This is a genomic window from Hymenobacter sp. BRD128, from assembly GCF_013256625.1.
Classification (GTDB): domain Bacteria; phylum Bacteroidota; class Bacteroidia; order Cytophagales; family Hymenobacteraceae; genus Hymenobacter.
The window spans coordinates 2,334,195-3,256,940 of the sequence record NZ_CP053908.1 but is presented as its reverse complement, the minus strand read 5'-3'; the positions used below and the strand labels follow the sequence as shown (position 1 = coordinate 3,256,940).

At 61.4% G+C, this 922,746-nt stretch carries 792 protein-coding genes, 10 tRNA genes, 3 rRNA genes, 11 pseudogenes and 2 riboswitches (2 of these 818 running past the window's edge); of the genes and pseudogenes, 374 read left to right on the top strand and 442 right to left on the bottom strand.

The features are described from left to right. The 6 genes from GKZ68_RS14390 to GKZ68_RS14365 form a co-directional block, all read left to right on the top strand. Positions 1-204, top strand: partial view of a glucosidase gene (locus GKZ68_RS14390; RefSeq protein WP_173115998.1) — the 3' portion only. It extends 2,430 nt beyond the left edge of the window; the window shows 204 of its 2,634 coding nt (coding positions 2,431-2,634); its start codon lies off the left edge, out of view; the stop codon is at positions 202-204. A gap of 96 nt (positions 205-300) precedes the next feature. Further along, positions 301-876, top strand: a complete 576-nt coding sequence (locus GKZ68_RS14385; protein ID WP_173115997.1) for an RNA polymerase sigma factor — start codon at positions 301-303, stop codon at positions 874-876. A gap of 123 nt (positions 877-999) precedes the next feature. Then, the gene (locus GKZ68_RS14380) at positions 1,000-1,797 is read left to right on the top strand and encodes a hypothetical protein (RefSeq protein WP_173115995.1); all 798 of its coding nucleotides are present in this window, start codon (positions 1,000-1,002) and stop codon (positions 1,795-1,797) included. Further along, positions 1,787-3,007, top strand: a complete 1,221-nt coding sequence (locus tag GKZ68_RS14375; protein ID WP_173115993.1) for a hypothetical protein — start codon at positions 1,787-1,789, stop codon at positions 3,005-3,007. The genes GKZ68_RS14380 and GKZ68_RS14375 overlap by 11 nt, the downstream gene beginning before the upstream one ends. A 144-nt stretch (positions 3,008-3,151) precedes the next feature. Continuing rightward, positions 3,152-3,589 carry a PPC domain-containing DNA-binding protein gene (locus GKZ68_RS14370; protein WP_173115991.1) on the top strand — a complete coding sequence of 146 codons (438 nt, stop codon included), beginning with the start codon at positions 3,152-3,154 and terminating at the stop codon, positions 3,587-3,589. Between the two features lie 44 nt (positions 3,590-3,633). Continuing rightward, positions 3,634-4,146, top strand: coding sequence for a PaaI family thioesterase (locus tag GKZ68_RS14365; RefSeq protein ID WP_173115989.1), 513 nt, complete (start codon positions 3,634-3,636; stop codon positions 4,144-4,146). A 63-nt stretch (positions 4,147-4,209) separates the two neighbouring features. On the opposite strand, the gene GKZ68_RS14360 is transcribed toward GKZ68_RS14365, so the two are convergent. Beyond that, on the bottom strand, positions 4,210-5,772 hold the full coding sequence (locus GKZ68_RS14360; protein WP_173115987.1) for a DNA integrity scanning protein DisA nucleotide-binding domain protein: 1,563 nt from the start codon (positions 5,770-5,772) through the stop codon (positions 4,210-4,212). A gap of 51 nt (positions 5,773-5,823) precedes the next feature. Continuing rightward, a complete protein-coding gene (locus tag GKZ68_RS14355; protein WP_173115985.1) occupies positions 5,824-6,678 on the bottom strand; it encodes an energy transducer TonB in 855 nt (284 codons plus the stop codon). 160 nt (positions 6,679-6,838) lie between these two features. Between GKZ68_RS14355 and GKZ68_RS14350 the strand changes: the two genes are divergently transcribed. The 5 genes from GKZ68_RS14350 to GKZ68_RS14330 all read left to right on the top strand — a co-directional run bounded on the left by GKZ68_RS14350 (position 6,839) and on the right by GKZ68_RS14330 (position 14,413). After that, on the top strand, positions 6,839-7,804 hold the full coding sequence (locus GKZ68_RS14350; RefSeq protein ID WP_173115983.1) for a bestrophin family protein: 966 nt from the start codon (positions 6,839-6,841) through the stop codon (positions 7,802-7,804). A gap of 180 nt (positions 7,805-7,984) precedes the next feature. Then, positions 7,985-8,677, top strand: a complete 693-nt coding sequence (locus GKZ68_RS14345) for an ABC transporter permease (protein WP_254244011.1) — start codon at positions 7,985-7,987, stop codon at positions 8,675-8,677. Positions 8,678-8,794: 117 nt separating this feature from the next. Then, the gene (locus GKZ68_RS14340; RefSeq protein WP_173115979.1) at positions 8,795-9,802 is read left to right on the top strand and encodes a hypothetical protein; all 1,008 of its coding nucleotides are present in this window, start codon (positions 8,795-8,797) and stop codon (positions 9,800-9,802) included. A 1,013-nt stretch (positions 9,803-10,815) separates the two neighbouring features. Then, positions 10,816-13,008, top strand: a complete 2,193-nt coding sequence (locus GKZ68_RS14335; RefSeq protein WP_173115977.1) for an FUSC family membrane protein — start codon at positions 10,816-10,818, stop codon at positions 13,006-13,008. A 109-nt stretch (positions 13,009-13,117) separates the two neighbouring features. Then, on the top strand, positions 13,118-14,413 hold the full coding sequence (locus tag GKZ68_RS14330; protein ID WP_173115975.1) for an MFS transporter: 1,296 nt from the start codon (positions 13,118-13,120) through the stop codon (positions 14,411-14,413). A 70-nt stretch (positions 14,414-14,483) separates the two neighbouring features. On the opposite strand, the gene GKZ68_RS14325 is transcribed toward GKZ68_RS14330, so the two are convergent. Continuing rightward, complete coding sequence (locus GKZ68_RS14325; protein ID WP_173115973.1) at positions 14,484-14,660, bottom strand: hypothetical protein; 177 nt, start codon at positions 14,658-14,660, stop codon at positions 14,484-14,486. Positions 14,661-14,815: 155 nt separating this feature from the next. Here GKZ68_RS14325 and GKZ68_RS14320 point away from each other — a divergent pair, with 155 nt between their 5' ends. The 10 genes from GKZ68_RS14320 to GKZ68_RS14275 all read left to right on the top strand — a co-directional run bounded on the left by GKZ68_RS14320 (position 14,816) and on the right by GKZ68_RS14275 (position 23,480). After that, positions 14,816-15,076, top strand: coding sequence for a hypothetical protein (locus GKZ68_RS14320; protein WP_173115971.1), 261 nt, complete (start codon positions 14,816-14,818; stop codon positions 15,074-15,076). A 30-nt stretch (positions 15,077-15,106) separates the two neighbouring features. Then, positions 15,107-15,850, top strand: coding sequence for a hypothetical protein (locus tag GKZ68_RS14315; protein WP_173115969.1), 744 nt, complete (start codon positions 15,107-15,109; stop codon positions 15,848-15,850). A 20-nt stretch (positions 15,851-15,870) separates the two neighbouring features. Continuing rightward, the gene (locus GKZ68_RS14310; RefSeq protein ID WP_173115967.1) at positions 15,871-16,575 is read left to right on the top strand and encodes an SHOCT domain-containing protein; all 705 of its coding nucleotides are present in this window, start codon (positions 15,871-15,873) and stop codon (positions 16,573-16,575) included. Positions 16,576-16,577: 2 nt separating this feature from the next. After that, positions 16,578-17,627 (top strand): DUF3089 domain-containing protein, encoded by a 1,050-nt coding sequence (locus GKZ68_RS14305; protein ID WP_173115965.1) that lies wholly within the window; start codon positions 16,578-16,580, stop codon positions 17,625-17,627. A 549-nt stretch (positions 17,628-18,176) separates the two neighbouring features. Further along, positions 18,177-18,617 carry a response regulator gene (locus GKZ68_RS14300; RefSeq protein WP_173115963.1) on the top strand — a complete coding sequence of 147 codons (441 nt, stop codon included), beginning with the start codon at positions 18,177-18,179 and terminating at the stop codon, positions 18,615-18,617. 76 nt (positions 18,618-18,693) lie between these two features. Continuing rightward, positions 18,694-20,178: a PAS domain-containing sensor histidine kinase gene (locus GKZ68_RS14295; RefSeq protein WP_173115961.1), complete on the top strand. Its 1,485-nt coding sequence runs from the start codon at positions 18,694-18,696 to the stop codon at positions 20,176-20,178. Beyond that, positions 20,165-20,581 (top strand): response regulator, encoded by a 417-nt coding sequence (locus tag GKZ68_RS14290; RefSeq protein WP_173115959.1) that lies wholly within the window; start codon positions 20,165-20,167, stop codon positions 20,579-20,581. Before GKZ68_RS14295 ends, GKZ68_RS14290 begins: the two co-directional genes overlap by 14 nt. 77 nt (positions 20,582-20,658) lie before the next feature. Further along, positions 20,659-21,657 carry a Brp/Blh family beta-carotene 15,15'-dioxygenase gene (locus tag GKZ68_RS14285; RefSeq protein ID WP_173115957.1) on the top strand — a complete coding sequence of 333 codons (999 nt, stop codon included), beginning with the start codon at positions 20,659-20,661 and terminating at the stop codon, positions 21,655-21,657. 168 nt (positions 21,658-21,825) lie between these two features. Further along, on the top strand, positions 21,826-22,704 hold the full coding sequence (locus GKZ68_RS14280; protein ID WP_173115955.1) for a BLUF domain-containing protein: 879 nt from the start codon (positions 21,826-21,828) through the stop codon (positions 22,702-22,704). Between the two features lie 149 nt (positions 22,705-22,853). Beyond that, entirely contained in the window at positions 22,854-23,480 is a 627-nt protein-coding gene (locus tag GKZ68_RS14275) for a DUF6624 domain-containing protein (RefSeq protein ID WP_173115953.1), read from the top strand. Positions 23,481-23,560: 80 nt separating this feature from the next. Here GKZ68_RS14275 and tsf read toward each other — a convergent pair whose 3' ends face one another. From tsf to recA, 9 genes are all read right to left on the bottom strand, one after another. Next, positions 23,561-24,397 carry a translation elongation factor Ts gene (gene tsf / locus GKZ68_RS14270; RefSeq protein WP_173115951.1) on the bottom strand — a complete coding sequence of 279 codons (837 nt, stop codon included), beginning with the start codon at positions 24,395-24,397 and terminating at the stop codon, positions 23,561-23,563. 183 nt (positions 24,398-24,580) lie between these two features. Beyond that, positions 24,581-25,354, bottom strand: coding sequence for a 30S ribosomal protein S2 (gene rpsB / locus GKZ68_RS14265; protein ID WP_173115949.1), 774 nt, complete (start codon positions 25,352-25,354; stop codon positions 24,581-24,583). Positions 25,355-25,375: 21 nt separating this feature from the next. Then, the gene (rpsI, locus tag GKZ68_RS14260; protein ID WP_173115932.1) at positions 25,376-25,762 is read right to left on the bottom strand and encodes a 30S ribosomal protein S9; all 387 of its coding nucleotides are present in this window, start codon (positions 25,760-25,762) and stop codon (positions 25,376-25,378) included. 46 nt (positions 25,763-25,808) lie between these two features. Then, positions 25,809-26,261 (bottom strand): 50S ribosomal protein L13, encoded by a 453-nt coding sequence (gene rplM / locus GKZ68_RS14255; protein ID WP_173115930.1) that lies wholly within the window; start codon positions 26,259-26,261, stop codon positions 25,809-25,811. A gap of 244 nt (positions 26,262-26,505) precedes the next feature. Beyond that, entirely contained in the window at positions 26,506-27,219 is a 714-nt protein-coding gene (locus tag GKZ68_RS14250) for an RluA family pseudouridine synthase (protein WP_173115928.1), read from the bottom strand. 50 nt (positions 27,220-27,269) lie between these two features. Further along, positions 27,270-28,349, bottom strand: a complete 1,080-nt coding sequence (locus GKZ68_RS14245) for a cell wall metabolism sensor histidine kinase WalK (protein ID WP_173115926.1) — start codon at positions 28,347-28,349, stop codon at positions 27,270-27,272. 137 nt (positions 28,350-28,486) lie between these two features. Then, on the bottom strand, positions 28,487-29,206 hold the full coding sequence (locus GKZ68_RS14240) for a response regulator transcription factor (RefSeq protein ID WP_173115924.1): 720 nt from the start codon (positions 29,204-29,206) through the stop codon (positions 28,487-28,489). Between the two features lie 96 nt (positions 29,207-29,302). After that, positions 29,303-30,112, bottom strand: coding sequence for a DUF3108 domain-containing protein (locus GKZ68_RS14235; protein WP_173115922.1), 810 nt, complete (start codon positions 30,110-30,112; stop codon positions 29,303-29,305). Positions 30,113-30,271: 159 nt separating this feature from the next. Beyond that, entirely contained in the window at positions 30,272-31,354 is a 1,083-nt protein-coding gene (gene recA, locus GKZ68_RS14230; protein ID WP_254244286.1) for a recombinase RecA, read from the bottom strand. A 341-nt stretch (positions 31,355-31,695) separates the two neighbouring features. Between recA and GKZ68_RS14225 the strand changes: the two genes are divergently transcribed. Next, positions 31,696-32,811 (top strand): hypothetical protein, encoded by a 1,116-nt coding sequence (locus GKZ68_RS14225; protein ID WP_173115918.1) that lies wholly within the window; start codon positions 31,696-31,698, stop codon positions 32,809-32,811. Positions 32,812-32,823: 12 nt separating this feature from the next. On the opposite strand, the gene GKZ68_RS14220 is transcribed toward GKZ68_RS14225, so the two are convergent. The 9 genes from GKZ68_RS14220 to guaB all read right to left on the bottom strand — a co-directional run bounded on the left by GKZ68_RS14220 (position 32,824) and on the right by guaB (position 44,071). Next, on the bottom strand, positions 32,824-33,387 hold the full coding sequence (locus GKZ68_RS14220) for a GNAT family N-acetyltransferase (RefSeq protein ID WP_173115916.1): 564 nt from the start codon (positions 33,385-33,387) through the stop codon (positions 32,824-32,826). Positions 33,388-33,709: 322 nt separating this feature from the next. After that, positions 33,710-34,126 (bottom strand): hypothetical protein, encoded by a 417-nt coding sequence (locus GKZ68_RS14215; RefSeq protein WP_173115914.1) that lies wholly within the window; start codon positions 34,124-34,126, stop codon positions 33,710-33,712. Positions 34,127-34,224: 98 nt separating this feature from the next. Further along, a complete protein-coding gene (locus tag GKZ68_RS14210) occupies positions 34,225-35,190 on the bottom strand; it encodes a MoxR family ATPase (RefSeq protein ID WP_173115912.1) in 966 nt (321 codons plus the stop codon). Positions 35,191-35,327: 137 nt separating this feature from the next. Further along, positions 35,328-36,719: a peptidylprolyl isomerase gene (locus GKZ68_RS14205; RefSeq protein WP_173115910.1), complete on the bottom strand. Its 1,392-nt coding sequence runs from the start codon at positions 36,717-36,719 to the stop codon at positions 35,328-35,330. Between the two features lie 99 nt (positions 36,720-36,818). After that, positions 36,819-39,200, bottom strand: coding sequence for a peptidylprolyl isomerase (locus GKZ68_RS14200; protein WP_173115908.1), 2,382 nt, complete (start codon positions 39,198-39,200; stop codon positions 36,819-36,821). A 210-nt stretch (positions 39,201-39,410) separates the two neighbouring features. Beyond that, the gene (locus GKZ68_RS14195) at positions 39,411-39,827 is read right to left on the bottom strand and encodes an ATP-binding protein (RefSeq protein WP_173115906.1); all 417 of its coding nucleotides are present in this window, start codon (positions 39,825-39,827) and stop codon (positions 39,411-39,413) included. A gap of 108 nt (positions 39,828-39,935) precedes the next feature. Then, positions 39,936-40,265, bottom strand: coding sequence for an STAS domain-containing protein (locus tag GKZ68_RS14190; RefSeq protein WP_173115904.1), 330 nt, complete (start codon positions 40,263-40,265; stop codon positions 39,936-39,938). Between the two features lie 21 nt (positions 40,266-40,286). Then, entirely contained in the window at positions 40,287-42,392 is a 2,106-nt protein-coding gene (locus tag GKZ68_RS14185) for a PP2C family protein-serine/threonine phosphatase (RefSeq protein WP_173115902.1), read from the bottom strand. Between the two features lie 200 nt (positions 42,393-42,592). After that, positions 42,593-44,071: an IMP dehydrogenase gene (guaB, locus tag GKZ68_RS14180; protein ID WP_173115900.1), complete on the bottom strand. Its 1,479-nt coding sequence runs from the start codon at positions 44,069-44,071 to the stop codon at positions 42,593-42,595. Positions 44,072-44,237: 166 nt separating this feature from the next. Between guaB and GKZ68_RS14175 the strand changes: the two genes are divergently transcribed. After that, the gene (locus tag GKZ68_RS14175) at positions 44,238-44,396 is read left to right on the top strand and encodes a hypothetical protein (protein WP_173115898.1); all 159 of its coding nucleotides are present in this window, start codon (positions 44,238-44,240) and stop codon (positions 44,394-44,396) included. Between the two features lie 355 nt (positions 44,397-44,751). On the opposite strand, the gene GKZ68_RS14170 is transcribed toward GKZ68_RS14175, so the two are convergent. The 5 genes from GKZ68_RS14170 to GKZ68_RS14150 all read right to left on the bottom strand — a co-directional run bounded on the left by GKZ68_RS14170 (position 44,752) and on the right by GKZ68_RS14150 (position 50,672). Next, positions 44,752-45,597, bottom strand: a complete 846-nt coding sequence (locus GKZ68_RS14170; RefSeq protein ID WP_173115895.1) for an FRG domain-containing protein — start codon at positions 45,595-45,597, stop codon at positions 44,752-44,754. Positions 45,598-45,702: 105 nt separating this feature from the next. Next, entirely contained in the window at positions 45,703-46,536 is an 834-nt protein-coding gene (locus GKZ68_RS14165; protein WP_173115893.1) for an oxidoreductase, read from the bottom strand. A gap of 301 nt (positions 46,537-46,837) precedes the next feature. Further along, positions 46,838-49,510, bottom strand: coding sequence for an ATP-dependent helicase HrpB (gene hrpB / locus GKZ68_RS14160; protein WP_254244010.1), 2,673 nt, complete (start codon positions 49,508-49,510; stop codon positions 46,838-46,840). A 9-nt stretch (positions 49,511-49,519) separates the two neighbouring features. Continuing rightward, positions 49,520-50,281, bottom strand: coding sequence for a YqjF family protein (locus GKZ68_RS14155; RefSeq protein ID WP_173115891.1), 762 nt, complete (start codon positions 50,279-50,281; stop codon positions 49,520-49,522). Positions 50,282-50,348: 67 nt separating this feature from the next. Further along, a complete protein-coding gene (locus GKZ68_RS14150) occupies positions 50,349-50,672 on the bottom strand; it encodes a rhodanese-like domain-containing protein (protein ID WP_173115889.1) in 324 nt (107 codons plus the stop codon). 53 nt (positions 50,673-50,725) lie between these two features. Here GKZ68_RS14150 and pnuC point away from each other — a divergent pair, with 53 nt between their 5' ends. Genes pnuC through GKZ68_RS14135 form a run of 3 tightly spaced genes read left to right on the top strand, consistent with a single transcriptional unit; the run spans position 50,726 to position 52,812 of the window. Then, a complete protein-coding gene (gene pnuC / locus GKZ68_RS14145) occupies positions 50,726-51,355 on the top strand; it encodes a nicotinamide riboside transporter PnuC (protein WP_173115887.1) in 630 nt (209 codons plus the stop codon). 9 nt (positions 51,356-51,364) lie between these two features. Beyond that, entirely contained in the window at positions 51,365-51,886 is a 522-nt protein-coding gene (locus GKZ68_RS14140) for an AAA family ATPase (protein WP_173115885.1), read from the top strand. Positions 51,887-51,924: 38 nt separating this feature from the next. Next, complete coding sequence (locus tag GKZ68_RS14135) at positions 51,925-52,812, top strand: aldose 1-epimerase family protein (protein WP_173115883.1); 888 nt, start codon at positions 51,925-51,927, stop codon at positions 52,810-52,812. Positions 52,813-52,818: 6 nt separating this feature from the next. On the opposite strand, the gene GKZ68_RS14130 is transcribed toward GKZ68_RS14135, so the two are convergent. Both GKZ68_RS14130 and GKZ68_RS14125 read right to left on the bottom strand, forming a co-directional pair. Then, positions 52,819-54,381 carry a DUF4139 domain-containing protein gene (locus GKZ68_RS14130; RefSeq protein WP_173115881.1) on the bottom strand — a complete coding sequence of 521 codons (1,563 nt, stop codon included), beginning with the start codon at positions 54,379-54,381 and terminating at the stop codon, positions 52,819-52,821. An 86-nt stretch (positions 54,382-54,467) separates the two neighbouring features. Beyond that, complete coding sequence (locus tag GKZ68_RS14125) at positions 54,468-54,698, bottom strand: hypothetical protein (protein WP_173115879.1); 231 nt, start codon at positions 54,696-54,698, stop codon at positions 54,468-54,470. A 164-nt stretch (positions 54,699-54,862) separates the two neighbouring features. Next, a riboswitch (TPP riboswitch) is annotated at positions 54,863-54,969 on the top strand. 57 nt (positions 54,970-55,026) lie between these two features. On the opposite strand from GKZ68_RS14125, the gene GKZ68_RS14120 reads away from it, so the two are divergent. From GKZ68_RS14120 to GKZ68_RS14100, 5 genes are all read left to right on the top strand, one after another. After that, complete coding sequence (locus GKZ68_RS14120) at positions 55,027-57,486, top strand: TonB-dependent receptor (RefSeq protein WP_173115877.1); 2,460 nt, start codon at positions 55,027-55,029, stop codon at positions 57,484-57,486. A gap of 133 nt (positions 57,487-57,619) precedes the next feature. After that, positions 57,620-58,387, top strand: coding sequence for a molybdate ABC transporter substrate-binding protein (modA, locus tag GKZ68_RS14115; protein WP_173115875.1), 768 nt, complete (start codon positions 57,620-57,622; stop codon positions 58,385-58,387). Between the two features lie 97 nt (positions 58,388-58,484). Next, positions 58,485-59,138: a molybdate ABC transporter permease subunit gene (gene modB / locus GKZ68_RS14110; RefSeq protein ID WP_173118439.1), complete on the top strand. Its 654-nt coding sequence runs from the start codon at positions 58,485-58,487 to the stop codon at positions 59,136-59,138. A gap of 7 nt (positions 59,139-59,145) precedes the next feature. Continuing rightward, complete coding sequence (locus GKZ68_RS14105) at positions 59,146-59,967, top strand: ATP-binding cassette domain-containing protein (RefSeq protein WP_173115873.1); 822 nt, start codon at positions 59,146-59,148, stop codon at positions 59,965-59,967. Between the two features lie 97 nt (positions 59,968-60,064). Continuing rightward, the gene (locus GKZ68_RS14100; protein ID WP_173115871.1) at positions 60,065-61,300 is read left to right on the top strand and encodes an acyl-CoA dehydrogenase family protein; all 1,236 of its coding nucleotides are present in this window, start codon (positions 60,065-60,067) and stop codon (positions 61,298-61,300) included. 31 nt (positions 61,301-61,331) lie between these two features. On the opposite strand, the gene GKZ68_RS14095 is transcribed toward GKZ68_RS14100, so the two are convergent. After that, positions 61,332-61,697: a hypothetical protein gene (locus GKZ68_RS14095; protein WP_173115869.1), complete on the bottom strand. Its 366-nt coding sequence runs from the start codon at positions 61,695-61,697 to the stop codon at positions 61,332-61,334. A 195-nt stretch (positions 61,698-61,892) separates the two neighbouring features. On the opposite strand from GKZ68_RS14095, the gene GKZ68_RS14090 reads away from it, so the two are divergent. From GKZ68_RS14090 to queG, 3 genes are all read left to right on the top strand, one after another. Beyond that, complete coding sequence (locus GKZ68_RS14090; protein ID WP_173115867.1) at positions 61,893-62,231, top strand: HIRAN domain-containing protein; 339 nt, start codon at positions 61,893-61,895, stop codon at positions 62,229-62,231. 106 nt (positions 62,232-62,337) lie between these two features. Further along, the gene (gene ruvB / locus GKZ68_RS14085; protein ID WP_173115865.1) at positions 62,338-63,390 is read left to right on the top strand and encodes a Holliday junction branch migration DNA helicase RuvB; all 1,053 of its coding nucleotides are present in this window, start codon (positions 62,338-62,340) and stop codon (positions 63,388-63,390) included. Positions 63,391-63,525: 135 nt separating this feature from the next. Then, positions 63,526-64,476: a tRNA epoxyqueuosine(34) reductase QueG gene (gene queG / locus GKZ68_RS14080; RefSeq protein ID WP_173115863.1), complete on the top strand. Its 951-nt coding sequence runs from the start codon at positions 63,526-63,528 to the stop codon at positions 64,474-64,476. On the opposite strand, the gene GKZ68_RS14075 is transcribed toward queG, so the two are convergent. The 3 genes from GKZ68_RS14075 to GKZ68_RS14065 all read right to left on the bottom strand — a co-directional run bounded on the left by GKZ68_RS14075 (position 64,473) and on the right by GKZ68_RS14065 (position 66,663). Next, positions 64,473-64,682: a hypothetical protein gene (locus tag GKZ68_RS14075; protein ID WP_173115861.1), complete on the bottom strand. Its 210-nt coding sequence runs from the start codon at positions 64,680-64,682 to the stop codon at positions 64,473-64,475. The two genes, queG and GKZ68_RS14075, sit on opposite strands and share 4 nt — an antisense overlap. Positions 64,683-64,900: 218 nt before the next feature. After that, a complete protein-coding gene (locus GKZ68_RS14070; RefSeq protein ID WP_173115859.1) occupies positions 64,901-65,842 on the bottom strand; it encodes a ferritin-like domain-containing protein in 942 nt (313 codons plus the stop codon). Positions 65,843-65,889: 47 nt separating this feature from the next. After that, positions 65,890-66,663 carry a ferritin-like domain-containing protein gene (locus tag GKZ68_RS14065; RefSeq protein WP_173115857.1) on the bottom strand — a complete coding sequence of 258 codons (774 nt, stop codon included), beginning with the start codon at positions 66,661-66,663 and terminating at the stop codon, positions 65,890-65,892. 631 nt (positions 66,664-67,294) lie between these two features. Between GKZ68_RS14065 and GKZ68_RS14060 the strand changes: the two genes are divergently transcribed. The 4 genes from GKZ68_RS14060 (at position 67,295) to GKZ68_RS21735 (ending at position 71,537) form a co-directional block, all read left to right on the top strand. Next, the gene (locus GKZ68_RS14060) at positions 67,295-68,770 is read left to right on the top strand and encodes a BatD family protein (protein ID WP_173115855.1); all 1,476 of its coding nucleotides are present in this window, start codon (positions 67,295-67,297) and stop codon (positions 68,768-68,770) included. 32 nt (positions 68,771-68,802) lie between these two features. Next, positions 68,803-69,882 (top strand): chorismate synthase, encoded by a 1,080-nt coding sequence (gene aroC / locus GKZ68_RS14055; protein WP_173115853.1) that lies wholly within the window; start codon positions 68,803-68,805, stop codon positions 69,880-69,882. A 107-nt stretch (positions 69,883-69,989) separates the two neighbouring features. After that, positions 69,990-70,592 carry a NifU family protein gene (locus GKZ68_RS14050; RefSeq protein WP_173115851.1) on the top strand — a complete coding sequence of 201 codons (603 nt, stop codon included), beginning with the start codon at positions 69,990-69,992 and terminating at the stop codon, positions 70,590-70,592. A 96-nt stretch (positions 70,593-70,688) separates the two neighbouring features. Further along, on the top strand, positions 70,689-71,537 hold the full coding sequence (locus GKZ68_RS21735) for a CPBP family intramembrane glutamic endopeptidase (RefSeq protein WP_217275257.1): 849 nt from the start codon (positions 70,689-70,691) through the stop codon (positions 71,535-71,537). 86 nt (positions 71,538-71,623) lie between these two features. Here the strand turns inward: GKZ68_RS21735 and GKZ68_RS14040 are convergent, their stop codons facing one another. The 8 genes from GKZ68_RS14040 to rdgB all read right to left on the bottom strand — a co-directional run bounded on the left by GKZ68_RS14040 (position 71,624) and on the right by rdgB (position 79,505). Further along, the gene (locus GKZ68_RS14040; protein WP_173115849.1) at positions 71,624-72,544 is read right to left on the bottom strand and encodes a DUF5777 family beta-barrel protein; all 921 of its coding nucleotides are present in this window, start codon (positions 72,542-72,544) and stop codon (positions 71,624-71,626) included. 21 nt (positions 72,545-72,565) lie between these two features. Next, positions 72,566-73,171 carry a YceI family protein gene (locus GKZ68_RS14035; RefSeq protein WP_173115847.1) on the bottom strand — a complete coding sequence of 202 codons (606 nt, stop codon included), beginning with the start codon at positions 73,169-73,171 and terminating at the stop codon, positions 72,566-72,568. Between the two features lie 50 nt (positions 73,172-73,221). Then, complete coding sequence (locus GKZ68_RS14030; RefSeq protein ID WP_173115845.1) at positions 73,222-73,650, bottom strand: hypothetical protein; 429 nt, start codon at positions 73,648-73,650, stop codon at positions 73,222-73,224. A gap of 399 nt (positions 73,651-74,049) precedes the next feature. Next, on the bottom strand, positions 74,050-77,067 hold the full coding sequence (gene secDF / locus GKZ68_RS14025) for a protein translocase subunit SecDF (RefSeq protein ID WP_173115843.1): 3,018 nt from the start codon (positions 77,065-77,067) through the stop codon (positions 74,050-74,052). 119 nt (positions 77,068-77,186) lie between these two features. Then, positions 77,187-77,567, bottom strand: a complete 381-nt coding sequence (locus tag GKZ68_RS14020) for a hypothetical protein (RefSeq protein WP_173115841.1) — start codon at positions 77,565-77,567, stop codon at positions 77,187-77,189. Between the two features lie 62 nt (positions 77,568-77,629). Beyond that, entirely contained in the window at positions 77,630-78,097 is a 468-nt protein-coding gene (locus GKZ68_RS14015; RefSeq protein WP_173115839.1) for a DUF4268 domain-containing protein, read from the bottom strand. Positions 78,098-78,207: 110 nt separating this feature from the next. Next, positions 78,208-78,834 carry a uridine kinase gene (locus GKZ68_RS14010; protein ID WP_173115837.1) on the bottom strand — a complete coding sequence of 209 codons (627 nt, stop codon included), beginning with the start codon at positions 78,832-78,834 and terminating at the stop codon, positions 78,208-78,210. A 56-nt stretch (positions 78,835-78,890) separates the two neighbouring features. Then, complete coding sequence (gene rdgB, locus GKZ68_RS14005; RefSeq protein ID WP_173115835.1) at positions 78,891-79,505, bottom strand: RdgB/HAM1 family non-canonical purine NTP pyrophosphatase; 615 nt, start codon at positions 79,503-79,505, stop codon at positions 78,891-78,893. A gap of 233 nt (positions 79,506-79,738) precedes the next feature. Between rdgB and GKZ68_RS14000 the strand changes: the two genes are divergently transcribed. The 7 genes from GKZ68_RS14000 to GKZ68_RS13970 all read left to right on the top strand — a co-directional run bounded on the left by GKZ68_RS14000 (position 79,739) and on the right by GKZ68_RS13970 (position 86,422). Next, positions 79,739-80,008, top strand: coding sequence for a type B 50S ribosomal protein L31 (locus tag GKZ68_RS14000; protein ID WP_173115833.1), 270 nt, complete (start codon positions 79,739-79,741; stop codon positions 80,006-80,008). 172 nt (positions 80,009-80,180) lie between these two features. Then, positions 80,181-81,386: a GlmU family protein gene (locus GKZ68_RS13995; protein ID WP_173115831.1), complete on the top strand. Its 1,206-nt coding sequence runs from the start codon at positions 80,181-80,183 to the stop codon at positions 81,384-81,386. Between the two features lie 331 nt (positions 81,387-81,717). Beyond that, positions 81,718-82,851, top strand: coding sequence for a DNA polymerase III subunit delta (locus GKZ68_RS13990; RefSeq protein ID WP_173115829.1), 1,134 nt, complete (start codon positions 81,718-81,720; stop codon positions 82,849-82,851). 54 nt (positions 82,852-82,905) lie between these two features. Beyond that, the gene (locus GKZ68_RS13985; RefSeq protein WP_173115827.1) at positions 82,906-83,847 is read left to right on the top strand and encodes a DUF2279 domain-containing protein; all 942 of its coding nucleotides are present in this window, start codon (positions 82,906-82,908) and stop codon (positions 83,845-83,847) included. Positions 83,848-83,868: 21 nt separating this feature from the next. Next, the gene (hemC, locus tag GKZ68_RS13980; RefSeq protein WP_173115825.1) at positions 83,869-84,810 is read left to right on the top strand and encodes a hydroxymethylbilane synthase; all 942 of its coding nucleotides are present in this window, start codon (positions 83,869-83,871) and stop codon (positions 84,808-84,810) included. 166 nt (positions 84,811-84,976) lie between these two features. Further along, positions 84,977-85,510: a peptidylprolyl isomerase gene (locus tag GKZ68_RS13975; protein ID WP_254244008.1), complete on the top strand. Its 534-nt coding sequence runs from the start codon at positions 84,977-84,979 to the stop codon at positions 85,508-85,510. A gap of 6 nt (positions 85,511-85,516) precedes the next feature. Beyond that, a complete protein-coding gene (locus tag GKZ68_RS13970; protein ID WP_173115822.1) occupies positions 85,517-86,422 on the top strand; it encodes an SDR family oxidoreductase in 906 nt (301 codons plus the stop codon). A gap of 724 nt (positions 86,423-87,146) precedes the next feature. Here GKZ68_RS13970 and GKZ68_RS13965 read toward each other — a convergent pair. From GKZ68_RS13965 to GKZ68_RS13950, 4 genes are all read right to left on the bottom strand, one after another. Then, positions 87,147-87,710, bottom strand: a complete 564-nt coding sequence (locus tag GKZ68_RS13965; protein WP_302052015.1) for an ABC transporter permease subunit — start codon at positions 87,708-87,710, stop codon at positions 87,147-87,149. A gap of 448 nt (positions 87,711-88,158) precedes the next feature. After that, positions 88,159-89,220 carry an ABC transporter permease gene (locus GKZ68_RS13960; RefSeq protein ID WP_173115818.1) on the bottom strand — a complete coding sequence of 354 codons (1,062 nt, stop codon included), beginning with the start codon at positions 89,218-89,220 and terminating at the stop codon, positions 88,159-88,161. A gap of 2 nt (positions 89,221-89,222) precedes the next feature. Further along, positions 89,223-90,935, bottom strand: coding sequence for an ABC transporter substrate-binding protein (locus GKZ68_RS13955; protein ID WP_173115816.1), 1,713 nt, complete (start codon positions 90,933-90,935; stop codon positions 89,223-89,225). 102 nt (positions 90,936-91,037) lie between these two features. Further along, entirely contained in the window at positions 91,038-91,304 is a 267-nt protein-coding gene (locus GKZ68_RS13950) for a hypothetical protein (RefSeq protein WP_173115813.1), read from the bottom strand. A gap of 746 nt (positions 91,305-92,050) precedes the next feature. Between GKZ68_RS13950 and GKZ68_RS13945 the strand changes: the two genes are divergently transcribed. Continuing rightward, the gene (locus tag GKZ68_RS13945) at positions 92,051-93,178 is read left to right on the top strand and encodes a hypothetical protein (protein ID WP_173115811.1); all 1,128 of its coding nucleotides are present in this window, start codon (positions 92,051-92,053) and stop codon (positions 93,176-93,178) included. A 2-nt stretch (positions 93,179-93,180) separates the two neighbouring features. Here GKZ68_RS13945 and GKZ68_RS13940 read toward each other — a convergent pair whose 3' ends face one another. The 4 genes from GKZ68_RS13940 to GKZ68_RS13925 all read right to left on the bottom strand — a co-directional run bounded on the left by GKZ68_RS13940 (position 93,181) and on the right by GKZ68_RS13925 (position 102,221). Then, a complete protein-coding gene (locus GKZ68_RS13940) occupies positions 93,181-93,822 on the bottom strand; it encodes a PKD domain-containing protein (RefSeq protein WP_173115809.1) in 642 nt (213 codons plus the stop codon). Between the two features lie 49 nt (positions 93,823-93,871). Beyond that, the gene (locus GKZ68_RS13935; protein WP_173115807.1) at positions 93,872-94,630 is read right to left on the bottom strand and encodes a LytTR family DNA-binding domain-containing protein; all 759 of its coding nucleotides are present in this window, start codon (positions 94,628-94,630) and stop codon (positions 93,872-93,874) included. 125 nt (positions 94,631-94,755) lie between these two features. Then, positions 94,756-98,166: a hybrid sensor histidine kinase/response regulator gene (locus GKZ68_RS13930; protein WP_173115805.1), complete on the bottom strand. Its 3,411-nt coding sequence runs from the start codon at positions 98,164-98,166 to the stop codon at positions 94,756-94,758. Between the two features lie 266 nt (positions 98,167-98,432). Continuing rightward, complete coding sequence (locus tag GKZ68_RS13925) at positions 98,433-102,221, bottom strand: PKD domain-containing protein (protein WP_173115803.1); 3,789 nt, start codon at positions 102,219-102,221, stop codon at positions 98,433-98,435. 277 nt (positions 102,222-102,498) lie between these two features. Here GKZ68_RS13925 and GKZ68_RS13920 point away from each other — a divergent pair, with 277 nt between their 5' ends. After that, the gene (locus tag GKZ68_RS13920; protein ID WP_173115801.1) at positions 102,499-102,921 is read left to right on the top strand and encodes a BrxA/BrxB family bacilliredoxin; all 423 of its coding nucleotides are present in this window, start codon (positions 102,499-102,501) and stop codon (positions 102,919-102,921) included. A gap of 88 nt (positions 102,922-103,009) precedes the next feature. Here the strand turns inward: GKZ68_RS13920 and GKZ68_RS13915 are convergent, their stop codons facing one another. Next, positions 103,010-103,990: a class I SAM-dependent methyltransferase gene (locus GKZ68_RS13915; protein WP_173115799.1), complete on the bottom strand. Its 981-nt coding sequence runs from the start codon at positions 103,988-103,990 to the stop codon at positions 103,010-103,012. A 92-nt stretch (positions 103,991-104,082) separates the two neighbouring features. After that, positions 104,083-106,293, bottom strand: coding sequence for a DNA helicase RecQ (recQ, locus tag GKZ68_RS13910; protein WP_173115797.1), 2,211 nt, complete (start codon positions 106,291-106,293; stop codon positions 104,083-104,085). 197 nt (positions 106,294-106,490) lie between these two features. Between recQ and GKZ68_RS13905 the strand changes: the two genes are divergently transcribed. Both GKZ68_RS13905 and GKZ68_RS13900 read left to right on the top strand, forming a co-directional pair. After that, positions 106,491-107,486 carry an SIS domain-containing protein gene (locus GKZ68_RS13905; RefSeq protein WP_254244285.1) on the top strand — a complete coding sequence of 332 codons (996 nt, stop codon included), beginning with the start codon at positions 106,491-106,493 and terminating at the stop codon, positions 107,484-107,486. Between the two features lie 123 nt (positions 107,487-107,609). After that, on the top strand, positions 107,610-108,698 hold the full coding sequence (locus tag GKZ68_RS13900; RefSeq protein WP_173115795.1) for a mannose-1-phosphate guanylyltransferase: 1,089 nt from the start codon (positions 107,610-107,612) through the stop codon (positions 108,696-108,698). Positions 108,699-108,770: 72 nt separating this feature from the next. On the opposite strand, the gene GKZ68_RS13895 is transcribed toward GKZ68_RS13900, so the two are convergent. The 3 genes from GKZ68_RS13895 to GKZ68_RS13885 all read right to left on the bottom strand — a co-directional run bounded on the left by GKZ68_RS13895 (position 108,771) and on the right by GKZ68_RS13885 (position 111,504). Continuing rightward, positions 108,771-109,112: a hypothetical protein gene (locus GKZ68_RS13895; RefSeq protein WP_173115793.1), complete on the bottom strand. Its 342-nt coding sequence runs from the start codon at positions 109,110-109,112 to the stop codon at positions 108,771-108,773. An 84-nt stretch (positions 109,113-109,196) separates the two neighbouring features. Then, positions 109,197-110,009 carry a 23S rRNA (guanosine(2251)-2'-O)-methyltransferase RlmB gene (gene rlmB, locus GKZ68_RS13890; RefSeq protein ID WP_254244007.1) on the bottom strand — a complete coding sequence of 271 codons (813 nt, stop codon included), beginning with the start codon at positions 110,007-110,009 and terminating at the stop codon, positions 109,197-109,199. 193 nt (positions 110,010-110,202) lie between these two features. Further along, the gene (locus GKZ68_RS13885) at positions 110,203-111,504 is read right to left on the bottom strand and encodes a GWxTD domain-containing protein (protein WP_173115791.1); all 1,302 of its coding nucleotides are present in this window, start codon (positions 111,502-111,504) and stop codon (positions 110,203-110,205) included. Between GKZ68_RS13885 and GKZ68_RS13880 the strand changes: the two genes are divergently transcribed. Continuing rightward, on the top strand, positions 111,503-111,799 hold the full coding sequence (locus GKZ68_RS13880) for a DUF4834 family protein (RefSeq protein ID WP_173115789.1): 297 nt from the start codon (positions 111,503-111,505) through the stop codon (positions 111,797-111,799). The two genes, GKZ68_RS13885 and GKZ68_RS13880, sit on opposite strands and share 2 nt — an antisense overlap. A gap of 4 nt (positions 111,800-111,803) precedes the next feature. Here the strand turns inward: GKZ68_RS13880 and GKZ68_RS13875 are convergent, their stop codons facing one another. The 3 genes from GKZ68_RS13875 to GKZ68_RS13865 form a co-directional block, all read right to left on the bottom strand. After that, complete coding sequence (locus GKZ68_RS13875) at positions 111,804-112,286, bottom strand: hypothetical protein (protein WP_173115787.1); 483 nt, start codon at positions 112,284-112,286, stop codon at positions 111,804-111,806. Between the two features lie 82 nt (positions 112,287-112,368). Further along, a complete protein-coding gene (locus tag GKZ68_RS13870) occupies positions 112,369-115,029 on the bottom strand; it encodes a DUF5686 and carboxypeptidase regulatory-like domain-containing protein (RefSeq protein ID WP_173115785.1) in 2,661 nt (886 codons plus the stop codon). 199 nt (positions 115,030-115,228) lie between these two features. Next, positions 115,229-116,083 carry a DMT family transporter gene (locus GKZ68_RS13865; protein WP_173115783.1) on the bottom strand — a complete coding sequence of 285 codons (855 nt, stop codon included), beginning with the start codon at positions 116,081-116,083 and terminating at the stop codon, positions 115,229-115,231. 138 nt (positions 116,084-116,221) lie between these two features. On the opposite strand from GKZ68_RS13865, the gene GKZ68_RS13860 reads away from it, so the two are divergent. Both GKZ68_RS13860 and GKZ68_RS13855 read left to right on the top strand, forming a co-directional pair. Next, the gene (locus tag GKZ68_RS13860) at positions 116,222-116,719 is read left to right on the top strand and encodes a regulatory protein RecX (RefSeq protein WP_173115781.1); all 498 of its coding nucleotides are present in this window, start codon (positions 116,222-116,224) and stop codon (positions 116,717-116,719) included. 67 nt (positions 116,720-116,786) lie between these two features. Then, positions 116,787-117,149, top strand: a complete 363-nt coding sequence (locus GKZ68_RS13855; protein WP_173115779.1) for a hypothetical protein — start codon at positions 116,787-116,789, stop codon at positions 117,147-117,149. 91 nt (positions 117,150-117,240) lie between these two features. Here the strand turns inward: GKZ68_RS13855 and GKZ68_RS13850 are convergent, their stop codons facing one another. Further along, the gene (locus tag GKZ68_RS13850; RefSeq protein ID WP_254244006.1) at positions 117,241-117,924 is read right to left on the bottom strand and encodes a DUF4230 domain-containing protein; all 684 of its coding nucleotides are present in this window, start codon (positions 117,922-117,924) and stop codon (positions 117,241-117,243) included. Between the two features lie 55 nt (positions 117,925-117,979). On the opposite strand from GKZ68_RS13850, the gene GKZ68_RS13845 reads away from it, so the two are divergent. After that, on the top strand, positions 117,980-119,209 hold the full coding sequence (locus GKZ68_RS13845) for a hypothetical protein (RefSeq protein WP_173115777.1): 1,230 nt from the start codon (positions 117,980-117,982) through the stop codon (positions 119,207-119,209). 4 nt (positions 119,210-119,213) lie between these two features. Here the strand turns inward: GKZ68_RS13845 and GKZ68_RS13840 are convergent, their stop codons facing one another. Both GKZ68_RS13840 and GKZ68_RS13835 read right to left on the bottom strand, forming a co-directional pair. Further along, entirely contained in the window at positions 119,214-120,116 is a 903-nt protein-coding gene (locus GKZ68_RS13840; protein WP_173115775.1) for a 1-aminocyclopropane-1-carboxylate deaminase/D-cysteine desulfhydrase, read from the bottom strand. Positions 120,117-120,237: 121 nt separating this feature from the next. Continuing rightward, positions 120,238-122,808, bottom strand: coding sequence for a YfhO family protein (locus tag GKZ68_RS13835; RefSeq protein ID WP_173115773.1), 2,571 nt, complete (start codon positions 122,806-122,808; stop codon positions 120,238-120,240). Between the two features lie 205 nt (positions 122,809-123,013). On the opposite strand from GKZ68_RS13835, the gene GKZ68_RS13830 reads away from it, so the two are divergent. The 4 genes from GKZ68_RS13830 to GKZ68_RS13815 all read left to right on the top strand — a co-directional run bounded on the left by GKZ68_RS13830 (position 123,014) and on the right by GKZ68_RS13815 (position 128,773). Then, complete coding sequence (locus GKZ68_RS13830) at positions 123,014-123,850, top strand: oxidoreductase (protein ID WP_173115771.1); 837 nt, start codon at positions 123,014-123,016, stop codon at positions 123,848-123,850. 45 nt (positions 123,851-123,895) lie between these two features. Beyond that, positions 123,896-126,487, top strand: coding sequence for a bifunctional UDP-N-acetylmuramoyl-tripeptide:D-alanyl-D-alanine ligase/alanine racemase (locus GKZ68_RS13825; protein ID WP_173115769.1), 2,592 nt, complete (start codon positions 123,896-123,898; stop codon positions 126,485-126,487). 137 nt (positions 126,488-126,624) lie between these two features. Next, positions 126,625-128,049, top strand: coding sequence for a S9 family peptidase (locus GKZ68_RS13820; protein ID WP_173115767.1), 1,425 nt, complete (start codon positions 126,625-126,627; stop codon positions 128,047-128,049). 70 nt (positions 128,050-128,119) lie between these two features. After that, on the top strand, positions 128,120-128,773 hold the full coding sequence (locus GKZ68_RS13815; protein ID WP_173115765.1) for an OmpA family protein: 654 nt from the start codon (positions 128,120-128,122) through the stop codon (positions 128,771-128,773). Positions 128,774-128,856: 83 nt separating this feature from the next. Here GKZ68_RS13815 and GKZ68_RS13810 read toward each other — a convergent pair whose 3' ends face one another. Both GKZ68_RS13810 and GKZ68_RS13805 read right to left on the bottom strand, forming a co-directional pair. Continuing rightward, the gene (locus GKZ68_RS13810) at positions 128,857-129,756 is read right to left on the bottom strand and encodes a carboxypeptidase-like regulatory domain-containing protein (protein ID WP_173115763.1); all 900 of its coding nucleotides are present in this window, start codon (positions 129,754-129,756) and stop codon (positions 128,857-128,859) included. 276 nt (positions 129,757-130,032) lie between these two features. Next, complete coding sequence (locus GKZ68_RS13805) at positions 130,033-130,863, bottom strand: carboxypeptidase-like regulatory domain-containing protein (protein ID WP_302051993.1); 831 nt, start codon at positions 130,861-130,863, stop codon at positions 130,033-130,035. Between the two features lie 315 nt (positions 130,864-131,178). On the opposite strand from GKZ68_RS13805, the gene GKZ68_RS13800 reads away from it, so the two are divergent. From GKZ68_RS13800 to GKZ68_RS13790, 3 genes are all read left to right on the top strand, one after another. After that, positions 131,179-131,460, top strand: a complete 282-nt coding sequence (locus tag GKZ68_RS13800; protein ID WP_254244005.1) for a FeoA family protein — start codon at positions 131,179-131,181, stop codon at positions 131,458-131,460. Between the two features lie 76 nt (positions 131,461-131,536). Then, positions 131,537-133,648 (top strand): ferrous iron transport protein B, encoded by a 2,112-nt coding sequence (gene feoB / locus GKZ68_RS13795; protein WP_254244284.1) that lies wholly within the window; start codon positions 131,537-131,539, stop codon positions 133,646-133,648. Between the two features lie 87 nt (positions 133,649-133,735). After that, on the top strand, positions 133,736-134,290 hold the full coding sequence (locus GKZ68_RS13790) for a hypothetical protein (RefSeq protein ID WP_173115759.1): 555 nt from the start codon (positions 133,736-133,738) through the stop codon (positions 134,288-134,290). On the opposite strand, the gene GKZ68_RS13785 is transcribed toward GKZ68_RS13790, so the two are convergent. The 4 genes from GKZ68_RS13785 to GKZ68_RS13770 all read right to left on the bottom strand — a co-directional run bounded on the left by GKZ68_RS13785 (position 134,287) and on the right by GKZ68_RS13770 (position 143,615). After that, entirely contained in the window at positions 134,287-135,756 is a 1,470-nt protein-coding gene (locus GKZ68_RS13785) for a RagB/SusD family nutrient uptake outer membrane protein (RefSeq protein WP_173115757.1), read from the bottom strand. The genes GKZ68_RS13790 and GKZ68_RS13785 overlap by 4 nt on opposite strands. Positions 135,757-135,777: 21 nt before the next feature. Then, positions 135,778-138,783 (bottom strand): TonB-dependent receptor, encoded by a 3,006-nt coding sequence (locus tag GKZ68_RS13780; RefSeq protein ID WP_254244004.1) that lies wholly within the window; start codon positions 138,781-138,783, stop codon positions 135,778-135,780. Positions 138,784-139,114: 331 nt separating this feature from the next. Continuing rightward, complete coding sequence (locus GKZ68_RS13775) at positions 139,115-140,491, bottom strand: RagB/SusD family nutrient uptake outer membrane protein (protein ID WP_173115753.1); 1,377 nt, start codon at positions 140,489-140,491, stop codon at positions 139,115-139,117. Positions 140,492-140,531: 40 nt separating this feature from the next. Next, a complete protein-coding gene (locus GKZ68_RS13770) occupies positions 140,532-143,615 on the bottom strand; it encodes a TonB-dependent receptor (protein WP_173115751.1) in 3,084 nt (1,027 codons plus the stop codon). A 297-nt stretch (positions 143,616-143,912) separates the two neighbouring features. Between GKZ68_RS13770 and GKZ68_RS22170 the strand changes: the two are divergent. From GKZ68_RS22170 to GKZ68_RS13730, 8 genes and pseudogenes are all read left to right on the top strand, one after another. Then, positions 143,913-144,437: pseudogene (locus GKZ68_RS22170) on the top strand (ribonuclease D); the annotation flags it as partial. Positions 144,438-144,574: 137 nt separating this feature from the next. Next, a complete protein-coding gene (locus GKZ68_RS13760) occupies positions 144,575-145,093 on the top strand; it encodes an HRDC domain-containing protein (RefSeq protein WP_367949164.1) in 519 nt (172 codons plus the stop codon). 31 nt (positions 145,094-145,124) lie between these two features. Then, positions 145,125-147,170: a carboxypeptidase-like regulatory domain-containing protein gene (locus GKZ68_RS13755; RefSeq protein ID WP_173115747.1), complete on the top strand. Its 2,046-nt coding sequence runs from the start codon at positions 145,125-145,127 to the stop codon at positions 147,168-147,170. 63 nt (positions 147,171-147,233) lie between these two features. Then, the gene (gene mltG, locus GKZ68_RS13750; protein ID WP_173115745.1) at positions 147,234-148,328 is read left to right on the top strand and encodes an endolytic transglycosylase MltG; all 1,095 of its coding nucleotides are present in this window, start codon (positions 147,234-147,236) and stop codon (positions 148,326-148,328) included. 94 nt (positions 148,329-148,422) lie between these two features. Beyond that, complete coding sequence (dtd, locus tag GKZ68_RS13745) at positions 148,423-148,872, top strand: D-aminoacyl-tRNA deacylase (RefSeq protein ID WP_173115743.1); 450 nt, start codon at positions 148,423-148,425, stop codon at positions 148,870-148,872. A gap of 12 nt (positions 148,873-148,884) precedes the next feature. Continuing rightward, entirely contained in the window at positions 148,885-149,241 is a 357-nt protein-coding gene (locus GKZ68_RS13740; RefSeq protein WP_173115741.1) for a nucleotide pyrophosphohydrolase, read from the top strand. After that, positions 149,238-150,401, top strand: coding sequence for an anhydro-N-acetylmuramic acid kinase (locus GKZ68_RS13735; RefSeq protein WP_173115739.1), 1,164 nt, complete (start codon positions 149,238-149,240; stop codon positions 150,399-150,401). The genes GKZ68_RS13740 and GKZ68_RS13735 overlap by 4 nt, the downstream gene beginning before the upstream one ends. Before the next feature lie 30 nt (positions 150,402-150,431). Beyond that, the gene (locus GKZ68_RS13730) at positions 150,432-151,232 is read left to right on the top strand and encodes a DUF2490 domain-containing protein (RefSeq protein ID WP_173115737.1); all 801 of its coding nucleotides are present in this window, start codon (positions 150,432-150,434) and stop codon (positions 151,230-151,232) included. Here GKZ68_RS13730 and GKZ68_RS13725 read toward each other — a convergent pair. The 4 genes from GKZ68_RS13725 to GKZ68_RS13710 form a co-directional block, all read right to left on the bottom strand. After that, complete coding sequence (locus GKZ68_RS13725) at positions 151,229-151,666, bottom strand: hypothetical protein (protein WP_173115736.1); 438 nt, start codon at positions 151,664-151,666, stop codon at positions 151,229-151,231. The two genes, GKZ68_RS13730 and GKZ68_RS13725, sit on opposite strands and share 4 nt — an antisense overlap. 126 nt (positions 151,667-151,792) lie before the next feature. Beyond that, positions 151,793-152,110 (bottom strand): septum formation initiator family protein, encoded by a 318-nt coding sequence (locus GKZ68_RS13720; RefSeq protein ID WP_173115734.1) that lies wholly within the window; start codon positions 152,108-152,110, stop codon positions 151,793-151,795. Positions 152,111-152,257: 147 nt separating this feature from the next. Then, entirely contained in the window at positions 152,258-153,529 is a 1,272-nt protein-coding gene (gene eno / locus GKZ68_RS13715; protein WP_173115732.1) for a phosphopyruvate hydratase, read from the bottom strand. Positions 153,530-153,676: 147 nt separating this feature from the next. Next, complete coding sequence (locus GKZ68_RS13710) at positions 153,677-154,738, bottom strand: glycosyltransferase family protein (RefSeq protein WP_173115730.1); 1,062 nt, start codon at positions 154,736-154,738, stop codon at positions 153,677-153,679. A gap of 281 nt (positions 154,739-155,019) precedes the next feature. Here GKZ68_RS13710 and GKZ68_RS13705 point away from each other — a divergent pair, with 281 nt between their 5' ends. Continuing rightward, the gene (locus tag GKZ68_RS13705) at positions 155,020-155,961 is read left to right on the top strand and encodes a hypothetical protein (protein ID WP_173115728.1); all 942 of its coding nucleotides are present in this window, start codon (positions 155,020-155,022) and stop codon (positions 155,959-155,961) included. Between the two features lie 68 nt (positions 155,962-156,029). Here the strand turns inward: GKZ68_RS13705 and GKZ68_RS13700 are convergent, their stop codons facing one another. The 5 genes from GKZ68_RS13700 to GKZ68_RS13680 form a co-directional block, all read right to left on the bottom strand. Next, positions 156,030-157,328 carry a pitrilysin family protein gene (locus GKZ68_RS13700; RefSeq protein ID WP_173115726.1) on the bottom strand — a complete coding sequence of 433 codons (1,299 nt, stop codon included), beginning with the start codon at positions 157,326-157,328 and terminating at the stop codon, positions 156,030-156,032. A gap of 160 nt (positions 157,329-157,488) precedes the next feature. Continuing rightward, complete coding sequence (porV, locus tag GKZ68_RS13695; protein ID WP_173115723.1) at positions 157,489-158,715, bottom strand: type IX secretion system outer membrane channel protein PorV; 1,227 nt, start codon at positions 158,713-158,715, stop codon at positions 157,489-157,491. 122 nt (positions 158,716-158,837) lie between these two features. Beyond that, positions 158,838-162,950: a type IX secretion system sortase PorU gene (gene porU / locus GKZ68_RS13690; protein ID WP_173115720.1), complete on the bottom strand. Its 4,113-nt coding sequence runs from the start codon at positions 162,948-162,950 to the stop codon at positions 158,838-158,840. 90 nt (positions 162,951-163,040) lie between these two features. Then, entirely contained in the window at positions 163,041-163,799 is a 759-nt protein-coding gene (locus tag GKZ68_RS13685; RefSeq protein ID WP_173115718.1) for a phosphatidylcholine/phosphatidylserine synthase, read from the bottom strand. Positions 163,800-163,930: 131 nt separating this feature from the next. Further along, positions 163,931-164,575 carry an MBL fold metallo-hydrolase gene (locus tag GKZ68_RS13680; RefSeq protein WP_173115716.1) on the bottom strand — a complete coding sequence of 215 codons (645 nt, stop codon included), beginning with the start codon at positions 164,573-164,575 and terminating at the stop codon, positions 163,931-163,933. 82 nt (positions 164,576-164,657) lie between these two features. Here GKZ68_RS13680 and GKZ68_RS13675 point away from each other — a divergent pair, with 82 nt between their 5' ends. The 10 genes from GKZ68_RS13675 (at position 164,658) to GKZ68_RS13630 (ending at position 174,287) form a co-directional block, all read left to right on the top strand. Then, the gene (locus tag GKZ68_RS13675) at positions 164,658-165,746 is read left to right on the top strand and encodes an FAD-binding oxidoreductase (RefSeq protein ID WP_173115714.1); all 1,089 of its coding nucleotides are present in this window, start codon (positions 164,658-164,660) and stop codon (positions 165,744-165,746) included. Positions 165,747-165,939: 193 nt separating this feature from the next. Beyond that, on the top strand, positions 165,940-167,973 hold the full coding sequence (locus tag GKZ68_RS13670) for a PD40 domain-containing protein (protein WP_173115712.1): 2,034 nt from the start codon (positions 165,940-165,942) through the stop codon (positions 167,971-167,973). A gap of 5 nt (positions 167,974-167,978) precedes the next feature. After that, positions 167,979-169,241: a hypothetical protein gene (locus tag GKZ68_RS13665; RefSeq protein WP_173115710.1), complete on the top strand. Its 1,263-nt coding sequence runs from the start codon at positions 167,979-167,981 to the stop codon at positions 169,239-169,241. Positions 169,242-169,338: 97 nt separating this feature from the next. Further along, complete coding sequence (locus tag GKZ68_RS13660; protein ID WP_367949163.1) at positions 169,339-170,016, top strand: heme exporter protein CcmB; 678 nt, start codon at positions 169,339-169,341, stop codon at positions 170,014-170,016. 26 nt (positions 170,017-170,042) lie between these two features. After that, the gene (locus tag GKZ68_RS13655; RefSeq protein ID WP_173115708.1) at positions 170,043-170,684 is read left to right on the top strand and encodes a methyltransferase domain-containing protein; all 642 of its coding nucleotides are present in this window, start codon (positions 170,043-170,045) and stop codon (positions 170,682-170,684) included. Positions 170,685-170,705: 21 nt separating this feature from the next. Further along, positions 170,706-171,383 (top strand): cytochrome c biogenesis protein CcsA, encoded by a 678-nt coding sequence (ccsA, locus tag GKZ68_RS13650; protein ID WP_173115706.1) that lies wholly within the window; start codon positions 170,706-170,708, stop codon positions 171,381-171,383. Then, positions 171,355-171,612 carry a CcmD family protein gene (locus GKZ68_RS13645; RefSeq protein ID WP_173115704.1) on the top strand — a complete coding sequence of 86 codons (258 nt, stop codon included), beginning with the start codon at positions 171,355-171,357 and terminating at the stop codon, positions 171,610-171,612. Before ccsA (GKZ68_RS13650) ends, GKZ68_RS13645 begins: the two co-directional genes overlap by 29 nt. Positions 171,613-171,653: 41 nt before the next feature. Continuing rightward, complete coding sequence (locus tag GKZ68_RS13640) at positions 171,654-172,100, top strand: cytochrome c maturation protein CcmE (RefSeq protein ID WP_173115702.1); 447 nt, start codon at positions 171,654-171,656, stop codon at positions 172,098-172,100. A gap of 116 nt (positions 172,101-172,216) precedes the next feature. Next, on the top strand, positions 172,217-173,299 hold the full coding sequence (locus GKZ68_RS13635) for a hypothetical protein (protein ID WP_173115700.1): 1,083 nt from the start codon (positions 172,217-172,219) through the stop codon (positions 173,297-173,299). A 220-nt stretch (positions 173,300-173,519) separates the two neighbouring features. After that, positions 173,520-174,287, top strand: coding sequence for a LytTR family DNA-binding domain-containing protein (locus GKZ68_RS13630; RefSeq protein ID WP_173115699.1), 768 nt, complete (start codon positions 173,520-173,522; stop codon positions 174,285-174,287). Between the two features lie 52 nt (positions 174,288-174,339). Here the strand turns inward: GKZ68_RS13630 and GKZ68_RS13625 are convergent, their stop codons facing one another. Beyond that, positions 174,340-177,087, bottom strand: coding sequence for an ATP-binding protein (locus GKZ68_RS13625; protein ID WP_173115697.1), 2,748 nt, complete (start codon positions 177,085-177,087; stop codon positions 174,340-174,342). 127 nt (positions 177,088-177,214) lie between these two features. On the opposite strand from GKZ68_RS13625, the gene ccsA (GKZ68_RS13620) reads away from it, so the two are divergent. Continuing rightward, complete coding sequence (gene ccsA / locus GKZ68_RS13620) at positions 177,215-179,806, top strand: cytochrome c biogenesis protein CcsA (protein WP_173115695.1); 2,592 nt, start codon at positions 177,215-177,217, stop codon at positions 179,804-179,806. Positions 179,807-179,900: 94 nt separating this feature from the next. Here the strand turns inward: ccsA (GKZ68_RS13620) and GKZ68_RS13615 are convergent, their stop codons facing one another. From GKZ68_RS13615 to GKZ68_RS13605, 3 genes are all read right to left on the bottom strand, one after another. Beyond that, positions 179,901-181,796 (bottom strand): T9SS type A sorting domain-containing protein, encoded by a 1,896-nt coding sequence (locus GKZ68_RS13615; protein WP_173115693.1) that lies wholly within the window; start codon positions 181,794-181,796, stop codon positions 179,901-179,903. Between the two features lie 269 nt (positions 181,797-182,065). After that, positions 182,066-183,184, bottom strand: a complete 1,119-nt coding sequence (locus GKZ68_RS13610; RefSeq protein WP_173115691.1) for a T9SS type A sorting domain-containing protein — start codon at positions 183,182-183,184, stop codon at positions 182,066-182,068. A gap of 35 nt (positions 183,185-183,219) precedes the next feature. Next, positions 183,220-184,824, bottom strand: coding sequence for a CARDB domain-containing protein (locus tag GKZ68_RS13605; protein ID WP_173115689.1), 1,605 nt, complete (start codon positions 184,822-184,824; stop codon positions 183,220-183,222). A gap of 225 nt (positions 184,825-185,049) precedes the next feature. On the opposite strand from GKZ68_RS13605, the gene GKZ68_RS13600 reads away from it, so the two are divergent. From GKZ68_RS13600 to GKZ68_RS13565, 8 genes are all read left to right on the top strand, one after another. After that, positions 185,050-185,862, top strand: a complete 813-nt coding sequence (locus tag GKZ68_RS13600; RefSeq protein WP_173115687.1) for a Rossmann-like and DUF2520 domain-containing protein — start codon at positions 185,050-185,052, stop codon at positions 185,860-185,862. Positions 185,863-185,986: 124 nt separating this feature from the next. Beyond that, positions 185,987-186,319 carry a 2Fe-2S iron-sulfur cluster-binding protein gene (locus GKZ68_RS13595; protein ID WP_173115685.1) on the top strand — a complete coding sequence of 111 codons (333 nt, stop codon included), beginning with the start codon at positions 185,987-185,989 and terminating at the stop codon, positions 186,317-186,319. Positions 186,320-186,344: 25 nt separating this feature from the next. Next, on the top strand, positions 186,345-186,581 hold the full coding sequence (iscX, locus tag GKZ68_RS13590) for a Fe-S cluster assembly protein IscX (RefSeq protein ID WP_173115683.1): 237 nt from the start codon (positions 186,345-186,347) through the stop codon (positions 186,579-186,581). A gap of 102 nt (positions 186,582-186,683) precedes the next feature. Next, positions 186,684-186,878, top strand: a complete 195-nt coding sequence (locus GKZ68_RS13585; protein WP_173115681.1) for a cold-shock protein — start codon at positions 186,684-186,686, stop codon at positions 186,876-186,878. 131 nt (positions 186,879-187,009) lie between these two features. Then, positions 187,010-187,945, top strand: coding sequence for a geranylgeranylglycerol-phosphate geranylgeranyltransferase (locus tag GKZ68_RS13580; protein ID WP_173115679.1), 936 nt, complete (start codon positions 187,010-187,012; stop codon positions 187,943-187,945). Between the two features lie 185 nt (positions 187,946-188,130). Continuing rightward, the gene (locus GKZ68_RS13575; protein ID WP_173115677.1) at positions 188,131-189,312 is read left to right on the top strand and encodes a BamA/TamA family outer membrane protein; all 1,182 of its coding nucleotides are present in this window, start codon (positions 188,131-188,133) and stop codon (positions 189,310-189,312) included. Positions 189,313-189,590: 278 nt separating this feature from the next. Continuing rightward, on the top strand, positions 189,591-190,568 hold the full coding sequence (locus GKZ68_RS13570) for a glycosyltransferase (protein WP_173115675.1): 978 nt from the start codon (positions 189,591-189,593) through the stop codon (positions 190,566-190,568). A 5-nt stretch (positions 190,569-190,573) separates the two neighbouring features. Continuing rightward, positions 190,574-190,828 carry a hypothetical protein gene (locus tag GKZ68_RS13565; RefSeq protein ID WP_173115673.1) on the top strand — a complete coding sequence of 85 codons (255 nt, stop codon included), beginning with the start codon at positions 190,574-190,576 and terminating at the stop codon, positions 190,826-190,828. A 3-nt stretch (positions 190,829-190,831) separates the two neighbouring features. Here GKZ68_RS13565 and GKZ68_RS13560 read toward each other — a convergent pair whose 3' ends face one another. The 3 genes from GKZ68_RS13560 to GKZ68_RS13550 are packed head-to-tail and all read right to left on the bottom strand — an operon-like array spanning position 190,832 to position 193,494. Continuing rightward, positions 190,832-191,428 (bottom strand): class I SAM-dependent methyltransferase, encoded by a 597-nt coding sequence (locus GKZ68_RS13560; RefSeq protein WP_173115671.1) that lies wholly within the window; start codon positions 191,426-191,428, stop codon positions 190,832-190,834. Further along, positions 191,425-192,174: a PIG-L deacetylase family protein gene (locus GKZ68_RS13555; protein WP_173115669.1), complete on the bottom strand. Its 750-nt coding sequence runs from the start codon at positions 192,172-192,174 to the stop codon at positions 191,425-191,427. The genes GKZ68_RS13560 and GKZ68_RS13555 overlap by 4 nt, the downstream gene beginning before the upstream one ends. A 27-nt stretch (positions 192,175-192,201) precedes the next feature. Next, positions 192,202-193,494: an acyl-CoA dehydrogenase family protein gene (locus GKZ68_RS13550; RefSeq protein WP_173115667.1), complete on the bottom strand. Its 1,293-nt coding sequence runs from the start codon at positions 193,492-193,494 to the stop codon at positions 192,202-192,204. Positions 193,495-193,720: 226 nt separating this feature from the next. Here GKZ68_RS13550 and purH point away from each other — a divergent pair, with 226 nt between their 5' ends. The 4 genes from purH (at position 193,721) to GKZ68_RS13530 (ending at position 198,056) form a co-directional block, all read left to right on the top strand. Then, positions 193,721-195,265, top strand: a complete 1,545-nt coding sequence (purH, locus tag GKZ68_RS13545) for a bifunctional phosphoribosylaminoimidazolecarboxamide formyltransferase/IMP cyclohydrolase (RefSeq protein ID WP_173115665.1) — start codon at positions 193,721-193,723, stop codon at positions 195,263-195,265. A gap of 107 nt (positions 195,266-195,372) precedes the next feature. Next, complete coding sequence (locus GKZ68_RS13540; RefSeq protein WP_173115663.1) at positions 195,373-196,398, top strand: rod shape-determining protein; 1,026 nt, start codon at positions 195,373-195,375, stop codon at positions 196,396-196,398. Between the two features lie 90 nt (positions 196,399-196,488). Beyond that, positions 196,489-197,532: a rod shape-determining protein MreC gene (mreC, locus tag GKZ68_RS13535; protein WP_173115661.1), complete on the top strand. Its 1,044-nt coding sequence runs from the start codon at positions 196,489-196,491 to the stop codon at positions 197,530-197,532. Beyond that, positions 197,529-198,056 (top strand): hypothetical protein, encoded by a 528-nt coding sequence (locus tag GKZ68_RS13530; RefSeq protein WP_254244002.1) that lies wholly within the window; start codon positions 197,529-197,531, stop codon positions 198,054-198,056. The genes mreC and GKZ68_RS13530 overlap by 4 nt, the downstream gene beginning before the upstream one ends. Here the strand turns inward: GKZ68_RS13530 and GKZ68_RS13525 are convergent. The 4 genes from GKZ68_RS13525 to GKZ68_RS13510 all read right to left on the bottom strand — a co-directional run bounded on the left by GKZ68_RS13525 (position 198,053) and on the right by GKZ68_RS13510 (position 199,957). Beyond that, complete coding sequence (locus GKZ68_RS13525; protein WP_173115659.1) at positions 198,053-198,481, bottom strand: arsenate reductase ArsC; 429 nt, start codon at positions 198,479-198,481, stop codon at positions 198,053-198,055. The two genes, GKZ68_RS13530 and GKZ68_RS13525, sit on opposite strands and share 4 nt — an antisense overlap. Before the next feature lie 93 nt (positions 198,482-198,574). Further along, entirely contained in the window at positions 198,575-199,084 is a 510-nt protein-coding gene (locus GKZ68_RS13520) for a GNAT family N-acetyltransferase (RefSeq protein WP_173115657.1), read from the bottom strand. Positions 199,085-199,123: 39 nt separating this feature from the next. Then, positions 199,124-199,582 carry a DUF6428 family protein gene (locus tag GKZ68_RS13515; RefSeq protein ID WP_173115655.1) on the bottom strand — a complete coding sequence of 153 codons (459 nt, stop codon included), beginning with the start codon at positions 199,580-199,582 and terminating at the stop codon, positions 199,124-199,126. Between the two features lie 24 nt (positions 199,583-199,606). Then, complete coding sequence (locus GKZ68_RS13510; protein WP_173115653.1) at positions 199,607-199,957, bottom strand: helix-turn-helix transcriptional regulator; 351 nt, start codon at positions 199,955-199,957, stop codon at positions 199,607-199,609. 231 nt (positions 199,958-200,188) lie between these two features. Between GKZ68_RS13510 and GKZ68_RS13505 the strand changes: the two genes are divergently transcribed. Continuing rightward, positions 200,189-206,362, top strand: coding sequence for an alpha-2-macroglobulin (locus GKZ68_RS13505; RefSeq protein WP_173115651.1), 6,174 nt, complete (start codon positions 200,189-200,191; stop codon positions 206,360-206,362). A 185-nt stretch (positions 206,363-206,547) separates the two neighbouring features. Continuing rightward, positions 206,548-207,237 carry a hypothetical protein gene (locus GKZ68_RS13500; protein ID WP_173115649.1) on the top strand — a complete coding sequence of 230 codons (690 nt, stop codon included), beginning with the start codon at positions 206,548-206,550 and terminating at the stop codon, positions 207,235-207,237. Positions 207,238-207,375: 138 nt separating this feature from the next. Here the strand turns inward: GKZ68_RS13500 and GKZ68_RS13495 are convergent, their stop codons facing one another. The 3 genes from GKZ68_RS13495 to GKZ68_RS13485 form a co-directional block, all read right to left on the bottom strand. After that, positions 207,376-207,699 carry a 2Fe-2S iron-sulfur cluster-binding protein gene (locus tag GKZ68_RS13495; RefSeq protein WP_173115647.1) on the bottom strand — a complete coding sequence of 108 codons (324 nt, stop codon included), beginning with the start codon at positions 207,697-207,699 and terminating at the stop codon, positions 207,376-207,378. Positions 207,700-207,784: 85 nt separating this feature from the next. Beyond that, positions 207,785-208,801 carry an NAD(P)/FAD-dependent oxidoreductase gene (locus GKZ68_RS13490; protein ID WP_173115645.1) on the bottom strand — a complete coding sequence of 339 codons (1,017 nt, stop codon included), beginning with the start codon at positions 208,799-208,801 and terminating at the stop codon, positions 207,785-207,787. Between the two features lie 344 nt (positions 208,802-209,145). Continuing rightward, positions 209,146-209,685, bottom strand: a complete 540-nt coding sequence (locus tag GKZ68_RS13485) for an RNA polymerase sigma factor (protein WP_173115643.1) — start codon at positions 209,683-209,685, stop codon at positions 209,146-209,148. Positions 209,686-210,096: 411 nt separating this feature from the next. Between GKZ68_RS13485 and GKZ68_RS13480 the strand changes: the two genes are divergently transcribed. The 4 genes from GKZ68_RS13480 to GKZ68_RS13465 all read left to right on the top strand — a co-directional run bounded on the left by GKZ68_RS13480 (position 210,097) and on the right by GKZ68_RS13465 (position 213,882). Next, a complete protein-coding gene (locus GKZ68_RS13480; RefSeq protein WP_173115641.1) occupies positions 210,097-210,978 on the top strand; it encodes an SDR family oxidoreductase in 882 nt (293 codons plus the stop codon). A 171-nt stretch (positions 210,979-211,149) separates the two neighbouring features. Further along, positions 211,150-211,827 carry a response regulator transcription factor gene (locus tag GKZ68_RS13475; protein ID WP_173115639.1) on the top strand — a complete coding sequence of 226 codons (678 nt, stop codon included), beginning with the start codon at positions 211,150-211,152 and terminating at the stop codon, positions 211,825-211,827. A 6-nt stretch (positions 211,828-211,833) separates the two neighbouring features. After that, complete coding sequence (locus GKZ68_RS22425; RefSeq protein WP_173115637.1) at positions 211,834-213,102, top strand: HAMP domain-containing sensor histidine kinase; 1,269 nt, start codon at positions 211,834-211,836, stop codon at positions 213,100-213,102. Between the two features lie 36 nt (positions 213,103-213,138). After that, on the top strand, positions 213,139-213,882 hold the full coding sequence (locus GKZ68_RS13465) for a phosphatase PAP2 family protein (protein WP_173115635.1): 744 nt from the start codon (positions 213,139-213,141) through the stop codon (positions 213,880-213,882). Between the two features lie 190 nt (positions 213,883-214,072). On the opposite strand, the gene GKZ68_RS13460 is transcribed toward GKZ68_RS13465, so the two are convergent. The 4 genes from GKZ68_RS13460 to GKZ68_RS13445 all read right to left on the bottom strand — a co-directional run bounded on the left by GKZ68_RS13460 (position 214,073) and on the right by GKZ68_RS13445 (position 220,243). Then, a complete protein-coding gene (locus GKZ68_RS13460) occupies positions 214,073-217,306 on the bottom strand; it encodes an efflux RND transporter permease subunit (RefSeq protein WP_173115633.1) in 3,234 nt (1,077 codons plus the stop codon). Beyond that, positions 217,303-218,217 carry an efflux RND transporter periplasmic adaptor subunit gene (locus GKZ68_RS13455; RefSeq protein WP_173115631.1) on the bottom strand — a complete coding sequence of 305 codons (915 nt, stop codon included), beginning with the start codon at positions 218,215-218,217 and terminating at the stop codon, positions 217,303-217,305. Before GKZ68_RS13455 ends, GKZ68_RS13460 begins: the two co-directional genes overlap by 4 nt. A 175-nt stretch (positions 218,218-218,392) precedes the next feature. Further along, a complete protein-coding gene (locus GKZ68_RS13450) occupies positions 218,393-219,730 on the bottom strand; it encodes a TolC family protein (RefSeq protein WP_173115629.1) in 1,338 nt (445 codons plus the stop codon). Between the two features lie 81 nt (positions 219,731-219,811). Further along, positions 219,812-220,243, bottom strand: a complete 432-nt coding sequence (locus tag GKZ68_RS13445; RefSeq protein ID WP_173115627.1) for a hypothetical protein — start codon at positions 220,241-220,243, stop codon at positions 219,812-219,814. A gap of 187 nt (positions 220,244-220,430) precedes the next feature. On the opposite strand from GKZ68_RS13445, the gene GKZ68_RS13440 reads away from it, so the two are divergent. Beyond that, positions 220,431-221,198 carry a hypothetical protein gene (locus GKZ68_RS13440; RefSeq protein ID WP_173115625.1) on the top strand — a complete coding sequence of 256 codons (768 nt, stop codon included), beginning with the start codon at positions 220,431-220,433 and terminating at the stop codon, positions 221,196-221,198. Between the two features lie 30 nt (positions 221,199-221,228). Further along, a complete protein-coding gene (locus tag GKZ68_RS13435) occupies positions 221,229-222,260 on the top strand; it encodes a YncE family protein (protein WP_173115623.1) in 1,032 nt (343 codons plus the stop codon). A 98-nt stretch (positions 222,261-222,358) separates the two neighbouring features. Here GKZ68_RS13435 and GKZ68_RS13430 read toward each other — a convergent pair whose 3' ends face one another. The 3 genes from GKZ68_RS13430 to GKZ68_RS13420 all read right to left on the bottom strand — a co-directional run bounded on the left by GKZ68_RS13430 (position 222,359) and on the right by GKZ68_RS13420 (position 224,323). Next, on the bottom strand, positions 222,359-222,616 hold the full coding sequence (locus GKZ68_RS13430) for a hypothetical protein (protein ID WP_173115621.1): 258 nt from the start codon (positions 222,614-222,616) through the stop codon (positions 222,359-222,361). Between the two features lie 798 nt (positions 222,617-223,414). Continuing rightward, positions 223,415-223,488: transfer RNA gene (locus GKZ68_RS13425), tRNA-Arg, on the bottom strand. A 127-nt stretch (positions 223,489-223,615) separates the two neighbouring features. Next, complete coding sequence (locus tag GKZ68_RS13420) at positions 223,616-224,323, bottom strand: TVP38/TMEM64 family protein (RefSeq protein ID WP_254244001.1); 708 nt, start codon at positions 224,321-224,323, stop codon at positions 223,616-223,618. A gap of 109 nt (positions 224,324-224,432) precedes the next feature. On the opposite strand from GKZ68_RS13420, the gene GKZ68_RS13415 reads away from it, so the two are divergent. The 4 genes from GKZ68_RS13415 to GKZ68_RS13400 all read left to right on the top strand — a co-directional run bounded on the left by GKZ68_RS13415 (position 224,433) and on the right by GKZ68_RS13400 (position 230,606). Continuing rightward, positions 224,433-225,572 (top strand): cystathionine gamma-synthase, encoded by a 1,140-nt coding sequence (locus tag GKZ68_RS13415; protein WP_173115617.1) that lies wholly within the window; start codon positions 224,433-224,435, stop codon positions 225,570-225,572. 210 nt (positions 225,573-225,782) lie between these two features. Beyond that, on the top strand, positions 225,783-226,397 hold the full coding sequence (locus tag GKZ68_RS13410) for a GDSL-type esterase/lipase family protein (RefSeq protein ID WP_173115615.1): 615 nt from the start codon (positions 225,783-225,785) through the stop codon (positions 226,395-226,397). 43 nt (positions 226,398-226,440) lie between these two features. After that, complete coding sequence (locus tag GKZ68_RS13405) at positions 226,441-227,430, top strand: MBL fold metallo-hydrolase (protein WP_173115613.1); 990 nt, start codon at positions 226,441-226,443, stop codon at positions 227,428-227,430. Positions 227,431-227,795: 365 nt separating this feature from the next. Next, the gene (locus GKZ68_RS13400; RefSeq protein WP_173115611.1) at positions 227,796-230,606 is read left to right on the top strand and encodes a TonB-dependent receptor; all 2,811 of its coding nucleotides are present in this window, start codon (positions 227,796-227,798) and stop codon (positions 230,604-230,606) included. 73 nt (positions 230,607-230,679) lie between these two features. Here the strand turns inward: GKZ68_RS13400 and GKZ68_RS13395 are convergent, their stop codons facing one another. Both GKZ68_RS13395 and GKZ68_RS13390 read right to left on the bottom strand, forming a co-directional pair. After that, a complete protein-coding gene (locus GKZ68_RS13395) occupies positions 230,680-232,113 on the bottom strand; it encodes a hypothetical protein (RefSeq protein WP_173115609.1) in 1,434 nt (477 codons plus the stop codon). Between the two features lie 88 nt (positions 232,114-232,201). Then, positions 232,202-233,203 (bottom strand): OmpA family protein, encoded by a 1,002-nt coding sequence (locus GKZ68_RS13390; protein ID WP_254244000.1) that lies wholly within the window; start codon positions 233,201-233,203, stop codon positions 232,202-232,204. Positions 233,204-233,457: 254 nt separating this feature from the next. Between GKZ68_RS13390 and accD the strand changes: the two genes are divergently transcribed. From accD to GKZ68_RS13345, 9 genes are all read left to right on the top strand, one after another. Then, on the top strand, positions 233,458-234,303 hold the full coding sequence (gene accD, locus GKZ68_RS13385) for an acetyl-CoA carboxylase, carboxyltransferase subunit beta (RefSeq protein ID WP_173115607.1): 846 nt from the start codon (positions 233,458-233,460) through the stop codon (positions 234,301-234,303). 109 nt (positions 234,304-234,412) lie between these two features. Next, positions 234,413-235,162 (top strand): OmpA family protein, encoded by a 750-nt coding sequence (locus GKZ68_RS13380; protein ID WP_173115605.1) that lies wholly within the window; start codon positions 234,413-234,415, stop codon positions 235,160-235,162. A gap of 187 nt (positions 235,163-235,349) precedes the next feature. Then, positions 235,350-235,580 (top strand): glycine zipper domain-containing protein, encoded by a 231-nt coding sequence (locus GKZ68_RS13375; RefSeq protein ID WP_173115603.1) that lies wholly within the window; start codon positions 235,350-235,352, stop codon positions 235,578-235,580. A gap of 316 nt (positions 235,581-235,896) precedes the next feature. Then, positions 235,897-236,610 carry an OmpA family protein gene (locus tag GKZ68_RS13370; RefSeq protein ID WP_254243999.1) on the top strand — a complete coding sequence of 238 codons (714 nt, stop codon included), beginning with the start codon at positions 235,897-235,899 and terminating at the stop codon, positions 236,608-236,610. A gap of 117 nt (positions 236,611-236,727) precedes the next feature. Beyond that, positions 236,728-237,501, top strand: coding sequence for an endonuclease III (gene nth / locus GKZ68_RS13365; RefSeq protein ID WP_254243998.1), 774 nt, complete (start codon positions 236,728-236,730; stop codon positions 237,499-237,501). A gap of 72 nt (positions 237,502-237,573) precedes the next feature. Then, positions 237,574-238,563: a radical SAM protein gene (locus tag GKZ68_RS13360; protein ID WP_173115601.1), complete on the top strand. Its 990-nt coding sequence runs from the start codon at positions 237,574-237,576 to the stop codon at positions 238,561-238,563. A gap of 49 nt (positions 238,564-238,612) precedes the next feature. Then, positions 238,613-239,122 (top strand): gamma carbonic anhydrase family protein, encoded by a 510-nt coding sequence (locus GKZ68_RS13355; RefSeq protein ID WP_173115599.1) that lies wholly within the window; start codon positions 238,613-238,615, stop codon positions 239,120-239,122. A gap of 149 nt (positions 239,123-239,271) precedes the next feature. Further along, positions 239,272-239,859 carry a TM2 domain-containing protein gene (locus GKZ68_RS13350; RefSeq protein ID WP_173115597.1) on the top strand — a complete coding sequence of 196 codons (588 nt, stop codon included), beginning with the start codon at positions 239,272-239,274 and terminating at the stop codon, positions 239,857-239,859. Between the two features lie 504 nt (positions 239,860-240,363). Continuing rightward, entirely contained in the window at positions 240,364-240,906 is a 543-nt protein-coding gene (locus tag GKZ68_RS13345) for a TM2 domain-containing protein (RefSeq protein WP_217275256.1), read from the top strand. Between the two features lie 13 nt (positions 240,907-240,919). Here GKZ68_RS13345 and GKZ68_RS22160 read toward each other — a convergent pair whose 3' ends face one another. Both GKZ68_RS22160 and GKZ68_RS13340 read right to left on the bottom strand, forming a co-directional pair. Beyond that, entirely contained in the window at positions 240,920-241,075 is a 156-nt protein-coding gene (locus tag GKZ68_RS22160) for a transporter associated domain-containing protein (RefSeq protein WP_254243997.1), read from the bottom strand. Then, a complete protein-coding gene (locus GKZ68_RS13340) occupies positions 241,006-242,247 on the bottom strand; it encodes a hemolysin family protein (protein ID WP_254243996.1) in 1,242 nt (413 codons plus the stop codon). Before GKZ68_RS13340 ends, GKZ68_RS22160 begins: the two co-directional genes overlap by 70 nt. A gap of 470 nt (positions 242,248-242,717) precedes the next feature. On the opposite strand from GKZ68_RS13340, the gene GKZ68_RS13335 reads away from it, so the two are divergent. After that, on the top strand, positions 242,718-243,203 hold the full coding sequence (locus tag GKZ68_RS13335; protein ID WP_173115593.1) for an Lrp/AsnC family transcriptional regulator: 486 nt from the start codon (positions 242,718-242,720) through the stop codon (positions 243,201-243,203). A gap of 45 nt (positions 243,204-243,248) precedes the next feature. Here GKZ68_RS13335 and GKZ68_RS13330 read toward each other — a convergent pair whose 3' ends face one another. The 5 genes from GKZ68_RS13330 to dnaE form a co-directional block, all read right to left on the bottom strand. Next, complete coding sequence (locus GKZ68_RS13330; RefSeq protein WP_173115591.1) at positions 243,249-243,746, bottom strand: hypothetical protein; 498 nt, start codon at positions 243,744-243,746, stop codon at positions 243,249-243,251. A gap of 63 nt (positions 243,747-243,809) precedes the next feature. Then, on the bottom strand, positions 243,810-245,726 hold the full coding sequence (locus GKZ68_RS13325) for an SPFH domain-containing protein (RefSeq protein WP_173115589.1): 1,917 nt from the start codon (positions 245,724-245,726) through the stop codon (positions 243,810-243,812). Positions 245,727-245,829: 103 nt separating this feature from the next. Further along, positions 245,830-246,255, bottom strand: a complete 426-nt coding sequence (locus GKZ68_RS22155) for a hypothetical protein (RefSeq protein WP_254243995.1) — start codon at positions 246,253-246,255, stop codon at positions 245,830-245,832. A gap of 350 nt (positions 246,256-246,605) precedes the next feature. Further along, entirely contained in the window at positions 246,606-246,935 is a 330-nt protein-coding gene (gene trxA / locus GKZ68_RS13315) for a thioredoxin (RefSeq protein ID WP_144849028.1), read from the bottom strand. A gap of 120 nt (positions 246,936-247,055) precedes the next feature. Further along, positions 247,056-250,772 carry a DNA polymerase III subunit alpha gene (gene dnaE / locus GKZ68_RS13310; protein ID WP_173115587.1) on the bottom strand — a complete coding sequence of 1,239 codons (3,717 nt, stop codon included), beginning with the start codon at positions 250,770-250,772 and terminating at the stop codon, positions 247,056-247,058. A 309-nt stretch (positions 250,773-251,081) separates the two neighbouring features. Here dnaE and GKZ68_RS13305 point away from each other — a divergent pair, with 309 nt between their 5' ends. Beyond that, positions 251,082-252,149, top strand: coding sequence for a fatty acid desaturase (locus GKZ68_RS13305; RefSeq protein WP_173115585.1), 1,068 nt, complete (start codon positions 251,082-251,084; stop codon positions 252,147-252,149). 102 nt (positions 252,150-252,251) lie between these two features. Here the strand turns inward: GKZ68_RS13305 and GKZ68_RS13300 are convergent, their stop codons facing one another. Next, positions 252,252-252,929: a phosphatase PAP2 family protein gene (locus tag GKZ68_RS13300; RefSeq protein ID WP_173115583.1), complete on the bottom strand. Its 678-nt coding sequence runs from the start codon at positions 252,927-252,929 to the stop codon at positions 252,252-252,254. Between the two features lie 124 nt (positions 252,930-253,053). Between GKZ68_RS13300 and GKZ68_RS13295 the strand changes: the two genes are divergently transcribed. After that, the gene (locus tag GKZ68_RS13295) at positions 253,054-254,343 is read left to right on the top strand and encodes an aminopeptidase P N-terminal domain-containing protein (RefSeq protein ID WP_173115581.1); all 1,290 of its coding nucleotides are present in this window, start codon (positions 253,054-253,056) and stop codon (positions 254,341-254,343) included. Between the two features lie 63 nt (positions 254,344-254,406). On the opposite strand, the gene GKZ68_RS13290 is transcribed toward GKZ68_RS13295, so the two are convergent. Both GKZ68_RS13290 and GKZ68_RS22150 read right to left on the bottom strand, forming a co-directional pair. Next, positions 254,407-254,973, bottom strand: a complete 567-nt coding sequence (locus GKZ68_RS13290; protein WP_254243994.1) for a class I SAM-dependent methyltransferase — start codon at positions 254,971-254,973, stop codon at positions 254,407-254,409. Next, positions 254,973-255,191, bottom strand: coding sequence for a hypothetical protein (locus GKZ68_RS22150; RefSeq protein WP_254243993.1), 219 nt, complete (start codon positions 255,189-255,191; stop codon positions 254,973-254,975). The genes GKZ68_RS13290 and GKZ68_RS22150 overlap by 1 nt, the downstream gene beginning before the upstream one ends. A gap of 199 nt (positions 255,192-255,390) precedes the next feature. Between GKZ68_RS22150 and GKZ68_RS13285 the strand changes: the two genes are divergently transcribed. Beyond that, positions 255,391-256,008 (top strand): hypothetical protein, encoded by a 618-nt coding sequence (locus GKZ68_RS13285; RefSeq protein WP_173115579.1) that lies wholly within the window; start codon positions 255,391-255,393, stop codon positions 256,006-256,008. Positions 256,009-256,092: 84 nt separating this feature from the next. Here the strand turns inward: GKZ68_RS13285 and priA are convergent, their stop codons facing one another. The 5 genes and pseudogenes from priA to rpsF all read right to left on the bottom strand — a co-directional run bounded on the left by priA (position 256,093) and on the right by rpsF (position 264,235). Further along, on the bottom strand, positions 256,093-258,639 hold the full coding sequence (gene priA, locus GKZ68_RS13280) for a primosomal protein N' (protein ID WP_254243992.1): 2,547 nt from the start codon (positions 258,637-258,639) through the stop codon (positions 256,093-256,095). A gap of 71 nt (positions 258,640-258,710) precedes the next feature. Then, entirely contained in the window at positions 258,711-263,027 is a 4,317-nt protein-coding gene (locus tag GKZ68_RS22725) for a GSCFA domain-containing protein (RefSeq protein WP_217275255.1), read from the bottom strand. Between the two features lie 77 nt (positions 263,028-263,104). Then, entirely contained in the window at positions 263,105-263,548 is a 444-nt protein-coding gene (gene rplI, locus GKZ68_RS13265) for a 50S ribosomal protein L9 (protein ID WP_173115576.1), read from the bottom strand. A gap of 9 nt (positions 263,549-263,557) precedes the next feature. Next, positions 263,558-263,833: a 30S ribosomal protein S18 gene (rpsR, locus tag GKZ68_RS13260; RefSeq protein WP_173115574.1), complete on the bottom strand. Its 276-nt coding sequence runs from the start codon at positions 263,831-263,833 to the stop codon at positions 263,558-263,560. 19 nt (positions 263,834-263,852) lie between these two features. Beyond that, positions 263,853-264,235: pseudogene (rpsF, locus tag GKZ68_RS13255) on the bottom strand (30S ribosomal protein S6). Positions 264,236-264,696: 461 nt separating this feature from the next. Between rpsF and GKZ68_RS13250 the strand changes: the two are divergent. From GKZ68_RS13250 to GKZ68_RS13160, 19 genes are all read left to right on the top strand, one after another. Then, positions 264,697-265,968 (top strand): cytochrome c3 family protein, encoded by a 1,272-nt coding sequence (locus GKZ68_RS13250; RefSeq protein ID WP_254243991.1) that lies wholly within the window; start codon positions 264,697-264,699, stop codon positions 265,966-265,968. Between the two features lie 113 nt (positions 265,969-266,081). Beyond that, positions 266,082-269,150, top strand: a complete 3,069-nt coding sequence (locus tag GKZ68_RS13245; RefSeq protein WP_173115570.1) for a TAT-variant-translocated molybdopterin oxidoreductase — start codon at positions 266,082-266,084, stop codon at positions 269,148-269,150. A 50-nt stretch (positions 269,151-269,200) separates the two neighbouring features. Next, positions 269,201-270,679, top strand: coding sequence for an NrfD/PsrC family molybdoenzyme membrane anchor subunit (gene nrfD, locus GKZ68_RS13240; RefSeq protein ID WP_173115568.1), 1,479 nt, complete (start codon positions 269,201-269,203; stop codon positions 270,677-270,679). Continuing rightward, entirely contained in the window at positions 270,672-271,268 is a 597-nt protein-coding gene (locus tag GKZ68_RS13235) for a DUF3341 domain-containing protein (protein WP_173115565.1), read from the top strand. Before nrfD ends, GKZ68_RS13235 begins: the two co-directional genes overlap by 8 nt. Beyond that, a complete protein-coding gene (locus tag GKZ68_RS13230) occupies positions 271,268-272,023 on the top strand; it encodes a cytochrome c (protein ID WP_254243990.1) in 756 nt (251 codons plus the stop codon). Before GKZ68_RS13235 ends, GKZ68_RS13230 begins: the two co-directional genes overlap by 1 nt. A 7-nt stretch (positions 272,024-272,030) precedes the next feature. Next, on the top strand, positions 272,031-273,338 hold the full coding sequence (locus tag GKZ68_RS13225; RefSeq protein WP_254243989.1) for a quinol:cytochrome C oxidoreductase: 1,308 nt from the start codon (positions 272,031-272,033) through the stop codon (positions 273,336-273,338). 90 nt (positions 273,339-273,428) lie between these two features. Further along, positions 273,429-274,526, top strand: a complete 1,098-nt coding sequence (locus tag GKZ68_RS13220; protein WP_173115562.1) for a cytochrome c oxidase subunit II — start codon at positions 273,429-273,431, stop codon at positions 274,524-274,526. A 32-nt stretch (positions 274,527-274,558) separates the two neighbouring features. Continuing rightward, a complete protein-coding gene (locus GKZ68_RS13215; RefSeq protein ID WP_173115560.1) occupies positions 274,559-276,424 on the top strand; it encodes a cbb3-type cytochrome c oxidase subunit I in 1,866 nt (621 codons plus the stop codon). A 181-nt stretch (positions 276,425-276,605) separates the two neighbouring features. Beyond that, the gene (locus GKZ68_RS13210) at positions 276,606-277,694 is read left to right on the top strand and encodes a heme A synthase (RefSeq protein ID WP_254243988.1); all 1,089 of its coding nucleotides are present in this window, start codon (positions 276,606-276,608) and stop codon (positions 277,692-277,694) included. 55 nt (positions 277,695-277,749) lie between these two features. After that, a complete protein-coding gene (gene cyoE, locus GKZ68_RS13205; RefSeq protein WP_173115556.1) occupies positions 277,750-278,601 on the top strand; it encodes a heme o synthase in 852 nt (283 codons plus the stop codon). A gap of 95 nt (positions 278,602-278,696) precedes the next feature. Then, complete coding sequence (locus GKZ68_RS13200) at positions 278,697-279,287, top strand: cytochrome c oxidase subunit 3 (protein WP_173115554.1); 591 nt, start codon at positions 278,697-278,699, stop codon at positions 279,285-279,287. Positions 279,288-279,331: 44 nt separating this feature from the next. Further along, positions 279,332-280,108: a cytochrome c oxidase subunit 3 gene (locus GKZ68_RS13195; RefSeq protein ID WP_173115552.1), complete on the top strand. Its 777-nt coding sequence runs from the start codon at positions 279,332-279,334 to the stop codon at positions 280,106-280,108. A gap of 74 nt (positions 280,109-280,182) precedes the next feature. Continuing rightward, positions 280,183-280,539 (top strand): cytochrome C oxidase subunit IV family protein, encoded by a 357-nt coding sequence (locus GKZ68_RS13190; protein WP_173115550.1) that lies wholly within the window; start codon positions 280,183-280,185, stop codon positions 280,537-280,539. Between the two features lie 8 nt (positions 280,540-280,547). Beyond that, positions 280,548-281,240: a hypothetical protein gene (locus GKZ68_RS13185; RefSeq protein ID WP_173115548.1), complete on the top strand. Its 693-nt coding sequence runs from the start codon at positions 280,548-280,550 to the stop codon at positions 281,238-281,240. After that, the gene (locus tag GKZ68_RS13180) at positions 281,224-281,805 is read left to right on the top strand and encodes a DUF420 domain-containing protein (protein ID WP_173115546.1); all 582 of its coding nucleotides are present in this window, start codon (positions 281,224-281,226) and stop codon (positions 281,803-281,805) included. The genes GKZ68_RS13185 and GKZ68_RS13180 overlap by 17 nt, the downstream gene beginning before the upstream one ends. Positions 281,806-281,840: 35 nt before the next feature. Continuing rightward, positions 281,841-282,086, top strand: coding sequence for a hypothetical protein (locus GKZ68_RS13175; protein WP_173115544.1), 246 nt, complete (start codon positions 281,841-281,843; stop codon positions 282,084-282,086). A 162-nt stretch (positions 282,087-282,248) separates the two neighbouring features. Further along, a complete protein-coding gene (locus GKZ68_RS13170) occupies positions 282,249-286,028 on the top strand; it encodes a HAMP domain-containing sensor histidine kinase (protein ID WP_173115542.1) in 3,780 nt (1,259 codons plus the stop codon). Positions 286,029-286,173: 145 nt separating this feature from the next. Next, positions 286,174-286,578 carry a hypothetical protein gene (locus GKZ68_RS13165; RefSeq protein ID WP_173115540.1) on the top strand — a complete coding sequence of 135 codons (405 nt, stop codon included), beginning with the start codon at positions 286,174-286,176 and terminating at the stop codon, positions 286,576-286,578. 145 nt (positions 286,579-286,723) lie between these two features. Next, positions 286,724-290,554, top strand: coding sequence for a hypothetical protein (locus GKZ68_RS13160; protein WP_173115538.1), 3,831 nt, complete (start codon positions 286,724-286,726; stop codon positions 290,552-290,554). 371 nt (positions 290,555-290,925) lie between these two features. Here GKZ68_RS13160 and GKZ68_RS13155 read toward each other — a convergent pair whose 3' ends face one another. The 9 genes from GKZ68_RS13155 to GKZ68_RS13115 form a co-directional block, all read right to left on the bottom strand. Next, positions 290,926-291,129 carry a hypothetical protein gene (locus GKZ68_RS13155; protein ID WP_173115536.1) on the bottom strand — a complete coding sequence of 68 codons (204 nt, stop codon included), beginning with the start codon at positions 291,127-291,129 and terminating at the stop codon, positions 290,926-290,928. A 402-nt stretch (positions 291,130-291,531) separates the two neighbouring features. Beyond that, positions 291,532-293,481, bottom strand: coding sequence for a beta-N-acetylhexosaminidase (locus GKZ68_RS13150; protein WP_173115534.1), 1,950 nt, complete (start codon positions 293,479-293,481; stop codon positions 291,532-291,534). Positions 293,482-293,549: 68 nt separating this feature from the next. Continuing rightward, positions 293,550-294,902, bottom strand: a complete 1,353-nt coding sequence (locus tag GKZ68_RS13145; RefSeq protein WP_173115532.1) for a DUF58 domain-containing protein — start codon at positions 294,900-294,902, stop codon at positions 293,550-293,552. A 78-nt stretch (positions 294,903-294,980) separates the two neighbouring features. Further along, positions 294,981-296,003 (bottom strand): MoxR family ATPase, encoded by a 1,023-nt coding sequence (locus GKZ68_RS13140; protein WP_173115530.1) that lies wholly within the window; start codon positions 296,001-296,003, stop codon positions 294,981-294,983. Positions 296,004-296,196: 193 nt separating this feature from the next. Then, positions 296,197-297,546, bottom strand: coding sequence for a DUF4350 domain-containing protein (locus tag GKZ68_RS13135; protein WP_173115528.1), 1,350 nt, complete (start codon positions 297,544-297,546; stop codon positions 296,197-296,199). Positions 297,547-297,561: 15 nt separating this feature from the next. Next, positions 297,562-298,641: a glycosyltransferase family 1 protein gene (locus GKZ68_RS13130; RefSeq protein WP_173115526.1), complete on the bottom strand. Its 1,080-nt coding sequence runs from the start codon at positions 298,639-298,641 to the stop codon at positions 297,562-297,564. Between the two features lie 8 nt (positions 298,642-298,649). Next, complete coding sequence (locus GKZ68_RS13125) at positions 298,650-299,423, bottom strand: DUF4129 domain-containing protein (RefSeq protein WP_173115525.1); 774 nt, start codon at positions 299,421-299,423, stop codon at positions 298,650-298,652. Then, positions 299,413-300,417, bottom strand: a complete 1,005-nt coding sequence (locus tag GKZ68_RS13120) for a hypothetical protein (protein WP_173115522.1) — start codon at positions 300,415-300,417, stop codon at positions 299,413-299,415. Before GKZ68_RS13120 ends, GKZ68_RS13125 begins: the two co-directional genes overlap by 11 nt. A gap of 40 nt (positions 300,418-300,457) precedes the next feature. Beyond that, the gene (locus tag GKZ68_RS13115) at positions 300,458-301,414 is read right to left on the bottom strand and encodes a stage II sporulation protein M (RefSeq protein WP_173115520.1); all 957 of its coding nucleotides are present in this window, start codon (positions 301,412-301,414) and stop codon (positions 300,458-300,460) included. Positions 301,415-301,519: 105 nt separating this feature from the next. Here GKZ68_RS13115 and GKZ68_RS13110 point away from each other — a divergent pair, with 105 nt between their 5' ends. Continuing rightward, positions 301,520-302,227, top strand: coding sequence for an RDD family protein (locus GKZ68_RS13110; RefSeq protein ID WP_173115518.1), 708 nt, complete (start codon positions 301,520-301,522; stop codon positions 302,225-302,227). Between the two features lie 222 nt (positions 302,228-302,449). On the opposite strand, the gene GKZ68_RS13105 is transcribed toward GKZ68_RS13110, so the two are convergent. From GKZ68_RS13105 to GKZ68_RS13010, 20 genes are all read right to left on the bottom strand, one after another. Beyond that, positions 302,450-304,009 carry a RagB/SusD family nutrient uptake outer membrane protein gene (locus GKZ68_RS13105; RefSeq protein WP_173115516.1) on the bottom strand — a complete coding sequence of 520 codons (1,560 nt, stop codon included), beginning with the start codon at positions 304,007-304,009 and terminating at the stop codon, positions 302,450-302,452. A gap of 13 nt (positions 304,010-304,022) precedes the next feature. Continuing rightward, a complete protein-coding gene (locus GKZ68_RS13100) occupies positions 304,023-307,241 on the bottom strand; it encodes a TonB-dependent receptor (RefSeq protein WP_173115514.1) in 3,219 nt (1,072 codons plus the stop codon). 316 nt (positions 307,242-307,557) lie between these two features. Then, positions 307,558-308,958, bottom strand: a complete 1,401-nt coding sequence (locus GKZ68_RS13095; RefSeq protein WP_173115512.1) for a HAMP domain-containing sensor histidine kinase — start codon at positions 308,956-308,958, stop codon at positions 307,558-307,560. 177 nt (positions 308,959-309,135) lie between these two features. Beyond that, complete coding sequence (locus GKZ68_RS13090; protein ID WP_173115510.1) at positions 309,136-309,822, bottom strand: response regulator transcription factor; 687 nt, start codon at positions 309,820-309,822, stop codon at positions 309,136-309,138. Between the two features lie 80 nt (positions 309,823-309,902). Then, on the bottom strand, positions 309,903-310,460 hold the full coding sequence (locus GKZ68_RS13085) for a hypothetical protein (RefSeq protein WP_173115508.1): 558 nt from the start codon (positions 310,458-310,460) through the stop codon (positions 309,903-309,905). Positions 310,461-310,465: 5 nt separating this feature from the next. Next, positions 310,466-310,744: a hypothetical protein gene (locus GKZ68_RS13080; RefSeq protein ID WP_173115506.1), complete on the bottom strand. Its 279-nt coding sequence runs from the start codon at positions 310,742-310,744 to the stop codon at positions 310,466-310,468. A gap of 213 nt (positions 310,745-310,957) precedes the next feature. Further along, positions 310,958-311,635 (bottom strand): energy transducer TonB, encoded by a 678-nt coding sequence (locus tag GKZ68_RS13075; protein ID WP_173115503.1) that lies wholly within the window; start codon positions 311,633-311,635, stop codon positions 310,958-310,960. 67 nt (positions 311,636-311,702) lie between these two features. Then, on the bottom strand, positions 311,703-313,250 hold the full coding sequence (locus tag GKZ68_RS13070) for a carbon-nitrogen hydrolase family protein (protein WP_254244281.1): 1,548 nt from the start codon (positions 313,248-313,250) through the stop codon (positions 311,703-311,705). 297 nt (positions 313,251-313,547) lie between these two features. Beyond that, positions 313,548-314,687, bottom strand: coding sequence for a T9SS type A sorting domain-containing protein (locus GKZ68_RS13065; RefSeq protein ID WP_173115499.1), 1,140 nt, complete (start codon positions 314,685-314,687; stop codon positions 313,548-313,550). A 78-nt stretch (positions 314,688-314,765) separates the two neighbouring features. Continuing rightward, the gene (locus GKZ68_RS13060) at positions 314,766-315,434 is read right to left on the bottom strand and encodes a 3-oxoacid CoA-transferase subunit B (protein WP_173115497.1); all 669 of its coding nucleotides are present in this window, start codon (positions 315,432-315,434) and stop codon (positions 314,766-314,768) included. 17 nt (positions 315,435-315,451) lie between these two features. Next, on the bottom strand, positions 315,452-316,771 hold the full coding sequence (locus tag GKZ68_RS13055; RefSeq protein WP_173115495.1) for a serine hydrolase: 1,320 nt from the start codon (positions 316,769-316,771) through the stop codon (positions 315,452-315,454). Between the two features lie 53 nt (positions 316,772-316,824). Continuing rightward, positions 316,825-317,520 carry a CoA transferase subunit A gene (locus tag GKZ68_RS13050; RefSeq protein ID WP_173115493.1) on the bottom strand — a complete coding sequence of 232 codons (696 nt, stop codon included), beginning with the start codon at positions 317,518-317,520 and terminating at the stop codon, positions 316,825-316,827. Next, positions 317,517-318,728 carry a carboxypeptidase-like regulatory domain-containing protein gene (locus tag GKZ68_RS13045; protein ID WP_173115491.1) on the bottom strand — a complete coding sequence of 404 codons (1,212 nt, stop codon included), beginning with the start codon at positions 318,726-318,728 and terminating at the stop codon, positions 317,517-317,519. The genes GKZ68_RS13050 and GKZ68_RS13045 overlap by 4 nt, the downstream gene beginning before the upstream one ends. A gap of 61 nt (positions 318,729-318,789) precedes the next feature. Continuing rightward, complete coding sequence (locus tag GKZ68_RS13040; protein ID WP_173115489.1) at positions 318,790-320,007, bottom strand: carboxypeptidase-like regulatory domain-containing protein; 1,218 nt, start codon at positions 320,005-320,007, stop codon at positions 318,790-318,792. A 64-nt stretch (positions 320,008-320,071) separates the two neighbouring features. After that, positions 320,072-321,022, bottom strand: a complete 951-nt coding sequence (locus tag GKZ68_RS13035; RefSeq protein ID WP_173115487.1) for a bifunctional riboflavin kinase/FAD synthetase — start codon at positions 321,020-321,022, stop codon at positions 320,072-320,074. Positions 321,023-321,052: 30 nt separating this feature from the next. Then, a complete protein-coding gene (truB, locus tag GKZ68_RS13030; RefSeq protein WP_173115484.1) occupies positions 321,053-321,898 on the bottom strand; it encodes a tRNA pseudouridine(55) synthase TruB in 846 nt (281 codons plus the stop codon). Next, positions 321,895-322,725, bottom strand: coding sequence for an undecaprenyl-diphosphate phosphatase (locus GKZ68_RS13025; protein WP_173115482.1), 831 nt, complete (start codon positions 322,723-322,725; stop codon positions 321,895-321,897). Before GKZ68_RS13025 ends, truB begins: the two co-directional genes overlap by 4 nt. A 67-nt stretch (positions 322,726-322,792) precedes the next feature. Then, complete coding sequence (locus tag GKZ68_RS21725; protein ID WP_217275254.1) at positions 322,793-323,164, bottom strand: DUF3098 domain-containing protein; 372 nt, start codon at positions 323,162-323,164, stop codon at positions 322,793-322,795. A gap of 6 nt (positions 323,165-323,170) precedes the next feature. Then, positions 323,171-324,055 (bottom strand): ABC transporter permease, encoded by an 885-nt coding sequence (locus GKZ68_RS13015; protein WP_173115480.1) that lies wholly within the window; start codon positions 324,053-324,055, stop codon positions 323,171-323,173. A gap of 160 nt (positions 324,056-324,215) precedes the next feature. After that, positions 324,216-328,823: a translocation/assembly module TamB domain-containing protein gene (locus GKZ68_RS13010; protein ID WP_173115478.1), complete on the bottom strand. Its 4,608-nt coding sequence runs from the start codon at positions 328,821-328,823 to the stop codon at positions 324,216-324,218. A gap of 232 nt (positions 328,824-329,055) precedes the next feature. Here GKZ68_RS13010 and tsaD point away from each other — a divergent pair, with 232 nt between their 5' ends. The 3 genes from tsaD (at position 329,056) to GKZ68_RS12995 (ending at position 331,518) form a co-directional block, all read left to right on the top strand. Then, the gene (gene tsaD, locus GKZ68_RS13005) at positions 329,056-330,057 is read left to right on the top strand and encodes a tRNA (adenosine(37)-N6)-threonylcarbamoyltransferase complex transferase subunit TsaD (RefSeq protein ID WP_173115476.1); all 1,002 of its coding nucleotides are present in this window, start codon (positions 329,056-329,058) and stop codon (positions 330,055-330,057) included. A gap of 79 nt (positions 330,058-330,136) precedes the next feature. After that, entirely contained in the window at positions 330,137-330,592 is a 456-nt protein-coding gene (gene smpB / locus GKZ68_RS13000; protein ID WP_173115474.1) for an SsrA-binding protein SmpB, read from the top strand. A 137-nt stretch (positions 330,593-330,729) separates the two neighbouring features. Then, on the top strand, positions 330,730-331,518 hold the full coding sequence (locus tag GKZ68_RS12995; protein ID WP_254243987.1) for a C40 family peptidase: 789 nt from the start codon (positions 330,730-330,732) through the stop codon (positions 331,516-331,518). A gap of 39 nt (positions 331,519-331,557) precedes the next feature. Here GKZ68_RS12995 and GKZ68_RS12990 read toward each other — a convergent pair whose 3' ends face one another. After that, complete coding sequence (locus tag GKZ68_RS12990) at positions 331,558-332,220, bottom strand: uracil-DNA glycosylase (RefSeq protein WP_173115470.1); 663 nt, start codon at positions 332,218-332,220, stop codon at positions 331,558-331,560. A 126-nt stretch (positions 332,221-332,346) separates the two neighbouring features. Here GKZ68_RS12990 and apaG point away from each other — a divergent pair, with 126 nt between their 5' ends. Genes apaG through GKZ68_RS12975 form a run of 3 tightly spaced genes read left to right on the top strand, consistent with a single transcriptional unit; the run spans position 332,347 to position 334,042 of the window. Then, positions 332,347-332,733 (top strand): Co2+/Mg2+ efflux protein ApaG, encoded by a 387-nt coding sequence (gene apaG / locus GKZ68_RS12985; RefSeq protein ID WP_173115468.1) that lies wholly within the window; start codon positions 332,347-332,349, stop codon positions 332,731-332,733. 8 nt (positions 332,734-332,741) lie between these two features. After that, the gene (locus tag GKZ68_RS12980; protein WP_173115466.1) at positions 332,742-333,527 is read left to right on the top strand and encodes an O-methyltransferase; all 786 of its coding nucleotides are present in this window, start codon (positions 332,742-332,744) and stop codon (positions 333,525-333,527) included. Between the two features lie 50 nt (positions 333,528-333,577). Next, positions 333,578-334,042: a hypothetical protein gene (locus GKZ68_RS12975; protein WP_173115464.1), complete on the top strand. Its 465-nt coding sequence runs from the start codon at positions 333,578-333,580 to the stop codon at positions 334,040-334,042. Between the two features lies 1 nt (position 334,043). On the opposite strand, the gene kdsA is transcribed toward GKZ68_RS12975, so the two are convergent. Next, a complete protein-coding gene (gene kdsA / locus GKZ68_RS12970; RefSeq protein ID WP_173115462.1) occupies positions 334,044-334,904 on the bottom strand; it encodes a 3-deoxy-8-phosphooctulonate synthase in 861 nt (286 codons plus the stop codon). A 101-nt stretch (positions 334,905-335,005) separates the two neighbouring features. Further along, positions 335,006-335,617 carry a methyltransferase domain-containing protein gene (locus GKZ68_RS12965; RefSeq protein WP_173115460.1) on the bottom strand — a complete coding sequence of 204 codons (612 nt, stop codon included), beginning with the start codon at positions 335,615-335,617 and terminating at the stop codon, positions 335,006-335,008. A gap of 125 nt (positions 335,618-335,742) precedes the next feature. Between GKZ68_RS12965 and GKZ68_RS12960 the strand changes: the two genes are divergently transcribed. From GKZ68_RS12960 to GKZ68_RS12950, 3 genes are all read left to right on the top strand, one after another. Continuing rightward, the gene (locus tag GKZ68_RS12960) at positions 335,743-336,696 is read left to right on the top strand and encodes a hypothetical protein (protein WP_173115458.1); all 954 of its coding nucleotides are present in this window, start codon (positions 335,743-335,745) and stop codon (positions 336,694-336,696) included. A 175-nt stretch (positions 336,697-336,871) separates the two neighbouring features. Further along, positions 336,872-337,294, top strand: coding sequence for a hypothetical protein (locus GKZ68_RS12955; RefSeq protein WP_173115456.1), 423 nt, complete (start codon positions 336,872-336,874; stop codon positions 337,292-337,294). Positions 337,295-337,361: 67 nt separating this feature from the next. Continuing rightward, on the top strand, positions 337,362-340,511 hold the full coding sequence (locus GKZ68_RS12950) for a glycoside hydrolase family 3 N-terminal domain-containing protein (protein WP_173115454.1): 3,150 nt from the start codon (positions 337,362-337,364) through the stop codon (positions 340,509-340,511). Positions 340,512-340,516: 5 nt separating this feature from the next. Here the strand turns inward: GKZ68_RS12950 and GKZ68_RS12945 are convergent, their stop codons facing one another. Then, positions 340,517-340,957, bottom strand: coding sequence for a hypothetical protein (locus tag GKZ68_RS12945; protein ID WP_173115452.1), 441 nt, complete (start codon positions 340,955-340,957; stop codon positions 340,517-340,519). Here GKZ68_RS12945 and GKZ68_RS12940 point away from each other — a divergent pair. After that, complete coding sequence (locus GKZ68_RS12940) at positions 340,956-342,740, top strand: 3-(methylthio)propionyl-CoA ligase (RefSeq protein WP_367949162.1); 1,785 nt, start codon at positions 340,956-340,958, stop codon at positions 342,738-342,740. The genes GKZ68_RS12945 and GKZ68_RS12940 overlap by 2 nt on opposite strands. Positions 342,741-342,873: 133 nt before the next feature. Here GKZ68_RS12940 and GKZ68_RS12935 read toward each other — a convergent pair whose 3' ends face one another. Further along, the gene (locus tag GKZ68_RS12935; protein WP_173115448.1) at positions 342,874-345,867 is read right to left on the bottom strand and encodes a DUF2723 domain-containing protein; all 2,994 of its coding nucleotides are present in this window, start codon (positions 345,865-345,867) and stop codon (positions 342,874-342,876) included. A gap of 279 nt (positions 345,868-346,146) precedes the next feature. Continuing rightward, a complete protein-coding gene (locus GKZ68_RS12930) occupies positions 346,147-346,665 on the bottom strand; it encodes a T9SS type A sorting domain-containing protein (protein ID WP_173115446.1) in 519 nt (172 codons plus the stop codon). Between the two features lie 1,100 nt (positions 346,666-347,765). Here GKZ68_RS12930 and GKZ68_RS12925 point away from each other — a divergent pair. The 4 genes from GKZ68_RS12925 to GKZ68_RS12910 all read left to right on the top strand — a co-directional run bounded on the left by GKZ68_RS12925 (position 347,766) and on the right by GKZ68_RS12910 (position 352,657). Beyond that, positions 347,766-348,542, top strand: coding sequence for a hypothetical protein (locus GKZ68_RS12925; protein WP_173115444.1), 777 nt, complete (start codon positions 347,766-347,768; stop codon positions 348,540-348,542). Between the two features lie 517 nt (positions 348,543-349,059). Next, positions 349,060-351,222, top strand: coding sequence for a hypothetical protein (locus GKZ68_RS12920; protein ID WP_173115442.1), 2,163 nt, complete (start codon positions 349,060-349,062; stop codon positions 351,220-351,222). After that, a complete protein-coding gene (locus GKZ68_RS12915) occupies positions 351,201-352,037 on the top strand; it encodes a hypothetical protein (protein WP_173115440.1) in 837 nt (278 codons plus the stop codon). Before GKZ68_RS12920 ends, GKZ68_RS12915 begins: the two co-directional genes overlap by 22 nt. Next, on the top strand, positions 351,998-352,657 hold the full coding sequence (locus GKZ68_RS12910) for a T9SS type A sorting domain-containing protein (protein WP_367949230.1): 660 nt from the start codon (positions 351,998-352,000) through the stop codon (positions 352,655-352,657). Before GKZ68_RS12915 ends, GKZ68_RS12910 begins: the two co-directional genes overlap by 40 nt. Before the next feature lie 76 nt (positions 352,658-352,733). On the opposite strand, the gene GKZ68_RS12905 is transcribed toward GKZ68_RS12910, so the two are convergent. The 13 genes from GKZ68_RS12905 to GKZ68_RS12845 all read right to left on the bottom strand — a co-directional run bounded on the left by GKZ68_RS12905 (position 352,734) and on the right by GKZ68_RS12845 (position 369,471). Then, on the bottom strand, positions 352,734-354,074 hold the full coding sequence (locus tag GKZ68_RS12905) for a lipopolysaccharide biosynthesis protein (RefSeq protein WP_173115436.1): 1,341 nt from the start codon (positions 354,072-354,074) through the stop codon (positions 352,734-352,736). Next, positions 354,071-354,589: a glycosyltransferase gene (locus tag GKZ68_RS22135; protein WP_254243985.1), complete on the bottom strand. Its 519-nt coding sequence runs from the start codon at positions 354,587-354,589 to the stop codon at positions 354,071-354,073. The genes GKZ68_RS12905 and GKZ68_RS22135 overlap by 4 nt, the downstream gene beginning before the upstream one ends. Before the next feature lie 803 nt (positions 354,590-355,392). Further along, positions 355,393-356,274, bottom strand: coding sequence for a beta-1,6-N-acetylglucosaminyltransferase (locus GKZ68_RS12895; protein WP_173115434.1), 882 nt, complete (start codon positions 356,272-356,274; stop codon positions 355,393-355,395). Between the two features lie 81 nt (positions 356,275-356,355). Beyond that, the gene (locus tag GKZ68_RS12890; protein ID WP_217275253.1) at positions 356,356-357,438 is read right to left on the bottom strand and encodes a glycosyltransferase family 2 protein; all 1,083 of its coding nucleotides are present in this window, start codon (positions 357,436-357,438) and stop codon (positions 356,356-356,358) included. Positions 357,439-357,714: 276 nt separating this feature from the next. Continuing rightward, on the bottom strand, positions 357,715-358,932 hold the full coding sequence (locus GKZ68_RS12885; protein WP_173115432.1) for a glycosyltransferase: 1,218 nt from the start codon (positions 358,930-358,932) through the stop codon (positions 357,715-357,717). 13 nt (positions 358,933-358,945) lie between these two features. Next, the gene (locus GKZ68_RS12880; RefSeq protein ID WP_173115429.1) at positions 358,946-359,839 is read right to left on the bottom strand and encodes a glycosyltransferase family 2 protein; all 894 of its coding nucleotides are present in this window, start codon (positions 359,837-359,839) and stop codon (positions 358,946-358,948) included. Then, a complete protein-coding gene (locus GKZ68_RS12875; protein ID WP_173115426.1) occupies positions 359,836-361,275 on the bottom strand; it encodes an O-antigen ligase family protein in 1,440 nt (479 codons plus the stop codon). Before GKZ68_RS12875 ends, GKZ68_RS12880 begins: the two co-directional genes overlap by 4 nt. A 190-nt stretch (positions 361,276-361,465) precedes the next feature. Next, positions 361,466-363,703 (bottom strand): Wzz/FepE/Etk N-terminal domain-containing protein, encoded by a 2,238-nt coding sequence (locus GKZ68_RS12870; protein WP_173115423.1) that lies wholly within the window; start codon positions 363,701-363,703, stop codon positions 361,466-361,468. After that, the gene (locus GKZ68_RS12865) at positions 363,700-364,500 is read right to left on the bottom strand and encodes a TolC family protein (protein WP_254244279.1); all 801 of its coding nucleotides are present in this window, start codon (positions 364,498-364,500) and stop codon (positions 363,700-363,702) included. Before GKZ68_RS12865 ends, GKZ68_RS12870 begins: the two co-directional genes overlap by 4 nt. Continuing rightward, positions 364,500-365,357, bottom strand: coding sequence for a sugar transferase (locus tag GKZ68_RS12860; RefSeq protein WP_173115417.1), 858 nt, complete (start codon positions 365,355-365,357; stop codon positions 364,500-364,502). Before GKZ68_RS12860 ends, GKZ68_RS12865 begins: the two co-directional genes overlap by 1 nt. 55 nt (positions 365,358-365,412) lie before the next feature. Then, positions 365,413-365,799, bottom strand: a complete 387-nt coding sequence (locus GKZ68_RS12855; protein ID WP_173115414.1) for a response regulator transcription factor — start codon at positions 365,797-365,799, stop codon at positions 365,413-365,415. Between the two features lie 543 nt (positions 365,800-366,342). After that, positions 366,343-368,337, bottom strand: coding sequence for a PAS domain-containing hybrid sensor histidine kinase/response regulator (locus tag GKZ68_RS12850; RefSeq protein WP_173115411.1), 1,995 nt, complete (start codon positions 368,335-368,337; stop codon positions 366,343-366,345). 231 nt (positions 368,338-368,568) lie between these two features. After that, on the bottom strand, positions 368,569-369,471 hold the full coding sequence (locus GKZ68_RS12845; RefSeq protein WP_173115409.1) for a DUF535 family protein: 903 nt from the start codon (positions 369,469-369,471) through the stop codon (positions 368,569-368,571). A 205-nt stretch (positions 369,472-369,676) separates the two neighbouring features. Here GKZ68_RS12845 and GKZ68_RS12840 point away from each other — a divergent pair, with 205 nt between their 5' ends. From GKZ68_RS12840 to GKZ68_RS12830, 3 genes are all read left to right on the top strand, one after another. Then, the gene (locus GKZ68_RS12840) at positions 369,677-370,585 is read left to right on the top strand and encodes a LysR family transcriptional regulator (protein ID WP_173115406.1); all 909 of its coding nucleotides are present in this window, start codon (positions 369,677-369,679) and stop codon (positions 370,583-370,585) included. A gap of 65 nt (positions 370,586-370,650) precedes the next feature. Then, entirely contained in the window at positions 370,651-371,856 is a 1,206-nt protein-coding gene (locus GKZ68_RS12835) for a threonine synthase (RefSeq protein WP_173115403.1), read from the top strand. Positions 371,857-371,967: 111 nt separating this feature from the next. After that, complete coding sequence (locus tag GKZ68_RS12830; RefSeq protein WP_173115400.1) at positions 371,968-373,854, top strand: polysaccharide deacetylase family protein; 1,887 nt, start codon at positions 371,968-371,970, stop codon at positions 373,852-373,854. 32 nt (positions 373,855-373,886) lie between these two features. Here the strand turns inward: GKZ68_RS12830 and GKZ68_RS12825 are convergent, their stop codons facing one another. From GKZ68_RS12825 to GKZ68_RS12795, 7 genes are all read right to left on the bottom strand, one after another. After that, a complete protein-coding gene (locus GKZ68_RS12825; RefSeq protein ID WP_173115397.1) occupies positions 373,887-375,101 on the bottom strand; it encodes a tetratricopeptide repeat protein in 1,215 nt (404 codons plus the stop codon). 189 nt (positions 375,102-375,290) lie between these two features. Next, positions 375,291-376,394 carry a tetratricopeptide repeat protein gene (locus GKZ68_RS12820; protein ID WP_173115394.1) on the bottom strand — a complete coding sequence of 368 codons (1,104 nt, stop codon included), beginning with the start codon at positions 376,392-376,394 and terminating at the stop codon, positions 375,291-375,293. Then, positions 376,394-377,755 carry a 26S protease regulatory subunit gene (locus tag GKZ68_RS12815; protein WP_173115391.1) on the bottom strand — a complete coding sequence of 454 codons (1,362 nt, stop codon included), beginning with the start codon at positions 377,753-377,755 and terminating at the stop codon, positions 376,394-376,396. The genes GKZ68_RS12820 and GKZ68_RS12815 overlap by 1 nt, the downstream gene beginning before the upstream one ends. 47 nt (positions 377,756-377,802) lie before the next feature. Beyond that, the gene (locus tag GKZ68_RS12810; RefSeq protein ID WP_173115388.1) at positions 377,803-378,078 is read right to left on the bottom strand and encodes a DUF167 domain-containing protein; all 276 of its coding nucleotides are present in this window, start codon (positions 378,076-378,078) and stop codon (positions 377,803-377,805) included. Beyond that, positions 378,075-378,827: an endonuclease III gene (gene nth / locus GKZ68_RS12805; RefSeq protein ID WP_173115385.1), complete on the bottom strand. Its 753-nt coding sequence runs from the start codon at positions 378,825-378,827 to the stop codon at positions 378,075-378,077. Before nth (GKZ68_RS12805) ends, GKZ68_RS12810 begins: the two co-directional genes overlap by 4 nt. Before the next feature lie 125 nt (positions 378,828-378,952). Next, positions 378,953-379,594, bottom strand: a complete 642-nt coding sequence (locus GKZ68_RS12800) for a hypothetical protein (RefSeq protein WP_173109585.1) — start codon at positions 379,592-379,594, stop codon at positions 378,953-378,955. Next, positions 379,567-379,944: a hypothetical protein gene (locus GKZ68_RS12795; protein WP_173115382.1), complete on the bottom strand. Its 378-nt coding sequence runs from the start codon at positions 379,942-379,944 to the stop codon at positions 379,567-379,569. Before GKZ68_RS12795 ends, GKZ68_RS12800 begins: the two co-directional genes overlap by 28 nt. A gap of 245 nt (positions 379,945-380,189) precedes the next feature. On the opposite strand from GKZ68_RS12795, the gene GKZ68_RS12790 reads away from it, so the two are divergent. After that, on the top strand, positions 380,190-381,020 hold the full coding sequence (locus GKZ68_RS12790) for an RNA methyltransferase (RefSeq protein WP_173115379.1): 831 nt from the start codon (positions 380,190-380,192) through the stop codon (positions 381,018-381,020). On the opposite strand, the gene GKZ68_RS12785 is transcribed toward GKZ68_RS12790, so the two are convergent. After that, positions 381,017-381,532 carry a hypothetical protein gene (locus tag GKZ68_RS12785; protein WP_173115376.1) on the bottom strand — a complete coding sequence of 172 codons (516 nt, stop codon included), beginning with the start codon at positions 381,530-381,532 and terminating at the stop codon, positions 381,017-381,019. The genes GKZ68_RS12790 and GKZ68_RS12785 overlap by 4 nt on opposite strands. 123 nt (positions 381,533-381,655) lie before the next feature. Next, a complete protein-coding gene (typA, locus tag GKZ68_RS12780; protein ID WP_173115373.1) occupies positions 381,656-383,467 on the bottom strand; it encodes a translational GTPase TypA in 1,812 nt (603 codons plus the stop codon). Between the two features lie 220 nt (positions 383,468-383,687). Here typA and msrB point away from each other — a divergent pair, with 220 nt between their 5' ends. Both msrB and GKZ68_RS12770 read left to right on the top strand, forming a co-directional pair. After that, a complete protein-coding gene (gene msrB / locus GKZ68_RS12775) occupies positions 383,688-384,257 on the top strand; it encodes a peptide-methionine (R)-S-oxide reductase MsrB (RefSeq protein ID WP_173115370.1) in 570 nt (189 codons plus the stop codon). Positions 384,258-384,329: 72 nt separating this feature from the next. After that, positions 384,330-384,689 (top strand): hypothetical protein, encoded by a 360-nt coding sequence (locus GKZ68_RS12770; protein WP_173115367.1) that lies wholly within the window; start codon positions 384,330-384,332, stop codon positions 384,687-384,689. An 81-nt stretch (positions 384,690-384,770) separates the two neighbouring features. Here the strand turns inward: GKZ68_RS12770 and GKZ68_RS12765 are convergent, their stop codons facing one another. Then, positions 384,771-385,451 carry a hypothetical protein gene (locus tag GKZ68_RS12765; RefSeq protein ID WP_173115364.1) on the bottom strand — a complete coding sequence of 227 codons (681 nt, stop codon included), beginning with the start codon at positions 385,449-385,451 and terminating at the stop codon, positions 384,771-384,773. Between the two features lie 244 nt (positions 385,452-385,695). On the opposite strand from GKZ68_RS12765, the gene metG reads away from it, so the two are divergent. Beyond that, positions 385,696-387,738, top strand: coding sequence for a methionine--tRNA ligase (gene metG, locus GKZ68_RS12760; protein ID WP_173115361.1), 2,043 nt, complete (start codon positions 385,696-385,698; stop codon positions 387,736-387,738). A 60-nt stretch (positions 387,739-387,798) separates the two neighbouring features. On the opposite strand, the gene pth is transcribed toward metG, so the two are convergent. From pth to GKZ68_RS12740, 4 genes are all read right to left on the bottom strand, one after another. Beyond that, the gene (gene pth, locus GKZ68_RS12755) at positions 387,799-388,365 is read right to left on the bottom strand and encodes an aminoacyl-tRNA hydrolase (protein ID WP_173115358.1); all 567 of its coding nucleotides are present in this window, start codon (positions 388,363-388,365) and stop codon (positions 387,799-387,801) included. 207 nt (positions 388,366-388,572) lie between these two features. Beyond that, on the bottom strand, positions 388,573-389,145 hold the full coding sequence (locus GKZ68_RS12750; protein WP_173115355.1) for a 50S ribosomal protein L25/general stress protein Ctc: 573 nt from the start codon (positions 389,143-389,145) through the stop codon (positions 388,573-388,575). Between the two features lie 91 nt (positions 389,146-389,236). Then, the gene (locus GKZ68_RS12745; protein ID WP_173115352.1) at positions 389,237-390,166 is read right to left on the bottom strand and encodes a ribose-phosphate pyrophosphokinase; all 930 of its coding nucleotides are present in this window, start codon (positions 390,164-390,166) and stop codon (positions 389,237-389,239) included. A gap of 153 nt (positions 390,167-390,319) precedes the next feature. After that, a tRNA-Gln gene (locus tag GKZ68_RS12740) sits at positions 390,320-390,392 on the bottom strand. A 232-nt stretch (positions 390,393-390,624) separates the two neighbouring features. On the opposite strand from GKZ68_RS12740, the gene atpD reads away from it, so the two are divergent. The 4 genes from atpD to GKZ68_RS12720 all read left to right on the top strand — a co-directional run bounded on the left by atpD (position 390,625) and on the right by GKZ68_RS12720 (position 394,947). After that, positions 390,625-392,127 (top strand): F0F1 ATP synthase subunit beta, encoded by a 1,503-nt coding sequence (atpD, locus tag GKZ68_RS12735; protein WP_173115349.1) that lies wholly within the window; start codon positions 390,625-390,627, stop codon positions 392,125-392,127. A gap of 114 nt (positions 392,128-392,241) precedes the next feature. Continuing rightward, positions 392,242-392,484, top strand: coding sequence for an ATP synthase F1 subunit epsilon (gene atpC / locus GKZ68_RS12730; RefSeq protein WP_173118407.1), 243 nt, complete (start codon positions 392,242-392,244; stop codon positions 392,482-392,484). A 150-nt stretch (positions 392,485-392,634) separates the two neighbouring features. Next, complete coding sequence (locus tag GKZ68_RS12725; protein ID WP_173115346.1) at positions 392,635-393,759, top strand: AI-2E family transporter; 1,125 nt, start codon at positions 392,635-392,637, stop codon at positions 393,757-393,759. 36 nt (positions 393,760-393,795) lie between these two features. Continuing rightward, entirely contained in the window at positions 393,796-394,947 is a 1,152-nt protein-coding gene (locus tag GKZ68_RS12720) for a PLP-dependent aspartate aminotransferase family protein (RefSeq protein WP_173115343.1), read from the top strand. 1 nt (position 394,948) lies between these two features. Here GKZ68_RS12720 and GKZ68_RS12715 read toward each other — a convergent pair whose 3' ends face one another. Beyond that, positions 394,949-395,548: a hypothetical protein gene (locus GKZ68_RS12715; protein WP_173115340.1), complete on the bottom strand. Its 600-nt coding sequence runs from the start codon at positions 395,546-395,548 to the stop codon at positions 394,949-394,951. Positions 395,549-395,780: 232 nt separating this feature from the next. Here GKZ68_RS12715 and GKZ68_RS12710 point away from each other — a divergent pair, with 232 nt between their 5' ends. Then, complete coding sequence (locus GKZ68_RS12710) at positions 395,781-397,106, top strand: leucine-rich repeat-containing protein kinase family protein (RefSeq protein WP_173115337.1); 1,326 nt, start codon at positions 395,781-395,783, stop codon at positions 397,104-397,106. Here the strand turns inward: GKZ68_RS12710 and GKZ68_RS12705 are convergent. Further along, positions 397,103-398,149 (bottom strand): two-component regulator propeller domain-containing protein, encoded by a 1,047-nt coding sequence (locus tag GKZ68_RS12705; protein WP_173115334.1) that lies wholly within the window; start codon positions 398,147-398,149, stop codon positions 397,103-397,105. The two genes, GKZ68_RS12710 and GKZ68_RS12705, sit on opposite strands and share 4 nt — an antisense overlap. Before the next feature lie 201 nt (positions 398,150-398,350). On the opposite strand from GKZ68_RS12705, the gene GKZ68_RS22420 reads away from it, so the two are divergent. Continuing rightward, on the top strand, positions 398,351-400,414 hold the full coding sequence (locus tag GKZ68_RS22420) for an alkaline phosphatase (protein WP_173115332.1): 2,064 nt from the start codon (positions 398,351-398,353) through the stop codon (positions 400,412-400,414). A 143-nt stretch (positions 400,415-400,557) separates the two neighbouring features. Here GKZ68_RS22420 and GKZ68_RS12695 read toward each other — a convergent pair. From GKZ68_RS12695 to GKZ68_RS12685, 3 genes and pseudogenes are all read right to left on the bottom strand, one after another. Then, a pseudogene (locus GKZ68_RS12695) lies at positions 400,558-401,642 on the bottom strand (DegT/DnrJ/EryC1/StrS family aminotransferase). Between the two features lie 211 nt (positions 401,643-401,853). After that, a complete protein-coding gene (locus GKZ68_RS12690) occupies positions 401,854-402,447 on the bottom strand; it encodes a NeuD/PglB/VioB family sugar acetyltransferase (protein WP_173115328.1) in 594 nt (197 codons plus the stop codon). Between the two features lie 136 nt (positions 402,448-402,583). Then, a complete protein-coding gene (locus GKZ68_RS12685) occupies positions 402,584-403,900 on the bottom strand; it encodes an ammonium transporter (protein ID WP_173115325.1) in 1,317 nt (438 codons plus the stop codon). A 257-nt stretch (positions 403,901-404,157) separates the two neighbouring features. Here GKZ68_RS12685 and GKZ68_RS12680 point away from each other — a divergent pair, with 257 nt between their 5' ends. Then, a complete protein-coding gene (locus tag GKZ68_RS12680) occupies positions 404,158-404,406 on the top strand; it encodes a hypothetical protein (RefSeq protein ID WP_173115322.1) in 249 nt (82 codons plus the stop codon). A gap of 68 nt (positions 404,407-404,474) precedes the next feature. On the opposite strand, the gene GKZ68_RS12675 is transcribed toward GKZ68_RS12680, so the two are convergent. Then, positions 404,475-404,750 carry a hypothetical protein gene (locus tag GKZ68_RS12675; RefSeq protein WP_173115319.1) on the bottom strand — a complete coding sequence of 92 codons (276 nt, stop codon included), beginning with the start codon at positions 404,748-404,750 and terminating at the stop codon, positions 404,475-404,477. Positions 404,751-404,879: 129 nt separating this feature from the next. Further along, entirely contained in the window at positions 404,880-406,127 is a 1,248-nt protein-coding gene (locus GKZ68_RS12670) for an S-adenosylmethionine:tRNA ribosyltransferase-isomerase (RefSeq protein ID WP_173115316.1), read from the bottom strand. Positions 406,128-406,191: 64 nt separating this feature from the next. Here GKZ68_RS12670 and GKZ68_RS12665 point away from each other — a divergent pair, with 64 nt between their 5' ends. Together GKZ68_RS12665 and GKZ68_RS12660 are read left to right on the top strand one after the other, a co-directional pair. Then, positions 406,192-408,264, top strand: coding sequence for a peptidylprolyl isomerase (locus GKZ68_RS12665; RefSeq protein ID WP_173115313.1), 2,073 nt, complete (start codon positions 406,192-406,194; stop codon positions 408,262-408,264). A gap of 77 nt (positions 408,265-408,341) precedes the next feature. Further along, a complete protein-coding gene (locus tag GKZ68_RS12660) occupies positions 408,342-409,130 on the top strand; it encodes a mechanosensitive ion channel family protein (protein ID WP_173115310.1) in 789 nt (262 codons plus the stop codon). 54 nt (positions 409,131-409,184) lie between these two features. Here the strand turns inward: GKZ68_RS12660 and rsmG are convergent, their stop codons facing one another. The 4 genes from rsmG to GKZ68_RS12640 all read right to left on the bottom strand — a co-directional run bounded on the left by rsmG (position 409,185) and on the right by GKZ68_RS12640 (position 411,721). After that, entirely contained in the window at positions 409,185-409,799 is a 615-nt protein-coding gene (rsmG, locus tag GKZ68_RS12655) for a 16S rRNA (guanine(527)-N(7))-methyltransferase RsmG (protein WP_173115307.1), read from the bottom strand. A 163-nt stretch (positions 409,800-409,962) separates the two neighbouring features. Further along, positions 409,963-410,586 (bottom strand): RNA polymerase sigma factor, encoded by a 624-nt coding sequence (locus tag GKZ68_RS12650; protein ID WP_151089436.1) that lies wholly within the window; start codon positions 410,584-410,586, stop codon positions 409,963-409,965. Next, positions 410,577-411,101 (bottom strand): hypothetical protein, encoded by a 525-nt coding sequence (locus GKZ68_RS12645; protein WP_173115304.1) that lies wholly within the window; start codon positions 411,099-411,101, stop codon positions 410,577-410,579. Before GKZ68_RS12645 ends, GKZ68_RS12650 begins: the two co-directional genes overlap by 10 nt. Next, the gene (locus GKZ68_RS12640) at positions 411,026-411,721 is read right to left on the bottom strand and encodes a glycosyltransferase (RefSeq protein ID WP_173115301.1); all 696 of its coding nucleotides are present in this window, start codon (positions 411,719-411,721) and stop codon (positions 411,026-411,028) included. Before GKZ68_RS12640 ends, GKZ68_RS12645 begins: the two co-directional genes overlap by 76 nt. An 84-nt stretch (positions 411,722-411,805) precedes the next feature. On the opposite strand from GKZ68_RS12640, the gene tgt reads away from it, so the two are divergent. The 4 genes from tgt to GKZ68_RS12620 all read left to right on the top strand — a co-directional run bounded on the left by tgt (position 411,806) and on the right by GKZ68_RS12620 (position 415,486). Next, a complete protein-coding gene (gene tgt, locus GKZ68_RS12635) occupies positions 411,806-412,936 on the top strand; it encodes a tRNA guanosine(34) transglycosylase Tgt (RefSeq protein ID WP_173115298.1) in 1,131 nt (376 codons plus the stop codon). Positions 412,937-413,029: 93 nt separating this feature from the next. Continuing rightward, positions 413,030-413,290 (top strand): GIY-YIG nuclease family protein, encoded by a 261-nt coding sequence (locus tag GKZ68_RS12630; protein WP_173115295.1) that lies wholly within the window; start codon positions 413,030-413,032, stop codon positions 413,288-413,290. Positions 413,291-413,401: 111 nt separating this feature from the next. Beyond that, positions 413,402-414,481, top strand: coding sequence for an LptF/LptG family permease (locus tag GKZ68_RS12625; RefSeq protein WP_173115292.1), 1,080 nt, complete (start codon positions 413,402-413,404; stop codon positions 414,479-414,481). Between the two features lie 75 nt (positions 414,482-414,556). Beyond that, a complete protein-coding gene (locus tag GKZ68_RS12620) occupies positions 414,557-415,486 on the top strand; it encodes a DMT family transporter (RefSeq protein ID WP_173115290.1) in 930 nt (309 codons plus the stop codon). Between the two features lie 32 nt (positions 415,487-415,518). Here GKZ68_RS12620 and ispE read toward each other — a convergent pair whose 3' ends face one another. Beyond that, positions 415,519-416,346 (bottom strand): 4-(cytidine 5'-diphospho)-2-C-methyl-D-erythritol kinase, encoded by an 828-nt coding sequence (gene ispE / locus GKZ68_RS12615; RefSeq protein WP_173115288.1) that lies wholly within the window; start codon positions 416,344-416,346, stop codon positions 415,519-415,521. A gap of 166 nt (positions 416,347-416,512) precedes the next feature. Here ispE and GKZ68_RS12610 point away from each other — a divergent pair, with 166 nt between their 5' ends. The 12 genes from GKZ68_RS12610 (at position 416,513) to GKZ68_RS12555 (ending at position 428,395) form a co-directional block, all read left to right on the top strand. Then, positions 416,513-417,148 (top strand): sugar transferase, encoded by a 636-nt coding sequence (locus tag GKZ68_RS12610; protein WP_173115285.1) that lies wholly within the window; start codon positions 416,513-416,515, stop codon positions 417,146-417,148. Between the two features lie 380 nt (positions 417,149-417,528). Then, the gene (locus GKZ68_RS12605; RefSeq protein WP_173115282.1) at positions 417,529-418,779 is read left to right on the top strand and encodes an efflux RND transporter periplasmic adaptor subunit; all 1,251 of its coding nucleotides are present in this window, start codon (positions 417,529-417,531) and stop codon (positions 418,777-418,779) included. Positions 418,780-418,781: 2 nt separating this feature from the next. Further along, entirely contained in the window at positions 418,782-420,248 is a 1,467-nt protein-coding gene (locus tag GKZ68_RS22415) for a TolC family protein (RefSeq protein ID WP_173115279.1), read from the top strand. 55 nt (positions 420,249-420,303) lie between these two features. Beyond that, positions 420,304-420,996 (top strand): ABC transporter ATP-binding protein, encoded by a 693-nt coding sequence (locus GKZ68_RS12595; RefSeq protein WP_173115276.1) that lies wholly within the window; start codon positions 420,304-420,306, stop codon positions 420,994-420,996. 12 nt (positions 420,997-421,008) lie between these two features. After that, positions 421,009-422,265 carry an ABC transporter permease gene (locus tag GKZ68_RS12590; protein ID WP_173115274.1) on the top strand — a complete coding sequence of 419 codons (1,257 nt, stop codon included), beginning with the start codon at positions 421,009-421,011 and terminating at the stop codon, positions 422,263-422,265. Beyond that, on the top strand, positions 422,262-423,446 hold the full coding sequence (locus GKZ68_RS12585) for an ABC transporter permease (RefSeq protein ID WP_173115272.1): 1,185 nt from the start codon (positions 422,262-422,264) through the stop codon (positions 423,444-423,446). Before GKZ68_RS12590 ends, GKZ68_RS12585 begins: the two co-directional genes overlap by 4 nt. Before the next feature lie 216 nt (positions 423,447-423,662). Beyond that, positions 423,663-424,361 carry a head GIN domain-containing protein gene (locus GKZ68_RS12580; protein WP_173115270.1) on the top strand — a complete coding sequence of 233 codons (699 nt, stop codon included), beginning with the start codon at positions 423,663-423,665 and terminating at the stop codon, positions 424,359-424,361. A gap of 93 nt (positions 424,362-424,454) precedes the next feature. Beyond that, positions 424,455-425,192 (top strand): head GIN domain-containing protein, encoded by a 738-nt coding sequence (locus GKZ68_RS12575; protein WP_173115268.1) that lies wholly within the window; start codon positions 424,455-424,457, stop codon positions 425,190-425,192. Between the two features lie 49 nt (positions 425,193-425,241). Beyond that, positions 425,242-426,615 carry a sigma-54 dependent transcriptional regulator gene (locus GKZ68_RS12570; protein ID WP_173115266.1) on the top strand — a complete coding sequence of 458 codons (1,374 nt, stop codon included), beginning with the start codon at positions 425,242-425,244 and terminating at the stop codon, positions 426,613-426,615. A 5-nt stretch (positions 426,616-426,620) separates the two neighbouring features. Beyond that, entirely contained in the window at positions 426,621-427,607 is a 987-nt protein-coding gene (locus tag GKZ68_RS12565; RefSeq protein WP_173115264.1) for a PAS domain-containing sensor histidine kinase, read from the top strand. After that, a complete protein-coding gene (locus tag GKZ68_RS12560) occupies positions 427,568-427,939 on the top strand; it encodes an ATP-binding protein (protein ID WP_173115262.1) in 372 nt (123 codons plus the stop codon). Before GKZ68_RS12565 ends, GKZ68_RS12560 begins: the two co-directional genes overlap by 40 nt. A gap of 45 nt (positions 427,940-427,984) precedes the next feature. Further along, complete coding sequence (locus GKZ68_RS12555; protein WP_173115259.1) at positions 427,985-428,395, top strand: hypothetical protein; 411 nt, start codon at positions 427,985-427,987, stop codon at positions 428,393-428,395. 6 nt (positions 428,396-428,401) lie between these two features. Here GKZ68_RS12555 and GKZ68_RS12550 read toward each other — a convergent pair whose 3' ends face one another. From GKZ68_RS12550 to GKZ68_RS12535, 4 genes are all read right to left on the bottom strand, one after another. Further along, complete coding sequence (locus tag GKZ68_RS12550) at positions 428,402-429,112, bottom strand: SAM-dependent methyltransferase (protein ID WP_173115256.1); 711 nt, start codon at positions 429,110-429,112, stop codon at positions 428,402-428,404. 33 nt (positions 429,113-429,145) lie between these two features. Continuing rightward, positions 429,146-430,078, bottom strand: coding sequence for a hypothetical protein (locus GKZ68_RS12545; RefSeq protein ID WP_173115253.1), 933 nt, complete (start codon positions 430,076-430,078; stop codon positions 429,146-429,148). Between the two features lie 8 nt (positions 430,079-430,086). Next, complete coding sequence (locus tag GKZ68_RS12540) at positions 430,087-430,884, bottom strand: alpha/beta fold hydrolase (protein ID WP_173115250.1); 798 nt, start codon at positions 430,882-430,884, stop codon at positions 430,087-430,089. Positions 430,885-431,023: 139 nt separating this feature from the next. Next, the gene (locus GKZ68_RS12535; protein ID WP_173115247.1) at positions 431,024-431,620 is read right to left on the bottom strand and encodes a hypothetical protein; all 597 of its coding nucleotides are present in this window, start codon (positions 431,618-431,620) and stop codon (positions 431,024-431,026) included. Positions 431,621-431,741: 121 nt separating this feature from the next. Here GKZ68_RS12535 and GKZ68_RS12530 point away from each other — a divergent pair, with 121 nt between their 5' ends. Then, positions 431,742-432,299 (top strand): DapH/DapD/GlmU-related protein, encoded by a 558-nt coding sequence (locus tag GKZ68_RS12530; RefSeq protein WP_173115244.1) that lies wholly within the window; start codon positions 431,742-431,744, stop codon positions 432,297-432,299. Then, positions 432,250-433,656, top strand: a complete 1,407-nt coding sequence (locus GKZ68_RS12525) for a hypothetical protein (RefSeq protein WP_173115241.1) — start codon at positions 432,250-432,252, stop codon at positions 433,654-433,656. The genes GKZ68_RS12530 and GKZ68_RS12525 overlap by 50 nt, the downstream gene beginning before the upstream one ends. 196 nt (positions 433,657-433,852) lie before the next feature. Here GKZ68_RS12525 and GKZ68_RS12520 read toward each other — a convergent pair whose 3' ends face one another. Next, positions 433,853-437,230 carry a TonB-dependent receptor gene (locus tag GKZ68_RS12520; RefSeq protein WP_173115239.1) on the bottom strand — a complete coding sequence of 1,126 codons (3,378 nt, stop codon included), beginning with the start codon at positions 437,228-437,230 and terminating at the stop codon, positions 433,853-433,855. Positions 437,231-437,559: 329 nt separating this feature from the next. Here GKZ68_RS12520 and GKZ68_RS12515 point away from each other — a divergent pair, with 329 nt between their 5' ends. Beyond that, a complete protein-coding gene (locus GKZ68_RS12515; protein ID WP_173115238.1) occupies positions 437,560-438,468 on the top strand; it encodes a YicC/YloC family endoribonuclease in 909 nt (302 codons plus the stop codon). A 323-nt stretch (positions 438,469-438,791) separates the two neighbouring features. Next, entirely contained in the window at positions 438,792-439,334 is a 543-nt protein-coding gene (locus GKZ68_RS12510; RefSeq protein ID WP_173115236.1) for a hypothetical protein, read from the top strand. A gap of 149 nt (positions 439,335-439,483) precedes the next feature. On the opposite strand, the gene GKZ68_RS12505 is transcribed toward GKZ68_RS12510, so the two are convergent. From GKZ68_RS12505 to GKZ68_RS12450, 12 genes are all read right to left on the bottom strand, one after another. Then, positions 439,484-441,190, bottom strand: coding sequence for a VanZ family protein (locus tag GKZ68_RS12505; protein ID WP_173115234.1), 1,707 nt, complete (start codon positions 441,188-441,190; stop codon positions 439,484-439,486). 157 nt (positions 441,191-441,347) lie between these two features. Next, positions 441,348-441,728 (bottom strand): glycine cleavage system protein GcvH, encoded by a 381-nt coding sequence (gene gcvH / locus GKZ68_RS12500; protein ID WP_173115232.1) that lies wholly within the window; start codon positions 441,726-441,728, stop codon positions 441,348-441,350. A gap of 80 nt (positions 441,729-441,808) precedes the next feature. Continuing rightward, entirely contained in the window at positions 441,809-446,776 is a 4,968-nt protein-coding gene (sprA, locus tag GKZ68_RS12495; RefSeq protein ID WP_254244277.1) for a cell surface protein SprA, read from the bottom strand. A 20-nt stretch (positions 446,777-446,796) separates the two neighbouring features. Next, positions 446,797-449,538 carry a cell surface protein SprA gene (gene sprA / locus GKZ68_RS12490; protein WP_173115230.1) on the bottom strand — a complete coding sequence of 914 codons (2,742 nt, stop codon included), beginning with the start codon at positions 449,536-449,538 and terminating at the stop codon, positions 446,797-446,799. 118 nt (positions 449,539-449,656) lie between these two features. Continuing rightward, positions 449,657-450,262 (bottom strand): Holliday junction branch migration protein RuvA, encoded by a 606-nt coding sequence (ruvA, locus tag GKZ68_RS12485; protein ID WP_173115228.1) that lies wholly within the window; start codon positions 450,260-450,262, stop codon positions 449,657-449,659. Positions 450,263-450,430: 168 nt separating this feature from the next. Further along, positions 450,431-452,701: an NADP-dependent malic enzyme gene (locus tag GKZ68_RS12480; protein WP_173115226.1), complete on the bottom strand. Its 2,271-nt coding sequence runs from the start codon at positions 452,699-452,701 to the stop codon at positions 450,431-450,433. A gap of 180 nt (positions 452,702-452,881) precedes the next feature. Further along, entirely contained in the window at positions 452,882-455,116 is a 2,235-nt protein-coding gene (locus GKZ68_RS12475) for a lytic transglycosylase domain-containing protein (protein ID WP_173115223.1), read from the bottom strand. Between the two features lie 117 nt (positions 455,117-455,233). Continuing rightward, entirely contained in the window at positions 455,234-456,670 is a 1,437-nt protein-coding gene (gene gatA, locus GKZ68_RS12470; protein WP_173115220.1) for an Asp-tRNA(Asn)/Glu-tRNA(Gln) amidotransferase subunit GatA, read from the bottom strand. A 3-nt stretch (positions 456,671-456,673) separates the two neighbouring features. Continuing rightward, positions 456,674-457,153: a twin-arginine translocase TatA/TatE family subunit gene (tatA, locus tag GKZ68_RS22720; RefSeq protein WP_173115217.1), complete on the bottom strand. Its 480-nt coding sequence runs from the start codon at positions 457,151-457,153 to the stop codon at positions 456,674-456,676. Positions 457,154-457,195: 42 nt separating this feature from the next. After that, the gene (locus tag GKZ68_RS22715) at positions 457,196-457,576 is read right to left on the bottom strand and encodes a twin-arginine translocase TatA/TatE family subunit (protein WP_173115214.1); all 381 of its coding nucleotides are present in this window, start codon (positions 457,574-457,576) and stop codon (positions 457,196-457,198) included. Positions 457,577-457,972: 396 nt separating this feature from the next. Next, positions 457,973-459,487, bottom strand: a complete 1,515-nt coding sequence (locus tag GKZ68_RS12455; RefSeq protein ID WP_173115211.1) for a polysaccharide biosynthesis C-terminal domain-containing protein — start codon at positions 459,485-459,487, stop codon at positions 457,973-457,975. A gap of 78 nt (positions 459,488-459,565) precedes the next feature. Beyond that, on the bottom strand, positions 459,566-460,360 hold the full coding sequence (locus tag GKZ68_RS12450; RefSeq protein ID WP_173115208.1) for an enoyl-CoA hydratase/isomerase family protein: 795 nt from the start codon (positions 460,358-460,360) through the stop codon (positions 459,566-459,568). Positions 460,361-460,599: 239 nt separating this feature from the next. Between GKZ68_RS12450 and mscL the strand changes: the two genes are divergently transcribed. Continuing rightward, positions 460,600-461,031, top strand: a complete 432-nt coding sequence (gene mscL / locus GKZ68_RS12445; RefSeq protein ID WP_173115205.1) for a large conductance mechanosensitive channel protein MscL — start codon at positions 460,600-460,602, stop codon at positions 461,029-461,031. A gap of 94 nt (positions 461,032-461,125) precedes the next feature. Next, positions 461,126-461,557, top strand: coding sequence for a hypothetical protein (locus GKZ68_RS12440; protein WP_173115202.1), 432 nt, complete (start codon positions 461,126-461,128; stop codon positions 461,555-461,557). Between the two features lie 227 nt (positions 461,558-461,784). Here GKZ68_RS12440 and infB read toward each other — a convergent pair whose 3' ends face one another. The 4 genes from infB to ggt form a co-directional block, all read right to left on the bottom strand. Beyond that, the gene (infB, locus tag GKZ68_RS12435) at positions 461,785-464,892 is read right to left on the bottom strand and encodes a translation initiation factor IF-2 (protein WP_173115199.1); all 3,108 of its coding nucleotides are present in this window, start codon (positions 464,890-464,892) and stop codon (positions 461,785-461,787) included. A 124-nt stretch (positions 464,893-465,016) separates the two neighbouring features. Then, positions 465,017-466,408, bottom strand: coding sequence for a transcription termination factor NusA (nusA, locus tag GKZ68_RS12430; protein ID WP_173115197.1), 1,392 nt, complete (start codon positions 466,406-466,408; stop codon positions 465,017-465,019). Between the two features lie 127 nt (positions 466,409-466,535). Further along, positions 466,536-467,009, bottom strand: coding sequence for a ribosome maturation factor RimP (rimP, locus tag GKZ68_RS12425; protein WP_173115194.1), 474 nt, complete (start codon positions 467,007-467,009; stop codon positions 466,536-466,538). Between the two features lie 384 nt (positions 467,010-467,393). Continuing rightward, positions 467,394-469,175 (bottom strand): gamma-glutamyltransferase, encoded by a 1,782-nt coding sequence (ggt, locus tag GKZ68_RS12420; RefSeq protein WP_173115191.1) that lies wholly within the window; start codon positions 469,173-469,175, stop codon positions 467,394-467,396. Positions 469,176-469,247: 72 nt separating this feature from the next. Here ggt and GKZ68_RS12415 point away from each other — a divergent pair, with 72 nt between their 5' ends. Both GKZ68_RS12415 and GKZ68_RS12410 read left to right on the top strand, forming a co-directional pair. Then, complete coding sequence (locus tag GKZ68_RS12415; protein ID WP_173115189.1) at positions 469,248-471,311, top strand: alpha amylase C-terminal domain-containing protein; 2,064 nt, start codon at positions 469,248-469,250, stop codon at positions 471,309-471,311. Between the two features lie 108 nt (positions 471,312-471,419). Beyond that, a complete protein-coding gene (locus GKZ68_RS12410) occupies positions 471,420-472,820 on the top strand; it encodes a chloride channel protein (protein ID WP_173115186.1) in 1,401 nt (466 codons plus the stop codon). A 21-nt stretch (positions 472,821-472,841) separates the two neighbouring features. Here GKZ68_RS12410 and GKZ68_RS12405 read toward each other — a convergent pair whose 3' ends face one another. Both GKZ68_RS12405 and GKZ68_RS12400 read right to left on the bottom strand, forming a co-directional pair. Then, positions 472,842-473,315: a YdeI/OmpD-associated family protein gene (locus GKZ68_RS12405; protein WP_173115184.1), complete on the bottom strand. Its 474-nt coding sequence runs from the start codon at positions 473,313-473,315 to the stop codon at positions 472,842-472,844. A gap of 11 nt (positions 473,316-473,326) precedes the next feature. After that, positions 473,327-474,772, bottom strand: coding sequence for a hypothetical protein (locus GKZ68_RS12400; protein ID WP_173115182.1), 1,446 nt, complete (start codon positions 474,770-474,772; stop codon positions 473,327-473,329). Between the two features lie 228 nt (positions 474,773-475,000). Between GKZ68_RS12400 and GKZ68_RS12395 the strand changes: the two genes are divergently transcribed. Then, positions 475,001-477,493 carry a glycoside hydrolase family 31 protein gene (locus GKZ68_RS12395; RefSeq protein ID WP_173115180.1) on the top strand — a complete coding sequence of 831 codons (2,493 nt, stop codon included), beginning with the start codon at positions 475,001-475,003 and terminating at the stop codon, positions 477,491-477,493. 77 nt (positions 477,494-477,570) lie between these two features. Here the strand turns inward: GKZ68_RS12395 and GKZ68_RS22100 are convergent, their stop codons facing one another. Continuing rightward, positions 477,571-478,098, bottom strand: a complete 528-nt coding sequence (locus GKZ68_RS22100) for a DUF6252 family protein (protein WP_254243983.1) — start codon at positions 478,096-478,098, stop codon at positions 477,571-477,573. A gap of 290 nt (positions 478,099-478,388) precedes the next feature. Here GKZ68_RS22100 and GKZ68_RS12390 point away from each other — a divergent pair, with 290 nt between their 5' ends. Together GKZ68_RS12390 and GKZ68_RS12385 are read left to right on the top strand one after the other, a co-directional pair. Next, positions 478,389-479,339: a cation diffusion facilitator family transporter gene (locus tag GKZ68_RS12390; protein WP_173115178.1), complete on the top strand. Its 951-nt coding sequence runs from the start codon at positions 478,389-478,391 to the stop codon at positions 479,337-479,339. A gap of 188 nt (positions 479,340-479,527) precedes the next feature. Then, the gene (locus GKZ68_RS12385; protein ID WP_173115175.1) at positions 479,528-480,760 is read left to right on the top strand and encodes an NADP-dependent isocitrate dehydrogenase; all 1,233 of its coding nucleotides are present in this window, start codon (positions 479,528-479,530) and stop codon (positions 480,758-480,760) included. Between the two features lie 103 nt (positions 480,761-480,863). On the opposite strand, the gene GKZ68_RS12380 is transcribed toward GKZ68_RS12385, so the two are convergent. The 3 genes and pseudogenes from GKZ68_RS12380 to GKZ68_RS12370 form a co-directional block, all read right to left on the bottom strand. Further along, a complete protein-coding gene (locus tag GKZ68_RS12380) occupies positions 480,864-481,619 on the bottom strand; it encodes a succinate dehydrogenase/fumarate reductase iron-sulfur subunit (protein WP_173118403.1) in 756 nt (251 codons plus the stop codon). A gap of 145 nt (positions 481,620-481,764) precedes the next feature. Next, a pseudogene (locus GKZ68_RS12375) lies at positions 481,765-483,698 on the bottom strand (fumarate reductase/succinate dehydrogenase flavoprotein subunit). Between the two features lie 18 nt (positions 483,699-483,716). Further along, on the bottom strand, positions 483,717-484,454 hold the full coding sequence (locus GKZ68_RS12370) for a succinate dehydrogenase cytochrome b subunit (RefSeq protein WP_173115172.1): 738 nt from the start codon (positions 484,452-484,454) through the stop codon (positions 483,717-483,719). Positions 484,455-484,811: 357 nt separating this feature from the next. On the opposite strand from GKZ68_RS12370, the gene GKZ68_RS12365 reads away from it, so the two are divergent. Then, entirely contained in the window at positions 484,812-487,562 is a 2,751-nt protein-coding gene (locus tag GKZ68_RS12365) for a gliding motility-associated C-terminal domain-containing protein (RefSeq protein WP_173115169.1), read from the top strand. Positions 487,563-487,668: 106 nt separating this feature from the next. Then, complete coding sequence (gene fabD / locus GKZ68_RS12360; RefSeq protein WP_302051991.1) at positions 487,669-488,583, top strand: ACP S-malonyltransferase; 915 nt, start codon at positions 487,669-487,671, stop codon at positions 488,581-488,583. 58 nt (positions 488,584-488,641) lie between these two features. Here fabD and folK read toward each other — a convergent pair whose 3' ends face one another. From folK to GKZ68_RS12345, 3 genes are all read right to left on the bottom strand, one after another. Beyond that, positions 488,642-489,121, bottom strand: a complete 480-nt coding sequence (folK, locus tag GKZ68_RS12355; protein ID WP_173115166.1) for a 2-amino-4-hydroxy-6-hydroxymethyldihydropteridine diphosphokinase — start codon at positions 489,119-489,121, stop codon at positions 488,642-488,644. Positions 489,122-489,435: 314 nt separating this feature from the next. Beyond that, positions 489,436-489,618: a hypothetical protein gene (locus GKZ68_RS12350; protein ID WP_173115163.1), complete on the bottom strand. Its 183-nt coding sequence runs from the start codon at positions 489,616-489,618 to the stop codon at positions 489,436-489,438. Positions 489,619-490,019: 401 nt separating this feature from the next. Further along, positions 490,020-490,901, bottom strand: coding sequence for an alpha/beta hydrolase (locus tag GKZ68_RS12345; protein WP_173115160.1), 882 nt, complete (start codon positions 490,899-490,901; stop codon positions 490,020-490,022). A gap of 48 nt (positions 490,902-490,949) precedes the next feature. Between GKZ68_RS12345 and GKZ68_RS12340 the strand changes: the two genes are divergently transcribed. Then, positions 490,950-491,939, top strand: a complete 990-nt coding sequence (locus tag GKZ68_RS12340; protein ID WP_173115157.1) for a polyprenyl synthetase family protein — start codon at positions 490,950-490,952, stop codon at positions 491,937-491,939. Between the two features lie 26 nt (positions 491,940-491,965). Here the strand turns inward: GKZ68_RS12340 and GKZ68_RS12335 are convergent, their stop codons facing one another. Continuing rightward, a complete protein-coding gene (locus GKZ68_RS12335) occupies positions 491,966-492,646 on the bottom strand; it encodes a peptidoglycan DD-metalloendopeptidase family protein (RefSeq protein WP_367949161.1) in 681 nt (226 codons plus the stop codon). A 112-nt stretch (positions 492,647-492,758) separates the two neighbouring features. Here GKZ68_RS12335 and GKZ68_RS12330 point away from each other — a divergent pair, with 112 nt between their 5' ends. The 3 genes from GKZ68_RS12330 (at position 492,759) to dut (ending at position 496,231) form a co-directional block, all read left to right on the top strand. Continuing rightward, entirely contained in the window at positions 492,759-493,856 is a 1,098-nt protein-coding gene (locus GKZ68_RS12330) for a ferredoxin--NADP reductase (protein ID WP_173115155.1), read from the top strand. Between the two features lie 93 nt (positions 493,857-493,949). Then, positions 493,950-495,698 carry a M3 family oligoendopeptidase gene (locus GKZ68_RS12325; protein WP_173115153.1) on the top strand — a complete coding sequence of 583 codons (1,749 nt, stop codon included), beginning with the start codon at positions 493,950-493,952 and terminating at the stop codon, positions 495,696-495,698. Between the two features lie 98 nt (positions 495,699-495,796). After that, positions 495,797-496,231 (top strand): dUTP diphosphatase, encoded by a 435-nt coding sequence (gene dut / locus GKZ68_RS12320; RefSeq protein WP_173118395.1) that lies wholly within the window; start codon positions 495,797-495,799, stop codon positions 496,229-496,231. Positions 496,232-496,256: 25 nt separating this feature from the next. Here the strand turns inward: dut and GKZ68_RS12315 are convergent, their stop codons facing one another. Continuing rightward, a complete protein-coding gene (locus GKZ68_RS12315; protein ID WP_302051990.1) occupies positions 496,257-496,943 on the bottom strand; it encodes an IS630 family transposase in 687 nt (228 codons plus the stop codon). Continuing rightward, positions 496,852-497,217: a helix-turn-helix domain-containing protein gene (locus GKZ68_RS12310; RefSeq protein WP_173110521.1), complete on the bottom strand. Its 366-nt coding sequence runs from the start codon at positions 497,215-497,217 to the stop codon at positions 496,852-496,854. The genes GKZ68_RS12315 and GKZ68_RS12310 overlap by 92 nt, the downstream gene beginning before the upstream one ends. Before the next feature lie 280 nt (positions 497,218-497,497). Here GKZ68_RS12310 and GKZ68_RS12305 point away from each other — a divergent pair, with 280 nt between their 5' ends. Next, a complete protein-coding gene (locus GKZ68_RS12305; RefSeq protein WP_173115151.1) occupies positions 497,498-498,304 on the top strand; it encodes a glycosyltransferase family 2 protein in 807 nt (268 codons plus the stop codon). A gap of 13 nt (positions 498,305-498,317) precedes the next feature. Here GKZ68_RS12305 and GKZ68_RS22095 read toward each other — a convergent pair whose 3' ends face one another. From GKZ68_RS22095 to GKZ68_RS12290, 4 genes and pseudogenes are all read right to left on the bottom strand, one after another. After that, positions 498,318-498,542 (bottom strand): hypothetical protein, encoded by a 225-nt coding sequence (locus tag GKZ68_RS22095; RefSeq protein WP_254243982.1) that lies wholly within the window; start codon positions 498,540-498,542, stop codon positions 498,318-498,320. Positions 498,543-498,544: 2 nt separating this feature from the next. Next, a pseudogene (locus GKZ68_RS22710) lies at positions 498,545-498,886 on the bottom strand (transposase); the annotation flags it as partial. Positions 498,887-498,911: 25 nt separating this feature from the next. Beyond that, positions 498,912-499,277: a helix-turn-helix domain-containing protein gene (locus tag GKZ68_RS12295; RefSeq protein WP_173110521.1), complete on the bottom strand. Its 366-nt coding sequence runs from the start codon at positions 499,275-499,277 to the stop codon at positions 498,912-498,914. A 329-nt stretch (positions 499,278-499,606) separates the two neighbouring features. Further along, the gene (locus tag GKZ68_RS12290; RefSeq protein WP_173115146.1) at positions 499,607-499,990 is read right to left on the bottom strand and encodes a hypothetical protein; all 384 of its coding nucleotides are present in this window, start codon (positions 499,988-499,990) and stop codon (positions 499,607-499,609) included. Between the two features lie 117 nt (positions 499,991-500,107). On the opposite strand from GKZ68_RS12290, the gene GKZ68_RS21720 reads away from it, so the two are divergent. The 5 genes from GKZ68_RS21720 (at position 500,108) to GKZ68_RS12270 (ending at position 505,055) form a co-directional block, all read left to right on the top strand. Beyond that, positions 500,108-500,569 (top strand): pyridoxal-phosphate dependent enzyme, encoded by a 462-nt coding sequence (locus tag GKZ68_RS21720; protein ID WP_217275252.1) that lies wholly within the window; start codon positions 500,108-500,110, stop codon positions 500,567-500,569. Between the two features lie 17 nt (positions 500,570-500,586). Then, positions 500,587-501,081, top strand: coding sequence for a pyridoxal-phosphate dependent enzyme (locus GKZ68_RS21715; protein WP_254243981.1), 495 nt, complete (start codon positions 500,587-500,589; stop codon positions 501,079-501,081). A gap of 132 nt (positions 501,082-501,213) precedes the next feature. After that, entirely contained in the window at positions 501,214-502,224 is a 1,011-nt protein-coding gene (locus GKZ68_RS12280; RefSeq protein WP_173115144.1) for a sugar nucleotidyltransferase, read from the top strand. A gap of 114 nt (positions 502,225-502,338) precedes the next feature. Continuing rightward, entirely contained in the window at positions 502,339-504,168 is a 1,830-nt protein-coding gene (locus GKZ68_RS12275; RefSeq protein WP_254243980.1) for a tetratricopeptide repeat protein, read from the top strand. Positions 504,169-504,260: 92 nt separating this feature from the next. Continuing rightward, on the top strand, positions 504,261-505,055 hold the full coding sequence (locus tag GKZ68_RS12270; RefSeq protein WP_173115138.1) for a DUF4292 domain-containing protein: 795 nt from the start codon (positions 504,261-504,263) through the stop codon (positions 505,053-505,055). A 303-nt stretch (positions 505,056-505,358) separates the two neighbouring features. Here the strand turns inward: GKZ68_RS12270 and GKZ68_RS12265 are convergent, their stop codons facing one another. From GKZ68_RS12265 to GKZ68_RS12255, 3 genes are all read right to left on the bottom strand, one after another. Beyond that, a complete protein-coding gene (locus GKZ68_RS12265) occupies positions 505,359-505,898 on the bottom strand; it encodes a DUF6252 family protein (RefSeq protein WP_173115134.1) in 540 nt (179 codons plus the stop codon). Positions 505,899-505,924: 26 nt separating this feature from the next. Continuing rightward, positions 505,925-506,464: a DUF6252 family protein gene (locus GKZ68_RS12260; protein ID WP_173115131.1), complete on the bottom strand. Its 540-nt coding sequence runs from the start codon at positions 506,462-506,464 to the stop codon at positions 505,925-505,927. 126 nt (positions 506,465-506,590) lie between these two features. Then, positions 506,591-507,139, bottom strand: a complete 549-nt coding sequence (locus GKZ68_RS12255; protein ID WP_173115128.1) for a DUF6252 family protein — start codon at positions 507,137-507,139, stop codon at positions 506,591-506,593. A gap of 316 nt (positions 507,140-507,455) precedes the next feature. Between GKZ68_RS12255 and GKZ68_RS12250 the strand changes: the two genes are divergently transcribed. Next, positions 507,456-508,946, top strand: coding sequence for a murein hydrolase activator EnvC (locus GKZ68_RS12250; RefSeq protein WP_254243979.1), 1,491 nt, complete (start codon positions 507,456-507,458; stop codon positions 508,944-508,946). A gap of 84 nt (positions 508,947-509,030) precedes the next feature. Further along, positions 509,031-509,507: a hypothetical protein gene (locus GKZ68_RS12245; protein ID WP_173115125.1), complete on the top strand. Its 477-nt coding sequence runs from the start codon at positions 509,031-509,033 to the stop codon at positions 509,505-509,507. A gap of 43 nt (positions 509,508-509,550) precedes the next feature. Here the strand turns inward: GKZ68_RS12245 and GKZ68_RS12240 are convergent, their stop codons facing one another. Both GKZ68_RS12240 and GKZ68_RS12235 read right to left on the bottom strand, forming a co-directional pair. Further along, entirely contained in the window at positions 509,551-509,985 is a 435-nt protein-coding gene (locus tag GKZ68_RS12240) for a nucleoside deaminase (protein WP_173115122.1), read from the bottom strand. A 172-nt stretch (positions 509,986-510,157) separates the two neighbouring features. After that, positions 510,158-513,850 carry a gliding motility-associated C-terminal domain-containing protein gene (locus GKZ68_RS12235; RefSeq protein ID WP_173115119.1) on the bottom strand — a complete coding sequence of 1,231 codons (3,693 nt, stop codon included), beginning with the start codon at positions 513,848-513,850 and terminating at the stop codon, positions 510,158-510,160. A 135-nt stretch (positions 513,851-513,985) separates the two neighbouring features. On the opposite strand from GKZ68_RS12235, the gene GKZ68_RS12230 reads away from it, so the two are divergent. From GKZ68_RS12230 to GKZ68_RS12220, 4 genes are all read left to right on the top strand, one after another. Continuing rightward, positions 513,986-515,116, top strand: a complete 1,131-nt coding sequence (locus GKZ68_RS12230) for an endonuclease/exonuclease/phosphatase family protein (protein WP_173115116.1) — start codon at positions 513,986-513,988, stop codon at positions 515,114-515,116. Positions 515,117-515,264: 148 nt separating this feature from the next. Then, positions 515,265-515,951, top strand: a complete 687-nt coding sequence (locus GKZ68_RS22705; RefSeq protein WP_367949160.1) for a hypothetical protein — start codon at positions 515,265-515,267, stop codon at positions 515,949-515,951. Then, the gene (locus GKZ68_RS22700) at positions 515,888-516,775 is read left to right on the top strand and encodes a DALR domain-containing protein (protein WP_367949159.1); all 888 of its coding nucleotides are present in this window, start codon (positions 515,888-515,890) and stop codon (positions 516,773-516,775) included. The genes GKZ68_RS22705 and GKZ68_RS22700 overlap by 64 nt, the downstream gene beginning before the upstream one ends. 136 nt (positions 516,776-516,911) lie before the next feature. Then, positions 516,912-517,934, top strand: coding sequence for a M28 family peptidase (locus GKZ68_RS12220; RefSeq protein WP_173115113.1), 1,023 nt, complete (start codon positions 516,912-516,914; stop codon positions 517,932-517,934). 41 nt (positions 517,935-517,975) lie between these two features. Here GKZ68_RS12220 and GKZ68_RS12215 read toward each other — a convergent pair whose 3' ends face one another. Then, positions 517,976-518,560, bottom strand: a complete 585-nt coding sequence (locus GKZ68_RS12215; protein WP_173115110.1) for a DinB family protein — start codon at positions 518,558-518,560, stop codon at positions 517,976-517,978. Between the two features lie 99 nt (positions 518,561-518,659). Between GKZ68_RS12215 and GKZ68_RS12210 the strand changes: the two genes are divergently transcribed. Next, positions 518,660-519,655 carry a hypothetical protein gene (locus GKZ68_RS12210; RefSeq protein WP_173115107.1) on the top strand — a complete coding sequence of 332 codons (996 nt, stop codon included), beginning with the start codon at positions 518,660-518,662 and terminating at the stop codon, positions 519,653-519,655. 128 nt (positions 519,656-519,783) lie between these two features. Here GKZ68_RS12210 and GKZ68_RS12205 read toward each other — a convergent pair whose 3' ends face one another. Beyond that, entirely contained in the window at positions 519,784-521,115 is a 1,332-nt protein-coding gene (locus GKZ68_RS12205; RefSeq protein ID WP_173115104.1) for a hypothetical protein, read from the bottom strand. Between the two features lie 182 nt (positions 521,116-521,297). Here GKZ68_RS12205 and GKZ68_RS12200 point away from each other — a divergent pair, with 182 nt between their 5' ends. Further along, positions 521,298-522,926 (top strand): amidase, encoded by a 1,629-nt coding sequence (locus GKZ68_RS12200; RefSeq protein ID WP_173115101.1) that lies wholly within the window; start codon positions 521,298-521,300, stop codon positions 522,924-522,926. Between the two features lie 133 nt (positions 522,927-523,059). On the opposite strand, the gene GKZ68_RS12195 is transcribed toward GKZ68_RS12200, so the two are convergent. Beyond that, positions 523,060-524,469, bottom strand: a complete 1,410-nt coding sequence (locus GKZ68_RS12195) for an FAD-binding oxidoreductase (protein ID WP_173115098.1) — start codon at positions 524,467-524,469, stop codon at positions 523,060-523,062. Positions 524,470-524,562: 93 nt separating this feature from the next. Here GKZ68_RS12195 and GKZ68_RS12190 point away from each other — a divergent pair, with 93 nt between their 5' ends. The 4 genes from GKZ68_RS12190 (at position 524,563) to GKZ68_RS12175 (ending at position 530,237) form a co-directional block, all read left to right on the top strand. Beyond that, positions 524,563-525,228, top strand: coding sequence for a C40 family peptidase (locus GKZ68_RS12190; protein ID WP_254243978.1), 666 nt, complete (start codon positions 524,563-524,565; stop codon positions 525,226-525,228). Positions 525,229-525,378: 150 nt separating this feature from the next. After that, complete coding sequence (locus GKZ68_RS12185; protein WP_173115095.1) at positions 525,379-528,894, top strand: TonB-dependent receptor; 3,516 nt, start codon at positions 525,379-525,381, stop codon at positions 528,892-528,894. A 693-nt stretch (positions 528,895-529,587) separates the two neighbouring features. Then, positions 529,588-529,661, top strand: a tRNA-Ala gene (locus tag GKZ68_RS12180). Positions 529,662-529,787: 126 nt separating this feature from the next. Beyond that, positions 529,788-530,237 carry a DUF4890 domain-containing protein gene (locus GKZ68_RS12175; protein WP_173115093.1) on the top strand — a complete coding sequence of 150 codons (450 nt, stop codon included), beginning with the start codon at positions 529,788-529,790 and terminating at the stop codon, positions 530,235-530,237. A gap of 22 nt (positions 530,238-530,259) precedes the next feature. Here GKZ68_RS12175 and GKZ68_RS12170 read toward each other — a convergent pair whose 3' ends face one another. Both GKZ68_RS12170 and GKZ68_RS12165 read right to left on the bottom strand, forming a co-directional pair. Continuing rightward, complete coding sequence (locus tag GKZ68_RS12170) at positions 530,260-530,673, bottom strand: EamA family transporter (RefSeq protein WP_173115091.1); 414 nt, start codon at positions 530,671-530,673, stop codon at positions 530,260-530,262. Positions 530,674-530,735: 62 nt separating this feature from the next. Next, on the bottom strand, positions 530,736-531,182 hold the full coding sequence (locus GKZ68_RS12165; protein ID WP_173115089.1) for a Fur family transcriptional regulator: 447 nt from the start codon (positions 531,180-531,182) through the stop codon (positions 530,736-530,738). A gap of 146 nt (positions 531,183-531,328) precedes the next feature. On the opposite strand from GKZ68_RS12165, the gene GKZ68_RS12160 reads away from it, so the two are divergent. The 3 genes from GKZ68_RS12160 (at position 531,329) to GKZ68_RS12150 (ending at position 533,905) form a co-directional block, all read left to right on the top strand. After that, a complete protein-coding gene (locus GKZ68_RS12160) occupies positions 531,329-532,351 on the top strand; it encodes a glycosyltransferase family 39 protein (protein WP_173115087.1) in 1,023 nt (340 codons plus the stop codon). A 337-nt stretch (positions 532,352-532,688) separates the two neighbouring features. Continuing rightward, positions 532,689-532,982 carry a hypothetical protein gene (locus GKZ68_RS12155; RefSeq protein WP_173115085.1) on the top strand — a complete coding sequence of 98 codons (294 nt, stop codon included), beginning with the start codon at positions 532,689-532,691 and terminating at the stop codon, positions 532,980-532,982. Next, positions 532,979-533,905, top strand: coding sequence for a lysylphosphatidylglycerol synthase transmembrane domain-containing protein (locus tag GKZ68_RS12150; protein ID WP_173115083.1), 927 nt, complete (start codon positions 532,979-532,981; stop codon positions 533,903-533,905). The genes GKZ68_RS12155 and GKZ68_RS12150 overlap by 4 nt, the downstream gene beginning before the upstream one ends. Here the strand turns inward: GKZ68_RS12150 and GKZ68_RS12145 are convergent. From GKZ68_RS12145 to GKZ68_RS12135, 3 genes are all read right to left on the bottom strand, one after another. Further along, positions 533,902-534,303, bottom strand: coding sequence for a hypothetical protein (locus tag GKZ68_RS12145; RefSeq protein ID WP_173115080.1), 402 nt, complete (start codon positions 534,301-534,303; stop codon positions 533,902-533,904). The two genes, GKZ68_RS12150 and GKZ68_RS12145, sit on opposite strands and share 4 nt — an antisense overlap. 83 nt (positions 534,304-534,386) lie before the next feature. Then, positions 534,387-535,187, bottom strand: coding sequence for a carbohydrate deacetylase (locus GKZ68_RS12140; protein WP_173115077.1), 801 nt, complete (start codon positions 535,185-535,187; stop codon positions 534,387-534,389). 55 nt (positions 535,188-535,242) lie between these two features. Then, positions 535,243-536,259 (bottom strand): glycosyltransferase family 2 protein, encoded by a 1,017-nt coding sequence (locus GKZ68_RS12135; RefSeq protein ID WP_173115074.1) that lies wholly within the window; start codon positions 536,257-536,259, stop codon positions 535,243-535,245. A 425-nt stretch (positions 536,260-536,684) separates the two neighbouring features. On the opposite strand from GKZ68_RS12135, the gene GKZ68_RS12130 reads away from it, so the two are divergent. The 9 genes from GKZ68_RS12130 to GKZ68_RS12090 all read left to right on the top strand — a co-directional run bounded on the left by GKZ68_RS12130 (position 536,685) and on the right by GKZ68_RS12090 (position 544,388). Then, positions 536,685-537,377, top strand: a complete 693-nt coding sequence (locus tag GKZ68_RS12130) for a carboxypeptidase-like regulatory domain-containing protein (protein WP_173115071.1) — start codon at positions 536,685-536,687, stop codon at positions 537,375-537,377. Positions 537,378-537,606: 229 nt separating this feature from the next. After that, a complete protein-coding gene (locus GKZ68_RS12125) occupies positions 537,607-538,029 on the top strand; it encodes a hypothetical protein (protein WP_173115068.1) in 423 nt (140 codons plus the stop codon). Positions 538,030-538,082: 53 nt separating this feature from the next. Next, the gene (locus GKZ68_RS12120) at positions 538,083-538,445 is read left to right on the top strand and encodes a hypothetical protein (protein ID WP_173115065.1); all 363 of its coding nucleotides are present in this window, start codon (positions 538,083-538,085) and stop codon (positions 538,443-538,445) included. 155 nt (positions 538,446-538,600) lie between these two features. After that, the gene (locus tag GKZ68_RS12115; protein ID WP_173115062.1) at positions 538,601-540,439 is read left to right on the top strand and encodes a penicillin-binding transpeptidase domain-containing protein; all 1,839 of its coding nucleotides are present in this window, start codon (positions 538,601-538,603) and stop codon (positions 540,437-540,439) included. A 22-nt stretch (positions 540,440-540,461) separates the two neighbouring features. Then, positions 540,462-540,758, top strand: coding sequence for a nucleotidyltransferase family protein (locus GKZ68_RS12110; protein WP_173115059.1), 297 nt, complete (start codon positions 540,462-540,464; stop codon positions 540,756-540,758). A gap of 10 nt (positions 540,759-540,768) precedes the next feature. Then, complete coding sequence (locus tag GKZ68_RS12105) at positions 540,769-541,137, top strand: DUF86 domain-containing protein (protein ID WP_173115056.1); 369 nt, start codon at positions 540,769-540,771, stop codon at positions 541,135-541,137. Between the two features lie 48 nt (positions 541,138-541,185). After that, positions 541,186-542,481: a rod shape-determining protein RodA gene (gene rodA / locus GKZ68_RS12100; protein WP_173115053.1), complete on the top strand. Its 1,296-nt coding sequence runs from the start codon at positions 541,186-541,188 to the stop codon at positions 542,479-542,481. Positions 542,482-542,511: 30 nt separating this feature from the next. After that, on the top strand, positions 542,512-542,847 hold the full coding sequence (locus GKZ68_RS12095; RefSeq protein WP_173115050.1) for a hypothetical protein: 336 nt from the start codon (positions 542,512-542,514) through the stop codon (positions 542,845-542,847). Between the two features lie 38 nt (positions 542,848-542,885). Beyond that, the gene (locus tag GKZ68_RS12090; protein WP_173115047.1) at positions 542,886-544,388 is read left to right on the top strand and encodes a hypothetical protein; all 1,503 of its coding nucleotides are present in this window, start codon (positions 542,886-542,888) and stop codon (positions 544,386-544,388) included. Positions 544,389-544,407: 19 nt separating this feature from the next. Here the strand turns inward: GKZ68_RS12090 and GKZ68_RS12085 are convergent, their stop codons facing one another. Further along, positions 544,408-545,463 (bottom strand): hypothetical protein, encoded by a 1,056-nt coding sequence (locus GKZ68_RS12085; protein WP_173115044.1) that lies wholly within the window; start codon positions 545,461-545,463, stop codon positions 544,408-544,410. After that, a complete protein-coding gene (locus tag GKZ68_RS12080) occupies positions 545,463-546,653 on the bottom strand; it encodes a hypothetical protein (RefSeq protein WP_173115041.1) in 1,191 nt (396 codons plus the stop codon). Before GKZ68_RS12080 ends, GKZ68_RS12085 begins: the two co-directional genes overlap by 1 nt. Before the next feature lie 49 nt (positions 546,654-546,702). On the opposite strand from GKZ68_RS12080, the gene GKZ68_RS12075 reads away from it, so the two are divergent. From GKZ68_RS12075 to recO, 5 genes are all read left to right on the top strand, one after another. Next, on the top strand, positions 546,703-546,978 hold the full coding sequence (locus tag GKZ68_RS12075; protein WP_173115038.1) for a 2Fe-2S iron-sulfur cluster-binding protein: 276 nt from the start codon (positions 546,703-546,705) through the stop codon (positions 546,976-546,978). A gap of 216 nt (positions 546,979-547,194) precedes the next feature. Further along, positions 547,195-547,485: a hypothetical protein gene (locus GKZ68_RS12070; protein ID WP_173115035.1), complete on the top strand. Its 291-nt coding sequence runs from the start codon at positions 547,195-547,197 to the stop codon at positions 547,483-547,485. Between the two features lie 108 nt (positions 547,486-547,593). Next, positions 547,594-548,223 carry a thymidine kinase gene (locus tag GKZ68_RS12065; RefSeq protein WP_173115031.1) on the top strand — a complete coding sequence of 210 codons (630 nt, stop codon included), beginning with the start codon at positions 547,594-547,596 and terminating at the stop codon, positions 548,221-548,223. 93 nt (positions 548,224-548,316) lie between these two features. Further along, positions 548,317-550,686, top strand: coding sequence for a two-component regulator propeller domain-containing protein (locus GKZ68_RS12060; RefSeq protein ID WP_173115029.1), 2,370 nt, complete (start codon positions 548,317-548,319; stop codon positions 550,684-550,686). 163 nt (positions 550,687-550,849) lie between these two features. Then, the gene (recO, locus tag GKZ68_RS12055) at positions 550,850-551,572 is read left to right on the top strand and encodes a DNA repair protein RecO (protein ID WP_173115026.1); all 723 of its coding nucleotides are present in this window, start codon (positions 550,850-550,852) and stop codon (positions 551,570-551,572) included. Between the two features lie 85 nt (positions 551,573-551,657). On the opposite strand, the gene GKZ68_RS12050 is transcribed toward recO, so the two are convergent. The 3 genes from GKZ68_RS12050 to GKZ68_RS12040 form a co-directional block, all read right to left on the bottom strand. Beyond that, positions 551,658-552,725 (bottom strand): FKBP-type peptidyl-prolyl cis-trans isomerase, encoded by a 1,068-nt coding sequence (locus tag GKZ68_RS12050; protein WP_173115023.1) that lies wholly within the window; start codon positions 552,723-552,725, stop codon positions 551,658-551,660. 75 nt (positions 552,726-552,800) lie between these two features. After that, positions 552,801-553,850: an FKBP-type peptidyl-prolyl cis-trans isomerase gene (locus GKZ68_RS12045; RefSeq protein WP_173115019.1), complete on the bottom strand. Its 1,050-nt coding sequence runs from the start codon at positions 553,848-553,850 to the stop codon at positions 552,801-552,803. A gap of 41 nt (positions 553,851-553,891) precedes the next feature. Continuing rightward, positions 553,892-554,947, bottom strand: coding sequence for a bifunctional oligoribonuclease/PAP phosphatase NrnA (locus GKZ68_RS12040; protein ID WP_173115016.1), 1,056 nt, complete (start codon positions 554,945-554,947; stop codon positions 553,892-553,894). Positions 554,948-555,174: 227 nt separating this feature from the next. On the opposite strand from GKZ68_RS12040, the gene GKZ68_RS12035 reads away from it, so the two are divergent. Beyond that, the gene (locus GKZ68_RS12035; RefSeq protein WP_173115013.1) at positions 555,175-555,582 is read left to right on the top strand and encodes a nucleoside-diphosphate kinase; all 408 of its coding nucleotides are present in this window, start codon (positions 555,175-555,177) and stop codon (positions 555,580-555,582) included. Positions 555,583-555,695: 113 nt separating this feature from the next. Here GKZ68_RS12035 and GKZ68_RS12030 read toward each other — a convergent pair whose 3' ends face one another. From GKZ68_RS12030 to GKZ68_RS12005, 6 genes are all read right to left on the bottom strand, one after another. After that, entirely contained in the window at positions 555,696-556,802 is a 1,107-nt protein-coding gene (locus GKZ68_RS12030; protein ID WP_173115010.1) for an AAA family ATPase, read from the bottom strand. 36 nt (positions 556,803-556,838) lie between these two features. Continuing rightward, entirely contained in the window at positions 556,839-558,113 is a 1,275-nt protein-coding gene (locus GKZ68_RS12025; RefSeq protein WP_173115007.1) for a nucleoside permease, read from the bottom strand. Positions 558,114-558,328: 215 nt separating this feature from the next. Continuing rightward, positions 558,329-558,934 (bottom strand): superoxide dismutase, encoded by a 606-nt coding sequence (locus tag GKZ68_RS12020; protein WP_217275251.1) that lies wholly within the window; start codon positions 558,932-558,934, stop codon positions 558,329-558,331. 99 nt (positions 558,935-559,033) lie between these two features. Next, complete coding sequence (locus GKZ68_RS12015; RefSeq protein ID WP_217275250.1) at positions 559,034-559,483, bottom strand: nucleoside deaminase; 450 nt, start codon at positions 559,481-559,483, stop codon at positions 559,034-559,036. A 3-nt stretch (positions 559,484-559,486) separates the two neighbouring features. Then, entirely contained in the window at positions 559,487-560,035 is a 549-nt protein-coding gene (locus tag GKZ68_RS12010) for a hypothetical protein (protein WP_173115004.1), read from the bottom strand. 183 nt (positions 560,036-560,218) lie between these two features. Next, positions 560,219-560,662: a T9SS type A sorting domain-containing protein gene (locus GKZ68_RS12005; RefSeq protein ID WP_173115001.1), complete on the bottom strand. Its 444-nt coding sequence runs from the start codon at positions 560,660-560,662 to the stop codon at positions 560,219-560,221. A gap of 168 nt (positions 560,663-560,830) precedes the next feature. On the opposite strand from GKZ68_RS12005, the gene aspS reads away from it, so the two are divergent. Continuing rightward, positions 560,831-562,594: an aspartate--tRNA ligase gene (gene aspS / locus GKZ68_RS12000; protein WP_173114998.1), complete on the top strand. Its 1,764-nt coding sequence runs from the start codon at positions 560,831-560,833 to the stop codon at positions 562,592-562,594. 437 nt (positions 562,595-563,031) lie between these two features. Here aspS and GKZ68_RS11995 read toward each other — a convergent pair whose 3' ends face one another. The 12 genes and pseudogenes from GKZ68_RS11995 to GKZ68_RS11940 form a co-directional block, all read right to left on the bottom strand. Next, positions 563,032-563,538 carry an NADH-quinone oxidoreductase subunit J gene (locus tag GKZ68_RS11995; protein WP_173114995.1) on the bottom strand — a complete coding sequence of 169 codons (507 nt, stop codon included), beginning with the start codon at positions 563,536-563,538 and terminating at the stop codon, positions 563,032-563,034. Positions 563,539-563,642: 104 nt separating this feature from the next. Then, positions 563,643-564,221, bottom strand: coding sequence for an NADH-quinone oxidoreductase subunit I (locus GKZ68_RS11990; RefSeq protein ID WP_173114992.1), 579 nt, complete (start codon positions 564,219-564,221; stop codon positions 563,643-563,645). Positions 564,222-564,226: 5 nt separating this feature from the next. Continuing rightward, positions 564,227-565,318 carry an NADH-quinone oxidoreductase subunit NuoH gene (nuoH, locus tag GKZ68_RS11985; RefSeq protein WP_173114989.1) on the bottom strand — a complete coding sequence of 364 codons (1,092 nt, stop codon included), beginning with the start codon at positions 565,316-565,318 and terminating at the stop codon, positions 564,227-564,229. Between the two features lie 18 nt (positions 565,319-565,336). After that, positions 565,337-566,362, bottom strand: a complete 1,026-nt coding sequence (locus GKZ68_RS11980; RefSeq protein WP_173114986.1) for a 2Fe-2S iron-sulfur cluster-binding protein — start codon at positions 566,360-566,362, stop codon at positions 565,337-565,339. Between the two features lie 132 nt (positions 566,363-566,494). Next, on the bottom strand, positions 566,495-567,832 hold the full coding sequence (gene nuoF / locus GKZ68_RS11975) for an NADH-quinone oxidoreductase subunit NuoF (protein WP_173114984.1): 1,338 nt from the start codon (positions 567,830-567,832) through the stop codon (positions 566,495-566,497). A 1-nt stretch (position 567,833) separates the two neighbouring features. Next, a complete protein-coding gene (locus GKZ68_RS11970) occupies positions 567,834-568,166 on the bottom strand; it encodes a hypothetical protein (protein ID WP_173114981.1) in 333 nt (110 codons plus the stop codon). A 12-nt stretch (positions 568,167-568,178) separates the two neighbouring features. Next, on the bottom strand, positions 568,179-568,751 hold the full coding sequence (gene nuoE, locus GKZ68_RS11965; protein WP_173114979.1) for an NAD(P)H-dependent oxidoreductase subunit E: 573 nt from the start codon (positions 568,749-568,751) through the stop codon (positions 568,179-568,181). Positions 568,752-568,774: 23 nt separating this feature from the next. Beyond that, complete coding sequence (nuoD, locus tag GKZ68_RS11960; RefSeq protein WP_173114977.1) at positions 568,775-570,037, bottom strand: NADH dehydrogenase (quinone) subunit D; 1,263 nt, start codon at positions 570,035-570,037, stop codon at positions 568,775-568,777. A 124-nt stretch (positions 570,038-570,161) separates the two neighbouring features. Continuing rightward, positions 570,162-570,731 (bottom strand): NADH-quinone oxidoreductase subunit C, encoded by a 570-nt coding sequence (locus GKZ68_RS11955; protein ID WP_173114975.1) that lies wholly within the window; start codon positions 570,729-570,731, stop codon positions 570,162-570,164. 23 nt (positions 570,732-570,754) lie between these two features. After that, entirely contained in the window at positions 570,755-571,282 is a 528-nt protein-coding gene (locus GKZ68_RS11950) for an NADH-quinone oxidoreductase subunit B (RefSeq protein WP_173118384.1), read from the bottom strand. 124 nt (positions 571,283-571,406) lie between these two features. Then, positions 571,407-571,784 (bottom strand): annotated as a pseudogene (locus GKZ68_RS11945) (NADH-quinone oxidoreductase subunit A); the annotation flags it as partial. Positions 571,785-571,880: 96 nt separating this feature from the next. Then, the gene (locus GKZ68_RS11940; protein WP_173114970.1) at positions 571,881-572,555 is read right to left on the bottom strand and encodes a DUF4136 domain-containing protein; all 675 of its coding nucleotides are present in this window, start codon (positions 572,553-572,555) and stop codon (positions 571,881-571,883) included. Positions 572,556-572,698: 143 nt separating this feature from the next. Between GKZ68_RS11940 and GKZ68_RS11935 the strand changes: the two genes are divergently transcribed. Continuing rightward, positions 572,699-573,307, top strand: coding sequence for a Uma2 family endonuclease (locus tag GKZ68_RS11935; RefSeq protein ID WP_173114967.1), 609 nt, complete (start codon positions 572,699-572,701; stop codon positions 573,305-573,307). Positions 573,308-573,309: 2 nt separating this feature from the next. On the opposite strand, the gene GKZ68_RS11930 is transcribed toward GKZ68_RS11935, so the two are convergent. Then, a complete protein-coding gene (locus GKZ68_RS11930) occupies positions 573,310-575,199 on the bottom strand; it encodes an ABC transporter ATP-binding protein (RefSeq protein ID WP_173114965.1) in 1,890 nt (629 codons plus the stop codon). Positions 575,200-575,323: 124 nt separating this feature from the next. Here GKZ68_RS11930 and GKZ68_RS11925 point away from each other — a divergent pair, with 124 nt between their 5' ends. From GKZ68_RS11925 to GKZ68_RS11905, 5 genes are all read left to right on the top strand, one after another. Then, positions 575,324-576,556 (top strand): MFS transporter, encoded by a 1,233-nt coding sequence (locus GKZ68_RS11925; RefSeq protein WP_173114962.1) that lies wholly within the window; start codon positions 575,324-575,326, stop codon positions 576,554-576,556. A 104-nt stretch (positions 576,557-576,660) separates the two neighbouring features. Further along, positions 576,661-578,721, top strand: coding sequence for a DUF3857 domain-containing protein (locus tag GKZ68_RS11920; RefSeq protein ID WP_173114960.1), 2,061 nt, complete (start codon positions 576,661-576,663; stop codon positions 578,719-578,721). 43 nt (positions 578,722-578,764) lie between these two features. Continuing rightward, the gene (locus GKZ68_RS11915; RefSeq protein ID WP_173114958.1) at positions 578,765-580,855 is read left to right on the top strand and encodes a DUF3857 domain-containing protein; all 2,091 of its coding nucleotides are present in this window, start codon (positions 578,765-578,767) and stop codon (positions 580,853-580,855) included. Between the two features lie 45 nt (positions 580,856-580,900). Continuing rightward, on the top strand, positions 580,901-581,890 hold the full coding sequence (locus GKZ68_RS11910) for a DUF3857 domain-containing protein (RefSeq protein WP_173114956.1): 990 nt from the start codon (positions 580,901-580,903) through the stop codon (positions 581,888-581,890). Between the two features lie 47 nt (positions 581,891-581,937). Next, positions 581,938-582,840 (top strand): hypothetical protein, encoded by a 903-nt coding sequence (locus GKZ68_RS11905; protein WP_173114954.1) that lies wholly within the window; start codon positions 581,938-581,940, stop codon positions 582,838-582,840. Positions 582,841-582,895: 55 nt separating this feature from the next. On the opposite strand, the gene GKZ68_RS11900 is transcribed toward GKZ68_RS11905, so the two are convergent. Both GKZ68_RS11900 and GKZ68_RS11895 read right to left on the bottom strand, forming a co-directional pair. After that, positions 582,896-584,968 carry a helix-hairpin-helix domain-containing protein gene (locus tag GKZ68_RS11900; RefSeq protein ID WP_254243977.1) on the bottom strand — a complete coding sequence of 691 codons (2,073 nt, stop codon included), beginning with the start codon at positions 584,966-584,968 and terminating at the stop codon, positions 582,896-582,898. Between the two features lie 95 nt (positions 584,969-585,063). Then, a complete protein-coding gene (locus tag GKZ68_RS11895; protein ID WP_173114950.1) occupies positions 585,064-585,918 on the bottom strand; it encodes a hypothetical protein in 855 nt (284 codons plus the stop codon). A 192-nt stretch (positions 585,919-586,110) separates the two neighbouring features. On the opposite strand from GKZ68_RS11895, the gene yidD reads away from it, so the two are divergent. Together yidD and GKZ68_RS11885 are read left to right on the top strand one after the other, a co-directional pair. Continuing rightward, positions 586,111-586,323 (top strand): membrane protein insertion efficiency factor YidD, encoded by a 213-nt coding sequence (gene yidD / locus GKZ68_RS11890; RefSeq protein ID WP_173114948.1) that lies wholly within the window; start codon positions 586,111-586,113, stop codon positions 586,321-586,323. Positions 586,324-586,385: 62 nt separating this feature from the next. After that, positions 586,386-587,306: a hypothetical protein gene (locus GKZ68_RS11885; RefSeq protein ID WP_173114945.1), complete on the top strand. Its 921-nt coding sequence runs from the start codon at positions 586,386-586,388 to the stop codon at positions 587,304-587,306. Positions 587,307-587,394: 88 nt separating this feature from the next. Here the strand turns inward: GKZ68_RS11885 and lgt are convergent, their stop codons facing one another. From lgt to GKZ68_RS11850, 7 genes are all read right to left on the bottom strand, one after another. After that, on the bottom strand, positions 587,395-588,402 hold the full coding sequence (gene lgt, locus GKZ68_RS11880; RefSeq protein WP_173114942.1) for a prolipoprotein diacylglyceryl transferase: 1,008 nt from the start codon (positions 588,400-588,402) through the stop codon (positions 587,395-587,397). Between the two features lie 92 nt (positions 588,403-588,494). Then, positions 588,495-588,785, bottom strand: a complete 291-nt coding sequence (locus GKZ68_RS11875; protein ID WP_173114939.1) for a hypothetical protein — start codon at positions 588,783-588,785, stop codon at positions 588,495-588,497. Next, the gene (locus GKZ68_RS11870; protein ID WP_173114936.1) at positions 588,778-589,410 is read right to left on the bottom strand and encodes an RNA polymerase sigma factor; all 633 of its coding nucleotides are present in this window, start codon (positions 589,408-589,410) and stop codon (positions 588,778-588,780) included. Before GKZ68_RS11870 ends, GKZ68_RS11875 begins: the two co-directional genes overlap by 8 nt. Before the next feature lie 153 nt (positions 589,411-589,563). Continuing rightward, a complete protein-coding gene (gene nadE, locus GKZ68_RS11865) occupies positions 589,564-591,477 on the bottom strand; it encodes an NAD(+) synthase (protein WP_173114933.1) in 1,914 nt (637 codons plus the stop codon). A 146-nt stretch (positions 591,478-591,623) separates the two neighbouring features. Then, entirely contained in the window at positions 591,624-592,358 is a 735-nt protein-coding gene (gene rnc / locus GKZ68_RS11860; protein ID WP_173114930.1) for a ribonuclease III, read from the bottom strand. A 164-nt stretch (positions 592,359-592,522) separates the two neighbouring features. Next, on the bottom strand, positions 592,523-593,779 hold the full coding sequence (gene fabF, locus GKZ68_RS11855; RefSeq protein ID WP_173114926.1) for a beta-ketoacyl-ACP synthase II: 1,257 nt from the start codon (positions 593,777-593,779) through the stop codon (positions 592,523-592,525). 146 nt (positions 593,780-593,925) lie between these two features. After that, positions 593,926-594,162 (bottom strand): acyl carrier protein, encoded by a 237-nt coding sequence (locus GKZ68_RS11850; RefSeq protein WP_068229068.1) that lies wholly within the window; start codon positions 594,160-594,162, stop codon positions 593,926-593,928. Between the two features lie 164 nt (positions 594,163-594,326). Between GKZ68_RS11850 and GKZ68_RS11845 the strand changes: the two genes are divergently transcribed. Further along, positions 594,327-594,755 carry an IPExxxVDY family protein gene (locus GKZ68_RS11845; RefSeq protein ID WP_173114923.1) on the top strand — a complete coding sequence of 143 codons (429 nt, stop codon included), beginning with the start codon at positions 594,327-594,329 and terminating at the stop codon, positions 594,753-594,755. A gap of 23 nt (positions 594,756-594,778) precedes the next feature. After that, the gene (pyk, locus tag GKZ68_RS11840; protein ID WP_173114920.1) at positions 594,779-596,221 is read left to right on the top strand and encodes a pyruvate kinase; all 1,443 of its coding nucleotides are present in this window, start codon (positions 594,779-594,781) and stop codon (positions 596,219-596,221) included. Positions 596,222-596,384: 163 nt separating this feature from the next. Here pyk and GKZ68_RS11835 read toward each other — a convergent pair whose 3' ends face one another. From GKZ68_RS11835 to rpsT, 3 genes are all read right to left on the bottom strand, one after another. Beyond that, on the bottom strand, positions 596,385-596,849 hold the full coding sequence (locus GKZ68_RS11835) for a hypothetical protein (RefSeq protein WP_173114917.1): 465 nt from the start codon (positions 596,847-596,849) through the stop codon (positions 596,385-596,387). Positions 596,850-597,013: 164 nt separating this feature from the next. Further along, positions 597,014-597,880 carry a hypothetical protein gene (locus GKZ68_RS11830; RefSeq protein WP_173114913.1) on the bottom strand — a complete coding sequence of 289 codons (867 nt, stop codon included), beginning with the start codon at positions 597,878-597,880 and terminating at the stop codon, positions 597,014-597,016. 165 nt (positions 597,881-598,045) lie between these two features. Then, positions 598,046-598,297, bottom strand: coding sequence for a 30S ribosomal protein S20 (gene rpsT, locus GKZ68_RS11825; protein WP_173114910.1), 252 nt, complete (start codon positions 598,295-598,297; stop codon positions 598,046-598,048). A 265-nt stretch (positions 598,298-598,562) separates the two neighbouring features. Here rpsT and GKZ68_RS11820 point away from each other — a divergent pair, with 265 nt between their 5' ends. Further along, complete coding sequence (locus GKZ68_RS11820) at positions 598,563-599,549, top strand: YheT family hydrolase (RefSeq protein WP_173114907.1); 987 nt, start codon at positions 598,563-598,565, stop codon at positions 599,547-599,549. Positions 599,550-599,627: 78 nt separating this feature from the next. On the opposite strand, the gene GKZ68_RS11815 is transcribed toward GKZ68_RS11820, so the two are convergent. Further along, positions 599,628-599,939 (bottom strand): cupin domain-containing protein, encoded by a 312-nt coding sequence (locus tag GKZ68_RS11815; RefSeq protein ID WP_173114904.1) that lies wholly within the window; start codon positions 599,937-599,939, stop codon positions 599,628-599,630. 228 nt (positions 599,940-600,167) lie between these two features. Between GKZ68_RS11815 and GKZ68_RS11810 the strand changes: the two genes are divergently transcribed. The 12 genes from GKZ68_RS11810 (at position 600,168) to GKZ68_RS11755 (ending at position 614,481) form a co-directional block, all read left to right on the top strand. Continuing rightward, on the top strand, positions 600,168-601,010 hold the full coding sequence (locus GKZ68_RS11810; RefSeq protein ID WP_254243976.1) for a serine O-acetyltransferase: 843 nt from the start codon (positions 600,168-600,170) through the stop codon (positions 601,008-601,010). A gap of 39 nt (positions 601,011-601,049) precedes the next feature. Continuing rightward, complete coding sequence (cysK, locus tag GKZ68_RS11805) at positions 601,050-601,976, top strand: cysteine synthase A (RefSeq protein WP_173114901.1); 927 nt, start codon at positions 601,050-601,052, stop codon at positions 601,974-601,976. A gap of 91 nt (positions 601,977-602,067) precedes the next feature. Further along, entirely contained in the window at positions 602,068-602,856 is a 789-nt protein-coding gene (locus GKZ68_RS11800; RefSeq protein WP_173114899.1) for a hypothetical protein, read from the top strand. Between the two features lie 130 nt (positions 602,857-602,986). Beyond that, on the top strand, positions 602,987-603,751 hold the full coding sequence (gene tpiA, locus GKZ68_RS11795) for a triose-phosphate isomerase (RefSeq protein ID WP_173114897.1): 765 nt from the start codon (positions 602,987-602,989) through the stop codon (positions 603,749-603,751). 107 nt (positions 603,752-603,858) lie between these two features. Next, complete coding sequence (locus GKZ68_RS11790) at positions 603,859-604,242, top strand: hypothetical protein (RefSeq protein WP_254243975.1); 384 nt, start codon at positions 603,859-603,861, stop codon at positions 604,240-604,242. A 96-nt stretch (positions 604,243-604,338) separates the two neighbouring features. Beyond that, entirely contained in the window at positions 604,339-605,169 is an 831-nt protein-coding gene (gene prmA / locus GKZ68_RS11785; RefSeq protein ID WP_173114894.1) for a 50S ribosomal protein L11 methyltransferase, read from the top strand. A 61-nt stretch (positions 605,170-605,230) separates the two neighbouring features. Further along, a complete protein-coding gene (locus GKZ68_RS11780) occupies positions 605,231-605,638 on the top strand; it encodes a hypothetical protein (RefSeq protein ID WP_173114891.1) in 408 nt (135 codons plus the stop codon). After that, positions 605,578-611,142: a hypothetical protein gene (locus GKZ68_RS11775; RefSeq protein ID WP_173114888.1), complete on the top strand. Its 5,565-nt coding sequence runs from the start codon at positions 605,578-605,580 to the stop codon at positions 611,140-611,142. The genes GKZ68_RS11780 and GKZ68_RS11775 overlap by 61 nt, the downstream gene beginning before the upstream one ends. 56 nt (positions 611,143-611,198) lie before the next feature. Beyond that, the gene (gene plsY / locus GKZ68_RS11770; RefSeq protein WP_173114885.1) at positions 611,199-611,837 is read left to right on the top strand and encodes a glycerol-3-phosphate 1-O-acyltransferase PlsY; all 639 of its coding nucleotides are present in this window, start codon (positions 611,199-611,201) and stop codon (positions 611,835-611,837) included. 6 nt (positions 611,838-611,843) lie between these two features. Beyond that, complete coding sequence (locus GKZ68_RS11765) at positions 611,844-612,119, top strand: hypothetical protein (protein WP_173114883.1); 276 nt, start codon at positions 611,844-611,846, stop codon at positions 612,117-612,119. Further along, entirely contained in the window at positions 612,119-612,673 is a 555-nt protein-coding gene (locus GKZ68_RS11760; RefSeq protein ID WP_173114880.1) for a GNAT family N-acetyltransferase, read from the top strand. Before GKZ68_RS11765 ends, GKZ68_RS11760 begins: the two co-directional genes overlap by 1 nt. Positions 612,674-613,110: 437 nt before the next feature. After that, positions 613,111-614,481, top strand: coding sequence for a dipeptidase (locus GKZ68_RS11755; RefSeq protein ID WP_173118378.1), 1,371 nt, complete (start codon positions 613,111-613,113; stop codon positions 614,479-614,481). A gap of 84 nt (positions 614,482-614,565) precedes the next feature. On the opposite strand, the gene GKZ68_RS11750 is transcribed toward GKZ68_RS11755, so the two are convergent. The 3 genes from GKZ68_RS11750 to GKZ68_RS11740 all read right to left on the bottom strand — a co-directional run bounded on the left by GKZ68_RS11750 (position 614,566) and on the right by GKZ68_RS11740 (position 616,759). Then, positions 614,566-615,186: a porin family protein gene (locus GKZ68_RS11750; RefSeq protein ID WP_173114877.1), complete on the bottom strand. Its 621-nt coding sequence runs from the start codon at positions 615,184-615,186 to the stop codon at positions 614,566-614,568. A 119-nt stretch (positions 615,187-615,305) separates the two neighbouring features. Then, positions 615,306-615,974, bottom strand: coding sequence for a porin family protein (locus GKZ68_RS11745; protein ID WP_173114874.1), 669 nt, complete (start codon positions 615,972-615,974; stop codon positions 615,306-615,308). A 77-nt stretch (positions 615,975-616,051) separates the two neighbouring features. Then, a complete protein-coding gene (locus GKZ68_RS11740) occupies positions 616,052-616,759 on the bottom strand; it encodes a porin family protein (protein ID WP_173114870.1) in 708 nt (235 codons plus the stop codon). 269 nt (positions 616,760-617,028) lie between these two features. Between GKZ68_RS11740 and GKZ68_RS11735 the strand changes: the two genes are divergently transcribed. Both GKZ68_RS11735 and GKZ68_RS11730 read left to right on the top strand, forming a co-directional pair. After that, on the top strand, positions 617,029-618,114 hold the full coding sequence (locus tag GKZ68_RS11735; protein ID WP_173114867.1) for an acyloxyacyl hydrolase: 1,086 nt from the start codon (positions 617,029-617,031) through the stop codon (positions 618,112-618,114). A gap of 25 nt (positions 618,115-618,139) precedes the next feature. Next, positions 618,140-618,337 (top strand): hypothetical protein, encoded by a 198-nt coding sequence (locus GKZ68_RS11730; protein ID WP_173114864.1) that lies wholly within the window; start codon positions 618,140-618,142, stop codon positions 618,335-618,337. A 116-nt stretch (positions 618,338-618,453) separates the two neighbouring features. On the opposite strand, the pseudogene GKZ68_RS11725 reads toward GKZ68_RS11730, so the two are convergent. The 7 genes and pseudogenes from GKZ68_RS11725 to GKZ68_RS11695 all read right to left on the bottom strand — a co-directional run bounded on the left by GKZ68_RS11725 (position 618,454) and on the right by GKZ68_RS11695 (position 626,498). Beyond that, positions 618,454-619,487, bottom strand: a pseudogene (locus GKZ68_RS11725) (quinone-dependent dihydroorotate dehydrogenase). Positions 619,488-619,524: 37 nt separating this feature from the next. Next, complete coding sequence (locus GKZ68_RS11720) at positions 619,525-621,063, bottom strand: YifB family Mg chelatase-like AAA ATPase (RefSeq protein ID WP_173114861.1); 1,539 nt, start codon at positions 621,061-621,063, stop codon at positions 619,525-619,527. 180 nt (positions 621,064-621,243) lie between these two features. Next, positions 621,244-621,822: a D-sedoheptulose 7-phosphate isomerase gene (gene lpcA / locus GKZ68_RS11715; RefSeq protein ID WP_173114858.1), complete on the bottom strand. Its 579-nt coding sequence runs from the start codon at positions 621,820-621,822 to the stop codon at positions 621,244-621,246. A 10-nt stretch (positions 621,823-621,832) separates the two neighbouring features. Beyond that, positions 621,833-622,237 (bottom strand): hypothetical protein, encoded by a 405-nt coding sequence (locus GKZ68_RS11710; protein ID WP_173114855.1) that lies wholly within the window; start codon positions 622,235-622,237, stop codon positions 621,833-621,835. Between the two features lie 69 nt (positions 622,238-622,306). Further along, positions 622,307-624,150 (bottom strand): annotated as a pseudogene (locus GKZ68_RS11705) (ABC transporter ATP-binding protein). A 20-nt stretch (positions 624,151-624,170) separates the two neighbouring features. Then, positions 624,171-624,518: a hypothetical protein gene (locus GKZ68_RS11700; protein ID WP_173114852.1), complete on the bottom strand. Its 348-nt coding sequence runs from the start codon at positions 624,516-624,518 to the stop codon at positions 624,171-624,173. Positions 624,519-624,521: 3 nt separating this feature from the next. After that, positions 624,522-626,498 carry a hypothetical protein gene (locus GKZ68_RS11695; RefSeq protein ID WP_254243974.1) on the bottom strand — a complete coding sequence of 659 codons (1,977 nt, stop codon included), beginning with the start codon at positions 626,496-626,498 and terminating at the stop codon, positions 624,522-624,524. Between the two features lie 116 nt (positions 626,499-626,614). Here GKZ68_RS11695 and GKZ68_RS11690 point away from each other — a divergent pair, with 116 nt between their 5' ends. The 4 genes from GKZ68_RS11690 to aqpZ all read left to right on the top strand — a co-directional run bounded on the left by GKZ68_RS11690 (position 626,615) and on the right by aqpZ (position 629,947). Then, the gene (locus GKZ68_RS11690; protein ID WP_254244276.1) at positions 626,615-627,556 is read left to right on the top strand and encodes a GNAT family N-acetyltransferase; all 942 of its coding nucleotides are present in this window, start codon (positions 626,615-626,617) and stop codon (positions 627,554-627,556) included. Continuing rightward, positions 627,541-628,245: a uracil phosphoribosyltransferase gene (upp, locus tag GKZ68_RS11685; RefSeq protein ID WP_173114846.1), complete on the top strand. Its 705-nt coding sequence runs from the start codon at positions 627,541-627,543 to the stop codon at positions 628,243-628,245. The genes GKZ68_RS11690 and upp overlap by 16 nt, the downstream gene beginning before the upstream one ends. A gap of 276 nt (positions 628,246-628,521) precedes the next feature. Further along, the gene (locus GKZ68_RS11680; RefSeq protein ID WP_173114843.1) at positions 628,522-628,953 is read left to right on the top strand and encodes a hypothetical protein; all 432 of its coding nucleotides are present in this window, start codon (positions 628,522-628,524) and stop codon (positions 628,951-628,953) included. A 142-nt stretch (positions 628,954-629,095) separates the two neighbouring features. After that, a complete protein-coding gene (gene aqpZ, locus GKZ68_RS11675) occupies positions 629,096-629,947 on the top strand; it encodes an aquaporin Z (RefSeq protein ID WP_173114841.1) in 852 nt (283 codons plus the stop codon). Between the two features lie 487 nt (positions 629,948-630,434). Here aqpZ and GKZ68_RS11670 read toward each other — a convergent pair whose 3' ends face one another. Then, positions 630,435-631,856 (bottom strand): DEAD/DEAH box helicase, encoded by a 1,422-nt coding sequence (locus tag GKZ68_RS11670; RefSeq protein ID WP_173114838.1) that lies wholly within the window; start codon positions 631,854-631,856, stop codon positions 630,435-630,437. 149 nt (positions 631,857-632,005) lie between these two features. Here GKZ68_RS11670 and GKZ68_RS11665 point away from each other — a divergent pair. The 4 genes from GKZ68_RS11665 to GKZ68_RS11650 all read left to right on the top strand — a co-directional run bounded on the left by GKZ68_RS11665 (position 632,006) and on the right by GKZ68_RS11650 (position 634,210). Further along, a tRNA-His gene (locus GKZ68_RS11665) sits at positions 632,006-632,079 on the top strand. 98 nt (positions 632,080-632,177) lie between these two features. Beyond that, a complete protein-coding gene (locus GKZ68_RS11660; RefSeq protein ID WP_173114835.1) occupies positions 632,178-633,107 on the top strand; it encodes a PfkB family carbohydrate kinase in 930 nt (309 codons plus the stop codon). A gap of 149 nt (positions 633,108-633,256) precedes the next feature. Further along, entirely contained in the window at positions 633,257-633,868 is a 612-nt protein-coding gene (locus GKZ68_RS11655) for a TlpA disulfide reductase family protein (RefSeq protein ID WP_173114832.1), read from the top strand. Between the two features lie 93 nt (positions 633,869-633,961). Then, a complete protein-coding gene (locus GKZ68_RS11650) occupies positions 633,962-634,210 on the top strand; it encodes a hypothetical protein (RefSeq protein ID WP_173114829.1) in 249 nt (82 codons plus the stop codon). An 872-nt stretch (positions 634,211-635,082) separates the two neighbouring features. Here GKZ68_RS11650 and GKZ68_RS11645 read toward each other — a convergent pair. Further along, positions 635,083-636,819 (bottom strand): M61 family metallopeptidase, encoded by a 1,737-nt coding sequence (locus GKZ68_RS11645; RefSeq protein WP_173114826.1) that lies wholly within the window; start codon positions 636,817-636,819, stop codon positions 635,083-635,085. A gap of 185 nt (positions 636,820-637,004) precedes the next feature. Here GKZ68_RS11645 and rpmH point away from each other — a divergent pair, with 185 nt between their 5' ends. The 4 genes from rpmH (at position 637,005) to GKZ68_RS22695 (ending at position 639,911) form a co-directional block, all read left to right on the top strand. Further along, positions 637,005-637,163, top strand: a complete 159-nt coding sequence (gene rpmH, locus GKZ68_RS11640; RefSeq protein ID WP_068337113.1) for a 50S ribosomal protein L34 — start codon at positions 637,005-637,007, stop codon at positions 637,161-637,163. A gap of 128 nt (positions 637,164-637,291) precedes the next feature. After that, on the top strand, positions 637,292-637,729 hold the full coding sequence (locus GKZ68_RS11635) for a ribonuclease P protein component (RefSeq protein ID WP_173114823.1): 438 nt from the start codon (positions 637,292-637,294) through the stop codon (positions 637,727-637,729). Positions 637,730-637,844: 115 nt separating this feature from the next. Continuing rightward, positions 637,845-639,539: a S41 family peptidase gene (locus GKZ68_RS11630; RefSeq protein ID WP_173114820.1), complete on the top strand. Its 1,695-nt coding sequence runs from the start codon at positions 637,845-637,847 to the stop codon at positions 639,537-639,539. 141 nt (positions 639,540-639,680) lie between these two features. Further along, positions 639,681-639,911, top strand: coding sequence for a DUF6678 family protein (locus GKZ68_RS22695; RefSeq protein ID WP_367949229.1), 231 nt, complete (start codon positions 639,681-639,683; stop codon positions 639,909-639,911). Between the two features lie 45 nt (positions 639,912-639,956). Here GKZ68_RS22695 and rfaD read toward each other — a convergent pair whose 3' ends face one another. Beyond that, positions 639,957-640,925: an ADP-glyceromanno-heptose 6-epimerase gene (gene rfaD / locus GKZ68_RS11625; protein ID WP_173114819.1), complete on the bottom strand. Its 969-nt coding sequence runs from the start codon at positions 640,923-640,925 to the stop codon at positions 639,957-639,959. A gap of 70 nt (positions 640,926-640,995) precedes the next feature. Here rfaD and GKZ68_RS11620 point away from each other — a divergent pair, with 70 nt between their 5' ends. From GKZ68_RS11620 to GKZ68_RS11575, 13 genes and pseudogenes are all read left to right on the top strand, one after another. Continuing rightward, positions 640,996-641,886, top strand: coding sequence for an ABC transporter substrate-binding protein (locus GKZ68_RS11620; protein WP_173114817.1), 891 nt, complete (start codon positions 640,996-640,998; stop codon positions 641,884-641,886). Next, positions 641,887-642,889, top strand: a pseudogene (locus GKZ68_RS22690) (FecCD family ABC transporter permease). 82 nt (positions 642,890-642,971) lie between these two features. After that, on the top strand, positions 642,972-643,385 hold the full coding sequence (locus tag GKZ68_RS11610; protein ID WP_173114815.1) for a 6-carboxytetrahydropterin synthase: 414 nt from the start codon (positions 642,972-642,974) through the stop codon (positions 643,383-643,385). A 107-nt stretch (positions 643,386-643,492) separates the two neighbouring features. Continuing rightward, positions 643,493-644,617 carry a lipid-A-disaccharide synthase gene (lpxB, locus tag GKZ68_RS11605; RefSeq protein ID WP_173114813.1) on the top strand — a complete coding sequence of 375 codons (1,125 nt, stop codon included), beginning with the start codon at positions 643,493-643,495 and terminating at the stop codon, positions 644,615-644,617. A gap of 105 nt (positions 644,618-644,722) precedes the next feature. Further along, positions 644,723-645,595: a formate dehydrogenase accessory sulfurtransferase FdhD gene (fdhD, locus tag GKZ68_RS11600; protein ID WP_173114811.1), complete on the top strand. Its 873-nt coding sequence runs from the start codon at positions 644,723-644,725 to the stop codon at positions 645,593-645,595. After that, the gene (locus GKZ68_RS11595) at positions 645,592-645,927 is read left to right on the top strand and encodes a hypothetical protein (protein WP_173114809.1); all 336 of its coding nucleotides are present in this window, start codon (positions 645,592-645,594) and stop codon (positions 645,925-645,927) included. The genes fdhD and GKZ68_RS11595 overlap by 4 nt, the downstream gene beginning before the upstream one ends. Positions 645,928-646,014: 87 nt before the next feature. After that, complete coding sequence (locus GKZ68_RS11590; protein WP_367949158.1) at positions 646,015-648,186, top strand: FdhF/YdeP family oxidoreductase; 2,172 nt, start codon at positions 646,015-646,017, stop codon at positions 648,184-648,186. Beyond that, positions 648,123-648,575: a molybdopterin dinucleotide binding domain-containing protein gene (locus GKZ68_RS22685; protein ID WP_367949157.1), complete on the top strand. Its 453-nt coding sequence runs from the start codon at positions 648,123-648,125 to the stop codon at positions 648,573-648,575. The genes GKZ68_RS11590 and GKZ68_RS22685 overlap by 64 nt, the downstream gene beginning before the upstream one ends. Positions 648,576-648,786: 211 nt before the next feature. Further along, complete coding sequence (locus GKZ68_RS11585; protein WP_217275249.1) at positions 648,787-650,205, top strand: OFA family MFS transporter; 1,419 nt, start codon at positions 648,787-648,789, stop codon at positions 650,203-650,205. Positions 650,206-650,238: 33 nt separating this feature from the next. Continuing rightward, the gene (locus GKZ68_RS21710) at positions 650,239-650,385 is read left to right on the top strand and encodes a hypothetical protein (protein WP_217275248.1); all 147 of its coding nucleotides are present in this window, start codon (positions 650,239-650,241) and stop codon (positions 650,383-650,385) included. A gap of 318 nt (positions 650,386-650,703) precedes the next feature. After that, the gene (locus GKZ68_RS21705) at positions 650,704-650,985 is read left to right on the top strand and encodes an SDR family NAD(P)-dependent oxidoreductase (RefSeq protein WP_217275247.1); all 282 of its coding nucleotides are present in this window, start codon (positions 650,704-650,706) and stop codon (positions 650,983-650,985) included. A gap of 19 nt (positions 650,986-651,004) precedes the next feature. Beyond that, positions 651,005-651,565 carry an SDR family NAD(P)-dependent oxidoreductase gene (locus GKZ68_RS11580; protein WP_217275246.1) on the top strand — a complete coding sequence of 187 codons (561 nt, stop codon included), beginning with the start codon at positions 651,005-651,007 and terminating at the stop codon, positions 651,563-651,565. Between the two features lie 79 nt (positions 651,566-651,644). Further along, positions 651,645-652,538, top strand: a complete 894-nt coding sequence (locus GKZ68_RS11575; protein WP_173114806.1) for an AraC family transcriptional regulator — start codon at positions 651,645-651,647, stop codon at positions 652,536-652,538. Positions 652,539-652,566: 28 nt separating this feature from the next. Here GKZ68_RS11575 and GKZ68_RS11570 read toward each other — a convergent pair whose 3' ends face one another. Continuing rightward, a complete protein-coding gene (locus GKZ68_RS11570) occupies positions 652,567-653,781 on the bottom strand; it encodes a molybdopterin molybdotransferase MoeA (RefSeq protein ID WP_173114804.1) in 1,215 nt (404 codons plus the stop codon). Between the two features lie 234 nt (positions 653,782-654,015). Here GKZ68_RS11570 and GKZ68_RS11565 point away from each other — a divergent pair, with 234 nt between their 5' ends. Then, positions 654,016-655,050: an NTP transferase domain-containing protein gene (locus GKZ68_RS11565; RefSeq protein ID WP_254243972.1), complete on the top strand. Its 1,035-nt coding sequence runs from the start codon at positions 654,016-654,018 to the stop codon at positions 655,048-655,050. Positions 655,051-655,256: 206 nt separating this feature from the next. Here GKZ68_RS11565 and clpX read toward each other — a convergent pair whose 3' ends face one another. The 4 genes from clpX to GKZ68_RS11545 form a co-directional block, all read right to left on the bottom strand. Continuing rightward, on the bottom strand, positions 655,257-656,480 hold the full coding sequence (gene clpX, locus GKZ68_RS11560) for an ATP-dependent Clp protease ATP-binding subunit ClpX (protein ID WP_173114802.1): 1,224 nt from the start codon (positions 656,478-656,480) through the stop codon (positions 655,257-655,259). 298 nt (positions 656,481-656,778) lie between these two features. Continuing rightward, complete coding sequence (locus tag GKZ68_RS11555; protein ID WP_173114800.1) at positions 656,779-657,486, bottom strand: ClpP family protease; 708 nt, start codon at positions 657,484-657,486, stop codon at positions 656,779-656,781. Positions 657,487-657,641: 155 nt separating this feature from the next. Next, positions 657,642-658,976 (bottom strand): trigger factor, encoded by a 1,335-nt coding sequence (gene tig / locus GKZ68_RS11550; RefSeq protein ID WP_173114798.1) that lies wholly within the window; start codon positions 658,974-658,976, stop codon positions 657,642-657,644. Positions 658,977-659,118: 142 nt separating this feature from the next. Then, positions 659,119-659,200, bottom strand: a tRNA-Leu gene (locus GKZ68_RS11545). Positions 659,201-659,331: 131 nt separating this feature from the next. On the opposite strand from GKZ68_RS11545, the gene GKZ68_RS11540 reads away from it, so the two are divergent. The 5 genes from GKZ68_RS11540 to GKZ68_RS11520 all read left to right on the top strand — a co-directional run bounded on the left by GKZ68_RS11540 (position 659,332) and on the right by GKZ68_RS11520 (position 664,185). After that, the gene (locus GKZ68_RS11540; RefSeq protein ID WP_173114796.1) at positions 659,332-661,536 is read left to right on the top strand and encodes a bifunctional (p)ppGpp synthetase/guanosine-3',5'-bis(diphosphate) 3'-pyrophosphohydrolase; all 2,205 of its coding nucleotides are present in this window, start codon (positions 659,332-659,334) and stop codon (positions 661,534-661,536) included. After that, complete coding sequence (locus GKZ68_RS11535; protein WP_173114794.1) at positions 661,536-661,865, top strand: CHY zinc finger protein; 330 nt, start codon at positions 661,536-661,538, stop codon at positions 661,863-661,865. Before GKZ68_RS11540 ends, GKZ68_RS11535 begins: the two co-directional genes overlap by 1 nt. A 225-nt stretch (positions 661,866-662,090) precedes the next feature. Beyond that, complete coding sequence (locus tag GKZ68_RS11530) at positions 662,091-662,537, top strand: Fur family transcriptional regulator (RefSeq protein WP_254244274.1); 447 nt, start codon at positions 662,091-662,093, stop codon at positions 662,535-662,537. Positions 662,538-662,542: 5 nt separating this feature from the next. Continuing rightward, positions 662,543-662,893 carry an STAS domain-containing protein gene (locus GKZ68_RS11525; protein ID WP_173114792.1) on the top strand — a complete coding sequence of 117 codons (351 nt, stop codon included), beginning with the start codon at positions 662,543-662,545 and terminating at the stop codon, positions 662,891-662,893. A gap of 23 nt (positions 662,894-662,916) precedes the next feature. Continuing rightward, entirely contained in the window at positions 662,917-664,185 is a 1,269-nt protein-coding gene (locus tag GKZ68_RS11520; protein WP_173114790.1) for an adenylosuccinate synthase, read from the top strand. On the opposite strand, the gene GKZ68_RS11515 is transcribed toward GKZ68_RS11520, so the two are convergent. Beyond that, positions 664,174-664,896 carry a YARHG domain-containing protein gene (locus GKZ68_RS11515; RefSeq protein WP_173114789.1) on the bottom strand — a complete coding sequence of 241 codons (723 nt, stop codon included), beginning with the start codon at positions 664,894-664,896 and terminating at the stop codon, positions 664,174-664,176. The genes GKZ68_RS11520 and GKZ68_RS11515 overlap by 12 nt on opposite strands. 685 nt (positions 664,897-665,581) lie before the next feature. Between GKZ68_RS11515 and GKZ68_RS11510 the strand changes: the two genes are divergently transcribed. The 5 genes from GKZ68_RS11510 (at position 665,582) to rrf (ending at position 670,716) form a co-directional block, all read left to right on the top strand. Then, positions 665,582-667,096 (top strand): 16S ribosomal RNA (locus tag GKZ68_RS11510). A 125-nt stretch (positions 667,097-667,221) separates the two neighbouring features. Further along, a tRNA-Ile gene (locus tag GKZ68_RS11505) sits at positions 667,222-667,295 on the top strand. A 37-nt stretch (positions 667,296-667,332) separates the two neighbouring features. Then, positions 667,333-667,406, top strand: a tRNA-Ala gene (locus GKZ68_RS11500). Between the two features lie 199 nt (positions 667,407-667,605). Then, positions 667,606-670,519: ribosomal RNA gene (locus tag GKZ68_RS11495) — 23S ribosomal RNA — on the top strand. Positions 670,520-670,604: 85 nt separating this feature from the next. Next, positions 670,605-670,716, top strand: a 5S ribosomal RNA gene (rrf, locus tag GKZ68_RS11490). Together the 16S, 23S and 5S rRNA genes with 2 tRNA genes alongside form the textbook arrangement of a ribosomal RNA operon. 421 nt (positions 670,717-671,137) lie before the next feature. Here rrf and GKZ68_RS11485 read toward each other — a convergent pair. The 11 genes from GKZ68_RS11485 to GKZ68_RS11435 form a co-directional block, all read right to left on the bottom strand. After that, positions 671,138-672,460, bottom strand: a complete 1,323-nt coding sequence (locus GKZ68_RS11485) for a TSUP family transporter (RefSeq protein ID WP_173114788.1) — start codon at positions 672,458-672,460, stop codon at positions 671,138-671,140. Between the two features lie 20 nt (positions 672,461-672,480). After that, a complete protein-coding gene (locus GKZ68_RS11480; RefSeq protein WP_173114787.1) occupies positions 672,481-674,196 on the bottom strand; it encodes an NADPH-dependent assimilatory sulfite reductase hemoprotein subunit in 1,716 nt (571 codons plus the stop codon). 20 nt (positions 674,197-674,216) lie between these two features. Further along, complete coding sequence (locus GKZ68_RS11475; protein ID WP_173114786.1) at positions 674,217-677,120, bottom strand: TonB-dependent receptor; 2,904 nt, start codon at positions 677,118-677,120, stop codon at positions 674,217-674,219. Positions 677,121-677,314: 194 nt separating this feature from the next. Next, the gene (locus GKZ68_RS11470; protein WP_173114785.1) at positions 677,315-679,135 is read right to left on the bottom strand and encodes an assimilatory sulfite reductase (NADPH) flavoprotein subunit; all 1,821 of its coding nucleotides are present in this window, start codon (positions 679,133-679,135) and stop codon (positions 677,315-677,317) included. A gap of 33 nt (positions 679,136-679,168) precedes the next feature. Further along, positions 679,169-680,464, bottom strand: coding sequence for a sulfate adenylyltransferase subunit 1 (locus tag GKZ68_RS11465; protein WP_173114784.1), 1,296 nt, complete (start codon positions 680,462-680,464; stop codon positions 679,169-679,171). A gap of 24 nt (positions 680,465-680,488) precedes the next feature. Next, entirely contained in the window at positions 680,489-681,385 is an 897-nt protein-coding gene (gene cysD / locus GKZ68_RS11460; protein WP_173114772.1) for a sulfate adenylyltransferase subunit CysD, read from the bottom strand. A 38-nt stretch (positions 681,386-681,423) separates the two neighbouring features. Further along, a complete protein-coding gene (locus tag GKZ68_RS11455) occupies positions 681,424-682,179 on the bottom strand; it encodes a phosphoadenylyl-sulfate reductase (protein WP_173114769.1) in 756 nt (251 codons plus the stop codon). 277 nt (positions 682,180-682,456) lie between these two features. After that, a riboswitch (SAM riboswitch) is annotated at positions 682,457-682,550 on the bottom strand. Between the two features lie 191 nt (positions 682,551-682,741). Continuing rightward, entirely contained in the window at positions 682,742-684,409 is a 1,668-nt protein-coding gene (gene pruA, locus GKZ68_RS11450; protein ID WP_173114766.1) for an L-glutamate gamma-semialdehyde dehydrogenase, read from the bottom strand. A gap of 59 nt (positions 684,410-684,468) precedes the next feature. Beyond that, the gene (locus GKZ68_RS11445) at positions 684,469-685,167 is read right to left on the bottom strand and encodes a YjjG family noncanonical pyrimidine nucleotidase (RefSeq protein ID WP_173114763.1); all 699 of its coding nucleotides are present in this window, start codon (positions 685,165-685,167) and stop codon (positions 684,469-684,471) included. Positions 685,168-685,182: 15 nt separating this feature from the next. Continuing rightward, on the bottom strand, positions 685,183-685,377 hold the full coding sequence (locus GKZ68_RS11440; protein ID WP_173114760.1) for a hypothetical protein: 195 nt from the start codon (positions 685,375-685,377) through the stop codon (positions 685,183-685,185). A 181-nt stretch (positions 685,378-685,558) separates the two neighbouring features. Next, positions 685,559-685,969 (bottom strand): metalloregulator ArsR/SmtB family transcription factor, encoded by a 411-nt coding sequence (locus tag GKZ68_RS11435; protein WP_173114756.1) that lies wholly within the window; start codon positions 685,967-685,969, stop codon positions 685,559-685,561. A 90-nt stretch (positions 685,970-686,059) separates the two neighbouring features. On the opposite strand from GKZ68_RS11435, the gene GKZ68_RS11430 reads away from it, so the two are divergent. Together GKZ68_RS11430 and GKZ68_RS11425 are read left to right on the top strand one after the other, a co-directional pair. Further along, positions 686,060-686,749 (top strand): carboxypeptidase-like regulatory domain-containing protein, encoded by a 690-nt coding sequence (locus GKZ68_RS11430; RefSeq protein WP_173114753.1) that lies wholly within the window; start codon positions 686,060-686,062, stop codon positions 686,747-686,749. 87 nt (positions 686,750-686,836) lie between these two features. Next, complete coding sequence (locus tag GKZ68_RS11425; RefSeq protein ID WP_173114751.1) at positions 686,837-688,237, top strand: NAD(P)/FAD-dependent oxidoreductase; 1,401 nt, start codon at positions 686,837-686,839, stop codon at positions 688,235-688,237. Between the two features lie 107 nt (positions 688,238-688,344). Here GKZ68_RS11425 and GKZ68_RS11420 read toward each other — a convergent pair whose 3' ends face one another. Together GKZ68_RS11420 and GKZ68_RS11415 are read right to left on the bottom strand one after the other, a co-directional pair. Continuing rightward, positions 688,345-689,769, bottom strand: a complete 1,425-nt coding sequence (locus GKZ68_RS11420; RefSeq protein ID WP_173114748.1) for an NADH-quinone oxidoreductase subunit N — start codon at positions 689,767-689,769, stop codon at positions 688,345-688,347. A gap of 126 nt (positions 689,770-689,895) precedes the next feature. Further along, positions 689,896-691,374 (bottom strand): NuoM family protein, encoded by a 1,479-nt coding sequence (locus GKZ68_RS11415; protein WP_173114745.1) that lies wholly within the window; start codon positions 691,372-691,374, stop codon positions 689,896-689,898. Between the two features lie 121 nt (positions 691,375-691,495). Here GKZ68_RS11415 and mnmH point away from each other — a divergent pair, with 121 nt between their 5' ends. From mnmH to GKZ68_RS11395, 5 genes are read left to right on the top strand one after another with little or no spacing between them, the layout of a single operon-like run. Then, positions 691,496-692,563 carry a tRNA 2-selenouridine(34) synthase MnmH gene (gene mnmH / locus GKZ68_RS11410; protein WP_173114742.1) on the top strand — a complete coding sequence of 356 codons (1,068 nt, stop codon included), beginning with the start codon at positions 691,496-691,498 and terminating at the stop codon, positions 692,561-692,563. After that, complete coding sequence (locus GKZ68_RS21700; protein WP_217275245.1) at positions 692,529-692,777, top strand: hypothetical protein; 249 nt, start codon at positions 692,529-692,531, stop codon at positions 692,775-692,777. The genes mnmH and GKZ68_RS21700 overlap by 35 nt, the downstream gene beginning before the upstream one ends. Positions 692,778-692,786: 9 nt before the next feature. Further along, positions 692,787-692,918 (top strand): hypothetical protein, encoded by a 132-nt coding sequence (locus tag GKZ68_RS22410; protein WP_302052023.1) that lies wholly within the window; start codon positions 692,787-692,789, stop codon positions 692,916-692,918. Between the two features lie 38 nt (positions 692,919-692,956). Next, complete coding sequence (selD, locus tag GKZ68_RS11400; RefSeq protein ID WP_173118370.1) at positions 692,957-693,994, top strand: selenide, water dikinase SelD; 1,038 nt, start codon at positions 692,957-692,959, stop codon at positions 693,992-693,994. Positions 693,995-693,996: 2 nt separating this feature from the next. After that, positions 693,997-694,860 (top strand): glutamate--tRNA ligase family protein, encoded by an 864-nt coding sequence (locus GKZ68_RS11395; protein ID WP_173114739.1) that lies wholly within the window; start codon positions 693,997-693,999, stop codon positions 694,858-694,860. Positions 694,861-694,879: 19 nt separating this feature from the next. On the opposite strand, the gene GKZ68_RS11390 is transcribed toward GKZ68_RS11395, so the two are convergent. Continuing rightward, positions 694,880-697,573: a M43 family zinc metalloprotease gene (locus GKZ68_RS11390; RefSeq protein ID WP_173114736.1), complete on the bottom strand. Its 2,694-nt coding sequence runs from the start codon at positions 697,571-697,573 to the stop codon at positions 694,880-694,882. Positions 697,574-697,698: 125 nt separating this feature from the next. Continuing rightward, a complete protein-coding gene (gene nfi / locus GKZ68_RS11385) occupies positions 697,699-698,388 on the bottom strand; it encodes a deoxyribonuclease V (RefSeq protein ID WP_173114734.1) in 690 nt (229 codons plus the stop codon). A 151-nt stretch (positions 698,389-698,539) separates the two neighbouring features. Between nfi and GKZ68_RS11380 the strand changes: the two genes are divergently transcribed. Further along, positions 698,540-699,112 (top strand): DUF1990 family protein, encoded by a 573-nt coding sequence (locus GKZ68_RS11380; RefSeq protein WP_173114732.1) that lies wholly within the window; start codon positions 698,540-698,542, stop codon positions 699,110-699,112. Between the two features lie 23 nt (positions 699,113-699,135). Here GKZ68_RS11380 and GKZ68_RS11375 read toward each other — a convergent pair whose 3' ends face one another. After that, on the bottom strand, positions 699,136-701,310 hold the full coding sequence (locus tag GKZ68_RS11375) for a DUF5060 domain-containing protein (protein ID WP_173114730.1): 2,175 nt from the start codon (positions 701,308-701,310) through the stop codon (positions 699,136-699,138). 271 nt (positions 701,311-701,581) lie between these two features. Here GKZ68_RS11375 and GKZ68_RS11370 point away from each other — a divergent pair, with 271 nt between their 5' ends. Together GKZ68_RS11370 and GKZ68_RS11365 are read left to right on the top strand one after the other, a co-directional pair. After that, entirely contained in the window at positions 701,582-702,274 is a 693-nt protein-coding gene (locus GKZ68_RS11370; protein WP_173114728.1) for a DUF1990 family protein, read from the top strand. Between the two features lie 90 nt (positions 702,275-702,364). Beyond that, complete coding sequence (locus GKZ68_RS11365) at positions 702,365-703,414, top strand: NAD(P)-dependent alcohol dehydrogenase (protein ID WP_173114726.1); 1,050 nt, start codon at positions 702,365-702,367, stop codon at positions 703,412-703,414. A 79-nt stretch (positions 703,415-703,493) separates the two neighbouring features. Here the strand turns inward: GKZ68_RS11365 and GKZ68_RS11360 are convergent, their stop codons facing one another. From GKZ68_RS11360 to GKZ68_RS11340, 5 genes are read right to left on the bottom strand one after another with little or no spacing between them, the layout of a single operon-like run. Next, positions 703,494-704,012: a hypothetical protein gene (locus tag GKZ68_RS11360; RefSeq protein ID WP_173114724.1), complete on the bottom strand. Its 519-nt coding sequence runs from the start codon at positions 704,010-704,012 to the stop codon at positions 703,494-703,496. 54 nt (positions 704,013-704,066) lie between these two features. Then, positions 704,067-704,444 carry a hypothetical protein gene (locus GKZ68_RS11355; protein WP_173114721.1) on the bottom strand — a complete coding sequence of 126 codons (378 nt, stop codon included), beginning with the start codon at positions 704,442-704,444 and terminating at the stop codon, positions 704,067-704,069. After that, positions 704,372-706,396 carry a M20/M25/M40 family metallo-hydrolase gene (locus GKZ68_RS11350; protein WP_173114718.1) on the bottom strand — a complete coding sequence of 675 codons (2,025 nt, stop codon included), beginning with the start codon at positions 706,394-706,396 and terminating at the stop codon, positions 704,372-704,374. The genes GKZ68_RS11355 and GKZ68_RS11350 overlap by 73 nt, the downstream gene beginning before the upstream one ends. Then, positions 706,354-707,277, bottom strand: coding sequence for a potassium channel family protein (locus tag GKZ68_RS11345; protein ID WP_217275244.1), 924 nt, complete (start codon positions 707,275-707,277; stop codon positions 706,354-706,356). The genes GKZ68_RS11350 and GKZ68_RS11345 overlap by 43 nt, the downstream gene beginning before the upstream one ends. Continuing rightward, complete coding sequence (locus tag GKZ68_RS11340) at positions 707,220-708,026, bottom strand: ribonuclease H-like domain-containing protein (protein WP_217275243.1); 807 nt, start codon at positions 708,024-708,026, stop codon at positions 707,220-707,222. The genes GKZ68_RS11345 and GKZ68_RS11340 overlap by 58 nt, the downstream gene beginning before the upstream one ends. A gap of 85 nt (positions 708,027-708,111) precedes the next feature. Between GKZ68_RS11340 and GKZ68_RS11335 the strand changes: the two genes are divergently transcribed. The 4 genes from GKZ68_RS11335 to GKZ68_RS11320 all read left to right on the top strand — a co-directional run bounded on the left by GKZ68_RS11335 (position 708,112) and on the right by GKZ68_RS11320 (position 714,961). Next, positions 708,112-709,410, top strand: coding sequence for an AraC family transcriptional regulator (locus tag GKZ68_RS11335; protein ID WP_173114715.1), 1,299 nt, complete (start codon positions 708,112-708,114; stop codon positions 709,408-709,410). A 248-nt stretch (positions 709,411-709,658) separates the two neighbouring features. Further along, positions 709,659-712,172: a TonB-dependent receptor gene (locus tag GKZ68_RS11330; RefSeq protein WP_173114712.1), complete on the top strand. Its 2,514-nt coding sequence runs from the start codon at positions 709,659-709,661 to the stop codon at positions 712,170-712,172. A 238-nt stretch (positions 712,173-712,410) separates the two neighbouring features. Beyond that, positions 712,411-713,640, top strand: a complete 1,230-nt coding sequence (locus GKZ68_RS11325) for an AraC family transcriptional regulator (protein WP_173114709.1) — start codon at positions 712,411-712,413, stop codon at positions 713,638-713,640. 124 nt (positions 713,641-713,764) lie between these two features. Next, positions 713,765-714,961, top strand: coding sequence for a PA14 domain-containing protein (locus GKZ68_RS11320; protein WP_173114707.1), 1,197 nt, complete (start codon positions 713,765-713,767; stop codon positions 714,959-714,961). A gap of 68 nt (positions 714,962-715,029) precedes the next feature. On the opposite strand, the gene GKZ68_RS11315 is transcribed toward GKZ68_RS11320, so the two are convergent. Continuing rightward, the gene (locus tag GKZ68_RS11315) at positions 715,030-717,654 is read right to left on the bottom strand and encodes an ATP-dependent Clp protease ATP-binding subunit (protein WP_173114704.1); all 2,625 of its coding nucleotides are present in this window, start codon (positions 717,652-717,654) and stop codon (positions 715,030-715,032) included. Between the two features lie 154 nt (positions 717,655-717,808). Further along, a complete protein-coding gene (locus GKZ68_RS11310) occupies positions 717,809-718,435 on the bottom strand; it encodes a WbqC family protein (protein ID WP_173114701.1) in 627 nt (208 codons plus the stop codon). A gap of 66 nt (positions 718,436-718,501) precedes the next feature. On the opposite strand from GKZ68_RS11310, the gene GKZ68_RS11305 reads away from it, so the two are divergent. The 3 genes from GKZ68_RS11305 to GKZ68_RS11295 all read left to right on the top strand — a co-directional run bounded on the left by GKZ68_RS11305 (position 718,502) and on the right by GKZ68_RS11295 (position 720,293). Beyond that, on the top strand, positions 718,502-719,035 hold the full coding sequence (locus GKZ68_RS11305; protein ID WP_173114698.1) for a hypothetical protein: 534 nt from the start codon (positions 718,502-718,504) through the stop codon (positions 719,033-719,035). 68 nt (positions 719,036-719,103) lie between these two features. After that, positions 719,104-719,376 carry a hypothetical protein gene (locus tag GKZ68_RS11300; protein ID WP_173114695.1) on the top strand — a complete coding sequence of 91 codons (273 nt, stop codon included), beginning with the start codon at positions 719,104-719,106 and terminating at the stop codon, positions 719,374-719,376. After that, entirely contained in the window at positions 719,373-720,293 is a 921-nt protein-coding gene (locus GKZ68_RS11295) for a lysophospholipid acyltransferase family protein (RefSeq protein ID WP_254243970.1), read from the top strand. The genes GKZ68_RS11300 and GKZ68_RS11295 overlap by 4 nt, the downstream gene beginning before the upstream one ends. Before the next feature lie 67 nt (positions 720,294-720,360). Here the strand turns inward: GKZ68_RS11295 and GKZ68_RS11290 are convergent, their stop codons facing one another. Further along, on the bottom strand, positions 720,361-720,993 hold the full coding sequence (locus GKZ68_RS11290; protein WP_173114692.1) for an L-threonylcarbamoyladenylate synthase: 633 nt from the start codon (positions 720,991-720,993) through the stop codon (positions 720,361-720,363). A gap of 201 nt (positions 720,994-721,194) precedes the next feature. Here GKZ68_RS11290 and mltG (GKZ68_RS11285) point away from each other — a divergent pair, with 201 nt between their 5' ends. The 7 genes from mltG (GKZ68_RS11285) to GKZ68_RS11255 all read left to right on the top strand — a co-directional run bounded on the left by mltG (GKZ68_RS11285) (position 721,195) and on the right by GKZ68_RS11255 (position 725,078). Continuing rightward, entirely contained in the window at positions 721,195-722,283 is a 1,089-nt protein-coding gene (gene mltG / locus GKZ68_RS11285; RefSeq protein WP_173114689.1) for an endolytic transglycosylase MltG, read from the top strand. Between the two features lie 13 nt (positions 722,284-722,296). After that, the gene (locus GKZ68_RS11280) at positions 722,297-722,620 is read left to right on the top strand and encodes a hypothetical protein (protein WP_173114686.1); all 324 of its coding nucleotides are present in this window, start codon (positions 722,297-722,299) and stop codon (positions 722,618-722,620) included. Positions 722,621-722,623: 3 nt separating this feature from the next. Then, the gene (locus GKZ68_RS11275; protein ID WP_173114683.1) at positions 722,624-723,112 is read left to right on the top strand and encodes a thioesterase family protein; all 489 of its coding nucleotides are present in this window, start codon (positions 722,624-722,626) and stop codon (positions 723,110-723,112) included. Between the two features lie 77 nt (positions 723,113-723,189). Then, complete coding sequence (locus GKZ68_RS11270; protein WP_173114681.1) at positions 723,190-724,149, top strand: YihY/virulence factor BrkB family protein; 960 nt, start codon at positions 723,190-723,192, stop codon at positions 724,147-724,149. Positions 724,150-724,270: 121 nt separating this feature from the next. Further along, positions 724,271-724,357, top strand: a tRNA-Ser gene (locus GKZ68_RS11265). Between the two features lie 76 nt (positions 724,358-724,433). Next, positions 724,434-724,518 (top strand) — tRNA-Ser (locus GKZ68_RS11260). 200 nt (positions 724,519-724,718) lie between these two features. Beyond that, the gene (locus GKZ68_RS11255; protein WP_173114678.1) at positions 724,719-725,078 is read left to right on the top strand and encodes a hypothetical protein; all 360 of its coding nucleotides are present in this window, start codon (positions 724,719-724,721) and stop codon (positions 725,076-725,078) included. Positions 725,079-725,131: 53 nt separating this feature from the next. On the opposite strand, the gene GKZ68_RS11250 is transcribed toward GKZ68_RS11255, so the two are convergent. Beyond that, positions 725,132-727,330 carry a S9 family peptidase gene (locus tag GKZ68_RS11250; RefSeq protein ID WP_254243969.1) on the bottom strand — a complete coding sequence of 733 codons (2,199 nt, stop codon included), beginning with the start codon at positions 727,328-727,330 and terminating at the stop codon, positions 725,132-725,134. Between the two features lie 226 nt (positions 727,331-727,556). On the opposite strand from GKZ68_RS11250, the gene GKZ68_RS11245 reads away from it, so the two are divergent. Then, positions 727,557-728,366, top strand: coding sequence for a hypothetical protein (locus GKZ68_RS11245; protein ID WP_254243968.1), 810 nt, complete (start codon positions 727,557-727,559; stop codon positions 728,364-728,366). 38 nt (positions 728,367-728,404) lie between these two features. Here the strand turns inward: GKZ68_RS11245 and trpS are convergent, their stop codons facing one another. The 6 genes from trpS to GKZ68_RS11215 all read right to left on the bottom strand — a co-directional run bounded on the left by trpS (position 728,405) and on the right by GKZ68_RS11215 (position 734,625). Next, complete coding sequence (gene trpS, locus GKZ68_RS11240) at positions 728,405-729,376, bottom strand: tryptophan--tRNA ligase (protein WP_173114675.1); 972 nt, start codon at positions 729,374-729,376, stop codon at positions 728,405-728,407. Between the two features lie 119 nt (positions 729,377-729,495). Next, a complete protein-coding gene (locus tag GKZ68_RS11235) occupies positions 729,496-730,245 on the bottom strand; it encodes a queuosine precursor transporter (RefSeq protein WP_173114672.1) in 750 nt (249 codons plus the stop codon). A gap of 2 nt (positions 730,246-730,247) precedes the next feature. Continuing rightward, positions 730,248-731,165 (bottom strand): ribonuclease Z, encoded by a 918-nt coding sequence (locus GKZ68_RS11230; RefSeq protein ID WP_173114669.1) that lies wholly within the window; start codon positions 731,163-731,165, stop codon positions 730,248-730,250. 160 nt (positions 731,166-731,325) lie between these two features. Further along, positions 731,326-731,700 carry an STAS domain-containing protein gene (locus tag GKZ68_RS11225; protein ID WP_151089188.1) on the bottom strand — a complete coding sequence of 125 codons (375 nt, stop codon included), beginning with the start codon at positions 731,698-731,700 and terminating at the stop codon, positions 731,326-731,328. A gap of 117 nt (positions 731,701-731,817) precedes the next feature. Further along, entirely contained in the window at positions 731,818-732,693 is an 876-nt protein-coding gene (locus GKZ68_RS11220; RefSeq protein ID WP_173114666.1) for a DUF4198 domain-containing protein, read from the bottom strand. Positions 732,694-732,786: 93 nt separating this feature from the next. Then, positions 732,787-734,625, bottom strand: coding sequence for a glycosyltransferase (locus GKZ68_RS11215; RefSeq protein ID WP_173114663.1), 1,839 nt, complete (start codon positions 734,623-734,625; stop codon positions 732,787-732,789). 148 nt (positions 734,626-734,773) lie between these two features. Between GKZ68_RS11215 and GKZ68_RS11210 the strand changes: the two genes are divergently transcribed. Then, entirely contained in the window at positions 734,774-735,403 is a 630-nt protein-coding gene (locus GKZ68_RS11210; RefSeq protein ID WP_173114660.1) for a nitroreductase family protein, read from the top strand. A gap of 106 nt (positions 735,404-735,509) precedes the next feature. Here GKZ68_RS11210 and GKZ68_RS11205 read toward each other — a convergent pair whose 3' ends face one another. Next, positions 735,510-737,426 carry an alpha-amylase family glycosyl hydrolase gene (locus tag GKZ68_RS11205; RefSeq protein ID WP_173114657.1) on the bottom strand — a complete coding sequence of 639 codons (1,917 nt, stop codon included), beginning with the start codon at positions 737,424-737,426 and terminating at the stop codon, positions 735,510-735,512. A gap of 221 nt (positions 737,427-737,647) precedes the next feature. Continuing rightward, the gene (locus GKZ68_RS11200; protein ID WP_173114654.1) at positions 737,648-739,273 is read right to left on the bottom strand and encodes a T9SS type A sorting domain-containing protein; all 1,626 of its coding nucleotides are present in this window, start codon (positions 739,271-739,273) and stop codon (positions 737,648-737,650) included. A gap of 261 nt (positions 739,274-739,534) precedes the next feature. Between GKZ68_RS11200 and GKZ68_RS11195 the strand changes: the two genes are divergently transcribed. The 4 genes from GKZ68_RS11195 to GKZ68_RS11180 all read left to right on the top strand — a co-directional run bounded on the left by GKZ68_RS11195 (position 739,535) and on the right by GKZ68_RS11180 (position 742,351). Beyond that, a complete protein-coding gene (locus GKZ68_RS11195; protein ID WP_173114651.1) occupies positions 739,535-739,948 on the top strand; it encodes a hypothetical protein in 414 nt (137 codons plus the stop codon). Positions 739,949-739,982: 34 nt separating this feature from the next. Continuing rightward, entirely contained in the window at positions 739,983-740,843 is an 861-nt protein-coding gene (locus GKZ68_RS11190) for an urease accessory protein UreD (RefSeq protein WP_173114648.1), read from the top strand. 142 nt (positions 740,844-740,985) lie between these two features. Then, positions 740,986-741,816 carry a phosphatase PAP2 family protein gene (locus GKZ68_RS11185; RefSeq protein ID WP_173114645.1) on the top strand — a complete coding sequence of 277 codons (831 nt, stop codon included), beginning with the start codon at positions 740,986-740,988 and terminating at the stop codon, positions 741,814-741,816. Between the two features lie 112 nt (positions 741,817-741,928). Continuing rightward, the gene (locus GKZ68_RS11180) at positions 741,929-742,351 is read left to right on the top strand and encodes a hypothetical protein (protein WP_173114642.1); all 423 of its coding nucleotides are present in this window, start codon (positions 741,929-741,931) and stop codon (positions 742,349-742,351) included. Between the two features lie 61 nt (positions 742,352-742,412). Here the strand turns inward: GKZ68_RS11180 and GKZ68_RS11175 are convergent, their stop codons facing one another. The 23 genes from GKZ68_RS11175 to GKZ68_RS11065 all read right to left on the bottom strand — a co-directional run bounded on the left by GKZ68_RS11175 (position 742,413) and on the right by GKZ68_RS11065 (position 766,748). Then, positions 742,413-743,882: a glutamate synthase subunit beta gene (locus GKZ68_RS11175; protein WP_173114639.1), complete on the bottom strand. Its 1,470-nt coding sequence runs from the start codon at positions 743,880-743,882 to the stop codon at positions 742,413-742,415. Between the two features lie 41 nt (positions 743,883-743,923). Further along, positions 743,924-748,429, bottom strand: a complete 4,506-nt coding sequence (gene gltB, locus GKZ68_RS11170) for a glutamate synthase large subunit (RefSeq protein ID WP_173114636.1) — start codon at positions 748,427-748,429, stop codon at positions 743,924-743,926. Positions 748,430-748,738: 309 nt separating this feature from the next. After that, positions 748,739-749,491 carry an urease accessory protein UreG gene (gene ureG / locus GKZ68_RS11165; RefSeq protein WP_173114633.1) on the bottom strand — a complete coding sequence of 251 codons (753 nt, stop codon included), beginning with the start codon at positions 749,489-749,491 and terminating at the stop codon, positions 748,739-748,741. A gap of 6 nt (positions 749,492-749,497) precedes the next feature. Continuing rightward, entirely contained in the window at positions 749,498-750,166 is a 669-nt protein-coding gene (locus GKZ68_RS11160) for an urease accessory protein UreF (protein ID WP_173114630.1), read from the bottom strand. A gap of 40 nt (positions 750,167-750,206) precedes the next feature. Continuing rightward, positions 750,207-751,928: an urease subunit alpha gene (ureC, locus tag GKZ68_RS11155; protein WP_173114627.1), complete on the bottom strand. Its 1,722-nt coding sequence runs from the start codon at positions 751,926-751,928 to the stop codon at positions 750,207-750,209. Between the two features lie 8 nt (positions 751,929-751,936). Continuing rightward, the gene (locus GKZ68_RS11150; RefSeq protein WP_173114624.1) at positions 751,937-752,455 is read right to left on the bottom strand and encodes a hypothetical protein; all 519 of its coding nucleotides are present in this window, start codon (positions 752,453-752,455) and stop codon (positions 751,937-751,939) included. A 306-nt stretch (positions 752,456-752,761) separates the two neighbouring features. Continuing rightward, positions 752,762-752,899: a hypothetical protein gene (locus tag GKZ68_RS11145; protein WP_217275242.1), complete on the bottom strand. Its 138-nt coding sequence runs from the start codon at positions 752,897-752,899 to the stop codon at positions 752,762-752,764. After that, the gene (locus GKZ68_RS11140) at positions 752,899-753,279 is read right to left on the bottom strand and encodes a helix-turn-helix transcriptional regulator (protein WP_173114621.1); all 381 of its coding nucleotides are present in this window, start codon (positions 753,277-753,279) and stop codon (positions 752,899-752,901) included. Before GKZ68_RS11140 ends, GKZ68_RS11145 begins: the two co-directional genes overlap by 1 nt. A 74-nt stretch (positions 753,280-753,353) precedes the next feature. After that, entirely contained in the window at positions 753,354-753,554 is a 201-nt protein-coding gene (locus tag GKZ68_RS22680) for a type II toxin-antitoxin system HicA family toxin (protein ID WP_173114618.1), read from the bottom strand. Then, positions 753,551-753,646, bottom strand: a complete 96-nt coding sequence (locus tag GKZ68_RS11130; protein WP_217275241.1) for a hypothetical protein — start codon at positions 753,644-753,646, stop codon at positions 753,551-753,553. The genes GKZ68_RS22680 and GKZ68_RS11130 overlap by 4 nt, the downstream gene beginning before the upstream one ends. Before the next feature lie 17 nt (positions 753,647-753,663). Then, positions 753,664-754,092, bottom strand: a complete 429-nt coding sequence (locus tag GKZ68_RS11125; RefSeq protein WP_173114615.1) for a hypothetical protein — start codon at positions 754,090-754,092, stop codon at positions 753,664-753,666. Between the two features lie 43 nt (positions 754,093-754,135). Then, a complete protein-coding gene (locus GKZ68_RS11120) occupies positions 754,136-754,840 on the bottom strand; it encodes an urease subunit beta (protein ID WP_173114612.1) in 705 nt (234 codons plus the stop codon). Positions 754,841-754,997: 157 nt separating this feature from the next. Continuing rightward, positions 754,998-755,597, bottom strand: coding sequence for a HupE/UreJ family protein (locus GKZ68_RS11115; protein ID WP_173114596.1), 600 nt, complete (start codon positions 755,595-755,597; stop codon positions 754,998-755,000). A 93-nt stretch (positions 755,598-755,690) separates the two neighbouring features. Next, the gene (locus GKZ68_RS11110; protein WP_173114593.1) at positions 755,691-756,179 is read right to left on the bottom strand and encodes a GNAT family N-acetyltransferase; all 489 of its coding nucleotides are present in this window, start codon (positions 756,177-756,179) and stop codon (positions 755,691-755,693) included. After that, the gene (locus GKZ68_RS11105) at positions 756,179-757,123 is read right to left on the bottom strand and encodes an acetylornithine carbamoyltransferase (protein ID WP_173114590.1); all 945 of its coding nucleotides are present in this window, start codon (positions 757,121-757,123) and stop codon (positions 756,179-756,181) included. Before GKZ68_RS11105 ends, GKZ68_RS11110 begins: the two co-directional genes overlap by 1 nt. 154 nt (positions 757,124-757,277) lie before the next feature. After that, the gene (carB, locus tag GKZ68_RS11100; RefSeq protein ID WP_173114587.1) at positions 757,278-760,505 is read right to left on the bottom strand and encodes a carbamoyl-phosphate synthase (glutamine-hydrolyzing) large subunit; all 3,228 of its coding nucleotides are present in this window, start codon (positions 760,503-760,505) and stop codon (positions 757,278-757,280) included. Between the two features lie 150 nt (positions 760,506-760,655). Then, the gene (locus GKZ68_RS11095) at positions 760,656-760,904 is read right to left on the bottom strand and encodes a hypothetical protein (protein ID WP_173114584.1); all 249 of its coding nucleotides are present in this window, start codon (positions 760,902-760,904) and stop codon (positions 760,656-760,658) included. A gap of 83 nt (positions 760,905-760,987) precedes the next feature. Beyond that, positions 760,988-762,076, bottom strand: coding sequence for a glutamine-hydrolyzing carbamoyl-phosphate synthase small subunit (gene carA, locus GKZ68_RS11090; protein ID WP_173114581.1), 1,089 nt, complete (start codon positions 762,074-762,076; stop codon positions 760,988-760,990). 167 nt (positions 762,077-762,243) lie between these two features. Further along, complete coding sequence (locus tag GKZ68_RS11085) at positions 762,244-763,407, bottom strand: aspartate aminotransferase family protein (RefSeq protein ID WP_173114578.1); 1,164 nt, start codon at positions 763,405-763,407, stop codon at positions 762,244-762,246. A gap of 77 nt (positions 763,408-763,484) precedes the next feature. Next, a complete protein-coding gene (locus tag GKZ68_RS11080) occupies positions 763,485-763,907 on the bottom strand; it encodes a GCN5 family acetyltransferase (RefSeq protein WP_173114575.1) in 423 nt (140 codons plus the stop codon). A gap of 87 nt (positions 763,908-763,994) precedes the next feature. After that, complete coding sequence (argC, locus tag GKZ68_RS11075) at positions 763,995-764,981, bottom strand: N-acetyl-gamma-glutamyl-phosphate reductase (RefSeq protein WP_173114572.1); 987 nt, start codon at positions 764,979-764,981, stop codon at positions 763,995-763,997. Continuing rightward, positions 764,965-766,161: an argininosuccinate synthase gene (gene argG / locus GKZ68_RS11070; protein WP_173114569.1), complete on the bottom strand. Its 1,197-nt coding sequence runs from the start codon at positions 766,159-766,161 to the stop codon at positions 764,965-764,967. The genes argC and argG overlap by 17 nt, the downstream gene beginning before the upstream one ends. Continuing rightward, positions 766,161-766,748: a GNAT family N-acetyltransferase gene (locus GKZ68_RS11065; RefSeq protein WP_217275240.1), complete on the bottom strand. Its 588-nt coding sequence runs from the start codon at positions 766,746-766,748 to the stop codon at positions 766,161-766,163. Before GKZ68_RS11065 ends, argG begins: the two co-directional genes overlap by 1 nt. Before the next feature lie 408 nt (positions 766,749-767,156). Here GKZ68_RS11065 and argB point away from each other — a divergent pair, with 408 nt between their 5' ends. From argB to GKZ68_RS11045, 4 genes are all read left to right on the top strand, one after another. Continuing rightward, complete coding sequence (argB, locus tag GKZ68_RS11060; RefSeq protein ID WP_173114555.1) at positions 767,157-767,942, top strand: acetylglutamate kinase; 786 nt, start codon at positions 767,157-767,159, stop codon at positions 767,940-767,942. Continuing rightward, positions 767,930-768,997, top strand: a complete 1,068-nt coding sequence (locus tag GKZ68_RS11055) for a M20 family metallo-hydrolase (RefSeq protein WP_173114552.1) — start codon at positions 767,930-767,932, stop codon at positions 768,995-768,997. Before argB ends, GKZ68_RS11055 begins: the two co-directional genes overlap by 13 nt. A gap of 68 nt (positions 768,998-769,065) precedes the next feature. Continuing rightward, complete coding sequence (gene argH, locus GKZ68_RS11050) at positions 769,066-770,382, top strand: argininosuccinate lyase (RefSeq protein ID WP_173114549.1); 1,317 nt, start codon at positions 769,066-769,068, stop codon at positions 770,380-770,382. Between the two features lie 74 nt (positions 770,383-770,456). Then, positions 770,457-773,900 carry a pyruvate carboxylase gene (locus GKZ68_RS11045; RefSeq protein ID WP_173114546.1) on the top strand — a complete coding sequence of 1,148 codons (3,444 nt, stop codon included), beginning with the start codon at positions 770,457-770,459 and terminating at the stop codon, positions 773,898-773,900. A 6-nt stretch (positions 773,901-773,906) separates the two neighbouring features. On the opposite strand, the gene GKZ68_RS11040 is transcribed toward GKZ68_RS11045, so the two are convergent. Next, positions 773,907-775,673 (bottom strand): PAS domain-containing protein, encoded by a 1,767-nt coding sequence (locus tag GKZ68_RS11040; RefSeq protein WP_173114543.1) that lies wholly within the window; start codon positions 775,671-775,673, stop codon positions 773,907-773,909. A gap of 512 nt (positions 775,674-776,185) precedes the next feature. Between GKZ68_RS11040 and GKZ68_RS11035 the strand changes: the two genes are divergently transcribed. Beyond that, positions 776,186-777,505 (top strand): M20/M25/M40 family metallo-hydrolase, encoded by a 1,320-nt coding sequence (locus GKZ68_RS11035; RefSeq protein ID WP_173114539.1) that lies wholly within the window; start codon positions 776,186-776,188, stop codon positions 777,503-777,505. A 38-nt stretch (positions 777,506-777,543) separates the two neighbouring features. On the opposite strand, the gene GKZ68_RS11030 is transcribed toward GKZ68_RS11035, so the two are convergent. The 4 genes from GKZ68_RS11030 to GKZ68_RS11015 all read right to left on the bottom strand — a co-directional run bounded on the left by GKZ68_RS11030 (position 777,544) and on the right by GKZ68_RS11015 (position 782,205). Then, positions 777,544-778,017, bottom strand: coding sequence for an META domain-containing protein (locus GKZ68_RS11030; protein ID WP_173114536.1), 474 nt, complete (start codon positions 778,015-778,017; stop codon positions 777,544-777,546). Positions 778,018-778,132: 115 nt separating this feature from the next. Further along, positions 778,133-778,990, bottom strand: a complete 858-nt coding sequence (locus tag GKZ68_RS11025; RefSeq protein ID WP_173114533.1) for a transporter — start codon at positions 778,988-778,990, stop codon at positions 778,133-778,135. A 130-nt stretch (positions 778,991-779,120) separates the two neighbouring features. Then, positions 779,121-781,613, bottom strand: coding sequence for a M1 family aminopeptidase (locus tag GKZ68_RS11020; protein ID WP_173114530.1), 2,493 nt, complete (start codon positions 781,611-781,613; stop codon positions 779,121-779,123). A gap of 142 nt (positions 781,614-781,755) precedes the next feature. Beyond that, on the bottom strand, positions 781,756-782,205 hold the full coding sequence (locus GKZ68_RS11015; protein WP_173114527.1) for a CHRD domain-containing protein: 450 nt from the start codon (positions 782,203-782,205) through the stop codon (positions 781,756-781,758). A 366-nt stretch (positions 782,206-782,571) separates the two neighbouring features. Between GKZ68_RS11015 and dnaK the strand changes: the two genes are divergently transcribed. The 3 genes from dnaK (at position 782,572) to GKZ68_RS11000 (ending at position 786,822) form a co-directional block, all read left to right on the top strand. Next, positions 782,572-784,509 (top strand): molecular chaperone DnaK, encoded by a 1,938-nt coding sequence (dnaK, locus tag GKZ68_RS11010; RefSeq protein WP_173114524.1) that lies wholly within the window; start codon positions 782,572-782,574, stop codon positions 784,507-784,509. A 91-nt stretch (positions 784,510-784,600) separates the two neighbouring features. Continuing rightward, positions 784,601-785,677, top strand: a complete 1,077-nt coding sequence (locus GKZ68_RS21695) for a hypothetical protein (RefSeq protein ID WP_217275239.1) — start codon at positions 784,601-784,603, stop codon at positions 785,675-785,677. Positions 785,678-786,144: 467 nt separating this feature from the next. Further along, on the top strand, positions 786,145-786,822 hold the full coding sequence (locus GKZ68_RS11000) for an LEA type 2 family protein (protein WP_173114521.1): 678 nt from the start codon (positions 786,145-786,147) through the stop codon (positions 786,820-786,822). Between the two features lie 157 nt (positions 786,823-786,979). Here the strand turns inward: GKZ68_RS11000 and GKZ68_RS10995 are convergent, their stop codons facing one another. Continuing rightward, positions 786,980-788,080, bottom strand: coding sequence for an endonuclease/exonuclease/phosphatase family protein (locus GKZ68_RS10995; protein ID WP_217275238.1), 1,101 nt, complete (start codon positions 788,078-788,080; stop codon positions 786,980-786,982). 125 nt (positions 788,081-788,205) lie between these two features. Between GKZ68_RS10995 and GKZ68_RS10990 the strand changes: the two genes are divergently transcribed. Continuing rightward, entirely contained in the window at positions 788,206-788,820 is a 615-nt protein-coding gene (locus tag GKZ68_RS10990) for a MarC family protein (RefSeq protein ID WP_173114518.1), read from the top strand. An 88-nt stretch (positions 788,821-788,908) separates the two neighbouring features. Here GKZ68_RS10990 and GKZ68_RS10985 read toward each other — a convergent pair whose 3' ends face one another. Next, the gene (locus GKZ68_RS10985) at positions 788,909-789,625 is read right to left on the bottom strand and encodes a 3-ketoacyl-ACP reductase (protein ID WP_173114515.1); all 717 of its coding nucleotides are present in this window, start codon (positions 789,623-789,625) and stop codon (positions 788,909-788,911) included. A 128-nt stretch (positions 789,626-789,753) separates the two neighbouring features. Here GKZ68_RS10985 and GKZ68_RS10980 point away from each other — a divergent pair, with 128 nt between their 5' ends. Continuing rightward, a complete protein-coding gene (locus tag GKZ68_RS10980) occupies positions 789,754-790,725 on the top strand; it encodes an NAD(P)H-quinone oxidoreductase (protein ID WP_173114512.1) in 972 nt (323 codons plus the stop codon). 20 nt (positions 790,726-790,745) lie between these two features. Here GKZ68_RS10980 and bcp read toward each other — a convergent pair whose 3' ends face one another. From bcp to GKZ68_RS10965, 3 genes are all read right to left on the bottom strand, one after another. Continuing rightward, the gene (gene bcp, locus GKZ68_RS10975) at positions 790,746-791,195 is read right to left on the bottom strand and encodes a thioredoxin-dependent thiol peroxidase (protein ID WP_173114509.1); all 450 of its coding nucleotides are present in this window, start codon (positions 791,193-791,195) and stop codon (positions 790,746-790,748) included. A gap of 84 nt (positions 791,196-791,279) precedes the next feature. After that, on the bottom strand, positions 791,280-793,325 hold the full coding sequence (locus tag GKZ68_RS10970; protein WP_173114506.1) for a M23 family metallopeptidase: 2,046 nt from the start codon (positions 793,323-793,325) through the stop codon (positions 791,280-791,282). 46 nt (positions 793,326-793,371) lie between these two features. Continuing rightward, positions 793,372-793,986, bottom strand: coding sequence for a fumarylacetoacetate hydrolase family protein (locus tag GKZ68_RS10965; RefSeq protein WP_173114502.1), 615 nt, complete (start codon positions 793,984-793,986; stop codon positions 793,372-793,374). A gap of 207 nt (positions 793,987-794,193) precedes the next feature. Here GKZ68_RS10965 and GKZ68_RS10960 point away from each other — a divergent pair, with 207 nt between their 5' ends. Beyond that, positions 794,194-794,988, top strand: a complete 795-nt coding sequence (locus GKZ68_RS10960; RefSeq protein WP_173114500.1) for a M48 family metallopeptidase — start codon at positions 794,194-794,196, stop codon at positions 794,986-794,988. A gap of 162 nt (positions 794,989-795,150) precedes the next feature. Further along, on the top strand, positions 795,151-795,768 hold the full coding sequence (locus GKZ68_RS10955) for a hypothetical protein (RefSeq protein ID WP_173114497.1): 618 nt from the start codon (positions 795,151-795,153) through the stop codon (positions 795,766-795,768). A gap of 168 nt (positions 795,769-795,936) precedes the next feature. Here the strand turns inward: GKZ68_RS10955 and nagA are convergent, their stop codons facing one another. The 3 genes from nagA to GKZ68_RS10940 form a co-directional block, all read right to left on the bottom strand. Further along, complete coding sequence (nagA, locus tag GKZ68_RS10950) at positions 795,937-797,058, bottom strand: N-acetylglucosamine-6-phosphate deacetylase (protein WP_173114494.1); 1,122 nt, start codon at positions 797,056-797,058, stop codon at positions 795,937-795,939. A 61-nt stretch (positions 797,059-797,119) separates the two neighbouring features. After that, a complete protein-coding gene (locus tag GKZ68_RS10945) occupies positions 797,120-797,863 on the bottom strand; it encodes a hypothetical protein (RefSeq protein ID WP_173114491.1) in 744 nt (247 codons plus the stop codon). A 75-nt stretch (positions 797,864-797,938) separates the two neighbouring features. Further along, the gene (locus GKZ68_RS10940; protein WP_173114488.1) at positions 797,939-799,303 is read right to left on the bottom strand and encodes a UDP-N-acetylmuramate--L-alanine ligase; all 1,365 of its coding nucleotides are present in this window, start codon (positions 799,301-799,303) and stop codon (positions 797,939-797,941) included. 301 nt (positions 799,304-799,604) lie between these two features. On the opposite strand from GKZ68_RS10940, the gene dnaB reads away from it, so the two are divergent. The 3 genes from dnaB to GKZ68_RS10925 all read left to right on the top strand — a co-directional run bounded on the left by dnaB (position 799,605) and on the right by GKZ68_RS10925 (position 803,156). Continuing rightward, positions 799,605-801,266, top strand: a complete 1,662-nt coding sequence (gene dnaB / locus GKZ68_RS10935; RefSeq protein ID WP_173114485.1) for a replicative DNA helicase — start codon at positions 799,605-799,607, stop codon at positions 801,264-801,266. Positions 801,267-801,416: 150 nt separating this feature from the next. Continuing rightward, the gene (locus GKZ68_RS10930) at positions 801,417-802,211 is read left to right on the top strand and encodes a TSUP family transporter (RefSeq protein WP_173114481.1); all 795 of its coding nucleotides are present in this window, start codon (positions 801,417-801,419) and stop codon (positions 802,209-802,211) included. A 57-nt stretch (positions 802,212-802,268) separates the two neighbouring features. Next, positions 802,269-803,156: an SDR family oxidoreductase gene (locus GKZ68_RS10925; protein WP_173114478.1), complete on the top strand. Its 888-nt coding sequence runs from the start codon at positions 802,269-802,271 to the stop codon at positions 803,154-803,156. A gap of 13 nt (positions 803,157-803,169) precedes the next feature. On the opposite strand, the gene GKZ68_RS10920 is transcribed toward GKZ68_RS10925, so the two are convergent. The 9 genes from GKZ68_RS10920 to GKZ68_RS10880 all read right to left on the bottom strand — a co-directional run bounded on the left by GKZ68_RS10920 (position 803,170) and on the right by GKZ68_RS10880 (position 813,842). Next, entirely contained in the window at positions 803,170-804,702 is a 1,533-nt protein-coding gene (locus tag GKZ68_RS10920; protein ID WP_173114475.1) for a carboxypeptidase regulatory-like domain-containing protein, read from the bottom strand. Between the two features lie 27 nt (positions 804,703-804,729). Then, positions 804,730-805,086, bottom strand: a complete 357-nt coding sequence (gene csgH / locus GKZ68_RS10915; protein ID WP_173114472.1) for a curli-like amyloid fiber formation chaperone CsgH — start codon at positions 805,084-805,086, stop codon at positions 804,730-804,732. Between the two features lie 153 nt (positions 805,087-805,239). Beyond that, complete coding sequence (locus tag GKZ68_RS10910; RefSeq protein WP_173114469.1) at positions 805,240-805,893, bottom strand: hypothetical protein; 654 nt, start codon at positions 805,891-805,893, stop codon at positions 805,240-805,242. A gap of 116 nt (positions 805,894-806,009) precedes the next feature. After that, the gene (locus tag GKZ68_RS10905) at positions 806,010-807,050 is read right to left on the bottom strand and encodes a hypothetical protein (protein WP_173114466.1); all 1,041 of its coding nucleotides are present in this window, start codon (positions 807,048-807,050) and stop codon (positions 806,010-806,012) included. A 388-nt stretch (positions 807,051-807,438) separates the two neighbouring features. Beyond that, entirely contained in the window at positions 807,439-808,650 is a 1,212-nt protein-coding gene (locus GKZ68_RS10900; protein WP_254243967.1) for a CsgG/HfaB family protein, read from the bottom strand. 95 nt (positions 808,651-808,745) lie between these two features. Continuing rightward, complete coding sequence (locus GKZ68_RS10895; RefSeq protein WP_173114463.1) at positions 808,746-809,165, bottom strand: curli production assembly/transport component CsgF; 420 nt, start codon at positions 809,163-809,165, stop codon at positions 808,746-808,748. A 60-nt stretch (positions 809,166-809,225) separates the two neighbouring features. Further along, positions 809,226-809,663, bottom strand: coding sequence for a CsgE family curli-type amyloid fiber assembly protein (locus GKZ68_RS10890; protein WP_173114460.1), 438 nt, complete (start codon positions 809,661-809,663; stop codon positions 809,226-809,228). Positions 809,664-810,049: 386 nt separating this feature from the next. Next, a complete protein-coding gene (locus GKZ68_RS10885) occupies positions 810,050-812,581 on the bottom strand; it encodes a TonB-dependent receptor (protein ID WP_173114457.1) in 2,532 nt (843 codons plus the stop codon). 205 nt (positions 812,582-812,786) lie between these two features. Next, positions 812,787-813,842: an LLM class flavin-dependent oxidoreductase gene (locus GKZ68_RS10880; protein WP_173114454.1), complete on the bottom strand. Its 1,056-nt coding sequence runs from the start codon at positions 813,840-813,842 to the stop codon at positions 812,787-812,789. Positions 813,843-813,942: 100 nt separating this feature from the next. Here GKZ68_RS10880 and GKZ68_RS10875 point away from each other — a divergent pair, with 100 nt between their 5' ends. Both GKZ68_RS10875 and GKZ68_RS10870 read left to right on the top strand, forming a co-directional pair. Continuing rightward, complete coding sequence (locus tag GKZ68_RS10875) at positions 813,943-814,653, top strand: dienelactone hydrolase family protein (protein ID WP_173114451.1); 711 nt, start codon at positions 813,943-813,945, stop codon at positions 814,651-814,653. A 123-nt stretch (positions 814,654-814,776) separates the two neighbouring features. After that, a complete protein-coding gene (locus tag GKZ68_RS10870) occupies positions 814,777-815,829 on the top strand; it encodes an SDR family oxidoreductase (protein ID WP_173114448.1) in 1,053 nt (350 codons plus the stop codon). A gap of 56 nt (positions 815,830-815,885) precedes the next feature. Here GKZ68_RS10870 and GKZ68_RS10865 read toward each other — a convergent pair whose 3' ends face one another. The 3 genes from GKZ68_RS10865 to GKZ68_RS10855 form a co-directional block, all read right to left on the bottom strand. Further along, a complete protein-coding gene (locus tag GKZ68_RS10865) occupies positions 815,886-817,235 on the bottom strand; it encodes a TolC family protein (protein ID WP_173114445.1) in 1,350 nt (449 codons plus the stop codon). Positions 817,236-817,368: 133 nt separating this feature from the next. Next, complete coding sequence (locus tag GKZ68_RS10860) at positions 817,369-820,476, bottom strand: efflux RND transporter permease subunit (RefSeq protein WP_173114442.1); 3,108 nt, start codon at positions 820,474-820,476, stop codon at positions 817,369-817,371. Positions 820,477-820,629: 153 nt separating this feature from the next. Beyond that, positions 820,630-821,721, bottom strand: a complete 1,092-nt coding sequence (locus tag GKZ68_RS10855) for an efflux RND transporter periplasmic adaptor subunit (RefSeq protein WP_173114439.1) — start codon at positions 821,719-821,721, stop codon at positions 820,630-820,632. 160 nt (positions 821,722-821,881) lie between these two features. Here GKZ68_RS10855 and GKZ68_RS10850 point away from each other — a divergent pair, with 160 nt between their 5' ends. Further along, positions 821,882-822,274, top strand: a complete 393-nt coding sequence (locus GKZ68_RS10850) for an MGMT family protein (protein ID WP_173114436.1) — start codon at positions 821,882-821,884, stop codon at positions 822,272-822,274. 80 nt (positions 822,275-822,354) lie between these two features. Here the strand turns inward: GKZ68_RS10850 and GKZ68_RS10845 are convergent, their stop codons facing one another. From GKZ68_RS10845 to GKZ68_RS10825, 5 genes are all read right to left on the bottom strand, one after another. Then, positions 822,355-822,840: a nuclear transport factor 2 family protein gene (locus GKZ68_RS10845; RefSeq protein ID WP_173114434.1), complete on the bottom strand. Its 486-nt coding sequence runs from the start codon at positions 822,838-822,840 to the stop codon at positions 822,355-822,357. Positions 822,841-822,952: 112 nt separating this feature from the next. Continuing rightward, a complete protein-coding gene (locus GKZ68_RS10840) occupies positions 822,953-824,992 on the bottom strand; it encodes a S9 family peptidase (protein WP_173114431.1) in 2,040 nt (679 codons plus the stop codon). 127 nt (positions 824,993-825,119) lie between these two features. Then, positions 825,120-826,112 carry a hypothetical protein gene (locus GKZ68_RS10835; protein WP_173114428.1) on the bottom strand — a complete coding sequence of 331 codons (993 nt, stop codon included), beginning with the start codon at positions 826,110-826,112 and terminating at the stop codon, positions 825,120-825,122. Positions 826,113-826,133: 21 nt separating this feature from the next. Next, positions 826,134-826,514 carry a hypothetical protein gene (locus tag GKZ68_RS10830; RefSeq protein WP_173114425.1) on the bottom strand — a complete coding sequence of 127 codons (381 nt, stop codon included), beginning with the start codon at positions 826,512-826,514 and terminating at the stop codon, positions 826,134-826,136. Positions 826,515-826,599: 85 nt separating this feature from the next. After that, positions 826,600-827,550, bottom strand: a complete 951-nt coding sequence (locus GKZ68_RS10825; RefSeq protein WP_173114422.1) for a zinc-dependent peptidase — start codon at positions 827,548-827,550, stop codon at positions 826,600-826,602. Between the two features lie 107 nt (positions 827,551-827,657). Here GKZ68_RS10825 and GKZ68_RS10820 point away from each other — a divergent pair, with 107 nt between their 5' ends. Beyond that, entirely contained in the window at positions 827,658-828,035 is a 378-nt protein-coding gene (locus GKZ68_RS10820; RefSeq protein WP_173114419.1) for a hypothetical protein, read from the top strand. A gap of 94 nt (positions 828,036-828,129) precedes the next feature. On the opposite strand, the gene GKZ68_RS10815 is transcribed toward GKZ68_RS10820, so the two are convergent. Together GKZ68_RS10815 and GKZ68_RS10810 are read right to left on the bottom strand one after the other, a co-directional pair. Next, positions 828,130-828,591 (bottom strand): hypothetical protein, encoded by a 462-nt coding sequence (locus tag GKZ68_RS10815; protein ID WP_173114416.1) that lies wholly within the window; start codon positions 828,589-828,591, stop codon positions 828,130-828,132. A gap of 272 nt (positions 828,592-828,863) precedes the next feature. Continuing rightward, on the bottom strand, positions 828,864-830,786 hold the full coding sequence (locus tag GKZ68_RS10810) for an ABC-F family ATP-binding cassette domain-containing protein (RefSeq protein ID WP_173114413.1): 1,923 nt from the start codon (positions 830,784-830,786) through the stop codon (positions 828,864-828,866). A 181-nt stretch (positions 830,787-830,967) separates the two neighbouring features. On the opposite strand from GKZ68_RS10810, the gene GKZ68_RS10805 reads away from it, so the two are divergent. Beyond that, the gene (locus GKZ68_RS10805; RefSeq protein WP_173114410.1) at positions 830,968-832,824 is read left to right on the top strand and encodes a serine hydrolase; all 1,857 of its coding nucleotides are present in this window, start codon (positions 830,968-830,970) and stop codon (positions 832,822-832,824) included. A gap of 101 nt (positions 832,825-832,925) precedes the next feature. Here GKZ68_RS10805 and GKZ68_RS10800 read toward each other — a convergent pair whose 3' ends face one another. Then, positions 832,926-834,167 carry a pyridoxal phosphate-dependent aminotransferase gene (locus GKZ68_RS10800; protein WP_173114407.1) on the bottom strand — a complete coding sequence of 414 codons (1,242 nt, stop codon included), beginning with the start codon at positions 834,165-834,167 and terminating at the stop codon, positions 832,926-832,928. A gap of 199 nt (positions 834,168-834,366) precedes the next feature. On the opposite strand from GKZ68_RS10800, the gene GKZ68_RS10795 reads away from it, so the two are divergent. Beyond that, positions 834,367-834,597: a hypothetical protein gene (locus tag GKZ68_RS10795; RefSeq protein ID WP_173114404.1), complete on the top strand. Its 231-nt coding sequence runs from the start codon at positions 834,367-834,369 to the stop codon at positions 834,595-834,597. A 72-nt stretch (positions 834,598-834,669) separates the two neighbouring features. Here GKZ68_RS10795 and GKZ68_RS10790 read toward each other — a convergent pair whose 3' ends face one another. The 7 genes from GKZ68_RS10790 to GKZ68_RS10760 form a co-directional block, all read right to left on the bottom strand. Further along, complete coding sequence (locus tag GKZ68_RS10790) at positions 834,670-834,915, bottom strand: hypothetical protein (RefSeq protein WP_173114401.1); 246 nt, start codon at positions 834,913-834,915, stop codon at positions 834,670-834,672. 50 nt (positions 834,916-834,965) lie between these two features. Further along, complete coding sequence (locus GKZ68_RS10785) at positions 834,966-836,288, bottom strand: PepSY-associated TM helix domain-containing protein (protein WP_173114398.1); 1,323 nt, start codon at positions 836,286-836,288, stop codon at positions 834,966-834,968. 99 nt (positions 836,289-836,387) lie between these two features. After that, positions 836,388-838,727: a TonB-dependent receptor gene (locus GKZ68_RS10780; protein ID WP_173114395.1), complete on the bottom strand. Its 2,340-nt coding sequence runs from the start codon at positions 838,725-838,727 to the stop codon at positions 836,388-836,390. Positions 838,728-838,843: 116 nt separating this feature from the next. Continuing rightward, positions 838,844-839,218, bottom strand: a complete 375-nt coding sequence (locus GKZ68_RS10775; protein WP_173114393.1) for a hypothetical protein — start codon at positions 839,216-839,218, stop codon at positions 838,844-838,846. Positions 839,219-839,383: 165 nt separating this feature from the next. Beyond that, positions 839,384-841,348 carry a glycosyltransferase family 2 protein gene (locus GKZ68_RS10770; protein ID WP_217275237.1) on the bottom strand — a complete coding sequence of 655 codons (1,965 nt, stop codon included), beginning with the start codon at positions 841,346-841,348 and terminating at the stop codon, positions 839,384-839,386. A 35-nt stretch (positions 841,349-841,383) separates the two neighbouring features. Beyond that, positions 841,384-841,998 carry a recombination mediator RecR gene (gene recR, locus GKZ68_RS10765; RefSeq protein ID WP_173114390.1) on the bottom strand — a complete coding sequence of 205 codons (615 nt, stop codon included), beginning with the start codon at positions 841,996-841,998 and terminating at the stop codon, positions 841,384-841,386. 10 nt (positions 841,999-842,008) lie between these two features. Further along, complete coding sequence (locus GKZ68_RS10760) at positions 842,009-842,299, bottom strand: ATP-dependent Clp protease adaptor ClpS (protein WP_173114387.1); 291 nt, start codon at positions 842,297-842,299, stop codon at positions 842,009-842,011. A gap of 168 nt (positions 842,300-842,467) precedes the next feature. Here GKZ68_RS10760 and GKZ68_RS10755 point away from each other — a divergent pair, with 168 nt between their 5' ends. The 3 genes from GKZ68_RS10755 to GKZ68_RS10745 all read left to right on the top strand — a co-directional run bounded on the left by GKZ68_RS10755 (position 842,468) and on the right by GKZ68_RS10745 (position 846,313). Further along, positions 842,468-843,025, top strand: coding sequence for a hypothetical protein (locus GKZ68_RS10755; RefSeq protein WP_173114384.1), 558 nt, complete (start codon positions 842,468-842,470; stop codon positions 843,023-843,025). A 5-nt stretch (positions 843,026-843,030) separates the two neighbouring features. After that, entirely contained in the window at positions 843,031-844,434 is a 1,404-nt protein-coding gene (locus tag GKZ68_RS10750) for a cytochrome P450 (protein ID WP_173114381.1), read from the top strand. A 202-nt stretch (positions 844,435-844,636) separates the two neighbouring features. Further along, positions 844,637-846,313 (top strand): Na+/H+ antiporter, encoded by a 1,677-nt coding sequence (locus tag GKZ68_RS10745; RefSeq protein ID WP_173114378.1) that lies wholly within the window; start codon positions 844,637-844,639, stop codon positions 846,311-846,313. Positions 846,314-846,316: 3 nt separating this feature from the next. Here GKZ68_RS10745 and GKZ68_RS10740 read toward each other — a convergent pair whose 3' ends face one another. The 16 genes and pseudogenes from GKZ68_RS10740 to kduD form a co-directional block, all read right to left on the bottom strand. Continuing rightward, a complete protein-coding gene (locus GKZ68_RS10740; RefSeq protein ID WP_173114375.1) occupies positions 846,317-846,670 on the bottom strand; it encodes a hypothetical protein in 354 nt (117 codons plus the stop codon). A 215-nt stretch (positions 846,671-846,885) separates the two neighbouring features. Then, on the bottom strand, positions 846,886-848,802 hold the full coding sequence (locus tag GKZ68_RS10735; protein WP_173114373.1) for an acetylxylan esterase: 1,917 nt from the start codon (positions 848,800-848,802) through the stop codon (positions 846,886-846,888). Positions 848,803-849,004: 202 nt separating this feature from the next. Beyond that, complete coding sequence (locus GKZ68_RS10730) at positions 849,005-850,549, bottom strand: aldehyde dehydrogenase family protein (RefSeq protein ID WP_173114370.1); 1,545 nt, start codon at positions 850,547-850,549, stop codon at positions 849,005-849,007. A gap of 251 nt (positions 850,550-850,800) precedes the next feature. Further along, positions 850,801-851,772, bottom strand: coding sequence for a class 1 fructose-1,6-bisphosphatase (locus GKZ68_RS10725; RefSeq protein WP_367949156.1), 972 nt, complete (start codon positions 851,770-851,772; stop codon positions 850,801-850,803). A 125-nt stretch (positions 851,773-851,897) separates the two neighbouring features. After that, positions 851,898-852,419 carry a nuclear transport factor 2 family protein gene (locus tag GKZ68_RS10720; RefSeq protein WP_254243966.1) on the bottom strand — a complete coding sequence of 174 codons (522 nt, stop codon included), beginning with the start codon at positions 852,417-852,419 and terminating at the stop codon, positions 851,898-851,900. Positions 852,420-852,428: 9 nt separating this feature from the next. Next, positions 852,429-853,805 (bottom strand): MFS transporter, encoded by a 1,377-nt coding sequence (locus tag GKZ68_RS10715; RefSeq protein WP_173114367.1) that lies wholly within the window; start codon positions 853,803-853,805, stop codon positions 852,429-852,431. Positions 853,806-853,886: 81 nt separating this feature from the next. Next, positions 853,887-854,540: a bifunctional 4-hydroxy-2-oxoglutarate aldolase/2-dehydro-3-deoxy-phosphogluconate aldolase gene (locus tag GKZ68_RS10710; RefSeq protein WP_173114364.1), complete on the bottom strand. Its 654-nt coding sequence runs from the start codon at positions 854,538-854,540 to the stop codon at positions 853,887-853,889. Between the two features lie 89 nt (positions 854,541-854,629). Continuing rightward, positions 854,630-855,643: a sugar kinase gene (locus GKZ68_RS10705; protein ID WP_173114361.1), complete on the bottom strand. Its 1,014-nt coding sequence runs from the start codon at positions 855,641-855,643 to the stop codon at positions 854,630-854,632. Positions 855,644-855,836: 193 nt separating this feature from the next. Further along, complete coding sequence (gene uxaC, locus GKZ68_RS10700) at positions 855,837-857,282, bottom strand: glucuronate isomerase (protein WP_173114358.1); 1,446 nt, start codon at positions 857,280-857,282, stop codon at positions 855,837-855,839. A gap of 151 nt (positions 857,283-857,433) precedes the next feature. Further along, positions 857,434-859,083, bottom strand: coding sequence for a UxaA family hydrolase (locus GKZ68_RS10695; RefSeq protein WP_173114355.1), 1,650 nt, complete (start codon positions 859,081-859,083; stop codon positions 857,434-857,436). An 84-nt stretch (positions 859,084-859,167) separates the two neighbouring features. Beyond that, positions 859,168-860,700, bottom strand: coding sequence for a tagaturonate reductase (locus tag GKZ68_RS10690; protein WP_173114352.1), 1,533 nt, complete (start codon positions 860,698-860,700; stop codon positions 859,168-859,170). Positions 860,701-860,738: 38 nt separating this feature from the next. Continuing rightward, a complete protein-coding gene (gene pelA, locus GKZ68_RS10685) occupies positions 860,739-861,824 on the bottom strand; it encodes a pectate lyase (protein ID WP_173114349.1) in 1,086 nt (361 codons plus the stop codon). Between the two features lie 69 nt (positions 861,825-861,893). Then, positions 861,894-863,738 (bottom strand): RagB/SusD family nutrient uptake outer membrane protein, encoded by a 1,845-nt coding sequence (locus tag GKZ68_RS10680; RefSeq protein ID WP_173114346.1) that lies wholly within the window; start codon positions 863,736-863,738, stop codon positions 861,894-861,896. Positions 863,739-863,844: 106 nt separating this feature from the next. Continuing rightward, positions 863,845-867,147, bottom strand: coding sequence for a TonB-dependent receptor (locus tag GKZ68_RS10675; protein ID WP_173114343.1), 3,303 nt, complete (start codon positions 867,145-867,147; stop codon positions 863,845-863,847). 51 nt (positions 867,148-867,198) lie between these two features. Next, positions 867,199-868,028, bottom strand: a pseudogene (gene kduI / locus GKZ68_RS10670) (5-dehydro-4-deoxy-D-glucuronate isomerase). A gap of 32 nt (positions 868,029-868,060) precedes the next feature. Continuing rightward, a complete protein-coding gene (kduD, locus tag GKZ68_RS10665; protein WP_173114340.1) occupies positions 868,061-868,828 on the bottom strand; it encodes a 2-dehydro-3-deoxy-D-gluconate 5-dehydrogenase KduD in 768 nt (255 codons plus the stop codon). Between the two features lie 281 nt (positions 868,829-869,109). Here kduD and GKZ68_RS10660 point away from each other — a divergent pair. Together GKZ68_RS10660 and GKZ68_RS10655 are read left to right on the top strand one after the other, a co-directional pair. Continuing rightward, positions 869,110-870,137, top strand: a pseudogene (locus GKZ68_RS10660) (LacI family DNA-binding transcriptional regulator). Positions 870,138-870,157: 20 nt separating this feature from the next. Further along, complete coding sequence (locus GKZ68_RS10655; protein WP_173114337.1) at positions 870,158-870,529, top strand: hypothetical protein; 372 nt, start codon at positions 870,158-870,160, stop codon at positions 870,527-870,529. 154 nt (positions 870,530-870,683) lie between these two features. On the opposite strand, the gene GKZ68_RS10650 is transcribed toward GKZ68_RS10655, so the two are convergent. From GKZ68_RS10650 to GKZ68_RS10630, 5 genes are all read right to left on the bottom strand, one after another. After that, on the bottom strand, positions 870,684-871,706 hold the full coding sequence (locus GKZ68_RS10650; RefSeq protein ID WP_254243963.1) for a pectinesterase family protein: 1,023 nt from the start codon (positions 871,704-871,706) through the stop codon (positions 870,684-870,686). Between the two features lie 153 nt (positions 871,707-871,859). After that, on the bottom strand, positions 871,860-872,810 hold the full coding sequence (locus tag GKZ68_RS10645) for a pectinesterase family protein (RefSeq protein WP_173114334.1): 951 nt from the start codon (positions 872,808-872,810) through the stop codon (positions 871,860-871,862). A 14-nt stretch (positions 872,811-872,824) separates the two neighbouring features. Further along, on the bottom strand, positions 872,825-873,688 hold the full coding sequence (locus tag GKZ68_RS10640) for a fumarylacetoacetate hydrolase family protein (protein WP_173114330.1): 864 nt from the start codon (positions 873,686-873,688) through the stop codon (positions 872,825-872,827). Between the two features lie 37 nt (positions 873,689-873,725). After that, positions 873,726-875,639, bottom strand: coding sequence for a glycoside hydrolase family 88 protein (locus GKZ68_RS10635; protein ID WP_173114327.1), 1,914 nt, complete (start codon positions 875,637-875,639; stop codon positions 873,726-873,728). A 148-nt stretch (positions 875,640-875,787) separates the two neighbouring features. Continuing rightward, a complete protein-coding gene (locus tag GKZ68_RS10630) occupies positions 875,788-877,482 on the bottom strand; it encodes a glycoside hydrolase family 28 protein (protein WP_173114324.1) in 1,695 nt (564 codons plus the stop codon). Between the two features lie 320 nt (positions 877,483-877,802). Between GKZ68_RS10630 and GKZ68_RS10625 the strand changes: the two genes are divergently transcribed. From GKZ68_RS10625 to can, 4 genes are all read left to right on the top strand, one after another. Further along, positions 877,803-878,630, top strand: a complete 828-nt coding sequence (locus tag GKZ68_RS10625) for a phosphatase PAP2 family protein (RefSeq protein WP_173114321.1) — start codon at positions 877,803-877,805, stop codon at positions 878,628-878,630. 163 nt (positions 878,631-878,793) lie between these two features. Beyond that, positions 878,794-879,471: a response regulator transcription factor gene (locus GKZ68_RS10620; RefSeq protein WP_173114318.1), complete on the top strand. Its 678-nt coding sequence runs from the start codon at positions 878,794-878,796 to the stop codon at positions 879,469-879,471. A 102-nt stretch (positions 879,472-879,573) separates the two neighbouring features. Further along, positions 879,574-880,866: a HAMP domain-containing sensor histidine kinase gene (locus GKZ68_RS10615; protein WP_173114315.1), complete on the top strand. Its 1,293-nt coding sequence runs from the start codon at positions 879,574-879,576 to the stop codon at positions 880,864-880,866. Positions 880,867-880,920: 54 nt separating this feature from the next. Beyond that, the gene (gene can / locus GKZ68_RS10610) at positions 880,921-881,598 is read left to right on the top strand and encodes a carbonate dehydratase (RefSeq protein WP_173114312.1); all 678 of its coding nucleotides are present in this window, start codon (positions 880,921-880,923) and stop codon (positions 881,596-881,598) included. A gap of 82 nt (positions 881,599-881,680) precedes the next feature. Here the strand turns inward: can and GKZ68_RS10605 are convergent, their stop codons facing one another. Further along, the gene (locus GKZ68_RS10605; protein ID WP_173114309.1) at positions 881,681-882,817 is read right to left on the bottom strand and encodes an acyltransferase; all 1,137 of its coding nucleotides are present in this window, start codon (positions 882,815-882,817) and stop codon (positions 881,681-881,683) included. 82 nt (positions 882,818-882,899) lie between these two features. Here GKZ68_RS10605 and GKZ68_RS10600 point away from each other — a divergent pair, with 82 nt between their 5' ends. The 8 genes from GKZ68_RS10600 to GKZ68_RS10565 all read left to right on the top strand — a co-directional run bounded on the left by GKZ68_RS10600 (position 882,900) and on the right by GKZ68_RS10565 (position 895,161). Further along, complete coding sequence (locus GKZ68_RS10600) at positions 882,900-883,811, top strand: DUF3078 domain-containing protein (RefSeq protein ID WP_173114306.1); 912 nt, start codon at positions 882,900-882,902, stop codon at positions 883,809-883,811. Between the two features lie 54 nt (positions 883,812-883,865). After that, positions 883,866-885,866, top strand: coding sequence for a TonB-dependent siderophore receptor (locus tag GKZ68_RS10595; RefSeq protein WP_173114303.1), 2,001 nt, complete (start codon positions 883,866-883,868; stop codon positions 885,864-885,866). Between the two features lie 161 nt (positions 885,867-886,027). Beyond that, complete coding sequence (locus tag GKZ68_RS10590; protein WP_173114300.1) at positions 886,028-886,945, top strand: EamA family transporter; 918 nt, start codon at positions 886,028-886,030, stop codon at positions 886,943-886,945. Positions 886,946-887,141: 196 nt separating this feature from the next. Continuing rightward, positions 887,142-887,570, top strand: a complete 429-nt coding sequence (locus tag GKZ68_RS10585; protein ID WP_173114297.1) for a hypothetical protein — start codon at positions 887,142-887,144, stop codon at positions 887,568-887,570. Positions 887,571-887,718: 148 nt separating this feature from the next. Then, the gene (locus tag GKZ68_RS10580; protein ID WP_173114295.1) at positions 887,719-890,289 is read left to right on the top strand and encodes a type IA DNA topoisomerase; all 2,571 of its coding nucleotides are present in this window, start codon (positions 887,719-887,721) and stop codon (positions 890,287-890,289) included. Positions 890,290-890,401: 112 nt separating this feature from the next. After that, positions 890,402-892,015, top strand: coding sequence for an L-tyrosine/L-tryptophan isonitrile synthase family protein (locus tag GKZ68_RS10575; RefSeq protein WP_173114293.1), 1,614 nt, complete (start codon positions 890,402-890,404; stop codon positions 892,013-892,015). A 96-nt stretch (positions 892,016-892,111) separates the two neighbouring features. Next, positions 892,112-893,866: a TauD/TfdA family dioxygenase gene (locus GKZ68_RS10570; RefSeq protein ID WP_173114291.1), complete on the top strand. Its 1,755-nt coding sequence runs from the start codon at positions 892,112-892,114 to the stop codon at positions 893,864-893,866. Between the two features lie 146 nt (positions 893,867-894,012). After that, positions 894,013-895,161, top strand: a complete 1,149-nt coding sequence (locus GKZ68_RS10565; protein ID WP_173114289.1) for an NAD(P)/FAD-dependent oxidoreductase — start codon at positions 894,013-894,015, stop codon at positions 895,159-895,161. 13 nt (positions 895,162-895,174) lie between these two features. Here the strand turns inward: GKZ68_RS10565 and GKZ68_RS10560 are convergent, their stop codons facing one another. The 5 genes from GKZ68_RS10560 to GKZ68_RS10545 all read right to left on the bottom strand — a co-directional run bounded on the left by GKZ68_RS10560 (position 895,175) and on the right by GKZ68_RS10545 (position 900,082). Continuing rightward, a complete protein-coding gene (locus tag GKZ68_RS10560) occupies positions 895,175-896,626 on the bottom strand; it encodes a toxin-antitoxin system YwqK family antitoxin (RefSeq protein ID WP_173114287.1) in 1,452 nt (483 codons plus the stop codon). Between the two features lie 138 nt (positions 896,627-896,764). Further along, the gene (locus tag GKZ68_RS10555; protein WP_173114285.1) at positions 896,765-897,946 is read right to left on the bottom strand and encodes an acetyl-CoA C-acyltransferase; all 1,182 of its coding nucleotides are present in this window, start codon (positions 897,944-897,946) and stop codon (positions 896,765-896,767) included. Between the two features lie 117 nt (positions 897,947-898,063). Further along, positions 898,064-898,192 carry a hypothetical protein gene (locus GKZ68_RS22405; protein ID WP_302051989.1) on the bottom strand — a complete coding sequence of 43 codons (129 nt, stop codon included), beginning with the start codon at positions 898,190-898,192 and terminating at the stop codon, positions 898,064-898,066. A gap of 178 nt (positions 898,193-898,370) precedes the next feature. After that, complete coding sequence (locus GKZ68_RS10550; protein ID WP_173114283.1) at positions 898,371-899,063, bottom strand: tetratricopeptide repeat protein; 693 nt, start codon at positions 899,061-899,063, stop codon at positions 898,371-898,373. Between the two features lie 20 nt (positions 899,064-899,083). Continuing rightward, complete coding sequence (locus tag GKZ68_RS10545; protein WP_173114281.1) at positions 899,084-900,082, bottom strand: VWA domain-containing protein; 999 nt, start codon at positions 900,080-900,082, stop codon at positions 899,084-899,086. A 189-nt stretch (positions 900,083-900,271) separates the two neighbouring features. Between GKZ68_RS10545 and GKZ68_RS10540 the strand changes: the two genes are divergently transcribed. The 6 genes from GKZ68_RS10540 (at position 900,272) to GKZ68_RS10515 (ending at position 904,037) form a co-directional block, all read left to right on the top strand. Continuing rightward, positions 900,272-900,359 (top strand) — tRNA-Ser (locus tag GKZ68_RS10540). Between the two features lie 364 nt (positions 900,360-900,723). After that, a complete protein-coding gene (locus tag GKZ68_RS22060; RefSeq protein WP_173114279.1) occupies positions 900,724-901,482 on the top strand; it encodes a CatB-related O-acetyltransferase in 759 nt (252 codons plus the stop codon). Between the two features lie 488 nt (positions 901,483-901,970). Continuing rightward, complete coding sequence (locus GKZ68_RS10530) at positions 901,971-902,933, top strand: hypothetical protein (RefSeq protein ID WP_173114277.1); 963 nt, start codon at positions 901,971-901,973, stop codon at positions 902,931-902,933. After that, positions 902,934-903,422 (top strand): hypothetical protein, encoded by a 489-nt coding sequence (locus GKZ68_RS10525; RefSeq protein ID WP_173114275.1) that lies wholly within the window; start codon positions 902,934-902,936, stop codon positions 903,420-903,422. It begins immediately after the preceding gene. A gap of 92 nt (positions 903,423-903,514) precedes the next feature. Beyond that, positions 903,515-903,733 (top strand): hypothetical protein, encoded by a 219-nt coding sequence (locus GKZ68_RS10520; protein ID WP_173114273.1) that lies wholly within the window; start codon positions 903,515-903,517, stop codon positions 903,731-903,733. Positions 903,734-903,788: 55 nt separating this feature from the next. Then, positions 903,789-904,037, top strand: a complete 249-nt coding sequence (locus GKZ68_RS10515) for a hypothetical protein (RefSeq protein ID WP_173114271.1) — start codon at positions 903,789-903,791, stop codon at positions 904,035-904,037. Between the two features lie 8 nt (positions 904,038-904,045). Here the strand turns inward: GKZ68_RS10515 and GKZ68_RS10510 are convergent, their stop codons facing one another. The 27 genes from GKZ68_RS10510 to GKZ68_RS10385 form a co-directional block, all read right to left on the bottom strand. Continuing rightward, a complete protein-coding gene (locus GKZ68_RS10510; protein WP_173114269.1) occupies positions 904,046-904,309 on the bottom strand; it encodes a hypothetical protein in 264 nt (87 codons plus the stop codon). Between the two features lie 221 nt (positions 904,310-904,530). Beyond that, positions 904,531-905,367 carry a hypothetical protein gene (locus tag GKZ68_RS10505; protein ID WP_173114267.1) on the bottom strand — a complete coding sequence of 279 codons (837 nt, stop codon included), beginning with the start codon at positions 905,365-905,367 and terminating at the stop codon, positions 904,531-904,533. Continuing rightward, on the bottom strand, positions 905,368-905,865 hold the full coding sequence (locus GKZ68_RS10500) for a hypothetical protein (RefSeq protein WP_173114265.1): 498 nt from the start codon (positions 905,863-905,865) through the stop codon (positions 905,368-905,370). Then, positions 905,858-906,685 (bottom strand): hypothetical protein, encoded by an 828-nt coding sequence (locus GKZ68_RS10495; RefSeq protein WP_173114263.1) that lies wholly within the window; start codon positions 906,683-906,685, stop codon positions 905,858-905,860. Before GKZ68_RS10495 ends, GKZ68_RS10500 begins: the two co-directional genes overlap by 8 nt. Beyond that, positions 906,686-907,090: a hypothetical protein gene (locus GKZ68_RS10490; protein WP_173114260.1), complete on the bottom strand. Its 405-nt coding sequence runs from the start codon at positions 907,088-907,090 to the stop codon at positions 906,686-906,688. Positions 907,091-907,105: 15 nt separating this feature from the next. Continuing rightward, on the bottom strand, positions 907,106-908,509 hold the full coding sequence (locus tag GKZ68_RS10485) for a hypothetical protein (RefSeq protein ID WP_173114257.1): 1,404 nt from the start codon (positions 908,507-908,509) through the stop codon (positions 907,106-907,108). 18 nt (positions 908,510-908,527) lie between these two features. Then, complete coding sequence (locus GKZ68_RS10480) at positions 908,528-909,139, bottom strand: hypothetical protein (RefSeq protein WP_173114254.1); 612 nt, start codon at positions 909,137-909,139, stop codon at positions 908,528-908,530. Beyond that, positions 909,091-909,621: a hypothetical protein gene (locus GKZ68_RS21685; protein WP_217275236.1), complete on the bottom strand. Its 531-nt coding sequence runs from the start codon at positions 909,619-909,621 to the stop codon at positions 909,091-909,093. The genes GKZ68_RS10480 and GKZ68_RS21685 overlap by 49 nt, the downstream gene beginning before the upstream one ends. Next, the gene (locus GKZ68_RS10470) at positions 909,622-909,921 is read right to left on the bottom strand and encodes a hypothetical protein (RefSeq protein WP_173114251.1); all 300 of its coding nucleotides are present in this window, start codon (positions 909,919-909,921) and stop codon (positions 909,622-909,624) included. Beyond that, positions 909,918-910,226, bottom strand: coding sequence for a hypothetical protein (locus GKZ68_RS10465; RefSeq protein ID WP_173114248.1), 309 nt, complete (start codon positions 910,224-910,226; stop codon positions 909,918-909,920). The genes GKZ68_RS10470 and GKZ68_RS10465 overlap by 4 nt, the downstream gene beginning before the upstream one ends. Position 910,227: 1 nt before the next feature. Next, positions 910,228-910,446 carry a hypothetical protein gene (locus GKZ68_RS10460; protein ID WP_173114245.1) on the bottom strand — a complete coding sequence of 73 codons (219 nt, stop codon included), beginning with the start codon at positions 910,444-910,446 and terminating at the stop codon, positions 910,228-910,230. A 2-nt stretch (positions 910,447-910,448) separates the two neighbouring features. Further along, positions 910,449-910,892 (bottom strand): hypothetical protein, encoded by a 444-nt coding sequence (locus GKZ68_RS10455; protein WP_173114242.1) that lies wholly within the window; start codon positions 910,890-910,892, stop codon positions 910,449-910,451. Beyond that, on the bottom strand, positions 910,892-911,920 hold the full coding sequence (locus GKZ68_RS10450; RefSeq protein WP_173114239.1) for a hypothetical protein: 1,029 nt from the start codon (positions 911,918-911,920) through the stop codon (positions 910,892-910,894). Before GKZ68_RS10450 ends, GKZ68_RS10455 begins: the two co-directional genes overlap by 1 nt. A gap of 45 nt (positions 911,921-911,965) precedes the next feature. Beyond that, the gene (locus GKZ68_RS10445) at positions 911,966-912,670 is read right to left on the bottom strand and encodes a DUF6046 domain-containing protein (RefSeq protein WP_173114235.1); all 705 of its coding nucleotides are present in this window, start codon (positions 912,668-912,670) and stop codon (positions 911,966-911,968) included. Between the two features lie 2 nt (positions 912,671-912,672). Beyond that, complete coding sequence (locus GKZ68_RS10440; protein WP_173114232.1) at positions 912,673-914,325, bottom strand: hypothetical protein; 1,653 nt, start codon at positions 914,323-914,325, stop codon at positions 912,673-912,675. Positions 914,326-914,372: 47 nt separating this feature from the next. Then, positions 914,373-914,495, bottom strand: coding sequence for a hypothetical protein (locus GKZ68_RS22400; RefSeq protein WP_302051988.1), 123 nt, complete (start codon positions 914,493-914,495; stop codon positions 914,373-914,375). Between the two features lie 74 nt (positions 914,496-914,569). Next, positions 914,570-914,893, bottom strand: a complete 324-nt coding sequence (locus GKZ68_RS10435) for a hypothetical protein (RefSeq protein ID WP_173114230.1) — start codon at positions 914,891-914,893, stop codon at positions 914,570-914,572. Between the two features lies 1 nt (position 914,894). Further along, positions 914,895-915,332, bottom strand: coding sequence for a hypothetical protein (locus GKZ68_RS10430; RefSeq protein ID WP_173114227.1), 438 nt, complete (start codon positions 915,330-915,332; stop codon positions 914,895-914,897). Between the two features lie 8 nt (positions 915,333-915,340). Continuing rightward, entirely contained in the window at positions 915,341-916,528 is a 1,188-nt protein-coding gene (locus tag GKZ68_RS10425) for a DUF2586 family protein (protein ID WP_173114224.1), read from the bottom strand. Between the two features lie 2 nt (positions 916,529-916,530). Further along, positions 916,531-916,776, bottom strand: coding sequence for a hypothetical protein (locus tag GKZ68_RS10420; RefSeq protein ID WP_173114221.1), 246 nt, complete (start codon positions 916,774-916,776; stop codon positions 916,531-916,533). Between the two features lie 2 nt (positions 916,777-916,778). Next, entirely contained in the window at positions 916,779-917,177 is a 399-nt protein-coding gene (locus GKZ68_RS10415; protein WP_173114218.1) for a hypothetical protein, read from the bottom strand. Beyond that, positions 917,101-917,457 carry a hypothetical protein gene (locus GKZ68_RS10410; RefSeq protein WP_173114215.1) on the bottom strand — a complete coding sequence of 119 codons (357 nt, stop codon included), beginning with the start codon at positions 917,455-917,457 and terminating at the stop codon, positions 917,101-917,103. Before GKZ68_RS10410 ends, GKZ68_RS10415 begins: the two co-directional genes overlap by 77 nt. Before the next feature lie 3 nt (positions 917,458-917,460). Next, the gene (locus GKZ68_RS10405) at positions 917,461-917,757 is read right to left on the bottom strand and encodes a hypothetical protein (RefSeq protein WP_173114213.1); all 297 of its coding nucleotides are present in this window, start codon (positions 917,755-917,757) and stop codon (positions 917,461-917,463) included. Between the two features lie 10 nt (positions 917,758-917,767). Further along, complete coding sequence (locus GKZ68_RS10400) at positions 917,768-918,235, bottom strand: M15 family metallopeptidase (protein ID WP_173114210.1); 468 nt, start codon at positions 918,233-918,235, stop codon at positions 917,768-917,770. 1 nt (position 918,236) lies between these two features. After that, positions 918,237-918,446 carry a hypothetical protein gene (locus GKZ68_RS10395; protein ID WP_173114207.1) on the bottom strand — a complete coding sequence of 70 codons (210 nt, stop codon included), beginning with the start codon at positions 918,444-918,446 and terminating at the stop codon, positions 918,237-918,239. A gap of 112 nt (positions 918,447-918,558) precedes the next feature. After that, positions 918,559-919,485 (bottom strand): hypothetical protein, encoded by a 927-nt coding sequence (locus GKZ68_RS10390; RefSeq protein WP_173114204.1) that lies wholly within the window; start codon positions 919,483-919,485, stop codon positions 918,559-918,561. A 28-nt stretch (positions 919,486-919,513) separates the two neighbouring features. Next, a complete protein-coding gene (locus tag GKZ68_RS10385) occupies positions 919,514-920,611 on the bottom strand; it encodes an ATP-dependent Clp protease proteolytic subunit (RefSeq protein WP_173114201.1) in 1,098 nt (365 codons plus the stop codon). Between the two features lie 162 nt (positions 920,612-920,773). Here GKZ68_RS10385 and GKZ68_RS10380 point away from each other — a divergent pair, with 162 nt between their 5' ends. Together GKZ68_RS10380 and GKZ68_RS10375 are read left to right on the top strand one after the other, a co-directional pair. Next, the gene (locus tag GKZ68_RS10380; protein WP_173114198.1) at positions 920,774-921,274 is read left to right on the top strand and encodes a hypothetical protein; all 501 of its coding nucleotides are present in this window, start codon (positions 920,774-920,776) and stop codon (positions 921,272-921,274) included. After that, positions 921,258-922,746: the 5' portion of a hypothetical protein gene (locus GKZ68_RS10375; RefSeq protein ID WP_173114195.1), read on the top strand. 29 nt of this gene lie beyond the right edge of the window; 1,489 of the gene's 1,518 nt are visible here — the first part of the coding sequence; its start codon is at positions 921,258-921,260; the stop codon falls past the right edge of the window. Before GKZ68_RS10380 ends, GKZ68_RS10375 begins: the two co-directional genes overlap by 17 nt.

The following is a 922,746-nucleotide window of genomic DNA, read 5'->3' as shown; positions in this document are numbered from 1 at the left end:
CTGCTGCTGAAAGACGAAAAGGGGCACCGCCCGGCCTTCGGCCCGGCTGGGCCGCTGCAAGACGACCCGCACTTTCGCGACTACCTGCTGTTTCACGAGTTCTTCCACGGCGATGATGGGCACGGCCTGGGGGCTAGCCACCAAACCGGCTGGACGGGCCTGGTGGTGCGGTTGCTGCAGCAGCGTGGTAAAGCAGAAGCTTAACGTGCCCCAGTGCAACCTAGCCGCCACGCGCATTGTCTGTTGGCTATAATCCGGACTGCCCCCGACATTTGCGCCCTACCCAAGCTGAGTTTGCCTATGGAAGCCGTTGCGTATATCGACATCAATGCCCCGCTGGTAGAGCGGTGCCGCGTAAATGACCGGCAGGCGCAGGCCGAATTATACCGCCGCTACTCGAAAGCCATGTTCAACGCCGCCCTGCGTATCACCGGCGACTATGCCGAGGCCGAGGACGTGTTGCAGGAGTCGTTCCTGAGCGCATTTCGGGAGCTGAGCGGCTACAAGGGCGACTCGTCGTTTGGGGCCTGGCTCAAGCGGATAGTAGTCAATAAAAGTATTAACTGCCTGCGGCAAAGAAGATTGCAGCTGGTGCCGCTCGAAGATTTTCACCACGATGCGGCCCCGGCCGAGGCTAGCCCACCCCACGCCCACGAAGACGCCGAGGAGCAGCAGTACCGCGCCGACGTGCTGCGCCGCTGCATCCAGGAGCTGCCCGACGGCTACCGCGTGGTACTGTCTTTGTACTTGCTCGAAGGGTATGACCACCTCGAAATAGCCGGCATTCTGGGCATTACGGAATCTACCTCCAAGTCGCAGTACAGCCGGGCGCGCACCCGTTTGCGCGAGTTGGCTATGGAGCGCGGACTGAGTTAGTTAGTTGATTACCGCTGCGAAAGTTCTGCTTTTTCCCACCCACATTACCGGCCATTGCGCCGGGGCACTCGTATTAGCCCCGCGTAATAGTCCTACTCCGCTGCCTTGCGGGACTTATTCATTATGGAACCTATTAATCGTCATTCACTAGAAAATTACGCGGAGCGGCACCGGGCCGACTTCGACCTGCACGAGCCCCGGCCCGAGATGTGGGCCGCCCTGGAAAAGCAACTGCACGGCGAGAGCCCAGCCGCTGCTGAAGTGCCGCACATGGCTATTGCTGCTACCTCCCTCACCCAGCCCGCTGCCCGGCTACCGCTGGCCCCGCCCGTGCTGCGCGTGCAAAAAAGCGAGCGCTGGCAGCGCTACGGCATTGCGGCGGCCCTGGTGGCGCTGCTGGTGGCTGCCGGCCTGGGCGAAGCCTGGAAAACGCAGCATCGCCCGGCCACAGTAGCACAAGCTGCTGACGCTGGCCAGAGCGCGGCCGATGCGGCGTTGTACCTCGGCCCCAGCCCCAGCGTGCTGCTGGCTGCCAGCCAGGGCAATGGCGACGTAGATGCCCGCCTCGACACGGCCGTGCACGGCATGGAGCGCTACTACGTTGCCCAGCTTACCGACCGCAAAACCCAGCTCAGCCAGCTAGCCCCCGACGCCACCGCCGAGTGGGCGCGCGAGCTGGTGGGCCTCGACTCCAGCTACCAGCAGCTGAAACGCGAGCTGCCACGCCACCCCCAGCCCGAAGTAGTGCTGACGGCTATGAACCGCAACCTGCAAATTCGCCTCGACATCCTGGACCGCCAGCTTGAGCTGCACGGTGGCGACCAGACCGCCCTGGCCGGCGCCGCGGGCAATAATGGCGAGTACGTGCTGGCCGATAGCCGCAGCATTGCCGATAATATCATCCGCCGCAATGGCAACTAACCCTGCCTGGCTGCTAGCGGCTGGGCTAGCCAGCCTGGCCTTGCCTGGGCTGGCGCAGACTGCGCCGGAGCCCGCGCCCGAGCGCGGGCAGATGAGCTACTACGTGGCGCCGGTGCCGGGTAGTGCCGGGCAGGACGGCCCCGCCGCTCAGCCTCAGCCGCACCCTAGCCAGGAAGAAACTACGCCGCCCATCGAGCAGCGGCGGCGCCTGAGCCGCAGCTTTCGGGTGGTTAAGGCGGGGCAGGCGTTTGCCCTCGATACGCGCTACGGCCACGTGCGCATCAGTGCCTGGGACAGGCCGGAAATGAAAGTCGAAGCTGAGCTTATTGCCCGTGCCGAAACCGCCGCCGGGGCTAGCCAGCTGCTCGATGGCCTGGGCGTGCAGTGGCTCGACTACGATGCCCGCACGGGTGGCGTGGCCGTAAGCTCGCAGTTTGGGCCGGCGTTGAAGGGCAAGTGCAGTGGTGGTGGCTGCCGCTACGAGGTGAATTACACCGTGTGGCTGCCGGCGTCCACGGCGCTGCGCCTCACCACTTCTTTTGCCGATGTGACGATGAATGGCGACTGGCAGGGGCCGGCGCAGCTCACCGTCAACTACGGCACGCTGCGCACTGGCCGCCTCAACGGGGCTGGCAACGTAGTGCACATTGCCAACGGCGATGCCACCCTACCCTACGTTCGGCAGGCTAGTCTGCAAGCCGACTACGCCCGCCTACGCCTCGATGCCGGCGCGCAGATTGAGCTGCAAACCAATTATTCTGACGTGGATATGGGCACCGTGCACGACCTCACGGTGCACAGCAAATACGGCGACGTGGCCCTGGGCACGGTGCGCACCCTGCGCGGCTCATCGGGCTACTCGCACTTTACCGTGGGCAAGCTTAGCGAGGGCCTCGACATGGCCGTGCGCTACTGCCCCGATTTTGAGGTGCGTGACATGGGAGCCAACTTCCGCCAGATAACCCTGGACGGCGGTTACAGTACCATCCGGCTGGGTTTTGCCGAAGCCACGCCTAGCTTTCGCTTCGACGTGAGCACCGAGCAGGGCCAGTTGCTAGTCGATAAAAAACAGGTGCGCGTGCTCTCGGAAGGCGGCAAGACGGATGGTATTGCCGACGTAATGGGCGTGTATGGCGGCCGGGTGCCCGCGCCCGGCGCCGGCAATGTCAATATTAAAGTGCGCTACGGCACGGTGCGTTTCAGCAAGTAGATTACCAGCATAAAGCACTAGTACGTCAGGCGGCGCTGCGTAGGCAAGCGCCGCCTGATGTTCTTTTGTGCAGTGCTAAACCCTGTTTTGCTTTTTCTGCTCGCGCGGCTGGCTAGCCCGGCGTGAGCCCAGTCGCTGGCGCCGATGGCTCTTTCTTCCCCGCTCACTGCCTATGCCCTGCGCCTCAAGCCCGGCGATGACCTGCACCAGCAGCTCACGGCCTTTGTGGCGGCGCATCACCTCGAAGCGGGCGCCGTGCTTACCTGCGTGGGCAGCCTCACCGACGTGCGCCTGCGGCTAGCCAACCAAGAGACTGCCACTCACTACCACGGGCACTTTGAGATAGTATCGCTCGTGGGCACACTCTCGGCCTCGGGCGGCGGGCACTTGCACCTGGCCGTGGCCGACAGTACCGGGCGCACCCTGGGCGGCCACCTGCTCGAAGGCTGCCGCGTGTACACCACCGCCGAAATTGTGCTGGGGGCGCTGCCCGCGCTGCGCTTCGGGCGCGAGATTGATATGACCTTCGGCTACCGCGAATTGGTGGTGCGCCCTGCGGCGGCTAATCCAAAAAAGCCCTAGCTTCGCCCAGGGCCAGCCGGTGTCAAGGCGGCCCGGCCACTACTATGTCCACTGCTGCCATTCCGGCGGCCGATTCGCCGGCCGCCGCCGCCGCTTTTCGCCGCCAAGTGCTGAAACCCGCCAAGCTGCGCCTCTTTCTGCTGCGCAAGCTGCCAATGGCCTGGCTGGCCGGCTTGCGCCTGCGCGCGCTCACGCCGGAGGCGGCCACCGTTACTATTCGTTACAAGTACCTTACCCAGAATCCGTTTCGCAGCATCTACTTCGCCTGCCTGAGCATGGCGGCCGAGCTGGCCAGCGGTATTCAGGCGCTGATGCAGGTGCAGCGCGACGGGCCGGTGTCGATGCTGGTGGTGGGACTCACGGCCGAGTTTAGCAAGAAGGCGGTGGGCACCATCGCTTTTACCTGCCCCGATGGCGCGGCCATTGCCCAGGCCGTGGCCGAAAGCCGCGCCACCGGCGAAGGCCGCACGGTGATATGCACCAGCACCGGCCGCGATGAAGCCGGCGACGTGGTCGCGGTATTTAAAATTACGTGGTCGTTTCGGGCGAAGCAGTAATAGTAAAATAAACCGAACGTCAGGCTGAGCTTGTCAAAGCCTGACGTTCGGTTTATTTTACTATTACTCCCGCGTTTCGGCTAGGTTCTCTTTGGTGAGTACATCCACCATGCCGTCTTCGCTCACTACCACCACGAGGCAGGGGTAGGGCGAGCTTTCAACGTAGCGCACGGCCGAGTTGAAGCGGGCGCCGCGGGTGCCGTTGCCGTGGCCGCTAGCCTTGCCATCGAGAATAACGCCGATGGAGTAGCAATAGCCATCGGGGTCGAGCAGCACGGCGCCGTCGATGCTGGTGATGAGCTGGGTAATGAGCGGCGTGAGCGGCACCGGCTCGATAAGCGTGCATTGTAGCTTGAGGCGGTCGGCCTCGGCCAGGGCTTCGGTGGTGATGACGAGCAGCGTACCCTTGGGCTGCTTGCTGGCTTCGAGCACCACGTCCCAGAGCAGGGCCACCTTATCGGTGCGGTGCAGGTCGAAGGTGCGCTTGAGGTCGCGCTTGAAGCGGGTGCGGTTGAGGCGCGGGCGCGGCAGGTTGGGCAGGCCGTAGCGCGAGCGCAGCAGCACCTGCCCGGCGTGGGCAAACTCCCAAGCGTAGTGCGTCACGAAGTGAATGTCGAACAGGTCTTCGCGGGCGGCATCGTAGTGGCCCGTCTGGCGGCCTAGCGCATACACTTTTTCGCCGTCGGCGAGCAGATGCACGTCGTGGCTGGTCATTTCGAGCAGCTTGCGCACGGCGCGGTAGTCGCTGAGCTCGGTGGGGCAGGTGAGGGCAAATACCTCCTCGATATTGGGGTGGCCGCGCGGCACCAGCAGCAGCCGGCCGATGCCCTCGGCGCCCTCATAGCGCAGGCTCGAAATGGTATTGAGCGTAGTAAAAAGCTGGGCTAGCGCCGGGTCGGTGCCCAGGGCCAGGGCGGGCGTGTCGAGCAGGCTCTGGCCGGCGGCGCGCAATAGCTCCTCCGTATCGCGCGGGCGGAAAAGAAAGCCCGCGCCGGGCGAGGGCTCATTCAAAGACTTATAGCACTCCTCGTTGAAGCGGTACATGGCCGCCGCCAGCAGCGAGTTGGCCACCGGCTTGCCGGTGGTGTAAAAGCGGTCGGGCTTGAGGGCCGGGTACGAGCGCAGCGGCTTGCGCTGCACCCGCAGCAGCGTAAATACCATGTAGCCGTTGATGCGCACCGGGTAGCCCACAAAATGCTGGGTGGTGGCGCCGGCGTCGAGCCGCTCCAGCACTTGCAGCAGCGCGGCCCGAATGCCCAGGTTTTCGAGGCGCTGCCGCACCTGCGCGGGGTTCATCCAGTCGGCCGACTTCGCCACGGGCGGCCCCAGGCCGGTAGCTTCCAGCACCAAGCCATCGGCCACTACTTCGGCAAAGGCGTCGCTGGGCAGCTCGCTTTCGGCCGGCTCCTGGCACACCAGCTGGGGGGCGGAGGGGTCGAGCGACAAGCAGAGCACCGACACCTGCGGGCGCAGGTCATCGTCGAGGGCATCAAACAGCGCCTGGGCAATGGCCTGGGCGCTCTCGCGGTAGCGGCCTTGGTGAGGCCAGATGAAGTGAGCGGGCAAAGCCGGCGTAGCCGGCCGGGTAAGGGCGTGGGTGGGCGTCATGGCGCAGAAAAGGGACATAGACCGAGAAAGCTGGGGCTAGCGCGGTTGCGTGCCGACGCGCACCCAGCCCTACAGTTGGAATATAACCGGCAAAGCCATCTTTTGCTTTATTGGTTTGCCCTGATAGAGCGCCGGCTCCCATTTGGGCGCGGCTTTGATGAGGCGCACTGCCTCTTCATCCAGCCCCGAGCCGTGCTTCTGCACCACGCGCACATCGGTGAGCGAGCCGTCGGGCTGCACCACGAACTCGACCGGCACCTTGGCTTGAATGCGGCGCTTGCGGGCCAGCGCCGGGTACTGCTGGTGCTCGGCTATCCAGGTAAAAAATGCCGCGTTGCCACCCACCGGCTGGGCCGATTTTTCGGGCCGTATGATGTTGGTGCCGCTCGCCGTGGTGCCTACTACCGAGGTGGTGCCCGGCGCGGCAGCCACCGCGCCGGGTGGTAGCGGCTGGCCGGGCTTGGTGCTGCCAGCGGCGGGTACCTCCACGGTTTCGCCCGAGCCCTGGGCCAGCACGAAGCTCACGGGCAGCGTTACGCGCTGGCGCACCAGCTGGCCGTGGTTGTGGGCGGGCGTCCACTTGGGGCCGGCTTTCACCACCCGAATGGCCTCGGCGTCGAGCAGCGGGGCTACCGGCTGCTTTACTTCGACCTCGCCCACGCTGCCGCTGCGCTCGACCACGAAGGTTACCAGCACGGTGCCTTCCTGCTTGGCCTGCATGGCGGCGGTGGGGTATTTCTGGTGGCTAGCCAGGTACTCGGCGTAGGCCTGGGGGCCGCCCTTGGGCACGGCGGGTTGCTCCACGGCGTCGTAAACGGTCTTGGGGTCGTCGGCTTTGTACTTGAGCTTGACGGGTTTCTGGGCCAGGGCCGGCGTGGCGGCGGCCAGGGCGAGCAGCAGGGCCGCAGGACGAAGAGTAAACATAAATTAAAGAGAAAGAGCCAGGCCAACAATCGCCCGCCACCGGGGGTAATGGGGCGGGCAGCGCGACAACGCGCCGCGCCGTATACCCAAGGCAAAGAACGCGCCGCCCGGCGGGACCCCAGCCTTTGGCTGCCGAAAATATGGCTTACTCGTTTTATCCATGTACGTTCGCAAAAATCTTCGCGCCAGTTTTGTGTGGCGCAATTACGGCTGGCGGCCGCTGCTCATCTTTGCCGGCTACGATGCCTTTATCTGCCTGCTCTACGGGCCGCTCGATATTCACTGGCTCGACATTCCGTGGCAGCCGGTGGCCATGCTCGGCACGGCGGTGGCCTTTTACATTGGTTTTAAAAGCAACGGCTCCTACGCCCGCTTCTGGGAGGGTCGGCAGCTGTGGGGCGCCATCGTAAACACCTCGCGCACCTGGACGCTGCGGGTGTTCGACTTCGTGCAGCCGCTGCCCGGCGAGCGGCTGCCCAGCCCCGTAGCCACCCACGAGCTGCACCGCCGCCTGCTCTACCGCCAGCTAGCCTGGTGCAACGCCCTGCGCCTGCACCTGCGCCGCCAAACGGCCGAGCGCTGGGAGGCCGAGGTGGCGCCCTTCCTCACCGACCCCGCCGACCGCGCCCTCAAAACCACGGCCAACCCACCTACCCACTTGCTGCGCCACCAAAGCAAGGAAATACTCGACCTGCACCAGAATGGCCTGCTCACCGAGTTTCGCCACGTGGCGCTGATGGATACTATCCAGGACCTGTTCAATGCACAGGGGGCCTGCGAGCGCATCAAAAACACGCCTTTCCCGCGCCAGTACGCCTATTTTAGCTACGTCTTCGTCTGGATTTTTGCCGCCATCCTGCCGCTGGGCCTCGTCGAGGAGTTTGACCACCGGCTAGCCCTAGGGCAGTTTCACGTGTGGCTCATGGTGCCGTTTGCGGCCACCGTCAGTTGGGTATTTAATACCATCGAGCTAGTGGGCCACAACAGCGAAAACCCCTTCGACAACCAGCCCAATGATGTGCCAATGGAAGCCATCTGCCGCAGCATCGAAATCGACCTGCGCGAGCTGCTCGGCGAAACCGACCTGCCCAAGCCCCTGCTGCCGGTCGAGGACGTGCTGTATTAAATCGGCCCCAGCGTTAAAGTATAGCGAGCGTTCAAACGTCGGGTAGGGCTAGCCCTACCCGACGTTCATTTTTGCCGCCCGGCCTGGGCCGTACCTTTGCGGCTCGTTAGTTATCTCTAGGTGATGTATAAATATCCTCGGCCAATATCTGCGTTTGGCCGCTTCGTGCTGTTGATGCAAATGATGGTAACCCGCCCCGAGCGCCGCCAGGTGCTCTGGCACCGCACCCTCGACGAGGCCGTCGAAATCGGTACCGACTCCGTTTTTATCGTGGGCCTGGTTTCGACCTTCATCGGCGCCGTAACCTGCGTGCAGATTGCCTACAACATGGTTAACCCGCTCATTCCGATGAGCACCGTGGGCTTTATGGTGCGCGAAATGACCATTCTGGAGCTGGCGCCCACCATTATTTCGGTGGTGCTGGCGGGCAAAGTGGGCTCGGCCATTGCGGGCGGCCTGGGTACCATGCGCATCACCGAGCAGATTTCGGCCATCGACGCGATGGGCATCAACTCGGCTTCCTATCTGGTGCTGCCGCGCATTCTGGCTTCGCTATTCGTGTTTCCGCTGCTCGTTATTCTGGCCATGAATTTGAGTATTCTGGGCGGCTACGTGGCCACGCAGCTTTCGGGCACCATGAGCGGCGCCGAGTACATTGAAGGCATTCGCTACGCCTTTAAGCCCTACACGGTGCTTTTCTCGCTGATAAAGTCGGTGGTGTTTGCCTTCCTGGTATCAGCCATTTCCTCCTACAAAGGCTACACGCTGAAGGGTGGCGCGCTGGAGGTGGGCAAGGCCAGCACGGCCGCCGTTACCAACTCCATCATCTCCATCTTACTGGCCGACTACGCGCTGGCCGCCATTCTGCTGTAGTAGTGCGCACAACCTATTCGCATGTGGGCGCAGATGCATTGGTTGTATTAAATTTTTCGCTCAAATACTGTCAAACGTTTTACTTTTGTCAGACCAATAACTCTTTAAAAAATAGATATGATAAATATATTAATACTTTCTTATGGAAATATATTGGAATATAATAGAGCAATTTTTATGATGCTCAGTTTCGAATGCTATTACTCAGGAAACAAGCAGAAGATAAGGTTTGTAATATTTACCGATAATGCAGATTTATTTAAATCTTATAATTTTGAATCAGATTTAGATATAATCCCTATATCTAAATCTGAAATAGTGCAACTGAAAGGCCCTGCCAATTTTATTCATATAGTCAAAATTGCCATAGTCGAGAAAACTTTTAATAAATATCCACAAGATTATTTGCTTTTTATCGATTCTGATACTTTTTTTATTCAAGACCCTATCAAACTATTTGAAGAAGCAGTAAAGGGAAAAATATTTATGCATGTGAAAGAATATTTATTGGAAGATGCTATTGAGCTTTATAGATATGTTTTTAATTCTGATAATTTACCTAAATCTTTTCTTAATTTAATTGAAAATAAATCATATATATTAGATAATAAAAATGTTAATTTCAATAGACATCATTATTCATGGAATTCAGGAGTTTTAGGGTTAACGCCTGAGATGGCTCGCATTATTCCTGATATATATAACATGGCAAATGATTTTTATCAATCAACTGAGTGGATACTTAGCGAACAGTTAGCATTTAGTTTAGCATTGCAAGTAACCGTAGAGCTAAATGAGTGTGGCCAATTCATCACTCATTATTATGAGCAAAAAGAATTTGTAGATGAATTTCTTGAAAAAAATTTAACTTCCGATATTAAAAAAATTAAAGGTCTTGATAGAAAAAAACAAATAAATAAACTTGTTCTCAACTTAAGAGCTGGCCTCAAAATAAATAAATTTCAAAAGGAATCCAGTTATTTTTTTTATAAAAAGCAGATTTGGAAAGGTATTTACTATGCTTCTCTATCATTTAGGGCTAAACCATTTGATATAAAATATAGTAAAGATATTTTATGGCACGCAAGAAAAATATTTAAAGAATGGATAGTGTCAAAAAAATAACTGTTAATACTATACATAATTTGTAAAGTATGACTGCTATACCTTTTGAGGCAGGACTATAAATTCGGAATGGGTTATTTAGTAATGCGTGAGCGACCTATACAATTCTTGGCCCTGATTAGCCTGTATGTGGCTGAGTCCAATGACTTGCTCACCAATTTTAGCTCGACTGCGGAACGTTACTATCGCTTCCATATCCTGGATGGCGCAGTACGGTAGTCTCTCTAGAAGAATCGCGCTAACGCCGTGCTGGTGCCATAGATACGAAACTGGTTTTTCTGTTAAACCATATCAAAAACAACTACTTGCAGCAGCACTAGGCGGTTAGCTTTAGCGTTTCGCAGCGCATAGTCATCAGCTTGCTGGGTACACTCAACCAAGTGCTAGCCTAACATCGGTCGGTATACCCGATTATGGTTTTTGCCTATGCTGGGGGGCGAGCGCGGCATTCTACGCAACGCCGACCGTGCCGAGCAAGTGAAAAAAATTGCATCGTCTGGAAAACATGGTCTTGTGCGATGACACCCAGTATGTACATTTTCTTCCGGCTATGGAAGCCGGATGCTTGCATAACAAAAAACTGGCTGACGAGTATGAGTTTGCCCTACAATCGCCGGTTGGTGGCATAATATGCCAGAATCTGGGTCTGCTAGGTCACGCGCCGAGCGGGATACTAGTGGATATGACCCATAAAAACCACTGAAGTGGAAGGTGACGTTCTCACAAGGGTTTTACAATTAGATGCTAAGTCCTTTACTCGTGGTCATGGAACACGCCCCAGCGGTAGTTAGCGCCTGCGCATGGTCACATATAAGTTCCGTCTACGAGGCGGGTGGGTGCTCGAAACAATAATGGCCGTGGCCTGCGGCCTACACAAACTGCGTGTTACCAGTCCGTACCGCAACTACTTTACTCATCCACTCAAGAACTTCTCCCATCAATCCAAATAAGGTTCAATCTTTGAGAGTGTTGAGCAAGCTGTAATTTAACTTATTGTGCATTTTTGGATTGCCATGCAGTTAAGTGTGTCGCGCCGCGACCTGTCGTATTTTTTCTTCAGCCAGCACTTTTCCGATGGGCTGCGCACCACGCTGGCCATTCTGCTGCCGGCAGTGGCGGGGGCGCAGTGGGGGCAGTTTGCGGCGGGCATCACCATCTCGACCGGCGCCGTGTGCCTGAGCGTGACCGACACGCCCGGCCCCCTGCAGCACCGGCGCAATGGCCTGCTGGCCGCCCTGGGTTTGGTGTTTGTGGGGGCGCTGCTGGTGGGCTGGCTAGCCCCCTACCGGCTGGCGCTGGGCGTGGTGCTGGTGGGCCTGAGCTTTGGGCTGACGATGCTGCTGGTGTGGGGCGCGCGGGCCGGCTCGGTGGGCTCGGCGGCGCTGCTGGGCATGGTGCTCACCCTGGCCCACCCGCCTGAGGGCTGGCAGGCCAATCTGCTGCACGCCGGTATGCTGGGGCTAGGGGGCGGCTGGTATTTGCTGCTGGCGCTGGTGCAAAGCCGGGTGCAACCCTACCGCTCGGCCCAGCAGGCGCTGGGCGAGTGCCTACACGCCGTAGCAGGTTTTCTGCATATAAAAGCTGCTTTTTATAATTCTTCAACCGACCTCGACGAAGACTACCGCCGCCTCGTGGCCCAGCAGGTAGTAGTGAATGAGAAGCAGGAAGCCGTGCGTGACCTCATCTTCCGCTCGCGCCAGATAGTGAGCGAAAGCACCAGCACCGGCCGCCGCCTGGTGCTCACCTTCACCGAAACGGTGGACCTCTACGAGCACATCACGGCGGGTTACTACGACTACGGGGCTCTGCGCGCGGCTTTTGGCGAAACGGGCATTCTGGCCGAAATCCAGGCATTCATCAACCGGCTGGCTACGGACCTCGACTACCTCGGCAGCGCCATCCTGGTGAACCGCGCCTACGGCAGCCCGCCGCCCGACCGCCTGGCCGAGCTTACTCAGCTGCAAGCCCGCATCAACGCCCTGCCCGCGCCCGACCCGGCCACCGGTCTGAGCACGCTGGTGCTCAAGAAAATCCTGGTAAACCTGCGCGACCTGCACCGGCGCGTGCGCAGCATCCGGCGCTATTTCGATGAGGACCAGGCCGCGCTAGCCCCCGACCCGCGCCGGGTGGCTAGCCACACCCAGTTCGTGGCCCGGCAGGAGCTGGAGTGGAGCGCCTTCGGCGAAAACCTGACGTTGAGCTCGTCGGTGTTTCGGCACGCCGTGCGCATGGCCGTAGCCTGCTCCGTGGCCTTCACGGTGGCCGAGCTGCTGTGGCACGGCCAGCACAACTACTGGATTTTGATGACGGTAACCTTCATGCTCAAGCCCGGCTTCAGCCTCACCCGCGAGCGCAACATTCAGCGCATCAGCGGCACGCTGGTGGGCGGCGTGCTGGGCTCGCTGGTGCTGTGGGCCGTGCCCGATGGCGACGTGCGCTTCGGGCTGCTGCTGGTGTTTATGGTTATTGCCTACTCGTTTCAGCGTACCAAATACCTCGTGACGGTAATTTTTCTCACGGCTTACCTGCTCATCATGTTCAGCTTTTTGGGGCTGAGCTACATCGGGGTGATTGAGGAGCGCCTCACCGATACGGCGCTGGGCTGCGCCATTGCCCTGGCCACGGCCTACCTGCTGTTTCCGCGCTGGGAAGGCGAGCAGCTGCCCGACCTGCTGGCCGCTACCCTGCGCGCCAACCTCGCTTACCTGCGCCAACTGGCCGACCGCCTGGCCGGCCGCGAAGTGTTGCCCACCACCTACCGCCTACTCCGCAAAGACGTGTACGTAGCCTCGGCTAACCTCGCGGCGGCCTTCCAGCGCATGCTTTCCGAGCCGCGCCGCACCCGCCGCCACCCCACCGAGGTGCACGAGTTTGTGGTGCTCAATCATATTCTGTCGGCTAATATCTCGGCCCTCACCACCACTTGGCAAGATGCGGCCACGCCCAACCCCGCCGTGCCGCCCGAGGCGCGCCGCGTACTCACCAGCGCCCAGGCTGCCCTCAGCAAAAGCCTGGCTAGGCTAGCCGCCGCGCCCGCGCCCGAAGTGGAAGCCGCCGCCCCCGCCACCGTGGCGCTGCTGCAGGAGGTGCGCGCCGATGCCCTGGCCGACACCGCTAGCCCCGACCGTACCCTGGCCGAGCAGTTGGCCTTTCTGCAAAAAGTGAGCAGTGACCTGAGCCGCGTGACCGAGGCGCTGGTAGCTTAAGCTCGACTGTAGCTAGCCAGCTGCTAGCCAGTACCTTTAGGCACTGCCTTTTCGCCCTGTTGGGCTTTCGCTCAGCCTACCCACCCACCCGCTTAACGTTTTGCCTCACTTGGTCCTCCGCGACAGCGCCCGGCTGCGCTACGTCACCTTTTTTTACCTGTATGTAATGCAGGGTATTCCGGCGGGCTTCGGCCTCACGGCAGTATACAACTACTTGATTGGTAGTGGGCTGTCGGCCCACGCGGTGGGCTCGTTTGCCGCCATCGTGGGCCTGCCCTGGACGTTCCAGTTCGTGTGGGGGCCGCTGATTGATAAGTACCAATACTCCATCATCGGGCACCGCAAGCAGTGGGTAGTGCTCACGCAGCTGGTGGCGGTGCTGGCTTCGCTTTCGCTGCTGCTGGTGCGCCAGCCGGTGGCCCAGCTGGGGCTGATGAGCGCCGTGTTCTTCATTCACAGCGTATTTGCCTCCATCCAGGATGCCAGCGTCGATGCCATTGCCATCTCGGTGGTGCCGGCCGCCGAGCGCGGGCGCGTGAATGCCTTTATGCGGGGCGGCTTTTTGCTGGGCTGGGCGGTGGGCGGCGCGGCGCTCTCGTGGGTGCTGCACCACGGCGGGTTTGGGCGGGCAGCGCTGGCGCAGTCGCTAGCCCTGCTGGGGCTCACGGTGCTCACGTTTTTTATCAAGCTCGAGCGCACCGACCGCCTGCTGCCGCGCTTCGGGCCGGGCCAGCGCCCGATAGTCGAGGGCCAAAGCGAAGCCGAAATTAACCCGCCGCTAGGGTGGCTGTTTGCCGAATTGTGGCGCAGCATGGTCGAAAAGCACAGCCTGCGGGCGTTTGGCATCATCTTCCTGGCGTACCTGGGCGGCTCGCTCTTTAATAATGCTTACACGTTTCACCTCATCCACTCACTGCACTGGGCCGATGCCGAAGTGTCGGCGCAGCAGGGGACGCTGGGCAGCGTTATCGCCTTCGGGGTGCTGCTCGGCGGCGGCATCATCGTCGACCGCCTGGGTGCGGCCCGGCTGCAATATTGGGTGATGGTGGGGCTGGCGGGCTTTCTACTGACTTTCGGCAGCCTGGGCGCATTCTGGTCGTTGAAAGCGGTTGGCTTTACCGGCCTGGTTGTCATGAACCTGGCCGACCCACTGCTCAGCGCCGCTGCCATGCCGCTGCTCATGGCCTTCTGCCGGCCGCGCATCGAGGGCTCGCAGTTCACTACGTACATGGCTTTGGTTAATCTCTGCACCGTCACGGCCAGCTACCTCAACGGCTGGCTGCTTGAGCTTACGTCGGCCCCTGTTATCGGCGTGGGGTGTGGGCTGCTGCTGCTCAGCCTGGTCGTGGCGCTGCGCCGCTCCCAGGCCCACCCAGCGCTAGCTCAGCAGCCCATAGTCGCCTAATTCGGTAAAAAAACGGCGGCCAAGGCCCGCTAGGGGGCTTGGCCGCCGGAGTGGTGGCTAGGGCAGGGGGCTATTTACGGCCCGAGCCGCCGGGCTTTTTGCCGCCGCCGTCCTGCTTGTTTACCGTGGCCCAGGCGCGGGCTTCGGCTTCCTTGTCGGAAACGCCTTTTTTCTCGTAGCCTTCTTCGATGTGCTCGGCCTGGCGCTTTTGCTTGTCGGTGTATTTCGACTTATCTCCCTGGGGCATGGCTGGAAAAGGAATAAGGATGAACAGAAAAACCCAGGCTAGCGGGGGCTAGCCTGGGTTTTTATACGAGGCTGGCCGGGTGGGTGTTAAAGCAGCGCTCGACGAGTCGGGTAGGGCCGGGGCGCTATCTTCGGCCGAATCTCCGCTAGCTGCCTATGCGCCACGTTGCCGATATCCCGCATTCCCAAGTTAAAATCACGCTGCTCGCCTGGAATGGCAAGTACCTGCTCAAGCTAGAGCAAGGCCCGCTCGAACAGACCTATAAGGTGGCCGAGCTGGACCTGACCGGCGTGGCCGCGCCCGACGTGGAAATCCGTCAGTTGCTCGACGATGAGTTTCTGGCCGCCGCCGTGGCGCGCTTCCAGCTCATGCGCGACGACCTGCGCGCCGCCTTCGCCCGCCACGACCTCCGCTAATTCTTCTCCCCACCTTTCCCTGCTTTCGCTATGCTCCGCCGACTTTGCCTGTTGTTGCTATTCACTGGACTACTCGCCACTGCTGCCCACGCCCAGGCCTACGAGCCGGGCCAGAACTACGTGGTGCGCCAGGGCCAGCTGCCCTACGCCGGGCGCACGCAGTATAGCGTGAATGTGGTGGTAGATGGCAACGAGGAAAAAACCCGCGAATACTTGCAGAAATTTATGAAGGAAACCTACCGCGTGCCGCTGAAAAGCGGCTTGGTGGATATGGTAACCAAGAAAAACGGCGTGCTCACGGCCAAGCAGGTAGCTGGCACCAATATTTCGAGCCGCGCCGTGGATGTGTACGCCGCCACCACGGCCCTCACCGACTCGACTACCGAGGTGGCGCTCTTCGGCGGCTTTGGCGAAAAAACGTTCTTCTCGCCCGACCTCAGCACCACCGAGTTTAAGCGCCTGCAAGCCATGCTGGAGCGCTACGCGCCCGCCGCCCGCATCAACGCCTTCCGCCAGCAGGTGCTCGATGCCGAGGCCCAGGTAGCGGCCATCGACAAGGAGAAGGAAAAAATAAACCGCAACATGGACAACACCCGCGCCAATACCGCCGCCAACCTGAAGCGTATAGAAGAGCTGTTGCGTCAAAACCAAGCCAATGCCCAAAGCCTGAGCCAGGACAGCGTCCGGCTCATCAGCAACGGCCAGCTGCGCGAAACGAAGGTGCAGGTGCTAGAGCGCCGCAAGACGCGCCTGGCGGGCGTCGTCGCCAAATAAATTCTGCCTTTTTTGTCGTCATGATTCCGTCCGACCCGCATTCGTCTCTCGCCGCCCTGCGCCAGCTCAAGGAAATGCTGGATGCGGGTACCATCACGCCCCAGGAGTTTGAAACGCTCAAGCGCCAGGTGGTTTTTGGTGCCGAGCCCGCGCTGCCCCTCACGCCACTCACCGAGAACCTAGCCGAAGCACCCGCCTACGAAGTGCCCGAAGCCCCGGCGCCCGTACCCGAAGCAACCAACGCAGCCTACGATACCAGCGCGCCCAACCCCGCCGAGCTGCCACCCCCGCCGCCCGCTACGCCCGACTGGCTGGCCGCCGCCGCCCCCAGCCTGCTCGCCCACGAAGAAGCCGACCTGCCGCCCCTCGAAGAGCGCCGCAACCCGCTCAACCTGGTATTTGCCATCGGTGGCCTGCTGGTTTTTCTGGGCGTAGTGGCTTACCTGATGATAGGCCGCCCCGCCCAGCCCAACGAGCACCTGACCAGCGGCACCCAAACCGCCGCCGACTCCGCCGCCACCGTGCCCGAAGTAGGCCCCCAGGCCGAGCAGCTTAGCCTGCCGCCCGCCCCTGCCCCCGATACCGTGCGCGTAGCGCCCCAGGAGCGACCGGCCCCCGCCCCGGCGAGCCAGTTCAAGGCCGATTCGGTGGCTGCGCCCGCACCTTCTTCTGCCCCCGCTACTACTACCACGTCAATCGATTCGGCCGTCATTAAGAAACCGTAGTTGTGCCACTAGGTATTACGCGTTGGCTAGGGCTGGCTAGCTGTCTGCTGCTCAGCAGCTGCTTAGCTATCATCAAGCCCATTCACCACTTCTCGGCGAAAAATGCGGGCCCGGCGCCCGACTACGCCGATAGTACCACCTGGGCCGCGCTGCCCGGCCACTACACCGCCGCCCAGCTACGCCCGCCGGGCCTTCCCCGGCCCGCGCCCACGCCCGCCGATACGGTGGCCGATGTATTCTACGTGCATCCTACCACCTACTTTTGGCGGCTAGGGTACTGGAATGCGCCGATGCGCCTCAAGCGTCTGCGCCGCTACACCGCCCGTACCTGCCTGCGCAACCAGGCCAGCCTGTTCTACGACGTGGGCCGACTCTACGCGCCGCGCTACCGCCAAGCCACGCTCTACAGCTTCTTCGCCCCCAAAGACCCTGGCAGCCAGCCCGCGCTCGACCTGGCCTACGCCGACGTAAAGGCGTCGTTCCAATACTACCTCGCGCACTACAACCACGGCCGGCCGTTCATTCTGGCTAGCCACAGCCAGGGCACTACCCACGCCCAGCGCCTATTGCACGAGCTGGTCGATGACAATCCGCAACTACGCAAGCAATTGATTGCCGCCTACTTAGTAGGTCGTAATGTAAAACCCAACGAATACCAGTACCTGCCCGCCTTGCGCGACTCGCTCCAAACCGGCGGCATCATCGGCTGGAACACCGCCACGCGCGGCACCGATTTCGCGCCCTACCACGGCCTGCTCGTCACCAACCCGCTCACCTGGACGCTCGACTCCGCTGCCGCGCCCGCTAGCCTCAACCGCGGCGGCGTGCCGCTCACTTTCAAGCGTATCGACGCGCACCTCACCGCAGCCCAGATTCACCGGGGCCTGCTCTGGGCCGATGGCCAGCACCCGCCCGGCTACCGCCACCTGCACGTTCCCGGCAAAAAGGACCTAAGTGCCTCTTACCACATCGTCGATTACAACCTCTTCTACCTCAACGTGCGCCAAAACGCGCGGGCTAGGGTGCGGGCATGGCAGCTAAACCCGCACTGAATACTAGCGAAAAAAGCGGCGCGCTCGCCGCCGCGCTCCGTCGCCCAAACGGACCAGAGAAATTGCCCAGACAGGGCCCGCACGACTGACTGCTAGCTCTGTAAATTAAGCTAGTCCCGGAAGCCAGCAGCAAGCAGGCCGCTCTGTAGTGCCGCTAGCCTAGGTCATGTAAAATATGTCAGGCCCGCTCAAACGGGAAAGGGAGCGCCACAACCCCGGTAACGAAAATCTGAGTCTGTAAAAGCGGGCTAGCTATTTCCTGTCTTGGCTAGGGGCGGGAAACCGTATCAGTAACTGTTCGTAAAACAATTTTTTGAGAATATAACTTATGTTTACCTTTATTGCCGGTATGGCATCATAGGTAATGCATTAATGGTATTTTTTCAAAAAAAATAAGTAATAAGGGGTAGTTAGTTAGGTGTCGTACACCGTTCTGCCATCTCCCGGCAGTGCGTAGGAGCGGGCCCCAAGAGCGACAGCCAAAGCTAGTGTTCGCTAACTATTAGCCCCTTACTCTGCCGCACGCCTCAGTTCATTATCGCACGCAAGATGTCACACCTAGCCTACATAATCGAAAATGACCACATCACGGCCATCGTCACCGAGCTGGTGCTGCAGAAAAACCTGCGGCGCGGCAAAGTGCGCCACTTTGTGAACGGCCAGGTGGCATACAACCAGCTACTAGCAGATGTGCAAGAAAATAAAAGCCTCCCGGACCTGATTTTGCTGGACCTGAACATGCCCGTCATGGATGGCTGGGAATTTCTGGATGCCTTTATCCAGCTGCCCATTGCCAAGCAGGTCTGCGTGTTTGTGTTAACTTCTTCCATTCATCCCCACGACCGCGAAAAAGCTAAGCATTACAACGTGGTGAAAGGCTTCTTCTCCAAGCCGCTGGATGGCGACAGCGTGGGGTGGATGCAGCAGTTTGTGCAGCTGGCGGGCGCGAGTACCAGAGCAAAGCGCCTGTATACCACCCAGCCGCAGTAAAACAGTCTTTTTTGGAGATTAAAACTAACTAGTTACTTAATAATTTGTGTCAACGCTACTTTCCTAACACCCTGACTTGGCCGCATCAATCGACTACAACCCAGTAGTTTATGATTTCCTGCAAAATTCGCTGACCGATGGCCTCTGGTACTGGAACCTGCTGCTGCCTACGGAGGGGTGGGTAAATGCTACCTTCTGGCAGACTCTGGGCTACGCCCCCGACCAGGTGCCGGCCGACCCCGCCGCCTGGCGGGGCTGCATCGACCCCGCCGAATTAACCACCGCCTGGCACAAGGCCGAGGCCTACGTGCAAGACCCCGCGCAGGGCTTCGACTTGGTGCTGCGCTGCACGCACCGCGAGGCCTCGCCCGTGTGGCTGCGCTGCCGGGGCATGGCGCTGCACGACGATAGTGGCCGGGCCACCTGGCTGGTCGTGGCCCTGTTCGACGTGACGAAGGAAAAGCAAAAAGAAGCTTACGTGGAAGAAGTAGCGACCCACTACAGCTCCATTCTCAGCAATCAGTCGGTCTACATTCTGAAAACCGACCCCCGCGGCAACTATACCTACGTCAACGACTTTTTCTACGAGCGCTTCGGCTGGGAAAACGACCTAATAGGCACGTCCTCGCTACTCAGCATTATTGAGGAAGACTGGCCGAAATGCCTGGAAGTGGTGACGCACTGTTTTCGGTCTCCGCACGTGCCGCACCAGGTGATTTTGCGCAAGCTCTACCACGATGGCTCCATCAAGTCTAATCACTGGGAGTTTAAAGGGGTGCTGGGGGAAGATGGGCAGCTAAAGGAAATCCTGTGCGTTGGCTACGACGTGACCTTGCTGCTGGAAAACCTGCACCGCGCGCAGCATCTGCTCGACGTGACCAGCCAGCAGAATCTGCGGCTCCAAAACTTTGCCTACATCATTTCGCACAACATCCGTTCTCACTCGGCCAATCTGACGTCGCTGGTGCAGCTGCTGGCCGAGGCTAAGGGCAAAGCACAGAAAACGATGTTTATGCAAATGCTGACTACCAGCACCGAGCAGCTGGCCGATACCATCGTTAACCTCAACGATATCGTCACGATTAATAACAACGTCAACAAGCCCAAGGCGTCGCGCGCGCTGAAAGGAGAGATTGACAAAACGCTGGAAGCGCTGAGCGTGCTCATTCGCCAGCATCACATTACGGTAGAGGTAGATGTGCCCCCCACGCTGACCGTGACGGTAGTGCCGGCGTACCTGGACAGTATTTTGCTGAACCTGATTAGCAACGCGATAAAATACCGCGCTACTACCCGGCCCGCCTATGTGCGGCTATGGGCGCAGGCCGAGCCGGGCAGTGTGGTGCTAACGGTGCAGGACAATGGCCTCGGCATCGACCTGGCTAAGTACCGCACCAAGCTCTTCGGTATGTACAAAACGTTTCACGACAACGAAGATGCGCGGGGCGTGGGCCTGTTCATCACCAAAAACCAGGTAGAAGCCATGCAGGGCACTATTCAGTTGGAGAGCGAGGTCGATGTCGGGACCACTTTCACCATCCAGTTCAATGAAGGCAACTAAGCTGGCCTACGTGGTCGAGGACGACCGCATCACGGCCACCATTACGAAGTTCATCCTTGAGAAGGACCTCCACTACCGCGCCGTTCAGACGTTTGGCAACGGGCAGCTGGCATTTGACCAGCTACGGGCCGCGCTGCAGGCGGGCGCTAGCATGCCCGACCTGATTTTGCTGGACCTGAATATGCCGCTTATGGATGGTTGGGAATTTCTGGATGCTTTCAGCACCCTGCCCCTGGTTCAGCCGGTGCGCGTGTTTATTCTCACTTCTTCCATTCAGCCTGAGGATATGGAAAAAGCTCGGCAGTACCAACCAGTAATCGGCTATTTTTCGAAGCCCCTGGGTAAGGAAAATGTGCAGCGTATGCAATCCTTACTTTGTCAGGCGGGCGACGAGCCGCGTTGAGCCAGCCGAACCCTGCTAGCGCTGGCTTTCTTACGGAAGGGTAGCCGGCTAGCGTATTCTATCATTTCACCCGTGTCATGCCTGCTTTGCCAGTCGCCAAGTCGTTTCCGCAGTATTTTTCTTACCTGGCCGTAGCAGGGGCTAGCGGGGTGGGCCTGGTTTTTCCCGGTGCTGCCCCAGCTATGTTGGGGCCGATACTACTGGTGGGCCTGGTAGTGTTGGGCCTGGCACACGGAGCTTGCGACCAGCTTGTGCTACCCGCAATAAGGCAAATCAACGGGGGCCAGCGGGTTTATTTAGTAAGATTTGTGCTGGGCTACCTAAGCTTGGCGGCAGTGGCCGGCCTTGGCTGGTGGTACTGGCCCGGTGCAGCAGTAAGTGCATTCTTCCTCCTTACTGTTTGGCACTGGGGCTCGGCCGATGCGCCGGCCCGGCCGGGCCAGCGGGCGCTGTGGCTGCTGCACAGCCTGTTGCGCGGAGCACTGCTGCTGGCTGTGCCAGCGCGGTGGTGGCCCGCCGAGATGCAGTACAGCGTCAATGGCCTGCTGGCATTTGCGGGGGCCGCTCCGCTCAGCCCCGCTTGGCTCGCGGGCATGGCGCATGGGCTTTGGCCCGTGGTAGGCATTGGGCACTTGGTATTGTGGGCCTGCTACGCAAAGCAGCAGGAAGCTCAGCGTTGCTATACCGATGCCTTCGAAGTGCTGTTGCTCAGTACCTTATTCATAACTGTGCCGCCTATGCTGAGCCTGGGCGTGTATTTTGTTTTCTGGCATAGCTTGCAGCACATTCTGCGCCTGAATCGGGTGTTCGGCTACGTGGCAGCGGGGCCACGCCGAACTTGGGCTGCCCTGGGTCAGGAGGTGGTCTTTTTTATTCGGCGTGCTTTCCCGTTACTGCTACTAAGCCTGGCCGTACCACTAGCATTATACCTGCTGCTTCCTACTAGGCTAGCCGCCCTCGATACGCTGCTGGGGATTGCCGTCGTCACGGCGGCCATCCTGACCTTGCCGCACGCGCTGCTGGTAAGCGTGGCCCTTGACGCGGGCAAGTGGCGCGCCGCAAAAAACAGACCCTAGCCGGGCCGGCAAAATGAATGACCCGATACTTTCCTACTTGAGTTTGGCCGGTACAGGCAAGGACTGCAAAGCAAGCAAATAAAGTAATCACCCAATTTTTGTTTTAAGCCGGCTGTCAGGGCTAGCCAGCGCTACTCACGGTTGAGGTAGCGATTAAGTATTAATCATATGCATCAACTTGACTTGAAACTGGTCTACGTGATTGAGGACAATCCCATCACTGCGGCCACTACTAAAGTGCTATTGGAAAAAGCCTTGCACGAGCCCGAGGTGCAGCTTTATACGAATGGCCAGCGAGCACTAAACCAATTGGTGCAAACGCTCGAGGCAAAGATGACCTTGCCCGACCTCGTCTTGCTGGACCTGAATATGCCCTTGATGGACGGCTGGGAATTTTTAGATGCTTTTGCCAGCTTGCCCCTGACCCACCCCGTATGCGTGCTGCTGCTGACTTCTTCGATTAATCCGGAGGACCGGGCAAAAGCTGCTCGCTACCAGTCTGTGGCTGGCTATTTCTCCAAACCACTCGATGCCAGAATTTTATCGAGAATTTTGCGCTTGCATTGGGAGGCCAACGGGCCGGGCCATCGGGCACCGATAGTGCCGGACAACCTACACTATCTGGTTTACCAAAGCTATGCCACTGTGCCATTCGGCGACTTGCAGCTGGCGAAACTGCTTACCCAATCCCGCGCTTTCAACGCTTCTAATGGCTTGACTGGACTGTTACTTTACAGCCACGGGAATATTGTGCAGGTATTGGAAGGAAGCAAAGCCAATGTGCACGCCGTTTTTTCGCGTATTGTGCAAGACCCTCGCCACACGCACATTATAAAGCTGGCCGATGGCGCGGCCCCTCACCGCTTATTCACGCAATGGTCGATGGGATTCCGAGCGATGAGCCCGGCCGATTTTCGGCATTTGACCGGGTATATCAATCCTGAGCAGGAAGACTACTTAGCGCGCAGCCCTGGCCTGCCAGATACCGAGCTGCACGTGCTGCTCACCAACTTCGTTGACGAGAACGACTTGTCCGAGGCACTATAGCCGCGAGCCGACTAAAGGAATCAAGCGCCTCAACTACCAGATTATCGATTGTCTCAACGTGCGCCAGAATGCCCAGGCTAGGGTGCGGGCGTGGCTGCAAAAAGACGCTCACAAATAAAATAACCTGCATACGCACTCGTTACTCCGACATGAAGTATGTATATGCGTGGCTACTAATAGCCAGTATTGCGCGCCCGGTGGTCAGTCAGGCCCAAGTGGTGCTGTATCCTAAACTGAGCAAAACGCTGGATAGCTTAGCTTATGTAGACCAATGGCCTATGCAGCAAATATTCCATCAGCTCCCCGACAGTGCTGGGCGGTCATTATATGATGTGGAGAAATCCAACTTTGCCCGCCACCAGCCGTTGCTAGAAAAAATTGTTAAGCAATATGGCTTCCCAGGATTTAAGCAGGTGGGTGAAAAGAGCGCTAATAATTTCTGGTTATTAGTGCAACACGCCGATGCTCATCCTGATTTTCAACGCCAGGTGCTGCAAATGATGTTGCTTGAGGTAAAACGCAAAAACGCCAGCCCAGTAAATTATGCCTACCTGACCGATAGAGTTGCTATCAATGCAAACCAACCGGAGGAGTACGGTACCCAAGTAGAGTACAAAGGATTAGGACTTGGCAAAGCAGTTCCAAAATCGCTACGAGACCCTAGGAACGTAGATAAGCGCCGGGCGGCAATTGGCATGGAGCCGTTAGAAAATTACCTGGATATGATGAGTAAAATGCATGAGGAAATGAATACGCCTCACCCTACCAATAATTAATAGCGAAATTAGTTAGATGAGAAAGCCCGCTGGCAATGCGCCAGCGGGCTTTCTCATCTAAAGCAAATACAAGCTAAAAGCTACGCGCCGATGGCTACGCGCTTGAAGTCCGATACCGTCATGCCTTTCGACTCTTTGTCGAGCAGCTGGGCGATTGTCAGCGAGTTGTCTTTTACAAATTCCTGGTTCAGGAGGGTGTTCTCCTTGTAGAACTTGTTCAGCTTGCCTTGGGCGATTTTCTCCAGCATCGCTTCGGGCTTGCCTTCGGCGCGCGCCTGCTCTTTGCCGATTTCGATTTCGCGCTCTACCGTAGCCGAGTCCACCCCGTCTTTGTCAACGGCCACGGGCTTCATAGCCACGATTTGCATCGCCACGTCACGGCCAATGGCCGCTACGTCGGCGCTGCCCACGTTCTTCAGGCCCACGAGTACGCCCTTCTTGTTATCCGAGTGAATATACGAAGCCACTTTCTCGGCGGTGAGGGTGGTATAGGTGAGGTCGAGCTTCTCGCCGATTTTGCCGGTCAGCTCCGTGATGTGCTCCTGCACGGTGCGGCCGTCGGCCTCTTTGGCAGCCAGCAGGTCTTCCTTAGTGCCCACGTTCGTTTTTACGGCCGTGTCTAGGATTTGCTGCACCAGCGTGCGGAAGTCAGCTACTTTAGCTACCGACTCGGTTTCGCAAGCCAGGGCCACCAGCTTGCCAGTGGTGCCGTCGGCGCTCACGTTTACCAGCACGAGGCCTTCCGACGTGGCGTTGTCAGCACGCTTGTCGGCGATTTTCTGACCCTGCTTACGCAGAATGTCGCGGGCGGCTTCGAAGTCGCCGTTAGCCTCGGTCAGGGCTTTTTTGCAATCCATCATGCCCGCGCCGGTCATGGTGCGGAGCTTGTTTACGTCTGCGGCGGTGATAGCGGCCATTGGGAGGGGAATTGTAGAGACGCATTCTTGCGTCTCGGCGTTGAACATTCAATTAACGAGTCGTTCCTACGGGAGGCGCAAGGATGCGTCTCTACAAACGACCAATTCAAAAATTGAAAAAGGGAACCGCCAAGCACTTGCCTCGACCGTTCCCTTTTTCGTCAAGCTTTAAAAGCGAGCGGCTTAGCCTTCGTTATCAGCTTCCGTCTTCTCCGCGATAGCTGCCTCATCGGCTTCTTTGCGGTCAGCGTCTTCTTTGTCAACTTTACGCTCCGACAGTCCGTCTTCGATAGCCTTGCCAATCACGTTCATAATGAGCTGGATAGACTTCGAGGCGTCGTCGTTGGCCGGGATGGGGAACTGCACCAGCTCGGGGTTCGAGTTGGTATCCACGATAGCGAAAACCGGGATGCCCAATTTCTGCGCTTCTTTCACGGCAATGTGCTCGCGCTTCACGTCTACCACAAACAGGGCAGCAGGCAGGCGGCTCAGGTCCGAGATACCACCCATTACGCGCTCCAGCTTCTCGCGCTCACGATTCATCATGAGTTTCTCGCGCTTGGCTAGGGCCGCAAAAGCGGTGTTTTCTTTCACCATCTTGTCGATGGTAGCCATCTTCTTCAGCGACTTGCGGATGGTGGCGAAGTTCGTCAGCATCCCGCCCAGCCAGCGGTCCGTCACGAAAGGCATCTTAAGGCGCTGCGCCTCCGTCTGCACAATCTCCTGGGCCTGCTTTTTGGTGGCGACGAACATGATTTTGCGGCCGCTCTTCGCGATGTTGCGAATAGCATTGGCAGCGTAATCGAGCGAAGCCAGCGTCTTGTTCAGGTCGATAATATGGATGCCGTTCTTCTCCATGAAGATGTACGGCGCCATTTTCGGGTCCCACTTGCGCGTAAGGTGGCCAAAGTGGGCACCCGCGTCAAGCAGCTCTTTATAGGTGGTGGACTGAGCCATAATACTACTACGGTTAAACGATTAGCGCTTAGAGAACTGGAACGAGCGACGAGCCTTGCGCTTGCCGAACTTCTTACGCTCCACCATGCGGGGGTCGCGCGTCATGAAGCCTTCCTTGCGAAGCGACGACTTGATTTCGGCGTTGTCGCTTACCAGGGCTTTCGAGATGGCGAGGCGAATGGCCTCAGCCTGGCCGGCGATGCCGCCGCCGCTCACGTTCACCTTGATGTCGTACTGGCCTACCTGCTCGAGGATGGCCAGCGGCTGGTTCACGATGTTCTCCAACAGTTCGTTGGCGAAGTAGGACTTCATGTCCCGGTTGTTGATAGTGATATTCCCTTGCCCGGCCTGCATGTAGATGCGGGCCACCGAGGTTTTTCTTCTACCAGAGGTGTTAGTAGCTGCCATTAGTGGTGGAAAAATTGCGGCCAAAATCGGCCGTAAAGACAATGATTTACAGGTTCTTCAGCTCGTATACTTTGGGCTGCTGCGCTTCGTGCGGATGCTCGGTGCCAGCGTATACGTAGAGGTTGCGGAACTGCTCGGCGCCCAGGCGGTTGCCTTGCAGCATGCCTTTTACGGCGTGCTCAATGGCTTTGCGCGAGTCGCGGTTCATCTGCTCGCGCAGAGTGCGCTGCTTCTGGCCGCCGGGATAGCCCGAGTGCGAGATGTACACTTTCTCAGTCATCTTCTTGCCCGTCACGCGCAGCTTGTCGGCGTTGATAACAATCACGTTATCACCGCAATCAGAGTTAGGAGTGAACGAAGGCTTGTGCTTGCCACGCAGTACGTTAGCAATTTGGCTGCACACGCGGCCCAGCGGGGCCACGCTGGCGTCGATGATAACCCAGGCTTTCTGGGCGTTGGCCTTGTTGACGTGGGTCGTCTTGAAGCTCAGGTGGTCCATGCGGATTTGGTAAAAATTACCGGCTAAACAATTGACAATAAACCCCAAGCCGGTCGGGCCTGGGGAAAAACGGACACAAAGGTACGGGTTTTCGAGCAGATAACCAAGTGCTATTACAGATGCTGACCGATTGAGTATAGTATCCAGCCAATCAAAGCCATAATTCCATAGATGAGCATCATCAGTGGAAAACTCCGAATTCTATCTTTCGAGTGCTGCCAAAACCCCATATATCAACTTAAGCTCAACGGTACTGCCGCAGCGTCTCGACCAGTACCCGAAAATCCTTCGGATAGGGCGCATCAATCTTGATGGCCTCGCCCGCCAGCCCCGTAAAACCAAGCTCCTTGGCGTGCAAGGCAAACCGTTTGATGAAGGGCTGCTCGGTTTCGCCCTCTTTCAGGTTGAATTTTTTCTTGAGCGAGGACAGGAAAAAGTCCTCACCGCCGTAGAGGTGGTCGCCCACAATGGGCGTTTCGACGTAGGCTAGGTGCAAACGAATCTGGTGCATGCGGCCGGTTACGGGCTCGCACTGCACGAGGGCGTGGCGGGCGTAGGTTTCAAGCAGCGTGAAGCGGGTTTCGGCAGGCTTGCCCTTGAAGGCTAGCCGGGCCTTGCCGCTCTTAGTGGTTTCGATATTGCGCTCGACCACAAACTTATCGAGCGGCGGCGCGCCCCAGGTCACGGCGTGGTACACCTTATTTACCTCCCGGTTTTCAAACTGCATCGAAATGTGCCGGTAGGCCTCGGGGTGCTTGGCCAGCACCAGCGCGCCGCTGGTATCGCGGTCGAGGCGGTGGCCTACCTGGGCATCGTCGGCGTACTCGCGGGCTAGCCGCAGCAGGCTGGGCGCCACGCCAATGCGCTCGTCGAGCGTGGAAAGAAACGGCGGCTTGTTGACGACAATATAATCGTCGTTCTCAAACAGAATGAGGTCTTGGAACTTAGGTGGCTTCATGCGAAGCACAAAGGTACGACTGCCACTAGCTTGGGCTCGGTGGGTCCGGGCTAGGCTAGTTGTTTTACCTCCTTGGGCCGGGGCAGCTTAAACTCCATCGTCGTGCCCTCATTCAGCACGCTCTTAATGTGAATAGTAGATTTATGCGCCTCCACAATGTGCTTGCTGATGGCTAGCCCCAGCCCCGAGCCGCCGGCCGAGCGCGAGCGGCTTTTATCGACGCGGTAGAAGCGCTCGAAGATGCGCGCCTGGTGCTCGGGCGCAATGCCGGCCCCATTGTCGCGCACAGCCACGCGCACCCCGTTGCGGCCAGGGGTGAGGGCTACTACCACATGGCCATTATGCTCACGGCCGTACTTTATCGCATTGTCAATTAAGTTGATAAGTACCTGGCGGATGCGATTTCGGTCGGCAATGACGGGCATTTCGCGCTCGGCCAAGTGCGGCGGAAACAACTCCATCGTGGTGCCGCGCCGCTGGGCCTGCTGCTCCAGCAGCTCAAACAACTCCTGCACCAGCGCTACCAAGTCGAAACGCTGGCGGCGCATGCGGATAACGCCTTTTTCGAGCTGCGAAATCGTGACTAGGTCCTGCACCAGGGTATCGAGCGCGTCGAGGCTGGCGGCGGCGCGCTGCAAAAACTTGCGGCGCATGGCCGGCTCCATGCCGGCTTCCCCATTGTCTTCTTCTTCGTCCAAAATAGTGTGCACGAAGCCCTGGGCGGCAAAGAGCGGCGTCTTCAGCTCGTGCGATACGTCGGCCAGAAACTCGCGGCGTAGCGCTTGTAGGCGCTTGAGCTCATCAAGCTCCTGCTGGCGGCGCTCGGCCATCTCCACTATCTCATCACCGATGCGCCGCAGCGGCTCGGGGCGGAATAAAAACTTGTTACTCAGGCGTTTAAATTCCTTGCGCTTGATGTGCTCCAGGCGCGAGTAGATGCCGTTTATTTCTCGGAAAATCAGCGCTTCAAACGATAAATAAACTAGCAGAAAACAGGCGGCTACCGTGATGCCGCCCGCCAGAAAAGCCTGGTGCGTGGGCAGCCGAGGCACCCAGTACGTGCAGGCAGTGAGCACCCCCGCCACCAGCAGCGCAATCAAAACGGCAATGGTGCGGGAAGAGAGGTTCATAGGGCGCTACGCTAGGGGTGATAAAAGTAAAATAGAACGTCATGCTGAGCTTGCCGAAGCATCTCTACCGCCTCGTTGAGTGAAGTGGTGGAAATGCTTCGGCAAGCTCAGCATGACGTTCAAACTATTGAGATGCGTCAGTCGGCGTTAAACTTATAACCCACACCCTTAATGGTTTGGATGTGGTGGTCGCCCACTTTTTCGCGTACCTTGCGCACGTGCACGTCCACGGTGCGGGCCAGCACGAATACGTCGTTGCCCCAGATATTTTGCAGCAGCTCGTCGCGGCTGAACACCTTGTGCGGTGCGGCGGCCAGGAAAGCCAGCAGCTCAAACTCTTTCTTGGGCAAGGTGATTTTGCGGCCATCCTGGTACACGGCGAAGGCCGTGCGGTCGATGCGCAGGCCGTTGATGTCGATGGCCTCCACGCCGGCGTGCGGGTCCTGGTCGCGCCGCACGATGGCGGCTAGCCGGCTCAGCAGCGCCCGGGGCTTGATGGGCTTGGAGAGGAAATCATCGGCGCCGGCCTCGAAGGCGGCTACTTCCGAAAACTCTTCGGCGCGGGCCGTGAGGAAGAGAATGTAAGTGTCTTTGAACTTGGGCTGCTCGCGCAGGGCGCGGCAGGTGGCAATGCCATCGAGGTGCGGCATCATCACGTCGAGCAGGATAATATCGGGGTTGAATTCCTGCGCTACGGCCAGGGCCTGGCGGCCATCGCCGGCCGAGGCGGTGAGGTAGCCTTCTTTCTTCAGGTTGAATTCGAGCAGCTCGACAATGTCGGGGTCGTCGTCAACTACTAAAATCTTGTAAGCACCGGCTTTGGCTGATGCTGACTTTGGACTGGTGGGAGTAGCCACGGCGTGAAAGCGAAAGGGGGAAGAACTTTCGCACCACAAAATTACCTAAGCTGAACGGGCGGCCATGTTACGTTTGTGTGACGCGCCCGCAGGGGGCTAGCGGGCCAGGTTGAGGCGGCTTCTCAGACCGTCGTACTTGTACATATCCACTTTTACCGAGCCCACAAACAGCTCGGCCTGGAAAAGCACCGGAATCTTGTTGCGGTCGTCGGAGAGGTATACCTTGATAGCGTCTTCGCCCCGAAAAATGCGGTTGGTCGGCATTTTGGGCACCAGCTTCAGCACGTGAATGGGGCCGGCTTTGGTTTCGACTACCTCACGGCCTTTGAAGGCAACTTCCAAATTGAACGTCGATTCGTCGAAGAAACCACCCACGCGAATAACATCGCCGGGCTTCATGCGCTCGTAATTGAGGGTGCGCAGGTAATAGAAGCCGCTCACGAGCTCCTGCACGTTATTGGGCACCTTGAAGGTATAGCGAATGGGCTCTTTGGTGTGGGTCTGGAGCACGTTCACGATGTCGTGCGTCTGGTCAAAATCCACTACTTCCTTTTTGCGATACGTGCCTTCCTCAATATCGCGCGAAGAGCGGAGCGGCAGCACGCTGGCCGTATCGATGTAGGAGCGCCACTGGTCGCGTACGTGCAGAAAGAAGTCGAACGAGCCGGTGGTGCGGCCGCTCACGGTGGCCCGGTAGCAGGGCCGGTCGGCCACGCGCTCCAGGTTGCCGGAGGTTTCGATAACGGCCTCGGCGGCGTTGAGCACGCCGTAGTGCACCTTATAGCGGATGGTTTCGCCGGCCTTGAAGCTGGGGTTGGGCCACACCCGCACCGGCTCGGCAGTGCCGCTAGGCTGCGTCCAGGCAATGCAAAGCAGGAGAAGCGGAACGAGTAGCCAGCGGCGCATACAAGCAGAAACGAGGTCGGAGTCGAAAGCGGATTTACAAACGAAGTGCCAGCCGACAAAAATACACTGGCCCGCGGGCCATTCGGTTAGCCGGCTACCACGCAAAAGCCCCGCTGCCGGGGCGGCAGCGGGGCTAGCGAAACTACAAGTTGCAGATGCTTACAGCGTATCGTCGCCGTCTTCGGGGCCGCTCATATCTACGGGGATAACAGCGTCGTCGCCCTTGGCCATGGTGCGGATTTTGGCTTCAATCTGGTCGGCCAGCTCGGGGTTGTCGAGCAGCAGGGTTTTTACGGCTTCGCGGCCCTGGCCGATTTTGTTGCCGTCGTAGCTGAACCACGAGCCCGACTTACCTATGATGCCCATGTCGACACCCAGGTCCACAATCTCCCCGACTTTCGAAATGCCCTGGCCGTAGATGATGTCAAACTCGACCACCTTGAAGGGCGGCGCCACCTTATTTTTCACCACCTTCACCTTGGTGCGGTTACCAGTCACGTTGTCTTTGTCCTCCTTAATCTGGCCGATACGGCGGATGTCGAGGCGCACCGAAGCGTAGAATTTCAGCGCGTTACCACCGGTCGTAGTTTCGGGCGAGCCGAACATCACGCCGATTTTCTCGCGCAGCTGGTTGATGAAGATGCAGAGGCAGTTGGTCTTGTTAATCGTGCCGGTGAGCTTGCGCAGGGCCTGGCTCATGAGGCGGGCGTGCAGGCCCACTTTCGAGTCGCCCATGTCGCCTTCGAGCTCGCCCTTCGGTACGAGGGCCGCTACCGAGTCAATCACGATGATATCAATAGCGCCCGAGCTGATGAGCTGGTCGGCAATCTCCAGAGCTTGTTCGCCGTTGTCGGGCTGGGCAATCAGCAGGTTATCCACATCGATGCCCAGCTTCTTGGCGTAGGTCGGGTCGAAGGCGTGCTCGGCGTCGATGAAGGCGGCAGTGCCACCGGCTTTCTGGGCCTCGGCAATGGCGTGCATCGTCAGGGTCGTCTTACCGCTCGATTCGGGGCCGTAAATCTCAATAACGCGGCCGCGGGGCAGGCCGCCGATGCCGAGGGCAATATCCAGCGAGAGCGAGCCCGTGCTAATGGCCGGAATATCGTTCACTTTCTGGTCCGAGAGCTTCATCACGGTACCTTTGCCGAAGGCTTTATCGAGCTTCTCCATCGTCAGCGCGAGGGCCTTGGCTTTCTCGGCGGCGGGGCTGGAGGGACCGGTTTTGTCAGCTTTATCGACCATTTCTGATTTTTCGGCTTTTTTGGTTGCTAAGGCCATGAAGGGGAGGGGGAGGAAACTAAAGGGTTGTAAATCTACGGTATTTTGGTTTACCGCACCAAGGCAGAAAAGCAGCGGGCTAGCCCGGCTACCGTTCTGTTTTGCGGCGGCCATTTGTAACGCAACGCACCCCGGTTTTGTGCCGGCAGAGGCGCAAATTTATGGGGAAATTTCTAAGAATTTTAGTTGGCGTTGGGGCTGTGTTGGTTATGGCTAGCCCGGCGCGGGCACAGCTGGACAACCGGGCGTTTACCTCGCCGGAGCCAGGACTGTCGCGCCAGCTTCATGTTGGGGCTACTAGAGAAGTGTCACAGCAGCAATTCGATTCTATTCGGGCTCTGCCCAAAATTCCAAGCAGCTATGAAATAGCTCATACTGCTGAAGCAGGCGACCTGCGCATCTCCCTCAATGCCTTCACTTTCTTCAAGGACAACGAGTATTTCAACGACATTGTCGAAGGCTATACTCTCTTCGGTACGCAGCTCAATCCACAGCTGGTCTATTATCCGACTAAAGAACTGCGCCTCGAAGGCGGCGTATTCCTCTGGAAAGATTTTGGCAACCCTACGCTGCGGCAGGTGCGGCCCACCTTCCGCGCCACCTGGACGCACGGGGCTAGCCAGTTCATTTTCGGCAATATAAAGGCGAATCTCAACCACGAGTACATCGAGCCGATGCTGGACTTTGAGCGCGTGATGCTAAAGCCGTTGGAGGAAGGCTTGCAGTACCGGCTCAACACCAAGCGGGTATTTCTGGATGCCTGGGTCGATTGGCTCAAGCAGGAATATCCGGGCGTCAATTACCAGGAGCAGATTGCAGGCGGCCTGAGCAGCAGCTTCCGCCTCACGCGCGACAACAGCCCGGTGCAGCTCTCCATTCCGTTTCAATTTACTGCCCGGCACCACGGCGGGCAGATTGACACGCTGCACATTCCGGTGCAGACGCTCTTTAACTACGCTAGCGGTGTGGTGGCGCGGCTGCCGCTGCGCGGGCCGGTATTTCAGGCCGTGCGGCTCAATGCCTACGGCCTGTCGTACAGCGACCACTCGGGGCTGTTTCTGTTGCCGTTTAGCAGCGGCAATGCCTTGTATCTCAATGGCACGCTCGAAACCCGCTACGTCGATGTGATGCTCAGCTACTGGCAGGGGCACCAGTTCTACGCGCCGTTTGGCGGCTCCTACTACCAGTCCATTGCCTCGCGCTACGGCACGCCCGGCTACACCGACGCCGACCGCCGCCTGCTGCTGGTGCGCCTGCTGCGCGACTTCCGCATCTCCGACGCGGCGGCCCTCACGGTGCGCGTCGAGCCGGTGTATGATTTCAACCGCAGCCTGCTCGACTTCTCATTTGGCATCTACCTCAATTTCCGGCAAGAGTGGCTGCTCGGCAACCTGGGTCGGCGCGTGCGGGTGGGGCAGTAAGCTAGCCAAAGGCTAGTCGCCCGCCGCCCAGTGGCGCACGAAGTGCAGGATGGGCGCTTGCGGCGGCCGGCTATCCCAGAAGCTGAGGCGCAGCCAGGCGGGCTGCTTGGCTTCTTCGAGTCCCTGGGGCGTAAAGCCCAGCGCCCGCGCCACGGCCTGGGCTTTTTTATTATCGGCGAAGCAGCGGATGAGGAGCCGCTGCGCCTCGACGGGCCGGCCGAAGCCGAAGCGGCACACGGCCGCCAGGGCCTCGCGGGCGTAGCCGTGGCCCTCGGCGCTGGCCGCCAGGTAGTAGCCGATTTCGGCCTGGCCATTGCGCTGGGGCATGAGGCAGATGTCGCCGATGTATGCGCCGGTTTCGCGCAGCCAGATGCCGAGCACGTAGAAGCGGCCGGTGCGCCAGTCGTCGGCAAAGGCGGCGAGCTGGGCAGGCGCACTGGCTAGGGTCGGCACGGCCCGCAGGCGGTCGGGAAAAGAGTATTGCAGGCGCGCGCGGCTGTGGTCGAGCAAGGTGAAAAACGCCTCGGCATCGGTCGGCTCATAAGGGCGTAGGAGCAGGCGGACGGTTGCGAGCACGGTGGAAAAGGCAATAGAGAGGCCGAAAAAGCGTCAAACAGGCAATAATCTTGCCCTAAACCGGCACGCAGACGAAGCAGCGCAATGCGTAGCGGATAGCTAATACAGCGGGTGAGCGCAAAGGTTGGGTGCCCGTCAGCGACGTCACGGCAAAAATCGCAGCAAGTGAGTGCGACAATCCGTGCGCCGGTAACCGGGGCAGACGGGACGGACTACAAACCCTGGTGAGCAGGCGCAAAAAGGCCACCCATTGGGTGGCCTCGGTCTGCTAGGGTAGCTAGGGAACCAACTAAGCTGCGGAAAAACCGTCTGAATCCGTGGTTTAGACGGCGTACTGCCGGGGGCTGCCCAGCGCCTGCTGGGTCCGCATCACGTTTACCTGCCGGGCGGCTTCGTTGAAGAATTCGAGGCGGCGAATGAGCATTTCCTTAGTGAATACGCGGCCCTCGGGCGTGCGCATCACCGAGGTTTTGTCGGCCAGCACGCGTTGCATAGCGGCCAGCGTCTGGTCCTCATGCTTCATAAACTGCTGCTGAAACTCGGCTAGCCGGGCCACGCCGGTAGCAGTGAGCGTGAAGTGCTCGCCGGCACCCTGGTTCAGCACTTCGCACAGCACGTAGACCTCAATAGGTAGGCTGGTTTCGAGGGACGTAGTACGCAGGTCGAGGCCAGCGGCCAGCGCATCGAGGATAATGCGCACGTTGCGCTCAAATTGCTGATAGTAAGCTTGGGCTTCCAACTTAGGTTGAGTTATAAGTTAAAAGTTAGGAGTTATAAGTTAAAACTGTACGAAGTTGATATTAAGCAACTCATCATTTCTAACTCATTCTGCATAACTCAAAGAAGGTCTTTCACAATCTGCTCCACCGTGGTGCCTTCGGCCTCGGCCTTGAAGTTGCGCACGATGCGGTGACGCAGGATGGGCAAAGCTACGGCGCGCACGTCTTCTATATCGGGCGAGTACTTGCCGCTGAGCAGGGCGTTGCATTTGGCAGCCACTATCAGGTACTGGCTAGCCCGCGGGCCGGCGCCCCATTCCAGCAATTGCTGGGCGCGCGGCGCGGTGCGCGCGGTGTTGGGGCGTGTCTTGTGCACGAGGCTCACGGCGTATTCCACCACGTTGTCGGCCACCGGCACGCGGCGCACCAGCGCTTGGTAGGCCTGAATATCGTCCGAGTGTAAAATCTTGTTCACCACCGGCTTGCGGTCAGAAGTCGTGTTCTTGACGATGTTCAGCTCTTCCTCGTAGCTCGGGTAGCCTAGCTGGATGTTGAACATAAAACGGTCGAGCTGGGCCTCGGGCAGCGGGTAGGTGCCTTCCTGCTCGATGGGGTTTTGGGTGGCCAGCACAAAAAACGGCCGCGCCAGCGGGTAACGCTGCCCGGCCACCGTCACGGCGTATTCCTGCATGCTTTCGAGCAGGGCAGCCTGGGTTTTGGGCGGCGTGCGGTTGATTTCGTCGGCCAGAATAATATTGGCGAAAATCGGCCCCTTCACAAACTGAAACTCGCGCTGCTGCGTCAGCGTCTCCGAGCCCACGATGTCGGAGGGCATCAAGTCGGGCGTAAACTGGATGCGGTTGAACGAGAGGTCGAGCGAGTCGGCAATGGTCTGGATGAGCAGCGTCTTGGCTAGCCCCGGCACGCCCACCAGTAGGCAGTGGCCCTGGGCAAACACGGCCGTGAGCACCAGCCGCACCACTTCTTCCTGCCCCACGATGACTTTGCCGATTTCCTGCCGCAGCTGCTGAAAGGCGCGGGCCAGCGAGTCGGCCGCCTCTTTATCGTTTTGAAATTGAGCCATTATACAATAGATAACACACTAAAGAACGTCATGCTGAGCTTGCCGAAGCAGCTTGCCCGCATCGTTGGAGTAGAAACCCTAGCGGCGCGAGCGAGCTGCTTCGGCAAGCTCAGCATGACGTTCTATTTTAAGGAGTTTTACTGCCCGTTGCTGGCTAGCACCTTGCACTGGGCATATTCCGGGGCTACTTCCAGGTACACAGTGTCGCGGTTTTTCTCGTACCAATCATCGAGCGCCTTGCTTTTCTTCTGGCTCAGCGCGGCCTGCGATATTTTCTGGTAGTCGTCGAGCAGGTTGGCCTGGTGGGGCGGCGTATTGCTCTTGAGGTAGAGAATGCGCATAGCTTCCTTGCCATCGTCGGTGCGGTAGGGCAGGGGCGGGGTAATGTGCCCCACCTTCATCGTATCGATGATGAAGAAGATGGCCGGGTCGAGCTTGTCGAGCGGCAGCCGCGAGCCGCCGTCCTGGCGGTTGGCGAGCAGGCCGCCGTTGGCCGCCGTCATCTTATCGGTGCTGAATTCCTTGGCCGCCTTCGAGAACGAAATGCTGTCCTTCAAAATCTGGCTGCGGATGCGGGTGAGCTTGGTAGCGGCCACGCTGGCGTCGGCCGTGCCCGTCACGGGCTTCAGCAAAATATGGCGCGTCGAGTATGAATCGCCTTTGCGCTCAATGAATTGAATAAGGTGAAAGCCAAACTGCGACTCAACCACCGGCGACAACTGGCCGGGCTCCAGCTTGCGCGAGGCGGCCTCGTATTCGGGCACCAGCTCGCCCTTTTTGAAGAAGCCCAGGTAGCCGCCCTGCGCCCCCGAGCCGGGGTCCTGCGAGTATTGTTTGGCCAGGGCCTCGAAGCTTTCGCCGGCCAGCACGCGGGCGCGCAGGTCGTTGAGCTGCGCAATGGCCGCCTGTTTGGCGGCGTCATTCACCTGGGCCGGAATCACAATCTGGCCCACTTCGACCTCGGTCGAGAAGTACGGAATACTGTCTTTGGGCACTCTGTCGAAGTATTCCTTCACTTCGCGCGGCGTGATGGCCACCTTGCCCGAAATCTGCTCCTGCATTTTCTGCTGCACCAGCTGGTCGTGTACCTGCGGGCGCAGGTCTTCTTTGAGCACGCGCACCGGCTTGTTGTACATTTCCTCCAGCTTCTTTTCCGAGCCCACCTGCTGCACGAAGTAATTCATGCGGCGGTCAAGCTCGCTGTTCACCTGCGCGTCGGTTACGGTTACCGAGTCCACTTCGGCGCGGGCTATCATCAGCTTGTTGAGCACCAAGCTCTGCACAATTTTGCAGCGCAGGTCGGGCGGCAGGGGCTTGCCCTGGGCGCGGGCGGCCTCCTGCGCCACGATGCCTTCAATTTCGGAGCGCAGAATAATCTGGTTGTCAACCTTTACGGCGATACCGTCGAGCAGCTGCTGGCCCACTGGCCGGCTGATGCCGAGCTGGGCGTGGCTAGCCTGCGGCAGCGCCAGCAAGGCCCCAAAAACGACGAGGGAAAGGGCGGATAAACGCCGGGCGATACGTTGCATAGAATAAAGAGGCTCGCGGCGGGCCAAAAGGTTGCCGCCGGTGCGGCGATAACGTTGAGTAGCGGGCAGAAAATTCGGCCACCCGTCGGATACAGGCACTTATTTAGTCACAAGCTTGCTCACCTCGTCCTCGTTGACCTTAACGGGGTACTGCTGGCGCAATTGCGCAATCCACTGTTTTTCGAGGTAGTTCTGGTAGTCGCTGGTAGCCTGGCCGCGGGCATCGCGCAGGGCCTTGGCGCCGGGCGCGAGGGTCTGTTTCACCAAGATAGCGTAGTAGCGGCCATCGCGCTGCACCTGGTAGGTGCCCGCGGGGCGGGTGAGGTAGTCGTCCATCACTTTGTTGTCGCCCTTCTGAAAAGTGCGCTGCTGAATCTGCACGGCCAGCGGGTTTTGCTGGTTCAGGCTAGCCTCCAGCGCGCTGGTCGAGTTGCTGAAAAATGCGATGCGGGTGTCGCCAGTAGCGGTGACAGCCGCGCTGGCGGGGCCAGCGCTCAGTCGGCGGCGCTCAATTTTACCGGTCTTGGCCAGGTAGTCGATAGCGGCCGTAGTGCGCTGGCGGGCCAGCGCCGCGCTTTCCCCCTTGCGAATATGGCCGGCCACCGTCACGGTGAGGGCCGTATCCTGGCTCAGGCGACGGGCTACGTCATCGAGCACCGCCGACCCACCACTGTTGGCGGGCGAGGCGGTGCCGGGCTTGAAGTGCACGAGCGCCGTGCCGGCTTTACCGGCCACCGGGTAGCGGCTAGCCCGTAGCTCGCGCTGGGCGCGGGCCAGCAGCTGCGGCGAGGCGGCCGAAATAACCGTACCCCGCGCCCGCTGCCCAAACTGGTAGTTGGCCTGGTTGGCCATAAAAAACTTGCGCAGGCCGGCCGTGTCCTCAATAGCCTTGCTCCATACTTTTTCATCCATGAGCTGGAAGAGCAGGATGCCATCGCGGTATTCCTGCACCAGCATGCGGTAATCTTCGTACTTGGTGGGCAGGCTAGCCTTCTCGAAATCGGTCAGGCTCTGGTCCACGTACTGGTCGTAGAGCTGCTGCATGGCAAACTGCGGCGTGGCCGTGGGGCGCGGGCGCTGGTTTTGCTGCACAAAAGCCAAGAAGTCTGCCACCGAGTAAGGCTTGCCACTGATAGTGAATAGCGGTAGTTTATCACCGCCCGCTTTCAGCGTTTTAGGCCCGCCGGTCTTGGTGCCGGTCGTGCGCATCGTGGCGGCCCCGCCAAACTTATAATGGCCCTTTACCAGCGCCGAATCGGCCTGGGCAAAAGCCAGCTGCTTGGCGGCCGGAATCTCTACGAACTGGTCTTCCTGGCGAATGCGCTTGAGGAAAGCCGCGCGGTTGAGCTCCGAGCGCGAGTCTTTGCCCACCTTGCTTTTTAGCGTGGGCTCCATCGTGGCGAAGGGCGGCAGCGGCTGCTTCTCAATCAGCTTAATAATGTGCCAGCCATAGGGCGTTTGCACCGGGGCCGAGATGTCGCCGGGCTTTTGCAGCTTAAACGCCACTTCCTCAAACGACGGAATCATGCGGCCGGTGCCGAAGGGTGGCAGCTCGCCGCCGTTGGGCGCCGAGCCGGCATCTTCCGAAAACTGGGCCACGAGCTTATTCCAGTTCTCGCCCTTGCGCAGGCGAGCGTAGAGCTCATCGATTTTCTTGTGCGCGGCCACCGAGTCGGCACGCGGCGCCTGGGGCGTCACGCGCACCATCAGGTGAGCTACCTTGATTTCGCCTTGTGCCGCGCGGCGGTCATTTACCTTAATAATATGGTAGCCGAAGCGCGTGCGAATGGGCTGACTCACCTGCCCCACCGGCGTGCGGTAGGCGGCCGTCTCAAACGGGTACACCATCTGCATGGCCGTGAAGTAGCCGAGTTTGCCGGCGTTTTCGCGGGCTGAAGGGTCTTCGCTGGTGGCGCGGGCTACGGTGCCAAAATCTTCGCCGCCCGTCACGCGCTGGCGCAGGGCCACTACTTTCTGGTAAGCGGCTAGGGTGTCGGCCGGGGCTGCATCGGGCGCCACGCGCACCAGGATGTGCGAGGCGTTTACCTCCTGGCCCATGCGGTCGTAGGCCTCGCGCACGAGCTGGTCGGTCACGCCCTTCTCGGTGAGGTAGGGCAGGGCCAGCTGCTGCTTGTAGCCGTCGAGCTCGCGCCGAAAGGCCTGAGTAGTATCGAGGCCGTGCTTTTCGGCATCGAGTACTTTCAGCCGAAAATTGGTATAGAGCGTGAGGTAGTCCGTCACGCTGGCGCGGGTGCCGTAGTCGGGCGCCGTGCTGTTGTTTTTCTTATAAACGTAGGCAAACTCGCGGGCCGAAACCGGGTAGGTACCGAGCGTTTCGATGGCGGGGCCGGCGGCTACCGGCGTGCCCAGCGCCAGGCTAGCGGGGGTAGTGGTGGCAGTAGTAGGCTTGCTGGTTTGGCAGGCGGCCAGCTGGAGCAGCGTGGCAGCAGCGGCACCAGCCAACGGAAGGCGGGAATGCATAGACGAAGAAAGGAATCGGCCTGATTAGCTAGGAAAGTCAACGCGCAACGCTTCAGGCACAATGCTGGTGCAATTTTACGAATAAAACCCCGGCTTGCGGCCGCCCGGCCAGGGCGGGCGGACGGGCTAGCCCAGCGGCCGGCTCCAAAAACAGCGGGCGGGCGGCCTTTCCTGCCGTCCGCCCGCTGCAACTGGTAGCGTAATAAAGCGCTAGATGAGTGTTTTGCTTAAGTGGCAAACGGTGTGCGAATTGCGCTCAAAAAACTCTACCTGGTCCATAATGCGCGACACCAGGGCCATGCCCATGCCGCCCTTGCGCCCCTGCTGAATGTAGGCCCGCAGGTCGGGATTAGGCACTTTGCCGGGGGGTAAAAAGAGCGTATTGCCGTGGTCCTCAATCTCAATGTCGAGGTGTTGGTCGGCCAGCACCAGCAGCAGGTCTAAGAATTGGGTAGCATCCTCGCCATTGGCGTGAATGATGAAATTGGCCACCACTTCATCCACTGCCAGCACCACCTGATTGACCAGCAAATCATTGCGCTTGGCACTTAGCAAAAAACCGCGCACGAAGTCGCGCACCTGCTGAAGGTTCTGGCGCGAGCAGCTAATGCGGATGCGGTCTTGCATGGATGGTAAAGTATAAATTATAGCTTATGAAGTATGAATTGGCCGGTGCAGGCAGGTTGAGGCTAGCTGGGCCACTTCGTAACTCATAGCTTATAATTCATAACTGAATTAGGCGGCTTGGGCTTCCTGCTCAGTCGGCACGATGGTCATGAGCGAGTCGAGGCCGAGAATTTCAAATACGTTAAAAACCTTTTCCTGCATATTGTAGAAAACTAATTTTACATTAGAATCCTGCAAGCGCTGCAAATGGGAAATGAATACGCCCAGGCCAGCCGAGGAAATGTAGCTAAGCTTCTGGCAATCGATGAGAACTTTCTTGTAATTGAGCAGCTCAGGCTTGTTGAGCTCGGTGTCGAGCACGACGGCCGAGGAGGCGTCTAGCTCGCCATCCAGGAAGAGCGTAAGGGTGGTATCGGCAGGTTGAGCGGTTACTTTCATAATAGGCCCCATACGGTGGGGCTAGCCTTGAGGTTGGGCAGCTTTGAACTTGATGACGAGCAGCGTCTGGTCGTCGTGCAGGGGCAGGCCCTTGCTAAACTCCTGCACGTCGTGGCGGATGTGGCGGTTGATTTCCTCGGCCGACTGGTAAAACGACTCGCCTAGCATGCGGGCCAGGCGCTCCTCGCCGTATTCATCGCCGCTGGCATTGCGGGCTTCCAGAATACCATCGGTGTAAACCACCATCACGTCGCCGGGATTATAATCCCAGAATTGATTTTTGACGTGCTTGCCGTAGTTGCCATCGCGCAGAATGCCCAGGCCCAGGCCCTCGCTGCGGAAATAGCTGACCTCTTCTTTAATAGAGTGGTAATACAGCGTATGGCAGTGGCCCGCCCGGGCAAAGCTAAAGCCCCCGGCCTCGTAGTCAATTAAGTAGAAGGCAGCAGTGATAAACGACGAGCGCTCGAGGCAGTGCGTCAGGGCCTCGTTGGCCTTCACCATAAAGCGGTGCGGGTCGGGGTAGCGGTCGCGGTCTTTCTTGGCTAGGGGGTTGGGCTGCATCAGGGCGTGAAAAATTCCCTTCATCTGGGCCGTGTGGAAGGCAGCCGTCACACCCTTGCCCGACACGTCGCCGATGAGCACGGCCAGCCGCTGGCCCGGCAGGTGCAGAAAGTCGTAGAAGTCGCCCCCAACTTCCTTGGCTGCCTGGGCGTAGGTGCTGATTTCAAACCAGTTATCGGTAGGCAGATGCTTCGGAATAAGGCTCTCCTGCACCAGCGCCGCGATGCGTAGCTCATCCTGCGCGCTCTGGCTGATGCGGGCCTCCTGGGCGAGCTGGAGGTTTTCGAGGCTCAGCACCGTTTGGGTGGTGAACGTGTGCAGGATGCTCAGGTCTTCGGGGTCGAAGCCAGCCTGTTCTTTCTTCAGTAGCACCAGCACGCCATAATCGTGCGTGGCGCTGCGTAGCGGCAGCACTGCCACCGAACCGTAGGGCTGGCTGAAGCCAGTGAGACGCTGGGAGCGGTTGAGGTCGTTATCAACGATTTCGGCCTGGGAAGTAGCTAGCAGGGCGGATACTTGGGGCTGCAGCGCCGCTAGGTCGGCCGGCGTCAGCTCGTGCAGCAGCGGCACGGGCGGCGGGCTAGCCAGGTCGGCCGACTGGTGATGGGTATCAAGCCAGGCCGTGTCGGCGTGAATAGTTTGCACGGCCGAAGTGAAGAGCGCCTGGTAAATTTCGGGGGCCGTCTGGCCACGCTGAATAATCTGGCTAAGCTGCTGCAAGCTCAGTATTTCGGCCCGCCGCTGCTCATACACATCGGCAATGGGTAGGTTGAATAAGGTGACAGCCAGGCCCGCCACAGCGTAGAAAACCGCGAAAAACGAAGTCAGCACCAGAAAGGCCTGCTGCGTAGGTGGGGCCAGCAGGACGGGGTCGGCCTGCGCCCCGCGCAGGTAAAACAAGAACAGCAGCAGAAAGCCCAGCACCCCTAGCTGCAACAAAATGGCCTGTATTTTCTGCCCCTGGCTCAAGTAAGCTACCCACCGCTGATGCCCGCTCAGATACACCCCAAACAACCCTAGACCGGTGATAACGGCCACGCGCAAAAAATCCGGCGTCTGCCACACAAACAGCTGAAATAGCAGGGCGGCCCCCAGTAGCAACTCAAAAGTCGTCCACTCGCGCTGGAGCCGGGGGCTACCGCGGAAGCTGACCAGTGAGCGCCAGACGTAAAGCGTTTGGGCCAGCAGGATGATAAACAGCGCCAGGCTGATAGTATAGGCCGCCGCCGCCGTGGCATTGCCCGGTAGCGGCAGCGTGCGCGCATCAGTCAGCTGCACAAACGTTTGGACGCTCACCAGCAGTGCCGTGAGCACGAACCCGCGCCAGAACAGGCGCCGTAGCACCGGCAAAAAACTGTGCCCCACCAACGGATTGGGTTGGAAGCGGGCGTAGAGAAAAACGCTGGCCGCAAAGCCGCCCTGCGCCAGCAAAAGCAGCCAGCGCGGCCAGTCGGCCGGCAGGCCCAGCACAGCGCGGCCCTGGCTAAGGGTGCCTAGCAGCAGCAGCAGCCAGCACCCGGCAGCTACTGCTATCAGCCACACCGAACGGCTAAATTTGGGCATAGAATAAACGGTAAAAATAAAGCGGAGCGGCTCGCGATACCTAACGCCCCAATTACCCGACCAGAAAAGACAAAGCGCAAAACTACGACGGAGCCTGGCAGGTCCGGTTAGGTGCGTAAACTTTAGCCATAAATGCTTGAAATACAAGCAAAAATGCTGGCACTGCGCAGCACGGAGCGAACGCCCTGCGCAGTGGCCGGCTAGCGGCTCGAATAGTTGGGCGCCTCGCGGGTAATCTGCACGTCGTGGGGGTGGCTTTCGCGCAGGCCGGCCCCGGTGATGCGCACAAACTGCGCGGCTTGTAAGGCGGCCAGGTTGGCCGCGCCCACGTAGCCCATGCCGGCGCGCAGGCCACCCGCCATCTGGTACAGCACCTCGCCCACGCCGCCCTTGAAGGGCACGCGGCCCACAATGCCTTCGGGCACGAGTTTCTTCACGTCGTCCTCGGCATCCTGAAAATAGCGGTCCTTCGAGCCGTCTTCCATCGCCTCGACCGAGCCCATGCCACGATAGCTCTTGTACTTGCGGCCTTCGTAAATAATGAGCTCGCCGGGCGCCTCTTCGGTGCCGGCCAGCAGCGAGCCGACCATGACGGCAGCCGCCCCACCGGCTAGGGCCTTCACGATATCACCCGAAAACTTGATGCCGCCATCGGCCACGATAGTAGCGCCGGTGCCCTCGACGCCGCGCGCGGCCTCCAGCACCGCCGACAGCTGCGGCACCCCAATACCGGCAATAATGCGCGTGGTGCAGATGGAGCCGGGGCCCACGCCCACTTTCACTACGTCGGCGCCGGCCTCGGCCAGGGCGCGGGCGCCGGCGGCGGTAGCCACGTTGCCAGCCATCACGGCCACACTGGGGTGCTCCTTTTTGATGAGGCGCACGGCATCGAGCACGCCCCGGCTGTGGCCGTGGGCCGTGTCGATGCTGATGAGGTCGACGCCGGCCTCCACAAGGGCGGCCACGCGCTGGAGCAGGTCGGCCGTAACGCCTACGGCGGCGCCCACGCGCAGGCGGCCCTGGCTGTCTTTGCTGGCCTGGGGCGAGCGGCGGCGCTTGCGAATGTCCTTGTAGGTCATCAGGCCGGTGAGGCGGCCGTCGGCATCCACCAGGGGCAGCTTGTCCACCTTGCGGTCTTGCAGCATGTCTTCGGCGGCGCGCTGGTCGATGCCGGCGGGGGCCGTCACGAGGCGGTCGAGCGGCACCATTACCGTGGTAACGGGCGCGGTAAAGTCCTTCTCAAAGCGCAGGTCGCGGCTCGTGAGGATGCCCACCAGGCGGTGGTCGGCCTCTACTACCGGAATGCCACCAATGTTGTGCTTGCGCATCAAGTTGCGGGCATCGGCCAGGCTAGCGGTGGGGGGCAGCGTAAATGGGTCCTGAATAAGCGCCGACTCCGAGCGCTTCACGCGGCGCACCTGCTCGGCTTGCTTGTGGATGCTCATGTTTTTGTGCACAATGCCGAGGCCGCCGGCCTGGGCCAGCGCAATGGCCATGTCGGCTTCCGTCACGGTATCCATAGCGGCCGATAGCAAGGGCAGGTGCAGCCGGATGCTGGGGGTGAGCTGGGTGCCGGGGTCGCAGTCGCGGGGGAGCACCTCCGAGTAAGCGGGCAGCAGCAGGACGTCGTCGTAGGTCAGGGCCTCGAAGGCGATTTTGGGGGTGGCGTGGTCGGCCATAGCAACAGGGGGTTTAACAGAAAACCTTATTGCCAGACAAATATACGACGCGTTTGCCCAGCAACGCCCGTATTTCATCGACCAAGGTATCAACTAGGCCAGCCGCCACCTCGTTCATACGAGTAAGAAGCTAAGCCCTTCTGCTCACCCTACCGACTTATTACTCATGTTTAAGAAATTCCTTTTCCGTGCCCTGCCGGTGCTGCTGCTCAGCTCGCTTGCCCTTAGCTCCTGCGTAATTCATGAGTACGACCGGGGCCGGGGCTACCGCGGCCACGACCACGACCACGGTCGGGGGCACTACGGCTATGGTTATGGTCGTTAGCCCGGCTGTTTGCTAAAAGATTGATAACCAGTTAATGGCTCGCCCGCGTGGGGCGAGCCTTTCGTAAAAACAAAAAGACTCGCCCCACGCGGGACGAGCCTTTCCAACAGGTTCCTTTTCCACAAGAAAACCAACTCGGTGCGCCGGCCGGGCCGGGGCGATACTAGCGGCTAAAGCGCGGAACGGGGTTCCGCTGGCCAGGCCTGCTGTGCAACGGTAGGCAGCAAAAAGCGAGCCGTTGCGCAACATTTACAATACAAAATTAACATTGACAGCCTGCAAGTCCCTTATAAAAATCGCTCAGTGCGTGACAATTCTCGCTGAATAGCGGTATCAGCCTATTAAACAGCTAAAATCAGCCGAGCAATTCAGCGTTTTCGCCCGTGGCCGGGCGGCCTTGGGCGGCCGAGTAGTGGCGGTGCAGCCAGCGGCTGAGGCCGCCTAGCCCGGGCATTAGAACGCGCTCGGTGATGTTGGCCTGGTCCAGTTTATCGCGCACTTCCCACTTGAGGCTAGCGGGCAGGCGAATGCGAAAGTACAATTCGGGGTGTTGCATGAGCCAGGTGTGCAGCATGGCCTCGGGCGTGCTCATGAGCGAAAACAGCGCGTACTGATGCACGATGCGCGCATCGAGCGAGGGCGGCTCCAGAAACAGCACAAAGGGCTCGGCCTGCAAGCCGGACAGCGTGGGCAGGCTCGGCAGGGTGGGGGCTAGCAGCTCGGTGGTGAACACATTGGAGCCTTCGCCGGCCAGCGCGTCGCGCAGGATGGGCGGCAAATGCTCGGCGGCCTTCACGTAGTTCAGGGCCCAAATAATGCCGTCCTGGTGGTAGGCCGTCAGGTCGTCGGTGGCAAAATGCAGGGCCACGTAGGGCGAGTACGTCCAGTCGAGCAGGCGCGTGGGCAGGCCATGGTGCTGGGCCAGGGCCAGCCAGTCCCACACGGTGGCGCTGGGCGGGGTAGTGGTATCGCGGGCATACTTACGGAAGTTGCGCAGCAGGTGGTGCTCCAAGAGGTGATAATTGCCCCCTAGCCGCTGTAAGCTGGTACTGAGCGTATAGCCAAAGCTGCGCATGCCCCGGTACACAAACGGTGAGCGGTAGCGCCCCAGCCGGGCATCCCAGGTTTCGCGAAACAGCAGGTCTTGCAAGTGCTGCCAGCTCTGGGCTTCAAAATCATTGGCGGCAGGCTTGGTTGGCATGGGGTGAAGATAAGCGCGCGGGTGGCTAGGGTTCTGCACAAAATAAAGCCCGTCGTACTACGCGGGGCGCAACACGACGGGCTTTATCGACAAATGTATGCCGGGCTATTCCGGGAAATCAGCCCCGTTGCCGATGTGGGCGTACTGCTCGATTTCGGCCTTGATGGTCGTAAACTTATCGAGCGCGCCCTTCACGGCGGCCTTGCCCAGCGGCAGGTGCACGGGCGGGTTTTCCATGCGCACGAGGTCAAACATGGCCTGGGCGGCGCGCTCGGGGTCGCCGGGCTGGTTGCCGCTGGCTTTCTGAATGTTGGCCAGGTTCTGGCCCGCCGTGGGGCGGTAGTCGGCAATGGCCGGCTCGGTATACGTGGCCGAGCGCCCGGCCCAGTCGGTGCGGAAGCCGCTGGGCTCCACATTGGTAACGTGAATGCCGAGCGGCCCTACCTGCGCGGCTAGGCTCTCGCCGATGCCTTCGAGGGCGAATTTGGAGCCGTTGTAGATGCCCACCCCCGGAAAAGCCCGCAGCCCGCCAATGCTCGTGATGTTGAGAATGTGGCCGCTCTTGCGCTCGCGCAGGTGCGGCAGCACGGCGCGCAGCACCCGCAATGGCCCAAACACGTTGATGTCGAACTGCCGCTGCACCTCTTCGTCGGGCACCTCCTCGATGGGGCCTAGCGAGCCGTAGCCGGCGTTATTCACCACCACGTCGAGGTGGCCGAGCCGGGCAATGGCGTCGGCCACGGCTTGCTTAACGGCCGCCTCATCGGCCACGTCGGCTACCAGCCCAAGGCCGTTGGCGCCCGCTTTTTGGGTAAACTCGTCGGCTTGGTCTGGCTGGCGAAAAGTGGCGGCTACCTTGTCGCCTTTGGCGAGGGCCAGCTCGGCCAGGTGCTTGCCAAAGCCGGTGCTGACGCCGGTAATAAACCAGTGTTTGGTCATGGGTAAATCAGAAATTAGGAGGAAAACAATGGGCCTAAGACGCCCAAACGGGCCCAATTGTTTGCGGCCAAAAGCGAAAGCGAAAATGCTGCGATTCTGGCTAGCACCTCTCGTTTAGAATGGCTAGCCCGCGCTGCTTGGCAGTAAGCACCCTTATCCACGCAAAACCGGTGGATGCAGTCGCGCACTGCTATTTTTTCGTGTAAATACCGCTCAGCACTGCCGAAACGCTCTTTATGTTTGTACTAGCACAACTTTTTTTGTGCCTACGCATGAACTTCTTGTACTGACAAAGCAGATTCTAGGACGCACCAAGGCGCTTCTTGGTGAGTTTAGTCGGAATGTGCTTCATTGGTTCATCGGGCCACGGGTGCTTCGGATAGCGGCCTTTTAAGTCCTTCCGCACCTCAAAATAACCTTTCTCCCAGAAGCTGCGCAGGTCGCGCGTGACTTGCGCCGGCCGGCCGCCGGGCGACAGCAGGTGCAGCAGCAGCGGCACCCGGCCGTCGGCCACGGTCGGCGTCTGGGTGAGGCCAAATAATTCCTGCAGCTTCACCGCCAGCACCGGCGCGGCGGGGTCGCTGTAGTCGAGGGTGATGAGCGAGCCGCTGGGCACTTCGAGGGCGGCGGGGGCTAGCCGGTCGAGCTCCTGGCGCTGGGCCCAGCCGCCGGGCAGGCGGGCCAGCAGGGGCTCCGTCAGGTCGAGGCGCTGCACCTGGTCGAGGCTTTTGAGGCCGTTCAGGTGCGGGCCCAGCCACCCGGGCAAGTCGGCCAGCAGCGTGTCGTCATCGAAGGCTGGCCAGGTTTCGGCACCCGCTTCGTCCACGTGCTGCCGCACAAACTCCAGCCGCTGCTGCAGCTGGCGGGCGCCAGCCGTCCAATTAAGCTTGGCCAGCCCCGCCTCCTGCAAATAAGCTAGCAGGGCTTGGGCTACCAGCTCGGCATTGGGTTGGCCGATAGTTTTTTCTTCCAGCAGCAACGCCCCCAGGCGGCGTACGCGGCGGCCCACTACGCGCTGGGCAGCGGGGTCGAAGCGCACTTCCTCCACGGTGGTGATTTGCTCGCCGAAGGCCGCTTCCAGCTCCTCCCGGTCGAGGGGGGCGGCCAGAGTGGCGCGGGGCGCAGTGGCCGTGCCCGCCAAGTAAGCCACCGCAAAAAACTCGGCCCGTGGGTCCACATCCTCCGTGCGCAGGCTCACGCGCTGGCCCGTGATGAGGCGCAGGCGGTCGGGCGCTTCGCGCTGGGCTAGCCGGTCGGGGTAGGCCAGCGCCGTAAGCAGGCCGATGGGCGCATTGGCCAGCGCGTAGCCCTGGCCGGTGGACGCGGCGGCTTTGGGCAGGCGGCTTTGCAGGTGGCGGGCCACGTCGCGCACGCGTTGGCGCGTGGCCTGATGCAGGGCTAGCCCGGCCAGCGGCGGCCGGCCACTAGCCAGGGCTTCGAGGCGCAGGCGCAGGTCGGGGGGCAGGGGGCGCGGGTCATTGGGCGTGGCCCAGCGCAGCAAGTCGCGCTCGGCCAGTAGGGCGGCCAGGGCGGCGGCGGCTGGGCCGTGGCCCAGCTCGGTGCCGCGCACCACGAGGTGGCCCAGGCGCGGCGGCAGGCCCAGCTTGGCCAGTTGGCGGCCGTGGGGCGTGGGGATTAATTTGGAAGCAGAAAGCAGGAGTGAGGAATTCTCCAGCGGCGATTCCTCATTCTTGTTTTCTGCTTCCAAATTAAAGCCGCCCGCCACCGCGCCCAGCCGCACCAGCAGCTCGCGCGCCTGGGCCACGGCGGCGGCGGGCGGCGCATCGAGCCAGCGCAGGCTAGCCGGGTCGTGAGCGCCCCAGAGAGCCAGCTCCAGCACAAGGCCGCTGAGGTCGGCGGTGTGAATTTCGGGCGGGCGGTGGGCGGGCAGCAGGTGGTGCTCGGCTTCGGTCCAGAGGCGGTAGCAGGTGCCGGGCGCGAGGCGGCCGGCGCGGCCCCGGCGCTGGTCGGCGGCGGCGCGGGCCACGGGCACGGTTTCGAGGGTGGTGAAGCCGGTGCGCGGCACAAAGCGCGGCACCCGCGCAAAGCCGCCGTCAACCACCACCCGCACGCCCTCGATGGTGAGGCTGGTTTCGGCAATGCTGGTGGCCAGAATCACCTTGCGCCGGCCGGCCGGGGCGGGGCGCAGGGCGTCGTCCTGGGCGTCGAGCGGCAGCTCGCCGTGCAGCAGGTGCAGGTCGGTGTCGGTGGGTAGGCTGTCGCCAAGCTTTCTGGCCACGCGCTGCAAGTCGGCCACGCCGGGCAGAAACACGAGCACGTCGCCTGTGTGCCTAGCCAGGGCTTCGCGCACCTGGCCGGGCACCAGCTCGGCCAGCCGCTCACTGGGCTTGTTGGGCAGGCTAGCCGCCCGGCGCGGGTCGAGGTAGTGCGTTTCGATGGGAAATAAAAAGCCGGCGCTGCTCACCACCGGCGCGGGCAGCCACTGCCCCAGCCGGTGGGCCTCCAGGGTGGCCGACATCAGCACAATGCGCAGCTCGGGCCGCAGCACGGCCTGGGCGTCGAGGGCCAGGGCTAGCCCCAGGTCGGCGTTGAGGCTGCGCTCGTGAAATTCGTCGAAGATGAGGCAAGCCACGTCTTCCAGCGCCGGGTCGTCTTGCAGCATCCGGGTCAGGATGCCTTCGGTAATAACCTCGATGCGCGTGCTGGCCGATACGTTGCTGTCGAGGCGCACGCGGTAGCCCACGGTGCGGCCCACGGGCTCGCCCAGCAGCTGGGCCAAGCGAGCGGCGGCGGCGCGGGCGGCCAGCTGGCGCGGTTCGAGCACCAGAATTTTCTGGCTAGCCGGGCGCCACGCGGCGCCTAGCAGCACCAGCGGCACGACGGTAGTTTTGCCGGCGCCGGGCGGCGCTTCGAGCACGGCGCGCGCATTGGCTGAAAGCGCCGCCAGCAGCTCGGGCAGGGCGGCTACAACGGGTAAATCGGGCAGGGACGGAAGGCGGAAGGCGGCGGACACCCGCCAAAATTACACCCGCTCTAGGCGCCACAGGTCCACACTTACCGGCCCGCCGGCGTGCAGCACGGGCTCGCCCACGGGCGTGGGCAGGCCGTGGCCTTCTACCAAATCGGAGTTATAACTCAATAGCTCGGCGGCGCGCAAGGGCCAGGCATGGTGCGCAATGCGGCCCCGATACAGCTTGTCGCCGCGCCCCGGCCCCATGCCCCCGGCCGCATACAGGCAGTAGCGCTCGGTGAGGAAAAACGCCAGGGAGTCGGGCTCGCTGGGCGGCAGCGTTTCGCCCAGCTGCCAGGTGGCGGCAAAGTGGCCCTCGGGCGCGCCGTTGTGCACGCGGTGGCCGATGTAGTGCAGGCGCGCGGGCGCGGGGCGTTCCAGCTTGAGGTGGGCCCGAAAATAAGGTAGGTGAAAGAACGTGCGCGCGGCCCACACTGCCAGCGGATTGCTGGCATCGAGCGAAAAAAACCACACGCCGGGCACGCCGTCGAGGTGCACGTAGGTACGCACATTCAGCTCCAAAAACTCGCGGGCGCCGGGCACGGGCGGCGTCACGCGGCTGCGCACATCCCACATCCGAAATGGCACTACCCCTAGCCAGGCCACGTCTTCGTGCGTATCGACTTGCAGGCGCGCCGGCAGCTGCGCCTGAATAAGCTCGGCTGGCACCGGCCAGTGCATAAACAGCAGGTCGCCCCACTCCTGATGCATCAGGGGCCGGCCGGCGGGGCGCTCGCGCAGGGCCAGGCGGCTGGCTAGGGTAGGGGATGGCATGGGAAAAGGAATAGAAAAACTGACAGGCGCTGCCCTGGCAAGCGCGCAAGAGCAACCAGAATTACACTCAGTACACGGGCACGCTAGGGTCCACTTGCAGGCTCCACGCGTCAATGCCGCCTCTCAAGTTAAGCAAATTTTCGCGCCCTAACCTGTGCTGCAAGTAGCCCAGCGCCTGCGCCGAGCGCACGCCGTGGTGGCAGATGAGCACTACCGGCCCCTCAGTACGGATTTCGGCGGCGCGGCGCGGAATTTCGCCCAGCGGAATGAGCACGCTGCCCGCGATGCGGCAGTAGTCAAACTCCATTTCCTCGCGCACGTCGATGAGCTGAATGTCTTCGCCGGCGGCGAGGCGGGCGTGCAGGGCGGCGGGGGTGAGGTCGGGCAGCATGACGCAAAAGTACCCTGGCGGGCTACCTTGCGCGGCTTTTCGGCCTTTGTTCTATGTTGCTTTTTTCCCTCGCTAGCCTGCCCGCCGACACCTGGGCCGCCGTGCGCGCCACCACGGCCCTCGAATGGGCGGCCGTGCTCACGGGCTTTGCCTGCGTGTGGCTGGCGGCCCGCGAGTCGCTGCTCAATTTTCCGGTGGCCATCTTCAGCTGCCTGCTCTACGTGGTCATTTATTACCGGCAGGGGCTGTATTCGGACAGCGGCTTGCAGGGAATTTTTATCGCCTTGAGCGCCTACGGCTGGTACGAGTGGCGCCACGGCGGCCGGGGCGATGCCGAGCTGCCCGTCACGCACGTCACGCCCGCCGAGTGGGGGCTGGCTGTTGCTTTTATCCTGGCCTACACGCTGGGCTCGGGCTACTACCTGGCCCACCACACCGATTCCTCGTTTCCGCACTGGGACAGCTTTACCACCGGCACGAGCATCGCCGCGCAGTTTTTGCTCATGCGCAAGCGCCTCGAAAACTGGTGGCTCTGGATTGTAGTCGATGCCATCTACGTGCCCATCTTGTGGGCTAAGCAGTTGTATCCTACCAGCTTGCTTTATTTTTTGTACCTGGGGCTAGCGGCCTACGGCTACTGGGAATGGCGGCGTGATATGCGGCGCCAGCCGGTAACGGCCTAAGGGATGGCTGTGCGCCGCATCTCCCTCACCGGCCCCGAATCGGCGGGCAAGAGCACGCTGGCCGCGCAGCTGGCGGCGCACTACGGCACCACCTTCGTGCCCGAATACGCCCGGCAGTACCTCGAAGCAAACGGCGCTAGCTACACCCTGGCCGACCTCGAAGCCATTGCCCGCGGCCAGCTCGCCGCCGAAGACGCGGCGGCTGGCCAGGCGGCCGGCCTGCTCTTTTGCGATACCGATTTGCTGGTCATTAAAATCTGGGCCGAAAATGCGTTTGGCACCTGTCCGGCCTGGGTGCTGGCCGAGCTGGCCAAGCCGCGCTACGCCCTCACCCTGCTGCTGGCCCCCGACCTGCCCTGGACGCCCGACCCGCTGCGCGAGCACCCCAACCCGGCGCAACGCTGGCATTTTTACAACTTGTACCGGCAGGAATTGCGGCAGCGCGGCTGGCCATTTGCCGAAATCGGTGGCCCGCCCGCCCAGCGGCTGGCGCAGGCCCTGGCAGCCACAGATGCGCGGCTAGCCGTTTAAGAACCGCTCAATGCTCACTACTCATCGCTCCCCGAAAAATGCCTACGCTCACCTCCGCCACCGCCCGCGTCGAAATTGCCGCCCACGGCGCCGAGCTCACGAGCTTCGTTGACCTAGCCAGCGGCCGCGAATACCTCTGGCCGGCCGACCCCGCGCAGTGGGCCCGCCACGCGCCGCTGCTGTTTCCGCTAGTGGGCAAGCTGCCCGACGATACGTACCTGCACGATGGCCGCGCCTACAAGCTGCCGCAGCACGGCTTCGCCCGCGACCAGGAGTTTCAGCTCATCGCGGAGGATGCCGCCAGCCTCACCTTCCAGCTGATGGCTAGCCCCGCCAGCCGGGCTATTTTTCCATTTGAGTTTGAGTTGCGGGTGCGCTACGAGCTGCGGGGCAGCGTGCTCACCGTGGGCTGGCACGTGCGCAACCCCGCCGCCGCGGGCCACGAGTTGCTGTTCAGCATCGGGGCGCACCCGGCGTTCAATTGCCCCCTGCGCCCGGAGGCGGGCGAGCAGTTCTCGGATTATGCTTTTCACTTCGACCACCCCGTAACCCTGGCGCGCCAACTCTTGCGCGGTGGCCTGCGCAGCGGCGAAACCGCCCCCGTGCTCACCAATGCGGCTACGCTGCCGCTCAGCTACGAGCTATTCAAGGACGATGCGCTCGTGTTCGAGCACTTCGACTTTACCCGCATTACCCTGCAAAAAACCGACCGCACCGGTCCTTTCGTGCGCATGCAGTTCAACGGCTTTCCCTACCTCGGGCTCTGGACCAAAAGCCCCGGCGCGGCCTTCGTGTGCATCGAGCCCTGGCAAGGCGTGGCTAGCCCCGTGGGCGCGCCGCAGGAGCTGCGCGATAAGGAAGGCATTCTGACCCTGGCGCCGAGCCAAATGTTTGACGCCAGCTATACCATCGAGATAGGCGCGTAGCCGGGGCTAGCGAAACTTCGGGTTGGAAATGCGCACGCGGTGGTTGATGATTTCTACCGCTTTATCCTTGGGATAATCGACCTGGAAGCTGAAGCGCAGCCGCTGGCTGGTGCCGGCGGGCAGCGTGAGCAGCCAGGTGAGCTTGCCGGTGCGCTCGTCTTGTTGGGCACCGCTGGCTTCGAGCACCTTCACGCTGATTTCCTTTTCTTCGGAGATGGGCACCTCGTCGAGCAGGCGCAGGCGCACGGTTTCGGCGTGGCGATTCAGCACGTTTAGCTCGTAGGTGAGGCGCACGCGGCGCTTGTCGCTGAGCGGCACGTTGCCGCTGAAGTCTTCGAGCTTGGCCCGGCCCACCACCAGCTGCGGGTCGTGGCCCAGCGCTACTTCGAGCGAGTCGTTGAAGGCGCGGTCTTCGAGGTCGGTGGTGCCCACGTACACGCCGTCGTGGTACACGTGGGCCTCATCGGGCAGTTGCAGGCCCTCCCAGCCGCTCACTTTGGTTTGCAGCACCACCTGCTCCGACACGCGGGGTACGGCCAGGTACTCGGGGTGGGCAGGCAGCGGCACGGCGGGCAACGTCAATTCGCGGCGGCGGCCGGGGGCTAGCGTCACGGGCTCGGGCACCTCGTAGCGCGAGCCCTGCGTGACGGCGGCGGGGCGGCCCTTGGCGGTGCCTTTCACCACAAATTCGTCGACCCGGCCCTCGCCGTTCTGACGGCCGCTGCCATAGTTTAGCTCCCAAGGCACCAGCTGCGGGCGCGATACATCGCCTACTTCGTAGCGCATCAGCACCACGGCTACCTGCTGCCAGGCCAGGCCCGTGCGGTTGGTAAGCTGCCCGTGCGTCACAAACCGCACCTCGCGGCCGCTGGCATTGGCCCGGATATCGAGCGAAGGCCGCCACGCACTACGGTTGTTCAGAAAATAGCGTAGCGTCAGCGGCATGGTGCCGGCACGGGCGGCCCGCACCACCAGCACCTGCCGGTCGCCGGCGCCGGTTTCGGAAGCCCGCGGCTGCAACAGTCCAATCTGGCTTCTGAGCGTGGTCAGGCGGCTTTCCAGGCGGTTGGTTTCCTGCTGAATGGCGGGCAGGCGGGTGCGCATCAGGGTGGCGCCCTTCTGCACCTCGGCGCTCCAGTTGGCCTGCGTGCCCGAGGGCAGCGTTTGGTTGGCCAGCAAAAAGGCTTTTTCCTGCTTCAGCCCTTCCAGCTCGCCTTCGGTAGCGCGCCGCTCCGTTTCGGCCTTGGCCAGGCTATCAACGGCGGTAGGGTTGAGGGGCGCGGCGGGGGCTAGCTGTTCGTCGTTGTCTTCTATCGAGAGCAACTCGGCGCCTTCGCCCAGCTGTACTTCCATGCCATCGGCATCGACGCGAGGCGATAAGCCACTCACCAGCAACCGGTTGAGGCCAGCGGCCAGCGTTACGGTGCCCCGGTGCTCTAGCGCCGTGCCGTTGAGGTAAACGATGACGTGCGTAAGGGGCGGCTTCACGGCCACGCGCGGCGTGGGTTGTGCAAAGACCGAAGCAATCGGCAGTAGTAGAACTACTAAAAGAGGGTAACGGAGGAGCATAGGCCTTGGCCGGCCACTAAGCGCCAGCGCGGCAAAGCTACTCGGCCAGGCCGGTCAGCAGCGGGGCTAGCTGCCCCTAAGCGTACTCACACTTCCACCGGCCGCCGGCGGTTGTAGTCGGGTTCCCAGTCATTGATGGGGCGCGAGATACCGGGCGGCAGGTCGATGTCGGGCAGGCCGGGGTCGTGGGGCTCGCCGCCGCCATCGTCGCCGCCCGAGGAAGGCGGGGGAGGGGGCGGCACGTGCCGGCGCTTCGGCATCACCAGAAAGAAGGTGAATACGGCCAGCAAAAACAGGGCGCAAAGAAGCTGGTGCATAACGAAAGGCCGATAGCGACTACACGAAAAAAGGTCCGAAGGCTGCCTACCCCCAACGCAAAGCGCCGGGCTGGCGTTGCGGGCTGCTGTGTTCTGCTAAGATAGCTGATAGCCAGCCAACCACACAAGTGCCCCCGGCCGCGCCGGGCCAGGGCGTATCTTTGCGGCCTGTTTAGGGGTGCTGGCCGGGAAAACCCGGGCTGGCTGAGATGACACCCATCGAACCTGAACCGGGTAATGCCGGCGCAGGGAACAAACAATCCGCGAACGATTTTGCCCGCCCGCCGACCCCTGGCGGGCGGGCGCGTGCTGCTTTTTTGTCGTTATTATGTTGAAAACTGTACTCCTCGCGGGCACGGCGCTGCTGGCGCTGGTGGCTGCCCCGGCGCGGGCGCAAGGCTCCGTGGCTGGCCAGCTCACCGATGCCGCTACCGGTGCCGCGCTGCCCGGTGCCACTGTGGTGCTCACCGACCGGCCCACCATCGGCACCGTCACTGATGCCAATGGGCGCTTTGTGCTGCCCGCCGTGCCGGCCGGCGCGCACACGCTGCAAGTGCGCTTTGTGGGCTTCGAATCTATTAGCCAGCTTTTGCAAGGCCAGCCCGAGGCCCAGCAACTGGCTCCGCTAGCCTTACGCACGGCCCGCAACCTCACGCCCGAGGCCGTAGTCACGGCTACCCGCGCCAATGAGCGCACCGCCACCACTTACCAAAACGTGAGCCGCGAGCAACTGCAAGCCCGCAACTTCGGCCAGGACTTGCCTTACCTGCTCGACCAGACCCCGAGCGTAGTCACGACTTCGGACGCGGGTACGGGGGTAGGCTACACGGCCCTGCGCATCCGGGGCACCGATGGCACCCGCATCAACGTGACGCTCAACGGCGTGCCGGTGAACGAGGCCGAAAGCCACGGCGTGTTCTTCGTCGATTTGCCCGACCTAGCCAGCTCCATTCAAAGCATTCAGGTGCAGCGCGGCGCCGGGCCCAGCACCAACGGCGCGGGTGCCTTCGGGGCTAGCTTGAACGTGGAAACGCTTGGCCTGCGGCCCAAGCCGTATGCCGAAATTAACAACTCGGCCGGCTCGTTTGGCACCTGGAAAACGACCGTGGCCGCCGGTACGGGCCTACTCAACAACTACTTCACGCTCGATGCCCGCGCCTCGCGGGTGCAGAGCGAGGGCTACATCGACCGGGGCTGGTCGCGGCTCAAGTCGCTGTATTTGGCGGGCACTTATTCGGATGAAAAGACGCTGCTGCGTGCGCTCGTCATCACGGGCTACGAAACCACTTACCAGGCGTGGTATGGGCTAGCGGATTCTTTATTAACCAAAAACCGCCGCTACAACGAGGCCGGTACCGACTACGGCCAGCACCTGCCGGCCTATAAAAATCAGACTGACAACTACCAGCAGGATTATTACCAATTCCTGATTTCGCGCCAGCTAGCCCCCAGCTTAAACTTGAGCGTGACGCCCTTCTGGACGCGTGGCGGCGGCTACTACGAGGAGTACAAGGCCAACCAGAATTTTGCAATGTATGGCATCAGTGGGCCGGTGTACCAGCCGCGCGCGGGCGGCGGCTTCGACACGCTCACGACCACCGACGTTATCCGGCGCCGCTGGCTCAAAACCGACCTCTACGGCGCCACCTACGCTTTGCAATTGCGACCCACGGCCGGGGGCTTCCTCACCGAAGCTACCCTGGGCGGGGCCGTGGTGGGCTACCGCGGCCAGCACTACGATGAGCTGACCTGGGCGCAGCGCGGCACCAATATTCCGGAAACCGGCACGCCCTACTACTCCGAGCCCAATGCCCATAAGCTCGACGTGAATACCTACCTGCGCGCCACCGTGGCGCTGAGCGAAAAGCTGGCCGCCTTCGGCGACGTGCAGTTTCGGCACGTGGCCTACGAGCTGTTTGCGCCCGACGGCAGCCCTGGCGGCGGCAAAAGTCAGCAGACTATCAACTTCAATTTCCTAAACCCCAAGGGTGGCCTCACCTACCAGGTGAAAGATGGGCTAGCGGCCTACGCCTCCTACGCGCTGGCCCAGCGCGAGCCCACCCGCACCGACTACACTGATACACCCGCCGCCCGCCGCCCCACGGCCGAAAAGCTGCACAATGTGGAAGTGGGCCTGCGCCGCACCACGGGCCCGTTTCAGTGGTCGGCCAACTACTACCTGATGCTGTACCGCGACCAGCTGGTGCTTTCGGGCCACCTCGACGACGTGGGCAACCCCATCCACACCAATGTGCGCGATTCCTACCGCACCGGCATCGAGCTGCAGGCCACCACGGTGCTCTGGAATAAGCTGACTATCAGCCCTACGGCCACCATCAGCCGCAATAAAATCAACAACTACACCGACTATCTCGCCGACTACGACAACGGCGGCGAGCGCGGCACCGAGTTCAAGCAAACTGATATTTCCTTCTCCCCCGCCCTCACCTTCGCCTATACTGTAGAATACGAGCTGCTGCCCGGTCTGCGGCTAGCCACGCTGGCCCGCTACGCCAGTCGCCAGTACCTCGACAACACGGCCACCGCCAGCCGCAGCATCCCGGCCTATTACGTGCAGGATGTGCGCGCCCGCTACCTCTGGCACCCCGCAAAGCTGGGCTTCCGCGAAATCGAGCTGGCCGCCGTGCTCAACAACGTGCTGGGCGCCACCTACGTGAACAACGGCTACACCTACGGCTACCTCAGCGGCGGGCGGGCGCAGTATTTCAGCTACTACTACCCGCAGGCCCGCCAGCATTTCCTGGCTTCAGTGAATTTGCGCTGGTAGAGGCGGCCTTGCCAACTCTGTAAAAGCCCGGTCGTAATTCGGCCGGGCTTTTCCGTGGGCAAAACCTTGCGCTAGGCAGGGCTGTATCTTTGGGTATATAACGGTGGCGTTTGCCTGCCGCTAGCCCTGTTACATGCTCCGTTTCCTTTTTGCGCTTTTGCTGCTGAGCAGCTGCCTGCCTGCGCGGGCGGGCGGGCTAGCCCCGGCCGGGCCCGCCCCCATCACCATCGCCGCGGCGGCCGACCTCAAGTACGTGCTCGATTCGCTGGTCACGATTTTCAACCGCCAGCACCCGCAAGGCAAAGTGACGGTGGTGTATGGCTCATCGGGCAAGTTCTACGAGCAGCTTAGCCACGATGCGCCGTTCGATATATTTTTCTCGGCCGACAGCGACTATCCGCAGCGCTTGCAGCAGATGGGCCGCACGGCCGGCGCGCCCGTGCCCTACGCCCTGGGCCGCCTCGTACTGTGGAGCAAGAAGCTGAACCCCAGCGCGAAAGGGTTGAATACGCTGCTCGACCCGCAGGTGAAGCGCGTGGCCATTGCCAACCCCGCCCACGCCCCCTACGGCCGCAAAGCCGAAGAAGTATTGCGCCACTACAAGCTCTACGACCAAGTAAAACCCAAGCTGGTGCTAGGCGAAAACATCGGCCAAACGGCCCAGTACGCTGTCACCGGCGCCGCCGACGTGGGCCTGCTTGCCTACTCGCTGGCCCTGAGCCCCGAGCTGCGCCGGGCCGGGCAATTTTATCTTATTCCGACCACCGCGCACACGCCCTTGCAGCAAAGCTACGTGGTGCTGAAACGCGCCAGCGGCAACGCTACGGCTAGCACTTTTGCCACGTTTATGGCTAGCCCGGTGGCTCGGCAGGCGCTGAAAAAATACGGGTTTGGGCTGTAAAACCGGCCATCAAAAAACGCCTGTCATGCTGAGCTTTGCTTACGAAGCATGACAGGTAAACCTTACTTATACGAATGCCCCCGACTACTGGCAAACCCTGCGCCTCACGCTAGCCCTGGCTGCCTGCACTACGGCGCTGCTGCTGCTGCTGGGCCTACCGCTGGCCTACGCCCTGGCTAGCTGGCGCGGCCGCCTCAAGCCGCTGGCCGAGGCGGTGGTGAGTCTGCCGCTGGTGCTGCCGCCCACCGTTATCGGGTTTTACCTGCTGGTGGCCTTCAGCGACAGCAGCGCGCTCGGCCGGTTTTTGATTGAGAAGCTGGGCGTGAGTTTAAATTTCACCTTTCCCGGTATTTTGCTAGGGTCGCTGGTGTATAGCCTGCCGTTTATGGTGCAGCCCTTGCAGGCGGGATTTGGGCAGGTGCCGCGCTCGCTGCGCGAGGCCGCCTACACGCTGGGCAAGTCGCGCCTCACCACCCTGTGGCGGGTGCTGCTGCCCAATATACGGCCGGCTCTATTGAATGGAATGGTGCTCACCTTTGCCCACACGCTGGGCGAATTCGGAGTGGTGCTGATGATAGGCGGCAGCCTGCCGGGCCGCACCCGCGTGGCCTCCATCGCCATCTACGACGAGGTGCAGAGCCTGCACTACGCCCAGGCCAATGCCTACGCCTTCACGCTGCTGGGCGTGGCATTCGTCATTCTGGTGGCGCTGTATTGGTTTACCAGGCGCAACGCGGCCCGCCTATCGTAAGAAGAACGTGCTAGATTTTCACCTTCGCAAAGCCCTGCTCACCGCCGCCGGCCCGCGCATCCTCGATGTGCGCCTGACTCTGGCGCCCGGCGAGCTGCTGGCCATCAGCGGCCCTAGCGGCGCGGGCAAAACCACGCTGCTGCGCCTGCTGGCCGGCCTCGACCGGCCCGACGGTGGCTTTATTCAGGCTGCCGGCCACACCTGGTATAGCCAGGAGCGCCGCCAGTGGCTACCGCCGCAGTGTCGCCCGCTGGGCTTTGTGTTTCAGGACTACGCGCTGTTTCCCAATATGACGGTGCGCGAAAACCTAGCCTTCGCCGCCGAGGGCCAGGCTGATAAGAAGCAGCTAGTCAACGAGCTTCTGGTAGCGCTGGAGCTGGCCGAGTTGGCCGAGCGCCGCCCGGCCGTGCTCTCGGGCGGGCAGCAGCAGCGCGTGGCCCTGGCCCGCGCGCTGGCCCGCCGCCCGCGCCTGCTTTTGCTCGACGAGCCGCTGGCTGCCCTCGACCTGCCCACGCGCCTGCGCTTGCAGCAAGTATTGGCTGAGGTGCACCGGCGGTTTGAGCTGACAACCATCCTAATCAGCCACGACCCGGCCGAGATAACCCGGCTAGCCAGCCGCGTGGTGGAGCTGGAACTAGGCCAGGTGCGCCGCCTGGGGCCGCCCGTGGCCCCGGCCGCGCCGGCTAGGGTGGTGGGCCGCGTGCTGGCGATGCTACCTGGCGGGCGGCTGCGCGTGCAGTTGCCGGGTGGCACGGAAGTAGAAGTGAACGGTACGGCTGGGGTAGGAGAGGAAATCGTGCTTACGGTCGATGTTGCGCCGACTTTGTAGGCCGCGCCTTGCACTACTCGCCGCCAGCTGGGGTTTATGAGCCAAACGCGGACTGCAAGTCCGCGCTACATTTGCCCAAACCTCATCCCGCCCCGCCATGTCTTCCATTGCCGACGTGCTCTCGCCCGAATCCAAAGCCCACACTGCTCAAAAAGGCAGCACCAATGCCAACGGCTTTACCGATTATTTTGACCTCGACGGCCTGCTCACCGAAGAAAATATCCTCGTGCGCCAGAGTATCCGCGATTTCGTCAAGAAGGAGATTTCGCCCAATATTGAGCAGTGGGCGCAGCAGGCGCATTTCCCATCGGAAATCGTGCGCAAGTTTGGCGACGTAGGTGCGTTTGGCCCCACCATTCCGCAGGAGTACGGCGGCGGCGGGCTCGACTACATCAGCTACGGCCTCATCATGCAGGAGATTGAGCGCGGCGATTCGGGCATGCGCTCGACGGCCTCGGTGCAGGGCTCGCTGGTGATGTTCCCCATCTACCAGTACGGCTCGGAGGCGCAGCGCCGCAAGTTCTTGCCCAAGCTGGCCAGCGGCGAGTGGCTAGGGTGCTTCGGCCTCACCGAGCCCGACCATGGCTCGAACCCCGGCGGCATGACCACTAATATCAAGGACGCCGGCGACCACTACATTTTGAACGGCGCCAAGCTCTGGATAAGCAACTCGCCGGAGTGTCAAGTGGCCGTAGTATGGGCCAAAAACGAGCAGGGCCGTATCAAGGGCGTCATCGTGGAGCGCGGCATGGAAGGCTTCACCACGCCCGAAATCCACAACAAATGGAGTCTGCGCGCCAGCATCACCGGCGAGCTGGTGTTTGATAACGTCAGGATTCCCAAGGAGAACATCCTGCCCAATGTGGAAGGCCTGAAGGGCCCACTGAGCTGTCTCGACTCGGCCCGCTTCGGCATTGCCTGGGGGGCCATCGGCGCGGCCATCGACTGCTACGAGTCGGCCCTGAAATACTCGCTCCAGCGCGAGCAGTTTGGCAAGCCCATCGCCAGCTTCCAGCTCCAGCAGAAGAAACTGGCCGAGATGATTACCGAAATCACTAAGGCCCAACTACTAGCCTGGCGCCTGGGCGTGCTCAAAAACGAAGGCCGCGCCACCAGCGCCCAAATATCGATGGCTAAGCGCAACTCAGTCGAGATGGCCCTGCACGTAGCCCGCGAGGCCCGCCAGATTCACGGCGGCATGGGCATCACGGGTGAGTACCCCATCATGCGCCACATGATGAACCTCGAATCGGTGGTCACCTACGAGGGCACGCACGACATTCACCTGCTCATTACCGGAGCCGATATTACGGGTATTCAAGCGTTTAAGTAAAGAATAAATTGCGGCCTGGCTAGGCCGCAATTTATTCTTTTTCCAGCAGATAAACAGTTTCGGTGATGGCGCCATTGCCCAATACAACCGGCGTGCTGGTCTTGAGGCGCCAGCCGGAAGCGCGCAGGTCATTAAGCGTCTTAAGCTCAGCGGTACTTAGCTGGTCGAGCGAACCGGATATTTTGTTAACAGTCCCTGTCTTGGTGTCCAGTTCCTGGGTTTGCGCCTGTCCGTCGGGCGAAATGGTGATAACTGTCCCTTTAGAGCTGAAGCCAGCGCCGCTGAAGCGACCGATAACCATCATGTAGCCACTGGCGTGCGGTGCTTTGGGGTAGAAAGCCCGTGCGCCGCCAGCCGTAAGAGCCGTCAGCAGGCTGAGGAGAAGGAGTTTTTTCATGTATGAATGAGGAAGGATAAGCTTAGGCAAGTTAAGCAGTCGCTTTGGTTTGCCGACCACCTCAACCAATGCAACGCGGAAGGCGGTAATTTGAACACCTAGCTAGTAAAGACCAAGCTCGTCGGGCTCAGCGGAGCAGGCTCTTTTACGGTACTGTTCTCGGTGGTTTGGCGGGATAGGGCGTAATTTGCCTGCATGAAGCCCGCTACGCCCCTCGTTTTGCTGGAATGCCTGGTTGCCGGCACTTCCCACCGCCCCGAACTACCCAAGCAGGAAAAGTCGCTCAAAGTCGGCCAGGCGCTGCGCCTGGAGCGCGAAGCCGACAGCAAGTACGACGACTGGGCCGTGAAAGTCCACTCGGGCCCCGCCGATGACACAGCCAGCATCTGGCTGGGCTACTTGCCTGAAACCCGCAATGAAACCGTGGCCCGCCTGCTCGATGCTGGCTACCCGCTCACCGCCCGGCTAGCCCACAAAGCCTGGGAAGACGACTGGCTGCACCTTGAAATTGAAGTGCTGCTGCCGCGCGAATAAAGTTAGGTTTGCGGTCGGCCAAGGGAGTTTTTTGCTAACTAATTTGGTTAGCTGATTACCCGTTTCCGACGGCCAGTTGACCACGAGCAATTAACAATTAGCAACCATGCGTGAAGCCTATCTAACCGGCGGCAATGAACATTTCGATGCCACCGAAAAAGACATCGACAAAGCCCTGCGCCCGCTGAGCTTCAGCGACTTCACGGGCCAGGATAAAATTCTCGAAAACCTCAAGGTGTTCGTAGCTGCCGCCAAGCAGCGCGGCGATGCCCTCGACCACGTGCTGTTGCACGGCCCTCCCGGCCTGGGCAAAACCACGCTCTCGCACATTATTGCTAATGAGCTGGGCGCGGGCATCAAGATGACTAGTGGACCGGTGCTCGATAAGCCCAGCGACCTCGCCGGCCTGCTCACTAACCTTGAGCCGCACGACGTACTTTTCATCGACGAGATTCACCGCCTCAATCCCGTGGTGGAAGAATACCTTTACTCGGCGATGGAGGACTACCGCATCGACATTATGCTCGATTCGGGCCCCAACGCCCGCTCGGTGCAGATTTCGCTCTCGCCCTTCACGCTCATTGGTGCCACCACGCGTTCGGGCATGCTCACAGCGCCGCTGCGGGCGCGCTTTGGCATCTCGGCCAGGCTGGAGTATTACGACTCTAAGCTGCTGACTACTATTGTGCAGCGCTCGGCCGATATCCTGCACACGCCCATTCACGAGGATGCGGCCTACGAGATTGCCCGCCGCTCGCGCGGCACACCCCGCATCGCCAACAACCTGCTGCGCCGCACCCGCGACTTTGCCCAAATCAAGGGCGACGGCACCATCACAGTGGAGATTGCGCAGTTTGCCCTGAATGCCCTCGACGTAGATGCCCGCGGCCTCGATGATATGGACAAGCGCATCCTCACCACCATCATCGACAAGTTTAAGGGCGGCCCGGTGGGTATCAGTACCATTGCCACGGCCTGCGGCGAGGAGGGCGAAACCATTGAGGAAGTGTATGAGCCTTTCCTCATTCAGGAAGGCTACATTAAGCGCACCGCTAGGGGCCGCGAAGCTACGGAGGCTGCCTATCAGCACTTGGGGCGTATGCTGCCCCAGCATCTGCGCGGCAACTCGGGAGACTTATTTGCCGAGATTACGGCGTGAGGTGCAGCACGGACTTTTAGCCTGCACACTGCTTAATCTACACGCGGACTAAAAGTCCGCGTTACACTCACACGGAACGCGCCGCCCCCAGCGGCGCTTTCTTTGTTTCTTTGGGATTCAATTGCCCGCTAGCCCATGTTACTGCACGCCGAATGGACCCCTTACGTTAAGCGCCGCGCCGCTGAATTGGGGTTTATGGCCTGCGGAATTTCGAAAGCCGAGTTTCTGGAAGAGGAAGCCCCGCGCCTCGAGAACTGGCTTAAGAAAGGGATGCACGGCCAGATGGCCTGGATGGAAAACCACTTCGACAAGCGCCTCGACCCGCGCCTGCTCGTGGATGGGGCCAAGTCGGTTATTTCGCTGCTGCTCAACTACTACCCGCCGGCCGAAGCGCAGCAGCCCGATGATACGCTTCAAATCAGCAAGTACGCCTACGGGCGCGACTACCACTTCGTCATTAAGGACAAGCTCAAAACCCTGCTGGCCGATATGCAGGCCAACATCGGTGAGGTGGGCGGGCGCTGCTTTGTCGATTCGGCGCCGGTGCTCGATAAGGCTTGGGCCAAGAAGGGTGGGCTAGGGTGGGTTGGCAAAAACAGCAACCTCATTACCCCCAGTGCGGGCTCATTCTACTTCATCGCCGAGCTGATTGTGGACGTGGAGCTGGATTACGACGGCGCCATCCGCGACTATTGCGGCACTTGTACCAAGTGCCTCGACGCCTGCCCCACGCAGGCCATCACCGAGCCCTACGTGGTCGATGGCAGCAAGTGCATCAGCTACTTTACCATCGAGCTGAAAGACCAGCTAATTCCGCAGAGCGTAGCTGGGCAGTTCGGTAACTGGGTATTTGGCTGCGACATCTGCCAGGATGTGTGCCCCTGGAATCGCTTTTCCAAGTCGACGCAGGAAGTGCAGTTTCAGCCTCATCCGGAATTGAAAAATCTGTCGGTCAGCGACTGGCAGGAAATTACCCACGAGGTTTTTCAGGCCTTGTTTAAACAGTCATCCCTCAAGCGCTCGGGCTACGAAGGGTTGAAGCGTAATATTAGGTTTGTAACCGGGCAAAACCAGCTAGGCAGTTAAGCAGCCAGGCGCGGCAGGGGGCTGTGCTGAATAAACACACGCTTCAATACCCGGCGGTAGAGGCGCGCAAATTGCTGGTAGCACCACGTTTTGAAGCCCAGCAAGTCGGCAGGCTGAATATGGTGCAGCGCCTTGCGCAACTCCTTCTCAAAGAGTTTTTTACTGAAGCTTACCTTCAGCAAAATCATTTTGATGTACTCTAACATAGCGGGTGGGAGGAATAGAATAGTAAACCAGCAGATTGGAAGCCTTATACGCAAAGCCAGGAAGTGCGGCTGCTCTGCGCAAGCAAGCAAACATTAAGTGGCAGGTTGCCAATCATTAAAAATTACTTTTTCATATTTTCCCCAAAATAAAGAGGGCGGCTCCGTGCGGAGCCGCCCTCTTTGCGGGTCGTGCAACAGCAGTACACGGCTTGGTATACCTAGCCGAAGTAGTTGCCGCTTACCGAGAACATGTTGGCAATTTTAGCTACCGTGCCTACATCTAAGCCTTCGTCGAAAGCCTCGGAGAAAGCCGAAGTTGGGAAGGAAGCAGCGGCCGTGATAGTCGAGCCCGACAGGGCTACGTTACCTTGGGTGATGTTAGCCTCCGAGTCGAACGTGATACCAGTCGGGGCATTCGTGTTGTTGCCGGCACCGTAGATAGCATCAGTAGCACCGGGAACGGCACCACCACCATCGGTACCCGAAATCCAGCTCTTAGGAGCAGCCGAATAAGGTGCTACAGCAATACCCTGTGAGGGAGCCGGCGTGCCAGAAGTAGCGAGCGAGCGGCGAATGGCGCGCAACTGCGAAGAGTGGCGAGCCTCTACCGAGTGAATGTTGAGCGCCGCCGTCAGCACCGTTTTATTAGACATTACAAGCGGTGCAGCACCTTTGTAGGCACGCACGCCGGTATCCTCAAACGACTGAGCCAATGCCAGGTACTGAGCTGCTACCGTAGGATTAAAGGCGCCTTTGGCGGTATAGTCAAAAGTAGCAGCTGTGGGGGCAGCAATAGCGTTGGAGCCAAGTACGCTTCGTAGAAAAGTAACGTGGTTAGCTTCGTCGGTAGCAATAAGGGCCAGCGAAGCAGTTACGTTGGTATTAAAGCCACCTACTACGGCCATGCGAGCTTGGTAGAAATAAGATTCGAGATACTCTAGCTTCAGGGCAAAGTTGAGCACATCGTTCACGCTAGCGCCGACCGGAGTTTGCGCATATGCTTTATTGAAGATAGCACCTACTGCTAGCGGCAGTGCGGCAGCCGTCAGCTTCTGGCCCAGTCCGCTCATATGCTTGAACACTGAGCGACGCGAATCGAGGCGGTCATATACCTCGGGGTCAACTTTCTCAATTTCGGAAATAATTTGAAAAAAATTCATGACAGGTGTCGAAGATTAAATTGGGAGATTAGCCAGTACGGGGTGGCTTATTTGATGCCGGAAACGTCCAGTTTCGAGCCGTCGGCCAGGAAGGTGTTAGCAGTAGCTACCACTTCGCTCGGCGACATAGAGCGTTCTAGGCTCGAGCCCGACGGCGAATTATTAGTTGCTACGCTGCTGTTGCTGGCACTTGAGATAGTAAGGATGTCGTTACCAACGAATGTGTTTTCCGAAACCAAGTCGCGGATAATAGCAGCGTGACGCGCCTCTACCGACACAATTTTACCGGCGATGTAGAGGTAGGTAGCCGAAGTAATGTACTGGCCAGCCCCGTTGTAGGCAGCAACCCCCAGGTCTTCGAACGCTTTAGCAGTGCCGAGCACCGAGGTGCGCGACGAAAAGTCGATGCTGCTGAAGTTAGGCGTCAGGGCCATAATTGGCGTAGCGCCGGCAGCCGTAATGGCCGCTTTAAAGAAGTCGCGGTGAATAACCTCGTGGTAGTACAGGTCGTCCAGAATCGCTTTTTCGGCAGCGGTAATAGTGCTGCCAGTGTAATAGCCACCGGTGCGTAGCTGCGTGTAAAATGCAGCCTCAAGCTGCTCCAGCGCATACGCATAGTTGAGTACCCCCACGTCGCCGCTACCCACGTTCACCATCCCAGGTGCCGAGTCGCTCTTGCTGCAACCAGCTAGTACCAAGGCAGTAGCACCGGCAGTAGCGCCAGCATACATGAAAAACGAGCGACGTTTGATGGGCGTATAAAGCGGCTGGTCTACTCGCGACTCTTGCTGGAGCAAATCAGAATTGTGGTTGGTTGACATAAAAGGGAGAAGGAAAAAATGTAATTGCTGGGGTTGGGGAGCTATACGGCGAAGGCTTGCATTCAGGTTGCTTAACTAGCGTTATTTTACCCAAATCTGTAAGAACAGGCTAGCCAACACGGTAAGCACCCCAGCTTTAAATGAGACCTGTGTGGCTAGCCTCACTGCATCAGCGCCACGCCCCATGTACGGCTGACAACGCTTTTTTGGATTTGGGCTTAAGTGCAATAATATAAAAAAATAGCAGCTACTTCTTGATTTTCTGATAGTTGTTCCAGGTAATTCCTTCCTCATAAGTAGTCTGGCCAGAGCCCATTGAGTGGTTGCAACAGGCGGCGGCGGTGCAAGCGCAAGCAGGCGGGCCAGGCAACTTACCGGCTCTCTGGGGTGGACATAAAAAAAGCCGGCCCATAGAGCCGGCTTTTTGTCAACATGGATAACTAGCTAAATAGATTAACAGACGCTGGCGCTATATCTCGAAAAAGTAATAAATAGCAACTGGCTAGCATTAAATGGATAATTATAGGGTAGTGTTGGCCGCTGTGGAGCGCCCTGGCTTTCGCAGCAGAAAAAACACCCTTCAGTTACGAACTTTGTTTATAAGCCGGATTTCGGCAGTAGATAAAAAATAGTGGCTTGGTGTCTTAACGTGCGTGTGTGGTGGCTGGCCGCCTGGCTGCTAATGGCCGGGAGCCTGCGCGCCCAGCCGGCTAGCCCGCCGCCCGCCAGCAGTGGGGTAAGCTTGGTGGCGCCCGCGCCGAGCGTGCCGCTGGCGGGGCCTTTCACGCTGGCGTTTCGGCTGCGCGGCGCAGTGCTGGCCAGCCACTCAGACTTCCCCGAAATCGAGGGTTTTCGCAAGGCGGCGGGGCTCACTACCACTACGACCACGCGCCTGCTGCCCAGCGGTCGGCGCAGCACCGAACTGACGGTGACGCAGCGCTACTTCCCATATACGGAAGGCGATTACGTGGTGCCGGCCTTCTCCCTCACCGTAAACGGGCAGGTGCTGCGCAGCGCGGGTAGTCGGGTGCATGTGGGGGCTGCCAACCCGCCGCTCGATGCCAGCGCTGCCCCGCCCGGTACGGGTGTGGGTTCGCTCGACCAGTTGCTGGGCAAGCCTAAGCCCAAGTACTTCTACGAGCCGCCCGATGCGGGCCAGCTAGCCCTCGAAGCCGACCATAGCCAGGTATACGTGGGCCAAGGCGTGCGCGTAAATCTGTATTTCTACCTCAAGCCGGCCGACCAGGCGCTGCTCAATTTTTACGATTTCACTAATCAGCTGACCGAGCTGCTGCGCCAGCTGCGCCAGCCCACTACCTGGGAAGTAGCCGCGCCCGACCCTTCGCCTTTGCCCGATACCGTGCGCCGGGCCGGCGGGCAGGTGTGGCTGCGCTTTCGGCTGGCGGGACGCACGTATTACCCGCTGACTAAGGAAGCGCTGCAGTTTCCGGCGCTACAATTGATACTTACCAAATTCAAGCTGCTAAAAAAGCCCGAGCCCGGCGACAACGAGCGCCTGGCTATCTATAAAACCTACACCGCGCCGGCCCTGCGCGTGGCCGTGCGGCCCCTGCCGCCACCCGGCGCGGCCCTGGTGGGCGAGTATACCCTGCACGAAGGCATCAGCGGCACGCGCTTTCGCACGGGTGAGGCGTTTACGTACACTTTTGGGGTAGAGGGGACTGGCAATGCAGCGGCCCTGGCGCCCCCGCCGCTGCGGCCCCACGCCGGGCTAGCCGTGTATGGCCCCGATGTGCGCGAAGAGCAGCTGCCCGACGGGCGCTTTCGCAAAAGTTTTCGCTACCGGCTGGTGGCCCAGCGGCCGGGCCTGCTGGCCTTCGACAGCCTGCTGGCACTGCCGTTTTTTAACCCCGTGGTGGCCCGCTACGACACGCTGCGGCCCGAGCTGCGCGTAGCGGTAAGCGGCGGGGCCGGCTCCCTGGCTACCGCCAGCCCCACCGACGACCCCTTCTACGACCAGGCCCTGGCCCGCGCCGATGCTCAGCTCCAGCCCCTGGATGTGTACCAGCAGGTAGGCCGCTACGCCGGCTGGCTGCTGGCTGCGCTGCTGGGCGTGGCCGTGGTGGGCTGGTGGCGGGCTCGCTAGGGGTACTACTTTTGGGGCTTAGTTAACTCAGTATGTCAAATAGTTTCGGAACGCTTTTTCGCATCACTACCTTCGGCGAGTCGCACGGGGTGGGCATTGGGGTGGTTATTGATGGCTGCCCGGCGGGGCTGGCCCTCAACCCGGCTGCCATTCAGCACGCGCTGGATAGGCGCCGGCCGGGCCAGTCGGCCCTCACCACGCCGCGTAAGGAGGCCGACCGCGTGCAGGTGCAGTCGGGCGTATTTGAGGGCCTGACTACGGGCACGCCCATCAGCCTCTTCATTCCGAATGCTGACCAGCGCTCCGACGATTACTCGCACATTGCCGGTGCCTACCGCCCTAGCCACGCCGACTATACCTACGACGCTAAGTACGGCCGCCGCGACCACCGCGGTGGTGGCCGCAGCTCGGCCCGCGAAACGGCCGCCCGTGTGGCCGCCGGCGCCGTGGCCGCCGCACTGCTGGCCCACTTTGGGGTCGAGGTAAAGGCCTACGTATCGGCCGTAGGTGAGGTAGAAGTCGGTAAAAGCTACGAGCAGCTTGACCTGGACCTTATCGACAGCAACCCCGTGCGCTGCCCCGACCCCGAGGCCGCCGCGCGCATGGAAGCTCGCATTCGCGAGGCGCAGGCCGCGCACGACACGGTGGGTGGTGTAGTTACGGGCGTGGCTACCGGCCTGCCGCCCGGCTTGGGCGAGCCGGTATTCGACAAGCTGCCCGCCGTGCTGGGCCACGCGCTGCTGAGCATTAATGCCGTGAAGGGCTTTGAGTTTGGCTCGGGCTTCGCGGGCACCAAGCTACCCGGCTCGCAGCACAACGATGAATTTTATACCGACGAGGCTGGCCGCGTGCGCACCCGCACCAACCACAGCGGCGGCAGCCAGGGTGGCATCAGCAATGGCCAGGATGTATACTTCCGGGTGGCATTTAAGCCGGTGGCTACGCTGCTGCAGCCCCAGCAAACTATTAACCAGGCCGGTGAGGCCGTGACCCTGGCTGGCCGCGGCCGCCACGATGCCTGCGTGCTGCCCCGTGCCGCGCCCATCGTGGAAGCCATGACCCAGCTCGTGCTGGCCGACCTGCTGCTGCGCGCCCGGGCTAGCCAGCTGTAGAACCTTGCGCCGATTTTCTTGTTATGGGTTCTAGTTTAGAATGAATCCAGAAAATGGGATTTGCCTTTCTCAAGAGGACTAGCTAGAAAATTTTAAAAATCAACGATATGTCTGCCGTTTCCATTTACGCCGAGGCGTCACCCAATCCTGAGAGCATGAAATTTGTGCTCAACTCTACCTTGCTGCCCGATGGCGTGAGCGTGGATTACCCGAACGTGGAGGCGGCCGTGAACTCGCCCATCGCGCAGGAACTGTTTGGCTTCGACTACGTGGGCCGCGTGTTCATCGCCCAAAACTTCGTGACCATCACCAAAACCCAGCCCGAGCTGGGCTGGACCAGCCTCATCCCCGAGCTGCGCCAGTTCATTAAGAGCTACGTCGAGGCCGGCGGCACACTCTTTACCGTGGACCCCGCCGCCGAGCAGAAAGCTGCCCAGGCCGCCAGCGCCGGCGACCCGACCCAGCAAGATGGCTTCACGAGCCAGAAAATCATCGACCTGCTCGATAACTACGTGCGCCCCGCCGTGGAGCAGGATGGTGGCAACATCACTTTCAAGAGCTATCACGACGGCATCGTGACCGTGAACCTGCAAGGCTCGTGCTCGGGCTGCCCATCGGCCACCGTCACGCTCAAGTCGGGCATCGAAAACCTGCTTAAGCGCATGGTTCCCGAGGTGAAAGAGGTAGTGGCCGAAGGCGTAACGGTATAATCACTCGTCAGCTCGTTTGGGAGCGTCCTGAAAAGCCCGCCCGTCTGGGCTAGCTTTTCGGGACGCTCCCTTTATGTTTGTGGTTTCCGACTGTATATGGAGCCTGAACTATTACTACCTGATGCTATTGAAGTTCTGCCGCCTGCCTACCCCACGCTGGGCGAAAGCTGGGGCGTACTTGGGTGGTTTCTGCTTATTTCTCTGGTAATAGGCGTGCCGTTGTATGGGCTCGCGCACTGGCTATTGCCGTTGCGGGTGCCAGTGTATAAACTCGGCACCGGGGCGGCGCTGAGCGTGGCGGTGCAGCTAGCGCTGCTCGGGTGGCTGCGGTGGCGGGTGAGTCCGGCGCGCTGGCCCGGTCTGCGCTGGAACAGGCGGGGGGCTAGCTGGCAGCTATACGCGCTGCTGGTAGTGCTGGTGCCTAGCCAGGCAGTCTTGCTATCGGCCCTGCACTGGCTGCCCCTACCCAACTGGACTGCCAAAACTTTTCAGGATATGGCCCACTATCCGGTGCTGAGCCTGTTTTTTGGCTGCTTGCTCGCGCCGGTGCTGGAGGAAATTCTTTTTCGGGGCCTCTTGCTGCGGGGGCTGCTGCGCAATTACTCGCCAGTTGTAGCCATCGGGCAGTCGGCTTTGCTATTCGGCGTCTTTCACCTCAACCCGGCCCAGAGCTTGTTTGCGCTTCTAATGGGACTGATGCTGGGCTGGCTTTATTACCGTACGCAGTCGCTGGCGCTGTGCATCGCGCTGCACGCGCTCAACAACCTGCTGTCATTCTCCAGCATGATGTACAATGGTACTGCCCTAAATGAAGCAGCCCAGCATCGCATTTTAAGCAGCAACAGCTTCCTGCTCACGCTTTTGGTGGCTGGGCTGCTGATGGGCGGCCTGCTTTGGTGGATAAATCGCATTACCTCACCCGCGCCCGCCGAATTGGCTGGCTGAATAAAGCTAGCCTGGCCAAACACTAAAGCGGCCGGCTACCCTCCCTAGGGATAGCCGGCCGCTTTAGTGTTTGGCCAGGCTAGCCGCTAGATTTTGCGGGCGCGCTGCTTCACCGTAAAGTTGCGGCTCACGTTGAAGCCGAAGCAGAGGTAGCCGTCGAAGAAATTGCCGGTGGTTTGGGTGATGAACTGCTGCTCAATCATACCCGTCGAATTGGTAACGTGCAACTGGAAAATGTGGCCGCCGGTTTCGATGTCGACCCCGAGCGCCACCGAGTTGCGGTAGTGGTCGGCGGTGTAGGAGGGCAGCAGGTAGTAGTATTCGGCATTGAGCGAGAAGCGCTTGGTGAGCTTGTAGCGCCCACCGGCCCCGATGGCGTACACGTCGTTTTTCTCGCCCTCATTTATCACCAGATTGCGGTGAATGAGCGTGGGCATGAGCTGGAGCGAGAGGTCGGTGCTGAACTTACGGGCAATCAGGGCCTGATACGTATAAGCCGTGCGCTTGCCCAGCGTATAGTCGATGCCGTTGTTCATGCGCTCGGTCATGATGGCCGCCGACGAAAACAGCGTGACCGACAGCGGGATGGCGTGCGCGCCGGTGGTTTGCTGAATGGCTTTGTATTTCAGAAAGCCATCAAACGTTTTGCCCAGCGACGAACGGCCCACGCCAGCCTCAAAGCGGTCGGTGAGGGCATACTCAAAGCCTAGCCGTAGCGTGGCGGCGTCGAGGCCAAAAAAGTTGTAAGCACCGCTGTTGAGCGCCCCGAAGCGGTGCGAAATCAAAAATACCATGGTGCCTTCGCCCGGCGTTTGCACGGTGTGGCCATTGATGAGGCGGGTTGCCTTAAAGGTCGCATCTACTATTTGGGTAGGGGCATCCTTTTTGGTTTCCTGCTCCAGCTGGCCCAGCAGGTCGCCCTGGGCGTGGGCGGCCGGCGCCGCCCAGGCGGCCACTAGCAAGGCGAGCAGCGCCGTGCGACAGAAAAGGGTAAGAAGTTTTTTCATAAATTAGTTAGCGACAAATTGTTAAGGCTGAGAAACGAGGGCCGGCGATACGGCATCGCAGGTGAGGTTGATGCGCACGCTCACCGACTTGGCAATGTGCTCGCGCACGAGCAGCGGGATGTCGATGGAAAAGTCGGCCGGCGCAATGTTGAAGTAGGCGAATACCACCAGCTGGCCATCGCGCAGCTGCAGGGTGCCCGTCACGAGGGCTTTATGCGTAACGCCATGGATGGTGAGGTTGCCTTCGGCCTCTACGGTTTGGGTGGCAGTGGGCAACTGCTTGAGCACCTGGGCCGCGTTGAGGAGCTGCCCCGTGAAGGTGGCCTTCGGAAATTTATCCGACTCCATATAGTTCTCGTTGAAGTGCTCCTGCATGAGGGTGCGCTTGAACTGAAACTCGTGGATGGGCACCGAAAAGGCAATCTGGCCCGTAGCCATATCAAACACGGCCGCCACCTTATCGTTGCGGGCCTCAATATCCTCCATGATGGAGGCCGAGAAAAACGAGATATGCCCACCCCGGGTCATGTACTTGCCCTGCGCCCAGGACCGGCCGGGGGCGGCCAGCCCCAGCAAGAAGGCTAGCAGCGCACTCACCCGTCCTGCTCGTAGTAGTAATTTATGCATAGGCCAAACCGGCAGGGGAGAAGTGGAAATGCCGCACGGGTGCGCCCGCATTAGTTGTTGGGCGCGCCCGCATCAACCCAGGCTTTGATAAGGGCGATTTGGCAGGCGTCGGGGCCATGCACCCCGTCGTAGGGCATGGGCTTAAAGCCGTTGTTGGTGTCCCCCAGCATATTACCTATCATCCAGCTCTGGCCGTTGTGGCCGTTGGCCGGTGTAGACCAATACTTCACCTCGTTGAAGTTTTCCATGTTGAACGTGCCCAGGGCTAGCGTCTGGTAGTGCTGCGTATCGTGGCAGCGATAGCATTCATCTTGCAGAATAGGCAGCACATTCGTTTTGTACGAAATCGCGGCTGGTAGCGAGGGGCATGCCGGTGCCGGGATGCCTTCGTGGGTGTAAGAGCAGGCGCCTAGCAGCACGAAACCAGACAACATAACCCCTAGCCCCCAACGGCTTGGTAGTAGCGTAGATACTTTCACAGAATGTAAAAAATTAGTAGCAAACAGAAGCGTTTTTAGAGCGTATAAAGTAACCGAATTCAGCTAATTAAGTAGCTGGTTGCCCATAACAGCTGAGTTAGCAGCGATGTTTAACCCGGCTAAGCGGCAGTTGTAGTTTAGTAGTTTACGGGGAAAGGCTTAGCTAGAAGGCAGTCAGCCTTTTTCGGTGCAGGCCCAACCTACGTTCACGGTCAAAACTAGGATTGAGCTGACCAAAAAATTAGTGATTTTCGTTGATTGCCGCTTTTCTCCATCCGAATGAGCCGCTAACCTATACGGGCTGGCCATTGAGCAGCCAAGCTGCCCTTCAGCAGCGAGCAATAAAAAAGCTCGGCCGCCAGGCCGGGCTTTTTTATGAAATCAGCAGGTGAGGCGCTGCTATACCGAGGCGGTGCTCAGCTTGGGCGCATCGCCGGGCAAGCCGGTTACGTCTTCGCCGGCAGCTTTGCGCTCGCGCTCTTCCTTCTTCCCGTAGGTGTCGAGGATAATGGGCGTGGCGATGAACAGCGACGAGTAAGTGCCGAAGATGATGCCGATAATCATGGCAAACGAGAACGAGCGGAGCGTTTCGCCGCCAAAAATATAGAGCACGAGCACTACCATGAATACCGTGGTGAAGGTAATCATAGTGCGCGAGAACGTCGAGTTCAGCGCCGGGTTCACTACCTGAGCGAAGGTCAGCTTGGGGTTTTCGCGCAGGTACTCGCGGATGCGGTCAAAAATTACCACCGTGTCATTCATGGAGAAGCCGATGATGGAAAGCACGGCCGCCACGAAAATCTGGTCCATCTCGTAGTTGGCCCCGAAGGCGCGGGCAATGGGGTAGGAGGCAATTACCAGCAGCGCATCGTGGAAGAGCGCGATAACGGCGGCCAGCGAGTACTGCCACTTTTCGAAGCGGAAAAGCACGTAGACGAAGATGCCGAGCAGCGTGAGGGCTAGCGACAGGAACGAGGTGCGCTTGATGTCGTCGGCAATGGTGGCGCCCACTTTCGAGGTCGATTTAATCATCGGCGCGTCGGCCGCGTACTTGGTCAGGCCCTGGTTGAGGGCGGTTTGCACTTGTTTGTCGGCAGTTTCGCTTTCGTCCTGGGCCAGGTAGCCGGTGGTGATGCGCAGGCGGTTGGGGTTGCCAAACTGCTTCACTTCGAGGCCGGTATTGTGGAAGGCCGGCTCGAGAGCAGTGCGCACGTCGCTCGCCACCATGGCTTTATTGAAATCGACTACGTAGGCGCGGCCACCTTCAAAATCGACACCCAGGTTGGGGCCGCTCTGCAGGTACATCAGCACGAAGCCCGTGACGATGATGATAGTCGAGAACGCGTAGGCAATTTTGCGCTTGCCCACGATGTCGAAGTTTACGTTCTTGAACAGGTTGCGCGAGAGAAAGGTCGAGAACGTGATGCTGCTCGTGTCTTTGCCCTTAATCAGCCACTCGATGATGAGGCGCGACACGTACACCGCCGACAGGAACGAGGTAAGTACCCCAATGCCGAGCGTCACGGCGAAGCTCTGCACCGGGCCCGTGCCGAAGAAGCCCAGGATAATGGCGATGAGCATGGTCGTCACGTTCGAGTCGAAGATGGCCGAGAAGGCGCGCGAGTAGCCCTTGTTCACGGCGTCGTGCAGGGCTAGCCCGTGGTCGAGCTCTTCGCGGATACGCTCGAAAATCAAGACGTTGGCATCAACCGAAGAAGCGATTACCAGAATCAGGCCCGCGATGCCGGGCAGGGTGAGGGCCGTGCCAAACTGGGCTAGTACGCCCAGAATCAGGAACATATTGAAAAGGAGGGCGGCGTCGGCCACGAGGCCGGCGCGGCCGTAGTACACCGCCATGAAGGCCATGATAATCAGCAGGCCCGCCAGCGATGAGTACAAGCCCTGATTGATGGCTTCCTTGCCCAGCGAGGGGCCCACTACGGCTTCTTCGACAATGCGGGTAGGGGCGGGCAGCTTACCGGCCTTCAGCACCTGCGCCAGGTCCTGGGCTTCGTCGATGGTGAAGTTGCCCGAGATGCTGGTGTTGCCACCCGAGATTTCGCTCTGCACTACGGGGTCCGAATACACCACGTCGTCGAGCACCACGGCCACCTGCTTGCCGATATTGGCGCCGGTCATTTTCTGCCACTTGCGGGCCCCACTCGGGTTCATGCTCATGCTCACCTCGGGGCGGCCGGTCTGGTCGTAGTCCTGGCGGGCATCGCTCACCACTTCGCCACCGATGGGGGCAGCAATGGCACCGGTGCGGTCTTTCTTCACGGCCACGAGGCGCAAAAACTGCTGGCCGTTGGCCTCAATCGGCTTGTTGAGGTAGAGCAGTGCCAGGTTGGGGGGCAGCACGCTGCGGGCTTCGTCCGAGCGCAGCACGCGGTTCATCTGGGCGGTATCGCGCAGGTTCACGCCCAGTGCGCCGGGCATGGTGAGCAGGCGGGCCAGCACGCCACCCTTTTGGGTAGCGGCCGAGTCGGTTTTGGCCTTGGCGGCCGGCGCCTTTTTGGCGAGCTGAGCGGCTAGCGACGTCGTGTCTTTCTTCGCGCTGGCTGTTTTTGCGCCAGCGGCGGCGCTGGTCGAGTCGGCCTTGTTTGCCTCCTTCGCTGGGGCGCTGGCCGAGGCCTTCTCCTTAGCCGTGAGTACCTGGTCGAGCTGGCCGAGGTAGGGCACTACCTCGTTCTGCGCCCATACTTCGTAAAATTCGAGCTTGGCCTGGCCTTGCAGCAGCTTGCGCACGCGGTCGGGGTTATCCACGCCGGGCAGCTCCACCTGAATGCGGCCGGTGCCCTTCACGCGCTGAATGTTGGGCTGGTTGACGCCAAACTTATCCACGCGCTTGCGCAGAATGTCGAACGAGCGGCCGATGGCGTCTTCCTCCTCCTTGTTAATAGCCGCCAGCACGCGGCTGTCGGTGCTGGTAAGGTCAATCTTCCGGTCTTTATTGACCGAGTTGGCAAAAATGCGGTTCAGCGGCACGCCGGGCGCAGTTTCCTGGTAGGCTTGGTAAAACAGCGTGGTGAAAGGCGTGCCCGAGTTGGTTTTCTGGCGCTGCTGGGCTAGCTCAATAGCTTTATTAAAGGCGGGGTCTTTCGAGTTGCCGGCCATCGCCCGCACGATTTCCACCGGTGATACTTCCAGCGTCACGTGCATGCCGCCTTTCAGGTCGAGGCCCAGGCCGAGCTCGCTCTGCTTCACATCGCGGTAGGTGTAGGAGCCGAATACGGGGGCGCGCCACACCGAATCGAGGTAGTGCTGGCGCTTAGCTTCGTTTAGCTGGCCGTTGTGCGTGGCGTAGGCCACGGCCTTGTCCTGCACCCCACGCGAGACGTAGGTGAAAAACAAGAAGTACGCGCACAACACCGACACAATGAGGGTGAGCGCGATAATTAATCCTTTGTAACGCATTGCGTTGAGTTATAAATTATGAGTTTAAAGTTATGAGCTGTCAGAATGAGCTATGAATCAGGCCGTGGGAAGGCATTAAGTGCAACCCGTGGCTTTTGACTCCTAGCTCCTGACCCTCATTAAGGCGCCTGCGGCGACAAAGCCGCTTCTAGCAGCCGCTGGCGGCACACTTGGGCCACAAACCCGGCTGGCGCCCCCACCGGGGCCCGGGCCACCGCCCGGCGCACCAGGCGCGGCAGCCAGGCAGCGGGCAGCGTAGCCGGCAGCCAGCCCAGCGCAAACGCGGGGGCCACGTAGCTACCCAGCGGCGAAGCTGCTTCCAACAGCACTTTATGCTTCACTACCGTGGCGCGGGGCGCCGTGCTCAGCTGCGTGGTAGCCGGGCTAGCCGGGCGCAACAAGCTCACTACCCGCCCGTTCAGGCCCAGCAACAGCAGCACGGGCAGGGCCACCAGGGCCACGCGTACTAGGTGCTTAAATTGGGAAAGTGAATAGCGCATACTTCGGGCAGGGCCACAAATATAACCCCGATAGCGAGTTAGACCCAAGTGCGGGCTAGCCGCTACCACTCGCGCAGCTCTTCGAAGGCGTACTGCGCGCCGCTCCAAAACGCATCGAGGGCAATGAGCCGGGGCTTAAAAAACGAAATCAGCGCCGGCCAGTCATCGCGGTTGAACAGGTTGGCGGGGGCTAGCTCCTTATAAATGCGGCTTAAAGGCTGGTGGTGCTCGTTCACGGCATCGGCTTCCCAGCTCCATTCCTCGCCCAGCGTTTCGTGCAGCAGGGTTTTGAGGGCTAGAAACTGCTCGAAGAACAGCTCGCGCACGCCCGCATCGGGTGGCGTGAGCTCGATACTGATGCGGGCGCGGCGGTTGTCGGCGTGCAGCTTGAAGGCGATGCCTTTCACGCCCGTCTTATAGTTTATCCAATTGGTGGCCAGGCCCTCGGCCGAGAGCACCGGGGCCATATACTGCCCAAAAGCAGTCCAGAACGCCTGGCGCAGCTGGGAAGCTTCAGCTTTGCTATACACAGTTGTCAGTCAAGGGGTTTTAGGCCCGGCGTAGCGATATTAATTACGTTGCAGAATGAGATACGGCTCAAGATGCAGAGGCCGCTACGGGAGGCTAGCCCTCGTCCGTCCTACAGTCCCTCCGCCACCTTGCCGCGCAGGTAGCCTATCAGCACGGCTAGCCCATTCTCGAAGTGGCGGTTGTTCGGAATAATAATATCCGCGTCAGCTTTAAAGGGTTGGATGTACTTCTCGTAGGTAGGCGCTACGTGGTTGGCGTAGCGATATAGTACATCTTGGACGTCGTAGCCGCGCTCATCGCGGTCGCGCACTATGCGGCGGTGCAGCTTCACGTGTTCCTGGGCATCGATGTACACTTTGAGGTCGAGCAGCCTGGCAATTTCCTCGAAGTAGAACACGAAAATGCCCTCCACTACCACAATGGGCGCGGGCCGAAATACCAGCTCGGCGGGCACCGCGTTGGAGTTATTAAAGATGTACTCCTTGCGGCGCACCTCGTGCCCGGCGCGCAGCTGGCGCACATCGGCGGCGTAGGCCAGCGAATCGATGCTGGAGGGCAGGTCGAAGTTTTCGACGCCCTGCTCATCGCGGTGCTGCTGGTCGCGGGGGTGGTAATAATTATCCTGCGAAATCAGACAGATGTCGCGTTCGGGAAAAGCGGCCAGCAGGCGGCGCAAAAACGTGGTTTTGCCCGATGCGCTGCCGCCCGTGATACCAACGAGGTAGGGATGCTGCATAACGGAGGGCAAAGGTAGGTTTTCTGAATTTGGAATGGAGAATCAGGCAGGAGGAATTATTCGGACGGCGATTCTTCCTGCCTAATTCCCAATTCTACATTCAAAAAGCCCAGTAGCTCCGCCACTGCCCGCGCCCGGTGGCTGAGCATATTTTTCTCGGCCAGGGTCATTTCGGCAAATGTGCGGCCGTCACCCTCGCTGGGCACGAACACTGGGTCGTAGCCAAAGCCGCCCCGCCCAATGGGCGCCGCCGCGATAACGCCCGCCACCTCGCCGCTAAACTCGTGCGCATCACTGGAGCTGCGTACCAGCGAGATAACGGTGCGAAAGCGCGCCTGGCGGTGGGGCTGGGTGGCTAGCTCGCGCAGCAGCTTGGCCACGTTGTCGGCGGCCTCGCGCTGGGGTCCCGCGTAGCGGGCCGAGTACACGCCGGGCGCGCCGCCCAGGGCGTCTACCTCCAGCCCGGTGTCGTCGGCAAAGCAGGCCACGCCATAGTGGTCCCACACGTACTGCGCCTTCTGGCGGGCGTTGCCCTCCAGCGTGGGCTGGGTTTCGGGCAGCTCCTCGCGGCAGCCAATGTCGGCTAGGCTTAGCAGCTGCACAGCAGCCGGTAGCAGCGGCCTGATTTCATCGAGCTTGTGGGCATTATTAGAGGCGAAGCACAGGCGCATGGCGGTAGGAGAAAGAATAAGAAGACGCTAGCCCAAAATTTTTGGCGAAATAACGGCGGGCGGGCGCTTCACCTTGGGCAGGTGCCCCACGCCCTTGCCCGCCAGGCTCAATAGGCCGGGTGGCTAGGCGGTATCTTGTCGCCGTAGGTTGATTTTATCCTAGCTAATGCGTACTTTTGCAGTCCCTTCCGCAAAACCGGCAGGGTTTAACAGGTAAATAGGCCCTCCCGTATATGAAAAAGGACACGCACCCCGAGTACCGTCAGGTAGTTTTTCAGGACACCTCGTCGGACTTTAAATTTATTACCCGCTCCACGATGACCTCGGCTGAGACCATTCAGTGGGAAGACGGCAACACCTACCCGGTGATTAAAATCGAAGTAAGCAGCGCTTCGCACCCCTTCTACACGGGCAAAAATATGTTCATCGACACGGCCGGCCGCGTGGAGAAATTCCGCAGCCGCTACGCCAACAAGGCGCAGAGCAGCGCAGGCAAAGAATAGTTTCTGGCTGCCGCTCCTGGCTTTCGGCTGGCCGCCGCCAGCTTTTCAAAGCTCCTTCCGATTACCTCGGGAGGAGCTTTTTTTTGCCGGCCTACCCGGCTGGCCACCGTAAATTTGTTTTTCCGCCACTGCTGGCTCTTTATTAAAAAGCCACCGCCAACCTTTTCCCACCATGCATCTTCTGCTGTTCGACGACCCGGCTATCCGGCCGCACCTGCTGCCGCTCACGTTCACGCGGCCGGTGGCGGCGCTGCGCTGCGGCATCCTCACCATCGCCGAAAAGTGGGAGCGCCGGCTAGCCCCCAGCTCGGTAGGCTACCTCACGCAGCCGTATTTGCAGGCCAAGTTTCCGGCCGGCCACGTGGCCGGCCCAGCACTGGTGGTAAACGGCGCGGCTTGTCCTGACGACCTGCTGGCCCGCCAGGTGCTGGCGCTGCGCCCCGGCCAGGGCCTTTATTGCGGCGAAACGCTGGTGGCTGCCCACCTGGCCGACGCCTCTAAGGTGGCCGAGCTCATCCAGGACGGCCTGGAAGTGCGCCAGGCGCTGGAAGATGTCTCCGTAATCGAGCGGCCCTGGCACCTGTTTCTGCGCAATGGCGCCGAGATTCGGCAGGATTTTAAGCTGCTCACGGCTGGGCGCACCTCGCAGCCGGTGGGCGACGCCCACACCCTGGTGTATGCGCCCGAAAATATCTTTATCGAAGAAGGCGTAAAAATTCGCGCCGCGATTCTGAACGCCGAGGCCGGCCCCATTTACCTGGGCAAAAATGCGGAAGTGCAGGAAGGCGCCATTCTGAAAGGTCCGCTAGCCCTGTGCGAAGGCGCGGTGGCCAACGCGGGTGTGCGGCTGCGCGGCGACAACACCATCGGGCCCTACTGCAAGGTGGGCGGGGAAATCGGCAACAGTATCCTACTGGGCTACAGCAACAAAGGCCACGATGGCTACCTCGGCAACTCGATTATTGGCGAGTGGTGCAACCTCGGGGCCGATACCAATACCTCGAACCTCAAGAACAACTACGCCCCGGTGAAAGTGTGGAGCCACGCCGCCAAGCGCTTTGTCGATACCGGCCAAACCTTCTGCGGCCTGCTCATGGGCGACCACGCCAAGGCCGGCATCAACACCATGTTCAACACCGGCACGGTGGTCGGCGTGGGGGCTAATGTCTTCGGTGCCGGCTTCCCGCGCACCTTCATCCCTAGCTTCAGCTGGGGCGGGGCGGCCGGTTTTGAGACCTTCAAACTCAACAAGTTTGCCGAGGTGGCCGAGCGTGTGATGGGCCGCCGCGGGCTAGCCTATGATGCCGTGGAACAAGGCATTATCGCGGAGGTTTTTAAGCAGACGGAAGAGGATAGAGTTTGGGATAAGGTTTCTTGATTACATTGCCTGCTATAATTGGATAAATCTGACTGGTATGAATCCGACGAAACCAAAATTGAATACCATGGGCTACCTACTAAGCGGAGTAGGGTTACTGGTAATATCTTTTTTGCCAATTATATCTTTGACTATGAGCGAGGTGCAGCCAGTGGCAAAGTTGATAATCGGCGTTTACTGGCTACTCGGAGGAGTTGGATTATGGTGGGCCGTTCACCACTTCACAGCAGTAGGCGAAAGGTTGGTAGCTGTAGTAGGAGTAGTTATTGGCTGGTATGTGTTGCTCCAATTACTTATGGTGTTAGAAGCAATGATTTTTAAGTTTTAAGTAGTGCTGTTCGCCGACATCCCCAACCAAACTACCCTCAAGCAGGTGCTGCGCCAGTCGGTGCAGCGCGGGCACGTGGCGCACGCCCAGCTGTTTCGCGGGGCCGAGGGTTCGGCGGCGCTGCCGCTAGCCCTCGCCTACGCCCAATACCTCAACTGTGAAAGCCGCACCGACGATGCCGCCGATAGTTGCGGTCACTGCCCGGCCTGCTTGAAAATCATCAAGCTGGCTCACCCTGACCTCAACTTTATTCTGCCCACTACTACCACCAAGGCGGTGCCCAAGGATGCCACCAGCGGCAAGTTTATGGCCGAGTGGCGCACCTTTCTGGCCGAAAGCCCTTACCAGGGCTTCAACGACTGGATGCAGCACATTGGGGCCGAAAACAAGCAGGGCAGTATCTCAAAGGAAGAGGCCGGGCAGCTGCTCAAGCTCGTGTCACTCAAGGCGTTTGAGGCGCGGTTTAAGCTCGTGATTATCTGGCTGCCCGAGCTGATGCACCCGGCTGCCGCCAATGCCGTGCTCAAGCTGCTGGAAGAGCCGCCGCCCGCCACGGTGTTTCTGCTGGTTAGCAACGAGCCCGAGCGGCTGCTGCCTACCATCATCAGCCGGGTGCAGCCGGTGGCAGTGCGCCCGTTCTCGGAAGATGATATAACTACTTATTTGACTGCGCACTACCACGTGCCTGAGGCGAAGGCCCGCCAGGTGGCGCAGCTGGCCGAGGGCAACCTGGGCGCGGCCATCGCCAGCCGCGAGCAAAGCGCCGACCACGACTACGCCGAGTTCTTTATCAAGTGGATGCGCAAGTGCTTTACCTTGAAAATGACCGAAGTGCTGGCCCTCGCCGACGAGTTCCAGAAGATGGGCCGCGAAAACCAGAAGGAGCAGCTCAGCTTTTCGCTAGGGTTGTTGCGCAAGGTGTTGCTCTTCGGCATCGACCCGCACATGGTGCCGCACCTGCCCAGCGGTGAGCAGCAATTCGTGCAAGGTTTCAGCAAGTTTGTGACTGCCCGCAACGCCGACCAGCTCAGCGAGGAGCTGAATACGGCGCACTACCACATCGAGCGCAACGCCAACCCACGCATGGTCTTCGTCGATGCTTCCCTGCGCCTGGGCCAGCAGCTGCGCCGCGCCTAGTAGCGCGCAGCGCCGGCGCTGCGCGCTACTGCTTTTCCTGACGACCTTTGCCCGATGCGCCACCGCCTGTATTCGTTTCTGCTTGCTGCCGGCCTGGGGCTAGGCCAGCCGGCGCGGGCGCAGGTAGGAGTGCCCGCCCCCGACCCTGGCACGAACACCGGCATCAATCAGGGCCGCTTTATCGGCGTGGTGGTGGGCACGGCGGCAGTTTACGCGCTGACTTCCTACTTCTTAGGCAAAACCTGGTATACCAAGCGCGTGCCGTTCCACGCCTTCAACGACAACGGCGAGTGGCTGCAAATGGACAAGGTGGGCCACGCCACCACCGCCTACGCCATCAGCCGGGGCGAGTACGAGCTGTTTCGCTGGAGCGGGGTCAATGAGCGGGCTTCGGTGCTCACCGGCGGCCTCATCGCGCTGCTGTATCAAACTACCATTGAGCTGTTTGACGGTCGCTCCGAGGGCTGGGGCTTTTCGAAGGGCGACATGGCCGCCAACCTCACCGGCATCGGGCTGTTTATGGGCCAGCAATACGGCTGGGGCGAGCAAAAAGTGAATTTGCGCTACGGCTGGCGCCAGAGCATCTACCCGCCTTATCGGCCCAATTTGCTAGGTCATACCGTTGGCAATCAGATGCTAAAGGACTACAACGGCCAGCAGTACTGGCTTTCGCTGAACCTGGCCTCGGTGCTGCCCGTGGGGCCGTCGTTTCCGCGCTGGCTAGCCCTCGACCTGGGCTACAGCGGCAGCGGCATGACCGGCGGCCACGCCAACCCGCCTTATTTCGACGCCAATGGTCAGGAGGTGAAATTCACCCGCTATCGCCAGTTTTATTTGTCGCCCGATGTCACGCTCGCCCGCCTGCCGGGCCTCAACGGCTCAAGCGCCCAGCCGCTGGTCAGTGCCGGGCAGTTTTTTAAGATTCCGGCCCCCTCGCTCGAATTTAATCGGTTGAATGGGCTGCGCTTCCACCCACTGCTATTGCCTAAAGACTAAGCGCTCAGCTACTAATTAGTTATGTCTGAATCTGTTATTCGCCTGGCCACCCGCGCCTCGCGCCTCGCCCTGTGGCAAACCGAGCACGTGGCTAGCCTGCTCAACCAAGCCGGCCTGGCCACTGAAATTGTGCCCATGCAAACCGTGGGCGACCAAGTGCTCGACCGTTCGCTGGCCAAAATCGGGGCCAAGGGCGTCTTCACCGAAGAACTGGAAGAAAGCCTGCGCCGGGGTGATACCCACCTGGCCGTGCACTCGGCCAAGGATGTGCAAAGCACTATTCCGCCCGACCTGGAGCTGCTGGCTTTTCTGGAGCGCGAGCAGGTCAACGACGTGGTTATCAGCTTTCAGGAAAATTTTGACATCGGCCGGGCCGGTATTCTGCTGGGTACCAGCAGCACCCGGCGCAAGGCGTTGCTGCGCCGTTTTTACCCCCTGGCCAGCACCGCCGAGGCGCGCGGCAACCTTCAAACCCGCGTGCGCAAGCTCGAAGAAGGTCAGTACGACGCCCTGGTGCTGGCCTACGCCGGCGTGCACCGCATGGGCTACGACCACCTTATCCGGCACGTGCTACCCGCCGAGCGCTTCGTGCCGCCCGTGGGCCAGGGCAGCATCGCCGTCGAATGCTCACGTTTTCTGGACAAAGCCTTGAAAGAGAAGGTAAAGCAAGCCCTCGACCACCCGGCTACCCACCGTTGCCTGCTGGCCGAGCGCGCCTTTTTGCGGACGATGGAAGGCGGGTGCAGCATCCCCTCGTTTGCCCTGGCTAGCCTCACCGAGGCCGGCGATATGCACCTGCACGGCGGCCTCATCAGCCTCAGCGGCGAGGAATACGTCGATTTCACTCAGACTGCCCCCGCCGCCCAGGCCGAGGGCCTGGGTATGGCCGTGGCCGAACACGTGCTGGGGCACGGAGGCGCGGCTATCCTGGCCAGCATTCGCGAGCACCGGGGCGAGCAGTAATGCTTTGGGGCGGCGACGTTATTTTTGCTACTCACAACTATTTCATCTTTTGCCTATGAATTGGCCTAGTCGCCTACGCTGCGCCGTGGCACTGGTACTTGGAGTAGCGCTAAGCCTCCCGTTGCTGGCTGCTAAACCACCGAAAAGTAGCAAAAAAGATGAGGTAGTGACTATCACTACCAGCCTGGGCGATATTCGGCTTATCTTGTTTGAAGACACGCCGTTGCACCGGACCAATTTTTTGAAAAAGGCGGCTAGCGGCTATTACAGCGGCACGACTTTTCACCGGGTTATTCCTAATTTTATGGTGCAGGGTGGCGACCCCAACTCCAAGGATGCTGACCCCACCAACGACGGCCAGGGGCCGGCGGGCGACCCTACTATCCCGGCCGAGCTGGCCGCCGGCCATCGGCACGACTACGGAGCCGTGGCCGCCGCCCGTCAGGCCGATTTTGTCAATCCGCAGCGGGCTAGCAACAGCAGTCAGTTTTATATTGTCGGCAGCCACCAGGGTACCCATTTTTTGGACGGGCAATATACCGTGTTCGGGCAGGTCATTCAAGGGCAAGAAGTTATTGATAAAATAGCCGCGTTACCCCGCGATAGCCGCGACCGGCCTCTCGCCGACCTCAAAATGAACATGCGCGTGGAGAAGCTCAAGAAAAAGAAAATCAGTGAGTTGTACGGATATAAATACTAGCGGCGCGTGAAAATTCTCCTTACCGGTTCCAACGGCTTGCTCGGCCAGAAGCTTGTGGCGCTGCTGCACCAAACTTCCGGCATAGAGCTAGTGGCCACGGCGCGCGGGGCCAACCGGCTGGCTACCAGCTATCCAACCCTGCACTTTGTGCCGCTCGACGTGACCGATGCTAGCAAGGTGCAGCAAGTGCTGGGGCAGCAGCGGCCCACCCACGTTATCCACACGGCAGCCATGACGCAGGTCGACGAGTGCGAGCTAAACCAGGCGGCCTGCTGGAGCCAGAACGTAACGGCAGTAGCGCACCTGGCTGCCGCATGCGCCCAGCTCGATGTGCACCTCACGCACCTCAGCACCGATTTCATTTTCAACGGCACCGAGGCGCTGCTGAGCGAGGAGGCGCTGCCTGACCCCATCAGCCACTACGGAGCTAGCAAGCTGGCTGCCGAGCAGGCGGTGCAGCGCACGGCCGGGCTGCGCTGGGCCATTGCCCGCACCGTACTCGTGTATGGCACTTCGCTAGTCGCCGGCCGCAGCAATCTGGTGCTTTGGGTATATGAGTCGCTGCGCAAAGGTCAAAAAATCAAGGTGGTAGATGACCAGTGGCGCACGCCCACCCTAGCCGAGGACTTAGCTCAGGGCTGCTGGCTGCTGGCCCGGCAATCGGCTCAAGGTATTTTTCACCTCAGCGGGCCCGAACTGCTCACGCCCTTCCAGATGGCCCAGCAGGTAGCCACTACCTTTGGGCTCGATGCGACATTACTAGAAAGGGTTGATGGTCAGATTTTTACCCAGCCGGCGCGTCGGCCGCTGCGCACCGGCTTTTGCATTGCTAAGGCCGAGCGAGAGCTAGGCTACCAGCCGCATTCTTTTGCCGATGGGCTAGCCCTGGTGCAGCGGCAGCTGGCCCTCTAGCAAGCCTGCTAAACAAAAAGGCCCGCTGGCATTGCCAGCGGGCTTTTTTTGCTATAAGCCTTCCGCTTCTAAAATACTTGGGGGACAATAAGTGGACGTTGATAAACGGACTAGTAGATAAGAAATGAAGTAGGGGTCAAACCAAATCGCGCTGCGTTAAAAATGATTGTTTGTGCTGCTATTTGTTATTTTTTGTGAACCGGGGTTAAAGCTGCTCGGGCCACTCGCCAATGAGTAGGCCACCAACTAATAGTGCTGTATGCTGGCGCAAAGCCATTTCGCCCAGGGCCCGGGGCACTATGCGGCCATCCAGCGTAGTAAAGTCGCGTTCGGCTGGAGCGACCAAATAATCGGGCGGCAGAGAGGTAAGACAGGCAAATCGCTGCCTAGTTGAAATGGTACTTTTCATGGTGGCTAGCAGAATAGCAGGGGTAGAATAGTGGACGGCGCGTACCTCTTTTAACGTAATTCTTGCACAAGATTACTGCCTCATTTGAACTGAAAAAAGGACACTTTCAGTGTTTTTGTGACATTGAAGTTTGGTAATTTATTCAATCAAAAAACTTAAAATTCACTTGGTAAAATGAAATTTTAAAAAATAATATTACAGATAATAAAATTAGTTTGCTGATTTTAAGTATTTTATGAAATTAGAACATGACACAATATTCAGTCATTATTTCAAATTTGTGACAAAATTGACCTGCTTTTGGGTAGCATAAGGCTAGTTATTGGGTTCTGCCGGGCTGGCATTCGCTACTTTTTGCAGCGCCAGCAGCGTAGCCAGTAGCGCTACGCTTGGTGCGGCAGCTGCCCACCAAGTGGCAGGGTCTTGGCGCACAGTAGCTAGCAAGCTGCCCCAGCTCACCACGTCGGGCCCCTGGCCGATACCGAGAAACGCCAGGGTACTTTCGAGGCCAATGAGCCCGGCCAGGCTAAGCGGAGCGTAGGCGAGCAGGGGGCGGCAGGCGTGAGGCAGGGCGTGGTGCCACCAGATGCGCCCCGCAGGCAGCCCGCTGGCGCGGGCAGCATCAATAAAGGGTTGGATACGCACGCGCAGCATTTGTCCCCGCACGAGGCGGGCGGTATCGGGCCAAGCCATGAGGGCCAGCACCCCGAGTAGCTGAATTTGCGTGAGCGGCGGCCCAGCTACCAGAGCTACCAGCAGAATGAGACGTGGAACAGCACCAAGCAGTGTAACCAACCCCAGCACTAAACTGTCTAGCGGCAAGGCAAACGTGCGCCACGGCTGCCACCGGGCTGGGTGGTGTGGTGGCAGCCAAACCATCAGCGAGAGCATCAGGGCAATGATAACCAAGCAGCAAAGTGCTCCGCTGCCAGGCAAGGCAAGCCACCACCACCCGGCCGCTAGCCCCCAGGCCGCCGCCGCTGTTGGCAGGCGTAGTTGGTGGTCACCCCAAAAGCCTGCCGCAGCCCCGGCAAGAGCGCCGGCCGCGGTAGCCAGCACTACCGCTGGTAAGCTCAGCAATAGTAGTCGCCTCGCCCCCGCCACTAAGCCAGCTAGTACATCGCGCCCTAGTGCGTCGGTGCCCAGGTAGTGCGCCGGGCTAGCCCCCCACTCGGGGGAGTGGCTATGTGCTGCAAATCGGGAGTGGCAGCAATGTAAGGTAGTGGTAGCCAAGGGGCCAGTAGCCCCGCCGCGACCAGCAACCCCAGCCAGGCCAAGGCGAGCCAGTAGTAAACCGGCTGCGAACGCGAAGGAAGCAGCGCGATTTTCATGCAGCAGGACGAAGGCGAGGGTCGAGCAAAAAATAGAGAATATCGGCCAGCACCAGGCCTAGCAGCCGGGCCGCCGCGGTTAGCAGCACGCCGGCCACCACCACAGGGTAGTCGTGCGCGGCGGCGGCTTCGGCCAGCAGGCGGCCGGTGCCCGGCAGCGCAAACAGCACTTCTACCACCACTACACCGGCGGCGAGCGCGGGCAGTAGGTCGGTAAGCGTAGTAAGCAAGGGCAGCAGGGCATTGGGCAACGCATGGTGCCACAGCAGCTGGTTTACTGCCAAGCCCTTGGCGCGGGCGGTGGTAGCGTAGCCGGCCCGGGCTTCGTGGCGCAGCAGTGCCACTAGCGGCAACGTCAGCTCGGGCAGTACCGCCAGCACCAAGCTGAGCACGGGCAGCACCGCGCGCGCCAGCCAGTAGCCGACCAATTGCCAACTCGTGCTATCGGCCGGCGCTTGGCCAGAAGCCGGTAAGGCATGGATAAAGTCAGGGTTGGCTAGTAGAAGCAACAACCCCAGCGACAGCAGGAACAAGGGAGTTACCTGCAAAGCACCCAGCAGCGCAAAGGTTGCCTGCCGCAGCACGCCGCCCGGTGCCCGCGCCAGGTATAAGGCCAGCGCCAGCGCCAGCCCCACGGCCAGCACCGCTGCGCCACCCGCCAGAGGCAGGCTATAAGCCAGGGCTTGGCGAACAGATACTAACACCGGCTGCCCATCGCGGTAAGAGTAGCCCCAGTTGCCGTGTAGCAATGCCGCCACCCAGGCATGGTATTGGTTGGCGGTGCCGTGCCATTGCCAGCGCACGGGCGGCCCAGGCGTGCGCGTAACGTAGAAAATGGGTAGCGCCAGCCCTAGCCGGTGGCGTAGGGCCCGGCGGCCCTCGTCCTGGCTTATGGCCGAATGGATACCAATTGCCGGATGATTCAGGTCGCCGGGTTCGGCCAGCATTTGCTGCTCGGGGCTACCCGGTAGCAGCCGACCGACAATAAAAACCAGCGAGGCAATAAACCAGGCCGCCGCCGCTGCGCGTCCCAACCGCGCTACCAGCCAGCGTAGCATAGCTAGCGGAGGCTAGCCGACGGCACCTCGGCTGCGGGCCAGGAAAGGGCCGCTACGGCGTAGCCCGGCTTCAGGCCAGAGGCCACTACGTGCTGGAGCTGGCGGCTGGCCGCCAGGCGATAAGGTAGAAAAAAGAGGGGCAGCATGGGCATTTCCTCTTGAAGTATTATCTGAAAGCGTCGTAGCATCCGCCGCTTGCGGAGCAGGTTGCCTTCGGTAGTAATGGCAAGGAGCAGGCGGTCGGTGTCGGGGCGCCCAAAGCCGGTAAGATTGCCCGCGCCAATGGCCTGGGAGTGCAGCATAGGCGCAAAGTTGAGGCCCAGCGGACTGCCTTTTATCAGGCGGATGTACAGGTCGAAGTCGCCCGCCTGCAAGCTACTGGTAGTGACCGAGCTTTCGGCCGGTAGCAGCGTGACCGGAATGCCTAGCTGCGCCGCGGCCGCTTGAAACTGCAACCCAACGGTAGCAAACGTGGCCTCTTCGGCACGGTAGCGCACGGCTACTGCTAGCGGTGCGGCCGAGCCCGGCTGACGCCAGTGGCCATCGGCCCCGCGCTGCCAGCCGGCTTGGCGCAATAAAGCGCTGGCCTGGGCCGGAGCATACGTTGGCAACGACAAGCTATCGTTATAAAATGGATTGGTAGGAGGCAGCAAGCCCACGGTGCGGGAGCCCTGGCCGAGCTGCGTAGCCAGGAGGAGCTGCACCGGGTCGAACAACCGGCTGAGGGCGCGGCGGGTACGCCGGTCGCCCAAAATAGGCCGCCGCGTATTAAAGCCCACCATCAGGATGTCATACGACGGTTTGGTATAAAACACGAATTCTCGCCGGGCGGCGGGCGACGCTTGCAGCTGCTGAAAAATTCGCGCTGGTACCTGTGGGTAAATATCAATATCGTGGCGCCGCAGGGCTAGCGCTGCCGCCGCATCATCGGGCAAAATCGAAAAAACTAGTTCCTGCGGACGGGCCAGCAGCACAAACGGGGCCGCCGGTAGCTTATCGGCCCACCAATGGGCCTTGCGCCGAAAGCGCAGCTCATGGTTTGTGTGCCAGGCAGCCAAGCGATAAGGGCCACAGCCGGGCAGGTTATTGGGCTGGCGCGCTAGGTTGGCTTGCTGATAGCGCCGCACCACAGCCGCTACGGCGGGGGCGGGCGGGCGGCTGGCCGGCCATTCCTGCAAGGTAGCTAGCGGCAGGCTGCGCAAAGTATGCGCCGGGTCAAGGGGTGCCTCAGGTAATATCGAAAAATCACCTGAGCTAGTGGTAATTTCGGTGCTCCGGCCGCGACATACCAGTGTAAAGCGGCGCGGATTGGCCGGGTCGATACGTACCTGACGAATAAAGCCATACTGTACCCGGCTGTTTTCATTGGGTAGCCCGGGGCACTGCATCAGCTTCAGCGTGAAGTCTACGTCGGTCGCCAGCACTGGGCGGCCATCGTCCCAGGTAGCAGCTTCCCGCAGCTGATATTCTAATAGCGTGAGTGAATCGCCTTGGTAGCGCACCCCTGGAAACGCTTGGGCTAGCGCCGGCGAGAAGGTATTGCGCTGGTAATCAATTTGCAAAAGGGCAAGATGCAGCAGATTGCTGGCATCGTAGGCATTTTGATTGGGCAAGGCCAGCGGGTCGAGGGTTTCGGGGTCGCGGGCCCAGCGGGCAGTAATAGGAGTAGAAGCTAGTTTTGCAGAAGGTGTCGAGCAGGCACTTGCCAACAGCACGAACAAGCTACCTAGCCAAAAATATCTCATTTAGTGACGACAGTACAGAATGTCGTCGGCAAGTTAGGCAGGCTTGATTTATGGTGCAGCGATTGGTCGGCCTTAGGCCACAACATCACTATTTCCCCAGCCCGTACCGCCTATGGCCGCAATATCGCCGTTGCCCCAGCCCGTACCGCCTATGGCCGCAATATCGCCGTTGCCCCAGCCCGTACCGCCTATGGCTACAATATCGCCGTTGCCCCAGCCCGTACCGCCTATGGCTACAATATCGCCGTTGCCCCAGCCCGTACCGCCTATGGCGACTTTAGCAGGCTGATTCGTGAAAGTGAAAACCTGAAATAATGCGATGGTGAGGAGCTGAAACATGATGAGCGTGAATTGTTAGAGTGAATTGTTGATACAAATCTCCTCCGTGTGTTCAACCCTCAAAAGGAAAGAGGCAGTCCGTCTGTGACAAGGATTAATTTTATATAAAAAAGGATTAATTTAAGATAAAAGTGAAAAATTAATTACTATAAGTGCCTGTGTGGCTTAGCCGAAAGCTTAGGGTTGCCTGAAAAAAACCGAAATGTGACATCTTATCGTAGTAAATTGCGCATACTACTCCAAGATGCAAAGCTTGAATAAATTCTCAGCGTTGGCAAGGATAACGTGCTTGTTTTTGAACGGAGGTTTTTTGCGTGCTTAGGTAGGGTAAAAGTGCCTTTAAACGTTTGTAAAGCATTTTTTTAATGAAGGAAATTGCAAATTTGGCGCGAATTGTGACATTGCGTCGGACGCGCCAGCGTTCCTTGCTTGACTTGGATGCTACCCGCCCCGGTAAGGAGGAACGCCTGATGCAGGAGATAATTAGTAATCCGGAAATTACGGCCCTGCAACTTACTAAATCGCTTTATGGCACAAACTCGGTGGGCAACCAGGCAGCTATGCGTCAGTTGCGCGCCCGGTTGCAAGATAAGTTGCTGAATCACTTATTCTTTCTCGACCATTCGGACCCGCGAATGATAGTATCGCGGCGCTATGAAGTAGAATGCCTCGATTTAGTGCACAAAGCCACTATTCTTCATTTAGAAGGCGAATATTCACTGAGTGAACGCTTGTTACGCCGCTGTATGCGTGTAGCTGCACAGAGTGATTTTACGGCTTACGAAGAACAAGCAGCTCAAAAGCTATTATCTATTTATGCCGAGCAGCACCAGCAGAGTAAATACGAGAAGTTAAGCCAAGAGCTTACTAAGTTGCGCGAAACGGTCGATTATGAACAAGCAGCCGAGCAACTATTTTTTGATGTGCAACTAGGCGTTGAAAAAGCAGTGGCTAATCGGCATAAGATTGCCACCAAGCTACCGGCTTACCTAGAGCGACTGGAGGAGTTATATCGGCTGGCGCCGACGTTTGGGACGTTTAATGCCTTATATCGGGTGCGGCTAGCCTACGCGGGGCTAGCCGGTCATTACCAAGATATTATCCGTGAAACGGAGCGGGCAACGGCGATGGTGGCGGCGGGCACGCTCAATGCCCGGCGCTTCGACCAGCGTTTTAATCACTTCATGAACGTGTATGCCCACCTGCGCGGGCGGCGGCCCCAGGAGGGCCTGAAGCTGGCCGAGGCTTTTGCCGAAACCATGCACCCTACTTCCAGCAACTGGTTTTATTTCTACGAGCATTACCTACTGCTAGCTCTGCACGCCGGCGAATACGAGTTGGCGCAGCGGCTGCTGCAAGTGGCTCACAAAAACCCGTCGTACAGCAAGCTGCGGCCCGCCGCCCTTGAGCGCTGGGAGCTACTGGAAGCCTATATCGAACTAGTGCTGCCCATTGAGCAGGTATCGCCAAAGCGCCGCAACCAACTGGCCGTGTTCGCGGCCCTCACGGTGCCCGAGTACAGCCGCGACAAACGGGGCTATAACGTGGCTATTCTGGTGTTTCAGCTAGTGCACTACTTGCAGCAGCGCTTACTAGAGCCAGTGCTGGTGCGACTAGAGCGCCTGCGCAAGTACCAGCAGCGCCACTTACGCGACCCAGCCACGCTGCGCAGCCGCACGTTTTTGCGGCTGCTGCTGCTGCTGCCCGAGGCCGACTTTGACCCCGCGCAGCTAGCGCAGCGCGGCAAAAGCCTGCTCAACACGCTGCGCCAGGCCTCACTGACACGTGACGCCGACTCGGAGGTGGAAATTATTCCCTACGAGGACTTGTGGGAGTTGATAATGAATATTCTGCGGCGCGGTACGCCCGAGTAGGGCTAGGGCTCAACTACCACTTCCTGGCTCACGCAGTTGCTGGCGGCGCAGGCACCGGGGCCATAGCCGCGTAGACTCATGCGCACGGCAAAGCGGCCGGCTTTACGGAAGCTGTGCTCGACGTGGCGGCCCTGCTGGGTGTAGCCATCGCGAAAATCCCAGACTACCACCACCGACTGGCACTCGGGCAGTACCGAGTCGAGCGCGTCGAAGGCGACGGGCTGGCTCACGCGCGCCTTGAGGCTAGGGCTCGCGCTGAAGTTGAGCACCGGCTTGCGGGTCAGGTCTACGTCGAAGGTGCGCTCGGCGCGGCGCACCTCGCCGGTGGCCGGCACGGCCACATCGAGCACTACTTTATAGTGGCCGCGCACTTTGTAGCAGTGCGTAACGGTGAGGCCGGTAAGGGTGGTCCCATCGCCCATATCCCAGCGGTATTCGAGAACGCCGGCACTGGGGTCTACCGAGCGGCTGGCGTCAAAATCGACGCATAGCTCGCCGGGCTGCACGGGGCCGCATTCGATAACGCCGCTAGGGTCATCGGGCGCAGTTTGGGCGTGGGCTGCCGCCGGCAGGGCGAGCGCCGCGGCCACGGCCAGGGTGCCCCGCAACCGGGCCGCTGGCGGGAAAACAGAAAAAAAGCGCACCAGGAAAAACAGATTAGCGTGAAAGAAGGGGCGGGTACTGCCGGGGAGCCTACAGCTTATTGAGGCGCTGAAGCAGGCCGCGCATGTACGTCTGGCCGATAGGAATGTACTTGTCTTTTAGCAACAAGGAATTATCTTCCAACGCCTGCACGTAGCCGATGTTTATAATAAACGAGCGGTGCACCCGCACGAAGCGCTGCGGCGGAAATTTTTCCTCAATGGCGCGCATCGTGCTGTACACGATAAGCTTGCTGCGGCTCGTGACAAGGTGCACGTAATCGCCGAGGGCCTCGACAAAAAACACGTCGGCAAAATCGACCCGCACAAGCCGGTTATCAACTTTTACGAACGTAAACTCAGCGCCGCCGGTGGGTAGCAGGTCGGCCTCGGCCGGCGCCGCACGCTGGGCGTTGATGGTTTCCAGTACCTTCTGAGCGGCTTGCAAAAAGCGCGGGTACGAGAGGGGTTTAAGCAGATAGTCGGCCACGGCAAACTCAAAAGCCTGCACCGCATACGACTGGCTGCTGGTAATCAGGACCACCTGCGGCGGGTCGGGCAGGGTGCGCAGCAGGTCGAGGCCCGACATTAGCGGCATTTCGACGTCGAGAAACAGCACATCAAAAGCTTGCGTGCGCAATAATTCGGCCGCCTCAATGGCGCTGCTGCACGCGGCTGATGCCTCCAGAAAAGGGGTGTTGCCGATGCAGGTCCGGACTATCTGTACCGACATCGGGTCGTCATCGACCACGAGGCAGCGGAGGGGAGTAGTGATAGTAACACTTGGTTCAGTAGTAGTGGAAATGGACATAACGTAACGTTAAAATTCAACTTGTTAGACTAAACAAATGTAACGATTGCGGACCAAAAAAATCGGCGTTTGCTGAAAATTACGCTAGCCAATAGCGGCTCGGATTGGGCGTTTAACATGTATGCTTACGCCCGGGCCTCTAGGTGAGGGTAAAGCTGCCCAAGCTGCTGCTGCACCGTCTGGAGCAGGGGCTCGCAGTAGGGGCAGCCAGGCAGGCGGGCACTGCGCTCCAGCTCGTCGAGCTGGGCGTGCAGGCCCGGCACGCCAAAGTAAGCTACTTGTCCCTTAAGCTTGTGCGCGGTGGCTGCCACGGCCGGCAGGTCGTGCGGGTAGGCGGCGGCCAGCACCTGCTCCAGTGCCGGGGCTTCGGTAAGAAAGGTATTGACAATCTGGCTAATAAAGCTCGCGTTGCCGCCCGAAAGCTCTTCTAGCTGCTGCCAGCTGGGATGCAGCGCGGGCGGCGCGCTGGGCGGGGGCGCCGAAGGTAGGTTGGCCTCACCCGAACTCGCCGCGGCCGCCAGCCGGCCAGTGAAGTGGGCTAGCCGGGCGTAGAGTGCGGCAGGCTCGAAGGGCTTGGCCAGGATATCGTTCATGCCGGCGGCCAGGGCCAGGCTGCGGTCTTCGGGCAGCACCGAGGCCGTGAGGCCAATAATGGGCAGCCGGGCCGCGTCGGGGCAGTGCTGGCGCAGGGTGCGGGCGGCGGCGTAGCCATCAAGCTCGGGCATCTGAATATCCATGAACACGGCGTCGAAGGGCTCGGCGGCCGTGAGCACGCGCTCCACAGCCAGGCGGCCATTCTCGGCAATAACGACGTGCACATTCCAGTTTTCCAATGTTTTGCGTGCCACTAGCTGGTTGAGCTGATTGTCTTCGGCCACGAGCACGCGCAGGGCCGGCTCGAAAGGGGGCAGCGGGCCGGCCACGGCCGTGAGGCGCGCCTGGCTAGCCTCGGCTACGGGGTAAGTCAGCTCGAAATAAAACTGCGAGCCTGCGCCTTCTTCGCTGCTGACCCCGAGCTGGCCGCCGTGTAGCTGCACGAGGTTGCGGGCAATGCTCAGGCCCAGGCCGGTGCCGCCAAACTCGCGGGTGGTGCTGGTATTGGCCTGTGAAAAATCCTCAAAAATGGCGGCCAGCTTATCGCTCGGAATGCCGATGCCGGTATCCTGCACCTCAAAGCGCAGGGCTACGTGGCCGGGCTCGGCGGCCGGGCCGGGGGCTAGCCCCACGCGCACCGCCACGCCGCCCTGGCGGGTAAATTTGAGCGCGTTGCTGACCAGGTTGACCAGCACTTGCTGCAAGCGCACGGGGTCGCCCACCACGGCCTCGGGCACGGCGTCGGCCACGGTCACGCGCAGGCTCAGGCCCTTGCTGTCGGCGGCGTAGCGGAACAGCGTACTCAGGCCACGCACGGCCTCGGGCAGGCGAAAGGCTACTTGCTCCAGGGTCAGCTTGCCAGCCTCCATCTTCGACGAGTCGAGGATGTCGTTGAGAATCACCAGCAGGTTTTGCGACGACGAGCCAATGGCCGTCAGGTACTCGCTCTGCTCGGTGGTAGTGGGCGTTTGCTGAAGCAGATTCGTGAGGCCGATAACCGCATTCATCGGGGTGCGGATTTCATGGCTCATATTGGCCAGAAACTGCGCCTTGGCGCGGCGCGAGGCTTCGGCCGCGTCGCGGGCCACGAGCAGCTCGGCGTTGATGTGCTCGATGTCGTGGTTTTTTTGGCGCAATTCGCTGGTGCGCTCGCGCACGGTGTTTTCCAGCTGTAGCTTCTGGCGGCGCAGCACGCCCTCGCGGGTGCGCACCACGGCCACCAGCGCCGCCGCCAGGGCTAGTAGTTCGAGCACCAAGGCTAGGGGCGTGCGCCACCACGGCGTGGCAATGGCAAAGGCGCGCGTGGCTACCGCGCTCCACGGGGCACCCGGCGCGGCGCGGCGCACCTGGGCTTCGAGCAGGTAGCGGCCCGCGCCGAGGCCGGCGAACTGGGCCTCGCCCACCGGGCTGGGATGGCTCCAGTCGTCGGCCAGCCCGCGCAGGCGGTAGCGGTACTGCAAGCCCGCCGCGCCGCCCGGCCCCAGGCTCACGCCTTGGAACGCGAAGCTGACCCGGTGCCGGCCGGCCGGCAGCGTGCCCAGCGCGCCGGGCCGGCTTTCGCCATCTACTTCAGCGCCCGTGCTAACGAGGCTGGGTGCGGGCAGCTGGCCGGGCCGCAGCCGGGCTAGCGCCGCTAGGTCGAGGCGCAGCTGGCCGCTACGGGTTGCCACCCAGGCCACGCCCGGCGCCAGGGCCACTACGGGCAGGGTGCCGCGCGCCAGTTGGTCATCGGGTGAGGTGAGGGGCGTGGCTACGCGGTGCGCGTCGAGCAGGCTCAGGCCCTGGGGGTGCACCAGCAGCAGCGCGCCGGCCAGCGGGGCCGGCAGGGGCAGCACGGCCGTGAGAAAGTCGTCGGGCAGGGTGCCGGTGGCTTTGCCCAAGTGCTGCCAGCGGCCACTGGCCGGCCGGAAATACAGCCCCTGGCCTTCGGTACCAACCCAGATGGTGCCGGCGGCATCTTCGGCCAGGGTGGTGGCGTCAAGGCCCACGGTATTGAGCTTGAGGTAGCTGAATCGGTGCTGCGTGGGCTCCCAGGTGGCTAGCCCGGTATTGTGAGCGCCGACCCACACGCGGCCGGTGTGGTCGGCCAGCAGGGCCGCGATACTATTGTGCAGCAAACCAGTAGCAGTAGTAAAATGCTGCGTGGCCGGTGCCGGGCTAGCGGCAGTCTTATCGGGCAGTAGGTACACGCCATCGGCGGCCGTGCCCACCCACAGGCCCGAGCCGGGCGCGTAGGCCAGCGCCGTCACGGCCGAGCCCAGGCTGCGGGGCAGGCCAGGTACCAGCTGGGCGGGCTGGCTTGGCCCAGGCACTTCGTAGACTCCGGCGGCAGTGGCCATCCAACAGCCGCCGCCCTGGCTGGCGGGGCGTACTATCCTAGCCAGCTCATTGCCCAGCGGGCCGCCGGGCTTGGGCCATAAGCTCAGGTAGCGGTCGGCGTGCAGCCACAGGCCCTGGCCGGCGGTGCCGAGCCAGGCGTGGCCTTCGCGGTCTTCGAGCAGGCAGGTGGGCACCACATCGGCGGGCAGCGCCAGGTGGTAGCGGCGCAGGTAGGCGCCGAGCCGGGCAGTATCGGGGGCCGGGGCGCCCCGGCCCCCGGGCGGCGGGCCGTTTTGCTGGCTAGCCGGCGCGGGCCGAAAAGGCTGATTAGGTGTTAGCCGCACCGAGCGGCCACCCTGCGCGTGGCTAGCCCAGAGGGCCCCGCTGGCGGGGTCTTGCCAGAGGCCGGTAACGAAGTTATCGGCTAGCCCGTCGTGGGTGGTGAGGGTCACGAAGCGGGTGCCGTCGTAGCGCACCAGGCCCTCGGCGGTGCCGAGCCAGAGGTAGCCCTGGCGGTCTTGCAGCAAGCAGTAGATAAATGGCTGGGCTAGCCCCTCGGCCGGCCCAAACTGCCGCACGTACGCCTGCGGTCGTGGCGCGGCGTGGCTCAGCCTGGTGAGCAAAAGCAACCCAAGCAGTAGCAGCCAGCCCCAGCGGCGCGGCCCGGAAAATAGATAAGAAAACACGCAGAAAAAAGAAGTGGCACGTGGGCCAATACTGACCTTGCCTGCAAGTTAGCGGTGGGCCGCAGCTAACTCGGCGCTAATCCGGACGACTGTGGCCAACTCCTCGCTAAAGCAGATTTTATTGCCTGTGAATAAGTAGCGCGCCACTTGGGTACCTTGGCAAAGGGCCGGGCGCACGTCGCCCGGCCCTTTGCCAAGGTACCCTATTCAAACACGATGCGGCGGGCCGCCGGGGTGCCGCCGGCCGGCGCGTAGAGCAGGTTGTAGAGGCCCGGAGCCAGGCCCAGCTGCAAGGTGCGCCCTACCGAAATGCCGGCCTGCTGCACCTGCTCCTGCCATACCACGCGGCCCAGGTTGTCGACCAGCCGCAAGCTCACTGCACCGGTGAAGGCCGGTAGCTGCACGTGCAGGCCGGCGCCGGCCGGGGTAGGATTGGGCCAGGCGTCGAGGCCCACGGTGGTAGTGGCAGCCCTGAGGGCCAATAGGTTAGCGCCCACCTGCACGTTGTCGATATAGAGCGCATTGCCAAAATTATTATACCCCACAAAGCGCACGACCACGCTACGGCCGGCGTAGGGCGAAAGGTCGAGGCGCTCCTGCCGCCAGTCGGCCGCCGACTTGGGGATGAACAGGTAGCCGCGGGTGGCCGCAGTGGGCAGCGTGGCTTTGCCCTTGGCATAGGGGCGGCCCAGCACGGTGCCGGTGCAGGCATCGGCCACCTGCACGATGAGCGAGTCGGCAGACATGGTGCCGGTGCTGCTATCGGTGAAAGTGGCGTAGGCCACGTCGAAAAGCAGCGTGGGCAGCGCAGTACTCGCCAGGTTGAGGGCCGGGGTGTACACGGCATCGCGCTCGCCGATGTGAGCGTCGAAGGCAAACGGCGCCCGCAATACGTGGCTGCGCACGCCCTGGCGGTTGATGGTGGTGTCGCGCACGGCCCAGGCGTATTTGCCGTCGGGGTTAACTAGTGTCCAGCCGGCCGGGAGGGCTAGCGAGGCGTCAAAATTCTCGGCAAAGGGGATGGTACGGCCCGTCGTTACTTCCACGGGCAGCGAGTAAGTAGTGCTGCCGTAGGCGTTGCTGACCACCAGCGTGGCCGAGTAGGTGCCGGCCGTGGCATACGTCACGTTGCCGGGGCTAGCCGCCGTGGCGCTGGCCGGCGCGCCACCCGGAAAGCTCCAGGCGTAGCTGGTCGGGCAATAGCTGGCCGTGCTGCTAAAAGCCACCACCCCGCCGGGGCACACGCTGGCGCGGCTGGCCGTGGGCGTGGCAACGGGCGCGCGGCCGTAGATAAATACTACCCCCGTATCGGTGCGGGCGGCGGTGCCGTTGGCATTGCGCACGCTCAGTGTCACGCCGTAGTGGCCGGGGGCGTTGTACACCACCGTGGGGTTACGCAGGGTCGAGGTGGCCGGCGTACCCCCCGGAAAGGTCCAGCTCCAGGCCGTGGGCCGCAAGGCCGAGGTGTCGCTGAAGGCTACCGTGAGGCCGGGGCAGCCCACCGGGGGCACGGCCGTGTATAGCGGGATGGGCACCGCCACGGTACTCGTCACGGCAATGTCGTCGAAGAGGCGGCCGCGCTGGCTAGCCACCGCAGCCGAGGTTAGCTGGCTGCCGCTGTACTGCTGAAAGCGCAGCCGCACGTCGTTGCCCAGCGCGAGGCCATTAGTGGCGGCAAACTGGCTCAGGTTTACCGATTTGGTTTGGTAGGTAATGGTGGCGTGGGTGCCCGTCAGGTCCACGAGGCGGTACCAGGTGGTGCCGCCATCTATGCTCAGGGCCACGCCGTCGGTGTTGCTGCGGGTGGTAAATTGCGCGGGCATGGCCTCGTCGGTTTCGCCGCTCAGCTTGCGCTCGCGGAAGGTGAGCTGAAGGCTAGCCCCGACCGTACCCGTGAGGTTCCACGTCACCTCATTCAAACTGACGCTGGCCGCCGAGCCGGTGTAGGGCGCATCGAGTTCCAGGTGGTAGCGGCCCGACGCCGGCCCGAGCGCCGTAGTCACCTGCACGCGGCCCGCGCCGCTGCTATTTACGAGCCAACTGGTGGGCAGAGCGCCTGTTTCGAGGTCCTGCACGGCGGGCGGCGCCTGGGCCACCACCGGCCCATAAATGGCCGTGAAGGCATCGAGCAGCCCCGGCCCGGTATACGGGTCGGTGGCCGATGCGCCAATGAGCCGCGCCGAGCCTACCAGCCGGCTATACACCTGAGCTGGCGTGAGGCTAGGCGCCGACTCGCGCAGCAGCGCGGCCACGGCCGCCGCCTGCGGCGCCGCCGCCGAGGTGCCGTAGAAGTTGGGGTAGCCATTGCCGTCGGTGTCGGAGCCGCTGTTTTCGGCCCCGAAAAAGGTGGTGTCATCGCCGTCAATCGAGGCGATGTCGGGCTTTTGGCGGTATTCCACGGCCGTCAGGGGCGTGCCGGTGGGACTGAAAAGAAAGGGCAGCGCGCCCCCTTTGGAGGTAAAATACTCGGCCGTGCGCTGGTTGGTGTAGGGCACGGCGGCCACGGCCTGGGCGCTGGCCGCCGCCGCGTGGCCCACGATGGTGGGGCTGCTGGTTTTCCACTCGGTGGCGCCGTAGCTGCCGTTGTCCACGTATTTCACGCGGGCCGGATTGGCCGTATTGGCCCGGCGCACAACCACGAAATCAAAAGTCGTAGTACCGCTGGTGGTCGTGTTGTTGGTGTAGTCCAGAATTTCGAGCGGCGTCTGGTTCGCCAGGTTGTTATCGTCGGAGCGGGCCACGGTGTCGGCCGCCACGCCGTTTTTCACCGCAATCAGGTACAGGTCGAGGTCGGTTTTTACGCCGCTGGCCGTGTAGTAGGGGTCCGACCATTCGAGGGTCGGAAAAAACTCCTTGCCGTTGGCCAGTACAATGCGCTGCGTCACGTCAGTAGTAGCGCCCGATACGTCGAAGTTGAGCCGCGCCGCGACCCTGGTGCCGATGGTGGCCTGCACAAACTGCGGCGCGTTGTTCTCGTAGCTCTGGTCGGCCTCGTTGCCCGCCGCCGAAAAGTACGTCACGTTCCGCTGCGCTACTACCTGGTTGATAGCCTGTGCGATAACCCCATCCTGGTAAAACGGCTCGCCAAAATACGCAATGTCATCGACCAGTATCTGGCAGTTGCCCTTGGCCGGGTCGGCCAGGGCCAGTACCTGCTGGGCAAAGTTACCCTCGCCCAAATACACGCTGCTGAAGGCTAGCCCCGCCCCCGGCGCCAGGTCGTAGATGAGCTGGCTCATGGCGCGGCCCTCGTCGGTGCCGCCCTGCTCGTCGTTGAGGTCTTGCAGCACCTGCACGCCGGCCGGCAGGTCGCCCGAGGCTACGTCGGCCGCCGCCCCGTCCAGCGAGTTAAACGAGTCGCTCATTACCCCAATGCGCACGCCTTTGCCCGAGAGCAGGCCGGGGCGGGTAGCGCGGGCGCGGGCCGCCTCCAGCGCGTAGTCGGCCTGGCTCGTTACGAGGCCGCCGCGCACCTGGGGCTTGCGCATGGGCAGCACCCCGAGCAGGCCCCGGCTCACCAGGCCCTCAATGCCGGGGCTGCCCGGCGCCAGCTGGCTCAGCGGCAGCATGCCCTCCACAAAGTGCAGGTCGGGATAAGCGGCCATTACCTGAAAGCCCCGGCTAGCCAGGCCCGGCAGCAGCGCATTCACATCCTGCGCCGTGATGCGCACCAGTACCGAGGAGGTTTCGGTGTTGAATTTCAACCTTGGAAAGCTGGCGCGCAAAGCCAAATGGGCGTCGGCCGCGGTACGACTGGCCGCGCCGGCCTGCTGGCGGTAGAGGCGCTGCAAATCACCGCCCAGGCGCGAGTGGCGGTCGGTGGGCTGGGCGGCCACGGCCGGCGGCATAGCAGCGGTGGGGCGGCCGGCAAGCTGGCGGGCCGTAGGTGGAGGGGGGCCACCGGCCTGCGCCCAGGCGGCGGGGTGCAGGCCGGTGGCGACCAGCCCCACTGCTGCTAGCCGCCCCAACCTAGTAAGAAGGGGTAATTTCATGAAAAACCGTAAAAAGGAGCCGTAGGAGAGGTGCTAACGCCAACGAGCGAAGGATGGAAATTAATTCGCCCCGGGGCCGGCTAGTTGGCCCGGCGTGGCCTCCGATAGCTCAGTGCAAGGGCTGAGTCGGCCAAGTAGCCGCTTCGGCCGACCGTTGCCGGGCTAGCCAGCCGTTAAACTTTTTGCCGGCCAGCCGGATTATAGCAGGCGGCGCCCGCCAGGCCGTAATTTTGTACGGGCCGGCACGGGTGCCGCGCACTTTTTATTTATTTTACTCATGGCTGTTTACCCCGAATATATGGTAGCCCCCATCCGCCAGGACCTGGTGGAGGCTGGCTTCGAGCAACTGATGTCGCCGCAGGAAGTAGACGCGGCCCTGGCCGATACCGAAGGCACCGTGCTGGTAGCCGTGAACTCGGTATGTGGCTGCGCCGCTGCTAAGGCCCGCCCGGCCCTCAAGCTGGCCCTGGCCAGTGCCGACAAGAAGCCCGCCAAGCTCGTGACCGTGTTTGCCGGCATGGAAACCGACGCCGTGGCCAAGATGCGTGAGCACCTGCTGCCCTACCCGCCCTCGTCGCCCTGCATCGGCCTCTTCAAAGATGGCGAGCTGGTGCACATGATTGAGCGCTACCACATCGAAGGCTCTGATTTGATGCGCATTGTGAATAACTTGCAAGGCGCCTTCGAGGAGTACTGCTAATGCCCGAGTGCTGGCTAGCCAGTGCAATACGCGGTGTATCGACCGGCCCGGCTACCTGGTAGCCGGGCCGGCTTGGTTTCACCCAAAATCAGCCGCGCTGGCACGGCTTCTGATACACCCCAAATAACAGGTCGCTAGGGTGCTGCGCCAGAAAAGCGTCTTCGGCGGCGAAGAGCATCTGTAATAGCTCCTGCGTAGTTGGGTCGTCGGCCAAGAAGTGGTGGGCAATGTCCTTGAGCACCAGCGCGAGTAGGTTGCCGCCCACCGCTTTTTCTTCCAGTACCGCAAACTGCCCGCGCACGGCCGGCAAAATGCGCTCGCTCTCCACCGCCTCCGATGGGTCGGCGAGCTGCATACGCAGGCGGCCCGGCCCGGTGATGCGCGTTTTGAGCTGGCCCGACTTGTAGCGGCGGCGGTGGCTAGCCGGCAACTGGGCCAGCGCTTGGTTGGCGGCGGCGAGCTGCGCGGCGGTCCATTGCAGGCGGTTGGGGCCCACGTAGTCGTTGAGGATGAGCAGGCCGCTCGGCCGCAGCGCCCGCCGCACGTGCGCCACCAACGCGGGCACCCGCCGAAAATGATGTAGCGCCGAATGAAACAGCACCGCATCATAAGCTTCCGTGGGCCACTGCTGCCGGTTCACGTCGCGCACGTCAAAGCGTAGGTTGTGCAGCCCCTCGGCCGCGGCGCGCGCGGCGGCGGCCCCTAGCAGCGCGGGCGTGATATCGACGCACTCGACCAGCCCAAACTCGGGGTGGCGCGCAAAGGCCAGCTCGTGGCTGCAACTGCCGCTGCCCAGCGAGCACAAGTGCAGGCCGGTGCGGCCACGCAGGTACTTGGCCACCACGTAGGGCTCGTAGGGCAGGGCCGGGTCGCCGGTGACTTTAGCGTTCCAGCGGGCGCGCACGGCCGGCACTATCCACCAGTTGGCGGTTTGCAGGCTAGGGTCGTCGAAGGTGCCCTGGGTGCGCGCTAAGCCGCTAGGGTTCAGCTTCGAAAGCAGAAAGCCCGCCCCGCGCTGCCGCAGTTTGGCCAGGGTTTCCACAAAGTCGTCGGCAGTAAGCAGCGGCATCAGCCGCAAAGCTAGCCTATGCCGAAACAAAAATGGGCTGCTCCAGCGAGCAGCCCATTTAATAAGCTTGAAGTCAGTATGCTGATGGGTAATTAGTTGGCTACTTCGCTCAGGAATTTGATGCGCATGAGCCGTACTTCCTCTTCGCTATAGTCATCCGGCCCCAGCTCATTCATCGCCACCGCAATGTTGTCGGTCTGGGCCGTCATGAAGTAGTCGTAAATCTCGTCCTGCTTGTCCTCATCCACCACATCCTGAATGTAATAGTCCAGATTGAGGCGGGTGCCGGAGTAGCAGATGTGCTCGATTTCCTCCACTAGCTCGGCCATCGAGATGCCCTGGCTGCGGGCAATGCCCGCCAGGTCCATCTTCTTGTCAATCTGCTGAATGATGTAAATCTTGAGCTTGGAGCGGTTCACTGTTGACTTGATAACCACGTCGGCGGCCGTTTCGATGTCGTTGTCTGCCACGTACTTCTTGATGGCGGCCACGAAGGGCGCGCCAAACTTCTGGGCCTTGCCCTGGCCCACGCCCGAAATGTGTGTGAGCTCGTGCAGGCTCTGTGGATAAGTGGTGGCCATTTCCTTCAGGCTAGGGTCCTGAAAGAGCACGTAGGGTGGCAGGTTTTTCTGCTTGGCCACTTGCTTGCGCATTTCTTTCAGTTGCACAAATAGCGCCTCGTCGTGGCCGGCGGCCTGCTGCACCTTCTCGCCGTCTTCCTCCTCCTGCTTCTCGGCCTCGAAATCGTGGTCCTTGGTGAGCGTAAACGAATGCGGGTTTTCGATAAAATCGATACCCTTCGGCGTGATGTGTACCAGGCCAATCGAATCGATATCTTTCTCCAACAACCCATTGAGCAGGCACTGGCGCAGCACCGACAGCCACAGCTGCATGTCGCCGCTCAGCTCCTTGCCCTGGCCATATACCGGCAGGCCGGTGTGGCCGTAGCTCTCAATGTGCGGGTTGCTGAGGCCGAGCAGCACCTGGGCCACGTGGTCGAGGCCGAAGCGCGCCTCGGTCTGCACCACCGCGCGCAGGGCTAGCCCCACGTGCGCGCGGCCCTCAAACTTTTCCTTCGGGTGGCGGCAGTTGTCGCAAAAGCCGCAGTCGGTATCCAGGTGCTCGCCGAAGTAGTGCAGCAGCTGGCGGCGGCGGCACACGGCGCTTTCCGAATAGTTGGTCATTTCCAGCAGCAGCTGCCGGGCGTTGTCGCGCTCGGTCACGGGCTTGTCCTTGCTGAACTTCTCGAGCTTCAGAATATCATCGTAGCTGTAGAACATCAGGCAGTTGCCTTCCAGACCATCGCGGCCGCCGCGGCCGGTTTCCTGGTAGTAGCCTTCGATACTCTTGGGCGCGTCGTAGTGAATCACGAAGCGCACGTCGGGCTTGTCGATGCCCATGCCGAAGGCGATGGTGGCCACAATCACGTCGCAGTCCTCGTTCAGAAACGCGTCCTGGTTGCTCATGCGGGTGTGCGGGTCGAGACCGGCGTGGTAGGGCAGGGCGCGCACGTCGTTCACGCGCAGTAGCTCGGCCACTTCCTCTACCTTCTTGCGGCTCAGGCAGTAAATAATGCCCGCCTTGCCCTTGTGCGACTGCACGTACTGAATGAGCTGCTTCTTGGTGTTGCGCTTGGCGCGCACCTCGTAGTAGAGATTGGTGCGATTAAAGCTGGTTTTGAACACATTCGCATCATCCATGTGCAGGTTTTTCTGGATGTCGAGCTGCACCTTGGGCGTGGCCGTGGCCGTGAGGGCGATGAGCGGAATGCGCCCCCCCAGGTTGTCGATAATGCCGCGAATCTTGCGGTATTCGGGCCGGAAGTCGTGGCCCCACTCCGAAATGCAGTGCGCCTCGTCGATGGCCACAAACGAGATAGCCGTTTTCTGCAAAAAGGCGATGGTATCCTCCTTGGTCAGGCTTTCAGGGGCCACGTACAGCAGCCGCACCTCGCCGGCCATCACGTCTTTCTTGACGCGATTCATCTCCGTCTTGGTCAGCGTCGAGTTGTACACCTGCGCATTAACGCCGAAGGCCGAGAGCTGGTCGACCTGGTTTTTCATGAGCGCGATGAGTGGCGAAATCACGATGGCCGTACCCGGCAGCACCAGAGCCGGCAACTGGTAGCACAGGCTTTTGCCCGCGCCCGTGGGCATAATCACGAACGTGTTGTTGCCCGCCAGTATGTTTTGAATAACAGCCTCTTGCGTGCCCCTGAACTGGCCAAAGCCAAAAACTTCCTTGAGCTTGGTTTTTAGCTCTGCATGGGCAACAACTGGTTCTTCAACGGCGGTTAGTGACATGGACTAGCAAGTAAGGCGAAGCGTAGAGCGTAAGGATATTAGCGAAGATAAGCAGCGAGTGCTATTTTTTGCGAAAAACTTCCTTCGACAAGTAACATTCGCATAAAGTTCCGGGCCACAAGTTATTTGTGCTGTCGTGTTTATTTCGCTAGCCTGCTTCGAGCGAGCGGACGGGCGTATTTTTGGCCGTGCAACCAATTTCTGCCTCCCCTGCCGCCGGGCCCGTTGATGTGCTGGCCGTGGCCCGCCAAGTGCTACTTACAGAGGCTGAAGCCCTGCGCGACGTAGCCCAGGCCGTGGGCGCCACCCCCGATTTTGCCCGGTGCGTGGCCGCCTTGCTGGCCCTGCGCGGCCGCGTGGTGGTAACGGGCGTGGGCAAAAGCGCTCACATTGCCGGCAAGCTGGTGGCTACACTCAATGGTACCGGCACGCCGGCCCTCTTTATGCACGCCGCCGACGCCATTCACGGCGACCTGGGTATGATTCAGGCCGAAGATTTTGTAATTGCCATCAGCAAAAGTGGCGACACGCCCGAGATAAAGGTGCTGGTGCCGCTGCTGCGCCGCAAGGGCGTGCCGCTGGCCGCTCTCGTCAGCAACGCCGACTCGTACCTGGCCCGGCAGGCCGATTACGTGCTGCACGCCCCGGTGCGCCGCGAGGCCTGCCCCCACGACCTGGCCCCTACCACCAGCACCACCGCCGCGCTAGCCCTCGGCGATGCCCTGGCCGTGTGCCTGCTCGAAAGCCGCCAGTTTTCGGCCCAGGACTTTGCCCGCCTGCACCCCGGCGGTACACTCGGCAAAAAGCTTTATCTCACCGTGGGCGACCTCAGCCGCCAAAACCAGCGCCCACAGGTGGGGCTAGCTGCGCCGCTGCGCGAGGTGCTGCTCGAAATATCGGGCAAGCGCCTGGGCGCCACCGCCGTACTCGACGAAATGGGGAAGCTAGCCGGTATTATTACCGACGGCGACCTGCGCCGCATGTTGGCGCGCGGCCACCTCAGCGAGCTCGACGCGCTCACGGCCCGCGATATTCTCACGCCGCAGCCCGCTACTATCGACATTGGCGAGTTTGCGGCCGAGGCGCTGGCCCGCATGCAGGCGCGCAACATTACGCAGCTGGTGGTGCTGGAGGGCGGCGAGTTTGCCGGTTTCATTCACCTGCACGACCTGCTGCGCGAGGGGCTGGTGTAGCCACTAAGCGCACCCAAACTGTCGGGGCGCTGAATTTGGTCGGTTTGAGCCGGCTTTGGGGCTAGCCGGGGCTAAGCAGGCAGCGCCTATCTTCGTCCCGACTCACTTCGCCCTCGCTTTCCTATGGAACATACCTATCTCGTCGTGATGGCGGGCGGCATCGGCAGCCGCTTCTGGCCCTTTAGCCGCACGCAGCACCCCAAGCAGTTTCACGATGTGCTGGGCGTGGGCCGGTCTATGCTGCAGCTCACCGTCGACCGCTTCCGGGGTATCTGCCCGCCCGAAAATGTGTTCGTCGTGACGAACCGCGACTACATCGAGCTCGTGCACGAGCACCTGCCCGAGCTGCCGATGAGCCAGATTCTGGGCGAGCCCATCGGGCGCAACACGGCGCCCTGCATCGCCTACGCCAGCTATTGCATCGCGCAGCGCGACCCCGAAGCTACCCTCATCGTGACGCCGGCCGACCACGCGGTGCTGCGCGAAGAGGAGTTTCGGCGGCTCATCCGCGAGGCCGTGGCGTCGGCCCGGCAGCACGACGTGCTCATTACGCTCGGTATTCAGCCCTCGCGCCCCGACACCGGCTACGGCTACATTCAGTACATGGATGAGCCGGCGCACCGTCTGCCCGACTCGGCACTCTACAAGGTGAAAACCTTCACCGAAAAGCCCAATAGCGACCTGGCCCGCATGTTTGTCGAAAGCGGCGATTTTCTCTGGAATGCCGGCCTGTTTGTGTGGCGCGCCAGCGCTATTATCGAGGCTTTTCACCAGTGCCTGAGCGACATAGCCGAAGTCTTCGACGAGGGGCAGCACCTGCTAGGCACGCCGCAGGAAGAGGCTTTTATCAACGAAGCATACTCGCGCTGCCGCAACATCAGCATCGACTTTGGGGTAATGGAGAAGGCTGATAACGTGTACGTATTGCCCGCCGATATCGGCTGGAGTGACCTCGGCACCTGGGACTCGCTGCACCAGGTGAGCCCGCACGACGCCCAGGGCAACGTTATCGACGGTGAAGTACTGCTCTACGATACCCGCGAGTGCCTCATCAAAACGCCCCACGAGCGCCTCGTGGTGGTACAGGGCCTCGACGGCTACATCGTGGCCGAGCACGACAACGTGCTGCTCATCTGCCAGCGCTCGGAAGAGCAGCGCGTGAAGGAGTTTGTGGCCGACGTGAAAGCTCGCAAGGGTTCGGGGTATAACTAGGCCGCTGATGAACAGACACAAAAAAGCCTGGCCGCTACGACCAGGCTTTTTTGTGTCTGTTTGATAACCATCTTATTTCAATTTGCTCAGAATCAAGTCGAGCTTGTCGTTCATGCCAGCCTGGCCCTGCTCCAGTCCAACCATACCAGATTTTAGCTCGGCTACGTCGCCTTTCAGCTCGGCCACGCCGCCTTTCAAGATTGCGACGTCGTCTTTCAGTTCGGCCACATCAGTTTTTATGATAACATGTTCACGTAGTAAGAAGGAAATATTATCGCTTTGCTGAATGGCAATGGTGGTAAGCTGGCCGACGGCGTTGGTCAGTTGCTTTAGCTGGGCCGTGTGGCGGTCCAGAATAGTCATTGCTTCGGAAAGAAGGGGCTCTAATTGGTCGAGGCGCTGGTCGGCAGTCATAGCAAAAGAATGGGTAAGACTCTTGAAATTCCAGATGAAGATTCAAAGGGGTTTTACCAAGAAAAGGTTGGCGGCCGGCGCGGGCTAACTGCGTCCCTTGGCCACTTCAAACAGCATGATGCCGGCGGCCACGCCCACGTTGAGGCTCTGAATCTGGCCGCTCATCGGGATGCGCAGGCGCTGGTCGCAGAGGCGCAGCAGCTCGGGCGCGATGCCGTCTTCCTCCGAGCCCATAACCACCGCGATGGGGCCGCTGAGGCTAGCCGGCGCGGAGTGGCCGAGGTCGGCGTCGGCCTTTTCGGTACAGGCAATGACGGTGAGGCCGCTGTTTTTTAGAAAAGTAATCGTCTGGCGCAGGTCGGGCTCGCGGCACACGGGCAGGATGTTGAGCGCGCCGGCCGAGGTTTTAACGGCGTCGCCGTTGATTTGGGCGGCGCCGCTGCTGGGCACTACCAGCGCCTGCACACCCAGGCACTCGGCCGTGCGGGCAATGGCGCCGAAGTTGCGCACGTCCGTCACGCGGTCGAGCACAAGCACGAAGGGCACCTTGCCTTCCTCAAACAAGCCAGCCAGCAGCGTATCGAGGGGCGCAAAGTCGATGGGCGACACGAAGGCTACGGCGCCCTGGTGGTTTTTGCGGGTCAGGTTTTCGAGCTTCTCGATGGGCACGTACGACACCGGCACGTTGGCCTGGCGGGCCAGGTCCGAGATGTCCTGCGTCATGGAGTTTTTGGTGCCGCGCAGCAGGAAAATCTTGTCCAACGTCCGGCCCGCGTTCAGCGCCTCCAAGATGGGGCGCAGGCCGAAGAGCATGTCGATGCTGCGGTCGGCCGCCGGGCGGGTGTTGTGCTGCTTGAAGGCGGGTGCGCCGCGCTCACCGCCCGGCTTGCGCGGCACCTGGCGGCCCTGCTCGTCGTAAAACGGGCGCTGCGGGCGGGCGCGGCTAGCCCCCTCGTTGCCGCCCGCGGGGCGGCGGTCGTCGCGGCCGGGCTCGCCCAGGCGCTCGCGCGACTGGCTGGCGCCGGTGCGGCGGTTATCGCTAGCCCCTCGCGGAAGCGGCGCGGTACGTAGTCGTCACTAAACCCGTCGTTTACCGGGCGGTCGTCGTTCTTCTCCATTGTTCTACGGCGGCATACCAGAGTAGCTCATACTCGGGCCGGCGCACCAGTTCGTAGTTATTAGGTGCTAAGGTACTAGGGCGCGGCCGGAAGGTGAAGGCCACGGCCTCGCCCTGGCGGCCGGCTTGGTCGTAGTGCCAGCGCTCTTCGCCGGTGGGCAGGCGGCGCACGCTCTGGGGTGGGCCGAGCACTACGTAGAGCAGGCCGCGGTCGGTGAGCCAACCGGCCTTGTGGCCGGTAAATACCTCATTGGCAGTAGTCACGCGCTGGTAGTAGCGCCGTATCATGTCGCGTCCGCGCATCTGGTCGCCGCCCGCCGCATCGAGCCAAAACCGGTCGATGGCCCGCTTGGGGTCGGGGGCTTTTAGCAGGGCCTGGCGCTCGGCAGTGGTAGTGAGATAGAGTAGCGGCGCGATAACTTCGGGCGCCGTGCTTTGGCCCGGAAAGCTGGCTGGCACCACCAGCAGCGGCAGCGTGCGCACCGGCTCGCCACCCGCGCCGCCTACTTTCAGCGCGTACAAGCCCTGCTCAGGGAGCCGCAGCAAATTGCCCGCCGCCACGGGCGCGGCCGACGAATCGAGCACTCCGAGCGTGCGCGGCGCCGCCACTTGGCTGCGCGGGTCGGTGAAGGGCGGCAGGGCCGGCGTACCGGTAGGGTAGCGCCGCCAACGCACTGGTTGGGTGAGCCCAAACGTGGCCACTGCTACGCTCTCGCCCGCATTTACATAAGGCCGGGCCAGCACCAGTCCCGCCGAGTCGAGCAGCACGAAGGGCCTAGCCAGCACCTCGGGCGTGAGGCGCAGCCAGGCGGTGGTGCTAGGGTCTTGGTCGGAACTAGGCGGCTGATTGGTGAGCGCAGGCTTATCGAGGCTGACCTGCAGCACCGCGCCGGGCGCGAGCTGGCTAGCCGCCACGGCGGCCGTAAGCACCTGCACCGGCGCGGTGGGGGTAGAGCCGGGGTAGGGGCGGGCCAGCCGCAGAACCTGCCACAGCGGCTGCTTGGCCTCGTAAGTGGCCCAGCCGGTGAGGCGCAGCCGCATCGGCGCGGAACCAGGCGCGGCTACCGGTTGGTTTATAAAGATGCGGAGGCTGTCGCCCTCGCGGCGCGTGGCGGGCAGCAGCCGGTCGGGCACCGGGCGGTAGAGGCCGGCAAAATCGGGCGTAGCCAGCAGGTGCGGCGCGGCGGCCGGGCTAGCCAGGCCCACCAGCCCAAGCGCCAGCCAAAACCAAGCTCCCCGCCCGTCGTAAATTGCCTTTCTTTTCGGATAACTCATGGGCTTCACGCTTTCGCTGCTGCTGTTTTTCGTGCTTGTACGGTTTGTGCTGCCCCGGGTGCTGCGGGCGGTGCTGGGGGGCTTTGTGCGGCAGCAGGTACACAAGGCGCAGCAGGGTGGTTTTTACCCGCCCAGCGGCTCTCCGGGCGGTGGGTATCAGGCGCCTCCTCAACCCGAGCCGACCGCTAAGCCCGGCCAGGTGCGCGTCGATTACGTGCCGCCCACAACCTCCGCGGGCGAGCGCAAGCCCGAATTTCGGGGCGGCGAGTATGTAGATTATGAAGAAGTGAAGTAGCTGCTCAGTAGCCTAGCGGCGGCATATAGGCGGCTTGGTCCAGCGCCCGGCGACGCTCCGAGTAAACGGTGCCATTATTGACGGAAAAGTCAGCGACGGCCTGCTTGTCAAGCGCGCCATTTTTGAGCAACTGGGCGCCATATATCTGGCGAGCTACGCTGAGCGAGCGGAACAGGCCCGGCATAGGGGTTTCGACAATTATGCGGGAAGCAGTAAAAACAAACTGCAAATAAGCTGTGCTGCCCGTTGGGTTGTTGGGACTAGCATTACCAGGGTCATTGAAACTCAAAAGCTTTACCACAAAGAGCCGCTCATTCTGCGGCGAATTGATGTAGTATTGGGTGCTGGTAAGCGCGCCGCCATCACCTTCGATGCGGGCGTAGGGTTGGCCGTCCACCGTCATCAGGTTCTTCTTAACGGCTATCTTTTGGGCATAGGCCCCGACTATGCAAAGGGTAAGTAGCAGCGTGCAGAATAGATTTTTCATGGTGAAAGAGGTTTGTATAAACCCACTTTCCCAAAAGCAATGCCATTTACGAAATCCACTAGAGGCGGGCTACGCAGTAGCTTTAAAAGCCTAGCCCCACCCGCAGCCCGGTGCCCGCGTGTTGGCCACTCTGCAGGCCGGTGTAAAAATCGACGCGCATCACCTTGAAAATGTGCTCAATGCCCGCCCCTAGCTCCAGGTAGTGGCCAATCTGGGCGGTGTGCAGGTAATTGAGCGAGAGTACTTCCTGCCACTTGAGGGCGCGCAGCAGCGGGATTTTGTTGAAAATAAACCCGTTGAAGTGGTGGTTGAAATGCCCTTCGAAATAGCTGGCGCGGGTGCTGTACTGGTAGTAATCGAGCAATTGAAACTCGTTGAAATTGGCCGCCAGCAGCGTGCGGTTGCCCGAAAAGTGGCGGTAGTCGGCGAACGTCAGCCCTTCCTGCTTGCCCGCGAAGCCGCCCACGATAGCCTGCACCATGGAAGTACCCGCTAGCCCCAGATTGAGCGTGTGGCGCACCGAGGCTTGCAGCAGCAGGTAGCGCACATCGGCGCCCAGCAGGTGCGGCACGGCCAGCCGGGCCTGCGCGCCCAGCGTCGGCCACTTTGAGCCCAGGTTGAACTTGCCATCGGGCCGGCTGATGTAGCGCTGGCCCGGCTTGTAGCTCAGGCTGAGGCCCAGCACGGCGGCGTTGCTGCGGCCGAAAGCGGTGGCGCTGCCGGGGGCCTCCTCGGCCACCGGCTCGTTGGGCGTGAAGGCGCGGCCCGGCACGTCGTGCCAAAGGTAATCGGCGGTGTTATAGAGTTCTACGCGCTGAAAATAGCTCGCCGCGCCGCGCACCGTGAGGCCATTAAGCGGCTCCCAGAGGTAGCTCAGCTCGGCGCCATCGCGGCGGTAAAGCTTGGCATAATTCTCATTAGCCAGCAGCGAATAGGCCGAGTTGATGAACGGCGTGAGCTGCGAGTTGCGGTCGAAGTTCTCGATGGTGCGGCCCGCAATGAGGCCGATTTGGCGCAGCTTCTGCGGGTCGAGCTGCCAGTTCATAGTCAGGCTGGGTTGCAGCTGCCGGTTCGAGAAGCCGTAGCGCAGGGTGGGCGTTAGGGTCAGGAAGCGGCGGTTGTCGGTGCGCTGGGTGTAGGTGGCTTGGGCGTTCAGCACGTAGCCCTCTACCGTGTTGTATTGCAGCTCGTTGAAAATGGGCGCCACCGTGAAGCTGCGCTTGGCAAAGGTGTTGCTGCGGGTATAGCCGGTAAGCAGCAGCTTGCCCGCGCTCAATTGATTGCGCTTGCGGTCGAGCGAGTCCTGGTAGGGGCGCGACTTGCGCACCACCTCGCTGCTATCTTTTTTGTGGTAGTCGATTTTCTCTTCCTCGGTGAGGGGCACCGGGCGCACCTGGTTCCAATAGGTGCTGTCGCGGTCGTTCACGCCATTTTCCACGCGCTCTACCTCGCCGCGCTTCAGCGAGGCTAGCGGGTCTTGGCGCAGCGAGTCGCGCCGGGCCTGCTGCACCTGGCGGCGCACCTGCCGGCCCAGGCCGCTGAGGTTGGGCTTTTCGCGCTTGATTTGCTGGGTCAGCTCCTTGGTCGTGACCGGGGCCACGGCCTGGGGGCCAGCGGCTTCGGGTTTGGGCGCCAGCTCGGCCGGCGGGCCGGGGTAGGTGGGCACCACGCGGCTGTAATCCGACAAAATACCCGTGGCGTAGCCCGAACCCTTGAAGCCGAACGCCGAAAAGCTGAACGTGGCCTGCTGCGACTGCACCACCCAGGCGTAGGGCACGCCGGGCGCGGGCGCATAAAGCTGCTCGATATGCAGCTCGTCGACGTAGTCGAGCTGAGCGTCTTTGGTCAGGCGCAGGTCTACCGAGTGCAGGCGCCACGACCCATCCACGACGTAGATAAAGCCCGAAAACGCCGGGTCGTTGCGGCGGCGGGGCGTGACGCGGATTTTGTGCACCGTTTCGCCGCCGCGCGTGCTGGAGCCCACCAATTCGTAGGTGTAAAACAAGCCCGCATTGGCCGCAATCGGCGATACGAAGCCCCGCCCGCCAAAGGGTGCCTTGATGAGGTTGTCGTAAAAATTGAGGCTAGCCCCGGCGCTGGCCTGGTCAAAGGGGATGCCGCGCGTGTTGCCGCTCACCCGCCCCGACAGCATGCGCTGCTTTATCACGTTGGGCTGCTGAAAGGAAATATCCGACAGGCTTTCCGCCAGGTAAAAGATACCCGGCTTGATGTCGGGCCCCACCTTAAAGAGGCCCAGCACCTTGCCCGGCGTATCGCTGAGCCGGGCCAGAATCTTGACGTAGAGCCGCGCCCGAAACGAGGCCACTTCGCGCCGGTAGTAGGGCCGCCACTGCTGCGCGTGCTGCACGATGGCGTAGGCCGGGTCGCGGTCCGAGCCGCGCACGGTCACTTCGTTCAGGCTGTAGGCCTCGGGGGCCAGCGCCACGTTGAGCACGAGTGTAGAGTCGCCGGCCGGCACGCGCACGGCTGCGGTGCGGGCGCTGTAGCCCACGTATTGAAAAACCAGCTGGTACGCACCGGCCGCAAGGCGCAGCTGGTACTGGCCCTGCTCGTTGGTGCCGGTGCTGATGGCCGCCCCGCGCACGGCCACGTTGGCGAAGGGCAGGCCCGCGCCGTCGGGGCCGCTGACTTTCCCCTTGATGAGGCCGGCGTGGGCTGTGCAGACCGTTAAGAGCCAGTAAATGACTGCGTATTGAAACGACTTGCGAGTAATAACCGGCATAAGTAAGCGTACTTCCAATGATAGGCAGCAAGATAGGCCGGCCGCTAGCTAGAAGCTCGGGCGGGCGAGAAGGTTGGCTGCCGGGCACGAAAACAGCTGCGCCGTCGCGGCCGGTAAAAAAAGTATGGTCATGCCAGGAGGAGCTTAGCATGACGCGCTACGTAACGAAATACTTGAAAAACGGGCCTGGCACACCCCGCTAGGCCCGTTTTGCCTGCCGGCTCGTATACCAGGCATTGAGCAGTACCCCTAGCAGAATAAGGCCAATGCCGGGATACACCGCAGGCTTGATATTATCGCCAAAAATGAAGTAGCCCAGTGCGGTAGCGTAGAGAAGGCCCAGGTAATCGAGGGCCGCTACGAAGTTGGCCTGCTTTTTTCGGAAAGCCTGCGTGACGCACCACAGGGCCACGTGCGTAAACACGCCGGCCAGGGCCAGCCAGGCCCAGTCGGTGCCGTGGGGCAGTTGCAGGTCAAATAGCATCCAGCCCGCCGCGATGGCCAGCGGCACCAGATTGAAGTAGAACACCGGCACCAGCGGCGCGACTTTATCACCTACCCGCCGCAGAAACACGCTGCTCAGGCCCGACGCTACCGCCGCGCCCACGCCAATCAGTACTCCGGCCGAGAGTAGGCCGGCCGTGCCCTTGGCCAGCAGTACGCCCGCCACCGCTAGCCCATAAAAAAGCCATTGCCAGGGCTTTAGCGGCTCGCCTACCAGCCCGATGGCGGCCACCGCCGTCACCACCGGCGCCAGGTAGCTGAGCGTGACGGCCCCGCCAATGGGTAGCGCCTTCAGGGCCAGAAAGCCGCCGATGATGGAGCCAGCGCCGAAGATGCCCCTGGCCCACAAATTACCGCGCGCCTCGGGTGGCCCCCACACCGGCGTGTGGGTGCGCCGCAGCTGAATGATGGTGAGGGTGAGCGAGATAAAGCAGCGGGCGAAAATGATTTCGGCGGTGGGCATGCCGTCGAGCTTCTTCACGGCCACGTTGACGACGGCCAGCAGCGCCGTGGAGGCCAGCATGAAGAGAATTCCGGGCGAAACGCGCATAGGGGCAAAAGCAGCGGCGCGCCCCTGGTGGCGGCACATTTGGCCACGGCCGGTGGTTGGGAAGTCGGGCGGCCCGGCTCTACAACGAGCCAGCGGCCGCTTCGTTCCCGTATTTTGCGGTGGCCCCACCTTTGCGCTATGTTTAAGAACCCCGACAAAGCTCCCAAAACCTACACGCCCGGCGAGGCGCTGCCCAAAATAGCCGCCTACTGCGCCTACCAGGAGCGCACCCAGCGCGAGGTGGAGGAAAAGCTCAAAAGCTACGGCCTCGACGAAGACGAAGCCGGCGAAATCATCATCCGCCTGAGCCGCGAAAAGCTGCTCGATGAGGAGCGCTACGCCCAGGCCTACGCTCGCGGCAAGCACCGCACCAACGGCTGGGGCCGCCGCCGCATCAAGCTCGAAATGAAGGCCAAAGGCCTGAGCGAGTATTGCATCAAGAGTGGCCTCAAGGAGCTCGACGGCGACGAATACTACGATAAGCTGAAGCAGCTACTAGGCCAGCGCGCCGCCCGCGAAAAGGAAACCCACCCCATGAAGCGCAAGATGAAGCTCATGGCCTACCTCACCCAAAAAGGTTACGAGTCGGACCTGATACAGGAGGCGCTGGGCGAGCTGGCCGATGAGGAAAGCTAGCCAGGCGGCAACTTCTGTTTGTCAACTACGTTAGTACTACCAAAAATAGCATCTAGCTTTTGACATCATGAAAATTGCAGTTGAGAAAGGCGAGGCCAAAGGTTTCCTGCCCGATGGCCGCCACACCGTTACCATCACCAGCATTGAGGAGGGTACCAGCGAGCACCAGAACGTGCCGTTTTTTGCCGCGCACATGGAAAGCGAGGACGGCTACGTGACCCAGCGTTTTTATAACTCGCCGGCCGGCCACCCCATTATTCTCTCGCTGTATTCGGCCGTGGGCATCAAACCCCAGGAGGGCAAAGACCTCGACACCAAGCAGCTGATTGGCAAGCACCTATCAGTGGAAGTGAGCGACCACAGCTATACCGACCCGGCCAGCGGCAACGAGCGCAGCATCCGGCAGGCCACGGGTTTCCGGGCGGCTTAATCAAGCTGTTCAGCAGCTTAGAAAGAAAAAAGCACCTCGTGCTGCACTAGTTGCAGCACGAGGTGCTTTTTTATTGGCTAATCGGCGGTGGCTACAGCTTGCGCCCCGGCCCCGGCGCCACCAGGCGCTGGCCAATAATAACGCGCCGCCCAGTGAGCGTGTGCAGCATGGGTGCCAGAATCTGCTGCGCATTGCGCTGGGTTTCGGCCAGGATGCCGCTTTGCAGCGCCGAGCGGCGCACCTGGGCCTCGGCGTAGCGATAGGCCTCATCGACGAGGCCGGCGTCGTCAAAAAAGCCGTTCTGGGTGCTGAATACGCGGCTTTCGTTGTGATTGACCTGGAAAGTACACAGCTCGGGGTCGGGTAAGGTGATGCGCACTACTGAGTCGCCCTCAAGCACTACGTCCTGGGGGCGGATTTTGCGCAAATCGAGGCAGCCCACGGCCTCGCCGCCCACGATAAGGGCCGCCTTGGCATCGGGTAAAAACGGGTATTTGGCCGAGCGCTTGTACTCCACTACGTCTTTGAAGCGGTAGCGCACCAGCTCCAGCTTGCCCAGGGCTTCGACTTGCGTGAGCACCGTGTTGTGCGTCACCGTCACCAGCGGCTCGCGGGCGGCCAGCGGGTTGAGGCTAGCCAGCGTAGCGCCGATTTTGCGCCACAAAAACACGCCCAGCGCCACGAGAATAAGCAACGGAACGAGGCGGCGAATAAGGCGAGGCAGCATAGCGGGCAGCAAGGGGCTAGCCAGCGCCAGCCAAATTGTGAGGTTCACCCAATAATACCCCAAACCCGGCCCTGAGGTTGGCAATACGTAGCTTTGGCAACCGATGCCCGCGCTTCCTGCTTTCGTTTCGTTACCGGTCCGCCGCCTTTGGCGCTACCACGGCTGGCTGCTGCCAGGGCTGTGGCTGCTGGTGCAGGCTGCTTATCTGCTAAAATACCACGGCCCGCACTACGCCAACGACAGCGCCCGCTACCTGGGCTACGCCGCCAACCTGGCCGAGCACGGCTACTACAAAATCGAGCCGGGCACGGCGCCCGCCACCTTTGCCAACAACGGCCTGGATAATTTTCAGTACGAGCACAACCAGCGCTATATCCTCTACCCGTGGTTTCAGAGCGTGTGGCTGCGGCTGCACGCCGGCTGGTGGGGCATTGTGCTGGGGCAGCTAGCTATTTCGGGGCTAGCGGCGCTGGCGCTCTACAGCGCTGTGCGGCGGCTGGCAGGCGGGCGGCGCGGCGCGGCGGCGCTGGCGGTGGGGCTGTTTGTGGGCTGGCCCGATGTGCAGCAGTTCAATTGCTATTTGCTTACTGAGTCGCTGTTTATCAGTCTGTCAGTGCTCTCGTTTTGGGCTTTGGTCAAAACGCGTGATGGCGGCTGGCTAGCCTGGGTAACGCTGATAAGTCTGCTACTACTCACGGCGCTGGTGCGGCCCAACGGCTTCGTGGTGGCGGGCGCAGTAGGGCTGGCGGGGCTAGCCACGCTCTATGCCCGAAGGCGCCGCGTATTTTGGCTGGCCGTGGGTGGCGCGGTGCTGGCTTCGCCGCTGGCCGTGTGGTGGCTCAATCATCAGCTGGTCAGCTTCTTTATCGTTGAAACCTACCTGCGCGGCGAGCTGATGTTTGCCACGCCGGTGTGGGCCGTGCACCCGAGCGCGCCGCTGGTGCTGCCGCCCGCCGGCATCGGCCAAATGTCGCGGGTACTTTACTTCGCCGCTCACAACCCTGGCTTTCTGGCCAAGCTGATGCTGGGCAAGCTGCTCGTCTTTTTCAGCAGCATTAAGCCCTATTACTCGCTGGGCCACAAGCTGCTGAGTGTGCTGGTGCTGTGGCCGCTCTACTACCTGGCGGTGCGCGGCACCCGGCTAGCCTCGGTGTGGCTGCCGGGCCGGGCGTTTCTGGCCGGCGTGCCGCTGCTGCAAGCCACCGTGGTTATGCTCACCGTCGATGACTACGACGTGCGCTTCCTGGCGCCGGTGCTGCCGTTCGTGTTTGCGCTGGCAGCCTTACAGTTATCAGCAGAACAGGAGGCCATTGCTAAAATTGTTAATCGCTAACTGCTCACTGCGAAAACCCCGCCCAGGCTTGCAGGCCGCCGGTGTGCACGGCCACTACGGTGCTGCCCGGCGCGAAATGCCCTTGCTCGATGAGGTCGAGCACGCCAAATAGCAGCTTGCCGGTATAAATCGGGTCGAGCAGCACGCCATAATCAGCCTCAAACTGCTGAATGAACGTCCGCAACTCGGCGGGCAGCTTGGCATAGCCGCCAAAGTGATAGTCGGTGTGCAACTCATAGCTAGCCCCGGCCGCGCCGGCGGTGGCTAACAGCGCCTCTACCTCAGTGCGCAGAAAATCAGCTCCTTTAAGCGCTGCTACGCCGATTGCGCGGGCCGGGTAGTCGGCCTCAGTCAGGCCCAGCACCAGGCCGGCCAGGGTGCCGCCGGTGCCGGCCGCTACGGCTATGGCGTCGAAGTCGGTGTGCAGGCGCAGCTCGCCGATGAGCTCGGCCACGCCGGGCAGGGCCAGCGCGTTGGTGCCGCCTTCGGGCAGCAGGTACACGGGGCCAAACTGCCGGCGCAGCGCGGCCAGAAAGGCGGGCTCGGCGCGCTGGCGGTAGGTGGCGCGGTCGAGGTAGTGCAGCGCCATGCCATCGGCCACGCAGCGGGCCAGGGTGGGGTTGAGGGGCAGGTGCTCCTCGCCGCGCACCAGGCCAATGGTTTCGAAGTGGTAGTGCCGGCCGGCGGCGGCCACGGCGGCCAGGTGGTTGGAATAGGCCCCGCCGAAGGTGAGCAGGCGGGTGTGGCCATCGGCCCAGGCCTGACGCAGATTATACTTGAGCTTGCGCGCCTTATTGCCGGGCAGGGCGGGGTTCACCAGGTCGTCGCGCCAGAGCAGCAGGCGCACGCCCCGCCGCTCGGCGCTCGGGTGAGGAATGGGTTGCAGCAAGTAGAAGTCGTCTGTCATTGCGGGCACAACGCCGTGAAGCACGGCTGTTCTGCCAGGCCTCCGCCAATATACTTCTGCAAAGAAAAGATAGGATGACGGGTTGCGCCCGCAATAACAGTTACAAGATTGGTAATCGCGGCTAGGCCACCTCGCCGGCCCGGCGACGACGCCGGCCAAACACGCCCGCCGCACCCACGGCCAGCAGCACGCCGATGCTCGAAAGCAGCGATACCGTGTTGCCAATCTTATATTCTTTGGGCTCAAACACGAACTTGATTTCGTGGCTGCCGGCCGGCACCTGCATGGCCCGTAGCACCCAGTCGGCGCGGAAGTGCGGCACCGGCTTACCGTCCAGAAAAGCCTGCCAGCCATCGGCATAGTACACTTCGGAGAACACGACTGTGCCCGGCTGGGCTGCCGAATAGCGGTAGGTGAGGGCGTCGGGCGCATAGCTGGTGAGGGCGATGGTGGCCGACGAGTCGGCGTACACGGCCGGCTTCACATCGGGAAATTTCTTGGTGTCCACCACGGCTACCTGCTTGGCGTTGAGCGTATTCAGCGCCGCCATTTCGGCGTCGGGGCTAGCCACGGCTTTCAGTTCGTGCACAAACCAGGCGTTGCCCAGCGCGCCGGGGTTGCGCTGTACCTGCTCGGTTTCGCCCTGCTTCTGGGGCGGCACTAGCACGTAGCGCGTGTTCAGCATGTTGAGCACGCCGGTATTATTCTGCGAAATCTGGCGCTCGATGAGGTCTTGGTAGCGGCGCAGCTTGGCGCCGTGGTAGCCGCCGATGCTCTTGTGGAAGTACGAAGTACGGGCTTCGTTAAAGGGGTTGCCCAGGTTGAGCACGCGGTAGCTCAGGTCTTTATCTTGCAAAATCTGCGTGTCGGCGGGTGTGGGCTGAAAGCTCTCGGCAATGGTTTCGGTCTGGAAATTCTTTTCGCCCAGGTAGCGCTTGTCCACCGTCCAGAGGTCGAGCAGCACCAGCGCGGCCACCGCCACGGCCGCAATGCGGGCGTCGATTTTGCCCTTCAAATAAAAATACAGCGCCGCCAGGGTGAGGCCCACAAAGAGCAGTCCGCGCCAGATGTCGTTGTGCAGCAGGTCGGCGCGGTCGGCGCGCAGGGCGCTCAGCAGCTGCGGCGTGAAGCCGCTTTGGGTCAAATTGGCATCCTGCGGCGAGGCGTAGTCAAAGCTGAGGCTAGCCACCCAGGTTAGCAGTAGAAAGCCCGCCGTAATGGCGCCCGCATAGAGCAATTGCTTGGTACGCGCCAGGTTATCAGCCGAATCGACGGCCACAGCTGGTGCGCCCGCTGCCGCGCGGGCCGCCTTGGCGAGGGCCGGGTGCAGCGGCTCGGTGGCCACCGGTGCGGGGCCGGTCGGCATTACTACCGCACGGGGCCGCAGGATGCGCGACAGGGCTAGCGCCGCCAGCAGCGGCATGGCTAGCTGGGCCATCACTAGCCCCATGCTCACGGCGCGGAAGCTGCGGTAGCCCGGCAAATAGTCGAAAATCAGGTTGTTAATCGTCTCGAAATTTTTGCCCCAGGCCAGGATAAACGACACCAGCGTGCCGGCTAGCAGCCAGTAGCGCGTGCGGGTATCCACCACAAACAGGCCTAGCACAAACAGGAAGCAGACCGTGACGCCCACGTACACCGGGCCGGCCACGTAGCTTTGGTCGCCCCAGTAGGTGGGCATGCTAGCCAAGTATTCTTCGGGTAAGCCGGCGGCGGCGATGTGCGAATCCTTGCCCAGCGGCATGGCACTGCTGCCGCCGTAGAAATTGGGCACCAGCAGGGTCATGGTTTCGCCGATGCCGTAGCTGTAGGCGAAGGCGTAGTCGCGGTCTTGCTGCCGGGCGCTGGGGGCCGCCTGGCCGGGCTGGGCCGGCAGGGCTTTCAGCTCGGAGGGCGAGCGATTGCTGTATTTGCTGTACTCGTAGGTGGTATAAAGGCGGCCGAAGCTCACGCCCACGGCCAGTAGCGCGCCCACCCCTAGCAGAATTACCCGGCTGAAAAAGTCGGGTAGCCGCCCGGCCCGGATGGCCGCCACCAGCTCGATAATCCCGTAAATCACCACCAGCAAGCCCAGATAGTAGGTAATCTGCGGGTGGTTGGCACGCACGTTCATGGTGAGGCCCAGCGTGAAGAGCGCGGCCCCCAGCCACTTATTCTGGCGCATGGCCAGCAGAAGGCCGCCCAGCACCAGCGGCGCGTAGGCCAGCGCCCACGACTTGGTATTGTGCCCGGCCGCCAGAATGGCGAGGTTGTAGCTCGAAAAGCCCAGCGCCACCGCGCCGGCCACCGCCACCAGGGGCCGCACGCCCAGCGCCACCAGCAGCACGTAGCCGCAGAGCAGGGCCACAAACAGATTGCTGACCACGCCGGGCAGGCCGAGCGCGATAAACTTTTGCACGTACACAAACAAGTCGCCGGGAAAGTGCACCGAGATGAGGTACGTCGGCATGCCCGAAAACATGGAGTTGGTCCACAGCGGCTCGTGGCCGTGCTCGGCGGCCCACTGCTGCGTCTCGTGCGCGCCGCCCTGAAACTGGGTGATGTCGTGCTGCGCCAGCGTCTGGTGCTCAAACACGATGGGTGCGAAGTAGGCCACGGCCAGCACCACGAAAAACAACATGGCCAGCACGTGCGGCCAGGCCCGCTGCCACAGCGGCGCGGGTGCAGGAGAAGAAGAAGCGGAAACGGCCATCGGGCGCTTAACTACGAGTAGGCAACTAAAGCCCGAAGGTAGCGCCGGGGCGGGGGATGCATAGAATGAAGTGCCTGTGCCTGGCTAGCACAGAATAGTTCGTGCCAGCCACAGACAATATTTTCCGCTTCATTTTCAACCCCGCTGGTAAAAACAATCGACCCGCGCTGCGTGTCTTGCTGCCTCATTCCACAAGACTAATCTCATGTCTGATACCCAAAAAACCTGGTTTATTACCGGGGCCTCGACCGGCCTTGGCGAGGCGCTGGCTAGCGTGCTGCTCGACAAGGGCGAGCGCGTGGTGGCCACCTTCCGGCAGTCGCCGCAGGTTGAAGAATTTACCCGGCGCAAGCCCGGCCAGAGCTTGGGCGTGCTGGTCGATGTGACCGACGCTGCCCAGATAACTGGCGCCGTGGCGCACGCTATTGCCGCCTTCGGCCACCTCGATGTGGTGGTGAACAACGCCGGCTACGGCTCGCTGGGCAGCATCGAGGAGATTACCGAAGCCGAAACTATTCGGCAGTTCAACGTGAACATAACGGGGCCTCTGCGCATCATTCGGGCGGTGCTGCCGCACCTGCGCGAGCGCCGGGCCGGCCACATTCTCAACGTAACCTCGGTGGGCGGCTTTATCGGCATGGCGCACGCGGGCATTTACAACGCCTCAAAGTTTGCGCTCGAAGGTATCGGCGAGAGCCTGGCCGCGCAGCTGAGGCCACTGGGCATCCACGTGACCAACGTGGAGCCGGGGCCGTTTCGCACCAAGTGGGCCGGCGAGTCGGCCACCTATACCGAGAATAAAATCGCCGACTACGCCGACACTGTGGGCGTGGGCCTCCAGGCTTCGCTGGGCCGCGACGGCAACCAGGCCGGCGACCCGGTGAAGGCTGCCGAAGCCATGTACCAGCTCGTGCGCCTGCCCAACCCGCCGGTGCATTTGCTGCTCGGCGGCTTCGCTTACCAGATGGTGCGCGACAAATTGCAGCGCCTACTAAAAGAAATCGACGACTTCGCCTACCTCGGCGAGCCAACCGATTTTTAGGCAGTGGCGCGAAGCGTCGTGCTACTGCCCGACCTTTGCCGGGCCATGCCCATCCGCTTTTCCGACCTGCCCGCCCTGCTCGGTGGCACCCTGCTGCAAGCCCCCGCCACCAACGATGCCTTGACCACGCTGCTGCTCGACAGCCGCCGCGTGGGCCTGGTAGAAGGCGCCGTATTCTTTGCCCTGCGCGGGCCTAACCACGACGGCCACCAGCACCTGGCCGCGCTGTACGCCAAGGGAGTGCGGTTATTCGTGGTGAGCCATCCGCCGGCTAGCCTGGTGCCGTTTGCCGGCGCGGGTTTCGTGCGGGTGGCCGATACGCTGGCCGCGCTGCAAGCGCTGGCCGCGCGCCACCGGGCGGCTTTTGCCGGGCCGGTGTGGGCCATCACGGGCTCCAATGGCAAGACTATTGTGAAGGAGTGGCTAGCCCAGCTGCTGGCCCCCGACGAAGATATTTGCCGCTCGCCTAAGAGCTACAACTCGCAGGTGGGCGTGCCGCTGAGCGTGTGGGAGCTGGCGCCCGGCCGGCACACGCTGGGCATCTTCGAGGCCGGTATTTCGGAGCGCGGCGAGATGCAAAGGCTAGCCAGCATTATCCGGCCCACGCACGGCATTTTTACTACGCTGGGCACGGCCCACGACGCGGGCTTTGCCTCAGCAGAAGAAAAGCTGACTGAAAAGCTGCGGCTATTCGAGCAGCCCGGCTTCGAACTACTCGTGTACTGCGCCGACCAGCCCCTGGTGCACGCGGCCGTGCGGACGCGTGGCCTACCTGCCCTGGCCTGGACGCGCCACAATGCCCCCGGTGCGGCCCTGCGCTTTCGCCTTAAGCCCACCACGGCGGGCACCACCACCGTGCGGGTGCGGCTGAGCGAAACGGCGGCCACCGCGCACTTTCCGGCCGAGCACCTGGCCTTGCGCGCCGCCGCGCGCTTCACGCTGCCCTTCGCCGACGAGCCCTCGGTCGAAAATGCCCTGCACTGCCTGGCCGTGCTGCTCTGGCGCCAGCTCGACCCCGCCCACGCCCTGGCCCCGGCCGAGATGCAGCGCCGGCTGCTGCGCCTGCACCCCGTGGCCATGCGCCTCGAAATGAAGGCCGGCCGCCACGGCTGCTACCTGCTCGACGATACCTACAACAACGACCTGGCTGGCCTCTCGCTAGCCCTCGATGCGCTGAGCCGGCAGGCCCGGCCCGGTGGCCGTACGCTCATTCTCAGCGACGTGCTCGAATCGGGCTTGGGTACTGCCGAGCTCTACGGCCGCGTGGCGGCGCTGGTGCAGGCCCACGGCGTGACGCGGCTCATCGGGGTGGGGGATGCGCTGAGTCATGAGTTTGAAGAAGTGAAGGATAGCCAACTCAAAATTCAGCATTCAAAATTCAAAACTCAGTTTTACCCCACCACCGAGGCGCTGCTAGCCGACTTGCGACCGGCTGATTTTCAGAACGAAACGATACTAATCAAGGGTGCCCGGCGCTTTGGCTTCGAGCGGGTGGTGGCGGCCTTGCAGCAGCCCCAGCACGGCACGGTGCTGGAAGTAAACCTCGACGCACTGACGCACAACCTCCAGTACTACCGCCAGCGCCTCAAGCCGGGCACTAAGCTCATGGTGATGGTGAAGGCCTTTGCCTACGGCAGCGGCTCGTATGAAGTGGCTAGCCTGCTCGAATTTCAGCGGGCCGACTATCTGGCCGTGGCCTACGCCGATGAAGGCCAGCAGCTGCGCGACAACGGTATCAGCCTGCCCATCATGGTGCTGAATCCTGGTCCTGACTCGTTTGACCAGCTGCGGCGCTATCGGCTGGAGCCGGAAATCTACTCTATCGAGCGCCTGCGCGACTACCTGCAAGCGGCCCGCGAAGCCAGCGCCGACGGCGCCGGCCCGCTGCCGTCGCTGCACCTCAAGCTCGACACCGGCATGCGCCGGCTAGGCTTCGCCGAAGAGGAATTGCCCGACTTGCTGGCGCTGCTGGCCGCCCACCGCGCCGCCCTGCCGGTAGCGGGCATCATGACGCACCTCGCCGCCGCCGACGACCCTAGCCACGACGATTTTACGCAGCAGCAGCTCGCCACCTTCCGGCGCATGGCCGCCGCCATCGAGCAGGTGCTGGGCTACCCGGCGCTCAAGCACGCGCTCAACTCGGCCGGCATCCGGCGTTTCCCGGAGGCGCAGCTCGACATGGTGCGGCTCGGTGTGGGGCTCTACGGCGTGGAGGCCGGCGCCGAGGAGGCGCATAATCTGCTGCCGGTGAGCACGTTGAAAACCACTATCTCCCAAATAAAAACCCTGCCCGCCGGCAGCACCGTGGGCTACGGCCGCCGGGGCGCCGCCACGGCTCACGAGCGCCGCGTGGCTACGCTGGCCATTGGCTACGCCGATGGCTACGACCGGCGCTTCTCCAACGGCCAGGGGCTGGTGCTGCTGCACGGCCGCCGCGCGCCGGTGGTAGGCTCGGTGTGCATGGATATGGTGATGGTGGACGTGACCAACGTGCCCGAGGCCCGGCCCGGCGACGTGGCCGTAGTATTTGGTGAAGGATTGAGTACGAGCGAATTGGCCCAGCGCATCGGCACCATCCCGTATGAGCTACTCACCAACGTGAGCGAGCGCGTGAAGCGGGTGTTCGTGAGCGAATAGTGAGCGTGCTTACGAATTGCTGAATAGATAGTTAGCTGCGGATTAGTTGGGCTGCGCGCTGGGCAAATGCGTAGCCGGTAATAAATTAGCGTTCGGAATTGTGCCAGCACCCGGCCCGCTAATTTATTCACGTGTAAATGACTGCTATTCGACTTAGGTTCTACTCGCTGCTAGCCCTGCTGCTCACGCTGGCGCTGCCCGGCCGCGCCACAGTCCCGCCGGCCCCCGACCCGCTCGACGGTCTCTGGAAAGGCCCTTTGAAGCTGCCCGGCGGCCAGCTCGATGTGACATTTCGCCTCGTCAAGCTCAGCAGCGGCGACTATTTCGCGACGCTCGACGTGCCGTTGCAGCGGGTTAATAATCTGGCCGTTACGGTAACGACTCACGCCGATACGGTAGTGTTCGTGTCGGCCGAAGCCAACTGCCGCTTCACCGGGCGCCTGCTGCCCGACGGCAAGCAGCTGCAAGGTGCCTGGCAGCAGCCGGGCTTTGAGGTGCCGCTTACGCTCACGCGCACCGTGCCGCAGCAGGCCGCCCGGCCCCGCCTTACGCCGCCCTACCGCGAAGAAAATGTGACGTTTAGCAATGCCAAGGCGGGCGTGCAGCTGGCGGGCACGCTCACCGTGCCCGCCGGGCCGGGGCCGTTTCCGGCCGTGGCTTTGCTCAGCGATGTGGGTGCCCAGGACCGCAACGGCACCGTGAATGACTTCGCGCCCATTGGCCGGCTGGCCGATTTTCTGACGCGGCGCGGCATCGCGGTGCTGCGCTTCGACGACCGCGGCACCGGGCAATCGGGCGGCGATGCCCAGGCTACCCTAGCCGACCAGCTCGGCGATGCCCAGGCCGCGCTGGCCTTCCTGCGCGCCCGCCCCGAAATCGTGGCTAAGCAAGTGGGCCTGGTGGGGCACGGTGAAGGCGGCAACGTGGCCCTGCTGGCGGCGGCCCAGCCCACCCCTCCGGCGTTTGTAGTGGGGCTAGCCCCCTACGGGCTGCCGGGCGGCGACATTGCCATGCAGCAGCAGGAAGCTACTTTGCGCAGCTTGCAGCTAGCCCCGGCCCAGCTCGACATCGTAATAAAGCGCCAGAAGGCGATAATCGACGCCATCCGGCAAACTATCAACCGTAGTCAGGCCCAGGCCATTGTGGCTAATATCTTGAAGCAGAATAACCCAGTGCTTGATAATGCTGCCGTGCAGGCCCGCGCCGCCGAAATGACTTCGCCGCCCTACCGCTATTTCCTGGGCTTTGACCCGGCCGAAAACCTGGCCAGCGTAACCTGCCCCGTGCTGCTGCTCTACGGCAGCGCCGACACGGTCATCAACCCCGACAACAACCTGAGCGCGCTGGTAAAAGGCCTGAAGGCCAATAAGTCGGTAACGGCGCGCAAGCTGCCGGGCGTCAACCACTTGTTTCAGCCGGCGCCCGACCAGTGGCCCATCGTAGGCGGGCAGCCGCAGCCCAACTTTTCGCCGGCCGCTGCCGAAGCGGTGCGCGCCTGGCTAGCCACCCAGGCGCCGCCGGCCCCGGCCCCGGCCGGCAGCCCGCCTACGTCGGCCCGCTAACATTCGGCTACCGGTCTGCGTACAGGAAGGGCGCTTTCTCCCCCGAAAGCGGCACCTTACCCCCTATTTCATGGCAAAATTCGCCTATTCCCTGCTGGCAGCCTCGGTGCTGCTGGCTAGCTGCAACGACTTGAAAAAGTCGGATGAAAAAACCACCCTCGGCGATGCTACTGCCGATACGGCCGTAGTTGCCCGCACCGGCAAAACGGTGAGCGACGTTGCCACTAATGCCGCCAACTCGGTCGATAGTGCTGCTAGCAAAGTAGGTAGTGCCGTGAGCAATACCTTCGACCTTACCAAGGCCAAGCTGGCCGACGTGAAGCTGCCCGAAGTGAACTTGAGTGGCGTAACCGTGCGTGGCAACGAGGATTACGAGGTATATGGCCTGGAAGAAAAGGTGCTTTTCGACACCAATAAGGCCACTATCAAGCCGAGTGCGGCCGAGGCACTCAAGCAAATCAGTGCCTCCATCAGCAAGCGCTATCCCGGCAAGGATGTGCGCGTGCTGGGCTTTGCCGACGCGCGTGGCGACAAAAGCTACAACCGCGCCCTGAGCCAGCAGCGCGCCGAGGCGGTGAAAAACTACCTCATCACCACTAATAAGCTGCCCGCCGACCACCTCAGCACCGAGGCTTTCGGCGAAAGCCAGCCGGCCGCCACTAATGCCACGGCCGCCGGCCGCCAGGAAAACCGCCGCGTCGAAATCGCCGTGCGCGTGCGCTAGCCCACTAGGCTACAGTCAATGTAAAAGGCCGGCCTCCCGTTGGGGAAGCCGGCCTTTTTAGCTTTTTGCCGAAACGATAGGTCTTATTTATAGGCGTCTACTTCGGCGCGCATCATGGCGTTGAAGTGCGAGCCGCCGTTGGCTAGGGTCACCAGGTTCCAGCCCCGGCCGATGGCGTAGCTCCAGGTGCGGCTGTCCTTAAACTCAAACGTGGGCCGCAGAATCTGGCCGTAGGGCGTGTAGTTATCCATAAAATTAGTAGTATAGAATTTATCGCCGCTCACAATCCACTCCATCGCCACGTAAAAGCCTTCCTCGGGCGCCACCAGGTTGTAGGGCGATAAATCGACCGTGAACCACTCGCCGCCGCGCGCCGCCGACACAATCACGCTCTCGGTGAGCATGTCTTCGTTGGGCGCATTATAGTTGCCGTTGGCCTTGTAAATGCGCACCCGGAACGGCTCGCGCGGGAAGCCATTCTCACCAATGAAAAACGACACCGTGCGAATGAGCCCAAGCTTTTTAGCCTTGTCGTTCTTGCACATGAAGGCGTACTGGCTGCCCGGCATGCCCTGAATCATGCCCGCCGCCGGCGAGTTGGAGTGCGCCCCGAGCAGCGTCGGCTTCACACCCTTTGTCTCGACCTGCACGTTGGCCAGCGCGATGGCCTGCTTGGGTAGCTGAATAATGATTTCCTCCATATTGGCGCCGCGCTTCACGAAGAGCGCCGTGCGCTTGTAGCCTAGCGCCATCACAATGACCGAGTCTTCGGTTACCTTGGTGGGCATGGCTAGCTGAAAGTAGCCGTACTCGTTGGTGAGGGCACCGGTCTGCTCTTCGCGCAGGTTGATAGAGGCAAACGGAATTGGGTCCTGGGTTTTTTCATCCACCACGCGGCCCGTAATGCGGCCTTCCTGCTGGGCCCACCCTAGCGCGGGCAGCAGGCTAGCGACCAGTAAAGAGAATAGTAAACGCTTAATCATACAGAAAAAGTAAAATGAATAAGAACGCGGCGTACAAATTTAATTAAGCCCGTTCGGTTGTCAGTGGGGTATAATAAAAATTTCTGAAAAATACGCCTTTTCAGCGCATAAGAGGCATTTTAAGGCGAAGCGGAGAGTGTATGATAATGGTATTTTTTTGATAAAGCTCTGTGCTGTGCCCAGTAATCCGCAAAGTCTCGCTCGCCGCGTCCTAAAACAAGCAGAGCCCAGCTAGCCGGGCTCTGCGTAAGAAAAAAGCTAATCTACTGGCAGCGCTTACTTAATCATGTCTACTTCGGCCTTAATCATGGCGTTGTAGTGCTGGCCGGCGGCGGTAGCCATCGTGAGCAGCGTCCAGCCCTTGGCGATGCTGTAGGTCCAGGTGCGGCTCTCCTTAAACTCGAACGTGGGGCGCATAATCTGGCCATAGGGCGTGTAGTTATCGTCCATGAAATTGGTGTTGAAAAACTTGTCGCCGCTCACAATCCACTCCATTGCCACGAAGAAGCCTTCCTCGGGCGCCACCACGTTGTAGGGCGTCAGGTCCACGGTGTACCACTGGCCGCCTTTGGGGGCCGATACTACCACGTTGTCGGTGAGGATGTCCGTATTGGGCGCATTGTAGTTGCCATCGGGCTTGTAAAGGCGCACCCGGAACGGCTCGCGCGGGAAGCCGTTCTCCCCAATATAAAACGACACTGAGCGGATATTACCCAGCCGCTTGTTCTTGTCGTTCTTCACAAAGAAAGCGTACTGCCCGCCCGGCTGGCCTTGCAGCAGGCCATCGCCGGGGTGGTTGGAGTTGGCGCCCAGTTCCAGGTTTTTCACCTTGCCGCCCTTCACGGTCACGTTGCTCAGCGCGATAGCACGCCGGTTCACTTCCAGTACCAAGTTGGCCAGCGGCTTGCCGCGCTGCACCGCAATGGCAAGGTGCTCGTAGCCCAGCGCCATCACGATAAGCGAGTCGGTTTCGTTTTTCAACGGCCCCGGCAGTTGAAATACCCCAAACTCATTGCTGAGGGCGCCCGTTTGCTCTTCTTTCAGGCTGAGGGACGTGAAAGGCAATGGTTCTTTCGTTGCCTTGTCAATGATTTTGCCGGCTAGCATCGACGCGGCTGGGGGAGTGGTCTGCGCGTGCGCGGCCCCACTAGCTACGCATAAGAATAATGCAAAATAAAATAAACGTTGGAACATTTGAGATGGGTTAAAGGACTGGCTAGTGCAAAAATAAGCGAAAGAGCTTATGGTTACCACATTTACAGATGAACAAAATTTCGGCTTACTAATCAGACCTTTCCAAATGGCCGGAATAGTGATTTTCGCCGCCTTTTGAGCGCAAAAAAATTAGGCTTACTTGGCCGCGCCAACCAAACGGCCGTATCTTTGTTTGAATTGAATCTAAATAACTCCAGCTCCTTACTCGTGGCTCTTTTCCGTCGCTCCGCTCCCGTGGCTGCCTCGCAGTCGGCCACTACCCGCCGCACCGCCAACGACCTGCGCCCTGGCGAGTCGGCCACCGTGTGCTGCCTCAAAGACCCCCAAATGGCGCTCAAACTCCTTGAGATGGGCTGCATTCCGGGCACGCAGGTACGGCTAGCCGGCCGTGCCCCCCTCGGCGACCCACTGATGCTGGTGCTCGGCGACGAGGAGTATACGCTGTCACTGCGCGTGAGCGAAGCCATTACTATTCAGCTAAAAGACTAACCCACAGCTCTATGGCGGGTGTTATTCAGGACGCGCGGCCCGTAGGGCCGCAACCCGGCACCGGGGCGCGGCGCCCCTGGCCGAGCGCCTGCCCCGCCTGGCCCTCATCGGCAACCCCAACTCGGGTAAGACCTCGCTCTTCAACCAGCTTACGGGCCTGAATCAGAAAGTCGGCAACTTTCCGGGCGTGACGGTAGACCGCAAAACCGGCATCGCCCAGCTAGGGGGCCAGCGCCGGGCCGAAGTGGTAGACCTGCCCGGCACCTACTCGCTCTACCCCAAAAGCCTCGACGAGCGCGTCATCGCCGACCTGCTTTATAATCCGCTCTCGCCCGACTACCCCGATTTTGTGGTAGTAACCGTGGATGCCAGTAACCTGCGCCGCAGCCTACTGCTGTTTTCGCAGTTGGCCGACCTGGGCTTGCCCGCCATCCTGGCCCTGAACATGACCGACGTGGCCGCCGAGCGCGGCATTCAGCTCGATGTAGTGGGGCTGGAGCGCGAGCTGGGGGTGCCGGTGGTGCCCATGAATGCCCGCAAGGGCGTAGGGCTGGCGGCGTTGCGCATCGTCATGGCCGACCGGCTAGCCGCCCGCCCGCCCGCCGGCCGCTTCTGGCAGCCTAGTGCGGAACTGCGGCCGCTGCTGGCGGCCATTCGCCAGCATTTCGACCTGCCCAACGACTACCTAGCGCTGCACTACGCGCACCAGTTTCGGCAGCTGCATTTTTTGAGTGAGGAAGATCGCACTTACTTAGCGCAACTTACTGAGCAGTACGCGTTTGACTCAACGGCCCAGCAAGCGGCCGAAACGGTGGGTCGCTACGCCAGTATCAACGAGCTGCTGCTGGAAGTAGTGACCGTGACGCGCACCGAGCGCCGCGAGCCGGCATCTAACCGCATTGATAAGGTGTTGACGCACCGGGTATTGGGCTATCTTATTTTCCTGGCTACCCTCTTTCTGCTGTTTCAAGCCATTTTTGCCTGGGCGCAATACCCAATGGACCTTATCGACCAAGGTATTGCGACGCTGAGTGCGGCCATTCAGGCGCGGTTTCACGGGCCGCTGGTGCGGCTGCTCACCGAGGGCGTCATTGCCGGGCTAGGGGGGGTGCTCATATTTATTCCGCAGATTGCCCTGCTCTTTGCCTTTTTGGCGGTGCTGGAAGAAACCGGCTACATGGCCCGGGTTACCTTCCTCATGGACAAGCTGATGCGGCCCTTCGGGCTGAGCGGCAAGAGCGTGGTGCCGCTCATCTCGGGGCTGGCATGCGCGGTGCCGGCCATTATGGGCGCGCGCACCATCGAGAGCTGGAAGGACCGCATGCTCACCATTTTTGTCACGCCGCTGATGTCTTGCTCGGCGCGCATCCCGGTATATACCGTGCTAGTAGCTCTGGTGGTGCCCGACGAAAGCTGGCTAGGCCTCTTCAACCTGCGCGGGCTGGTGCTCATGGGCCTCTACCTGCTGGGCCTAGTGTCGGCCCTGCTCTCGGCGCTGCTGCTCAAAACTGTGCTCAAGGCCCGCGAGCGCAGCTACTTCATCATGGAATTCCCGGTGTACCGCTGGCCGCGCTGGAAAAACGTGGGCCTGACTATCGTGGAGAAAGTCAAGGCTTTTGTGCTGCAGGCCGGCAAAGTAATTGTGGCCATTTCGGTGCTGCTGTGGGTGCTGGCCAGCTACGGCCCCGGCCAGCGCCAAGCGCAAGCCGCCGCGCAGGTGCAGCAGCAAGCTGCCGCCCAGCGCTGGCCCGCCGCCGAAACCGAGCGCCGCGTAGCTTCGGCCCGGCTCGAAACTTCCTACGCCGGCACTTTCGGCCACGTCATTGAGCCAGTTATCCGCCCACTGGGCTTCGACTGGAAAATCGGCATCGCGCTGCTCACGTCCTTCGCCGCCCGCGAGGTGTTTGTGGGCACCATGAGCACCATTTACAGCGTGGGCCAGGATGCTGACCTCGGCACCGTGCAGCAGAAGCTAGCCAGCGAAAAAGACGCGCAGGGCCGGCCGTTTTTTACGCCGGTGCGGGCGCTGTCGCTGCTCGTGTTCTACGTCTTTGCCATGCAGTGCATGAGCACGCTGGCCGTTACCTACCGCGAAACCAAAAGCTGGCGCTGGCCGCTGGGTCAGCTCGTGTACATGACCGGGCTAGCCTACCTGGCTTCGCTGTTTATCTGGCAGGTGTGGGGGTAGCTAGGAATAAAGAATGAGGAAGTTGGAATTTATAATTTCAGCAGAATCAATTCCTCATTACCTATTCCAAATTCTAAATTAACAAAAATGACGACCTACGAAACGCTGCTGCGCCTAGCCTTCCGTGCGCCCGCCGATGTGGCGCATTACCTCACACCAGCCACGCTCGGGGCCGCCGCCGGCTTCGAGCGGGCTAGCCAGACCGAGCAGCCGTTCCGCTTTGAGCAGTGGCGCCTGGGCGTGGCGGCTAGCCTGCTGCGCCTGTTGGCCGACCTCGGCGACCACGACGAAGCGCGCCGCGCGGCCGACGTGCTGCACCGCGCCCTCAACACGGCCAAGTCGCCGCAGGACATCGACAAGCAAATCGGTAAGGAAAACAAGCTTTTCGAGCAGATTTATACCAACCTCTACGTCAATGACGAAGGCGAGGCGCTGCTAGACTTTTTCGCCCGCACCCTCGATGCCGACGCCCCGACCTGCTGGCCCAGGTCGAAGACGAAGCCGTGGAGCTGGCGCGCGGGCTGGATTTTGAGCGTGCGGCCGATGACAACGGCGAGTAGCCGCGCCGAAAGACAGGTAAAAATGAAAAGACCCGCGCCACCGGCGCGGGTCTTTTTTGTTGGCGCAAGCCCGGCGGTCTAGTAGCTCGGGTTTTGCGTTAGGTTCGGGTTATTGTTGATTTCTTGGTACGGGATGGGCAGAATCTCCTTGGGGTCGTTGGCGTTGATGGCCGGAATGGCAGGCGAGCCGGGGTCGGTAGGGGTAGCCGGTACGGCGGGTTGAAACTCGCGCACATTCAAGTTATTGCGCTTGAGGTCGTAGAGGCGGAAACCCTCGAAAGCGAGTTCCAGCTGCCGCTCCAGCAGCACGTCGCTAAGGGTGGCGCTGGTCAGGGGCGTGGCGCCCGAGCGCTGCCGCACGCGGTTAAGGTCGGTTAGCCCCGAATTACCGGCTCGGATATCGCACTCAGACCGGATGAGGTACATCTCGGCCAGGCGAATGAGCGGAATATTCTGGCCGTAGGTACGCCACTTGGCTGTACGTAGCTGGTTGGGACGGTTGTTACCGTCGCTCAGGTAAATGAGCTTCTTGGTTTGCAGAATCGTGAGTGAGTCGGTGCCGCGCACGTCGGGGCCGGTGGGCGGGCCGTAGAGCGCCGCGAAGGACCCATTTACTTGCACATCGCTACGCCCATACAGAATACCCTGGTCGCCGGTGGGGCTGTAGCCTGCGAAGAACGTGGCCAGGCCGCTGTTGGCGGTGCCGGCGTTGTTCTGGTCGTTTTGCTGCACTTCAAACAGGCTTTCGGCGCTGTTGCGGTTGGCAAACACGGCGGCCAGTGTGCCGGCCAAGGCTGCGCCGCTGTTCGTAATGACGTCGTCGGCGGCGGCGCGGGCAGCGGTATAGTTGCCCTGCTGCAAGTACACGCGCGCCAGTAGCGCTTCGGCCGAGTACGACGAGGCGCGGGTCACATTAAGCGCGGGCAGCCCTTTCATAGCGGCCTGCAAATCACTGATGACCTGCGTGTATACCTGCTGCACGGTGGCGCGCGACAGCTTGACGTCGGCCTGCGCGATGGTGTTGTTAGCGGTCAGGTTGATGGGCACCCCGGGCTGCGTATTAGCGCCGCCGGCTTTGTACTGCTGGGCATAGAGGCGCACCAGTTCGAAGTACATGGCCGCCCGGATAAAGTGCATCTCGCCCCGAAACTGCTTGCGCTGGGCGCTGTCAGTTACCACGCTCAGGTTAGCCAGCACCAGGTTGGTCTGGTTGATGTTGGCATAGGCCTGCCGCCATATCTCTAAGGCGTTGGAAATCTGTGCATTTTGAATGTGATTGGCCAGCTGCGCGTAGTTCTGAAACGACCCGCGCCAGGTGATGTAGTTGTCGCTGGCCATCAGCTCGGGCACCAGAATGAGGTCGGTGCCGTAAAGGCTGGAATTGTCGAGTTGGGCGTAACAGCCCACCACGGCCGCGCCTACTTTCTGCGACGTGTTGAAGGCCGTGGAAAGGTCGATGCTTTGCTGGGGCTGAATATCGAGAGCGTCTTTGCAGCCCGCCAGGCCCAGGGTGAGTGCTAGGGCCGACTTAACGAAGATATTTTTCATATGAATGAACAGGACAACTGATTAAAAGCCTAGGTTAGCCCCAATGAGAAAGGTTCTGGGCAGCGGCGGCGTGTAGAAATCGTGGCCGAGCGCGATGTTGCCCGAGTTGCCGACACCCAAGCCAGTACCTAAACCAAAAGTGTTCACCTCGGGGTCGTAACCGGTGTATTTAGTGAAGGTGGCTAGGTTTTGGGCCGTGAGGTAGATGCGTACCGTTTGCAGGTAGCCGCGCTTCACAAGGTCGGCGGGCAGGGTGTAGCCTAGCGTCACGTTTTTCACGCGGAAGAACGAGCCGTCCTGCACGAAGCGCGACGAGTTGCCGATACCATTACCCGAGCCGAAGCTCGACTTGGGCACGTTGGTGATGTCGCCGGGCTTCTGCCAGCGGTTGAGCTGGTCGATGGTCTGGTTGTCGAGGTAGTTGTTGAAGCCCGTGGACTGGTACACGCCGGCCGCATTGTAGATGTCGTTGCCGTAGCTGAACTGTCCCAGCGCGCTTAAATCGAAGCCTTTGAAGCTAGCCGTGGTATTCACGCCGCCTGTAAACTTGGGGTTCGGGTTGCCCACTTTCATATCGGGGGCCGCGCCGTAGTCGTTGGTGGCCGTGCCATCGGCCTGGGTATAGAGCGCGTCGCCGTTGGTGGGGTCTACGCCGGCGTAGCGCTTGGTGTAGAACACGCCCAGCGGCTCGCCCTGCATTACGCGGCTGACGATGGCGCCGCCCGGAATAATGGGCGTGGCCAGCGAGGTAATCAGGTTGCGGTTGAACGACATGTTGCCGCCCACGCTCCACTTAAAGTCGCCATCCAGAATGCGCCCGTTCAGGGCAATTTCCAGGCCGCGGTTGCGCAGCGAGCCCACGTTCTGGGTGGCGTTGCTGAAGCCGGTGGCTAGCTGCAGCTGGCGGTTGAGCAATAGCTTGTCGGTTTGCTTCTGGTACACGTCTACCTCACCGGTGATACGGTTTTGCAGGAAGCCAAACTCTACGCCGATATCCGTCTGCTTGGTATTTTCCCAGGTCAGGGTCGGGTCGCCGAGGGCGCCGCCCACAAACGTGCCCGACTGGTCGGCGTAGGGCAGGGCCGACACAAGGCTGCGCGACGAGAAGTTGCCAATCTCGGCGTTGCCGGTGAGGCCGTAGCTGGCGCGCACCTTAAGGTAATTGATAACGGTATTGCCCTTCAAGAAGCTTTCCTCCGACAACAGGTAGCCGAGCGAGGCCGCGCCGAAGGTGCCGTAGCGGCGCTCGCTGCCAAAGCGCGACGAGCCGTCGATGCGGGCGCTGCCCCCAATAAGGTACTTGCCCTGGAAGGCGTAGTTGACGCGGGCAAAGTAGGATAGAATCGAGTAGCCGGTGCCCGACGAGCCCGAGCCGCCCGTTTTCACGGCCGCGCTGTTGATGCGCGTAAAGTCGCTGGTGGGAAAACCCCGGCCCTCGGCCGAAGTCACCTTGGTGTCGGAGCGCTGATATGACTCGCCGACCAACACATCGAAGTGGTGGTTTTCGGCGAAATCGCGCGCATAGGTGATGGTATTGTTGTTGGTGTAGTTAATTACCTGGGTCTGGGCATTGAAGGCATAGCCCGTGGCGGCCCCGGTTTGGGTGCCCGCGCTGCGCACCAAATCCTCGTTCAGGTTCAGGAAGTCACCCCCTGCCTCGGTGCGGATGGTCAGGCCCTTCATGGGCACAAAATTGAGGTAGGCCGAGCTAAACGAACGGTACGTGCCCGCGCGGTTCATGCCCAGCGCCTGGTCAATCAGGGCGTTGTAATAAATAGTTTGGGCATTGAGCTGGCCCGTGGTGGGGTCATATACTGGCTGGGTTGGCGCCAGTGCGTTGAGCTGCAAGGGGTTGGAGAAGTCGTTGTCGCCAGCCACGCGGTCGTTCACGGTGCGGGCCAGCGAGGTGTTGAGGCCCACCCGCAGGTTGTCGAAGATGCTGTGGTCAAGGTTCAGGCGCAGGCTCCCGCGCCGGAAACGGTTACCCACAATGATGCCCTTTTGGTCGTTGAAGGTGCCGCTCAGATAAAAGCGCGTTTTGGCGTCTCCCCCGCTCGCGCTAAAGTCATACTGCGACACGTTGGCCCCGCCACCAAAAAGCTTGTACTTGCCCTGGTTGCGGAAGGCTTGGTCGCTCCAATTAGTGTTGTAGGGCGAATTGTAATCCAGCCCAAAATAGTTGGCGAAGTCTTTTGGTAGGCTAGCCTGCGTCGAGTAGCCGGCATTGATGAGCGACTCGCCCAGCAGCTGGTTATACTGCGACGCATCCAGAAACTGCCGCTGGCGGGTGGGTGCGCTGATGCCGTAGTAGTAGCCGGCCGTCACCTTGGTCTGACCCTGCTTGCCCTTGCGCGTCGTAATGATAATCACGCCGTTAGAAGCCCGCGAGCCGTAGATGGCCGAGGCCGAGGCATCCTTCAGAATGCTGATGCTCTCGATGTCGTTGGGGTTGAGGTCGGCTAGGGGGTTCAGCGGCTCGGTGCTAGCCGACGACTGGTCCTGCGAGGTTACCGGGATGCCGTCAATCACGTACAGGGGCTGGTTGGAGGCCGATACCGATGAGGTGCCCCGCACCTGAATATTCAGGCCTTGGCCCAGCTTGCCGCTGCCCTGGTTGATAACCACGCCCGGCGTGCGGCCCTGAATCGACTGCTCGAACGACTGCACCGGCTGGTTCTGCACCACACTGCCCGAGAGCTGCGTCACTGAGCCCGTCACGTCGGCCTTGGCCTGCGAGCCGTAGCCCACCACCACGGCCTCGGCCAGGTCGGTGGCACTGGCGGCTAGGGTCACGTTGATGGTGCTGCGGCCTGCCACGGCAACCGTCTGGCTAGCATAGCCCACCGAGCTAATCACCAGGGTGGCACCCGGCCGGACCGACAAAGTAAAATTGCCGTCGGCGCCGCTGCTCACGCCGTTGGTAGTGCCGCGCTCTACGATGGTAGCACCGGGCACTGGGCTACCATCGGCGCCCACTACCCGGCCGGATACGGCCTGGGTTTGCGCGATTGCCGGCAGCGCAGCCATTACTAGCAAAGGAGTGAAAAGGTTTCTCATACAGGGAGTTGTAATTGTAAATTATACTGCTAAATGAGTGCGACCACGCTGCATAAAAAGGGAAGGGTGGCTAATCGTAAATAAAGCGCACGTTAGAAGAAGGCAATATGAATTTGTTCGGCCAATGTTATCAAATTGTGCGGATTGCTCAAGTAAAAGACAACCTTAACGCACTCAAACGCTTTGGAAGATAGAATTTTACGAATTTTACCTCAATTTTGAAAAAAAGTGCGGACGTTGTAAAACGAAAAGGCCCGCAACAAGTGTTGCGGGCCTTCCGGGTAGCAGATAATTAGGCTAGCTAGTAACCGGCGTTCTGAACGAGATTGGGGTTGGCGTTGATTTCGCGCAGCGGAATCGGGAAAATGAGCTTGGGCGAATTCCAAGCATAGGTTGTGTTGGTCAGCGGGTCAAAGGCCGACTCCTGGTTCCGCTTGAGGTCGCCGAGGCGGAAGCCTTCGAAAGCCAGTTCCAGCCGCCGCTCCTTTAGGATAGCATCCAGGGTGAGCGTAGTGAGCAGGGGTAGGCCAGCCCGGGTGCGGATGGTGTTGATGTCGGCGAGCGGGGTGGCGCCCACGGTGGTGCCCGCCCGGAAGTTAGCCTCGGCGCGCGTCAGGTACAGCTCGGCCAGGCGCATTAACTTGATGTTGCCGTACAGAACATCGTATTTGCGGGTGTAGGTAGCGGTGCTATTGGTTAAGAGCAGGCCCTGGCGGGTGTCACCAGGTTCAAATCGGGCTGCGAACTGCGGCAGGATGTTTACATCGGCCCGGCGCGTCACGGAATAGAACACGTTGAGCTGGTTGGTGCCGCTCTGCGACGAGAACTGGATGGCAAAAATATCTTCTGATGAATTACCCAGCGTTGAGCTCGCTGAAACAAAGTTGTCGGCGTAGTTGGCATTCAGCGCCGCCTTGTTCGAGGTTACCGCCGTGTTGATGGCGCGGTTGGCGGCGTTAGCGGCGTTGGCAAAGTCGCCTTGCTGTAAATACACCCGCGACAGCAAGCCGGCGGCGGCGGCCCGGTTGGCAAAAAAGCCATTGGTAAGGGGCAGCGAGGCTTCAGCCTTCGTAAGGTCGGTGAAAATCTGCGCGTATACTTCAGCCACCGTATTGCGGCTCACCTTGCTAGCCTCCGTCACGGTGGTAGTCGGGGTGAGCACCAGCGGTACGCCGGGGTTGCTGCTGGGCGTCCCATCGTTCCAGGCCTTGGCGTAGAGGCGCACCAGGTCGAAGTACACCAGCGCGCGAATGAATCGGGCCTCGCCCTCCACGCTGGCTTTTTTAGCCGAGGTGTCAAGCTTATCCAGGTTAGCCAGCACGTTATTGGTGCGGTTAATCACGTCGTAATCGTTTATCCAGATGCTAGATACGAAGACATTGGTGATGAGCAGCGACTTGCGCTGCGCCTGCTGCGGGTCGTTGAAGGTGCCCACGAAGGCCTCATCGCCGTTGTCGCCCAGCAGGTCCGACATCAATTGGATGTAGCCGCCGTAGCTGGAGCCGCTTTGCAGGCCCGTGTAGCAGCCAATGAGGGCCGCCTGCACATCGGTAGAAGTATTGAGCGCCGAGGCGGCGTCGATGGAGCTGGTGGGCGGCACGTTTAGCTTGCTGTTGCAGCCGGCTAGGCTGCCCGTGAGCAGGCTAGCGGCCAAAAGCCCAAGTACTATTTTTTTCATGATAGAATATCGTTAGAGAAGAAAGCAACGGCCGGTGGGCCTAGAAGCCCAGGTTGACGCCCACCGTATAGGTGCGGGGCTGCGGGGCGGTGTAGAAGTCGATGCCTTGGTTGATGTTGCTCTGGGTACGGTTACCGTTGCCGGTCACCAGGTTGCCGCCGCCGGTGAGGTAGTCGGCGCTTACTTCGGGGTCCCAGCCCGAATACTTCGTGAAAGTTAGCAGGTTGAGAGCCTGCACGAAGATGCGGGCCGACTGCAAGAAGCCCCGCTGGGCGATGGCGCTGGGCAGGTTGTAGCCCAGTAGCACGGTGCGCAGGCGGCCGTAGTCACCGTTGCGCACGAAGCGCGACGACAGGCCGGTACCGTTGCCGCTGAGGTAGCTGGCCTTGGGCACGTTGGTGATATCGCCGGGCTTCTGCCAACGGTTGAGCTGGTCGCGGGTTTGGTTGTCGGGGCCGTTGTTGAAGCCCACGGAGTAGAATTGCGCGCCGCCATCAAAAATCTGGTTGCCAAATACACCCACGATGGTCGCCGACAAGTCGAAGCCTTTAAAGGAGAAGCTGTTGGTAATACCGCCCGTCCAGGTAGGGTTGGGGTTGCCCACCGGTACGTAAGCTGCCGCGTTGATGTCGGCAGTGGTGCCCCGGTTCAGGGTGCCGTCGGCATTGGTGGTGTTCAGGTAGTAGAGGGCGTTGCCATTGGCAGGGTCTACGCCGGCGTATTCCGGACCGATAAACTCGCCCAGCGGCTGGCCTGCTTGCGCCCGGTTGAGGAAGTTGCCTAGGATATTGGGGCCGGCTAGGTCAAGAACTTTATTCTTGTTGAGGGCCGCGTTGAAGCTGGTTGTCCAGGTGAAAGCCCCGATGAGATTGCGCGTAGTCAGCACAAACTCCAGACCCTTATTCTCCATGCTGCCTACGTTGGCAAAGCGGCTGGTGAAGCCCGTAGTAGCGGGTACTGACTGCGACAAGGCTAGGCCCGTAGTACGCTTCAGGTAAATGTCCACCTCGCCGCTGATGCGGTTGTCGAGGAAGCCGTACTCAATGCCGCCATCGTACTGCGTGGTCGATTCCCACGACAGGTCGGGGTTAGCCAGCTGCGAAGGCCGCTGGCCCGAGGTGCCCACGTAGCCCGCGCCTACCGACGTAAACAGCGCCTGATACACCGAGTTGCCGATGTTCTGGTTGCCGGCCTTGCCAATGCTGGCCCGCAGCTTTAGGTTGCTCAGCACCGCATTGCCCTTCAGGAAACTCTCCTCCGACATCAGCCAGCCCACCGAAGCGGCCGGGAACACGCCGTAGCGCTTGTTGGGGCCAAAACGCGACGAGCCATCGACGCGGGCGCTGGCGCCCACCAGGTACTTGCCGGCGAAGGCGTAAGAGCCCCGGGCGAAATACGAAACCAGCGTATTCCCGGTGCTGTAAGACGTGCCCGCCGTGATTTGCGAAGCATTATCAATCGTTTTATACGCGTCGGAGGCAAATTGCGTACCCGTCACGCTGTTCCCTGTCAGGCGGCCTTCCTCGTAGCTCGTGCCGAGCGTCAGGTCGAGTGCATGCACGTCCGACAGCGTCTTTTTATACGATAAGTAGTTGTTAACTACTATTTTAGTGTTTGTAGTAGCCGCGTTAAACGTGTAGCCGTTGGTAGGGCCGCTGTTGCGGGAGGTGAGACGGCCTAGTATCTGATTTTCGGTCTGGTTGATAAAATCAGCTCCTAGCTCAGAGCGGAATATCAAATCCTGCGTCAGCTTAAACTGCGCGTAGACATTGCCCAGCACCCTGTAAGTAGTGGTAGCGTACGAGGCGCCCTGAATGCTGAGCAGCGGGTTGTAGTAGAACGGGAACGTGGTGTTGGGCACGCCGGTCGCCGGGTCGAGGGCGCCGCTGAGCAGACCCGTGCGCGGGTCGGTGAGCGGGGTAATCGGGGCCAGGGCCACGATTTGCATCGGCGAGCTAAAGGCGTTGTCGTTGGGCAGGCGGTTGTTGAGGCTGCGCGAAGCGGCCACGTTTACCCCAAACGAGAGCCGGTCGGTGGCCTGCTGGTCGATGTTGAAGCGCGTATTGATGCGCTGGTAGCGGTTGCCCACCAAAATGCCGTTCTGGTCGCTGTACTGGCCCGAGACGAAGAACTTGGTTTTGTCATTGCCGCCGCTAGCGTTCAGGTCGTACTGCGAAAACGGCGCCCGCTGAAAGGCCTGGCTCTGCCAGTCGGTATTATAAGTGAGCGGGTCGGCTTGGCCGGCCGCGTAGGTCGTGAGGCGCGTCGTGTTAGAAGCTGTCGAGCGGCCCGAGTTCACGAGCGCTTCCGTCAGCAGCGTCACGTACTCTTGGCTGTTCAAAAACTCGCGCTTGTGCGTGGGCTGGCTCAGGCCCGTCTGGTACCCAATCGTGAAGCGCGTAGCACCAGCCTTGCCACGCTTGGTGGTCACGATAACCACGCCATTGGTAGCGCGCGAGCCGTAGATGGCTGATGCCGACGCATCTTTGAGCACGCTAATACTCTCAATATCATTCGGGTTAATGTCGGCAATCGGGTTGGTCGAGGCCGAAGTTGAGGAGAGGTTGTCGGCCAGCACTGGAATGCCGTCTACCACATACAGCGGCTGGGCATCGCCGCTGATGCTCGACACGCCTCGCACACGCACCTGAATGCCCTGGCCCAGCTTGCCGCTGCTGCTTTGAATGAAAACCCCAGCAGCCTTGCCCTGGATGGACTGCTCAAACGACTGCACTGGCTGGTTACCCACTTCCTTACTAGAAAGCTGCACTATCGAGCCGGTAAGGTCAGCCTTGGTCTGGGTACCATAACCTACTACCACGGCCTCGCCCAAGTCGGTAGCACTAGCGGCCAGCGTCACATCGAGGGTGCGGCGGCCACCCACCGCCACTGTTTGGCTGGTATAGCCTACTGAGCTGATAATGAGTGTGGAGTTAGGCTGCACGTTCAGCGTAAAGTTGCCGTCGGCGCCGCTGCTCACGCCGTTGGTGGTGCCACGCTCTACTATCGTGGCGCCGGGCACCGGGGCCCCGTCTGAGCTTAACACTCGGCCGTTCACAGCCTGCGTTTGCGCGAGCGCAGGCAGGGACGCTACCACGAATAAAGGAGTAAGAATGTTCCTCATGAAGTAATGAGTAAAGAGTTAATAAAAAGAAGGCGTAGAGGAAAAAGAGCGGGCAGGACAAAATTGATAACTGCAAAATAAAGGGTAATTCATCAAAAATTTATAATGAAAAATCAAAAATGCCCTAAATAGATAAAGGGGGTTCTGATTTTTATTGAATTATTTTCTAGAGAAAGCATCTGAAATTTGTACGAGTTACTCTGAAAGCAGATTATTCTGATTTCACTGGTTAGGCAGGCCGTCAAATGATTTTTAAAATAAGGTTACCCACAGCTACCCCTACCTTTGCCGCCACGCATGAAGCCAACTATCCATTACCTTACCACGGCGGCCCAGGTGGCCGACGCGGCAGCCCACTTCACTACGCTGCCGCGTATTGGCATCGACCTGGAGTTTGACGACAACCGCTACCGCTACGGCCGCCACCTGGCCCTGATTCAAGTCTTTGACGGCCAAGAAGTTTACCTTATCGACCCGCTGCCCCTGGAGCCCGAAATGGCCGCCGGGCTCGAGCCCTTATTTGCCGTGCTGCGCAACCCGGCCGTGGCGAAGGTGTTCCACTCCTGCAAATCTGATATCCTGCTGCTCGACGAGCTATTTGGCGTCACCTGCCGCACCATTGTTGACACCAGCGTGCAGTTCACGCTGCTAGCCCTCGAAGACAATAATATCTCGCTAGGCCGCCTCATTCAGAGCGAGCTGGGGTTTGAGGTAGACAAAGGCGAGCAGAAATCGAACTGGCTGAAGCGTCCGCTCACCGAAGCCCAGAAAGAGTACGCCGCCAACGACGTGCTGTATCTCTTTGAGCTCACCGACCGCCTCACGGCCCGCTTGCAGGAGCAGGGCCGCGCCCAGTGGGCGGCTGAAGAAAACCACGCCCTCGAAGCCGTGCGCTATGGCCGTGGTGAGCTGCGCCCGCACCTGCGGCTAGCCGGCAAGTACCGCATCAGCCCCAGGAATTGCCTTTGTTTCGGGAGCTATACGCGCTGCGCGACCGCCTGGCGCGGCAGCTTGACCGGCCTAGCTACATGGTGCTCAGCAACGATAGGCTGGCCGAAATCACGCGCCAGCCCATCGCCTCGCACGGCGCGCTGCGCAATGCCGGCGGCCTGCATCCCGAGCTGAAGCGCGCGCCTTACGCCGACGAGCTGGTGGAGCTAGCCACCGCCGAGCTGGCCCCCGATGGCCCGCCGCCCGCCGACCAGCGCCGGCCGCAGCCCTTCCGCCGCCGCTTTGGCGGCCCCGTGGCGGCCCTGGCCGAAGCCCGCGAAACGCTGCTCACGACCCTCAAAAACCATCTGGCCGCCGACTACAGCCCCGTGCTGGCCAATACCGTGCTTAGCAACCGCCTCATCGGCGACGTGGTGGAGCAGGGCAGCCTGGCCGCCCTGCGCCCCTGGCAGCGCCAGCTGCTGGGCGAAACCGCCGGCCAGCACGGCCTAACCATCGCCGAACTGGAAGCACCGCTGCAAGGCTAGCCAGCCGACTGCACCTTCTATTTAGAACGTCATGCTGAGCTTGTCGAAGCATCTCTACCGCGCCGTTGAGGGTACTAACCCGATAAAAGTAGTAGAGATGCTTCGACAAGCTCAGCATGACGTTCTTTTTTTTATTGTCGCAGGCCTACTGTTACTGGCTTCGCCTTCGCTCGCCCAGGAAAGCCCGCTACTGCGCGGCCGCGTGCTCGATGCCGATACGCACCAGTCTATTCCGAATGCGCAAGTGGGCATCGGCGGCAACCGGCTAGGTACCAGCACTAATGCTGAGGGCCGCTTTGCCCTGCGAGTGCCCGCTGCTTACCGAAGCAGCGAGCTGGAAGTGGCGCTGCTGGGCTACCGGCCCTACCGCCACCCGCTGCCGCCGCTGCCAGGGCCGGAGCTGCTCATTGAGCTGAAAATCAGTCCGGCTAGCCTTAGCACAGTCACCGTTACGGCCTCGGCCGAAGGGATTATCCGGGAGGCGGTGGCGCGGATTCCGCTCAATTTTCCGGTGCGGCCCAGCCAGCTCACGGGCTTCTACCGCGAGTCGGACGATGAGGCCACTCGCCAGCGCTACGACTACCTGGTCGAGGGCCTGCTACGGGTGTATAAGCCTGGCTATCAGTACCCGCACGACCAAGGGCAAGTGCAGGTGCTGGAGTCGCGCCGGGGCGACCTGCGCCCGGCCCGGCCCGGCGCCCCGCTAGCCCCCATCAACTGGATAGCCGGTGCCTTCGTGCCGCACCGGTTTGATTTTGTGCACACCAGGGCCGAGTTTATTGATGCGGCACATTTCAAGGATTATCAGTACCGCCTCAGCCCGCAAACTACGTTTCAGGGGCGGGCGGTGTACGTCGTCACCTTCGGGCCCCGGCCGGGGGCCGACCGCGCCAATTTTGCGGGCGAGGTCTACATCGACGAGCGCAGCTACGCATTTTTGGGCGCCCGGTGGCACCGCACGCCGGCCGGCATCCGGCGCGAAAGAATGTTGGTATTTGAGGCCAGCGAGCGGGCCTATCGTGCCGATTATCAGCTGTATGCCGGACGTTATTATCTGAAAAGCATTTGGTACAACACCCTGGGTAAGCCGCTGGCCGGGCAGGTGCGCCACCACCTGGCCGAGTTCGTGACCACGGCCATCGACACGGCGCAGGCGCCGCTGCCTGGCTACCAGGCGCGCAGCCAGTACACCGATGTTTTTTTGAATAATCCTGCGCCTTACGACTCTACTTTCTGGCAGCACTACACCACCGTGCTGCCCCCGCAGGCGCTGCTCGACCAGACCCGCCAGCACCAGGCCGATACGCTTTTGCGGCGTCCGGCCCCGACCGCCGCACCCACCGCCCCGGTGGCCAAAAAGTGGAATTTACTAAAGCACCTGCGCTATTCTTACACCGGCGGGCTGCTGTCCGTTGCTGTGCCAACCACCGAGGCGCGCGTAGTGCTAGCCCCCGGCGGCTCGGTCTTTCGGGCCGATGGGCAGGCTAGTACCACTGCGCAAAGCCTGGCCGCCCACTATGCCTTTGGCGCGCAGCTCGACCTTACGCCCCAGCTGTCCGCCTACGCTACCACGCGCCATCTGCTGGGTCAGCTGCGCGGCGAGGGCTGGGAAGCTGGCCTGGGCTATGCCCGCAACCTTAACCCGCGCGGCCGGCCGCTGCGCGCCCGCGCCGGGCTAGCCTACCTGCGCCAAAGCGTGGGCCGCGAGCTGGGCACCTTCGCCAACCCCGATGCCAATCTGCGCCTGGCCGGCACGCCGCTCGCCGCCGACCAGCTCACGCTTTCCCTGCAAACCATCACCGACGCTATCCAGCCCCGGCTGGGGCTCGGCCTGGAGCTAAGCCACCACTGGGAAGCCGTGGCCGACCTCGGCTACCTGCTGCCGTTGCGCACCCGCCGCCAGCTGCTCATTGAAGAGAAAAAAGGCTTTTTCAGCTTCAACGAGCACGCCGCCGACCTCAACCTGCCGGCCACCGAGGCCTCAGTATTCGTGGCGAATCAGCCCGCCGCTGGTGGCCCCTGGCAGCTTGAACGCCTGCTGCTGAGCGTGGGGGTGCTATATCGGCTGGGGCAATAATGCTGGGTGGCAGCGTTAATTTTGGCAGATGCGCGGGCCGCCGACCCGCTTTTTGCCGACTGCATGACCGAACCTCAGCCCATGCCTCCTTCGCTGCCCGCTGCGCCGCGCCCGCGCCGGGCGGGGCTGGCGGTGGCCGCCGTGCTGCTGGGGCTGCTGGCTAGCGGGGCCGCGCTGGCCTGGCATTTTCTGTATCGGGCCAACGTGCCCGCTGCCGTCGATGGCCCGGCCTACCTCTACGTCCGGCGCGGCGTGGGGCTGACGGCCGTGCTCGACTCGCTGCGCCAGCCGGGCCTGCTGGCTAGGCCCCAGGATTTTGCCCGCGTGGCGCGCTGGCGCGGCTTCGGCACGGCGGCCCACCCGGTGCAGCCCGGCCGCTACACGCTGCCCGCTGGCCTGGGCAACCTCGACCTGCTGCACCTGCTCGAAAGCGGCCGGCAGGATACGCTGGCCTTCACCCTGAAGCCGTTTCATTACCTGCCGCAGCTGCCGCGCCAGGCCGGCTGCCAGCTGACTATTGACACAGTACAGCTGCATAAGCTACTGACGGATAATACTTACCTGCTGAGCCGCTACGGCCTTGACACGGCCACCGTGCGCACGTTGTTTATTCCGGGCACGCTGCGGCTATTCTGGCCTACGTCGGCACCACTATTTCTCGATTCGGTGGCGGCGCGGCACCGGCGCTTCTGGAATGCGCAGCGGCTGGCCCAGGCCGATTCCTTGCGGATGAGCCCCGTGCAGGTGGCCGTGCTGGCCAGCATCGTGCAGCGCGAAACGGCCCAGCCCACCGACCGGCCGCTCATCGCGGGTGTGTACCTCAACCGCCTGCGCCGGGGCCAGCCCCTGCAGGCCGACCCCACGCTGCTGTGGCCCCTGCACGGCCTGGGCACCCGCAAGCGCGTGCTCAACGTGGACAAGAAAGTCGATTCGCCCTACAATACCTATCGCCACAAGGGCCTGCCGCCCGGCCCCATCACCACGCCCTTCCCGCAGGCGCTCGATGCCGTGCTGCGCCCGGCGCACCACAACTTCGTGTTCTTCTGCGCCCGCCCCGATGGCAGCGGCTTCTCCGATTTCAGCGTAACCTTTGCCCAGCACAAGGCCTTTGCCCGCCGCTTTCAGCATCATTTGGATAGCTTAAAAATCAAACGCTAGGCCTTTGCTGTCCTTGCCGCGCTCCATCTCTGCTTTATGCGCAGAATGTTGCGCAAGGACAAACAATTGGCAATCAATAAATAAAAATCATCATATGCGCCTCGTTATTCAGCGCGTCCGCGAAGCCTCCGTCACGGTCGATAGCGCCATCACCGGTCAGATTGGTCCCGGCTTGCTGGTGCTGGCCGGCTGCGCGCCCACCGACGACGAAGCCGCCCTGGCCTGGCTGGCGCGCAAGCTGGTGGGCCTGCGCATCTTCAACGACGACAACGGCCAGATGAACCGCAGCGTGCGCGATGTAGGCGGCCAGGTACTGGTAGTGAGCCAGTTCACCTTGCTGGCCGATGCGCGCAAGGGCAACCGCCCCAGCTACATTGGGGCGGCGGCGCCGGCCGTGGCCGAACCCCTTTACGAGCGCTTTGTGGCCCTGGTGACCCAGGAGCTGGGCCAGCCGGTGCCCACCGGCATCTTCGGGGCCGATATGCAGGTGCGCCTGCTCAATGATGGCCCGGTAACGATTATTCTGGATTCGCCCACCCCCTGATTTGCTTCAAATATGACCCTAGCCCAGGCCCAGGCCACCGTCGATGAGTGGATAAAAACCACCGGCGTGCGCTATTTCAGCGAGCTGACCAACATGGCCATCCTCACCGAGGAAGTAGGCGAAGTGGCCCGCCTCATTGCCCGGCAATACGGCGAGCAGTCATTTAAGAAGTCGGACGAGGGCCGCGAGCTCGGTGACGAGTTGGCCGACGTGTTATTCGTGCTCATCTGCCTAGCCAACCAAACGGGCACCGACCTCACCGAGGCGCTGGCCCGCAACCTGGCTAAAAAAACTCAGCGCGATGCCACCCGCCACCGCGACAATCCCAAGCTAGCCAGCGGCGAAACACCGGCCCCCACCACTGTATGAACCCCCAGCTAGCCCGCCTGGCGGCCGTGGCCGCGCAGCCCAGCCGCCGCATCATCGGCCTCATGTCGGGCACCTCGCTCGATGGCCTCGATGTGGCGCTGTGCCACTGCACCGGCCACGGGGCTAGCCTGCAAGTAGTGCTGGAGCAGTTTGCTATGGTGCCTTACGAAGCTGATTTTCAGCAGCGGCTGCGGGCCATTAGCCAGCCCACGGTGCAGCTCGAAGACGTGGTTGTGCTGAATGCCGAAGTGGCCCGCCGCCATGCCGAACTGGTGCTTGCCTGTTTGGCACGATGGGGGCTAGCCCCCGCCGACGTAGATGTGCTGGCCAGCCACGGCCAAACCATCTGGCACGCGCCGCGCCACCAGCACGGCCGCGCCGATTTTGCCCACCACGCCACCCTGCAAATCGGCGACGGCGACCACTTGGCCCGGCTCACGGGCATTCTCACGCTCTCCGATTTTCGGCAAAAGCACGTGGCCGCGGGCTACGAAGGCGCGCCGCTAGCCCCATTTGCCGACGAGCTGCTGTTTCGAAAAGCCGGGGTTAATCGCCTGCTGCTCAACCTAGGGGGCATTGCCAACTTTACGCTGCTGCCCGCCGATGGCGGCCCCGCCCAGGCCACCGACACCGGCCCGGCCAACACGCTGCTCGACTACGTGGTGCGCCAGCACTACCCCGGCCAGCCCTACGATGCGGGCGGGCGGCGGGCGGCGCAGGGCCAGCCCCACGCCGGGCTGCTGGCCGCGCTGCGCAGCCACCCGTTTTTCAGGGAGCCTTTTCCTAAAACCACCGGGCCGGAGCTTTTCTCGCCTGCCTACCTGGCCGAAAATCAGCGCCAAACCAACACCGAAAGCCTCGCGGCCCCCGACCTGCTGGCCACGCTTGTCGAACTGACGGCCAGTGCGGTGGCCCAGGCGGTGCGCCACTACCTGGGGCCACCCTACGCGGCCGAACTATTGGTAAGCGGCGGCGGCGCTCACAATGCGACCCTGCTGGCCGCGCTGGCCCGCTACCTGCCCGCCAGCCGCCTGCTCAGCACTGCGGCGGCGGGCGTGCCACCCGATGCGAAGGAGGCCGTGCTGTTTGCCGTGCTGGCCAACGAAACGCTGGCCGGAAACTCGACTCTCGGCCTGGGCAAAATCTCGCTGCCCGGCTAAGCACCCGAAAAAAACGTAGGTGAAGAGAAAATGAATACTTCCCTGCGTTTTGTGTTGCCTGCGTCGCTGGCCTGGCTAGCCCTCGCCGCGCCCGCTGCCGCCCAAACCACCCGTCTGATTGACCATAATACGCTGGCGTGGTTTACTTATAGCGCTGACCACCAGGTGGCAGCCAAGTGGGCCGTGCACACCGAGGCGCAGTGGCGCCGCGTGCAGGCTGGCGGCCACCCGCAGCAATTGCTGTTGCGCCTGGGCGGCGTGTATGGCCTGGCTAAAGACGTGCAGCTGGGCGGTGGCTACACGTATTTCGTCACCTACCCCTATGGCCGCTATCCTACTGCCGAGCTGGGCCAGCCCACGCCCGAACACCGGGTATATGAAGACGTAACCTTCGGGGCCGATTACGCCCGGCTGCACCTGACGCATCGCCTGCGCCTAGAGCAGCGCTGGCTAGGCCTGCTCGACCCCGCCCGGCCCACCGAGGTAGCCAGCTGGCAGTACCAGAACCGCGCCCGCTACCAGCTGGCCGGCCAGGTGCCACTGCAAGGCGCCACCCTCGACGACCACGAGTGGTACGTAACGTTCTTCGACGAGCTGTTCATCAGCTTCGGGCCGAATGTGGGCCAGAATGTGTTCAACCAAAACCGGCTTTCGGGTGGGCTAGGGCACCAGTTCACCAAAAATTTTCAATTGGAGCTAAACTACTTGAATCAGTGGACCCAGCACGATACCCTGGACGAGGCCACCGGCCGGCCCGTATTCGAAAACAACAACGGCTTCCGGCTCAATGTGGCTTATAACCTGGACTTTACGAAAGCCCACGCCAACTAGCGCCGCCGCAGTCCAAAGCCCAGCACGGCCCGCGCCGTAGTGTCGCGAAACAGCACTTCGAGCAGCACCGGTGGCGGGCGCCGTGCCGAGTCGCCGGCAAAGGCAAAGCGGCAAAACCACTGGTTGGGCCGCCGGGCGCCACCTAGCCGCGTCCCGATTTGGTAGAGCTCGATGGCCGGCCCCCGCGCCTGGCCCTGCTGCCACAGCGGCCGGGCCGCCGCCTCAAAGGTCGGTAGTGGCACGGCCGCCCGCACCTCGGGGGCTAGCCGGCGGTAAGCGGCCGGGTAGTCGGCCCGTAGTATTTCCAGCAAAAAGCGCCGGGCTACCTGCGGCTGGGTGGGCGCCGCCGGCTGCGCACCCAGCAATAGCCCCAGCACCATTCCCCAGCCGGGCCACTGGCCTGGCGGCACAATACGAAATAATAGCCTGGGCATGGCCAAAAGTAGCGCAGCAAGGCCTGCTGCTTGCTGGCTAGGGTATGGGTAGTGCGCCATGCAAAACGCCCGCTATTGCAAAATAGCGGGCGTTGTTGGGTAGGGCAGGGGCAAGCCCGCGCGGGGCTAGTTCTCGGTTTCCTTAGGTACCAGCACGAATACGTCCTCGCCGGGGCGCTTCATGAGGTACTTTTCGCGGGCAAACTTTTCGAGCAGCGCCGGCGAGCTCAGGAGTTCGGCGCGGTCCTTTTTCACGCTCTCAATATTGGCTTCGTAATACTCTTTTTCGGCCCGCAGCTCGCGCCACTTGTGGTACATATCGTACTGCTTGCCCAGGTCGTTGGAGTCGAACACGGTCATCCACACCACAAAGCCGACGGCCGTGAGGAAGTAGAAATTGCGCAGCACGCGCAGCACGGGGCTAAGTAGGGCGGGGAGCTGCATCTTTCAACTAGGGTTATTAAATACAAAAGAACGTCCTGCTTACTACCGTCTGCAAAGTGAAGCAGCTCGGCCGGTTAGCAATTCTAACGGCGCTCCAGAGATGCTTCGCCAGGTTCAGCAGGACGTTCTTTTTCAACTCACCGCAAGCTACATTTTCTTGCCGGGAAAGTAAGCCGTTTCGCCCAGCTCTTCCTCGATGCGGAGCAGCTGGTTGTACTTGGCCATGCGGTCGGAGCGCGAAGCCGAGCCGGTTTTAATCTGGCCGGTGTTCAGGGCCACGGCCAGGTCGGCGATGGTCGAGTCTTCCGTTTCGCCCGAGCGGTGGCTCATGATGGACTTGTAGCTGTTGCGGCGGCCCAGGTTCACGGCGTCGATGGTTTCGGTGAGCGTGCCAATCTGGTTTACCTTGATGAGAATGGCGTTGGCAATGTGCTCATCAATACCGCGTTGCAGGCGTTCCACGTTGGTCACGAACAGGTCGTCGCCCACGAGCTGAATTTTTTTGCCTACCTGGTCGGTAATGCTCTTCCAGCCGGCCCAGTCATCCTCGGCCAGGCCGTCCTCGATGCTGATGATGGGGTATTTCTTGGTCCAGTCTACCCAGTAGCTCACCATTTGCTCGCTGGTTAGCTTGTCGCCGGTGCTTTTCTTGAAGTGATAGTGACCGTCCTCAAAAAACTCGGAAGCGGCGGGGTCGAGGGCAATCATTACCTGCTCGCCGGGCTTGTAGCCGGCCTGCTCGATGGCTTGCAGCACCAGTTGGATAGCCTCTTCATTGCTCTGAATATCAGGGGCAAAGCCGCCTTCGTCACCCACGTTGGTGCTCAGGCCTTTTTTCTTCAGCACGCCCTTGAGGGTGTGGAAGATGTCGGTGCCCCAGCGCAGCGCCTCCGAGAACGAGCTAGCGCCCACCGGCATCACCATAAATTCTTGGAAGTCAATCTTGTTGTCGGCGTGCGAGCCGCCGTTCAGGATGTTCATCATGGGTACGGGCAGCGTATTAGCGCCCACGCCGCCTACGTAGCGGTACAGCGGCTGGCCCAGCTCCTGCGCCGCCGCGCGGGCGGCGGCCAGGCTCACGCCCAGAATAGCGTTGGCGCCCAGGTTGCCCTTGTTGGCGGTGCCATCCAGCTCACGCATGATTTTGTCAATCAGCGACTGCTCATACACCGAGAAGCCCACCAGCTCTTCGGCAATCTTGGTGTTCACGTTTTCGACGGCTTTCAGCACGCCCTTGCCCTGGTAAACGGCCTTGTCGCCGTCGCGCAGCTCTACGGCTTCGTGCACGCCGGTGCTGGCGCCGCTCGGCACCGCCGCGCGGCCCACGGTGCCCGAATCGGTAGTTACGTCAACTTCAACGGTCGGATTGCCGCGCGAATCAAGAATCTGGCGGGCATGAATGGCTGCGATGTAGCTCATGTTGGGGTAAAGGAAGATGAGAGGTGCAAATGTAGCCGCAAGTAGCTTGGACTTTGCAGTCCGGGCCCGAGCGCAGCGAGCGTGTCGGACTGGATGACCCTAACGCAAAAGATTCGCTGCGCCCGCGCCCGGACTACAAAACCCGAGCTACACCTCGGCCAGCAGCTCGGCTAGCCTCGCAAACAGCACCTCGTTGCCAGCTTGCTGGTAGCTAGCCAGCGCCGCCTCAAATTGCGGCAGCCCGGCCAGAAAAGCCTGCACATTTTCCGGCGTAATGGCCTCAAAATGCCGGCCGTAGCCGCGCTTTTCAATCTCGGCCGCGTTCAGCCACTGCTCAAACTGGGCCGGAATAGGCACCGCGCACACTGGCTTGTGCAGGTACACTGCCTCCGAAATCAGCGAAAAGCCGCCGTTGGTGAGCACCGCCCGGCAGCCTGCCAGCTCGGCGATAAAGCCCGCCTCGGAGAAGGACCGCAGCAGCACGTTGCCGTGCGCCTCATCTTTATTGAAGCCGTAGACCCGGAATTCCTGTTCCGGCATTTGCTGCAAGATGTCAGTCAAATCGGCTTGCGTAGTGGCCGACTGGTACACCAGCACGTAGTCGCCCCTGGTAGGCTGGCTAGCCTGAATTTCGGGCCGGATAATACTGGGCACCAGCGTGGTGCGCTCGGCGTAGCGCGGGCGCAGCGGCAGCTCAAAAAATGTGGTAATGAGGTAGTGCCGGGCGCGCGGCAGCTTGGCTCGCACCAGGTAGCGGGCCAGGTCGTAGTGCTCGCGCTCGGCACTCGGTATAGTTACATCGAGGCGGGCGCGGCTGATAATCTGCATGTTATCAATGCTGATAACCGGCACCCGTAAGAACTTGGCAAAAAAGTAGCTGAATGACTCAAAATCGGAAATCACCACCTCGGGCCGGAAACCGTGCAGCAGCTGCCGGTATTGCCAGAAGTTGGTTTGCAGCGCCTCGGGCGCCGTGCGCAGCGTGAGGCCCAGCGTGCGCGACTTCGACACCGTGAGCTTTTTATAGGCCAGGTGAAAGCCTTTGATTTCGAGCACCCGACCCGGAAACGTCTTATCGAGCAAGGTAAAGGCCCGCGAGCTGCTCACCACGCGCACCTCGTGGCCCTGCGCCAAGAGCCAGGCAATGAGAACTTTGCTGCGCGTGGCGTGGCCGAGGCCCTCGCCCGGCACGCCGTAGAGAATGGTCATTTAAGGAAGAGTAGAAGTTAAGAATGAGGCGGGAAGAGCGGCAAGCTACTGCCGAAGCGCAGGCAGCGGCCGGCCCAGGCTAGCCACGCCCCGCGTAATAGTCCTGGCGCCATTGCTGGCAGCGAAAAAAATGCCTCCTGGTATACGCTAGCCAGTAGCTCGGCAGTTTAAAGCCCGGCCGGCCTGGCGGTGGCCGGCCAGGGCGCGGCGGCGGGGTTGGCCCGGTTTTCGTACAGCGCGGCGGTAGCTTCGGCCTCGCTCCCGTTTTTCTTGTTGCTTATATGCATACTTCTGCACCTACTTTTTGGTTGGGCCGGGCGGCAGCCCTGCTGGCTTTGGCGGCCACGGCCTGCACCGCGCCGCGCGGCATCACTACCTCGGGCAAGGTAACGCCGCAGGGCGAGTTTCGGCTAGCCTACAACCAGGGCTTCAACGTGGGCTCGGCTCCTTTAAGCAAGGCTGGCTCGGCCGTGAAAAGCGCGGCTAGCCAGCTCGGCGGCCGGGCTGCCAGCGGCGACACCGTGCGCTACTCGGGCTCGGTAAGCAGCTTGCAAACGGCGGCGCTGGCGTATTTGCTTGACCCCTTGCAAACCACCGCCGACTTCAGCATCCGCTACGGCGTGGTGCCGCGCCTCGACGTGGGCTACAAGTTTGCATTCGGCTCGCACGTGTTCGATACGCAGTACCAGCTGCTCGGCCCCACCGGCTCGGTCGAAAACCCCGAGCGCGGGGCGGCTGGTGGCACTACCTATGCCAGCATCGGGCTGCAATACGCCATCCAGCGGGCGTCGATACCCAACCTGCCGTTTTTGTCGGATGCCAACAACCTGCTGGGCCTCTCGGCCTCGCGCCACGACATTCTGATTCCGCTCACTATCAGCCAGTCGCTTGGGCCGGAGGAAAGCATCGGGGCCATCAGCTACGGCGCCGTATACGCGCACTCGTGGGTGAGCTATGGTTTTCAGCCCAGTAATCTTTATAACCGCGCTGGTACCGGCCGGCTGCCCACGCTCGAAAACCAGAGCCGCAATTTCTCGTCCTACGGCCTGTTTCTCAACCTCAAGCTGGGCTACAAATACGTGTACGTAGTGCCCGCCGTGAGTATCTACTATCAGAATTATGGCGACTACATGCTGCTCGACGGCAGCACTGCCTCGCTCTCGGGCGTCACGTTTATCCCGTCGCTGGGGGTGCAGTTCCGCATCCCCAACCTGTCGCGGTAGGGCATAGTGATTCAATGTTTGTCGTGGCGAGCGCCATGACAAAGCTATAATAAGCTCAAGGTCAGCGGCTAGGCAGGCTGCGGCACCGCGCCGCCCGCCACCACGGTCAGCATATCGGCGGGGCTTAGGTAAGTGCGGGCCAGCGCTTGCAGCTCTGCGGCGGTGGCGGCCTGGGTGCGGCGCACCAACTCGGCGTAGTAGTCGGGGCGCAGGCCGTGCAGCACCACGTAGCGGTAGCGGTCGGCCTGCTCAAACACGGTGGCAGTTTCGCCCAGCAGCTTGCCGATGGTAAAATTTTTCACGGTTTCGAGCTCATCGCTGCCCAGCGGCTCAGTTTGGAGGCGGGTCAGCTCGTAGGCGATTTCCTGGCGGGTGGCGTCGGCCTGCTCGCCGTTCACATCGGTGCCAATAACCAGCGAAGCCGCCTGCTCGCGAGCCACCACGCTGGCATGAATGCCGTAAGTAAAGCCCTTGTCTTCCCGGATGTTGCGCATCAGGCGCGAGCCGAAGTAGCCGCCCAGCACCTTCACCAGCAGCAGCAGTTCGGGCGTTTGGGCCTCGGTGAGGGCCGGCCAGCGCCGCCCCACCCGTAGCGAAGCCTGAATGCTGCCCTCGACCGGCACCGTAACCAGGCTAGCCGGCGCGGCGGCCGGGCTAGCGGCCGGAGCCCCCGCCACCGCTAGGCTAGCGGCGGCCGGTTGCCACGCGCCCAGCGCGGCGGCTACCTCGGCGGCGCTGGCAGCCACGTCGCCGCTCAGAAAAATCTCGGCGCCGGCCGGCGCGTAAGCCGTGGCGTGAAAGGCGCGCAGCTCGGCGGCCGTGAGTTGGTTGAACGAGGCGTCATCGAAGGGCCGGCCGTAGGCCGAGTTTTCGCCAAAAAGCTGGCGGTTCATTTCTTCGCTGGCCCGGAAGCTGGTTTTCTGGCGCTCCACGCGCATATTCTGGCCGATGCGCTGCTGCATCTGGCGCAGCTCGGTTTCGGGAAAGCTGGGGCTAGCCAGCACTTCCTGCACCAGCGGCAGCAGCGCGGGCAGGTGGCGGGCCAGGCAGTAGAGCGTGAAAGTGGCGCGGTCGGGGCCGGCCTCGCAGTCGAGCGAGGCGCCGTAAAAGGCCACCGTATCGGCAATTTCGCGGGCCGAGTGCGTGGCGGTACCCTCGGTAAGCATGCGGGCGGCTAGCTGCGCCAGGCCCGGCTGCGGCTCCTGGCGCTTGCCGGCGGGCAGCACCACTTGCAGGCGCAGCACGGGCTGGGCATGGTGGGCCAGTAGGTGCAGGCGGGCGCCGTTGGGCAGGTGGCTGACCGTGGGCGTGGGCAGCACAAGCTGGGTAAGCGGAAAAGTGGGCGGGGGCTGAAGGCGGTTGAGCACGGGCTAAGGAGAAAATAGCGGCTATTAAAACATAAAGAACGTCATGCTGAGCTGGCTGCAGCAGCTTTCTCGTGCCGCTAGGGTCACCCCCCAACGATGCGAGCAAGCTGCTACGGCCAGTTCAGCACGACGTTCTTGCTAAACGCTGCTGGCAGCGCTATTAATTCGGTAGCGTGCCCTGGGTGCCGCCGGCGCCCTTCTCGTCGAAGGCATCGGCTAGCTTGTTCAGGTTGAAGTGCAACGATACCCGGATGGTCTGGGCCAGCGGATTAGCCTGCGAGTTGGGCACCAGGTAGGTGCCATCTACGCCAAACACCGAGAGCTTGGCGCCCAGTCCAAAGCTCAGGTACTGACGGTCGCCGGTATGCGGGTTCTCGTAGAAGTAGCCCACGCGCGCCGCGATGGTATTATTGTACCAGTATTCGAGGCCACCGTGGAGGTTAATTTCCTGCAACTCACCTTTAAAGCCGCTCGGTGCATCGCTGAACGAGTTGAAAATACCCGACACAATGCCCTGCTGCTGGCGCTCCTTATTGGTTTGAGTCACTCGATTTACCTGCGTAATGTCTTGAGCATTATAAGGGTCCTCGTAGTAGGGCGAAGGCACGAGCAGCTTGGTCGCGTCGAAAACCAGCGTAATCTTATTGTAGGTGTCGATTTCGCGGGTCAGGGCCGTGCCCAGGCGTAGCTGGGTGGGCAGGAAGCTGGCGTTGGTAGGGTCGCCATACACCATCTTGTTGCCGATATTGGTGATGGCGGCGCCGAAGGCCAGGTTGTACACGCCCGTGCCGATGGTGGCGTCCTTGGTGTAGTATAAACCCAGGTCGGCGGCGAAAGAATTACCAGCCTGCGCGTCGTTGCCGGAGTAGTTGCCCACCAGGTTTGAGCGCACGTAGCGGGCCGAGATGCCCACGCCAAACGCCTCGCCCAGCTTCTGGCCATACGACACCGTAAAGGCATACTCCTTGGGGTTGAACGAGCCATTGGGCAGGTTGCTGCCGTCGCGGTAGTCAATCTGGCCCAGGCTGAAATACATCAGTGAAGCCCCGATGGCCCCGCGCTCGCCCACCTTGCCGTAGCCCGAGAGGTAGCTCAGGCTCATGTCGTCGGTTATCTGACGCAGCCAGGGCGAGTAAGAGGGCGAAACAGCGTATTTATAATCTACAAAGCCCAGCTTACCAGGGTTGTAGAAAGCTCCGTTGGCATCGGGCGAGGTAGCCACCCCGGCATCACCGAGCGCCGCGCCCCGGGCATCGGGGCTGAGCGTGAGAATGGGTACCGCCGTGGTAATGGTATGCGTTTGGGAGTTGGCTACCTGGGCTAGGGCAGCCGGGGCAGCTAGTGCTAGCAGGGCCGACGCTGCGCCTAGCGTACGAAGAAAGGTCATATGGTTTGGTAAAGAACTATTTATAAGAGAATTGGCACCCGGCGAAGGGTTGCAAAATGAAGAAAAAAGAATGCGCCGATGGGCATCAAAACAAAGCGAATAAGAGAACGGCCGCTTGCCGCTTAATTCAACAAAACTAGCTTCTCAAACTTGGTGGCGGCCTGGCCGTCGGGAGTGCGCACACTCACGCGGTACACGTACACGCCCCGCGCCAGCTGGTCGTTGTAGTCGTCGCGGCCATTCCAGGTCAGCGAAGGGTCTTGCAGCGTGCTAGGTACGTGGCTGGTGCTCACCGGGATTGTGGCGCGCAACGTTTTTACTAGGCGGCCCGCCACCGTAAAAATCTGCACCTGCACGTCGAGCTCCACGCCCGGCCGCGACTGGTCAAAATGAAACGTGGTGATGTTACTGAACGGATTAGGATAGTTCAGTACGTGGTCGAGGGCTAGCTGAGCCGATTGCTCCGCAATAAAGTCAATCGTTCCTTCCGCCGAATTATTGTAGGTGTCCCACGCTTTTAAGCGAATTGTGTGCGGGCCGGGCGCCAGGTCTTTGTAGAGGTAGCGCACGCGGCCCGACATAAAATTGTCAACGTCAGCCGTGTATGATTCATTTACGGTTACGACCTTGGTCGGGTCGTTGTCGAGCGTGGCCGTGATGTCGTGCCCGATGCCGGCGCTCGACGTATTAATGCCCGACTTGTCGGTGAGGTGGGCAATGAGCAGCGGGCTCAGCCCCGTGATGCCGCCCGACACGAACGTTTCGTCGGTCATAAAGAGCTGCACCACCGGCGGGGTAGTGTCGCTAGGGGCCCGGCGCGAGGCCCCGCCCACCAGGGCCGGCTGGTAGCCCTGGGCATCGACCTTGTTGACCATATCCTGGGCGTAGAGGCTGATTTTGCCCGCCCCCACATTATAGGCAATGTCCTTGGGCACCACAAACTTGACCGAGAAGCGACCCGCGCGCACCGTAGCCTGCCCGCCGTAAATAACGTTTTCCTGCGTCTGGACCGGCACTCTCGCCGAGCCCATGTCGCCGAGGGTCGTTACGGTCACGGGCTTGTCGAAAATCGTGATGTCGGCCGTGCCGCCGAAGGTGGTATTCAGCACGCCAGCGTTTTCGATGTGGCCGCTCAGCCGCACCTGGCCCAGCGCCTGGAGCGCCTGCAAGGTATCGGTGCTGGCCACGCCCGCCTGCACCCGGCGGCCGTTAATAGAGTCGAGCACCACGCGCTGGCTAGGGTAGGCGAGCCGCGTGGTAGGGTCGGCCAGCAGAGTATAGTTGCGGTTATTGATGTCGCCGCCCGGCGATTGGTTCTTGGCGGTGCTGGCCGCAAAGCCTAGGTAGGGCAGCGCGCCGGCCGCGTTGCGGGCCAGCACTTGGGTGTAGAAGTTGTTTACTACCTGAGTGTTGAAGGTAGAGTACACTACGCGCGTGGTCGTAAACAGGCCCACCGCGCCACCAGTGGCATTGTCGGTCAGCACCAGCTCGCCGGCCGAGGTTAGGTCGGGGTTATCATACGTGCTCAGGTCGCAGGTGCCGGTCACGAAGAATGTGAGCCGGTTCTGGTTGTGGAGCGCCAGCAGCGAGGCCCGGGTAATAAGCTGCTCATCAGCCAGATAATTTGGACTGCCGTGGCCGGTGTAGCCCACCATGAGCGAGCCCTGCTCGATGGACTCGTCGATGGCAGCCGTGGCGGCCGGCGAGCGCTGCCCGGCCGCCAGGCTCACCTGCGGAAACAAGTCGAGGTAGTCTTTACGCAGGTTGTAGGCCGGCTCGGCCTGCTTGATAGTGGGGGCGAAAATCGTTTCCGATTCTACGGCAAACTCGTTGGTTTTCTCCACGTCGGTGTCGTCGGCGGTGAGCGTGACGTAGTTGCGCCACTTGCCGAAGCTAGCCGGCGCGTCGTAGGCAATCAGTTTATCAACCACCTGCCGGGCCTGGCTGTCGTCGGTGCGCTGCCCCACGATGGTGCGCACCGGCAGGCGCCCAATGCCGATGTCGGTAGCCTCAAACGTGGCGTTGTAAGTTTCGAGCCATTCGCCCTCGCTGTCGTCGAGCAGGCCATAGTAATCCTCTGAGGAATAGCTGCTTTCGCCTTCGATATTGTTGCGCCCGGTATACTGCTGCACCGGCAAAAACGACTCGCGCGACTCGTAAGTAGGCACGAAGTTCTGGTTGGCCGCGTCGGGATTGTTGCTGGTCGTGAAGGGTCGGCGGCTAGCCCACCACGCGGGTTCCTGGGCGGCATCGTTGTAGGGCGACGCCTTGTAGTCATACGAGGCATCGCCGAAGAGCAGCAGGTAGTTGCGGCGGCTGGTGGGGTCGGGGTTGCGGTCGTACACCTGCTTCATCAGGTCGCGGATGGCCGTGCCATCCTGCCCGCCCGAGCTGAATTCGTTGTACACCTCCTGGGTCGTGGCCACGGCCACTTGCAGGCCGTTGTAGTCGCGGCGGTGCTGGGCCAGCCGCTCGGCCTGGGCCCGGAAGGGCGGGTAGGTCACAATCACCAAATCGAGCTTGCCGTCTTTGTTAAAAGCGTGCAGGTTCTGGTTGGCGATTTTGCCAAAAAGCCGGGGTGCGTCGAAGGTGCCGGTAGGCTGCACGGCCACAAACTCGCGTAGCGAGTCGGTGTAAGCCAAGAAGTTGCCGCTGGCATCGAGGGCTTGGCCTAGCGGGCGGCGTGGGTTAGTCACGTCCCATACTTGCGCGCCACTGGCGTTGGCTAGGGTGAAGGTGCCCACCGTGCCCGCCCCGCGCTGGTAGTTTAGAGAATTAAATTCGAGGTACGAGCCGCTGAGTCGCAGCTGGCGCTTCACCACCAGCTCCAGGTAGTCGAGATAGCCAGTGCCGGTGGGGTCGAAAGAAGAGAAGGCTAGCGTCACCTTCGGGTCGGTGAGGCCAGTCGGGGTAAGGGTAGTAAAAGTGCGAAAATCATTGACCGCCACCGAATTAAACGAGCCCGTGGGCAGGCCTGGCAGCGACTGCGTACCCAGCTGCACGCCGCTCAGCGATGCCGTAAAAGTACTGTTTTGCAGGGCCGTGCTGGCCACGGCCACGGTCAGGCGCAGGGTGTCGCCGGCTACCAGGTCGGTTAGCGCCGGGTAGCCATCGGCACTGAAAGTGAAGTCGCGCGAGGGGTTAGTACTGTTTGTAAACGACTCGCCCAGCCAGCGCCGGCCCGAGCGCAGCACGTTCACGAGGTCGTGCTCGTAGAAGCGACGGTCCAGAAACGTGGTAATGGCCGCGCCCGTGGCCGCCCGGCTAGGGGCCGCCGCCGTGGCAATGCGCCGCCCGTTGGCAGGGCCTACCCGCACGAAATAATAGGCTGTATCAGAAAAAAAATTGTTGAGGTGCTTAAAGCGCCCGCCTTCGCCCAGCAGCCCATACAGGCCCGGCTGCGCCAGGGCCGCCGCCCGCGCCGGCTGGCTGGCCCGCCAGGTGTGCGGCCCTTTGGCATAAAACAAGAAGTACTCGTTGGCGTCGAAAACTCCGTCGTTATTGCCCACGAAAAGGATAGTATTCTCCGCCAGGTCGTCGGGGCGCGGGGCCGAGTTGGCCTGGGGCAGCAGCCCCATCGCGTTGCCGTAGAGCTGAATGCGGCGTGGGTCGAGGCTAGCCACCGGTAAGCCTAGATTTTTGAGGGCCGTCTGGTCGAGCTTATACACGCCGCTGCGCGGCACGCCGATTTTATACCAGTCGCCGCTGCTCAGCACCGACGTATCGAGGTGGCCGCGGGCGGCGGTGCGGGCGGTGGCGGCCGGACTGGCCGCCGTTTGGTAGGCGTAGGTGAACGATAGCAGGCGCTCGGCCTGGCCGGTCTGCGGGTTGCGGCGCACCGGCTGCACGAGTACGTAGGAATAGGGCCGCCGCGCTTCGAGGCCGGTGCGCACCTGCACGGCCGGCGCGGCCGGCAAGACAATATTCCCCAGAAGCTTAACGTCGGCCGCCGGGAAGGCTTCGTACACGGCATCGCGCAGCTCGCCGCTGGCTACGGTGCCGGGCAGGCGCAGGGTGTAGGTGCCGATTACCTGGTTGGGGCCGTGGTAGGCGCCTTGGAAGCTGGGCACCCGGCGCGGCTCCGCATCGGGGTCGGCGGCGGGGTTGCGCAGGCTGGCGTAGGTAGTCCAACTGAGGGTTACGGGCACCGTTTGCGCGCTGCTGCCCTGGGCGCGGGCGGGCAGCACGAAGCTAGCCAGCACCCCCAGCAGCAGCATCGAGAAAAGGTTTCGCATAAATACAACCAGCTTAGGCCCGTGGGCACTACTCAAAAATACGCTGCCGCCCGCGCATTATTGCACCGGTAGCGTGCGCGGCGGCCCCGCTTATTGCGGCGCCGGGGGGCTGGGCTCCAGGCCCTCACGGCTGCGCACCCGGCCCGGCACCGACAGCAGCACATACAGCAGCACCGCCAGCGGAATTCCCGCCGCCCGCAGCGTGAGTACCAGCACCAGCGCTAGGGCCACAAAAATGAACCGCCGCCGGTTGCCTAGCCACTTCAGGTTCTTGAATTTGAGGGCGAAAAGGGGCAATTCGGCCACTAATAAGCTGGAAAGAAGGATTGTGAGACCTAGCAATAACCAGGGCCTCAGCATTATATTTTCTAATCCAAATTGGTCGTTAGCCAAAATAAGCGGCAATGATGCTACGACCAGCGTGCAGGCCGGTGTAGGCAGGCCAATAAAGGAAGTAGTCTGCCGGGTATCGTTATTAAACTTGGCTAAGCGTAGTGCGGAGAAGATAGTGATGATGAAGCCCAAACAAGGCGCGAGAACCCACAGGCTAGGCAGTACAAAATCCGATTCTTCAGGCCTAGGTGCGACGGCTTGGCTAAGTAATTTAAACATTATCGCTCCTGGCACCACCCCAAACGACACCATATCAGCCAGCGAGTCAAGGTCTTTGCCGATGGGTGAAGACACGCGCAACGCCCGCGCCAGCAGCCCGTCGAAAAAGTCGGCCACGGCGGCCACGCCCACCAGGTAGGCGCCCATCACCAGCTCGCCCCGGAAGATGAACGTGAGCGCAAGGCACCCGCACAGCAGGTTGAGGCAGGTAACGGCGTTGGGGATATGTCTTTTCAAGAGCGAGTCATGTCAAGATGAGCTTGCGAAGCATCTTATCACATTCGCAAGACTAGGATTACTGATTGCCGACGAGCGAAGCCGTGATAAGATGCTTCCTTCGTCAGCATGACCGGAGGTAGAGCTGGAGCTTATGTCAAAAACGGGTTGCCGCGCCGCTCGGCCCCAATAGTCGTGCTCGGGCCGTGGCCGGGGTACACCACCGTTTCATCGGGCAAGGTTAGCAGCTCGCTGGTAATGCTTTGAATGAGCGTGTTGTAGTCGCCCCCCGGCAGGTCAGTGCGGCCGATGCTGCCTTTGAAGAGCACATCGCCGCCCACTAGCTGGCCGCCCGCCGCATCGTAGAGCACCACGTGGCCCGGCGCGTGGCCGGGCGCGAAGCGCACCTGCAACTCGCTCTCGCCCAGCTCGACTACCTGGCCGGCGGCCAGCTCGCCGGTGGGCTCGGCCGGCTCGTAGGCCGAAAAGCCGTAGGGTCCGGCATAGGTAGCCACGGCGCGCAGCGTGGGCAGGTCGGCGGTGTGCAGCAAAAAGGGAATGCCGGGGTACTGCTTCAGCACGAAGGCATTGCCGAGCACGTGGTCGATGTGGGCGTGGGTGTTGAGCAAAAACTGCACGTCCAGCTTTTCCTGCTCGATGTAGGCGCGCAGCGTGTGCTGCTCGGCCGGCGAGTAGGCGCCCGGGTCCACGATGGCCGTGGCGCGGGTAGCCTCGTCAATGAGCAGATAGGTGTTTTCGCTGAACGCGTTGAAAGTAAAAGGAACAATCCGGAGCATGGCGGCAAAGGTATTAGCCCCGGCCCATCGGGGCCGGGCCTCACCCGCCGGCCAGGGCTAGCGGCGTACTTTGCTGCTGCGAATGACTGATTTTACCGACTACGATTACCTGCTCATTGGCCACGGCATTGCCGGGGCGGTGCTGGCCCGCGAGCTGCGCGGCCGGGGCCAGCGCGTGCTCGTCTACGACGAGCCGCGGCCCGACGCAGCCTCGCGCGTGGCCGCTGGCCTGATGAACCCCGTGGCCGGCAAACGCTTTGCCCTCACCTGGCGCGCCCACGAAACCCTGCCCACGGCCGTGGCTTATTACCAACAGCTTAACGAAGAATTGGGCGAAGAATTTTTTCTGGCTAGCCCCATTCTCAAGGTCTTCGGCTCGGCGCAGGAGCAGGCCCAGCTGCTAGCCCGCGCCGCCGAGGGCGACCCCTGGCAGGGCTTCGTAGAGAAAATTGAAACCGCGCCCATCGCGCGGCCCGGCCTGCTGGCCCCGCACGGCGGCGCGTGGCTGCGCGGCGGCGGCCACCTGCGGGTAGAAGCGCTGCTGGCGGCCCTGGCTAGCCGCGCCCGCGCCGAAGGCTGGCTGCGCGAAGAAACTTTTAACTGGCAGCTGCTCGTTGCCGACGGCACGGGCGCCACCTACGCGCCGGGCCGGTTGCGAGCGCGCCAGGTGGTGTGCTGCGCGGGCGCGGCGGCGCTGGCTAGCCCGTACTTCGGCTGGTTGCCGCTCACCCCCAACCAGGGCGCGGTGCTCGACGTAGCGGTGCCCGGCCTCAGCGCGGCGCAGGTTCTCAATCGGGGAGCCTACGTGGTGCCGGCCGTGGCCGAAGGGCAATTCAGGGTAGGCGCCACCTACCGCTGGCCGCCCTTTGCCGAAGCGCCTACCGACGACGACCGGCGCGAGCTGGCCGGGCGGCTGGCTAGCCTTACGCCTTTGCCTTTCGAGGTGCTGGGCGAGCGGCGCGGTGTGCGGCCCGCCGTGCGCGACCGCCGCCCGCTGCTGGGCCGCCACCCGGCGCTGCCCTGGCTCAGCCTCTTCGGGGGCTTTGGCTCGAAGGGCGTGAGCCTGGCCCCGCGCCTGGCTAGCCTGCTGGCCGACTACCTGGACGGTAGCGGCGAGCTGTGGCCCGATGTTACCTTAGCCCGCTACTACCCGCTTTTTGCGGCGCGCTAGGCCAGCCCGGACACCAGACCGGCCCCTGGCTGCGTTAAGAATAGAAACCCGCCGAATAACCCTTTTTGCGGGGTTTACTCGGTTTTGCTCCCGCCCTTTCTGCCATAATCTGACGCTATTTGCTGTGAATTTCTTCCAACTCTTTGGCCGGCGACCGGCTGGCTCTCTTCGGGATAAAAATTTAGCGCTGGCAGTGGGGCTACTCGGGGTGTTGGCGGCCGCGCCGGCCCGCGCCCAAACCGCGCAGGAGCCGTTTGGCCGGGTGCGCATTCAGTACAAAAAATTCCAGTGGGAGCAGTTTTCAACCCAGAATTTCAACGTCTACTTCTACGCCGGGGGTGAGGCCAGCGCGCGCCGCACGGCCCAGTACGCCGAGCAGGAATTGCAGCGCATTACGGCGCTGGTGGGATACTTCCCCTACAGCAAGACCACGCTCATGCTCTACAACTCGGTGGGCGACCTGCGGCAGAGCAACATCAACTTGCCCGTGGCCAATGCCGTGAGCGGCGGCGAGGCCCAGCTAGCCCGCCAAACCAAGGTCGAAGTAGCCTTCACCGGCCGCCAAACCGACTTTAAGCGCGACCTGAGCTACCAGATAACCCAGGTGCTGCTCAATGACATGATGTACGGCGGCTCGCTGCGCGAAGTGCTGCAAAGCAACTACTTGCTGCAGCTGCCCAGCTGGTTTGTGGACGGCGCCTCGGCCTACGCCGCTGAGGGCTGGAGCGTAGACATGGACGCCTATATGCGCGACATGGTGCGCGAGTACCCCACCGGCAACCGCACGGCGCCGTTCTTCCTGCGCAACCCGCGCCTGGCCGGCCACAGCATCTGGAACTACATTGCCGAGCGCTACGGCTACGGTACGGTGCAGAACGTGCTGAATCTCACGCGTATTACCCGCGATGTGGAGGTGGGCATCTCGTCGTCGCTGAATGTGCCGTTCAAGGTCTTTTTGCGCAATTGGGTAAGCTACTACCGCGACATCAATACCGGCGGCTCGCTGGCTAGCCTGGTGGTACCCACCGAGGCCAACCGCATCAGCACCCGCAATAAGCGCGGCCTCGACGTGTTTTCGCAGCCTGTGTTCAGCCCCGACGGCCAGCACCTGGCCTACGCCGTGAACGACCAGGGCCGCTACCGCGTGGTGGTGGCCAATCGCGACGGCTCGCACCGCCGTACCATTCTGCACGGCGGCTACCGCACCCCCGACCAGCAAATCGAAAACCGCCTGCCGGTGCTGGCCTGGCGCGGCAGCTCGCAGCTCGCCGTGGCCGAAATGCTGCACGGCCGCATGGTGCTGCGCCTGCACGAGGCCCTGAGCCTCGACCTGGCCGGCCGCCTCAGCCGCACGTTGCGCCTGCACCCGCCTACCACCATTTTCGCGCCCTACGACCAGGTGCTGGATATGAACTACTCGGCCGATGGCAAGGCCTTAGTATTCACGGCGGTGCAGAAGGGGCAGAACGATATTTACCTGCTGCGGGCCGGCAGCCGCCAGCCCGAGCGCCTCACCAACGACCTGTTCGACGACCAGCAGGCGGTGTTTTTGCCCAACGGCCAGGAAATCGCCTTCAGCTCGAACCGCTACCTCGACTCGACGGGCCGCGCCCGGCCCGCCACGTTCCCCAACGTGGTGAATAATTACGACATCTTCCTCTGCCACCTCGACGGGCGGCCCATTCCCATCGAGTCGCTTGTAAGTACCATCTCGAACGAAACCCGGCCCCGGCCGCTTTCCGACGACGAGCTGGTGTACCTGGGCGAGGAAAATGGTATACGGGGCCTGTTCCGCTACTCGCGCAAAACCGGCCAGCACCAGCCGGTGAGCAACTTCGCCAACAATATTCAGGATTTTGACCTGAGCCAGCCTTCGGGCGCGCTGGCCTTCATTCCGCAGGTGCAGGCCCGCGACCTGCTGTACCTGTACCCGCAGTTCCCGCTGCCGACCGACCTGACCGTGGGCAAAACCTCGCGCCAGCGCATCCTGGAAAACCGCTCGCAGCCCGCGCCTACCCCGGTGCGGCCCGCTGCCACGGCTCCTGCCGCGCCGGCTACGGCCACCGCCACTACTTCGGCTGCCGAGGGTGCGCCGGCCGCCGCAGGTGCTTCGCCCGCAGCAGCCACGCCGGCCGTTCCTACGCCGGCTAGCCCCACGGCCCGCGCCGCAGCAGCACGGCCCCGCTTAACCCGAACAACTATCAGTTTGAGGAAGATGAGGATGTGACGCCGGTGCGACCCCGCCGCAGCGCCCGCGCCACGCCGGCCACCTCGGCGGCCACGCGCGCCGTAACGCCCACCGTGGCCGGCCCCTACCGCTACGACACGCGCTTCATGGCCGACAACCTGGTGACGGGCGTGGCCATCGACCCGCTGCTGGGCTTCGGCTTCTCGCTCCAGGCCAATTTGTCGGATGCATTTGAGAATCAGCGATTTCAGGCTAGCGTATTTGCCCAGCTCGACCTGCGCACGAGCAATATCAACGTGTCATATACCAACGTGACGCGGCGCTTCGACTGGTCGGTGGCGTATCAGAAGCAGGCCTACTTCTTCGATGCCGGTGGGCTGGGCCAGCAGTTTCGCTACGGCCGCCACTCGCTGGCGCCCACCATCGCCTACCCGCTCACCCACAGCCTGAGCTTGCGCGGTGGCCCGCGCTACGACAACATTGCCCGCTCACTCACGGGCGTGGCCTCGACCGACTACGACCTAACCCGCAACTACGTGGGCTTCAATGCTGAGCTGGTGTTTGACAACTCGCGGGCTACCGGCGTCAACATGCTGCTGGGCACGCGCCTGAAAGCCGGTGTGCTGCAAATGAACGACGTAGCTACCAAGGGCAACAACTTCGGGAAGTTTTACATCGACCTGCGCCACTACCAGAAAATTCACCGCTCGCTGGTCTGGGCCAACCGCGTCAGCTACGGACAGTTTTTCGGGGCCGCCGAGGCTGGCGACAGCCCGCAGCAGGTGTTCCGCCTGGGCGGTATGGACAACTGGGCCAACCAGCAGTACTACGACCAGCGCCTGCTCACACCAGCTGGCCAGACTGTGCCCGACCCCACCAGCATCTTTTATCAGCAATTCGTGACCAACCTGCGCGGCTACGACTTGAGCCGGCAAACGGGTACGCGCTACGTGCTGCTGAATAGTGAGTTGCGATTCCCGATTGTGCAGTATTTCTCGAATAAGCCCATCTATTCGGGCTTCTTTCGCAACTTGCAGCTCGCGGGCTTTTTCGATGCCGGTACGGCCTACCGGGGCACCAACCCGTTTGGCGAAGACAACTCCAACTCCACGGTGAAATTTGGCGGCAACGGCAATCCCTTCTCGGGCACTGTTACCAGCTACACCAGCCCCCTGCTGATGGGCTACGGCGTGGGCATCCGCTCCACGGTGCTGGGCTTTTACACCAAGTTTGACCTGGCCTGGGCCCGCGAAAACTACGTGACTACCAAGCCTAAACCTTACTTCACGCTCGGCCACGATTTTTAGAAAAAGGGAGGAGTTAAAAGTTATGCGTGATGAGCTAGCGGTCAAGAATCACCAACTCATCACGCATAACTTTTAACTCCTACCTACCTTTGCGCCCGTGTCGCTGCCCGCTGAAATTTGGTTGTTGCTGCTGAAAGACCTGCGCCTGGAGTGGCGGCAGCGCAGCGCGCTAGGGGGCTTGCTGCTTTACGTGGGTGGCACGGTGTACGTGAGCTACCTCAGCTTCAGCTTTCGCGGGGGCGCGCCGCCGGCCCCGGCCTGGAACGCGCTGTTCTGGGTTATTCTGCTCTTTGCGGCGCTGGGCGCGGCCGGGCGCGGGCTGGCCCAGGAGTCGGCCGGCCTGCGGCTGTACTACTACACCGTGGCGCGGCCTGAGGCCGTGGTGCTAGCCAAGATTATCTATAATGCATTGTTGCTGTTGGCATTAGCCGCGCCGGGGCTGCTGCTCTACACGCTGCTGCTCGGCAACCCGGTGCAGGACTGGCCCACCTACGCGCTTAGCATCGGGCTGGGGGCGGTCAGTCTGGCCTCGTCGCTGACGCTGGTGGCGGGCATTGCGGCGCGGGCCGGGCAGGGTGGGGGTGGCACGCTGCTGGCGGTGCTGGGTTTGCCGGTGTTGGTGCCCGTGCTGCTGCTGCTGGTGAAGGTAAGCAAAAACGCCCTCGACGGCCTGCCCTGGGAGGCTAGCCAAAGCTCCATTATTACCCTGGTGGCCCTGAACTTTATCGTGGGCGCGGTGTCTTATCTGTTGTTTCCATTTCTGTGGCGCAGCTAAGGCCTGCCCGTTTTTACCGATACACTATGCTCGATTCCGCTAGCCCGTTGCAGTTGCCGCCGCAGGCGTTCGCCCGCCGCGACGAAGCGCCCGACGGGGAGTTTTACCGCGTCGAGCGCCTCGTGACGCATATCGACCCGGCGGCGGTGGCGGCCGTTACGCAGCTCTACCGGCAGTATTTTCCGGCCGGTGGTGTCATCCTCGATTTGATGAGCAGCTGGGTCAGCCACCTGCCCGCCGAGGTGCAGTATAGCCGCGTGGCCGCGCTCGGCATGAATGCCCGCGAGCTGGCCCACAACCCCCGCCTCACCGAGCCGGGCACCGTGCAGAATCTCAACGAGAACCCGCGCCTGCCCTACCACGATGCGGAGTTTGATGGCGCCGCCATCTGCGTGTCGGTGCAGTACCTCACGCAGCCGGTGGAGGTTTTTAAGGAGCTGGCTAGGGTGCTGCGGCCGGGCGCGCCGCTGGTGGTCACGTTCTCCAACCGCTGCTTTCCCGACAAAGCCGTGTATGCCTGGCAGGCCCTCGACGACGCCGGCCACGCCGGCCTGGTCAAGCATTATTTTGCCGCCGCCGGCTTCGGCCCCGCCGAAGTGTACGCCCACCGCCCCAAGTACGGCGACCCGCTCTACGGCGTAGTGGCGCGCGCGCCTGCCAATTTCTAACTCCTAATTCATAATTTAACTATGAAGTGGTGGAAATACCTGACCATCGGGCTGCTGCTCTACACCGCCGTGATGGGCCTGCTGGGCCACGTGCCGCGCCTGGCCATTCTCAACGAAACGGAGCGCAACCTCTACTTCCACGTGCCCATGTGGTTCGGGATGACCATCATCCTGCTAGCCTCGGTAGTCAACTCCATTCGCTACCTGCGTACCCCTAGCCCCCGCCTCGACATCCTGGCCCACGAGTCGGCCAAAACGGGCATCTTGCTCGGGGTCTTGGGGTTAATGACCGGCAGCTTGTGGGCGCGCTATACCTGGGGCACCTGGTGGACGACCGACGTGAAGCTCAACGGCGCGGCCGTAACCATGCTCATCTACCTGGCCTACCTGGTGCTGCGCGGCGCCGTGCAAGATGAGCAGCAGCGCGCGCGCCTCTCGGCCATCTACAATATTTTTGCGTTTGCGGCGGCCATTCCGCTGTTGTTCATTATGCCCCGGCTAGCCTCGGCCTCGCTGCACCCCGGCATGGGCGGCAACCCGGGCTTCTCGAAATATGACCTCGACAGCGCCATGCGGATGGTGTTTTACCCGGCCGTAATTGGCTGGACGCTGCTCGGCGTCTGGATTACGGAAGTGGCCTGCCGCTTTGCTTTTGTTCAAGAGAAAGTATATGAAAAACAAGACAAACAACTTGCTTAGTCGCGCCTTCGCCCTGCTTTTGCCGCTGCTGCTGCTAGCCGGCGCGGTTCTGGCCCAGGCTCCGGCCGTAGCCACCGACCAGCCCGAAATGGCCGACGCCCTGCGGGCCAGCGGCAAAATCTACGTGGTGGTGCTCGTTATCGTTATCATCCTCAGTGGCTTGCTGTTATATTTGGTGCGCCTCGACCGCAAGGTGAGCCGCCTCGAGCGCGAGATAGAAGGCCGCTAAGTCGGCACGTCTTTTCGGGCAGTTTTGTTAGCTATTTTCCTATGAAGAAGTCGCACATTTTCGTTTTGGTGGTCATCGCCGCGGCGGTAGGCATCATTATCAGCACCATGTCGGATGCCAGCACGTATTCGACCTTCACCATTGCCCGCCAGCAGGCCGCGGCCGGCAACCTGGCCAAGGTGCACGTGGTAGGTACTCTGCCCCGCGATGCCGACAAGCGCCCCGTGGGCCTGGAGTATGACCCAATGGTGAACCCCAACTACTTCGCGTTCACGATGGTCGATACTCTGCACGTGGCCCAGCGCGTGGTGTACCGCAACCCCAAGCCCCAGGACCTCGACAAATCGGAGCAGGTGGTCATCGTGGGCGCCATGAAAGACGGCGTATTCGAAGCCGACCAGATTCTGACCAAGTGCCCCAGCAAGTACGTGGAGAAAGACCTGGGCAAAACTGGCCCGCCCGCCACGGCCATGACTACTACCCGATAGGCTACTGCCTTATAAAAAATAAACAGAACGTCATGCTGAGCTTGCCGAAGCATCTCGCTCGCGCCGCTAGGGTACTAATCCTGCCGAGGCGAGCGAAATGCTTCGGCAAGCTCGGCATGACGCTCTGTTTGGTACTGGCTTTCGCAGCAGCTCATGCCCAAGTGCCCAACGACGACATTGAAAATCGCCGCCAGCTGCGCGCTGAAGAAACCGTTACTTCCAGCACCGTGGGCTGCACGGTGCAGCGCGCCTGCGTCGATGAGCGCCTGACCGGCAAGTGCATCGAGTACCACAACGACCAGTGGTTTGAGTTTCGGCCGCCGGCCACGGGCACGTACTACGTCAATATTGGCGGGCAGCGCTGCCGCGACGTGCGCGGCGTGCAGCTGGTGGTGCTCACGGGCACGCCCTGCCAGCTGGCTACGTATCGCATCCTGTCGTGTACCTCGCTAGGCACCCAGGACGACCTGTTTGTGCCGCTACCCAATCTGCAAGCCGGCCAGCCCTACTTGCTCGATATCGATGGCTATCTGAAAGATTATTGCAGCTTTACGCTGCAGGTGAGCGGGCGGGCGCGGGGCCTGCCGGTGGTGCCTGCCCCCGCCGTGCCCCAGGGCCCGCCCGCCATGAGTCGCGTGGTGACTCTAGCCTGGCAAGTGCCCGACTCGCTCACTACTGCCCGTTACTGCCGGGTGCTGCGCCGCGAGCTGCACGAGTTTCGAGCCCGCGAAATCTGGCGTCAGCCCCTGGCAATCAACACCTATGGGCAGCGTCAGCTAGTCTATACCCTTACGGATACCCTGGCCGCGCCGGGGCAATACCTCTACCAGGTGGTGGCTGAGGGTGAGCCCGCCGACGGCCCGCCCACGCTGCTGCTGCTGCGCTGGGCCGCCTATAGCCAGCTGCGCCCCATTATGCCGGGTGCGGTAGCGTCTGGGGTTGTTTTTCTGACGCTGCCGCTGGCCCGCTACCCGCGGGGCGCCCAGCTGGCGATTATTGTCAGCAACCCCGAAAACGGCCACGTGCTGCGCCGCCTGCCGCTAGCCCCGCAGGCAGCCGGGCCGGGCCAGGGGCGCATTTATGCGCAGTCCTGGTTCGATGCCGGCATCCGGCGGGTAACCGTGGATGTTACGTGCTACCCGCCCGGCAAGCCAGCTTATACCGAGCAATTGCTACTGCCGCTCGCCGCCGAGCCCTAGCCTCTGATTTAAGGCTGTTGGTGGTAGCGCCAATGGTCTCGTTAGTAAGCCAGTTAAGCCTGCTTGACTAGTGCCTAAGTAGCTTGCGGGGCTGGAGTTAGTAGGAAGTTGGCTTGCTGAGCCAACCCGGCAACCCGTGAAGCTGCCAAAGGATAGTAAGCTTGGTAGTAGCGCTTTTAGCCCTATCTTTCAGCCTGTTTCTGTTATGCCTTCCTCTATTATGAGCTCTTCCGCTAATACCGTAGTGCCTCTGTCTCAGCTGGCCTGCGTGGTGGTAGATGACAATGAGATGAACCGACTCACGCTGGAACACTACGTGAGCATTACGGAAGGGCTTGCTCTGGCGGGCACGTTTGCCGACGGCGTGGCCTGCCTGAATTATTTCCGCAAGGGCGGCCGGGCCGATATTCTGCTGCTCGACATTAACATGCCCGAGCTCACGGGCCTCGACCTGGTGCGCATCCTGCCCGAGCCGTTGCCCGACGTGGTGCTCGTGACCTCGCACCGCGACTACGCCGTCGATGCCTTCGAGTTGCGCGTGACCGACTACCTGGTGAAGCCCCTCGACTACGCCCGCTTCAGCCGCACCGTCGACCGCATTCGGAGCCAGCGGGCGTCCCTGGCCCCGCCCGCTAGCCCCGATGAGGCCGCCGAAGCCATGTTTGGAGCCGATGGCAACTCGTTGTTCTTGAAAATCAACAACCGCCTGATGCGCGTCAACTTCGACGAGGTGCTCTACATCGAAGCCATGTCGATGTACTCGGTGCTCGTCACGCTCAAGCACAAGCACATTGTGTACGCCACGCTCAAAACCTTCGAAGAGCGGCTGCCTTTCGCGCACTTCGTGCGCGTGCACCGCTCCTACATGGTAAATACCCAGCTCATCGAGGCTGTCGAAGACAACCAGCTGCAACTACCTGGCGGCCACGAAGTGCCCGTAGCCAAAGCCTACCAGGATGGCTTTTTTAAGCGCCTGCGAGGCATTTAGGTTGACTTGAGAACGGGGGACTGAGAAGTAGGTACTTCTCAGTCCCCCGTTCTCAAGTCAACTCACCGGGCAGCTCCAGCAATACGGCCTCGACGGCAGCCAGTAGCTGCGAGGTAGCTAGCAGGCGGGCCGGCTCGTCAGGTGTGGGCAGTAAGGTAGGCGGTGGCTCCAGGATGTGCATGGCCGCAATGGCGCCCTCAATACTGAGGGTGAGTAGATTAGGCTTGATGTGATGCACCAGCTCGGCCACCAGCAGCCAGTCGCGGGCCTCGGCGGCGGCCCGAATTTTTTGCAGGCTAGGGGGCATATGCGTCAAAAACGAGTTGACCATGCCCGCCACGAAGGCGGGATTGCCGCGCGCCTCGTGGTGCAGGCGGGTTAGGTCGTAGGCGGGCGCCGGAGCCAGGCTAGCGGTGGTGCCGGCGGGCGGGCGCAGCAGATTCAGGAGCTTGGCGTACAGGTGCTCCTCGGCAAAAGGCTTGGCGAGGTAGTCGTCCATGCCGGCGGCCAGGTACTTCTCGTTATCGCTCCTGAAAACGTTGGCCGTGAGCGCCAGCACCGGCACGGCGGCCCGGGCGGCATCGGGTAGCTGGCGCAGCTGCTGCGTCACCTCGATGCCGCTCAGGTGCGGCATCTGAATGTCCATTAGCACCACATCGTAGACGTTGTCGAGCAGCTTTTGCAGCGCCACGCGGCCGTCCTCGGCCTCATCGACCTCCACGCCCCATTGCAGCAGGTGCAGGCGCGCCACGGTGCGGTTGATGGGGTTGTCTTCGGCCAGCAGCACCCGAATGCCGCGCAGCTGCCCGGTGTCGAAAGCATCGACCACGGTCGGCGTGGGCTGCTCGGTTTTGCGCAGCGGAATGGTGAACGAAAACGTGCTGCCCTGGCCTAGCTTGCTAGCCACACTGAGCTCGCCGCCCAGCTGCGTTACCAGCGCCCGGCTGATGGTGAGGCCTAGCCCGGTGCCACCATAGCGCCGCGTGGTATCGGCGTAGGCCTGGGTGAAACTCTCGAAAATGCGCTCCAGCGCTTCGTCGCCAATGCCGATGCCGGTATCCTGCACCGTGAAGCGCACGAGCAGCTCCTCGTCGGTTTCATCAACCAGAAAGCTGCGCAGCCACACGCTGCCGTTGGTGGTGAACTTGATGGCGTTGGAAAGCAGATTGAGTAGAATCTGGTTGAGCCGAAACGGGTCGCTGCGCACCCAGGGCGCCTCATCAGTGGCAAAAGGCTTGAAGCCGAACACCAGTCCCTTTTCCTGGGCCTGCAGTGTGAGCGTGGCCACGGCCTGCTGCATCGAGTCGTGCAGGTGAAAAGCCACGGCCTCCATCTCCAGCTTGCCCGAGTGGATTTTCGACACGTCGAGCACGTCGTTCAGCACCCCTAGCAGGTGCGTGCCCGAGCTGCGGATAGTGCGCACAAACTCCTGCTGCTGCGGGCTGAGGCGGGTTTTGGCCAGCAGGGCGGCCATGCCCAGCACGCCGTTCATGGGCGTCCGGATTTCGTGGCTCATATTGGCCAGGAAGTTTTCGCGGGCCTTGGCGGCGTCTTCGGCCGCGAGCTGGGCCGCTTTCAGGGCCGTAATGTCGGTGCTCACCCCCAGCACCTGCACCGCGCCATCGGGCCGCACCAGGGGCCGCTTAATGCTATAAAACCAGCGCTCCTCCCCGGTGGGCGAGGTCGAGCGCTCCTCGGCTACTACCTCGCGGCCGGTAGCCAGCACCTGGGCGTCGATGGCGGCGTACTCGGCAGCTTCGCGCTCCTTGGCCCGTAGCACCTGCTCGGTGGGGGCGAAAAGCGCCGCCTGCTCATCAAGTTTGAACAATGCTCGGTTGCCAAACACCACTTCGCCGGCCACGTCGCGCACGTACACCGGGCTCGGAATAGTGTCGAGCACCTGCTGCATAAATTCCTGCTGCTCGCGGCGCTCCAGCTCGCTGCGCTGGCTGCGCTCCTCGGCTTGCACGCGGGCCGTCACGTCGAGGCCGCTGCCCAGCATGTAGGGGAGGCCTTTGCCCGCGCCCGACAGCAGCTTGAACTGCCGCTGGTGGTGCACCTCGCCGCCCGACACCGGGGTGCGGTCGTCCCAGCTCACGGGCTCGGCGCTGGCCTCGGCCAGCTCAAACATGCGGTCGCGGTAGTCGGCCAGCTCCAGCGGAAAGCCGTAGCGGGCGCAGTACTCGGCCAGGGTGCGGCCCGGCAGCCAGGCGCGGTGCTCGGGGTCGGGCACGGCCTGGGGGTTCACGTACACGTAGCGGCGCTGCTCGTCGAGCACGGCAATCTCGACGGGCACCTCGTCGAGGATGGTTTCATAAAACTTGCGCTGGGCATCGCGCTGCGTATCGGCCTGGTGCTGCTGCGTCACGTCGCGGTAGCTCAGCAGCCAGCCGATGGTGTCGCCCAGGGCCACGGGCCGGGCATCGCGCTCCAGCGTGCGGCCGTCGCGCAGCGCTAGCAGCGTGCTGGGAATGTGGTCGTTGGGTCGGCCGGCCAGCTCGGCGGCGTAGGCAGCGGGGTCGGCCAGGTAAGGCTGCAGCATGGCCGTGAGCTGGCTGGTGTGCAGCCCCAGGCACTGGCTAGCCTGCATGGGCAGCCCTAGCAAAGTGCAAAACTGCTCGTTGGCCAGCAGCACCCGCTGGTCGGCATCGAGTAATAAAATGCCCTCGCGCAGCCCGCTGGCCAGGGCCGCCAGGTGCTGGCTAGCCCTGGCCGCTTCGGCGCGGGCCTGCGCCAGGGTTTGTTTGGGTGGGGCCGCCGCCACGGGGCTAGCAGTAGAAGAGGAACCAGGAGCCGACATAAGGTGTAGCACTAAACCAGCGCTCAAGGTAGCCAACAAACCGGCCTGGTGCTTGGCTGTTACGGTTACCCAGTCCGGTGCACCCCCGCCCGCCAGGCGGTACCTTTGCCAAAAAACTAGCTAGCTCGTGAATTTACTTATCGGAAACCTCGGTCAGGCCAGCGTCATTCTGGCCTTCGTGGCGGCGGCGGTGGCCGCCTACGGCTACTTTCAGGCGGCGCGCGGCCGGGCGCTGGGCCAGGCCGACGCGAGCTGGCTGCGGCTGGCGCGGGGCGCCTTCTTTGTGCACGGCGCGGCGGTACTGGCAGTAGTGTGCTGCCTGTTCAACATTATTCACGCGCACCGCTACGAGTATTACTACGCCTGGTCGCACTCCTCAAACCACCTGCCGGTGCAGTACATGATTTCCTGCTTCTGGGAAGGCCAGGAGGGCTCGTTCCTGCTCTGGATATTCTGGCACGTGGTGCTGGGGCTAGGTATCATGAAATTTAACCGGCAGTGGGAAGCGCCGGTGCTGGCCGTGTTTGCCACGGTGCAGGCGTTCCTGGTGAGTATGATTCTGGGCGTGGTGGTAGCCGGTGTCAAAATCGGCTCGTCGCCGTTTATCCTGCTGCGCGACTTCATGGTCGACCTGCCGGTGTGGAAACTCAACCCCAACTTCGTGCCCAAAGATGGCTCGGGCCTCAACGCCCTGCTCCAAAACTATTGGATGGTGATTCACCCGCCCACGCTGTTTCTGGGCTTCGCGCTCACGCTGGTGCCGTTTGCCTTCGCCATCGCCGGCCTCTGGAAAAAAGAAATCACAACCTGGGTCAAGCCCGCCCTGCCCTGGACCGCTCTCGGCGGTGCCGTGCTTGGGGTCGGCATTATGATGGGCGCCTACTGGGCTTACGAAACCCTGAACTTCGGCGGCTTCTGGAACTGGGACCCCGTCGAGAATGCCGTGTACATTCCGTGGCTGGTGCTCATCGCGGCCCTGCACGGCATGGTGCTGTGGCAGCGCCGCCGCACCGGCCTGCGCACCGCCTATGCGCTGGTGGTGGCCACGTTCGTGCTCATTCTCTACGCCACGTTCCTCACGCGCAGCGGCGTGCTGGGCAATGCCTCAGTGCACTCGTTTACCGACCTGGGCTTGTCGGGGCAGCTCATTATCTACCTGGCGTTCTTCACCGTCGGGGCCATCGCGCTGCTGGCTAGCCGCTGGAAAAGCATCCCGGTTTCGGAGAAAGAGCTGACGGCCTACAGCCCCGAACTGTGGATATTCGTGGGGGCCACGGTGCTGTGCTTGGCCGCCTTCCAGGTGGTCGCCACCACCAGCATTCCGGTCTATAATTCCTTCCTGGGCTTCATCGGCATCAAGTCGAACCTGGCCCTGCCGGCCGACCAGATTCAGCACTACACCCGCATTCAGCTGTGGGCGGGCGTGCTCATCGGGCTGTGCTCGGGCATCGCCCAAATTCTGTGGTGGCGCCCGGCCAAGGAGTCGGTGCTCAACTCGCTAGCCACCCCGACCATGCTGGCCTTGCTCACCACGGCGCTCGTGGTGCTGCTCACGCGCTACTTCGGGCACACCATGTCGGCGCCCTACGTGACGCTGCTGCTCGCCGGCTTGTTTGGCATCATGACCAATGCCAGCGCCATTTTCGGGCTGTGGCGCCGCCGGGTGCAGCTCTCGGGCGGGGCAGTGTCGCACCTGGGTATCGCGCTCATGCTGCTGGGCATTCTGGCCTCGGCAGGCTACTCCAACACCATTTCGCGCAATAACAGCGGCAAACTGATTTCGCGCGAGATGTCGGCCGCCGACAACGAGAACAACGTGCTGCTGTGGCGCAATGAAACCGGCGCCATGAACGGCTACGACGTGACCTACACCGGCCAGTACCTCGACGTGCCCGGCCTGCCCGACTACGTGAATACCCAGCTGCTCTACCGTACCGACGACGAGTACAAAGCCGTGGCTAGGGGGGAAATCAAGCAGGGCGACAAGACGTACTTCCACACCGGCGACTCGCTCACTATCCGCCCCGAAAACACCTACTACCGCGTCGAGTACAACGACAAGAAGACCGGGCAGAAATTCACGCTCTTCCCCCGCGCCCAAGTCAACGAGGAGATGGGCGGCCTGCTCGCCTCGCCGGCCTTGCAGCGCTTCTGGGACCACGACATCTACTCGCACATCTCCTCGGTGCCCGACCCGCGCAAGGAGATTCCGTGGAGCGCCGCCGTGCCGCACGAGTTGAGCGTGGGCGATACGCTGTTTTTGAACGACTACTTCGCCGTGTTCCGGGCCATCGAGCAGGCCCACGACGTGCCGGGCATCAAGCTCGAAAAGGGCGACATCGCCTTGCAGGCCGACATGATTATTACCGGTGAGAAGGGACGCCAGTACCACGCCCACCCCGTATTTCTGCTGCGCGACCGCCAGGTGGGCCGCGTGCCCGAAATCATCGAAGACCTGGGCCTCAAAATCAGCCTCGACCAGATTGACCCGGTAAAAGGCAAGTTCACCTTCGCCATCGCCACCACCGGCAAGGACTACATTATCCTGAAAGCCACCGAAAAGCCGTTCATCAACCTGCTCTGGGGCGGCACGCTGCTCATGGGCCTGGGCCTGGTGCTGAGCATGCGCCAGCGCAAGGCTAGCCGGGCTGCCGCCGTGGCTAGCCCCGCCGAGGCCATCGGCCGCGCCGGGGCCGCCCGCCCCCAGGCCGTGGCATAGCCCACCCAACTGTGCCCGGCCAAGCAGGAAAGGCCAGACACCAAAAAGGCTACCCGCTAGGGTAGCCTTTTTACTTTATACAAGCACTTATGCACTAGTGGCCAATGCTGAGCGCCCGGCTCGTAAAGGCGCCGCCATTGCGCAGCTGCAAGTAGTAGAGGCCGGTGCGGAGGTAGCCTAGGTCGAGGGAAGTAATGGCATTGTCGCGGGCGGTGCCGGTATATACTACCTGCCCGAGCTGGTTGAGTACCAAAACGGCAAGGCCAGCCGGAGCATTGGCGCCGCGCACGGCGAGGCTGAAGCGGCCCGTAGCCGATGGGTTGGGGTACACTGCCAGCGCCTGCGCCAGCAGCGGAGAAGCCGTTGCGAGGGTAGTGTCGTAGCTGCCGGTTTCTACCAGGAAGCGAATACTATTGGTAGTGCCGGCATTAATATCACGGAGGGTGCCCACGCCCGCCGCCGAAATAGAGTTGAGGGTGTAGAAGGTGCCGAGCCGGCCCGGCGTTTCAGTCTGGAGCGCATTGGCAAAAAACAGTACCGTATTTACTTCCTGCGCCATGCCGGCCAGCACCGTGCCCGCCGGCACCAGCACGGGCGTGGTTAGCACAAATGTGTGCAGCGTGCCCAGGTCGCTGGCCTGAATAGTATACTCGGCCGATTGGGCCAGCACATTGCCATTCAGGTCGGCCAGCAGGCCGTAAACCTTTTGGCCTACGTTGGCCGCATTGGTGCCAAGCTGCGCCCGCACTACGCTGAACGTGAGTGGGCTGGCCGTGGTATAGGCCGCGCAGCAAGCGCTAACGTATGCCGCCGTGCTGGTGCCGAAGCCATAGGACCCGTCGATAGCCGCGCCCGACTTCAGGTACGAGAAGATGGCCGGCGCCGCTACGCTGCCCACGGTAGTGAGGGTGGCCGCCGTCTGGCTGTTGTCGGTGGGCGTGGCATCTGGCGGAATAGTGGCGACGATGGTATTAATCCCCGCATTGGGCAGGGCCAGCAGGGGCCACGTCAGCAAGCTGGTAGCGCTGGGCACCAGGCTGGCAATGGTCTGCGTAAGTGTAGCCGAGTTGGCCCCGCTGATAGTCAGGGTCGCCACCAGATTAGTTTCGGTAGTCGAGCCCTTGTTGATGACCAGCGACCGGTAGCTATATCCCTGGCCCGCTGGCAGCTGCTCGATATTGTAGAGCGCCGCCAGTGTCAGGTCATTGGCAATAGCGGCGTTGAAGTGATAGGTGCGGCCGGCATCGGGCAGTATTGTGCTGCGAATCCCGAATCCATAGCCGCTGTCGTTTTTTGAGGAGTAGTTGCCATCTTGAAAAGCAGCCGTATTCCAGGCCATGCCCACGTATTTATAGATGGTCGTGAGCTGGTTGCTGGCCGTCCCATTGCCTTTCAGCCCCACGCTAATGGCGTTGAGGGCCGAGATGCTAGTCGAAGCCGTGGCGGAACCATACACAAACTCAATGGTATTGGTGCCTTCGTAGAGCCGTACCTGGAAGTTTAAGCTGGCGTACTGCTTGGGCGTCATAGTCCCGCTGCCCGGCGTAGCGAGCCGGGCCTTGTCGCTCACGTTTTTCCACTGAATGGTAGCGATGCGGCTGCCCACCGCGCCGGTAGTTGCCACCCGGTACTCGGTGCCGCCGAGGCCAGCCTCCAGGTCCGTGTTAAAGGGCAGCAGCAGGTTAGTATCGGCCGAATTAAGTGGCCCGCCGCCCACGTCCTGCGAGCCGTTGCTGAAATAAGGCGCTACCGGAGCCGTGCTGCCCAGCTTGAGGTAGCCATTGGTATTAAGTACAAACTGCGTAAAGCTGCTCCCGCCAAATAAAAAAGTAAACCCCAGCGGCTGCGGGTCCGAATTGGAATCGTCGAAGTCGGGGGTGGTAATGGCCGTGCCTGCGCTGCCCAGGTCGGTGTAAGTGCCGGCGGTAGTTTGCGCGTTTACCGCAAAATAATTAATAGCCTGCGCATCAACCGTTGTCGTTATTCCCACGAGCAAAGTGGCTAGCAGGCAAAAACACGGATAGCGTGCCAATAGATTTATAGAATATATTTTTATCATGCAAAAAACAGGAAAAAGCAATGAGATTTTAATACGAAGCCCTGAAGATAAGGCTCATGCAAAAACCTTTCTACAAAGCAGGAGGCATTTTCTGGCGCAAAGCGTGGCACCCGCGCCAAAAAAAAACCGGCCGCCCCAGGGAGGGCAGCCGGTTTGAGGCCGGGCCAGGAGCAGGCCTGCCTGGCCAGGGGGCGCCGGTATTACTTCACGATGGCTAGCTGCCGAGTCATGGTTTCGTCGCCGTTGCGCACCTGCAGGTGGTAGAGGCCGGGAGCCAGGCCGCTCAGGTCGAGGCGGTTGGTGTAGTTGTCGCGGGCGGTGCCCACGTACACCTGCTGGCCAAGGGTATTAGTCACCAGCACGCCAAGGCTGCTTTTAGCCTGCGCGCCGTGAATTTCGAGGTCAAATAAGCCAGTAGCCGAAGGATTCGGAAATACCGTGACGGCGCGCAGCAGCGCCGCCGAAGACGTAGCCGTTACCACGCTGGCCGTGATGCTGAGGTCGTCGATGTAGAGGTTACCCTGGTTGGCATCGCTAAACACGTGAAACCCTACGTACTGCGTGCCCGCACCGGGCGTAAACACGGCTACGGCCGGTGTAGAGGTGGCATTGGCCAGCGCGTAGCTGGTGTTGGTGATGGCTGTATTGGTATAAAGCGTGGTGATTTGGCCGGCCGGGGTAGCGCTGGCACCCACCTTTACCTCAAGCTTCTCGGTATAGTTGGAGGGGCTGCCCGTAATACCCTCGCCGCGGTAGCGAAAAGCCACTTGGTAGCGCGTATTGGCCGCCGTAGTCAGGGCCGGGCTAAAAAACCAGTCATTGGCCGCTACGCTATTCCTGATGGCACTGGTGTAGCGCAGTACGTTGGGGCTGGAGCTGGGGGTAGTCTTGGTAATGGCCCAGGTGACGCCGTCATTATTGGCATCGAGTACCGTAATGCCGCAGGGTAAGGCCTGGCCCGGCAAAATGGTATCAAAGTTCTGATTATAAGGGAAGGCCGTGATGGGTGCCGTGGCATCGCAGTTCGTCACGAAGGTGGCCACAGCCGTAAATAAGCTGTTGCCCCCGCTGGTGCAGTTGCTGCGCACGTATACATTGTAGGTGGTAGCCGGGCTGAGCCCGGTCAGCATCACGGGCGAGGTAGTAGTGGTGATGGTAGTGCCACCCGAACTAGGATTAAAGCCAGCCGGCCCATACACCACTTGGTAGCCAGTATTGCCAGCCACTGCCGTAAAGCCGACGGTGGCCGTAGTTGTGCCCGTGCTGGTGGCTGTCACGGCCGTGGGCGGGTCACAGGCGGGTGCTGCACCTAGCTGCACCTCGATGGCGTAGCGAAACGGCAGGTCATAATTGCTTAAATCGTACCAGGGGCGCTGCCCGCAAAAGAAATATAGTAGGTGCCGGTGCGCGGCGGCTCTTCCTTTTGCAGCAGCAGGCCCGCACCCCCCGTGCTGGTTTCCTGCATGCCGATGTAGAATGAGCCGGCGGGCACCTGCAAGCCACCCAGGCTCACCGAAACGGCGCCCTGCGTAGCCGGCCGCGTTTGGTTGGGCGAGGTATAGAGGACGTTGCCAGGCGCACCGTTCGTGCCACTGGCATCATACACAAGTATTTTATAGGTAACGGGTTGCGTCACGTTGCTGGCTAGGCCAGCTAGCAGCACCACGGCGTTGGTAAGGGTAGTAGGTTTGGGAAGCGTGAATTTAACGGCCTGCACGCCGCCCGCCGCCGAGCTATCGACATTCGAGTAATAAAACTGATTATTCGTAGGGTCAATGTACGATAGCTGATTGGTCGTTACCTGCTGGCCGTAGGAGGCGGTATTATTGGCTGCGTTGCCATCGCCCGCCACGGTGGCCGTGGCCGTAACGGTATTGGCGCCAAGGTTTAGCGTGGCGGGGTAGGCGGCAAACGTTATGGTGGTTGAGGCCCCCGGTGCCAGCGACGCCACGGTCTGATTATCACTGAAAGTGTTAGCACCCGTTACGCGCAGGGCCACGGCCACGTTGGTGAGGGCCTGGTAGCCAGTATTTGTCACTACCGCCTGCACCGAGTGGGGCAGGGCGGTGGGGGTTGCAATCTCGCCCAGTGTATAAATGGCGCGGAGTGCTACGTCGGTAGGGAGCGCTGGTACAAAGCGGTAGGTGCGCCCCGCATCGGGCAGCGCTGCCCGGCTAATAATGAACGTATTAAGGTTGTTGGACGACGCAACGGCAGAAAAATCGGCGAAGGTGGCAGCAGCCCACGATGTAGCAGGCTGCTTCACTACCTGTACCAGCTGGCCGCTGGTAAAGGAAGTGCCTTTAAGACCGGCCTGCGTAAACCGGTAGGAGTTCGTAGTGCCGGCAACGGCCGTGCCGTATACCAGTTCGATAACGTTGGTGGTTTCGTATAGCCGTACCTGAAAGCTGATGTTGGTGTACTGCGTTGGCCGGACGTTGGCTTTGTCCTGCACGTTTTTCCACTGAATAGTGCATACGCGCTTGCCAGTGGCGCCGGTAGTAGCCACCCGATACTCGGTGCCGCCCGTAGCTCCGGCCGTTAGGTCGACGTTGAGCGGAGCGATAATATTGGGGTCGCCAGCGCTCTCAAATGGGTCAACAATAGTAGAGTTGGCCGTTTCATCAATAAACATGGCGGCGGCTGAAGGCGCCGCGCTACCCAGCTTGATAAACCCGTTGGTGTTTAGTACGAACTGCGTAAAGCTGCTGCCGTTGAAAGAGAAGGTGAAGCCAATATCCTGGGCCGTCGAATTGGCATCATCCGTATTGGCCGTGGCGATGACCGTGCCCGAGGTGCTCAGGTCGGTGTAAGTGCCCGCAACATTGGTGGCCGAAGTAGTGGTGTAGTTCAGGGTCTGGGCTTGCGCAGCTGACGCTCCGCCCACGAGTAGTGTTGCCAAGCCAATGCGCCGCAGTTGTTTACCCCAGGAAATTACCCGCTTGTAAGGGTTTGCCATGTGAGAAAAGGAAAATAAAATAAGAGAAGAAAATACTTTTAAAGCCCTGGCCAGTAGCGTATCATTTTTTTGAGCAAAGCATGGGCAGTCGGGCTTAGGTGTACAAGATGCCACTTTTTTGCTGAATTTGCGGCGGGCTAAGCCAAATTTTTTACACGTAAGGCCCCTAATCCGGTTGCAGCGGGTGGGTAGGCATGCGCCTTTCGGCCCGACCTTTGGCGCTGCATGTCACCTTTTACTACTAGTACGTTGCGCGTGGGGCTGTTTGGCGCGGGGCGCGTGGCCTCGGCCCTGGCGCCGGCACTGGTGGCGGCCGGCCACCGCGTGGCCTTCGTAGCCAGCCGCACCCCGGGCCCGGCGCAGGTACTGGCCGCTAGCCTGCCCGGCTGCCCGGCCCTGGCTCAGGAAGCGGCCCTGGCTAGCCCGCCCCCGGCCGATGTATACCTGCTGGCCGTGCCCGATGCGGCCGTGCCCGCGCTGCTGGCGGCTGGCCACTGGCCAGCCGGTGCCCTGCTGGTGCACGTGGCCGGTGCCCTGCCGCTAGCCGTGTTTGCCGCCCGGCCACTGGTGGGCGGCGGCGTGCTTTATCCACTCCAGACCTTCAGCCCCGGCCGCCGCATCGACTGGCCCACGGTGCCGCTGTTTGTAGAAGCCACCGCCGCCGCCGCCGAGGCTACGCTGCTAGCCCTGGCCCGCAGCCTTAGCCAGCGGGTGGCGCTGCTCGATTCGGCCCAGCGGCTGCGCCTGCACCTGGGCGCCGTGTGGGCCAGCAACTTCACCAATCACCTCTTGGGTGTGGCCCACGCGCTGCTGGCCGAAGCCGACCTGCCTTTCGAGCTGCTGCACCCGCTGGTGCGCGAAACCATAGACAAGGCCCTGGCCGCCCAGCCCTCGCCCTACGCGGTGCAAACCGGCCCCGCCGTGCGCCGCGATGCGCCCACCCTGGCCGCCCACGAGGCCGCTTTGGCGGCCCATCCGGCCTGGCAGGCGCTCTACACCCAGCTCACGGCCAGCATTCAGGCGGCGAGCGGCGAATAGGCACTGCCAATCAAAGAAAGGCCTGCGTTGTTACTCATTGCGCATTCTCCGATGCCTGTTACGCATTCCCCAAGGGGGTGCCTTAACTTTGTGCTTTGCATCAGGCCCCAGCGGCAACCGTATTTTGACTCCCTCGACGATAATTTTTCAGTTTCAGGACGGCCAGCCCGCCCAAACCCACGTGGCCGCCAGCGGCGAGTCGGTACTCGACGTGGCCCTCAACAACGGCATTCAGCTCCAGCACAACTGCGGCGGCGTGTGCGGGTGCAGCACCTGCCACGTGTACATCGACCAGGGCGGCGACCAGCTACCCGAGATTTCGGATAAGGAGGAAGACTTTATCGACCGCGCCATCAACCCCCGTCTCACTTCGCGCCTGGCCTGCCAGTGCGTGCTGCCCAACGAGCGCCTCGAAGTCGTGGTTACCATTCCGCCCCAGCACTTCCTGGGCCACTAGTTTTTTAATTCATAATTCAACGCAAGTGAACCACTACGAGCCGCCCATCCAATGGGCCGACCACGAAGACGTGGCCATCGCCCTCTACGAGAAGTTTGGTGATGACTTTACGGAAGCTAAAATCTACCGCATTCGCTTTACCGAGCTGCTGGAGTGGGTGCTGAGCCTGCCCAACTTTGCAGGTACCCGTGAGCAGGCCAACGAAGGCCACCTCGAGCAGATTCAGGCCAAGTGGGTATACGAGTGGCGCGACCACCAATAGCCCCGCTTAAACCCCGCCGCCGGCCCTGCGTATGACAACGCCGGCCCGGCTAGCCCCACTCAGGAGCAGCGGCCCGGCCCATTTCTCCTTTTTGCCGATTACATGAAAACCGGGACCGTAAAATTTTTTAACGAAGCCAAAGGCTTTGGCTTTATCACCGACGATGCCACGAAGGAAGACTTCTTCGTGCATATTACCGGCCTCAACGGCGGCCAGATTCAGCAAAACGACCGCGTGGAGTTTGAAACCCAGGAAGGCCGCAAGGGCGTGAATGCCGTGAACGTGCGCCGCGTGTGAGGCCCAGGGCCTCACTAACTAGAAGAATTTGGTGACCTGAAAGCGCCCCCGCTGGCTTGGCCGGCGGGGGCGCTTTGCGTGGGGGCGGGCAGCCCCGGCCGTACCTTGCGGTGCTACTTACTGTCGCTGCCATGCCCACTGCCCCGCTGCCCGTGCCCGCTCCGGAGCCACCCCCGCCGGGTGGGGCCGACGAGCTGCTGCCCGGCCAGGGTGGCCGCCTGGCCAGCGCCGTGCCCGGCCTGGTGCGCTGGCCCAACCTCGCCATTATGCTGCTAAGCATGGTGCTGGTGCGGGCCATGCTGCTGCCCGGCCAGCCGCTGGGGGTGGTGCTGGCGCCGCAGTTTGGGCTGCTGGTGCTGGGTGCGCTGCTGGTGGCAGCGGCCGGCTATATCATCAACGACTACTACGACGTTAAGATTGACGCCATCAACCGGCCCGACCGGCTGGTGGTGGGGCGGCTGCTGCGGCGGCGCCACGCCATGCTGGCCCACGTGCTGCTGAGCGGGCTGGGGGTGCTGCTGGCTATGGCCCTCTCGTGCCGCCTGGGCTTCGTCACGATGGGGGCGGCCGCCCTGCTCTGGGGCTACTCGGCGCGCTTCAAGCGGGTGGCGCTGGTGGGCAACGTCAGCATCGGCACGCTCACGGCGGCGCTGGTGCTGCTGCCCGAATTGCAGCTGCTGACCGGCCGCGAAGCGGTGTGGCTCTACGCGCTGGCGGCTTTTCTGCTCACGGTAGTGCGCGAGATTATCAAAGACATCGAGGATATGCGCGGCGATGCCCAGCACGGCTGCCGCACCCTGCCGCTGGTGTGGGGCGTGGCGCGCAGCAAGTGGGTAGCCGGTTTTTTTCTGGCCTGCCTGCTGGTGCTGGTGCTGGGCGCCGCTTGGCAGCTGCTGGCCTGGGGCCGCTGGCCGCTGACCGCCTGGCTGCTGGCCCTGGTGCTGCTGCCCCTGCTGGAGCTGGCCCGGCAGCTAGCCCGCGCCGACCGCCGCCGCCACTTCCGGCAGCTCAGCGCCTGGTGCAAGGGCATCATGCTGGCCGGCATTCTGAGTATGCTGCTGGTGTGAGCAGTTTGAAAATAAGCGCTTGCCCGGCCGGCGCGCGAGGTAGCTAGTTACGGGTAGCAAAAACGAGTGCTTACCAAAAGCGGCGGGCATTCTGGAGGGAAGGTGAAGCCGGCAGCGGCGGCCGGGCCAACCGCTAGGGGGTAAAATCCGTTGAGGTTCCCAACACGCTTCCTCTTTTTTACTATATGCGCTTTTTTCCGCTCCTGTTAGGGTTATTGGGTTGTGCTACTATCGGCTTCGGCCAGGGCTTGCCGTCGGGTGAGACTAAAGCTACCAAACCTCCTAAACGAATTACCATCCTGCCGGTACCGGTGCTGTTTTATCAGCAGGAAACCGGGGCCGGCTACGGCCTCGGCGGCCTGCTCAGCGGCCGGCTAGGCGATGATACCCTCACCCGCGCCTCCAACGCCCGCGTGCAGTTCTGGACCACCCAGAAAAGCCAGTCGCTGCTCCAGTTTGTGCACACCATCTATTCGCCGGGCGAGAAATATTACCTGAACGGGGAAATTAGCGCCTACAAAAACCGGCTCTACTATTTTGGCACCGGCAACAACGCGCCGCAGGTGCAAACCAGCAACCGCTCGTTTCTCGATTTTCAGCTGTTTATTATCAACCAGCGCTTCCAGAAAAGCATTGCCCGCAACCAGTTTTTGGGCTTGCAGTACCGCTTGTCGCGCGTGTATAACCTCAACCCCGAGCAGGGCCGGGTAGACGACAACGGCGACGCCATTCAGAGCCAAACCAACTACTTTCTGCAAGACCCGCGCGTTGACCAGCGCCAGCGGGGCAATTTCAGCCTCTCGGGTATTGGGCCGGTGTATACCCTCGACAGCCGCGACGTGGCCCTGGCCGCTACCAAGGGCAACCTGCTCGACTTGCAGGTACTGTTCAACGGCGGCTTTGTGGGCTCTGACTATAATTTTGTGCGCTATCAGATTGATGCGCGTCACTTTCAAACCATCTTCAACAGCAAGACGGTGCTGGCGCTGCAATTTCTGGGGCAGTTTCACTCGGGCGATGTGCCGTGGTACGGGTTGGCCGGCATTGGGGCTAACCTGGGCGGTACGCTCTACGACAATGCAAACGTTATGCGCGGCATCTACGAGCAGCGCTTCCGCGACCGGCAGCTGGTATCGGCCCAGGCCGAGCTGCGCCAGCACTTATTTTGGCGCATCGACGGGGCCGCTTTCGTGGGCGCCGGCCAGGTGGGCTACAACCTGAGTGATTACACGTTTAATGGTATTCACGCGGCCGGGGGCTTCGGGGCGCGCTTCAATTTTATTCGCCGCGACCGCGTGAACCTGCGCTTCGACTACGCGTTTGGCACCGACCCCGGCTTCTATTTCGCCATTGGGGAGGCGTTTTAGGCTAGTGGCGCGGTTTCTAAGTTGGTGGACAGGGCGAGCTACCGGCTTGGAAACTGCGCTAGTACGTAGTTAAAAAAGGTGGCCAGCCTTCCTAAATGGAAGGCTGGCTACCTTTTTTAACTAAATGAATTAGCTAAACTTATTGATTTGTAAAATACTGTAATAAAATAAATTACCTGTTTTGAAAAATGTTTTTACGATGAATTATTGAAAGAGAATGAAAATTTTGGGCCGCATTTCCTATCCTTCGCGGGGCCGGGGCGTACATAGGTTTCCTTATGGACCAACTAGCCCAGCCGGTTCGCTTCCACGCCACGCGTGAGGCCACGGCTACCGCCCCACCGGCCCTTCTTTTACAGCCGCCTACCGAAGAGCAACTGCTACAGCAGGCTGAGCGCGCCTTGCGCCGCCAGCTGCCACCGCCTTCGGCCGCGCTGCAAGCCTGCGTCATCATTCCGGCCAAGGACGAAGCTTCGACGCTGCCCGCCACGCTCGCTGCGCTCGCCGCCCAGACTACCCTTGGTGGCCAGGCACTGCCCGCGGGCATGATTGAAGTAATCGTGCTGGCCAATAACTGCCTCGACCGTACAGCCGCCGCCGTGCGCCAGGCTGCCCGGCGCCACCCTAGCCTGGCCGTGCACGTGGCCGAGGTGCAGCTGCCGCGCTCCCAGGCCCACGTGGGCCGCGCCCGCCGCCTGCTGCTCGACGAGGCCGCCCGGCGCCTCGAAAGCACCATTGGGCCCACCGGCGTGCTGCTCAGCACCGACGCCGATACGCTGGTGGCTTCGACCTGGCTGGCCGCCACGCTGCACGAAATTGAAAATGGCGCTGAAGCCGTGGGTGGCCGCATTCTGACCCAAACGCCCGTGGCGGTAGAGCCCTGCCCGGTGCGGCGCGTGCAGCTGCGCGATGCCGCCTACCGCGTGCTGCTGCGCCAGCTCGAAGACAAAATTGACCCCCGCACCGCCGACCGTTGGCCCTGCCACCACCAGCACTACGGGGCTAGCCTGGCCCTCACAGTGCGGGCCTACCGGCAGGTGGGCGGCCTGCCGGCAGTACCGTATCTGGAAGATGAACAGCTGTGGCAGCTATTGCTGCAGTACGACTTGCCGGTGCGCCATAGCCCGCACGTGCAGGTGTATACCTCAGCTCGCCGCTGTGGGCGGGTAGAGGTAGGCCTGTCGTGGCAGCTGCGCGAGTGGGAAAGCCTGACTACCCAGCAGCGCGAGCCCCTGGTGCCCTGCCCCACGAGCTAGTACGGGTGTGGCGCGCGCGCCGCCGCCTGCGCGCCTGGTGGCAGGCCGGCGCCAAAACTGCCGGCCCCGAGCTGGCCCGGCTAGCCCGCGCCGTGGAAGTACCCATGAATGATTTGCTCAAACAAGCCCGGCAGGCCACTACCTTCGGCCGATTCTGGCAATGGGTCGAAGCCACGCGCGGCGCCGTGCTGCCCGTGCCCCTCACCGGCGCCCTGCGCGACCTGCGCACGTACCTGCGCGAAGGTGTGGAGGGCAGCTAGCCGCTAGCGCTTCGCAAGTAAGTCGAGGCGGTATTTCTCGGCGCGATGACCGTGCAGGTGGGCTAGCGGACCTGCGGGCGTAGCTTTTTGCAGAAAAAACTCGTGCACCTCGTCGCCGGTCTGCGGGTAGTCGGGCACCACGGGCGTCCAGTGCACCAGCAGCAGCTGGGCGCCCGTGGGCAGCGCGGCCACCATGAGGTCGGCGGCGCGGGCCAGGTCGGCGGGCGCCCAGTAGTAGCCCACTTCGGAAAGAAGAATCAGGTCAAATTGCCCATCGGGAAACTCGGCGGGTACCTGCATCTTGCGCAGCTCTACCTGCGGCAGCTTGGCGCAGCGCTGGCGGGCCTGGGTCAGGGCCGCCTCGCTCACATCCACGCTCAGCAGCTGGCCGCAGCGCAGCGCCAGCTGCGCCGTGAGCACCCCGATAGAGCTGCCGATTTCGAAGGCCCGCTCGTAGCGCGGCTTGGGCAGCGCGGCTAGGGTATCGGCGTATTTCTGCCGCTCATAGGGGCTGCTGGTGAAGGCCCAGGGGTCTTCATTGGCCCGGTACACATCATCAAAATAACCGGGCGCGAGGGTATTGGGCTGGTTAGTATTCATGGGGCAGGCGTGGGTGGGGCTTCGATAAAGACTTCCGTTGGCTGCGCAAAATGCGCCAGCATGTGCTCAGAAAGCAAGAAGCCGCTCGGGTCGTCGGTGATGATGCCCGGCGCCAGCTGCGAGCGGTGCGCCGCAATGGCCCGCTGCTTTTGGGCCAGCACCGGCCCAACGTCGAGCCGGAAACCCGTGCCTTCGTGCGCTTGGGGCAAGTCGTCGGGGGCGGCGCGCTCCCAGGCCCACACCACGTACTCAAGGCGACGCGGGGGCTGGGGCAGGCTAGCCAGCGCGGCGGCCGTGAGCCGGCTGGTGGCACGGTGGTCGGGGTGGGGGTCGCGCCGCCAGGGTGTGAGTACGGTATCGGCCTGCTGCTCAATAATAAAGCCGGCCAGCCGGGCAGCGGCCTCGTCGAAGGCCGGCCCATCGCTGGGCACCTGGCCATCGGGCAAGCCGAGGTACAGCACGTCATACGCATCTACGTTCAGCACGGCCAGCGCGTGGCGCAGCTCGGCGTAGCGCAGCTCGCGCCGGGCAACGGGCGAAAAATCGACTGAGTGCGGGTGCGACATCGTGCCGTCGCTGACCTGCACGGCCGCCACCGGCTGGCCGGCCTGCCGCAGCAGGGCCAGCAGCCCGCCGCAGCCCAGGGCCTCATCATCGGGGTGCGGAATGACGATAACCGTGCGGCCCAGCGAGGCAGCGTAGCTGGCCGGCCGCACCGGGTAAGCATCAAAAGGAAGGGCAGACATGCAAAAAAATAAGCGATAAAAAGCGGGCTAGCCCTGAAAAAGCTGGTAAGCGGGCTTGTCGGAGGCCAAGGCAAAACGGCCCACGTCGGCCAGCGCGGCATCGGGCGCAGGCTGGCGCAGGTAGTGCGTGAGGTCGCGGTGCAGGCGCTCGAAGGGCTCGGGCTGGAGCAGTCCGCGCGCTCCTACGCTACGCTCAGCCAGGCGCAGGGTTTGCAGGCAAAGGTCTTCGGTAGTGGTGCGCAGGGCGTTTACATAAGCCGCCGCCAGCGCCTCGGCGCGGGCCGCGGGCAGCGGCTCGGTGGGCGTGGCGGGCAGGGCCGCTACTTCGGCGGCGCCGCGCAGCCAGCGCTGGCCGGTTTCGTGCAGGGTCAGCATTTCGCCCAGGCGCTGGCGCTGGTAGGGGTCGTCGGTGCGGCCGAGGCGGCGCAAAAAGCGGCGCGTTTCGTCGAGTACGGCGGCGGCTCCGCCGAGCTGCACGGCCGCGAAGCGTGCCGCCCCGCCCCCAAACCACGGTGCCCGGTAGTAGTCATTAGGCTTGCCAATGAGGTCATCGGCCCCGACTTCCTGGCCCGTAAAATCGGCCCGGAAGCTAGCCGTGGCGCGCATGCCGAGCGGCCGCCAAAAGCTGCGGTCCAGCACCGGCGACTGCTCATCGGCGCGCAGCAGCACCAACTGCCAGCCACTGGGCGGCGCGGGCGGGCCAGGCACGGCGGGCCGAATAGGCCCCTGGTCGAGGCGCACCACGGGCGCTGCCGGCGCCGGCAGCGCCCCGGTGAGCACCGGCCGCGTAATGTGCCCCGCGCCCGAGGCAAACGTTTTGGCCCCGCGCAGGCGGTAGCGGCCTAGCGCGCCGGGCGCCGGCTCCAGGCGCACGCCATCGGCCGGGTTTTCGGTATTCCAGACGCCAAACAGGTGGCCGGCGCGGGCATCGGCGGCGGCGCGGGCCACCTGCGCCGGACTACCGAAGCAGCGAATGAGCAGCAGCGCATTCACGTGGCCTTCCCAGAGACGGCCCACCGCCAGGTTGCCCCGCCCGATGTGGTAGAGCGCCTGCAAGAGGGCCAGCGCGGCACCCGGCTCGCCCAGTCCCGCGCCGCCCAGGCTGGTGGGCAGGGCGGCTGAGAGCAGGCCCGCCTCGCGCAGCCAGCTCATTTCCTGGGTCGGAAAGCCGCCTACGGTGTCGGTGGCGGCGGCCTGGGCCAGCAGGCGGGGGGCCAGCTGGGCCGCCGCAGTCACCACCCCGGCCGGAGTGGGCACCACGAGGCCAGGTGCTTCGGGAATGGAATGGATGGGCTGGTCGGCGGGCGTGAATTCGGTCATTAAAACGGGCGCAAGCGTGAGCAAACGGTTAAGCTAGCATAACTCCAAACGGGGCCGGCAAGTTGCCGGCCGCATTTGGGGGGCAAGTTATGTTTTTGAAAAAAGCCGCCGCCCCCGGCAATGGGGCTACCTTTGCAGCGCCAAGCCCTTACCGCGGTTGGCCGGGTAGGGGCGAGGCAGCTTTTGCACTCCGCACAGCATTTTACCCCCTAAACTTTCCCTGCCGATGTCCGCCGCTCGCCCCATTCGCGCCGCCCTGCTATCCGTGTACCATAAAGACCGGCTAGCCCCGCTGGTTGCCACTTTGCGCCGCTTGGGCGTGCAACTCTACTCCACGGGCGGCACCCAGCAGTTTCTCGAAGAGCAAGGCGCCGCAGTAACCGCCGTGGAAGACCTCACGGGCTTCCCGGAAGTATTCGGCGGCCGGGTCAAAACGCTGCACCCCAAGGTATTCGGTGGTATTCTGCACCGCCGCCACGAGGAAGGCGACCTGGCCCAGGCCGCGCAGCACGGCATTCCGCCCATTGACCTGGTGGTGGTTGATTTGTACCCGTTTGAGGAAACCGTGGCCAGCGGCGCGCCCGAGCAGGACGTGATTGAGAAAATTGACATCGGTGGCATCGCGCTACTGCGCGCGGCGGCCAAAAACTACCGCGACGTGCTGGTAATCAGCTCGCGCGACCAGTACGAGGCCGTGACCCAGCTGCTCTACGACACTAACGGCAGCCCCAGCCTCGACGACCGCCGCCACTACGCCGCCGCCGCCTTCGCAACCACCAGCCACTACGATACCGAGATTTTCAAGTACGTGAGCCAGGGCACTAGCCTGGAAAACAGCCGCCAGGCGGCTAGCCCGCAAGGCCCCGCTACTCCGCTGCGCTACGGCGAAAACCCGCACCAGGCCGGCTCGTTCATCGGCGACCTGGGTGCGCTGTTTGACCAGCTGCACGGCAAGCAGCTGAGCTACAACAACCTCGTGGACGTGGACGCCGCCGTGCAGCTCATGCGCGAGTTTCCGGCCGACGGCGCGCCCGCCGTGGCCATCCTCAAGCACACCAATGCCTGCGGCGTGGCCCAGGCGGCTAGCCTCCACGAGGCCTACGCCAATGCCCTGGCCTGCGACCCGGTGTCGGCCTTCGGCGGCGTCATTATCGTGAACAAGGAAGTGGACCTGGCCACGGCGCAGGAGCTAAATAAGCTGTTTTTTGAGGTGCTCATCGCGCCCAGCTTCGCAGCCGACGCCCTGCCGGTGCTGCAAAGCAAGAAAAACCGTATTCTGCTGCGTCAAAAGCCGGTAGCGCTGCCCACCAAGCTGTTCAAAACCCTGCTCAATGGCGTAATTGAGCAGGATGCTGACCTGCAAACCGAAACCGCCCGGGATTTCCGCACCGTCACCAAGTCGGTCCCTAGCCCGGAGGAAACGGCCGCCCTGGAGTTTGCGCTCAAAATCTGCAAGCACACCAAGAGCAATACCATCGTGCTGGCCCGCCCCGGCCAGCTGCTCGCCTCGGGCGTGGGCCAGACCTCGCGCGTCGATGCCCTGCGCCAGGCCATCGAGAAAGCTGCCAGCTTCGGCTTCGACCTGCACGGCGCCGTGATGGCCTCCGACGCCTTCTTCCCCTTCCCCGACTGCGTCGAGATTGCCGGTGCGGCCGGCATCCGGGCCGTGGTGCAGCCCGGCGGCTCCATCAAGGACCAGGATTCAATTAATGCCTGTGACCAACTCGGAATGGCCATGGTGCTGACCGGGGTGCGCCACTTCAAGCACTAAGCAAGTGGCTAGGGTAGGGCGAAGCCGGATACTGTACTTATTCCGGCTTCGTTCTATTGTACCTTTGTTTCTTGCTACCGCTTCCTATTCCTGGCTAAGCTATCTAAATGGGGTTCTTCAATTTCCTGACCAGCGACATTGCCATTGACCTGGGCACTGCCAATACGCTAATCATTCACAATGACAAGATTGTGGTGGACGAGCCGAGCATCATTGCCAAGGACCGCACCACCAATAAAGTCATCGCTGTCGGCAGCAAGGCCCAGCAGATGCACGAAAAGACGCACGACAATATCAAGACCATCCGGCCGCTGAAAGACGGGGTAATTGCCGACTTCCACGCCGCCGAGGAAATGATAAAGGGCCTCATCCGGCTCATCGATACCCGCAACCGACTGTTTCAGCCCTCGCACCGCATGGTTATCTGCATTCCGAGCGGCATCACGGAAGTGGAGAAGCGCGCCGTGCGCGACTCGGCCGAGCACGCCGGCGCTAAGGAAGTGTGGATGATTCAGGAGCCGATGGCCGCCGCCATTGGCATCGGTATTGATGTGGAGCAGCCCGTGGGCTCGATGATTATCGACATCGGGGGTGGCACCACCGAAATTGCGGTTATCGCGCTTTCGGGCATCGTGTGCGACCAGTCAATTAAGACGGCCGGCGACGTGTTCAACCAGGATATTCTCGACTACATGCGCCGGCAGCACAACCTGCTCATTGGCGAGCGCTCGGCCGAGCGCATCAAGATTGAAGTAGGCGCGGCCCTCACCGAGCTCGACAATTCGCCGCCCGACTACGAGGTGCGCGGCCGCGACCTGATGACGGGCATTCCGAAAGTGATAAAAGTAACCTCGTCGGAAATCGCCATCGCCCTTGACAAATCAGTGGCTAAAATCGAGGAAGCCGTGCTGAAGGCGCTGGAAATCAGCCCGCCCGAGCTGTCGGCCGACATTTACGAGAACGGCATTCACCTCACGGGCGGCGGCGCGCTGCTGCGCGGCCTCGACAAGCGCCTGGCCGCCAAAACCAAGCTGCCCATCCACATTGCCGAAGACCCGCTGCGCGCCGTGGTGCGCGGCACCGGCAAAGCCATCAAGGACATTCAGGGCTTCCGGGGCGTTCTTCTGACTTAATGAGTAATGAGCAGCAAGCAGTGGGCAGTTGAAGAAGGAGTTCGCTACTTGTTCACTGCTCACTGCTTGCTGCTCACTGTCAGTTAACTCATGCGTAATCTCATCGCGTTTCTGCTGCGCTTCCAGGGGGTGATGCTCTTTGTGCTGCTGGAAGTGGTGAGCTTATTTCTGTTTGTTACCAATAGCTCGTACCAGCGGGCGGCGTTTTTCAACTCGGCCAATGCCTACGCGGGCGCCGTGCTGGCCCGCCGCACCCAGATAACCGACTACTTTCGGCTCGATGAGCTGAACCGGCAGCTGCTGGCCGACAATGCCCGGCTGCGCCAGCAGCTCTATCCACCCGACTTCACGCGCCGCGAGGCCGACTCGCTGCCCGTGGGCCGCGACACGCTGGGCAATATCATCTACCGCCACCTGCGGCCCGACCCTGGCCAGGCGCTGGCGGCCACTACCACGGTGCCCGGATTGGTGCAGAATACCAAGCTCAAAAAACCGAGTGCGCTGGCCCGCCCCGACACGCTGCTGCTGGGCGGCGCCAAGCTGGCTACCCGCGACGTGGAATACCCGCTGGTGGCAGCGCGGGTGCTTAATAACTCGCTGCGCGCCGTGGATAACTACTTGACCCTGAACGTGGGCACCGCCGATGGCGTGCAGCCGGGGCTAGGGGTGGTGAGCGCGGCCGGCGTGGTAGGCCAGGTAAAATCGGCCAGCGCGCACTACGCCACGGTGTTCTCGCTGCTGCACTCGAAGATGGCGGTGGCGGCCAAAATAAAGCGCGACGGTACCTTTGGCAGCGTGAAATGGCCCGGCGACGACTACAGCCACGCGCTGCTCGACTACATTCCGCGCCAGAACCGCCTGGTGCGCGGCGACACGGTGGTGACGTCGGGCTACAACGCCGTGTATCCGGAGGGCGTATTTGTGGGCACCGTCGAGTCGTTTGTGAAGGAGCCGGACAAGAATTTCTGGACCGTGCGGCTGCGGCTAGGGGTCGATTTCAGCCGCCTCACCTACGTATACGTGGTGCACAACCGCCCCCGCACCGAGCGCGACTCGCTCGAAACGGCCCTCACGGCGCCCGAGCCGGCCCCGGTGAAGGCCCCCGCCAAACAGCCCACGCGCCCCAATCGATGAGTGTGCTAGGGGTACTCGTGCGGCAGTTGCTGCGTTTTGGGCTGTACGCGGCGGTGCAGGTGCTGCTGGTGGGGCAGCTCTCGCTGTTTGGGCTGGGCTGGTGTTTTCTATATCTGGGCTTCGTGCTGTTTTTGCCGCTGGCTACGCCCATTTCGCTGCAGCTGCTGCTGGGCTTCGGCATGGGGCTAGCCATGGATATCAGCTACGACACCGGCGGGCTGCACGCGGCGGCGGCCGTGCTGCTGGCCTACCTGCGCCCCTGGGTGCTGCGCCTGCTTACCCCGCGCGATGGCTACGACGCCCAGGATACCGTGAACGTACACCAGATGGGCTGGCAGTGGTTTATGGTGTACCTGCTGCTGCTGGTAAGCCTGCACCACGCCGCCTATTTTTTCCTGGAGCTAGGCTCGTTTCAGCACCCGCTGCTCACGCTGGCTCGGGTAGGGGTGAGCATCGTGTTCACGAGCACCGCGCTGTTGATTGTGCAGCTGTTGTTTTTTCCGGTGCGTCGCGGCCGCAGTTAGCCCGGAAAGTACTGCCGGGTGAAGTCTTGCGCGTAGGCTTTCACCTGGTCGCGCACGGCCCGAAACTGCTGCATTACTGCTTCCTCGCTGCCCGTAGCCTTGGCCGGGTCGGGAAAATTATGGTGCAGCCGCTTGGCTGAAGACGGAAAAACCGGGCACACCTCCTTGGCGTGGTCGCACACGGTGAGCACATAAGTGAATGGTATGGCCGCGTACTCATCCACGTGGTTGCTGGTGTGGTGCGAGATGTTAATGCCGTCCTCGGCCATCACCCGCACGGCGCGCGGGTTGAGGCCGTGGGTTTCGACGCCGGCCGAGTACACGGCCGCGCGCCCGCCTAGCAATTGCTCCAGGTAGCCGTGCAGCAGCTGGCTGCGGCACGAGTTGCCGGTGCATAGCACCAGAATGTTGGGAAGGGTCGTCATTATAAAGATAAAAAACTGATGAGAATACCCACGGCCGCCCCGAGCCACGCTTTTAGGCCGCCCGCCCGAGGCAGGTACAGTAGCAGCAAATAGTCAAACGCCCACCACGGCGCTGCGGCGCTCCAGCAGCAGCGTATCGCGCCACTGGCCGCGCAGCTGGCTGATGCGCGCGCGCCGTCCCACCGTGCGGAAGCCTTGGCCAGCGTGCAGCGCCAGGCTAGCCGCGTTCTCCGGAAAAATACCCGCCTGCAGCGTCCACAGGCCGTGCTGCTCCGACGCGGCCACCAGGGCGGCCAGCAGCTGCCGGCCCACGCCCCGGCCCCGGGCCTCGGCCGCGATGTAGATGCTCACCTCGGCCACGCCCGCGTACACGCAGCGGCTCGACACCGGCGAGAGCGCCGCCCAGCCCAATACCTGGCCGGCGGCATCGGTGGCTACCAGGCGGCAGTGGGCCAGGTGGCCGGCATCCCAGGCGCCCCAGGTGGGGGCCTCGGTGGTGAAAGTGGCCTGGCCGGTAGCAATGCCGGCTTCGTAGATGGCCCGCACGGCCGGCCAGTGCGCGGCGGCCAGCGGCTCAATAAGTAGCGGAGCAGAGGGTGACATCACCAGGCAAGAAATACGAAGTAAAAGCCAGTTCTCAGGCTAGCAGCACCCGCCGCCGGGCGTGCAGCCAACGGTTTGCAACTGCGGCAACTCCAGGCTGAAACCGGGAATTCCGCACGCATCCTGCGCCAGGCAGGCCGTTTGCTTGGGCGTGAGCACAAAATCGGTGCCGTCGAAGGCTAGCCCAAACTTGCCGATGGTGGCCTGCTGGTACTCTACTTCAATGGGTAGTTCTTCGCTACCCAAAATGCGCTCCGACAGCTGCAGGATGTGCAGAAATTTTTGCGGGGCTAGCCGGTGGTCGTAGTCGCCGGCCTCCCAGAGCTGGAAATTGGCCACGGTTTCGCGGCGCTCCACGCCGCCGCAGTCGATGAAGTGCTTGGTTACCAGGCCCACCTCCGTCACGTGAAAGTGGCTGGGTAGGTAGGTGCCACCGGGCAGGCGAAAGTTGACGGCCGCCAGCCCGGTCAGGGCCTGCTTCATTTCGGAGATAAGCATGATGAGCAAGAAAAAGTAAAAAGATTAGGCGGCGCAGGCCGTGCCCGGCCCGCAGGCAGGGCTAGCGGTGGCGGCGGCAAAAAAGGTGGCAAACTGCTGCTGCACCTGGCGCAGCAGTTCAGTATTGAGGCAATAGCAGACGGTGAGGCCCTCGATTTCGCCCCGAATGAGGTCGAGCGCCTTTAACTCCTGCAAGTGCTGGAAAACGGTGGTCCGGGAGAGCGGCAGCTCGGCGGCGATATCGCCCGAAATGCAGGTTTGCTTGCTGGCCAGCAGCTGCACAATGGCCACGCGCGCCGGGTGGGCCAGGGCTTTGGCGACGCGCGCCAGCTGCTGCTGCTCGGTAGTGAAGGCGGCGGTTTTGGCGTGCGACACGGGCTCTGAGGTTTTTATGTCGCAAACATACGACACACCATGCCGTATGTTTGCGACATAGGCAAAAAACAACGAAGTATCTTTATGTCGGCAAAGCAGTAATGGCCGCGCACTGGCCACCAGCCCCCGAAGGCCGTGTGCACTTGGCTTGGTTCTGGCATCTTTGGAGCGATAACCCCGGCCGTGCGGCCCGCCTTTATGCGCTACCTTCTGCTTTTCTGCTGCCTGCTAATGACCACCTTTCTCGCCGACTCGGCCGCGCCCACCCCGCCCTCGCCGCTGGCCGCGCAGTGGAAGAAGATTGACGCCCTGCTGGCCAAGGAGCAAACCGCCAGCGCCGCGCCGCTGGTCGAGAAAATCTACCAGCAGGCCAAAAAGGAAAACAATACCCCGGCCTACGTGCGGGCGCTGCTCTACAAAATCAGGCTGCTCGAGAACAAGGAAAATGATGCCGACGAAAAGGCCATCGCCCTGCTGGAAAAGGACCTGAAGACGGCCCAGTTTCCGGCCCGACCCATTCTGCACTCGTTGCTAGGGGGCTTGTATAGTGCGTACTACAACGAGCACCGCTACCAACTCTACGAGCGCACCAACGGCGCAGCGCCCACCACCGACCAGGCCACGCCCGGCCGGGCCGACGGCGGCACCAGCCTCGCCACCTGGGACGCTGGCCGGCTGGCCGCCGCCATTGTGCGGCACTACGAGCAGTCGGTTGAGGATGAGCCCCAGCGCCAGCTTAAAACCACCCTGGCCGACCTCGGCGACCTGGCCACCAACGGCGACGCCGAAGGCCGCGCCCTGCGCCCCACGCTCTACGACCTGCTAGCCCAGCGCGCCATCGCGGGCCTGCAAAACCAGGAGCTGTACATCACCAAGCCCGAGCAGCAGTGGCAGCCCACCGACCCCAAGCTCTTCGGCAGCGCCCAGGAATTTGCGGCGCTCAAGCTAACGGCCCCGGCCGCCGACTCGCTGAACGGCCAGCTGCTGGCGTTGCGGCTGTTGCAGCGCCTCACCGCCGCTAGGCTAGCCGCGGGCAACCCCGCCGCCCTGGCCGACGTGGACTTGCAGCGCCTCGACTATCTGCACAGCCTCACCGAGGGCACCAATGTGGCTAGCCAGTACGAGCCCGCGCTAGCCCGCCTGGCTGCGCAGTATCAGGCGCTGCCCATCAGCGCCGAGTTCATCGCCCGGCAAGCCGAAGCCCGGCACGCGGCCAATGACAACGTAGCCGCCGTGACGCTTACGCGGGCGGCCGAAACCCGCTTCCCGGCCTCACGCGGCGCGGCGCGGGCGCGGCAGCTGCGCGCCAGTATCGAGCAGCCCGAGCTAGCCTTCTCAGCGGCCGATGTGGTGGTGCCCGGCCAGCCCTGGCGCCTCGACCTCACGGCGCGCAATGTGACCGAGCTGCACGCCTGGGCCTACCGCATCACGGCCAACGAGTGGCAGCGGGGCACCGGCTACGACCCCCAAAACCGCCCGCTAGCCAAGCGCTTTGCTCGCGCCCTACGGGCCGCGCCGGCCGCCACCTGGGCCGTACCGTTGCCCGCTAGCCCTGTTGATTATAAGGAGCAGAAGCTGGCCGCCGCCGGAGCTACGCTGCCAGCCGGCTACTACCTCATTTTGCTCAGTAATAAGGCCCAGCTTTCGACTGACCCAACCGCAAAGGCCGCGCCGGCCGGCGCCGTCACGGCCTGGGCCGTGCTGGGGGCTAGCCAGCTCAGCCTGGTGCATCGCACCAATGCGGCTACGGGTGCCACGGCGCTGCTGCTGCTCGACCGGGCCACCGGCGCCCCGCTGGCGGGCGTGAAAAACCAGGCTACCTTCAACGTCTACAACCGCGCTACCCAGCGCGACGACCGCCGCCTGGGCGACGTGCGGCCCACCAGCGCCACCGGCGAGGTCGAAATCCCCGGCCCCAACAAAGCCAGCGCCGCCCTGGGCCGCGAGCAGCTGAGCGGCGTGCGCTCGTGGCTAGGCCGCGATACGTTATTCACGCCGCTCAACGCCTACTACTTCCCCGGCCGCACCGATGGCATCGAGCAGCCGCAGCGCCGCACGTTTCTCTTCACCGACCGCGCCATTTACCGGCCGGGCCAAACAGTCTATTTCAAAGGCATTCTGACCCAAAGCCTCGGCGGCAAGGCTAGCCTGCTAACGGGCCAGCCCGTGAGCCTGCGCCTCGTGGACGTGAACGGCCAGACCGTGCAAGCGCTGCCGTTCACTACCTCCGACTTCGGCAGTTTCAACGGCTCGCTGATGCTGCCCACCAGCCTGCTAAATGGTGAAATGCAGCTGCAAACCGACCACGGCAGCCTGGCTTTCGCGGTGGAGGATTACAAGCGGCCGACCTTTTTGGTGACTCTAGACTCGGTGGCCGGCCGGCCGCAGTTCGGCCAGCCGCTGACAATAAATGGCCGCGCTCGCGCCTACGCCGGCCAGGCCACCGACGGGGCCAGCGTGAAGTATCACGTCACGCGCCGCGAACTGTTGCCACTTTTCAATGTTGCTCTTTATAGAAGCCGGGCTATGTACCCGGGCGGGGGCAGAAGCCAGGAAATTGCCCACGGCACCGCCACCACCGATGCCGAGGGCCGCTTCGCCATTACTTTCACGCCGCCGCTGGTACCCCGCCAGCCGGGCCGCGGTGGCTGGGAGCCAGGCTACCTCTTCGAAGTAACCGCCGACGTGACCGACGCGGCCGGCGAAACCCGCACCGGCACCCGCAACGTGGTAATGGGCCGCAACCCGCTCAGCCTGCGCCTCATCGGCCCCGCCCAGGCCGATAAGGCCCAGCTGCCCGCCTTCACGCTGCTCGGCACCAACGCCACCGGCGAGCCGCTGCCTGCCACCGGTACCCTACGTCTGCTGGCCCGCCGCTACCGCCCCAACCCGCCCGGCGTGCCCGGCCCCGCCCCCGAAACCACCGACCACGAGCTGCCCGCCGAGCTGGTCAAGACCCAGCCCTTCGACACCCACGCCAGCCCCGTGCTCGACCTGAAGGCCGCCCTGGCTAACCTGCCCACCGGCCGCTACCGCCTCGAAGCCCAGGCCGCCGGCCCCGACTCAGCCCGCGCCAGTCTCGACTTCACGCTCTTCGACTCCCAGGCCGCCACCGTTCCCTTCGTCACGCCCGACTGGTTTGTGGCCCTCGCCGATACCGTGGCGCCCGGCCAGCCCGCCAGCCTGCTGCTGGGCAGCAGCGAGGCCGACGCCCGCATCCTGCTCGAAGTAGAGCGCGGCGGCCAGCTGCTGCGCCGCGAGTGGCTGACTTTGAAAGCCGGCGAGCAGCGCCGCCTGGCCGTGGCCAGCGGTCCGGCCGAGGCGCGCGGCCCGCTTTACCTCCACACCACGCAGGTGCGCGACGGCCGCCTCTACCGCCATGACGCCACCGTGCAGGTAACCGAGCAGCCCCAGCCGCTGCGCCTGGCCCTCGCCACCTTCCGCGACCGGCTAGCCCCCGGCCAGCGCGAAACCTGGCGCCTCACCATCCGCCAGGCCAACGGCCAGCCCGCCGATGCCGAGCTGCTCGCCACCCTCTATGACCAGAGTTTGGACGTGTTCCGGCCGCACAGCTTCGAGCGGCTGGAGTTTGGCGGTAATTATTTCCCGGCGCGGTTTGGCTGGCAGGGAGAGTTTGGGGAGCTGAATTCAGAAAATCTATTTGAGAATGAGGAAACCGATGAAACAACGGCGATTCAGTACCCGAGTTTGAATGCTTGGGAAAGTCATTTGGCACCACCGAAAATGGTGACAGTAAAATTTACTGCGCCGGTAGTAAAGAGAGATGAGGACGGAGTTCCTGGCACGGCGCCTAGCCCACGAGCTAGGGCTGCTTCCCCAATGATGGCTTTGCAGGGCAAGGTTTCTGGGTTGGTCATAAGGGGCAACGGATATGTTCATGCCGACGATAGCAACGCGCAGCCAAAGCCAGCCCCCGACCTCTCCATCATCGCCGCCCGCCGCGACTTCCGCGAAACGGCCTTCTGGCAGCCCGCCCTGCGCGCCGACGCAACCGGCGACGTAGTGCTCGAATTTCAGATGCCCGAGGCCGTGACGCGCTGGCAGCTGCTGGCCCTCGCCCACGACCGCAGCCTGCACACCGGCCAGCTGGCCCGCCAGCTCGTGACCCAGAAGGAAATTCAGCTTACGCCCAACGCCCCGCGCTTCCTGCGGCCCGGCGACGCGTTCACCTTCCCCGCCAAGTTCTCCAACCTCACCGACCACGCCACCAGCGGCACGGCCCAGCTCTTTTTGCTCGACGCCGCCACCGGCCAGGATATTACCAGTCAGCTCATCAAAGGCCCGGCCCAGCTGCCGGTGAGCGCCGCCGCCCACCAGAGCGCCGCGCTAGGGTGGGAGCTAGCCATTCCGGCCGACTTCGCCCCCGTGGCCGTGACCTACCGCGTGGTGGCTGAAAGTCAGTCAACAGTGAACAGTGAGCAGTTAGCAGATAAAAAGAGCAAAAAGAAGATTCGTCAGGCTCCCCTCTCCCAAGGAGAGGGGTCGGGGGTGAGGTTCTCCGACGGCGAGGAAAACACGCTGCCCGTCCTGCCCAATCGCATCCTCATCACCGAGAGTCTGCCGCTGCCCCTAGTCGGGCCGGCCACCCGCGAGTTTGAATTGAAGAAGCTCACGAACACCGCTAGCCCCACCCGGCGCAACTACTCGCTGACGCTGGAACTGACGGCCAACCCCGCCTGGTACGCCGTGCAGAGCCTGCCCTACCTGCTCGAATACCCCTACGAGTGCTCGGAGCAGACCTTCGCCCGCCTCTACGCCAACCTGCTGGCCGCTCAGATTCTCAAGAGCAACCCGCGCTTCCGCACCGTGCTGGCCGAGTGGCAGCGCCAGGCCCAGAGCGGCACGGCGGCGCAGCAAAACGCCCTGGCCGGCAAGCTCGCCCAAAACCAGGAGCTGAAAAATATCCTGCTGCAAGAAACCCCCTGGGTGCGCGATGCCCAGGGCGAAGCCGAGCGGCTAGCCCGCCTCAGTACCCTCTTCGACGAGGCGCGCCTCAAAGCCGAAACCGCCCGCACCCTGGCCAAGCTGCAAGCCATGCAGCTGCCCGACGGCTCGTTTCCGTGGTTTGAGAACATGCCCGCCGACCGCTACATCACCCAGCTCATCGTGGCCGGCTTCGGCAAGCTCCAAAAGCTCGGCGCCTTCGATGCCAGCCAAGATAATACGGCGCGCAACATCCTGCAACACGCCCTGCACTACCTCGACGGCGCCCTGGCCCGCGACTATGCCGAGCTGCGCCGCCAAAAGGCCGTGAAGCTGGCCGACAACCACCTCGACGACCTCGAAATCCAGGCGCTCTACGCCCGCAGCTTCTGGCTAGCCCAGCCCGTAGCCGCCGAGGCCAAAACGGCCTACGCTTACTACCGCACCCAGGCAGCTACGCACTGGACCGGCCAAACCCGCTACCTGCAAGCGCAACTCGCGCTAGCCCTGTTTCGCGAAAACGCCCAGGCCCCGGCTGCCCAGGCCGTCATGCGGGCGCTCGCCGAAAACGCCCTGCACAGCTCTGAGCTGGGCATGTATTGGAAAGACGTGCAGCCCGGCTACTACTGGTGCGAGGCCCCCGTCGAAACCCAGGCCACGCTTATCGAAGCCTTTGACGAAATCAAGAACGACCAGAAGTCAGTCGATGAGTTGAAACTCTGGCTGCTGGCTCACAAGCAAACCCACAGCTGGGAGAGCACCCGCGCCACCGCCGATGCCTGCTACGCTCTGCTGCTGCGCGGCCCGAGCTGGCTAGCCCCCGCCCAGCCCTTGCAAGTGACGGTGGGCGGCCAAGCCATCAAGCCCGAGACCACGCAGGCGGGCACCGGCTACTACAAGCAGACCTGGCCCGCCGCCGACATCCAGCCCGCCCAGGGCAAGGTAACGGTCACCAAAGCTGACGCCGGCCCGGCCTGGGGGGCACTCTACTGGCAGTATTTCGAAGACCTCGATAAGGTGACGCCCGCCGCCTCGCCGCTCAGCGTCGAGCGCCAGCTTTACCGCGAAACCCGCACCGGCGCCGGCCCGCAACTGGAGCGCATAACCGCCGCCACGCCCCTGCGCGTGGGCGATGCCCTGGTGGTGCGCCTGGTGCTGCGCACCGACCGCGCCCTCGAATACGTGCACCTCAAAGACCAGCGCGCCGCCGGCCTGGAGCCGATAAATCAGCTCAGCGGCTACCGCTACCAGGCCGGGCTAGGGTACTACGAGAGCCCGCGCGATGCGGCGGCCAACTTCTTTTTGAGCGAGGTGCCGCGCGGCACGCACGTGTTCGAGTACCGGCTGCGGGCTAGCCAGACCGGAAATTTTTCGGGCGGCCTGAGCCAGGTGCAGTGCCTGTACGCGCCCGAGTTTGGGGCTACTTCGGCGGGGCAGCGGCTGGCCATTGCGCCGCAGTAAAAGGCTAGCAGCGCACCGTCAAATCAAAATTCAGGCAGAAAGTGCGGCAACGATTGCGGCTGGGCTGGCCCGGCCGCCAGCCCCCACCGAGCAGCTTGCCGACGGCTCCGGCCGCCGCGCCGGGGCTTGCGCGGGTAGTCCGTGGCGCCTATTTTTGTTTTTCTATTTTATTCAGTAAGTTATTGATGAGGAAGCTAATTGTATTACTGGCCTTATCGCTGAGCACTTCAGCGGCGTGGGCCCAGGCCGAGAAAGCCCAAGTCGTTACCAAGCTGCCCGGCGAAGAAAGCCTGAGCACCCGCGAGCGGGCCGAGCGCGACTTTCTGATGCCGGTGCGCCGCAAGAAGGCCGCCGAATTATCCAAGCCCACGGCTTCGGCCGAGCAGCTCGCTACCGCTGCCCCCGAAATCGACGCCACTGCCCATTATAGTGAGGCTGCCGCCGACCCTCGCCCCGAGGAGGTAGCCGCCGCCCACGAAATAAGCGCCGCTAGCCGCCGCGCCGCCCGCCGGGCTCGCCTGCGGGCCATTGAGCGGGCCGAGGAGCGCGCCGCCGAAGCCCGCGCCGAGCGCCGGGCCGAAGCCCGCCGCGCCGCCCGCCACAACAGCAAATCGAGCCACAGCAGCAAGGCTAGCCACCGCAGCAAATCGACCAAAGCCAGCCGTGCCAAGGCCGCCCGCGAAGCCAAGCACAGCAGCAAGAGCAAGCACCACAGCAGCGAAAAAGCCAGCCGCCACCACAGCAGCAAAAAATCGGCCTCGCACAAGAGCCATAAGGAAACGACCCACAAGGCCAAGCACCACACGGCCGAGAAAAAGGCCAAAACCAAAAGCAAGCACAAGGAGGCCAGCACCAAGCACAAGCACCGCCGCTAGGCTACAATAGATTATTTTACAAAAACAGCAGCCCGGCCAATTGGCCGGGCTGCTGTTTTTACCAGGTTATTACAAAGCTCGTTTTAGCACGGCAGCCCCACCCCCGGCCCCTCTCCCGCAGGGGGTGGGGCTGCCGTGCTATTCGCCGCTGCCGAGCACGCGCACCACTAGGCCATCAAGGTTGGGGGCGAGGCGAATCTGGCAGCTGAGGCGACTGGTTTCGTGCAGCACGGGCAGCGTATCGAGCATGGCCCACTCGTCGTCGCTGGGCTCGGGCAGGGGCGGGCCGGCCAAAATTTCTACATGGCAGGTGGCGCACAGCGCCATGCCGCCGCAGGTGGCCTGGATGGGATAGTCGCTAGCCTTGAGCAGCTCCATCAAGCTCAGGCCCATGTCGGTTGGCGCTTCCAGTTCGCGCCGCTGGCCGGGCGCTTCCTCTACGTAAATTCTAATATCACTCATAAAGAGTTGTGAGTTAAGAAGTAAGAATTATGAATCAAAAGCACGGTAAACTAGCTGGGCTTTTAACTCATAGCTCGTAACTCCCTTAAAGGGTCGGTACCCCGTTGACGGTGGTGTACTTGAGGGTGTATTTTTTGTCGGGGTAAATGTACTTGAACGCGCCCTGGCACATGAGCGCGGCCTCGTGGAAGCCGCACAAAATAAGCTTCAGCTTGCCCGGATACGTGTTAATGTCGCCGATGGCGTACACGCCGGGCAGCGAGGTGCTGTAGTCCTCGGTGTTCACCACGATGGCATCGTCGGTGAGGTCAAGGTTCCAGTCGCCGATGGGGCCGAGCTTGGGCGTGAGGCCGAACAGCGGCACGAACGCATCGAGCGGCACCGTCTCGGTGGTGCCGTTGTTGTTGGTAATAGTTACTTGCTCCAGGTGGCCATTGCCGTGCAGGTGCGTCACGTTGGAGCTGAGCACCAGCTTGATGCGGCCCGCGTCGTGCAAGGCTTTCACCTTTTCGGCCGAGTCGGCGGCGCCGCGGAAGGTGGTACCCCGGTGCACCAGCGTCACCTCCGAGGCCACGTTGGCCAGGAAGTTAGTCCAGTCGAGGGCTGAGTCGCCGCCGCCCGCAATCACGATTTTCTTGTCACGGAAGTGCTCGGGGTCGCGCACCATGTAGTGCACGCCTTTGCCGCCCTCAAAGCGCTCCAGGTTTTCCACGGCCGGCTTGCGCGGCTCAAACGACCCTAGCCCGCCCGCGATGGCCACGGCTTTGCACTGAATCTCGGTGCCATCGGTGGTGTAGAGCTGAAACGAGCCATCATCCAATTTCGCAAAGCGTTCGACGCGCTCGCCCAGCGTGAACGTGGGGTGGAAAGGCTCAATTTGCTTCATCAGATTGTCGATGAGGTCGCCGGCCAGAATCTCGGGGTAGCCGGGGATGTCGTAAATCGGCTTCTTGGGATAAATCTCGGACAGCTGCCCGCCCGGCTGGGGCAGGGCGTCGACCACGTGGCAGCGCAGCTTCAACAAACCAGCTTCAAAAACAGCGAACAGCCCCACCGGGCCAGCCCCGATGATGCAGATATCAGTGGAAATTACAGCGGACATTCAGGAGGGTAAGCGTTAGTATTTAGAATGAGTACAAAGGTACGGCTAGCCCGCCGGGTGCGGAGAACAAGGTGCGCACCCTTAACGAGCTATCCGACGCGCTAGATGGTGAGTTAACACTTATGTAATCGATAAGATTCTGAAAACAAGGTCATTCGTGATTCATTTGACAGTGGGTTTTCTTGCTGGCCGCCATGGTCTGATAAGGGTGAGTTATTCGAGTCGGAAATCACTGCCGACTCCCGCCGGCCAGCCCCCATTACGCCACAAGGAGCCTGCGCACTCCGGCGCAGGCTCCTTGTAGGTGGTAGCAGCTCGTTTTCGGCGGAAGAAGGAAGAATGTGTTAATTGATATGCCGGGCCAGTGCCCGGATGATGCGCCGGCCCCGCGACTTGATGGTGCCCAGCGGCAGCTTGAGCTCGTCGGCGGCCTCGGCCTGGGTATAGCCTTGCAGGTAAAGTAGTTCGAGTAGCTGCCGGTCGCCGGGGTTGAGCAGGGCCAGCCAGTCGCGCACGCCCACGTGCTCGGGCCGGAAGCCAGTGGGCGCGGCCAGGTGCAGCGCATCTTCCTCGGTGAGCGAATGGGTGCGCTGCGAGATGCGCCGCACTGCCCGCAGCCGGTCGATGGCCAGGTTGCGGCCGATGGCGAGCGCCCAGGTAAAGAGCCGGCCCTTGCTGGTGTCGTAGCTGGGAAACGTCAGCCAGAACTTGAGCATGGTTTCTTGCAGAATGTCCTGCGCCAGCTCATTCTGGCGCACAATGCGCCAAATAGTATGGTACAAGGCCTGCTTGTAGTTCTTATAAAAGAAGGCCATCGCCGACTCATCACGCGCATACAAACGCTGGACGAGTTGGTTTTCTGCGTCTGGCTCAAGCAGTTTCATTAGCAGCAACTAGGTAGAACGGGCCCGACTTACGGCCCGGTTGGTTGCGGCGGTTTTAGATACTGCAGAAAATAAATAAATAATTTTTCGGAACTTTTCAGGCCCAACTAAACACCAATTCAGCCGGGGGCGTTCCGGCATTCTGCACATTTCCCATCGGTCCTCCTCAGCCTGGCCTCAGAACTGGGTGCTGGCTCGGGTTAGCGCAGATTCGGGGCGTAGTAAGGCAGGACTGGGTTTAGCAGCCGGTTATTTTGAGAAGCCAGCTTAGCAATTGACCGGACATCATCCTAAATCAAATGATGACTGTTTGATTTTTACAGTAAATGGCTTGCCCGGCGCAGTGCTGCCGGGACGCGGCCACCAGACCTTTGCGCCGGAGTTTCACCCCTTGGCTAAATAGACTATTTTATGAAAGTTTTTGTAACTGGCGCCTCGGGTTTCGTGGGTGCCGCCGTCGTGCAGGAGCTGCAACAAGCTGGCCACCAGGTGCTGGGCCTGGCCCGTTCCGACGCGTCGGCGCGGGCGCTCGCGGCGGCCGGGGCCACCGTGCACCGCGGCTCGCTCGACGACCTCGATAGCCTCGGGCGCGGCGCGGCCGCCGCCGATGGCGTCATCCACCTGGCGTTTATCCACGACTTCTCGCAGTACCAGGCCGCCGCCGTTGCCGACCAGCGCGCCATTGAGGCAATGGGCCGCGTGCTGGCCGGCTCCGACCGGCCGCTGGTGGTGACCTCAGGCCTGGCCGGGCTAGCCGAGGGCCGCCTGGCCACCGAAGAAGACGTGCCCACCGGCGGTGCCCGCATTTCCGAGCCGGCGGCGCTGGCGCTGGTGCCGCAGGGCGTGCGTGCCTCCGTGATACGGCTGGCGGCCTCGGTGCACGACGTGGGCGACCACGGCTTTGTGCCCTACCTCATCGGGCTGGCCCGGCAGAAGGGCGAGGCGGCTTACATCGGCGAAGGCCAGAACCGCTGGCCGGCGGTGCACCGGCTCGATGCCGCCCGCCTGTTTCGGCTAGCCTTGGAGCAGGCCCCGGCCGGCGCGCGCTACCACGGCGCGGCCGACGAGGGCATCGCATTCCGCGACATCGCGGCCGTGATAGGCCGGCACCTGCACGTGCCAGTGGTGTCGAAAACGCCCGAGCAGGCCGCCGACCATTTTGGCTGGATGGCCCGCTTTGCCGCCCTCGACCTGGCGGCTGCCAGCGCGCTCACGCAGCAGTGGCTGGGGTGGCGGCCCACGCACCCCGGCCTGCTGGCCGACCTGGAGCAGGGACATTATTTTAACCAGTAAGCGCATTGGCCTTTGCGTGGCCGGGCCAGAATTCAGTGCCTTGCCAGGCCCCAGGACACGCTGAAGGCTTTTTTTGAGAAGGAGACGGCTGGCCGGAATTTTTCAAAGGTGAGCTGCCAGAATTTTCCTAGGATTGGCAGGTTATTTTGTGCCTGAACTCACTTTTCAGGTATGAAGCTGCTCTTAGTTGAAGACGAAGCCGAGCTGCGCCAAACGGTGCTGGAAACCCTGCGCCAGCACGGCTACGTGGTCGAAACGGCGGCTACCTTTGCCCAGGCGCACGAAAAGCTGACCCTTTACAGCTACGACTGCGTGCTGGTAGACCTGACCCTACCCGACGGCGACGGGCTGGACCTGATACGCCTGCTCAAAACCGAAAACTCGTCGGCCGGCGTGCTCATCCTCACGGCCCGCGATGGCGTGGAGGACCGCGTGAAGGGCCTCAACCTGGGCGCCGACGACTACCTGGTGAAGCCCTTTCACCTCTCCGAATTGAACGCCCGGGTGCTGGCCATTATTCGCCGGCGGCAGTTTCAGGGGCAAACTCAGATTACGTTTCGCGACCTAGTGGTGCGGCCCGAGCAGGCCGAGGTGCTGGTGCACGGCGAGCCGCTAGCCCTCACGCGCAAGGAATACGACCTGCTGCTGTATCTGCTGGCCAACCCCGGCCGCGTGCTCACCAAGGAAGCCATTGCCGAGCACCTCTGCGGCGACCAGGTCGATGCGGCCGACTCGCTCGACTTTATTTACACCTACCTCAAAAACCTGCGCAAGAAGTTGCAGGAGCGCGGCGTGGACAACTACATCCGCACGCTCTACGGCGTGGGCTACAAGCTCAACCTGGAGTAGCGGCCCATGAAGCTCCTGGCCGCCACCACCCGCTACTACCTGCTGCTCGCTGCCGGGCTCTTTGCCTTGGCCAGCGGCCTGCTGTACGTGGGCCTGCAATGGGCCCTGCGCCACGAGGCCGAAGAGCAGCTGCGGGGCGAGCAAACCTACGTGCAGCAGCTCGTGGCGCAGGGCCAGCCGCTGCCGGCCCGGCTCTTTGCCTACCAGCTTGACCGCAGCGCGCGGCCCCGGCCCACGGGCTTCGGCGATACGCTGCTGCTCGACCCGGCCGAGCGCGAGCTGGTGCCATTTCGGCAGCTCACGTTTCGGGTGCCGGCCAGCGGGCGCACCGCCGAGTGGATTACGGTGCGTAAGTCATTAGTAGAGAGCCAAGACCTGCTGCGCGTGGTGCTGGTAGTAATGCTCGGCGCCCTGGGCCTGCTGCTGATAGGTGTGGTGGGCCTGAACCGCTGGCTAGCCCGGCGGCTGTGGGCACCGTTTCAGCACACGCTGGGCCGGCTGCGTGCCTACGACCTGCACCGCCACCAGCCGCTGGGGCTACCCGCGCCCGCCATCAACGAGTTTGCCGAGCTTAATCAGGCCCTGAATCAACTGAGCGAGCGGCTGGTGGCCGACTACGAAAGCCTGCGCCAGTTTACCGAAAACGCCGCCCACGAAACCCAAACGCCCCTGGCCATCATGCAGGCCAAGCTGGAGCAGGCGCTGCAAGCCCCGGCCCTGCTGGACGACGAGGCCACGATGCTGCTGCTGAGCGATGCCCGCCGGGCGGCCCAGCGCCTCTCGCGCCTGCACCAGGCCCTCACTTTGCTCAGCAAGCTCGAAAACCAGCAGTTTGCCCTCGCCCAGGCGGTGCCCGTGCACCTCGACCAGGTGCTGCATGACCGCCTGGCTATGCTGGCCCCGCTGCTCGACGCCCGCAACCTGCGCCTGACCCTGCACGTGGCCCCCAACCTGCCCGCCCGCCGCCTGCACCTGGGGCTAGCCGACTCGCTGCTCCAAAACCTGCTGCAAAACGCCATCAAGCACAACCTGCCGGGCGGCGAAATCGTGGTGTCACTCACGCAGTCCGCTTTCGAGGTCAGCAATACCGGCCCGGCCGTGGCCGGCGACCCGAGCCGGTTTTTCGAGCGCTTCCGCAAGCACAACGCCGCCTCCGACTCGCCGGGGCTGGGGCTAAGCATCGTGCAGCACATTTGCGCGTACTACGGCTTTCGGGTGCGCTATGCGTATGCGGCTGGCCCGGCGCGCCACACGCTGCGGGTCGAGTTTGCGTAGGGCCACAACTGGTGTGCTACCAATTAATTTCTTTCAATGAGTATTGCTAACCAGGCTATTAGCGTCTTCCAGCAGGTTCGCCGCCACCGCTTATTGCTGCTCCTGCTGGTAGTGGTGGGAGGGGCTTGGGGGCTGTTTGGCGAAGTAGCCCACGAGCTGCGCGAAGACCAGCGCAAGCCCGACCACGGCTTTCCCTTCGATAGGCCCATTCTCGACTACCTGCACCAGCACCCCACGCCCAAGCTTTGTGCGCTGGCCGACAACCTGAGCGCGCTAGGCGGCCCGGTGTGGCTGGGCGGCTACGTGCTGCTGGTGCTGGTGCTGGGCTGGCTAGCCTACCGGCGGCGCTACCGGGCCCTGGCTTTCGTGGTGGGTGCCGAAGGCGGCACAATGGCCATCAACCTGCTGGCCAAGTACCGCTTCGAGCGTCTGCGGCCCAATTTTTACCACCAGATATGCTTCGAAACGCCCACGCTGCTCACCGACCCCAGCTTTCCAAGCGGGCACACGATGGCCTCGCTGGCGCTGGCCCTCGCGCTGGGTATTTTATTTTGGCCCACGCGTGGGCGCTGGCTGGTGTGGGGGCTAGGGCTACTTTTTGCGCTGGGCGTGGCCTGGTCGCGCCTCTACCTGGCAGCCCACTACCCCTCCGACGTGCTGGCCGGCTGGCTAGCCACCATTGGCTGGGTCTGGACCCTGGATATGGTACTCCTGCGCTATTTCAACGAGCTGCGCCAGCTAGGGCACACGGTGCGCGAGGAAGTAGAGGAGGCTATATAAGCTAGTCCTCAGCCTTGTTTTTGAATTTCAATAAATCAACTAATCCGTCATGCTGAGCCTGTCGAAGCATCTCTACCGCGTCGTTCATGTGTCGTTCGGTAGAGATGCTTCGACAAGCTCAGCATGACGGATGCCTTTGGGTAAGGACTCTCACCCATTCTTCGAAGGCTGGCTTCCAAAGAGCCCGGCTCTACGCCACCGGCGCGTGCTCCGTCACCGCCTCGGGCGGGCGGATGTGGTGGTAAATCAGCCGCATGCCGGTGGGCAGCACGAACAGCAGCATGGGCAGCGCCACCACGAAGCCGCCAATGACGGCCACGGCCAGCGGCTGCTGCATCTGCGCGCCCAGGCCGATGCCGAGGGCGAGCGGCGAAAGCGCCAGAATGGCCCCGATGGCCGTCATCAGCTTGGGCCGGATGCGCAGGGCAATGGCGTAGCGAATAGCCGTGTCCACGTCGCCCGTCTCGCGCAAGGACTCGTAGAACTGGTGCACCGTGAAAATGGCATTCTCGGCAATGATGCCCACTATCATGATAATGCCCGTGTAGGAGCTCACGTTCAGCGGGATACCGGCCAGAAACAGCCCGAGCACGCAGCCCGTGATGCCCATCACGGAGATAAAAAGCACGAGCAGCGAAATCAGCCACTCGCGGAACAAAAACAGCAGCACCGCGAACACCAACAGGCTGGCCGTGAGCAATATCAACTCCAGCTCGCGGAACGAGGCCTGCTGCTCGGCGTAGGCTCCCCCGTACACGATGGTGTAGCCGGGGGGTAAGGTTACCTGTCGGCTTACTTGCTGGCGAATGGCCTGCACGGCCGAGCCCAGGTCACGCCCGTCGAGGCGGGCCGTGAGCACGGCCACCGATTTCAGGTCCTCGCGGCGCAGCTCCACATTGCCGGGCTCCACATCGATAGCGGCGAAGAACGGGAGCGGCCTAGGGCTGCCATTGGGCAGGAAAATAACCTGTTTCTGCAACTGCGCCAGCGAGTTGCGGCTGAAGTCCACGTTGCGCAGCAGCACCTGGCGCAACTGCTCGCCATCCTGCACCTGCCCCACCTGAATACCCCCTAGCGAGCCCGCCTGCGCCGGCGAAATACTGGCCTGCGCCGTGCCGCTGGCTGCCAGCACCTGCCCGCCCACCAGGTTGCTGAGCTGGGCCTGAAAATCGAGCGGCGTGAGGCCGTAGCGGGCCAGCTTGGCCACGTCGGGCCGGAACACGATGCTCGGGCCGGAGGGCACCAGCCCGTCGTTGATGTCGGCCACGCCGGGCACCTTCGCCAGCACCTTGCCGGTCTGCTCCGAGAGCTTTTCGAGGGTGGCCTGGTCGTCGCCAAAAATCTTGATTTCGATGGGCTTGGCGCTGCTCATGAGGTCGCCCAGCAGGTCGGCGATGCGCTGGCCAAAGTCCACGGTGAGTGCCGGCTGGGTGGCCTCGATTTGCTGGCGCAATTGGTTGATAACTTCGGGTGTACTCAGCTTGTGGTCGCGCTTGAGCTGGATGAGGTAGTCGCCGTACTCGGGCGGGCGCGTGTCGAAGGCTAGCCCGATGCCGGTGCGCCGCGAGTAGCTCTGCACCTCCGGGTTTTTGGTGATGATGTTGCGCTCAATCTGGCGCAGCATCCGGTCTACTTCGGCCTGGGCGGTGCCGGGCGGCGCGTGGTAATCGAGCACGATGGTGCCTTCGTCGAGGTCGGGCAAAAAGCCCGTTTCGAGCCGGCCGGCGGCCAGCCAGGCGCCTACCCCCAGGCCCAGCACCAGCGCCGCCGCCAGTAGCGGCCTAGCAAACAGCCCCGTGAGCCAGCCCAGCTTGTCAGCCTGCTCTTGGGCGGCATTGTGGGCGTGGGCGTTTTTGCCCGCCCGGTAGCCGATAAACAGGTGCAGCACCGGCAGCAGCAGCCACGTCACTAGAAACGAGCAGACCATCGTAATCTGCATCGTGTCAGATAATTCCTTGAAAAAACTACCCGCTAGCCCGCTCATCAGCCGGAAGGGAAAGTGGATGACGATGGTGCTTAGCGACGAGGCCACCATCGCCGGAAACAGCCCCGCGATGGCCGCCCGTACCACCTGCACATTGCTGCGGTCGGGGTGCTCCTCGTGGGTGCGGTATATCTGCTCGATGATGACGATAGCGTCGTCGATAATCAAGCCCACCGAGGCCGCGATGGCCCCTAGCGACATGATATCCAGGGTAATACCAAACAGGTAGAGCACCAGCAGCGTGAAGCAGACCGTGACCGGAATGGTAAGCAGCACCGCCAGGCTGGCCCGCCACGAGCGCAGAAAGACTATCATCACCAGGATGGCCAGCGCCAGCCCTTCCACGATGCTATGCAGCACGCTGTCAATGCTATCCGTCACGAACACCGACTGGTCGTAGTAGGGCTTCAGCGTCATGCCCGGGGGTAGGAGGCGGCGCAGCTCGGCGGCCTTGGCGTGGGCGTCGCGCGAGAAGGTGGCCAGGTCCACGCCCTGCTGCTTCACCAGGTCGATGAGCACCGCGTCGTGGCCGTTGGCATTGATGAGCACGAACTCCTGCTGCTCCTGAATGTCCACCGTGGCCACGTCCTGCACCCGTACCACGCGGCCCGAGTCGGCGCGCACCACCACCTGCTTCAGGTCGTTGAGCGACCCTAGCCGGGTGTCGGTGAGGGTGAGGTAGAGGCGCCGGAAGCTAGCCAGGTTGCCGGCCGACTGCACGAAGTTGGTATTCGCAAACGCGGCCTGCAACTGGCTCGTGGTGAGGCGCTGCCCCGCCAGCTTGGCCGGGTCGGGTATCACCACAAACTCCTTGGACTTGCCCCCGCGCACCACCACGTTGGAAGCGCCCGATACCTGCGAAAACAGGGGCCTAGCCAGCAGATTGGCCGCGTCGCGCAGGGCGATGGGCGAGCGCGAGTTGCTTTCGAGTGAGTAGCCCAGCACCGGGAACAGCGACTGGTTCATGGCCTCGGTGGCGATGGTGGTGCCGGCCGGCAGCAGGCCTTTTATCTCGTTGACGCGGCTTTCAAGCTGGGCCTTGGTGCTGTACACGTCCACGTTCCAGGTCAGGAATACCTGAATCACGCACGAGCCCCGGCTGGTGCTGCTTTTCACGATGGTAACACCCTTCACCCGCTTCACGGCGGCCTCCAGCGGCTTGGTCACGGTTATCATCATCCGGTCGATGGGCTGCTGCCCGGCGTCGGCGATGAGCGTGATTTTGGGGAAGGTAACCTCCGGAAACAAAGCCGTTTGCATCCGCGAGTAGGCAAACAGCCCCGCCGCCAGCAGCAGCAGCCCAATGAGCACGATGGGCTTGCGCAGCGTGTGGAAATAGGAGCTTTCGGCGGGCTCGGCGGGGGTAGGCGGGCTAGCCGGCTGGGGCGGGCTAGGGGGCGCGGGCGTGCCCGGCCGCTCGATAGTCGTGGGCGCACTCATCGTACCAATTTCACTTTAGCGGTGTCGGCCAGGCCGTAGTTGCCCGTGCGCAGGATGCGGTCGCTCGGCTGGAACGTCGGACTCTTAATTTCGATTTCCTGCGGGTTTTGCACCCCCAGCGTCACGGGTACCTTGATGGCCGTCGAGTCGTTCACCAGCTTCATCACCCAGAAATGATGCAGCGTTTCATCGGCCAGCACGCAGCTAGCGGGCAGCGTCTGGGCGTTGGGCTGCTTGGTTTGGGTGAGGCGCACCTGCACAATAAGATTCTCTGGAATCACGCGCGGCGGGTTGTTCGGCCGCACCAAGTACACTTCCGACTGCCCAGGGCTCACGCTGGCCAGGGGTGCCTGCACCGTACCCGTCAGACGGGTGCTATCGGGCAGCACAATGGTGCAGCTCGGGTTGCCCTGCGCCAGCGCGTGGTACTCGTAGGGCAGGTTGAGCTGGAAAACGAGCTGACTGCTCTCGGCCACGGTGCACAGCGGCGCGCCTTCGAGCAAGTAATCACCCGCTTGCTGAATATTGAGCACGCTCACAATGCCGCTGGCCGGTGCCGTCACCGACACCAGGCCGAAGCCTTTCAGGCTAGGGTCGATGCGTTGCGCATCGTTGCCGAGGGCGCGGCGCTCCTTGGTTTCGAGCGAGAAAAGCACCTGCCCGGCCCGCACCTGGTCGCCGAGCTTCACGCGCACGGCCGTGACGTAGGCCGCCACCGGGGCCGTGACGGTGCTTTTGCGCGGGTAGGTCGAGGTGGCCGGGAAGGTGCGGTACTGCGTCAGATTCTGCGTGCTCACCGTGACGGCCTGCACCTGGGCGCGGGGTGGCGGGCCGGCAGCGTCTTCGGCTGGGGCGGGGCCGTGGCAGGCAGTGAGGGCTAGCAAAAGGGCCAGATAGATGGATAAGCGCATGATAATAAGTCGTTCAGGCGGGGTGCCTCACCCCCGGCCCCCTCTCCGAACAGGAGCGGGGGAGCCACGGCGGCGTGGGCGACATCTTGATTTTCAATAGAGGTTTTTTAACCATCGTTCGGCTCCCCCGCTCCTGTTTGGAGAGGGGGCCGGGAGGTGAGGCACCGTCCTCCAACTACCACGTCCAGTAGTTGTAAGCATTAATCAACAGCAGGCGGTTATTCTCCAGCAGTACCAGGTCGCGGGCGGCGGCGGCGTAGTTTTTGAGCACCTGTACGTAGTTTACCACCGACAGCTGGCCGGCAATCACCTCGCGCTTGTACGAGTCGAGTACCTGGCGGTAGCTGGCAATCTGCTCGCGGGCCAGGCGCTGGCGCTCATCAAGCTGGCGTACTTCGTAGAGCAGCCGCTGCTGGCGCACGGGGTTGATGGTGGCGAAGTTCTGCTGGTAGGCGCGGGTGGTTTCGAGCAGCACCCTAGCGCGGTCGCGGCTGGTCTGGCGCTGGTGCCCGTCAAACAGATACACGCTAAACTGCAAGCCCGCGCTCACCCCAAAGCGCTGCGGAATATCGGCCAGGGTCACGGCCTCCAGCCCGCCGTTGGCGAAAGCGTTGACCAGCGGCTTGTAGCGCAGCTCAAACACGCGCTGGTTGGCGGCCAGCGTGAGGCTATCGAGCCGATAGCGGGTAGTGAAGCCCGACAAGCCCGGCGCGGGGCCGGTGCGGCGCAGGGGCAAATCGGGCGGGGCTAGCGCCACCTCGGCCGTATCGCCCAGCCCGCAGAGCACATTCAGGTCGAGTAAATCGCGGTGGTATGCCGTGCGGTAGGTGTTGAGAAACAACTGCTGGGTTTCGACCTCAATGCTGAGCAGGGCGTAGTCCGACTGCTTCAGCAGGCTCGCCTCCACCAGCTTGCGCACGAGTAAGCGCTGCTTGTCCAGAATTCCCAGCAGCTCGCGCACGTAGCTGAGCTGGTCTAAATCCTGCCGGCACAAGATGTACTGGTCGCCCACCAGCTTCTCTAGGTCGTGCAGCGAGAGCTGCGACAGATTTTGCTGGCTCCGGGCCAGCCCCTGCGCCTGCTGGGCGTAGGCCTCGAAGCGCTTCTGGTTGAAGAGCGGCTGCGTAAGCTGGGCGTAGCCCTGGTAGAGCGCGCCGTTGCTCAGGGCCACGTCGTAGCCCACGTAGTTGTTGGTAGTAGCGTCGGCCGCGTAGCTGAGGCGGGTGCGGCCGTTGTCGCGGGTCAGCACCGGCACGGCGGTGTAGTTGCCCACCAGCGTGCCGTTGGCCTTGGTGTAAAAGGCGCGTAGGCGCTCGGTTTCGAGCTGCACGGCGCGGCCCTGGTTGCGCACGTCGGCACTCAGCGGGCTGTTTTGCCGGGCCTGGGTCAGGTAGAACGACAGGTCGCGGGTGGGGGAGGCGGCCGGCGCCTGCGCCCGCACCGGCAGCCCTAGCCCCACCCAGCCGGCTAGCAGCAGCGCCCGGACTGTCACCGATAAGCTTCTATTACTCATACTATTTCCTGGCTCTTGTAGTCTTGCTGGCGCGGTGGCTAGCTTTTTGGGGCAATGCGGCGCCATGCCTAACGGCTGGCGCTAATAGGCTACTAGCCGGCCATCGGCGGTGAAAAGTACGTCTTGCTTTGTGCTGCCTTTCGCTACTGCGGCCTCGTATACGGTGGTACCGTTAGCTTTGGTAATGCTGGCGGCCTCGGCCCCTGTGCAGGCTTGATAATCGCGGGCTAAGGTGGCGCGCACGGCGGCCGGCAGCTGGGTAGCCGGCATAGCCGTTTCAATTTCCTGAATTACCCCGGTGGGCGTGATAACGGCCGACATCGTTTTGCCGTTCAACCTAAAACCGGCTTCAAAGTTGGCGCCTTCTTTTTCCCACGTTACCGTTTTCACGGCCGGAAACTTGGCGCCGAACGTGGCCTGAGCCGCGGCCGGCACTTGGGTAGGAGCTATTTTTTGGGCGTAGGCAACGCTAGCCAGCAGGGCCTCGCCGAATACGGACAACAGGCTTTTCATAGATAAAAAAATAAAATGCTTATCCAAACCTAGCGGCCGAATCTGGTGCTAATCTGACAAGCTAGCGCTGGGCTAGGCTAACCCAGCGAGCCGACTAGCTGGCTGCCAAGTTTCCGCCAGAATCGGCCGCTAGGTTTGCCGGCAACCTGCTTCCTGGCTAGCCCCAGCGGTCGCTATCATCTTGCTTATGAAAAAGATACCCGAAGTTACCCTGCTGTTCTGGGTGATGAAGATTTGCGCCACCACGCTGGGCGAAACCGGCGGCGACCTGCTGGCCCAAACCCTGAACGTGGGCTACGCCGTGAGCTCGCTGCTGTTCATCGGGTTTTTTCTGGTCACGCTGGCCGGGCAGCTGGCGGCTAAGCGCTACATCCCGGCGCTGTACTGGGCCGTGATTCTGGCCACCAGCACGGCCGGCACCACCATGTCCGACTACATGGACCGCACCCTGGGCCTGGGCTACGCCACCGGCACGGCCATCCTGGTTACCATCCTGATAGTAGTGCTGGGCCTGTGGCGCCTCACCGAAAAATCGCTCTCCGTGAGCGAGATAACGACCCGCCGGGGCGAACTCTTTTACTGGACGGCCATTCTGTTTTCGAATACGCTGGGCACCGCCCTGGGTGATTTTCTGGCCGACGACTCGGGCCTGGGCTTTGGCGGCGGGGCGCTGCTCATCGGCAGCCTGCTGGCGGTAGTGGTGCTGGCACACTTCTTCACCCGCATCTCAAATGTGCTTTTATTCTGGACAGCCTTCGTGCTCACGCGCCCCTTCGGCGCCACGTTCGGCGACTTGCTCACCAAGTCGCCCGAGAAGCACGGCCTGGGCTTTGGCACCAAGGGTTCGTCGCTCATTTTGCTCGGGTTGCTGGTGGGCCTCATCCTCTACACCACGCTGCGCCCGCAGCCCGCCGAGCCGGTGGCGGCCAAAGAGCCCGACCTACCGCGCGCCTAAGTACTTATCGCCTTTTACTGCTTTCGCCACATGAAAATTCTGCATTTTGCGGCCTTGGCCGCGCTCACCTCGCTGGGGCTGGCTAGCCCTGCCCACGCCCAAACGGCCCCTTATCGCCTGCTGCACACCATTGCGGTGGGCGGGGAGGGCGGCTGGGACTACCTCACCGTGGACCCGGCCGGCGAGCGCCTCTACCTCTCGCACGGCACGCAGGTCGAGGTAGTAGACTTGAAAACCCGTAAGGTTATCGGCACCATCCCCAATACGCCCGGCGTACACGGCATCGACGTGGTGCCCGGCGCCAACCGGGGCTACATCACCTGCGGGCGCAACAACACCTGCGTGATGTTTGACCTGAAGACGCTCAAAGCCATCGGCGCGCCCATCCCCACCGGCCCCAAGCCCGACGCGCTGCTCTACGATGCCTTTTCCAACCGCGTGTTTCTCTTCAGCAATGACGGGGGCAAGAGCACGGTGCTCAACGCCACCACCGGCGCGGTGGAGGGCACGGCCGAGCTGGGCGGCGATATCGAAGCCCCGGCCACCGACGGCAAAGGACACATTTTTGCCAATGTCGAGGATAAGAGTGAGGTGATTGAGTTTGACGCCAAAACCCTGGCCGTGCACCTGCGCCACAAGCTGGCCCCCGGCGAGGAGCCTACCGGCCTGGGCTACGACCCCAAAAATAACCGCCTCTTCAGCGCCTGCCACAACGAGAAGCTGGTCGTGACCGACAGCAAGACGGGCCAGCAAATCGCCGTGCTGCCCATCGGGGCCGGCGTGGACGGGGCCGTATTCGACCCCTCGACCCAGAACATCGTGACCTCCAACGGCTCGGGCACGTTCACCGTCATCCACCAGGACTCGCCCACCAACTACACGGTGGTAGCCAACGTGCCCACGGCCAAGGGCGCCCGCACCATCGCCCTTGACCCCAAGAGCCACCACCTCTTCACCTGCACCGCCGACTACGGCCCCACGCCGGCCGCCACTGCCGAAAACCCGCGCCCGCGCCCCAGCATCGTGCCCGGTACCTTTCGCGTGCTCGAGTTTGGCCGCTAACCCAAGCCAGCTGGTAAATGAAGCCCTAGCCAGCAACGACTTTCGTTGCTGGCTAGGGCTCTTTATCAAAGAGAATGAGCCTTTAAAAGGCTAGCCTGCTATTGCTTGGCGGGGGCCACCGGCCTGGGCGCGGGCTTGCTGTCGCGCAGCATTTCGTTGCCCAGGGCTTCCGTGTTCTTCATCACTTTGGGGCCTTTGTAGGTGGCCGCCCGATGGTCAGCGGTTTGACGCTCGGTGGCAGCCTTGTCCTTGGTATTCACCGTTTTGGCGGTAACCTTGGGCATTCCCTGCGCCTGAGCAGTGAGCGCCAGCGCGGCCAATGACAGGCCGCTGATTAGGGAAAATAGCGTTTTCATGGGTTAGGACGTTTAGAATGCGCAGTATGATTGGTTTAGCTGGCAATTCCCCAAACCTTACCAACTAATTTTCATGTTTACTAGCGCGCTTTCGTGCAGGTTGATGATATGAGGCGAGGCAAAAAAATGCTTCCCGGAAGCCCATACTACCTGGCAGAGTGAGTATGGTTGATGAGCAGTTAATAGGTGTATCATTAGACACAAGTAAATGCCTGCGAAATACTTAATTAACTTTTCTGACTGGGAGCCGCATCCGCATGTCCGTGGGCTTGCTTTTTTGCACCATTTTCCGGCCTAAAGCTTTGCTATCCTTCACCACTTGGGGGCCCTGGTAAGCAGCGGCGCGCTGGTCCGCCGTTTTAGGAGCTTTAGCGGGCGTCGGGTTGTCGTGGGACGTAGCCGGCGTTTGAGCCTGGCCGATGAACAGGAGCGCCGACAGCGCCAGGGTACCGATAAATAGTGGAAGGGCTTTCATAAACTTAAACGGCTAACAGTGGGGTATCGCGGATGTCTTAAAACAATGGTTAGCCCACAGTAGCCGCCGCTTGCAAAGACCCCGTAAATATGCAGGATAAAGCTATGATTTTAGGCTTTTTATGGGAGTGTTTTTGAGAAAAGCCTGCAAAAGTGCTCACCAAAGCAGGCTTTTGGCTAGGTCTTTTGCTTTAGCACTAGCCGATAATTACAATTTTAATATCTATCACCGTGGAATGCCAAAACCAGTATCAAAATGATTTCTCACATACTGCCACGGAATAATAAAAAAGGCCCCTAGCAATGCGCTAGGGGCCTTTTTCGTGGTCGTATAAGGAGTCGAACCTTAAACCTTCTGATTCGTAGTCAGATGCTCTATCCAATTGAGCTATACAACCCTCTTCCCGTGTTGGGACTGCAAAGGTAGGAAGAAATTTTTGGGCGACGCAAATTCAAGAAGAAGATTTCTGCTTGCAAATGCCTGCGTAAGCTACAATTTGGTAATAATCAGTCATAAAAAATAAGCTAGCCAGCCACATTCCTCCGCAGCACGCGCTGTAAAGCCCGGTTGAATACCATGTAGAGGCCAAACAGCGAGGCCGCAATCAGCCCTACTAGGACCAGCTTGCTGAGGGTACCCTCGTCGGGGTCACGCAGCAGGGCTAGCACGTCCTGCGCCTTAGTACCGAGCCAGTAGAAAAACAGGCTGCGCGGCAACATACCCAGCACCGAAGCTACCAGGAAGCGGCGACGCGCCACGCCCACGATGGCCAGCACAAAGGTCATGAGCGCAAACGGCAGCACTGGCGATAAGCGCGTGAGGATAATCAGCGGCCAGCTCTGGCTTTGCAGCTCGGCCAGCACGGCGTCGGCCTTCGGAAAATGGTGGAGCACGGCGCGCAGCTTGCCGTGGTCGAGGCGGCGGGCCAGCTCGTAGCCCAGCGCGGCGGCCAGTGCGTAGGCCGCCACCATGCCCGCTAGCCCATTCCAGCCGAAATAATAGCCCGTAACGATGGCCACGAACGTAGTGGGCGTGAGGGCCAGCGCCATTGTAAGGCCCACCACCAGAAAATACAGCAGGCTTTGGCCCGGCGCCAGGTGTTGCAGCAAGGTAGGCCGCTCGTAGAGCAGGCCCAGCACCGAGGCCGAGCCCAGCACGGGCACTGCTACCAGCAGGCCCATGGTGAGGAAGGTAGAAAAATTCTTCTGGAAAAGCTCGCGCAAAAAAGCCATTAGCGGGGGAGGGGAGAGTAGGCCAAGGTACGGCGACGGCCCGAATGGCGTTGGGCGGCGACCTTTGCTAGGGCAGTAGCACCTGCTGCCCGCTTTTTCCTTTCCACCCATGAAATTCGCCACCAAAGCCATCCATGCCGGCGTGCACCCCGACCCCGAAACCGGGGCCATCATGACGCCCATCTACCAGACCTCGACCTACGCCCAGCGCTCGCCGGGCGATAATAAAGGCTACGAGTACTCGCGCACCCACAACCCCACCCGTACCCAATTGCAAGACGCCCTGGCGGCCCTCGACGGCGGCCGGCACGGGCTAGCCTTCGCCTCGGGCATGGCCGCTATCGACTGCGTGCTGCGCCTGCTTAAGCCCGGCGATGAGGTGATTTCGACCGATGACCTGTACGGCGGCTCTTACCGCATCATGACCAGGGTGTACGAGCCGCTGGGCATTAAATTTCACTTCGTCCCGATGGGCGACATCGCCAAGGTGCGCGAGAAAGTAACGGCCAAAACCAAGCTCATCTGGGTCGAAACGCCCACCAATCCGCTGCTCAATATCATCGACGTAGCCGCCGCCGCTAGCCTTGCCAAGGAGGCCGGGGCGCTGCTGGCCGTTGATAATACCTTCTCGACGCCTTTCTTGCAGGAGCCCTTGGCGCTGGGGGCCGACATCGTGGTGTACTCGCTCACCAAGTACATGGCCGGCCACTCGGATGTGGTGATGGGCGCGCTGGTTTTTAACGACGACCAGCTACTGAAGGACCTTAGCTTTTACCAGAATGCCTGCGGCGGCACGCCCGGCCCGCAAGACTGCTTTTTGGTGCTGCGCGGCCTCAAAACCCTGCACCTGCGCATGCAGCGCCACTGTGAAAACGGCCGCGCCGTGGCCGAGTACCTGCGCCAGCATCCTAAGGTGGAAAAAGTGTACTGGCCCGGTTTCGAGAACCACCCCAATCACGCGGTAGCCGCCAAGCAGATGCGCGACTTTGGCGGCATGATTTCCTTCGTGCTGAAGGGTGATAAGCAGGAAGACGCCATCGCGGTGCTCGAAAAATTTCAGCTCTTCACCCTGGCCGAAAGCCTGGGCGGCGTGGAAAGCCTGAGTGGCCACCCCGCCACCATGACCCACGCCAGCATTCCGGCCGAGCAGCGCCGCAGGGCCGGCCTCTCCGACTCGCTCATTCGCCTGAGCGTGGGCATCGAGGATGCTGAGGATTTGATTGACGACCTGGCCCAGGCAATAGGCTAGGGGCTAGCGCGTTAATTTGGGGAGCGCCGGGTGGGCCGTACGGCTGGCTCGGCGCTTTTGCGTGTGGCAAACCGGCACCACTTTATTCCGGCGTAAGTAGTCGCCAGGCTTTCCTTGGTGTATCTGGCGTGGCCGTGTGCGCTGCTGGCTACTTTTGCCTGCGCTGCCCGCCCGGCGCCCGGCCCGGCCACTACGGCGCCAGCTCCTCCCATGACTACTGCTGCCATTTCGTACCTTGCCCTCGGCGACTCCTATACTATCGGCGAAGGCGCCCTGGCGGCCGACCGCTGGCCGGTGCAGCTCGCCGGCTTGGCCTGTGCCCAAGGCCTGAACCTGGCTAGCCCCGACATTATTGCCCGCACCGGCTGGAACACCGCCGAGCTGCAGGAAGCCATCGCGGCCAGTGGCAACCATCGCCGCGACTACGGCCTGGTGTCGCTGCTCATCGGCGTCAATAACCAATACCGGGGCCAGGGTGTGGAGCTGTACCGCCAGGAGTTTCGGCAGCTGCTGGCTACGGCCGAGGCCTACGCGGGCGGGGCTAGCGGCCACGTAGTGGTGCTCAGCATCCCCGATTGGGGCCAGACGCCCTTCGCCCACGACCGCGACCCGGCGCAGATAGCCCACGAAATTGACCAGTTCAACGCCGTGGCCCAGGCCGAGTGCCAGGCAGCCGGCGTGACTTTTGTGCCCATCACCGACCTGACGCGGGCGGCCGCCGGCGACGCCAGCCAGTTTACCAGCGACGGCCTGCACTACACTGGCTCTCAAATGCGCCAGTGGGCTAGCCGGGCGCTACCCGTGGTGAAGGGGATGTTGAAGTAAAGCGCGGCCGGTTTCGTCTGCGGAGCTTTCCTTCGCTTTCCTTATGCAGCTTCAGCCCCGCCACTCCGGTAAAAAATACTACAACGTGCTGCCCACCAGCGTGAGCCCGCCTTCGGGCTACGGGGCTTTGCTGCGCCGCTACATTTTTGAGAAAGCCGAGCGCGAGCCCCACCAGCCGCTCGGCCCTTTCCCGGCCGATGCGGCGGCGCTGGCCGCGCCCGTGCCGGCCGATGCCCTGCGCGTGACCTGGCTGGGCCACAGCACCACGCTGATTGAAGTAGATGGCCGCCGCTTTCTCACCGACCCCGTGTGGAGCCAGCGGGCCTCTCCCTCGCAGCTGGTGGGGCCGAAGCGGTTTTTTGCGCCGCCGCTGCCGCTGGCCCAATTGCCGCCGCTCGACGGCATTATTCTTTCGCACGACCACTACGACCACCTCGACGAGGCGGCCATCCGGGCGCTGGCGCCGCGCGGCGAGCGGTTTTTTTGTCCGCTCGGGGTGGGCGCGCACCTGCGCCGCTGGGGCGTGCCAGCCGCACGCATTACCGAGGCCACGTGGTGGGATAAAATCGAGCTAGGAGATGATTTTGAGCTGATTGCTACGCCCGCGCGCCATTTTTCGGGCCGGGGCCTGCTCAACCGCGACAGCACCCTTTGGGCCTCGTGGGTACTGAAAGGCCCGCGGCACCGCGTATTTTTTGGTGGCGACTCGGGCCCATTTGACGAAGCCTTCCGGCAGATTGGCGCGGCCTACGGGCCGTTCGACCTCGTGATGCTCGAAATTGGTGCCTCCGACCCCGAGTGGGCCGATATTCACCTCGGGCCCGACAATGCGCTGGCTGCGCACCGGCTGCTGGGCGGCGGCCCGCTGCTGCCGCTGCACTGGGGCACGTTCAACCTGGCGTTTCACGCCTGGCGGCAGCCGGTGCAGCGCCTCATCGAGGCGGCCGGGCCGGAGGTGCCGCTGCTGCTGCCTGCACCCGGCCAGCGCGTGAATGTCGTTGCCGGGCCGCTGGCCTCGTATTGGTGGAAATAAATTGTGATGAATTAACGAATTGATAATAAATTAGTAACGAACAAATGCCGGGGGAATTTCGGTGGGCAGATGAACAAACCCTGAGCGGGTTAGTTCGTTGCTGCTCATCTTAGCGGCAGCTCACGCCGGGTAGCTGGCCAGTAGGCTACCCACGCTTACCTACCTATCTGATGCAGGTCCAGCGCCCTAGCTGGCGGCTCTTCCGCTCTCTTCCCCACCCATTTTACTGCGGGCAAACTACTTGAGTGGCAACTAGCCGGATGCTAGCGAAAGCCGCGCAGGATACTAGTAACTTATTGAGAAAAAATTAGATAACTTGCTTTCATTCTCCCTTCACTTGCTTTCACTAAAACCCTAACCCTTTCATGAGAAAACGCTTACTTACTCCCTTATTTACGGTGGTGGCCCTGGCGGCGCACGCGCAAAAAGTGACCGTAACGGGCCGGGTGCTCAGCGCCTCCGGCGAGGCCCAGCCCGGTGCCACCGTGCTGGAGCGCGGCACTACTAACGGCACCTCAACGGGCGCCAACGGCGACTTCTCACTAGCCGTAACGCCCGGCGCCACGCTCACCATCTCGGCCATCGGCTTTGCCACCCAGCAGGTGCCGGTGAATGGCCGCACCAGCCTGGAGGTGCGCCTGACGGCCTCGGCCACCGACCTTGGCGACGTGGTTGTCACCGGCTCGCGCGCCACTGAAGGCCGCTCTAATATCCTGACTACCTCGCCGGTCGACGTGATTTCGGCCCGCGAAATCAAGGCCTTTGCCCAAACCGACGTGAGCCAGGTGCTGACCTACGCGGCGCCCTCGTTTCAGTCGTCGCGCCAGTCGATTTCCGATGGTACTGACGCCATCGACCCGGCTAGCCTGCGCGGGCTAGGCCCCGACCAGGTGCTGGTGCTCGTGAATGGCAAGCGTCGCCACCAGCAGTCGCTGGTGAACATCAACGGCACCATCGGGCGCGGCTCGGTGGGCACCGACCTGAGCGTGATTCCGGCGGCCAGCATCAAGCGCATTGAGGTGCTGCGCGATGGGGCGGCGGCGCTCTACGGCTCCGACGCCATTGCGGGCGTGATTAATATTCAGCTTAAAGACGACTCGACGGGCTTCCAGAGTTCCGGCTACTATGGCCAGACGACCCAGAGCGACGGCAAAACCGAGCAGGCCGACGTCAACTTTGGCGTAGGCCTCAACCACCGGGGCTACCTCGACGTGAGCGGGCAATTTATCAACCGGGGCTACACCAACCGGGCATTTACCGATACGGCGCCGCTCATTTACCTGGGTGCCAACGGTGGCAACTACCCCACCTCGGCTAACACTGAGCAGGCCCGCCGTGACCTCAAGGCGCAGGACGACGCCTTGGTCGCTAAAAATGGCTTTGACCGCGTCGACCTGCGCGTGGGCCAGTCTTCCACGCGCAACTTCGGCGGCTATCTCAATGGCGCCTACCGCCTGGGCCAGGGCTACGAGGTGTACGTGGGCGGCGGCGCCTCGTACCGCACGGGCCGCGCGCCGGGCTTTAACCGCCTACCCAACCAGCCCACGCAGAGCGACTTGTTTCTATTCCCGAATGGCTTCCTGCCGTTCATCAACACCACGATTTACGACCAGTCGGCCATCACGGGCATCCGTAAGAGCTACGGCGAACTGTTCGTAGACTTGAGCAACACTTTTGGCCGCAACGAGCTGGACTACAACGTAGATGGCTCCATTAATGCCTCGCTGCCGCAGGGCGCTAGCCTGGTCACGGTGAACCCCACGAGTTTCTACGCCGGCAAGCTGGCTTTTTTGCAGAACACGACCAACCTGGCGCTGTCGCGCAAGTTTCACAACCTGGGCCCGCTAGCTACCCTCAACGTAGCGGCCGGCGGCGAGTTTCGCTTCGATAATTTCCTCATTGGGCGGGGCGAATATGCCTCGTATATCAACGGCGGGCGCTTGTATAACAACGCGCCCACGGCGTCGGGCTCGCAGGTGTTTCCGGGCTACCAGCCGCAGGATGAGGTGAATAAGTCGCGCACCAACCTGGCCGGCTACCTCGACCTCGAAAGCGACATCACCGACCGCCTGCTGGTGCACGCCGCCGGCCGTGCCGAGCGCTACAGCGACTTTGGTGGCAACGTAAGCGGCCAGCTGGGCGCGCGCCTAAGCCTCATCGACGCCGTAGCGTTGCGCGGCTCACTTGGCAATGGCTTCCGGGCGCCTTCGCTCCAGCAGCGCTACTTCACCAACACCAGCACGCAGTTTGTGAGCGGCGTAGCCAATCAGGTGCTCACGGTGAACAACGATAACCCCATCGTGCGCAACGACATCTCGAATCCCACGCAGCCCGGCTTTGGCGTGGAGCCGCTGAAGCAGGAGAAATCGACCAACTACAGCGTGGGCCTTACCGCCAGTGCCGGCCGCCAGTTTACGCTGACCGTGGATGCCTACCAGATTGACATCCGCGACCGCATTGTGCTTTCGGCGCAGTTTACGCGCACCAATCCGCTCGTAGCCACCATTCTGGGTACGCTGCCCGTGAGCCGGGTGCAGTTCTTCGCCAATGCCGTGAATACCCGCACGCAAGGTATTGATATTGTAGCGAATGAGCGTATTGCGCTCGGCGAAAAAAGCCGCTTGCTGCTGACCGCCGCCGCCAACTTTAACCATACGGAGGTGCGCAGCTTCAACAGCAGCTCGACCACCGTGAACAACGACCAAACGGTGGGCACCAGCAACCTGCAAAACACGCTCTTTGACCGCGCCCAGCGCACCCGCCTCGAAAGCGGCAACCCGCGCAGCAAAATCAACCTCTCAGCGGCCTACAACGTCGGCATCTTCGGCATCGAGGCCCGCACGGTGCGCTTTGGGGAGATTAAAACCGCCGACGCCGACCCGACCCGCGCCTACCTCGACCAAACGTTCTCGGCCAAGTGGATTACCGACCTCACGGTTAGCGCCCAGTTTACCAAGCAGCTGGGCCTCACGGTGGGCGTGAATAACCTGTTTGACGTGTACCCCGACAAGATTTACGTGGACCCACGCAACAACCCCAACAATTTTTCGGCCGACCCCGCCACGAGCTTCAGCTCCTCGCTCGATAACTCGAACCGTGGCCGTTTCCTCTATAGCGCCAACCAGTTTGGTTTTATGGGTGCGTACTACTTCACGCGCCTGAATATCAATCTGTAAGCTAAAATTGCAATTAACTTAAAAGGCCCGTTCTGCTAGCAGAACGGGCCTTTTTCGTGCCAGAGACGGTATGTTAGTTGGCGGCGTGCAGCAGGCGGGCTAGCGGGCGGCCGTCGGCACCGCGCGCCAGGTAAAGGCCCGCCGGCAGGCTAGCGGCGGGCTGCCACAGCACGCGGCCATCGGCCCCGGCGCGCAGCTGCGCCACGGTGCGGCCCAGCTCATCCACGATAAAAACCAGTTGCCCGCCGGTGATAGCCTGAAACTGCACCTGGTCGCGGAAAGGCATCGGAAATGCCACGGCCGCCGCATCAGTAGCTGGGCGCGTGGCTAGGGTCTGGTTCGTTACCCGCAAATACAGGGTCTGCTCTACCGTGCTGTTGGGGCAGCCATCGTCAAACACCGCGATAGTAACCGTGTAAAAACCCGGCGGCAGGCTAGCCGGCACCCGCCAGGTTAGCCGGGCCTGCGTGGCAGTGAGCGCAGCCAGGCTCAGGCCGGGGACAATGCCGGTGGCCTCGCTGCTGAAGCGCAGGTGCTGGCCCGCGTCGGGGTCGGCGGCCGTGAGGGTGAGGTCTACTGTTTGGCCGGCGCGGATGTTGATGGTTTGGTCGGGCGACTGGGCCGGGCTGGCGCCTACGGCCAGGCTTGTGAAGCTAGGTGGCTGATTGGCAAGATTTTGGGCCAGATAGCTAATGTCGCGCGTCACGCTGCCAATACGTTGCCAGGTGCCGGCTATCTGCCGGTACTCATCCACGCGCACAGCCGTGAGGTAGTAGCCTTGCTGCACGCCACCAGTTGGTATGGTTACGGCGCCGGTAGCCGGATTAAGCTGAAAGTGCGGCGATACTGCGCCCGCGATGGCGGTGCCGCACGGCACCTGAACATCCAAGGCTTCTTGCGAGGCGACCAGGCTATACGCTACCGAGTCGCGGTCGGCATCATACGTGCTGAAGCTGTAGCGCTGCGCTAAGTTGCCTTGTAAGGAAGGCAGGAGCGTTGATAGAAAAGTAGGTGAGGTATCCTGGGTGATGAGCCGATTATCTAGGAAAGCAGCTACGTAAAAATTATGAATAGCTGGCAGGGCAGCGTTGCGGTTCTCCCCTGTAAAGCTCAGCGTCCACTGCCCGCGGGGCAAGTCAACGTCTACGTTGTACAAGAAAACGTCGGTATTGAAAGACGAGGTAAACCCGGAGTTGCTACCTACGCAAGCCACCTGGTCTAGCCGCGAAGTATGCGCCTTGAGAATATTGTCTACCCTAAAATTCCGTGGGTCAACTGAATGACAGTCACCTATCGTGCCATACAAGGTGACTGTTGGCTGCTCAACCCCCGTGATATCCCGAAATAGGCGCAGTGTAACGCGGTAGCGCGGCACATTGGGTGTGGTCGAGGCTATCGAATTATAGGCGATATCGCCGCCTCTGATGTGAGAAGCCTGTGCGGCCGGCCCAAGGCTCAGCCAAAGAAGCCCGGCCAGCAGCCAGCGCCAATGAAAAAATTGGTTCATAGAATACCCTAGCGAAGAGCGTAATTTGTTGTCTTAAATATAGTAACAACTTGCGCACTTCGCTAGGGTAGAATGGAAGTAACGCCTCTTACTTGCTGCTGGCTGCGCTGTTGCCGTCGAGAATCTGAAATAGCTCGTCGAGCTTGGGCGTGAGGATAATTTCGGTGCGGCGGTTGAGGGCCTTGTTCTGGGGCGAGTCGTTGGCGGCCACCGGCACGTACTGCGAGCGGCCCGAGGCCGTGATGCGGCTTGGCTCGACGCCGCTGGCCGTGAGCAGGCGGGCAATGTCGGTGGCGCGCAGCGCGCTCAAATCCCAGTTGTCCTGGATGCCGCCGGTGGGGCGCATGGGCACGTTATCGGTGTGGCCCTCCACCACCACGTTCACGTCTTTTTGTTCTTGCAGCACGGTGGCTAGCTTCTTGAGGGCCTCCTGGCCCTTGGGGTCTACCTTGCTGGAGCCTGATTTGAAGAGCAGCTGCTCGGAGAGCGACACGTATACTTTGCCATCCTTGAGCTTGACTTGCAGCTCATTGGAGTTAAAGCTGAGCAGGGCTTTGCTCACGCGGGCCTTGAGGTCGTTCACGGCCTTATCCTTATCGGCCAGAGCCTGAGTGAGCTCGGCCAGCTTGGCCTCGCGGGCTGATAGGTCCGATTTAGCTTTTTGCAGGTTCAGGTCGAGCTGACCCAGCTCGGCTTCGCGGGTGGCCAGGTCTTTGGCTAGCTTGCCGTAGTCGGCGTTGCGGTCGGCCAGGGCGCGGTCGCTGTTTTTGAGCAGCTTATCGTAGCTGTCGGTGAGCTGGGTGTAGAGCGTGCGGGTGCGGCGCAGGGCGTTGCCAGTCTGGGTCGAGTCAGCCACGAGGCGCTTCTGGTCGAGGCGCGCTTCGGCCAGGGCGTCGGCGGTTTTTTGCAGGTCGGCCTTGGTTTGGCGCAGTTGGGTTTCGGCGGCGGTGCGGGCCTGTTCCTCGCTTTGCTGGCGGGCTTGCAGGTCTTCGTAGCGCTTGGCCGTGACGCAGCTGCTGAGGCTAGCGGCGCTGCCGGCCAGCAGCGCCAGGCCCAGCAGCGGGCGGGAAAAAAGTAGAATCTTTTTCAATGCAGAAAAATGCCGGAGAGTGGCGGCTAGGTGATGGTAGCGGCAAGTTACGGCCGCGCTAGGCTTGCCCGGTGCGGGTGGGCGCCCTAGTTTCAGGGGCGCGGCGTGGGCCCATGCCGGGCTACTTTCGCCCCGATGGTAACTATCGCGTAATTTTGCTAGCCTGAAGCGTAGAAAAAATAGGACGCGACGTAGGTAGTCCGCCGTTCAGCTTCTCTTCTTTACATTCGTCATCTCTCCACTTCCCCACCAGTATGGCTTGGTTCAAGCGCCAGGAAAAGGGCATTATTACCCCCACCGAGCAAAAAAAAGAAACGCCCGACGGCCTGTGGTATAAGTGCCCCGAGTGCAAAACCGTGGCCACGATGGCCGAGCACAAGCGCCTGCACTACGTATGTGCCAACTGCGGCCACCACGACCGCATCGACGCCTCGGCGTACTTCGAGCTGCTCTTCGACGGCGGCCAGTTTGAAGAGCTCGATGCCAATCTGACCTCCGGCGACCCGCTACACTTCGTCGATACCAAAGCCTACCCCCAGCGCGTGCAGGCCACCGAGCGCAGCACCGGCCTCAAAGACGCCGTGCGCACGGCCCACGGCCTGAGCGCCGGCCAGCCGCTGGTGATTGCCGCCATGGACTTTCGCTTCATCGGCGGCTCGATGGGCTCGGTGGTGGGCGAAAAAATAGCCCGCGCCATCGACTACGCCCGCCAGCACCGGGTGCCGTTTCTGATGATTTCGCGCTCGGGCGGCGCCCGCATGATGGAAGCCGGCTACTCGCTCATGCAGATGGCCAAAACCTCGGCCAAGCTAGCCCTGCTCGCCGAAGCCAAGGTGCCCTACGTGAGCCTGCTCACCGACCCCACCACGGGCGGCGTCACGGCCTCGTTTGCCATGCTCGGCGACTTCAACATTGCCGAGCCGGGCGCGCTCATCGGCTTTGCCGGCCCGCGTGTTATCAAAGAAACCATCGGCAAAGACTTGCCTAAGGGCTTTCAGAGCGCGGAATTTGTGCTCGAGCACGGCTTCCTCGATTTTATCGTGGACCGCCGCGAATTGAAGCAGCGCCTGGCCGACCTGCTCGGCATGCTGGCTCAGTAATGAGCGTACTTGGCACGACTTTGGAAAAGCCCGCTTTGGTAACCAGAGCGGGCTTTTGCGTATAAGGCCCGGCTGGTGATGTAATTTTCTTCATCTAGTCTTCATAAAAATGGTAACTTCTTCTAAGTCTTTCCTAGCCGCGCTGCTGGCCTTTGTGCTGCTGCTCGGCTCGTGCGCCTCGTCGCGCCAACCTACGACTACCCAGCCTGACCTGTCGAGTAATAATGGCACCGGGGTACGCAAGTCTGGTATGAATAAAACCACGAGAGGCGGCATTATTGGCGCCGGGAGTGGTGCCGTGGCTGGCGCAGTGCTGGGCCGCATTATTGGGGGCAGCCGGGGCACGGCGGCCGGGGCCATCCTGGGGGCGGCCGTGGGCGGCGGCGCGGGCGCCCTCATTGGCCGCAAGATGGACAAGCAGGCGGCCGAGCTGCAGCGCGACATGGCCAATGCCAAGGTGGAGCGCGTGGGCGAAGGTATTAAAATAACTTTCGACTCGGGCATCTTATTCGATACCAACAGCAGTGCGCTACGCCCGACTTCGCAGGCCGATATTTCGAAGCTGGCCGCCACACTCCAGAAATACCCCGATACCAACGTGCTGGTAGAAGGCCACACCGACAACACTGGCACCGATGCCATCAACCAGCCCCTGAGCGAGCAGCGCGCGCAGTCGGTGGCCAATGCACTTACGGCTCAGAATGTGGCTGGCAGCCGCATTACCACCAAAGGCTACGGCTCGACCCAGCCCGTGGGCGACAACTCGACGGCCGAAGGCAAGCAGGCCAACCGCCGCGTAGAAGTAGCCATCTTCGCCAACGAGAAAATGAAAAAGGCTGCCGAAGCCGGTACGCTTTAATCAGGCAAGCAGCGCCAACCAAAAAGCCTGGGCCTACGGTCCAGGCTTTTTTTCGGCTCGGGCACAACCTGGGTATTTTAAGTTGCGTTAAAATATCGTTGGTCTATCAAGGGCCTTTCAATTCTAAATGCTTCGTACTCACATGAAATCCTTCTCGAAATTTCTCGTTTTTCTGCTTGCCGTCTTCATGCTCGCCGGTTCGGTAGCCCAGGCGCAAGACCATCCTAAAGGCTGGAGCCGCAAAGCCAAGGGCGCAGCCATTGGCGGGGCCGGCGGTGCGGTGCTAGGGGGCCTGGTAGGTGGTGGCAAAGGTGCCCTTATCGGGGCCGGTGCTGGCGTAGTAGGCGGCGGCCTGGTAGGCCGCAATCAGGACAAGAAAAAAGACCCGGCTCGTTACAATCACTACCGCAACAAGTAAGCCCTGGCTAGCCTGAACGCTGATGCTGTTTGGGAAGAAGGTGTTGTCGCGGGCAGCCAGCTTTGGGGCCGGCCGTCTACCCAGTTAACTTGCTTCGACGCACTTGCTAAAGAGCTTCGTTAAGTATAAGTATAGCAAGAAAAAGCCTGGCTCTGTAGCCGGGCTTTTTTGTGGCTAGCCAAGAGCAGGCAGTATTAAGTATGGAAAGCCAGCGGCCAAGGCTAGCGAGTTTGGCAAGGTGGTTGTAAATGGCGAACTTGCCGCCCCGTTGACTCTAAGCTAGGCGCGGTTATTTTTTCTTTTACCATTTTTCTCGATGAAAACCCTGAAACTATCCTTTGCTTATTTGTTGGCTATGCTGCTGATGCTAGGTCACTTCGCCCAGGCGCAAACCACAACTGTGACGACCGATAAGCCTGCCGGCATGAGCAAGACCTTGAAAGGTGGTCTTATCGGCGGCCTGGGTGGGGCCGTTGTAGGTGGCGCGGTAGGCCGCGCGTTTGGTAAGTCGCACACCGCGGCTGGCGCCATTCTGGGGGCGGCCGTGGGTGGGGGCGCGGGCGCCCTCATCGGTCGCAAGATGGACAAGCAAGCCGCCGAGCTGCGCCGCGACCTCGAAGGTGCTAAAGTGGAGCGCGTCGGCGAAGGCATTAAAATCACTTTTGCCTCGGGCATTCTGTTTGGGAGCAACTCGTCGACCCTGACGCCGGATGCCACCGGCAACATCGATGAGCTAGCCACCACGCTTCAGAAATACGCCGATACCAACGTGGTAATCGACGGCCACACCGACAACTCCGGCACCGATGCCATCAACCAGCCCCTGAGCCAGCGCCGCGCCCAGGCCGTAGCCAATGAGTTGACCACCAAAGGCGTAGAAGCCAGCCGCATTACCGCTACCGGTTATGGCTCGACCCAGCCGGTGGGCGATAACACTACCGCCGCTGGCAAAGCGGCCAACCGCCGCGTAGAAGTAGCCATCTTCGCCAACGAGAAAATGAAGAAGGCTGCTAAGCGTGGCCAGCTGTAAGATTAGAATCACCAATTCTAAGTATATTAAAAAAAGCCGCCCACCAGGCGGCTTTTTTCGTTTAAAGAAATCCCCATCGTACTCCGATTAATTTAATTGAAAAATTCGCTCTAGTCCGTGGCTCAGACAACTTATTCTTCCTCCACCCTCGACAAAGCTCTGGCTGACCACACAGTTCTGAACGAGTTTTTTGGGCCGGTGCCCACGGCGGCGCGGCGCACGCCCATGCGCGAGCTTATTTCCACGCTGCTCTCGCACCGCACCACCCACGCCGACGAAGAGTTGGCCTATGACCGGATGCTGGAGGCATTTGGCGACTGGGAAGGCGTGCTGCACGCGCCGCTCAATGACCTCATCCACGCCATTCGCACCACGCGCTGGCCGGCCACGCAGGCGCCGCGCATTCAGGATATTCTGGGCCGCATCAAGGCCGAAACGGGCGGCAGCTTTTCGCTCGATTTCCTGGCTGATTGGGATACCGAGCGCGCCATGCAGTGGCTCACCGATATGCCCGGCATCGGCCTTAAAACGGCCTCGCTGGTGCTGCTCTTCAACTTTCGCAAGCCCGTGCTGCCCGTCGATGCCCACGTGCACCGCGTGATGCAGCGGCTAGGGGTGCTCGGCCCAAAGGTGTCGGTCGAAAAAGCCCATCCGGTGCTGCTAGCCCTGCTCAAGCCCCACCTCGACCCCGAAGGACTGTTCAATTTTCACAAGCATAACTACTGGCACGGTCAGCAAATCTGCTTCTTCCTCAAGCCCAATTGCCCGCGCTGCCCGCTCAAGGGCTTGTGCAGCTATTACCAAGAACACTACGGCGAAGCCACACCCGAAGCGCTGGCCGCCACGCCCACGCACTGGGATGCGGCCGCCTGGGGCAAACTGCCGCATTAACTTCGTAGCGCAGACTTTCTCGTCGGCAATCAGTTTGTGTAATGCGTAGGCGCTAACGTCGGCGCCCTTTGTATGCGCCTCGTTCGCCACCCGGTTCTCTGCAATTACTACGTCACGTACCGCTGCAATGCGAAGTGCGCGTTTTGCGATATCTGGGAAAAGCCCTCACCCTACATCACCCTGGCCGATGTCGAGGCCAACCTGCGCGACCTCAAGCGGCTAGGGGTCAAGGTAATAGACTTTACTGGTGGCGAGCCGCTGCTGCACCGCCAGCTGCCCGAGTTTCTAGGGCTAGCCCGCCAGCTGGGCTTCATCACAACGGTGACCACCAACGGCCTACTCTACCCCAAAAATGCTGACAAGTTGCGCGGGAAAGTCGATATGTTGCACTTTTCGCTCGACTCGGCCGACCGCGCTACCCACGACCAGGGCCGGGGCGTGGCCTGCTACGACTTTGTGCTCGAAAGCATTCGGGTGGCCAAGGAGCTAGGCGAGCGGCCCGATATTCTGTTCACCGTTTTCCGTCACAACCTGGCCGACCTGGAGGCCGTGTATCGCGAAATTACCCAGCCCAATGGCCTGATGCTTATTCTAAACCCGGCCTTCGAATACGGCGAAGTCGAAACCGGCGAGCAGCTCACCGAGGCCGAGCTTAATTATCTCTCCGCCTTTGGCAAGCGCAAGGGCGTGTACCTCAACGAGGGCTTCATTGCGCTGCGGCGCGACGGGGGTAACCACGTGGCCGCGCCCGTGTGCCGGGCGGCCAGCACCACGCTCGTCATCTCGCCCAATAACGAGCTGGTGCTGCCTTGCTACCACCTCGGCGAACAGAAATTCCCCATCAACGGCCAGCTCTTCGACGTATACAATGCGCCCGCCACCCAGCGGCTAGCCGCCCTCGAAGGCCGCCTGCCGCAGTGCGAGGGCTGCACCATCAATTGCTACATGCAGCCCAGCTTTGCGGTCGAAACCAGCAAATATTTCTGGCAGGCCCTGCCTAGTACCCTGAAATACAACTGGGAAAAAGGTACCTGGAAGCGACTCTTATCCACTAAAAACTAAGAATGAAGAGTTGCGGCTAGGGCAATTTCTCCTTCTAAATTTTATACTTATGCCCGCCCTCATTCTTCCCGTTCACGGAATTTTACCTACTATCGGCCCCGATTGTTTTTTAGCCGACAATGCGACCTTAGTGGGCGACGTAGTGCTGGGCCGTGGCTGCACAGTGTGGTTTACGGCCGTCATTCGGGGTGATGTGAACAGCATCCGCATCGGCGACGAAACCAATATCCAGGACGGTGCGGTGCTGCACTGCACCTACGAGCGGGCCGCCCTTACTATCGGCTCGCGCGTGAGCATCGGCCACCGCGCCCTGGTGCACGGCTGCACCGTGGCCGACGACGTGCTTATCGGCATGGGCGCCATTGTGATGGACCACGCCGTAGTGGGCGCGGGCTGCATCATTGCGGCCGGGGCCGTGGTGCTCGAAAACACCCTCTGCGAGCCCGGCTATCTCTACGCCGGCGTGCCGGCCCGCAAAATCAAGCCCGTGAGCGAGGCACAGGCGGCCGGCCTGCGCCGCACGGCAGCTAATTATCGACTGTACGCCAGTTGGTTTTGAGCAGTACTTCGGCTAGCTGCTATGCTGCCAAAAATGGACGCACAAAAAAAACCAAAATATTTAAGACAAAATAGGAAACTGAGCAGCTGAGCAAATAGCTTTGTCGCTAAGTTCTACCCATTCACTTTTTTTCTTGAATATTCTCTGATATGAGAAATTTCTACCATCTTTTTGTGGCCTTAGGGGTTGCCGCCGTCTCATTGTCGTCGTGCAGCCGCTCCAACTATGCCTTCAATAATAGTGCGCCCGCTTACCTGGGCTCGGCGCAAGTGCATGCGCCGATAGCTGCTGCGCTCACTCCTGAAGCAGCCCCAACCGCTGCTACCACTGATGGTACGCTGCAAGTAGCTGAAGTGGCTCCAGCTAAGCATTCTGCGCACCGCGCTGGTACCCATGCTGCGGCTAAGGCAGCAATAATTACGTCAATAGCTACCAAGAAGGCAGTAATTGCTAAAATTGACCGCAAGGCTTTCAAGAAAGAACTGAAGCGCCAGTTGGCAGCAGCGCCGCAAGGCACTGCTGCCGAAGGCAAGAGCCAATTGGTAGCCGCAATTTTATGTTTCTTTCTGGGTGGCCTTGGCGTTCACGATTTCTACCTGGGCCGCGTAGGAAAAGGCATTCTGCAAATTTTTCTTTCGTTGATAGCAATTGGTTTCATTCTGGTAATTATTGACTTCATTCGTATCCTCATCGGAACTGAGAAGCCGAAAAATGGCGACTATGCGAAGAAATTATAAGTCTTAATGATTCAGGGATAATCCCTGTTTTCAAAATAATGGGAGGGACGCTTCAATTGAGGCGACCCTCTCTTTTTGTGTTAACTGTAGCTTCTCAACTAGCAGCGCTAGGGAGCCGGCCCAAGTAGCCGCGTTTAACTTATTTGTTTCCGGAAATAGCAAATTATAAAATCAGTTGAAAGGCAGCCATATCCTGCGATGCAGGAACGTAGCCTATGATTATAACCGCAGAGTGTGGGGCTAAACGCTATTTCTAAAGTCTGAAGTTATGAGATTACCTGTTGCCGCTAATTGACGGTCTGCCGTGATTTGAGTAAGAATCTTCCACGACTTCTCTAGTTCATTATGGCTTTGATAATTACTCGCTTTCGCTATTGGCTGCCGTTGCTAGCCTTGGTTACATTAGGCGCTTGCCAGCGCGCCAGCTACTCGTTTCAAGCTCCCGTTGGCGCAAGGCAGTCGTTACCAAATGCTAAGTCTGTAGACTCGGCGGCTTACTCGGCTATGGCCGTGCCTGATGCGCTAATACCTGCTTTCCGACATTCGGCTGGCCGGCTCCGGCGCGCAAAATTTTTATCGCGGCACCTGTCTAAGCCGATGGCAGGGTTGCCGGCGCCGCTGCTCTTGCCAGCCAGGCAAGCAGCCGGCTCCTGCCGGGCAGCAAGCCGGCTTGCTGCCCGGCAGGAGCCGGCGCCGAAGGCTAGTCCTGCGCATTGGCGTACCAAAGGTATTGCTGTATTGCTGGCGCTCTTTTTGGGTGGGATTGGCGCCCACTTGTTTTACCTGGGGTATTATGGGCGCGGTACTGCCTACTTAGTTGCTACTTTGGTTGCATTAGGGCTTATTGTTGTAGCAATAGTGGGAAGCATTGCCACTCTCTACGGCGGTGGCGCGGGCTTTGTGGGCATAACGATTGCCGCCGTAATTATAAATAGCGCAGTAAGCATATTAGGCTTGGTAGATATCATCCGTATCATTATCGGCAACCTCAAGCCTAAAAACGGAGAGTATTTTCCCGGCTTCTTCCAAACCCACGATAAGTCCTAGTAGTCCTCGCCTGTTAGCCTAGCGGGTCGTTTGCCACCGCTGGGGCGGCCGGGCTAATTACCCGCAGCTGCACCATCTCCACCACGCGGCCGGTGCGGCTTAGCACCCGAAACTCATAGGGGTCAAGCACGGCCACATCGCCCACTTCCGGAATGTTGCCGTAGAGCACATTAAGCAGGCCGCCCACGCTCTCGTAGTCGTCGCCCTCGGGCAAGGGTAGGGGAGGTACTCGTTGGCGTCGGGGATGGCCGTGGCGGTGTTTACGCGGTATTCGGATTCTGAAATCTTCTCCACCACGGGCACTTCGTTATCGTACTCGTCCTGAATTTCGCCCACCAACTCCTCCATAATGTCCTCGATGGTGACGATGCCCGACACGCCGCCAAATTCGTCGCTCACTACCGCCATTACGATGTGCTTGCGTTGAAACTGGCGCAGTAGGCGGTTTATTTTCTTGGTTTCGGGCACGAAGTAGGCCGGGCGCATAATGCGGGCTAGCTCCAGCGGCTCACCGCGCCGGATAATGGGTAGTAAGTCTTTGACGTAGAGCACGCCCACGATATTGTCGATGTTGCCCTCATACACCGGCATGCGCGAATAGCCCTCGCTGAAAACGGTTTCCAAGATTTTGTCTTCGGGCGCGTGCACGTCGAGGGCGGCTAGCTTGGTGCGAGGCACCATAATCTGCTTCACCATCCGGTCGTTGAACTGAAAGACGTTCTCAATCAATTCGTGCTCCGAATCCTGGATTTCGCCGCTCTCCTTGCTCTGGTCGATGAGCAGGCGCAGCTCGTCGGAGGTATGGGCCTCGGTGCCGTGGCCGCCACTTTGCAGCCCCACCGCTCCTAGCAGCAGATTAGAGGCTTTCGATAAAAACCAGGTTAGCGGCAGCGAAGCAAGGTAGAAGGCGCGCAACGGTAGCACCAGCGCCAGGCTTACGGCCTCGGGCCGCTGAATAGCCAGTGCCTTCGGAAAAAGCTCGCCAAATAGCACGTGCAAAAACGTGAGGATGGTGAGGCCCCCCGCAAACGCGATGCTCTTGATAGTGGCTTCGCTCAGGGTGAGGTGCACCTTGGGCAGCAGGTCTTCGATAATCTTGGTAAATACCTCCTCGCCCACGGCACCCAGCAGCAGCGACGCTACCGTAACCCCAAACTGCGTGGCCGACAGGTAGTCGTAGAGCCGACGCAACACCTTGATAGCCTGGCCCGCGAGGCGGCTGCCTTCCTTGGCTTTCACTTCCAGCTGCGAAAGCCGCACCCGAATAAGGGAGAACTCGGCCGCAACAAAGAAGGCGTTTATTAAAATGAGGAGAAAAGTAAAGAGTAATTGGGTGCCCATGAACCGGACTAGCCACCGATACGAACCGCCGGGGTAGCCTACGTACCGCAAAAGTACGCACGTTGCAAGGGCGAGTTAGCGGCGGGCACTATAATTCAGCTATTTGGTAGCGTCTAAATGCAAAAGAGGCGCCTTCCTGGCCAGGAAAGCGCCTCTTCCAAAAAAGCTGTAGCGGAAGGACTTGAACCTCCACGAAGAAGTTAGGCAGTGGCTCCGGAAAGCCCCTGCTTTATCCCCTAGTCTTCACCCCCGAGATAGGAGGGCGTGTCTGCCAGTTTCACCACACTACAAGGTTGGGGTCGCCACGCCGTTTGCGTTTTGATGTGTCAAAGGTAAGAACGTAAAATATGTCTTTGCAAATTTTATTGAAAAAAAGGTCGAAAATTATTTAATCTTCAGTTAGGTGGGGAAAATTTTGAAAATATTTGTAAGAAGACGTACATTCGTTCTTTCTCTCCAAGTGCGCCTGCATGTCTCGCCCCTACGAATTAGACGATATTGACCGTCGTATCCTGAGCCTGCTAGTGCAGGATGCCAAATTGCCGTATTCCGAAATAGCCCGGCAGCTAGGGGTGTCGGGGGGCACTATCCATAGCCGCATGGCCCGCCTCGAAGAGCTAGGCATTGTGCGCGGCGCTACCCTCGACCTCGACCTGACTAAGGTAGGATTTGGTATTCAGGCCTTTCTGGGGATTTTCTTGTTGAAAAGCTCCTACTGCGATAGCGTAATTGCGCGCTTGCGCGGTATTCCAGAGGTTATCAGCGTGCATTTCACCACCGGCAGCTACAACCTGTTTGCCCGGCTAGCCTGCCGCGACACCCAGCATCTGCGCAACGTGCTGCACGATATGGTGCAGCAGATAGAAGGCGTGGAGCGGACCGAAACCCTGATTTCGCTGGAAGAAGTATTTAGTCGCACCGTGCAGCTCGATGAGCCAATTATGGCGGCGGGGTAGGGGAATAACTAGGGTTACAAAGCCCGCACTGACGACAAGGCGCTATTAAAAAGTTGATGTGTCGAGGTAGAAAAATAAGCGCCGGATGTGCTTGTCTTGAAACGTGAGCGTCAGCGTGTACTGTTCGTTTCTGGCTGCTTCTGTTATAGTGAGCACGTTGCGGGTCTTATACTTCCCCGCAAAAAGAACATCTTTGGTACTTGCCAAGAACGGGACGGCTTGGGCAAAGCGCGCCGCATTCGTCAGATTGCACCCGAGCAACGTAACAGTTTGACCGGAACGATAAAAGAACAGCGTGTCGCCTAGCTGATAATAGGTGACTAACTTATCCCCTGGCGTCGGAATTAGCCAATTTGGTGCCGGACTAATTTTTTTATAAAAATGCTGGTTAATAGCCTCTTTTCTCAGTAGGTAAGTTTGCTTAATAAACAAGGTAATAAGTTTATTATTAACTACTTGGGTGCCTTTAAATTCGACGCGCTGCGCGCTTGCTAACTGGTTCCAAAGCAGACCCGGCAAGAGAAAATAAGTAGTACTATTCATAAGCTAAATTATTTGATATTTCACCCGACGATAATTTATCTTACATCCAACTTACTATGCCTGTTATCCGGGTTTTTGCGACTCAATGGGTGCCGATAGGGGTGGGTTAGAGGGTGTAGCCGGTGGCGGGGTGGCCTGTTGGCCTTGCACGAGCAGGCCTACCAGTGCCTCGACCAGGCCGCCGCCCGCGCCAGTGCCCGCACTATTGGCCTGCACATCGGGCGTGATTTTTACTTGGCGGTCGCCGATTATCTGCATTAGCTGCAAGGCCGTAAACTCGCGGGTGCCGAGGCTAGCCACGCCTACCTGGTAAGCCTCGGCCTTGGCCTGGCCGATGGCGCGGATGGCTTCGGCCTCGCCCACGCCGCGCAGGCGCGTAGCCTCTGAGTCGGCGATGGCGCGCAGGCGGGTGCTTTCGGCCTCGCCCCCGGCGCGCAGCTTGGCGGCTTCGGCTTCGCCGCGCACTTTCTTCACCTGTGAGTTAGCGTTTAGCTCGGCAATATTAACGCCTTGCTCACTCTTTACCAACTCGCTCTGAATATCAGCAATGCTCGTTTCGCGCACCAGGGCCTGGCGCTGGGTTTGGGCGGCCTGCTGCACCTCGTAGGTTTTGCGCTGCTCTTCAGCCAGCTTGCGGTCGGTTTGGGTAGTCATCAACTGGGCCGGCGGCACAATGTCGCCGATGAGCGTATCCACGGCCTGCACATTATAAGCGGAGAGCGCCGTGCGAATGAACGTAGCCGCATCGCGCTGGCGCTCAGCCCGGTTGGTGAGGTAGTCGAGCACCGTATATTCCTGCGAGCTGTTGCGGAAATAGTTGCCCACAATCGGCTCCAGCACGTGGTCTACGAGGTTTTGCATCGAGCCCACCCGCGAAATAACGCGCGGCGCATCCAACGCCGCCACGTGAATAATCTGGGCCACGTCGAGGTTAAACGAGAAGCCGTCGCGCGAGCGTACTGTTATGCTGCTCAAAGAGTTGTCATAGCCATGCGCCTCGGTGCGATTAGCCCAGTTGAGCACAATGTTGGTGGTCGGCACTAGCTCCACGCGCATAATGCGGGTGTTGAGAGGTTGGCGGCCGGGGTAAAGGGGCGTTACCCAAATGCCTTTGTGGCCCACTTCCACGAGGTTTCCGTGGGTAAAATCGGCCCCGCTTACGTCCTGCGCCGGGCGGCCCACAAATGAAATCACCACGCCCACGTGGCCGATGGGAATCTCGGTCATGGGCACCTGCTCGACGCGGCAAAACCAGGGATTCAGGTTCCAGGCGCCACTCAGCAGCACCTGCTCTTGCAGGCCGCGCCGGCCCCCGGCCACCAGAAAGCGCTGGGCATCCTGAAAATTATCGTGCTTCGGGATAACGGGGCCGGCAATCTCGCCGGGCTCGATGGGCACCCCGTCGAGGGTAGTGACGATGCCCACCGCGTCGGGCACCACGCGGTACACGGCCAGCTCGTTGGGATTCATGCCCATGCTCTCGGCATTGCGCCGCGTAATAACCGTAAAGAGTGCAGTATTAATGCGATAGGTACCGGCCGTGAGAATGCCGAGCTGCCGGCCCTTCTCGCCGCCTTGCGTCAAAAACGTCCGCGCATCCTGGTAGTCGTCGCAAGCCACCACCCGGCCCAGCATGTGCGAGGGCGGAATAACGGCCCCGCCATTGGCCACAACCAGCCCAATTTCGCCCTGCGGCACCACCGTCACGGGCTCCTTACTGACCGAAAACTGCCAGGGCCACAAAAAGAAATGCCAGCCAGGTGCCAGCGTATCGGCTTGCAAGCCTGCCTCGCCTTCCAGCGCGATGAGCCGACCGGCGGCCAGACTGGTGCGCGCAAATTTTTTGGCTACAATCCCTACTTCCAACTCGCCGATAACGACGATGCCGAGCAGCGACTTGGCTAGCAGCACCAGCACCAGCAAGCCGGTGAGCACACCCAGAAACGTAAGAAATACAGGAACAGTAAGGGCTAGCAGCATAGAAAAAAGGTGAGAAAAAATGAATAGTCAGCAAGGTAAGGCGATAAAAAAAGTCCTCCCCAGACTGGCCGGGAAGGACTTTATCGCTAGCCCCGAATGGGCATTACATGGTAGTCTTGGTCGTGGTGGTTTTGGTCTTGTTAGCCTTGTAGCGCATGTCGGGCGTGCCGTCGGCCTTCATGGGGCCGGTTTGCACCGTTTTGCTCGATTTATAGCGCATATCGGGTGTGCCGTCGGCCTTCATGTGCGTAGTAGTCGAGGTCTTGCTCATGCCCGAGGGCGTGGTCATGGTGCTCGACTTGCTCATGGTGGCGCCACTCCTGGTGCTGGTCGAAGACTTGCTCATGCCCACCGGGTTGGTGCTGGAGCTCGACCTGGTAGTAGTCGTAGTACCAGGCGTTTGCATGGTTTTAGTAGTCGTCATTTTCGACGAGCTGCTCATGGCGCCGGTAGCCGGCGTAGTTTGGGCCTGGGCCGAGAGACCGCCTGCTACCAGCAGGGCGGCGAGGAAACCAAAAATACGTTTCATGGGGGTAGGTGAGAAGAAAGTGGGTGAAAGAAAACCTCTGCTGTGCTAGGCAGAAAATGTGCCGAAATATAGACGCTTTATCGCTAAAGATGAGTATTACCCGCAGGGTAAATTATGCGATAAGTATTACTTCACACCGAACCCGCGATTTTGCTGCGCAAGCGCGTAATCACTGCCTTTCCTGCCCCTGAAGCTTCCCGCCTCGTGCAGCAGCAATAATGCCGAACGGCGGCAGCCATACCAGCAACCGCCAAGAACGCTAGTCTCTGTTTGGTTAGCAAACTAAAAAGCCCCACGCTATTGCTAGCATAGGGCTTTTAGTTTTAGGCAAGGCCTGAAATATGCGAAACTTAGGCAGTCACTTGGGCCTCGAGTTTCTGAGCGAGCACGTGCTTGGGCACGGCACCCACTTGCTTATCCACAATCTGACCATTCTTGAACACCAGCAGCGTAGGAATGCTGCGGATGCCGAACTTCATGGAAGTCTGAGGGTTAGCGTCCACGTCTACCTTGCCAATGATGGCTTTGCCTTCGTATTCGCCGGCTAGCTCCTCTACCACCGGGCCTACCATGCGGCAGGGGCCGCACCATTCGGCCCAGAAGTCCACAAGTACCGGTTTATCCGAGTTGATAATCTCCTCGAAATTGGCGTCGGTTATTTCAATTGCTTTGTGCGCCATGACGCTAGGGAATATGTTAGTGAAAAAACGTCCGGCGTGTACAGCCAACGAAGCTGCAAGGTAGCGGAGTTGTGGTAAAACAAACGGGGTAAGGGAAAGTTCAGCCGGTCTTCAGGCGGTCTATATCAGCGCGCACACATCCAGCTCAAACTCGCGCATCTTCTCGATAAACGTCTTAGGCTCAATCTGAAAGCGGCGCGAAAACATATCTACGGCCAGCCGCTCGTGGGGCTCTACAAATTGTATTTCCAGGCGCTTCGAGCCCTTGGCGTGCTCGATGGCTTCCTGCAGGCGGTCAATCATGGGGCCGGTCACGGTGCGTAGGTCAAGTTTCACGCGCACGCCTTTGCTCAGCTTATCAGCTACCTGGGCTAGCGGCTCCATGTTCTTGATTTTCAGCTCCCATTGGTCCTGGGTGCCGTAGCGCAGCTCCATCTTGCCCCGGATGAACAGAGGCGGCACCTGCTCGTTGTGGTAGTTTTTGGGGTTGATGAGCGGGCCGAAGCGCGTGTAGTCGTCGCGAAACAGCGCCAGGTTGATGCTCGAATCGTAGTCTTCAATGTTGAACGAAGCCATTGGCTGGCCGCTCTTGGTGGTGCGAAACTGCACGCCCGAGATGAGACCCGCCACGTTCACATCCTTCCCTTTTTGCGCGTCGAGCTGGTCGAGCGGGCAGGTGCAGTAGGCGTCGATTTCCATGCGGTAGGTGTCGAGCGGGTGGCCCGAGAGGTAGAAGCCTACTACTTCCTTTTCGCGGCGCAGCTTCTCGGGGGCGCTCCACTCTTCCAAGTCATTGACCTTGGGCAGCGGTGCGGCCACGGCCCCGAAAGCGCTAGCCCCAAACAAGCTGTGCTGCGCCGATTCCTTGGCCGCCTGGTGCTGCTGGCCCAGCTTCATCGCCTTCTCGATAAGGTTCTGGTCGCCGGCCGGGGCGTCCATAAACTGGCGGCGATTATACTTCTCGAAGCTGTCGAAGGCACCGGCCTGGGCCAGGCTTTCCCAGGTTTTCTTGTTTACCGAACGCAGGTTCACGCGCTTAGCAAAGTCGAACACGTCGGTAAACGGCCCGCTTTTCTTGCGCTCGTCCACGAGCTCCAGTACGGCTGCTTCGCCCGCGCCCTTCACGGCGGCTAGCCCGAAGCGAATCTGGTTTTCGCGCGGTACGTTGAATTTCTGCTCGCTTTCGTTCACGTCGGGGCCGAGCACGGCCACGCCCTGCTTGCGGGCTTCCTCGATGAAGAAGGTCACCTTTTTGATGTCGCCCATGTTGTTGGTGAGCACGGCGGCCATGTACTCTGCGGGGTAGTTAGCCTTCAGGTAGCCAGTCTGATACGCTACCACCGAGTAGGCGGCCGAGTGCGAGCGGTTGAAGCCGTACTCCGCAAATTTCTCCATCACGTCGAAGACTTCGTTGGCCTTCTTCGCCGGGATTTTGTGCAGCTCGCCCGCGCCCTTGATGAACTTCTCGCGCTCCATCGCCATCTTCTTCATGTCCTTCTTACCCATGGCGCGGCGCAGCAAGTCGGCGCCCCCTAGCGAGTAGCCGGCCAGAATCTGGGCCGTTTGCATAATCTGCTCCTGGTACACCATGATGCCCTGGCTGTACTCCAGGATGGGTTTTAGCAGGTCGTGCGGGTATTCCACGGGCTCGCGGCCGTGCTTGCGGTTGATGAAGTCGGGGATGAACTGCATCGGACCGGGCCGGTACAGGGCGTTCATGGCAATCAAGTCCTCGATGTTGGTCGGCTTCAAGTCCTTGAGGTACATGCGCATCCCTTCAGATTCAAACTGGAACGTGCCGATGGTGTCGCCGCGCTGGTAGAGCGCGTAGGTCTTGGGGTCGTCGAGCGGGATGTCGTCGATATCGATTTTGACGCCGTGGTTGCGCTCAATCAAATTAAGGGCATCGACAATGATAGTCAGGGTTTTGAGGCCCAGAAAGTCCATCTTCAGCATCCCGGCCGATTCAATCACCTTGCCGTCGAACTGCGTGATGAGCAGGTCCGAGTCCTTGGAGGTCGAAACGGGGATGTAGTTGGTGATATCATCTGGGGCGATGATGACGCCAGCTGCGTGAATGCCGGTGTTGCGCACCGAGCCTTCGAGGCGCTCGGCCAGGGCCAGAATCTGGCCCTTCAGGTCGCTCTGGTCGTTGCGGATGGCGGCTAGCTCCGGCACGTCGCGGAAGGCGCCGGCTAGGGTAGTACCCGGCTTTTCGGGCACGAGCTTGGCAATTTCGTTGGCGGCGGGCAGCGGCAATTCCATCGCCCTAGCCACGTCCTTGATGGACGACTTGGCGGCCATCGTACCGAAGGTGATAATCTGGGCCACCTGCGTTTTGCCGTACTTACCCACCACGTAGTCAATGACTTTCTGGCGGTTCACGTCGTCAAAGTCGATGTCGATATCGGGCATCGACACGCGCTCGGGGTTCAAAAAGCGCTCGAACAGCAGCGAGTACTTAATCGGGTCGATGTTGGTGATGCCCACGCAGTAGGCCACGGCCGAGCCGGCGGCCGAGCCCCGGCCGGGACCCACGGCCACCCCGATGTTGCGGCCGTGGTTGATGAAGTCCTGCGTGATGAGGAAGTAGCCCGCAAAGCCCATCGTCTGGATGATGCGCAACTCATAATCAAGGCGTTCTTCCACCTTGGGGGTGCGCTCGGCGTAGCGTGGGGGCTTGGTCATCGTGACCGAGCCGCTACCAGCGCCGGGGCCGAAGGCGCCCACATAAGTGAGCTCGCGCAAGAATTCGTCGGCGTTGGCGAAGGGCGCGGGAATGGGAAAGTTGGGAAGCAGGATGTCGCGCGCCAGTTTGGGCGGCGTTATCTTATCCACAATCTCGTTGGTGTTATCCACACTTTCGGGCACGTCGCTGAATAGCTCGTTCATCTGCGCCTGGCTCTTGAAGAAGAACTGGTCGTTGGCGAAGCCGAAGCGGCGGCGGCGCTGCTTGGGCGGCTTTTGCAGTTCCTCGTCGATGCGCGAAAGCATGCGCCGGGCGTTCTCGTCGTAGCCGTGGGCACCGCGCAGGTTGTCGAGGGTGTCGTAGTGCACGCGCTGGTCGGCGGTGAGCACGGTGTAGTAGTTTGTCTCGAAGTCGCCGACCGGGATGCTGCGCTCCTCGGCCGTGTTCACGCACAGCAGCAGGTCGTGGGCCGCGTAGTCGGTCTGGTCTACATAATGCGAGTCGTTGGTGCAGATAACCTTGACGTTATACTTCTTGGCGAAGCCTAGCAGCACCTGATTCACGTCTTCCTGGCTTTTGCCGGTGCCATCGAAGTTCATCAGCCCGTGCCGCTGAATCTCGATGTAGTAGTCGTCGCCAAACACATCGAGCCACCACTTCAGCAACTCCTCGGCCTTGGCCTCACTTTCGAAGAGAATGGCCTGCGGAATCTCGGCGCCGATGCAGCAGCTGGTAGCAATCAGGCCCTCGTGATACTTGAGCAGCAGCTCCTTATCGATGCGCGGAAACTTGGAGTACACGCCCTCGATGAAGCTCATCGAGCAGAGCTTGCTCAGGTTGTGGTAACCGGCCTGGTCTTTGGCTAGCAGCAGCTGGTGAAAGCGCTCGTCTTTTTCGCCCTTCTCGCGCAGAAACGTCTTCTTGTGGCGGTCGGCCACCATGTAAAACTCGCAGCCCACGATGGGTTTCACGTTGTACTTGTTGGCCTCGGCCACGAAGTTGAACGCCCCGAACATGTTGCCGTGGTCGGTGAGGGCCACCGCGGGCATGCCGTCGGCCTGCGCTTTTTTCATGAGCGCGCCGATACTGGCCTGGCCGTCAAGCAAGGAGTACTGCGTGTGAGAATGAAGGTGCGAAAAAACGGGCATGGCGACTAGGACAGTTAGAAAGTAAAGATACCACTGCCCAGGCCGGGCCAAAAGGCCGATTTTACTAATTATAAGCCGAGACGAGAGGGTATGATATGATAAGTATTTTTCCCGCTGGCCGATAAGTATTTTGACGGAATACCGAACTACTTTGCAGGCTTAGCGTTGTAACGGCTCAGTAGCGGCCCTTTTGGTTTGTCTACTAGGGCGGCATTCAGTCGCTATTCAAGCACCGGCCTCATTTGCTTGCGCTTAGCAGTCTGCCTCCGGCTGCAGACGAGAGGGGACGATACACGCCGGTGTCACTTTATGAAAGTATTAGCAGTCTCCACCGACCCGGTGTACACCCGGGCGGCTACCCCTTCGCGCTTGGCTACCTGGCTGGCCCGCTATCTGCAAGACGAGCGTGACCTGCCGTTTGCCTACCTCATCCTGAAAATATCGGCGACCATGCTGCCGCTGGCAGTACTACTGTTTGTGCCCGCCTTGCGCGGGGCGTGGTGGTGGGCCACTTTCGGGCTGTTTTTTTTCTTTAGCAATGCGCGCTTTAAAGGGCCGTTTGGATTAATGCTACACTGCACCAGTCACCGCGTGCTGTTCAAGAAGAAGCACGGCTGGCTGAACCACTACATTCCGTGGGTGCTGGGGCCGCTGTTTGGCCAAACGCCGGAGTCGTATTTCGTGCACCACATGGGCATGCACCATCCCGAAAATAATCTGCCTGATGACGAAAGCTCGACCATGTTCTATCAGCGCGATTCGCTGCGCGGGTTTCTGCGCTACCTCGGCGACTTCCTGTTTTTGGGCGTGGCCAAGCTAGCCAGCTACTTCACGCTGCGTAACAAAGCCACGCTGCGCTACCGCCTGCTGCGCGGTGAAATTCTCTACGCCGGCCTCACGTTGGCGCTGGCCTTCGTGAATCTGCCGGCTACGCTGGCCGTGTTTGTGGCGCCTTTCCTACTCTCGCGGGTTATTATGATGCTCGGCAATTGGGCACAGCACGCCTTTATCGACGCCGCCAGCCCCGAAAACTGTTACCGCAACAGCGTGACCTGCATCAACACCAGCTACAACCACAAATGCTGGAACGACGGCTACCATATTAGCCACCACCTCAAGCCGGCCCTGCACTGGACCGACCACCCGCACCACTTCCGCCAAAATCTGGCGCAGTATGCTAGCAATGAAGCCATTGTGTTCGACGGCATCCACTTCCTGCACATTTTCTTCTACCTCATGGCCAAGCGCTACGACTTGCTGGCCCGTCATTTTGTGCTGCTCGATGGTACGGCGCGCACCGAGGCCGAGGTAGTGGACCTGCTGCGCCGCCGCACCCAGCGCATCGGCCGCGAAGTGCTGGTGCCCCAACTGGTGTAAACTCCACCCCCTAGCCCCCACTCCTAAAAGGAGGGGAACGTACTCTACTAGCTTTCAAAAACTAGTGCCCTCGCTTTTGGATTGGGGCTAGGAGGTGAGATACTACGGACGCGCCGTTTGCCCTGGGCGGCGCAGGCGCCACTGGTACCAGGCTTTTGGGTGCTGCTCCAGGTAGGGTAAGAGCCAGGCTAGTACTGCTAGGGTAAGGCCGGTGCCCAGCACCGAGCCGGCGTATACATCCTCTACAAAGTGCTGGGCCAGGTACACCCGCGAGTAGGCAGTGAGCGCCGCCAGCGCCACAAAGGCGTAGCCCCAGCGCTTGTCCTTCACCAAGAGCGTAAGCAGCAGGAATACCGAAAACGCCGACGTGGAGTGTCCCGATGGGAAGCTCTTGAGCGTACCCATCACTACCCCCTCTACTACGTGCAAGGCTGGAAAGCCCGGGTTTTCGCTGAAATAGCGGAAGGGCCGGGGATGGCCCGTAAAGATGAGTTGCTTGCCGATTTGGGCGGCTAGCGAGGTCACGGCAAAGCACACGAAGCTCACCAGCGCCCAGCGGAAGCGCGCAAACAGCAGCCCCAGCGTGATAAGCACGTAGAACAGCCCGTCGCCCACGTTGGTGAAGGGCCGAAAAAACTGGTCGAAAAACGGCGTGTTGTGGCTATTTACCCAGAAAAAAGCCGTGTGCTTGGGCGTGGCCAGCAGCACGGTGCCGAGTAGCAACAGCAGCGCGGCGTAGGGAATCAAAAAGGTGCGGGTTTGCCGGAGCAGATAAAGCATAGGGAAAGTGGACTTGCCGCGCCGGAGGGGGGTAGGGACCGGGCAAAATTACCGCCGGCCAGCCGGGCGCGGGTTGGGGCCAGCCGTAACTTGCGCTTCCTAACCCGTTTTTTCCCGCTTCAGTATGCGCTACGGTCCCATTGCCCCCGAGCTGTTTGTTGAAAATCGCCGCCGCTTTCGCGAGTTGCTGCCGCCGCAGTCGCTGGCTATTTTTAACGCCAACGACATTCTGCCCACCAATGCCGACGGTACGCTGGCGCTCAAGCAAAACACCGATTTGTTTTACCTCTCGGGCGTCGACCAGGAGGAAACCATCCTCGTCATTTGCCCCGACGCGGCGCTCGAAAAGCACCGCGAAATCCTGTTTGTGCGCGAAACCTCGGAGCTGATTCTGGTGTGGGAAGGCTATAAGTTGACCAAGGAAGAAGCACGCCAGGTGTCGGGCATCCCCACCATTATGTGGGTCGACCAGTTCGAAACCGTGCTGCCGGCCCTCATGAACGAGGCCGAGTACGTGTACCTCAATTCAAACGAGCACATCCGGGCCGTGGTAGAAGTTGAAACCCGCGACGCCCGCCTCATCAAGAGCCTGCAGCGCCGCTACCCCCTGCACCAGTACCGCCGCGCTGCCAAGCTCACGCACCAGCTGCGGGCCATCAAAAGCTCCGAGGAAATCCGGCTTATGCGCCGCGCCTGCGAAATCACCGGCAATGCATTCCGGCGCCTACTGGGCTTTGTGAAGCCGGGCGTGTGGGAGTATGAGGTGGAAGCTGAGATAATGCACGAATTCATCAGGAGCGGCTCGCGCGGGCCGGCCTATACCAGCATTATCGGCAGCGGCGAAAGTGCGACCATTCTGCACTACATCTCCAACGACCGGCAGTGCCAGGACGGCGACGTGCTGCTGCTCGACTTCGGCGCCGAATACGCCAACTACGCCGCCGACCTCACGCGCAGCATCCCGGTCAGTGGCACCTACACGCCGCGCCAGCGCCAGGTGTATGAGGCCGTGCTACGGGTATTTAAATTCGCCAAAACCCAGCTCGTAGCAGGCAATGAAATCGAAGCCTATCACAAAGCCGTGGGCCAGGCGATGGAGCGGGAACTCATTGGGCTGGACCTGCTGAATGCCAGCGACGTGAAGAACCAGGACCCCGACGCGCCACTCTACAAGAAGTATTTCCCGCACGGCACCAGCCACTACCTGGGCCTCGACGTCCACGATGTCGGCTATAAATATCGCAAGTTTGAGGCGGGCATGGTGTACACCATCGAGCCGGGCATTTATATCCGCGAAGAGAAGCTAGGCATTCGTCTCGAAAACGACTTTCTCATTACGCCTAATGGCAACGAGGACCTGATGGCCGACATCCCGTTGGAGCTAGCCGACATTGAGCGCCTTATGAAGCGCTAGGCATCCTGCTCAAACAGCGCGTCGTGCTGATGGAAGAAGCATGACGCGCTGTTTCGTTGAAAATTATTGGGGCCGTCGGAACAGCAGCAAATGCTGTTGCGGCAGCGTTTCGCGCACTTCCACAAACTCCAGGCCGATGGCGGCCATCTCCTTGCGGGCCTGTTCCACAGTCATTTTGTGAATGGCCTTGATGGGCACATTCGGGTCTTCAGCCCGGTACTCGACCAGGGCTAGCCGGCCGGTGCCGGGCCGCAGGGCCTGCCGAATGGCTTGGCCCATCTCGCGCGGGTGGTCAAACTCGTGGTAGGCATCCACGATGAGCACTACATCGACGGCGCTGGCGGGCAGGTGCGGGTCGGTGGTGGTGCCGAGCACGGGCTCCACGTTGCGCAGGCCATTTCTGGTTTGGCGCTGCCTTAGCTCAGCCACCATTTCGGGCTGAATATCCACGGCCAGCACGCGGCCGCGCGGCACGAGCGGGGCTAGCCGAAACGAAAAAAAACCCGTGCCCGCCCCGATATCGGCCACCACATCGGTGGGCTTGAGGTGCAGCTCCTTAATAAGCGCATTAGTGCCTTCTTCCTGAGGGCGGTCGGCGCGCTCCAGCCAATCGGCGCCCTCGTGGCCCATTACGTGGGCAATTTGCCGGCCTTGGTAGTAGCGGCCAATGCCGTTGGGGTCGCGGGGGGGCGGCTCACGTAGCCCGCCGAATCGGGCGGGCGCGCCGTGATAGTAGTGGCCCGCAGGCTAGCCGCATTCACCACGTTCGACTCCATCGGGAGCTGGGTGCAGGCGGTAATTCCTGCTACGGTTGCCAGGCCAGCCCAAAGCACTACGGCATATCTCATAAGTAATAACGTCAGTCCAAAACCGGCTTTTGCCAGCCGCACAACAACGGCGGGAGGCCTAGCGTTCAGCCCTGGATGGCGAAGCTACGTGAGCCCCGCCGCTTGCGTGAATAAAAAAAATGCGCCAGACTCAGCCAAAACCATTTTACTAACGTAATGCGGGCACAATTCTTTCACTAACCTTTTTGCTTTTCACCTTATGCAGAACCTCACTTCTACCCTGGGCCGCCTCGCAGTGGTCCTCACCGGCGCACTGGCGCTGGGCTCGTGCAGCCGCGCCAACTATGCCTTCCTGCCCAAAGCCGACTCCTACCTCGGCACTACTGCCGCCGCGCCCAAAGCGCACTATGCGGCCCCGGTAGCCACCTCCACGGCTACGCCCGCGCAGGCAGCAGAGGCCAGCCAGGTTGCAACGCCTGAAGCGCCTGCCATTGCACCCGAGGTCACGGTAGCTACCGCGCCCAGTGCAGCCGCTACGCCCAAAACGGCTGCGAGTGCAGAGACAGAGGCAGTTGTTGCTGCTGCTCCAACTACCATGGCTACTACCCCGGTCGCCGCTCCCAAGCTCAACGTGGTGCAGCGCCTGGCACTGAACAAAGTGATGCGTAAGCTGAATAAGCAAACGCAGAAAATAAGCGCCCGCCAAGGTGATAACACAGCCTCGACAGCCCGCGGCGCGGTTAGCGGCAACCTGAAAATTGGTATTGTGCTGCTGCTGATTGGCTTGCTCGTAGGCTTGCTCAATGGCTTTATCGGGGCCATCATTGCCGTCATCGGCCTGATTTTCATTGTGCTCTGGTTGCTCGACCAGATTTAAGCTGCATCGTGAAGTTTCACCAAAAAGCCCCGGCTGCGTCTTGCAGCCGGGGCTTTTTAAGAAGCGGTAATTAATGTCTGCGCACTACATCGGGTCAACATCCACTATCAGCCGGGCCTGGCGATATTCTTTTTGGTCGCGCACTACCTCCAGCGCGGCGCAAATGGCTAGCTTGGCAGCTTTCAGCACGGTGTGTTCGCGGCTGAGCTTGATGACTATTTCCTGCAAAAAGAAATTGCGAATACGGAAAATATAAGGTGCCTCGGGCCCGAGCACCGGCCCGCGCCCCAGGCGGTCGGCCAGCTCCTGCGTGAGCAATATGGCGGCTTGCTGCGCCAGCTCCTGGTCCATGTGCTTCACCGTCAGGCGTATCATGCGGGCAAAGGGCGGGTACTCGTGCTCGCGGCGCTGGGTTATCTCGTACTCGTAAAACTCCAGGTAGTCGTTGCGGATAACCTTGTCGAAGATTACCTGCGTTGGGTCGCCGGTTTGAATGAGCACTTTGCCTTTCTTACCCTTGCGCCCGGCCCGGCCGCTCACCTGCACAAACATCTGGTAGGCGCGCTCGTGGGCCCGGTAGTCGGGGTAGTGAATGATGGCGTCGGCATTGACGATGCCCACCAGGCTCACGTTTTCAAAATCGAGGCCCTTGGTTACCATCTGGGTGCCCACGAGTACGTTGGTTTTTTGCTGCTCAAAGTCGCCGATAATCTGCTGGTAGGCGTTTTTGGCGCGCGTCGTGTCCAAGTCCATGCGCTGCACGTTGGCCTGGGGCAGCATGATTTTGAGGTCGTCTTCCAGCTTCTCGGTGCCAAAGCCTTGGGTGCGCAGCGCGCGCGAGCCGCAGGCCGGGCACTGCGTGGGCATGCCTTCGTGGTAGCCGCAGTAGTGGCAGCGCAGCTCGTGGGCGTGCTTGTGGTAGCTCAAGCTCACGGCGCAGCTCTGGCACTTAGGGATGTAGCCGCAGTCGTTGCACTCCGTGACCGGGGCATAGCCGCGTCGGTTCTGGAACAGGATAACCTGCTCCTGCTGCGCGATTTTGCTTTCCATCGCGTTCAGCAAGTCAGCCGAGAAGTGGTTGTGCATCTTCTTCTCGGCGCGCAGCTTGCGGGTGTCAATCAACTCAATCTCGGGCATGCCAGCCTCGCCAAAGCGCTTGCTCAGCGTGACGAGGCCGTAGCGGCCTAGCCGCGCCTGGTAATAAGTTTCGACGGCCGGCGTGGCCGAGCCTAGTAGCACCTTGGCACCCTGAAAGTTGCCCATCATCAGAGCCACCTCGCGGGCGTTGTAGCGCGGGGCGGGGTCATACTGCTTGTACGAGCTTTCGTGCTCCTCGTCCACGATAATCAGGCTCAGATTATCAAACGGCAGGAACACCGCCGAGCGCACGCCCACTACCACCTGGAAGCGCCCCGAGAGCACACCATTCCAGACTTCCACGCGCTCGTTGTCCGAGAATTTAGAGTGGTACACCCCTAGCCGCGAGCCAAAGACGCGCATGAGGCGGGTCACAATCTGAGCCGTGAGCGCGATTTCGGGCAGTAAGTAGAGTACTTGCCCACCACCATCCAGCGCCTGCCGGATGAGGTCAATGTAAATCTCCGTCTTGCCTGAACCCGTGACGCCGTGCAGCAGCACAATGTTTTTCTGGTCAAAAAGCGTCATTACCTCGTCGCGGGCCGTTGTTTGAGCCTCACTGAGCTGATAAGGCATCTGCGCCAGCGGGTTTTCCTCCAGCGGAAAGCGCGACACAATCTGGTCGAACTGCTCCAGCACGCCGTTCTTAATCAGCGTGTTCACGGCCGAGGCCGACAAGTGCGGCGAGCTGGTGAGGTAAGCCTTTTCGATGCCTTGGTGGTTGAGGTGCTCGTTGTGGTGCACCGGTACGCGCTGCAAGTATTTGAGTAGCACATCGACCTGCTTGGGCTTGGCAGCCAGGTCCTCAAATAGCCGCTCCACGGCGGCGGTGCTCACGTAGTGGTGGGCTAGCCGCACCTTCTTCAGCACCTTGGGCGTGTACTTATCGGAAAGCTGCTCAAACAGAAAGATGATGTCTTTTTGCATCAGCGACTTAATAACCTTGTGAAAGGAAGCGATACCTAGCAGGTCGCCCACTTCAGTAAAGGTCAGGGCCTTGCCATCCTCCGTGCGCAGGTTGTCGACGATGCGCTGCTCCTTTTCGTCGAGCGGGTAGGGGCTGCCCTCAGTGAGGTAAGCAGGATGTAGCTGAATGCGCGACTCCGAGCTGAGCTTGAGCGCGGCCGGCAGGGCGGCATTTATCACCTCGCCCAGGGTGCAGAGGTAATACTCACTTATCCAGCGAAATAGCTTGAGCTGTGGCTGGGTCACGACGGGCGCGTCGTCAATAAACTCCAGAATGTATTTGGCCTGGTAGTCCTTGGGCGGCGTTTCGTGCACGGCGGCCACGATGCAGCTGAGCGTGCGCTTGGCCCCAAACTGCACAATGACCCGGCCGCCAATTACCACGTTGTCGTTCAGCTCGAAAGGCACCCGGTAGGTATAGAGCTTAGGCAGCGGCAGCGGCAAAATCACGTCCACAAACAGCGTTACCCGGTCGGGCATCGCCGCCGGGGCGGGCGTGGGAGAGGCAAATTCAAACGTAAGCGACACGGGAAACGGCTAGGGCAGGCGAATAGTAAAGATAACCCCAACCGCCTGGAGATGGGTCGTGGCAAAGCGGCTTATTGCTCGGGCAGGGTTAGCTGCGCCAGCGCCTCGGCTACGGTGTGCACTGGCAGCTGGCAGGCGCGGTGGCGGCACACGTAAATAGTGGTGCGGTCGGTGCCGCTGCGTCCCTCCAGCAGGGGCAAATTACTGGTAGTCAAGGTGCCGGCCAGCACCTCGTTGGGTAGAAAATGCCGTCCTAGCTGCTGGCGAAACTTCTCGGCTTGTGGCCCCGCGATGGCTACTTCGGCACCGGGCCGCAGCAGTGCCACGTAGAGGCTGGCCCAGTTGGTGAGGTGCTGCGGCTCCCTCACTACTAGCGCCTGCGCCTGGGCTAGCATAGCGGCGGCCAGGCTTTGATAGTCAGTATTTTCCAGGTGCCGGCCCAGGCGCAACAGGTTGTGCGCCATCACCGAGTTGGAGCCGGGGATGACATTGTCGAACAACTCCTTTTTGCGGGCAATGAGCGGCTCGGCGCTGGCGTCGGTATAAAAGAACTGCTGCTCGGCAGGGTCAAAGAAATTATCGAGCACGTAGCTAGCCAGCGTTTTAGCCTCGTGCAGCCAGCTTTCGGTGAAGGTGGCTTCGTAGAGGCTCACATAGGCTTCAATTACCAGCGCGTAGTCTTCCAGAAAGCCGTTGATGGTGGCGCGGCCGTTTTTCCAGGTGCGGTAGAGGCGCGGCCCCTGGCGCAGGTTGGCTTGCAGAAATTCGGCATTGCGCAGGGCAAGGTCCAAGAATTCTTGCTCGCCAAAAGCACGGTACGCTGCGAGCAGGCCGCTGAGCATGAGGGCATTCCAGCCGGTCAGCACTTTGTCGTCGAGGCCCGGCCGCACGCGCTTGGCGCGCGCGGCTAGCAGCGCTTTTTGCCAGCCGTGGATGAGCTTGGCCAGCACGTGAGGCTCCAGATTATGCTCTTGTGCAAAGTCCTCGTCGGGCTGCCGCCTGTGCAGAATGTTGCGGCCGTGCTCCCAGTTGCCCACGCCGGTGCACTGGTAGTAAGCCGAGGCTAGCGGCTCCTCGTCACCCAATATTCTTTGCAATTCTTCGCGGGTCCAGACGTAGAATTTACCTTCCTCGCCTTCGCTATCGGCGTCGAGCGACGAATAGAAGCCGCCTTCCGGGTTGGTCAATTCGCGCCGCACCCAATTCGCGGTTTGAAACACGACTTCGCGGTAGAGTGGGTCTTGCGTCACCTGGAAGGCCTCGCTGTAAAGGCTGAGCAGCTGGCCGTTATCGTAGAGCATTTTCTCGAAGTGCGGTACCAGCCACTCCGCATCGACCGAGTAGCGGGCCCAGCCGCCGCCCACCTGGTCGTAGATGCCGCCCCACGCCATTTCGCGCAGCGTGCGGTTGACTTGACTAAGCACCTGCTGGCTACCCGAAATGTGATGAGCGCGCAGCAAAAAACGCCAGATGCTAGGCATCGGAAACTTAGGCGCGCGGTTGGTGCCGCCGCGCTCGCGGTCGAAGCGCTGCGCCAGATTGTAGACCAGCAGCTTGAATTCCTCGTCCGTCACGCCGGTGCTGGCTAGCTCGCCGGCCGCCCCGTATTTCTCCAGCTCGCTAGCCTGCAACACTTGGGCAAAGCGCTCGGCCGACCCATCCAGCTCGGCGCGGTGCTCGCCGGCGTAGGCCTGGGCCACGTTTTCGAGCAGCTTTACCCAGTTGGAGTGCGGAAAGTACGTGCCGCCATAAAATGGCTTGGCTGCGGGCGTGAGCAGCACGTTGAGTGGCCAGCCGCCCTGAATGCCCATTGCCTGCACCGCGTCCATGTAAATCTGGTCCACGTCGGGCCGCTCCTCGCGGTCTACCTTGATGCAAACGAAATGCTCGTTCATTACCCGCGCCACCTGCTCGTTCTCAAACGATTCGCGCTCCATCACGTGGCACCAGTGGCAGGCCGCGTAGCCAATGCTGACTAGGATGGGTTTTTGCTCAGCCTGGGCCCTGGCCAGCGCTTCGGGGCCCCACGGATACCAGTCCACGGGGTTGTGCGCGTGTTGCAGCAGGTAAGGGCTGGTTTCGTGTGCTAGCCGGTTGGCGGGCTGGGTAGGGGAGGCAGACATAGGGCAGCGGGTAGCGGGGTAAAATAAAACCCAGCCGGCAGGGCTGGGTTTTAAAAAATTAAGCGGCTGGCGCGTCGGTAGCTGGCGGCGCGGCGCGCTTAGCCGGAGTCTTTTTCGCACTAGGCTTTTTGGGCGCTGCTTTCTTCGGGCAGCTGGCTTTTTAGGGGCTGATTTGGGGGCTTTAGCCGGGCGTTGCGCCGGCGTTTCTGGTGGGGCAGGAGCGGCGGCTTCAACTGGAGCGGGCGTTGCTTCAGTACTGGCTGCCGGAGTAACAGCAGGGCTAGCCCCTGCTGCCTTTGGGCGGCCGCGGCGGGGCTTGCCAGCAGCCGTGGCGGTTGTGCCGACGGCAGAGACTGCTTCCTGTGGGGATAGCGTGGTTGCGGCAGTTGTTTCGGCGGGGCTAGCCACCATCGTATCCAGCACGGCCGGGCGCTCTAGCAAGGCGACCGGAATAAGGGGAGGCGAAATAATCGGGGCCATCGCCGGGCTTGCTTCGGTGGCCGCCTCGGCCGCTGCTTTTTCGGCCGGGGTAGGGTTGCGGTACAATTCATTGCGCCGCCCACCGCGCTTCACCAGCCCGGACTTCGCAATGACTTTCGATTTCTTGGGAGTAGGCCCCGTGCCGCGCTTGCGCACGGCGGTAGCCGGCTCGGTGGGCGCGGTCGCAACTGGTTCAGTATGCGTTGCGCCCGTGAGTGGCGGTGAAATAAGCGGGGCCTCGTTTGCAGTACCTGCTTCCAACAGGATTTCACTGGGCAATACACCGGCTATTTCCTGGGCGGCTTCCTGGGCCAGTTCTTCTGCTGCTAAGGCATCCGGGTTTTTGCCGGAAGTATCTTCCGTTTGCTCGGCAGCCAGGCGGGCGGCATGCTTGCGGGCCGTGCGCTTGGCCCCGCCCCGCGAGCGGCGCTTTTTCTTCTTGGCGGGATAAGCGGAGCTTTCTTCAGTCGGCAGTAAGATATTCTCGTCGTTGGTAAGCAACGCTTCCGCATCGGCGGCAACGGTTAAGTCGCCGATTAACGAACTATCATCAACCAGTTCAGCCGCTGGCTCAACGGCCCCAGGCTGCACAACAGAACTATTTTCCTGGCTACCGCGGCGGTCGCGGTTGGGGCGATTGTTACGGTCGTTGCGTCTGCCGCTGCGGCGATTATCATCGCGCCGTTCCGGCTGAGTTGCTGCCAGCGGGAGAGTTTCCGCAGCAGTAGCTTGCTCACTGCCAATGTCGATGCGCTCCTCGTCGTCATCGGGTTCCGCAATAGGCACGCGTACTGGCTTGGGCGGCGGCAGGGCGGCTAGCTGACGCTGCACGTCGCGCAGCTCCTGGCGCACATCTACGCCCTGGCCGCTCATGCGCTCGAGGCGCTCGGCGGTTTGGTCGAGGAAGGTGCGGTGCTCGGGCGCACCCAGGTGCAGTGGCCGGTGGCCCAGCGACTGCCGCACGGCGGCCCACTCCTTGCGGAAGCGACCAAAATCAGCGTCGAAGTAAGCCCGCGCAAACTTGTCCCAGATGTAATCCTCCGCTACTTCCGACGGGTGCAACATATCGCTGGCATAGAAGCGGTAGTCGCGCAGTTCATCCAATAGCAGCTCGTAGGCCGGGAAGTAGCTCACCCCGGGCAGCAATTCGCTCAGGTAGTGACAAGCTACGCGCAGTACCGACTTACTCACCGCGTTCAGCGATAGCGTGTCTTTAATATGACGCACTGGGCTCACGGTGAGCACAATGCGTACGTCAGGATTAAGCCGGCGTAGCGAGGCGTGGACCTCGGCTAGCCCGTTTACCATCTCATCAGCCGTCAGCAGCTCTTTTTCGAAGAGGCTGGCCGGCAGCTTGTGCAGGTTGCTCACCAACTCGCCGGTTTCGCGCAGGCGGTAGGCCCAGGCGGTGCCCAGCGTTAGCACCACCGCATCGGCGGTGCGCACGAAGTCGCCCACCCGGCGCACGGTTTCCTGAATTAGCTGCAACAGTTCGACCGGCGACTCGGCCCCCACGGTGCTGTGAAAGTCGTAGCTCTGCCAGCGGCCGCGCGCTTCTACCAGGTGCTGCTGCCAGTCCTGTTCTTCACCGGCGGCGGCGCGCAAAAGCTGCGCCAGGGCTAGCGGTTGAAACACCGTCCCGAAAGGATTGACGAGCGCATTTACTTTATTCAGCCGCAGCCGGGTGCCGATGCTGTCGGCAAAGCACGAGCCTACCGTGAGCACCCGCGCCGTGCGGGCTAGTTGCCGCTCCTGCGGCGCAATAGTTAGTTCTGTCCGAAACATGAATCGCAAAGGTAGGCCCAAAAAAAGACGCCCCACCTCGCGGCAGGGCGTCTTGCTAACGTGCTGGCGGCTAGCCCTTAGGCAGCCACTACGCGGAAGTTGATGGTGTGCTTCACTTCCTTGTGCAGGTTCAGGGTAGCGGTGTAGTCGCCGGCCGTGGTGGGCTCCTGGTCGAAGCTCAGGCGCTTGCGGTCTACGTCGATGCCCTTGTTTTTCAGCGCTTCAGCCAGTTGCAGCGTAGTTACACGGCCAAAGATTTTGCCGGTCTCACCCACTTTGGCAGGTAGGTCGAACACCTGGGCGCCAATCTGGTCAGCTACTGCCTGGGCATCAGCTTTCACCTTCTCAGCTTTGTGAGCCGCCTGGCGCACGTTCTCGGCTACAATTTTTTTGGCCGATTTATCAGCCAGAATAGCCAAACCCTGCGGCAAGAGGTAGTTGCGGCCGTAGCCGGATTTTACCGTTACGAGGTCGTTCTTGTAGCCCAGACCCTTAACGTCGTCTTTCAGAATGATTTCCATGTCTTAGGTCTATTTCAGGGCGTCAGTTACGTAGGGCATTAGGGCCAGGTGACGAGCTTTTGCTACCGCCTGAGCCACTTTGCGCTGGAATTTCAGGCTGGTGCCAGTGATGCGGCGGGGCAGCAAGCGGCCCTGCTCGTTCACAAACTTCAGTAGAAAGTTCGGGTCCTTATAGTCTACGTACTTGATACCGTTCTTCTTGAAGCGGCAGTACTTGTTGCGCGTGTCAACCGGCTTGTTGCCGTTGTCGCGGTTGTTGTTATTACGGTTATTTTGCGTAGCCATCGTGTTGCGTGCTAGAGGGTTACTGAGCTACGGCTTCGGCCGCCTGGGGCGCCTTCTGTTGGTTCATTTCGCCGTTACGACGGCGCTCGTTGTACGTCACAGCGTGCTTGTCGAGCACCGTGGTGAGGAAGCGGATTACCCGCTCGTCACGACGAAATGCCAGCTCTAGCACGTCTACGATGTTGCCTTCGCCGCTGTGATTGTAGGTCAGCGTGAAGTAATAACCGGTGGATTTCTTTTGAATCGGGTAAGCCAGCTTGCGCAAGCCCCAGGCTTCAGTAGAAATGAGGTCGGCGCTATTTTCCTTAAGCACCTGCGAGAACTTCTCGACCGTCTCTTGCACCTGGCCCTCGTTCAGCACGGGGTGAGGATGAAGACCGTCTCGTAATTTCTTACGTCCATTGACGGGGTTGATTTATGAAAGTGAAAAAAATGAATCGGGGGGCAAAGGTACTGATTTTTCGGCGCATTACCAAGGCTGTGCCTCAACAGCTTGCCGGCTTGTTTAAATTGGCTAGGGCCGCTTAAGAAAAGAATTGGCTGTTGCCGGGATTTTATACGCTTATTATGCTAGCAGAAAAAACAAAGCCATTGAAAGCAAGTTGCCCAAGCAGCCAATATCTTAGTAATACCTAGGATGCGAAAGCAGGTCGTAAAGTGAATTTAGTTTGCTTCCAAATAAGATGGAGTAACCTGAAAATGCCATTCTCACCTTTGCCGCCCACGATTCCTAGCCTACATTTGTACCCCGGAAAGGGTACGCCCGCAATCCGTTTTACCGGTTCGTTTGGATGATGAATAGCTTTCTATCACGCACCAGTTCTTGGGTGCTAGCACTATTTCTAGCCGTCGCGGCTCCGGCTTTGGCCCAGGAGACTGCCACCGTTAGCAAAAACGGCGTTACTCCCGGTGGCGCTGCTACCGCCACGCCGGCCGCCGCCGCCGCGCCCGCTGGTGCACAAGGTGCCGGTGGCGGCGACGCCGCCGCAATTGCCGCTGGCGACGCACTTTTCAAAAACAACTGCGCCCAGTGCCACGCAGTTAACGACAAAGTAGTTGGTCCGGCACTGGGTGGCATCAGCAAACGCCGCCCCATTTCCTGGATTATTCCGTGGGTACACAATTCGTCGAAAGTTATTGCTAGCGGCGACGAGTATGCCGTGAAGCTATATAACGACAACGGCAAGCAGCAAATGCCCGCTTTCCCGCAGCTGTCGGATAAGGAGATTACGAGCATTGTGGCTTGGGTTACCTCGCAGGAAGGTGGTGCTACAGCAGGCACCGGCGGTGTTACCGCCGGCAATGCTGCTGCTGCCGATGGTCAAACCGGGGGTGCTGCGGCCGGCGCAGCGGCCGGTGGTTACACCGACATTCTACTCATCGTACTGGTAGTGGTGCTGATTGTGCTGGTGGTAACCCTGGCCATCATCGCTAACCTGATGAAGGACGTGCTGCAAGGCCGTAAAGACCTTGATGGCCGCGACGTAGAGGTGCTGAACCAGCGCTTTGACTGGACCAAGCTCTACTACTCGCCGGTGTTGCGCGGTATCGTGGGTACGGTGTTCGCCCTAGTGCTCCTCTACGAAGGTGTACAAAGTGTAATGGCAGTGGGCCTGACCCAGGGCTACCAGCCAACCCAGCCGATTGCGTTCTCGCACAAAATTCACGCTGGCGAAAATCAGATTAATTGCGCCTACTGCCACACTTCGGTATACAAGGGTAAGTCGGCGAACATTCCTTCGGCAAACATCTGCATGAACTGCCACTCGCAGATTAAGACGGAGTCGCCGGAAATCAAGAAAATCTACCGGGCTATCGAGCGTAAGCAACCCATCCAGTGGGTGCGCGTGCACAACCTACCCGACCTTGCTTACTTCAACCACTCGCAGCACACGCAAGTCGGTGGCATTCAGTGCCAGACCTGCCACGGCCCCATCCAGAACATGGAAGTGGTATACCAATATTCAGCCCTCACGATGGGCTGGTGCATCAACTGCCACCGCGAGACGCCGCTCAACACGAAAGGCAACGCCTATTACGACAACCTCGTGAAACTGCACGACAAGTCGAACAACGCCGTGCCCTTCACCGTGTCGTCGAACGGCGGTACCGAGTGCTCGAAGTGCCACTACTAATATTTTCCTAGCTAAGCTTTTATAAAGACATGAGTTGAGTGCCGGGCGCGGCTAGCCCCTCGCGGCAGCCGCCCCGGCCCTTGCCTCACTGCGAATGTCTCACACCTGATAAAATGAAATACTGGAAGGGAATTGAAGAGCTGGATAACTCACCGGAGTTCGCGAAGAACGCCTTCGCCGAGTTTCCCGACTTTTTGCCGGTAAAAGAAGGGCGTGCTGGTAGCCCCGACGACTCGTCGGTAGCGCCGCGCCGCGACTTCTTGAAGCTTATGGGTTTTGGCGTAGCCGCTGCTACCCTAGCCGCCTGCGAAACGCCGGTGCACAAGGCAATCCCTTACCTCAACAAGCCGGAAGAAATCGACCCCACGATTTCCAACTTCTACGCTTCCACTTATTTCACTGGTTCGGACTACAATGCCGTACTAGTGAAAAACCGCGATGGCCGGCCGATTAAGCTGGAAGGCAACCCCGAGTCGCCCGTTACGCGCGGTGGCCTTTCGGCCCGCGCCCAGGCAGCCGTGCTCAATCTTTACGATGGTGCTCGCCTACAGCACTTTATGGCGAAGGGCAAGCAGGTGGACTTCGATGAGTTAGACCGCGCTGTGCGCGCCGGCCTAGCCAGCGGCAACGGCAAAACAGTTTTGGTTTCGCCCACCATTATCAGCCCCAGCACCAAGCGGGCCATCGCGGCCCTAGCCGGCCGCGCTCATAATTTTGAGCACGTCATGTACGACGTGAACTCGGCTTCGGGCTTGCTGCAAGCCAACGGTGGTGTATTGCCGGCTTATGATTTCAGCCGCGCCAACGTTATTGTGAGCCTCGGGGCTGACTTTTTGGGTACCTGGATTTCGCCGGTTGAGTATTCGCGCCAGTACGTGACCAACCGGAAGGTGAGCACCGATAAGCGCACTATGTCGCGCCATTTCCAATTCGAGACGGCCCTGTCGCTCACCGGCTCCAACGCCGATGTGCGCGTACCGGTGAAGCCCTCGGAAATGGGAGCCGCGGCGCTAGCCCTCTACAATGCAGTAGCTGGCGGCGGCTCAACGGCTGGCCTTTCGGCCGCTGCGCAGAAGCAAGTGGCTCAGGCTGCGAAAGAGTTGCAGGCTAACCGTGGAGCCTCGCTGGTAGTAGCAGGCTCGAACGACCCGGCTATTCAGACGGTAGTTGCTGCCCTCAATCAGTCGCTGGGCAATGTGGGTACAACGCTGAATCTCACATCGCCGTCGTTTGTCCGCCAAGGCGAAGATGCCCGCATGACGCAGTTCATCAGCGACCTGAAGAGCGGTGCTGTAGGAACAGTGATTTTTTACCACGCTAACCCCGTTTTCAACCACCCACGCGGTGCCGAAATCGAAGAAGCGCTGAAAAATAATAAGGCTGCGCTAACCGTTTCGCTCAACGACCGCCTTGATGAAACCGGCTCACTTTGTCAATACCAGGCGCCCGACCACCACTGGCTGGAGTCGTGGAACGACTACGAACCCAAGCGCGGCTCGCTGAGCCTAGCGCAGCCGGCTATTACGCCACTCTTCAAAACTCGTCAGGCCCAGGAGACCTTCCTGCGCTGGGCCGGCTCGAACGAGTCGTACTACAACTTCTTGAAAGACGGCTGGCGCACGGTACTGGGAGCTAACAATGGCTTCCAGGCCGCCTGGGACAAAGTTGTTCATGACGGTGTAGCCACTGGCTCAGCATTGACTACCACTGCTTTCGGCACTCCGGCGCTCAGCATTGCGGATGCCACCGGCCGCCTGGGTGGCGGTGCCAAAGCGGGTATTGAAGCGGTACTGTATGAGAAAGTTGGTATTGGTGAGGGTGGGGTAGAGGCTAATAATCCCTTCCTGCACGAGCTGCCCGACCCCATCTCGAAAGCTACCTGGGGCAACTACGTAGCCGTGCCACGCAAGATGGCTGAAGAGCAGAAGTGGCAGCAAGGCGACGTACTAAAAGTGACTGCTGGTGGCAAAAGCATCGAGGTTCCGGTGCTCGTGCAGCCCGGCCAGGCCGATGGCACGGTAAGTATCGCTGTTGGCTACGGCCGCACCAAAGCCGGTAAAGTAGGTGACACGGTAGGCGCCAATGCTTTCCCGCTAGCTCAGTCTACTCCCAACGGGGTGCTGTACTATAATACCGTTACGCTGGAGAAAACGGGGGCTACGAGCCCCATCGCCCAGACCCAGACGCACCACACTATCATGGACCGCCATGAGGTAGTGCAGGAAAATACCTTAGCCAAGTACCGCGAAAACCCCAAAGAGGTAACGGAGTACGAGCGCATTGCTACGCCCGAGGGCCTGGAGAAGCCCAACAAGGTTTCGCTGTGGCAGGACTACCAGTACAATGACCACCACTGGGGTATGGCCATCGACCTCAACTCGTGCATCGGCTGCGGCTCGTGCGTGATTGGGTGCCAGACTGAGAACAACATTGCCGTAGTGGGTAAGCAGCAGGTTATCAACCGCCGCGAGATGCATTGGATGCGCATCGACCGCTACTATAGCTCGGACCACCACGAGGACGAGTTTGAGAAAGAAGGTAAGCTGAAAACCTACAAAGCAATGGAAGACCCTTCGGACAATCCGCAGGTGATTTTCCAGCCCATGATGTGCCAGCACTGCAACCACGCGCCCTGCGAAACAGTGTGCCCCGTGCTAGCTACTACCCATAGCTCGGAAGGTCTGAACCAGATGACCTACAACCGTTGCGTAGGTACCCGCTACTGCGCCAACAACTGCCCGTATAAAGTGCGTCGCTTCAACTGGTTCTCGTACTACTCCAACGAGAAGTTTGAGGATGTAAACGGCCACATGTTCACCGACCTCGGCCGCATGGTGCTGAATCCTGACGTAACGGTGCGGGCCCGCGGTGTAATGGAGAAGTGCTCGATGTGCGTGCAGCGTATTCAGCTCGGCAAGCTCGAAGCCAAGAAGCAGAAGCGTCGCCCGAAAGATGGCGAAATCGTAACTGCCTGCGCTCAGTCGTGCCCCACCGAGGCTATCCTCTTTGGCGACATGCGCGACCCGGCTAGCCGCATCAGCCAGCTGCTGCGTCGCGAAGACGGCGAGCGGGCTTTCCACGTGCTCGATTCCATCAACGTGCAGCCCAACATTACGTACCTGACCAAAATCCGCAACGGCGCGGCCGAGTTCTTCCCGGCCGAAGAGAAAGAAAACGCCTAAGCTGCCAATTGCCCGCTAAGTAAGAGTTAAGTCACTAATATTCATTCACTATGCAGTACGTATCACCAGTACGTGAACCGCTCGTAACGAGTGGTAAGACGTACCACGATGTCACGCAGGATATCTGCTATCAGGTAGAAGCTGCGCCAAACATCCGCTGGATGGGTGCCCTGGGCGTAGCGCTCATTGGCCTAGCGATATTCTTCTACTCGGTATACCGCACGTTGTGGTACGGCATCGGCGAGTGGGGTCTCAATAAAACCATCGGCTGGGCCTGGGACATCACCAACTTCGTGTGGTGGGTAGGTATCGGCCACGCCGGCACGCTGATTTCGGCCGTACTGCTGCTGTTCCGTCAGAAGTGGCGGTCGTCCATCAACCGCGCGGCGGAAGCCATGACGATTTTCGCCGTAATCTGCGCTGCCATGTTCCCAGTGCTGCACATGGGCCGTCCGTGGCTAGCCTTTTACGTATTCCCGCTACAAAACACGCTGGGTTCGCTCTGGGCTAACTTTAACTCGCCGCTGCTGTGGGACGTGTTCGCCATCTCCACTTACTTCACGGTATCGCTGGTATTCTGGTACACGGGCCTGGTGCCCGACTTCGCTACCATCCGCGACCGTGCGAAGGGCAAAATCGCTAAAGTGAGCTACTCGCTGCTCAGCATGGGCTGGACGGGTTCGGCCAAGCACTGGTCGCGCTACGAAACAGTATCATTGATTCTGGCTGGTGTTTCGACCCCGCTGGTGCTTTCAGTGCATACCATCGTATCGATGGACTTTGCTACCTCGGTGGTGCCGGGTTGGCACACTACCATCTTTCCGCCCTATTTCGTGGCTGGCGCTATCTTCTCGGGCTTCGCCATGGTACTGACGCTGATGCTCATTACCCGCGTGGTGTTCAAGCTAGAAGACTACATCACCCTCGAACACATCGCCCTCATGAACAAAATCATGATGGTTACGGGCTCTATTGTGGGCGTAGCTTACATTACCGAGTTCTTCATCGCCTGGTACTCGCAGGTTGAATATGAAAGTTACTGCTTTATTAACCGCGCGACCGGTCCCTACTGGTGGGCTTACCTAAGCATGATGAGCTGCAACGTGCTCTCGCCGCAGTTTGTATGGATTCGTCGTATCCGCTACAGCATCACCATGACGTTCATTTTGTCCATCATTGTGAATATCGGGATGTGGTTCGAGCGCTTCGTAATTATTGTGTCATCGCTGCACCGCGATTACCTGCCTTCTTCGTGGGCAATGTTCTCCCCAACCCGCATTGACGTAGGGGTGTACGTGGGTACTATCGGCCTGTTCTTCACGCTATTCCTGCTCTTTGCCAAATTTTTCCCGGTAATCAACATGGCTGAAGTAAAGACCATCCTGAAGTACACGGTGAACGATGGCCCGACTTACGGCGGTAGTAATGATGGCAGCCGCACTCCCGGTCATCATGCCTCGCCTGCTCCTTATTCTACGCCCGGCGTACCGGCTTCGGCACCCGTAAACTACGATAAGCAAAATGACTAGCCCTGCCGTTACCGCCGCCGCGCCGGTGACTACTGCGCACACCGCTTCGGCCACGCACAGCTCGACCAAGCGCTTTGCCCTCGGCATCTTCGATGATGAAGATGTACTGCTCCACGCCATCGATAACATTCGGGGTGCTGGCGTAAAGATTTACGATGTGTTTTCGCCTTATCCTGTACACGGCATTGACGATGCGCTGGGTATCGAGCGCTCGCGCTTGCCGATTGCCGCCTTCTTTTACGGCATGTGCGGGCTAGCCTTCGCACTCTGGCTTCAGATTTATACCCTGGGCTTCGACTGGCCGATGATTATCGGTGGCAAGCCCGCTATCGCGCTACCTGCTTTCATCCCGGTTAGCTTCGAATTGACGGTATTCTTTACCTGCCACGGTATGGTAATTACTTTCTATACTATTTCCAAACTGTACCCCCGCTTCAAAACGCCGGTGCTGGATGTACGCTCGACCGACGATAAGTTTGTCGTGGCCATCGAACTAGATGAGAACAGCTCCCAAATGCCTAAGTTGACCCAGTTGCTCCGCGAAAACGGGGCTAGCGAAGTCAATCAAAAGGAAATGACCAAATTCTAATGATGTCGCCTTCCCTCAAATACGGGCTGTCCGCGGCCTCGCTAGCCCTGAGCCTTGGCGTGGCATCGTGCTCACCCGACCCCAACAGCCCTGGCGTAGAATATGCGCCGGAAATGTACGAGTCGATTCCTTACGAGCCGCTGCGCCAAATCAGCTTCAACAAAATTAATTCGTTTGGTATCAATCAGCGCACTCCGGCGGCTGGTACAGTACCGCGTGGCAAGCTGGCCTATTTCGACCACATCCCCAAGGATAGTGTCGGCATTGCCGAGCGTACGCTGCGCAATCCCTACGCCTACACTAAGGCTAATATCGAAGAAGGCCAAGTGTTATTCTCGCGCTATTGCCAGCACTGCCACGGTGAAAAAGGCGATGGCCAGGGGCCAGTTGGTATGAAGTATAAAGGTGTACCTAACTACTCGACCGGCGCCTATAAAACGATGAACGATGGTCACATCTACCACGTCATCGAATGGGGTAAAAACCGCATGATGCCGCACGGCTCGCAGGTAAACCCCGAGGAACGTTGGAAAATTGCGATGTACGTGCACGTACTGCAACTAAACAACGACCCGGCTGACCTTTCGAAGATTATAAAAGTTAATGCTCCTGTTGAAGCTACCAGCGCTTCGGAGGGTAACGCCTCGGCTATGACTGATGGCACCAACCAACAAGCCGAAGGCAAGGCTAACTCGCGTACCGGCTCTGCAACGCCCGGCCAGGGCACTAAAGGCCGTAATGGCAAGATGAACTAACTGACCTATGGCAACTCTGACTCATCATCACGAACCCGCCGCCGTTGAGCAGCTAGTACATAGTCCCAAGGCTCAGCGGACATTTATGACCCTTATCGGTGCTGGGGTACTGATATTGATAATTGGCATTATAGCTGCCCTCATGCACTGGGGCGAACATCATGAGGTGGCTACCCAAGTGCATGCCGCTCACGATGCCGACGCTCATGAAGGCCACTCCGTATTAGTACGACGCATTATTGTAAGCCTTTGGCACAGTAACGTGTTTTTCATTGGGGTTTCGGTGGTTGGTACGGTGTTTATGGCCATTCAATACGTGGCCTACGCCGGTTGGTCAGTTGTAGTAAAGCGTATCAACGAAGCCCTTAGCGCTTGGCTCATTCCTGGTGGTGTATTGCTGGTTGTCCTCTTCGTTATTGGCCGCCACGATATCTTCCACTGGACGCATGATGGCATCATGACCAAAGGCTCGGCCAACTACGACAAGATTGTTGCTGGCAAGTCGGGCTTTCTCACGTTCGGTTTCTACCTCGTGCGGATGATTTCCTACTTGGTTATCTGGGCCGTGTTCTCCTGGCGTCTGCGTCAGCTATCGCTAGCTGAAGACCTAAATGGCGGTACGAGCTACTTCCACTCTAGTATTACTACAGCGGCGCTCTTCTTGGTTCTTTTCGCCGTTACCTCTTCGATGTCGGCTTGGGACTGGGTTATGTCGGTCGATGTACATTGGTTCAGTACTATGTTCGGCTGGTATGTATTCGCCTCGTGGTGGGTATCGGGCATTGCCGCTACTACGCTGATTGCCATCTTTCTGAAGCAAGCCGGCTACCTGCGTTTTATGAATGCTAACCACTTCCACGACCTGGGTAAACTGATGTTTGGCTTTAGCATTTTCTGGACTTACGTGTGGTTTGCACAGTTTATGCTGATTTGGTATGCCAACCTTCCTGAAGAGGCAGTGTATTTCAACCAGCGGTTAGGGGGCTTCGAAGGACGCTATACGTGGATGTTCTACGCTAACCTCGTTGTCAACTTTGCCTTCCCCTTCCTGGCGCTGATGACCCGCGATGCCAAGCGGCAAATGATTATTATGAAAATCGTTTGCATCGCTATCCTCGTTGGCCACTGGTCCGACTTTTATTTAATGATAATGCCGGGCACTATGAAGGGCGATAACGGGTTTCTAATTGAAATTGGTATCGCGCTGATTTTCTTGGGTGCCTTCCTGATTCTGGTGACTCGTCGCTTGGCCGAGGCCTCACTGGTTCCGGTCAATCACCCCTTCGTTGAAGAAAGCGTTCACCACACCACCTAATTCAAGAGCTTAGATTTTTAGAACTTAGGGCTAGGCAAGCGGTTGCTTACCAGCGCTAGGCTCTAAGTTCAGAATTCTACCTTCTATCCAATGACTTCTTTAACTATTCTGCTAGTTCTGGTGCTACTGCTGGTCGTATTTGGCCTGCTGTTCCGCCTCCAGATACTAACGGCTATTTTCTCTGGCTCCTACGTGCGGCAAATTGGCACTAGCAACCGTGTTAATGCGATATTGATGCTCGTGTTCATGGTGTTTGGTGGAGCAGCTTTCTTTTGGTCATTTGCTGATAATTTCAGCAAGATGAACCCGCCTATTGCCTCCATTCACGGCCACGCTATGGAGCGCATGTTTTGGACGACAATGACCGTTATCGGTATTGCTTTCGTTATCACCCAAGCGCTGCTGTTTATTTATTCTTATAAGTATCAGCATAAAGAAGGCCGTCGGGCTTACTTCTTCTCGCATAACAATAAGATTGAGGTCATCTGGACGATTATCCCGGCTATCGTGATGGCCGCGTTGATTTTCGCTGGTTGGAAAGCTTGGACGCGTATCACCGGTCCCGCTCCTAAAGACGCTATTGTACTTGAGGTTATGGGCAAGCAGTTCAACTGGCTTGTGCGTTACCCTGGCCGCGATATGAAGTTGGGGGTTGTGAACTACCGCCTCATTGATGCTTCCAACGAGTTTGGTTTTGACCTGAGTGACAAAGCCTCGATGGACGATTTTACGGCCTCGGAAATTCACGTACCAAAGGGGCACCCAGTGCTTATCAAGATTCGCTCACGCGACGTATTGCACGCCGTATATATGCCCCACTTTCGCGTGCAGATGTATGCAGTACCTGGGATGCCGACCCGCTTCTGGTTTACGCCTACCACCACGACTGACGAGATGCGTGCTAAGCTAGGCAATCCTAAGTTCAACTACGAATTGGCCTGCAATCAGATATGCGGCAAAGGTCATTTCGCTATGAAGCTGAATATCGTGGTGGACGAACCGGATGATTACGTAGCATGGTTCGCAGCTCAGAGCCCCGTATCTAAAAACGCTGACCTTATGGCTTCTTACAAGCAGATGAGTCAGCAGACGGGTTTGGGCAAAGGTGGCAGCCAGGGTGCTAAAGCTGACGCAATCGAAGAAGCTGGCGAAACGCCTGCTCCTTTGGCTGCACAGGCTTCGATGTAAGAGTTAAATTTTCAGAAGTTTTATTCCGACTTATGGCTACTAATCTCCCGGTTTCCGCGCAGTCGCAGGGTGGGGTGGGTACCGCGCCGGTGCCCCACACCGAGCACGACGACCACTTGCACGACCACGAGCACCATGACCAGCATTGGCTGTGGAAATACGTTTTCAGCCAAGACCATAAAATGATTGCCCGGCAATTCCTCATTACGGGGATGTTTTGGGCTATCATTGGTGGGGTGCTGTCCAGCCTGTTCCGCTTACAGTTAGGCTGGCCCGAGGCTACCCTCGATTGGCTTCAGCCCTTGCTGGGAAAGTGGATTGAAGGTGGTAAACTAAATCCCGAATTCTACTTGGCCCTAGTAACAATGCACGGCACTATTATGGTGTTCTTCGTGCTTACAGCTGGCTTGTCAGGTACGTTCTCCAACTTTCTGATTCCGCTGCAAGTAGGTGCCCGCGATATGGCGTCGGGCTTTATGAATATGCTCTCGTACTGGTTCTTTTTCCTGTCGAGTGTTGTCATGTTCACCTCGTTGTTCTTGGAAACTGGCCCTGCCGCAGCTGGCTGGACAATTTACCCGCCCTTGAGCGCTCTGCCGCAAGCTATTCCCGGCTCGGGCACTGGCATGACGATGTGGCTGGTTAGCATGGTGTTCTTCATCGTGTCGCAGTTACTGGGAGGCGTGAACTACGTGACGACGGTTATCAACCTACGAACCCGTGGTATGAGTATGAGCAAGTTGCCGCTCACTATTTGGGCGTTCTTCCTCACGGCTATTCTGGGTATTCTATCTTTCCCAGTATTGTTCTCAGCAGCGTTGCTTCTAGTATTTGACCGCTCGTTCGGCACTTCGTTCTTCTTGTCGGATATCTATATCGCCGGCCAAGCCTTGCACAATCAGGGCGGCTCGCCCGTACTATTCCAACACTTGTTCTGGTTCCTGGGCCATCCTGAAGTATACATCGTAATTATGCCCGCAATGGGCATGGTGTCAGAAATTTTGGCTACTAATGCCCGTAAGCCAATTTTTGGTTACCGCGCCATGATTGGCTCGCTGATTGGTATTTCGCTGCTGTCGTTTGTGGTGTGGGCTCACCATATGTTCGTAACGGGCATGAACCCTTTCCTAGGTTCGGTCTTCATGTTCCTAACGTTGATTATCGCGGTGCCATCGGGTGTGAAGGTATTCAACTGGCTGGCTACTCTGTGGCGCGGTAATATCCGCTTCACGGCCGCCATGCTTTTTGCCATCGGCTTTGTATCGCTGTTCATCTCGGGTGGTCTGACGGGTATTATCCTGGGTAACGCTACCCTCGATATTCAGATGCACAATACGTACTTTGTAGTAGCTCACTTCCATTTGGTAATGGGTTCGTCGGCCTTCTTTGGTTTGTTTGCCGGGGTGTACCACTGGTTCCCTAAGATGTTCGGCCGCATGATGGATGAGAAGCTCGGCTATATTCACTTTTGGCTGACTTTTCTAGGTGTTTACTTGGTGTTCATGCCGATGCACTACGTAGGTATCGCTGGCTTCCCCCGCCGCTACTACTCGTGGACTGGTTTTGACGCCTTCTCACAGTTTGCTGACCTGAATAAGTTTATTTCGGTGGCTGCTATCCTAGCATTTTTCGCCCAGTTTATCTTCATTTTCAATTTCTTCTACAGCATTTTCCGCGGTCGCCGCGCTACGGAAAACCCCTGGAATTCAACCACATTGGAATGGACTACGCCCATCGAGCCCGGTCACGGCAACTGGCCCGGTGAGATTCCGGCCGTGTACCGCTGGCCCTACGACTACAGTAAGCCGGGCGCTGAAGCGGATTTCATTCCGCAAAACGTGCCCTACTCACAAACGCCTTCTTCTAACTTGCCTTACGAGCGCGAACTGGCCGAGTAGTTATTAAAAGTCACTTTGCCTGAACGGGCCGCCGCACCACGGCGGCCCGTTTTTTTTACTGATTACTAACGCAAATTCTACCGAAGTTGCTGGATTTTGTATTCGGCTTTAGGTGTTAACTCAAAAAATGGGCGTTATGCAAAAAGTTGGATTTGTAGGGCGTTTCCGCTTTTGGAGCGTTTTGACCGTAGCAAGTATTTACCTGTTGATTTTGGTTGGGGGCATCGTGCGGGCTACCGGCTCGGGCATGGGCTGTCCCGACTGGCCCAAGTGTTTCGGGCAATGGGTGCCGCCTACCGAGGCTAGCCAACTGCCCGCCAACTATAAGCAGGTATATACCGCGCAGCGCGTAGCTAAGAACCAAAAGCTGGCCCGCACGCTGGCTAGCCTGGGTTTCCGGCAGGTAGCAGGGGAAATATTCGCGCACCCCACGCAGTACATCGAAACCGATTTTAATGCCACTAAAACTTGGATTGAATACCTCAATCGACTCCTGGGGGCACTTATCGGCATCTTCGTTTTTGTGACGGCACTGGTGGCGTGGCCCTACTGGCGGCGCGACCGGCCGGTGTTCTGGCTGGCGGTGGCTAGCTGGCTGCTCACTGGCTTCCAAGGCTGGCTAGGGTCGCTGGTTGTCTCCACCAATTTGTTACCCGTGATGGTAACGATTCATATGGGCCTGGCGCTCCTCATTGTGGCGCTGCTGCTTTACGCCGCCCACCGGGCACGCTGGGCCAGAGTGGAGAACGAATTAAACCAACAACTGGAACTTGAAACCCTGGGCGGCCAGGACGACGAAGAAATAGCCACTGCTACTGGCCTGCGCTGGCTACTATGGCTAGCCCTGGCACTCACTTTTACTCAGATTATTATCGGCACGCAGGTGCGGGAGCAGATTGACCAGATTGCCTCGGCGGCGGGCTATGCGCAGCGCGACACCTGGGTTGACAAACTGGGTAGCGTATTTGAGGCGCACCGCACCCTATCGGCCCTAGTGGTACTGGCCAACGTGTATGTAGGCTACCAGGTGTGGCAGCTGGCGGTGCCGGTGCTGCGGCGGCTCGTGGTGGCCACCTGGGTGGTGCTGGGGCTGGAAATGGTAGCCGGCATCACGCTCGCCTATTTTGCGCTGCCGGCTTTTGTGCAGCCCATACACCTCACGCTGGCTACGCTGCTTTTTGGCACGCAGTTTTTGACGCTGCTAGCCTTGCGGCGGTTGGCTCGGCTAGGAGCGTTGCCGGCTACCCCAATGCTGCAAGCAGCCCAATAATACTCGCGCTAGCCCCGGTCGGGCGTACCTTTGCGGCAGCAATTCTCCCAGGTTAATGACGAAGGCCCGCGCCTATTTTCAGCTGCTCAAGTTCCGGCTTTCCTTCACGGTGGCATTTTCCAGCGCGCTGGGTTACCTGCTGGGCTTGGCCGCGCCGAACTGGGGCAAGGCGCTACTAGTGCTGCTAGGGGGCCTGCTCGTCACCGGGGCAGCCAACATCATCAACCAGGTTTTCGAGAAAGACCTCGACAAGCTGATGAAGCGCACCGAGAACCGGCCCTTGCCCACCGGTCGCATCTCACCTGGTGAAGCTTGGATATTCTGCGTGTTGCTGGCAGTAGCAGGATTAGCCTTGCTAGCCTATTACTTCAACCCGCTGACGGCGGCCTTGTCGTTGCTCTCGCTCATTCTCTACGGCTTCATTTACACGCCCCTCAAGACCGTTTCGCCGGTGTGCGTGGCGGTGGGCGCCATTCCGGGCGGGCTGCCGCCGCTCATTGGCTGGGTAGCGGCCACGGGTCATTTGGGCGAGGCGGCGTGGGTGCTGTTTGGTATTCAGTTTATGTGGCAGTTTCCGCACTTCTGGGCCATTGCCTGGGTGGCCGACGACGACTACAAGCGGGCCGGCTTTAAGATGCTACCCTCACCCGGCGAGCGCGACCTGCGCACGGCTTTCCAGATAATGACCTATACCGTGCTGCTCATCCCGGTGTCGCTGCTGCCGTTGGTGCTGGGCATCTCGGGGCGCGTGTCGGCGGGCGTGGCGCTGGTGTGCGGCGTGCTCTTCGTGCTGCTCACGGTGCGGCTCATGCGCACCCAGGACCGCAAGGCGGCGCTCAGTATCATGTTTGCCTCGTTTCTCTATTTGCCCATCGTACAAATCGCGCTGCTTTTAGACAAAGTTTGAGTAATAAATGGGCAGTTTGTTGTTGTCAATTACGAAGCTGCCAACGGACAACGGCCCTAGCTGACTACCGATACTAACCTGCTAACTTTTTCGATATGAATACTTCCGAAGCCGTTTTGGCCGACAAGGAGTTGGGCCTGGGCTGGCACCCCAAGCGCGTGCTGCTCGTGCTCTTGATTTTCAGCATCGTGATGATGTTTGCCGCCTTTACCAGCGGCTACATCGTGCGGCGCGACGAAGGCAACTGGCGCGAGTTCGACCTACCCATGAGCCTGCTGTTCAACTCCATTGTGATTGCCCTGAGCAGTGCGACGATGCAGTTTGCCTATTACTCGGCCAAGCACGATGAAATTAAGCGGGCTAACCTGAGCCTGTTGCTCACAATGGTGCTTGGCGTAGTGTTCCTGTTTGGGCAGGTGCACGCCTGGGGCGACCTCGTGGCGGGCCACACCTTCTTCGGCGGGGCCGATGCCAACCCTTCCGGCTCCTTCGTGTACGTATTGATGGGCGTGCATGCTTTCCACCTTATTACGGGCCTCATTTTCGTGGCCGTGGTTTTGAAGCGCAGCCTTAAGTATCAGGTACATTCGCGGGCAATGCTCTCGATTGGCAATGCCACGCTTTACTGGCACTTCCTTGGTGGGCTTTGGCTGTACCTGTATTTGTTCCTACTTTTGAACCACTAAACGGGATTTTGGCGTAAAGCCCGCCTGTCCATCTGTTGTCCGTTATGGCCCAATCTACCACTTTGCAGCCCCACGCTGCCCCCGCCGCCTACGCCGATGCCCCGCGCACCGGCACCTGGGACGGCGGCAACGAACCCTTCAAGGCGAGCTACGGCAAGCTGATGATGTGGTTTTTCCTGCTCTCGGATGCTTTCACCTTTGGCGCATTCCTGACTGCCTATGGCCTCATCCGCCACAAGCACGGCGTATTCAATGGCCAGGCCAAGGACTTCTTCTTTAGCACGGCGCATTGGCCCATTCCGGAGAAGGTATTCAACGCTTTCCCTGGCATGCACGGCACCGACTTGCCGCTAGCCTTCGTGGCGTTGATGACGATGATTCTCATCTTCAGCTCCGTGACGATGGTACTGGCCGTAGAAGCCGGCCACCGCATGGATAAGGCCGATGTGCAGAAATGGCTGCTCTGGACTATTCTCTTCGGCACCATGTTCCTCAGCAGCCAGGCCTGGGAGTGGAGCCACTTCATCGGCGGCCACGAAGAAGGCACGCGCATGGCTGATGGTACCATCTTCCACGGCGCCAACCTAGCGATGAATCAGTACGGTCCGCCGCTGTTCGGTGACCTGTTTTTCTTCATCACGGGCTTCCACGGAACCCACGTATTCTCGGGCGTTTGCCTACTGGTGTGGTGCTTTATCGCCACTACCAATGGCACCTTCGAAAAGCGCGGCCACTACGAGATGATTGAAAAAATCGGTCTCTACTGGCACTTCGTAGACTTGGTGTGGGTATTCGTCTTCACGTTCTTCTATCTCGTTTAATTCGTTGATTGTCGATTGTTTACTGGCTAGCTAAACCACTTACCATTCAACTACCAACAATCAGCAACTATTCTATGTCTTCTCACGCTGCCCCCGAACACGGCGCCTTCACCGGCGAAATCGCCAAGCCGAATACTGCTTGGATTTGGAAAACCTTCTGGATTCTGGTTATCATCACGGCGGCTGAGTTTGCCATCGCTTTCAGCATGACATCGCCGGGCTTACGCACTATCCGCAACTCCATCTTCATCGTGATGACGATTTTGAAGGCCTTTTTCATCGTCGGCGAGTTCATGCACCTCAAGCATGAAGTTAAAAGCCTTATCTGGACTATCCTGGTGCCCTCGGCGCTACTGGTATGGCTGGTAGTGGCCCTCGTTACCGAAGGCTCGTATGTGGGCGAGGTATTGTCGCATATGTTCAGCAGCTAGGGTAGAGGATGCGACCGCGCCAGACGATTCTGCTGGGCCTGCTGCTGCTGGTGCCGGTGCTGGCGTTCTTGTTTCTTTATGGCTTCGGCCGCAATCATTACGCGCTGCCAACCTACTTGCCCGAGCGGGCGGACTCCGTCCGCACCTCGGCGGGAGGGTGGCAGCGCGATACTGTTTTTCACCGGGTCCGGCCATTTCAGGTGCGGGCCGTGGGTGGTCGGCCGCTGGCTAGCCCTGAGCTTGGCAAAGGTCTATATTTAGTGCAGTTCTACGCGCCCAATGAAGTAGGTGCGGTTGCTACTCGCGCCTTTGCCCGCCTGCAAGAGCGCTTTCGGCCCGAGCCCCGCGTGAAACTGCTGACTTTGGTACCGAATGAGCCTAGCGAAGTAGCTACTGATGCGAAGCTCGAAAAACTTAGTGAGCAATACGGCACCATTACCGGGAAGTGGTTTTTTGGGGCGGCGCCGGTCGATACGTTGCGTCGGCTAGCCCAGTACGAATTCGGCCAAACGGCTTTGCGCCCCGAGCATTTTCCTTTCCGCCCGGCTACCGAGCCGGGGAACCTGCTGCCCGGCCGGTTGTTATTGGTAGACAATGCGCAGCACGTGCGCGGCTACTACGACGCTACCGATAAGTACGAGGTCGAGCGGCTCATCACCGAAATCAACGTTTTACTCTACACCTATGACGACCGCCACTGAGCAGCTGCACCCGCCCGTGCTGGAGCCGGGCGACTACACCAAGTACAAGATTATCCTGGGCACGCTGGGCGTTGTAGTGCCGCTGCTGGTGGCGGTACTGTTCTATTACAAGAATATCTTCCGCATTCAGGGGGCCGATGCGTACCTGCACGCGCTGCCTGCGGTAAATGCGGGGTTGAATTCGCTCACGGCAGTGGCACTGCTGGTAGGCTTTTATTTTATTCGGCAGAAAAATGTGCTGGCGCACCGCGCCGCGATGGGTACCGCGTTTGCCCTGGGAGGACTTTTTTTGATTTCCTACGTGGCTTATCACTCACAGGTGGCTAGCACGCACTTTGGCGGCACGGGGCTGGTGCGAGGCATCTACTTTCTACTGCTGCTGTCGCACATTAGCCTGGCGGCCGTGACGGTGGCGCTGGTGTTATTTACGCTGTATTTTGCCCTCACCGGGCAGTATACCAAGCACAAGCGCATTGCGCGCTGGACGTTTCCCATCTGGCTCTACGTGTCGATTACGGGCGTTATCGTGTATTTCATGATTGCGCCGTATTACCCGGCGGGCTAGGCTGAACATTCTGACTTACTGACCGTTTTGTATTTATGAAAAAGCTATTTTTAGGTTTGCTGCTCGTCCTGTTGACGCTGGCTGCCTTAGCGCCCGCCCAGGCCCAATGCGTGATGTGCAAAAGCCAGGTCGAAGCCGCCCGCGCCGAGCGCGACGACTACGACGTGGCTGGCCTCAACAAGGGCATCGTGTACATGATGACTGTGCCGTATATCCTGATGGGGGCCGTAGGTTTCTTCTGGTACCGGCGCACGCATCCCAAGCGCCCCACCGACCGCTAGGGCTAGGCGGCTTAGTTGAAATGAACCGTCGGCACTGTGCAGCGCACAGCGCCGACGGTTCTTGTATTTTCGGCTACTGGTCAAGGCTTATTTCAAGCCTAGCTTGCAGAAAGTTGGCCGGCGTGCTCGTTGTCGCGTGGCCTCATAGAGCAATTTGCTGTTTTGTCCGTTTTGCTAAATTCTCGTTTTTCAGTGGCTCGGCAGTGGCCAGTGGCTTTGTTGCTGCTGGCACTGCTAAGCTTTGGTGCGAGCTGGCTGGCCAATACCTACTGGCAGTTGCCCGGTACTAACCCTTTATATCCGAGCGCGGCGCGGCTCCAGAAACTAGTTAATCAAGCTGCCATTACGGCCGGCCGCGAAGCCAATCAGGTAGCCCTGGCCAGCCAGCCCCCGGCCGCTGCCAGCTTTCGGCAGCTGCTGACGCAGTGCGCTTACCCCACCTTCGTGGCTATCGACAGCCAGCTGGTGGCGTGGTCGGCATCGGGACCCGCGCCCACGGCCACCGAGCTGGCCGACACGGTTTCGGAGCGCCTATCGCAGACGGCAATGGGCGAGTTTCTGACCGTGCGGCGCCGGCGGGGGCACGTAGTAGTGCTGGCCTACGTGCCGCTAGCCCGCCGCTACGGCATCAGCAACCGGTATCTGCGCGAGGGGGCCGAGCCAACCCTGTTGCAAGGTATGGAAGTGCAGGTGCGCGCCACGCCCGTGCAGCCCGGTGAAACGCACGGCCTGGTGGCCGCCCTAGTCGATACGCAGGGGCGCTACCTGTTTTCGGTGGTGCAGCTGCCGGGCAATGCCCTTACGGGGCGCATTCTGCCGCTGCTGCTGCTAGTGCTGGGCATTGGGTTTTACACGGCGGGCTGGCTGGGGCTGGCTTACTACTGGTGGCAAAGCGGACACGTGGCCCTGGCCATCGTCGTGCTGGCCAGTACGCCGGTGGCTCTGCGGCTAGCCTTGCTTTACCTGGGCCTGCCGTATGCGTGGCTGGAAATTCCGCTCTTCGACCCGCGCATCTACGCCGTGTCGGGCTGGGCGCCTTCGCTGGGCGACTTGCTGCTCAATGGCTTGCTCGCCGCACTGCTGGCCGGGCTTTTGGTAATGGTGAGCCGGCACTACCAGCTGCCGGCGCGGGCGCAGCGCGCACCGGCCGGCAGCTGGGGGGTGCCCGCGCTACTGGGCTTGTTGCTCACCGTAGCCGCGCTGCACAGCTACTACAGTAGTGCGTTCAGCAACAACCAGCTTAGCCTCGACATTACGCAGAGCATGCAGGTGAGCGGTTTTCGGCTGGTGCTGTTGCTGGCGGTGCTGCTGCACACGGCCGCTTTCGCCGCTGGCTTTTACCTCTGGACCGAACTGCTGGCCCCCGACCTGCGCCGCCTGCCTAGGCGGCCGCTGCTGGTAGGGGGCACGCTTATCGCCCTGTTGCTGCTGGCCCAGGGCGTACTGCTGCACGAAAGCCTCCTGTTGCTACCGGGCATGACCGTTCTCTGCCTCTTGCTGATGCGCAGCGGCAAGCTGGAAAAGCGTGCCACGCAGGGCGGCCCGCGCTACCTGCTGCTCTTGCTATGGCTCAGCCTGGCATCGGCCGTCGGGGCAGTGGCGCTGTACGAGCAGTTTGAGCGGCAGCTGCTGCTGGATAAGCAGCGGCTAGCCAGTAATCTGCTGGTCGATAATGACTTGCAGGGAGAGTTTTTGCTTGGGCAACGATTGCGCCAGTTGGCGACCGACCCTATTATTATGCGCTTGCTCACGAGCACGCCAGCGCGCACCGAGGCCCTGCGGCGGCGCATCGAGCGTCAGTACTTGCGCACGTATTTCGACAAGTATGAGGAATCCATTGACCTCTTTGACCCTAGCGGCCGGCCCATTGGCGGCGAGGCCGATGATACGCTGACTTTCGACCAGACCCGTTTGCGGCTGTCGCGCACGGCCACGACCACCGACCAGGCTGGCGTATACCTACTGAAGTCAGACAACTCTTTTAGCTCGCGGCGCTACGTGGCGGTGATACCCATTACGCAGCCCGCGCCGGGCGGCATCGGGCCGCCCGCGCCGGCCGGTACCATTCTGCTCACGCTCAGCCTCAAGCAGCTGGCTAGCTACAGTGTACTTCCCGAGTTGTTAGTAGACCAGAAATTCTTCCAGCCGGGCCTGGCTACCGACCTCAGCTATGCCGGCTACGCCCAGGGCCGGCTCGTGTACAGTGAGGGAGATTTTGACTACGCTAATGACCTGCCGCGTCAATTGCTGCACGACCAGCGCCTTTTTACTAATGGGTTGATAATAAGTGATTTTCACCACCTGGCCATGCGCGATGCCAGTGGCCGGCGCGTGGTGGTGGTCACCACGAGCACGTACTCGCTGGCCGATTGGTTTTCTAATTTTTCCTTTCAGCTGCTGCTCAATATGTTGATGTGGCTGCTGGCGGGCGGTGCCTACCTGCTGGCGCGGCGCGGCGACCAGGGGCTACAACTCAATTTCAGCGCCCGCATTCAGCTGCTGCTCAACCTGGGCATTATTGTGCCGCTGCTGGTGGTGAGCGTGGCCACGGCTAGCCAGGTTATCTCGGGCTACCGCCGCGACCTGCGCCGCACCTACGAGCGCCGGGGGCACATTGCGCTCGAAAGCCTACTGCGCCGCCGCGACCAGCTCACCGACAGCACCGCCCGGCCGGTGCTCACGGCGCTGGCCCGCAACGTAGCCGCCCTCACCGAAACCGACCTTAACCTCTACGACGCCCACGGCCAGCTGCTGGTAAGCTCGCAGCCGCTCATCTTCGAGGCGGGCTTGCTGGGGCCGCTGCTCAACCCCCAGGCCGTGGTAGACCTGCGCGAGCGCGGCCTCAGCCGCACGCTGCTGACCGAGCAGGCCGGCTCGCTCTCGTTCAGCTCGCTCTACCTACCGGTGCGGGCCGCCAGTGCCGATGGTCCGGCTGGCCCCATTCAGGGCTACGTGGGCATCCCGTTTTTTGACTCGCAGAAAGAGCTGGACAACAAGCTGACCGAACTTTTTACCACGATTGTCAACATTTTTACGCTCATGTTTCTGGTGTTTCTGGGGCTAGCCGTGGTGGCCACGCGCCAGCTCACGGCGCCGCTCAAGCTTTTGACCCAGCGCCTGAAGCGTACCACCCTCACCGGCCAGAACGAGGTGCTCGACTACCGCAGCAACGACGACGAAATCGGGCTGCTCGTGAGCGAGTACAACGGCATGCTCGGGAAGCTGGAAGCGAGCAAGCGTGAGCTGGCCACCCAGGAAAAAGAAGCGGCCTGGCGCGAGATGGCCCGCCAAGTAGCCCACGAAATTAAAAATCCGCTCACGCCCATGAAGCTGAGCCTACAGTACTTACAAAAAGCTATTGCCGAGCATCGGCCCAATGCTGAGGCCCTGATTGGGCGCATTGCCGAAACGCTCATCACCCAGATTGACGTGCTGGCCGACATCGCCACCTCGTTCAGTACGTTTACCAACCTACCTACCATGCGCCCCGCGCGCCTCGATGTGGTGGCCGTGCTGCGGCACTGCGCCGACCTGTTTCGGCAAAACGACGGCGATGAACACGGCGCCTTGCACCTGCACTTGCCTGCCGACGGCACTTTCACCGTCTTTGCCGATGAAAGCCTGCTGGTGCGCACCTTTAACAATCTGCTGCTCAATGCCAAGCAGGCCGTGCCTCCCGGCCGCGCACCGCGCCAGGAAATCAGCCTGCAAGCCAGCGGGGCTGATAAGGTGCTCATTACCATTGCCGACAACGGCGCGGGCATTGCCGAGGAGGTACGCGACCATGTATTCCGGCCCAATTTCACTACCAAGGCTGGCGGCTCGGGTATTGGCCTAGCGGTGGCCCGGCGCGGCATTGAGAGCGCGGGCGGGCGCATCTGGTTTGAAAGCGAAGTAGACATCGGCACAACGTTCTTCATCGAGCTGCCGTTAGCAGGCTAAAGTGAGTTGAGCGAGCAAACTGCGTAGTTCACCTCGTCAAAACGAGTGTTCGGCTACCAAAAGCAGCTATTTACCAAGCGGCTTGCATAGGTCGGGAGGCTGGTAGTAGCTTTGGTCAGGTTTTTATCCAACTCTTTCTTCTGCTATGACAACTTTCTTTCGTTTGTCGAGTGTCGGACTACTGCTTGGCTTGCTGCTGAGCGGTGGGCCGGCACTTGCACAAACCGGGCCTACTGCTGAGCCGGCAGCCCCGACGGTGTCGCAGCGGGCCCAGCGCATGGCTAGCTACCTGGCCGATGCCCTGCGCCTGAACGCTCGCCAAGCTGCTAAGCTGCGCGCTGCCGTAGAAAAGCGCCTCGACTCGGCCGAAATGCTTGGCCATCTGCTTTTTACCTCGGGTCAGGAAGCTTCTTCGGCCTTCGAGAATATTGACTACCGCTACTATGCGGCTATGGGCAAGGTGCTGACTCCTACGCAGTTTCATCTGCTTTTGCAGCTCGATGAGCCCGTGGCCCCGGCCGATGCGCCGGTAATGGTGCAGCGGCACTAGGCTCCTTTTTTGCCTAGACCCCAATCCAGGGCGGGGGAAGAAGTTACCAATCGGTGCTTCTTCCCCCGCCTTTGTTATGGGCCAGGGAAGGCACCAAACCGGCCCGGCGTAGCGTTGTGCCTCCGCTGCTGCCGAACTTTACGCTATGACCCAACGCTACCGCCTGTGCTTTGCCTTTGCGGGCTTGCTGCTGGCGGCGCTAGTAGGGTTTAGGCCGCTGCAGGCGCGGGCGCAGCAGCCGGGGCTGCCGGCCAAGGCGGCGACCGCTAGCCCACCCACCCGCGTGACCGCCGAGCCCGCCCCGCCCAGCAGCCAGCGCTGCCGCTACCTGCGGCTGGCGCTGGGCCGTGATACTACCCGCTTCGCCTTGAGCGATACGCTTACCATCGTGCCGGCTTCCGTCACAGCCAATGGCCGGCCGGTGCGCTACGACCCGCGCCTCGACCGCTACCAGTGGGTGCGGCCCGCCCCGCACGACAGTAGCGGCACCACGCGGCCCGATTCGGTGCTGCTCTGCTACCGGGTGCTGCCGGTGCAGCTGGGGCTAGCTCGCTACCGGCGCCCGCGCCGCCTCATGGACAGCCTCGATTTTCGGGACCGGCCCATGTTGCGCTACGAGGATTTTTCGCAGAAAGAACAGATTCTCAACACGCCGGGCATCAACAAAACGGGTAATCTAAGCCGCGGTATTTCCTTTGGCAATACCCAGAACGTATTCGTAAACTCGGCGCTGAACCTGCAGCTGGAGGGCCAGCTGACGGATAAAATCCGCCTCACGGCGGCGATTTCTGACCAGAACGTGCCCTTTCAGCCCGAAGGCAACACCCAGACGCTCCAGCAGTTCGATAAAATCTACATTACCCTCACCGGCCCGCAGTGGAACCTGACGGCCGGCGACGTGGTGCTGCGCAACAAGCCCGATTACTTTCTGCGCTACTACAAAAATATCCAGGGCGCCGCCGTGGAGGCCAACCTGGGCGCGCCCGGCCCGCAGCCGCTGCAAGCCGGCGCTACCAACAACAGCGTCAGCAATGCGCCGCCTTCATCGTTTACCACCTACACCAACGGCGTGACCAACAACAGCGCCGCGCCGCCCGGCACGGGCAGCGCGCCGCTAGCCCCGCCCACCACGGCCGTGGCACCCGGCCAGCCGCTGCCCGGCGCGCCGCCCGTGCCCAGCGGCGCGGGCTCGGTCACTGTCTTCGACAAGCTCGGCCAGGTTCGTTCCTCGACGCTCGTGGCGGGCGGCGTGGCCAAGGGCAAATTTGCCAGCATCGACCTCACGCCGCTCGACAACGTGCAGGGGCCGTACCGCCTCACCGGCCCCAATGGCGAGCAGTACATCATTGTGCTGGCCGGCTCGGAGCGCGTGTACCTCGACGGCCGCCTGCAGACGCGGGGCTTTGATTATGACTACGTTATCGACTACAACCTGGCGGAAATCACGTTTTCGCCCCGCCACCTCATCACCAGCAACACGCGCCTGAAGGTCGATTTTGAGTATTCCGACCTCAACTATGCCCGCTCGCTCTACACCGTGAGCCACTACCAGCAGCTGGGCAAGCTGAACCTGCGGGGCAATTTTTACCAGGAGTCGGACAACCCCGACAACGCCGCTAACCTCACCCTCTCGTTTGCCGACCAGCAGCTCTTGCGCCGTGCCGGCAACGTGCCGCTCGTGCAGGCGCCGGGTGCCGACTCGGCGGCCTTCAACCGCACGCTGGTGCAGTACCACCGGGTGCCATTGCTCAACCCCGCCAAAGGCCAGCGGGAGTATGCGTTTGTGTACGCAAAAGATTCGCTGAGTGGTGTTTATACGGTGCGCTTTACCGACGTGGGCGCTGGGCAGGGCGATTATAATCTGAGCACGACTAGCGTAAATGCCAATGGGCGCGTCTACACCTACGCGGGCACCAACCTGGGCCGCTACAAGGCAATCCGCATCCTGCCCACGCCGCTGCTCAAGCAGATGGCTACGGCCGGCGCCACCTACCAGCTTGACCCCACCGCCGCCGTGTTCGTGGACCTGGCTAGCTCCCAATTGCAGCGCAACCGCTTTGCGGTGGGTACCGAAGACAAAGGCCAAGCCATGCGGCTAGGCTACACCGTGCAGGACCGCGCCCTGCCCGCCTGGGCGCCCGCCGCCCTGCGCAGCTACCGCCTGCGCTCGGCCCTCGACTACGAATACACGGCGCCCAAATTTGCACCTATCGACCGCTACCGCGACATCGAGTTTGACCGCAACTGGAGCGCCACCAGCACCGCCAACGCCACCGCCACTGACCCCCGCGAGGACAATATCTTCAACTTCGCGGTTGGCCTCACCCGCGATGCCAACCACGCCATCAACTACCGCGTGAGCCGCCGCTACCGGCCCGGCGAGGTCAGCGGCGTACAGCAGTGGGTAGATGTGGCCCAGCAAGTGGGCCGCCTGGAGGTGCGCGGCTCATTGTTTTTGCTCAACTCGCAGGCCGGGCGCTTTCACTCCGACTGGGCCAGGGGCGAGGCCAGCGTGCGCTACGGCGGCGGGCGGCTCATTCCGGGCTACACCTATCGCTTTGATAAAAACCGGGTTATCTCGCCGCGCGGCGACACCATTCGCTCGGCCAACTACTTCGACGAGCACACCCTGTCCTTGCAAAGCCCCGACACCGGCCGCACCCGCTACAGCCTGAGCTACGCGCTGCGGCGCGACCGCACGCCCACCGCCGACCAAAATAACCTCGACCTGCACAACCAGGCGCAGACCGTGCAGGGCAGCCTCGTCACGCGCTTTAGCCGCGCCCACGATTTACGCGTCATCGCCACCTACCGCGACGTGAACCTGGTGAGCCGCCCCGACAGCGCCCGCCAGCGCAACCTGCTCGGCAAAATCGACCACAACTTGGGCTTGCTCCAGAATCAAATTCGCTCCGAGCTGAGCTACAGCGTGCAAACCGGCCGCGAGCTGCGGCGCGATTTCTCGTTTCTGGCCGTGCCCGCCGGCCAGGGCACGCACTACTACGCCGGCGACCTCAACCACAACGGCGTGCAGGATAAGGACGAGTTTTTGGAAGCCCAAACGCCTGATGCCCAGTACCGCACCTACATCAAGGTGTACCTGCCCACCGCCGACTACCTCACCGCCTACCAGAATCGCCTTAGCTACCGCCTCACCGTGAATGCGCCGCGCGGCTGGCGCGAGGCCGGCACCTGGCGCGCCGTGCTGGCTCGCCTCAGCAGCGTAAGCAGCGTGACGGTAGACCGGCGCACCACCAGCGACGACCTGCTGGCCCGCCTCAGCCCGTTCAGCTTCGCCAAGGGCGATGATAAGCTGTTGGCCTTTAATCAATTGCTGCGCAATACGCTGTATTTCAACCGCGCCAATCCTATCTTCGGCGCCGAGCTCACGGTGCAGCAAACCCAGCAGAAAACCCTGCTCACCCAAGGTTTCGACCTGCGCAACCTTACCACCCAAAGCCTGCTGCTGCGCCGCACCCTGGCGCAGTCGTTTACAGGCCGCCTCACCACGGCCCGCGACATCCGGGAAGCCCAGACTACGTACTCGACCGCGCGCAATTTCCGGCTGCTCATCTACACCGCGCAGCCCGAAATCAGCTACCAGCCTAGCCCGGCGCTGCGCCTCACCGGCTCACTGCTGCACACCAGCAAGAGGAATATCCTGAGCACCCGCGACACCGACGCCAGCGGCAGCTTCGACGACCTGGGCTTCGAAACCCGCGTGAGCCAGGTTAGCAAGCGCACGCTCACGGCCGCCGCGCACGTCACTAGGGTAGCCTTCGAGGGCGACGTATCGTCGGTAGTCGGCCTCGAAATCCTGCAGGCCCTGCGCCCCGGCACCAACTATACTTGGAACCTGAATCTCGAACAACGCCTAGCCAATGGCCTGAACATCAACGTGGCGTATGATGGTCGTAAGGCCAGCGGGCTAGGGGTGGTGCACACCGGAAGGATGCAGGTAGCGGTGCTGTTTTAGGAAAATCACCTGGCAAATGGCAGAAAGTCAGTTCCGGCAATTCCGGCAATAACTTGGAAATCCTGTTGCCACTAAAGCGCCAGGTTTTTTGCCTATAATTACCTTCTTCCTCGGCGACTAGCCTCGCCTAGCTACACGACCGGGTCAGTCCCGATTGGTGCTTCCGCGACCAGCTTGCCATTGTGGGCAACGGGCGCGTGCACCTGGCGCCATCGCGGCTGGCTGCCAACCTGAAAATTGAGCTGACCGTGCTCGACGACCGCGCCGACTTGCCCGCACTAGGTGCCAACCGCTTTGCTCGTCACCGCCAGCGCGTCGGCTACGAAACGCTAAGTGGTGCGCAACGCGCGGTTAGAAGTTCGCGCCGGGGGCTAGGATTGGTCGGTAGGCGGCTCGGTGGGTTTCGCCAGCGCGGCGGCCCGTTGGGCCTCCTGCTCGTCCATGTCATCGAGCAGCTCTTCCTCTTTCCAGATTATCTCGGGGTTAAAGAGGCCGGTGAGGGCAGCCATTTCCTCCAGCATGCTGGGCTTGGCAGGTGGTGTAGATTGGGGCGGCAGGGGCGAATCAGGTTGCATAAGCTGCTTACGTAGGTCAGTTGCCAATAGGTTGTATAGCCACCGCTACGGGGCAGTAGCCCATGGCGGAAAACGAACCCTCCTGCTGAGCGGAGAGGTACGAGGACAGGTTCGGCAGTACTTGGCGAAAGTAGGCGGGCGGCAGCATAAAAAAACAGACTGCCATCGGGCGGGCCAGCTCCGTAGTGCGGGCGCCTATGCCTGTGGATGATTAAAGCGTTGCGAAGCTGCTTGTTGTACGCAAGCGTAGGCCAATTAAGGCTGCTGGCTGCAGCACAGCTACCCGGCAGGTAAAAGGCCGGCACCAGACAGCGGGTAGTTTTTATTTCGCAAACGCAATAAGGCAAAGCGCTTGGCTATCACTGCCTGTTCTGATAAATAACGCCTTAACAAGCAGCCGCATTATGGTAGCCCGACCAGCCGCCGTACCGCGCCAATAATGGCTAGCTCGGCCTGGCCGACCGGCTGCTGGGCGGCATCGAGCTGAAGCTTGGCGGTGGCCTGGGCGGCGGGTACCGTAGGCTGGCCCTGTTCGAGCTGCGTGAGGCGCTGGCTGAGCAGGCTGGCCACAATACCGAGCTGGGCGGCCAGCGGGGCGTATTCGGTCAGGCCGGGGCTAGTCACGAATAATGGGGGCAGGACCTCGGTGGCGCGCTGCCACTCGGCCGCCTGCCGGCGCAGGCTGGCCAGCTGGCGGCGGGCAGCCGGCGTAAGGCTGGGCGGTGTGGCCGGGAAGGTGGGCATCCCAATACTGAGGCTGGCCAGCAGGCTGTCGGCGGTGGCGCCGAAGCGCCGGGCCACGTCCGACTCGGCCGGGGCGGCATCAACTAGGCGGGTGAGCGGCGTTTCGGTGGTGTACTTAAAGCCTTGGGAGTGACGCTTGTACTCTTTCACCGGCTCGATGAGGCTAGCCAGGGTTTGCAGGGCGGGCAGGGCGGCCGGGTAGGGGCTAGCCAGCTGGCGCAGCAGGGCGGCCGGGGCGCGGCGGTGGCGCAGGCCCAGCGCCTCCAGCCCTTCGCTCACGAAGGCCAGGCGGCGGTACATATCGGGCACATCCTGGCTGAGGGCGGCGGGGCTCCAGAGGCGCTCGGCCACGGCGGCGGCGCGGGGCCACACCCGGCTGTCGTAGAGCACGCTGTCGGCAAACTCGCTCCACATGGCAGCCTCGCCGCCCAGCACGCGGCTAGCCAGCGAGTCGGGGATGCCCTGGAGCGGGTCGGCGGCGTAGTGGCTGGCGGCCGAAAAGTACAGGTCGAGGTAGTAGCCGTGGGCCCGCAAGGCGGGGTGGCCTTGGCGCACGGCGTCGAGCACGCCCTTGGGGCCACGCCAGCTTTCAATGGCGATGGGCTGGGGCAGGTCGGGGCCGAGTATCTCATCCCAGCCAATCATCGTCTTGCCCAGCTTCTGCACGATGGCGAGCAGGCGGCGGTTGAAATAGTTCTGGAGCTGGTGCTTGTCGGGCGTGGTGGTGCCGGGCTTCACAAAGCCCTTTGCCTGCATAAAGGCCACGATGCGTGGGTTGTGGCGCCACTGCCGCCCGTCGTTCTCATCGCCGCCAATGTGGAAGTACTTGTCGGGAAACAGCCCGCTCATCTCGGTCAGCACCGAGTCGAGCATGGTGTAGGTGCCCTCGCGGGTGGGGTCGAGGGCAATATTGAGCACGCCCCACTTGATGGGCAGGGTCTTGACCGAGTCGTTGGAGGCTAGCCGGGGGTAGGCCGTGACCAGCGCGCCGGCGTGGCCGGGCATATCAAACTCGGGCACCACCCGGATGCCGCGCTGGGCGGCGTAGCGTACCACCTCGCGCACTTCGGCCTGGGTGTAGTAGCCGGTGGCGCCGCCCACCTGGTGCAGGCGCGGAAACAGCTTGCTTTCCACGCGCCAGCCCTGGTCGTCGCAGAGGTGCCAGTGCAGCACGTTGAGCTTCACAGCGGCCATGCCATCGAGGTTGCGCTTGATAACGGCCACCGGCAGGAAGTGCCGCGCCGGGTCTATCATGAGCCCACGCCAGGCAAAGCGCGGCGCGTCCTGAATGTCGCAAAACTGCGCCCGCCAGCCCTGCGGCGTGCGCTCGATGACCTGCCGAAACGTGGCTAGCCCCCGCTGAATGCCCAGCGGCCCGGCCGCCACGAGGCTAGCCCCGGTAGCCGTGACGCGCAGATGGTAGCTCTCGTCTTGCGAGGTGGCCGGGCCAGTCACCTGCCGGCGCAGGGCTAGCAGTGGGGCCGTGGCAAAGCGGTAGTGGCCGGCCTGCCAGGTGGCCTGGGCCGGCACCGGCAGTAGCGGGCGCTGGGCCTGGGCGGCTAGCGGCAGCAGTAATGCCAGCGCGCAAGGTTTCGCGAGATTAAGCAAGGTCTCGCAAAGCTTGCGTATAAAAAAACCTAGCGAAACCTCTTTTAACCTAGCGAAACCTTGCGTTATCATAGCAGTCCCCTGGCCTTGAATTCCAGGTATTTATTAATCGTATTCACCGTCAGCAGCTGCGGTGGGGTAAGGAGCGCTTGAATGCCGTAGCGCTGCAATTCGAGCACTATCTGGCGTTTTTCCTGCTGAAATTTCTCGGCGATGGTTTGGTTATACACGTAGGCCGTCGTTTCGGCCGGCGCATCGAGGTAGGTGCGCAGCTCGGTGTTTTCAAAGAAAACGACCAGCAGCAGGTGCGCCTTGCTCAGCGCCCGCAGGTAGGGCAATTGCCGTTCCATTCCCTGCAAGGTTTCGAAATTGGTGAACAAAATTAGCAGACTGCGCTGCTTAATCTTGGCGCGCACCGTGGCGTAGAGCAGCTCGTAGTCGGTTTCGAGGTACTGGGTTTTCTGGCGGTAAAGGACTTCCAGAATGGCACGCAAATGGCCCGGCCTGCGCTCGGCGGGCACCACGGCGCCGGGCTTGTTGCTGAACGTAATCAGCCCCGCTTTGTCGTGCTTGAGTAGCGCGATGTTACTCATTACCAGCGTGGCATTGATGGCGTAATCCAGCAGGCTCAGGCCCTCGAAGGGCATCCGCATCACCCGGCCTTTGTCGATGAGGCAGTACACCTGCTGGGCGCGCTCATCCTGAAAATGATTGACGACCAGCGTATCGGCCCCGCCGCCGGTGGCGCGGCGGGCGCTAGCCTTCCAGTTGATGGTGCGCGGGTCGTCGCCGCTGGCGTAGGGCCTGATTTGCTCAAACTCCGTGCTCTGGCCCACCCGCCGGATGCGCTTCACGCCCACTTCCGTGAGGCGGTTGTGGATGGCCAGCAGCTCGTACTGCCGCATTTGCAAAAACGACGGATACACCGGCACCACCTGCCCGGCGCGCCCGAAGCGGAAGCGCCGCCGTACCAGCCGCAACGGCGAAGCCGCATACACGTTCAGCGCCCCAAACTCGTACTCGCCGCGCTTGGTGGGCCGCAGCTGGTACTTGATAACCTGCGTCTGCCCCGGCTGAATGGTGGCCTCAAACAGCACGTCGCGCCGCTGAAACTGGTGCGGAATCTCGTCAATCACTTCCACCTGAATACCAAACCGATAGCGGCTCTCGATGAACAGCTGCACGTCGTTGTCCGAGCCGTTGGCCAGCTTCTCACCCAGCGCCCGCCGCCCAAATACCGGGCTAGCCCCACCCGCCACCGGCGCGTAGAGCAGCAGTGCATCGAGCAGCGTTAGCAGCACCGCCACCCCTAGCAGCAGCAGCATCGGCCCTAGCAGCCACGGCAGGAAGAAGCTGACGATGAAACCCGTGATGAGCGCCGTGCAGAGGTAGAAGAAGCGCGGAGTGAGAAAGAAACTCATGGAACAGCGTTATTACTTATCCGTCGGTCATTGCTTCGCAGGCTTGCAATGACCGACGAGAAGAAGTTATTGGAAACCCTACCGTGGCACTTCCACGCTCTGCACAATCTGCTTCACTACTTCATCGGGCGTGCCGCCTTCCATCTCGCGCTCGGGCGTGAGCATGATGCGGTGGCGCAGCACAGGCGCCGCCAGAAACTGCACATCCTCGGGCGTCACGAAGTCGCGGCCGCGCAGCGCGGCCAGGGCCTTGGCGCCGTTGAGCAGCGCGATGCTGGCGCGGGGCGAGGCGCCCAGGTACAGCGCCTTGTGGGCGCGCGTCTGGCCCACGATTTTGGCAATGTATTCGAGTACGTTGGCCTCCACGCGCTGCTGGCCCACTTGCTGGCGCAGGGCAGCCAGGTCGGTAGCAGTCAGCACGGCCTGCACTTTTTCCAGCGGTGTGCCGCCGAAGCCGTTGTGGTGACCTTGGAGAATCTGAATTTCTTCGGCTAGGGTGGGGTAGCCCACGTTGAGCTTGAAGAGGAAGCGGTCGAGCTGGGCCTCGGGTAGGCGGTAGGTGCCTTCCTGCTCCACGGGGTTTTGGGTGGCTAGCACCACGAAGGGCGTGGTCATGCGGTGCGCGGTGCCGTCCTGGGTCACGGTGCGCTCCTCCATTACCTCGAAGAGGGCCGACTGCGTCTTAGCCGGGGCGCGGTTGATTTCATCAATCAGCACCACGCTGGCGAAGATGGGGCCGGGCCGAAACTCAAAATCACCCTGTGCCGGCCGGAAAATGCTGGTGCCCAGCACGTCGGCCGGCATCAGGTCGGGCGTGAACTGGATGCGGCTGAACGGCACGTCGAGGGTGCGGGCCAGTAGCTTGGCGGTGAGAGTTTTGGCCACGCCGGGCACGCCCTCCAGCAGCACGTGGCCATCGGCGAGCAGGGCCGTGAGCAGTAGCTCCAACAAGTCTTGCTGGCCTACGATTACCTGCCCGATTTGCTGGCGCACGGCCTCGGTGCGGGCCGTGAGCTGGGCCAGGTCGGTGCGCGGGGCGAAGGCTGCCGCAACCGGCACGTCGGCGTTTTCGATGGCTTGGTAAGGCGTTTCGTTTTCCATAAATAAAGAGGCGGAATGTCGTCAAAAAAATAGTCGGGCAACTAGGGCCAGCTTCTATCTTGCGGCCGGCAAAGGGCTAGCGGCGGCATGAAACAGCAAGTAAAAAGCGCCCTGGTAAGCCTGAAATGGCTTTTATTAGAAAAGTGCAATTAGTCAAAATCAGCATTTCCTGGCACAATGCAAAAATGATTTTTTACGTCGCCTCCCGCTTAAAATCGTGGATGGCGCGGCTCAGCCGCAGCAATTCGCGGTCGGTGACGGCGGGTGCGGTGCGGGCAAAATTGATGTAGCGCACCAGCTCATCGACGCGGGCGCGGGGCACGCCCGATTTCTGGCTCAGGCGCTCGCGAAAGTCCTCGTCGGCCAGGTCGGGCGTGGGCTCCTGAAAACGCGTGCGCAGGTAGTCGAGGAAGAGCGCCGTTTTCTTCTCGGCAATGCGCTGGTGGTTGCGGCCCTGCTGGTAGAGGCCAGCCACGGTGCGCGTAAAGAGCAGCGTAGTATTAGGCAAAGGCTTGATGACCGGAATAATACGTTGCCGCCGCCGCGCCTCAATAAAGATGAACAGCACCGCCGTAACCCACAGCAGGTAGTAGGCCGTGCGCAGGCTAGGGTGGCTGAATAGCACGCGCAGCACTGACTGCTCGCCCTCGCGGCCCTGCTTCTGGTACTCGTCCCACCACACCGGGCGGCCCGTGGGCAGGTACGAAAGCGCCGCCAGCGCGAACGCGCGGCGGCGCGGCGGCAGCACAAAATAGTTGCTGAACGCCAGCGGCACCGTGCATACGTACACGTGGCCGCGCCCACGGTCGAGGCGCAGCAGCACGGCGCGGCCCTGCGCGTCAGTGGCTAGGGGCGTGCCGGCGTGGCCGGGCCGCAGGGCTAGCCGGCTGGTGGCAGCCGAGGCCGGTAGCCGCAGCGCGGCGCCGCTCAGCCCGGGGTCGGTGAAGTGCACCTGCACTGAATCCAGCAAGTGCAGGCTGGGTGCGCTGAGTCGGGCGCGCACCGAATCGGGCACACTTGGGTCAGGCGCATCGGCAGCGCGCAGCTGCACTCCTAGCGCACGCAGTATGCCGCCATCGAACCGCTCGGCCGCAATAAAAACGTCGTTGCCGGCTGCGGCAAATTTTAGCAGGGCCGGCACTTCCAGCCGACTGATAGCAAAAGAGTTATTGATAAACAGGTAAGTGGCGCCCTGCTGCCGTAGCGTGGGCGCATCAGGGCTAGCGGCGTCGCTCGTAGCCGAGTCGGCCGGCGCGGCGGGCTCCGACTCAGTAGCATCGGACTTAGCCATGTTCTCTGCGTTGCGCTCGGGGTCTTCCTGGTCGAAAAGCTGGTTGTAGATGGGCAGGCGCACGCTGGTCACTTCGTCCGTGGCTAGCAGCTGAGGCAGCACGTCGAAGAGGGCGTAGGTGCCGTAGGGAATCTTGTCGGTGTTGCTAAGCGAGGGGCGCCAGTCGATGGGCTTGGGGCGATAATATTCCAGCGACACGTAGGCCCCAATCAAGGCCAGCAGCCCTAGCAGATACAGGCGGGAGGAAGTCACGGCGGCAGGCACAGGTTAGAAGCGGAGGAGTTCGTCGTACACGGCCAGGTAGTCGGCGGCCGACTGCGCCCAGCTAAAGCCCGCCGCGTGGGCGCGCAGCGCGGCGGCGCGGGTAGTGGGCTCGGCCTGGTATTCGCGTAGGCCATCGGCCAGCACCCGGCGCATGGCTTCGGGCGAAAAGTCGGGGAAGTAGCGACCCACGGCGCCGCCCACTTCGGGCAGCGAAGTCAGATTACTCAAAAACACGGGCTTGCCAAACTGCATGGCCTCTACCACCGGCAGGCCAAAGCCCTCGGCCAGCGAAGGCTGCACGTAGGCCAGGCAGTGCTGGTAATACCACGTTTTTTCGGCCTCGCTGATGCGCGTGAGAATGTGCACGCGGTCGGCCACGCCGACTTCGGCGGCCACCTCCTTGATTTTGGCAATGTAGTCGGGCTCGGCAAAGCCGCCGGCCAGCACCAGCTCGTAGTCGTTGCCGACCAGCAGCGGCGGCAGCACGTGGAAATTCTTCTTGGCATTCACCGAGCCCAGGCTGAACAGAAACGGCCGGCCAGGCACGTTGGCCGGCGCGTGGCCGGGCGCCGGCACCAGCGCCTCCACGCCGCGCGGCACGTAGCGCAGCGGCTGGCCGGCGCGGTAGCCGAGCAGGTCGGCGTGGCGCAGGATGTCCTGGCGCACGAAGTCGGAGATGGTCACCAGGTAGTCGGCCCGCCGGATGTTGCGGCGCACCATGGCCAGCTGCCGGGTATAAGTGCGCTCGTCGGGGCTTTCGTGCAGAAAATTAAGGTCGTGCACCGTCAAGACTACTTTCGTAAAGGGCCCGGTGGGCACGTACCAGCTTAGCTGCGAAGTGGCGTGCCACAGCCGGAAGCGGTAGCTAGGCGGGTTGAAATACTTGTGAAAGCTGCGCTGCGTGAGGTATTGCACGCCCGCGTAGCCAAGCGCGCCCACCTCGGCCGCCGGCACGTAGCAGCTGAGGCGGTAGCGGTGGTTTTGGCGCACCAGCTCCTCGGCCAGCGGAAACACGAAGTGACTGAAGCCGCTGTGGCGGTCGCGAAACGGCTCGCAGTCAAGGCAAATAGCGGGGAGCGACATGAACAGAATTAGAAAGACACGGCCCGGCCGCCGAGCTGGTGGCCCAGCGCCAGCTGTGCGGCGCGCACTTCGGTATATTGGGGGGGCGTGAGGGGCAGCTCGCCGTACCACACGTACTCAAATTGCCGCGTAAGCTCGGCAAAGGGCGGGCGCAGGGCGGGGCGCTGGCTAGCCACCTCACGCAGGTAGGTTTGGTTGGTTTTGTCGGGTTGCCAGGTAATTAAATTTTTGTCGCTGAGCTGCTTGAGCAAGGCCAGGTAGCCTAGCCGCACGGCCAGGCGCAGGTTGCCGGCCTCCTCGGCCTCGCGCAGCTGGGTCGGAAAATCCAGCTCGTGAATGTTCTCGCTCAGCGTTTCGTAGTCGAGCGCATCGCGGCGTGGCGCCCGGCCGAAGGCCCGCGTGAGGTCTACCTGCAGCAGCTTGAGCACCACAAAAATCACGGCCGCCGCCAGCAGCCCATAGATGACCCAGCGCCAGAAGCCGTCGTAGGTGTAGCCGCCCATCCAGTTGAGCTTGCTGAGCAGCCACTCAAAAAACCGGGCCCAGAAGCGGCTCCAGGCACTGCTGGCCTCCTCGCTGGCCGGGGGCGCCTCGCGGTAGTCGAAGGCGTGCTGCCGGCGCAGCTCGTCGAGGCGGGCGGTGGCGGCCGGGGGCTGGCGCAGGCGCACGGCGGGCGCCGGGGCGCTGACCGACGGCGCCGTCTGGGCGCGGGCGGCAGGACCAGCGGCCAATGCCAGGCCGAAGGCTAGCAGCCCAACCAGCGAACGGCGCTTAGTATTCACCTTCCTCATGGGGGCGGTAGGTGGCGTGGTCGGGGGCAGTGGGCGCGGGCTGGCCGAGCTGCTGAATGAGCGTGCGCAGGCCCACGCCCTCGCGGCGCTCTACCAGGTTAAAATATTGAAACGCAATGGCTAGCAGCAGCAGCGGGTAGATAAGCAGCGCGGCCAGGGTAGACAGCACACCCAGGACCGCGCTCAGCACGGGCAAATTAAGCATAGTATGACCAAGGCCGCCCAGCAGGCCGGCGCCCGCCAGGCCCGCTCCCACGAGGCCTAGTATGATGCCCGCGCCGCGCAGCAGCAGCCCGGCGAGCAGCAGTATCATAAAAATCAACCCGAACGTAGACCACCACTTGCCTTTTATCAAGCTCAGGCACCGGCTGATGGTAGCCGCAAAATCGCCGCCTTCGACCAGGTGCACGATGAAAAACAAGCTCAGCGCCACGCTCAAATACAAGCCCGGAATAAAGAACACAAAAGAGCCGGCTACGACCAATAGGCTCAGCCCAAACAGCGAGAAGTACGTGCCGATAAACTGCCGCTTCACGATAGCCCACACCTGGGCCACGCCGATGGGCTGCCCGGGGCGGGTGGGGTAGAGGCATTCAAGCAAGTAGCCGTACACAGTCAGCACCAGCACTGAGTAGAAGGCCGCCCCTAGCAGTAGACTGCCGAAATACGTGGGCGAGGTGAAAAACTGGAAGACGCTCAGCCCGTAGCTGTGCCCGATAGCATAGGGTGAGCTCGACCTGCCAAATCCGCCCAGGGTGCTGAATAGGCGGTATTGCAGCAGCACTACTATCAAAGCTTGCACCAGGGCTAGCGGGCCCACCAAATACAGCAGCACCCGGCCCAGCGGCCGCCAGTGCACCCGCAAAAACTCGAAAACGGCGCTGAATTTCTGCCCAAAATCACGCTCCTGCCAGAAGTCGGTGGCCTGGTTATACTGCGTAGCAGGAGCTGAATGCGGAGAAAAGGAAGGGTAGTGCGTATCCATAAAAGCAGCAAGCGGGCTAGCGAGCAAAAAAACGAACTAATCAGGCGGCAAGCTCGGCGGCCCGCCGCAGCTGCCAGGGCCGGTACACAAAGTACCACCCAATAAACGCCGCCGAGCTGCCGATGAGCAGCAGACTCACAGCCACGGGCATTTCGGTGTGGCGCGTGAGAAAGCTTTCGATAAAGCCAGCCACGCACAGCACGGGTACAATGCCCAGCGCCAGCTTCAGGCTGTCGCGGGCGGCCAGGCGCAGGCTGTCGCGCCGCGCATAAGTGCCCGGAAACAGCAGCCCCCTGGCCAGCACAAAGCCCGCGCCGCCCGCCAGCACTATCGACGAGATTTCGAGCGTGCCGTGCAGCCACACCGTGAGCAGCGAAGCCAGCAGCACTTTCTGACGGAAGAAAAAGAACTGGAATGCGCCCAGCATCAAGCCGTTGCGAAAGAGCATGAAGGTAGTGCCCAGCCCGCCCGTGATGCCCAGCGCGAAAGTGAGCAGCGCAATCTGCACGTTGTGAATAGTGATTCCTAAAAACATGGGTGCCTCGGGCCCTTGCTTATACACGGCCATCGGGTCGCCGCGCCGGATGTTTTCCAGGGTCTGGTTCACGTAGCCATCGCCCAGCACCACGCGCACAAAGCCATCGTCGTAGGCAGCCGAAAGCGCGCCCACGAGCACGCTCAGCCCAAACACAAACAGCGCCCAGCGCAGCTCGCGGCGGTGGCGGCTCACGGCTAGGGGCAGCTCCACGGCCCAGAAGCGGCCGAAGCGCCCGCCTTCCTCAGGCTTGTTTTTATAGAGCGCCTGGTGCTGGCGGCCGGCCAGCTGGTTGAGGTAGGCGGTGGTGTCCGACTCGGAGTAGAAAGTCTGGGCGTAGGCCAGGTCGTCGGTGAGGGCCACGAAGCGGGCGGCCAGCTCGTCGGGGTCGGCGGCCGGGGCGGGGGTTTCGTAGCGGCGCCAGCGCTCCTGGTTGAGGCGGCGAAAAACGGCTTCACGCATAAAAGAAACAGAAGCGGGTTAGCGGGCGGTGAAGATAGGGGCCGCGCGGCGTTACTTTGCCAGGCCCGGCGGCCCGCTGCGCCGGGGCTTCTTTTCTGCACCCTCATGGCCACGATTCGCGTTCACACTACCCAGAATGTTACCCTAGCCTACGAAGTAGCCAGCGTAGGCGACCGCGTCGCGGCCTCGCTGCTCGACTACCTGCTTTATGGCGTGTGGGCCATGCTGGTAGCGATGGTGGCCGACAAGCTGCACTCGGGCTGGCTCATCTGGTACCTCATCCTGCTGCCCACGGTATTTTATCACCTGGCCTGCGAGATTTTCTTCAACGGCCAGAGCATCGGTAAGAAAGCGCGCGACATCCGGGTAATGCGCCTCGATGGCACGCCTGCCCGGCTCGGCGACTACTTTCTGCGCTGGCTGCTGCGGCCCCTCGAAATATTGCTCACGCTGGGCAGCGTGGCGGCCGTCACCATTCTCCTCAATGGCAAGGGCCAGCGCCTCGGCGACCTGCTGGCCGGCACCACTGTGCTCAGCATGCGCCCCCGCGCCCGCCGCCTGCTGCTGCCCGAAGACGCCGTGCCCGCGGGCTACCAGCCGGTATTCGGCCAGGCCGCCCAGCTCAGCGACCGCGACGTGGCCCTGCTGCGCCAGTTGCTGAGCCGCAGCCTGAAGCAGGAAAATTTTCTGGTGCTGCACGAAACGGCGCTCAAAGTCAAGCACTTGCTGGAAGTGCACAGCGACCTGAACGACGAAGCTTTTCTACGCACCGTGCTACGCGACCATGCCTACCTGGCGGCCGTTGCGCAGTAGCCGGCTAGCCCGCCCCGACCAAGCCTAATAAATAGAAACGACTAGTTCCTGGTGCCAGAGGCTGCTCATTTTTCTGTCCATAATAATCGGTGAGCCGGGTAAGCACTGAGTAAGTAGGGCTTGGTGCGTACCGACCAGCTATAGTTAGTTAGGCTAGGATATAAAAAAGCGGCTTGCCCATTACCAGGCAAGCCGCTTTTAGTAGCTACAGGTGAGCAAGTATTAGTTGCGCGTCATGAGCAGGTTAGCCGCCAATTCAGTAGAGGGAATGGGCCACACGTAAAGCACATTGGTAGGGTCTACCGCTCCTACCGAACCTTTACCCGGGATGGTAGCATCCAGGCGCATCAGGTCCATATTGCGAATGCCTTCGCCCAGAAACTCAATGCGGCGCTCCAGCAGTATTGCGTTGAGAAAGGCAGTTACGGAAGCAAAGTCCGTGGCGAGGTAGGTGGCAACCGGAATAGCGGGGGTAGTGGCGGTGGCGGCGATGGCCGGATTGGAGCGGCCCCGCACGGCGTTGAGCAGGGCGAGGGCCTGGGCGTCAATGGTATTGGTCGAGCGCACGCGGGCCTCGGCTAGGTTTAGTAGCACCTCAGCGTAGCGAATAACCGGCGCTTTATCGGTGTAGGGCGTGCCGGTAGGATACTTAGTCAGGAAATACTCAGTGCCCACTTTTGCCACGAAGTTGGTGCGGCGGTTGTCGGTGCTAAGCCAGCCTGCGTTATTCAGAATGCCGGTAGCCGCCGTGTTCAGGCCATACTCGCCATTGCCCCCTAGCGAAGCGGGCAAATAATAGTAGGCTAGCTGGTTTTGCGTGCCAGGGGTATCCTGAGCGGTAAAGGGAAAGGAGAGGATGCTTTCGGACGTTTCCTGCGGCGCGGCAAACACGGCCGCTACCGTCGAAGCAAGAGCATGGTTTACGCCCGTCGATGCAGTGAAAGGAGCCGTGGCCGACACAATTTTATTGGCTTCCCGAATCACGTCATCGTAGCGGCCCATGCTCAGATATACCCGCGTTTTGAGGGCGATAGCCGTGTTGCGGTGGGCCCGCGTTACGTTCAGCGTGCTGGTGCTTACGCCGTTCTGGCTAGCCGTATACGTGAGCGGCAGGTTCTGCTCGGCGAAGTTGAGGTCCAGAATAATCTGGTCGTATACCTGAGCTACTGTGCTGCGGGCCAAGTCATTGTTACTGCTCAGCTGCATTTCGGCCGTCAGGCGCAGGGGTAGGCCGGGCTTGGAGCCAGCTCCCTCGATGTAGGGACGGGCATAAAGTTGAAGCAGTGAGTAGTAGCAGAGTGCGCGCAGCAGCCGGGCCTCGGCGCGGTAGTTGGTAGCCGTGGCGGCGTAGCCGGTCGGGAAGGGGGCGGCGTTCAGCTTGTCGGCGTTGGCATCGAGGCTAGCCAGGAAGATGTTCACCTGGTTGATGGCCGCGTAGCCATAGCCCCAGGTGTTAATTACGTCGTTCTGCGACGTTTCCGACTCGGTGTGGTTCCACACGCTTAGGCCGGTTACCGAGTTGGAAGTGCGGTTGATGAAGTCGTTGGCCCGAATGTCGCCATAAATCTGGTAGCGGCCTCCCAAAAAGCCCCCGGTCTTTACGTAGCTATATAAGCCATTAACCTGGGCTAGCACCCGCGAGGGTGTGTCGAAGGCCTGCGCGGGCAGCAGATACGTGACGGGTACGGGCTCAAGCAAAGCCTTTTGACAGGAAAAAGCCCCCAGTGCCAGCGCGACCGTGCACACGGCCGTCGAGAAACGATTCTTTAATACTGATTTCATAAATAACAGGCGCTTAGAAAGTAACGTTGAGGCCGGCCGTGTAGGTGCGGGCCTGGCCCACCGAGTTGCGGTCGACGCCGGGGGCCGTGTTATTGGCACCGTTGGTCGAAACCTCGGGGTCGATACCCGAGTAGCGGGTCACGAGGGCCGCGTTCTGCACCTGCACATACACGCGGGCGTTGCTGAGCTTTACATGGGTCAGCAGCTCCGAGGCGAAAGTGTAGCCTAGCGACACGTTGCGCAGGCGGGCAAAGTCACCCTTCTCCACATTTTGCGACATCACGATGGTCGAGCCGTTCGATACGTTGTCGCCGTACACCACGCGCGGGTACTTGGCATTAGGCGTTTCAGTAGGCGAGGTCCAGCGCTGCAGAATGTCGGTCTGGTTGTTCCAGAAACGCTGGTCGTGCAGGCCCGACTTGGTGCCGTTGTAGATATAGTTGCCGCCCGAGTACTGGATGAAAATGCCCAGGTCGAAATTCTTGAAGCGGAACGTGTTGTCGAGGCCGCCATACCAGGTAGGCAAGGTGGGGCCGAAGTAAATGCCGTCGGTGAGCTGGGTAGGGCCGGTGGTGTTGGTGCCGTCCGATACCTTGGTCCAGCCCGTCGAGCCGGCACCCGTAGTGCCCAGGTGGTTGTACTGCACCACCGTACCATCGGCCTTGAGAATCATGCGCTGGCCATTGAGTGGGTTCACGCCCATGTCCTGCACGGCCAGAATAGAGCCGATGGAGCGACCCACGGTGGTATAATTCGAGGTTTCGAGGCCCGAGGTGGCCGTGCCAATGCGCTGGTCGTCGGTCAGCAGCGACAATACGCGATTTTTGAGCGTCGTCAGGTTGCCGGTTACTGTCCAGGAAAATGCCTTGTTCTGAATGGCATTAAAGCGCAGGTTCACTTCGATGCCTTCGTTGCGCATCGAACCTACGTTGGCCGGGATGGAGTTGCCGAGCGTGCCCGCGCCGTTGATGTTCGGAATGCCGCGCGAAGGGGCCTGTGGCACGTCTAGAATCAGGCCATCGATGGTGCTGCGGTAGTAGCCTACATCACCCGTGAGGCGGCTTTGCAGCAGCCCAAACGACATGGTGACATCGGTTTTCTTGCTAGTTTCCCACGATAAGTTGGGGTTGCCGACCGACGTGAGGTAGAACGTGCCGCTATTGCCATACAAGGCCGAGCCATAGAGCTGCTGCGAGGCATAGTCGAAAATGCCCTGGTTGTTGCCCACACTACCATAGCTGCCCGTAAATTTCAGAAAATCAAAGGTGTGAGCAAACAAGCTATTCTTCCAGAAGTCTTCTTCCGACACCACGTAGCCTAGCGAGGCGCCGTAAAAATTACCCCACTTCTGCGCCCAGGCCGAGTAGCCATCGCGGCGCACGTTAAGGGTAGCCAGGTACTTGTGCGCGTAGCTGTAGTTGAAGCGCCCGAAGAACGAAGCCAGGTAGTTAGCCCCCTGCGAGTTACCCGAGGCGGCGATATTGATGTAGTTGCCCTGGAAAGTGGTGAAGAAAGGGTCGGCCACGGCCGTGCGGGTGGCGCCCCAGCGCTGAGTTTCGGTGTACTGCTGCTCATTGCCCAGCAACAGCGAAACGCTGTGGTTTTCGCCAAACGTATGGTCGTACTGGATGGTATTCTGCCAGTCCCAGCGCTTGTTAGTGCGGTAATAGTCGCTGGCTGAGCCTTGAGTGGAGAAACCGTCGCCGGCTAGGGAAGTATAGTACGACTTATCCTCAAAATTTAAGTTATCAATGCCATAAGTGGTTCGCAGGTGCAGGTCCTTAACAATTTCCAGGTCTGCGTATAAGCTACCCTGCACCTGATTGCTTTCGGAGGTAAACGAGTTATTATTCAGGTCAACTACCGGGTTATAGTAGCCCGGCAGCAGAGGCGAGCCCGTAGTTGGGTTGATATTGGGGCCCGCCCCAATGCCCGCGCCACTGGTGTTGTAGGTGCCATCCGCGTTGTAGGGCGAGATGTTGGGCGGCAGAACTAGTGGCAGGCGGCCCAGGCCACCCGTGCCAAAGGCCCCATCGGCTACCGAGCCCGAGTTAGGCGCCGAGTTATACGAGTTGGAGTAGTTGACGCGCACACCCACCGAGAGGCGGTCAAGTACCTTCTGGTCCACGTTGAGGCGGGCCGAGTAGCGGCGGAAGTCGTTGCGCACTAGCATCCCCTTCTGGTTGGTGTAGCCCACCGAGGCATAATAAGTGGTTTTGTCGGTACCGCCCGAGAAGTTCAGGTTGTGATTGCTTGATAACCCGGTGCGGTAGATGTAGTCGTACCAGCGCGTGTCAACAGTATTGCCGTTGGCATCGGTGGCTAGCTTAAAACCCTCTACGTTGGTGGCAGCGGCCCCAATAGCCGCGCGGTTAGCATTCAGGTTGCGCACCGCCTCGTTCTTAATGTTGACATAGTCCTGCGCACCCAGAATGCTATACAGGCGCACCGGGCGGGTTACACCGGCCCAGGCATCGTACGAAAGATGCGACTGGCCTTTGCGGCCCCTCTTGGTCGTAATTAGAATGACGCCGCCGTTAGCTCGCGAGCCGTAAATAGCGGTAGCAGAAGCATCTTTCAAGACCTCTACGTTCTCAATATCCTCGGGGTTGATGTTGGCCAGCGGGTTGTTGGGCACGCTGCCTACGGCCGAGCTATTGCCGCTGTAGGTAGGAATACCATCGATAACTACTAGTGGCCCTGAGCTAAGCGCGATAGAATTGGCCCCGCGAATACGAATAACCGGCGGGTTATTAAGTACCCCGTTGGGCGTGGTGATATTTACACCCGATGCCCGACCCTGCAAGCCTTGGTCGAAGCTCTGCACCGGAGTAGCGGCAATAGCATTGCCCTTGACCGTCGCTACCGAGCCCGTGAGGTCGCGCCGCGATTGCGTTCCGTAGCCCACTACTACTACTTCATCAAGCCCGGCTTGGGCAGAAGCCAGCGTTACGTTCACCGTCGACTGACTGCCGATGGCTACTTGCTGGCTTTCGTAGCCCACGTAGGAGATAACCAGGGTAGTAGCCGAAGCGGGCACCTGAATGTCGAAGTGCCCATCGGCGTTAGTAGAGGTGCCGAGCGATGTGCCCTTCACCAGCACCGTAGCGCCCGGAACGGTAGCGCCATCGGCGCCTTTTACCGTGCCCGACACGGCACGGGTCTGGGCGTGCAAGTCGCGCGCTCCCAGCACCAAAACAATGGCTGAGAGGGGAAGTAAGTGTTTTCGCATATGTTAAAAAAAGATGGTGAAATGGTGAACAGGCTGGGCGAATATACTGGGCTATATTGAATGCCACTGCGCTCAATGCATAATAAATCCTGGTTTTGCTGATAATCAGTCTACTGTTAAAAGCAAGGTTGGACTAAAAGCTGACAGCTAGCGCCAGAGAAGTAGGCTGACAATTGTTTTTTAATAAAATTATTATAATTAAACGTTTTATAATTAAATTATTATTTGAAAATCTGCCTGCTGTTTAACGCAATTCTGGTTCGTTATTGGTAGATAATGCCTAGCCTTTTGCCTGGGACCAGCTGACTAGTGGGCCCTACGCCGGGCCCTGCACCCGCGCCACCAGCAGTTGCCCCACCTCAGCCAGCTGTAGCCCAAGCCCCAGGCCCTGGGCCAGCCGCCCGGCTATCCAGAGGCCCAGGCCGGTGCCGGGGGCCAGCGGGTCGGCCTGGTACCAAGCCGTAGTGAGCTGGGCCAGGCGCGAACCCAGCGGGGTAGTCAGGGTGTTTTCGACTTCTAGCAGGGGGCCGTGACGCGCCGTGGAGGCTAGCAGCCGCAGCGTTACCGGGGTGCCCGGCGCACCATACTTGCGGGCATTATCAAGCAGGTTGAGCAGGATGGTAGTGAGCTGGTCGGGGTCGGTGCGCACAACTAAGCTAGCGGGGGCAGCTTCGTCGGGCAGTATAATGATGAGCCGGTGGCCGGCGGCCCGAAAGCGTGGTAACTCGCGGTCGGCCAGGGCCAGCACCAGCTCATCGAGGGCCACCGCCGGGCGCCGGGCGGGCAGGGCAGCGCCCGCACCCAAGCGGCCTACCAGTAGAAAATCATCGACCAGGCGGGCCAGGCGGGCCAGCTCGGCATCGTGGCCAGCCAGGGCCGCGCGGGTAGTGGCGGGCAGGCTAGGGTCGCGGCCGCTCACGTCGAGGCCGGTTTGCAGGGTGGCTAGGGGAGTGCGCAGCTCGTGGGCGGCGGCGGCCAGAAAATTGGCCTGGGCCGTGGCCTGCTCGGCTAGCCGGGCCAGCAGTTGGTTGAGGGTTTCGGCCAGCTCCTGCACTTCGTCGCCAGTGGCGGGCACGGGCAGCGGGGCAATATCCTGCGCCTGCTGAATGCGCCGCGCCTGCGCCGCCATGCGCCGCAGCGGCCGCAGCACGGCGCCCGCCACCAGCGGCGCCAGCAGCGCCGCCAGCACCAGGCTGCCCGCCAGGCCCAGCAGCAGCGTGCGCTGCACCCGCCCCAGCGCGGTAGCGAGCGGGGCCGCCGGGTGCCCTAGCCATAAAGTAAGGCGGCCAGTAGCGGCGGCATTGTCGGCGCCGGGGCCGGGCGGCGCGGCGGGGCGGCTCACCGCCACCACCCGGTGCTGCGGCCCCAGCACCGCGCCGGGGCCGTCGGGCGGCGGCAGGGCTAGCCCTGGCCCGGCCGGAAACTGCGCCGACCGAAACAGCTCGTGTGCCGGCTGGCCGGCTTCGGCAAAAGCCACGCGCATTACCTCGCCGCGCTGGTCGGGCAGGGGCAGGGTGGGCAGGGGGTCGAGGCTGACGCGGCTTAGCAGCTCCTGGGCGCGGGTGCGCAGCAGGGCATCGTCGGCGTGGGTGAGCTGGCGGCGCAGGCTGCGGTATTGGTAGCTGCCCGCCACCAGCGTGGCTAGCCCCAGCACCAGCCCAAATACCAGCAGCAGCTGCCCGCGCAGGCCCAGCCGCCACCGCGGCGAGAAAGGCACGGCAGTACTTCGCGAATCAGCCAACTCATTATTCATAGCGCAACTACGGGGTCAGTAGATGGGGCGGGCTGCCGACGAAAAGCCGGCAGCCCGCTTGATATGCTTCGACTAACGCTACCGGCTGCGGGCTGACAGCCGGCAGCCCGCACCGTATTCCAACTCCGAAGTTGCGGTAACTTATACCTCATAATTCCTCAGCCGGTAGCCCTGGCCGATAACGGTTTCGAGCAGGACTGGGGCCGGGGCAAAATCGCGGTCCAGCTTGCGCCGCAGCTGCGAGATGTGCACCTCAATCACGTTCGAACCCATGTCGTAGTCCACGTCCCACACCTTTTCGGCCAGGCGGGTTTTGCTCACTACCCGGCCCGCGTTGCGCAGCAGTAGTTCCAGCACTGCAAACTCGCGGTTGGTGAGGCTGATGACCCGGCCGGCGCGTGTGACTACGCGGCCCAGCGGGTCGAGCACCAGGTCGGCCAGGCGCAGGGCCTCGGCCCCGGCCGGCCCGGCCGTTTTGCGCCCGATGATGTGCAGGCGGGCCAGCAGCTCATCAAAGGCAAAGGGCTTGCGCAGGTAATCCACGGCGCCGGCTTCGAGGCCGCTTACTACGTGGGTGCTGTCCGTCAAAGCACTCACGATGAGCACGGGTGTAGTGATGCCAAACTCGCGCAGGTTGCGCAGCACGTCGAGGCCGCTCTGGCCGGGTAGCATCAGGTCGAGCAAAATGGCGTCGTAGGGGGTGGTGGCGGCGCGCTCCAGGCCCTCGGGGCCGGTGGCGGCCACGTCGGCCACGTGCCCGGCCTGCACCAGGCCCTGCTGCATAAAGCCGGCCAGCCGGGCTTCGTCTTCGACAACGAGAATACGCATGAAAGGAAAGATAATTGGTCTGAAGCCCAAAACGTCAGCCAGAATATTCTGGCTGACGTTTGTTGCTAAGTTATTGAGGGCTAGCGGACCAGGTATTTATTGCCACCGAGCGTCAGCGTTTCGGCCCGCACGATGCGCACGGGGGTGGTGCGGGCCATTGCCTCGCCGGGGTGAGCCGCGCGCAGGGTGCCGGTGGCTTCGAGGCTAGCCCCGGTAGTGAGCTTATCGGCGAGTTGCTCCACGGCGCGGGGCGGTAACTGCAAAATACTCTGGTCGCTGAGCACGAGGCTCCTGACTTCGCCGCGCGGTCCGCGCCGCAGCTCCCGAATGGTGCCGCGCACGGTAGCGGCCTCTTCGGTGGGCGGCGTGGTGGGGCGTACCGGCGGGGTGTCGCGCACGGTTTGGCCGCCGCTGGCCAGGCTCACAAAGTGAAAGTGGCTGCGGCCATCGGGCCCGGCCTGGCGGAAGCCCGTCACCGTCACGGTGCTGCCAGCTTTTACGGCCGAGGTCAGCTGCTGGCCAAGGTGGCGCGGAAAGTGGATGGTATCGGGAGCGGCGCTGCCCTCGGGGCGCAGCACAAAGGCGTCGTACACCTGCTCATCATTGCGGGCCTGGTAGCTGGCTAGCGTGCCGCGCACATCGCTCAGCACCTGTACCTGGCCCCCGCGCGGGCCATCGGGGCCACCCTTGGGGCCTTTGGGACCGTGCCCGCCGCGAGGGCCGCCGGCGGGCGGGGGGGCGGGCCAGCGAGGCCACCGGCGGGCGGGGCCATGCCGGGGGCGGGGAGCGGGGCTGCTGTGGCCGCCTTCGCGTTTTTAGCCGACTTGGTTTTGGTTTTCACCACCGTTTGCTGGGCGTGAGCGGCGGGGCCGGCTAGCAGCAGGGCAGCCAGCAAAGCCACCGCAGAAAAGGACTTTTTCATAAAACTGAGAAGAAAATTAGGAGTAGTAAGCTGTGCGTCGGCGGACTCCGGTTGCCCTTTCGACGCTACAAAATTTCCATCGCTCCCTGAGGCCCGGCTTAAGCTTACATTAATTTTTCTTCAGCCCGTAGTGGCTAGCCAGCATTTCCCTATCACACGGAGCCAGCGTCAGTAGTAACATACTTCTGATTAGCAAGTGGCGGGAAGCAGACCCTAGCGCCGCCCGCTCCGCTCTACGCCAACCGCCGTCACCTCTACCACATCGGTGAATGGCCCTGAACTGGCATGATTTGGTAGGGCAGGCGCCAGGTCGGCGGCGCTACGCGCCAGCTTCATACTAAAATGCACCAGCAGATAAAACCGTGCGGCCCGTGCCTGCCCCTGGTAAATGGCCGGAATCCAGTGGTCGGGCAGTTGGTTGAACACTCGCCATACCTCCTGGGTGCAAGCCGGCAGGGGGCTGCTTACGACGGTATAATCGGTGGTATGGCCATTGGGCTGCACCACGTAGGATAGCAGCACATCGCCCTGTTTTTGTTGTTGCAGAGCGTCTATTGGGTAGCGGAGGGCTTTTTGCAGGGCCTCGCGGCGACCAGCCCGGCTGCCCAGCAGCCCTGGCGGCCGGGTGGGGTGCACTAGCTGCCAGGTATCGCCGATGCGCAGCTCGTAGCGGGCCGTATCGGGGCGGCGGTAGCTGATGCGGCTCGAATCATAATTCATTCGCAGCGCCAGCTGGCCAGCCTCTTCAAAGTACTCCCAGCTCCCCGTGGGCTGGCTATTGGTACGCGTGCCGTGCTCAAACTTATTGACAACCCGCTCGGCCTGTGCCAACGCCGCGTGGCCAGAAATAAGTAAGCCGGTAGTAAGTACGAAGCAGATAGGTAGATGCATGAAAAAGGCCGCCGGCATATATGCCGGCGGCCCCTAATATAAATGAAATTCAGTATAGAGCCGGCGGCTAGCCGGCGGCCATCGCCTTGCGGCGGCCGGGCTTCACAGCGGGTTGGCGCTCCTCGCCCTGGGCGAGCAATTCTTCGTCGCGCTCGGTTTTCTTGGCAATCCAGCTCACCGAGTACAGGTCCTTGCGGCGGTCGCGCAGGTTGCGCACGGCCCCGCTGCTGTTCAGGTCTTTGAGCAGGTCGAGGTCGAGGTCGGCGATGAGGGTCATCTCCGTATTGGGCGTGGCCTCGGCCACGATGGCATCGTGCGGGAAGGCGAAGTCGCTGGGGCTGAACACGGCCGACTGCGAGTACTGAATGTCCATATTCTCGACGCGCGGCAGGTTGCCCACCGAGCCGGTAATGGCCACGTAGCACTCGTTTTCGATGGCCCTAGCCTGGGCGCAGATGCGCACGCGCTGGTAGGCGTTCTTGGTATCGGTCCAGAAAGGCACGAACAGAATTTTCATGCCCTCGTCGCTCAGAATACGCGACAGCTCCGGAAACTCTACGTCGTAGCACACCAGGATGCCGATTTTGCCAAAGTCGGTGTCGAAGCACTTGATTTTGTCGCCGCCGCGCATGCCCCAGTAACTGGCCTCGTCGGGCGTCACGTGCAGCTTATACTGCTCGTCTACGGTGCCGTCGCGGCGGCACAAGTAGCTCACGTTGTAGAGTTTGCCATCCTCATACACCGGCATCGAGCCCGCGATTACGTTGATGTTGTAGCTCACGGCCAGCTCCATCATGCGCACCTTGATGGGCTCGGTGAAGGCCGCCATACCCCGAATGGCCGCCGAGGCCGACTCCTCATTGGTCAGCGCCATCATCGGGGCGTTGAAAAACTCGGGAAACAGCACGCAGTCAGCCTTGTAGCCGCTCACCGTATCTACGAAAAACTCGATTTGCTGGAAGAAGTCCTCCAGGCTCTTGGTGGCGCGCATCTGCCACTGCACAATGCCGAGACGCACATTCGACTTCTGGTTGCCGATGAGCTTATCAAATTCCTCATCATAATACACATTAATCCACTCTAGCAGCGTGGCGTAAGCCTTTGACTCTGAGTCATAAGGCAGGTAGCCGCGAATGATTTTGCGCACGTAAAACTCGTTCGAGAGCTGGAACGTGAGGATGGGGTCGGTGAGCTCCTTGTTGCGCACCATCTCCACGTACTTGGCGGGCGTCATCTCGCCCGCGTACTGCGCATAGCCGGGAATGCGGCCGCCGGCCACCATGGCGCGCAGGTTGAGGCTCTCGCACAGCTCCTTGCGGGCGTCGTAGAGGCGGCGGCCCAAACGAAGGCTGCGGTACTCGGGGTCCACGAACACGTCGACGCCGTAGAGCGTGTCGCCCTCCGCATCGTGGGTGTCAAACTTGCCGTTACCGGTGATTTTGGCGTAGGTGTGCTTGTCGCCAAACTTGCTGTAATCCACGATAATAGCCAGCGCGGCGGCCACTACCTGGCCGTTGTCCTCAATGCAAATCTGGCCTTCGGGAAACTTGCGCAGCAGGGCGGCAAACTCGTCGGCCGTCCAGGCGCCCTCCATGTTGGAGTACACCTTTTCCATAATGGCTTTGATGGCCTTGAAGTCGGCGCGCCGCAGCTGGCGCAGCACCAGCTTGTGGGCCGGCACGGCGGTAGGCGTCAGGCGCTCGTCGAGGGCCGCCAGGGCGGGGCCTAGCTTATTGCCTTTTTTGTGATGGTGGGCGCCGCCGGGGGCAGCTTTACCATTAGAAGAAGTAGCCATAGGAAATAAAAAAATCGAACCGGATAATGGGCCTAGTCAAAATTACCCCCGAAAAAACCCACTGGCTAGCCGCCAGCGGGAAGTATACCTGCTAAACGGGCAGACGGGCGCGCATGTTTACTGCCGCACCACGCGGCGTGTGGCCGTACCCTGGGCCGTTTGCACCGTCAAAAGCAGCACGCCCCGGAATGGGCCGAAGGTGGCGGCATCGAGCGTGAGCACCCCGCCAGGGGGGCTAGCGAAGGTTTGGGTGAAAACCTGCCGGCCCAGTAAGTCGGCGCCCGAAACGGTGAGCAGCCCGCTGCCGGCCGGCACGGCCAGCCGCAGCGCCGTGCCCACGGCCGAGGGGTTGGGGTAGGGGCTGAGCCCGACTCCGGTGGCGGCGTCGCGGGTGGCCAGCCGGATAAAGCGTCGGAAAATGTCGCGGTATTCCACGGCCGTCACTACCTCGCTACCCGCCACGGTGGTTGTGGTGATGGTAAGCACCGGCACGTGCACGCCCTTGGCCAGCCACTTATACGCGCGCACCAGCGGCAGCGTGAGGCCCTGGCCCGGTGCGCCACCCACGGCCAGGCTGTCGTGGTCGGCCAGGGTCGTGACGAGGCGCACGGCTTGGAACGTGCCGAAGGGCGTGGTAATAGTGCCCCAGGCATCGGGCTGGTTGGTGCGCCGGCGCTTCTGGCTGAAGTAGCCATTGCCAGCCAGGGCTAGCGGCGTGGTCAACAGCGAGTTGCTCACATCGGCCGCGCTGGCGAAGCTGATGGGGAAGCAGTAGATAACGTCCTGCTGGGCTTTGCTGGCGTAGGTGACCGGCACGGCCGTGCCGCTGATGGTGCCGCCGTAGCCCACCAGCCGGTAGTCGGCGCTCGACACGGCCGAAAACTCCAGCGGGTTGCTGATGGGCAGCGTGCCCGCCGCGGCGGGCAGGCCCTGCGGCGACACCAGCGTGGCCCGCGTATCGGGGCTGAACAAGGCGTTGTTGAAGGTGAACTGCAAGAGCGGGCCGGGGGCGCTGCTCACGTCATTGTAGCGCAGCACGCGCTGCGCGGTGGCCACCAGCCCCGAGTAGTCCCAGGTCTGGCTAGCCCCGCTGCGGGCCAGGGGCGGGGCACCAGCCGGTAGTACCGGGCTAGCCTGGCTCAGGCGCAGTGAGTCGCCCACCGCCGGCATATCGGCCGCCGTGATATTGGGCGAGGTTTGGGCCAAGGCAGGGCTAGCCAGAAAGGCAAGCGGCAGGAGTAGCGAGTGGCGAAGCATAGGCGGGCGAGCTTACAAGTTGAGTTTCAACCCAAATCTAACCCCGCCCCATAAGTTCTGCGCGCTGGCTCGGCTACTTTATACGCCCGTCATTTCGGGCACTGCCTCATCGGGCAAGGGTACCACGAGCTTACCGGCCGTGGCCGCCCGAATCTGGGCCACGCTCACGCCGGGGGCGCGCTCGCGCAGCACAAAGCCGTCGGGCGTCACGTCGAGCACGGCCAGCTCGGTCACGATTTTCTTTACGCAGTGCAGGCCCGTGATGGGCAAAGTACAGTTGGTGAGTAGCTTGCTGGAGCCGTCGCGGGCCACGTGCTGCATGGCCACGATGATATTCTTGGCCGAAGCCACGAGGTCCATCGCGCCGCCCATCCCCTTCACCATCTTACCCGGAATCTTCCAGTTGGCAATGTCGCCGCGCTCGCTCACCTCCATCGCACCCAGGATGGTGAGGTCCACGTGCTCGCCGCGAATCATCCCAAATGAGTCGGCCGACGAGAAAATCGACGAGCCCGGCAGCGTGGTTACCGTCTGCTTGCCGGCATTGATAAGGTCGGGGTCTACCTCGGCCTCCGTCGGAAACGGCCCCATGCCGAGTAGTCCGTTCTCGCTTTGCAGCTCCACATTGATGCCGGCCGGAATGTAGTTGGCCACCAGCGTCGGAATACCGATGCCGAGGTTGACGTAAGAGTTGTTTTCTACTTCTTGGGCAATGCGCCGGGCAATGCCGTGTTTGTCGAGGGCCATGGGTGGGAAAGGAAGAATTAGTACTTAGCGGCCTGGCGCCTGGCCAGGGCCGCGTACACGGCCTTGCGGAAGCGGGGTACCAGGTCGGGCGTGTTATTGTGCGGAAATTTCTGGGTGTAGAGCAGCACCACGAGGTGCTCCTTGGGGTCTACCCAATAGTCGGTACCAAAGGCGCCGCCCCACTCGTAGCTGCCCACCGACTGCCCGGTCTGGGCCGCGCCGGCCGGCGTCACGATGCTGAAACCCAGCCCAAACTTGTTGAGCCCCTGGTTTACGTCGCCAATCTGGTTCTGCGTCATCAGGTCTACCGTACTGGGTTTCAGCAGGCGGTGGCCGCCGTAAGTGCCGCCGTTCAGCATCATTTGCAGAAAGACGGCGTAGTCGTCGATGGTTGACGACAGCCCACCGCCGCCCGAAAAGTAGGTGCCCGCCTGGTTGGGAAAGTCGGGCCGCAGGTTCAGCATCCCCGCGGTCGGCATGGGTACGGTGCGGCCCTGGTACTCGGTGTAGAGCGGCACGAGGCGGCTTTGCCGGTCGGCGGGCAGGTAGAAATAAGTATCGCGCATGCCCAGCGGCTCAAACACGTGGGCGCGCAAATATTGGTCGAGCGGCTGCCCGCTCAATACCTCAATGAGGCGGCCCAGCACATCCACGCTCAGGCCGTAGGTGAAGCGCTTGCCGGGCTGGTTCATCAGCGGCTGGTGGGCCAGCGCGTCGATGGCCGGGGCTAGGGTGCCCGCCGGCGAGCCCACCCCCGACGGCACGTGCGCCTTGGCATAAATGGCCCGCGCCTCGGCCGAGCCGATGACGGCGTAGCCGATGCCGGAAGTATGCGTCAGCAGCTGCCGGATGGTAATTTCGCTGCGCGCCGGCACGGTCGTAAACGTAGTGTCCTTGGCGTTGAAGCTAGCCAGCACCCGCGGGTGGGCAAAGGCCGGCAGGTACTTCGAGATGGGGTCGTCGAGCTGAAACCTGCCCTGGTCGTAAAGCTCCATCAGGCCCACGCTCGTGATGGCCTTGGTTTGGGAGGCAATGCGCTCGATGGCGTCGGGGTGCAGGGGAATTTTAGCTTGGGCATCGGCGTAGCCGAAAGCTTTGCGGTACACTACTTTGCCATCGCGGGCCACGAGGGCGATTACGCCCGGTAGCCGGCCATCGGCCACGTAGCCTTGCAGCACCTGGTCTAGCTGCGCCAAGGCCTCGGGGCTGATGCCCACGCTGGCGGGCGCCGCCGCCGGTAGCATCACGGAGGTGGGCGCCGCCGGCTGGGCCAATGCCGGGGCCACGGCGCCTGTGCCGCCGAGCACCAGCAGCAAGGCTAGGATTCTGTTCTTCATACCGGTTATTTATAAAACTCTGCTGCTTAAAATTTGCTGCCTGAATGGGTAGCTTAGGCGCGCACCGTGCGCTGCTCGATGCGCTTCTCGTAGTGCCGGCCCTGAAAAATGCGCTGCACGAAGATGCCCGGCGTGTGAATCTGGTTGGGGTCAAGCTCGCCGGCGGGCACCAATTCTTCCACTTCCGCCACGGTGATTTTGCCGGCCGTGGCCATCATGGGGTTGAAGTTGCGGGCGGTGCCCTTGTAGATAAGGTTGCCGGCGGTGTCGCCCTTCCAGGCTTTTACGAAGGCAAAATCGGCGGTGAGGCCCGTTTCGAGCAAGTACATCTTGCCGTTGAATTCGCGGCTTTCCTTGCCTTCGCCTACTTCGGTGCCGTAGCCGGCCGGCGTGTAAAAGGCCGGAATGCCCGCCCCGCCGGCCCGGCAGCGCTCGGCCAGGGTGCCCTGCGGAATCAATTCTACCTCCAGCTCACCGGCCAGCAACTGGCGTTCAAACTCGGCATTTTCGCCCACGTAGCTCGAAATCATCTTGCGTACCTGCCGCTTCTGGAGCAGCAGGCCAATTCCGAAATCATCGACGCCCGCGTTGTTGCTGATGCAGGTGAGGTCTTTCACGCCGAGGCGCAGCAGCTCCTGAATGGCGTTTTCGGGAATGCCGCAGAGGCCGAAGCCGCCGAGCATCAGGGTCATGCCGTCGGCCAGGCCCGCTAGGGCCGCCTGGGCGTCGGCCACAGTTTTGGTTATCATGGGTGGGAGGTGAGGACAGGCGGGAGGTAATTGACGGGCAAAAATTCACCCATTTTTTCGAAACCCCAGTACTCGTCGGTGAATACGGCCAGCGGATTTGCCAGTTGGCCATTGGGTTCGATTTCTACTTCGGGCTGCAGCAGTATCAGCTGCGACACCTGCCGGTCCGGGGGGGGCGCGGCACCGGGGGCAAACGGCGGGGCTGCCGGGCGGTAATTGGCATCGGGGCCGGCCAGCAGATACGTTACCTGCAAGTAGTCGCGAAAACGTAAAAATACCCGCCGGCCGCCGGGGGCTACCCGGCGCAGGCTGTCGAGGTGGCGCGGCGCGGTATAGAGCAAAGCAAAACTCGGTGGCACCCGCGCCCAGCGGAAAAGAGAGTCTTGCTCGGCGGCCGAGTAGGCGCGGTGCTGCCGCAGCAGCGCCTTGCGCAGACTGTCGGCGTGGGCAAAGCGCGGGTTAGTCACGATGCGCAGCCGCCGCGCCACGAAGCCCTGGGCAGTCAGCTGGCTATCGCGCACGCTGCGCAAAAAGTGGGTGAGCGAGCCCCGGTACGCCCGCACGCGGTTGGCCTGCCAGAGGCGGCGCTGGCGTTCCGAGCGGGGCGTCATCTCCTCAAAAACCGGCTGGCCGTAAAACGTAATGACCTGCTGGGTAAAATTGGTTTTGAACCGCAGGCCGTAGTACTTCACGCGGTAGCCCAGCGCCTCATTATCGACCTGCACAAACTTGTAGGCCGAGGCAGTAAGCTCGTTGGCCTTGGGGTCGAAGTCGAGCAGCACATCGTCGGGGTTGGCAATGCGGCACTGGCGCGAAAAGCTGCTGCGGCCCAGAAACAATTCCGTAAACTTCTGGTAGTCGCTAGCGCGGTTGGGGTTGGGGCGCACCACTACCTCGCCGAGCTGGCTGGCGGCCGGGGCTAGCCGCAACGTCAGCTGCTGGGGCGCCGGGCCTACCAGAACGGTCTGGCGGGCGAGCCGGTAGCCCACGTAGGAGGCCACTACCTCGTAGGTGCCGGCCGGCACGCTGGGAAACGCAAACGTGCCCTGCTCAGTAGTCGTCACCCCGAGCGTGGTATTGGCCAGAAACACGCTGGCAAAGGCCAGCGGCTGGTGCGTCACGGAATCTTGCACCACGCCCGTGAGGCGGCCCTGGCCCAGCGCCAGCCCCGGCAACAGGAAGCAGAAAAAGGCCAGTACCGTGCGCATTGCGCAAGCATGTACCCAGGAGGGCCGGCAAAAGTTGCCCGCTAGCCAGCTGGCGGCGCGGCTACTTGGCTAGGGCGGGGGCTAGCGTGGGCGGCTGGTAGTCGAGCGGCAGAAACTCGCCGATTTTCTCGAAGCCCCAGTACTCGCCGGTCGAGACGTCGGCCGGGTTGCGCAGCGTGCCGTTGGGGCGGATTTCGGCCTCGCGGGTTTGCAGGCGCAGGCGCGATACCTCGCGCTGGGCCGGGTAGGGCTGCTTGCGCGGCTCGGGGCCCAGCGTAGCCATTGGGGTCGTGTAGTTGGGGTCGGGCGCCTCGCCAAAGTGCGCCACTTGCAGCTCGCCCGTGAAGCGCAGGTACACGTGGCCGTCGGCCACGCGGCGCAGGCTGTCGAGGGGCCTGGCCGCGGGGTAGAGGGTGGCAAACACCGGCGTGAGGCGGCCCAGCACTTCGAGCGAGTCCTGCTCGGCATCGGTAAGCGAGCCGGCCGGGCGGTGCTGCAAGGGCTCCAGCCGGTTAAAGCGCTTGTTGGGAGTGAGGCGCACCTGCTGGGCCAGGAAGCCATTGGCCCGCAGCTGGCCAGCGTACACGCTGCGCAAAAAATGCGGAAACGAGCCGATGTAGGCCACCGCGCGGTTGGTTTCCCACTGCCGCTGCTGGGCGGCGTCGCGGGGCGTCATTTCCTCAAACACCGGCGAGCCGCTGAAGGCAATAAAGTCCGTGTCGGGGTTGTAGGTGAAGAACATGCCGAAGTACTTGAGGCGGTAGCCCAGCGCCTCGTTTTCGACCTGCACAAAGTTTTTGGCCGCCGCCGTCAGCTCCTTGGTCGAGTCGTTGGTATACACCACGATATCCTTCGGGTTGGTGATGTGGCACTGCTGCGAAAACGTGCTTTCGCCCAAAAAGAAAGTGCTGAATTTCTTGAAATCCTCCTCGCGGTGGGGGTTGGCCTGCACTACTACCTCGCCTAGCTGCGGCCCGGCCGAGCCTAGCAAAAAGGTAAGCTGCTGCAGCGCCGTGCCCTTCCCAATGGTAATTACTTGCTTGCTAAGCCGGTAGCCCACGTAGGTACCCACCGCCTCGTAAGTGCCGGCCGGCACCTTCGGAAACTCGAACCGGCCCTGGTCGTCGGTCGTGGCCCCGAGCGTGGTGTTGGCCAGAAACACGCTGGAAAACGCCAGCGGCTGGTGGGTGGCCGAGTCTTGCACCACGCCGCTGAGGCGACCCTGCGCCAGGGCTAGCCCCGGCAATAAGAAGAGAAGAAAGGCGAGTGTTTTGTGCATAAAAAAGGTAGGTAGTAGCCCGGCGGGTTAGCGGCGCGTTGCAATAGTCAGGCCGAGGACTAGCCTACACCGCCAGCGCCGCGCGGGTGGCCTGCGCATCGAGCGCCAGCTGCGCCGTGAGGGCGGCCAGGCCGTCGTACTTCTCCTCACCCCGCAGCCAGGCAACGAATTCGAGCGTTAGTAATTGCCCGTACAGGTCGCCGCTGAAGTCAAGCAGGTTAACCTCAATAGTTTGGGCTAGCCCCGCGCCGATGGTGGGCCGCACCCCGATGCTGAGCATGGCCGGGTGCCGGGTGCCCGCCGCTGTAGTGGCCCACACCGCGTAAATGCCCTGCGCGGGCACCAGCTTCAGTTTTTCGGGCACGTCGAGGTTGGCCGTGGGGTAGCCGATGGTGCGGCCCAGCTGCTGGCCCGTCACTACCAGGCCCGTCACGGGGTAATAATAGCCCAGGTAGGCGGTGGCGGTGGCCACGTCGCCGGCCCGCAGCGCTTTGCGAATGCGGGTGCTGCTCACGCCCACCGCGTCTACGTCCTGCCGCGGAATCTCTTCTACGGTGAAGCCGTAGCGCGCGGCGTGCCGGGTGAGGTAGTCGAAGCCGCCCTCGCGGTTTTTGCCGAAGCGGTGGTCGTAGCCGATAACCAGGTGTTTGGCGCCGACCGTTTTAAGCAGTAATTCCTGGATGTACTGCTCGGAGGTCCATTCGGCGAACTCGCGGGTAAACGGCATCACCAACAGGTAATCGACGCCAAACTCGGCCAGCCGGGCCACGCGCTCGTCCAGAGTATTAAGCAATTGCAGTTCCAGCAGCTCGGGGTGCGAGGGCGGCGGGCCCAGCACCAGGCGCGGGTGCGGCCAGTAGGTAATTACCACGGCTTGCCCGCCCACCGCATCGGCTACCTGCCGCAGCCGCGCCAAAATGCGCTGATGCCCCCGGTGCACCCCGTCGAAAGTGCCGCTCGTGACTACCGCATTGGCCAGGGCCGGAAAGTCGGCAGGGTCAGTAATAACAACCATAGACCGCAGATTAGCTACGCTGAACTTCGTTTAGGTAGGCTCGGTGGATGAATGTTGTGCCGGCCCGAACTGTCCGGTTTGCTGGGCGGCGTAGTAGTCGAGGCCCACGCGCGCCACGCGGGTGCGCTCGCGGCGCGGGCGGTCGCCAGAGTGAGCCCCGGCCTCGGTGCCAGGCACCGTTTCGGGGCGGGGCGGGCGCAGGGCCTGCACCTCGGCCACCGTCCAGGCGTCGGCCAGCCGGTACTCGCCGATGCGGGTGCGCACCAGGCGCGTGAGGTGAGCCCCGCAGCCCAGCGCCGCGCCCAGGTCGCGGGCCAGGCTGCGGATGTAGGTGCCCTTCGAGCAGACCACCCGAAAATCAACCTCCGGCAGCGCAACGCGCGTGATTTCAAACGCTTTAATCTCGACCGTTTTCGACTTGATAACTGCTTCCTCACCCTTGCGGGCCAGCTCGTAGGCGCGCTGCCCGTCTACCTTCACCGCCGAGAATAGCGGCGGCGTCTGCTCGATTCTACCCAGAAATGTGGCGGCGGCGGCCCGGATTTCTTCCTCCGTGAGGTGGGCGCAGGGCTGCTCGCTATCCACTGGCGTTTCGAGGTCGAAGCTCGGCGTGGTCTGGCCTAGCCGGAAGGTGCCTTCATACTCTTTTTCCTGGGCCTGAATCTGGTCTATCTCCTTGGTTTTCTTGCCAGTGCAGAGGATAAGCAGGCCGGTGGCCAGCGGGTCGAGGGTGCCGGCGTGGCCGATTTTGCGCGGGCGCAGCGTGTTTTTCACCTTGCGCACCACGTCGAACGAAGTCCAGGTCAGCGGCTTGTCGAGCAGCAGCACTTCGCCCTGCTCGAAGTCAAAGTCAGCCAGCTGTTTTTTTTCACTCATACCAGTTGCAGGTTAAGGCCCAGCGCCAGCATAGCCAGCAGCAGCCCGCCCACGATGATGCGGTAGATGCCAAACGCCCGGAAGCCGTACTTCGTCACGAAGCCTACGAAAAGCCGGATGGCCAGCAGCGCCACTACGAAGGCCACCACGTTGCCGAGCAGCAGCAGCTTCACTTCCTCGCCCGAAAACAAATGCCCTAGCGTGATGCCCTGAGTATGCGCTTCTTTGTAGTAATCGTAAATATCCTTCACGGCCGCCGCCGCCATCGTGGGCATAGCCAGGAAAAACGCAAACTCGGCCGCCGCGCGGCGCGTCAGCTTCTGGGTGAGGCCGCCGATGATGGTGGCCGCCGAGCGGCTCACGCCCGGCACCACGGCCAGGCACTGAAACAGGCCGATGACAAAGGCCTTTTTCCAACTCGGGTTCGTGACGGGGTGGCCGCCGTGCTGCGGGTCTTCCTGCGGAAACCACTTGTCCACAAACAGCAGCACGATGCCGCCGAGCAGCAGCATTACGGCCACGGTTGTTACCGATTCGAGCAGCGCGTCGATGTGCTTTTTGAGGGCTAGCCCCACCACCACGATGGGCAGAAACGCCACCAGCAGCTTCAGGTAAAAATCGAAGCTCTGAAAAAAGCGCTTCCAGTACACCACCAGCACCGACAGAATGGCCCCGAGCTGAATCACCACCAAGAACAGTTTCACAAAAGGCGTGGCCGTAATACCCAGCAGCTTGGAGGCAATAATCATGTGGCCGGTGCTGGAAACGGGTAGAAACTCGGTGATTCCTTCCACGATGGCCAGTAAGAGGGCCTGCCAGTAAGTCATTGTTTAGTAATTAGTTGTGTGCAATTGCTTCGCAGGCTCGCAATGAACAGGGGGGAATAAACCGACCCTAGCCGGGACGCTTATAAGCGGGTTTGGCCGGGCGCGGCGCCGCCGGGGTGGGCGTAGGCGCGGCGGCCGACGGGCCGGGCACCTGCAGAGCCAGCGGCTTAAACTCATCGGCCACGGGCGCAGCTGCAGCGGGTGCTACCGGCGCCAGCTCGCTAGGGTTGCTGCGCACCATAATGGCCGCAAACTCAATCACGAAGCCCACAAACAGCAAAATAGGCCCCAGCGTGAGGCCCAAAAAGCCTTCGCCATAGTCGGCCTTGTCGAGCATCATGGTGATGAAGCCCACGGCCAGCACAGCCAGGCCGAGCCACATCAGGCGGAAGTTGCGGGGGCCGAAGGCGAAGCGCGGGGCCGGAGTAGTTGGTTGCATAGCAGGTTAATAAAGCTCGTCGAGCGATACGTTCAGGTATTTATTCACCGCCCAGTACGAGCTGAGAAAGCCGATGGCCGTGCCCAGCGCCAGCACGCCCAGCAGCAGCAGGCCGATGAGGTGGTCGTCGCGCAGCAGGCGCAGCTGCGCAATTTCGAGGTAAGCATATTGCAGCAAGCTCAGCAGGAGCAGCGCGGCCAGAAAGCCGCTGGCTAGCCCCTGCCAGGTAGCCCGCCTGATAAATGGCTGCCGGATAAAGAACCGCGTGGCGCCTACCAGTTGCATCGAGCGAATGAGCAGCCGCTGCGAAAACATGGCTAGCTTAATCGTATTGTTAATCAGAATAACCACTACCAGCACCAGCACCGCCGCAAAGCCCAGCAGCAGCAGGCTCACCCTGGCCAGGTTTTGGTTGATGCTGGTAAAGAGGCTTTTGGGGTACTGCACCTCAAACACGCCGCGCTGCTGGCTCAGGCTGCGGCCCAGTAGGCGCAGGTGCGTGGTATCGGTGTACTCAGGCTTGATTTTGAGGGCGTAGGCGTCGCGCAGCGGGTTATCATCCAAGAAGCTGTGAAAATCTTCGCCGGTGGTTTCGAGGAGCTGGCGGGCGCCTTCCTCCTTGCTCACGAAGCGCACCTGCGGGCGGCCACCTACCTCGGCCACGTAGGGCTGGTGTTCGAGGTCCTGTTGCAGGCGCAGCAGCTCGGTTTCGGGCAGGTTACGCTCCAGGTACACCTGCACCTCCAGGTTTTCGCGCACTTGCTCGCTCAGCTTATGCGCGTGCAGCAGCAGCAGGCCAAATAACCCGATGACAGTCAGCGCCAGCGTGATGCTGAACACCACCAGCAGGGTAGGGTAGGAGCCGAGTTTCTTTTTGCGGGGCCGGGCCATAGGGGCGCAAAGGTACGCTTGGCTTTAACTGGAACGACACCTTATATCGTCTGTCATTGCGAGTCTGCGCAGCAGTTACCCCCAAACGACCCTGGTAGAACGACTGGCGCGGGTATCGTTTCGGTGCGATTGCTGCGCGGGCTCGCAATGACAGGCGATTTTACAGGCTTGTGCGCTTGTCCTCTTCCACCGTCAACACCTCGCGGGCGCGGCGGGTATCGCGCTCGCGGCGGCTCGGGTTGTCGCGGCCGAAAAGCTCGCGCAGGTTGTTAAATTCTTTGGTGTGCAGCAGCGAGATACCGGCGCGGGGCTGGTTTACGGTGGTCACGATGTTGTCGCGCGGGGTGGTTTCGTAGCGCAGCTTGGCCCGGAACTTCCCGTCGGGCCGCAGGAAATATTCGAGGCTGAAATCGCCGATAAGCGACGACTGCGTGGCCGAATACGGCAGGCCGGTGTTAGGATTGATGGCCGACGACGTGGAGTTGCTGATGCCGCCCTCGCGGGTGAGGCGCAGCCGCCCACCCAGGAACGAGTAGCTGAGGCGGACTTGCAAGGCTTGCAGCTGGTCGGCGGTGAGGCCGTTGATGTTGAAGTCGATTTCCAGGTTCTGGTCAATCTGCGAGGTAAGCAGGCCGAGCTGCGACGAGATAATCTGGCCCAGGCTGTTCTGCACCGCGTTGGTCTGCCCGGTGAGCGAGATGCCGCTAAAGCTATTGCTATTCTGGGGTGATAAGGTTCTGAAAACCAATAAGCTGAATACCTGGCGGTTCAGCTCCTGCTCGTCGTTGCGCAGCAGGGCAATGAAAGCGGCCAGGTCATTTTGCAGCGAGCTGGGCGCGTCGTCAAACTCCAGCGCCAGCTTGATAACCGGCAGCAGCAGCGGCCCCGTCAGGTTCATCACGGCCGTGACGGGCACCACCGCCGCGCTGGTGCCCGAGGCGCTGCTCGACAAAATCGGGGCTAGCGAGGTGCGCTGGGTGTAGGTAGCCGTCACGTTCATCTGGCCGTCGAGCGGGTCGCCGTTCCAGGTAATGACGCCGCCGGGCTGCACCACAAACTCTTTATTGACCAGCCCTTGCAGGGTGAAGTTGTAGGCGCCGCGCACAATCTCGACCTGCCCGTACATATTAAAATCGCCCCGCGTATCGATGGCCAGCCGTAGCTGCCCGGTGGCCGCGCCCCGGATTACGTCGCCGGTACTCTCATCCAGCAAAATCTCCAGGTAGGCATCGGGCGTCACCGTCAGGTTCATATTGAGCTGAATACCCGACAAATCAACTTTGCTTTGCTCGGCGATGAGGGCCGCCTGCCGGGCCTGGCGGCGGCGCACCGAGTCGGCCAGGTTGCGGTTCACAAACTTGATGTAGCTGGCCTGCTCGGCCTTGGCAGCGTTGTCGAGCGGCAGGGCTAGCCGGGTGCCGGCCGTGGAGGTAGCGGTAACGTTTACCACCAGGTCATCGACAGGGCCGCGCACGGTGGCCGTGCCAGTAGCGTAGGCCGTGCCAAAGTACAGGTCGTTGTCGCGGCGGGTGGTATGCAGCACCTGAAACTTGCGAAAATTGGCGCTCATGTCCAGCGTCATGTTCTGGAAGCCCTGGTGCCGGATGAGGCCCGTCACGGTGCCCAGGTTGCCCTGCGCGTCGCGCAGCTGCACGTTGCTAAAGGCTATCGACGTGGTAGTGAAGCTAATGCGGTCGGCAAACTTATACGTCGTACCCAGGTAGCCGAAGGTGAAGCGGCCATCCGTGACATCGACCGCGCCGGCCAGGGTGGGCGCGCTGAACATGCCGCCGAGCTGGAGCTGCCCGCGCCCGGTGCCGCCCAGGTTTTGCAGAATGCTGCCCAAAAAGGGCTGCGCCAGCACAATGGGTGCATCATTAAGCTCGCCCACCAGATTAAGCTGCTGGGTAGTGGAGCGCGGGGCCAGGTAGCCCGTCACGGTGAGCACGCGCTGCTGCTGGCGGGCCACGTCGAGGTTGAGGCGCAGCTGGCTACTGGGATTGTCCCAGTCGCCCCGGCCCGCCACCTGCCCGATGGGCGTACCCTCGTATACCAGTGAATCGACGGCGAGGGTGCTACTGATAGCCAGCTGGTTATACACGCCGCTCACGGCCGCCTGCATATTCAGGCGCCCCCCTAGCCGCTGGCCGATAACGGAGGTCAGCGTGGCCAAATCGAAGTTGGCAATGTCGAGCTTGAGCGGCGGCTGGCGCGGGTCGGGCGAGATGACGCCCTGCGCGCTCAGCCGCTCATTGCCGTGGCTGATAACGAAGTTCTGAATATCAAACTCCCGGCCGCCCCCGCTGATTTTTACCGAGTTGTCGGCCGCAATCACGTATTCCTGGTTAAGCAGGTGCAGGCTGCTTTTGCGAAATACTATCTGCACCGCGCGCGGCAAAAAACTCAGCGCGCCGTTGATATTGGCGCGGTTGGTGGTGCCGCTCTGGGCTAGCGAGGTCGAGAAGTTGATGCGCTGCTGGTCCCACACGCCTTCCACCACAAACTTCTCGGTGCGGCCCAGCGTGGGCACCAGTTGGCGCTCGGAGGTGAGGCTGGCCTGGGCCAGCACCTCGGGCTGGTAGGGCAGCTTGGATGTGGTGAAGTCGAACTCGGTGCCTATCGTGTGCACCGGCCCGTACCAGATGCTGTCGAACTTGCCGCCGAGCTGCAAAATCGACGTTTCGCCCTGCCGAAACGAGCCATCGAGGTGGCTATGGTCGGCAATCTGCAAGTCGGGCATAAACAGATTCAATACCGGATTGATATGCTTGAGGTTCACATTCAGCTCGATAGCGTAAATGAGCAGCCGCACCTGGCGCTTGCGCCGGTAGTAGGCGGCCGTGGCGGCGGCATTGCTCTCAAAATTGAGCCGGTACTCGTGCCAGAGCATTTCCAGGTCGCGCATTACCGCCGCAAACTCAAACGCCCCGGTGGCCGAGAGGTCGGCTAGCTCCGAGCGCAGCAGCACCTGGCGCTGGCCCCGGCTGCTGCGGGTGCTGCGCACGTCGAGCGTGTCGAGGTCGAGGCTCTGGCCGCGCAGCGCAAAATGCGAGCCGCGCAGCTGCGCCGTACCCAGCAGCGAGTCGAGCTGGGTGCCGCGCAGGTTCACGCGGGCGGTGGTGCTCAGGGTGAGCGGCACGCCGAGCAGCCCTAGCGTGCCCAGGTTGGCGTGGGCAATGTTGGCCAGCACGTCGATGTGCTGGTGCTTGGGGTCGAGGTTGAAGTCGCCGTTGGCCGTCAGGCGCACGGCCGGGTCGTCGGCCGTCACCTTGCCGGTAAAGCCCTGGCCGGCAAAATCGCCGTCGAGGCTCAGGTTGTGGTAGCGATAGCCATTGAGCCAGATGGCGGGCACCGTGACCACGGCGTGGCCCTTGGCAATGGGCGGCACAAAGCCCGTGCCCTGCACCCGGCCATTGAGCGTCACGTCGCGGATAACCGACTCATCGCCAATAAATTTACCTACATTAAACGCGGTGCTGTGAACAGTGCCCTCGTACACGGCGTGGTCGAAATCGCTCTTGGTCTTAAGGTTTACGTCGGTCGAAACCGCCCCGAGCGCCGTGTCAAAATTGGCCTTGCCCACAAAGTCGTTGTAGAAGCCAATAAACTGCCCATCAAGCTTTATCAGGCCTAGCCGCTGCACCAGTTTATTGGCCGAGGCGGGCAAGAACTTGCGCAGGTCGGCGGCATCGACCTGCGAAGGCTGGAGGCGAAGGTCAATCAGACTTTCGCGCCAGCGGGGCAGGTTGTCGGCGTGGGCGCGGGTGGCCACCAGGTGCGTGCGGCGGCCGTAGCGCACATCCAGGTTTTTAATCTGGAAGTCGCGCACGTAGCCCTTGGCATCGCCCGAAATAAAAATAGAGTCTTTCAGCGCCGCCACATCGGGCGCAAACTTGGCAATGTCGTCGGTGTACACCTTGGCCCCGCGCAACTGCGTCACGACCCGCATCGAGTCGTTGAAATCGGAAAAGTTGCCGAAGCGCTTGTACTCGAAGCGCACGTACTTACGCAGCTCGCTGCGCCCTAGCCGCAGGGTCAGGTTGTTGAATTCCCAGAAGTGCTTGTTGTAGGCAATGTCGGCCGTGAGCTCGCGCAGGCGGGTTTTGGTGGGCGTTTCGACGGTGCGCAGGCCGGCGATGCGGGCGCGCAGCGTGTCGCTTTGCCAGTTTAGGTTAGAGATGTCGGCGTAGATGCTATCGGCCACCAGGTGGTCGTAGTCGATGCTGCGGCCGTAAAATTTTTCGCGTGGGCGGTCGGGCCGCTCAATGGCAAAATGGCCGTTGCGAATGGCCACGTCGTGGAGCTGAAAATCAAACGGCGCCGACTTGGTCGTGTCGGGCGGCCCACTCAGCCGCTTGAGAGCACTCAGAAACTGGTCGAGCGTAGTGGAGTCGGGGCGGCCGGCCACGTCGCGCAGCACAAAGCGCGGTTCCGTGAGCGTGAGCGTGCCCACGTGCAGGTGGCGCGGGTCAAACACCGAAAAGAGCTTAATGTCGGCATCGGCCCGGCCCACGCCAAACAGCTCGCCGCCGCGCCTATCGAGCACCCGGATGCCTTCGAGCAGCACGTGCGAAAACGGCCGGATATCGACGCTGCCCACCTCTACGCGCTGGCCGAGCTTGCTACTAAGGGTTTCGGCCGCGCGCTGGGCTAGCCGCGTTTGCACGCCCGGCAGGCGCAGCGCCAACAACGCCCCGCCCACCACCAGCGCCAGCGCAATGGCTAGCCCCAGCACGATTTTGAGCAGAATACGAAGAGCGCGACGCACGAAAGACAGCGAATGCAGGTTTAGCGGAAGCCCTGGCGAGCCCGAATAGAACGCAAAGGTGCGGCTTTTCGCACGCACCAAGCGCGCCAACGCATAAGGTATAGCGCAGGTTCGCCCGAACTTTGCGCTATACGCGGCGCAGCAAAGAATAAATCGGTAGTCATTACGAGCGCAGCGCTCGCAATGACAAAGCGTAATTGCTCACTGCTCATTATTAATTGATACCTGAAAAATGACCCTTCTTGCCATCGAGTCGAGCTGCGACGATACCGGCGCGGCAGTCTTTCAAAACGGCCAGCTGCTGAGCAACGTGGTGGCCGGCCAGGCCGTGCACGAGCAGTACGGCGGCGTGGTGCCCGAGCTGGCCTCGCGCGCCCACCAGCAGCACATGCTGCCGGTGGTCACGGCCGCGCTGCGCCGGGCCGGCCTCACCAAAGACGACCTCGACGCCGTGGCTGTGACCCAGGGCCCCGGCCTGCTAGGGTCGCTGCTGGTCGGCAACCTCTTTGCTAAAAGCCTGGCGCTGGCGCTGGGCAAGCCACTGCTGGCCGTGAACCACATGCGGGCGCACATTCTGGCGCACTTCATCCGCGAGCCGAAGCCGGTTTTTCCGTTTCTGTGCCTCACCGTGAGCGGCGGCCACACGCAGCTGGTGGTGGTGCGCTCGGCGCTCGACATGGAAATTCTGGGCCAGACCATCGACGACGCGGCCGGCGAGGCATTTGATAAAACGGCCAAGCTGCTCGGCCTGCCTTATCCCGGCGGCCCGCGCCTCGACAAGCTGGCCCAAACCGGCAACCCGCACCGCTTCGAGTTTCCGATGGGCGCGCTCGACGGCTATAATTTCTCCTTTAGCGGCCTGAAAACGGCGGTGCTTTATTTCCTCAAAAAGCAGACCGCCGCTAGCCCCGATTTCATCCAGGAAAACCTGGCCGACCTCTGCGCCAGCATCCAGCACACCATCGTGCAAACGCTCTTGCGCCAGCTCAAAAAAGCGGCCCACGCCACTGGCCTGCGCCAGGTGGCCCTAGCCGGCGGCGTGGCGGCCAACTCGGGCCTGCGCCAGGGCTTGCTGGCCCTGGCCGAAGCCCAAGGGTGGGAGGTGTTCATTCCCGACTTCGAGTTTTGTACCGACAATGCGGCGATGGTGGGCCAGGCGGCCATTTTTCAGTACGAGGCCGGCGACTTTGCCACTCAGCTCACCAGCCCCGACCCGCGCCTGAAGCTGGCCTAGCGCCTGATACCTTTATGCCGACGCCACGTAGGCTAGCCAACGAAGCCTCCCGGCGTACTTCTGCGTAAGCAGTACTTCCATGAAAGACAAAACCCCCGCCAATATCAACATCAAGAACCGCCGCGCCAGCCACGAATACACCTTCCTGGCCAAGTACGACGCGGGCCTGATGCTGCAAGGCACCGAAATAAAAAGCATTCGCGCCGGCGAGGCCAACCTTCAGGACGGCTACTGCACCTTTGACCACAAGGGCGACCTATGGGTGCACAGTATGCGCATAGCGCCTTACTCGCTAGGTACTTACAATAACCACGAGGCCATGCGCACCCGCAAGCTGCTGCTTACTAAGCGCGAGCTGAAGCAGCTAGCCGGCAAAATGGATACTGGCCTGACTATCATTCCACTGCGGTTATTCGTGACCGACCGGGGGTTTGCCAAGCTCGAAATCGCGTTGGCCCAGGGCAAAAAACTCTTCGACAAGCGCGAAGACCTTAAGGCCAAAGACCAGCAGCGCGAGATGGAGCGCTACCGCTAGCCCGTTGTCGGCATATTAGCTAAACATGCTGAACGCAGTGAGGCATCTCTACCGCTTCGTTCAACGACCCGGCAGAGATGCTTCACTGCGTTCGGCATGTCGTTCTTTGTAGCACGTACTATTTTTTTGCTGAGAACTTGAACCACGGTATTTGCGCGCTCAGCGCCGTTCCCGTCCGCGCCGAGCCCACCGACCGCGCCGAGCTGGTCACCGAATTGCTGTTTGGCGAGTGCTACACGGTGCTGCAAACCCAGGGCAACTGGCTGCGCATCGAGGCTGCCGCCGATACCTACCTGGGCTGGATTGACTTCAAGCAGCACCGCCCGGTGAGCGACGCGTACTTCAACGCCTGGCGCGCCCAGGACCACCCGCGCGTGCTCGACGTGGTGCAGGTGGTATCGAGCGCCACTACGCGCCAGCCCATCACGCTCGGGTGCCGCCTGCCGTTTTTCGACGGCATGACCCTGAAAATGGGGGATGATAACGTGCTGTTTTACAACGGTACGGCCACTAACCTGTCCAACGCCTGCCCGCCCGAGCGCCAGCTAGCCCTGCTGCGCAAGATGGGCCAGCACTTCCTGCAGGCGCCCTACGTGTGGGGCGGCAAAAACCTTTTTGGTATCGACTGTTCGGGGCTGATGCAGACGCTGTTTGGCCTCATCGGAATCCAGCTCCCGCGCGATGCCAGGCAGCAGATTGCCCTCGGCGAGCCGGTCGATTTCGTGACCCAGGCCAAAGCCGGCGACCTGGCTTTTTTCGATAATGCCGACGGCGCCATCGTGCACGTAGGGTTGGTGCAAGACGAGGGCCTCATTCTGCACGCCTCCGGCGAAGTGCGCCTCGACCCGCTCGACCACCATGGCATCTTCAACCGCGACCGCCAGAAATACAGCCATAAGCTGCGGCTAATCAAGCGATTGCTGTAAAAATAACCAACCCTTGTCATGCTGACAAGGGTTGAAAAACTACCACACTATCGGTTTTTCGCCGTGTTGGGCTAGCCACGCATTGGCCTGGCTAAACGGCCGGGAGCCGAAAAAGCCCCGGTCAGCCGAGTAGGGCGACGGGTGCGCGGCCTTCAAAATCAAGTGCTTGCGAGCGTCAATCAGCTCTTCTTTCTTCTGCGCGTAGGCGCCCCACAGGATGAATACCACGTGCGGCCGGCCCTCCGACACTTTGCGGATAACGGCGTCGGTAAATTCTTCCCAGCCTTTTTTTTGGTGCGAGCCCGGCGTGGCGGCCCGCACCGTGAGCGTGGCGTTGAGCAGCAGCACACCCTGGCTAGCCCAGCGGTCGAGGTTGCCGTTGGCCGGCGCGGGCGTGCCAGGTATATCGTCGTGCAGCTCCTTAAAAATATTCTGTAGCGAGGGCGGCGTGCGCACGCCGTCGTTCACCGAGAAGGCTAGCCCGTGCGCCTGGTTTTTGCCGTGGTAGGGGTCCTGGCCCAGAATAACGACTTTAACTTCCTCAAACGGACAGGCGTCGAAGGCGTGAAAAATCTGCGAGCCGAGTGGGTACACGGTGGTCGTGGCATACTCGCCGCGCACCCAGGCGGTGAGCTTTTGAAAGTAGGGCTTTTCAAATTCGGCGGCGAGTACGGGCCGCCAGCTTTCGGCAATTTTGACCATCGGGAACAGAGAAACTAAAAGGAAGAAGCGAGCTACAACTAAACCACCCGGCTCGGCGTTGAGACCAGAAAACCACACTTGCGGGGCTACTGTTGCCCCGGCAGCGTAATTTCGCCGGCCGCCGCTATGCCAACTACCACTACGCAGGGCGTAACCGTTACGGTTACGACCAATTACTTGCCCGATTATTCCAGCCCCGCGCAGGAGCATTTTGTGTTTGCCTATCGCATTGATATTCGCAACGATAGCGAATACACTATTAAGCTCTTGCGCCGGCATTGGTACATTTCCGATGTGGGCACCGGCCTGCGCGAGGTGGAGGGCGAGGGCGTGGTAGGCCGCCAGCCCGTGCTCGAGCCCGGCGAGGCGCACCAGTACGTGAGCGGCTGCAACCTCAAATCGGGCCTGGGCAAGATGCGTGGCACCTACCTCATGGAGCGCCTGGCCAGCGGCGAGCACTTTCAGGTCAACATTCCAGAGTTTACCCTGATTGTGCCTTTCCGAATGAATTGATTTTCAGCTTGTTTCAACTCTTCGCTTACCTCCGCTACTGGCTGCGCTCGGGCAATGCCCACGGGCTGCACTCACCGTTTGTGTTCGGGCTGTACACTGCCGTTATCCGTCACACGGGCGAGTACGGGGCCTTTGCGCGCATTGAAAAGCGCCGCCAGGAGCTGCTGGCCAGCGACCAGATAATCGCAATCACCGACTTTGGGGCTGGCTCGCAGGTGGCCGGGGCAGGCGGGCGCCGCCGGGCGGTGCGCGACATTGCCCGCCACTCGGCCAAGGCGCCGCGCCTGGCGCAGCTGCTGTTTCGGCTGGTCAACCACTTTCAGCCGCGTACTGCTCTGGAGCTGGGCACCTCGCTAGGCCTCACTACGGCCTACCTGGCCTCGGCCGATTCGCGCCAGCAGGTCATCACCTTCGAGGGCTGCCCCAACACGGCTGCCGTAGCCCGCGAAACGTTTGAGAAGCTAGGTATCAAGAATGTGCGCCTCGAAGATGGCAACCTCGACCACACGCTGCCCACCACGCTGGCTAGCCTGCCCCAGCCGCTCGACTTCGTGTTCTTCGACGGCAACCACCGCTACGAGCCCACGCTCCGCTACTTCGAACAGTGCTTGGCTAAGGCGCACGAAGACAGCGTGTTCGTGTTCGACGATATTCACTGGTCGGCCGATATGGAGCGCGCCTGGGCGGCCATCAAAGCGCACCCCAGCGTGACCGTCACCATCGACTTGTTTTACGTTGGGCTGGTTTTTTTTCGGAAAAAGCAGCCCCGCGAGGATTTCTGGCTGCGGTATTGAATAGAGCCGCGACTGGTAGTAACTTCGTTTTTCTTCCCTTGCCACCGCCGATGCCTACCGCCGACCAGCGCCTCGACCAACTAGAGCCCGTCATTAGCGAAATGCTGGCCCGCCAAGACCAACTAAGTGCCAAGCAGGATGAGCTTAGCGCCCGTCAGGATGAGCTAGGCGCTAAAGTAGAGCGTGTGTCAGCCCAAGTGCGCCAACTCACTATTACGGTAACAAGCTCAATTGCCGCTCAAAGCGACAATATTGAGTTTTTGCTTGAGAAAACAACTAAGTTGGAGCAGGGGCAAGCCGACCTGCGCCACGAAATAAGCCAGCGCTTCGAATCAATTGACCAGCGCTTCGAATCAATTGACCAGCGCTTCGAATCAATTGACCAGCGCTTCGAATCAATTGACCAGCGTTTTGAGTCAATTGACCAGCGCCTCGAGTCAATTGACCAGCGTTTTGAGTCGATTGACCAGCGCTTCGACCAGCTTTTCGACTTCTTAAAAGAAAAGCTGAAGTAGTCTAGGCCTCCAGCCCCTGCGGGTCGAGGCCGCCGCTAGGGCGCACGGCCTCGCGCACGCGGGTGAGGCGCTGCAACAAGCCTTCTAATTTATCGAGTTGCAGCATATTAGCGCCATCGGAGAGGGCAGTGGCGGGCGTGGGATGCGTTTCAATAAACAGGCCATCGGCACCCACGGCAATGGCCGCCTTGGCGATGGTTTCGATGAGGGCGGGCTGGCCACCCGTAACGCCGCTAGCCTGGTTGGGCTGCTGCAACGAGTGCGTCACATCCATTACCACCGGCACGCCGAAGCTGCGCATCGTGGGTAGGTTGCGAAAGTCCACCACCAAGTCACTGTAGCCGAACGAGTTACCCCGGTCGGTGAGGATGACGTGCGGGTTGCCGGCGCCCTGTACCTTGTCCAGCGCCCAGCGCATGGCTTCGCCATTCAGAAACTGCCCCTTCTTGATATTCACCACCTTGCCGGTTTTGGCGGCGGCTACCAGCAGCTCGGTCTGGCGGCAGAGGAAGGCCGGAATTTGCAGCACATCCACGTACTCGGCGGCCAGGGCTGCCTCGTCCGACTCGTGAATATCCGTCACGGTCGGCACCCCGATTTCGCGCCCCACTTTTTGCAGAATGCGCAGCGCCGTTTCGTCGCCGATGCCCGTGAAGGAATCGAGCCGCGAGCGATTGGCTTTGCGGTACGAACCCTTAAAAATGTACGGAATCTGGAGCTTATCGGTAATATGCTTCACGCGCTCGGCAATGCGCAGGGCCATGTCCTCGCCCTCGATAACGCAGGGGCCAGCCATCAGAAAGAATTGACCGGAGTTGGTATTGCGGAAGTGGGGGAGGGCCTGGGCGAGGGAAGTGAGCATGGAATTTATAATAATGTGCGAAATGTGGAGAGAAAAGAATGTAAAAATGAGCGGATAGGAAAAGCATTAGAAATCAATGCATTTCCACATCTTTCACAGTATTACAGTTTTTGCAGGCAAATAAATAATTCGCGCCCTGCCCGGGCAGTTAGCGAGTTGTACGCCGTCTCGAAGTGGATAAACTCAAAATACGGCGCAAAATAGGCCGCATACTCGGCGCGGCTGCCGCCAAACGGCGGCTCGCTAGCCCCGGCAAACTCAGTATCGAAGAGCAGCCCTACTACCTTGCCGCCCGGCCGCAGCAGCGCCGCGCACTGCCGGGCGTAGGCCGGCCGCTGGCTAGGGTCGATGGCGCAGAAAAACGTTTGCTCGATAATTAAATCAAACTTTTCGGCCGGGTCCAGCGCAAAAAAATCGGCTAGCCAGAGGTTTTCCGCTGGAAAATCGGGCACGCGGCCGGCCAGCGCGGCCAGTGGCTCGGGCGCCAGGTCGGCCACTACTACGTGGCGGAAGCCCCGCCGGTGCAGATACTCGGCTTCGTAGGCCCGGCCAGCCCCCGGAATAAGGATGCGCGGCTGGCTAGCTACGGCCAGCTGGTCGAAGTAGGCGCGCAGCGGCGGCGTGGCGCGGCCGGCATCCCAGCCGGCGCGGCCGGGGGTAGCGTAGCGCGCCCGCCAATAGGCCGCATCGAAGGCCGGGAAAACCGTTTGCATGAGAGCCAAGTATAACGCAGGCCGGAGCCAACTGGAAATTTCGCCTATTTTTACCCGCCACAAAGGTAGGCAGCGGCCCCGCCAGCCCACCTTTCTTCTGCCACTTCTATCCCCAGACCCCTTTTATGGAGCCTCAACAGGAATATCCCGAACCCCGCCAGAACAATAGCCGCGTCCTCCTCTGGGTGGCGCTCGTCCTCGTGCTGCTAGGTATCAACGGGGTCTTGTTTTATTTGAATTCGCAGAAAAAGACCGAAAACGAGCAGCTGACCACTCAGGTGCAGGCCAAAGACACCAAGCTGCAAACCCAGATTAAGGAATACGAAGACCTGAAGGCCAGCTACGAGCGCCAGAGCCAGGATTTGCAAAAGCTGGGCCTCAACAACGACTCGCTCCAGGCGCGCATCGCCAGCATCAATGCCGACTTGCTGAAGCTGCGCTCGTTCAAGGCCGGCTCGTTCTCGCTGGCCGAGCAGCAGCGCTTCAAGCAGCGCGCCCTCAACCTGGAAAGCCAGCTTAAGAAAAAGGATGACCAGATTGCCGACCTCAAGAAGTCGAACGATAACCTCTACACCGAAACCACGACCCTTAAGGAAAAGCAGAACAAGCTGACCGACACCATTAGCACCATTGCCAAAACCAACCGCGACCTGAGCGAGAAAGTAACGGTAGCCTCTCGGATTCAGGCTGATAACATCCACGTGAGCGTGCTCAACAAAAAAGACAAGGAGAAGGACGACGACAAGGAGGAGTTTAAGGCCAAGAAGGTAGACCGCGTGAAAGTGGCCTTCAACCTGAGCCGCAACGACGTGACGCCCAAAGACACCAAAACTATCTACATGCGCATTCTGGAACCCGACGGCGCGGCGCTCTACAACCTGAGCACGGGCGGCGGCACCTTCACCGTCGATGGTCAGGAAGCCTTCTACACTATGAAGCAGGACGTGGTGTTTGATAATACCAAGCAGGCCCTCAACTTCGTGTACGCCAAGGGCGGCGACTACAAAATCGGCCAGCACACCGTGGAGCTGTACGAAGGCGGTGCCCTCATGGGCAAGGCCACGTTTACGCTGAAGTAGAGCAGCTTATCTCAAATAATAACGTCCTGCTGCGTCTGGCGCGGCAGGACGTTTTTGTGATAGGACACCCCACGCCCGAACAAGCCCTAATGAGCCGGAGCGGCGGCAAAGACTCGGCGCTAGCCCTCTGCCACGCCCGGCGCGACCCGCGCTCGTAGCGCACCTACTCACGAGTGTGAACGCGCACTACGAGCGCGGGTCGGTGCACCGCGTGCGCCTGGCGCTACTCGAAGCCCAGGCCGGCCACATTGGCCTGCCGTTCGCGCCGCTGCGCTTGGCCGAAATGCCCTCGATGGCGGAGTATGATGCCGCGCTGCTGGCTAACCTGGGCAGCCTGCGGGCGCAGGGCGTGACCACGGCCGTGTACGGTGATATTTTCCTGAAAGACCTGCGCGCCTACCGCGAGCAGCAGTTGGCGCGGGCCGGGCTGCGGGGCGAGTTTCCGCTGTGGCAGCGGGCTAGCGGCGAGCTGCTGCACGAGTGTATCGCGCGGGGCTTTCGGGCCGTAATCGTGTGCGTAAACGACCGCTACCTCGATGCCAGTTTCTGCGGCCGGCTGCTCGATGCAGAGTTGTTGCGCGACCTGCTGCCGGCGTAGTGGGCAGGCGCACCAAAATCCGGATTCGCGCCGACTTTTGCAGTTCTCCATTTTGCTGCTCCCTCGCTTGTCTGCTAAAAAATACTGCCTGTTTTTACTGCTGCTGGCTCTGCCGCTGCTGTCCCCGGCCCAGCGCCGCGCCGCTAGCCATTCACATGCTAAAAAGGCACTGCCCGCTTCGCCCAAAGCCGGGGCCAGCAAGGCCGTTGCCAGCGGCCAAACGCCCGGCTTTTTGCGCTACCTGCACTCGCCCTGGGTCGATAGCCTGATGCGCACACTCACGCCCCGGCAGCGGGTGGCGCAGCTCTTTATGGTGGCCGCGTATTCTAATAAGCCGGCTATCTACCAAGACTCGATTTCGACCCTGATAAAGGACTACGGCATCGGTGGACTGATATTTTTTCAGGGTGGGCCGGTGCGCCAGGCGCGCCTGCTCAACCGGTTTCAGCGCGAAAGCCAGGTGCCGCTGCTCGTGGCGATGGATGGCGAATGGGGCGCCGGCATGCGCCTCGACAGCATCCTGCGCTTTCCGTACCAGATGAGCCTGGGCGCGGTGCCCGCCGCCGACTCGGCCCTCATCTACGACATGGGCCGCGAGGTGGCTAGCCAGTTTAAGCGGCTCGGCATGCAAGTCAATTTCGCGCCGGTGGTCGATGTCAATAACAATCCCGCCAACCCGGTTATCGGCTTCCGCTCGTGGGGCGAAAACCCGGCGGCCGTCTCGCGCCTTAGCCGGTTGTATATGCGTGGGATGCAGGACGCGGGCGTGCTGGCCGTGGCCAAGCACTTTCCCGGCCACGGCGACGTCGATGCCGACTCGCACCTGGCCCTGCCGCTAGTGCGCGTGGACCGCGGCCGGCTCGACTCGCTCGAACTACCGCCCTTTAAGAACATGATTGCCAACGGTATCGGGGGCATGATGGTGGCTCACCTCGACGTGCCCGCCCTCGACACCGCGCGCGGGCCCAGCACCCTGTCGAAGCCTACCGTGACGGGCTTGCTGCGCCAGCAGCTGGGTTTTAAAGGGGTGGTTTTTACCGATGCCATGAACATGCAGGGCGTGATGAAAGTGACGCCCACCGGCGAGGCCGAGGTGCGCGCCATCCTGGCCGGCAACGACGTGCTGGAGTTTAGTAAAAACGTGCCGCTGGCCCTCACCACCGTGCTGGCGGCCGTGGATAGCGGCCGCATCCCGCAGGCGCGCATCGACGAAAGCTGCCGCCGCGTGCTGGCCCTCAAGCAGTGGGCCGGCCTGCGCCGGGCTAGCCCGGTGCGCGAGCAGCATATCATCGCCGACCTCAACCCGTCCCACGCCCGCTACCTCAGTCACCGCCTCACCGAGCACAGTATCACGCTGCTGCGCAATCAGGGCAAGTTCTTGCCTTTGCAGCGACTTGATACCATGCGTATTGCAACGCTTGTGCTCGGCGGCAGCCCGGCCGATACTACTGATTTCCAGAGAGCTGTGGCCAGCTACGATGCCCAGGCAGGGCACTTTCACCTGCCCACCGCGCCCACGCTCGATGAGCTTTCCGACATGCGCGCCAAGCTCTTTAGCTACGATGTAGTGCTGGTGGCGCTGCAAGGGTTGGGCCGCCTGCCGGCCACCAACTTCGGCATCGCGCCCGAAAGCCAGCTGCTGCTGCGCGAGCTTACCAAGCCCGGCCAGCGGGTCGTGCTCAGCATTTTTGGCTCGGCCTACGCGGCGGCTAAGGTGCGGGATTTCGACCGGGCCAGCGCCGTGGTCATGGCGTATCAGGAAAGCACCGATGCGCAGAATTTAGCCGCGCAGCTCATTTTTGGGGGCATCGGGGCTAGCGGTAAGTTGCCCGTTTCGGTGGCCAATAACCTGCCCGCCGGCTTTGGCCTCAGCACCCGGCCTGGCCTGCGGCTAGCCTATGCTAACCCCGAAGACGCCGGCATGAGTCCCCGCCTGGAAGCGCGCGTGGATAGCATCATGGCGCAGGCCCTGGCGGCCGGGGCCACGCCGGGCGGGCAGGTGGTCATTGCCCGGCGCGGCGTAGTGGTGCTGCGCAAAAGCTACGGCTACCAATCCAAAACGGGTAGCGAAGCCGCGCCCGTGGAGGCGGAGCCGACTGCCAGCGTGGCCTCGCCGGCGGGCAATTTTGGGAGTGAGCCGGGCAGCGCGGCCGGGGCTAGCCCAGCCGGCGTAGCCCAAGCCAGCCGGCAGGCCTCGACCGCGCGCCTTGTGCAAAACACCGACCTCTACGACCTGGCTTCCCTCACCAAAGTCCTGGCCGCGACGCCCGCATTGCTCAAGCTGCAAGAGCAAGGTACATTCAGCCCCGACAGCACGCTAGGGCAGTTTTTTCCGTGGCTGCGCAAGACGAACAAGGCCAGTCTTCAACTGCGCGCCGTGCTGACCCACCAGGCCGGCCTGCCCGCCTGGATTCCGTTCTGGAAAAACTTCGCGAAGGCCAATGGCACGCTGCGCCGCCGCTGGTTCCAGGCCGACTCGTCGCGGCGCTTCCCGCTGCCGGTGGCGCGCGGGCTGTGGGGCCGCCGGAAATTGCCGGCTTATATCTACGAGCGCATCGGCGCCGCGCCGCTCAACGCCAAGCCCGGCTACGTGTACTCCGACCTGTCGTTTTATCTCTATCCTGACCTAGTGAAGCGCCGCACCGGGCAGCCGTTCGAACAGTTTCTGGCAAAGCAAGTGTACCGGCCGCTAGGGTCGGGGCTGCGCTTTCAGCCGTTGCACCACGCGGCGGCCAGCCGCCTCGCGCCTACCGAGTACGACTCGCTGTTTCGCCGTCAGCTACTGCGCGGCTACGTCGATGATGAGGGCGCGGCGCTGCTAGGGGGCATCTCGGGCCACGCGGGCCTGTTTGGCTCGGCCAACGACGTGGCCCAGCTCGCCCAGACCTACGCCTGGGGCGGGCGCTACGGCGGTCAGCAGGTGTTCAGCAAAGACATTCTGGCCGACTGGACGCGCCCGCAATTTGCCGGCAACCGGCGGGCGCTGGCCTTCGACCGGCCCGCTAGCCCGGCGGCCGGCAACACTGCGCCCGGCGCCTCGGCCGGCAGCTTCGGGCATTCGGGCTTCACGGGCACGTATTTCTGGGTTGACCCGGAGAAGGAACTGGTGGTAGTGGTGCTCACCAACCGGCTTAACCCCTCGCGGCGGAATAACAAATTGAGCCAGCTCAATGTGCGCACCCAGATTCAGCAGGTAGCCATTGAGGCCATCAAGTAGCAGGGTTAGCTAGCCCGCGCTGCGCTCAGCTGCTCGCTTTTTAGCCAGGCCAGCGCCTCGGCCTCGGTGATGCACTGGTTCATGCGGAAGGGGAGGTCGGCCAAATAGGTGGTGGGCTCGGGTACCACGCCATCGGCCTGAAACTCCTGGCGCAGGCCGGGAGCCATGAAGTACACCAGGCGCACCGGCGCCCCCAGTTCGCGCACGGCCTGGGCATAGTAGTCGGTGAGCAGCCACGTGAGCGTGGCCGGCGCACTGCGGCCCCGCCGCCGAATGTCGAACAGCCAGTAGTGGGCCTTGAAATGCTGGGCGGCGGCTAGCAGGTCGGCATAGTCCTGCTGGGCTTCGGCCTCGGTAGTGGGCCGGAGCCAACGGCCAATTAATACCTGGGAATCATCCTGGTAGCTTATTTCAAGGTGCCCGGAGGCAGCGTAGGGCTGGTTCATGGATGCGGCATTGCTGGTGGCTGGGCCAGCGCTACAACTAGCCAGGCGGCGTAAGCGTTCAGGTAAAGGAAAAAGAAGCCTGCACCCTGTCTGGATGCGCCAGCCGCTACTATCTTCCGGCCAGCTTCTCACTTCCCACCCGCCCCGAACCATGCTCGGACTTATGATGCAACAGCCCCTGCGCATCGCGGGGTTGATTGAACACGCCGCCAAGTGGCACGGCACCACCGAAATCGTGTCGCGCCTGCCCGAGGGCGGCCCCCTGCACCGCTATACTTACGCCGACGCCCACCAGCGGGCCAAGCGGCTCGCCAACGCCTTCACCCGGCTAGGCATCCAAAATGGCGACCGTGTGGGCACGCTGGCCTGGAACACGCACCGGCATTTTGAGCTGTATTATGGCATTTCGGGCATTGGGGCGGTGTGCCACACCATCAACCCGCGGCTGTTTTTCGAGCAGCTGGTTTACATCATCAACCACGCCCAGGACCGGCTGCTGTTCTTCGACCTCACCTTTCTGCCGCTCGTTACGAAGCTGGCGCCGCACTGCCCCACGGTCGAAAAATGGGTCCTGATGACGGGCCAGGAGCACCTGCCCACCGAGTCGGCCCTGGCCGGGCTAGCCAGCTACGAAAGCCTGCTGGCCGCCGAGCGTGATGACTTCGAGTGGCCGGTTTTCGATGAGAACACAGCTTCCTCACTTTGCTACACCTCCGGCACCACCGACGAGCCCAAGGGCGTGCTTTATTCGCACCGCTCCACGTTGCTGCACAGCTACGTGGCCTCGCTGCCCGACTGCTTCAACTGCGGCGCGCGCGACGTGATTCTGCCGGTCGTGCCCATGTTCCACGTCAATGCCTGGGGCTCGCCCTACCTGGCGGCGCTTAATGGCTGCAAGTTGGTGCTGCCCGGCCCGGCGCTCGACGCGGCCAGCCTCTACGAGTTGTTTGAGAGCGAAGGGGTTACGTTCTCGGCCGGCGTGCCCACCATCTGGTTTGGGCTGCTGACCTACATGCGCGAAGGCCAGCGCCGGTTCTCCACGCTGCGCAAGATGATAGTGGGCGGCGCCTCGTGCCCGCCGGCCCTGCTACGCGCCTTCGATGAGGAGCTGGGGGTCGAAATTCGTCACGCCTGGGGCATGAGCGAAACCTCGCCGCTCGGTACCGTGAGCACGCTCAAGGCTAGCCAGCTCGACTTGCCCGAGGAGGCGCAGTTCTTCTTGAAAATCAAGCAGGGCCGCGCCATTTTTGGCATCGACATGGAAATCGTGGACGGCGAGGGCCAGCCCCTGCCGCACGATGGCGTGGCCTTCGGCGACCTGCTGGTGCGCGGGCCGTTCGTGGTGAGCGACTACTTCAACTCGGCTAGCCCCGGCCAGCTCACGGCCGATGGTTGGTTCCGCACTGGCGACGTAGCCACCATCGACCCCGACGGTTTCATGAACATCACCGACCGCTCGAAGGACGTGATAAAGTCGGGCGGCGAGTGGATTTCGAGCATCGACCTCGAAAACCTGGCCGTGGCCCACCCGGCCGTGGCCGAGGCCGCCGTCATCGGCGTGCCCCACCCCAAGTGGAGCGAGCGCCCCCTGCTGGTAGCCGTGCGCAAGCCCGGCCACGACCTCAGTGGTGAAGAGCTGCTAGCCTTCCTCGACGGCAAAATAGCCCCCTGGTGGCGCCCCGACGCCGTGGAGTTTGTCGAGAGCCTGCCCCACACGGCCACCGGCAAGCTGCTCAAAACGCAGCTGCGCAAGGACTTCGCGGGGTATGAGCTGAAGGCCTAGCGCGAACTTTGCGAGTCCGTACAGGCAAGCGTTCCGACCATCCTGCCGACGGACTTATCGCAACCGCGCTACAACTCAAAAGCCCCGCTGGCGCGCTGCCAGCGGGGCTTTTGGGTTGTGAATAAGCGCTCTTCTACTGGCCCTGCTGCTGCAAGTAAGGGGCTAGCACCTCGTAGGCTTTCTTGGCGCGGGCGTCGTCTTTGACCTGGGCGGCGGCCTGATACACGCTCTGCAGGGTGAGCAGGTAGGCCCGCTGCGAGTCGTCGAAGAGGGCGCCGTCGTGGGTCTGGTAGTAGCTCAGGGTATTGATGCTGCGCGTGGTGAGCTTGTCCAGGATGGCGTTGGCGCGGTCTTTTTCGCCCACGGCGTAGAGCACCGGCACCAGCTGCGGCGTGTAGAAGTCGAACGGCACGGCGGCGTCGGGCATCGCGTCGAGGCATTTATCGGCCACTTCCTTGGCCTTGGCCAGGTCGCCGTCGGCGGCGTAAGCGTTGGCGAGGCGGGCAAACTTGTCGCGGTAGTTGGCCGGGAAGCGCAGGTTGTTCTCGTCGTAGAAGACGTTGGCGTTGTTCAGCCCGCGGTAGCTGAATTTGTGCATCAGCTCGTCGTAGCAGATAGATTTCTCTACGTAGCCCTCGTCGCCACGGCGGTCGTAGTGCGGGTCGCGCAGCGGCAGCAGGCGGTAGGCCATGCCCTCCAGCTGGAAGTAGGGCTGCAAATTCATGTAGTCGCTCGGGGCCACCGTGGAGCTGAAGTAGATGGGTCGCTTCCAGTTGTTGGTCGCAATCATGTCCAGAATCACCAGGTTTTTCTTCTCGATGGCGCGCTTGCCCATGCTCCAGTCCAGGCGGCTCACGAGCTGGTTTTCGCGGTCCTTAGGAATGATGCCCAGCTTTTTCACGGCCGCCGTGTCCACGTTCAAGTAAAACTTGGGCGTGGGGAAGGTCATGGTCGAGTAGTTGCCGTCGGTGTACTTGAGCAGCGGGCTGCCCTGGCCCACCAGGCTGATAAACTGCTTGAGGTCGAGGCTATCCACGGCCGGGTTGGGCGAGAAGGGCAGCATGTCGTTGTTGCCCTGCACGTAGGTGGCATCGTTCATGCCAATGGGCAGCGGCTGCGATTGATACGCCCGGCGCTTCATCTGCTGAATGTACCAGTCGGTGTTCAGGTACGAGAGCACGGCCACGCGCACGTCGGTGCGGAAACCTTCGACCTCCTGGGCGTACCAGAGCGGGAAGGTATCGTTGTCGCCGTTGGTGAACAAGATGGCATTCGGCGCGCACGAGCTGAGCAGGTTCTTGGCCGAGTCGACCGAGTTGTAGCGGCCGGTGCGGTTGTGGTCGTTCCAACCCTGGGCGAGCAGGATAGTGGGCGAAATCAACCCGAGCAGAATGGCTACCGTGGCGCGGGCATTCTCGGCCTTGAGGGCGGCGGCCAGCAGCTGGCCCAGCCCGATTACCCCGAGCCCAATCCAGATGGCGTAGGCAAACGTGGCGCCGCAGAAGGTGTAGTCCCGTTCGCGCGGCTCGATGGGCGGCTGGTTGAGGTACACCACGATGGCGATGCCCGTAAACAGAAATAGCAAGCCCACAATGAGCGCATCATTGCCGCGCCGGCGAATCTGCACAAATAAGCCGATGAGGCCCAGAATGAGCGGAATAGCGTAGAAGTTGTTGTGCGCGAAGCTCTTGCCGATGCGGTCGGGCAGGGTCGAGGCGCTCGGGCTGAAGGGCGTCAGCGTGCCCGCCTGCTGCACGTCGGACTCGCGCCCCACGTAGTTCCAGAAGAAATAGCGCCAGAACATGTGCCCAATCTGGTAGCGGAACAAGAAGCCCAGGTTCTGGCCCATCGTGGGCTTCTGGCCCTCCTGCAAGTCGGGCACCCACTTCTTATACTCCTGAATGTGCGCGGGGTCGTAGCTATACAGGCGCGGCAGCAGCATCTTGTCAGCATCGGCGTAGCCGGGCTCCTGGGCGCGGGGCAGTATCTCGACGTACTTGCCGCCCGCCCGCTTGTAGCGGGGCGCGCCTTCCTCGTAGTGGTCGGGCTGGGCATTAAACTGCGGGCCGTAGAGCAGCGGGCGCGAGCCGTACTGCTCGCGCTTGAGGTAGCTCACGAACGAGAGCACGTCCTCGGGGTCGTTCTCGTTGATGGTAGGGTGAAACGACGAGCGGATGGGCACAATCAGGTAAGTCGAATACCCGATGAGAATGAACGTGAAGCACAGCATGGCCGTGTTCAGCAGCTGGCTGCGGCGCTGGTAAGAGAGGCGGAAGCCAAACCAGATGGCGCCCACAAACAGCAGCAAAAAGATAATCAGACCCGAGTCGAAGGGCAGGCCCAGGTTATTGACGAAGAACACCTCGAAGCCGCCCGCTAGGGTCGGCAAACCGGGGATAATGCCTACCAGCACCGAGCCCACAATAAGGAGGCTCACTACCAGCGTGACAAGGCCGCCCACCATGTTGGGGTTGCTGGCGCGGCGGTAGTAGTAGATGAACGCCAGGGCCGGCACGGCCAGCAAATTCAGCAAGTGCACCCCGATGCTGAGGCCGATAACGTAGGCAATGAGGATGAGCCACTTATCCGAGTCGGGGTCGCTGGCGTGTTCCTCCCACTTCATCATTATCCAGACTACGGCGGCGGTGCACAGGCTCGACATGGCGTACACTTCGCTTTCCTCGGCATTGAACCAGAACGAGTCGGAGAACGCGAACGAGAGCGCCCCCACGATGCCCGCCCCCAGAATGAGCAGCGTCTGGAAGCTGGTCGGCTCGGGCGTTTCGGTTTCAAACTCGCTGCGGGCCACCAGCAGCTTGCGGCCCATGCGGGTGATAATCCAGAACAGAAACAGCACCGTAAACGCGCTGCTCAGGGCCGAGAGCGCATTCACCAGCACCGGCACCTTGGTCGTGTCGCCGAAGCTGAAGAGCGACATCAGTCGGCCCAGAATGAGGAAGGTGGGCGCGCCCGGTGGGTGGGGCACCAGCAGCTTGTAGGCGCAGGCCGTAAACTCGCCGCAGTCCCAGAACGGGGCGGTGGGCTCGAGCGTGAGCAGGAAAACGACGGCGGCAATGGCAAACACCACCCAGCCGACCAGGTTATTCAACCGTTGAAATGAACGCATACGGGGCAAAAAAAGCCAGCCGCCGCTGCCCGAAGCAGCCGCCGCCCAGCCAGAGGAAAATTCCGGTATAGCTAAACCGTTGCCACTTGGCAACAAGCCCCAAAAGTAGGCAACAACCACCGAGGGGTTGCGTGGGAGGTAGGAATTAGGAATAGGGAGTGAGGAATTGGGCACAAGAAAGGGGCGCCGCGGCTACTGGGTGGCAGTAGTGGCAGCGCCCCGGAGCAGTAATGGGAGAATTTTTTAATTCGTCATTCCTAACTCGTCGTTTTAAATTTTCTACAGCAGCGTCAGGCGGTTGGTGCTCACGGCCTTGTCGTTCACCAGCAGCGAGCAGAAGTACAGGCCGGCCGGCAAGCCGGTTACGTCGAGGGGCAGGCCGGTGGTGGCGGTGGCCAGCGGCAGCGGCAGCAGGCGCACCTCGCGGCCGAGCACGTTGCTCAGGCGCATCTTGTAGTCGGGGCCGTGCTGGGCCGTGAGCTGCACCGTGAGCAAGCCGCGGGCGGGGTTGGGGAATACGCTCAGCAGCGGCGCGCCACTCTGGGGCGGCATGCTAGCCAGCGCCGCGTGCAGGGAGGGTGGCGTAAACAAGCCCGTGGAGCTGGCCGGCCTGGCAAAGGTGAGGCCGGGTGCGGGGCTACCCAGCGCCCACAGCAGGCTGCCCGTTTCGGTGCCGAAGGCCTCCGAAAGCGGCGGCGTAGCGGCGGCGCTCAGGTGCACGCCATACGTAGTGGCCGCGGCGGGTAGCAAAGCCAATCCGGCCAAAAAGAGCGTCAGCAAACGAGTAGCAAAGCGCATGGATGCAGGTAGAAGAGTGGGAATAAGCCGGAAGCTGGCTCAAAGGTAGTAGTTTGCCAGTGAGTCGGTAATAAACAAGCACCGTGCCGGGCCGATAAGTTTCCGGACCGGCAGTTTCCATCGACCAACGCCCGGCCTTACTCGGCAGGCGGAGCCTCAGCTACTTACGCCTAACTTCGGCCTGCTGGCCTCGTTACGGACTAAAGCGAGGCTGCCAGCCTAGCGGGCCGGGCGGCGGGGCCAGGCCGGGAGGGTGCTTAGTTGGCTATGGAAAAAAATAGTACGCTTGTTTTCTGCCAGCGTTGGCTGGTCTGGCTGGCTGGCCTGGTTCCGGCCGCCTGCACCCCAGCGGCCGAGGAGCGGCGGCCCACCGTGCTGCCGGCCCCCCACACGGCGCAGGCGGCCGTGCGGCCCTGGCCGGGCGGCTTCGGCTTCGGCTGCAACCTGGGCTACTACGGCCCTGCCTGGCCCGACGAGCGGCTAGCCCAGGCCGTATGCGCGGCCGGTGGCAATACCCTGCGCGTGACGCTCCCCGAGCAGTTTCTGGCGCAGTGGGGCTGGGAGGCGCGCCGCCCGGCTTTCCGCTACTATGCCGACTCGCTGCACCTGCGCGACCTAGTGTGTTTCGTGGGCGACCCTAGCCCCGCCCACCGCGACCCCGTGACGTATCCCGGCTGCCCAGGGCCCAGTAAGCTGTTTGCCAACTTATATGAACCCATCTGGCTAGCCGATAGCACCGTCAACCCCAACAACTACTACGCGCAGTATATCTACCAGCTCACGCAGCGCTACGGCTCGAACGTGCGGGTGTGGGAGGTGGTCAATGAGCCCGATTTTATCACTAATACAGTTAATAAGGAGTGGCTGGGCCGCGCCCCCGCGCCGGCTGAGCTGCCCAACGTGCTGGCTCCCACCGAGCGCTACATCCGCACGCTGCGCATTACCTGGGAGGTGGTGAAAAAATACCAGCCCACTGCTTATGTAGCGCCCGGCGGGCTAGGGTATGCCGAGTTTCTCGACGCGCTGCTGCGCTACACCGACAACCCGCGCGGCGGGGTGCCCAGCGCCGAGTTTCCGGCCACGGGGGGGCGTATTTCGACGTGCTCGCCTACCACGTGTACCCATCCTACGACCTGCGCCACCGCGACTGGTGGCGCGCCGGGCGCTTTGCCTACACCCGCACCTCCGACTTTGCCGCCCGCCAGGTGCTGGCCCACCAGGCGGCGATGGTGGCCGTGCTGCGCAAATACGGCTACGACGGCACGGCTTACCCCAGCAAGCACCTCCTCGTCAGCGAAACCAACATCGGCCGGCGGCCCTCGGAGTGGCGCGCCGGCTCGGATGCGATGCAGCGCAACTTTGGTATCAAGGCGCTGGTGCTGGCCCAGCAGGCCGGCATCCGGCAGCTGCACTTCTACCGCGTGGGCGAGGGCGCCGCTGCGCCGCCGCCCGGCACCGCCGTGGGCGGCGATACCGAGCTCCAGCTCATGGGCCTCTACGAAAACCTGAGCCGCGACTGGCCCGGCGCCCAAAAGCTGACCGAGCTGGGCCGCGCCCTGCGCGCCTGCGGCCGCCTGCTGGCCGGCCGGCCCTACGATGCGGCCGGCACCGCCGCGCTGCGCCTGCCGGCCGGCGTGGCCGGCGCCGCTTTTGGCCAGGGGCGCCGCGCGGTGCTGGTGCTGTGGGCCATCGCCACCACCGACCAAAGTGAGGCGGCCACTGCTACCTACCCGCTGCCCACCGCGTGGCGCCGGCCCACGCTCACCCGCTACGCCTGGGACTACGTGCCCGGCGCCCCCGGCCAGCCCTGCGCGGGGGCTAGCCTGGCGCTCAGCGGCACGCCCGCTTTCTTCGCCGTGGCGCCCCTGGCCCCCTAAATAAATGTGCAAAATTATGGCCTTCTCCGGGCCGGGCTAAATAAACCGTTCGCGACTAGTAAGCTGAACAGCAATTAGTTCTAAAAAGCTGCTTTGCGTAGCGCCCGGTGGCTTTTTGGTAAAAAGCAACGCCAGTTTACTGCAAATATAGCCAGCAAAAAAAAGTACTACTGATTTAGTGAAAAGTCTAATAAATTAAGTGCAACTGATTGATTACTAATTTGTAATTAAGCCTATTGATGGTAGCGGTCTGGGTTTTAGGATGTATTTTCGCTACGCAGTGAAGAATAGGTAAGCGGGCTGGCCGCTTGAATGTCAGCAGTGGATTTAGAAATACCCTTGCCCTGGGGCGCGAGGTGGCGGTTTGCATCAACCGGCCGCTAGCTTCCGCCTTCTCCTGGCTGCTCGCCGCAGCATTTCCCACCCGCCCTTTCCGGATTTTACCCTATCAGGCAGCTGGTACCAACGCCGTTGTGCGCGCTTGGTTTTATTCTAATTAATTTATATGGATAAAAATTTGATAAAAATATTTTGGCTAGCGCTGGTAGGCGGCCTGCTGGCTTTCTCGGCCCAGGGCCAGGCGGCCGGCGAAGTTCGGGTGGCCATCACGGCGATTTCGCCCAGCATCGATACCGGGCAGGACTACTCGCCCTGGCTCGATGACGACATGAACAACCTGGTGCGCAATAGCTGGATGCCCGCCAACTTCCAGTACATCGATGTGACGCTGAAGCTGGCCGCAACGACCACGCTCAGTCGGCTTTCGCTCTTCGACTACGAGGGTGTTTTTACGGCGCAGCCCGCGCTGATTTATGCCCAGCGCGGCACGCAGCGCACCCTCATCGGCTCGTTCGATGGCGCGCAGTACAACGTGTGGGTCGATATGAAGGCCAGCAGCCCGGTTACGGCCGACGCCATCGTCATTCATAAGTTTTGTAATAATATCCCGGTCAAAATCAAGGTATTTGGGGTAGCTGGGGCCACTACTACGCCCGCGCCGGTAGCGGCTACGCTACGCTTTGGCCCGCTGGCCACCAAAACGGTGGGCGACGCCCCCTTCGCGCTCGTGGCCACCAGCACGAATGCACTGACGCCTATCACGTTTGCCTCGTCCGATGCCAGCGTGGTGAGCGTAGCCCAAAGCAGTGCGGGCACCTGGCAGGCCACGGTGGTGGGCGCGGGCACGGCCATCATCACGGCTAGCCAGGCGGCTAGCAGTACCTACCTGGCCGCCAGCGCCTCGCAGATACTCACTGTGCAGGCGGCCACCACGCCGGCCCCTGCGCCGCCGCCCTCTACTACCCCTGGCGGGCCGGGCACGGCGGGCAAGATTCCGATTGACCCGAGCCGCTGGTACCAGCTCACCAACGCGCCCAATACTATCGCGCCGCTCTTCGATGGCTCAATTACCACGGCCGCTACCATTGGCTGGGGCAAGGTTATTCCGACCTACGACGCCTACTACCCGCTGCTGCCGGGTGAGGCTATCAGCCTGGAAAGCATTCGCTTCTACGACGGCGAGGGCAGCAACCCCAGCGACCCCATGACGCTCTCGGTTATTACCGATACCTGGCAGCGCATTCCGGTGGCCACCTTCACCGGCGGGCAGTACCAGCGCTGGGTGGGCCCCGACCCTAGCCAGCCCGACAATTATAAGCTGAGCACGCCCGTCAGCAATATTCGCTACCTCGTCATCACGGCTTCGTGGGCGTACCCGACTGAGATTGAGCTCACGGGCTCTTACGTGGCCGGCAGCGGCGTGGCGGCTGCCGACGGGCAGGCGCTGGCCGTGCAAAAGAAAATCAAGCTCGCCCAGGAGCTGGGCGTGAACGGCTTTGAGTGGGACGTGGAAGCCCCCAACGCCCCCGGCCAGATTGACGAGACGCGCCTCAAGGGCCTCAAGAACTTCACCGGCTTTCGGCACTACCTCGACTGGCAGAAGCTCGAATCGACGGAGGGCGGCTACACCTTCAACCCCGTGCACAGCGGCGGCTGGAACTACGACATCTTGTATCAGCGCCTCAAGGCGGAAGGCATTACGGTGCTGGCCTGCATTAAAACGCTGCCCGACTGGCTGCTGGCTACCTACCCCGGCGACCAGCGCGAGTTGGAAAACGTGCCCGTGCGCTACGGCAAGGATTTTTCGGACCCCAACTCGTACCTCGAGCAGGCCAAGGTGGCGTTTCAGTACGCGGCCCGCTACGGTGCTAACGCCGGCGTGCCGGCTAGCCTGCTGCACGTAGACGCCAGCACCCGCTGGGCCGGCGACGGCGTGAACGAGGTGAAAATCGGCCTCAACCTGGTGCACTACGTGGAGTGCGACAACGAGCGCGACAAGTGGTGGAAGGGCCGCAAGGCCTACCAGACCGGCCGCGAGTACGCCGCCAACCTGTCGGCGTTCTACGACGGCAACAAGAACACGATGGGCGCCGGCGTGGGCGTCAAAAACGCCGACCCGAGTATGCAGGTCGTGATGGGCGGGCTCGCCTCGGCCACGCCCGACTACGTGCGCGGCATGCTAGACTGGTGCAAGCAATACCGGGGCTACAAGGCCGATGGCTCGGTCAACCTGTGCTGGGACGTGATTAACTACCACCTCTACGCAAACGACGCTAGTACCTCGCAGGGCGGCAGCTCGACGCGCGGCGCCGCCCCGAGGTGGCCAACACCGCCCAGGTAGCCCAAAGCTTCGTGCAGATGGCCCACCAGTATGCCGGTGATATGCCGGTGTGGGTGACCGAGGCCGGCTACGACACCAACCAGGGCAGCCCACTCAAGGCCATCGCCATCGGCAATAAATCGGTGCTGCAAACCGAGGCCGACTGGACCCTGCGCACCGCGCTGCTGTACGCCCGCTGGGGCGTCGAGCGCACGTTCTTCTACATGCTGACTGATGACAACGCGGCTAGCCCGGTGCAGTTCAGCTCGTCGGGCCTGCTCAACGCTGACCGCTCGGCCCGGCCCGCCGCCGACTTCCTGCGCCAGGCCGGCCAGCTGCTGGGCAATTATACCTACACCGGCACCCTCAACAGCGACCCCATCGTGGACCGCTACGAGGCTAGCGGCCAGACGATTTATGCCCTGGTGGTGCCCGATGAGAAGAACCGCACCGCCACCTATACCCTCGACCTGGGCTCGGCCACCACGGCCACCATTTACCAGCCCACGGCCGGCCAGGCCGGCATGACGGCCACCGCCGTGAGCGCGCCCAACGGCAAGCTGACGCTCACCGTGACCGAAACGCCGCAGTTTGTGGCGGCCGGGGGCACGCCCGCAGCACCTACTCCCACGGCCTGCGCCGGCACTGGCTCGATAGGCTGGGAGCAGTGGCTTGGGGCCTGGGGCAGCATCGCTGCTATCCCCCTGACCACGACCGCCAACAACATGGCCCCGCTCACCAAATTTGAGAGTGCGCGTAACATTGGCGATTATTACGGCGCGCGCATTCGGGCTATATCTGCCCACCCCAGGATGGTAGCTACACCTTCGAGATAGCCGGCGACGACGCCTGCCAGCTCTACCTGAGCACCGACGATAACCCGGCCAATAAGCAGCCGATTGCCAGCGTGAGCGGCTACACCAACTACGGCGAGTGGAACAAATACAGCACCCAGCAGTCGGCGCCGGTGGCCTTGCTGGCCGGCCACCGCTACTACGTAGAAGCCCAGCACGTAGAAATAGCGGGCGATGACTTTGTGGCGGTAGGCTGGACGCTGCCCGATGGCACCGTAGAGACGCCCATCGCCGGCGCGCACCTTATGCCGTTTGGTTTCACAGCTGCTAGTGCTATTTCCCAAACGGCTGGTGCCAACGCGGCCCAGGCCTCGGCCGCCGATGCCACCAGCCCCACTGCCGCGCCCGGCCTAAGCGTGTATCCCAACCCCTTTACCAGGCAAACGACCCTGGCGTTTGCCTTGCCGCAGGCGGGCCAGGCTACACTTGACGTATACGACGTGCAAAACCGCCTGGTGCGTCGCCTGTTCACCGGCTCGGCCGAGGCTGGTGAGCGCCAGTGGTTCACGCTCGAGGGGGCTGGCCTGCCGGTGGGCGTGTACCTGGTGCGGCTCGTCACGAGTAGCCGGGTGTACACTCAAAAGCTGATGCGGATAGACTAAAATCAGGCTTCCTGCCTGCAAAAAGCGCGTCCTGCTACCTTAGCAGGACGCGCTTTTTTTGAGATTTAGCCGCTGGCTAGGCTCCGGTTTTGACTGGCCGCAGCCGGCGCAGCACGCCGTCGAGCTGGCCGCGCACTTCCTCGGCCGCCAGCTCGGGAATGCCGCTGAAGCTGATGGGCAGGTAGCGGCGCAGCACCACGTAGCCGTAGGCCGTGCTAGCCAGCAGGGTAATGATGGAGGCCGCCGCCACGCCGTAGATATTGCGCGTGAAATAGATGCAGGCCACGTCGGCTACCACGTTCACTGCCAGTGCCAGCACCACCTTCACCAGGTTGAATTGCGGGCGGCCGATGATATCGAGCGTCACGCCCAGAAAGCGCTCCAGCGGAAACAGCAGCGAGCACACAATGAGAATGCGGTAGAGGTTGGCCGCCTCGGTGGCCACGTATTTGCCGCCCCCGATGAGGCCCACAATGACATCGGCAAACACCAGCACGCCCACCACAATGGGCACAAACAGCAGCGTAAGAAAGCCCGCGTACTTCTTCAATAGCTCCGCCACCTCATCATTGCGCTGGCGGTTCACGGCCGCCGACATGCTGGGCATGGCCGTGCCCAGCCCGCTACGCAGGGGTATCTCAATAATTTCGAGCAGGCGCTGCGGCAGGTTGTACACGGCCAGCGCCGCCGGCCCCAGCATAAACTTGATAATGAACGTGTCGGAGCTGCGCAATAGATTAGAACACAAGAAAGTGCCGAAGCTGTATTTGCCAAAGTGAAACAGCTCGCGCACCACCTCGGGCGTGCGGTGCCCCAGCGCCGTGAGCCGCGACCAGCCCATTACCACCACCACTACGCTCGACAGCAGCGAGCTGCCTAAAAACGCCTGGATAATGCGCGTTAAATTCACTTCCTTCACCAGATAGAGCGTGAAAACCAGCACGATAAATGAGCCCTGGTTGAGCAGCCGCAGCCACAGAATACGGTCGAACCGCTGCTCGGCCTGCAGCACCCAGATGGCCACGTTGAAGGGCAAGGTCACGGCTAGGCTCAGGCCAAACCAGTAGAGCAGCACCCGCACGCCAATATCGTGAAAATGATTGATAAACAGCAAGGAAGCCAGGTTCAGCACCGCAAAGCTGCCCGTCACGAGCAGGCCAATGTACCAGGCCGAGCCCGCCACGCAGCGCTGCCGCGCCTCGTCGGCACCAGCATAAAACTTGATGAGCGCCGTTTGCAGCAGGCCCGTGCGAAAGGTATCGAGGAGCAGGAACGAGAATTGAAAAAACACCCAGTTGCCCATGTCTGCTTCCGATAGAAAGCGAAATAAAATACTGTAAGTCAGTACGCTGAACACGGCCATTACGCCGTTGCCGGTGAACGACTGAAAGTGCCGGTTTTGGAAGAGCGTTTTCATAGGCTGGGGGCCAGCGCCGGGGTGAGGGCCAGCGGGGCCGGGCGGCGGGCGGGCGGCCCGGCCTGGTGCGCCGCAATAGCCGCGTAGATGCGGGCCACGCTGTTTTCCCAGGTGTGGGTGGCCGCAAATTCGCGCCGCTCCTGCTGCTGGCTAGGGTTGTTCTCGGCCAGGGCCCGCTCGATAAGGGTCAGGTACTCTTCCTTGCTCTCGGCCAGGTAGGTGTGCTGCTCGAAAGTGCGCATGGCCTCGGTGCGGGTGGCTACCACGGGCTTGCCCAGGGCCAGGTACTCGTCGATTTTGCGCGGGTAGTTGCCCACCGTCAGCAGGTTCACGGCCTGCGGGTTCAGGCACACGTCGAAGCTTTGCACGTAGCTGGCTAGCTCGCTAGTAGGCTTGGCGCCCAGGAAATGCACGTTGGGCCGCTGGTGTAAGGCGCTGGCCTTGAATACGTCATCTTCGGGGCCCACCAGCGCAATACTCCACTGCGGGCGCTGCTCGCTGAGATAGCGGAGCACCTCCAGGTCGAGGCGGGCGCTGGTGAGGGCGCCCACGTAGCCCACCACCGGGCCGGGCAGGTGGCGCACGTCGGCCGGGGCGGGGGCACTGGCCGGCGGGGGGGCAGCGCGTCGCACCCCTGGCCCACGTCGTGCGACTGCGGGTTGTAGAGCCGGCAGTAGTCGGCCAGGTAGCTGGAGTTGGCCACGCACACGTCGCTCTTGGCAATGAGGGCGGGCTCGAGCTTCAGGCCGTGCTTGCGCCAGTAGCCGCCGGCCACCACAAAATCGCGCGAGTAGTACACGCTCACGGCGGGGGCCAGCAGCTCCTTCAAATGAAAGCTGCGGAAGATGTCGTTGTCGTTGAAGAGCACGAAATCCTGAAAATTGAGTTGCTTTAATCCTGAGCCAATAGCCTGGGCAAAGCGTTTATTATTCAGCTTATTGACCTGGCGATGCAGCCAGCCGGCCGGCAGCCAGTTGATGGATTCGAGCACCGTGCCCGGCGAGAGCACCCACAGGCTGGGGGCCACCGCTTGCAGGCCGCTGGCCGCGCCGCGCTGCACGGCCAGCCGCGCCTGCACGGCCGGCTCGTGGCGGTGGCGCAGCACGGTGTTGCGGTCGAGCGGCGAGTTGACGTACAGCACGCGGTTGTGGCGGCTAAACTCGCGGGCCAGGTCCTTGCAGTTGCTGCCCAGCGCGGTGTCCCAGGGCTGCTGCCCTACCACGACGATGTCGCGGCCGGTGAGGAGTGGTTTCATAGCTAGCGAGTGGTTGAGGGCTGATTGGTTATTGCTACTTGTAGTTGGCTGGCTGCCTGGGGCCTAGCCCGCGGCCACGGTCCGGGGGCGGTGGCGCACCAGCCAGTCATCCACCAGGTTAAGCAAGTTGTGGTCGTGGTCGGCGTCGAACTTGCGGGCGAAGAGCTTGTGGGCGTGGGCCAGCTTCGGAAAGTCGTCGGTGGTGAGCAGCCGGGGGTTGGCCCCGCCCGCCGACCAGTCGATGTAGCGGTAGTTCTCATTGATGATGCTGCTCTTGAAAGCCGAATTCATGAGCACCGTGGCAATCAAAAACTCGTCGGAGCCCCAGGTGAACATGCTGAACCAGCGCAGCCGGGGGTGCTCGTCGATGAACTTGACCAGGTAAGCCGCGCAGGCTGCGTCGAGCGTCCACCACGAGCCATCGGAGCCGCCGTACAGCGCGTAGGGCAGCGGAAACTGGCGGCGCGGCAGCACCAGATTGAGGAAGCGCTGCAAGAGGTATTGCCCCTTAAACTGAAAGTAGGTGGTGTGGTACTGCTCGATGCGGCTCGTGGCGTGCTGCCACCACGGCGAGCCTTCCGACTCGAACGACAAAAACGAGTAGCCCTTGTGCCGGGCAAAAAAATCGTGAATAGTCGCCGCCGGCTTAATCGGGTAGTCCTGCCCGCTCAGCAGGTTGATAAAATCGAACGGCTGGCCGCTGGCCAGAATAGCGCGCGTGCCCTCCAGAATGGCATGGGTGAAGCGGTACGAAGCCCAGCGCACCGCAAAGCGCCGGGGCGTGAACTCCACGCGGGGCTGGCTAGCCAGGTGCTCGTAGTCTTTAAAATCGCACTTGCTGTCGAGGTGAATAAAGAAATAGAAGTCGTCGTGCTGCAAAGCTGTTAGCAGCCGCCCGAGCTGGTCGGGGTTTTTGTGGGCCATTATCAGGTGCGCAATTTTCATGGCTGGCAGGAATGCGTAGGAATTGGAGAAGGGGCGGGCAGAAGCGCAGTAGCGCGAAGCTGGGGCTTCGCGCTACTTTTTTTAAGCGCCGGCTACGGCACCCGTCACGGTGGGCTGGCGGGTGGCCTTGGCCCAGGCCGCGGGCTGGGCCTTGCGCACCCAGCGCCTAAAACCTAGAAAAACAGCCAGGTTCATAAGGCTGAAAAACAGCGGTATCACGAGCGGCCTGGCGGTGCGGCCGGTGCGGGCCGCCTGCCGCCACCCTAGCCAGGCCGCCCCGTAGAGCCCCAGTTGCCCGGCCAGCAGCACGCTATAAAAGCCCGCCGCCCGCCCGGAAGTAGCTAGCGCCAGCCCCAGGCTCAACGGCAGCAGCAGGGCCAGGGCCAGCGGCGCCAGGCTCCAGCGCAGCACGCGGTGCGACACGTAGAGGAGCGTGACTACTGGATTGCGCAGCGGGTTGAGCAGCTGCGGCAGGCGCGTCATAGCCTGCCAGCCGCCCGCGCAGATGCGGATTTTGCGCTCCATCTCTTCGGGCAAGGTGGCCGAGGCATCCTCGGTGGCGTAGGCTAGCGGCTCGTACACGACCCGATACCCGCGGCCCACGATGCGCAAGGACTGCACAAAATCGTCGAGAATGGTATCGGCTTCGAGCGGGGCGAAGAGGGCGGAGCGGAACGAAACCAGCTCGCCGGCCGCGCCCATCAGGCTGTATATCTGCGAGTCGCAGCGCTTGAGCAGCGACTCGTATTGCCAGTAGAGGCCCTCGCCCGCGCCGGGCGCCGAGGCCTGGGGGCGGATTTTTTTCTCGCCCGACACCGCGCCCACGCTCGGGTCCTGGTAGTGCTTCACCAGCTCGCGCACCGCGCCGGGGTTGAGCAGGGTGTTGCAGTCGGTAAACACCACGTAGGGCGTTTTTACGAACTCCATCGCCCGGTTTTCGGCCATCGCCTTGCCGGCGCGCTTGGCCGCGTGCAGGTGCTCAATGCGCGGATGCCTAGCCAGCACCTGGCCCGAGTTGTCGGTCGAGCCATCGGTAATGAAGACCACGCGCAGCTTATCGGCCGGGTAATCGAGGGCCAGCGAGTTGGCGATTTTTTCCTCCAGAATACCCGCCTCATTATAAGCCGGCACCACCAGCGTCACGGGCGGCGCAAAGGCCTGCATTGGCCCCGCTGGCCGACCCAGGCCCCTGGCTTTGGCCCACAGCCACGCCCCCCGGCATAGCCGAAGTAAGTATAGAAAACCAGGGCTAGCAGCGCCCAGCAAGCGTATTGGAAGTAGTGCATAAGCTTATTTTCAAGGAGAAGAGAACGGACTAGCCAAAGCCGGGCAGGCTAGGGCCGCAGCCTGCGCCCGGCGCGCAGCCCACTGATGATACCGAGCGCCAGACACAGCAAAACCGGCGCGGCAATAATGGCAAATGGCATAAGCGAAATGGTGTTAATTATCGAGCTGAAAAGCGGTGCCCGCCTTGTGCGGCGTGGCCAGAAAAGACGTGCGCGTGCGGCGCATCCGCAGCAGCGCCAGGCACATGCACCAGATGGCGTAGGGTAGGCGCAGGCCCGCCGCCAGCACCTGGCGGTTGTAGAGGCGGGCGGGCAGGGCTAGCAGCAGCGTGGCGGCCAGCGTGGCCAGCAGCCCGCCCCATACCAGCGGCGGCGGCCCCACGCGCAGCCCTAGCACCCAGGCCCCCGATGAGGCAGCCACCAGCAGCCCCAGCAGGGCCAGCAGCAGCGTGCGCGGCACCAGAAAGGCCTGCACCACTTTGTTGAAAAACTCGACGTTGCCGCGCAGCAGCGCCGGGATACCCTGGCCGGCGTATTTCTTCAAAAACTCCCACTGCGAGGCTAGCCAGCGGGTGCGCTGCTGCGTGAAAACCTGGGCGTTCTCAATCTTCTCGTCGTAGACGTACACGTCGTCCAGGTAGCAGATTTTCTGCTGGTCGCGGGCAATGCGGAAGTCCAGCTCTTTGTCCTCGCCCACCGTTTCGCCGATGCCCGTGAGCAGGCGCTGCAGGTAGCCGTACTCGAAGGCCATGCCCGAGCCGATGAGCGCCGCCGACAAGCCCACCGCCGCCGGCCCCTTGCGGTAAATGTGGTTGTTAACCTCCTCGTTGCAGGTATCGAGCAGGGCGAAGGCAGTGCCTTGGTTTTTGGCCGTGCGGTGGGCCTGCACCACCCGGTAGCCGGCCGCAAAAGCCTGGTTCACCGCATTCAGAAAGCCCCGGCCCATCACGTTGTCGGCGTCGAGCACCACGGCCACGTCGAAGGCCGTGGCCGGCAGCACCGACAGCGCTTGCAGCAGGGCCTTGCCCTTGGTGCTGCGCTCAAACCGCACCTCCACCACCCCGATGCCCTGGCGCTGCAGGGCCTGCACGGTGGTGGGCTGCAAGCCATCGGCAATAACAACTACCTGGAAAACGCCGGCGTAGGGCTGGGCCAGCGCCGCCCGGCTGGTTTCCAGAATTACGGCATCTTCCTTATACACCGGCATGAGCACGCAGATGCGGCGCGGCGCGGCGCCGGGCACCAGGGCCGGCAGTGGCCGGGCGTGCCAATGCCCCGCCACCGCAAAAAACAGCAGGTACAGGCAATTGAGCAGCAGGTAGGCGGCCAGGGTATACAGCAGCCCGCTAAGCAGGGATAGAAGAACAGTCATAAAATCAAAAAAATTACTGTAAGCCGCTGGCGTGCTGCATATTCCAGCGCAGGCCGCGGCCTAGCGCGCGCAGGTGCGGCCACTCGCGCTGGCTAGCGTAGCGCAGCGCCAGCTTGGGCAGGGCGGCGGCCACAAACACGAGCGTGCTGGTGAGGCGGGCCCAGCCCCGGCTGTTGCGCCGGATGAATAGCAGCCGGTTGCGGTTCATGTAATACGTCTTCAGCACGGAGCCTTTGCCCACCGACACCGACTCCTTGTGGTACACCGTAGACTCGGCCACGTAGTGGCAGGTAAAGCCCGCGTTCTTGATGCGCTCGCACCAGTCAAGCTCTTCGTAATAAAGAAAATACAGCTCGGGCATGGGCCCCACGGCTTCGAGCACGCGGCGGGGCACCAGCATGGCGGCGCCATCGGCTAGCTCGGTGGGGTAGGAGGCATCGTGCTGGCCGTAGTCGGCTTCGAGGTGGCCGATGGTGATGCTGCGGCCCGTCCAGGGGTTGATGCCGCGCGAGCCGGCGTATTGAATGAGGTGCTCGCCGTCGAAATACTTGATTTTGGGCGAGGCGATGCCGGCCCTAGGGTTGGTTTTGAACAACTCGACGAGCGGCTCCAGAAAGTCGGGCTCGACCTCAGTGTCGTTGTTCAGGAAAAGCAGGTATTCACCCCTGGCCTGCGCGATGCCCAGGTTATTGCCGCCCGCAAAGCCCAGGTTTTCAGTTGATTTGATAAGCTGAACTTCCGGAAACTGCTCCTTGATAACGTCCGGGTTATCAGCGGGTGAAGCGTTATCAACGACAATAATTTCCAGGCTAGGGTAGGTGACGCGCCGCAGCGAGGCCACCAGCTCGCAGGTTACCCGCGCCTGGTTGTAGTTGATGGAAATAACGGAAACCAGTGGGTAGTTCATAGCGGTGCGGTAGTTGGTTCGGGGGCCGGCGTGTCGAGGCGCGGGCCCAGAAAAACGAAAACCCAGGAGAGGTACACCACCAAGGCCGAGGGCATGAAATTGATGACCTCGTTGCCGTAGCTGCTGAAAAAGCTGCCCGCAAAGCCGGCCGTGAGGGCAATGAGCTTGGTCTTAAGGGCCGGGTCGCGGATGCGCCACACGATGCCGCCGCTCTTGCCCAGGAGGTAGGCCATCAGGCCCATCCAGATGGTAAGGCCCACCACGCCGTACATGGCCCACACCTTCACCCAGTAGCTGTCGGGCGGAATGGTGGAGAGCAGCTTGCCGGGGTTGTAGTGAATGCCCGCGTTGCCGATGGTGCCCACGCCGCCGCCGAAGGGCCGGCTGCTGAGGTAGTCGCGCAGCCGCAGCTGGTTGGTAAGGCGCACGTTAAAAGAGGCGTCGGCCGGGTCGAGGGCCGTGCGCATGCGGTAGATGTTGTAGTTGCTGTCGCCGATTTTGGTGTACTTCAGCACTCCGAAGCCCGCCAGCGCCACCAGCGACCCTAGCACGAAGGCCTTGATATTCTTGCTGATGAGCAGCGCTACTCCGAGGCCCGACATCAGGGCAAACAGCGCCCCCCGCGTGCCCGAAATAAACATGCCGATGATGAGCAGGCCCGCCGCCGCCGCCAGCAGCACCCGCTTCCAGGCCCGAAACGGCCCGAGCGCCAGAATGCCGGCCACCAGTGCAATGTGCGCCTGCGCGGCCCCAAACTGGCCGGCGTCGCTGTAAAACGAGAATACCCGCAGCTTGCCCCAGAGCAGGTGGGTCTTGGCATTTTCGAGCAAAAAAGCCTGCTCGCCGGCCGAAGGGCCGATGTAAAGCTGCTTCAGCCCATTGAGCGTGCCCAGCACCGAGAGGCCGATGAGGAGGATGAGAAACAGGTTGAGGTCGCGCTGCTTATGAAACAGTAACAAGGCCAGCGGCACCAGCAGCACCCAGTACAAAGTGGTGCTGCGCATCTCCTGGTACCAGCCCAGCAGGCTAGCGCCGGGGTTCACGATTTCGAGCACGTTGACCCCGAACCAGGCCAGGCTGAGCAGGCACAGGTCGTTTTGCACGTAGCGCCAGTCGTAGCGCTCGTATTGAAAAGCCACCGCTACCCAGGTAATGACCAGCAGCCCATCAACGGCCATGCCAAACGGGAGGCTGCCGCCCACCAGGCGCGAGATGAAAAACAGCAAAAAGCAGTAGCAAATAAGGGCGATGATGCCCAGGCGCGGCTCTAGAAAAATGCCAATCAGCAGCGGCGCACCGACCGCCAGGGCTAGCAGCAGCCCCGGCACCAGCATGCCCTGGCTAGCCGTGAGCCAGCCCACGAGCACGGCCAGCAGCAGCCCGGCCCCGAGCAGCGGCAGGTTGGTGCGGGTTTGAAAAGCAGGGAGCGGGAGCATGGGTTAGATTTAGTTGACTAGTCTAGATGGCCCTGGATGGCGCGGGGCTCTGCCCCGTGTCTACTATTCGCCGGCCACTGGCGGGCAGTCGTTGAACAAGTAGCCCTCCGTGTGCGGGCCAGAGGCCCGCCGATATTCGGCACGGGGCAGAGCCCCCGCCATCGGGGCTACCAGGGAAGGAGTTTTTTGACTACGAATTGAGCAGCGCCTGCTGCGGGTGCGCCGGTAGGGCCGGGCGGTAGGGCGAGGTAGCCGGCCGCAGGCGGGCACCGATAAACTCGGCCACGTACTCGGGCAGCACGCCGTTGAGCACCAGCTCGATGGGCGCCTTGGTTACCGACTGAATATTCTTGAACACCGTGCGGTCGGCGGGCTGCCAGGCGCGGTCGGCGCGCACGGCCACCAGTATCAGGTCGAGGTCTTGCAGCAGCGAGGCAGGGTAGGCCGTTTCGAGCACCGCCGGAAACTCGATGATGACCACCGACTCGGGGGCTAGCCCGTCGCCGGTGAGGTCGGCCACCGACACGCCCGGCGCCAGCGCCGCCAGGGGCGAGTAGAGCAAGGTGTCATCGGCGGGGATAATCTGAAAGGAATGGTCGTCGGGGTAGAGACTAAACGTGCTGATGTTCAGCTCGCGCAGGCTAGCCGCCAGGCTGGCGCACACCGCCGACTTACCCTCGCCGCCCTGGCTGCTGAGTACCCCGATGGTGTAGGGCTGCCCCGCCCGGCGCGGCTGCTGAAACTTGAGCAGCAGCTGCCGGGCCAGGTGGTCCTCGGCCCGCTTGGCCTGGTCGAGCTGCAGGGCATCGGGCGCCGTGAGTTTGGGCACCACGCCCGCCACCGGAAAGGACGTAACCTTGGCCGCGTAGGCCGGGCTTTGCAGCGCAGTATTGAGCAGGCCCGTGGCGGCCACGCCGGCCCCGGTCAGCAAAAACGCGCCCATAAAGCCGCCAATGAGCAGCAGCAGCAGCTTGGAGCCGCTGGCCTGCGTGGGCAAATAGGGCGGGTCGACCACGCGCAGCTGCGAGGCCATGATGCCGTTTTGCTGCGACAGCTTGCTCTGCTTCAGGCCTTCCATCTGCGAGAGGTATTCCTTCTCGGCCACCTCCACCTCGCGGCGGATTTTACGGATTTCGGCCCCCAGCGGCACCAGCTGGTTGTACTGGCCGGCGGCCAGCTCGCGCTGGCGGCGCATCAGGCCGAGCTGGCTTTTAAGGTCTTCAACCTGCAGGTTGTTCTTGGAATAGTCGCTCACCAAGTCCTTCACCGCCACGCCGTGGCTGGCGTGGGCGTCGTTGTAGTAGCTGCTCACCGTTTCGCCAAGCTGGGTATCCAGCTTGGCGGCTTCCTGCTTCACGCTGGCCAGGCGGGCAGCGGTGGCCGCGCTGGGCTGGGCCTGCTGCATTATTTCTAGTTCCGACGTCTGGTTATTCAGCTCCGAAAGCCGGTTGCGTAGCCGGATGATTTCCTGGCTTTTCAGGTTCGACTCGCCGCGCTTGCTCAGGCTGCCTTCCACCGATTTCAGGGTCGAGGAGGCACCGGCGTACTGCATTTCGAGCTGCGCGTATTTGTCGGCCGCGGCCTGCTTCTCATCGGTCGAGGACAGAATCTGCTTGTCGTAGTCCACGATATTATGCTTCTCGTGGAAGGCTAGCAGGCGCTGCTCGGCCTCGCGCAGGCGGTCGGCAGCCTTCTGCACCGATTGCGTGAAGTAGGTGATAACCGACTCATTCTGGCCCGTAAACAACTCCTTGTGCTTGCGGATAAACACCTGGGTCAGAATTTCCAGCGTTTTCTCGCACAGCAGCGGGTCTTTGGCCGCGTAGTCGATGCGCAGCAGGTCGCTGTCCTTCACCCGCGCCGCGTTGATGGTCAGCAGCGCATTTTCCGAAAACAGCGGGTCTTTCGAGTTCACCAGCTTATACACCGGGCTAGCCGGCCCGGCCTGGTAGGCGGCCGTCACGCGTTGCGTGGTGGCAGCAAGAGTGGCGCCGGTGAGCTGGGCCTTGAGGGAAGGCGTAATGAGTAGGTCAAAGGGCGTTTTTTTCTTGTCGGCTAGCTTGGTTTGCACCACGCTTAGCACGCCGCCGGTGGGCGCGGCCGGGGCCGCCGGCGGGCGGGCCGCTTCCTCTTGCAGGCGCCAGGCCAGCAGGCGCAGGGCCACCTCCTCGCGGGTATCGCGCGAATTGATGAGCGAGAGCAGGTTGTCGAAAGCCGTGGCGGTGGCCTGCCAGCCCTGGCCGCTCTCATTATTGCCGCCCTCGATTTTGAAGCCCGAGGCGATGCCCGTGTACAGCACCGTATCCGACTCATACTTCTTGTCCTGAAAGCGGGAAAAGAAGAAAATCGACGCGGCCGTGGTCAGCGGCACGAGTAGCAGCAGGGGCCAGTGCCGCAGCAGCCGGCGCACGAGTTCTTGAGCGTTCATTTGGCGGCGATTGAAAGGGCGGTGATGGGCATGCCGATGATGTCTTCGAGCAGCAGCTGGGCAGTCTGGTACTTGTTGCGGGCCTCTTCGTAGGCGAGTTGGGCCTTGCTGTAGAAGTCCATGGCCACCATCTGGTCATCGACCTGAATTTCGCCCTGCTTGAAGCGATGGTCGGCAATCTGCTTGCTCACATTGGCCGATTGCAGCGCCTCCTGGGCGTTTTGCTGGGTGGCGCGGGCCAGCGCCAGCGCTTGGTATTGCACAATAACTACCTGCCGGATAGCTGCCTCCTGGGTCTGGCGCTGGGCCACGGCCTGGCTCACCACGTACTCCTGGCGCGCAATGGTGGTGCGCCGGGTGGCCAGCATATCGAAGGGCAGCGCCAGGCCCACGCCGGTCGAAAACTGGGCCCTCGCCCCCAGGTTGAAGGGATTGGCCTGGTACACCGGCGAGGCAGTTGTTTCGGCCGTGGCAAAATAGGGCAGCGTGCCGTAGGTGTAGCTGCCGGTGAGGGCCAGCATGTTGAGCAGGCGCTTGCGGGCCAGCTTCACGTCGGCCTCGGCCACGCCGCGCGTGGCGTCGAGCCGGGCTATCTCGCCCGAGTGGGCAATAGCGGCCTCGTAAAGCTTGGGCAGCACCACTTCGGGCGCGCCGAAGAAGCTCTGCAAAGTGCCGTCGGCCGGGCGGCTAGCCGGGGCCGGCGTAGTAAGGGGGGCCGCCGCCACGTTATAGGCGGCCTGGGCGCAACCCGGCAGGGCCGCGCCCGAGGCGGCCAGCGCAAGTAGAAAGGTTTTCATCACACATTCTCCTGCTGAAAGAGCGCCGGCACGGTCCTGAGCAAAATCTTCAGGTCGCTTTGCAGCGAATAATTGCGGGCGTACTGCACGTCGAGGCCCTTGCGCTCGTCGGCCGACATCGGCCCCTTGCCGCCGCGCTTGCTCACCTGCCACAAGCCCGTGATGCCGGCCGGCGCCAGAAAGCGAGCCGCAAACTGGTCGGTGGTCAGCTTCTCAGCTTCGTAGAGCGGCAGTGGGCGGTTGCCTACCAGGCTCATGTCGCCGCGCAGCACGTTGAAAAGCTGGGGCAGCTCGTCGATGCTCGTGTTGCGCAAAAAGATGCCCACCCGCGTCACCCGCGGGTCATTCACAATCTTGATAAAAGTAGCCTCCTCGCTCGCCCGGCGGGCCTGCCGGTGCCGGCGCTCACATACCAAATTTCCTTGCTTATCAATTAGTTGGCCTTGGCACTGGCCGCCGCAGGCACAGTCGTGGGCCGAGTGCTCGGCTACTGTAGCCTGGTACTGATTGTGGCTTTTCATGGCCGCTAGCTGTTGGTCGGCATTGGGCCGCATCGACCGAAATTTCCAGAACTTGAAAATGCGGTAGTTGGTCCCCACGCGGTACGAATAGTAGAGCACCGGCCCCGGCGACTCCAGCCAAATGAGCAGCGCTACCACGGCCAGCAGCGGCAGCAGGGCTAGCAGCACCAACCCGGCAACTACAAGGTCAAACAGGCGCTTGCTCAGCGGCATCACAAAGGCGCGGGGCGGGGCCGCCACGGGCGCCGCCGGGCGCGGCTGGCGAAGGACCCATTTGGGTAACAGGGGCGCGGGGTAGTGGCCCGGCAGTGCGCGGTTGTTTATAGTTGCTTCCATAAGAGGTGAGGTAGAGATGAGTAAATGGCTGCTAGCCAGCAAGTATACCGATGAGCTACACGCTCACCCGGCCCAGTACTTTCTGAATGCGGATTTCCAGCTCCTCGGGGTTAAAGGGCTTGACGAGGTAATCGTCGGCGCCAGCCTTGAGGCAGGCAATCTTCTTGCTGGTCTCGTCGGTGCCCGATAGCATCAGCAGGGGCACGCTCTCGTTGGTGGGCAGCGCCCGCAGCGCCCGGATGAAGGCGAGGCCATTCATCACGGGCATCTCGTAGTCGGCCACAATGGCATCGGCGTAGTTGCCCTGGCGCAGCCAGTCCATTGCTTCCTGGCCATTAGAGGTAAGCACTACCTCGTACTCACTGGCAAAGTAGTGCTCTAAAATGAGCCGAATAGCGGGTTCGTCATCAATGATGAGCAGGGTTTTCTTGAGATTGTACATAGAAGTGGCGCATGGTGAAGGCTAAGCATGAAATCAAGCGGGGGGAAAGGATAAAGAGGCGACTACCTGACAAAACGACCGCCGGGAACCGAGCTCGAGCGGAACCAATATGACCAGCTGGCGTGCTGCCCAAGTCAAATAATTGGACAATAGCAAGCCAGGCCGCCAAAAAGGGGGCTGTCCAAAAAGACGCAGTACGAGTGGGGGTGGGAGTAAAGCGGCGCGCGCGCCCGCTTGGGAAGAGCGTAAGCTGCTAATGGGCCCAGGCTTGTAGGCAAGCAGCTGCCTCAGCGGGGCAGCCGGCGGTTCAAAGCCAACAGGTTAGTTTATAGCAGTTATCGAACGGAAGATACGCAAACTAAACTTACTTGTCAATGCAACATCGGCCTAAATATTTTTATCGGCAGAGCTTATTCGGGAGGCTGAATTTGTACAAAACAATGTTATTTAAGTGCTATGTTTTGTCGCTCAGCAGCGTAGCGTAATGTTTTAGTAAAATAGAATTTATCTGTGAAATGCTGCTTTTCGACGGTGCTGCGCCATTTAGAGCGATTCGGGCTGCCGTAGACTTGTCTCAAAAGCCTCGACCATCTGGCTGGTAACCAGGCGCAAGGCAACTAGCAAATTAAGAAGAGTTTCACTGGTCGGATTTTTTTTTAAAATCCCTTCAATTTTTCTCGCATAGTGCGTGGCTTCGTCTATTTGCAGGTTGCCGTAGGTCGATTTCAGGCTGTGGCTAAGCTGGCTGGCGGCCTCCCAGTGGTGGCCGGTCACGGCCGCTTCGAGTTGCCCGAGCTGGGCCGGCACCGTGTCGATGAAAAGCCGCTGCATCTTGCGAATGAAGGTGGTATCGTGGGCTAGCTTGCCCAGCCCCGCGAAGCCGTAGGTGGGCGCCGCCGGCCGGGTGGCCGACGGGGCGGCGGGGCGCACGGCGCGCCCGCTGGCGTAGGCCAGGGCCAGGTACAGGCTGTTTTCGTGGTAGGGCTTCACGAGCCAGTCGGTGAAGCCGGCCGCGGTGTAGGTTTCCACGTCCTTTTTAAGGGCATTGGCCGTGAGGGCGATAATGGGCTGGTGCTGGTTGGGGCCGGGCGTGCCGCGCAGGTGGGCAGTAGCGCTGAGGCCATCGAGGCGCGGCATCTGGATATCCATCAGAATAACATCGTAGGGCGTGGCCAGGGCCCGCTCCAGGGCCTGCTCGCCGTCGGCGGCCACGTCGGCGCTCGCTTGCCAGGCCTGGAGCAGCGAGGTGGCCAGCAGCGTGTTCACGGCATTGTCCTCGACCAGCAGCACGCGCAGGCCGCGCAGCAGGCCCGGCGCTTCGGCCGCGGGCTCGGCCGGGGCTGGTAATTCTTCGCTCACCTTATAAGGCAGGCTAACGAAAAACCGGCTGCCGCGCCCCGGCTGGCTATCGAGCCAGATGCGCCCGCCCTGTAGCTCCACCAGGCGCTGGCTAATGGCTAGCCCCAGCCCCGTGCCGCCATACAGGCGCGTGGTGGAGCTGGCCGCCTGCCCAAAGCTGCGGAATATCTGGGCAAACTTATCGGGCGCAATGCCGATGCCCGTGTCGGCCACGCAAAATTGCAGGTGCACCCGCCCGCCCTCGTAGTGGCTCACGTCTACGGTGGCCGTTACCTCGCCGGCCGGGGTGAACTTGATGGCGTTGGTGAGCAGGTTGAGTAATATCTGGCCCAGGCGGCTGGCATCGCCCGCCACTACCGGCAGCGGGGCCGCGGGCAGGCACACGTGCAGCTGCAAGCCTTTGGCCTGGGCATTGTAGGCCAGGCTTTTGGCCGCGCGCTGCACCACCGCCTCCACGGCAAACGGCATGGTTTCAAGGTCGAGAGCACCCGACTCGATTTTGGCGAAGTCAAGCACATCGTTGATAACCACCAGCAAGCCCTCGGCACTCGTCAGAATGCTGTCGAGGTGGTCGGGGTACTCGGCCGGGCTAGCCGCGCCGCGCAGCAGCCGGGCCAGCCCGATAATACCGTTGAGCGGCGTGCGGATTTCGTGGCTCATATTGGCCAGAAAAGCCTCCTTGGCGCGGGCCGATTCTTCGGCGGCCACGCGCGCCTGGTTCAGGGCCGTAATGTCGGTGGCGCTCGTGAGCAGGTAGCGCGTGCCGTCGGGCCGCACAAATGGTTTCTTAATAATATGATAACTGAGCGGGGGGCCATCGGGCCGCTCATACTGCTCCTCGTAGCTGCGCGTAGCGTCGCCGGCCAGCAGCGCCGGGTCGGGGCCCACCACAAAATCGGCCCGGCCGGCCCGCAGCCGTAGCAGGTGGTGGTAGGCGTCGTTGGCCAGAATGATGCGGCCTTGCCCGTCCTGCACACACACCGGGTTGGGAGTGGCGGCCAGCAGCTGGCGCAATAGGTCGGCCTGGCTTTTTTCGGTCCTGGCGCGCAGCTGAAGCCGGTTTTTGCGCTCCTGCTGAAGCTGCTGCTCCAGTTGCGCCACCTTGGCCTTGAGCAGTTGCAGCTCGCTGGGTTTAGTAGGCTGAAATTGCCCGGCCCATTCATTAGTAGTCGTTTCCATAGCCAGCATACGGGTAGGTAGCCTGGCAGCCCGCCCAGGCCGCCAGGGTCAGCAGTGGTAATGGGCTGCTGCCAAGCAAGTTGAAGCCTGCCGGGCAGATGGCAGCTACGGGCAAGTTACGACCGGCGCGGGCCGCCGCAACCCGATGAAGCTAGTAACGTCCAGAAAAATCTGGTTATTCTTCACTGGTAGCCGGGGCAATTCCTTAACTCTGGCTAACACTGTCAACGATTAATCGCGTAGCCTGAATACGGCCCGGCACTGCTGCTCCACTGCCTGACGCAGGGCGTGCTTGTAGCGGCGCTTGCGCAGCGTGCGTACCCGGTGGGCCGACTTTATGCACTCCAGCGGTTTTTCGGGGGCCGGAATGGCTAGCCTGAAAAAGCCACCGGTCGTGCGCTCGCCGCCAAATTGCTCCCAGAAAGTGTTGTAGTTGAAGCCGCTACCGCTACCGTAGCTGAGCTGCTCCTCGGTGCTTACCCCGGCTGCGTGGTCGATGCGCAGGGCCTGGGCCAGCCCGTAGGCAGCGTGCATCAGCAGGGCAGCCGGCGTGATGTCGAGCAGCGTCTTGGTAGCGTGCTTATGAAGCGCGGGCTGATGCGCGCCCTGCACTTGGCTCAGCAGCAGGGCGGGCTTACCCGGCGCGCCCACCAACTGGCCCGGCACAATCACGAACGATACTACCTGAAGCAGAATGCCATTGACCGAGAAATAGAGCGAAAGCTCGCCCTCAAAGCCCACGACCGCCGGGTAAGCTAAGTGGATGGCAAAGTGCCCGGCCCCGTGCTGCTCCTGCCAGATAAGTAGTTTCCGGGCCACTTGCTCGAAAAAGGCGACACCTGCGGTTGCCGTCAGAAAATCGTAGTGATACAGAAGCGCAGCCAGGCGTTTGGGCCGCGAAAAGCTGGCTGCTAGGTAGCCAGAAAGGTATTTGTAGCGAAAGCGCGGCTGGCGCTCCAGCAAGGTAGCCAGCGGCAGGGAAGTTGATAGCTGCTTTATCCGCTGAAAATCAGCATAATTGAGCAGTGTTTGCCCGCTTCGAACCAGCTGCTTGAGGGGTAGCAGCGCTGGCCAGCTCAGAAAATGTCGCAAGAGCCCGGCCAGCTGAGTAGCCGCGTTGTAGTGAGTACTCATAAAGTCAGCTTCTTAGCATTAGCAAGAGAAGATACGTGCGAACACCTTCATCAAGACCTTGTATAAGATAAATTAAGTAAAAAGTTGTGCTAAAACAATAGCCGGCCGGCTGAAGGACACGTGGGCGGGCTCAATAGCGGGGGCGCGGGGGCGTGCGGAAAAATAGGCGGGCTGCTACCTTTAGGCCGCTGCAAGCAGGTACCCTATGCTCTCCCACGCCCACGAAATTTTTCTTGAAGTAGCCCAGCGCCTGAGCTTTACCAAGGCTAGCCAGGCGCTGTTCATCAGTCAGTCGGCAGTGAGCAAGCAGGTGAAAGCCCTCGAAGAGCACTATAAAACCGGCCTTTTTGAACGCCTGGGTGGCAGCGTGCTGCTCACGCCCGCCGGGCAAAGGCTGTATCAAAAGTTATTACAAGCCAAACAGTTGCAGCAAGAGTTGCAGCAAGAAATGAGCGAGCTAACCCCGGCCTTTGCCCCGGCCGTGCACCTGCTCATTGGAGCTAGCACTACCATTTCGCTCTACGTGCTGCCCCCGGTGGTGGCGGCCTGGCTGCGCCAGCATCCGCAGCACCAGCTCAGCCTCAAAAACCGCAACAGCGATAACATTCTCAAGGCCCTGCTGGAGCACGAGATTGAGCTCGGCATCATCGAGGGTATTCACAAAGTCAGCAACGTTACCTACACGCCGCTGCTCACCGACGAAGTAGTGGCGGTGTGCGCGGCGGCCAACCCGCTGGCCGGCCGCCAGCTGGCAGTCAGCGACTTGCTTAGTATTCCGCTCGCGCTGCGTGAGGTAGGGTCGGGCACGCTGGCGGTCCTCGAAGAAGCCCTGGAGCAGCACCACCTGCGGCTGGCGGCCCTGCCGGTGCGGGTGCGTCTGGGCGGCACCGAGGCCCTCAAAAACTTCGTGCGCGTGGAGGCTACCTGCCTGGCCTTTTTGCCCCGGCAGGCGGTGTTAAAGGAGCTGGCCAGTGGCGAATTGGTGGAGGTAAAAATCAAAGACTTGTTTTTGCAGCGTAAATTCAATTTCATTCAGCGCAAGGGTACGGAAAACGGGGGCCCCTACCGCGAATTTCTGCGTTTTACGCAGCGTTATTATTCCGCTAAGGAATAGCCTATGCCAAAACTCCATTTCGCCAGGGCATAGCAACCCGTATAGGGCAGTCACAACTTTGCCCTATGAACCAAGTAGCCACGCTGCCCGTTTCCCGGATACACGCCCTGCATTGTGCCCGGTGCGGCGCCGCCTATTCGCCCTTTGAGCTGCAAGGCGTGTCGGCCTGCTGCCAGCAGCCGCTGGTGGCCGACTACAGCCTGCGTAAGTCGTTGAGCCGCGCCGATGGTATCGACCTGGCCGACAGCTCGATGTGGCGCTACGGCGCACTACTTCCCCTGCTCGACGATGCCAATAAGGTGACGCTGGGCGAAGGCCTTACGCCCCTGCTCACGCTGCCCCGGCTAGCTGCGCACTACGGCCTCAACTCGCTCACGCTCAAAGATGAAGGCCAAAACCCCACGGGTTCCTTCAAGGCGCGCGGCCTGAGTATGGCCGTGTCGAAAGCCAAGGAGCTAGGGGCGCAGGGCTGCATCATTCCCACGGCCGGCAATGCCGGGGTGGCCATGGCCGCTTACTGCGCCCGCGGTGGGCTAACTGCTACCGTGGTGATGCCGCGCCACACTCCCGAAGCCTTTAAGGAAGAATGCTACTGGTACGGCGCGCAGGTCGAGCTGGTCGATGGCCTTATCAACGACTGCGCGGCCCGCGTGCGCCAGCTCAATGCGAATGGCGAACTGCTTGATATTTCGACGCTTAAAGAGCCTTATCGCCTCGAAGGCAAGAAAACGATGGGCTACGAGATAGCCGAGCAGCTGAACTGGCAATTGCCCGACGTGCTGCTGTATCCCGCCGGCGGCGGCACCGGCCTCATCGGCATCTGGAAGGCATTTCAGGAAATGAAAACCCTGGGCTGGCTAGCCCCCGAAACCAGGCTGCCCCGCATGGTAGCCGTGCAGGCCGAAAACTGCTGCCCGCTACTCGAAACCTACCTCGGCCGCCAGGCCAACTGCCACAACTACAACGGCCGCCCCACGCTGGCCAATGGCCTGGCCGTGCCCCGCCCGCTGGGCGAGCCCCTGATGCTGGATGTGCTGCGCGAGTCCAACGGCACCGTGGTAGCCATCAGCGAGGAAGGAATGCTGGAAGGTATGCGGGAGCTGGGCAACCACGAGGGCCTGTTCGTAGCCCCCGAGGGCGCCGCCGTGTGGATGGCCGCCCGCCGCCTGCTAGCCGATGGCTGGCTGCGCGCCGACGAGCGCATTCTGCTCCTCAACACCGGCAGCGGCCAGAAATACATGAGCAACGTAGCCGGCCGCGCCTGGGCGTAGTTTCAGTTATCAGTTAGCAATTATCAGAAAAAGAGTAGTTTGTCTAGGCAGGGTCTTTTTTCTGCCAATTGCTAATTGCTAATTGCTAACTGCTAATTGACCTTTGCGCTCATGCGCATTCTGCACGTACTGTCCGCCAATTTCTTTGCCGGCTCGGTAGCCTACGCCGTGGCCCTGGCCAAGGCCCACCACCGCGAGGGCCACCAGGTGTGGCTAGCCTCCGATGCGGCGGCGCTGCCCACGGTGGCGGCTCAGGTGCAGCTGCCCATCAGCCAGCGCACCTACGGGCAGCGCCTGCGCAACATCCGGGCCTTGCGCCAACTGGTGCGCCAGCATGGTATCGACGTGGTGCACGCCCACTCGCGGGCCGCTAGCTGGGTGAGCTACTTCGCGCTGCGCGGGCTGGGGGTGCCGCTGGTGAGCACTATACACGGCCGCCAGCACCTGCACACCTCCACCTCGCTCTTCGATATTTACGGCCAGAAAGTCATCGCCATCTGCGAGAACCTGGCCGAGCACCTGCGCGAAGAAGTGAAGATGGCACCGGCTAAAATCGTGGTCGTGCCGAATGGAATTAAGTGGGAAGTAGAAGTAAAAAATGAAGAAGTAAAAACTGCAGCCGAAGGTGCGGCAATTTTTACTTCTTCATTTTTTACTTCTACCTTCCTCCGGCTAGCCTTCATCGGCCGTTTCAACGGGCCCAAGGGCGAGCGGGCGGCGGCACTGTTGCAGCACGTGTTTCCCGCACTGCTTCAAGAGTTTGCGCAGCTGCGCGTGGCGCTTATCGGCGGCGAGCTGGAACAGCTGCCCGAGGCCGGCAAAATGGCCCTGGCGCAGCTGCAAAGCCAATACGGCGAGCGCGTCGAAGTTATTGGCTTTACCGACGACGTAGCCGGCTGGCTGCGCAAAACTGACCTTGTCATCGGGGCCGGGCGCGTGGCCATGGAGGCGCTGGGGCAGGGCCGCGCCGTGCTGGCGCTGGGCGAGGCGCTCTACGCCGGGCCCGTGTCGCTGGCGAGCTACCCGGCGGCGGCCGCTTCCAACTTCGGCGATATTTCGGCCTGGCAGCAGCCGGCCGCCGGTTTCGACCCGGCCCCGGTGCTGGCCGATGCGCGGGCGTTTCTGGCCCGGCCGCACCGCGTGGCGCCGGCCCTGGCCCAGCGCGTGCGCCACGACTACGACCTGGCCCGCGTGGCGGCGCGGGTGCTGGGCGTGTACGAGTCGGCGCGCATGGCCCTGGCCGCGCCCGCTTTCATGCCGGTGCTCATGTACCACAAAATTCCGGAAGCGCCCATCGCTACCAGGCACCAGATTTTTGTCACGAAGGAGAATTTCGCGAAGCACCTGGCCTATTTTAAAGACCAAAAGCTCACGCCCATTACCTTCCAGGACTACCAGGATTTTGCCAGTGGCCGGCGCCCGCTGGCCGAGTTTCCGCGCCGGCCCATCGTGCTGACATTCGACGATGGTTACACTGATAATTATACCAATCTACTGCCCCTCATGCAGCAGTACGGCTACCGCGGCGTACTGTATTTACTGGGCGATTTCGAGGTGCGCTACAACCAGTGGGACCTCGCCCAGGACCCCACCGAGCCGCGTGCCGACATCATGAGTGAAACCCAGAAGCGGGCCTTCGTGGCGGCGGGCTGGGAAATCGGGGCGCATACCCTCACGCACCCGCGCCTGGCTAGCCTGCCCGCCGCCGAGGCCGCCCACGAAATCGCCGCCAGCAAGGCCGAGCTGGAACGCCGCCTCGGTATCACTATCGTCTCCTTCGCCTATCCCTACGGCGACCTCAGCCCCGAAACCAAGCGCCTGGCGGCCGACGCCGGCTTCACCTACGCCGTGGCCACCGACACTGGGGGCCTGCACCTGGAAGACGACCGGATGCAGATTTTTCGCATCAATATGTTCCCGCACGAGTCGGCCAGCAGCCTGTTCAAAAAAACTGCGCCCTGGTACCGGCGCTACTACCGCTGGAAGCGGAAGAAGTAGGCGGCCAGCAATAGCCACGTTAACTCACCTCGTTATTGCAAGGCAAAAAACCAGGTATACGCCACCGTGCCGTACAAAAACACGGTAAACAGCTGGCTAGCCCCCGCTACCTCCAGCATGGCCAGCGAGGCGCTGCCCACCCCCACGGCGGCCAGCGCCCAGCCCACCCAGCGCGAGTACTGCTGCTGCCTGGGCCGCGCCGACAGCCGCTCGGTGCCCACCAGCGGAAACAGCAGCCCCAGCGCCACGAAGGCCAGCGTACCCAGGCCCGGTATGCCCGGCCGCCCTAGCAAAGCCCCCAGCCCCGCCACCACGGCCACGCCCAGCAAGGCCAGAAAATGATTGGAATGCTGCGTTTGCCGGGCGCTAAGCGCGTAGCGCCCGTAGCGGCTCACGCGCAGTAGCGAGTTAAATAGCGCATCCTTAAACCAGCTCAAATACGCAAAAACCAGGTAGAACGGCAGCAGCACCGGCACGAAGCGCGCCACTACGTAGGCCCCCAGCAGCAGGCCCCGGCGCAGCCCCGCGCTCAGCGAGCTCACCCAGTACATGAAGCGCATAAAGGTGCGATACACCCAGTACCGGGCCTTAAGTGCCTCCACCAGCCCGGCGCGGGCGTAGTCGGAGGTGGCATCGAGGCGCAGGGCCTCGCGGAAGTTCTCGAGGGCCTCCTGGGAGCGGTTGGTTTCGAGCGCCACCCAGCCGGCCTGGGCCTGAATGTCGCTGCTTTCGGCGCCGCGGCCCAAGGCCGCGCGGGCAGCCTGGCTAGCCTCCTCGCGGCGGCCCTGGCGGGCTAGGGCGCGAGCCTCCAGGCCGTGCAGGCCGGCGTGCTCGCTGTCGAAACTCAGGCCGGTGCGGGCAGCTTGCAGGGCCGCCTGCCACTGGCCGCTTTCGAGGCGTAACTGGCCCAGCACGAGGTAGTAGCTGGCATCGGCCGGGTCGAGGGCCAGCGCCTGGTTGATGGCCGCCAGCGCTTCCTTGGGCCGGTGCTGGCGGTGCTGGGCCAAGGCCAGCGCGTAGAAAGCAAAGTCGTACTCCGGCGCCAGGTGAATGGCTAGCTCGGCTTCCTCCTGCGCTTCGGGCAGGCGCTGCGCATCGTCGAGCAGGCAAATGGCGAGCAGGGCGTGGGCCACCGGCTCGTGCGGGTCGAGGCGCAGCTGGCGGCGCAGCTCGTCGGCGGCCTGCGGCAGGCGATTCTGTTGCATGAGGAGCTGCACGCGGGGCAGCCAATCGGTAGAGTAAGGCATCAAAAAAATTAACTGTAAGGCAATTGTCAGCTGTTGAGCATGCAGGCAGGGCTAGCGAGCACCCCGCAGCGGCACGAAAGCCATCACGCTCAGGCCGGCGGTGTAGACAAAAAGAATAAGCCGCGCCCGAATGGCCAGTGGTGCATCATCGAGCCCAAACAGCCCGACCACGACCGCTCCACCCACCACCTAAAACCATTCGACCTGGTCGCGCTCGGGCTCGGGGCCCGGCTCGCCCCACACCTCCCGCCAAAAGCCGAAGGCGGCTAGGGGGGCAACCGCCGTGGCCGCCGCCGCTAGGCTAGCCGGCAGAAAAATGGCCAGCGCGGCGGCGCCCAGGCAGCCGATTGCTATTGGGGCCAGCTGCCACCACGGCAGGTCGGGCACCCGGCTGCGGCTGCGCAACACGCGCACGGCCGGCGCTAGCCGCCAGCGCAAGTAGGCTCCGCCGTAGAGCAGCGCTAAGGGCAGGCACAGGATGGGCATGAGCAGAACGAGCCCCGCGAAGTACAGCACGTAAGCGCTCGCGCCTATCTTGTTGACTAGCTTCTCATTAATGCGCTGCGCAAAGCTGTCGAGTCGCTCGGCCTGGCGGTGCAGCCAAAAATGCTGCTTCCAGACTTGCGATAAGCCCTGCCGGGCGGCCGCTAGCCCCGGCTCACTGCGCAGCGCGGCCCGAAAATGCGCTTCGGCCGGCGCGTAGGCAGCTTGGGCCAGTAGCAGCTCGCCCAGTGCCACGTGCGTTTTGGCGCGGTTGGGCGCCAGGCGCAGGATGCTGCGGGCCGTGGCTTGCGCCCGCGCGGGCTCGTTCAGCACTCGCAGGGCCTGCAAGCGGTAGTCGAGGCAGGTGAGGTTGGTGGGGTCGAGCCGCAGGCCTGCATCAGCGATGAGGAGGGCCTGCGTGGGTTGCTGCCAGGCCAGCTGCAAGCCGCTTTGCACGCCGTAGTATTTGGCCGCCAGCGGGTCGAGCTCAAGCGCGGTGGCAATGGCGGCGCCGGCCTCGGGCAGTCGGCGCTGCTGCCAGCAGCTAAGCGCCAGAAAATAGTAGCCCTCCGCATATTGCGGCGAGAGCGCCAGCGCCTGGCGAGCAGCCGTTTCGGCCTCGGCTGCCCGATTAGTGTGCTGCAAAATCAGGCTCAGCATCACCTGCGCAGTAGCCGAGCGCGGGTGCTGGCTCAGCTCCCGGCGCACTAGCTCTTCGGCCAGGGCGTAGCGGCCCAGCTCCACGAGTTGCTGCGCCTGCGCAAACCAGCCAGGGGCGGGGCTGGTACCCACCCGAACCGCACCGGCCATTACAGTCCCCCCGGCTTTTTCACCCCCAGATACACCAATATCTCGTCATACAGCCCGCCCTCGTTCGAGTACAGCGCGTAGTTGCGGGCCGTGGCAAACCACTCCTTAGTGCTGGGCTTCACAAGCTTGGCGGCATCGAGCAGGTCGCTTTGCTCGATGGGCAGCGGCCGCCCGGCGCGCATGGAGAGGCGCAGGCGCGTATCGACTGCGCCATCGACCACGGCCTTGAGGTCGGCACCGCTGAGGCCGGCGGTGCGGGCCGCCACGGCGGCGGGCTTCACATCGGGGGCTAGCGGCTTGCCCTTGAGCAAAATCTCGAGGATGCTGGCGCGCGCGCCTTCGTCGGGCGGCGTCACGAGCGTGATTTTATCGAAGCGGCCGGGGCGCCGGAAAGCCGGGTCGAGGTGCCAGGGGGCATTGGTGGCGGCCATGATGAGCACGCCCTCGTTGGAAGCCGACACGCCGTCGAGTTCTTCCAAAAACTGGTTGATGACGGTGCGGCCGGCGCTCTGGCGCAGGTCGTGGCGGTTGGCGGCCAGGGCATCTACCTCGTCAAAAAACAGCACGCACGGCGCCTGTGCCCGCGCCAGCTCGAAAAGCTGGTGCAGGTTTTTCTCGCTGTTGCCGAGCCACATATCCAGGATTTCGGCAATGCCTACGCTCAGGAAATTGGCCTGCACCTCGCCGGCCGTGGCGCGGGCCAGGTAGGTTTTGCCGCAGCCGGGCGGGCCGTACAGCAACAGCCCGCCCCCGCTAGCCTTGCCAAAGGCCTTATATAAATCGGGGAAGTGCAGCGGGTGAATAATCTTGAGCCGGATTTCCTCCTTCACCGCCTCCATGCCGCCCACGTCCTGAAAAGTGATGCGCGGCTTTTCGAGGCCTAGCAGGGCGGGCGCGGCCGGGCTAGCCGGCTCGCCAAAACCAGGGGCCGGGCCGCTGGCCGGCACCCGGCGCGGAGCATTGGCTTGCAGCTCGTTGGCTAGGGTAGTATCGGCTAGGCCGGGGTCGAGGCGCAGAGCTTGGGCGTAGGCCTCGCGGGCGGCGTCGGGCTGCTGGCTGGCGTGCAGCAGGCGGGCGTGCAGCAGGTGCGCGGGCCCGAGGTCGTCGTGCTGGCCCAGCAGCTCTTCCACCACTACAAAGGCGGCCGACGTTTTGCCCAGGGCAAAGTAGGCGTCGGCTAGCCCTAGTTGCAGCGTGGGGTCGGTGGGATGGTAGCGCAGGCCCTCGCGGTACAGGTCCTCGGCCGGCTGGGGCTGGCCGGTCTGGCGCAGCAGCCCGCCCAGATGCTGGCGCAGGGGCAGGTTATCGGGCGAAAACTTGAGGGCATCGAGCAGCGGCTGGAGCGTAGCGTCGGCGGACATATAGCGGTAAAAACAAAGGCTGACCGCGAAAGTACGGCGCCGTTGCCCTAGCCGCCGCTAGCCCGGTAGCGCGCCAGCACGGCGGCGCCGGCCTCGTCGCTCAAGCCGGTTATTTCCACCTTTTTGAAGGGCGCCGTATGGCCGCTCAGCAGCTGCACGTCGCGCTGGGGCACGCCAAACACCGCGGCTAGGAAGGCTAGCAGCGCCGTGTTGGCCTGGCCATCATGGGGCGGGGCGGCCAGGCGTACCAGCCAGCGGCCAGCGGGGCCAGGCCGCAGCTCGTTGCGGCGCGCATTAGGCTTGGCTTGTACGTGGATGGTCATGAGGGGCTAGCCACTGCCGCCTGCCCTACGGGGCACACATCGCGCATGATGCAGCGCTGGCAGGCGGGCTGGTGAAAAAAGCAGCACTTTTGGCCGTGAAACATGAGTGCCTCGTGGTGGTCGTACACCTGCTGGGCCGTCCAGTCGGGCGGCAGCAGGGCGGCCAGCAGGGCGTGGGCGGGGCCTTCGCCCACCTTCGGCCCAATGAGGCCCAGCCGCTGCGCCACGCGGTAGTGGTGGCTATCGACGGGCATGGCCGGCAGGCGCAACTTGCTGAACAGCAGCGTGGCCGCGCTGGTCTTGGGCCCCACGCCCGTTATGCTTTCGAGCCAGGCGCGGGCCTCGGCAATGGGGCGGTCGGCCAGAAAGTCGAGTGAGCAGGGCGGCAGGTTTTCGTCGCCGCAGCGGCGGCTTATCTCGCGCAGCACCGCCTGGATGCGCGGCGCCTTCTGCTCGGGCCAGGTGCAGGCGCTCAGGGCGCGCTGCACGTCGATGGTGGGCGCGTCGCGCACGTCCTCCCAGGTTGGGAAGGTGGCGCGCAGCTGCTGATAGGCGCGGTGCGAGTCGGCATTCTTGGTGCGGTGCGAAAGCAGCGCGCTGATAAGCTCGCTTAGCGGGTCTTTATCACTGAAAAACAAAAACGGCGCCCCGTACTCGGCGCACAGCCGCTGGTGGGCTAGCAGCGCCAGCGCTTGGCGGGCTGCAAAATCAGCGGCAGGGGCGGGCGCCGCCGGGCGAGAAGAAGGCATGCGCAAGCGTACTGCAAACCAAGTCCGCAGGTTTATTGAAAAGGGAATCTGGCAGAAAGAATTTAGCAGCAGGAAGTATCAAGGCGACAATTCCGGTTGCTAAATTCTTTCTGCCCGATTCCCTTTTACCGCAGCCCGCCGCTGTTGTACAGCGCAATGGCCTGGCGCTGGGCCGCGGCCTGCTTGCCTTGCAGCACCAGCGGCACGATGAGCACCGGAATGGCCGCGTAAGTAATCGGCGAGATACCCGTGCTATTGGCCTGAAAAGATTGCAGCAGTCCATAAGCCAGCAGGCCAGCTCCCGCCACGTAGGCGATGGTGGTGGAAGTTTGGTAGCGCCGCGCCTGGGCCAGCAGCTCCTGCACGCCGGCATTGTCGGTGGTAGCCAGGGCCAGGTTGCGGGCGCTCAGGTTCTGAATCGGGCCGTTGTCTTTCGAGAAATACTCGGTCTTGGTGGTGCGGTAGCCGCCGTAGGGGTAGCCTCCGAAGCCGCCGTAGCCAAAGCCGCCGTAGCCGAAGCCCGGCATGCCGTAGCCGCCCGGCGAGTAGCTGGTATTATAGGTGGCGTAGAGGCTGATGCGGCCGGTTTTTTCGCGGCGCAGCGTGGCCTCGCGCGACGAGTGCGGCAGCGTAGTGCGCACGTAGTGGCCGGTTTCATTTTCATAGAAACCCACCTCGCTCAGCTCCACGCGGCGCTGGCCGTCGAGCAGCAAAAAATTGCGCCCAAACAGCGGCTGCTTCACCTGCACGTCGTAAACATTATACACTGCCCCATTTTTGAGGCCCACTTGGTAGCGGGTCGGCTGCGTCGCCCCCCCATGATGTAGGGCCGGTTGAACGGGCCGGGCGCCGGCTGCGCGGGTTGGGCCGCCGGCGCGGGGCTAGCGGCCGGGGTAGTGGCCACCGGCGCCGGGCGGGTCGAGTCGGCCGCCACGGTCGGGGCGGGGCTAGCGGCGGGCACGGCGTCGAGCTGCCGCGGGGCCGGGGCCGCCTGGCGCGGGGCCGGGGCCGGCACCACAGGCGCGCCGCCCAGCTGGCGAGGAGCATCTTGGGCCGAGGCCGGCACCCAGGCGGCGCTTAGCCCCAGGCCCAGCACCGCAACAAACGGAAGTTTCATGCAGGCAAATAAAAGCGATGCCGGCCAACTGCGGCCGGTGGCCTGCTAACGCCGCCGCCCCCGCCAAAAGTGCCCGGCCTGGCAGCGGGGAGTAAGTTCATGGCTGGTTCACTTATTGTTGAAATTTACATGTTGATTAACAGTTGGTTACTTGAATGTTTTTAGTGAAGCGGCTGGTCGGTTGCCGCCTCTGCAGTAAGACAGCCAGTGCAAAAATGACCCGGCCGGCGCCGTACCTTCGGCCTATGTTTGCCGCCCGCCCTGCTCAGCCCGACCGCATTACCAGCCTGCACAACCCGCGCATTAAAGAAGTGCTGCGCTTGCAGGAAAAATCGGCCGAGCGCCGCCGCCAGGGCCTCACGCTGGTCGAGGGCTACCGCGAGCTCACCAACGCCCGGCAGGCCGGCTGGGCCGTGGCCACGCTCTTCGTGTGCGAGGAGCTAGCCGGCGAGAGTATTGCGCACGAGCTGGCCGCGCCTGCCCGCCTCGTGCCGCGCCCCTACGAGTACCTGCCCGTGAGCGCCGCCGTGTTTGCCAAGCTAGCGGTGCGCGAGCGCTCCGATGGCGTGCTGGCAGTGCTGCACACCCCGCACCGCACCCTGGCCGACCTGGTGCTGCCCGAAAACCCGCTCATCCTCGTGCTCGAAGCCGTGGAGAAACCCGGCAACCTCGGCGCCATCCTGCGCACCGCCGATGCCGCCCCCGCCCACGCCGTGCTGGTCGGCGACCCGCGCACCGACCTCTACAACCCCAACGTCATCCGGGCTAGCCTGGGTGGCATCTTCACGGTGCCCACCATAGCCGCGCCGATGGCCGAAATCCTGGCTTTTTTGCGGGGAAATGGCATTCGCACCTTCGCCGCCGCCCTCGCCGACGACGCCAAAAGCTACACCGCCACTACCCTCACCGGCCCCACGGCGCTGGTGCTCGGCACCGAGGCCGACGGCCTCACGCCCGCCACCCGCGCGACGTGCGACGAAACCATTATTATCCCCATGCGCGGCGTGCTCGACTCGCTCAACGTGAGCGTGGCCGCCGCCGTGCTCACTTTTGAGGCCGTGCGGCAGCGGGGCTAGTACACCGTCAGGCCAAAGCCCAGCTGTTTGGCCAGGCTCCGCAGTTCGTTTGCCTGGCTTTCAGCTACTACGCTGAGTGCATGCGAGTCGCTGTCAAGCGGAAGCAACACCAGCGCCAGGCTCAGCGGCTCCAAAAGGTCTTGCAGCACGTCGAGAGCCTCGGGGCCGGTGGTCGCGGCGCGTGCGCCGGTCAGTTCAGCCAGGCGCTCAGGCCGGCCTTGCTGCGCCAGTGTTTCGTTGAGGCCATCAACCAGGTCGCCGGCCGGGTCGGTCCAGTCGGCTTCCCACAGCAATTCCTCCCACAGCAGCCCGTCAAGCAGCGCTACATCGCGCAGCTCCTGGGCGGGTAGCGCCGTTTCAATGCCACGCTCGGCCAGCTCCTCGGCATACTGAGTTTGATAGGCCGTCGGGTCGCGCAGCACTAGGGCTAGCCGCTCGGTGAGGCGCTGGGTAGCTTCGCTGTCGGCCAGGGTAAAAAGCTGAATAAACGGGGGTAGATTACCTTGATTCATAAAATCGAAACCTGAGTAGTGCTCAGAGGAAAAAAGAAAAAGGCGCGACCAACGCCGCGCCTTTTTCAAAAATTGCTGACGACCGAATCTGCAAACTCACAAAAATCAGCGTCAATCTGCGATTTACTCCGCCGTCTTGGCGTAGCGCAGGCGCTCGTTCTCGTCGAGCAGAATCTTGCGCATGCGCACCGACTTGGGCGTTACTTCCAGGTACTCATCCTTCTGGATGTATTCCATGGCTTCTTCGAGCGAGAACTGACGCTTGGGAACGATTTTGGCGTTCTCATCCGAGCCCGAGGCGCGCATGTTGGTCAGCTTCTTGCCCTTCTGGATGTTGATGGTCAAGTCGTTGGGGCGGGTGTGCTCGCCGATAACCTGGCCAGCGTATACTTCCTCGCCCGGGTCCACGAAGAACGAGCCGCGGTCCTGCATCTTGTCAATGGTGTACGCGGTGCCGGGGCCGGTTTCGAGCGAAATCAGCGAGCCCGCGATGCGGCCCGGAATCGGACCCTTGTGGGGCTCGTAGGCGGCAAAGCGGTGGTTCATGATGGCCTCACCCGCGGTGGCGGTCAGCACGTTGTTACGCAAGCCAATGAGGCCGCGGCTCGGAATGCTGAATTCCAGGTGCTGCAAGTCGCCCTTGGGCTCCATGATGGTCATCTCGCCCTTGCGCATGCTCACCAGCTCAATCACCTTGCCGGCGGTTTCCTCCGGCACGTCCACTACCAGCAGCTCCACGGGCTCCAGGCGGTTGCCATTGTCATCTTCCTTGAACAGCACCTGGGGCTGGCCTACTTGCAGCTCGTAGCCTTCGCGGCGCATCGTTTCGATAAGCACCGACAAGTGCAGAATGCCGCGGCCAAACACCAGGAAGGTGTCTTCCTTGTCAGTGGTCTGCACGCGCAGGGCCAGGTTTTTTTCGGTTTCTTTGAACAGACGGTCGCGCAAGTGACGCGACGTCACGAATTTACCTTCCTTGCCAAAAAACGGCGAGTTGTTGATGGTGAACAGCATGTTCATCGTCGGCTCGTCGATGCTGATGCGGGGCAGCGCCTCGGGGTTCTCGGCGTCGGCCAGGGTATCGCCGATGTCGAAGCCTTCAATACCTGACACGGCGCAGATTTCGCCGCTGCTTACTTCCTCCACCTTGTTGCGGCCGAGGCCCTCAAACACGTGCAGCTCACGGATTTTTACCTTTTTGATGCTGCCATCGGCCTTCATCAGGCTCATGTTGCCACCCTCTTTCAGGGTGCCGCGGTGCACGCGGCCGATGGCGATGCGGCCCACAAACGACGAGTAGTCGAGCGAGGTCACCTGCATCTGGGGCGTGCCTTCGAGCACCGGCGCGGGCGGAATCGAGGCCACCACCGCGTCGAGCAGCGGAATGATGTTGTCGGTCTTCTGCTTCCAGTCGGTGCTCATCCAGCCCTGCTTCGACGAGCCGTACAGCGTCACGAAATCAAGCTGGTCCTCGGTAGCCCCGAGGTTGAACATGAGGTCGAAAACCTGCTCGTGCACCTCGTCGGGGCGGCAGTTTTCCTTGTCTACTTTGTTCACTACCACAATGGGTTTCAGGCCCAGGCCCAGGGCCTTGCCCAGCACGAAGCGGGTCTGCGGCATGGCACCTTCGAAGGCGTCCACGAGCAGCAGCACGCCGTCGGCCATCTTCAGCACGCGCTCTACCTCACCGCCGAAGTCGGCGTGACCAGGGGTGTCGATGATGTTGATTTTCACGCCGTTGTAGCGTACCGATACGTTCTTCGATACGATGGTAATGCCGCGCTCACGCTCCAACGGGTTGTCGTCGAGGATGAGGTCGTCGAAGTGCTGGTGCGCGTCGAAAATCTTGGAGGCGTGGATAATCTTATCCACCAAAGTCGTCTTGCCGTGGTCAACGTGGGCAATGATGGCGATATTCCGAATGTTCTGGGTCATACGTATGTTTTTGCGGCCGCAAAGGTACGGATTTTCAAGTAGAAAACCGAGTTGCCTTTTTATTATCCTGAAAATCAACGCTAGCCGCCCCCGCAAACGTTCCGGCTGAATTCGAGAGTTTTAGTGCCCGCAGCCCCGGCTAGTCCCGGCTGCCCCGCATCCGAACGCCTTGGCTTTTACGTTTGTTAAGCTGATAACCTAGCCCAGAATTTCTTTCGCCATGCGTTTTTCCCTGCTTCCACTTTTGCTGAGCGCCGTTGCTTTTACCCCGGCCTGCTCGCAGAGCCACGCCGACCAGCCCAAAACCGTAGCGGCCGTGCCCGCCGGCCTCAAAGGTGCTACCGTCACCACGGCTAAATACCCCCAGCCCCAGCCCGTAACGGGCAAGCCTGGTGAGTTTCCGGTGCAGCACACCGATGCCGAGTGGAAAAAGCTGCTCACCCCCGACCAATACTACATCTTGCGAGAAGAGGGCACCGAGCGGCCTTTCACCGGCAAGTACCACGACAACCACGCGGCTGGCACTTACTACTGCGCCGCCGACCACAACCTGCTGTTTTCCAGCGATACCAAGTTTGACTCGGGCACTGGCTGGCCCAGTTTCTTCGCGCCGGCCACGGCGGCCAGTGTCAAAGTAAAATCGGATGAGAGCTTCGGCATGAGCCGCGATGAGATAGTGTGTGCTAAGTGCGGTGGCCACCTCGGCCACGTCTTCGACGACGGCCCCAAGCCCACCGGCCAGCGCTACTGCATGGATGGCAACGCGCTCCTGTTTGAGCCGAAAAAATAACGGCCAACTACCGCGCCCGTAATCCGTTAAGCATAAAGGCGGCCCGCCCAGGGTCGCCTTTATGCTGCTATCATGTTTGCCCGATTTTTTTTTCGCCCCATCGCTAGCCTGGCGTTGCCGCTAGCTTTGGCTGCCTGCTCGGCCACCGAGCGCACCGCCGAAACCTCGGCCCCGCGTGCCGTGCCCACTGAGGTTGTGACCGATGCCGACCGCCGCGCCATTTACAACGCCAATACCACGCGCGGCACCGCCCCGGCCGCTGCCGTGCCCGATGCCACCCCCAACACCCTGCGCCTTGGCGAGCAGGCCTCCGACATCAACCGCCTCAAGCGCCCCGAGTCGCTGAACACCAATGACGCCAATATCACCACCAACGAAACCCGCCTGCAACGCCTCGACCAGGGCCTGCCCGACACGCTGCGCCGGCCCTAGCCAATGATGGGCTGCCACACAAAAAGGCCGTTGCCAGCGCTGGCAACGGCCTTTTTTACAAAGGTGTTTTGATTGGAAAACTTATACTGTATCCACCGCCACGCTGTCGTTGGTCGTGGCTTCGGGAGTGCTCACGTCGGCAGTTGCTACGGGTTCGGACTGGCGCTTGGGGCGGCCGGGGCCCCGGCCCGTCGTGCTGGGCTTGCTGGCGCTGCCGGTCGGGCGGCCCGCCCGCTTTTTGCCCGTGTCGCTGCCACTGTCCGAGGCAGCGGCGTCCCGGGACTTGCGGGCCCCGCCATTCTTATTAAGCTTCTGGGGCGCCTGGCGGCCGTGGGTGGCGCCGCCGGGAGCCTCGCTAGCCCCGTCGGCAACCGGGGCGGGCAGGTTGATATCGGTGGTGCGGCCCGGCGCGATGGAATCGTAGTGGCGCACAATGGTGTGCAGCGCCTGCTCAAACATGCGCTCGGTATCTACGTCGAGGCGGCGCGTAGCTTCCTTCACCACTTCTTTCAGCTTGGCTTTCGTTTCTTTGCGGATGCGGTCCACCACTTCGTTCATGCGCGCATCCAGCTCCTTTTGCAGCTGCTTAGCGGCCGACTTCAGGGTTTGTTTCTGGCTAGCCTTCTTTTCGGCGCGGTCGTCAGAGAGTGATTTGGTGGCGCGGCGCCCGGCTTTATCAGCCTTGCGTTGCGCTTTTTCCTCGGGCGTGCGTTTGGCAGGAGCAGCCGTAACCGGTGCATCCGCAGTAGTTTTTTTAGGCATGAGTAAAAGGGTTTTGGAAAGAAAAGAAGAAAAGTAAGTGGCTGGCAGCTACGCCAGTGCGTCGTTTACTAATTTAATTAATTAGCAAACGGGCTTTTTGCATTTTTGTTAAAAACCCCGGCGAATTTTTTGCCTTTTTCTGTAATTATTTTTTTCTCCGTGCCCCATCTGAAATTCTAAGGAAAGCAGTTGGCTTGCGTAAGCCAGTTGATTGCTGATTTAAGGTGCCGGTTATTTATTTGCAATGACTTCACAACCAAAGCGCTACGCCGTAACGGCCGCCCTGCCTTATGCCAATGGCCCGGTGCATATCGGGCACCTGGCCGGGGTATACTTGCCCGCCGATATTTACGTGCGCTACCTGCGTGCCCAAAACCGCGACGTAAAATTTATTTGTGGTTCCGACGAGCACGGCGTGCCCATTACTATTCGGGCTCAGAAGGAAGGTGTTACGCCGCAGCAGGTGGTAGATAAATACCACGCCATAATTCGCGACTCGTTCCGTGATTTCAACGTGTCGTTCGATGTGTATTCGCGCACTTCCTCCGCAACCCACGCCGAGGTATCGAGCGAGTTTTTTAAAAAATTATACGAGGCTGGTAAATTCATTGAGCAGACTACCCAGCAGCTCTACGACGAGCAGGCAGGCCAGTTTCTGGCCGACCGCTACGTGGTAGGCACCTGCCCCAACTGTGGCAACGAGAATGCCTACGGCGACCAGTGCGAGCGCTGCGGCAGCTCGCTCAGCCCAACGGAATTAATTAATCCGCGCTCCATGCTCAGCGGCAACACGCCGGTATTGCGCGATACTAAGCACTGGTTTTTGCCCCTCGACCAGTACGAGCCCTGGCTGCGCGAATGGATAATCGAAGGCCACAAAAACGATTGGAAAACCAACGTCTACGGCCAGTGTAAATCGTGGATTGACCAAGGGCTGCACCCGCGCGCCGTAACCCGCGACCTCGACTGGGGCGTGCCCGTGCCGGTGCCTGGCGCTGAGGGTAAAGTGCTGTATGTCTGGTTTGATGCGCCCATCGGCTACATCTCAGCTACCAAGGAAGGATTTCCGGACGAGTGGTCAACATACTGGCAGGACCCTGACACCAAGCTGGTGCATTTTATTGGTAAGGATAATATCGTTTTTCACTGCATTATTTTTCCGGTAATGCTGAAGGCGCACGGCGATTTTATTCTGCCCGATAACGTGCCCGCTAATGAGTTTCTAAATCTGGAAGGCGACAAAATTAGCACCTCGCGCAACTGGGCGGTGTGGCTGCACGAATACCTAGCCGATTTTCCCGGTCAGGCCGATGTATTGCGCTACGTGCTGTGCGCCAATGCGCCCGAAACCAAAGACAACGATTTCACCTGGAAGGATTTTCAGGCGCGCAATAATAATGAGCTGGTAGCTACGCTCGGTAATTTTGTGAACCGTGCCGCCGTGCTCACCCAGAAGTTTTTTGACGGCAAAGTGCCCGCGCGTGACGAATTGGTAGAAATTGACGAAGAGGTTTTTCGGCAGCTAGCCGAGTTTCCAGCGCGCGTCGGCGACCTTATCGAAAACTACCGCTTCCGCGATGCCCTAGCAGAGGTAATGAACCTGGCACGCCTCGGTAATAAATACCTGGCTGATACGCAGCCCTGGCATCTGATTAAAACCGATGCGGCGCGCACCGGCACCGTATTGCACGTTGCCTTGCAGGTAGCCGCCGCGCTGGTGCCGCTGCTCACGCCGTTCCTGCCCGAGTCGGCCAGCAAGCTAGCTGCCATGTTAAATTTCACGCCCGGCGACTGGGCTAGCGCGGGCCGAGCCGAGCAGCTACCGGCCGGCCACCAATTACAGGAGCCAGCGCTGCTATTTGCGAAAATTGACGACTCGGTGGTGAATGCGCAGGTGCAGAAACTACTCGACACCAAGCAGGCCAATGCCTTAGCCGCTACGCCCGTAACGCCGGCCAAGGAAAACGTCAGTTTCGATGAATTTGGCAAAATGGACTTACGCGTCGGTACGATTATCGCCGCCGAAAAAATCGCTAAAACGAAGAAGCTACTCAAGCTGACTGTCGACACGGGCCTCGACCAGCGCATTATCGTCAGCGGTATTGCGGAAGCATTCATTCCTGAAGCGCTCATTGGCCAGCAGGCGATGGTATTGTTGAACCTGGCGCCCCGTGAGATAAAGGGAATTCAAAGCCAAGGCATGTTGCTATTGGCTGAAAATGCCGACGGCAGCCTGGCGCTGATGCAGCCCGGCGCTACTGTACGCAACGGCAGCCCGATTTTGTAAATATAAAAAGGCCAATAAATCCGTCCGTTATGCTGAGCCTGCGAAGCATAACGGACGGATTTATTTTATGTTGACTACGTTCATAGCCCGCTCTAACCCTAGCGCGCCGAAAGCCAGTACCGCCTCGCTGGCTTTCTCGATGCGTAGCGGCAACTCAATCTGCTCGTCGGCTGAAAAAGGATTTAAGACATAATCAACCTGCCGGCCTTTCGGAAAATTAGCATCCACGCCGAAGCGCAGGCGGGCGTAAACATCAGTGCCTAGCGTGGCCTGAATATCTTTCAAGCCATTATGGCCACCGGCCGAGCCTTGGCCTTTCAACCGCAATTTGCCGAAGGGCAGGGCTAGGTCGTCGGTGACGACCAGCATATTCTCGGCCGGTATTTTCAGCGTGCTAAGCCAGTGCGCGGCTGCTTTGCCGCTCAGGTTCATAAACGTGGTGGGCTTCACCAGCACGTAGGTTTGACCCTTGCTTTTAAACTCGGTGGTAAAAGCGTGGCGTCCTAATTCAAAGCGCGGCGCCTCAAATTTTTTTGCCAAATAATCGGCCACCATAAAGCCGATATTATGGCGAGTATCGGCGTACTCAGGGCCAATATTGCCCAGGCAAAGTATTAAAAAGGCCACGGATTGAAGTGTATTTAGCGTAATTAGCAAATGCGAAGCAACGGCTCCTTGCTATAAACGAGCGAGGCGTAGCGTAGGCCCTGGGCACACAAAAAAGGCTGCTTTATAAGCAGCCTTTTTTGTGTGCAAATTATTCAAACAATTCAACTGGGCGGCTAGTCAGCCGGCGCAGCAGGGTGTCTGTTAAACCAGTTTGAATCGGCGGTCTTACTTGTTGCCGGCCAGCTCGCCTTTCAGCGCGCGCGGGATGGTGATGGTAGCAATAGGAGCCTGCGCGCTGGTCAGGATGGTGTAGTTGTTGGTTTTCACCGCGCCTACTTTCACCGACTTGCCGAGCTCCAGGGTGCTGATGTCAACTTCCACGTAGTCGGGCAGGTTTTCGGCCGTAGCCTTCACCTTCAGCTTGCGCAGCTTGCTGGCTAGCTTGCCACCGGCCAGTACGCCCGGCGAAACGCCAACATATTTCACGGGGATGTCCATCTTCACTTCTTTGCCTTCCTGTAGCTCCAGGAAGTCAACGTGCAGCAGCATTTCGTTCACGGGGTGGAACTGGGCATCCTGCACGATGGCGCGGTAGGTAGTGCCTTCCACGTTCAGGTCCACGATGTGGGCCTCGGGGGTATACAGCAACTCGCGGAACAAGATGGCGGGCACCGAAAAATGCACCGTGTCTTTGCCACCGTACAGAACGCACGGTACTTGGGCATCGAGGCGCAGCGCCTTAGCGTCCGTCTTGCCGAGATTCGCTCTTTTAAACCCTACAATCTCCAGGCTTTTCATAAAAGAAGTTGATTTGGAATGAATTATCCGCTAGGCAACCCTTGCCGAAACGGGCCGCAAAGGTAAGGCTAGCGGGCCGCAAATCCAACCTTTAGCTAAACAGCGAGCTGATGCTCTCGTGCGTCACCACGTTGCGGATGGCGGCGGCAAAGAGTGGCGCCATCGAAATAACCCGGATTTTATCGTTCGGCTGGCGCTGCGGAATGGTGTCGGTAGTAATGAGCTCGGTGAGCTGCGAAGCGCGAATGCGGTCGTGGGCTGGCCCGCTCAGCAAGGGGTGCGTGATAACGGCGCGCACCGAGTTGGCGCCGCGCTCCATCACTAGGTCGGCGGCCTTGCAGATGGTGCCGGCGGTGTCTACCATGTCATCCACAAAAACTACGTCCATCCCCTTCACATCGCCGATGACCTGCATAGAGGCAATTTCGTTGGCCCGCAAGCGCATCTTGTCGCAGACGACAATTTCCGCTCCGAATTTTTTGGCGAAGGCCCGGGTGCGCACCACGCCGCCCACGTCGGGCGAAGCGAAGATGAGGTTTTTCAACCCTAGCGATTTGATATAAGGCGCCGTGACGGTGGCCCCGTCCAAATGGTCGACCGGAATATCGAAAAAGCCCTGAATCTGGCCCGCGTGCAGGTCGCAGGTCATGAGGCGGTCGGTACCCACGCTCTGAATGATGTTGGCCACCACCTTGGCCCCGATGCTCACGCGGGGCTTGTCCTTGCGGTCCTGGCGGGCGTAACCCATGTAGGGCATTACGATATTGACTTTGTGAGCCGAGGCGCGCTTGCAAGCATCTACCATCAGCATAAGCTCCATGAGGTGCTCGCTAGGGGGAAAAGTACTCTGGATAAGGAAAACCTCGCAGCCGCGCACGCTTTCGTCGAAGCTTGGGCTGAGCTCATCGTCGGCAAAGCGTTGGAGAGTAAGGTCGCCCAGGGGCTGGCCGTAGGCTTCGGCGATTTTGCGGCCCAGCTCCTGCGAGGCGCTGCCGGCGAATAGTTTAACGTGCGGGTCCATACGGGAAGGTAGAAACAAAAAAGCCTGTTATCCTGCGTATAAGCTGGGCAACAGGCCATAGCGAAAGGGGAGAAATAACAAGCGAAAGGCGCCGGCTTGCTCCCGGATGGGAGAAGCCAGCGCCTTTGCTGAAGTTGTCGAGCAGTGTCGAAGTTGTCCGACCAGGGCTCGAACCTGGACTTTCTTGAATCAAAATCAAGCGTGTTGCCAGTTACACCATCGGACAAGTTCCCGGGTGGCGGGGTGCCGTTCGGGGCTGCAAAGGTACTACGAGAATAATACGAGGCAAGAGGCAGGGTAAAAATTTTTCAAAAAAGTGCGTGGGCTGGGTCCGCAGGGCGCTTTCACCGTGGCTAGGGTGGGGGCCGCGTTCATTCGGGCTTCAGCTTTGAAAAGAGGGGTTTGAATCGTACTTTTGCACCCTCAAAAGGATACTAAACTTCATAAAGTAAAACCAAATGGCGAATTCGGGCAAAATCACCCAGGTTATCGGCCCCGTGGTGGACGTGAGCTTCGCGGGCGAAGGCGACCTCCCCAACATCTTCGATGCGCTGGAAGTAACCAAAGACAACGGCCAGGTGGTAATGCTGGAGTGCCAGCAGCACCTGGGCGAAGACCGGGTGCGCACCATCGCCATGGACTCGACCGAAGGCCTGACCCGTGGCGCCGCCGTGCGCAGCCTGGGCCACGCCATCACCATGCCCACCGGCGACGGCGTGAAAGGCCGCCTGTTTAACGTTATTGGCCAGGCTATTGACGGTATTCCACAGCCGGTGAGCACCGGCGGCCTGCCCATTCACCGCAATGCCCCGGCGTTTGAGGAGCTAGCTACCTCGTCGGAGGTATTCTTCACCGGCATCAAAGTAATCGACCTGCTGGCTCCTTATGTAAAGGGTGGCAAGATTGGTCTGTTTGGCGGGGCCGGCGTAGGCAAAACCGTTCTGATTCAAGAGCTTATCAACAACGTGGCCAAGGCCTACTCGGGCCTGTCGGTATTTGCCGGCGTGGGCGAGCGGACCCGCGAGGGCAACGACCTGCTGCGCGAATTCATCGAGGCCAACATTATCCGCTACGGCGATGCCTTTAAGCACTCGATGGAAGAGGGCGGCTGGGACCTGAGCAAAGTGGACATGGCCGAGATGGAAAAATCGCAGGCGACCCTCGTGTTCGGCCAGATGAATGAGCCTCCCGGAGCTCGTGCTCGCGTGGCTTTGTCGGGGCTGACCATTGCCGAGAGCTTCCGCGATGGCGACGGCACTGGCGCCGGCCGCGACATCCTGTTCTTTATCGACAATATCTTCCGCTTCACGCAGGCGGGTTCGGAGGTGTCGGCTCTGCTGGGCCGTATGCCGTCGGCCGTAGGCTATCAGCCGACCCTAGCCACCGAAATGGGGGCCATGCAGGAGCGCATTACTTCGACCAAGCGCGGCTCGATTACCTCGGTGCAGGCCGTGTACGTGCCGGCCGATGACTTGACCGACCCGGCCCCGGCCAACACCTTTGCGCACCTGGACGCCACGACGGTATTGAGCCGCAAGATTGCCGAGCTCGGCATCTACCCGGCCGTGGACCCGCTCGATTCGACCTCGCGCATTCTGGACGCTACTATTCTCGGCGACGAGCACTACAACACCGCCCAGCGCGTGAAGGAGATTTTGCAGCGCTACAAAGAGCTGCAAGACATCATCGCCATCCTGGGGATGGACGAGCTTTCGGAAGAAGACAAGCAGACCGTGAACCGCGCCCGCCGCGTGCAGCGCTTCCTGTCGCAGCCGTTCTTCGTGGCCGAGCAGTTTACCGGCCTGCAAGGCGTGCTGGTTGATATTAAGGATACCATTAAGGGCTTCAACGAAATCATCGACGGCAAGTACGACCACCTGCCCGAGTCGGCCTTCAACCTGGTGGGCAACATCGAGGATGCCGTAGCCAAGGGCGAGCGCCTGATGGCTGAGGCCAAGTAAACCCGTTTGTCATGCCGACGAAGGAAGCATCTTATCACGGCTTCCTTCGTTAGCAATGCCAACCCGACGGAGCAGGCGCGATAAGATGCTTCCTTCGTCAGCATGACCGAAAAAATGCACTTAGAAATCATCACCCCCGACCGGAAAGTATATGAGGGCGAAGCCACATCGGTGCGGTTTCCGGGCACCGATGGCTCATTTGAAGTGCTCAACAACCACGCCCCGCTGATTGCCGCCCTCAAGGCCGGCGACGTGACAGTGACGGGCGCGGGCGGCGGCACGTTTCACATTAGCGGCGGCATCGTAGAAGTGCTGCGCAACAACGTGATAGTGCTCGCTGAGTCGGCTTCGGCGTAGTTATAGCTTAGAAAAATGCGGCGGCGCCCGCGCTGACTTCGGTCGGCGCGGGCGCTTTTTTTGGCCCGAAGGGCGCCGAAGGCTGGCTGTTCAGGGGAAATTTTCGTTCATCAGCTATTCATTCAATTGTTAGCCTGCTTTCTCCGCGCGATGTCGCATTCTACCGAAACCAATATTTACTCGCCGCGCCAGCGATTTGTGCTGCTGATTATCACCTTAATTGTGCTGGCGCTGCTGGCCTTGTTTGGGCTGTTGCAATACCTGACGGCTTTTCTAGGCGCTGGTATCTTATATGTAGTGCTGCGGCCGTGGTTTACGGCCCTGGTGCACAAGCGCCACTGGAACCGCACTTTGGTAACGGTGCTGCTGCTACTGTTTGCCACGGTGGTGCTGGTGATTCCCTTTTTCGCGCTTTCCTCGCTGCTCATCGACCGCGTGACGGAGCTGGCCAAGCACCCCGACCAGATTTTGGCGGCGGTGCAGAGCGTTGAGCGCAAAGTAGGCATGCAGGTGACCCAGGAAAACCAGGTGCGGCAGCTGTTGCAGCAGGGAGCCGCCCGCGTCAGCCAGTGGCTGCCGACCCTAGCCAGCAGCGTGCTCAACGTAATCGTGATAGTGGGCCTGATGCTCTTCACCATGTACTATCTTTTTATGCAGGAAGAGGCTTTTCTGGCGGGGCTGCACCGCTACCTGCCTTTCCGCGAAAAAACGATGGCCGAGCTGAGCGAGTCGCTCAAAAACAACGTGAACGCCAATGTGCTGGGGCAGGGGCTAGTTGCGCTGGTGCAGGGGCTACTCACGGGCGCTACGCTCGCCATTTTTGGCGTGCCCGATTCGCTGTTCTGGACGGTAATAGCCTTTTTTATGGCCTTTATTCCGGTGCTGGGCACGCCGCTGGTGTGGGGTCCGGCGGCCATTTATCAGTTTGCGCAGGGGCATACCAACCAAGGGATTGGGATTTTGCTGGTGGGCGTCATCGTCATTATTAATATCGACAACCTGCTGCGCATCTGGCTGGGCAAGTACATGGGCAATATCCACCCCTGGGTTACGCTGGTGGGTCTCACGCTGGGCGTCGAGATTTTCGGTATTGTGGGGCTGGTAATCGGGCCGCTGTTGCTTTCTTATTTCGTAGTGCTGATGCAGGTCTTTGCCCGCGAAAACCTGGCAATGCAACACCTCATGCCCGATACGCTCACGGCTAAAGCCGAACGCGTGGTAGAAGCCGAGAACAAGGAAAGAAGCGACGACAGCGAAATTCGGCGCACGCAGTAGGCCGGCAGCCGGCCCCGGCGCTACCTTCGCGCCACCATGGACCTGACCCCGATTCACCCGAAAGTTACCCCGATTTATCAGACCTCGGTCTTTAAATTCAGCTCGCTGGCCGAGCTGGAAGAATACTACACCGCGCCCGACCACGGCGGGCGCTACGGCTACTCGCGCTCTGAGCACCCCAATTCCGACGAGCTGGTGGCCGAGGTAGCGCGGCTCGAAGGGGCTAGCGGCGGGGGCGTGGCCACCGGCGCGGGGCTAGCCGGGCTATTGGCGGCCGTGCTGGCCGTGTGCCAGGCCGGCGACCACGTGCTGTGCCCCGCCGAACTCTATGGGGGCTCAGTGGTGCTGCTCTCCCATGAGCTGAGCCGCCTGGGTATCGAAACGAGCTACGTGCCGCTGGCCGACCTCTACGACGTAGCTAGCCACCGCCGCCCCACCACCAAGCTGGTGCTGGCCGAGGTACTCAGCAACCCGCTGCTGACAGTGCTCGATGGCCCCCGCCTGGCGCAGGCGTGCCAAGAGCAGGGTATTTTATTGCTGATTGACAGCTCGTTTACGTCGCCTATGCTGACCCAGCCATTAAGCTGGGGCGCCGATATGGTGTGGCACTCGGCTACCAAGTACCTGGCCGGCCACTCCGACGTGACGGCCGGCGTGGTGGTAGCCCGCGACCCGGCCATTGGCAAAAAACTGCGCCGCCTGGCTACCAACCTCGGCCTGATGCTGGCCCCGCTCGACAGCTGGCTAGCCGTGCGCGGCCTCAAAACCCTGCGCCTGCGCATGCGCCAGCACTCCGAAAACGCTATGACGCTGGCGCGCTTCCTGGCCGATAACCCGGCCGTGGCGCAGGTATTCTACCCTGGCCTCGAAAGCCACCCCGGCCACGACCTGGCGGCGCACCAGCTGCTGGGCGGCCTGTATGGCGGCATGCTGAGCATTCGGCTGGCCGACGATTCGGCCGCGGCCGTCGATGCGTTTATTCAAAAGACCAAGCTCTTTCCGTTAGCCCCGTCGCTGGCGGGCGTGTCGTCGTCGTGCTCGTACCCGGCCGCTACCTCGCACCGGGGGCTCACGCCGGCGCAGCGTGCGCAGCTCGGCATCACGCCCGGGGTATTGCGCCTGAGCGTGGGCATCGAGGAAGTGGCCGACCTGCTCGTGGACTTGGAACACGCGCTGGGGCAGGGCTAGCCTAGAGCTTGTTCGAAATCTGGTCAGAAAGCTGGCGGGCGGTGCGCAGGGTCTGAAACTCGCCCTGCTGCGAGCGAATCGTGAGCTTGTCGTCGAGCGTAAACGAAGGTCGCAACTGCTCGTAGCGGGCATTGAGGCTGCTGAGCACGGCGGCCGCCCGGTCCCAGTCGGCCGCTTTCCAGCCGCTGCGCTCGGCACGGACCGTTTCGATAAATTCGTTGTAGAGGCGTAGTAGCTGGGGTGCCGTAGTAGTGCCCAGCGCTACTTTCTCGCGCAAAAACGAGGATACGGCCGGGTCGCTGGCGGCGTGGACCGGGGTTGTGCTCACGGGCTCTTCGGTGCGGGCCGGGGCGCTGGCGGGGCTAGCGGTGGCCATGCCTGCCGAAGCGGCGGTGCCGGCTGGCACGTTGTAGGTGCGGGTGGTGCGCCGAATGACTTTACCCGTGGCGGGGTCGAGCTCTTCGACGGTTTCCTTCACTTCCTGCGTGGCCGGCCTGGTAGTACTGGTAGAAGACGATTTAGTAATCGTAGGCTTGGTTTGGGCGGCGGCCGCCAGGGGCACTGCTACGGCCAGGGTGGCCAACCAGGAAAAGCGTTTCATATCTGGAAAAATAGGCATTGAGGCGAAAAATAAGCCGGGGCAGAAGCCCAGCCTAGTGCGGGCTTATTCAAGAAACAGGCCAACCCTCGACTTTTCATTTGCCTTAACGGCTGACGGGGCGCAATGGTCGAAAAAGTGAGGTGCTACCGCTTCGCACCTGGGTTGCGCCCTGAGAAGAATACCTGCATCATCGGCTAGCCGGCCGGGCTGGGCTGCCGACCTTTGCTGCCGCATGCACACCCTAGCCCAACTACGCGCCGGCGAGCTAGCCGGCACGCGCCGCCTCGACCTGGCCGCCGGCCTCACCGAGTTTCCCGAAGAGATATTTACTCTGGCCGACTCGCTCGAAGTCCTCAACTTATCAGGTAATCAGCTCACTGCCTTGCCGCCCGACCTGGCCCGGCTGCATCGGCTGCAGGTTGTTTTTTGCTCCGATAATCGATTTACCAGCCTGCCGGCGGTGCTGGGCCAGTGCCCACGGCTCACGATGGTGGGCTTCAAGGCCAATAAAATTCGTGCCGTGCCGGCCGCCGCGCTGCCGCCGCGCCTGCGCTGGCTCATCCTCACCGACAATGCGCTGGAAAGCCTGCCGCCCGAAATAGGCCGGTGCGCCGACCTGCAAAAGCTGATGCTGGCGGGTAATCAGCTGCGCCGCTTGCCCGCCGAGCTAGCCCACTGCACCCGACTGGAGCTGCTGCGCATTGCGGCCAACCAGCTCACCGAACTACCCGTGTGGCTGCTGACTCTACCGCGCCTGAGCTGGCTGGCCTACGCAGGTAACCCATTCGATGCCGGGGCCGAAGCGGGCGTAGTGGCCCGGCATCCGATTGGCCGTATTGATTGGTCCGAGCTGACTATTGAGCAGCCGCTGGGTGAGGGCGCCTCGGGCGTCATTTACCGGGCTAGCTGGCAGCCCGCCAGCCAGCCAGCGAAGGAAGTGGCCGTGAAGATATTTAAGGGCGCCGTGACGAGCGACGGCCTGCCGCACAGCGAGATGGCCGCCTGCATCAGCGCCGGCCGGCATCCCAATTTGATTGCTGTGCAAGGTAAAATCAGCGAGCACCCAGCCGGGGCCGAAGGGCTGGTGCTCGACCTTATCGACCCGGCGTATGGCAACCTGGCCGGGCCGCCCAGCCTGGCGTCGTGCACCCGCGATGTGTACGCGCCCGGCACCAGCTTCACGCTGGCCGCCGCCGTGCGGCTAGCCCACGGCATTGCCTCGGCGGCGGCGCACGTGCACGCGCAGGGTATTTTGCACGGCGACCTGTACGCGCACAATATTCTGGCGGCGCCCAGCGGCGATGCGCTGCTGGGCGATTTTGGCGCGGCGAGCTTTTTTGACGTGGCCTCGCCCGAAGCCTCGCTTTTGCAGCGGCTCGAAGCACGCGCCTTTGGCTGCCTGCTCGAAGAATTGGTGGCTCATTGCCCGGCTGGCAATGCGGTGGGCCGGCTAGCCTTAGCCGACTTACAGCGACGCTGTATGCAGCCCAGGCTAGCTGAGCGGCCCTTATTTAGCGAAATTGAAAGGCAACTGGCTAGCCTGCTGGCGCAGGTTTAGAGGGTGGGAGTTGGTGCGTGTAGCAGCTGGTGCACTTCTTTCGGCGCGAGCACGCGCACGGCGTCGGCACTCACGAGCCAGAGGTTCTGCTGGGCATCGAGTTGTGCGAGTACGGGCCGGCCGGCCGGGGTAGCGACGGGCTGTAGTAGCTGCTTGGCAACAATCTGGTCGGTGCCGGTGGCTGGCGCAAAGCTGATAGCCGGGGCCGCGGGCAGCAGCAGCAGGCCCTGGGAAGTGGCAAAAAGGTGTCCTTCGCCTCGCAAGTACACTACGCCGAGAACATCGTTGCCGGGCTGGCCCAGAAATTTTACGGTGGGCAGTTCTCCCTGGCTCTCAGAATGCCCTACCCTTTCAAATACAGAAATAGCGTCCGACATAAGTACCCAGAGATTACCCGCATTATCGGGCAGCAGCTTGTTGACGATATTGTCGGGAATTTCTTGGTTGGCCACCCCTTCCTCATTGTAGCGTGTCCAGGTTGGGCCGTGCTTACGGCTCAGGCCGATGTTAGTAGCTATCCAGATTGAGCTATCGTTTGTTACGGCCCCGTCGTTAATCGACGGGGTGAGTAGTTCCTGCCTTAAGCTGCCATCGGGGTTTTGGTGAAACACGCCCTGGCCGTCGGCGCCCACCCAGAGCGCCCCTTGCTTATCAAGAAACAGCGCCGTGATATTGCCGGCCGGCGCAGCCGTGGGCAACGCCAGCGGGCGGGCGTTGAAGCGCCGGGCCCCCAGTGCCACCACTCCTTGCCGGGTGCCCAGCCAGAGCACCGTGTCGGCGGCCGCGGCACACTGCACCTGGGCAGTACTCTGGTATTTGCGCACAAATGCTTTTCCTTCAAGCTGCCACACGCCGTGAGCAGTTACTACGAAGGTTGCTTTGCCCGTGTGCAGCAGGGCCACCGGCGGCTCGTGGCCTTCGAGGGCATAGTGGGGCCGGGGGCGGGCTTGCAGGCCGGCGCCGCGTAGTCCTTGCAGCAGCAACAGCAGCACTAAAATGGAGCCCCGCAATAAGCCGCAAGCAGAGGATAGTCGGGGAAGCATGTCAAGCAATTAAACAGGGGTAGAAAGATTAGCAAAAGTAAGCCTGCTGAAAAAGGATAGCGGTTAAAAAATGGTTAAGGAATGCTGCTTAGGATTTGGTTTAATAATGAATGGGTGATGAACGGGTAATGATTTTATCATGTAAAAAGGCAAGCTTTGCGTCCTGTTTAGCGACATCCTTTCCCCCCTTTTTCATCAAATATGAACCTCAGATTTTTACTCGCTGGCAGCCTGCTGCTCACCGCCTTTGGGCCGGAAGTACACGCGCAGGCTACTAACAACAACGTCATTCTCTATATCGGCGACGGGTTTGGGCTGGCTCCCAAAACAGCTACCCGTATGGCCATGGGGCAGGGGCGCGATGGCAAGCGCTATACCACCGATGCGGGCTTTCAAATTCTTAACCTTGACAAGCTCAAGTATAATACCACGGTTACGACGCACTCCCTCAATTCCTGGATTACCGACTCGGCTCCTGGGGCGTCGGTATATGCCTGTGGTAAGCCCGGAAAGCAGGACAACGAGGTGCTTGCGCTGAACGCTTCGACCGGCGCTCCGCTCGAAACCATCCTGGAAGCGGCTAAAAAGCAGGGCTATGCAGTGGGCCTAGTAACAACTACCCGCGTGACGCACGCCACCCCGGCAGCCTTCGCCAGCCACATCTGGTACCGCGACCTGGAAGATTATATCTCCGCTCAGTACATTGCTTCGAGCGAGGCCCAGTACGAAGCAATTTTTAACAGCAGCCCCACGGCTTCTTACCAGTACCAGGCTGCCCGCGACTGGCAGCTGCCCAGCACTAAAGTCGGGGTGGAACTGGATGTATTGCTGGGTGGCGGGGCCCGCCACTTCCTCCCCAAAAATGCGGCCAGTACTTATAATGCAGTAGTGGATGCCGCCGGCAACCCGGTTATGAATGCCGCCGGCACAGCCGTGACTCTGAAAGGTACCCGTGCCGACGATGTAGACCTGGTAAAATACGCGGTTGACCAGCGCGGCTACAGCTACGTGAACAGCCGCGACGCGCTGCTAAACGTGGCCAATAACATTTCCCAGTACGGCGTGGGCGGCAAGAAGCTGCTCGGCTTGTTCAACGCCTCGCACGTCAATTACGAGCAAGACCGCCAGACCAATGCCAACTGGGAGCCCTCGCTGGCCGATATGACCAACATCGCCATTCAGGTCCTGAAAGCCAAAAGCAATGGCAAAGGCTTTTTCCTGATGGTAGAGGCCGGCCGCATCGACCACCTGGAGCACTCCAATACCGGTGGTATTTCAGTAGTAGCCGGCTCGGGTACCACCAACCAGTTTGTGGTTGACGCCGACAAGCCTACTTACGTAGGAAATGGCGACACTGGGGTAGGGGCCACGCCCACCACGCCCCGTACTGCTAACGTATACGGCTCCGACTACATGATTAAAGAAGTAATGGCGTTCGACTACGCCGTTGCCGAAGGTCGTAACCTGCTGAATACGCCTGCCAACGGCCATACGCTGCTGCTCTCGACTTCGGACCACGAGTGCGGCGGCTTTGCCGTGACAGGCCTGCACGATGAAGCCGACTTCTCGAAGAATGGCACCAAAATCCGTACCTACGCCGGGGCAATTACCAAATCTGTGCCTGCCGAGGCTGGCTATGCTACGCCAACCAACCTGGTGCGGGGTGATGGCGGTGCCAACGGTTGGTTTCCCGACTACGTGCTGACCAGCTTCCAGGGCAAGGACTATCCTACGCCTGCTTCGGCTACCGGTAAGCGCATCGTAGTTGCCTATGCTTCTAACCCGCTTACCAATGGCAACAGCACCAACCAGTCGGGCACGGCCGGCAACCACACCCCCCAGGACGTGTGGGTGGGCGCTGACGATAATACCGGTACGCATGCTGCGCAGTTTACCGGCAGAGGCTTGCTCGACAATACTTCCCTGACCCCCGTAATGGCTGATTTCTTGAAGCTGAGCACGTTTGCTACTACTCTCAACGTGCGGGGCAACCTTCCTGCTGCCACTGTCGACGCCTTCCACCTCAGCCCAGTGCCGTTCGAGAATCAGTTTCAGGTTAATTTCACCCTGCCCGCAGCGGGCTCCGTTACGGTAGAGCTATTCAACGAGATGGGCCAAAGAGTGCAGACCGTAGTAGCTGGCCAGCGCTTCGCTACCGGCGCGCACGTGCTGCCAGTCGATGGCACGCACCTGAAGCCGGGCCTCTACGTGGCCACGGTCACAATCGATGGCCAGGTAATCTCTAAGAAAACCATTAAGCTCTAAATCGTAAAAGCTTAACGGCTAGCAGGCAGAGCGTCCTGCTGAACGCAAACGGCGCATCGCTACTCGTTGAACGAGATTTGACAGCGATGCGCCGTTTGCGCTCAGCAGGACGTTTTTTATTAACGCTTGTTTATTATTTTTACTTATTCCAGGGCTTCGCGCAGGGCTTTGGCCACGCGGCGCAGCTCCTCGTCGCCCATGGCGGTGCCGCTGGGCAGGCACAGGCCCCGGGCAAACAGGTCTTCGCACACCGCGCCACCGTACATGGCCGCCCCGGCAAAAAGCGGCTGCAAGTGCAGCGGCTTCCAGAGCGGGCGGCTCTCGATGCGGCGCGTTTCGAGGTGCTGGCGGATGGTTTCGGGGGTGGCAGTGGTTTGGCTTGCGCCGTCCTTCGGTTCGGCCGGGTCGAGCAGGATGGTGGTGAGCCAGCGGTTCGACAAGCTATCGGCCGGCTCGGTGGCGGGCGCCACGGCCAGGCCGGGCAGGCTAGCCAGGTGCTCCTTGTACCAGTTAAAAATCTCGCGGCGGCGCTTCACGCGGTCGGGTAGCAGCTCCATCTGGCCCCGGCCGATGCCCGCCAGCAGGTTGCTGAGGCGGTAGTTATAACCCACCTGCGAGTGCTGGTAGTGCGGGGCCGGGTCTTTGGCCTGGCTAGCCAGGAAACGCGCCCGCTCGGCCAGGGCGCGGTCGTAAGTCACGAGCGCACCGCCGCCGCTGGTAGTCAGTATCTTATTGCCATTAAACGAGAACACGCCCACCCGCCCGAAGCCCCTAGCGGCTGGTGCTGCCACTGCGAGCCCAGCGCCTCGGCCGCGTCTTCGAGGATGGGCAGGTCAAACTCTTGAGCCAGGGCCAGAATCGCGGGCAGCCGGGCCGGCATGCCGTAGAGGTGCACCAGGAGCAGGGCTTTAGGCTTGCGGCCCAGCCGGCGGCGGTCTTCGATGGCCTCGCGCAGGCGCTGAGGGCAAATATTCCAGGTATCGGCCTCGCTATCAACGAATACCGGCGTGGCACCGCAATACAGGATGGCATTGGCCGAAGCCACGAAGGTGAACGACGGGCACAACACCTCATCGCCCGGCCCCACCCCGAGCAGCAGCAGCCCTAGGTGCAGCGCCGCGGTGCCCGAGCTTAGCGCCACGCAGTAGGGCACGCCCACGGCCGCGCAAATATCGGCCTCGAAGCCGTCCAGGTTAGGGCCAACGGGGGCTACCCAATTGTCTTCCACCGCTTTGTGCAGGTAGTTGAGCTCGTGCCGGCCCAGGTGGGGCGGGGAAAGGTAGATACGGTCCAACTTACTGGTTATGAATTAGTGGTGAGCCATTGCAAGGAGCTGTCATTGCGAGCCTGCGAAGCAATCTTTCCTTCACCTCGTTGCAGTAATACCCCTAGCGGCAAGGGAAGATTGCTTCGCAGGCTCGCAATAGCGGACGTATTGCTCATTGCTCATTGATAATTGGCTTGGCCGGCACGCCCACGGCGGTGCAGCCAGCCGGGAGGTCACGCACAACTACGGCGCCGGCCCCCACGGTGGTTTGCGCGCCTACCCGTACTTGGTGAATGACGGTGGCATTGGTGCCCAGGTACACGCCGGCCGCCAGGTGCGCGCCGCCGCCCACGTTGGCGTGGGGCATGAGCGAGCAAAAGTCTTCGAGCACCGCATCGTGGCCCACCGTGCAGCCCAGGTTGAGCAGCACAAAGCGGCCCAGCGTGATGTCGCAGGTGAGGATACAACCGCGCTGAATAAGGCAGCCCGCGCCCAGCGCCACGCGCTGGGCGGGTCGCAACGCCACTGCGGGGTGCACCAGCGGCGGAAAAGACAGCTGCGCTGAGGTGAGCCGGGCCACCACGGCCGCCCGGCTGGCGCTGCTGCCCACGGCCACGGCCACGGCCAGGGGGCTAGCCACGGCATTTAGGTCGGCCACGGTGCCGAGGTAGGGGAGGCCACCCACGGTGGGCGTGGCCGGCCGGCGGTCGTCGTAAAAGCCGCGCAGGTCCCAGGCGGCACCAGCCTCGTTGAGCTGGGTTACCAAGATGGCTATTTCGCGGCCTAGCCCCCGGCGCCCACTATCGCGAGGGGCCGGGGGGCTAGGGTTGGGTCGGCGTCGTATTCCGAAAAAAATAATTGGGTCATGGGCAGCGGGCCGCCGAGCGGGCTGCCGGGCGGTATTAGGCGGCCAGCAGGGTTTCGCCGTGCTGGCTGGTGTCGAGGCCGTGGGTTTCGTTCTCGGCATTTACCCGGATGGGCACGATAAAGTTAGTAATCCGGTACAGAAGCCACGAGCCGCCGAAGGTGAAGGCCCCCACCACAACCAGCGTGAGCAGGTGATAATACAGCAGCGTCGGACCACCGCCCGTGAAAAGGCCACCCTTCTGCGCAAAAAGCGAAGTGGCTAGCATGCCCACGATGCCGCCCACGCCGTGGCACGGAAATACGTCGAGCGTGTCGTCCAGAGTAGTACGATTTTTCAGAATAACGGCCCCGAAACTCACGCCCGAGGCCAGAATACCGATGGCAATAGCCGGCCCGTAGGCCACGTAGCCCGCCGCCGGTGTAATAGCCACCAGCCCTACCACGGCGCCCACCGCCGCGCCCATCGCCGAGGGCCGCTGGCCGCGCGCGGCCTCCAGCACCATCCACGTTAGCATGGCCGCGGCCGAGGCGAAGTGCGTGGTCACGAAGGCCTGCACAGCCTGGGCATTGGCACCCATCGCCGAGCCGGCATTGAAGCCAAACCAGCCAAACCATAGCAGACCCGTGCCGAGAATCACGAACGGAATATTGACCGGCGTGTGGGCGTGGCCGTCGAGGTGCACCCGGCGGCGACCAATGGCTAGCGCGCCCGCCAGCGCCGCAAAGCCCGCCGAAATGTGCACCACCGTGCCGCCCGCAAAGTCGAGCACACCCCACTTAAACAGGAAGCCCTGCGGGTGCCAGGCCCAGTGGGCCAGCGGGCAGTAGATGAGCAGGCTAAACAGGCAAATAAAAATCAGGTAGCCCCAGAAACGAATGCGCTCGGCAAAGCCGCCGCTGATGAGCGCCGGCGTAATAATGGCAAACTTGAGCTGAAACGCCGCAAACAGCACCAGTGGCAGCCCGGCGCCCAGCGTGGGGTGCGGCGCCGTGCCCACGTTATTAAACATAAAAAACGTGCGCGGGTCGCCGATTACCCCGCCGATATCGTCGCCGAAGGCTAGCGAAAAGCCCACCACGTACCACAGCAACGAGATGACCCCTAGCGAGATAAAGCTTTGGAGCATAGTTGAAATGATATTGCCCCTGTTCACCATGCCACCATAGAAAAAGGCTAGCCCCGGCGTCATAAGCAATACCAGAGCCGTGGAAACGAGCATCCAGGCGATGTCGGCGGTTTGCAGAGAGTTGGGAGCCGCGTCGGGATGGTGGTGGGGCAGGAAGGCGGCTAATAAAGCCAGCACTACCAATACCGCCAGCGAAGGACGAGCAAGCAGTTGTTTACGGGACATACTCGATAAAATAACGTAATGACCTCCGCGAAGATAGGGGGTAGCGCTATTTTTTATATGATTAAGTCTAAAAGACCCGTCAAAACAGGGTTTACGCGTAATTAATAAAGAATAAAATTTGATAGGAAGCTAAATTGTCAAGGCCTGGTCTGTTTTTTAGCCGAGCTTGGCTAAAGAAGTTACACAACCCTGCGGATTATCGGTAGGTATTGGGAAGCGGGCAGCTGCTTTGGCTGCTTTACTCACTCACCGCATGTATGACACACAAAGAAAAATGGCTGCTGCTAGCCCCCGGCGGGCTGATAACTATTGGCGCGGGTGCCTGCCTCATCAGCTGGGCGGCTGCCCGGAAAGAAAATGGTGCCCCACCGGCTACCTGGATTGCAGCCGGCACGGCAGCGCTGGCAGTTTTTAATGCTGGCGTCAGCATTTTTGGCCAGAGCGTAGTTGAAAGAGTGCTGCATGAGCTGCGCGAAAAGCCCACCGGCGATACGCCCGGCAACTAGGGGCGCTGCTTGACAACAAAAAAGCCCTGACCGAAGCCAGGGCTTTTTTGTTGCCAAGCAGCGTTAAGCTACTCGGTTTTGGCTTCCATTTTAGCGGTGCCGTGCTTCACTTTGGCACCCATTTTATGAGCACCACGCTTCATTTTGTAGCCAGCTTTGTGAGCTACGTTCTTGGTAGCATCAGCGGTGTTTTCGATGGCCTGGCCCACGTCGGTTTTGCCGGTTTTGGTAACTACTTTCTTGGTGCCGTTGTCACGCGTTTTTACTTCGGTAGTAGGCGTAGTTTGGGCAATGGCGGCGGTAGTAAACGCGCAGGCGGCGAGCAACAAAAATGCTTTTTTCATGACTTGAGAAGAAAGGGAAAAGGTGTTTTCGAGGCCTTGTACGGGGCAATTCGCTGCGAGTTGCCGGGGCCGCACACAAATCTTCAAAGCCCGTGCCAAATCTGTTCTAGCCCCCTGAAAGCCCGGCAGCTAGGGTAGAAGCAACGACGAATCGCCGTAGCTTAAAAACCGGTAGCCGTGGCCCAGCGCGTGGTCGTATACCCGGCGCCAGGCCGGCCCCAGCAGCGCGGCTACCAGCAGCAGCAGGGTACTTTCGGGCTGGTGAAAATTGGTAATGAGTCCCTGCGCCAGCCGGAAGCGGTAGCCCGGCGCGATGAGCAGCTGCGTGCTGGCCTCCACGGCCGCCGAGCCGGTAGCGTCAAGGTAATCAAGCAAGGCTTGTAGTGCTGCTTCGGGCGATATTTCGGATTCGGCGGGGGCTAGCGGAGCGTAGGGCTGCCACTGGTCCACGCGCAGCTCGGCGCCGGGGCCGGCCGGCTGCCGGGCCAGCGCTGCGCCCAGCCAATACAGGCTTTCGAGGGTGCGCAGGCTGGTGGTGCCCACCGCGATAACCGGGCGCGGCCGGTGCCCGAGCAGCTGGCGCAACAAGCTGGCCTGCACGATTATCGGCTCGGCGTGCATAGGATGGTCGGCCATCGTTCCGGCTTTCACGGGCTGAAACGTGCCGGCGCCCACGTGGAGGGTCACGTAGCCGCTGGCCATGCCGCGCGCGGCCAAGTCGGCCAGCACCTCGGGGGTAAAATGCAGGCCGGCGGTGGGCGCGGCCACGGCGCCCTCGTGGGCGGCGTATACGGTCTGGTAGCGCACGGCATCGGCGGCTGTATCGGCGCGGTGCAGGTAGGGCGGCAGCGGCAGGTGGCCGGCCGCCCGCAGCACTTCGGCAAAGGGCAGCGAAGTGGGCTCCCAGCTGAAATCAATCAGGCTTTCGCCGCTGGCCTCGTGGGCCTGCCGCGTGGCGGTGAGCATGGCCGGCTGGCCGGCAAAGCTGAAATGGAGCTGTACGGGTCCGCTTTTCCAGCGGCGGCCGTTGCCCACCAGGCAGCGCCAGGTGCAAGCCCCGGTTTGCTGCAAGGCCGGCTCAATGGCCCGGTGCGGGGCCACCGGCTCCAGGCAAAACAGCTCAACTACGCCGCCGGTGGGCCGCTGGGCCAGCAGCCGGGCCCGCACCACGCGCGTGTCGTTGAAAATCAGCAGACTATCGGCCGGTAGCTCGCCGGGCAGGTCACGAAATCTCTTGTCAGCAATAACGCCCTGGCGGCTCACGAGCAGCTTGCTGGCGGCGCGGTCGGGCAGGGGCTCGGGGGCAATGCGCTCGGCGGGCAGGTCGTAGTGAAAATCCTGGATGCGGAGCTGGTGCGGGTCGGGAGAACTAGACATAAAAGGCAGCTTGATGGGGCAAAGGTCGGGCCGCCCGTTACTTGCAGCCTCAACGCCGTGCTCTATGCGCCTTTCTACGTTCTTTTTGGCGGTGCTGCCGCTGCTGGCCAGCGCCGCCGCGCCGCCCGCTCACCCCTACGCCGATGCCGTGCGCCGCCGCATCGCCACCGCCCAGGACGAGCGTCAGACGGCCGCGCTGCTGCCCTTCTTGCAAAGCAAAAGCGCCACCTACCGGGCCGCCGCCGCCGAAGCGCTGGCTTCGGTGCAGGATAAGAAAGCCGTGCCTGCCCTGCTGCCGCTGCTGCGCGATGCCAGTCCCGCCGTGCGCCGCGCCGCCGCCTACGCCCTGGGGCAGACCGGCGACAGCGCGGCCGCGCCGGCCCTGGCCCAGCGCCTCGCCCAGCCCGAAACCAGCTCGCTAGCCCGCCGCGCCGCCTACGAGGCCCTGGGCCGCTGCGTCACGCGCCGCACCGTGAGCCAAATCTGGGAAATAAAGCCGCCCGGCCCCGACTCGGCCGCCGCGCCCGGCCAAGCGTGGGCGCTGTACCGGGCCAGCCTGCGCGGGCTAGCCACGCCCGAAGTGGTGCGCCGCGCCGCGTCGCTGCTGGTGCTGCCCGGCGCCCGGCTAGCCCCGGCGCGGGCCGGCGCCTCGGCCGCCCTCACCCGCATGCGCGGGCAAGACTCAACGCTGGCTAGGGCAGCACTGCCGGTTTTGGTGAAAGCAGGGGCTAGCGACCCCGATTATTTTGTGCGCGAAAACTGCGCTACGGCGCTGGGCCGGGTGGCGCGGCCGGCGGCGTTTGCCGCTTTGCTAAGAGCTAGCAAGGACCCCGACCACCGGGTGCGCATCGCGGTGCTGCGGTCATTGCCCACCAATCCTATTACGGTGATAAGTGCGGTGCGGTGGCCGGGCAAAACGGCGAACGAAGTAATTCTGCAAGTCAAAACCAACGCCGCCGACAGCCTGCGCGTACGCTGCGCCGGCCGGGCGTTGAGCGCCCCCCTGCCGCAAGAGTCGCTTACCGCCGCCGAGTGGTTTCTGAAAACCGCCCACGACACGGCCAATACCGACAATGAGGTAGACCGGCTGCGCTACGTAGCCGGCATCACATTTTCGGCAAAAAGCGCCGTGCACTGGCGCACGCGGGCCACGCTGCTGCAAGCCGCCCTGCGCCACGCTGCCGCCGAGCAGCGCCCGGCCCTGGCCGACACCATTCACCAGCGCTACCAAAAAACTGCCAACCAATACGAGCGCGCGGCCCTGCTCACGGCCCTGGGCGAAGACCCGGCGCAATTCGACTTCCTGGCTAAAGAAGCCGCGCTAACTACGGGCCCGACCATCGTGCCCGGCACGGCGCTGGCCGCGCTGGTGAGTTTGCGGGGTAATAAACGCTTTCCCGCGGCTCGGCAAACGGATTTTACTGCTGCCCTGCGCCGGGCCCTGGCCGGTGGCGACGTGGCTCAACTAGCCACCGCTGCCGAGGCGTTTGGCAACGCCGCGCTGGTACCCGCGCCCCAGGCCGAAGACCTGACCGCCCTCCGCCAGGCCCAAAGCAAGCTCACGCTGCCCCGCGAAATCGAGGCCTGGCTAGGCTTGCAGCAAGCCCTCGACAAGCTCGAAAAGAAGCCGACCCCGACGCCCGCGCCGGTGGGCCCGGCCAGCCAGCACCCCATCGACTGGGCGCTGGTACAGACTATACCGGTGGGCCAGCGCGTGCAGCTGACGACGGCTAAGGGCGTTATCACGCTCGAATTGAAGGTGGTAGAAGCGCCCGGCTCGGTAGCTAGCTTCGTGAGCTTGCTAAAACAGCACTTCTACGACGGCCTGTATTTTCACCGCGTGGTGCCCGATTTTGTGGCCCAGGGCGGCGACCCGCGCGGCGATGGCTCGGGCAGCACGCCCTACACCCTGCGCTCCGAATTTGCCCGGCTCACCTACGGGGCGGGGGCCGTGGGGCTAGCCTCGGCCGGCAAGGATACCGAGAGCTGCCAGTTCTTTTTTACCCACCAGCCCACGCCGCACCTCGACGGCCGCTATACCATTTTTGCTCAGGTGGTGCAGGGCATGAGCGTGGTGCAGCAGCTCGAAATCGGCGATAAAATGCTGCGCGTCGAGCTGCTGAAAGCGCCCCGCTAGCCTCGCTTTGGCCGTTATATTTATTTAGGCCGCACCAATGGGCGTGGCCTCAGCCTCCCTTTTCTATGCTTTTTGCCGTGCCACTTTCCGTTTCTCAGCTTAGTATTTATGGCGAGCGCCTCACCAGCCTCGTGGTGTTGTACCTGCCCCGGCTGCTGGCGGCCCTCGTGCTGCTGGTGATTGGCTGGTGGTTGATTGGCTGGGCTAGCCGGCTGGTGTCGGCGGCTACGTCGCGGCTCGATGTATCGCTGAGTTCCTTCCTCAGCAGCATGTTCAGCATTGCCCTCAAGGTGCTGCTGCTCATCTCGGCAGCGGGTATGGCGGGCTTCGGAACCACGTCGTTCGTGGCCATTCTGGGCGCCGCCGGCCTGGCCGTAGGGCTAGCCCTGCAAGGCACCCTGGCCAACTTCGCGGGGGGCGTTTTGATTTTGATTTTCAAGCCCTTCACGGTGGGTGATGTTATTGAAAGTCAGGGTAAGAGCGGCACCGTGCAGGCCATTCAGATTTTTAATACCCTACTGCTCACGCCCCAGGGCGACACCGTTATTCTGCCCAACGGGGCCACCTCCAACGGCGTTATTGTCAATAAAGCCCACCCGCAGCGGGCGCTGGTCGAAATTCAACTGGAGCTCGACGCCGCCACCGACCTCGACGCCCTGCGCCGGCAGGCCCTGCCCATGCTCGGGAAAGATGCGCAAGTGCTGCCCGACCCCGCGCCCGAAGTGATGCTTCTTAGCCTCAAGCCCGGCGCTACCATGACGGTGGCCTTCCGCGCCTACACCGCCCCCGGCCAGGAAGACGCCACCCGCAACCGACTAATGGAGAAGCTGCAGCAACTATTTGCGCAGCCGGCGAAGAAGAGCTAGCTGTGCGGGTCACCTCCCCCCGGCCCCGCGCTTTTGGAGAGTAGCCGGGGGAGGTTACACCGGCACTACCACCACCTTCTTCGTCTCGAAAAACTCACCCGCAAAAAAATCGGCTAGGTTCACTTCCCGCGTCACCAGGCCGCTTTCGGCAATTTCCTCGGTCAGGTCGCCGCCTTTGAGGTAGTACAGCCCGGCCCCTTTGGCGGGCTTGGCCTTGTAGCGGTGGGCTATCCAGGGGTGGAAGGTGGCTAGCCGGGCCACGGCGCGGCTCACCACAAAGTCGAACTTGGCGTGTACCTGCTCGGCGCGGGTTTGTTCGGCCGTCACGTTGGCCAGGCCCAGGTCGGCGGCCATAAACTGCACGGCGCGAATCTTTTTGCCGATGCTATCGACGAGGTGAAACTTTACCTCCGGGAACAGAATGGCCAGCGGCAGCCCCGGCAGGCCGCCGCCCGTGCCCACATCCAGCACCGCGCTACCGGCCGGAAACTGCACCACTTTGGCAATGCCCAGCGAGTGCAGAATGTGCCGCTCCAGCAGGTTGTCGGTGTCGGTGCGGGCCACCAGGTTTATTTGCGCGTTCCAGGCTTTAAATTCGGTTTCGAGGCGCGCAAACTGGGCTAGCTGCTGCGGAGTGAGGTGGGGGAAGTAGGTGGTGAGAAGCGACATGCGAAAGGCAAGTTGAAACAGGGAAGGCTAAAAAAATAGAACGTCATGCTGAGCTTGCCGAAGCATCTCGCCCGAATCGTGAGGGTGTAGTATCCCTGGCGGCGCGAGCAAGATGCTTCGGCAAGCTCAGCATGACGTTCTAGGAGTCATGCCAGCGGCAAAATTAAATAAACTCTTTCTTGTCCTTCACCATATCAAAGAGCAGCTCGCGGGCGCGGTGCAGCTGCGCTTTCACGGTGCCAAGCGGGGCTTTTAGTTCGGTGGCAATTTCTTCGTAGCTGAGCTCGTCGAAGTAGCGCAAACTCACGAGGCGCTGGTATTTATCGGGCAGGCGCGACACGACGTGGCGCATGATTTCGATTTTCTGGTTCTTAATCGTCGTGTCGGCCGGGTTGAGGTCGTTGTCTCTGAATTCGAGCTGAATCTCGTCGCCGTCGCCCATTTTCACCGCCGAGTCGATGCTCATGGTCTTGATTTTATTCTTGCGAATAAAGTCGATGCAGTTGTTGGTGGCAATGCGGAAAAGCCAGGTGCTGAACGCAAACTCGGGGTTGAACTTGTGCAGGTTCTTAAACGCCTTGGCGAAGGCCTCGATGGTCAGGTCTTCGGCATCGTCGGGGTTGCGCACCATCTTGAGCACGACGTGAAACACCGGCTTTTTGTAGATGTGCATCAGCTCGGCGTAGGCCTTCTCGTCGCCGTGGTCCACGGCCGCCCGGATAAGCTTAAAATCGTGCTTAGCCTTGGACGAGAACTGTTTCTGAATATCAGCAGAATTTACTTCCATTGGAGCGGGCGGCGGCGGAGCAAGGATAAACCCCAGGCGCAATAGAGGACAAAGTATAGAAAATCGAGTGCCGGCAAAGCTAGCGGCGGCAGCGTGGTGCGCAAGCGGCGCGCCAGAGGTACATAAACAAGCAACGCCAACAATGTTCGCGCCAACCATATTATTCCCAAAGATACCAAGTTTTCGCGATTCCATCCAACTGCCAGAACGACCGGCGTGAGGGCGTAAAAAAGCGCGTTGCTGCCCATAAAAAGGCCGATTCGGCGGCGGTCGCCGGCCCGGTAGCGGCTGCCCGCCGAGAGGTGGCGGCGCTTCTGGCGCCACCACGCCGCCCAGGTTTCGGCGGGCTGGCTCAGGGTTTGGGCGGGTGCATCGGCCACTACGGCCACGCGGGCGCCGGCGGCCACTGCATCCTGCACCAGCAGGTCGTCGTCGCCGCTCAGGCGCCGGATGTGGCTGGCAAACCCCTTGGTACTGTTGAAGGTGGCGCGGGTATAGGCCAGGTTGCGGCCCACGCCCATGTAGGGCCGGCCCCCCCAGGCGAAGCTGAGGTACTGCGCGCCGGTGAGCAGCGTTTCGTAGCGAATGAGTTGGTTGAGCAGGCCCGGCAGCTCGGCGTAGCCGGAGAAGCCCAGCACGATAGCGGCGCTAGCCTCCCCCCGGCCCCTCCCCGGTAGGGGTGGGGAGTACTGAAGCCGCGCTGCATCAGGCGCAGCCAGGCGGGGCTGACAGGGCGGCAGTCGGCATCGGTGAAGAGCAGGCGCTCGTGGCGGGCGGCTTTAATGCCGAGCGTGAGCGCATATTTCTTGGGCGCAAAGCCGGCCGGCGTGTGGCCCACCGTCACGAGCCGGAAGCGGCCGGGGTAATATTGGCTCAGCTGCTGGGCGTAGAGGTAAGTATCGTCCTGGCTGCGGTCGTCGATGAGCACCAGCTCGAAGCCGGCCGGATAATCCTGGCGCAGCAGCAACGGCACCAGCTCGCGCAGGTTTTCCAACTCATTGTGGGCGCAGAGAATAATGGATACCGGCTCGGTATCGGGGCCCGGCTCGCTAGCTTCCGCCTCCGCCGGCCGGCGCGTGAAAGGCCGGAAATAGCGCCCCCAAAACCACAGCTGCACCAGCAGCAAAGGCAACAAAAGCAGGGCAGGGGGCAGGTGCGGGAGCGGAGGTAACAACACGGGACTAGTCCGCAAAGGTAAGCCGGCGGTAATTTTGGCAGAATGAAGTTTGATGTACTAGCCCGCGACCCCGGCACCAAGGCCCGCGCCGGCCACCTCACCACGGCCCACGGTGCCATCGAAACACCCATTTTTATGCCCGTCGGCACGGCCGGCACCGTGAAGGCGGTGGGCCAGCGCGAGCTGAAAGCCGACGTGCAGGCCCAGATTATCCTCGGCAATACCTACCACCTCTACCTGCGCCCCGGCCTCGACGTGCTGCAAGCCGCCGGCGGCCTGCACCAGTTCAATGGCTGGGATGGCCCCATTCTCACCGATAGCGGCGGTTACCAGGTATTTTCGCTCAGCGGCACCCGTAAGATTAAGGAAGAAGGTGTCACCTTCCGCTCGCACATCGACGGCTCGAAGCACCTGTTTTCACCCGAGGGCGTGATGGATATTCAGCGCCGCATCGGGGCCGACATCATTATGGCCTTCGACGAGTGCACGCCCTGGCCCTGCGAGTACGACTACGCCCGCCGCTCCCTGGACATGACGCACCGCTGGCTCAGGCGTTGCATCGCGCGGCTCGACAGCACCGAGCCGCTCTATGGCTACGAGCAGACGCTCTTTCCCATCGTGCAAGGCAGCACTTTCAAGGACTTGCGCGTGCAGTCGGCCGAGTTTGTCGCCGCGCAGGGCCGCGCCGGCAACGCCATCGGCGGCCTGAGCGTGGGCGAGCCCGCCGAGCTGATGTACGAGATGACGGAGCTGGTCTGCGACATCCTGCCCCAGGACAAGCCGCGCTACCTCATGGGCGTGGGCACGCCGGCCAACATCTTGGAAAACATTGCGCTAGGGGTCGATATGTTCGACTGCGTGATGCCGACCCGCAATGCCCGCAACGGTATGCTCTTCACCACCCAGGGCATTATCAACGTGGGCAGCAAGAAGTGGGCCGATGACTTTTCGCCCATTGATGAAGCGCTGGGCGGGCATGTGAGCAGCTTCTACTCCAAGGCGTATCTGCGCCACCTCATTCACTCGAAGGAGATACTGGGCGCGCAAATTGCTTCGCAGCACAACCTTACCTTTTACCTCTGGCTGGTGAAGGAAGCGCGCAAGCAAATCGTGGCTGGCACGTTTGAGGCCTGGAAAACGGTGATGGTCGAGAAGCTGATGCGCAGATTATAGCATCAGCGGTGGCTAGCGCCATCATCCAGTCAACTACCCAAAAACGCCTGTCATTGCGAGCACAGCGAAGCAAGCGCACCCGAACGACTGCGTATGAACACCTACTACGTGCACATTCTTGCCAATCCTTACTATACCGTGCTTTACGTTGGGGTAACTAGCAACTTGGCGCGCCGCGTAGCTGAGCATAAAGCGGTTGACCATGAGGGATTTATCAAGCAATACCATGTGACCAAGCTAGTTTATTTTGAAGCATCACCCAGTATTACGGCGGCCATTGAGCGCGAAAAGCAGTGCCAAGGCGGCTCGCGCGCCAAGAAGCTGGCGCTCATTCAGGAACTGAACCCTGGTTAGCGCGATTTGATGGCGGAATAAAGACCGGTCGGAATCGTTCGGGTGCGCTTGCTTCGCGGGGCTCGCAATGACAGACGGGTGGATGGTAGATTTCTGGTCAATACTCACTACATGAAAATTCTTGATAAATACATCATTGGCAAGTTCTTGACCGCGTTCTTCTTCACGGTCATCATGCTCGTGTCGGTGATATGCGTGATTGACTACACGGAGAAAAACGACGATTTCTTGCACCATAACCTCACGTTCTGGCACGTTTTCACGCACTACTACATCTACCTGTTTCCGTATTTTGCCAACCTGCTGGCGCCGATTACCATCTTCATCGCGGTAGTATTCGTGACCTCGCGGCTGGCGGCGCGCACCGAGCTGGTGGCCATGCTAGCCAGCGGCATGAGCTTCGAGCGGCTGCTGCTGCCCTACACCATGGGGGCGGGCATTATCGCGGTGCTCACGTTCGGGCTCATCAGCTGGATTATTCCGAAGGGCACCAAGGAGATAGTGAAATTTGAGAACCTGCACGTGCAGGAGCCCTGGAAATACGAGGGAAGAAATATTCACGTCAAAATCGGGCCGCATAGCTACGTGTACCTCGAAAGCTATAACGCCGACCAGAATATCGGCTACCGCTTTGCGCTCGAAACCATCGACAGCACCATTCTGCGCCGCCGCCTCACGGCCGATGCCATTGCCTGGGACTCGACCAAGCAGGCCTGGAAGCTCACGACCCAGAGCGTGCGCACCTTTCACGGCCTTACCGGCGAAACGCTGCAAACTATTCCGGCCCGCGACACTACGCTCAATCTTTACCCCAAGGATTTTGCCAGTACCTACCGGCTGGCCGAAACGCTGACTTCGCCCGAGCTGAACGACCTGATTGCCACCAAAATAATGCGCGGCGCCAACGATACGGCCCAGTACCTGAGCGTGAAATACGAGCGCTACGCCTACCCCTTCGATACCATCATTCTGACCCTCATTGGGGTGGTGCTGAGCGCGCGCAAGAGCCGCGCCGGCGTGGGCGGGCAAATTGCGCTGGGCTTCGTGCTGGCCTTCATTTTTATCATCTTCGTGATGCTCTCGCGCAACCTGGCTTCGGTGGGCTCGGTGCCACCCATGCTGGCGGCCTGGGTGCCGGGCATGGTGTTTTCGGTTATCGGGCTTTTCCTCTACCGGGTAGTGCCGAAATAAAACCGCCTGTCATTAACAAAACCGTTTGTCATTGCGAGCGCAGCGCGGCAATGACAAACGATTACTCATCGCCTGATGCTCAAAGACTACCTCAAGCTGCATTTCATTGTCCTGTTGTGGGGCTTCACCGCCATTCTGGGCAAGCTGCTCACGGTGCCGCCGGTCGAGCTGGTATTCTGGCGCACGCTGCTGGCCAGCACCGGGCTAGCCGGCCTGCTGCTAGCGCGCGGCCTCGGCTGGCGCGTGGCCCCCGCCGAGGCCCTGAAGCTGCTGGGCGTGGGCACGCTGGTGGCGGCGCACTGGATTACCTTTTTTCTGGCCGCGCGCCTGTCGTCCGTCAGTGTGTGCCTGGCGGGGCTAGCCACGCTCGCGCTCTGGACCTCCTTGCTCGAGCCGCTGATTTTGTGGCGGCGCGTGCGGCCCTACGAGGTGGGGCTGGGCCTGCTGGCCATGCTCGGGCTGTATTTGATTTCGCAGGCCGAGTTTACGCAGCTCACCGGCCTGCTGGTGGCGGTGGCGTCGGCGGGCTTGTCGGCGCTGTTTAGCGTGCTCAACTCGCAGCTCGTGAAGCGCCACGCGCCGGTGCGCCTCACCTTTTATGAGATGCTGGGCGCTTGCCTGAGCCTCGTGCTCTTCTTTCCGGTTTATAGCCGCTATTTCACCCGCGGCCAGGGCCTGCAGCTGGCCTGGCACGGCCTCGACTGGCTGTGGCTGCTACTGCTGGCCGGCGTGTGCACGGTGTACGCCTTCTCGTCGTCGGTGGAGCTGATGAAGCGCATCTCGGCTTTTGTGGTGAACCTGACCATCAACCTGGAGCCGGTCTACGGCATCGTGCTGGCGCAGCTCATGTTTGTGCTCGGCGTGCCGGGCTTTGGAAAGGAAAAGATGTCGGGCGGCTTCTACCTGGGCACGGTGCTTATTCTGGCCAGCGTGCTCGTGCATCCCGTGCTCGACCAGTGGAACCAGCGCCGCGCCCGCAAGCAGGCCGTGGACGCCATCGCGTAGGAGGGGCGAGGGGCAGTGGCAAGCCCCGTATCTTACAAGAAACCGCGCCACACCAGGTACTCGCCGGGCCAGGCTAGGGTAGGCGCTTCGGCTAGCCCCGGAAACAAGCCATACACCGCCGAGCCCGAGCCCGAGAGGCTGGCGTAGGTGGCGCCCGCCTCATAAAGCTGCTGCTTTATTTCGGCTAGCACCGGATAGGTGGGGGCCAGCGATTGTTCAAAGTCGTTGAAAATAATATTCCGCCAATGAGCCATCGGCTCGGCCAGCGCTGCCCGTAATGAGTTGAGCGGCACCCGCGGCACGATGCCCGCAAACGCCTGCGCCGTGCTGATGTGCAGCCCCGGATACACCACCACGCAGGATGTGCCGGTCAGGTTCAGGTCGATGGGCTCGAACACGTCGCCTTTTTCCAGGGCTAGGCGGGGCGTATTTTGAATGAAAAACGCGCAGTCGGCCCCCAGCCGACGGGCGTAGCCTTCGAGCCGTTCGGTGGTCATATGCAGGTTGAACACGTCGCCGATGGCGCGCAGCGCAAACGCCGCATCGGCCGAGCCGCCACCCAGGCCAGCGCCGATAGGCACGATTTTGTGCAGCTGCATCTGCACGGCGGGCAAGTCGGGCATGTCTGCCTTTAGTAGTCCGTAGGCTTTGAGGCACAGGTTGCTAGCTACCTCGCCCGGAATAGGCCGGCCGCTCAGCGTGAGGCCGGAGGCTGGCTGGCCTTTGGGGGCGGGTAGCACTTCGAGCACATCAGTCCAGGGCAGGGGCAAAAACACGGTTTCGAGCGCGTGGTAGCCGTCGGGCCGCTTGGCTGTCACGTAAAGGCCCAGGTTGAGCTTGGCGTTGGGGAAGGCTAGCAAGTTGAATGATGAGTTATGAGTTATAAGTTACGAGTTGGGGCCAGGCTGGCCGGTGCTTGCAACTCACGTTTTCCTTACTTCGCACAAAGAAAAGGTTGGCTACCCCCGCGCACCCCGCGCCGGCCCCGATTTATAACTCACAAGTCATACCTCACAACTCAGCAACATGTATCCTGGCAAGCGCCTGCTCGACCTGGCCGTGGCCCTGCCGCTAGCCCTGCTCACGGCTCCGCTGCTGGCGCTGGGCGTGGGCGTGGCCGCGTGGCAAAACGGCGGCCCCTGGCTATTCCGGCAGCCGCGGCCGGGGCTGGGCGGGCGGCTTTTTACGCTCTATAAGCTGCAAACCATGACCGCCGCCCGCCACCCGGCCACCGGCCAGCTGCTGCCCGATGCCCAGCGCTTGCCGCCGCTAGGCCGCTGGCTGCGCGCCACTTCGCTCGATGAGCTGCCCCAGCTCTGGAACATTGTGCGCGGCGATATGAGCCTAGTGGGCCCCCGGCCGCTGCTGCCGCAGTACCTGCCGCTGTACTCGCCCCGGCAGGCGCGCCGCCACCTGGTGCGCCCCGGCCTCACCGGCTGGGCGCAGGTGAATGGCCGCAACGCGCTTACGTGGGAAGAAAAATTTGCCTACGACGAGTGGTACGTGAACCACGAGAGCCTGGCGCTCGACCTGCGCATCCTGTGGCGCACGGCCGGGCGGGTGCTGGGCCGGCGCGGCATCGCGGCTGCCGGCGAAGCAACAATGCCTCCCTTCCGGGGCAGCGCACCGCAGAAGGAAGGCAAAGAAGAAGGTGCCGGCTAGGCTAGGCTAGCCGCTGGCTGAAACCTGGCCAGCGGCGGTTGCCCCTGCTAATAGCAGCCCGCTATACATAGCGGGCTGCTATTATTAAGCTGAGCAGGACAGCACCCTGAAAGAAGAAACTAAGTTTGTACATAGCAAAGAAAGAGTAGGAAGGTGCCGGCAAAGGTCGGGGGTATGCTGAGTAGTGCGCAATAGCATAAACATGCTAGGTATAAATACGGGGGTAGGTGTCCAGCAGTGGGCAGGCTGTTCAAAAACGGACAGATTTTGCAAATAGACAGGGTGTCATTTGTTGAATAAGTGCTTTAAAACAAGTTACTTGTGTAACTGGCATGGCCCTTGGCTTAGGTGTTGGAAACTTACCCTCTAGCTGCCCACCAATGGACAGAGTACTTGACTCCGCTACGCAACGCCGCCGCCAGCTTCGCGCTTGGCTGCTGGGCCTGGGGGCGCTGGCCGCACTGCTGGCGGCCGGGCCGGGGCTGCGGCGCCTCATTCAGCCCAGTTTGCGGCGCGTCGATATTCTCACGGCCCCGGTCGAAACCGGCGATGTGGATGCCACGCTCACGGCCGCTGGCACTGTTATTCCGGGGCGTGAGGTCGTGCTTACGAGCCCCATCCAGAGCACCGTGCGGCGCGTGGCGCTGGCGGTGGGCGCCCACGTGCAGCCCGGCCAAACCATTGTGGAGCTCGACAAAGACCTGGCCGCCTCGACCCTGGCCAAGCTCGACGACGAGCAGCTGCGCAACCAAAATAAGAACGCCCAGCTGGGGCTAGCCCTGGCCCGCAGCCTCACCGACCTGCAAGCCCAGCAGCAGGCCCAGGACCTGAAAGTGAGCAGCCTGCAATCGGCCCTGCGCGACGAGCAGCACCTGCTCGAAATAGGGGGCGGCACGGCCGAAGCCGTGCGCCAGGCCGAGCTCAACCTGCACACTGCCAGCCTCGAAGCCCAGCGCCTGCGGCGGCAGCTCCGCAACCAGCGGCAGGCTAGCCAGGCCGACCGCCGCGAGCTGGGCTTCACCGTATCGATGCAGCAGCGCAGCATAGCCGAGCAGGCTGCCAAGCTGCGCCAGGCCGACATCAGCAGCCAGCTGCCCGGCGTGCTCACCTGGGTCAACGACAACCTGGGCGCCACCGTGCAGGCCGGCGATGCCCTGGCCCGGGTGGCCGACCTGAGCCGCTACCGGGTGCGCGCCACCATCGCCGATACCTACGCCGACCAGCTGCACCCCGGCGATGCCGTGCGGGTGCGCCTCGGCCCCGGCACCGACCTGCCCGGTACCGTGGCCAGCATCAGCCCGGCCGTGGATAAGGGCGTGGTGACCTTCTACGCCACCCTGGCCAACGACCACCACCCCGCGCTGCGGGCCAATCTGCGGGCCGATGTCTTCGTGATAACCCGCGCCCACCGGGGCGTGCTGCGCGTCAAAAATGGCCCCTTCTACCAGGGCGGGCGAGAGCAGCCGGTATTTGTGCTGGCCGGTGGCCGGGCGGTGCGCCGAGTAGTGCGCTTTGGCGATAGCAATACCGACTACGTGCAGGTGCTCAGCGGCCTGGCTAAAGGGGAGGAGCTGATTATTTCCGCCACCAAAACCTACGCCGACACGCCGGCTTTAGCCATCAGCCAGTAGGTATGAAAGCGCTACGCTATAGGGTATTGCTGGTCGGCAGCTGGCTGAGTGGGCTAGCCCCGGCCGCCGCCCAAACGCTCACCCTGCCCGCCCTCATTCAACAAACGCTGGCTAGCTCGGCGGCCAGCCAGCAGGCCCGCGCCGCCCGCGAGGGCGGCTACTGGGCCTACCGCGCCTACCAGGCCAGCTACCGGCCGCAGCTGGCATTGCAAGGCGTGGTGCCGAGCTTTAGCCGGGCTATCATTCCGGTGGTGCAGCCCGATGGCACTACCTCGTTTCAGTCGGTGCGCTACAACAATTCGCTGCTGGCCGTGAACCTCACGCAGAACATTGGCCTCACCGGCGGGCAGGTGGTGGTGGGCTCGCAGGTGCAGCGCTTCGATGATTTTATCCGCACCGAGAAGCGCTATAACAACCAGCCCTTTACCCTGGGCCTGACCCAGCCGCTGGGGTACTTCAACGGCCTGAAGTGGGACCGCCGCATTGCGCCGCTGCGCTACCAGGAAAGCCAGCGCCAATACCTCGAAGACCGCGAGGCCATCGCCCAGCGCGTGTCGGAACTGTATTTCGACGTGCTCTTGCAGCAGGTGAACGCCGCCGTGGCCGGCCAGAATGCCCAGGCCGCCGCCGAGCTGCTGCGCGTGGGCCGCGAAAAATACGCGCTCGGCCGCCTCTCCCAAAGCGACTTGCTCCAGCTTGAGCTCAACCTGCTCACCGCCCAGCAGGCCCAGGCCCAGGCCTTGCTCGATGCCGAAACGGCCACCGTGAGCCTGCGCACCTACTGCGCCCTGCCCGCGCCCGCCAGCGGCGAAGCGGCCCCGGCGCTGGCCGTGCCCGCCCCTGCTCCGGCCCCGGCCGTGGTGCCCGCCGAGGCGCTGGCCCAGGCCCGGCAGCACCGCGCCGCTGTGCTGGCCTTCGCCCGCCGCCAGCTGCAAGCGGCCCGCGACGTAGCCCAGGCGCGCGGCACCACCGGCTTTTTGGCCACGCTCACCGCCAACCTGGGCTACGTAAACCAGGCGCCCTATCTGCTCGACAGCTACGCGGCCCTGCAAAACCAGCAGCAGGTGGCGCTAGCCTTTTCGCTGCCGCTCGTGGACTGGGGCCGGCGCCGCGCCACCGTGCGCACCGCCGAGCTGGCCCGCGACCAGACCCAGGCCGCCGTGACCCAGGATGCGCGCAGCTTCGAGCAAACCTTGCTCACGCAGGCCGCCCAGGTGCCTGCCCTGGCTAGCCAGGCGCGCCTGGCTGCCCGCGCCGATACCCTGGCCCAGCGCCGCTACGCCATCACGCGCGCCACCTACGAAGCCGGCCGCCTCAGCCTCACCGATTTGACCCTGGCCTCGTCGGCCAAGGACCTGGCCCGGCGCAGCTACATCCTGGCCCTGCGCGCCGGCTGGGTGGCTTATTATAGCCTGCGCGGGCTCACCTTATTCGATTTTGAAACCCAGCAGCCACTCGCGGCCGAGTGATAACCCTAGTGGAGCGCCCCGCTTGCACACCCGCAGTATTTTACTAACATCTGTCATGTCTACTCCGACTCTTACCCCCGTCATCGAGTTGCGCAACCTCGAAAAAATCTACCAGACCAAAACCATCGAAACTGTGGCGCTGAGCCAGGTTAACCTCACCATCAACCGGGGCGAGTTTGTGTCGGTGATGGGGCCTAGCGGCTGCGGCAAATCGACCTTGCTCAGCCTCATGGGCCTGCTCGACGAGCCCAGCAGCGGCACCATCGAGATAGATGGCCGGCCCGTCGCTTCCTACTCCGATAAGGAGCTGGCTAGCCTGCGCAACCACAAAATCGGCTTCGTCTTCCAGAGCTACCACCTGATAAACGACCTCTCGGTGCGCGACAACGTGGAGCTGCCCTTGCTTTACCGCCCCGGCGTGGGCGGCGCCGAGCGCCGCCGCCGCGCCCTGGCCGCCCTCGACCAGGTGGGCCTCAATGCCCGCACCAGCCACTTCCCGGCGCAGCTTTCGGGGGGGCAGCGGCAGCGCGTGGCTATTGCGCGGGCCCTGGCCGGGCAGCCCGAAATCATCCTGGCCGACGAGCCCACCGGCAACCTCGACTCGGTGATGGGCGAGGAGATAATGGACTTGCTGCTGGGCCTCAACCGCAACCAGGGCACCACCCTCGTGATGGTGACCCACGACGAGCAGCAGGCCTTAAAAACGCAACGGCTCATTCGGTTTTTCGACGGGCGCCAAGTGGCCTAATCTCTGGAAATCATGCTTCTTTCTTACCTCAAAATTGCCTGGAAAGTCTTGCTGCGGCGCAAGTTCTTCACCGCCATCAGTTTGTTTGGCATCAGTTTTACGCTGATGATATTGCTGGTTGTGTACGCCCTGTTCGACTTTTCCGTGGGGTCGCAAATGCCCGAAAAGCGCACCGACCGGCTGCTGTTTGCCCACTCCATGTATATCTGGGGGCCAAATACCGAAAACCAGTCCAGCGCCAGCTACTCATTTCTGGAGCACCATATCCGGCCGCTACGCACGCCCGAAAAAGTGTCCATCAGCACCGGTACTGGCACGTGCGTGGCCTACGTAGGTAACCAAAAGCTGAAGCTTGACCAGAAATACACCGACGCCGAGTTCTGGCAGGTGCTCGACTTCGATTTTCTGGAAGGGCGGCCCTACTCGGCCAGCGAGGTACGCGATGCGGCTCACGTAGCGGTGCTAAACGAGAGCACCGCGCGCCGCTATTTTGGCGCCGACCGCGGCGTGCTGGGGCGCACCATTATCACCGACGAAATACGGTACCAGGTGGTGGGGGTGGTGCGCGATGTGCCCGCCGCACGCGACCTCACCTATGCCGATGTCTGGATGCCCATCACTACCAGCACCCAGGATATTCACAACAGCGAGTACATGGGTGGGTGCATGGCCATTTTGCTGGCCCGCTCGGCCGCCGATGTGCCGGCCGTCCAGCAGGAGTTTGCCCAGGCCGTAGCCCGCGCCCCGCTGCCCACCGATGTCTACAAGTGGTGCAAGGAAGTGCGCCTCTACGCCGGCTCGCTGCTGGCCACCCACGTGCGCGACTTCATGGGCTCCGATGAACCCGACCCCGGCCTGGCGCGCTTCGCCCGCGGCGCCATCGGGCTGCTAGCGCTCTTTATGCTGCTGCCCGCCCTGAGCTTGGTGAATATTAACAGCAGCCGCATCCGCGAGCGCAGCTCCGAAATAGGGGTGCGCAAGGCGTTTGGAGCCACTAGCGGCGCGCTGGTGCGGCAGTTTTTGGTAGAGAATATTTTCCTGACGCTGCTAGGTGGCGTGCTGGGCTTGGGCCTAGCCGCCGGCGCATTGCACCTCATCAATAGCAGCGGGCTGATAGCCTACACTGAGTTTGGGCTCAATGGGCGCGTGTTTGGCGGGGCGGTGCTGGCCGCGCTGGTTTTCGGAATTCTGTCGGGGGTGTACCCGGCCTACAAAATGTCAAAACTCCAGGCCGTGAAGGCACTCAAAGGCGAAAGCACCCCCGCATGATACGTCATCTGTTTACGCTGATTTGGAACCGCCGCCGGGCCAACTTCCTGCTCATTGCCGAAGTGTTTCTGGCCTTTGTGGTGCTGTTTGTAGTGGGCAGTATGCTGGTCTACAACCAGCAGAACTACCGCACGCCGCTAGGCTATGCCTACGAGCAGGTGTGGCGCGTAGACCTCGACCCCGGCATCCAGCCCCAGGCCGGCCGCCTAGCCACGGTGCGCCAGGTAATGGCGCTGCTGCGGGGCATGCCGGGCGTAGTGGCGGTGGGCCGCACCTCCTCTAATACCCCGTTTTCGGGCAGCACCAACGGCTCGCCGGTGAGCACCCGCGACGAAAAAATCATCGTGGAACACGCCAGCGGCCATTCGGTAGACGACCCCCTACGCGAGGTCTTGCAGCTGCCGGTGGTAGCGGGGCGCTGGTTTGACCGGCGCGACGATGCCGCCACCCTGCGCCCGGCCGTACTCACCCGCGATTTGGGCGAGCGGTTATTCCCGGGCCAGTCGCCGCTAGGCCAGGTAGTGCACCGCAACGACGAAGACTTGCGGGTGGTGGGCCTGCTAGAGCGCTTCCGGGCCGATGGCGACCTCGAAGCGCCCCGGCCGGCCATCCTGCTGCGCGTGAGCCCCCAGGATACGACCCTGAACGAGGCCTCGACCCTGCTGTTACGAGTGCGACCCGGCGCCGGCGCCGAACTGGAGCGGCAGATGAGCACCGCCATCCTGGCTTCCGCCAAGGGCTGGAACGTGGGCATCACGGCGCTCACCGAGCAGCGGGCGGCCCAGCTCAAGCATACCCTCACGCCGCTGGTGGCGCTGGGCCTGGTCTGCGGCTTCCTCATTCTCAACGTAGCGCTGGGCCTGTTCGGCGTGCTCTGGCAGACCATCAATCAGCGCCGGGCCGAGCTAGGGGTGCGGCGGGCGCTGGGCGCCACGGCCGGGGCAATCAGCGCGCAAGTGGTAGGCGAGGTGCTGGTAGTCACCACCTTCGGGCTGGTGCTGGGGCTGCTGGTGGCCATGCAGTTTCCGCTGCTGGGGGCCTTCGAGGTGCCGGCGGGCGTGTATATCACGGCTATGGGGCTAGCCGTGGTAGGGCTCTACGTGCTAGCCACCATCTGCGCCCTCTACCCGGGTCGGCTGGCGGCGGGCATCCAGCCGGCCGTGGCCCTGCGCGAGGAGTAGGCCCCGCCAGGCGGGGCAGTGGCGTACCATTTGGGGCACTTGGGATAATGTCTTTGGGGGCTGGGGCAACCAGCTTCACTTTTGCCGCATCTGGCTGGCTAACCAGTCGCTTAGTGCCCAAAAATAATTTCCTTGCCGCCCGTAACGAATGCCTGGCTAGCCTGGTACCCGACGCAAATCCAGCTATCGCGCCTTTCATCTTTTCAACCCGTTGCCATGAAAAACCTGCTGCTCCCCGCCCTGCTCTCGCTTGCTTCGCTAGCCCCTGCCTGCGCCCAAACTGCCCAAACCCGCCAAGTGCCCACGTTCCACGCCATCAACGTGGGCACGGGCATTGAGCTCGACCTCACGGCCGGCCGCAGCCAGCGCGTGGAGGTGAGCGCCGCCACCGATGCATACCGCGACCACATCGAAACCACGGTGAAGGACGGCGTGCTAACGCTGCGCTACAAAAACCAGGATGAGCGCTACCGCGACGACCGCACCAACAAGCACCTGCGCGTGGCCGTAACGGCCGACGAGCTCACGGCCCTCACGGCGGGCAGCGGCTCGTCGGTGCGCACCGCGGGCGACTTCGACGCCGCCGAGTTTCAGCTCGATGTATCGTCGGGGGCCACGGTGAAGGCGGGGCTCGATACCAAAACCCTCACCGTGCGGCAGAGCAGCGGCAGCACCGCTAGCCTCAGCGGCCGCGCCGCTAGCCTCGACGTGCAAAGCAGCAGCGGCGCCAGCTTCGACGCGGCCGACCTCAAAACCGACCGCTGCCGCGCCGAAGCCAGCAGCGGCAGCTCGGTGCGCGTGGCCGTGAAAGATGACCTCGTGGCCCAGGCCAGCAGCGGCGGCAGCATCAGCTACGTAGGCTCGCCGCAGCTCACCAAGCGCACCAGCAGCGGCGGCAGCGTGAGCGGCCGCTAGGTGGGAAAATCACAGGGAATGTACTAAAGAACGTCATGCTTCCTGTCGTCAGCATGACGTTCTTTGTTTTTTGTTTGGTACTTCCCTTTACTCATGAAAAACTACCTGCTGCCCGCCGTGCTGTGGCTGCTGGCCCTGGCGCCCGCCCTGGCCCAAACCGAAACCACTACCGCCCCCGCCGCCAACGGCCCGCAGGTGCGCCCGCTCGAAAAATTCCGGGCCATTAACGTGGGCACCGGCATCGAGCTCACGCTCACCGCCGGCCACGTGCAGCAGGTAGAGGTGAGCGCCACCACTCTCGACCAGCGCGAGCACATCCTGACTACCGTGCGCGACGGTGTGCTCGGCATTCACTACGACAACCCCGACGAGCGCGACAGCAACTCGAAAAAGGCCCGCCAGAACCGCAAGCTGCGCGTGGCCGTGACCGCCGACCAGCTCTATATGCTGGGCGCCAGCAGCGGCGCGGCCGTCACGGCCACCGGCCCCTTTACCACCCGCGATTTTCAGCTTGATATCTCGTCGGGCGCCACCGTGCGCGCCGATGTCAACGTGGAAGTGCTCATCGTGCGCCAGAACGGCGGCAGCGTCATTACGCTCAGCGGCCAGGCCCCGCGCTTCGACCTCAAGATTACCAGCGGCTCGGTGTTTGATGGCGAGAAGCTCCAAACCAGCCGCGCCCAGATTGAAGCCAGCACCGGCAGCAACGTCAAGCTGGCCGTGAAGCAGGTGCTGATGGCCGAAGCCAGCGGCGGCAGCAATATTCGCTACTACGGCACCCCCGAGCTCACCAAAAACATGAGCGGCGGCGCCAGCATCAGCGGCCGGTAGGGGGCAGAATTAACGGCTGACGCCTGATAGGCAGCGACTAACAACTAACATGATTCTCCTCGTCGATGACGACCTGGCGGTGCGCACCTCCCTGCAGCTGTTGCTGAAGCAGGCCGGCTACGCCACGCGCGCCGTGCCCGGCCCGGCCGAGGCGCTGGCCGCCGTGCGCGCCGAGGTGCCCCGCCTCATCGTGCTCGACATGAATTTTTCGGCCACTACCTCCGGGGCCGATGGGCTAGCCCTGCTGGCCCGGCTCAAGGCGCTGGCGCCGGCCGTGCCGGTGGTGCTGCTCACGGGCTGGGGCAGCATCGCGCTGGCTGTGGCCGGCATGAAAGCCGGCGCCGCCGAATTTATTACCAAGCCCTGGCAGAATGAGGCGCTGCTCCAAACCATTGCCACCACCTTGCAGCTGCACGCCTCTGCGGCCGGGGCTAGCCCCGCCGGCCGGGCTGCTTTGGATAAGCAGTTCGCATTCAGCAATATCGTGGGCGACGACCCGCGCCTGCTGGCCGTGCTGCGCCAAGTGGGCCAGGTGGCCGCCACCGATGCCTCGGTGCTGATAGAAGGCGAAAGCGGCACCGGCAAGGAGCTCATTGCCGAGGCCCTGCACCAAAACAGCCAGCGGCGCGGCCAGCCCTTTGTGAAGGTAAACCTGGGCGGCATCTCCTCCAGCTTGTTTGAGAGCGAGATGTTTGGCCACCGGCGTGGGGCGTTCACCGATGCCCGCGCCGACCGCGTGGGCCGCTTCGAGCTGGCCAACGGCGGCACCATCTTCCTCGACGAAATCGGCGAGCTGGAGCTGGCTAGCCAGGTAAAATTGCTGCGCGTGCTGCAAGACCGTACCTACGAGGTGCTTGGCGACAGCCGGCCCCGCCGCCTCGACCTGCGCGTGGTGGCCGCCACCAATAAAAACCTGGCCGAGCTGGTAGCGCAGGGCCGCTTTCGCGAAGACCTGTTTTATCGCCTCAACCTCATCACGCTGCGCCTGCCCGCCCTGCGCGAGCGCCCGGCCGATATTCCGGCCCTGGCCCGGCACTTCGTGGCCCAGCTGCAAGCCGCTTACCAGCGCCCCGGCCTGCGGCTAGGCCCGGCCGCCGCCCACTGGCTGCAAGAGCAGCCGCTGCCCGGCAACATCCGCGAGCTCAAAAACCTGGTGGAGCGCACCGTGCTCACCACGCCCCACAGCGAGCTCACGCCGGCCGACTTCCAGGCGCCTGCCGGGGCTAGCCCCGCCCGCGCCGCCAGCCCCGCCGCGCTGCCCGCCCCCGGCTCGATGACCCTGGAAGCCCTCGAAGAGCAGGTGATACGCCAGAGCGTGGCCCACTACCAGGGCAACCTCAGCCGCGTGGCCCGCGCCCTGGGCCTGAGCCGCGGCGCGCTCTACCGAAGGCTCGATAAGTTCGGCATTCCGTACAGCGAGTAGTCAGTATGTCCCTGCGCCTCCGGTTTCTGCTGTTTCTGCTGCCGCTGTATGCCGTGCTGGTGGCGGTGGCGGCGCAGGTGCGCACGAGCCGGCCGGCACTGTTCATTGCCTGCGAGCTGATTATCGCGGCCAGCGCGGGGCTCACCTGGCAGCTCTACCGGGGCTTCGCGCGGCCCATCCGCCTTATTGAGGCGGGCACGGCGGCGCTGGCCGCCCAGGATTTTAACTTGAAATTCAAGCCCGTGGGCCAGCCCGAGCTCGACCAGCTCGTTGGCGTATATAACCAGATGCTCGACGCGCTGCGCCAGGAGCGCGTGAGCCAGCACGAGCAGGCCGTGCTGCTGGAACGCCTCGTTGGCGCCTCGCCGGCGGGCATTCTCATCCTGAGCTTCGACAATGAAATAACCAGCGCCAACGCCGCCGCCGCCCGTGCCCTGGGCCCGCCGCCCGCCGCGCTGCGTGGGCTGGCCGTGGCTAGCCTGCCCGCGCCCTGGGGGCCGGTGCTGGCTAGCCTGGCCGTGGGGCAGGCGCAGCCGGTGCGCCTGGCGGGCGGCCAGCTCTACCGCGCCGCCGCCGCGCACTTTCTCGACCGCGGCTTTCCGCGGCGCTTCGTGGTGCTGGAGGAACTAACCGAGGAGCTGCGCCAGCAGGAAAAGCAAACCTACGAGCAGCTCATCCGGCTCATGTCGCACGAGGTGAATAACTCCATCGGGGCCGTGAACTCGCTGCTGGGTAGCTTTGGGCACTACGCCCCGCAGCTGGCCCCCGCCGACCGCGCCGACTACGAGCAGGGCCTGGCCGTGAGCATTGCCCGCAATACCCAGCTCGCCGATTTCATCGGGCGCTACGCCCGGTTGGTGCGCCTGCCGCCGCCCGCCCCGCACCCCACCGACGTGCACGCCCTGCTGCGCGACCTGGGCCGCCTGCTAGCCCCCAGAGCGCCGCCCAGGGCGTGGCCTGGCACTGGGCGCTGGCCAGTGAAGAGCCGCTGATAGTGCCGGCCGACTCGCAGCAGCTCGCCCAGGCCCTGCTCAACGTGACCAAGAATGCCCTCGAAGCCATTGGGCCGGGCGGGGGCAACGTGTGGGTGCGCACCACGGCCCGGCCGCCCACGCTCACTATCGAAAACGACGGCCCGCCGCTCAGCCCAGCGGTGAGCCAGCGGCTGTTCACGCCCTTCTTCAGCACCAAGCCGGGTGGGCAGGGTATCGGCCTGGTGCTGGTGCGCGATATTTTATTGGCCCACGCCTTCGCTTTTCGGCTCGAAACCGGGGCTAGCGGGCGCACGGCCTTTACTATGGTGTTGCAACCTTCGGGCCGCTAGCCCGGTATTTGGGGCCGTAAAATTTTGGTTCTGCCTACTTTGCTCATGCCTGCCACGTCGCCCGCGCTTCCCGTCTACTTTCAAAATGCCGTGGCCCGCCTGCTCGAGCACCCGCACGGCTACGCGGTGGTCGAGTACCAGCCCGGCCCGCGCCGGCTCTCCGACTTGCAGGGCCTGCTGGCCCAATTAGGGAACCTGCTCACCCAGCGCGGCTGGCACCGCGTGCTGGGCGACCAGCGCCGCATGCAGCCCTTTACGCCCGAGGAAAGCGAGTGGATACGCGCCCACTGGCTCACGCGCGGCACTACGTTTCACGGGGCCGTACTGCTGCCCCACGACGTATTTGCGCGCCTCGCCAGCAGCCAGCTCGTGCTCGAAGCCAAGGCCGCTAACCTCAGCTACCGCCTCTTCGACGACCTGGCTGCCGCCGAAGCCTGGCTAGCCAAGCTGGCCTGAGCCGGGCTACCTGCCCAGCGCAAACACGGCCGGGCGCTTGTGCAGCCGGGGCAGCTCGGGCAGCCGGCGCCAGTCGGCCACGGCCAGGGTGCGTAGGTACTCGGTGGGCGCGGTGAGGTCGGCGGCCACGCACAGGCGCGTGGTGGGTGCGAGGTGGGCCAGCAGGTCGGTCAGCAGCTGGTCGTTGCGGTAGGGCGTTTCGATAAAAAGCTGGCTTTGGTCGCGCTGGCCGGCTTCTTTTTCTAGCGTTTTGATGGCCGTAATGCGCGCCGCCTTCTCAATGGGCAAATAGCCGTGAAAGGCAAAGCGCTGCCCATTCAGCCCCGAGCCTATGAGGGCCAGCAAAATAGACGACGGCCCCACCAGCGGGCGCACCGCCAGCCCCAGCCGGTGGGCTTCCTGGGCCAACGCCGCGCCGGGGTCGGCAATGCCGGGGCACCCGGCCTCGGAGAGCACGCCGGCCTCGATGTTCTCTTTCACCAAAGGTTCCAGCGCGGCCTTTACCTGGGCCGGTGTGCTGTCTTTATCGATGAGCACGAAGCGGATAGCCTCGATGACGCGGTGCGGCGCCACCTCCTTCACGAAGCGGCGGGCCGTGCGCAGGTTTTCGACCAGGAAGTAGGGCAGCCGGGCCACGGCCGCCACCACCTGCGGCGGCAGCACCTGGGGCGCGGTGCCGTCGGCCAGTGGGGTAGGAAGGAGGTAAAGCGTTGACATAGAAAGGTAAATAAACAAAAGTGGCCGAGCAGGCTACTCAATTAAATCGGGCCAGTAGGCCGGCGGCCGCAACTCCATGACCAGCAGCAAAAAGCTAATTATTGCGCTGCCAAGTAGGGTGATTGTGAGTGCTAGTTTCAGGGAGGGAAGGCCCCGCATCGCGAACGGCGCTTGCACTGGCGTGAGCAGCAGCGGCTCGCCCTCGGTACGCGGCGCTAGGCGGCTAGCCCGCACGGCCAGGTATAAGCCAAGGTCGGATGCTTCTTTGCGCTCCAGGTACGTGAAATGGGTTAGCGTAAGCGTATCAAACCGGGCATTGAAGCGGGCTACGGCGTTTGTGGAGCGCCAATCCACTTCGCCGGGCGAAAGGTTGTAGCCTAACTCTTCCCGATAAATGTACCCTAGCCACGCCGGCACGGGTAGCGCTGCGGCGGCTGTATCGGCGGCGGTGCTCAGCAAGGGGCAGGCATAGAAGCAATTGGCGTAGTAAGTCTTGGTGCCGTTTTTCGATTTAGTGAAATCCGTGGTGGCATACTGCCCGCGCCGGAGCTTGGCCACGTAAAACGGGCCGTGCAGGCGAAAGAAAATGGCCGTGCCCGGCTGCGCCAGCTCGCGCACGCTGCGCAGGTCGCGCACCTCACCCAGGCGGGCGTGCAGGCACTGGCGCACGTTCCAACTCACCGCCAGGCAAAGCATCCACGCAAAGAGCAGCGGCAAGCGCCGCGATTCTCCCTTGTAGTTGCGCGCCAGCAAAGCCCACGGCCGCCACAGCCACCAGCACACCCCAAAGCCCCCTACAAAAGGCGCCCAAAAAGCCCACCAGCCGCCCCATGCCCACGGCTGCAAGAGTGCGGTAGCCCCGGCGTAGGCCGCCAGGTAGCTGCCAAAAGCCTGGGCATAGGGCCGCACCAGGTAGCGCAGCCGCAGTGAAACAGTGTGCCGCCAGGTAGCCAAAAATTCAGCCATGCATGCGGCTAGGGTAGCTGCCCCACAAAGTTCTGCACCAGCCCATACACCTCATCGGGCTTTTCGGCGTGCAGCCAGTGGCCGGCGTCGGGCACGGTGACTACCTGCGAATTGGGGAACAAAGCCGGAATGCCGGTCAGCTTATCCTCGGGCGTGATGTAGTCGGACTTGCCGCCGCGCAGAAACAGCGTGGGCTTGAGGAACGGCTGGGCCGAAGTGATTTCTTCGCCCACGGCGGCCAGGTTGCCGACCAGCGCCGGCAGGTTGATGCGCCAGGCAAAGGAATTATCCTCGCGCCGGTACAAGTTCTTAAGCAAAAACTGCCGCACGCCCACCTGCGAAATGGTGCGGGCCAGCGCCGCCTCGGCCTGCTGCCGGGTTTGGATGGTGGCCAGGTCCACGGCTTGCAGGCCGGCGATGATGTCGTCCTGGTGCTCCATATTGGAAAAGCGCGGGGCGATGTCGAGCACGATGAGCTGGGCCAGCCGCGCGGGGTAGCCCAGCGCCAGGCACATGGCCACCTTGCCGCCCATGCTGTGACCCATGAGCGTGAGGCGCGCCGGGTCGAGGGCCAGGTGGTCGAAGAGGGCCAGCACATCCTGGGCCATGAGCGCGTAGCTGTGCTCGGGCGAGTGAAACGAGCGGCCGTGGTTGCGCAAATCGATGGAAACCACGCGTAGGCCGGCTTCCTCGGTCCAGCGCCGGGCCAGGGTCTGCCAGTTGTCGAGGGTGCCAAACAGGCCGTGCAAAATGACGAGCGACCGGGCGCCAGGGGCGCCCTGGTCGAGGTAGTGCAGAAGGGGCATTTTTTCAGTCATCGATTATCAGTTAACAATATCAAGCAACAGTTAGCAATAAACAAGCAGCGGAGAGCATGAGAGCGGAGCGGCCCGTAGGCGCATCCACTGTGCAGCCCCAATAAGAAATTGATAACTGCTCACTGACTTAAAGCCACGCCCAGGCGCGGCGTCTTTCCTGGACCTCTACGCCATAGTGGCGCAGGTAGCGCACCAGCAGGTGCATATCGGGCAGCACGAGGCTGGTGAGGATAATATCGCCCTGGGGCAGCGGCAGGCGCAAATATTCGTAGCGCCGCCAGAATACGCCGGGCCAGCGGCAGCGGCTCCACGCTACCGGGCCGGGGCCGGGCCAGCCCTGGCGGGCGGGGTCGTAGGCCAGCACCCCATCGAGCGCCACTTGCAGATGGCCTTCCAGAGGGTTGAAAACGAGCGTGGTAGCAGCGTTGAGGGTGTAGTAGCGCAGGTGCAGCAGCAGCGCCGGCGCGGCCAGCGCCAGCACGGCCAGCAGCAGCGCCCAGGCTAGCCAGCGCTCAAAGGCGGTGGGCGCCACCAGGCCGGGGCCGGCGGCGGCTAGCCCCGTGCCCACCGCCAGCAGCGGCCACGTCAGCAGCGAGAGCTGGCGCGCCGGGGTGGCCCGGTATACGGTGGCCTTTTTGCCAAAAAGCCCCAGCGCCCAGCGGGCCAGGCCCAGCAGCACTACCATCGTGAGAGCCGCTTCGAGCAGCGAGCGGAGGAAATTCATTGCTGCAAAACTACGGGTTGCGGCCGCCGGGGCGGGCCGGCCGCGCCGCGCCGGGCCAAACCCGTGCTAAGTTTGGGCTGTGGCGGCCGGGTGGCGGCCGGGCGCGACCCTACTACGCAGCATGACCAACGGGCTAACACGGCGGGTGAAGCAGGTGCTGCGGCTGCGGCCCGAGATGCCGCTAAGCTTCTATGTGCTCGACGGGCTGTTTCGGAAGCTGCTGCGCCAGAATGCGGGCGTGCCCTGGGCGGTGCACCACACCAGCACCATTCGCAACCCGCAGCGGCTGCGGGCGGGGCGGGGCACGTTTCCGGGCGACTCGCCGGGGGTATACATCAACGCTGATAATGGCGTGATAGTGGGCGATTTTACCAATATCGGGCCGCGGGTGGGGCTGATTTCGGCCAACCACGACCCGGTGAACAATGCCGCGCAGCTGGCCGCGCCGCCGCTGCGCATCGGCCATTTTTGCTGGCTGGGCCTGGGGGCCGTGGTGCTGCCGGGCGTCGAGCTAGGCGATTTTACGGTGGTGGGCGCGGGGGCGGTGGTCACGCGCAGCTTCCCGGCCGGCTACTGCGTGCTGGCCGGCAATCCGGCCCGGCTCCTTAAAGAATTAAACCGCGACGACTGTGACGCCTACGCCCGAAGCGCCTACGCGCGGCACGCTGCTCGGCACTAGCGCGGCCATTTTTCTGATTCGGTTTTTGCCCACCCTGGCCAGCGTGGTGGCCCTGGTGTGGCTGGCCCGCGCCACTAGCCCGGCCTACTACGGGCGCTACCAAAGCTTCTGGGTGCAGTGGCAGGTGCTGCACGTGGTGGCCTGCCTGGGCCTGCCCACGCTGGTGCTTACCTACGCGCCACCCCAGGTGCGCGGGCTGGCGCGGGCGGCGCGGCCCGCGCACCTGGCCGGGCTAGCGGGCTGGGTGCTGCTGGTGGCGGGCCTGTTTGCCGGGGTGCAGTGGTGGCGCGGCTCGCCGTTTGCGCCGTGGCAGGCGGGGGGTTTTCTGCTGCTCAACGTACCCATTGCCGTGCTGGAAGCTTATGCCGTGGGGCTGCGGCGGTTTCGGCCCCTGGCGCTGGTGAGTGGAAGCTACGCGGCCTGGTTTGTGGGCGGCCACACACTGTTGGTGGGCCACTACCTGAGTAGCCCGCAGCTCATGGCCTGGCTATTGGTGGGCAATGCGCTGCGCCTGGCCGGGCTGGCTGGGCTAGCCGGCTCGGGCGCGCCGGGGCCGGCCGCGCCCGTAGCCTGGCCACCGGTGCGCAGCCTCTGGTTTCACACGGCCCTCAATGAGGTAGTGCAGGTGCTGTTTCGGTGGGTCGATAAGCTGGCGCTCAACTTCCTGCTGCCGGCCGCGCTGTTCGCTTTGTACTTCAACGGCACAGTCGATATTCCTTTGCTGCCCCTGCTGCTGGGCGCGGCGGGCAGCACGCTGCTGCTGCATTTTGGCGAGCCCGCGCGCACCGAGGCCGGGCGGCTAGCCCTGCTGCGGGCGGCGGGGGCACTGCTGGGGCGGCTGGTGTTTCCGCTGTTTTTCTTTCTGCTGTTTTTCCGGCGCGAGTTGTTCGGGGTGGTGTTTGCGCACCGCTACGACGCGGCGGTGCCGCTGTTTGTGGTGGCTTCGCTGGTGGTGCCGCTGCGGGCCTACAACTTCACGGCGTTGCTGCAGCACAAAGGGCAGGGGCGCGTCATTACTACCGGCGCGCTGCTCGACCTGGCCTTGGCGCTGGCCCTGATTTACCCGCTGTACCGGCTGCTGGGGCTGGCGGGGGTGGCCTTGTCGTTTGTCTTCAGTACCTACGCGCAGGCCGGCTACTACCTGCGGCACACGGCGCGGCTGCTGGGGGTGCCCTGGGCTAGCCAGCTGCCCTGGCGGCCGTGGGCCGGGCAGCTGGCCGGTGCCGCGCTGGGCCTGGGCCTGCTGCACACCGTGCTGGCGCCGGCGCTGCCCGAGCGGCTGGTGCTGCTGGTGGGGGCGGGGCTGCTCGGGCTGTGGCTAGCCGGGCAGCTGTGGCTGGCCCGGCGGCATTCCTAAGCTGGCCGCCCTGCCGGCCCCGATTCGCCAGCGGCGCGCGAAGTCTGTAAGGCCACAACCCCCGGCGGCGCAACTGGCTGCCCGCATTCTCCACGCACCGGGGCCGGCGACTCACCGCCCCCGGTGCTGCTACTCAAAAAAACAGCCGGCTGCCCAGGGTGGGCAGCCGGCTGCGGCGCAAGCGGCTAAGCTTGGTTTAGAACAAGTAGCGCACCCCTAGCTGGCCCTGCCAGCGCGAGGCCAGCTGGTCGATAGAGTAGGTAGCGGGGTTGTTGTTGAAGGTGAAGGTAGGCCGGTTGAACGTGCTGTTGTAGCTGCTGTTCAGGTTGCCATTGGCATCGGCAAACTGCGAGCCGACGGCGAGGCCGGTGTTCAGGGTCGAGTTGAAGGTGTTCGGTACGAAGTACTGGCGGCCCCAGCTGTTGTTAATCAGGTTGCCAACGTTGATAATGTCGAACGAAATCTGGAGGGTGTGGCCCGTGGGCACGGCACCGGTAGCATCAGCATCGAGCTTGCCCAGCTTAGCCTCTACCATGAAGCGCACGTCGGCCTGGTTGTTCCAGGGGGTGCGGGCTGCGTTACGCTCGGCATACTGCCCACGGCGGGTGCTCAGGTACGAGTCGTTGTTCACGAAGGCATCAAACTGCTGGCGCTGCTGGTCGGCGGTAGCCGTGGCGGTAGATACAAATACCAGGTCGTTGGCCGAGTTTGGGATAAAGGCCAGCTCTACGTTCGCTTGGCCGTTGCCGAAGGGGTTGTTGCTGTATACCCAAGTGTAGGGCGAGCCGCTCTGGTAGGTGAGCACCGAGGTGAAGTAGCCCGTGAAATGCTGGCCCAGCGAGTGGTGCAGGTTGAGCGAAGCTACCACGCGGTGGCGCAGGTCGAAGTTGGAGTAAGCCAGGGCGGGGTCGTTCACGTTCAGGGCCGGGTTCAGCTCCCAGTTCGACTGGGGCGAGTTGCGGATACCGTTGCTGATGTCCTTGCTCTGGCCGTAGGTGTAGGCGGCAGTTACATCAAGCAGGTTGGCCACCGTCTGGCCCACCGAGCCGGTCAGCTGGTAGCGGTAGCCCTGCTGGGTGTTGGTCAGGAAGAAGGCGTTGGAGAAGCCCGTATTCACTTTGGTAGCGGCCGACGTAGCCCCGGGGAAGGTGTAGCCCGTGTAGCGGGGGCTCAGGGTCGGGCCTTGCGCGAAGTAGGTAGCGTTGTCGACCAGGTTGATGTTCTCAAACTTTACATCCTGAATTGTCTTGGTATACAAGCCCTCAATCGAGAAGCGGGTACCGGTCGGCAGCTTGAAGTCGAAGGCCAGCGACGAGCGCCACACCTGCGGCATCTTGAAGTTATTGTCAATCAGGTTAACCTCCGTCGTGCTCTGGGACGAGGCGGGCAGCTGGGCGTAGATTTTGTTCGGGTCTTGGTTGAGCAGGTATTTAGTACCTGCTCCAGTGCCGGCTGGCTGACCAGTGGCCCCGATAGTACCGTTTTGAATATTGTTCAAGTCAACCGAGTTGAAGTTTACGCCGTTGTTGTAGTAGGCGTAGCCAAACCAGGCGAAGGGCACCCGGCCGGTGAAGATGCCCGAGCCACCGCGCACTACGAATGAGCCGTCACCTTTCACATCGTAGTTAAAGCCTAGCCGGGGCGAAAACTGTACTTGCCCGAGGTAGCCGTTATTCAACTCCTGCCAGGCCGTGTGCGAGTACGTCTGGTTGAGGGTGCGGGCATCGTTGGCCGGGTTGTTCACCAGTGCCGAGTTCAGGGCTGGCTTGGTGGGCAGCGAAGCAATGTCGAAGCGAATGCCGGGGGTGATTTTCAGGCGGTCACCTATCGACCACTCGTCCTGCAGGTAAGCGCTGTAGAAATTGATGTTGAACGAGGCCGAGGGGTTATTGAAGTTGTAATTGTACGAGTTGTCGGTCTTGTTGTACGTACCCCGGATACGGCTCGGCTGGTCGTTGAGGAACTGCGCCACGTTGTTGTACTCGATGCGGCCGTTCCAGGAGTTGATAAAGCCGTAGTCAATCTTGTAGAACTCGTTGTGGGTGCCCAGCGTCAGGGCGTGCGCCCCCTTGTAGAACGTCACGTTGTCGGTGACCTCAAACGTCTTCTGGCGCTGGTTGAAGATGCTGGCCTCGCGGTCGGAGCCGAGCAGAATCTGGTTCGAGCCTAGGTAATTCTTAGTGGGGTCGGTGCCCACGTTGTTAATCTGCACGGCCGGAAACACATCGGCCTGGCCGTTGAGCAGGGTCCGGAAGTCGTGGATGTTGGTGTAGCCCAGAATCAGGTTGTTGGCCAGGCTGTTCGAGAAGTTCGACTTTACTTCCAGCACCGTCGAGTTCTGCACGTTGTTCTGGTTGAAGTCCTGCGAGCCAAACTTGAACAGGCTGCCCGAGCGCTCCAGGTTAGAAGCCACTGCGCTGATGTAGTTGTGGCGCAGGGCAATGCTCGTCTTGTCGTTGAGGTTGAAGTCGAGGCGGCCGAAGAGCTTGTCGCTGTTAGCGTAGATATTGTAATCGCCATAAGGACCTACGTTATAGCCGTAGGTAGTTTGCAGCTTGGTGGTAATCTGCTGCGCCAGGTCCGTTGTTACGGGCGAGCCAGGCTGGCCGGCACCGTAAAACTGCGGCTCGGTGCGGCGGGCAGTTTCCCCGTTTATGAAGAAGAACAGCTTGTCCTTCACGATAGGGCCACCTATCCGGAAGCCTTCCTGGTGGTCGTGGTAGGCAGTGCCAATTTTAGCATCCGACCCGTCCACGCTCTTGCCGGTGATTGACTGGTTGCGGCCGTAGAAGTATACCGAACCGTGGAAGTCGTTGGTGCCCGAGCGGGTTACGGCGTTAATCGAGCCGCCGGTGAAGTTGCCGAGCTTTACGTCGTAAGGAGCCACCTGCGCCTGGATTTCCTGAATGGCATCCAGCGAAATCGGGTTGGCGCGGGCCGAGCCGCCGGGCAGGCCGCTGGTGCCACTTACCCCACCCAGCGAGGGCGAAAAGCCAATGGCATCGTTGTTAATAGCACCGTCGAGGGTGATATTATTATACCGGAACGAGCTGCCCGCGAAGGAGTTATTCGAGTTGCGCGGGTCGAGGCGGGTAAAGTCCTGAATGCTGCGCGAAATGGTGGGCAGCTGCTGCAAGGCCTCGCGGCCTACGTTGGTGCCGGCACCGGTTTTGGTGGCCTGGGTGTTGCCCACTACCACTACTTCGTTCAGGGCCTGGGCCTCGGCCGCCAGCACAAAATTGAGGCGGGTCGTGTTGCCCAGGGTCAGAAATACGTTGTTGATAGTCTCTTCCTTATAGCCTACGTAAGTCACCGTCACGGTATAAGGTCCGCCGGGCGCCAGGTTCGGAATGGTGAAGCGGCCGTCGGCCTCGGTGGCAGTACCGCGCTTGGTACCCGTAGGTACGTTGGTAGCGACGACCGTTACGCCTATGAGGTCTTCATTCTTGTCGGAAATTACTTTTCCGCTGATTGATGAGGTCGTGACCTGAGCTGAGGCTAGCCGGCCCAGCAACAGGAGGAAGAACAAAATTGCCAGCCGCAAGGCAGTCCGGCTACTAGTAAGAGTTCGCATAAAAAGGGGGTTAGGCCAATGCAATCGCAAAGGTCCCCCGGTATTTTCAGCCCTTCGCTAGCCGGTTAGTTATCAAATTATTGGTAATAGACGAGGGCGATAATATTTGCGTAACATGAAGCTGGCTGCCGAAAACCAGATTACCCAGCTTAGCAACAGGAAATAGTAGTCATAAAAAATTCAGCGAGCAATCGGTAAGGGTCAGCGAGTAATAAGAAGAGATAAACGCCAATCTGCCCGATTGAGGCTGCCGGCTAGCGGTGAGCCGCGCCAGTAAGACCTAATTTTGTTGCCACCATCAGCCGCCGCGCTGCGCATTCCCTGACAATATGTTGCTTTCCATGACCGGCTTTGGCCAGGCCCACCGCGATACGGACCGCTACACCGCCACGGCCGAGCTGCGCTCGCTCAACTCCAAAACCCTTGACTTAAGCCTGCGCCTGCCGCGCTTTTTGCAGGCCCACGAGCTCGAAATTCGCCAGCAAATTACCAAGGCCCTGCTGCGCGGCAAAGTCAATTTCAACTTTGATTTCAGCCGCCCGGCCGGCGCCACGGCTGCGCCCAGCCTCAACCGCGAGGCCTTGCTGGCTGCCTACCGCGAGCTGCAAGCCGTAGCTGCCACGGTGGGGATTATACCTAGTGAAGAGATGTTGCTGGCCGCCCTGCGCCTGCCCGGCGTGGTGCCCACCGCCGCCGAAGCCGCCCAGGCCAGCCAGGCCGAAGCCGGCGCCGACGAGCCTACCTGGGCCGAGTTGCAGCCGCTGCTCACCGAGGCGCTGGCCGCCATGCAGCAGTTTCGCCAAGACGAGGGCCAGACCCTGCAGCAGGAAATCCTGGGCTACATCGCCACCATCCGGCAGCAGCTGGCGGCCGTGGAGCTGCACGACCCCCAGCGCATTGCCCACGTGCGCCAGCGCCTGGCCACTCACTTGGCCGAGCTCACGCAGCACGAGCAGTTCAACGCCACGCGCTTCGAGCAGGAAGTGCTCTATTACATTGAGAAGCTCGACATTGCCGAAGAAAAAGTGCGCCTGGCGGCCCACCTCGACTATTTTGAGCTAGCCACCCGGCAGCCCGACGAAGCCGTGGGCAAAAAGCTTAGCTTCCTGGCCCAGGAAATAGGCCGGGAAATCAACACGATAGGCTCGAAGGCCAACGATGCTGCCGTGCAGCACTTGGTGGTGGGCATGAAAGAGGAGTTAGAAAAAATTAAGGAGCAGCTCAATAATATTCTCTAGCTAAATCCGGACGCGGCACTAAGTTCGTAAAGAAAGTGTAAAAAGTGCTGCATCATTCTTGGGCAAATTTGCATTTTTGATAGAAAGAAAAAGTTTTTTCAAGCGCATCTTGATTTAGTAGTCCTAAATGCTGCTTTAATAAAAGGTGTATAAATGCTTTTTTTACAGCGATTTAAATCACATAAAACACAAAATCTTTCTTCTTTTAAGCCAGTAGTATTCGAAAAAAGATTTTTGGAACAATGTGCATGTTTTGTATGTAACTTAGTTCCCGGAACAGCGCAATTACTTTTTTACCCGTCAATTCCCATTAGCATTCTCTTATGAAATCACTCGTACTTCTCCTGTTTACCAGCTGCGCCAGCCTGCTGATGGCAGCCCGCCCCGCCTCCGAGATTGAGCTGATAAAAAAGCACGTGCTCAGCGAGCGTGTGGAAGTGCTCATCCCCAAGGGCTTTGAGGTGATGACCGAGCAGCAGATGGATTTTGCGTATGCGCACGCCAGCAGCCGCCCCAGCGTGGTTTTCACCAACAACAACCTGGTGTCGCTGGCCTTCAACTACTCGGACAACGACGCCGACCAGGACATGGTGCAGGTGTACGAGAGCAACTTTGCCAAAGCTTACCACAAGCAGTATAACAAGGCTACCTGGTTTAGCGAAGGCGTGAAGGAAGTAGGCACCCGCAAGGTGGGCTACCTCGAATTCATGAAGCCGGAGATGGGCCACGAGGTGTACACGCTTGTGTTCTTCACCGATGTGCAGGGCAAGCTGCTCATCTGCACCTTCAACTGCGCCGACCGCCAGAAGCCCGAGTGGGAGCCGCTGGCTAAGAAAATCCTGAACTCGCTGAAGGCTAACGGGTAACCCGTGCGTTATCGCTCGTGCATTACGGATAGCTAGTGTTAAGGTGATTTATCAAGTAATAATTAGGTAAGTAATAAGCTGCACTTGCAGCGCCAGACGCAGGGAGCCCCGGCCAATAGGCTGGGGTTTTTTGCGTTTAGGGGAGGAGGCTAGCGGGCGCCCAGGCCATCGAGAAAATCGCGGGCTAGCCCGAAGGCGCCGGCAAAGCCCGCCAGCGACAGCGCGGCCGGGCGGTCGTTCACATCATGGTAGGCCAGGCTGCCGCCGCGCGTGTAAAGGAAAAACGCGGGTACGCCAGCTTCGGAAAAAGGAAAGTGGTCGGAGTTGGCGGCGCGGCCCCGGGCGGTGAGGCGCGGCAGGTAGTGGTGGGCCTCGTTGAGGGCCGTGAGGCGGGCAAAGGCCTTTTCGTAGACGCGGCCATTTACCACGGTGGCGCCTTCTTCGCCTGTGCCCAGCAGGTCGAGATTGAGCAAAAACTTGATGCTGGCCAGCGGCACCAGCGGGTGCCGCACAAAGTAACTGGAGCCCACCAGCCCCGCTTCTTCGGCCCCGAATAGCAGAAACACGACCGAGCAAGCAGGCCGGTTTTCGGGACGGGCGTAGTGGGCGGCCAACTCCAGCAGCAGTGCCACGCCGCTGGCGTTGTCATTGGCGCCGGGAAAGTAGGTATGCTTGCCCATCATGCCCAGGTGGTCGTAGTGGGCCGAGACGACGAGAAAGCTATCGGGCTGCGCGCTGCCTCGGATGATAGCAGCGAGGTTTTGGGTTTGGTAGTTGTGGAGGAGTTGGGCGTCGAGCTGAATGATTGCGGTAGTAGCGGGCGGTATGGTTGCCCACCGGCTAGCCAGGATTTCCAGGCGCACCTGGGGCACTTTCTCGCTGGTGAGCGAAGCCGTAAGCTTGGGCGCAAGCACTAAACGGGGGCCATTTTTAGCAAAGAATTGCTGCAAGGCGGGCGGCAACGTGCTAAGCCGCGCCTCATCACGGGCGCGCATCACCCAGGCATTGGGCAGATAGCCGATAACCCAGGGAAGGGACTTAATGCCCGGTACAGAGCCTCGCAAGCCGGTGCTGTATCGGCGCACAGTAGCCGTATCACTGAAAACCAAGGTGTCGAGCGGTACCAGCCGGTATCGTTGGGCCAGTGGTTGCGGCGCTGATTCTGACGCAGCAATAAAATCGTGGCCGGGCACCAGATTTTGCTTGGCTAGGGCAAGCTTCATCTTCCCCGGAAACGTATTTACATCCAGTGTAAACGGCTGGGTATAGTCGGGCGCTAGCGGGGCCAGGCCCAGCTGCCGTAGCCGGCCGCGCAGGTAGGCGGCGGCCCGGTGCTCGCCCTGCTGCACGTAGCCCCGGCCGCGCATTTTAGGCGAAGCTAATTCCGCGATGGTGCGGCGGGCGCGGGCCAGGTCGGGCTCGGTGGCTTGGGCGCGCGCGGGGCTGGGCAGCAGAAGCCAGGCCAGCGCCAGTGCGGGCAGGCGGCGGCTACGCCGCCCGGCCAGGCTAGCCCCGGCCAGCACCAGCGCCGCGCCGATGGTGTCGCTCAGCAGGTCGGTCCACTCGGCGTAGCGGCCGAGCTGCATCGCGTATTGCAGCACTTCGATGAGCGCCCCAAACGCGATGCACCCGAGCAGCACCCAGCCGGCCGGGCGGCGCACCCGGCGCCGCGCCCACAGCCAGGCCAGCCCCGCCAGCACCGCAAACACCCCCGCGTGGGCCGCCGTGTCGAAGGAAAGCAGCTTCCACTCGGGCGTGCGCGGCATTTCCTGGGCCGGGGTGAGGGTGAGCACCAGCACAACTACTACCCACAGTGCGGTGAGCAGGCCGGCAAAGCGGTTGGTAAGCAGCTTCATAACGGGCGGAAAAACCTAAAAAAGAACGTCATGCTGAGCTTGCCGAAGCATCTTGCTCGCGCCGCCAGAGGTACAACCCCAACGATTCGAGCAAGATGCTTTGACAAGTTCAGCATGACGTTCAAAAAGAAAGAATGCTGAGGCCTGCTGGGGCCGGCTAGGCGCCCACCAGCTCGCCGTAGGCCTGGGCCGAGAGCAGGCCGGCTACCTCGCCCTGGTTGGCTACTTTCATCTTAATAATCCAGCCTTCACCGTAGGGGTCCGAGTTCACGGTTTCGGGGGCGTCGGCCAGTTTGGCATTCACTTCGAGCACGGTGCCGCTGATGGGGCTGAAGAGGTCCGAAACCGTCTTCACGGCCTCCACGGTGCCGAATACGTCGTGCTGGGCAATGTCCTTATCAACGGTATCGATGTCCACGTACACGATGTCGCCCAGCTCGCGCTGCGCGTGGTCGGTGATGCCGATGGTGGCCGTGTCGCCGTCCAGGCTAATCCATTCGTGGTCTTTGGTGTAGTGCAGCGTGGCGGGAATATTCATGGAGGAGGAGAGAAGAAAGAAAAACTGACTGCCGGCAAAAGTACGGCGGGGCCGCCGGTGGTGGCTAGCCCCGCGCCTGCTTATTGCAGGCTGTAGCGCAGCTGCAGGCCGCCCTCGGTAGTGGCGTTGCGGAAGGCATTGCTCACGCGGGGCTGGGTGATATTTTGGGTGAAGTAGAACTGCAGGTTGAGGCGGGCGTTCAGCAGGTAGTCGACCGTGGGGCTCAGCTGCACTTGCAGCGAGCCGTTGGTAATCTGGCTGGTGGGTGTGCCGGGGTCGCCCACCACGGCGGGGCTGCCCAGCACCGTGCCCGAGCCCGTAGTGGCCGGAATGGGGTCGACCGAGCCCAGGATGCTGCGCTGAATGGTGGCATTGTCGCGAATGCTCATGTTGAGGCGCACGTTGAGCGTGTTTTTCAGCACGCGCTGCTCGCCGCCCACCCGAAACGGCAGTTTGAAGCCAGTGGCCGCGTAGCCCACCCCGATAACCAGCTCGGTAGTATGCAGCTCGGTAATTTGGGCATTGGTAATGTTGAGGGCCACGGCGCGGGCGGTGTTGTACTGCACGTTGCCGGTCACGTTGTTCACCGTCTGAAACCGCACCCCTAGTAGCGGGGCCATGCTCTCGATAATGCTTACCTGGCCTATTACGTAGTAGGGCACGTACTGGCCAGTGGCATTGACGGCAAACGGCACCCGGCCGTTGCCGCCCGGCCCAAACTCGGGCTCGCTAGGGTAGATGGTCGACGTGGTGTAGCCGCCCATATTGTACTTCGACGAGTACACGTGGTTCAGGCTAAACGAGCGGAAGACGTTGCGGATGCCCGGCAAGTCGGCCAGGCCGTTGTACTGAATATTCCAGTTAGGCAGCGGAATCACCGAGAAGGGATTAAACTCCTTGGCCGTGTAGCCATCCGACGACTTGCCGTGGTAGGCATCGAGGAAGCTCTGAAGCAGCACATCCTGCGAGTTGTAGCCGTAGAGGCCATTGGCCAGCCGGGTCGTGGTGCTTACCCCGCCGGTGGTCGTGGTTACGTCACGAGTGCCCGACGGATTAGCGGCCTGCAGGCGCTGCTGCACAATGGCGCGGTTGGTCACGAAGCGGGCGAAGGCCTTGCTGGTTTCACCGTTGGCCCCAAGGTCGCCGAAGAGCGTTTGCACCGTAATGGTGCTCACCGTGTACGAGCCGGTGCCCAGCGCCTGCACCGGCGCCAAGCGGTTGTCGCGGTAAGGATTCAGGGTACCATTGGCCAGGTAAGCCGCATTAGCTGTGTCAATATCCTTGCGGTAGTACGCCTCATTATTGCGCACTTTCTGCCGCACCAGGTCGAGCTGAATGTTGAAGCCCCGGAAAGGCTCCAGCGCGGTGCGGGCCGTCAGGTTTTCGGTGAGAATATTGGAAAGCGGCGTGTTCAGGTATTGGCTCTGGGTAGTGTACCAATTATTAGCGTTAGCCAGGTTATACAGCTCGCTGGTGGTGTATTGCTGCCCCAGAATGAAAGGCACGCCGGGGGCTAGCCCACCCAGCGGCGTGCGGTTATCCAGGCCAAAAAACCGGGTGGCCGGCATATAGCCCGGCAGCAAGGTGCCGCTCGACTGCGAATAGGTAAAGTTGATGCTGCGCGCCGTCATCACGGCCCGCAGCACGGCCTTCACGAAGCGCAGCGGGTCCTTGCGGGCCGTGTCGGGGGCGGTGGGCGTGGGGCGGGTAGCGGGCGCGTTGGGGTTATTGGGGTCGGGCAGGGCGGGGCGGGGCGGGTTGGCGGGCTGCGCGTTGTTGATAATATTCAGGAAGCGCACCTTATTATAAAGCTTCACCAGGTCAATCTTGCCGTTGGCGCTTAGTTCCCGGTTGTTCTGAATGGTATTGCCGATAGTTGTCGTCGAGGTATCGCCCACCACCAGGGGGTTAGCCAGCACGCGCAGGGCCGTGGAGGCCGCCTGCCAGGTATAGTGCGCCGTGTAGCGCGTGTCGGCCGAAATCCAGTCGGTGAGCGGAAATTTATCGAGCGGCAGGCGGTAGGTAAGGGCGATGTTCTGGTTGAAGTTAGTGGTGCGGCCGCCGCGCTTAAGGTTATTCCACTGCGTGGCGCGGTTGTCCAGGGCCGTTTGGCTGTCGCCGATGCTCTGGCCCGCGCCCTCGTCAATCACGCCCCGGTTGGTGGCCGTGTAGTCAAGAATGAGCGCCTTGGTCAGCGCCCAGCTCATGTCATAAATCCGGTTGATGTAGAACGACTTGTAAAATACGCCCGCAATGCCCGCCGTGGTGGGCAGCTGGCCCGGCTCGGTTACGCGCTGCAAAAAGCGCTCATTGTAACGCCTATCCAGGTCGGTGCGGAACGAGAAGCGCGAGGGCAGCGGCGTGAAATTGACCTGCTGAAAAATCTTCAGGTAGGGGTTATCCAACACCTTAAAGCTGGCGAGCGGCGTGTAGTTGCGCGGGGTAGTCTGGTAGATGTAGGCCAGCGCGGCGGTGTACGACTGCGTGTAGTCGCGCTGGGTGTTGATGTCGGTGTGCAGGCGCTCGGTAATGGCGTAGCTCACGGCCACGTTCTCGATGTCCCAGGGGTGGGTCTTGGTCTGGGTAGGGGCGCGCTCCTTACGCACGTTCAGCACCGAGATGCTGCGGGTGGTGGTGCGGTCCACCACCAGGCTCTTATAAGCAGTGGCGTCGGCGCTGTTCTTAAATTTCAACAGGCTCTGCTCCAGCTTGGTATCGGGGTCGAGCGGGTCGTACTGGGGCGTGATGGTCTGGCGGCCGGCCTGCACCAGCACCGGCACTCGCAGGCGCAGCTGCGGCGGCAAGAATTTTTCGGCCGCCACGGTGGCGTTGAGGTCGCCGCGCAGCACGTCGCTGGTCGAGCGCTGCTGCGCCTTATCCTGCAAGCCCCCAAAGCCCACGCCGATAAACGAGCCGGTGGCCGTGATGTTGGCCAGGTCGGCCAGCTTCACGTTCAGGCGGGCATTGGCGGCCCAGCCGCCCTGGTTGTCGAAGTCGAACACCCGGAACTCGTCGGCCCACAGCGTCACGCTCTTGTCGCTGGCATCGTCGCCGGGCCTGGTCGCGGCCGGGTTCAGCACGCCTATCATGCAGCCCTGCACCTGCGAAAAATCGGGGTTGCCCATGATGTAGATAACGGCGCTGTCGAGCGGCGAAGGCTTGTACCGATACGGAATAGTGTAGCTCACGCCCGGCACGCCGTTGGCAAGCGCCAGGTTGCGGGCGGCTTTTGCATCAATAAAGGATTGCAGGGCCACATCCACGTTGTTGACCTCGGGCCACACATCGGTCTGCTGCGTAGCCCCAGCCTGGGTCACTTTCATCGGCAGCGAGTACTCGTAGTAGTTCTGGCTGTAGTCGGTACCGATGCGGATAAACGCCCGCACGTCGCCGTCGGCCAGCTTGGTGGTGCTGTTGGCCTCGGCGTGGAAATACATGCGCAGGCGCTTGTAGCGCAGCAGGTTGGTCGTAAGGTTTTTGTAAGCGCCCTTGGCGTAGCCGTCGCGCAGCCGGGTGATACTCAGGCGCAGGCTCTGCTCGTTCTGCCGGCGCGCCACGGCCGTTGAACCGTACTCTACATCGCGGGTGATATTCGGCGGCACGATGTACGGGATGGCGCCGGTGGGCGGAGTGCCGGGAGCCGTGGCGCTGGCCGCCGACGGCCCGTTTTCCTCCACGCTCACCGTCGAGATGCTAAACGCGTCGGCATCAGTAGCCGTGCCAATGCCCGGCACCTGGGTTTTGGGGTCGGAGATAACGCTGGCGTACTGGCGCCACTGGTTGGCCACAAACTGCGGCTGCACCATGCGCAGCACCACCGGCTGCTCCCACTTGGTCAGGTACAGGCGCATGAAGCGGATGTTCTTGAAGCCAAACGGCTGGCCGCCGTTGCCTTCCACGCGCTGCGGCTGCCGGATAGGAATGCGGAACTGGTACCACGTCACCTGGTCGCCGCTACCCGCGCCCGTGGCCGTAATCGTATTCGTCACCTTATCGGTGATGTAGTTCTGGCCCACCACCATCTGGTTGGGCGTTAGGTGAATGGGGTATTCGTAGTACTGCTCGGTGGTCTGGATAATGTTGTCGCGGTTCAGGTCTTCCTTGTCGGGATAAGCTGAAGAGCTGAGCTGCGAGTTTTCGGGCGAGTTGCCCTCGTAGTTATCGTAGTTTTTGTAGCGGCCCAGTATCTGGGTATTGTTCGCGTCGTAGCTAGGGTCGAGGTGGTGGCGGAAGTCGTCGTTTGAGGGGTCAGCCAGCGCGCCGTAGCCCGGAATGGCGCGGAACTTTGCCTGCTCATCGGCGTCAGCGATGCCATCGAGGCCGATGTCCTGGCTAGCCCGCGCGCCGGGCGTAGCGTTAAAGGCATCGAGCAAAAACTGCTGATTGGTAACGCGGCCGAAGGGCGTGGGCGAGGTTGTATTCGGCGGGTCGCCCGGCACCGGCAGGCCGTTTTCGAACTCGTGCTGGCCCTGGTCGCGCAGCACGTCCTCGCTGATGTTGCCCAGGTTCAGCACCAGGTCGCCCCCCGTAGTATTATCGCCCGCGTTTACGGCGGGGCTGCTGGGGTCGTTCGAGTCAATAACGCTCCGGTCGCCGGCCTTCAAAAAGGGGTCCATCAGCCAGAACTCCAGGTACTCGACGTTCGCGTTGTCAAAGTCCGTATCAAATGTCACGCCCCGTGAGATGCCCCCAAAGCGGTTGCGGCCCTGCAAAGGCGAGCCGGCAAAACGCCGCCCATTGGGGTCGGTGGGGTCCAAGTTGGGCGTGTAGTTGTATGGCCCGCGCTCGTTGGGGAAGTACGCCATATCAAAGGTGTACTCGTAGCCGTTGCCCGTGGCGCCCAGGTCCTTGTTCGGAAACACCTCGTTGCGCGGAATACCCCGGGTATAGTGGTTGGCCAGGGTTTTGGCCGAAATGCCGGCCGGCACGTTGGGGCCGTTGGTGTAGTAGCTCTGGTCGATGGTATACCAGGCCAGCTTGGCGCGCTGGTAGCCATTGGCTAGCCCATCGGTGCCACTGCCCGCGAAGGGTGCGGGCGTGGCCGCCAGGCGCCAGGCCGGAATGGCAGCTACCCCCCCAGCGTGTAGGGTGTGCGGGCATTCTCGAAGTCGTCGAGGTAGCTCACGCCGTTTTCGCCGTTGCCCAGCTTCGACTGCCCGGCAATGAGCTTGGCTACTTCGCCCGTAAAGGCTACCGTCGAGGTTTCCTTGGTCGAAACGAACGGCAGGCGGTCCACGAGCTTGGTGAGCACGCGGCTGTCTTTGCGCAGGCTCACGTCGGCGCCCAGAATGGTATTGTTGGCCGGCTCGTCGCCGATGTTCACGCGGTTGATGCCCGGCGCCTGGTTTTCCAGGATGTGCATGGCCGTGGCCCCAATCAGCACATCCTTGCTGAGCGCGTAGTCGAGGCGGGTGCCCAGCAGCTTGCGCGGCTGCACCTGTACCAAGGCGTTTTTCTCAAATTGCACCCGCAGCTCGTTGGCCGAGTTGAGGTAAGCAGGGTTAAGAATCTTGACCTTCGCCTGGTCGTAGAAAACTTGGTAATCGACGCCTTCGGTCAGCAGCGTGCTGCCCGCGTACACTTTCACCGAGCCCTGCGCCACCCCGATGCCAGGCAAGCTAATCTCGTCGGTGCTCACGCCCTGGTAGCGCCCGCGCAGCACAAACTTGTCCTTGGTTTGCTGCTGCTGCGCATCGCTCTGCGTCTGGTTGTAGAGTGCCTGGTATACGTACTTCTGGGCGCGCTGGCGCTCCAGCGCCGCAATAGTCGGGTCGGCGTTCAGGGTGTCAAACTGCGCCTTCAGGTACGAGCCAAACGGCTGCACGCTCGGGAAAATAATCTTGCCCAGGTCCGGGTCAATGGTGATGCCGGGGAAAAAGTCGAAGTTGCCGTCGGGGTTGCGGTCGTTGTTGGCATTCACCCGGTCTAGCCCCAGCACCTGAATCAGCGGAATATTCTGAATTCGTGCCCCTTCCTTCAGCGAAATCAAATCAACACCCGTGATGTCGTCTTTATAAATAATCTGGAGCTGGAAGTTGTCGCGGTTTATCTGCGAGGTGTTCAGGGGATAGATGTTTTTCATCATCAAATCCCAGGTTGGCGTGTTGTGGGTCCGCAGGTTCGGGTTGGCCGGGTTCACGGCCGGGTCGGCCGTGCCCACGCCGGGGTTGGTGGCCTTCAGCATCTTCAGGAAGATAACCTGGTCGGCCTGGGCCTGGCTGTACTCGGTCTGGGTTTCGCCCACCGTGTACGGCTTGCCGTTGTAGAGATACTCGTAGCTCACGGCCAGCACCTGGTCGGGCAGCAGGGCGGTATTCAGGTTCACGTAGCCTAGCTGGGCGTTGAACGTGTACTCATTGGGCTGGAGCTTGCGGGCGCGCAGGCGCTCGTAGTCGAGGCTTTTTACGAGCCCCAGGCTACCCAAAAAAGTTTCGGCCTGCAAGTTGTCGCGGGCCGAGGCGCCGCCCTGCGTCAGGGTAGGGAAGAGGTTGTTGGCCGGGTTGCGGGGCGGCGTAGCGGCCGTGGCCTGGCTAGCCTGGTTGTAAAACTGCGGGCGGTAGATGCGCTCGCGGCGCGGTTCGGCCAGGTCTTGCAGGGCCACCACGTTGCGCAGGTTGTCGGTGGTGCGGTTATCATTGGTCACCCACACTTCGAGGCGCCGGATTTCGAAGCCGCTCTTCACCGTAGGCAGGCCCTGCAAAGCCTGGTCGTAGCGGTCGCGAAAAAACTGGCTCAGGAAGTAGTGCCGGTCCTTCTCATACTGGCTAGCCTTGAGCTCGAACGTGCGGCTCTGGGCGCCGTTTTGCACGCGCACCTCGTCCTGCGAGCCGCGCAGCGTAGCCGCCACCGCCGTCACCCCTAGCCGGCCAAATTGCAGTTGGGTCTTGATACCAAACAGGTTGGAGCCGCCCGTTATCAGCGAGTTGTTCAGGGGCATGCTCACGTTGCCCAGGTCCAGTTTGCGCAGGATGTCGGTGGGCTGCCCGGCGTAGTCGAACTTCATCTGGTTGTCGAAGTCGAATGCGGCCTTGGTGTCGTAGTTGAACGTGAGCTTGAGCTTGGTGCCGACCTGGCCGCTCAAGCTCAGGTTCATGTTTTGCTCAAATATGAAGTCACCCACGCTCTGCTGGCGTAGCGTCAGGGCCGGGTTGCGGTTCACGTTGAACTTGGCCCCCGCCTTGAGCGTGAGCGAGCCCGCCGGCCGAATATCGATGTACGAGCCGCCAAAAATGCGGTCAGCAATCGGGCCGAGGTAGATTTTGGGAATCAGGCGCTGGGCCTGGGGCGAGCCCGGCGCGGCCGGTGCCCCGGCCACGCCGCCCATCGCCTTCTGGCGGTAGTAGTCGTTGATGGCCTGCCGCTCCTGAAACTTGAGCAGCTCTGCCTGCGAAATAAGCGTGGGGTCACGGTAGTCAATCTGCGAGCCCACGGTTTCGCGCACGTCGTAGCTCTTGAGGCTATCGCCGGTGGGCGTCACTTTCAACTGCACGTTCTTGGGCAGCGGCAAAATGAGCGGCGAGCGCCGCCCGCGCGGCGAAAAGCGGCTGCCCGCCCGGTCGCGCACGGTGCGCACCCGCGGCCGGCGGCTGGGCTGGTAGCGGCCCGTATCGCCGGGGGCAGTTTGGCCGGGCACGCCCTGCAGGGGCAACCCTAGCCGGCTCACCCACGTAGACCACGCCACCGGGTAGCGGCGGCCCGCCGCGCCGGCCGGCGCCCACGCCGCTGCTAATAGCACCGACGAGACGACGGCCGCTGTCAACAGCGCGCCGGGAGTAGCGAGTTTAGAACCAGCAGACAGTAGAGACTTCAAGCAGATGGCAGGTGCGGCCGTCGCGACAAAGCGGAGCCGGATTTAAACGAGGATAAAGCACGAACCCATTTCGTTGCACGCGCAAGCGCCAGCAGTTGCCCCAACGGCCTGACGCACATTAATGCGACTTCAGGGCAAACTTGATGAGTTCTTCCACACTCAGGTCGTGGCCGTGCTTTTGCTGAATCTGGTCGAGATTTTTCTCAGCAGCCGCCCGGGCAAAGCCCAGCATGACTAATGCCTGCAACGCTTCCTGGCGCTGCGTATTGTGCTGGCGGGCCAGCGGCACGGTATCGACGCCGGCTTTGGCCAGCAGCTCGTCTTTGCGGAGCTTGTCGCGCAGGTCCAGAATTACCCGTTGGGCAGTTTTCGGCCCCACACCCTTGATGCTCTGAATAGCGCGCACATCTTCGTTCACAATGGCTTGGCGAATATCGGCCACGCCCATGCTGCTCACCATGTTGATGCCCGTGCCCGGCCCGATGCCCGATACGCTTATCAGGTGCAGAAACAACGCTTTCTCGTTGGGGTCCAGAAAGCCGTAGAGCGTCTGGCCGTCTTCCTTGATGTGCTGGTAGGTGTACACCTTCACCTTGTCGTTTTCGCCGGGCAGCTTGGAGTAGGTAGCCAGCGAAATCTTTACTTCGTAGCCCACGCCGCCGGTGTCGATAATGGCTTGGGTGGGGTCTTTATAGGCAAGTTTACCGTCGAGGTAGGCAATCATGTGGAAACTGAGGCTGAAGATGAAACAGGCTGGCCGGTGTGGGCTAGCCGGCGTTAGCCGAAGGCGAGGTGGGGCGGGTAAGGAGGCAGAAAATTACTTCCGGCTCTCCACCCGCCACATTCAATTCTTCAAAAATAACATTGAAACTTCATCCCTCACGCTCCGCCGCTACAGCGCCTTGCCGTCGCGCTGGGCATCCACGACCGCGATGGCAGTCATGTTCACGATGTCGCGCACGCTAGCGCCGAGCTGCAAAATGTGCACCGGTTTGCGCATGCCCATCAGCACCGGCCCGATTACCTCGGCGCCGCCCAGCTCCTGCATCACCTTGTAGGCAATGTTGCCCGACTCTACATTGGGAAAAATCAGCGTGTTGGCGCCTTTGTCGGCCAGGGGTGAGAAGCCATAGTTTTCCTGCAGCAGCTGCAGGTTCAGAGCCACGTTGGCCTGCATCTCACCGTCGATGAGCAGGTCGGGGTAGCGCTGCTTGGCTAGCTCGGTGGCGCGGCGGGTTTTTTCGGGCAGCGGCCCACTATTCGAGCCGAAATTGGAATAGCTGATGACGGCCACCCGCGGCTCGGCGTCGAAAAAGCGCACGGCCCGCGCCGTGAGGCCGATAATCTCGACCATCTCCTCGGCCGTGGGGTCGATGTTGACGGTGGTATCGGCAAAGAAATACGGGCCTTTCTTGGTTTGGATGATGTACATCGACGCCACCCGGCGCACGCCCTCGGCCGGCCCGATTACTTGCAGCGACGGGATGAGGCTCTTGCCGTAGTCTTTGGTGAGGCCCGTAATGCAGGCGTCGGCGGCGCCGGTTTCTACCATCATGGCGGCGTAGTAGTTGCGCTCGCGCAGCAGGCGCCGGCCCTCGTAGCGCGTGATGCCCCGGCGCTGCCGCTTCTGGTAGAGCAGCTCGGCGTATTCATTGCGCTTGGCTTCATCTTGCAGAATATCAATAACCTCGCAGCCTTCCAGGTCAAGGTTATTGGCCTGGGCAATGGCTTGAATCTTGGCGGGCGGCCCGAGCAGAATAGGAAAGGCAATGCCCTCATCGCGCACGAGCTGGGCCGCCTTAAGAATCTTATAGTTATCGGCTTCGGCAAATACCACCCGGCGCGGGCTCTGGCGCGCCGCCGAGGTAATGCGGTTCATCAGCTTCTGGTCGAGGCCGAGGCGCGCGCGCAGCTCGTCTTCGTAGGCTGCCCAGTCGGCAATGGGCCGGCGGGCCACGCCGCTTTCCATCGCGGCCCGCGCCACGGCCGGCGAGAGGCTCGTAATCAGGCGGGGGTCTAATGGCTTGGGAATGAGATAGGTGCGACCAAACGCCAGCGTGTTGTCGCCGTAGGCATTGTTGACAATATCGGGCACCGGCTCCTTGCTCAGCTCGGCCAGGGCGTGCACGGCGGCTAGCTTCATGGCCTCGTTTATTTCGGTGGCCCGCACATCCAAAGCGCCCCGGAAAATGTAGGGAAAGCCCAGCACGTTGTTCACCTGGTTGGGATGGTCCGAGCGGCCGGTGGCCATAATGAGGTCGGGCCGGGTGCTGGTGGCCAGTTCGTAGCTGATTTCGGGTTCGGGGTTGGCCAGGGCAAATACGATGGGGTTGGCGGCCATGTGCAGCAGCAGCTCGGCGGGCAGCACATTGGCGGCCGAAAGGCCCAGGAATACGTCAGCGCCCACCATCGCCTCGGCCAGGGTCGTGATGGGCCGCTCGGTGGCAAACTGCCGCTGCATGTCGGCCAGGTCGGTGCGGCTAGGGTTGATAATGCCATCTTTATCAAAGACTACCACATTTTCCTTGCGCACACCCAGCGCCAGATACAGCCGCAGACACGACACGGCCGCCGCGCCCGCCCCGCTCACCACGAGCTGAATATCGCCAATCTTCTTACCCACGATTTCGAGCGCGTTCAGCAATGCCGCCGAGGTAATGATGGCCGTGCCGTGCTGGTCGTCGTGCATCAGCGGGATGTTCATCAGGTCGCGCAGCTCCGTTTCGATACGGAAGCACTCGGGCGCTTTAATATCCTCTAGGTTGATGCCGCCGAAGGTGGGCTCCAGCGCCTTCACGATGCGAATAAACTCGTCGGGGTCAGTCGCGTCAATCTCAATATCAAAGCAGTCGATGCCCGCAAACTTCTTGAACAGTACGCCCTTGCCTTCCATCACCGGCTTGCTGGCGGCGGGGCCAATGTTGCCCAGGCCGAGCACGGCCGTGCCGTTCGAGATAACGGCGACCAGGTTGCCCTTGGCCGTGTACTTGTACACGTCGTCGGGGTTTTTAGCGATTTCCTTGCACGGCTCAGCCACGCCCGGCGAATAGGCCAGCGCCAGGTCGAGCTGGGTGCTCACGGGCTTGGTGGGCACCACCTCAATCTTGCCCTGCGGGCTTTGCTCGTGGTAGGCTAGGGCGTCTTCTCGGTTAATTTTCAGCATGGGAATTGGCAAAGGTTCTCGGGCGCGAAGCCGCAAGTTCCGGCTAAAATGCCGGATTGCCGGCGCCTACGCCTTACCCGCATAGCGGCAGGCTGCGACATGCTGTTGCAGGTGAGTGAGTTAATCGAGTCGTTGCCCCGGCCAGCCTTACCGCATTGCCTCCAGTCCGTCGCGGCGCGGCTAGCTAGCCTGCACTACCAGCTTTTGGCCCAGCTTCACATCGTCGGAAGTGAGGTGGTTGAGTCGGCGCAGCTCCTGCACACTCACCTTGAAGCGCCGCGAGATATTGTACAGCGTGTCGCCGGGCTGCACCGTGTGCGTACTGAAATGAGGCTCGGGCCGCTCGGCGGCGCGGGTGCGCCCCTGGTGGCTAGCCACCGCTTCGGGAGCTGGCGCGCTAAAGCGCAGCCGCTGGCCCACCTGCACCGCTTCGGTAGGCAGCTGGTTCCACTCGCGCAGCTGGGTTACCGTGAGGCTGTGCGTCCGCGCCAGGTGCGTGAGGTCGTCGCCCGGCCGCACCGTATACGCCTCACTTTTAGCAGCCGAAGCGGCTGGCTTGGCGGCTGCGGTTTCGGGCGCCGCAGCTTCGCGGGCCGCCACGGCTAGCCCCCTGCCACGGCTGCGGCGAGTAGGTGCGGGCGGCACCAGGGTGTCGGCGCTGGCTACGGCGTCGCTAGCCCCATTATTGGCTTCGACGCGGGCGGCCGTTTCCGCCGCCAGACGCTGGGCTTTTTCCTGCGCAGCAGCCTTAGCTAGCGCGGCGGCCCGGAAAATAGCCTGCTGCTGTTGGGCCACAATGCGGGCGGCTTGTAGCTTCTGGGCGCGCAGCAATTCTTTGGCCTGCGCCGCCTCGCGTTGGGCGAGGGCCTGCGCTTCGCGGGCGTAGCGAGCATTAGCAACGGCTAGCGCCTGGACGGCACTATCTACCGGTGCCACGCGGCGCGGCGCGGCGGGCAGCGATACGGCCGCCGCCGGAGCTGCCGCTTCGGCCGGTGGCAGCGGCACAAATACTAGTAGCTCACGGCCAGGCCGCAGGGTGGCATGCTTGGGCAACTCATTCCAGCGCCGCACCTGGCTGGGACTAACCTCAAATTTTTCGGCTACGCTGGCCACCGTCTGGCCCCGGCGCACGGTGTAGTGCACGCGGCGGTAGCGCGGGGTAGCCTCGCCGGTTGCGGAGCGCGGGCCGGCAGTAGCGGCTAGCTCGTCGCGGCTCGGCCAGGGCGTGACGCCGGCCAAGCGCGCCTGGCGAACAGGTAACGCCTGTGGCAAGTCAGTAGCCGGCTGGCAGTAAGCCAGCAGCGTAGCCCGGTCTACGTCGCCGAGGTGCTCGCGGGCGGCGCTCGGATAGCGCAGCACGTAGGGCCGGTAGCCGGCCGGCAGGCTGCCATGGCGCACCTCGGGGTTATAGCGGCCCAGCGTAAGCGAATCGTTGTAGCCCAGCGCCCGGCTCAGGCGGCGCAGGTCGAGGGCCTGGCCACGCACGCCCAGTGTATCGAGCGGCTCATAGCGCTGGTAGCGTAGCGCCGGGTCGCTGAGGTTGTGCTCAGTAGCATACTTCATGGCGTACATAATGGCCGTGAAGGTGGGCACGTAGTTGCGGGTTTCGGCCGGCAGGTGCGGGTACAGTTCCCAGAAATTGCGCTTGCCGGTTTTGCGCATCACGCGCTGCATATTGCCCGCGCCCCAGTTGTAGGCCGCCAGCACCAACTCCCAGTCGTGAAATACCCCGTAGAGGTAGCGCAGGTGCTTGCAGGCCGCTTCAGTAGCCTTTTCGGGGTGCATGCGCTCATCCACCCACTCGTCGCGCTTCAGGCGCAGGTCGCTGGCCGTGGGCGGCATAAACTGCCAAAGGCCAGCGGCTCCTACCGGCGACTTAGCGGTGGGTATCAAGGCCGACTCGACTACCGATAAGTACTTCAGCTCCACCGGTAAGTTATACTGCGCCAGGTATTTCTCAAAAGTCGGAAAGTAAAACTGCTCGCGCTCCAGCACGCGCTGGGTGTAGCCGCGCTGCCGCTCGGTAAAAAGCCGCACGTAGGCTAGTACCGCCGCATTGAACTGGTGCGGGGCCTGCGTTTCGATGCAGCCCATACGGTCGTTCACGGTTTCGTAGAGCGTGGCGGGCGTTTGCAGCCACACTAGGCGGGCCGAGTCCACGGCTGGCTCTTCAAGCGGCTCGGCGGCCAGCGAATCGAGCGTGGCGGGCGGCAATTCTACCACCTGCCGAATGGTATCGCCGGGAATAAGGGTAGAGGCGGGCGGCGCGGGCGCCGCCGTTTCGCAGCGGTGCGGTGCGCGCTGGGCCAGCGCGGGCACCGAGCCCAGCGTGAGAGCTAGCAGCAACAAGCGCCGCGTCAGGCGCGGCTTGCGCGGGCTAGGGGCGGGCGCGGGCAGTTGCTGCAAAGCTTTCATAGGGCTAAGGTAAATGACAATTACTGAACTACCTAACCAAACGTCAGGGGCGCAACAGTACGGCTGGTTAGCCGGTACTGTTGCGCCCCTGCGCATTTACTAAAGACTCTGGCTAATCTAGTTGGCGGCCGTTACGGTGGTCAGCGTGCCGGCAAAAGCCAGTAAATCAGCTTCCCGGAAGGCACCGCTCAGTATCTGCAAGCCAATCGGCAGGCTCTCATCATCAACCCCAGCCGGAATCGAAATAGCGGGCACGCCAGCCAGCGAAGCCTGCACTGTAAAAATATCGGCCAGGTACATACTCACCGGGTCCTGTTTCTCGCCAATCTTAAACGCCGTAGTAGGTGTGGTGGGCAGCACTAGGAAGTCGTACTGCCGCAGCAATTCGTCGGTTTTTTCCTTGATGAGCCGGCGTACGCGCTGCGCCTTAGTGTAATAAGCGTCGTAATAGCTAGCGCTCAACACGAAGGTGCCCAGCATGATGCGCCGCTGCACTTCGGGGCCAAAGCCCTGGGCACGTGTTTTTTTATAGAGCGATTCCAGGTCCGTCACGTCGGGCGCGCGGAAGCCATACTTCACCCCGTCGAAGCGCGACAGGTTGGAGCTAGCCTCGGCCGTAGTAAGGATGTAGTAAGTCGGAATCATCTCCTCAAGTAGCGGAAACTCAACCGCTTCCACTACGTGGCCGTGGCTGCGCAGCGTGGCTAGGGTGTCTTCCAGCGCAGTGTGTACCTCGGGCTGCAAGCCGGGCCGGTCGATGGCATTGGCAATATATCCGATGCGGTACTGCGCGGCCGGCGTCAGCAGCTCGCTGTAAGCGGGCACGGGCTGCTGGCTGGCGGTGCTGTCGTAGCCATCCGGGCCGGCCATTACTTCGAGCAGGCGGGCGGCATCTTCAATGGAATGCGTAATCGGCCCAATCTGGTCAAACGACGACGCAAAGGCCACCAAGCCGTAGCGCGAAATGCGCGAATAAGTAGGCTTTAAGCCAATAACCCCACAAAAAGCGGCTGGTTGCCGTACCGAGCCGCCCGTGTCGGAGCCAATCGAAGCCAGGCACATATCGGCCTGCACCGCCACCGCCGAGCCGCCGCTGCTGCCGCCCGGCACCCGGCTAGGGTCCTGGGCGTTGCGCACCACCCCAAAAGCGGAGTTCTCGTTCGAGCCGCCCATCGCAAACTCGTCGCAGTTCTGGCGACCAATGAAAATAGCGTCCTCAGCCAGCAGGCGCTGCACGGCCGTGCCCGTAAAGAGCGACTTAAACCCGTCGAGAATGCGGCTGCTGCTTTGCAGCGAGTGGCCCTGGTAGGCGAGCACGTCTTTGAGGCCGATAACCATGCCGGCTAGCTTGCCCGCAGTGCCCTGGGCCAGCTTTTCATCGACGGCGGCGGCTTGCTGGCGGGCTTCGTCGGCCCACACTTCCAGAAAAACGTTTAGCTCCGCATTGCGCTGGCCGATGTTATCGAGGTAATACTCAACGAGCTGGCGGCAGGACGTAGTGCCCGCCGCCAGCTCGCGCTGAATTTCCGAAAGGGAAGAAAACAGAGGTTTCAAATCTTAAGCTCCGGTTGATGACTGGTCGAGGCGGGGCCGCGTACCGGGCACGCCATCGGCCGTGGGCGGAATGGGCGTGCTCTGGTGATAAGTCGGCTGGTCCGCCGTCGGCAAATCTACGGCGCCCGGCGCAGTATAATTAGCTACGGGCGCTACGTAGTCGCCCGACATAGGCGTAGTAGGGGGCACTTGCCCAGGCTGATAAGGCGCCGGTTGCTGGCCATAGTTAGGCTGCGGCTGACCGTAGGGCTGATTAGGGTTGTAGCCCTGGCTAGTATACCCTTGGGTAGGATTAGGCTGGCCAGCGCGCTCAAACTCGTTGCGGATTTCGCTGCTGGCGTCCTTAAACTCACGAATGCCTTTGCCCAGGCCCCGCGCCAACTCCGGAATCTTATTAGCGCCAAAGAAAATCAGAATGACGACCATAATCAGAATCAGCTCAGAGCCGCCGATATCGCCGAGAAAAAGCAGGGGGGAGTTCATCAGGAAGAGAAATAAAAGCGAAGGATAAAAATTGCGGACAACTTAGCTAGCCGGCGTGTTGGTAGGGTTGTATGGGGCCGGCGGCACCTGACCCTGAGCCGGCGGGCCGTATTGCTGCGGCGGCTGCGGATAGCCATTCTGGCTGTATTGCTGCGGTTGTTGCTGGTTGTAGCCGGGCTGCTGGGGGTAGCCCCCTTGCTGCGGATAGCCGCCCTGATTGTAGCCGGGCTGTTGGTTATAATTCGGGTTCATCGGCTGCTGCGGCTCGGGGTTGCTGGCATCCTTAAACTCACGCACGCCCTGGCCCACACCCCGAAACAGCTCGGGAATGCGCTTGGCTCCGAAGAACAGTACCAGAATGAAAATAATGAAGATAATAGTTCTGGGATTGCTCAGAAACAGAAAAAGCGTGGTGAGTAGCATGAGTGGGACAACGGAATTACCGCGGCGAGTGATGAAAACGAAGATACGTAAAAACGGAGGCTTTGGACGGGTAAAGGTACCGGCCAGGAGACTAATCCAATTGTTCGCTACCGACGTATCGGGCTAGCGGCAATAGTATTTGAGCGAACAAAATTCCGGCATTTAATCCGTGATAAGTCCAAATTAGAGAGATTTTGAGGTCATTAAGACGCTTAAGAAGCATATTCATCGAAAACAATTAGTACTTCCCCGATAATTGATGCACCTTTGTATCGGTTAGCAGCCTTAGCCGGAGTTGCGTTGCTTTTGCAGCCAGCCGAGGCAGAGGAAGTTGGCTAAGTTTGTTTTCATAGCTCAGAAAGGCATCGAACACTGTTCGATGCTTTTTTTTGCCCATTAAGCCCGTATTCCGCGCCGGGCTTCTACGAAATAAACCAGGCCGGCAAAGGCTAGCGGCAGGGCAAGCCCCAGGGCATAGCCAGCCAGCGGAGCCAGCGTGTGGCTAGCTGCCTGGCCCAGCACTACCAGACCTACCGCTGCTAGCAGCCAAAGCAACAGCCGCGTCACGGGGTAGGGCACCGGAAAGTGCCGCTCGCCCAGCCACCAGCACAGCGCGGCCATCATAAAATAACAAGCCAGCGTGGCCCAGGCGCTGCCCATGTACCCTAGCACGGGTATCAGCAAAAAGTTGAGTGCGATAGTGAGCACCGCGCCGGCCGACCCGATGTAAGTACCAAAATAGGTCTTGTCAGTGAGCTTAAACCACACCGAGAGATTATAGTACACGCCCAGAAACAGGTTGGCCAGCAGCAGAACCGGCACCACGCCCAGCCCAGCCAGGTACTCGGGCCTCTTTAAAAACAAAGGCCCAATCCAGCTCAGATTCAGACTAATGGCTACGAAAATAAAGGCGCAGCACAGCGTAAACCACTTGAGCACCAGCGCGAACGTGGCGGGTGAGTTTTTTTCCGTGCTCTGGGAAAAGAAAAACGGCTCGGCCGCGTAGCGAAATGCCTGGATAATCAGCGACATAAAGATGCTGAGCTTGTAGCAGGCGCCGTACACACCCACGGCGGCCAGCTGGCTCTGGCCAGGATAGAAATTGGCGGGCAGCCACGCGGGCAGCAAAATGCGGTCGAGCGTTTCGTTGACCATGCCGGCCAGGCCCATCAGCATGAGGGGTAGGGCGTAGGCCAGCAGGGGCTGCAAAAAAGTGAGCCAGGGCCAGCGAAAGCGAAAGTCCAGCAGCTCGCGCCCTAGCAATACCAGCGTGAGCGCCGAGGCAGCCAGGTTAGCCAGAAAAACGTAACCCACGCCAAGGCTAGGGTTGTACACGGCCGCAATCAGCGGCCGCAGCCCGGTTAGCAGGTTACCGGGTGCGCTATGCGCCACGGCCGGGCATAGCACGATAAAAAATAAGTTTAAGCCAACCTGCAACAAGATGTTGGTGAGGCGGATAGTGGCAAATTTGCGCGCCTTGTTTTCGAGCCGCAGCCGGGCGAAGGGCAGCGCCGCCACCGCGTCGAGGCCCAGTATCAGGGCTACCCAGATGGCGTACTCATCGTGGCCGGGCGGCAGGTGCAGCAGCCCGAGCAGCGGCCGGGCCAGCGCTGCCAGCAGGGCCGTGAGCACCAGGCTGCTCAGTAGCAGCAGGCTCAGCGTGCGGCTATAAAGCTCGCGCCGGTCTTCGCCGGACCGGTTAGCAAATCGAAAAAACGTCGTTTCGAGCCCGTAAGTAAATACTACGTTCAAAAATGACACGTAGGCGTAGAGCCCCGTCACAATACCGTACTCAGCCGCCGCGAAGTGGGCCGTGTAAATGGGCACCAACAGGTAGTTCAGCACCCGCCCCACTATACTGCTGACGCCGTAAATGGCCGTTTGGGAGGCCAGTTTTTTTGCAATCCCCATTCGTACGCAAGGCTGGCGGCAGGGCGGAGCGTAGCTAGTCGAAATAACTACTTCGCCCGGCCGCCAGCTTCCTTAAAATTAGTTGCCGGTGAATACCGCCGGACGTTTTTCCAGAAAAGCAGTGGTCCCTTCTTTAAAATCGGCCGTGCCGAAAGCCTGACCAAACGCGGCGGCTTCGGCCGCGTAGCCGGCCTCGCCGCCCTTGTCGAAGTAGGTATTGACGCAGTCGATAGTAAGGCCTATGGCGATTGGTGCCTTGGTCAATATCTTAAGCAGCAGGCTCTTGCAGAAAGGCAACAGCTCGGCTTGCGGCACTACGTGGTTGGCTAGCCCCAGGCGCAGGGCCTCATCGGCTTTTACTTGGTCGGCGGTGAGCAGCAGCTCCAGCGCTTTGCTTTTGCCCACCAGCTGCACCAGGCGCTGGGTTCCGCCGTAGCCGGGTAGCAAACCCAGGTTTACTTCGGGCTGGCCAAAGCGAGCATTGTCCGAAGCCACCCGCAGGTGGCAAGCCATCGCCAGCTCGCAGCCGCCGCCCAGCGCAAAGCCATTCACGGCCGCCACCACGGGCTTGGGGCTGGTTTCAAAACGCCGGAATACGGCCTGGCCCCGCGCGGCAGCATCCTGCGCGCCGGGGCCAGTGAGGCCGGCTAGCTCGGCAATATCGGCCCCAGCTACAAACGCTTTCTCGCCGCTGCCGGTGAGCAGGATGCCCCGCACGGCGGCGTCGGCCCGCGCCTGGTCAATGGCCTGGCCCAGTTCAGCTATCGTGGCCGCGTTCAGCGCATTGAGCTTGGTAGGCCGGTTAACGGTCAGCGTGAGGATGCCGGTGGCAGCGTCCAGGTCATAGAGCAGGTTTGCAAATGAGGCGGGCATGGGCAATTGAAAAAGTAGCAATAAAATCCAGTGGCGCAAAGGTACGGTGCCAGGCTAGCCCCAATTCACCCGCCATAATCAGCCATTTAAAGCGGGAAAGCCACTATTCGGCGAACTATCACTTAATCGCGTGCATATTGCGCAAAACTTTGTGGCTGTCAGTGACATCGCTAACGGCGCAAATCGTAATACCCCGGCGTAGCAAGGTTCATTCTCTCATCTTTCCCTCGTTTTTACTTATGAGCTTCGTTTCCGAATTCAAGGAGTTTATCTCGAAAGGCAATGTACTCGACCTGGCCGTGGGCGTCATTATTGGCGGGGCGTTTGGCAAAATCGTGTCGTCGCTGACCGACGACATTATTATGCCAATTCTGAGCGTATTCACTAGCGGCATTGATTTCAAGGAGAAGTTCTTTGCGCTTAATGGGCAGCACTACGAAACCTTGAAGGCGGCGCAGGATGCCAAAGCCGCCGTGGTAAGCTATGGCAATTTTATTAATGCCATCATTTATTTTCTCATTATCGCCTTGGTCATCTTCTGGGTCGTGAAGCTGGCGAACCGCTTCAAAAAGCCCACCGTGGTAGAAGTGAAAGAGCCTGCTGCTCCGGCTATTACCCGCGACCAGGAGCTACTCGCCGAAATTCGCGATGCTCTGCGCACCCGCGCCTAGCGCTGGGCTAGCCAGGCTGGCCGGAACTTCTGCCGGGGAGCCGACATTTCGGGTTTACCGCTTCTTGCTTACCGTTCTCCCGTAGCTTCGACCCGTGAAAAAACTGTTTCTTGCCACTCCGCTAGCCTTCGCGGCTTTTTTGCTCACTGCTACGGTCGCTCAGGCACAAACTACCGCGCCCGATTTTCCGGCGCCGGGCAGCCCGGCGCGCTCCGCCGCTCCGGGCGCACCAGACAATGTCCGCACCCGACGTCAGCAGCAGATGAGCCCCGAAGACGCCGCCCGCGACCAGCAATTGCAGGTGCTGGAAGCCCGCACCGGCAACACCAGCTTTGGTGCTGAGCGGAGCGGCCCCTTCCGCCAGATGGATAAAGCCGGCGGTTCTTTTACCGTGCGCAAATTTCGGGCGCTGCCGGGCCAGGAGCAGGAGCGCGGCGTATCGCGCCGCGTGGTGATGGGCGGCCGTACTAAGGGCAAGCCGCTCGTGCACGACCGCAGCCGAAAAAAGAAATTCCTCCTCTTCTAAACCGCAGATTAGCTGGGCTGCACTTCGCTGCAAATGGCTTGAACGGATGCGCTTGCTGCGCAAGCAAACTACGTTAGCGTCATCATTGTCTATTTTATAACTGTAACTAAAAAGGCCACCCCGCAGGGTGGCCTTTTTAGTTATTCAATTCAAAAAACAGCCAGTTTGCGCAGCAAGCGTATCCGTTCAAGCCGTTTGCAGCGAAGTGCAGCCCAGCTAATCTGCGGTTACAGCTTGCGCTTGATTTCCTGTTCTTCGAAGCCTTCGATGTTGTCGCCTTCCTGCAGGTCGTTGAAGTTCTTCACCGAGATACCGCATTCGTAGCCCTGGCGCACTTCCGACACATCGTCCTTGAAGCGCTTGAGGTCCTGAATGTCGCCGGTGTATTGCACGATGCCGTTGCGCACTACGCGCACCTTGGTTTTGCGGGTAAACGTGCCGTCCGTCACCATGCAGCCACCGATAGTGCCCACCTTGGTGATGTTGAACACTTGGCGCACTTCGGCGTTGGCCACCACTACTTCGTGCAGGGTGGGGGCCAGCATGCCCTCCATCGCGTCTTTCACCTCGTTGATGGCGTTGTAGATAATCGAGTACAAACGCACGTCAATTTGCTCTTGCTCAGCCAGTTTGCGGGCGCTCTGCGAGGGGCGAACCTGGAAGCCGATGATGATGGCGTCGGAAGCCGAGGCTAGCAGCACGTCGCTTTCCGAAATGGCACCCACGCCTTTGCTCAGGATATTCACCTTCACCTCGGGCGTGCTCAGCTTCAGCAGCGAGTCGGAGAGGGCTTCTACCGAGCCGTCCACGTCACCTTTCACCAGGATATTCAGCTCCTTGAACGAGCCGATAGCCAGACGGCGACCAATCTCGTCGAGCGTGATGTGCTTCTTGGTGCGGATGCTTTGCTCACGGGCCAGTTGCTGGCGCTGGGTGGCCAGTTCGCGGGCTTCGCGCTCCGTTTCCATTACCTGGATGCGGTCGCCGGCCTGCGGGGCGCCCGTGAGGCCCAGCACCTGTACCGGCGTGGCGGGGCCGGCTAGCTTCTTCTTCTTGCCGCGGTAGTCGGTCATGGCCTTCACGCGGCCGTAGTGCGGGCCGGCCAGTACGATGTCGCCCACGTTCAGCGTGCCGGTTTGCACCAGCACGGTAGTTACGTAGCCCCGGCCTTTGTCCAGCTCGGCTTCGATAACCGTCCCAATCGCGTTACGATTAGGGTTGGCGTGCAGGTCAAGCAACTCCGCTTCGAGCAGAATTTTCTCCAGCAAGTCATCTACACCCAGGCCCGACTTAGCCGAAACTTCCTGGCTCTGATACTTGCCACCCCATTCTTCCACCAGAATGTTCATCTGCGAAAGCTCTTCGCGGATTTTCTCCGGGTTGGAATGCGGCTTGTCTACCTTGTTGATGGCAATAATAATCGGCACGCCCGCCGCCTGGGCGTGGTTGATAGCCTCCTTGGTCTGGGGCATCACCGAGTCGTCGGCCGCGATTACGATAATGGCAATGTCCGTCACCTTGGCACCACGGGCGCGCATGGCCGTAAAGGCTTCGTGACCCGGCGTATCGAGGAAAGTAATCGGGTTGCCCGATTTGGTCTTTACCTCATAGGCGCCAATGTGCTGGGTAATACCACCAGCCTCGCCCTTGGCTACGCTAGCCTCGCGGATGTAGTCAAGCAGCGACGTTTTGCCGTGGTCGACGTGGCCCATGATGGTCACGATGGGCGCGCGGGGCTGAAGGTCCTCGGGCGCATCACTCATGTCGATGGGCTCCTCGTCTTCCTCGGCCGAGAGGAATTCGACATCATAGCCAAACTCGTCGGCAATCACCGTGATGGCTTCGGCATCGAGGCGCTGGTTGATGGACACGAACATGCCCATGCCCAAGCACACCTTGATTACCTCGTTCACGTTCACATCCATCAGCGACGCGAGGTCGTTGGCCGAAATGAACTCGGTGAGCTTGAGGGTCTTGGCATCCAGTTCGTTCTGGGCGCGCAGGGCTTCGCGCTCTTCGGCAGCCATGCCCCGCTTGTCGCGGCGATACTTGGCGCGGTTGGCAGCGGCGTTGGTTTTGCCGCCGCTGAGCTTCGCTAGCGTAGCCTTGATTTGCTCCTGAATCTGCTTGTCGTTCTGCTCGGGCGTGAGCGGTACCTGCGGCGTAGCCGGGCGGTTGTTGCTCTGGCCGGGGCGGGTGCCCTGGCCGGGGCGGGTGCCGCCTTGGCCGGGCCCGCCGGGGCGGTTGCCACCCTGGCCTGGACCACCCGCCGGGCGATTGCCCTGGTAGCCGCCGCCCTGGCCGGTGTTGGTACCGGTGCTGGCGCCACCGCCGCCCGGCTGGCCGGGAGCCGGCAGGCGCTGGCGCTTCTTCTGGTTGGCACTGCCCACGCCGCTCTTACGCACGTCGGACGAGGCCACCGGGCGCGGCCCGCGGCCACCACCCGGCCCACGGCGGCTCGAATCAACCGGCAGTTGAATCTTGCCGAGTACCGTGAGGCCTTTCAGTTGGTCGGCTTTAGCCACAATGGTGCCTTCTTCGCCCGCGGGGGCATCAGGAGCAGCTGAAGCTGCTGGTGCCGGGGAAATGGGGGCCGCAGTAGCTACGGGAGCCGAGACAAGTGGGGCAGTCGGAGCAGCTGGTGCGGGAGCCGGGGTAGGCGCGGGCGTTGCCACCGGGGTCGAAACGACCGGGGCTGCTGGGGCTACTACTACCGGGGCTGGCTGGGGTGCCGCTACTGGCTGAGGCGCCGGAGTCGGTGCTGGTTTTACTTCCGCAACTGGCGTGGGCGCGGCGGGCGCCACCGGAGTCGGCGTAGCAGCCGGGGGCGTCGCGGGCCGCGCCGGAATAACGCGGCCTTTGCTGTCGAGCTCAATTTTGCCTAGCACCTTGAGGCCCGGAGCCTTAGGCGCTTCGGTCGGGGCTAAAGCCGGCTGAGCAGCAGGGGCTGCTACAATGGGCGCTGGTGCCGGTGCAGCGGCCACCGGAGCAGCGATAGGTGCTGGTGCCGACACGGGTGCCGTTAGTGGGCTAGCCACCGGCGCTGGTTTGGGAACAGGAGCCGGGGTCGGGGCAGGTTTAGCCACTGCCGCCTGGGCCTGGGCATTCAGCTCGCTCTGGCGCCGGGCCTGGGTGTGGCGCTGGGCCTCCTGCTTATCCTGGGCCGAAGCCGCAAATTCTTTTTCCAACAGGCTTACCTGCTCGCCGGTGAGCTTGGTAGTAGGCTTGTTTTCTACCGCAATCCCTCTGCGGGAAAGGGCCTCAACGGCCCGGTCAATGCCAATGTTCAGGTCTTTGGCCGCCTGTAATAGCCGTTTCGGGGTTGCTTCCGCCATTCTAATAAGTCGCGAACGAATACGTTCAGGGTGCAAAGGTAAAGATTAAATCTGGCCAGCAGGCTATAAATCAAGCCTACTGGCTTGATTTAATAACTTACTTGCTGGCGGTTGGCCCCGGCCCTCATTGGGCGGCCGGGGCGCTGTCGGTGTCGGCGTTGGCGGCCGGCGTGGGTGTCGGGCTAGGTGCCGCAGCCCCGGCCTCGGTTGGCAGGTCGTCGTCGTCGGCAAATTCCTGGCGGATGACGCGGTACACATCGTCTACCGTTTCTTCTTCCAGCTCGGTGCGGCGCACGATGTCGTCCTTTTTCACGGCCAGCACGGCGCGGCCGGTGTCAAGGCCGATTTTCTTAAGCTCGGCAATTACCCAAGGCTCAATCTCATCGGTGAACTCGTCGAGGGCGATGTCTTCTTCATAGTCGGTAGCTTCGCGGAAGACGTCGATTTCCATGCCCACCAAGCGGCTAGCCAGCTTGATGTTGGCGCCGCCCCGGCCGATGGCCAGGCTCACCTGGTCTGGCTTCATAAACACGGAAACCCGGCCGGTTTGTTCACTGATTTTCATCGAGCCAACCTTAGCCGGCGACAAAGCCCGCGAGATGAATAACTCCAGGTTGTCGGTGTAGTTGATGATGTCGATGTTCTCGTTCATCAGCTCGCGCACTACTGGGTGAATGCGGCTGCCTTTCATACCCACGCAGGCGCCCACCGGGTCGATGCGCTCGTCGTAGCTTTCCACGGCTACCTTGGCGCGCTCGCCGGGCTCGCGCACCACATTTTTGATGCTGATGAGGCCATCGTAAATCTCGGGTACTTCCTGCTCAAACAAGCGCTCCAAAAAGGCGGGCGCGGCGCGGCTCAGGATAACCTTTGGTGAGCCATTTACCACATCTACGCGGTGCACCACGGCGCGCACCGTATCACCCTTGCGGTAGCGGTCCTTCGGGATTTGCTCGCTCTTGGGCAGCACCAGCTCATTCTCATCCTTGTCCAGGATGAGCGCCTCGCGGCTCCACACCTGATACACCTCGCCGGTGATGATTTCACCCACCAAGTCCTTGTATTTCTGATACAAGTTGTCGCGCTCCATGTCCTTCACGCGCTGAATCAGCGTTTGGCGGGCTAGCAGCACGGCGCGGCGGCCAAAGTCGTCAATCTTAATCGGCTCGGCTACCGACTCGCCAATCTCAAAATCAGGCTCAATTTTCTGCGCCTCAGCCAGCGGAATCTTGTCCAGGTCCCAGATATCCTCCGAGTTGTCGTCCACGATTTCGCGGTTGCGCCAGATTTCGAGGTCGCCATTGTCAGGGTTGACGATTACGTCGAAGTTCGAGTCGTCCTCAAACTTCTTGCGAATCATCGTCCGAAACACGTCGTCCAGAATCGACATCATCGTGGGCCGGTCGATGTTGCGGCTCTTGGCAAACTCCTGGAAGTTCTCGATGAGCATCCGGGCATTTAGGTCGGCCTGCGCGGCGGCGACTTCCTGCGGGCTAGGGGTGACTTTTTTAGCCATGAAAGATTAAGTAAAAGCGTAAAAACGTCTAAAACAACTGTTTGCATAGTTAGCCCGCTTCAGCGGGCGCATCCGCGAACTTCGTTAAATCCGTTTGAAACGAAGTTCAGCGCAGCTAATCTGCGGTCTACTTGAAAGAAATAACAACTGTCGCCTCTTTTATGTCCCCGAAAGGAATAAAGACGGCGGGTAGGGTGGTTTTCTTGGTTTTTATTTTGATAACTTCTTCCAGCTCAATGCCTTCGGGCGTAACGGCAGTGAGCGGACCAGTTTTCTCGGTGCCATCGGCTAGCTTGAGGGCCAGGCTGCGGCCCACGTGGCGCTGGTACTGGCGCGGGTCGGTGAGGGGCTGGTCGGCGCCGGGCGAGGTCACTTCGAGCGAATAAGCGGCGTCTTCGCCGTAGGCCTCTTCGAGGCCGCGGTTGAGGCGGCGCGTCACCTGGGCGCACTCCTGGATGCCGAGGCCGTTGGGGCCGTCGAGCGTAGCCGTGATTTTGGGCATCACCGAGTCCGACACGGTGAGGTCAACTACATATAAGCCACTGTCGCCGAGGGCGTCGGCGAGTAGTTGCTGAATGCGGTGGCGGTCAAATTGAGCCATGACAGGCGGGGGCTAGGGCAAAAAAAGAGGGGACTTCGCGTCCCCTCTTTTCAGATTGAATACCATTTTCTGGTGCAAAGATACGCAATTTTTAGTGATGTCACTCCCCGGGGGTTTTAGTTGCTGCCGCAAATACGTAGATGGCTACATACCCGATGAGGCACCCGGCAGCGGCTGTCTTATGGCGTTTTAATGAAAGGCACAAGTTGGCTCCCGTGACGTTACTCGTGCAGTCATCTTTCGAAGCCGGGTACCCGGTTTCGTATTGCAGACTTACCATCGTGTTAATCACTGCACAGCCCTCCAGCACACTGGCTAGGAGTAGAAAAACGGCCAAGTAAGCGATAAGACGATTTTTCATCTTTGACCCAGAATAGAAGTCGATTAATAGCCCATCGCCGCATCATCGCCCCGAGGGTCGGCGCCGCCTTCGAGGCGGCCATCGGACAACACCCGGATGATGTCGAGCCGGCCCCACGCCGTGCGCGGCTTCGGGTTGAAGCCTTTTTCCTGCAATACTTTCTCGGCTTCGGGCGTGAGGGCGCCGGTTTCCACGTCGAGCTGGTCGGGCAGCCACTGGTGGTGCAGGCGCGGCGCGGCCGCTGCTTGCTCGGCATTGGCACCGTAATCTACCGTTGCTAAAATACTCTGCAACACGGTGGTAATGATGGTGCTGCCACCCGGCGAGCCCGTGACGAGGGCTAGCCGGCCGCCTTTGGCCAGGATGGTGGGCGTCATGCTGCTGAGCATGCGCTTGCCGGGCGCGATGGCATTGGCGGTGCCGCCCACCAGGCCGTACATATTGGGCACGCCGGCTTTTGAACTGAAGTCATCCATCTCATTATTAAGCAGAAAGCCGGCGCCGGCCACCACTACCTTGCTGCCGTAGGCGCCGTTGAGGGTGGTGGTGCAGCTCACGGCGTTGCCCTGGGCATCCACGATGTCGTAGTGGGTGGTCTGGTCGCTTTCGTAGTGCGGCAAGCCGGGGCCGGCCGTTATTTGGGCGCTGGGGGTGGCTAGCCCATCGGCGCGCAGCGTGCTGAAGCGCTGCTGGTTGTAACTTTTCGCTAAGAGCTGGGCCACCGGCACCTTGCCAAAATCGGGGTCGCCGAGGTAGGTGGCGCGGTCGGCGTAGGCGCGGCGCTCGGCCTCGGTGATGAAAGCCACGCCGGCCGGCGTGTGGTAGCCGAGCTTGGCCAGGTTGCTGGGCTCCAGCATCTGCAAAATCTGGAGCAGGGCCACGCCGCCGCTGCTGGGCGGTGGCATTGTAATCACATCGTAGCCGCGGTAGGTGCCGCGCAGGGCGGCGCGCCATTTGGGTTCATAGCGGTTGAGGTCATCAGAGACAAGGTTGCCTCGGGTTTCATCTAGCAGCAAAGTAGCCGTCTTGCCTTTGTAAAAACCATCGCGTCCTTGTAGCTGAATGCGTTCGAGGGTAGCCGCCAAGTCAGGCTGTTTAAGCAGGTCGCCGGCTTTCCAGTTTGACGAAGCCGCAAGGTCAGGAGTGGGGATGTTAGCGACAACATCAGTCTTGTATAGCTCATCACGGTGGCTGTACTTTATAAACGCATCCCGGTTATCGTTCAGGCCCGCGGCTTCTTTCTCAGTCAGTGCCACGCCTTGCCGGGCTAGCCGCACCGCCGGTTCCACCAGCTTGGCCCACGGCAACTTGCCCAGCTTTTTATGTAGCGCCACCATGCCAGCCACTGTGCCCGGCACCCCTACTGCCTTGCGCCCCAAGGTGCTGGCATTCGGCACCACGTTGCCATTGGCATCTAAGTACATGTCGCGCGTGGCATTGACGGAGGCCACTTCGCGAAAGTCGAGCGTGCCAGCCACACCACCGTGGTCACGGTACACGATAAACCCGCCGCCGCCAATATTGCCGGCCGACGGATGCACCACGGCTAGGGCAAATTGCACGGCCACGGCCGCGTCGTAGGCATTGCCACCCTGCTGCATGATGTCGCGGCCAATTTGGGAGGCTAGCGGGTGGGCCGATACTACCAGGGCGTGGCGGGCCACGACGGGCGCGGCGGCCGGCGGCAGCTGGTCGGTGGGTGAAGATGCGGTGGCTGCGTGCGGAGCTGCTTTTTGCCCTAGTGCCGGGCCGGCAAGTGCAGCTACTAAGAAGGCAGCCGCAGAGAGGCGAGAAAACGTATGCATGACGCAAAGTAGGTACAAAGCCCACCCAGCCGGCTAGTTGCCTACCTTTGAAAAGCCAATTTTCTCTCGCTTATGTCCGCCGAAATCCAGGATTCCCCCGCCGTTCCCGCCCCCGTGCTGACGCTCACCCAGGAAGACTCCTGGCTGCAACCCTATGAACCTGTGTTGCTAGCCCGCCAGCAGCGGCTGGCCGACCGCCTGGCGGCCATTACCCAGGAATACGGCTCGCTCAGCAAGTTTGCCACCGCCCACCAGCGGCTGGGGCTGCACTACGATGCGCGCCGCCGCGGCTACGTGGTGCGCGAGTGGGCGCCGGGCGCCGAAGCCGTGAGCCTGATTGGCGACTTCAATTTCTGGAACCGCGGAGCCGACCCTTTGCAAAAAGATGAGGCTAGCGGCGTGTGGGAAGGCTTTATTGCCGACGATGCCCACGGCCGGCGCCCGGCGCCCGGCTCGCGCTACAAGCTGCACGTGGTGGCCCACGGCCAGGGCAAGGACCGCCTGCCCGCCTACCTGCGCCGCGCCGTGCAGGACGAGCAAACCAAGGATTACTCGGCCCAACTCTGGGTGCCCGAAACGCCGTTTAAATGGACCGACTCGACCTTCCGCGTCAATAATGCCACCAAGGGCCAGCCGCTCATCTACGAGGCGCACGTGGGCATGGCCCAGGAGGAAGGCCGCGTGGGCACGTACCGCGAATTTGCCGACCATATTTTGCCGCGTATCCAGGCCGAAGGGTATAATACGGTGCAGCTCATGGCCGTGCTGGAGCACCCGTACTACGGCTCGTTTGGCTACCACGTGGCCAATTTCTTCGCGCCCAGCTCGCGCTTCGGCACGCCCGAGGAGTTGAAATACCTGGTGAATGAGGCGCACAAGCGGGGTATTGCGGTGCTGCTCGACCTGGTGCACTCGCACGCCGTGAAAAACGAGGCTGAGGGGCTAGCCGACTTCGACGGCTCGGGCAACCTCTACTTTCACAAGGGCGAGCGCGGCAACCACCCCGGCTGGGACTCCAAGCTTTTTGACTACGGCCGGCCCGAGGTGCAACAGTTTTTGCTCAGTAACCTGCGCTACTGGCTGGAAGAGTTTCACTTCGACGGCTTCCGCTTCGATGGCGTCACCTCCATGCTTTATCACCACCACGGCGAGGGCCACGCCTTCGGCGGCTACGATAGCTACTTCGGCCCCGATGCCGACGACGATGCCATTCTGTACCTGATGCTAGCCAGCACGCTGGTGCGCGAGATAAAGAAATCGGCCCTGCTTATTGCCGAAGATATGAGTGGCCTGCCCGGCCTGTGCCGGCCCATCGCCGACGGCGGCGTGGGCTTTGACTACCGGCTCGGCATGGGGCTGCCCGATTTCTGGATTAAGACCCTCAAGCACCAGCGCGACGAAGACTGGAACCTCGGCGAGCTGTGGCACCAGCTGACGAACCGCCGCCAGGGCGAAAAAACCGTGGCTTACGCCGAAAGCCACGACCAGGCGCTGGTGGGCGATAAAACCCTCAGTCACTGGCTCTACGATGCAGCCATTTACACCAACATGGGCGTGCTCGACGGCGACCCCCGGGTGGCCCGCGCCACGGCGCTGCACAAGCTCATCCGGCTCATCACGCTGAGCGCGGGCGGCGAGGCCTACCTCAATTTTATCGGCAACGAGTTTGGCCACCCCGAGTGGGTTGATTTCCCAAGGGCCGGCAACGACTGGAGCTACCACTACGCCCGCCGCCAGTGGAGCCTGGCCGATAACAAAGACCTGCGCTTTAGCCAGCTGCTGGCCTTCGACCACGCCATGCTCAAGCTGGCCCGCGAGCGGCAGCTGCTCAGTAAAGGCCCGGCTAGCTTGCTCAATATCGACTTTGGCAACAAAGTCATCGCTTTCGAGCGGGCCGGACTGGTATTCGTGTTCAGCTTCCACGTGAGCGAAAGCTTTTTCGATTACGGTGTTCCGGTGCCGGCCCTGGGCCGCTACCGCCTGGTGCTCAGCTCCGACCGCAGCGAGTTTGGTGGTTTTGACCGGCTCGATGAGCAAGTGATTTACGACACGCTCGGTGGCGGCGGCACGGCCGAGGCGCCGCGTCTGCGCCTCTACGTGCCCAGCCGCACGGCGCTGGTGCTGGCTAGGGGATAGGCTTGGCCGGACGGGCGCGTTCTCCCCGTTACTTTTTGCTTTAATGCCATCTAAAGGAGCCCGCTAGCCTTGCAAAGGCGGGGGCTGGCTAACACTACCTTGTATTTTATGGCTGACTTACCTACCCGGTATGAGCGAGTGCTTTCCTGGCTCGACCACTACCTTATTCGTCCCCTTTATACTGACCGGGTACGGCGACTGATTCTGCAAAGCTTTCCGTTCTGGGTGGCCTCCATCCTGACCGGGCTGGTGGCCGTGGGCTACGAAAAGATGTTTGGCTGGGCCGAGCAGCTGAGTTTTACCTGGCTCAGCGGCACGCCCTGGCTGGCGTTTATACTTACGCCGGCGGCATTTGGGGTGTCGTGGCTGCTGGTGCGCGAGCTGGCGCCCGCCGCCCGCGGCAGCGGCATTCCGCAGGTAATGGCCGGCATCGAGCTTTCCAACCCCGCGCACCACCAGCGCACCAGCTACCTGCTGAGCCTGCGCGTGGCCGTAGTAAAGGTGCTGAGCAGCGTGGTGCTGCTGCTGGGGGGCGGGGTTATCGGCCGCGAGGGGCCGACCATCCAGGTGTCGGCGGCCATCTTCCGCACCATCAACCGCTTGCAGCCGGCGGGCTGGCCCCAGCTCTCGCGCCAGATTGCGCTCGTTACGGGCGGCGCGGCCGGGCTAGCCGCCGCCTTCAACACGCCGCTGGGCGGCATCGTGTTTGTGGTGGAGGAGCTGACCCAGATGCACATGGCTCGCTTTCGCATGGCCGTATTTACGGCCGTAATTATTGCGGGCCTCACCGCCCAGACGTTTCTGGGGCCTTACTTATACTTGGGTTATCCCAAGGTAGTGGCAGCCTCAGGGCGGGTCGAGCTGGTGGTTTTTCTGGTGGCGGTGGTGTGCGGCATCGCGGGTGCCGCATTTGCCAAGACCCTGCTCTGGCTCGGCAACTACCGCAAGCGCTTTACCTCGCTGGCCGCGCAGGCGGGCTGGGTGCTGGGCTGCGGCCTGCTGATGGCAACGGTGGCCTACGCCTTCGGCACCGAGGGCGTAGGCACCGGCAAGCCCATTATCAACCGCCTGTTGTTTCAGAACAACGGCCTGACGCCTTGGTACTTATTTCCGGTGCGGTTTGTGGGTATGGCCCTCAGCTACAGCAGCGGCGGGGCGGGCGGCGTGTTTGCCACCTCGCTCAGTGCCGGGGCCATCCTGGGCGATGGCGTGGGCCGGCTTATGCACGTGGGCGTGCCCGACCGCAACCTGCTCATTCTGGTAAGTATGGTGAGTTTTCTGACGGGCGTGGTGCGCTCGCCCTTCACGGCGGCCATTCTGGTGCTGGAAATGACCGACCGCCACTCAGCCATTTTCCAGCTGCTAATCAGCGGCTTGCTGGCCCAAAGCGTAGCTTCGCTGCTCGACCGCCACTCGCTCTACGAGCACCTCAAGCAAGGTTTTATGCGGGAGGCGCTTGCCGAGAACGCGCAGCCTACTGCCGCCCCCGAGCCTGCCCACGTAGAATGACGTAGCGGCGGCCGGCCGCCGCTACTCCCGCTTGCGGCCGATACTGAGGCGATACACTGTTTCGGTGAGGCGCTTGGTACGGGCGGCGGGGTTTTTGGCGCCCTTGAGGTAGCGCACGTAGGCGCGCTGCTCGGGCTTTTCCAGCTTTTTGAAGAAAGTGAGCGCGGCCTCATTTTCGGTCAGGGCAGCGGCCAGGTCCTCGGGCAGGCTCACTACGCGCTCGCTCAGGTCGTGGCGCAGGGCCACGTGCAGCACGTCGCCTACCGTTTTACCCACGGCGCGCCGCACTTCGCGCGGAATGACCAGGGCGTGGTAGCCGTCGCCAAGCGGGGCTAGCTCGCCCTGGTAGGGAAAGCCGTCGATGGCCGTTTGCACGGGCAGGTCTTCCTTGGTGCCGTAAAGCGTTTCTACCGAGAAGGGCGCCACGACAAATACGTCGCCGGTGCGCGGGTCGGCTTCGAGCGCCGCCTCAAATTCTTGTTCAAATTCCGTCATCGCCCGCAAAATTACGCCGGGCTAGCCACCGGGCGCGGCCGGGCCTCGTGCAAGGCCTGGGCAATGGCAGCTGCATCGGTGGCGGCAATGACCCGCACGGTGCCCGTTGCCAGCCCCAGCTCGCGGTGCAGGCGCGCGGCCAGGGTCGGGGTTTCGACTAAAACCAGGTCGGCCCGGTGCAGCGCCTGGCGTTGCAGCTCGGCCATCCAGCCCGCTGCTGTTTCGGCCGACTCCTCTACCGATGCGGCCAGCGCGGCCAGGTGCAGTACCAGCGGCCGGCCGGTGCGCTGGCGCAGCTCCTGGGCGGCTAGCCACGTGGGCCAGGCCGGCGCATAAATAACCGCGAACGGGGACTCGGCCAGCGCCACTGGCACCGCGAAGCGAGCGTACTGAATGATTTGAAAATTTAAATCGGGCGCCGGATAATGCGTGGCGGCCGGTAGTAGCACGGCATGGGGCGCCGCAGTAGGGATTTCGGCCGTTGCGGGCAGCTCAAGCAGTTCCACTGGCTCGGCCAGCGCGGGTGGCGTAGCGGGCTGGCGTAGCGTTGCCAGGGCCTCGGGCCAGTCGGCCAGGGCTGGCGTGGCGCTGGTAGCCGGCTGGGCTAGTACGTCGGCGGCACCGGGGCTAGCCAACTCAAACTGCGCCAGTTCAGCGGCCTCCTGCGGCCGAAAATCAGTTTCCAGCGCGGCCGTTTGGGGAGGCCGGCGGTCAGCTGGCGCCGGGCCAGAGGGCAGTGCACTAACCGCAGAAGCTGGTGTGGCCGGGCGGGTACTACTGGCTGCGCGGGACATAGCTAACGTTGTATTGCGGTGCGCGGGTGGGCTAGCCACGGCTTCTATGGGCATCGGCGCCCGCGCTGGTCGAATACCAGCCGGGGCTGGCCGCACGGCCCCCAGATACGGGGCGGCGGGCAATGCGGTCGGGCCTAGCCAGACGGGAGCGGGCAGGGGCTGGCCGGCCAGCTGGGCCAGCTGCGGCAGGCGGTAGCTGCCTAGGCGCAACACCCGCACGGCCGACCAGGTTAGCGCTGGTTCGGGTGGGACGGGCACGCTAGCTGGCACGGTAGCCGCAATGGCTAGCCCCGGCAGTAGTAGCTCATCGGTGGCCGGCTCGGCATCTTCTTCGAGCGCTTCGGCGCGGAGTAGCGTAGTAGTGGCCGGGGCGGGCGGCGGCATTTCGGCCAGGGGCGGGGCCGCCTCGGTCGGGGCGGGCGGCTTTTCTACCGCAATGGCTAGGGGCTTGGCTTCTGCTTCGGGTAATGCCAGCGGCAGGTATTCTTCGGCGCTGAGGTGGTGGGGCGCGTCGGCCTGGGGCACCATCACCAGGATAGAATCGACGGTGGGCGCACCAGCCTGCGTGGCTTCTACCAAGGCCCGCACGGCCGGGGCGGCCTCCGCCCAAGCCAGCACAAGTACGGCAATGGGTTCGGGCAAATCAGCGGCAGGCAAAGGCATTCGGCAGGTATTAACCCTGCGAATAACGGCACTACTGCTGCCAGGTTAATAGAACTGGATAAAAAATAATTGTGCCTTCAGCGAGCAGAGCCGGTCATTAGGCGTTTTGCCCGCGCCCGATGCCAACCCTGAAAAGTAACTTGCGCACTTGATGCCTCCTTGCTGCCGGCGCTTGCCGGCATTTTTTTGCGAGGGGCGTCCTGCCGCTGTCTTCCCTATCTTCTTTATATGCCTACCAATTCCGTTCAGGAAAATAATTATATGCTCAACGACCTGGCGCTGCAAAGCCGCCAGGAGCAGGTGCCCGGCGCCGTGCATCGTGTCGAGCAAAATGATGACCACCTGTTTACCTTCACCACCGAAAACGGCACCCGCCTGCTGCTGCACGCGCTCAGCGACAAGATTCTGCGCTTTCGCTACCTCACGCCGGGTGCGCCTAGCGAGCCCGATTTTAGCTACGCCGTGCCCGACCCCGCCGCCGAGCGCACCATGCGCCCCGGCGTGCCGAGCTTCCTGGAGTTTAAGGAAAAAGGCGACCATTACCGCCTCACCACGGGCCGTCTCATCTGCATTGTGTGGAAAGACTCGCTGCGCACGCGCGTGCTCGACCGCTCGGGCAATATCCTGAGTGCCGATGAGAAGGGCTTCCACTGGCAGCACGATGACGACTCGGGCAACGACATTGTGAAAATGAGCCACGCCGTGCCCAGCGGCGTGTGCTACTACGGCCTCGGCGATAAGCCCGCCAACATGAACCTGCGCGGCCAGCGCTTCCTCAACTGGGGCTCCGATACCTACGGCTACGTGAAAGGCTCGGACCCGCTGTACAAGAACATTCCGTTCTTTCACGTGCTGCACCAGCGCATTGCGCACGGCATTTTCTTTGATAATACGTTCAAGGCGTTTTTTGACTTCGCGGCCGAGCGGGCCGACGTGACCAGCTTCTGGGCCGAGGGCGGCGAGATGAATTACTACTTCATCTACGGCCCCACCCTGCTCGAAACCACCGAGGAATATACCCGCCTCACCTGCCCGCCCGAGCTGCCGCCGCTCTGGACGCTGGGCTACCACCAGTGCAAGTGGAGCTACTTCCCGGAGAGCAACGTGAAGGAAATCACGAAGGGCCTGCGCGAGCGCCGGATTCCGTGCGATGCGATTTACCTCGACATCGACTATATGGACGGCTACCGTTGCTTTACTTGGAGCCCGCAGCACTTCCCCGAGCCCAAGCGCATGGTGGACGAGCTGGCCGCCGACGGCTTCAAAACGGTGGTTATCATCGACCCCGGCATCAAAATCGACCCGAGCTACCCGGTGTACCAGGAAGGTCTGAAGAACGACTTCTTCTGCCGCCGTGCCGATGGGCCACTGATGCGCGGCTCGGTGTGGCCGGGCCTCTGCAACTTTCCCGACTACACCAAGCCGCCGGTGCGCGAGTGGTGGGCTAGCCTCTTCGAGGGGCTGATAAAGGACACCGGCGTGCGCGGCGTGTGGAACGACATGAACGAGCCCGCCGTGTTCGAAAAAGGCACCTTCCCGGATGATGTGCGCTTTGATTTCGACGGCCAGCCCTGCTCGCACAAAAAGGCGCACAACATCTACGGCATGCAGATGGCCCGCGCCACGGCGGCCGGCGTAAAGCAGTTCAGCTACCCCAACCGGCCGTTTACCATCACGCGCAGCACCTACGCGGGCGGCCAGCGCTACTCCTCGGGCTGGACCGGCGACAACATCGCGAGCTGGGACCACCTCTGGCTAGCCAATATTCAGTGCCAGCGCCTCAGCATCAGTGGCTTCAGCTTTATCGGCTCCGACATCGGCGGCTTTATCGACACGCCCGATGGCGAGCTATATGCCCGCTGGATTGCGCTCGGGGCCTTCCATCCGTTCTTCCGCACCCACAGCTCGGGCGACCACGGCGACCAGGAGCCCTGGAGCTTTGGCGAGCCCTACACCAGCCTGGCGCGGCACTTCATTGAGCTGCGCTACCAGCTGCTGCCCTACGTGTACACCACCTTCTGGCAGTACACCACCCAAGGCACGCCCATGCTGCGCCCACTCACCTTCCTGGACCAGAACGACCCCGAGACTTACCTGCGCATGGCCGAGTTCAGCCTCGGCGACCACCTGCTGGTGTGCCCCATCACGCAGGCCGGCGCCGATGGCCGCTGGATGTACCTGCCCAAGGGCGAGTGGTACTACTACTGGACCGACGAGCTGAAAGCCGGTGGCCAGGAAGTGTGGGCCAGCGCCGACCTCACCCGCATTCCGCTCTTCGTGAAGGCCGGCGCCGTGCTGCCCACGCAGCCCGTGCTGCAGTACGTAGGCGAAAAAATAGTCGAGCAGTTGACCCTGCACGTGTACTACAAAAACGGCACCGCCGAGAGTGTGCTTTACGACGACGGCGGCGAAGGCTACGCCTACCACGAAGGCCAGCAAACCACCCGCCGCTTCCGCGTGACGGGCGATGCCGCGTCGCTCACGCTCAGCCAGGCTAGCGAGGGCGCTTATCAAACGCCCTACAGCACCTACCGCGTGGTGCTGCACGGCCTGCCCGCCGCCATCGAAGCCGCCACGGCCGACGCGCAGGCCCTGTCGCTAGGGGTGTACCTGGCCACCGAAACTACCGTGGCCGCGCCGGCCGTGGTAGTGGGTGTGGGCTTTGGGGAGGTAAAAGTTGCGCTGGTCGCGCCGGCAGCCGAGGCGCCAGCGAAAGCGTAAGGCAACTCCAACTCCTCAGATAAAATACAAAGCACCCTAGCGTCGGCTAGGGTGCTTTGTTGGTATCAGGCAGTAGCTTAGAGTGCCACGTCGAAGCGCCCATTGGTGAGGTGGGCCAGCTTACCAGTCGTGATTTCGCGCGCCGTATAGCTAAAGGTGCCGCTGGCTACGTGCGCTACTGTGTCGTACCGGATGAGCGTAACGGTGCCCACTGCTGCACTGTCGGTAAAGTAATATGATATAGGTAAAAGCGGCCCACTGGCGGGCGCGGGCGGGGTACTGGTATAAGTGGCATAATTGCCCGATGGCTTCCAGTAAGGTGTTCCCTTGCCAAGCTGATAAGTGCCTGGGCTACGCGCAGCTAGCAGCCAGATTGTTAGCTCATCAAAGCTGGTCCGAGCTTCGATTACCAGGCCGCCCCTGCGATTATAGCTGCCAGTTTCCAGGGCTTTGGGAGGAGTAACGAAAAGGGTGGGTGCGATGTAAGGAGTAAAATCTCTACCCTCAATCTGACAAGAAAAAGTATTCGGGCCCGACGGTGTAGGGTCTTTTTGGTGGCAGGCTACTGCAAACAGCAGAATACCTGAAAAGAATAGCTTTTTCATGAAATAGTAAGTAGGGTGGTACGTATGCCTGCGGAACGACAAAGCACCTGCTCCGCCCATTGCTTACCAATTCAATAGTTGTGTGTAGCGGACTTTACAAATCGCCGCTCCGGGCTTAAAAACAGTGATTAGGAGCTGCTAGAAGGTAAAAAATCTGATTTTAGAAAGGTCGCGCGGGCACGTCATCGCCAGCAAGTAGTACCAAACTATTGCCGGGCCGTATTACCTGCGCTGGCTAGCTTCAGCTTGCGCGGCGGTCTGCCACTTTTTATTTCTTACGGTCCTCGCTCTTGTCTACCCCCACCGACGCCCCCGGCCACCCTCAGTCTAAAACCGCCATCATTGCCGCTCTGGCGGCCAATCTGGGCATTGCCCTCATCAAGTTTGTGGCGGCGTGGTTCACGGGCTCGTCGGCTATGCTCTCCGAGGGTATTCACTCGCTGGTCGATACGGCTAATGAGTGGCTACTGCTGCTGGGGCTGCGCAGTAGCCGGCAGCCGGCTACCGAGCGGCGGCCCTTCGGCTACGGGCGCGAGCTGTATTTCTGGGCGTTTATGGTGGCGGTATTCATCTTCGCCATCGGCGGGGGCCTGTCACTGTACGAGGGCTACGAGCACCTGCGCCACCCCGCGCCACTCGGTAGCCCCACCTGGAACTACGTGGTGCTGGCCGTGGCCTTTTGCCTCGATGGCAGTTCGTTTCTGGTGGCGCGGCGCACCTTCAATGCCCAGCGCGGCCAGCAGCCATTCTGGGCGGCCTTCCGGGCTAGCAAAGACCCCTCGATTTTTGTGGTGCTGTTTGAAGATGCCTCCGACTTGCTCGGCCTGCTCATTGCCTTCTTAGGCGTTTTTCTCAGCCACTGGCTGAATAGGCCCGAACTCGACGGCCTGGCCTCAGTGCTCATTGGGCTGCTGCTACTGGTAGTGGCTGGCCTGCTGCTGCGCGAAACTAAAAGCCTGCTGCTAGGCGAGCCCGCTGAAACGCCGCTGCTGGTAAAAATCAGCGCGTTGCTGGATGCTGACCAACATATAGTGCGTTCGGCACCGCCGCTCTCGTCCTATCTCAGCCCGCACGAGATACTGGTGGTGGTGCCCGTCGAGTTTGTGCCCGGCCTGCCGGCTAGCCAGCTCACGCAGGTTATCGGGCAGCTCTGCGATGCCATTAAGGCGGCGCACCCCGATGTACGGCACATTTTCATTCAGCCCGCCGCACTAGGATTGCCCGAAAAGCCCACTGCATAAATTATTGGGGCCGCTAAGGAGGCGCAAACGTTTGCGGCTAGGCTGGCCCGCCGCCGAGCGCTAAACCGTGCTTAATATTGACGCGGCTAATAACAACGCGGCCCCGCGGCGTGTTAGCCCCCGCCAAGTTAGTAACCTGTGCTGCGCAGGCAGTGCGGGCCCACCCCTCACACAATCCCACCGCTGAAATGGCCAAAATTAAAGTAGCCAACCCCGTAGTAGAGCTCGATGGCGACGAAATGACGCGCATCATCTGGAAATTTATCAAGGACAAGCTCATCCTGCCTTACCTCGACCTCGACATCAAGTACTATGACCTCGGCATCGAGTACCGCGACGAAACGAATGACCAGGTAACCATCGACTCGGCCAATGCCATCAAGCAGTATGGCGTGGGCATCAAGTGCGCTACCATCACCCCCGACGAGGAGCGCGTGGCCGAGTTTGGCCTGAAGCAGATGTGGAAATCGCCCAACGGCACCATTCGCAACATCCTGGACGGCACCGTGTTCCGCGAGCCCATCGTGATGAGCAACGTGCCCCGCCTGGTGCCCAACTGGACGGCCCCCATCTGCATCGGCCGCCACGCCTTCGGCGACCAGTACCGCGCCACCGACTTCGTAACCAAAGGCAAAGGCAAGCTTACCATCACCTTCACGCCCGAGGACGGCGGCGAGGTGCAGTCGTTTGAAGTGTTCAACTTTAAAAATGATGGCGTGGCCCTGGCCATGTACAACACCGACGAAAGCATCCGGGGCTTTGCCCACGCCTGCTTCAACCAGGCCCTAATGAAGGGCTGGCCGCTGTACTTGAGCACCAAAAACACCATCCTAAAGAAGTACGATGGCCGCTTTAAGGACATCTTTCAGGAGATTTACGAGCAGGATTACCAGGACAAATTCAAGGCTGCCGGCATCACCTACGAGCACCGCCTCATCGATGACATGGTAGCCTCGGCCCTTAAATGGAACGGCAACTTTGTGTGGGCCTGCAAAAACTACGACGGCGACGTGCAGAGCGACACCGTGGCCCAGGGCTTCGGCTCGCTCGGCCTGATGACCTCGACGCTCGTGACGCCCGACGGCACCGTAATGGAGGCCGAAGCCGCCCACGGCACCGTGACGCGCCACTACCGCGACCACCAGAAGGGCAAGCCTACCAGCACCAACCCCATCGCCAGCATCTTCGCCTGGACGCGCGGCCTAGAGTTCCGCGGCAAGCTCGACGGCAACCAGGAGCTTATCGACTTCTGCCAGGCGCTGGAGGCTGTGTGCGTCGAAACCGTGGAAAGCGGCAAAATGACTAAGGACCTGGCCGTCTGCATCCACGGCAACAAGGTAGAGCACGGCCGCGACTACCTCTACACCGAGGAATTCCTGGAAGCGCTCGATGAGAACCTGAAGAAGAAGCTAGGTAAGTAAACGATTGGGCTAGCGGAATACTGAGCTTGCCCAGTTGTGGAATTATTCACAAAAAAAGCTCCCTGGCCAAACCAGAGAGCTTTTTTTGTGAAGCGTGTATTGCTTACGCAAGATTATTCGAGGCGGCTTTGGCCGTCAGGAATTCGCGATTTAGAATCGCAATATTTTCGAGCGAGATACCTACCGGGCACTCGGCCGCGCACGAGCCAATATTGGAGCAGGCACCGAAGCCTTCGATGTCCATCTGGGCCACCATATTCTCGACGCGCGTCTGGCGCTCTACCTGGCCCTGGGGCAATAGGGCCAACTGCGATACCTTGGCCGACACGAAAAGCATGGCCGAGGCATTTTTGCAAGCGGCCACGCACGCGCCGCAGCCAATGCAGGTGGCCGCCTCAAACGCACGGTCAGCAATGTCCTTCGGAATCGGAATCTCGTTGCCATCGGGTGCACCGCCGGTATTCACGCTCACGTAGCCGCCCGCCTGAATAATGCGGTCGAAGGCCGAGCGGTCCACGCTCAGGTCTTTATTTACCGGGAAGGCGTTGGCGCGCCAGGGTTCGATGGTAATGGTATCACCATCCGAAAACTTGCGCATGTGCAGCTGGCAAGTAGTGGTGCCCTTCTCGGGGCCGTGCGAGCGGCCATTGATAAACAGGTCACATGAGCCGCAGATGCCCTCACGGCAGTCGTGGTCGAAGGCTACCGGGTCCTGGCCTTGGTGGAGTAGGTCCTCGTTGAGCACGTCGAGCATTTCCAGGAAAGACATATCGGGCGAAATATCTTTCACTTGATAGTCAACCATTTGGCCTTCCGTCTGACGGTTAGGCTGACGCCAAACTTTCAGCGTCAGGTTCATTGGTTTAGCGTTGGGGTTAGAACCGGCCATTATAGTAAAACGTCATGCTGAACGCAGTGAAGCATCTCGCTCGCGTCGTTGGGGTAATAGGTAATTACTGCTGCCCGCGAGATGCTTCACTGCGTTCAGCATGACAATCAAGTTGTTATTTGTAACTGCGCTGAGTCAGCTTTACGTTTTCGAACACCAGCTCTTCCTTATTGAGGCGCTCGGGCTGGTTTTCGCCCATGTACTCCCAGGCAGCTACGTAGGCGTAGTGGTCATCGTCGCGCTTGGCTTCGCCTTCCTCGGTAGCGTATTCTTCGCGGAAGTGACCGCCGCAGCTTTCGTTGCGGTCCAAGGCGTCGTCTACCATTAGCTCACCTAGTTCGATGAAGTCGGCCACGCGGCCGGCTTTCTCCAGGGCCTGGTTCATTTCCTCACCCGAGCCTACCACTTTCACGTCGCTCCAGAACTCCCTGCGCAGCTTAGCGATTTCGGCTTTGGCGTAGCGCAGGCCTTCGGCGTTGCGGGCCATGCCACAGTATTCCCACATGAGGTGGCCGAGCTTTTTGTGAAACTCGTCGGGCGTGCGGTTGCCCTTGATGGCGAGCAACTGCTCGACGCGGGCCTGCACGCCAGCTTTGGCTTCGGCAAAGGCGGGGTGGTCAGTCGTTACCGGCTTGGGTGGTGTAGCAGCCAGGTAATCACCAATAGTGTACGGAATTACAAAGTAGCCATCGGCCAGGCCCTGCATAAGGGCAGAAGCCCCCAAGCGGTTGGCGCCGTGGTCGGAGAAGTTGCACTCACCAGCTGCGTAAAGGCCTGGTACGGTGGTTTGCAGGTTATAGTCAACCCACAGGCCGCCCATAGTATAGTGCACTGCCGGATAGATGCGCATCGGCATCTGGTAGGGATTTTCGTCGGTAATCTTCTTGTACATCTCGAAGAGGTTACCGTACTTCTGGCTTACCGCCTCGGCGCTGGTGCGCTTGATGACGTCGGCAAAGTCGAGGTATACGGCTAGGCCTGATGAGCCCACGCCCCGGCCTTCATCACACATCTGCTTGGCGTTGCGCGAGGCTACGTCGCGCGGCACTAAGTTGCCGAACGCCGGGTACTTACGCTCCAGGAAATAGTCGCGGTCATCTTCCTGAATGTCTTGCGGCTTAAGCTCACCTTTGCGCACGCGCTCGGCTAGGGCTACCGTCTTGGGTACCCACACGCGGCCGTCGTTGCGCAGCGACTCCGACATCAGCGTCAGCTTCGACTGGTAGTCGCCCGATACTGGGATGCAGGTGGGGTGAATCTGGGTGAAGCAGGGGTTAGCGAAATACGCGCCCTTTTTGTGGGCACGCCATGCGGCGGTGGCGTTGCAGTACATGGCGTTGGTGCTCAGGTAAAACACGTTGCCGTAGCCGCCAGTGGCCAGCACTACGGCGTGGGCCGCGTGCGTCTGCACCTCGCCGGTGATGAGGTTGCGGGTAATAATGCCGCGCGCCTGGCCATCAATCACCACTACATCGAGCATTTCCGAGCGGGTGTACATCTTCACCTTGCCGTAGGCAATCTGCCGGCTCAGGGCCGAGTAGGCCCCTAGCAGCAGCTGCTGCCCGGTCTGGCCGCGGGCGTAAAACGTGCGGCTCACCTGCGCCCCGCCGAAGGAACGGTTGGCCAACAGCCCACCGTACTCGCGGGCAAATGGCACGCCCTGCGCTACGCACTGGTCAATGATATTGACCGATACCTGGGCTAGCCGGTACACGTTGGCCTCACGGGCGCGGTAGTCGCCGCCCTTGATGGTGTCGTAAAACAGGCGGAACACCGAGTCGCCGTCGTTCTGGTAATTTTTAGCGGCGTTGATGCCGCCCTGCGCCGCAATGGAGTGCGCCCGGCGCGGCGAGTCGTGGTAGGTAAACGCTTTTACGTTGTAGCCCAGCTCGGCCAGCGAAGCCGCCGCCGAAGCGCCGGCTAGGCCCGTGCCCACCACAATCACGTCGTATTTCCGCTTGTTGGCGGGGTTGACGAGCTTGACGTTAAACTTATGCTTGTCCCACTTTTCGGCTAGGGGCCTTCGGGCGCTTTGGAAGTCAGATTCATAAGGGCAAGAAACTGAAATTAGTTGAACGCCAGCGCAAGCTGGTGCAGCACGGCCGGTGCGCTGGAAACGAGGGCCCCGTTCTCATTCGTGAAAAACAGGAAGTAGAGCGGCATCGAAGCAAAGCCGGCCGATACTATGACCGCGAAAGCGTAGCCAAAGTTCTTAATCAGCGGCATGTATTTGCGGTGGTTCAGGCCCAGGGTCTGAAAACCCGAGCGGAAGCCGTGCCACAGGTGGTAGCCCAGGCTAGCCTGGGCGGCCACGTAGAGCACTACGTACCACCACTGGTGAAAAGAGGTAACCACGACTTTGTACAAATCATCGTTATGGTTTATGTCGGCATCGAGCGTGCCGAAGCGGGCGCGCCAGAAGAAATTGTAGAGGTGCACAATCAGAAACACCAGAATAATCGAGCCTAGAATACCCATATTGCGCGAGGTCCACTCCGAGTTTTGCTTGGCTTCCCACTGCGCGTAGCCGTGCGAGCGGGCACCTTTATTGCGGGTGGTCAGCATCAGGGCCTCGTAGATGTGGAAGCCAAAGCCCAGCACCAGCCCCCACTCGATAGTGCGGATAACCGGATTAGTACCCATGAAATGGGAGTAGGTATTAAAGGCTACCCCGTCGTCGTGTTTGAAAAGCTGGAGGTTGCCAACCAGGTGCACCACCAGGAACGTGCAGAGAAACAGGCCCGTAAGGGACATGATAATCTTGCGCCCGATGCTGCTGGTAAAGGTTTTTGTAAACCAGTTCATAGAGATTTCAGTCGAGAAAATGACCGTTTGTACCGCTCAAAGGTAGGGCCGAGGGCGGGCTCAGCCCAAGGTGCAGGCGTAACATAGCCGTTATTTAGAAAGGTTAAACTCAGGGGCTAGCCAGGCAGACAAGCAGCGTGAATCAATCTCCCTGAAATACCGTTAGCTGATTTGCTGCTTACTTTAGGACAACTATCCACTCGCGCAAAAGGTTGGGTAGTGCTGGCCGATAAGGGCGGAGTTCAATTTTCGCGGTAGTAAGCTGTCTTTCAACACAGGTAGATTATGCAAGATCTTTTATCTTTTAGCAAGAATGCAAGGCGGGGTGCCTGGTTGCTGGCTGCGATACTGCTGGTTTTGGGCTGGCTGCGCCCGCAAACGGCGCTAGCCTCGCACATTCGGGCGGGCGACATCCAGGTGAAGGTGGATACGGCCACCGGCAACCCCAACCGGTTCTTTATTAAGTTTACGCTGTATCGAGATACTGGTGGAGTGGACCAGCCATCGGTCACCATATACTTTGGTGATGGCACCCGGCAGGACGGTATTCTGAAGAATGCCAACCCACCCCGCATTAATGGGGATACCGACGTTTTTACCTATAGTTGCGACCATACTTTCCCAGGGCCAGGCAACTACACAATTAGCTTCGTTGGGGAAAACCGGAATGCGGGCATTTTAAACATGGCAAGTTCTGCTTCGCAGACATTTTATGTCAGCACGTTGATTCCCATAAACCCGTCCTATGGCCTCGACAACTCACCGATACTAAGAGCGCCAGCTGTAGACAAAGCGGCAGTAGGGCAGGTATTTCTGCACAACCCGGCCGCTTACGATGCCGATGGCGACTCGATGGCGTTTCACCTGCGTACTTGCCAGCAAGCATCTGTTAGTAGTGCTAGCGTTACTAACCTGCCAGTGCCTTCTACTGTCACCAATTATGTCTATCCCGACGACCCTAGTATTGTACCCAATGCGGTGCAAGTGGCTTACTCTGGCGTGCCGGCTGGGGTGCCGGGGGCTAAATCATTCATCTCTCAGGATGTACATACCGGGCAGATAACTTGGAATGCGCCGGCTAGGGCCGGTATCTACAACATCGCCTTCACGGTGGATGAGTTTCGGCGCACGACCTTCGGCTTTCGCAAGATTGGAACGGTTATCCGCGATATGCAGATTATCGTGACGGCTACTAATAACCTGCCACCAACCCTGACGGTGCCACCCGATTTGTGCGTGGTGGCGGGCACACCGGTTACGCTCAATGTGTCAGCCGCTGATGGCTCCAGCCCCAGCTCGCCGGCTACCAACGTGACACTGTTTGCTTACAGCGGCATCCTGCCGCCGGCTACGTTTAGGCAGAATAATACGGGTACTTCCGTCACCGGCACTTTTAAGTGGACGCCCGATTGCAGCAACGTGGCCGACCAGCCCTACATCGTCGTGTTCAAGGCGCAGGACACGCCACCCAACTCGGCTACACCGCCCCTTGTGGATATCAAGCCGGTGCGCATAACCGTGGTGGGGCCGCCCCCCCAAAACCTGAAGGCCACGCCCTCAGGCACGCCGGGCGGGCTGGTGAGTGTGCTGACCTGGGATAAGTACACCTGCCAGAATGCCAGCCAGATACTGATTTTCCGGCGCGAAGGCTGCTACGCCTATACCCCTGGCCCCTGCGATACGGGCGTGCCTGCGGGCGCGGGCTACGTGCAGATAGGCTCGGTGTCGCCCACGGTTACCACCTTTGCCGACAACCAGGGGCTGGTGCGGGGTAAGTCGTATAGCTACCGCATCTACGCTACGTTTCCGCGGCCGGCCGGCGGCGCCAGCATCGTTTCGAACGAAGCCTGCCTGACCTTCAACGGGCGCTCGGCCATGCTCACCAACGTGGACGTGAATACGACCAGCACCACCACTGGCCAAATTACCGTGAAGTGGACCCGGCCCCGAGCCGATGCGGGCGCGTTTGTGTCGCCGCGCTACGAGCTGAGCCGCAGCATTGGCACCGGGCCCGCTACGCTAGTGGCCACCCTTACCAATCTTACCGACACGACCTACGTAGACCGGGGCCTGAACACGGTGGCCAACCAGTACACATACTCGCTCACGTTCTTCAACACGGTGCCTACCAGCACTACGCCGGTGCAGGAAACCGCGCCCCCGGCCACCAGCGTGCGCGCCAGCCTCATTGCCGACGGCATCAACAAAACCATGACGGTGAACTGGGCCTACAACGTGCCGTGGGATAATAGCAAGCAGCCGAGCCGCATCTACCGCAAGGACCCCGGCAGCACTACGTTCAACCAGGTGGCGACCGTGACGCCGGGCGCCACCAGCGGCACGTATGTAGACCGCAACCTCGTGGCCGGCCAGGAATACTGCTACTACGTGCAGACTACCGGCCAGTACGCCAACTACAGCTTCCTGAGCAATTTGCTGAACAACAGCCAGCAAATATGCGCCACGCTCCAGGCCATCCCCTGCACCCCGGTGCTCACGCTGCAAGTAACCAACTGCGACAGCCTGGCTAGCCTGCCGTCGTACCTGCCGGTAAACCAGATGTACCAGAACAACCTGCGCTGGACGGTCGGCAACATGCCCGCCGGCTGCCAGGCCAATGCCATCTACTACCGCGTCTTCCGCGCCGATACCGATGGCGGCCCCTACGTCCTGATTGACTCGACCGCGCAGCTCACCTACGTCGACCGCAACCGGCCCCGGCCCACGTACTGCTACAAGGTGCAGGCCGTAGCCGCCTCGGGCCAGCGCAGCGGCCTCAGCAACTCGGCCTGCCAGGCCGATTGCGTATTCTTCATTCTGCCCAACATCTTCACGCCCAACGGCGATAACGCCAACGACGTGTTCCGGCCCAAGGTGAGCAGCCCGCTCCTGCGCACCCACATCCAGATTTTCAACCGCTGGGGCCGCAAGGTATACGAGAGCGACAAGGACCCTTACATCAACTGGACCGGTGGCGGGGCATCGGGCGAAAGCTCGACCAGCGGCCTGGCCTCGGGCGGCATCTACTACTACCTAGCTGAGGTAGAGTTTGCCGACGCTGCCCTGACCAAACGCACCTATAAAGGTTGGGTCGAGCTGATTCGCTAGCCGAGCTGCTAACCCGCTGCCAAAAAAGCCGCCCCCGACCGGGGCGGCTTTTTTGGCTTTATTTTGCCGCTGGCATTCCATTACCTGGTTTAATTTTTTGAGCATCTTGACACCTTCCCACCCATCCGAAGCCGCCGCGACGGCCGTAGTATTTCCGGGCCAGGGCTCGCAGTTTCCGGGCATGGCCCGCGAGCTTTTTGAGCAGAGCGAAGCCGCCCGCGCCCTGCTTACTCAGGCCAATGACATTCTGGGCTTCAACCTCACCAAGCTCATGTTTGAGGGCACGGAGGACGACCTGCGCCGCACCGATGTAACGCAGCCGGCCGTGTTTGTGCATTCGGTAGCGCAGTTTGTGGCCCGGCCCGACTTGCAGCCCAGCATGGTAGCGGGCCATTCGCTGGGCGAGTTTTCGGCTCTGGTAGCGGCCGGCGTGCTCACCTTCGCCGATGCGCTGCCCCTGGTAGCGCGCCGCGCCCAGGCCATGCAGGCTGCCTGCGACGAGCAGCCCGGCACGATGGCCGCCATTCTGGGCCTGGCCGACGAAGCCGTGGAGCAGGGCTGCCAGCAGGTAGCCACCGGCGGCGACGTTGTGGTGGCCGCCAACTATAACTGTCCCGGCCAACTCGTCATTTCGGGCTCGACGGCGGGCATTGCCAAAGCCTGCGAGGTACTGAAAGCCGCTGGGGCCAAGCGCGCCCTGCCGCTGCCAGTGGGCGGCGCCTTTCACTCGCCCCTGATGCAATCGGCCCAGGCTGCTCTGGCCGAAGCCATCGAGCGCACCACCTTTCACCCCGCTCGCTGCCCGGTGTACCAGAACGTCGATGCTGCACCGCACCGCGACCCTGCCGAAATCAAAGCGAATCTGCTGGCGCAGCTCACTGCCCCAGTCCGCTGGACGCAGAGCGTGCAGGCCATGCTCCGCGATGGCGCTACCAACTTCGTCGAGTGTGGCCCCGGTAAAGTGCTGCAAGGCTTGGTGAAGAAAATCGAGCCCACGGCCACGGCCGGCTCGGTAGCTTAAGGCCAGCGCTCACGAAGCAAAAAGCTCAGCCTGACGTGCTTTTTTAGCGACAAATGTTTTATAACTGCTTCACCTCTAGTGGGTCGGGGCAGGCGGCCAGCAGCTCAGCAATGGTGTGGTGCAGCTGTGGGTGCACCAATTGCGGCGCTAACTCAGCCAGTGGCACCAAGGCAAAACGCCGGGTTGGTAGCGCCGGGTGCGGTACCGTAAGGGTAGGGGTCGCCATTATTTCCTGCCCGAAGAGCAGAATGTCCACATCTAAAGTGCGGGCGCCCCAGCGCACCTGCCGCTCGCGGCCCTGCTGCTGTTCGGCGGCCAAACAGGCGGCCAGCAGGGTAGGGGCGTCGAGGGTAGTTTCCACAGCTAGCACCTGGTTGAGAAAAGCCGGCTGGTCTTCGAGGCCCCAGGCCGCCGTTTCGTACAGGGCTGAAGCCGCTGCCACGCGGCCGGCGGTAGTGGCTAGGTCGTAGCGGGCCTGCGCCAAGTGGGCGGCCCGGTCGCCGAGATTACTGCCCAATAGCAGGTAGGATGTAGTCAACTTGGAATTGAGAATAAAGGATAAAGGGCTACTAAACCGGCTATTACCGCCGCCCGCCAGTGCAAGATTCTCGAAAGGACTAGTCCCGGCTAGCATGAGCCTAGGAGCAGATACGGAGTCAGTATACGGCGCCTTGTCATATCATCCCCCTTCGACTGGTGCATTAGCCTGTACCGGGATGGGACCGAGTAGTCGGCCTACGCCATTGCGCACGGGCTCCGCCCAGCAGGTTGGCCCCGGCTAGGCTCACGGTTGCCTAGGTACCCTGTTGCCAGTGCGTCCAGCGGCAGGCGCGGTACGTGGCCCTTAAGTGGCTAGCTGATAGCCAGCAGGTGCAGGCGGTTGCCGCGCAGCAGTTCGTCGTTAAGCTCCTCGCGGCTACGCTGGCCGAGCACGTATTGGGTGAGTAATTGGAGCTCCCGGCAGGTGGGGGAGCTACTGGCGGGGTGGGCAAGGGCTTGCCGCACGGCGCGGGCACGCAGTGTTTTGGATTCCATGAAAAAATAATAATAGAAGCGGTAGGAGAGCGAGGTAGCCGATAGCCCGGGGCGGGCGGCCGATTTATATAATGAGACAAAGGTGTCGCAAAAAATGGATTTTCCAAAAAGCCTTCGGTGAGCGTCGTAGCAGCTCATCTGAAAGCAGCGTTTTTGTCTCCCAAAAACTGCTTGGGTATGATGATACACGCCCTTGCCGTACTCGTCGGGCTCTTCGCCCGCGCGAGCCCAGAACTCCGGCCGGCGGTTGCGCGGCTTGAAGCACCATGCCAGCCTTCTGGCGTAGGCCTGAGAATTGTGAAGACGCGACCCTTTACGTTTTGTTGTTGAAAGAGGATGTTGTGCCCACGAGATGTGAAGGGTCGCGTCTCCACACCCGGGGCACCAGCTGCGAGTTCGCGTCAGGGCTTCATGCGCAATTCTTTATTCGCAATTCTTTCGAAGAATTGCGCCGTGTACTCGGCAATGAGGCGCGCCGGCGCCGGTAGCACCGGGCTTTCCCAGGGGTGCGCGCCGCCAAACATGTGGCCCGCGCCGGGCACCACGACTACCTCGGCAGCCGGTTGGCCGGCGTGCAGCTGGTGCACGGCGGCTAGCGGCACCGTCTCATCCTGGTCACCGTGCATGAGCAGCACTGGCTGGCGCAAACTCGGCATCAGGGCCGGCAGGTCGAGGCGAGCGCGGTTTTTATAATAGTCCTCGGCAATCTGATAATACATAGGCAGCTGCTGGCCGGTGCGTAGGTTGGGCACGTAGAGCACGCCCTCACGCTGCCACTGGGCCAGTACCTCGGCGGGCCAATGCGGGTGCAGGTCGGCCACGGCGGCCCAGGCGGCTACGGCCGCCACGCGCGGGTCTTCGGCCGCTTTCAATAAGACCAGGGCGCCGCCTCTGCTGTGGCCTATCAGGTAAAGGCGACTAAGGCTGAGGCTAGCGGCGGGCAGGGGCGTGGCGCCGGGCGTATGCAGGGCATCCAGCAATTGACCGAGGTCGTCGAGCTCCAGGCTAAAATTATTTCTGCCAAAAGCTTCCAGGTCTTCCAAGTCGCCGGTGCCACCTACCACCACCCCGTTGTGCGAGAGGTTGAGCTTGACGAACACAAAGCCTCGCTCCGCAAAAAAACGGGCCAGCAGCCCGAAGTGGCCCCAGTCTTTAAACCCCTTGAACCCGTGCACAAACACCACTACTGGCTGGGGCTGGCCGGTGGGCTGCCAGGTGGCATCGGCGGCAAATAGGCGGCCGTGGTCCCGGCCGGTTAAGGTGAACTCGACAGTACGGAGCATGCGGCTAAGGTAGGCAGTGCGGTCCGGCCGCCGTATCATTGCGCCCGCATGGCAAATCCGCTCGACCGAATACAGGCTCCAATCGCTGCCGAGATGGCCGAGTTTGAGGTGAAATTCCGGCAGTCGATGCAAACGCGGGTGCTGCTGCTCGATAAGATTATGGGTTACATCGTGCGCCGCAAAGGCAAGCAGGTGCGGCCGATGTTTGTCTTCCTGACCGCCCGCGCCAGCAGCGATAACCCTAGCGGCCCGCTGCCCGAGGCCGTTTTTCGGGGCGCGGCCCTCATCGAGCTGCTGCATACGGCCACGCTGGTGCACGACGACGTAGTGGACGAAAGCAACTACCGGCGCGGCTTCTTCTCCATCAATGCCTTATGGAAGAACAAGATAGCGGTGCTGGTGGGTGATTATTTGTTGAGCCGCGGCCTGCTGCTCTCGCTCGAAAACAATGATTTTGACCTGCTCAAAATCGTGAGCAACGCCGTGAAGGAGCTGAGCGAGGGCGAGCTGCTGCAAATTGAGAAAGCCCGCCGCCTCGACATTACGGAGGAGGTGTATTTTGACATCATTCGCCAAAAAACGGCTTCGCTTATTGCCTCCTGCACGGCCGTGGGCGCGGCGGCGGCCGGCGCCGACAAGGCCACCATCGAAAAAGCCCGGCTCTTTGGCGAGAAAGTCGGCATGGCATTTCAAATAAAAGACGACCTGTTTGACTACGGCACGGCCGAAATCGGCAAGCCGGTGGGCATCGACATCAAGGAAAAAAAGATGACCTTGCCGCTCATCTACGCCTTGCAGCAGGCTAGCTGGCTGGACAAGCGCCGCGTTATCTACAACGTGAAAAACAACGCCGGCCACCGCGACCGCGTGCAGCAGGTTATCGACTTTGTAAAGCAGTCGGGCGGCCTCGATTACGCCATCCGCACGATGGAGCGCTACCGCGACGAGGCGCTGGCCCTGCTGCGCGAGTTTCCCGCGTCGGACGCCCGCAACTCGCTCGAAACGCTGATTAACTACACGATAGAACGGGAGAAGTAGCTGTAGCGCGAAGCTCCGGCTTCGCGCTAGGTCAAGACCAACATGGGATCGGGGCAGAGGCTAGCCCAGTAGGCGCGCTCGCTAGGGGCGGCCACGCCCGGAAAATCGCCCCAGCGCCCCTGCATATCGGCCATGAGCTGCAGGTGCAGGTGCGGCGGCCAGTCGCCGTTTTCGGGGTGGGGGCCAACGTGGCAAAACAACTGGCCGGCTGCAATAAGCTGCCCAGGGGCTAGCCCGGCGAGGTCGGTGCGGGTGAGGTGGCCGTAGAGGCTGAAAAAATGCGTGCCTTCCAGCTCGTGCTGCAAGATGATGGTGGGGCCGTAGTCGCCGAAATTATTATTGTCGGCCAGGCTGTGCACGGTGCCGGCCAGCGGCGCGGCTACGGGCGTACCGGCCGGCACCCACACATCAACGCCCAGGTGCAGCGAGCGCGGCTCGGTGGCAGCATCAAAATGCGGGCTGCGGCGGTAGATAACGCGGTTTTCGAGATAGCCGCCGATGCCCACGGTGGCGTGCTGCGCGGCTAGCAGGTCGCGCACCAGCTCATCAAAAACCAGGGTATCGCGCAGGCGCTCGGGGTGGGCGAGGCGCGGGTTGGCGGCCGTGAAGTCGAGGCGGGCCACCTGGGGGCTAGCCACCGAAAAATCGAACACGGGAGCAAACTGGTGGCGGTGGCGGGCTAGCAGCGGGGCAAGGTCGGGCATCATGCGGCGAAGCTAGCGCCGGCCCGGCAGAGGATAATTGCCGGCCAGGCCGATTAAGCGAAACTTCACCGGCCTTGGCTGGCGTAAATTTGCAGCCTTACTCAAGCTTAGCCCAATGTCGTCGTACCTGACGCTCACCGTCGTTGCCCTCACCCAGGAAACCCCTGACACCGTTACCATTCACCTCCAGCGGCCCGATGGCCAGGCCGTGCCCAGCAAGCCCGGCCAGTTTCTGACCCTGCTCGTGCCCTGCGGCCCGGCCGGCAGCCGCCCCGAGCGCCGCGCCTACTCGCTCAGCAGCACGCCCGCCGAAGCCCCGCGCCTATCCGTAACCGTGAAGCGCGTAGTGGGTGGCCTAGTGAGTAATTATCTGCTTGACAATGTGAAAGTAGGCCAGCAGTACGAAGTGCTGCCGCCGCTCGGCAACTTTGTGGTGCAGCCCAGCCCCAAGGCCGCCCGCTCGCTGGTGCTCATCGGCGCCGGCTCGGGCATTACGCCGCTCATGAGCATGCTAAAGGCCGTGCTGGCCACCGAGCCCCAGAGCCACGTGCTGCTCATTTACGGCAACCGCAACGAGGACACGGTTATCTTCAAAAAGCAGCTCGCCGACCTGGAGGCTAGCAGCCGGGGCCGCCTGCAAGTCGAGCACGTGTATAGCCAGCCGCTGCACCCCACCGGCCCGCACCAGCACACCGGCCGCCTCAACCGCACCACTATTTTGCGGGTGCTGGAGCAGCGCCACCAGTTTCCGGCGCCGCAGGCCGAGTACTATATCTGCGGGCCCGAAGGCCTGATGGCCGAAGCTCAGGCCGCCCTGGAGCTGCTTCTGGTGCCGAGCAGCCGCGTGCGCCGCGAAAGCTTCCTGGCCGCCGCCGATGCGGCCGAGGCCGGCGACGCCCACGGCGCCGCGCTGGCCGGCGACAACGACGGCCCCGTGACCGAGCGCACCGTTACGATTCAGTACGAGGGCAGCGAATACAAGCTGGTGGTGCCCGCCAAAACGACCATCCTCGACGCGGCCCTCGACCAGGACATCGACCTGCCCTACTCGTGCCAGGCGGGCGTGTGCACGGCCTGCCGGGGCAAATGCCTCAGCGGCAAGGTGCACCTCGACGAGCGCGAGGGCCTCTCCGATGCCGAGCTGGCCAAAGGCTATATCCTTACTTGCGTAGCGCACCCATTAACGGCCGATGTGGTAATTGAAATCGGCTGATAATCAGCCGACGTTAGGTAGGCAAATCAAGTTTGTGGATTTCCTGAAAAAACTATTCGGACGGCTGGTAATTATTTACGTAACTTGTGTTCTATGGTGATTTCTGAGCTTGATACCCTAGCCACGTCGCTGGCTACCGACACCACCCGCCCGCCCCGCCACTACCTGCCCGAAGACTTCCACGTAACCAACTGGGCCGCGCTGGAGCCGTTTTTTCAGGAGCTTCAGCACCGCGAAATTGCCAATGCCGCTGGGCTCGAGCGCTGGCTGCTCGACCGCTCCGAGCTGGAGTCGGTGCTGAGCGAAGACCTGGCCTGGCGCTACATCCGCATGACCTGCGACACCCAGGATGAAGGCCGGGCCGAAGCTTTCCAGTTCTTCGTGCAGGAAGTAGAGCCCCTGACTGCGCCCTACGACCACGCCCTCAACGAAAAGCTGCTGGCTAGCCCTTACCTGCCCGAGCTTGACCAAACCCGCTACGGCGTATTTCTGCGCTCGGTGCGCCGGGCGTCGGAAATTTACCGCGAGGAAAATATTCCGCTTAAAACCGAAATTTCGACCAAGCAGCAGCAGTACGCCGCCACCGTGGGCGCCATGACGGTAACCCTCGACGGCGAGGAGATGACCCTGCCCCGCGCCGCCGACCGTCTCAAGAGCCTGAGCCGCCCGGTGCGTGAGCAGGCCTGGCGCGCCATTCAGGCCCGGCGCCTGCAAGACAGCCAGCCGCTCGACCAGCTTTTTGCCGAGCTTGTCGGCCTGCGCCACCAGATGGCGCTGAATGCGGGCTTTGCCAATTTTCGAGACTATATGTTTGCCGCCCTCGGGCGCTTCGACTACACGGCCGAGGACTGTTTCGACTTCCATTCTGCTATTGGAGCCACGGTGGTGCCGCTCATCAATGAGTTTGACGAAGCCCGCCGCCAAGCCCTGAAACTAACGGCTTTGCGCCCCTGGGACCTCGACGTGGACCCTAGCGGGCAGCCGCCGCTGCACCCGTTTGCCACCGGTGCCGAGCTGCTCGATAAGACCATTACCGTCTTTCAACGGCTCGACCCCTTCCTGGGCGACTGCCTGCGCACTATGCGCCAGATGGGCCATCTCGACCTTGAAAGTCGCAAGGGTAAGGCCCCCGGCGGCTACAACTATCCGCTCGACGAAACCGGCGTGCCGTTCATTTTTATGAATGCCACTTCGTCGCTCCGCGATGTGGTGACGATGCTGCACGAGGGCGGCCACGCCGTGCACTCTTTCCTCACGCGCCGCCTGCCGCTCTCGGCCGATAAACACCCGCCCTCCGAGGTGGCTGAATTGGCCTCGATGAGTATGGAGCTCATGAGCATGGACCACTGGGACGTATTTTTTGACAACCCCGCCGAGCTGCGCCGCGCCAAAAAAACGCACCTCGAAAGCGTGCTCGAAACCTTCCCGTGGGTCGCCACCATTGATAAATTTCAGCACTGGGTATACGAAAACCCAGGGCATACCGAAGCCCAGCGCCACCAGCGCTGGACCGAGATTTTCCAGCATTTCAACCAGCGCACCGTGAGCTGGAGCGGCCTGGAGCAGTTTCGGCCCTATTTGTGGCAGAAGCAGCTGCACCTCTACGAAGTGCCGTTCTACTACATCGAATACGCGATGGCGCAGCTCGGAGCCATTGCCGTGTGGCGCAATTTTCGGCAGCACCCAGCCGCCGCGCTGGCCGGCTACCAGCGCGCACTGTCGCTCGGCTACACCGTGCCCATCGGCGAAGTGTACGCGGCGGCCGGTATCCGCTTCGATTTCAGCACCGACTACCTGCGCCAGCTAGCCGACTTCGTGCGCGAGGAAATGGCCGCGCTGTAGCGTGCCAGCAGTTACTAAAAATGAAAAGCCCGGCAGCTAGTCGGGCTTTTTTCTTGGCCTAGGGCCTGGCCGGGCCCAGTACCTTTGCGGCCGTTATGCTGACCATCCCCGTTATCAACTCCTCGCGGCACCCCCTGCCCGAATACCAGACCGACCATGCGGCCGGCCTCGACCTGCGCGCCGACCTGCCGGACGGCCCACTCACGCTAGGGCCGCTGGAGCGGGCGCTCGTGCCTACCGGCCTTAGCCTGGCCCTACCGGTGGGCTACGAGGCGCAGGTGCGCCCGCGCAGCGGGCTAGCCTATAAGCACGGCATCGGGATTGTGAATAGTCCCGGCACCATCGATGCCGACTACCGGGGCGAAATTAAAGTACTATTGGTCAATCTCTCCAATGCACCTTTTGTGGTGCAGGATGGCGAGCGCATTGCCCAGCTGGTAGTAGCCCGCCACGAAACTATCGAATGGCAGCCCGCCGAAACCCTGAGCAAAACCGTGCGCGGCGCCGGCGGCTACGGCAGCACGGGGAAATGAAGAGCAGTACTTGCTTATAGCGGATTCATGAACGGTGTACGTGATAGCCACAGTGATTAAACCACGCTTTCGCATCGGGGCCAGTAAGCCAGTCGATGGCGGTATGTAAGGCTTCTTCGAGCGCGTCGCGGGTCCGTGCCTGGGCGTGGCGCAGCTTGGTTTTGAGCTTGCTCCAGGCCTGCTCGATGGGGGTAAAGTCGGGCGAGTAGGGGGGCAGAAACAGCACTTCGATGCCGCGCCGGGCTAGCCACTCCCGCAGCCCGGTCAGGTGATGCACCCGCAGGTTGTCGAGGACCAGCACGTCCCCGCGCCGTAGCTGCGGGGCCAGGATGCGGCTGATATACAGGGCGAAGCTGCGCTGATTCAAGGCCCCTTCCAGCACCTGGACCCCGTGCAGCCCGTGCACGGACAAGGCGCCAATTAAGGTTAGGGAGCGGGCCGGGCGGCGCAACGGTACGGCCCCACTCACACGCTGGCCGGCCTGCGCCCGGCCATAGCGCCGCGTGTAGTCTAGGCGCAGGCCGGTCTCGTCCAGAAAATGAAAGCGGGCTACGTCGGGGCGTTGCGCGATAGCCGCGACGTGCGCGCTGCGCAAGGCGTGTACCCGGGGCGTATCGCGCTCAGTGGCGTGCAGGCTTTTTTTTACGTCGCCAGCCTTGTTCGTGTAGCACCCGCCAGACGGAGCCCCGGCTAACGGCTTGCCCGCGCTCAACCAGCAGGAGCGTCTGTAACTCGGCCAGGGTGGCATCGGGTTGGGCCGCCACCTGCTCCCCGAGCCAGGCCTGCGCCGCCGCATCCAGGCAGCGGGCCGGACCACCGCGGCCGGGCAGGGCGGCCAACTGCCCGCTTTGCCGCTGGCGACGCAGCAGCTTGCCGACGAAGGCCACACTCACGCAAAACCGGGCGGCGACGTGGGCTTGTCGCGCCCCGGGCTCGGCACACGCTTGCGCGATACGCTGCCGCAAATCAAGAGAATAGGCTTGCATACACCCGGTACGTAAACAGCTTTATAGTAGCTACACCGTTCTAGAATCCGCTATAGGCTATAGAATTATCCAAGGAGTATTGGTAGCATGCGGTAAAATATGCTCCGCTGTGCCTAAGTCAGTTTAAAGCTGAAGCATTGAAAAAACTGTGTAAAGGACGTAGGAATGTTCAACGTAGTAAACATTAGCCGACAAGCTGATTGTGAAGACCTGAATTAAAGTTACCTTTATGGCGTTTAATTAGGCGATTAGGATATTATCAATGAAAATAATATTATCAATGAAAATATTTGCCATATCTCTTGTTAAAAATGAAGCAGATATAGTGGCCAAAAGCTTGCAGGACGCCAGTCTATGGGCTGATAAAATATTTGTATTAGATAATGGTAGCACTGATGGTACCTGGGAAATTGTGCAGGCTCTAGCTGCTACAAATACTAAAATCGTGCCCTATAAGCAGGATACTACACCTTTTTATGACGGTATCCGGGCACAGGTATTTCAGGCTTTTCGGCATTTAGCTACCAAGGATGACTGGTGGTGCTTTCGGTTAGACGCCGATGAGTTTTATATAGATAATCCAGTGGATTTCTTGTCGAAAGTGCCTAAAAATCATCATTTTGTAGTGACAGATAGTGTGCAATTTCGCCTAACCAAGGAAGATTTTGCTGAGGGCAAATCACCGCAGAGTATTGAGGACATCCGGTACCACGACAAAAAAACGTGGAGCGAAACCCGTTTTTTTCGTTACCGTGAGGGCATGGAATGGACACCCGCTATGGACCGCCCACGCCACATGGGAGTGCTACACCCACGGCGCATAAAGCTAAGACACTACCAGTATCGGTCACTAAATCAAATTAGGAATCGGGTGGCCGTGCGCAGAGAGGCACAGAAAAACGGTTTTGCTGGCTTTCAATACTCAGTAGATGAGAACGTAGAGTCTTATCTGCACGACCGTAAAGAATTGAATTATTATAATGGACCCGAAAATTTACAGATAGAGGGCCCTGCCAATCATCTTTATCAGCGGTGGTACGATATTTTGCTGAAAACCATCTTCCACGCCACTAGGATTTATAAATGAAACTATAGCGGATTCATGAACGGTGTACGTGATAGCCACAGTGATTAAACCACGCTTTCGCATCGGGGCCAGTAAGCCAGTCGATGGCGGTATGTAAGGCTTCTTCGAGCGCGTCGCGGGTCCGTGCCTGGGCGTGGCGCAGCTTGGTTTTGAGCTTGCTCCAGGCCTGCTCGATGGGGGTAAAGTCGGGCGAGTAGGGGGCAGAAACAGCACTTCGATGCCGCGCCGGGCTAGCCACTCCCGCAGCCCGGTCAGGTGATGCACCCGCAGGTTGTCGAGGACCAGCACGTCCCCGCGCCGTAGCTGCGGGGCCAGGATGCGGCTGATATACAGGGCGAAGCTGCGCTGATTCAAGGCCCCTTCCAGCACCTGGACCCCGTGCAGCCCGTGCACGGACAAGGCGCCAATTAAGGTTAGGGAGCGGGCCGGGCGGCGCAACGGTACGGCCCCACTCACACGCTGGCCGGCCTGCGCCCGGCCATAGCGCCGCGTGTAGTCTAGGCGCAGGCCGGTCTCGTCCAGAAAATGAAAGCGGGCTACGTCGGGGCGTTGCGCGATAGCCGCGACGTGCGCGCTGCGCAAGGCGTGTACCCGGGGCGTATCGCGCTCAGTGGCGTGCAGGCTTTTTTTTACGTCGCCAGCCTTGTTCGTGTAGCACCCGCCAGACGGAGCCCCGGCTAACGGCTTGCCCGCGCTCAACCAGCAGGAGCGTCTGTAACTCGGCCAGGGTGGCATCGGGTTGGGCCGCCACCTGCTCCCCGAGCCAGGCCTGCGCCGCCGCATCCAGGCAGCGGGCCGGACCACCGCGGCCGGGCAGGGCGGCCAACTGCCCGCTTTGCCGCTGGCGACGCAGCAGCTTGCCGACGAAGGCCACACTCACGCAAAACCGGGCGGCGACGTGGGCTTGTCGCGCCCCGGGCTCGGCACACGCTTGCGCGATACGCTGCCGCAAATCAAGAGAATAGGCTTGCATACACCCGGTACGTAAACAGCTTTATAGTAGCTACACCGTTCTAGAATCCGCTATATTTAGAAAATCTTAAAAAAACGTCTGTCATGCAGTTCGTCGCGAAGTATTTCGCTCGGTTTGTTATTAGCGTCAGTACTTACCGCATTATGCGAGACGCTCCGTCGTGCGCTGTCTAGCTATAGGTTCCTAACTAGCTTCGATGGCAGATAGATAAAATACGAATAAGTTCGTCTTACTTCTAGAATTCGTCATTCAGGAAAACTAATTAACTTCAGCAAAATGCCCCCGCTACTGTAGTAGCGGGGGCATTTTGCTGAAGTTAATTAGGCCGACTAGTGAGCCGGTGCGGTGCCGGCAGCGCGCTGGCGGGCAATAATTTGTAGGTTGCCACCGGCCGAGTTCAGCTTCTGACTCAACTCGCGGATTTTGTCGCCAATGCCGCCGAAGGCGTGCAGAGGCAGGGCCGACTGGGACGTGAGGATGGCCAGCTTCTGAAATGAAGCACCCATGCCGGCCACATCGTTGCGCTGAATATAGCCGTTGAGGACTTCAAGCTCGGTGGCCACGAGGCGCACCGCTGGGATGTCGCTGCTGCTCAGCGCCTGCTGCCAGTTGCTGACCTGCTGCTGGCCCGTGCTGGTATCTTGAACAAAGCCGGCGTTGATAGCCGCAAACAGCGCTTGAATGCTGGTTTCGATTTCGGAAATGAAGTTCATGGTGCAAAAGTAAGGCGCCCTTGCCCTAACGCAGAAGCTGGCCGGGCAGTTATGCCGGGGCTTGGGCCTTGGCGGGCGCGGCCCCACCTTTGTGGGCCTAAGCTGACTTCTTTTCTCATGCAACTCACTACCCTGGCCGACATCGAGCAGGCGCAGCAGCGGCTGCAAGGCCTGGCCCGGCGCACGCCACTGCTGCCGCTAGCCCTGCCCGAGCTGGGCACCGAGCAGGTCTACCTCAAGCCCGAGAGCCTGCAACCCATTGGCTCTTTTAAAATTAGGGGTGCCGGTAACCGCGTTATGGCCCTCACGGCGGCCGAGCGGGCGCGGGGCGTGCTAGCCTACAGCAGTGGCAACCATGCCCAGGGCGTGGCCTACGCAGCGCGTCAGCTGGGCCTGAAGGCGACCATTATCATGCCCACCAATGCGCCGCAGGTGAAGGTAGCTGCCACCCGCGCGCTCGGGGCCGAGGTTATTCTCTACGACCCGGCCCACGAAAAGCGCGAGGCCGTAGCCGCCCGCCTACTGGCCGGCGCCGCTGCGCCGCCCGTGCTGGTGCCCCCTTCGACGACCCCTACGTAATAGCCGGCCAGGGTACGGTGGGCCTGGAAATATTTCAGGACCTACCCAGCGTGGAACTGGTGCTGACGCCCGTGGGCGGCGGCGGCCTGCTGGGCGGCGTGGCGGCCGCCCTCAAGCTGCTGAAGCCGAGCGTGAAAATTATTGGCGTCGAGCCCGAGCTGGCCGCCGATGCGCAGGCCTCGCTGCGAGCCGGCAGGGTGGTAGAGTGGGCCGCCGCCGATACTAACCGCACCCTAGCCGACGGCGTGCGCACGCTGGCCGTGAGTGAATTGACTTTTGCCCACATCCAGCACTACGCCGACGACATCGTGACCGTGAGCGAGGCCGAGCTGCGCGCCGCCGCCCGCCGCCTGCTGCTCGAAGCCCGGCTGGTGGTCGAGCCCACGGCCGCCCTGCCGCTGGCCGCGCTGCTGCGCCACTGGGCTAGCCTGCCCGCTAGCCAGCATACCGTGCTGGTGCTCACCGGCGGCAACGCCGACCCGGCCACGCTTATCGAATTGCTACGAGGCTGAAAAATAAGCCCGACAATTGATGGGCCGGACTTCGGGCGCATCTTTGTGGGGCTGGCTAGCCCAACCGATTCGGGCTAAATCCAGTATGGCTACTTATTAATTCTGAAAACACCTCTCCACCCAACTTCGCCGATGAAAATTATCGTCCCGATGGCCGGCATGGGCAAGCGGATGCGTCCGCACACGCTCACCGTTCCTAAACCTCTGATTCCCATTGCGGGCAAGCCCATTGTGCAGCGCCTCGTAGAGGACATTGCCCGCGTGTGCGGCGAGCCCGTGGAGGAAGTCGCCTTCATTATCGGCCGCTTTGGCAGCACCGTCGAAAAGAGCCTGATTGCCATCGCCGAGTCGGTGGGGGCCAAGGGCACCATCTACTACCAGGATGAGCCGCTGGGCACTGCCCACGCCATTTTGTGCGCCAAGCCCTCGCTGAGTGGCCCGCTCGTGGTAGCCTTTGCCGATACCTTATTTAAGGCCGATTTTACGCTCGATAGCTCGGTGCCCGGCACCATCTGGGTACAGAAAGTGGAAGACCCGCGCCCCTTCGGCGTAGTAAAGCTTAACGATAAGGGCCAGATTACCGACTTCGTAGAGAAGCCCGAAACCTTCGTGTCGGACCTCGCCATTATTGGCATCTATTACTTCCAGGACGGCGAGTACCTGCGCGATGAGCTGCAATACCTGCTCGACCACGACATCAAGGACAAGGGCGAGTACCAGCTCACCAACGCCCTGGAAAACATGAAGAACAAGGGTACCATCTTCGTGCCCGGCCAGGTAACCGAGTGGCTCGACTGCGGCAACAAGGACGCCACCGTCTTCACCAACCAGCGCTACCTCGAATACCTCAAGGAGCGCGGCGAAAAGCTGGTGTCGGACTCGGCCAAAATCACCAATTCGGTGCTTATCGAGCCCGTGTACATCGGCGACAACGCCGTTATTACCAATTCGGTCGTTGGCCCGCACGTGTCGCTGAGCGCCGGCGCCACCGTCGAAGACTCGCGCATCTCCAACTCCATCGTGCAGGGTGCGGCCACCGTGCGCCACGCCAACGTGGCCAATTCGATGATTGGCAACAGCGCCAGCCTCACCGGCCGCCCCAACGACCTGAGCGTGGGCGATTTTAATGCCCTGCAAGTGTGATGTTTTCGACGCCTCGTGCGTTAGGTAGCGGCGTGGCTCCCGGTGGGGGCCGCGCCGTTCTTGGTTAAGCCCCGTACATTCGCCGGACAAGATTCCGGTTTGCTTCTTATGCGTATGCGTCCCTTTACGGTTGGTGCAGTTGTGTTGAGTTTGTGGGCAGGGGCTAGCCGTGCCCAGGGCTTGGGTACTGGTCCTGGTCCCGGCGGCCCACCGCCGGAGATGGCCGAAACCAAACCGGCCAAGCTCAGCCGCAAGGAGCGCAAGGCGCTGGCGCAGCGTCTCGAAATCGAAGCTAAGAAGGCCGCAGCCCACCCGCCGCTCTCGCTCAAAGAGCGCGAGCTGAGTGAGGCACTCTATACCGATGGCGTGAAGTACGTCATTCTTGAAGACTACCCCAAGGCCCTGGAGCGGCTGCTAAAAGCCTACACCCTGATGCCCGAAAATGCGGCCGTCAACTACAAGCTGGCCGAAGCTAACCTGCTGAGCGGCAACCTGCGCGATGCCACTGGCTACGCCGAGGCCGCCGTGAAGCTCGACGCTAAAAATCCGTATTATTATCTTTTGCTGGCCCAGGCCCAGGCTAGCCAGAAGCAGTACGAGGCCGCCACCGCCACCTACGCCAGCCTGGTGAAGGAAGTACCCAACTCGGGCAGCTACCTCTTTCAGCTCGCCGACCTCTACCTGGCCCAGAACAAGCTGCCCGAAGCCCTGGCCACGCTCGAAAAAGCGCAGGCGCAGTTTGGCAGCATCGACGAGATTGCCTTCAAAAAGCAGCAGATATACCTGCGCCAGAATAATTTGCCGCTCGCCCTCAAGGAAGGCGAAAACCTGATTGCGGCCAACCCCACCGAGCCGCGCTTCGTGCTGGCCCAAGCCGAAATGTACGCGGCTAATAACCGCCTGCCCGATGCCATAAGGGTGGCCGAGCAGGCCCTGCGTATCGACCCCAACAACCCCCAGGCGCGGCTCATCCTGGCCGATGTGTACCGCCAGCAAAATCAGCCGGCCGAGGTTGAGAAGCAGCTTCGGCTAGCCTTCGATAGCCCCGCGCTGGAGGTAGACCAGGAAGTCCGCATCCTGATAAGCTACGTGAAGCAGCTCCCCGACCCCAAGGTGGCGCCGCTAGCCCTCGACCTGGCCGCTGCCACCGTGCGCAACCACCCGCGCGACGCCAAAGCCTACAGCGTGGCCGGCGACGTGCAGATGCAGAGCGGCCGCAAAAAGGAAGCGCGCAACACGTATTTGCAGGCCCTCAAATACGACAAGTCGAAGTACCAGCTCTGGCAGCAAGTGGTGCTGCTCGACGCCGAGCTGAGCCAGACTGACTCGCTGCTGGTGCACAGCGACGCGGCCCTCGAATTATTTCCTAACCAGGCGCCGCTGTGGTTTTACAACGGCGTGGGGCACCTGCTCAAGAAGCAGCCCCAGCAGGCAGTGCAGGCCCTGGAGCACGGCCGCCGCCTGGCCGCCGGCAGCACCGAGCAGCAAAGCCAGTTCGACGCGCAGCTCGGTGATGCCTATCAGGAGTTAAAAGACTACGCTAAATCGGACGCCGCCTACGACGCCGCCCTGGCTGCCGACCCCGACAACTACGGCGTGCTCAATAACTACAGTTATTTCCTGAGCCTGCGGGGCGAGAAGCTCGACAAGGCTAAAGAGATGTCGGGCAAGACCGTGCAGAAATTTCCCGACAACGATACCTACCTCGATACCTACGCCTGGGTGCTCTATAAGCAGAAGGATTACGCCGGTGCCAAGCAAAATCTGGAAAAAGCCCTGCGTACCACCAAGGATGCCAGTATCCTGGAGCATTACGGCGACGTACTATGGCAATTGGGCGAGCACACCGGGGCCGTGGCTGCCTGGCAGCGCGCCCGCAAGGCTGGCCCCGGCACCTCGCCGCTGCTCGACCGCAAAATCAAAGAACAAAAACTTGTTGAGTAAGCAATGCTGCCTGTAAAAAGAACGTCATGCTTCCCGTTGTTCAGCATGGCATTCTTTTTATGCGTATGAGTGCTTTCTTCCTTCCCCAAATTATGCATAAATCTGCTCTCCTGTTCCTGACCGGGCTAGCCCTGGCGGGCTGTCACCGCGCCGTGTCCACCAAGTCGGGCTCGCTCACGGCGGGTACTTCCGAAGCCGTGAAGGTGGCCACGCCCGCCGGCGTAAAGGCCACTAATACCAACTTTCAGTATCTCAACGGCCACGGCAAGGTGCATTTCAAGGCCAAGGGCAATGAGCAGTCGGCCAACTTCGCGCTGCGCATCAAGCGCGACTCGGCCATCTGGCTCTCGGGCTCGCTGCTGGGCATTGAGGGCGTGCGCGCCCTGCTCACGCCCGACTCGGTGCGGGTAGTCAACCGCTTGCAAAAGAACTACTTTGCCGGCGACTACGCCTACCTTAGCCAGCTCCTGAACGTGCCCGTGACCTATAAGCAGATGCAGGACATCCTGCTCGGCGACTACCAGGCGGCTCCCAAAGGTGCCGTACCGGTGGTGAAAGCCGAGGGCGACAACCAGAACGTGACCTTCCCGATGACGCCGCTCATCCTCGAACAGCTCGTGAGCGCCACCACCGGCCGCCTCCAGCAGCTCAAGGTGAGCGAGAGTGGCGCCCAGCGCAGCCTCACTGTGGGCTACGCCGACTTCCAAAAGCCCACCGGCGCCGACTTGCTCTTTGCCTTCACCACCAACGTGCTGGGCCAGCAAGGCGGCACCGAAAGCACCTCGGCTACGCTCAACTACCAGAAAGTAGAAGTAGGCAGCGGCCACCTCGATTTCCCGTTCAGCATCCCCAAGGGGTATGCGAAGCAGGCGAAGATTAAGAAGTAGGGGGATGGGCCAGCAGGGCGGCTTATAAATTAACGCGCCCCTGCTGTGTCATGCTTATCTGGTGTCTACACAGTAAAGCATCTCACCCGCACCAATGGAGTAATAACTCGGTTGGTGCGGGTGAGATGCTTTATTTCGTTATCCGCCAGCTGAGCGCAATATTCTTTCAGTTGGCGCAATATTTTAAACCACCTATTGCTGCTAACGCGGCAGTGGAGGTTGAACCTCCACAATAAAATTGACACGAGTTACGCTGCACTAAACTCGCGCCAGTTTAGGAGAAAATGGAAAGAGGGGAGAGAATTAGAACCGGGTATCGAAGCGCCCATCAGTAACGATTACTTTGCCACAAGTCGGGGCTTCGAGCGTGAAGGCGAACGTACCCGATACAATTTGATTTACAAAGTCCAGCTTCGTGATGATGACCTTACCCACTTGTGAGCTAGATGTGTACATCGAGCAAGACTTATCAAAATCCTCGTAGGACCCGACTCTTGAAGAATCGTTTAGACTATAGGTGCCAGTATGGTAAATTTTGCTGATAGAAAAGCCCATTCTCTGAAAACTATTAGTCCCATTGACAAGCAATTTTCGACTTGCCGAGATACCTAGTCGATTATCCAAGTAAACAGCCGTAAACAGTGGTCCGCCAAATGGACTACCCGCCGGAGTCCAGGCCTGGCCATTCACGAGGCAGCCAAAGGTGCGCTGGCCGGTCTGGGTAGCCGGAGGGAGTAGGCCAAGCTGGCTAGGGGTGGGCGGTGGGGTGGGGTCGCTCTTTTTGCATTGGCTCAGCCCCAGCAGGACGGCCAGCAGCAATAAGCTAAGTACAAGTTTTTTCATGGGAGAAAAAGGAAAGAGAGGGAGAATTAAAACCGGGAGTCAAACCGGCCATCGGTAACGACGACCTTGCCGCAAGCGGGTGTTTCCAAAGTGAAGGCAAACGTGCCCGACACGATGCGATTCACAAAGTCTAGCTTCATGATGACGACCGTCGCCGGGTGCGTGGCATCGGTGTAATAAGCGCAGTTAGCAACTAGATTATGGTAGTTAACGAAACTGGTATCTGGTCTGCTCAGAATGTATTGACCTGGAGAATCAATTCGATTTATATTAAGTTGAATCAAATCCGAGATGGTTTGTCCATTTTTAACAATCCCACGAGTTGCTACTAGGGTCAGTTGATTATTATAATATTGAGCCGTAAACAACGGCCCAGCAAAAGGGCTGCCGGCTGGGGTCCAGGCCTGGCCATTAACGAGACAGCCAAAAGTGCGCTGACCGGTCTGGGTAGCCAGTGGTAGCAGGTCAAGCTGGCTGAGAGTAGGCGGCGGGATGGGGTCGCTCTTTTTGCACTGGCTCAGGCCCAGCAGGGCAGCCAGCAGCAGGGAGGCAGGGGGTAGACGCATGGAAGATAAGGAATTAGAGCGATTTCGTGGTCAGTGTGTACAGTAGGGGGGTTCTTTGCGCCAGCCAGCTCAATAAGAGCGTAAACAGGTTTTTCATGGGAGGAAAAGGAAAGAGGGGAAGAAGAATTAAAACCGGGAGTCAAACCGGCCATCGGTAACGACGACCTTGCCGCAAGCGGGTGTTTCCAAAGTGAAGGCAAACGTGCCCGACACAATGCGATTCACAAAGTCTAGCTTCGTGATGACGACTGTGGCCGGGTGTGTGGCATCGGTGTAGTAGGTGCATTTAGAGGTGATGTTCTCATAACCAGCCGCGCCTTTGCTCACAGTAGGTAGGATATAAGTTCCAGCCATATTGATATTATTGATGCTAATGCCGATGCTCCCTCCTATCCGTAAGCCTGTAACAGTTGTAGAGTCAAGGCCTCCTGTAGCTGATAGCGCTAGAAGAAAACCATCATAGCTTGCTGAAAAAAGAGGTCCATTTAACGGGTTACCCACTAAGTTCCAAGCCTTACCATTGACTAGACAGCCAAAGGTGCGCTGGCCGGTGTGGGTAGCCGGAGGCAGCAGGTCAAGCTGGCTAGGGGTGGGCGGCGGGGTGGGGTCGCTCTTTTTGCATTGGCTCAGCCCCAGCAGGGCGGCCAGCAGCAGGGGGGGTGGGGGTAGGCGCATGGAAAAGTAGGCGGCTGGTTTTTAAGATTAAGGGCTTATGGGCTGAATGTCGGCGGGTACTTGGGCTGGTGCAAGGGAAAAGTGCGAGCAATCTGACTTTTGAATGGACGGTTCTGGCTGGTATTTACCGAGAAAAATTACTCTGCCAGAGATTAAAGCGTCCAAAAAAGGGGTTGAAAAATGGACTTTAGGAAAATAGTGACCGCAACAGAATAATGCGATAGATTGCGGTAGTAGTTACTCCTGCAACTACCCGCCCGTCATTCGTGCGTTATTTTGCGGGGCGGTAGCCTGCCCGCCGCGCCCAGCCTTGCTCGTGACCGTTTTCCTGCCTGTTTTTAAGCTGCGTTTTGTGCCGGCCCTGCTGCTGCTAGCCCTACTAGCCGGGCCAGCCACGGCCCAGCGCCACCGCCCGGCGAAGGCCAAAAAAACTGCCCGCGCCGCGCGCCCGGCCCCACGCCGCCCGCGCACCCGCCCCAAAAGCAAAGCCCAGCTGGAGCGCGAGCGCCAAGCCAACCTCAGCCGCATCGCGGAGGCGGGCAAGGTGCTGACCCAGACCACCCAGAAAAAACAGGCCACGCTCGGGCAGCTCAACGTCATTAAGGAAAAGCTGACGGTGAAGCAGGGCCAGATTGAGCACATCTCGACCCAGCTGCAAGGCATCGAAACCAATGTGCACCAGACAGTGAAGCAGGTGCTGAGCACCCAGGAGCAGCTGGCCCGCCTCAAAGAAGAGTACGGCCGGCTGATGTACGCGGCCTCAAAAACGAGCAGCGGCTTTAACCAGCTCATGTTTTTGTTTGCTTCCGAGTCGTTCAACCAGTTTGTGGTGCGGCTGCGCTACGTGCGCCAGTACACCGAGGAGCGCCAGAAGCAGGCGCTGCGCATTATCGGGGCGCAGCAGCAGCTCAGCCACGAGCTCGACGGCCTCACCCAGCAGCGCCAGCGCCAGAAAAGCCTGCTTACCACCCAGCTGGTCGAAAACCGCAACCTGCTAGGCCTCAAAACCGAGCAGGACGAAGTAGTGCAGCAGCTCAGCCAGCAGGAGCAGGGTTTGCGGCAGGAGCTAACCCAGCGCCAGCAGGCCGTGGCCAGGCTCGACGACCTCATTGCCCAGCGCGTGCGCGAGGAAATAGCCCGCGCCGCCCACGCCGCCCGGCTAGCCGCCGTGGCCGCCCGCCGCCGTGCCGCGCGCGCCTCGGCCGCCGCCGGCCGCCGCCGCTCGTCGGCGAGCCGCAGCGAGGCCCGCAATGACGAAACCACCACGGCTAGCAACACCGATACTGCCCGCGATGATGACCCGAGCGCCAACCCCGAAAGCGACGCGCCCGAAGAAACTACTGCCGACCGCCGCGCCAGCCGCGTGGCCCTCACGCCCGAAACGGCGCTGGTGTCGTCGGGCTTTGCCGGCAACCGGGGGCGGCTGCCCTGGCCGGTGGCGCACGGCTTTGTGTCGCAGCACTTTGGCCGCCACCCGCACCCCGTGCTCCGGCACGTGACGGTGGACAACCGGGGCGTGGATATTCAAACCAACGAGGGCGAGCCGGTGCGCGCCGTGTTTGGCGGCCGGGTGCTCACGGTGGCCCAGGTGCCGGGCATGAATACCATCGTCATGATTCAACACGGCGAATACTTTACAGTATATGCCAAGCTGCGCTCGGTAAACGTGCACGAGGGCGAGCAGGTGAGCGCCCGCGAGGCTATCGGCTCGGCTGCCACTGATGCCGACGGCACCGCCCAGGTGCAGTTTCAGGTGTGGCGCAACTCGGCCAACCTCAACCCCGAAAGCTGGCTAGGGCGGAAGTAGCGGGGCTAGCCGGCATGCCGTGCAACCTTTGGGCCACGGCGGGCCTCAACCCACTGCTGCTCACCCACTACTTATCCCTGCGCTATGCGAAATTCGCTACTTGCTTTTCTGCCGCTAGCCGCCACCCTGGTCAGCACCACGGCCTGCCAAAAAGCAGCCGGCGGCGAAAACGATTTCGAGAATGGCCCGGCTACCATTCGGGGTGAGTGGTGGCTGGCCGTGGTGGGCGGTGGCATTACGGGGGTGATGCAGCCGGTGCCGGCCAGCTCGGACAACCGCTGTGTATTCGGGCCCGACAGCACCTACACCGAATATTTTAACGGCAAGCGCACGCTCACCAGCACGTTTTATGTCGCCAACCGCCCCGCCTACCCGGGTAGCCCGGCCGTGCCGATGCTTGCCATCAAAAGCGACAATACGCCTTCGGGTCAGCCCTACTACCGGGTGCAATACATTACGGAGCTTACCGCCAGCGAGCTGAACCTGACTACCGGTGGCGGCTGCGCCTTGAACTCAGCGTACGTGCGCACCAAAGCCGCCGGTCCGGCTACCACCCCCTAGCAAGAGCGGAGCCGGACCGGTGCCTGGGGGCTAGCCGCTACGGCTATAGCTCCATAATATCCTCGTTCCAGAGCGTGGGCTCGGCTTCGATAAACTCGCGCATCATCTCCACGCACTCGGGCGAGTTGAGGATTTCGACCTCCACGCCGTGCGATTGCAGAAACTCCAGCGACTCGCCAAAGGTCTGGGCTTCGCCCACTACCACCTTCGGGATTTTGAACTGCACGATGGTGCCGGCGCACATGTAGCAAGGCATGAGCGTGGTATAAAGCACCGTGTCGCGGTAGGTGCGCTGGCGGCCGGCGTTGCGCAGGGCATCCATTTCGCCGTGGGCGATGGGGTCGAGGTCCTGCACGCGCTTGTTGTGGCCCCGGCCCACTATTTCCTGGCCGCGCCGCAGCACCGAGCCGATGGGGATGCCGCCCTCGCGGCGGCCCTGCCGCGCCTCGTCGATAGCGGCCTGCATGAAGACGTCCATGTGTTGTGTAAGGAGTAGTGAACAGTGGGGAGACAACAAAGAACGTCATGCTGACGAAGGAAGCCTCTCGTCCGCACCGCTAGGGTCATTTTCCTAATGATTCGAGCGCGACGTTTCGGCAAGCTCAGCAGGACGTTCTTTCCTTGCCCAATTGCTTTAATCCGTTACTTTATTACCGTACCAGCTCCACCCAGCCCTTAACCGCCGGGCTGCCATCGGGCGGCGTGAGCAGGTAGTAGTAGATGCCGGGGGCTAGCCCGGCGCCGTCCCAGGTATTTTGGTAAGCCGCGTTTTCATACACCTGCTGGCCCCAGCGTGAGAACACCTGCAGGCGCGGCGGGCAGCCGCCGATGCGCGGGGCGAAGAAATCGTTTTGCTGGTCGCTGTTGGGCGTGAATACGTTGGGGATGAGCATGCCCAGCACCACCACCGGCGGCAGGGCTAGCGTCTGGCCGCAGCGGTTCTGGTTGTAGCTCAGCGTCACGCGCGGCCGGAAGGTGCCAGCCCGCAAGTAGGTGTGCGTCACGTCGGAGCCCGTTACGGCCGTGCTGTCATCGCCAAAGTACCAGGTCAGCACCGCGTCGGCCGGCAGCCCGCCCGGGGGCTGATTGAAGTGCACCACCAGCGGGGCCACGTTGCTCGGCACGCAGGCGCCCGGCACCAGCACCGGGGCCAGCACCGGTTGGGCCAGCAAGGTTACGCGGCGCGTAGCCACCACCGGGCAGGCCGTGCCCGCATTCACGGTGTAGGTGAGTACTATGGTGCCCGGCAGGGCCGGCGGCGTAAAAATATTGCCCGCCGATACGCCCGGCCCGCTCCACACGCCGCCGGCCGGCGTGGCCCGCAGCCGGAAGGGCTGCGGCCGGCCGGGGCACAGCACCGTATCGGGTGGCAGCACTACGGTGGGCGCCGTGAGCACCACAATGGTAACCGTGGCCCGGCTGGTACCGCCGCCGCAGGCTGCCGAGCTGGTCACGGTGTAGGTGAGCACCTGCGTGCCCACCAGGGCCGGGCTAGGGGTAAAGACGAAGCCCGCCGCCACCGAGCCCGACACGCCCGGTCCCGTCCAGGTGCCGCCCGCCGGGCTGCCGCCCGTGAGCGCTACCGGCCCGCTACCCGCGCACACCGGCGCCTGGGCCGTGGCCGTGGCCGGCTTCGGGTTATCGACGGTGATGGTGAGCCGGGCCGAGGCCGTGCAGGCCACCGTGGCGCCCGGCACGGTATAGGTAAGTACTTGTGTGCCCGCCAGCGCCAGGCTAGGGGTAAAAACGAAGCCCGCTGCCACCGAGCCCGACACGCCCGGCCCCGTCCAGATGCCGCCGCTGGGCTGGCCGCTCAGGGCCAGGGCCGGCGAATTCACGCACACCGCCTGGTCGTTGCCCACGGTGGCCGAGGTCGGCTCAAAATTTAGCTTGAAAGCCGCGTTGTTGCAGAGGTAGGTAGCATAGGCCGGATACGACACGGCCCCGTTGACGGGCGCGTAGGTGTAGGCGCCCGGCGGCACCGGAAAGCCGTTGCGGTTGAAGCACGAGCAGGCCGCCGCGTATACCACCCCGCGCGGGTCGAAGCGCGAGGTGCCGCCATCGACGTGGTCGCCCTCCGAAGCGAAGGTGGGGTCGCCGTAGAACGTGGCGTAGCTGAGGCTAGCCAGGCCGGGCGCAAACTGCGCCAGGTAAAAATCGGAGCCCGCGCCGGGCGTATCGGTGGTGGTGCGCACGGCATTGGGCGTGGTGGGCATGCCGTGGGTGTAGCCATTCTGGTTGATGTAGCCGGGATAGGTGTAAATCGGGTTGGCATGGCCGTTGACATCGCCACCCCAGCCGCAGGCGTAGATGCGGTCGCACTGGTCCACCAAAAACGCCGTGGGCGAAATATCAATCGTGCTGCGCCCGCTGCCAAATACCGTGCTCAACAGGCTCTTATCGAGGTCGGGGCTGAGCTTTTGGATAAACTGCCGGCTGCCGGGATTGCTGTACACGCCGGTGCTCACCGGCCACTGGCCCAGCGTCTGGCCCAGCACGTACACGCCGCCATCGGCCCCCAGCTGCACAAAAAACGCCTGGTCGTAGCTGCTGGTGCCCAAGTAGGTAGCGCGCTGCACGGCGCTGCCATTGGCCGCGATGCGCGCCACGAAGCCATCAACGTTGCCCCGCGCGCTGGTCTGGTAGCCGCCGGCCGTGCCCGTCAGGTTTGTGCTCAGCGTGCCGCCGCCCACGTAGGCGTTGCCGCTAGGGTCGAGCTGAATGGAGTAGGCCGCATCGGCCGCACTGCCGCCCAAGAAGCCACTCCAGGTGAGGCGGTCGAGGGCGGGCGGCAGCTTGCACACCACCGCATCGCAGGTGCCACCCTCGTAGTTGCGCCCAAAGCTGGCAGCCGTCACCGGAAAATTAACCGAGCCCGACACCGACGCCACGTAAATATTGCCCTGCGCATCGGTGAGCACGTCGCCGCGCAGCGCATCGCCGTAGTTCTGGGGCAGCTGCCGGGCAGCCAGCGAGGGGTTGTAGGCCGCGATGCCGTCGTTGCCGCTGCCGCCCAGGTAGGTCGAAGCCGCCAGCGAGCCGCCGTCGGCGCTCAGGCGCGTCACCACAATGTCGGTGCCGTTGCTCACCTGGTAAATGCTGCCCGGCGCATCCCCGAAGGGCGACACCGACGAGCCGCCTGCAAAGCCGCGCTGCAAGGCGCCGCTCGTGGTGGGGTAGTTGGTCGAGGAGGTGCTGCCCAGCACAATGAGCTCGTTCTGCGCATTCACTACCAGGCTACTCGGAAAGTCGGCCCGGTTGCCGCCCAGGTACGTGGCCCACACCCGCGCCGCCGCGCCGTTCACGCCGGTATTATACTTGATGAGCGCGATGTCGATAACGGCCGCGAAGGTGGTCTGAAACGCGCCCGGCGTGGTTGGATAGCTCGGCAGGGCATATAAGTCGTCGAGCACAATGCCGCCCGAGTACATGTTGCCCGCCGCGTCGTAAGTAGCCGTGAAGCCCCAGTTGCTGCCCTTGGCTCCCGAATAAGTCGAGAACACTACCGTAGGGTCGATAACCAGCGGCCGGCCGTGGTCGTAGGCCCCGAGCTCAAACGAAACCTGAGCCCGCTCGGGGCGCAGGCGGTAGCGGCAGGCCACGGCCTGGCGCTGGCCGGTGGCGGGGTCGAGCTGGTAGGCGTGCGGCGCTAGCTCGGTTAGCTCGCCCACCGAAGTGCCAACGTGCAGCTGCCCGTCGGCGCTGAGAGTGAGGCTGCTAGCCCCCTGGTAGCGTAGCTGCACGCGGCTGGCCTCGGCCCCGGCCGCCAGCTCAAAATCATATTCCAGATGCTGGGTTTCATTCTCGTAGAAGCGGGCTGCGATGCCCGGCCAGGGTGCCTGGTAGCGTACCTGCCGGTAGCTGGGCACGGCGCTGGCCCACTGGCTGGGGTCGCTGCCGTGCAGGTAGTTGCGCACTTCGCCGGTGGCCTGGGCGGGCACCAAGGCCGTGCTCGCATCGGCCCCCACAAACTGTATGCGCAGCTGGTGACCCTGCACGGGGCCGGTACCGGCCGGGCCGGCATCGCTGGGCGGCGCGGCTGCGGCCTTGGCTTTAGCCGAACTGGCGGCCCGCACCGGGCTAGCCACCGCTTTGGCTGGCGGGTGCGCGAGGGGCTGCAATAAAATGTAGCGCAGCCCGCCGGGCTCCAGGCACAGGTGGCCGCCCGGCACGGCGGCCGCGTAGCGCACGGCCGCCGGCCACTGGCCTTTATTGGCCACAAACTCCAGGCTGGGGGCAATATCGGGCGGGGCGGCGGGCGGTTGGGCAGGGATGGTCTGAGCCCAGCCCGGTAAGCTCAGCGCGAGCAAACAAAGGATACTAACGTAAAAATTCTTCAGCATAAAAAACGGGCATTGTAACTCTTTAGTAAATCTAAGTTACTGGCGCAAAAGTGCCAACCTGTTGCGCCGGCCCGGCCAACGTATTTTTGCCCGGCCGGCGGCCTACTTACGCGCTGCCGGTCTTGTGTGCGCCGCTTGCTTTCCTACCGTTTTACCCTCCTTGTGCTGCTGGGCCTGCTGCTGAGCGTGGCCGCCGAGCGGGTACCGGGCGGGCAGCTGGCGCTGGCGCCCCTGCTGGCGCTCACGGTGCCTTTGTGGCTGGCGCTCACGGCGCTGGTGGCGCTCGGGTGGGCGCTGCGGCGGCGCCGCATTGCGCTGCTGCCGCTGGCGGCGCTGCTGCTGGCGTGGCCGCAGGTGCAGCGCGGGCTACCGCTGCACTGGGCGGGGCTGCGCCAACTCGCCTCGGGCTATACCAGCGGCCCGCTAGCCCAGCCCGTGCCGCGCCGCAGCCTGCGCCTGCTGTCGGCCAACGTGCGCATTTTCAACGTGTATGCCCACCTGCGCAAGGCTGACCCCTCCGCCCCGGCCAAAGCCATCGCGTGGCTGGCAGCCAGCCCGGCCGACGTGCTGTGCCTCCAGGAGTTTTACCAGGAACCGGCCGGCACGCGCACCAGCGACGGCGACCTGTTTCGAGTGGCCGACAAGCTGGGCGCGGCCAGCGGCCGGCAGGCGTTCATCTCCAAAAGCCTGACGAATAGCGCGGGCGCGCAGTTTGGGCTAGCCATCTTCTCGCGGCTGCCCATCGTGGGCCGGGGCGAAATCGCGTTTGGCCGCCTCAGTCAAAACCACGCCATGTGGGTCGATGTGGTGGGTCCCGGCCCCCACGACACGGTGCGCATCTTCAACGCCCACCTCCAGAGCATGAGTATGGATGAGAACGACCTGGTGGCCGCCGGCTCTAGCAAGGCCGGCCTGCGCAGCAAGGGGCGCGGCCTGCTGGGGCGCTTCGCGCGCGGCGCGGCAGCCCGCGCCTGGCAGGCCGATACGCTGGTGGCGCGCCTTACCCATTCGCCTTACCCGGTGCTGCTGGCCGGCGACTGCAACGACCTGCCTTACTCCTATTCTTATAACCGCCTGGCTGGCCCCTCCAGAATGCCTGGGCTACTGTGGGCTTCGGACCGGGCAATACCTACCACGGCCGCCTGCCGCCGCTGCTGCGCATCGACCAGCAGTTTGCCGGCCCGCAGTGGCGGGTGCTGGCCTGCCGCGTGCACACCGAAATCCCGTATGCCGACCATTTTCCGGTCGAGGCCTTATACCAGCTGAAGTAGTGCCTGGCTCCGGCTGCGCGCTACTTCCGCGCGCTATGCTGAACTTTGCCGCACCTTCGCCGTTGCGTTAACTCCGATGCCTGCGCCGGGAGCAGTAGCCGCCGAAAACGGCGCACTGCTCATTGCCAACTGTTCACTTCTCCATGTCGCTCACGCTTTATAATACGCTCACCCGTAAAAAGGAAAATTTCGAGCCCGTAGCTCCGCCGCTGGTGGGCCTCTACCTGTGCGGCCCTACCGTGTATAACGACGCCCACCTGGGCAATGCGCGCGGCCCCATCGTGTTCGACGTGCTCACGCGCTACCTGCGCCACCTGGGCTACCAGGTGCGCTACGTGCGCAACATCACCGACGTGGGCCACCTCGAAAGCGACTCGGACGACGGCGAGGACAAAATGGCCAAGGCCGCCCGCGCCAAGCAGCTCGAACCCATGCAGGTAGCCCAGCACTACACCGTGCGCTACCGCCAGGCCATGAGCGCGCTCGGCTGCCTGCCGCCCGACATCGAGCCCCAGGCCAGTGGCCACATCACCGAGCAAATCGGCTTGATTGAAGAGATTATCGGCCGGGGTCTGGCCTACGAGGCCAACGGCTCGGTGTATTTTGACGTGCCCAAGTACAATGCCGAAGGGCTGGAATACGGCCGCCTCTCGGGCCGGGTGGTGGAAGAGCTGCTGGCCGGCACCCGCACCGAGCTGGCGGGCCAGGAGGAAAAGCGCTCGCCGGCCGATTTTGCGCTCTGGAAGAAGGCTAGCCCCAGCACATTATGCGCTGGCCGTCGCCTTGGGGCGAGGGCTTTCCGGGCTGGCACCTCGAATGCTCGGCCATGAGCCGCAAATACCTGGGCGCCACCTTCGACATTCACGGCGGGGGCCTGGACCTTATGTTTCCGCACCACGAGTGCGAGATTGCCCAGAACGAGGCATCGAGCACGCCCAGCACCGGCGCCCGCTTCTGGCTGCACAACAACATGCTGACCGTGAATGGCCAGAAGATGAGCAAGTCGCTCGGCAACTTCGTGACGCTCACCGAGATGTTTCAGGGCCAGAGTGCCGCGCTCTCCCAGGCGTATTCGCCCATGACGCTGCGCTTCTTCTTCCTGCAAGCGCAATATCGCTCGCCCATCGACCTGAGCGACGATGCCCTGCAAGCTGCCCGCAAAGGCTTCCGCAAGCTGATGAATGGCCTGCGCCTGCTGGATAGTGGCAAGCTGGAAATGCGGAATGAGGAGCTGGTAATCGAAACGGAAAAGCTGGCCGCCAATAGCCAGCAGCTACTTGCGCTCAGCCAGAAGCCGTTCGAGTTTTTGAATGACGACCTGAATACGCCCCGCGCCGTGGCCGCCGTGTTCGACCTGCTCAAGCGCTTCAACACCCTGGCCGCCAGCCCCGCCGCTCTGGCCGAGGTGAGCCCCGAGGCCGTAGCGGAGGCTAGCGCCGCCTACCGCGCCATTGTCAGCGACATTCTAGGCCTGCGCGATGAGCCCCGCGCCAGCGCCGAAGACTTGCTGACCCTGGCCCTGGGTTTTTATCAGGAAGCTAAATCGGAGAAGGCCTACGACAAGGTGGACCAGATTCGCACGGCCCTCAAAGGCCAGGGCATCGTGATTAAAGACACCAAAACGGGCGTGGAGTGGGCATATAGTGAAGAGTAAACCGCAGGTAGTTACTATTTTATCATGCTGACGAAGGAAGCATCTTCTCACGGCCACTTTCGTCATATCAACATAACTTAAAGGCGGCGCGGGCGTGAGAAGGTCCTTCGCAAGCTCAGGATGACAGCTGTATTTTATGCGTTTTCAACCCATTCGCTCTTCCCTGCTGGCAATAGCCGGCCTTGCTCTGCTCACCGCCTGCCCCGCCGAAAAGCCGGCCGAAACGGCTAGCCAGCCGGCGGCTACTAAAATGACCCCGGCGCCCGTCTTCAACGCCGACTCGGCCTACGCCTACACGGCTAAGCAAGTGGCTTTTGGCCCGCGCGTGCCCAACCGGCCGGCCCACGTGGCTTGCGGTAATTATTTGGTAGCCAAGTTGAAAAGCTTTGGCCTGAGCGTGCGCGAGCAGCCATTCCAGGCCATGACCTTTGATGGCACCCAGATTAGCGGCCGCAACATTGTGGCGCAGTACCAGCCCACGGCGGCGCGGCGCGTGGCCATCTTCGCGCACTGGGATACCCGTCCCTTTGCCGATGCCGACAAGACGCACAAAAATGCGCCGATGGATGGGGCTAGCGACGGCGCCAGCGCCGTGGCCACCGCCCTCGAAATAGCGCGCAGCCTCAGCCAGCGCGCCGATAGCCTGGCGCCCAACGTGGGCGTCGATATTATCTTGGTAGATGCCGAGGACTGGGGCTACGAAGCCGACACGCAGGCCGACAAAAAGAACCAGCTACCCGCCGGCTCCGACTCGTGGTGCCTGGGCTCGCAGTACTGGGCCAAGCACCTGCTGCCCGCCGGCTACAAGGCTGAATATGGCATCCTGTTCGACATGGTAGGCGCCAAAAACGGCCATTTTACCCGTGAGGCGAAGTCGTTGCAAAATGCCCGCTCGGTGGTGGATAAAATCTGGAATACGGCCGCTAAAATCGGGTATTCTGACTATTTCCTGTTTTCTGATACGGGCGAGATTCTCGACGACCACGTGTATACGGCCCAGGCCGGTGTGCCCACCGTTGATATCTACGACCACCCGGCATACGGCAGTGAAGCTTTTCCACCTTATCACCACACCACCTCCGACAACATGAGCATCATTGACCGCAAAACGATGAAAGCCGTGGGCCAGACCGTGTTGCAGGTGCTGTATAATGAATAAGGAGAGTAAAGTTATCCTAACTTGAAAGAACAGTACTGCTGCTAAGTGCTAGCGGTAGCCTTGGCCACCTGTTCAGCCTGCTTCACGTAGCGCTGAATGTGGGTGACCAGCGCCTCCAGCACATCGGTGAGGCGCAGCCGCAGCCAGGGATAAAGCGGGTTGGGCACGCGCACGGTGCCCGCATCGACCTGGCGGGCTAGCAGCAGCAGGCGCAGCAGCTCATCGAGCTGGCGGTTGAAGGCCTCGACCACCGTACCGGTGAGGCGGGTGCCGGTGGGCGCAAACTGCTTGGGGAGGCGCAAGAGATTGTCGCCCAGACCATTTTTTTGCTGGGCCGTAGTAGTAAAGTACCGGCCCAGCCAGCCGCTGCGCACCTGCGCGGGTGCCGTCGACCCCTTGGCCTGGGCTAGCCGCAGGCGCGCCTTGAGGCTGGGCAGGTAGTAGCCGCCCACGATGTTGAGGTGTTCGAGGCACTGCGCAGCGCTCCATTTGTCGTAGCCGGGGCGCCGATTGAGCTGCTCCGAGGTGAGGGGACGCAGGCGTTGGTGAGATAACACGCGCAGGGCCAGTACCTGATTGGTCAGCTGGTCAAAAAACTCAGTAGTATCGCGTGCGGAAGCACTCATAACGGAAGGATAGCAGGCAGAACAGAAGCTTTGAGTTGTAATATTACGGCCCAGGCTGAGAATCTATTTCGGGGCAGTCGGGACTTTCGTGCTTCATCTATGTACAAACACGTTTACTTTCTAACTCGTTTGCTTGTGGTGTGGGGACTGGTGCTTGGCTTGGCAACCAGCGCGGCGGCTCAGGCCGTGCCTAATCCCGGCGAAAAAATTGAGAGTTTGGTCACCTTTGGCCCGCAAGCGCCCACCACGAGCGGCGACGATGATTTTACCCAAACCTTTTTCTTCCTGGTGCCAGCGGCCGAGCGGCGGCCCATCTACATTCGGGTGTTTGACCCCGACTGCGGCGGGCAGCTCGATGCCAAGGTGGGGCAGTTCAATACCCGCACCGAGTTTAGCCTCTACGGCGGCCCCGGCACGCACTCGGCCAAGGGCGCTACCGACCCACGCCCGGCTAGCCCCGCCGGCCCGCCCAGCGGCCGCCTCATCAAGCAGCAAGTATTTGGCGATGAGCCTGCTTACGATGGCAAGTACTTCAATTTCGGCCCGCTCAACCCGCTGGAAGGCGAGCTGGTAGAGCAGTTTCAGGGCTACGTGTACAAGGTGGTGGTGCGCGGGCTGAGCGGCAACGACGGCAACCTTTATCGCTTTTTCCTCAGCAGCAGTCCCAACCTGAACGTGCCTATTCCGGGCGGCAACGCGTTTACCTACGAGTATTGCTTCCGGATTCCGGCCGCGCCCACGGGCCGGGCCGTTACGGTGCACCTCTACCCGTTTGCCAATGAGCACGTGGTAAGTATTAAGCAGAGCAATTTTGACATTGACAACTCGGCCAAGCTTACCATTTTCAGCGTTGCCAAGAATGGCCATTCGGCCCCGGTGAGCGGCGACGGCCAGTGGACGAGTAGCGTGCTACCCATCAATCCCAAGGAATACGGCTTGTCGCTGGATTTTCGCCTCGTAAGCAAAGCCACGACGTTCAACGACGTGGTGTTTTACGTCACCGACCAGTACGACACGGCGCTGCCCTTCTTTGCCGTGCCGCTAGGCGGTCCGCCGCGCTACAAGTACGACATCGACATGAAAGTGCACCGCTAAAAACCGGCTATCCTGGCGAGCGTAACGCAGAGAAGCGCGGCAATCTTTTTACTCACTGGGGGCTTGCTCCCAACGAGTAGAAAGATTGCCGCGCTTCTCTGCGTTACGCTTGCACTACTGCAGACCACTTACTGGGCCGGCTCATCGCGGCCGGCGTTGCGGCGCGGGGCGGTATCATCGGCATCTTTCGGCTGGTCGCCATCTGCGGGGCGAAAGTCCGGGCGGTTTTCCTGGCCGTAGTTCTGTGCTTTGTCCTGATAGGTGAAATTATCATATTCCGGGCCGCGGGCACCGGGGTTCTGGTCGTCGTAGGAGCCGCCCTTTGAGCCGTAGCCCTGGCTAGTGTTGCCTTCCTTAGAGCCGCTAGCCCCGAAGCCATTGCGCGAATCGCCGGTGCTGGGGTTGCCGGGCTGGGCCTCCTCACTGCGCTCGTGGCCGTAGCCATAGCCGGGGTTCTGGAGCGCATCGGGCGAGTTGACGGGCGCGGCCGCGCCCTGGCCAGCGGGGGCATTGCCGCCGGGCTGCTGGTCGTGGCTGCGGCCACCCTGGCTGCCTTGGTTGTCGTAGCCTCCCCGCGAAGAATGCTGGTCTTCCTGCTGATTGCGGCCTGCCAGGCCCGAGGCAACGTGGTTTTCGGTGGCGCCAGCCGGTAGGCCCACGCCCGAAGTGTGGCCGTAATCGGGCGCGTAGGCCGAGCCGGAGGTAGGCGCGCCGTTATCATTCTGGAAAGCCGCTACCTCGCCCGATTTATCAGGTAAATTGCGATTGTCCTGCGCGTTGCCCCGGCCATCGGTGGGCTGGCGGTCGGCCACGTTGTCGCCAAACGACCTGGTAGCCGGCGCGGGCGTGTCGCGCACGGCGTGGCCCTGCTCGTCGGGGCGGCGGTCCTGGCCATCGTAGGTGCGATAGGCGTTGTGCTGCGGACCGGGAGCAGAAGCCCCTTCGCCATAGTATTTCTCTTCCGTAGCCTCGGCGCCGGGGCGCTCGGCGGCGGTGTCGAACTCGCGGTACTGGTTGCCAAAGCCGCCGTGCGTGGCCCCCAGCGCACCCTGCTCGCCAAACTCGCCCCGGTTGGCATCGGCGCGCTGGTTGCTGGCGCGCTCGGCATCGCGGTAGCTGTTCTGCACGTCGTTGCCAAAGTTGCCGCCATACGCGTTGGGCTGCGTCGTAGTGGCGGGCGGGGCAGCCGTCAGGTCGGCGGGCTGAGCTTCGCGATTTTCCTGCTCCCCACCTTGCTCCACGGCACCTTTGCCAGCCTCTATCTCGCTGTCGAACAGCTCTTTGCTGGATGGTGGGGGAGTAACTGCCGGCTCGCCCGCCTGCATGGCTGGCGTGGCTGGCTGCAAAGCACTGTTGGCGTTAGTGTTCTGGGCATCGGCGCCCATCTTGGCAGTTTCGGTGGCCGGCTGGCTAGGGTGGTTGCCGGCTATTTCGTTGGGCTGGTCGTTGAGGCTAGGCATCGGAAAAAGGCTGAAGAAGATGACGGTGGGAAAAGCAGATTGTTTGCTTGCTATACGCCCCGGCGCGCCCGGCGTTCAGGTAAGCAGGAGCGGCGCAAAAAATAGCTGGCGGCCGGCTTTGGCAGCGCCGGGGCCGGGCTTACTTTTGGCAGCTTCATTCCCTTGCCTATCAAGCAACTTTTATGCAACGTCGTCAATTTCTTCAACACGGCACGCAGGCTGCGCTCGCCTCGGCCTTACTGCCGCTTGCCGCCTCGGCCGCCCCCGGCCCAGCGGCTGCCGCTGCCAACTCTGACCCGCGCGCGGCGGCCCCATTTGCCTTGGGCGAGCTCACCATTGCCGACTTGCAAGCGCAGCTAGCCAGCGGCAAGGCCACCAGCCGCAGCCTCTGCCAGCAATACATGGCTCGTATTGCCGAAATCGACAAGGCCGGCCCGCGGCTCAATTCGGTAATTGAGCTTAACCCCGACGCGCTGAGCATCGCCGATGGCCTCGATAAAGAGCGCAAAGCCGGCAGGCTGCGCGGCCCTATGCACGGCATTCCGGTGCTTATTAAGGACAACATCGACACCGGCGACCAGATGCAGACTACCGCCGGCGCGCTGGCCCTGGCCGGCCACAAAGCCGCTCAGGATTCGTTTGTGGCCCGGCAGTTGCGCGCCGCCGGCGCCGTCATCCTCGGCAAAACCAACCTGAGCGAGTGGGCAAATTTCCGCTCGACGCACTCGGCCAGCGGCTGGAGCAGCCGGGGCGGCCAAACGCATAATCCCTACGTCATCGACCGCACCCCTAGCGGCAGCAGCGCTGGCTCGGGCTCGGCCACCTCGGCTAGCCTGTGCGCCGTGGCGGTGGGCACCGAAACCAATGGTTCCATCGTGTCGCCCTCGTCGGTCAATGGGCTGGTGGGCCTCAAACCCACGGTGGGGTTGGTGAGCCGCACGGGCATTATTCCCATTTCGGCCACCCAGGATACGGCCGGCCCAATGGCCCGCTGCGTGCGCGATGCGGCCATTTTATTGGGCGCCCTGGCTGGCCCCGACCCGGCCGACGCCGTCACGGTTTCGGCTAATAATCCTAAAAAAGCGGCCGACTACACCCGCCTGCTGCGCCCCGACGCGCTAAAAGGTCAGAAGCTGGGCGTGGAAAAAGGCCACCTAACTAGCCAGACCATCGGCGGCGAGCTGCTGCGCAAAGCCGTGGCCGACCTCAAAGCCCAGGGCGCCACGGTGGTGGAGGTAGACGTGCGCACCGCGACCCAGCCCATCGGCGAAGCTGAGTTTGACGTGCTGCTCTACGAGTTTAAAGATGGCGTAAACAAGTACCTGGCCGGTACCAAGGCCCCCATGAAAACCCTGGCCGACGTCATCGCCTTCAATAAAGCCAACGCGGCCAAGGCCATGCCCTTCTTCCAGCAGGAAACCCTGGAGCTGGCCGAGAAAACCGACGGGCTAGCCAGCGACAAGTACAAAGCCGCCCTGCGCAAAGTGGTCGATACGAGCCGCGCCGCCCTCGATGCGGCCCTCAAAACCGACGGTGGGCTAGCCGGCATCGTGGCCATCACCACCGGCCCGGCCGCCTGCATCGACCTCATCAACGGCGAGTACAACACCGGTCCCGGCTACTCGGGCGCCGCCGCCATGGCCGGCTACCCGCACCTCACGCTGCCGATGGGCTACGCGCACGAACTGCCCATCGGCCTGTCGTTCGTGGGGGCTCCGTATAAGGAAGCCGAGCTGCTGGCGCTAGGCTATGCCTACGAGCAGGCCACCAAGCACCGCCGCGCGCCGGAGTTTAAGGCAGTGATTGGGTAGTGGTTCTATAAAACAGAACGTCATGCTGAGCCTGTCGAAGCATTTCTACCGCCCCGCTAGGGTACTAACCCCACAGCGCGATAGAGATGCTTCGACAGGCTCAGCATGACGTTCTGTTTACACAAAAAACCGATTAAAATATTTTTCCCGGGTTCAGAATACCATGCGGGTCAAACACCTGCTTAATGCCGCGCATAATGTTGAGGTTGGCTTCGGCCAGGGCAATGTGCATGAAAGGCTTTTGCACCAGCCCGATGCCGTGCTCGCCCGAGATGGTGCCCCCCAGCTTTACGCACAGCTCGAATATCTCCGAGATGGGCTGGCGCAAACCCACGTTCCACTGCTCGTCGCTAAGCTCGCCGCGAATGATGTTGACGTGCAGGTTGCCGTCGCCGGCGTGGCCGTAGCACACGCTCTTGAAGCCGTAGCGAGCGCCGATTTCCTTCACGCCTTTCAGCAGCGTGGGCAGCTCGGCGCGGGGCACCACGGTATCCTCTTCCTTATACACGGAGTTGTAGCGCACCGAATTGCCGATGTTGCGCCGGATTTTCCAGAGGTCATCCTTCTGGCCGGCGGTGTCGGCTAGCAGGATTTCACCCACGTCGTACTTCTCCAGCACGCCGTACACCTGCTCGGCTTCCTTGTATAATTCGTCTAAATCCTGGCCATCGAGCTCGATGAGCAGGTGGGCCGTGATATCCTCGGGCAAAGTGAGCGGGATTTTGAGGTAATCCGACGACCAGGCAATGGCCTCGCGCTCCATAAATTCCATCCCCGACGGGATAATGCCCGCCCGGAATACCGCCGCCACCGCCTCGGCCGCCTGCGCCTCCTGCCGGAAGGGCACCAGCATCAGAATATTGTGCTGCGGGTAGGGGAGGAGCCGAAATACTGCCTTGGTAATAATACCCAGCGTGCCCTCCGAGCCCACCATGAGCTGGGTGAGGTTGTAGCCGGTGGCGTACTTGAGGGTATTGGCGCCGGTCCAGATAATTTCGCCGGTCGGCAGCACCACTTGCAGGTTCAGCACGTAGTCGCGGGTAGTGCCGTATTTCACAGCCTTGGGGCCGCCGCTGCTCTGGCTCAGGTTGCCGCCCAAAAAGCACGAACCCTTGCTGGCCGGGTCGGGCGGGTAAAACAGGCCCACTTCTTTCACCGCGTTCTGAAACGCCTCGGTCACCACGCCCGGCTCCACGGTAGCCTGCAGGTTGCGCTCGTCGAGGCTAAGAATCTTGTCGAAGCGCTCCATGCTGAGTACTACCCCGTTATGCACGGGCAGTGCGCCGCCGCTAAGGCCGGTGCCGGCGCCGCGGGCCGTCACGGGCACGCGGTGCTCGTGGCAGAGCTTCATAATGGCGCTCACCTCTTCGGGCGTGCCAGGACGCAGCACTACATCGGGTGCAAAGTGAAAGTCTTCGGTGTGGTCGCGGCCGTAGGCTTCGTACTGCTGGGCATCGGCGGTGGCGGCCGTGAGCACGTGGGCCGGGCTCACTATCTGCTCAAAAGCGGATACTAGCGCGGGAGTAAGAGCGTTGAAGGGCATAAATGAAAAGAGCGGCTAGAGGTCGCCGGGCTATATTTGCCAGTAATGCAGCGTGAAAAAACGAAGGTACGGCCGATAACGAAAGCACACCCTATGCTGCGCCGTCCGGCCGTTCCCCGGGCCTGGCGGGCTTATTATGGCGTGGTAATCGTGGGGTTGCTGCTAGCCAGCAGCTGCCAGCGTAAGCTCAACCAGCTCAATGGCCGCTATTATTCGGCCCGCGACATGGCCCGCCTCAAGCACGGCCAGCGGGTGGTGGCCCGCCCTAGCGGCACCAAAACCAAGGTGAAAACCGCCGTGCCCACCAGCAGCGGCAGCGTAGCCACTACCAAAACCGTAGTGAAGCGCCCTTTCCGCCCCGGCAATGCTACCGGCGTGCTGGCTAGCGTTATCGAAAACGCCCGCTCGTATCAAGGCACGCCCTACCTTTTTGGCGGCACTACGCGCATGGGCATGGACTGCTCAGCGCTGCTCCAGCTTTCTTTTGCCGACGCGGGGGTTACTATTCCGCGCTCCTCGAATGAGCAAGCGGCCTGGGGCGACCCCATCAAGCCAACCGAATTGCGACCTGGTGATTTTTTATTTTTCGGGGCCTCACCCGGCTCGCAGGTTATCACGCACGTAGGCATGGTGACGGTGGTGGATGACGAAGGCGTGGAGTTTATTCACGCATCTACCTCGCTGGGAGTCATTGAGAACAGCTTCGAGGCGGATTATTACCTCAGCCGTTTCATCCGGGCGGTGCGGCCACGGTTATAAGCTTAGGTGAAGCTGAAAAATGAATTAATGGTGAAAAAACATCGCTAAAGTTAAGATTTTTAACATTAGGGTAAAGTGAAGAATCTTGGTACAGCAAGTACCTTTGCGGTACCCACCTGCCGCGCTTTTTTCCCACTTTTTCTCCCCTATATGAAATTTAGTTATCTACGACAAGCATTGGTGCTGGTACTGCTGCTGCTCACGGCGCAGTTGGGCTGGAGCCAAGGGGCAACTACCGCCGCCATGAGCGGCACCATCACCGATAGCAAAGGGCAGGCGTTGCCAGGCGCCACGGTGATTGCTGTGCATACCCCTACCAACACGCAGTACGTAGCCCCGACCAACGCCGACGGTCGCTTCAACATGCAAAACATGCGCGTGGGTGGGCCCTACACCGTGAAAGTCACGTTCGTAGGTTACCAAGATTTTAACCGCACGGGCATCAACCTGACGCTGGCCGAAAACTTCCGCCTCGACGCCAAGCTCGGCGATGCCTCGACGCAGCTGACGGAAGTGACCGTCACCGGCCGCCAGAACCCGGTTATCAATGCCGACCGCACGGGCGCGGCTACCACCATTCAGCGCCAGGTAATCGAGCAGTTGCCCACTATCAACCGCTCGTTTGCCGACTATACGCGCCTCACGCCCCAGGCCAACGGCCAGGGCGGTTTTGGTAGCCGCAACAGCCTTTATAACAACATCACTATCGACGGGGCGTTATTTAACAACTCCTTCGGCTTGTCGGGCACCATCGGCGGCCAGGCTAACGCGCAGCCCATCTCGCTCGACGCTATCGACCAGATTCAGGTGAGTATCGCGCCCTACGACGTGCGCCAGGGCTCTTTTACGGGGGCCGGCATTAACGCCGTAACCCGCTCGGGCACCAACAAAGTATCGGCTTCGGTTTACGGCTTCTATCGTAATCAGAACTACGTAGGCAAGCACATTGGCAGCGTAGATAACACGATTGCCAACTTCAACCTGAAGAACTTTGGCTTTCGGGTTGGTGGCCCTATCATCAAGGACAAGCTGTTCTTCTTCCTCAATGCCGAGCGCGAATTGCGTACCGACCCGCCCACGGGCAACTACTCGGCCTTTACCGGCACCAGCGGCCCAACGGTATCGCAGGCCTCGGACGCGGACCTGAGCACGCTCAGCAACTTCCTGACAACGAAATATGGCTACAACCCTGGTCCTTACCAAGGCTACACGCTGGCCTCGAACAGCGATAAGCTCACGGCTAAGCTGGACTGGAACATCAGCCAGAACCACCGCTTCAACATCAAGTACAACTACCTGAAGTCGTACCGCGACGTACCCCCTAGCGGCTCGGGCTCCATCAGCAACCGCTCGCAGACGCTGTTCGGTTTGCCTTATTACGGTGCTTACTACCGTATCAACAACAACATCAACTCGTTTATTGCCGAGTTGAACAGCACGTTCGGGGCCAAGTTTGCCAACAACATGACGGCGGGCTTCCTGGCCAACCGCGACTACCGCGAGAGTGGTGGCGGCGGCGCTATTCCGCTATTCCCGCTGGTGGATATCGGCAACTCGACTGCCCTGAGTGCCCCCGGCACCCGCGTAACGGCCGCGCAAACACTGACCTCGTTTGGCTACGAGCCGTTCTCGGCCTTCAACATCCTCAATACGAATACGTACCAGTTTGGCGACAACTTCACCGCCTTCCTGGGCAAGCACAACGTGACGGTGGGTACGTACAATGAGTTGTACAAGTATACTAACGGCTTTGCTCCTCAGTACTACGGTGCGTTCGTGTATAACTCGCTGCAAGACTTCTACGCTTCGGCTGCAACTACTGACGCACCCTACGGCTACAACTACGCGAATGGCGCCCTGACGCCCCGCACCTCTGCCGATGGCCTGCGCTCGGCCCAGCGCTACCAGCTGCGCTACTCGGCCCTGCCCGATGGCTCGTTCCCGTACGCTACCACCAACGCGGCCCAGATTGGGGTATATATCCAAGATGAGTGGTCGCCGGCCAGCAACTTCAAGCTGACTTACGGTATCCGCGGCGACCTGCCCATCATTTACTCCAGCATTCAGCAGAATTACCCGGTAAGCGGCGGCACTGACCCGGCTTCTGGCATTGTCTATCCCGGCCTGAAGAACTTCCGCGATGGTATCCAGATTAACACCAGCCAACTGCCGCGCCGCACGGTGCTCTTCTCGCCCCGCGTGGGCTTTAACTGGGACGTGAACGATGACCGCAAAACGCAGTTGCGCGGTGGTACGGGTATCTTTACCGGCCGCGTGCCCTACGTCTGGATTTCAAACCAGGCCAGCAACAACGGGGTGCAGTTTGGCTCGATTGACTTCCAGGGTGCGGCTGCTGCCGGCTACGCCTTCAGCCCCAATGTTGACCAGTACCGCTCGCAGTTGACCGCCGGGGGTGCCAACACCTCGTACAACCTCGCCGTAACGGCCCGCGACTTCAAGTTCCCGCAGGTGTGGCGCTCAAACCTGGCCTTCGACCACGAAATCGGTGGCGGCATTGTGGCGACGGTAGAGGCCTTGTATACCAAGGACCTGAACGCCGTATACTTCCAGAATATTGACCTGCCTAATTCGACCAACCGGGCCGTAGGGGCCGATAACCGGCCGATTTTCTACACGCCGAGCGCTACCGGCACCGGCCTGAATGCGTCGCCCTACAACCGTATCTACGGTCAGACTCCGGATGGTAAGGCAATTACGCCCACGGTCGGTAATCCGGCCATTACCGACGCTATCCTGCTCAATAATACCAGCGCCGGCTACTCGTATAGCGTTACGGGCCAGTTGCAGAAAAGCTTCAGCAATGGCCTCTATGCCATGGCGGCCTATACCTACTCCGACGCCCGCTCGGTAAACGATGGGGGCTCAATTGCCCAGTCGAGCTGGGCCGGCCGCCCCGTAGCCGGCGACCCCAACTCCCAAGAGCTTGGCTACTCGGCCTACCTGGTGTCGCACCGGGTAATTGGCTCGCTCTCTTACCGCTTCAACTACCTGGGTCACTTGGGCACCACCGTCTCGCTCTTCTATACGGGTGCTCCTGGCGGTCGCTACTCCTATACCTACAGTGGCGACATGAATGGCGACGGGGTAAGCGGCAACGACTTAATGTACATTCCGCGTACTGCCAGCGAAGTAGCATTGGTAGACCGCACCACAACTTTTAGCGGTAGCACCGATAAGTTTGTGTACACGGCCGCTCAGCAGGCAATCGACCTGGAAAATTTCATTAACTCCGACTCGTACCTGCGTGCCCACCGCGGCCAGTATGCCGAGCGCAACGGGGCTGTGCAGCCCTGGCAGCACCAGGTAGACTTCCGTCTGTTGCAGGATATCTTTACCAACGTTGGGGAAAACCGCAACGCGCTGCAGTTCAGCCTGGATATCTTCAACGTAGGCAACCTGATTAACCGGAACTGGGGTTCGTATCAGTTCCCGTACAACAGCTCGCCGCTTGCCTTTGCTGGCTATAACTCGCAAGGCCAGCCGACGTTCTACTTGCAGACTGTGGCCGGCGCCACCCGCACGGTAAATGGTACTACCACCACTATTACGCCTCCGCAGGTGCTCACCACGCCGTTCCGCACCGACGTAACGACGCTGGCCTCGCGCTGGCAGATGCAGATTGGCCTGCGCTACCTGTTCAACTAAGTAGCTACGCCACCCGAGTCTCCGAAAGTGGGGCAGGAAGCAATTCCTGCCCCACTTTTTTGTAATCATTAAGAACTGACTTATCAAATACGAAATTTTTGAATAAATACACAGATGCTTTAAGCATCTGAAATGAATAAAGTACGAGGTTTAATAAGGGGAAGCGTAATAAAATATTTAATACTAATTTACTTTAATAATTATTTTATTGCACTTGCTAATGGCTCACCTGGACTGGGGCTAGGCGCTCATTCAACGGCACTATTACTATTGCGGATGTTAAGGGTAAACCCTTGCCTGGCGCTACGGTGCTAGCCATCCCATACCTCTACCAACACGCAGTATAGTGTGGGTGCCAATGCCGATGGTTGCCATAACATTGAGGGTATGCGCGTAGTGAGTTGGGCAACGTAGTAGTGATGGGCCGCCCCGACTCGGTTATTATCGCTGGCCGCGCCTATGACTGTGCCGCATTTGCCTTGCGCTGGCAGGGCCAGCTGAGCGTGCGCTACAGCTTCAACGAAGCACTGGGGTACCATGCCAAGCAAAAAGGCCAGAAAATTTCCAGCCTTTTTTTGCGCCTGATTTTGCGGTAGTTGCGAAGAATGTTGCCGCTAGGGCTTGCACAAGCCAAAAATCGCCGTACTTTTGCAGAACCAACGCGCAACCGGCGTCGCGGTAAAGCCATTAAACGGGGGATTAGCTCAGCTGGCTAGAGCGCTTGCATGGCATGCAAGAGGTCATCGGTTCGACTCCGATATTCTCCACTCCCGTTTTAAATGAAAGCGTCCCTTAGCCCCGGCTGATGGACGCTTTTTTCGTTTAAGCCCGGCGCTTCATGCATTGTTCAGCTGTCCGGCAGAGTTTTACTGGTTCACTTTACGCTACTCCCAATGAGCACCTCACTCCGCGTTCACGCTTTTTCGCTGCTGCTGCTGGCTGGCCCACTTGGGGCATTAGCCCAGCAAGCCCCAGCCAGCACACCGGCTGCCCCGGCCACCACGACCAGCCGCCCCCAGAGCTACCACGCGGCTGCCCCCGAGCAACGGGCCGATAAAATGAGCCAGGAGCTAGCCCGGCAGCTGGGTCTCGACGCGGCTACCACGGCCAAGGTACGCGCCGCCGCCCTCACCCGCGACCAAAAAATCGACGCTATTCAAACCGGCACCACGAGCAATAAGGAGAAGAATACCGCCCTGCAAGCCAATGCCCAGGAATTTAAGGCCGCCCTGCAAGGCATTCTGACGCCGGCGCAGTTTGCGCAGTATTCGGCCCACGGTGGCAAGCACCGGAATGATAAATCCGCTAAAGCGCCCACACCGGCTCAGGCGGGCAATAACTAAGGCTAGCGGGCTGCCGTAGTTTTCAGAGAATGAGCACTAGGGTGCCGCCAATGATGAGCGCGGCCCCTAGTGCCGTTTTGAGCGTGAGGGTTTCGCCTAGAAAAACGACCGATAGTACGATGGCCAGCGCCACGCTCAGCTTATCGACCGGAGCCACTTGCGACACCTTGCCCAACTGCAAGGCCCGGAAATAGCACAGCCACGACAATCCGGTGGCTAGCCCCGACAAACCCAGGAATAGCCAAGTACGTGGCTGCAGCGTAAAGATATCGGCCGGGTTATCCTTGAAAAACACGATACCCCAGGCCACCACCAAAATCACGACCGTGCGAATGGCCGTGGCCAGGTCGGAGCTGACGCCCTTGATACCGACCTTGGCCAGCACCGCCGTGAGCGCCGCAAATACGGCCGAAAGCAGGGCATACGTCCACCACATAGTCAATTATGAGTTATGAATTAGAAATTATGAATAGAGTAAAGGGCATCATAATTCATAACTCAGCCCTGGCAGAACTGGCAGGTGCCCGAAAGTAGAAAATCGCGCCGCTGGGCCTGAAAGCCGCCGGGCAGCTGCACGGCCGGAATGGCCACCTGGCTCAGGCAGTAGGTGTGGCTGCACACGCCGCACTTGAAGTGCACATGATTATCAAAATGCGCATCGGCTGAGCACTCGATGGAGCAGGCAGCGTAGCGCAGCACGTCGGTATCGTCGATGACGCGGTGAATAAGGCCCTGCTGCTCGAAGCTTTTGAGGGTGCGGTAAAGGGTAATGCGGTCGGTATCGGCCCCGATTTCCTGCTCAATCTCGGCGCCGGTAAGGGCGTAGCCCTTGCCGGTGAGGGCGGCGAGCACGGCGCGGCGCACGGGCGTTTGGCGCAGGCCGTGGCGCAGCAGCGTTTGGGCCAGGCGGTCGGGGGCAGCAGAAGTGGCAGGAGTAGACGACATAAGCCAAACTTACGAAAACGATAAGAAGCGAGCACAAAGCTGAGCTTGGAAAAGTGAAACAGCCTGTGCCAGGGATGTACCTTTGCGCTGCTGAGGCCGCAACCGGCCCGGCCGCCAGGGCACTTTCAGTATACTTAACCAAATCTGTGGTAGAATCGTTAGCCCGCCGGGTAATTGCCGCCCTTAGCCAGCGCCCCTGGCTGGTAGCAGCGCTCACGCTGGCCCTGGCGCTGCCCGCGCTGCTGCTGCACCTGGGCTGGCAGCCGCTGCTGGTCGACGAGCCCATTCGGGCGCTGGTAGCCCTGGAAATGCACTACTCGGGGCACTTTTTTGCGCCCACGCTGCAAGGCTTGCCTTATTATAACAAGCCACCGCTGTTCAACTGGCTGCTGGTGGCGCTGTTCCGCCTCACCGGGCGGCAGGATGAATTTATCCTGCGCCTGCCCACCATCGCGGCGCTGCTGCTCTACACTACGGCGCTGTGGCGGGTGCTGCGGCCGCAGCTGGGCAGCCGGCTAGCCTTCACGGTGGCGCTGGCATTTGCGACCACCGGCCGGGTGCTGTTCTACGATTCCTTTCTGGGCCTTATCGACCTCTGGCACGCGGGGCTGACGTGGCTGGGCTTTATGGCCGTGTGGTACCTGGGCCAGCGCCAGCAGTGGACGCGCTTATTCGTGCTCACGTATACGCTCACGGCGGTGGGCTTTTTGCTGAAAGGCTTGCCCTCAGTGGTATTTCAGGGGCTAGCCCTGCTGGTTTATTTTCTCGATACCCGGCAGTGGCGGCGCTTGTTTAGTTGGCAGCACGTGCTCGGGGTGGGGGTGATGCTGAGCATTCTGGGGCGTATTTTTTCATCTACAGCCGGCACAACTCGCTCGAAGTGGCCCTGGCTACGCTCTGGTCGCAGTCGAGCCAGCGCACGGTGGCCGCTCAGCCCCTGGCCGATTCTATTCAATACGTGCTGCTATTTCCCTTCGATTTCATCAAGCATTTTCTGCCCTGGACGCTGCTGGTACTGTGCCTGCTGGTGCCGGGGACGCGCCGTATCGTTGCCGGGCAGCCGTTTTTGCGCTACAACGCGCTGCTGTTTCTGGCCATTCTGCCGGTGTATTGGTTGTCGCCGGCTACCATTCCGCGCTATCTCTTTATGCTGGTGCCGCTGGGCCTGACGGTGGTCATTGCGCTGTATGCTAAGTACTGGCCGGCGCAGCCCGTCGCCATTCGGCTGCTCGATGGCCTGTTGCTGGGGCTGTTGGTGGCCAGCGCCATCCTAGTATTGGCGCCACCCCTGCTGCGGCTGGCCGCCGCGCTGGGCCTGATGCCAACGGATGAGCTGGCCGTGTTGCGCGGCGTGCCCGATTCGGGGCTGCTCAGCCTGGCGCTGTTTGTGCCGCTAGCCCTGGGGCTTACCTGTTCTGGCGGCTGGCCGACTACCGCCTGCTGGCGCTGGGCTACTACCTGCTGGTGCTGCGGCTGGCGTTCGATATCTTTATTTTCCCGGCCCGGATGCAGACTTCGCCCGAGGTGCCATACCGCACCGAGGCTATTCGGGTGGGCCGCGAAACTAAGGGCCGCCCGCTGGTGCTGTACCCGGCGGGCGAGCTGCTCGACAACGTCGAGGCCTTCTACATTGCCCGCGAGCGGGGCCAGACGCTCACGTTTGCCCCGTTGCCCTTGCGCCCCCACACCCTCTACGTGGCCGATGAGCGCAGCCTCGCTGGCCTGCACTACCGCACCCTCGATAGGTTTGTTATCGACCGCAATATCGCGTTCCGGGTAGTTGAGTTTGACCTGCCATGAGGGCTAGCGACGACGATGCGCCGGCCCCCGCCGCGCCGGCCTGGCGGCGCTCCTTCGCGCTGCTGGCCAAGCTGGCCTTTATGGCGGCGGCCCTGTGGCTGGTGGCCCGCCACCTCGACCTGCCCGCCCTGGGCCGCACCCTGCGCCAGGCCCGGCCGGGCTGGCTAGTTCTGGCGGCGGCGCTGTTCACGCTCTCGAAGCTCATCTCCTCGGTGCGGCTCAACACGTTTTTTCGGGCCGTCGGCATTCAGCTCACCGAGCGCTACAACCTGCGCTTGTACTGGCTGGGCATGTTCTACAACCTGTTTTTGCCCGGCGGCATCGGCGGCGACGGCTACAAGGTATATCTGCTGGGCAAGGAGTTTCCGGGGCGGCGCGGCCTCATTTTTCGGGCCTTGCTGCTCGATAGACTCAGCGGCATGTTAGCCCTGCTGGTGCTATTGCTGGCGCTGCTGGCCGTGGTGCCCGCCATCGAGCTGCGTGCGGCGGGCGCGCTGGCCCTGCCCGCGTGGTGGCGCGCCGTGCCGCTGGCGCTCATCCCGCTAGGGCTGGCGCTGAGCTATGTGCTGGGCCGCTGGGGCTTTGGCGAGTTTCGTTCGGCCTTCGGACGCACCTCCTGGGAGGCGCTGGGCGTGCAGGGTGCGCAGGTGCTGTGCGCCTGGGCGCTGCTGGCGGCGCTGGGGGCGGCTAATGGGCCGGTGCTGCCCTACCTGCTGGTATTTCTGGCGTCGAGCATCGCGGCGGTGCTGCCGCTCACGGTGGGCGGGCTGGGCGCGCGCGAGCTCACGTTTCTGTACGGTGCCCAGGCTTTTGCGTTGAGTGCACCGGTGGCGGTGAGCGTGAGCGTGCTGTTTTACGTCATCACAGCCCTGGTATCGCTGGTGGGCGCGCTAGTAAAAGTAGAGCGGGTGCGGCCTGACTAATGGTGCGGCACTGTTGCTTTCAGCAAGGCTAGCGCATAGCTCTTTTGTACATATGGTCGCAGCGGTTGGTGTTGTTGAAGCTGCTCAATAGCTTCCCGTTCGCGCCGACGGCTGAATTTTATTAGATTTATCCCCAGCATTACCAGTAAACCGCTATTCGCTCCTATCGCTAGTCCGCCAATAAGTTGACGTGTTTTGCTTGGGTCGTGCAATGCAGTTAAGCCGCTTCTCACGCCAGTGGTGGCCCCCAATCCAAGCAGCCCGATGCGTCGCTCGTGCTTGAAAAGCTGGTGTAGTAGCGCAGCACTGTCTAGCGGCGCAGTAAGCGGCGCACGTTGAGCGATGGCCGGGCGGCTGGGCAGTGTCAGCAGCGCAGCAGCGAGTAGCAGTAATTTCATGCGGTAAACAAGGCAGTAGCTGGGATTACTGGCCGTGAATGTAGCAGGTGAAACTTGATTGAAAAATGAATTAGAAAATAATTCTATACTTCTGCGTAGCTCACCAGCTCGCCACCCAGCTCGCGCAGGATTTCGCTAGCCGCACCGCCGCGCCAAAATTCATATTCCGGCACCCGCATCAGCGGCGAGCCGGGGCGCTCGCTCAGCCCCGGGTGGCTCATAAACTCGACCACGCTAGCCTGCCGAAACGCCGCCGCCACCCCGCGCCGAAAGCCCGCGGCGCTGGCCGCCTCGGTCGAAAACGTGCTCACCAGCGCGCCCGGCGTGGCAAAGCCGCGCAGGGCTAGCTGGCTGCTCGCGGCAAAAACTTGCAGCACCAGTCCGCGCCCGTCGAGGCGCCCGGTGGCCGTAAGGCGGCGCACCCGGCGCACGCCCAACTCGCGCAGGATGCCCAGCAGCGCCGGCCCCAGCAGCGGGTATTGGTGCAGGTGCTGGTGGCTGTCGGCGTGGGTGGGGGCTAGCCCGGCAGCGGCCAGGCGGCGCAGCTGGGCGGCTACTTCCTGCTTTATTTCTTCGCGGCGCACCTGCCCGCGCAGGTAGCGCTGCCACAGCTGGCTGGAAGCGTAAAACTGCCCTTTATCGTCCACCAGCGAGGGCACGGCCGAGGCGGCGCTCAGCGGCTGGCCGGCGTTCAGGGTCAGGTGCAGGCCCACCGAGAGGGTGGGGGAGGCCAGCCGGGCCAGCGCGCGCAGGTCGGCGGCGGGGGCAAAATTGGCCATCACGGTGGTGCTGCTCACCTGCCCGGCCGCGCCCAGCTCCAGAATGGCTTGGGTAGCGGGCGCATCCCAGCCGAAGTCGTCGCAGTTGATAATGAGCTTTTTCAACGTAGTACGGCGGGTAGTATAGGAGCCTCTGCGGCGCTGGATGCAGGTTCGATACCTAACGAGACTCCCGCACCGGCTCGTGGGCAGCCGAGGTGGCCAGGTGCCGCACCACGTAGGGCTTGCGCGCGCGCCGCGAATAGTAGTTATACATTCCAATCTCGGCCAGCACGCCGAAGCAGAGCAGAAAAATGCCGGCCATTATCAGGAACAGGCTGAAAATAAATTCAAGCGGGTAGTGAGCTTCAATATTGAGCCCAAAGAAGATGGAGCGAATCAAAAACTGCCCCGCCAGCACCCCGCCCGTGAGCAGGCTCAGCAGCCCCGCTAGCCCAAACAGCCGGAACGGCTTGCGCGAGTGCACGATAAAAAACCGCAGAATAAACAGGTCCAGAATAACGTAGAAGAGCTTGCTAATCTTGTAGTTGCTCTGGCCAAACTGCCGCTCGTGAATCTCAATCGGGAACTCGCAGTAGCGCAGGTTCTTGCGCGCCACCAGCGCCCCCAGAAAGCGGTGCGCATCGCCGAGCATCTCCACATGCTTCACCAGGTAGCTTCGATACGCCTTGTAGGTAGCCCCAAAGTAGCGCAGCTGCACCCCCGACAAGCGCCGGATGATGCCGTGCGCCGTGGTGGCTAGCGCCGTGGCAATCGGCCCCTCGGGCCGCTTGGCCTTGGCGCCGCCCACCATGTCGTAGCCCTCGTTGATGAGGCTGATAAACTGCGGGATATACGCCGGGTCGTGCTGCAAGTCGCCATCCATCGCGATAATCACCTCGCCGCGCGCCTGGGCAAAGCCGGCGCGCAAACTCAGCGTCTGGCCGTAGTTGCCGGCCAGGTCGATGGCCACCAGGTGGCGGTCGTGGCTAGCCAGTTCCTGCATGAGCTGCCAGCTGCGGTCGGTGCTGCCGTCGTTCACCAGTATCAGCTCGTAGTCGTAGTGGTGCTGCTGCATCACGGCCGCCACGCGGTGCACGAGCTGGGCCACGGTGTCCATCTCATTATAGAGCGGCGCAACCACCGAGATGAGACCGGTGAAGGCAGTATTGGCAGTGGGTGTGGCGAGCGGCGGCATAAGCAGGCAAGTAAACTACAAAGGTACTGGCTGGGGGGCGGCCGGCCGGAGCGCCGGCCCGCCTGCTAGCAGGCAAGCGTGGCAACCCGCCGACGAGGTAAACGCGAATGGTATTTATAAAGGATTGAGCCCGGCGGCGGGCACTTTTAGCGGCGCAAGGTAGCCGGAGCGGTAACTGGCAGCAGCGCCGAGAGGAGGGAGTTTTATTTAAACCCGCCGCCTGCGTCGTCTAGCCAGGATTTTGGCTTATTCATCTAAGGCCGCTAGCAGGGCCTACACCGAAGGGGGTGGTTTTGCTCACTGCTTGTCCGATAATATTCTGGTTTCCGCTCAGTTGCTCGTCTTGTCTTAGTTACGCCTCTATTAGTTATCACTAGCCTTTCCGCCGCTGCTCTCTACCTCTCTACTTCTTTCCTTCTAAAAACATGGCGATAACTACCAACCCTTTTCATCCGGCTACCGGCGAGCTTTTGCCCGGCTACCGCGATGCGTACCTGCGAGGCGACTTATCAGGCACGAATACCGAGCTAGTCGATGCGTACCTGAAAGCTAATCCGACTAAAGGCGGCGAAACATTTCAGCGCTTTCATGCGCTGCAGGCCGGCGGGCACGACGTGCGCCCCGTAGGCTGGCTGCAAAACCAACTGCACCTGATTCGGACCGAGCCCGCTCGTTTCCGGCAGCGGGCCGGCGCACTGCTGGCCGTAGGCATCCTAGTGAGCGGCGCCGTGTTTGCGGCCAATACTTCGGCGCTGCACCCCACGGTAGGCATGCCGGCTGTCATCGAAGCCCCGGTGGCAGCTGCCCCGGTAGCCGACGAGGCAGCCAGTGTGCTCGAAAGCAACAGTCTGACCACCGTAAACGGCCGTATTTTGGACGAGAATGGCCGCCCGCTGATTGGTGCTACTATTATTGACAAACTCAGCGGCCGGGGCGTGAGCACCGATGCGCAAGGCAAATACACCTTAGCTGTGCCTGCACACAAAGCTACCCAGCTGCAATTTGGCTACGGGGGCTATACCGAAGAAATGGTACAGGTAACTGGGCGGGGCGTACAGAACGTGACGCTGCTGCCGCGCACCGACCGGCCCAAAAAACACCATTGGTGGCAATTCTAAGCCCTGATAATAAAAGTTAGGTAATCAATGAAACACGACCGGTATAAAACAGCCGTAGAGAGCCGCCGGCCGTGTTTCTTCTACCAGCGCCTGCCGCTTGGGGCGCGCCAGCCAAGCCCCTGGCCCGCGCGGCCTGGCGGGTAGCAGCTGCTTATCTCAGGTCAGGGCCTGGCGCACTGCCCGCGCTGGAATCCATCAGCTGCCTGGGGCTCTACACGCTTCCTGACGAATGAATTTTCCCTTTTTCAACCGGTTACAGATAAAAAAAATAGTAGTAGCCAAACCCGGCGACGCCGGCCACCGGGCCGAGGCGATGCTGGCCAAGCTGCTGCAGGAGCTGCCTGAGCTGCTGCTAGCTTACGTGGTAGAAAACCAGAACGGGACCATTCTGGCATCTTACACCGCTAGCTCCAGCTACAATCCCAACCAGCTTAGCCTACGCAATACCAAGCTGCTGCGCACCATAAACGAGGCTCTGGCCACGGGAGCTTGGCTTGGTGGGCCGCTGCTCGATATATCGGTGCTGCTCGATGACCAGCTGCACCACGTGCGCCCGGCGGTTGACGGCCAGTGGCACTGCTTTGTAGCTGTGCGCCTGGCTGATGCCAACCTGGGCATCCTAAAAGAAGTGGTGCGGCGAGCTACCTCCTAGTCATACGTAACATAAAAAATTATTTTTCCTCCTTCCCTTTTTTTTCTCTTTTCATGTTAACTCCTAAACAAACCGTTGACGGCATCAAGTCGGAATTGCCTACTCTCGTAGCCGTGGCCGTAGTAGAAACTGAAACCGGTATGCCGCTGGCTTCGCACGCCAACATTGCCGACTTCGACATCGAGACAGCCGCTGCCTACAACACGGAGGTAGTAAAGTCCAAGCTGAAGGCTATTCAGGCGCTGAAACTCAACCAGACCCTGCAGGACATTCTGCTCACGCTCACCGACCAGCTGCACCTGCTCAAGCTGTCGCCCACCGGCGATAAGTTTATCTACCTGGCCGTCAACTCCAAGGACACGAACCTCGCCCAGGCTCGCCAGATTATGAAGGCGCACTCGGCTTCGCTGAACTAATACGTAGCGCTACCGACCTGATAAAGCCCGCTGGCCGAGTGCCAGCGGGCTTTTTGCGTCGTGGCGGCTAGGGGGGCGAGCGCGCCGCCTTTTTAAGCTCGACGCTGCGAATGATTTTAGCCCGGTCCCGGTTTAGGCAGTCGTAACTTTACCCTATGCAATACCTGGAAGGCCGGCGCTACGTGGTGCTGGCGATTTTTACGCTCGTAGGGCTGCTGTTTGCCAGTCGGCTGTTTTACTTGCAGGTGCTGGATGACTCGTACAAGACGGCGGCCGACCGCAATACCTTGCAGCGGCAGGTGCAGGTGCCCTTTCGGGGCCTCATCTACGACCGCCACGACTCGCTGCTGGTATCCAACACGCCCGTCTACGACCTGATGGTGGTGCCCCGCGAGGTAAAGCACCTCGACTCGGCCCGGTTTTGTCAGCTCATGCAGATGCCGCTTGAAGACCTGCGGCTCGGCCTGCGCGCCGCCAAAGTGTACTCGCGGGTGCGCCCCTCGCCGCTCATCCAAAACCTGAGCACGCCCGAATTGGCGTCTATCAACGACAACCTGATAAACTTTCCGGGCTTCCGGGTGCAGGCGCGCATGGCTAGGGCCTACCGCACCCAAAACCTGGCCCACGCCCTCGGCTACGTGGGCTCCATCACGCCCAAGCTGCTCGAAAGCCCCAAGTACGCCCACTATTCGCCGGGCGAAAACGTGGGTATCTCGGGCCTCGAATCGTACTACGAGCCCATCCTGATGGGCCGGCGCGGCGTGCAGTACCGGCTCGTGAACGTGCGCGGCCTCGACAAAGGCGCGTTTCGGGGCGGGCAGTTTGACACGCTCTCGCAGGCGGGGCAGGATTTGCACCTCAGCATCGACTCGGGCCTGCAAGCCTACGGCGAAAAGCTGCTGGCCGGTCGCCGGGGCTGGATAGTGGCGCTCGACCCCAAAACCGGCGAAATCCTCTGCTTCGTGTCGGCCCCGCACTACGAGCCGCAGCTGCTGACCGGCAAGGGCTCAGGCAACCGCTACATGGACCTACTGCGCAACCCCGACCGCCCGCTCTTCGACCGCCCGCTGATGGCGACCTTCCCGCCCGGCTCGGTGTTTAAACTGGTTAATGAGTTGGTAGCTATGCAAATGGGGGTGGTCACGCCGGCCACTGGCTTCCCCTGCGACCAGCACCTCGTGCACTGCACCCACCAGCACGAGTACCCGAGCAACGTCAATATTGCCATTAAGCAGAGCTGTAACCCCTATTTCTACCAGGTAATGCGCGCCGCCGTGGTGCGCGAGCAGTCGCCCAATAAGTTTGAGGATGCCCGGCTAGGCCTCGGGCAGTGGCAAAAGATGGTGAAAACCTTCGGGCTGGGCGAAAAGCTGGGCGTGGACATGGGCCACGAAAAGCGCGGCCTCATCCCGTCGCCCGAGTTCTACGACCAGCTGCGCGGCTACCACCACTGGAATTTCAAGACGGTGTACTCGCTCAGCATCGGGCAGGGCGAAATCGGCATCACCGGCCTGCAAATGGCGAATGTGCTGGCTACCATTGGCAACCGGGGCTGGTACATCACGCCGCATTTTGTGCGCAGCGTGGGGGCTAGCGGCCAGCCGCTGCCCGAGTTTCGGGCGCGCCACTACACGGCCGTCGATACCACGCTTTTCAAATACCTCATTCCCGGTATGCAGCAGGTAGTGGATGGGCGCGGCGGCACCGGCTCTTTCGCCAGCCTGGCGCAGTATGGCATTTCGGTGGCCGGCAAAACCGGTACCGTGCAAAACGCGCACGGCTTCGACCACTCTACCTTCGCCGCCTTCGCCCCCGCCAACGACCCCAAAATCGCCATCGCCGTGTTTATCGAAAATGCCGGCTTCGGCGGCACCGCCGCCGCTCCCACCGCCGGCCTGATGATGGAAAAATACCTGCGCGGCAAAGTAGCCCCCAGCCGCAAGCGCTGGGAAGACTGGGTGATGTACGGCGACCTCACCAAACGTCGCCACTAAACAGCGTGCTTATCTTCGCTTTATGACTACTACCGCCCAGCAGCTTGAAGCCACCTTGCGCGCCTTGCAGCCCCTGCTAGCCCGGCAGTTTCACGTGCGCCGGCTAGGGTACTTCGGGTCGTTTGCCACGGGGCAGGCCCGCCCGGATAGCGACGTGGATGTGCTGGTGGAACTGGCTCAGCCGCTGGGCTGGGAGTTTTTTGAGCTGGAAGAGATGTTGGAAAACGCCCTGCAGCGGCGAGTCGATTTGGTGAGTATAGACGCGCTCAAAGCGCAGCTGCGGACGAAGATTCTGGCCGAAACGCGCTACGTCGAGTAGGGCCGAGTGTATGGCCGCACGTGCGTACTTACTGTTTTGGGAGGACATGCAGGAAGCAATGGAGCGCATTGGCCGCTACTGCGCCGGGCTGGATTTTGCCGGTTTTTGCGCTAATGAGCTAGTCGTGGATGGCGTGATTCGCAACCTCGAAGTCATTGGCGAAGCCGCCAAAAAAGTGCCCGTTGCGGTGCAACAGCTTTATCCTCAGCTGCTCTGGTCGCAGATGTACCGGATGCGCAACCGCATCTCGCACGAATATTTTGGGTTGGACCTGGCTACTATTTGGCGCGTAGCAACGGCCCACCCTCCGCAAAACTATCCGGATTTGCTGCTGGTGCTGGCTGCCGAGCGGGCGCGTCCGCAACAAGGCAGCGCATAAGCTGGCTAGTCCGTTCCCAAAACCCGACCTTTGCGGAAAGCTTCTGAAATGTCCCCCGTTACCACCCGTTCTTCGCGCAGCCTCGACTGGCCGCTGTTGCTGCTTTACCTGGTGCTGGTGGGCCTGGGCTGGGTGGCCGTGTACGCGGCCAGCTACTCGCCCGATGCGCCGCCGCACCCCCTCACCGCGCTCAGCTTTTCGGAGCTGATGGCCTTCAACTGGTTTAAGCAGCTGCTGTGGATAGGCACGGCGGCCGTGCTCATTGTTATCTTGCTAGTAGTTGATTATAAAGCGTATGACACGCTGGCCTACGTGCTCTACGGCGGCATGATAGCGCTGCTGCTCGTGACGCTGGTGATTGCGCGGCCCATTGCGGGCTCGCGCTCGTGGCTCGAGTTTGGGCCGGTGCGCCTGCAGCCGGCCGAGTTTGCCAAGTTTACGACGGCGCTGGCTGCCTCCCGCTTCATGGCCGGCATCAACCTGCGCAACCAGAACTGGCGCGACCAGGCCGTGCTGGCCGGCCTCACGCTGCTGCCGGTAGCCCTCATTCTGGCCTCGAATGAGACGGGGCAGGCGCTCGTATTTGCGGCGCTGCTGCTGGCGTATTTCCGCGAAGGCATGTCGCCGATTATTCTGCTGCTGCTGGCGGCGGGCGGCGTTATTCTGCTGCTAGCCCTGCTAGTGCCCAAGCTGTGGCTGGTGGGCGGCTTTACAGTAGTGCTGCTGGTTGCTTTTGCGCTCAACTCGCGCCTGTGGCGCCACCATTTGCCACTCAGTATTAGTGCCTGGGCGCTGGTAATCGGGATGGTGTTCGGCGTCGATTTCTTCTTCAACCACGTGTTGCAGGCCCACCAGCGGCAGCGCATCGAGATGCTCATCGACCCCGGCAAAGACCCGCTGGGCAAGGGCTGGAACGTGACGCAGAGCAAAATCGCCCTCGGCTCGGGCGGCTGGTTCGGCAAGGGCTTCCTCAACGGCACCCAGACCAAGTTCGACTTCGTGCCCGAGCAGAGCACCGACTTCATTTTCTGCACCGTGGGCGAGGAGTGGGGCTGGACGGGCTGCTTGGTGCTCATCAGCTTATACATCACCTTGTTGTGGCGCATTCTGCTGGTGGCCGAGCGCCAGAAATCGGTATTTGGGCGCACCTACGGCTACTGCGCGGCCAGCATCCTGTTCGTGCACTTCACCGTGAACCTGGGCATGACGATGGGCCTGATGCCGGTGGTAGGCATTCCGCTGCCGTTTTTCAGCTACGGCGGCTCGTCGCTGTGGTCGTTCACCATCCTGGTGTTTGCCCTGCTCGCCCTCGACGCCCACCGCAAGCAGGATTTGCTGCGCTAGGTGGCTGGTTGTTAGCTAACCTTAGCCGGCATGAAAAAACTTCTTCTTTTGTGCGCCTGCCTGCTGGCACTGGCTAGCCCCTTGCGGGCGCAGACCGCTCCTCCGGCCGATATTGTAGTGGTCCGCATCCAGGATTACAGAACCTCGGCGGTTCTTTTTATTACCAGGGGAGAAGGAAAGACCGAAAGAGTTGCGATTGACAGCAAAGGCCTATCGCTTGATAAAAACATGACTGCCGTCAGTGAGGGCTATTTTAAAGTAATTGAAAACCTTTATCGAGAAGGTTACGCGCTGCAAAATTCCAGCTCTATTTCTTTCCAGGGCGATGGTGGGGTAACCACTTACCTCTTTATAAAAAACCATTAGCGCAACAGGTCCATTCTTCCCCGCTCTAGCCTACGAGCTTGATACCGCGCCGCGCCCATTCCTTTCGCCTCCGCACCGGCCGTCTGTGGCCTAGCGTGGCCGTGGCCGGGCTGCTCACGGCCATTTGCCTGGCGCTGCCTACCCGTAATGCCACTGGCGATGCCTGGTACTACGCTGCCTGCTCGCGCTGGGGCCAGGAGCTGTGGCAGCCGCACCACTTGCTATATAATGCCATTGGCTGGGCGTGGCTGCGGCTAGTGGGGGCCAGCGGCCCCGCGCCGGCCGGCGAGCTGGCTCTCACCTGGCTGCAAATGCTGAATGCGCTGGCCGCCGGGGCCAGCCTGCTGGTGCTGGGCCGGCTGCTGTGGCGAGCGGGGGCGCCCACGGCCGCCATTCCGGCGTGGCTGCTGCTGGTGGGTAGCAGCTTCGGGATGCTGCGCTTTGCTACTGAAAACGAGACGTATAGCCAGCCGGTACTGCTGGCGCTGCTGGCTAGCCTGTTCTGGGCGCGCGCGCTGTATGCCGGGGCTGGGCGCCGCCGCTGGCTGGTGCTGGCGGGGCTGCTGGCGGCGCTGGCCTGCCTGGTGCATCAGCTCATGGTGTGGTGGTGGCTGGGGCTGCTGCTGGGGCTGCGGCCCTGGCGCGGCCGGCCCGCGCTGGGTGAGGCGCTGGCCTACGCGCTGCCCGCGCTGCTGGTGCCGCTGGCCTACGCGCTGGCCGCGCCGGGCGGTGGGGCGGGGGGCGTGGTACGGTTTGCCCTACACGACTACCTCACGGGGGGCGCCCGGGTAGAGCTGGGCGGCAAAGCGCTGCTGTTTACCGCGATTAGCCTAGTGCGCACGGCGGGGCAGGTGCACGGCAATATGCTGCCGCTGCTGCTGCGCTGGCCGCTATTGCTCGGAAGCATTGCCCTGGGCAGCCTGGGGCTGGCGGTATACGGAATGCTGGGCTGGCGGCTAGCCAGCCGCGAAAAAAGCGCTGCCGACCAGCCGGCCCGCGCCGTGCGGCGCACCCATACCCTTATCGGAGGGCTGCACCTGGCTTTTGCGATGCAGGCCACCGGCAATGCCGAGTTTATGGTAATGCTGCCGGCGCTGGCGGCGGTGGCGCTGGCAGGTGGGGCGGGGCTAGCTTGGCCGCCGCGCCGGGTGGCTGCCCTGGGCACGGCCCTGCTGAGCTGGAACCTGGCCTTTGGCCTGGTGCCGGCCCACCTACTCGAGTACTCCGGCACGGGGCCGGCGCTGCGGGCGCGGGTGCTGGGCCAACCCGGCGCGTGGTTTTTGCTACGCGACCCCAACGTGCTGCGCAACCAGCTGCACTACTTCACGGGGCGGCCCACTGCGGCGCCGCGCATAGTGGGGCTAGCCCGGCAAGATTCCGCGGCCTTTCGCCACTGGCTGGCTGGCCGGCTAGCTGCCGGCGACACCGTGTATACCGATGCGCTGGGGGCTACCTGGCCTTTGACCGGGCGCAGCTGGCCCAGGGCAACCTGGCCGCCCGGTTGCTGGCCGGCCAGTCGGCGCGGCGCATTGATTCGATAGCGACGTTTTTTGGGCCGCGCTACCTCTCCCAGCTCGGCCGGCCGGTGCCCGCTACCACGCCGCGTACCCAGCCAATGCTCAAGGCTAGCGCGGCCGTGAAAGCCGGGGCCAGCAAGTAACCCATGCGCCCGAGGTCGCCCGAGAGCAGCATGTGCACGGCCACCACGGCCAGCAGCCCGGCCTCGGGCCAGCCCAGCACCGGGGCCAGCGCCCGCCGGCCGGCGGGCCGGGCCAGCGCCATCAGCACGGGCAGCCAAAACAACCCAAAAATGCTGAATAGCTCGGCCAGACCTTTAGGCGAAAAGGACTTTTGTAAAGAGTAAGTGAGATTCTCGATGTGTGCCAGGGCATTTGTTACGCTGGCGCCAGGTGCTGTCCCGGCAGTTTTGTCTACCCACACGTGCACGGCCACCAGCGCGGCCACACCCAGGGCCAGCGCGGCCGCCTGCCCGCGCCAGCCCAGCGCCCGCCGCCCAAACCAGGCTAGCCAGGGCAGCAAAAACACGAATGATTCTTTGGCCAGCGGCCCCACCAGCAGGGCCACCACCACGGCCCAGCCCGCTCCCCGCCCGCGCCGGGTGGCGTAGTAGCCCAGGCCGAAAACCAGCAGATACAGGCTGTCGGTGAGCGGCAGGCCCGCCGCGTAGCCCGCCCAGCGGCTGCTGAGTACCGCCGCTAGCGCCCCGGCCGCCGCGCCCGCGCTGGCCCCCGCCAGCCGCGCACTGCGGTAAAAGCAGGCCCCGGCTGCGCCCAGCAACCCGCAGTTAAATAAGTAAAAAGCCAGTCGCAACGGCCACTCGCCGGCCGGCCGGGGCTGGCTGGCCGGGGCGGGCAGGCTAGCCAGGGGGCGGGCCAGCGCCCCGGCGGCCAGCGGCACCAGCAGGCGATAACGGCGCGTCACGTTTACACTATCGAAGCGGCCGCTGGCCAGGCGCAGGTAGCTGCGGGTGTCGAGCGAGTGCGAAAAATCGTAGTGCCGGTACATCGGGTAGGCCGCGTTCAGCAGCAGGCCCAGGGCCAGCGCCCAAGGCAGCAGCCAGCGCCGCGCCCGCCCGGTGGCCCGCCACGCCCACACTAGGCGGCAAACTTGCGCTCAATCAGCTTGAGCAGCTTGCCCACGTGCTCCTGCTTCTGGCTCCAGTCGTGGCGGGCGGCCAGCTCCTGCTGCACGTAGGCCGTAGCGTCGTCGGCCGTGGGCAGCGTGTCGAGGTGCTGAATAGCGGCGTGGTACTCCATATTTTCGCCGTTAAACAGCTCATTAATAAAGCTAAAGCGCTGATTGATGGAGATAGCCTCGCGCAAGCTCGTCACCCTGGGCGCCCCGCGCTCGGCCAGCGGCGTGGGGCCGCCCGCCGCCCCGCGCAGCGTGTCGGCCAGGTGCGGCGTGCTGGGCTGCGTCGCCTTCAGCTTGGCGTAGAGCGGCGCCTCGGCTTGGGGGCTAGCTGGCGCAGCTTCCACGGGCGCAGGAGCCGGCGGCGCGGCCGGCGCGGCTGCCTCGGGCTTGGGCGTAGACTCGGCAGGAGCGACTGGCTTGAGTGGCGCAGCAATTGCGGCCGGGCCAGGGGCAGACGGGGCGGCGGGTGCCGGAGCCGGGCTAGCCGGAGCCGCTGGCGTAGCCGGCCCGTCCTCCCGAAGGTCAGCCTCGGTGAGGGGCAGCAAGGTGCTGAACGTCGCCACCAGCTGCCCGGGCGCGGGCAGCTCCTTGGTGTGGGTGGCCAGGTACAGCTCGAAGCGCTGGCGCAAAAACTCGCGGCTGAACGGGGCATCGCCACTGGGCAGACTAGCCACAAAGCTTTCAAAAAACGGCTTGGCCTGGTCAAAATAGCGTAGGTAGTCGCGCAGCGTGGCCAGGGGCACGGCCTCATCGGCCTCGGCCGGGGGCAGCAGCAGGCGCTCAAAGGCGGCGGCCGGGCTAGCGGCCAGCGCCAGCGTATCGGCCACGGCCTGGGCCAGCAGCGGCTCCAGGGCCGCCCGGTCGAGGCGAATGTGGCGCGAGAGCACGTTCATAAACTGCCCCAGCGCGGCGCGCACCGGCGCGGCCTCAAAGTCGAAGTAAGGACTGCGCAACGCATTGGCTTCCTGCTGCCAGCGGCCCAGCAGCTGGCGCAGCACCAGCAGGTTTACCTGCCGGATGGGGGTGAACTTGAGCAGCGCCGGGCCATCGAGGGTGGCTTCGGGCTGCGGGCCGAAAAACTGCTGGCTAAGCCGTGAGGCCAGCCGGCGGCCGTAATGCTCGCACTTGGCGAGGCTATATTTGTCCTGCATAGCGTGGGCCGGCCGCAGGGCCGGATTCAGGCGCCAAGTTAGCCACAAAATGCCCCTGCTGACCATTCAGGGCCTGCCCGGCCCGCCACTTGAAGTGCCCGCGGGCCGCACGGTGCTGGCCGCTATCCACGCCGCCGGCCACGATTGGTGGCACGCCTGCGGCGCCAAAGGCCGCTGCACCACCTGCCGCGTGCACCTCGAAACCGGCGCCGAATTTTTGACGCCGCCCACCGAGCCCGAGCTGCGCTACCGCGCCGCCGGCCGCCTCGGTCCCGCGGAGCGGCTAGCCTGCCAGGCGCAGGTGCTGCCAGACGTGACGCATTGAGGCAGTTTCGCTCTATAGTTTATAATAGCTACTCCTATGGCTTTCCCGCTACCTAACGATTTTCACGGCCTGTTTTATCGGGAACCGTATGAGGAGCCCGCATTAACCGGCCGGGATGCCTTTAACCGGACCGTACTCATCGTGGCTGGAATGGTACTAGGCACGGCATTGCTGCCGGAGTTACCTCGCCGACCTTTTTTTCGCCCGAAGTCACCAATGAATTTTTGGTTTGCTTTTATAGTGGTGGGGCTGGTCGGTAGCTACTTCATCTATAGTGTAGCCTGGCGGCCTTGGCGCGATGGCCCGCCCGGCTACCGATTAGTGGGGGAGTTTGAAGTGCGCGAGAAAGACCACTTATTTTCCAAGTGCTGGGTGCGGCTGGTGCCGGGCGACAACTACCAACTAGAAGTTAAGCCGGAATTATATGCGCAGTTGCGCGTAGGCAGCCGGTTACGGGTAGTATACAGTGCCGGGGGCGGGCTGGTCAGCCTGACGCACCTCTCATAGGCCAGCTAAGCGGGCAGTGTCGTACTTTGCAAAAGTCATTCTTGCCAGCCGAGTAGTTGTGCAGTTCTTACCAACTCATAACTTTTAACTCATAACTTTTAACTCAACTTGTTTACCGAGCCCCGCCGCTACTCCGATTTTCCGCGCCATCGGGGCTGGCTGGAAGTTATTTGCGGCTCCATGTTTTCGGGTAAAACCGAGGAGCTGATTCGCCGCCTCACCCGCGCGCGCATTGCGCGCCAGCGGGTCGAAATCTTCAAGCCCGCCCTCGACACGCGCTACCACGCCCAAGACGTGGTGAGCCACAACCAGACCAGCATTCGCTCGACGCCGGTGCAGTCGCCCTCCGAAATTCTGCTGCTGGCCGGCCGGACCACCGATGTGGTGGGCATCGACGAGGCGCAGTTTTTTGACGAAAGCCTGGTCGAAATCTGCAAGCAGCTCGCCGACCAGGGCACCCGCGTTATCGTGGCGGGCCTCGATATGGACTACCTCGGCCGGCCCTTCGGCCCCATGCCCGCGCTGCTGGCCACCGCCGAGTTTGTGACCAAGGTGCACGCCGTGTGCGTGTGCTGCGGCGAGCTGGCCGCCTATTCGTATCGCATCGGGGCCAGCGAAAAGCAGATTTTGCTGGGCGAAACCGACAGCTACGAGGCGCGCTGCCGACCCTGCTTCCTGGCCGGTGAAAGCGTAAAAACCCCGCACGGCGAGCCGGTTGCGCTTAACAAGGAATCTTAAAAGAACCTTCTTGCTTTATCATTGCGAGCGCGGCAATGACAGCCGTTTTTTCGGCGTCAGCAATTTTTGCTGCTTACTGCTACTTGACTATTTATGCCGCGTTTTTTCGCCTGGTTTCTACTAGTAGCACTGCTGGCCACCGTGCGGGCCTGGGGCCAGGCCGCCTACGGCGACTGGCAGCTGCACTTGCCCGCGCGGCATCCGCTAGGCCTGGCCGATGCCGGCAGCCGCCTCTACGTGGCCGATGAGTCGTCGTTTTACTTCTATGATAAAGCTCTGCATACCACGCAATTGCTGTCGCGCCGCGATGGCCTCAGCGACGTGGGGGTGGCGGCGCTGGCCTACGACTCGGCCTCGGCTCAACTGGTAGTGGCCTATCGCGACGGCAACCTCGACGTGGTGGGGACGAGCGGCACGGTGCGCAACCTCACCGACCTGCTGCGCAAAACCAGCCCGACAAAAACCATTTACCAGGTTCAGATTTACAGCGGGCTGGCCTACGTGAGCACCAACCTGGGCCTGGTGGTGCTCGACCTGGCCAAGCTGGAAGTGCGCGACACCTACAGCGCCATCGGGCCATCGGGCCAGATGGTGAGCGCCTATGCCGCGGCCGTAGTGCACGACACCATCTTTGCTTCGACTTCGGTCGGTATTCTGCGGGCTAGCCTCAGCTCGGCGGTAAATCTGCTCGATTACCGCAGCTGGACCAAAGAGAGTCCCAACCTTGGCAAGCTCGACCAGACCTACGCGCAGCTGGTGGTGTACCGGGGCCACGTGGTGGCGGGCGGCAACTTTCGGGGCCTCGACTACCTGGCCGGTACGGGGGTAGCTCGCGCATGGCACTTCTCGCCCAACGGCTACGCCGACGAGATGCGCCGCCTGCGCGTGAGCGCCGGCCAGCTGCTGGTGGCGCAAACCAACACGGCCCTGCGCCGCTTCGATGCCAAAACGGGCGTGGTAGTGCCGGTGCTGCCCATTGCGGCGGTGGGTACCGTTGTCAATGATGCCCTGGCCCAGGCCGACGGCACCTACTACGTGGCTAGCTACGATAAGGGCCTGCTGCGCTTTGCCTCGACCACGGCCGCGCCCGAAATCATTCGGCCCAATGCCCCCGAGCAGGCCCTCGATTACGGGTTGGTGGCGAATGCGGCTACTAATACGGTTGACGTATTCAGCGGCGGCTACTCGGGCGATAGTGGCGCGCAGCAGGGCAGCCGCAACGGCTTTTATGAGTACAAGGATGGGCAGTGGACCAACTACACGGCCACCACGTATCCGTCGCCGACCGATTTTCCTAATCTGCTCGACCTCTCGCACGGCACCCGCACGCCCGACGGCACGCTCTACATTGCCAGCTACGGCAACGGCCTGCTGGAGTGGAAAGGCCCCGGCCAGTTCCGGCAGTTTACCCAGGGCACGCCAGGCTCGCCCCTGCGCAGCAGCCTCGCCGCCACCGACCCCAACTACCCCAATTTTGTGCGGGTGACCGACGTGGCCGCCGACCCCAACAATGGCCGCGTGTGGGTCGTGAACCGCCACCCCGAGTTTCCGGGCGTGCCGGGCTTGTTCCGCTTCCGGCCCGGCAATGCTACCTGGACGACCGTGCCCGCCTATTCGGGTTTCGAAAACCTCGACCGCATCACGGTCGATAATTTTGGCAATCCCTGGGCCACGCAGTCGCGCAAGGGTGGCCAGGGCCTCGTGGCCTTCGACACCCTTACGCAGAAGCCTTTCTACTTTACCACCAGCAACGGCCTGCCCAGCAACGCGCTCTACGCCATTGCGCGCGACCGCAGCGGCGATATCTGGGTGGGCACGGCGGCGGGCGTGGCCGTGTACAACGACCCTAGCCAGCTGCTGGGTGCGGCGGCCAACGGCACCAGCCAGGGCGCTTTCCGCCTGCCGCTGGTGACGCGCGGCGCCGGCACGGGCTTCAATACCCTCTACAACGAAATCGTGCGCTGCATTGCCATCGACGGGGCCAACCGCAAATGGCTGGGTACGCCCAATGGCCTCTGGCTGTTCAGCGCCGATGGCACCGAGGCGCTGCTCAATTTCACTACCGCCAACTCGCCCCTGCCCAGTAACAGCATCGTGGACGTGGCCGTGAACGACAAAACCGGTGAAGTTTTCGTGGCCACCGATGCCGGCCTGGTGAGCTACCGCGGCTCGGCCAGCGTCACCGACGGCGCCCCGAGCTGCGCCCAGGTATCGCCCAATCCCGTGCGGCCGGAGTTTGCGGGCACCGTGGGCATCAGCGGCGTGGTAAATAATGCCCAGGTGCGCATCACCGACGTGGCCGGCCACCTCGTGTACCGCACCAATGCGGCGGGCGGCACCGTGACCTGGAACCTCACCGATACCGACGGCCGCCGCGTGCGCTCGGGCGTATACCTGGTGCTCACGTCCGATGCCCAGGGTAAAAATACCTGCGTGAGTAAAGTAGCCGTACTGTCGAAATAGGAAAGCAGCTCGCTCAAAAAAAGAACGTCATGCTGAGCTTGCCGAAGCATCTCGCTCGCGCCGCTAGGGTTACTAACTCTAACGGCGCGGACAAGATGCTTCGGCAAGCTCAGCATGACGTTCTTACTTGTCGTTAGTCATACATAATTCCTCCTTTCACCAAATGCTAATTAAAACCCGCGGTATCGTGCTGAGCTACCTCAAGTACCGCGAATCCAGCATCATTGCCCGCGTCTACACCGAGCAGCGCGGCGTGCAGAGCTACCTCGTAAACGGCGTGCGCCGGGCCAAGCCGCCCGGGCGCATTGCGCTTTTTCAGCCCCTTACTTTGCTCGACTTGGTGGCCTACGTGCCGCGCCAGGGCGGCAGCCTCACCCGGCTAGCCGAGTTTCGCTGCGCCGAGCAGTTTCGCTCGCTGCCCTACGACGTGCGCAAGAGCAGCGTGGCGCTTTTTCTGAGCGAAGTGCTCAGCAAGTCGGTGCGTGAGGAAGAAGAGAATGTCTCGCTTTTTCGCTTTCTGCACGATTCTATCCTGGCCTTCGACCAGCAGGATGTGGGCGTCGAAAACTTCGCCCTGCTTTTTCTCCTGCACCTCACCGACTACCTGGGCTTTGGCCTGCGCAGCGGCGCCGAGCTCACCGACCAGGTGGCGATGGCCGGCCCGGTGGTGGGTAGCGGCTTCAGCAGCGGCCCGGCCACGCTGCGCCTGCGCGAGTTCGAGCAGTATTTCGACGAGCTGCTGCACGCCCCGGCCACCGCTAGCATCCCCAACGGCCAGGTGCGCCGCGAGCTGCTGGCCGTGCTCATGCGCTACTACCAACTCCACGTCGAGGGGCTGGGCGAAATAAAATCGCTGGAAGTGCTTAGTGAAGTGCTTAGCAGCTAGCCAGGTACTACTAAAAGGGCCAGAGCCGGGTACTTATCCCGGCCCTGGCCTGCTCGTTAGCGCTTCGCTACTGCTGGGCGGAAGCTTACTTCTTGGTGGCTTTATGCGGGGTAGCCGCTTTAACACCGGTCTTGGTCTTCGCGGCTGGTTTCGTGGCAGGATGCTTGGCTGGCGGGGTCGCCGCGGCGCCTTTTATGTCTACCAGCTCCACGTCGAAGCGCAGGTTGGCGTCGGCCGGAATGTCGGCGCCGGCGCCCCGCGTGCCGTAGGCCAGCGACGACGGAATGAGCAGGATGGCTTTGCTGCCCTTGGGCAACATGGCGATGCCCTGGTCCCAGCCCGGAATCACCTGCCCCCGGCCCAGCGCAAACTCGAAGGGCGAACCGCCGTGCTTGTCCGAGGCGTCAAATTCTTTGCCGGTGGCCAGCACCGTACCGCGGTAGCGCACGCCCACGGTTTGCCCGGTCTGGGGCAGCGGCCCGGCGCCGCGCTTGGTGATAATGTACCAGGTGCCGCCGGCGGTTTTCTTGGCCGTCGCCGCCAGGTTATTGGTTTTTAAGTAGTCGGCAATAGCCGCATTGTCTTTGGGCAATTGCGCTGCCAGCCGGGCGCGGGCCAGGCGCTGCTGCTCGGCCTGCACATCTTGCTGCAGGCGCTGGGCTGTGGCCATGGCCGTGGCCTGGTCTACCAGCCGCACGGCCGTGGCTTGCAGCACCAGTACGTTGCCGCCGCGCCGCAGCTCGGCCGGCACCGGCCGGCCCCGAAACAGCGAGTCGGCCCGTAGGCGGAATACGGCGCTATCGCCGGGCTGCAGCATGGCAAGGGCTTCCTCCGGCGAGCCTTTGCGGAAGCCGGCGGGCATCGGCATGGGCACCGGCTGGCCGTGGGTTAGCTGCCGCGTGCTTTGTAGCACCGAGTCGCGGCCCGTGAGGTAGGTTACGTGCATCAGCATAAACTTGCCGGCCCGCGAGGTGTCGGTGGGGCTGGGCAGGGCGGCCAGCGGCCGGGGCGCGTAGCGCCCCGCCGCATCGCGCCGATACAGCTTGTATTCGGTGCCGCTGGGCAGGCGCTCGAAGCCGGGGGTAGGAGTGGTGGTCTGGGCGTGGGCTAGCACCGGCAGCGCGGCCAGTAGCAGCAAAATAAAATGACGCATAAAGCAGGAGCTAAACAAAACCGCCACGCCAAAACGGCGTGGCGGTATACTAACTAAACGAAACCAGGACCTGGCTTAACGGCCGGCCGGAGGTGCCATGGCTGGGGCTTGGGCGGCGGCTGGCGCATCCTTCACGTCCGTTACTTCGATGTCGAAGCGCAGGGGTGAGTTGGCCGGAATGGCGGGCGGCGAGCCCTGCTTGCCGTAGGCTAGCGACGACGGGATGAGGATGGTGGCCTTGCTGCCCTTGTTGAGCTGCTGCAGGGCGGCATCCCAGCCCGGAATTACCTGGCCGCGGCCTACCGGGAACGAGAACGGCTGCCCGCCGTGCTTGGCCGACGAGTCAAACTCTTTGCCATCGAGCAGGGCTCCGCGGTACTGCACCGTCACCAGCTGGCCGGCTTTGGCATTGGGGCCGGTGCCGGGCTGCGTGGTGATGATATACACGCCGCTAGGGTCCTTCTTGGCGTTGGCCAGGTTGTTTTTCTTCATGTAGTCTTGCAGCGTCACGTCGTCGGCCTTGTCCTGGGTGGCGGCGTAGGCGCGCATCTGGCGCTGCTGCTCGGCCATCATCTTCTGCTGGTCGGCCATGGCCTCGGCCATTGCTACGTCGCGGGTTTGCAGGGCCACGGCCTTCACCGTGAGGATGATGTAGTTGCCTTTCTTTTTCAGATTGGCCGGGGCCAGCATGTGGGCGTTGCGCTTATACAGCGTGTCGGCGTTGAAGCGGAACACGCCGCTGTCGCCGGGCTGGAGCAGCGAGAAGGCCTCGGGCTCAGCGCCCATTTGCTTGGCCGTGAGGGCTTCGAGCGGAATGCGCACCGGAATGCCAAACTGGCGCTCGCGCGATTTCATCATCACCGAGTCGCCGGCCGTGCGATACTCAATGTGGGCCGACATCACCTTGCCCACGCGGTCCTTGTAGGTAGCATCTTCGCCGCCGGCTACCTCGCGGGGCGAGTAGCTGTTGCCGTCTTTCTTAAAAATCTTATATTCAATGCCCGACTTGGTTTTGGCATAGTCGCCGCCGCCTTTATTGCACGAAGACAGGAAGGAAGCTGCGCTGAGCACGCCCGCCGCCAGGGCCAGGTGCCGGGCCGCGCCGGGCCGAAGAGAAAACTGCATGAAAAACAAAAGTTGGAATAAAGGACGAACCGACGCCAAAGTTAGGCTACGGGCGGCGCAACTGCTACCGGCGCCACGGGCGTGCTCACCAGCTGCGCCTGGTACTGCGGCAGCAGCCCCACGAAGCGCGCTACGGTAGCGTCGAGCGACTCAGTGCTCACGCCGCCCGAGGCGTTGTGGTGCCCGCCGCCCTCAAAATGGTTGCGCGAAAAGTCGGCCACCGAAAAGTCGCCCACCGAGCGGAACGAGATTTTTACCGCCGAGCTGCGGTCAATGAATACGGCCGCCAGCACAATGCCTTCAATGCTGAGCGCGTAGTTCACTAGCCCCTCCGTATCACCGGTTTTGCTTTCGTACTCGCGCAGCTCCTCCTTAGTTACGGCAATGTAGGCCGTGTTGAACTCGCGCAGCACCACGAGCTTATCCTTCAGGATGTAGCCCAGAAAGCGCAGTCGGATTTCGGAGTGCGAGTCGTAGATGCGGCGGTGCACCGAGGCCAGGTCGATGTGGGCGTTCAGCAGCTCGGCGATGATGAGGTGCACATTGCGCGAGGTGCTAGGGTGCCGAAACGAGCCCGTATCGGTCATGATGCCCGCGTAGAGCGCCTCGCCCATGCCCTGGTCGATGAGGTCCTGGTCGCCGAGGGCGCGGATAATCTCGAAAATCAACTCGGCCGTGGCCGCCGCCGTGGGGTCGGAAAAGCTAACGTCTGCAAAGTTTTCGGGGCGCTGGTGGTGGTCGATGAGCACCCTGGTGCCCGGCGCCCGGCGCACGTACTCGCCCAGCTCGTTGATGCGGCCCAGGCAATTAAAATCAAGGCAGAACAACAGGTCGGCCCGGTTCACCAAGTCGCGCACCTGGCGGTCGTTCTGGCGCGGCTCGTAGATAACGACCTCGTCGTTGCCCTGCATCCAGTTGAGGAAGGCCGGGTAGTCGGAGGGCGTAACTACCGTCACGGAGTGCCCTTTTTTCTTGAGATAAGTAGCCCAGGCCAGCGAAGAGCCTAGCGCGTCGGCGTCGGGCTTGTGGTGCGTGGTGATAAAAATCTGCTTGGGCTGGGCCAGCAGAGCTTGCAACTCGGATACGGAAGGAAACATCGACGACGTAAATGGCCTACGAATGCACTTAAAAAGCGCCGGGCAGCTAGCCAGGCGTAAACGGGCCGGCAAAGGTCGGCATGAATTGGGTTTCAACAATCAAACCCTTGGGGAAGGTTCTCGCAGAATGCGCCTGGTGCCGGCTAAACCCCGGAAAATACTGGGCGAACTCAAAACGCGGCCCAGCCCTACCTTTGCCATCCCAACTTAAATTTTCCCCCTAAAGAATGGCAACCAACCGCACCTTCACGATGATTAAGCCCGATGCCGTGGCCGAAAACCACATTGGCGGCATCCTGAGCATGATTGAGCAGGGCGGCTTCCGCATCGTGGAGCTTCAGAAAGTAACCCTCACCCCCGAGCGCGCCGGCCAGTTCTACGCCGTGCACAAAGAGCGTCCTTTCTACAACGACCTCGTGAAGTACATGTCGAGCGGCCCCATCGTGGCGGCTATCCTCGAAAAAGACAACGCCGTAGCCGACTTCCGCACCCTCATCGGTGCCACCAACCCGGCCAATGCCGAGGAAGGTACCATCCGCAAGAAGTACGCGAAGAGCATTGAAGCCAACGCCGTGCATGGCTCCGACTCGGACGAAAATGCCCAAATCGAAGGCCAGTTCTTCTTCGGCAAGTAGGCTAGCCCCCTTCGTCAGCTTGACAAACGAAAAAGCCGCTCTGCATTGTGCAGAGCGGCTTTTTATTTATACCTAAACCAGACTTTTTTTGTACCAATTTTGTATTGACGAGCTTAGCTAGGCCGTCCGAAGCCGATGCGGCCGGGACCTTTAGGTTCGCTCACGAAGGTAGCATCTTCGCGGTTATAGATGTCGGCCAGTGACATAGCTTCCGTGACCGGCACCGTTTGGCCGAGCGTGGTAGCTAGCGCCTGGGCTTTGGGCTGGGCTAGCGCCTCGAAGGCGTAGGAGGCAATGAGGCGCCCCTTGCGCAGCAGCGCCTTGTCGATGCGGGCCAGGTCGGCGTTGAAAGTACAAATAATCTGGATGTGAAAGCCGTCGCTCAGTAGCCCATCGCTGAGGTTGAGCAGGTTGCTCACGGCGTTGCTGCCGGTGGCGTCGCGCTTGGTGAGCAGCTCCTCGGCATCTTCGATGAGCAGGATGGAGTTAGTATTGTCGTGCAGGAGGTTGATAAACTCGGGGTCGGCAATGCGCAGCGCCAGGTTGGGCGGGATAAACAGCTTGGGCTTATCGGTGAGGCCGCAGAGGTGGCGGATGTAGCTGGTTTTGCCGGTGCCGGGCGGCCCGTGCAAGATGACGAGGCCTTTATCATCAGGCTTTTGCAGGCGCTTCACGATGGCCTCGTGCACCGGCAGCAGGTCGTCGTTGTAGTTGGCGGCCAGGTCCAGTTCGGGGATTTTGATCGGCAACGGCGAAAAAGCCAGGTCGCTGCCCATCAGCCGCAGCACCTGAATGCGCTGGCGCTCTACCTGCCCGCTTTCGAGCTGGGCCGAGAGCAGCGCCCGCAGGCGGGCCAAAGCATCGGCATCGGTGCGCGGCGAGTAGTATAAAATGGCGCTCTGGTCGCCGTAGCTGCTGGTGATGCTGAAAAACAGCAGGGTATACGGCTCGGGCGACAGGGCGTAGAATTGCCATTCCGGCGCTTTATCCGCCTCTTCGATGAAGACGGACTGTACGACGGTTATCTGGTCAAGGTCGTGCGTTTCGGCTAGTTTGCTGAGCACCGTTTTGCGGGCCTCGGCCGTTACGAGCTGGTAGATTTCACGGCGCGGCAGCTCGCCAAACATGGTATAAAACCACGTCGATGGTTGAAAGCCGTGTTGATTATAGCTCGTCGAAAAATCGGGGCTAGCCGCCGGGAGCGGGAGGGGGTTGCTCATTAAGTAAGGTAAAGGAGCCGGGCTCGGGGCCAGTGCTTAGGCCGCCAGGGCGGGCTCGGAGTATTCAGTTTCGGCCGGCTGCGGTTCGTGCTTGTGCTTGAAAATGAACACGAACAGCACCGCAATTACCAGCGCGTAGGCGGCGAAGGCTAGCCAGATGCCGTGCCAGTCTTTGTTGCCACTAGCATCGGTAAAGTAGTTCTGGATGACCAGGCCGCTGATTGAGCTGCCCAGCACGGCCCCGAAGCCGTTAGTCATCATCATAAACAAGCCCTGGGCGCTGGCCCGGATGCTGGGCTGGGTCTGGGTTTCGACGAACAGCGAGCCCGAGATATTGAAGAAGTCGAAAGCCATGCCGTAGACGATGCACGAGAGAATAATCATCCAGAGGCCGCCGGCGGGGTTGCCGAAGGCTAGCAGGCCGAAGCGCAGCACCCAGGCCACCATGCTGAACAGCATGACCTGCTTGATGCCAAAGCGCCGCAAAAAGAACGGGATGGCGAGAATGAACAGCGTTTCCGAAATCTGCGAAATCGACATGATAAAGGCCGGGTGCTGCACCGATAGGGTGTCGCGGTAGGCCGGGATTTTATCGAAGTCGTGCAGGAACGTATCGCCGTAGGCATTGGTGAGCTGCAAGGCGGCCCCTAGCAGCAGGGCAAAAGCGAAGAAGGTGGCAAGCTTGCGGTCGCGCAGCAGGGCAAACGACTTCAACCCTAGCGCATCGACCAGCGAGCGGCCGGGCGTGTCTTTAGAGGGCGGCGGGCACTTGGGCAGCGTGAACGAGTAGAAGCCCAGCAGCAGCGCCGCCCCGGCGGCTACGTAAAATTGATTGGCCGACTTCTCGAAGCCTAAAAACGTAACGGCCCACATGGCCGCAATGAAGCCGACGGTGCCCCACACCCGAATGGGCGGGTAATCCTTCACCACGTCGAGCCCCTGGCTTTTCAGGGCCGAGTACGATACGGCGATGGAAAGCGCCAGCGTGGGCATGTAAAAAATCATGTTCAACAGGATGACCCAGAAGAACATGCCGGGGTCGGTGACGAACGGAATGGTGCAGAGCGTGAGGCCCCCCAGCAGGTGCAGCACGCCGTAGAGCTTCTCGGCGTTTACCCACTTATCGGCCACGATGCCCATGAGCGAGGGCATAAAAATAGACGCAATACCCATTGTGGAGAAGATGGCGCCAAACTGCGCGCCCGACCAGTGCTTGGTTTGGAACCAGTACGCGCCAATCGTAATCAGCCACGCGCCCCAGATAAAAAACTGGAGAAAGCTCAGAATGGTAAGACGCAGCTTAATGCTCATGCAGGCGCAACGTTAAAGTTTGGGAAAGGGGCTTTTGCGCCTAAAGTTACACTAAATTTTGACCAGCCCCGTAACGTTGCCGTAACTACCAGACTGCTACGCACCAGCCCTGGCTAGGTGGTTTAAGCAGCGGCTAGCCAGTAAATCTTTACTAAAAAAGCCCTCCAGCGCGAAGCAGGAGGGCTTTTGAGGCTAGCGGGCCGAATAGCCGAACTCTAGGCGGCCGCGTAGCGCTTGTTCACCTCATCCCAGTTGATGAGGTTGAAGAAGGCAGCGATGTAGTCGGGGCGGCGGTTCTGGTACTTGAGGTAGTAAGCGTGCTCCCACACGTCGAGTCCCAGAATCGGCGTGCCTTTGCAGCCAGTGTCGGGCATCAGCGGGTTGTCCTGGTTCGGCGTCGAGCAGATTTGCAGCGAGCCATCAGCCACCTTGCACAGCCAGGCCCAGCCCGAGCCGAAGCGCGTGGTAGCGGCCTTGGTGAATTCGGTTTTGAAGTTGTCGTAGCTGCCAAACGACTTGTTGATGGCGTCGGCTACGGCACCGGTGGGCTGGCCGCCGCCGTTGGGGCTCAGGATAGTCCACCACAGCGAGTGGTTCCAGTGGCCACCACCGTTGTTGCGGATGGCTGGGCTAGCCTTGGCGATGTTGTGCAGAATCTCCTCCAGGCTCTGGCTCTCAAACTCGGTGCCCGCGATGGCGGCGTTGAGGTTGGTGACGTAGGCCTGGTGGTGCTTGGTGTGGTGAATTTCTTGGGTTTGCGCGTCAAACGTGGGTTCGAGGGCGTCGTAGGAATATGGCAGCTTGGGCAGTTCAAAAGCCATGATGCGGGTGTTTTAAAGTGAAAAAATGGGGTGGTGCAGGTATAACCCCCAACGGGCCGCCGGGGTTACGGCCGCCCGCCGGGCGCCCCCAAAAGTAGCCTAGCCCCGCTTCTCTTTAAAAAATGCCTGCATGAGCGCCGCGCACTCGGCGGCGCACACGCCCGCCCGCACCCTGGTGCGCGGGTGCAGCAGCCCCAGCGGGTGGCGCCGGTAGCCGGTTTTGGGCTCATCGGTGCCAAAGACTACGGCGCCGAGCTGGGCCCAGGCGCTGGCCCCGGCGCACATCACGCAGGGCTCCACGGTCACGTAGAGCGTGCAGTGAGTGAGATACTTATTACCTAGGTAATTAGCAGCGGCCGTAAGGGCCAGCATCTCGGCGTGGGCGGTCACGTCGCGCAGCTGCTCGGTTTGATTATAGCCCCGGCCAATAATGAGGCCATCGAGCACCACTACCGCCCCAATGGGAATTTCGCCGCCCGCCAGCGCCCGCCGCGCCTCGGCCAGGGCTTGGCGCATGAAGTAGTCGTCGGTGAGCAAAGGCGCAGGCATCGCCTACTTCAGGCTAATATCGCCGAGCGCGGCCTGGGCCACGGGGCGCCACTGCGCCTGCTCCTCGGCCGGCGCCGAAAAGGCAAAAATATAGAGCTGCTGGCCCTGCACAGCGTACTCGATGTACTCGTACTTTTTGATGGGGGCTAGCGCCACCGACGAGCGGCGGCTGTCGCTCATGGTGGAGACAAACTCCAGGGCCACGAAGTCGCGGCCGTTTACCTTGCGTACCTCCTGGGTCAAAAAATCGACCTTCGTGTACAGCCGCTGCACGCTGGCCTTATACATGGGCAACAGCACGTTGTAATCGGGCCCGAAGGTGGTGGGGCGCACCGAGATGCTGTAATCGACGCGCCCGCTCGGGTTGCTATACACCGCCAGCGGCTTGCGCGGCGCCGGAAACTTGACGGCAATGGCCGCATCGGGCAGCGGCGCAAACCCTACCGGCATCGCCACCGAGAGGCCCGGCGCCAGCTTCACGGTCGTCAACTTGGGCCTGGGCGCGAAACTGGTGAGGGCGAGCGTGGCGGCGAGTAGCGGGAGGGTTTTCATAGAAAAGGCAAAAATACGGGCTAGCGGCCGGGTAGATGGTTGCGGGAATAAAGTAAAGAACGTCATGCTGAGCGCCGCGAAGCATCTTGCTCGCATCGTTGGATTTAGTACCCTAGCGACACGAACGGGATGCTTTGCGGCGCTTAGCATGACGTTCTCTCTAAAAATTAAGCAGGCGAGAAGCTAGCGGCGCACCACCGTGGGGTACTTTATGCGCACCTTCTTCCAGTATACGTAGTTACCCGTTTTGGCTTCTACCAGGTAGGTGCCGGCCTGGATGTGGCCCAGGTCCACCGGCTCGCCGGTGTTATTCTGCGGGTCAAGCGCCTGCTGATACACGACCTTGTTTTGATAGTCGGTCATCACCAGCGTGCCGGGTTTGGTAAACTGCTGCGTGAAGCTGAGCATCACGCTGTTGGAATTGGGTTTGGGAAAAATGTCGATGCCCGACAGTGTTTCAACGCGCTTGATGGGGCCGTCGAGCGTCACCGGGGCCGGCGTCTGGCCCGTCGTTTTACTCTCGGTGCCGTTGTCATACTTGGGTTTGGTTTTGACTTTCGTTTGGGCCTGGGCCGCGCCGGCCGTGAGCAAAGCGGCCGCCAGGGCCAGCGAAGAAAGAAATTTCATGGTCAGAAAAAGAGAGTGAACGGGCTGAACAGCGCCGCTGCTAGCCTCACTTGCATACTCCGTACCAAACTAAGAGGTTTGGCTAGGGGCAATTTCGACTACCGCCGGCGAAAATGCCGTGCGGCTAGCTTGCCCCAAGGGCCTAACTTTGCCCGAAATACTATTGCCATGTTGAGAAGTCATACTAACGGCGAGCTTCGCCAAGAAAATGTCGGCCAAACCGTCACCCTCGTGGGCTGGGTGCAGCGCACCCGCGACAAGGGCGGCATCCTCTGGATTGACCTGCGCGACCGCTACGGAATCACGCAGCTCGCCCTCGAAGAAGGCGTGGAAAGCGACGCCGTGCGCGAAACCGCCCGCACGCTGGGCCGTGAGTTCGTGGTCTCGGTGACGGGCAAAGTGGCCGAGCGTTACTCCAGAAATGCGCATATCCCGACCGGCGACATCGAAATCCGCGTCGAGCAGCTCGAAATTCTGAATCCTGCCAAGCTGCCGCCTTTCCTCATCGAAGACGACACCGACGGCGGCGACGACCTGCGGATGAAATACCGCTACCTCGACCTGCGCCGCACCCCAGTGCGCAATAACCTGATGCTGCGCCACCGCATGGCTCAGGCCGTGCGCCGCTACCTCGACGGCCAGAATTTTATCGAAGTCGAAACCCCCGTGCTCATCAAAAGCACGCCCGAAGGCGCCCGCGACTTTGTGGTGCCCTCGCGCATGAACCCCGGCGAGTTTTACGCCCTGCCGCAGTCGCCCCAGACGTTTAAGCAGCTGCTCATGGTGTCGGGCTTCGACCGCTACTTCCAGATTGTGAAGTGCTTCCGCGACGAAGACCTGCGCGCCGACCGCCAGCCCGAATTCACGCAGATTGACTGCGAAATGGCTTTCGTGGAGCAGGAGGATATCCTCAATACCTTCGAGGGCCTGGTACGCTACCTGTTCAAGGAAATAAAAGACCTCGATTTCCCCACCGTGCCCCGCATGGAGTACGCCGATGCCATGCGCCGCTTCGGCAACGACAAGCCCGACGTGCGCTTCGCCATGGAATTTGTGGAGCTGAACGACGTGGTAAAAGGCCAGGGCTTCCCGGTTTTCGACAACGCCGAGCTAGTGGTGGGCATCAACGCCGCCACCTGCGCCGCCTACACCCGCAAGCAGCTCGACGAGCTGACCGAGTGGGTGAAGCGCCCGCAGCTGGGGGCCACTGGCCTCGTATATGCCCGCGTAGAGGCCGGCGGCACGGTGAAGTCGTCGGTCGATAAATTCTACTCGCAGGAAGAATTGCAGAAGTGGAAAGCCGCCTTCAACGCCAATGAAGGCGACCTGCTGCTCATCCTGGCCGGCCCGGCCGACAAAACCCGCAAGGCCCTCAGCGAATTGCGCCTTGAAATGGGCCAGCGCCTCGGCCTGCGCGACAAGGATACCTTTGCCCCGCTGTGGGTGGTCAATTTCCCGCTGCTGGAGTACATCGAAGAAGAGGGCCGCTACTTCGCCATGCACCACCCCTTCACCTCGCCCAAGCCCGAGGATGTGCACCTGCTCGACAACCCCGCCACCATCGGCCAGGCCCGCGCTAATGCCTACGACTTGGTTATCAACGGGGTAGAAGTGGGCGGCGGCTCCATCCGCATCCACGACCGCGCCGTGCAGGCCCGCATGTTCTCGCTGCTAGGGTTCTCGCCCGAGGAAGCCCAGGCGCAGTTCGGCTTCCTGCTCGACGCCTTCGAGTACGGCGCCCCGCCCCACGGCGGCATCGCCTTCGGCTTCGACCGCCTCTGCTCGCTCTTCGGCGGCGCCGACAGCATCCGCGACTTCATTGCCTTCCCCAAAAACAACTCGGGCCGCGACGTGATGATAGACTCGCCCTCGCCGATTTCGGATAAGCAGCTGACGGAGCTGAGTATCAAGACGGCCGTAGTGGCGAAGTAGAATCTAAAGTTACGAAAACAGAAGCGGCGACTGAGCAATCAGCCGCCGCTTCTGTTTTAAGTCTGTCTACAAATAACTCCAAGTGCTAATTAAGAAGAAAACTAGCCATGCTATCCAAAGAATACGGACTTTGTGAATTATAGGATTTTTAGTGAAGTATTGGATTGCGTTCATAATACCAAGCGCCAGAAAAGGTAGTAGTAGAAAAGCGACTCCTCTTCCTACAATGGCACTTACAAATGATACAGCGTCATTGCCGCCAGCAACCACTGGTTGAAAGACAAATTGAACAATGATGTTAATGGCAATCGATAGCCAAAACATTATCCCGAGAGTTTTCTTGCTAGATGCTATCATTTTTACGCTGAGCAGTTTATAAACGAAAGCGGCCACCGATATTTCGGTGGCCGCTTTCGTTTTGCAAAAGGCAGGTGCTTTTAGAAATTCCGCTCGCCCGTTTCGCGCTTGCCCAACATTACCGAGCCTACCATTGCGGCTAGTAGTAAGATGGACGCCAACTCAAACGGCAGTGAGTACTGCTTGAACAGCACCAAGCCAAGCTGGTCGACCATGCCCACCTGCGAGCTGAAAGTGGCTGCATCGTAGCCCAACGGCTGTACGTTGCGCAACGCCGCCACCATGATGAGCAGCAGCGAACCACCCGCGATGGTAGCCGCAATCTTGGCCAGGGCCGGCTTGTGCGGCTCGGTATCCTCGTTCAGGTTCAAGAACATAATCACGAACAGGAACAGCACCATGATGGCCCCGGCGTACACGATGATGTTCACGGCGGCCAGGAACTGCGCGTTCAGCGTCAGGTAGTGGGCCGAGAGCGTGAAGAACGTGAGAATGAGAAACAGCACGCTGTGCACTGGGTTTTTGGCTAGCACTACGCCTAACGCACTCAGCAGTGCTACGAATGACAGGAAGAGAAAGAGGGACATAGGAAACAAAAGAACGTCATGCTGACGAAGGAAGTATCTTGCCAGAAAGGGAGCCTAGCGAACCTGACAAGATGCTTCCTTCGTCAGCATGACAACAATAATTTTTACGCCAACTGGCCGCGCAGCTTATCGGCCTGCTCGGGTGTGAGTTGAATGCCGCGCTTCGAGCGGTTGTCGGGCGATACGGGCTCGACCAAGCGGTCCTTGCCATAGATGAACTCGTCGCGCTCGTAGCGCGGCGGGGCCATTTTGTCGGCTTGCAGGTAGATGGCGGCCTTCGGGCAAGCCTCCTCGCAGAGGCCGCAGAAGATGCAGCGCAGCATATTAATCTCGTAGCTGACGGCGTATTTCTCCTCGCGGTAGAGGTTCTGCTCGCCCTTTTTGCGCTCGCCAGCTACCATCGTGATGGCCTCGGCGGGGCAGGCTACGGCGCACAGGCCGCAGGCCGTGCAACGCTCGCGGCCCTGCTCATCGCGCTTGAGCACGTGCAGGCCACGGAAGACGGGCGAAAACGGGCGCGTCTCCTCGGGGTAGCGAACAGTGATTTGCTTCTTGGTGGCAGCCCGGAAAAAGTGCTGCATCGTGATGGATAAACCCTGAAAAATCGCCGGCAAGTAGGCTCGCTCGGCGAGCGTCATCGGCTTCTTTTCCAGTTTCTTGGCGCGGTTGCTTAGCGATTCCATAGTCATTATTGGATTACGTGGAACGTAATCAGGCCGCCCGTGAGCAGGATATTGAAAATAGCCAGGGGGATGAGAATCGTCCAGCCCAGGCGCATCAGTTGGTCGTAGCGAAAGCGCGGGAGCGTCCAGCGCACCCACATGAAAAAAAAGATACCCGTGAAGATTTTCATGAACATGGCCACCACGCCCATGAGCACAAACAGATTGTGCGCCCAATCGGCCGAAAGGCCAGCTTTGTTCAAGAAGTCAAGAAACTCATACTGAAACGGGTAGTTGAAGCCGCCGAAGTAGAGCACCGACATCACGGCCGTAGCTACGAATACGTTCACGTATTCAGCAAATAAATACAGACCCATTTTCATGGAGCTGTACTCAGTGTGGTAGCCGCCCACCAACTCGGTTTCGCACTCGGGCAGGTCAAAAGGCGTGCGGTTGGTTTCGGCAAACGCGCAGACGATGAAAATGACAAAGCCCAATGGCTGCTTGAAAACATTCCACGTGAAAATATCGCTCAAGTGCCAGCCGCCCGCGTGGGTTTGCTGCAAGGTGATATCCCGTAGGGAAAGCGAACCCGACATCATTAATACGGCAATCAGGGCTAGACCCATTGCCAGCTCGTAGCTAATATTCTGCGAAGCGGCGCGAATGGCGCCTAGCAGCGAAAACTTATTATTAGAAGCCCAACCACCAATCATGATACCATACACCCCTAGCGACACAATACCGAAGATGTAGAGCATTCCCACGTTGATTTCGATGCCTTGCAAGTGCACCACGGTATCGCCAAACTTGAGAAAGTTGCCAAACGGAATAACGGCCGACGACATGAGCGCCGTAATCATGGCTAGGCAAGGGCCGAAGATGAATAGGGCTTTATTGGCGCCGCTTGGGAAAAACTCCTCCTTGGTGAAAAGCTTCACGGCATCGGCCAGCGGCTGGGCTAGCCCGAAAGGCCCCGCGCGGTCGGGCCCCACGCGGTCTTGCAGAAACGCGGCAATTACGCGCTCGGCGTAGGTGCAATAGGTGGCAATCAGCAGTGAAACGCCGAATACCACCAGTACAACGAGGCCCTGCCAGCCTAAAGATTCAAGAGACATAAAGTAGAGAATATCAACTTAGAAAGAAGTGCCGTTGGGGCCGCCAAGCTTGAGCGGCGGGTTTTGCTCCAGTTCGCGCACGGTGCTTTCGGGTAAGTCGGCAATCACCTGCGGGTTGATAACCGGCAGCTCATAATGGTTGGCCGAGATGACCGACGAGCGGTCGATGTGCGCCGGACCTTCGATAACCCAGTCCGAAGTTTCCTTTTTCTCGAAGCGGCACTCGTTGCAAATCCACTCTTTTACTTCGCCGTACTCGTCTTTGCGAGCGGTTACGCGCAGCACGTCCTTGCCTTTGTACCACAGCGTTACGTGGCCGGTGCATTTCTCGTGTGTGCATTCGCGGTGGGCATTTACCGGCTTGGTAAACCACACGCGCGACTTAAAGCGGAAGGTCTTGTCGGTGAGCGCGCCCACCGGGCACACGTCAATCACGTTGCCGCTGAAGTCCTTATCAATTGAATTCTCGATGTAGGTACCAATCTCAGCCGCATCGCCGCGGCCCAGCACGCCGTGCACGCGGCCTTCGGTGAGCTGGTCGGCTGTGTACACACAGCGGTAGCACAGAATACAGCGCGTCATGTGCAGCTGGATGTAGGGACCGATGTCGATTTTCTCGAACGTGCGGCGCTCTTCCTCGTAGCGCGTAGTGCTCACACCGTGCTCGAAGGCAAAGTTTTGCAGGTCGCACTCGCCGGCCTGGTCACACACCGGGCAGTCGAGCGGGTGGTTGATAAGCAGCATCTCCACGATACCCTTGCGCACATCGAGCACCTGCTGGCTCGTGGTATTTTCGACCACCATGCCATCCTGCACTGGTGTGATGCACGAGGCTACCAGCTTCGGCATCGGGCGCGGGTCTTTGGCCGAGCCGGCCGCTACGCGCACCAGGCAGGCGCGGCACTTGCCGCCGCTGCCCTTCAGGGGCGTATAGTAGCACATGGCGGGCGGCACTACGCTGCCCCCGATTTTGCGGGCCGCGTTGAGAATAGTAGTACCATCGGGTACTTCTACCTCAATTCCGTCGAAAGTTATTTTAGCCATTATCCGTTTCAGATACTAATCGTCATGCTGAACGCAGTGAAGCATCTTGCTCGCACTGTCGAACGACAGCCAGACTATGCGAGCAAGATGCTTCACTGCGTTCAGCATGACGTTCTATTTTTTATTTCAAAACTACGCCATTACCAGGTTGCCCCGGTACACGGCGCCGGGCTGGGTAGCCTCTTTTGGGTGCGTTACGTGCCACTCAAACTCGTCGCGGAAGTGGCGCACAGCGGCGGCCACCGGCCACGCGGCAGCCTCACCCAGGGGGCAAATGGTATTGCCCTCTATCTGCTTGGCTACGCTCACGATGAGGTCGATGTCGTGCATTGAGCCGTGGCCGTGTTCGAGGCGGTGCAATACCTTTTCGAGCCAGCCGGTGCCCTCGCGGCAGGGCGAGCACTGCCCACAGCTCTCGTGGTGGTAGAAGCGCGAGAAGTTCCAGGTATTCTTCACGATGCACGTCGTTTCGTCCATCGCGATGAAGCCGCCCGACCCGAGCATAGTGCCCGTAACAAAACCGCCATCGCTGAGCGATTCATAGGTCATGAGGCGGTTTTCACCCGCAGCGGTTTTAAGAATCAGCTCTTTCGGCAGAATCGGCACCGACGAGCCTCCAGCCACTACGGCCTTCAACTCCCGGCCTTTCCAGATACCGCCGCAATATTCGTCGGAGTAGATAAACTCCTCGACCGGCACCCCTAGCTCAAGCTCATAAATACCGGGCTTATTGAGGTGGCCGCAGGCCGAAAATAGTTTGGTACCTGTGCTCCGGCCCACACCGATTTTGGCATACTCGTCGCCGCCCAGATTCAGGATGGGAACTACGGCCGCGATACTTTCCACATTGTTCACCACCGTGGGGCGGGCGTAGAGGCCCTGCACGGCCGGGAACGGCGGCTTGTTGCGCGGGTTGCCACGCTTACCCTCCAGCGATTCCAGCAGGGCAGTTTCTTCGCCGCAGATGTACGCGCCCCCGCCCGGATGCACGTGCAAATCAAGCGAATAGCCCGAGCCCAGAATATTTTCGCCCAAGAAGCCAGCGGCGTAAGCCTCGGCAATAGCTTTCTCCAGAATACGCAGCACGTACAACAACTCGCCGCGGATATATATGTAGCTCGTGCGAGCCCCTAGCGCGTAGCTGCCCGCAATCATGCCCTCGATAAGCAAGTGCGGCAGCTTCGACATCAGGTAGCGGTCCTTGAACGTGCCGGGCTCCGACTCGTCGGCGTTGCACACGAGGTAGCGCGGCACGCCTTCGGGCTTAGCCAGGAAGCTCCACTTCATGCCGGTCGGGAAGCCCGCGCCGCCGCGCCCGCGCAGGCCCGACTTCTTCACTTCTTCTACCACTTCGTCGGGCGTCATTTTCAGCGCTTTCTCCACGGCGCGGTAGCCGCCGTGCTTGCGATACACGGCGAAGGTTTCGATGCCTTCGACGTTGACGTGTTCGGTTAATAGCTTGCGTCCCATACTACTTATTTTCTAGACGTTCCAGGCGGTACTCAAGGCTGTCGAAGCGCAGACCAAAGGACTGAATAGCATTTTCCAGGCGGCTGGTGTTTCGCTCGTCAGCCTCCATTAGCATCTTGAAATTAGCCGTATTTGCCTCCTGTTGTTTATTAATGACTTCGGCCACTTTACCAACTGCTCCACTCAAATACTGAATGCTGCCAACAACTTGTGTTAGTATGTTCTCAACATTTTCCAGGCGATTCTCAACGTTTCGGAGCCGACTATTCATGCCGTGCATCTCAATTAATATCTCAGATACCACGAGCGGAAGGTCTTTGTCTTGGTCAGCCATTGTGGTAGATAATTAATTATTTTGCAGCGAGGTTGGCAAGCCGGTTTCTTCCCAAGGTAAGATAGGGCGGTGCACCAGGCTCTTCAATTCATTCAGCATAGCGTTCACATTCTCCTCAGTGTCGAGCGACTCGTAGTATTTCTCGCGTACCTGCACCACGGGAGCGAAGCCGCAGGCCGCTAGGCACTCCACTTCTTTCAATGTGAACAGGCCATCGGGCGAGTTGCCGCCGACTTTAGCACCCGTAATGCGCTCCAGATGCGCCGTCAGCTCATCGGAGCCGCGTAGCATGCAGGGACCGGTGCGGCAGATTTCAATCACGTGCTTGCCCACCGGCTTGAGGTTGAACATGGTGTAGAACGTGCTCACTTCATACACCTCAATCGGGCGCAGGCCTAGCGTTTCGGCCACCAAATCCTGCACTTCGGGGCTCACCCAGCCGCCAAACTCGGCCTGCGCGATGTGCAGTACCGGCAGCAGAGTCGACTTCTTGCGGTCGTCGGGGTAGTGCGTGAGCAGGCGTTTGATTTCGGCCTGGGCAGCGGGCGAAAACTGGGGTTTGGCAGCGGCGGTAGTCGGCTCCATATCAGGTACTTTCAACTTAAAAACTAGGCGTCGAGCTCGCCGGCAATCACGTTCATCGACGACAAAATCACGATGGCATCCGAAAGGCTGGTGCCCACTACCATCTCCGAATAGGCCTGGTAGTAGATAAAGCACGGCCGGCGGAAGTGCAGGCGGTAGGGCGTGCGGCCCCCGTCCGAGATGAGGTAGAACCCTAGCTCGCCGTTGCCGCCTTCCACCGAGTGGTATACCTCGCCAACCGGGGCGTCGATTTCGCCCATAATGATTTTGAAGTGATAAATCAGCGCCTCCATGTTTTTGTACACGGCCTGCTTGGGGGGCAGGTAGTAGTGCGGCGCATCAGCGTGGAAGGGGCCATCGGGCAGCCGGTCAAGCGCCTGATTGATAATGCGCAGGCTCTGCCAAATCTCCTCGTTGCGCACGATAAAGCGGTCGTAGGTATCGCCGTTGGTACCGACCGGGATGTCAAACTCGAAGTCTTCGTAGGAAGAATACGGGTTCATTACCCGCACGTCGTAATCGACGCCGGCCGCCCGCAGGTTGGGGCCGGTGAAGCCGTAGTTCAATGCTTTCTCGGCCGTAATCGGACCCACGTTCACCACGCGGTCCATGAAGATGCGGTTGCGATTAAACATCGCCTCAAACTCCTTCATCACCGCCGGGAATTCCTTGAGCCATTTGCGCAGCTTCTCAATAGCCACCGGCGAGAAGTCGCGCTCCATGCCGCCCACGCGGCCCATGTTGGTAGTCAGGCGCGAGCCGCAAACTTCCTCGTAAATCTCGTAAATCTTCTCGCGCTCCTGGAATACGTAAAGGAAGCCAGTGAAGGCGCCAGTATCTACGCCCAGGATAGAGTTACAGATAAGGTGGTCGGCAATGCGTGCCAATTCCATCATTATCACGCGCATATACTGCGCACGCTTGGGTACCTGCACTCCTAGCAGCTTCTCTACCGTCATGTGCCAGCCCATGTTGTTGATGGGCGACGAGCAGTAGTTCATGCGGTCGGTGAGCGGCGTAATCTGGTAGAACGGCCGCCGCTCGGCGATTTTTTCAAACGCGCGGTGGATGTAGCCGATAGTCGGCACGCCCGAGATAATGCGCTCGCCATCCATTTGCAGGATGTTCTGGAAAATGCCGTGCGTAGCGGGGTGCGTCGGCCCCAGGTTGAGGGTCGTCAACTCCTGCGAGAAGTCGTTGAGCGTGGGCACGAGCTGGCCTCCCTGTTGCTCGCGGGCCTCTTCTACTATTTTATGGGTGCCGGCTAGGGCGTCGTTTACTGCCATTTTAAACTTCCGTCATGCTGAGCTTGCGAAGCATCTTATCAGGTTCGCACCACTCGGGTAGTAACTAATTTCTGGCGAAGGCAGCCGGGATAAGATGCTTCCTTCGTCAGCATGACAAACGAGGTTAGCGACCGAAAAACAGGTCGGTTTTATCTTCGCGGGTGCCGTCTTCGAGCGGGTACTGCTTGCGCATGGGATGGTAATCCATATCTTCCACGTTGAGAATGCGGCGCAGGTTGGGGTGCCCGGTGAAGATGACGCCGTAGAAATCATAGGCCTCGCGCTCCATCCAGTTGGCGGTGGCGTATAGGTCGGTGAGGGTAGGCACCACCGGGTCGGCAAGCGGAAAGAAAATCTTGAGACGCAGCCGGATGTTGTGTACCAGGCTGTGCAGGTGGTAAATCATGCCGAGTTCCTGATTCAGGTTTTCGGGATAATTGATGCCGCACATGGTGGTCAGGAAATGAAACTTGAGCGTTTCGTCCTGCTGCAAGCCCGCCACAATATTGTGGATATGCTCGCGCTTGGTAGTCACCGTGAGCAGGCCGTAGGGCTCGTGCACATCCGTAAACGTAGCTTCGCCAAACAAGCTGTGCAGCAAGGCCAGCACCTGCGCGTTTTGCTGGGCGGTGGGGTCTAGCGCGGCGGCAGTTTCCTGGGCGGCGGGCGATTCTTCTTTGGTTGGGTCAGCCATTTAAGGGGCTTTCTACGAGCAGCTTACTTAATGTTATAGGAGGCTAGCAGAGCTTGGTATTCGGGCGAGTTGCGGCGGCGGATGCTCTCGTTTTTGGCGAGGTCCTGCACGCGCATCAGGCCGTCGAGCACCTGCTCGGGGCGGGGCGGGCAGCCGGGGATGTACACATCGACCGGAATGATGCGGTCGATGCCCTGCAGCACCGAGTAGCTATCAAAAATGCCGCCCGAGCAGGCGCAGGCGCCCATGGCCAGCACCCAGCGGGGCTCGGCCATTTGCTCGTACACCTGCTTCACGATGGGGGCCATCTTCTTGGCGATAGTGCCCATTACCATCAGCAGGTCGGCCTGGCGGGGCGAGAAGCTGGGACGCTCGGAGCCAAAGCGCGAGATATCGTAGTGCGCGCCCATCGTCGCCATGAACTCGATGCCGCAGCACGAGGTAGCAAAGGGCAAAGGCCACAAGGAATTGGCGCGGGCAATGCCGACTACCTTCTCAAGTGAGGTAGCGAAGAAGCCCGCACCCTCGATGCCCTCGGGGCCGGCACGGATTTGATTTCGGGAACGCGGGTATCAACCATGAGTATAAGTCAGTTTAGGCAGCCTGCGCAGCAATAGCGGGCTGTTTTTCCAACACCGGCTTAGCGGCGAAAGTTTGGTTGGGCACGGCCTCATTCCAGCGCAGAATGCCCTTCTTAATGACGTAGCCGAAACCAGCCATCAGCAGAGCCATGAAGATAATCATCTCCACGAAGCCCGCGCCGCCGAGCCGGCGAAAATTTACGGCCCAGGGATACATGAAAATTACTTCCACATCGAAGAGCACGAACAGAATGGCCGTGAGAAAATACTTAACCGAGATGGGCGTGCGGGCATTGCCCACGCTCTCGATGCCGCACTCGAAGGCGGCATCTTTCACGCGGCTGTGGCGTTTAGGACCCACGAGGTGCGACACGACCATGGCAAAGGCCACGAAGGCCACGGCTAGCCCAAACTGAATGAGAATGGGCAGGTAGTCGCTGGGCTGATACGAAGAATTAACGGCAAGAAGCATAGAGGTCAGCTAGTTAGGTAGCGGGCGCACTGGCGCGGACAGGCAAAGGTACACCTGAGCCGGTTTGAGCGAAAGCGAAAAGTAGCCCGCTGCTGTCTAGCGCGGGGTTTCGGCAGGCTGTGGGGCCGCGCTGGGGGCGCCCGGCTCACCGCTAGGCTGGCCATTCATAGCCCCGTCGAGGTTGCCGCCGTTGAAATAATTCTCGGTGAAAATGCGGTAGCGGTCAAAAATGGAGCGCACCGAGCGCACCAGCACGTACTCACCCCGAATGCCCTCGGGCACGGTCACGCCCGAGGCGTAGCCGTTCCAGATGGCATTGTCAGTTTTGGTATCGATGAGCGTCACCATGAGCGTGCCATCGAGCATAAGCAGGCGCGTGGGCTGGTAAGGGTGGCGCTGCTCTTCGGGAGTTTCCTCGTTTTCGGCGTCGTTATTTTTTACCCAGCGCGTAATGTCTTCCTGCACGAAGCCCGGAAAGCGCATGTCGCCCTCAAATAGTTTGTAGCTCACCATCAGGTCGGGGTTGCGCCGCGAAAACTTATAGCCTTGCAGGCGCAGGCGCTGCTTGATGGCGTCGCGCAGGGCTTCGCTGAGGCGGGTGCTGTCGGCGGCGAGGCCATTGCCGCTCAAAAAACCATAGGTGCGGTAGTGGCGAAAGCGCCCCCGGTAGCTGTAGCTCGATTCAATGCGCGCATCACGGGAGGTGAGGCAGCTGGAAAGTAAGCCAAGGCTCAACAGGCAGATAAGCTGGAGGGTAGCAGTTAGTTTCATGAAAAGTAGGGTAGGGAATTCATTGAATTCTCTAAGCTACACTAAGAATTTTACTTTTCATCTACTGTTCAGTTTATTAACTTAGGGAGGCTAGCCATGCGTAAGTGCGCCGCCTATCTTTGAGTTGACCAAGCAGCAAGACCATGGGCCAGGCCGAACCCAAAGCGCAGTACACCGTTGCCGAATACCAGGCGCTCGAAGCGCAAAGCGAAGGGCGGCACGAGTTTTTTGAAGGCGAACTATTCGCGATGGCGGGCGAGAGCGTTGCGCACAATGTGCTAGCGCTGAATATTGCCTTTGCCTGCCGGCAGGCGGTGCGCGGCAAAAACTGCCGCGTGGTAATGGAAGGTGTGCAGCTGGCCGTAAAGGAAAACCGCCACTACACCTACCCCGACGTGATGGTGAGCTGCGACCCGGCCGACCAGTGCGAAGCCCGCACGCTGCACAATCCGGTGCTCCTGGTGGAGGTGTTGTCGCCCTCCACTGCGGCCTACGACCGGGCACTTAAATTTAATAGCTACAAAGAGTTAAATTCACTGCGGCACTACTTGCTCGTGTCGCAGCACTACTGGCTCATTGAGTGGTATCGGCGCGAACCGGACAATAAGTGGGTGCACGCGGCACTTACCGAGGTTACAGACACGGTAGAGATTCCGGAACTGGGCCTCACGCTCACGCTGGCCCAGGTGTATGAAGAAGCGGGCGTGGCCCCGCTGCGGGCTACCCCGGCCGGCCCCGAAGAGCCCGCCTGACCCTAGCGGTAGCCAGCCGCCTGCAACTGAAACAGCTCGGCGTAGCGGCCACCCCTGGCCAGCAGCTCCTCGTGGGCACCGATTTCCTGCACCCGGCCGTGCTCGATGACCAGGATGCGGTCGGCCATGCGCACGGTGCTGAAGCGGTGGGAGATGAGCACGGCCGTCTTGCCCTGAGTGAGTTCCTTGAAGCGCTCAAACACTTCGTACTCGGCGCGGGCGTCGAGGGCGGCGGTGGGCTCGTCGAGGATGAGCAGCTGCGCCTCGCGCATGTAGGCGCGGCCCAGCGCGATTTTTTGCCACTCGCCACCGCTAAGGTCCACGCCGCCGTTGAAGCGCCGGCCTATCATCTGGTCGTACCCTAGCGGAAGCTTAGCGATGACTGAGTCGGCCAGGCTCTGGTGGGCGGCCTGCTCGATGCGCGGCTGATTGGTGCGCTCCTCGATGCGGCCCACGGCCAGATTCTGGCCGGCGGGCAGCTGAAAGCGCACAAAGTCCTGGAAGATGACGCCGATTTCCTGCCGCAGCTCGGCGGGGTCGTATTCACGCAGGTCGTGGCCATCGAGTAGGATGCGGCCCTCGCTAGGGTCGTAGAGGCGGGCTAGCAGCTTGACGAGCGTGGTTTTGCCAGCGCCGTTTTCACCTACCAGGGCCAGCTTTTCGCCGGCGCGCAGCGCAAAGCTGAGGTGGCGCAGCGCCCACTTTTCGGCATTCTTGTACTTGAAGCCGACATCCTCAAACGTGAAGCCCTGGCGGATGGGCTTCGGAAATGGAAGCGCGGCCTGCCCCACGGTGGGCCGCACGATGCGCGGCGTAATCTGGAAGAAATCGAAGAAATCTTGCAAGTAGAGCGCGCCATCGGCCACTTGGCTGAAGCGGCTCAGGATGCCTTCGAGCAAGGCGCGCAGCCTAGCGAAAGAACCGGCCAGAAACGTAAGCTGGCCAATGGAAATAACGCCGCCCACGGCTTGCTTGATGATATATACATACGCGCCGTAGTAGCCCGCCGCGCCAATGGCGGCGAACACCGTGCCCCAGCCGGCGCGGCGCAGGGCCAGTGCCTTGTTCTGGCGATAAAACTGGTCGGAGAGCGTGGAGAAGCAGTTGATGAGGAAGTCAGATAAGCCGAAGATTTTTACCTCCTTGGCCGTTTCGTCGCTGGCCCCGGTCTGGCGCAGGTAGTCGAGCTCGCGGCGCTCGGGCGTCCAGGAGTGCGAGAGCGAGTAGCTGCGCTCGTTGAAGTGGCTTTCGCCTAGAAAGGCGGGCACCACGGCCAGCAGCAGCAGCCCCAGCAGCCAGGGCTGGAAGGCCACGAGGCCGCCGGCCAGCAGCACCAGCGTCATGGCATCCTGGCCCTGGGCCAGCACCTGGCTCATGAGCACCGAGCGCGACAGTGTTTGGCGGCGGGCGCGCTCCAGCTTGTCGTAAAAGGTACTGTCCTCAAACTGGTCTAAGTCAAGCTCGGCGGCGTGGCGCATGAGGCGCACCGACGAGGCATTGGCGAAGAGGTCGCCGAGCAGCGAGTCGAGCAGAGCCACGGCGCGGCCCAGCGCGTCGGTAAGCAGCACCAGGCCAAACTCCAGCGCCACCAGGCCAACTACCGGCGACACGGCCCGGCTAGCCGGCGGCAGCTTGGTCAGCTGCACAATGTCGTCGAGGATGAGCCGCCCCACGTAGAGCAGGGCTAGCGGCAGCGCCGCCCGCAGCAGGCGCAGGCCAATGTTGCCGAGCGTGAGGGCCGGCGAGGTTTGCCAGATAAGCTTGAGGAAAGCCGGCAGGTGGCGCAGGGCCGATACCCGCTCGCGCACGCTCACGGCGGGCTTGTCGGGGCCGCGCCCGTGGCCGGGATTTTTAGCGGAAATCTTTTCGAATAAGGATGATAACCAGGTCATAGGCTAGCGAGCATGGCACATTTGGGGCCGGAGCGGGAGAGTGGCCGTTTTGGCAGGCGTTTAAGTAATGGGTAGCTAGTAGTGAGTACCCATTGACAATTATCGCCCGACCTTTACGGCACTTATGCTTGGTTCCTATTCGCGCGGCTTCTGGCTGATGTGCCTGTCGTCGTTTCTGTTTTTTGCTTCTTTTAATCTATTGCTGCCCGAGCTGCCGGGCCACCTTACCCGGCTGGGTGGCGGTGAGTATAAGGGTTTCATTATTGCGCTGTTTACGCTCACGGCGGCCATCTCGCGGCCGTTTTCGGGCAAGCTCTCCGACACGGTGGGCCGCATTCCGGTGATGGTGTTTGGCTCGCTGGTGTGCGTGCTGTGCGGGCTGGCCTATCCGTGGGCGCTGGCGGTGGGCAGCTTCCTGTTTCTGCGGCTGCTGCACGGCTTCAGCACGGGCTTTAAGCCGACCGCCACGGCGGCCTTCGTGGCCGACATCGTGCCCGTGGCTAAGCGCGGTGAGGCAATGGGCCTGCTCGGCGTGACGGGCAGCCTGGGCATGGCGGCCGGGCCGTGGCTGGGCACAAAAGTGGCCGAGCATTTTTCCATCAATGGCTTGTTTTACCTCTCGGCGGGCGTGGCGCTGCTGTCGGTGCTGGTGCAGGGCACCCTCACCGAAACGCTGCCGCGGGCGCAGCGCCGGCCCTTTAGCTTCGGGCTGCTGCGCCTCGACTGGCGGCGCGAGGTGTTTGAGCCGCGCGTGCTGGCGCCGGCCATCGTCACGCTGCTGTGTTTGTTTCCCTACGGGGCGGTGCTCACGGTGGTGCCCGACCAAAGTACGCTGCTCGGCATGTCGAGCAAAGGGCTGTTTTACAGCTTTTATACCATAGCCTCGCTCGGGGTGCGGCTGGGGCTGGGCAAGGCTAGCGACACCTACGGGCGCGTGCCCGTGCTGCGGTGGTCGGCCGCCGTAATGGCCGTGGGGCTGGCGGTGCTGGTGTGGTCGCCCTCGGTGCCGGTGTTTCTGACTGGGGCGGTAGTGTATGGCCTGGGCGCGGGCCTCAACTCGCCCACGCTCTACGCCTGGACCGTTGACCTGAGCCACCCTGAGCGGCGCGGGCGCGGCATTGCCACCATGTACATTGCCCTCGAAGTGGGCATTGGGCTGGGGGCGCTGCTCGCGGGCTGGATTTTCGACAACCAGCCCAGCCGCCTGCCGTGGGTACACGCCCTGAGCCTGGCCAGCGTGCTGGCCGCCACCGCCTACCTACTGCTGGGGATAAAAAATACTCCCGCCGGCCCGGCCGAAAACGACGTGCTGGCCGCCCAGGCCCAGGCCGTGGCCAGCCCCGAAGAAGTGGTATAAAACCGAGGAGGAGAAGTTGGTAAATAGGTGGTCGCCACCTATTTTTACCGGGCTGAGACTGGCTATATAAGGTTTTGGCTGGCGTTCTACATACTTCTCCTTTTATGATTAAAAAATTACTCGCTTTAAGTCTATTTGCCGGCGGCTCGCTAGCCCTGCCCGCCTCAGCGCAAGCCCAGAAGCCGGCCCCGGTAAAAGTGGTGGAGATAAAGTTTGGCAAGCCCGAGCCAGCCGACTTTGTGGCCAAGAACTTTGTGGCCGACAGCGCCGCGCCGGCCGTGGTGCTGTACGATTTTGGCAGCACGCGCTTTCGGGTTAATGGCACCAGCTTTCAGCTGGAGTCGGAGCGCGTGACGCGCATCAAAATCCTCAAAAAAGCCGGCTACGAGGTGGCGACGGTGGAAGTGCCGCTCTACCACCAAGACCAGCGCGAAGAAAAGATTGTGGGCCTGAAAGGCTTCACTTATAACGAGGTAGGCGGTAAAATCGAGAAAGTGAAACTCGAAACCGACAAGGTATTTACCGAGGAGCGCACCAAGAATAGTAAGGTGCGCAAGTTTACGCTGCCCAATGTGCGCGAGGGCGCCGTGATTGAGTACAGCTACACGGTAACGTCGGATTTCCTGTTCAACTTTCAGGACTGGACGTTTCAGCGCGAAATACCCACGCGCTGGAGCGAGTTTCGGGCCAGCATTCCCGAGTATTTTGACTACAAGATGCTGATGCAGGGCTACCAGCCGCTCGCCCTGCAAGCAAAGGAGGAGGCCAATGCGCAGTACACGGCGCATACTGAGGGTGGCTTTACGGACCGTGGCCAGCACGTGTCGGCCGAAAATGAGACGTTTGCCGTCCGCGCCACCAATTACCACTGGGCCATGCAAGACGTGCCGGCCCTGCGCGACGAGCCGTTTATGACCACGCCCCGCGACTACGTAGCCCGCATCAACTTTGAGCTGGCGGGGGAAAACGTGCCCGGCCAGGGCTACCACAACGTAGCCGCCAACTGGACGAAGATTAATTCGGACCTGTTGAGCAGCGACGAGTTTGGGGGCCAGCTCGACCGGGCCAGCTTCCTGGCTGATGCTATGAAGCCGCTGGTGGCGCAGTACCCCGACCCGCCGGCGCGGGCGGCGGCCGTGCGCGAGCTGATTGTCAAGAATGTAAAATATGACGGCACCAGTCGCTACGCGGCCAGCGGAGCGCTGAAAAAATGCTACGAACTGCACCGCGGCACGGCGGCCGACATCAACCTGCTCTTCATTGCCGCGCTGCGCCAGGCCGGGCTAGCGGCCCAGCCGGTGCTGCTGAGCACCCGCGCCCACGGCCGCGTCGATGCCAATTTTCCGCAGCTTCAGCAGTTCAACTACGTTATCGGCCTGCTGCCGCTGGCCAATGGCCAGGAGCTGCTGCTCGATGCTACCGAGCCGCTGCTGCCCTGCGGCACGCTGCCCACCCGCTGCCTTAACCAAACGGGCCGCCTGGTAGACAAGGGTACGGAAGGCCGCTGGGTGAGCCTGACGCCGACCCAGATGCGCAACCACTACCAGCAAGTGATGCTGACGGTAGATGAGCAGGGCAACCTCAGCGGCCAGGTGCGCGAGGAGCACGCCGGCTACGCCGGGGCTGCTGCGCGCGAAAAATTGCAGCAGCTGGGCGAAAAAAAGTACGTAACCGAGCTAGCCGGCCGCCACGCGAGCTGGGAAATGCCCAGCTACAAGTTCAGCCAGGTGGCCTTGGTAGACCAGCCGTTCGCCCTCAACTATGAGCTGCGCCAGCCGGTTGGCACTGGTGGGGCTGCCAAAGAATTGTACCTGAGTCCGTTGGCGCTATTTGGGGAGAGCCGCAACCCGTTTCAGCACGCTAGCCGACTGTATCCGGTTGATTTTGGGGCTCCCATGCAGGAAACGATTATGGTCACGCTCAACCTGCCGGCTGGCTATACCGCCGAGCTGCCCAAGCAAGCCGTGCTGGAGCTGCCGAACAAAGGGGGGCGCTACGTCTTCACGGCGGTGAGTGCTACGCCCGGCACGGTGCAGCTGGTGAGCCGCCTGACGCTCGCCAAGCCCATTTATGAAGCCGCAGAATATGAGTCGCTGCGCGAATTCTATCGCCTGGCGCTAGCCAAGCAGGCGGAGGCGCTGGTGCTGAAGAAAGCCGGGAGCTAGCAGTGATTGTCGCTGGTTGCTCACGCTATTTTATTTGTTGAATATGAGCTTTTTGCTACACTTTACGGGGCGGTGCCGGGTGGGCGCGCTAGTTGGGCTGGTGGCCGGGCTAGCCGGCCCGCTGGCCACCGTGGCCCAAACCATCGCTGCGTCGAAGCCGGCGCCCGTGCCCGTGCATTTTGGCCAGCCCGACCCGGCCGATTTTGAGGCGAAGAATTTTGTGGCCGACAGCGCCGCGCCGGCCGTGGTACTGTGCGACTACGGCGTATCGCAGTTTAGCAGCACGGCGGGCAAGCTGGTTATCAATACCGAGCGCACCACCCGCATTAAGATTCTGAAAAAGGCGGGCTACGACTACGCCACCGTGGAAGTGCCGCTCTACCACCGCGACGCGGATGCCGAAACGCTGAGCAACCTGCGGGGCTTTACCTACGTGCGTGGGGCCGACGGCAAGCTTATAAAAACCAAGCTTGAGGCGAGCGCCGCATTTGAGGAAAAGCGTACCAACAACCTGAAAGTGCGCAAGTTTACGCTGCCGGCCGTGCAGGAGGGCGCCGTGATTGAGTACAGCTACGTAGTGCGCTCCACCTTTTTTGATAATTACCAGGACTGGACGTTTCAGCGCGAGATACCCACGCGGTGGAGCGAGTACCGCACCAGTATTCCGCAGGTGTACCACTACAACGTACTGTATCAGGGCTACGTGCCGCTGACTATCAACGAGATGAATCGCGGTTCGGTAAGCCTCATCCTGGCCAATCACCTGGATGCCGGCGCCGGTGCGGGGGCCGGGATGGAAACCGGCACCACGGGCTTGACCATGTCGACCGAGCAGCACCGCTGGGTGCTGCAAAACGCGCCCGCTTTTCGGGAGGAGCCCTACAGCACGACGGCCAATGACTACCTGCCCCGCGTTACGTTTGAGCTGGTAGGCTTTCAAATGCCGAATGAGCCCTACAGAGACTTGACGGATAGCTGGCTGCAAAAAAATAAAACCCTGCTGGCTAGTGAGTTTTTTGGCAAGGTACTGGAAGACAGTAAATTTACGAAGCCGCTGGTGCAGGCAATAGCGGCGCAGTACCCCGACCCGGCGGCACGGGCGGGGGCGGTGCGCGAGCTAATACTGAGGAGCGTGAAATATGATGGTACCAACCGCTACTCGACCAGCACTCCGCTCAAGAAAAGCTACGAGCTGCACCGCGGCACGGCGGCCGATGTTAACCTGCTGCTCATTGCCGCGCTGCGCGAAGCAGGCCTGCCGGCGGTGCCCCTGCTGCTGAGCACGCGCGGGCACGGCCGGGTTAGCCAGGAGTATCCGTTGCTGGAGCAGTTCAATTACGTGGCGGCCCTGGTCGAGCTGCCCGACCAGAAGGAATTGCTGCTCGACGCCACCGAACCGCTGCTGCCGGCGGGTATGCTGCCGACGCGCTGCCTCAATAAAATAGGGCACACGGTGCCGGCCACCGGCGAGGGCCGCTGGGTGAGCCTGGTGCCTAGCCAGCGCTACACCCACTATCAGGAAGTAATGCTGGCCCTCGATGCGCAGGGCAACCTCAGTGGCCAGGTGCACGAAGAGCATAGCGGCTACGCTGGCATCGAAGCCCGCGAAAAATTGCAGCAGCTGGGCGAGAAAAAATACGTAACCGCGCTGGCGGCCGCCCACACCGGCTGGGAAATTCCGAGCTTCACCTTCAGCAAGCAGGCGAGCATAGAGCAGCCGCTTGGGCTGAGCTACGAGCTGCGCCAGCCCGCCGCCAGCGCTGACGCAGCTACCGAGTTGTACATCAAGCCGCTGGAGGTATTTGGTGAGCAGCGTAATCCGTTTCGGCACGAGTTGCGCAGCTATCCCGTCGATTTTGGGATGATGCAGCAGGAAGTTATTCGGGTTACGCTCAAGGTACCGGCCGGCTACGCCGCCGTGCTGCCCGCTCCGGCCGCGCTCGCATTGCCCGAAAATGGCGGCCGCTACGCCTACGTAGTCAGCAGCCCCACCCCGGATACCGTGGTGCTGCTAAGCCGCCTCACCCTCGACAAGCCCGTGTATAGTGCCCAGGAATACCACGCCCTGCGCGAGCTTTATCGCCAGATGCTAGCCAAGCAAGCCGAGGCGCTGGTTATCCGAAAGGCTGGCTAATAGCCTTGATAAACAGCTTATTAATCCGAAATTATTTCTTGTCCTATGTTGCTCCCGGTTTTTGCGTCGCTGACGCTGCTAGCCCCACCGGCGCCTAAATACCCGGCCGACGCCATTGCCCCGGCCCTGCGCGAAAATGCCCACGCCGTGGTGCGCGCCTACGATGAAGTGGTGGTGATAAAATCGGCGAGCCAGCTCGTAAAAACGGTGCACCAGGTAGTGACGGTGCTCGACGAAGCCGGCAGCGACGACTACGGCCAGCTAGTAGTGGGCTACGATGCGCTCAACCACATCGGCTACCTGCGCGGCGCGGTGTACAATGCCCAGGGCCAGCTGCTGCACCAGCTGCGCCCGGCCGAGGTGCACGACCAGGGCCTGGGCAATGCAGGTGGCAGCTTCATGACTGACCTGCGGATGCGCTACGCCGACCTGCGCCAGCCCGCCACGCCCTACACCGTGGAGTTCGATTACGAAGTGGTGTCGGAGAACACCCTTTTTTACCCCGACTGGCAGCCTCAGCACACCGAAAATGTGTCGCTCGAAGGCGCTAGCCTGCAAGTGACCACGCCCACCGCGCTCGCCCTGCGCTATCAGGAGCAGCTGCTGCCGGCCGGCGCGGCCAGCAAGCCCGTGGTGGCCGGCAGCCAGACTACCTACCGCTGGCAGCTGCCCGCCGCACCTGCCGTGGAGGAAGAGCCGCTGTCGCCCCCGCTCGAAGAATTGCTGCCCGCCGTGCACCTGGCACCCACCACCTTTGAGGTGCAGGGCTACGCGGGCACCATGGACACCTGGCAAAATATGGGCCTGTGGAGCTATAAGTTAGGGGAGGGGCGCGACGTGCTGCCGCCCGCCCTCACCGCCAAAATGGCCCAGCTGATAGTAACCAGCCCCGACCCCCGCGAGCGGGCCCGTAAGGTGTACGAGTTTTTGCAGGGCTCGACGCGCTACGTGTCGGTGCAGCTCGGCCTGGGCGGCTGGCAAACGGCCCCCGCCAGCAGCGTGGTGGCCGGGGCTACGGCGACTGCAAGGCCCTGAGCAACTACACCCGCGCGCTGCTCAAGGCGGCGGGCCTGCCGGCCTACGTGGCCCTGGTAATGGCCGGCCCCAATGAGCCCGACGTGCGGGCCGACTTCCCAAGCCGCCAGTTCAACCACGTTATTCTGTGCATGCCGCTAGCCGCCCACGGCGCCACCCCGGCCGATACCGTGTGGATGGAATGCACGAGCCAGACCGAAACCTTCGGCTACATGGGCTCTTTCACCGGCAACCGCCACGCGCTGCTGCTCACGCCCGAGGGCGGCCGGCTGGTGGCCACCCCGCGCTATGGCGCCCAGGCCAACCGCCAGCAGCGCCGCACCGACCTCTGGCTCGATGCCAGCGGCGGCGCCAAGGCCACCGTGCGCACCCAGCGCCTGGGGCTGGCCCAGGACACTTACGCCCAACTTTTACACGAAGCTGACCCGGTAGAGCAGAAAAAGTACGTTTCCAACCACTTGCGGCTCAGTCATTTCACTATCAATAACCTGCGGCTAGCCCCGGCTCCGGCCAAAAACCTGCCCGGCGTGGTTGAGCTGATGAATCTGGAGCTGGCCAGCGTGGGCACCGCCGCCGGCCGGCGCATCTTGCTGGAGCCCAACCTGCTGGGCCGCCTGGGCGCGCTGCCGGCCCAGGTGGGGCCGCGCCAGTCGCCGCTAGCCCTGCCACGCGCGGCCTTTTACCAGGATACCGTGCGGCTGCACCTGCCCACCGGCTTCCGGGCCGAAAACCTGCCCCAGCCCACGCAGCTCACCACGGCTTACGGCACCTATTCGAGCACCTGCACCACCCTGCCCGACGGCACGCTGCAGTACGTGCGCCAGCTCGAAACCCGCCGCCCCGGTGGCGCCACGCTGCCCGCCGCCAAATACACCGAGTATCAAGATTTTCGCCGGAAAATCAGCCAGGCCGACAATGCCCAAGTGGTGCTGGTAAAAGCCGACGCGTGAAAAGCTAGACGAGCTGTAGCGCAACGCTGACCGGAAAGCCGCGCTGGCGGCTCGCTCATAGCCGGTACCGCACCTGGGCCGTCACTTCCGAGCGCGCCGAGCCCATAATTTCCTCCAGCCCCGAGCCTACGGTGGCCTGATGTCGGTAGCGCGTGTCGGTGTAGCGCAGCCAGAGCGTAAAGTGCTTGTTGAAAGCTGCTTGCAAAATGAGATAGGCGCGCGTACCCTGCCCGTAGAGTGCGGGCACCGACACGGCGTAGAGTACATCCTGCTCAAAAATGTACTGCCGGGTGTCGTAGTCGTCGGTGTCGAACACGGCGTAGCGCCCGGCCAGGCTCACGCGCCGGGCTAGCTGCACCGAGGCATCCTGGCTCAGGATATAGCCGCGCCGCCAGGGCAGGCCATCATCGGCGCGCAGGTAGGTGGCTTGCAGGCGCGTGCGCAGGCCTAGCCGGGCGGTGGGCTGCACGTCGGCATACAGCAGCACCGAGTGGCGCACCTGCTGGCCCGGCAGCGGCACCGCCCGCCCGCTAAGGCTAGCGGGTAGGTCGAGCGGCTTGAGGCGGGCGCGGTACTGGGCGTAGAGCAGGCTGGTTTTGGTAGGCGCGAAGGCCACGCGCAGCAGCGCATCCTGGCCGTGGCTGGGGGCGCTCACCCGGTAGCGCAGCCACGGAAACCGAAACTGGTCGAAGTAGGCCGATACCTCCCAACGGGCTAGCGGGCGCACTTTCAGGCCCAGGTAAAAGCCGCTCTCGTTGATGGGGCGCGTGTTTTCGCTCAGCGCGTTGCCGTAGAAAGTGTGAAAATCGGCGTCGTAGTGGCGCACCAGCACGGCCACATCCACGCTAGGCCCCAGGCTAGCCAGCAGGCCATTGACGGTGCCCAAGCCGCCGCTTCTGCTGCGCCCGCTTTCGCCAAACAGCAGCAGATTGCGCCAGCCGTAGCTGTAGTGCGCGCCGAAGGCTAGGTTGTTCTGGCCACTGAATTCGTAGCGATTGTAAGGCTCGGCGCGTTTCTGAAATCCCATACCGTAGTGCGTGCCCACGGCCGTGAGGCCCAGCGCCAGGTTGCCGTCGGCACTGAGGTAGGCGAGGTGGCCGCCGCCCACGGTTTCGCTCAGGCGCTGGCGGTTGGCGATTTCGCTGGCCGTGCGGTGCAGGCCGGTCAGCACCAGGCTGCTGCTAAACTCATCGAACTGCGCCAGCGAGTCGGTGGCTAGCCGGGCGCTGGCGTCGATGTTTTTGCGCGAGGCAAAGACCGTGGCTTCCAAGCGCGGGGCTAGCCGGTAGGTGGCCGCCGCGCCCCGAAAAAACGTGTTTTCGAGCAGCGCCGCGTAGGGCCGCACGCCCAGCGAGGCCCGGCGCAAATTGGTAATAGTTTCGGCTCCCTTGCCCGCCGCCAGCCCCGACGACAGCAGCAGGCCCTGCCCAAACTGCAGCTGGTAGTCGCCCAGCGCCAGCGTTTTCAAGCGGCCCTGCTCGTGCAGCACGAAGTGAGCCGATAAAAAATCGGGCCCGAACTGGTGCTGGCCCGGCCGCCAGGCCAGCGGCTCGCCCGCGTCCTTTTCGGCCGTGAAGCCCAGGCTAAAATCGTGGGCGTGGCTCACGCGGTAGCGCAGGGCCACGGCATCGGGCGAGCCCAGGTAGCGCAGCGTGGGCCGGCCCTGAAAGGTATCGACCGGCGAGTAGCCCTTTTGCCGTTGCAGCACGCGCCGGTAGCGTAGCAGCACGGCATTATTCTCTTCATTTTTAATGCGTTGCCACAGCGGGCCGCGCGCCGAGTTAGGCGTATTGCTGGCCACTGTCACGAAGGGCGCCACGCGGGCAATGGTGCGCACGTCCCACTCGGGCACGGCTTGCAGCTCATACACGCTCAGCAGCAGCCCGTTGGCCTGCCGGTATCTGAGCAGCGCCGCCACCTGCTTTTCGGTGAGCAACGGCAGGGCGCGCAGCTCCTCGGGGCCAGCGGTGTTGAGATTGAGCGGTGCCTGATAGAGGGTGAGCAGCGTGCCGTAGAGGTCTTCGTAGGGAATCTGGTCGGTCTGGATTTCGGCAAATAACTCCTGCGCCAGTCGCTCAAAATCGGGTGCCCGGCGCGGGTAGTTCTGCGCGGTGGCCAATGCTGGCACGAGCAAACCCATCAGTAAGGTGGCCCGGTGCGCCCGGCTGTTGCTGCCAGCTAGCCTCCACGCAGAAATTCGAAATAAGAACTGGTAGTAATTCCTCATTCTAAATTCTTCATTTCGGATTTCCCCCACTGCCAGCCCAGACTGAAATACTGGCTCAGGCCCAGCGCCGAGTGCCAGCCGGCAGCGTAGTCGAGCTGAAAATCGCCGGCCCGCAGGCCCACGCCGCCGGTGGCCTGCTGGCTGAGGCTGGCGTAGCCCAGGCGCACGGCCACGGCCGCCGTGGGCCGGTACTCGATGCCGGCTTTCATACCCGCGGCGCGCTCCACGTCTTTTTCGGCTTCGACCAGCAGCAGCACCTGCTGGCCAGGGCGGTAGGCCAGGCCGACGCGCAGCACGGTGGGTACCCGCTCGTCCTGGTAGTCGGCCAATTTAGCCTGGGTCAGATTATACAGGTACACGCCCAGCGTGAGACGCCGGGGCAAAAGCTCGGCCTGCCCGCCCAGCGAAGCCGCCAGCACGCGCCGGCTGCCCAGGTCCTGAAAGCTTACTTGCAGCGCATCGAGCCGGCCGCCAATGTTTATCACCCCTAGCCGGTAGCCGTAGGCCGCGCCCACTCGCGTCTCATTATACAAAACGCCGCCGAAGCGCTGCGCCTCAAGGCCCAATACGCCCCGGCTGGTGCGGGCGGGCTGGCCGGCCGCCGCAGGCTCGACCACGCTCAGGGGCAGTGCCAGGGCCACTGCCGCCACGTTGAGGCTCGGGAGGAGGTAGCGGTTTTCAAAGTAAAGGCCCACCGTGGGTTGGGTAATGGTGCCCAGCCCGGCGGGATTATTGGCCACCGCCCACACCTCGCCGGCTAAGGTAGCCGAGGCATTGCCTAAAGCCTGGGCGCGGCCCCCGTGCCCGGCCGGGCCGTTGCCTTGGGCTAGCGAAACGCGGGTAAGTAGCAATAAATTAAAAATTGACAGGAATAAATACTTTACCATACGCGCTGCTAAACTGAATAAAGTCGAAATATAAGGGCAGTGATGCGTAGCAAATACGCAGTATTATAAGGCCGGCACGCCGGCTAAGCTGCCGCCGTGCCGCTCCCTCTGGCCGGGGCCGAACTTTGCACCGTCGTTCGACCTTTGTACCCTGCTATGCTTCGTCGTTTGCTGCTGCTGCTGGTGCGGTTTTACCAGTTGTTCATTTCGCCGCTCACCCCGCCGAGCTGCCGCTACACGCCTACTTGCTCGGCTTATGCCGCCGAGGCCATTGGCCGGTACGGGGCGTGGCGCGGGGGGCGGCTGGCGCTGCGGCGCATCGGGCGCTGCCACCCGTGGGGCGGCGCGGGCCACGACCCGGTGCCGTAGGGGCTACTGGGTTGCGGGAGTTGGGCCAGCCATTGCGCAGGCTTTGCCGTACAAGCCTGCCTATGCTCCGTATTCCACTCCTTATCCGCCCGCTAGTGGGCGTCATGCTCCTTACCTCGGCCTGCTCGCAGGCGGCCGACACCCAAAGCAGTACCGGCCAGCCGCAGGAAACTGCCCAAGCCAAGCCCGGTAAAAAGGGCAAAAAAGGCTCGCACAAAAAGGACAAAGCCGAGGCGGCGGCCGATGGCCTGCGCCATATGGGCAAGCTCACCCAGGGCATTCTGGAAAGCTCGGGCCTGTGCGCGGCGCCCGAGGCGGGTACGTATTTCACGTTCGGCGACGATGGGCAGCCGCCCATTGTGTACCGCGTGGATGGCCACGGCCAGCAGGTGGCCCAGTTTACGCTGGGGGCGCCCAACCACGACTGGGAAAGCCTGAGCCGCGATGCCAGCGGCAACTACTACATGGGCGACTGCGGCAACAACAACTCGGACCGCCAGAACCTGGCCATCCTGCGCTTTCGGCCCGCCACCCCTGGCCAGGTGCAAAAAATCAGCTTTAAATACCCCGACCAGACCGAGTTTCCGCCCAGCAAAAGCGAGCGCAACTTCGACTGCGAAGCCAGTCTCTGGCACGATGGGCAGGTGTATCTCTTCACTAAAGACCGCGCTACCCAAAGCACCTGCAAGGTGTACACGGTGCCCGACCAGCCCGGCAGCTACACCGCCAAGCTCATCACCAAGCTAGCCATTCCCGGCGAGGTGACCGATGCCACGCTCTCGCCCGATGGCCACCGGCTCATCTTGCTGGCCCGGCAGGAGCTGTTTATTCTGGATGGTAATTCGTGGGCTGATATTTTGAAGGCTAGCCCGCGCCACATCAGCCTGCAAGGTGCGGGACAAACCGAGGGAGCTGCCTTTAAAGACCCGAATACGCTGCTCATTACTACCGAGCAGGGCGACGTGTACGAGCTGGATTTGTAGTCGATTTCGGGAACTGAATAATCACAGAAAAAGCCCGCTGCACTTAAGTAGCGGGCTTTTTCTGTGGCTGGTGGCTAGGGTAAGTGACCTACGACTTCACGGCCGTAGCGCGGGCGGCAGCTTCCTCCTCGGCCAGGTCGCGCGGGGCGTAGCCGTAAGGGTTTTTGGGGTCTTTGCCGGCGCGCAGCAGCACCCACAAGCCAATGAGAATGAACGGAATACTGAGCAGCTGCCCGATGTTGAGGTGGTATTGCGCGATGATGCCGGTTTCCTGCGATACCTGGTTTTCTTTCAGAAATTCGACCAGAATACGGAACGTGAACAGCAGCACCACAAACAGGCCAAACAGTAAGCCACGCGGCGTGCGCTCCTTGTATTTATTCCACAGGCTATACAGCAGCACCAGCAGGAAGATGCAAAACAGCGACTCGTAAATCTGGGTGGGGTGGCGGGGCACGGCCATCTCCATGGTAGCGGTGGGGGTGGTGCCGGCGGGCAGTACTTCGGTGTGCTCTTCGCCATTGGGCAGGCGGCTGCGCTGCACCAGCACCGCCCCGGCGGGCAGCGGCATCACGGGCGCTTGCAGGTGCTCGGTGTCGCGCGGAAACACGAAGGCCCACGGCACATCGGTCGGCTTGCCCACAATCTCGGAATTCATGAGGTTGCCTAGCCGGATGCACGCCCCGCCGATGGCCACCACAATCACAATGCGGTCGAGCACCCAGAGGTAGTCAAATTTATTGCGCACGCTGAAAATGAAGACTGCCAGCAAAATGCCAATTGTAGCGCCGTGCGAGGCTAGCCCGCCGTGCCAGATTTTAAGAATCTCCCAGGGGTGTTCTTTATAGGAAGCCCAATCGTAGAAGAAAACGTGGCCTAGCCGCGCGCCCAGCACCGTGCCCACCACCATGTAGAAGGTGATGACATCGACCCAATACGGCCGCACGCCTTCTTCCTTATAAATATGCGTGAGCACAAACGAGCCGATGACGAAGCCCAGCGCAAACAGCACGCCGTACCAGCGCAGCAGCAGCGGCCCGATTTCGGCAATAATAGGGGAGACGTTCCAGGGAATATAAGCGAGCAGCGCAGTCATGGGCAACAGAATGAAAAGAGGTGTCAAAGGTACTTCGGGCGGCGGCGCCTGGCTGGCAAGCCAGGCGCCGCCCCACCGGGGCTAGCCAAAAATCAATGGGAAAACAACAAGGCCGGCTGGCTAGGCTGACTAGCCAACTTCGCAGGGCGCAGGGCAGCTCCGTCGCCGCTCACCGCCAGCACCAGCGCGCCGAGCAGAGCCGCGTAGGCCGGGCGGCGCGCCCAGCCCGGCAGCCAGGAGGCCGGCGCAGGCTCGGCCGCGAGCCGGGCCTGCACGCGGGCGTAAAAAAATGGCGGCGGCTGCGCCTTGGATTGGTTCCGAAGCTGGCGCAATAGCTCCTCCCATGCTTCATCGGAGCCCGGGCGACTAGTTGAATCAGACATGGCGAAACGAGGGGTGAAGGTGGCGGCGCAGCGTTTGCCGTGCCCGAAACAACGCGGATTCTACGGCCGCCACGGTGATATTAAGCACCGCCGCTATTTCCTCGTAGCTCAGCTCCTGCTCGTGGCGGAGCGTGAAAACTACCTGCTGCTGGGTGGGCAGGCGCCCGATGTACTGGTGCAGCAGGGTGAGCTGCTGCTCACTTTCGAGCAGCGCCTGCGGGTGCGCGTGGTCGGGCGGCTCGTGCAGCACCTGGTTATGAAAGCCGAGCAGGCTCGTAAAAAAAGCGAAACGCTTCTTGGCACTCAGGCGCCGACGGTGCTGCAAGGCCCGCGACGTGGCTAGCCGGTAGAGCCAGGTGCTAAGGGCCGACTCGTCCCTAAACCGGGCGATAGTTTGGTAAACTTCCACGAAAACCTCCTGGGCCACGTCTTCAGCTTCTTCGGGCGAGCGCAGCAGCGACAAAGCGGTGCTATACACCCGGTCCTGAAAGCGCGCCACCAAGGTGCGAAACGCAGCTTCACTGCCCTGCTGAAGCTGCGCTACCAGCTCAGCATCGGCGGCCGCGCTCCGGCTAGGGCAAGGCAGCGCTTCAAGAGCAAAAGGCAGCGGCAGGCAGTAGGCCATAAAACACCAACACAACGGGTTCAGTAATCAGCAAGCGCAGCGCCTGCGCAAGGGCTAGCGCTACGCCAGCTTAGGTGCCATCACCTCAGAAAACTTGCGCTACTTTGCCTTATTACTAAGTAAGATGCTGAATAATAAGGCAATAATTTGACTCTACAGCGCCGCCAGCTCCTCGGCAAACCCGCCGCTCAGAATCGGGAAGCGTAGCCACGAGCGCGGGTCCACGTTGTAGTCGTCGAGGTGAAAGCTGGGCGCGTAGCGCTCGCGCTTCCACTGGTTGCGGCTCCAGAGTTGGTAAAAGCGCTTGACGTAGGCGCGCAGCTGTTCAGGCGCGTAGGCTGGTTCTTCGGCCACGAGCTGGGCCAGCACGGCGGCCGGCGAAAGCCGGTCGTAGAAGGCCAGCCGCTCGATGCGGTTGAGCAGCACGTAGGGCATGAGGTCGCGCTCGTCGGTTTGCTTGTCGGCCAGGGGGCGCAGCTCGGCGGTGGGTTGCAAGGCGTTCACGTGGCGCAGCGCTTCGTAGCCGAGGGCCGTTTGGGCCCAGCGCAGCCACTTCTTGACGAAGTCCTTATCGACGCCCGCGATGGGGGAGATGCTGCCGGCCGTGTCGCCGTCCATGGTGCAGTAGCCCACGCTGGCTTCCGAGCGGTTGCTGGTCGTGATGAGCAGGCAGTTCTGCACATTGGCCAGCAGCCAGATGCCGGGGGCGCGCACCCTAGCCTGAATATTTTGCAGCGCCAGGTCGTCGGTTTGCCAGGTCAATTCGCGGCCCAGCGCGTGCTCAATCTTGCCCACGTAGCCACTCACTTCCTCGTCAATCGTCCAGGCAAAAAACCGGGCGCCGATGCTGTCGGCTAGCTCCCTGGCGGAGGTCAGCGTGTCATCCGAGGAATTGACGGTGCCCTGGTAGGCGCAGGCAAGCAGGTGATTAACGAGCTGTTGATTAGGGCTGAGCTGGGGCCTAGCGGGCGCCGGCTCCACTGCCTGATGGGCCGCGCCGCCCGCGCCCGCCTGCACTACGGACGTTTTGGCCGCGTCAAACGTGCCGCTGCGCCGCTTAAATTCTTCTTCGCCCAGCTCGGCCACGCCCAGGCGCACCATCTCGGCCACGGCTACCGCGCAAAAGCACGAGTCGGCTCCGCCGCTGAGGCTCAGCACGAAGCCCCGGCTGCGCGCCTTGCGCAGGTAGTCGAAGAGGCCCAGGCTCATGGCTTGGTTCAGCTCGCGATACTCGTCGGGCTCGGGCAGCGGCACGATAACGTCGGCCACTGCGAGCGGCTCCCGAAAGTTCACATCCACCCATTCCATATCCACCGCTTTAAAGCTCAGCAGCTGGTTGCGCTTGAGCAGGTGGCCGTTGCGGGCAATGAGGATTTCGCCGTCGTAGATGATACGCCCGGCCTCGTTGCCCAGCAAGTTGGCGTAGAGGTAGGTGCACGTAAAATTGCGCGAAGCATTGAGCACCAGCTTGTAGCGCAGGTCAGTCTTGCTCATCGCGAAGTGGCTAGCCGAGGGGTTAAGTATCAACTCCACCTTGCCCACGAGCCGGCAGGCGGGTCGCACATCGTCGGGCCGCCACGCATCCTCACAAATCTCGAAGCCAAACCGCACCCCCAGGTGCTCAAAGGTGAGGTCGCCCAGCGGCCAGCTTTCGCCGTTGTGCTCGACGGTGGTCGCTTCGCCCGCCACCCACGGCACGAAGAAGCGCGTCTCGTAGTGCACCCCGTCGTTGGCCAGAAACTGCTTGGCCGCGAAGCCCAGAATCTGGCCGTCGCGCAGCACGGCGGCCGTGTTGTAGGTGCGGTGGGCTAGCCGCACCGGCAGCCCCACCACCACGCAGATGCCCTCGGTGAGCGGCCTTATTTTTTGCAAATGCTCCAGCGCTGCCGCCGGTAGCCAGTCGCTCAAAAACAGGTCTTCGCAGTTGTAGCCCGTCAGGCACAGCTCGGGCAGGCACAGCAGCTCCACGCCCTCAGCCTTGGCCTGGGCAATGGCCGCGCTGATATTCTGAATATTATGCCCCCAGTCGAAGGGAATCTGGTTGAGGGCGGCTCCGGCAAGGCGCATAGCTTTGGTGTGCTAGTTTTATGAATAACAAAAGAACGTCATGCTGAGCTTGCCGAAGCATCTCTACCGCGCCGTTAGATTGGTAACCCCAATGACGCGGTAGAGATGCTTCGGCAAGCTCAGCATGACGTTCTTACTGCGTAAAATTACACCCCTAGTGCCGCCAGCGCCCGCTCGGCGGCGAGCTGCTCGGCCTGCTTCTTATTGAGGCCCATGCCGGTAGCCACCACTTCATCGCTGAGCAGCACGGTGGCCGTAAACTCCATTACGCCGCCCGGCCGGGGCTCGCCACTTAGCTCGTAGCGCACGTCTTTGCCGTGGCGCTGCGCCCACTCAATGAGCTTGCTCTTGTAGTTGGAGGTGGTGGTAGTCAGCTTGTTGACGTCCACAAATGGCTTAATCAAGCCTTTGAGCACAAACTTGCGGGCCGCTTTGTAGCCCAGGTCGAGGTACACGGCGCCCACCAGCGCCTCCAGCGCGTTGCCATTCACCGAGCGCGAGCGGGCCACGCGGGCCTGGGTAGCATCGAGCTGCACCAGCTTGTCGAGGCCCATTTTCAGGGCAATAGCATTCAGGCTCTCGCGGTTAACAATGCGCGAACGCGTTTCGGTCAGAAAGCCCTCTTGCTCATAGGGATACTTTTTAAACAGATACTCGGCCACCACGGTACCCAGCACCGCGTCGCCCAGAAACTCCAGCCGCTCGTTGCTCTGGTGGCGGCCCGCGCCGGGGTCCTGTTTCACCACCGACGAGTGCGTGAAGGCTAGCTGGTACAGCCGCGCATTGTGCGGGTCTTGGCCAATAACGGTGGCCACGGCCTGCCGAAACTGCTTATCGCTGCCCAGCAGCCGCCGAAACAGGCCAAAGAGGGGGAGGGGCATCTTAGGTAAGCCTTTAGCTTTTGGTTGAAAGGATAAAGAACGTCATGCTGAGCCCCGCCAAGCATCTCGCTCGCGCCGCTAGGGGTACTAAACCTAGCGAAGCGAGCGAGATGCTTGGCGGGGCTCAGCATGACGTTCTTAGAAAGTAAATAAGGGGCAACAGCCTATTCAGCCAATTTGCGGAAAACCACGCTGGTGTTGTGCCCGCCAAAGCCAAATGTGTTGCTGATGGCTACGTTCACGTCGCGCTTCTGCGCCACGTTGGGCGTGAAGTTCAGATTCTGGTTGATTTCCGGGTCGGGCGTGTGCAGGTTGATGGTGGGCGGCACCATGCCGTGCTGCATCGCCAGGATGCTAGCCACCGCCTCGATACCGCCGGCGCCGCCGAGCAGGTGGCCCGTCATGCTCTTGGTCGAAGAGATGTTGAGCTTGGCCGCGTGCTCACCAAATACGGTTTCGATGGCCTTAATCTCCGCCCCGTCGCCGAGCGGCGTGCTTGTGCCGTGGGTGTTGATGTAGTCCACGTCTTCGGGCTGAATGCCGGCGTCGCGCAGCGCGTTACGCATCACCAGCACCACGCCCGAGCCGCTAGGGTCGGGCGCCGTAATGTGGTAGGCATCCGACGACATGCCGCCGCCGATAACCTCGCAGTAGATTTTGGCGCCGCGCGCCTTGGCGTGTTCGTATTCTTCGAGCACCAGCGCGCCCGCGCCTTCACCCAGCACAAAGCCGTCGCGGTCCTTGTCATACGGGCGCGAGGCCGAAGCGGGGTCGTCGTTGCGCTCGCTCATGGCCTTGAGGGCGTTGAAGCCGCCCACGCCCGATTCGGTGATGGCCGCCTCCGAGCCGCCGGTGACGATGGCGTCGGCTAGCCCTAGCCGGATATTGTTGAAAGCCGCAATCAGCGCGTCGTTCGACGAGGCGCAGGCCGAGGTAGTCACGTAGTTAGGTCCGCGAAAACCATTCTTGATGGAAATATTGCCCGACGACGAGTCGGCAATCATGCGCGGAATGAAGAACGGCGAGTACCGGGGCGTGCCATCGCCGCGCTCAAACTGGAAGCACTCTTCCTGCAGCGACTTCAGCCCGCCGATGCCCGAGCCCCAGATAACGCCCACGCGGTCCTTATCGACGCCGCTCGTCAGCAGGCCGGCGTCGGCAATGGCCTCGTCGGAAGCGATAACGGCAAACTGCGTAAACAAGTCCATTTTAGGCCCTTGCTTGCGCTCGAAATAATCGTTGGGGTTGTAGTTTTTTACCTCGCAGGCAAAGCGGGTTTTAAACTTGGTGGCGTCGAAGCGGGTGATGGGTGCGGCCCCGCTGACCCCATTTACGAGCCCTTCCCAGTAGGCGGCGGCAGTGTTACCCAGCGGGGTGATGGCCCCAATACCGGTTACGACAACGCGGCGGATTGACGACATAAGGCAAACGCCGAGTGGGCGGCGTAGTTAGAAACGAAACGAGGGGGTTGGGTGAAAGCAGCAAAACCGGCCGGCGGCGGGCCGGCCGGTATAGGCAATTTTCTTATTCTATGCCGCGCGGCTAGGGGCTGCCCGGCTTAAAAAGACTACTTAGCGTGCTCTTCGAGGTAGCTTACTGCCTGTCCCACGGTCTGGATGTTCTCAGCCTGGTCATCGGGGATGCTAACGTTGAATTCCTTTTCGAATTCCATAATCAGCTCCACGGTGTCGAGCGAATCGGCACCCAGGTCGTTGGTGAAGCTGGCTTCCGGAGTTACTTCCGAGGCTTCAACGCCCAGCTTGTCGATAATGATGGCTTTTACTTTTTCGGCGATTTCAGACATTGCAGTCGTGGTTAAGGGGGAAACTTGCCTGCAAAGTAACGCACCTTTTCGCAACTACGCCGCGAAACCCCTCTTTGCAGGGCGTACAATATTTTGGCTTGGCATTAAAAAGAGGCAGCCAGGGGGCCGTCGAAAGCCGTAGCTTTGCACTTCGCCCCTGCCCCATGAAAACCCTCACCCTGGAGCCAGAGTACGACTGCGACTTTGCGCTGTTTGGCCTCGTGTCGAGCACCCGCGACTACACGCTGGCCTGGAGCCTCAACCGGGGCCTGCGCATGCGCCTGGTGCGCCAGCCCGACTTTGTGCTGAATCTGGTGCAGCAGGGGGCCCTGGCGTTCAGCTATTACCTCTACGGTACGGAAGCGCTTACCTTGCGCCTGCTGCGCAACCGCGCCGCGCTGCCCTCTACGCTAGCCAAGCCGTTTCTGGCCCCCGACATTCGCGAGTACGACTACCTGCTGCAAGTGCACGGCGGCGCCGACGAGTGGGCCGGCACCGAGCTGCTCGACCGCCTCACGGCCCTGCCCCTGGTGCAGTACGCCAGCGAGTTTGACCCCAACGAATTGAAATACAAAGAAAATCTGATTTTTTAACTTAGCTGCTCAGCTCTTTCCGCATGCAACCGTCCCCCGTGTCGTTTAATAAAACCAAAATCGTGGCCACCGTTGGCCCCGCTTCCAACACCTACGAGCGCCTCGGCATGCTCATCCGCGAGGGCGTCGATGTGTTTCGCCTCAACTTTTCGCACGGGGCCTACGAGGAGCACCTGGCGGTGATTAATACCGTGCGTCGCCTTAATAAGGATATGCGCACCAACGTAGGGCTGCTGCAAGACCTGCAGGGACCAAAAATCCGTTTGGGTGAGGTCGAAGGTGGCGGCGTCGAAATCAAGCGCGGCGACAAAATAAAGCTGGTGTGCGGCGAAAAGGAAATCAGCACGGCCACGCGCCTGAGCACCATCTACCTGGGGCTAGCCCGCGATGTGAAGCCCGGCGACCAGATTCTCATCGACGACGGCAAGATTGAGCTGAAGGTGCTCGCTACCGACCGCGACAAGGAAGTGGATGTGGAAGTGGTGTACGGGGGCCTCGTGAAGCCCCGCAAGGGCATCAACCTGCCCGACTCGGAGGTTTCGGCCCCGAGCATGACGGAAAAGGACATTGAGGACCTGAAATTTGGCTTGGAGCACGACGTGGATTGGGTAGCCTTGAGCTTTGCCCGCAAAGCGGAGGATATTCGCTTTATCAAAAACCTGATTGCGGAAGCCGGCAAAACCACCCGTGTGGTGGCCAAGATTGAAACGCCCGATGGCCTGCGCAACATCGACGAAATCATTGCCCTCACTGATGCCGTGATGGTAGCCCGCGGCGACCTCGGCGTGGAGGTGAAGATGGAGGAGGTGCCGATGGCCCAGAAGATGATTATCGAGAAGTGCAACAAGGCCGGCAAGCCCGTTATCGTGGCCACCCAGATGATGGAGAGCATGATAACGGCCCCGCGCCCCACCCGTGCCGAAACCAGCGACGTGGCCAACGCCGTGCTCGACGGCGCCGACGCCGTGATGCTCTCGGCCGAAACCGCCGTGGGCCAGTACCCGGCCGAGGTTATCCGCTCGATGGTCGCTACCATCCTGAGCGTGGAAAGCCGCAGTCCTAAGCTGTTCTACAAGTGGTGGCCTGTGGATGCCGCCGCGCCTACCTTCGTGGAAGACAGCATCCTGTCGGCTTCGTGCCACCTAGCCAAGAATACCACGGCCCGCGTTATCACCGGCATGACGGGCAAAGGCTACACGGCTTTCCAGCTAGCTAAGTACCGCCCCAAGGCCGACATCTTCATCTTCACCGACAACCGGCCGCTGCTCACCGTGCTGAGCCTGGTGTGGGGCGTGCGGTGCTTCTACTACGACCGCTTCAACAGCACCGACAGCACCATTGCCGACATCAAAAATATCCTGATGACTACCGGCCACCTTAACACGGGCAATGTGTTTATCACGACGGGCACCATGCCCATCAGCGAGCGCGGCCGGGCCAACATGGTGAAAGTGAGCGTAGCATAAGCCCTGCACTGCGGGCTTATTGGATTCTCGGATTTTGAAAACGCAAAAAAGGCCGCTCCAACGAGCGGCCTTTTTTTAGTGAGAGAACCCTAGCCAGTGAGCGACGGGCCTCGCAAAATCGGCTACAAAATCCGACGAATCCGATAAATCTGCGAGGCAGACATTACTCTTTAACCAGCTTCCACGTGAAGGGGCTAGCAGCGGGCACCAGCAGCTGCACTAGGTAGAGGCCCGCGGGCTGGCCGGCCAGCGGCACCGCCACTCGAAGCTGGCCGGCCGCTACCGGCATTCGCCATAGGGTGCGGCCCAGCGCATCGGTGAGGGCCAGCACGGCGCCCGGCGCACTGGGCGCCGCCAGGGCCAGGGTAGCCTGCTCGGTAGCCGGGTTGGGCGCCAGCGTGGCGGTGGCCGCTGCCTGGGCGGCGCGGGTGGGCAGCAGGCCGGCAAAATTGCCCGGCTGGCCACACGTTATGCCATTGCGCTTGTAGTACGTCAGAGAGTTGCTGTAATTGGGGCTGCTGCCAAGGGTGATGGGACCCAGGCCTAGCGAGGCCGAAAACTCGTACACGTAGGCAGCATCGTCGACGCCACTCTCGTACTGGCCAGGCTGGCTCAGAAATGGGTACATGGGCACAAAAGCAAGCGTGCGGGAGCTAGACAGGCAGCCAGCCGAAGGCCCGCGCCGCGCCGTGCTCTGGCCCATAAACAGTGTGCCGTTTGGTAGCACCTGGTATTCGCCGGCCAGCAATGACAGAAACGGAAACTGCCGCGACCGCCCGGTGCGTAGCGAAATTACCCAGCGGCCCGCCAGTGGCGCCGCGACGACCGTGCCCGGCGTGCCGCAGCCCGGAAAAGAGTAGTTTGAGTCTGCTCGCGGTAAGTTAACACGAGGCTGTCGGCGCTGAACTGCCGACTCGTGATGCGCCGCAGCCGGTAGCCTTGCGAGCAGACAAACGCCGAGCCGAATGAGTAGGTAGTCAGCTCATAGCCTAATTCATCACCCACGCTCAGCGCAAAGAGCTGGCGCGCGTCATAGTCGCCCAGCCCAGCTTGGGGCGTAGTCCACTGCTGCCAAGCCGGGCTGCTGCCATCCAGCGCCAGCCACTGGGGGCCTAGCCGCAGGCCATAGCGGCGGCTGAGCACCACCTGCTGCCCGTTGCTGAGCGTGATGGTGGCTACCGAGTCAGCACTGGTACCTGCCGGGTCGAGCGCGCGGCTGCTGAGGGTGGCCGTGAGGGCGGGCTGTACGCTGGCTGCCCAGGTGCTGCCCACCGCTGCCCGGGGCCGCAGCAAGAGGGCTACCGGCGTGGCCGGGCCGATTGGCGCTGGCTCGGCATTGGCTTCCAGGTAATACTCGCTGCCGCCGGGGCGCCAGCGCAGGCGGGCGCCAAACAGATTATTGCGGCTCTTGGCATAGCGGGAAGCAGGACTACCCAAGGGCCGCAGCAAGCGATTGAACGTATACACCGAGTCGCCGGCGGCGGTGGCATAGGCCGAGTCGACGCGCAGCGTGTGCACCGGGACAATAAGTCCTGGACTGCCCGGTGGCGAATAGCTGTAGCTGAAGCCCGGCCGGAACGGCCGCCACGCGGTCTGCTGCGCCTCAGCCAGCAGGCTGGCCGCTAGCAAGAAAAGCGTGAGAAAATAGCTGATTCGCATATCTTCAAAGAGTGAAATGGAGCAGCGGCAAAAGTAGCGGCAAAAGTGCTGGCCAGGGACCGGCCAACGCAAAAAGCCCCGCTATAGCTAGCGGGGCTTTTTGGTAAGGAGCGCGGGACCAAACGGTGGGGCGGCAGAGTTCGGTCCCGCTAAACTCGTCTCGCGCTAAAGCGCGTTAACGAGTTTTGTCAGCTTGCTCTTGTTGTTAGCAGCTTTGTTTTTGTGGATGATGTTCTTCTTAGCCAGGCGGTCCAGCATTGAGGTCACTTTCTTCAGCAGCTCCTGGGCGGCCGACTTGTCGGTAGTGCCGCGCAGTTTCTTGATAGCCGTGCGGGTAGACTTATGCTGGTAGCGGTTTAGTACGCGCTTCGCTTCGTTGCTGCGGATGCGCTTAATAGCCGACTTATGGTTTGCCATGACAAAAAAGAAAATTCTATAGAGGACAGCCGGACGGCTGCGGTTTTCGCGTTTGGGAGGGCAAAGGTAGAAAATAAAACCAACAATTCCCAGCTTTTGAGTAAGAAAAATTGGAGTTGTCAGCGCCGGGGTAAGCTAGCGGCATCCGGGACAAGGTGCCCATCTTTGCTTCAGTACACTGTGGCGTAGGGCTAGCCAGGGCCAAGTTGGCGTTGCTTTTGCTGCAAAATGCGCCGCCGAATTTCCGCTTTATTCTCTTGCGCTCATGCCGCTCCTTCCTGCTTCTGCTTATCGCCCGGCTACTTTGCTTGCCAATGGCCACCTGCAAACCATTGCGGCCAGCACCCTGCGCCGGGTGCCGGAAGTGCGCTACCAGCGCGAGCGGCTGGAACTGCCCGACGGCGATTTTGTGGACCTCGACTGGTCGCTGGTCACGGCGGGCCAGCCGGCCCCGCGGCTAGGCATCATTTCGCACGGGCTGGAGGGCGACAGCAACCGGCCCTACGTGCGCGGCATGGCGCGGGCCCTCAACCAGGCGGGTTTTGATGCGCTGGCCTGGAACTACCGGGGTTGCGGCGGCGAAACCAACCGCCTGCTGCGTGCCTATCACCTCGGCGATACCGACGACCTAGCCGAAGTAATCGGGCACGCGGCGGACGTAAAAAACTACCCGGAAATCTTCCTGACCGGCTTCTCAGCCGGCGGTAATGTGACGCTAAAATACCTGGGCGAAAACGCGGCGCGCGTACCGCCGCAGGTGAAGCGGGCGGCGGTATTTTCGGTGCCAACCGACCTCAAGGCCAGTTCGGTACACATCAGCCGCTGGCAAAATCAGATTTACCTGCGCCGCTTTATGAGCTCGCTCAAGGAGAAAATGCGGGCCAAAGACAGCCACCTGCCCGGTCAGCTCGACTTGACGGAGCTTAACCAGCTGCGCGATTTTCCGCAGTTTGACGAGCGCTACACGGCGCCGCTGCACGGCTTTGCCTCAGCCGACGACTACTACGAGCAGTCGGCCTCGGGGCGCTACCTGGCGGGCATTCGCATTCCGACGCTGCTGGTAAATGCCCTGAACGACCCCTTCCTGCCCGCTAGCTGCTTTCCGCGGGAGGCGGCGGCGGCCAGCGAGTTTTTTTACCTCGAAACCCCGGCCGGCGGCGGGCACGTAGGCTTCAACGAAGGTGGTCCGGCTGGCCCGTATTACTCGGAGCGGCGCGCCGTTGACTTTTTCACCCGTGCGGTGCCGGGGTAGGGCTTGACTAAAACGCTCGTGCGGCTAGCCTTCCAACCCTGGAAAGCTAGCCGCACGAGCGTTTTAGTAGCCAGCTGCTTACACCTGGGGCGGCGAAGTGGCCTCAATAGCCGAAAAGGTTTCGAGAATCTTGTAGGTATGCGAGGCACCCTGCGGCACCAGGTAGGAGGCGCCGGGCTCCAGGGGCGTTACCTTGCCTTCGAGGTGCAGCTCGGCGCGGCCCTTGAGTACGTAGCCTACGGTTTCGTAGGGCTTGTTGCTGAGCGGTTTGGGCTCGCCGGGCGCTTCGTTTTCCCAGAGGCGCAGAGCTACGTGGTGGCCGGCGGCCAAGTGTTTGGCGCCATCGGCGCTCACTGCGGCCGAAGCGGCATTGGCGTTGGAAGTAGACATGAGGAAGAGTAGATAAGGCGCAGATAATGCGCCCGTTAAAAAGTGATTGAAGCTGCGGCAGATACCTGCTAAATGTCAGTCAGCAGCGTTAGCTACTAACGGCCAGGCCAACCCGGCGGTTGTGCCCGGGCCACCAAAACCTTCGCCCCGGCCGGCCGGTTAAGAAGCTCATGCCGCGCAGCCGAGTGGTTTTGCCGGTTATTTTTCGTTCCTAGCCATGATTCTGCCGTGTCTGCCACTGCCCTCGAAACTTTTGCCGAGCAATTGGCGCGGGCGCACGCGGCCGTGCCCACCGCCCTGCCGGGGCCCGCTTTCTGCGCGCTAGCCGAGCAGGTGCTGGCCGTGCTCTTTCCCGAGCGGGCCGCCCGGCCGCTGGCCGGCACCGATGCCGTAGCTGCCACCCTCTACCACTTGCAGGCCGAGCTAGCCGAGCTGCTGGCCCAGGTACCCGGCCTGCCCAACGCCCCCGGCACGCTCGCCGACAGCTTGTTTAATGGCCTGCCCACGCTGCGCGAGGCACTGCTGCGCGATGCCGAAGCTACCCTGGCTGCCGACCCCGCTGCCCAGAGCATCAGTGAGATACTGACTACTTACCCTGGGTTTTACGCTACCGCCCTGCACCGGCTAGCCCACGCGCTGCACCAGCGCGGTGTGCCGCGCCTGCCGCGCCTGCTAAGTGAGTACGCTCACCAGCGCACGGGCATTGACATTCACCCTGGGGCGCGCATCGGCGCGGCCTTCTGCATCGACCACGGCACGGGCATCGTCATTGGCGAAACGGCCGAGATTGGTGCGCACGTGCAAATTTACCAAGGCGTTACGCTAGGAGCCTTGAGCGTGGCGAAGGCTTTACAGGGCCTCAAGCGCCACCCGACTATTGAGGACCACGTCGTGATTTACGCTAACGCCACCATTCTGGGGGGCAGCACGGTAATTGGTACGTACAGCATTATCGGCGGCAACGTGTGGCTGACCGAAAGCGTGCCTTCGCACTCGCGGGTGTATCACCGGGCGCAGCTGCACATGGCCCGGCAGGATGACCCGGCCGGCGAACTCATATTTTCGATTTAACCCACTTCCCTTTTTCTAACTGACCCCTCATTCCACCCCATGAAAGCTAATTCCATGCTCGATGTTATCGGCCACACGCCGTTACTCAAACTCAACCGCCTATTCGCTGCCGAGCGCCCCGATGTGGAGGTGTGGGTGAAGCTGGAGCGCCAAAACCCCGGCGGCTCTATTAAAGACCGCATCGCGCTGAGTATGATTGAGCAGGCCGAGAAAGACGGTATCCTCACCAAAGACAGCATTATTGTGGAGCCCACCTCGGGCAATACCGGCGTGGGGCTAGCCCTGGTGGCGGCCGTGAAAGGCTACAAAATTACGCTCGTTATGCCCGAGAGCATGAGCATTGAGCGCCGCCGCCTGATGTCGGCCTACGGTGCCAACCTGGAGCTGACGCCACGCGAAGGGGGCATGAAAGCCGCCATCGCCAAGGCTCAGGAAATAGTAGACAGCACGCCCGGCGCCTGGATGCCCATGCAGTTTTCTAACCCGGCCAATATTGCGGTGCACGTGGCCACCACGGCCCAGGAAATTCTGGCCGATGCGCCGGAGGGCGGCTTCGATATGCACATTACGGGCGTGGGCACGGGCGGCCACCTCACCGGCGTGACGGAAGTGCTCAAGCCTAAATTTCCGAAGATGAAAACCTTTGCCGTGGAGCCCGAGCTGTCGCCCGTTATCAGCGGCGGCGCGCCGGGGCCGCACCCCATCCAGGGTATCGGCGCGGGCTTTATCCCCGACAACTTGCACCGCGAAGTGCTCGACGGCGTTATTCAGGTGAGCCGCGACGAGGCGTTTGAGATGACGCGCCGCGCCGCCAAGGAAGAAGGCATTTTGTGCGGCATTTCGTCGGGCGCCTCGCTGGCAGCCGTGGCCAAGAAGCTAGCCGACGTGCCGCAGGGCGGCAAGGTCCTCACCTTCTGCTACGACACCGGCGAGCGCTACCTGTCGGTAGAAGGACTGTACGTGTAGATAGCTAATTAAAAAAAAGTTACTACTTAAGAGCGTCGTGCCCGGCTAGCCTGGGCTCGGCGCTCTTGGCGTTTCTGCCGTATCGGGAAGTATGGAACAATCTGAATCTGCAGCCGACCGCTTCTGGCGCTGGGCGCTGCCGGTGGCCGTGCTGGCTTGCCTCTACGTCAATTACTTATACAATGCCAATCCGCCCACCGGCGCGCTCAGCAACGGCGCAATGTCGGCCCGGCACCCCACGCTGCTTACGCCGGCTGGCTACGCGTTCAGTATCTGGGGCGTCATTTTTCTGGGGTTGGTGGTATACACCGTGTGGCAGTGGCTACCTGCGCAGCGCGGGGCGCGCTTGCCGCTGGCCATCAATTCATTACTGACCAGGGCCGTAGTAATGACCGCCGCCTGGACGCTGGTATTCAGCTACGAGATTATCAACAGTAGTCTCACCGTGATGGTACTGCTGCTGCTGCTGCTGGCCCAGGCCTACGGCCGGGCGCGGCAGCTGGGGCTCATGCGGGCCGTGCCCGGCTGGCCGACGTGGTTTCTGAGCTTTTACCTAGGTTGGATAGTGCTGGCCACGGTGCTCAATTTCATTTTTGGGCTGCGCGACGGGTTTGGACTGCACTGGTCGGCCGGGGCTAGCCTGGCGGGTTGCTATGCGCTGCTGCTTGTTGCCGTGCTGCTGGGCCTGGGGCTAGCCTGGCGCAGCCATGATGTGCGCCTGCCGCTGCCCATTGCCTGGGGCCTCCTCGGCACCTGGGTGGCGCAGCGGGCTAGCCAGCCGGGGCTGGCCGTGGCGGCGCTGGGCGTGGCCTCGGTGCTGCTGCTGGGGGCGGCGGTGGTAGGCTGGCGGCGCAGCCAGCAGGTGCTGGCCGCGGGGTAGGAGCGGGGAGCTAGGCCCGGACTGTACTTTTGGGGTGATTGCTAGCGGCGGTCCGTTGCTTGCTCCTCATCAGGAAGTGGGTAGCAGCTGCCGGCTAAACAATCATTCATCATCAACCAATAATTCTTACATGCGCCAGAATTTCGTTGCCGGCAACTGGAAAATGAACCTCACCCTGCCCGAAGCGCAGGCCCTGACTTCCGAAGTAGTGCAGATGCTGCACGACGAGCTTACCGGCCCTAAGCCCCAGGTGGTTATTTGCCCGCCCTTTCCGCTGCTCATGGGCGTGCACCGCCTGCTGGGCGATAGTGGCAACCCCGCGCTCGGGGCCCAAAACTTCCACCAGAAGGAAAGCGGGGCCTACACCGGCGAGGTGTCGGCCAAGCAGCTGCGCTCGGTGGGCTGCGCCTACGTGATACTCGGCCACTCGGAGCGCCGCCAGCACTTCCGCGAAGACGACGCTCTGCTGGCCGAGAAGCTGAACACGGCCCTGGCTGCCGGCCTGAAGCCGATTTTCTGCGTGGGCGAAAGCCTGGAAACCCGCGAGGCCGACGAAACTTTCGACTTCATCGGCCAGCAGCTGGCCAACGGGCTCTTTCACCTGAGCAAGGAAGACGTTGATAAAGTGGTCATTGCCTACGAGCCCATCTGGGCCATTGGCACGGGGCGCACGGCTAGCAGTGCGCAGGCGCAGGAAGTGCACGCCTTCATTCGGCAGCAGGTGGCGGCGGCCTACGACCAGGCCACGGCTGACAACACAACTATCCTCTACGGCGGCTCGTGCAACGCCCAGAACGCCCGCGAGCTCTTCAGTCAGCCCGACGTGGATGGTGGCCTCATCGGCGGCGCGTCATTGAAATCGCGCGATTTTGTTGAAATTGTAAAGTCCTTTTAGCTAGCTGGCACTGCCCAAAGGACGAATTGTATTTTAGGCCGAATTATTGCCTTAACCGGCTCGCCTAGTGTTATAAATTCCAGTTCATCCTTTTACGCGGCGGTTTTATGCTATCTTTTTTTCTCGCTTTTCTGCTTTTTTTCACCCCGCCCGGCGTGGGTGGGGTGGCTAGCCGGCCGGGTCTTGCCCTGGCACACCCGGCCGGCTCGGTAGAGCCCTGCAAAATCTACGGTTCCATCTACCTCGAAAACGACCCGCGCCGGGCTAATTCGTGCTTTGCGGTAGTGTACCTGGAACCCGAGCAGGCCTTTGCCGACGTAATCGTATTTAATGAAACCAACAAGCTTTTCGCGGATAAAGCGGGCTTGTGGTGCCCGGCCGAAAACCGCGAGTTTGCCGACTATACGCTGTACGTGACCACCGACCGCAGCCGGGCCGATTTCGCCATTCACTACACCAAGGTGCGCTCGTTTGCGGGCTGCAAGCAGTAGCGCCGCGGCTCATTGCGTGCGGGGCGCGTCGCTCCGGACTGCCCCGCGCGCAATGAGCCGCGGGGCGGCGGCGTTTCTACATTTTAAGTTGCTAAAATGGATTTTATTGAGTTGACGGTCCAGGCTCCGCGGGAACTGGCCGATATTTTGGTCGCCGAGCTGGGCGAAGTAGGCTTCGATACGTTTGAAGACAACGACGCCGGCTTTTGCGCCTACACTACCGAAGACGCCTTCGACCGCGACGCGGTGGCCGAGATTATGAGCCGCTACGAGGGGCTGGGTGAGCTGGCGTTTTCGGACCGCGTAATAACGCGCCAGAACTGGAACCAGGAGTGGGAGAAGAATTTTCAGCCCCTCATTATTGCCGACCGCGTATCGGTGCGGGCGCCGTTTCACCCCAAGCCCGCGGGCGTGGAGTACGACATCGAGATAATGCCGCGCATGTCGTTTGGCACCGGCCACCACGAGACTACGGCCTTAATGATTGAAAATCAGCTTGCTATTGACCACCACGGCAAGCGTGTGCTGGACATGGGCTGCGGCACCGGCATTCTGGCCATTATGGCCGAAATGCTGGGCGCCCGCCAGGTGCTGGCCGTAGACGTGGAGCCCTGGACGGTGGAAAACGCCCGCGACAACGCCGCCGAAAACCATTGCCGCACTATCGAGTGCCGCCTGGGCGGCGCCGAGACCCTAGCCGACGAGGCGCCCTTCGACCTTATCCTGGCTAATATCAACCGCAACGTGCTGCTCGAAGACATGCACGAGTATGCGCGCCTGCTGCCCAGTGGGAAACCAATTTTGTTCAGTGGGTTTTACGAGGAGGATTTACCCAAGATAACGGCCGAGGCTACGCGCCAACACCTGCGCTACGAGCGGCACCGCACGCTGCGCAGCTGGGTTTCGGCTATTTTCACCAAACTGTAAGCTGCTCCGGATACCCGCCAGGGTGGCCCACAGCTGGCCGTCCCGGCCTTTGCCCGACCTTATGAAGCGACTGCTCGCCGCCTTTTTCTGCTTAAGTTTTCCTCTGCTGCCCGCCGCAGCCCAAACGGCCAAGCCGGCGGCTAAGCCCGGCCCGCCGCCGGCCGCTACGCCCGCGCCGCCCGCCGATGGCCGGGCAGCCGGCGAAGTGCGGCCCGGCCAGGTGGCGGTGCAGCGCTACACGGGTCACCTCTCGCCCGACCCCGCGCAGTTTATCATCGACGTGCGCACGATGATGCTAGCCACCAACAACGCCGGTGCGATGGCGCTGGGCGACAAGTTGCGCCAGCTCTGGGTAGCAACCAGCTCACGGCTAGCCAGCAAACGACTATTGCGGCGCTTTCGCAGAAGATGTTGGATAAGAAGCTGCGGCCCATTCCGCACCTCACGGCTTTTTACAGCGCCTTGGTGACGGGCAAAACCAAGGCCGGCCTTAGCGACACGCAGGTCGACCAGTACCTCGACGCGCTTGGGCAGTCGGTGGAGAAAGACCCGGCCGCCGACGTAGAAAAGTACCTGCTCACCACGGCGCGGGTGCTCAATGGCGGCTACCTCTATCGCTCGGGTTTTAACGCGCTGCGCGTGATGGGTGGGCAATTGTCGTTTGCCTACAAGGCCGCGGCCACCGCCGACCCCAACGCGACCTTCGACAGCGCGCCCGCCGAGCCCAAGCCTGCCGCGCTGCCTGCTCCGGCCAAGCCCGCTGCCGCGGCGGCCAAGCCCAAACCTAAGCCCAAGCCGGTAGCTAAAAAGAAGCGCGCCAGCGATGGCTGGGACACGGCCGACATGTGGAGCAGCCCCAGCAAAGCGAGCGCCAACGATGGCTGGGGCCCGCCCATTAGCAGCACGCCTAAGAAAAAAGCCAGCAGCGACGGCTGGGGTGCCCCGGCCGACGATGGCTGGGGCGCGCCCAAAAAAAAGACGCCCGCCAAAACTGCCACCAAGAAAGCCCCGGCCAAGCCCATTGCGGCCAGCCCAAAGTCGGCGTCCGCCAAGCCCGCTACGGCGCCGGCGCCCGCCAATTCTGACTTCGACCAGCCCTTTATTCCCTCGGCCAGCGCGGCGTATGATGCTTACTATCCGCCCGTCGTTAGCGGGCCGATGATTGAGTTGAAGGATGCCGACCTGGTAATGCGCACGGCCAGCGACTCCATCGTGATTCATAAAGTGAGCGGCACGGCTGCCACGACGGGTAGCCACTTTCTGGCTAAGGGCGGGCAAGTGGCCTGGACGATAAAGGGCAACCCCGTAACGGCCGACCTCGACCCGTTTGATTTCGACCTGAGCAAGCCCGAGTTTACGGCCCAGCCCGTAACCCTGACCTACGCCGCTAGGCTTGAAGCGCCGGTGAAGGGCGCCCTCAGCTACAAAAGTGTGCGCCGGAAGGCGGGCGCGACCGAGAGCAGCTACCCGCGGTTTATCTCGCTCACCAACGATGTGCGCATCAAAGACATAGGCCCTGGTATTAAGTACCAGGGCGGCTTGTCGATGGCGGGCAGCAGTCTGCTGTCGGCCTCGCTCGATGGCTCGCTCTCGCACCTCACCGTGAGCCAGGATAATAAGCTGCGCTTCCGCTCGGCCTCGCGCAATTTCGTGCTCGGCGACTCGGTCATCACGGCCGGGCGGGCCGCCGTGGCGCTGTACGAGAGCACCGGCGACTCCATCACCCACCCGGGTGTGGAGCTGAAATATTTGAAAAGTAAGGAGCAGCTCAGGTTGCTTTACGAGAAAGGTCTGTACCATAATGCGCCCTACTCCGACTCGTACCACCAGGTAGATATCCGGGCCCAGATGCTGACCTGGAACCTGCGCGAGCCGAAGATGGACTTTAGCATCATTACTTCGCCCACGCAGGTATCGGCCGATTTTGAGAGCAGTAACTTCTTCTCCAATACCCGCTACCAGCAGCTCAAGAGCATCAACCACCTGCATCCGCTGCAAATGCTGCTAGGGTACAGCATCGCCCACGGCCACAGCAGCGTGCTCAATGTGCACGACGTGGCCGTGGCTACCAATACCAACGAGGCCAACCTGCGCTCGGCCGTGAGTGGGCTAGCCCGCGATGGCTACGTCGATATTCAGCCCCAGACCGGCGAGGTAATCTTGCTGCGCAAGGCCCGGCACTACGTGGGCGCCGCCCGCGATAAAAAGGACTACGACCACATCGATATTAAGTCGTTGAGTGGTTCGGGGCGCAGCGCTACCCTCAACCTGGCCAGCAACCAGCTGGTGGTGCACGGGGTAAAGCAATTCAGCTTTTCCGACGATTCGGCGGCCGTTTTTGTGCAGCCCGATAGCGGCACGGTGCGCATGGAGCGCAACCGTAACCTCAAGTTTGGCGGGCGCGTGAAAACATCCATCTACGGCTTTAAGGGCAAGGATTTTTTGTTCGACTACGACGGGTACTACATCGACATGCCCCGCATCGACTCGCTCACAATCCGCAATAAGCGTAAAAAGGCGACCAACAAAAACGTGGCCGCCGAGGAAGCTCCGCCCAGCGACTTTGTGCTCACCAACAAGGGCAAGTATCAGAGCGGCCGCTTGTACCTGAACGACCCGCTTAACCGCTCGGGCCGCAAAAAGCTGCCCAAATACCCGGCCTTTAACTCCTCATCGGGCGCCTACGTGTATTTCAACAAGCCCGACGTGCTGGGCGGCGCCTATGACACTACTACTTACTTCGACGTGCCGCCCTTCAGCTTCGACTCGATGGGCACGGGCAAGTCGCGCGGCAATTTCGTGGGCGTGTTTCACAGCAAGGCCTTGCCGCCCATCAAAACGGCGCTCAGCGCGCAAGAAGATGGCGCGATGGGCTTTGTGCACACGGTGCCAGCCACTGGCTACCCGATGTATGGGGGTAAGGGCCGCCTCTCGCCGGGCGCCAAGGTGAAGCTCAACAGCCAGGGCCTGCAGTCGAATGGCACAGTAACGTATCTGGGTGCCACCATGCAGAGCGACCGCTTTGTGATGTACGGCGACTCGCTCACGGGCGAGGGCAAAACCGGTAGCATCGCCGCCGGCCCCAACACGCCCAAAGTGGTGCTGCCACCGGGCTACCTCATCAACTGGGGCGCCCGCACCGACAGCCTGCACCTGCGCACGCCACCCGGCGGGGCCTCGGCTAAGGTATATGCCGACCACACGTTTAAGGGCTCGCTGCTGCTCACGCCCAAGGTGGTAGGCGGCGCCGGCCGCCTCGACGGCCCGCAAAGCTACGTGCGGTCTGAAAACCTGGTGTTTAAGAACGACTCGTATTCGGGTCAGAAAGCGCTGCTGAGCGTAAAGTCGGCCCAGGCCGGCAAGCCGGCGCTGGCGGCTAACGATGTCGATTTTACCTACGACCTCAAAAAAGGCTTTGCCGAGTTTAAGCGGGAGGAGGGCAGCAAGGCTACCATTGACTTGCCCTACACCGGTTTTCGGACCTCGCTTAGCGGCGGGCGCTGGGACTTTAAGAAGAAGCGCGTGCTGCTGCGCGCGGCGGGGTCCGACTCGACGCGCTCGTACTTTACCTCAACCGTGCCCGAGCAGCACGGGTTGAAATTTAAGGCTAGCGACGCCAGCTACGACCTGACCAAATATCAGCTGCAGGCCAAGGGTGTGCCCTACGTAGCGGCGGCCGACGCCTGGGTTATCCCCGACTCGGGGCGCGTGACGGTGGCCGGCGGCGGCAAAATGCAGACCCTGCACCACGCCAAAATCCTGCTCGATTCGCTGGGTAAGTTTCACAAGCTCGTGGATGGTAACATCCGGGTCGATGCCCGCGATGCATTCAGCGGCGATGCCAAGTATATGTCGCGCACGGCTACCGGCGATTCGGTTGCCCTCAAGTTTGTGGATTTCAAATCCGACTCGGCCTCACTGCTAAGTTCCAACACCGGCCGCAAGCGCTTTGGCCTGCGCCGCCGCCGCCCCGCCGATGTCGATGAGGTAAACCCGAAATCCAACCTCGCCACCACGGCCACGGCCAACGTGGAGGCCAACCAGAAATTTCAGCTAGCTCCCCACATTGGCTTCCGGGGCGGCATCAGCCTGAACTCGCGCCGCCGGGGCCTGCTCTTCGATGGCCAGGTGCAGCTTCAATTTGGGCGCGTGCGCGACGCAGCCACCGCCGACTGGTTTGCGGTAAAAGATAGTATCGACCCCAAAAACCTCGACCTCGACCTGCGCAATCTGAAGTCGGAAGACGGCACGGAGCTAGCCACCGGCCTGTTCATCTCCGACACCGATAACCGCCTCTACCCGCTCTACGCCGGTCCCAAGGGCAGCGCCGCCGATATTCCGCTGCTCGCCGTAGCGGGCAAGCTGCACTACGACACTAGGCGCGGCGAATACACCATTGCCGACCAGGATTTCAGCGACCCCAACCACTACCAGGGCACGCTGCTAGCCTTCCGCGACTCGACCAGCCAGATGACTTTCCGGGGGCCGATGAGTTTTATTGCGAACACTAAAAACTATAGCATTGCCGCCAGCGGGGTGGGCCGGGCCAACCCCGACAGCGCGCATTACCGGGTGCGCAGCCTGCTGGGCATCGACGCGGCCATGCCGCCCAAGGCCGTGGAGCTGATGGCCACCACCCTGGCTAAGGTGACCAAAAACTCGCCCGAGGCTTTCGACGGCTCGACGGACGAGCTGTATAACATCGCGCAGTTTGCCGGCAACAAGGGCGTTGATGCCTTTAACAACCGCCGGCCCGGCGCGGCCCCCGCGCCGCTGGCTAGCCTCTCACCCAAGCTGCTGCACACCCTCACCCTGAGCAAGGTAAACCTGGTATGGGACCCCAAGCAGCGCGCCTGGCACTCGGTGGGTAAAATCGGGCTGGGTGGTGCGGGTAAGCAGGGCCTCAATGCCCTGGTAGAGGGCTACGTCGAAATCAAGCGCGAAAACTCGGCCGACCTCGTGGAAGTGTATCTCGAAGCCGAGCCCCAGACCTGGTACTATCTGCGCTACGCCAACAACGTGCTGCTGGCTAAGTCGTCGAGCGAGGAATTTGACGGTGAAATCGCGGCCAAGCAGAAGGGCAGTATCGAAACCGCCACCGACTACGGCGTTTACCTAGTCGACTTTGAAGATGTAGACCGCTTCCGCTCGCACTTCGAGCGCACCTACCTGGGCAAGTCGGGCAAGCTGGCCCCGCGCCCGGCTGCCCCAACCCCAACGGGCAACTTCGACAACTTCGATACCGAAAAAGGCAAGAAGTCGAAAAAGAAACCGAAGGCTGACCACTTTGGCAACGGCGAAAACGCAGCTAATGCGGAGCCCGCCGCCGAGCCGGCCAAAAAGTCGAAAAAGAAAAAAGATAACGACCCCTTCGGCGATGGCGTCATTACGCCAGCCGCTGCCGAGCCGGCGCCCGAACCCGCCAAGAAAACCAGGAAAAAGAAGGAAGAAGCGCCGGCCGACGGTGATATCACGACCGAGCCAGCCCCCGAACCCACTAAAAAATCGAAGAAGAAAGCGAAGGATAACGACCCCTTCGCCGATAGTGAAGTGGCCCCCGTAGCTCCCGCGCCCAAGAAAGCCGCGCCGGCTCCGGTTACGACACCCGCCCCCGCTGCGCCCGCTTCGATTACCACGCCCGCCCCCGCTGCGCCCGCTTCGATTACCACGCCTGCCCCCGCTGTACCGGCGTCCGTGACTACGCCAGCGTTAGCGCCAGCTGTTCCTGCGGCTACTCCACCGCCGGCCGATTCGGCCCGAACGGCCAGCCCTGCCCCGGTAGCTACTCCGGCCCCTGTCGCCCCGGCGCCCGTAGCAGCTCCGGCCCCGGCCCCCGCCGCCGAGCCGGCCAAAAAGGAAAAGGTAAAGGAGCCCGAGCCTGACCCCAGCGCCGAGCCGGGCGTAGAAACCGACAAGAAGCCGAATAAGAAAAAGAAGAAAGCCGCGGCCGAAGACCCCTTCGGCGACTCGTAGCGCAGCCACCCCCAGCCGCCCCGGAGCCGACCTCCGGGGCGGCTTACTTTTGTGCCATGCTACTTATCGCTTTGGCGCTGCTCGCGGCCTACTTGCTAGGCTCCATTCCTACGGCCCTCTGGGTGGGCCGGGCGTTTTTTAATCTCGCCGATATTCGGGAGCATGGTTCTGGCAATGCGGGGGCTACCAATACCTTTCGGGTGCTGGGCAAGCAGGCCGGCACGTTTGTGCTGCTGGTCGATGCCTTCAAGGGCTTCGCGGCGGCTTATTTTCTGCCCAATCTGCTGCTGAGCCAAGGCCTTATTCAGCCGCAAAGCCTATTCTATTATCGCCTGGCCTGCGGGGTGCTGGCGGTGGTGGGGCACATCTACCCCATCTTCGCCCAGTTTCGGGGTGGTAAGGGCGTAGCCACTATTCTGGGTATGATGCTAGCCATTGCGCCGGCCACGGTGGGCGTGGCGCTGCTGGTGTTTCTGGCGGTGCTGGGCACCACGCGCTACGTATCCCTGAGCAGCATGACGGCCGGGGTGGCTTTTGCGCTGTTGCAATTGCTGCCCACCTTTCGCCCCGTCAATTCGCTGCAAGTGTGGTTTGGCTTTCTGCTAGCCCTCATGCTCATCTATACGCACCGGGCCAACATCGGCCGGCTGCGCGCCGGCACCGAGAGCCGCGTGCCGCTGTGGGGTAAGCGGTAGAGATATATGGAATTTAAGGTCCTCGAAACGCTACAGTTTGAAGATAAGCTGCTGGTTATTTACGACTGGATAAGATTGTCTTTTGCCGGCCCCATCCGGAATCTCTACGCCTATGATGCAGAAGGTGGTAGAGTATGGATAGCTGAATCACGGCGGCTTGGTGACTTTTATACTGGTTTTGTAGGAGATGGCCGCCTATTAAAAGCTACTACTTGGGACTGCTTTTGCTGTACGCTTGACCCAGAAACCGGAAAAATTGTTGAATCAATCTTTACGAAGTGATGCAAGCCGCACCCACTACCCTTATCGCCCCGCGCCTGCGGCTGCGCGCTTTCACCCTAGCCGACGTGCCGCGTTTGGTAGCCTTGGCTGGAAATTACGAAGTGGCAAAGAACACGCTCAACATTCCGCACCCGTACCGCGAGGAGGATGCCCGCCGCTGGGTGCAGCTTACCCAGGAAAACTACGCGCAGCAAACCAGCTACGCCTTTGCTATCGAGCTGCTGGCCACCGGCGAATTTATTGGTGGCATTGGCCTCACCATAGAGCGGCGCTTCGACCGGGCCGAGGCGGGCTACTGGCTGGGCCAGCCCTATTGGGGGCGGGGCCTGGCCAGCGAGGCGCTGGCGGCCGTGCTGCGCTTTGGCTTCGAGCAGCTGGGGCTGAATAAAATTTACGCCACCCACATTGCCGAAAATCAAGCTTCGGGCCGGGTAATGCTAAAAAACGGTATGGTGAAAGAAGGCGAGTTGGCCCAGCATACCAAGCGCGACGGTCGATACCACGACCTCTGGCAGTACCGCCTCACGCAGGCCGAGTACGTTGCCCGCCCCTGATGCAGTCTAACGCACTGGGCGAATGGGTAATTTATTTCCGAATTATTACCAGCCATATTCCAGCCCCCCACACTCAGCAGCAGCAAATCCGGCATGGCAACCCCAACTGCACGCTATGCTTGTGGTTGTAGCAGGCAGCCTTGCATGCCATCGGCGGCGGGCACGTGCTCGTTAGGTCCAGGATGGTAGATGCCGTGGCGCACAGCCTGCCAGGGGCTGGCTCGGTGCAGGTAGGCACGGCGGCTATGCGCTTCGGCTTCGGCATTATTCGGGAGACGGTGAGCGAGCTGGGGCAGGACATGGGGAAGAAAATTTTTAACACCATTTATGACTTTCTGGGCAAGTGGTTAGGTGCTAGGCTGAGCCGCCAGCCATCAGTCACGTTGGGCTTGCGGTTAGCGGCCTACTTTTGTCCTACCATTTATCCTTTTCCTTTTATGCCCGCACCTGCTTACCTAACCCAACATCGAAATCGCTTTCTCGAAGAACTCATTGATTGGCTCCGCATTCCGTCGGTATCAGCCGACCCCAAGTTTCACGGCGATGTGCTTAAGGCGGCTGACTATCTGAAAGATAAGCTAGCGGAAGCTGGCGCGACCAACGTAGAAATCTGCCCCACGGCCGGCAATCCCATCGTGTACGGCGACTATATGGCCGGCCCCGACCGCCCCACCGTGCTTGTGTACGGTCACTACGATGTGCAGCCCGCCGACCCCTACGAGCTGTGGACCTCACCGCCCTTTGAGCCCGTTATCAAGGACGAGAAAATCTACGCTAGGGGTGCCTGCGACGATAAAGGCCAGGTGTATATGCATGTGAAAGCGCTGGAGATGATGCTGCGCGCTGGCGGCGGCGCACCCTGCAACATCAAATTTATGTTTGAGGGGGAAGAAGAAATCGGGTCCAACAACCTGGGAATCTTTGTGAAAGCTAACAAAGAGAAGCTTCAGGCCGACGTTATTCTTATCTCCGACACGGGCATTTTGGCCAATGACGTGCCCAGTATCGAGGTGGGCCTGCGTGGCCTTAGCTACCACGAGGTGGAAGTGACCGGGCCCAACCGCGACCTGCACTCGGGTCTTTACGGCGGCGCCGTGATGAACCCCATCAATGCGCTCTGCGACATGATTAGCAGCCTGCATGATGCGAACCGCCATATCACCATCCCCGGCTTCTACGACAAGGTAGACGAGCTGAGTGCCGACGAGCGTGCCGAAATGGCCCAGGCGCCCTTTTCGGAAACCGAGTTTAAGCAAAGCATTGGGCTACCGGCCGCTGTGGGCGAGGCTGGCTACACTACGCCCGAGCGCACCAGCATCCGGCCGACGCTCGATGTCAACGGCATCTGGGGCGGCTACACTGGCGAGGGCGCCAAGACGGTAATTGCCAGCAAGGCCTACGCTAAAATATCGATGCGCCTCGTGCCGCACCAAACCAGCGACGAGATTACGGCGCTCTTCCAAAAGCACTTTGAAAGCATTGCCCCGGCTGGTATCACGGTAAAGGTGACGCCCCACCACGGCGGTGAGCCCGTCGTGACGCCCACCAACTCGGCCGCTTACCGTGCCGCCGCCAAGGCTCTCGAAACTACGTTTGGCAAGAAGCCGGTGCCCACGCGCGGCGGCGGCTCCATTCCCATTGTGGCCATGTTTAAGAGTGAACTCGGGCTCGACTCAGTACTACTGGGTTTTGGGCTCGACAGCGACGCCATCCACTCGCCCAATGAGCATTTTGGGGTGTTCAATTTCCTGAAAGGTATCGAAACCATCCCGGAGTTTTATAAAGAATATGCAGCGGCTACCAGGTAACGGCTAGCCTTCATTCGCACAGAAAAGCCCGACTATTTCGTAGCAGTCGGGCTTTTCTGTGTAATATAAGTAATTGCTGATAAGTTAGTTAAATGAATAGGTGGCGTAGAGCTGAAATGCGCTGTTGCGCACTCGCGGCTGCACCGTCACATTGCCAGCACTGCTAGAATTGGGGAAGTTGGTAAACTCGCCATTGTAGCGCAGGCCCACACCTAGCCCATGCTTAAGCTGGTAGCCCAGGCCTGCCAAGTAGCCGAAATCAACAGCTTTGTAAGTATCCTTGATGTCGACCAAAGTGCTGCCCGATTCACTTTTAGCAGCTAGTAAAATGCCGACTTGTGGCCCGGCTTCGAGAAAAAAACCGTCGGTATTGACGTGAAAGGCTAGCGGCACATCGAGGTAATGCAGCCGAATGCCGTTATCGGAACTGCTGTTGTAGCGCGCGCCTTTTTGCGAGTAGAGCAGTTCGGGCTGAAAGGCAAATAGCTTGGCCAAGCCAATATTGGCAAATACCCCGGCGTTGAAGCCGAAGCGACTGTCGAAGCTGCGGCCCAAAGGGTCTTTGGCGTCGTCGCCTACAAAATTGGTGAGCGAGGCGCCCGCCTTAATACCCAGCGATACATTGCCGCCGCGCCCACGGTATTGGGCGTGCACCGCCGTGCTCATACCAAGTGCGAGGGCTAGCAGGAGAGTGGTTTTTTTCATGGTAAACAAGGGTAACAAAGTAGGTGGCTTGGGCAAAGCTAGGCCTGAACCCGAGCCGGTAGCTACCAAAAAGCCGGCCCCGCAGGAGGGCCGGCTTTAACAGTAAGGCAGCGAACGGCTTATTTGCCGCCAAACAGGTAGCCGATGTACAGCTGGAAAGCGCTGTTCTTGCCATCGCCACCCGTGACGGGTACACCCATAATAGTACCGTTATCTTTTGCCACGTTGGTGAAGCCGCCATTATAACGCAGGCCAATCATGCCGCCGCTAGCTGCCTGGAAGCCCAGGCCCGCTGCGTAACCAAAATCAACGCTCTTAATAGCGTCGTTTAGGCTCAGCGAGGCACTTGAGTTTTTGTAATCGGCCGAGGCACGGAAGCCGACCTGCGGGCCGAGCTCAAAGAACAGGCCGGTGGCGCCGGTAGCAATTTTAGCCAGTACCGGCACGTCAATATAGTTTAAGGCCAGGCGGGTATTGTCAGAGCTGTCTTTCTCTTTGAGACCTTTGTTGGAGTACAATACTTCGGGCTGAATCGAGAACATGTCATTGACCGCAAAATTGGCCATGACACCGCCGTTAAAGCCAAATTTATAGGCTGCCTGGTCGCCCGAGTTCGTTACGTTGGTGAGCGAAGCCCCGGCTTTAACACCGAAACGAGCGCTTTGGGCCTGAGCAGCACCGGCTGCACCAACGGCCAGCACTAATGCAAGAAAAGTTTTCTTCATAGTATGAAGAGAAGAAATATAAAAAGGTGAATGGTGCGGCAAAGCTAAGGCTAGCAATAGCATAGTTTGATAAGTAGCTATAAAAAAGAGCCTGGCATTTATAAAAATGCCAGGCTCTTTTAACGATAACTAGCTAGCCGCTAGCCTTTGCCGCCAAACAGGTAGTGCACTTGGAACTGAAATACCCCGTTGTGGAAGTTATTGTCGCTCCGCAGCGGCGCGTTGCCAGCGCCAAAGCCATCTTTATAAACATTGGAAAAGTCGCCAGTATATCGAACACCTAAGCCAAAGCCACTTGTAATCTGGTAGCCAATGCCACCTACGTAGCCAATGCCAACCGGTACTAGACGGTTGCGGTCAGTGCTAAGGTCTTGTTCCGTAGGGCTACCAGCCCCAGAGTTCTGGTCGCGAGTAAATTCACGCAGCCCGACGGCGAAGCTAGCTTGCGGACCTAGTTCAAAGAATAATCCTTTACCAGCTTCGCCCGTATTCACTTTGAATAGCACAGGTACATCAATGTACGAGAGCGTCGAACGATATTGCTTGTTAGTGTAAGCAGTGTAAGTGGTACCGTTAGCGTAAAAGCCACTGGCATTATCAATAAATGCCCCTTTTTGCGAGTACAGACCCTCTATTTGCAGCGAGGTCATGTCCGACAGGCCATAGTTTACCAGCACACCTGCTGTGAAACCGGGCTTGAAGCCGGTGTTTTTGCCAATATCGCCGCCGCCAGTGTACGAGCTCAGGCTAAAGCCACCTTTGATACCATACTTTACAACGCCACTCTGGGCATTGGCAGCGCCCGCAAAGCCGGCTAGAAGAGCAAGGGAAAGAAGTACTTTTTTCATGATTGAAAAAATTAAAGTAATGGTCCCGAGTCGGTCTAAGGATAGAATAATTAAGGGAAAAATTGACCGGGAATGCGCCTTATACTTGCCAGAAACAGGTGGGGTTTGCATTCTGAGCAAATTTTGATTTTTTAACTCAACAGCAGGGTTAGGAAAAAGATGGGCGTAGCTTTGAAATCAAGTACGCTCACTACGTGATACGCCAGGCTTCTCAAAATTTGCACTGCCTTAATTACTATATACTTAGCGGCTTGTTGCTGACCTGCGAGATGGCTGTGCTTCCGGGCCACGCGCAGGTGCCGACCGTGCCCGATACCGCTAAAATGAGGGCGCTGCCCGGCCCATTTATTTTTGGCGCTTATGCGCAAGGCAGCATTATTATCAGCCACACGGCCCCGGTGGCGCACTTGGTAGCCTCGCATCCCACGGGCTTCGAGCTGAACGTGCAGCGCCAAACCACCGGGGCCGCGCCCTGGCACGGCTGGTACCAGTACCCCAAGGTGGGGCTAGCGCTGGTATACTACGACTATCACAACCCTATTCTGGGGCGCAGCTACGCGGCGTCGGTGTACCTGAGCAAGCCTCTCAGCCGCACGGCGCGCCACGACCTGAGCTTTCGGCTGGGCACCGGGCTAGCCTACTTTCCCAACCACTACGACCTGTATACCAACCGCAAGAACACGTTTGTGAGCTCGCCGCTCAATGCTACGCTGCAAATGCGGCTTGAATATGACGTGGCCCTGGGCGACCACCTGGGCCTGCTGCTGGCGCTAGCCCTCAACCACTACTCTAATGGCGCCACGGCCAAGCCCAACTTTGGCATCAATCTGCCCACACTGCTGGTGGGCTTCAACTACCACCAGTGGCGGCTGGGCCCGGCCACCGGCGCGCCCGAGCCGGCACCCCGCGATGTGGGGCACAACTTCTTGAACATCAGCACGAGCCTGGGCTACAAGCAGCGCAGTGGCGGCGACCAGACTCACTACCTCGTCAACTCGGTGACCCTGGCCGCCGGCCGCCGCCTCAACCCTAAAAGCAATCTGCTGTTCGGGCTGGAGGGCTTTTATGACCGCTCGCTGCTAGCCCAGCTGCGCGATACCGCCCGCAGCCAGGACCACCTGCCCGACGTGAAGAAAGCCGGCGCCTTTGTGGGCCACGAGCTGCTGTTTGGGCGGCTAGCCCTGGTCACGCATCTGGGGCTGTATCTCTACAGCCCGTACAAGTCGAACCCGATTTACTACGAGCGGCTCGGGTTAAAATACCAGGCCACCAGCCTGCTCTTCGGCGCCATCGACCTGAAAGTACACCGTGCCACGGCCGACGTTATCGAGTTCAAAGTAGGCGTGAAGCTGTAGCAGCTCCCGCGTGGGCAGCTTTTGCGTGCGTTGGAGACTGCGGCAGCAGGCTGTGCCAGCCATCACATTCGGCGGCACCGGGCTCCTGACGGCCGTCCGCCAACTGCAAAGCAACCTGCGCAGCGCCTCGCCCGCGCAACTACACTTCGGGCTTCATGGGGCTTACATCGCGGCGGTATCGGCCATTTCGGCCACCAGCCCGCTCTTCATTCCCTGGCCGTGAAATTTTTTGTGGCCCACGCTGCTCGGCATGCCCGAGCTGCTGTGGGTGCAGCGCCGATACGTGGGCGCCGGGGCTAGCCCGGCCGCCTTTCCCGCGCTAGCCCCCGGCAGCGTGGACTAGCCCTTCGTCAGCGCCCGGTTGATGCGGCTCACCAGCGCCGGGCCCTCGTACACAAAGCCCGTGTAGAGCTGTATCAGGCTGGCGCCGGCCGCCAGCTTTTCCAGCGCATCCTCGACGGAGTGGATGCCACCCGCCCCGATAATGGGCAGCTCGCCCTGGCTGCGGCGGTGCAGGTAGGCAATAACCTCGGTGGCCCGCGCCCGCAGCGGCCGCCCGCTGAGGCCGCCCGCGCCGACGGCCGCCACCTGGCTAGCCGGCGTGGCTAGCCCCCGCGCTCGATGGTGGTATTAGTAGCCACCAGCCCGCTCAGCTGGGTTTCGCGGGCTATTTCCAGAATGTCGTCGAGCTGCGAATTGGTGAGGTCGGGGGCGATTTTAAGCAGCAGCGGGCGCGGAGTGGGGCGGGCCAGATTACGCGCCTGCACCTGCTGCAACAGGCTGATAAGCGGCTTCTTATCCTGCAATTCGCGCAGGCCCGGCGTGTTGGGCGAGCTTACGTTCACCACGAAATAATCGACCTGCCCGGCCAAAGCGTCGAAGGCGGCCACGTAGTCGTCGGCCGCGCGCTCGTTGGGCGTGTCCTTGTTCTTGCCGATGTTGCCGCCGATGAGGAGCTGCCGGTTTTGCCGCCGCGCCAGGCGCGCCGCCACGGCCGCCGCTCCGTCGTTATTGAAGCCCATGCGGTTGATGAGCGCCTCATCCTGGGGCAGCCGAAACAGGCGCGGCTGGGGGTTGCCGGGCTGCGGCCGGGGTGTCACGGTCCCGATTTCTACGAAGCCGAAGCCCATCGTGGCCAGCTCGTCGGTGAGCACCGCGTTCTTATCGAAGCCCGCCGCTAGCCCCACCGGGTTCGGAAAACGCAGCCCAAACACCTCGCGCGCCAGGCTAGGATGCTGGTAGTCGTAGAGGCCGCGTAGCAGGGCGGCCGTGCCCGGTACGCGGCTAGCCCGCTTCAGGTTGTTGAAAACCAAATGATGGGCACGCTCAGCATCGAGTTGAAAGAGCAGGGGTTTAACAACGGACTTATACATTAGGTGGGCTCCTCTAAGCTGTCAAAGCAGCGCAAAGTTACCCCGCCCAGCCTTCGCGGTCGAGCGAGCGGTACTGAATAGCCTCGGCCAGGTGCTGAATCTGGATTTCGTCGGTGCCGGCCAGGTCGGCGATGGTGCGGGCCACTTTCAGGATGCGGTCGTAGGCGCGGGCGCTCAGGCCGAGGCGCTCCATCGCGGTTTTGAGCAGGTTGCGCCCGGCCTGACTTATCTGGCAAATGTCCTTCACCATCTGCGAAGGCATCATGGCATTAGAATGAATATCAGATTGTTCGGCAAAGCGCTTACTTTGGATTTCGCGGGCTTTCTCCACGCGCTGCTGGATGTCGTGGCTGGTTTCGGCCTTGCGCGTTTCGGTCATCTGGTCGAAGGTGACGGGCGTCACTTCCACGTGCAGGTCGATGCGGTCGAGCAGCGGGCCGCTCACTTTGTTCAGGTACTTTTGCACCACGCCGGGGCCGCACACGCACTCCTTATCGGGATGGTTATAATAGCCACAGGGGCAAGGGTTCATGCTGGCGATGAGCATGAAATTGGCCGGAAAGTCGATGCTCACCTTGGCCCTGGAAATCGTGACGCGACGCTCTTCCAGCGGCTGGCGCATTACCTCCAGCACGGTGCGCTTAAACTCGGGCAGCTCATCCAAAAACAGCACGCCGTGGTGCGAAAGCGAGATTTCGCCCGGCTGCGGGTTGCTGCCACCGCCCACCAGCGCCACATCCGAAATGGTGTGGTGCGGCGCCCGAAACGGCCGCTGGCTTAGCAGCCCCCGGCCCGCGCCCAGCTTGCCGGCCACCGAGTGAATCTTGGTGGTTTCGAGGGCCTCCTGCATGTTGAGGGGCGGTAAAATAGTCGGCAAGCGCTTGGCCAGCATGGTTTTGCCGGCGCCGGGCGGGCCTATCATAATGACGTTGTGGCCGCCGGCCGCCGCTATTTCGAGGGCGCGCTTAATATTTTCCTGGCCCTGCACGTCGGCAAAATCAGCGGCGTACTGGTTGGCGGTGTGCTGGAAGATGTCGCGCGTGTCAATGCGCACGGGCTCAATGATTTCGCGGCCCTCGAAGAAGTCGATGGCCTGCTGCATGGTTTCGACCGGAATCACGTCAAGATTGTTGACAATGGCCGCCTCCTGCGCATTTTCTTTGGGCAGAATGATGCCCTTAAAGCCTTCCTTGCGCGCCTGAATGGCAATGGGCAGCACGCCCTTGATGGGCCGCACCGCGCCATCGAGGGCCAGCTCGCCCATGATGATGTAACGCCCAAGCTCGTCGGTAGTTAGCTGCTGCGAGGCGTGCAAGATGCCCAGCGCAATGGGCAGGTCGTAGGCCGCGCCTTCCTTGCGAATGTCGGCCGGGGCCATGTTTACCACCACCTTGGTGCGCGGCATGCGGTAGCCGCGCAGCTTCAGCGCCGATTCGATGCGCTGCTGGCTTTCCTTGATGGCACTGTCGGCCAGGCCCACCACGTAAAACAGCGTCCCGGCCGTAACAACTACTTCAATAGTAATGGTATACGCATTAACACCCTGCACGGCGGAGCCGTAGGTTTTGGTTAGCATTTTTAGTTGGTACAATAAATTATTTCAGCAAAGTAACGTCAGACTGCATAAATAAAGAACGTCCTGCTGAGCTTGTCGAAGCACCTCTACTGCGCCGCTAGGGTTACTAACCCTAGCGGCGCGATAGAGAGGCTTCGACAAGCTCAGCAGGACGTATGAAGGAAATGGAAGCGAAAAAACCTAAGCTACCAGCTTCTCAATCAGCAGTATCATAATGTGAATGGCTTTAATATGCACCTCCTGGATGCGGTCGGCAAAGCCGAAGTGCGGCACCCGGATTTCGACATCGCAGAGGCTAGCCAGCCGTCCGCCGTCCTTGCCGGTGAGGCCGATGACCTGCATGCCCGCCACCTTGGCGGCCTCGGCGGCACGCAGGATATTGGGCGAGTTGCCGCTGGTGCTGATGGCCAGCAGCACGTCGCCGGGCCGGCCCAGCGCCTCCACAAAGCGGCTGAAGACGAACTCGAAGCCGAAATCGTTGGCCACGCAGGTCATGTGCGAGGCTTCGGTGAGGGCGATGGCGGCGAGCGCGCGGCGGTCCTGGCGGTAGCGGCCGCTCAGCTCCTCGGCAAAGTGCTGGGCGTCGCAGAGGCTGCCGCCGTTGCCGCAGGTGAGGACTTTGCCGCCGCGTTGGAGGCTAGCGGCCACTAGCTCGGCAGCCTGGGCGATGCGGGTGAGATGGGCGTCGTCGGCCAAAAACTGGTCGAGGACGGCGCGGGCTTCGGCCAGCTCGGCGCGGATGAGGTCGGGGAGGTGCAAGCAGAAAAAACTAGTAGGTGGGCGGAGTGGTGGGCGGCGTGTTGTAGGTGGGTGGGTAAGCAGTTGCGCCGGGAGCCGACGGAATACCCGGAGCAGTTTTGGGGTAGGTAGTGGCGGTGGTAAGCGCTTTTTGCGCGTCAAAAAGCTGGGCTTTCAGCTCGTTGATTTTTTGCTCCTGCTTGGAGGCGCTGCGGCGGAGCAGGCCGCTATCGAGGTTTTCAAAAACAAGCAGCAGCCCCATAATAAACACGCTGGCCCAGGTAAAGCCGAGCAGCATATTTATTTCCATCGGCAGGCTGTAAACGCTGAAAATGCCGACCGTCGAGGTGCGCACAAATGGGAAAAACAGGATGAGCAACGCGAGCAGCAGGTAAACCAGGGCTAGCACGGTAACAATGCGTTTGAGGAAAAGCATGACGAAAGTCGAAAGGTGGGAAAAAGCTGAAAAACAAGCCAAACAGCTTGGCTAGCCCTTCGCTTACGTTCAGACCAGCGCCGCGTTGGTTTGCAGCTGGCTCAGGCGCTGGTAGAGGCCCCCCTCGCGCAGCAAAAGCTCGTCGTGGGTGCCGCGCTCCACGATGCGGCCGTGCTGCAGCACGAGTATCTCATCGGCATGGCGCACCGTGCTGAGGCGGTGGGCAATAACGAGCGACGTGCGCGAGGCCATGAGGCGCGTCAGGGCTTCCTGCACCAGCTTTTCGCTCTCGGTATCGAGGGCCGAGGTGGCCTCGTCGAGGATAAGAATCGGCGGGTTGCGCAGGATGGCCCGCGCAATGCTCAGGCGCTGGCGCTGCCCGCCCGAGAGGCGCGAGCCCCGGTCGCCAATGGTGGTTTGGTAGCCCTCGGGGCTAGCCATGATGAAGTCGTGGGCGTTGGCCGTTTTGGCGGCCTCAATCACCTCGGCCTCGGTGGCGGCGGTGTTGAATTTGATGTTATTGTAAATCGTGTCGTTAAATAGAATGCTTTCCTGGGTCACGATGCCCATTTGGGCGCGCACCGAGTAGAGGGTGCAGTCGCGCACGTCGTGGCCGTCGATGAGCACCTGGCCGGCGCTGGGGTCATAAAAGCGCGGCAGCAGGTCGGCAATGGTGCTTTTGCCGCCGCCGCTGGGGCCGACGAGCGCCACCGTCTGGCCTTTCTTCACGGTCAGGTTGAGGTCGAACAGCACCGGCACGTCGCCGTAGTGGAAGCTCACGTTGCGCAGCTCGATTTTATCGTGAAACTCGGGCAGCACCTGGGCATCGGGCAAATCGCGCACGCTCGACTCGGTGTCGATGATGCGCAGCACCCTGGCCCCGGCCACCAGTCCGCGCTGGATATTGCTGAACGCACCTGACAGCGACTTGGCCGGCGTCAGAATCTGCGAAAACAGGATGATGTAGGTGATAAACGCCGAGGCCGACAGCTCGGCCTGCCCGCCCAGCACCAGCGAGCCGCCGTAGTACAGCAGCCCGGCCACCACCGTCACGCCCGCAAATTCGGAGAAGGGCGAAGCCAGGTCGCGGGTGTTGTCGATGGCCTGCGTGGTGCGGGCATACAGGTCGTTCTGGTACTCAAACTTCTCCACCACGTAGTCGCGGGCGTTGAAGGCCTTCACCACGCGCATACCCCTAGCGTTTCCTCCATCACCGACAGCATGGCCCCGAGCGTGGTCTGGCTGATGGTGGCGTGGCGCCGCAGCCGCTTCGATACGCTGGCAATGATGCCGCCCGAAATAGGCAGCAACACCAGCGAAAACAAGGTGAGCTGGGCCGACATCGAAAACAGCAGCACGAAAATACCCACAATATTCAGCGGCTCCTTAAACACGGCGGTCAGGGTATTCACCACCGAAATCTCGACTTCCTGCACATCGTTGGTGAGGTGCGAAATGAGGTCGCCCTTGCGCTCGTTCGAGAAATAGCCTAGCTCCAACTCGGTGATGCGGCCGAAGAGGGCGCCGCGCACGTTGCGCACCACTCGCGCCCGCACCCTAGCCAGCAGCCGCCCACCGAGGTAGCGAAACACGTTGCTCAGAAACACCGACACGATTATCAGCCCGCACACGAAGGCTAGCGTGCCCTGCTTGCCGTGCAGCGCCAGCATCTGGTTGAAATAGAAATTGAACAACGCCTTGACGTAGTCGAGCGACAGCGCAAAGTGCGGCAGCATCGCCGGCGCGGCAGCCGTGTGCACCTCCGTGGTGCCAAAGAGCACGTTGAGCAGCGGAATGACCAGCGTGAAATTGGCAATGCCAAACACGATGCCCAGCGTGGCATAGACCGCATACAGCGGCACGAAGTCGGCGTAGGGCCGCGAAAAGCTCAGCAGGCGAAGGTAGGTTTTCATAAGCAGGAAGGTCTACCTGACTAAGAACGCCGGAAAGTAGCCGTTACTTCAATTGGGCCCGCGATGTGCGCATTAAATTCGGCTAGCTGCTCGGCGGGCACCCAGAGCTCATTGTGTTGCGCATCGCCCACATTTTGCACCGCGAACTGGGCCAGGTAGCCGCTATCGACGGCAAAGCGCACCACGTGGCCCACGCCGTAGTGGGGCACATTCCAGTCGCGGCTAATCTGCACTGCGTACTCTTCGTTGAGTACTGGATAAAAAATGGGCTGCTCGGGTAAGCGCGGCGGAAACTCGCGCCAGCCACTAGCGGCAATTAGGTCAAGCTCTTGCTGGTTAACAGGGCGATATAAATAGGTTGTAGCCATGGCTTAAAACTCGTGCAGGCGCTGGGCGATGTTCCAGCGCAGGGCTAGCGAGGCGTAGACCTCCGTGCCGGCCACGGCGCCGTAGTAGGTGGGCTGGTCCAGCTTTTGGTTGCGGGCGATGAGGGTGGCATCCACAAACAGGTTGAGCTTGGGCTGGTAGGTAGCCGTGAAATCGAAGTGCAGCAGGCGGTTCTTATCGCCCTGGCCGGTGCGCACGCCGTACTCCATCGGCCGGGTATTATAGGAAAGCAGCGGGTTGCTGCCGTAGTTGGTGAGCACCAGGGCACCGCCGGGAGCCTGCGCATCGAGGCCCTGCACGGTGTAGAAGGCCTTGGCCACCAGGTTGAGGCGGGGCAGGGGCTGGTAGCTGAGCACCCCGAGCACCTCCGTGAGGTTGGCGCCCATGGGGTGGGCTAGCGGCTGCGCGTAGTTCTGGTAGTTGGTGTATTCAGTTTCGTGCTGGTAGGTGTAGGGCCGGATATAGTTGAGCTCCAGCTGCAAGTCGAGGTTGGAGATGCCGGCCACGTCGAGCAGCTTGCCGCCGAGCTGAATGGCCTGCTTATTGGCCCACCAGCCGTTGCCGGCCAGGATTTCACTCAGCTTAAACTCGTCGAGCACAAGCTGGCCGTAGAGCTGGCCGCGGTGCTTGATATTCCACTTAAAATCGAGGCCCAGCAGGGCGTTGTCGGTCGAGCCCAGGTTCTGCTCGATGGCGCGGTAGAAGATGAGCGGATTCAGGTATTGCAGCTCTAGCCCGCGCCCCGGCCCGCCCGAAACTTCCGACTCGAACACGCCGATGTTGAAATTATTTGTCACATCGAGGCTCAGGTGGTGCAGCGCCAGATATTTTTTAGGGAAAAGCGAGTCGAGGCCTGAAATGCTGCGCCGGGCAGTCAGCTCCGCAAAAATGTTCTGGTAGTTGAATTTCCAAATGCGCGTGTTCAGCTTCAGGAAAAAATACGGCGCGCTATAATCCGAGAGAATGAGCGAGCGGTAGCCGTTGCCGATAAAGTTGCGGTCGTGGGCAAACTGCACATTGATGTGCTTGGTAGCCGCGTAGGTGATGCCGCCCCGCGCCGTGAAGAAGTCGTATTGGTCGGGCTTATTCTTGAAAAACTTGGTGTAGCCCTCGTGGGGCGCCACGGGCACGGAGCCATTGTCGCGCAGGCCACGCTCATACACCCAGCCTGGCACGGCCTCCTGGTTGTCGGTAAAAAAGCCGTAGAAGCCTAGCCGCTGGTCTATCAAGCCCTCGAAGGCCACGCCGCGCGTGTTCACGTAGCGCAGGCCGCTGATGCTGTTTTCGCCGCCATCCTTGCCGGCTTGCAGCAGCAGCACGGGGTTGATGCGGAAGGCAAAATCCTTATTATTTACACTGTAGAAGTCGGTCTGGTTGCGGTAGAAGTTCTTCAGCACGGGCTGCGGGCTCCGGTTGAGGCTGTCGCCGGTGGGCGAAAACAGCCAGTTGTCCTTGGCCAGGTACTGCGCGTTAAACTGGTCGGCCGCCGACAGCCCGGTGGGGCTAGCCAGCAGGCGCTCGCCGAGGTGCGCCGCCGCCGAGCGCGTGTAGGGCCGCACGCTGGTATGCGGGTCGTGCAGCGAGTCGGGCCCGTATTTGATGGCATAGCGGTCGATGAGCCGGTAGGTATTCGGGTCGAGCGGCACGTAGAGCGAGCCTTGGTAGGGCGGGTGCCCGGCGCGGCCGGGGCTAGCCACCGCTGGGGCCGGGGCCAGCGCGGGGCGGGGGGCTGCCTCCCGCACTACGGGCACCGGGGCGGGCGTCGGCTCGGGGAGTGGCCGGTCGGTTTTGAGGGGTTTGGAGTCGCGCACCGGCTTTTCGCTTTTAGCATCTTCTGGCAGCGGCTGGTTGAAAATGTACCAGTTGGCCGAGTTGGGCTGAGGGGGGCTAGCGGGCGGCGTAGTCTGGGCCGCAAGCGGGCCAGCCAGGGCAAAAAGCAGTGAGGACAGGTAGTATTTCATCAATCAAAAAACTACCCGAAGTCGGGCAGGACAGGCAAATTTACATCGGCCGACGCGGGCCGGCCTTTGCCCCCCGACCTTTGGCCTCGGCTCACTAGTTAAGCCCCTTGCCTGCCGTGCTGCGCCTGCTTCGTTTTCAAGACCTCGACCTTGCCCGCTGGGCGGCCTGCCTGGCCGCCAGCCCCGGCGCGCCGCCCTACGCGCAGGCGTGGTGGCTAGCCGCCACCGCTGGCCGCTGGGATGCCGTGGTCGAGCTCGGGCCGGCCGGCGAGTACTACTCATTGCTGCCGCTGCCCACCAAATGGCGGCCCTGGGGCCGGGTGGCCTACCAGCCGCTCTTCACCCAGCAGCTGGGCCTGGTGCTGACGGCCGCCAGCCAGCAGCGCACGCTGGGCGCTTATCTATTGATTGTAAAGAAATACTGCGCCCGCTTTTACCAGCAGCTGCCGCCGGGCGCGCTGCCCGCGCTGCCCCTGGGCTTCAGCGTCGCCGAGCGCCTCACCTATCATCTCAGCCTAGACCCGAGCGCCGAAGCGCTGCGCCAAGGCTACGCCGCCGATTATCGCCGCCGCCTGCGCCGCCAGGCGGGGCTAGCCCCGCCGCTTCAGGCCGCCGCGGGCACCGATTTGGAAGAGCTGATTGCGTTGTTTCTCACCTATCGCGGCCCAGCGTCTGTCGGCTTGCACTCGCGCCATTACGCGCCGCTGCGCCGTCTTCTGGCTGCCGCGCAAAGCCGGGGCCTGGCCGAGCTGCGGCAGGTGCGCCACCCCGCTACCGATGAGCTGCTGGCCGGGGCGTTGTTTATCCACCACGCGGGCGGCCTCATTTATTTATTTGCGGCGGCCTCGGCGGCGGGGCGCACGGCGGGCGCGCCCCTGCTGCTGCTCGATGAGATGATAGGCCGGCACGCCGGGCAGCCGGGCCGGGTGCTCGACTTTGAAGGCGGTAGCCTGCCGGCTATTGGGCGTTTCTTCGCCAATTTCGGGGCGCGGCCCGTAAGGTATCCGGCTCTCACTCTTACCTCAACCCCCTGGTTTATAACATGGATGCGCCCCTGAACTCTCCCGAACAGCTGGCCCCGCCTGCCCCGGCGCAACCTGCCGAACGCCTGCGCGTGGTGTGTGCCGAGCCGAGTATTGCCAATCATTTTCTGGCCGAGCTGCGCGACGTAGACATTCAGAAGGACAGCCTGCGCTTCCGGCGCAACTTGCAGCGCCTGGGCGAGATTATTGCCACCCGCATCAGCGCCCAGCTCAGCTACACGCCGCAGGCCGTGCGCACGCCGCTGGGGGAAGCCCCCAGCCAGCTGCTGCGCGATTTTCCGGTGCTGGCCACCGTGCTGCGGGCCGGCCTACCGTTTCACCAGGGCTTCCTCAATTATTTTGACCAGAGCCCGAGTGCCTTTGCCGCGGCCTACCGCATCGAGGGCACGTCCCAGGTGCAGGTGCAGCTCGACTACCTCACCGCCCCTCGGCTCGACGAGCGCGTGCTCATTTTGGCCGACCCCATGCTGGCCACCGGCAAAAGCCTCGTGCAAACCTACCGGGCCATGCTGCGCTTTGGCATGCCGCGCCAGGTGCACATCGCGGCAGTTATCGCCTCGCCCGAGGGCGTGGCCTACGTGATGCGTGAAATTCCCGAGGCTACGCTCTGGGTAGCGGCCGTTGATGAAAAGCTCAATGAGCAGGCCTACATCATTCCGGGCCTGGGCGACGCCGGCGACTTGGCTTTTGGAAGTAAAATTTAGGACGACAGCCAGGGCGTAAGCGCTTGGCTAGCGTATCTTCACTAAATAAGCCGGTTTTGCTGACCCAAGGAGTAGTGGTCGGCTTTTTTCCGGGTGCCACTTGCGCATAAGGCAAAAGCTGGCATGAAAACAGCATAACACAAGTGTAATTTAAATTTTAAGGCCTAGCGCGTAAACTGATACGGGAAATTGTCTATTTTTGCTGTCCTACCTGCTTAAAAGAATAGGTTGGCCTGCTAGTTTATTGTTATTCCTGTATTAGTGTTACACTTTGCCATGAAGCTTGCTTCCGTATTCTTACTCAGCACCGTAAAATTTTTGGGTGGCCCGCTGGCGGGCAGTAGCATGGGCCTGGGTTTTTGGCCCACGCTAGCCCTCACAGTGGCTGGCATGATGACGAGCGTTTTTATTATTTCGGGCGTGGGTCGGGCCTGGGTGCGGCATCGGCAGCAGCAGCGCCGCCTGCGCCGGGCGCCGGTCTTTTCCAAGCGCTCGCGCAATATTATCAAAGTATTTAAGCGCTTTGGGATGGGTGGCATTGCGTTTCTGACGCCGGTGCTGCTCTCGCCCATTGGCGGCACCGTCATTGCTACACTGCTCGGGGTGCCGCGCCAGCGTATTCTGCTGCACATGTTTTGGAGCGCCGTACTCTGGGGCGGAGTGCTCACGCTAGCCAGCGCCCGCCTCGGGCACCTGCTGCACCACTAGCCGTCTTCGGCCAAGTAAAAGCCCTGAAAATCGGGCAGTAGCCTTATCAGTTTAAGCGCAATTCCGTATAAGCACACCGGCCCCTTTCTGCCCGGCAGAAAGGGGCCGGTGTGCTTTTTCACTCGCTTCTTTTTTCGCTTGTATGAATGACAATTCTTCCTCCATACCCGTGCTAGTGGCAATTGAGCCCGCGCCGGTGCAGGCCGCCGTGTCGCGGCGGCTAGCCGTCGAGTTTATTGGTACCTTCTGGCTGGTGCTGGGCGGCTGCGGTAGCGCCGTGCTGGCCGCCGGTTTTCCGAAAGTTGGTATCGGGCTACTGGGGGTGTCGCTGGCGTTTGGCCTCACCGTGCTCACGATGGCCTTTGCCTTCGGGCATATTTCGGGCGGGCACTTCAACCCGGCCGTGAGCCTGGGGCTGTGGCTAGGCGGGCGCTTTTCGGGCCGCAATCTGCTGCCCTACTGGGTGGCGCAGGTGCTAGGCGGGCTAGCCGGGGCCGGCGTGCTCTCCGTCATTGCCTCGGGCAGCCCGACTTATAATGTCACGGTTAATGGGTTGGCGGCCAATGGCTATGGCGCAGCCTCGCCGGGCGGCTACTCGCTGCTAGCCTGCTTCGTAACGGAAACGCTGCTGACGATGATTTTTCTTTACATCATCCTGGGCGCTACCGATACGCGGGCCGCCAAGGGCTTCGGGCCGCTGGCTATCGGGCTGGGGCTCACGCTCATTCACCTGCTCAGTATTCCAGTCACCAATACTTCCGTAAACCCCGCCCGCTCGCTGGGGCCGGCGCTCATTTTGGGCGGCGTGGCCTTGCAGCAGGTGTGGTTATTTTGGGTGGCCCCGCTGCTGGGGGCGGCCCTGGCGGGCTTGTCGTATCAGTGGCTCACGGGTAGCGAGGGCACCGAAGCCGTGGCCGCCTCGGCCCAGGCCATTGGGCGGGCTACGACTACCATCGGTGAGGTGACGGCCAACAGCCCGGCCCCGCCGCTGTAATGCCTAGCTGAAAAAGTAAAACGCCCCCAACCAACTATGCTTGGTCAAGGGGGGATTTACTAGGTAAGCGCTTGCTAAGCAATATGCAACCTAACTGCCGCTGGAATAGTCATCACTAAAATCCTCCTCTATATGAAAGCAATACGTCTACCAAATTTGAGCGGGCTAGCTCTGCTCCTGCTGCTGGCAGGAGCGTGTAAAAAGACTGATGAGCCAACTATGAGTGCCATTATTACGGGCTATGACCCCCGGATGTGCGCCTGCTGTGGCGGTCTGATGCTGACGTTTACGGGCAACCCGCGGCCGTTCGCCGGCGATTTTAAACTCATTGACAATAGCGCAGAGCTAGGCCTCAGCCCCACAGAGGCATTTCCGCTGTATGTGAAAGTGGATTACGTAGCGCTGGCTAACACCTGCGGAGGGGCGCACATCAAAGTGACCAGCCTGAAAAGGCAGTAGTGTCAAGTCCCAAGTATTAAGCCAGCCGTTAGCTGCTGCGCCGACGGGGCCGGGCGTTGATGGCCTTCATGGCGGGGGCCGAAGCGCCCTTCTTGCCGGGGTTTTTCTTGTTGCCTTTCTGGCTCTTTTTGTGGTGCTTGCCCTCCTCAAACGGCTTGCCGGTGCGCTTGTCGATGGTGACGCCGGGCTTTATCCACTCCTTCTTTTCGTGAAAGGAACCCTTGAAATCTGGGTCGTCGCGGCGGCGCTGCTCGTCGAGCACGCGGGCGTGCTGCTGGCCTTCCACGAAGGGCGTGTTCGTGATTTCGACCTCCTCCGGGATGGGCAGCAGCGGAATTTCCTGCCGAATCATCTCCTCAATGCGCTCGATGTGCTGGCGCTCGGCGGGGTTGGCAAACGTGATGGCCGCGCCCGTGTGCCGCGCCCGGCCCGTGCGCCCAATGCGGTGCACGTAGTCGTCGTAAATCAGCGGCACGTCGAAGTTGATGACGTGGCTCACCTGCGGCACGTCGATGCCCCTGGCGGCCACATCGGTAGCCACCAGGTAGCGCACGTTGCCTTCCTTAAAGGCATCCATGCTGTTGAGGCGGGCATTCTGGCCTTTGTTGCCGTGTATCACGCGCACCTCGCCCACGGGCGCCTTGCGCTGCAGAAAGCGGGCTACCTCATCGGCATTCTCCTTGGTGCGGGCAAACAGCATTACCCGCGTCATCTCCTGGGCATCGCGGTGCAGCAGGTGCTCCAGCAGGTTGATTTTAGTGGCCAGGTTAGGCACTTCGTACAGGCTCTGGGTCACCGTCTGGGCGGGCTGGGCGGGCGGCGTCACCTCCACGCGCACCGGAAATTCCAGAAACTCCTCGCTCAATATCGTCACGCGCTCGGGCATAGTGGCCGAGAAAAGCACGTTCTGGCGCTTGCGCGGAATAATTTCCAGAATGCGCCGAATCTGGGGCATGAAGCCCATATCCATCATCTTGTCGGCCTCGTCGAGCACCAGCGTCGTCAGGTTTTTCAGCACCAGGTCGCCCTTCAGGTAAATCTCCATCAGGCGGCCCGGCGTGGCAATCAGAATATCCAGTCCCGCCTTAATCGTCTCAATCTGCGTCTTGGGTCCTAGCCCGCCGTAGATGGCATAAATGCGCAAATCGGTATAAGTAGCCAGCGCCTTCAGATGCTTTTCGAGCTGGATGGCCAGCTCGCGGGTAGGGGCCAGAATGAGCGCGCGCGGGTGCTCGCCCTGCGCGTATTTCACTTTCATAAGCAGCGGCAGGCCAAATGCGGCCGTTTTGCCGGTGCCGGTTTGGGCAATGCCCAACACGTCGTGGCCAGCCAGCAGCAGCGGAATGGTTTGAACCTGCACCGGCGTGGGCTCGGTAAAGCCGGCCTCGGCTACGGCAGTGAGTAATTGCTTGTTAAGCTTGAAGTCGGTGAACGCGGCGGGGGTATCCATGCCGCAAAGGTCGGGCTATTTTGCTGCGCGGAGCGCGCCGGGCCTTTTAAGAGGGCCTAGCCACGCCCATCCCTACCCACGATTTTTTACCCCAAAATCTTGCAAAGTTTAACCAGTTGCGTATCTTTGCACCCACAAATCGCCACACGGTAGATATAGCTCAGCTGGTTAGAGCGTCGGATTGTGATTCCGAAGGTCGTGGGTTCGAGCCCCATTATTTACCCTCGCAAAAGTCCCCGGATGCGAATCCGGGGACTTTTTTTGTTATTTGCACAGTTGCGTACCCATCGCACACACCTTTACTACCCCTAACTACTTGCAATGAGTCTGCTCGTTATCGGCTCCGTGGCCTTCGATGCCCTGGAAACTCCCTTTGGCAAAACCGACAAAATCATCGGTGGCGCGGCTACTTATATCAGCCTCGCGGCTTCGTATTCGACCAAGCCGGTGAACTTGGTGGCTGTGGTAGGCGGCGATTTCCCGCAGTCCGACATTCAGATTCTGGAAAATCACGGCGTAAATACCGAGGGCCTGCAAATCAAGCCGGAAGAAAAGTCGTTTTTCTGGTCGGGCAAGTATACTAAAGACCTCAATTCGCGCGAGACTATCGCTACCGAGCTGAATGTGCTGGGGTCATTTGACCCCATTATTCCCGACGCGTACCAGACCTGCAAGTACCTGATGCTGGGCAACCTGGCACCGCAGGTGCAGCGCCTCGTCATTCAGCGCCTCGTCAATCGCCCCAAGCTCATTGTGCTCGACACCATGAATTTCTGGATGGATTCGGCGCCCGACGAACTGCTGGCCACCATCGAAATGATTGACGTGCTGAGCATCAACGATGAGGAGGCCCGCCAGCTGTCGGGCGAGTATTCGCTGGTGAAAGCTGCCCGCAAAATTCTGGCGCTAGGGCCCAAGTTCTTGATAATCAAGAAAGGTGAGCACGGCGCGTTGCTGTTTCACAAAAACAAGGTATTCTTCGCCCCAGCCCTGCCGCTGGAAGAAGTATTTGACCCCACCGGCGCCGGCGACACCTTCGCGGGCGGCTTCATCGGCCACATCGCCGCTACCGACGACTGCTCGTTTGAGAACCTCAAGCGCGCCGTTATCCACGGCTCGGCCATGGCCTCGTTCTGCGTCGAGAAATTCGGCACCGAGCGCCTGCTAAATCTGACCCAGGAAGAAATTGAAAGTCGCGAAGCGCAGTTCGAGGCGCTGGTGCGCGTCGAGCCAGTGGGCGTAACAGCCTAGTAATTAGCTGATAAAAATTCTTCAGACCCTCATGCTGAGCTTGCCGAAGCATCTCTGCCGCCCCGCTAGGGTGTTGCTCCATAGAGATGCATCGGCAAGCTCAGCATGAGGGTATTTTTTTATTCATTTAAGTTGACTAACTCCATCACATGCCTACCTGGCTGCGCAAGAACCTAGGCGAAATACTCTTTTTCGCGGCCTTCGCCGTCGTGATGACGACTGATTTGCGCCTGCCAGTGCTCAGCACTATCCAGCGTGGGCTGCTGGCTAGCGGGCTGTGGCGCGCCACGCCGCCGCAGGCTGCGGCGGCGCTGCCGGTGCAGTTTGCCAGCCTGCGCGCCGCCGACTATCCCTACCCGCTGCCGTTGCGCACGCTCGATGGCCGCCCGGCCAATTTGCGCCAGTTCCGGGGTAAGGCGGTGCTGGTGAATTTGTGGGCGAGCTGGTGCCCGCCGTGCCTGGCCGAAATGCCGGGCTTGCAGGCGCTTTATCAAAAGACGGACACCAGCAAAGTAGCTTTCGTACTCATCTCGCTCGATGCCAACCCCAACAAGGCCCGCGCTTTGCTCAAGCGCAAGGGGTACACACTGCCGGTGTTTTTCCCGGCCGCGCCGCTGCCCGCGCCGTTCGATTCGCCTTCCATTCCGTCCACCGTTATCCTGACCCCTAGCGGGCGCCTGGCTGACCGCCACGATGGCATGGCCGACTACGACACGCCCGCCTTCCGGGCGGCACTGGAAAAGCTCGGTACCGGCGGCTAGCCCGGTTGGTGCATGAGGCGCGGCAGGCAACCTCAGCGCGCCTCTAGCGGTACAAGGAAAAGTAAGTTTCTCCCACCTTTCCCTTTTCCCGCCATGTCCCTCGCCAAGAAAGAAACCGACCTCACGAACGATAAAACGTCCGTTAACCCCGCCGCCAATACTAAGAAGAAAAGCACGCAGGTGCAGAGCCCGAACACAATGGACGTATCGGCCCACGGCAACACTACCGATGGCAACAGCGCCGGCCACGGCGTCGATAAAATTCGCAGTAACCCGCAGGGCAATAAGCCCATGTCAGTAAACAGCGGCAAAGTAGGCAAGGGCGGCGACGCCAAGCACTAAGCCCTGAAACATCAGTTGAACGCCCTGCTCTATCGGCCTTACCGTTGAAGCGGGGCGTTTTAGTTAGGTAAAACTAGGCGAACGTAAGAAGTGTGTTCTTGAGGCTCAAAGCGTAGCTGCTCAATGGCGATAGTATGGTCGTTAAGCCAGCATACTCGTTGTGGCTGCCAATTTATTAGCGTCTTGGTCCACAACGGGGTTACCATTCGGTCGGATATAACCCACAATTCGATACTATTGTCAGAAGCTGGACTATCTAAGCCAGGAGAGGCAACAAACAACAGCTTCCGGTTGGGGGAGATATCCGGTACATAAGATAAAGGTGTGAGATGCCCAGATTGCTTGCTGATGAGAAAAGGTTGAGTATGTTCGTAAAGCGTGCTATCTGCCAGCCAGTAGGGGCGGCCCGGAATGCTGCCTAAAAATCGACATTCTACGTCCGATAGCTCATCTTGGTCATGGCGCATTTGCTGTGTATTGTCAGTGAAACGCAATATTGGTCCAACATAGGGCCGCACAAGCAGGATATGCCCATTACGCCGCACCCGCCCGTCGCTTTGCTGTCGAATTAAGTGTGCCTCCTGAAACGTCGGCAACTGACGAGGTGGAGGCGGAAAGTCGCTTTTACTGCCCGGTACCAGCCGTAGCACGAGTCTCCGGCCGACGTGCAGCGTATCAAACGGCCCATTAGTGGCCCGGTCACCAGAGCTATATGCAGTGTCTGGTTTGGTCGGCGCTGGAGCTATTATCAGTGCTTGAGATGGCACCGGGCGGCTACTTAGATGATGCTCGGTCGCGTTCTGTCCGCAGCCAGTTAACAACAGGCAGAGCCAAAGTAACTTTCGCATAGCCAAAAAGTAAGTAAAACAGCGCTAAAACTCCCACCCCAGCCATTTCTGGAAACCAGCTTTCTGGACCTCATCAGCCTCGGCTAGCTTCTCTACGGCGTAGCGCGGGCCGAAGTGCACACCCGGCAGCGCCGCTAGCTCTACCAGCAGGAGCCGGTTCTGGCGAAACACGGCTATCTCGTAGTGCGTCGCGTCGGTGCCGAGCAGGCTTTGCAGGTTCATATCGACGCGCCGGCCGTTCACGGCCACAATCTCGTCATCAGCGGTGAGGGCCGTAGCAGCCGGCGAGCCAGGCCAGATGTACGTGACTTCGGTGCGCTCGTTCTTCACCACCGTGCGGAAGCCGAAAATACCTTCCGAGGCCGAAGCGTTTTCATACGCCACCAGCTGGCAGCCCACCGTGTGCAGCGCCTTGTCGAGTGGCTCCTGCAAGGGTGCGGTGCCGTTGATGAATTTGTCGAAGTAAACCTGCATCTTGCGGCCGGCTACCTCGCCCACAATGCGGGCGTAATCCTCGTCGGTGTAGCCTTTGCCCGTCTTGCCAAAGTCCTCGTAGAGGCGGCGCATCACGTCGTCGAGGCTGCGGGCGTGGCCGTGCAATTGCCGCAGCGTGAGGTCGAGCAACAGAGCCGCTAAGGCCCCTTTGTGGTATACGCTCACTTTGCGGTCGGGCACGCCGGGCTTGTAGCCATCGAGCCAGAGGTCCATGCTAGCGTCGGCCAGGCTCAGGTGCTGGCCGCCCGCGTCGTCGTAGTGCTTGCGTAGCACCAAGTTCAATTCATCAAAATACTGAGCCGGCGTGCGCACATGACTGCGCGCCAGCAGGTACTCGCCGTAGTAGGTCGTGACGCCCTCGGCAATGTAGCAGGTGCGGAAATAATTCTCGCGAGCGTAGTCATAGGGCTGCATCTCGGCCGGCCGGATGGCCTTGATGTTCCAGGCATGAAACAGCTCGTGGCAGCTCACGCCCAGCAGCTCTTTGTACAAAGCTTCCTGCATCAGCAGCTCGGCGGGGCCCAGCACGATTACCGTCGAGTTGTGGTGCTCCACGCCGTGGTAGTGCTTGTAGGGCAAAAACTGGTTCAGGAAATGATAGTCAGCCACCGGGAAGCCGCCAAACAACGTTATTTGCTCCTCCGAAAAAGCCTTGAAATCGGCCAGTAGCTTCGGCCAGTTGAGTAGTGCCTCCTCGCCCTGCGCCCACACGTGGAAGGGCAGCCCGCCCGCCTCGTACTGCTGGTGTTGAATGGTGGGGCTAGCGATGAGCGGCGCATCGGCCAGCTGGTCAAAATTGCTGGCTTGCAGTGTGTTGGGCAGCGTTTGGGGCAGGCCGCAGGCTAGCCGCCAGTCGGCCGGCAAATCCAGCGTGAGCTGGCAGGGCGCATCCTGCTGGCCCTCGGCATACAGCAGGGCCTGCACCGGATTGAGGTAGAGCTGGGTGGCGTCGAGCCACGAGCCGCCGGCATCCATCTGGTGGGCGTAGAAATTGTAGCGCACCCGCACGCTACGGCCGGCCGCGCCGGGCACTTCCCAGCGGTCCTTAGTGGTTTTGCGGTAGGGCAGGGACTCGTCGGTTTCGGCGTCGCTGATTTCTACATGCTGAATCTTCTGGGCAAAATTCTGGAGCTCGTAGCGGCCGGGGCGCCAGGCGGGCAGCTGCAAGGCTAGCGGGCTGCCGGAGTCGGCCGGCACCTCTACCATGAGCTGCACTTGCAAGTAAAACGTGAGCGGATTCTCGAACGAAACGTGGTAGTAAGTCATGGGCGGCGGCAACGAAAGCAACGAGTAAAACTAGCCCTAGCAGGTCATACCCGGGCGTATTCTCTACGCAGAAAGCCCATCCTACTGCTACAGGCCGAGCCGGGCGCGTCATTATCCGGCGGGCTGCTTGCTATTGTAAATCCAAATCCGTACCTTTGCCGGCCCAACTCGCAATTTGACCGGACATGAAACGTACCTATCAACCCTCGCAGCGCAAGCGCCGCAACAAGCACGGTTTCCGCAACCGTATGGAAACTGCCAACGGCCGCAACGTACTGGCCCGTCGCCGCGCCAAAGGCCGCAAGCGCCTCACCGTATCGGACGAAGGCCGTCACAAGCGCTAGTCTTGCAGGCTGTTAGCGCCTAGCTGATGGCTCTTTGCTAGCAGGTAGCCGCATTGTTGGGGTAGGTAATTTGCTGGCCTGGCCAGAAATAACTGCCGCTACAATGCGGCTTCGCTATTTCTTTTATCGTGAACGAGCTACCCGCTGCCAGTCCCCCATCGCCCGCCAACCGAAGCTATACCTTTCCCAAGGCCGAGCACCTGTGCAGCAAGAAGCTGATTGAAAAGCTTTTTAGCCGGCAAAATCCTTCGCTGGGGGTGTATCCGCTGCGCCTTACCTGGGTGGCGGCGCCGGCCCGCACCACGGCCCCGCCCCAGGTGCTCATCACGGTGCCCAAGCGGGCCTTCAAGCGGGCCGTAGACCGTAACCGCCTTAAGCGCCTCGTGCGCGAAGCCTATCGCCTTAATAAATACCGCCTTACCGAAGCCGAAAACGGCCATCCGGTGGCGGTTTTAGGTATTTTGTACACCGGCAAGGAAAAAAGCGCGCTGGCGCTGGTCGAAAAAAAATTAATTTCTGGGTTGAATCGTTTGCTGGCAGAATCTATGGTGCAACCCGCGCCGTAGTTTCGATTATCTTCACGCCAGTATACGGGCGCGCAGGGTGGCGTTTGGCAGGGTAGGGGCGGCTAGCCTCGCGGAGTGCCAACGACTTTGCGGTGCCCAGCTATTCATTTGCCCGATGACAATCCGTAAAAAATTACTCGCTACCCTCGGTCTTGGTGCGCTCGGTCTGGTCAGTTTCCGGGCGGCGTCCGACAGTGACCGGTACTTTGAGATTGCTAAGAACCTCGACATTTTCGCCACCTTATTCAAGGAGGTGAACACGTACTACGTGGACGAGATTACGCCCGGTAAGCTGGTGAAAACGGGCATCGACGGTATGTTGAAGTCGCTGGACCCCTATACCAACTATATTCCGGAAGACGACATCGAGGACTTTCGCACGCTTACCACGGGGCAGTATGGCGGCATTGGCATCGAGGTAGCCAAGCGCAATGGCAAGTTTGTGGTGCAGAGCGCCTACGAAGGCTACCCGGCTCAGAAAGCTGGTCTCCTGCCCGGCGATGAAATACTGACGGTCAACAGCATAAATGTTGACAAGAAATCCAGCTCCGATATCAACAAACTGCTGCGGGGCCAGGCCAACTCGGTAGTGAAGCTGATGGTGACGCGCTATGGCCAGGATAAGCCGGTCGAAATTGAGGTGACCCGCGACCGCATCCAGGTAGATAACGTGCGCTACTACGGCATGCTCACCAACGACATTGGCTACTTTCAGCTAGGGGGCTTCACGATGGATGCGGGCCGCGAGGTGCGCAACGCGGTAGTAAAGCTTAAAGAAAAAGGCGCGAAGAAAATTGTGTTTGATATTCGCGACAACCCCGGCGGCCTGCTCAATGAGGCGGTAAACATTTCCAACTTGTTTGTAGACAAGGGCCTGGACGTGGTGAGCACCAAGGGCAAGGTGACGGAGTGGAACAAGACCTACAAGGCGCTCGATGTGCCGCTCGATACGCAGATGCCGATTGCCGTGATAACGAGCAACCGCTCGGCCTCGGCTTCGGAAATCGTGTCGGGCGTGCTGCAAGACTACGACCGTGCCGTGCTGGTGGGCGAGCGCACCTTCGGTAAGGGCCTCGTGCAGGCTACTAGGCCACTGAGCTACAACTCGCAGCTGAAAGTGACCACGGCCAAGTATTACATCCCAAGCGGGCGCTGCATTCAGGAAATCGACTATTCGCACCGCGCCGACGATGGCGCGCTGAGCAAATTTCCGGACTCGCTGCGCACGGCGTTTAAGACCCAGGCTGGCCGCACGGTGTACGATGGCGGCGGCGTGGCGCCCGATATCGACGTGCAGGACCGCGAAATCGCCGATATCACCCGGGTGCTCATTCAGAAGAGCTACCTCTTTGACTACGCTACCCGCTACCATGCCGAGCACACTACTATCGCGCCGGCCCGCGACTTTAAGCTGTCGGATGCTGAGTACCAGAAGTTTGTGATGTATCTGCAAGGCAAGAGCATGGCCTACAGCACCGATGCCGAGCGCGTGCTCACCGACCTCACCAAAAAGGTGAAGGAGGAAAAGCACTACGACGACGTGAAGCCCGAACTCGACGCCATCAAGCGCAAGGTAGCCGCCAACAAAACCAACGACTTGCAGCGCTTCAAGCCCGAAATCCGGGAGTTGCTGGAGGAGGAAATCGCCTCGCGCTACTATTACGAGAAGGGCCGCACCGAAGCGGGCTTCGACGACGACCTGAATATCCAAGCGGCCATTGCGGTGCTCAATGACCCCAACCGCTACGCCGCACTGCTGAAGCCCGGTGGGCAGGCGGCGAGTGCGCGCAAGTCGGCGGGAACGAAATAAAAAAGAGGCGTCGTAACTGACGCCTCTTTTACTTTTACAGCAATGGATATTCGAGCTTTCGTTGACGTTATTCAGACTACTAAGTGCGAGGTTAGGATGAAAGTAAAAGGTTAGTTCGCACCCGAAGGCTGGAATAATTGGATTATAATTCCAACTTCTGGCTACATTGAAACGGGCGGCCAAGGCCCTTGGCCTATTCGTCAGATACAGTGGGTGGAAATAAATCCTATCGTTACAGAACACATAGGGCGTCTTGGTCATCCTAAGCAAATAGACAGCTTGGTGCAAATTGAGGAAGGTCTGCGTAATGCGACCGTACCCTATACAACCATGAATGGAATAATCCGTATTCTGTTCTCAGATGTACTTTAGCTAGCGCGAGTTTAGCGCAGCGTGACTCGTACTAGTGCTCGAGTACTAGTAATAAGCGCCCTCGACCAAATACCCCTGCACGTAATCCCGAATACCTTCCTCCAGCGAGGCAAACGGCCGGTCGTAGCCGATGCTGCGCAGCTTGCGCATGTCGGCCTCGGTGAAGTACTGGTAAGTGTCGCGGATGTCCTCGGGCGTGTCGCGGAAGCGGATGTCGGCCGGCTGGCCCATCGCGGCGAAGGTGTTGAGGGCGAGGTCCATGAAGGTGCGGGCCTGGCCGGTGCCGAGGTTGTAGAGGCCCGGATGGGTGCGGTGGTGCAGTAGGAAATAGCACACTTCCACCACGTCCTTCACGTACACGAAGTCGCGCATCTGGCCGCCGTCCACGTACTCGGGGTTGTGCGAGCGGAAGAGCTGCATGCTGCCATTCTCGCGAATCTGGCGAAAGGCGTGCAGGATAACCGAGGCCATGCGGCCCTTGTGGTACTCGTTGGGGCCGTAGACGTTGAAAAACTTGAGGCCGGCCCAGAAATAGGGCTTTTCTTCCTGGGCCAGGGCCCACTTGTCGAAGTCGTTTTTGGAGTCGCCGTAGGGGTTGAGCGGGCGCAGCTGGTAGGGCAGGGCATCGTCCTGGTCGGAGTAGCCGAGGCGGCCGTCGCCGTAGGTGGCGCCGCTGCTGGCGTACACCAGCGGCAGGTTGTAGCGCACGCAGGCTTGCCACATCTGCTTGCTGTAGTTGAGGTTGAGCAGGTCGAAGATGGCGGGGTCCTGCTCGGTGGTGTCGGTGCGGGCACCGAGATGAAAGACGAATTCGACCTGCTCGTGGTGGGCGTCGAGCCACGGGAAAAACTCCTCGCGGTCGACGTACTCGCGCAGCTTTTTGCCTTGAATATTGGGCAGCTTTTTCTCAATGGCAAAATTGTCGACTACTACGAGGTCGTTAAAATTAGCAGCGTTGAGGCGGGAGACTAAGCAGCTGGCGATGAAGCCGGCGGCGCCGGTGACGACTATCATATCGAGGAGAATTAGGCCCTAAAGGTAGCAAGGGCCGCCGGCGCTGGGGCCGCCGCCTACCTTTGCGGCCATGCGCGCTTCGCTCTACCTATCGCTCGGGCTGCTTGGGTTGGGGGCCTGCCAACCCGAAAATAAGTCGGCTAGCCCGGCCGCTACCGTGCGGGTGCACGACGACCTGGGCCGCCCCCTCACGCTGCCCGCCCACCCACGCCGGGTGCTGGCGCTGGCCCCCAGCCTCACCGAAATACTATTTGCCGTGGCCGACACGGCCACCATTATTGCCCGCACCCAGGCCGACGACTACCCGGCGGCTGCGTTGCGCAAGCCTTTGGTAAACTCTTATCCGCTCGATTTGGAGCGCCTCGTGGCCCTGCGTCCCGACGTGGTCTTCACCATCGAAGGCATGACGCCGCCCGACGCGGCGGCCCGCCTGGGCCAGCTGGGCATTCCGGTTTATTACCAGAAGTACCGGCGTGTAGCCGATGTGCTGCGCGGCATCAACGACGTGGGCCGGCTGCTGGGCTGCCCGGCGCCGGCCCGGCACCTCACCGACTCGCTGCAAAAGCAGCTCGACCAGCTGGCTAGCCCGCCCCGGCCGGCCGGAGCCGCGCCCACCGTGCTGGCCCTGGCCTCGGCCGACCCCATCTATGTGTACGGGCAGAATACCCTATGTACCGATGAGATAAGGCTAGCGGGCGGCCAGAATGCGGTGCGCGATACTTTTCCGCAGCCTTTTCCGGCCCTGACGCGCGAGTATATTTTAAAGCTGAACCCGGAGGTGGTGCTGGGCGGCCGCTTCGGCAAGCTGGACAGCACGTTTTTCAAAAACAATCCCGAGCTGCGCCGCACCCGCGCCTACCTGGCCCGCCGTGTATACGCCACCACGCCCAACCTATTGCAGCGCCCTGGCCCGCGCGTCGTGGAGGCCGTGCGCGAGCTGCAAGCCCTTTTACGTAAGTAAATGATGCCTGCTATGCACCCCGGCCGCTGGCTTTTGGCGGGCACGCTGCTCACGCTGCTGCTGCTCGGGCTCGGGCTGCGGGTGGGCTCGTATGTTACCGAGTATACCTTTATTTTCAAGACGCTGCGCCACTACGACCCTGGCGACCCCGCCCAGCTGGTGCTGGTGCAGCTGCGGCTGCCGCGCCTGCTGCTGGCCTGGCTGGCGGGGGCCAGCCTGGCGCTGAGCGGCTACCTGCTCCAAACGCTGGTGACGAACCCGCTGGCCGACCCGTACTTGCTGGGTACGGCCTCGGGGCGTCGCTGGGGGCTATTGTGGCGTATTTGTTTTTTCCGGCGCTCACGCTGGGCGGGCTGTATCTGCCGCCGCTGGCGGCGCTGGCGGGGGGGCTGCTGGCCACGGTGCTGGTGGTGGCCATCGGCTCGCGGCGGGGGCGGGTGCTGCCGGCGCCGCTGCTGCTGGGCGGCGTGGCGGTGGGCGCGCTGGCGGCAGCTGTGGGCTCGCTCATCACGTTTCTGAAAGCCGACCAGGGCAACTTGCAGGCGGTGGTGTTCTGGGCGTTCGGGTCGTTTGAGCGGGCTAGCTGGGCGGTGCTGGGCTACCCGGCCGCCGTGCTGGCGGGCAGCCTGGGGCTGCTGGTTTTCTTGCAGAAAGACTTAAATCTACTGCTGCTAGGCGAGGAGCGGGCGCAGGCGCTGGGCCTGCCGGTGGTGCGGCTGCGCTGGCTGCTGCTGGTACTGGTGGCGGCGCTCACGGGGGCGTGGTGGCGCTCTGCGGCCCGGTGGGCTTTGTGGGGCTGGTGGTGCCGCACCTCACGCGGGGGCTACTGGGCACGGCGGGGCGGCTCAACCTAGCGTTTTGCGCGGTGCTGGGCGGGGGCTTTTTGCTGGCCTGCGACTTGCTGGCCCGGCTGCTCTACCCGCCGGCCGGCTTGCCGGTGGGCTTGGTCACGGCCCTGCTGGGGGTACCGTTTTTTGTATCTTTGCTGCGGAAAACAAGTTGATTGTTGCTTGTTACTGGTTGATTGTGGCTAGCCAAAGGCTTGCGGTCAACTGAATAAGCAATAATCCTCAATCAACAATCAGATGCTATACGTCAGCCGCCGCGAGCACTTCAATGCCGCCCACAAGCTCTACAACCCCGCCTGGAGCCCGGAGCGCAACGCGGAGGTTTTTGGCCCCTGCGCCAACGAAAACTGGCACGGCCACAACTACGAGATGATAGTGACCGTGAAGGGCCAGCCCGACCCCGACACCGGCTTCGTCGTCGATTTGAAGGCCCTCAGCGACCTCATTCGCACGCACATCACCGACCAGGTTGACCACAAAAACCTCAACCTCGACGTGCCTTTTCTGAAAGGCCAGCTGGCCAGCACCGAAAACCTGGCCGTGGCTTTCTGGCAGATTCTGGAGCGCGAGTTGCCGGCCATCACCCCGGCTCAGCTGCACTGCATCAAGATTTACGAAACGCCCCGCAACGCGGTGGAGTACTTCGGCTAGGCCCTTCGGCAATTATGAATGAAGAATTATGAATTAGGAATTGAGCCAGCTACTGCTATGGCTTGATAAGCAATTCATAATTCCTAATTCCAAATTCATAATTAAAAATGAAATACTACCTCATAGCCGGCGAGCGCTCCGGCGATACCCACGCCGCCCACCTGCTGCACGAGCTTAAAAACCAGGACCCCGGCGCGGATTTTCGCTACTGGGGCGGCGACCAGATGGAGGCCCAGGGCGGCCACCTCGTGCGCCACTACCGCGACCTGGCCGTGATGGGCTTCTGGGAAACGGCTACCAGCCTGCTCAAATTTCGCGGTTATCTGAAAGAGTGCCAGGCCGATATTCTGGGCTACCGGCCCGATGTGCTGATACTGGTAGACTACGGCGGGTTCAACCTGCGCATGGCGGCCTGGGCCAAGGTGCAGGGTATTCGGGTGTTTTACTATATCTCGCCCAAAATCTGGGCCTGGAACCAAAGCCGCGTAGAAAAAATCAAAACTTTGGTAGACAAGATGTTCGTCATCCTGCCTTTTGAGTCTGAATTCTACCAGCGCTTCGACTATAAGGTCGATTACATCGGCAACCCCACGGCCGACGAGGTGGCGGCTTTTCGGCCCGACCCTAGTTTTCTGACCCAGCACGGCATCGACCCCGAGCGTAAAATCATTGCTGTGCTGCCGGGCTCGCGCAAACAAGAAATTGAGGAGATGCTGCACGAGATGCTGGCCGTGCTGCCCGCCTTTCAGGAGTACCAGTTTGTGGTGGCCGGGGTGAGCAACCTCGACCGTGCGTACTACGCCCACTTTGAGCGCAACGGTATCAAAATCGTATTTGACCAGGCCTACGACCTGCTGAGTCGGGCCAGCGCGGCGCTCGTAACCAGCGGCACAGCCACCCTCGAAACGGCGCTGTTCGGGGTGCCGCAGGTGGTGTGCTACCGCACCAGCGGCCTTACCTACATGATTGGCAAAGCGGTGATTAAAGTGCCTTACATCTCGCTCGTGAACCTCATTGTGGGCCGCACGGTGGTGGAGGAATACATCCAGGGCGATTTCACGGCCCGCAACCTGCTTGACGAACTCAAGCGTCTGCTCACCGACGAGGAGTACATTGCCAAGCAAAAAGCCGGCTACGCCGAGTTGCGCCAAAAGATGGGCCAGCACAACGCCGCCCGCCAGGCTGCCGCGCTGATGATTAACTACCTGGGCGAAAAACAAGCCGCCGCTTAGTTTCTGCAAGGCTAGCGGAGCAAGTGGGAAGATTGAACATTTGGGCCGGCTCGACTATTTAGGTAGTCAGGCCGGCCCAGTCAATGTAAGGGCGGGCCAGCTTGCATGTCGCCTTTTCTCACTCTCTCCCAGGCTAGCGCCGAGCGCACTACGGTGCAGCGCGTGGTGGGCTCGGCGCTCACGCGCGCTACCGACGTGCTGGCCATCGAGGCGCCCCTCGAAATCAGCCTGGAATACGGCTCCGCCGGCCAGCGCCAAACCCACAGCCTGGCCGTGACCATGCGCACGCCCGGCCACGATGCCGAGCTGGTAGCGGGCTTCCTGCTGAGCGAAGGCATTGTGCAGCAGGCCGCTGACATTATCACCATCGAGCACCACGCCGACCCGCGCCGCCCCAAGGAGCGCGGCAACGTGGTGCGCGCCGCGCTAGCCCCCGGCGTAGCGCTGGCGCTGGATAGACTGGAGCGGCATTTCTACACCACCTCCAGCTGCGGCGTGTGCGGCAAAACCAGCATCGACGCCGTGAAGGCTACTAGTTGCCCCGCGCCGCCGCCCGCCGCTAGCCCCCGGGTGCCGGCCAGCCTCATTCACGCGCTGCCGGCGCGGCAGCGGGCGGCCCAGCCGGTTTTTGAGCAAACCGGCGGCTTGCACGCCACGGCCTTGTTTTCGGCCGAGGGCGAGTTACTATTGCTGCGCGAAGACGTAGGCCGCCACAACGCGTTCGATAAAGTAGTGGGTGCCGCGCTGCTGGCCGGCCAGTTGCCGCTGGGCCAGCACATCGTGTTGCTAAGTGGCCGGGCTAGCTTCGAGCTGGTGCAAAAGGCCGCGCTGGCGGGCGTAGCCATTCTGGCGGCCGTGGGCGCGCCGAGCAGCCTGGCTGTGGAAGCGGCCGAAGAATTTGGCCTCACGCTGCTGGGCTTCGTGCGCAACGAGCGATTTAATATTTACAGCCATGCCCAGCGTATCAACGGGTTATGAAACTAAGACTGGAAGAAAACTCCCTGCGCCTGCGCTTATCGGAAGAAGAGGTGCGGCAGTTTGCCGCTACCGGCCGGGTAGCCTACACCATCGCGTTTGGGCCGGGGCCCGGCCAGACGCTGCTGTATGCGCTGGAGCGGCTGCCGGCCGCTAGCCCTGCTTCGGCCGTGCAGGTGCGCTACGAGGCCGGCGCGCTGGCCGTAGAGGTGCCCGCCGCCGTGGCCCGGAACTGGACTGATACCGAAAACATTGGCTTTAAAAGCGCGGTTTTGGTAGCCGAAGGCCAGGAATTACGTATTCTGGTTGAAAAAGACTTGGACTGCCGCCATTAGCCGGCTAGGCTGCCCCCCCGGGCGGCGGCTGGCTGGTGGGGTTTGTTCCTTTGCAATAGCCATTCCCACCTTTTTACTATGCATCCGATGGAAGAGTCACCAATTGCCGACCCAAGCAAAGCCGGCAAAAGCGAGCAGCAGGGCGCCCAGGCCAACCAGCCCAAGAGTGGCGAGCGCTCGGAGCAGGGCGAGGCGCCCGCCCCCGACCACTACCGCCCCGACCCGCAGAATGAGCGTGACCAGCGCCACATTCCGGCCCCCGACACGCTGGGCGCCAAGTACCGCAACCCGGTGCTGGCCCAGCCCACCGAAGAGTTTACGGGCCTGAAGCTGGAAAACCGCATGAAAATTGCGGCCGGCGTGCAGGCCGTTATCAAGTCGATGGAATTTAACTGGGGCGAGGCGGGCCTCACGCGCGGCACCCACGGCTTGCTCAAGATGAACCAGAAGGATGGTTTCGACTGCTCATCCTGCGCCTGGCCCGACCCCGATGACCACCGCTCGGTAGCCGAGTTTTGCGAGAACGGCGCCAAGGCAACGGCTTCGGATGCCGACGACAAAGCCTGCGGCCCCGAGGTGTTTGCCAAGTACAGCCTGGCCGAGCTTTCGCACCTGAGCGACCGCGACCAGAATAACCTCGGCCGCCTCACCCACCCGATGGTGAAGCGCCCCGGCGGCACTCACTACGAGCCCATCGAATGGCCCGAAGCCTTCGAGATTATCGGCCGCGAGCTGAACGCGCTGAAGTCGCCCAACGAAGCCGCGTTCTACACCTCGGGCAAGGTGCCGAATGAGCCGGCATTCCTGTTTCAATTGTTTGCCAAGCAGTTCGGCACCAATAACTTGCCCGACTGCTCCAACATGTGCCACGAAAGCAGCGGCGCGGCCCTTAGCCCCACGCTGGGCCTGGGCAAAGGCTCCGTTACGCTCAACGACATCCACGAGGCGGAGGTGATTCTCATCATCGGCCAAAACCCTGGCACCAACCACCCGCGCATGCTCACGGCCTTGCAAAAAGCCAAGCGCAATGGGGCCAAAATCATCAGCGTGAACCCGTTGATTGAGGCTGGCCTGAATCACTTCAAGAATCCGCAGGATTTTATGAACCCGCTCAAGGCGCTGGGCGCGCTACTGGGCGATGGCACGCCGATAACCGACCTGTTCCTGCAAGTGCGGGTCGATGGCGACATGGCCCTGTTGCGCGGCATCATGAAGCACCTCTTTGAGGCCGAGGACATGAACCCCGGCCAGGTAGTGGACCATGCTTTCGTGAAGCAGTACACTACGGGCTTCGAGTCGTTTGAGCAGAATATCCGCGCTACCAGCTGGGAGGACATTGAGCAACTCAGCGGTATCAGCCGGGCATTATTGCTGGAAGCGGCCAACATCATCGCCCACAAGCAGAAAATTATCACCTGCTGGGCTATGGGTGTAACGCAGCAGCGCCAGGGCGTGCAGACCATTCAGGAGATTGTGAATCTGCAGCTTATGAAAGGCGCCATTGGCAAGCCCGGCGCGGGCACCTGCCCGGTGCGCGGCCACTCCAACGTGCAGGGCGACCGCACGATGGGCGTATGGGAGCAGCCGACCAAAGAGTTTCAGGACGCGCTAGGTAAGGAATTCAACTTTAAAGCGCCCTATGAACACGGCTACGACACGGTGGAGGCCATCAAGGCCATGTATCACGGCGAGTTGAAGGTGTATTTCGGCTTGGGTGGCAACCTGCTGGCCGCCGGCCCCGATACTGAGCTGATTGCCGAAGGCATGCGCCGCCAGAACCTGACCGTGTACGTGGGCACCAAGCTCAACCGCGGCCACCTCACCACCGGCAAAACCAGCCTGCTGCTGCCCTGCTTCACGCACGCCGACATCGACATGCAGAAGAGCGGCCACCAGATGACGAGCTGCGAAAACTCGATGGGCGTGGTGAGCCAGAACAAGGGTGTGCTTGTGCCGCTGCCCGGCAATAAAATACTGAGCGAAGTCGCCATTCTGGCCGGCGTGGCTATTGCTACCCTCGGCGAGAAAACCAACGTGGCCGACTGGGTAGCCATGACGGAGAACTACGACGTCATCCGCGACCACATTTCGCGCGTAATTCCCGGCTTCGAGAAATTCAACGAGAAGCTGCGCAAGCCCGGCGGCTTCTACCTGCCCAACGGCCCCGCGAGCGCAAGTTCACGACCAAGAACGGCATGGCGAACTTCACCACGACCACCCTGGAGAAGTACACCACCGAGCCCGACCAGCTCATCCTGATGACGGTGCGCAGCCATGACCAGTTCAACACCACCATCTACGAGTACAACGACCGCTACCGGGGCATCCACGGCGAGCGCCGGGTGCTTTTTATGAATAAAGAAGATATTGCCGCCCGCGGCCTCAAGGCCAAGGACCTCATCGACATCACGAGCCACTACGAGGGCGAGCAGCGCACCGTGGAGAAGTTTATCGTAGTGCCCTACGATATTCCGAAGGGCAACGTATCGGCCTACTTCCCGGAGGCTAACCCGCTGGTACCCATTTCCAGCGTAGCCAAAACGAGCAACACGCCCACCTCCAAGTACGTGGTGGTGACGGTGGCGCCTACCAAGGCCGAAAAGGTGCCGCAGGCGCAGAAGCAGCGGCAGCAGGCCGTGCCAGCGTAGTAAGGTTATCTAGTGAAAAGCCCCTGGCAGCCTAGCCAGGGGCTTTTTCTTTCCCAACTACTTGGCGCTAGCCTCTGTACAAGCCTGGCTATAGCTAATGAGCAAAATAATACTGCCGCCAGCTTGCCGGGCCAACGGATAGTTCTACCTTGCAGCGACTTAGTTTTTTCTAACCCACCCAATCCCCAAGTTTTCACTTTCTTCTTTCACTATGGCCGATAATTCCTCTGCCGGGCTGCTTGACCGCAGCCGTACTATTGCGCCGCCTGGCTACAACCGCTGGCTGATACCGCCGGCCGCGCTGGCTATCCACCTAGCCATCGGGCAAGCCTATGCCTTCAGCGTATTCAACAAGCCGCTAGGGTCGCTCATCAGCGGCGACGCCGACCACCCGGCCCCCGATGACTGGACGCTGGCCCAGATTGGGCTAACGTTCTCGATTGCCATTGTGCTGCTGGGCTTGTCGGCCGCTATTTTTGGCAAATGGCTCGAACGCGTGGGGCCGCGCAAGGCCATGCTGGCGGCATCGCTGTGTTTCGGTGGCGGCTTCCTGATTGGCTCGCTCGGCATTCATTTGCACAATATTTTGCTGCTGTACTTTGGTTATGGCTTCGTGGGCGGCATCGGGCTGGGCATCGGCTACATTTCACCGGTGAGCACGCTCATCAAGTGGTTTCCTGACCGCAAAGGGGTAGCTACGGGCATGGCCATTATGGGCTTTGGGGGCGGCGCCATGATTGGCTCGCCGCTGGCCACCAGCCTCATGGCGCATTTTAAGGCTTCTGCCCCGCAGGGGGTAGCACCTACTTTCATTGTGATGGGCATTATTTACCTGCTCTTCATGCAGTGGGGCGTGTGGACCATTCGGGTGCCGGCCGATGACTGGAAGCCCGCCGGCTACGTACCCAATGAAGAGCACAGCGCGCTCATCACTACCGGCAACGTGTCGGCCGACAATGCCATCAAAACGCCGCAGTTCTGGCTGCTGTGGGTGGTGCTGCTCTGCAACGTAACCGCCGGTATCGGGGTGCTCGAAACGGCTTCGCCGCTGATTCAGTCTGTTATAAAAGGTACTGCAAAAGGACAGGGTATGACGGAAGCCGCCCTGGTGGCCGCCGGCGCTGGCTTCGTGGGCCTGCTGAGTTTGTTTAATCTGCTAGGGCGTTTTTTCTGGTCGTCGGCCTCCGATAAGCTAGGGCGCAAGGTGACCTACGCCATCTATTTTGGGTTGGGCATTCTGCTCTACGCCCTGGCCCCGACGCTGAGCCACAACGCCCAGCTAGCCCTGTTTGTGGTAGTATGCTGCGTGATTATCAGCATGTACGGCGGGGGCTTCGCCACTATTCCGGCCTACCTGTCCGACCTGTTTGGGAAGTACCAAGTGGGGGCTATCCACGGGCGTCTGCTCACGGCCTGGAGCACGGCGGCCATTGTGGGTCACTTGATTGTGAGTACGTTAACTGAACACGCTAAGGCATCAGGCCTCAAGGGCGCCGCCACTTACCAGCCTGTGTTCTATACCATGGCCGGCCTGCTTGCCGTGGGGTTATTAGCTGACCTGGCCGTGACGGCCGTAAATGAGAAGTACCAGGAAAAAGGCCCGGTTACTGTTGAAGCTGGCGGCCACTAAGTGCCGACATTCACGTTTAATTCTCCGCAACCCATGAACCCGCAATCAACTTCTACCCCGGCCGCTGCTCCCGAGGCCACAAGCGGCGGCTCCACCGTGCTAGCGTGGCTGTACGTAGGCATTCCCCTGGCCTGGGGCGTGTCGCAGACATTCCTCAAGGCCCTAACGCTGTTTAAATAGCCTAACCTAATAAGCTAACGGTAAAAAGCCGCTCATTCCTCACCAGGAATGAGCGGCTTTTGCATTTGGCGGTGCTGCCGCGGCTAGCCTTAGTGGCGCTGCATTGGCCACAGTAACCCAGCCGCGCCCTGCATTATGCGTCCAGCCGGGCCGGTTTTGGTGGCCTGTTTGATTTGTATACAAAGCTGTTTGATTCCTGCTTTCGGCTGATTAGGGGCTAGCGGACCTTTGTGCTGCGTCTTTCGGTTCGCCATCAGAGCAGACGGCCAGGCCACGAGAATAATTATTGTAGGCTTATTAACAACCTGCTACAAGCTTATGACAGATAAGAAAGTATGGCTGATTACCGGCGCGGGCCGGGGTCTGGGCCTCGACATTGCCAAAGCGGCGCTGGCCGCTGGCTATGCCGTAGTGGCTACCGGCCGCAACAAGGAAAAGGTAGCCCAGGCTATTGGGGCCGCTGCCGACTTGCTGGTAGTGCCCCTGGACATTACAAAGCCTGCCGAAGCCGAGGCCGCTGTCAAAGCCGCAATGGCCCGGTTTGGCCGCCTCGATGTGCTGGTAAATAATGCCGCCAGCTTCTACGCGGGCTTTTTTTGAGGAGCTAAGCCCGGAGCAGATGGCTGCGCAGCTTGCCACTAGCCTTATCGAGCCGATGAATGTGACGCGGGCCGTGCTGCCGGTGCTACGCCAGCAGCGGGCGGGGCAGCTAATTACCATCTCCTCAACGGCCGGCCTGGGAGGCTTTGAGTTCGGCACGGCGTATGCGGCGTCGAAGTTCGGCCTGGAGGGCTGGATGCGCTCGCTGCTCGAGGAAGTGGCGCCGTTTGGCATTGAGGCCATCACGGTGAATCCGGGCTTTTTCCGGACCGAGTTGCTCACGCCGGAATCCGCTAGCTTTGCCGCGCACCCTATTGCCGACTACGACGAGCGCCGGCAAGCCCAGGAGCAGTTCTGGCAAGGCTACAACGGCCAGCAGGCGGGCGACCCGGCCAAGCTCGCTCAAGCTCTGCTCACGATTTCGGCCGCCGAAAAGCCGCCCCGCCGCTTTTTAGCCGGGGCCGACGCCCTTGCCACCGCCGGGCAGGTGCTGGCCGACTTGCAGCACGATATTGACGCGTATCGGGAGCTAGCCGGCTCGCTGGCCTACGACGCGCCGGCGTCCGGCGCCACCCACTAAATGCCAGGCCGTGCTGGCTAGCCCCCCAGCTACCAAAACTACCCAGCGGTTTCGCGGGTAAAATCGTACTTAATGCGCCATGCCAAAAGCCCTTGCTCCGCCGCCGGTCAGTATTGCCCCGCTTGCTGCCGCTGGCGGCGGCGAGATAACCGTGCTGACCATGCCGGAGGCCGAGTGCGGCATGGGCCAGTACGACCGGCGCGACGTGTTTAAGTGCGTGCTGGTGCTGGCAGGTGCCAACGAGCTGCACTATGCCACCCACAGCTACCATATCGACCAGCCGGCGCTGGTGTTTACCAATCGCTTAGTGCCGTTTGCGTGGGAGCCCGTTGCGGACTCGCCTGCGCAGGATGGCTACATCTGCGCTTTTACCGAGCCCTTTTTGCAGTCGGCCATGCGTGGCGTCAGCCTCAAGGAATCGGTGCTGTACCGGGTAGATGGCAACCCCGTGTATTACCTCGACGACGAGCAGCGGCGCTACCTGCGCGAGGTCTTTGCCCGCATGCGCCGCGACTTCGACTCGGCCTACGAGCACAAGGACGACCTGCTCCGCAACCAGCTCTCGCTCGTTGTGCACGAGGCGGCCCGCTTGCAGCCCGCTAGCCCCTATCCGGCCGTGGCTACCAAGGCGGCCGAGCGCATCACTAACTTGTTTATGAGCCTATTAGAAATTCAATTTCCGGTAACAAAACACTACCACGAGCCCCTGCTGAAAAACGCCCAGGACTTTGCCGACCGGCTGGCTATCCACGTCAATAGCCTGAACCGGTCGGTGAAGGAAGTGACCGGCAAGCCCACCACGGCCCACATCGCCGAGCGCCTCACCAGCGAAGCCAAACTGCTGCTGCACCACACCAACTGGAGCGTGGGCGACATTGCCGACCGCCTGGGGTTTGAGTACGTCACTTATTTCCACCGCTTTTTCAAGCAGCACACCGGCCTCACACCGCTGGCTTTTCGCCAGGCAGCATGATGGCAGGTAATGCGCTCGCAAGGTTCCGCTAGTTCCGGTAGCGCCATACCGGCCATGCCGTGCCCGCTGCAAAGTGCGTTTGCCCCGCCGCCAGCTCCAGTAAGCCATCGGCCGCCAGCAGGCCGGCTAGGTCGCCCGAGCCGGCGGTAGGCGCCGGGTGGGCCAGCAGGCGGCCATCGGGCGCATTTTCGAGGCGCACGGCCAGAAAATACGTGAGCGCGGGCTTAAAATCGACTGCGCTGGCCAGCTCCGCAAACGCGGGCTGGCTAGCCCCGGCGGGTAGCCCCTGGCACTGGCGCAGCCAACTCTGCACGTAGCGGTAGTAGTTGGCAAACGTGGCCACCGGGTTGCCAGGCAGCGCAAATACCACTGCCCCGCCCGCCAGCTGCCCAAACCAGAATGGCTGCCCCGGCCGCTGCGCCACCCGGTGAAAAATTTCCTCTACGCCCAGCTCGCGCAGCGCCTGCGGCAAAAAGTCGGCCTGGCCCTTCGACACGCCGCCGCTCAGCAGCACCGCGTCGAAGCCGGCCAGCAGCGCCGGCAGCTCATTTTTAAGCGAAGCTAAATCGTCGAGCAGGTGAAACTCTTGGCTTTCACAGCCGGCCAGGGCTAGCGCGGCGCACAGCATCGGGCCGTTGGAGCGGCGAATCTGGTGGGGCAGGGGCATGGCTTCGATGGGTACAATCTCATCGCCGGTGCTGACCACGGCCAGGCGCGGGCGGCGCGCCACCGCTAGGGTGGTGGCGCCCACGGTGGCGGCCACCGCGATTTCGGCCGGACTCAGCACGAGGCCGGGGGCTAGCAGCCGCGCGCCGGCCGGCTGGTCGCTGCCCTGGGCGTGCACGTTGTGGCCCTGGCGCGGCGGGCGCACGCGCACGGTGGCGCGGCGGCCGGGGCCGTCGCTAAAATCCAGGTCCTCGTAGCGGATAACGGTGTCGGTGCCCGGTGGCAGGGCCGCGCCGGTCATTATTTCCACGGCGGCCTGCGGGTTGCTGAGGGGCGCGGGCGCGGCGCCGGCTAGCTGCGTGCGCTCGATGGGGAAGGTGGTTTGCCCACTTTCCAAGCTGTTGTAGCGCAACGCGATACCATCCATCGTGACGCGCGGATAGGGTGGGAAATCGCGGTCAGCGACCACTGTTTGGCGCAGCACGCGGCCCACAGCCAGGGCTAGCGGCACGGTCTGGGTGGGCAGCAGGCGGGCGGTGGCCAGCACCCGGCGAGTAGCATCTTCGACGGAAAGCACGTAGGAGAAAGAAGAAAAAGGATAATCGGCAAGCAAACTGCAAGCTAATTTTCCGCTGAATTGTTGTGAAGCTATGACCGAAAACGCTGCCCCCGCTCCAAACACGCCGACCTCACCCGCCCCGACTTCGGCGAATTTGCTCGCCACGAGCTGGCTTTCCTGGGCGCGCCCTGCGGCGATATTCAGCGGCTGGCCGCTAGCCTCACGGCCGCGCTGGCCCCCGCTGGCCATCGCGTGGGCTACGTCGATGCCGACCACGCCAGCGGCGACGCCGCCGCGGCGCAGAGTATGAGCCCGCTTTTGCAAGCCGGTGCCTACGCCGAGCTGACCGACAAAATTCACTTTCGCCGCCTCGATGAGCGGCGCGCTATCGACCGGTTTTCGCAGCCCGCGCTGCTGGCCGGAGCTAGCCTGGCGCTGGTCAATGGCAATCACTTTCGGGCCCGCCAGCAGGTGGTGCTCATCGACCCGCGCAAATCACTGGCCCACAAGCTCGACAAGCTAACCGACGTGCAGGCCATTGTGCTGGCCCCCGGCGTGACCGAACTGCCCGACTACCTGCAAGCCCACCTGCCACACCACGCGCAGCTGCCGTGCTTTGCCCTGGCCGACACGGCTGGCCTGGCTGCCTGGGTGCAGCAGTGGCTGGCGGCGCGCCGCGCGCCGCTGCGCGGACTTGTGCTGGCTGGCGGCCTCAGCCAGCGCATGCAAACCGATAAGGGCCGCCTACGCTACGGCCCTACCGGCCGTGAGCAGCGCGAGGTAGCCGCTGGCTTGCTTGCAGAAATCTGCCAAGATGTGTTCGTGTCGTGCCGGGCCGAGCAGGCCGCCGAGCTGCCGGCGGGCTTGCAGCCATTGCCCGATACTTTTCTGGGGCTAGGGCCGCTAGGAGGCATTCTGTCGGCCTTCCGGCACGACCCCAACGCCGCTTGGCTGGTGCTGGCCTGCGACCTGCCGTTTCTTACCGCCGACGTGCTGCGCCAGCTGGTGGCTGCCCGCCAGCCCGCTCGGCTCGCCACAGCGTTTCAAAGCCCGGGCAATGAGTTTCCCGAGCCGCTTATCACCATCTTCGAGCCGCGCGCTTATCCTGAGCTGCTGCGATTTCTGGGATTGGGCTATTCCTGTCCGCGTAAAATGCTCATCAATAGTGATGTGCAGGTGCTGCCCACGCCCGGCGGCGAGGCCCTGCGCAACGTGAACACGCCCGCCGAGCGTGCTGCTGCCGAGCAGGCGCTGGCAGGCATATTTACGTCAAAAGCAACCCATTGATGCCCCGTGTGCTACTGCCGTGAACGTCGGCGGCGAAATAGTCGCGTGCTGGCAGGTGCTGCTGTTGGGGCGATGACTTTCTGGCTTGGCCCGTCAGTTTTGATGCGTGCCACGCTGGTGTCAAGCAGTTTGGATGTTAAGGAAAGTGTGGGCTACGCTACCCTGAGCATCCGCAACGAATTGCGGCGGGTAAATCTGCTCAGTCACTACGCCGCGCGCATCAGCCGCAGCGGCGACTTCTCAAACTTGCTGCGGGCGTAGCTTTCCGTAATCATAAGCTCTACCACGCCGGCCTCCGACGGCATCTCAAACATGGCGTCGGTCATGATGCTCTCGCAAATAGAGCGCAGGCCGCGCGCCCCCAGCCGGTATTCGTCGGCCCGCTCCACAATGTACTCCAGCGCCCCTTCGGTAAAGTCGAGCGCAATATTTTCCATTCCAAACAGCCGCTTGTATTGCCGCACCAGCGAGTTCTTCGGCTCGGTGAGGATGAGGCGCAACGTGGCTTTATCCAGCGGATTGAGGTGGGTGAGTACTGGCAGGCGGCCAATCAGCTCCGGAATGAGGCCGAAGGATTTAATATCCTGGGCCGATACGTAACGCAGAAAATTCTGCGTGTCTACGTTCTCCTCCAAATTGGTCTTCGAGAAGCCCATCGGCTTGGTATTCAGCCGGCTCTTGATAATGCGGTCGATACCCGAAAATGCCCCGCCGCACATAAAGAGAATATTCTCAGTATTCACCGAAATCATTTTCTGGTCGGGGTGCTTGCGGCCCCCCTGCGGCGGCACGTTGATGTGCGTGCCCTCCAATAGCTTCAGCAGCGCCTGCTGCACACCTTCGCCGCTCACATCGCGCGTGATGCTGGGGTTGTCGCTCTTGCGGGCAATTTTATCAATCTCGTCGATATACACGATGCCGCGCTCGGCCGCTTCCAGGTTGTAGTCAGCCGCTTGCAGCAGGCGCGTCAAAATGCTTTCCACGTCCTCGCCCACGTAGCCGGCCTCGGTCAGCACCGTGGCATCGGCAATGCAAAAGGGCACTTGCAGAATTTTGGCCAGCATCCGGGCCAGGAAAGTTTTGCCCGTGCCGGTTTCGCCCACCATGATGATGTTCGATTTCTCAATTACCACTTCGTCGTGCTGCGGCTTCTGCATCAGGCGCTTGTAGTGGTTGTACACCGCTACGCTCATCACGCGCTTGGCTTCATCCTGGCCTACCACGTACTGGTCAAGGTGTTGCTTGATTTCGCGGGGCTTGATGAGGTTAAACTTGGGCTGCCGCGCCTCGGCTTGCAGCTTGGTTTCTTCGCTCAGAATGTGCTGGGCCTGCGCCACGCACTTCTCGCAGATATGGGCATTAATGCCCGAAATCATTACCGCGACGTCGCGCTTGGGTTTATTGCAGAAGGAGCAGGCTATTTCCGGCATCGGGAGTATTCAAATAGGAAAACTGTTTTCAGAAGAAAACGGCTACAAAGATAAGTTGGCTACCCAGTATTGCGCCCGGCTAGCCCAAGGAAACCAAGCATGAGCTAGCAGTTGCAAAGCAGCTAAGCTCTCCAAAAGTTCGGGCAACTACCTCAAAAGCTCGCCTGCCTATAACAGAAGAAGCTCCGGCTAGCCAGCCAGAGCTTCTTCTGTTCTCAGGTACTATCCACAAAACTCGACCAATCCAAAAGAATCCGCCGAAACAAAGTTCAGCGAAGCTAATCCGTGGTTCAGACAGTTACGCCGGCTTTTTCTCCAGTACCTCGTCAATCAGGCCGTACTCTTTGGCCTCATCGGCGCGCATCCAGTAGTCGCGCTCCGAGTTGTCGTAAATTTCCTGGTACGTTTTGCCCGAGTGTTTTGCCAGAATGTCATACAGCTCTTTCTTGAGCTTCAGAATCTCGCGGGCTGTGATTTCAATGTCGGTCGACTGGCCCTGCGCCCCGCCGCTAGGCTGGTGAATCATCACGCGGGCGTGGGGGAGGGCCGAACGCTTATCCTTGGCACCGCCGGCCAGCAGCACCGCACCCATCGAAGCCGCGAGGCCCGTGCAAATCGTGGCCACGTCGGGGTTCACGTACTGCATGGTGTCATAAATACCCAGGCCAGCGTATACCGAGCCCCCGGGCGAGTTGATATACAGTAGGATATCTTTTTTCGAGTCGGCCGATTCCAGGAACAGCATCTGCGCCGTCAGGATGTTGGCGATGTAATCGTCAACGGCCGTACCCAGGAACACGATGCGGTCCATGATAAGGCGCGAAAACACGTCGATTTCCCGGAAGTTCTGCGGGCGCTCCTCAATCACCGAGCGGGTCATGCCCGTGGGCATGATGAGGCCACCGCGCGTTTGGCCCTCCACGTGCTGGATATATTGGTCAACACCCAAGCCACTGAGGCCCTGATGCTTTACGGCAAATTTGCGAAACTCTTGTTTATTCAGCATGAGGGAAATAAGTAGGGGGGAAGCGGCTGCTTGCCCATGTTTAAAACCAGAAGACGGGTAAAGGTTGCCGATGTTGTAAACGTACTGCGCACAACACAAAAAAGCCCTTACGCGGGGCGTAAAGGCTTTTTTAACTTGCCAACCGGCCCGAAGGTTTAGCCTTCGTTCTGGTTGCGGAATTCTTCGGCCGTTACGGGCTCATCCGTAACAACAACTTTGCCACGCAGGGCCTCTACTACTTTTTCTGCCAGAATGGCTTCGTACTCCTGCACGTAGTTCTTGCCGTTCTCCTGCTTGAGGTAGTTGTCGGCGAAACCTACCATGCCCTGGCGCATCTCGTCAGTCAGCTGCATGCCGCCGCCAAACTGGCCCAGAATCTTGTCCAGCACGCGGTTGCGAATTTCGTCAGTCTCAACCTTGAGACCCATGTCTTCCACCACTTTGTTGCGGATAAGGCTCCACTTCAGCTCACGCTCGTAGTCCGAGTAGTGCTGCTCCACGGTAGCGGCGTCAAGCTTGCCTTCGTTGGCGCGCACCAGCCACTTCTTAAAGAACTCCACCGGAATGCGGATGGTCGTGTTGTCAATCATCGCATCGATGAGCTTGCGGTTCACCAGGTTGTCCGACTCGCGGTCGTAGTTGCCCTGCACCGTTTCGCGCACCTTCGCGTCAAATTCCTCTTTCGAAGAAACGGCCTCGGGGCCGAATACTTTGTCAAACAACTCCTGGTTTTCCTCCGGAGCGGCCGTGCGATTAATTTTCTCTACCTCAAACTCATAGTCGCCGGTAGCGCCGCTAGCCTCTTCCTTGCTCAGGCCCGAGAAGCTGCGGATAGCGCCCGCGTCGCCACCAAAAGCGTCGCTCAGGTCAAAGGTCAGCGTGTCGCCGGCCTTCACGCCAATGAAGCGCTCCTGGCCATTCTTTACCTTGTTGATGGGCAGCAGCACCGTCTGGCCTTCGCCTTCCGCACCGGCCTTTTTCAGCTTGCCGAAGAGGTAGTCATCCGCCTCCGAAACTTCGGGGTTAGTGGTTTCGCCAAACTGACGCACAATCTGCTCGTTGGTTTCGGCTAGGGTCGCGTCGTCGAGCGTGATGGCCGGCCGCTTTAGCTCCACCTGGTTTTCGGCGGGCAGCGCGAAGTCGGGCAGCAAGCCCAGCTCAAACTGGAAGTCGAACGACTTAGCGGTATCAAAGTCAACATCACTCGGCACCGGAATCGGCTCGCCCAGGATTTTTACGTTATTATCGCGCAGGTACGAATCAACCGAGCTGCCGAGCAGGCGGTTGATTTCGTCGGCCAGAATGCCTTTGCCGTACATCTTGCGCACCAGGCCAGCGGGCACTTTGCCGGGGCGGAAGCCTTTGAACTGCGCCTTCTTGGTGGTCTCTTTGATTTGCTTCTCTACGGCGTCGCTGTAGTCAGCCTCATCGAGATGCACGTTCAGCAGCCCGGTTAGCTGCTCCTCATTGCGGTCAAGCGTAATATTCAAAACGGTGGGAGCAAGCTTGGTGCTTGCCAGTCGGAAAGGTTAAAAAAAAATGTGATGAATGTGAAAATGTGGGAGATGTGAAGATGTTACAAGTTCATTTTCACATCTCCCACATTTTCACATTCATCACATTTGCTAACTGTGCGGATGGAGGGACTCGAACCCACACGCCTTGCGGCACCAGATCCTAAGTCTGGCACGTCTACCAATTTCGCCACATCCGCAGGTGGGCTCCTCGCTGCCGTTCGCTGCGGGGCCGCAAAGGTAGGAATTATTTGGTAGCTTCGCAAAACTCCGAGTAGAATAAATAGGCGGCTGTCACCTTTTGCTTCCTACGCGTGTTATTTGCGGTACCATGCCTCCCGTAATTGACCTTGAAGCCGAGCGCCAGGAAATCCTGCGCCACTATCGCCGCCTGCTGCGCACGGCCAAGCCATATTTGCACGACGGCGATACCAAGCTGATTAAGAAGGCGTTTAATCAAAGCCTGGAAGCGCACAAGAACATGCGTCGCAAGTCGGGCGAGCCCTACATTCTGCACCCGCTGGCCGTGGCCCAGATTGCGGTGGAAGAAATCGGGCTGGGCACTACGAGCATCGTGGCTGCCCTGCTGCACGATGTGGTGGAGGATACGCCCACCGAATTATCAGACATTGAGCGCGACTTCGGGCCGAAAGTCGCTCGTATCATCGATGGCCTGACCAAGATTTCCGGCGTTTTCGAATACGGCTCGAGCGAGCAGGCCGAGAACTTTCGCAAGATGCTGCTCACGCTGAGCGAGGACGTGCGCGTGATTCTCATCAAGCTGGCTGACCGCCTGCACAACATGCGCACGCTCGACTCGATGCCGCGCCACAAGCAGCTCAAAATTGCCAGCGAAACGATTTATCTGTACGCGCCGCTAGCCCATCGGCTAGGCCTCTACGCTATCAAAACGGAGCTGGAAGACCTCCACCTCAAATATACTGATACAGAAGTGTATGCTGAGCTCAAGGGCAAGGTAAAGCAGAGCCAGAGCGCCCGCAACCGCTTTATCAAAGAATTCGTGCACCCCATTGATGAGGAGCTGAAAGCGCAGGGCTTTCACTACGAAATAAAGGGTCGGCCCAAGAGTATCTATTCGATTCTCAAGAAGATGCGCAAGCAGAACGTGACCTTCGAGGAGGTGTACGACCTGTTCGCCATTCGCGTCATTCTGGATGTGCCGCCCGAGCAGGAAAAGGCCGCCTGCTGGCAGGTGTATTCCATTGTGACTGATTTTTATCAACCCAACCCCGACCGCCTGCGCGACTGGGTGAGCACGCCCAAGGCCAACGGCTACGAGAGCCTGCACACCACCGTGATGTCGCACCCCGGCCAGTGGGTGGAGGTGCAAATCCGCTCGCGGCGCATGGACGACATCGCCGAAAAAGGCTACGCTGCGCATTGGAAATACAAGGATACCGGCAGCCTGCAACCCGAATCGACGTTGGAAGCGTGGGTGAACCGCGTGCGCGAAATGCTGGAAACCAACAATTCCAGCGCCTTGGAATTTATGGATGAGTTCCGCCAAAACCTGTTCGTGAAGGAAGTCTACACCTTCACGCCCAAGGGCCGGCTCGTCATCTTGCCCGACAAGGCTACGGCACTGGATTTCGCCTTCGACATTCACACGCACATCGGCCTGCACTGCCTCGGGGCAAAAGTCAATCAAAAGCTGGAGCCCTTCAGCTACCAGCTGCGCAACGGCGACCAGGTCGAAATCCTGACTTCGCATAAGCAGCGGCCCACGGCGGAATGGCTTAACTACGTGATTACCAGCAAGGCAAAGTCGCGTATTAAAGAATTTTTGCGCGATGATAAACGGGCAAAGGCCGACGATGGCAAGTTTATCTTGGAAAAGCGGCTGGAATTGATTGGCGTAGAAAACACGCCCGAAAATATGCAGCGGGTACTGGCCTATTTCAACGTGCCCAATATCCCGGATTTCTACTACAAGCTAGCCATGGGCCAGCTCGATGGCCGTGAAATCCGCGACTCTTTATTCAAGGCTACCACGGCTTCGCGGTCGGGCTCGGTGCTGGAGCGTAAGGCATTCGACCACGAAGTGCAGAAAATCAGGGGGGTGCGCGCCGATATGCTCGTGGTAGGGGAGCGCACCGACAAATTCAACCATAGCTTGGCGCGCTGCTGCAACCCGATTCCGGGCGACGACGTGTTTGGCTTCGAAACGGAAACCGGACTCATCATTCACCGCACTAGCTGCCCGCGCGCCGTCGATTTGATGTCGAACTACGGCAACCGCATCGTGCGCGCCAAGTGGACCGACCAATTGGAGCTAGCCTTCCTGGCCGGCATCCGGCTCAAGGGTTCCGACCGGGTGGGCATTGTCAACGACGTGACGCGCATCATCTCTACCAGCCTCAAGGTGAATATGCGTTCCATCACGGTTGACTCGAATGATGGCTTTTTCGAAGGGCAGATTATGGTGTTCGTCAACGACACCGACCATCTCAATAGGCTCATCCAGCGATTATCAAAGGTAAATGGCGTTCTGCAGGTTGAGCGCTTCGATTCGTAATGCAGCTAGCGCCAGTCTTTGTTCACGGCACCCAGGTTAATGACCGCACGCAGTGCGTGCATTATCACTCCGAGCGCGACATTATTGCCATCAAGCACAAGTGCTGCGGTGTTTTCTACGCCTGCATTCAGTGCCACAATGAGGTGGCTAGCCACCCGGCGCGGGTGTGGCCACAGCAGGAGTTTGACGAGCCAGCTGTGTATTGCGGCAACTGCCACCGCACGCTCACTATTAAGCAGTACCTGGGCTGCATGAATACCTGCCCTAGCTGCCAGGCGGCGTTCAATCCTGGCTGCGCCACGCACTACCACCTCTATTTCGAGCAATAAAACCTAGGGGCGGGTTTTCGACTTACGCAGCGGAACACTGCCCGTATTAATTATCTTACTTAACCTTAGCCCGTGACTATTTCCCCTTTAGCATTTCCTTACCGTGCTGCCGAGGCCGCCCAGGGCGCCGGTGGCTCGTCGGAGGTGGGCTACGCCGACCGCCACACGCCCAGCGCTTCCAGCCAGGCTACCCTAAATACGGACCGGCTCGAAGAAGTAAAAAAAATATTTACGGCCCACCTCGAAAATAAAGGTCTCCGCAAAACGGCCGAGCGCTACGCTATTCTCGAAGAAATTTACGTGCGCTCGGGCCACTTCGACGTGGAAGAACTGTACGCCGGTATGAAGGAGCGCAACCTGCAAGTGAGCCGCGCCACAGTGTATAATACGCTTGATTTGCTGGTAGAGCAAGGCTTAGTGAGCAAGCACCAGTTTGGCCGCAACCTTGCGCAGTACGAAAAAAGCTACGGCTATCGGCAGCACGACCACGTTATTTGCACCGAATGCCACAAGGTAGTCGAGTTTTGTGACCCGCGGATTCACGGTATCCAAACGATGGTGGGCGACCTGCTAAACTTTCACATTCTGCATCATTCCCTAAATTTGTACGGCATCTGCGGCGACTGCCGCGCCAAGGGAGCTAGCAACCCCGCCCCCGAGCCTGTAAAGTAGCGTAGATGACCACCACCAGCATCCTTACCGACGGCATTCTGTATCTGACCCTAGCCGGCGACCTCATCGGTAGCCCCGATACCCAGCAGCTAGTAGCCTCGGTAAACGAGTACTTGGACGATGCCATTGTCAGCTGCGCCGTTGACTTGTCTAATATTCGATACATCAATAGCACGGGCATTGGGGTGCTGGTAGCATTGCTTACCAAGTTTCGGAGCCGCGGCGGTGAAATGATACTTATCAATCCGGCCGACCACCCGCGCAAAATGCTAGCCCTCACTAAGCTTAATAACATCTTCACCGTAGTTGCTGACGAAGCCACCGCCCGTCAGCAACTACTCACAGCCGCCTCCTAGGCGGCTATTTTTTTGTTTTCAAAATGCCAGTAGACGTATTAGTAGGCCTCCAGTGGGGCGACGAAGGAAAAGGAAAAATCGTAGACGTGCTCGCCCCCACCTACGATGCCGTAGCCCGCTTCCAGGGCGGCCCCAATGCCGGCCACACCCTCACCTTCGACGGCCAGAAGCACGTGCTGCACCAAGTGCCGAGCGGTATTTTTCACCCCCATATCCTCAATATTGTTGGCAATGGTGTGGTGCTCGACCCTGTTGTATTCCGGGGCGAGCTGCAGAAACTTACCGATAGGGGAGTAGACTGGAGCCAAAACCTTTATATCTCCAAGAAAGCCCAACTTATCCTGCCGTCGCACCGCGCCCTCGACCGCATCAGTGAAGAAGCCCGCGGCAACACCAAAATCGGCAGCACCCTCAAAGGAATCGGCCCTACCTATTCCGATAAAATCGGCCGCGTGGGCCTGCGCGTTAGCCACATCCTGCTCCCCGATTTCCAAGCGCGTTATAAGGAAGCAGTAGCCCACCACGCCAGCATCGCCGCCCACTATCATAAAGAGTTGGAAATTAGTGAGTTTGAAGCCGATTTCTTCTCTGCTGTTGAATTCTTGCGTACCCTTCAGCTCATTGATACCGAGTTTCTGCTGAATGACTTGCTTAGCCAGGGCAAACGCATTCTCGCCGAAGGTGCCCAAGGCTCTTTATTGGATATCGACTTCGGCACCTATCCCTACGTCACTTCCAGCAGCACTATCGCCGCCGGAGCCTGCACCGGCCTCGGCATCGCCCCCCGCCACATAGATAAGGTATACGGCATCACCAAAGCCTACTGCACCCGCGTCGGCAGCGGCCCCTTCCCCACGGAGCTAACCGACGAAGTCGGCGAGCAAATCCGCCAGGCCGGCCGCGAGTTTGGCTCCACCACGGGCCGCCCCCGCCGCACTGGCTGGATAGACCTGCCCGCCCTCCGCTACGCCATCATGCTCAACGGCGTCACCGAGTTGCACCTCATGAAAGCCGACGTGCTCGACGGTTTCGCCGAAATCCAGGCCTGCACTCACTACCGCACCCCCACCGGCGGTAGCACCCCCAACCTCCCGGACCCCGGCCAGCTCGAGCAAATCACCCCCGAGTACGTCACCATCCCCGGCTGGCACACCGACCTCACCCAGGTCACCGACGCCGCCCAGTTCCCCCGGCCTCTCCAGGACTACTTGGCTTTCCTTGAAAAGGAGTTACAAGTACCCATCCGTATTGTCAGCGTGGGGCCGGATAGAGTAAGCACGCTATTTCGGTAAGGCTGCCTGAGCCTCCGCTGCTTGTAGCGTCACTATATTCTTCTTTTCAATAGGAGTGAGTACCAAGTCAAGAGACACCTTCTCTACTTGGTACCACTCCTGTTTTTTGAAATACAGTCGCATCTTTTCGTTCTTTGAAAATGCATACCCATACCGAGCAAACACTTCATTCCGCATAAGCGCAAGTTGCTCCTTACTATACCGAGCAAGTTCTGCTGGCTTCAGTATTTTATAAGAAGCTTGTGGATAGCTACCACCAAAATAGTTGGTAAGTGGCCCGGTACGCGTCCCAGCCTCCACTTGTTGTTTAGTTGCTGAAACGCTCCACAACTTTTTGACCCGGAGCCCATAGTTCTTTTCCCCTTCGTAGAAGAAAGTCACAAAGTCACCTTCAGTTTCCTTTGAATAAAACCTATTCCCAATAATCTTAACGTTGGTGAGAGTCTGGTAAAACTTCTTCCATCTTTCCGGATTCTTCGCCCATCCGCCCGAACGAATTTGCGCTGTTACAACACCGTTGCTAACAACTACCACAAAGTCCGATTCCCATTCCGATTCTCCAAAATGATAAACACCCTCGTAAGCTTTAGGTGTTGAAGTCTGCCATTTTGTGAAAGAGGATGCTGGTACAGTATCCATGCCAAACATAATTTGCCCATAAGAGGCTATGGCAAAAAGACATAAGATTAGGCAGGATAATAAGAAGCGCATAAGGTGCTGCTAAGTAAGAAAGCTGAGTAAAAATACAACGCTAAATAGCAAGTAAACTTTTTCTCCCCCAAACTCAGCTACTTACAACCCCCACACAGCTTGTTTCATAATTCACTGCCTGTCTACCCAAAAAGTTCTCCTACCTTTGCAGTCCCAAACGGCAAAAGGCCTATTGAAAACTTTGTAAAAAACGCAAGTCTCTCAGAAAAAGCAAAGCTCACGGAACTCCTCGGCTAGCTAGCGTGTCTTACTCGCCGTGCTCCTTCCGCAAGAAGTAGAAAAAAATTTCCCAATCCTATTGCGAATTCGGAAAAACATACCGTACCTTTGCACCCCGCTTCAACTGGAAGCAAGTTAGATGAAAAAAATAAAGAAAAAAATCCAAAAAAATTTTCTCTTTATTTTTATAAAATAAGAAAAATCAGCTACCTTTGCACTCCCAATTAAAATAGGGCGCTGCAAACAGCGAAAACCGGGCTGCCCAGGTAGCCCACCATGCCGCTTCAATTGGAGGTAGCAATCGTTCTTTGAATGTTGGAAATAGACAAAACGTGAGGAGTCATGCTAGTAAGCGCAAGCCTACTAACATGACGAAACCAAACGACGCGAATTAAAAACGTCAAACAAAAAGAGCAAGGTTAGCACTCGACATCAGCTCATGTTCGCATGGGTGCAGGAATATTTTACAATGGAGAGTTTGATCCTGGCTCAGGATGAACGCTAGCGGCAGGCCTAATACATGCAAGTCGAACGGTCAGTAGCAATACTGATAGTGGCGCACGGGTGCGTAACACGTAACTAACCTACCTATACCTGGGGATAGCCCGCCGAAAGGCGGATTAATACCGCATAAGGCTTTTACCTGGCATCGGGTGATAGTTAAAGATTTATTGGGTATAGATGGGGTTGCGGGTCATTAGCTAGTTGGTTGGGTAACGGCTGACCAAGGCGACGATGACTAGGGGAGCTGAGAGGCTGGTCCCCCACACGGGCACTGAGATACGGGCCCGACTCCTACGGGAGGCAGCAGTAGGGAATATTGGGCAATGGGCGAGAGCCTGACCCAGCCATGCCGCGTGCAGGACGAAGGCTTTCTGAGTCGTAAACTGCTTTTGACAGGGAAGAATAAGCTGCTCGTGAGCAGTGATGACGGTACCTGCAGAATAAGCACCGGCTAACTCCGTGCCAGCAGCCGCGGTAATACGGAGGGTGCGAGCGTTGTCCGGATTTATTGGGTTTAAAGGGTGCGTAGGCGGCCTTGTAAGTCCGGGGTGAAAGCCCGTTGCTCAACAACGGAACTGCCCTGGATACTGCGAGGCTTGAGTACAGACGAGGTTGGCGGAATGGACCGAGTAGCGGTGAAATGCATAGATACGGTCCAGAACCCCGATTGCGAAGGCAGCTGACTAGGCTGTTACTGACGCTGAGGCACGACAGCGTGGGGAGCGAACAGGATTAGATACCCTGGTAGTCCACGCCGTAAACGATGGATACTCGCTGCGGGCTAAAGATTGTCCGTGGCTTAGGGAAACCGATAAGTATCCCACCTGGGGAGTACGCCGGCAACGGTGAAACTCAAAGGAATTGACGGGGGCCCGCACAAGTGGTGGAGCATGTGGTTTAATTCGATGATACGCGAGGAACCTTACCTAGGCTAGAATGCGCGTGACCGGCTCAGAGATGAGCCTTTCCTTCGGGACACAAAGCAAGGTGCTGCATGGCCGTCGTCAGCTCGTGCCGTGAGGTGTTGGGTTAAGTCCCGCAACGAGCGCAACCCCTATGGTTAGTTGCCAGCACGTAATGGTGGGGACTCTAGCCAGACTGCCTGCGCAAGCAGTGAGGAAGGCGGGGACGACGTCAGGTCATCATGGCCCTTACGCCTAGGGCGACACACGTGCTACAATGGACGGTACAGCGGGTAGCTACTGGGCGACCAGATGCCAATCTCGAAAAACCGTTCTCAGTTCGGATCGGAGTCTGCAACTCGACTCCGTGAAGCTGGAATCACTAGTAATCGCGCATCAGCCATGGCGCGGTGAATACGTTCCCGGGCCTTGTACACACCGCCCGTCAAGCCATGAAAGTCTGGTAGACCTGAAGCTGGTGCTCCGCAACGAAGCCAGTTAGGGTAGAACAGGTAATTAGGGCTAAGTCGTAACAAGGTAGCCGTACCGGAAGGTGCGGCTGGATCACCTCCTTTCTGGAGCAAACTTGCTCTTTGATTTAATATACTTTGGGTCGTTTGGCCTCACATTTTGTCTATTTCCTCCATTCAACGATTTTATCGGATTCTGCATTGACCTCACAAGAGATCAGGCCGAACCCGGGCTTGTAGCTCAGGTGGTTAGAGCGCTACACTGATAATGTAGAGGTCCCTGGTTCGAGTCCAGGCAGGCCCACTGGCAGCAGCGGGTATCTGCTTGCAGGCCAACTTCCGGGGGATTAGCTCAGCTGGCTAGAGCACCTGCCTTGCACGCAGGGGGTCAACGGTTCGAATCCGTTATCCTCCACTGATTACACATTCTAATTGAGAAGGTGATTCAGAATATTGATAGAGTTTGAAGTAATTCAACTATATCATCTTTACTACCGATAGGGTAGTAAACGTTCTTTGACGTAAGGGAAAACAAGAAAGAGAAGTACAAAGCGGGTGTGTCCGTCACAGACGGATGCACAGTTCTCCTACACTTCGAGTGTAGAGAATCGCAAGCGAGAAGTAAGCAAGAGCACACGGGGGATGCCTAGGGTCTCAGAGGCGAGGAAGGACGCGATAAGCTGCGATAAGCTCGGGGGAGGGGCACATACCCGTTATATCCCGAGATTTCCGAATGGGGCAACCCCATCGGTTGAAGACCGATGACCACTCCTGTATTGGACTGGGGCAAACGCCGGGAACTGAAACATCTCAGTACCGGCAGGAAAAGAAAATAACCATGATTCCCCAAGTAGTGGCGAGCGAACGGGGAGGAGCCCAAACCACGGCGGTTACGGCCGCTGTGGGGTTGTAGGGTCGCAACATCTGATTGAATCGAGATAACTGAAGTGTGTGGGAAAACACGCCAGAGACGGTGAGAGCCCGGTAAGTGACATTTCTGATTCACGGTAGCGATACCCTGAGTAGGGCGGGGCCGGAGAAACCCCGTCTGAAGCGAGCGGCACCATCCGCTAAGGCTACATACTCCTGAGACACCGATAGTGAACCAGTACCGTGAGGGAAAGGTGAAAAGAACCGCGGATAGCGGAGTGAAAAGAACCTGAAACCGTGTGCTTACAAGCAGTTAGAGGGGTGTCAATACCCTGATAGCGTGCCTTTTGCATAATGAGCCTACGAGTTACTCCTCACTGGCAAGGTTAAGTGTATAGATACACGCAGCCGCAGCGAAAGCGAGTCTGAATAGGGCGCGTAGTCAGTGGGGGTAGACGCGAAACCTAGTGAGCTACCCTTGAGCAGGATGAAGGAGCGGTAACACGCTGTGGAGGTCCGAACCAGTTTCCGTTGAAAAGGATTTGGATGACTTGAGGGTAGGGGTGAAAGGCCAATCAAACTAGGAAATAGCTCGTACTCCCCGAAATGTATTGAGGTACAGCGTCGTGGTTAGGTTTGCTGGAGGTAGAGCTACCAATAGGACTAGGGGGTGTCAGAGCCTACCGAATCCTGATGAACTCCGAATGCCAGCAAATTCATACACGGCAGTGAGGCCTGGGGTGCTAAGGTCCCCGGCCGAGAGGGAAAGAACCCAGACCCGCCGCTAAGGTCCCTAAGTTCTAGCTAAGTTGAACAAAGGAGGTCCAGTTGCTTTGACAGCCAGGAGGTTGGCTTGGAAGCAGCCATTCCTTTAAAGAGTGCGTAACAGCTCACTGGTCGAGCGACCGGGCATCGATAATACGCGGGCATCAAGCTAGGCACCGAAGCGCGGGATTTACACTTTGTGTAAGTGGTAGGGGAGCATTCTGGTTGCGGCGAAGCCGTGCTGTCAGGCATGGTGGAGCGTCCAGAAAAGCACATGTAGGCATGAGTAACGATAAAATAGGTGCGAAACCTATTCGCCGATAGACTAAGGTTTCCAATTCAACGCTAATCGGAATTGGGTTAGGCGGGACCTAAGGGAGAGCCGACAGGTGTACCCGATGGCAAGCCAGTTGATATTCTGGCCCCCGGACTAGGAAGTGATGCAGGGACGCAGGAATGAAAGTACCGCGAGCGGACGGAAGTGCTCGTTAAAGCCCGTACCTATTGAGATGGTAGTTAAGTACGCCGACTTAGGGGAAAGGTGATAGTACCACACGGCCTTCGGGCCACGTGGATAGTGTACCTAAGGACTGCCAAGAAAAGCTGCTAAACGTTGTATCCTAGCTCGGCCCGTACCGCAAACCGACACAGGTAGTCAAGGAGAGCATCCTGAGGCGCTCGAGTGAATCACGGCCAAGGAACTCGGCAAAATGGTCCTGTAACTTCGGGAGAAGGGACGCTTCCTCTAGCGATAGAGAAGCCGCAGTGAAAAGACCCAAGCGACTGTTTAACAAAAACACATGGCTTTGCTAACGCGTAAGCGGACGTATAAGGCCTGACACCTGCCCGGTGCTGGAAGGTTAAGAGGGGAGCTTAGTCGCAAGGCGAAGGCTTGAATCGAAGCCCCAGTAAACGGCGGCCGTAACTATAACGGTCCTAAGGTAGCGAAATTCCTTGTCGGGTAAGTTCCGACCTGCACGAATGGTGTAACGATTTGGGTGCTGTCTCAGCCGTGAGCTCGGTGAAATTGTAGTCTCGGTGAAGATGCCGAGTACCCGCCACGGGACGGAAAGACCCCGTGCACCTTTACTATAGGTTGCCATTGGTGATGGGTTCAGTATGTGTAGCATAGGCGGGAGGCGTCGAAGCGGGGGCGCTAGCTCTCGTGGAGCCAACGTTGAAATACCGCCCTTACTGTGCCTGTTGCCTAACTCTTGCTTTGCAAGAGAACAGTGGCTGCTGGGTAGTTTGACTGGGGTGGTCGCCTCCAAAAGCGTATCGGAGGCTTTCAAAGGTCCACTCAATCCGCTTGGTAACCGGATGTAGAGCGCAATAGTAGAAGTGGGCTTGACTGTGAGACTGACTAGTCGAGCAGGGTCGAAAGACGGATATAGTGATCCGGTGGTTCCGCATGGAAGGGCCATCGCTCAAAGGATAAAAGGTACGCCGGGGATAACAGGCTGATCTCCCCCAAGAGCTCATATCGACGGGGAGGTTTGGCACCTCGATGTCGGCTCGTCACGTCCTGGGGCTGGAGAAGGTCCCAAGGGTTCGGCTGTTCGCCGATTAAAGTGGCACGCGAGCTGGGTTCAGAACGTCGTGAGACAGTTCGGTCCCTATCTGTGGTGGGCGTTGGATGATTGAGAGGACCTGACTTTAGTACGAGAGGACCGAGTTGGACCAGCCGCTGGTGCGCCGGTTGTCCCGCCAGGGGCAGCGCCGGGTAGCTACGCTGGGAGCAGATAAGCGCTGAAAGCATCTAAGTGCGAAACTCACCTCCAGATGAGTCATCCCAATGAAAGGTTCGTGGTAGACGACCACGTAAATAGGCGGCAGGTGTAAAGCTGGAAACAGCATAGCTGAGCCGTACTAAGGAACCGAGGACTTACGCTTGGCCCACTAGCTTTCTACTTCTTTTTCTTTTCCCTTATGTCAACGGTTTTGCTATTGGTCCCTGAACACGACCAGTAACGCCAGCAATGGTGGCTTTAGCCCGGGTGTTCACCTCTTCCCATTCCGAACAGAGTCGTTAAGCCCCGGTGCGCCTATGGTACTGCCCTCACCGGTGGGAGAGTCGGTCGCCGCCAACTTTTTTGCAACAAGAGTCCTCCTGCTTCGCTTTCACCAGCGCTAGCAGGAGGACTCTTGCGTTGAGTCATCAGACTAATTGCACTAATAAACATGTGGCTGTAACATGGTGACTATAGCACAATTTTGGTCGTCTGTTGTTTACAAACTGTTATATTTTATAAGGTTCGAACATCTCCCAGCGCGTTTATAATAGATATTTTTCTATCTTGGGCAAGATAACGGCGAAGCTTTTTGCTCTGCTTGTTGGCATACTTAGCAACTATCATGCGCTATATGTTAGTTGTATACATAATGCTGTATTTCGAGGGGTATTTAGTTATATAAAAATAGTATGATGCGTATTTAATAAAAATCCCCGTTAACCCTAATTATAAGGGCTAGCGGGGATTTTTATGTGTTAACTAGGCGGATAACTTCTGGTCAAGAAGCGGAGAGGAGGTGAGTTTGAGCATAGTGCCAAATGATGTGTAAATCTACTTTGCGGAGCGCCCAGAGGCTCCATATTACAACCATAGACCCAACGCCGATAAACATCCAACGCGTAGAGAGCCGGCCGGCTAGCCGGGCGGCCAGTGGAGCAGCTGTAACGCCTCCCACAATGAGGCCCAGCACAATCTGCCAATTGGAAAAGCCAATGACGGAGAAGAAAGTAAGTGCACTGGCAAACGTCACAAAAAATTCTACGAGGCTTACGGTGCCAATAACGTAGTTGGGCGTGCGGCCATTGGCGATGAGCGTACTGGTAACTAGCGGCCCCCAGCCGCCCCCGCCAAAGGAATCTAGAAAGCCACCCGCGCCAGCTAGCCAGCCGGCATTTTTTACCTTGCGGCGCTTTTGGGTCTGCTTGCGTACAGCTTTGCTAATGATGCGCAGCCCTAGCAACAGCAAGTAGATAGCTAAAACTGGCTTGATAATAGCGGCGTACTGCTCGCCGAAATACGTAAGTAGCAGGGCACCGCTCACCGAGCCTAAAATACCAGGCACGAGGAGAACTTTAAATAAACGTTTATTGACATTGCCGAAACGGTAGTGATTATAACCGGACGCGCCGCTGGCAAACATCTCTGCAGTGTGAATGCTGGCGCTTACTGAGGCTGGGCTTAACCCTAGCGACATCAAGCTGATGGCAGACACTACGCCGTAGCCCATACCCAGCATGCCATCAATAAGCTGGGCTAGAAAACCAACCGCAACGAAAGTGTAAAATGTGCCCGAATTGCTGGCTACGTGCCAGACCTGCTGCCAGGTAATGTAATACGATAGGATAGTCAGAACCAGAAATAGCGCAAAAGCTCCTAGGCTAAACGTGGCTACTCGCTGCCAGTGCGTCACGGCAGCAGCTTGGTCGGTAGGCCCGAGGGCCGTAACGGCGTGCAGCTGCCGGGCCGCCGCGCCGGCCCGTACGCGGCCATGCAGGTCGGTATCGTGGGTGGCGACTAATACTAGGTCGTGGCCGAGTAAGTCGTCGGCTTCGAAAGGACGCGTGAGCAGCTTTATCTGCGGGTTTTGGGTAGCCAGAGCTTGGATAGCGGGTAAAAAATGGGGCGCTACTATCGTAATAGCCGCCGCTGGGCTAGCGGCGAGCACTGCCGTAAGCTGGGCCAGCGCCTCAGCATCGCCACCCACTAGCAGTACCCGCCGCCGGGCCAGGTCAAGAAAGACGGGAAGGGTGCTGCCTTGTAGGGGTACCAGCTGGCTACTGGTAGCCGCCGGAGCTACATGCATGAGCAGGTCAGTAGCCATAGTAGAAGGGAAATTACGACTTAGCTGTGAAAATCAAGACCTTGGGTAGTAGCTTTTACTACGCCGGTGCGCACTACAAAGTCGCCAAACGCCTCGTCGGGCTGACGGTCGGCGGCGTAGGCGGCTAGCAGAGGGGAAAGCTCGCGCAGGATACCATCTTCGTCGAGCATCTCGCGGTAGAGCTTATTGAGGCGTTCGCCGACGTGGTCGGCGCCGAGGTAAAGGTTGTAGCGGCCGGGCGCCTTGCCCACCAGGCCGATTTCGCCGAGGTAGGGGCGGGCGCAGCCGTTGGGGCAGCCGGTCATTCGGATGAGGATGCCGGTTTCGGCCAGGCCGTGGGCCCGGATGACGGCGTCGAGCTTATCGAGCAGGTGGGGCAGGTAGCGCTCGGCTTCGGCGAAGGCTTGCGAGCAGGTGTTGAGGGCCACGCAGGCTAGCGCGCCGCGGCGCAGGGCGGTGAGCTGGTCGGCCTTGGGCGCGGCACCGGCTTCTTCCAGAATAGTCTGAATACGGGCCACGTGCTGCGGCTCGATATTGGCCAGAATGAGGTTCTGGTTGCCGGTGAGGCGAAACTCGCCGGTGTGAAAACCGCTGATTTCGCGCAGGGCCGACTTGAGGCGGTAGCCGGGGCGGTCGAGCACGCGGCCACCTTCCACAAACAGCACGAGCTGGGAAAGGCCGCTAGGGCTCTGGGTCCAGCCAAAGGCATCGCTGGAGCTGTGGAACTGGTAGGCGCGCGTGGGAGCCAACTCGTAGCCCAGGCGCTGGTGCAGCTCGGCCACGAAGGCGGGCAGGCCTACACGGTCGATGGTGTACTTGAGGCGCGAGAGCTTGCGATTTTCGCGGTTGCCCCAGTCGCGCTGGATGGTTACGACTTTCTCGCAGACATCGATAACCTTATCGGCGGGCACGAAGCCGATGAGGTCGGCTAGCCGCGGGTAGGTTTCGTTCAGGCCAAACGTCATGCCTAGCCCGCCGCCCACGGCCACGTTGAAGCCCAGCAACTCACCGTTTTCCTCGATGGCGATGAGGCCGATATCGTTGGAGAAGATGTCGGAATCGTTGTAGGGCGGCAGGGCTAGCGCGATTTTAAACTTGCGCGGCAGGTAGGTATGACCGTAAATCGGCTCGTCGTCCACGGCTTCGGTGGTTTCTACCAAGTCGCCGTCAAGCCAGATTTCGCGGTAAGCGGTGGTGCGCGGCGTGAGGTGGGCGCTGATTGCCTGGGCGATGCGGACCACCTCGCCGTGCACCGGCGACTCGTGCGGGTTGGTATTGCACATCACGTTGCGGTTCACGTCGCCGCAGCCCGCAATGCTGTCCATCTGCACCTCGTTGAAACCCTGGATGGCGGCCGGCAAGTTGCGCTTGAGCACGCCGTGGAGCTGAAAGGTTTGGCGGGTAGTAAGCTTCATCGTGCCGTTGCCGTAGGCGTCAGAGAGCGCGTCCATGCGTTGCCACTGCGGGGCCGAGGCCACGCCGCCGGGCACGCGCACCCGAATCATGAACGAGAACAGCGGCTCCAGCTTCTGGCGCTTGCGCTCGCTGTCGAGGTCGCGGTCGGTTTGCTGATATGAGCCGTGGAACTTGATAAGATGCGTGTCGTCGGGGTTGAGCGCGCCGGTGAGGCGATTGGCCAAGCTCTCGATGAGTGTGCCGCGCAGGTAGCGGCTGGCAATTTTGACGTGCTCGACTTCGGAGAGCTTGGGCACGGCGGTGGCTAGGGTATCGGACATGGAATTAATTGAATTATAAGCTAGTGCAGCACGGTGGCGTCGAAGGTGACGCTCGCATAATACAGCGCCCCGATGGTGGGGCCGGCCGCGTACTGAAAATAGCGGCGGTCAAACAGATTGGTGCCGCCGAGCTTGATGGTTGATTTCAGGGTGGGCACGCGCAGGTTTACCTGGGCGTCGATGGTCTGGTAGGCCGGCACTTGGCCGTTGGCCAGGGGGCTTTCCCAGTAAAAGGAATCCTGCCAGCGCCAGTTCACATTAAAGCCGAAGTTGCGGATAATCTCGCGGTTGCCGAAGGAGAGGTTGGTGGCCCACTTCGGGGTGTTAAAACCGGTGACGAAGACATCGGTTTGGCTGTTGGCCGAGAGGGCGTTGAAGTTTACGTTGCCGGCCAGGGTGAATTTCTGGTAGAAATTGTAGGTCAGGCCCAGCGTGGAGCCGTAGCTGCGGTAGGCCTGGCGCGAGTTGGTGTACACGCGGTAGCGGTCCTGGCGAGCGTCGCGGTTGGCGCGCAGGGCGGCCACGGCGGCGGCATCGGTGCCCACGGCTACCTGGTTGCCATTGGCGTCTTTGGGCACGCTCACCTCTACCTGGGCCAGGAAGCCGGAGTAGACGTTAAAATACGCATCGGCGTCGATGGCTAGCTTGTTGCCGAGCAGCACGCTGCGGTAGCCGACTTCGAAGGCGTTGATTTGCTCGGGCTGCTCGGTGGGCAGGTTGGCCACTTGCAGCAGGGCGCGGTTTTGGGGCAGCACGGCGGCCTGGGCGGCGGTGCTGCCGCTATTGGCCGCCACGTAGGCATTCACGGCCGCGTTGAACTGGTCGATGCTGGCGCGGGTGTACGAGTTTTGCAGGTAGTTCAGGCCTTCGTTGACCCTAGCCAGGCCGCCCACGCGGCGCACGTTGCCATTGTTGACGAACGACAACGCCTCGAACAGCGAGGGAAAGCGCCAGCCATTTTGGTAAGAAGCGCGGAAATTATGCTTCTCCGCTAGGGTGTACACAGCCGCCAGGCGCGGGTTAACCTTGGCCGTGAACTCGGGGTTGTAATCGACGCGCAGCGAGGCGGTGAGCTTGAGCTTATCGGCCAGCAACAGCTTGGTAGCCTGGCCGAAGGCGCCGAACTTCTGGTAGTACACGTAGTCGCCGCCGGGCTGGCTGCGCTCGGCCAGCGGCCGGCTGAAGTCCACGAAGTTGTTGCCGTCGGGGATAATCTGGTACACGCGGGCATCGGCACCCACGAGCAAATCCACGAATTTGACGCGCTGGCCCAGGTTCCACAGCCCTTCCGTGTGGTAGGTGCGGCTGCGCTGGGTGAGCGCCGCGCCGCCGGGAATGGGCGCGCCCGGCACGTTCACGCCGCTGTCCCAGTTGTTGAGGCTGGTAATTTTATTCTTGAGGTCGGTGAAGGCCTGGGTGCCGGGCTCGGCGCGGCCGGCGTCGGCGGCCTGGCGGGCGGCGGCCATGGCCTGGGGCAGCGCCGCGCCGCCGGCTAGCTGGTTTTGCAGCGCAGTGCGGAATTTGGCGCCCCACACGGCGTTGGAGCCGTTTTGCAGGTCGAGGTTGAGGGCTAGCGGGTTGAGGTTGTAGGAGCTGCCGGTGTTCTCAAGCAGGGTATAAGCGCGCACCACGAAGTCGCGGCCCTTCAGCTCCAGCTTGTGGTTTTGCACCGTCACGCCGTTGAGCTGAATCTTGTTGCCGCGCTGAAACACGCCGTCCATCAGCCCGAAGCGGTAGCCGTAGCTCAGCTCCAGCTGGTCGGTGAGCTTGTAATGCAGGCTGGCATCGGCCTTGATGTTGCGCACGATGGGGTTCACGAGGTCCTTCTCGTAATAGCCGGTGCGGGTAATGGTAAAGGCTTGGTTTTTACTCTGGTACGGAATGGTGACGGTCAGCGACGAGTTGGTGTCATCGCCGTAGCGGTTCCAAAGGTCGGCGGCCGGGTTGTAGGCGCCCGACAGCTCCGAGAAGCCGGGGTTAGAAGTAGAAAGGCCCTGCGGGTTCTGGTCGGTTTGGGTGTTGGCGAGCCAATCGGTGCCGCGCAGATAGTCAAGGTTCACCTTATAGGCCCAGCGGCCGCTAGCCCCCACGGCCTGCGCCCAGCGGATGGAGGTTTCGGTGAGGGCGCTCGGGTGGCGGTCGATGCCATCGACGTGGTTCACGCCCAGCTTCTGGTACACGCTCAGTCCCTGGTAGGTGAAAGGGCTCTTGGTGGTGAGGTTGGCCAGCCCGTTGATGGCATTCATGCCGTAGAGGGCCGAGGCCGCGCCGGGCGTTATTTCGACGCTGGCAATGTCGAGTTCCGTGGGGCCGATGGCATTGCCCAGCGGCACGCCCAGGGTAGCCGCCTGCATGTCTACCCCATCCACGAGCTGCATAAAGCGAAAATTATTAGGAATATTAAACCCCCTGGTATTCGGTACTTTAAAGGTGAGGCTGCTGGTAAGCATCTGCACGCCCTTCACATTTTCGAGGGCGTCGTAAAAGCTCGGGGCCGGGGTTTCTTTAATGGCCCGGATATCGAGCTTTTCAATGGCCACCGGCGACTTGAGCCGGCTTTCCTCCACGCGCGAAGCCGACACGACGACCTCGCCGGTCAGGATTTCCTTGGGTTCCAGCACGATGTCGAGCGGCTGGTTGGCGCGGTTGATGGGCAGCACCACCGGCTCGTGCCCCAAGGCATTGAACACGAGCACGAACGGGTATTTCAGGCGGGCCTTGAGGGCAAATTTGCCATCGCCATCGGTCTGGGTACCGGTGTTGGTGCCCTGAATGCTGACGCTCACGCCCGGCAGGGCTAGCCGGGTGCCCTGCTCATGCACGGTGCCGCTCACGGCCAGCAGCTCGGTTTGGGCAAATGCCGCGCTAATGCTAGCCAGTAAGAGAAGCAGGAAAAGGATGATGGACGGGTAGTAAGCTTTCATCGAAAGGCGAAATTGAAGTCGGAAAAGAGCCGGCCGAAGCGGGCAAAAACTGGCGAGCGCGCGGACGCATACAGCAGCCGGCCGGCCGACAACAACAAGTGGGCATTCGGAGAAACATGGGTGGTAAAGTGCTGGTTAGTGGTGGATTTTGATGGCACGGGGCAGCGCCCCGCGGTATCTAAGGATGACCACTCTTAATACACGTCTTCGAGGTAGCGGCGCTGCTTCTTAAGGTTCTTCAGGTAGGTAATGGCTTCTTCTAGCGAGATGCTAGCCTCATTTTGCACTACCTGGGTGAGGGCCGTTTGCACGGCGTGGCCGAGGCGGTTTTTGTCGCCGCACACGTAGAAGTGGGCACCGTTTTCGAGCCAGCCGAAGACGTCGCGGCTGTTTTCGAGCAGGCGGTCCTGCACGTATATTTTCTCGGCCTGGTCGCGTGAGAAGGCCACATCGAGCTTGGCCAGGCCGCCGCGCTTGAGGTGCTGCTGCCACTCGGCCTGGTAGAGGAAGTCGGTGGTAAAGTGCGGGTTGCCGAAAAATAGCCAGTTGCGGCCGCTAGCCCCCAGCTCCACGCGCTCCTCCACGAAGGCCCGGAACGGCGCGATGCCGGTGCCGGCGCCCACCATAATGATGTCGGTATCAGCCGCTTTGGGCAGCTTGAAATACTCGTTGTGCTCCACGAATACGCGCACCTCGTCGCCCACCGCCACCCGGTCGGCGAGCAGCGACGAGCACACGCCCTGCTTCTGGCGGCCGTGGGCCTCGTAGCGCACGGCGCCCACCGTGAGGTGCACCTCGTCGGGGTGGGCCAGCAGGCTGCTGGCGATGGAGTAGGCGCGGGTGGGCAGCGGGCGCAGGGTGTCGGCCAGGGCCTGGGGCGTGAGCTGGTCGGTCGGGAAATCGAGCAGCAAGTCGGCTACGTCGCGGCCGTAGAGGTAGGGCTGGAGGCGGCTCGTATCGGCCAGCAGGCCGTGCAGCTCGGCGTGGGGGGCTAGCGCGGCGTAGCGCTCCAGCACGTCGCGGGTGAGCACCGTGAGCTCGCGGCGGCTGGCCAGGGCGGCGGCCAGCGGCAGGCTTTCGGACCCTAGCAGCACCGGTGCCGAGTCGGAGAGGCGGGCGGCGCGCAGCACTTCCTCCACCAGTGGGTGGTGGTTGAGGGGGCGCACGGCCAGCGCATCGCCGGGGGCGTAGGTCAGGCCCGAGCCGGCCAGGTCGAGCTCGATGTGGTGCGTTTCCTTATCCGAGCCCCGGCCGTTTAGCTGAATGGTCTCGAGCACTTTAGCCGGCCAGGGGTTTTCGGCGGTAAACTGCGCAGCAGGCTGCGGCTCAGCCACTACGGTAGCGGCACTGCCAGCCGGGGCGGCTAGGGTAGGCGCCCCGGCTGGGGCTTGGTTAGCCGCCAGCTTATCCAGCACATCCGCAATCCACTGCGCGGCGGGCGCTTTATAGGCTACATCGGCATCGACGCGGTCGAGCAGGCGGGTGCCGCCCAGCGCGGCCAGGCGCTCATCGAAATCCTTGCCGGTCTGGCAGAAGTGGATATAGCTCGTGTCGCCCAGCGCCAGCACGGCAAATTTTAGCTTGGGCAGCTTGGGGGCGCGCGGCCCGCCGATGAACTGGTGCAGCTCCTCGGCCGAAACGGGCGGCTCGCCCTCGCCGTGGGTGCTCACGATGACGAGTAGGTTTTGCTCCTGCGCCAGCTGGCGGCCGGGGTAGTCGTTCATGTCGCGCACCTCCGGCTTCAGGCCCCGAGCGGTAGCCGCTGCGGCCGCTTGCTCGGCTATTTTCTTACCGTTGCCGGTGTGCGAGCCGTAGAGAATAGTCAGCTTTTCGGCCGGGGCGGCCGCCGTAGCCGCGCCAGTGCCAGGCGCGGCCGGGGCGGCCGCCGTTCCGCCCGTGGCCTGGCCGTAGAAATAGCCGCTCAACCACACCAGTTGCTGCGGCGTGAGGCTAGCCGTAAGCTGCTGAAGGGTAGCCTCGTCGAGGCTGGGCGGAAGAATAGGAAGCGTGGGCATGACTAAGAAAAAACGGGAGCTGGCAAAGCGGAATTAAATGGAAAACGTAGCCTCCACCGGCACTTCCTGGGTGAAATATTCGGGGTCGGTGGTGGTGATGAGGCCGGCGGCCAGCGTGGCGCCGGTCTGGTCATCGACCAAAATGAAAGCGCCGGTGTCGCGGTTGTTGAGGTAGTCATCGGCCACCAGCGGCAGGGCCGTTTTGAGACGCACCCGCACGATGTCATTGAGCTTGGCCTCGTCGGTGCCCACGCTCTCGAAGGTTTCAATGTTGGTTTTCTGGAGAATGGTCGTCACGGCTGCCTTCACCACGGCCGAGTGGTGCTGCACCAGCAGCTTGCGGCCGGCGCGCAGGGGCCGCTCGTCCATCCAGCAGAGCGTGGCTTCCAGCTCGCGCACCACGGCCGGGTGCGCGTTGAAGGGCACGATGGTATCACCGCGGCTGATATCAATATCGTCGCGCAGGCGCAGGATAACGCCCTGGGGCGCGGCGGCCGAGGCCACGGCCTGCTGATTGACCTCAATGGTTTCGAGTACCGTTTCAAGGCCCGAGGGCCAGATGCGCACCTTGTCGCCGGCGTGGTACGTGCCGCTCTGAATGCGGCCGGCGTAGCCCCGGTAGTCGGGTAGCTCCTCGGTTTGGGGCCGAATGACGTACTGCACCTGGAAGCGCGGCTCGCTGGGGTTGGCGTCGGCGGCCACGGGCACGCTTTCGAGGTGCTCCAGCAGGCTAGGGCCGTCGTACCACGGAATGTGCTTCGAGCGGCGCACGATGTTATCGCCGTGCAGCGCGCTCAGCGGAATGGCCACCACGCTGGCTAGCTTCAGCTGCTCGGCAATGGCCTGGTAGTCAGCCACAATTTTGGTGAAAATGGCCTCGTCGTAGCCCACCAAATCCAGCTTGTTCACGGCCAGCACAAAGTGCCGGATGCCCAGCAGCGAGGCTAGCAGCGTGTGGCGGCGCGTCTGCTCAATCACGCCCTGGCGGGCATCGACCAGCACGATGGCCAAGTCGGCATTGCTGGCGCCGGTCACCATGTTGCGGGTGTACTGCACGTGGCCCGGCGCGTCGGTGATGATAAACTTGCGGCGCGGCGTGGTGAAGTACTTGTGCGCTACGTCAATCGTAATTCCCTGCTCGCGCTCAGCCTTGAGGCCATCGGTCAGTAAGGCCAGGTCTACCGAGTCGCCGTTGGTGGCGGTGCGCTTCTTTTCGAGCGTGGCCAGCACGTCGAGCGACACGGAGTCGCTGTCGTAAAGCAGGCGGCCAATGAGCGTACTCTTGCCATCGTCGACGCTGCCGCAGGTGATAAAGCGTAGGATATCCATTGTCTTATTACTTAATAAATTAGCTTAGAAATACCCGTTGCGCTTGCGGTCCTCCATGCCGGTTTCGGAGAGGTTGTCGTCGAGGCGCGTGGCGCCGCGCTCGCTCACCTTGGCCAGCAGCAAATCCTGGATGATGTCGTCAATCGAGTGGGCGTCGCTTTCCACGGCGGCCGTGCAGGTCGAGTCGCCCACGGTGCGGAAGCGCACGCGGCGGCTCACGATTTCGTCGGTGTCGTCGAGGTTGAGGTGCTCGCTCAGGCCTAGCAGCTGGCCGCTGGGCAGCACTACGCACTGGCGCTCGTGCGAGAAATAGATTTCGGGCAGCTCGATTTTTTCGCGCTGGATGTAATTCCACACGTCGAGCTCGGTCCAGTTAGAAATGGGGAACACGCGCACATTTTCGCCCTTCTGAATGCGGCCGTTGTAGATGTTCCACAACTCGGGGCGCTGGCGCTTGGGGTCCCACTGGCCAAAGTCGTCGCGCACCGAAAAAATGCGCTCCTTGGCGCGGGCCTTCTCCTCGTCGCGTCGCGCGCCCCCGATGCAGGCGTCAAACTCAAACTCCTCAATAACATCGAGCAAGGTATAAGTTTGCAAGGGGTTGCGGCTAGGAAATTTACCGCCCGGCTCGCGCAGGCCACGCTCCCGAATGGTATCCTCTACCTTGCGCACAATCAGCTTCTCGCCCAACGAAGCGGCCAGCTTATCGCGGTAATCAATAATTTCCTGGAAGTTGTGGCCCGTGTCGATGTGCACGAGCGGGAAGGGAAACTTGCCCGGCCGAAACGCCTTTTCGGCCAGCCGCGTGAGGGCGATTGAGTCTTTGCCGCCCGAGAACAACAGCGCAGGCCGCTCAAACTGGCCGGCCACCTCGCGCAAAATATGAATAGCCTCGGCTTCTAGCCTATCTAAGTAATCCATTGGTAATGAATAAATTGGTGTTTAGTAAGCGGTAGGGGCTAGCGGGGTAATTCCTCCACCACCGGGTCGAGGCCTTGGTGGGCAGTGGTGTGCAGGCCGCACTCCTTGGCGTCGGCGTTTTCCCACCACCAGCGGCCGGCCCGGAAGTCCTCGCCCGGCTTGATGGCCCTGGTGCACGGCGCGCAGCCAATGCTTACAAAGCCCTGCTGGTGCAGCGGATTCACGGGCACGCCGTGCTGCTGCGTAAAGGCTACCGTGTCGGCCCAGGTCCACTCAAAAAGGGGGTGCACTTTAATGAGCTGGTGGCCGGCATCCCACTCCACGGCGTGCATGTGCTGGCGGTTGGCCGACTGCTCGGCCCGGATGCCGGTAAGCCAGATGTGCGTGCCGGCCAGGGCCCTGGCCAGTGGCTCCACCTTGCGGATATAGCAGCACTCCTTGCGATTGTCGATGCTCTCGTAGAAGCTGTTAGGGCCTTTCTGCGTCACCAGGGCTTCGACACTGGCCGCCAGCGGGGCGAAGGCTTCGATGGGCTGGCCGTAGCGGAGCAGCGTCTTATTCCAGGTTGAATACGTTTCCTGAAAGTTGCGGCCGGTGTCGAGCGTGAATACGCGCACGGGCAGCTCATTGGTAAAAATGAGGTGGCTCAGCGCCTGGTCTTCAATGCCAAACGAAGTCGAAAAGGCAACCTTGCCTGGGAAACGCTGGGTGACAGCCCGTATAATTTCCAGCGCGGAAAGCCCGGCCAGTTCCTGGCGCAGGTCATTGACCTGGGCCGCAAGTGTACTATCCATGTTGAAAGGGAAGAAGTTTTTCGCGGCCAGCAAGCCGCCGAAAAAAGGTGCCGACACGCGGGGGCGCTCCAGGTAGGCCCGCGAAGGCCCAGGGAGCAGCGCTAACCCGAACGGAGAGGTAGCCGGCCAGCTGATAAGACGTTGCTAAACGCTAGCAGCTCCGCATCGCTCCCGTGCGCATTCGGCAGGGGCAGCACGTACAACAACACCCATGCTGTAGAGCAGCAAGCGAGGTGGTCGTAAAGCGGAGGGTAGTTGAGCAGCGCACGGCAACTTGTTTTTATATGGTCAGGACTTGGCACCGTTCCAGCAAGTAGCTGGGGGTTGCCGGCGTTTCATCGAGCCTGTCTCTCCACGCCTCTGTATAAAAACAATCCTTCTGGCAAGAGGAATTGATGACACAAAGGTAGAGCCGGAATTTTTAAAATTCCAAACTTCTGAACAAACCGTTGAAAACCAACGGGCGGCCCCTCGTCAGAGGAGCCGCCCGTTGGTTCCGACGGCGATATAAGTTGGGGGCTAGCGGTTTTGTTTGCGCCCCGCGCCATTTTTGGCTCAAGGCCTAAAATCCGCCCTTATCGAGGTTCAAATCTTCCTTGGGCGTGGCGCCCATGAATGGATAGGGATACTCCACGGGCGGGTTAAACGTTTCCTTGATGGCGCGCGGCGACACCCAGCGCTGCAGGTTGAGCAGCGAGCCGGCCTTGTCGTTGGTGCCCGAGGCGCGGGCGCCGCCGAAGGGCTGCTGGCCCACCACGGCACCGGTCGGCTTGTCGTTGATGTAGAAGTTGCCGGCCGCGTTCGCCAGCTTCTTGGTAGCCAGGTCGATGGCGTAGCGGTCTTGCGAGAAAATGGCGCCGGTGAGGGCGTAGGGCGAGGTCGAATCCACGAGTTCCAGCGTCTGCTCAAACTCGTGCTCGTCGTACACATACACCGTCACGACGGGGCCAAACAGCTCCTCGCACATGGTCACGTACTTAGGGTCTTTGGCCCGGATAACGGTGGGCTGCACGAAGTAACCCTTCGACTTGTCGTGGTGGCCGCCGACTACGATTTCGGCGTCCGGGCTAGCCTTGGCCTCGTCAATAAACCTGGCTAGCTTATCGAAGCTGGCTTCGGTAATGACGGCGTTAATAAAGTTGGTAAAGTCTTCAACATCACCCATTTTCATCGACTCCACGTCCTGCTTCACGTAGCCCAGAATTTCCTCGGCCAGGTTGGACGGCAGGTATACGCGCGAGGCGGCCGAGCACTTCTGGCCCTGGTACTCGAAGGCGCCGCGCGAAATGCCGGTAGCCACAGCCTTGGCGTGGGCCGAGGGGTGGGCCAGAATGAAATCTTTGCCGCCGGTTTCGCCCACAATGCGCGGGTACGACTTGTAGCGGTGGATATTCTGCCCGATTTCGCCCCAGATGGTCTGAAACACCTTGGTCGAGCCCGTGAAGTGAATACCCGCGAAGTCGCGGTGCTTGAAAATCACGTCGCCGGCCACCGGGCCATCCACGTAAATGAGGTTGATGACGCCGGCCGGCACGCCAGCTTCGATGAACAGCTCCATCAGCACCTGAGCCGAATAAATTTGCGGGTAGGCGGGCTTCCACACCGTCACGTTGCCCATAAGCGCGGCCGACACCGGCAGATTGGCGGCGATGGAGGTGAAGTTGAACGGCGTGAGCGCAAATACGAAGCCTTCGAGCGGGCGGTGCTCCAGGCGGTTCCACATGCCGGGGGCTGACTCGGGCTGCTGGCGGTAGATTTCCTGGGCAAAATGTACGTTGAAGCGCAGAAAGTCAATCAGTTCACAAGCCGCGTCAATTTCCGCTTGAAAAGCGTTCTTGCTCTGGCCCAGCATGGTAGCCGCGTTGAGGCGGGCGCGGTAGGGCCCGGCCAACAGCTCGGCGGCCTTCAAAAAGACGGCGGCGCGCTCTTCCCAGGGCAGGCTAGCCCAGGCGTGGCGGGCGGCCAGCGCGGCGTCGATGGCCTGGGTTACGTGGCTAGCATCGCCTTCGTGGAAGTGGCCCAGCACGTGCTTGTGGTCGTGGGGCGGGGCTAGCGGCAGCGTGCGGCCGGTGCGCACTTCCTGGCCGCCGATGTGCATCGGAATATCGCGCTCAACCTGCTTGATGCGCTTCAGTTCTTTAACCAGCTCGACGCGCTCGGGCGAGCCGGGCGCATAGCCTTTTACAGGCTCATTGATAGGAGTAGGGACGCGGAAAAAGGCGTTGGACATGAGAATAGCAGCCAGCGAAAACTGGCAGTTTGCGGTGAAAAATGGGGTGGGAAAGAAAGTTAGAGAAAGTCGCGCAGCTCGGCTAGGCTACTGATTTCATAGGTTATCTGGGCAAAATGCCGGCGCTTGTCGGGGTTGAAATACACCTGGTCGATGCCGGCGTTGTAGGCCCCCAGCACGTCGCATTCGAGGTTGTCGCCTATCATCAGGCTTTCGGCGGCGGTGGCGCGGGTGCGGGCCAGCGCGTGGGCAAACATGCGCGGGTCGGGCTTCAAAAAGCCGCTGTGCTCGGAAGTAATAACCTCGTCAAAATAAGGCGTTAAGCTAGAAGAATTCAGCTTGATATGCTGCACATCCTCAAAGCCATTCGTGATGAGGTGCAGCAAATAGCCCTTATTTTTTAAGTAAGTAAGCACCTCGTGGGTGTGCGGAAACACGGCCGCCTTGCGTGGCAAAATCTCGGTGAAGCGTGCCGAGATATCGGTGGGCACGTCGGCCTCGGCCACCCCTAGCCGGGTGAGCGTGCGCACGAAGCGCACCTCGCGCAATTGCTTCTGCGTCACCTTGTTGCTTTGATAGAGGCGCCACAGCGCGTGGTTTATCTCGCTGTAGCGCTGGCTAAACTCAGTGAACGTGAAGAGGCCGTGGCGCGCCAGGTTGTAGTCGCTAAAAAGCTGAGCAAGTGTTTCGTTCGCGTTGGTTTCAAAGTCCCAAAGCGTGTGGTCGAGGTCAAAAAACAGGTGGCGGTAAGTTTTCATACGGAACAGGCAACCCTATTTTTCGGGGTCGAGGAGCAAATCGGTGACGGGGTGGCCGGTAGCTAGCGACTGCACGAGGCGCTCGGCGTCTTTGGGCCGCGCGTCGCCGTAATAAATACCTTCCGGGTACACTATCAGGGCGGCCCCGCTGCCCTTTTTGCAGTGCTTGCACAAGTCGAGGCAATTGCAGGTCTGGATGCGGGTATGCACCTTTTGCCCCCGAAAACAATTGATTTAACGCCTTGAGCTTTAAGCTCTTTCTTGAGAGCTTTAGCGACATCCTCACCGATGCCGGACTTTTGGTTGGTGCAAACGAAAACGCGGCGCTCGGGCATAAAATTTAGGTTGGAATAATGAACTAGGAATCAAGCGAACGACAATTCTGAATTCCTCATTCAAAATTCTTGATTGGCGAAGCCGGCGGTAGCCAGCGGCGGTTCTGAATCTTATAAGCGGCCAGCTCGCGGTTGCTCCACAGGGTTTGGTATATCAGTTGGTCGTGCACGAGTTGTGGGTCGCGCTCCATGAGCCCTAGCAATTGCTGGAGCAGCTCGGCGGTTTCGTCGCGCAGGAAATAAAACATCCAGTTGTCGAGGCGGCGCACGCCCACCAGGCCCGCGTTTTTGAGGTAGGCTAGCTGGCGCGACGTTTTAGTTTGCGTAAAGTCAAGCACTTGCTCCAGGTCGCCGACCACCATTTCCTGGTTGCGCCACAGCAAGTGCAGGATGCGCACGCGGCTTTCATCGCCGAGGGCCTTAAAAAGCTGCTGCCCGAATGCAACCGGGAAATGTTTTACGCGCATCTACCGTTCAGACTAACTGAGCCGGCCCGGCCGGCCCCAAAAGTACGACCGGCACGGCGGGCAAGTTCGTATATTTGTTACAGTATCCTTTTGACAATCTCCTTCGTGAACAGTCGCCGTTTTCTTTTGCTGCTGAGCCTGGTACTGCTGACCGGGTGGCTGGCTAGCCCCAAAGCCTGGGCCCAGGGCAAGCGCCGGGTGGTGCAGTTCACGGGTATCGTGGCGAGCGGCGACAGCCTGCTGGGCGTGCCCGGCGCCTCGGTCTACGTGCCCAAGGCCGGCCGTGGCACCACGAGCAACGCCTACGGCTACTTTTCGATGCCGGTGCTGGCCGGCGATAGCATCGTGTTTCGCTCGCTGGGCTACCGCAACCAAACCATTGTCATTCCGGCTGATTATCAGCGGCAAAGCTTTTCGGTGGTTATTACGTTGCAGGAAGACGCCACCGTGCTGCCCGAAGTACGAGTATTTCCCTACGCTACCGAGAAGGAATTTAAAAAGGCCTTTCTGGCCTTGCGCCTGCCCACCGAGCGCGGTTCGGCAGCGGCCGACAACCTGAACGAGGACCTGATGCGCAAAATTTTTAACTCGCAGCCGATGGGCCCCACGGCCAACTACCGCCAATCGATGTCGATGCAGCAACTCGACCTAGACCGGCGCATGGGTATTGCCCCCAATCCGCACAGCAATAACCCTTTGCTTAATCCGTTCAGCTGGCTGCAGCTGGTGAAGCAAGTCAAAGACGGCGAGTTTAAGAAGAAAGAAGGCGTTGATTATTAGCGGCTAGCTCGCCGAATAGCATAACCCCAACCCGGTTTTCAAGGTAAAGTATAGGTGGCAGTTAATTGCCACCTTTTGCTTTTTTCGATGGATACGAACCTTCCAATTTCGGCGCAGCCGCGGGTGGTGGTGGTAGGCGGCGGTTTTGGCGGCCTGCGGCTAGCCCAGAAGCTGGCCGACGCGCCCGTGCAGGTGGTGATGGTAGACCGCAACAACTACCACAATTTTCAGCCGCTGCTCTACCAGGTAGCCACCGGTGCCCTGGAGGCCGATAGCATTGCCTATCCCATCCGCAAAATTTTCGCGGGCCAGCAAAATTTCTTCTACCGCATGGCCGACGTGCGCGGTGTGATACCCGTCACTAACACCGTGCAAACGAGCGTGGGCGACATTCGCTACGATTATCTGGTGTTGGCCACCGGCTCGCTCACCAATTTTTTTGGGATTGAAAGCATTGAAAAGAATGCGATGCAGATTAAGAGCATCCCGAATGCGCTGAATCTGCGCAGCTTCATCTTCCAGAACTTCGAGCAGGCGCTGCTCGAAACCGACCCGGAAAAACAGCAGGCGCTGCTCACTATTGTGGTGGTGGGCGGCGGCCCCACGGGCGTCGAAATCAGCGGCTCGCTGGCCGAAATGCGCCGCCACGTGCTGCCCAAAGACTACCCCGAGCTAGATTTGAAGAAGATGCAAATCTTCCTGGTGGAGGCTGGGCCAGCCTTGCTCGGGCCAATGTCGAAAGATTCGCAGAACGACGCCAAGCGCTACATGGATGGGCTCGACGTACTCGTGCGCCTCAACACGGCCATCAAGCGCTTCGAAGATGGCAAGGCCTATTACTCAGATACCGAGTTTATTCGCACCGAAAACCTGGTGTGGGCCGCCGGCGTGAATGGCGCCGCCCTGCCGGGCCTGCCCGAAGAATTAGTGACCCGTAATAAGCGCATTACGGTGAATATGTGGAACCAGCTGCCGGACCAGCCCACCATCTTTGCCATCGGCGACGTGGCTAACATGGTGACGCCCGACATGCCCAAGGGCTTGCCCATGCTGGCTCCCGTGGCCCAGCAGCAGGCCGACTTGCTGGCCGAAAACCTGCAACGCATTATCCGGGGGGAGGCGCCCAAGGAATTCAGCTACCTCAACAAGGGCGTGATGGCCATCATCAGCCGCAATAAAGCGGTGGTTGACTTACCTAAGGATGTGCACTTCAAGGGCTTTCTGGGCTGGCTAGCCTGGCTGTTCATTCACCTTATTCTGCTGGTCGGCTTCCGCAATAAAGTGGTGGCGCTGGTCGACTGGGCCTTCAGCTACTTTAATTCTGACCAGGCGCTGCGGCTTATTATCCGGCCCTTCAAGCGCCATGATGTGAAGGACGACAAAGGCAAGCGGGCGGCCGAGCACGCCACGGCCACCACCGAATATACTCCTACGCCGCCCGCCATTCAGGAGCCCGCCGGGCCAGCGATGCCAGCGCCAAACGCCTAAAACTTTCCTTCGTCAGCATGACAAGGGCAGTTTTAAGCAAGTAGTCCAAAAGGCATAAAAAAAGCCGCTGGAAACAGCGGCTTTTTTTATGCAAAGACAAGCTGGATTTATAATAATCCGCTTAGAAAGCCCGGCAGAATCCCCAGCACCAGCGTGAGCACGGCCAGCAGCACCAGCGTGGCCGACTGGAAGCCATCGACTACGATTGGTGCCTCATTGCCCGATTCGGCCGGGCGCATGTACATGGCGATAACGGGCCGCAGGTAGTAGTAAATGCCCACCATGCTCATCAGCACCGCAAACACTACCAGCCAGATATACCCCTGGCTAGCCACCGCCGTGAAGATGAAAAACTTGCCGAAGAAGCCCCCCGTGAGCGGAATGCCGCCCAGCGAGAGCATGGCTACCGTCATCACAAAAGCCAGCAGCGGATTGGTGCGAGCCAGCCCGGCCAGGCCGGCGTAGTCCTCGCGCTGGCGCTGGTCCGACACCAGTTTCAGCACTCCGAAAGCGGCTACCGTGGCGATGGAATACGCCAGGCTGTAGAAGAAAATGCCCTGGGCCGCCGGGCCCTGCAGCTGGCCGCGGCCGGCCACGAGGCCGAGCAGCAGGTAGCCGGCGTGGCTTACGCTAGAGTAGGCCAGCATGCGCTTGGCGCTGGTTTGCACGGCGGCGCCCACGTTGCCGAGCAGCAGCGTGAGCACACACATAGCCACGATGGTAGGCAGCCACACGGCGCTGGTGCCGGGCAGGGCCACTACCAATAATTTCAGGAAGGCCGCGAAGCCGGCCGTTTTCACCACCGTGCTCATAAAGGCGGTGAAGAACGTGGGCGTGCCCTCGTACACGTCGGGCGTCCAGAAGTGGAAAGGCGCGGCCGAAACCTTGAAGCCGATGCCGATAACCATCAGCAGCACGCCTACATACAGCATGGGCTGGAGACTGGCATTAGCCGGCGCGGCGATGGCGCTGGCTAGCCCATCGAGCTGGAAAGTGCCGGTGGCGCCGTACACCAAGGCAATGCCAAAGAGCAGAATACCAGTGGCGAAGGCGCCTTGCAGGAAATATTTGAGGGCGGCTTCGTTCGAGCGCACGTTGCGCTTGTCGGAGCCAGCCAGGCAATACATGCTAATGCTCAAAATCTCAATGCCCACGAAGAGCATAATGAGGTGATTGTAGCTCACCATCATAATGGCGCCCACCAGCGAAAACAGCAGCAGCGAGTAGTATTCGGCCAGGTTGGGCTCGCCGGCTGCCACGTAGGAGCGCGAGAAGGGCAGCAGCACCAGGGCAGTAAGCAACACAATGCCGCTGAAGGCCACCGAGTAGTTGTTCACGGTCAGCATCTGGGCCACGTAGGGCGAGTCGAACAGGCCCGGCAGGCTACCGGCGTGGTTCCAGTCGAGCAGGTTGAGGCCGAAAACGAGGGCTAGCACCACCAGCGCAAACGGCAGCAGCGCCCGGTTGGAGCGCAAAAAGCCTAAGAACAGGTTGACGATGCCGAAGACGGAGAGGAGAACGATGGGGAGCATAGAAGTACGCCTGTCATGCTGAGCCTGCGAAGCATCTTATCACGTTCGCGCTCAATAATAACTGCTTTAAAGATGACGAATTCAGCCTGATAAGATGCCTGCTTCGTCAGCATGACAATGAGAAGGTTACCGGCCTACCAGAGTGAGAATCTGGCTGATGGCCGGCTCCGAAAAATGCAGGAACGTGCCCGGAAATAACCCTAGCCAGAACACCAGCGCGATGAGCGGCACGAACATGAACAGCTCCGAGCCGGTGAGGTCGGTGATGGTATCGGAGTAAGCCGAATCGGGCCCGAGCATGGCGCGCTGGTACATGCGCAGCAGGTACACGGCCGAGAAAATGATGGTGAGGCCCGCCACGGCGCCGGCCCACATGTTAAACTCATACACCCCGGCCAGCAGCAGGAACTCGCCCACGAAGCCACCCGTGAGCGGCAGCGCCACCGTGCTGAGCAGCATCACCAGAAAGCACACGCTCAGCAGCGGGGTGCGGCGGGTGAGGCCGCCGAGGTCGGCCAACTCGCGGGTGCCGGTGCGGCGCTCGATGGCGTCGGCCACCAGAAACATGCCGACCACGTTTACGCCGTGGGCCAGCATCTGCACCACCGCCCCTTGCAGGCCGATGGCTTTCAGCGAGAACACGCCGGCAATCATCAGCCCCACGTGCGAGAGCGACGAATAGGCGATGAGCCGCTTCATGTCGCGCTGCCGGATGGCGATGATAGCGCCGTAGATGATGCCGATAATGGCCAGTACTTCAACCAGCTGCTGCCACTGGCTCACGCCGAGCGGCACCACCGGCAGCAGCCAGCGCAGGCAGCCATACACGCCCATTTTCAGCATAATACCCGAGAGCAGCATAGTGGCCGGAGCCGGCGACTCGGTGTAGGTATCAGGCTGCCAGGTGTGGAAGGGGAAAATCGGCATCTTCACGGCGAAAGCGGCGAAGATGAGCCAGAACAGCCACGCCTGCTGCGAGGCGGCTAGCTGCTTGCCAGTGGCGTAAAACGCCTGAATATCGGACGAGTGCGCGGCTAGCGAGCCGGCGGCCGGGCCGGTTTGCAGATACAGATACACGAAGCCGGCTAGCATAAACAGCGAGCCGATAATGGTGTATAAGAAGAACTTAAACGTGATTTGGATGCGGCGGTCGCTGCGGCTCCAGGCGCCGGCCAGGAAATAAATCGGAATCAGCGCCACCTCCCAGAAGAAGTAAAACACGAATGCGTCGAGGGCCGTGAACACCCCGAGCAAGCCGGTTTGCATAAACAGCACCAGGGCGTAGAACGCGCCGGGATTCTCGTACTCTTCGTGGCGAAAGGCGGTGGCCAGAATAATCGGCACCAGCACCGTCGTGAGCAGCACCAGGCACAAACTCAGCCCGTCGATGCCGAGGTGAAAGTTGATGCCCGCCGAAGGTATCCAGCTCAGGTTGAGGTCGAAGCTGCCCGGCCCGCTGCGGGCGTAGGTAATGGCCGCAAACACGGCAACCAGTAGTTCGAGAAAGGAAGCCCCGAGGGCTAGCGCGCGGGCCGCGCCGCCTTTGGCAAAGTGAAGGAGCAGGGCGGCGGCCAGCGGGAAGAAGACGAGAAAAGCTGTCAGCATTAGCGAAAGCGCACGGTAAGCCGGCCGGAAGCCCGGCGGGTTTACCGCGAATTAGCTGCAAACTTACTGCCCGCACCGGGAAGGCGGAAGCTTCGGGCGACTTTCCCGTAAGTTTGTTCTAATGCCTCGCCACCCGATTGCCGATTTTCTGAATACCGCCGCCGGCCCCATCCTCGACGTGCGCGCCCCGGCCGAGTACGCCCAGGGCCACATTCCGGGGGCCCTGAGCCTGCCGCTGTTCACCGATGCCGAGCGGGCCCTCATCGGCACCACCTACAAGCAGGTGAACCCCGACAAGGCCGTGCTACTGGGCCTCGATTTTTTCGGCCCCAAGATGCGGGCGATGGTGGAGCAAGCCAAAAAGCTCGCCCCCGGCCAGGAAGTGCGCCTGCACTGCTGGCGCGGCGGCATGCGCAGCGGCGCCGTGCTGTGGCTGCTGGAGCTAGCCGGCTTCCACGTCAACCTGCTCGATAAGGGTTACAAGGACTATCGCCGCTGGGCGCTGGCCGAGTTTGCCCGCCCGCGCCAGCTGCGCGTGCTGGGCGGCTACACCGGCAGCGGCAAAACCGCCGTGCTGCACGCGCTGGCCCGGCGCGGCGAGCCCGTGCTGGATTTGGAAGGCCTAGCCAACCACCTGGGCTCTTCCTTCGGCAGCCTGGGCCAGCCGCCGCAGCCCACCCAGGAGCAGTTTGAGAACGACCTGGCTGCCGCCCTGGCCAAGCTGCCCAACGACCGGCCCATCTGGGTGGAGGATGAGAGCCGTACCATCGGCGGGCTAGGCATCCCAGCCGCGTTTTTTGAGCAGATGCGCGCCGCGCCGCTGGTGGTGCTCGACGTGCCGCCGGCCGCCCGCGTGCAATACCTGGCCGGCAGCTACGGCCGCCAGGATGCGGCCGGGCTAGCCGCTGCCGTGCTGCGCATAAGCAAGCGCCTCGGTGGCCTCGTGACGAAAGAAGCGCTGGGAGCCATCGCCGACGGCGATATGCCGCGCATGGTGGAACTGGTGCTGGCCTACTATGATAAAACCTACGGCTATGGGCTAGCCGACCGGCCCGCCGTGCTGGTGCCCACCACTGGCACCGACCCAATAGCTAATGCGGCGCTGGTGCTGGCTGCCGCGAACGAACTACCGACTTCGCTAAAAAATGCTAGCCATGATTCCGAAGCTGCGGGTAGCCCGGCCCACTAACGACCTGGCGGCGGTGCGCCATTTCTACGTCGAAGCTCTGGGCTTGGCAGAACTCTATGCGTTTACCGGCCACGACGGCTTCGATGGCCTAATGGCAGGCCACCCGCAAGCAGCTTACCACCTGGAGTTTACGCGCCAGCAAGGCCATCTGGTGCCGCCCGCACCCACGGCCGAAAACCTATTGGTTTTTTACTTGCCCGAGCGCGCCGAGTAGGAAGCCGCCGTGGCCCGCCTGCGAGCGCACGGCTACGCGCCCGTGCCGGCCCACAACGCCTATTGGGACCACCAGGGCCTGACCTTTGCCGACCCCGATGGTTATCGGGTAGTGCTGCAACGCGCCGCCTGGAATTTTTAACGACCGCTAGCCCCCGCCATGACCCCGACCTCGACCTCATTCGCCTCACTCAGTACAGCCACGGCGCGGGCTGCGGCTGCAAAATCGCGCCGAGTGTGCTCGATAAAATCCTGCACAGCAGCCTGCCGCAGCCCAACTACGAAAACCTGCTGGTCGGCAACGGCAGCCGCGATGATGCGGCCGTGTACCGCCTGCCCAATCAAGCCGGGCAGTGCGTCATCAGCACCACCGATTTTTTTATGCCCATCGTCGATGATGCCTACGACTTCGGGCGCATCGCCTCGGCCAACGCCATTTCGGACGTGTATGCGATGGGCGGGCGGCCCCTACTGGCCATCGCGGTGCTGGGCTGGCCCATCGACAAGCTGCCGCCCGAAGTAGCCGCCCGCGTCACGGAGGGTGCCCGCGCCATCTGCGCCGAGGCCGGCATTCCGCTGGCCGGCGGCCACAGCATCGACTCGCCCGAGCCGATTTTTGGGCTAGCCGTGACGGGCCTGGTCGATGAAAAAAACCTCAAGCGCAATGACACGGCCACGGTAGGCTGCCGCATTTACCTCACTAAGCCGCTAGGCGTCGGAATATTGACTACCGCCCAAAAGCGCGCAATCCTGAGCCCCGAAGATGCCGATGTGGCCCCGGCCCAGATGCGCCAGCTCAATAAAATCGGTGCCGAGCTGGGCGAGATTGTCGGCGTGCGGGCCATGACCGACGTCACCGGCTTTGGCCTGCTAGGGCACCTCGCCGAAGTGTGCGAGGGCAGTGACTTGCAGGCTGTCGTCGATTATTTCAGCGTGCCGCGCCTGGCCCAGGCCGAGCGCTACCTACTGCAAGGTGCGGTGCCCGGTGGCACGGTGCGCAACTTCGCCAGCTACGGCCACAAGGTGGGGCAGCTCACCGATGAGCAGAAATTCTACCTCTGCGACCCGCAAACCTCGGGCGGTCTGCTGGTGTGCGTCGAGCCCGGCGCGGCCGAGGCGGCGGCCCAGGCCGTATTTGCCCAATATGGGCTAGCGCTGGAAAGTTTTGGCGAGCTGCGTCCGCACGCCGAGGGTGAGCCGTGGATAGTGGTGGAGTAGAAGTGCAGGTTGCTGCGGTAGGCCGGCTAGCCCCCACGCCCAGCGGCTACCTGCACCTGGGCAATGCCGTTAACTTTGTGCTCACCTGGCTGCTGGTGCGCCGGGCGGGCGGCACGCTGCACCTGCGCATCGATGACCTCGACCGCGCCCGACTGCGCCGGTCCTATCTGGAAAATATATTTCAAGTGATTGACTGGCTGGGCTTGGACTACGACCACGGCCCAAGCGGGCCGGACGACTTTCTGCGGCACTACTCGCAGCTGCTGCACTTGCCCGCTTATAACCACGTATTGCGCCGGCTGGCCCAGCGGCCGGGGCTGCTATACGGCAGCCCGCGCTCACGCACCAGCGGTGCGGCCGGCGCTACCGTGCCGCTAGCCACGCCGGGCGTGGCGTGGCGGGTGCGGGTGCCCGCTGATGCTACTGTGGCCTTGGCCGATGGCTGGCAGGGTGCGGAGCAGGTGCCGCTGGCCACTGAGATGCCCGACTTCATTGTGCGTAAAAAAGACGGCGTGGCGGCCTACCAGCTAGCCTCGGTGGTCGATGATTTGCGGCTGGGCACTACGCTCCTCGTGCGGGGCCTCGACCTGCTGCCCAGCACGGCCGCCCAGCTGTGGCTAGCCGCGCAATTGCCCGAAACCAGCAACTTCACCCAAACGCAAATTCAGTTTTATCACCACGGCCTGCTCACCGATGCGGCGGGTAATAAGCTGAGCAAAACCACCCAGGCCGCTGGCGACCAAGGTATTCTCAGCGCCGGAAAGCCGACGGTGGTGTACGCGGCCGTGGCGCGGCTGCTAGGCTTGCCGGCGGCGGCCGGCGAATCGCTGGCTGCTTTGCAGAAAGAGTTGGTGATAAGGGCTTAAAGCAGCTACTGCCCTGGGTTTACTGCCGCACTACGTTGAGCTTAGCCGTCTGGCTGCTCTGGCGCACCACGAGCACGTATTTAGCGGGGGCCAGTAGGCCCGAGCCGGGCAGCGCCACGGTGCTGGTGCCGACCTCCACGGCCGCCAGGTCCTGGCTGTAGATGACCCGGCCCAGCAGGTCGTAGAGCTGCACGTTGAGCGGTCCGGCCGTGGCCGTGGTCACCTGTATCGACAATCCATCGGTCCCAAACGGCACCGGAAATGCGTTGATGGCGTAGGTGATGGTAGCTAGCGTGGGCGGGCTAGCGGCGCTGGCTAGCGTCCAGCGGCCGTTGAGGGTAGTGACGTAGGCGCGGCGCACGGCGTGGGCGAAGGCATCGCGCTGAGTGGCGCCCTCGTTGCTCCAGGTAGCGCCCGCATCGGTCGAGTGAAACATGGTAAGCTGGTTCTCCGCCAGGCCATTCAGCTCGTGGGGCAAATACTGCTGCGCGAGCGTAGCGCCCGGCCCCACGGCCGTTTGAATATCAAAGTAGCGGCTGATGCTGCTGGCCGCGCCCACGCCCTGGGGCTGGCCAGTGGTGCGCACTACCGTAGTGGCGCCGGCCGCACCTAGCGGCACAATAAGCAAGCCCAGCCCGCCAAATGCCTCGGCGCCGGGGCCGGCGGGGCGCGTGGTTTGCACCTGGCCCAGCACGTAGCTGGCATCGGTTTCGGTGATGGTAGCGGCAGGGGCTAGCGTGAGCGTCGCCGAGCCGGTGCTGAGTACCGCGCCGCCCAGCGTAAGGGCTTGCGCAATAGAAGCTGCGCCGATGGTCTTGGTGCCGGTGCCGCCAATGAGCAGGGTCTGATACTCGCCGGGCCGCAGGCGCTGGGCGCCCGCGCCGCGCGTGGCCAGCGTGCCGCCGCTGTGCGTGAAAGTGCCCGTGCCGAGGTGGTCGCCGTACAAATCCAGCTCGCCGCCGCCCAGCGCGAGTGGCCCAAGCTGGGTGAGCGTGCGCACCTCGGCCGTGCCGCTCGTGATAACGGGATAGGGGGTGGCTAGCCCCGCCGGAATGAGCGCATCGGTGGCGCGGCTGGGCACGCAGCCACTCCAGTTGGCGGCGTCAAACCAGTTGCCGTTGCCGGCTGCGCCGCTCCACACGGGCTGCAGCACCTGCACGCTCACCGTGGCCGCCGACGTGCAGCCCCCACCCGGCAGCGCCACCGTGAGGCGATAGGTAGACGACTGCGTGGGCGTAACTGAAATGGTGGTGCCGGAGGTGCCAGCCGGCAGCCCGTCGCCACTCACCAGGCTCCAGGTATAAATTCCCCCGGCTGGCAGGTTGGTAGCCGTGAGCGCCACCGAGGCGCCCGCGCTCGGGCAAAACGTCGCCGCCGACGCCGCGAGCACCGGCGTGGGCGGCGCCGGGCTCACGGTGAGTGTGGTGCTGGCCGAGGCCGGGCACAGGCCCGTGGTCACGGCCACGCGCACGGTGTAGGTGCCGGCTTGGGCGGCGGCCACGGCCGGCAGCACGGGGTTTTGCTGGGCGCTGGCGTAGCCGTTGGGCCCAGTCCAGGCGTAGCTGGCGCCGACCGGGCCGCTAGCCGTGAGCGTCACGCTGCTGCCGGGGCACACGGTACCGCCGCCCGCCACGGCGGCCGTGGCGGCTAGCGGGGTGCCGTTGCACAGCGCCGGCGACGTGAGCAGGATGGCCCGGCGTGGGGTGCCGGCGGCCATCACGTCCTGCATGCGCCCTTTTTGGTCGTTCGTAAAAAGCTGCAAGCAAGCATCATCGGAGTAGTCCAGGAAGTTCATGAACATGTCGCCGGTGGGTGCGTTCGAGCACGTTACGTGCGGAAACGTGCGGCAGCCGGTGTTCGAGGTTTCCTGGGTAGGCGTGTCGGCGCAGTAGTCGTCGCCGCAGTTCGAGTCGCCCCACACGTGAATCAGCCCCAGCCAGTGACCGAGCTCGTGGGTCAGGGTGCGGCCCTTGTTGTAGTTCGGGTACAGCGTGCCCACCCGGCCAAAGGCAGCGTAGGCAATGACGACGCCATCGGTATTGGCGTCGCCGCCGCTGGGGCTCAGGCCGGCCAGCCCCGCCGTATTGTCCGGAAACTGAGCGAAGCCGAGCAGCGTGGTGCCCAGGTCCAGCACCCAGATGTTCAGGTATTGGTCGGGGTTCCAGTCGGTGGCCGGCTTCACTGTGTTCTCAACGGTCGAAAGGTCGTAGGGCGGCGCGGGCAGGCCTAGCGTGTTGCGGTCCACGCGGTCGATGCCCGGCTCGGGCAGCAGCCGGCCGCCCGGGTCGCGCAAGGCCGGCACAAACTGCACCTGCGCATCGGCCCGCACCGGCTGAAAAGCCGCCGGCACCAGCGCACCGTCGGCATTCAGGTTGCGGTAGTCCTCGTTCAGCACGTCGAACTGCGACTGCACCTGCGCCTGGCTGATGTTGGCACCCGTGCCCGCCGCTTCGCCATTATGAATGATGTGCACCACCACCGGCAGCGTGTAGGTAGTAGCCGCCGTGGTGCGCCGCGGGCGTGGGGCGGTGGCCCCTAGCTTGGCCGCCCGGTAGCCGGGCCGGCGGCGCGCCAGCTGGGCCTGCTGCCAGGCATCGGCCTGCGGCGTGCCGCAGGTGCGCGGCCCCACGTGCGTGGGGGTTTGCCCGGCCCCCGGCAGCGCGCCAAAGGTGAGCAGCCACAGGCTAAGCAGCAGCGTAGCGCATTTTACCATACGACATCCGCTGCCAGTCAGCGCGGCCAATTTGGAATGGGAAGAACTACTGTAAAGCTAACCAGCTATTCTGAAAACAGCATAAAGCTTTCCTATCGCCGCGATTTTGCCGCAGGATGAGCCGGCTAGCGAACCTCTTTCTTGAATTCCTCGGCCCAGTGGTCGGCCAGGCGAGTGGGCTCGGGCAGCTTGTAGCCGCGCAGGCAGGCTAGCGTGAGGCGCGTGGCGGTGGCTTGGTCGCAGCGGTGGCCGGGGCTCACGAATAGCGGCAGCACCTTGTCTTTGCTGCGCAGCACTTCGCCAATCAGCTCGCCGGTTTTGGCATCGAGCAAGGGGCTGAGGCTGCCTTTTTCGGGCGCGGGTTCTTGGAAAGTACCCGTCAGCTTTTGCTTAGCCACGCCGAAGGTGGGCCAGTCGAGCAGCACGCCCAAGTGCGCGGCAATGCCCACCCGGCGCGGGTGCGCAATGCCGTGGCCATCCACCATAATCACGTCGGGCTTATGGTCGAGCTTGGCAAAGGCCTGAATAACGTTGGGCGCCTCCCGAAAAGACAGGAAGCCCGGCACGTAGGGCATCGTCACGGGGCCGTAGTTATAAACCTTTTCCACCAGCTCCAGCGACGGAAACTTCAACACCACAAACACCGACAAAATGGTGTCGGGCGTCGGAAACGACGAGTCGCAGCCCCCGATAAGCCGAGGCGCGTGGGCTAGCGGCTCGGCGCGCACCCGCTGGCGCAGCTCGTGCTGCTGCTCGGTGAGGCTGCGCACCAGGGCGGGGTCGGGCGGCGGACCGGGCGGGCGGTAGTAGGCCATTGGGTAGGAAAAGAAAGGCGTTGGGAAAAGATAGAGGGTTGCTAGGGCCGGCCCAGCGTTACCCAGGGCGGGTGCCGAGCGTATACGCGGCCAGGCCCGCCGCTTCCGGTGGCCGAGGGAAAATAAATTTTCAGTCTTACGCTTTCTACGCATGGCTTCTCCATCTGCCCAGCCTGCCGCGCAGGGCTCCGGCCCGGCGCTGGAGCGGCGCTACTACATTGATGTGGAGCGGCCGCACCTCACGCCCACGCAGCTCATGGCGGCCGTGCAGGCCGATGTGCCCAAGTTTTCGCCCGGCCTGCTGGCCGACTTTGAGCGCACCCGCGGCCAGGAAGGCAGCTTGCGCGCGGGCGACGAGTTTCACATTAAAATCTTTGGCCCCTGGAATGGCAGCGTGCGCGTGACTGACGTAGGGCCCACCTTTTTCGAGTTTCTGACCCTGGAAGGCCACCCCGAAGCCGGCCGCATTCGCTTCGAAACGCATCCGCTCGATGGCCGCCCCGACGCCCTGCGCTTCGAGATTCACTCGCTGGCCCGCTCGCGCGATGGGCTGGTGGCCTTTGCCTACGACACGCTGGGCGGCGGCAAGCTGATGCAGGAAGCCACCTGGGTTGAGTTTTGCGAGCGCGTGGCCCAGGCTAGCGGCGGCCAGGCGCTGGGCCCGGTGGTAGTCGAAACCACCCGCCACGCGGAAGATGGCTCGGTGCGGCAAACGTCGCGCTAGGCTGCGCCAAGGCCCAATGATACTCAGTGGCTGGTAGATACGGTGTCGTCGTGGTCGGCCTCGCTTTCCAGCGTGATTTTAAACCCGTAGTCCGGGGCAAAAGGAGGCTCTCCCAATTCAGTTGGCTGCAATTTGGGAACGGCTACTAGGAGGATGCCGCCGTTGGCCGTGGCCCGGCTGCTGCCGCCGAGCCGGGGGTTGGTGATGCGCCCGCCGTCGAGCTTGCCCGTGCCATTGCTGTCGTATGCATACGCGGTACTGTACCATTCTACCGTGTATACGCCATTGTGCGCCAGCCCACTAATGGTGATAGTTTGGTTGGCTAGCGGGCTGACCGCAGGCATACTGGTGTCGAGTGGCACCGCCGGGTTGCGGATATCCGGCCCCGTTGGGTTAAGGGGAAAAAGCGCCGGGTTACCCGCCGCGCGGTGGGGCGTGTTGTACCAGTAGTACGCTTGGTCGTGCACCCAGCCCAGTATTTTTTCCGGCGCGCGCAGCGCAAATACTTCCAGGCGCGGGTCTGACGCCACAATATCGCGGGCTAAGTTCAGGCTGTCGAAAGGCGCGGCAAAATAATCGGCGGTCGGCGCGAAGCCCGCGGCGTCGAAGGCCGGCGCCGCGGCGGGCTTGGCATAGCCTAGCGGCCGGCCGCCGCTGGCCCGGCTGGCCGCCGCGTAGGCGCTCAGGGCAGTGCCGATGGGCTGGTAAGTAAAGGTCAGGCTATTAAACTCTTCGCCGGCCATAAATACACTCAGTGGCTTAAAGAGCCGGATGCCGTCGCCGCCCCAGCAGCCATTGTTGTAGCGGCCATCCGGCCCAAACAGAAAAGCGGTGGCAAACGCCCCCGAAAAGGCCGATGACCAAATGCCCTGCTGAATATCCTGATTGCCCTGCGACAGCCAGGTTTGCGGGCCAAACTCGAGCTGGGCAAAGGGCTTGTCGTACTTACGCAGGTGGTGCTGCGCGATGTAGCCGAACTGATACTGCGCGTTTTTATCCCAGGTATAGTAGTGGGCGCTCGAAAAATCGACGTTCGGCGAGCTAAACGTTGCGCTGCTGAAGCCATAGCCGTAGTCCACGCTGACCAGGTGCGCCGGGTAAGCATCGGTTTTCAGAAATGCCGCCATATCCTCAAACCAAGCGTTAATCTTGGCTACGTTCGGGTAATAAATCGTATTGGCCGCCGTCGCATCATCGGGCATTTCGGGCTCGTTCATCAGCCCGTAAGAGGCGATTGCCGCGGAGTAGCCCCAACGCGCCTGGATGTAGCGAAGCCGGTTTTTGAAAGCCCGGATGGCCGCCGGCTGCGTGTAAAAATCGAGCAGCGAAGCCAGGCCGAAGCGCCGGCGGTAGGGGTTGAGCGCCCAGCCGCTGCCTTCGTCGGCGGTGCCGGCGTTGGTGCTGAGGTTGCGTGAGCCGTACAGCACCAGGTGCACGTAAACTTGATGCGCGCCGGCGTATTCGATAAGCGAATCAAGGTCGCCGGCCCGGTTTTGCCGGGCGCCGTAATTGCCGAGCGTATCCCACTCAAATTCATAGCTGTACGGCTCCAGCCACAGCCGCACCAGGTTACCCCCGTTGGCGTGAAACTTCCCAATCCAGGCTTGCTGCTGCGGCCGGGTCAGCAGGGTGTAGCACGGCTTGCCCCCGGGGCACAGCTGGCTAGGGTCGGGTGTGCAGGAGGCAATTTTGGCGGGGTCGAAGGCCGACCGCACATCCTCGCTGATGCCCATGAAGGAAGTGCCATCCGAAAACTCCCAGTACCGCTTGTTGGCCGCCACGCGCAAAAAGCCGTGCGCGGGCGATGGCACGCAGGTAAACGTAGCGGGGCTGCTGACGGTGCTGGTGACGTGGGCCGCGTCGGTTTTATCGGTTACCGTAAAAGCGTACTGCCAGCGGCCGGCCTCGTTGGGGCTGAAGCGCACGTGCCAGGGCGTAGTGGTAGGCACGCGGTGCCAGCCCAGAGTGTCGCGCGCATACGGAACCAGATAAAACGCGTAGGCTTTGTAGCGCTTCTGGCTGGGAGAAATGAAATCCACCTCAACCGCAATGCTATCCGGGTCGTAGGGATTGGCAAACTGCTTGGTGAGGCTAGCGGCGGCCTCAAACTTACTATAGGCCCGCACCGGCGCCTCGGTGACGGGCACGATAGCGCTGACTGCCGCCCCCTGCGCCGCCGCCGGCCTGGCCAGCAGCATGCCCAGCCCGACTAATATTAGCCAGCAGGGGAGGGGGAAGCTAAAGTGCTTTGAGCGGCGGCCCGTGCTACGCATTGCGGGTAGAAAAAGATGAGTGCGGCTACAACGAAAAACACGGAGCCGAGGGCTTACTACAAACGCAAATTCGCGGCTTTACCGACGGTCGCCAAGCTTTAGAGCTTCGCTCCAAAGCGCGCCCTCGCCCCGGAGGCGACAACGGCCAGGGGGGCTTCTGCCGTATTAGCGCCTCCACGCAAGCCTTTGTTTTTTCATGCCTAGCCCTGCCGCCCGGCCGGCGCCTTCGGGCGGCACGGCACCCGCCTGGGAGCAGTACCGCGCTCAGCTCGAAGCCTACGCCCACGCCAAGGTCAACTACGACTACGAGCAAGTGCGCGAGTACACCTCGGCCACCGGCTGGCGCATCGACCACTACGCCACCGACCTGCCGGCCGAAGCGCCCGGCCCGCCCGCCGCGGCGGGCTCGTTTGCGGCGGCGCAGGCCGTGATGCGGCGCTATGCCTTTCCGCCGCCCGACCTCATCACGGGGTACTTCGACCCTAGCCAGCCGCTCGAAAAGCGTATTATGGTGCTGCGGGCGCACTTTCTGGTGTTCAATTTTTACTTCGGCGTGCGGGTGGTCGATGTCATTGACGAGGCTAGCCGGCCCGGCCCCGACGGCCCCGAGCGGGTGTGGGGCTACGGCTACCGCACCCTCGAAGGCCACTTCGAGAAGGGGCAGATAAACTTCTCGGTGCACAAAAATCTGGGCACTGGCGCGGTGCAGTTTCGCATTCAGGCCATGTCGCAGCCGGGGCACATTCGCAACCCGTTTTACTGGCTAGGCTTCAAGCTGTTCGGGCGCCGGTTGCAGCGGCGCTTTGCCCGCCAGTCGCTGGCCCGCATGCGCCGCCTAGTGACGGAGGAAATAACCCAGCCGCAAACAAAGCCGGGGGCCGGGAGTTAATCCGGCAATCCAACCAAAAGCGCCGCCGCTGCCCACCGGGCCGTCGCGGCGTTTTTGTGGGCTGCATTCTTACCCCAAACCACAGACCTAATGTCCGCTACCAAAGCTTACGCGGCCCCCGCCGCCAATATTCCGCTCGAACCTTTCCAGCTGGAGCGCCGCGCGCCCGGCGCGCACGATGTGCAGATTGACATCCTGTTTTGCGGCGTGTGCCACTCCGACCTGCACCAGATTCGCGATGAGTGGGGCGGCTCGATTTTCCCGATGGTGCCCGGCCACGAAATCGTGGGCCGCGTGTCGGCCGTGGGCGACCACGTTAAGAACTTCAAAGTCGGCGACCTCGCCGGCGTGGGCTGCATGGTCGACTCGTGCCGCGAATGCACCTCGTGCAAGGAAGGCCTGGAGCAGTACTGCGAAACCACCGGCATGATTGGCACCTACAACAGCCGCGAAATCAAGACCGGCCAGCCCACCTACGGCGGCTACTCGCAAAGCATCGTGGTGGATGAAAAATACACCCTCAAGGTGAGCGACAAGCTCGACCTGGCCCGCGTGGCGCCGCTGCTGTGCGCCGGCATCACTACCTACTCGCCGCTGCGCCAGTGGAAAGTAGGCCCCGGCCACCGCGTAGCCGTGATGGGCCTGGGTGGCCTGGGCCACATGGCCGTGAAATTTGCCGTAGCCCTGGGCGCCGAAGTAACCGTGCTCAGCACCTCGGCCGGCAAGGAAGCCGATGCCAAAGCCCTGGGTGCCCACAAGTTTGTGGTGACCAGCGACAAGGACCAGTTTAAGTCGGTGGGCAACTACTTCGACTTCATTATCAACACTATCTCGGCCCAGATTGACCTCGGCGCCTACGTGAACCTGCTGCGCCTCGACGGCACCATGATTCTGCTGGGCGTGCCCAGCGAGGCGCCGCACCTGCACGCCTTCAACCTCATTGCCAAGCGCCGCCGCGTGGCCGGCTCGCTCATCGGCGGCATTGCCGAAACGCAGGAGATGCTCGACTTCTGCGCCGAGCACAACATCATGTCGGACATCGAGGTGATTGATATTCAGCACATCAACGAGGCTTACGAGCGTATGCTGAAAGGCGACGTGAAGTACCGCTTCGTCATCGACGTGGCCTCGCTCAACTAAGCAGGCCTAGCCCCGCGAAAAAAGCGGCCCTGGCTGAAAAGCTAGGGCCGCTTTTTTATATATAAGTCCTTGACTTACACTACTTGGTGGCCACATAGCCCTGGCGGGTATCCACGCGCTGCCCGTTGATGAGCGCGTCGAACCGGGTGATGGTGCGCGTGCAATTATCCACGCCGCCGTAGGTGAGCACGATGTCGCTGATGTCGTAGCGCCGCTTGGCGGCGGGCACTTCGAGGCGGTAGCTGCGCGGGTCGCTAGGGCCGCCCACGGCCGGAAAATTGCAGAACAGCGTGCGGTCGACGTAATAAAAAAGCATCGGCGACTTTGGCCGGTCGTTGGCCCGCAGCGTATCGAGCGGCTGGCTGAAGTCGGCGCCCCGGTAGCGCACCAGGTAAGCCGAAAACGCCTCGGCCTTGCGGAAGCCTTTGCCAGCGCCCAGCGTATCGGTGCTGAAGGCAATACCGAAGGGCTGCGGGCCAGGGTCGGCCGGGTTGCAGGGCCGCAGGTTGCAGCCGGCGAGGCCACACTCTGCGGCTAGCCCTAGCAGAATGCTAAACAAGCACCTGGGGCGTTGGGAAGTAAGTAAAAGTGTATTCATTACTGCCAATATAAGGCTAAGTGGCGCTATTGGTTTAGAAGTATGCCGGCTTTCTTACAGCGCAAATTCCTGCTGCACCTGTGTAGTGAAGCTATTGTAGCCCGGCGCGGGCACCACCGTGGCCGGCAGCGGCGGCGCCAGGCTAGCGGGCAGCCCGAGGCTGCGCGTGGTAACTACCAAGTGTAGCGGCGCGGTATCGGCCAAGTCAATTTCGAGCTCTTCGCCCTGGGGCGAGGGGGCAAAAAACGGGAAGCTCACCACGCCCGCCGTGGGCCGCAGGCTGGCGGCCGGCACCGGCTGGTCGGCCACGCGCAAGCCCAGTAGCGGCGCGGCCCCGCCGAAGCGCAGCATTAGGCTATTCACGTCGGCACGGCCGGGCCGCAGCAGCAGGCGCAGCCGCCGGTGGCCGGCGGCCTGGCTATCGGCCAGCACCTGGATGGTGGTGGGGCTAGCGGCAGCACCGGGGCCGCCTGGTGCAGCACCGGCGCGGTGGCCTGCGAGAATAGCGCCGGCAAGGGCGTAAGCTGCGGCTGCGTGAATACCCGGCGCGTCCAGGCATCGGGCTGGGGCGCGGCCGAGAGCCAGTAGGCCTGGCTATGCGCCGCATCGAGGGCATAAAACAGGTGTGTTTGCTGGGGCTGGGCGGCGGTGGGCTGCCGGGTGAGGTGGCCCATGAGCAGTGCGGCCAGCACCTCGGCCAGCGCCAGGCCGGGTAGCAGCCAGCCGATAGCCGGCCGGCGGCCCACCCCCGCGGGTAAGCTCAACACCGGCAGCAAGAGGGGCAGCAGCAGCCCCAGTAGTATCGCCAGGAATAGAAGGGCCGTCAGCGACAGTATACTCAGCCCAAAAATGACCAGCAGCAGGTAGGTGGTAGGCACCAGCAGCGCCACGGCCGGCAAGGTCAGTAGCGAGGTAGCCACGGCCAGCCCGGGCGTGAGCGGGCGGGCGGGGCTGGTGGGGTGGCGCAGCCCCAGGCCCCAGCCCAGCGTAGCCGCCAGCAGCGGCCACGCCAATAAAAATGCCGACGAAGGCGCCTGCCACTGCAACAGCCCCAGCAGCCCGGCCACTACCACCAGTGCCCCGCCTACCAGCGAGCCGGGCCGCACAAAGCGGCTCAGCACCCCGTAATAAGCCGCAAACAGGGCTAGCCCCAGCGCCAGTAGTGCTCCCTGGTAAGCCAGCGCATTGTAGGAAGCCCGGTCGTAGAAGGCGCTGTACTGCGGGTAGCAGGCGGCCACCAGCGCCAATAGGCCCCAGCCGGTCAGCAGCAGCAAGGCCAGGCCACCCACCCAGGCCAGCATGCCGCCCAGTAGCCCGCCCCAGCTGAAACGACCACGCTGATAAGCCAGCACCAGAGCCAGCAGCAGCAGGCTGACGGTGAGCTGCGTTAGCGGCAGGCCCCAGGTGGCGGGGTAGCGCACCAGCCAGGTGCCCAGCGGGTTAAAAAACGTTTCGTCGGGCGCCTTGGTGTGCGTGAGGGGAATATTGCCAAAGTGCCGCACCAAGCTCAGCATATACGAGCCGTGGTGCTGGAGCGAGCCCAGGTCGAGGTGGCCGGGCAGGTCGGCCGGGCTGTGGTAGTACGGGTGGCCATCGACGAAGGCAAAATTGAGCCCCGTAATCCCGGCCTGGCGCAAGGGCGTGAAGTCGGTGTTATTCGGCAAGTGCCGGTAGGCTTCGTAAAACAGCGACGACGAGATGGGGTAGGGCGCGGCCCGGGCATACTCGCGCATTACCCAGCCATTCTGGGGGCTCACCTCAAAAGTGAGGCTAGCCCCGGCATTGCCCCGGCCCTCAAAATTAAGCGCCACGCCTACCTCGCGGCGCAGGCGGGCCGTGTCGGCCGCGTAGGCGCGGGCACCCAGCCAGCCGGCCTCCTCGCCATCGGTGAAAAGCCAGATAACGTCGTGGGCCAGGGGCGGCCCGGCGCGCAGCGCCCGGATGGTTTCGAGCATGGCAGCCACGCCGGCGCCGTCGTCGCCGGCGCCGGGCGTGTGGGGCTGCGAGTCGTAGTGGGCCAGCACCAGCACGGCCGGGCCGCCGGGCTGCCGGCCGGGCAGGCGGGCCAGCACATTCTGCACCCGCGCGGCGGCCAGCTGGCCCGGGTCAGTGAGCACCAAGCTCAGGTCTTGCACGCTGGCGGTCAGGCCCAGTTCGCGGCAGCGGCTTAGTAAATAGTCGCGCACCTGGGCATTGGCGGCCGTGCCCAGCGGGTGGGGCTGGCTAGCCACCACGGCCACGTCGCGCTGGGCGCGGTAGGCCGAAAACCCGGTGGCCGGGGCGGTGGCGGGTGCCGGGCGCGGCGGCCGCACCAGCCATACTGCCAGCCCGGCCACCAGGGCTAGCCCCAGCAGCGGCAGCCAACGAAAGTAAGAATTTTGCATAGTGCAAACGGGCTGACGCTACGAAGGAGCCGACCAAATAGCCGCTGCGCTTCAGCAGCCGCAAGGTATTCACGGCTAGCGGTTCGGGCCGGCTGGCTAGGGTAGCTCGGGGGCGCCGGGCCGGGCGGCGGCGCAGCGGGTGCCGGGGGCGCGGGCTGGCGGGCCTGCACAAACCACGAGGCCAGGAAGCCGGTGAACGTGCCAAACAAGCCCACGCCCACCGTCATGAGGGCCGCCGCAATGAGCCGGCCAGCCCCGGTTACGGGGTACTTATCGCCGTAGCCGACGGTAGTAATGGTCGAGTAAGCCCACCACAGCGCGTCCTCGGCCGTTTTGATGTTGCTGTCGGGCCGGGTTTCGACCTGCAAAATGGCGATGGACGAAAAGATGACCATGAGCGCTGCCACCAGCGCCGCCGCCGCGAAAGTGCCCTGCACCCGGCTCCGAAACAGATGGTGCAGCAGGTGCTTGGTCGAGCGGAAAGCCCGCAGGATGCGCAGCAGCCGCACCAGCCGCAGCGTGCGCCCCGCCCGCAGCCACGACACCTGCGGCACGCTGGCCACCAGGTCTATCCAGCCCCATTTCAGAAAAGCCAGCTTGTTTTCGGCCCGGTAAAACCGAATGCTGAATTCCAGCAGGAAAAAAACGCAGATGGTATTGTCGGCCAGGTCGAGCAGGTGCGCTACTTCGGGCGGCAGCCGGAAAATGGTACTGACAAGCAAAGCCAGCAGCACGTATACCGACAGCACGACCACGGCAAAGTTGAGCACGCCCAGCTGGGCAACGCGGGGGCGCTTGGGCAGGCGCATGGCGGGGTGCGGGGCTAGGCCGGCGTGGCTACCGGTGGCCAGGGCATTTGGGTCAGCTGAACTTCGGGCCACAAGGACTGCTGGCCGGTGTAGTGCAAATACACGCGCGCCGTGGTGATGACGTCCTTTTCGCAGTAAGTAACGATGCGGCCCAGGTTTTTCTCTTCCCAATACACCCGCGCCACCTGCGCGCCGTCGATATCGTCTTTGGGCGACGGAATGTTGAACACGCCCGCCAGCAGCGGCAGCGAGATGTGGCCCTTGTTGTCGCCAAATTTCCAGAGCTCCATTGTGTCGAGCAGGTGGGGCAGGTCCCAGGGCTTGTGGCCGGCCACGTCGAGCATGGGCGGAATGGGCTGCCCGCAAATCAGCATGCGCCGGCCCAGGTAGCCGTAGTCGAACTCGCGGCCGTTGTGGGCGCACAAAAAGTAGCCCTCGGGCCCGGCGGTTTCGAGCTTGGCGTAGCGCCCGCCATAAGGAGCGTAGCGCGCCAGAAAATGCCCAAAGCCGCGCAGCACCGCGCACTCATCGTCATCGGCAAACGACTTGGTGCGAAACTCCAGGGTTTCATCCTTTAGCGGCCGGAAGAAGCCCACCGAGATGCACACCACCTTGCCAAACTCGGCGTAGAGGCCGCCGTTGCTGAATAATTCTTCGTGCGTTTGGCCTTCGGCGAGCTCCTTGGCGTGGCGCTTCTCGCAAAACTTGGCCCACAGCGGCTGGTGAGCGGCAGGCAGCTCGGCGTGGCTAGGGTGGCCGGGCACGGTTTCGATATCGACGAAGAAAACGCGGGTCAGGTCAACGTGGCGCAGGATGTTCATAAGGAGCCAAAAAGCAGCGGGGAACTAGCCCAAAGCTAAGCAACATACTGGTAGAACGCTGGTGGCGCCGTGTACTTTTGTCTTCATGCTGTTCTACTTCGGCCCCCGCAGTTCGCTGTTGCTGCCCTTCGTGGTGCCGGGGGTGGTGGCCACGCTGTGGCTGCTGGGGCGGGCCGGGCGGCGCGGCAGCCTGCCCGATGGCCTGCTAGCCCTGCTGCTGCTGCTGCCCACCCTCACCGTGAGCCAGTGGATGCTGGGCTATGCCGGCTGGTTTGATAGCCACGACGGCCATTCCACCATCATGTTTTATATGCCCTGGCAGCTGGGCCTGCTGCTGGGGCCGGGCTACTACCTCTACTTTCGCAGCCTCACCAACCAGGAGTTTCGGCTGGGGCCGCGCGGGTGGGGGCACCTGCTGCCGGGGCTAGCCCAGGTGGCGCTGTTTGCCGCCGTGGCCCTGCTCGACCTGGGCTGGCGGCGCGGGCTGCGGCACGAGGCGCTGCCCGATTTTTACGGCACCAAGGGCGCCGCCGCTACCTGGCGCGACACGCTGTTTGGGCCGCTCAACTGGCTGGCCGTGGCCCTGCTGGTGGCCTACGGCCTGCGTATGCTGGCCGACTACCGCCGCTACGCCCGCTACCTCGACGACAACTTCTCCGACCCCGAGCGCCTGCGCTTTGCCGGGCTGCGGCAGCTGCTGGTGTTGCAGGCCCTGGTGCTGGCGCTGGGGGTAGTGGGCTCGGTGCTCAACTACTTGTTTGACCTGAGCTACGATGCCGCCTGGTACCTGTTTGCCCTGCGCGGCGTGCTCATCTACGGGCTTATCGTGGTGGGCCTGCAGGCCAACTACGCGGCGGCTACCAGCCCGCTGCGCTTCGAGCCCGACGCAGCCCCCACGCCCGGCAGTAAGCCCGCTGGCGCATCGGGGCTAGCGGGAGCGCCGGCCGGCGAACCCAACAACGAATTGGATGTAGCAGCCGACGGGCTGGGCGAATCTCAACCGCTACTCGTTGCACCCACCGCGCCCGCTGGCTTGCCGCCCGAGCTGCTGCCCTGGCGCGACAAGCTGCTGGTCCTGATGGCCACCGAGCAGCCCTGGCTGGAGCCCGAGCTTACGCTGACGGAGCTGGCCCAGCGCCTGCGCACCACGCCCAACGTGCTGTCCAAAGTCATTAACGCGGGCTGCGGGCAGAACTTCAACGACTTTGTGAATACTTACCGGGTGCACGAAGCCCGCCGCAAGCTGGCCGACCCGCGCTTGGCGCACTACTCGCTGGTGGGCGTGGCCCTGGAAAGCGGATTTAACTCAAAATCAACGTTTAACCGCGTGTTTAAGAAGCTGCTGGGCCAGGCGCCCAGCGAAGTAGCGCGGCCCAAATCATAAGTTGGGACGGCCCAGATAATGACCTGGAGCGCGGCGCCGGGGGGCTAGCGGACCTTTGGCTCAGTCATTTCAACCGCTCGCTCATGCTTCACAATCTGGTAATGCGCCGCCCCCCGGGGCGATGTAACGTTTGGCCGGCTGGCCCGGTAGTCGGGGTGCCGCTCCGGAAAATCTTCATTTGGGCAAGCAACCTCCGGCTGGCCCAGCGCATCCATAGGGCTAGCCACGCGGCCATCATCTCTCTAGCTATGAAAATAACTACTCATTGGCTGGTATGCCTGCTGCTGGCGGGCCTGCCCTACCTGGTGGCGGCCCAGGCACCCGCGCCGGCCGGGCCCGCCACTGGCTCGCTCGCCGGCACCGTGCTCGACTCGCTGGGCCGCCAGCCGGTGGCCTACGCCACGGTGGTGCTGCTGCCACCCACCGGCGACAAGCCCATTACCGGCGTGGCGGCCGACGACCAGGGCCACTTTGCCATGACCAAGCTAGCGGCGGGTGCTTTCCGGCTGCGGGCCAGCTACGTGGGCTACGGCACCCGCACCCGACCCGTGACGGTGGGCGCCGGGGCCACGGCGGTGGGTACTATCCTGCTGCCCACCGCCGCCCAGGCCCTGAGCGAGGCCGTCATCATCGGCCAGAAGCCGGTGGTGGAGGTGAAGCCCGACCGTCTCGTGTACAACGCCGACCAGGACGTGAGCAATGCCGGCGGCACCGCCCAGGACGTGCTGCGCAAGGCGCCGCTGCTGGCCGTGGATGGCGACGGCAACGTGAAGATGCGCGGCTCGGCCAACTTTAAGGTGCTGGTCAATAACAAGCCTTCGCCGACTCTGGCCCGCAACCTGGCCGAGGCGCTCAAGAGCATTCCGGCCGAGCAGATTAAGAGCGTCGAAATCATTACCACGCCCTCGGCCAAGTACGACGGTGAGGGCACGGCCGGCATCATCAACATCGTATTAAAGAAGGGTGTGGACCAGGGCCTGAACGGCCGCGTGGGCCTGGCCAGCGGCAACCGCAACACTAATTTTAACTCGGCCCTGAATTTCAAGAAGGGTAAGATTGGCTTTACCTCATCGGCCAGCGCGGGGGCGTGGTACAACCCCGGCCAGTCGACCCGTGAGCGCGTCGACTCTACGGCGGCCGGGCCGGGGCGGCTCAACCAGAGCTCGACCACTCACAACCTCGGCGGCTGGTACTACGGCACGGTGGGCCTCGACTACGACCCCGCCGAGCACCACAGCATCTCGCTGGCCGGCTCGGTAAATGGCTACAGCGGCAACTCGACCCAGGACCTGCTGAACCAATACATCGCGCCCAGTTCGGCTGGCAATCAGCTCTTTACCCGCGCTACTAAAAATGTCTTTAGCAGCCTCAACCTGGAGGGCACCGGCACCTATACCCGCACCTTTGCCACGGCCCGCAAGGAGTGGAGCGTGCTAGGACAATACGCGCTCAACAACGGTACTTTCGGCTACGATTTCGACCAGTACAACAATTCCTTTACGGCCCTGGAGCAGAGCCAGGCCAACTACCGCGAGCGCAGCCGGGGCCGCACGCCGGGCCACGAGGTGACGCTGCAAACGGACTTTACCCAGCCGTTTGGCGACAAGCGCACGCTGGAGATGGGGCTGAAGGCCATTTTTCGCCGCACGGGCTCGGTGGCTAGCGTCGATACGCTGTTTCCCGCCTTGAGCCAGGGCTTTAGCCCGTCGCCGCGCCGCATTACCGACTTCACTTATGCCCAGAATGTGCAGGCGGCCTACGCCACTTACTCATTCAGCGTGGGCAAGAAGCTGAGCACCAGCCTGGGCGGTCGCCTCGAGCGCACGGCCATTACGGCGCGCTTCGGCCCTGGCAGCGCAGAAGTTGAGTTGCCCACCTACTTATCATTGCTGCCCAATGGCAGCGCCCGCTACGCATTCAGCGACGCTACCAGCCTGCGCCTGGCCTACAGCCGGCGCATCACGCGGCCCTTTATCGACTACCTCAACCCGTTTGTGGACCGCTCCGACGCCAAGAATATTTCCTTTGGCAACCCCGTGCTCAGCCCCGAGCTGACGGACTCCTACGAGCTGGCCTACAGCACCACGCTCAAAACCACCACGCTCAACGCCGCGCTCTCGGTGCGCCACACCGGCAATGCCATCGAGCAGATTCGCTACCTCACTACCAACCCCAACCCGCCCGTGCCGCTGCCCGCCAGCGTGGTGCCCGACCCGAGCGTTACGGCCCAGACCTATGCCAACGTGGCGGCTAATACGTTCTATCAGTTCAACGTGTATCTCTCGGCCAAGCCCACGCCCAAGTGGGACTTCAGCGCCGGCCCCGACGTGCAGTATATCGTGCGCAACTCGCCCACCCTGGGCATCGAGCGCCGGGGCTTTGCCGGGGGCGTCAACGTCAATACGTCCTACAAGCTGAATAAGGGCTTCACCGTGCAGGCTTTCGCGTTTGCCAGTACGCCCATGCCCGATATCCAGGGCACCGGCCCAGCCAACCTCTACTACCAAATGGGCGTGAAGAAAACGCTGCTTAAAGATAAGGCCGACCTCACGCTCAACTTCGCTAGCCCCTTCAACGCCTACTGGCCCTACCGCAATACCACTACCACGAAGTATTTTACCGAAACCAGCGAGTACCGCGCCTACCAGCGCGGCTTCCGCCTCAATTTCAGCTACCGCTTTGGGCAGGGCGGCCCGAGCAAGCAGCGCAAGTCTATTCAGAACGATGATACCAAAGGTGGCGGTAGTAAGCAGGGGGGCTAGCCTTCTGCTACTTATTACTGGAGCAGATGCAACGAATAGGGCAACCGAACGACTCTCTACTAAGAGAAAGAGGATGAAGAATCCTCGGGCTATGAAAGCAGCAAGACCGGCCTCGCCCTGCGGAGCCGGTCTTTTTGCGTGCCGGGCGGGGCACTTGGCTGGTATCGGTAGTATCCGCTGCGGCGCCGGCTGAGTGCGGGGCCACTCGTTTCTTTGTGCCGAACGTTAGCAGGCCGCTATGATTCTTCAGTATATGTTTCGGGCGGCCGTGCTGCTGCCGCTGCTAGGGCCAGTGGTAGCGGCCGGGGCTTTGCTGGCCACTGGCTACCGGCGCGGGCGGGTGCTGCCGGGACTATTGCCGGCCTTGCTGCTGCTGCTGCCCACATTTTTGCTGGCGCAGTGCCTGCTGAGCGTGGCTAGCTGGTGCCTGCTCCCCCTGGCCGAGGCCGGCGCCGCACCTCTCTATGCACCTTGGTATGCTGAGCTGCTGCTGGCGCCGGTGTGCTACCTCTACCTGCGGGTGCTCACGCGGCTGCCGCTGCGCACCCGGCTGGGGTGGCGGCGGCTATTGCCGGGCCTGGGTCAGGTAGGTCTTTTTGCCGGCGTGGCAGTGCTTAATCTAGGATACCGGCACGGCGTAGCTGCCCGGCACCTGGGGCCAGCCAGTGCCGCCGCCGAGCTGCTGCGCTTCGTATTGCCCGCCCTGGCCCTGGCTTGCTACGTGCTGCTTCTCTTGTACGGATTAAAAACGCTAGACGAGTATCGGCGCCATCAGGACGCTAGGGGCCTAGCTAGGCGTCGTCGGCCCGGCCGGCAACGCACCCTGCTGGTAGTGTTGCTACTGGGTTTTGGCCTGGGCCTGAGCTTCGTGGCGCTTGATGCCTGGTTTGGGCCTTTTGCTTATTCTGAGATATGGTATGCGTTTGGGGTGCGCTGCGGACTGGTATTTGGCCTAGCCGTGGTGGGGCTGCAAGCCAGCCATACTGTCCGCCCGCCCGCTAGCTTTGCCTGGGCAGTTGCGCTGCCAGTAAGGCCAACGCACCCGGGGGCCGCGCCGCTAGCCATTCACGCTACTGAGGCCAAGGCCACTTTGGCCGACCCACCCAAGGCACCAGTGCTGCCTGCCGAGTTGCTGCCTTGGCGCGATAAGCTGCTGGCCCTGATGGCCGCCGAGCAGCCCTGGCTCGAACCCGAGCTTACGCTGGCCGAACTGGCGCAACGCCTGCACCTGCACCCGGCGCAGCTCTCCAAAGTGATTAATCTGGGCTGCGGGCAAAGTTTCAGCGACTTTGTAAATCGCTACCGGGTCGAAGAAGCCCAGCGCAAGCTAGCCGACCCGCGCTTTGCACACTACTCGCTGGTAGGCGTGGCATTAGAAAGCGGATTCAACTCAAAATCAACATTTAACCGCGTATTTAAAAAATTTACGGGTCAGGTACCGGGTGAGTTGGCGCGGCCCAAAGTCTAAAGTAAGACGGCCCAACTAACGAAGTTGAAGCGCTTGGTAAGTGCGCCGAGTAGAATTTCGCCCTGCTTTCCATCAAATCTAACTCGGGCACTTGCTAAGAGCACGCCTTAGTCCACGCGCAGCTATGAAACGCTTCTTTAGCAATTTACTCTTCGGCAGTTTGGCTAGCGCCGTGCCGCTGCTAGCTCTCGCCCAGGCCGGCGTGGCCCGTGAGCAGGCCGCCTTGGGCGATGGGCTGCGCGGCGACTATTACAGCGGCCTAAACTTCGAGCATCTTATCAAGACGCGCCGCGACGCCCTTATTGACTTTAACTGGAGCCATGAGCCGCCCCTACCCGGCGTGCCCGCCGAAGAGTTTACGGTGCGCTGGACGGGCTGGCTGGTGCCGCCCACCACGGGGCACTATGTGCTGCACTTAGCCATCGACGATGGCGCGCGGCTGTGGCTCGATGGCAAGCAGCTGCTCGACGAGTGGCGCGGCCAGCCGCTAGGGTACTACAGCGTACCCGTCGACTTGCAAGCCGGCCGGCCGTATCGCCTGCGCCTCGACTACTGCCAGTACTCACTCGATACCCGGGCGCTGCTGCTTTGGGAGCGCCCCCGGCAGCCCGAAAAGCTGCTTGTCAGCTCGTGGCGCAACCTATGGGGCATGACGGAAAAGGTGCCAACCTTCGCCAGCCGGTTGCAGGAAACCATCCCGACCCGCTATCTATTTAGCCACGTGCCGGGGCCGCCCCGGCTGGCAGTGGACCTTACCATGGTAGCCGTGGTGGCCAGTAAGCCACCCTTTACCTCCGTACTTGCTTCGGACCCTAGCCGACCGACTCCTACTACTTGGTATGCAATCAACAGAGCTAGGCCTAAGGCTGAGGCTACCCGTCCGCTTGCCAAGCGCAAGCAGCCTCCGAAAGCCGTAGCCAGCGCGCAGAGCGCCGATAGGCTAGCCGACCAACTGCTGCACGGCCAGTCGCTTACGCTGCGCACACTTTATTTCGAGCAGGGCCGGGCCGAATTACCCACCACTGTACGGGCCAGCCTCGACACACTGGCTAGGGTGCTCCGGCGCTACCCCGCGCTGCGGCTGGAAGTGCAGGGCCACACCGACAACCAAGGCGACCCACTGCTTAACCAACAGCTTTCGATGCGTCGGGCCGAGGCAGTTTGCCAATACCTTACTTCGCTAGGGGTCCCCGAAACTCGCCTGCGCCCGCTAGGCCTGGGCGGTACGCAGCCGGTAGCCGATAATAATCAGCCCACGGAGCGCCCCCGCAACCGGCGCGTAGTGCTCCGCCCGTTACCACCTGCCACTGCGCAACCCTAACCACGCAGCCCACAAAAAAAGGCCGGTCCCGCCCTGCGGAACCGGCCTTTTCCAACTCACAACTTTACTTATTTCGTTTCGCCAGCCTCGGGCTCCGAGGGGGCTTCGGCGGGCCGCTCATCGCTGGCCAGATTGGGCGCCTCGTCACTTTTGGCGATGGTGAAGCTAAGCTCATCTTTACCATCTTCATAATCGGCCGTGATGATGTCGCCGTGCAGCAGCTGCGCCTTCAGAATTTCCTCGGCAATCGGGTCTTCGATGTACTTCTGGATGGCCCGATTCAGCGGACGCGCGCCAAACTTAGGGTCGTAGCCTTTCTCGGCTACGAAGTCCTTGGCCTTCTCGGTCAGCTCCACTTTGTAGCCGAGCGTGAGCACGCGGGCCAGCAGCTTGCTGAGGCTGATGTCGATAATCTTGTGGATGTCCTTCTTCTCCAGCGAATTGAAGACAATCACGTCATCCAAGCGGTTGAGGAACTCGGGCGAGAAGGTTTTACGCAGGGCGTTGGTGATGGTGCCCTTCGTAATCTCGTCCATATTCTCATTGCGGGCTTTCGTGCCGAAGCCGATGCCCGCGCCGAAGTCCTGCAAGTCACGCGCCCCGATGTTCGAGGTCATGATGATGATGGTGTTACGGAAGTCCACCTTACGGCCCAGGCCGTCGGTCAGGATACCATCGTCCAGCACTTGCAGCAGCAAGTTGTACACGTCCGGGTGCGCCTTCTCAATCTCGTCGAGCAGAATCACCGAGTACGGCTTGCGGCGGATTTTCTCCGTCAGCTGGCCGCCCTCTTCGTAGCCCACGTAGCCGGGAGGCGCGCCCACCAGGCGCGATACGCTGAATTTTTCCATGTACTCCGACATATCGACGCGCACCAGCGCGTCTTCCTTGTCGAAGAGGTAGGTAGCCAGCACCTTGGCCAGCTCCGTCTTGCCTACGCCCGTCGGGCCGAGGAACACGAACGAGCCAATCGGCTTCTTCGGGTCTTTCAAGCCCACACGGGTGCGCTGGATGGCTTTTACGAGCTGGGCAATAGCCTTGTCCTGACCGATTACTTTGCCTTTCAGTTCATTGCCCATGTTCAGCAATTTCTCGCCTTCGTTCTGGGCCACGCGGTTCACGGGGATGCCGGTCATCATGGCGATTACCTCGGCCACGTTTTCCTCTTTCACCGTGTAGCGCTTCTTCTTGGTTTCGTCTTCCCAGCTCTTCTTGGCCGAGTCGAGTTGCTCCAGAAGCTTCTTCTCCGTGTCGCGGAGCTTGGCGGCTTCCTCGTATTTCTGCGATTTCACCACGCGGTTTTTCTCCGTCTTGATGTTCTCAATCTGCTCTTCGAGCTTGAGAATGTCCTCCGGCACCACGATGTTGTTGATGTGCACGCGGGCGCCAGCCTCGTCCAAGATGTCGATGGCTTTGTCCGGCAGGAAGCGGTCGCTCATGTAGCGGTCACTCAGCTTTACGCACTGCTCAATGGCCTTGTCGGTGTACACCACGTGGTGGTGGTCCTGGTACTTGTCCTTGATATTGTGCAGAATCTCAATCGTTTCCTCGGGCGTGGTGGGGTCCACCATCACCATCTGGAAACGACGGGCGAGCGCGCCATCTTTCTCAATGTACTGGCGGTACTCATCCAGCGTGGTCGCGCCGATGCATTGAATCTCGCCGCGGGCCAGGGCCGGCTTAAACATGTTCGAGGCGTCGAGCGAGCCGCTAGCCCCGCCAGCGCCCACAATCGTGTGCAGCTCGTCGATGAACAGGATTACGTCGGGCGACTTTTCCAGCTCGTTCATCACGGCCTTCATGCGCTCTTCAAACTGACCGCGGTACTTGGTGCCCGCCACCAGCGACGCCAGGTCAAGGGTCACTACGCGCTTGTTGAACAGCACGCGGCTCACCTTCTTCTGGATGATGCGCAGGGCCAGGCCCTCGGCGATGGCCGTTTTACCCACGCCCGGCTCACCAATCAGAATCGGGTTGTTCTTTTTGCGGCGGCTCAGTACTTGGGCCACACGCTCAATCTCTTTTTCGCGGCCCACGATGGGGTCGAGCTTGTCTTCTTCCGCCAGCTTGGTAAGGTCGCGGCCGAAGTTATCGAGCACCGGGGTGCGCGATTTTTCGCCGGCCTTGCGGGTGCCAGCGGCACCACCCTGGCCACCTTGCTGGCCGCGGCCAGCCCCGCCCTGGCCCTGGCCAAAGAGGCGGTCGTCATCGTCGTCAGCCTCCGGGCCGGCCTTGGGGCTGGTATTCGGAGCGGCGCCGTGGTAGTCGAGCGAGTCGCGCACGGTTTCGTAGTTCACGTTGAATTTGGAAAGGATTTGAGAAGAAATGTTGTCCTCATCGCGCAGAATTGAGAGGAGCAGGTGCTCGGTGCCAATGATTTCCGACTTGAAAATCTTGGCTTCGAGGTAGGTGATTTTCAGCACCTTCTCGGTCTGCTTGGTTAGCGGAATCGAGCCGGTAATGCTGGTGCCCTGGGCAGAGGCCGTGTTGCGCGTGGCTTGCTCGAGGGCAAACTTCAGCTCATCGGTGGCCACGCCGAGCTTTTTGAGCAGCCCGAGGGCAGTGCCTTCGCCCTCGCGAATCATGCCCAGCAGCAGGTGCTCGGTACCAATATAGTCGTGGCCGAGCCGGATGGCCTCCTCCCGGCTCAAGGAAATAACCTCCTTGACGCGGTTTGAAAATTTAGCTTCCATGCAAGCAAGATAAAATAAAGACGCAGATAGTAGCTGTACCGAAAACGGCCCGAATAGTTGCGCTACAACGATACGTAAAAGAAAGCGGATTATAAGAAAAACAAGCGCCTGCGGACGAAGGTTCGGACAAACTATTTTTGGCTAAGCGCCTATCCTATAAAAACTGTCCGGCAGCCGGCCCTTGCATAAACAATAAATCCAGCACGCTAAGCCCCGGTACAAATGCGGTACCAAATACCTGCGGGTAGGGCCGCTGCGACGGACTGTCAGGTTCGGCCCCGGCCAGGGTGTTTTTAGGTGTCAGGAAGTCGCGCCGGTCGAGGAAGGCAGGAGGCAGGCTAGCCGGCGCCAGATACTCCGTGGTAAATTCGATGGCTAGCGGCCAGCGCAGGCACCGCAATAGTAACTGTAAAAAAGCCAGATTTAATTCCCAGAGCCGGGCGGGCTTCTGGGCGTAAATATCCTGCAAATAATCAGCGTAATACCCAAAATACGGTGAGGCGCCGTAGGCGGTTTGCAGCGTGCGAAAATGCCGGTGCATCCAATTCTGGCGGTAGTCAATTTCAATTTCGCTGGTGCGGATTTTTTCGGAGCGCGCGCCATCCACTACCGGCACCGTGAGCGGCTGCGGCCCCTGCGCCGTGAGGATGAGCGCGCGGTTGCGATAGGTCTGCTTGTGGTAGTGCTCGTGGGCATCGAGCAGTAGCTTTTCGGCCTCTGATAATTGCTGGAAATAGAGAATCGACGGCAGGTAATGCAGCTCGGTGAGGACAACGGACATGGCCGCAAGGTAGCGGCCCGGCACGGTAATGGCCCTGGCGGAGGCCTAACCCTTATTTTTGTCGTTATGCGCGTTCAATCCTTGTCCGTTTCGCTAGTCCTCGCCGCTACCCTTGGGGCGCAGGCGGGCCCGCCGCAGCTCATTTTGCAGGTCGCCAAGTTTCGCAACCTCGACCAGGTGCAGAAGGGCGGCGAGGTGGAGATTTCCGTGACGGTGCCCACCCAGCCGCTCACCTACCGGCAGCGGGCGCCCCGGTCGTTTCAGTCGTCGGCAGTGGTCGATTTGGATATTCTGAAAGCCGACGGCACGGCGGCCTGGCACGAAACCGTGACGCTCAAGCCGCCCGTGCTCAGCGACACCACCATTGCCCTTAAAAACCCGCTCAGCTTTCTCAAACGCGTGACTTTACCCGATGGCAGCTATACGCTGCGCGGCCGCATCCGCGACCAGTACAAGAGTGCTAATGGCGAAACTACTGTGGCGCAGCCGCTCGTAGTAGCTGCGCCTACCGCACCCGCGTTCAGCGATTTAGTGTTTCTGGCCAAGCCGGCGGCGAAGGCTAGCGCCGAAAGCGTGTTCAACCGGGGGGCTACCTGCTAACGCGGGCGGCGGGCGGCTACTACGGGCGGGGCGCCGACAATGTCTTCTTCTATACCGAGCTAAATGCCGTGCCCGCCGGCCGCTCGGTGCGCCTGCACTACCACTTGTCGGCCGATGACGGCACCGCCGCCGATGCCGATGCGCCGCTCGTGACCACGCAGGGCGGCCGGCCCACGCCCATCGTGGGCCAGCTGCCGCTAGGTCCCATCCCGGCCGGGCACTTCACCCTCACTATCGAGGCCCGCGACGCGGCCACCAAAAAAGTATTGGCTACGCAAAGCCAGGGCGGCCAGCGCAGCCTTACCGACTATGCTCCGGCCGGGGCCGCCCTGCCCCGATGAGCCAGCCCGCTAGCCTGCCCTGGTACTACCGCCCGCTGAGCTGGCCGCTGCTGGCGCTGGCGTACTTGCCGCTGCCCGTGCTGTACGTCTTTGCCCGGTTGATTTACTGGCTGTTGGCTTACGTAACGCATTACCGCCGAAAAGTGGTGCTGGACAACTTGAGCCACGCTTTCCCCGAAAAAAATACGGCCGAAATTCAGCGCATTAGTCAGCAGTTTTATTGGCATTTTGCGCAGGTAATGGTCGAGATACTAAAAATGGCCAGTATCAGCTCGGCCGAATTGTCGCGTCGGCTACGCTTCACCAATCCCGAGCTGCTGGGGCAGCCGCTAGCCCAGCACCGCCAAGTGCTGGTGCTGGGCTCGCACATGGGCAATTGGGAGTGGTTACTCGGCAGCGCCGCCCAACTCTTTCCGGGGCAGATAACCGGCGTGTATAAGCTGCTGAATAATGGCTTCTTCGAGTATTTTACCTTGCGGCTGCGCACCCGGCTAGGGGCGGGCGCGGTGCCAATGGCCGGTACGCTGCGCCATCTGGTGCGCCACCGGGGCCAGGGACAGGAAATCAGCCTGCTCATCGACCAGGCCGCCGGCCCCGACGACCGCCCGTACTGGACCGACTTCCTCAACCGCGAGGCCGGCTTTTATACCAGTACCGAGCGGCTAGCCCCGCAGTTCGATTGTGCTGTGCTCTACGTGGGCATCCGGCGGGTGCGGCGGGGGTATTACGAAGCCTCCTTTGCACAACTACCCGAAAGCGAAGCCATTAAAGCCGGCGCTAACTCGTCGGCAGCAGCGCAACGCTTTCCGGCCACCGAGGCCTTCGTGCGCCGGCTGGAAGCTGACATCCGCGCCTACCCCGAGCAATACCTGTGGACGCACCGCCGCTGGAAGCACACCCGGCCCGCTCAGCAGTAGTAACTAAAAAAGAGGCCGCCCTGCGTGCAGCGGGGCGGCCTCTCGGGCTATGGGCCAGGCGCTGGCCTTACAGGTACTGCTCGATGTCGCCGAGGCCCTGGCGCACCAGCTCAAAGTCGTCGTTGGTGCAGTCCACGATGGTGCTGGGCTCGTTGCCACCGAATCCACCGTCGATGACGAGGTCCACGAGCGAGCGGTATTTTTCGAAAATCAGGTCGGGGTCGGTCACGTATTCCTCCAGCGTCTCCTCGCTTTCGCGCACCGACGTGCTCACGATGGGCGTGCCGAACTCTTTCACAATCTGACGCACAATCTGGTTGTCGGGCACCCGAATACCCACCGTGCTGCGCTTCACGCCGCCGTAGCGCGGGGCGTTGGGGCTGGCCTCAAAAATGAACGTGAACGGGCCGGGCAGGGCCTTTTTGATGACCTTGAAAACCGGCGTCGTGATGCCATGCGCGTAGTCGCTGATGTGCGACAAATCGTGGCAGATAAAGCTCAGATTAGCTTTTTCGGGCTTTAAGCCTTTGATGCGGCAGAGCTTCTCAACGGCTTTCGCGTTGTTGATATCGCAGCCAATGCCATAAACCGTATCGGTGGGGTAAATAATAAGCCCGCCTTTGCGCAGCACTTCCACTACTTGCAGAATGCGGTTTTGAGGCGGATTATCGGGATGGATGCGGAGCAGGGTAGCGGCCATAGGGCAGAAAAAAGGATAATGAAACGGGGTGGGCCAGCCGGGGCGGCCCGTAATTGGCGCGAAAGGTACTACGGCGGGCGGTTTTAGGCGAATGGTCCGCGCGCAGCAGGCGGTTATAAACAAAAGCGCCGCCAGTTGTTTGGGCTAGCCGCGCCGGTAGGGCGGGGCGGAGTTAATTTTGAAGCGCTTATTCCCCGCTCCATGTCTGAACCTGTCAAAAAGTCCGCTATCGAGTACCGGGCCGATTCCATCAAGCGCCGCAACCGCTTTGCTGCCGTGAGCGTGATTCTGGGCCTCCTGCTGGTGTGCTTCTCGTATTATTTCTTCCAGATTTTTTACACCACCAACGTTGACACCAAGGATTTGCCAACGTTCGCGTATATCCACCGGGGCGACAACTGGCAGAAGGCGCTGGTGGCCACCGAAAACACCGGGGCTATTATCGATAAGCTTTCGCTACACTTTGTGGGCAAGCTCATGGGCTACAACAAGCCCGGCGCCGTGAAGCCCGGCCGCTACGAGCTGAAAACCGGCATGACCAACCGGCAGGTAATCAACCTGCTGAAGTCGGGCCGCCAGACGCCTTTGCGCCTCACCTTCACCAACGTGCGCCTGCGCCGCGAGCTAGCCACTAAGCTCAGCAAGCAAATCGACGCCAAGCCTCGCCAAATCGACTCGCTGCTCAGCAGCCCCAGCTACACCAAAAGCCTGGGCTTCGACACCACCACGGTGCTCTCGATGTTTATCCCGAACACCTACGAGCTGTACTGGAATACCTCGGCCCAAAACCTCATGCAGCGCATGAAAACCGAGTACGAGAAATTCTGGACGCCCGAGCGCGACGCCGCCCGCCAGAAGCTGGGCCTCACCCGCGTGCAAGTGAGCACCCTAGCCAGCATCGTAGAGGCCGAGCAGCAGCAGCACGCCGACGAGCGCCCCCGCATCGCGGGCGTGTACCTCAACCGCCTCAAGCGCGGCATGAAGCTGCAGGCCGACCCCACCGTGGTGTACGCCAACGGCGATTTCGGCATCAAGCGCGTGCTCAATGTGCACCTGCAAAAAGACTCGCCTTACAACACCTATAAGTACGCCGGCCTGCCGCCCGGCCCCATCGACCTACCCAGCATCGCTAGCCTCAACGCTGTGCTGCACCCCGAGCAAAACGACTACCTCTACTTCTGCGCCAAGGACGATTTTAGCGGCTACCACGCCTTCGCCGCCACCCAGGCCCAGCACCTCGTGAATGCCCACCGCTACCAGGCGGCGCTCACGCGGGCGGGTATCCGGTAACGCTGGCTAGGCTATGGATACCCACCGGCTATCTGCCGAAGCGTTCAACGATACGTTTCAGGCTCCTATGCAAGACGTTACGACAACGGCTGAGCAAATAGTGGATATTTGGCCCTACGTCGATGCCATTCCGCAGGCTGATTTAGAGAGCTTTGAGCTTGCCGATGTAGCGTACGTCTACCTAAACCCAACTGGGCGCTACGAGCACGTTTTGATTGCTACGGAAGACAAAAACGTATTTTTCGTTATTGTTATTGACGTGAACCAAGTGAAAATTTACGGCCATCACCTGCTAAACTTGGTCGAGCTTTACGGACTAGCCGAGGAAACTGAATAAACCATGTACCAGTCCGACATCCAAATCCGCGTGCGCTACGCCGAAACCGACCAGATGGGCTATGTCTACCACGGCAACTACGCGGCGTACTTTGAGGTGGCCCGCACCGAGTCGTTTCGGCAGCTGGGCATTCGCTACAAAGACCTGGAAGGGCAGGGGGTCGGCATGCCGGTGGGCGAGCTGCACACCCGCTTTCGCCGCCCCGCCCGCTACGACGACCTGCTCACCATCCGCGTTATGCTGCGCGAGCTAGCCGAAGGCTCCCGGGTAAAATTCGAGTACGAAATCCGCAACGAGGCTAGCGAGCTGCTCACCGAAGGCTACACGCTCATGGTATTTGTGAGCACGGCTACCGGCCGGCCGGTGCCCATTCCGGATGGCGTGCGCCAAAAGCTAGCCCCGTATTTTTCGGAGAGCGAAGCTGACCTGCCGCTCGGCCCCGGCCGCGCCACGCCCGGCGACGCGCCCGCCCCGGCCGCCTTTGGCAAGTAGCGCGGACTTCGTAGTCCGCGTTTGGTGTTACTTGCGAACTAAACTATCCGGCTATCGCAAAGTCCGCGCTACTGCTCATGCACGCCCCACCCGCCCGCCGCCGCGCCGTGCTGCCCGATGTGCGCCGCCACCGCGCCTACCGCACGCTCATGGCGTGGGGCAAGCGCCAGCGCATGCGCGGGGGCCGCATTTCGGTGTATGACGTGGGCGACCGGGTGATGCACGAATTGCGCCTCGACTCGCTCGAAAAGCGCGCCGCCTACATGGCCTTCAACCTTACGCTGGCCCTGTTTCCGACCATTATTTTTTTGTTCACGCTCATTCCGTACATCCCGGTGCCCAACCTGGACGTGGACATCCTGCAATTTCTGGCCGACATCATGCCCCACGAGCTGTACTCGGCCACGGCGGGCACCATCGAGGATATTGTGCGCATTCCGCACGGCGGCTTGCTGTCGTTCGGGTTTGTGTCGGCCCTGGTGCTCAGCAGCAATGGCATTATGGCCCTGCTCGATGCGTTTGAGAAGAAATACCCGTGGTTCAAGCATCGCGGGTATTTTCATAAGCGCCTCATTGCCACCGGGCTCACGTTTATGCTAGCCCTCATTCTGGTCATTGCCATCGCGGGCATCTTCTTCGGCACGTTCATCATTGACGCGCTGGTATTCTACGAAATTGTGCCCGAAAGTTCCACCGAGTTTATGATTCTGGTGCTGCGCTACGGCTCGCTCATCGGGCTGTTTCTCACCACTACCTGCGTCATCTATTACTTCGTGCCGCCGGTGCATGATAAGTGGCCCTTTATCTCGACGGGGGCGCTGGTGGCCACGCTGCTCATCTTCCTGGTGTCGTTTCTGTTCACGCTTTACGTGCGCATTTTCAACTCCTACAACCACTTCTACGGCTCCATTGGGGCGCTGGTCGGCTTCATGGTGTGGCTGGAGTTTGTGTGCATGACGCTCATTATCGGGTTTGAAGTCAACGTGAGCATCGACGCCGTAACGGGCCGGCTGGCGATAATGAAGAAGGAAGAATGAAGAATTAGGAATTGATTTTGAGGGAACTAGCTGAAAACCCAAGTAAAATTCTTCATTCTCCATTTCTCATTCCGAATTTCAAGCTAATTTTGCAGCCCCAACCACTCAACTTGGGACCTTTAGAGAGGTGGCAGAGTGGTCGAATGCGACGGATTCGAAATCCGTTATACCTGCAAGGGTATCGGGGGTTCGAATCCCCCCCTCTCTGCGAAATGGTGAAATAGTATCTTGGCAAAGTAGCTTCCACGCTTTGCCAAGTTGCCGTTTTACCATTTTATTGTGTTAGAGGAGTGGCAGAGTGGTCGATTGCGGCGGTCTTGAAAACCGCTGACTGTAACAGGTCCGGGGGTTCGAATCCCTCCTCCTCTGCAATAAAAAGCCCCTGGCATTGCGTCAGGGGCTTTTTTGTGCCTGCGAGTATGGCAATGATGCTGATTATTTCAGTTGTGAGCGACGAGCCTTGCAGCCGCTTTCCTATACTCAGAATACGGGCGCAACGGGACTGTTTCCGCCAGTTTACCGTACAAGGAGCCAGCGCCGGCCGCACCCTAGCGGCCCGGCGACTGCTTATGCGTAATTTCTTACTGCTTATCCCACTGCTGGCTCTGGCCGCTGCTAGCCCTGCCCTGGCGCAGGTGCCGCGCGCAACCACTCCTGCTGCTAGCGCACCCAATGTGCCGGTGTCAGGCAGTGTTTCCGACGCTGGCAAGCCCGGTAGTACGCTGCCGCCCGTTGCCGTACCTGCTTATCCCAGAGGCTATACCGACAAGCACCTGGGCGGAACTCCTACTACTACATTTCCCAGCGGCGTGCCCAAGCGGGATATCGACAACGGCACCGGGCGCAACGACCAGCCCCGCGCCAACCAGGCCCAGTCTGGGGCCCAGCCCACGCGCAGCATCTTTCGCGGGCGCAAGCGGCGCAGCTAAGGCCCCGGCTGTTCCTGAAAAAGCCCCAGCTCCTGGCTGGAGCTGGGGCTTTTTCAGGCATGCCCGCTAGGGCTAGCCAGCTTACCGGCCGCCGGGGGGCAGTTTTCCCGCAGAAATTTGGTGTAGGTGCTGGCCAGGTGGCGGCTGGTGCCCTCGCCCTCGCTAATGCTGTGGGTGCGGTTGGGGTAGCTCATGAGCTGGAAGGTCTTGTTGTATTTCACCAGTTCGTTTATCATCTGCTCGGCGTTGTTGTAGTGCACGTTGTCGTCGCCGGTGCCGTGCACCAGCAGCAGGTGGCCGCGCAGGTTTTTGGCGTGGGCCAGGGGCGAGTTGTCGACGAAAAAGTGGCGGTCCTCGGGCAGCAGGCCCATGTAGCGCTCCTGGTAAATGTTGTCGTAGTTGAGCTGGTTGTCGACGGCCGCGATGCTGATGCCCGTTTTGTAGATGGTGGGGTACTGAAACAGCAGGCTGAGCGTGCTGGAGCCACCGCCGCTCCAGCCCCACACGGCCACGCGGCTGGTATCGACCCATTTGTTTTTGAGCACCTCGCTAGCCCCCATCGCCTGGTCGCGGATGTTGAGCGCGCCGATGTTGTGGTAAATCGCCTTGCGGAACTCACGGCCGCGCGGGGCGGGCGCGCCCCGGTTTTCGAGCGAGGCGTAGATGTAGCCATCATCGGCCATACTGCCCTGGTAGAGGCGGTTGAGGCCCGTGCCGAAGCGGTCCACTACCGTCTGGCTGGCCGGCTCGCCGTAGACCATGAATACAATGGGATACTTCTTGGTGGGGTCGAAGTTGGTCGGCTTCACCATCCAGCCGTCGAGCGTCACGCCGTCCACGGTTTTCACCTGGAAAAACTCCGTCCTGGGTAGCTTCATCGCCTTCGCCTGCTCCGAAACCTCGCCGCCGCTCAGGCGCTGGTGGGCGGGCAGGCTCACCACGTCGGCCACCGGAAAGGTAGCGGCATTGGAGAAGGTATGCAGCGCGATTTTACCGTTGGGCGAGATGTCGTAGCTGTTCGAGCCGGTGAGGCTAGCCGGGGTCACGCGCTCGGCCTTGCCACCCTTTAGCGGCACTTTGTAGAGGTACGTCTGCGTGGCATTAGCCGGCGAGGCCGTGAAATAAATCGTGCCCGTAGGCTCGCTGATGGTGCTTACCTTGATAACATCGTAGTTGCCGGGCGTCAGCAATTGCTCCTTGCCGGTGCGGTCAATGGCGTAGAGGTGGCGCCAGCCATCCTTTTCGCTGCTCCACACAAAGCGCTTGCCGCCCTCAATCCAGTCCCAGCCCACGGCGTCATCCTTGGCATCAATCCAGGCCTTATCGGTTTCGCTGGCAATAGTTTTGGCGGCCCCGCTGGCCGCGTCCACCAGGATGATGTTGCTCTCGTTCTGGCGGCGGTTGAGCTGCTGCACAATGAGCTGGCCCGGCCCGGCCCACTCCATGCGCGGCAGGTAGTGCTGCACGGCATCGCCGGGGATGTCCATCCACTTAGTAGCGCCGCCGGCCACCGCCACCACGCCGATGCGGGCGCGGCTAGGGTCCTGGCCCACTACCGGGTACTCGACCGGCACGGTGTAGGGGTAAAGCTGCTCCGTAGTGTTCAGCATCAAGTAGTTGCGCGTCTTGGTGGCGTCGAGCTGCCAGTAGGCGAGGCGCTGGCCATCGGGCGCCCAGCGGAAGCCGTCGCGGCAGTCCAGCTCCTCTTCATACACCCAGTCGAAGGTGCCGTTGATGAGGCGGTCGGTACCATCCTGCGTGAGCTGCGTGATGCGATGGTCGGCCAGGTTTTCTACATACAGGTTGTGCTCGCTCACGTAAGCTACCTTCTTGCCATCGGGCGAAAACTTGGCAAACATCAGGGACGACTCGGGCCGACCCTTGCCGAGCTGGACTAATTGCTTGCTAGCTAGGTCGTAGACCCAGTAGTCGCCGCGCGTGTCGTAGCGCCACACTTTCCTGGTATTGGTGTTGAGCAGCACCTGCTTGCCGTCTTCGGAGAGCGCAAAGCGCCGCACTTTCAACGGGGCCGCGGCGCCCTGCGGCGTGAGCTGCTGCGCGCTGAGGATGGTGAGGGCCTGGCTCGGCTTGCGAGCGTCGAACTGCACGATGGCGTCCTTCTCCGTTTTGAGGTAGCCGTAACCGTCTTTGGTCCACTGCGTGCCGGGGCCAAACTGTGCCCGCGTGGCCGTAGTGCCGGCCAGGAGCAGTGCCATTGCCACGCCCGCCTGGCGGACTGTGTGCTGTATCATGCTTGGGGAATAAGATTTGAAGGGTTGAAATTACATCGGCGGCCCAGCAGTGGCCCACCGCTAGGCCACGCAAGGACACGGCTCCGGCCCATAGGTGGCTTGGCTGGCGACTAAATAATTGGTCGCTAGCCCCGGCCACGTCCAAAACTTTGCGGCTGCCTACCTACGTACCTGCTCCGTAACGTAGTTTGGCGTCTTATTGCGCTGCTATTCTTTCGTAAAACCTATGGCTAAATCTGCTGCCGCTTCTCCTGCCCCAGCCGCTCCCGCGGGCCAGCCCGCCACCCGCAAAAAAACGGTTCGCCCCAAAGTAGTACCGCCGGCTCCGTTCGTTGAGCCGGCCGAGGTGACCGAAAATCTGCCGCCCGACCGCCTCAACCTCATTGCTCAGGGCCTGCGCGAAAAGTCGAGCGCCAAGCAGGCCATTTTCCGGGCTACCCAGGCGGCATTTACGCTGCTGCGCCAAACCTCGCAGCAGCTCTGCCTGGAGCTGACCCAGAAGGTGACCACCGATGCCGACGCCAGCGTGAAGATTGAGTGCTTGCCCGTCAATGAGATGGAATTTCACATCCGCTTCTCGGGCGACCTGCTGGTGTTTGTCATGCACTCCAACATCGTCACGTTTCCCGACGACTTCGGTCCGCTCAATACGCCCTACGTGGAGGCCGATTTTCGGCGGCGCTTCTTCGGCCACATCATGGCCTATAATTTCATGGCCGACAGCATTCGCTACCAGCGCCTCAATGACCCTGGCTACCTGCTGGGCCGCCTGCTCATCAACATCGACAGCCACTATTTCCTGGAAGGCGTGCAGCAGTTGGAACTGCCCGACCCCGACATGAGCCGCAGCACCGTCACGGCCGAGTCGCTGCGCCTGTTCGTGGAAAGCGCCATGATTGCGGCCGTCAACAACGACCTTATCGCCCCGCCGCTGCCCGAGATTCAGCGCATCAGCGTGAAACAAAAGCTTGAAAATCAGCAAGTGAGCCGGGGTAGCAAGGTGGGCTTCAACTTCAGCAACCAGCAGCAGTTTTAGAATGCATGGTGGTTTTCATAGTGCTATAAATTAAGAGCTTAGCTGTAGCCAACTTTCGCCCGCACTTTAGCCAGCACGCCCGCGCCGTATTGCTGGGCCCGCCGGGCGCCGATGGCTAGCTGCGCGTCAATCTCTGGCAGGTTATTCATGTAGAAATTAAAGCGCTCGCGCTCAGTCGCGAAGCGGCGCAAAATCAATTCGTAGAGCGCCTGCTTGGCGTGGCCGTAGCCGTAGCCGCCGGCCAGGTACTTAGCGCGCATATCCGCCGCTTCGGCAGGGCTAGCCAGCAGCGAATACAGCTTAAAGGTGGTATCGGTATCGGGGTTTTTGGGCGCTTCGAGCGGCGTGCTGTCCGAGATAATGCTGCGCACGGTTTTAAGTAATTCCTTTTCGGGCGCGAATACGTCGATGATGTTGCCGTAACTCTTGCTCATCTTCTGGCCGTCGAGGCCCGGAATGGTCATCAGCTCGGCATCGACGCGCGCCTGCGGCTCGACCAGCGTATCGCCGTAGCGGCTATTAAATGCCTGGGCAATGTCGCGGGCTATTTCGAGGTGCTGAATCTGGTCCTTGCCCACGGGCACCACTTCGGCGTCGTAGAGCAGGATGTCGGCCGCCATCAGCACCGGGTAAGTGAAGAGGCCGGCGTTCACGTCCGATAGCTTGTCGCTCTTGTCCTTGAAGCTGTGCGCGTTGGCTAGCATCGGGTAGGGCGTGAAGCACGACAGGTACCAGGTCAGCTCCGTCACCTGCGGCACGTCGGACTGCCGGTAAAACAAATTTTTCTCGGTATCGAAGCCGCAGGCTAGCCACGCGGCGGCCACGGCGTAGGTGTTGGCGCGCAGCAGGCTAGCGTCGCGCACGGTAGTAAGCGAGTGCAAATCAGCAATGAAATACAGCGACTCATTAGCCGGGTTTTTCGACAGCTCGATGGCGGGCAGGATGGCCCCGAGCAGGTTGCCCAGGTGTGGGCGTCCGGTGCTCTGGATGCCGGTGAGGATGCGGGACATATAATAATTATCATGCTGATCTTGCGAAGCAATTTATCACGTTCGCGAAGCTCGGGTAATATACTGTCTGATGAAAAATGCTTGAGCTAGTGCTCTCATCAGCAAGACAAAGTTGCGGCTCACACACTTTCATCCACAAAGGCCTCCTCCTGCAATTCCGTCGTTTCGGCGGGGCCGAGGTAGCGGTCGATGCCGTAGTGGGCCAGGTAGAGCAGCGGCGTGAGCAGGATGGCGGCCGCGAATTTATACCAGTAATTGAAGCGGGCTACTTCCAGCACCTGGGCCATCGACCAGTTGCCGAACAGGTAAAACGCCACGTAGAGCACCACGAAGCTGTCGACAAGCTGCGAAATGAGCGTCGAGCCCGTGGCCCGCAGCCAGATATACTTGCTGCCCGTGATGCGCCGAAACAGCTGAAACACGCTGGCATCGAGCACCTGCCCGATAATGAAGGCGACTAGCGAGCCGATAATAATGCCCAGCCCTTGCCGGAAAATACTCTGGTAGGCAAACTCAATATTGAAAGGGCGGCCCTGCGCATCGGTCTTATTAAGGTCGAGCCAGAAATCGGCCGGTACGAGCTTGGTTGTGCCCAGAATAACCAGGAAGGCGTACAAAATGAGCCCCACCGTGAGAAAGGTGATGCGCAGCACGCCCTTGCGCCCGAAGTACTCGTTGATAACGTCGGTGGTAATGAACACGACCGGCCACACCAGCACCCCGGCCGTGAGGTTGCCACTGAGGCCAAAAGTCTTCTCGACCGAAAATATTTTGACGCCGATAATCTCGGCCAGCAGCGCATTTACCAGAAAAATGCCGCTCAGCACGAGGTAAAGCTGCTGTTTTTTGTGGGCGTAGGTGGCGGGCATACTCATACGCTCACAACCAAGCCTTCAGTGGCCAGGTCAGTCCAGGCAAAAACGGCGCGCGCTTCCTCCAAGTGTCCTTCGAGCTGCCGGTAGCGCGACGAGAAGTGGCCGATGAGCAGGCGGTGCACTTCGGCCTCGCGGGCCAGCGTGGCGGCCTGCCGAGCTGTGCTGTGGTAGGTGGTAGCCGCCCGCTCGCGCAAGTCATCGAGAAACGTGGCCTCGTGATACAGCAAATCGACGCCGTGCACTAGCTCGGCTAGCTCGGGCTGGTAGCGGGTATCGGAGCAGAAAGCGTAGCGGCGCGGCGCGGCAGCCGGCACCGATACAGCGGCGTGGGCCAGGGCCGGCCGGCTGGTAGCCTCATCGGCGGGCAGGTCGTGGCCCTGGGCTAGCTGGCTCAGCTCGGTAGGGGTGAGGCCGGCGGGCAGCAACTCCTTTACCAGCTTGTCGCGGCGCGGCGGCTCTTCAAACAAGTAGCCGCTGCACGCTACGCGGTGGCGCATCGGCAGGGACCACACCCGCACCAGCGCATCCTCATACACCACGGCGTGAATTTCGGTATCGACGGGTACGAAGGTGATAGTGTAGCCCGGCTGCATCTGCGAGTGCATGGCCTGGGTAGTGAGCACCAGCTCTAGGCCGGGCGGCCCTACCACCGTTAGTGGCTCCTGGCGGCCTTGCAGATGCAGGGTGCTGAGCAGCCCAAACAGCCCAAAATAATGGTCGCCGTGCAGGTGCGAGATAAAAATGACTCGCAGCGAGCTGAGGCGCCGGCGGTGCTCCAGCAGCCGCAGCTGGGTGCCTTCGCCGCAGTCGATGAGGTAGCGGCCTTCGCCCACGGCCAGCAGCTGCGCCGTGGGGTGGCGCCCCACCATAGGCGTAGCCGAGCCGCTGCCCAAAATTTGAAGCTCAAATTGCATGATAAGCGCTTAGCTCATCGCCGCTGGCGGGCAGCATTCGGCGCCGCGAGCCAGTGCGAAACGTGCGAAAAAAGTATAGCCGCTAGCTGTTGGCATCAGCCTTCCCGTCGCAAGACGAAAAGCTAACAGCCAATAGCTAACGGCTAACAGCTAAAAAAAGCTATTCTTTGTCCGTCAGGTCGCGCTCAATGGCGTGCAAAAAGATGCGGTCGATGCCTTCTTCCACGGTGGGCAGGATGTGCAGCACCGATTCGAGCTTGCTGATAGTGATGAGCTTGAGTACGTGGTCTTGCAGGCCGGTGAGCACCAGCAGGCCGCCCGTCGAGTTGCACAGGCGGTTGGCAATGAGGATGCTGCTGAGGCCCGACGAGTCGGTATATTTTACGTTTTGTAGGTCGAGTATCAAGTTGTTACTGCCTTCAGCGTTGAGCTTTACAAACTCCGATTTTAGGTCAGGCGCAACGGTAGTATCGAGCTTTTTTTCATCAATAGTGATGACGGTGTAGCTCTCTTTTTTATCGATGGAGTACTTCATAAAAACCGCGGCGGGAGAATGAGATTTGGATGCAGAGTGGCGAAGGTAGGAAGAAAAAGGAAAACGCGAAATGAAGCCCGGCCGAAAGCATAAAGCTAACTGGTTGGCGGGTTGGGCCTAGTAGGCTTTAGACGGTGCGCCGGGCCCGCCGAAGGTGAGCGTAGCCCAGGTGCTAAGCCAGTCGGCTCGCGCGGCCAGGGCCGGCGGCGCGTTTTCCATGCGCACGGTGGCCAGCAGGTAGGGCCCGGCGCCGGGCAGGCGCAGGAGCACCCGCCCTTGGGCATTGGTGTGCGTAGTGAAATGAGTAACCGGTAATGTCGCAGTTGGTTTGGCAGTAGGCGGGCTAGCCTGCCACACCTGCACCAGCGCGCCCGGCACCGGCTGGCCCTGGCTCAGTACCCGCACGGTGAGGCCCGCGCCGGGCCGCAGGCGGTAAGGGTTTTGCTCAGGCACCAGTTCCAGCGGCAGGCCCAGCACCCGGCGAAAAGCAGTATCGCCGGTAGCCGCTGGTAAGCGGGCCGCTGGCGGCTGGCTAGCCAGCACCAAGGCCTTGGCGCAGCGGCGGTAAGCTTCGCGACCGGGCTTGGTAGCGGCCTCCCCGGCTTCCTGGCGCTGGCGCAAGGCATTGCCCAGGCCCGCCTCGCGCAGGTAGGCTGTGAACTGCTCGGCGGGCAACTCGCTGAAGGCTAGCCAGCTAGTGAGGGCTACTACGTGCGTGCCAGGTGCCGGACAGCGTAGCGCCGGGGCTAGCGAGTCGGCCAGTAGCGCGGGGCGCAGGTCGGTCGAGTCGGCTGCGCCGCCGGGGCCGTAGCGCACGAATTGTGCCACCCGGCGCGTGGGCCGGGGCCATGCCTGGCCGGCGAAAGTGTCGCCCACCAGCAGGCGCACTGGTACGGCCGTTCCCACGGCCACGCGGTAGCTGGCCGGGGCTAGCCACACCTCGCGGGCCAGGGCAGCGGTAGCAAGTAAAAGGAGCGGAAGGATTTTGCGCATATGGTTTTTACGCAGCGTTACAGCCAGTGCCTCGGCGTGTTCTTTCACTATAAAACACTGCGCTGTAACACCCCGCAACACTGCATGAGCCACTTACTGCCGCTCCAGGGCCAGCGCGTAGGCCCGGTCGTAATACACGCGCAGATTTTTCCAGTCAAAAATATCGGCCGAACTCTCGACGCGGTTGCGCTGGCTGATGCGCTCGCGGCGGCTCAGTAGCACGAAGTTCCAGAGCATGTCGGTGAGCTCTTCGGCGGCCTGGTCGAAGCTGCGCTCCTGGCGGCGCACCACAAAAATGCCTTTGTCCTCGTGCTCGGGCACGTTTTTCTGCACGTAGTCGCCAAAGCCCGAGAGGTCGCTGGTGATGGCCGGCACGCCGCGCGCCACGCATTCGAGCGGCGTGTAACCCCAGGGCTCGTAGTAGCTCGGGAACACGCCGAGGTGGCAGCCGCGCACAAACTGCCCGTAGTCCATGCCAAACAGGGGCGAGGTAGTGCTCACAAAATCAGGGTGATACACTATTTTTACCCGGTCGTGGCGGTGGTTGATGAGATTGGCCCGGCGCACAAAATTCAGAATGTCGTCGTCCTGGTCATTTACCAGATTATGGGTGATAACGGACGGCAGCGACGACGTTTTCCAGCTTTGCAGGCCGCGCCGGTAACGCAGCTTCCAGTAGTCATCCACCATGTTGTCGAGGTCGGGCAGGCGGTGGTCCTGGCTGGCGGCGGCGGCATAAAACAAGCGCTCGCCTACCTGCTCCTCGATGGCGCGGCAAGTTTGGCGCACTTCCTCTAGCTGGGCGCGGCTTTGCAGCACCAGCGGGTTGATGCTGGTGTAGGGGCGCTTGGTGATAAAAAACATCACCACCTGGCCTTCGAGCCCGCTAGCCTGCAAGCGGTGGTTGAGGCGGGCCAGCGCCTCCAGCGTGAGGTCGAAGCCCTTGTTATGGTACTCGTAGCGGCCCGAGGTGAAGAGGTAAATCGTCTGGTCGAGGTCGAAGGAGTAGCTCTGGAAAAAGTGCGCCATCACAAACTCGTGGATTTTATCCTTATAGAGCTTGTGCAGGTTCTGAAACTCGTGCAGGGCCACGAAACGCTCGATATTCAGGCCATTGGGCAGCACCGCATCGGGTATTCTATCCAGCAAATAGATGCACTCGCGCACCGTTAGCTCGCTCACGGTGGTGAACACGTGGCTGCCGTGGGCGGCGGCGCGCTCCATACTCACGGCCGGCTCGATGTTGAAGTGCCGGGCCTGGGCGCGCCAGTCTACGAGCATCAGGTTGTCGTAGAAGTTGGGGTCGTTCATGGCCAGGTAGCGGCCCAGCAGCGTCGCGTGCGTCGTAAAAAGCAGGTGCGCCGGCACCTGCCGGCGGCGCAGCTCCGGAATGGCCACGCCCGTCATCCACTCGTGAAAGTGGGTGATGACCTTCCACTGGTCTACCGTCTGGCGGGCCACGGTTTCGACAAACTGCGTGGCCAGGTGCCCGAAGGCAATGACCTGGTGCAGCAGGTCGTCGTTATCGGGCGAGGGTATCTTGTGGTCGCGCCAAAGGTCGCTTTTCAGCGCGGCTAGCTCCCCGTATTTCTGAAACGGGTTAATGAGCACGGCGCGGGGCCGGCCCGTCACGAGCCACACCCCGATGCAGATGTCCATGCCCTGCGCACGCAGCGTGCGCACGGCCTGGGCGTAGGGGTCGTTCATGCCGGCCAGCTGGTCGTCGTCGTAGGCCTCAAACTCACCCTGGGCCTGCTGCGAAAAGTAAGGCCCCAGCAAGCAGTAGCGCCCACCCCAGGCCGGCATAGTGGCCGGCACCTTCGAGCGGATAACGGTGTAGATGCCGCCTACCTGGTTGCATACCTCCCAGGCTACTTCTATTAATAAGGAATCGGGAAACAGAACTTCGGGCGCGTGGGGCTGAGGCTGCATAGCAAGGGGAGAACGAGCGGGAAATAGGCGCGGCAAGGTAAGCCGGCCCGGTAGTTATTCCTACGCGAAAAAGCGCGCGGCAGCGGTGCTTTCTCCAAAACATAAAGTCTGCCGATTAGCTTTAGGACCGTCAAACGAAACATTTTTTATGTCCGACCTCACCAACGTACTCCCCACCGAGCACCCCATCTTGCCGCAGCTGACCCAGCGCCGCAGCCCGCGCGCCTACACCAGCCAGCCCGTGCCGACCGCGGTAATCCAGCAGCTTTTTACCGCCGCCGGCTCGGCCGCCTCGTGCTTTGGCGAGCAGCCCTGGCGCTACCTGGTGGGCAGTAAGGAGACGCACCCCGAGGCGTTCGCTAAACTGTTGGGTGCCCTGGGCGAGTACAACCAGGTGTGGGTAAAGAATGCCCCCGTGCTGGCCGCGAGCCTGGCCAAGACCACGTTTTCGCACGATGGCAACCCCAACCGCTACGCCGTGCACGACGTGGGCCAGGCCACGGCCACCCTGGCGGTGCAGGCCGTGGAGCTAGGCCTGCAAATTCACCAGATGGCGGGCTTCTCGCAAGATGCCGTGCGGGCTAGCTTCAGCATCCCGGCCGAGTATGAGATTGTGGCCGTGTTCACCATCGGCTACCCCGGCGCCCTCGACCAGCTGCCCGACGCCCTGCGTGCGCGCGAAGTGGCTCCGCGCGGGCGCAAGCCCTTAGCGGAGTACGTGTTTGAAGGTGGCTGGCCGCAGCTCACCACCGAGCGCTACGACCAGGCGCCGGTTTAGCGCAAGGTTTCGCGAAGTAAAAAGAGGTTTCGCTAGGGTGGCTGGTGGGGTAATGCCCTCCAAGTCACCCTAGCGAAACCTCTTTTTACTTCGCGAAACCTTGCGCTTAGCTGCGCGACAGGACTACCACGGCATATGGCCCGAGCGCGAAGCTACCGTGCTGCGGGTAGCCGTCGTACTCCCCACCTACAGCCTGCGTGCCGAAGCAGGGAAAATTCTGAAAATCAGCATCGTAGCCTGCCCAGTCGGAGTTGAAGCGCACCGTCCACTCGCCATCGGCGGGCAGGCCGACGGTGTAGTTTTCGTGGGCCTGATTGGCAAAATTGGCAATAACCACGGTGGCGTTGTCGGGGCTGCCGTCCCAGCGGGCGTAGGCAATTACCTTGTCGGTATTATTAACGTGCAATACGTGGCAGCCCTGGCCGCGCAGGCCGGGCGTAGTGCCGCGCAGGTTGCGCCGCAGCGCAATGAGGTCGCGGTAGAGCTGGGTGAGGCCGGCGTGGGCCTCGGCCCAGGCCCAGTTCAGCGGCTCGGTATCATTGAATGAGCCGGGCGCCAGAAATTCCTGCCCCTGAAACAGCATCGGAATGCCGGGCGAGGTGAGCGTAAGCGCGGCGCCAAGTACCATGCGCTTCTTGGCAAAGTAGCTTTCGACGTTGCCGGGGGCAATTTCTTCGGGCAGCCGGCTCTTGCCGTTGGCTACCTCATCGTGGCTTTCGGTGTAGATAACGCGCTGAAAAGCATCGCCATTGTAAGCGGTGCAGATGGCGCGACCCACGGCGTGCATATCGCGGTCGGCGTCGGCAAAGGCCGTGAGGGCCTGGTGCATAGGATAAATAAACGAGGCCGACCACTGGGCCGAGAAGCCCTCGCCACCGTGCTCCAGCGGCCCCGTAATGGCGGGGTTTGAGCGCAGGTCTTCGGCAATCGTAATTTTCCAGGGCTGGCGGGCTTTGATTTCCTCGTTTACCCAGCGCATCAGGCTCCAGCCGTCGGGCAGGTCGGCGCCGGGGTCTTCCTCGCCGTGTACGTTGCGAATAAATGCGATGGCATCCATCCGCAGGCCGTCGCAGTGGTAGTCTTCGAGCCACATCAGGGCATTGTCGCGGATGTAGCGGCGCACCTCGGGGCGGCCGTAGTCGGGGCGGTTGTGGCCCCAAGGCGTCTCGGCGCGCCAGTCGTTGTAGAAATAAATGCCGCCGCCGTCGTTTTCCTGCCAGCCATCAAACTGCCAGAGGTCGAGGTCGCCGGGGCCAAAGTGATTGTACACCACGTCCAGAATCACGGCAATGCCGTGCTGGTGCGCGGCCTTCACCAACTCACGAAAGGCCTCGGCCCCGCCGTAGTCGCTTTCCAGCGCGAAGGGGTTCGACGGGTTGTAGCCCCACGAGTAGGCTCCCGGAAACTCAGTGGCCGGCATTATCTCGATGCAGTTCACGCCCAACCCCTGCAGGTAGCCTAGCCGCTCGATGACGTCGCGGAAAGTGCCGGGGTGGCCGGCTTCTTTGGCGTTAAAAGTGCCGATGTGCAGCTCGTAGATGATGAGGTCGTTCCAGGCCGGCATCTGGAAGTTATCGCCTTCCCAGTCAAAATCGTAGGGGTCGAACACCAGCGAGTGGCCGGCCGAGTTGGTGACGGCGCGGGCGTAGGGGTCGTTGCGGGTGAGTTCGCCGGCCGGGGTCTGCAGCGCGAACTTGTAGCCGGCGCCGGGCTTCACACCGGGCAGGTCGGCGGCCCAGTTGCCGCCTTCCTCGGCTTGCAAAGGGCTAGCGGTTTTGTCCCAGTTATTAAAAGTGCCGATAACTGACACGGCGCTGGCGGCCGGGGCCCACACTCGAAACGTGGTGCCTTGGGCGTGGGGCAAGGCCCCGAAACCATCGCGCACGGGCTGGGCAACAACAGGCTTGGCAGCAGAAACAACGGCTTTGGTCGAGGCGGCCGAAGCGGTTTGGGGGGTGGCGGCCGGGGCAGCCTTTTTAGCAGCAGGAGCGGGCTTGGATTTGGGTAAGCTGGGGGTAGGCATAAAAAAAAGCCGCCGCGCGGGCTCTTACTACTGAGCCTCACTGGCGCGGCCAGCGGATAGGCCTCCTCTTACGGCGCTAACCGGATTAGGATATGCTGCGCCCGGCGGCCGCTAAGCCAGCTAGCGAAAGTCACGGGTCTGCTAGCAAAGTCAGCAGCTGCTACTACGCCGAGTAGCCGGGCCGGTATGTGCCCTGGCTAGCCTGGTAAAATGGAGGCAGGCTATTCTTTTACAAACCGCTGGACTACGCGGCCCATACCGGTGTGCAGCTCGAGGAAATAAACGCCCACCGGCAGGCTAGCCACGCTGATGGTAGCCGCGCCTTCGGCGGTAAGGCCTTGAGCTACTGGCTGGCCCAGGGCGGTGCGCACCGTGTAGGCAGTGGCTGCGGTAGTAGTTAGGTGCAGGCTTTCGCGCACCGGGTTGGGGCTGAGGGCTAGCCCGGAAGGGGTGCTGCCGCTCACGGCCACTACCGGCGAGTAGTGGGCAGTACCATCGAGGTCTAGCTGGCGCAGGCGGTAGTAGAGCGGGCCGGTAGGAGCCCCCGCATCGAGGTGAGCGTAGGCGCGGGGCCGCTGGGAGGTGCCGGCCGCCGCGGCCGTAGCAATGTGGCTAAAGACTATCCCATCGAGGCTACGCTCTACCTTAAAGTGCGCGCTGTTGGCTTCCGAAGCCGTGGCCCAGCGCAGCTGCACGCCGGCTGCCGTGCGCGCCGCCGCAAAGCCGGTGAGCACCACCGGCAGCACCACCACCGTACCAGGCGCAAACTCGACCCCCCGCAGGGCCGCGCGCGCAATGGCCGTGACGCGCACGGTCACGGCCGTGGTGCTGGGAACCGCGTTGTAGGCATTCACATCCGTCACGCTCACCAGCTGGTTGCCCCCGGCCGAGGTGTTGGTGGTGGCGTAAAGCGTCGCGCTGCCATCGGGGTTGAGCGTGCCCGTGAGGCCCCGGTAAGCTGAGCCAATGATGCCTTGCAGCGTCCAGGCACTGCCATCAAACGACCACTTTTGAATGCCGGGACTCGGGGTGCCAATGCCGTCGTCGGCCACGTAGGCCGCGTCGAAGCCCGGCACGTTGGGGTCGCGGTCAAACAGCACAAAGCCGTAGGGGCTAGCCGAGTTGGTGCCGATGCCGGTGGGTAAAAAAGACGTGGCCGTTTGCCCCGAAGTAGTGTTCGTGGCCAAATCAATGACGTAAATGCCCGGCGTGGTGCCCGAACCCGTCGAGAAATACACCCGGTTGCGGTATATCCGCACCACGCGGGGGCTGCTGATAGTGGTGCTGATGCCGCTGGAAATAGTGGCGCCCAGCCCCGCGTAGCGTACTCCGGCATTGCTGCCCGACAGGAAAAAGCTAGTGCCGTCGGCGCTGGCGGCCCCGCGAATATTACCGCCCGAGTAGGCGTTGGTGAGCGCGGTCGAAATATCCACGCTCCGGCTCGCGTCGACGCGGGCCACGGTGCGCGGCACCACCGCCGCCGCCGTGGTATTGACGGTGGCTAGGCCCACTTCCGCGTTATAGCCGGTTGTGAGCAGATAGCGCCCATCGGCCGAAAGGGTTAGCAGGCCTTCCGAAGTGCTATTGCCGGTATTGGTAAGCTTATTGGCAGTGCCAGCGGCATTATTAAGGGGCAGAGAAGATTGAAGTACCCCGGCCGGCGTGTACTCGTCCAGATAGGTAGGGGCCGAGGTGCTGGTCAGCGAATTTACGCCGTCGCCCACGCGCAGCACTACGAGGTTGCCGGGCATGTACTGAGCGTGGCTAGCCAGCGAGACACCCAGGCCAGCCGCCAGCAACAGGGGCTTATAAGAGCAGGAAAAGTGTTGGGATAAAATTGTCTTCATGAAGAGAAGGTGAGGATATTTTGCAAATCTAGGATGAAACACTGTTTAAAATATAAATTCCTAATAAAATAAATAAGAAACCTGCTAGTAGCTCAGGCATCTTAGCAAGTCAGTATAATTAGGGCAGCTTCGGGGCAGCCCGCACCGTGCTTCAACCCCGAAGTTGCTGTAGGATAGGAGTGCGGTGGTTTTCGGGCGGGGGCACAACCAGGGCATGCGCGCCGCTGTTATAAGCTCGGCTCCGCTAGCTTTGCGCCGTTTATGCCCCGTCCCCGTCCCGTTGTTTTTGGGTTATATGCTTGGTCGCCCGAGTACGGCTACCGCTACCTGCACCCCGCCAACCGCCGCTCCTTTGAGATACTAGAGCCCGTGGGCAAAGTATTTGAGAAAGTGAGCGACCTCGACGCCGATAGCGAATGGATAACCCTGCGCTACGACGAGCAGCAGTTTCTGGTGCGTGGCGAGCTATTTAAGGAGCTGTATAACAAGCCGGCCTTTGGCTTTGGCGACCTGGTAGAAGAGGTGCGGCCCGTGCCCGGCCGGCCCGCGCACCGGGGGCTGATTTCGGATATCTTTTGGAGCGAGAGCCGCGACCGCGCTACTTTTCAGCTGGTGGAGCGCAAGCGCAAGCTGGCCCGTCTTTTCGAGCCCGAAGAGCTGCGCAAGGCCGAATAGTGTTACCGGAGCCCGTGCGGCGTTACTTTGCCCCATGCCCGACCAAGCGCCCTGGAGCGAGCTGGTGGTAGCCCAGGTGCGGCAGCAGTCGCGGCTGGTGGCTAGCCGCAGCATCCAGCCCCTCAAAATTATTAACCCCGCCGCGCCGGCCAGCCCCGCCTGCCACGCCGTGCTGGCCAGCTACGGCGGCGGCCTGCTGGCCGGCGACAGCATCCGGCTGCGCGTGCGCTGCGAAGAAGCTAGTCGCCTGCTGCTTTCCACGCAGGCTAATACGCGCATTTTTAAGTCGCTGGATAGCCGGCCGGCCGAGCAGCTAACCGAAGGCTACGTAGCCGAAAATGCCCTGGTCGTGGTGCTGCCCGACCCGCTGGTGCCCCAGGCCGCCAGCCGCTACCGCCAGGTTCAGCATTGGCACCTGGCCCAGTCGGCCACCTTGCTCCTGGCCGACTGGTGGCACGCCGGCCGCACCGACGCGGGCGAAAAATTTGCCTTTACCACCTTCGCTACCGAGCTGCGCGTGCACGTGGCCGGCCGGCTAGCCCTGCTCGACCGCTTTGCCCTGCGGCCCGCCGAGCACCTGGCTACCTCGCAGGCTACGTTTGGGCCGTATCATTCGGCGCTGTCCATCTATTTGGTGGGGCCACCGGCCGGTGCGCAGTTTCGGCGCCTGGCCGCCGCCTTGCGCCAATTGCCGCCACCTGGCCAAACAGATTTGCACGCTAGCCTGGCCGGGCGCCCGCTAGTAGTGGCCGTAACCCAGGCCCGTCCCAACGTACTGCTGGTGCGAGCCCTGGGCCTTTCGCGACAGGCGCTGGCGCCCGTGTATCAGGCCATGTCGGCGGTATTAGCGGAGAAAGAGCTACTGGGTTTCAACCCCCTAGCGCGCAAGTACTGAAGCCAGGCTATGCACACCGAGGCAGTAGCTGGCTAGGTTGCTGGGCCGCCAAAAGCGGAAGAAAACCGACGGAAGTACTGTGCAGTTGCCGGCTTAACCTTAGTTTGGTTCCTTGCGTTTGAGTGGCTTTCTTTTGTTAGATATGAAGCACTTTTTCGCCCCGATTCTGGCCGGCACGCTGAGCCTGGCCGCCGCCCAGCCGGCCAGCGCCCAGCAGGCCCCTTCGCCCTACCGTACCCGCTTCGCCGTTGAGGCGCCCGTTATTGTGGGCGAGGCGGCCGTGAGCGCCTTTGGCCTCTACCGCTCGCAGCAACGCAGTGGCCTTACCAACGCTGAGTTGGCCACGCTCAATAAGAACGACATTCCGGCCTTCGACCGCTTTTCGGCCGGCTACTATAGCACGGGCTTCCAGACGGCCGGCGACTTGCTGTGCTATCCTACGCTGGTTATCGCGCCCGGCCTGCTGGCGCTGAACCCGGCCGCCCGCAGTCGCTACGGGCAGGTAGTGGTGCTGTATATTGAGTCCCTGGCCGCCGCTGATGCGCTGTTTGCCACCGCTATCGGCAATATTCCACGCTACCGGCCCTACCTCTACGGCTCGGAAGGAGGCGACCTGCGCAATGGCCACATTGCCACCAACGCGTTTTTTGCCGGCCACACGGCGCACACGGCCGTGGCTACCTTCTTCGCCGCCAAGGTGTTTCACGATTTTAATCCTGGCTCGCGCGCCCAGCCCTACGTGTGGGCCGCAGCGGCTCTGGTGCCGGCAGCAGTAGCCTATACCCGCATCGAAGCTGGCAAGCACTTCCTCTCCGATAATATCGTGGGCTACGCCGTGGGTGCCACGATGGGCGTGGTGGTGCCGCAGCTGCACAAAGTGGCCGGGCGCCGGGGCATCTCCATGATGCCATTGCAAGGGGTAAATATTAATGGGTATTCTTACAGTGGCTTGCTGTTAAGCAAGCAATTATAAATTGCCCAATGAAACCTATTGTCGAACTAAAAGCTAGTAGAGTGCTATCAATGATTGTTTGCTGTAACTTTAGAAAGTTGCGAAGCATACTACCGAATAATTGGGTGAAATAATGGATAATATTATCATTGTATTGCTGCCTATTGCGACGGCAGTAATTAGCGGATATGTGAGTTACTATTTTGCACTTCGTTCAAAGAAATCAGAAGCAATTTTAAAATTCAAAGAAGAGAAGTATTCTAACTTAATTATTGCCCTTCAGGGATTCGTTGGCAGTACTTCGTCTTCAGACAGAAAGAGGATATTTTTCGAAGAGCAATATAAATCATGGCTTTACAGCTCAGACGAGGTTGTGAAAGCAGTAAATAGGCTGATTTTATTAGTGCAAGAAGGGCATGGGCAGGCTCCTAATCCTATAGAAGGTAGGAAAGTGGTTGGAGACATAATTCTTGAGATGAGAAAGGATTTGTTAGGAAAAACGGATTTGACGTATATGGACTTTAGGTATACTGACGTTATTGACCGCAAAGAGTAAAAGAGAAACCCCAAAAGCGGTTGCTTCCGGGGTTTCTCTTTTACAGCAATTTTCAAAACTCTCACCCAAACATCCCCACCGCATTCTTGGTCGGCAGGCTGGTTTTGCCCATCAAATACACATCAATCTGCCGGGCCGCTTCGCGGCCTTCTGAGATGGCCCACACGACGAGTGACTGCCCGCGGCGCATATCGCCGGCCACGAATACGCCAGGCAGGCTGGTGTGGTAGGTGGTTTCGGGGGCGTGCACGTTGCCGCGCTCATCGAGCTTAACCCCTAGCTGGTTGAGAAGGCTGGCATTGGCCGGGCCGGTGAAGCCGAGGGCTAGCAGCACCAGCTGGCACGGGATTTCGCGGTCGGAGCCAGGCACTTCCTCGAAGCGGATGCGGCGGCCCAGGTCGTCGGTCTCCCAGGTTACGTCGCTCACGAGCAGGGCGCGCACATGGCCGGTTGAGTCGCCGAGGTAGGCTTTGGTATTTACGCCCCAGTAGCGCTGGCAGCCCTCTTCGTGCGAGCTGCTGGTGCGGAACACGGTGGGGTAGAGCGGCCAGGGCGTGTGGGCCGGGCGCTCTTCGCCGGGCTGGTGCATCATGGCAAACTGGGCTACCGACTTGGCTTGCTGGCGATTGGCGGTGCCCACGCAGTCGGAGCCCGTGTCGCCGCTGCCAATGACCACCACGTCGAGGCCATCGGCCAGAATGTGCTCGCTGTCGACGGGCGTGTCGCTCACGCGGCGGTTTTGCTGCGTCAGGTATTCCATGGCGTAGTGAATGCCTTTTAATGCGCGGCCGGGCAGGTTGAGCTCGCGCGGGGCTGAGGCGCCGCCCGCCAGCACTATGGCGTCGAAGGCTAGCCGCAGCTCATCGGCAGAGAGGTCACGGCCGATTTCGGTGTTGCAGCGGAAGGTCACGCCCGCGTCTTCGAGTAGCTTGATGCGGCGCGCAATCACCCATTTTTCGAGCTTGAAATCGGGCACGCCGTAGCGCAGCAGCCCGCCGGGGTGCGGGTCGCGCTCGAACACCGTGACGGTGTGGCCCGCCTCGGCGAGCTGCGCTGCCACCGCTAGCCCGGCCGGGCCCGAGCCCACCACGGCCACCTGCTTGCCGGTTTTCAGCACCGGTGCGGTGGGCTGCACGTAGCCCTTCTGGAAGGCAATTTCGATGATGTGCTTCTCGATTTCCTCAATGACCACCGGCGCGCTGTGAATACTCAGCACGCACGCCGACTCGCACGGCGCCGGGCAGATGCGGCCCGTAAACTCGGGGAAATTATTAGTGGATGAGAGAATATCGTAGGCCTCGCGCCAGTCCTGCCGATACACTGCCTCGTTGAACTCGGGGATGATGTTGCCCAGCGGGCAGCCCGAATGGCAAAACGGCACCCCGCAGTTCATGCAGCGGGCCGACTGCTTGTGCAGCTCCGGCTCGGGGTAGAGGCCGATAAATTCCTGGTAGTGCGCCACGCGCTCGGTCGGGGCCGCTTTGGGCGGCGCGGTGCGCGGGTATTCTTTGAAGCCGGTGATGTTGCCCATGATTAGCTATAGTTGTTTTTGCTTGCCTGACTGACCTGGGGCTAGACCACTTTTACCGCCTTTTCCAGCACCCGCTTGTACTCCAGCGGGAACACTTTCACAAACCGCCCAGCTTCTTCCTCCCAGTTGCCCAGCAGGAAGTTAGCCAGGTGGCTGCCCGTCAACTCATGGTGCTGCTTCAGCAGCGTTTGAATCTCGGCTTCGTCAGCTTCGGTCAGGCCTTCGAGGGCGACCATGTCGGGATTGCAGTTGGTCGGGAACTGGCCGCTAGGGTCATAAATCCAGGCCAGGCCGCCGCTCATGCCGGCGGCGAAATTGCGGCCCGTGCCGCCCAGTACCAGCACCCGCCCGCCGGTCATGTATTCGCAGCCGTGGTCGCCTACCCCCTCGACTACCGCCGTGGCGCCCGAGTTGCGCACGGCAAAGCGCTCGCCGGCCTTACCGCGCACGTAGAGTTCGCCCGAGGTGGCGCCGTAGAGCGCCACGTTGCCGATGAGGATATTATTCTCGGGGGTAAACGTGGTAGCGGCGGGCGGGAAGATGGCTAGCCGCGCGCCGCTCAGGCCCTTGCCCACGTAGTCGTTGGCTTCGCCTTCGAGCTTGAAAGTGAGGCCGCTAGCCGAAAATGCCCCAAAGCTCTGCCCGGCCGAGCCCGTGAACTTGTAGCGAATGGTATCGGCGGGCAGGCCGGCCGCGTGGTAGCGCTTGGCAATCTCATTGGAGAGCAGCGTACCAATAGTGCGGTCGGTGTTTTTGACCTCAAACTCGGCCGTTACAGCCTCCTGGCGTTCCAGTGCGGGCTGGGCGTGTTCGAGCAACTGCCAGTCGAGCACCTCGGCAATGCCGTGGTCCTGGCTTTCGCTGTTGTAAAGCGTGCCGCCCGAGATATTTGGGGCGGGCGTCAGCACGGCGTCGAGGTCGATGAGCTTGGCTTTCCAATGGCCCGCCTCTGGGTTTACTTTCAAGAATTCGCTGCGGCCCACCATCTCGTTAATGGTGCGGAAACCCAGCTCGGCCATGATTTCGCGCAGCTCTTCGGCTAGAAAGCGGAAGAGATTGACAATGTGCTCGGGCTTGCCGCTGAACAGCTTACGCAGTTCGGGGTCTTGCGTGGCCACGCCCACCGGACAGGTATTAAGGTGGCACTTGCGCATCATGATGCAGCCGCCCGCGATGAGCGCGGCCGTGGCCACGCCAAACTCTTCGGCCCCTAGCAGGGCGGCCACGGCGAGGTCGCGGCCGGTTTTCATCTGGCCGTCGGCTTGCAGCACCACGCGGCTGCGGAGCTGGCTGCGCAGCAGCGTTTGCTGCGCTTCGGCTAGCCCCAGCTCCCAGGGTAGGCCGGCGTGGCGGATGCTGCTGAGCGGCGAGGCGCCCGTGCCACCGTCGTAGCCCGAAATGAGAATCACGTCGGCGTGCGCCTTGGCTACGCCGGCTGCGATGGTGCCCACGCCCGCCTTGCTCACCAGCTTCACGTTGATGCGGGCGGCGCGGTTGGCGTTTTTGAGGTCGAAAATCAGCTGGGCCAGGTCCTCGATAGAGTAGATGTCGTGGTGCGGCGGCGGCGAAATCAAACCCACGCCGGGAGTGGCGTGGCGCACCTTGGCAATCCATTCATCTACTTTGTGACCAGGGAGTTGGCCGCCCTCGCCGGGCTTGGCGCCCTGGGCCATTTTTATTTGTAGCTCGTCGGCATTGGTGAGGTAGTGTGCCGTGACGCCGAAGCGGGCCGAGGCAATCTGCTTGATGGCCGAGCGCATCGAGTCGCCGTTTGCCATATGTTCGTAGCGCAACGGGTCTTCGCCGCCCTCGCCGGTGTTGCTCTTACCGCCGATGCGGTTCATGGCGATGGCTAGGGTGCTGTGCGCCTCGTGCGAAATCGAGCCAAACGACATCGCACCCGTGGCAAAGCGCTTCATAATATTCTCGGCCGGCTCCACCTCTTCGAGCCCGATGCTGGGCCGGTGCTTGGCAAAACCTAGCAGCCCCCGAATGGTGAAGAGCTGGTTCGGGTGCTCATTCAGCAGCTGAGCGTACTTCTTGTAGGTCTGGTAGTTGCCGGTGCGGGTAGCGTGTTGCAACAGGTGCACCGTTTCGGGGTTGAACATGTGGGCCTCACCCTGACGGCGCCACTGGTACACGCCGCCCGCGTCGAGCAGCTCGGGGCCCACGGTGCTTTCCTGCCGGAAGCCGTGGAAGTGCTTGAAGAGCGTTTCCTTGGCAATCTCGTCGAGCCCTAGCCCCTGAATGCGCGTTACAGCCCCGGTGAAATACTGGTCCACCACATCCTGGTTAAGGCCCAGAATCTCAAATACCTGCGCGCCGTGGTAGCTCTGCAAGGTCGAGATGCCCATCTTCGAGAAGATTTTGAGCAAGCCATCGCACACTGCTTTTATGTAGTTGGAGGCCAGCTTCTCGGAGGGCAGATTGGCCCCGAGCAGCCCGGCCGCGTGGCGCGTCTGGATGGTGGCCAGGGCCAGGTACGGGTTCACGGCCGTGGCGCCGAACGAGAGCAGGCAGGCAAAATGGTGTACCTCCCACACGTCGCCGGCCTCCACCACGAGGCCTACCGAGCCGCGCATCCCCTTCTTAATCAAGTGGTGGTGCACGGCCGACACGGCCAGCAGCGACGGAATGGGCGCGTGCTCCGAATCCATGGCCCGGTCGGAGAGAATAAGCACCTCAAAGCCGTCATTGACAGCATCTTCTGCGTAGCGGCACAGGCGCTCTACGCCGCGCTGCAGGGCGCCGGGCTTGCCATCGGCCTTAAAATACGTCTGGAGCGTCTTAGCCTGAAACGAGCCGGTGTCGATGCTGCGCAGCTTCTCTAGCTCGCGGTTGCTGAGAATGGGCTGCTTGGCGGCTACGCAGTGGCAGTGGCGCGGGTCTTCATCCAGAATATTGCCGTTGTTGCCGATAAACGTGGCCAGGCTCATCACCAGCCGCTCGCGGATGGGGTCGATGGGCGGGTTGGTGACCTGGGCAAAAAACTGCTTGAAGTAGCTGCTCAGGTGCTGCGGCTGGTCGGAAAGCACCGCCAGGGGCACGTCCACCCCCATCGAGCCGATGGGCTCCTTGCCTTCCAGCGCCATCGGGGCCAGGATGGTTTCGAGGTCTTCGCGGGTGTAGCCAAAGGCTTGCTGGTACTTGAGCACGGCTTCCGCACCGAGGTCGGTGAAGGTGAGGCGCGGCTCGGGCAGGTCTTCCATGCGAATCTGGTAGTTATCCAGCCACTGCCCATAGGGTTGCTGCCCAGCGGCTTGCGCCTTAATCTCGCGGTCGGTGAGGATGCGCCCGGCCCTGGTATCGACCACGAACATCTTGCCCGGCTGCAAGCGGCCCTTCTTGATAACCGTTTCGGGGGCTAGCGGCAATACGCCCGCCTCGGAGGCCACCAGCACGCGCCCGTCGTTGGTGATGGCGTAGCGCAGCGGGCGCAGGCCATTGCGGTCGAGCATGGCGCCCACTAGGGTGCCATCGGTGAAGTTGAGGGCGGCCGGACCGTCCCAGGGCGCCATAAAGGTGGCGTGAAACTCGTAGAACGCCTTTTTGAGCGGGTCCATCTGCTCGTTGCCGTCCCAGGCCTCGGGCACCAGCATCATCAGCACGTGGGGCAGCGAGCGGCCGCAGTGCAGCAGCAGCTCCACGATGTTGTCGAGGCAGGCCGAGTCCGACTGCCAGGGGTCGATAACGGGCAGCAGCATCTCCATTTCCTCGGCCGAAAAGTAGGGCGAAGTGTAGGTGGGCAAGCCCGCAAAAAACCAGTTCAGGTTGCCGCGCAGCGTGTTAATCTCGCCATTATGCGCCAGATAGCGGAAAGGCTGGGCCAGCCGCCACGACGGCATGGTATTGGTCGAAAAGCGCGAGTGCACCAGCCCGAACGCCGACGTTACGCGCTCGTCGCTGAGGTCGGGAAAGTACATGCCGACCTGGAACGTGGTCAACTGACCCTTATACACGATGGTGCGGCACGAGAGCGAAGCGAAATAAAATGCCTCCAGCGCGCTCGGTACTTCCTTCTGCAACGTATTGACTACCAGGCGGCGCAGCACGTAGAGCTTGCGCTCAAAATCCGCATCCGTGGCTAGCCCCAGCGGCCGGCCCAGAAAAAGCTGCTCAATCGCCGGCTCGGCCGACAGTGCCGTGACGCCGATGCCCTCGGTGCGCACCGGCACCGGCCGGTAGCCCAGCACCGGAATACCCAGCCGCTGCGCCGCGCCCGCAATCACTTGCTTGCAGGCCTCACGCAGCTTCTCTTTCTTGGGCAAAAAAACCATGCCCACGCCGTAGCCGCCCGGCTCGGGGAGCCGAATGCCGTGGGCTACGCATTCTTCGAGAAAAAACCAGTGCGGCAGTTGGATTTGCACGCCCGCGCCGTCGCCCGAGTCGGAATCGCAGCCGCAGGCGCCGCGGTGCTCCATATTGGCGAGCATGGTGAGGGCGTCGGCAACAATCTGGTGGCTCTTGCGCCCGTCGATGTACGTGATAAAACCCGTGCCGCAGGAGTCGTGCTCAAACTCGGGCCGGTAGAGGGTGGGCGTAGTCATAAATCAAGTAGAAATTGGGCGAGCTGTAGCGCGGACTTGCAGTCCGCAACTATGTGCGTTGATTACTCGCGAACTGAACATCCGCGCTACTTCCGGGCCGGACACGGCTTCGCGGCGCTGGCCCCAAGCTGCTGGTTGCAAAACAGCGAGGCTAGTGCCGAAAATCGGCATCCGTGATGGGTGGGGGAGGGGAGGGAGAGGGTAGAGGCGCCAACCAACAAAGTCAGCCGTTGCCGGGGCGGCTGGCACAGTGGGTGCGCCAACCGGAGAGTAAGATACAACGCTGAAGCTCAGTCCGCGCCGGGGAGGCTAGCGGCGGTCGGCGCGCACGGCGGCCAGCGCGTGCGCCCTGGCCGTATGAATATGGTCGATAATGGCGGCTAAGTTATGTCCATCGGAGGCACGCGCAAAAATAAAAGGACCGTCGCCGCGCATCCGGCGCGAGTCGCGCTCCATCACGCCCAGGTCGGCCTTGACTAATGGTGCCAGGTCTATCTTATTGATAACGAGTAAGTCGGCCTGCGTAATGCCGGGGCCGCCCTTGCGCGGCACCTTGTCGCCGCCCGACACGTCTATGACATAAATCGAGTAATCGACCAGCTCGCGGCTGAAGTGCGCGGCTAGGTTATCGCCGCCGCTTTCCACAAACAGGTAGTCAAGCTGATTATTAAACTTCTGCATCAGGCCTTCGAGCGCATCCATGTTCAGCGAAATATCTTCGCGAATGGCGGCGTGGGGGCAGCCGCCGGTTTCGACGCCCACGATGCGGTCGGCGGTGAGAGCACTTTCGCGGATAAGAAACTCGGCATCCTCGCGGGTGAAGATGTCGTTGGTGACGACCCCTAGCCGGTAGTCGTCGCGCAGGTTTTCGCACAACGCCTTGAGCAAGGCCGTTTTGCCGGTGCCTACCGGCCCGCCGATGCCTACCGTGAAGGCCCGCTTGCGGAAGTTGCGGTAGGGCGGCAGGCGCCGGGTTTCGCGCTCGGCAAAGTCGCCGGGCGACTCCAATACCTCGTGGCTATGGCCATGGAGCAGCAGCGCCAGTTTCTCTACGAAGGCCATAAGTGATTAATTCTGAAAGAGTCGCGAGTAAAGGTCGTCGTGAAAAATCTGCGCTACATCGAGCAACAAGGTGCAGCGCGAGGCCTCGGTGTAGGGCCGAATATCGGCCGAATCCAGCAAACTCTCAAAAATTTCGTAAAAATCGTGTTGCAGCCGGTGCCCCGCCATCGGCCCCATGAAACCCAGCCGGATGGCCGCGCTGAGCTGGTCGCGCAAGGCCAGGTGCAGGTAAGTAGCCTGAATATCAGCCAGCGCGAAGCCCGTCTTAGTCAGGCTCAGGCCAAACAGCGGCACAAAATGCGCGGGCAATTGCTGCCGCGCCAGCTCGCGGCCCAGCTCGGCTAGCCCCACCTCGGAGTAAAAAGTGGTCAGCAGCTTTAGCCAGTTTTTGCCCTGCGTGAGGCTAGCCTGGTGCAGGGCGGGCGTGAGCAACTGGGCATCGTACTCGGTAAATAAGTTGGCTAGCTCCGCTTCAGCCAGGTCCGAGGCCGACGTAATAAATGGCAGCTCAAACCCAACGGCTTGCTGCAGAAAGGAATAGAGATAGGACCGAAACTCGGTTTCGGTGCGCACAAGGCCAAAGGTGAGGCTGCTTTCCAAGCCGTAAGAATAGGCGAAGGAGCCGGTGGGGAGGGCCGAGTCGGCGAGGTGGAGCAGGTGGGCGAGGTGCGGCATCGTATTGTTCTAGCGGGGCCAAGGGAGGTTACCCGTTAGATTAGAATAGATTATACAACTGCGCCAGCGGCAGCGTCTGCGCCGGCTCGCACGTCAGGTGCACGCCATCCACTATCACGCGGTATGTTTCCGGGTCTACCTCGATGTTGGGTAAGTAGTCGTTCAGCGCCATGTCTTTCTTGGCCACGCTCCGGCAGCCCTGCACCGGCAGCACGCGCTTACTCAGGCCGTATTCGCTCGACACTTTCTCCACTGAAGCACCCGCCACAAACGCTACCGAGCACGGCCCCGTCGCTTTGCCGTAGGCCCCGAACATCGGCCGCGAAAACGACGGCTGCGGCGTCGGAATGGAGGCGTTCGGGTCACCCATCTGGGCCTGCACGATGACGCCGCCCTTAAGTATCATCTCCGGCCGCGAGCCGAACAGGGCCGGTTTCCACAGCACCAAGTCGGCTAGCTTGCCGATTTCGACCGAGCCAATTTCGTGGGCCATGCCGTGGGCGCGGGCGGGGTTAATGGTATACTTAGCCACGTAGCGGCGGGCGCGGAAGTTGTCGTTGGGGCGCTTCGCGTCCGCATCCTGGGGCAGGGGGCCGCGCTGCTGGCGCATCTTGTGGGCCGTTTGCCAGGTGCGGGTGATGACCTCGCCCACCCGGCCCATGGCCTGCGAGTCACTGCTGATGATGCTCAGCGCGCCCATATCGTGCAGAATGTCTTCGGCGGCAATGGTTTCGGGGCGGATGCGGCTCTCGGCAAAGGCCACGTCCTCGGGGATGTTCTTGTCGAGGTGGTGGCACACGAGCAGCATGTCGAGGTGCTCGTCGATGGTATTCACCGTAAACGGCCGCGTGGGGTTGGTGCTCGACGGAATGACGTTGGGCTCGCCGCAAATCTTGATGATGTCCGGCGCGTGCCCGCCGCCCGCGCCCTCGGTGTGGTACGAGTGGATGGTGCGCCCCTTGAAGGCCGCCACCGAGTTTTCCACGAAGCCGCTCTCATTCAGCGTATCGGTGTGGATGCACACCTGCACGTCGTACTTGTCAGCGATAGTCAGGCAGTTATCAATTGTGGCGGGGGTAGTGCCCCAGTCCTCGTGCAACTTAAAACCCAGCGCCCCGGCCTCTACCTGCTCGGCTAGCCCCTCGGGCTTCGAGGAATTGCCCTTACCCAAAAAACCGAAATTCATGGGGAAGGCGTCGGTGGCCTTGAGCATCATTTCGATGTAAAACGCGCCCGGCGTGCAGGTGGTGGCCGTGGTGCCAGCGGCCGGACCGGTGCCGCCGCCCACCATCGTGGTCACGCCCGAGGCCAGCGCCTCGGTTATCTGCTGCGGGCAAATGAAGTGGATGTGGCAGTCGATGCCGCCCGCCGTGAGGATGTGCCCCTCGCCGGCCACCACTTCGGTGGTCACACCCACCACCAGGCGCGGGTCCACGCCGGGCATGATGTGCGGGTTGCCCGCCTTGCCAATGCCCACGATGCGCCCGCCCTTGATGCCAATATCGGCCTTGTACACGCCGGTGTAGTCGAGCACCAGCGCGTTGGTAATCAGCAAGTCGAGCGCGTCGGCCTGCGCGATGCCGGCCGCCTGCCCCATGCCATCGCGCAGGGTTTTGCCGCCGCCAAACTTGCATTCCTCGCCGTACACGCAGTAGTCGCGCTCGACCTCCAGCAGCAGGTCGGTATCGCCCAGGCGCACCCGGTCGCCCACGGTCGGGCCATACATAGCGGCATAAGCCTGCCTGGAAAGAGGTAGGGACATAAGTGTTTTTATTTAAAATAGATGTAGGAATTAGGAAGTCTGTTTTTGGGGATTTTGCATCTAGAAATAATTTCGTCATATCTGGCTCTTGGTAAACTATTTTTCATTTGATGTACTAAGCTCATCAATTTACCTTCATACGCTTGAGCAACATATGAGATTCTGTCGTTCGTTGATAGCTTATGCTGTTTACCCATAAAAATAGCTATTTCATTAATAGCCTCACCACTTGTGATAATAAACTTATAATTATTTGCATCATAATTGACAGACACGGTAGTTGCTCTGTAAAAAGTTGGCGTTTTAAGCTCTGAGTTGTAGTGATTAGATTCTTTAATAATGTTTTCACTAATTCCCCACAGTATATCAACCATTTCCACGCATTCATCTATTTTCTTCTCCCAACCAGATAGATGCTCAGGCTTGGTAAATTTCGTTTCTAAGCTGCTATAAGTCACATAAATTCCTTCGCTGTGACTTAAGCGAAAAATTATTGCGTCCAAACTTCTGTACTTAGTGTGCAGCATGACTATTTCTAAAAAGTCTCGTTTTCGCTTGCAGAGTAAGGCCAATTATTAACCTTGGGAATTACCATCCAGTATCTGAGTACGAAATGTATAGGCGGCATTTCTCGCGGTGTGAAAAAATAATCAGCTTCTGGATTTTCCTTTGACCCTCTTGCTATACCTGTTAGATAAATTGGTTCTGAATTATTGCCCATTGTTGTGCAAAACAATAGTGTCTTGCCTAACGGCATTTTGGTTTCGCTATCAATAGGTATCCATTGAGTATCCATGACGGTGTCTTGATTGAAGTGGAAAAATGTCTCCTGGTTACCCCAGCTTCCCCAACGCCTGCTGCTTGCCGGCCTCATCGAGCGGGCCATCAATCCAGCCGTTGCCGCCGTACACGCGGCGCTCGCCGGCCAGCGCTACCAGTTGCACGCGCTTGCGCTCGCCCGGCAGCGGCATTAAAAGGCAAAATCCATTTCGGCCAGCTCGCGGCCCACGGCGCGCACGCCTTCCAGGATGCGGCGCGTCTGGGTGGGGCTAGGCTTTTTGCTACCGGCAATATACTGGCCGAGCAGGCTTTGGGTCATGCCCAGGCGCTTGGCCAGCGCGGCGGCGTTGATGACTTTGTAGGCGTCGAAAAACGATTTCAGGTCGTAGGTGATTTTCACGTCCTCGATACCGATAGTGCGGCCGGTATCGCTCAGCGCCAGGTTCAGCACTTCCACCATGTTGGTTTTCAGCTCTTCGAAGCTGGTGCCCACCGTATAGGCTCCTTCGCCTTCGTTATAAGCGCTGTAGCCGGTGGGGGTGCGTTCCACTATCATCTCGTATTTTTTCATCGCTGACTAGGTTTAGGTAGTAAATTTATTACCTGGTAGGGGGACTTGGGCAAGGCTATCGAAAGTTTCCCAGGCTATTTCAGGCCCGCCTGTTTCAGCAGCACGGCGGCTAGCCCTTTACCGACCTCGGCGCTGCCGTGCAAGGGAAACTCAATACAGCCGCTCCGGGTGAGTGCTTTCTTGGTAGCGTGCGCCAGTTTGATGTGGCTGCCTGATTGAGCAATTTTATACCAGCCATTTTTAGTCAGCCGGCGAAAGAGCTCGGAGCTTTTCACGGCCGCAGGTCGGTATCGCCCAGGCGCACCCGGTCGCCCACGGTCGAGCCATACATAGCGGCATACGCCTGCCGGGAAAGGGGTAGGGACATGGTATTAGTATAAAAGGTCAGCGACTTACTTTGAATGGCTGAGAGCAGTATTTTCCGTAGCTCTTTCTATCCCAGCCTGTACCTGTCGTTTTACTGTAAAAAATTTCAAATCGTATGTATTTGCTGTATTTTAAAGGAGGAAGCTTATAGCTAATATCTGCTGTTTTGTCTTTGCCTAAAAACGTTAATGCTACTACCGCATCTTCATTGCAATCAGTGTTCTTTTTTATGTCGCTTATCAAACATTCCCAATTTCCACTGCTAGCATTAGGTCTATCTGAACTGTAAAGACTCACGCTGTAAAATAAAGAATCTCCGCAGGCATTCTTAAATTTTATAGTATAATCATTTTTGGCTTTCGACTGACACGATAAGGTTAGGCATTCGTCGGATGGACGACCGGCAAACAACCCTAAAACAAAGGGAAATAAAACTATCGCTTGCATTGCTCTTGAATTCTATTTAGGATTACCCCAGTTTCCCCAGCGCCTACTGCTTGCCGGCTTCATCGAGCGGGCCATCAATCCAGCCGTTGCCGCCGTACACGCGGCGCTCGCCGGCCAGCGCTACGAGCTGCACGCGCTTGCGCTCGCCCGGCTCGAAGCGCACCGCCGTGCCGGCCGGGATGTGGAGCCGGTAGCCAAACGCCGCCGCCCGGTCGAAGTCCAGCCCCGGGTTGGTTTCGAAGAAGGGGTAGTGCGAGCCCACCTGCACCGGCCGGTCGCCCCGGTTCAGCACCTCCAGCTCGATAACGGGGCGGTTTTCGTTCAGGATAATGTCGCCGTCGGCCAGCAGGTACTCGCCCGGCGCGGCGGCGGGCACCGGCGCAGCGGCCGGGGCCGTGCGGCTGAGGCCACTGCCGTAGAGCGCCAATTCGGGCGAGCCGTGCTCGCGGCAAATGGGCTGGTGCACGGTCACGAGCTTGGTGCCGTCGGGGAAGGTGCCTTCTACCTGCACCTCATGCAGCAGGTCGGCCACGCCCTCCAGCACGTCGGCCAGGCCCAGGAGCTGCTTGCCCTTGTCCATGAGCGCGGCCACCGATTCGCCGTCGCGGATAAACTCCAGCAGCTGGGTGGCGAGCAGGGCGGCGGCCTCGGGGTAGTTGAGGCGCAGGCCGCGGGCGTAGCGCTTCTGGGCCACTACGCCGGCCTGGTGCAGCACCAGCTTGTCGAGGTCTTTGGGGGCGAGGTGCATAATTTCTTGGCTAGGGGTGCTAAAGTAGGGGTAGGGACGGGCAAATGCTAACTTCCCCCGCGGCCCCCTCTCCAAAAAGAGGGGGAGCCTAGCGATTTTCACGGCCGATGACGGTTGGCTCCCCTTCTTTTTTGGAGAGGGGGCCGCGGGGTAAAATTCACACGTGCGTCCACACCATCCACCCGCCATACCCCACGCTCAACCCCGACGACAGCACCACCGCGCCCGCCCGCAGCCGCCGGCCCAGCCGCATCCGGGGCGTGAAGGGAATCCGCATTAAGCTCACTGCCACCAGCATCCCCAGCACCGAACCTAGCCCAAATAGCAGAATGTAGGCAATAGCCCCGGCCACGCCGGGGAGCGCGCTCATGGCCAGCAGTACCAGCGCGCCGCTGCCGGCTAGCCCGTGCACCAGCCCCACGGTATAGGCCACACTCGCCCGCTGGCTGGCGGGCGGCCCTTGGCGGTACGAGTTCTTATCCAGCAGCCGGCTGATGCCCAGGCCCATCAGCATCACGCCCACCACGGCCTCGAAGTAGTGCGATTGCAGAAATGTGGCCCGGCTGAAAATGAGCAACCCGCCAAAAATGACGAGCATCGTAGTGTGCCCCAGGCCCCAGAACAAGCCGTTTTTGAGGGCTGCCCGCGTTTCATCATGCCGCGCCACGAGGGTGCTCACTGCCAGCAGGTGGTCGGGCTCGAAGGCGTGGCCCATACCCATGACGATGGCGAATAAAAGGGGTAGGAGCGTGTGCATTAAGGGCAGAAACGGCGTGAAAGATAAACCCGGTCGTCATGCAGCGCGCAGCGAAGCATGACGACCGGGTTTCAACGATGAAGCAGCAGCAGTTTACGCCGTCCGAATCATCCAAATCTGGCACCCGAAGTGGCCGCTGTCGCCCAGCGGCTCTTGCAGGTATGTAAACCCCAGCCGCTCATAAAGCGGGATGGCCTGGGTCAACTCATCGGTGGTTTCGAGGTAGACGCGGGCGTAGCCAGCAGCGCGGGCAGCTTGCAGGCAGTGGTCGATGAGCGCCTTGCCCACGCCCCGGCCCCGGGCGGCGGGCCGCAGGTAAAGCTTTACCAGCTCCACCGTATCGGCGGGCAGGCCCTGGGTGGGGAAGATGCCGCCGCCGCCCAGCACCTCGCCGTTCAACTCGGCTACGAAGTAGGCGCTGTGGGGCGTTTGGCTGAACAGCTCGTAGAGGTGGTCGGTGGCTTCGTCGTAGTAAGCGGTGCCGGGCTTGGCCGCGCCAAACTCGGCCAGGGTATCGCGCACGGCGCGGGCCAGGGCCGCGTTGTCGCCGGAGGCAATGGGTCGGATAGTGATGTCAGCCATTATTTCAGCAGTTCGTGCAGCACCGTCTGCATGGAAAACGTCCGGTTGCCGGCTTCCTGAATAATGAGCGAGCCCGGCGCATCGAGCACGGCATCCGATACTTCCACGTTGCGGCGCACGGGCAGGCAATGAATGAACTTGGCATCGTTGGTGCCGCGCATGTGCTCGGGCGTAAGCATCCAGCTCGGGTCGTTGCTGAGCACCTGACCATAGTCGCGGTAGCTGCTCCAGTTTTTGGCCTGCACGTAGTCGGCGCCTTCCAAAGCCTTGCGCTGGTCATACTCGATGGTAGCGCCCTTCGTGAATTTGGGGTCCAGCTCGTAGCCCTCGGGGTGGGTGATGACAAAATCCACCCAGTCGATTTCCGAAAACCAGTCGGCAAACGAGTTGGGCACGCACTGCGGCAGGGCGCGCACGTGCGGTGCCCAGGTCAGCACCACTTTTACACGCTCTTTCCGCTTGGTTTCGGCCACCGTGATGAGGTCGGCAAACGACTGCAACGGGTGCAGCGTCGCGCTTTCGAGGCTGATAACTGGCACCGTGGCGTATTGCAGAATCTTGCTCAGCACCTCCTCGCCGTAGTCGGCTTCCTTATCCTTCAGCGTCGGAAACGTCCGCACCCCTAGCACGTCGCAATATTGGCTCATCACCGCGATGGCATCTTTGATGTGCTCCTGCGTCGAGCCGTTCATCACCGCGCCGTCGGCCATTTCCAGCGTCCACGAGTCGGCCCCGGCGTTCAGCACCCAGGCTTGCGCGCCTAGGTTGTAAGTGGCTTTCAGGCTGCTGAGGCGGGTGCGCAGGCTAGGGTTGAAAAATATCAGTCCCACAGTTTTGTTCTTGCCTATGTGCTGGTAGCCATAAGGATTTTGCTTGATTTCGCGGGCCTGCTGCAACAGTGCTTTGTAGTCGCCCGCATCGGCGAAGGAGAGGAAATTTTTCATTTTAAATTCAAAATAGCGCAAAGCCGAAAGTAGAACGTCATGCTGAGCTTGTAGAAGCCTCTCTACCACGCCGTTAGGATTAGTAATCCAACGAAGCGGCCAAGATGCTCCGACAAGCTCAGCATGACGTTCTGTTATTCTTCGATAAGGACGGCTACTGCGCCTTGTACTCGTTCCAGCTCTTAATCTTTAAGTCGCTCATTTCCAACTCGCAGAACGCGGTAATAAACGCGCTCGCCAGCCGCGCATTCGTCAGCAGCGGGATGCTGAAATCGACGGCCGTGCGGCGAATCTTGTAGTCATTATCCAGCTCGCCTTTCGTCAGGTTTTTAGGGATGTTGATGACCATTTCGATTTCCTTATTCCGCAGATAATCGAGCACGTTGGGCTGCTGCTGGCTGTCGGGCCAGTGGACGAGGGTAGAGGCTAGCCCCATGTCGGCGAAGAACTTATGCGTGCCCTCCGTGGCGTAGAGCGTGAAGCCGCGCTCGGCCAGCAGCTGCGCCACGGGCAGTAGCGTCACTTTCGAGTTGATGGGCCCGCCCGAAATCAGCACCGATTTTTGGGGGATGCGATAGCCCACCGACAGCATCGACTTAAGCAGCGCCTCGTCGGCGGTGTCGCCCAGGCAGCCTACCTCGCCGGTCGAGGACATGTCCACGGTCAGCACCGGGTCGGCACCGGCCAGGCGGGTAAAGGAGAACTGCGACGCCTTGACACCCACGAAGTTGGAGTCGTACACCAGCTCGCTAGCGTCGCGGTCTACGGGCACCCCTAGGAGTACTTTCGTGGCCTTGGTAATCAGGTTATTGCCCGAAACTTTCGACACGAAGGGGAAGCTGCGCGAGGCGCGGATGTTGCACTCGATAACCTTCAGGTCGTTGTTTTTGCCCAGGAATTGGATGTTGAACGGCCCGCTGATTTCGTAGCGCTTGGCGATTTTCTCGGCAATGGCCTTGAGGCGGCGCACCGTCTCTACATACACCTTCTGGGGGGGGTAGTACATGGTGGCGTCGCCCGAGTGCACGCCCGCAAACTCGACGTGCTCCGAGATGGCGTAGCTCACGATTTCGCCGTGGTCGGCCACCGCGTCCAGCTCGATTTCCTTGGCTTCTTCGATGAACTCCGACACCACCACCGGGTATTCGGTGCTCACTTCCTTGGCTAGCTTCAGGAAAGTTTCCAGCTCGTAGTTGTTGGAAACCACGTTCATAGCCGCGCCCGACAGCACGTAGCTCGGCCGGATAAGCACCGGGAAACCCACTTTGCCCACGAACTCAAACACGCCTTCTAGGGTCGAAAGCTCGCTCCAGCGTGGCTGCGAAATGCCCAGCTCGTCCATAATCGACGAGAACTTGTGGCGGTTTTCGGCCTCGTCGATGCGCTCGGGCGAGGTGCCCAGCACCGGCACGTTTTCCTGGTGCAGGCGCATGGCGAGGTTGTTCGGAATCTGGCCGCCCGTGGAGAGAATAACCCCACCCGGCTGCTCAAAATCCAGAATATCCATCACCCGCTCAAACGACAGCTCCTCGAAGTACAGCCGGTCGCTCACGTCGTAGTCGGTCGAAACGGTTTCGGGGTTGTAGTTGATAACGATGGTTTTATAGCCCTCGGCGGCGGCGGTTTGGATGGCATTCACGCCGCACCAGTCAAACTCCACGCTGCTGCCGATGCGGTACACGCCCGAGCCCAGCACGGCCACCGCCTTGTCAGTTTCGGGCGCCAGGTCATTCTCAGTGCCGTGGTAAGTGAGGTACAGATAGTTCGTTTTGGCCGGAAACTCGGCCGCCAGGGTATCAATCTGCTTCACCACCGGCAAAATACCCAGCGACTTCCGCAGCGTGCGCACGCGCAGTTCACTGTTGCGTAGGTCGTTTTCACCGTAGAACTTGGCGGCTAGCTGCATGTCCGAGAAGCCCAGCTTCTTGGCTTCTTTGAGCAGCGCCTTGTCGGGCGCAGTGCCGTCGCCGAGCGGCAGGAGCTTTTGGCCCAGTTCAAATATGGTACTCAGGCGCTGTAAAAACCACAGGTCGATTTTCGTCAAATCGTGGATTTGCTGCACCGTGTAGCCCAGCTCAAATGCCTGATTAATAGCGAAAATACGCTCCTCGTTGGGGTCGCTCAGCAGTTTGTCTACCTGGGCGTTGGTCACGGGCGCCTCGGGCCGATTGGCCACGAAGCCGCGGCGGCCGGTGTCCAGCATCCGCAGGCCTTTTTGAATGGCCTCCTCGAACGAGCGACCGATGGCCATCACCTCGCCCACGCTCTTCATGCTGGAGCCAATTTGTCGGGTCACGCCGTCAAACTTGCCCAGGTCCCAGCGCGGCAGCTTCACCACCACGTAGTCGAGCGCCGGCTCAAAGAGCGCCGAAGTCGTCTGCGTCACACTGTTTTTCACCTCAAACAGCCCGTAGCCCAGCGCCAGCTTGGCCGCCACAAACGCCAGCGGGTAGCCCGTAGCCTTTGAGGCCAGCGCCGACGAGCGCGACAAGCGCGCATTCACCTCAATCACGCGGTAATCCTCCGACACCGGGTCGAGCGCGTACTGAATATTGCACTCGCCCACAATGCCCAGGTGCCGAATGGTCTTGATGCCAATCTGGCGCAGCTTGTGGTACTCGCGGTTGCTGAGCGTCTGCGACGGGGCCACCACGATGCTCTCGCCGGTATGAATACCGATGGGGTCGAAATTCTCCATATTGCAGACCGTGATGCAGTTATCATAGCAGTCGCGCACCACTTCGTACTCCACTTCTTTCCAGCCCTTCAAGGATTCTTCCACCAAAATCTGGCTCGAAGTCGCAAACGCCCGCTCGGCCAGCGCCCGTAGCTCGTCCTCGTTATCAGCAAAGCCGCTGCCCAGGCCACCCAGCGCAAACGCCGCCCGAATAATCAGCGGAAAGCCTATTTCCAGACCCGCCGCGATGGCGTCGTCCATCGTGGTAACGGCCCGACTACGGGCCGTTTTTACGTCGATTTCATTGAGCTTGTCAATGAAAATATCCCGGTCCTCGGTGTCGATAATCGACTGCACCGGCGTGCCGAGCACGCGCACGTTGTACTTCTCGAAAATATTATTCCGGTAGAGCTGCACCGCGCAGTTCAGCGCCGTTTGCCCCCCAAACGCCACCAGAATGCCGTCGGGTTTTTCCTTCTTAATGACCTCCTCAACGAAATACGGTGTGACGGGCAGAAAATACACGTCGTCCGCAATATTGTCCGACGTTTGCACGGTGGCAATATTGGGGTTAATCAGGATGGTCGTAATGCCTTCTTCCTTCAGCGCCTTCAGCGCCTGCGAACCGGAGTAATCAAATTCGCCCGCCTCGCCGATTTTCAGAGCGCCCGAGCCGAGAACCAGTACTTTCTTGATGTCTTTCATTGGTTGCTTAAAGCCTTCAAAATAAGAAGGAAGCGAGTGTGAAAAATATGTGCTAACGTGTCGCCTCACCCCCCGGCCCCCTCTCCGAAAAGGAGAGGGGGAGCCGGACGTTTGGACTAAAAGCTCGTAATTATTTTGCTGTAAATAGACCTACATCGTAAAGCCAGAACGTAGTCGGCAATTCAGCCCAAATTTGCGGGCTTGATAAACAAAATGAGCAGCTGTATCTATGTCTGCTTCAGCTACTGGAATTTCATAACCGTCTTTAATAGTAATAAAATCAATGTGTTCCACGGCTTCTTTTAAGTCAACGTGAAACAGTTGCTTATATAATTTTACAAGCTCCAACTGCTTATAATCAACGTCCTGTAGTCGCTCTATCAATGCGATGCTAGGCATAGGGTGAGGCTACTCTATTTTTTAAGTTTTGTCAGGCTCCCCCTCTCCTTTTCAGAGAGGGGGCCGGGGGGTGAGGCGACACGTTAGCGCGCCGCCTTATACGTCTCCACCGAAGCCAAAAAGTCGTCAAACAGATACTCGGTATCCACGGGCCCGCCGGCGGCTTCGGGGTGAAACTGCACCGCGAAGAACGGCTTGGTTTTGTGGCGGATACCCTCGCAGGTGCCGTCGTTCAGGTTCTCAAACAAGCCTTCCCAGTTGGTGGGCAAGTTCTTCATATCCACCGCGAAACCGTGATTTTGCGAGGTCACGTAGCACTTGTTGGTGCCGAGCTGGCGCACGGGCTGGTTGTGGCTGCGGTGGCCGTATTTCAGCTTGTAGGTGCTGCCGCCGCAGGCTAGGCCCATGAGCTGAATACCCAGGCAGATGCCGAAAATCGGCTTGTCGCCGGCCAGCGCGGTGCGCAGGTGGCCGATGGTTTTCTCGCAGGTAGTAGGGTCGCCGGGACCGTTGCTCAGGAACAGGCCGTCGTAGTCGAGCTGGTTGAAATCGTAGTCCCAGGGCACGCGGGTTAGCTCCACGTCGCGCTCCAGCAGGCAGCGGATGATGTTGTTTTTCACGCCGCAATCGACCAGCACGATTTTGTGCTTGCCGCTGCCGTAGCGCTTCACGCCGTCCACGCTCACCTGGGCCACGAGGTTGTCCTCGTTGGGGTCGTGCAGCGGAATGTCATGGTCAGGCGTCACGATTTTGCCGAGCATCGCGCCTTCTTCGCGCAGCTTCTTGGTTAAGAAGCGCGTATCTACGTCGTAGATGCCGGGGATATCGTGCGCGGCCAGCCACTCGCTTAGGCTTTGCGAGGCGTTCCAGTGATTGTACTCTTCCGAATAATACGACACTACGAGGCCCGCAATGTGCACCCGGCTCGATTCGAGCGCGCTCGAAATATCCTGCTCAATCTGCTCCATCGGCACGCCGTAGTTGCCCACCATCGGGTAGGTCAGCACCAGAATCTGGCCCCGGAAGGAGGGGTCGGTCAGGTTCTCGGGGTAGCCCGTCATGGCCGTGCTGAACACGACCTCGCCCGCCGATGCCGTGTAGGCCCCAAACGACTTGCCTTCAATTTCGGTACCGTCGGCTAATACCAGTTTTACCAGCTTCGTATTTTCCACGCTTGTTGGGTTATGTGTAAAATGGAGCGGTGCTCCGTTGGTCGCTACTTGATTGATTCACAAAGCCTTTTGCACACGTTGAGCTTGCCAAATACCTTATCCGGCTCGAACGACTTGTTCTGGCGAGATAAGATGTTTGGCAAGCTCAACATGATGGATTACGAAGGTTAGTCCTGCTCGACTACCGTGTTATCGACCGCAAATTTAGCCGGTTCCAGCGCGAATAGCGCCTGCAAAAATAGGTCAGCCTCGGCCTTCGTGATGTTAAGTGGTGGTAATAAGCGCAGTACGTTCGGGTCGCTGGCGTTGCCCACGAAGATGTGGTGCTCGAACATCAGCTTGTCGCGCATCTCCTTAACGGGGAAGTCGTACTTCACGCCAATCATCAGTCCGCGTCCGCGCACCACCGTGGCCTGGCTGTGGGTGCGCAGCTCCTGCATTATGTAGGCACCCAGTTCGGCCGCGTGTGCTACGAGGTTTTCCTGCTCCAATACTTCGAGCACCGCCAGGCCCGCCGCGCAAGCCAGGTGGTTGCCGCCGAACGTGGTGCCCAGCAAGCCATACGACGCCTTAAACTCCGGCGAAATCAGCACGCCGCCAATCGGGAAGCCGTTGCCCATGCCCTTGGCCGTGGTGATGATGCCCGGCCGAATGCCCGCGTGCTGATGCGCAAAAAACTCGCCGCTGCGGCCGTAGCCACTCTGCACCTCGTCGGCAATGAGCACCACGCCGTGCTGCGCGCACAGCGCCGCCAGCCCCTGTAAAAAGGCATCGGTTGGCAGCACCACGCCGCCTACCCCCTGAATCGGCTCAATAATGCAGGCGCACACCAGCTGCGCTTGCATCACCTGCTCCACGGCCGCGAGGTCGTAGGGCACGAAGCTTACGCCGTGGCCCGCGTTGAAGGGCGCCACGATTTTGGGGTTGTCGGTGGCGGCTACCGCGCCCGAGGTGCGGCCGTGAAACGCACCTTTGAACGCAATAACGTGGTTTTTGCCGGTGTGAAACGACGCCAGTTTCAGCGCATTCTCATTGGCCTCGGCCCCCGAGTTGCACAGAAACAGCGTGTAGTCGGGGTAGCCCGACAACTCGCCCAGCTTCGCGGCCAGCTCCTGCTGAATCGGGATTTTCACCGAGTTGGAGTAGAAGCCGATTTTGGCCACCTGCTCCTGCACGCGCTGCACGTAGTGCGGGTGGCTGTGGCCGATGGAAATCACGGCGTGGCCGCCGTAAAAATCCAGGTATTGCTGGCCGTTCTCGTCCCAAAGCGTCGCGCCCAGTGCCCGCACCGGCGTGATGTTTACGAGCGGATAAACGTCGAAGAGATTCATTGTTTTTAGAAGGTTATCTTTTTAGTAGACCGTCATGCTGAACGCAGTGAAGCATCTTAGCAGGTTCGTTGAAATAGCTAAGCCAAGCCTCTAATTATATCCAACCGATTACTCGGTGCATTTGGAGCGAAGAAATCCGAAATAGTATTCTCATTTCTTCGTGGTCGGCTCAAAAATTTTGGCGACCACTCAGTTAAGCGTTGTTCCTTCTTATGGATGAATTCGCCAGGCTCAGGTTCTTCAATATATTCTTCTTGAAGGATAAGTGCTAGCGGTTCTTCTGCGCCAGCGCTTTCGAGTGAAAACTCCTGCGCTTCTTCATATGTCTCAAAAACGTAGTAATAATCATCACCATTTTCGGTGTCTGGTGCTCCATCATGTGGATGGCACCAAACTCGGTACTCTAAAACATCATCCCAAACGTAGCCGCCACCTGCTCCGACGACTGCCGGATAAGTGCCTACAAGGCTTGGGTCTTTGACACTTGGGTACTCAGACATTGGTGAAGCTTATGGGTCAGTAGTTACAAGCCTGCCAAGATTCTTCGACAAGCTCAGCATGACGTTCGTTTTGCTGACGTTCTATATTTAAAAAAACGAAGCCTTACTTTTCAACCCCGCCGTTTCCTCTAAGCCAAACAGCAGGTTCATATTCTGAATAGCCTGCCCTGACGCGCCTTTCAGCAGGTTGTCCAGCGCGGACGTGATGAGCACCTGGTCGTCGTGCTTAGACACGTGCAGCAGGCATTTATTGGTGTTCACCACTTGCTTGAGGTGAATTTCCTTTTCCGAAACTATCGTGAAGGGCGCATCGCGGTAGTAGTCGGCGTACAACTCTTGTACTTCTGGTATTAAAAGTTCGCAGGTAGTATAAACCGAAGCGAAGATGCCCCGCGTGAAATTGCCCCGGTAGGGGATAAACCGCACCGGCTTATCAAAGCTTGGCTGCAAGCCCATCAGCGTTTCGCCAATCTCGCTTAAATGCTGATGGGTGAAGGTTTTATAGGTCGAAATATTGCCGGTGCGCCAGGTATAGCCCGTTGTTTCGACGAGGCCCCGGCCCGCGCCGGTGCTGCCCGTAATGGCCGAAATGTGCACCGCATCATGCAGCTGCCCAGCGGCCGCCAGCGGCAATAGCGCCAGTTGAATGGCCGAGGCAAAGCAGCCCGGATTGGCAATGCTGTCGGCGGTGCGAATTTGCTCGCGGTTCATTTCCGGCAGGCCGTACACGAAATGCCGGCTGGCTACGTCACGGTCGGCCGCCAAGCGAAAATCATTGCTCAGGTCAATGACTTTCGTGCTGGCTGGCAGGTTGGCTTCGAGCAGCCACTTGCGCGAGTTGCCGTGGCCGAGGCAGAGAAAAACTACGTCCTCGTCGCCGGCTAGCTCGCTGGCAAAAGTTAGGTTGGTGTCACCCAGCAAGTCCTCGTGTACCGAGTGCAGCGGCTGCCCGGCCTGCGTCGAGCTGACAACCGCGCCTATTTCGGCCTGCGGGTGGTGTAGCAGCAAGCGCACCAACTCGCCTGCCGTGTAGCCCGCGCCACCTACGATACCGACCTTAATCTGCTTGCTCATCTTGCAGGCTAGCGTGAATCTTCAGCTGATTCCCGAAAATCTTAATGAAGCCCCGCGCGTCGCGCGAATCCCAGGCGTTATTTTCTTCGCCGTAGGTCGCCACCTTTGATTGCATCATATCGTACTTCGACTCAATGCCGAGCAGTTCGAAGTGATAAGGCCGCAGCTCTACGAACACCGTGCCCGTCACGCGCTCCTGCGACGACACCAGGAACGCCTCGAAGTCGCGCATGGCGGGGTCGAGGTACTGCGCCTCGTGCAATAGCGTGCCGTACCAGGTGGCCACCGGCTCCTTGTGCAGCTGCTGCCAGCGCGAGAGCGTGTGCTTCTCCAGCAAGTGGTGCGCCTTGATGAGCAGCAGCGCCGCCGGCGCCTCGAAGCCCACGCGGCCCTTAATGCCTAGAATAGTATCGCCCACGTGCGTATCGCGGCCAATGGCGTAAGCGCCGGCTAGCTCATTTACCTGCTGGATGAGCGACACGGCATCCATGCGCTGGCCATTCAAGGCCACCGGCTCACCCTTTTCAAAGGTGATTTCCAACTGGCTAGGCTCCGTTTTGGAAAGCTGAGTGGGGTAGGCGCTCTCGGGCAGGGCCTGGCGCGAGGTCAGCGTTTCGACGCCGCCCACGCTAGTGCCCCAAATACCCCGATTGATGGAGTATTTAGCTTTTTCCCAGCTCATTTCGAAGCCTTGGTCTTGCAGGTATTGAATTTCCTGCTGGCGCGATAGTTTCTGGTCGCGGATGGGTGTAATAATCTCGGTATCGGGCGAAATAACGGCAAAAGCCACGTCGAAGCGCACCTGGTCGTTGCCGGCGCCGGTGCTGCCGTGCACAATGTATTGCGCATTTTCGCGCTTAGCATATTCGGCAATGGCTAGGGCCTGAAACATGCGCTCGGCACTCACCGAGAGGGGGTAGGTGTTATTCTTCAATACGTTGCCAAACAGCAGGTAGCGCAGGCAATCGTGGTAGTAGCGCTGGGTGATATCAATCACTTCGTGCTTTACTGAGCCCAGCTCGTAAGCGCGCTTCTCAATGGCGGCTAGCTCCTCGGCCGAAAAACCGCCCGAGTTCACGATAACCGTGTGCACTTCCAGGTCGTGCTCACGCGAGAGGTTCACTACGCAATACGACGTGTCGAGCCCGCCGCTGTACGCTACAATTGCCTTTTTTTTCATTATTCCGAAAGAGTAGGAGTCGAAGAAGGGGTTTCAGCCTCGTTTTCCGAGGCGGGTAGTGGCGCCGTGATGTCATCGAAGACCATGCCCGTGCACAAGCACATTTTGCGCTCGTTTTCCATCAGGATGCCGAAGTTTTTGCAACTCTTGCAGCCCTTCCAGAAGTCTTCGCTGGTGGTGAGTTCCGAGAACGTGACCGGCTTGTAGCCCAGGTCGCTGTTGATTTTCATCACGGCCAGGCTGGTCGTGATGCCGAAAATCTTGGCGTCCGGATACTTGGAGCGCGAAAGCCGGAACACCTCGCGCTTGATGGCGCGGCCCAGGCCGTGCTTGCGCAGCTCGGTATTCACCACTAAGCCCGAATTGGCCACGAACTTGCCGCTCTCGAAGGTCTCGATGTAGCAAAAGCCGGCTAGCTCGCCCTCGACAAACGCGATAACCGCGTTGCCCTGCACCATTTTAGCTTTCACGTACTCCGGGTCGCGCTTCGCGATGCCAGTGCCCCGCTGCTTGGCCGATTCGATGTACCATTGACACAGCAGGTCCGCGTACTGCGTGTCTGCTGCTGTCGCAACCCGTATTGTCATTTAATTTAAAAGAAAGACTTAGGAAAGAAACGCAGTTTACCGGCTCTCGCCTCGGCGAGTTGTGCGGCAGAAAACCCGAAATCTATCGGTAAGCGGCTGGGCTCGTTTACAGGTGGCTCAGCAAAGCTGGCCCGCAGCCAGCACCCGGCAGTTGAAGCCGGCTAGGGTCGTCGCAACAATGCGCAAACCAGGGGGCGCACGCTTTCCACGCCCAAGCGGGCCGTGGTGGAAAGCAGAGAATTGGTGCGAGCCAAGTAAGTCATTGTAGGAAAGTAGCCGTGGGCTAGCAAGTGAACCAGCAAACCAGGGGCCATAATGGAGCCGCAAAGGTAAAAGTTCCTACTTTTGCCCGCAATAGGCTGAGTAGTTTTTTTCGCCAGGATGGCCGCGCCTGGCGATTACCTAATTATGAACAAAGCAGAGATAACTATTTATAAAATCGGCGGCGCTATTATCGACAATGTAGCTGACCTAACCAAATTTCTACATTTGCTAGCCCACGCTAGTGGGCCAAAAATCCTGGTGCACGGCGGGGGCAAAGGGGCTAGCACCATGATGCGCGAGCTAGGCCTTACGCCTCAGCTCATTAATGGCCGCCGCGTAACGGACGCCGCCGCGCTCGATATTGTCGTGATGTTTTACGCCGGCAAAACCAATAAGCAAGTAGTGGCCGAGCTTCAGCAGCTGGGAGTGAACGCGCTGGGCCTCAGCGGCGCCGATGGCAACGTTATTCAGGGCGTAAAGCGGCCGGTTAAGGATATTGACTACGGCTTTGTGGGGGACTTGACACCGACTGGTATCAACGCGCCACTGCTGCAGCAATTACTTGCGGCGGGTATTACGCCCGTGCTATGCCCCATTATTCACGATGGGCACGGACAATTATTAAATACCAATGCCGACACCATTGCGTCGGCCGTGGCGGTGGCCTTGGCGACGAGCTTCAACGTCACGCTGCACTACTGTTTTGAGAAAAATGGAGTGCTGCGTGATGTGCACGACGACCAGTCAGTGATTCCTCAAATTACTTCTGCTACTTATGCAGAATTGAAGCAGCAAGGAATTATTGCCGATGGCATGCTGCCGAAGCTGGAAAACGCGTTTTCGGCGCTCAATCAAGGGGTAGGGAAAGTAATTATCAGCCACGCCCTGCGCATTGAGACGGACTTACACACGGTGCTATGTCTGAATTAATTGCCCAACTGAGTGAGGAAGCGATTGGCTTATTAATTCAATTAATTAAAACGCAGTCCTTCTCGCGTGAAGAAGCCGGCACGGCCGATATTCTGGCGCATTTTCTAGCGCAGCATGCAATTCCGGCTCAGCGGCGGGGCAATAATGTATGGGCAATAAGTCGCAATTTTGACCCGCAAAAGCCGACAATTCTGCTTAATTCGCATCACGATACGGTAAAGCCAGGTGTTGCCTGGACGTACCCACCCTTGGGCGCGGTGCTGGAAGGTGATAAATTAATTGGGTTGGGTAGTAACGATGCGGGCGCTTCAGCGGTGAGTTTACTGGCGGTATTTCGCTATTTTTATGACCGTCCCCAAGCCTTTAATCTAATTTGCGCCATTACAGCGGAAGAAGAAATTTCGGGTGCCAACGGGATTAAAAGTATTTTACCGGAGCTAGGCAATATTGACCTTGGGATAGTGGGTGAGCCGACTGGCATGGACGCTGCCGTAGCCGAAAAAGGCTTGCTCGTGCTCGATGGGGTAGCGCGTGGCCGCACCGGCCATGCCGCTCGCAACGAAGGTGATAACGCACTGTACAAAGCGCTGGATGATATTAATTGGCTGCGGAGCTATCAATTTCCGAAGGTGTCGCCACTGCTAGGACCGGTAAAAATGACCGTGACGCAGATAAGCGCGGGCACCCAGCACAATGTAGTGCCCGATGAGTGCCGCTACGTGGTAGATGTGCGCCCTACGGAGTGCTACAGCAACGAGGAAATTCTCGCAATAATCCGCGCTAATGTGCAGGCCGAAATTACACCGCGCTCCACGCATTTGCAGTCGTCAGGAATTGTGTTAACGCACCCGCTGGTACGCAAAGCAGTGGCGATGGGCAAAATGACCTACGGCTCGCCCACGCTGTCCGACCAGGCGCTAATGCGGTTTACGACGCTGAAAATGGGGCCGGGCGACAGCGCCCGCTCGCACGCGCCGGATGAGTTTATTCTGCTAAGCGAAATCCGCAGCGGAATAGCGGATTATATTGAGTTACTGACTGATTTTGAACTTTAATTTTCGGTAGTCCAGCTGTCCTACTGCGGCAAGCTCAGCAGGACAGCTGGAACCATTCGCTGCGCTAAATGAAAATCTGGGAAAAAGGCTTCTCCGTCAACGATAAAATTGAGCAATTCACCGTGGGCCAGGACCGGGAGTTGGATATGTATCTGGCGCCCTTTGATATGCTGGCTTCCAGGGCGCAGGCGAAAATGCTGGCTAGCATCGGCCTGCTATCTAAGGAGGAAGAAAACCAGCTGTTGACTGGCTTGGACGAATTGCTGGCGCAGGTTGAAAATGGCACGTTTCGGATTGAGGCGGAATTCGAGGATGTGCACTCTAAAATTGAATATTATCTGACCGATAAATTTGGTGACGCGGGTAAGAAAATTCATACTGCACGCTCGCGCAATGACCAGGTTCTGACCGCAATTCAATTATTTATTAAAGATTATACCGAGAAAATTGGCGCTAAAATTCTGGAGTTAGCCGACTTATTAATTCGACAGGGCGAGAAATATAAAAATGACCTGCTGCCGGGCTACACGCATTTTCAGGCGGCGATGCCGAGCAGCTTCGGGCTGTGGTTTGGCGCATATGCCGAGCACTTGCTGCTGGATATGAGCTTGCTGGAAGCTGCACACACGGTGGCCGACCACAATCCGCTAGGGTCGGGCGCGGGCTTTGGCAGCAGCTTCGGTATCGACCGCGAGCAAACAACGCGCGACCTGGGTTTTGGTAGCCTGGCTATTAGCGCGGTGGGCGCGCAAATGCTGCGCGGTAAAACCGAGAAAACGCTGGCTTTTGCCATTGCGGGCGTGGCGGGTACGCTCAGCAAGCTGGCGTATGATTTGGTGCTGTATAACAGCCAGGATTTGGGCTTCGTGAAATTGCCTAAGGAATTTACGACCGGCTCCAGTATTATGCCGCACAAAAAAAACCCCGACGTATTTGAATTGGTCCGGGCGCATTGTAACCGGCTGCAAGCCTTGCCTAACGATATTATTCTCACCATTAATAACCTGCCGAGCGGCTACCACCGCGATTTTCAAATTTTAAAGGAGATATTATTCCGGCCGATGGTGCAGTTTGCTGCCATCCTGGATATTCTGCTTTTTGCGGTGCCAGTGCTGGAAGTAGTGCCGGGCGTAATCGACCAGCCGAAGTACGATGCCATTTTTTCGGTCGAGAATATCAACCAGCTCATTCAGCGCGGCGTGCCGTTTCGGGATGCGTATAGGCAGGTGGGGCAAGCGGTGGACACGGGTGCCTATGTGCCACATAAAGAGTTTACTACTACGCACTTAGGTAGTGTGCACCGGCCAGGGCTAGCCGAGCTGGGCGAGCGCTTGCGGCAGGTGCGCGAGCGGCTGGCCTGGGCTAGCCAGGCGGCAGCCGGGTAGGGGGCATGGTAGGAAGGTCGCAACCCGCAGCGTAGCTTAGCCGCTACACTGCTGCTACTTCTACCAAAACCCGTATGAAAATCACGAAGCTGCTCGTCGCTAATCGCGGCGAAATAGCCATCCGCGTATTTCGCGCTGCCTCCGAGCTAGGTATCTCTACCGTTGGTATTTATACCTATGAGGACCGTAATTCGCTGCACCGCTACAAGGCTGATGAAGCCTACCAGATTGGGCGCGACGATGAGCCGCTGCGGCCCTACCTCGACATTGAAAGCATCATTCGGGTGGCCAAGCAGAACGGCGCCGATGCTATTCACCCCGGTTACGGCTTTTTGAGCGAGAATGCGGCCCTGGCCCGGCGCTGCCGTGAGGAGGGCATCATTTTCGTGGGGCCGCGCCCCGAAGTAATGGAGGCGCTCGGTGATAAGGTGGCTGCGAAGGAAGTAGCGCTCAAGTGCGAAGTCCCGCTCATCGAAAGCAGCGAAGCCGACCTGACGGATATTGACGTGGCCCTGACGGAGGCGCACCGCATCGGCTACCCCGTGATGCTAAAGGCGGCCAGCGGCGGCGGCGGGCGCGGCATGCGCGTGATTCGCGACGATGAGCAGCTGCGCAAAGGCTTTTTTGAGGCGCGGAATGAGGCGCAAAATGCCTTTGGCGACGACACCGTTTTTCTGGAAAAATTTGTGGAGCGGCCCAAGCACATTGAGGTGCAATTGGTGGGCGACCAGCACGGGCACCTCACGCACCTCTACGAGCGCGACTGCTCGGTGCAGCGGCGCTTTCAGAAGGTGGTGGAAGTGGCGCCGGCCGTGGACCTTACCGAGTCGCTGCGTCAGCGATTGTATGACTACGCCTTGAAAATCGGCCGGGCCGTGGGCTATGACAACGTGGGCACGGTCGAGTTTCTGGTCAACCCCGAGCTGGACCGCATTTATTTTATCGAGGTCAACCCCCGCATTCAGGTTGAGCACACCGTGACCGAGATGATAACGGGCGTGGATATCGTTAAAACGCAGCTCTACATCGCCTCCGGCTACCCGCTGGAGGCGCCCGAAATCGGGCTGGGCCCTACTGTGGTGGTGCCGCGCATGGGCGTGGCGGTGCAGTGCCGCATCACGACCGAGGATGCCACCAACGATTTTAAGCCCGACTACGGCACCATCGTGGCCTACCGCTCGGCGGGCGGCTTTGGTATCCGGCTCGACCAAGGGTCTGTTTACCAGGGCGCTATTATTTCGCCGTTCTTCGATTCGCTGCTGGTGAAGGTGTCGGCCCACGCGCCGACCCTAGCCGGCGCGGCGCAGAAAATGCTGCGCACGCTCGACGAGTTTCGGGTACGCGGGGTGAAGACGAATATGCAGTTTTTGCAGAATATCGTGCGCAACCCCGAGTTTCAGGCCGGGCACGCCACGGTCGATTTTATCAAGGACAACCCGGACCTGCTGAAATTTAAGACCCGGCTCGACCGGGCCACGCGCCTGCTGCACTACATCGGCGAGGTGGTGGTGAATGGCAACCCCGACGTGGCCGGCCGCGTGGATGAGCGCCGCCAGATGCGCAAAGTGCCGCTGCCCCAGGCCGACCTGAGCCAGCCCGCCGCGCCCGGCACCCGCCAGAAGCTACAGGAGCTCGGCCCCGAAAAATTTGCCGAATGGCTGCGCCAGGAGCCGCTCATCCACTACACCGATACCACGCTGCGCGACGCCCACCAGAGCCTGCTGGCCACCCGCATGCGCACCATCGACATGCTGAAGGTAGCCGACCGCTACGCCCGCCAGCACCCCCAAACCTTCTCGCTGGAGGTGTGGGGCGGGGCCACGTTCGACGTAGCGCTGCGCTTTTTGCACGAAGACCCGTGGGCCCGGCTAGCCCGCCTGCGCGAGGCGGTGCCGAATATCCTGCTCCAGATGCTCATTCGGGGGGCTAACGGCGTGGGCTACAAGGCGTATCCGGATAATCTGACCGAGCGATTTGTGGCCGAGGCGGGCGCGAAAGGCGTGGATATTTTCCGCATTTTCGACTCTTTGAACTGGATGAAGGGCATGGAAGCCTGCATCCAGTTTGTGCGCAAGCAAACGACCGGCCTAGCCGAGGGCAGCATCTGCTACACCGGCGATATTCTGGACCCTAGCCGGCCCAAGTACAACCTCCAGTATTACCTGACCCTGGCCAAGCAGCTCGAAGACGCCGGTGCGCACATCCTCTGCATCAAGGATATGGCGGGCCTGCTGAAACCCTACGCGGCGGCCGAGCTGATTCCGGCGTTGCGCGAGACGGTAAAAATCCCCATTCACCTACACACCCACGACACCAGCGGCTTGCAGCCCGCTACTTACCTCAAGGCCGTGGAGGCGGGCGTGAACGTGATTGACGTGGCGCTGGGTGGCTTGTCGGGCCTTACCTCGCAGCCCAACTTCAACTCGGTGGTGGAGATGCTGCGCCACTCGCTGCGCCACCGCGAGTTTAATCAGGCTAGCCTCAACGAGTTTAGTGACTACTGGGAGGCGTTGCGCGAGCAGTACTATCCCTTCGAGAGCGGCCTGCTGGCCAGCACGGCTGAGGTGTACGAGCACGAGATTCCGGGCGGCCAGTACTCCAACCTGCGGCCCCAGGCGGCGGCGCTAGGCTTGCTCGACCGGTTTGAGGAAGTGAAGCACCGCTTTGCCGATGCCAACCGGCTGCTGGGCGATATCCCGAAGGTGACGCCTTCGTCGAAAGTCGTGGGTGACCTGGCGTTGTTCATGGTCTCTAATAAGTTATCGCCCGAGGAAGTGGTAAGCCGGGGCGCCACCCTGAGCTTTCCGGAGTCGGTGCGCGAACTGCTGCGCGGCGACATCGGCCAGCCGCTGGGTGGCTGGCCGGCCGACGTGCAGAAGGCCGTGCTAAAGGATGAAAAGCCTTTTACCGACCGGCCCAACGACCACCTGGCGCCCATCGATTTTGAGAAGGAATGGGCCGCATTCCAGGAAAGCAACCCCGGCGCGCAGTTCACCGATTTGCTCTCCAGCCTGCTCTATCCCAAGGTGTTTGATGAATACTGGAAATTCCGGCTGGAATACGGCGACGTAAGCCGGATTCAGACGCCGGTGTTTTTCTTTGGGCTGAAGGAAGGCGAGGAAACCATTATTGAGATTGCGCGCGGCAAGTCGATTATTATCCGCTTGCAGTCCATCGGCCCGGTGAATGAGGAAGGGATGCGCACGGTGTTTTTTACTCTCAACGGCCAGACGCGCAACCTCGAAGTGCGCGACCAGCACGTGGAGGTAAAAACCGTGCACAACCAAAAAGCCGACCGCGCCAATTCCAAGCAGGTAGCTGCGCCGCTGCAAGGGCTGCTGAGCAAGGTGCTGGTAGCCCCCGGCCAGCAGGTAGCCAAAAACACGCCGCTCTTCGTCATCGAAGCCATGAAGATGGAGACCACCATCACGGCCCCCGACGACCTGACGGTGGGCACCGTGGCGCTGGCGGCCGGCACCCGCGTGCAGGCCGACGACCTGGTACTGACGCTGGCCTAGCCGCCGCTAGCTGCCGTGGAGGTGAGGCGGCCCGCTCACCTCCACGGCCAGCAGCGACACGCCTGCCGACTGGCCGTTTTCCCGGTAAGCCTGGCAGGTAATAGCCAGGTAAAGGACCGTAGCCAGCTGGTTGCCAAACTGGGCCACAGTCAGCGGCATGGCCGGGACCACGCGCGTTTCGCCGGTTTGGTGCACGTGGTCGAGTAGCGCCACCAGGTTGTGCGTTATTGCTTCGGGCAGGGCTTCGGCGGCGGCCTTACCCAGCAACGCCCGGCCCGGAAAAAGCCGCTCAAAAGCCGGGTTTACGTAGGTGAACTGGTGCGCGGGCCCGCGCACCAGCGCAATGGCTGCCGACGTGTGGGCTAGCAGCTCTTGCAGCGCCGTGCCCTCTTGAGCCTGCCGGTAGGTGGCGGCCTGCGCTTCGGCCCGCAAGGCTTCGGCCTGCTGCTGCGCCAGCACCTGTTCGGTTACATCCACGATAAAAGCCAGAATACCTTGGGTTTGGCCCTGCGCGCTCTTTAGCGGCTGGTACAGAAAGTCAATGTATTTAGGTTCGGGGGCCAGCTGGCCGCTTACCAGCGCGTAGAGCCGAGCGGGCTGCCGCTCGCCCCAGTAAGGCTGCCCCGTGGCGTATATCTCGTCCAGAATGGCGGTGAAGCCCTGCGCTACCAGCTCCGGAAACAGGTCGGCTACGGGGTGCCCTAGCCGGGCGCGTCCGCTGGCCAAGACTTGGTAGCCGTCGTTGAAAAAAGCGAATCGGTGCCCGGGGCCCACGAAGGCAGCTACCGCCGCGGGCAGCTGCTCCAGTATCAGGTGCAGTAGGTGCGGTGGCTCGACGGCTGGCCGGTCGGCGGGCGGCGTCAGGACGTGCTTGTCGGGGTTTTCCAGTCGCTGCGGAGCCGCAGCCAGCGCCGCACTGGCCGCTTGCAGCTCTTCGCGCAAGTGCTGGATTTGCTGGCGGGCCAGCACCTGCTCGGTCGCGTTGTAGGCAAAGACGGAGAGGCGGTCGGCGTGGCCGTCTTCTAGGTGAGCCTGGTAGGTGAAGTTGAAATACTGCGGGTGCTGCTGGCTGCCGGGCTGCGGGCTAGCCAGCGGCACCTCGGCCTCCAGAAACGTTTCGCCGGTGTCGTACACGCGGTCGAGCAGCGCGATAAAGCCCTGGTTCAGAACTTCGGGTAGTACTTCGGCGGCGGGCAGGCCTTCCAGCGGCCGGCCGCCGAATAGCTGCGCGAAGGCCGGGTTTACGTATTCGAAGCGGTACTCGGGCCCGCGTAGCAAGCAAATGGCAGCCGGCGTGTGGGCCAGCACCCGGCGCAACGCCTCGCGTTCCTGGGTGAGCTGCTGGTTGGCCTGCTGCGCCCGCGCCAGGGCTCCGTCGGCGGCCGCCCGCCGGGCCGCGTCCTGGCTGGGCCGAGCCGTGGGCATCAGGCTCACGACTAGCTGCGGGCCCTGCCGTTGCGCCAGGGCTTGCCAGCCGGGTAGGGTGCTGAGGTTTTGAGAGTCGGCCTCCCCAGCCAGATAGGTGAAGCGGTAAAATTGAAATGCTGCGGTATCGCCGGGCCTGAGCGTCAAGAAGGAGCCGGTCGGAAACTCGGGCAGGCCTAGCAGGCGCTGGGCAGCGGGATTAAGCCGTAGCATCTTGAAATCGACCAGCCGAGCCGGGTCGCCCGCCGCGTAGAGCGGCTGAAAGTGCATAATGCCGGTTTCCGAAGTGTCCAGCAAGCCAGCCGGAATAACCAGCTCGGTAAGCGACGGGACTACGGAAAGGGGCATAAAAAAGAAGTGCAATCGCTACGATAGAGCTAAGGTAGTCAGCAGGCTGTAGCCGAATAAGGTATTCGCTCAACCTGCCTAAATGCGCGCTGAAGCCTCAGCGTTACCAGGTGACTGTCGAGGTAAATGCGAATGACAAACCAGCATGGCCTGCCAGAGCAGCCATCCGGAAACCGGGCTCGCACTAGGCGCCAGCTGATTTCGCAGGTTATAAAAAAATCTTTCGCTGTCTAAGCCGGCTTCAACAGCCATTCGTTCTCGTCGGTCTTACTTTTATCACGCCCTGCTGAGCGCTACTCAAACTGCCGCAAGCATTCTGGATGTGCCACCGGAAATCACACGCTCTGCTGCGCTGGCCCACAGGTAGGCGCTTGGATAGCCGCGTGCCCCAAGCGAGCAGTCTGAGCAGGCCCTGACTAACCCGCCCGCCGCCCTGGCGGTGGCGGCGCTAGCCTTCGCCCCTGGTGTTGGTCGGGCATTAATCCGCAATTTCTTATAAAACAGACCACTTGATGCGAAATATTCTCTTGCTAGGGCTGCTGGCAACCTGTGCTTTGCCCGCCGCGGCGCAACGACGGGGGGCCAACGTATCGGCTGCTACTGTGAAGCGGGTGCTCACTGCCCTGGCCGCCGACGATATGCAAGGCCGCGCCACCGGCCAGCCCGGCAACCTGAAGGCCGCCGAGTTTCTGGCCACCGAGTTTCGGCGCATCGGCTTGCAGCCCTTGCCGGGTGCCACGGGCTTTATGCAGGAGTTTCCGGCTTATCAGTCGGCCGTGACCAGCGCCAGCGTGACGCTCGATGGTGTGGCGCAGCCGGCTAGCCAGGTGCTGGCCTTTACCACGCAGCCGGCGCTCGACTGGACCGAGAAAGATGGCGTAGAGCTGCTGGTGCTGGGGCCTAGCGACAAGCTCCAGGCGCACTACCGCGACATTTTCCGGCCTGCCAAAAACCTGCTGGTGTTGCTCGACCCTAGCCAGGCTGCGCAGTTTAAGGCCCTGGCCGAACAGCTGGGCCGCCCCCGGCTGCGGGCCGAGCAGGCCGCCAACCCGTATTCAACGGTGCTGGTGCTGGCCCCCGCGCCGGCTAGCCCGCCGGCCTACCGGGTGGCGGCTACTACCAGCACCACCACGCTCACGCTGCGCAACGTAGCCGGCTACCTGCCGGGCCACGAGGCGGCCCACGCGGCCGAAAAAGTTATTTTTTCGGGCCACTACGACCACCTGGGTATTGTCAAGCCCGCTATCGACGGCGACTCCATTGCCAACGGGGCCGACGACGATGCCAGCGGTACCACGGCGGTAGTGGCACTGGCCGAGTATTTTAAAAAGCGCAATGACAATGCCCGCTCACTGATTTTTGTGACCTTCACGGCCGAGGAAATCGGTGGCTTTGGCGCGCGCTACTTTTCGCAGCAGCTCGACCCGAAGGAGCTGACCGCGATGTTCAACATCGAGATGATTGGCAAGCCGGCCAAGTTTGGGCCGAACACGGCATTTATTACGGGCTACGACAAGTCGGATTTTGGCCAGCTGCTGCAAGCCAACCTGCAAGGCACCAAGTTTAAGTTTGAGCCTGACCCGTACCCCGAGCAAAACTTGTTTTACCGCTCCGACAATGCCACGCTGGCGCGGCTAGGGGTGCCCGCCCACACCATTAGCACCGACCAGATTCCGACCGACAAACTCTACCACAGCGTCGGCGACGAAATGAGTAGCCTGGATGTCAAGAATATGACGCGCGTAGTGTCGGCCATTGCGCGCAGCGCCAGCGGCATTGTGGCCGGCCGCCAAACGCCCACCCGCGTGGCCCCGGAAAAAGTTGACAGGTAATGAGTAACAACAGTATTTCTACTATTCATTACCCGTGACTAGGGCAGCGGCACGGCCTCTAGCTGGGCGAGTGGCGTGCCCGTGCGCCCGGCATCGGCGTAGAGGAGCAGCAGCTTGCCCGTGATGCGGTAGGCGTGGGTATTTTCCAGGGCCTGCGCAAAGGCCTGCTCGGTTTCAAGCTCGGGGCAGGTCATGCGCGTGCTCTGGAGCGGGGCAAATTGCAGCTCGCCATCATCGGTGGCCGGCTTCAGGGCGCCCCTAAAGCGGTTGCAGCCACCGAGGCCTTCGGCCGTGCCGGCCGCGCTGATAAATAAGTAGGGTGTTTGATTGGGCGAGGCTACCTCGGCTACGGGCTGGCTACCTACCTGCCGCAATACCCAGCGGGTTTCGCGCAGCGAGGCATCGGGCGTGATGGAGGTTGCCATCGGAGTAGTTGCACTACGCTCCGTAACGCGCTGGCAGGCCGCGCCGGTTAGTAGTATGCAAGGCAGAAGAAAGGCAGGGTATTTCATAGTTGCAAGAAAGTAAAAAAAATAGCCGACCTGCCCTATACGTGGCAGGTCGGCTTAAAGTGGCACTATAACGGACCAGGTTAGCTTTTTACGCTACTGAGCCAGGCGCGCAACGCTAGTTGCCGCCTAGCCGGAAGGCCAGGCCCACGCCCACAACGGTAGCGCCGGCACTCACCCCGCCCAGCACCCGGCCCACCGTGGCGTCGAAGCGCAAGCCGGTCCAGGGCCGGTAGTAAAGCCCGGCCGTGACGCCGCTCGTGAGGTTGGCGCGCCCCCGGCCGTAGCCCTCTACGAAGTAGCCGGCTTTGTCGCTAACGGGCGCAGTAAGGGCGAGCGAGCCGATATACTGGCCGCTTATCTCGCCATTAAACACGTCGGCTAGGGTAAGGCCGCTTTGTACGAAACCAAAGTTGGCTTCCAGCGCGGCGCGGCGGCCCAGCTGCTGGCTCAGCAGCACGCGCCCGGCGGGGGCCCAGGTGCTGCGGCGCAAGCCATACTGGCCGGTGTTGGGTAGGGCGGCTTCAAAAAGCAGACTCATCTGAAAACGGCTGGCCCGGTCGGGCGTTAGCATCAGTTTGGCACCTACCGTGAGGGGCGCCCAGCCCGCCGAGTCGGCGCGCACAATGGGCACCTCGCCGCGGCTGATGGCCGGCGTGCCCGGCGACCCAAATACGTAGGGCTGCGTGAGGCGCAGCTCCATGCTGTTCCAGAAGCCGATGCGCAGCGTGTTTACGTTGCTGCTCACGCCCACGCCCGCCCGGGGCGAAAAGCGCTGGATACCCGTTTCAAGCTGAAACTGGCCCGGCCGCAGCACACCGGCCGTAATGGTCTGGCCGGGGCGGTCGGGGCGAATGTGCTGCACAAACGGCGCGTCGGCGTTGTCGTTGTTCTCATCCGGCGTGTTCTGGGCCAGGGCGGGGGTGAGGCGGCCTGCAAGCAGGGCGGCCAGCACCAGCGGAGTGGTCTTGCGCATGGCTATTCGACACGCAACCCACCGCGATAGTTCAACGTATAAGGCCGCCGCGCCTAGCTAGGAGCTAAAAATAAAGGGATAACGGCCCCTATTGCGGCCGTTATCCCTTTATTTTTAGCGACAGAAAATTTTACTTGGCAGCCTGAATAGCCTGCACGGCGGCGGCGGCCTTGGCCTGGTTTTCGGCCGCGTGGGGCTTGCCGGCCTGGGCCGCGGCGCCCTGCTGAATGGCATCCACCAGGCGCTTGTCGAACCCGTAGGCGCGAAGCTGCGGTATCATCGCTAGTGCCTGCAGCCGGTCCACGTCCTCGCCAAAGGCCGTCGGGTCGTCGAGGCGGCCCAGCATCTGCATCATCGGCTGAATGAGATTATAGCGGCCCCGGCCCTGGGCATTATCATAGGCGGTGCGGATGTAGTTCCACTGCTCCCGGCCGCCGTGTAGCGCATACACGCCCGTCACGGCTCCCGACAAGTGAGCATCATTTTCCAAGGCTTTAGCGCGGGCCAGCGCCGTGGGTGCGTCAATCTCCGCTAGCCCCTGCAAGCCAGCGCCCTGCACCCCATACGACTGGTTGGCCAGCGCGGCAGCCAGCACTTTGCTGTCCTTCTTGTCCTTGAGCTGGCCCAGCGCCACCAGCGCGGCGGCGCGCACGTGCGGCTCGGCTTCGGAGGTAGCGAGCTGGCGCAGGGTGGGCGCAGCGGCTTTGGCCACGCTCTTATCATCCATTTTCAGGCCCTGGATGGCGGCAATGCGCAGCCCGTAAAACTTGTCCTTGAGGGCGGCCAGCACCACGGCGCGGGCGGCCGGGCTGGTGGTTTGGGCGGCCACGGCGGCGGCCAGGGCCTCTCGGCGGTCTACGTACAGCGGGGCGTGGCTGTACTGGTAAAGGCTCTCCGTTAGTGGCTTATTATCAGTTTTTTGCCACACGGTAAACTTCTCGGCGTCCACGTTTACCAGCTCTGGCTTGGCGGCCAGGGGCATGGTGAAGGTCTGGCTAGCCTGGGTCATCAGCACGCGCTGGCGCTGGGCCTTGCCATTCACGTAGTAGTCGATGGCCAGCGGCAGCTGAAACACCTGCCCGCTCTGCGTCTGCTTGATGGTCACGCTTTGGGTTTTGCTGCCCGCGTCCCAGCCGTAGTCGATGCTTACCACTGGGTGGCCCGCGCCGTAGTACCACTGGTTGTAGAACCAGTTTAAATCCTGGCCCGACACGGCTTCCATGGCTAGCCGCATCTGGTGGGCCTCGCCGTTGCCAAACTTGTTGTCGGTGAGGTATTTCTGCAAGCCGGCGAAGAACACGTCGTCGCCCAGGTAGGTGCGCAGCATCTGCACGATAGCGCCGCCCTTTTGGTAGCTTACCAGGTCAAATACGTCCTCCTTGTTATTGTAATGGAAGCGCACCAGGTTCTTGGCTGCATCGCGGGGGCTAGCCAGGTAGGCCTGCACGTAGCGGTAGTTGTGGGCATCGGCGGCATCCTGGCCGTACTTGTGCTGGGCGTAGAGGGCTTCGGAGAAGTCGGCCATCGACTCGTTCACGGTGATGTTCGACCACGACTCGGCCGTCACGTAGTCGCCAAACCACTGGTGAAACAGCTCGTGCGCAATCACCGACTCGCTGCCGTACTCACGGTCTACCAGCTCGCGGGCATCCATCTGCACCTGCTCGCCGTGCAGCGTGGCGGTGGTATTTTCCATGGCGCCGCTCACGTAGTCGCGGGCTACAATCTGGGCGTACTTATTCCACGGAAACTCGACCCCTAGCCGGGTCGAGAAAAACTCCAGCATGTCGGGCGTATTACCAAAAATCTGCTTGGCAAACGGCGCGTACTTGGGCTCGAGGTAATAATTGACCTCCTTGCCGCGCCACGTGTCCTTGTAGATTTTGAAGTCGCCCACCGCCATCATAAACAGGTAGGGCGAGTGGGGCAAATCCATTTTCCAGGTATCGGTGCGCAGGCCGGGGCCGGCGGGCACCTGGCTCACCAGCTGGCCGTTGCTGAGCGTGGTGTACTTGGCCGGCACGGTCATGGCGATTTCCTCGGTCGTCTTCTGGTTGGGCCGGTCAATGGTGGGAAACCAGGCCGACGAGCTTTGCGTCTCGCCCTGCGTCCAGATTTGCACCGGCTTGCCCTTTACCGCGCTGTCGGGGTTAATAAAATACAAGCCCTTGGCATCGGTAATGGCCGCCGAGCCCTGCACTTGCAGCTCGTCGGGCTTGGCCGTGTACTCAATGTATACCACGTACTGCTCGCCGGGCTTGAAGACGCGGCCCAGGTTGATGCGCAGGTTATTCTTATCCGAATAATCGTATTTGAGCGGCTGCTGGCTAGCCCCGTTCATCAGCGCCACAGTCTTGATGTCCATGCCTTGCGCGTCGAGGCGCAGCGTGTCGGTGGCCACGGCGTGGGGCTTCAGCGTCACCCATTCCTGGCCGTAGAGGTAGCGCTTGGCGTAGTCGAAGCGCACAGCCAGCTTGGTGTGGACCAGGTCGTTGGTTTTGGTGGCCGAGGGCTGGTAGGGCGCGTTGGCGGCGGCCATCGGCGTAGAGGGAGCCTGGGCCTGGGCCGGGCCCGCCAGCAGCAGGCAGCCCGGCAGCAGCGCAGCAAGGAGCGTGGGTTTCATCAAAAAGGGGAGGGGAAAGCGGAGTAAAGGTCAAAGATGCACGGCTGCCCGGCAAAGTTGCGCCCCGCTAGCCGCCCTTAACGCAACGAGCCGGCCGCTAGGGTAGCGGCCGGCTCGGATAGCAGCGGAAAGGCCAGAGCTGTTACTTTACGAGTACGTTGGCGCGAATCTCGCCGCCGGCATTGCTGGCAGTGTGGATATTGCTATACACGTGCCCGAGCTTAAATGAGTCGGCCTGCATCGAGGTGAGGGTAGCGGTGCCCGATACGGTGCCGCTGGTAGCAGCGGGCAGGGCCGGAAACGTAATAAATACGTTGCCCGAGTGCTTGGCATCGCCGAAGTGGAAGTGTCCGGCCGAAGGGTTGCCCGTGAGGCCCGAATACGTAACGGTGTAGCTGAGCACCATGCTGCTTGGGTCGTAGGTGCCGGTTACGGTACCGGTGCCCGAGGAAGCTACTTTCACGGCCGGCACTTCATTCGAAGCAGCCATTGTGCCCGAAAGCTGCAGCGGAGCCGGGGTGGTAGTGTCATCTTTCTTGCAGGCAGTAGTAAAGGCTAAGCCGGCAATAGCGAGGAGGAAAATGTTTTTCATGTAAGTTGAGATGAGGTAGGGAGTAAAAAAAGAAAGGCTGAAAAAAGCTGCCGCCATAAACGGTTGCGCTAAGGTATTTGGATTGCGGGTTGAAAAATAAATTTTTGGCCCAACGACCCAGCTTGGCCTGCGAATGCACCGGCTGGGCTAGCGAGCAGAAACGGCAACTTCGGCAGGCTGCTGCGTAGGAGGGCCAAGCCAGAGCCGTCGCACTGGCAGGTGGCCAGCCTCCGGACCACCGCGCCCCGCCAAAGTGGCAGAAAAAACGGGCTGGTACGCTGCTTGTAACTAGGCCTGCAGCGGCTTCGTAGCCCCTATTCCCAACCCAGACACCACCTCACTTTAAACTTCAGCACCCACACTATCATGGGCAAAATCATCGGTATTGACTTGGGCACCACCAACTCGTGCGTCGCCGTAATGGAAGGCAACGAGCCGGTTGTAATCCCGAACTCCGAAGGCCGCCGCACTACGCCGTCGATTGTCGCTTTCTTGGACAACGGCAAGGGCGAGCGCAAGGTAGGCGACCCGGCTAAGCGCCAGGCCGTTACCAACCCCAAAAACACCATTGCCAGCATCAAGCGCTTCATGGGCCGCCACTTCAACGAAGTGACCCAGGAGCAGAAATACGTGGCTTACGACGTAGTAGCCGGCCCCAACAACACGGTAGCCGTGAAAATCGGTGACCGCAACTACACGCCCCAGGAAATCTCGGCCATGATTCTGCAGAAGATGAAGCAGACCGCCGAAGACTACCTGGGCACCACCGTAACCGAAGCCGTTATCACGGTGCCGGCTTACTTCAACGACGCCCAGCGCCAGGCTACCAAGGAAGCCGGCGCCATCGCGGGCCTCGACGTGAAGCGCATTATCAATGAGCCCACGGCCGCCGCGCTAGCCTACGGCTTGGATAAGAAACACAAAGACCAGAAAATCGCCGTGTATGACCTCGGCGGCGGTACGTTCGATATTTCCATTCTCGAGCTGGGCGACGGCGTGTTTGAAGTACTGAGCACCAACGGCGACACCCACCTGGGCGGCGACGACTTCGACCAGGTTATCATCGACTTCCTGGCCGACCAGTTTAAGAGCGATAACGAAGGCCTCGACCTGCGCAACGACCCGCTAGCCCTCCAGCGCCTGAAAGAAGCCGCCGAGAAAGCCAAGATTGAGTTGTCGAGCTCGAACGAGACCGAAATCAACCTGCCCTACATCACGGCCACGGCTAGCGGCCCCAAGCACCTCGTGGTAAAGCTGAGCCGCTCGAAGTTTGAGCAGCTGAGCGACAACCTTGTGCGCCGCTCGATGGAGCCCTGCAAAAAGGCCCTGCAAGACGCTGGCCTGAGCGCTTCGCAAGTGGACGAGGTTATTCTCGTGGGCGGTTCGACCCGCATTCCGCGCATCCAGGAAGAAGTAGAGAAGTTCTTCGGCAAGAAGCCGAGCAAGGGTGTGAACCCCGACGAAGTAGTTGCCATCGGCGCGGCCATCCAGGGCGGCGTGCTCACCGGCGAGGTAAAAGACGTGCTGCTGCTCGACGTGACCCCGCTCTCGCTGGGTATTGAGACGATGGGCGGCGTGATGACCAAACTCATCGAGTCGAACACCACCATTCCGACGAAGAAGTCCGAAACCTTCTCGACGGCCTCCGACTCGCAGCCTTCGGTAGAAATCCACGTGCTGCAGGGCGAGCGCCCGCTGGCCTCCCAAAACCGCACCATCGGCAAGTTTCACCTCGACAGCATTCCGCCCGCCCCGCGCGGCGTACCGCAGATTGAGGTTACGTTCGACATCGATGCCAACGGTATTCTGAACGTGACGGCCAAAGACAAAGGCACCGGCAAGGAGCAGAAAATCCGCATCGAAGCTTCGTCGGGTCTTTCGGAGCAGGACATCGAGCGCATGCGCCAGGAAGCGGCCGCCAACGCCGATGCCGACAAAGCCGAAACCGAGCGCATCACCAAAATCAACCAGGCCGACTCGCTCATTTTCCAGACCGAGAAGCAGCTCAAGGAATTTGGTGACAAGCTGAGCGGCGGCAACAAAACCGCCGTGGAAGGCGCCCTAGCCGACCTTAAGAAAGCCCACGAAAGCAAAGACCTGGCTAGCATCGACGCTGGCGTAGCTGCCCTCAACAAAGCCTGGGAAGCTGCCTCGCAGGAGATGTACGCGGCGGCTGGCGCCCAGGGCGGCCAGCCCGGCGGCCAGGGCTTCACCGGCGCCGACGGCCAAGGCCAGAACGGCCAGGACCAGCCGGCCGGCGACCACGTCACCGACGTAGACTACGAAGAAGTAGACGGCAAATAAGCCACGGCCTAGCGGCCTAGTAAAAGGCCGGGAGCGCAAGCTCCCGGCCTTTTGGCGTTTATTAGCAGTCTATTTACTTGCATAAATACTTATGGGCTACGAGGTACACATCACGCGGAAGGTACCCCGCTGGGCTGATGAAGAAGATAACGCCACTATTACCCTGGCCGAGTGGCTCGACTACGTGGCGAGCGACTCCGAAATGCGGCTGGATGAATACCCTGAGTGGCCGGTATACTTGGCCGATGGCAATATCAATCCCGAGTCGGATGGCCAGAGCGTGTGGCTGCCCTATTCAAAAAATGGTGTGGCGGGTAACTACGCTTGGTTTTGCTATTTTAGCGACCGGGTAACGGTGAAGAACCCCGATGAGGAGATTTTAGGCAAAATGCTAGCTATTGCACGCACGCTAGGGGCCCGCGTGCAGGGCGACGATGGCGAGTACTTCGACGAGTCGTCGGCCTACCTGGCCGATGCCCATCAAGGCACCATCTTCGAGGCTAGCACTGACTTCCGCGATTTCCAGACCTTTGCCTCGGCCGAGGCAGCGCAGCCGCTGCTGGCGGCGATAGCCCGGCAGGGCATCCTGGCCCGCACCGCTTTCGACAATGGCCAGCTGGCTTTCGACCCGTCATTTGCCAATAACCAGCTGACCAGCAAGTATATTGTAAAAGTGCAGCTCAGTGACTTTGAGCGGGCTAGCCAGGTGCTGGCCGCTATGAACGCGCACGCCCTGAGCCAGGCCGACCCAACTCACTACCTGTTCAGCTTCACCGACGAAGAGCTGTTCGACCTGCTGGTGAAGCCCGACGAATGGAGCGCCTACGACGTGGCGCTGGCCGGCCAGCTGCTGCGGCAGCGCGGCCGCGACATCTCGCCCGATACCCTGCGGCTACTGCGGCAGCGCCGCGTAGCCGAGCTGGCCGCCCCACCCCAGGACCACCAAGCGCTGATAGTAGGCAGCTACCTGTCGGCGCTGCTAGGCGGCTTCTTTGGGCTGCTGGTGGGGTATCAGCTCTATTTCAATCGTCGTCTGCTGCCCGATGGCCGCCGCGTGTACAGCTACAGCGCCACCGACCGCGTGCACGGCTTGCGCATCCTGGTACTAGGAATAGTTGTGTTTGTACTTGTGCTGGGTCTGCAAATCATCCGGGCAGCCGATGGCTAGTAATTGCAATTTTTTTACCTGGCGTATAAATAAGATTTATTGGTATTTTTCTAATAAAAATATCAATTAATAAAAAATAAATTGTCTGTAAATCAATAATTTAAATTAAAAAAGCATTTAAAGTGAGTTTGCATATTTTGAAGAACGTGATTTGCTGAATTACGCTTTGTTATATAACTTGCCTCATAATTAACAAAGCCAGACTATTTGCGACTACTTCTAGAGTAAGTTCTTTTTCCGCTAGCAGCCAGTTAGTTGAAATTTTAATATGGCCAACTGCCAGCATTCACCGTAAAAGTGAAGTGTGCGGCCCACCTGCCAATTATTAATAGTCTTAAAAGACAGGTGCATCCGGTAAAGGGAGAAGTTTGACGAAAAATGGTTCCCGGCACGATTTTTATTTTCTTGTTTTGCCAACCGCTTAGCCAAGTCACTTCGTAGGTCCGGCCATGAACACAGTTACCGCTATGTCACTTCTCCGTCGCTTTACGTTGCTGCTGCCGGGCTTGGGCTTGCTGTTTGCCACGAGCTGCACCCTGCGCGAAACGCGGCAAGAAGGCTCACCCAACGTAATGCCCGAAGTAAAGCTGCGCGCCGTAGAGCAGGCCAGCCTCGGCACCCTAAACGTACTGCCGCTGCGCACCCCTAGCGACGTTGACCTGCCTAAGCGCAATCAACTTATTGAGGGCTACGTGAATAAGAGCTTGCCGCTGAAAATGCGCGTGCGGCTCAACGCCTACAATCCCAATCTGGAGCCTACTTCCATTACCGGCCTCGACTACACCGTGCTGGTCGATAACAAAGTGCTGGGCTCCGGCCGCATGCCCATGAGCTTGGAACTGCCGCCCCGCGACTCGGTGCGCGTACCCTTCGAGTTTGAGATGAACACGTACAAGCTGCTCGGAAATGATGCCTTGCCGGCGCTGCGCAACTTCGCGCTGGGCTTCGGCGACCTCAACCGCAAGCGCATGGTCCTGAGCCTGCGGCCCATTGTGCGCAATGGCCGCGGCCGTCTCAGTACCCTTATTCACCGCCTGCCACTGCCCATGGCCAGTGTAAAAGATAAGCCGGCTACCCGGCCCCGTACCCTGCCCGCCAGCGCCGAAGCCAATCTGCGCGCTAAGCCTGGCAAGCAGGTTTTATAAAGTGCGTTAAGCGTTATAAGTCCCGTTACGTATCATTAGTGGGTTATTAAGTGCCAATTACTTGTGGGTTAGTGTTATAAGAGCGGCCCGCCGGCTTATCCTTCGGGATAAACGGGCGGGCCGCTCGGCTTAGGGAGCAAGGCTGAAGAGACGGACGCTAGGCTTCCGTTTCTTCAGTGGCCGCCTCCTGAATTTTTTCGCGGGCTTCGAGGCGGTCGGCCGCATCGGCTTCCTCCAGCTCGGCTTCCTGGATTTCCCAGCCCTGCGGCTCATAGCTGAGGCGGATGTAGATGGGGTAGTGGTCGGAGCCGATGTGCGGCAGGCGCTTCAAGTCCTGCAAGCGAAAGTGGGCCGAGTGAAACACGTGGTCGAGAGGCCAGCGCAGCAGCTTATAATCGGCGTGGAAGGTGGGCAGCAGGCCCCGGCCCACGCGCGGGTCGAGCAGGCGGGCCAGCCGCCGAAACAGCTCGGAAGTATGGCTCCAGGCCACATCATTGAGGTCGCCGGCCACGATGGTCGGCCCGTCGTGGTGCTGAATGGCGCGGCCTACCAGCAGCAGCTCGGCATCGCGCCGGGTGCTGGTTTTCGACTCCTGCGGCGCGGGCGGCTTGGGATGCACGAAGTGCAGATTGGCCTCGACGCCGCTGGGCAGCCGCACCCGCCCGTGGAACGATGGAATACCTGGGTCGAGAATAAACTGTATTTCCTTGTCGAGCAGCGGCAGGCGCGAAAATACCAGCATGCCGTAGGTATTGGGCAGCGGCGCGTGGCAGGTGTGCGGGTATTCTGGAGTGAGGCCGGCGAGCTGGCTCAGCCACCATTCGTCGGTTTCGACGGCCAGCACAATATCGGGCTGCTGCTCGCGGATGACGCCCAGGCAGCGCGAAGCATCGCGGTTATACATCAGCACGTTGGTTACGAGCAGACTAACGTGGTTGGGGTCGGTAGGGCGGCGCTGGCTGTCCTGCACCTGCTTGCGGTGCCAGGGCGTGTAGGGCCAGATGCGCGTAGCCTGGTACACTACCGCCACGCTAAGTACTACGAGCAGCAGCGGCGCGTGGGCCAGCGCCGGCCGGCTGCCCGGCAGCCCGAGCAGCAAGAGCCCGAGCAGCAGCCCGGCCACTATTTGAAGGCGCGGAAAGTCAAATACGCGAATCCACCAGGCAGTTTGGCGCAAAAGTGGCAGCAGCGTGGCCAGCAAACCGGCGGCACCCAGCAGCAGCCCCAGGCCGTGTAGAATAAAATAAAGAGTGGGCACGCGCGCAGAAAAGCAGGTGGGCGGAAGAGAATTGGACTGTAAAGATGAGCAGTAGCCGCAGAAATTGACTAATGCTTATTCTCCAGCCCGGCTTGCCACCCGGTGCCGGCCAATACCTTTGGGGCATGGAAGTTCTGCTCGCCACCTTCACCACGCTCTTCTCGGTTGTCAATCCCTTCGGGGCGATGCCAATGTTTCTTACCCTCACCGACAGCGATACCAATGCCGAGCGCACGGCCACGGCGCTGCGCTCGTGCATCTACATGGTGGCGATATTATCGGTGGCGTTTTTTGGCGGGCAATACATTCTTAATTTCTTCGGTATCAATATTCAGCATCTGCGCATTGCGGGTGGCATTTTACTCATGCGCTCGGCCTTCGAGCTGCTGACGCCCGGCGCCAACCGCGACCGCGTAGGCCACGAGGCGCTGGAAGAAAGTAAGCTGAAGGACGACATCAGCTTCACGCCGCTAGCCATGCCCATGCTCTCGGGGCCGGGCTCGATGGCGCTGTGCATTGGCCTCATTCGCCCTACTTATGCCGACAAAGCCATGACGGTGCTGGGCTTCGCGCTGGTGGCGGCGGCGGCGTTTATCATCCTGGTTTCGTCGCTGCGTCTTACCAAGCTTATGGGCCGGCCCGGCATGGCTGCCCTCGCCCGCATCATGGGTTTTTTAACCCTAGCCATCGGCGTCAATTTCTTCGTGACGGCCGTGAAGGTGCTTTTTCACGTGGAGTAGCAAAGGATAAAGGTCTCCTTTTCGGCAGCCATTGCTTCGCAAGCGCGCAATGACTGCCGGATTTGAGGGGGAAGGGGATAAACTAGCGCTACGGATTAGTAGACCATAGGCCCGCTTCTTTGATAAAAATGCGCCGGTTTAGCTTCAACTGCGCGATGATGAACTCGGCAATATCTGCGGGCTGCATCACCTTTTCGGGGTTGCCATCGGTGAGCTTGTTGTTGATAGCCAGCTCGGTAGCTACGGTGCTCGGCGTGAGGGCGCTTACCCGGATGTTGTGCTTGCGCACTTCCTGCATCAGGGCTTCGCTCAGGCCCATCACGGCAAATTTGGAGGCGCTGTAGGCGCTGCTGCCAGCGGCGGCGCGCAGCCCCGAGGTCGAGGAAATATTAATAATGTCGCCGGTTTGCCGTTCTATCATGGCGGGCAGGGCGGCCCGCGTCACGTAGTACACCCCCAGCAAGTTGACGCGGATAATGTGCTCCCAGTCGGCCGGCGGCATTTCCAAAAATTTGGCAAACGTGCCGATGCCCGCGTTATTAATCAGAATATCGAGCGGCCCCAGCTCGCTGGTGATGTGTGCCACGGCGGCATTCACGGCGGCTTCGTCGGCCACGTCGGCGGCGGCGAGGCTGGTTTTCACGCCCAGCTTTTGCAGCTCGGCGGCTACCTCTTGCAGCTGGCTTTGGGAGCGGGCCAGCAGGCCTACGTGCACGCCTTCGTGGGCCAGCGCCACGGCAATTGCTTTGCCGATACCTTTGCCTGCGCCCGTTACGAGGGCGACTTTGCCAGTTAGTTTTTCCATAAGATGAAAGAAGTAGTCAGGGGAGTTTTCGCTGCCTTAACTTGCCAGGGGCCCCTGGGGTTAAGAAATTATCTGGCCGGTAAGCTGGCGGACCCAGACTAAGTGCACTGTTTTAGCTGCGTATCTCTATGAAAGCCATTGTCATTACCCAGGCCGGCGGCCCCGACGTGTTGCAGCTGCAAGAGCGCCCGCAGCCCGTGCCCGCCGCCCACGAAGTACTTATCAAGGTGAAAGCGGCCGGCCTCAATCGCTCCGATATTGCCTTGCGCGAGGGTAGGTACGGTGGCCAGCCCGTGGCCGGCGTAGTGCCCGGCCTGGAAGTGGCCGGCGCGGTGGTGGCCGTGGGCGCGGCGGCCCCGCGCTGGCAGGTGGGCGACCACGTATGCGCTCTGCTGAGCGAGGGCGCCTACGCCGAGTACGCCGCCGTGGATGCTCGCCACTGCCTGCCCGTGCCCGCCGGCTGGTTGCTGGAAGACGCTGCTAGCCTGCCCGAAACTACCTTCACCGTGTGGGCCAATGTATTTCAGGCCGCCGCCCTGCAGCCTGGCGAAACGGTGCTGGTACACGGTGGTAGCAGCGGCATTGGCCTCACGCTCATTCAACTGGCTACTGCGCTGGGGCACCGGGTGCTGGCCACCGCCGGCTCGGCCAGCAAGTGCCAGGCCTGCGAACGGCTAGGGGCCGCCCGGTGCGTCAATTACCAGCAGCAAGACTTTGAGCAAGCGTTTAAGGACGAAAAAATCAACGTTATCCTCGACATGGTGGGGGGCGACTATACCGCCAAAAACCTACGCCTGCTAGCCCCCGATGGCCGCTTGCAATACATCAACGCCATGCAGGGCGCTCAGGTCGAACTCAACCTGCTCGACATCATGACCAAGCGCCTGCGCCTGGGCGGCAGCATGCTGCGCCCCCGCTCGGCCGATTTTAAAGCCGCGCTGGCCGCCGAAGTTGAAAAATACGTGTGGCCCCTGGCTACTGGCGGCCAGCTGGAGCCGGTTATCTACAAGACTTTTCCGCTGGCCGAGGCTGCCAAGGCGCAAGAGCTTATGGCAAGCAGCGAGCACATCGGCAAGATTTTACTGGTGAATGAGGGATAAGAATACATATATAAAGCGACTTATTTCAACACTTGCGCGGCGTGCTCCTTGGTGTCAGGGCGCTTGATGACCTTCTCAATCACGCCATTAGCATCGATGAGAAACGTGGTGCGCACGGTGCCCCAGTAGGTTTTACCGTAGTTTTTCTTTTCCTGCCACACGCCGTAGGCATTCACGATGGCCTTGTCGGTATCGGCGATGAGCGGAAAGCTCAGGTCGTACTTCGCCGCAAACTTGCCGTGCGAAGCTGCATCGTCGGTGCTCACGCCTACTACCCGGATGCCCTGGGCGGCCAGCTGGCTTTCGTTGTCGCGCAGGTTGCAGGCCTGGGCGGTGCAGCCGGGGGTGTCGTCTTTAGGGTAGAAATAAAGCGCCACGCGCTGGCCGCGCAGGTTGCTCAGTGTGAAAGGGTTGCCGTGCTGGTCGGGGGCAGTGAAATCGGGGGCGGGGGCGCCGGGCTCGGGAAGCATATTGGTGGTACTTTGAGTGAAAATTAAGGAGCGCCATGCTTCGATAAGCTCAGCATGACGCTCTATTTTAGAAAAATTGAAAAACTATAGACTCAGCGGGATAACCTTCTCATTGCCTGCCTGGTCGGCCAGGTGCAGCTCGGCGGGGCCGCGCAGCTTCGGCCCCAGCGTATCGCCGGCCACGGTAAAGAGCGTGGCGTTCTTGTACTCGTAGCGCAGCAGGCGGAAGCGCCCGCCCACCAGCAGCTTGTAAGTGGCTAGCCCCGACATATCATCGCCGACGCGAAAGGTAAGCTGACCGCCAGCCCGGCCCACGAGCTGCGCCGAGGGTGCCTTGGTGTCGGTATAGAGCCGGAACTGGCCGAACTGCTTGAGATTGGCCGAAATCTGGGTGCCGGCCTCGTTCCAGGTGCCGCCCACGTAGGCGCGGCCGCCATTGGCCGACACGCTGTAGATGGCCGTGCGGGCGTGGTCGGCCGGGGGGCTAGCCGGCTTGAGGGTGAGGCGCAGGGGCAGGTAGAGCGGCACCAGGGCCGTGCCTACCGTCCAGCTTTCGGGGGCTAGCGGGCTGGCGTCGGCCCGGTGCACGGTGCTGAGGTAGAGGTTCGAAAACAGCGTTTGCGAGCCAAAAGCTACGTTGACGTAAGGCGTGGCGTAGTTGGTTTCCTGGCCGGGCGCAATCATCACCTGGCGGTCGAAGGCCTGGTGCAGGCTACCCAGCAGCAGCGAGTCGGGCAGGCCCGCGCGCAGGTCGTAGAGGTAGGTGGTGGCCGCGCCCACCGAGTAGCTGGGGCGCAGGGCCAGCTGCCGGCCGCCGCGCCGCAGCAGCAGGTACTGGGGCTGGCCGGCAGTGTCGGTGGGGGCGTTGAGGGCAGTAGCCCGCAGCAGGTTACGCGTAATGTCGTAGGTCAGCTTGGATCGGCCGGGCGCCGCCGCGCCGGGCAGCTTGGCGTAGTCGGTAGGCTTTTCGCCGCGCAGCACGAGATGGGCCGTGGCCTTATTGTTATAGGAATCGGCCAGCTCAAAATCAATGCGATAGACCTGGCCGTCCTGCACGTCGAGCTTGCCCTGACCCAGGCCGGCGGGCGTGTAGAAAGGCAGGTCGTCGCCGTCTTCCACCCACAGCTTTTGCAGGGTGCGGCCGCTGGTGTGGGCATAGGCATAATCCACAAAGTTGTTGACCTGCCGCGTGCCGTTCGGGAACGGCACGGCGTCGATGATGTGCTGGTAGTGCGGCTGGCCGTTCACGCGCACCGTCACGCGCTGGATGCCGTTCTTGTTCCAGGCATTGTCAAACCTATCGAAGCCCTGCAGCAGCAGGCCCACTTGCCCAAAGCAGCGCACCGTATCGGGCCACACCGTATTGGCACCGGGCAGCGGCTGCAGCCTGGGCACCAGCACCGCCCGCTCGAAGCGCCCGCGCACCCTGGCCGTGATGGCCAGCGGCTCCACGGCCAGCGCCTGCAAGGTCGGCCCGGTGTGGTCCTGAATTTCGGCGAAGCCGCCCCACTGCAAGGGGTTGAGCTGGCGGTCCTGGGCGTCGCGCACTTCCCAGTGCACGTGCGGGCCGGCCGAGCCGCCGGTATTGCCCGACAGCGCCACCTGCTCGCCGCGCTTCACCGGGAATTGGCCGGGCTGAAAAAACAGCTCCAGCTCGTAGGTCTGCTTTTCGTACTGGCGGTGCAGCAGCTCGGCCGCCACGGCGCCCTCAAACTTATTGAGGTGGCCGTACACCGTGGTCAGCCCATTAGGATGCGTGATATACAGCACGTTGCCGTAGCCGAAGGCCGACTGCTTGAGGCGCGAGATGTAGCCGTCGGCCGCGGCGTAGACGGGCTTATTGACCCCGCCGCCGGTCTTGATATCGAGGCCGCCGTGAAAGTGGTTGGGCCGCAGCTCACCCATGCTAGCCGCCAGAAACCCCGGCTGCCCCGGCGCAATCGGAAACAGAAAGTAGCCCGGCGCCACCTCCACCTTGCCGGGGGCCACGGCCGGCTTGATGGGGCCGCTCACGCGGCGCGTGGTGGTGTCGTCCTGGCCATCATCTTGGCCGTGGCCGCTGGTAGCCAGCAATAGTAAACCACCCAGCGCCGACAGCGAAAGCTGGCGCAATAATTTAGTATTCAACAAAATATAATATTTTATTCTACAGTCAGGCCTGGCAAGCTAGCAGGGCCTAGCGCACGGGCACTTCCAGAATTTTTTCGTCTTCGAGGTAGCCCACCAGCTCGTCGCCGGGCTGCACCGCTGCCACGCCGGCGGGCGTGCCGGTGAAGATAAGGTCGCCCTGCTTGAGGGTAATGTACTGCGACACGAAGCTCAGAATCTTGGCAAACGGGTGCAGCATCAGGCCCGAGTTGCCCTGCTGGCGCACTTCGCCGTTCACTTCGAGCCGGAAGTTTATGTTGGCAAAATCTGGGAAGTCGGCCACCGGCTTAAACGTGGGCGATACCGGCGCCGAGCCATCGAAGGCCTTGGCCAGCTCCCAGGGCAGGCCCTTTTTCTTGAGTTCGCTTTGCAGGTCGCGGGCCGTGAAATCGATGCCTAGCCCGATGGCGTCGAAGTAGGTGTGGGCAAATTTCTCCTCAATGTGGCGGCCGTTTTTGCTGATGCGCAGCACCAACTCCAGCTCGTGGTGCACGTCTTTCGAAAAATCGGGCACGAAGAAGGGCTGGCCGCGCTGCACCAGCGCCGTTTCGGGCTTGAGGAATATGACCGGGGCGGCGGGCGTCTCGTTTTGCAGCTCGGCAATATGGTCGGCGTAATTGCGGCCGATACAAATGATTTTCATGGACAAGGACAACGGAAAGGCGGGTAAGGGCGAGGGCGGGCCTGGCTAGCCACTGAGCGGGCAGGCAGGACCTCGCTGCACAAAGTAAACATTTCCCCCGTCCGGTTGCGTATAGGCTGCACCGCTGGTTTTCTAAAATGGTCCCGGATTGGCAAGTAGCTAGCCGGGCTACCATACTCTTCTTCTAAACCTTATCAACACTTTTTCATGCTTAAGAAATTCGTCCTAGCCAGTAGCTTTCTGCTGGCTGCTGGCTGCACCACCGTGCCGATTACGGGCCGCCGCCAGCTCAGCCTAGTGTCGGACAGCGAAATGAATACGCTGGCCGTGACCCAATACAAGCAAACGCTGGGCACTGCCAAACTCTCTACTAATGCCGAAGAAGTAGCCATGGTGCGCCGCGTGGGCCAGCGCGTAGCGGCCGCCGTGGAGCAATATTTCAAGCAGCAGGGCCAGAGCAGCCAGCTCGACGGCTACCAGTGGGAATTTAACCTCATCGACGACCCTAAAACGGTGAATGCCTGGTGCATGCCCGGCGGCAAGGTGGCCGTGTACACGGGCATTCTGCCCCTCACGCGCGATGAGAATGGCCTGGCCGTGGTGCTGGGCCACGAAATTTCGCACGCCGTGGCCAAGCACGGTGCCGAGCGCATGAGCGACCAGCTAGCCCTGCAACTGGGCGGCACGGCGCTGGCCACGGCATTTTCGCAAAATCCTACGGCGACGGGTAATATTTTTAACACTGTAATCGGAGCCGGCGAGCAGGGCGCGGCCCTGGCTTTCAGCCGCCGCCAGGAAAGCGAGGCCGACCACCTGGGCCTCATCTTTATGGCGATGGCCGGCTACGACCCCGCCGGCGCCGTGCCATTCTGGGAGCGCATGGCCGCCCAGAGCCAGAACGGCACGCCGGTTTTTCTCTCCGACCACCCCGCCGATGCCACCCGCATTGCCGACATCAAGCGCCTGCTGCCCGAGGCGGAAAAATATTACAAGCCCCGCTAGGGGCCAGCGATTGGCTGTGGTATAAAAAAGGCGCGCCGGCTAGCCCGGCGCGCCTTTTTTGCTGGATAGTGCGGGCCGGCGGCAGCAAGCTGGTAAACCAATTTGCCGCGCCGCCTCGTATGAGGGGCGTTTACGAGCTAAGAGAGAAGGAAGCTGCCTATTATGCGTACTCTACCCCGTTTGTTTGGTTTGTTGCTGCTGGGGCTGCTTAGTGGCTTGCTGCTGCTGTCGTCGTGCGAAACCACGCGCCGCCGCGAGTCGAGCGACCCTACCCGCGAGGCCCAGCGCCTGAGCGATGCGGCCGGGGCCTCACTGTCGGGCTCGGCCAGCAGCCACCAGATTATGCACCTCGATGGCAAGGGCACGGTGAAGTACAAGCTGTCGCAGGCCGTGATGGCCGCCGCCCTCATCCGGCAGTTCAACGACGGCACCGTTATCGACCGCATTATGGTGCGCAAGGCGCCCGGCAGTGAGGAAAAACAGCCCGTGTACTACCTCATTGGCATGGGCCACAACAACGGCGCCTACCGGGCAGTGGCCCTGCCCCTGCGCGGCACCGACGACAGCACTTACTACCTCACGCCCACTGCCAGCCGCTACGTCATCACCGGGGTGGGCTGCCCGAGCTGCTACTTCGACTTTGAGGATGGTCACATCGTGGGCACCACCTGCGACGACAACTCGGGCGGCAGCAGCTGCACCATGAAAGTGCTGGCCGCCAACGAAGTATTTGCCAAAACGCCGCTCGAAGACCCCACTGATAAAAAGAAGCGCAAATGAGCCGCGCCGCCAAATGGGCCCTCCGCCTGAGTCTGGCGGCCCTGGCCGTGCTGCTCGCCAACGACAGCGGCCGGCCTACCCGCTCTGCCGCGCCCCGGCCTAAGTCTTAAGGAGGTAGAAGTGCCGGGTTAAAAAGGCAGCTCGTTCTGACTCGGCGCTTTTGACGCTTTACGCCGCGTGCCACTCGCCGCCGAGCACAGTGGCCTGGGCTTGAAAATCAGCGTCGAATAAACATAGGTCGGCGCGGTAGCCGGGCACGATGCGGCCGATTTCGTGGGCTAGCCCTACCGCCCGCGCCGGGTAGAGAGACGCCATGCGCAGGGCCTCGGCCAGCGGCAGGCCCACGTGCTGCACGCAGTTGCGCACGGCCGCGAGCATGGTGAGCGCCGAGCCGGCCAGGGTGCCTTTTTCATCCACGAAGTAAGTATCCTGCTGGTGAAAGCGGTAGGCGCCGATGGTGCTGGCCGTCACGGCATCAGTGATGAGAAACAGGCGCTCGCCCATTATTTTCTGGCTGACGCGCACGGCCGCGTAAGCGCAGTGCACGCCATCGACGATAATACTGGCGTGGGCGACCGGGTGGTCGTACACCGCACCCACCAGCCCCGGCGACCGGCTCTCGAAGCCCGACATAGCATTGAACAAGTGCGTGGCGGTGCTAAAGCCGGCCTCAAACGCCGCCGTGGCCTGCTCATACGTGGCCGCCGAGTGGCCCGCCGACAGCACCACGCCCGCCGCCCGCAGCCTAGCCACCACGGCCGGGCTCACCCGCTCGGGCGCCAGCGTCATGAAGCGCAGGGCGCCCTTGGCCTCAGCCAGCAGCTCGTCAACGTCGGCAAGGCTAGGGGTTTGGATAAATGCTTCCTGGTGCGCGCCCTTCTTGCCAGGGTTGATGTACGGGCCTTCCAGGTGCAGCCCCAGCAAGCCGGGCATGGTGGGCAGCGCCGCGTGCACGGTGGCCAGGGCCGCGCGCATCAGCGCGGGCGGGCTGGTGGGCAGGCAGGGCAGAAAGCTGGTGGTGCCGTGGCGCAGCGTGTGCGCCCGCAGGTCGGCCAGCACGGCGGGCGTGGGCGCTACGGAAAACAGCCCGCTAGCCCCACCATAAATCTGCAAATCGACGAAGCCCGGCGCCAGGTGCAGGCCCTGGCCGTCGCGCTGGGGCACGTTGGCGGGCAGCTCGCCGCCGGCGGGCAGCACGGCCTCGATGCGGCCGTTATGAATGAGCACGGCGTGGTTGGGCAGCACCTCGGTGCCGGTATGTACGGTGCAGGGCGTGAGTAGGTAGCGCATAAAAAACAAGTGGTGGCGCGGCCCCGGGCCGCACCGGGCGCAGGCCCAGGGGCCGCCAAGGCTATAGCTTCTTTTTATAAGCCGGAATACCGGGTAACCGGTACGCTTCCTGTTCGGCAATAGTCTGCTGCCCAGTGCTCTGGTGCTGCGGAGCCAGCAATATGGCCGCGCCAAAGCAGCTGTGCAGCAGCAGGGCGAGGTAGTGCTCGATAGTCCAGATGGTGCGGTTAAACTCCATTGAATAGTGTTGCAGCATGTAATTGCTGAAGAGCGCGATTTGGAGGTAGCCCAGGAAGTAAAAAGCCAGCCCCACCGATACCCAGAACATGGGCACGCGCTCGAGGTGAGGCACCCACAGCTCTTTAAGCAGGCGCTGAAAATACTGCTCTACCATGCCCAATATCAGCAGGCTCTGTATTACCTGCTGGCCGGGCTTGAACCAGGTCAGGTCGGGCGCCAGCAGGTTGTCGGCCAGGGTGTAGGTCGCAAACCCCGCCACTAGCCACGTTACCACCCGCTTAAACGCCGCCGAGGGCAGCGTGTGGCTATACACCAGCGCCAGCAGCCCAAGCTCACCCACCGTATAAAAAGGCATGATAAACAAGTTGTTACGCTTGAAAATGCCCAGCCACACGGCCAGGATTTCCAGCGGCAGCTCAAACCAGGTCAGCCAGGCCAGGTAGCGCAGGTTCGGGGGCAGGTGGCGATAGCGCACCGCGCCACTAACTGCCGCCCCCACCACCGTCAGCAACAGCGCACCGGTCTTGACATAATAAGCCGTGGGATGGGGCGGTAGAGTCAGCATAACTAGACGCGAAAGACGAGAAAAGCCGGCCGGTTGCCGTGGCAACCGGCTGTGCTGCAAGGCTGAATATACTGGCTAGCCCGTTACCTCGGCCGCCAGCGCGTTCAGGTCGAGCCCGTCAAACGTGCCCGAGGTCATCAGCAGCAAATTCGTGTTGGCCCACTGCTGGGCGTGCAGGAAGTCGGCCAGGGCCTGGCTATCCGTAAAAACCCGTAAATCGGGGCGCTCGAAGGCTTGGGCCACGGCCTCGGGGGCTAGCGGCGGCAGGCGCTTGTGCTCGAGCACGTGGGGGTTAAAGTACACCACTGCCACGTCGGGCGCGTCGAAGCAGTGCGCGTATTGCGGCAAAAACGCCGGGTTGAGCGAGCTGAAGGTGTGCAGCTCGAGGCAGGCCACCAGCCGCCGCTCGGGAAACTGCTTTCTGAGGGCCGCCGCCGTGGCGCGCAGCTTGCTGGGGGCGTGGGCAAAGTCCTTGTACACCACCGAGCTAGCGCCGGCCTGCACCAGCTCCAGGCGCCGCGCCGCCCCTTTGAAGGTAGCCACGGCCTTATAAAAGTCTTTGCCCTTGATGCCCAGCTGCCTGCACACTTCCTTGGCGGCCGAGATGTTGCGTAGGTTGTGCTCGCCAAATACCTGAATGGGCACTTCCTCGTCTTTCTTAGTGATAAGCAATGTCTGCCCGTTGCGAATAACGTGCTCGTGCGGGCCGTAGCCCACGTAGGTCACGTCGGGGCTGGTGGGCACGGCAATAAGCTGGGTTTGCTCGTCGTCGCGGTCGTAGATGAGCACGCCGGCCTTAGGCGTTTGGCGGGCAAAAATCTCGAACTGCTCGCGGTAGATTTCTTCGGTCGGAAACACGTTGATGTGGTCCCAGCTGATGCCCGAAATCACCCCGATATGGTGCTGGTACAAGTGAAACTTGGGCCGCCTATCTACCGGCGACGACAAGTACTCGTCGCCCTCAATAATGATAACCGGCGCGTCGTCCGTCAGCTGCACCATCAGGTCGAAGCCAGCCAGCTGCGCGCCCACCGCGTAGTCAAACTGCCGGTTATGGAAGCGTAAAACGTGCAGAATCAGCGCCGTGATACTCGTCTTGCCGTGCGAGCCGCCAATTACCACGCGCTGCTTGTCCTTGCTAGCCTCGTAAATGTATTCGGGAAAGGAGTACACCTTCAGGCCTAGCTCCTGGGCGCGGGCCAGCTCGGGGTTGTCGGGGCGGGCGTGCATGCCCACAATCACGGCCGAGAGGCCGGCGTGAATCTTCGCCGGAAACCAGCCCTCGGCCGCCGGCAGCAGGCCGGCGGCAGCTAGCCGGGCGCGGGCCGGCTCAAAAATCTCGTCGTCGGAGCCCGTCACGTGGGCCCCGCGCCGGTGCAGGGCCAGCGCCAGATTATGCATAATGCTGCCGCCGACAGCAATGAGGTGAATATTTTCCAAGTGTCTTGCTATTAAGTTCTTATTATTGGCTCACGAGTAATTTCGCTAGCCTCCCGCAGGCCGCCAGCCAGGCAATAGCTGTTAGCTAAGCCGCCCGCTGCCAACCGATTGCAGGGTGCGAAAGTACGGCTGGGGGTGCGCTCGGGCCGGGCCGGCCCCCCAAGCACTAGCTCGGCTTTGGCTTTCATTTCGGGTACTTTTAAGTTAGCTTTGTTAGTTAGGGCACCCGGTTGCCCGGCCGCTTTTCCCAGGAGGCGGGTTCCGCGCTGTTATCCGTTTCTTGCCCCTGCTTACCCTTCAAATGAACGACCGTATGGACGACCGCCTTAAGCAATCTGCGGCCCGCGCCGCCGCCGCCTTTCAGGGCGTGCGCGGCACCCGGGCGCCCGTGCCCACGTCGCCCACCGGCAAGCTGCCGCCCCAGCGCCTCGAAATGGAAGCCGCCGTGCTCGGCGCGCTCATGCTCGAAAAGGATGCCCTGACCACGGTCGTTGACATTCTGAAAGCCACCAGCTTCTACAAGGATGGCCACCAGCGCATCTACAAGGCTATCAGTAACTTATTTGATAAGTCGGAGCCCATCGACCAGCTCACCGTGGTGCAGGAGCTGCGCGAGATGGGCGAGCTGGAGGCGGCCGGCGGCGTCGGCTACGTGGCCGGCCTCACCATGCACATCAACTCGGCGGCCAATATTGAGGCCCACGCCAGGGTCATTCTGGAGGCCGCCATCAAGCGCGAGCTCATCCGCACGGCCACCGACATCCTGCGCGACGCCTACGAGGAAACGACCGACGTATTTGAGCTGCTCGACGCCACCGAGAAGAATATCTTCCAGGTGTCGGAAGACAACATGCGCAAGGGCGTCGATTCGATGCAGGATTTGATGGTGAAAGCTATTAAGGAACTCGAAGAAAAGAAGCACCAGAAAGACGGCCTCACCGGCGTGCCCACCGGCTTCTCGGCTTTGGATAGGGTAACCAGCGGCTGGCAACCATCTGATTTGGTGATTGTTGCGGCCAGGCCGGGCATGGGCAAAACCGCCTTTGTCGTATCGGCCATGCGCAACGCGGCGGTCGATTTTAAGAAGCCGGTGGCCATTTTCTCGCTCGAAATGTCGTCGCTGCAGCTCGTCAATCGCCTGATTTCGGCCGAGGCGGAGCTGGACTCCGAGAAAATCAAGAAGGGCAACCTGGCGGACTACGAGTGGGCGCAGCTCAATCACAAGATTTCGGCGCTGTCGTCGGCCCCGATTTTCATCGACGACACGCCCGCGCTCAGCATCCGCGAGCTGCGCGCCAAGTGCCGCCGCCTCAAGTCGCAGCACGATATCCAGCTCATTATCATCGACTATTTGCAGCTGATGAGCGGCAACGAAGGCGGCAAAAACGGCAACCGTGAGCAGGAAATCGCCAGCATCTCGCGGGCGCTTAAGGGCATTGCCAAGGAGCTGAACATTCCGGTTATTGCGCTGTCGCAGCTCTCGCGCTCGGTGGAAACCCGCGGCGGCGACAAGAAGCCCCAGCTCAGTGACCTGCGCGAATCGGGTTCTATCGAGCAGGACGCCGACATGGTTATCTTCCTGTATCGCCCTGAATATTACAAGATTACGGAAGACGAGATGGGCAACCCAACCCAGGGCATGGGCGAAGTCATCATCGCCAAGCACCGGAATGGCTCGCTCGAAACCGTGCAGCTCAAGTTCATCGGCCGCTTCACCAAGTTTGCCGACCTTGATGGCTTCGACGGGGGCGGCGACGCGGGCGGCTTTGGCGGCGCGCCGGCCTTCGCGTCCAACTCCTTCCCCACCAGCAGCTTCGATTCGGAGCCGGCCGGTGGGCCCGCGCCCGGCGGCGGCTTCGGCGCGCCCAACACCATCCGGCTAGGCTCGCGCATGAACGACGCGCCGCCTTCACCGGTGCCCTTCCCCAAAAGCAACAGCTTTGGCGAGGAGCCACCGTTTTAGACGCAGTTCGGAACTACAGTCAGAAGAACGTCATGCTGCGCTTGCCGAAGCATCTCTGCCGCAATCGTTAGGGCGTGACCCTAGCGGCTCGAGAGAGATGCTTCGGCAAGCGCAGCATGACGTTCTTTTGTGCTCATTTCTTGCCAAAATATGCCCCTTAGCGACCCTTCTTATACCCTGCCTGTACTCTGCGCGGCCTCGCTGCTGGCCGGCCTCATCGATGGCATGGTGGGCGGGGGCGGCCTCATTCAGCTGCCAGCGCTGCTGCTGTTGCTGCCCAAGGTGCCCGTGCCTACGGTGCTGGGTACTGGCAAAGTGGCCAGCCTAGCCGGCACCTCGGCCTCGGCATTCCGCTACTTGCGGGGGCTAGCGGGTGTGAGCATCAACTGGCGCACGGTGGCGGTGGCGGCGGTGGTGGCGGGCTGCTTTGCGCTGCTGGGGGCGCGGGCGGTGAGTGGGCTGAACAAAGACTTGGTGAAGCCGCTGGTGCTGGCCCTGCTGGTGCTGATGGCCGCCTATACCTTCTGGCGCAAGGACTTCGGGAGCCTGCATGCGCCGCGCCTGCACGGCCGCCGTGAGTTGTGGACGGGCGTGGCATTGGGCGCTAGCATTGGGTTCTACGACGGCTTTTTTGGGCCGGGCACGGGCAGCTTGCTGCTGTTTGCGTTCGTGGGGCTGTTTGGCTACGACTTTCTGGCGGCCTCGGCCTCGGCCAAGGTGGTGAATATTGCTACTAATATTACCGGGCTAGCCTACTTCATCTCAACCGGGCAGGTGCTGTATCACTATGCCCTGCCAATGGCGGCCTGCAACGTGCTGGGCTCTACGCTGGGGGCGCGGCTGGCGCTGAGCCGGGGCACGGGCTTTGTACGGGTGCTGTTTTTGGTGGTCGTGAGCGGCTTTATTCTCAAGCTGGGCTGGGAAACCTGGCAGGCGATGAGTTAGCCGGCCCGAACATCCGGGCGCGCAGGCGGGTTGGTAGAGCTTACTAGTAGCCACAACATGCCCGCTCAAAAACCAACCGTCCTCATTACCGGTGCTACCGGCCAGATTGGCAGCGACACGCTACGCCGCCTCCAGGCCGACGATTCTATCACGCTGGTGGCCGCCGTGCGCTCCTCCGCCAAAGGTCAGGTATTTGAAAGCCAAGGCATTCATACCGTCATGCTCGACTTTGACAAAGAAGAAACGCTGGCCCCGGCGCTGCAAGGCATCGACCGAGTTTTGCTTGTGACCGGCTACACCGTGGATATGCTGCGCCAGAGCAAGGCCTTTCTCGACCAGGCGAAGCTAGCCGGCGTGCAGCACATTGTGCACCTGGGCGCCTGTGGGCGCGACGACACCACGGTGGCGCACTGGGCCTGGCACCAGCTCGTGGAGCGCTACATCGAGTGGGCGGGCTTCTCATTCACGCACTTGCGCCCCGAAACCTTCATGCAAAATCTACTCAGCTACGGCGGCACGCAGGTGGTGCAGCAGGGCGTTATCCGGCAGTTTACGGGGGATGCGCGCCTGAGCTGGGTCGATGCCGAGGACGTAGCCCTGGCCGCCGCGCAGGCTCTGCTGCACCCCGAAAAGCACGCCGGCCAGACGTATCGGCTAGGCTACGATGCCAAGTCCTACGGCGAAATCGCGGCCATCATGCAGCAGGAACTGGGTGAGCCGTTCCGCTACGAGGCGCTGCCGCCCGAGATTTTTCTGGAGAATATGCGCGCCGCCGGGGCCGAAATGGCCTACATGAGCTGCGTGTACGACCACTACAAGCGCTACGGCGCTCACACCATTCCGGGCGCCGACGACACATTTGAGAACTTCCCTGGCATCACCGGGCAGGAGCCGGTGCGCTGGGTCGAGTTTGTGCGGAAGCACCGGACGGCGTTTGCGTACTGATACTAGGGCTACGCTACCTGTAGTCAGGTAAGAAAGCATTGTCGAACAGCTTGGTCCGGTTGCGTCCATCAAGGTCGCAGGTCCAAACCTGCGGGGCAGCTATGTCATCGTTCGAGCGGTTGACGAAGATGAGTTGGTAGCCGGTAGGTGAGTAGCGCGGGGTAAGGTCATTAGTGCCCGTTGCCTTGGTGCTGCCGCTTGTGCTACTACTCACATCGACCAGCGAGGAGCCATTCAGCTTTTGGGTGAAGATGTGGCTATCCAGTTGGCGACCTCCTACGTCGTTGAAGCCGGCCACATCGCGGGTATAGGCTACGGTGGTGCCATCTACGCTAAAGCTGGGCGAATCGAGGCGGCCGGGTAGGTTACCCACTAGTAGCACGGGGCCAGTGCCATCCACGTTGTAGAGGTACAGCTCCGCATCGTAGGGTAATGAGCCAATCGTCTGCACCACGAGGCGGCCGCCGTTCTGGGCTGTCCAGTCGCACTCGCGGAAGTGCCGGCCGGCGGGGGCCGTTGCCAGCAGCACGAGGCCCGAGCCATCGCGATTGATGCGGTAGAGCTGGTCGTAGTGGGCATAGATGAGTTGCGACCCATCGGGCGACCAGCGGTAGCCGATACCGGCGTTGCTGTAGCCCTCGGCCGAGAGCGTAGTTATCCGGCGCTGGTTCGAGCCGTCGCGGTTCATGGTGTAGAGCTGAAATTGCCCGCTGGCGTTCGACGAGTAGGCTATCAGGTCGCGGGAGGGGCTAAGCTGAGGCGCAGTTTCGACAGTAACGGCGCTGGTGAGGCGCACCACGGTAGTACCGGCAGCGTCCGACGAATAGATGTCGGTGTTGCCGCCCACCGTGCGGGCAAATAAATAGCGGTTGTCGGGCAGAGACACGGTTTGGAAGCTCCAGACTGGCCCACGGGCGGTGGCCCCGGCTGGGTTGCGCACCGTCACCTGCCAATAGTAGATAGTATTGTAGCGCAGGCCCGATGCCGTCACGGTCGTGTCTTTGGAGGCCGTGAGCAGCTGGCGTTGGTTGAGGTTGCTGCCCTCATAGAGTACTACGTCATACTTGAGTGAGTCGGCGGGCAAGGCCCCGGCGGCTGGGTGCCAGGCCAGCTGCAAAGTAGTGGGCTGGGCGGTAGCCCCAGGGGTAGGCGTGGGCCGAACAGGCGCGCCGGGCGGAGCCGAGGCGGTAGTTTTATTGAGCAGCAGTACCACCGACTGGGTTTGGCCAGCGGTGAGGGTAGCGCTGCTGCTGGTGGCATCGTAGCCGGCCTTACGGGCCGACACGCTCAGCGTGCCCACCGGCACCTGCGTGATGGTGAGCTGGCCTTTAGCATCAGTCACATACGAGCCAGTGGCGGGGGTAGTGCTCACGGCCACGTTGGCTAGCGGCTGGCTGGTGCTGCCATCAAGCACGGTCACAGTGAGAGTGCCGTAGTAGGCAGGCTCTACCAGATTAGGCTCACAGGCCGCTAGGCCCAGCAGACAACTAAATACGAATAAGACACTGCGCGGGCAGTGCCGCCGGACGAGCGAAGCAAGAAGCATGCAGCAGAAAAAAAGAAGCAGCTACGATTAGCGGGCCGGCACCTGGGTGGCCGAGTCCTGAGCCACGGTATGGCCGGCCAGGTCCAACACCCGCAGATATACCCGATAGGTATCCTGCGCCGAGGCATTCACGCGGGTGTGCGACAGGGCCACATCCTGCGCCGGGGCTACTTCAAACTCGCCGCGCTGCGTGTTTTGCGAGTGGCCGCCGCTGCTCTCGCGCTGCATCGACAGCTCGTAGCGGTAGCGCGCCGGGGTTGCCAGCAAGCTAGTGCAGTGGCCTGTGATGGACAGGTAGCCATCCTGCTGCTGCAGTTCGAGGTGAGCGCGGCAGGGGCAGGGGTGGCAGTGGCACCGGGCCAGGCCGCCAACAGAAGTAGCCAAGGGTTCATAGCGAAGGGGGAGTAAAGGGCGAAAAAGATGTTAGTAATTAATTGTCAGCTAGTTATTCAGCTGATGGGGCCGGAAGTAGGAAAGGCCAAGCTGCCGGGGCAGCTGGCCTTTCCAGTACCAGAGTCGTCATTGCCTACCCGCGGGCTAGGGCTTGATTTTGCCTTGCTCGATGGTGAGGTTAATCCCGCTGCCGCGCATCTCCACGGTGTAGCCCGGCGCGGCCTGAATGGTGGATTCCACCTGCTTCAGGCTGTTGTTGTTGCCATACTGGTTGATAGTATAGCTGCGCTGACTTTCGCGAATCTCGCTGTTTACTTGGTTGTTGCTGCCGTTCTGGCTAATGTTCAGTTCGCTGCGGTCAGTGGCGACTAGGCCGGTCAGGTGGTTGTTGTTGCCGCGCTGCAGCAGGGCCGAACTATTGTTTTGGCCTTGTTGGGTTAAGTCGGCTTGGTTGCCGCTGCCGTACTGTTGCGCGGTAGCCCCGTTGCCGCCCCCGGTTTGCATCAGGCCTAGCGTGTTGGCCGCGCCTACTTGCTGCACATACGCCTGGTTGCTGATTCCCGACACGCTCTGCTGGTCGATGCGGGCCGTGTTGTCCGACCCGTTTTGCAGCAGGATAGCGGCGTTTTGCAGTGCCGACAGCGCGGCTGCCCCGGTGGGCAAGCGCTCCAGGCCCACGTCCTCAGCCAGGCGCTGCTCGACCGTGGGGGCCTCGCTGGCAGGGTGCTGCTGGGCCTGAGCAACTGCGCTACTGAGCAGACAAGCCCCGCTGAACACTAAAAGGGAAGTTCTGGCCATACAGGGAATAGGAAAAGCGGTGGTTAATACCCAAATAACCAGGTTCTAAAATGCCTGGGTGAACATTCTAGAACCTGGTATTTGCGGCGTAGACGGTCTGCGACCGCTTCCTCAGCTTAGTGCTGGTTTACGGTAACCGCATTGTTATTGCCGCTCTGGGTGGTATAAGCAGCAGAGGCTACGTTTGATTGCATGATGCTCGAGTAGTTGTTGCCACCTCCTGATAGGCCCGACTGCTGCTGTTCAGCATAGTTATTTGAGCTTTGCTGCGTAATATCGGCCTGGTTGCCATTCATGGTCTGGTTTTGCAGGGCGTAGTTGTTATTGGCCGTCGAGCTTACCGACTGCTGAATGCGGGCGGTGTTACTTAAGCCATTCTGAGTCTGTATAGCGGTGTTGGCTGTTCCAGGGTCGCCCTGGTGAATATAGGCATTATTAAATCTGCCTTGAGCATTACCATCCTGAGTTTGCTTCGCATAGCTATTAGAGCCTTCCTGGTCAATTTTAGCAGTCTGTAGAATACCAGTTTGTGCTTGCTCAGCCCGGTTACCCGACCCACTGCCGCTTGAAGAATAGTGGGTCTGGTTGATTTCGGCTTGGTTGCCAGTGCCAGCACCGATTGCATCGGCTCCTTGCGTTTGAATAGCTCGGTTACCCGTCGTGCCTGCTCCTTGCACTACAGTCATCACGTTGGCAATACCACCAGACTGCGTTTGGTCGACCTGGCTTTTCGAGCCGTTCTGAGTCGCCTTTGCAAAGTTACGGTTGGTGCTTGTGTTTCCACTGTAGGAATAGTACTTTGAATCTCCCGCCGCTGACTGAGTCTGCGTGGCATTGTTATTATCGCCGTTCTGGTCGAGAATGGCCGTGCTACCTCCATTGTGTGGGCCACCGGTATTTACTTGGTCCACGGTAGCGTAGTTGCCGCTACCCGTCTGGCTAACGTAGGAGTCTTGGCTATAGGCGTTGTAATCTTTGCTATAAGTACCGGCCGAGGCGCCACTTACCTCCGGGTTGGCCTTGTGCGTATTGGTAGGCGCCGTAACCGGGCGGATAGGATTGCCACCATACGTATTAGTAGGAGCCTGGGCGTAGGCCGAGCCGGCCATCAGTAGCATCGTGGCGGCGAGCACTAGGGGTTGATTAAGTTTTTTCATGTTGGTTGAGGGGGTAGGTAAAAGGTGGGAATGGAAGGGTTGGGTTGTTTGCTCTCTCCGGAAGAACGAATCAAAAGTAAGTGACAAAATAGTTACAAAAAAAATTTTTAAAGTGAAATTTCAAAAAACACGTATAAATACGCGGTTGCTTATTAAGTGAATTTATAATATAGACAAAATGTTGAAAGTCAAAGTTTTACCGGAATAGAGCGTGCCAGTCGGCGTTGACCCAGGTAAAATGCTACTCCGGCGCGGGCGCCCCAGTAGAAATCGTTGTAGCGGCCGGCTACTACGCCATCCAATTCGTCGTTCAGGTAATAGTGGTTGTCCAACTGCAGACTCAGGCCTAAGCGAGGCGTCAGGAGATACTCGGCCCCGATGCCGGCCATCAGGTGGGGTAGGGGCGGTTGTTATCGGTGCGGAAAGTGCGCACGGTGGCACCCGCCCCAGCCAGCACGTAGGGCGTGAAGCGGTCGCGTGGAAGCAGACGCAGCAGCAATCCGCCCTCAGCGTAGACATAGGTATTGTTGAAATAGCTGCGGCTGGGGCCGGCGGCCAGGCGCAATTGCCCCACATTGGCAAACAAGCTAGCCGACTCACCCAGGCCCACGCGCAGAGTAGCCTCGGCCCCCAGCGTCAGGTCAGGCTGGGCGTAGTCACCCTGGTACTGTACGGCAGCCCCGGCCAAGCCTACGGCGAAGGGCGCGCGGCGCGGCAGCTGCTCGCGGCCCAGCACGTCGATGTTCAGATTGTCGGCCTTCTCGCGCAGGTATTTTTCGCGGGCCGGGCCGTGCAGGTCGGCCGAGTCGCGGGGCAGCCACAGGTGGTCATCAAACCCTTCATATACCAAGGCTTGCACCGATTTTTCAATTGCATCCTTCACGGCCATCTCGCTGGGTTCATTATAAGTAAAGCCGGTTTCAGTTTCGAGCAGGCGCTGAAAAGCGACGAACTGAAACAGGCTAGCGCCTAGCTGCTGCGAGAGGATGGTTTTAGAGGTATATACGGTCTTGAGAACTTTGCCCGTGTTGGTGCTCACGGCGCGCAGGTACACCGTTACGCGGTCTTGCCGGTACTGGCCCGAGGCGCCGGCGCCGAAGTAGCGCAACCCCGCCCCACCGGTGATGATGTTGGCATCGTAAGAGATGATGCCGCCCTCCAGAATGACGCCCGCAAAGAGCAGGGAGGGTAGGTTGGGCTGCTTCTGGCCGGTTTGCTCGGCATATTCCTGGCGGGTGCTACGGATAATCTTGCGCTCGTTGAGCAGGTTGCCCAGGTTTTCGCGCTCGATAGGCTCAAACCATTTTGACTCTTCCAGCGCCCGAATAAGCACGGTGGTAGCGCCTTGCGTCACAGCTGTCGAAAAGCTTGCCCCAGCCTCCTGGGGTTTGTACTGGCCGGTCTGGTCGCGAAATTTATACACCGCTACCACCGTTTTGCGTAGGGGAGTGGGCAGCTCACCCCATTGCGCGGGTGTGCGCAGCTCGGCGCCCAGGCGGGCGGGGGCGGGGGCCAGCGGATGCTGGTAGAGGTAAGGAGTGCAGGCGCCTAGGCTCAGCAGCAGCCCGGCCGCCAGCGGGCGCGCAACGGAAGCAAACATAACGGAGGAAGTAGCAATGGGTAGAAAATGAGGAAGCCGAAGCGCCGCGCCACCCAGCAGGATGGCCCGACACTACCGCACGGCAAATGCCGCTGCTACAACCCGTTAGGAATGGTAATCGTGGTTTGGTTACCAGTGCCGGTATCGGTCACGGTGATAACGACCCCGCCAGTGCTCTGCGATACTTGCACCTGGTAGGCTCCCACGTTGTAGGTGCCGGGCTTTATTGCCCCCTGCCCAAACTGTGACGTGATGAGTCTGCTTGTCAACTGGCTCAGAACCTGCTGGTTGAGATTTGCTGAGAACTGGGCCAGCGGGTCCGTGGTAGCCGAGGTAGCGTTCGTCGGGGCCTGGATGCGGTTCTGGGCTGTGGCTGACGCCTGCAGCCAGGTGTAGTTGAAAGTGTTGCCCCCGAAAGCTGGGTTAATAGGCTGGTACACAAATTTCTGCGCACGGGTGGGCTGTGCCCAGGCAGCCAGGCTCACTAGCAGTGCTAGGGTAAAAAATCGTTTCATAGAAGATGGGTGGGAGTAGTGCAATGCAGTCGAAAGCAGCGCTTTCGGTAACCTAGGTAATCAGTAGACTTCGAGCGGTGTGCGGCGGCCGGTTTCCAGTTGGCGGCTAACATTCTGAGCTTCAGCCAAATAGTTAGCTGCAATCTCTACGGCCTGGACTGCCAGCTCTTCCTGCTGGTCGAGCCGGGTGGGCAGCGGGGTTTCAATTAGCTCCTGGTCGTTAACGGTGAGTACTAGCAGCGAGCTGCTGCCCCGTCCGGGGCGCTCGCCGATAAGTACCGTAAACTCGGCACTTCCAGACGGGGCCTCGAAAGCACCGTAGAACAGGTCGTAGAAATCGTGACCTATTTTCGAGATAGCCTGGTCGAGCACCAGTCCTTCGGCCTCGGCGGCCAGGCGCACGGGGCGCCGGCCAGCCGAGTCAGCACGCAGCATTAGGCGCAGGGCTTCTTCGAGCTTCGCCGGGGGCAGAGGCTTAGCCGAGGGTGTCACCAGCACCTTCGGGGTTACATCGGCACTAGGTACTGGTTGGGGGCGTACGGCTGGGCGAGTCTGTGCCCAGCTCGTAGTTGTGGCAGTTCCTAAGCAAGCCGCCGTCAGCCATAACCACAGGCGTGGGGGCAGGCTGGCAAATCTAGGGCAGAGGCCGGAAACCATGTAAGACACGGAGTTAAACCAAAAGAAGTATTGCCAAAAACCTGCGTAAACTTAGTGTCTTTTTATGATTTATAGTATCTTTTTTTTAAGAAAAAATAAGATTTTTTTGTAGTATTGAAAATGTTCAACGTTAGAACTTTGAAAAGTTTAATGACGCAGTTACGAATACCTGGATTAACGCCTGTATGCGTACCTAATGGCCAGCTGCCTGACCTTGGCGTAGCCTGCTACAGCTTTAAACTCAGCGAAGCCGAGTAGGCGCGCGGCGCGATGGGGTTGATGCTATTGTCATCGTGTACGTTGTAGCTCAGTTCGTTAAGAATATTAGCGAGCTTGGCGCGCAGGGTGAAGCGCTGGTAGCTGTAAGACATATTGGCATCGAGGAGCACGTAATTTGGCAGGGCGATGAACCTGAAGGTGTCGTTGTAGCCGGCGGCGCCGGTCACGGGGTCTACTAGGCGCGGGTTGCGGCCGGCTAGGCGGTCACCCACGTAGTACCCGGTGGCGCCTAGCGTGAGGCCGTGCAGAAAGCCCTCGCTGAAGGCTCCGCTGAAGTTATAAAATACGCTCAGGTTGGCGGTATGGGCGGGGTTGTAGCGTAGGCGGCTGCCATCGGGATAGAGGCTGCTCTTGGTGTAGGCGGTGTTGTTATAGCTGTACCCGGCCAGCACCGACCAGCCCAGGTAGGGCCGGCTTTGCACGTCTGCTTCGAGGCCTTTGCTCGTGACTTCGCCGGCCAGCTCCTGGGCGGCGGGGAAATTGGGGTTGTAGTAAGGCGCGTTGGCGAGTACCGTCTGGGCCTGGTTGCTGTTCACGATGCGGTAGAGCGTGACGTTGGCCGAGAGCGCACCGTCGAATAAGTCATTCTTCACCCCCACTTCGTACTGCCCGATAATGGACGGCGCCAGGGCCGCACCCGTCACGTCCACGCCCGTATTGGGGCTGAACGAGTTGGCGTAAGACGCAAATACCGCCGTAGTTTTCAGCGGCTGATATACCAGCCCCAGGCGCGGTGAAAACGCGTTGTCGTAGCGCCGGTTTTCGGCCACGGTGGCCGTGCCGTTGGTAGCCGAGTAGGTGTAGACGTCGCTAGGGGTTTCCTGGTAGCTCCAGCGTAGGCCGGCCAGCAGCTTCACGTTGGGCAGCAGGCTGAGGAGGTCCTGGGCGTAGAAGCCAGCGCGGCGGGTGTTGCCCAAGGTGCGCGTGGCGTAGCCCAGCGCGTCGTAGCCGGTGGTGCGGCCGGCGGGCGTGCCCAGCCGGCGGCTAGGGTCCAGGATGTTGAGCGAGTCATAGGCCTGGGTGCGGTAGGCCAGCGTGTTGGTGTTGTATTGGTCGGCGTCGGCGCCTACTAGCAGCACGTGGCCGATGCTCCCGGTGCGGAACTGGCCGGTCAGGTCTACCTCGGCCAGGTAGTAGTTTTCGGCCGTTTCGGTGCGCTGCAGGCTGCGGCCCCAGTTGCCGTAGAGGCCGGGCTTGGCGTGGGCCGGCGCGTAGCCGGGCCGGCCAGCGGTGCCGGAGGCCGCCATCGTGCCGTTGTTGAGGGCCGTGGGCCGGGCGGCGCTCCGCAACTCATTATAATACCGCTGAAAGCCCCCAATGGCCCGCACCGACCACGTGTCGCTGAGGCGGCTGTTTAGCGTGGCCGTGGCGCTGGTTTGCTGGGTGGCGTTAAGGGCGTCGGCGGTATTCAGAAACCGCGCGCGCGCGTCCTGAATAACGTAGTCGATGGCGCCAATACCAAAATCGGGCGTGCGGCGGTCGCGCAAAAAGTCGCCCTCCAGCAGCAGCGTCGTCTTGGCGCTGAGGGTGAAAAGCAGCGACGGATTCACGTAGAAGCGGTTGCTGCGCACCTGGTCGCGGTAGCTATCGGCGCGCTCGTAGGAGCCGTTCAGTCGGAAAGCCGCTTTTTGGCTAGCCCCCAGCGCGCCGTACACATCCACCGTCGGCTTCACCAGTCCGAAGCTGCCCACGCGCAGCCCCACCGAGCCGCCGCGCTCGAAGAGCGGCTTCTTGGTGACGAGGTTGAGCACGCCGCCCGCCGCCACGTTGCCGTAGAGGATGGCCGCGCTGCCCTTCAGCACCTCCAGGCGCTCCAAAGAGCTGGCCTCGGGTAAGATGGCGTTGTTGTAGCGCACCCCGTTTTTAAAGGTATTAGTGCTGGTGTAGGCAAAGCCCCGGCTGGCAATTTCTTCCTGCGCGCCGCCCGTGGTGCCCATAACGTACACGCCCGGCGTGTTTACCAGCGCATCGCTGAGATGCAGCACCTGCTGCTGCTCCAGCACCTGGCGCTCCACGGTGAGGGTAGCCTGCGGCAAGTCGAGCGGGGCTACGGGCAGCTTGCCTAGGGCGGTGGGGCGCTGGTTAAGGGTTTTGCGGCCCGTCACGGTCACCTCGTCGAGCTGGCGGTCGCCGCGCGCCAGCGTTTGAGTAGCCGCCGTAACCGACTGGCCAGCTAGTACTTCTACGGTTGCTTCCTGCGCCGAGTAGCCTAGCCCGGTGAAGGTGAGTACCTGCCAGCCCGCCGGCGCGTCGAGTTGAAAGCGGCCATTGGCATCGGGCGTGGTGCCGTGCGTAGTGCCGCGCACCAATACCGAAATATGGTCGGCGCTTTGGCCATCAGCCAGTACTACCCGGCCCGTCACGGTGCCCAGGCGGCGATGCGGCGCATAGTGCGGGTGGCCAGGGGCCGGTGCCTGAGCCTGGCCCGCCAAAGGCAGGGCAGCACTGGTGAGCAGCAGAGCAGGGAAAAGGTGACGCATAGGATTATTTAGAATTATTCAACATAGTGCAAAGATGCAGCTGTGTTTAGAATTATTCCAAATAAAGCGTGAAGAAATTTTGTGCGCGCTACCGATGGTAAAAAGCAGCTTTAGGGTAAATTTTTGATTTGGGAAATAGACTTACTTAAAATTTCTTACCAGAAGCTATCTCCGGTGAAATGCAATGAATTAGGTTTTCCTGCGCTTAGTCCGTGAGCACTTCAGCGGCCACGGCCGGGCTAGCGGGGGCTAGCCCAAAGGCTTCGGCCAGCAGCTCATACGAGCGCAGGCGGTCCTTAAAATCGGCGGTGATGGTGACGATGGCCAGCTCATCGACCTCGTAGGCGGCGGCGATGCGCGGCAAGTGCTCGCGGAGCTGGGCGGGCGTGCCGCTCACCACGCGGCCTTTGTGGTAGGCTAGCCGGGCCTGCTCCTGGGGGCTGAAGACGTAGGCGGCGGTTTCGGCGGCGCTGGGGTAGGGGCCGCGCACGCCCTGGTCGAAGCGCAGGAGCTGGAGGTACGTGGCTTTGGCCAGGGCGCCGGCCTGCTCCTCGGTTTCGGCGCAGAGCACAAACAAGGCCACGTTGGCCACCGGCGCCGCTAGCTCGGGCGAGGGCCGAAACTGCTGCCGATAGGTGCGCACCGCCGCCGGCCCGCCGCTGGGGTTGATAAACTGCGCAAACGAAAATGCCATGCCCAGCCGCGCCGCAAACAGCCCGCTTTGCCCGCTGCTGCTGAGCAGCCACAGGGCCGGCTGGGTGTCGATTTTCGGAATAGCCTGTACCCGCTCGTGGATGGTTTCGGGCGTCCGGTCATCGCGCAGGTAGGCCTGTAAATCAATCAGTTGCTCGGCAAAAGCTTCTTCCTCAAACTTATTGCTCGGGTTGAGGGCGTAGGCCGTGAGGCGGTCGGCGCCGGGCGCGCGGCCCAGGCCCAGGTCGATGCGGCCGGGGTGCAGGGCCTCGAGCAGCTTGAAGCTTTCGGCGACTTTCAGGGCCGAATAGTGGGGCAGCATCACGCCGCCCGAGCCGAGCCGGATGCGGCGGGTGTGGGCGCCCAGGTGGGCTAGCAGCACCTCGGGCGCGGGGCCGGCCAGGGTAGGGGTATTGTGGTGCTCGCTCACCCAGTAGCGGGAGTAGCCGAGGCGGTCGGCCAGCTGGGCGAGCTGCGTGGTTTCTTGCAGGGCCTGGCGGGCGGTGGCGCCGGGCCGCACCGGCGACTGGTCGAGCACGCTCAGGCGCAGGGCGGGGGAGGCAGGCATAGCTAGCGGGGATAAGAAAACGAGAATCGACCGGGGAAAACATCGGCCTCCGCCGCCTTGTTTCTGGCTCCGAATCCTTTTCCCAGTTCCTCAGTTCTTTATGAGCATTCCCAACGCGCTCGTGCTGCCCGTGGCCGACGGCACCGCCATGCACGCCTACGCCGCCCAGCCCCAGAGCCCGGCCCGCGCCCCCGGCATCATTCTGTTTCAGGAAGCTTTCGGCGTGAACCACCACATCCGGAGCGTGGCCGACCGCCTGGCTGCTGCCGGCTACGTGGTGGTGGCGCCCGAGCTGTTTCACCGCACCGCCGCGCCGGGCCTCGAAATTGCCTACACCGACTTTCCGAGTGCCATGCCGCACTTTCAGGGCATCACGCCCGAGGGGCTGGCCCACGATGCGCAGGCCGCCTACGACTGGCTGCAAGCCCAGCCCAATGTGCAGAAAGACAACATCGCGGCCATCGGCTTTTGCCTGGGTGGCCGGGTAGCCTTCGTGGCCAATACCGTGCTGCCGCTGGCCGCGGCCGTGTCGTACTACGGCGGCGGGCTGCACACCCTAGCCGACCGGGCCAAGGACCTGCACGCGCCGCACTTGTTTTTCTGGGGCGGGCTCGACCAGCACATCTCGAAGGAGAATATCAAGACGATAATCGACGCCGTAGATGCCACCGGCAAGCCCTACATCAATACCGTTATCTCCTACGCCGACCACGGCTTCAACTGCGACGAGCGCCCGAGCTACAGCAAGGACGCGGCCGCCGAGGCCTGGGCGCTCACGCTGGCTTTTTTCAAAGAGAAGCTGGGCGCGTAGGCAGCAGCCCGGCCCATTACCAAAAGCCGGCCGCCGGGCAGCGCTACCCGCGCCGCCGGGCGGCCGGCTTTTGGTAATGGGCCGCAACGTAACCTTTCAACCCCAAATTGCATACAGAGGGGCATGAAACCCACCTCCCGCACTTCTTCCTGGCTTTGGGCCGCTGGCCTGGGGCTAGCCGCCCTGGGTACCACCGTTTGGCGCAATCGGCGCGGCTCGTATGAGCTCACGGGGCGCACTGTGCTCATCACGGGTGGCTCGCGCGGACTGGGCCTGGTGCTGGCCCGCCGCGCCGTGCTCGAAGGCGCCCGCGTGGCCATTTGCGCCCGCGATGAGCAGGAGCTGACCTGCGCCCGCCGAGACCTGCTCGGCTACGGCGGCAGCGAAAAAAACGTGCTTGCCCTGGCCCGCGACCTCACCGACGCGGCCGAGGTGCGCTCGCTGGTGGCCGAAGTCGAGCGCAAGCTCGGCAGCATCGACGTGCTGGTAAATAATGCTGGCATCATTATCGGCGGCCCGCTCGAAAACATGGACGCCCGCGACTTTGAGGATGCCATGAACACGCACTTCTGGGCGCCGTTTCACGCTATGCAGGCGGTGCTGCCGGGCATGCGGCTGCGCGGCGAAGGGCGCATTATCAATATCTCGTCGCTAGGGGGCAAGGTGGCCATTCCGCACCTCACGGCTTACAGCGCCAGCAAGTTTGCCCTGGTGGGCTTGTCGGAAGGCTTTCGGGCCGAGCTGAGCCAGCACGGCATCTACGTGACGACCGTGTGCCCCGGCCTGCTGCGCACCGGCAGCGCTCAGAATGCCGACGTGAAAGGCAACCACGAAAAAGAATACGCCTGGTTTAGCATCGCCGATGCCCTGCCCGGCTTCACGATGAGCGCCGAAGACGCGGCCCGCCGCATCTGGAACGCCGCCCGGCGCGGCGATGGCGAGCTGATTTTGTCGCTGCCGGCCAAGCTACTCGCTACCTTCCACGGCATCGCGCCCGGCACCACAGTCGATATTCTGGCCTGGGTAAACCGCGCCCTGCCCGCCACCGGCGAAAGCGCCGCTGCCAACGAGCGCCGCAAAGGCCACGAGAGCGAAACGGCCCCTACGCAGTCGTTTCTCACCAAGCTCAACCGCGACGAGGCCGCCCGCAACAACGAAAACTTCCCGGTGCGGTAAAGAAAGCTGCCAAGCTACCCATAAAAAAGGCGCTATGTATACCAACCGCGCCTTTTTTATGGCGCCAGCAGTGCCGCCAGCTGCCGCAGCGTTATCTCGGCCGATTTGGCATTGTAGCGGTAGTTTACCAAGCGGTAGCCGGCATCTTCGTAGCTCTGCTGGGCCAGCTTCACATCGACCAGGGTCGAGAGGCCGGCGTCGAGGCGCATCTGCACCAGTTTCAGCAGGTTGCGGGCGGTGGTGTAGCTGGCCTCGGCGGTGTCTACCAGCGCCAGGGTCTGCTCGTAGGCCTCCCAGGCTTTGCGGGCGTTGAGCTGATAGGTTTGCTGCAAGGCGGCGAGCTGCAGGGCGGCCGTTTTGGTGTTCACACGGGCTACGTCCACGCGGCGCCGGTTCACCCCGCCCGAGTAGATGGGTACCGCCAGGCCCAGCCCGGCATAGGGGCCGTAGCTCTGGTTGAAAAGGGTAGTGCCCACCGCGTTCTGGTTGCGGGCGAAGTTGGTGCCGGCGTTGATACCCAGCGAAGGGTAGCGGTTGGCGCGGGCCACGCGCTCCAGCAGCTCATTCACGCGCACTTGGCGGTCGGCGGCCAGCAGCGCGGGATTACGCGCGAGCGAGGCCTGGAGGTCGGCCCAGCGCAGGTCACGGCTCACCGGAATGCTGTCTTCCAGCGCTACGGGCGTGTTCAAATCCAGCGTTAGGGCGCGCAGCAAATCGGCCGTGGCCTGCTGGGCGGCCAGCGCCTGCTGGCCCTGGGTTTCGAGCTGGGCGTTGAGGTCGAGCTGGGCCTGGAAGCGGTCGGCATTGTTGGCTAGCCCCACCGCTTGGCGCGCCTCAATGAGGCGCAGCTTCTGGCGCGACACCTCCACCGAGGCCTGCAAGGTGCGGATGTAGCGCTGCTGCTGCACCACGGCGTAGTATTTCAGGCTCACGTCGGCCAGCACATTCTGCACCGTCGAGTTGAGCTGCAACTCGCTGATTTGCTGCAATTCATCGAGCCGCTTGCGGTTGGCCACCACGTAGCCGCCATTATAGAGCAAGTAGGAGCCCGCTAGCCCAAAGTTGTACTGCGTCGAGCGCGCCCCGGTGCGAATGGTCGTCAGGCCGGTATTAAACTCCTGGTTGGTGTTGTTAATCACCACGTTGTTGCTGCCCGCCAGGGCCAGCGAAGGCAGGCCGCCCGCAAAGCCCAGCGTGTTTTGCAGGCGCTGCACCTCCACCGTATTCTGGGCAATCTGTAGGTCGAGGCTGTTTTTGAGGGCCGTTTGCAGGGCCTCGTGCAAGGTGAGCACCGGCGCTGGCGGGTTGGCTGCTACGGCGGGCGCCGGCACTTTCGGCACGGGCGTTTGGGCCTGGCTGGCGGTGCTGAGGCTGAGCAGCGCAAGGCCGATAATCAATGATTTCATGAAGGACAAACGTAAATGTTTGTCATGCTGAGCTTGCCGAAGCATCTCTACCGCGCCGCTAGGGGGGCTGAACCTAACGAGGCGAGCGAGATGCTTCGGCAAGCGCAGCATGACGTTCTTACTAACTAGTGCCTTAAGCAACTACTTCCGCTGGCTCGGGCATAGGAACAGCATCAGCCGCTACCGGCTTGCGCTCCTTGCCAATGAAGGTGTAGATGGCCGGAATCACCAACAGCGTGAGCACTAGTGAGAACAGGATGCCGCCTACGATAACGGTGCCCAGCGGCTTGCGGCTGGTGCTGGCCGCGCCCAGGCTCAGGGCAATGGGCAAGGCGCCCAGCGCCGTGGCCAGCGAGGTCATCAAAATGGGCCGCAGGCGCTGCTGAGCGGCTAGCCGCACGGCCTCGCGCAGGGGCAGGCCGGCGTCGCGCTGGTGGTTGGCAAACTCGACGATGAGAATGCCGTTTTTGGTCACGAGGCCGATGAGCATAATCATCCCGATTTGCGAGAAGATATTGAGCGTCTGGCCCATCAGCCACAGGCTGAGCAGCGCGCCGGCCAGGGCTAGCGGCACCGTGAGCAAGATGGTGAGCGGGTCGCGGAAGCTCTCGAACTGCGCCGCCAGCAGCAGGTAAATCAGCACGAGGGCTAGCATAAAGGCGAAAGCCGTGTTGCCCGAGCTTTCGGCAAAGTCGCGCGACGAGCCGGTGAGCGCCGTCGAGAAGCTGGCATCCAGCGTTTTGTCGGCAATGGCCTGCATGGCCTTCACGCCGTCGCCCACCGTTTTGCCCTCGGCCAGCTGCGCCGATAACGTCGCCGCTTTCAGGCGGTTGAAGTGGAAAAGCGTGCTGGGGTTCGAATTCTCGACCTGGTGCACCACCGCCGTGAGCGGAATGCTCTCGCCCCGGCTGTTGGTTACGTAGAGGCGGCTGATGTCGGTGGGCGCGCTGCGGGCGTTGCGGTCTACCTGCCCGATAACCTGATACTGCCGGCCATTGAGCAGGAAGTAGGCCATGCGCCGGCCGCCGAAGGCACCCTGCACGGCCGCCACCACATCCTGCGTGGTCAGGCCTAGGTCGCGGATTTTCAGCCGGTCAAACGTGAGCTGCACCTCGGGCTTGTTGAATTTGAGGTTGGCATCGACGTTCTGGAAGGTCGGGTCTTGGCGGGCGGCGGCCAGAAACCTGGGTAGCGCCTCCTTAATCTTATCGAGGTCAGTGTTTTGCAGCACAAACTGCACCGGCACGCTGCTCTTGGCGCCCGAGCCCACGGCGATGGTCTGCTCCTGCACCACGAAAATGCGGGCGTCGTTGAAGCGCTTGGTCTTCTTGGTCAAGTACTTGGCAATGTCTTCCTGCGAGCGCTTGCGCTGGTCGGGCGGCACCAGGCCAGCGCGTACCTGGGCGGTATTAGCGCTGCCGCCGGCGGGCGTGCGGGCAAAAACAAAGTCATTCTCGGGCACCGAGTCGCGCACGAAGTCGGCCACCTGCCCGCTGATTTTCTCCATCGCGTCGAAGCTCGTGCCCTCCGGCCCGGTCAAGACTAGGCGCACACTGCTGCGGTCTTCGAGCGGGGCTAGCTCGGTGGGCAGGCCCCGGCCCACGAAGTAGATGATGCCCGCGCACGCGGCCACCACTACCCAGGCTAGCCCCCGCACCCGCAGAAAGCCACCCACGATGCGCCCGTAGCCGGTTTCCATGCCCTGGAAAAAGGGCTCGGTTTTATCGTAAAACTTGCCGTGGCCGCTGCCTTCTTTGCTGCTGCTTTCGCGGTGCAGCACCACGTTGAGCACCGGTGTGATGGTGAGCGACACGAAGGCCGAAATCAGCACCGCGCCCGCTACCACTACCCCAAACTCGCGGAACAAGCGCCCGGTAAAACCTTCGAGAAAAATAACTGGCAAAAACACCACCGCCAGAGTCAGCGAAGTCGAGATAACGGCGAAGAAGATTTCCTTGCTGCCCTCCAGCGCTGCGCGCCGGATGTCCATGCCTTCTTCGAGCTTGCGGAAAATGTTCTCCGTCACCACGATACCATCGTCCACTACCAGGCCGGTGGCCAGCACGATACCGAGCAGCGTGAGAATATTGATGGTGAAGCCCGCCAGGTACATCACGAAAAACGTGGCAATCAGCGAAATCGGAATGTCGATGAGCGGGCGCAGGGCCGTGAGCCAGTTGCGGAAAAAGAAGAAGATAACCAGCACCACCAGCCCGAAGGAAATAGCCAGGGTTTCCAGCACTTCATCAATCGAGTTGCGCACAATCTTCGTGTTATCGACGATGACGCGCATCTCGATGTCCGACTTGTTTTCCTTCTGCACCTCGGCCAGGCGCTTGTAAAATTCGTCGGCAATCTGCACGTAGTTGGAGCCCGGCTGCGGGATGATGGCCAGGCCCACGGCCGAGGCCCCGTTCAGCTTCCAGGCCTGCTCGTAGCTTTCGGGGCCGAGCACCACGCGGGCCACGTCGCCGAGGCGCACGATACCCGCCTTGTTTTCGCGCAGGATGAGGTTGCGAAACTGGGCCTCGGTGCTGAAGCGGGCCATCGTGCGAATGGTCAGCTCGGTTTGGCCACCGTAGATTTTGCCGGCCGGCACCTCCACGTTTTCCGCGTTCAGGGCCTGCTGCACGTTGGTAAACGACACCTGGTAGGCGTCCATCTTGGCCGGGTCGAGCCACAGGCGCATGGCGTAGCGCTGCTGCCCGAAGATGTTGATGGCCGACACGCCGTTGATGGTCTGGAAGCGCTGCTGCAGGTTGTTCTCGGCAAAGTCGCTCAGGTCCATCAGGCTCTTGGTGCGGCTTTGCACGGCCAGGATGAGGATGTTATCAGAGTTGGCGTCCGACTTCGACACCACCGGCGGCGCGTCAATGTCCTGCGGCAGCGAGCGCACGCCCTGGCCCACCTTGTCGCGCACGTCGGAGGCAGCGGCCTCCAAATCCACGTCGAGGTTGAACTCGACCGTGATATTACTCGACCCTAGCGACGAGCTCGACGTGATGGATTTAATGCCCGGAATGCCGTTAATCTGCTTTTCGAGCGGCTCAGTTATCTGGTTCTCAATTACGTCGGCGTTGGCGCCGGTGTAGGAGGTGCTCACGCTGATAATCGGCGGGTCGATGGCCGGGTAGTCGCGCAGCGCCAGAAACGAGAAGCCCACCCCGCCGAAGAGTATCAGCAGCAGGTTGAAGACCGTGGCGAGCACGGGCCGCTTCAGGGATAGCTCGGAAATATTCATGCTTTAATTAATAGGACAGCGCAAATAGAACGTCATGCTGAGCTTGTCGAAGCATCTCGCGTGCAGCAGTAATTTAATCGTTCAACAGTTTTGATTACTACCCCATGCGAGATGCTTCGACAAGCTCAGCATGACGTTCTTTTTAGGTGGTCTTTATTCTTTTACCTTCGCCTTGCGCACCTTCACCGGCTTGCCGGGCTGGGTGAAGAGCACCCCATTCGTCACCACCGAGTCGCCAGCCGCGAGGCCACTTATCACGGCTATCTGGTCTTCCTGACGGTCACCGGTTTTTACGTCCTGCATCACAGCTTTGCCGTGTTTTACGAGCACCACCTGGTCCGACTTATCGCCGGGCATGATGGCATTGGTGGGCAGCAGCACGCTGCGGCGGGCCGTGCCGGTGGGCACCAGCACCCTAGCGAACGTGCCGGGGCTCACCTGCGCGCCGGCCGGCAGCAGGGCGCGCACCGTGAGGTTGCGGGTAGTTTGGTTGACCTGGCTTTCCTGGGCCTGCACGGTGGCGGCGTAGGTGCGCGGCGGGTTGCCGGCAAAGCGCACCGTGACCACGGTGCCGGGATGTACCAGCCCCCCGTTAGCCTCCGGCAGCGTAAAATCAACTTTAAGCTTGGTATCGGCCTGCAAGGTGGCGATGATGGTAGCGGGCGTGACGTAGGCGCCGGGGCTCACCTGGCGCAGGCCCAGCACGCCGCCGAAAGGCGCCCGAATAACGGTTTTAGCCAGCAGCGCCTGATTGTAGGCGGCATCGGCCTCGGCACTCCGCACTTGGCTCACGGCCAGGTCGTAGTCGGCCTGGTTCACGCCCTGCACTTTAAGCAGCTTTTCGAGGCGGTCTTGCGAGAGGCGGGCCACTTGCAACTGCGCCCGGATTTTTTGCAGGGTAGCCTGCAGGTCGGCGTCGTTGATACGGGCGATTACGGTGCCCTTGCTCACGCGGCGGCCCTCGTTTACTTGCAGGTAGGTGAGGCGGCCGCTCACCTCGGGGTGCAGCTCCACGTAGTCGTTGGCCACCACGGCGCCGTTGGCTTCTACCGAATCGGTCACGGCCGAGGGGCTAGCCACCAGCACATCCACGAGGGCGGGGCCGTTGTTCTTTTTGGCGTCTTTGCCGCCTTTCTCTTCGGTTTTAGAATGGCAGCCGGCCAGCAGGGCCAGCGCACCGGCTAGCAGCAGCGGAGCCGCGCCCACGCGGGACGCCGCAGGCAGGGCCGCAAAAAAAAAGCGCATACGGGAAATTAGTTGGAAATCAGCCGCTAGCCCCGCAAAGAGCCCGGCGACCAGCCGAAGGTCAGAAAACAGCAGGCGCAAAGTTCGGGTTCAAGTGCGCGGGCGCAAGGACGCGCCCGCGCGCCGGGGGTTGCGCCGCCGGCCCCGTATTTTCACCGCCATGAAAAAGCCCGCTAGCCCACCCCCCGGCCAAACCACGCCCGCGCCCGAGCGCAACTACTTTGCCGACGTGCACGAGGTAGTGCGCCTGGTGCCGCCGGGCCGCGTCACGAGCTACGGCGCCGTGGCGCACTACCTGGGGGCTACGCGCGGCGCGCGGGCCGTGGGCTACGCCCTCATGGCCTCCAACCTCGATGCCATCACCCACCAAAAAGACGCGCCCGTGCCCGCGCACCGCGTCGTCAATCGGCTAGGGCAGCTCAGCGGGCGCCACCATTTTCCTACCCCCACCGCCATGCAGGAACGCCTGGAGGCCGAGGGCGTGCGGGTGGAGGACGACGTGGTAGTGGAGTTCAAGAAGCTATTCTGGAACCCGGCCACCGAACTGGGGTAGGGCCGACTGGTTATTCTGCAAAAGCAAAAAGCTGCTGGGAGACGGGCTTCCAGCAGCTTTTTGTAGGTAAGAATGGGCCGTTACTTATTGGCCTTAACAGGTACTTGGGCTACGTGCACGTACGAAATCTGCCAGGTAGTGCCCTGCTTATGGCTCTGTAACATGTACGAGCCGCGCACTGAGCCACCTGCCGGGTAGGCCGCTGTTGGTTTGAGGTCGGCGGAGAAGTAGCCCGTAGTGTAGCCCATCATTGCATCGCCGCCCGAGCGCAAAGGGGTAAGTTTCAGATTGGTGGTGGTGCTGAATGAATCCTTAAGCCAGTAAGTGCTGAGCGAGTCCCGGCCGCTTAGCGCAGATGTAGTGCCGAGCAGCCGCACATTTTTTGCCAGGCAGGCGGTGGCTTTGGCCATATCCTGCTGCTGCAAGGCATCGGCAAACTGTTGATACAAGGCGGCCATCGTGGTTGGCCCGGCCGCGGCGGGGCGAGGAGCGGCAGGTACGCTGGTGCTGCCGGCGCCAAATGCCAGGAGCGTGGCCGCAGCCAGGAGGGGTAGGGAAGCTTTCATACGCTGCTAGAAGGAGAAAGGTGAGTGCCAAATCTAGCAGAAAATCAAGTAGTTAGTATGCTTAAAGCAAGATAAAATGGTAAAACAGGTAGAAATACCTGCTTCTGCCGCGCTACTTGCCCGCCACGCCCGGTGCGGCCAGCGCTACGGTTTTAGGGTCTACCGTAATCTCGGCTAAGCGCTTTTCCACGGCGGGCGTCAGGCTGGCCTGGTAGCGGCCGTGCAGATACTGGGCCAGGAATTTCTCGGAGGCCGCAATCATCGCCAGGTTGTTCACGGGGCGGGCAAAGCCGTGGCCTTCGTCGGGGGCCAGCAGGTACTGCACGGGGTAGTTGCGGTCGCGCAGGGCCACCACAATCTGGTCGGCCTCGGCCTTGTTCACGCGCGGGTCGTTGGCGCCCTGCACCACCATGAGCGGCGTTTTTATTTTATCGGCCGAGTTGAGGGGCGACTGGCGCTTGAGCTGGGCTCGGCCGGCCTCGGTACCGGGGTCGCCCATGCGCTCATAAAATTGCTTGCGAATCGGCTCCCAATAAGCCGGAATCGAGTTGAGCAGCGTCATCAAATTGGATGGCGCTACGATGGCCACGCCCGCCGCGTAGAGGTCGGGCGTGAAGGCCACGCCCGCTAGGGTGGCGTAGCCGCCATACGAGCCGCCCATGATGCCCACCCGCTTCGGGTCGGCAATGCCCTGGGCCACCAGGTATTTCACGCCCCAGGTCAGGTCGTCCTGCATTTTCTGGCCCCACTCGTTGTTGCCGGCGTTCAGGAATTTCTTGCCGTAGCCGGTGCTAGCCCGAAAATTGGGCGAGAGCACCGCGTAGCCCCGGTTGGCCAGAAACTGGTGGAAAACATTGAAGCCGTAGGCATCGCGCCCCCACGGCCCGCCGTGCGGGAAAATGACGACCGGCAAGTTCTTGGCCGGCACGCCCTTGGGCAGGGTCAGGTAGGCCGGAATCTCCAGGCCGTCCGACGACTTGTAGCGCACCACCGTCATGGGGGCTAGCGTGGCGGGTAGCAGCAGTGGCCGGGTCTGGTACTGCTGGGTGAGTTTTTTAGTCTGGCGGTCAAATAGATAGGCCGTGGTGGGATGGGTGGCGTCGCTGGCATTGAGCAGCCACAAACGCTCGTCGGTGGTGTGCGACGCCGGGTACACCTCAAGGCCCGGCAGCTGGGCCGCCACGGCTTTGAAATCCTGCTCGAAACCTTTGTCGAGCCACACGCGCCGCAGCCGGTCGTCGGTGAAGTCAAGAAAAACCGGCTGGTGCGTCTTCTCCGATAGCACCAGCTCGCCGGCATCCACGCGGTGCAGCGGGTCGGCGGCAAATATGCTTTCCTGGCCCGTGGCCGGGTCAAAGAGCATGATTTCCGAGCGGTCGCGGGCCTCCCCTTTATTGGTAGTCAAGTAAATATGCTGGTTATCGGGCGCGAAGCCCACCACGTTGCTTTCCTCATTGAGCGTGGTGCGGTAGAAGGGCGTGAGCTGGTCGCCGGCCACGCGCAGCCACTCGGTGCTGCCATCGGGGTTCGAGCGCGAGGCTAGCCGCAGCTGGTCCTGCCAGTCGAAAACCCAGCCCGTGAGGCGGTCGTTGTTCTGGCGCACCAGCGTTTTTTCGCCAGTGGCCAGGTTCAATTTATACAAGTCGTGCCAAGCCTTGTCGCGGTCGTTGAGGCCGATAAACAGCGCGTTAGGGTCATTGAGCGGCGCGTGGTAGATGACGACCCGCACGCCCTTCAGGCCAGTCAGGTCGCGGGCAGTGGGCACAACCTGGCCGGCGGGCAGCGCGGCGGCCGGGTCCACGGCGTAGATATTGAAATTCTCGTCGCCGCCCTTGTCCTGCGCATACAGCAGATACCTGCCATCGCGGCTCCACGAGTAGCTGCGCACCGGCCGGGCCTGGTCGTTGGTCATGGGCCGGGCCTTGGCAAAGGGTTCGCTCAGGCCCTTCACCCAGATGTTGCGCGTGCCATTATACGGCTTGATAAACGACAGAAACTTGCCGTCGGGCGAGAGCTGCGCGCCCGACACCTCGGGGTCGCCAAACAGCAGCTCGCGGTCGATGAGCGGCACGGTGGCTTGCTGGGCCGCGCCAGGGTACGGCGCACCGGCCAAGGCCAGCAGCAGGGCTAGCCAGATTGTAAGTGTTTTCATGGGCTGAAATAGGTTGAGGTTCAGCCGCTAAGGTAATCGAAAGAGGGGTTGATTTATTCTTTATGGAAGAATTTTTAGGATATTAGCTAGTACCGCTCGGTCATTGCGCAAACCAATTGGCACCGGTCTACTTCACCAGGCGGTTGAGGGCGGCCGCGCCCGCCGCGTCTTTTACCTGGCGCAGGGGCTCGGGGGCAGTAGCGCGGCATTCGAGGTAGGTGGGCGCCTCGGCGGTGGGCGTCACGGGCAGGTACACGGCGGGGCCGGCAGCGGGCAGCAGGCACACCCGCAGCGGCTGCTCGCTGGCCGGCTCAAAGGTGAGGTAATCGCCGGGCACCAGCTCCCGGGCGGGCTGGTCGTCGGCCAGCCGAATGCGCACGGCCGGCCCCTTATCGCCGCGCGGCCGGTACACAAACAGGTGCGTGGGCCGCACGGCCGCCCCCGGCTTTTCGGCTAGGGTAGGGGCCTGGTCGAGGGTGGCGGTGCCGGGCAGCAGGTGCAGCGTAAACAGCGCCCGGCGCTCCAGCGAGGGCGCGCTGGCGCTGGCCAGCATGCTGCCCATGAGCAGAGAATTATTGAAGGCCCGCCCATTCACGGCCCGGCTGTACTGCGGGTCATCGCCCACCTGGCCGTAGTACACAAAGCCCGGTCCCTGGCGCCGCAGCCGGTAGTAGTTGCGCTCGCGGCGAAAATAATAGTCCTGGCCATCGCAAAAGCCCCAGGCATCCGTAATCAGTTTAAGCTTATTGCCAGCCAGATGGCGGTATACTTTTACCTCCGAGTCGCCAGCCCACTCGGTACTTAAATAGGGATGCTTCTCCACGTCTGGGAGGCTGGGCTCGCTGGGCCGGTTATTCCAAAACTCAACGAGCGAGTGGTAAATGCCGGGCTGCGGCGAGATTTCGGGCTGCAGGATGGGCAGCTGCTCTCCGGGGTGAGAAGTAGGGACCAGCACATAGGCTGCGGGGTAGCTGGGGCCGGCGGGCAGCCAGGCCGCCTGGTTGCGGGCCAGGGCGGCGGCATCGAGCAGTAGCTCGCCCAGGTTGTCGGCGTGGTGCTTGGTGGCATCGGCAAACAGGCTGCGGGTGGACTGCTCGTGCACCTGGGCAAAGCGCGCCACCAGGCGGTAGGTGCTATCGGGCTACGGCGCATAGAAGTCGGCGGTGCAGCCGGCCACGGCGGTTTCGACCCGGCCCAGGGTCTCGGCTATTTCGAGGCCGGTGAGGCGCAGCACCAGCGGCACCGCGCCGGGCTGGCCGGGTGCGTAGGCAGTAAAAAACGGCTGCAACGTGGCCCGCACCCCCGCCCGAAACGTGGCCGGCAAGGGCAGCACCTCGCCCCGGCTCACGCTGCCCAGGCTAGCCCGCTGCGCCCGCGCATCGACCACGCGGGCAACGTAGGCCGGCCCCGGCGCCAGCGGCGCGCGGGCGGTGGGCGCAGCCAGGTAATAGATGCCCTGGGCAGCTAGCGCGCCCATGCTGAACCCGCTAAGGGCTAGCCAAATAAAAAAACGGGAGAGCATAAGTCGCCTAAGTAACCAACTGAAAATGGCTTTCCAGCTTAGTTGCAATACTAGCGATTTTTGCTGAACTCTTGCGCCGTGCTGGCTAGGCCGCCTGGCTTAGGTGGCAGTCCTTATACTTCTGGCCCGAGCCGCAGGGGCAGGGCGAGTTGCGGCCCAGCACTTTCTTTTTGGCGCGCAGCTGGCGCAGCCACTGGCGCGGGTCGAGGTGGCGGCCGTGGGCGGTCAGCGTCTGCTCGGGGTGCTGGCGCAGGGCCTGGGCCAGCAGGTCGAATAGCTCGGGGTGATGCTCCTGGAGCTTTTCGGGCCGCTCGAAGAAATACTCGTTCACCACCGCAAAAAACTCAGCTTCGTTGGTGCCACCGTAGGCATCGATATCGGAGTGGCCGGCCCGGATGGCGGCCAGCTCGCGCTGCATCACTGCGGCCCAGGGCTGGCGCAGGGCGGGTGGCAGGCCCGCGCCGGGCACGCCGTCAATCTGCCCGTCGGCTTCGTCTACGAGGTGGGCAAATTCGTGCACGCCCACGTTGTGCTTGTCTTCGGCGTCGGCAAAGCCCTGCACCAGGGCCGCCCGGCTCAGGCGCATGTACTGCGAGGTCTGGAAGCTTTGCACCGACCCTAGCAGGGTGCCTTGCAAGGGTTTCATTTCCTGGTCGGGGCGGGTTTCGAGCTGCCAGGCATCGGGCACTATCAGCACTTCGTGCAGCGTCGGGTATTCCCAGCCCGGAAAGCCAAATACCGGAATGACGGCCGCCGCCGCCGTGAGCACGCGCGTAAGGTCATCGACCTCGGTTTGCACGCCGGTGAGGCGTGTGCGGGCCAGAAACAGCTGCATGGCCTGCTCGAAGCGGGTTTTTTCGCGCCCCTCCAGGCCGTCGTAAAAGGCCACGTTCTCCGTGAGAAGCGTGCGCCAAGCGGTTGGAAACGGCATGGCTAACGCCGCCCGGCGCCGACGGGCATCGGCCGTGAGGTAGCGGTAAAAAAAGAAAAGCACAGCCAGCAGCGCGGCGCCAGCCAGAAAATACGAAAGCGACATGGCCGCCTTAACGGCGGCCCGGCGCCGGGGGTTGGCGGCGAAGTTTGCCTTTTCATGCGCAAATTTGCGGCGTACCCACTTCCGTTGTCTTCCCCCTGCCTGCCCCCATGAACGCCGCCGAACTGAACAAAGCCCTGCTGGCCCTGATTGAGAAGAAAGCCGAGCTGCACACGCTCACCTACGACGACGCCCGCTACGACGACGTGGAAGAAGCCCTGCACGACCTCGAAGACGACTTCAACGACGACTATGGCCCCGACCTCGAAGCGGCCCTCGAAAAAGTGCACCTCGACCTCAAGTCGGATACCGACGTGCTGCTGCCCACCGCCTACCTGCCTGCCACCGAAAAGCCGCAGAAGGAAGACGGCGTCTGGATTGACTCCGAAAAGTACCCCGGCCGCGTGCGCCTCGTGCTGCGCGCCAACCCGCCCCGCTTCGTGCTCACCACCAGCAAAGGCCAGGAGCACGAGCTCTGGAAAGCGTAGTTTTTGCGGCATTAATCACCAAGCCGCCCCGGCTGCCGGCTGCCATGCCGGTGGCCGGGGCGGCTTGGTGATTAGTGCCGTAGGCTGCGCGAGGCTAGCTAGGGTGGGAGTCAGTGGCCCGGTGCCGGACTACCGACTGCCGGGCGCCTTCCTTGGCGCTGGCCAGCGAGTCGTAAACCTGGGTATGCAGGTCGGCCCGGTCGCGGTTGTGGCGGGTTTCGTCGATGTAGCGCTGGGTGGCAATCTGGCCAAATACTGTTTCGGCCACCACTACGCTCACTTCGCGCAGGCCGGCGGCAGTGGCGCGGGAATTAAACTCGGCAACGAGCCAGGCCTGCGCCTTGGCCGGAATCGCGCCCATCTGCCGCACATCACCGACCCAACCCCATGGGTTTCCGGAACTGGAGTGCGCTTCAAAATATTCTAAGGCAAAGCCTTGCAGGGTAATAAACTCGGTGGCATTGGCAAAGGCGTGCCACTGGGTAATAACGCACGGTACGCTGGCATCGACCAGCACCACGCCGTAGGGTTCAGAGAAAATAAGTTGGTCGCTCACGGGGCAGAAAGCAGGCAGAATAGAGGGGCGGAGTTAATAAGCTGGTAATACTGCCAAGGCTGCAACGGGCTAGCTGAGTAGGAATAAAACCCTGGTTGGCGGAAGCATAAACCCCCAAACAGGCGGCTGGAATGGCAGCTTGCCGCGTAATAAAACGCCCGTCTACGTCTGGGTAAAGGCTCAGGTTGCAGGCTGGCCGGCTTCAACTCAAAAAAAAGGCAGCAGTCCCGCGCCGGACTGCTGCCTTTTTTTTGAGCCGACCCTGGCCGACGCTACATGAAGTCGCTCAGCTCCAGCCAGCGCTCACCTTTGGCATCGAGTTCTTTATCAACGGCTTGCAGACGGGCCGGCCAGTCAATCAATTCCTGGCGCGAGCCGTGGCCGGTGGCCAGGCTAGCCACGAGCTGCTCCTTTTCCTTTTCGAGGGCCGCAATATCTTTCCCTAACTGTTCAAACTCCTTCTTCTCGGCAAAGCTGGCGCGGCGCTTGGGCGGCGCGGCCACTACCGGGGCCGGCGCGGGGCTGGGGCTAGCCGCCACCGCTTTGGCGGCGGTGCGGGCGGCCTTGGCGGCTTTCTCCTCGGCTTCGAGCTCGGCCAGCTCGTCGCGCTCGGCCAGGTAGTCGCGGTAGTCGGTGTAGTTGCCGGGGAAGTTGAGCACGGCCCCGCCCGGCTCCAGCACAAACAGGTGCTCGGCCAGGTTGTCGAGGAAATACCGGTCGTGACTCACGATGAGCAGGCAGCCCGAAAAATTCAGCAGGAAGTCTTCCAGAATATTGAGCGTGCCCAGGTCCAGGTCGTTGGTGGGCTCGTCAAGAATGAGGAAGTTGGGGTTTTTCACCAGCACGCGCAGCAGCTGCAGGCGGCGCTTTTCGCCGCCGCTCAGCTTGCTCACCAGCGTATACTGCTGGGCCGGCGGAAAGAGGAAAAGCGTCAGGAACTGGCTGGCCGTGAGCACGTCGCCGTTGGCCAGCTCCACCACTTCGGCCACTTCCTTCACGATGTCGATTACGCGCTGGCTGGGGTCAAATTCCAACTCCGTCTGGGTATAGTAGCCGAACACGGTGGTTTGGCCCACGTCCACGGTGCCGCTGTCGGGCTGAAGCTTGCCGGTCAGCATGTTGAGCAGCGTGCTCTTGCCCGCGCCGTTGGGCCCGACCAGCCCGATGCGGTCCTTCTTTTTAAAGACGTAGCTGAAATCATCGAGCACCACCTTATCGCCAAACTTCTTGTTCAAGTGCTCGGCTTCGATGATTTTGCCGCCCTGGCGGGTGGTTTTCACGCTCAGCTCCAGCTGCTGTTTGCTAAGGTTGGTGCTGGCCTTTTCCTTGGTCACGTAGAAAGCGTCGATGCGGGCCTTCTGCTTGGTGCCGCGCGCCTGGGGCATGCGGCGCATCCACTCCAGCTCCTTTTTGAAGAGTTGGCGCGCCTTCTCTACTTCAGTGGCTTCGCGCATTTCGCGGTCGGCCTTTTTCTCCACGAAGTAGGCGTAGTTGCCCTGGTAGCGGTACATCTGGCCCTTGTCGAGCTCCACAATCTCGTTGGCTACTTTGTCCAGAAAGTACCGGTCGTGGGTCACCATCAGCAGCGTGAGGCTGGGCGAGTTGAGGCGGTTTTCGAGCCACTCGATAGTGGCCAGGTCGAGGTGGTTGGTGGGCTCGTCGAGCAGCAGCACGTCGGGCTCTTCGATAAGCACCCTGGCCAGGGCCACGCGCTTGCGCTGCCCGCCGCTCAGCTTGCTCACGTTGCGCTGTAGCAGCTCGCCCAGGATGCCAAGCTTACCCAAAATCTGTTGCACCTGGCTTTCGTAGTCCCAGGCGTTGAGGGCATCCATGCGCTCCATCACCTTTTGCAGTTCGTCGGGGTCGTGGTCGGGGTCGTTCACGACGTGCTCGTAGGCCTTCACGGCGCGCAGTGTGTCGTTCTGGCTGGCGAAGATGGTTTCCTCCACCGTCAGGCTTTCGTCGAACACCGGCTGCTGGCCCAGGTACGTGACCCGGATGCCCTGCCGGCGCGTAACCAGGCCAGTATCAGGGTTTTCCAGCCCGGCCAGCACGCGCATGAGCGTAGTTTTACCGGTGCCATTAATGCCCACAAAGGCTATACGCTGTCCTTGTTGCAGCCCAAAGTTTAGGTTTTGAAATAGCCAGCGGTCGGCGTAGTTCTTCGAGATATTCTCGGCGGATAGCAAATTCATAAGTCTTGCAAAGGTACGGCGGGGGTAGGGCGCTGGCGGGGCACATTGCCGCAATAGTTGCGGCAATGTGCCCCGCCGGAAAACAAAGTAGCTTCTTCCAGCACCAACGAGCCACGGACACAAGATACTTTTGAGGGAATTCTACCCTCTTAACTTTCTCATGCTAAGAAAACTACTTCTTTTGCTGCTGCTGACCGCAGCAACTGGCCGGCCTGCCCACGCCCAGCGCGCCAGCCACGTCATCAACTCCGTGCCCGAGCTGACCGACTCCATCCGGCGCGTGATGGTCAAAGAGCACATTCCGGGCTTGATGCTGGTGCTGGCCACCCGCGACTCGGTGCTGTATGCCGGTGGACTGGGCGAAGCTAATAGCACGACGCACCAGCCCGTTACGGCTCACACGCTGTTTCGCATCGGCTCCATTACCAAGAGCTTTATTGCGCTAGGCCTGCTGCAACTCATTGAGCAGGGCAAGCTGCACCTCAACGACGAGGTCCGCAAAATTGCCCCCGAAGTGCCCATCGATAATCCTTGGGAAACTACCGACCCCGTGCGCGTGGTGCATTTGCTAGAGCATACTGCCGGCTTCGACGATATGGGCCTCAACCGCTTCGGCAACTACACGGCTACTGACCTGCCAGGCCGGGCTAGTGTCGAGCTATACCGAGATGAGCTGCGCTGCCGCTGGCGGCCCGGCGAGCGAATGGCCTATTCTAACCCCGGCTACCAAATAGCTGGCTATCTGCTGGAAAAGTTTAGTGGCCAATCTTATGAACAGTATTTGACGCAGCATTTTTTGCGTCCGTTGGGCATGCCTGATGCTACGCCCACCCGGCGCCCGGGCGCCTTGCCGCAGCTTGCGCAGGGCTACACCTACACCGGCGGCCGCTACGAGGCCAACCCGCCATTTGCCCTCTACCCCGGCGCGAGTGGTTCCATGAATGCCTCGGCGGCCGATATGGCCCGCTACGTGCAGTTCTTTCTGCATGATGGCCGCACCGCCGCTGGCACTGCGCTTGTGCAGCCGGCCAGCCTGCGCGAGATGGAAACCATGCACAGTACTCTAGCTGCCCGCAACGGCCAGCCTACTGGCTATGGCCTGGCCAACTATGCCGTAACGGTGGAAGGCAAGGCCATTTATCGGGGGCATGGCGGGGCTATCCCGGGCTTTATTTCGGCCCTGGGCTACAACCGGGAGCTGGGCGTAGGCTACGCGCTCTCGAACAACGGCAACCACCGCAAGAGCCGCATCGAGCTGCTGGTGCAGCAGTTTCTGCTACGGCAGGCGCCTGCTAGCCTGCCGCCCGCCCCGGTGGCGCTGGCCACCACCCAAGCAGCGGCTTACCTGGGCCACTATCGCGTGGCGGCCCCGCGCTACCAGAAGGATTTAGGCACGATAGTAAGCGTTTACAGCCTGGAGCGGCGCGGCCCCTTGCTCGTACTACAGCCGCTGATTGGCAAGCCCGACACACTACTGGCTACGGGCCCGCACCTGTTCCGGCATCCGTCCGAGCTGGTAGCCAGCACCGTATTCACCCACGATGCCGATGGCCACCGCGTGCTGATAACCGGCACTACTCCCGCGCAGTATTACCTGATAGAGGCGGGTAGCTGGTGGTGGCTGGCGCCAGCTTTGTTAGCCCTGAGCGGGTTGCTAGCGGTTACAGCCAGCCTCGCGGGGCTGGTGTGGCTCGTGTATGCGTTGCGGCGGCGCCTGCCCCGGGCGCAGGTGTTGCCCCGGTTGCTGCCGCTGCTGGCCACGCTGGCTGTTGTGGCCACCGCCTGGGCTTTCACTAGCGCCTCCACAAAGCTGGACCACCTGGGGCGCGTTAGCGCCGAATCGGTGCTCATCTTCATGGGGCCGCTGGCCTTCACTGCGTTCGCGCTGGCCGGGCTGGCGTTGCTGCTGGTTCGGTTTCGCCAGTTTCGCAGCCGCCTGGCGGCCTGGTACCTGCTGTTTACGTACGGCGGGCTGTGCTTTCTGGTGGCAGTGCTGGGTGCCTATAGCTGGCTGGGCATGCGGCTGTGGAGCGTGTAGCGCCTCAGCTAGCGGCAGCTCTACCTAGCTTGTCACTATAGAAAAAGCCCGGCCGAGATTTATGGCCGGGCTTTTTGCGTACAGGGTTTGATGGCCGATGCTTATTGCAGGGCGGCCAGGCTCTTCTTGATGCGTCCAAACGCCTCCGTTAGCTTGTCATCGGCCGCCGCCGTGCTGAAGCGGATGCAGGCGGGGGCGCCAAACGAGTCGCCGCTCACGGCCGCAACGTGCGCGTCGCGCAGCAGGTACAGCGCCAGGTCCGACGAATCATTGATAACTGCGCCATCGGGCGCGGTGCGGCCGAAGAACGCCGACACGTCGGGGAAAATATAGAATGCGCCGTCGGGCGTGGGCGTTTTCAGGCCCGGAATGTCTTTTACCAGCCCTAGCACGAGGTCGCGGCGGCGGTGATAGGCCTGCACCATCTCATCGGCTGATGAGCGGCCGCCTTGCAGCGCGGCTAGCCCGGCGCGCTGCGCAATAGAGCAAGTGCCCGAGGTAATCTGGCTCTGGAGCTTGTCGCAGGCGGCGGCCACGGCCGGGTGCGCGGCCAGGTAGCCCAGGCGCCAGCCCGTCATGGCGTAGCCCTTCGAGAAGCCGTTGATGGTGATAACCTGGTCTTTCACGGCATCGAACTGCGCCAGGCTCACGTGCTCATCGGTGAAATTGATGTACTCGTAAATCTCGTCGGCAATGGCAAAAATGCCGGGGTGGCGCGCCAGCACCTCAGCAATGGCCCCTAGCTCGGCCCGGCTGAACACGGCGCCCGTGGGGTTGCAGGGCGAGGAGTACATCACGGCCTTGGTGCGCGGCGTGATGGCGGCCTCAAACTCGGCGGCCGTCACCTTGTAGTCGTTTTCGAGCGCGCCCATAATGGGCACGGCCACGCCCTCGGCCAGCTCCACCTGCGCGGCGTAGCTCACCCAATAAGGCGAAAAAATGATGACTTCGTCGCCGGGATTCACCAGCGTCATAATGATGTTGCTGAGGGCCTGCTTGGCGCCGGTGCTCACCACAATCTGGTTGGGAGCGTAAGTTAAGTGGTTCTCGCGCAGTAGCTTATCACAAATGGCTTGGCGTAAATCTAAGTAGCCCGGCACCGGCGTGTAAAACGTAAAACCGTCGTCAATCGCCTTCTTGGCCGCGTCCTTGATATACTGTGGCGTCTGAAAGTCGGGCTCGCCGAAGCTCAGGTTAATCACGTCCACGCCCTGGGCGGCCAGCTCACGGCTTTTCTTGGCCATGGCGATGGTGGCCGATTCCTGAATCTGGAGAATGCGGTCGGAGAAATACGCAGTGGGGTCGGCCGGCGCGGCAGCCGGGGTAGCGGTACTAGGCGACATAATCTTATACAAAAAAGAAGGATGCGAATTGCAAAAGTATTGGCCCGCGCGGGGTTGCGAGCGTTGCGGGTCTTTATTTTACAAAATAAACCGGTGCCTGCCGGGCTGGCTTCCGGCTGGCCCCGGCGCGGGCTAGGCCGCGCCGTAGCTTTGCAGCTAGCCAATGCAGTTGGCTGCCCCCCTTGTTGCTAGCCCTGTTATGTCTTCCGCCGACCTGCCCGCTACCAAAATCCTGACTTTCCTCTCGGCGCCCGCGCCGGCCGGCCACCAAGCCACGCCCATTCCTTTCACCAAAGCCGAGCTACTGGCCTTTCCGGAAGTAAAGGCGTGGCTGGCAAAGGGCTACGAGCTTGATAGCTTTGAAAACAAGCTCTCGCCCAAAAATCCGTCGCAAGTCATCTTGCTGGTAGTATTATCGCGGCTAGGCTAGGAATTGCTTATTTATGGAAGCTGTATAGGAGTTGACCCTGACACTCGGTATTATTATCGGAAACGCCCAGGCCTAGCGCCGGGTACGCAGCAGAAGTGCAAAGCCGTAGAGCGTGACCACGAGCACGCCCAGCGCCGAGAGAATGGCCACGGCATCGCGCACGTTTTTGCCGGCCCAGTCCAGGAGGAAAAACTTGTGCAGCACGGCAAAGGACAGGCCCTCGCGCCGGTCGCCGTCGGTGACGAGGGCGGCTAGCCGGCCGCTAGCGGGCTCCACGTACAGGGCCGTGTGCTCGGGCGTGGCAAAGGCCAGCTTCATCACCGGCAGGCGCTTATTAACGAAGCCGTACTCGCCGGCGAACTTGGTTATCAGCTCGGGGCTAAGCAGGTTGCTTTGGGCCGAGGGGGGCTAGCGGCCGCCGGGCCGATGGCGGCGGGCGTTTCGGCCGTGAGGCTAGGGGCGATGCAGCAGTCGGGGAGGGCGCCGTCTTCGGCGGCGCCAGTGGCGGTGGCTGGCGCGGCCTGGCCATTAAGCTTCAGCATAAATTCCTGGCCCAGCTCGCGGGCGTACAGCAGCTCACCATCGGGCAGCAGTTGGCCGTCGCGGGTGCTGCGGTACTGCACGGCTGCCGGGCTGCCGGCCGCGCCCTGGCTAGCCAACCGATAGTAGGGCTGGCCCGCCACCCGCACCAGCGACACGCGCTGCACCGGCGCCGGGCCGGCTAGGGCCTCGGCGAGCGGCCAGGTCAGCTCGCTGGCGGCGAAGCCCGACACGCGGGCCACGGTGTCGCGGCGGTCGGGCGTAAGCTTTTGCCAGAGGTGGTACGAGGCGCTCAGGGCAAAGGTGAACGTGACGAATGCCACCCACAGCCCCAGCGAGCGGTGCCGCCGGCGCAGCCAGCCTACCTGGTCGTGGGCCGAGCGGGGCTGCCGCAGTTTCTTCCGCACAAAGCCGTAGATGACAAGCCCGCTCAAGGCCGACAGCCAGATGATAGTCGTAAACACCAGCATGATGCCCAGGTGCCAGGGCCGCGGCAGCGCATCGAGGAAGTCCCAGTTGTGCAGCATGCCAAACACCCGCAAAAAGCGGGCGCGGGCCGTATTATTAAACGTGCCCATCCGGCTCTGCTCGGTTTCAATGAACACGGCCATGCCATCGGGCCTGGCGAAGGTGATTTTCCAAACCGGCAGCAGGCGGTTGATAAACTTGTAGTCGCTGGTGTAGTGCGTCAGGCGCGTGGCGCTGGCCACGGCCGAGGTCGAGTCGGCTAGCAGGTAGCGGGCCACGTCTTCGGCGTAGGCGCGGTCGCCCTGGGGTAGCTCCTGGCCGGTAGCAGTGGCAAAATAGCGCAGCCGGCCCCGAAAGTCAGTAACCTGATAATAAGGCTGGTGGCGGTACTGCACCACGCGCAGGTTTTGGATGGCCGCCAGGTGGTGCCGGGCCAGCAACCCGGGCACGGGCAGGGCTAGCGCGGCAGCTTGCAGCGGCGGCGCGGGCACGGTTTCGTGGGCGATGGGCGGCCGCAGCCAGTTCGACATCAGCGGGTGCGAAATGCCGCTGAGCGTCCACATCAGCACCGGCAGCAGCGTGATGAGGCCCAGCACCCGGTGCCAGCGGTACATGTTGCGGCCCACTAGGCGCCGCAGCGGCGAAGCTGCTGGGCGGACCGGCGGGGTTGAAGTTGTTTGCATGAAAAATAGTGGGATGTAGCGTAGACTCTGCGAGTCTGCGCGTGGGGCATTTAGCTAGCTATCGTGCGACGCGCGGACTCGCAGAGCCCACGCTACAGTCTACTCCCGCGCCTTGGCGGCGAACGTGTACCCTAGCCCCACGGTGACGGTGCGCGGCGCGGCGGCGGCGTAGGTGGTACCGTATTGATTAGTAGTAGCGTTCACGGCGTAGAGCGCATTGCCCAGGTTCACCACGTTGGCCCACACCTCCAGGCCGCGGGCCACCGCTTGCGGCAGGCGGTAGCCCAGGCGCAGGTTCAGCAGGTTGTAGCCGGCGTAGGTTTTGGTGTTGGCCGTGTTGGTATAGAACTGGCCCACGCGCTGGTACTCCAGCCCGAGGCGGGCGCCGGGCGCAAAGCGCGGCTTGTAAAACACCTCCGCGTTGGCTAGCCAGTTGGGCGCGCCCACCATGCGGTTGCCGGCGTAATCGCGGTTACGGCCCTGCACTACCTCGCTGTAATCGAGGTAGGTATGGCGGACGTTGGTGCCGCTGAGGCGGAAGTTTACTTCCGGCACCGGCGCATACGTCAGGGTGTACTCGATGCCCTGGTGGCGGGTGGCGCCCACGTTTTCGCTCTGCGTGGTATTGTCGGCCTGCAAAAGGCTCACGATTTCGTTGCGCCCTTCCATCTGGTAGAGGCTCAGGTCAATATACACCTTGCGCTCAAATAAGGCGACCCAGCCGCCGGCCTCATAATTGGTGAAATTGGCCTGCTTCAGCTCAATAGTCTGGCGCGAGCTGTAGAGGCTGCCCGTTTCGGGCGGCTGGAAGCCGGTGCTGAAATTGGCGTACAGGCCCTGGGCCGGCCCTAGCGCGTAGGTCAGGCCGAGCTTAGGCGCCACAATGTTGTACACGTTGTCCTGGCTAGCCTTCTTGCTGGTTTGGCTGCCGCTCAGGTTGTTGCTGAACTTGTACTGCACGCGGTCGTAGCGCAGGCCGCCCACCAGGCGCAGTGCCTCGGTGGCCTGCACCTCATACTGGGCGTAGGCCGCCACGTTGGAGAGGTTGATTTTGTAATCGTCAAGGTAGCGGCCGGTGTCGGTGTAGCCAGTGTAAAAATTATTTGCTACATCCTTCTGAATCGTCAGAAAACGCGCGTAGTATGTGCTCGGGCTGAAATCGGCATACGCCCCCACGATGAGGCGCGAGTTCAGGAAACCCAGGTCGGCGCGGTGCTGCGCCAGCGCCCCGTAGCTGTGAAACGACTGGTTATTAACCTGCCCCGTCGAGCTTTGGTACGCGCCGTTCACGCGCACGTCGGCGATATAGTAGCTCGGCAGCTGGCCGGTCGAGTTGTAGCGCGTGAAGGCCGTGAGGGCCGTTTGCTGGCTAGGGCTCCAGTCGTGCTCCAGGCGCAGGCTGGCGCGCACGGCCGTCACCTCGCGGTTGGTGAAGCGGTTGTTGCTCTGGTAAGTGCGGCTGTAGAAGTGCGCGCTGTCGAGCGTGCCCGGCGTTTGGGTGTAGAGGTAATTGTAGCTGCCCGTGCCGATAAGCCGGGTTTTGGGGCTGAAGGTGTAGTCGGCCCGCAGCGTCCACGACTGCTTGTTGAAGTCGGTATAGTCTTGCCAGCCGCCGCGCTGCTGGGCCGCGTAGCCGCCCGCGTACAGCCCAAGCCGGCCTACCGTGCCGCTGGCGCTGGCATCTACGCGCCGGTAGCCGAAGTTATCGCCCTGCACCGAGGCACCCACCGTGGGCAGCGGCGTGGGCTGCTTGGTCAAAAAGTTGACCGCCCCGCCAATGGCGTTAGAGCCGTAGAGCGACGAGGCCGGGCCCTTCACCACCTCGATGCTACGCACGCCGGCCTGGTTTATCTCGTACAGCGCGTTGTGGTTGAAGATGCCGATGGGCCGGATGGGCAGCCCGTCTTCCAAATACAGGTACACCGCGTTGGTCGTAATCGGCTGGCGGATAGCCATCATGTGCTGCTCGGCGCCCAGGTCCACCATGTACACGCCCGCCACCTTATTGAGCAGCTGGTAAGGCGCCGTGGCCTTGGTATCGGCCAGGAGCTGCGGCGAAAGCTGGCTGATGGCTACCGGCGTTTCGGTGCGCCGCTCCTGCTCGCGGCTGCCCGACACCACCACGCCTTGCAGGCTCACGGGCGCCGCCTCCAGCCGCACGGTGAGGGCGTGGCCCGTGGCCGGCACGCGCACCTGCTGCGTGTTGTAGCCAATAAACGAGATAGTTAGCTCGCGGCCGGCGGCCGGCAATTCCAGTACAAAGCGCCCGCTGGCATCGGTGGTCGTGCCGGCGCCGGTGCCCGGCGCTACTACCGTTACGCCCGGCAGCGGCTGCTGCGACTGCGCATCGAGCACGGTGCCGCGCACGGCGGCTTGCTGCGCCTGCGCGCTCACCAGGCTAGCCACGGCCAGCCCGGCACCCATAAAAATACCTTTCATTCCCCTGAAAAAAGACTAACCCAAACCCAATGGGGGCAAGGCCCGGCCAGCGCCCGGGCGTGCGCAAAGCAGCCCTGGGCACCGGCCAGCCGGCAACTCCCCAAGCGGAGGTAGGCCTAGCCGAGGGGCGGGCGGAAAACAGACCCTAGCGGGACCGCGTAGTGCCCCGGCACCAGCGCCGCGTAGCGCGGGCTGGTCAGGTGCGTAGCCGGCCGGGCCGCCGGCAGCTGCCACGGGCCAAAGGCGGCGGGCAGCATTTCGAGCTGCTCCTTCACGGGGCCGGCCGACTTGTTCTGGCGCTCTTCCTGCTGGCGGGCTTTCTTGGCGAAGTAGCACTTGCCATCGCAGTGCAGGGCCGGGCGGGCCTTGTTTACGCAGTAGCGGGCCGTGATAACCGATTGGTTGAGCGCAAAATCCACCAGCAATACTTCGCGGCTGAACGATTGCAGCAGCACTAGCGAAATAAAGAAATAGGCGAAAAATGCTTTCACAGCGACCCAATGAGACGGCGCAAAGGTAGCCGCCCCCGCGCTTATTATTGGCCGCCACTACTGCTGCCACCGGCTATTTCTTCGCCCAACGGCTTCCGGGGCGGGGCCAGGCTCTACTTTTTGTTGCTTAAAAAACCGCCCGGCTTAGTCGCTAAAGCAAGTGGGCTAGCCGCCCAGCCGGCGCCAGCCGCGCCAGAGCGCAGTCACATCAAAGCCCGGCTCGTAGTCCTGGGCATACAGCAATTCCAGCCGCTGGCGGGTGGCCGCGTCGAGTGGGCTAGCGGTGGCGGCCACGTCGGCGGGTGAGAGCACGGCGGGGTAGCGGCTGGCCTCGGGCAGGTAGCGCAACCCCACCCAGCTGCGGCGGCCACGCAGCACTTGGCCTAGGTTGCGCAGCAGCCCGCTGGGCCGGTGCTGCACCCACACTAATAAAGGAATTAGTAAGCTTATTATCAAGCAGGTGCAAAGGTCTAATAGGCGTTTGTTGCGGCGCTGGGCCGGCTGGCTCAGGCGCCACGAGCGGTCGAGGGCGTAGTAGTCGCCGGGCGCATCCTTGTGGCTGCTGCCGATGATATACTGACTACCCGTTGGCAATATTTTGTACGCTACTGGCGGGTGGGCGGGCAGGCTAGCCATGAGGTCGATAATCTGACTGGCGGGCAGGTCCTGGCCGCAGAAAATCAGCTCCGTGAGACCGTAGAGGCGCAGCAGCGCGGGCAGCTCGGCCACCGGGCCGAGGTAGTCGGGGCGGGGCAGGGCGGGGCTAGCCCCGCCGGGCGTGACGTAGCCGATAACCTTGCCCGGCACCTGGGCCTGCGCCAGCAGCTGGCGCACGCGCTGGCTTTCCGGGGCCGAGCCCACGATGGCCAGGGTTTTGGGGCGGGCTTCGCTCAGGCGCAGGTTGCCTTGGCGCAGCCAGTGGCTGAGTACCCGCCGGCCCACGAACGCGGCTACTGCCCAGCCGCCGCCCAGCACAATGAGCGCTTTCGAGAAGCGCCAGTTGTCGAAGAAATTCGACACGGCCGAAATCAGGACCGTGCCCACGGCCACGCCGCGCACCACGCGGCTGGCGCGGGTGGGCTGGTCGTAGCCCCCGCTGAGCCAGGTGGTGGCGAGCCACACCCCAATGTAGAGCGGCACCGCCACCAGCATATACTGGGGTGGGTAGGGGGTGCGCACGTATTTCTGGTTGACTTCCCAGTACGACTTTAGCACGTACATGCCCGCGTAGAGCAGGCCGGCATCGAGCAGCACCGGCGTGGCGGCCGTGGCCAGCCGCTGGGCCAGGGCTAGCCCCGCCCGCAGCCAGATGGCGCTGTTTATCAAGAAGGAAAACAGCCCGGCCTGGCTGGAAGCGAAGTGCTTGCGGGCAAAAATGACCATGGCTCGGTAAAACACCAGCACGTAGTTGACGCTCGTGCGCTTGGTGCTCTCGCCCTTGTAGTGTAGGATGCGGGTGCCCGGAAAATACCAATTTTGCCAGCCGCCCCGGGTGAGGCGGTACGAGAGGTCGATGTCCTCGCCGTACATAAAATAATCCTCGTCCAGCAGCCCCACTTGCGTTAGGGCCGCCTGGCGCAGCAGCATAAACGCGCCGCTGAGCACGGCCACCTCGTGGGCTTCGTCGTTAGCCAGAAAGCCCAGGTGGTAGCGCCCGAAGGTGCGCGATTTGGGGAAGAGGCTAGCCAGCCCGAACATCTTATAAAAGGCCACTGCCGGCGTGGGCAAGCCGCGCTTGCTTTCGGGCAAAAACCGGCCCTGGCCGTCGAGCATCATCACGCCCAGGCCGCCGCAGCGCGGGTGCGCGTCCATAAAGTCGCAGCAGCGCCGAAAGGTAGTTTCCTCGACGAGCGTATCGGGGTTGAGCAGCAGCTGGTACTGGCCGGTGGCTAGCCGCAGGGCTTGGTTATTAGCCCTAGAGAAGCCCGGATTATCTTTGTTTTCCAAGAGAATAACTTCCGGGAAGCGCTGGCGCACCATCGCCACCGAGTGGTCGGCCGAGTTATTGTCAACTACGAATACTTCCACCGGCTCGCCGAGCCCCGCCGCCGCCTGGCGTACCGAAAGCAGCGTTTGCTCCAGGAAGTAGCAGACGTTGTAATTAACAATGACGACGGAGAGCTTCACCACAGGAGGGCGAAGTTAAAGTAGTAACGAGGGATGGGCTAGCGCGCCTGCCGCTGGCGCTCCACGATACTGCGGCCGAGCGTGATTTCGTCGGCGTATTCGAGCTCGCCGCCCATCGGAATGCCGCGGGCGATGGTGCTGATGTGCACGTTCTCGAAGTCGCGCAGGCGGCGCGAGAGGTAGAAGGCCGTGGTGTCGCCCTCCATCGTGGGCGAAATGGCCAGGATGATTTCGCGGATTTCCGAGTCTTCGGCGCCGGCGCGGGCCACCAGCGAATCGACCTGCAAGTCGGCCGGGCCGATGCCCTCGATGGGCGAAATGACGCCGCCCAGCACGTGGTACACGCCCTGGTACTGGCCGGTATTTTCGATGGCAATCACGTCGCGCACATCGGCCACCACGCACACCTGGGCGTGGTCGCGCAGCTTATTGGCGCAGATGCTGCACTCCTCCGAGTCGGAAATGCTGTGGCAGGTGCGGCAATACGTGATGTCGAAGCGCATCTTGGCCAGCGCCTCGGCCAGGTTGGCGGTGGTGTCGCTTTCGGCCTTGAGCAGGTGCAGGGCTAGCCGCAGGGCGGTTTTCTTGCCGATGCCGGGCAGGCGCGACAGCTCCACTACCGCGTTCTCAATAAGTTTGGAAGGAAAATCCATTCAGGCTGATTTAGACGATGTCGGCCGAGATGCCGCGGTCGTGGATGGCCGCGCAGCGCGGCTCCAGCTCTTCAAACGTGCCGTTTTTGACCGCGCACTTGCCCTTGTAGTGGATGAGCAGCGTGCACTGCTCGGCCTGCTCGGGGGCGTGCTCGCACACATCGATAAGCGTCTGGATGACGTGCTCGAAGGTGTTCACGTCGTCGTTGTAGACCACGAGCGCGCGCATTTCCTGCTCTTCTTCGAGCAGCAGCACGTCGTCGTTGTAGTCAATCTGCGGGCGGGTTTCGGGGAAAGCCATGATGCAAAAATACGGCAGCCCCGGCGAAGCGGGAAGCCGGCTAATAACACCAGGGCAGGGGCTTTCGTTCGGGCCGAAAGGAAGATAAACACCCCCTGGCCGCTACTTTTAAAGCGTACTTCAGCCCTGGTCATTGCTTCGCTGCCCGCGCAATGACGTTCCAGCCTTATGCCCGTTCCTTCCACCGATTTTAAGAAAGCCGTGGCCCGCCTCTCCGATAAGGAGAAGGAGGCGCTGGTGCTGCGCGCCGTGCGCCGCGATGCCGAGCTCTACGACACGTTCAGCTTTGAGCTGCTGCCCGAGGTGACGCTCGAAAGCGTGTATGAGGTGAGCGCCGACCGCATCCACGAGCTGTTTAACGTGGCTGTGACGGGCCGCCTGCTCAACCGCAGCCTCGTGAAGGCCCTGCGCGGCGCCGTGCAGGAGGCGGCCCGTGCCCGCCGCATCACCAAGAGCAAGCAGCTCGAAATCGACCTGAGCCTCTACACACTGCGGCTGATTTTCGATAATTACACCGGGCAGTTTGACAGCGTGTACCAGGGTTTTTTTGTGGGCACGGCCCGGCTAGCCACCCGGCTCACGCAGCTCATTCCGAAGCATTTGCACGAAGACCTGTGGCTGGAATACAAGCCCGAACTGGATGATTTTTTGACCCAGCTGCACGGGCGCCACAAGAGCCGTGAACTGAAATTTGAGCTGCCCCGCCAACTGGTTTTGCCTGACTAATGGCCATGCGCGAACCTTCTACGGCTGCCCCGGCCGGCGGCTGGCCCCAGGTGCCGCGCCGCATCACGCTGCGCAACTCGCTGAAATCGGCCCGCGACCCCATCGGGGCGCTCAACCAGCTGCTGGCGCACTACGGCGACACGGTGCGCCTGTACCTGGGTGGCGTGCGGCCTACGGTGGTCACGCGCGACCCGGCCCTGATGCAGCACATTTTGCAAAAAAACCACCGCCGCTACCACAAGTCGGACCTCACGCACGGGCTGGTGCGCTACCTGGGCCGCGGCCTGCTCACCAACGAAGGCGCCGACTGGCTGCGCCAGCGCCGGCTCATTCAGCCGGGCTTTCACCGGCAGCGGCTGGCGGGCCTCACGCGCCTGATGCGGGCGGCGGCCGACGAGTGGGTGGCCGAGCTTGATGCGCTGACTGCCGCTAGCCCGGTGGCCGAGCTCGACGTGCACGCCGCCATGACGCGGGTGGCGTTTCGCATCGTGGCCAGGTCGGTATTTGGCGACAGCCTCAGCGAAGGGCAGCTGGCCCAGCTCAGCGACTGGCTCACGGACATTCAAGCGTTTTACATTACTACCATCCGGCAGCCATACTTGCGGCCCTGGCACTGGGTGCGCGGCAACTACGGCCGCCACGACCGGCTGGCTAGCCAGCTGCGTGAGTTGGTGCGGGCGGCCATCGCCCGGCACCAAGCGGCGCAAGCGGCCGCCGGCCCACCCGCGCCCGACGACCTGCTGCAAATGCTGCTCGACGCCCGCTACGAAGACACCGGTGAGGCGATGACCGAAAACCAGCTGCTCGACGAGCTGAACATTCTGCTGGTGGCTGGCCACGAAACCTCGGCCAATGCCCTGGCCTGGGCGCTCTACCTGCTGGCCCGCCACCCCGCCGAGCAGGCCGCGCTGGTAGCCGAAATCGAGCGCGAGCTGCCCGGTGGCCGGCCGCCCGAGTTTGCCGACCTGCCCCGGCTGCCCTACGCCCTGCACGTGGTGCAGGAAGCCATGCGCCTCTACCCGCCGGCCTGGATAATGGACCGCGTGGCCACCGAGCCCGACGAGTTTCAGGGGCAGCCCATCCCCAAGGGGACGCTGTTTTCCTTGTACCTCTACGGCTTGCATCACCACCCCGCGCTGTGGCCCGATGCCGAAGTATTTCGGCCCGAGCGCTTTGCGGCCGGCGCCCAGCCGCCGCTGCCGGCCTATGGCTACCTGCCGTTTGGCGCGGGCCCGCGGCTGTGCGTGGGCCAACAGTTTGCGCTCACCGAGTTGCAACTGGTGCTCATTCAGACGCTGCGCCGCTACCAAGTAGAGCCGGCTAGCCCCGCCGTGCCTATTATGTCGCCGCTCATTACGCTGCGGCCGGGCGGCGCGCTGCCGCTGCGGTTTCGACGGCGGGCTGGCTAGGGCAGCGGAGGCTATGGCTGAAGCTGAATAGACCCTCTGCTTTAAGAAAAGCGTATAAGCCAAAACGAACGTCATGCTGAGCTTGCCGCAGCAGCTCGCCCGAATCGTTGGGGTTGGCAACCCTAGCGATGCGAGCGAGCTGCTGCGGCAAGCTCAGCATGACGTTCTGATTTTAGTTATTGCTACCCCATACGCTACTCATTTGGAACACCTCGCCCTCATCATCTTTCTGCTAGCCCTGCTGGTGGCGCTTTCGGCGCTGGCGCCCCGGCTCAAGCTGCCCTACCCGGTGCTGCTGGTGCTGGCGGGCGGGCTGCTAGGATTGGTGCCCGGCCTGCCGGCCATCGACATTGACCCCAACCTTATCTTCTTCATCTTTCTGCCGCCCCTGCTCTACGAGGCGAGCTACCAGATGTCGTGGCACGAGTTTGTGGCCAACCGGCGGCCCATTATGCTGCTGGCGGTAGGGCTGGTGCTGCTCACGACTACGGCCGTAGCGGCCCTGGCGCACTACTTTATTCCGGGCTTTAGCTGGGCGATGGGCTTTGTGCTGGGCGCGGTAGTGGCCCCACCCGACGCCGTGGCGGCCACCAGCGTCACGAAAGGCCTGGGGCTGCCGCGCCGCATCACGGGCATTCTGGAAGGCGAGAGCCTGGTAAACGACGCCTCGGCGCTCATTGCCTACCGCTACGCCGTGGCGGCGGTGGTGAGCGGCACGTTTGGCCTTTGGGATGCCAGCTGGCACTTTTTGTGGGTGGCCGGCGGCGGGGCGGGCATTGGCATCGCGGTGGGCTACCTGGTGGTGCGCATTCAGAATTTCCTGACCGATGCCACGCTCATTACGGCCCTCTCGCTGCTGCTGCCATTTGGTATTTACCTGGCCGCCGAGCACGTGGGTGTGTCGGGGGTGCTGGCCGTAGTGGCAATGGGCCTGATGATGAGCCGGCGCTCGCACGATATCTACGATAACCAGACGCGGCTGCTCAAGCACAGCTTCTGGCGGGTGCTAGGCTTTTTACTCAATGGCCTGGTTTTCTTGATAATTGGGCTGGAGCTGCGCACCATCCTGACGGGGCTCGGCGCGGGCGCGTTTTGGCCCACGCTGGGCTACGGCTTGCTGGTGAGTGCCTTGGCGATTGCCATTCGTATGGGCTGGGTATTTCCGGTGTCGTACCTGGGGCACTGGCTGGGGCGCCTGCTGGGCCGACCCGGCGAAATGGCACCCAAGCGCAACCTCTTTATTACTTCCTGGGCCGGGATGCGGGGGGTAGTGTCGCTAGCTACGGCGCTGGCCCTGCCGCTGGCCGTGCGCGGCGGCACGGCCTTTCCGCAGCGCAATACCATCTTGTTTATCACCTTCGTGGTTATCCTGGTTACGCTGCTGGTGCAGGGGCTGAGCCTGCCCTGGCTGGTGCGCCGGCTAGCCGTGCAGGAGTCGCCCGCCCAGCGCGCCGCCGAGGCGCAGGAGCTGCGACTGGCCCTCACCCGCGACGCGCTGGCCTACCTCGACCAGCGCCTGGCCGCCGAGGCCGCCGCTTCGGCGCCGCCCGATTCTAACCTGCTAACCCTGCGCGAAGTGCTGCGCCGCCAGGCGCGCCGCCTGCACGGCACCTTCGCCGCCAATGAGGCCACCGACGAGCAGCCGCCCACCGAAGCCGAAACTCAGGCCGCTACCTCATTTGAAGGCTTGCTGCGCTGCCGCCTCGACGTAACCGAGCACCAGCGCCAGCAGCTGGTGCGGCTGCACCGCGCCGCCACGTTCAGCGAAGAGGCCGTGCGGCAGGTTGAGTTGGAACTCGACCGCTTCGAAATCGCCCTCGATACGCAGCTGGCTACCGTGCAGCAGCCCGAAGCTGCCGAGCCGTCGGTCAAGGCTTAGGGCCTAGCGCCGGGCCACCACGCGCAGGTCGTCGGCTATGGTGGCGTCGTCGCGGAGCTGCTGAAAGCGTTCAAACTCGCTGGGAGTAAGCACCTGAGACAGGCGGTCGGCCAGCAGCTCGGGCGTGCGGGTCAGCCGCCGATGGTTTTGCACGGCTTTCTGCACGGCCACCGTGCGCTCGGGCGAAAGCTGGAGCGTGGCCGCCAGGTAGCGCACCAGCGGGCTCGCCCCGATGCCGCCACCGGCCAGCATGCCCACGCTGGGCGTGGGGCGCTCGGGGTCGTTCGAAGAAGCCAGGGCGGGGCGCTGACTCAGAACCAATGCTAGGAGAAAGATGGTGGTAAGCGATGCTTTCATAAATTGTAGGGTAGAGTATGGGGAGCAGCCGCCGCGCCTGCCGTAGCCACCAGGGCCGGTAGCGGGTGCGGCGGCAGCAAATGTACGTGCTGCTGCCCTAACCACAATCCTATTTTGTCATTGGTAAGTGCTGTATGGTAAAAATTATTTTTTTAAACCAACTTCGGGCGCCTAGTAGTTAATTGGCACAGTTTCAGCTTGCCAGGCGGGCAAGGCTACGGAATGAGCCGCGCGCCCAGCGCCCGGTGCAGGTCGGGTACGTCGTATGAGCGCAGCACGCCCGGCACCACCTCCGAATAAGCATCTTTAGCGGCCGGGTTTTCGAGAAAATACTGGAACGAGGGTGGCCCGCTGCCCACCTGCACCTGCTCGACCTGGGAGGCGAGTGTGCGCTTCGCCGTTGAGCTTTGCTGAGCGAAGAGCGGGGCCAGCACCGCCGCATGCAGCACCGCCAGGGTTGCCCGGCCATCGCCCCGTAGCACGAGCGGTAAGTCGCGCAGGGGAGCGGCGTGGCGCACGTAGGCTAGCAGCAGGCTTACGTCGGCCACGCGCTGGGCGAGCAGCGGGCGGCTCAGGTGCAGGGCTAGCGAGGCATCGCGGTATTCCTGGTTATAATATTTGGGGTCGTTAAATGCCGCTGGGTCGGTGGTTTCGCCCAGGCCGCGTAGGTCGGCTAGCAGCACGGCGGTGCCCTGGCGCTGGTAGGCGGCCAGGCGGGCGGCGCTGTCGCGCAGTACCGTGGCCATGCCCTGGCCGGGCAACCACAACACGAGGCGCGTGGGGGCCAGCGCGCCCGCCGGGGGCAGCAGGCGGCGGGCGGGCAGTGGGGGCTCGCCCGCCCGCCGCAGCACGACAGCTTGCCAGGCTTGGCCACTGGGCAGGCGCAGGGTATCGCGCACTTCCACGGAGCCGGGTGCCAGGCTGAGTACCGGGTAGGTACCCAGCTCGCGTTGCAGCACGCCCGCCAGCGCCTCGGGCGAGTAGGTAGGCCGGGCCTTGGCTAGCGCCCGCGCCTGGGCCAGGTGTAGGGCCGCCAGGCTTTGTTCGTCCTTAAAGGCCGTGGCTACCTGCCCGGTGGCCGTGCAGCGCAGCGTAGCCTCGGGCAAAGCAATGGGCGTAGCCTCCTCGGCCACGGCTGGCCCGCTAGCCCCCAGCCAGCGCCGAAACCACGCCACCGCCGCCGCCCGCTTAGGCACCGAAATGCCGTGGCCGTCGTCGTAGGTAAAAATATCCGTTTGCGCGGCTGCGCCCAGGGCAGCGTAGGCGCGGCGCGTGTCGGCGTAGGCGGCTTCCAGGTCGGTCTGGTCCACAAAGTCGTAGCGGCCGGTGAGTAGCAGCAGCGGCTTGGGCGCGAACATGATGGGCCAGTCGGCTACGTCGAGGCCGGCCGCGCCGGCGCCGGGCAGCATCACGCAGCCATCGGCGGGACCGGTAAGGGTGAGGTTGCGCTCGCCGGCGGCCACGTAGCTGCACAGCGCCGCCACTTTTACCCGCTCGTCGTAGCCTATGAAGTAGGCGGTCTGGGTAGCGCCGCCCGAGTTGCCAAGGCAGCCCACGCGAGCGGCATCGACCTCGGGCCGGGTCAGCAGGTAATCGAGGCTGCGCACGTTGTCCCACAGCTCCTCGGCGGGCAGGTTGGTGCCTAGCAGGTTAGCCTGGGCATTAAGCAAGGTATGCTCGGTAGTGCCGCCGCGGGTGAGAAATTTCCCGCCAGGGTCCACCAGCTGCATCCGCTCGCCCTGGCTCACGGGGTCGATAACGAGCACTACGAAGCCATTGCGGGCCAGCAGCCGGGCCGTTTGCTGGTAGCTGGGCGTGGCCTTGCTAGTCTGCTCGTGCCCGCAAAACAGCAGCGCCGCCGGCTTTTCGCCCTGGCCTGCGGGCACGTACAAATTGGCCGTGACGTGGTGGTGCGGCAAGCTCTCGTAAATAATTTTCTCAATCCGAAAGCCCACCTGCGCCACCGTGCCCACCACCCGCGCCCGCAGCGGCGTGCGCGCCGGCAGCGGCCCCAGCACCCGCCGGAAGCGCGCCCGCGCCGAGTCGCGGTACGCCGCCGTGCCGGCCGCCGAGGCCAGCGCCGCATCGAGGGCTAGCCGGCGCGGGGCGTACTGCTGGTGCACCTGCTGCAAGAGGTAAGTGGGCAGCGTGGCGGGCGCCTTCCAGTCGATAACGGGGGGGAGGGGGACTGGGCGGCGGCGGGCAGGCTAGTTAGCGCCAACAGCAGCGCGAGCAGGGTAAGCTTATTTTTCATGTTATCGGGTAGAGTAGCAAGCGAAAGGGCCGTTTCCCGGCTGGAAAACGACCCCGATTCGACTTTAGATAAACGCCGCGCTAGGCCTTTTCGGGCAGCAGCACGGCGTCGGGGTAGTTGCCGAGCACGGGCTGGCTGGGGGCGCCCTGGGTTACGGCCTCTACGAGCAGCTTGCCGCCCACGAAGGCGCCCTTCCAGCTTTCGCCCAGGCCGCCAAATACTTCTTCGCGGTCGCCGCGGCTGCGCAGCTGGTTGATGCCCACCTTGAAGGCGCGCAGCTCCTTGGCGGTGCGGGCGGCCCACTTCTCATCGTCCGAGCCCAGCGCGCTCACCAGGGCGCCGTTCGAGATGTTCATCTCGCCCACCAGCTCCTCCACGCGGTCCACGAGCACCACCGTGTCGATGGGGCCGAAGGGCTCCTTGAAATACAGCTCGGCCTGGCGGGGCAGGCCCACCAGCGCCCGCGGCGCGCGGTAGGCCGAGCGGTCTTGGCCGGGCAAAAAGAGGCTGTCGTCGAGCTTGCCTTGGTAGAACGGAATGGCGCCGTGCTTGCTGGCATCGGTGAAGAGCTCGTCGAGGCTTTCGGCCTGATGGGCATTGATGACGGGGCCGAAAGCCAGGTCGGGCAGCTTGTCGCCGGGGTTGTCCACCAGGGTCGGGTTGCCCACCTTAAGGCTGCCGATGGCCTTGGTGTAGGTTTCGAGAAACTGCGGAAACAACTCGCGCTGCACCACCCAGCGCACGTAGGCCGTGCAGCGCTGCTTGCCGTAGTCGTAGCCTTTGACGAGCTGCTCGGCCAGCTTGTCCCACTGCGAGTAGTTCCAGAGGCCGTAGGTGTTCACGCCCTCCATCTCCAGCATGTAGCGCTTGTGCTCCACGCTCAGGGCGTCGGCGATGTTGCGGCCGTTGTAGCGCCCGCCCACGAAACTGAGGCAATCCACGGCCGGGTCCTTCACCAGCACATCGCTGAGCTCGCCGCCGGGGCCGCTCACCAGCGTCACGGGCAGGCCGGCGCGGCGGGCAATGGCGAAGGTGAGGCTCAGCGAGATGAAGCCGCCGTCGGTGGGTGTTTTGGCGATAACCGAGTTGCCGGCCAGCGCCTGCACCAGCACCGCGTGCATGAGCACCGACATGGGGTAGTTCCAGGAAGCAATGTTGCTGACGAGGCCCAGCGGGCGGCGGTCGCCGAGCAGGCCCTCGATGTTTTCCACGTACCACTGCACACCCTCGATGGCGCGGTCGATGTCGTTGAAGCCCAGCTTGTAGGTTTTGCCGATTTCCCACATCAGCAGCTTGCTCACCAGGTCGATGTGCGGGCGCAGCTGGTCGAGGCAGTCCTGCACGCGGCGCTTGCGCTCGGCCAGTGGGGTGGCGGCCCAGGCGGCGGCTTCGCCCTTGGCAAAGCGCACGGCGCGCAGGGCGGCATCGTGCTTGAGCATAGGCAGCGCACCAATGTCGGAGCCATCAATGGGCGAATGGAAAGCGCGGGGCTCGCCGGGCGCCTGCCACTTGCCTTCGAGCAGGTTGAGAAAGCCGCCGTCGGCGGTAAATATTTCGGGTACGGCCTGCTGCACGTCATTCAGCAGCTTGCTGAATACGACTTCGGGGGCAATGATTTTAGGCATGAAAAAGAAGGGCGCCGGGTGTTGGTTGGGCGCATTGGTGAAAGGAATCAGACCTGTAAAACGGCCGACTGGCCTAATAGTTAGGGCGGTTGCCAGTAAGTAGCCCGGGCGTTCAGTCCGGCCGCATGCCTGGTGCGCCCCGCACGCTACCGGTCGTTCGCCCATTGTTACTCGCTAGGTTCACGGCCGGACTGAGCGTCCGGGCTACTGCGCCGCCACGGCTTGCAGCTCGCGCACCAGCTCGGCCGAGCCTACGAAGAGCGGCACGCGCTGGTGCAAATCCTGGCTAGGGGCACATCGAGCACATCGGCGGCGCCGGTTACGGCCACGCCGCCGGCCTGCTCGGTCACGAAGGCGATGGGGTAGGCCTCGTAGAGCAGGCGCAGCTTGCCGCTGGGCCATTCGCCGGTGGGCGGGTAGAGGTAAATGCCGCCCGTGAAGAGGTTGCGGTGGTAGTCGGCGGCCAGCGAGCCCACGTAGCGGGCGGTGTAGCGGCGCTGCTTGCAGGTGGTGAGGAAGGTGCGGGCAAACTCCGGAAAGTCAAACCAGTTGCCCTCGTTGCACGAGAATACCGTGCCCTGCGCCGGAATCGTCAGCTTGGGGTGAGAGAGGAAAAACTCACCCAGACTCGGCTCGTAGGTGAAGCCCGCCACGCCGTGGCCGGTGGTGTACACCAGCATCACGCTCGAGCCGTAGAGGATGTAGCCCGCCGCCACCTGCGCCCGGCCGCCTTGCGTAAAATCCTCGGCCCTAGCGGGCCCGCCGTAGCGGCTCACGCGCCGGTAGATGCTGAAGATGGTGCCCGTGCTCACGTTGAAGTCGAGGCTCACCGAGCCGTTGAGCGGGTTGAGCGCCACCACGTACTTGCCGTCGGGGTTGCCGGTTTCGATGAGGTCGGGCCGGGCCTCGCTGAGCACGGCGCAGCACTCGCGGCCGTTGGTGAGGGCACGCACGAAGCGGATGTGCGCCTCCTCGCCCAGGCGGTGGCTCGGGGCAGTGGTTTCGCCCTCGGGGCCCACGGCCTCGGCCAAGCTGCTAAGGCCGGCGCGGCTCACCTCGCGCACCATGATTTTGCTGGCCAGGGCCACGTCGCGCAGCAGCTGCGAGAGCTCGCCGGTGGCAAACGGAAACTCGGCCTGCTTGCGCATGATGTAGCGCTCAAGGGTGGTGCCGACGGGCGTGGCCAGCTCGTCGGGCGAGGGTAGCGGAGGGGAGGTAGACATAGTAGCACGTTGGCGCGGGGCTCTGCCCCGTGCCGGATAGGCGCGGGCCTCTGGCCCGCAGTCGTTGGAGTAATTCGGGGTGTCGGCACGGGGCAGAGCCCCGCGCCAGCGCACGGCTGAACGACCTATTTAGTGGCTTCCGGCTGCTTCTGCGACTGCCACAACACTACCTGCCAGCCCTGCGGATTTTTAATCTGCACGGTCACGTACTTGAGGTGGGCCACGTTGGGCGAGCCGTCGGGCTTATTGGGCTGGTAGATGGTAATTTGGCCATTCACCACGGCCGCGGTGCCGCCATTGTAGGCGCGCACGTTGAGGTTTTCCACGTCAATCTTATCGTACACGCTCTTGCCGTCGCGAATACTTTGCAGGTAGTCGGCTTTGCCATTCTGCTTGCCGCTGGCGTGAGTGTACACCAGGTCGTCGGCAAAGGCTTTTTCGAGAAAAACATAGTCCTTACTGACCTGGGCGGCGAAGCGCTGGCGTTCCAGCGCCTCCACTTCCTTAGCCGCCTCGGCGTTGCGCTGGGCCGGATTGCTTTGGGTGGGCAGCCGGGCCATAGTGTGCGGGCGGGCTTTGGGCGCAGTTTGGGCCTGGGCAAGCAAAGGCAGGGCTAGCAGCGCCAGCGCGGTGAACGAGCGTTTCATAGAAGCAGCTTAAGAAGCAGTGGGGAGAATGTCGCTCTCATCGAGCTTGATGGGCTCCATGCGCGGTACCAGCGCGAACATCAGCACCCAGGCCACCAGGTAGGCCGCCCCGCAGATGAAAAACATGATGTAGTAGGCCTTGTCGAGCTGCCCGATGCTCTCGAAGTGCACAAACATGCGCTTCTGCACCAGGGCCGTGAGGGCGATGCCGCCCAGGCCGCCCGCCATCCCGCCAATACCCGTAACCGAGGCCACGGCGCGCTTCGGAAACATGTCCGATACGGTGGTGAAGATGTTGGCGCTCCACGCCTGGTGGGCCGCCGCCGCAATGCCGATAACCAGCACCGCCAGCCACATATTCATGCCCCCCAGCCACTGCGCAAACACAATCGGGAACACGCAGCAGGCAATGAGCAGCATGGCCGTTTTGCGGGCCTTGAAAGCCGGCATGCCGCGCTTGATAAACCCGAGCGGCAAGTAGCCGCCGCCTACGCTGCCGATGCTCGAGAGCACGTACACGGCCGCCACCGGCAGGGCAATGGCCGTGCCCTTGAGGTGGTACTGCTTGGTCAGAAAGTCGGGCAACCAGAACAGGTAAAACCACCAGATGGGGTCGGTAATGAACTTGCCCAGCACGAAGGCCCAGGTCTGGCGGAAGCCCAGCAGCGGCAGCCAGCCCACCTTGGGCTTTTCCTCCGTCACGCCCTCAGTGGGCAGGCCCACCGGAATATCGGCATTGATGTAATCAAACTCGGCCTTGCTCAGGCGCTTGCTCTCGGCCGGCGTTTCGTACACGAGCATCCACAGCACCAGCCACACGAAACCCAGCGCGCCAGTGAGGATGAAAGCCCACTGCCAGCCGATGGTTTCGGCGATGAGTGGCACCGTGAGCGGCGCCACAATAGCGCCCACGTTGGAGCCAGAGTTGAAGATGCCCGTGGCCAGGGCCCGCTCGCGCTGCGGAAACCACTCGGCCGTCGTCTTGATGGCGGCCGGGAAATTACCGGCTTCGGTAATCCCAAGAAAGCCCCGCGCCACCCCAAAGCCCAGCGTGCTGCTCACCAGCGCGTGGCCCATGGCGGCCACGCTCCACAGCGCCGTCGAAAGCGCGTAGCCGAGCTTGGTACCCAGCTTGTCGATGATGCGGCCCACCCCAATCATGCCCACCGCGTAGGCCAGCTTGAAGGCAATCTCGATGTTGGCGTAGTCGCCCGCGTTCCAGCGAAACGCCGTTTCGAGGTAGGGCTTCAGCAGCGAGATAACCGCCCGGTCGAGGTAGTTGATGGTGGTGGCAAAGAACACCAGCGAACAGATAGTCCAGCGGTACCGGCCGATGACGGCCGCCGTATCGGCACCGGGCGGCGAGCTGCGAAGGGTGGGATTCATAGAATAGAGCTTTCGTATCGAATACTTAAAATTCGGTTGGCCTTGCGAGCCTGCCAAGCATTGACAACCAATTAGTGTTTATCAACCAGCCGCTACTCGCTTCTGTAAAAACTGCATCAGCGGAGCTACCCGCGCCGTGATGGTGGCCGCGTCGCTAGCCCCCTTGAAGAGCTGCGAGCCCACGCCCACCACGTTCACGCCGGCCCCAAACCACTCGGTGAGGCTAGCCTCGGTGGGCTCGACGCCGCCCGTCACCATGAGCTTGGTGCCGGGCATGGGGCCGCGCAGGGCCTTAATGTAGTCCGGGCCAACCAGGTTGCCGGGGAAGATTTTAACCAGCTGCGCCCCTAGCTGGGTGGCGGCATAAATCTCATTAGGCGTCATGGCGCCGGGCACCCAGGCCACGTCGTGCCGCTGGCAGGCGGCGGCTACCTCGGCGGTGGTCACGGGCTGCACCACGAAGGCCGCGCCGGCCGCGATGAAGCGCTCGGCCTCGGCGGCGGTGTAGATGGTGCCGATGCCCAGCACGAGGTCGGGGCAGTCGGCGGCCACCAGCTTGGCTAGCTCCTGAAATACCTCGAAGGCATTCGCGCCCCGGTTGGTAAACTCAAATACCCGGACGCCCCCCGCGTAGCAGCCCCGCACAATGGACTGCGCATAAGCCGCATCGGCGTGGAAAAAAACCGGCACCAGCGGCGCGGCCAGGGTACGGGTAATAACTTCTTGGGAAGACATTTTTAGTTTCAATTAGCAGTGAGCAATTATCAATTACTAGTAGCGAGTCAATTAATAATTGCTCACTGCTAATTGATAATTGAAGCGCGCTAGCGGAGCAGCCGCCCGGTGAGGTTGCCCTGCATGAGGTGCTCGACTTCGGCCGGCGTCACCAGGTTGATGTCGCCGTGAATGGTGTGTTTCAGCGCCGAGGCGATGGTGGCGAAGGAGAGCGCCTGCGCGCGGTCTTCGTAAGTAGTTGAGCCGTAGATGAAGCCCGAAATGAACGAGTCGCCGCCGCCGATGCGGTCCACCACCGGCGTGATGTCGTAGAAGGGCGTTTCGAAAAACTCGCCATCATCCCACAGCAGCCCGCAAATGCGCTCGTGCGAGGCGCTCTGCGTTTGGCGGCGGGTGGCAATCACTCGCTTAATATTGGGAAAGCGCTGGGTCAATTGCTGGCTCATTGAGATGAAGCCGTTGTCCGAATCCGCGTCGGCCTTGATGCCGAACAGGTCGTCGGCGTCGCCCTCGGTGCAGACTACAATGTCGCAGCCTTCGACCAAGCCCGGCATCACATCCTGCGCCTTTTGGCCATACTGCCACAGGTTGCGGCGGTAGTTCACGTCGGCCGATACGGTGACCCCTAGCCGGCGCGCCGCCGCAATGGCGTCGGCCGTGGCCTGGGCGGCGGCGGCCGAGATGGCGGGCGTGATACCCGTCCAGTGCAGCCAGCCGGCTTCTTTCAGGATTTCATCCCAGTTAAAAGCGCTGGGGTCGAGGTGCGCGAAGGCCGAGTCAGCGCGGTCGTACACGATGCGGCTGGGCCGCAGCGAGGCACCGACTTCCAAGAAATACAGCCCTAGCCGGTGGCCTTCGGTGAAGTGGCAGTGGGTGGTATCGACGCCGTAGCGGCGCAGGTGGTTGGCGGCGGCGTAGCCCAGCTCATTGGCCGGAAAGGCCGACACGTGGGCGGCGGGCACGCCCATTTGGGAGAGGGCGGCGGCTACGTTGGCGTCGCCGCCGCCGTAGGTTACTTCGAGGGTGGCGGTCTGCGGCAGCCGGTAGTTCAGCGGCGGCGAGAGCCGCATCATCACTTCGCCGAAGGTTACGACTTGCTTCATGAGGGCGGGGGCGCTAGGGTCGTTTTTAGCCCGGCGAGGGCCGAGCCGGGCGCTGGTCAGGAGGGAATGAGACGGGAAAGGTAGGCTAGTAAAGGGTGCGTAAACCTGCTTTTCCCGTCTTTTTTAATGCAAACGTTCCCGATACCCTGCCAGTGAGGCAGGCGTAAACGAGGGTTTCAGGCAAAGAGAGGGCCTAGCTAGCCACCAACTCTCCCGTGCTCACCGGCTTGGCGGCCGCCTCAAAGCCAAAGTAGGTTTTGGCATTGCCGTAGCTGATATTTTCTACCAGCTTACCTAGCCAGGGTAGCTCCTCGGCGGGCAGCTCGCCGTTCTCCACGTCGCGGCCCAGCAGGTTGCACAGAATGCGGCGGAAATACTCGTGGCGCGGGAAGGAGAGGAAGCTGCGCGAGTCGGTGAGCATGCCCACAAACTGGCTCAGCAAGCCCATGTTGCTGAGGGCATTAAGCTGCTTTTCCATGCCATCCTTCTGGTCCAGAAACCACCAGCCCGAGCCGAACTGAATTTTACCCGCTACCGAGCCATCCTGAAAGTTGCCAATCATGGTGGCAAACAGGTCGTTATCGGCCGGGTTGAGGTTGTAGAGGATAGTTTTGGCCAGCTTATTCTGGTTGTCGAGCCGGTCTAAGAAGCGCGAGAGCGCCCGGGCCTGCGAGAAGTCGCCAATCGAGTCCCAGCCCGTGTCGGGGCCTAGCTCGCGCAGGGCGCGGGTATTATTGTTACGGAGCGCACCGAGGTGAAACTGCTGCGTCCAGCCCTTCTCCCAGTCCATGATGGCCAGCTCGACCAGCATGGCCGACTTGAATTGCTCCACCTCCAACGGCGAAAGCGGCTGGCTAGCCTGCGCTTTTTCAAAAATGGCGGCGACCTCGGCGGCGGTATAGTCGGCGGCATAAATCTGCTCCAGGCCGTGGTCGGAGAGGCGGCCGCCGAGGCTAGCGAAGAAATCGTGGCGCTGGCGCAGGGCGGCCAGCAGGTCGGCGTAGGTGCGAATGTCTACATTGGCCGCCGCGCCCAGCTTATCGAGGTACTGGCGGTAGTCGGCGGCCTCGGGCGTCATGGCCTTGTCGGGGCGGAAGGTGGGCAGAATGCGGGTGCCAAAGTCGTGGCTAGCCAGCGCCTGGTGGTGCTCCAAGGTGTCGGCCGGGTCGTCGGTGGTGCACACGGTTGCCACGTTCATTTTGCGCAGCAGGCCCTGCACACTGTATGCGGGCGTTTGGAGCAGCGCGTTGCACTGGTCGTAGATGCGGCGGGCGCTGTCTTTGTTCAGCAGCTCAGTAATGCCGAAGTAGCGGCGCAGCTCCAGGTGCGTCCAGTGGTAGAGGGGGTTGCGTACGGTGTAGGGCACCGTGGCGGCCCATTTCTCAAACTTCTCCCAGTCCGAGGCATCGCCCGTCACAAAGCGCTCGTTCACGCCGTTGGCCCGCATGGCGCGCCACTTGTAGTGGTCGCCGTAGAGCCAGATTTGGGTGATGTTGTCGAACTGCCGGTTCTGGGCAATCTGGTCGGGCGGCAGGTGGCAGTGGTAGTCGATAATGGGCTGCGGCGCGGCGTGCTGGTGGTAGAGCGTGCGGGCCGTTTCGGTTTGCAGCAGGAAGTCGTCGGAGAGAAAGGGCTTCATAATTTCAGTTAGCAGTTAGCGATAGAAACGCACAAAAGAACGTCATGCTGAACACAGTAAAGCATCTTGGCAGAGTCGTTGAACGACGTGGATGAAGCGGCCAAGATGCTTCACTGCGCTCAGCATGACGTTCTTTAGGTGGTGAGTTAAGTTACAGCGACACCCCGCGCTTCCACGGAATAAAGTCGGTTTGGCCGTGCCTTACGGCGCTTACCTCCAACCCGCTAGCCACCTGCACCACGTAGTCGAGAATGCGCTCGCCGGCCTGCGCGATGGTTTCTTCGCCGTCGATGACGGTGCCGGTGTTCAGGTCGATGATGTCGGGCATGCGCTCGGCCAGCTTGGTGTTGGAGCTGATTTTGACGACCGGGGCGATGGGGTTGCCGGTAGGCGTGCCTAGCCCGGTGGTGAAGAGCACCACGTTGGCGCCCGAGCCGACTTCGGCGGTGGTGCTTTCCACGTCGTTGCCGGGCGTGCAAAGCAGGTTCAGGCCCGGCTTGGTTACTAATTCAGGATAATCCAAAACGGCCACTACCGGCGACGAGCCGCCCTTGCGGGCCGCGCCGGCCGATTTCATGGCGTCGGTGATGAGCCCATCGCGGATGTTGCCGGGCGAGGGGTTCATGTCGAAGCCCGAGCCCACGGCCACCGCGCTCTCGCCGTAGGCTTTCATAAGCGCAGTAAAGCGCTGAGCCGTGTCGTGGTCCACCGAGCGGTTCACGATTTCCTGCTCCACGCCGCATAGCTCCGGAAATTCGGCCAGGATAACCGAGCCGCCGAGCGCCACCAGTAGGTCCGACACGTGGCCCACGGCCGGGTTGGCCGAGATGCCCGAAAAGCCATCCGAGCCGCCGCATTCCAGCCCGATAGTCAGCTTGCTGAGCGGCGCGGGCTGGCGCTGCTGCTGGTTGGCCTGCATGAGGCCGGCGAAGGTTTGGCGCAGGGCCGTACTCACCAGGGCCTCTTCGGTGCCGATTTTCTGCTGCTCCAGCACAAACAGCGGCTTGGCAAAGTGCGGGTCGCGCTTGTTGATTTCGTCCTGCAGCATGCTCACCTGCGCGTTCTGGCAGCCCAGGCTGAGCACCGTAGCGCCGGCCACGTTAGGGTGGGTGATGTAGCCGGCCAGCAGGCCGCACAGGGTCTGGGCATCCTGCCGGATGCCGCCGCAGCCACCCTCGTGCTGCAAAAACCGAATGCCATCGACATTCGGAAACAGCCGGGGCTTCTGGTAGTCCACTTCGGCCGAATGCAGGTCGGTGGCCAGAATTTCCTCTACCGACTTGCCGGCCTTCAGCAGCTCTACCAGGGCCTGGGTCTGGGGCTGGTAGCTTTTGCGGCGGGCGTAGCCGAGGTCGTTCACCAAGGCTTCTTCGAGCACCTGGATGTTGCGGTTTTCGCAGAAAACCAGCGGGATAACCAGCCAGTAGTTGGCCGTGCCCACGCGGCCGTCGGGCCGGTGGTAGCCCAGAAAGGTGCGCTCCCTAAACTTGCTCACATCGGGCTGGGCCCAGCTGTGTTGGTGCTGGCCCTCCTGGTACGCGTCGGTGGCGTGCTTGATGTTGGCAGTGGTGAGCAGGCCGCCCTGGCTTACGGCCGACGCCATTTTGCCCACCAGCACGCCGTACATCGTCACTTTGTCGCCGGGGGCTAGCGGCTGCAGGGCCAGCTTGTGCTTGGCCGGAATTTTTTCGGTGGTGGTCACGGTCACCCCGTCCCAGGTTACGGGCGTGCCGATGGGCAGGTCGGTGAGGGCGACGAGCACGTTATCGGCGGGGTGAATTTTCGCAACTAAATGCTTCATACTAACTGATAATTAATCGTCTGTCCTTGCTTCGCAGGCTCGCCCTGACAGACGCGGGGGCATTGCTAATTCAACGTACTGAGATTAAACAGGTGCGCGTGCCGTTTTAGTTAATGTGGCGGCCAAGGTAGCGGTGGCGCCCTCTTGCTGCAGCTGCAGCAGGTAGCGCGTCACAGCTTCCGCGAAGTCGGGCAAAGCCGTTAGGTCGGTGTCCCACAGGCGCAGGTCGCCAAGCACGCGCGGCACCAGCTCGGGGGGCGAGTGGCTGGCCCAAAGGTCGGCAAAAAAGCCGGCCTGCTCGTCCTGAATGGGATATTGCTGGCCATTGGCTTCACCATACCAGGTGCCGGCATCCAGCCGGGTGCCGCGCATAAATAGCAGGTAGGCCGCGAAGCCCAGCGCCACGTACTGCGGCACGGCCCGAAAGCGCTCGGCGTAGTGCAGCAAATCGGGAATGACGCGCAGGCGCAGCTTAGCCGAGTAGTTGAGGGTGATGGCTAGCCAGCGGTGTTCCACGGCGGGGTTGCGGAAGCGGTCGAGCACCTGCATGCCAAAGCGCTGGCCCACCTTCTCCTCGATGGGGTAGGGGATGCCGGGCAGCAAATCGGCCAGCATCAGGTGGCGGATGTAGGTGAGCAGGTGCTCGTTTTCCATCGCCTCGCGCACGGTGGGCACGCCCGCCAGCACGGCCAGCCCGCAGGCCAGCGAGTGCGTGCCATTGAGCAGGCGCAGCTTCAACTCCTTGAACTGGTTGATGTCGGGCTGCACGATGATGCCGGGGTGCACCGGCTGAAAGCTCAGCACCTGCCGCACCCGCTCGTCGCCCTCGATGGCCCAAAGCGCGTACACTTCCGCCATCGTCAGCAGCTCGTCCTCGTAGCCCAGCTCCTGGGCTAGCCGGGCGCAGGTCGCCTCGTCGGGGCGGCCCGGCACGATGCGGTCAACCAGCGAGTTGCACACCGTGTTGGCTTTGTCGAGCCAGGTTAGAAAGCCCACGTCGGGCACCTGGTTTTCGGCCAGCTCGCGCAGGATGCCGCGCAGCTTGGTGCCGTTGTCGGGTATCAACTCGGTGGGCACAATGACGAGGCCCTTGTCGGCGGCCCCGGCGAAGGCTTCGTAGCGGGCCAGCAGCACAGCCAGCAGCTTGCCCGGAAACGAGCGCGGCGGCGCGGCGCGCACATCGTCGTCGGCATCGAGCACAATACCCACTTCGGTGGTGTTGGAGAGCACGATGTGCAAATCGGGGCTAGCCGCGCAGGCCAGTACCTCGGCCCACTGGCTGCGGGCCGAGAGCACCCGGCTGAGGCTGGCGCACACCACATCCTGGCGCACGGGCTGCTGGTCTTGGATGCCGCGCACGCACACCGTGTAGAGGTTGTCCTGGCGCGCGAAGGCGGCGGCATCGCCCCCCTCAGTGCTCTTCACCACTACCACGCGGCCGTTGAACAGCCCCTGGCGGTTGGCCTGGTCGATGAGAAAGTCGGGCAGGCCACGCAGCAGCACGCCGGTGCCGAATTGCAGCACTTTCTCGGGCAGGTCGAATACGGCGGGCGGGGGTAGAGCTACGGCCGGACTGGTCGCAGCCGCCCGCACCACTTCCTGGGTTAGGATAGGCATAACGTAGGGTATTGTTCCAAGTAAAATTTGATTTTCAGTTAGTTGCTGCCCCATTTCTGCTGCCACCTGGGGTAGTCGTGGGTCAGAAGCTTGGCCGGCCAGGTGCCGGCATACACGTAGCCGGTGCGGCGCTCCACCTCGATATCGGCCAGGCGGTCGTGCTTCACGCCGTCGCGCCCCACGTAGATGGGCCGGTTCGTGTCGAGGTCGTAAAAGCGGGCCCACACCGTGCTGCCGGGCTGGGGCACCATTACCCGGTCGTGGCCCTTGGGCTGGCTAGGGTCAGCGATGTCCTGCACGGCCGTGTTCTCAATTTTGGAGGCTTCAAACCAGGCTACGGCCGCCGCCACGGCCCGGCGCACTTCGGGGCCGGGCTGGTCGAGGCTCAGCAAGAACTCGGTGATGCCCACCGACTCGTCGCCGCTCAGCGCGGCCAGCTCGAAGGCGCGGGCCTTGCAGGGCAGCAGCGTGGTGCGGTCGTGCTGGGCACCCCAGGCCGTGAGCCGGCCGTGCTGCACGTACTGCGTTTTCAGAATGCACTGCACGCCGCGGGCCACGGCTTTTTGGGCGGGGGCCACCAGGTTAGGGTCCACGAGGGCGTAGTCGGCCTTCTTGTCGGCCACGGCCTGCAGCACCTGCAGCGCCCGCACCATGGCATTGTCGTTGTAGGTAATCTGGGCGCGGTAAAAGCGGGCGTCGGGGTAGTACTGCGGAAAGCCGCCGCTGGGCTGCTGCATCTTCAGCAGGTAGCGGATGCCGCTCTCGGCGGCCTGGCGATAAGCCGGGTTCTGGGTGGTTTTGAAAGCCGCAGCCAGGTAAGTGATTTCGCGGGTAGTGGCGTTGTTGTCGATGGTGGCGTCTTCCTGGCTAGCCCCGCGGCGGGCAGCCGTGAGGTCGGCGGCGCTCATGGGGTGGCGGTAGTCCACTTTCACTTCGTTCACGGCCTTGGGCCAGCCGCCGTTGCTGCGTTGGAAGGCCAGCATTTTTTCGGCGGTGGTGTCCTGGGCGGCTTGCGGCAGGCTAGCGGCCAGGGGGGGCAGCTGCCCCCGGCTGGCCGGGCGGCCGAGGCCGGGGCCCAACCCCGTAGTGAGGCCTAGCCCGAGCAGAAGCGCGCAGATTTTCATAGGTCAGAAAGGCAAAATGACCCGTGGCCCGGCCACGGGGGCTAGCCCGGTAGCCCGGCCACGGGCAGGCTAGTACCCGAAGTTTTGCTTGATGGCCGGGTCGGTGTCGAGGGTCGTCTGCGGAATGGGCAGCAGCTCCTTGCCCTGGCCGGGCGCATACTCGGCCGCCATGCCGCTGCCCGTGCTGTTGACGGTGGTGGTGCCCACCGTCACGGCCGTGCCGTTGGGCCGCAGGTTGGCCACGTAGGTAGCGTCGATGCCCTGGCGCCAGTTCACGCGGGTGGTGCCGCCAGGGGTGGCAGCGGGCGAGGGGCGGTAGAACGAGCGCTGCCACTGCACCACGCCATTTACCACCTTGTAGTACTGGTACTGCGGCACCGTGTTGTAGGGCGCCGCGCCCGCGCGCAGCAGGTCAAGGTTGGCCTTGGTCGAAGCCAGCCTATCGGCCAGCAGGTTCCAGCGCAGCAGGTCGTACTTGCGAATGCCTTCGGCGCCAAACTCCAGCAGGCGCTCGTTCACGATAGCGGTGAACATATTGGCCTTCGAGCCGGTGTTCACGTTGAGCGCGGCGCGGGTGGCGTTGCCGCCAAAGGCGCGGGTGCGCACCTCCAGCAGGGCGGCGCGGCCGGCGGCAGTGGGGCCGTTGAGCTCGTTGTCGGCTTCGGCAAACATCAGCAGCACGTCGGCAAAGCGGATGAGGGGCCAGTTGTAGCCCAGGTAGTTGTTGGTGCCGGGCAGCGGCGGGCTGTGCCAGTCGCGCCGAAACTTGCCGTCGTACAGCGTGTTCAGGGCCACGGCCGACTGCACGTTGGCGCCGCTGGCGTACTGGTAGGGCGCGATGGTGATGTCGCGGCGCACGTCGAGCGAGTCGAAGGCGTAGAAGTAGGTCGGTACTACCGTCACGGCACCCTGGGTCGAGCCGTAGATGGGCGAGTTGTTCAGGCGCGGGCCGTTGTAGTAGCCCAGCTTCGAGTCGCCGGTGGCCGTGGAGCCCGCCATGCCCACCTCAAAGATGATTTCGTTGTAGGTGTCGTGGCGCTGCTGGTTCACCCCCAGCCACAGGTCCGAAAAGCTCGGATTCAGGGTGTGCTCCTTGCGCTGGTTCAGCAGCTCGAGGCACTCTTGGCGGGCAATGGCGTAGTAGGTGGCGTAGTCGGCGGGGCGGGTCATGGTGTTGCCTTGCAGCGAGTAGCCGCCGCGCTGCAGGGCTAGCCGGGCGCGCAGGGCCTTCACGGCGCCCTTCGTGATGCGCTCGTTGGTGATGCCGGCGCCCGAGCGGTAGGGCACGAGCTTTTCGGCGGTGGCCAGGTCGGCAATCAGCGTGGCCAGGGTCTGGTTGCGGTCGGCGTTGGGCAGGTTGAAATCCTGGTCGTAGCTCGACGGCGAGAACTGCGCCGGCACGTCGCCCCAGTTGCGAATCAGCTCGTAGTAGTACTGCGCCCGCAGGGTCAGCGACTCGCCGTAGAGGCGGTGCAGGCTGGCCGTGTCGGCGCTGGCCCCGGTGGTGTAGAGGGCCATCTGCGGAATGTACTTGATGCACACGTTGGCCCGCTCGATGCCCTGATACAAGTTGTTCCAGGGGTTAATAATCTCGGTGTTAGAAGCATAGGCCTTGTAGCGCGCAATGCCCCGGCGGCCCGTGTCGAAGGTGCCCGACGAGCCGATGAGCTCATCGGTATCGTAGGGGTAGTACATGCTCAGGCGGGTGCCGTAGGTGTTGTCGCCCGAGAGGGGGTCGTAGGCCCCGAGCACGGCGCTGGTGGCCCCGCTCACGGTGCTGAACGTGGCGGCAGTGGTAGTCAGGGCCGTGGGCTCAATATCGAGGTAGTTCTTGCACGACGAGGCTAGCCCGGCTACTCCGGCCAGCAGCACGGCCGCCGTGGCCTTCCGCGAAGAAAAAATGGAAAATGTCATGAGTAAGGCTAGATGCTAGCGATAAGGCGGGTGGGAGGATGTTGAAGGGAACAGTGAGGTGGTGGTGGTCAATCTGTTCACGGCTCACTGTTCATTGCGCGCTGTACTACAGTCCCAGGTTCAGGCCGAAGAGGAAGGCGCGGCTGCGGGGGTAGGCGGCGTAGTCGACGCCCGGCGTGAGCGGCGTGCCGCGGCGGGTGTTCACTTCGGGGTCGTAGCCCGAGTAGCCGGTGAGCGTGGCCAGGTTGTTGAGCGTCACGTAGAAGCGCAGGGTTTGCACCTTGGCGCGGCTCAGCAGGCCCTTGGGCAGCGAGTAGCCCAGCGTGATGTTGTTGAGGCGCAGAAACGAGCCGCTCTCCACGGCGTAGGAGTGCAGGAAGTAGTTGCCGCGCACGGGGCTCCAGATGGTGGCATTGGCGTTTACCTTATCGAAGGTGGCCTGGTCGGTGATGAGGGCACCGTTGTTGTCGATGTAGCGCACGCGGTTGTTCATGTCGCTCAGCAGGTTGGCATACGACGTGTTGGCGGTGCTGCTCGTAAACTCAATCTTGTTGGCGTTGTAGATATTGTTGCCGGCTACGAAGTTGACGAACACGCTGGCGTCGAAGTTCTTATAGGTGAACTGCTGGTTCAGGCCGCCGATAATCTTGGGGTTGGCGTTGCCGATTACCGTTTTGTCGGCCTCCGTCACGGTGCCGTCGCCGTTGGTGTCGCGCAGCTTGATGGTGCCAATCATCACCGGGTTGCCGGTGATGGCGGCGTCGCTGGCCACGCCATCGTTGAGCACGCCGGTGCGGGTGGCGTAGTTATAGCTCTTGAAGTCGTTGGCCGTGTAGAAGCCGTCGGTGATGTAGCCGTACATCTGGCCCACCGGCTGGCCCACGCGGGCCACGTAGTCGGGGCCCGAGAGGGCGGAGCCAGCCCAGCCCGATTGAATGCTCGAGATTTCCGACAGCCCGCCCAGGTCCTCGATGCGGTTGCGGTTCATCGAGGCGTTGGCCGTGGCCGTCCAGGTGAAGTTGGCCGTTTGAATAACCGTGCCGCTGAGCTGCAATTCCAGGCCCTTGTTCGAGGTCGAGCCGATGTTCTTGTACTGCTGCGTGTAGCCCAGGATAGGGTTGATGGTGCGGTTAATCAGCAGGTCGTTGGTGGTATTGTAGTACACGTCGGCCGTAAACTGCACGCGGTTGTTGAACAGGCCCACGTCGAGGCCCACGTCGCGGGTCGTCGTGATTTCCCACTTCAAATCGGGGTTATACAGCGTGGTGAGGGCCGTGGCGGGCGTGGTCACGTGGTTGAGGGCGTAGTTCACGTTGCCGGCCTGGTAGAGCGGCTTGGTCAGGAAGTCGGGAATGCGGTTGTTGCCGGCTTGGCCGTAGCTCAGGCGCAGCTTCAGGTCCGATACCTTGTCGGTGAGGTCCTGGAAGAAGTTTTCCTTCGAGATGCGCCACGCGGCCGAAGCGCCGGGGAACACGCCGCCCCGGTTGCCGGGCTCAAACTTCGACGAGTAGTCGAGGCGGGCCGTGGCCGTGAGCAGGTACTTATCGTCATAAGAATAGCTGAGGCGGGTGAAGCCCGACACCAGGCCGTAATCGACCGGAATGGCGGTGCTCGGCAGCACGGGCTGCGACACGGTGCCCACCGGCAGCACGGCCTGGTTGATGTTGGCTAGGGCCCGCTCGGCGGTGATGTCGGCCGGCAGGAAGTTCACCTGCACAAACTCCTGGGTGGTGCGCTGGCGGTAGGTTTCTTCGCCGATGAGCGCGTTCAGCACGTGCTTGTCGCGCTTGAAGGTGTAGTCGAGGGTATTCGAATTGTTGAGCGTCGTGGTCAGGCCGTTGGTCAGCGTCACGAAGGGCAGGTTCTGGTAGCCGCCGGCCGCCTGCCGGATGGTGGGCGAGTACAAGCCGTTGAAGGTGCTCAGGTCGGTGTAGGTGATGTCGAAGCCGCCCGTGGAGCGAAACACTAGCGCGGGCGTGAAATTGAAGGCCGCCGTGGCGCCCATATTGAAGGTGCGGCGCTTATCGGCCCGGTACTCGTTGTTGTTGGCCAGCACCGGGTTCACGAGGCTGGAGTTGTTAAAGAAGTCGGGGTCGAAATTGGTGGTGGGGTCGCCGCCGGCGAAGGTGGGCAGGTTGAAGGGCAGGTACTGCACGGTATTGCGCAGGCGCGAGGTCACGCTCGAACCCGTGTTCACCGTCTGGCCGGTGCTGGAGGTGCCCAGCGCCGCGCCGGTGCCGGCGCCGTTGTTCACCTGGTCGTTGAAGCGGGCGTTGAAGCCTACGCGAAACTTGTCGCTGGCCTTGGTGTCGATGCGGAAGTTTACCAGGTTGCGCACGTAGCCCGAGCCTAGCTGAATACCGTCTTCGTTGTTGCGGGTCAGGCTCAGGTTGAACGTGGTCTGCTTGGTGCCGCCGCTGAGGGAGACGTTATGCGTTTGCTGAAATGCCTTGCGGCCAAACACCTGCTCCTGCCAGTCCTGGAAGGGCAGGGTGCGAATCCGGTTCAGCGTATCGCCGTTGAAATTGAGCGAGCCAAACACGCTCTTAAAGGTGCTGGTGCCGCCCGATACGCTAGCCCCCGAGCCCGTGAGCTGGGCGCGCTCATACTCCCAGTTGAGGTAGTCGGCCGGGCCCATCACCTGCAGCTTTTTGCTCAGCTGGCGGAAACCGCCGAAGCCGTTGTACGTCACGGCCGTGCGGCCTTCGCGCCCGCCCTTGGTGGTGATAATCACCACGCCGTTGGCGCCGCGCGCGCCGTAAATGGCGGTCGAGCTGGCATCCTTCAGCACGTCGACCGAGGCAATGTCCTGCGGGGCAATCACCGACAGCGCGTTCTCAATCTGAATGCCGTCCACAATGTAGAGCGGCGAGTTGTCCTGGGTTATCGAGCCGCCGCCGCGCACCCGCACCTGCACGTTGGTGTTGCCGGGCGTACCCTCGGCCGAGGTCAGCTGCACGCCGGCCAGGCGGCCCGTCAGGGCCTCCGCGGCCGAGTTTACCGGAATATCCTTGATTTGCTGCGCACTAACCGACGATACGGCGCCCGTCACGTCGCCGCGCCGCACCTCCTGGTAGCCGATTACCACCACGTCGTCGAGGCTCTGCGTGTCCGAGGTCAGCGCCACGGTCAGCGTCGTGCGGTTGCCCACGGCTATTTCCTGGCTCACGTAGCCAATGAAGCTGAAGCGCAGCACCGCCGTCTTGTCGGCGGCCGGAATGGCGAGCGAGAACGAGCCGTCGGCGCCCGTCGAGGCGCCAACGGACGTGCCTTTGAGCACGACCGTCACGCCAGGTAGCGTATCGCCGTCGGGGCCTTTCACCACGCCCGTTACGGTGCGGCTTTGCGCCATCGCCAGGCCGATGCTGCCGCACAGCAAGAGCCAAAGCAGGAGGAGATGTTTTTTCATAAAGAAGCGGAAGCAGTTGGGTGGGAAATTGAAAAAAGTTAAATCGGAAGGCTAGCGGAGGTCGGCGAGGGCCACGGCATCCATGTCGGTGTATTCGAGGTTTTCGCCGGCCATGCCCCAGATGAAGGCGTAGGCGCTGGTGCCGCAGCCGGTGTGAATGGACCAGGGCGGCGAGAGGATGGCCTGCTCGTTGCTGACCCACAGCGGGCGCGTCTCGCTGGGCTCGCCCAGCAGATGCAGCACGCGCTGGCCAGCGGGCAGGTTGAAGTAGAAGTAAGCCTCCATGCGCCGGTCGTGCACGTGCGAAGGCATGGTGTTCCAGACCGAGCCCGGCTTGAGCTGCGTCAGGCCCATCACGAGCTGGCAGCTAGTGATACCCTCGTTAAAGATGTACTTGTAGATGGTACGCTGGTTGGCCGTTTCCAGCGCGCCCATTTCCACCGGCGTAGCCTCGGCCTGGGTGCGGCGGGTGGTGGGGTACTCCTTGTGGGCCGGCGCCGAGAGCAGGTAGAACTTGGCCGGGCTAGCCGCGTCGAGGCTGCGAAACGCGACCTGCTGGCTGCCGCGCCCTACGTAGAGGCAGTCCTGCGAGCCGAGCGCGTAGGTCGTGCCGTCCACTACGATTTCGCCCGCGCCGCCCACGTTCAGCGCGCCCAGCTCGCGGCGCTCCAGAAAGTAACTGGCCTTGAGGCTCTCGGGCAGGGCAGGGCTAGCGGGGCCTCGGTAGGCATGGCGCCACCCACCAGCATGCGGTCGTAGTGCGTGTAGGTCAGCTCGATGGCGCCGGGCGTAAAGATATTCTCAAGCAGAAAATGCTGGCGCAGGCCAGCCGTGTCGAGGCGAGCGGTTTCGCGCGGGCCGATGGCAAAGCGTTGGGTCATGGGTGGAAAAAGCGGAAGACGGAGAAGGAAGGCTAGCGGCCCATCCAGCCGCCGTCCACAGTGAGGATGGTGCCGTGCACGTAGTCGCTGGCGGGGGAGGCTAGGAACACGGCGGGTCCTTTGAAGTCGGCGGGCTCGCCCCAGCGGCCGGCCGGGATGCGCGAAAGGATGCTGGCCGAGCGGTCGGCGTCCTGGCGCAGGGCGTGGGTGTTGTCGGTGGCGATGTAGCCGGGCGCAATGGCGTTCACGTGCACCCCGCGGCCGGCCCACTCGTTGGCCAGGGCCTTCACCAGCGAGCCAATGGCGCCCTTGCTGGCGGCGTAGCCCGGCACATTGATGCCACCCTGGAAGGTGAGCAGCGAGGCCGTGAAAATGATTTTGCCTGAGCCTTGCTGGAGCATCCGGCCGCCCACGGCGCGGGCTAGCCGGAAGGGCGCGTCGAGGTTCACGCTCAGCACGGCATCCCAATCTGCATCAGAATGCTCGGCGGCCGGCGCGCGGCGTATGATGCCGGCGTTATTCACCAGAATATCGATGTGCTCAAAGTCGGCCAGCACTTGCTGGATAAAGCTTTGCAGCGCAGTGGGCTCGCCGAGGTCGGCGCGGTAGGCGCGGAAGTCGCGGCCCAGCGCCCGCACGGCCTGCTCGGTTTCGCCGCCATCGGGCAGGCTGCGCGACACGCCGACGATGTCGGCTCCCGCCTCGGCTAGCCCCACGGCCATGGCCTGGCCAATGCCGCGGTCGGCCCCCGTGACGAGGGCGCGCTTGCCGGCCAGGCTGAAAAGGGAGGGCGCACGCATGGGCAAAATCGGGTGGGAGTTGCGTTTTAAAAAGAATGGAAAGTCGACCGAAAAAGAGCTGGCTCGAGCGGCAGTGTCGAAGTTTAGGCTCTAGCCAAGGTGCGCGGACTACCCGGGAGCGTTTTTATTTGCGCAATCGTTATCGGTAACGTTTCCACATTCCTCATGCACTGCTCATCTGCGCGCTGGCTAGCCTAGTAACCTGCAGTTAACGTTTATCTTTAGCCGCCAAAGAAGCCCCCGCTAGGCGGCAGGCAATTGCATTTTAAGTAGAACCCCGCTTGGAACCCGCCACCCTCAAGGACATCGCCCGCGAGCTGAACATCTCCGTATCGACCGTATCGCGGGCCCTGCGCGACAGCTACGAAATCAATCCCGAAACCAAGCGGCTGGTGATGGAGTGCGCCGCGCGCCTCCACTACCGCCCCAACCCCATTGCGCTCAGCCTGAAGGGCAGCAGCAGCAAGGCCATCGGGGTCATCGTGCCGCAGATTGCCAATTATTACTTTTCGCAGGCCATCAATGGCATCGAGGAAGTGGCCAACCAGCGCGGCTACGACGTGCTCATCTTCCAGACCCACGAAGCCTACGACCGCGAAGTAGCCAACCTGCGCCAGGCCCTGGCTAGGCGCGTCGATGGCCTGCTCATCTCGCTCAGCAGCGAAACCAACGACGTGAGCCACCTGCAGGAATTGCAGCAGCAGGGCACGCCCATCGTGCAGTTCGACCGCGTGTCGGCGGCCCTGAATACGCCCCGCGTGGTGGCCGACAACTTCGCCGGCGCCTTCGCGGCCACCGAGCACTTGTTGCAGTCAGGGCGGCGGCGCATTGCGCACCTCACCATTCAGCCCTGGCTCAGCATCACGCAGGAGCGGCTGGCCGGCTACCGCGCCGCCCTCGAAAAGCACGGCGTGCCCTACGATGAAAGCCTGGTGCGCTTCGGCACTTTCGGCCCCGACGAGGTAGGCCCGCTGGTGGATGAGCTGCTGGCCCTGGAGCCCCGGCCCGACGCCTTTTTCACGGCCAGCGACCGGCTGGCCGTGGGCTGCCTGGCGGCCCTGCGCCAGCGCCGCATCGCCATCCCCGGCCAGGTGTCGCTCATCGGCTTCACCAACCTTACCGTGGCCGATATGCTAGCCCCTCGCTGAGCACCGTGACGCAGCCCGCCACCGAAATCGGCCGCGTGGCCGTAGGCCGCCTGCTCGACCTCATTGAATTGAAGCATCGCGCCGCGCCGCCTAGTACGATTACCATTCCCACCACGCTGGTGGTAAGGGAGTCGTCGGGTGGGTTGGTGGGGGAGGGGTAAGGTCGAAAATAATATTCTTTATGGCTCTCTACCTTTCTCCGTTAGAGTTAACTGCACGGCTTCACTTGGGCAAGGAGGTGCATCAGTGGCTAGGCTACTTTGCAGAAGACGACTATATCGTGTTGAGATGGCTATACATTGCAAAGAATAAGCAGCAATACACTGTTTGTTACGTTGAATCTTTTGATGAGGGAGATGAGGAGTGGACTGATGTTACGGAGTTTTCCCATCTGGACCCAGATGAGGCGATTGAACACTCCTTTGCATCGGTAGAGGAGGCAGTTGAATTCGCCATTCAAACCTATGCAGGCTCTAGAGAGGGGTTCATCCCTGGCGGACTGCTACACGCCGAGTATCTAGCTTATTGGCGTAGTAAAAACGGTCCGAAATAAACCTGTTTAGGAAGTCATTTCTTTAAAAAAGACCGTCATGCTGAGCTTGCCGAAGCATCTCTACCGAGCCAGTAGGTTAGTAACCCTAGCGGCGCGAGCGAGATGCTTCGGCAAGCTCAGCATGACGGTCTTTTTTAATTGATACGCTCTTAGCCTACTCCTGCGGCACCCAGCCGCTTTCGCCGCCGAAGATATTGGCTAGGGTGTAGCGCTTAGCTTCCTTCGCCGTGAGCTGGTGGCTCCACTGGGCGCGGGTGGCGGGGCTAGCGCCGGGGCCAGTGCTTTGGTACTCGGCGTAGTAGGCGGTTTTTTCGTTGGCGGCGTCGCGCCAGTTGTCCCAGCCGGCGGGCAGGATGTGGGCGCCCAGCTCGCAGCGCAGGTACACGGTGCGCGAGTGCGGGCGCCAGGGCCGGGCCAGAAATACTTTGTGGGCGGCCGTATCGGCGGTGAGCTTGCAGTCGCGGAACACGAAGCCGTAGGCCTGGCGCTCGGTGGTGGCGGCGGCGGCGATGTAGGAATTACGTTTGCTGCGGATTTCGCAGCGGTCGAACACGGCTACGGCGGTGCCGAAGATGAAATCGGTGGTGCCCTCGATGTAGCAGTCCTGGTAGTACTGGCGGCTATTTTCCACGGCCGGAAAGAGCGTGTCCTGGTTGCCCAGCATCCGGCAGTGGCGGAAGGTGGCGCGGTCGCCATCCACGTGCAGGGCCACGGCTTGGCCCACGGGGCCAGCGGCATTTTCGAAGGTGATATTCTCGGCCGTAAAGTCGTTGGCCTGCACCAGCACCGTTTGGGACGAATACGTGTTGTGGCCGGCCGCGTCGCCGGTGTGGTCGCTGCCCGTGATGATGGTGCCCAGCGCGCTTTCGCCCACCAGCCGCACGTGCGTTTTGTGGGCCGGCACCACCAGCTTTTCGCGGTAGATGCCGTTTTTAATCTGAATCGTGACCGTGACTTGCGACAAGTCGCGCGAGGCATTCACCGCCTCCTGAATAGTGCGGTAATCGCCGCTGCCATCCTGGGCCACGCGCATCAGCAGCACCTGGGGCGGTGGGGCCGGGCGCGCGGGCGGCATGCTGAGGCTAGCGGCGGGTGGGGGGGTAGGGATTTGGGCCAGGGCGGGGGGTAGGGCCAGCAGGCCGCTGCTGAACAGAAGTAGTAATTTACTGACAATCATAATCTTAAAATAGGCATGTTGTCATGCTAAGCTGGTCGAAGTATCTCTACTACGTTGTTAGAATACTAATCCTAACGGCGTGGTAGAGATGCTTCGACCAGCTCAGCATAACGGCCTTTTACTGCTGTTTTGACCCGGTTTGTAGCCTCATACTTACTTCGGCGGCTGCCAGCCGCGCAGCACGGCGGCTTGGGTATAAGTCCTGGCCTCGACTTTGGTGAGCTGGTGCGACCAGGGCGCGCGGGCGCTAGGGTTGGCGCCGGGGCCGCTGCTCTGGTACTCGGCGTAGTAGGCAGTTTGCTTGTTGCTTTCCTTGCCCCATTCATCCCAGCCCTCGGGCCGCACGAGGGCGCCTAGCTGGCACTCCAGAAACACCGTTTTGGCGTAGGGGCGCCAGGGGCGGCCCAGGTAAAAGGTGCTGGCCGGGGCCGCGCCGTCGAGGCGGCAGCGGTGAAATACGTAGCCGTAGCGCGTGGTGTCGGGCGTGGAGGCGGCGGTGAAAAAACCGCCGGTTTTGCCCACCACGTGGCAGTTTTCAAACCAGGCCGTGCTGCTGCCGAAGATAAAATCGACGGTGCCCTCGATGTAGCAGTCGTCGTAGAGCTGCCGGCTGCCGAAACCGAAGGTATAGAGCGTATCCTGAAACCCCAGGAAGCGGCAGTGCCGAAAGCTGCTGCGGTCGCCAGCTACCCAGGCGGCCACGGCTTGCCCCACCGGCCCGGCCGAGTTTTCGAAGGTGATATTCTCGGCCGCAAAATCGTTGGCATACAGGTGCACGCTGGCCGAGCCGGTGGTGCCGAAGTTCTTGCTGGTGGCGGGGTCGATGCGCTGGTTATAATCGTCGAAGGTGAGGATGGTGCGAGTGGCATCCTCGCCCACCAGCCGCACGTGGGTTTTCTCCTTGGCCAGGGTCAGCTTTTCCTTGTAAGTGCCGGGCTTGATGACGATGGTAAACCAGTCGGCATTGCCGGCGGGCACGGCATCGAAGGCGGCCTGCACGGTGCGGAAGTCGCCGCTGCCATCGGCCGCCACCACCACGCGGCGGGCCTGGCCCCAGGCAGTGGAAGCGGCCAGCAGCAGGCCAAGGAAAAGCGGGAGTCTCATGGGTAAGAAAAGGGTTAGCTTGGAGTAGGCGTGTGCGCGCGCACGGTTTGGCGCGAGCTGCCCAGGCCCTCGATACCCAGCTCCACCACGTCGCCGGGCGCGAGGTAGCGCGGCGGCTTGAGGCCGCTGCCTACGCCGGCCGGTGTGCCGGTCGAGACGATGTCGCCGGGCAGCAGGGTCATAAACTGGCTGATGTAGCTGATAAGGTAGGGCACCCGGAAAATGAGGTTGGCGGTGTTGCCGTCCTGCACTTTTTCGCCGTTTATCGAGAGCCAGATTTTGAGGCGGCTAGGGTTGAGCAGCTCGTCGGGGGTGGCTAGCCAGGGGCCGAGCGGCGCGAAGGTGTCGCAGCCCTTGCCTTTATCCCAGGTGCCGCCGCGCTCCAGCTGGTAGGCGCGCTCGCTCACGTCGTTGAGCAGCACGTAGCCGGCAATGTACTGAGCGGCCTCGGCCTCGGCCACGTAGCTGGCCCGCTTGCGGATAACCACGGCTAGCTCCGCTTCCCAGTCGGTTTTTACCGAGCCGCGGGGGAGGATAATGTCATCATTCGGCCCGCTCAGCGAGGAAGGTGCTTTCAGGAAAAGAACCGGCTCGGTGGGCAGCGGCAGGTTCATTTCCTGGGCGTGGTCGGTGTAGTTGAGGCCGGCACACACGATTTTGGAGGGCCGCGCCACCGGCGGCCCTAGCCGCTCGGTAGGCGGAATGGGCAGTAGCAATTCGCGCTGCACATCCACGAAAGCCGCCAGGCGGGCTAGCCCATCGGAGGCAAAGAATTTCTCGTCGAAGTCTTCGCCAAATGGGGTGAGGTCGTAGCGATAGCCGTCGAGGACGAGGCCGGGTTTTTCGTGGCCGGGCTGGCCGTGGCGGATGAGGAGCATGGCAAGGAATACCTGGGTGAGCCGCAAAGATGCGCCCTTACTTCAGCAGCCAGCGCCCGAGGTCCTTGCCCGCCTGGAAGTTTTCGAAGGTGGCCGGAATCTTGCGCCCGTCGGTGTACTCATTATACAGCCACGGGTCGCCGAGGGCAAAGACGCGGCCCTTGCCCAGCGTCGCCGTGGCCATTAGCACCTTGCCATTATTTGTCACCAGCGGCTGGGCCGGCGCCGTTAGGGCTAGCACCGACAGTTCCTTAATATAGGCCGTTTTGGCTTGCTTGAATACCGCTGTGCCGCTCGCCAGGTCCACCCGGCCCTGCTCAAACTGGCTGCCCTGCACCATGTTCACGCTCTGGTCAGTGAACTGGATACCGAAATTCTTGGCCAGGGTGTTGAAATGCTTGATTTCACAATTAGCCGTGTCGTTAGCCAGCAAAACCAGCGTGCCGCCGGCCCGCACCCAGTCGGCCACGGCCTGGCCATCGGCGGCCGAAACGTAGTTGGGCTGCGGCGTTTCCTTCTTCGTGTCGGGGTCTACGATGATGTACACGTGCAGCCCCTTGAGGCTAGCGGCGGTGGGTGCCGTGGGCACCGGCACGGTGCGGGCGCCCAGCTCGCGCAGCTGGTTGCCCCACAGCCAAAAGCCGCCGTGCGTGCGTTCCTCCCAGGTGTAGTGCCACTGCTCGGGCTGGCCGGTGAAGGCGTTTTTGCGCAGCTCGTGGTTGAAATAGTAGTCGAGGCCCACGGTTTTGCCCTGGCCCAACGCGTCTTCCTGGGCTATTTCCATCTCCGTGCTCGCCAGGATGAACGGCCCCACGCCCTTCAAGTCATTCTTACGCAGCGGCTCACTGAGGTAATACTGGTAAGAGCCGTCGCGGTAGGGGGTGCCGCCCAGGCCGCCCACGCTCACGGTGCCATTGAGGGCCAGCGCGCCGTTTTCGGTCGCCACGAAGGTTTTAAGAATACCCTCGTAGCCCTTGCGGGCCACGGCGGCGTATTTCTTGTCGAGGTAGCCTAGCCGCACGCCCTTGGCCAGCGCGTACACAAACATGCTGCTGCCCGAAGCCTCGGCATAGTTGCCTTTCTGGTTTTCCTGGCCCAGCACAAGGCTCCAGGTGCCGGTTTTGGGGTCTTGGTACTTAGTTAAAACCGGGGCTAGCCGCTGCAAATCCTGGATAAGTTCGGCGCGGTGACCATTGCCAGCGGGCAGATAATCAAGCACATCCACGAGGGCCATCGCGTACCAGCCCACGGCGCGGTCCCAGGCCTGGGGCGAGAGGCCGGTGGTTTTGTCGGCCCATTTTTGCTCGCGGCTTTCATCGTAGCCGTGGCGCAGCAAGCCGGTTTTGGGGTCCACGAGGTGCTTTTCGATGAGCGCAAACTGCTTGGCTACGTCATCGAGGCCGGCCTGGTCGCCGGTCAGCACGCTGTACTGGGCGTAGAAGGGCTCGGCCATGTAGAGGCCATCGAGCCACATCTGGTTGGGGTACACCTTCTTGTGCCAGAAGCCGCCTTCCTTGGTGCGCGGCTGGCTAGCCAGCTGCTGGCGCAGGGTGGCGGCGGCTAGCCGGTACTTCTCGTTGCCGGGCAGCGACACCTGGCTGAGCAGTAGCAGGGCTGGGCCAGTAGCTAGGTTATCAAGGGTATAATCCTCCGCCTGGTAGGTGCGGATGCTGCCATCCTTCTGCACAAACTGGTCGAGGTCTTTCTGAATGTAGGTGAAGTAGCGGCCGTCGCCGGTGCGCTCCCACACGCGCTCCAGGGCCTTCAGCATCAGGCCCTGCTCGTAGTCCCAGCGGGCCGTTTTGCGGTTGCCGATAACGATGGAGTCGGGGTGCTGGGCGATGAACGCATCGGCCATGCGCTGCGACATAGCGGCCGACGCATGCTGGGCCGGGGCCAGCAGCGGCAGGGCCAGCGCGACCGCGAAAAAATGACGGGTGGGAGAAGTCATAGAAAAAAGTCGGTCTGTCATTGCGAGCCTGCCTGGCAATCGCACCCGAGCGACTCTGGCACGAGTCGTCCGGCTTCGTTGCGATGCGACTGCTGCGACTTGGCTTGCCGCGCAACACGCCCGCAATGACAGACGGGTTGTAAGTGGATTACTTTGCGGCTACCTGCACCACCTTTTTACCCACCTTATCGCCTAGCTCCAGGCCTTTTTTGGTGAGCTTGGTATTGGTGTTGGTGAGGCGAATATCCTGGCTGCGGTCGCCGCTCACGCGCAGCAGCAGGTCGGCACCGCTGGCGTATTTAATGTCGTCGAGGCTGATATTCTTGCTGTTCTGCACTTCCAGCACCGGCTTGGTTTCGCGGGTGAGCAGGGTCACGTTCTTGAGGCGAATATTCTCGGCTTCCTGGCACAGCATGCCTTTATTCGCTTCAATCACAATGTTTTCGAGGCTGATATCCTTAATGGCCATTTCGGGCAGGCCGCGCACCAGAATACCCGTCTCGGCGCCCTTGCAAGTCACATTCCTGATGTAGAAATGCTGGAACTGCGGCGTGCCCTCGTTCAGTGGCTGGGCCGCGATGACGGGGGGCACCGTCGATTCGCCGGCCTGCGGCACGGGGTCTTTGGCGGCATAATACATATCGAACAGGATGGCCTGCCCGGCAATGTCGGTCATGGTAATGCCATCGACCCAGATGTTTTCGACCATGCCGCCGCGGCCGCGGGCCGTTTTGAAGCGCAACCCCACGTCGGTGCCCTGAAAGGTGCAGTTGCGCACCACCAGGTTGCGCACGCCGCCCGACATCTCCGAGCCAATCACGAAGCCGCCGTGGGCGCTGTACACTTTGCAGTTCTGGATGAGAAAATTCTCGGTGGGCACGCCGCGGCGGCGGCCTTCCTCATCGCGGCCGCTCTTGATGCACAGCCCGTCGTCGCCCACGCTAAACACGCAGTCGTCGAGCACGCCGTTGCGGCACGACTCCACGTCGATGGCATCGGTGTTCTGTCCGTACCAGGGGTTGCGGGCCGTGACGCGGCGCACCGTGATATCCTGGCACAAGAGCGGGTGAATCGTCCAGGCAGGCGAATTCTGGATGGTGAAACCTTCGAGCAAAATCTGCTTGCAGTCAGTCAGGCTCAGCATATTGGGCCGCAGAAAATCGCGGATATCGTCGAAGTCGGCCGGGTTCAGGCTCTTGCGCGGCGTGCCGGCGGCGGCCAGCATATTGCCCTTGAGGGAGCTGGCCGACGGATACCACGAGTCCTTTTTTTCATTGAGCACGCCACCCGAGGCCAGCAGCTTTTTCCACTCGCCCTCGTTGAGTTTGCTTTTCTTGACGGGCCGCCAGCTGTCGCCGGCCCCATCGAAGGTGCCGTTGCCGGTGATGGCAATATTGGTCAGCCCCACGCCCGAAATCGGGGCCTGACTCCGAATAGCTTCCTCGCCCTCCCAGGTAGTTTTGATGAGCGGATATTGCAGGTGGTCGGTGGTGAACTGCACCAGCGCGCCGGTGGCCAGGTGCAGGTTCACGTTGTTTTGCAGCACGATGGGCCCCGTGAGCCACAGGCCGGCCGGCACCAACACCGTGCCGCCGCCCGCCTGCGTGCAGGCCATAATGGCCTGCCGGAAGGCCTGGGTATTGAGTGTTTGGCCATCGGCCACGGCCCCGTATTTCTGAATATTGAAGGTATCGGCTTTGAGGCGCACCTGGCGCACGGCGGGCAGGGTGGGCGGCGCCGGCTGAGTAGGAGCGGGGCGGCCATTCTGAGCCTGGCCAGGGATAGCCTGCCAGGCGGCCAGGGCTAGCAGCACGCCGGGCAGCAACGAAGAAAAAGTCAGCATAAATGCGGGTGGGAAGGCGGGGCGGCGGGGCCGCTCCCGCTGGGCAGCAGTGAATAAAACGAAGCCGATTGCCGGCGCAAGCCAGGCTTCGGCAGTGGAATACTAGGCTAGCCAGCGGGCATCTGCAAGCGAAGGTGCCGATTTATTTCCGCTATCGTTGCCGGCAACGTTGCCGGGCGCCGGCATGGAAACACGCCGGCCGCGTGGGCCAGGCAGACGGGTAGTCAGAATCTCGCTAGAATTAGAAAATAGGTTTGCTGCCAGCAGCAAAAGCTGCCCGGCTTGCGTAGAGCGCAAGTCTATTACCTAATCGTTACGCCATGCGTTCTTTTTTCTCCTCGGCCCGCACCTTCGTGCTCGGCCTGCTGCTGAGCAGCACGACGCCCCTGCTGGCCCAGGTACCCCTCAACCCCGCCGCTACGCCCGCCCCCGCCGATACCACGCACAAGTACGAAAACCCCGCCGGGGTGCCGGCCGGCCCCAGGAAACCGTTTTTCCAGAGCAAGCTCTTCAAGGCGGTGGCCATTCCGGCGGTGCTTATCGGCTACGGGGCTTATACGTTTAACGGCCACGGGTTTTACACCAATCAGGATGCGCAGCGCGACATCCACCGCGTATTTCCATCGTCGCAAACGCGGGTGGCCGACATTCTCATTTTCGTGCCTTACCTGGAGCTCGGGGCCGTGGCACTGGCCGGCGTTGAGAGCCGCAACGACCGCATCAACACGCTGCTCATCATTGCCAAGAGCGAGGCCATTATGCTGGGGAGCACTTTTCTGGTAAAATCGCTGAGCCATGAGGAGCGGCCCGATGGCTCGGATAATCTCTCGTTTCCGTCGGGCCACACGGCGCAGGCTTTTCTGGCGGCTAGCATCGTGCACACCGAGTTCAGAGACAAAAGCCAGTGGTATGGTATCGGGGCCTACGCGCTGGCTACCAGCGTGGGGGTGCTGCGCATGGTAGTCGATAAGCACTGGCAGAGCGACGTGGTAGCCGGCGCGGGTTTCGGCATTTTATCGGCTCACCTGGGCTACCTCACCCACCGCAACCGCTGGGGTCGCAAGTCCATCGGCCGCGATATTGGCGTCATGCCTACCTACTACGGTAATGCGCCCGGCCTGTGCCTCACGTGGCGGCCCAGCAAGTAGCGCTGCGCTTCCGGCTAGCCCAGAAGCGCAGCGCTACCAATCGGCAGTTGCGGGTACGTGGGTGGAAGTACCGGCGGGCGAATAAGGAAAGAAAAGGCGCCGCGTGCTGATTTTCTACAGAATTCCTTTGTTTTTTCAGCGGCCGAATTAATCCGGCTTAGTTATGAAGATACTATTAGTGGAAGATGAGCCCGCGCTACGCTCGACCCTGGTCGATGCCCTGCGCCAAGGGGACTACGTGGTGGAAGTGGCCGACGGGTTTGCGCAGGCGCTGGATAAAATACGGATGTACCGCTACGACTGCGTGCTGCTCGACCTGACGCTGCCCGACGGCAATGGCCTCGACTTGCTGCGCATGCTCAAGGCCGATAATTCGCTGGCGGGCGTGCTGGTTATTTCGGCCCGCGATGGCCTCGACGACCGCATTGCGGGCCTCGACCTGGGTGCCGACGACTACCTGGTGAAGCCGTTCCATATCTCGGAGCTCAATGCCCGGCTGCGGGCCATTATTCGTCGCCGCCGGTTCCAGGGCCAAAGCCACTTGCTGTTTCGCGACCTGGTGGTGTGGCCCGAGCAGGCCGAGGTGCTGGTGCGCGGCGAGCCGCTAGCCCTCACGCGCAAGGAATACGACCTGCTGCTGTATCTGCTGGCCAACCCCGGCCGCGTGCTCACCAAGGAGGCCATTGCCGAGCACCTCTGCGGCGACTCGGTCGATGCCGCCGACTCGTTCGACTTCATTTACACGCACCTCAAAAACCTGCGCAAAAAGCTTCAGGAGAAAGGCGCCGAAAACTACATCCGCACGATGTACGGGGTAGGGTATAAGCTGAGCGCAGAATAAAGCGCGGGGCGTAATGCGCGTACCTGGCGGATTGCTAGGCAAAACAGCTAAAGCGGCGCTACGCTGAGTACCCGCGCTGCGGGCATTGCTTAAAGAATAAAAATGAAGCTCCTGTCGGCCACCAATCGCTACTACGTGCTACTGAGCGCGGGGCTATTTGCAGTGGGCAGCCTGGTGCTGTACGTGGGCACCGACCACGCCGTGCGCAATGAGGTGAGCGAGCAGCTGCAAAACCAGCGCCTCGAGCTAGCGGCCCAGGTGGCCCACGGCCGGCCCTTGCCCGAGCCGGTATTCAGGCACCAGTATAGCTTGAGTACCAAACCCCGGCCGCTGGGCTTTTCGGATACCACGCTGCTCGACCCCATCGAAGGCGCGATAGTGCCGCACCGCCAGCTTACGTTTCGGGTGGCGGGGGCGGAGCAGGCCCCCACCTGGGTAACGCTGCGCCGGTCGCTGGTCGAAACCGATGAGCTGCTGGCGGCTACCGTGGGCAGCATGCTGGTGGTGCTGGCGCTGCTGCTGGGCGGTATTGTGTGGCTGCACCACTACTTGTCGGGGCGGCTATGGGCGCCGTTTCAGCACACGCTGGCCACGCTGCGCACCTACGACTTGCAGCAGCACCAACCGCTAAACCTGCCCACGTCGAATATCGAGGAATTTGCCGAATTAAACCAGTCCCTCAACTACTTGTGCGCCCGGCTAGGGGCCGACTACGAGAGCCTACGCGAGTTCACCGCCAATGCCGCCCACGAAACCCAGACGCCGCTGGCCATTATGCAGGCGCAGCTCGAGCAGCTGCTGCAGCTGCCCGTTCTGGCCACCGATGCCGCGGCGGCCCCGCTGCTGGCCGACCTCTACGGCGCCACCCGGCGGCTGTCGCGGCTGCACCAGGCGCTGGGGCTGCTCAGCCGTATCGAAAATGGCCAGTTTACCCAGGCCGTGCCGCTCGACCTGGCCAGCCTGATTGCCGAAAAAGCCGAGCAGCTCGCCCCCCTGCTCGAAGCGCGCCACCTGGCCCTGCGCCTCACCCTGGCCGCCGCGCCGCCCCGTAAGTTGCACCCCGGGCTAGCCGACTCGCTGCTGCACAACCTGCTGCACAATGCCATCCGGCACAACGTGCCGGGCGGCGACGTGGCCGTGCGCCTCACCGATAGCGCCCTGGAAATGAGCAACCCCGGCCCGGTGGTGCACGGCGACCCGGCCCGGTTTTTTGAGCGCTTCCGCAAGCACAACGCCGCTTCCGAGTCGCCGGGGCTGGGTCTGAGTATCGTGCAGCATATTTGCGCCTACTATGGCTTCGGGCTGAGCTACGACTTTGCGCCAGCCGGGGCGCGGCACACGCTGCGCGTCAGCTTTGAGCCGGCAGCCGGGGCCTTGCCCCAACGCATACCCTAGCCGGCTGCGTATAAGGCGCAGCTAGGTGCTAGCGCTTTCTTTTTAATTCATTTTATGTCCGGCATTCAGGATATTCTGGCCAACAATCGGCAGTGGGTGGCTACCAAAAACGCCGAGGACCCGCAGTTTTTTCAGCGCCTGGCTAATGGCCAGCAGCCGCGCTACCTGTTCATCGGCTGCTCCGACTCGCGGGTGCCGGCCTCGGGCATCACGGGCACCGGGCCGGGGGAGATGTTTGTGCACCGCAACATTGCCAACCTGGTGGTGCACACCGACATGAACCTGCTCAGCGTGCTGCAATACGCCGTGGAAGTGCTCGGCGTGCAGGATATTCTGGTGGTGGGCCACTACGGCTGCGGCGGCGTGGCGGCGGCGGCCACCAACAAGCAGTACGGGCTGATTGACAACTGGCTGGTCAATATCCGCGACGTGGTGCACCTGCACGAAACCGAGCTGCTGCGTCTCCCGGACGAGCGGCAGCGCCTGCGCCGCCTCGTCGAGCTCAACGTGGTGGAGCAAGTGCGCAACCTGGCCAAAACCAACATCATCCAGAACGCGCTGCGCGGCCACCAGCCGCCCCGCCTCCACGGCCTCGTCTACGATATTGCCGATGGCGTGCTCAAAGACCTCAAAGTCGATGGCCTGGAAGTAGTCGAAGAGCTGGAGCACATTTACGGCACGGAGGCCGCGCCGGATAATGAAGCTGGCCGCGCGCCGAGTAGTGCTAAATAATACCGCATTTTATTTGCTATTGAACTAAGCCCCCCGGTGCAGTGCCTGGGTACGCAGGCTACCGGCACTGCCTCGGGGGCAGTCAGGCGGCAGCTTCGCGCGGCAGCGTCTGGGCCAGCACCCAGCGGCGGAGCGGCTCTTCGAGTAGCCGGTAGCCCAACTCAGCCAGGAGCAACGTAGCCACAAACTGCCAGCCTACGTGGTGCCCCCAGCCGAAGCGGTGCTGCCACCACAAGCTGAAAACCCCTACGTGCAGCAGGTAAAAAAAGTAGGAGCTGCGCCCCAGCGCTTGCAGCAGAGGGGTGGACAGCCCGCGTCGGAGCCAGCTGCGCTCGGCCAGCAGGCCCGCTAGCAGCAGCGTCACACCCAGCGGAAACAGTGTATTGGTAATAACCGTGGCAGAAGCTGGCACGCCCTGGTACCACTGAAAGTGGGGGTTGAGCCACACCAGCCAGCCCATTGCCAGTGCCATCAGGGCCAAGCCGGTAATCGTGCGCCAGGGCCAGTCCGGCGCAGGCGCGGGCGGGCGGGCCGCCCACCAGCGGGCGAGCATCAGGCCCATCATAAATTCCAGCACCCGTCCGAAATACAGGTAGTTGAACAGCGCCCGGTAGGAGCCGAACAGGCCGTGGAGCGCCGGCCGGCCGCTGCACAGGGCCGTGAGGGCTACTCCCAGGACCATCATCAGCGCAGCAAAGGCCAGGGGTGCCCAGCGCCAGCGGTCTTGCCAGAGCAGGACGAGGGGAGCTGAAAAATAAAAGCACTCCTCGGTGGTGAGCGACCAGCTTTGCGGCAATCCTACAAACATGAGCGTATTGGAGAAGCCTTTCAGCAAGCTCTGGCTCAGGAAAACCAGTAGCAGGGTATTCGCCGCCGTAGCCCGCGCCAATGGCCAATACACCTGCCACAGTGCCAGGCCATTAAGTAGAAAAAAAACGGGGTAGATGCGGGCTGCCCGCCGCCACAGGTAGCGTCGCAGCCAGCTGCGCGTGAGCTGCACATCGCCTTGGTAGCGCGCCGCAATCACGAAGCCGCTGAGCACAAAAAACATCCCTACGCCCAGGCCACCCCGCTCCGCTAGGCGCCAGTAAAAATCGGACGCCGCCGCCGAGCGAAAGTGGGCGGCAAAAACCAGGTAGGCCGCTACGGCCCGCAGCCCGGTGAGGGCCGGGTAATAAGGCCGTGCAGCTGAGTGCACGATAGACGGAGTAGGTGGCATCAGCGCGCAAGATACTACTACCGCGTTGGGTACATTTACCGGCACTTATCGCCACTCTTTGCCGCCTGCTCGGGATTCTACGATGAAAAAACTGTTAGCTGTGCTGCTGGCGCTGCTGCCGGCCCTGGCGGCGGCTCAGGCCGGCGTTGCATTGTCCGCAGCCCTGCCCGCCGACACCTCCTACTGGCGCACCAGCCTCAAAGCGGGTGTGAACCTGAACGAGGCCGTCATCTCCGACAACTGGAAAGGCGGTGGCGCTACCTCGTTGGGCCTGAGCACCTTGTTTAATGGCCAGGCGCACTACCTGCGCGGCAAGCGCAGCTGGGACAACGAAGCCGATTTTCTCTACGCCGGCCAGTACACCCGCGGCCAGGGCTACCGCAAAACCAACGACCGCCTCTGGCTCGATACCAAGTATGGCCACGCCCTCACGCCCAAGTGGGACGCCTTCGTGTCCTTAAACCTGCTCTCGCAGTTTGCGCCCGGCTACGACTACTCGGGCGACAGGCCCCGGCTGATTTCCAGCTTCCTGGCCCCGGCTTATCTGACGAATGCTTATGGCTTTGAGTATCATCCCAGTAAGCGGTTTTCGCTGCGGCTCTCGCCCTTTGCGCCGCGCCTCACTATCGTGCGCGACCTGGGCCGCTTTCAGACCCTGCCCACCGATGTGGTGTACGGCGTGAGCCCCGGCCACACCACGCGCTGGGAACTGTTAGCCGCCCAGGTGCTGGCTAGCCTCGACCAGCCGCTGGGCCCCAACGCCAACTTCAAGGCCCGCTACCTACTCTTTACCAACTACGGCCACTTTCGGGCGCAGGAAATCAACCACCGCCTCGACCTCACGCTCACGGCCAAGGTCTACGGGCTGCTGAGCGTTAATTTTCAAAGCACGGTGCTTTACCAGTACGACCAGGATGCGGGCCTGCAATTCAGCCAGGGGCTGGGGCTGGGATTGCTGTTAACGCGCCAAAAACCGGCCGTCGTGGCCAAGTAGCGGCGGGCGGCGGGCTAGGCCGGGCGTAGCTTTGCGGGGCCATTTACCCGTTTTATGCTCCGATTTTTACCCGCCGCTGTTCTGTTTTCCACGTCGCTGCTAGCCCTGCCGAACGCGGCCCAGGCCCAGCGCGCCACCGTGCCCGCCGATACTGCCCGCCAGCGCGCGCTGGGCGAAGTGACCGTATACGCCACCCGCCTCGGCCAGCTGGCGGGCCAGACCGGCCGCTACGTGACGGTGGTGCCCGGCAGCACGCTCAGCCACTACCCGGTTACGTCGCTCGACGACCTGCTGCGCCTGCTGCCCGCAATGGAGGTGCAGAGCCGGGGCAATTTTGGCACCCAGGCCGACATCACGCTGCGCGGCTCCACGTTTAATCAGGTGCTGATTTTGCTGGATGGCATGCGGCTGAATGACCCGCTGACGGGCCACTTTGCCGGCTACTTTCCCATCACGCCGGCCGAGATTGAGCAGATTGAGGTGGTGCGCGGCCCCGGCGCGGCCCTCTATGGCCCCGATGCGGTGGGCGGCTTCATCAACATCGTCACCAAAACCTTCGCCGCCACCCACCGGCCCGATGGCACGGAGCTGGCCGGCACTTTCCTGGCCGGCGAGTACGGGCTGAAAAGCACCAACGCCGGCTTCTACGGCCAGGATAAGGGTCTGCGGCTGGCGGGCGGTATTCTGAACAACACGGCCAGCGGCCAGCTGCTCGACCTGCCCGGCGGCGGGCGCAATAACTTCAAGCTGAATACGTATTCGCTGTCGGGCGCGTATCAACTCAGCGAAAAATTCAGCGCCGCCGCTAGGGCCAGCTTCGACCGCCGCGACTACAACGCCCAGAATTTTTATACCACCGCCACCGCCGACCGTGCCCGCGAAACCACCAGCCGCGACTGGTACCAGGGCCAGCTGCGCTACGAGTGGAACGAGCGCGCCCGCACCGAATTGCAAATTGTGGGCACGGCCAGCACCGATTACTACGTGTACACGCCGACCTCGGTGGCCAGCGACCACCTCATGCACTATCTCAACGTGCAGGGCCAGCACCAGCTGCAAGTGTCTGACCACGTGCGCCTCACGCTGGGCGGCCAGGCCGACCGCCGCGCCGTGCTCAGCAACGACCGCGGCGACCACGCCGTGTGGCACACCGGCGCCTTTGCCGTGGCCGGGCTAGCCCCCACGGCCGGCCTGAACGTGACCGCCGCCCTGCGCCTCGACCACGACCAGAACTATGGCACCGAGGTAGTGCCCCAGCTCAACGCCAGCCAGCTGGTGGGCGAAAAGCTGACCGTGCGCGGCGCGGTGGGCCGGGGCATCCGGGCACCCAACTTTACCGAGCAGTACAACTCGGCCATCCGGCCCGGCATCGTGCCCAGCGGCTTCAACGTGGGCAGCCCCGCGCTCAGCGCCGAGCGCACCTGGAACTACGAGGCCGGCCTGGACTACCAGCCGTGGCAGGCGCTCACGCTGCGCGGCACGTACTTCAACCGCTACGGCCGCAACCTGATTGACTACGTGGCCGCCACCGGCAGCCAGGTAATCGAAACGACGGGCTTTACCAATATCAACCCGAGCGGCAGCTACCGGCTGGCCGAAAACCTGTTTGCCGTGACCACCCAGGGCCTCGAAACCGAGTTGAGCAGCCGCGCCCAGCTAGCCCCCGGCCTGCGCCTCGATGGCAGCGTGGGCTATACCTGGGTGCACCTGGGCGTGGAGGGCGACGTGCAGTCGCAGTACCTCTCTAACGTGGCGCGCCAGCTCGTGACCGGCAACGTGAGTGTCACGCACCGGCGCTTTGCGCTGGCCTTCGGCGGGGTGTATAAGCAGCGCGCCGGGCAGCAAACCGTGGCCAGCGCCAGCACCAACTTTGCCGAGCTCACGCCGAGCTACGCCGTCTTCAACGCCCGCCTCGACCTGACGCTGGTGCCCGAGCGCGTGTGGCTGGTGGGCCAGGCCCAAAACCTGTTTAATGCTCATTACTCGGACCTGCTAGGGGCCCAGATGCCCACCCGCTGGCTCATGGCCGGCGTGCGCGTAGCGCTGCGTAAATAAGAGCACGCATCCTGAGTGCTTTTTAGAAAGTAGACAGCCCGTCATGCGGAGCTTGCCGAAGCATCTCTACCACGCCGGTGAGTGGCGCTGATAAAGCGGTAGAGATGCTTCGGCAAGCTCCGCATGACGTTCTTTTTTGAACACTTATTTAGAAGAAAATAATGGCTAGCCCCCTCGCCACTAAGCCGCGAACTATCCTGCTCATTCTGGCCTTCGCGGCCGTGTACCTGCTGTGGGGCTCCACGTACCTGGCCATCAAGTATGCCATTGTCACGATGCCGCCGTTTTTGCTGGCGGGCAGCCGGTTTGTGCTGGCGGGCAGCATCTTGGCGCTGGCCGGGCGCGCCTCGGCCGATTATGAAAAACCCACCCTGGCGCAGTGGAAAACGAGCTTCGTGGTGGGCGGCCTGCTGCTGCTGGGCGGCAACGGCATGGTGGTGCTGGCCGAGCGCGCGCTACCCAGCAGCCTGGCCGCGCTGCTCATTGCCAGCGAGCCGTTCTGGATTGTTATTCTGGGCTGGCTCTGGCTGCGCGGCGAGCGGCCCGGCGGGAAGGTGGTGCTGGGGTTGCTGTTGGGTTTCGTGGGTGTGTACCTGCTGGTGGGCGAGCAGCTGACGATGGGGGCTAGCCACGCCCAGCTTACCGGCGTGGCACTGGTGCTGCTGGCGGCGTTTAGCTGGGCGGCGGGCTCCATCTACGGGCTGCGCTCGCCGGTGCCCCGGTCGGCGGTGCTGGCCTCGGGCATGCAAATGCTGGCCGGCGGCGCGCTGCTGCTGCTATTAGGCACGGCCACCGGCGAGTGGCAGGGGCTGCACCCTGGCCGTTTTGGGCTGGCGGCGTGGCTGGGCTGGGGCTACCTGGTGGTGTTTGGCTCGCTGGTGGCCTTCACGGCCTATAGCTGGCTGCTGAAGCACGCCCCGCCGGCGCGGGTGGCCACCTACGCCTACGTCAACCCCGTGGTGGCCGTGCTGTTGGGCTGGGCCATGCGCGGCGAAAAGCTGACCGGCCAAATGCTGGTAGGCGCGGCCGTTATCGTGGGCTCGGTGGTGCTGATTACCACGCAGCAAAAGAAAGGATAGGCTAGCCCCCTTCAGCCTGGCGGCTCGACCTTTATTGTTGCCAGCCCCTGACTTTAGGAGAAAGTGTGCAATGTCCTTGCGTTTTGATTTATAGCGCTTTGTGCGCTATATAATCAGACTTTGGGCTCATTTGCTGTCAGTAGGAAGCACTGAAAAGGACTGCGTACTTCGCCCTGTCATTTGTTCTTTCTGCGCTATGAAACACTTTTTCCTATTTGTGGTCCTGCTGCTAGCCACCCTGCAGGTTGCTGCTCAAGTTTCGAGCCGGGCGGCTAGGCCCGATTCGCTCACGGCGCCGCTGGCTGCCACGCCAGCGGCGCCTGATACGATGGCGGCTATTCACCGGCTGTTTGTGCACAAGCGACGGCTGTGCCTCGTCGTGCTGGGGGCCAACTTGGGTCTCGGCACTGCGAGCTACCTCGACGGCATTCATTCTAACGACCCCGTTGGGGTGGGGCTCACGTACATCCTGGTAGCGCCGATTTTTGCCGCTACTACCCTGGGCATTTTACTCGGCTCAGCCCAATACAGCCACCGAAGGGAAGTCCGGGTCCTGCGAGCATTCGAGGTGCACCAGCTTCCCCAGCGTATCAAAGCGCAGCTCAAGCCCAGGTACTTCCGCTAGCCGGGCGCCCGGCGCCGCCGCGTGTCGGTGCTCCACGCAGTGAGCCAGCCAGTCATTCCGACCTTTTCGCAACGTATTTTTGTTGATTAGCGCCAGCCCGCTTTAGCGGGCGTATCTGCGAAATCCGTTAAATCAGTTTGAATCTGCGATGAAGGTTTGCCTAGCCGAAAAGCCCAGCGTAGCCCGCGAAATCGCCCAGGTTATCGGGGCCGACCGGCGCATGGACGGCTACTACGAGGGCAATGGCTACCAGGTCACCTGGACGTTTGGCCACTTCTGCCAGCTCAAGGAGCCCGACGACTACCGCCCCGAGTGGAAGCGCTGGAGCCTGCACGACCTGCCCATGATACCCGAGCAGTTCGGCATCAAGCTCATGCGCCGCGACGAGGGCGTGGTCAAGCAGTTCAACACCATCAAGCGCCTGCTCGACGCGGCTACCGAGGTCATCAACTGCGGCGACGCCGGGCAGGAGGGCGAGGTCATTCAGCGCTGGGTTATTCACGAGGCCAAGTGCCGCAAGCCGGTGAAGCGCCTCTGGATTTCGTCGCTCACCGAAGAGGCTATCCGCCAGGGTTTCAATAATCTGCGCGATGGCAAGGAGTTCGACAGCCTCTACCAGGCCGGGCGCAGCCGCGCGGTGGGCGACTGGCTGCTGGGCCTCAACGCCACGCGCCTCTTCACCCTCAAATACACCACCTACGGCGACAAGCAGCTGCTGAGCATCGGCCGGGTGCAAACGCCCACGCTCGCCCTGCTCGTGGACCGCCACCACGAAATCCGCAACTTCAAGCCCGAGCCGTACTGGGTGCTGAAGACGCAATACCGCGACACCACCTTCACCCGCATTAATACCGAAGCCGAGCAAAAAGAAGCCCAGGACGCGCCCGACGAGCAGAGCCGCCTGCGCGCGCTAGGGTACTTCGTGAAGGAAGACGAGGCCAAGAAGGCCCTCGAAACGGTGCAGCCCGCGCCGCTCACCGTCACCAACGTCGAGATAAAAAAAGGCCGCGAGTCGCCGCCGCGCCTCTTCGACCTGACCGCGCTGCAAGTGCAGTGCAACAACCAGCTGGGCCTCTCGGCCGAGGATACGCTCAAGATTGTGCAGGCGCTTTACGAGAAGAAGGCCGTGAGTTACCCGCGCGTCGACACCACGTTTCTGCCCGACGACATTTACCCCAAAATACCGGGTATTCTGCGCGGCATTGGCTATTCAAACCTGACCGGGCCGCTGCTGGCAAATAAGATTCCAAAAACCAGTAAGGTATTCAATAACAATAAGGTAACGGACCACCACGCCATCATTCCGACGGGTAGCGGGGGCCCCGGCGGCGGCATGGAAAGCAGCGTGTACGACATCATCGTGCGCCGCTTCATCGCCGCCTTTTATCCCGACTGCGAGGTGAGCAATACCACCGTGCTGGCCGAAGCGGCGGGGTTTCTCTTTCGCGTGCGCGGCCGGCAGATACTGAGCCCCGGCTGGCGCGTGGTCTACGGCGACCCTAGCCAGCAGGCCGCGCCTAAGCCCGCGGCCCCGGCCGGTGAGAAAGCCACCGGCGCCGAAGACAATGACGACGTGGTGAGCACCGTGCTGCCCAGCTTCGCCAAGGGCGAAAGCGGCCCGCACCAGCCGCGCCTGGAAAGCAAGATGACCCAGCCGCCCAAGGACTACACCGAGGCCAGCCTGCTGCGCGGCATGGAAACGGCCGGCCGCAACATCGACGACGATGAGCTGCGCCTAGCCATGAAGGAAAACGGTATCGGCCGCCCCAGCACCCGCGCCGCCATCATTGAAACGCTATTTAAGCGCAACTATATCCGGCGCGATAAGAAGCGGATTTTACCCACGCCCACTGGCGTCGAGCTCATCGGCCTCATCCGCAACCCCACGCTGAAATCGGCGGAGCTGACCGGCCAGTGGGAGAAAAAGCTGCGCCAGATTGAGCGCAATGAGCTGCCGTCCGACCAGTTTTTAGAGGAGTTGAAGGGCTTGGTCCGCGAAATGGTGCAGGAGGTAAAAACCGACCGCAGCGGCCGCGCCGTGTCGGCCGGTAGCGCGGCGGCAGCAGTGAGTGGGCCTAGCCAGCCCGCTACGGCCAACGGCTCGGTGCAAAAGCCGGCCGGCTCAGCCGCCAAAGCCGCTAGCCCCACTGCCGCTGCCAATGGCCTCGGCACCTGCCCGGCCTGCAAAACCGGCCACATCCTGCGCGGCAAAACGGCCTTTGGCTGCGCCCGCTTCCGCGAGGGCTGCCAGTTCCGGCTACCCATTGAGATATTGGGTAAAAAGCTGAGCGACCCACAGGTGAAAAGTCTGCTGGCCAAGGGCCGTACGCAGCTCATTAAGGGTTTCGTAACGGGCGCGGGCGAGAAAATCGACGGCGCACTTATTCTCGATGCCCGCCACCAGTTTGAGTTGGTGCCCGCCGCCGAAAGCAAGCCCACCACGGCCACCGACCCCGGCCAGATTCCGTGCCCGGTGTGCCGGCTCGGCACTATGCTCAAGGGCAGCAGCGCCTTCGGCTGCTCGCGCTTCCGCGAGGACTGCCAGTTTCGGGTGCCCTTCGAGTGGGGCGGCAAAAAGCTGACCGACATGCAATTGCGCCAATTATTGCGGCGCGGCGAAACGGGCGTCATCAAAGGCTTCTTCTCCGCTAAAACCGGCAAGAAGTACGACGCCGCGCTCAAGGTAGAGGAAGGCCGCGTGGTGCCAGTGTTCGGCTAGGGTGCCAAGCCTCTGTCGGCGCGGCTAGGTAGGCGCGTGGCGGCTGGCCGCTACAGGTAGGTATTCCTACCTTTAGGCAGACGCCCGGTGTGGGCCTCGTTTCTTGCTGTTCATGGTTGCTGCCGCTCCTTCTTCGCTTGCCTTCTCTTCTGCCCGCCGCATCCTGCTCGATACGGGCTTGCAACTACTCGAAAACCAGGGTTTTGGGACCGTATCGATGGCCGACATTGCCCTGGCCGCCGGGCAGCCCTTAGCCGAGGTATACCGGCATTTTGGCTCCAAAAACGACTTTGTGCTCGGCCTCTACCAGCGGGTGCACGACGACCTGGAGGCCCGCAGCCCCGACCTGCCGGCCGGCCCGCTGGCATTGCGCTTTCAGGCCTTTATGCGCGAAAAGCTGCGCCTGCTAGCCCCGCACCACCGCCTGCTGCGCTCGCAGATGGCCGCCTTACTCGATGCCGACGTGCCCACCGGCGTGCTCAGTCCCGAAACGGAAAATATTCGTCTGCGCGGCCTGGCCTTGTTTGAACTGGTGGTGCGCGGTGCCACCGATGCGCCCGCCGAAAACCTGGTGCCTGCGCTCACGCAGGCGCTGTACGCGGCGCACTGGGGCGTGCTGGGCCTGCGTCTGCTCGACCGCTCAGCCGCGGGCCAGGCCACCGACGAGCTGCTGGAAATGCTGAGTGCCGGGCTGGCCCTGGCCACGCCGCAGCTCGCTACCCAGCTGGGGCCGCTGCTGCTGGGCCAAGTGGGCGTGGCGGTAGGGCAGTTTTTGCAGGTGAGCCCGGCGGTGGATTTTGCCGTGGCGCGGCGCATGGCGAAGCTCATCTTGCGGCACCGCAAGGTGTTGCGCACCGACTCCGAGGCTAGCCCCGCGCCCGACGAGCAGAGTATTGCCGTGCAGCTGCCCAAGCTGCACTACTACATCAGCCAGGGCTGGCCCATTCACCTTATTTTGCCGGCCTTCCCGGCCAAGTCGCCCAACCGCCAGAAGGTGCTGGGCACTCTGCCCGACTTGGGCGAGGAAATCGCGCTCACGTTTTTGCAAAGCCTCTGCGACGACATTCGGCAGGTGTACGCGCCCGGCGCCCGCCTCAGCATCTGCGCCGATGGCCGCGTGTTTGCCGACCTGGTGCAGGTGAGCGACGCCGACGTATCGGCTTACAACGACGTGCTGAAATCCCTTATTCAGCGGCTAGGCACCCCTGACCTCGACGTGGTGAACCTCGAAGACCTGCTCGCCACCGACTCCTTCGACCAGGCCCGCGCCTGGATAGTAGCCCAGTACGGCGAGCCGCTGGCCGAGCTGAAAGCCCGCGTGCGCGACACCGACCACGCCCGCGCCATGTTCAACGGCATCCACCGCTTCGTGTCGGAAGATGGCCAGGCGCTGGCCCCCGAAAAAAGCAAAAGCCGCGTGAAAGAGGAAAGCAAGGAAGTGGCCTACGAAGTGATTCAGCGCAGCAACGCCTGGACGAAGCTGCTGGCCCAGGAGTTTCCGCACGCCCTGCGCCTGAGCATCCATCCCCAGCACCCGCACTCCGATAAAATCGGCCTGCGCATCACCCGCGCCCAGGACGACTGGCTCACGCCCTGGCACGGCGTGGTGCTGCTGCGCGCTAACGACTACGTGCTCCTGAAGCGCTCCCAGGCCGAGGAAACCGGCGCCGTGCTGGTCGAGCAAGACGGCCGGCCGAGTCACTTCGTGGCCGGGCCGAATTCTTAACCAAGTAATCTGAATTATTTACGCATTCGGCTGCCGGGGTGCCGCACCTTTGCTGCCGTCGCCAACTGCCTAACGCTCATCGGCTAGCTCTGCCTCATGCCCACGTATACCCTCGAACCCCAAGCGCCTTTTGGCCTGCTCGTGCGGGCTAGCCAACCCGGCCAAACTATTGCCGACCTCGCCGCCGAGCAGCTCGCGGAGTGGGTGCAGCTGCACCGCATTCTTATTTTTCGCGGGTTCGAGTCGTTCAGCAAAACGCAGTTTGCCTTGTACGCGCAGCAGCTGGGCGAGCCGCTGCAATGGCCATTCGGTGCCATCAATGAGTTGCTGGTTAAGCCCGACGCCAAGAACTACCTCTACACACCCAGCGCCGTGCCGCTGCACTGGGACGGCGCCTTTATCGGCCGCATTCCGCACCTCATCTTCTTTCAGTGCCTGAAGGCACCCCGCGCCGAGGACCGCGGCGGCACCACCTTCGCCGATACCGGCCGGGCGCTGGCCCGCGCCACCGCCGCCCAGCGCCAGCGCTGGGAGCAGGCCACGCTGCGCTACCGCACCGAAAAAGTGGTGCACTACGGCGGCACCATTACCCAGCCGCTGGTGCAGGCGCACCCCGTCACGGGGGAGGCCACGCTGCGCTTTGCCGAGCCCGTGCACGACCTTAACCCCGTGCACGTAGAGGTGCTGGACGCCACGCCCGAAGCGCAGGCCGAGCTTATTGCCGAGCTGCAAGCGGCCCTCTACGCGCCGGAGGTATTTTACACCCACACCTGGCAGGATAACGACATTGTGCTGGCCGACAACCACGTGCTGCTGCACGGCCGCGACGCTTTTCTGAATCCCAACGAGCGCCACATTCAGCGCATCAACCTGCTGGCCCGGCCCAAGCACGGCGGGCTGGGGCGGTTTTTGCGCAACAGCAAAATCCTGCGCCGGCCCGAGTTTTTGCCGGCCGAGATTCCCATTTTTTTTATTCCCATTCTGCTCAGCGCCGAGGATGGCCGCTTCCTGCGCCGGCCCGAGCTGTACGTGGGGCTGGCCGGCATTTACCTGCTTTTCAACTTCGGCGATATGGTGAATACCTACGCCGACCGCCAGGTCGATGCCGTGTATAAAAGCCACTTATCCAATGCCATCTACGAGCTGGGCGACCAGGGCGTGCGCTGGCAGCTGCGCGCCTCGGTGGCCGGCACCGTGGGCATCAGCATCTGGCTCACGCGCCACACCGGGCGCTGGCAATTTGTGCCGCTCACGGTCATTGGCTGGGCGCTAGGGTTCCAGTATTCGTGGCAGCCGCTGCACCTTAAGTCGCGCGGGGTGTGGCAGCTGGCGGCGCTGTGGGCCGTTATTTTCTTCGGGCCGATGGCCTACACCGCTAGCCTCGTCACGCGCTTTCCGCGGCCGGCGGTGCTCACCCTGGCTGGCGCCTACGGCCTGCTGCAAGTGGGCGTGCTGATGCTCAACAACGCCGAAGACTACACCGAAGACCGCGCCGCGGGCCTCTACACGGCCATTGTGGCGCTAGGCCTGCACCGCAGCATGCGCGTGGCGCAGGTGCTGACGGGCGGCGCGGGCGTGCTGGCGCTCGGCAGCTTTGGCTATTTATTCAAGGCCGAAAAGCTGCCCAAAGCCGCTTACCTGGCCCTGGTGCCGCTGGCCGGCGCCGTGGCCTACATCGCCCAGGGCTACGAAACCGTGAATCAAAAAATCGCCGGCCAAGACGAAGCCGCCGCCACTGCCATCATCAAGGAGCACGGCCCGCTGATACCCAAGTGGCTCATGGCCACCGCTTACACCAGCCTGCTGGCGGCCGGCGTGCTGTTCGGCGCGCGGGCGCTGCGTAAGAAATAGTCACCTGTCAAAACAATAGTAGACCGTCCTGCTGAGCTTGCCGAAGCATCTCTACCGTATCGTTGAACGAACTCAAACGGTGCGGTAGAGATGCTTCGGCAAGCTCAGCAAGACGGTCAATGCACTTTAAACCAATCTTATCCCTTATGCCTGCTTCCGACGATATGCTCTACGACTGCGCCATCATCGGCGGCGGGGTGGCGGGCCTCACGCTAGCCCTGCAATTGGCGCAGGCGGGGCGGCGGGTGGTGCTGTTTGAGAAGGAAACCTACCCGTTTCACCGCGTCTGCGGCGAGTATATCTCGATGGAAAACTACGATTTCCTGTGCCGCATCGGCGTGCCGCTGGCCGAGATGGACTTGCCCCGCATGACGCGCTTCACGGTGTCGTCGCCCAGCGGCGTGGCCCTGCACCACCCGCTTGATATTGGCGGCCTGGGCATTACGCGCTACGTGCTCGATGAGCTGCTGGCTAGGCTAGCCACCCGGCACGGTGCCACTGTGCGCGAAGGCACGCGCGTCACGGACGTAGTTTTTGCCGACGACCAGTTCTCCCTCACCACGGCCGATGGCGGCACCTGCCGGGCGCGCATCGCCTGCGGGGCCTGGGGCAAGCACGCCAACCTCGATAGCAAGCTGCACCGGCCTTTTCTGGAGCCTAGCCGCCACGCCCGCCAGTTTGTGGCCGTGAAGCGTCACCTCGAAAACGTCGACTTTCCCGAGGCGATGGTGGAGATGCACAACTTCAGGGATGGCTACTGCGGCCTCTCGCCGGTGGCGGGCGGCCTCACCAATTGCAGCTACATCTCCGACGTGCGCAACCTGCGCGCCCACGGCAACAGCATTGCCGAGATGGAGCGCCGGGTGCTGATGCAAAACCCGCTGCTGCGTCCTTATCTGGAGGCTGCTCATCGCCAACCCACGCCGCCCATTGTCATCTCCCAAATCACGTTTCGCGAGCGCTCCACCGTCGATGCCCACGTGCTGATGCTCGGCGATGCGGCCGGCACCATCGCCCCGCTAGCCGGCAATGGCATGAGCATGGGCATGAACGCCAGCTACTTACTCTACGGCCTGCTGGAGGAATTTTTCGCCGGCCGCCTGTCCCGCGCCGGGCTGGAGCAGCGCTACACCCGCGCCTGGCGCCGCCTGCTGAGCTTGCGTATCACGGCGGGGCGTCTCCTGCACCAGGTATTTGGCCAGCCGCAGCTCACCACCGCCGGCATTCAGGTGCTGAAGCGGCTGCCGTTTATGACTGATGTTATTCTGCGGCTAACCCACGGCCGGCCCTACTAGCCCACGCCCGCCGCTATTTCTTGGCTTTGGGCACGTAGGGCTTGCCATTCAGCTTGGGGCGCGAGCCGGAGCCTTGCGGGCGGCCGTCGCGGTAGGTTACCTGGCGCTCGATGCTGTGGCCGTCGGCTTTGTAGTAGGTCCACTGCCCGCTCTGCTTGCCGTTTTTGTACTGGCCGGTCACGGCCGGGCTGCCATCGTCGTGGTATTCCTTGAAATCGCCGGCCAGCAGGCCTTTCAAGTAGTTAGCTTCCTTGCGCGGCTGGCCGCTGGCGTAGTACTCTTCGCCCGGCCCGGTTTGCAGGCCATTCACGTCGAACTGCTGCCGAATCTGCACCTTGCCATTGTCAAAATACGTGAGGCGCTCGCCGGCTAGCTTGCCGCTGGGGCCGTAGGCTTCGACTAGGCGCGGGGTTTTGCCATCGGGATAATACTCGCGCCAGGTGCCGGCGGGGCGGTTGCTTTTGTACTGCTCCTCGGCCTGGCGGGGCTGGCCGGCGGCATCGTAGTAGCGCACTACCTTGCGGTCGCGGCCCTGGGCGGCGTAGTCAATTTCTTCCTTGAGATTGCCGTTTTCAAAATACACCACGCCGTGGCCGGTGGGCACGCCCAGGCGGTAGGTGGTTTTACCCTTCACCTTGCCGCTTTCATAATACGAGGTAGCCGGGCCGTCGAGGGCGGCCGTGCCGGTGCGCGGGGCCACGCGCTTGGTGAGGTCGTCGCCGAGCTTATTGGTGACCTGGCGCTCGCGCAGGGCCGCCGGCGCGTAGGTGCCCTCGGTCTGGAGCTGGCCGGTGGGGTAGTACGAGCGGTAGCTGCCCTTGCCGGTCTGGTCGTTCATCACCGTCTCACTTTCGAGCTGGCCGGTTTCGTAATACGTCTTATAGGAGCTGGCCAGCAGGCCGTTGCGCAGCGTGCCTTCGCTCTGCACCTTGCCGCTAGGGTAGAAAAACTTCACCGGGCCATTGGGCTGCCCATTGGCGTAGGTGACCTCGGCCGCAGCCTGGCCGCTGGCGTACAGCTCGCGCACCGCGCCGTTGGGCTGGCCCTTCACGAGGGTCGTTTGCAGCTTGATTTCGCCGGTGGGAAAGTAGGTCGTGAGCGGCCCGCTAGGCTCATCGTCCAGAAAGGTGCCAACCTGGGCCACCTTGCCATCGGCGTAGTAGGTTTTGAACGGTCCCTGGCGCACGCCGGCCACGTAGGTAGCCTCCAGGCGCCGCCCCCGGTTGGCGTGAAACTCCACGTACACCGAGTCGCGCTTGCCGTCGGTGTAGCGCGTCTGGGCTTCGAGGCGGCTGTTGGGGTAAAAGCGCTTGTAGGGCCCGTTCATCACGGTATCCTGGCCTACCAAGGCCCGGAAAATCTCGTGCGGGTGAATTTTAGTCGAGTCAAAATAAATCGTAACGCGCTGCGAGCGTTGGGCCTGGCTAGCCAGCGGCAGCAGCAAAAAAAGCAACAGGTATCGCATAAGTCAGTACAACGCCGGTCGCGTCTTTTTTAGCGCAAAGGTGCGCAAGGTTAAAAAAGGTTTCGCAAGGTTCAGGCCAGACGTGAAGTCGGAGCCCAACCCTTGCGAAACCGTTTTTAACCTTGCCAAACCGCGCGCTTACAGCTTTTCGAGCACGATGGAGCTGGCCCCGCCGCCGCCGTTGCAGATGCCCGTCACGCCGATTTTGCCCCCTTCCTGGTCCAGCACACTCAGCAGCGTGGTCACGATGCGCGCGCCCGAGGCCCCTAGCGGGTGGCCCAGGCTCACAGCCCCGCCGTACACGTTTACCTTGCTGCCTTCGAGATTGAGGAGCTTGTTGTTGGCCAGCGAAACGACCGAGAAAGCCTCGTTAATCTCGTAAAAATCAACATCCTTCGCCTCCAGGCCGGCGTTCTTCAGCGCCTTTGGGATGGCTAGCGAGGGCGTGGTGGTGAACCACTCCGGCGCCTGCTCGGCGTCGGCAAAACCCCGGATGCGGGCCAGCGGCTTGATGCCCAGCGCGTCGGCCTTTTCGCGGCTCATCAGCAGCACGGCGGCGGCACCGTCGTTGAGGGTCGAGGCGTTGGCCGCCGTCACGGTGCCTTCCTTGGTGAAGGCCGGCTTGAGGCTGGCCATCTTCTCAAACTGCACCTTGGTGTACTCCTCGTCGTCGCTCACCACGGTTTCCTTGCCGCGCACCGTAATGGTCACGGGCACAAGCTCTTCCTTCTTTTTACCGGCCTGGGCGGCGGCGGCGCTGCGCTCGTAGCTCTGGCGGGCAAAGGCGTCCTGCTCCTCGCGGGTGATGCCGTAGTGCTGGGCCGTGGCATCGGCGGCGTTGCCCATAGCGTAGTCGTGGTAGGGGTCCCAGAGGCCGTCGCGCACGAGGCCGTCAATCATCTGGCCATTGCCGTACTTGGCGCCAAAGCGGGCCTTGTCGAGGTAGTAGGGCACATTGCTCATGCTCTCCATGCCGCCGGCCAGAATAACCTCGGCCTGGCCCAGCATAATGGCCTGGGCCGCATACATAATGGCCTTCGAGCCCGAGGCGCACACCTTGTTCACGGTAGTGCACTCCACGGTGTCGGGCAGGCCGGCCTTCTTGGCCGCCTGGCGGGCGGGCGCCTGGCCGAGGTTGGCCGAAATTACGTTGCCCATAATTACCTGTTCGACCAGCTCGGGGGCCACGCCGGCTTTGTCGAGGGCACCTTTCAGGGCAATGGCGCCCAGCTCGGTGGCCGAGAGCGAGGCCAGTGCCCCGCCAAATGAGCCGATGGGCGTGCGCACGGCCGCTACGATAACTACTTCTTTTACTTGCATGTAAGGGGAGGGTGGGAGGGTGAAAATCGGGTAAGAGGCCGCTGCCAACTGGCTAGCCCAGGGCACTAACAAACCTTCGTTCGTATCCTCAAAAGTACGGCGGCCGGAGTAGTCAGTTTACCAGGTGGGCTGGCCGGGCGCGGGCGCCGCGCCCTGGCGCGGCCGGGGCCGCTGCTGCAAATACTGCTGCTCGCTCTCGCGCAGGGCTTCGAGCACCTGCTGGGCCTGGGCGGGCGTCAGGTTCATGGCCTTGAGGCGCTCGCGCTGGGTTTGGAGCTGCAGGTCGGTATTGGTGGCTGCCTCGGTGCCGGGACGGCGACCCTGGCCGGCCGGGGCGCCGGCGCCGCTGGCATCGAGGCCCCGCTGGGTGCCGGATGCCGGGCCGCTGGGTAAAGGCCGGCGCTCGCCCTGGCCGGGCCGAAAGCTACCGCTGGCACTGTTGCCCGTGCCGGGAGTAGGCTGGTGGCGGTCGGGCTGCCCGGTGGCGTTGGGTAGCGGGGGCCGCTGGGGCCCCCAGGCGGCGCGGGCGTCGGGCTGGGGGCTGGGCCGGGGCGCGTGGTGCCCGCCTTTTCGGCCGGCGCAGGGGCCGCGCCATTTTTTTGCCGGGCCGTTGAGTCGCGCCGGGGGCTAGGTCGCGTTGCGGGGGCGGAGGCGGCGCATCAGCGGGCAAGCCTGGGTTGTCGGGCTGCTGACCAGCCAGGTACTGGCTCAGTAACTCGTAATTGTAGCGGGCCGTGGTATTGGCCGGGTTCAGCTTGAGGGCTTGGCGCAGCAGCGCGGCCGCCTGCGCTACCTGGCCTTGCTGGGTCAGTAGCCCCGCTAGCTGCTGCCGGGCCGCGCTGCTGATACCAGCCGGTACCGTAGGGGCCAGCAGCCGGGAATAGGTAGCGCGGGCGGCGCTGCCCTGCCCGGCCCGCTGCTGCGCCTGCCCCAGGTTGAGCAGCAGCGCAGCGCCAGGGCCCCGGCGGCCAGCCAGGGCCACCGCCTGCTGGTAGTAATACACTGCCTCGGGCGCGTGGCCGCCGGCCAGGGCCGCCTGGGCCCGCGCCTGGGCCGCATTGTGCTCGCGCACCTGCGTTAGCCAGCGCCAACCTGGCAAGCCGGTGCTTAGTAACACAAATAGAATGAGCCAGCTTTTCATAGTTCCAGGCGCAGCACGCGCACCGTTATCAAGCTGTCAATCAGTAATAAAGCTAGGGCAATACCTAGTGGATAGCGATAGCGGTTATCGGCCACGGCCACGGTGCGGGCAGTGGCCACGGTGGCGGGGGGAAGGTTACGCAAGCTGGTCAGCAGGCTAGCCAAGCCGTTTTCGCGGTCGTTGAGGGCTACGTACTGCCCCCCGGTTCGGGCGGCTATTTGCAGCAGTGGTGCTTCGCGCAGGCGGCTCACTACGGGGCGGCCCTGGGCGTCGCGCAGCCCGGTGCGGCCCCCGGGCGCGGGCACCGGCCCCCCCGCCGCTGTGCCCACGCCCACGGTATACACGCGCGCCCCGGTGCGCCCCAGCGTCTGCAGCACCGGTTCTAGGTTTTCGCCAAAGTCTTCGCCATCGCTGGCCAGCACGGCGGCCACGGTGCGCGGCGGGGCCGGGCCGGTGGGGCTAGCGGGCGCGGCCGACCCTAGCCGGGCCAGCAGCAAGTCGAGCGGCGCCCGTAGGGTAGTGGGGCCTGGCGCGGTGAGCCGGGTACTCAGGGTATTCAAGAACAGCTGCAAGGAAGCCTGGTCATACGTTAAAGGGCACTGCACGTAGGCCTGCGAGCCAAACACGATGAGCCCCAGCCGGTCGGCCGGAAAAGCAGCTACCACTTCGTTGAGGGCTGCCTGGGTGCGTAGCAGGCGGGTGGGCGCCACGTCGGCGGCATCCATCGAGCGCGACACATCCACCAGCAGCCACACATCCTGGCCGCTGCTGCGCACTGCTTGCTGGCGCACCCCCAGGGCCGGCCCGAGCCAGGCTATGAGCAGCAGCGCCCCAGCCACCAGCCGCAGCGGCAGCTTCCAGGCTAGCCGGCCCACGCCCAGCCCCAGCCGCCGCCCGAGCCGCGCTGTGCGTCCTGTGTAAAGGACGAGCAGTAGCAGCACCAGTGCCAGCCCGGCGGCAGCGGCCCAAAAATCAGGATAAGCCCAGGTCAACATGCGCGCAAAGGAAGGCCGAGAGCCCGCAAAACTAGAGCGTGGCTGGCTAAGGCTGAATCCACCGCGTTCCTTAGCAGAGAGTTGCGTCAACGAAAGCAATAAAGTTCGGGAAAGATTAAGAACTATTCGGGCCCGCCCTGTATATTTGCAGCCGCTAAGGCCGGCGAGGTCTTGGCAAGCCACCCGTACGGAGAAGTGGGTGAGTGGCTGAAACCAGTAGTTTGCTAAACTGCCGTAGCTCTAAAGGTTACCGGGGGTTCGAATCCCCCCTTCTCCGCTAAAAGGCCTCTAGTACTCTACTAGAGGCCTTTTTTAATTTTTGCACCCATTTTTGCACCCAATCAAGGCTTAAATGACCATCGAAAACCCGCACGTTTGTCGTGGAATCTAGCAGGCTAGCATGCGCACGTGAGCCCGGGCGCAGGGCCGCTGGTGGTGAGCAGTGCGCAGTTTGAGAAGTGGTTTCGGAAATAAAGAAGCCCCAACTGCTGGAACAACTAGGGCTTCAGAAAGCGGGCAAGCAGCCTATCTTAGTTATACTGCTTTATGCGCTTGTGACATGGCCAATTGGCGTAATGCGCGGAATGCGTAAATACTTCAACTAATAGCTCTCTTTTAGGGCGCTGACAGTGGTAATTATTATGAGTATAATTCGGTTCGCCAGATTGCTAGGTGGTAAATTAAAAAGACTGTTGGTAACTACTTATCAGCAAGCAAATACCCAGGCCAAACTCATCGCAGCCGAACCTTCTTTGGCCACTGCTTTCGAACCGACCAGTATTGTTGAAAAATCATCGGCGGCAGCTTTTGCAGTTATCAGGACAGGCTCAATAGTGAAGAATAGCGCGTTGGAGCGTCATGCCTACCTGGGGGAAGAGTCCCTTCTGGAGCGCTCTACGATAGGAAAATACTCTTATACGGGCGCAAATAACATAATACGAGATACTACCATTGGTAACTTCTGCTCTATTGCAAACGGACTGTCTACTGGCAGCGGCAATCATCCAACCCACCTGCTTAGTACGAGTCCGGCCTTTTATATGCGCTACCCAGTAGTAGGAATTAGCTTCGCTGAAAAAGATGTTTACCACGGACACCCGCATACATACATCGGCCACGATGTGTGGATTGGCGCGAATGTCTTCCTCAAAAGTGGCGTGACCATCGGCAACGGGGCCATCATTGCGGCCGGCGCTGTCGTGACAAAGGACGTTGCACCGTACGCCATTGTGGGTGGGGTGCCCGCACAGACAATCCGCAAGCGCTTTAGTGAAGCTCAGATTGCTATCCTAGAACAGCTACAGTGGTGGCACTGGTCAGAGGCAGACCTGCAAGCAGCGGCCCCCATCTTCCAAACAGGTGACGTGGAAGCGCTGCAGCGCTGGAAGCAAGCGAGGTGAACTTATTAGGCTGTAAGAGCGTGCATTTGCGTTGTCAATACTGTTACGTAGCTCAGATAGGCTAGATAGTGATTTAATTCACGCCTCGGACTAAGAGCACCCGCAAGGGAGGTCGCCGCTTCAAATGGGGTCAAGCAGTATTAAATAAACAAGCCCCAGCCACACGGCCGGGGCTTGTTTATTATGTAAGTACTCCACTCGGCGCAACTACTGGGACCGGATGTAGCGCGCGCCAGCCGCGCCAGATAGTAGCCAGTAGCAGCGCGATGGCCAGGGCGAAGGCGAGGCGGCGAGGCCAGCGGGTGAGGTAAAGGTGGCGGTGGTGGGTGAGCATAGGGCAATATTACTGAGTCCGTGTATATTTGAGAACCTTTCATAGGTGCGCGTTGGCAGACGCAGCTTTCGACTTCACCACTAGCCGAATCGCGGCTGGAGGATAAGCCCGTTGCGCTCTGCCAAGCGCACGGGCTTTTTTGTATCTCTCAATAATGAATGCACCAGCAGCGCCAGTAGTGCCGATTCAGCAAGAGTACGCAGACCGAACCATCCACTACTACGATATTCACTTTAGCTTCAGTGATGATACGCCAGCACAGCAAGAGACCTACTTTGTAGGCCTATTCCATCTCGCCGTTAATCTCTCGCAGCAGCTAAATCCAAACAGACATTGGCTATCAGCTGGCCGACGATATTTCGTTAAGGATGTCCATTTTGAGCCAGTATCTAAGCAGATTCACGGGAAGCTTTGTTCTATTCGAACAGACTTGTTTCCAGAGCTTGGTAATTTCAGTGATGATACTGCAAGGGAGATAGAAGCGGAGGAGGACGAAGGAATACTAGAAACATCTCATTTTGTCATTGCTTACCGCGACCGAGTAAAGCACCTTGCACTGGAATATAATGATGTAGGTCCAAAGGCAGCAGACTTGCGGTTCTATCTTGAACACATAGGCCGCCAAGCTGGGCTATTAGCCGTTGTAGTAAATAGGATTATTTCAGCCGATACGCTTCGGCAGATTGAGCGCCGTATGGGGCGAATCTCAGAGATGGATGTTCGAGTATTTCGTGAGAATGTTCAGCAGGTTGCTACTATGAATCAAGGACTAGCGACTACATTAGCCGCAGCTAATGAACTGTTTGATTCTGAGATGATTACACTTAAACCCAAGCTTGATTATAGAAGTAAAACCGCCACAGCGAGTGCGCGTGAAGTAGTAGATTCGATAGTGCGGGCATTCACGCGAAATCCCACCAAGATGGATGCGTTTAAGGTATTTCGAGTTAAGGCAGAAGATAGGGATAAAAATGGGAACCTAGATGAGTTTGACTTGTTGGAAGATAAGATAAAGAGTAGAATAAGGGTACAAAAGCGGCCCCGCTCACGTGTACTAATTTCAACTGATATCTTCCAAAAAATGGTAGCAGAGTTAGAGCGCAAGCGACTAATTTAGATGAATAGAATTCTAGACTCCTATTTGCGCCATTCACTTAAGTGTGATATTGCTATTTCCATTGTGATAGTAGGAGTGCTGCACTTTTGGGCAGGTCGTTTACCGTTGAGTTCTTTCGAAAGAGGGAGTGTTATTTCCAGTCTTGCGGGCACTGCGGTTTCTTTGGCTGGATTTATTCTGGCTGCCTTGACAATTATTGTCACATTCAGGGCAAATGTGGCTTCAAAAGGAATAATGGAATCGATGAGCGGAATGGAAATAATTTTTAATGGTCCTGCTTATCGTGATATTGTAGGTGTATTCAAGGGAGCTATAATTGGTTTGGTCATCTGTACTCTTGTTCTGTATTTAGGGATGATTTTTGGCGCTAATTTGCCTCTCCGTTGGATTAGCCTACTAAGTGTTGTAGGACTGATAGAAATCATACTTTCAATTACTCGTTGCCTGTATATTCTTTTTAGAGTAGTCGAAATAGATTTTAAAAAGTGAGGCGAGTCGATTAAATATAGCCTCGCCCACCAGCGGGGCTTTTTCATGCCCACTCCTCTGGCTACTTCGTCCGCACAACGTTTCTTTACAAAATGAAAAAGCTGACCTTTTACAGCTGGCAAGTGTGTGCTCACCAAGAGGTATTTACGCTACTACTTTGTAAGCTCGCAGCCTTAGGGGTAGCTAGGGCCCGGGTAGTGGTCCAACGGGTGCTGGCAAAGCGACCGGTCATGCTGGAATTGCCCGACCGGGTAGCCGCTGAACTTCGTGCGCAGGCGGAAGCAATCGGCATCGAATGCGGCTATGACTAGCGCTTTTCTTTTTGTATAGAAGCCCCATCTACCAGGAGGCTTCTTTATGCCGCCCATGCGTCGCCCACAACCCTTCTTTAAGTACGTCATCGGCAGCTTCGTGAAATTGGCCCAGGGCGCGCCCATGCAGCGTGTCATTTGGCGCGGCAAGCAAGTAGTCCCCAATATCATCAGCCAGCCCCACGAGGCGCCCGTGTACCGTATTGACGACGGTCACTGGGATTGCTACTACGAGCACCAACTGCACCCGGCCTTGACCCGCGAAGAGGACATGCCTGCACGCCGGCGTCGGCGAGGCTTGTAGTCGCTGGGCTAAGTTCCCAACTCCGGTAGTCGCACGTAGTAGCTGTAATCCTCCAGCGGCACGCTACTCACAAAGCTCCGGAGTACCACCGGCTGCTCCTGACCATAGTCCACGCCGACCTCGACAAAGAAGCCGCGGCCCTCGTCGGCGCAGTAGTAGAGGTTGACGCCCTCATCGTCGGCTTCCCAGCGCTGGGCCAGGAAGGTGCCGTGCTTGAGCACCCAGTAGAGCTGCACCACGGGCGAGAGCAGGCGGAAGGCGTAGAAGGTCATGCCCTAAGAATATACTAGCTGGCCAGGGGCTCGGATACTGGCTTTGACGGGTTGGCGTGCCAGGCTACGCACCGATTCACGGCCAATGTTAGTAGGCCTACGGCAGCGTAGAGTAGCAGGCGATTGCGGCGCTGGGCACGACGTAGGCGGGCAGCAGTGTACATGGTGCAAAGAAAAGCCCCGGCCAGTAGGGACGGGGCTTACCTTTTAAGGTAAGTTGCCTAGAATCCTACCCACTGGCGCACCAGCAGCGCCCTGTATGGCATCCGAGTATCTATAGGCGTGCCATTGCCAGCCGGGGTTTGGCGCCCCTCCCAGCCATTGTTACCACTAGGCACGATGTTCATACCGTTAGGATTGCCGGTGTAGGCTAAAAACACGGGTGTATTAGGCGGGTTTGCTGGTAAATTGGCCGTAGTTAAAGTGATTGAATTTTGCCCGCCTGCTGCGCCTAGGGCATAATCTGCGTTGGCCGGGTCCAGGCCGGCTACGGTGCGGCCCTGCAGGTCATCGGTGTTATGCAGGCCGTTGGCCAGCGCCCAGCCCCAGGCTTCGGTGCCTGGTAGTCCCAGGCCGTCATGGTCGTAGTTGGCGGACACGTAAGCCGCGCTGCCTAATGTTTGAATCTCGAATTTACCACGTGTTTTTTCCTGTATGCGATGCCACAACGTGAGTGCGCCATAGGTGTTAACAACCAGGTTCGGCGCCCCAGCTAGTAACGGCACTAAATCCATCGTCTGGCCTTTGATAGCGGTTTTGGTGCCGCCCGTCTGATAGGCCCGCTCATCTACCACCACCACGGCGCCAGGCGCAAACATGGCCGGCAAACTCACGTTGCTGCGGCCCGTGAAGTCGAGCAAATTGGCCCCGTCCCACACCACGCCCGCGCCCACGTTGTACTGGCTGCCTGTCTGGTACACGCGGCACCCGCTCACCACGCAGGGGCCAACCGAGGCCAATAGCGCCGGTAGGCTCAGCACTTGATGGATGTCCTGAAGCGTTTGAAAATCATCGTTGGCGACCGGCCGCCCGCCGGTTTCGAGTTGCAGCGTGTTCATTTAGAAAAAGACTAAGAGGTAGTGTTTATTGGCCAGTTTGAGGCGCTTGATAGCCGCGTGCAACTGGCTGGCTTTGGGCCTAAGAATGGCCGGGGCGTGCACAATGAAATCGGCCTGCTGGCTGAACTCCACCCAGTTGAAAAGGTAGACGGGTGGCTGATTTTCGGCCACGAAATACAGCGCTGGATTTGGCTGGTTTTCGGCCACGAAGTTGACGTAGACGGGTTGCAGCTCCACATCGGTGTTCGTGATGTAGATGCGCCGCACGGCCGCATCGTAGTGGTCGTTCAGCGCCTCTTCAAACAGCAGGACCTGGCTGTTGTAGCTCAGCTCGCGGCGCACGTAGGCTTCGTAGCTTATAAATCGGGCGTAGAGGGTGGCCACTGGAGTAAGTAGCCACTGGCACAGCGCCAGCAGCCGGGGCCGCCTGAGCAGGGAGGGCAGCAGCAGCAGCGCCAGGCGCGCAAAATCTACCCGGTAGCGGGGCACGTTAGGCATTGGGCACGAATTGAAGGGTGTTGAGCAAACCCGCGCCCGGCGTGTCTTCCAAAATAATGTAGCCCGCCTGCGTTTCGTAAAGGCGGTCAAAAGCCAGCGGGGCGGCCGTGCCCACGCGTGCGGCCAGATGCAGCGGGGCCACGTCCTTCACGCCGGGCACGGCTTGCAGGTAGTCGGTGAGGCGGCTCACGTACACCTGGCCATCAAAGTCGAGGCTGGCCAGGTACGCCTGAGCCGCTTTCAGCACGGCAGCTTGTACGGTCGGCACATCCAAGAGCGGGTCGTAGTACACGGTGCCGCTCACCTGAAGTCGGTCGGCGTCGCGGCTCACCACTTCCAGGCGGGTGCCCGCAAACCGTATCCTATCAAAATAGCCTTTCACCTCCACCAGCTCAGGGGCTGAGAGCGGGGCGAGCGCACCCGCCACCGCGCCCGCCTTGGCTACCTTGATGAAGAGCTTGCCGGTCGTACTATTCTCCTTGGCCGTGGCCTGGGTGATGATGCGGGCCGCTGGGTTGTTGGTGGCGTAGCCAATCGCGCCGGACGGTTGCACGGCCAGGCTGCCATCGTCTTTCTGAAACTCTTTCGCCCGGTCGGCATACCAGCCGGGCGTACCGACTGCCGCCCGTGCCACGATGGCATCCACTTCGGCCGTGTGGCGGTCCCAGAGCGTTTCCAGCGTCTGGGCTGCCGTGGCCACGATGAAGCGCAGCAGCCCCCAGATACTGGTGGCGCTAGGCGAATTGAGCGGGGCCAGGGCTGGGAAGCCCGCTTTGGCGGTATCGAGTTCCGCCGTGATTGCTGCGAAGGTGCGGGCCATTTAGTAGTAGTGTTTTTGCAGGATGGTGGCCACGGAGGGTGCACCGAAATCAAGTTGAATGACGCGGCTCAGTACCTGGTTCGTCCCAATCTGGAACGTGTCACTGGTGGGCTGGTAATAGGTACTGCTGGTCGAAAGGGTAATGGGCGTATTGGCCGGCACCTGACGTTCGAGGCGCGGAAAATTCGGGTCGTAGGAAATTAGGACGGTATTGCCGGCATATTCCAGCTTCAGCGTCAGGGGCTGGCGCACCGCGCTAGCCCCGGCGGGCGCCTGAAAGGTGATGAGCAGGTTCGTGGCCCGCCCGGCCGACCAGCCGAACAGGCCCGCCGTGTCGGCCACCACGCGCCGCCCCTGGGGTGCCCAGCCGAAAAAACCGGGCACGCTTTCTTTATCGAAGGCCATTGGTGGTAGCTGGTATTAGTGGTAGTAGTTATTGCGCAGGCTGATGGCAAGCTGGTAGTAGGTGCATTGGATGGGTACCCCCGTGGCGGGGTCATAACCGGCCTCCCCATTGCCCACCCCGGTAGCCGGGTTCCATAGAGGCTTCTGGTTCCACTCGAATTCAATGAACTTCGTGCCCGTAATCCAGTCGCTCACATTCGCCAGGTCGGCATTGGGATTGAGCTTGGTGCTCCACCGCATCCGGTAGCTCAGGCGGTTGGGATTGCGGCCCGCCGTGCCCGGCGCGTAGTTGCTGAAGTCGGGCACGTTGTTGTTAAATATTTCCGGTTGGTTAAAATTGAACTGACTTTCCAGCGCCGGGTAGCTGGTGTCGAAATTCAGGCCCGCCTTCAGCAGCATTACGGTCATCTCGTCGGCCACGTCCGCAAACGGGATGCGGCCCGTGGTCAAGCTGGCCATGCCGTCGCTCGTCGTGGTGGCTTGCAGCACCAGGCCGCCCTGGCTATTCACCTCTAGCGCCTCACTGCCGGTGGTGATGTCGAGCAGCGGCACTACTACGTTCGTGCCAGTGGCGCGCAGGTGCGTATTAGCCAGGCTGGCCGTATCCGCCGCGCTACCCGTGTATTCCACGTAAAAACTGTTGGCGTAGCGGTACTGCGCCGGGCCGATGCCAGTGAGGATGTGGGGAGATGATGCCCGCAAGGTGTAATCCTCTTTTACCAGCGAGTTGAACAGCGGCAGGGCGTGAATGCCGCTGGGGCTGGTGAGACTCCACCCCGCCCCCGCCACATTGAGGCCCCGGCCCGCCGCTGTGTTGCAGCCCGGGTCTACGTTGTTGTTGCTGGCGCTTTGCGCGGCGATGGCGCTGGTGCTATCAATGTAGGAATCACTTACGGAGCTGACCGTGATGGTGCAATTGATGAAGAGGCAGCGGCTGAAGTTGCTTTTGCCTAGGTCGGCGTTGACGCCGTAAAGAATACAGTCGAAAAACGAGGTGTTAGAAGTCGCGCTGCTATTGACCTGCCCCGCAAAATCGGGTAGCACTTTGAAAATGCAGGCGAAATACTGACAATCGCCGTCGTAGGGATTGGGTCGAAACCCAAACCCGGCAAACTTATCGAAAATGACGTTGTGCACGTAGGACCCGTTGGCGGCAATGAGCTGCGCCGTGGTTTGCGTGTCACCAAGGATTTTCACAATGCCATCCGCGAAAAACGTCCCAAAGCGCCCGTTCCAATCGCTGGGCAGCACGTAAGTGCCGGTCCCAATTACGCTGGTAGCGCTGCCGGTCTGATTGAACGTGGCCAGCCGGCTGAGCGTCTTAATCGGGGCGTCGGCAGTACCGCTGTTGGCATCGTCCCCAGCCTTTGAGAGATATACGCCGGTGCCGGTAGTGGCTATCCGAAAATTATGAGCCATTGTATAGGAGCTGAGTGCTTAAGGGGTTGAGAGTTCGTAGCCGAGCAATTCAACATTGCCTTCGTTGTAATTCGTATTATAAGTAATGCTCCACACCACGCTGGCCTTGGCTGGAATCTGTAGGCTGCCCGTCCACACATTACTGACGAGCGGCACCGGCGTGCTGGCCGCCCCGTTGATGGCATAGCTCAGCGTGGCAATGCCGGCATCCACCTCCATGCGGTAGAGCGTGGTCGCGCGAAAAAACCGCAGCGGTTCCTGCATGTCAGCATTAAGAAAGCGCAGCACGTAGCCGATTTTCATGCCCGCCCAGGCCTCCGCACCAGCAACGCCGGTGCTTTGCAGGTACTGGCCATTCGTGGCCGCACTCTGCGCCGGGAAGCTGGCCGACCCGCCCCCGCCGCTGGGCGCACTCATCGACCCATCGGCGTTCACTACCACGTTGCCCACTAGCCCCGCGCCCGCGCTCTTGACGCCCCCCAGGGCCAGTGCCGAGGCGACGGGTAGCGTGTAGGGACTACTGCCGCCCCCGGTACCGTTGGCCCCGTCCTTGCCAGCGGGCCCTTTCAGGTTGCCGCGTGTCACCCAGCCCGTGCTGGTTTTCTCCTGCAGGTCGCCCGTCGTGGCCACGATAGCCAGGTCGCCGACTCTGCCGTCGCTGGGGCGGGCGCGGCGGCCGGAGCCGTAATGCGGTTGCCATCCACCCCATTGCTGCCGTTGCTGCCGTTCTGGCCAGCGGCACCCGTGGCCCCTTTAGCACCCGTGGCCCCCGTGGCCCCAGTGGCACCCGTGGCCCCATCCTTACCCGGCAGCCCTTGCGGCCCGCGCAGGTTGAGTAGGAAGCTCCACGCGCCTGCGTCCTTCCCGTAGAGGTCGCCGTTGGTGGTGTTCACGTACAAGTCGAGGTCGTTGCCGAACAGGTTGCCGGGTGCGCCGGCTCCGCTGTGAATCTCGCTGCCCGCGGCGCGTAGCTCCAGGGCGGCCACGGCCGCTTCCACCCTGGCGAAGATGGCCAGCAGCTGCGGACCGGTTAAGAGTTGGGCCGGGTCGGTGACGGGCGCGGGCGGGATAACGGTGGCCGCGTCGTGAATATCAATCGCTAATTGTCCCATTTAGGCGTAGGTGTCGGGGCTGAAAAACAGGTTGGAGAAATAGCGCTGCGCATTAAGCGGCGGCACGGGTACCGCCTCATCGCCCGTGTTGATGCGCTGGGTGCGCTGGCTGAAGTAGGTCACGATGCCCGGTTGGCTAGCCACCGAAGCGGGCACGGTCAACACCTGGCCAGGGGTAAGCAGGTCGGTGATGGCCAGCCCTTGCGCATCGGCCAGGTCGAAGAGCGTTTCCACGCTGCCCAGCTCCTGCAGGGCTACATCGACGAGCGACTGGCCGGCGGTTACAAGGGTCTGGCTCATAAGCGCACGGCGTTTAGCTTGGCCGCAGCCAGATTGGATAAGTCATTTTCCAGCACCTGGTAGCCGTCGCGCTCCAGCTGCACGGCCACCTCGCGCTGCAAGGCGGCCGTTTCAGCCGGGCCCAGCGGCCCACTTTGGTACTGGCGCAGGCCCACGCCCACCAGCGGGTCGGCCCGCCACTCACCTTGGCTGGTGAGCAGCAGCAGACTGATGTGCTGGGCATCGCTCGCGCCCACGGCCAGGTCGCCGGCCTCGGTGAAGGCCAGGTCATAGTTTGTGGTAAGTAGCAGGTCGGTGGCCAGCATGCTAAGCGATTTTGCCGCCCGTGAGCGGGCCGGTTTGGGTGGTAGCTGAGCCCGTGGTCGTCACGGTACCGGTGACCGTGCCCGAGCGGATGAGGTCGGCCATGACTGCCACCAACTCATGCGCAAAATCCTGGCGAGCTTTCACATAGTGGTCCGTGCGCGTGGCCTGGTCGGTGAGTAGGTCGAAAACAGCCTTTTCGGCGGCGATGGTATCGAGCATAACTAGGAGCGGAAAAGCGTGGCGGCCCGCTGGGCCAGTTGTTGAAAAGCAGGCAGGTTAATGGGCGGGCCGCTGGGTCCGACGGCCGTGGTGACGGTGAGATGCTCGATGGCCGCCAAGAGGTCGGCCAGCAGCGCGGCCAGGCTATCAGTCTGGCTGGCCAGCGTGAAAGCCTCGACCCGACTGGTTTGCAGCACTACGCAGTGGTTGGGGTCGTTTTCGACGAGGCCTACCAACACGAGCGAGCCTACTACCGGCCAGAGCACGAAGCCCTTGGAGCTGCCATCGTCTACCGCCCGCAGCTGCACGTCGAGCAATTCCGGCGCGTGGTCGTCGGCGGGCTGCACGTCGCACACGGCGCGCGTTTGGTCCACGCGCACGACCGTGCCGCCAATGACTTGCACCGGGATGCGGCTATCTACAAAACGGGCTAATTCGTCACGCATCAGGCTTTGGGTCCGAGTTTGAGTTTGCGGCGGCTGCCATTCACCCCGAAGGTTTTAGTGACCGCGTCGATGTAGTAGGCCCCGGCCCGCTCGGGGTAGTCGGGGTCGCTGATGGTGGCGATATCGCCGTGCTCAGCCAGCGGTACCCCAAACGAGGTGAGCCCGCCCCGGTAGCCGTCGAACTGCAGGCGGGCGGCCTCCTGCTGCACCCAGGCTAGTAGTTGGCTAGCCGTCAGCCCGGGCGGGCCGATGAGCGTGCGCAGCTCGCCCTTGGCCAGGCCGGCGCTCAGGGCCGTTACCAGGGCTGTCGTGTCGCCCTTGGCTTTCTTGGTCTTTACCACGCCCGAGGCGTCAACCTGAATTTTCTTGCCAGTACTTGGGTCGGTGCTGGTGGCGCGAAAGTGCAGCGCCACGTCAGTGGCCTGGGTATAGGCTAAATCGCTGTCGATGATGTTTTGCCGAAAGCCGTAGCGGTGCGTGGTGGCGGTGGCCGCGTCGTAAGGCTGGCCAGCGACCAGTACCCCTTGCCGAAAAAAACAGTTCAGCCCAAAGCGCTTTTTCAGGTCGTCGAAGACCTGCGCGCCGGTGGCTTGGTTAATCTGGTACTTGCCCACCGTGAGCCCGCCTAGCTCGCGGATGTCGAAGCTCAGGCCTGACTGGTCGCGGATGTAGACCAGTAGCTCATGCAGCGTCACCGAGCGCCAGGATTTGCTCGGCAGCGCCAGGCGTTTGAGCGCCCACATTTGGTCTTCGCACTTAACCTGGAATGGCGTGCCGGGCTTTAATTCCGACACGTAGCCGGTAAACTCAGTGCGCAGCTGGCCATCGTAGCCGTATTGAATAGTCACCGCGTCCCCTACCGAAATCAGGTCAGGCAGCTGACCCGAGCCTACCACTTTCACCTTGCGCGGCAAGGTGATGACGGCCGTGTCGGTGAACTTCGCCCACGCGCTTTCGATGCTGATTTCGTGGCAGAAATTCAGCGCTGGTAACGAGCCGATGGTCAGCAAGCAGGACAGCGTAAACATGATGCAAGCAGGCCCGCAGCGGGCAGCAATCCAAGATTCTTATACCTAAAATGCCAGTTCAATCGGGTCGTCACTCACGCATTGCAGCTCGTAGGCTTGCAGGTTCACAAAGCCCGGCAAGGCCTCGTAGCGCACGTTCTCGACGACCAGGTTTTTGATGCCGTAGGTATCGAGCAAAAAGCCAGACACTGGCAGCGCTACCCCCAGCTCACACAGCGCCCGCAGCTTTTGCACCAAGGGCAGCGGATAGGCAAAGCGGTCGGCCGCGTGCACATCGGTGGCCAGGATGGCGCGAATCGTCACGCCGTAATCGCCCTGGCTGATGTACTCTTTCACCGTGCCCTTGCGGCCCTGAATCGGCGTTTTGATGACATTCATCGGCGCCTCCACCGTCACAATCGGGTCGAGCAGGGCTAGCCCGTTTGCTAGGTCCAAAGTCACGGGGTTAGTGGCCGCGTGGAAATTGACCTGCAGGAAGACCGGCAGCCCGAACATGTTGGTTGGGGCCGTGGTGGCCAGCTGCCCGGCCTGGGTGGCGTAGAAGCCGCCGTTGCCCTGCTGACCCTGGCCCGCTGGCACCTGGAAGCGGCGCAGACCCGAGTAGCCGAAGGCCTCGGCGGTTAAGGCCCGTAAGTCTATCGGAATTCCTGGCGAGCCACCGAGTCCGGCGCTGGCCCGGTCAGTGCCCACGGCCAGCCCGCGCCCTTTCAGGCTGTCGACGGCAAGCTCAGGGGATAGGGCATAGGACATGGTTAATTGCTGGTCAGAGTATTCACATCAAGTAATTCTGCGACGACGGTATCACGGATTTTCTGTGCCAAATCCTGCACGCTCTCGCCCATCGTGGTGCCGCTGAGCTTCACTTCGCGCATGAGCGTGTCGATGCGCAGCGTGATGTTGGTCACCTTCGAGCCGCCCACGCTGCCGCCCACTGCGCCCTTGCTGGCGTCGGCCGTCATGGCCTGCGCGTGGCTAGCCCCGGGCTTATCGCCGGCCATGAATTTGCTGGCGCTGTTCTCCACTGCCACGCTGCCTTTCACGGCAAACAAGTCGGTTTTGTCGAAGCCCTTTTTGTAGCCTTTCACGAAGCCATCCGCCGCCTTTTCGCCCACGTGCTGGGTGTCGGCAATGGCGCTGAGCGTTTGCTTCAGCCCGTCCTTAATCTTGGAAAAGTCGCCGGTGAAAATGCCCTCGATAAAATCACCGACCCCGCCCAGGTACTTGCCCACGGCTTCGGCGATGCCCTTGAACGTGGCTAGTGCTCCTTCGTAGAACCCAGAAAAGAACTTCTTCAGGCGCGGGCTGCTCTCCCAGAACTTGGTGAGCACGTTGACCACGTGCTGCCCCTCTTCCCAGACCTTACCCAGTAGCGTAGCGGCAATCTTGATAACCGGCGAGATGAGGCGCACGGCCGTGCCGATGCGGTTGAAGACCGTAGCCAGCACGTCGCCCGCCTCCCCATTGCCGTACTGCTGTGCCCACAGGTCTTGAAAGGTGTCGAGTAGCGGCTGCAGCGCTTCTTTCAGTGGCCGAAAGGCCTCCTTAACCCCGTCGAGGTGGGCGCCAATCCAGTCCACGGCCTTCTGGCCCTGGTCTACGAGGGTGTTCAGAATCGGCAGCCCGGAGCCCGCGCCCTGGCTGAGCAGCCCGCCGATGCTCTCGCGGATGTTGTCGAATTTATTCTTGAGCACCGTCCAGCCCCCGGTACCGGCTTTGCTGGCCGCTTCGGCGGAGCCCCCGAACTCAGTGCCTAGCTCCTTTAGAATCATGCCCTGCGCTTCGACCGTGTGGCCGGTAAGCACCAGGTTCTTAATGGTGGCTTTCTGGCTTTCCGAAAAGCTGACACCTACGCGCTGCAAAGCGGTGATGCCCTTAATCGGGTCATTCAGCGCTTTGCCTACCTGCACCGTGGCGCCCTGCAGGTCGCCACCCATCTTGGTGGCCAGGTCGGTAATAGCCGGCAGTGCATCCTTGTAGACGCTGCCCTTGATGTTGGTAAAGGTGAGCAGTACGCTTTGCGCCTGGGTGATGGCGTCATCGTCGAAGAGGCTCTTGCCCATCAGCGCCGTGCTCAGGCCCAGCAGCTCTTCCTTAGTCAGGCCCACCGCGCCCTTGGTGGATTTAAGCGTGGCCTCAAACTGTGCCCCGGCCTGGTCGGCCTCGTTGAATTTAGTAACCGAATCCTTGAGAAAATTGAAGGCCTCGAAGGCGCCGAAGGCGAGCCCCAGCCCACCGAGCAGCGATTTGATACCCTGCAAGCCACTTTTGGCAGCGCTGGTATCAACGTTCATCTTGTGCGGCTTCTCGACCTGCTGGCCCAGCTTCTGCACCTCCCGAATGGCCGCGGCGACCTTCGGACCCAGCAGGTCCTCTAATCGCAAAACGAAGTTGATAGCCGTAGACATAGGGTAGAAAAGCAACACACCGCCCCAGGGGGCCAGGACGGTGTGGATTAGGCAAGGAGTCGGGTGTGGCTGATGCCCCGCGCCTGCGGGTTGCGGCGCAGCCAGTCGGCTTGTTGAAACTTTGCCCCGAACTGCTCATCGCTGAGGTTTTCGGGGTCGGGAATATGCAAAAAGTAGCTAATCATGGCGGCCATTTTCGGGATATCGAAGTCGGCATCGGCCTTGTCCGATATGACCGGGGCCGCTAGGCGTTTTTTACCGTGGCCTCCAGCGTCTTGACCAGCGCCACGGCCGCCAGGGCCGCCGAGATTTGGGCGGGCGTCTGCGCTAAGCCCGTGGTGAGCTTCAGCCGCTCATCCCCGCCGATAAAGCAGTTGGTCAGGATGAATTCGCCGGGTTCCAGCATCTGGTCTTTGGCTACGCGCATGAGCGCCACGGCCATTACGTTGCGGTCAGCGGGCTTGAGATAGGCCGTAGCGGTGTCTGAGTCGTTGAGGGCAACACTGATTTGGAAAATATCGCCGTATTGGGCCTTCCAGGCGTCGAGTTGGGCTTGGTCTACTTGCATGTTAGCTCCAGGTAATGTGCGAGATAATCAGCTCCAGCTCCACCTCGATGTTGGTGTCGCCGGTCTTGATTTCGCGCTTGTTATTGGTGAATTCGCAGTCGTGCAGCGTGTGCGTGACCAGCATGTTGCTGGGATTCACGTAGCTCACGACGATAGGAAAGGCCGGAATATCCTGAATGCGCCCGCCGGCTGGTAGCGCGGCCTGAATGCGCTCCAGCTCCTTCATTTCCATCGTCACGCTGGCCTTGCTCTCTATCTTGCCCAGGCCCCGGCTGGTGGGATTGACGCCCGCGCCGAAGTTGTTGACCTTCTCCTGGGTGTCTTCGTAGGAGATAGCCGTAGTGCCGGCAATAGTCTGGCCCAGGGCTTGGAAGCGAATGCTGGCCCAGTCGTAGGCGCGGCCGTTGATGAGCGGCTTAAAATCAGTCGTAGCTGCCATGTCGGTGCTTAGATGTTAGTAGTGAGGCCCAGGTTCACGGTAATCTGCCGCGCTACGCCGACCGGGATAATGCGCACCTCCACGGCCAGCCTGGAGGTGCTGATGACGTTCTGCGTGGGGTCGATGAAGACGCTCAGCGCCGACACCTCGCCCGGCTGGGCGAGCCCCGCGCTGAGCGTGGCCGTGGCCCGGCCGCTGAGCTCGCCAATCACCTGCGCCTGCAAGGTGCCGTCGGCATTAACCGGCAGCGGGCCGTTGAGGCTCGGCAGCAGGGCGGTGCGCACCAGGCGCGCGGCCTTGTTGGCGGTGCGCACGTTTTCGATGGTGGCGTAGTCGCTGCTTACTACCGTGCACGTGGGCGAGTCGGAGAAGTAGAACCCGTCGAGGCCGGCATGCTGACGCACGACAATGAAGCCCTTGCCGGCAAACGCGCCCAAATCGCCGGGCAGCAGCTGCGCCACGGTGGCACCGTTGCTCAGGCCGGCGTTTAGGAAAGCGCCGCCACTGGTGAGGTTGAACTTCTGCACCCAGGCGATGCTCTCATGCACGCTAGCCGCCGAAAGGGCGCCGAGCAGCGTACCGATGGCCGGCTCGGTGGGCTCGGCCGCGTCGGTGCCCGCCACCACGGCCACGTACTCGCTGGCGAGCGCCGTAAGGTCGGGGGCGGTGGCGGGGTCGTGGCTGAGCGAGTAGGCCCCGAGCACCACCAGCACCGGGCGGTGCTGGGTAAACTCTTCGGTGGCCAGCGCCTGGGCCAGCGGAATCGCGGCCAGTACGTCGGCGTCCAGGCCGGCGGTGGTAACCGGCACGTAGCCGGCGGCCGGGTTCAGGCACACGGCCAGCTGCTTGATGCGGCCGTTAGCGGCCACCAGCATCGATTTGGCGTGCGCCTGGGTGTGGTCGAGGATGCTGGCCAGCGGCACGCTCTGGGCCACCACGCGCACAATCAGCACAGCCCCAGGGGAGAGGCGGAAGTACTCGCTGAGGTGGTCGTGGGTAAGGGCAAAGATGCCGGTGGGCAGGATGCCAATGGCTTCGGCAGCCAGCAGGCTGCGCAGCTCGTAGTCCGTATCAAGCGCCAGCTTGCCGGGCACGGCTACGCCCTGGGTGATGAGGGCGCTGATACCGTCGTTGGTGGGCTGCTGGCGGCCGAGCCCACCCTGGGCGCGGGTAATGAGGATGTCGGGCAGGGCCATAGTTACGCAGTTGGAGTAGGCGGTGTGGGGGTATCGTCCTTCTTATCCTGGCACGTCAGCTGCGCCGTGCCGGCTACCGTGGTGAGCGCCACGAAGGCGTAGCGCAGGTAGTGGGCAAGTTCTTCGCCCACTTTATCCGCCTCGCCCAGCAGGCCGCTCACCACGATGAGGGCGGAGGCCGAGAGGTTGCGGACTTTGCGCCAGAAGGGCGGCGTATCGGCTTTGAGGCGTTGCCAGAGCTGGTTCATAATCAGGGCTTGAAAAGCAGGTAGAACGAGCCGCCCAGCGCGGCCGTGAGCAGGTAATTGAGCAGGCCGCGCTTGCGGGCGCGGTGGCGCCAGGTATCCATCTTGGCCGTTTCGTTGGCCGTGAGCAGGCGTTCGTCCTGCAGTGCGCCGCGCACTTGCTGAAAGGCGTGGTAGTGCAGTGAGTCAGCAGCGCGGTAGGTGCGGGCGCTCTGGGCAAACTGGCTGGCGCTACCCTGCCAGGCGCTGGCCTCCCGGCGCACCAGGGGCAGCACGGCCAGGCTATCGGCAATCCGGGCCGCCTGTACAGAAGGAATGCAGACCGGCCTAGTGGCCGTATTCTGCGAGGAGGCGCTGAAGGTTGTCAGTAAGGGCAGCGCGAGGGCTAGCAGGAAGCGGCGCATGGTTCGGGGTCGTAAGACGTTGGTACTGGCGGGCATTGCGGGCCATTGCCTGGCCGCTGGCGTAGGCGGTGCGCGCGGCCGAGTCGGCTTTGGCCGCGCGGGCGGTGTCGAGGGTAGCCACCCGCCAGGAGCGGGTCTGGTCGGCGCGGGTAGTCCGCTCCTGCTTGTGGCTCATGGTCGGCAGCTCCGAGCCGTGCCAGCTCAGAAACCAGCCGGTGGTCACGCCGATAAGCAGGCAGAGCAGCGGGGCTTTGTGGTGTTGCCAGAGGTCGCGGAGCATGGCTTAGTCGCGGGGTGGTGGAACGGGGTGGCCGGTTTGCCAGCCTTTGGCGTAAATGAGTTTGTCCATCTCGGTGAAGGACTTGCGCAACGTGCTGATTTCCTGCTTGCCACTCTCCACGTCCGCTTTCAGATACTCGGTGAGCTTTTGATAGCCCACCATTTCCAGCTTCATGGCCTCCACTGCGTTGCAGGTGGTATCGAGTTTCTTGTCGAGGCTGTCAATGCTGCGTTTGAGCAGGCTACCAATCAGGCCCAGGATAATCGTTGCCGCCAGGCCGATGATAAATTGCTCGTTCACTGCGCATGGGCTAGGCGATAGCCGGGAAATACTTGGTGTACTGAAAGTGCATGGGGTCTTTGCGGCCGATAAAATCCGCGCCACATACCCAGCCGTGCTTGCGCCAGACGTTGAGGAAAGCCTCCGAGAAGTGGCAGGCACCCCCCAGTACTTCCGTCTTCTCGTCGAAGTCGAGTGCCAGGCCCCAGCTGTGAATGCTCCACTCACCAATGCCGCGCTTTTGGCGCACCTCCCGGCAGCCGGCATAGGTGTGCAGCTCCTTGATTAACCCGGTGGCCACTAGCTCCAACAGCACCGCATCAAGCGCCGCCGTGGCAAACTTGTGCATGTAGACGGCGGTGGGCTTGGTGGCGCCCTGATAGAGCGGGAAATGCGGAATCACCGCCGCCGGCAGTGGGTGGCGCACCAGCCATTTCGCTTCGAAAGCGGGCGTGCTGGGGTCACCGTAGGCCGCCAGGCAGCGTTGCGAGTCCGTCATTTTACTTAGCGGGCTTGGCGGGCTTCTCGTCTTCCTTCAGCTCGTCGCTCTCGGAGGTGAGCGTGACCAGTTCCTGTCCTTCACCCAGCGCGTGGGTGGCGTGCAGCTTATCGAAGTAGTGCTCGCCTGAGGGCAGGATGTGTACTTCCTTGAGGTCTTTGCGAGCCGCGAACGTCTCCCGAATACCCGCTTTGTTGTTGATAGTGGCCATAAGGCTGACTGTTAGTTAGGTACCCAAAAAAGGCATTGTCCAGTGCCGCCAAAGGCCGTCCTCCCGAAGAAGGACGGCCGGGTTGCGCGCGGGCGACGCTGGCTGGCAGAGGTTACACCGCGTAGAGCGCCGTTTCTTCCGAGAAGCCGTAGTTGGTGTCCACCTTCATGAGCATCTTCACGAAGTACAATTCGCTGTTATTCTGCAGGCGCTGGAGCTGGAGCGTGTTGTCGTCCGTCGAGTTCATGCCCACCCACAGGTTCGAGTTCGAGTCGGCCGAGCCAATGGCCAGGAAGATGGTGTCGTCGGGCATGCCGTTGAGCGGCACGATGGTGCGGCCTGCGAAGCGCATGATGCCGGCGGCCGTCATGTCCACGCCCTTGTAGAGCGTGTTGCGCTGGTATTGCTCCCAAATCTGGGCCGTCTTGTAGCTCACGAAGAACTTCAGGCCCGGATTGTAAAGCACAGCCCGCGAGATGCTGTTGAGTGTGCTCTGAAGGGCGTCGCCGATATTGACGGTAGTAAGCGCTACCGGCGAAGCCACCTTCGGTACCAGCACGTCAGCCTTGGCGCGGGTGATGAGGCCGTTGAAGTACTTCAGGTTGGTGGTCAGGCTCGTGTTGCCCTGCAGGATAGCCAGGCCCAGGTACTCGTTGTGGCGCTTGAGCACCTCCTGGATAATCACCGACTCAATCGTCACCGGCAGGCGGCGGTCAATCAGCGTCGGGTTCAGCTGGGTGGCGTACCAGTGCTGCTCGAAGTCACGCGGGTTAAACTCGGCGTAGATGGTGTAGTCGGCGGGCACCAGCGTGCGGCCATCCACGGTCATCGTGCCCAGGCTCGTATCCGGGGTCGGCTTCCGGTCCTGAATGACGTTGCCCACCACCATGCGGGGAATGGTCAGCGCCTTTTTGATGCCGTCGCGCACGTAGACGTGGCCACCCTGCACAATTTCGTTGCCTACCACCGCCTTCACGGCGAATTGCGCAGCAGCTTCGCCGGCGTAGGTGGTGTCTTGGATTACAAGCGTATCAGCCATGATTTCCGAGAGGAGGAATTAGAGGTGATTAAATGGTGGCGCCGGCCAGGCGCGCTTGGATTTCGGCCATTGCGCCGCCGGCCGTCAGCGGAATCACTTTCGTATCGGCGCTGGCCTCCACGTTGGTGATGGTGCCGGCAATCGACTTGCGCGCCGGCATAGCGTCGAGCACCGCCTTGGTGCTGGCCAGGTCGGCCGTAGCCAGGGTGGTGTAGGTGGCTTCCATGCTGGCGGTGATTTTGCCAGCGCTCACAGCCGACTTGACCAGGGCCGTGACGGCAGCGGTCGCGGCTTCGGCTTTCGCCTTGGCGTCTTCCTCTTCCATGTCGGCGCATTTCTTTTCAGCGGCGGCCAGCGCGGCGGTAGCCGTAGCCAGGGCAGCTTTGGCCTCGTCGGCTTCTTTTTTAGCCTTGTCCTTCTCGGTGAAGGCGGCTTGCACGGCGGTGGCCACGTCGGCATCCGACGTGCTGGCCGTCACGGTCAGCATACCGGCCGCGGCGAAAATGGGAATCAACAGGTTCTTCATATCAGCGGCGCTGAGGATAGTGGCGTAGTAAGAATGGAGCGAAGCCGCCGGCATGTCGGCCGGCGGCGCCTGAGTGGCCTGGGTGTCGGGCATGATGCCGGTAGCGAAGCCCAGGGCCACGGCCTGCTCGGAGTCGAGGTAGGTGGTAGCCTTCATCAGCTCGGCGCACTTCTCGACCGTTTGCCCACTCACGCTGGCGTAGAGCTGGGCCATGCTGTCGTTGATGGCCTTCTGCTGGGCAATGGCGTTTTCGAGGTCGGCCACCTGGCCCTGGGCCACGCTGGCGCACTCGTGAATCATGAGCTTGCCGTGGGCGGCAATCAGGCGCTTGTTGCCGGCCATGAAGGGCAGCGTAGCGGCCGAGGCCACCAGGCCCACGCAGTAGGTATCGACCTTGAGGGCCGAGGCTTTGAGCAGGTCGTACATGCTCTGGCCTTCCTGCCAGTTGCCCCCGCCGCTATTGATGCGCACAGCTACCCGCTTCTCGCCCGTGGCCTCGGCCTGGGCCAGCTGCGCCCCGAACTGCGCGGCCGAGAGGCCGGTGCCGTCCTGGGCGTTGACGCCGATGGCGGAGTAAATCTGGAGCGTGGGTTGGGCCATTGCGGGGGCGAGCGGAATTGCTAGCCCAAACTTCTCGCCTGGCCAAACGGGCCCCGGATTTTACTTCCGTCATGCCGCTTTTTTCCGGCATCATGCCGCTTTTTTCCGGCATGACGGAAAAGAATTTCGGCTCCTTTTGGGCCCGCCCGCAACTTCGGGCCTATGAAAACGCCCAAAACCAAATCCGAGCGCGAAGACCGCCTGCGCAATAGCGCGCTGGTACGCAAAGCGATGGTGGCGCACCTCAAAAAATACAAGATGCCGCCCACCGTGCAGGACCTGGTGGCGGCCACGGGCTTGAGCGATAAGACCGTGAAGGCCCACCGCGAGCGCATTCCGCTGGGCTCGGGTAAGGCCAACGTGTACCAGCAGCTCACCGGCGACGTGCTGCTGGCCCTGCACGCGCGGGCGGTGGGCTACTCGCACCGGGCCGTCAAGATTCTGGCAGTCTCACAGGGGAAAGGGATGGCTTCGGTTGTAGAGCAGATACCTTACACCGAGCACTACCCGCCCGACGCCGCCGCGGCCAAGCTCTGGCTTCAGACCGTGGAAGGGCTGAGCGAAAAGCAGGAGGTGAAGCACTCGGGCGAAATCAAGAATCCGGGGCCGCCCGCCATCATTCAAGTTCAACGCTACCAGGCCCCGAATGATAACGCTCTCTGACCCTCAGTGCGATATTTTGGAGAGCCGCAAGCAGGTCAACCTGTTTCTGGCCGGTCAGGGCAGCGGTAAAACCCACCTGGCGGGCGTCATCTCCTATCTCTATCTCTCGCAGTTTCCCCGCCTGCGCGGGCTCATCGCGGCCAACACCTACTCGCAGCTCAGCCGCTCCACGCTGTTCCGCATCCGGGAGGTGTGGAAGCAGGAATTTGGCGTCACCGAGTACGATGAAAAGAAGAAAACCGGGCACTTCGTGGTCGGCAAGCAGCCGCCAGCCCACTTCACCACCTTCTACGAGTTCGACAGCTACAACAACATCATGAGCTTCAGCTGGGGCGCCGTGGTCTACATCGGCTCGCTCGATAACTACAAGGCGCTCGATGGCATGGAAATCGGCTGGGCAATGCTCGACGAAACCAAGGACACGAAGGAGGTGGCCGTGAAGGAAGTGATTGTGGGCCGTCTGCGCCAACCGGGCCTCTACGTGAATGAGGCCGGTGAGCTGGTGGGTGAGCCCACGCCCGAGCCCTTCAATCCGCTCTACATCTTCACCTCGCCGGCCAAGGTGCCGTGGATTAACGAGTGGTTCAGCCTCGACCAGTATCAGACCGAAATCAAGGCCACTATCTACCTGCCCCCGCAATATTTCCGCAAGGAAGTGGGCAATAAACTGGTGACTATCAGCGCCAGTCACCTCAACCGCCACAACCTGCCGAGCAACTACATCGATAACCAATTCGCCAACGTCGGCAAGGACAAGCACGGTATGCTGATATACGGCGACCCGTTTGCGCGGGCCGGCGGCGAGTTCTACAAGCACTTCGACCGGGCCAAGCACGTCGGCAAGTTTGCCGGCCTCTACGACCCCGACCTGGCGCTGCACCTGAGCTTCGACCAGAACGTGATACCCTACAACACGCTCACGGTGCACCAGATTTTTGGCAAGCGCAGCGTACAGCTGGCCGAGTTCTGCCTGGAAAACCCCAACAACAGCACCGGCAAGGTGTGCGAGGCCTTTCTAAAGTCACGCTTTGGCCAGCACGCGGGCGGCGTATTCGTCTACGGCGACCCCTCGGGCAACAAGCGCGACACCCGGAGTGAGGAAGGCACCAATGACTATTCCATCATTCTCAAGGCGCTGGCCAAGCTCCGGCCGCAGAGCCGGGTGGCCACCAAAGCGCCGCCCGTGGCCGTGCGTGGGGAGTGGATTAATGCCGTGTTGGAGCGCCAGCTGGACGGCTTGGAATTCCTCTTCGATGAAGGCTGCACGAACACCATCGGCGACCTGATTTACCTAAAAGAAGCGCCCGACGGCACCAAGCTCAAGGAAACAACAAAGGACGAAAACACGGGGGTCACCTTCGAGAAGTTCGGCCATACCTCCGACACCTGCGACTACTTCTACACCAGTGCTTTTAAGGAACAGTGGCAGCGCTTCCACAAAAAGGAGGCCGCCCCGCTGCCTACGCTTATTC

Coding starts and splice junctions, on each gene's coding strand:
- GKZ68_RS14385 (WP_173115997.1), top strand. CDS start 301: ATGGAAGCCGTTGCGTATATCGACATCAATGCCCCGCTGGTAGAGCGG.
- GKZ68_RS14380 (WP_173115995.1), top strand. CDS start 1,000: ATGGAACCTATTAATCGTCATTCACTAGAAAATTACGCGGAGCGGCAC.
- GKZ68_RS14375 (WP_173115993.1), top strand. CDS start 1,787: ATGGCAACTAACCCTGCCTGGCTGCTAGCGGCTGGGCTAGCCAGCCTG.
- GKZ68_RS14370 (WP_173115991.1), top strand. CDS start 3,152: ATGGCTCTTTCTTCCCCGCTCACTGCCTATGCCCTGCGCCTCAAGCCC.
- GKZ68_RS14365 (WP_173115989.1), top strand. CDS start 3,634: ATGTCCACTGCTGCCATTCCGGCGGCCGATTCGCCGGCCGCCGCCGCC.
- GKZ68_RS14360 (WP_173115987.1), bottom strand. CDS start 5,772: ATGTCCCTTTTCTGCGCCATGACGCCCACCCACGCCCTTACCCGGCCG.
- GKZ68_RS14355 (WP_173115985.1), bottom strand. CDS start 6,678: ATGTTTACTCTTCGTCCTGCGGCCCTGCTGCTCGCCCTGGCCGCCGCC.
- GKZ68_RS14350 (WP_173115983.1), top strand. CDS start 6,839: ATGTACGTTCGCAAAAATCTTCGCGCCAGTTTTGTGTGGCGCAATTAC.
- GKZ68_RS14345 (WP_254244011.1), top strand. CDS start 7,985: ATGATGGTAACCCGCCCCGAGCGCCGCCAGGTGCTCTGGCACCGCACC.
- GKZ68_RS14340 (WP_173115979.1), top strand. CDS start 8,795: ATGATAAATATATTAATACTTTCTTATGGAAATATATTGGAATATAAT.
- GKZ68_RS14335 (WP_173115977.1), top strand. CDS start 10,816: ATGCAGTTAAGTGTGTCGCGCCGCGACCTGTCGTATTTTTTCTTCAGC.
- GKZ68_RS14325 (WP_173115973.1), bottom strand. CDS start 14,660: ATGCCCCAGGGAGATAAGTCGAAATACACCGACAAGCAAAAGCGCCAG.
- GKZ68_RS14320 (WP_173115971.1), top strand. CDS start 14,816: ATGCGCCACGTTGCCGATATCCCGCATTCCCAAGTTAAAATCACGCTG.
- GKZ68_RS14315 (WP_173115969.1), top strand. CDS start 15,107: ATGCTCCGCCGACTTTGCCTGTTGTTGCTATTCACTGGACTACTCGCC.
- GKZ68_RS14310 (WP_173115967.1), top strand. CDS start 15,871: ATGATTCCGTCCGACCCGCATTCGTCTCTCGCCGCCCTGCGCCAGCTC.
- GKZ68_RS14300 (WP_173115963.1), top strand. CDS start 18,177: ATGTCACACCTAGCCTACATAATCGAAAATGACCACATCACGGCCATC.
- GKZ68_RS14290 (WP_173115959.1), top strand. CDS start 20,165: ATGAAGGCAACTAAGCTGGCCTACGTGGTCGAGGACGACCGCATCACG.
- GKZ68_RS14285 (WP_173115957.1), top strand. CDS start 20,659: ATGCCTGCTTTGCCAGTCGCCAAGTCGTTTCCGCAGTATTTTTCTTAC.
- GKZ68_RS14280 (WP_173115955.1), top strand. CDS start 21,826: ATGCATCAACTTGACTTGAAACTGGTCTACGTGATTGAGGACAATCCC.
- GKZ68_RS14275 (WP_173115953.1), top strand. CDS start 22,854: ATGAAGTATGTATATGCGTGGCTACTAATAGCCAGTATTGCGCGCCCG.
- tsf (WP_173115951.1), bottom strand. CDS start 24,397: ATGGCCGCTATCACCGCCGCAGACGTAAACAAGCTCCGCACCATGACC.
- rpsB (WP_173115949.1), bottom strand. CDS start 25,354: ATGGCTCAGTCCACCACCTATAAAGAGCTGCTTGACGCGGGTGCCCAC.
- rpsI (WP_173115932.1), bottom strand. CDS start 25,762: ATGGCAGCTACTAACACCTCTGGTAGAAGAAAAACCTCGGTGGCCCGC.
- rplM (WP_173115930.1), bottom strand. CDS start 26,261: ATGGACCACCTGAGCTTCAAGACGACCCACGTCAACAAGGCCAACGCC.
- GKZ68_RS14250 (WP_173115928.1), bottom strand. CDS start 27,219: ATGAAGCCACCTAAGTTCCAAGACCTCATTCTGTTTGAGAACGACGAT.
- GKZ68_RS14245 (WP_173115926.1), bottom strand. CDS start 28,349: ATGAACCTCTCTTCCCGCACCATTGCCGTTTTGATTGCGCTGCTGGTG.
- GKZ68_RS14235 (WP_173115922.1), bottom strand. CDS start 30,112: ATGCGCCGCTGGCTACTCGTTCCGCTTCTCCTGCTTTGCATTGCCTGG.
- recA (WP_254244286.1), bottom strand. CDS start 31,354: ATGGTCGATAAAGCTGACAAAACCGGTCCCTCCAGCCCCGCCGCCGAG.
- GKZ68_RS14210 (WP_173115912.1), bottom strand. CDS start 35,190: ATGGCTCAATTTCAAAACGATAAAGAGGCGGCCGACTCGCTGGCCCGC.
- GKZ68_RS14205 (WP_173115910.1), bottom strand. CDS start 36,719: ATGCAACGTATCGCCCGGCGTTTATCCGCCCTTTCCCTCGTCGTTTTT.
- GKZ68_RS14200 (WP_173115908.1), bottom strand. CDS start 39,200: ATGCATTCCCGCCTTCCGTTGGCTGGTGCCGCTGCTGCCACGCTGCTC.
- GKZ68_RS14195 (WP_173115906.1), bottom strand. CDS start 39,827: ATGCAAGACCGCATCCGCATTAGCTGCTCGCGCCAGAACCTTCAGCAG.
- GKZ68_RS14190 (WP_173115904.1), bottom strand. CDS start 40,265: ATGAAAGTAACCGCTCAACCTGCCGATACCACCCTTACGCTCTTCCTG.
- GKZ68_RS14185 (WP_173115902.1), bottom strand. CDS start 42,392: ATGCCCAAATTTAGCCGTTCGGTGTGGCTGATAGCAGTAGCTGCCGGG.
- guaB (WP_173115900.1), bottom strand. CDS start 44,071: ATGGCCGACCACGCCACCCCCAAAATCGCCTTCGAGGCCCTGACCTAC.
- GKZ68_RS14175 (WP_173115898.1), top strand. CDS start 44,238: ATGTTTAAGAAATTCCTTTTCCGTGCCCTGCCGGTGCTGCTGCTCAGC.
- GKZ68_RS14170 (WP_173115895.1), bottom strand. CDS start 45,597: ATGCCAACCAAGCCTGCCGCCAATGATTTTGAAGCCCAGAGCTGGCAG.
- GKZ68_RS14165 (WP_173115893.1), bottom strand. CDS start 46,536: ATGACCAAACACTGGTTTATTACCGGCGTCAGCACCGGCTTTGGCAAG.
- GKZ68_RS14155 (WP_173115891.1), bottom strand. CDS start 50,281: ATGCCATCCCCTACCCTAGCCAGCCGCCTGGCCCTGCGCGAGCGCCCC.
- GKZ68_RS14150 (WP_173115889.1), bottom strand. CDS start 50,672: ATGCTGCCCGACCTCACCCCCGCCGCCCTGCACGCCCGCCTCGCCGCC.
- pnuC (WP_173115887.1), top strand. CDS start 50,726: ATGTTGCTTTTTTCCCTCGCTAGCCTGCCCGCCGACACCTGGGCCGCC.
- GKZ68_RS14135 (WP_173115883.1), top strand. CDS start 51,925: ATGCCTACGCTCACCTCCGCCACCGCCCGCGTCGAAATTGCCGCCCAC.
- GKZ68_RS14130 (WP_173115881.1), bottom strand. CDS start 54,381: ATGCTCCTCCGTTACCCTCTTTTAGTAGTTCTACTACTGCCGATTGCT.
- GKZ68_RS14125 (WP_173115879.1), bottom strand. CDS start 54,698: ATGCACCAGCTTCTTTGCGCCCTGTTTTTGCTGGCCGTATTCACCTTC.
- GKZ68_RS14120 (WP_173115877.1), top strand. CDS start 55,027: ATGTTGAAAACTGTACTCCTCGCGGGCACGGCGCTGCTGGCGCTGGTG.
- modA (WP_173115875.1), top strand. CDS start 57,620: ATGCTCCGTTTCCTTTTTGCGCTTTTGCTGCTGAGCAGCTGCCTGCCT.
- GKZ68_RS14100 (WP_173115871.1), top strand. CDS start 60,065: ATGTCTTCCATTGCCGACGTGCTCTCGCCCGAATCCAAAGCCCACACT.
- GKZ68_RS14095 (WP_173115869.1), bottom strand. CDS start 61,697: ATGAAAAAACTCCTTCTCCTCAGCCTGCTGACGGCTCTTACGGCTGGC.
- GKZ68_RS14090 (WP_173115867.1), top strand. CDS start 61,893: ATGAAGCCCGCTACGCCCCTCGTTTTGCTGGAATGCCTGGTTGCCGGC.
- ruvB (WP_173115865.1), top strand. CDS start 62,338: ATGCGTGAAGCCTATCTAACCGGCGGCAATGAACATTTCGATGCCACC.
- queG (WP_173115863.1), top strand. CDS start 63,526: ATGTTACTGCACGCCGAATGGACCCCTTACGTTAAGCGCCGCGCCGCT.
- GKZ68_RS14075 (WP_173115861.1), bottom strand. CDS start 64,682: ATGTTAGAGTACATCAAAATGATTTTGCTGAAGGTAAGCTTCAGTAAA.
- GKZ68_RS14070 (WP_173115859.1), bottom strand. CDS start 65,842: ATGAATTTTTTTCAAATTATTTCCGAAATTGAGAAAGTTGACCCCGAG.
- GKZ68_RS14065 (WP_173115857.1), bottom strand. CDS start 66,663: ATGTCAACCAACCACAATTCTGATTTGCTCCAGCAAGAGTCGCGAGTA.
- aroC (WP_173115853.1), top strand. CDS start 68,803: ATGTCAAATAGTTTCGGAACGCTTTTTCGCATCACTACCTTCGGCGAG.
- GKZ68_RS14050 (WP_173115851.1), top strand. CDS start 69,990: ATGTCTGCCGTTTCCATTTACGCCGAGGCGTCACCCAATCCTGAGAGC.
- GKZ68_RS21735 (WP_217275257.1), top strand. CDS start 70,689: ATGGAGCCTGAACTATTACTACCTGATGCTATTGAAGTTCTGCCGCCT.
- GKZ68_RS14040 (WP_173115849.1), bottom strand. CDS start 72,544: ATGAAAAAACTTCTTACCCTTTTCTGTCGCACGGCGCTGCTCGCCTTG.
- GKZ68_RS14035 (WP_173115847.1), bottom strand. CDS start 73,171: ATGCATAAATTACTACTACGAGCAGGACGGGTGAGTGCGCTGCTAGCC.
- secDF (WP_173115843.1), bottom strand. CDS start 77,067: ATGCGTTACAAAGGATTAATTATCGCGCTCACCCTCATTGTGTCGGTG.
- GKZ68_RS14020 (WP_173115841.1), bottom strand. CDS start 77,567: ATGCGCTATTCACTTTCCCAATTTAAGCACCTAGTACGCGTGGCCCTG.
- GKZ68_RS14010 (WP_173115837.1), bottom strand. CDS start 78,834: ATGCAGCATCCCTACCTCGTTGGTATCACGGGCGGCAGCGCATCGGGC.
- rdgB (WP_173115835.1), bottom strand. CDS start 79,505: ATGCGCCTGTGCTTCGCCTCTAATAATGCCCACAAGCTCGATGAAATC.
- GKZ68_RS14000 (WP_173115833.1), top strand. CDS start 79,739: ATGAAAAAGGACACGCACCCCGAGTACCGTCAGGTAGTTTTTCAGGAC.
- GKZ68_RS13995 (WP_173115831.1), top strand. CDS start 80,181: ATGCATCTTCTGCTGTTCGACGACCCGGCTATCCGGCCGCACCTGCTG.
- GKZ68_RS13985 (WP_173115827.1), top strand. CDS start 82,906: ATGCGCCACCGCCTGTATTCGTTTCTGCTTGCTGCCGGCCTGGGGCTA.
- hemC (WP_173115825.1), top strand. CDS start 83,869: ATGTCTGAATCTGTTATTCGCCTGGCCACCCGCGCCTCGCGCCTCGCC.
- GKZ68_RS13965 (WP_302052015.1), bottom strand. CDS start 87,710: ATGGTTTGGCTGCCACCACACCACCCAGCCCGGTGGCAGCCGTGGCGC.
- GKZ68_RS13960 (WP_173115818.1), bottom strand. CDS start 89,220: ATGCTACGCTGGCTGGTAGCGCGGTTGGGACGCGCAGCGGCGGCGGCC.
- GKZ68_RS13950 (WP_173115813.1), bottom strand. CDS start 91,304: ATGTTTCAGCTCCTCACCATCGCATTATTTCAGGTTTTCACTTTCACG.
- GKZ68_RS13945 (WP_173115811.1), top strand. CDS start 92,051: ATGCGTGTAGCTGCACAGAGTGATTTTACGGCTTACGAAGAACAAGCA.
- GKZ68_RS13935 (WP_173115807.1), bottom strand. CDS start 94,630: ATGTCCATTTCCACTACTACTGAACCAAGTGTTACTATCACTACTCCC.
- GKZ68_RS13925 (WP_173115803.1), bottom strand. CDS start 102,221: ATGAAATTACCCCTTCTTACTAGGTTGGGGCGGCTAGCAGCAGTGGGG.
- GKZ68_RS13920 (WP_173115801.1), top strand. CDS start 102,499: ATGGCTGTTTACCCCGAATATATGGTAGCCCCCATCCGCCAGGACCTG.
- GKZ68_RS13915 (WP_173115799.1), bottom strand. CDS start 103,990: ATGCCGCTGCTTACTGCCGACGACTTTGTGGAAACCCTGGCCAAACTG.
- recQ (WP_173115797.1), bottom strand. CDS start 106,293: ATGTCACTAACCGCCGTTGAAGAACCAGTTGTTGCCCATGCAGAGCTA.
- GKZ68_RS13900 (WP_173115795.1), top strand. CDS start 107,610: ATGGAACATACCTATCTCGTCGTGATGGCGGGCGGCATCGGCAGCCGC.
- GKZ68_RS13895 (WP_173115793.1), bottom strand. CDS start 109,112: ATGACTGCCGACCAGCGCCTCGACCAATTAGAGCCCCTTCTTTCCGAA.
- GKZ68_RS13880 (WP_173115789.1), top strand. CDS start 111,503: ATGGGCTTCACGCTTTCGCTGCTGCTGTTTTTCGTGCTTGTACGGTTT.
- GKZ68_RS13885 (WP_173115791.1), bottom strand. CDS start 111,504: ATGAGTTATCCGAAAAGAAAGGCAATTTACGACGGGCGGGGAGCTTGG.
- GKZ68_RS13875 (WP_173115787.1), bottom strand. CDS start 112,286: ATGAAAAATCTATTCTGCACGCTGCTACTTACCCTTTGCATAGTCGGG.
- GKZ68_RS13870 (WP_173115785.1), bottom strand. CDS start 115,029: ATGCCGGTTATTACTCGCAAGTCGTTTCAATACGCAGTCATTTACTGG.
- GKZ68_RS13865 (WP_173115783.1), bottom strand. CDS start 116,083: ATGCGCGTTTCGCCCGGAATTCTCTTCATGCTGGCCTCCACGGCGCTG.
- GKZ68_RS13860 (WP_173115781.1), top strand. CDS start 116,222: ATGTTTAAGAACCCCGACAAAGCTCCCAAAACCTACACGCCCGGCGAG.
- GKZ68_RS13855 (WP_173115779.1), top strand. CDS start 116,787: ATGAAAATTGCAGTTGAGAAAGGCGAGGCCAAAGGTTTCCTGCCCGAT.
- GKZ68_RS13845 (WP_173115777.1), top strand. CDS start 117,980: ATGCCCGCGCTTCCTGCTTTCGTTTCGTTACCGGTCCGCCGCCTTTGG.
- GKZ68_RS13840 (WP_173115775.1), bottom strand. CDS start 120,116: ATGACAGACGACTTCTACTTGCTGCAACCCATTCCTCACCCGAGCGCC.
- GKZ68_RS13835 (WP_173115773.1), bottom strand. CDS start 122,808: ATGGCCGTTTCCGCTTCTTCTTCTCCTGCACCCGCGCCGCTGTGGCAG.
- GKZ68_RS13830 (WP_173115771.1), top strand. CDS start 123,014: ATGTCTGATACCCAAAAAACCTGGTTTATTACCGGGGCCTCGACCGGC.
- GKZ68_RS13825 (WP_173115769.1), top strand. CDS start 123,896: ATGCCCATCCGCTTTTCCGACCTGCCCGCCCTGCTCGGTGGCACCCTG.
- GKZ68_RS13820 (WP_173115767.1), top strand. CDS start 126,625: ATGACTGCTATTCGACTTAGGTTCTACTCGCTGCTAGCCCTGCTGCTC.
- GKZ68_RS13815 (WP_173115765.1), top strand. CDS start 128,120: ATGGCAAAATTCGCCTATTCCCTGCTGGCAGCCTCGGTGCTGCTGGCT.
- GKZ68_RS13810 (WP_173115763.1), bottom strand. CDS start 129,756: ATGATTAAGCGTTTACTATTCTCTTTACTGGTCGCTAGCCTGCTGCCC.
- GKZ68_RS13805 (WP_302051993.1), bottom strand. CDS start 130,863: ATGCTAGCCGGCAAAATCATTGACAAGGCAACGAAAGAACCATTGCCT.
- GKZ68_RS13790 (WP_173115759.1), top strand. CDS start 133,736: ATGACGACCTACGAAACGCTGCTGCGCCTAGCCTTCCGTGCGCCCGCC.
- GKZ68_RS13785 (WP_173115757.1), bottom strand. CDS start 135,756: ATGAAAAATATCTTCGTTAAGTCGGCCCTAGCACTCACCCTGGGCCTG.
- GKZ68_RS13780 (WP_254244004.1), bottom strand. CDS start 138,783: ATGGCTGCGCTGCCGGCAATCGCGCAAACCCAGGCCGTATCCGGCCGG.
- GKZ68_RS13775 (WP_173115753.1), bottom strand. CDS start 140,491: ATGAAAAAAATAGTACTTGGGCTTTTGGCCGCTAGCCTGCTCACGGGC.
- GKZ68_RS13770 (WP_173115751.1), bottom strand. CDS start 143,615: ATGAGGAACATTCTTACTCCTTTATTCGTGGTAGCGTCCCTGCCTGCG.
- GKZ68_RS13755 (WP_173115747.1), top strand. CDS start 145,125: ATGCTGAGCTTGTCGAAGCATCTCTACCGCGCCGTTGAGGGTACTAAC.
- mltG (WP_173115745.1), top strand. CDS start 147,234: ATGACCGAACCTCAGCCCATGCCTCCTTCGCTGCCCGCTGCGCCGCGC.
- dtd (WP_173115743.1), top strand. CDS start 148,423: ATGCGCCTCGTTATTCAGCGCGTCCGCGAAGCCTCCGTCACGGTCGAT.
- GKZ68_RS13740 (WP_173115741.1), top strand. CDS start 148,885: ATGACCCTAGCCCAGGCCCAGGCCACCGTCGATGAGTGGATAAAAACC.
- GKZ68_RS13735 (WP_173115739.1), top strand. CDS start 149,238: ATGAACCCCCAGCTAGCCCGCCTGGCGGCCGTGGCCGCGCAGCCCAGC.
- GKZ68_RS13730 (WP_173115737.1), top strand. CDS start 150,432: ATGAATACTTCCCTGCGTTTTGTGTTGCCTGCGTCGCTGGCCTGGCTA.
- GKZ68_RS13725 (WP_173115736.1), bottom strand. CDS start 151,666: ATGCCCAGGCTATTATTTCGTATTGTGCCGCCAGGCCAGTGGCCCGGC.
- GKZ68_RS13720 (WP_173115734.1), bottom strand. CDS start 152,110: ATGCAGCTCCCCGCCCTACTTAGCCCCGTGCTGCGCGTGCTGCGCAAT.
- eno (WP_173115732.1), bottom strand. CDS start 153,529: ATGAGCTACATCGCAGCCATTCATGCCCGCCAGATTCTTGATTCGCGC.
- GKZ68_RS13710 (WP_173115730.1), bottom strand. CDS start 154,738: ATGACCATTCTCTACGGCGTGCCGGGCGAGGGCCTCGGCCACGCCACG.
- GKZ68_RS13705 (WP_173115728.1), top strand. CDS start 155,020: ATGCATACTTCTGCACCTACTTTTTGGTTGGGCCGGGCGGCAGCCCTG.
- porV (WP_173115723.1), bottom strand. CDS start 158,715: ATGACCTTTCTTCGTACGCTAGGCGCAGCGTCGGCCCTGCTAGCACTA.
- porU (WP_173115720.1), bottom strand. CDS start 162,950: ATGCGAAACCTTTTCTCGATGCTGCTGCTGGGGGTGCTGGCTAGCTTC.
- GKZ68_RS13680 (WP_173115716.1), bottom strand. CDS start 164,575: ATGCTCCGGATTGTTCCTTTTACTTTCAACGCGTTCAGCGAAAACACC.
- GKZ68_RS13675 (WP_173115714.1), top strand. CDS start 164,658: ATGACTGATTTTACCGACTACGATTACCTGCTCATTGGCCACGGCATT.
- GKZ68_RS13655 (WP_173115708.1), top strand. CDS start 170,043: ATGCTCGATTCCGCTAGCCCGTTGCAGTTGCCGCCGCAGGCGTTCGCC.
- ccsA (WP_173115706.1), top strand. CDS start 170,706: ATGAAGTGGTGGAAATACCTGACCATCGGGCTGCTGCTCTACACCGCC.
- GKZ68_RS13645 (WP_173115704.1), top strand. CDS start 171,355: ATGAAAAACAAGACAAACAACTTGCTTAGTCGCGCCTTCGCCCTGCTT.
- GKZ68_RS13640 (WP_173115702.1), top strand. CDS start 171,654: ATGAAGAAGTCGCACATTTTCGTTTTGGTGGTCATCGCCGCGGCGGTA.
- GKZ68_RS13635 (WP_173115700.1), top strand. CDS start 172,217: ATGACGCTCTGTTTGGTACTGGCTTTCGCAGCAGCTCATGCCCAAGTG.
- GKZ68_RS13630 (WP_173115699.1), top strand. CDS start 173,520: ATGAGCTCTTCCGCTAATACCGTAGTGCCTCTGTCTCAGCTGGCCTGC.
- GKZ68_RS13625 (WP_173115697.1), bottom strand. CDS start 177,087: ATGTCGGCTCCTGGTTCCTCTTCTACTGCTAGCCCCGTGGCGGCGGCC.
- GKZ68_RS13605 (WP_173115689.1), bottom strand. CDS start 184,824: ATGGCAAACCCTTACAAGCGGGTAATTTCCTGGGGTAAACAACTGCGG.
- GKZ68_RS13600 (WP_173115687.1), top strand. CDS start 185,050: ATGTCACCTTTTACTACTAGTACGTTGCGCGTGGGGCTGTTTGGCGCG.
- GKZ68_RS13585 (WP_173115681.1), top strand. CDS start 186,684: ATGAAAACCGGGACCGTAAAATTTTTTAACGAAGCCAAAGGCTTTGGC.
- GKZ68_RS13580 (WP_173115679.1), top strand. CDS start 187,010: ATGCCCACTGCCCCGCTGCCCGTGCCCGCTCCGGAGCCACCCCCGCCG.
- GKZ68_RS13575 (WP_173115677.1), top strand. CDS start 188,131: ATGCGCTTTTTTCCGCTCCTGTTAGGGTTATTGGGTTGTGCTACTATC.
- GKZ68_RS13570 (WP_173115675.1), top strand. CDS start 189,591: ATGGACCAACTAGCCCAGCCGGTTCGCTTCCACGCCACGCGTGAGGCC.
- GKZ68_RS13560 (WP_173115671.1), bottom strand. CDS start 191,428: ATGAATACTAACCAGCCCAATACCCTCGCGCCCGGTTATTTTGATGAT.
- GKZ68_RS13555 (WP_173115669.1), bottom strand. CDS start 192,174: ATGTCTGCCCTTCCTTTTGATGCTTACCCGGTGCGGCCGGCCAGCTAC.
- GKZ68_RS13550 (WP_173115667.1), bottom strand. CDS start 193,494: ATGACCGAATTCACGCCCGCCGACCAGCCCATCCATTCCATTCCCGAA.
- purH (WP_173115665.1), top strand. CDS start 193,721: ATGTCCGCCGCTCGCCCCATTCGCGCCGCCCTGCTATCCGTGTACCAT.
- GKZ68_RS13540 (WP_173115663.1), top strand. CDS start 195,373: ATGGGGTTCTTCAATTTCCTGACCAGCGACATTGCCATTGACCTGGGC.
- mreC (WP_173115661.1), top strand. CDS start 196,489: ATGCGTAATCTCATCGCGTTTCTGCTGCGCTTCCAGGGGGTGATGCTC.
- GKZ68_RS13530 (WP_254244002.1), top strand. CDS start 197,529: ATGAGTGTGCTAGGGGTACTCGTGCGGCAGTTGCTGCGTTTTGGGCTG.
- GKZ68_RS13525 (WP_173115659.1), bottom strand. CDS start 198,481: ATGACGACCCTTCCCAACATTCTGGTGCTATGCACCGGCAACTCGTGC.
- GKZ68_RS13520 (WP_173115657.1), bottom strand. CDS start 199,084: ATGTCACCCTCTGCTCCGCTACTTATTGAGCCGCTGGCCGCCGCGCAC.
- GKZ68_RS13515 (WP_173115655.1), bottom strand. CDS start 199,582: ATGCTTATCTCCGAAATGAAGCAGGCCCTGACCGGGCTGGCGGCCGTC.
- GKZ68_RS13505 (WP_173115651.1), top strand. CDS start 200,189: ATGACCACCTTTCTCGCCGACTCGGCCGCGCCCACCCCGCCCTCGCCG.
- GKZ68_RS13500 (WP_173115649.1), top strand. CDS start 206,548: ATGAGGAAGCTAATTGTATTACTGGCCTTATCGCTGAGCACTTCAGCG.
- GKZ68_RS13495 (WP_173115647.1), bottom strand. CDS start 207,699: ATGAGTGATATTAGAATTTACGTAGAGGAAGCGCCCGGCCAGCGGCGC.
- GKZ68_RS13490 (WP_173115645.1), bottom strand. CDS start 208,801: ATGTCCGCTGTAATTTCCACTGATATCTGCATCATCGGGGCTGGCCCG.
- GKZ68_RS13485 (WP_173115643.1), bottom strand. CDS start 209,685: ATGAAACTGCTTGAGCCAGACGCAGAAAACCAACTCGTCCAGCGTTTG.
- GKZ68_RS13480 (WP_173115641.1), top strand. CDS start 210,097: ATGAAAGTTTTTGTAACTGGCGCCTCGGGTTTCGTGGGTGCCGCCGTC.
- GKZ68_RS13475 (WP_173115639.1), top strand. CDS start 211,150: ATGAAGCTGCTCTTAGTTGAAGACGAAGCCGAGCTGCGCCAAACGGTG.
- GKZ68_RS22425 (WP_173115637.1), top strand. CDS start 211,834: ATGAAGCTCCTGGCCGCCACCACCCGCTACTACCTGCTGCTCGCTGCC.
- GKZ68_RS13465 (WP_173115635.1), top strand. CDS start 213,139: ATGAGTATTGCTAACCAGGCTATTAGCGTCTTCCAGCAGGTTCGCCGC.
- GKZ68_RS13460 (WP_173115633.1), bottom strand. CDS start 217,306: ATGAGTGCGCCCACGACTATCGAGCGGCCGGGCACGCCCGCGCCCCCT.
- GKZ68_RS13455 (WP_173115631.1), bottom strand. CDS start 218,217: ATGCGCTTATCCATCTATCTGGCCCTTTTGCTAGCCCTCACTGCCTGC.
- GKZ68_RS13450 (WP_173115629.1), bottom strand. CDS start 219,730: ATGAGTAATAGAAGCTTATCGGTGACAGTCCGGGCGCTGCTGCTAGCC.
- GKZ68_RS13445 (WP_173115627.1), bottom strand. CDS start 220,243: ATGAAAAGCCTGTTGTCCGTATTCGGCGAGGCCCTGCTGGCTAGCGTT.
- GKZ68_RS13440 (WP_173115625.1), top strand. CDS start 220,431: ATGAAAAAGATACCCGAAGTTACCCTGCTGTTCTGGGTGATGAAGATT.
- GKZ68_RS13435 (WP_173115623.1), top strand. CDS start 221,229: ATGAAAATTCTGCATTTTGCGGCCTTGGCCGCGCTCACCTCGCTGGGG.
- GKZ68_RS13430 (WP_173115621.1), bottom strand. CDS start 222,616: ATGAAAACGCTATTTTCCCTAATCAGCGGCCTGTCATTGGCCGCGCTG.
- GKZ68_RS13420 (WP_254244001.1), bottom strand. CDS start 224,323: ATGGCTTTTTTGCGCGAGCTTTTCCAGAAGAATTTTTCTACCTTCCTC.
- GKZ68_RS13415 (WP_173115617.1), top strand. CDS start 224,433: ATGAAATTCGCCACCAAAGCCATCCATGCCGGCGTGCACCCCGACCCC.
- GKZ68_RS13410 (WP_173115615.1), top strand. CDS start 225,783: ATGACTACTGCTGCCATTTCGTACCTTGCCCTCGGCGACTCCTATACT.
- GKZ68_RS13405 (WP_173115613.1), top strand. CDS start 226,441: ATGCAGCTTCAGCCCCGCCACTCCGGTAAAAAATACTACAACGTGCTG.
- GKZ68_RS13400 (WP_173115611.1), top strand. CDS start 227,796: ATGAGAAAACGCTTACTTACTCCCTTATTTACGGTGGTGGCCCTGGCG.
- GKZ68_RS13395 (WP_173115609.1), bottom strand. CDS start 232,113: ATGAACCAATTTTTTCATTGGCGCTGGCTGCTGGCCGGGCTTCTTTGG.
- accD (WP_173115607.1), top strand. CDS start 233,458: ATGGCTTGGTTCAAGCGCCAGGAAAAGGGCATTATTACCCCCACCGAG.
- GKZ68_RS13380 (WP_173115605.1), top strand. CDS start 234,413: ATGGTAACTTCTTCTAAGTCTTTCCTAGCCGCGCTGCTGGCCTTTGTG.
- GKZ68_RS13375 (WP_173115603.1), top strand. CDS start 235,350: ATGCTCGCCGGTTCGGTAGCCCAGGCGCAAGACCATCCTAAAGGCTGG.
- GKZ68_RS13370 (WP_254243999.1), top strand. CDS start 235,897: ATGAAAACCCTGAAACTATCCTTTGCTTATTTGTTGGCTATGCTGCTG.
- GKZ68_RS13360 (WP_173115601.1), top strand. CDS start 237,574: ATGCGCCTCGTTCGCCACCCGGTTCTCTGCAATTACTACGTCACGTAC.
- GKZ68_RS13355 (WP_173115599.1), top strand. CDS start 238,613: ATGCCCGCCCTCATTCTTCCCGTTCACGGAATTTTACCTACTATCGGC.
- GKZ68_RS13350 (WP_173115597.1), top strand. CDS start 239,272: ATGAGAAATTTCTACCATCTTTTTGTGGCCTTAGGGGTTGCCGCCGTC.
- GKZ68_RS13345 (WP_217275256.1), top strand. CDS start 240,364: ATGGCCGTGCCTGATGCGCTAATACCTGCTTTCCGACATTCGGCTGGC.
- GKZ68_RS13340 (WP_254243996.1), bottom strand. CDS start 242,247: ATGGGCACCCAATTACTCTTTACTTTTCTCCTCATTTTAATAAACGCC.
- GKZ68_RS13335 (WP_173115593.1), top strand. CDS start 242,718: ATGTCTCGCCCCTACGAATTAGACGATATTGACCGTCGTATCCTGAGC.
- GKZ68_RS13330 (WP_173115591.1), bottom strand. CDS start 243,746: ATGAATAGTACTACTTATTTTCTCTTGCCGGGTCTGCTTTGGAACCAG.
- GKZ68_RS13325 (WP_173115589.1), bottom strand. CDS start 245,726: ATGCTGCTAGCCCTTACTGTTCCTGTATTTCTTACGTTTCTGGGTGTG.
- GKZ68_RS22155 (WP_254243995.1), bottom strand. CDS start 246,255: ATGAAACGTATTTTTGGTTTCCTCGCCGCCCTGCTGGTAGCAGGCGGT.
- trxA (WP_144849028.1), bottom strand. CDS start 246,935: ATGGCGCACAAAGCAATTGAAATAACCGACGCCAATTTCGAGGAGATT.
- dnaE (WP_173115587.1), bottom strand. CDS start 250,772: ATGCCCGTTTTTTCGCACCTTCATTCTCACACGCAGTACTCCTTGCTT.
- GKZ68_RS13305 (WP_173115585.1), top strand. CDS start 251,082: ATGAAAGTATTAGCAGTCTCCACCGACCCGGTGTACACCCGGGCGGCT.
- GKZ68_RS13300 (WP_173115583.1), bottom strand. CDS start 252,929: ATGCTTTATCTGCTCCGGCAAACCCGCACCTTTTTGATTCCCTACGCC.
- GKZ68_RS13295 (WP_173115581.1), top strand. CDS start 253,054: ATGCGCTACGGTCCCATTGCCCCCGAGCTGTTTGTTGAAAATCGCCGC.
- GKZ68_RS13290 (WP_254243994.1), bottom strand. CDS start 254,973: ATGGGCCACGAGGGCGCCGATTGGCTGGAGCGCGCCGACCGCCCTCAG.
- GKZ68_RS22150 (WP_254243993.1), bottom strand. CDS start 255,191: ATGAGATATGCCGTAGTGCTTTGGGCTGGCCTGGCAACCGTAGCAGGA.
- GKZ68_RS13285 (WP_173115579.1), top strand. CDS start 255,391: ATGCAGAACCTCACTTCTACCCTGGGCCGCCTCGCAGTGGTCCTCACC.
- GKZ68_RS22725 (WP_217275255.1), bottom strand. CDS start 263,027: ATGTTTCGGACAGAACTAACTATTGCGCCGCAGGAGCGGCAACTAGCC.
- rplI (WP_173115576.1), bottom strand. CDS start 263,548: ATGGAAATCATTCTGAAAGACGACGTTAAGGGTCTGGGCTACAAGAAC.
- rpsR (WP_173115574.1), bottom strand. CDS start 263,833: ATGGCTACGCAAAATAACCGTAATAACAACAACCGCGACAACGGCAAC.
- GKZ68_RS13245 (WP_173115570.1), top strand. CDS start 266,082: ATGAAATACTGGAAGGGAATTGAAGAGCTGGATAACTCACCGGAGTTC.
- nrfD (WP_173115568.1), top strand. CDS start 269,201: ATGCAGTACGTATCACCAGTACGTGAACCGCTCGTAACGAGTGGTAAG.
- GKZ68_RS13235 (WP_173115565.1), top strand. CDS start 270,672: ATGACTAGCCCTGCCGTTACCGCCGCCGCGCCGGTGACTACTGCGCAC.
- GKZ68_RS13230 (WP_254243990.1), top strand. CDS start 271,268: ATGATGTCGCCTTCCCTCAAATACGGGCTGTCCGCGGCCTCGCTAGCC.
- GKZ68_RS13225 (WP_254243989.1), top strand. CDS start 272,031: ATGGCAACTCTGACTCATCATCACGAACCCGCCGCCGTTGAGCAGCTA.
- GKZ68_RS13220 (WP_173115562.1), top strand. CDS start 273,429: ATGACTTCTTTAACTATTCTGCTAGTTCTGGTGCTACTGCTGGTCGTA.
- GKZ68_RS13215 (WP_173115560.1), top strand. CDS start 274,559: ATGGCTACTAATCTCCCGGTTTCCGCGCAGTCGCAGGGTGGGGTGGGT.
- cyoE (WP_173115556.1), top strand. CDS start 277,750: ATGACGAAGGCCCGCGCCTATTTTCAGCTGCTCAAGTTCCGGCTTTCC.
- GKZ68_RS13200 (WP_173115554.1), top strand. CDS start 278,697: ATGAATACTTCCGAAGCCGTTTTGGCCGACAAGGAGTTGGGCCTGGGC.
- GKZ68_RS13195 (WP_173115552.1), top strand. CDS start 279,332: ATGGCCCAATCTACCACTTTGCAGCCCCACGCTGCCCCCGCCGCCTAC.
- GKZ68_RS13190 (WP_173115550.1), top strand. CDS start 280,183: ATGTCTTCTCACGCTGCCCCCGAACACGGCGCCTTCACCGGCGAAATC.
- GKZ68_RS13185 (WP_173115548.1), top strand. CDS start 280,548: ATGCGACCGCGCCAGACGATTCTGCTGGGCCTGCTGCTGCTGGTGCCG.
- GKZ68_RS13180 (WP_173115546.1), top strand. CDS start 281,224: ATGACGACCGCCACTGAGCAGCTGCACCCGCCCGTGCTGGAGCCGGGC.
- GKZ68_RS13175 (WP_173115544.1), top strand. CDS start 281,841: ATGAAAAAGCTATTTTTAGGTTTGCTGCTCGTCCTGTTGACGCTGGCT.
- GKZ68_RS13165 (WP_173115540.1), top strand. CDS start 286,174: ATGACAACTTTCTTTCGTTTGTCGAGTGTCGGACTACTGCTTGGCTTG.
- GKZ68_RS13160 (WP_173115538.1), top strand. CDS start 286,724: ATGACCCAACGCTACCGCCTGTGCTTTGCCTTTGCGGGCTTGCTGCTG.
- GKZ68_RS13155 (WP_173115536.1), bottom strand. CDS start 291,129: ATGCAACCTGATTCGCCCCTGCCGCCCCAATCTACACCACCTGCCAAG.
- GKZ68_RS13145 (WP_173115532.1), bottom strand. CDS start 294,902: ATGAGTTTCTTTCTCACTCCGCGCTTCTTCTACCTCTGCACGGCGCTC.
- GKZ68_RS13140 (WP_173115530.1), bottom strand. CDS start 296,003: ATGGAAAACGAAACGCCTTACCAAGCCATCGAAAACGCCGACGTGCCG.
- GKZ68_RS13130 (WP_173115526.1), bottom strand. CDS start 298,641: ATGTCGCTCCCCGCTATTTGCCTTGACTGCGAGCCGTTTCGCGACCGC.
- GKZ68_RS13120 (WP_173115522.1), bottom strand. CDS start 300,417: ATGGATACGCACTACCCTTCCTTTTCTCCGCATTCAGCTCCTGCTACG.
- GKZ68_RS13115 (WP_173115520.1), bottom strand. CDS start 301,414: ATGCGTGAAGCCGTTTTTCGCCGCCTCAACCAGGAGCGCTGGCGCCGC.
- GKZ68_RS13110 (WP_173115518.1), top strand. CDS start 301,520: ATGGCCACGATTCGCGTTCACACTACCCAGAATGTTACCCTAGCCTAC.
- GKZ68_RS13105 (WP_173115516.1), bottom strand. CDS start 304,009: ATGAAATCAGTATTAAAGAATCGTTTCTCGACGGCCGTGTGCACGGTC.
- GKZ68_RS13100 (WP_173115514.1), bottom strand. CDS start 307,241: ATGCGAAAACACTTACTTCCCCTCTCAGCCATTGTTTTGGTGCTGGGA.
- GKZ68_RS13090 (WP_173115510.1), bottom strand. CDS start 309,822: ATGCGTATTCTCGTTGTCGAAGACGAAGCCCGGCTGGCCGGCTTTATG.
- GKZ68_RS13080 (WP_173115506.1), bottom strand. CDS start 310,744: ATGAAAAAGTCCTTTTCTGCGGTGGCTTTGCTGGCTGCCCTGCTGCTA.
- GKZ68_RS13075 (WP_173115503.1), bottom strand. CDS start 311,635: ATGCATCTACCTATCTGCTTCGTACTTACTACCGGCTTACTTATTTCT.
- GKZ68_RS13070 (WP_254244281.1), bottom strand. CDS start 313,250: ATGGAAAAGGTGTACTCCAACATGGAGGGCGCCTGGACGGCCGACGAG.
- GKZ68_RS13065 (WP_173115499.1), bottom strand. CDS start 314,687: ATGCTTCGCCACTCGCTACTCCTGCCGCTTGCCTTTCTGGCTAGCCCT.
- GKZ68_RS13060 (WP_173115497.1), bottom strand. CDS start 315,434: ATGGCCCTCGACAAACACGGCATTGCCCGGCGCATTGCCCAAGAAGTA.
- GKZ68_RS13055 (WP_173115495.1), bottom strand. CDS start 316,771: ATGAAGAACAGAATCCTAGCCTTGCTGCTGGTGCTCGGCGGCACAGGC.
- GKZ68_RS13050 (WP_173115493.1), bottom strand. CDS start 317,520: ATGATAACCAAAACTGTGGCCGACGCCCAGGCGGCCCTAGCGGGCCTG.
- GKZ68_RS13045 (WP_173115491.1), bottom strand. CDS start 318,728: ATGCGCACGGTACTGGCCTTTTTCTGCTTCCTGTTGCCGGGGCTGGCG.
- GKZ68_RS13040 (WP_173115489.1), bottom strand. CDS start 320,007: ATGCACAAAACACTCGCCTTTCTTCTCTTCTTATTGCCGGGGCTAGCC.
- GKZ68_RS13035 (WP_173115487.1), bottom strand. CDS start 321,022: ATGGTTGTTATTACTGACCCTGCCGACTTTCCGGCCCTGGCCAATGCG.
- truB (WP_173115484.1), bottom strand. CDS start 321,898: ATGAGTGAAAAAAAACAGCTGGCTGACTTTGACTTCGAGCAGGGCGAA.
- GKZ68_RS13025 (WP_173115482.1), bottom strand. CDS start 322,725: ATGACTTACTGGCAGGCCCTCTTACTGGCCATCGTGGAAGGAATCACC.
- GKZ68_RS21725 (WP_217275254.1), bottom strand. CDS start 323,164: ATGCAACCAACTACTCCGGCCCCGCGCTTCGCCTTCGGCCCCCGCAAC.
- GKZ68_RS13015 (WP_173115480.1), bottom strand. CDS start 324,055: ATGGCCCGGCCCCGCAAAAAGAAACTCGGCTCCTACCCTACCCTGCTG.
- tsaD (WP_173115476.1), top strand. CDS start 329,056: ATGACCCTTCTTGCCATCGAGTCGAGCTGCGACGATACCGGCGCGGCA.
- smpB (WP_173115474.1), top strand. CDS start 330,137: ATGAAAGACAAAACCCCCGCCAATATCAACATCAAGAACCGCCGCGCC.
- GKZ68_RS12990 (WP_173115470.1), bottom strand. CDS start 332,220: ATGGTCAAAATTGCCGAAAGCTGGCGGCCCGTACTCGCCGCCGAATTT.
- apaG (WP_173115468.1), top strand. CDS start 332,347: ATGCCAACTACCACTACGCAGGGCGTAACCGTTACGGTTACGACCAAT.
- GKZ68_RS12975 (WP_173115464.1), top strand. CDS start 333,578: ATGCCTACCGCCGACCAGCGCCTCGACCAACTAGAGCCCGTCATTAGC.
- kdsA (WP_173115462.1), bottom strand. CDS start 334,904: ATGCTCACTTCCCTCGCCCAGGCCCTCCCCCACTTCCGCAATACCAAC.
- GKZ68_RS12965 (WP_173115460.1), bottom strand. CDS start 335,617: ATGCAAACGGTTTTCCCGGCCTTCGATGCGGCCTATTGGCGGGCGCGC.
- GKZ68_RS12960 (WP_173115458.1), top strand. CDS start 335,743: ATGGAGCCTCAACAGGAATATCCCGAACCCCGCCAGAACAATAGCCGC.
- GKZ68_RS12940 (WP_367949162.1), top strand. CDS start 340,956: ATGGATGCGGCATTGCTGGTGGCTGGGCCAGCGCTACAACTAGCCAGG.
- GKZ68_RS12945 (WP_173115452.1), bottom strand. CDS start 340,957: ATGAACCAGCCCTACGCTGCCTCCGGGCACCTTGAAATAAGCTACCAG.
- GKZ68_RS12935 (WP_173115448.1), bottom strand. CDS start 345,867: ATGCGTTCATTTCAACGGTTGAATAACCTGGTCGGCTGGGTGGTGTTT.
- GKZ68_RS12930 (WP_173115446.1), bottom strand. CDS start 346,665: ATGCGCTTTGCTACTCGTTTGCTGACGCTCTTTTTGGCCGGATTGGCT.
- GKZ68_RS12905 (WP_173115436.1), bottom strand. CDS start 354,074: ATGAAAACGCTCTTCCAAAACCGGCACTTTCAGTCGTTCACCGGCAAC.
- GKZ68_RS12895 (WP_173115434.1), bottom strand. CDS start 356,274: ATGAAAATTGCGCACCTGATAATGGCCCACAAAAACCCCGACCAGCTC.
- GKZ68_RS12890 (WP_217275253.1), bottom strand. CDS start 357,438: ATGCAGGCCTTTGCGCCGCCCGTGACGCTGGTGGTGCCGGCTTATAAT.
- GKZ68_RS12885 (WP_173115432.1), bottom strand. CDS start 358,932: ATGACTGTTCTTCTATCCCTGCTTAGCGGGCTGCTGTATACCCTGGCC.
- GKZ68_RS12880 (WP_173115429.1), bottom strand. CDS start 359,839: ATGAACTACCCACTGGTTTCCGTTATTTCCATCAACTACAACCAGGCG.
- GKZ68_RS12875 (WP_173115426.1), bottom strand. CDS start 361,275: ATGCTCCCGCTCCCTGCTTTTCAAACCCGCACCAACCTGCCGCTGCTC.
- GKZ68_RS12870 (WP_173115423.1), bottom strand. CDS start 363,703: ATGAACGCTCAAGAACTCGTGCGCCGGCTGCTGCGGCACTGGCCCCTG.
- GKZ68_RS12865 (WP_254244279.1), bottom strand. CDS start 364,500: ATGAAAACCTTTCTACTTGCGCTGGCCGCCTCGGGCGCGGCCCTGCCG.
- GKZ68_RS12860 (WP_173115417.1), bottom strand. CDS start 365,357: ATGGAAGCAACTATAAACAACCGCGCACTGCCGGGCCACTACCCCGCG.
- GKZ68_RS12855 (WP_173115414.1), bottom strand. CDS start 365,799: ATGTACAATCTCAAGAAAACCCTGCTCATCATTGATGACGAACCCGCT.
- GKZ68_RS12850 (WP_173115411.1), bottom strand. CDS start 368,337: ATGGAAACGACTACTAATGAATGGGCCGGGCAATTTCAGCCTACTAAA.
- GKZ68_RS12845 (WP_173115409.1), bottom strand. CDS start 369,471: ATGAGTACTCACTACAACGCGGCTACTCAGCTGGCCGGGCTCTTGCGA.
- GKZ68_RS12840 (WP_173115406.1), top strand. CDS start 369,677: ATGCTCTCCCACGCCCACGAAATTTTTCTTGAAGTAGCCCAGCGCCTG.
- GKZ68_RS12835 (WP_173115403.1), top strand. CDS start 370,651: ATGAACCAAGTAGCCACGCTGCCCGTTTCCCGGATACACGCCCTGCAT.
- GKZ68_RS12830 (WP_173115400.1), top strand. CDS start 371,968: ATGCGCATTCTGCACGTACTGTCCGCCAATTTCTTTGCCGGCTCGGTA.
- GKZ68_RS12825 (WP_173115397.1), bottom strand. CDS start 375,101: ATGCCTTACTCTACCGATTGGCTGCCCCGCGTGCAGCTCCTCATGCAA.
- GKZ68_RS12820 (WP_173115394.1), bottom strand. CDS start 376,394: ATGGCCGGTGCGGTTCGGGTGGGTACCAGCCCCGCCCCTGGCTGGTTT.
- GKZ68_RS12815 (WP_173115391.1), bottom strand. CDS start 377,755: ATGTCCGCCGACGCTACGCTCCAGCCGCTGCTCGATGCCCTCAAGTTT.
- GKZ68_RS12810 (WP_173115388.1), bottom strand. CDS start 378,078: ATGACCATCCACGTACAAGCCAAGCCTAATGCGCGCCGCAACGAGCTG.
- nth (WP_173115385.1), bottom strand. CDS start 378,827: ATGCCTTCTTCTCGCCCGGCGGCGCCCGCCCCTGCCGCTGATTTTGCA.
- GKZ68_RS12795 (WP_173115382.1), bottom strand. CDS start 379,944: ATGAAACTTCCGTTTGTTGCGGTGCTGGGCCTGGGGCTAAGCGCCGCC.
- GKZ68_RS12790 (WP_173115379.1), top strand. CDS start 380,190: ATGTTTGCCGCCCGCCCTGCTCAGCCCGACCGCATTACCAGCCTGCAC.
- GKZ68_RS12785 (WP_173115376.1), bottom strand. CDS start 381,532: ATGAATCAAGGTAATCTACCCCCGTTTATTCAGCTTTTTACCCTGGCC.
- typA (WP_173115373.1), bottom strand. CDS start 383,467: ATGACCCAGAACATTCGGAATATCGCCATCATTGCCCACGTTGACCAC.
- msrB (WP_173115370.1), top strand. CDS start 383,688: ATGCGTTTTTCCCTGCTTCCACTTTTGCTGAGCGCCGTTGCTTTTACC.
- GKZ68_RS12770 (WP_173115367.1), top strand. CDS start 384,330: ATGTTTGCCCGATTTTTTTTTCGCCCCATCGCTAGCCTGGCGTTGCCG.
- GKZ68_RS12765 (WP_173115364.1), bottom strand. CDS start 385,451: ATGCCTAAAAAAACTACTGCGGATGCACCGGTTACGGCTGCTCCTGCC.
- metG (WP_173115361.1), top strand. CDS start 385,696: ATGACTTCACAACCAAAGCGCTACGCCGTAACGGCCGCCCTGCCTTAT.
- GKZ68_RS12750 (WP_173115355.1), bottom strand. CDS start 389,145: ATGAAAAGCCTGGAGATTGTAGGGTTTAAAAGAGCGAATCTCGGCAAG.
- GKZ68_RS12745 (WP_173115352.1), bottom strand. CDS start 390,166: ATGGACCCGCACGTTAAACTATTCGCCGGCAGCGCCTCGCAGGAGCTG.
- atpD (WP_173115349.1), top strand. CDS start 390,625: ATGGCGAATTCGGGCAAAATCACCCAGGTTATCGGCCCCGTGGTGGAC.
- atpC (WP_173118407.1), top strand. CDS start 392,242: ATGCACTTAGAAATCATCACCCCCGACCGGAAAGTATATGAGGGCGAA.
- GKZ68_RS12725 (WP_173115346.1), top strand. CDS start 392,635: ATGTCGCATTCTACCGAAACCAATATTTACTCGCCGCGCCAGCGATTT.
- GKZ68_RS12720 (WP_173115343.1), top strand. CDS start 393,796: ATGGACCTGACCCCGATTCACCCGAAAGTTACCCCGATTTATCAGACC.
- GKZ68_RS12715 (WP_173115340.1), bottom strand. CDS start 395,548: ATGAAACGCTTTTCCTGGTTGGCCACCCTGGCCGTAGCAGTGCCCCTG.
- GKZ68_RS12710 (WP_173115337.1), top strand. CDS start 395,781: ATGCACACCCTAGCCCAACTACGCGCCGGCGAGCTAGCCGGCACGCGC.
- GKZ68_RS12705 (WP_173115334.1), bottom strand. CDS start 398,149: ATGCTTCCCCGACTATCCTCTGCTTGCGGCTTATTGCGGGGCTCCATT.
- GKZ68_RS22420 (WP_173115332.1), top strand. CDS start 398,351: ATGAACCTCAGATTTTTACTCGCTGGCAGCCTGCTGCTCACCGCCTTT.
- GKZ68_RS12685 (WP_173115325.1), bottom strand. CDS start 403,900: ATGTCCCGTAAACAACTGCTTGCTCGTCCTTCGCTGGCGGTATTGGTA.
- GKZ68_RS12680 (WP_173115322.1), top strand. CDS start 404,158: ATGACACACAAAGAAAAATGGCTGCTGCTAGCCCCCGGCGGGCTGATA.
- GKZ68_RS12675 (WP_173115319.1), bottom strand. CDS start 404,750: ATGAAAAAAGCATTTTTGTTGCTCGCCGCCTGCGCGTTTACTACCGCC.
- GKZ68_RS12670 (WP_173115316.1), bottom strand. CDS start 406,127: ATGTCTAGTTCTCCCGACCCGCACCAGCTCCGCATCCAGGATTTTCAC.
- GKZ68_RS12665 (WP_173115313.1), top strand. CDS start 406,192: ATGCGCCTTTCTACGTTCTTTTTGGCGGTGCTGCCGCTGCTGGCCAGC.
- rsmG (WP_173115307.1), bottom strand. CDS start 409,799: ATGTCGCTTCTCACCACCTACTTCCCCCACCTCACTCCGCAGCAGCTA.
- GKZ68_RS12650 (WP_151089436.1), bottom strand. CDS start 410,586: ATGGAAGTAAATTCTGCTGATATTCAGAAACAGTTCTCGTCCAAGGCT.
- tgt (WP_173115298.1), top strand. CDS start 411,806: ATGAAGTTTGATGTACTAGCCCGCGACCCCGGCACCAAGGCCCGCGCC.
- GKZ68_RS12630 (WP_173115295.1), top strand. CDS start 413,030: ATGAACACCTACTACGTGCACATTCTTGCCAATCCTTACTATACCGTG.
- GKZ68_RS12625 (WP_173115292.1), top strand. CDS start 413,402: ATGAAAATTCTTGATAAATACATCATTGGCAAGTTCTTGACCGCGTTC.
- GKZ68_RS12620 (WP_173115290.1), top strand. CDS start 414,557: ATGCTCAAAGACTACCTCAAGCTGCATTTCATTGTCCTGTTGTGGGGC.
- GKZ68_RS12610 (WP_173115285.1), top strand. CDS start 416,513: ATGTATCCTGGCAAGCGCCTGCTCGACCTGGCCGTGGCCCTGCCGCTA.
- GKZ68_RS12605 (WP_173115282.1), top strand. CDS start 417,529: ATGGACAGAGTACTTGACTCCGCTACGCAACGCCGCCGCCAGCTTCGC.
- GKZ68_RS22415 (WP_173115279.1), top strand. CDS start 418,782: ATGAAAGCGCTACGCTATAGGGTATTGCTGGTCGGCAGCTGGCTGAGT.
- GKZ68_RS12595 (WP_173115276.1), top strand. CDS start 420,304: ATGTCTACTCCGACTCTTACCCCCGTCATCGAGTTGCGCAACCTCGAA.
- GKZ68_RS12590 (WP_173115274.1), top strand. CDS start 421,009: ATGCTTCTTTCTTACCTCAAAATTGCCTGGAAAGTCTTGCTGCGGCGC.
- GKZ68_RS12585 (WP_173115272.1), top strand. CDS start 422,262: ATGATACGTCATCTGTTTACGCTGATTTGGAACCGCCGCCGGGCCAAC.
- GKZ68_RS12580 (WP_173115270.1), top strand. CDS start 423,663: ATGAAAAACCTGCTGCTCCCCGCCCTGCTCTCGCTTGCTTCGCTAGCC.
- GKZ68_RS12575 (WP_173115268.1), top strand. CDS start 424,455: ATGAAAAACTACCTGCTGCCCGCCGTGCTGTGGCTGCTGGCCCTGGCG.
- GKZ68_RS12570 (WP_173115266.1), top strand. CDS start 425,242: ATGATTCTCCTCGTCGATGACGACCTGGCGGTGCGCACCTCCCTGCAG.
- GKZ68_RS12565 (WP_173115264.1), top strand. CDS start 426,621: ATGTCCCTGCGCCTCCGGTTTCTGCTGTTTCTGCTGCCGCTGTATGCC.
- GKZ68_RS12555 (WP_173115259.1), top strand. CDS start 427,985: ATGCCTGCCACGTCGCCCGCGCTTCCCGTCTACTTTCAAAATGCCGTG.
- GKZ68_RS12550 (WP_173115256.1), bottom strand. CDS start 429,112: ATGTCAACGCTTTACCTCCTTCCTACCCCACTGGCCGACGGCACCGCG.
- GKZ68_RS12545 (WP_173115253.1), bottom strand. CDS start 430,078: ATGGCTGAATTTTTGGCTACCTGGCGGCACACTGTTTCACTGCGGCTG.
- GKZ68_RS12540 (WP_173115250.1), bottom strand. CDS start 430,884: ATGCCCCTTCTGCACTACCTCGACCAGGGCGCCCCTGGCGCCCGGTCG.
- GKZ68_RS12535 (WP_173115247.1), bottom strand. CDS start 431,620: ATGAATTTCCTCCGCTCGCTGCTCGAAGCGGCTCTCACGATGGTAGTG.
- GKZ68_RS12530 (WP_173115244.1), top strand. CDS start 431,742: ATGACCAACGGGCTAACACGGCGGGTGAAGCAGGTGCTGCGGCTGCGG.
- GKZ68_RS12520 (WP_173115239.1), bottom strand. CDS start 437,230: ATGCGAACTCTTACTAGTAGCCGGACTGCCTTGCGGCTGGCAATTTTG.
- GKZ68_RS12515 (WP_173115238.1), top strand. CDS start 437,560: ATGTTGCTTTCCATGACCGGCTTTGGCCAGGCCCACCGCGATACGGAC.
- GKZ68_RS12510 (WP_173115236.1), top strand. CDS start 438,792: ATGAAATCACTCGTACTTCTCCTGTTTACCAGCTGCGCCAGCCTGCTG.
- GKZ68_RS12505 (WP_173115234.1), bottom strand. CDS start 441,190: ATGAAGCTGCTTACCAACCGCTTTGCCGGCCTGCTCACCGCACTGTGG.
- gcvH (WP_173115232.1), bottom strand. CDS start 441,728: ATGAATATTCCCGCCACGCTGCACTACACCAAAGACCACGAATGGATT.
- ruvA (WP_173115228.1), bottom strand. CDS start 450,262: ATGATTGCCTACCTCGACGGTAAACTTGCCTATAAAGACCCCACCCAA.
- GKZ68_RS12480 (WP_173115226.1), bottom strand. CDS start 452,701: ATGCTGAAAATTAACCGAGAAGACGCCCTAGCCTACCACGAGCAAAGC.
- GKZ68_RS12475 (WP_173115223.1), bottom strand. CDS start 455,116: ATGAAAGCTTTGCAGCAACTGCCCGCGCCCGCCCCTAGCCCGCGCAAG.
- tatA (WP_173115217.1), bottom strand. CDS start 457,153: ATGAACTCCCCCCTGCTTTTTCTCGGCGATATCGGCGGCTCTGAGCTG.
- GKZ68_RS22715 (WP_173115214.1), bottom strand. CDS start 457,576: ATGCTACTCACCACGCTTTTTCTGTTTCTGAGCAATCCCAGAACTATT.
- GKZ68_RS12455 (WP_173115211.1), bottom strand. CDS start 459,487: ATGGGGATTGCAAAAAAACTGGCCTCCCAAACGGCCATTTACGGCGTC.
- GKZ68_RS12450 (WP_173115208.1), bottom strand. CDS start 460,360: ATGCCCGCCTCATTTGCAAACCTGCTCTATGACCTGGACGCTGCCACC.
- mscL (WP_173115205.1), top strand. CDS start 460,600: ATGAGCTTCGTTTCCGAATTCAAGGAGTTTATCTCGAAAGGCAATGTA.
- infB (WP_173115199.1), bottom strand. CDS start 464,892: ATGGCGGAAGCAACCCCGAAACGGCTATTACAGGCGGCCAAAGACCTG.
- nusA (WP_173115197.1), bottom strand. CDS start 466,408: ATGGCTAAAAAAGTCACCCCTAGCCCGCAGGAAGTCGCCGCCGCGCAG.
- rimP (WP_173115194.1), bottom strand. CDS start 467,009: ATGGCTCAATTTGACCGCCACCGCATTCAGCAACTACTCGCCGACGCC.
- ggt (WP_173115191.1), bottom strand. CDS start 469,175: ATGCATACGTTTTCTCGCCTCTCTGCGGCTGCCTTCTTAGTAGCTGCA.
- GKZ68_RS12415 (WP_173115189.1), top strand. CDS start 469,248: ATGTCCGCCGAAATCCAGGATTCCCCCGCCGTTCCCGCCCCCGTGCTG.
- GKZ68_RS12410 (WP_173115186.1), top strand. CDS start 471,420: ATGGCTGACTTACCTACCCGGTATGAGCGAGTGCTTTCCTGGCTCGAC.
- GKZ68_RS12405 (WP_173115184.1), bottom strand. CDS start 473,315: ATGACGGAATTTGAACAAGAATTTGAGGCGGCGCTCGAAGCCGACCCG.
- GKZ68_RS12400 (WP_173115182.1), bottom strand. CDS start 474,772: ATGCCTTTGCCTGCCGCTGATTTGCCCGAACCCATTGCCGTACTTGTG.
- GKZ68_RS12395 (WP_173115180.1), top strand. CDS start 475,001: ATGCCTACCAATTCCGTTCAGGAAAATAATTATATGCTCAACGACCTG.
- GKZ68_RS22100 (WP_254243983.1), bottom strand. CDS start 478,098: ATGAAAAAGCTATTCTTTTCAGGTATTCTGCTGTTTGCAGTAGCCTGC.
- GKZ68_RS12385 (WP_173115175.1), top strand. CDS start 479,528: ATGGCCAAAATTAAAGTAGCCAACCCCGTAGTAGAGCTCGATGGCGAC.
- GKZ68_RS12380 (WP_173118403.1), bottom strand. CDS start 481,619: ATGAACCTGACGCTGAAAGTTTGGCGTCAGCCTAACCGTCAGACGGAA.
- GKZ68_RS12370 (WP_173115172.1), bottom strand. CDS start 484,454: ATGAACTGGTTTACAAAAACCTTTACCAGCAGCATCGGGCGCAAGATT.
- GKZ68_RS12350 (WP_173115163.1), bottom strand. CDS start 489,618: ATGGAATCCAAAACACTGCGTGCCCGCGCCGTGCGGCAAGCCCTTGCC.
- GKZ68_RS12345 (WP_173115160.1), bottom strand. CDS start 490,901: ATGCTCCGTACTGTCGAGTTCACCTTAACCGGCCGGGACCACGGCCGC.
- GKZ68_RS12340 (WP_173115157.1), top strand. CDS start 490,950: ATGGCAAATCCGCTCGACCGAATACAGGCTCCAATCGCTGCCGAGATG.
- GKZ68_RS12335 (WP_367949161.1), bottom strand. CDS start 492,646: ATGATGCCCGACCTTGCCCCGCTGCTAGCCCGCCACCGCCACCAGTTT.
- GKZ68_RS12330 (WP_173115155.1), top strand. CDS start 492,759: ATGTCGTCGTACCTGACGCTCACCGTCGTTGCCCTCACCCAGGAAACC.
- GKZ68_RS12325 (WP_173115153.1), top strand. CDS start 493,950: ATGGTGATTTCTGAGCTTGATACCCTAGCCACGTCGCTGGCTACCGAC.
- GKZ68_RS12310 (WP_173110521.1), bottom strand. CDS start 497,217: ATGCAAGCCTATTCTCTTGATTTGCGGCAGCGTATCGCGCAAGCGTGT.
- GKZ68_RS12305 (WP_173115151.1), top strand. CDS start 497,498: ATGAAAATATTTGCCATATCTCTTGTTAAAAATGAAGCAGATATAGTG.
- GKZ68_RS12295 (WP_173110521.1), bottom strand. CDS start 499,277: ATGCAAGCCTATTCTCTTGATTTGCGGCAGCGTATCGCGCAAGCGTGT.
- GKZ68_RS12290 (WP_173115146.1), bottom strand. CDS start 499,990: ATGAACTTCATTTCCGAAATCGAAACCAGCATTCAAGCGCTGTTTGCG.
- GKZ68_RS21720 (WP_217275252.1), top strand. CDS start 500,108: ATGCAACTCACTACCCTGGCCGACATCGAGCAGGCGCAGCAGCGGCTG.
- GKZ68_RS12280 (WP_173115144.1), top strand. CDS start 501,214: ATGAAAATTATCGTCCCGATGGCCGGCATGGGCAAGCGGATGCGTCCG.
- GKZ68_RS12275 (WP_254243980.1), top strand. CDS start 502,339: ATGCGTCCCTTTACGGTTGGTGCAGTTGTGTTGAGTTTGTGGGCAGGG.
- GKZ68_RS12270 (WP_173115138.1), top strand. CDS start 504,261: ATGCATAAATCTGCTCTCCTGTTCCTGACCGGGCTAGCCCTGGCGGGC.
- GKZ68_RS12265 (WP_173115134.1), bottom strand. CDS start 505,898: ATGAAAAAACTTGTACTTAGCTTATTGCTGCTGGCCGTCCTGCTGGGG.
- GKZ68_RS12260 (WP_173115131.1), bottom strand. CDS start 506,464: ATGCGTCTACCCCCTGCCTCCCTGCTGCTGGCTGCCCTGCTGGGCCTG.
- GKZ68_RS12255 (WP_173115128.1), bottom strand. CDS start 507,139: ATGCGCCTACCCCCACCCCCCCTGCTGCTGGCCGCCCTGCTGGGGCTG.
- GKZ68_RS12245 (WP_173115125.1), top strand. CDS start 509,031: ATGCGAAATTCGCTACTTGCTTTTCTGCCGCTAGCCGCCACCCTGGTC.
- GKZ68_RS12240 (WP_173115122.1), bottom strand. CDS start 509,985: ATGGACGTCTTCATGCAGGCCGCTATCGACGAGGCGCGGCAGGGCCGC.
- GKZ68_RS12235 (WP_173115119.1), bottom strand. CDS start 513,850: ATGCTGAAGAATTTTTACGTTAGTATCCTTTGTTTGCTCGCGCTGAGC.
- GKZ68_RS22705 (WP_367949160.1), top strand. CDS start 515,265: ATGTCGCTCACGCTTTATAATACGCTCACCCGTAAAAAGGAAAATTTC.
- GKZ68_RS22700 (WP_367949159.1), top strand. CDS start 515,888: ATGCGCTGGCCGTCGCCTTGGGGCGAGGGCTTTCCGGGCTGGCACCTC.
- GKZ68_RS12220 (WP_173115113.1), top strand. CDS start 516,912: ATGCGTTTTCAACCCATTCGCTCTTCCCTGCTGGCAATAGCCGGCCTT.
- GKZ68_RS12215 (WP_173115110.1), bottom strand. CDS start 518,560: ATGAGTGCTTCCGCACGCGATACTACTGAGTTTTTTGACCAGCTGACC.
- GKZ68_RS12210 (WP_173115107.1), top strand. CDS start 518,660: ATGTACAAACACGTTTACTTTCTAACTCGTTTGCTTGTGGTGTGGGGA.
- GKZ68_RS12205 (WP_173115104.1), bottom strand. CDS start 521,115: ATGCCTAGCCTCAACGACCAGCCCAACGAAATAGCCGGCAACCACCCT.
- GKZ68_RS12200 (WP_173115101.1), top strand. CDS start 521,298: ATGCAACGTCGTCAATTTCTTCAACACGGCACGCAGGCTGCGCTCGCC.
- GKZ68_RS12195 (WP_173115098.1), bottom strand. CDS start 524,469: ATGCCCTTCAACGCTCTTACTCCCGCGCTAGTATCCGCTTTTGAGCAG.
- GKZ68_RS12190 (WP_254243978.1), top strand. CDS start 524,563: ATGCTGCGCCGTCCGGCCGTTCCCCGGGCCTGGCGGGCTTATTATGGC.
- GKZ68_RS12185 (WP_173115095.1), top strand. CDS start 525,379: ATGAAATTTAGTTATCTACGACAAGCATTGGTGCTGGTACTGCTGCTG.
- GKZ68_RS12175 (WP_173115093.1), top strand. CDS start 529,788: ATGAGCACCTCACTCCGCGTTCACGCTTTTTCGCTGCTGCTGCTGGCT.
- GKZ68_RS12170 (WP_173115091.1), bottom strand. CDS start 530,673: ATGTGGTGGACGTATGCCCTGCTTTCGGCCGTATTTGCGGCGCTCACG.
- GKZ68_RS12165 (WP_173115089.1), bottom strand. CDS start 531,182: ATGTCGTCTACTCCTGCCACTTCTGCTGCCCCCGACCGCCTGGCCCAA.
- GKZ68_RS12155 (WP_173115085.1), top strand. CDS start 532,689: ATGCAGACTTCGCCCGAGGTGCCATACCGCACCGAGGCTATTCGGGTG.
- GKZ68_RS12150 (WP_173115083.1), top strand. CDS start 532,979: ATGAGGGCTAGCGACGACGATGCGCCGGCCCCCGCCGCGCCGGCCTGG.
- GKZ68_RS12145 (WP_173115080.1), bottom strand. CDS start 534,303: ATGAAATTACTGCTACTCGCTGCTGCGCTGCTGACACTGCCCAGCCGC.
- GKZ68_RS12135 (WP_173115074.1), bottom strand. CDS start 536,259: ATGCCGCCGCTCGCCACACCCACTGCCAATACTGCCTTCACCGGTCTC.
- GKZ68_RS12130 (WP_173115071.1), top strand. CDS start 536,685: ATGGCGATAACTACCAACCCTTTTCATCCGGCTACCGGCGAGCTTTTG.
- GKZ68_RS12125 (WP_173115068.1), top strand. CDS start 537,607: ATGAATTTTCCCTTTTTCAACCGGTTACAGATAAAAAAAATAGTAGTA.
- GKZ68_RS12120 (WP_173115065.1), top strand. CDS start 538,083: ATGTTAACTCCTAAACAAACCGTTGACGGCATCAAGTCGGAATTGCCT.
- GKZ68_RS12115 (WP_173115062.1), top strand. CDS start 538,601: ATGCAATACCTGGAAGGCCGGCGCTACGTGGTGCTGGCGATTTTTACG.
- GKZ68_RS12110 (WP_173115059.1), top strand. CDS start 540,462: ATGACTACTACCGCCCAGCAGCTTGAAGCCACCTTGCGCGCCTTGCAG.
- GKZ68_RS12105 (WP_173115056.1), top strand. CDS start 540,769: ATGGCCGCACGTGCGTACTTACTGTTTTGGGAGGACATGCAGGAAGCA.
- rodA (WP_173115053.1), top strand. CDS start 541,186: ATGTCCCCCGTTACCACCCGTTCTTCGCGCAGCCTCGACTGGCCGCTG.
- GKZ68_RS12095 (WP_173115050.1), top strand. CDS start 542,512: ATGAAAAAACTTCTTCTTTTGTGCGCCTGCCTGCTGGCACTGGCTAGC.
- GKZ68_RS12080 (WP_173115041.1), bottom strand. CDS start 546,653: ATGCAGGACAAATATAGCCTCGCCAAGTGCGAGCATTACGGCCGCCGG.
- GKZ68_RS12075 (WP_173115038.1), top strand. CDS start 546,703: ATGCCCCTGCTGACCATTCAGGGCCTGCCCGGCCCGCCACTTGAAGTG.
- GKZ68_RS12070 (WP_173115035.1), top strand. CDS start 547,195: ATGAATTTTTGGTTTGCTTTTATAGTGGTGGGGCTGGTCGGTAGCTAC.
- GKZ68_RS12060 (WP_173115029.1), top strand. CDS start 548,317: ATGCCGCGTTTTTTCGCCTGGTTTCTACTAGTAGCACTGCTGGCCACC.
- recO (WP_173115026.1), top strand. CDS start 550,850: ATGCTAATTAAAACCCGCGGTATCGTGCTGAGCTACCTCAAGTACCGC.
- GKZ68_RS12050 (WP_173115023.1), bottom strand. CDS start 552,725: ATGCGTCATTTTATTTTGCTGCTACTGGCCGCGCTGCCGGTGCTAGCC.
- GKZ68_RS12045 (WP_173115019.1), bottom strand. CDS start 553,850: ATGCAGTTTTCTCTTCGGCCCGGCGCGGCCCGGCACCTGGCCCTGGCG.
- GKZ68_RS12040 (WP_173115016.1), bottom strand. CDS start 554,947: ATGTTTCCTTCCGTATCCGAGTTGCAAGCTCTGCTGGCCCAGCCCAAG.
- GKZ68_RS12035 (WP_173115013.1), top strand. CDS start 555,175: ATGGCAACCAACCGCACCTTCACGATGATTAAGCCCGATGCCGTGGCC.
- GKZ68_RS12030 (WP_173115010.1), bottom strand. CDS start 556,802: ATGAGCAACCCCCTCCCGCTCCCGGCGGCTAGCCCCGATTTTTCGACG.
- GKZ68_RS12025 (WP_173115007.1), bottom strand. CDS start 558,113: ATGAGCATTAAGCTGCGTCTTACCATTCTGAGCTTTCTCCAGTTTTTT.
- GKZ68_RS12020 (WP_217275251.1), bottom strand. CDS start 558,934: ATGGCTTTTGAACTGCCCAAGCTGCCATATTCCTACGACGCCCTCGAA.
- GKZ68_RS12015 (WP_217275250.1), bottom strand. CDS start 559,483: ATGCCTGCGCCTTTGCTCACCGACGACTACTTCATGCGCCAAGCCCTG.
- GKZ68_RS12010 (WP_173115004.1), bottom strand. CDS start 560,035: ATGAAAACCCTCCCGCTACTCGCCGCCACGCTCGCCCTCACCAGTTTC.
- GKZ68_RS12005 (WP_173115001.1), bottom strand. CDS start 560,662: ATGAAATTTCTTTCTTCGCTGGCCCTGGCGGCCGCTTTGCTCACGGCC.
- aspS (WP_173114998.1), top strand. CDS start 560,831: ATGTTGAGAAGTCATACTAACGGCGAGCTTCGCCAAGAAAATGTCGGC.
- GKZ68_RS11995 (WP_173114995.1), bottom strand. CDS start 563,538: ATGTCCCTCTTTCTCTTCCTGTCATTCGTAGCACTGCTGAGTGCGTTA.
- GKZ68_RS11990 (WP_173114992.1), bottom strand. CDS start 564,221: ATGGAATCGCTAAGCAACCGCGCCAAGAAACTGGAAAAGAAGCCGATG.
- nuoH (WP_173114989.1), bottom strand. CDS start 565,318: ATGTCTCTTGAATCTTTAGGCTGGCAGGGCCTCGTTGTACTGGTGGTA.
- GKZ68_RS11980 (WP_173114986.1), bottom strand. CDS start 566,362: ATGGCTAAAATAACTTTCGACGGAATTGAGGTAGAAGTACCCGATGGT.
- nuoF (WP_173114984.1), bottom strand. CDS start 567,832: ATGGGACGCAAGCTATTAACCGAACACGTCAACGTCGAAGGCATCGAA.
- GKZ68_RS11970 (WP_173114981.1), bottom strand. CDS start 568,166: ATGGCTGACCAAGACAAAGACCTTCCGCTCGTGGTATCTGAGATATTA.
- nuoE (WP_173114979.1), bottom strand. CDS start 568,751: ATGGAGCCGACTACCGCCGCTGCCAAACCCCAGTTTTCGCCCGCTGCC.
- nuoD (WP_173114977.1), bottom strand. CDS start 570,037: ATGGCAGTAAACGACGCCCTAGCCGGCACCCATAAAATAGTAGAAGAG.
- GKZ68_RS11955 (WP_173114975.1), bottom strand. CDS start 570,731: ATGGCTGACCCAACCAAAGAAGAATCGCCCGCCGCCCAGGAAACTGCC.
- GKZ68_RS11940 (WP_173114970.1), bottom strand. CDS start 572,555: ATGAAACTAACTGCTACCCTCCAGCTTATCTGCCTGTTGAGCCTTGGC.
- GKZ68_RS11935 (WP_173114967.1), top strand. CDS start 572,699: ATGGGCCAGGCCGAACCCAAAGCGCAGTACACCGTTGCCGAATACCAG.
- GKZ68_RS11930 (WP_173114965.1), bottom strand. CDS start 575,199: ATGACCTGGTTATCATCCTTATTCGAAAAGATTTCCGCTAAAAATCCC.
- GKZ68_RS11925 (WP_173114962.1), top strand. CDS start 575,324: ATGCTTGGTTCCTATTCGCGCGGCTTCTGGCTGATGTGCCTGTCGTCG.
- GKZ68_RS11920 (WP_173114960.1), top strand. CDS start 576,661: ATGATTAAAAAATTACTCGCTTTAAGTCTATTTGCCGGCGGCTCGCTA.
- GKZ68_RS11915 (WP_173114958.1), top strand. CDS start 578,765: ATGAGCTTTTTGCTACACTTTACGGGGCGGTGCCGGGTGGGCGCGCTA.
- GKZ68_RS11910 (WP_173114956.1), top strand. CDS start 580,901: ATGTTGCTCCCGGTTTTTGCGTCGCTGACGCTGCTAGCCCCACCGGCG.
- yidD (WP_173114948.1), top strand. CDS start 586,111: ATGCTTCGTCGTTTGCTGCTGCTGCTGGTGCGGTTTTACCAGTTGTTC.
- GKZ68_RS11885 (WP_173114945.1), top strand. CDS start 586,386: ATGCTCCGTATTCCACTCCTTATCCGCCCGCTAGTGGGCGTCATGCTC.
- lgt (WP_173114942.1), bottom strand. CDS start 588,402: ATGACTGCGCTGCTCGCTTATATTCCCTGGAACGTCTCCCCTATTATT.
- GKZ68_RS11875 (WP_173114939.1), bottom strand. CDS start 588,785: ATGTCTGATTCAACTAGTCGCCCGGGCTCCGATGAAGCATGGGAGGAG.
- GKZ68_RS11870 (WP_173114936.1), bottom strand. CDS start 589,410: ATGGCCTACTGCCTGCCGCTGCCTTTTGCTCTTGAAGCGCTGCCTTGC.
- nadE (WP_173114933.1), bottom strand. CDS start 591,477: ATGCGCCTTGCCGGAGCCGCCCTCAACCAGATTCCCTTCGACTGGGGG.
- rnc (WP_173114930.1), bottom strand. CDS start 592,358: ATGCCCCTCCCCCTCTTTGGCCTGTTTCGGCGGCTGCTGGGCAGCGAT.
- fabF (WP_173114926.1), bottom strand. CDS start 593,779: ATGTCGTCAATCCGCCGCGTTGTCGTAACCGGTATTGGGGCCATCACC.
- GKZ68_RS11850 (WP_068229068.1), bottom strand. CDS start 594,162: ATGTCTGAAATCGCCGAAAAAGTAAAAGCCATCATTATCGACAAGCTG.
- GKZ68_RS11845 (WP_173114923.1), top strand. CDS start 594,327: ATGAAAACCCTCACCCTGGAGCCAGAGTACGACTGCGACTTTGCGCTG.
- pyk (WP_173114920.1), top strand. CDS start 594,779: ATGCAACCGTCCCCCGTGTCGTTTAATAAAACCAAAATCGTGGCCACC.
- GKZ68_RS11835 (WP_173114917.1), bottom strand. CDS start 596,849: ATGTACCCATTTCTGAGCCAGCCTGGCCAGTACGAGAGTGGCGTCGAC.
- GKZ68_RS11830 (WP_173114913.1), bottom strand. CDS start 597,880: ATGCGAATCAGCTATTTTCTCACGCTTTTCTTGCTAGCGGCCAGCCTG.
- rpsT (WP_173114910.1), bottom strand. CDS start 598,297: ATGGCAAACCATAAGTCGGCTATTAAGCGCATCCGCAGCAACGAAGCG.
- GKZ68_RS11820 (WP_173114907.1), top strand. CDS start 598,563: ATGCCGCTCCTTCCTGCTTCTGCTTATCGCCCGGCTACTTTGCTTGCC.
- GKZ68_RS11815 (WP_173114904.1), bottom strand. CDS start 599,939: ATGTCTACTTCCAACGCCAATGCCGCTTCGGCCGCAGTGAGCGCCGAT.
- cysK (WP_173114901.1), top strand. CDS start 601,050: ATGAAAGCTAATTCCATGCTCGATGTTATCGGCCACACGCCGTTACTC.
- GKZ68_RS11800 (WP_173114899.1), top strand. CDS start 602,068: ATGGAACAATCTGAATCTGCAGCCGACCGCTTCTGGCGCTGGGCGCTG.
- tpiA (WP_173114897.1), top strand. CDS start 602,987: ATGCGCCAGAATTTCGTTGCCGGCAACTGGAAAATGAACCTCACCCTG.
- GKZ68_RS11790 (WP_254243975.1), top strand. CDS start 603,859: ATGCTATCTTTTTTTCTCGCTTTTCTGCTTTTTTTCACCCCGCCCGGC.
- prmA (WP_173114894.1), top strand. CDS start 604,339: ATGGATTTTATTGAGTTGACGGTCCAGGCTCCGCGGGAACTGGCCGAT.
- GKZ68_RS11780 (WP_173114891.1), top strand. CDS start 605,231: ATGAAGCGACTGCTCGCCGCCTTTTTCTGCTTAAGTTTTCCTCTGCTG.
- GKZ68_RS11775 (WP_173114888.1), top strand. CDS start 605,578: ATGTTGGATAAGAAGCTGCGGCCCATTCCGCACCTCACGGCTTTTTAC.
- plsY (WP_173114885.1), top strand. CDS start 611,199: ATGCTACTTATCGCTTTGGCGCTGCTCGCGGCCTACTTGCTAGGCTCC.
- GKZ68_RS11765 (WP_173114883.1), top strand. CDS start 611,844: ATGGAATTTAAGGTCCTCGAAACGCTACAGTTTGAAGATAAGCTGCTG.
- GKZ68_RS11760 (WP_173114880.1), top strand. CDS start 612,119: ATGCAAGCCGCACCCACTACCCTTATCGCCCCGCGCCTGCGGCTGCGC.
- GKZ68_RS11755 (WP_173118378.1), top strand. CDS start 613,111: ATGCCCGCACCTGCTTACCTAACCCAACATCGAAATCGCTTTCTCGAA.
- GKZ68_RS11750 (WP_173114877.1), bottom strand. CDS start 615,186: ATGAAAAAAACCACTCTCCTGCTAGCCCTCGCACTTGGTATGAGCACG.
- GKZ68_RS11745 (WP_173114874.1), bottom strand. CDS start 615,974: ATGCTATTGCTAGCCTTAGCTTTGCCGCACCATTCACCTTTTTATATT.
- GKZ68_RS11740 (WP_173114870.1), bottom strand. CDS start 616,759: ATGAAAAAAGTACTTCTTTCCCTTGCTCTTCTAGCCGGCTTTGCGGGC.
- GKZ68_RS11735 (WP_173114867.1), top strand. CDS start 617,029: ATGGCTGTGCTTCCGGGCCACGCGCAGGTGCCGACCGTGCCCGATACC.
- GKZ68_RS11720 (WP_173114861.1), bottom strand. CDS start 621,063: ATGCTAACCAAAACCTACGGCTCCGCCGTGCAGGGTGTTAATGCGTAT.
- GKZ68_RS11710 (WP_173114855.1), bottom strand. CDS start 622,237: ATGCTTTTCCTCAAACGCATTGTTACCGTGCTAGCCCTGGTTTACCTG.
- GKZ68_RS11700 (WP_173114852.1), bottom strand. CDS start 624,518: ATGGCTACAACCTATTTATATCGCCCTGTTAACCAGCAAGAGCTTGAC.
- GKZ68_RS11695 (WP_254243974.1), bottom strand. CDS start 626,498: ATGAAATACTACCTGTCCTCACTGCTTTTTGCCCTGGCTGGCCCGCTT.
- upp (WP_173114846.1), top strand. CDS start 627,541: ATGGATGCGCCCCTGAACTCTCCCGAACAGCTGGCCCCGCCTGCCCCG.
- GKZ68_RS11680 (WP_173114843.1), top strand. CDS start 628,522: ATGAAGCTTGCTTCCGTATTCTTACTCAGCACCGTAAAATTTTTGGGT.
- aqpZ (WP_173114841.1), top strand. CDS start 629,096: ATGAATGACAATTCTTCCTCCATACCCGTGCTAGTGGCAATTGAGCCC.
- GKZ68_RS11670 (WP_173114838.1), bottom strand. CDS start 631,856: ATGGATACCCCCGCCGCGTTCACCGACTTCAAGCTTAACAAGCAATTA.
- GKZ68_RS11660 (WP_173114835.1), top strand. CDS start 632,178: ATGAGTCTGCTCGTTATCGGCTCCGTGGCCTTCGATGCCCTGGAAACT.
- GKZ68_RS11655 (WP_173114832.1), top strand. CDS start 633,257: ATGCCTACCTGGCTGCGCAAGAACCTAGGCGAAATACTCTTTTTCGCG.
- GKZ68_RS11650 (WP_173114829.1), top strand. CDS start 633,962: ATGTCCCTCGCCAAGAAAGAAACCGACCTCACGAACGATAAAACGTCC.
- GKZ68_RS11645 (WP_173114826.1), bottom strand. CDS start 636,819: ATGACTTACTACCACGTTTCGTTCGAGAATCCGCTCACGTTTTACTTG.
- rpmH (WP_068337113.1), top strand. CDS start 637,005: ATGAAACGTACCTATCAACCCTCGCAGCGCAAGCGCCGCAACAAGCAC.
- GKZ68_RS11630 (WP_173114820.1), top strand. CDS start 637,845: ATGACAATCCGTAAAAAATTACTCGCTACCCTCGGTCTTGGTGCGCTC.
- rfaD (WP_173114819.1), bottom strand. CDS start 640,925: ATGATAGTCGTCACCGGCGCCGCCGGCTTCATCGCCAGCTGCTTAGTC.
- GKZ68_RS11620 (WP_173114817.1), top strand. CDS start 640,996: ATGCGCGCTTCGCTCTACCTATCGCTCGGGCTGCTTGGGTTGGGGGCC.
- GKZ68_RS11610 (WP_173114815.1), top strand. CDS start 642,972: ATGCTATACGTCAGCCGCCGCGAGCACTTCAATGCCGCCCACAAGCTC.
- lpxB (WP_173114813.1), top strand. CDS start 643,493: ATGAAATACTACCTCATAGCCGGCGAGCGCTCCGGCGATACCCACGCC.
- fdhD (WP_173114811.1), top strand. CDS start 644,723: ATGTCGCCTTTTCTCACTCTCTCCCAGGCTAGCGCCGAGCGCACTACG.
- GKZ68_RS11595 (WP_173114809.1), top strand. CDS start 645,592: ATGAAACTAAGACTGGAAGAAAACTCCCTGCGCCTGCGCTTATCGGAA.
- GKZ68_RS11590 (WP_367949158.1), top strand. CDS start 646,015: ATGGAAGAGTCACCAATTGCCGACCCAAGCAAAGCCGGCAAAAGCGAG.
- GKZ68_RS22685 (WP_367949157.1), top strand. CDS start 648,123: ATGGCGAACTTCACCACGACCACCCTGGAGAAGTACACCACCGAGCCC.
- GKZ68_RS11585 (WP_217275249.1), top strand. CDS start 648,787: ATGGCCGATAATTCCTCTGCCGGGCTGCTTGACCGCAGCCGTACTATT.
- GKZ68_RS21710 (WP_217275248.1), top strand. CDS start 650,239: ATGAACCCGCAATCAACTTCTACCCCGGCCGCTGCTCCCGAGGCCACA.
- GKZ68_RS21705 (WP_217275247.1), top strand. CDS start 650,704: ATGACAGATAAGAAAGTATGGCTGATTACCGGCGCGGGCCGGGGTCTG.
- GKZ68_RS11580 (WP_217275246.1), top strand. CDS start 651,005: ATGGCTGCGCAGCTTGCCACTAGCCTTATCGAGCCGATGAATGTGACG.
- GKZ68_RS11575 (WP_173114806.1), top strand. CDS start 651,645: ATGCCAAAAGCCCTTGCTCCGCCGCCGGTCAGTATTGCCCCGCTTGCT.
- clpX (WP_173114802.1), bottom strand. CDS start 656,480: ATGCCGGAAATAGCCTGCTCCTTCTGCAATAAACCCAAGCGCGACGTC.
- GKZ68_RS11555 (WP_173114800.1), bottom strand. CDS start 657,486: ATGCTGAATAAACAAGAGTTTCGCAAATTTGCCGTAAAGCATCAGGGC.
- GKZ68_RS11540 (WP_173114796.1), top strand. CDS start 659,332: ATGCCTCCCGTAATTGACCTTGAAGCCGAGCGCCAGGAAATCCTGCGC.
- GKZ68_RS11535 (WP_173114794.1), top strand. CDS start 661,536: ATGCAGCTAGCGCCAGTCTTTGTTCACGGCACCCAGGTTAATGACCGC.
- GKZ68_RS11525 (WP_173114792.1), top strand. CDS start 662,543: ATGACCACCACCAGCATCCTTACCGACGGCATTCTGTATCTGACCCTA.
- GKZ68_RS11520 (WP_173114790.1), top strand. CDS start 662,917: ATGCCAGTAGACGTATTAGTAGGCCTCCAGTGGGGCGACGAAGGAAAA.
- GKZ68_RS11515 (WP_173114789.1), bottom strand. CDS start 664,896: ATGCGCTTCTTATTATCCTGCCTAATCTTATGTCTTTTTGCCATAGCC.
- GKZ68_RS11485 (WP_173114788.1), bottom strand. CDS start 672,460: ATGGCTACTGACCTGCTCATGCATGTAGCTCCGGCGGCTACCAGTAGC.
- GKZ68_RS11480 (WP_173114787.1), bottom strand. CDS start 674,196: ATGTCCGATACCCTAGCCACCGCCGTGCCCAAGCTCTCCGAAGTCGAG.
- GKZ68_RS11475 (WP_173114786.1), bottom strand. CDS start 677,120: ATGAAAGCTTACTACCCGTCCATCATCCTTTTCCTGCTTCTCTTACTG.
- GKZ68_RS11470 (WP_173114785.1), bottom strand. CDS start 679,135: ATGCCCACGCTTCCTATTCTTCCGCCCAGCCTCGACGAGGCTACCCTT.
- GKZ68_RS11465 (WP_173114784.1), bottom strand. CDS start 680,464: ATGGATATCCTACGCTTTATCACCTGCGGCAGCGTCGACGATGGCAAG.
- cysD (WP_173114772.1), bottom strand. CDS start 681,385: ATGGATTACTTAGATAGGCTAGAAGCCGAGGCTATTCATATTTTGCGC.
- GKZ68_RS11455 (WP_173114769.1), bottom strand. CDS start 682,179: ATGGATAGTACACTTGCGGCCCAGGTCAATGACCTGCGCCAGGAACTG.
- pruA (WP_173114766.1), bottom strand. CDS start 684,409: ATGTCCAACGCCTTTTTCCGCGTCCCTACTCCTATCAATGAGCCTGTA.
- GKZ68_RS11445 (WP_173114763.1), bottom strand. CDS start 685,167: ATGAAAACTTACCGCCACCTGTTTTTTGACCTCGACCACACGCTTTGG.
- GKZ68_RS11435 (WP_173114756.1), bottom strand. CDS start 685,969: ATGCGCGTAAAACATTTCCCGGTTGCATTCGGGCAGCAGCTTTTTAAG.
- GKZ68_RS11425 (WP_173114751.1), top strand. CDS start 686,837: ATGGATACGAACCTTCCAATTTCGGCGCAGCCGCGGGTGGTGGTGGTA.
- GKZ68_RS11420 (WP_173114748.1), bottom strand. CDS start 689,769: ATGCTCCCCATCGTTCTCCTCTCCGTCTTCGGCATCGTCAACCTGTTC.
- GKZ68_RS11415 (WP_173114745.1), bottom strand. CDS start 691,374: ATGCTGACAGCTTTTCTCGTCTTCTTCCCGCTGGCCGCCGCCCTGCTC.
- mnmH (WP_173114742.1), top strand. CDS start 691,496: ATGCCTCGCCACCCGATTGCCGATTTTCTGAATACCGCCGCCGGCCCC.
- GKZ68_RS21700 (WP_217275245.1), top strand. CDS start 692,529: ATGATTCCGAAGCTGCGGGTAGCCCGGCCCACTAACGACCTGGCGGCG.
- GKZ68_RS11390 (WP_173114736.1), bottom strand. CDS start 697,573: ATGGTAAAATGCGCTACGCTGCTGCTTAGCCTGTGGCTGCTCACCTTT.
- nfi (WP_173114734.1), bottom strand. CDS start 698,388: ATGGCCTACTACCGCCCGCCCGGTCCGCCGCCCGACCCCGCCCTGGTG.
- GKZ68_RS11380 (WP_173114732.1), top strand. CDS start 698,540: ATGGCTTCTCCATCTGCCCAGCCTGCCGCGCAGGGCTCCGGCCCGGCG.
- GKZ68_RS11375 (WP_173114730.1), bottom strand. CDS start 701,310: ATGCTGCTGGCCAGGCCGGCGGCGGCGCAGGGGGCGGCAGTCAGCGCT.
- GKZ68_RS11370 (WP_173114728.1), top strand. CDS start 701,582: ATGCCTAGCCCTGCCGCCCGGCCGGCGCCTTCGGGCGGCACGGCACCC.
- GKZ68_RS11365 (WP_173114726.1), top strand. CDS start 702,365: ATGTCCGCTACCAAAGCTTACGCGGCCCCCGCCGCCAATATTCCGCTC.
- GKZ68_RS11360 (WP_173114724.1), bottom strand. CDS start 704,012: ATGAATACACTTTTACTTACTTCCCAACGCCCCAGGTGCTTGTTTAGC.
- GKZ68_RS11350 (WP_173114718.1), bottom strand. CDS start 706,396: ATGCAAAATTCTTACTTTCGTTGGCTGCCGCTGCTGGGGCTAGCCCTG.
- GKZ68_RS11340 (WP_217275243.1), bottom strand. CDS start 708,026: ATGAACATCCTGCGCCACGTTGACCTGACCCGCGTTTTCTTCGTCGAT.
- GKZ68_RS11335 (WP_173114715.1), top strand. CDS start 708,112: ATGCTGTTCTACTTCGGCCCCCGCAGTTCGCTGTTGCTGCCCTTCGTG.
- GKZ68_RS11330 (WP_173114712.1), top strand. CDS start 709,659: ATGAAAATAACTACTCATTGGCTGGTATGCCTGCTGCTGGCGGGCCTG.
- GKZ68_RS11325 (WP_173114709.1), top strand. CDS start 712,411: ATGATTCTTCAGTATATGTTTCGGGCGGCCGTGCTGCTGCCGCTGCTA.
- GKZ68_RS11320 (WP_173114707.1), top strand. CDS start 713,765: ATGAAACGCTTCTTTAGCAATTTACTCTTCGGCAGTTTGGCTAGCGCC.
- GKZ68_RS11315 (WP_173114704.1), bottom strand. CDS start 717,654: ATGGAAGCTAAATTTTCAAACCGCGTCAAGGAGGTTATTTCCTTGAGC.
- GKZ68_RS11310 (WP_173114701.1), bottom strand. CDS start 718,435: ATGTCCGTTGTCCTCACCGAGCTGCATTACCTGCCGTCGATTCTCTAT.
- GKZ68_RS11305 (WP_173114698.1), top strand. CDS start 718,502: ATGCGCGTTCAATCCTTGTCCGTTTCGCTAGTCCTCGCCGCTACCCTT.
- GKZ68_RS11295 (WP_254243970.1), top strand. CDS start 719,373: ATGAGCCAGCCCGCTAGCCTGCCCTGGTACTACCGCCCGCTGAGCTGG.
- GKZ68_RS11290 (WP_173114692.1), bottom strand. CDS start 720,993: ATGGCCGCTACCCTGCTCCGCATCCATCCCGATAATCCGCCTCAAAAC.
- mltG (WP_173114689.1), top strand. CDS start 721,195: ATGTCTGAACCTGTCAAAAAGTCCGCTATCGAGTACCGGGCCGATTCC.
- GKZ68_RS11280 (WP_173114686.1), top strand. CDS start 722,297: ATGGATACCCACCGGCTATCTGCCGAAGCGTTCAACGATACGTTTCAG.
- GKZ68_RS11275 (WP_173114683.1), top strand. CDS start 722,624: ATGTACCAGTCCGACATCCAAATCCGCGTGCGCTACGCCGAAACCGAC.
- GKZ68_RS11270 (WP_173114681.1), top strand. CDS start 723,190: ATGCACGCCCCACCCGCCCGCCGCCGCGCCGTGCTGCCCGATGTGCGC.
- GKZ68_RS11255 (WP_173114678.1), top strand. CDS start 724,719: ATGCGTAATTTCTTACTGCTTATCCCACTGCTGGCTCTGGCCGCTGCT.
- GKZ68_RS11250 (WP_254243969.1), bottom strand. CDS start 727,330: ATGATACAGCACACAGTCCGCCAGGCGGGCGTGGCAATGGCACTGCTC.
- GKZ68_RS11245 (WP_254243968.1), top strand. CDS start 727,557: ATGGCTAAATCTGCTGCCGCTTCTCCTGCCCCAGCCGCTCCCGCGGGC.
- trpS (WP_173114675.1), bottom strand. CDS start 729,376: ATGTCCCGCATCCTCACCGGCATCCAGAGCACCGGACGCCCACACCTG.
- GKZ68_RS11235 (WP_173114672.1), bottom strand. CDS start 730,245: ATGCCCGCCACCTACGCCCACAAAAAACAGCAGCTTTACCTCGTGCTG.
- GKZ68_RS11230 (WP_173114669.1), bottom strand. CDS start 731,165: ATGCAATTTGAGCTTCAAATTTTGGGCAGCGGCTCGGCTACGCCTATG.
- GKZ68_RS11225 (WP_151089188.1), bottom strand. CDS start 731,700: ATGAAGTACTCCATCGATAAAAAAGAGAGCTACACCGTCATCACTATT.
- GKZ68_RS11220 (WP_173114666.1), bottom strand. CDS start 732,693: ATGCGCAAAATCCTTCCGCTCCTTTTACTTGCTACCGCTGCCCTGGCC.
- GKZ68_RS11215 (WP_173114663.1), bottom strand. CDS start 734,625: ATGCAGCCTCAGCCCCACGCGCCCGAAGTTCTGTTTCCCGATTCCTTA.
- GKZ68_RS11210 (WP_173114660.1), top strand. CDS start 734,774: ATGTCCGACCTCACCAACGTACTCCCCACCGAGCACCCCATCTTGCCG.
- GKZ68_RS11205 (WP_173114657.1), bottom strand. CDS start 737,426: ATGCCTACCCCCAGCTTACCCAAATCCAAGCCCGCTCCTGCTGCTAAA.
- GKZ68_RS11200 (WP_173114654.1), bottom strand. CDS start 739,273: ATGAAGACAATTTTATCCCAACACTTTTCCTGCTCTTATAAGCCCCTG.
- GKZ68_RS11195 (WP_173114651.1), top strand. CDS start 739,535: ATGCCCCGTCCCCGTCCCGTTGTTTTTGGGTTATATGCTTGGTCGCCC.
- GKZ68_RS11190 (WP_173114648.1), top strand. CDS start 739,983: ATGCCCGACCAAGCGCCCTGGAGCGAGCTGGTGGTAGCCCAGGTGCGG.
- GKZ68_RS11185 (WP_173114645.1), top strand. CDS start 740,986: ATGAAGCACTTTTTCGCCCCGATTCTGGCCGGCACGCTGAGCCTGGCC.
- GKZ68_RS11180 (WP_173114642.1), top strand. CDS start 741,929: ATGGATAATATTATCATTGTATTGCTGCCTATTGCGACGGCAGTAATT.
- GKZ68_RS11175 (WP_173114639.1), bottom strand. CDS start 743,882: ATGGGCAACATCACCGGCTTCAAAGAATACCCGCGCACCGCGCCGCCC.
- gltB (WP_173114636.1), bottom strand. CDS start 748,429: ATGACTACGCCCACCCTCTACCGGCCCGAGTTTGAGCACGACTCCTGC.
- ureG (WP_173114633.1), bottom strand. CDS start 749,491: ATGGCCTTCGTAGAGAAACTGGCGCTGCTGCTCCATGGCCATAGCCAC.
- GKZ68_RS11160 (WP_173114630.1), bottom strand. CDS start 750,166: ATGCCGCACCTCGCCCACCTGCTCCACCTCGCCGACTCGGCCCTCCCC.
- ureC (WP_173114627.1), bottom strand. CDS start 751,928: ATGTCCCTACCTCTTTCCAGGCAGGCTTATGCCGCTATGTATGGCCCG.
- GKZ68_RS11150 (WP_173114624.1), bottom strand. CDS start 752,455: ATGCTGCACACTAAGTACAGAAGTTTGGACGCAATAATTTTTCGCTTA.
- GKZ68_RS11145 (WP_217275242.1), bottom strand. CDS start 752,899: ATGCCGCTGCCGGGCGAGCGCAAGCGCGTGCAACTGGTAGCGCTGGCC.
- GKZ68_RS11140 (WP_173114621.1), bottom strand. CDS start 753,279: ATGAAAAAATACGAGATGATAGTGGAACGCACCCCCACCGGCTACAGC.
- GKZ68_RS11130 (WP_217275241.1), bottom strand. CDS start 753,646: ATGTCCCTACCCCTTTCCCGGCAGGCGTATGCCGCTATGTATGGCTCG.
- GKZ68_RS11125 (WP_173114615.1), bottom strand. CDS start 754,092: ATGCAAGCGATAGTTTTATTTCCCTTTGTTTTAGGGTTGTTTGCCGGT.
- GKZ68_RS11120 (WP_173114612.1), bottom strand. CDS start 754,840: ATGCACCTCGCCCCCAAAGACCTCGACAAGCTGGTGCTGCACCAGGCC.
- GKZ68_RS11115 (WP_173114596.1), bottom strand. CDS start 755,597: ATGCACACGCTCCTACCCCTTTTATTCGCCATCGTCATGGGTATGGGC.
- GKZ68_RS11110 (WP_173114593.1), bottom strand. CDS start 756,179: ATGGCTGACATCACTATCCGACCCATTGCCTCCGGCGACAACGCGGCC.
- GKZ68_RS11105 (WP_173114590.1), bottom strand. CDS start 757,123: ATGAAAAATTTCCTCTCCTTCGCCGATGCGGGCGACTACAAAGCACTG.
- carB (WP_173114587.1), bottom strand. CDS start 760,505: ATGAAAGACATCAAGAAAGTACTGGTTCTCGGCTCGGGCGCTCTGAAA.
- GKZ68_RS11095 (WP_173114584.1), bottom strand. CDS start 760,904: ATGCCTAGCATCGCATTGATAGAGCGACTACAGGACGTTGATTATAAG.
- GKZ68_RS11085 (WP_173114578.1), bottom strand. CDS start 763,407: ATGAATCTCTTCGACGTTTATCCGCTCGTAAACATCACGCCGGTGCGG.
- GKZ68_RS11080 (WP_173114575.1), bottom strand. CDS start 763,907: ATGTCTGAGTACCCAAGTGTCAAAGACCCAAGCCTTGTAGGCACTTAT.
- argC (WP_173114572.1), bottom strand. CDS start 764,981: ATGAGCAAGCAGATTAAGGTCGGTATCGTAGGTGGCGCGGGCTACACG.
- argG (WP_173114569.1), bottom strand. CDS start 766,161: ATGAAAAAAAAGGCAATTGTAGCGTACAGCGGCGGGCTCGACACGTCG.
- GKZ68_RS11065 (WP_217275240.1), bottom strand. CDS start 766,748: ATGACAATACGGGTTGCGACAGCAGCAGACACGCAGTACGCGGACCTG.
- argB (WP_173114555.1), top strand. CDS start 767,157: ATGAACAAAGCAGAGATAACTATTTATAAAATCGGCGGCGCTATTATC.
- GKZ68_RS11055 (WP_173114552.1), top strand. CDS start 767,930: ATGTCTGAATTAATTGCCCAACTGAGTGAGGAAGCGATTGGCTTATTA.
- argH (WP_173114549.1), top strand. CDS start 769,066: ATGAAAATCTGGGAAAAAGGCTTCTCCGTCAACGATAAAATTGAGCAA.
- GKZ68_RS11045 (WP_173114546.1), top strand. CDS start 770,457: ATGAAAATCACGAAGCTGCTCGTCGCTAATCGCGGCGAAATAGCCATC.
- GKZ68_RS11040 (WP_173114543.1), bottom strand. CDS start 775,673: ATGCCCCTTTCCGTAGTCCCGTCGCTTACCGAGCTGGTTATTCCGGCT.
- GKZ68_RS11035 (WP_173114539.1), top strand. CDS start 776,186: ATGCGAAATATTCTCTTGCTAGGGCTGCTGGCAACCTGTGCTTTGCCC.
- GKZ68_RS11030 (WP_173114536.1), bottom strand. CDS start 778,017: ATGAAATACCCTGCCTTTCTTCTGCCTTGCATACTACTAACCGGCGCG.
- GKZ68_RS11025 (WP_173114533.1), bottom strand. CDS start 778,990: ATGCGCAAGACCACTCCGCTGGTGCTGGCCGCCCTGCTTGCAGGCCGC.
- GKZ68_RS11020 (WP_173114530.1), bottom strand. CDS start 781,613: ATGAAACCCACGCTCCTTGCTGCGCTGCTGCCGGGCTGCCTGCTGCTG.
- GKZ68_RS11015 (WP_173114527.1), bottom strand. CDS start 782,205: ATGAAAAACATTTTCCTCCTCGCTATTGCCGGCTTAGCCTTTACTACT.
- dnaK (WP_173114524.1), top strand. CDS start 782,572: ATGGGCAAAATCATCGGTATTGACTTGGGCACCACCAACTCGTGCGTC.
- GKZ68_RS21695 (WP_217275239.1), top strand. CDS start 784,601: ATGGGCTACGAGGTACACATCACGCGGAAGGTACCCCGCTGGGCTGAT.
- GKZ68_RS11000 (WP_173114521.1), top strand. CDS start 786,145: ATGTCACTTCTCCGTCGCTTTACGTTGCTGCTGCCGGGCTTGGGCTTG.
- GKZ68_RS10990 (WP_173114518.1), top strand. CDS start 788,206: ATGGAAGTTCTGCTCGCCACCTTCACCACGCTCTTCTCGGTTGTCAAT.
- GKZ68_RS10985 (WP_173114515.1), bottom strand. CDS start 789,625: ATGGAAAAACTAACTGGCAAAGTCGCCCTCGTAACGGGCGCAGGCAAA.
- GKZ68_RS10980 (WP_173114512.1), top strand. CDS start 789,754: ATGAAAGCCATTGTCATTACCCAGGCCGGCGGCCCCGACGTGTTGCAG.
- bcp (WP_173114509.1), bottom strand. CDS start 791,195: ATGCTTCCCGAGCCCGGCGCCCCCGCCCCCGATTTCACTGCCCCCGAC.
- GKZ68_RS10965 (WP_173114502.1), bottom strand. CDS start 793,986: ATGAAAATCATTTGTATCGGCCGCAATTACGCCGACCATATTGCCGAG.
- GKZ68_RS10960 (WP_173114500.1), top strand. CDS start 794,194: ATGCTTAAGAAATTCGTCCTAGCCAGTAGCTTTCTGCTGGCTGCTGGC.
- GKZ68_RS10955 (WP_173114497.1), top strand. CDS start 795,151: ATGCGTACTCTACCCCGTTTGTTTGGTTTGTTGCTGCTGGGGCTGCTT.
- nagA (WP_173114494.1), bottom strand. CDS start 797,058: ATGCGCTACCTACTCACGCCCTGCACCGTACATACCGGCACCGAGGTG.
- GKZ68_RS10945 (WP_173114491.1), bottom strand. CDS start 797,863: ATGCTGACTCTACCGCCCCATCCCACGGCTTATTATGTCAAGACCGGT.
- dnaB (WP_173114485.1), top strand. CDS start 799,605: ATGAACGACCGTATGGACGACCGCCTTAAGCAATCTGCGGCCCGCGCC.
- GKZ68_RS10930 (WP_173114481.1), top strand. CDS start 801,417: ATGCCCCTTAGCGACCCTTCTTATACCCTGCCTGTACTCTGCGCGGCC.
- GKZ68_RS10925 (WP_173114478.1), top strand. CDS start 802,269: ATGCCCGCTCAAAAACCAACCGTCCTCATTACCGGTGCTACCGGCCAG.
- GKZ68_RS10920 (WP_173114475.1), bottom strand. CDS start 804,702: ATGCTTCTTGCTTCGCTCGTCCGGCGGCACTGCCCGCGCAGTGTCTTA.
- GKZ68_RS10910 (WP_173114469.1), bottom strand. CDS start 805,893: ATGGCCAGAACTTCCCTTTTAGTGTTCAGCGGGGCTTGTCTGCTCAGT.
- GKZ68_RS10905 (WP_173114466.1), bottom strand. CDS start 807,050: ATGAAAAAACTTAATCAACCCCTAGTGCTCGCCGCCACGATGCTACTG.
- GKZ68_RS10900 (WP_254243967.1), bottom strand. CDS start 808,650: ATGTTTGCTTCCGTTGCGCGCCCGCTGGCGGCCGGGCTGCTGCTGAGC.
- GKZ68_RS10895 (WP_173114463.1), bottom strand. CDS start 809,165: ATGAAACGATTTTTTACCCTAGCACTGCTAGTGAGCCTGGCTGCCTGG.
- GKZ68_RS10885 (WP_173114457.1), bottom strand. CDS start 812,581: ATGCGTCACCTTTTCCCTGCTCTGCTGCTCACCAGTGCTGCCCTGCCT.
- GKZ68_RS10880 (WP_173114454.1), bottom strand. CDS start 813,842: ATGCCTGCCTCCCCCGCCCTGCGCCTGAGCGTGCTCGACCAGTCGCCG.
- GKZ68_RS10875 (WP_173114451.1), top strand. CDS start 813,943: ATGAGCATTCCCAACGCGCTCGTGCTGCCCGTGGCCGACGGCACCGCC.
- GKZ68_RS10870 (WP_173114448.1), top strand. CDS start 814,777: ATGAAACCCACCTCCCGCACTTCTTCCTGGCTTTGGGCCGCTGGCCTG.
- GKZ68_RS10865 (WP_173114445.1), bottom strand. CDS start 817,235: ATGAAATCATTGATTATCGGCCTTGCGCTGCTCAGCCTCAGCACCGCC.
- GKZ68_RS10860 (WP_173114442.1), bottom strand. CDS start 820,476: ATGAATATTTCCGAGCTATCCCTGAAGCGGCCCGTGCTCGCCACGGTC.
- GKZ68_RS10855 (WP_173114439.1), bottom strand. CDS start 821,721: ATGCGCTTTTTTTTTGCGGCCCTGCCTGCGGCGTCCCGCGTGGGCGCG.
- GKZ68_RS10850 (WP_173114436.1), top strand. CDS start 821,882: ATGAAAAAGCCCGCTAGCCCACCCCCCGGCCAAACCACGCCCGCGCCC.
- GKZ68_RS10845 (WP_173114434.1), bottom strand. CDS start 822,840: ATGAAAGCTTCCCTACCCCTCCTGGCTGCGGCCACGCTCCTGGCATTT.
- GKZ68_RS10840 (WP_173114431.1), bottom strand. CDS start 824,992: ATGAAAACACTTACAATCTGGCTAGCCCTGCTGCTGGCCTTGGCCGGT.
- GKZ68_RS10830 (WP_173114425.1), bottom strand. CDS start 826,514: ATGCTCTCCCGTTTTTTTATTTGGCTAGCCCTTAGCGGGTTCAGCATG.
- GKZ68_RS10825 (WP_173114422.1), bottom strand. CDS start 827,550: ATGTCGCTTTCGTATTTTCTGGCTGGCGCCGCGCTGCTGGCTGTGCTT.
- GKZ68_RS10820 (WP_173114419.1), top strand. CDS start 827,658: ATGAACGCCGCCGAACTGAACAAAGCCCTGCTGGCCCTGATTGAGAAG.
- GKZ68_RS10810 (WP_173114413.1), bottom strand. CDS start 830,786: ATGAATTTGCTATCCGCCGAGAATATCTCGAAGAACTACGCCGACCGC.
- GKZ68_RS10800 (WP_173114407.1), bottom strand. CDS start 834,167: ATGTCGCCTAGTACCGCTACCCCGGCTGCCGCGCCGGCCGACCCCACT.
- GKZ68_RS10795 (WP_173114404.1), top strand. CDS start 834,367: ATGTCTTCCGCCGACCTGCCCGCTACCAAAATCCTGACTTTCCTCTCG.
- GKZ68_RS10790 (WP_173114401.1), bottom strand. CDS start 834,915: ATGAAGCTGGCCTTTGCCACGCCCGAGCACACGGCCCTGTACGTGGAG.
- GKZ68_RS10785 (WP_173114398.1), bottom strand. CDS start 836,288: ATGCAAACAACTTCAACCCCGCCGGTCCGCCCAGCAGCTTCGCCGCTG.
- GKZ68_RS10780 (WP_173114395.1), bottom strand. CDS start 838,727: ATGAAAGGTATTTTTATGGGTGCCGGGCTGGCCGTGGCTAGCCTGGTG.
- recR (WP_173114390.1), bottom strand. CDS start 841,998: ATGGATTTTCCTTCCAAACTTATTGAGAACGCGGTAGTGGAGCTGTCG.
- GKZ68_RS10760 (WP_173114387.1), bottom strand. CDS start 842,299: ATGGCTTTCCCCGAAACCCGCCCGCAGATTGACTACAACGACGACGTG.
- GKZ68_RS10755 (WP_173114384.1), top strand. CDS start 842,468: ATGCCCGTTCCTTCCACCGATTTTAAGAAAGCCGTGGCCCGCCTCTCC.
- GKZ68_RS10750 (WP_173114381.1), top strand. CDS start 843,031: ATGCGCGAACCTTCTACGGCTGCCCCGGCCGGCGGCTGGCCCCAGGTG.
- GKZ68_RS10740 (WP_173114375.1), bottom strand. CDS start 846,670: ATGAAAGCATCGCTTACCACCATCTTTCTCCTAGCATTGGTTCTGAGT.
- GKZ68_RS10730 (WP_173114370.1), bottom strand. CDS start 850,549: ATGCCTAAAATCATTGCCCCCGAAGTCGTATTCAGCAAGCTGCTGAAT.
- GKZ68_RS10725 (WP_367949156.1), bottom strand. CDS start 851,772: ATGTCTACCTCCCCTCCGCTACCCTCGCCCGACGAGCTGGCCACGCCC.
- GKZ68_RS10720 (WP_254243966.1), bottom strand. CDS start 852,419: ATGAAACGCTCGTTCACCGCGCTGGCGCTGCTAGCCCTGCCTTTGCTT.
- GKZ68_RS10715 (WP_173114367.1), bottom strand. CDS start 853,805: ATGAATCCCACCCTTCGCAGCTCGCCGCCCGGTGCCGATACGGCGGCC.
- GKZ68_RS10710 (WP_173114364.1), bottom strand. CDS start 854,540: ATGTCTTCCCAAGAAGTTATTACCCGTACCCTGGCCGCGCCGCTGGTG.
- GKZ68_RS10705 (WP_173114361.1), bottom strand. CDS start 855,643: ATGAAGCAAGTCGTAACCTTCGGCGAAGTGATGATGCGGCTCTCGCCG.
- uxaC (WP_173114358.1), bottom strand. CDS start 857,282: ATGAAGCCCTTTCTCTCCGACGACTTCCTGCTGCAAACCGAAACGGCC.
- GKZ68_RS10695 (WP_173114355.1), bottom strand. CDS start 859,083: ATGAAGCATTTAGTTGCGAAAATTCACCCCGCCGATAACGTGCTCGTC.
- GKZ68_RS10690 (WP_173114352.1), bottom strand. CDS start 860,700: ATGCCTATCCTAACCCAGGAAGTGGTGCGGGCGGCTGCGACCAGTCCG.
- pelA (WP_173114349.1), bottom strand. CDS start 861,824: ATGAAAATCTGCGCGCTTCTGCTCGGGCTAGGCCTCACTACGGGGTTG.
- GKZ68_RS10680 (WP_173114346.1), bottom strand. CDS start 863,738: ATGACATTTTCCATTTTTTCTTCGCGGAAGGCCACGGCGGCCGTGCTG.
- GKZ68_RS10675 (WP_173114343.1), bottom strand. CDS start 867,147: ATGAAAAAACATCTCCTCCTGCTTTGGCTCTTGCTGTGCGGCAGCATC.
- kduD (WP_173114340.1), bottom strand. CDS start 868,828: ATGCGTGCGCCCTCCCTTTTCAGCCTGGCCGGCAAGCGCGCCCTCGTC.
- GKZ68_RS10655 (WP_173114337.1), top strand. CDS start 870,158: ATGGCTCTCTACCTTTCTCCGTTAGAGTTAACTGCACGGCTTCACTTG.
- GKZ68_RS10650 (WP_254243963.1), bottom strand. CDS start 871,706: ATGATTGTCAGTAAATTACTACTTCTGTTCAGCAGCGGCCTGCTGGCC.
- GKZ68_RS10645 (WP_173114334.1), bottom strand. CDS start 872,810: ATGAGACTCCCGCTTTTCCTTGGCCTGCTGCTGGCCGCTTCCACTGCC.
- GKZ68_RS10640 (WP_173114330.1), bottom strand. CDS start 873,688: ATGCTCCTCATCCGCCACGGCCAGCCCGGCCACGAAAAACCCGGCCTC.
- GKZ68_RS10635 (WP_173114327.1), bottom strand. CDS start 875,639: ATGACTTCTCCCACCCGTCATTTTTTCGCGGTCGCGCTGGCCCTGCCG.
- GKZ68_RS10630 (WP_173114324.1), bottom strand. CDS start 877,482: ATGCTGACTTTTTCTTCGTTGCTGCCCGGCGTGCTGCTAGCCCTGGCC.
- GKZ68_RS10625 (WP_173114321.1), top strand. CDS start 877,803: ATGCGTTCTTTTTTCTCCTCGGCCCGCACCTTCGTGCTCGGCCTGCTG.
- GKZ68_RS10620 (WP_173114318.1), top strand. CDS start 878,794: ATGAAGATACTATTAGTGGAAGATGAGCCCGCGCTACGCTCGACCCTG.
- GKZ68_RS10615 (WP_173114315.1), top strand. CDS start 879,574: ATGAAGCTCCTGTCGGCCACCAATCGCTACTACGTGCTACTGAGCGCG.
- can (WP_173114312.1), top strand. CDS start 880,921: ATGTCCGGCATTCAGGATATTCTGGCCAACAATCGGCAGTGGGTGGCT.
- GKZ68_RS10605 (WP_173114309.1), bottom strand. CDS start 882,817: ATGCCACCTACTCCGTCTATCGTGCACTCAGCTGCACGGCCTTATTAC.
- GKZ68_RS10600 (WP_173114306.1), top strand. CDS start 882,900: ATGAAAAAACTGTTAGCTGTGCTGCTGGCGCTGCTGCCGGCCCTGGCG.
- GKZ68_RS10595 (WP_173114303.1), top strand. CDS start 883,866: ATGCTCCGATTTTTACCCGCCGCTGTTCTGTTTTCCACGTCGCTGCTA.
- GKZ68_RS10590 (WP_173114300.1), top strand. CDS start 886,028: ATGGCTAGCCCCCTCGCCACTAAGCCGCGAACTATCCTGCTCATTCTG.
- GKZ68_RS10585 (WP_173114297.1), top strand. CDS start 887,142: ATGAAACACTTTTTCCTATTTGTGGTCCTGCTGCTAGCCACCCTGCAG.
- GKZ68_RS10580 (WP_173114295.1), top strand. CDS start 887,719: ATGAAGGTTTGCCTAGCCGAAAAGCCCAGCGTAGCCCGCGAAATCGCC.
- GKZ68_RS10575 (WP_173114293.1), top strand. CDS start 890,402: ATGGTTGCTGCCGCTCCTTCTTCGCTTGCCTTCTCTTCTGCCCGCCGC.
- GKZ68_RS10570 (WP_173114291.1), top strand. CDS start 892,112: ATGCCCACGTATACCCTCGAACCCCAAGCGCCTTTTGGCCTGCTCGTG.
- GKZ68_RS10565 (WP_173114289.1), top strand. CDS start 894,013: ATGCCTGCTTCCGACGATATGCTCTACGACTGCGCCATCATCGGCGGC.
- GKZ68_RS10560 (WP_173114287.1), bottom strand. CDS start 896,626: ATGCGATACCTGTTGCTTTTTTTGCTGCTGCCGCTGGCTAGCCAGGCC.
- GKZ68_RS10555 (WP_173114285.1), bottom strand. CDS start 897,946: ATGCAAGTAAAAGAAGTAGTTATCGTAGCGGCCGTGCGCACGCCCATC.
- GKZ68_RS22405 (WP_302051989.1), bottom strand. CDS start 898,192: ATGAACCTGACGCCCGCCCAGGCCCAGCAGGTGCTCGAAGCCCTGCGC.
- GKZ68_RS10545 (WP_173114281.1), bottom strand. CDS start 900,082: ATGTTGACCTGGGCTTATCCTGATTTTTGGGCCGCTGCCGCCGGGCTG.
- GKZ68_RS22060 (WP_173114279.1), top strand. CDS start 900,724: ATGAGTATAATTCGGTTCGCCAGATTGCTAGGTGGTAAATTAAAAAGA.
- GKZ68_RS10530 (WP_173114277.1), top strand. CDS start 901,971: ATGAATGCACCAGCAGCGCCAGTAGTGCCGATTCAGCAAGAGTACGCA.
- GKZ68_RS10525 (WP_173114275.1), top strand. CDS start 902,934: ATGAATAGAATTCTAGACTCCTATTTGCGCCATTCACTTAAGTGTGAT.
- GKZ68_RS10520 (WP_173114273.1), top strand. CDS start 903,515: ATGAAAAAGCTGACCTTTTACAGCTGGCAAGTGTGTGCTCACCAAGAG.
- GKZ68_RS10515 (WP_173114271.1), top strand. CDS start 903,789: ATGCGTCGCCCACAACCCTTCTTTAAGTACGTCATCGGCAGCTTCGTG.
- GKZ68_RS10510 (WP_173114269.1), bottom strand. CDS start 904,309: ATGACCTTCTACGCCTTCCGCCTGCTCTCGCCCGTGGTGCAGCTCTAC.
- GKZ68_RS10505 (WP_173114267.1), bottom strand. CDS start 905,367: ATGAACACGCTGCAACTCGAAACCGGCGGGCGGCCGGTCGCCAACGAT.
- GKZ68_RS10500 (WP_173114265.1), bottom strand. CDS start 905,865: ATGCCTAACGTGCCCCGCTACCGGGTAGATTTTGCGCGCCTGGCGCTG.
- GKZ68_RS10495 (WP_173114263.1), bottom strand. CDS start 906,685: ATGGCCCGCACCTTCGCAGCAATCACGGCGGAACTCGATACCGCCAAA.
- GKZ68_RS10490 (WP_173114260.1), bottom strand. CDS start 907,090: ATGGCCTTCGATAAAGAAAGCGTGCCCGGTTTTTTCGGCTGGGCACCC.
- GKZ68_RS10485 (WP_173114257.1), bottom strand. CDS start 908,509: ATGGCTCATAATTTTCGGATAGCCACTACCGGCACCGGCGTATATCTC.
- GKZ68_RS21685 (WP_217275236.1), bottom strand. CDS start 909,621: ATGGGACAATTAGCGATTGATATTCACGACGCGGCCACCGTTATCCCG.
- GKZ68_RS10470 (WP_173114251.1), bottom strand. CDS start 909,921: ATGAGCCAGACCCTTGTAACCGCCGGCCAGTCGCTCGTCGATGTAGCC.
- GKZ68_RS10465 (WP_173114248.1), bottom strand. CDS start 910,226: ATGCTGGCCACCGACCTGCTACTTACCACAAACTATGACCTGGCCTTC.
- GKZ68_RS10460 (WP_173114245.1), bottom strand. CDS start 910,446: ATGCTCGATACCATCGCCGCCGAAAAGGCTGTTTTCGACCTACTCACC.
- GKZ68_RS10455 (WP_173114242.1), bottom strand. CDS start 910,892: ATGCGTGACGAATTAGCCCGTTTTGTAGATAGCCGCATCCCGGTGCAA.
- GKZ68_RS10450 (WP_173114239.1), bottom strand. CDS start 911,920: ATGTTTACGCTGTCCTGCTTGCTGACCATCGGCTCGTTACCAGCGCTG.
- GKZ68_RS10445 (WP_173114235.1), bottom strand. CDS start 912,670: ATGTCCTATGCCCTATCCCCTGAGCTTGCCGTCGACAGCCTGAAAGGG.
- GKZ68_RS10440 (WP_173114232.1), bottom strand. CDS start 914,325: ATGTCTACGGCTATCAACTTCGTTTTGCGATTAGAGGACCTGCTGGGT.
- GKZ68_RS10435 (WP_173114230.1), bottom strand. CDS start 914,893: ATGCAAGTAGACCAAGCCCAACTCGACGCCTGGAAGGCCCAATACGGC.
- GKZ68_RS10430 (WP_173114227.1), bottom strand. CDS start 915,332: ATGGCAGCTACGACTGATTTTAAGCCGCTCATCAACGGCCGCGCCTAC.
- GKZ68_RS10425 (WP_173114224.1), bottom strand. CDS start 916,528: ATGGCCCTGCCCGACATCCTCATTACCCGCGCCCAGGGTGGGCTCGGC.
- GKZ68_RS10420 (WP_173114221.1), bottom strand. CDS start 916,776: ATGAACCAGCTCTGGCAACGCCTCAAAGCCGATACGCCGCCCTTCTGG.
- GKZ68_RS10415 (WP_173114218.1), bottom strand. CDS start 917,177: ATGCGCCGCTTCCTGCTAGCCCTCGCGCTGCCCTTACTGACAACCTTC.
- GKZ68_RS10410 (WP_173114215.1), bottom strand. CDS start 917,457: ATGCTCCGCGACCTCTGGCAACACCACAAAGCCCCGCTGCTCTGCCTG.
- GKZ68_RS10400 (WP_173114210.1), bottom strand. CDS start 918,235: ATGACGGACTCGCAACGCTGCCTGGCGGCCTACGGTGACCCCAGCACG.
- GKZ68_RS10395 (WP_173114207.1), bottom strand. CDS start 918,446: ATGGCCACTATCAACAACAAAGCGGGTATTCGGGAGACGTTCGCGGCT.
- GKZ68_RS10390 (WP_173114204.1), bottom strand. CDS start 919,485: ATGGCTGATACGCTTGTAATCCAAGACACCACCTACGCCGGCGAAGCT.
- GKZ68_RS10385 (WP_173114201.1), bottom strand. CDS start 920,611: ATGGCCCAACCCACGCTCCAGATTTACTCCGCCATCGGCGTCAACGCC.
- GKZ68_RS10380 (WP_173114198.1), top strand. CDS start 920,774: ATGAAAACGCCCAAAACCAAATCCGAGCGCGAAGACCGCCTGCGCAAT.